Source organism: Ruegeria sp. O5 (assembly GCF_056535105.1).
Window position 1 is genome coordinate 114184 of sequence record NZ_JBQERN010000001.1, and the last position, 793917, is coordinate 908100.

The following is a 793917-nucleotide window of genomic DNA, read 5'->3' on the forward strand; positions in this document are numbered from 1 at the left end:
CGTGGATGACCAGACCAGCAAGAGTGTTGGCTTCTTCATCCGGTAGCGACCAGTCCAGCGCACGATTGACATCGCGAATGGTCATAGCGCCTTCGACAAGGAATTGGCCATCATCCGTCCGCACGACCGGCACCTCTTCGGCGATATCGAACTCATCGGCGATTTCGCCCACGATTTCTTCCAGAATATCCTCAAGCGTGATCAGTCCACGCAATGAGCCGTATTCGTCCACCACTAGCGCAAAATGACCGTGCATTCGCAGAAACTCGCGCATCTGGTCATCCAGAGTTGTGGTCTCTGGAACGAAATAAGGGGCATTCGCGACTTTGCCGATGTCAAAGCTGGCCAGACGGTCGGTGCCGCCGTCACTGCTGCCAGCCTGCGCATACATCGCGCGGAACAAATCCTTGGCGTGAACAACGCCAACAATGTTCTCCTGCTCGTCCCTGAAAACAGGCAGACGAGTGTGAGGGCTTTCAAGGCATTGCCTCAGGATAGCTTCGGGTGGGGCGTTCGCATCGATCATCTCGATGTTGGAACGGTGAAGCATGATCTCTTCCACCGTGCGGTCGCCCAGATCCAGCGCGCCGAGGATGCGGTCGCGATCTTCTTTTTCAACAACACCTTCTGAATGGCCCAGTTGCAGGGCGCCTGCGATTTCTTCGCGCACGGCCAGAATGTTGCTGTCCGGATCGATCTGAACTCCGAACAAGCGCAATACGCCACGCACCAGCAATCGCACGGCTGCGACGACAGGCGAAAACACCGTCACGACCACGCTGATGATCGGCGCAACGGCCGCAGCGGCCTTTTCGGAATTGGTGATGGCGTATGTTTTCGGCAAAACTTCGGCAAAGATTAGCACCAGAAAGGTCATGACCAGCGTCGCCAATGCCACGCCGCTTTCGCCAAAAAGACGTGTGAACAACGCCGTCGCCAGTGACGCGGCAAGAATGTTGACGAGGTTGTTGCCCAGCAGAACCGACCCGATCAGACGTTCGTTGTCGTCGGTGATTTCCAGCGCCTTTTTAGCCCCGCGTGATCCCTTGTCGGCCTGAGCGCGCAGTTTTCCCCTAGATGAGGCGGTCAGCGCCGTTTCCGAGCCCGAGAAAAATCCGGACAGGATAAGCAGGAACAGGATAGCGCCGGTCGTAAACCAGAATGCGCCGTCGATCATAGAAGGTAAGGGTTCCATTGGTCCTTGATAGGTTAGTGTACTGCATCCGTTATGGGGACGTCGCTCCGCTGGATCAAGGTCTTAGCCTTTGTCCTCATTGCGGTCTTTGCTCAGCGGGTGATGTTGCAACACCAGTTCCGCCAGACGTTCATCCAGAACATGCGTATAGATTTCGGTCGTCGCCACGTCTGCATGACCCAATAACGTCTGGATCGATCTCAGATCAGCACCATTGGCCAGCAGATGCGTAGCGAATGCATGGCGCAGCGTGTGTGGCGTGACTTTTTCAGAAGAAACACCGCCGCGTACAGCCAGCTCTTTCACCAGCAAAAAGAACCTGTGCCGTGTCAGATGACCGGACTTACCGCGTGATGGGAACAGAAAGCGCGAGCGTTGAGCGCCTTTTTCCGCGGCCAGATCCTCGGCCTCGTCCCGCGCGGTCAGCCACGCGGCCAGCGCATCCCGGGCCGGGGGCGACAGGGGGACCATTCGCTCCTTCCCCCCTTTGCCCAGCACCAGCAGCATCCGGGGATCGCCACGGGCCGAGGAGACTGGCAGGGAGACAAGTTCAGTCACCCGCATTCCTGTGGCGTACAAAACTTCCATCAGGCAGGTGTTTCTTAGCCTGTCAGCTTCGGTTCGCCCGGTTTGTCTGGCGGCCTCCAGTAAACGATCAACTTCGGGCACATCCAGCGTCTTGGGCAACCGTTTCTGCCGGCCGGGACCTTTGATCTGAATGGCAGGATTGGTCGCGCGCCAGCCTTCCTCAAAGGCAAACCGGTACAGCTGTTTTATAGCAGACAAACGCCGCGCGCGGGTCGAACGTGACAAGCCCTGTGCATCGCAGTCGATCAGGTAGGCTTCGATCAGGTCGCGATCTGCCTGATCAAATCCGGATTTCTTGCGGTCCAGCCATTCGGTAAAATCTTTCAGGTCGCGCCCATAGGCCAGCAGCGTATTGGTCGCAGCGCCAAGCTCTGCCGCCTGCGCCTGCAAGAACGTTGAAATCCACAGTGCATCTGATGCCGGAGAGCCCATGATCAACGCTCTTGCAGGATCAAAAGGGACAGGGCCGCACGTCGCGCGGTGTCCTCCAGCCCAACGCGCCGGAATGTTGCAATTGCCGCTGTCATATCCACCAGATTGCCCCGCGCGCCATGTGCAAACAATTGCATGGCTTCAATAATGGCTTCGCCCAATTGACCGTTGGCCAGCAACGCATCAATGTCGCCTGGCACAGGCGCTGCCCATTCAAACCCCTGAGCGACGGCATCAGCCAAAGGGGACGGGGACACCGCGCGCCCGGGATCGCCTTGTGCCAAAGCGGCAAGAAACTGGGTGTCGTTGGATGTGTCAGGTGTTGACAAGGCGGCCTGTTCGTAAAGCCCGGACAGCATCAGAATACGCCAGCGCAGGCTTTCGGTGGTGGCAACCGGCAATGTGACAGATGACAAGCGCTCGGCGAACAGTTCGGCAAACGGAACCTCAAGCCCGACACCACGCATCTGTTGCCAGACCGGCTGCAAAGTCTTTCCTATCGCTTCCGCGTTCCCGGTGTCCAACGCGCTTTCAAATCGCTGAACGGCAGCAACCCGGTCCCAGACAGCACCTGAGGCTGCTGGATCACGCTCAGTATAAAGACCCAGCAGCTGATTGGGGGTTAATGCGCCAATTCGGGTCAGCCGCTCCGCTGCTTCAATCTGTGCCTTCCAACCTGCGACATCGCGCAGATCCGCATTGGCAAACGCCCGTGGCAGCGGAGCGGAGGGAAGCCGTTCGCCAATTGCCTCAAACAAACGGAACGTCAGGGGATCAGGGTTTTCCGGCTGCGGCAGGTAAGCTGCGCCTTCATACAGTTCCGGGCTGAGGAAACGGTCCAGAACCGCCAGATCCTCTGGTGGAAGGATTTCAAGCGCATGCGCTGCCTCAAGTGTCAGCGCGGCTGAAACCCAATCCCCGCGGCGGGCCTTGCAGAAGATCTGAGCCGCATAGTCCCGCGAAAGATGCGGTTCAGCAATAAGGGCGGTACAGCTACGATCCTCATCCCCGGTCAAGAGCGTCGCATCGAACCAGCGCTTGAAACGGTCCTGCGTGTCAGTGGGCCCGGCCAATTGAACAAGCGACTGCGCCGGATCAGCAGCGCCCAGTTGCATCAATCGGTCCAGCCGTGCAAGCAAAAGGATTTCTTCGGCCAGAGGCCCTGACGGCGCGCGGGTTTCAGACAAGAGCAGCGTGAACAACAATCGCTGCATGGCCGGGTTGTCACGCACGTGGACGTCGGCGATCAGTTCGGCCAGGCGATCCGCATCGCTGCCCTGCCAAAGGTCGACGGGCAGACCGGTGACAGAGGACGAAACAAGGCCCAGCGGCTGCGACAGTGCCTCAAGCGAAGTCACCTCAATTTCCGGCAATGCGCCATCTTGCGTAACCGGTGGTTCCAGCAGAACGGTTCCCGGCAGGTTTTCCGGCGGGTCTGTCAGCCATTCGATGGCGGATAAAGGTTCCTGCGCATGTGCCGACCCGGCCAGTGTGATTGCCAAAAGCAGTTGCTTAGTTGACATCCAGTGCAACCGGCTCGCGAATTTCACTTTGAGGCGCAGAGAAATCCGCACCAAAGAATGGACCGACATAGGCATAGGCGACCAGCCCGATGAATGCCAGGCACAGAACATATATCAGGAATTTGATCAGACGGCTCATGGCGTCACGCTGCCTCAATTTTTGATTTTGACCAAGTTATAACTGGCATTTTTCCCAAGATCACGTCATTCACGGTGAAATGAGCGAAATTAAGCATAACACGCACTCAGCGGACGCGCAGACCCGGTTTGATCTGCACAAAACCGTGGTTCTGGTGGGGATGATGGGGGCTGGTAAGACAGCCGTGGGCCGCGCTTTGGCCGCGCGTCTGGGTGTTCCCTTTCTGGATAGTGATGCTGAAATCGAATCAGCCGCCAACATGACCATCCCCGAAATCTTTGAGCGGGACGGGGAACCTTTTTTTCGCACCAAAGAATCACAGGTTATCAGCCGCCTGCTGGATGACAAAAAAGGCGTACTTTCAACGGGTGGCGGGGCGTTTCTTCAGCCTGACAACCGGCGTATGATCACCATGCGGGGTGCGTCGGTCTGGCTGCGGGCAGACCTGAAAGTTCTGTGGAGCCGTGTCCGCCACAAGGACACGCGCCCGCTGCTTCGTACTGCCGATCCTTATGCGACATTGAAAGCCCTCTACGAGGCGCGTGTTCCGGTTTACGCCGAGGCGGATCTGATCGTGGATTCGGATGGCGAAACTTCGATCGAGAATATGGTGGACCGGGTTGTCGACGCCTTGTTGGCGCGCCCTGATGTTTTGGAAATCAGATAATGCATCAAACAGTACACGTTGAACTTGGGGACCGGTCGTATGACGTAGAAATCGGTCCGGATCTTCTGGCGCGCGCGGGCGATTGGATTGCACCGCTATTGGCGCGTCCTAAGGTGGCCGTCCTGACAGATGAAAGTGTCGCTGATCTGCATCTGGAAACGCTGCGTGCGGGTCTGAAAGCCACCGGGACCGAAATGTCCGCGCTGGCCTTACCCGCCGGAGAGGCAACAAAAAGCTGGCCACATTTTGAACGCGCGGTTGAGTGGCTGTTGGCTGAAAAGGTTGAACGCAGCGACGTTGTTGTGGCCCTTGGTGGTGGGGTAATTGGTGATCTTGCAGGCTTTGCCGCGGCCGTCCTGCGCCGAGGCGTTCGGTTCGTGCAAATCCCCACGTCTTTGCTGGCGCAGGTCGACAGCTCTGTCGGGGGGAAAACAGGGATCAACGCCCCTCAGGGGAAGAACCTGATCGGCGCTTTTCATCAGCCATCGCTGGTTCTGGCAGATACATCTGTGTTGCAGTCCATGACCCAGAGGGACTTTCTTTCAGGGTATGGCGAGGTGGTGAAATACGGCTTGCTTGGGGATGCGGAATTCTTTGAATGGCTTGAGGTGAACGGGCAAAGCGTCTCCTCGGGCGACATGGCCGCACGTGTGCGTGCGGTAACCCGCTCGGTTCAGATGAAAGCCGATATTGTGGCTCGGGATGAAACCGAACAAGGTGACCGCGCCCTGCTGAATCTGGGGCACACCTTCTGCCATGCCTTGGAGGCCGCCACAGGTTATTCCGACCGTCTTTTGCATGGCGAGGGCGTGGCCATCGGCTGTGCACTTGCGTTCGAGCTTTCGTCCCGCCTTGGCCTGTGTTCGCAAGAAGACCCAAGCCGGGTACGCGCGCATCTGCGGGCGATGGGCATGAAAACGGACCTGGCTGATATTCCCGGTGACTTGCCAAGTGCCGAGGCGCTGGTGGATCTGATGGGGCAGGACAAAAAGGTCGTGGACGGCCAGCTGCGGTTTATCCTGGCCCGCGGAATTGGTCAGGCTTTTGTGACCTCGGATGTGCCGAAGGATACGGTATTGTCGGTTCTGTCGGACGCGCTAGCCCCGGTGTGACGCAGGGGATTAACGGCCCTGAATAACCATCAGCTCGCCAATGTTTTCGCGGGTTATGTAACCGATCATGTGACCGCCATGGGTCAGAACTGCAATGGCTGGCGCCCCATTGTGCAGGTGTTCCAGCACGTCCTCAAGGCCGGTTGTCAGCAAGACTGCGGGAACGTTGGCATCCATGATCGAGGTCGCGGGCGCAGTTCTGGGCTGGTCGCTTGCCAGGGCAGTGAACAGGCGATCGCGTGTCACAAAACCCAGCAAAGTATGATTTGAGTCCAGTACCGGAAACTCGTGCTGAGTGGTGTGAATGACGGCTTGCGCAGCTGTGCTCAGCGTATCGCTGGGGGATAGGGCATGAAATTCGGTGATCATCGCGTCACGGGCCAGAACGCGGCGGACCGCGGATCGCAAAGCGACTTCCTGGCTTTCTGCATTGGCCGCAAAGAACACAAATACGGCGATCAATACAAGAATTGGATTGCCAGAGCTCAGCCCTAGAAATCCAAACCCGATGGCGACAACCTGGCCACCAACGGCTGCAATTCGGGTGGCTTTGACACGATTCATGCGTAAACACAGTAGGGCGCGAAAGACGCGGCCTCCGTCCATTGGGAATGCCGGGATCAAGTTGAAGATGGCCAAGAGCAGATTGATATAGGCCAGCTTGTCCACAATCCTCACATTTGGTGACTCCAATTGCGCGAGGGTCTCAAGCGGCATCCCTGCGCCAAGCACGGCAAGGCCAATGAAGATAGCGATATTCACTGCCGGGCCCGCAAGCGCCACCAGAACCTCTTGCATCGGTTTTTCCGGCATTCTCTCAAGCCGGGCCAGGCCGCCGATGGGCAGAAGGGTGATGTCGGGGGTTTTGATGCCATAGCGCCGCGCCACAAGGGCGTGACCGAACTCATGCGCGACAACGCAGGCAAACAGCGCCAGAACAAAGAGAAGGTTCTCAATCGCGGCTGGCATTCCACCGGCTGAGAAAGCGGCAAAACCGACCCAAGCGAGCAGCAGAAAAAAGGTGACATGGACCCTCAGTTCGGACCCGAGCAATCGGCCGAGAGAGAAGGACCATGTCATGTTGTTTCTCCGTTTTACTTAGAACGGAATCTCGTCGTCGTCGATTCCGCCCGATGCGGGCGCCGGAGAGCTGGATGGACCGCCATAGGGGTCACCGTAACCGCCACCGGCCTGGCCGCCACCATAACCGCCGCCGCTGCCGCCACCGCCTTCACTACGACCGTCCAACAGGGTCAGTTCCCCGCGATAAGGGCGCAGGACAACCTCGGTCGTGTACCGATCCTGACCGGACTGATCCTGCCATTTGCGGGTTTCCAGCTGGCCTTCGATATAAACCTTGCTGCCCTTGCGCAGATATTGCTCGGCGATGCGGGCCAGCGGTTCCGAGAAGATAGCAACCGAATGCCACTCTGTCCGTTCACGACGTTCACCCGTGTTGCGGTCTTTCCAGTTTTCCGAGGTGGCAATGCGCAGGTTGCACACTTTGCCACCGTTCTGGAACGACCGGACTTCGGGGTCGCGGCCAAGATTTCCCACCAGAATGACCTTGTTGACTGAACCCGCCATGTAAATCCTCGTTCTGTTCTGCGTAAATGCGCCGAATCTGGCGCAATGAGTTTGGTGAGACCCTATACGGCCTGCATCATGGTTGAAAACAGTTGATACAACACTGTCGAACAAGAGTCTTACTGTACTATTTACCAAGCTTTCATTTTTTGCGGGAATACCTATACTCCCACTGGTTTTGATCGAGCAGGATAAGCAAAGATGCGTTCTTGGGTTGCTGGGTTTTCCGTTGCCTGCCTTGTATTGGCCGTTGCGCCGGTGCAGGCACAAACATTGTCCAGCAAAAGCCGCAAGGATATTTTCCTTAAACAGGCGAAGGTTCTGGATTCTCGTGCGGCAACCCAGTACCGCGACTCGGCCCGGCTGAAACCCAAAACAACGCGCGATCAGGTCAGCAAACGATATTCAGGAAAATATCGCGGAGAATATCTGGAAATCGCGCGGCGTGTTGCCCGCCTTCACAACATCCCTGAAGATCTGTTTTTGCGTCTCGTGCAGCAGGAAAGTGGTTGGAACCCACAGGCGAAGTCACATAAAGGTGCGTTGGGATTGGCGCAGCTTATGCCACAAACGGCCGAGCTTTTGGGCGTAAACCCGCATGATCCCAAGCAAAACCTCGAAGGCGGTGCCAGATATCTGTCTTGGCAATACCGCAAGTTCAAATCGTGGCCTTTGGCGCTGGCGGCCTATAACGCGGGGCCTGATGCGGTTGAAAAGCATGGTGGTATCCCGCCGTACAAGGAAACCCAGAACTACGTGAAGGTTATCTGGGGCGGCTGAAACCGATGCTGCGCCGCAGAGTGTCGTATTCTTGATTCAGTGTAACGCCTCCAACTAACCTGACAGGGTATCGCCCAGTAACTGGTGAGGCCCCTTATGCCTGCTGATCACCCGCAGATTCCCAAAGAAACGCTGGCAAACTGGCAGCAACTTGTTGATCTGGTCGCAGAACTGGCCGACGTGCCCGCAAGCCTGATCATGAAAACCGACGCGCCGGATCATGCGGTTTTGATCACATCCGATCACCCCGAGAATCCATATCCGGTCGGTCTGAGTTTCCAGTTGAACCCCAAGCTATATTGCCAGGGTGTTCTGGAGCGTGACGGAGAATTGGTGGTCGAGGACGCCAAATGTGATCCGGTTTGGGCGGACAACGACGACCTGGAACACGGAATGACCTTTTACATCGGCTTACCGCTGAAATGGCCCGATGGCTCGGTGTTTGGCACAATCTGTGTTCTGGACCGTAAACAGAACCGGCGGGCCTTGTTGTTCCGAGAGGGGCTGGCGCAGTTCGCGCGCATGGTCGAGTCGGATTTGGCTTTGTTGCAAGAGGTTTATCTGAGACGCGCGTTGGAGGAGAAACTGAACGAAACACTTGCCCAGCTTGAAACGCGTGTTTCGGATCGAACCCGAGAGTTGCAGGAGACGAACACAGCGTTGCGCGTATTGCTCTCAAGTCTCGACGATGACCGCAAGAACCGGGATCACGAAATCGTCGAGCAGGTTCGAAGCAGAGTTTTGCCGTATCTTGAAAAGGTTCGGGCGCAGCTTTCCGGCGACGAGGCGCAATTTGTCTATCTTGAGCTGGCCGAAAAGAACCTGAACGAGATCACATCTTCGCTGTCTGACAAGTTGACGGATGCTTTCGCGGCAATGACCCCGACCGAAATGGAAATTGCACAGATGGTCATGTTTGGGAAAACCACAAAGGACATTGCCAAGGCCCTGTCCCGAGAGACGTCGACAATCGATTTTCACCGCAACAACATTCGTCGAAAACTAGGACTTGAGGGACGGGATCAAAACCTGCGCAGTCATTTGCTCTCGATTTCGTGAATGCCGAATATGGGGATTGCCCCCATATTTCACCCCCATTTTTTCGGTCTGAGCCGATGTGCTTTGGCTTGTTACCCTCTGGGTTGAGGTGCGGAAAAACGGCGCACGTCCAACAGAGAGGTACAAAGATATGGATCGCAAGGATCTGAAACCGACCATCCTGAAAGGGGACAGGGATCATCTGGCACCGGGGCTGTCTCGGCGGTCATTTTTCATGGCGGCAGGTGCTGCCGGTGTTGGCGCGACAGCTTCAGTGCTGGGGGCAAAACCGGCCGAGGCGCAATCGCAAGCCTGGTTGCAGCCAGGAAACAATAACCACGTGATCGACCTGCAGGGATCGACGGGTCAGGCCAGTGCCGGAGTTGTCGGTATCGACTATTATGGCCATTGCGCCATAAAGATCACCTCGCCCAACGGCGCAACGGTCCTGTTCGACCCCTGGCGTGATGACCCGTCGGGCGCGTGGGGGCTTTGGTTCCGCAATGAATTCCCCCAGATCCCGGTGGACATTACCTTGTCGACACATGCGCATTTCGATCACGACGCGATCGAACGACCAAGCTCGACCATGGTGCTGGACAGGATGGTGGGCAATTTCGAGTTCGCCGATATCAAGATCACCGGTTTTGCAGATAAACATGCCTGCGTGGCGCCGGGGTGGTACAACTGGACCAATGCACTGGCCGAGTTTGGGGTCGAAGCCTGCCCACCGAACAATGTGGGTCATATGGATATGGTGGTCTATCTGGTGGAAACAGGCGGCATTCGTACGCTGATCTGGGGTGATAATCGCCACAATCCGCCTCAGGAGTTTTGGGACGCCGTCGGACAGGTCGATGTTCTGACCCTACCGGTAGACGGGTCGCAACATATCCTGAGCTTCGATCAGGGTAATGACATCGTGGCCAAGCTAAAGCCCAAGATCATTATCCCAACTCATTACCTGAACGAAGTCACGTCTTATACGCTGACCACGCTGCAATCAGCAGACGAGTGGGTAAAGGGACAGCAAAGCTATCAGATGCTTGACAGTGCCAGCCTGAAACTGGAGGCCGGAGAGATTGCTGGTATGAACCAGGAGTTCATGCATTTCGGCAACAATGTCATGACCGGCTGAGAGTCTTACAGGGAACCACCACTCACAGGCGCCGCCAGTTTCCTCGTGAAACGCGGCGCTCACAGAAAGGGCCGGTCAACGACCGGCCCTTTCCAATGAAGATCCGCAAACCTATTCGGCCGCGACTTTGATTACTGGCTGCATCCGTGCCAGCACCTCTTCGGACAAGTGGCACTTCACCTGATGCCCCTCGGCCAATGTCTGCACAGGCGGCACATGCGACTCACAGCGCCCATCTGGCACTTCGGATTTCCAGCGACACCGTGTCTGGAACGGGCATCCCGGTGGTGGGTTCATGGCCGAAGGGATATCACCCTCAAGTACGATGTGCTGCTTTTCGACCGATGTATCGGCGATGGGAACAGCACTCAGCAGCGCTTCGGTATAAGGGTGGTAGGGGGGTGCAAAAACCTGATCAGTTGTGCCCAGCTCGACCACGTGGCCCAGATACATCACCATTACCCGGTCGCTGAGGTATCGCACGATGGAAAGGTCATGGCTGATGAACAGCAACGTGGTTTTGTGCTCGCGCTGAATTTCCATCAGCAGGTCGGTCACCGCAGCTTGCACCGAAACGTCCAGCGCCGATACGGGCTCGTCGGCTACCACGATGCGCGCATCGCCAGCAAAGGCGCGCGCGATACCTACGCGCTGCTTCTGGCCACCCGACAGCTGACGCGGCATCCTGTCGGCAAAGGCGCGCGGCAGTTTTACCAGATCCAGCAGCTCCAGCATCCGCTTCTTGCGCTCGGCCTCGGAATTGCCAACACCGAAGATTTCCAATGCCCGGATGATCTGGCGCCCAACGGTCATCGACGGGTTCAGCGTGTCGAACGGGTTCTGAAACACCATCTGAACTTCACCAACGGTCTTTGCGTCGCGCTCTTCTATGGGCACCTGTTCGATATTGCGGTTGTCCAGAAGAATCTGCCCGTCCGTGGCCGTCTCAAGACCCATGAGAACTTTGGCAAAGGTGGACTTGCCGCAACCGGATTCGCCCACAATGGCCAATGTCTCGGATTCATGCGCCTCGAAACTGAGCGTTTCGTTTGCCTTCACAACCTTCTTTTCGCCACCGCCGAACAGGGCATTTGCTGCAACCTCATAGTATTTCTTGAGGTTGTCCATCTTCAGAACGACCCTGCCGATCTCACCTTTCTCTTTCTGTTCACCCACCGTGATTGGTGCGTTCCAGTCAATCTCTTTGAATTTAAGGCAACGGGTATGGTGCCGGTCATTTCCGGGCACCGCCTCCATCAGGATGTCCTTGGCGTCACAGCGACCCTCTTCGAAATAGTCGCAGCGCGGACCAAAGTTACAACCAGGGGGCCGCTCATGGGGTAGGGGAAAGTTCCCCGGTATAGCCACCAGCGGGCGCGAATTCTTGTCGGCCCCCGGCAGCGGGATCGACCGGAACAGGGCTTGCGTGTAAGGATGCTGCATCTCGTCAAACACATCCTTGATCGAGCCGCGCTCGACCGCCTCACCCGAATACATCACGCAAAGCCGGTCACAGGTTTCCAGAACCAGCCCGAGGTTGTGCGAAATGAAAAGCATCGAGGTGCCGTATTTCTTGCCCAGATCCTTCACCAGCTCGACCACGGCAGCCTCAACCGTCACGTCAAGTGCCGTTGTTGGTTCGTCAAGGATCAGCAGCGCCGGTTTCGACATCAAGGCCATCGCGATCACGATGCGCTGCTGTTGACCGCCTGACAGCTGGTGCGGGAACGAGTTGAGCATTCGCTCGGGGTCCGGCAAGCGTACATCGGTGACAACTTCCAGCGCGCGCGAATACGCTTCTTCCGCGCTGACGCCCTCGTGAATCATGGGCACTTCCATCAGCTGCTTGCCGATCTTCATCGCCGGGTTCAGTGAGGCCATCGGCTCCTGATAGATCATCGCGATCTCATTGCCGCGTATGTCGCGCAATTCGTCTGAACTCATTTCCGCCAGATCACGACCCTTGAACTTGATTGTACCACCAACGATGCGACCGTTTTTGCCAAGGTCCTGCATGACACCCAGCGCTACCGTGGATTTGCCGCAGCCGGATTCACCGACCAGACCAACAGCTTCACCCGGTTGCACACTGACAGAGAAATCCATCACGGCCGGAATTTCCCGCAGGCGGGTAAAGAAGGAAATCGACAGCTTGTCGATCTCAAGGATCGGGCCGTCATAATCCGCCATCTTGCTCATCTTGTATCTCCTCACCAGATCGAGGGGATCCTCTTCATCTGGCTAAAAATATCTCGGGGGGTCCGGGGGGCTGGCCCCCCGGTTGCTTTCACGTCAGTCTTTCAGGCTTTCTTCGCGCAACCCGTCGGCCAGCAGGTTCAGACCCAAAACCAGCGTCAACAAGGCCAGCGCGGGTGGCAGAGCAGGGTGCAGGTAGATCGACAAAAGCTTGCGCCCCTCGTTGATCGTCGACCCCCAGTCCGGGCTTTCGGGTGGCAGACCCAGACCAAAGAAACCTAAGGTTCCCAGAAGGATGGTGGTATAGCCAATGCGCAGGCAGAAATCGACGATCAGCGGGCCACGCGCGTTGGGCAGGATTTCCCACAACATGATGTACCACGGACCTTCGCCACGGGTTTGTGCTGCCGCCACGTAGTCCCGTGTTTTGATGTCCAGCGCCAGTCCGCGCACGATGCGGAACACGGTCGGCGAATTCACAAAGACCACCGAGACAAAGACCACCAGAATACCGCCTGGAATATCGAACAGATCCAGATAGGTCGGCAGCCCCCAGATACGATAGGCGTCGGTATTGATGATGTAGCCACCGGTCGAAATCAGAGACAGGTAGAACCAACCCGCTACCCCCAAAACTCCGATCAGCAGCGGTGTTCGGAAGTTCGGTCTGGTATAGTAGCGTGAGTTCAGCAGCACACCTAGGAAGATGATCGGGAATACGAACAAGACGGCCGCCATATAGTTCGGTACACCGGTCGCAACGATCTCGGGCGTGACCAGCAGATAGAACAGCAGGATCACCGGGAAGGCCAGGATCAGGTTCGCAAGGAACGACAGCAAAGTATCCAGCCGACCACCATAATAGCCTGCCGGAAGACCCAGCGTGATGCCAACCATGAAGGCAAACATCGTGGCAAGCGGGGCGATCTGAACAACAATCCATGCCCCTTTGACCATGCGGCTGAACACATCGCGCGCCAGATTGTCGCCACCCAGCAGATACCAGGCGTATTGACCGTCCTCCAGATTTGAAAGTGGCGTACCTGGCACTTTGTTCTTCATGCCCGAAACCTGCGACAGCGGGTCATGCGTGACGATCAAATCCATCGCGCCGAATACTCCGGTGAAAACCCAGAACATTACAAGGCCAAAGCCGATCATGCCGATGGGACTGTCAAACAGTTTGCCGTAGAGGCCAAGCTTGCGTTTGAAAGCGATCGACATGGCATAAAGGATGATCAACGACACCCATACGGGCAAAAACTGCTGGGACATGGCGCCAATAATCCCGGCGCTTGTGCCCATTAGTACGCCCAGTACGATATAGGCGAGCGCGATTCCGACACTGGCCAAGAAACTGTAGCGCAGTGCAAGTTGTATCAGTGTCCGCAGGCCCGAGCTTGAGCTCAACGTACCGTCCGGGTTCACCGTCATCTGGTCTTCGGGCAGCACGATGCTGGCCAGCATCCAGACGGCAATTGACAAGACCATTAGCGCAAGGCCAAGGGCAAAAAGCGGGTTCAGGAAGGCGATAGAGCCGGTCCAGGTAAGTGGTTCCATGATCTAACCCTCCTTAAGAAATGCGGATGCGCGGGTTGAGGTAGACATAGCCGATATCCGAAATCAGCTGGGTCACCAGCACCACAAAGACCGACACGACCGAAATCGCCAGCAACAGCTGAATGTCGTTATTGCCTGCGGCCTGAACCAGCGCCCAGCCGAAGCCCTTGTAGTTGAACAGGGTCTCGACGATCACTACACCATTCAGCAGCCAGGGGAACTGCAGCATGATGACGGTGAACGGTGCGATCAGCGCGTTACGCAACGCGTGCTTCATGACGATATTCGGGAACGAGACACCCTTAAGGCGCGCGGTGCGGATATATTGCGCCGTCATCACTTCGGTCATCGAGGCGCGGGTCATCCGTGCAATATAGCCCATCCCATAAAGCGCAATGGTCAGGACCGGCAGGAAGAAGTTCTCAAAGGTCGGGTTCTCCATCGCTTGCGTGGCCGTGCCTTTGAACCACTTCAAACCAACTGCGGATGAGGTGAAGATCGCGATAAAGATCACGCCCGAGACATATTCCGGCGTCGCCGTCGTTGTGATGGCGAAGGTCGACAACGTCCTGTCAGTGGCAGATCCTTCTTTCATTCCTGCCAAAACACCAAGGATCAACGCAGACGGAACCATCAGCAACATGACCCAGAGCATCAGACGACCAGTCAGAGCCAACCGGTTCCCAACAACGGTGGAAACCTCTTCCTTGAAGACAGTCGAATAGCCCCAATACCCTTGCAGGATTCCGCAGAAATTCGGAGATTCTTCGGCGGTTTTGCCCGGCAGAATGCATCTTCCCTGAACGGTTCCGTCTTCATTCGTGTACCGATAAGAGGGCAGGACACCTAGCCATTCGCCGTATTTTATCGGAGTGGATTGGAGGTAACCATTTTTGCTCAGGTAGCTCTCAACCTGTTCATCCGACATCCGAAAGTTGCCCTGCGTTTTCGCCAGCTTCTCGAGGTTCGGATAGAGGTTGGTTAAGAAGAAAACCAGGAAAGTCAAACACAATGCCGTCAACAGCATGATGCCAACGCGCCTTAGAATGAAAAGTCCCATATTTGCCCCTGTGGGTCGGCTAGCGCGGGTTTCAAGGAACACCACGCTTAGCTGTTATTATTTGTTCGTCGCGTTCAGGACGAAGAGGCCGCGCCAGGGTGGCGCGGCCTTTTGCGTTTTGGCTCAGGACGTAAAGCCGAACTTATAAAGCTGCGGCAGGTCTGCGATATGCTTTTCGACACCCACCAAATTGTCGCGGTGATGGCGCATCGCTGTCCGCCAATAAGGCTGGATCGTGACACCTTCGTCGATCATGATCCCCTGCAGTTTGGCCATCACTTCACGACGTTTGTCGACATCTGCGATCGAGTTCGCCTCGGCCAGCAACGCATCAAACTCTGCATTGGCGAAACCGGATTCGTTCCATGCGACTCCTGATTTATAGGCCAGTGCCAGAACCTGAGTGCCCAATGGGCGGTGGTTCCAGTTCGTCGACGAGAAGGCGTATTTCGTCCAGTCGTTCCAGAAGGTCGATCCCGGCAGAACTGTATGCTTGGCCTTGATGCCCGCGTCGTTCAGCTGCGCTACAACCGCGGCTGTGGTGTTACGGCGCCAGTCATCATCGATTGATTGCACTTCGTGCTCAAAATCACCCATACCCGCTTCGTCCATCAGGGCTTTCGCCCCGGCGGGATCATACGGGATACGAGTCACGGCCGAGTCATGTTCAGGGTGCATCGGCCCGACGTGGCAGTTGTCTGCTGGAATGCCGTAGCCCGACATGCCCAGCTCCAGACACACCTCGTTGTCGACCGCCATGGCCAAAGCCTGACGAACGCGCTTGTCGCCGTAGATCTTGTTGCCGTTTTCGTCTTCGGCCAACTGGTTCGGGCGGATAACGATGGTGAAGCCTGACGGGATTTCCGAGCGCACAAGCCCAATGCCATCAAAGATGTCGACGAATTCGCCAACAGATTCCCAGTTCATGTCGATCTCTTCGGCCTCATAAGCCGCAAGGAATGCAGCCGGGTCAGTGCCGTAGTCAATGAACTCGATGCGGTCGATATAGCCGCCTTTGCCAGCCTCATATCCCCACCAGTCGAAACCTTCGTTGCGCACCAGCACGCCTTTGACACCAACTTCGTGGCTGTCAGGCAGCATGAAACCTGTGCCGACCGGGTTTGAAAGCATGTCGTTCGCATCGAAGCTGCTATGAACGATTGCGGCGGGATAGTCCGCCATGCCCGGGATGATCGTGATGTCAGGCGCGTTGCACTTCAGTTTGACAGTATGGGAGTCGACAACGGTGATTGCGCCGTCCGCAGCTTTCTGAGTGCTTTCGTCGATAAGCGACGCCATACGCGATGCCATCGAGTTGCCTTCCAGACCAGCGTCACACCATCCTTCGATGTTGCGGGCCACGTCTTCGGCTGTGAAGTCATCGCCATTGTTCCACTTTACGCCCTTGCGAACGTTCAATGTGTATTCGGTGGCGTCGGCGTTGGCTTCCCAGCTTTCCAGCAGCATTGGCTTGAACGAGCCGTCGTTGTTGTATTCAACTAGGTACTCCAGCCAGCCTGCTGTGAAAGTGGCAATTTGCGTCCAGTCATAGGTTCGCGGATCTTTGAGCGCGCGCACTTCCATCTGGTAGCGGATGGTACCACCGCGCTGCGGCTCTTGTGCCGCCGCAGGCGATTGCAGACCGATCAAACCATAGGCCGTCGGTACAGCGACACCCAGCGCCGTCGCGCGGACCAGAAATTCCCGGCGGCTAAGCTTGCCGTCACGGTATTCCTGCGCGTGCATCTCGGCCGCCCAGTGCACCTTGTCGTTGGTGATTGCCGTATTGGTCATAAATGTCTCCCTGTGACATTGATTTTGTTGATTTGTTCTTGTTCTAAGCGACGCGGGCTTGTCCGGTCGAAAGAAAGAAGGATTCCGGTTTTTGGACTCTGTGCATCCCCATGCCGCCATTCGGCACCAGAAATCACTCAACGTCAACGTTCGGAATCGACATAAAATGCACAAAAACGACGTTACCGCATTGTTGATATTTCGATAGGGATATACCTATATGACACACCGCAGGGGGAGCCTCTTGCGGAATTTCGATGTCAAATTACTGATAAAAGACGAGAAACTTCTTCTTTATCTGTTGATCAAATTGCTTTCGCTATCAAATCCAGCGGAATGAACAACACCAGATATCACTTTGAGAAATCGACGTGATTCCATGTTTTCATTCTTGCCCGAAACCACGTGCGTTGACGTTTGGCAAATTGCCGGGTCGAGATTGTGGCCCGTTCACGGGCCTGATCCAAAGTCAGTGTTCCATCCAGATAGGCCATAAGCTCTGGCACACCAATGGCTTTGCAGGCGGGAAGAGCGGGGTCGAAACGATCCCGCATGGCGCGTACTTCGTCGATTGCGCCCAGCTCCAGCATCTGATCAAAACGGCGTTCTATCCGATCCAGAAGCCACGTTTTGTCGACGTCAAAAACGATAGGAACCGCATCATCCAGCCGTAAAATTGGCGGTGGCGTATCGGCCTGCCAAGATAACAGGCTGCGACCAGTGGCGCGCTGCACTTCCCAAGCGCGCTGCACGCGCGCGCGGTTCTGCATATCCAGGCCAGACAGTGTCTGTTCGTCGACCCCGGCGACCAGCTCGGCAACGGTCAGCAAGTCTGCTTCGGCCCGCACCTGCGCTGGGGTCGCAGGAATTTCGGCCATGCCTTCGGTCAGGGCCGAGAAATACAATCCTGTCCCGCCGACAATGATTGGCCGCTGGCCCCCGGTTAGCAGTGGCACCACTTCTCGCAGCCAGTGACCGGCTGAATAATCCTGATCATAGGCGATGTGACCATAGAGCAGATGCGGTGCGCGTTCTTCTTCTTCGGCGGATGGTCGGGCCGAAATCACGCGCCAACAATCATAAACCTGACTTGCATCTGCATTGACGATGACCCCGCCATGGCGTTCGGCGATCTCCAGCGCCAGCGCTGATTTCCCGGATGCAGTCGGCCCTGCAATCAGGACAGGTTTGTCATAGGTAATAGGGGGCAATTGCCGAAATATCGCGTCTGTTGATCGCCGGGTCATATGCGGTTGCCTCAATCCTCACCAACCGCATTGAACCTGCGGAGCTTTTGCTTCATTTTGCGCCGGAAATTAACCCCGTGCCAGCCCGGAGCGCAACATGAGCCTTTCCCTGTCTTCTGAAACTGCCGAAACCCCGAAAACCACATACAAACGTGTCATGTTGAAGATTTCAGGAGAGGCATTGATGGGGGATCAGGGCTTTGGCCTGCACCCGCCGACAGTTCAACGCATCGCGCAAGAGGTGAAATCGGTTCACGATCTGGGTGTTGAGATTTGTATGGTTATCGGTGGCGGAAACATTTTCCGGGGCCTAAGTGGATCTGCTCAGGGTATGGAGCGGACGACAGCAGACTATATGGGGATGTTGGCCACGGTGATGAACGCACTGGGTATGCAATCTGCCCTGGAGGAGATTGGGGTGTTCACCCGGGTCATTTCGGCCATTCGCATGGATGAAGTGTGCGAGCCGTATATCCGCCGCCGCGCCGTACGACACCTTGAAAAGAAAAGGGTTTGCATCTTTGCGGCCGGCACCGGCAACCCGTATTTCACCACCGACACCGCGGCGACCTTGCGCGCCAATGAAATGGCGTGTGAGGCGATTTTCATGGGCAAGAACGGTGTCGACGGCGTTTACGACAAGGATCCCAAACAACATGCCGACGCGGTACGTTATGACACGGTCACCTATGACGACGTTCTAGCCAAGCGGTTGCGGGTCATGGATGCGTCAGCCATCGCGCTGGCGCGCGACAACAACCTGCCTCTGATCGTCTTTGGTCTGGATGAGCCCGGAGGTTTCCGAGGTATTCTTGCAGGCGAGGGGACATATACCAAAGTTCAGGGTTGAGGCCCGAACGAGACCCGCCCCAGAGTGTTGGAAATTCAGCCCCGGCGACCCCGCCGGGCTTTTTCTTTTGCTTCAGCTTGACGGTCGCGGATGGTGCTGTCTAAGTAGCGTTGTCCTTCCGAAGTGAAGGGCTGCCCGGTGTTTCGTCAGCCCATGGCGCAAGCACAGGCTGGGCTGGAAGACCCGCCATGATTTCTGAGATGTCCGGAAACATGAGCGGGCATCTTGTTGATATGACAGTACAACTAAGGAGCAATGAGGCATGAGCTCTCTGGATATCGATTTCGTTCGGGCACAGTTTCCGGCTTTTTCCGAACCCAGCCTGAAAGGACAGGCGTTTTTTGAGAATGCGGGCGGGTCATATACCTGCAAGCCGGTGATCGACCGGTTGACGCGGTTCTATACGCAGCGAAAGGTTCAGCCCTACGCCCCTTATGAGGCCAGCCGTCTTGCAGGTGCCGAGATGGATGAGGCACGCGTGCGCATGGCCGCCATCCTGGGTGTTGAAACCGATGAGCTGAGCTTTGGCCCTTCGACGACACAGAATACCTATGTTTTGGCACAGGCGTTCAGGCAATGGATGAAACCTGGCGAGGCGATTGTCGTGACCAATCAGGATCACGAGGCAAATTCGGGCCCATGGCGTCGTCTGGCCGAGGCAGGGATTGAAGTGCGGGAGTGGCAGATCGATCCTGAAACCGGATCACTGAACCCGCAGAATCTGGAAAATATGCTGGACGAAAAAGTGCGTCTGGTCTGTTTCCCGCATTGTTCCAATGTCGTTGGAGAGATTAACCCGGTCACCGAGATCACTGCGATTGCCCACGCGGCTGGTGCATTTGTCTGCGTGGACGGCGTATCTTACGCCCCGCATGGGTTTCCGAATGTTGGCGATTTGGGGCCGGATATCTATCTGTTTTCAGCCTATAAAACTTACGGCCCGCATCAAGGCTGCATGGTCATTCGCCGAACACTGGGAGAGTTGCTGCCCAACCAAGCGCACTACTTCAACGCCGACGTTCTTTACAAGCGCTTTACCCCGGCAGGCCCGGATCATGCTCAGATTGCGGCAAGTGCAGGTATGGCCGATTACGTCGAGCTCCTGTGCACGCATCACGGTGGGCCTGACGCCGGCGCAGCAGAGCAGGGTGCCTTTGCCCATGACCTGATGCGCGCGCATGAGGTGTCCTTACTTCAACCGGTTCTGGATGCGGTTAAGGACCGCAACGCGGTACGTCTGATCGGCACCTCAGATGCCACCCGGCGTGCGCCGACGGTAGCGCTGTCGCTGAACCGTCCCGCTGAGTCAGTTGCAGCAGAACTGGCGCAATACGGTGTTATGGCGGGGGGAGGCGACTTTTATGCTGTGCGCCCATTGCAAGCGATGGGCGTGGATCCGGCACAGGGCGTTTTGCGGGTCAGCTTTACACATTATACCTCGCAGCAGGAGATTGATCAGCTTTTGGAGGCGCTTGAACGCGTTTTGTGATCCACTCTGCTTGGGGCTTCGTAGAACGAAGAAAACCTCAGGGTGGATATGGAAAACGAGCGGTCTCCTATCATCTTATGGTTCCGACGGGATCTGCGCCTGTCGGACCACCCGGCATTGACTGCAGCTGTTGCAAGCGGCCGTCCGATCATACCAGTCTTTGTTCATGACCCTCTTGTGCAACACCTTGGCGCGGCCCCGAAATGGCGGTTGGGGCTGGGTCTGGAGGTCTTTTGCGACGCTCTGACGAGGCTTGGTAGCCGTCTGATCCTGCGGCGTGGCGATGCGCTTGAGCAATTGCGGACACTTGTCAAAGAGACGGGCGCAAAGGCTGTCTATTGGTCGCGGGCCTATGATCCAGCGTCGATCAGACGCGATACACAGATCAAAACGGCGCTGACCGAACTGGGTGTAAGCGCAAAGTCCTTTCCTGGTCATTTGCTTTTTGAGCCCTGGACGGTAGCAACAAAGCAGGGCCAGCCGTTTCGTGTCTACACCCCTATGTGGCGCGCGGTTCAGCGGCGGGACGTGCCAGCGCCGGATGCGTTGGTGTCACGCTTGGCGGGGCCTGCAACCTGGCCTTCCAGTGATAAACTGAGCACCTGGCATATGGGTGCGGACATGTACCGAGGCGCTGCAATCGTGCGCCCCTATGTCCAACCCGGCGAGAAGGCCGCCCGCGATCAACTTGAGCACTTTCTCGACCAGGTCCCCCGTTATTCCAATGACCGTGACCGGTTGGATCTGGACGGAACATCAAACCTGTCAGAATACCTTTCATTGGGCGAGATCGGGCCACGCACGGTCTGGCACAGGGTTCAACAGGCTGCGATGACGGGAACCCCCGGCGCCGAGGCATTTCTGCGGCAGTTGGTTTGGCGTGAGTTTGCCTATCACCTGATGTATCACTCACCGCATCTGCTGACTGATAACTGGAAAGCGGAATGGAATGATTTCCCGTGGAATATCGATCCAGACCACCCTGAAGTTGCCGCCTGGAGGCAGGCCCGAACCGGAATTCCTGTCGTCGATGCTGGCCTGCGGCAGATGTATGTGACAGGCCGTATGCATAACCGGGCCCGGATGATTGTTGCCAGTTACCTGACCAAACATCTGATGACACACTGGAAAACCGGGATGAACTGGTTCGAGGATTGCCTGATTGACTGGGACCCAGCCTGTAACGCCATGGGCTGGCAGTGGGTTGCGGGATCAGGCCCCGATGCGTCGCCCTTCTTTCGTATATTCAACCCCGAAAGGCAGGCCGAAAAGTTTGATCCGCAGGGGTCTTACCTGCGGCGCTGGATCGCCGAAGGCCAGACGAAACCCAGTGACGTTGCACTTTCCTATTTCGCTGCGGTTCCCGGGTCATGGAACCTGTGTCCGCAGGCGGGTTATCCCGAGCCTGTCGGGAAACTGGCGGATGGACGAAACCGCGCCTTGCGTGCGTATGAAAGCCGAAAATCTCACTAAGGAACTGAAAACTTGCCAGAAACAGAATCGCGGCCTAGCCTGAGACCTGTGCCGCAGAGGGGAGAGCGGATGGTGCTGACGACGACAGAGGGGCAGTCGGATCTGCCCAGGTATTTCGCCCAGGTCTTCAAGATGCTGACCAGAATGGAATCGGGGCGACTAGACATAACATTGCCAGATGGTCGCATCTTTCGCGCAGAGGGGCCCAAGGCAGGGCCTGTTGCTCAGATCGATATCCACGACGGAGATGTTTTTGCCCGTCTGATCCGCGAAGGCGAGCTGGGGTTTTCTGATGCCTACCTTGAAGGACATTGGAGCACGCCTGATCTGCGCTCATTCATGGATCTTGTCCATCTGGGGTCCGAAACCGTCTATGACGGGTTTACTGGAAAGTTCCTTGTCCAGGCCTATGAACGGCTGCGGTTCTGGCTTCATCGCAATAACCGGACGCAGGCGAAAAAGAATATCTCTTACCACTATGATCTGGGTAACGACTTCTACGGTTTGTGGCTGGATGACACGATGACTTATTCCAGCGCCATTTTTGAGACCGGGCAAGAAAGTCTTGAGAAGGCGCAAACTGCCAAATATGCCAGCCTCGTCGATGAAATGGGGGCCAAACCCGGTGACCACATTCTGGAAATCGGATGCGGTTGGGGCGGTTTTGCCGAATATGCCGCGAAAGAGCGGGGTTTGCATGTAACCGGCCTTACAATTAGTGAGGAACAGTTCAAGTTTGCTAATGAACGTATTGAAAAAGCAGGGCTTTCAGATCAAGTGACATTCAAGTTGCAGGACTATCGCGACGAGCGTGGACAATATGATGGCATAGCCTCAATCGAGATGTTCGAGGCGGTGGGTCAAAAATACTGGCCGGTTTATTTTGAAACCGTTCGTGAGAGGCTGAAGCCAGGGGCGCAAGCGACCTTGCAAATCATAACCGTAGGTGACCACCGCTGGGATTATTACAAGAACGGTGTTGATTTCATTCAGAAATACATATTTCCGGGTGGAATGCTTCCGTCGCCCACGATCCTACGGCAGCAGATCAATCAGGCGGGTTTGAATGTGGTGAAGTCGAAAGAATTCGGCAAAAGTTACGACCTGACGCTGCGGCGGTGGTATGAGACGTTCAATGCAAAATGGGAACAGATCGCAGACCTCGGCTTTGATGAGCGTTTTCGCCGCATGTGGAATTATTATTTGACTGCCTGTGGCGCAGCCTTTGACACGCGCAATTGCGATGTGACACAGATCACCGTATCAAAGCAAGTTAACTGACGGACCGTAACATGCCCACTGCCTCGCGTCTTGTAGCCGCCGTTTGTCTCATCGTGCTGGCATTCATTGTCTCTGGCATGATTATCGAAAACGGTGAAGAAGGTAAGGATTACGGGTACTTTACCCTGGTTAACATGGGCCTTGGCGCGGTATGCGGGTGGGGAATCATGGGCAAGCGTGCAGGGCGCGGCTGGACTGCTGGGATCAATAACGGTCTGACTGGTGTCGCCTCGCTGATTTTCTGGGCGTTGTTCGTGCAGGGCTGTTACGAAATGTTCCGGCTTGCCATGCGCAATCGTTACGGTGGCCCATTTGAGGCCATTCTGGCCATTTTCAAGATCGGGATTGAGTACGGTAAGCTGTTGATTTACCCGGAAATCCTGATCGCATTCCTAATTGGGGCTGTTGTATCGGGACTGGCCACAGAACAGGCCGCCCGATCATGGCGCTGATCCGTTTCCCGACAAGAGAGATCGACTTTGTCTGATTTGTTTTTTTATGGAACGCTGCGACACTTGCCGTTGTTGGAACGCGTTCTTGGTCATCCTCTGAGCAAAACCAAAGCGCGGCCCGCCCAACTTCGAGGCCATGCTGTCCATTCTGTTCAGGGGCAGGATTTCCCAATGATCCTGGAAATGGAAGGTGCCAGTGCCGAAGGTGTACTGGTGCAGAAATTGTCGTCTGTGGATCTGGCCAGGCTTGATTATTACGAAGGGTCATTCGACTATGATCTGAAGCCGTTGAAGGTCGAATTGGAAGACGGGACCGAGGCCGAAGCGCAGGTCTTTTTTCCTGCCCCCGATGCCTGGAGACCGGGTGATTTGTGGTCGCTTCAGGACTGGGCGGACAGATTGGGCGAACTTACAACGCTCGCCGCTGAGGAAGAGATGGCCTATTTCGGGAAGGTTGATCCCCGGATCTTGGCCCGCAGTATTCGCGCCACTCAAACGCGTGCCTGGTCAAAGATTATGGCCGGGCAGCGGAGAACCGGTGATCCGCGGGACATTGCAAAAGACGTGATCGTGCATCGCCATGACCGGGTGTATCTTGATTATTTCGGGATGGAGGAAATCGATCTGCAACATCGGCGGCATGACGGCAGCATGGGGCCGGTACTGCGCCGTGGAAGCTTGTTGCAGGGTAGTGCGGTCGGCGTTCTGCCCTATGATCCGGTCCGCGATACCGTTTTGATCGTGGAACAGTTCAGACCACCGGTTTTCCTGAACAACGATCCGGAACCCTGGCTTTGGGAAGCGGTGGCCGGGATGATTGATCCGGGTGAGACACCCGAACAGGCCGCGCATCGAGAGGCGATGGAGGAGGCGGGTATTCGTTTTGACAGGCTGGAATATGCTGGCGGTGCCTACACCTCGAGCGGATCTTCCACCGGGTTCATGTATCTTTATGTTGGTCTGGGTGAGTTGACGCACACCACAATCACCGGTGGCCTGGACACAGAAGGTGAAGACATCCGCAGTCAAATCCTGCCGTTCGACGAATTCATAGACATGACGGATCGCCATGTTTTCAAGGATCTACAATTGGTGTCTCTGGCTTATTGGCTGGCCCGCCATCGGGACAGATTGCGCGGGTGACTATCCTGCTTGTGGTCGCGGCGGTGCGGCTGTAAATCTTCGATGGTACAAAACGACAAGGGGCCGTCATGCGCATTGCACGAGATCTTGCTGACGCAGTAGGAAAAACACCGTTGATCCGGCTGCGCCGCATCAGTGAAAAAACTGGTTGCGAAATTCTCGGCAAAGCCGAATTCATGAACCCCGGTCAATCCGTCAAGGACCGTGCTGCACTCTATATTATCCGTGATGCCATTGCGCGGGGCGATTTGAAGCCCGGCGGCACCATTGTGGAAGGCACCGCCGGCAATACCGGTATAGGTCTGGCGCTGGTGGGTGCGTCAATGGGGTTCAAGACCGTGATTGTGATCCCGGAGACCCAGTCGGAAGAAAAGAAAGACATGCTGCGGCTGGCCGGTGCACAACTGGTTCAAGTTCCGGCCGCACCTTATCGCAATCCCAATAATTTCGTGCATTATTCCCGGCGTTTGGCCGAGGAATTGGCGCAGACGGAACCCAATGGGGCAATCTGGGCCAACCAGTTTGACAACGTGGCGAACCGTCAGGCCCATGTTGAAACTACTGGACCCGAAATCTGGGAACAAACAGACGGTAAGGTCGACGGGTTTATCTGTGCTGTCGGGTCGGGCGGTACATTGGCCGGGGTTGCCGAAGCGTTGCAGCCCAAGGGTGTGAAAATCGGTCTGGCCGATCCTATGGGTGCGGGTCTCTACTCTTACTACACCACCGGTGAAATCGCGATGGAGGGCGGATCGATTGCCGAAGGTATCGGACAGGTGCGGATAACAAAGAACCTGGAAGGGTTCACGCCGGATCATTCCTATCAGATCACTGACACCGAGGCGTTGCCCTATATCTTTGACCTGCTCCGTGAAGAGGGGCTGGTTATGGGCGGGTCAACCGCGATCAACATGGCGGGCGCCGTGCGTCTGGCCAAGGAAATGGGGCCGGGCCACACGATTGTGACTGTCCTTTGCGACTATGGCACGCGGTATCAGTCCAAGCTGTTCAACCCGGATTTCCTGCGCGAGAAAGAATTGCCGGTGCCGGATTGGATGACTGAAGCACCGCGCAGCATTCCCGGCGTTTTCGAGGACGTGTGATGCCGAGGCAGGTTCGCCTGTTTCTGACACTGGTATTCCTGTGTCTTGTCGGGCTCGCAGGCGGTGCTGTCGCGCAGCTGACCGACAGGCAAAGTGAGTATTACCGGGGCTGGATAAAAACGGCTGACCGTGCCGAGTCCGTGATTGAAGCGAACCGTGCGTCAAACGCTGCGTTTGAGAATTTACGTTCTGAAATAAACGGTTACCGAGAGGACTTTAACAAGGCACGCAGCGCCAACACAGACCGTATCGCAACGCTGGAAAGCCAGATCAAGGCGCTTGGTCCAAAACCCGAAGGGGACGCGGCCGAACCTGAAGACATCGCTAAATTGCGAACTCATCTTAATGAGCAGCTCAACAGTTTGCGGGTGCCGCGCATCATTTCCGAAGAAGCGTATAGCCGCGCAAACGGATTGATCAGTGAAATCGACCAGATTATCCGGAAACGGCAAACGAAGGAGTTTTTCCAGCGCGGTCCGTCGCCGATCAACCCCGTATATTGGGGACCTGCATGGCAGGATGTAAAAGAAGCGCTTTTGAGCCTGGCGAATGAAATATTTGCCAACCTGCGGTCGGACGTTGTCAAAGAACGCATCCGTGATCGCGGTTTGGGCATTCTGTTTTTGGTGATCCTCGCGGCAGTTCTGCTGATCTTTGGCAAGCGTTGGTCAGAGAAGGGCGGCGACTATCTTAGATTGCTGGGTGGAGCCGGGACAGGTGCCTGGTCCTTCATCATTTCGCTGCTGCGGATCCTGTTGCCCTGGATTGGTGTTGTTGCCGCCATTACGGCGATCAGCCTATCGGGTATTCCGGGCCTGCGCGGCAGTTTGTTGTTGGAGAATATCCCGTATTGGGCGGCAATCGCCTTATTCTATGACTGGATCGGCCGACAGATTTACGTGATTGGTGCTTCGCAGGGGTTCAAGCGGCTGTCTTCCGCGCGGATCACCGAGTTGCGCATCTACATCGATCTGTTGGCTTTGATGCTGATCCTGCATGAATTGGCGCTTCTGTTCCAGCAGATCGAAAACGTCTCGGACGCGACCCGTGCAGTCATCAGTTTCCCCGTGATCGTCGGAACGGCTTTGCTTTTGCTCCGTGTGCGCCAAATCCGGACGAACGATCACCTGCTGGATCAAACGGCGTCCACAAGGGCCGCCGGATTCAGCCAGTTGTTGGAATTCCTGCGCAAGGCCATGTTCCTGCTGGGGATCGCAACACCCGTACTGGCACTGGCCGGCTATACCAATGCGGCCGAAGCGATCGTGTTTCCGGCGGTAAAAACGCTGGTTCTGATTGCCGCTCTGGCGATTTTCCAACGGTTCGTCAGTCAGATATACGGATGGATCACAGGGCAGGGCGACGCTGCGCGCGACTCTCTTTTTTCGGTCCTGGTGGGCTTTGCACTCGCCATCGTCGCGCTGCCTGTTCTGGCGATATACTGGGGCGCGCGCGAAACGGACCTGCTTGAGGTGTGGTCACGTCTGCTGCTTGGCTTTGACATCGGCGGTGTCATGATCTCGCCCAGCAATTTCCTGACATTTATCGCTGTTTTCGCAATCGGATATACGCTGACACGGTTGTTGCAAAGCGGGTTGCGCAACTCGCTGTTGCCCAAAACCAGCATCGATCCGGGCGGGCAGAATGCGATTGTCGCTGGCTCTGGGTATATCGGGATCTTTCTGGCTGCGTTGGCAGCGATCATGGTCGCGGGGTTTGATCTGTCGTCGCTGGCAATTGTCGCTGGTGCACTGTCTGTCGGTATTGGCTTTGGCCTGCAAACGATTGTGTCTAATTTCGTGTCCGGCATCATCCTTCTGGTCGAACGGCCGATCTCCAAGGGTGACTGGATAGATGTGAACGGGATGATGGGCTACGTGCGTGACATCTCCGTCCGATCGACCCGTATCGAGACGTTCGACAGATCGGATGTGATCATTCCAAACTCGGACCTGATCAGCGGCGTCGTCACCAACTACACACGTGGCAATACCATCGGTAGGGTGATTGTACCGGTCGGTGTCGCCTACGGAACAGATACACGGCTGGTCGAGACCATTCTGGGCGAGGTCGCAAACAACCACCCGATGGTTCTGGCCAACCCGGCGCCCAGTGTAGTGTTTCAGGGATTTGGAGCGGATGCGTTGGATTTCGAAATCAGAGCGATCCTACGGGATGTGAACTGGGTTTTATCCGTCAAATCCGACATGAACCACGAGATCAATCGGCGCTTTCTGGAAGCGGGTATCGAGGTGCCGTTTGCACAGCGTGATATCTGGTTGCGCAATCCCGAAGCTTTGCAGACCTCGAACAAGGTTAAAGAGGCAGGCCTTGCGCCCAAACAAAACACAACCGATTCAACGGCAGGAAAGCCAGTTGAACTGACAGAATCTGATCTGGACCCTGACGCGGGCGATGAAATCTGACGACCAGCCCGACAGCTGAAAGGTCGCGTTTCTGGTCGCTTGACGCTCTGGGTAGACTACCGGATTTAATTGATCCTTTCCGGTGATTTCACCGAATTGGGGCCTTGCAAATCTCATGACATTGGTCCAAACATCGCCGGCACGGAGAGGTGGCCGAGTGGTCGAAGGCGCACGCCTGGAAAGTGTGTAGGCGGGGAACCGTCTCCAGGGTTCGAATCCCTGTCTCTCCGCCATTACCCCCTTAGACAGAAACCCAAACCGGCCCCGGCGTCTTGGCTGTGTACAACTTGGTTTCGTGTACCACGCCGGGTCTTCGAAAGCGCAGGATTTTAAATCCCGGACACTTTTGCTTTTCCTAAAATGAACGCGCGTTAAGCCGGAAAACGAAAAAAATACCATAAACATTAACAAAAATGTCCATTTGATATAGAATTACAGTGTTTTTGTTCGGTAACTCTTGGGTTTTCGTGTGGCGCAAACGCTTTATGATAAATACGGTGGCTTCAAAACGATCAGCCGTGTCGTGATGACCTTCTATGAAATGGCGTTGGATTCGGATGACATCGGCCATTATTTTGAAGAGATAGATATGCCGCGGCTGATTGATCATCAGACGAAGTTTGTATCGTCCCTGATAGGCGGACCGGCGTCATTCAGTGATGACAGGATCGAAGCCGTACACAGGCATCTGAGTATCTCACATGACGAATTTGATGTGATGGCTGAGCTGTTTGGCGAAGCGCTGCGCGTGCATGGTATGTCCGATCAGGATATCAAAACCGCGCTGGCCGCAATTGAAGGGAAGCGTTCAATTATCGTCGCCCGAAACGCGGCATGAGCATTCATGCAATAAACGAACAGCTGTTACGCGCCATCGGTGTCGGCATTGCCGTGGTGCGCGCCTCGGATCTTCAGTTCGTTTTTCATAACGGACCTTTCGCAGAGTGGTTTGGAACTCCCGAGAACGGCAGTACTCTTACGGACATTCTGCCGGCCCTTGATCCCAAAGAATTGGAAGACGTCAAGCAATCGGGCTTGAGATATTCGGTTGAATTGCAAATCAAGCCGAAGCGGCGGACCTTGATCTTTGCAGTCGCAGTTTCGTTGGCCAAAGGGCTGTCCGAGCAGGTTCTGATTATCGAATGCCAGAACATCACGCGCATTCGCGAGCTGGAAAGCATGATCGACAGCTATTCCACCATGGTCGAACGCAACACGCGCGAGCTGGAGCGCGAGAAAGAACGGGTTGAACGGCTGCTTCTGAACCTGATGCCACGGGCCGTTTATGAAGAGTTCAAAACCTTCGGTGTTGTCACTCCGCAGCTCTACAAGCAGGTGTCTGTTGTTATGCTGGACTTTGTGGGTTTCACCGATTTCGCGGCCAAGACCGACCCGACAGTGACCCTGAGTGAGTTGAACGACATTTTCACAGCGTTTGACAGGATCGTTGAGCAATTCGGGTGTGAAAGGATCAAAACAATTGGTGACGCATATCTTGCGGTCTCAGGCATGCCTGACCCGACACCCGATCACGCGACTGCTGTGGCCCATTGCGCGGTACGTTTCCTGCGCTATCTCGAACGCCGTAACGAAAGCCACCCGCACAAATGGCAGGCCCGGATCGGTTTGGGGATGGGGGCCGCGGTCGGGTCTGTCGTGGGTATTCAGAAATACGTCTACGACGTTTTCGGTCCGGCGGTAAATATCGCGTCCCGACTGCAAATTTTTGCCAATCCTATGAAAATCGTTGCGCCGGAAGAGATGAAATACGCCCTGATTGACGAATTTCAGGTCTCGGACCTGGGACGTGTTGATATAAAGGGAATGGGCGAGATGAATCTGATCAACGTAACGTCCGGGCTGAGCTTACCGCAAAGCAGCCGAACGTTTTGACAGGTGTCAATCGTCCTGCGGGATCAGACCCAACCCTCGCAGGTAGATACCAATGCCGCTTTCCAGCAGGTCTTCCGGGGGGAAGGGTGACGTCGCTCCGGTATTGCGCGCGTATAATTCAACCACACCATGGCTCATCGCCCAGATATGTGCGCTGAACATCGACGCGGGCGGGCGCTTTTCAGGTGGAATATGTTGTGACAGGTCGTCGGCGGCTTTTTCAAGAACCGATTTGGCCCGGTTGGCGGCCATTGATAGTTCGGGGGTGCGATTCAACGAAATTCCGCTTTCGAACATGGCGATGTAGTGGCCGGGGTTCTTCCGCGCAAAAGCCAGATAGGCCCGCCCGGTTGCCTCGAAGGCGGCAAGGGCAGAGGGTTGGCCCTTGTCATAAGCGTATTGCATCAGGTCCGCGAACATCTCGAACCCTTGCCGTGCAGCTTCGGCGATAAGGTCTTCGCGCCCTTCAAAATGGCGATAGACAGCGGCGGGTGTTACGCCAGCGGTTTTGGCGGCTTCAGATAACGTAAAACCTGTCGGCCCCTTTTCTTCGATCAGGGACAAGGCTGCCTCGATCAGGGCTTGCTTTAGGTTTCCGTGATGATAACCGCGTTTCGACATCCCGGCCTCAGGTTCTTTGATTAGGTATTGGAAGACAAGGGGATAGACCAAATACACACGGTCGTCCAACGCTTGCCCTTGAAATCCTTGGCCGGGCAGGGTGAAAACGCAACCTAGGCTTCCCAGACATCCGGACCACCGCAGATCAGGGGATCAATGTCGCCAATGCTTTTTGCGTCCTTCTCATCATAGTCCAGCGTGTGCAAAACCGTTTGGATTGCTGCAAGACGGGCGCGTTTCTTATCGTCCGACCGGACAATTGTCCAAGGAGATACGTCTGAATGTGACCGGGTCAGAGTTTCTGAAATCGATTGTGTGTATTCGTCCCACTTGTCCAACCCAGCCACGTCAATAGGGCTGAGTTTCCATTGCTTTAAGGGGTCGGTTTCACGGGCCAGAAAGCGGTTCAGCTGCTCAGCCCGCCCGACATTGAGCCAGAACTTGAAGAGTTTGATGCCATCATTGACCAGACCCGTTTCAAGCGGCAGAACCTGACGAAAGAACCGCTCGCGCTCTTCCTGGGTGCAGAAACCAAAGACGTTCTCGACCACGCCGCGATTGTACCAGCTGCGGTCAAAGAACACGATCTCGCCAGCGGCAGGCAGGTGAGGGATGTAGCGCTGGAAGTACCATTGACTGCGTTCAGTTTCTGAGGGTTTGCTGAGCGCCACATTGCGCGCGCCGCGTGGGTTCAGGTTTTCGCGAAACCGTTTGATCGTTCCGCCCTTGCCGGCGGCATCGCGGCCTTCGAAGATGATGGCGATCCGTTGCGCCGTGTCCTTGACCCAAGACTGCATTTTGACCAGCTCGATCTGGAGCAGTTCCATCTGCTCATCATAGTCCTTGGTCTTCATCTTCTCGCTATACGGGTAGGTCGGGTTCAGGATTTCGCCTTTCTTCGAATTCTCGATCTCATCCCGCACAGCTTTGGGCGCGCTTTCCTGAAAATACTTCTCTATAGAACCTTTTTCGGTCCGGGCCATATGTCACCTCACGATAAAACCCATATCCGACTATGGATTAGAGCTTGGATTAACGCAAACCTGCACGCCGCGCTGCACGATCAATTGCGGAGGCAACCTCGGGCGCTGCGACAACCTGCGGCATGTGACCGATCCCTGGTAACGCGACCAGTTCGGCCTGCGGGATTTGCTGGATCAGACGTCGGGAATGCCACTCGAGGCCGACAGTGTCGTCGGCGGTGCCGTGAACGATTTCGGTTGGCACTGAAATCTCACCGTATTTCGGCTGCAATTGGGTTATCTCATCCAATAGATTGGCCCGTTGCTTGGCATTTGCATGCATGGAACTTCGCCGGATGGTCAGGCCGGGTCCGAAATGTTCGGCGTATCCAGCGGGGGTCGATTGAGGCGCAAATACAGTGTCCAATGCCCGTGCCACGTACCAATCGGGCACGAAGGAAGAGATCAGGGGCAGGGCGAGCGCGTTGCCGACCGTGGTAGATGCCAATTGGTTAAACCCATCCAGCGGCGTTTCCCACGGAATGGCAGCAGGTGCGATCAAAACAAGCGCCGAGAGATCCTCGGGCCTTGTGACCGCCCATGCAAGTGCCACTGAACCACCATAGCTTTGGCCCGCAACGACAGGCTTTTCCGCCCCAAGTTGGGCAGCAGCTTTTTGCAGGATATCCGCTTGCTCCGTGATCGTTTCACCGTCTGGGTTGAAACTTTCTGAAAACCCCAGGCCGGGCCGGTCAAAAACGATGACGCGGTAGTTTTCCGCCAGAATGGGTGCCAGCGCAAAGGTCATGTCGCGGGTGTTGCCGCTTGAGCCGTGAAGAAGGACCACATCTGGCCCTTTCCCCATGACAACCGCATGAACGGCGATCCCGTCGACATCAAGAATCTGACCTTCGGGTGGGAAAGCCACTTCTGCCTGTGCTTCGTTCCGGGCGCTGCGCCACGCAGTCACAACGGCAAGGCCCAGAATGATGAGGCCAAAGGATATCAAGTTTTTAGCGGCCAATTTTGCTCATATCAAAAGGCGTAGTCTGATAGATTTCGTTTATCCAGTTTCCGTAAAGAAGATGCGCGTGGCTGCGCCAACGGTTTTGAGGTGTCTTGGATGGGTCATCATCCGGATAGTAGTTGATCGGCACGTTGATGGGCGTGTCATTGGCGACGTCGCGATCATACTCCTGTTTCAGCGTGTCGCTGTCATATTCAAAATGGTTGAAGATATACAGCGCGCGGTGGCTGGGATCCTCGACCAGACAAGGGCCTACATCGTCGCTGCCCAGCAGGGTCGTCAAACCCTGCGCGGCGTCGATCTCATCTTGTTTCATTTCCGTCCAGCGGCTGACTGGGATAACGCAATCGTCTGAGAACCCACGCAAAAAAGGTGATGCAGGGTTCAGGTTGCGGTGACGGAAACAGCCAAAGGCCTTGGCATCCAGCATGTGTTTTCGGACACCATGAAAATGGTTGATCATCGCCATCCCGCCCCAACAAACTCCAAAGGTTGAATGTACGTTTGTCTGAGTCCAGTCAAAGATTTCGCTGATTTCATCCCAATAGGTGACGTCACCAAATTCCAGATGCTCGATTGGCGCGCCAGTAATGATCAGGCCATCAAATTTATGGTCCTTGACCTCCTGAAAAGGCTGATAGAACTCGGACATATGCTCGGCGGCGGTGGTTTTTGTCTGGTGTTCCGTCATACGGATCAAAGACAGTTCGATCTGCAACGGGGTTGCGCCGATCAGGCGCGCAAACTGGTTTTCCGTCTGAATCTTCTTCGGCATCAGATTCAGCAACCCGATGCGCAGGGGGCGAATATCCTGACGCATTGCCTGATCCTCGGACATGACCATAACGCCCTCTTTGTTCAGGACGTCGAAAGCGGGCAGATCTGAGGGGATTTTGATGGGCATGTGTCTGACTTCGAAGAGATTAGGGAAAACTGGTAGTTAGGCGTTATTGCGTCTGGCCTCAAGGGTACGTTCGATCAACTCATCGAAATCGGCCGCATCGCGGATCTTGCCGATGTCATTGGCATCAATCGTCACGCCCCAGTTCTTTGCCATCGCCTCGTACCGGGGCTGACGATGGGCCAGGGCTTGTGCATAGGTCCAGCGGACAAAATCATCGGGGTTGACCTCGGTCTCTGCACAGCCGTGTTGATCCAGATACTCTGTCCAGGAACGGGTCAGGAAATCGGCCTGATAGGACATGGGTTTTGGGGCCTTGTCGAAACGGCGCACAAGATCGGCCGTATGACCCTCGTCACCCTTCAGCCAGATCATGAGGGTGTGCCGCGCGAGTTCGGACAAAACCTGATCCCTTGGGTCTTTGGGATCCACCCACTCGCAGATGGATCCGCCCGTATCGCAGATAAAGTGAGGATATTTGTACAGACGCTCGGCGCGGTCGATGAAGTATTCGGTGTCCAGCAGCGCATGAATTTCGGCCAAGCGAAACTGTTCCTGCCTGCGGCGGTATTCCGGCATGTCCAAGCCGCCCAGATCGGGGTTTCCCGGCTTGCCCAGATAAGCAGCAACAGGTGTCAGATTGGCGAATGAAATATTCGAACCGATATAGATCGAATCCGACAACAGCAGTTCACGCAAGAACGGAACTTTCATGGCCTCGGCCTTGGCATTGTCGGTGATGTACTCGCCCATATAGCGCGTTCCGATCCGGTAATCGATCGAGTAGTGGAACCAGTTCCCGGAATCTCTGAGGATGTTGGATACGTAGGTCTTGCCTAATCCTGACATGCCAAAGAACAGCACTTTCTTGCGGCTTGCGGTGCGCCAGTCATTGGCTGAGGTGTAGATCATTTTGCGCTGTCCTTTTTGCCCTAGCTAAATCGGGCAGCGCACGGCGTCAATTGGGCCGGGACGAACGATTCAGAACCAAAAGGCCAATCGCCAGAACGGCAAAGCCCAGAAAGGCGTTTGGGGACAGGGACTCTTCGCGCAGCAATGCGCCCAGAACAATAGCGACCGGGGGTATGACAAGCGTCACCAGCATCAGATTGCCACTGCCGGCCATTGCCAAAACCCGATAGTAAAGCAGATATGCGCCGGCCGTTGCGACTATCGCATAATACCCGATGGCCGCCCAGGTTATCGCGGGTAACGCCAAGCTGGGTATTCCATCAACTGCTAGTGTTATTGGTAATACCAGCACTGTCGAAGCCGTCAGCATACCGGCGGCGGCAATCACTGGGGAAAGGTGCGATAACGTTTGCCTCGCCCAAGCCGCGGCACATGCGTAGGAAACTGTTCCGGTCAACACTGCAATCTGAGCGGCGCTTTGCAGGCTGAAATTCAAGAAATTCTGCACTCCGATCGCGATTGAGACACCAAGAAAGCCCAAGCAGACACCCAGTAGCCGGGTCTTTGTCAATCGTTCGTCGCGAAAAAACAGTGCTGCAATCAGAACGCCGAAGATCGCAGTCGCCGCGTTCAGGATCGCCGTCAGACCCGTGTCAATGTACAGCTGCCCCCAAGCCATCAGGCTAAAGGGGATGACGTTGTTCAATAGCCCCATGACCAAAAAAGCGCCCCAGATACCGGGCGAGCGCGGCACCTTGATCCCCTTGATCCAAGTCACCAGCCACAAGACAAGCATGGCCCAGAATGTGCGATGCAAAACCGACGTCATCACGGGAAGCGTGTCCAGAGCGACCCGGATGGAAACAAAGGAGGCGCCCCAGATCAGTCCAAGCAACAAAAGCTCGGCCCAGGCGCGAAGAGAGAGGTGTTTTTGTGCATCCATACGGGCACTGTTTCATTTAAGTTAACCAACGGCGACCCGGTTCATGCGAAAAAGCCCCGCAGAAACTGCGAGGCTTTGTAGGAACATATGATACTCAGATCAGTTCAGAGCGTATGTGATCTGGAAACCAACGCTCCAGGCGCTGTTGCCTGTGAATGTACCACGTGCCGCCGGACCGGCGCCATTCGCGGTGGCATCTCCGATATCCGTGTAACGTACACCACCGGAAATTTTGGCATTCTCAAGAGAATAGGTGCCACCCAGACCGATGCTCCAGAACCCATCTGTCGGGCCGAGGTTCGACACCGGCGTACCTTGGGAAGATTCGTAGCCCAGTGTCACAGCACCAGAAAACTCTTCCGAGAACTGATAGCCCAAACCCAGAGAGTAGGTGAAGGTGGCTTCGTCATAGTCAACCAGGTTCGTGGTCGGTGGATAGTTTGGCGGGTTATACACAAGCTGTGGCCAGTCGACCCAACGGATCGAGCCAAACAACAATGTCTTGGGCGCCACACCGGTCTGGAAATCCAAGTTGATTGACTGCGGTGTTTCAATCTCACTTGTGGTGTTGAACGTTGCCACAGTCCCCGGCGGAATTGGTGGGATAGGAGGCGGATTGAGCGATTCTGTCTGCGAAAGGTCGTGGCTGATCTTGGAGTTATAAGTCAGCGATACACGTGCTGCGATTTCGGGTTTTTCCCAGGCGACACCAACAACATACCCAAATGCGGTATCAGCGCTGGTATCCACCTGATAGCCTGCGGTAATGGGAACAGTTATCGAGGCCTTGACGCGCTGCGCGCGAATACCACCGATCGCACTGAACCCGCCATCGAATTTGTAGCGCAGCAGCGCTGTGATGGCATCTGTATCCGCTGTCGCCCTCAGGCTGTCGGTTCGACCGCCGGGAATTGGGTTGATAGACAGGGGATACGTGCTCGCGTACTGAATATCGGCACCGAAGGGCTGATCATACATGATGGCGAAATCAAGCTTTTCTGTAAGCGCCGTTTTGTACCCCAAGTGCGGTGTAAAAAAGTCGTTCGCAACTTCACCTGAATCAACGGGTTGGCCACCATTTGTGCCAAAAACGTCTGGCATCGTGCCGGTCACGCTTGGGTCGGTATACCCCAACCGAAACTGAACTGCAGAGCCTTCTTCAAAGATCAGGTTGATACCCTGACCGCTGCGGTCCAGGCCGCCTGCAAAACCAGCCGTTGCTCCAACGCACAAAGCGCACGTTGCGAGTAGTGTTGTTTTCATTCTGTCCTCCCGAACTTTTTCGAGTATTTGCCTGGCGAAGAATTGAGTGAGTCCAGCGCCTACTCGTGTGTAATGCGCGATACTTTCTTTTCAGTTAGTTTAAGGTCAACTGGTGACGGTGCGTTACTTGTTGCCACTACAGTTCTGAACTGTTGCTAAACTGTTACGATTTTCGGACCAGATGTTCAGGAAAATGCCTGCAAAGATGATAGCGGCGCCGATCAGCACCCAATGGTCGATGGGCTCGTGATAGAGGATCATTCCGATCACCGCGATTGTCGGAAGGCGTGCAAAATCAAAGGGAATTACGACGGTTGCCGGGGCGATAGACAGGGCATTGGTAATGCAAAAATGCGCCAGCAAACCCGCCAACCCAACCAGAATCAAGTAGGGCGCGGTTTGCATTGTCGGAAGCACAATCTGACCGTCGATGCCAGCGGCTGTGGCCCCAAGGACCGCTTGCATTGCGGTCAGCCAGAAAACGATACACCCAATACTGGCAAATCGCGTAAGCTTCTTGGTGGTAATCGTTGTAAACGCAAAGAAAACCGCTGATGCCGCTGCTGTTATTAAGCCGGGGCTCAGGGGGGCAGCGCCTGGGCGTGTGACGATCAGAACCCCTGAAAACCCAATTAGCGCCGCAATCAACTTGAGCGGGGTCAACCGTTCGTTCAGAAACAGCGGCGAAAGCAGGATCACCCAAAGCGGTTGAGTGAACTCCAGCGCGAAAACCTGTGCCAAAGGAGCCACTGCCACGGCGTAGAACCAGAGATTTTGCCCTGTAAAGTGTAAGGTGTTTCGTAAAGCATGCAATCCCAGCCGTTCGGCTGAAACCTGCTGCCAGTTGCGCGTTAAAGTCAGGACTGTTGCAACAACAACGAACCCCACGATGCTGCGATACATCATGATTTCAAAGGTATCATGCGCAGAACTCAGCTCACGCCCTGCAACCGCCATGGATGAGAATGAGGCGATCGCACCTGTCATCCATAGACCGGCCTTCAACACGTCTTTCTGCGCATGGCTCATTTCGGGCGTCCCTCAGGTTCGTCGCGTAGCCGCGCGGCCAAAAGACCGCAAGGCCAAGAGCTTATGATAAGCAGGCTAGGTTTGCCCGGCCATTCAAACGTCGAAGGTGCACCAGATTCAAGGTCGTATAGATGACTGCCCCGAACAAAGGCTTGAACGAGAAGGACGTTTTGCAGCTCAATCAGTTAAGTTTTACGCAGACACCCACCGGTTATTCCCACTCGATGGTGCCGGGTGGTTTCGATGTGATGTCATAGGTGCACCGGTTGATGCCCTTAACCTCATTGATGATCCGCGTTGCCGTTTCGCCCAGGAACTCATGGCTGAACGGGTAGTAGTCTGCGGTCATGCCATCGACAGATGTGACGGCCCGCAGCGCACAGGCGTAGTCATAGGTGCGTCCATCACCCATGACGCCTACCGTGCGCACTGGCAAGATGGCGACAAAAGCCTGCCAGATGTCGTCATAGAGGCCGTGTTTACGGATCTGGTCGATATAGATCGCATCGGCTTCCCGCAAAATACCCAGTTTCTCACGTGTGATTTCACCGGGGCAGCGGATTGCCAGACCGGGGCCGGGGAAGGGGTGGCGTCCGATGAAGCTCTGCGGAAGGCCAAGTTCGCGGCCAAGCGCGCGAACCTCATCCTTGAACAGCTCTCGCAGGGGTTCGACCAGTTTCAGGCCCATCTTTTCAGGCAAGCCACCGACATTGTGGTGCGATTTGATGGTTACAGAAGGACCGCCCGAGAATGACACCGATTCGATTACATCCGGATAAAGCGTTCCCTGGGCCAGGAACTCGGCCCCTTCAATGGTGTCGGCGTGTTTCTGGAAGACGTCGATGAACAGCTTGCCGATGATCTTGCGTTTGGTCTCCGGGTCGCTTTGCCCTTCAAGCTCGCCAAGGAACAGTTCAGATTCGTCCGCGTGGACCAGTTGGATGTTGTAGTTGTCGCGGAACATGCCGACGACCTCTGTCGCCTCGTTCTTGCGCAATAGCCCGTGGTCGACGAAGACGCAGGTCAACTGGTCTCCAATCGCCTCGTGGATCAAGATTGCCGCGACCGAGCTGTCAACGCCGCCCGACAAACCGCAGATGACCTTCTTGTCGCCAACCTGCTCGCGGATCTTGCGGATCATCTCCTCGCGATAGGCCCCCATGGTCCAGTCGCCCTTGAAACCGGCCAGCTTGACGAAGTTCTCGTACAGCTTCGCGCCCTTGGGCGTGTGGTGCACCTCGGGGTGGAACTGCACGGCATAGAAATGGCGCGCTGGATCGGCTGTGATCGCAAAGGGCGCGTTAGGCGATGTGCCAAAGACCTGAAATCCCGGCGCGATTTCACTGACGTGGTCACCGTGGCTCATCCAGACCTGTTCATCCCCGTCGTCAAACCAGCCCTTCAGAATTTCCAGTTCGTCTTTTGGCGTGACAAAAGCCCGACCGAACTCGGCGGTGCCATGGCCACTTTCGACCTTGCCGCCAAGCTGGTGCATCATCACTTGCTGGCCATAACAGATGCCCAGAATCGGCACGCCGTAGTCAAAAATCTCTTGCGGAGCACGGGGCGACCCTTCGCGCGTCACACTGTCCGGCCCGCCCGAGAAGATCACGGCGCGCGGGGCCATTTCCCGCACGAAATCCATCGTGACATTCTGGTAAGGGTGAATTTCGCAATAGACATTCAGTTCGCGCAGGCGGCGGGCAATAAGCTGCGTAACCTGGCTGCCGAAGTCGATGATCAGAAGGCGGTCGTGGGATGTCTGGGTCATGTCAGCGCCTTAGGGCAAGCCTGCACATTTCGCAAGAGCGAGGTCCGATTCCGGCGCGGGATTCGATGAAGATCGCCACACAGGCCTTCGGCACTCGTGTTTCCCGCCGTTCGTGATCCGAAGTAGACAGGTGCGGTAACAATTGGGCCGCACTTTCCAAAATCCGATTATCCCCAATGGCAGCCCGTTGGCGGGATTGCAGAACGGCAATGTCGCTTTTTCCCCCAACGTGCCGCAATCCCTATGCTTGCGTTCCGGCAAACCTGTATCAAACGCTCAATCTAACCAACAACACGGGATCTTCTCATGACCGAGGCAAACACCCGGCGCAGGGCGAGAGGTGGCGGTGGCGCTGCCCGCCGTGCCGAGCGGACTGCAGTTCGTATCGAGACCGCGAAATACATCGAACGCAACATTCCGAACTTCGAAATCCTCAATGAAGAGGCACTGGAGATCATCGAAAACAATGCGGAAACCGTGTTGGAAGAGATCGGTGTTAACTTTGTTGATAACCCTGCCGCTCTGGAACGCTGGCGCGACGCTGGCGCGGATATCGACGGTGAACGCGTGCGCATTCCGCGTGGCCTGGCTCGTGAGCTGATCAAAACTGCGCCCAGCGAGTTTACCCAACATGCCCGCAACCCCGAGAAATCGGTCGTAATCGGTGGTCGAAACATGGTTCTGGCCCCGGTTTACGGCCCTCCTTTCGTGCGCGATGCACAGGGCGGCCGTCGATACGCGACGATGGACGACTTCAACAAGTTCGTGAAACTCGCCTATATGTCCAAGTGGTTGCACCATTCGGGCGGTACTGTGTGTGAGCCGACCGACATTCCGGTGAACAAGCGCCATCTGGACATGTTGAAGGCGCACATGACCCTGTCGGACAAGCCTTTCATGGGTTCTGTGACCGATCCCAGCCGGGCGCAGGATTCGGTCGAAATGTGCGAAATCCTGTTCGGCAAGGAGTTCGTTCAGCAAAACACGGTGATGACGTCGCTGACCAACATCAACTCGCCGATGACATTCGACGATGTGATGATGGGCTCGCTGGAAGTCTATGCACGTAACAATCAGGCCTGCATCATCTCGCCCTTTATTGTGGGCGGCGCGATGGCGCCGGTCTCGGTAGCCGGTACTTTGACACAGGTTCTGGCCGAGGTTCTTGCCGGTGTGGCGTACAGCCAGATCGTCCGTCCCGGTGCACCCGCGATCTTTGGTGCATTCGTGACTTCGATCGACATGAATTCAGGTGCCCCGACCTTCGGAACACCAGAAGCTGCGCATATCACCTATGGCGCGGGTCAGCTGGCGCGGCGTCTGAACTTGCCCTATCGGTCCGCAGGATCGTTCTGTGGCTCGAAACTTCCGGATGCGCAGGCGGCTTATGAAACAGCGAACTCGCTGAATATGGGACTGTTGGCTGGCGTGAACTTCATGTTGCATGCCTGCGGCTGGCTGGAAGGCGGCCTGGTGGCCGACTTCGAGAAATTCGTTATGGATGCCGACCAGTTGGGTGTTTTGCATTCGCTGGCCAAGGGCGTGGCCTATGACGAAAACGCGCAGGCCATGGATGCGATCCGGGAAGTTGGCCCGGGCGGGCATTACCTAGGATGTGCCCACACGCAGGCGAACTTCAAGGAATCGTTCTGGAAGTCCGATCTGCTGGACTACAAGCCATATGAAACCTGGCAGGAAGAAGGCGCGCGTGATACGCGGGCTCTGGCCTCTGCGCGGGTTGAACACCTGCTGGCTAATTACCAGCAACCGCATATGGAACCGGATACAGCCGCAGCGCTGGAAGCCTATATCGCCGAGAAAAAGGCCTCCTTGCCGGATGCGTTCTCCTGATTACTGAAGGACCGGGGCGCGGCTGGCCTGATACAGCCGCGCCTCACCCAACAGCGCGATAAGAATGTCGAGATGCCGGACCAGAGAGTATGCGGCATCATCTTCTTTGCGCAGTTCATTTACCTCTTTTTCCATCTCCATCAGTCGCAGCAGGGCCTGACCTGAACCCGGCAATGATCCGTATCCCAGAATACGTTGCAGATGCCTGTCCCGGTTGTACTCTCTCGCTCCGAAATTGGCGGCTCTTGCCAACATGCGTGGGCGGTGAAGCGTTGAGATCATTGTCATCAGGTCCTGCATCTTATGTGTCCTGTGTCTGAGGGTTTACGGGACCATTAAATGCACAACCTAAGCGGGTGTTGCCTGCGTGACAGCCTCTCCGAACGATGGTTTCACGACTGTTTATCTTTTTGAATCAAATCTGGTTCGTGCCTTGTGAGGTTAACGAACGAGTAACGAATGGACCTCTAGTTAGATTTGGTTAACCCGCAATCCGAGGGCGAAAAGTGACATTTTGTTTTGTCGACGAGGGCAAATAATCATGGAAAACAACATGGCTTTCACCATTCCGGCATGGGTTCCAGAGGGGGCGCAAAGATACCTTGCTCATACCGAAACCGGACGCTCGATCCGCGATATCGCGAGATCGGCAGGCTGCCATGCGTCAACCATCCTCCGGCAAATCCGGCGTATCGAGATGCGCCGTGACGATCCATTGGTGGATGCTGCTTTGCAATCGCTGGCAGAAACACATTTTTCCATGTCCGATGACGCAGGCGACGCGGTCGTGATCGCGGATGAAGCTGCCCAGGAAGAAGCGTTCGAAAGAGAAGCATTGCGCATTTTGCGCCGCCTGAGTGAAACCGGTTCGGTTCTTGCCGTGGCTGAAGAAATGGACAAAGCGGTAGTCGTTCGCGACACCGGCAACGCCGGAGCGACCAGAACCGCGGTCGTCGATTGCGAGATCGCTCAGGCTCTGGCCTTAAAGGACTGGATTTCCTGCGATAACCCCGGTCGTATTTCACGGTATCGGATTTCTGCAGCTGGCCGAACGGCCCTGAGCCACCTGATTGCGAAAGCGGAAAACAAGGCGCGGGTGGGGACTGAATTTGGATTTGCCGAAGCCCAGTCGTTGTTTCAGTCTAAGACGTCGGCCGGGGCGGCTGACCGGATCAAGCGCATTCGCTATAGCGCCACGGAAAGCCCGTTGGTTGCCCTTGCACGCAGGCGTGACCGCGATGGCAAGCCTTTTCTGGATGAATCGCTTGTCAGCGCCGGAGAGCGTTTGCGCGAAGATTTCGAATTGGCGCAGATTGGCCCACAGGTTTCACAGAACTGGGACCGGTTTCTTACGGCTGGTGGCCGTGGCTGTTATGACAGTGAAAGCCACGGAGGAAAGGGGTCATCCGATGCGCGGGATCGCGTGGCGCGGGCCTTGTCTGATCTTGGCCCCGGACTAAGTGACGTTGCCCTGCGGTGTTGTTGCTATCTCGAAGGGTTGGAACTGGCGGAAAAGCGTATGGGCTGGTCTGCACGATCCGGCAAGATTGTTCTGCGGATCGCATTACAGCGGCTGAAACGCCACTATCAGGATCAGGCTGAACGCGACCGCATGATTGGCTGAAGGCACAAAAAAGGCCCGTCATAACGGGCCTTTATTCGTCTTGTTAATACTCAGGCCAGTTCGGGCTCTGCCGTCGCCTGAAGATGTTTCATCAGGTTTTCGGGCGAAGACACGCCATAGGGATCTTCGGGGCAGTTATCCATCAGGCCAGGTTCTTCGAACCAAGCTTCGACAACGCCGTCGTTTACGATGGCCGCATAGCGCCATGACCGCATGCCAAAGCCCAGATTATCCTTGTCAACCAGCATACCCATTTTGCGGGTGAACTCGCCCGATCCATCCGGAATGACCTTTACGTTGGTCAGGCCCTGATCTTGCGCCCATTTGTTCATCACAAAGCTGTCGTTGACAGACATGCAGTAGATTTCATCGACGCCCCGGGCAATGAAATCGCTATACCCGTTTTCAAAGCCGGGCAGTTGATATGTCGAGCAGGTGGGCGTGAACGCACCGGGCAACGAGAACAGGATCACGCGTTTTCCTGCAAAATAGTCAGCGGTGGACTTGTCTTCCCAACGGAATGGGTTTGGTCCTTCGATTGAGTCATCACGGACACGGGTGTGAAAGGTCACGTTGGGCAGAATTGCGCCGGATTTCATGGTCAAGCTCCTGTGATTCACTTGTGATTTTGTTGTGACTTAAAACAGTTCCAAACTACCTTCAATCGACGAAACGCCGCATTTTGAACTAATAATCTCTTCTCATTAGGCATTGAAAACATGCGGTAAAACGGGAATTTGCAATCGTGCTCTTGCTTATGCACGGCGGCGTTGCATAGCGGCTATGCGCCGCTGGTGTAACACTGCGCATCTGTCTATGTTATGAGCGACAGGATTGACCCAAAGTCAGGAAAATTGCCCGTGCGAGATCTGAAGATCCCCGAACAGCGCCATCCGGAAAAAGCGCACCGCCCGGATAATGCGCAGCCCAAGAAACCGAACTGGATCAGGGTCAAGGCACCCGGCGGCAAAGGTTATGCAGATACGCGCCGGATCATGCGCGACAACAATCTGGTCACCGTCTGCGAAGAGGCAGGATGCCCCAATGTCGGCGAATGCTGGAGCCAGGGTCACGCCACCATGATGATCATGGGCGAGATTTGTACCCGTGGCTGCACATTCTGCAATATCGCTACCGGTCGCCCAGACGACCTTGACGCCTTTGAACCCGGCCGGGTGGCACATGCAGTCGAAAAACTTGGCCTGAACCATGTGGTTATCACCTCTGTCGACCGGGATGATCTGAGCGATGGAGGAGCCGAGCATTTTGCGCAGACCATCCGCGCGGTGCGGCACCGCTCTCCCAAAACCACGATCGAGATTCTGACACCCGATTTTCTGAAATGCGATGCGGATGTTCTGGAAATTGTGGTTCAGGCGAAGCCGGATGTCTTCAATCACAATCTGGAAACCGTACCGGGTTTGTACCCCGAGGTTCGCCCCGGTGCGCGGTACTTCCATTCCCTGCGTCTTTTGCAGCGGGTGAAAGAACTTGATCCGTCGATCTTTACCAAGTCTGGCATCATGGTTGGGCTTGGCGAAAACGAACAGCAGGTGCGCCAGGTCATGGAGGATATGCGCGCGGCGGATATCGATTTTTTGACGATTGGCCAGTATCTGCAACCAACGCCGAAACACCACGGCGTTGATCGTTTCGTTACACCCGACGAGTTCGCGTCATACGAAAAGGCGGCATACGGCAAAGGCTTTCTGATGGTATCTGCGACACCTTTGACCCGGTCTTCTTATCACGCTGGTGACGATTTCACCCGACTGCGCGCGGCGCGTCTAGAAAAGCTACAAAAAGCGTGACACCGGATAAGATCGCGCGACTGACTCGTCTGCGCCACGAGCTGCATCAACACCCCGAACTTTCGGGACAAGAAAAGAAAACCGCGGCGCGGGTGGCTGAATTTCTGCGCGACGCTGGTGCTGACCATGTTATGACCGGAATAGGTCGGCACGGGATCGCTGCTGTTTTCGAAAGTGGCCAACCCGGTCCCACGCTGGGCATTCGCTGCGAAATGGATGGGCTGCCGATCCAGGAGTTGGCGAACCATTCCCATGTATCACAGGTCGCGGGCAAAGGGCATTTGTGCGGTCACGATGGGCATATGACAATGGTTCTGGGCGTGGCAGACGGGTTGAAGCATCAACGCCCCAAGAAGGGCCGCGTCGTATTGATTTTCCAGCCAGCCGAAGAGACTGGCCATGGTGCAATCGCTTTCCGGGCTGATCCCCAATACGCCGAGGTTGCGCCCGACCTCGTGTTGTCGTTGCACAACTTACCTGGGTTGGAGTTGGGGGCGGTTGAAATTTGTGACGGTCCTGCCAATTGCGCATCACGTGGGATGCAGATTGTTCTGACCGGAAAGACGTCACATGCTGCTGCTCCTCAAGATGGGGTGTCGCCTGCCGGTGCGCTGGCTAACCTGATGCCGGCTTTAAACGCGTTAGAGGGCGGCGGGGATCTTAATGACGATTACGCATTGACCACCGTCACACATGCCACGTTGGGTGAGCGCACGGTCGGAGTAGCACCGGGGCGGGCCGAGCTGTGGGTGACGCTTCGCACCGTCACGGACGCGAGAATGGCGCAACTGATCAGCGACGCTGAGTCGCTGGTCCGCGAAACGGCCAAAGCCGACGGGCTGGCGGTCGAAATCAGTTATGACGAAGTGTTTGAGGCTTGTGCCAATCACCCGGAAGCAGTTTCGATCCTGTCCAAAGCCTGCACGGAGCAGGGCGTTTCTTGCAGGTTGACCGATCAGCCACAGCGTTTTTCAGAAGATTTCGGCCAGTTTGGAAAAAGCGCGAAAACCGCCATGTTCTGGTTGGGGTCGGGGAGCGACCATCCCCAGTTGCACAACCCGGACTATGATTTCCCGGATGCGCTTATTCCGATTGGGACCGGGATATTTTTGAAGGCCATCGACGCTGTGTTAGGCCGCGACTGCTAGGACCGAGGCTTTCAGTTCATCAGATCGCCAACGATTCCAACAGCTTCTATTACAGTCTTCGTATCATCCGATATCGAGATTATTTCGTCGTCGACCCGAATATACCGTTGCCCTGGCTTCAGCGGTTTGAGCTTCCAGTTGTCGAGCTCGTCAATATAATCAAAACGCAGGTCGTTCGGCAATTTCTGACCTCGGGTGTATCGTTTGATTTGACCGGGCGGAACAGCTTTGCCGTTTGACTTAATGGATTTCTCTACTTTGGTTTTGTTGGCACCTTGCCCTTTGCCCTTGTTGTCTTTTGCATAAGACGCACCTGCAAGGGACACGATCGCCAAAAAGACGCCCGCTATCGCGAAAAACCGCTTCATTATCAATACTCCTGCTATTTCCTGAAAGGTAAAGCGACGAGGCGATGATTGTCCAATGATGTTCTAAAAATAGAATTTTAAACAGGTCTGAGCACGTGATCTGTAAATTGCCCGCTCAGCTATTCGTCTGTAAAGCGGACTTTGCCAATATAGGGCAGGTTGCGATTGCGTTGGGCGTAGTCAATTCCATATCCCACGACAAATTCGTCTGGAATCTCAAACCCGATCCAGTCTGATCGGAAATCCACTTCACGGCGGCTCGGCTTATCCAGCAGGGCAATGGATTTCAGGCGCGCGGGGTTACGGCTTTGCAGCAACTTGGTGACATGGTTCAACGTATGACCGGTGTCAACGATATCCTCGACAACCAGCACGTCGCGCCCTTCAATTGCGCCGCGCAAGTCTTTGAGAATACGAACTTCCCGGCTGCTCTCCATCGCGTCTCCGTAAGAAGAAGCTTCAAGGAAATCCACTTCGATCGGAAGGTCAAGTTCGCGCACAAGGTCGGCGATGAATACAAAGCTGCCGCGCAGCAGGCCCACGACCACCAGCTTGTCGGTGTCTTTGAACTCTGCCGAAATGTCGCGACACAGCTCCTCGATTCGAGCAGCGATGGCCTTTGCCGAGATCATCTCATCTATCACATATGCGCGGTCAGTCATCGCAGCCCCCTTGATCTTTGGCGCGCAACATACGACATGACGCGCCATTGTCACCTGCAAATACCGGACATCATGCCTATCCATTCGGAAACCCGCCACCTGCCGTATACAGCCCAGCAGATGTACGACCTGGTTGCCGATGTGGCCAAGTACCCCCAATTTCTGCCATGGTGTGCTGCTGCCCGCATTCGCAAGACCTATGCGCTGGAAGAGGCTGAGGTGATGGAGGCTGATCTGGTCATCTCGTTCAAGGTTTTCCGGGAACGATTTGGCAGCAAGGTAACCCTGTTTGCGGATCAAAAGAAAATCGACACCGAATACCTGGACGGCCCCTTCAAATACATGAAATCCGACTGGCAGTTCGAGGACGCGCCTGGAGGGGGCTGCAACGTCTCGTTCCATGTGGATTTCGAATTCAAGAACGCCATCCTGCAAGGGATTATCGGTGTGGTTTTCAACGAAGCGATGCATCGGATCGTGCGCGCGTTCGAGGCGCGCGCGCAAGAACTCTACAGCTAGGTCTTTACCCTTGTCAGGCGCACGCTAGACTACGCGCATGACGGAATTTACAGTATCATTGGCCGCTTTTGCGGCAGGGCCGATTTCTACGTCGTCTCAGGCGCGAATCGTCACATCGCTATCTGTTCTTGACTGGGTCGCTGTGGGCCGGGCAGGCGCGCGCGAACCCGTCTCAACCACGGTTCGCGACATGATACTTTCCGAGGGCGGGAACCCTCAGGCGCATCTCTTTGGCGGCGGCTCGGCGCCGCTACGTGGTGCGGCGTTGGTGAATGGCACGGTGTCTCACGCGCTGGATTACGATGACACGCATTTCGCCCATATCGGGCATCCTTCCGTCGCCATTTTGCCTGCAGCCCTTGCGGTGGCCGAATGGGATGACCGTATTCTTGTCGACTTTCTCGAAGCCGCTTTGGTGGGTATGGAAACCTCAATCCGAATTGGCTTGTGGCTGGGGCGCGGTCACTATCAGGCAGGGTTTCACCAGACGGCGACATCCGGTGCCTTTGGGGCGGCAGTCGCTGTTGGCCGTTTGCTGGGTTTTGACGCAAACCAGATGCGAATGGTTCTGGGTCTGACGGCAACGCGTGCGGCGGGGCTGAAGGCGCAGTTCGGAACCATGGGCAAGCCGTATAACGCCGGACTTGCCGCTTCAGCAGGGGTCGAGACTGCCTTGCTGGTACAGCGCGGTTTTCAGGCCAACGCCGACGCGCTGGAGGGTCCTTATGGATTTGGGGCAACGCATCAAGGTGCAGCGGATCAAACTGCTCTGGATGGGTTGGGCGATGAATGGCTGTTTGAAACGGTCAGCCACAAGTTTCACGCCTGTTGCCACGGTCTTCACGCCGCTCTGGAAGCCGCGCGGGAGTTGGACATAGCGGAGCCAGAGGTCGCCGAGATCCAGATAAAAACGCATCCGTGCTGGATGAGTGTGTGCAATCAGCTGTCGCCGACAACCGGACTGGGAGCCAAGTTTTCCTATCGGACAGTGATCGCGATGCAGGCGCTGGGATATGATACGGCTTTGCCAGGCAGTTTCACTGACAAGGTCTGCGTCGACCCGCGTATAACGTCTTTGCGCAACCGCATCACGGTCGAGGCAGATGACAGCCTGTCAGAAACGCAGGCGCATCTGTCCCTGCTGCGTCGCGATGGCATTCGCCGCGAAGCGACGCATGATCTGCTGAACCCAATGCCGCTGTCTGACCGCGAGGACCGCGTGCGCGACAAAGCGACCAAGCTGATCGGCGCGGATGAGGCGGACACGATCTGGTCGATGCTGCGCACCGGGGGACGTGCTCGCGATTTGGCCGAACAAGTGGCGGGTTAAGCCACGCGCCAGTGCAACGGAAAGCCCGGGTCAAACACAGTGACCGGTCCATCGCCTGTGTCAATCTTTGAGGGATACGAAACGGGCTCACCCTTGGTCAGGGTAATCATATCCTGGTTCACCGGTAAGCGATAGAAACCCGGCCCGTTGATCGACACAAAGCCTTCCAGCTTGTCCAATGCATTTTCCCGGTCAAACATTTCGGCGACCAAAGACATGGTGTTGGTCGCTGTGAAACAACCGGCACAGCCACAAGCCATTTCCTTGTTTGCATCTGTGTGCGGGGCGCTGTCTGTACCCAGAAAAAACCGCGCATCGCCCGATGTTGCGGCGGATAGCAGGGCCAGACGGTGTTCCTCGCGCTTGGCAACGGGAAGGCAATAGTAATGCGGTTTGATGCCACCAACCAGGATATGGTTGCGGTTGATAATCAGGTGATGCGCCGTGATCGTTGCACCCAGATCAACCGCGTTGGCTTTGACATAATCCACACCATTTGACGTGGTGATATGTTCCATCACCACACGCAGGCCTGGTGTCGATCTGCGGATCGGATCCAGAACACGGTCTATGAACACGGCTTCGCGGTCAAATATGTCGATCTCGGAATCCGTCACCTCGCCATGCACACACATGGGCAGGCCGATTTCGGCCATCTTCTCAAGCACCGGGCGCACTTTGTCGAAGTCGCGCACACCCGAGGCGGAGTTGGTGGTAGCCCCGGCAGGATACAGCTTGACGGCTTTGATCAGACCGCTGGCATGGGCCGCTGCGACATCTGCGGCATCTGTATCTTCGGTCAGATACAGGGTCATCAACGGCTCGAACGTCATACCATCGGGCAGAGCCGCCATAATGCGGTCTCGATAGGCGGCGGCCTGATCGCCGCGCACAACCGGCGGTACAAGGTTCGGCATAATGATCGCACGGGCGAAATGGCGCGCGGTTTCGGGCAGGACGGCCTGTAGCATCGCGCCATCGCGCAGATGCAGATGCCAGTCGTCGGGGCGGCGGAGCGTAAGGGTGTCGGTCATGGCCTTCCGCTAGCATAGCTGTTGCGAAAGACCAACTGCGTCCACGCAAGGCACAAAAAAAATCTTGTCAACCGACCTGAACGTCGTAGCTCTGTCCAAGGTTGAGGCCTTGACGCCCAGACACTTGCATGACCTGTTTATCCCTAAAGCAGAGAGGGGTTCCATGACACAGCCAGATTCCATCGATGCCGTGCAGCAGATGCTGGGTCGTCAGGGCTATGTCTGCGGTCGCGCCCTTGCGACGGTTGTGTTCCTGTCGCTGAAGCTTGGACGCCCGTTGTTCCTGGAAGGCGAAGCAGGGGTTGGAAAGACCGAGATCGCCAAGGCTCTGGCATCCGGGTTGAACCGGCGCCTGATCCGGTTGCAGTGCTACGAAGGGCTGGATGCGTCGTCAGCTGTTTACGAATGGAATTTTCCGGCGCAGATGGTCGCGATCCGAACGGCTGAGGCCGCGGGTGGGGCCGACCGGGGTGCGTTGCAGACTGAACTGTTCTCGGACGAATACCTGATCGAACGCCCCTTGTTGCAGGCGATGCGCCCGGACGAAAACGGAGCGCCAGTTCTGCTGATCGACGAATTGGACCGGACCGACGAACCGTTTGAAGCGTTTCTGCTCGAAGCGCTCAGTGACTTTCAGGTCACCATCCCCGAACTTGGCACTATAAAAGCACCTGAACCGCCCATCGTGATCGTCACCTCGAACCGGACGCGGGAAGTGCACGATGCTCTCAAGCGCCGTTGCCTCTATCATTGGGTCGATTACCCCAACTTCGAGCGTGAGCTCGAAATCCTGCACGCCCGTGCGCCTGAAGCCGCGGAAGCACTCAGTCGCGAGGTTGTAGCCTTTGTTCAGCGTTTGCGCACCGAGGATTTGTTCAAGAAACCCGGTGTGGCCGAGACCATCGACTGGGCGAAATGCCTGTTGGCGCTGGATGTGATGAACCTCAGCCCCGAGGTGATCGGGGATACGCTGGGTGCGATCCTCAAATATCAGGACGACATTCAAAAACTTCAGGGGTCCGAGGCAAAACGCATCCTCGACGAGGCCAAGGCCACGCTCGAACCGGTCTGATGTTTCATCTTTTTTCAAATACTCCGGGGATATGGGGGCAGAGCCCCCGTAACGTCTGATGGCCGAACAACTTCCGCTGGATATCCCGGACAACCCAAAGCTGGCGCACAACATCACCCATTTTGCCCGCGCACTCAGAAAGGCTGGGCTGCCAATCGGACCCGGTCGCGTGATCGACGCTATTCGTGCCGTGCAGGCGGCAGGTTTTTCCGAGAAACAGGATTTCTACTGGACCTTACACGCCTGTTTCGTGAACCGCCCGGAACACCGCGTGATTTTTGCGCAAGTCTTCCGAATGTACTGGCGAGACCCGCGTTACATGGAACACATGATGGCGATGATGCTTCCTGCAATTCGGGGCGTTCAGGAGGAGCGCAAGGCCGACGCCGGTGAAAAGCGCGCGGCTGAGGCACTGCTGGACGGGGTTGAGCGTGATTTGCCGGACGCTGCCGGGCAAGAGGAAGGCGAAACCGAGATCGAAATCGACGCGACCCAGACCGCCTCATCCGAGGAACGGCTGCGCAATCTGGACTTCGAGCAGATGAGCACGGCCGAAATCGCGCAGGCCAAGCGCGTATTGGCGCGGATGACACTGCCGGTAAAGCCAATTGAATCACGCCGCGGGCAGACAAGTCATTTGGGGCACCGCATCGACCGTGCCCGCACATTGCGCGCGGCCATGCGGCAAGGGGGTGAGTTGCGCGAAATTGCCAGGCTACAGCCCAAACTACGCTGGCCAAATCTTGTCGCACTTTGCGATATTTCCGGCTCGATGAGCCAGTACAGTCGGATCATCCTGCATTTCCTGCACACGGTATCGAACACCAAGGGAGCGGGTTGGGCCAAGGTCCATGCCTTCACATTCGGCACACGCCTGACCAACATAACGCGCCACCTGCACCAACGAGATGTAGACGCGGCACTTGCCGCCGCAGGTGCCGAGGCACAGGATTGGGAGGGCGGCACTCGTATCGGCGAGTGCCTGCATCAATTCAATCGGGACTGGTCACGCCGGGTGATGGGGCAAGGGGTGGTTGTTCTGCTGATCACCGACGGGCTCGAGCGAGGTGATCCCGAGCTCCTTAGGAAAGAGATTGAGCGTCTGCACCTGTCCTCAAAACGCCTGATCTGGCTGAATCCCTTGTTGCGTTGGGACGGGTTCGCGCCCAGGGCGCAAGGGGTTGCCGCGATGCTGCCGCATGTTGACAGTTTTCGCGCAGGGCATTCGATTGCCTCACTCGAAGACTTGGCCACAGCGATTTCACAACCCGACGATCATGGGCAGAAAGCGCGGCTGATGGCCGCGCTTTCCGACTAGCAGCTTACGACAGCTGTTCTTCATTGCACTTGCGGGCCATCTCCATGGCTTTGTAAGTGCCTGTCAGATCGACTGTGAAGGCATATGTTGTCTCAGGGAAAACGATCATGACCTTTTTCTTGGCCAGATCATCCGCGAACTGAGGGCTGTCCGACAGGACATATCCACCGGAATAGCCTTTGGTGATGTTACCTTTCATGCCGGTTGCTTCACCCAGATAGATGTTGTCGCCCAGCAGGATAGCAACTTCTTGCGTCTCGCCACGTTTGATATCGGTTTCAGCCTTGGTGAACACGCCGACATATCCCACACCGCGATCTTCGGTCAGTCCCATCTGAACGACGTTTTCCGCATCATCAACGGCCTCGATCAGGCAGGATTTCTTTTCATTGTCGATGAAGACTTTCCAGCCTTCAACCTCTCCATAGCGTTGGAATGTGTCAGCCCACGCTGCGGTTGAAGTCAAAAGACCAACTGCCGCGCCCAGTGCAAGAAATCGTTTCAACTGCGTGTCTCCGATCTATGAATTGTTTGTTATGCAAGCCAGACCTGATGTCGGTTGCCCGCACAGGCTAGAACTCGGGTCACAAACAATCAATGCTATGATTTGTTGAATATTTCTCGGGCCGTGGCGTTACCCCATGGGGTTCAATATAGACCTTTTGGTAAGCCTGATGCGCTTTTCATCCCGCAAATCCCGCTTATGTTGGTGTCATAGGTCATCCGGAGGTTCCGATGGAGCGATTCGACAATAGTCCTGAAACGGCGCTTGACTGGCACCGCAGCGGGCGCGGCGCGGCGCTCGCTACAGTTGTCGAAACCTGGGGCAGTGCGCCGCGGCGGGTGGGATCCCAATTGGTGATTGGTGGCGATGGTCGGATCGAAGGTTCCGTTTCTGGCGGATGTGTCGAAGGTGCTGTTATCGTCGAGGCGCTTGAAGCCATTGATGAAGGCGAAGCGCGTTTGCTTGAATTCGGGGTCAGTGATGACGATGCCTTTGCGGTTGGTTTGGCCTGTGGGGGGACCATACGCATTCTTGTCGAACCCATAGGACAAGTCCTGCCAGAATCTATGTTGGCGGAACTGGTTGCCGCTCGGGCCGCTCGAACGCCCGTTGCCTACGAAGTCAACATCGGAACCGGGCGCAGGGCGCTGCGTCGCAACGCTTATGCCGACAGGCTGCGTATGGATCGGTCAGGGTTCGAAGAGGATGGCCAGACCTTTGTCGCAGTACATAACCCACCGCTGAGGTTGCTGGTTGTTGGGGCGGTTCACATCGCGCAGGCTCTGGTACCGATGGCGCGGATTGCGGGCTATGATCCAACCATTATCGACCCGCGTGACGCTTTCGCGTCCAGTGTGCGTTTTCCCGGCGAAACGATCCTGACGGATTGGCCGGATGAAGCCGTTGCGAAGCTGGGACTGGACGCGCGCACCGCTATTGTCCTGCTGACACATGACCCAAAACTCGATGATCCGGCGCTACAAGCCGCGTTGGACGCCGATGTGTTCTATATCGGTGCATTGGGGTCAACACGCACCCATGCCAAGCGCATTGAGCGTATGAAAGCGGCTGGTTTCACCGATGCGCAAATCTCTGGCATTCATGGTCCCATTGGCCTGGATATCGGGGCCGCCGGTCCCTCGGAAATCGCGGTTGCGATACTGGCACAGATAACGGCCGTTCTGCGAGGGAAAGCATGAAATTTGGGCCTGTGCCGGTGTCCCAGGCAGAGGGGGCCATTCTGGCGCATTCGGTTACAGCGGATGGGCGAAAGTTCCGCAAAGGGCTTGAATTGCGCTCGGAACATTTGGCGCAACTGGAAAAGGCTGGTCTAAGCGAGGTCATTGTTGCCCGGCTGGATACCGGTGATTGCCATGAAGATCAGGCGGCACGCAAACTGGCGTCTGCGCTGGCACCTGATCCAGCTTCAGCCAACTTGCGGGTAACCGAGGCATTTACCGGGCGGGTAAATCTTTTGTCCGATGGGCCCGGGGTTGCCGTGCTTGATGTTCGCGCACTTGAAATGTTCAATCTGGTCAATCCGATGATTACCGTTGCGACCGTTCCACAGTACCAGCAAATGGGGGCGAACGGCATGGTGGCGACCATTAAGGTCATCTCATATGCCGTGCCAGAGGCTGATGTTCAGCGCGCCGCCGGGCTGGCACAAGGAGCTGTGCGTTTGGCGCGGCCAGTTCATCGGACAGCCGGTCTTGTTGTCTCAGAGATACCCGGTGGGCCACCGAACGAAAAGGGGATTGCCGCCATTCGGGGACGGGTCGAGGCATTGGGAATGGAGCTTTCGGAGGTGCAGATTGTTCCGCATCGAACGGATACTTTGACCAGCGCGATTTCTAAGGGGAAGGGCGATCTTCTGATGATATTGACGGGATCGGCCACCTCGGACCCGAACGATGTCGCACCGTCGGCTGTTCGGCAGGCCGGTGGGACGATTGATCGCTTTGGTATGCCGGTTGATCCGGGAAACCTGCTGTTTCTGGGGGACTTGCAGGGCCGACCTGTGATCGGCTTGCCGGGATGCGCCCGCTCTCCGACGTTGAATGGGGCGGATTGGGTGCTGTCGCGTGTTGCATGCGGCATTGAAACAACAGGTGCAGATATTGCCGGAATGGGTGTTGGCGGATTGCTGAAGGAAATCCCGACCAGACCTCAGCCGCGAGCGAAACGAAACGACTGACCGCCGCCAAGGTCCGCTATATTGCGTATGTACTATTCATATTCTAGGGTTTTCTCATCCTTGGCAACACGCCGGGTCGCCAATACGCGCCGGTGTCCTCCCGCGCTTTCTGAAACTGTTCGACCCTATCCCGGGCAGCTTCGCCCCCTGCATCAAAGAGATGACCGAGCAGGCATTCCAGAACCGCCATCGCGCCAGAAAAGCTTGAAAACGGATGTAATGTGCGGGTGCTGACGGGCAGAACCACATCCGGGTTGACGCCGGGGGCAATCACCTCGCTATCCGACAGCAGTACAATCTTTATGGCCCTGTCGCGGGCAAAGCGCATCGACTGGATCGTATCTGCGGAGTAGGGATGGACCGTGATGGCAAACAAACAATCCTCGGACGTGGCCTCGACCAGGTCATCGATGGCCGAGCCCATGTGCCGAGGTATCAGCTGTAATCCGGGATGGGCCATGCGCCCCGCGTAGTGAAAATAATAGGCCAGCGCATGACTGGACCTTGTGGCGGTCACATAACAGTGACGTGCAGACACCATGTATTCAACGGCACGCTTGGCCAAATTCGGCTCCATCAGACGCAGAGAGCGGGACACAACATTCATCTCATTGCGCGCGAATCTGGCCTGTGCGCCGTGGAAAGGGTCTTGTCCGGGTGATGTGGTTAGCCACCCATGACCTATCCTGTCTTCGCTGTCTGTTGTGAGGGCAAGGCGAAATGGGTGGCGGAAGGCGTCAAAACTGTCGAAACCCATACGCTGCGCCAGTCGAACAAGAACACTGGTGCTGATGCCGATCCGGTCAGCGGTCACCCGGACCGGGTTCAGGCCGAAATCACCGGGATGGTCGATGATATACTTCGCCGCGACTTGCATCTGCGCAGGCATCTCATCGATCTCGCGCCGAATTTGGCTGGTCAAGGCTGCAAGGGTGGGTGTCATGCAGAAAAGAAACATATGTTTTCTTTAGTGTAAATTGAAAACGTCATCCAGCGACTCTAACTGAGGGCAAAGACTTGGGTGGTGCTATGACATCAAAAACAACTGACAGCTTGGACAGGCCCTACATTCTGGTTGCGCCAAACGGCGCCCGGCGGAGCGCGTTGGATCATCCCGCCTTACCGCTCAGGATTGATCAGATCGTCACGTCAGCACGGGATTGTCATGCTGCGGGTGCGGACGGGTTGCATCTGCATATTCGAGATGCAGACGGACTGCATTCACTGGACGCCGGATTGTACCGGGAAACGCTTGCGGGATTGCAGCGCGAGGTTCCAGGAATGGAGCTACAGATCACGACCGAAGCAGCCGGGCAGTTCGACGTAGCATCGCAACTGGACTGTTTGCAAAAGGTGCAACCTGAATGGGCCTCAATCTCGGTGCGTGAAATCGCGCGCGACCTGAACCTTGCGCCCAGGGTCTATGCACAATGCGCGGATCAGGGCACGCGGGTTCAACATATACTGTATGATGCTGACGATGCACGACTACTGGACCATTGGCGCGCTCAGGGCATCGTACAGGCGGATCAGACAGACCGTTTGCTTGTTCTGGGGCGATACGGTGATGGCCAGCAATCTATGCCAGCCGATCTAGAGGCTTTTCCAAAAAGCCCGGCTCGTTGGATGGTGTGCGCCTTTGGTGCGCAAGAACATGCCTGTCTGGCCGAGGCTGCGCGACGCGGTGGTGACGTGCGGGTTGGGTTTGAAAACAGTCTGACCGGGCCGGATGGCAGACCGTGGGCAGATAACGCGGCTTCGGTCGCAGCATTAGTTGAATTGCTTGGAAGGGCAAAGAAATGAGTCATGTTTTCCCACGTCACACGAAATCGGACCTCCCCGTCGCGGTTGGCGGCGATGGCTGTTATCTGATTGATACAGAGGGCAAGCGATACCTGGATTGCGGTGATGCCGCAGTATCATGTCTGGGTCATTCGAATCAGGCTGTGATCCAAGCGGTACAGCAGCAGGTGGAACAGATCGCCTTTGCACATACCGGGTTCATGACATCGGAACCGGCCGAGGTTTTGGCCGAATTGTTGATCCGGCATGCACCGGGGGATCTGGACCGTGTGTATTTTGTTTCGGGCGGGTCCGAAGCGACCGAAGCGGCAATCAAACTGGCGCGCCAATATTTCCTTGAAATCGGACAACCTGAACGCCGTCACGTTATCGCGCGAAAGCAAAGCTATCACGGCAACACTTTGGGGGCTTTGTCCGCCGGGGGCAACGCATGGAGACGGGCACAATTCGCCCCGATGCTGATCGAGATGACCCATATCTCTGCATGCTACGAATATGCCGAAAAACCGGAAGACGAGAGCAGTTTTGACTACGGCCAGCGTGTGGCGAATGAATTGGAAACTGAAATTCTGCGGCTGGGTCTCGATACGGTCATGGCATTTATGGCCGAACCAGTGGTCGGGGCCACCCTTGGCGCAGTTCCTGCGGTTGAAGGATACTTCAAGCGTATTCGCGAGATTTGCGACCACTATGGTGTGATGTTGATTTTGGATGAGGTGATGTGTGGTATGGGCCGAACCGGTCACCTGTTTGCCTGTGATCATGACGGTATCGAACCGGATATTCTTTGTATTGCCAAGGGGTTGGGGGCTGGATATCAACCAATCGGGGCCATGCTGTGCACCGGTAAGATCTATGACGCGATTCGCGATGGATCAGGGTTTTTCCAGCATGGGCACACCTATGTCGGTCATCCGGTCGCCACAGCCGCCGCATTGGCGGTGGTCCGTGAGTTGACCGAACGGGATTTACCTGCGCGTGCCGGGGTCATGGGCAACAAGCTGCAATCCGCCCTTGAGGCAGCATTCGGACAGCACCCGAACGTGGGAGATATCCGTGGTCGTGGGTTGTTCCGAGGTGTTGAACTGGTCGCTGACCGTGACACCAAGGAACCTTTTGATCCATCACGCGGCATCGCAGGTAAGGTGAAAAAGGCAGCACTGGCCGAAGGGTTGATCTGCTATCCCATGGCTGGCACGCGGGATGGCCGGAATGGTGATCATGTCCTGCTGGCACCACCTTTTATCATCGAAGAGGAACAGATAGGCGAACTCGTCAGCAAACTGGAACGCGCCATTTCCGCCGTGCTTTGACATTACCGTGAGTGCACTGTTCGCCCGCAGCTTATTTGTTAGTGTCGCGGGAGAAGTATCTGAAAAGGCGAAATCAATGGTGCTGGATATTTGGCGCAGCTTCCGCGCGCTTCCCCTTTGGGTTCAGATCTGGGTGGCCGTAATATTGGTGCCGGTTAATTTGGTTCCGCTTGCTTTCCTGGATCAGCCGCAGGGGATGCTCATCGCTGTTCTGGCGATTACCGGTATGGCGCTGAACATACCCATCATGGCGGTTGCGCGCGGGATGAGCGGTGCGATGGCTTTGCCGCACATTCTGTGCTGGGTTCCACTGGTTGTCATCGTAACGCTTTTGTTGTTTTCCGATTCGACCCTGAGCATTGCCTTCATCAAGTTTCTTTGGGTGCTTCTTATCGTTGACATAATTTCCTTCCTTTTCGACTTCAGAGATGCGGTCAACTGGTTACGAAGCAGGCGCGCGACCTGAACAAAAAAGCCCCTTCGGCAGCGAAGGGGCTTTGATCGTTTCTGTCTTTTAAGCAGATTACTTATGCGGAAGCGGGCCGATCATCATGACCATCTGACGGCCTTCCATCTTCGGCATGTTTTCGATCTTGCCGACCTCTTTGATGTCTTCGGCCACACGTTCCAGCAATTCGCGACCCAGGTTCTGGTGTGCCATTTCACGGCCACGAAAGCGCAGGGTGACTTTGACCTTGTCGCCCTTTTCCAGAAACTTAAAGACGTTCTTCATTTTGACGTCATAGTCATGCGTATCGGTGTTCGGTCGGAACTTGACCTCTTTCACTTCGATGACTTTTTGTTTTTTGCGCGCTTCGTTTTCGCGTTTTTGCGTTTCGTACTTGTACTTGCCGAAATCCATGATCTTGCAGACCGGTGGGTTCGCATTGGGCGAGATTTCGACCAGATCAAGACCTGCATCTGCGGCCATCTGCATGGCTTTGGCGGGATGAACCACCCCGACGTTTTCACCTTCGGCGCCAATCAGGCGAATTTCGGGGGCACGGATCTTATCATTGACGCGCGGGCCGGTGTCTCTCTGTGGCGGCGCGTTGTGAGGTCTGCGAGCTATGGGTTCATTCCTTTGATGATTGCAGAATTTCGAGCCCGGAATTTAAACCGGGCAGAGCCGCACTTCAAGCGGCATAAATACAGGGTAATGCGAAAAAACTTGTTTTCTGCCGGTGTTTTTCGCGTTCAGGGTGGCAAAGCCCTGAACGCAGGGTTGCTTTAGCCGACAAAGGCTTTTTCGATCACGAACTCCTTGGGTTCCGAGTTGGCACCTTCACGCAATCCAAACCCTTCGAGGATTTCCTTGATATCCAGGTTGAAAGCCAACGAACCGCAAACCATTGCACGGTCGGTTTCGGGCTTGATGCCACCGTCAATACCCAAGTCGGAAAACACGGTGCCGTCCTGAAGCAAAGTGGTGATGCGACCCATCTTTGGGCTCTCTTCCCGTGTGGTGGTCGGGTAATAGCGGATCTTGTCGGCAAATCCTTCACCGATCAGTTCGGCCAACAGTTCGTCCTGACGGATGCTGTCGATCAGCTGACGGCCATATTCCAGCTCTGCCACTTCGCGGCAGGTGTGGGTGATGATGACCTCGTCATAGTCCTCATAGGTCTGCGGTTCACGCAGCAGCGAGGCAAAAGGCGCAAAGCCGGTGCCGGTCGCAAAAAACCACAGGCGCTTGCCGGGCAGCAGGGCGTCATGCACCAATGTGCCAACCGGTTTGGGACGCAGGATGATCTGGTCACCCGGTTTGATATGTTGCAATTTCGAGGTCAGCGGGCCGTTCTGAACCTTGATCGAATAAAACTCCAGCTCTTCATCCCACGAGGGCGAGGCGATGGAATAGGCGCGCAGCAACGGCTTGCCGTTGTCACCCAGCAGACCAATCATCACAAACTCGCCCGAACGGAAACGCAGCGAGGCCGGGCGAGACACCTTGAATGAAAACAGGCTGTCGGTCCAGTGTTTGACATCGGTTACAGTTTGCGCGTCCGGCAGGACGGGGACTTTTACGGCGGTTGCTTCGCTCACGGGCTTCATCTCTGTCATCGTTTACCTGCCGGTCTGCTAAACCGACATCTCCGTTTAATCTTTGATCCAAGTCAGGAAAAGGGGACAGATTGCCCCCTTTGCGTCACAGGCTGGCAATCGCGGGATCAGCCGCGCAGGCGAGCCTGATAGTTATTCTCTTTCCAGTTCGCGCGGGCCAGCCACTGATCCTCGGGTTGGCGGTCTGCCAGTTCTCCGTCGATCTCGACCTCGTCAAAGCCGCTGCGGCGCGCCATGGCGTATTGATCGGCAAGCACATGCCCTTTGGCGCGCAGCCGGCCTTTGTAGCCCTTCAGGCGCAATGTGCGAGCGATGGTAAATCCGCGACCATCTGCGAAAGACGGGAAGTCTACACGAACCAGCCTCGTGCCGCCCAACCGGTCAAACAGTTCGTCCGGGTCTGTCTCCGAGCTCACGTCTAGCGCGACCACGTCATTGGCGGCGTCATCCAGAGTGACAAAGCCGTCGGTCCAGTCATCGGGCGAAAAGCCCTGATCCGTTACGATTACGTTCATGTTTTCTCTCCGACGCGCATCATCTTGCCATCGACAAAATGGATGCCGCATTCTTCCTTGTTCTGGTCGCGCCAGCGTCCGGCGCGGGGGTCTTCGCCCTCTTTGACCGGCGAGGTGCAGGGTGCACAGCCGATCGAAGGGTATCCTTTGGCCACCAGCGGGTGCCGGGGCAGGTTGTTTTCTTCCATATAGGCCCGCACATCCTCGGGTGCCCAATGGGCCAGCGGGTTGACCTTGATCCGGCCTGTTCCGTCCTCGACCTCGAAGAATTCCAGCGCGGCGCGCGTGCCTGCCTGAAACCGCTTGCGTCCGGTTATCCAGCCATCGAACCCCACCAGTGCTTTTTGCAGTGGGAACGTCTTGCGCAGGTTGCAGCACGCGTCCGTGTCGCGCAGGCGCAATGCACCGTATGGGTCTTCGCGCTCAACTTCTGCATCCTCGGCCCGGATGATGCGAATGTTGGTAAGCCCCAGACGCTCGCTCACCTCCTGCTGGTACTCCAGCGTTTCGGTGAACAGCATCTGCGTGTCCACGAAAAGAACGGGCGTTGCCTTGTTCACCACCGCCGCCATATGCAACAGCACGACAGATTCCGCGCCAAAGCTCGAGACCAAGGCAAGCTCGTCGATCTCATCAATCGCTCCATGCATGACATCATGAGCGCTGTGGTGCCGGAACCGGGCATTCAGGTCTTCGACACGTTCAGTCAGTTCGCGTCTGTCCCGGCCCAGTTCCGTCTGGATCAGGTCAAGCGGCATTTGCGCGGGCCTCGGGGTAGAGGGCGTTTTTGAATGGCGCCATGCCCACCCGGCGATATGTTTCCAGGAATGTCTCCTCTGCGCTTGCACGCTGGTTCAGATAGGTGTCGACAATGCGCTCGACGGCAGGAACGATTTCGTCATAGGCAAAGCCCGGACCGGTGCGATCACCAATTGCCGCAGTTTCGGTCGCATCGCCACCCAAAGTGATCTGGTAGTTTTCCACGCCTGCGCGGTCCAGACCCAGAATGCCGATGTGGCCAACATGGTGATGACCGCAGGCGTTGATGCAGCCTGAGATTTTGATCTTCAGGTGGCCGATGTCATGCTCGAGCTTCAGGTCCTCGAACCGTGTTGCAATTTCCTGAGCAACCGGGATCGAACGCGCCGTCGCCAGCGCGCAATAATCCATACCCGGGCAGGCGATGATATCGCTGATCAGACCGATATTGGCGGTTGCCAGCTCGTATTCCTTCAGCTTGGCGTGAATTGCAGGCAGGTCCGATTTGTGGACGTGCGGCAGGATCACGTTCTGCTCATGGCTAATCCGCAGCTCGTCATAGGCGAACTCTTCGGCCAGATCGGCCATAACGCGCATCTGCTCGGCAGTTGCATCGCCCGGTGTTGCCCCATGCTTCTTGATCGAGATCGTTACAATCGCGTGGTCCGCATTCTTATGCGGCGCGATGTTGGTGTCGACCCACGAGCGGAAGACCGGATCGTTGGTATAGGCGCTTTCAAACGACGCAACCGAAGCATGGCGGAAGGCAGGCGGTGCAAAGTGGCCCTTGATCTCTTCCAGCAGGTTCATATCCGCGCCTTTGAACTGCGGGCGGACCTTCAGGAAGCGTTCGTTGACCTTGGCGCGGATAGCGTCGATGCCATGCTCGTGCACGGTGATCTTGATACGTGCCTTGTACTTGTTGTCGCGGCGACCAATCTGGTTCCATACGGAAACGGTGGCCTCCAGATAGGCCAGCAGGTCGTCAAAGGCGACGAACTCGGACAATTCCTTGCCGATCATGGGCGTACGGCCAAGGCCACCACCAACAATGACGCGAGCGCCCAGAACGCCGTCACGTTCGACCAGTTGCAGGCCGATGTCATGCGCTTTGATCACGGCACGGTCATTTTCTGAACCGGTGATGGCGATCTTGAACTTGCGCGGCATGAACTGGAATTCGGGGTGGTCGGTCGACCACTGGCGTAGCAGTTCGGCATAGGGGCGCGGATCTGCGACCTCGTCCGCTGCGGCACCGGCGAAATGGTCGGCGGTCACGTTGCGGATGGTGTTGCCCGAGGTCTGGATGGCGTGCATGCCAACCTCGGCCAGCGCGTCCAGCATATCCGGTACGTCGTTCAGCTTTGGCCAGTTGTACTGGATGTTCTGACGCGTGGTGAAATGGCCATAGCCTTTGTCCCACTTCTCGGCCAGCAGCGCCAGTTGACGCATCTGCGCACTGTTCAGCGTGCCGTAGGGAATGGCGACACGCAGCATGTAGGCATGCAGTTGCAGATACAGCCCATTCATCAGGCGCAGCGGCTTGAATTCGTCTTCGGTCAACGAGCCGTCAATGCGACGCTCGACCTGGGCGCGGAACTGCGCGTTACGTTCTGCCAAAAATGCTGTGTCGAACTCGGAGTAGCGATACATGTCTAGCTGTCCTTGTTTGCAGCCCCGAACCTAGGGGCCTTGAAGGGGAGAGAGATGGCCAGAGGTCAGGCCCGGGGCTGCGGGGAAGTTTCCTGTTTGCCGTGGGCATAGTTGGACGGACCAGTCCGGCGGAAATCTTCCCGAAAATGGGTGGGCTCGGGGCCGTTCTTGCCCGCAACGGCATCGGCCAGATAAGCGCCCACGACTTTATTTGCCTGACGTGCCGCATCCAGCAGGCGCACCTGTGCATGTGCTTCGTCAGTGATCAGTTCCGCTTGCGACAGATCACGCGTCCAACTGTCATCTTCGGTCTGGTAAATGACGTCACCTATCAGCAAATCATTTGCGGTGACGACTTTGGGGGTAAAAGCGCGGGCCATCAGGCAAGCTCCTTGTTGAATTCGGTTACGGCCTGCGTCGCTTCGCGCGGGGCAAGGCCATAGAATGTCAGGGCTGGTCCGTCCATTTCGGCGGTGGCCAGGTCGGCGGGCAGTTGATCCAGTGTGGTGGCCAGAATCCGCTGGTTCGGGCGCGAGGCGTTTTCGACCAGTGTGACTGGAGTAGCGCGATCGGCGCCGTGCATGATCAGGCGACCCTGGATAAAGCGGGCAGATTTCTTGCCCATATAGATCGCAGCAACCGAACCGGCCCGTGCCAGGGCATTCCAGTCATGATCGGCAAAACCTTTCATGTCATGCCCGGTCAGGAACCGCACCGAGGAATTCCGGCCGCGTTGAGTCAGGCTTTGGCCGATACCAGCCACCGCGGCAGAAGCCGCCGTGATACCGGGAACGATCTGCCACGTGATTCCAGCCGCCTCGACGGCCTCGATCTCTTCATCCAGACGGCCAAAGACAGTGGGATCACCGGACTTCAGGCGGACCACGCGGTTACCATTCAGGGCATATTCGACCAAAAGCGCGTCAATATCACTTTGCTTCCAGGAGGGACCGAACCCGGCTTTGCCGACATCAACCAAAGCGGCGCTTTGACCGGCTATGTCCAGAACGGGTTTACTGATAAGGCGGTCATGCAGCACAACATCAGCCTGCTCAAACGCAGTCAGCGCCTTGAGTGTCAGCAACTCGGGGTCGCCCGGACCTGCGCCGACAAAGTCGACATGCCCTTTGGTGCCTGTTGTGCGAACGTCCTGCATCGGATCATCTCGGGTGTGGTTTGACTTGACCCTCAATATAGGAAATATTCCCACCAAAGCGCCATATGGGCGCTCAAATAAGGACAAACGTTCCATCGAAACAAAATTTTGGAACGAAAGCTTCGATGTGGAAGGAATATTGGAATGTCGGTGCGGATAGATGATACGGATCGGAAAATTCTGGCCGAGCTGCAACGTGATGCAGGGCAGTCACTGGACGAAATAGCGGCTCGGGTCGGCAGTTCAAAGACGCCTGTCTGGAATCGTATTCGTAAGCTCAAGAGTGCGGGAATCATTGGTCAGCAAACGGTTTTGCTGGATGCCGAAGCGCTAGGGTTTGAGGCGACTTTCTTTGTTTTGATCCGCACGTCGGAACACGAGGCTGAGTGGCAGCGCAAGTTCCTTAAGGCATTGCGCGAACATCCCGAAGTGCAGGAGGCGCATCGGCTGGCAGGCGACATCGATTATATTCTCAAGGTTCGGGTCAAGAACGCGCGCGCCTATGATCAATTCTACCAGTCTCTGATTTCGGAAGTGCGGGTGCACAACGTGACCGCGCTTTTGTCTATGGAAGAAATCAAGTCCACAACGATGCTTCCCCTCAACGCATTGGTAGAAGGGGCATAGAAGGCAGGTGCTGCCAGCGCCGGATCGATCCGCGCCTTATATAGGTCAGACCTGAACCATTAACCGTTCCAGACCATGGAAGTGATAGCTGTCTGAGTAGGTCGGCGGATCGGCAAGCCGCAGGTTCGGGCAGCTGTTGAACAGAATGGGCAGGGCTATGCGCATTTCCAACCTTGCCAAAGGGGCGCCGACGCAGAAGTGGATGCCTCCACCAAAACTTGTGTTGACCTCAATCGAGCGCGTCGGAACAAACCTTTCGGGTTCATCCCAGACGGTAGGGTCGCGGTTTGCAGCGCCAAGCAAAAGCGCGACCTGATCACCGCGCCTGAACGAATGCCCAAATATGTCAACGTCTTCATACGCATACCGTGTGAACATATGCAAAGGCGGGTCATAGCGCAGGATTTCTTCGATCGTTGCGTCGATCTGGTCCGGTGCCAGAACGTCGGGGCTGGTATGGGTTTGCAACAGGGTTTTCACACCGTTTGCCAGCGAATGCACGGTTGCTTCGTGACCTGCATTCAGCAGCAAGATGCATGTTGCGACCAGCTCGTCGATGGACAGCTTTTCGCCTTCCTCCTCGGCGCTGATAAGCCGGGTGATCAAATCGTCACGCGGATCGTTGCGTCGCTGGTTAATGTATCCCAACAGGAAATCCGTGAACTCCTGAGACGACTTGGCGGCTTTATCCTCGGTCGCCTGTGACCGGTTGGCCTGATACATCGCGACCATGTCATGCGACCACTGCAACAGGTTGGGCGCCATGTCTTCGGGAACGCCCAACAGTCGGCAGATGGTTACCACCGGGACCTGAGTGCAATAAGCACTCAGCAGATCGAAAGGTGTATTCGGAAACGCCTCGACAAGACTGTGGCATAGCGATTCAATGGAAGGCTGCAATGCAGAAATTTCCCGCGACGTGAAAGCGCGCATGACAAGCGCCCTTAGGCGGGTATGCCGCGGGGATTCAGCTTCAAGCAGCGAATGGGCTTCGATAGCCAGCCAGGGGGCCAAATGGGCAGGGCCCTGTGTTGCGCATTCAGGCGGAACTTCCCGCCCAAACCGGCGGTCGCGAAGAAGTGCCCGCACCGCCTGGCAGGACGTCGCAGCAACCATATCGTAGTCGCGCCAATAGAACAGATCACCAGCAGCGCGGGCCTGATCATAGAAAGGGTAGGGGTTCTGAACGAAACCCGGGTCTGTCGGGGATTGCGAGAATGACTTCATGCGACGCACACTTGCCACGAGCCGCGTTGAATGCAAGACCCTGTCTATGCAGAGAGTTTGGATCATTGCCGGTTTTTTGTCCGCTGTCGGGCTGCTGTCAGGTTTTGTTTGGTCTTATGGCTATCGTCAGGCGCTGTCTCAGCTAAGCGACAAGGCCGAAGCCGACCTTGAACTGGCGGCGGATCGGCTCAGCACCCAGATGCAGGTCTACCAGGAACTGGCGGTTCTGATGGCGACACATCCCGCCTTGCACGCGTTGGATACACCGACACAAATACATGACGCGCAAGCGATGTTGCTGGACGTTGCCGACAAGACAGCGGCCGTCAACATGATGTACCTGGATCGCAGCGGTCGGGTTCTGGTCGCCGCACAGCCAGTGGCACAGCGAGACATGTCCGCACATCCAGCGTTCAGGCGCGCCATGCAGGGTGCGGCTGGCACAGCGCATGAGGTAGCTCCGGACAGTGGCGACCGGATATATTCCTATGCCGCTCCGACTTTTGCCGCCTCCGGGCAAGTCGAAGGTGCAGTGATGGTGGTTGCCGATGTCCAGGATATTGAACAAACTTGGCGGGGCAGTACCGAAGCCGTTTTCTTTGTTGATTCTGACGGCGTCGTCTTCATCTCAAACCGGTCGGACTTGCTGTTCTGGAGCCGCGAGGTTGGCCAGTCCGGGCTGACACCGCCAGAGGGTGCCTCGGTGGATTTTGCCGCGACGCGGGTCGGCCAGCATGAATTGTGGCGGCTGAACTGGGGGCGGTATTTGCCACGCGATGCGTTGCACCTAACGCTTGAATTGCCTGTGATCGATATGACCGCCGAGGTTTTGGTGGACGTGGCCCCGGCCCGGCGACTTGCCGGGTTGCAGGCGGCGGCGGTCGCAGCGATCTGCCTGGCGTTTGGTGCGATGCTGTATCTTGCGATGGAACGGCGACGGACGCTGGCGAATGCCAACACGGTTCTGGAAAGCCGGGTGGCGCAGCGTACCCGTGCTTTGACCCAAGCAAACACCGCATTGCGCCGCGAAGTTGCAGAACGTCAGGAGGCCGAAGCAGCACTGAAAAAAGCGCAGGCAGAGCTGGTGCAGGCAGGTAAGCTCAGCGCGTTGGGGCAGATGTCGGCGGGGATCAGCCACGAACTCAACCAACCGTTGATGGCGATCCAGCAATTCGCCGACAATGGTACGGCCTTTCTTGAACGCGGCAAAGGTGACAGGGCCAGTGAAAACCTTGGGCGTATTTCGGAAATGGCCGCCCGCATGGCCCGGATCATCAAGAACCTGCGCGCGTTCGCTCGCAATGAAAGCGAACCGATGGGTCGGGTCGATCTGGTGCAGGTTCTGAAAACTGCCGTCGAATTGACCGAAACCCGTTTGCGTGACGATGATGTGACGCTGGAATGGGAACCGGGACAGGCTGCGGTTTATGTTTGGGGGGGGGAAGTCCGCTTGGTGCAGGTCTTTGTTAATCTGATCAATAACGCGGCGGATGCGATGCTGGGGCGACCCAAGCGGCACATTTCGATTGTGATGCACGAAGAAGACCGGTTGCGCGTTTCTGTGCAGGATACCGGCCCGGGGATTGAAGACCCCGACCGGGTGTTCGAGCCGTTTTATTCGACCAAAAGCGTAGGATCATCTGAAGGTCTGGGGCTTGGTCTTTCTATATCATATGGTCTTGTTCAAAGCTTTGGGGGTGAAATCCGCGGGGCAAACACGGCTGATGGCGCAGTGTTTACCGTCGAGCTGGAGCCCTACGGAAAAGAAGAGGCTGCATGATGCGCAGGGTTCTGTTGGTCGATGATGACGCAGCTGTTCGCGAGGCATTGGCGCAAACCATTGAACTTGCAGATTACGCACCGACAACAGCCGGTTCTTTTGTGGCGGCCAAGGATCATATTCGGCGGGATTTCCCCGGTGTGATTATTTCGGACATTCGAATGCCCGGGCGGGATGGCTTCCACTTGTTGGCGTATGCTCGGGACATCGACCCCGAGCTTCCGGTGATCCTTTTGACCGGAGAAGGTGATATCCCAATGGCCGTAGAAGCCATGGGAAAAGGAGCGTTCGATTTTCTCGAAAAACCCTGCGCTGCGTCTGACCTGATGGATGTTCTTGAACGCGCATTCGCAGCCCGCACCCAAGTGTTGGAACAGCGCGCCCTGAAATCCGAACTTGAAAGGGGGGACCCGGCCGCACGTTTGCTGTTTGGTCTTTCTCCGCAAGCCGAGGCGCTGCGAGATCGTGTGCGGACAGTCGCACCGACGGGGGCCGAAGTCCTTGTTACCGGCCCGCCGGGCAGCGGCATATCCAAAGTAGCCGAAGTGGTTCACCTGATGTCGCCCGCTGGTCAGGGGCCTTTTGTCAAACGTCCGGCTTCAAGCCTAAGCCCCGATGACCTTGCCCAAAGCTGCGGCGATGCCGCGGGTGGATCCCTGTTTCTGGACGAAGTGTCCGCCATGCCCCAAGCCACGCAGTTTGCGGCGTTGGAGATCATCGAGCGCGGTCCTGGGGGGCGCATTATTGCAGGAACAACCGCTGATCTGTCTGCTTTATGCTCAGAAGGGCGGTTTAACGCTGATCTGTTCTATCGTTTGGATGTGATGCGGGTACGTGTTCCTTCACTGGCGGAACGCCCCGACGACATTCCGGTTATCTTTCGCCACTATGTGGCGCAAGCGGCCGAACAGGCAGGCATCGCAATTCCCGAGATTTCGTCCGAACATCTCGCGGCCTTGATGGCCAGCGACTGGCCGGGCAACGCCCGTTCGCTGATGTCAGCAGCAATGCGGTTTGTTCTTGGAATGCCCGAGGAGGTTACGCAGGCAACGGATCTGGGGTTGAGCGAACAGATGGCGCGGGTTGAACGATCTTTGTTGATTGCAGCTTTGGGACGCCACAATGGAAAAGCATCAGATGCAGCCAAGGCGCTGAAGCTGCCGCGCAAGACCTTTTACGACAAGCTGGCGCGCTACCAGATTCGTCCCGAGGATTACCGCAGATAAGCAGGAACCGGATTGGCACATCTGATTCGAAGAAGTGATTCGGAAATTGTGCGGAAATCCGCACAAGCCGCTCTGAGGATGTGCGAGTTTTCGCACGGCTCAGAACTGTGAAGTGCAGAACCCGAACCAGCAAAGATGTAACGCCTTGGTATTAAACAGGTAATCAGACATTTCCTGTAATCGCAGTCAAAAGTTGTGTGCTTTACCCTGAGTCGCTTCACTGCACACCATACGGCGCTTACCCGGCGTCGACTGCAAGTTTCAAGGAACTCTGGGAGGATATCAGATGAAGCTTCTGACAACGGCAGCAACAGCGCTTGCTCTGACAGTAACCGCAACGGCTGGTATGGCTGCATGCGACGAAGGTGAAATCGTCGTTAAGTTCGCGCATGTGACGAACACCGACAAACACCCCAAAGGTATCGCGGCATCGCTGTTGGAGCAGCGGGTCAACGATGAAATGAACGGCACGATGTGTGTTGAGGTCTACCCGAACTCGACGCTCTACAACGATGACAAAGTTCTCGAAGCGATGTTGCAGGGCGACGTGCAACTGGCCGCGCCCTCGCTGTCGAAATTCGAGAAGTTCACCAAACAGTTCCGCCTGTTTGACCTGCCGTTCATGTTCAAGAATGTCGACGCTGTAGACGCGTTCCAGGCCTCGGCCGAAGGGCAGGCGATGAAAGACAGCATGCAGCGCCGCGGCCTGCAAGGGCTGGCGTTCTGGCACAACGGCATGAAGCAGATGTCGGCCAATAAGGCTTTGGTTGATCCGTCGGATGCAAACGGTCTGAAGTTCCGCGTGCAGTCGTCAGATGTGCTGGTGGCACAGATGGAAGCCATCGGTGGTAGCCCGCAGAAAATGGCATTCTCGGAAGTGTATGGCGCGTTGCAACAGGGCGTTGTGGACGGGCAAGAGAACACTTGGTCGAACATCTACGGCAAGAAGTTCTTTGAGGTGCAGGACGGTATCACCGAAACCAACCACGGCATCATCGACTATCTGGTCGTGACATCGGTGGATTGGCTGGACAGTCTTGATCCGGCGGTGCGGGACCAGTTCCTGACTATTCTGGCCGAAGTTACCGAGACCCGGAACAAAGAAGCCTTTGCTGTGAACGAAGCGGCCAAAGCGTCGATCATCGATGCAGGCGGCGTCATCCGTGAACTGACCCCTGAACAGCGTCAGGCCTGGGTCGACGCGATGAAACCGGTTTGGGACAAATTCGCCGGTGACGTGGGTCAGGACAAGATCGACGCGGCACAGGCCATCAACGCCGGGTTCTGATCCGGTCAAAGACCGCGCGTCCGGGGACTGGGGAGTATTCGACGCGCAGGCCGGGCGGGCTGAAATGGCCCGCCCCATTCTCAACTCTCTCTTCAATAAAATGCGGGGACTGAAAGATGTCTGGTGCGAACTCCGGCCAGGGCGGGCTGATCGACCATATCGAAGAAACCCTGATCGCGTTGCTTTTGGGCCTTATGACGGTCGTTACATTTGCCAACGTGATTGCGCGGTTTGTCTTTAATTCCAATATCCTATGGGCACTTGAGTTGACAGTGTTCACGTTTGGCTGGCTGGTGCTCCTGGGCGCGTCTTACGCAGTCAAGAAACATGCTCATCTGGGCGTGGATGCAATCCTGAACATGCTGGCGCCAGCACCGAGGCGCCTAATGGCGCTGGTCTCGGTTGGATGCTGTCTGGTGTTTTCTCTGCTGATGCTCAAAGGGGCATATGATTATTGGGCCGTCTTTGCAGATCTGCCGCCAACATCGGGCCGCTGGTTCCCGACCGGGTTTGATTTCGGCGCACGCAGCCAGAGTTTCTACGAGGTAGACGACATCCCCATGGTCGCGCCGCTGCGCTTTCTGGAAGACCTGATCAACTATGGCGAGGGGTATGAAAAACTGCCCAAGGTCGTACCTTATCTGGTTCTGCCGGTGTCCATGCTGCTGCTGGTGATCCGGTTTTCGCAGGTCGCCGTTCAAATTTGGCGTGGTGAGACCGATCGCCTTGTCGCCAGCCACGAAGTCGAGGACGAGATTGAGGAAGTCCGCGCACAACAAGGGGTGCATGACTGATGGACGTTATCCTTCTTTTCTCGATGGTCATCGGCCTGCTGCTGATCGGGGTTCCGATTGCGGTTGCACTTGGCCTCAGCTCGACCCTGTTCCTGCTGATCTATTCCGACAGTTCGCTGGCTTCTGTCGCAGGCACGCTGTTTGAGGCGTTCGAGGGGCATTTCACCCTGTTGGCGATCCCGTTCTTCATTCTGGCCTCGTCCTTTATGACGACAGGTGGTGTAGCGCGTCGGATCATCCGTTTCTCGATTGCATGCGTGGGGCATCTGCCCGGCGGTCTGGCGATTGCGGGCGTGTTTGCCTGTATGCTGTTTGCCGCGCTGTCAGGATCGTCCCCGGCCACGGTTGTGGCGATCGGATCGATTGTCATCGCAGGTATGCGCCAGGTTGGGTATTCCAAAGAGTTTGCCGCTGGTGTGATCTGTAACGCGGGTACGCTGGGCATCCTGATCCCTCCGTCCATCGTGATGGTTGTGTATGCTGCCGCCGTCGAAGTTTCGGTTGGGCGTATGTTCCTGGCTGGCGTTATTCCCGGTCTGATGGCTGGCTTCATGCTGATGATCACCATCTATGTCATGGCAAAGGTCAAGAACCTGCCCAAGGGTGAATGGAAGGGGTGGGGTGAGGTCTTTACCTCGGCCCGCGAGGCCGGTTGGGGCCTGTTCCTGATCGTTATCATTCTGGGTGGCATTTATGGGGGTATCTTTACCCCGACCGAGGCCGCCGCTGTTGCTGCCGTCTATGCCTTCTTCATCGCCAGTTTCGTCTACAAGGACATGGGTCCGCTGAGTACGGAAGGGGACGCACAGAACCTGCCGCTGCTGAAAAAGCCTTACGCGTTGGTCACGGCGTTCTTTCACCCGGATACCAAGCATACTCTGTTCGAGGCGGGCAAGCTGACGGTGACGCTGTTGTTCGTGATCGCCAACGCGCTGATCCTTAAGCATGTTCTGACGGACGAACAGGTGCCGCAGCATATCGCCGAGGCGATGCTGACCGCAGGGCTAGGGCCGGTGGCGTTCCTGATCGTTGTGAACGTGATCCTTCTGATCGGTGGACAGTTTATGGAGCCGTCGGGCCTGTTGGTGATCGTCGCACCGCTGGTGTTCCCGATTGCCATCGAGTTGGGCATCGATCCGATCCATCTGGGCATCATTATGGTGGTGAACATGGAAATCGGAATGATCACGCCTCCGGTTGGTCTAAACCTGTTCGTAACCTCGGGCGTTGCAGGTATGCCGATGATGAGCGTTGTTAGGGCAGCGCTGCCGTTCCTCGCTGTTCTCTTCGTCTTCCTGATTATGGTGACGTATATACCGTGGATCTCGACATTCCTGCCCAACACCTTCATGGGCCCGGAAATCATAACCAATTAGGTGGTTTGACGATGTACGTAGCCGGGCGGTTTCGACTGCCCGGTTTTTTCGTATCTTGAACCCCGGCATCAAGTGCTTAACTGGGGTTCAGAGGACGACCTCCCCATAATGGGACATCTTTCGGGACGACCCGAACGAATACGAGGTTGTCATATGCCCTGGATCTTTCTTCTTTTTGCTGGCCTATTGGAAATCGTCTGGGCTGTAGCGATGAAGCAATCGGCTGGTTTCACCCGATTGTGGCCTACGGCATTGATGGCTCTTTCGATGATCGGGTCTTTCGGCCTGTTGGCGCTGGCGATGCGCGACCTGCCATTAGGCACGGCTTACACCATCTGGACGGGTATCGGGGCAGTGGGGGCGTTCTGTGTCGGCATCCTGTTTCTGGGCGAAGCCCTAAGCCCTGCGCGGATTCTCGCGGCCCTTCTTATCGTGTCAGGTCTTATCTTGATGAAGCTGGCATGAGCCCTTTATTGACCAAGCTATTGCGCTTGGGCAGGGTTCAGGAAACACGGGAAATGGAGACCGGAATGCTGACCGAGACCGACAAGCGCCTGCTACGCGTTGCTTATGACGAGGCCAAAGCCGGGTTTGACGAAGGTGGATGCCCGATCGGGTCAGTTCTGGCGCGGGGTGGCGATATTGTTTCACAAGGGCGTAATCAACGTGTGCAGGGCGGGGATCCGATCGCACATGGCGAAATGGATGCCTTGCGCAAAGCGGGACGTCAGAAAACCTATCGGGATACGGTTCTTTACACGTCGTTGTCACCTTGCATGATGTGCTCGGGCACTATCGTTCAGTTTGGTATCCCGCGTGTGGTGATCGGCGATACCCAGAACTTTGGTGGCAACGAAGACTTCCTGCGCGAACGCGGTGTCGAGGTGGTGATAGCCAACGATCCTGACTGCATCGCACTGATGCAGCGGTTCATCGAAGAAAAGCCAGAGCTTTGGGCCGAAGATATTGCCGAGTAAAGGCGAATCCTAGACGCTCTCCAGCGCCTGAATAATGCCCGTGAAATCCCCGGCCTTCAGGCTGGCGCCACCCACAAGCGCACCATCGACATTTGAAACCGCAAAGATCTCCGCCGCGTTGGAGGGTTTGACCGACCCACCATACAGAAGACGGACAGAGCGGCCCACACCTTCGCCAAAGCGGCGCTCTAGCCGGGCGCGGATGAAGTCGTGAACTTCCCCAATCTCATCAAGCGTCGGAACCTTGCCGGTGCCGATGGCCCAGATCGGCTCATAAGCAATGATCAGGTTCTCGCCGGTTGCCTGATCCGGGATCGACCCCGACATCTGACCGCCGATTATGTCGAGCGTGTTGGCCGCCTCGCGTTGTTCCAGACTTTCGCCTACGCAAATGATCGCTTTTAACCCCGCGTCCATCGCTGCACGGGCCTTGGCGCGTATATCCTCGTCATGCTCTTCATGGTCTACGCGACGTTCGGAATGACCCAGGATGACTGACGTCGCGCCCGCGTCCAGCAGCATCTCGGCGCTGATATCGCCTGTATGCGCGCCCGCGCTTGCCGCGTGACAATCCTGCCCGCCAACGGTAACCGCTGACCCGCGTACGGTGTCTGCGGCACGGCTGAGCAATGTTGCCGGAGGGCAGATGAGTATATCGACCGAAGCGTCTGGGTGAGACTTGCACAGTGCTTCAAGCTCGCTCAGCGCAGCACCGGTTCCGTTCATTTTCCAGTTTCCTGCCGCAAGCCTGCGCCGCATACCCGTATCTCCCTGATCATTCGATGATTTAGGATGCGGATATCATTGTCGACGCGATCTTACAATTCCACGGATCGGGTGGGTTCAAGCGCTATGATCGACAATACGGCGTTCGGTCGGGCCCGTGTCACGGGATTATCCGGCGCAAACTAGGATTGCTGCGTGATGCTTTCATCGAATTTGATGGATTCACCGCAACCGCAGGCGTCGACAACATTCGGATTCTTGAACTTGAAACCTGATTCCAGCAACGACACCTCGTAATCGATTTCAGTCCCGAACAGGAACATCTGCGCCATTGGCGCGATCATGACGCGTGCTCCATCCTGTTCGACAACTTCATCATGCGGATCAGCCTGATCGACATATTCCATGGTGTATTCCATGCCTGCACAGCCGCCTTTCTTGACGCCAATGCGCAAGCCAGCGTGGCCACCCGAGTTCATCAGGCGGGTGATTTGTTCTGCGGCTTTAGGTGTCATGGTCACAGCCTGTTTGCCGGGAATGCCGAACATGTAAGTCTCCGTTGTCGCGCGTTGCGTTTAATTTAGGGCTCAGGAGGTCAAGGCTCAAGACGGTGTGTTATAAAGAGTTTTATCCGGATGAAACAACCCGGCATTCAGAATGGGTTCGCTGAAGATATCCAACTGTGAGACCGTGGAACTGAATGGGTTCAAGTTGGTCAGCCGTTAATTCGGTTTGCTTTGATATACTATCGGAAAGGATATTATTGTGAATGATTTACAGGCGATTGTTAATTCGATCTTGATGCGCGCGGTGCTTACCATTGCAGTTCTTCTGTTTGTTCCGGATGATGCGGCGGCCACCAATGATGGAGAGAGGCATCCGGTAAACTGCGCGACCGCCGAGGGCGATTTGCGCGCCATCGCGGCCGAGAAAAAGCACGCGCAGGACCAACAGTTGGAATGTGTTGCCGCCATTACTCCTGCCGGGGCACTTTTGGGGCTGGTCACAGGAACGGAACACAAACGGCTGCAAATGCTATCGGGGGACTACATCAATCAACTTGACGCCAGATCTGCGAAAATCAAAAAGACCTGCAATTTGAACTGATTACCCGACGTTTGGTGGTTTGGATAAGAAAAAGGACCGTTCTCGGGCAAGAACGGTCCGTGTTTCGGGGCCGGAACTCGGGGGGGGCGGTCAAATCATGTCTGGCCCGAGGCGCGACACTGATTGGTGCCGTCCGCAGGTCTTTTCCCGCATCATTGTGACAGGGACAGCACGAGCAGGTAACAAAAACGCCAATGTTTTGTGACAAATACCCGGGAAACTGTGGCAGGTGCCTACATAAATCCTAGTTCCAGACGCGCTTCGTCTGACATCATTTCCATACCCCAGGGCGGCTCCCAGGTCAGTTCCACGTCAACCTCTTTGACGCCTGCAACAGGCTCGATCGCTTCCATGATCCATCCGGGCATGTCGCCGGCAACAGGGCAACCGGGTGCTGTCAGTGTCATGATCACCTTCACGGCGTTGTCCGTGGAAATGTCGATCGTGTAGATCAGGCCGAGGTCATAGATGTTCACCGGGATTTCCGGATCGTAGACCGTGCGACACGCTTCGACCACGGGCTCGTACAGGGGGTGCTCAATGGTTGACGGCGCAATCAGCGGTGTGCCTTCAAACTGTTCGCTCGGATGAGTCATCTTTGCCTCGGGTCAGTTGCCTGAGCGATTATATAGGGAATAGGAGCAACAGGGTCCAGTAGGGCAGCGGCGCCGATTGGGGCGCCGCGGCAATTTAGTCGTTGATGTCGTGGTTGAAAGTTTTGACCTGACCGTTCGGCAACGCAAACAGTTTCCGCAAAACAAGCCATGCAATCAGTGACATCACTGCAAAGATCAGCGCCAATACATTCAAAGACAGAGCCATTCCGGGTACGGCAAGGATAAGCCCCGTGACTGCGGCTCCGATTGCAAAGCCCAGAAAGATGAAACCGGGCAGGAAAATCTCAAGGATACCCAGCGCCAATGCGGCGGCCAGCCAGATCCACCAGGTCAACCAGAAGGGGTCAGCCATCACTTTCCTCCTTTTAACATTTTGAACGCGTCACCAAAGGCTTCCAGTGCGTTGGCAGGCACAACAATGGTTTGCTTGCCAGTACCGTTTCCAAGCGCGTTCAGGGCTTCAACCTGTTTCAAGGCAACCTGATACTGAGCAGCTTCGATGCCGTTATCCTGAATGGCCTTGGCGACCACACCTGTGGCATAAGCTTCGGCTTCGGCCTGAATGCGCCGCGCCTTGGCGGTTTGTTCCGCCGCATAAAGCTCGGCGTCGGCATGCAGCTCGACTGCGCGCTTTTTGCCCTCGGCTTCTGTCACCTGCGCACGACGGGCGCGTTCGGCGTTCAGCTGTTGCAGCATGGCGTCACGGGTGGCCTGATCCAGATTTACGTCCAGAATCTCGGCGCGGGTGACTTCGATGCCCCAGTCATCGACAGCTGTTTCAACGCTTTCCTGAATACGCGTGATCAGTTGGGACCGGTTCGACTGAACCTCATCCAGATCCATCTTACCAATCTCGGCGCGAACGATCCCGGCGACAGTGGTGGCAATCGCGCCATCTACATCGCGAATCCGGTAAACCGTCTTTTCAGGTTCGAGAATACGGTAGAAGACCGATGTATCGATCTGCACCAGAACGTTGTCCTTGGTGATTGCGTCCTGCGTCGCGTTTGGCAGCTGGCGTTCCAGGATCGATATCTTGTGACGCGCAATGTCCAGTAGCGGAACAATAAAGTTGATGCCGGGGCCAAGCACGGAATGCAGGCGCCCAAACCGTTCAACCACATATTTTTCGGACTGTGGTACAATCTTGATGCCTTTGAAAATGATAACAATTACCAGCACTGCTGCCAGCAGGTAAATGATGTTCGACGAAAGCAATCCGATGATTTGGTCTTCGGTCATTCTGTCCTCTTATTGTTGTGTACTATAGTATACATGTGGCGATTGAGTCGCCCGATTTCAACTCTGGTATGAGGGGAAAGCAGCGTCATGCAAATGCCCAGATAGTGAAACGCGGCATTGAAAATTAGTGCTGTGACCGCTTTGCATCCCTGATTGTTTGCGATATCGGGCTTGGATGAAAATGATAATCGATACAGATCCTGGCATCGATGATGCCATGGCAATCGCCTATGCCGCCGCAGCGCCCGAGATCGAGCTGATCGGCCTGACCACCGTGTTCGGAAACACGCATGTTCACCAATCCAGCCGCAATGCCCGGTTCCTGCTTGATAAGCTGGGTCTGGATCTGCCTGTCGCGGAAGGGGCTGCGGTTGCCCTGGGTGCCGATACGCATTCGCCCTCCGAACATGTGCATGGTCCCGAAGGATTCGGTGACCTGACTGAAATTCCCGAAATTGGAAGCAACCACGCCCTGCCAGCTGCTGAATTTCTGGTTGATATGGCGCTAACCCACAAGAAAGAGCTGGTGGTGTGCGCCGTGGGCCCCCTGACCAACATCGCCAACGCCATTCGTCTGGATCCGGAATTCGCCGACAATCTGGGGCGTTTGGTGATCATGGGCGGGGCGGTGTACTGCCCTGGTAATATTACAGTACATGCCGAGGCCAACATCTATCATGATGCGATTGCCGCTGAAGAGGTCTTTGCCACACCGCCGGAAACCGTACTGGTCGGCTTGGATGTCACGCTGAAAACGCTCTACGAGACTGCAGATTTCGAAAGCCTGGCAATGCGATCACCTGACATGGGGTCCTTTCTGCGAGATATCTCTCGCTTTTACCTGAAGTTCTACAAGGACGTCGGTGGTCTGGAGGGCTGCGGCCTGCACGATTCGACGGCTGTGATTGCTTGTTCTCATGGTGCTATGTTTGACATGGTCGAAACGGGTCTGCGGGTTGTCACCGAAGGCGACCAGAAGGGTGCGACGCGACCTGATCTGGAACGTCCCGCAGTTCGGGTCTGCCGCGACGTGGATGGGGCAGGGGTTGTTCAACTGTTTACAGACCGTGTTGCCTCGCTACCCTGACGGGTTGCAAAGACCGAACGGATCGGGCAAAGCCTGCCCGGTTCGGCGACCCGAGGCGATGACATGACCCAACAGTTTTCTTTTGATCTGAAAGCCACAGACGGCAAAGCCCGGACCGGTGTGATCAGCACACCGCGCGGCGACGTGCGAACGCCTGCCTTTATGCCGGTTGGCACTGCGGCAACGGTCAAGGCGATGATGCCGGAAAGCGTTCGCGCGACGGGGGCAGACATCCTGCTGGGGAACACCTATCACCTGATGCTGCGTCCGACCGCTGAGCGTATTGATCGACTGGGTGGACTGCACAAGTTCATGAACTGGGATCGGCCCATTCTGACAGATTCCGGCGGATTTCAGGTCATGTCGCTGGCCGGTTTGCGCAAGCTGACTGAAAAGGGCGTAACCTTCAAATCCCATATTGACGGGTCAAAGCACGAATTGACGCCGGAACGGTCGATGGAGATCCAGCGCCTGTTGGGCTCGGATATTGTCATGTGTTTCGATGAATGCCCTGCGCTGCCAGCGGATCGTGACCGCATTGCCGAGTCGATGCGCCTGTCGATGCGTTGGGCCGGACGGTCGCGCGATGCGTTTGGCGATCGTCCGGGGCATGCGCTGTTTGGCATCATGCAGGGTGGGCTGGAAAAAGACCTGCGCGAAGAAAGCGCCGAGGCGTTGAAATCTATCGGTTTCGAAGGCTACGCAGTTGGTGGCCTGGCCGTCGGCGAAGGGCAGGAGGCCATGTTCTCTTGCCTCGATTATGCCCCCGATTTCCTGCCATCGGACAAGCCGCGCTATCTGATGGGCGTTGGCAAACCCGACGATATCGTCGGTGCTGTTGCCCGCGGGATCGACATGATGGACTGTGTGTTGCCCTCGCGGTCCGGGCGTACAGGGCAGGTTTTCACCCGTTACGGTGTGGTGAACATCAAGAATGCCCGTCACGCAGACGATCCGCGGCCGCTGGACGAACGCTGCACTTGCCCGGCTTGTTCGAATTATTCCCGCGCTTACCTGCACCACGTGTTCCGTGCGAATGAGATGATTTCCGGCATGTTGCTGACATGGCATAACCTGCATTATTTTCAGGAGATCATGGCCGGCATGCGCGACGCGATTGCCGCGGGCGCGTTCGAAGTCTGGCAAGCCGATTTCCACGCGCAGCGCGCGCAGGGGGATATCGAACCGCTGTGATGTTTTGCCCCCTCTAAGGCGAAAACGGGCAATTCTGCACAGCAGGGCTGTTTTCTGGCGACTGATCGCGCAAGACCGGGGCGTATTCTACTATTTTGGTGGATATGTTCCCGGCACGCCTTGCAGTCCGCCAAACCTCGGTTCATTCTGATTGGTGATACATGGCGGTAAGGTTGAAAATGGGCGATGAGGCCCCACCTTTATCGTCCAAGACAGGAGACGGTCAAATGTTGCCTCGATGAGGGACAAGTACCGTCTTGCCAACGATAAGGATAGAGCATGCAAGAGCCTCTGAATTCCTCCTACCCCGTCCTGCCGCTGCGCGATATTGTGGTGTTCCCACATATGATCGTTCCGCTTTTCGTAGGCCGTGACAAATCGGTCCGCGCGCTGGAAGAGGTGATGCAGGACGACAAGCAAATTTTGTTGTCCAGCCAGGTCGATCCCGGCGTTGACGACCCTGATGAAGAAGGCATCTACCGCACCGGCGTTCTGGCAAATGTGCTGCAACTGCTGAAGCTGCCCGATGGCACGGTAAAAGTGCTGGTCGAAGGGCAGGCGCGCGTTCAGATCACCGAGTTTCTGGAGAACGAAGAGTTCTTCGAAGCCCGCGCGGAATACCTGACCGAAATTCCCGGCGACGTCACCACGACCGAAGCACTGTTGCGCACTGTCGCGGACGAGTTCGAGCGTTACGCCAAAGTGCGCAAGAACATCCCCGAAGAGGCACTGACCGCAGTGGGCGATACAACCGAGCCTGCGAAGCTGGCCGACCTTGTGTCGGGGCATCTGGGCATCGAAGTCGAACAAAAGCAGGAGCTTCTGGAAACTCTCAGCGTCAGCGAGCGGCTTGAGAAGGTCTATGGCCTGATGCAGGGCGAGATGTCTGTTCTGCAGGTCGAGAAGAAGATCAAGACCCGCGTCAAATCCCAGATGGAGAAGACGCAGCGTGAATATTATCTGAATGAGCAGATGAAGGCCATTCAGAAGGAACTTGGCGATGGTGAGGACGGCAGCAACGAAGTTGCTGAACTGGAAGCCAAAATCGCCGAGACCAAGCTGTCGAAAGAAGCGCGGGAAAAGGCCGAGGGTGAGCTTAAGAAGCTCAAGAACATGTCGCCCATGTCGGCCGAAGCCACAGTCGTGCGCAACTATCTGGATTGGATTCTTGCTCTGCCTTGGGGCACCAAGTCCCGTGTCAAAAAGGATCTGGGCCGCGCGCAGGAGATTCTGGACGCCGACCATTATGGGCTTGAGAAGGTCAAGGAACGGATCGTTGAATACCTTGCGGTTCAACAGCGCTCGAAAAAGCTGAAAGGGCCGATTCTGTGCCTTGTCGGTCCTCCGGGCGTCGGTAAAACATCGCTGGGTAAGTCGGTTGCGAAGGCAACCGGGCGCGAGTTCATTCGCATCTCATTGGGTGGTGTACGCGACGAATCCGAAATCCGGGGCCATCGTCGGACTTACATTGGCTCGATGCCCGGCAAGATCATTCAGGCGCTGAAGAAGGCGAAAACCACGAACCCGCTGATTTTGTTGGATGAAATCGACAAGATGGGGCAGGATTTCCGGGGTGACCCGGCATCCGCGATGCTTGAGGTGCTGGACCCCGAACAGAACAACACGTTCATGGACCATTATCTTGAGGTTGAATATGACCTGTCCAACGTGATGTTCCTGACCACGTCGAACAGCTACAACATGCCCGGGCCTCTGCTTGACCGGATGGAGATCATCCCGTTGGCCGGTTACACCGAGGACGAAAAGCGTGAGATCGCCAAGCAGCACCTGATCAGCAAACAGGTCAAGAACCATGGTTTGAAAGCCAAGGAATTCGAACTGACCGATGAGGCGCTGCAAAAGATCATCCGCACCTATACCCGTGAGGCGGGCGTACGGAACCTTGAACGTGAAATCGCCAAGGTTGCGCGCAAATCGCTGACCAAGATCATCAAGAAGGACGCGGAAACCGTTAAGGTCACACCCGAAAACCTGCAAGATTTCCTGGGTGTGCCGAAATTCCGTTATGGCCTGGCCGAGCAGGACGATCAGGTTGGTGTTGTCACCGGTCTTGCCTGGACGTCAGTGGGTGGCGACCTGTTGCATATCGAAGCGTTGAAACTGCCCGGCAAAGGGCGGATGAAGACGACCGGTAAGCTGGGCGATGTGATGAAGGAATCCATCGACGCCGCTTCGTCCTATGTGCGTTCGATTTCACCTCAGATCGGGGTAAAGCCGCCGCAGTTCGACAAGATCGACATTCACGTTCACGTACCGGATGGCGCGACACCCAAGGATGGCCCATCGGCTGGTTTGGCTATGGTCACGTCGATTGTCTCGGTTCTGACCGGTATTCCCGTTCGGAAAGACATTGCTATGACCGGCGAAGTCTCACTACGCGGGAATGCGATGCCGATTGGTGGTTTGAAAGAAAAACTGCTGGCCGCGCTGCGTGGTGGGATAAAGACCGTTTTGATCCCGGAAGAGAATGAAAAGGATCTGGCGGATATCCCGGACAACGTCAAAGAAGGGCTGAAGATCATCCCGGTCAAACATGTCTCGGAAGTTCTGGAACATGCTTTGGTGCGTAAACCGGAACCGATCGAATGGGACGAAGCCGCGGAAGAGGCCGCGGCAGCGGCGGCCGCGTCGCCCGGTAATACCGGACCTTCCGCGACCGCGCATTAAGTCTTTGGTGAGTCAACAAAAGGCGAAGCAATAGCTTCGCCTTTTTTGTTGAGGGATGTAGTGAAGACCGCACCATGCAGCGCCAAGACGTTGCATGAAACCAGCGTTTCATTTTGGGCATCGGTGTGCTCTGGAAAATGGTGGGTGATAACGGATTTGAACCGCTGACATCTTCGATGTGAACGAAGCGCTCTACCACTGAGCTAATCACCCATGGGACGGGGTGATATCTTTCCCGAAGGTTGGCTGCAAGGGAAATAGAACCTGCGGCATCCGCAAAAAATCGCGCCGTATACAAAATTCTGGAATCTGACAAAAAACTTGAAAACGCCGCTTGACGCTGCCCGAGCGTAGCCATAATACACCCAAACGTTCAGCAATGAACATGCAGCGGGCGGTTGTAGCTCAGTTGGTTAGAGTACCGGCCTGTCACGCCGGGGGTCGCGGGTTCGAGCCCCGTCAACCGCGCCACCGCTGCCAACCTTGGTCCAGGCAAAAGGCCACGAAAATAGATGCGCGGTTGTAGCTCAGTTGGTTAGAGTACCGGCCTGTCACGCCGGGGGTCGCGGGTTCGAGCCCCGTCAACCGCGCCATTTTCATCCTCAAGCAGATCAACGGTTGCGCCTTTACGGGCACCTTTTTCCAATCCATTGATCATTGCAGGTTCTAATCGGCGAAATTTCGACTGTTCACTAAATGTTCTAACTTTTCTGTTGGAGTCTTGGTCTGGCTCGCCTATCTCTTAACCACTTGTTTGTTGGGGGCCGCATATGGCTGAGCTGAAGAATATCGAGGTGCGCGGCGCGCGCGAACATAACCTCAAAGGTATAGACGTTGATATCCCTCGGGATCAGTTGGTGGTCATCACCGGACTGTCGGGTTCGGGGAAGTCCTCATTGGCGTTTGACACCATCTATGCAGAAGGCCAGCGCCGGTATGTCGAAAGCCTTTCGGCCTATGCCCGGCAATTCCTGGATATGATGGAAAAGCCGGATGTCGACCATATCAGCGGCCTGTCTCCGGCAATTTCGATTGAACAAAAGACGACGTCCAAGAACCCGCGTTCAACTGTGGGCACGGTAACCGAAATCTATGACTATCTGCGTCTGTTGTTTGCGCGCGCCGGAACGCCCTACAGCCCGGCCACCGGGCAGCCGATTGAGGCGCAGCAAGTGCAGGACATGGTCGACCGGATCATGGCAATGGAAGACGGCACACGCGGCTATCTTCTGGCCCCCATCGTGCGCGACCGGAAGGGTGAGTACAAAAAAGAATTCCTGGAGCTGCGCAAACAGGGTTTCCAGCGCGTCAAGGTGGACGGAGAGTTTTACGAACTTGATCAACCGCCTGTATTGGATAAGAAATTCCGTCACGATATCGATGTGGTTGTTGATAGACTGGTTGTACGGGAAGGAATGGAAACGCGCCTGGCCGACAGCTTGCGCACCGCTCTGGACTTGGCGGACGGGATTGCCATATTGGAAACTGCCCCGCGCGAGGGTGATCCGGAACGCATCACATTCAGTGAGAATTTTGCCTGCCCGGTCAGCGGTTTCACCATTCCCGAAATCGAACCACGCCTGTTTTCGTTCAACGCGCCATTCGGTGCCTGCCCGGATTGTGACGGTCTTGGGGTCGAGTTGTTTTTCGATGAACGCTTGGTGGTGCCGGACCAGACTCTGAAACTCTACGATGGTGCTTTGGCCCCATGGCGAAAGGGCAAATCACCATATTTCCTGCAAACCATCGAGGCCATCGCGCGCCATTACGAGTTTGACAAGAACACGCCCTGGAAAGACCTGCCGAAAAATGTGCAGGAGGTCTTTCTGCGTGGGTCCGGGGATGATGAAATTCTGTTCCGGTACGACGAAGGCGGGCGCGTCTATCAAGTGACCCGCAGTTTTGAAGGCGTGATCCCGAATATGGAACGGCGGTACCGCGAAACTGACAGCGCGTGGATTCGTGAGGAATTTGAACGATATCAAAACAATCGCCCCTGCGGCGCCTGCGAAGGCTACAGGCTGCGGGCCGAAGCGCTGGCGGTTAAGATCGCCGGGCTGCATGTGGGGCAGGTGGTGCAGATGTCGATCCGTGAGGCTTTGGCGTGGATCGAAGATGCGCCCAACCACCTGAGCGCCCAGAAAAACGAAATTGCCCGCGCCATCCTCAAGGAAATTCGCGAGCGACTTGGTTTCCTGAATAACGTTGGTTTGGAATACCTTACGCTGTCCCGTTCAAGCGGAACGCTGTCAGGAGGCGAAAGCCAGCGTATTCGTCTGGCCAGTCAGATCGGCTCGGGGCTGACCGGGGTCCTCTATGTGCTGGATGAGCCTTCGATCGGACTGCATCAGCGTGACAATGACCGGCTTCTGGATACGCTCAAGAACCTGAGGGATCAGGGCAATACGGTGATCGTTGTAGAACATGACGAGGAAGCCATCCGCGAGGCTGACTATGTTTTCGACATCGGTCCGGGGGCAGGTGTGCATGGCGGTCAGGTGGTCAGTCACGGAACGCCTGCGGAAATCGCGGCAGATGCGGCCTCCATTACCGGGCAGTACCTGGCAGGAACGCGTGAAATCGCGGTTCCGGTGCAGCGTCGGAAGGGGAAGAAGCAGAAAGTCACGGTGGTCAAGGCCACGGGCAACAACCTGAAGAATGTCACAGCCGAATTCCCCTTGGGCAAATTTGTTTGTGTCACCGGTGTGTCGGGCGGGGGTAAATCCACCCTCACGATTGAGACATTGTTCAAAACCGCGTCAATGCGGCTGAACGGGGCACGTCAGACACCAGCACCCTGTGAAACCATCAAGGGGCTGGAGCACCTCGATAAGGTCATCGACATCGACCAGCGCCCCATTGGGCGAACGCCGCGTTCAAACCCGGCGACTTACACCGGGGCCTTCACCCCGATCCGAGATTGGTTTGCCGGCCTGCCTGAGGCTAAGGCACGCGGGTACAAACCCGGTCGCTTCAGCTTTAACGTCAAAGGCGGGCGGTGTGAGGCATGTCAAGGTGACGGTGTCATCAAGATCGAGATGCACTTTCTGCCTGACGTCTACGTGACTTGCGAAACTTGCAAGGGGGCGCGGTATAACCGCGAAACGCTTGAGATCAAGTTCAAGGGCAAATCCATCGCGGATGTGCTTGATATGACAGTGGAAGATGCGCAGGAGTTCTTCAAGGCCGTGCCCTCAATCCGGGACAAGATGGACGCCCTTGCGCGTGTGGGTCTTGGCTATATCAAGGTGGGTCAACAAGCCACGACGTTGTCAGGTGGCGAGGCGCAGCGGGTAAAGCTGTCCAAAGAGCTGTCGAAGCGTTCAACCGGACGAACGCTCTATATTCTCGACGAACCGACAACAGGTCTGCATTTCGAAGATGTGCGCAAGCTGTTGGAAGTGCTGCACGAACTTGTCGATCAAGGAAATACGGTCGTAGTGATTGAACATAATCTGGACGTGGTTAAAACCGCGGATCATATCATCGACATTGGGCCTGAAGGTGGTGATGGCGGTGGCGAAATCGTCGCCACCGGAACACCGGAAGACATAGCCGATGTTGAACGCAGCCACACCGGGCGATACCTGAAGCCGATGCTGAAAGGGGCGCGCGTCGCGGCAGAATAAGTGCCCAGACGCGGCCTCAGTTCAGGATATCTGCGATCGCACCAATCAGGTTCAATACTTTGCGTGTCTCGGGGTCGACCCGGTACACGTAGTCACCTGCACGGACATATGAGTAGTTTCGGTTCAACCCATAGCGATAGGGGTCATTGATCCAGCGGTAATCGTTGGTAATGAAGTCACCATCGCGATAGATTTTCTTTGCCTGACCCGGCGGCACACAGGGAACGGATTTCTTGGCCAGACCCGGAGGGCAATGCCCGGCCTTGTTCTTTGCACCCGCGGCAATCGGGGAAAGGGCCAAAGCCGCCAGAGTTGCCGTCGTCACCAAAAATCTCGTCATGTCGCCTTCCTTTGCGATTTGGCCAGCCGGGGCCTTTTGTTCATGACTGCCTAGATGGTCGCTTGCCCAACATCTGTCAAATCGTTGGGCAAGATGCCGCCAGTTGTCTTAGTCACGTCTGCGCTTTTCGAACCGTGGCAGCATGGCACTGAAATCGCGTCCCTTGCCATCTTCGTTCTCGACAAATTGCTCATAAAGCGCGGTGGCAACCTGACCCATTGGCGTATCTGCATCTGCACTCTCTGCCGCCTGCTGGCTGAGGCGCAGGTCCTTCAGCATCAGCTCGGCCGCGAAACCGGGGGCGTACCCATTGTCCGCAGGGCTTTGCGGGCCGACACCGGGGGCAGGGCAATAGGCGTTCATCGTCCAGCTGTATCCGGACGACGTACTTACCACGTCAAACATCTTTTGCCGGTCCAGACCCAGCTTGTCGGCCAATGCGAAGGCTTCACAGGTTGCAATCATGGTGACACCAAGGATCATGTTATTGCAGATCTTGGCAGCCTGACCAGAACCGGCCTCACCACAGTGAACAGCTTTCTGCCCCATGATGTCGAACAGAGGGGATGCCTTGGCAAACGCGGCTTCTGATCCGCCAGCCATAAAGGTCAGCGTGCCAGCCGCAGCACCACCGATGCCGCCTGAAACCGGCGCGTCTACGGACAACAGTCCGGCGTTGATGGCCTGATCCGCAACTGCCCGCGCGCTTTCCACATCAACTGTCGAGCAATCGATTAGCACGGCACCTTGTGCCATTGCAGGAATGATCTGATCCGCAACGGCCCTCAGAATCGCACCGTTTGGCAGCATCGTGATGACAGCATCGGCCGCTGCAACAGCTTCCGAAGCGGTTGCGGCTTGAGTAACCCCGTCAACCGTCACGCCTGCTGTATCAAAGCCAAGTACTTTATGACCGGCTTTTGCAAGATTGGCTGCCATTGGCGCGCCCATGTTTCCCAGTCCGATGAAACCGATTTGCATCTCTTAATCCTCTTCGAAAGTCAGGGCGTCCGCACCCAGGGGCTGAAGCATTTTCGACACGGTAACCAGAGGGACGTTCATGTCAGGAAACTGCCAGTTCGGGTTGCGATCCTTGTCGATGATCTGCGCGCGGATGCCTTCCAGAAAATCGCCATGCTCCATCGCGCGGTGGGTGAAACGATACTCCATCTCCAGAGCTCGGCGTATGGTCAGAGAAGGGGAGCGCAGGCGATGAAGAACCTCGATTGTGCAAGCCACGGAAAGCGGTGCGTTTTTCCTCAGCATGCCCAGAGATTTCGCTGAAAACTCACTGTCGTCGCTGCGCAGACTGTTCAGAACGTCGCCAAGGGTTTCACCGGAAAAATGCTGATCGATTTGCGCCTGCAAGTTCGCCAATTCACCATCAGTCGGTGTATCGGCGTGGTCAGCCAACAGTTCAGCGTTTCCAGAGGCTTCGAGCAACTCGATCAGATCGGACCATTGTGATTGCGGGATGAAAAGGTCGGCAAACCCTGCATAGATCGCATCCGCAGGCCCCATCCGATAGCCCGTTGTTCCCAGAAACTCACCCGCGCGTCCAGGCGCAAGGGCCAGCATCAACGAGCCGCCGACATCCGGCACCAGTCCGATGGAACATTCTGGCATGGCAATCTTTGCGCTTTCTCCAACAACGCGATGGCTGCCATGGCATCCGATGCCAACACCGCCGCCCATCGCGAACCCCTGAAGAAAGCTGATGACCGGTTTGGGATATTCGAAGATCAGGGCATTCAGACGGTATTCGTCACGCCAGAATTTCTGACCGTAAGAAAAATCACCCTTGGTGCCGGTTTCATAAAGTTCAGCAATATCACCGCCCGCGCAGAAGGCCTTTTCCCCTTCGGCGTCCAGGATGATCAGGTTAATCTCATCGTCCTCGCGCCAGTTGCGCAGCGCTGTGTCGATAGCCATGCACATGTCATAGGTCATCGCGTTCAGCGCATGAGGACGGGTCAGGGTGATACGCCCGGCACGGCCTGTGGTGCGGATATCGATATCTGACATGGGTGCCTCAGCGATTGGCAAGCAATTGGCGTGATACAATCACACGCATGATCTCGTTCGTGCCTTCCAATATCTGGTGCACACGAAGATCACGCACAAGCTTTTCGATGCCGTAATCCGCAAGATAGCCATAACCGCCATGCAATTGCAGGCACTGGTCCACAACTTTCGATCCGGTCTCGGTAACGAACTTCTTGGCCATGGCGCAGAACTTCGTGGCATCCGGCGCGCCCTGATCCAGCTTCCAGGCTGCCTGCCGAAGGAACGTACGCGCGGCCTGCAATTCGATCTCCATATCCGCCAGACGGAATTGAAGGGCCTGAAACTGGTCGATGGATTGGCCAAAAGCCTTTCGTTCGGACATGTATTGCAGCGTCATATCCAGCCCGGCCTGAGCGGCCCCAAGCGAGCAGGCAGAAATGTTAAGCCGCCCGCCATCCAACCCCATCATCGCGTATTTGAATCCGTCACCTTCCGCGCCCACAAGGTTTCCGGCCGGTATCTTGCAATCGTCGAACTGAACTTGCGCGGTGGGTTGGCTTTTCCAGCCCATCTTCTGCTCGAGCGCGCCAAAGCTGAGGCCGGGCGTGCCGTCTTCAACGTAAACGGTCGAAATCCCTTTGGGCCCGTCCTGGCCAGTACGCACCATACAGACGTAAGCGTCGGAATATCCGCCGCCTGAAATGAAGGCCTTTGTTCCGTTCAGCGTATAGCCTTCGTTGGTCCGTTCGGCGCGTGTTTTCAGCGCTGCCGCATCCGATCCAGAACCGGGCTCGGTCAAGCAATAACTCAACACAGTTTTCAAGCTCAGAACATCGGGCATGATGCGCGCCTTGAGGTCATCGTCTGCAAAGTTGTCGAGCATCTTGGCGCACATATTATGGATCGACAGGAACGCCGCGACCGACGGGCAGGCCATCGATAGGGCCTCAAAAACCAGAGTTGCATCCAGACGGGTCAGGTTTGACCCACCGCTGGCCTCGGACACGTAAAGGGCGCCGAAGCCAAGCTCTCCGATTTGGGGCCATAAGGTTTTGGGGATCGTTCCATCAGCCTCCCATTGCCGGGCAAAAGGGGCGATATGTTCCTGACCAAAGGCATGTGCCATGTCGAAAATGGCTGTTTGTTCCTCGCTGAGTGCGAAATCCATGGCGCTCCCTCCCATCGGCAATGAATTGAACAGTTGTTTATTTCTGAATTCTTACAGAAATTTTGCAGGCTCAACAATGGCTCTGGGCAGGGGACTGTTGTCGCCAGTGTCTAAAGATCCGCGTGGAACTCTTCGATCAGGTGGCGCACGACGGCCTTGCCAGGATCTTCCCCGCGCGCGGAAGCCTCGGCATGAACGCGGCGCTGGCGTGTGGCCGAGGTGCCGTTTTCGGCGATCTGCCGCAGGCGGGCCAGTTCCGACATTGTGCCCAGTGCCTCGGCGTCTTCGGCCAGCAATCCCATCAGATCACCGATCAGGTCGGACATGGGTTTGATCGAGCGATCGCCGAAATCGATCAATCCTTCGCCCACACCATATCGCTGCGCGCGCCAGCGGTTTTCACCTATCAGAAAGCGATCATATTGCCGCCAGCGCAAGTTGCGATCTTTCAAGCGGCACAACATTCTGGTCAACGCCTGAACAAGGGCGGCCAGTGAAAGCGTGTGTTCCAACCTTGGCTGGACATCCATAATCCGCGTTTCAAGCGTTGGAAAGCGATGCGAGGGGCGCAGGTCCCACCAGATCTTAGTGGTATCTTCGATGACCCCAAGTTCAATCAAAATACCCGTGGTGCGCTCATATTCGCCCCAGCTTGCAAAGACCGGTGGCAGACCGGTACGTGGCAGATTGTCAAAGACGGTCAGACGGTACGACGACAGGCCCGTATCCTCGCCGTTCCAGAAAGGCGAGGACGTTGACAACGCCAGAAGATGCGGCAGGAAGTAAGACAATTGCGGCATCAGATCAGAACGCAAGGCTCGGTCTTCGACTCCGACATGAACATGCATGCCGCAGATCAACATCCGGCGGGCCACGCCCCCAAGCGCGTGTTGCAGCGCATCATAGCGTTCCTTTCGGGTGTGATGCTGATCCTTCCAGTTCGCAAAAGGGTGGCACGACACGGCTATTGGTGACAGGTTATATTCCGCAGCCCGTTCCGATACACAGGAGCGCAGGCGTTTCAGGTCCTCGCGCGCCGAAGCAACGGTTGCATGCGGGCGGGTGCCGACTTCTATCTGGCATTGCAGGAATTCGGGGCTGACCTGTCCTTCGAAATCATTCTGACAGGCTTCCATCAACGCTTCGGGAGCTTCGGACAATTGGAGGCTGTCGCGGTCTACAAGAAGGTATTCTTCTTCGATCCCGATCGTGAATTCCTGCTGCATGGCGGCCCTCGCGGTAGTTATTTTGATCAGTGAATACGGAAATTTTCTTTTTGCCAAGGGTTTGCCCGGCTTGTCCTTGCAGAGGAACGACCACCAAAGGTATGGAATAACGCAGCAAAGACCACGGAGCCAGCGACTTGAAACCCAGAAAATTCCCGCAGATCAACGCCGCCCTGGATGAGCTGGGTGTGAAACTGGTCGACAAGGTCACCGAACAGGATGAGCGCGCGCGGCTGGAAGCTTTTGAGGCTGCCGGAGGTCTGACGCGCCCCGTCTATGCTTTGTCGCCGGGAATGGATGGGTTTGATATTTCGCAACTGGTCAGTGAATACGCCGCGCATAAGCATGCGCTGGACGCGCTGAAGGATCCTGAGCGCAATCAGACCGGCTATCGTGCTGGAAACGGCTATTACGACAGTCCCGACGCGGATGCCTTGTATCTGATGATCCGACGCTTTCAACCCCGGCGGGTGATTGAGGTTGGATGCGGAAACTCGACCAGAGTAACCCGGCAGGCAGTCATCGATGGCGGGTTTGACACCACAATTACGGCAATTGATCCGTATCCCCGCGCTGACATTGCCCATGTTGTTGATCGGTTCGAACAAAAACGGCTGGAGGACACCGACCCGGCTCTGTTTTCAGAGCTGGAAGCCGGCGACATTCTGTTCATCGACTCCAGCCATGTTGTTCGGATGAGCAACGACGTCGCGCACTTGTTCTGCCGCATCATTCCGACACTGAAGCCCGGAGTCGTGATCCATGTGCACGATGTTTTTCTGCCCTACGAATACCCCAAGCGGTTCTTCTATGACTGCCCGGGCTGGGGCGAGCAGTACATGTTGCACGCTTTGTTGCAATCTGGCGCATATTCAATGCTTTGGCCGGGATATTACCTGCAACAGGATCGGCCCGATGCTGTCGCCAATTTGCCCTTTTTGGCTGAAGGGCGCGCGCAAAGCATCTGGGTGCAGCTAAAAGAAAAGTGATCTCAGACTGATCCGGCGTGACGAAAGCCCCGTACCTCTTTCCATAACAAGCTGGAGAGGAGAAGACAGCCATGTTACGTCGTACTTTTATGGGCGCAGCCGCCGCATTTGCATTTGCCATGCCGCTCAAGGCGCAGGCAGCAGATATCGTTGATACCGCTGTAGCGGCCGGATCATTCAACACGTTGGTTGCCGCAGTTCAAGCTGCAGGTTTGGTAGATACCCTGAAAGGAAAAGGTCCATTCACCGTCTTTGCCCCAACAGACGAGGCGTTTGCTGCATTGCCCGAAGGCACGGTGGAAACGTTGTTGTTGCCGGAGAACAAAGATCAGCTCGTGTCGATCCTGACGTACCATGTTGTACCAGCCAAGGTGATGTCTGGCGACATCGCTGGCAAGCGCGCGAAGGTTCTGACTGTTCAGGGTGATCGGCTGAGCGTGAATGCCAAAAACGGCGTCAAAGTGAATGACGCCAAGGTCATACAGGCAGATATTGAAGCAAGCAATGGTGTGATCCACGTGGTCGACACTGTTATCCTGCCGGAATGATGCTCTGTTCCTGAAGAGTCAAAAGCCCCGGCGTATGACCGGGGCTTTTGCTTTTCTGAGCTGGTAGATCAGACCAAACGAACCTGTGTGCCAATCTGGACCAGCGGATACAGTTCCTCGACATGTTGGTTGTACAGGCCGATACAGCCAGACGAGCTCTGCCGGCCGATCTTGCGGGTATCATGCGTGCCATGAACCAGGTAAGCGGGCCAATCCAAATACATCGCGCGGGTGCCCAGCGGGTTTCCGGGATCACCGCCATCGATCCGAATGGGCAGGCTGGGGTCACGCTCGCGCATCGAGGCGGTCGGTGTCCAGCTTGGGAACTCGGTCTTGCGCACAACTTTTGTGTAGCCGCGTTTTGTAAGCTCTTCGCTCATGGGCACCGAGCTGGGGTACAGCTTATAAGTGCCATCCGGCGCCCAATAGTGAACCGCGCGGCTGGTAATGTCAGCCAACAGGCAACCTGCGCCCAGCTCATCAAAATGGTCCTGCCAGTTTTGCTGCGAGAAGGACGACACATTGCGCCGGACCGGAAGCTGTGTGCTGATCTCGTCTTCTGTTTCCGGAAAAGCGTCCGTGCTTTGTGCCCGAACAAGGGCAGGGGTTGCCATCAGGGATGCAGCGCCCAGCAGGGCGGAACGACGGGTTATTCGGGATTGGGACAAGGTTGCCTCCGGTAAGTTCACTGCTCGCTGTGTATTTGGCGGCAAGATATTTCCATTGGTCGCAATTTTCCAGAGTGACGCACCTGAATTTCTTGTGAGCGCGGGGAATTTGAAAGCCGGTCGGCGGAAAAATGCGAAAACCCGGCCCTGAATGGGGCCGGGTTCCATAGTCGTGCAGGCTGAAATCAGTCCATGGCTTTGAAGTTGAACTCGCCACCTTCCTTGATGCCCGACGGCCAGCGTGCGGTCACTGTTTTGGTGCGGGTGTAGAACTTGAAGCTGTCCGGGCCATGCTGGTTCAGATCACCAAACATGGATTTTTTCCAGCCTCCGAAGGTGTGATAAGCCAGCGGAACGGGGATCGGAACGTTGATGCCCACCATGCCGATATTGATCCGGCTGGCAAAGTCGCGCGCTGTGTCACCGTCGCGGGTAAAGATCGCTGTGCCGTTTCCGTATTCGTGGTCCATCGCCAGGCCGATCGCCTCTTCGTAGGAACCTGCACGGACAGTCGACAGAACCGGGCCAAAGATCTCCTGTTTGTAGATGTCCATGTCCGGAGTGACGTGGTCAAACAGATGCGGGCCGACAAAGAAACCGTCCTCATAACCTTGCAGGCTGAAATCACGGTTATCGACGACCAGCTTTGCGCCTTGCTCGACACCCGAATTGATCAGACCAAGGATACGCTCTTTCGCGGCCGCTGTTACAACGGGGCCCATGTCGACATCGTCACCAGCGGTGTAGGGGCCCACTTTCAGCTTTTCGACGCGCGGGATCAGCTTTTCGATCAGCTTGTCCGCGGTTTCTTCACCAACCGGAACCGCAACAGAGATTGCCATGCAGCGTTCGCCAGCTGCACCGAATCCGGCACCGACCAGCGCGTCGGCAGCCTGATCCAGGTCTGCGTCGGGCATGACGATCATGTGGTTCTTGGCACCACCAAAACACTGGGCGCGTTTGCCGTTTGCGGTGGCACGGCTGTAGATATACTGAGCGATCGGGGTAGACCCCACAAAGCTGACGCCCTGAATGATCTCGCTGTCGAGAATGGTGTCTACCGCTTCCTTGTCGCCGTTCACGACCTGGAACACACCCTTGGGCAGACCGGCTTCGACGAACAGCTCAGCCAGCATCAGCGGAACCGAGGGGTCACGCTCGGACGGTTTCAGAACAACGGCGTTTCCGCAGGCCAGTGCAGGACCGACATGCCACAGGGGCATCATCGCAGGGAAGTTGAAGGGCATGATCGAACCCACGACGCCCAGCGGCTGGCGCATGGAATACATGTCGATGCCGGGGCCTGCGCTGTCGGTGAACTCACCCTTCAGCATCTGCGGTGCACCGATGCAGTATTCGATCACCTCCAGACCTCGCTGCAAGTCGCCTTTGGCATCAGGGATGGTCTTGCCGTGCTCGCGGCTAAGTGCTTCGGCCAGCTTGTCCATGTCGCGGTTCATCAGGCCGACCATTGCCATCATGACACGTGCACGTTTCTGAGGGTTGGTTGCGCCCCATTCGGGCTGGGCAGCGGCTGCGGCCTCAATCGCCGCCGTGGTTTCCGCAGCACTGGCCATCGGGCACTTGTATTGAACCTCGCCCGTTGCCGGGTTGTAGACGTTGTCGAAACGACCGGATGTACCGGCGACCATTTCGCCGTTCAGGAAATGGGTCAGATCTTGCATCAATAACTCCTCCGATAGATTTGTGCGCACAATAGGCTTGCAGAAATCCCGCGAACAGAGGCAATGTCTCAAAAGAGTTTTGCAAAAATGCAAAGGTTAACGGTGTGACCCCAAACTGGGACGATATGCGGATCTTTCTGGCCGTGGCGCGAGAGGAAAGTCTTTCCTCCGCTGGTCGTATCCTGAAAATCGATCCCGCTACGGTGGGGCGACGTGTTGCGCGATTGGAAACGACGCTGGATTCTGCGTTGTTCACAAAGTCGCAGCAGGGATATGTCCTGACACCGGCAGGGCAGCGCCTGTTGGAGCATGGGTTGCATGCAGAAGAGGCGATGCGCGCAGCGGCCGGAGCTGTGGCCGGATCCACGAAATCACTCAGCGGGCAAATCCGAATAGGCGCGCCAGATGGCAGTGCAAATTACCTGTTGCCCCAAGTCTGTGCCAAGATCAGCGATTCAAACCCGGAACTGGATATTCAGATTCTGGCTCTGCCGAGGGTGATCAACCTTTCAAGGCGCGAGGCCGATATGGCCGTGACCGTCAGCGCGCCAACCGCAGGGCAGCTTTTGGTCAAGAAAATCAGTGATTACAAATTGCACATGGTCGCGACCGACGAATACTTGAAACGTCACGATCCAATCCACTCGGTCGCTGACCTCAAGGGGCACCGATTGATCGGTTACATTCCCGACATGATCTTTGACCGGGAACTGGATTACCTGAACGATATTGGGGTTGACCGTGTCGCGCTTGCATCGAACTCGGTCTCGGTGCAATTGCGGCAGGTCAGTTTGGGAACTGGCGTTTGTGTGGCACATGACTTTACGTTGCCGTTCCATCCGGGGCTTCGGAAAATCCTGACGGATCAAGTGAGTCTGACGCGCAGTTTCTATCTGGTCCGGCATGAAGGAGATCAGCGCAACGAACGGTTGAACCGCTTTGCCGATGCCCTGACACGCGGCATTCGCGAGGAAGTGCTTCGATTGGAAGCAGATGCCGGTGCTTGACAGGTCGCCACAATCGCGCAACGCTTTGGAATAAGTGTTATTATTCCGGAGGAATTCTTCATGTTGGTACAGGCTATCCTGACGTCCAAAGCGACAGACGGCGTTGTAACGGTGGCGCCAATGGCGACAGTTTCAGAAGCCTCGAAGATTCTTGCGGAAAAGCGGATCGGGACGGTTGTTGTGTCCGACGATGGCGGAGAAACCGCGATTGGAATTCTGTCTGAACGCGACATCGTCCGCGAGCTTGCCGCCAGCGGTAGTGGCTGTCTCGACCAGCCTGTAAAATCCTACATGACGCAGGACCTGATCACGACGACGCGTCAGGCCTCTGTTCAGGATATCATGGCCCGCATGACAGAAGGCCGCTTTCGCCATATGCCTGTTGTCGAAGACGGTAAACTGATCGGGATCGTCACTCTTGGTGACGTGGTAAAGGCCCAACTGGCCGAACTGGCGATGGAAAAAGACGCCCTGGAAGGCATGATAATGGGGCACTGACAGCGAGGGGAGCCAAAGCAACCACTTGCACCTGCAGCAAAGTTGTGTTTGCTTGCGCAGAAATTTTATTGCGCAGGAGGGCGTGATGCGGGTTGGTTTGTATCCGGGAACCTTTGACCCTATCACCATAGGGCACATCGATATCATTCGCCGGGCGGCTGCATTGGTGGATAAACTGGTCATTGGCGTCGCTATCAACCGGGACAAAGGCCCGTTGTTCTCGCTGGAAGAGCGCGTCGCGATGATCGAGGCCGAATGCGCCGAACTGACCGAACAAACCGGCACAGAAATCATCGCTCATCCCTTCGAAAATCTACTGATCGATTGCGCAAGGGATGTCGGTGCACAGATCATCGTGCGCGGTTTGCGCGCTGTCGCGGATTTCGAGTATGAATTCCAGATGGTTGGTATGAACCGCGCACTGGACGACTCGATCGAGACTGTCTTTTTGATGGCCGAGGCACGCCATCAGGCGATTGCTTCAAAACTGGTGAAAGAAATTGCCCGCTTGAACGGGGACGTGTCAAAGTTTGTCACGCCCCGTGTCAATGCCGCACTGCGTGAGCGGTTAGGCTAGGGCGCCCATCGCGGCGGCCGTATCCAGCATCCGGTTTGAAAAGCCCCATTCGTTGTCATACCAGGCCAGCACGCGAACCAGCGTACCGTCGGTGACTTTGGTTTCTGCCAGTGACACCGTCGAGCTGTGCGAGTCGTGGTTGAAATCGACCGAGACCAGAGGACGGCTTTCCGCGGCCAGAACACCGGGGATCTTTGCCGCGGCATCAATGAACAGTTGATTGACCTCATCTTCGGTCGTTGGGCGCGAAACCTCGGCAACCAGATCAACGACCGAAACGTTCGGGGTTGGTACCCGGATGGCCTGACCCGTCAATTTGCCCTTGAGTTGCGGCAGTACCAGCCCCACAGCGGCGGCTGCACCGGTTGTGGTAGGGATCATCGACAGGGCTGCGGCGCGCGACAGGTAGGGGTCTTTTCCAACCGTGTCATGCACAGGTTGGCTGGCGGTATAGGCGTGAACGGTGGTCATGTTGCCATGTTTGATGCCAAGACCTGCGTCCAGAGCTGCAGCAACCGGAGAAAGGCAATTCGTGGTGCAGGATGCGTTCGAAACGATCAGATCGTCGGCGGTCAGTTCGCTGTCGTTGACGCCAAAGACGATGGTTTTCACACCGCCGTCACCCCGTGCAGGGGCTGAGATCAGGACTTTCCGTGATCCGTTCTTGAAGTGACGTTCAGCTGCTTCGCGTGTGCGGAAAACCCCGGTGCATTCCAGAACAACGTCGATGTCAGACCAGGGCAAGTCTTCGGGATTACGCTCACTGCTCAGGCGGATCGGGCCGCGCCCCACATCCAGACAGGCGTCTGTAAGCGTGACAGGGTTGGGATAACGGCCATGAACGCTGTCAAATTCGAACAGATGCGCGTTCATGTCGGGCTTGCCCAAGTCGTTGATCGCGACGATCTCAACGTCTGTACGCCCGCTTTCCATCACCGCGCGCAGAACCCCGCGCCCGATCCGTCCAAATCCGTTGATCGCTAGTTTCAGGGTCATGGTTCGCTCCGTACAAATATCTCAGCCATATGAGTTAGCGCTAACAATTACAGATCAAGCGAAATGTCAAGAAAAACCTCTGTCATCGCCAAAAAGCGAGCCAGTCCAGAAAGTCGTATAGCTTCTTACCGAGGAACAACATGTGCTCGGTTCCATACAAGGCTACGTCCAGCATCATGCCCCCAAGCAGAAGGACGCCAAGCCAGATGGCAATTTGATTGTTCATGTCGGTTCCGAACGAAAATGCCCGCCCAGATAACCTGAGCGGGCATCAACGTACAAGCGAAGTCCGAAGGGTCAGTTAAGGCGTCCCATGGCGACGGCTACGTCTGCCATGCGAACCGAGAAACCCCACTCGTTGTCATACCAGGCCAGCACGCGCACCATGCGATCATCGACGACACGGGTCTGATCGGGTGCGAAGATCGAGCTTTCTTCGGTGTGGTTGAAATCGGTTGATACCAGCGGTGCGGGCTCATATCCCAGAACGCGCTGCATCGGGCCCTTGGCTGCTTCTTCGACGATTGCGTTGATCTCGGCCACCGAGGTGTCACGCGACGCGCGGAAGGTCAGGTCAACCGCAGAAACGTTCGGGGTAGGGACCCGGATGGCAGAACCGTCCAGACGGCCTTTCAGGTTTGGAAGAACTTCACCCAAAGCTTTGGCAGCACCGGTTGAGGTCGGAATCATCGACATTGCGGCAGCGCGGGCGCGATAGAGGTCGCTGTGGCGACGGTCCAGCGTGGGCTGGTCGCCGGTATAGGCGTGAATGGTGGTCATGATACCGTGTTCAATGCCGACGCCCTCGTCCAGCACCTTGGCCAGCGGGGCCAGGCAGTTTGTGGTGCAGGAGCCGTTCGACACCATGTTGTCGTTCGCGGTCAGGGTGTTGTGGTTCACACCAAAAACGATGGTTTTGTTCACGTTCTTGCCGGGGGCGGACAGCAGCACCTTACCTGCACCGCGATCCAGATGTGTTTTGGCCTTGTTGCCGTCATTGAATTTACCGGTGCACTCCAGAACGACGTCACAGCCTTCCCAGTCCAGTTCATTCATATCGTAGGTCGAAAACATCTGCATCGGGCCACGACCCAGATCCATCGTGTTGCCTTCGATCGAAACTTCGCGCGGGAAACGCCCGTGAACGCTGTCATATTTCAGCAGATGCGCAGAGGTTTCCAATGGGCCGGTTGCGTTGACTTTGATCACTTCGATGTCGTTACGCCCCGACGCGGCGATGTGCGACAGGGTGCAGCGGCCAATACGGCCAAAACCATTGATACCGACCTTGATGGTCATGTGACGTCTCCTGATGCGCTTGCGTTGAGGGCCATATAGCGGCGAAATGGGAATCTCAAAAGGGCAAAAACGGCATATTTTTAAGGTGTTAGCGCAAACCTGCGGCGGTTGCGCTAACGCTTGCGCTAGCCGTTGGATCAGGTAGGGTCCAGATGCGGCAGTGATTGGGAAAGGAAACGCAATGAGTGGTCTTTTGGCCTTGTTGGACGATGTGGCCGGGATCGCCAAGGTTGCGGCGACATCGGTGGATGATGTCGTAGCTGCGGCGGGCAAGGCTGGGGCCAAGACTGCGGGAGTGATCATTGACGATGCTGCAGTGACACCGAAATACGTTCAGGGCTTTGCCCCGGCGCGCGAATTGCCGATCATCTGGCGTATCGCGCGCGGTTCGGTTTTCAACAAAATCATACTCCTGTTGCCGGTAGCCTTGCTGCTGGCCAATTTCGCCCCGTGGCTGATCACCCCACTGTTGATGCTGGGTGGATCATATTTGTGTTTTGAAGGTGCCGAGAAGATTTTTCACGTTCTGTTTCCTCATGGAAGTCACGTCATAGAGGAAGACATGAAAAACCGGGATCCGGGCCATCTGGAAGAGCAGAAGGTCAAGGGCGCGATCAAAACTGATTTTATCCTCTCAGCCGAGATTATGACCATTGCACTGGCGGCGATCGAAGCGCCAAACCTTTGGATGCAGGCCGCAACTTTGGCCGTTGTGGGGATTGGCGTGACTGTGGCGGTTTATGGCTCGGTGGCGTTGATCGTGAAGATGGATGATGTTGGGCTTTATCTGGCGAGTAACGCTCCAACGCCTGTTGGTCGTGGCTTGGGTCGCGGTCTGGTCAAGGCAATGCCGGCTGTGATGAAAACCTTGTCGGTCGTCGGAACTGCGGCGATGCTTTGGGTCGGTGGCTCGATTGTCATCCACGGTCTGGAAGTGCTTGGTTTTGGTTGGCTGCAGCATCAGATCTATGACTGGGCCAAAGCGATTGCGTATTCAGCGCCCGAGGACTGGGCCGCTGCGGTGAAATGGCTGGCCAAAGCGACAATGGACGGAGTTCTGGGCCTAGCCTGGGGACTGGTTTTGATCCCAATGGCCACCAAGGTGATCATGCCTTTGTTCGGCAAGTCCAAAGCGCACTGAAAAGAAACGGAAAAGGGCGGCTGAAGCCGCCCTTTGGTTGATTGTTCTGGTATAAGCTTACAGCCCCAACATTTCCTTGACCTTGGCCACGGTTGCTTCGGCGGTGATGCCGAAATGCTTGTACAGCTCACCGGCAGGGGCCGAGGCACCAAAGCTCGACATGCCGATGAACCCGGCTTTGGCTTCGCGGCCACGTTCACCCAGCAACCAACGATCCCAGCCGCCAGCACGAACCGCGGCTTCGATACCAACGCGGACCGGACCTGCCGGAAGGACGCGCTTGCGGTAGGCTTCGTCCTGTTGCGCGAACAACTCCATGCAGGGCATCGAGACGACGCGGGTGCCGATGCCCTCGGCTTCGAGCATCGCTTTGGCTTCCATGGCCAACGACACTTCGGAACCGGTGGCAATCAGAATCGCCTGACGCTTGCCTTCCGCTTCGGCCAGAACGTAAGCACCTTGTGCGGTCAGGTTCTTGGTCTTGTGCTCGGTACGAACCGTTGGAACACCCTGACGGGTCAGCGACAGGACCGAGGGGCTTTCCTTGAAGGTCAGCGCCAGTTCCCATGCCTCGGCCGTTTCAATGGTGTCAGCGGGGCGGAACACAAAAGTGTTGGGGGTTGCACGCGAGATCGCCAGATGTTCAACTGGCTGGTGGGTCGGGCCATCTTCGCCCAGACCGATCGAGTCATGGGTCATCACAAAGACGCTGGGGATCTTCATCAGCGCGGCCAGACGCATGGACGGGCGGGCATAATCTGTGAAGGCCATGAACGTGCCGCCATAGGGACGGATACCACCATGCAGCGCCATACCGTTCATCGCGGCCGCCATGCCGTGTTCACGGATACCGTAATGGATGTAGCGACCCTTGCGGTTTTCCGGTAGGAATACACCCATATCGGCCGATTTGGTGTTGTTCGATCCGGTCAGGTCCGCCGAACCACCAACGGTTTCGGTCATGATCGGGTTCACAACGTTCAGGACCTTCTCCGACGACGAACGGGTGGCCAGTTTCGGCTGATCTTCGGACATCTGCTTTTTGAAGGCACGAATGGCGCCAGCCAGTCGCTTGGGGGCCTCGAACGCATAGGCGCGGGTGAACTCAGCCTGCTTACGCTCGGACAGTTGTGCGAAACGCGCTTCCCATTCCGCACGCTCGGCAGCGCCACGCGCACCGATAGCTTCCCATGCGGATTTGACATTGGCAGGCACGTCAAATGCGTCATGCGCCCAGCCATAGGCCTTCTTGGCAGCCTTCAGCTGATCCGGATCGGTCAGCGCACCGTGCCCCTTTGACGTGTCCTGAGCCGCGTGGCCCAAAGCGATGTGGGTTTTACACGCGATCATGGTCGGCTTGTTCGACTTCTTCGCCTGAACGATGGCCGCGTCGATGGCCTTGGGGTCATGACCGTCGATTTCGATCACATGCCAGCCCGACGCCGCAAAGCGACGAACCTGATCGGTGCGGTCCGCGATGTCGACGGTGCCGTCGATGGTGATGTTGTTGTTGTCCCAGAAAACGATCAGCTTGCTCAGCTCGTGACGGCCGGCCAGGGTGATTGCCTCCTGGCTTACGCCTTCCATAAGGCAACCGTCGCCCGCGATGACATAGGTATAGTGGTCAACAACCTTCTTGCTATAATGTGCACGCTGGATTTCTTCGGCCATCGCAAAGCCCACGGCGTTCGAGATACCCTGACCCAGCGGGCCGGTCGTGGTCTCAACACCAGCGACCAGAAAGTTTTCGGGGTGGCCTGCGGTTTTTGCGCCCAACTGGCGGAAATTCTTGATCTCCTCCAGCGTCACATCTGCATATCCCGTAAGGTACAGCAACGAATAGACCAGCATCGAACCATGGCCTGCGGACAGGATGAAGCGGTCGCGATCCGGCCAGTTCGGGGCCGAGGCGTCAAACTTCAGATGCTTTTCAAACAGGACGGTGGCGACATCAGCCATGCCCATGGGCATACCGGAATGTCCGGAGTTTGCAGCGGCGACGGCATCAAGGGTCAATGTGCGGATGGCCGCAGCTTTGTCCCAGTGTTCGGGGTTGGCATTGCGCAGCGCAGTCAGGTCCACGGGCGTTGTTCCTTTGGATAAAAAGCAGATTGCGGGCTCAATACCACTCAGCACTCAAAGTGCAAGCAGAACCGGGGTTTATCCGCCTGGATTGCTTGAAGTGCGCGGCCCAAGTGGTTGAAAGCAAACAGTGGGTATTTTCTGTCGCATTCCGTTAGACTGGCGGCAGGCGGGATTCGATTTTGATTCGGATCGCTTCGCAACAGAATGAACCTTGATAAAGAGGTGACAGGGGCATGAGCCAACTTGAGGAATTACAGCACCGCATTATTGCGGCGATGGACCGTATCGGAGCGGGCGTCGACGCATTGGGCGGTGCGACCGTAGATGCCCGGCCAGATGACGGCCTCCAGGCAGCGCTTGAAGATGAAAAAGTTGCGAACGCGCAGCTTCAGGAACGTCTGAGAACCCTGAAGGAACAGCACGAACAGGAAGTGGACGGGTTGCGTGCCGATCTTGAGGAGTTGCGAACCGCTCCGGCCGATACAGCCGAAACAGACGCTCTGCGATCCGAGCTGGAAGAAGCCCGTGCGAAAATCGCATCGGTCGAAGCCGCACGCGCTGAATTGGCCGAAGCCAAGGCCGCATTGGACAATAGCACCGAGCTGGAGGCGCTGAAGGCGGAAAACAGCCGGCTAAAGGAAGAACTGTCAGACACTGTCCGCGTCGACGACCTGAGCGCCGAGCTTGAGATGCTGCGCGCTGAACGGACCAGCCACGGCGCTGCAATGTCGCGGCTGGACGACGATCTGCAACGGATGCGCAAGGCAAACGAGCAGTTGCGCACTGCGATAGACGAATTGCGCGCCGCCGCCGCCGAAGGTGTCGCAGATGCCGAGCTGCTGAACCGGGCCACTGTCGCGGAACTGGAAGCAACGCGCGCGGCGCAGGCGTCAGACGCCGCCGAAGCGCAGGCCGTTCTTGCAAGGTTGGAACCTCTGCTGTCGCAGGCGAAACTTGTTGAAGGTGAGGTAGAGTAATGCCCGAAGTGACCATTCATATCGGCGGGCGCGGTTTTGACGTATCCTGCCGGGACGGGGAAGAGCCCTTTCTGCACGCTGCCGCCAAAGTGTTGGACGACGAGGCACAGGTGCTGTCCGATCAGATCGGTCGTATGCCGGAATCCCGCATGTTGCTGATGGCCGGTTTGATGCTGGCCGACAAGACTGCGGCGACAGAGGACAAGGTCAAATCGCTCGAAGGGAAACTGGCCGAAGCCGAAGCCGAGCTTCAGGCGCTGCGAAGCGCCCCGGCGCCCGAACCTGAGCGCATTGAAGTGGCTGTGGTTCCACCATCCGTTACAGATACGCTGGCCGAACTGGCCGCACGGGCCGAAGCGCTGGCCGCAGTAGTTGAGGAGAAAAAGGCACGATGAAGTTCCTGCGCAAATTCATCTGTGCGGTGGCGCTGATTGCGCCCGCGACAACAGCATTGGCTGAGATCGATATTCTGTCTGTCACCTTCACCTGTGAAAACGGAATACCGCTGCCTGTCACCTATTTCAACGCGCCGGACAGTACGGGTGCAGCGGCAACCTTGGTGGACAATTCTCTGGTTGTGATGCGTCAAGTCCAAAGCGGGTCTGGTATCCGCTACGAATCCATTGGTGATGGTGGAACCTACATCCTGCGCTCGAAAGGGTGGGACGCGTCCGTAAGCTATTTGGCGGCAGGCGCCGCCGTTGAGCAGGATATCTACCGGGGTTGTTCCAGCCGTTAGGCTGGATTACGCGTTTGCTTCGCGAATTTTGTCGGCTGCTTCCTTGTTGTAGCCGACGTTGTTTTCGTCGAACAACGCGTCCAGTTCGCCCGACAGAGTCATCTCGGTGATGATATCGCAGCCGCCAACAAACTCACCTTTGACGTAAAGCTGGGGCACAGTGGGCCAGTCGGAATAATCCTTGATCCCCTGACGCACCTCTTCATCGGCCAGAACGTTCACATCCGTGTATTCAACGCCCATGTAGTTCAACACGCCAGCCACGCGCGAGGAGAACCCGCATTGCGGCATTTCCTTGGTGCCTTTCATATACAGCACCACATCGTTGGCTTTGACGGTTTGGTCGATCTGGGTCTTAACGTCGGTCATCTTGTTTTTCCTTTTCATCCGCACCTGCGGGGATTGTTCCATCACTGGGCAAACTGGGTGCCCATCCTTCCGTTTCAAGCCGCCGGTGTTCGGCCTGCGCCATTTCCACCGGATCAAGCCCGTACCTCTCAAGGCCGCCCACTTTGCTGAGTTCACCCGGATCTGGACGCATGTCGGCGAGGTTGCGTTTTCTGTTCCGCTTCACATAGGCTTCGATCAGCGCGGCGGCAACTATCAAAGCTGCGATTGCTGATATCCAAACCTGCCATGAACTCATTTTTTGGGAACCATCGCTTTGGCGTAGGCCTGTGGGTCTCTTGTGACCCGAGACACGGTTACATGACCACCGCCGCCTCCCAACACGGTTCCGTGGTCTATCAATTGGTCTCCGTGACCAGGTTTCACGCCCCGAATTTTGTCGGAGCGCGTATTTTTTATTGCCGATCTGACAATAAAGGCGCTGCCGGCAAAGGCAATCAGTCCACAAATGCCGTATATCCAGACGGTTGCACTCACTCAGGTACTTTCGTCGTCAGCGCCAGCGCGTGCAGCTCACCATCTGGGCCATCCATCTTGCCTTTCAGCGCGGCATAAACCGCGCGTTGTTGCTGCACCCGGTTTTTGCCGCGAAAGCTTTCGTCCACCACCATGGCGGACATATGAACACCGTCGTTGCCGCCGACCTGAATATCCGCATCAGGAAAAGCTTCTCGCAGCAGGTGTTCGATTTGATGGGCGCTCATCGGCATGTAGGTAACTCCTGAAGGTCTTTCCAAAGATGTAGAGCGCCTGAACCGGGCGCGCAAGGGCACATGAATGCGCCAAAACGACGAAACCTGCGCTTATTCAGGGCGCAGGTTTCGAGCGAGTTTTATTCAGCCTGATCAGGCGACGGCGTCGGCAAAACTGTTGCGGAAAATGGCCGTCAAGTCTTCCAACGAGGCCTCCGAGCTTCCGATCCTGATCGTTTCGCCGGTGAAACGGCCAACCGAGACCAGCGGCACACCTGCCTGACCCGCCGCGATCATCAACGCCTCGGCCTGATCAAAGTTGCACGCGACCAGATACCGTGCCTGATCTTCCCCGAACAGAAATTCCGTCGGTGCATCATCCAGGCACACGCCAACCCCGGCGGCCTCGGCAAGTTCGAAGGCCGCCAGCGCAAGGCCGCCATCACTCAGGTCAGTGCAGGCCTTGATCATTCCACGATTGGCGCGAATGAAATCACCGTTGCGTTTTTCAGCGTCCAGATTCACATGCGGCGCGTCGCCATCTTCTCGGTTGAAGACCTCGGCCAGAAGGGCGGACTGACCCAGATGGCCTTTGGTTTCGCCGATCACCAAAGCCACGTGACCCTCGCGCACCTCGTTGCCGATGATTTCATCGCTGTGGTTCAGCAGCCCGACAGCGCCGATTGTTGGGGTGGGCAGGATCGCCTGACCGTCGGTTTCATTATACAGCGACACGTTGCCGGACACGATCGGCATATCCAGCGCGCCGACTGCGGCGCCGATGCCCTGAACGGCGCCAACAAACTGGCCCATGATTTCGGGCTTTTCCGGGTTGCCGAAGTTCAGGTTGTCGGTGGTAGCCAACGGTTTCGCCCCAACAGCCGTCAGGTTGCGGTAGGCTTCGGCCACCGCTTGTTTGCCGCCTTCAACCGGGTTGGCGCGGACGTAGCGCGGGGTCACGTCAGAGGTGAACGCCAGCACCTTGTCGGTGCCGTGCACGCGCACCATACCCGCACCCAAGCCCGGTGTCCGGTTTGTATCCGCCATCACCATCGTGTCGTATTGCTCATAAACCCACTGCTTGCCCGCGTAGTTGGGCGACGATAGCAGGGCGCGCAGGCCGTCAATCGGATCGATCTGAGGCACTTCGGCCAGTTCCTCGGCTTCGGGCGTCGGCACCCAAGGGCGATCATATTCGGGCGCGGTCGAAGACAGTTTGGACAGGACGAGATCGGCCTTGACCTCACCGTTGTGCATGATCAGGAAGCGGTCTTCGGCAATGGTTTCGCCAACGATTGCGAAATCGAGATCCCATTTTTCGAACACGGCGCGGGCTTCGGCCTCAAGTTCGGGTTTGAGAACCATCAGCATGCGTTCCTGAGATTCGGACAGCATCATTTCATAAGCTGTCATGTTCTCTTCGCGCTGGGGGACGTTTTCCAGATCCAGACGCACGCCCAGACCGCCCTTATCGCCCATCTCAACCGCGGAACAGGTCAGGCCCGCAGCACCCATGTCTTGAATCGAGATCACGGCACCGGTCTGCATCAGCTCAAGCGTTGCTTCCATCAGGCGTTTCTCGGTGAAGGGATCACCCACCTGAACAGTAGGTCGTTTTTCCTCGATGGTGTCGTCAAACTCGGCCGAGGCCATCGTCGCGCCGCCAACACCGTCGCGTCCGGTCTTGGCACCCAGATAAACCACAGGCATGCCCACGCCCGACGCGGCAGAGTAGAAAATCTTGTCACTGTCGGCCAAACCGGCGGCAAAAGCGTTCACAAGGCAGTTGCCGTTGTAAGCCGGGTGAAAGCGGACCTCGCCCCCAACGCAAGGCACACCGAAACAGTTGCCATAGCCGCCAATGCCTTCGACCACGCCGTTAACCAACTGGCGGGTTTTGTGGTGGCCGGGTTCACCGAAGGACAGCGCGTTCATCGAAGCGATCGGGCGCGCACCCATGGTGAACACGTCCCGAAGGATGCCGCCGACACCCGTTGCCGCGCCTTGATAGGGCTCGATGTAAGACGGGTGATTGTGACTTTCCATCTTGAAAACAACGGCCTGACCGTCGCCGATATCCACAACACCGGCATTCTCGCCCGGTCCGCAAATGACCTGAGGTCCCGAGGTCGGAAGAGTGCGCAACCACTTCTTCGACGACTTGTAAGAACAATGTTCGTTCCACATAGCCGAGAAAATGCCAAGCTCGGTAAAGGTCGGTTCACGCCCGATGATCTCGAGGATCATGTCGTATTCCTCGGGCTTGAGCCCATGTGCGGCAATCAGATCGGGTGTGATGGCGGGCTCTTGCATCTTCTGTCCTGTGTCCAAGTGGGCCGAGATTGCGCGCCTTGTAGGGCAAGCGCGCGCGTGTGGAAAGGGTCAAGTCGGCGCAGGTCGCGTCTTTCAAAGAAAAACGGAACCGGCATCACGGCCGGTTCCGAATAACCGTACAGCAGTCCTGCTGCAAATCGCCGACGTAAACCCCGAAGGTTACGCCGATCCCTGGTCTTTGTTGACCTCGGCAGCAGCTGCGGCGCCAACAGCAGTCTTCTGCTCGGGCGTCAGATGCTCGACCTCTTCCAGTCCGGGAATTGCAACGCGCACCTCGCGGCGGGCAAAGTCGATGCCGTTGGCCTTGAACTCGGCCTTGACCTTGTTGAAGATTTCCTTGCGCAAGGTGAACTGCTTGCCGGGCTTTGCCATGAATTTACCGCGAATGATCATGCCCACATCGTCGAAGTCGAACACACCCTGAGACTTGAAGGGTTGCAGGAAGCCTTCTTTGTGGGTTTCGTCCTCCATCATTTCGGCCCCGATCTTCTTGAAGATTTTCTTGACCTTGTTGGGATCGGTATCGAAGGGCACGGTGAACTTCAGCTTCATGATCACCCAGTCACGGCTGTAATTCGTCAGCTTCTGGATTTCACCATAAGGGATTGTGTGCACAGGCCCCCTGTGATGACGCAGTTGCATTGAACGGATCGAGATTTTTTCGACCGTTCCGGTGGTTCCGCCCACATCGACATATTCGCCGACGCGGAAGGCATCATCGACCAGAAAGAAAACACCGCCGACGATATCCGCCACCAGTTTCTGAGCACCAAAGCCGATGGCCAGACCCAGAACACCGGCACCGGCCAGAAGCGGTGTGATGTTGATACCCAGCGCACCCAAGGCCAGCAGGCCAAAGATTACCGAAATTGTGACTTGGGCCGTAATCCGCATCAGCGGCAGGACCGTCGCCAGACGAGAGCCTCCGGCACCGCCGCCTTCACCGCTTGCTTCCTCGTCGACTGCTTCAGCTGCGGTCTGTTCCTTGGCCAGCCTGCGGTTGATCCATAGTGAAACAACCTCGTTCAGGATGTAGCCGACCGCAATGATCAGAAGGAATTCAATGACAGCGCCGCCAACTTCGGCACTGACACCGGCCGAGGCGACATTGCGCAGGTCAAGATGCCACGTGCGGGCGATCATGAAAACCACGACCAAACCCGCAATAACCCGCCCAATCCGGATATAGCTGCGCTTGGCCGCGCGATGAGCGCGTTCGGCCAGCGGGCCTTCTCCTGACATTGGCGGCTGCAAGTGGCGCACCAGCCCGCGGATCAAAGTGTCGAGGGCAGGGGCAATCAGCAACCAGAACATGGTTGTGAAATGCGCACCACCTCCAAGCAATCTGAGCGTCGACGGATCGCGTTGCGCGACCAGGAATTCGACCAGCAGCCAGATTGTCACCGAAACGCCAATGGCGAAGTAGGGATAATAATACGCAACTTCTTCATCGAATTTCGTGTGATCCGGATCTGTTCCCAGCATCATCTGAGACAACCCTTCGCGCGCGGTCCATGCGATGATAGCGATATAGACATGGGTTGCCGCGTTCAGCCAGAAGCCGATGCGTGTATCGTCACCTGTCACGCCATTAAGAGCGTTAAAGCGCACAACAAACAGTGTGAACCCAATCAGGATCAACAGCCCGATCAGATTGCGATGCAGATATTTTGCCCAATGGTCGTCAATACTCACCAACCGATATTTGGGCTTCTCCGGTGCCAGAACAAAACGTGAGGCCGCAGCCCCCAGGCGTGGAATCCAGATCAGATAGAAAACAAACGGAGCGGCATAAGTGATCTGTTCGGGTGTCAGAAGCCCGCGACCAATCGCGCGAATGACAACATAGAACACGATCAGCCCGGCAATTTCGCGGCAGAACCTGCGGAACAGGTAACTGATGGCGCCCCTGAGATCGGCCTCATCCCCAACTTCGGTCGCTTCATGCCAGCGACGGGTCAGGAAAATGAACAGTTTCTCAGCTATGAAACCCGCAATCAACACAGAAAGAATAAGCCCAAACAGGGTAAGGACGCCGGACGTTCCAAACGTGTCGCTGAAATTGCCAAACGCAGTTATCTGTGCCGTGACAATATTGGGAAGCGTGGTCAGAACATGTGTCCAGGACGAGACCATCTCGGCCCATATCTCACTGATTTCGGTCAGCGGGTCTTCCACGTTCGCCTTCTCGGCAGCCTGCTTTTCGGCGACCGCATCAAGGCGCTCTAACAGAATGGCGCGCACCTGGTCATCTGACATGCGGGCAACCAGACCATCGACCTGCTCAGGTGTTAGATCGTCCGGAATGGTCACTGAAGAAGTTGAGCCGGTATCTTGTGCATAAAGCGGAACCGCCAAAAATAGAGTGCAGACAATCGCCAACATAAGGCGGAATGGGTGGAACATGATTCTCCCTCGAACACGAAATTATCTCGTTTTTTTGGGATCATATGCCTATGCGTGTATTTTTCCCAGAGCTTTCGCTGACTTGATGCAATGCCTAGAGCAAAAAAAAGGCCGAGCAATAAGCTCGGCCGTAGTCCAACAGGGAGGTATGAAGATGATGAGCGTTTCAGCATCACCGCCTTCGAGTGCTCATTTAGGGGTCAGTTTGTAAACGTTCAAGGAATTTAACCCTGAAATGTCCTCATGCCCGCTATGCTATTTGTGCATAGCTAAAGTTTTCCCATCTTTTTCAGTTGTTTGCGCTGTGCGATGATCTCGTCCTGCACAAAGTCGCGGAACGCCCCGACACGTTTGGAGTGTCGGAGTTCTTCAGGATAAGCCAGATAGACCGGCACGTCAGCGGTTTCGACATCCGACAGAACCGGCACAAGATGCGGGAAATCCTGTGTGACGTAATCTGGCAGAACCCCAATGCCGAGATTGTGCAACACTCCCTGAAGGACGCCGAAGTAGTTGTTCACCGTCAACAGGGATGCGGGATTGTAGGTCATAAGATGGCGTACCATGGCCGCGCTGGCGCCCACCTGGGGTGCCGCGGGTGTTTGACAGATCAGCCGGTGATTTTGGATATCCTCCAGAGATTTCAGCATTCCGCCATGCGCTTCGATGTAGTTGTGCGTCGCGTAAAGCGCCATCTGAACCGTCATCAGGCGTTTTCGCACAAGATCTGCCTGGCTGGGTTCCTTCATGCGAATGGCGACATCCGCTTCTCGCATGGGAAGGTCCAGAACACGTTCTTCCAGCATCAGGTCGATGTTCAGATCAGGATATTGTTCATAAAGCTTGGGCAGGCGCGGGGCGAGCCACAGTGTGCCGAACCCAAAGGTCGTCGTGACCCGAAGAACGCCAAAGACCTCTTCCTCACTGTCGCGAATGCGTGCAGCAGCTGCGTCCAGCCGTTTTGACATGGCGGATGTGGCGTCGAACAACAGTTCACCCTGTTCAGTGAGAATCAGCCCCCGGGCGTGGCGGTGAAAAAGGGTGGCATCCAACGACTCTTCCAGCGCGCGGATCTGTCTGCTTACGGCGGATTGAGACAAATTGAGCTTGTCCCCGGCATGTGTGAGGCTGCCCGCATCGGCCACCGCGTGAAATATTCTAAGCTTGTCCCAATCCATCGCCGCAACTTTCGTTATCTTTTCGAACGCCTATATGAAACAGGTAACAAGTTCTACAATCAAAGGCCGAAATCGTTACGGTTCAGTGCATAAAACCTATACAGGTCAGAAATTATGACCTAAAATGCACTACGAACATGCACACTGATCTGGCGAGGGGAGACGTCTGATGAGTCAGCCACAGATTACGTTAAACGACCGGTTCGATCTTGAGAAAAGTCCCGTTCTTCTGAACGGAACACAGGCGCTTGTCCGGTTGATGCTGATGCAAAAGGCCAGAGACCGGCAGGCGGGACTGAACACGGCGGGGCTGGTGACTGGATATCGTGGCTCGCCACTTGGCGCTGTTGATCAGCAGATGATGCGGGCGCAAAGGCAGTTGTCCGAAAGCGATGTTACGTTTCAGTTCGGATTGAACGAAGATCTGGCGGCAACGGCGCTGTGGGGCAGCCAACAGGCCGGCTTGCGCGGAGACGGCAAGTTCGATGGGGTTTTTGGGCTTTGGTACGGCAAGGGGCCGGGCGTAGACCGGTCCGGTGATGTCATGCGCCACGCGAATATGGCCGGTACCGCCAAGCATGGCGGTGTGCTTATGGCGATGGGTGATGATCATACCGGCGAAAGCTCGACCGTGTTGCATCAGTCCGAATGGTCACTGGTAGATATGTATATGCCTGTCGTCAGCCCGGCGGGTGTGCAGGAAATCCTCGACTACGGAATATACGGCTTTGCGCTCAGCCGTTTTGCTGGGGTTTGGGTTGGGCTAAAGACCATGAAGGACACAATCGAGGTTACCTCGGTTGTGGATGGTCGCCCCGACCGAATGCAGGTCGTCGTACCTGATTTCGATATGCCGGAAGGCGGTTTGAATATCCGCCTGGGGGACACGCCGCACCTGCAGGAAACGCGCGTCATCGATTACAAAAGGTTTGCAGCCGAGACGTTTTCGCATGCCAACAAGCTGGACAGGCGGATATGGGGCAAACCGGGTGCAAAGATCGGGTTTGTTGCGGCGGGCAAGAACTGGCTGGACCTGACCCATGCGCTGTCGCTTTTGAATATCAATGAATCCGAAGCCGAACGGCTGGGGATCACCACCTACAAGGTGGGGCAGACCTTCCCGCTGGACATGGTCGGGTTCCACGACTGGGCCGAAGGGCTGGACCTGATCGTGATCGTCGAGGAAAAGCGCAAGCTGATCGAAGTTCAGGTCAAAGAGGCTATCTTTGACGACCGTCGCGGCCGCCGGGTTTATGGGTGGTACAAGGGCGGTGCCGGTACGTTGCACCGCGACGAACTGTTTCCGACCCGTGGCGCGCTCGACCCGATCATGATTGCTGAAAAGCTGGGTGAAATCCTGATCGAAGAAGGGCGTGAAACCGATGGTATTCGGGCCGGGCTGGCCTCTTTGTCCGAGGCGCGCCGGGCCGACAACGCACAGGAAATCGCAACAAGGCTTCCGTATTTCTGCTCGGGCTGTCCGCACAACAGTTCGACCAAAGTCCCGGATGGCAGCCGTGCCTATGCAGGGATCGGTTGTCATTACATGGTTCAGTGGATGGACCGGAACACCACCGGCTTTACCCAGATGGGCGGTGAAGGCGCGAACTGGATTGGTGAGGCCCCGTTTTCGACCACCAAACACGTGTTCCAGAACCTTGGCGATGGCACCTATAACCACTCGGGCGTTCAGGCGATCCGCGCGGCGTTGTCTGCGGGTACGAACATCACCTTCAAGATCCTGTTCAACGATGCCGTCGCCATGACGGGCGGGCAGGAGAATGAAGGCGATCTGACCGCAGAACGGATCGTTGCCGAGGTTAAGGCCATGGGTGTCCGTGAGGTTGCTCTGGTCTACGACGAAAAGGAAGACGTAAACTTCAAGGCTCTGCCGTCGAGTGTTCAGACATTCGAGCGTGCGGAACTGATGCAAGTGCAGGAAAAGTTCCGCGAGATCGAGGGTGTTTCGGTCATCGTTTATGTTCAGACCTGTGCGGCCGAGAAGCGCCGCCGCCGCAAACGCGGCACGTTCCCGGACCCGGACAAGCGCGTCTTCATCAATACCGATGTTTGCGAGGGCTGCGGCGATTGCGGGGTGCAGTCGAACTGCGTGTCGATCGTGCCCAAGGAAACAGAACTCGGTCGCAAGCGCGCCATCGATCAGTCAAGCTGCAACAAGGATTATTCCTGCCTGAACGGCTTTTGCCCTTCCTTCGTTACGCTTGAGGGGGCGAAGATCCGCAAAGAGGCAACAACCGAAATCGACTTGCCCGACCTACCGATGCCGGTGCTGCCCAAGATCAGCGGTACGCATAACGTAGTGATCACGGGTGTCGGGGGAACCGGTGTTGTCACGCTGGGCGCAATTCTTGCACAGGCTGCCCAGATTGACGGCAAAGGCGCGGGCATGATGGAAATGGCGGGCTTGGCGCAGAAAGGCGGCGCGGTACACATCCATTGCCGTCTGGCCAATGCACCCGAAGACATCAGCGCCATCCGTGTCGCAACCGGCGAAGCCCATGCGCTGATCGGCGGTGATCTGGTGGTATCCGCCGGAGCCAAAACATTGGGCCTGACCCGCACTGGCCGTACAGGCGCCGTTGTGAACAGCCATGAGACGGTAACAGGCGACTTTACGCGCAATACCGAGTTTCGCATTCCCGCCGATCAGCTGGAACTGGCTCTTCAGGCACGACTGAAAGAAGATGTCTCGCTGTTTGACGCGACCGAGTTGGCACGCGCCGTGATGGGCGACTCGATCTATTCCAACATGATGATCTTTGGCGCGGCCTGGCAGCGCGGGTTGTTGCCCGTCAGCCATCAGGCGATCTTTGATGCCATTGAATTGAACGGAACTACGATTGAACGGAACAAGCGTGCGTTTGATATCGGGCGTTGGGCGGTTCTTCATCCGGCAGAGGTACAGTCGATTCTGTCCCCGACCGTAACCGAGATGCCCAAATCGCTGGATCAGAAGATCGAATTCCGCGCAAGCCATCTGACCGACTACCAAAGTGCGCGGCTGGCCAAGCGGTATCGCAAGCTGGTCGACAGTGTTGAGGATGCGGATATCCGCGAAGCGGTGGCAAAAGGCTATCACAAGCTGTTGTCTTACAAGGATGAATACGAAGTCGCGCGCCTTCTTCTGACAAGCCGTGACAAAGCGGCTGCCGAGTTCGATGGCGATTTCAAGATGACATTCCATCTGGCCCCGCCCTTTTTGGGGGGATCGGGCAGCAACGGCAGACCGCGCAAACGTGCTTTCGGGGAGTCGGTCATTAGCCCATTGAAGCTTTTGACCCGGTTGAAGGCGCTGCGCGGTACGCCGCTGGATTTATTTGGCTATTCGTCGGAACGAAGGATGGAGCGTGCGTTGATCCGTCAGTATGAAAAGGACATGCGCGAAGTTCTACCGCTTGTGTCGCAGACCACACGCGATGCGATTGCCGCCCTGGCCCGTTTGCCGCTGGATATCCGTGGGTTTGGCCCCGTATTGCGCGAGAACGAGGCCAAAGCAGCCAAGCGGCGCGAGGAATTGCTGGCCGTCATTCGCGGCGGAGGGGCAGGGTTGCAGGCCGCGGCAGAATAAAACGTCACAAGCGTGTCACGATAGCTAGGCAAAATTGTTACTTGCACTTATTTTGCAGGCAGCAAACCGGAGACCCATATGCCTTCTCGTCGTCATGCCGTTCGCGACATTTCCTACGCGCATTCCGCTGAAACCAAAGGCGGGCGGATGGTCATCAAGCTGATGGAGAACACGACGGGCCGTATGCGCCTGATCAAACGCGCGGACGGGTACGAGAAAGACGTTGCCAATGGGCGCGACTTTTGGGCCGTAATGGTTGACCGCTATGGGCTGACACTGGACGTGGTAGGGGGATCGCTTTCGAATATTCCGAAAGACGGCCCTCTGATCCTGATTGCCAATCATCCCTACGGAATTCTGGATGGCCTGATGATGGGACATATCCTGTCCGAGACACGGGGTGATTTCCGCATTCTGGCCCATCGGGTGTTTCGCAAGGCCGAAGACCTGAATCGCATCATTTTGCCAATTTCGTTTGATGAAACGAAAGAGGCGATGCAACTGAACCTTGAGACCCGCAAAACCGCGCTCAGCTATCTGGGCGAAGGCGGCGCGATCGGCATTTTTCCCGGCGGGACGGTCAGCACCGGGGTTAAGCCGTTTTCCCACCCCATGGATCCGGGTTGGCGCGGGTTTACCGCGCGGATGGTGGCCAAATCGAATGCCACGGTTGTTCCGGTTTTCTTTGATGGCCACACGTCTCGTCTGTTTCAGATCGCCAGCCATCTGCACAGTACTTTGCGCATGGGCCTGCTGATTAAAGAGTTCAAGAAACGCGTTGATACATCGGTGAAAGTCGTGATCGGAGAGCCGATACGCCGTGACATTCTGGACCCGCTCAGCAAGGATACGCGCAAGATGATGGATTTCCTGCGCAAAGCCACGTATGAGCTGTCTCCAACGCCGTTGAAGTCTTATGATTACGGCTATGAGTTTGAGGAACGGCATCGCGCCTGAAGGATCTAATGGCAGTAGGTATCTTCGATTCCGGTTTGGGCGGTCTGACCGTCCTGAGTGCCGCGCAGCAACGTCTGCCGGACGTTGATTTCCTGTATTTTGCAGATAGTGCACACGCGCCATACGGTGTGCGTGATGCCGAGGATATCTATCAACTGACCCGCAAGGCGGTTCAGGATCTGTGGTCGCGTGGCTGCAATCTGGTGATTCTGGCCTGCAACACGGCCAGCGCCGCAGCGTTGCGGCGCATGCAGGAAGAGGGCGTGCCCAGCGGCAAACGCGTTCTTGGCGTTTTTGTCCCGTTGATCGAAGCGCTGACCGAACGGCAATGGGGTGACAATTCTCCGCCGCGCGAAGTGGCCGTCAAACATGTGGCATTGTTTGCAACGCCTGCCACGGTATCCAGTCGGGCTTTTCAGCGTGAATTGGCCTTTCGGGCCATCGGTGTGGATGTCGAGGCACAGGCCTGTGGCGGCGTTGTGGATGCCATAGAAGATGGCGACATGATCCTGGCCGAAGCCTTGGTGCGCAGCCATGTGGATGCGCTCAAGCGCAAAATGCCGGAACCTCAGGCCGCTATTCTGGGCTGCACGCATTACCCGTTGATGGCCGAAGCATTTCAGGCGGCGTTGGGTGAAGATGTGCAGGTTTACAGCCAGGGTGCGCTTGTTGCTGACAGTCTGGCAGATTACCTGCAACGTCACCCCACCATGTTGGGCGACGGCCCAAGTGGTTTCCTGACAACAGGCAAACCCAATGTTGTCAGCGACCGGGCGACGCAGTTCCTCCGACGACAAATCACGTTCCAGGCTGCCTGACTTAGGTCAAGGACGCAGCCGCTCTGCTTCCCTTATTTCAAGGCCGTCGCATCGGCGGTCGAGACATGTGACACTCAAGTGAAAGAGGTCTAACATGACCCACAAAATCGCAATTCTGGGCGCTTCGGGCTATACTGGCGCTGAACTGGTGCGGCTGATCGCCGAGCACCCGAACATGGATATCGTCGCGCTGGCCGCCGAACGTAAGGCTGGCATGACCATGGCGCAGGTCTTCCCGCATCTGCGCCACATGGATCTGCCGGATCTGTGCAAAATCTCCGAGATCGACTTTGCGCAGGTCGACCTGTGTTTTTGCGCCTTGCCGCACAAAACCAGTCAGGAAGTGATCCGGGACTTGCCGAAAGACCTGAAAATCATTGACCTGTCCGCAGACTTCCGGCTGGCAGACCCCGACGAGTACGAAAAATGGTACGGTAATCCGCATATCGCGCTAAAACAGCAGGAAGAGGCGATTTATGGTCTCACCGAGTTCTACCGCGAAGACATCAAGACGGCACGGCTTGTTGCGGGTACCGGGTGCAATGCGGCGACCGGGCAATATGTTCTGCGGCCACTGATATCTGCCGGGGTCATTGATCTGGACGATATCGTTCTTGATCTGAAATGCGCCGTATCAGGGGCAGGGCGGTCACTGAAGGAAAACCTGCTGCACGCTGAACTGAGTGAAGGCAGCAATGCCTATTCCGTCGGTGGGACACACAGGCATCTTGGCGAGTTCGATCAGGAGTTTTCGAAACTTGCCGGTCGGGCTGTGCATGTGCAGTTCACGCCCCACCTTATCCCTGCAAACAGGGGTATTCTGGCCACAACCTATGTGAAGGGTGACCCGCACAGCATCTACGAAACGCTTGCCAAAGCCTATGCGGATGAGCCGTTCATCCAGATGCTGCCGATGGGTGAGACCCCTTCGACCCACCATGTGCGGGGGTCGAATTTCTGTCACATCGGTGTTGTGGCCGATCGGATTGAGCGGCGCGCAATTGTGATTGCGGCGCTGGACAACCTGACAAAAGGTAGCAGTGGGCAAGCCTTGCAGAACGCGAACCTGATGTTAGGTGAAGATGAAACTCTGGGCCTGATGATGGCCCCGCTTTTCCCGTGAGGATGGTATGAAAACGCTCAAGAAACGTCGGCGTGTACAAGTCATTCTGGTGGCAGTTGTTGCCTTGGTGGCGGCAACTGCGTTGATTGGTTGGGCATTGCAGGACGGGATCAACTTTTTCCGCTCGCCCAGCGAGGTGATTGCAGAGCCGCCGAAACCGACTGAAGTGTTTCGGATTGGCGGCTTGGTCGAAGAAGGCTCGATCATCCGCGGACAGGGCGAAACCATCCGTTTTGTTGTAACGGATGGCGGCGAAAGCGTTCCGGTCTCGTTCACAGGTGTTCTACCTGACCTTTTCTCGGAAAATCAGGGAATGATCGGCACGGGAAGTTACGTGAACGGCGTCTTTGAAGCGACTGAAATTCTTGCCAAACATGATGAGACCTACATGCCGAAAGAGGTCATGGACGCTCTGAAAGAGCAAGGTGTCTACAAAGGCGCGGAAGAAAGCTGAAGCCGTTTGAATCTGTTACGGAGCGTTGCGTGCATGGTGCATGCAGCGCTCCGTTTCGTTTTAAATCATTAATATCTGTCGGAAACGGTGTGGCCACCTAACGTTACGAGGGTGGTATGCAAACGGTTCGGCAAATTGCCAAAGAGATTGTGGCCCGTGAAGGGGGCTTTGTTGATGACCCCGACGATCCGGGCGGGGCAACCAAGTTCGGGGTCACGATTCACACCCTGCGCAGGCTGGGTTTGGATCTGACTGGCGACGGCCGGGTTGACGAGGCGGATGTGCGCGCATTGTCCCCTCGGCAAGCGGTCGACATCTTTGTGCAGCACTATTTCGACAAGCCGCACATTGCGGAGCTTCCCGAAACCCTGCATGCTTCGGTTTTCGACATGTATGTGAATGCGGGTGCGCAGGCGGTCAAGATCCTTCAGCGGCTGCTACAGGAAATGGGGTTTAACGTCACCTCCGACGGCGTGATAGGCCCGCAAACCGTGGCGGCCTGCCAAAGCGCGGCGCAGCCAGAGCCCGACGTCCTGCGCGACGCCTACGGGATTGCGCGGCGAAACTACTATTTTCGCCTTGCTGATCGACGGCCTGCATCCAGAAAATACGCGCGCAACCGTTCAGGCGGCAAAGGTGGCTGGATAATACGGGCCGAAGAGTTTCTTTCGCCGCGTTATCATCTTTCGGACAGCGAATTTACCAGAAGGATCGCGGCATGGGGCTGATTTCAGGTGTGCTGGCGCTTTTGTTTGGTAACGGGCGCAACGTCTTACAGGAAACCGCAGAACTCTATCGTGAAAACACCGAAGCAAGCGCAGTACGCGCCAATGAGATTCAAACTCAGGCCATGTTACAGTTTGGCTCTGAATTTCAGGCACCTCAAAAGGGGCTGTTTGACCGTGTCATGGACGGCGTGAACAGGTTACCGCGCCCGGCGCTGGCATTGGGAACGCTTGGCTTGTTTGTTGCCGCCATGGTCGACCCAATATGGTTTGCCGCACGGATGCAGGGCATAGCCTTGGTCCCAGAACCACTGTGGTGGTTGCTGGGCGTGATCGTATCGTTTTACTTTGGCGCGCGCCACCAAAGTAAAATGCAGGATTTTCAGCGGGATATCCGCTCAACCATGACGCAACTGCCAACGGTCATGAGCAATATTGAGGCCTTGCGCACGATGCAGAGCGACAGCCCGGGAGTTGCTGATCCCGGCCCGGATTCTGTGCTGAACAGCGATGTCATACGTCCCGAGGAAAACCAGGCGCTGAACGATTGGCGAAAGCTTCGCGGTATCTGACCCGCGACACTTTGTGCGTGCAGAACAAGCTAAAGGTCATGGCCCCCGGTTCCGCACCGGCGTATATTCCGGGGCATGATTACAGAGCTTGGCCACTTCACCCTGATCCTCGCGTTCTTTGTCGCAATTGTGCAAAGCGTTGTTCCCCTGATCGGCGCCTCAAAACGCTGGGCCGGCTGGATGGGCTTTGCAGAGCCCGCCGCGATCGTCCAGTTCCTGCTGACAGCGTTTGCATTTGGTGCATTGATCTGGGCGTTTGTAACGTCTGACTTCTCCCTCAGGATTGTGGTCGAGAATAGCCACACAGCAAAGCCGATGCTGTACAAGATCAGTGGAACATGGGGCAACCACGAAGGATCTATGCTGCTGTGGGTGCTGATCGTCACCCTGTTTGGTGCGATGGCGGCCTTCTTTGGTGGTGGCTTGCCACCGACACTCAAAGCCCGTGTTCTGGCCGTTCAATCGGCTATTGCCGTGGCGTTTTTCGGTTTTATCCTGTTCACGTCGAACCCGTTTGACCGGCTTGCCATCGCGCCGTTTGACGGGCGCGACCTGAACCCGCTGCTGCAAGACCCCGGGCTGGCCTTCCACCCGCCGTTTCTGTACCTCGGCTATGTCGGGCTGAGCATGGCATTCAGCTTTGCGATTGCTGCCCTGATCGAAGGGCGTATCGATGCGGCCTGGGGCCGGTGGGTACGCCCCTGGACGCTGGCGGCCTGGGTTTTCCTGACTATCGGTATCGCGCTGGGATCCTGGTGGGCCTATTACGAGTTGGGCTGGGGCGGCTTCTGGTTCTGGGACCCGGTCGAAAACGCGTCCTTCATGCCCTGGCTGCTGGCGGCGGCGCTGTTGCACTCGGCAATTGTTGTGGAAAAACGCGAAGCATTGAAAAGCTGGACCATTCTGCTGGCAATCATCGCGTTTGGATTTTCCCTCATCGGTACGTTTATCGTGCGATCAGGGCTACTGACCTCGGTTCACGCATTTGCCAATGATCCGGAGCGCGGTGTATTCATCCTGATCATTCTGGTCTTCTTCATCGGCGGCGCGCTTACCCTGTTTGCCGCACGGGCACAGGCGATGGAGGCCAAGGGCGTTTTCGGCATGGTCAGCCGCGAAAGCGCGCTGATCGTGAACAATGTCCTTCTGGCGGTCAGTTGTTTCGTTGTCTTTGTCGGGACGATGTGGCCGATGGTGGCCGAGATGATGTTTGACCGCAAACTTTCGGTTGGGGCACCGTTTTTCAACGCGGCGTTTTCTCCGTTCATGGTTTTGCTGGGGTTGATCCTGCCAATCGGGGCGATGCTGCCGTGGAAACGCGGTCGGCTGGGCAAAACGGCTTGGTCCCTGCGCTATGCCTTTGGTCTCGCGCTGGCGATTGCGCTGTTGGTTTGGGCCATGCAGACCGGCCGCAGCGCGTTAGGGCCCGTAGGCCTGTTCCTGGGGGCATGGATCACATTCGGTGCAGCCATTGATTTGTGGAGCCGGACAGGCCGCAATGGCAGCTTCAAACGTCTGATCCGACTTCCAGGCGCCGATTGGGGTAAGGCAGTTGCCCATACAGGCCTTGGGGTGACGATCTTTGCGATTGCCGGTCTGACCGCATGGGAGGCAGAAGATATCCGTGTGGCGCAGCTGAACCAGCCCTTCGAAGTAGGTCAGTTCACACTGACGTTGCAGGACGTGCGACGGGTTCAGGGGCCGAACTATTTTTCAACCACGGCTGATGTTCTGGTCGAAAAGGGCGGTCGCGCCATTGGAACGCTGCATCCCGAGAAACGGGATTATCCCGTTGCACGCATGCCGACGACCGAGGCCGCGATTGACTATCGTTTTCTTGGTGATCTTTACGTCGTCATCGGGGATCAGCAGGCAGATGGCGGCTGGGTCATGCGAACCTATATCAAGCCTTTGGCGAACTGGATCTGGGGTGGTTGTATCCTGATGGCGCTCGGTGGTGTCCTCAGCCTGAGCGACAGGCGGTTCCGCGTCGCCGCAGGTGCGCGAAAAACACCAGCTGGCGGAGTACCTGCGGAATGAGACGCCTTGTTCTGATCTTGCTGCTGCTGGCAGCGCCGGTGTTTGCGGTACAACCTGATGAGGTTCTGGACGACCCTGTTCTGGAGCAGCGCGCGCGCGACCTGAGTGTCGGGTTGCGATGTTTGGTGTGTCGCAATGAAAGCATTGACGAAAGCAACGCTGAACTGGCGCGCGATCTGCGTCTTCTTTTACGCGAACGGTTGGTTGCGGGTGACACCGACGAAGAGGCCGTCGCGTTTATCGTTGACCGCTACGGCGAATATGTCTTGCTCAAGCCCACCACCAGCGGCTCGAATCTGCTGTTGTGGCTTGCCGGGCCGATCATGTTGCTGATCGCTGCCGCAGTCGGGTTGAACTTTCTTCGCACACGCGCCAGGGCGCAGGTTTCAGGTGAAACCGAAGCTCTAAGCGCGGAAGAACAGGAACGCCTTCGCCAAATTCTTGAAGACTGACGTTTGGTTCTGCTTTTCCCAACCTGCCCGGACAAGTAAACGTGCTGAAACACGTGGCGCGAGGGAAAAGTCTTCATGAATTACGAAACGGTTCTATTGGACATATCGGACGGTCTGGCGGTTCTGACCCTGAACAGACCGGACAAGATGAACGCGCTGACCACTCGGATGCGGGCAGAGATTACCCACGCGATGAAAGACGCCGCGGTTAAAGCGCGCTGTATCGTTATCACCGGGGCAGGGCCGGCGTTTTGTTCCGGGCAGGATCTGGGCGATGCATCATCAACCGGCAAGATCGATCTGGAACGGTCATTGCGCGACGAATACGAGCCGATGCTGGAAACCATCCACAGCTGTCCGGTTCCGACGATCGCGGCTGTAAACGGACCTGCTGCGGGGGCAGGGGCCAACCTTGCGCTGTGTGCGGATGTGGTTATTGCAACGGAGAGTGCGTATTTCCTACAGGCGTTTGCACGTATCGGCTTGCTGCCCGATGCCGGGGGCACCTGGTTCATGCCGCGCCAGATGGGCTTGGCCAAAGCGATGGGGGCCGCCTTGTTTGCTGACAAGATCAGCGCCCGGCAGGCCGAAGAATGGGGCATGATCTGGGAAGCTGTGCCCGATGATGCGTTTGCCGCACATTGGCACAAAAGGGCAGAATATCTGGCCAAAGGTCCAACTGCGGCCTATGGCGCGATCAAACGTGCCATTCGCGGGACGTACGAAAACACACTGCAGCAGCAGCTTGCGACCGAGGCGCATCTTCAAGGCGAATGTGGCCGGTCGCGGGATTTTGCTGAAGGTGTAGTGGCGTTCATGGAAAAACGCCCTCCGAAATTCGAAGGGCGTTGATAAGCGTTAGGCGCGGCGGCGGCGACGCGTACGGCGTTCGGGGCCCGCGTCGTCCTCGGTTCCGTCGGAAGCAGACGAAAACGGCCCCAATGCCTCGGTGATCTGATCCAGTGTCGGGCGCTCGCCGCGCGAAGTGGTATCCAGCGCTTCGCGCATTTTGCGCAGATGATCGGGCATGGTGCCGCAGCACCCGCCGATGATTGTGGCGCCCGAATCCCGCGCCATGGCAGCATACCGACCCATCAGTTCGGGTGTCCCGTCATAGTGGATATGGCCATCCACGTATTTCGGAATGCCCGCATTGCCCTTAGATATCAGCGGGCGCTCGGTGCCTTGCGCTGCAAAACCCAGAACCGTGCGCAGGATATCCGACGCGCCGGTACCACAATTGGCCCCAAAAGCGATCGGTGGGTTTGGCAAGGTTTCAACCAAAAGCGCAAGATCGGCCGAGGTGACACCCATCATTGTGCGCCCGGCCGTGTCAAAGCTCATCGTGCCGCACCAAGGCATGTCGGCCAGTGCAAAGGCCTCGGCTGCCGCGCGGAACTCCTCGGGCGCGCTGATGGTTTCTACCCAAAGAACGTCAACCCCGCCCGCTTTCAAAGCCTCGGCCTGTTCATGGAACATTTCAACCGCTTCGGAATGCGACAGGCTACCGACCGGCTCCATAATCTCGCCGGTGGGTCCAACCGATCCGGCCACGACAACAGGGCGCCCGGCTTTGTCTGCGACTTCACGTCCGAGTTCTGCGCCGATACGGTTCAGCTCGCCCACGCGGTTCTGCGCATCATGCAGTTTCAGACGCGCCGCAGTGCCTCCAAACGTATTGGTCAGAAACAGGTCGCTGCCCGCATCGACTGACCCCTGATACAGCGCCCTGATCTTGTCCGGAGCATCCACGTTCCACAGCTCAGGTGCATCACCTGATTGCAGACCCATGTTAAATAAGTTGGTCCCCGTTGCACCGTCCGCAAGGATGGCGTCTTTGGTGTCCAGAAGTTTGCTCAGCGCGTTTGTCATAGGGTTATTCCAGAAAAAGCGTATAAACGCTGCAAAAAAACAGAGACGCCCCATGTCTCATGACCAGGGCGTCAAATCAAATTCATAAAACTCATGAAGATCATGAATTTTGCATTTCAGGCAATCAATGCTCGCCTTCCGCCATCACCTGTTCTTTGGCCTCAACCAGAAGCTCGGCCATTTTCGAACGGATCGTGGCTTCATCCGCAAGATCACCCAAGTAGGCTTTGACTGCCTCGACAACATCGTCCTCGCCGACATGCTGCAGGTCGGTATGAACCAGTTCCTGGCCGTATTTCCGTGCCTGTTCAACAGTTTCGCCCTTCAGCGCAGACGCCCAGACAGCCATAAAGCGGTTGCGGCGCATCCGTGCGATAAACTGCATCTTTTCGTCATGGGCGAATTTGCTTTCAAACGCGGCTTCACGTTCGTCGAATGTGGTCATTGGTTGGGGACCCCTTGGATTACCGTTTCTCACTGATGATATGACAATAGGACACTCTGGGTGCAAGGTATTTGCGCTGCGTCAAAGGCCCTCGGGGCAGCGAACTTGCGGGAACGCAGGGCTTGCACTATGAGGACGCCAACGTGAAGGGACTCATTCCCTTTCGCCAGTCTGGAAAGGTCGCTTATGGCGCGTCGCAAGAAAATCTACGAAGGCAAGGCCAAAATTCTGTATGAAGGCCCTGAGCCGGGCACCATCGTACAGTATTTCAAGGATGACGCCACCGCATTCAACGCCGAGAAGAAGGACGTGATTGACGGCAAAGGCGTGCTGAACAACCGTTTGTCCGAGTTCTTCATGACCGGGCTGACCCAGATTGGCATTCCGAACCACTTCATCCGGCGCCTGAATATGCGCGAACAACTGGTGCGCAATTGCGAGATCATTCCGCTGGAAGTGATCGTGCGTAATTACGCGGCGGGTTCGATGTCGAAACGTCTTGGCATTGCTGAAGGGACGCAATTGCCACGTCCGATCGTTGAATATTGCTTCAAGGATGACGCCTTGGGCGATCCTCTTGTCACCGAGGAACACATCGCCGCGTTTGGCTGGGCCAGCCAGCAGGACATGGACGACATCCTCAGCCTTGCGCTGCGCGTGAACGATTTCCTGAGCGGCGTGATGCTGGCGGTGGGCATCCGTCTGGTTGACTTCAAGATCGAAATCGGGCGCGTGTTTGAAGGCGACTATCAGCGGCTGGTTGTTGCGGACGAAATCAGCCCGGACAGCTGCCGCCTGTGGGATATCAAGACCGGTCAGAAACTGGACAAGGATGTATTCCGCCGCGATCTGGGCAGCCTGACAGATGCCTATTCCGAGGTCGCCCGAAGGCTGGGTGTGCTGCCTGCCAGTAATGTCACCAAGCCGACGCTGATCAACTAAACACTCCTTCTCAGCAGCGCCGCCCCCTCAGGGCGGCGTTTTGCCTTTGCCATGTTGTTGGCAGAGCAGGGTGTTTGCGTGTGGCCGGGCCGTTTGATCAGGTGACTATTCCGAAGTTTCCAACTGCTGCGCCAACAAAACTACTCAGGTCCAACTGACGGCGCAGGATCGTCACTCGCCTGCGGCAAACTGCGTTTGAAACAGGGTTGTCGAAACCCATCAGGCGCGCTATCCCCCGCGCAACGAAATGGGCCTTGTATGCGGCCCACAGTTGGAGTTGCCAAAATGAAAGCACGGGTTCATGTGATGCTCAAGAACGGGGTGCTGGACCCGCAGGGCGAAGCAGTACGGCACGCATTGGGTGCAATGGGCTTTGATCAGGTCGAAGGTGTACGTCAGGGCAAAGTCATCGATCTTGAGCTTGCCGATGACGCGACCGAGGCAGACGTGACCGAAATGTGCGAAAAGCTTTTGGCCAACACCGTCATCGAACGCTACGAGATCGAACTGGTCTGATTGATGCGGGCCGCGCGTCTGATCACCTATCGTCAACCGCTTGAGGTGTCGACGATCCCCGACCCGGTTCCCACCGAAGACGGTGTTGTGGTGCGGGTGCTGGCTTGCGGCGTGTGCCGGTCCGACTGGCACGCCTGGTCGGGCTCAGACCCCGACGTTGTCCTGCCCATGACACCCGGCCACGAGTTTTGCGGCGAGGTGGTCTCGGTTGGTGCGCGCGTCACACGGTGGCGTGTCGGGGACCGGGTGATTGCGCCCTTTATCCTTGCCTGTGGGCATTGCCCGGACTGCGCGCAGGGTCATCAGACAATCTGTCCGAACCAGGTCGTACCCGGCTTTACCTGTGACGGGGCCTTTGCTGAATATGTTGCCGTGGCTCATGCCGATGCCAACCTGTCATCCTTGCCCGACAGCATCGCGCCTGAAATCGCCGCCGCATTGGGGTGCCGCGTAACCACGGCGTGGCAGGCGCTTGTTGGCCGGGCGCAGGTACAGGGTGGCGAGTGGATCGCTGTCTTTGGCGGCGGCGGCGTCGGAATATCAACGATTCTTCTGGGCAAGGCGCTCGGCGCGCGTGTTATCGTTGTCGATATCGCCGAGGACAAGCTGGCCTATGCCGAAACTCTGGGCGCCGATGCGGTGGTCAACGCTGCGACATGCGATGCCCCTCAGGCGGTGAAGGACATCACCGGTGGCGGCGCCGATGTTGCGATCGAGGCACTTGGCGTCCAAGCCACGACCGTTTCCGCCATGCGATCCCTGCGCAAAATGGGGCGCATGGTGCAAATCGGAATGCCCGCAGGGGACCATGCGCAGATGTCGCTGCCGATGGATGTGCTCTATTCTGGTCAGCTCTCCGTATTTGGCACCCGCGGGATGCCAAGCTGGCGCTATCCGTCGCTGTTGTCGCTGATCGCGGGTCAAGGGGTCGACCTGAGCCCGCTGGTGACCCGGAAAATAACCCTGAACCAGGTAAGCGCCGAGCTTGCCGCTTTTGACCATCCAACGCCTCCGGGTGTTGCGGTTGTCACAGATTTTGTCTCGTAGGAGGGCCCGCCATGCGTGCAGCCGTAATCGTATTCCCCGGATCCAACTGTGACCGAGATCTTGCCGTCGCCTTTGAGCAGGCCGGTTTTCAGGTCGATATGGTCTGGCACAAAGACGCGGCTTTGCCCAAAGGTATTGATATCGTGGGTGTGCCGGGCGGGTTCTCTTACGGAGATTACCTGCGTTGCGGCGCAATCGCGGCGCAATCGCCGATTTGCAAGGCCGTGGTCGAACACACGCAACGTGGCGGTTATGCCGTTGGAATTTGCAACGGTTTTCAGGTTCTGACCGAAACCGGCATTTTGCCGGGCGCCTTGCTGCGCAATGCCGGGCTGAAATATATCTGCAAGACCGTCGGCCTGAAGGTCGAAACCAGCGACAGCGCGTTTACCAGCGGTTACAACGCAGGCGATGTGATCGGTATTCCGATTGCGCACCACGATGGCAACTATTTTGCGGATGACGCGACACTGGCCGCGCTGAAAGATCAGGACCGGATCGCTTTTACCTATGCCGAAAACCCGAACGGCTCGATCGGGGATATCGCCGGAATCCTGTCGGAAAACCGCCGCGTTCTTGGCATGATGCCGCACCCCGAACGCGCAGCTGATCAGGGTCATGGCGGCACAGACGGGGTGGCGTTGTTCCGCGCATTGTCAGGTGTGTTTGAAGCGGCGTGACTTGAGGTCTCGCCCGCCGGGGCGTAACCTTTTGCCATGAACACAGAAGTTCGATCTGGCTGGTCAAATATGTTGAAACCGTTTCGTGGTGCGCCGCTGGGCTGGCGGTTGCGGCTGGCGGTTCTTGTTCTGCTGGTCGCGACAATTGCAACGGTCTGGGTGACGAACCGGCTGTTGACCGACAGGTTCACCGAATCCACGCGCAACCGGGCAGAGCTGCGACTGACGCTGTATTCGGGCAACTTGCTGAGTGAATTGCGCCGCAACTCGATTGTTCCGCAATTGCTGGCCCGCGACCCGACGTTGATTTCGGCATTGCAGTCAGGCGATTACACCCTGTCTACCCAACGCCTTATTTCATTCGTGGAAGAGATCGGCGCGGCCTCACTGGTATTGCTGGACAGCGACGGGCGCACAGTTGCCGCGACCGACCGGAACAGGTTGGGCGAGGGGCACCGGAACACGCCCTATTTTGTGGATGCGATCCGCTCGAACGCGACGATATTTTCCGTTATTCCCAAGGATGCAGGCGGATACAGCTTTGTGTATTCGCGCCGGTTGGAGAACGGGGCCGAGTTTCTGGGGGTGATCGTCGTCGAGGTTGACCTGCAAAAGTTCGAACGCGCTTGGGCAGGTATCTCGGATGCGGTGATGGTTACCGACAGCACCGGCAACATCATTTTGTCCACGGAACCCCGCTGGCGCGGGCTGGATGAGAACACGGCGATGCTGCGCCAACCGCCACAAGGGGCGATCCAGCGCGCGATCCGGGCAACAACCGATTGGACCGCGCTGCCGCCTGATGCCTATCTTCAGGGCGAAGCGGTGATGCGGATCGAGACGCGCATTCCGTTCCGCGGCTGGCAGATGACCTCGTTCACGACCTATGCCTCGATCCGGGAAAAGGTGAACAGCGTTCTGGCGCTGGAAATCATGGGGTTTGCGATTCTTCTGGCGCTCGCGTTCTATGCGTTGAGCCGCCGTGCCACGTTGCGCATGACCCTGTTCCAGCGCGAGTCGGCAGAGCTTCGCGCATTGAACGCGCGGCTGCAGCGGGAAATCGCTGAACGTGAACGGGTTGAAAAGACGCTGGATTTGGCGGAACAGACGCTTGCGCAAAGCTCGAAACTGGCCGCCCTAGGCGAGATGTCGGCAGCGGTCAGTCACGAGTTGAACCAGCCTCTGGCGGCAATGAAAACCTATCTGGCCGGGGCCCGTCTGCTGCTGCGCCGCAACCGCCCGGAAGAGGCCCTTGCCAGCTTTGGCCGCATCGATGGTCTGATCGAACGGATGGGGGCAATTACCCGGCAGCTCAAGTCTTATGCGCGCAAGGGTGCGGATGCGTTTTCACCAGTAAATCTTGGTGAAGCGCTGGCCTCGTCCCTGTCGATGATGGAGCCGCAATTGCGTCAGCGACACGTGAAGATCACACAGATCGTACCAGAGGAACCCGTGATCGTGATGGGGGACCGAATGCGCATCGAACAGGTCATGGTCAACCTCTTGCGAAACGCGCTGGACGCCACCAAATCAGTGGCGGAGCCGGATGTGGAAATCATCCTGGCAGCTGGTGACACGGCTGTGCTGACCGTACGCGACAACGGGCACGGAATCGAGGATATCGAAAACCTGTTCGAGCCGTTCTACACAACCAAACAGCCCGGAGACGGTGTTGGTCTGGGGCTTGCCATCTCGTCGGGGATCGTAAACGACCATGGGGGACGGCTGACTGCACGCAACGGCCAATATGGCGGTGCGGTGTTTGAAATGCAGTTGCCTGCACTGGGAAGCGACGGCCTTGAAGCCGCGGAATAACGAGGAATGACTATGGCACAAGCCATGAAAATTGCCATTGTTGACGATGAACAGGACATGCGCCAATCGATCAGTCAGTGGCTCGCTTTGTCCGGCTATGACACGGAAACCTTCGCCAGCGCGGAAGATGCGCTCAAGGTGTTGGGTCCGGATTATCCGGGGATAGTGATTTCGGACATCAAAATGCCCGGAATGGACGGCATTCAGCTTCTCAAAAAGCTGATGGGCGCTGACAGCACGTTGCCCGTGATCATGATCACCGGTCACGGCGATGTTCCGATGGCTGTCGAGGCGATGCGTGTCGGTGCATTCGACTTCCTTGAAAAACCCTTCAATCCCGACCGCATGTCGGAACTGGCCAAAAGGGCCAGCAATGCGCGGCGTCTGACGCTGGACAACCGCGCGCTGCGCCGGGAATTGTCCGGCGGCACCCAGATCATGAACAAGCTGATCGGCGCCAGCCCGGTTATGGAACGTCTGCGCGAGGATATCCTCGATCTGGGTCAGGCGGATGGCCATGTGCTGATCGACGGAGAGACAGGGACCGGAAAGACGCTTGTTGCACATGCCTTGCACGCGGTTGGCAGCCGTGCCGGTAAGAAGTTCGTGCTGGTGTCCTGCGCGGCGCACGAGGAAGACGCGTTGGCCAAACGTCTGTTTGGGCCGATGATGCCTGAAGACGCCCAATTGCCCGCCATCGAAGAGGCGCGGGGCGGAACGCTGGTTCTGGAAGATGTCGAAGCGCTCAACGATTCCCTGCAAGCCAAGCTGCTCAGCGTGATGAACGAGCAGGGCACGCCGGCCGAGACACGCATCGTAGCGATCTCGAACCTGCAAGAGGCGGGAAAAACCTCCGAAGATGTCTTACGGCCGGACCTGTTCTACCGACTGGCCGCCTTGCGCATCACCATGCCGCCCCTGCGCCAGAGGGGCGAGGATATTCTGACCCTGTTTACCCGTCTGAGCGAGCAGTTCGCCGAAGAATACGGCTGCGATGCGCCTCAGGTAAGCGCTCAGGAAGCCGCGCAGCTGTTGCAGGCACCCTGGCCGGGGAACGTGCGCCAGTTGATCAACATTGCCGAACGCGCGGTGCTGCAATCGCGCCGTGGGTCCGGAACGATCGCCTCGCTGTTGATGTCGGATCACGAGGAAATGCAGCCGGTCATGACCACTGAAGGCAAGCCGCTGAAGGAATATGTCGAAGCCTTTGAACGGATGCTGATCGATAACACTATGCGGCGGCACAAAGGCTCAATCGCGTCTGTGATGGATGAGCTGTGCCTGCCGCGCCGGACGCTGAATGAAAAGATGGCCAAATACGGCCTCCAGCGGTCGGACTATCTGTAAACTTTGTGGCGGGGGCTCTGCCCCTGTCGCCTTTGGCGACTCCCCCGGGATATTTTTGGCCAGATGAAGGCGATCCCGCACGCCGTCGCAGGGGCGGTGCAGTTTGCCCATTGTCTTTTCCACAGGACTGCTTTTATTGTGTCCGGACGGGCCGGGCCAGTTTTGTGTCCATAAGCCCCGAATCATTGAGTTTCGCTGCTTTGCTGATGGTGATGACGGATTGTTCGCCGCAAAGCAGACCGATTGTGCCTCATTTGGGGCAATGTAGTACCTGAGTCCGACATGTCGGGCGAAAGGAATAATGGGCAGGCTGCGGCTAACGCGCCTGTCGGAGAAGAACCGCGATGACGCGCGCGCAACGATTGAGTGACCGGGCAGGGGGCCACAGCGCCAGACCCTGCCGCGCGCCGTCCAATATCGCCCTGACAAGACACCTCCCCAAATGTGCCTGTCCACCTGGACGGGTCAGGATAACGCGTTTGGCGCGGTGCACCAAGGACACATGGCTAAGAAAATGCTTATCGATGCCACCCACGCGGAGGAAACCCGCGTCGTGGTGGTCGACGGAAACAAGGTCGAGGAGTTCGATTTTGAATCCGAAAACAAGCGCCAGCTTGCTGGCAACATCTATCTTGCAAAAGTAACACGGGTTGAGCCGTCGCTTCAGGCGGCCTTTGTGGATTATGGCGGGAACCGGCACGGCTTCCTGGCGTTTTCGGAAATTCACCCGGACTATTACCAGATCCCCATCGCCGACCGCGAGGCGTTGATGGAGGAAGAGCGCGCTTATGCCGAGGCCATGAAGGCGCGGGATGAGGCCGACGAGGGCAAGCCGAAAAAGCGGCGTTCTCGGTCCCGATCAAAGGCCGCGGATCTGAAGTCGGACGATTTGGTCGAAACGATGGAAGTTTCGACCGAGCCGACCGGTATGGAAACCATCGATTTTGACGACAGTGACGAAGCGGACATGGAGGTGCCCGAGGGGACATCGCCAATGGAAGTCGTCGCTGAGACCCCTGTTGAGGAGCCTGAGGACAACGAAGCGCCGGAAGCTGTGTCAGATGAAACTGTAGAGGGAACGGCTTCGGAAGACGAGGCAGAGGCTGAAACAGTTGAGTCTTCACAAGACGACGCAGCAGGGGATTCTGATGACGCGGCGGATGTTTCAAGCGCTGACGATGGCGATGAAGCGTCTGAATTGTCTGAAGATGACCAGGACGCAGATGATGGCGACGCGGATGAAGAACACGCAGACGCTGCCGCGAAAGATGACACGATTGAATCCGTGGCCGAGGAAGACGACAGCGAAGACATCCGCCCTCCGCGCAAGCCACGCCCGCGCCGGTACAAGATTCAGGAAGTGATCAAAGTGCGCCAGGTGTTGCTGGTGCAGGTCGTCAAGGAAGAGCGCGGCAACAAGGGGGCAGCCCTGACGACATATCTGTCGCTGGCCGGTCGCTATTGTGTTCTGATGCCAAACACCGCGCGTGGCGGTGGGATCAGCCGCAAGATCACCAACGCGGTTGACCGCAAGAAACTGAAAGAAATCGCCGCGGATATTGATGTGCCCACGGGGGCGGGTTTGATTATCCGGACTGCGGGCGCCAAGCGCACCAAATCGGAAATCAAGCGCGACTATGAATACCTGCAACGCCTGTGGGAGCAGATCCGGGCACTGACCCTGGAATCCATCGCACCTGCGAAGATCTATGAAGAAGGCGATCTGATCAAACGGTCGATCCGGGACCTTTATAACCGCGATATCGATGAGGTTTTGGTCGAGGGCGAGGGCGGATACCGCATCGCCAAAGACTTCATGAAGATGATCATGCCGTCGCACGCCAAGAATGTGAAACGGTACGAGGACGCGCTGCCGCTGTTTGCACGCTATCAGGTGGAAAGCTACTTGGCGGGGATGTTCAACCCGACTGTTCAGCTGAAATCTGGCGGGTATATCGTGATCGGCGTGACCGAAGCGCTGGTGGCAATCGACGTGAACTCGGGCCGGGCCACGAAAGAAGGCTCGATCGAGGAAACGGCGCTGAAAACCAACCTTGAGGCTGCGGAAGAAGTGGCCCGCCAGTTGCGTCTGCGTGACCTTGCCGGTCTGATTGTCATCGATTTCATCGATATGGACGAGCGCAAGAACAATGCGTCCGTTGAAAAGCGTCTGAAGGACAAGCTGAAAACCGACCGTGCCCGCATTCAGGTCGGCCGGATTTCAGGTTTTGGCCTGCTCGAGATGAGCCGTCAGAGGCTGCGCCCCGGTATGATCGAGGCGACCACGCAGCCATGCCCGGCATGCCACGGCACCGGCCTGATCCGTTCGGACGACAACATGGCACTGTCGATCCTGCGTCAGATCGAAGAGGAAGGCACCCGCCGCCGCTCGCGCGAGGTTCTGGTGCGCTGCCCGGTCAGTATCGCGAACTTCCTGATGAACCAGAAGCGCGAGCATATTGCACAGATCGAATCGCGCTATGGCCTGTCTGTACGGATCGAAGGCGATGTGCATCTGGTCAGCCCGGATTTCTCGATGGAGAAATTCAAGACCGCCAGCCGCATTGTTCCCGAAGCGACAGCACCTGTCGTGTCGGTCGATGCCTCGCTGATGGATCTGGTCGATTCTTCGGACGAGGAAGAAACCGAAGAGGATATCGCACCGACCGAAGATGACACCAAACCCAAGCGCAAGCGCCGCCGTCGTCGTCGCAAGAAGGGCGGGGGCAATGGTGACGCGCCGGAACAGGGCGCGGATGACGGTGAAGGGACAGAGCAGGAGGATGCCGCAGGCGAATCCGCTGAAACCGAGACCGCTGTCGAGGCAACCGAAGCCGAAGCGACGGAAGAGGAAAAACCCGCCAAGCCCAAACGCAAGCGCGCTCCGCGCCGTCGTAAGAAAGATGCGGTGGCAGAAGAGGCTTCGGAACAGACAGAAGCAACTGATGCCGATACCGCGGCTGATGCACCGGTAGTTGAAGAGGCGGCCTCAGACGCTGAATCCGAACCTGCCGAGGCGGTTGTCGCCGAGCAAAGCGAAGCGGCTGAGGCTGCTGAAGCTAAGCCGGAAGCAACAGAGGTGGCCGAGCAGACTGAGGAAGTCGCGCAAGCTGAAGCGATCGTTGCGATGGAAGAACCTGAAGTTCAATCTGCCGATGAGCCGGTCGAAGACGCGCCTGTGGAAGAAACACCCGTGGCAGCAGAACCTGAACCGGTGCTTGAAACTGTGGCAGATGAACCTGAGCCAGAATCCGACAGGCCCAAACGGCGCGGATGGTGGTCGTTGGGCAACTGATGAAAGGGCGGGCAGATTTGCCCGCCTTTTTTATATCATTAAGTCAGTCGGATTTTTGGATCAGATAGACCTGATGTTCGCCATCCAAATCCTGAGACAGCAATGTGTGGCCAGCTTCGGCGCAAAAATGCGGGACATCGATGATGGCTGCCGGGTCATCAGCCAGTACACGCAACACAGAACCTTGCGGCATGGATTTCAGCCGTTTGCGGGCCTTGAGGACGGGCAGGGGGCAAAGAAGGCCCAGCGCATCCAGCGTATCTGTAATCTCTGACATGATTTTCGGGATAGGGCGTAGTTGTAATATTGTCCAGATTCCAAGCACGAGGATGTGACTCATTGGCCCCGTGACGGACCGCCAATCATCACTTATGTGCTTAGACATGTTCGGAATAGAAATCATAGACGCGGGGCTGCTGCCCGCCATGTTTGTTGCCCTGCTGGGTGGCCTGATCAGCTTTCTGTCGCCTTGTGTGCTGCCCATCGTGCCGCCCTATCTGGCATATATGAGCGGCGTCACGATCAACGAAATGCAGGATGAGACCCGCGCCCGGCGCAAGGCAACCATGTCAGCGCTGTTCTTTGTGCTGGGCCTATCGACGGTTTTTCTGCTGTTGGGCTTTACCGCATCTGCTTTTGGAGTGTTCGTGCTGCAAAATCAGGTACTTTTTGCCAAGCTGTCGGGGGCCGTTGTCATTGTCTTTGGCCTGCATTTCCTGAATGTCTTCCGCATCCCCTTTCTGGACCGCGAAGCGCGGATCGAAACCGGTGATTCCGGTGGCTCGGTCTTTGGTGCTTATATTCTTGGATTGGCCTTCGCATTCGGCTGGACGCCCTGTATCGGGCCCCAACTGGGCGCGATCCTGTCCCTTGCGGCGACCGAAGCCTCGGTGGCGCGGGGCACGCTGTTGCTGGGTGTCTATGCAGCCGGATTGGGTATTCCGTTCCTGCTCGCAGCCATGTTCCTAAACCGCTCTATGACGGTGATGAACCGGATCAAGCCCTATATGGGTGTGATCGAAAAGGTCATGGGGGGGCTGCTTCTGTTCGTGGGCATCATGCTGGTCACAGGCCTGTTCACCCGCTTCAGCTGGTGGTTGCTGGAAACCTTCCCGGCACTTGCGAATTTCGGCTGAGCGTCTGACCCCCTTACCTTGACCTAAAGCCTGCGTTAACCTGCGCGGCAGAAGGTAAAGGCATGAGCAGTCAGAGAAATCAGTCACAGGTGCGCAAACGCCGGGTGTTCTACATCCCCGGTTATGACCCGATGCCGCCGCGACGATATCGCGAGCTTTACCGAACCGAGTCGCAAGCGCAGGCCCGGATTTCGGGATATGAGATCGCCATGGCTCCCAAGTCCGCGGAGGGTCTGTTCGGCTGGTCCGTGACGTCCATTCAGGACGGTGCGTCCGTCGAGACTGAAATTGAAGTACTGGTCTGGTCAGACATCGTGCGCGACAGCATGTCCGCGTCGATCCCTGCCACCTATGCGCAGTTGGCCCACACGGCGTGGATATACATTTCGACCGGTGCTTTGTGGCGCCTGATGCGGTTGCGCAAAGGCCCGGTGATTGCGGCGCTCTATCCGGTGGCGATGTTGGTGTCTCAGCTGCTGGTTGCGTTTGCAGTCGTGTGGGCATCCGTGGCGATGGCTGGCTGGTGGGGTCTGTTTCCGGGTATCGCCGTTGCGGTTGCGCTGATGCTGTGGTTCCGCAAGATCGACAACCGGTTGTTTGCCTACTACCTGATGCATGATTACGCCTATTCCGCACAGTTAAAGGGGGAAACTCCGCTAAAACTGAAGGAAAGGCTGGCCGCATTCCGCAAAGCGATTGAAGCCGCGCTGATATCCAGTGTGGATGAGGTTCTGGTGGTGGGCCACAGTTCGGGTGCGCATCTGGGGGTGTCTGTTCTGGCCGACCTGATCCGCGACAGGGCCGTGCCGCAACAGGGGGCAGAGTTGTCGTTCCTCAGCCTGGGGCAGGTGATGCCTATGGTGTCCTTTCTGCCAAAAGCGCATGGCCTTCGGTCCGACCTTCAATTCCTGTCCTCCAGTTCAGCCATCACATGGGTCGATGTCTCGGCCCCCGGGGATGGCTGCGCATTTGCGCTGTGTGATCCGGTGGCCGTTACAGGGGTGGCCAGGCCGGACAAACGCTGGCCGCTTGTCCTGTCGGCGGCCTTTACCCAAACCCTGGCGCCTGAACGTTGGAAAGCCCTGCGCTGGCGGTTTTTCCGGCTGCATTTTCAATACCTTTGCGCATTCGATAAGCCGGGTCCGTACGACTATTTCCGAATTACGGCAGGCCCTTTGACGCTGAAACAGCGGTTCCTTGGGCGCACACCTTCGCGCAGCCGGATTGAGACGCCAGTGTCCAAATACACGTCGGTGCGTCCATGACCCCGCCCAAGCCCCAGCCGCGCGCAGACAAGGTTTCCCTACTGCGTTACCTGAAACTGTTTCGTCAGGATCTGCTGTCTGCACAGCCAGCGCGCCTTTATCGCGCGTGGATGGCCGAATTCAGGACACCCTTCTTCCGGTCCTTCCTGGTCAATGAACCGGACCTGATTGACATCGTCCTCAGGAAAAGCCCCGAAGATTTTCCTAAATCGGGCCGGATCAGCGAAGGCCTGCGCCCCTTGCTTGGAAATTCGGTGTTTCTAACCAATGGAGAGACGTGGAAACGTCAGCGACGCATCATTGACCCGGCATTTGAGGGCGGGCGGCTGAAAGACACGTTTCCCGCCATGCTGGCCGCAGCAGACGCTTGTGTTGAGCGGTTGCGCCCCCATGTCGGCAAACAGATCGAAGTCGAAGAACAGACAAGCCACGCCGCAGCAGATGTGATTTTTCGCACCTTGTTTTCGGTGCCGATCGACCACGCCATAGCCAGCAAGGTGTTTGAAAAGTTCCGCAACTACCAGCGCGAACAACCTCTGCTGAACCTTGCAGCTTTCGTTCCGCTGCCCAAATGGATGCCTCGGTTCCACTCCCGGACGACACGGAAAAACGCCGAAGACATTCGTAACCTGATCACTGACCTGACCCATGAGCGGGCAGAGGCGATCAAGGCCGGAACCGCCCCCGATGATCTGGCAACCAAGATCATGACAACCGCTGACCCTGAAACCGGTCAGTTTTTCGGGCCCAAAGAAATGGTTGATCAGGTCGCGATCTTCTTTCTGGCAGGCCATGAAACCAGCGCATCGGCCCTGGCGTGGACATTGTATCTGCTGGCGCTTTATCCCGAATGGCAGGAAAGGATTACTGACGAAGCTGCCGCTCTGGACGACCCGACCTTTGCCTCGGTTTCCAAACTCAAGATCAGCCGCGACGTGTTTCGCGAGGCACTGCGCCTGTACCCACCGGTTCCCATGATGGTGCGAGAGGCCAAGTGCCCACACCAGTTCCGAAACAGAGACGTTCCCAACGGGTCACAAATCGTCATCAGCCCCTGGCACCTGCACCGTCACGAACGGTTATGGGACAATCCCGATGGCTTTGACCCGACCCGCTGGAACAGTGAAAACGGCAAAACATGCCAGCGTAAGGCATATATCCCGTTTTCCGCAGGCCCCCGCGTCTGTACCGGGGCCGGGTTTGCCATGGTCGAAGGGCCGCTGATCCTGTCGATGCTGGTGCGGAATTTCAAATTCGAAACAATCAGCGGCAAAACGCCGGTTCCGGTGGCCCATCTGACCGTTCGATCCAGGGATGGCATATGGTTGCGGCTGGTTGAGCGCTAACAAACTACCATCGGTCCTGACTGTGATGTATGCGGGGGAAGACATCGGAATCATCATTGAACGGGAAAACATTATGGCCAAAGCAGAACAGCGCGCGCAGATGATCAACGGCGCAGGCTTTATCGCGGCATTGGATCAAAGCGGCGGCTCGACCCCGAAAGCTCTGGCGTTGTACGGCGTTGACGCGTCGACCTACGGCTCGGACGCTGAGATGTTCGGCGAAATTCAAAAGATGCGCGCGCGGATCATTCTGGCAAATGACTTCACCAAAGACAAAGTCATCGGTGCGATCCTGTTCGAACGCACCCTTGGTGAAGAGATCGAGGGCCGCAAGGTCGCTGATTACCTCTGGTCGGTCAAAGGAATCGTGCCATTCCTGAAAATCGACAAGGGCCTTGAGGATCAGGCCAACGGTGTTCAGTTGATGAAACCGATCCCCGGTCTGGCCGACACGCTGGCTAAGGCAGAAGGCGTGTTCGGTACCAAAGAACGTTCGGTCATCCACGAGGCCAATGCCGAAGGCATCGCGGCCGTGGTTGCCCAGCAATTCGACGTTGCCCGTGAAGTGACTGACGCCGGAATGGTTCCGATCGTCGAGCCTGAGGTCAACATTCATTCAGAAACCAAGGCTGATGCCGAGGAGATTCTGAAAGCTGAAATCCTGAAGAACCTCGACCAGCTGGGTGAGGGGCAGGAGGTCATGCTGAAGCTGACGATCCCGACACAGGCAAACCTGTATGACGAACTGGCCGACCATCCTCGCGTTCTGCGCGTTGTCGCGCTGTCAGGCGGGTATTCGACCGAAGAGGCCTGCAACCTGTTGGAACAGAACGGCAAAATGATCGCGTCTTTCTCGCGCGCACTGACCGAAGGTCTCTCGAAACAGCAGTCGGACGCCGAATTCAACGCCGCTTTGGGCGGCAATATCGACAAGATCTTCAAAGCCTCTGTCTGATCCTCAGACAGGTTTCGTGAAAGAGCGGCGCAACTGTGCCGCTTTTATTCTGCTGATACAGCCTTTGGCATGGTCATTGACCAGCCCCATGGCCTGCATGAACGCAAACACCGTCGTGGGGCCAACAAATTTCCAACCCCGTTTCTTGAGGTTCTTCGACATGGCCACCGACTCGGGCGATGTTGATGCCGATTGCGGGGGCGGCGGGGTTTCCGCCTCATACCGCCAGACATAGGCTGCCAGCGATCCTTCTGACGCCACCAGTTCCTGCGCGCGGCGGGCGTTGTTGATCACCGCCTCGATCTTGCCCCGGTGGCGAATGATCCCATCATTTTGCAGCAGACGTTCAACATCGGCTTCAGAGAACTCAGCCATCTTGTTGAAATCAAATCCGTAAAACGCTTCTCGGAAATTCTCGCGCTTGTTCAGGATCGTGCGCCAGCTAAGACCCGATTGAAAACTTTCCAGGCACAGTTTTTCGAACAATCGCTGATCATCCGAGACCGGAAACCCCCATTCGTTGTCATGATAGTCAAAGAATTCCGGCGCTGCCTGGCACCAGGAACACCGAGGTTGACCGTCAGGTCCCAATACCGTGTTACCCATGAATGTACCCCTTTTGTTCCTTGAGGACGTTATACCCAACAGCCAAGATCTGACAAGCGTTAAACCTTGTCTCGGTACCAGTTCAGAATAAACACGCGAATAGCCGAGGCCAATCCGGTTTCCGGGTCGCGGTCAACATCAATTTGCGCGGCCAGTGCATTGATTGGCTGATCTTTTTCTTTCGCAATGTCGCGAAATGCCCGCCAAAACTCATCTTCAAGCGAGACAGATGTCCGGTGTCCTTTGAGGGTCAATGAACGTTTTACCGGGCGGCCGCTCATTCATCCAGCTCGTGATTGTCAAGGTCACGCCTCTGCTTGTCCTGCTGAAGCCTGACGATTGTTTTCTCGGACTTGGTGCGCCCAAAGGCGACGGCATTCTGGTCTGCGCGGGCCTTCTTTTCGGCCCGCGCCTTTTCTTTTCGATACCGGTTCAGGTTGACCGGCTTGCCCATCAGTCTTTCGGGCCGATCATCTGTTCGGGGCGCACAACGGCATCAAAGGTTGCCTCGTCCACAAACCCCAGCGCAATGGCTTCTTCCTTGAGGGTTGTGCCGTTCTTATGCGCGGTCTTGGCGACCGTGGTGGCGTTGTCATAGCCGATGGTCGGGGCCAGCGCCGTCACCAGCATCAGCGATTCCTTCATCAGCTTGTCGATGCGCGGCTCATTGGCCTTGATGCCCAGCAACATCCGCTCGGTAAAGCTGTCGGCAGCGTCGCCCAGCAACTGGATGGATTGCAACAGGTTGTAGGACATCATCGGGTTATAGACGTTCAGCTCGAAATGGCCCTGACTGCCTGCAAAATTCATCGCGGCGTTGTTGCCCATCACGTGCGCAGCAACCTGTGTCAGAGCCTCGGCCTGGGTCGGGTTCACCTTGCCGGGCATGATGGACGAGCCGGGCTCGTTCTCGGGCAGGATCAGTTCTCCAAGCCCCGAACGCGGGCCAGAGCCCAGGAAACGGATGTCGTTGGCGATTTTATAGCAGCTGCCCGCGATGGTCGCCAAAGCCCCGGACATAAAGACCATGGCGTCATGGGCGGCCAGCGCTTCGAACTTGTTCGGTGCGGTCACGAAGGGCAGGCCGGTGATCTGCGCCATATGGCCCGCAACCGCTTCGCCCCAACCGTTTTGGGTGTTCAGGCCGGTGCCTACGGCGGTGCCGCCTTGCGCCAGTTCGTAGATGCCGGGCAGCGCTGCGTGAACGCGTGCAATCCCCTGACGAATCTGGTGGGCATAACCGCTGAATTCCTGCCCCAGTGTCAGAGGCGTTGCATCCTGCGTATGAGTCCGGCCGATCTTGATGATGTCCTTGAACTCATCAGCCTTCTGCTCAAGACCAGAGGCCAGTTTTTCAAGCCCAGGCAGAAGGACGTCACGAACACTCATCGCTGTGGCGATGTGCATCGCGGTGGGAAAGGTGTCATTCGACGACTGACCCATGTTGCAGTGATCGTTCGGATGCACGGGGTCTTTTGAACCGATGACACCGCCCAGAATTTCGATGGCGCGGTTCGCGATGACCTCGTTCGAGTTCATGTTCGACTGGGTGCCGGAACCCGTCTGCCAGACGACCAGCGGAAAGTTGTCGTCAAACTTGCCTTCGATCACCTCACCCGCGGCCTGAATGATGGCATCGGCAATCCTGGCATCCAGTTTTCCGGTCGCCTTGTTCTCCATCGCGCAGGCTTGCTTGATCACGCCCAGCGCACGCACAATGGCAATGGGTTGTTTCTCCCAACCGATCGGGAAGTTCATGATCGAACGCTGCGTTTGCGCGCCCCAATACTTGTCGACAGGAACCTCGAGCGGGCCAAAGCTGTCGGATTCGGTGCGGGTCTGAGACATCTGTCACTCCGTCTGGTATGCTGTTGTATGCCGTTTAGCCGCAGCCAAGCTGTGACGCAATCGGCCAGTTGCGCGCACCTTAAACCCAAGGGCGTCAAAGGTATAGGCGCGGGGTGCGTCACTTTTATTGTTATCGTCGGGGAATGTGCCATTGTGCGCGGCCCCCTCTCAGCTACAATAGGTTCGTAGCCGCCTTGGAGGACAAGATGTCGAATTTCCATCGCATTACGCTTGAAAAAGCGATCGTGTTATTTGCTGTCTGTGCTTTGTGGCTGTCTGTTCTGGGCGCATCTGCGCGCGCCGCGGACATTACCCCGTTCCTGGGGGATTATGTGGGCTCGGCAAATGTCGTGGATGCGGACGGAACCTCAACCCCGCGGGATATGAGCGTTTCCATTTTCGAGACCAAAAACGGGTTCAACGTCAGCTGGCAAACCACGACCTACAAGCTGGACGGGCGGGTAAAAGAACAGCAGTTTTCCATCGACTTCGTGCACTCGGACCGCCCGGATGTATTTTCGGCCGCAATGAAACGCAACGTGTTCGGTCATGAGGTTCCGCTGGATCCGATGAAAGGTGAACCCTTCGTCTGGGGGCGTATCGAAGGCGATACGCTGACGGTGTTTTCGTTGTTCATTGACGTTGACGGCGGATATGAATTGCAGCAGTTCGACCGAACACTAGCCGAAGACGGGCTGAACCTGTCATTTTCACGCTTCATAGACGGCCAGAAATCCCGATCAGTCGAAACATTTCTGATGAAACGCTGAACCCCGCGCCGGGCGGGGCTCAAAGGCTTATTTGCGGAAGCTGTCCAGCGACACGACATCGGCGTCGTGATGTGCCTCTTCTTCCTCTTCGACCTCGATCAAGTCATCTGCAACATAATCGTCCTCATCTTCGTCGTCCGGGCTTTCGAACCGCAGTCCAAATTCCACCGATGGATCGACAAAGGTCTTGATCGCGCCATAAGGAATATAGAGCGGTTCCGGCGCGTCCCCGAAATTGAGAGTAATGGCGAACCCGTTCTCTCCGACTTCGAGGTTTTCAAACCAGTGCTGCATGACGATTGTCATTTCTTCCGGATACCGGTCGCGCAGCCAATCCGCGATGTCCACGCCATCTTCGCGTGTGTCGAAGGTAATGAAAAAGTGATGCGCTCCGGGCAGACCGGATTTCGATACATCCGTCAGCACAGTCTTGATAAGCCCGCGCATGGCGGTGTGCATCAGGTTGCCATAGTCGATGCCTTGCGACATGTGTCATCCTCAAAAGTGGTTAAGCTCAGCATAGGGGTTTTGTTCGGAAACGAAAGGGCAGGTATGATCGGATTGATCAGATATTATGCGCAGCCAGCCCTGCCATTGACATCAGAACCAGCACCGTACCGATCCCCAATTTTAGTCTAAATATCAATATTCCAGCAATAAAGGTTAACGCAAGCGCCGGGATATCGAGCGAGGACAGTCGGGGCACGGGTATTGCCGCCGGACCCAAATTCATATCTGGCACCGATTCGAAAAGAACATTCAGGGCAAACCACACGGAAAGGTTGAGAATCACTCCGACAACAGCGGCGGTGATACCGTGAAGGGCGGCAGACAGGCGGGGACGTGTGGCCAGACGGTCAAGGTAAGGGGCCGTCAGGAAAATCCACAAAAAGCAGGGCACAAACGTTGCCCATAGCGCAACAGCGCCCGCAGCAAGCGCCAGTGAGAACCCACCGTTGATCTGTCCCGCCAGCATGGCGACAAACTGTGTAACCAGTATCAATGGCCCGGGGGTGGTTTCTGCGAGACCCAATCCGTCAATCATCTGGTCTGCACTGATCCAGTGATACTGATCCACAACCGTTTGCGACATATAGGCCAGAACGGCATAGGCGCCGCCAAAGGTCACAACAGCCAGACGGGCAAAGAACCACCCCAGATCGCTGAGCAATTGATGGCCGCTGAGTGTTAACGCAACAAGCGGCCCCAGCCAAAGCGGCAACCAGACCGCTATCGTCCGGGCCGAACGGGCAAAGTTCGGCGTGTCCTGAACATCGGTTGCCCCAATGGATCCATTATAACGCAAATACCCCCACAGGGCCGCGATCAGAATGATCAGCGGGAAGGGCAGGTTGAACAGAAAGATTGACAGAAACGACAGGCCTGCGATGACACGATGTTCCATATCCGTCAGCGCCTTACCTGACAGCTTGCGCAGGGCTTGCAGGACGATCACGATGACGGTCGCCTTGATGCCGGTAAATGCGGATTGCACCAGTGGAATGTCGCCGTATGCTGAATAAAGCGCGACCAGAACAGTAATGACAAACGCCCCTGGCAAAACGAACAGGCTGCCCGCAATCAACCCGCCCGCGACACCGCGCAAGCGCCAGCCTGCGTAGGTAGCCAATTGCATTGCCTCTGGACCGGGCAGCAACATGCACAAGGAAAGCGCGCGCAGATAGGTCTGTTCATCCAGCCAGGGCCTGCGCTCGACCAGTTCCTGATGCATCAACGAGATCTGGGCAGCCGGGCCCCCAAATGACAACAGGCCGATCCGTCCGAATACCTTGAAAAGGTCCAGTGCCGTAGGTCTCATGCGCCATGACCCGATGGCCAGTCATGCTTTTCATCAAACCCGTCGCGTGCCCAGCGGAACAGGGCATCATAAAGGTGCAACCCGGCTTCAAGCTGAGCATGATCATCGCGATACTGGCGGGACAAACCGACCGAGAACGCCAGCAACCCAGCGGCTTCCGGGGCCAGATCATTCTGGTCGGTATCCGCAGCGCGAATGATCCGGGCCATACGCTCAAGCGCCTCGGTTCGCAGGTGAAATGCCCGGATCATCGTGTCAAATGTGCAGCCGCTGTCCCGATGCGTCCAAAATGTATTCGGAACGTCAAAGGGGGTGGCACCAAAGTGATCAACGACTCCCTGAACTTCTTCCGACGCGACGAAAAGGAACCGTGCATTGCGATCAACAAACCGGCGGATCAGCCAGGGGCAGGCGATACGGTCAATTTTGGGCCTTTGACGCGTAACCCACAATGTGCTGCCGTCAATGCGCGCCGGCAGAATCGACAAGGGGATCAACGGCGCCTCGCGCTGTTCGCGCCACCCTTCAAACCCGCCTTCCAGATGTTCGGCGTTTTTGCCCATCCCGCGCAGCCAGGACGCCACCCCTTGGCTGAGCTTTTTGCCCTTGTGGCAGATTACTACGCAAGGGTCGTCGCCAATCAGACGACTCATCGCGTCGATTTCCGTGTGCGGGCAGCGAATTGACCCCGGAATCAACCGCGGATCGTCGCTGAAATCCGCATCGGTGCGTATATCGATCAGAACCGGCGCCCGAGGCGTTCCGATTAACCGGCTCAATTGGGTTGGTGTGATGGCGTTAAGAGCAGCCATAGCATGTCTCCTTTAGTCATTCGGATCCATGCGAAGCTTGGGCTGACGCCTCACGGGGTGTTCGCAAGCTGACCCCCTGCGTCAGTGCTACCGCGCAAGAACGTAGGGGGTCAAGTTTGCGGTTTGAACCGTCAGGCCCAGTCGAGCCTCTGACCGGTCATGCACACCGGAAGGGTGTCGGCAGGAAACTGACCCATCTCTTCAAAAAACGAGATGAAATCGAAATGATTATACGCTTCGACCATCTTATTGTTTTTGAACCGGGCCATGACCTGACCGGTGACCTCCAAAGGGGCACCATTATCGGCCCGGCACGTCTGCACATGCAGGATGGCGGATACCCAATCGCCATTCTCGATGATCTTGGGCAAATCCACCTTGATATCCCCCAGGACATGGCGAAATGCCGTGACGAGATCCCGAAAATCGTCTGCACCCACCTGCATTTCGGGGATCAGCCCCTCGGCCATGGTTTCGGGCGCAAAGAACTGATCGATCGCCTCGGTGTTTCCGTTTTCCCAAACCTCAGAATACCAGGATCTGAGTATCTCTGAATTCGTCATCCCAACGCTCCTGTCCAACTGCGAACACGATGGCAAAAAGGAATGAACAAACTCTGAATCTGCGCAAAGGCGGCGTAAATCTTAGACATATTGGTGGGAAGTGCAGGTTTCTGTTGCCAGGTACCTGCGAACCCCGCCTTACGCGGCTAGGCGCAAGGACTTAAGTTTCGGTCTTGCTACTGCTTACGCAGCAACTGCAACCGGAGCACGATTGTCGTTTGCAATTGTACTGTTTTCGCCGGTAACGGTGGCAGACAGCCGAGACAAAGCTTACCCCTTTAGACGTTCGTCGATCCTGTTTCGGCCCCGTGATCCTCAAACGAAGGATTTTGGTGGAGCCGCCGGGTACCGCCCCCGGGTCCGATCCGCTTATTACGAGCGCGTTTATGTCCATAGTCCCGAAGGACACCTCATATATAGGTGAGGAGAGCTGCGGATGCAAACCCGGATTACACATCTTTGTTGGCTTTAATTACAGAGCGTTACGCGGCCCTATTGAAGTTTGCGGCGATCAACCATATCGCCAGAACCAGTTCGATTCCTCCAAAAGTCGCTGCCTTCAAAAAAGGCGGGTTATCCAGCGCCAGTGACAGGAAGCGGCCCAGTGCGGCACCGGCATAGGCAATGCCCAGCATCGTGTAGGCCATCGGAGCATTCAGCCAGATGACAGCAATGCCCGAGACGACAAACAGCCCTCCGACCGAAGCGCGCAGCTCGCTCAGACCCATGGTGCTGTTGGTAGGTGCAAGATCCAGCGCGTTGGCGGTATGAACTGGCGCCAGAAAGCCGAACAGGCCAAAACCGATTGTCAGCAACGCGGCAATGACATTCAGGGTCGTGATCATCCGGGCCTCATTGAATTGTAATATCAGCACCTGAGGATAGTGTGTTGCGGCCCAAAGGAAAGCGATTAAACCGCCGACCACAGCCCCAAAAGACCAACTAAAACAAGGCTGAGCGCCCAGATGAGTTCAAGGTTGAACCAGCTGCGGGACAGGAAACGCAGCCCCAGCCAACGATAAACAGCGAAGGCCAGAAACCCTCCGCCCAGAACCATGGCGGCGGTATGCAAGGCCGCGACCCCCAGAACCAGCAGACCGTTTGTTGTCATGATTTTGGAGATCGCCTGATGACCGGCATCCAGTTCATCCAGCTGGCACAGACCAAGATAGATCGGAACCAGCATAAGGGCGGCCCCGTGGGCAAGCGCCACGAGAAACGACCACAGCGCCAGTTTGCTGGGCGGTATGCGCGACAGAAAACGGGGATGACGGCGGGTGATCGCAATGTATAGCCCCATCGCGATGACAATCAACGCAGCCCCGATGCGGATTTCCCGTTGATAGTCGACCAGAACGGCCATCAACGCAAAAGGCAGAAGGACACCCAGCATGGCAATGAAATGTCCACCTGCCAAAGCTGCCAGCGCGCGCCAGAGGGCGGATTGGCGCTGCTCCATCAGGGCCGAGGAAACCGCCAGCGGCCATCCCATCCCGGGGTTCAGCCCGTGATACGCGCCGCTCAGAACAACGGCCAGCCAAAGGCCAGCCGTTGATGTCATCAGAATCTCCAATTCAGACCGAGGGGTAACAGAAACTGTCGGTTGAACAATCTCCACCCTCCAGCCGGATTTGGTGGCTGCGATATCCTTTGGGGAAATCAACCCAGAATTTCGGGTCCAAAACCAGCCCGCCATTCTCACCGACATCCGCCTTGACCATGGCCGCGCCGCCTTCTTCGGGATAGAACTGATCGTCCCACGTGGAATAAAGTGAATTGGTCCAATAAACGCGTTTACCATCGCGGCTGATCTCGACCATTTGTGGCCCATAGCCAAAGGTCTGTCCGTTCGGATGTTTGGTCTTTTTGACAATACCTCCGATTTCAACTTTCCCGGCAAGGGTCGGGTTCATCGGATCGGATACATCATATTGATGCATCTCGCCGGTGCCCCAGCAAGCGACATAAAGGTATTTGTCATCCAGGCTCAGGTCGATATCGGTGACCAGTGGTGGTACGGCGGCAAACCCCTTCAGAAGTTCAGGAAGATCATCTGGATCAGCGGGTTGTGGGTCGATGGTGATCGTTTTCTTGGCTTCGAACGTGCCATCTTCATTGCGCCACCACGTAAAGATTGCGCCTTGCAGGTTGGTGGTGTCGACGACAACACCACAGAACCCGTATTGTTTGACCGGGTCATGCGCGGGCCGGATTTCCAGCGCCATCTGGTGGTTTTCGCCCAGATCGATGGTTTGGATATTGGTCCGGTTGCGCAGGTTCCAGAAATGGATGCGGTGACCGTATTTGTTCGAAAGCAGATCCTCGGCCACCAGCCCGTTTTCAAATTGCGGGGGAAGGCCCCATTCGGAACTTACCATGTAATCGCGCGGCAGATTCCACCAGAAATCATAGTGCTTGTCCTGCACGCCGCGTTCAATCTCATAGCGCCCGATGATCTCGAAGGTTTCACAATCCATGATGAAAATACCCGGAGGGCCATCCGTGCCGTCCTCACCGCCACCGCCCAGCGTGCTCACATAGATGCCTTCCGGCCCGCAATGGATCGTGTGTGGTCGTGAATACCCTGTTTTGTCAAAGACTTCCTCGGGTTCGATGATCTTGTGAATCTTCGCCTCAAGCGGGTTCTTTACATCGATGATGTATATCCGGCTCGACCGGATACCGGGGATGATCAGATAGCGACGTTCCAAAAACGCATGACCACTGAGCGGTGACAGCGATGAGGAACAGGCATTCCAACCAAAATGGTGAAACTCGTCGCCTTTTTCGGGCATGATCACCTGATGCACGATCTTCCCGAAATCGGCCGAGGTTGGATCGACATTCACTACTGCCAGCCCGTCGGGTTGCGAAAAATCGGGGCTGAGCATCAGCGTGAAAGCAAGCGTTTCTGCGGGGCCTTCCATCGCCAGCTTGGCCGACGGATAAAAGGTTGGGTCCGGTCTTTTGTTCATAACGTCCTCCCGTAAATCATTGTCATTTAATTCTTATTGAGAGTTCCGGTCTTGATGCCGGATGACATTCTGCCTGCTCGACCTCTGCCTTTAAAGTATGTTTCCGTTTAAGCCCTCAGGCCGGTTTACGTTTGCGTTCGGCCACATCGTGGGCCAGTTGCTGTGTGTAATGCTCCAGATCGACCAGCGCGGCGTCGACGGTATCTGCGTCTCTGGCCTCAAGCGCGTCTGCAATTCTGGTGTGCAATGCGATGATTTCTTCGCGCGAACGTGCCGTGAAGGTAATCATGTTCATCAAAGGCTGCATCGCCTCGACCGCGCCAGCCAGTTGATAGGACAGGACCGGGTTGTCGGCCCCGTCCACCAGGGCCCTGTGGAAGGTGACGTCTGATGCACAAAACGCCTCATCCGTCAGACCGGGCTGAGACTGGCGAAAGATTTCCGCCCGCATCGTGGCAAGCTGATCCGCCGTTCGTCTTTGGGCAGACAGGGGGGCGCAGGCGCGCTCCAGCGCATAGCGGGCCTCGCAGGCCGTATCAAAGCTGACAGCGTTCATAGACAGCAGCAGGGTCGAGGTTGTGATCTGCTGCGAATAGGCATCTTCGAAACTCAGACGGTTTACGAACGCACCTCCGGTTGCGCCACGCTGTGTGCGGATCAGGGATTGCGCCGCCAGTCGTTTCAAAGCCTCACGCACCGTTGGGCGCGAAACTTGAAATTGCTCGGATAGTTCCGCTTCCGAGGGCAGGCGCGCATCCACAATCAACTCGCCCGAAACAATCGCGTCCCGGATGGCTTGTGCAATCTGGGCAGACAGGTCGGCGGTTTTCCGAGGCGCTATTTTCATATTCAGAAGACCCTGAGTAAATTTTTATTTGTCTGACATTTAAAAGTCTGACATTTGAAAAGCAAGAGAGTTGAGTCGGGAGGCCGAAGTGAGTCGTACTTGGCTGCGCAGCGGAATGTGGCTGGGCTTTTATGTCCTGATCCTGTGGGCATGGTGGGTCATGTTCGCGATGGGCCGCGACATGGACTTGGACCTGATCGGTCGTCCGGGGCCTATGGGGCAGGCGATGGCTGCGATGGACCCGCGCATGGACATGTACATGCCCATGGCCGAGTTTGGCACGCTGTTCTGGATGTGGGCGATCATGATGGCCGCCATGATGCTGCCGACGCTTGTGCCAACCCTGCGCAGTTATGACGACCTGATCCGCAGCGCCAATGGCACCCGTGCCGGGTGGCTGGGTGTGCTTGCAGGGTATTCCTTGGTTTGGGTCGGGTTTGCGGCTGTGATCGCGGGAACGCAACTGGCTTTGCTGTTTGGTGACGTGATCGACATGCTAGGCATTGCCAGATCCGGCTGGGTTGCGGGCGGATTGATGATAGCGGTTGGCGCGTTTCAGTTCTCGCGCGTCAAAGAGGTCTGCCATGGCGTGTGCCACGCCCCGATGACCTATTTCCTGGGCCATTGGAAAACCGGATTTGCGGGCGGCGTTCGCATGGGACTGGGCCTTGGTACCTTCTGCGTCGGATGCTGCTGGGGTTTCATGGCGCTGGGTTTTGTAGGCGGCGTCATGAGCCTGTTGTGGATGGGTCTTGCGACCCTGTTCATGGTTTTGGAAAAACTTCCCCAGATCGGGCATGCTGTAACCCGACCGGTGGGAGTTGCATTGATTGCGGGCGGTCTTTTCCTGCTCGTCTACCCTATTAGCTACGGAGGATAAGCCAATGGCTAAGAACAGAAAACCAGATGCCGATCGGTTGCCCGTCAGCCAGCGTATCGACAGCCGGATGCCCAATCCCAAACGTCGCGAGATGAGCCCGACGGACTGGGCCATCAAGGGGGAGTTGATCCTGAACTGCTCGTGCGATGTGTTCTGTCCCTGCGTCGTTTCACTGGGCGCGCACCCTCCGACCGAAGGGCATTGTCATGCCTGGATGGGTATTATCGTTGATGAGGGCCATTACGAGGGCGAGGACCTGTCGGGTCTGAATGTCGGCCTGCTGGTCGATATTCCCGGCCGGATGGGTGAAGGCCAGTGGAAAGTGGCGGCTTACGTAGATGAACGCGCCAGCGGCAAAGCCTATAACGGGCTGCTGCAAATCTTCAGCGGGCAGGCGGGCGGCACCACCGGTCTGTTCACCATGCTCGTCAGTGAAATCATCGGGGCCGAACGGGCGCCGGTTCAGATCGAGCGTGACGGCACCAAACGTCGCATCATGATAGGTCGCAAGATTCAGGGTGAGATCGAGATGCTGGCAGGCAAAGACCCCGAGCATCCCGTGATGGTTTCAAACTCAAAATACTGGATGGGTCCTGACATCATCGTGGCGCGTGGCACCAAGTCGAAAGTGCGCGACTACGGGCGCGTTTGGGATTTTGGCGGCAAGTCGGCTGAAATCTGTCCGATTGATTGGCACGGGCCCAAGTGATGATCACAGGCGCGTTTGCGCAAGATGTGGCGCGCTAGAAACACTGGCAAAACTCGCAGTTGGCCGCGTTTCTGCAATAGTTGTCGCATCAGGAACTGACCTGTTTATCGGGCCAATCACCTGTTGCTTAATCGTAAAAGAGATCGATGTCACAATGCCTTACAAAAACTATGTGATCCATTTCTTCAACCATCAGACCCACCACCGGGGTCAAATGCGCAAGATGCTGACCGAAGTTGGGTCGCAAGCGCCCGTCAGCGATATCGTCTTTATGCCCAAGGAGGTTTGAATGCCGCAGATTTCCGCCTCTCGCCGCTTGCGGCGCACACCGTTTTCAGAAGGGGTCGAGGCCGCAGGGGTCAAGGGGTACACGGTTTATAATCGTATGCTGTTGCCCACGGTCTTCGAAAGCGTCGAAGCCGATTACCGGCATCTGAAATCCCATGTGCAGGTCTGGGATGTCGCGTGCGAGCGGCAGATCGAGCTGCGCGGACCGGACGCCGCGCGCCTGATGCAGATGCTGACCCCGCGCGATTTGCGGGGAATGCTGCCGGGGCAATGTTTCTATGTCCCCATCGTGGATGAAACCGGCGGTATGCTGAATGACCCGGTTGCGGTAAAACTGTCCGAAGACCGCTGGTGGATTTCAATCGCTGACAGCGATCTGTTGTTGTGGGTCAAGGGAATCGCCGTTGGATATCGTCTGGATGTGCTGGTAGACGAACCGGATGTGTCACCTCTTGCTGTTCAGGGTCCCAAAGCCGACGCTCTGATGGCGCGTGTCTTTGGCGACCGGGTGCGCGACATCCGGTTCTTCAAATTCGATATGTTCCAGTTTGAAGGTCGCGATCTGGCTGTGGCGCGATCGGGCTATTCCAAACAAGGCGGGTTCGAGATTTATGTGGAAGGCAGCGATATCGGCATGCCCCTGTGGAACGCCCTGTTTGCAGCAGGGGAAGATTTGCAGGTGCGCGCCGGATGCCCGAACCTGATCGAACGGATTGAAGGTGGTCTGCTGTCTTATGGCAATGACATGACCGACGACAACACCCCGCATGAGTGCGGTTTGGGCAAGTTCTGCAATACACATACCGCGATTGGCTGTATCGGCAGGGACGCGTTGCTGCGTGTGGCCAAGGAGGGGCCTGTTCAGCAAATCCGCCCCGTCGCCATTGGGGGCGATCCGGTGCCGGGCTGTGACCGACCTTGGGGCCTTTACGCGGACGGCAAGCGTGTGGGGCAGGTGACCTCGGCCGCGTGGTCACCCGATTTCAACACCAACGTCGCCATTGGCATGGTACGCCTGAGCCATTGGGATTCGGGAACGGAGCTGGACGTGGAAACGCCAGATGGGATGCGCCGCGCGACCGTGCAGTCGCATTTCTGGATTTAAAGGGGGGTTTTGGGGGCGCTGCCCCCGTCGCTGCGCGACTCCCCCGGGATATTTGGGGCCAGGTGAAGCAGCGGGCCGGTTACAGAAACACGAAAGGAATTGAGAGATGTTCAATGCACTTGTGATGGACAAGGACGAAGAAAGCGGTTTGGCGAGCGCGTCGGTCAGGCAGCTTACGCTGGATGATTTGCCGCATGGCGACGTCACGGTCGCGGTTGAATATTCCACAGTGAACTACAAGGATGGTTTGTGTCTGTCCCCCAAAGGGGGCGGTTTGGTGCGGGCGTATCCGCATGTTCCCGGAATTGATTATGCCGGTACCGTCGAGGCATCGACCGATGCGCGTTACAAGCCGGGTGACAAGGTTGTTCTGACCGGGTGGCGGGTAGGCGAGGCGCATTGGGGTGGATATTCGCAGAAAGCCAGTGCCAAGGCGGACTGGCTTGTGCCTCTGCCGGATGGGCTCGATGCCCGGCAGGCGATGGCCGTAGGCACCGCCGGGTTTACCGCGATGCTGGCCGTGATGGCGCTGGAGGATCACGGGCTGACCCCCGATCGCGGCCCGGTTCTGGTAACCGGGGCGGCCGGTGGTGTTGGGTCGGTGGCGACTGCCATTCTGGGCCATCTCGGGTATGAAGTGGCGGCCGTGACCGGGCGACCTGAAACCGGGGATTATCTGGAATCGCTGGGCGCAACGACAATAGTGCCCCGCGATGAGCTGAATGAGACAACCAAGCGCCCGCTGGAAAGTGAAACCTGGGCGGGCTGCGTGGATGCCGTGGGCGGTGCGATGCTGGCGCGTGTGCTTGGGCAAATGAAATACGGCTGTTCGGTTGCGGCCGTGGGTCTTGCGGGCGGCGCGGCGCTTCCTGCAACGGTGATTCCCTTCCTGCTGCGCGGCGTGAACCTTCTTGGCATCGACAGTGTGATGCAGCCCTATGAAAACCGGGTTCGTGCCTGGAAAAGGATTGCAACCGACCTGCCGATGGACAAGCTTGAGTCGATGGTACAACCAGCGGCCTTGTCCGACCTTCCGCAACTGGGTGCCGATATCCTGAAAGGGCAGGTCAAAGGGCGCGTTGTTGTCGATGTGAATGCCTGAGCGCAGTTGACAGCCTAAACCCGATACGATGCCGTGTCGGGTTTTGCGCAGGCGGTTTGGTACAAAATGATCGCAACACCTCTGGCCATTGGTACAAAACCGCCTCATGATTGCTATACATCCCAAATGTGATGGCGTAAGACCCATCCAAAGAGTACCTGAATACGGGGAGTGAGCAGCATGTCTGACGACTTCGAACTGGACACCGATGACCTGAAACGCCGTATGGATGGCGCAATGGCCAATCTGAGAACCGAATTTGCCTCGCTGAGAACCGGGCGCGCCTCGGCTTCGATGCTGGAACCTGTCATGGTCGACGCGTATGGCTCGATGACACCGATCAACCAGGTGGGCACCGTCAACGTGCCTGAGCCCCGCATGGTCACTATAAATGTGTGGGATAAGTCATTGGTCGGGAAGGTTGAAAAGGCCATTCGTGAAAGCGGCCTTGGCATCAACCCGCAGCTGAACGGCACCATCATCATGCTGCCGATTCCTGAGTTGAACGAAGAGCGTCGCCGTGAACTGGGCAAGGTCGCTGGCCAATATGCGGAAAGTGCCCGGATCGCGATCCGCAATGTGCGCCGGGATGGCATGGATCAGATCAAGAAGGCAAAAGCGGATGGTATGTCTGAAGACGACCAGAAGCTTTGGGAAAGCGAAGTGCAGGATCTCACGGATGCGATGATCAAGGCGGTCGATGCGGCGCTTGAAACCAAGCAAACTGAAATCATGCAGGTCTGATCTGGTCTGATGCCGAAAGATCCCCAAACCGATCCGGTCTGCGGCCCGCGCCATGTCGCTATCATCATGGATGGCAATGGCCGTTGGGCGCAGGCGCGCGGTCGCCCCAGGTTGTTTGGGCACCATGCCGGTGCGCGGCGTGTTCGCGAGGTTGTCGAGGCCTGCCCGCACCTGGGGATCAAGTACCTGACTGTATTTGCATTCTCGACCGAGAACTGGAAGCGAACGCAGGTTGAGGTGGCCGGGTTGATGAGCCTGTTTCGGCGCTACATCATTAAGGAGACACGGACCCTGGCGGACAATGGCATCCGGGTTCGGTTCATAGGTGATCGGGTACGGTTGGATTCGAAACTGATCGAATTGATGGATTCACTGGAAGAGGAAACCAAGGACAACGACCTTGTTCATCTAACGGTCGCCCTGAACTATGGCGGTCGGGACGAGGTGGCGCGCGCGACCAAACGTCTTGCGCGGGATGTGGCCGACGGGCGGCTTAAACCCGAGGATGTGGATGAAGAAACGTTACCTAAGTATCTGGATACACGCGTTCTTCCGGATCCTGACCTTGTCATTCGGACCAGTGGAGAAGCACGGATTTCGAACTTTCTGCTGTGGCAGTCCGCCTATTCCGAGTACGAATTCATAGATACCTTGTGGCCGGATTTCACTGCCGCAGAACTCGAAAGGCTTTGTCGCAACTATGGGGCCAGAGAGCGTCGGTACGGGGCGGTTCTGGCATGAGTGATGGCCGGTGGTCTGATCTGACGAGCCGGGTCCTTTCTGCCGCCGTTCTGGTTGCAATAGGGGCCATCGAAGTCTGGCTTGGCGGTCTCTGGTTCGAGGTCTTCATTGCGGCTGCTTGTGGCCTGATGACCTGGGAACTGGTTCGGATGATTGACCCTGAAAGCCAGGGTGTGGCCGTCCAGTTGGGCGTTCTGACTGCGTTTGCGGTTATCCTCAGCTACCACCTGCCGGCGCTGTACACGCTCCCGGTCGTGCTTGCGCCAGCTTTGGTGGGTATGGGACAGATCAGCCGCTCGAAACCCCTGTACGGAATGTTCGCGGTCTGGATTGTTGCGGCTGGTCTGGGTTTCATTTCCATTCGCGAAAACTCGGGTTTTGGCTGGATGGTCTGGCTGATCGCGGTGGTGGTTGCCACCGATGTGGCGGGCTATTTTGTGGGTAAAATGGTCGGTGGACCCAAGTTCTGGCCAAAGGTCAGCCCCAAGAAAACATGGTCGGGAACGGCAGGCGGATGGGCTGCCGCGGCCTGTGTCGGTATCGTCTTCGCAAGCCACGCGGGTTTCGGGTTTGCCTTTGTTGTTGTTTCCGTTCTCGCATCAATGGCCAGTCAGGCGGGTGACATAATCGAAAGCGCGATCAAACGTAAATTCGGGGTCAAGGACAGTTCAAATCTGATCCCCGGCCATGGCGGCTTTCTGGATCGGTTCGACGGCATGATGGGGGCTGCGGTGTTTGTTCTGATCGCAGGGCTTTTGTACACGCCGGGTGAGATGTAATGCGACGGATTTCCGTTCTTGGGGCCACGGGTTCGATCGGGCAAAACACGCTTGATCTGATTTCGCGTAAACCCGAAGACTATGATGTGGTGGCCCTTACAGGCGGCGCAAATATTCGACAACTTGCCGATGACGCTCGTCGGTTGCGCGCCGATCTAGCTGTCACGGCACACGAAGACAGGTTGGAGGATTTGCGTGCCGCACTGGCCGGAAGTGGGGTCGAAGCGGCGGCCGGGCCGCGTGCGATCGCCGAGGCCGCAGCGCGCCCGGCGGATTGGGTCATGTCAGCCATCGTCGGAGCAGCGGGCCTTGCGCCTGGGATCGAAACCCTGAAACAAGGGACAACACTGGCCTTGGCCAACAAGGAAACATTAGTCTGCGCAGGATCATTGGTTCTCGACACTGCAAAAAACCATGGCGCGCGTTTGCTTCCTGTCGACAGTGAACATTCGGCGGTGTTTCAGGCATTGGTTGGTGAAGATATCAACGCTGTCGAGAGGGTGATTATCACCGCAAGTGGCGGAGCGTTCCGCGATTGGCCGCTGAAAGATCTGGCAAACGCCACCGTCGAACAAGCGTCCAGCCATCCGAATTGGGATATGGGCCAGCGGATCACGATCGACAGTGCCTCGATGTTCAACAAGGCGTTGGAAGTTATAGAAACAAAAGAATATTTCGGAGTTTCCCCGGACCAGATCGAAGTTTTGGTTCATCCTGAATCCATTGTCCATGCAATGGTCGGGTTTCGGGATGGCGCGATGATGGCACATATGGGCGCCCCCGATATGCGCCACGCCATTGGGTATGCGTTGCACTGGCCCGACAGGCAGGAGCTGCCGGTTCAGCGGCTGGACCTCGCAAAGCTGGGACAGCTGCGCTTTAACGAACCGGATCTGACACGCTATCCAGCCCTGAAACTCGCCTGGGACGTGATGCAGCGTGGTGGGCTGGCTGGCGCAGTATTCAATGCCGCCAAGGAACGCGCGCTGGATCACTTCATTGCGAGCCGGATCGGCTTTCTTGATATGGCGGATACCGTTTCTGTCGTATTGGACAGGTTTGACGCAACGGGTGGCCTTATTGATGCCCCGATGACACTTGATAACGTGCAGCAAACCGACCATCTGGCACGTCAGTGGGTCGATAACACTGTGATGGAACGAGCAGGATAGAACTTTGGACGTACTTTCGCTGATCCCGCAATTCGGCAATCTGCTGTGGACGATTGTTGCCTTTGTTATTGCGCTGTCGGTCATTGTGGCCGTGCATGAATATGGCCATTACATTGTGGGCCGGTGGTCTGGTATCCATGCCGAAGTCTTTTCACTCGGGTTTGGGCCGGTGCTCTGGAGCCGCAAAGATAAACGCGGAACCAAGTGGCAGATCGCAGTGTTGCCTTTTGGTGGATACGTGAAATTTCTGGGCGATGCCAATGCGGCCTCGGGCAAGGATGAAGAGGCGATGGAAGACATCGCGACCCAAAATCCTGAGGAGTTGCGCCGCACCATGCACGGCGCCCCGCTATGGGCACGGGCAGCAACTGTCGCGGCTGGCCCGGTCTTTAATTTCGCCATGTCCATTCTGGTTTTTGGCCTGATCTTCTGGTCACAGGGCGTGTCGCGTGAACCCCTGACCGTTGGCGCGTTGCAGCCTTTGCCAGGCACCGTGCAGGAATTGCGCGAGGGAGATGTGATTACGGCTATCGCCGGTCGTCCGACACCGGACTATGACGAAGAAGTCGCATGGAAGGAGTTCATCGATCAGCTGCCTGTTCAACCGGTTCTGGATTATTCCGTGATCCGCGATGGCCAACCCCTTGAGGTTCAGGCCCCCTGGATGCTTCCGCCGCTGATCCGTCAGGTTGCTCCGCGTAGCGCGGCTATGGATATCCAACTGAAGCAAGGGGATGTCATCACCTCGGTCAATGGTGAACCGATCTTTGCCTTCGAACAGCTAAAGGATCATGTCGAAGGATCGGACGGTCGCGTCTTGCTGCTTGAAGTCTGGCGGGATGGGTCCGAGTTGGAATTTGCCCTGGCGCCCCGGCGCACGGATGAACCGCAGCCTGATGGTGGTTTTGTCACCCATTGGCGCATCGGAATCGTCGGTGGCATGATGCTTGAGCCTGCTACCGTACCGGCTGGTCTTTTTGATTCCCTAAAGGGCGGTGTCACCCAGACTGGCCGCATCATCGAAGGGTCCTTGTCCGGCATGTGGCACATGGTGACAGGTGCAATCAGCACCTGCAACATCTCGGGGCCAATCGGAATTGCCGAAACTTCGGGGGCGATGGCCAGCCAGGGGGCGCAGAATTTTATCTTCTTCATTGCTGTCCTGTCGACGGCGGTCGGGTTGTTGAACCTGTTTCCCATTCCGGCGTTGGATGGCGGACATCTCGTCTTCTACGCCTACGAAGCCATTGCCGGGAAACCGCCCAGCGACCGGGCGTTGCGAATACTCATGGGCATTGGAATCTCGATCATTCTGACCCTGATGCTGTTTTCGGTCAGCAACGACCTGTTCTGCTGAATGTGGCGGCTGGAGCAGATTCCAGCCGCATTACCGCCATATTTTAGCGCTACAACATTCCCGTCTAAAGGGAACAGTCATGTCCAAAACGCTGAAAAAATCGTATCAAAGCTTTAGCTTCCTCTTCATGTTGAATTGGGATGTTATGTTGAGTTTTGCCGTTACAGCGTTGGCGATGGCTGGGGCCGCCTATCTGGCGGGAATGTGATTCTCGGGAAAATCGTAGGTCTGTTGTCGCGAAGCCGTCTGCCTAACTGCTTCGATATCGCCTTTTGACAAGCTCATTCAATCCCGTTACTCAGCATTAAAGTCTCAAAATTCTGGGTAGAGCATAAAATGACTGACAGGCGAGACGCAGGCACATCCTGCGGGGGGCATATGCCGACAAACAATATTTTGTGGCAGGCGCTAACGGTTTTTTTCCTTTTTGTTGCGGTAAGTTTACTGGCGTTTCCGCATGCGGCATCGGCGCAAAACTACACAATCAACTCGTTCGATGTTGAGGGGAACCGCCGGATCGAAACCGGAACAATTATCGCTCGGACCGGAATCGAACCGGGCCAGACTGTAACTGCCGGGCAGCTTAATGATGCCTATCAGCGTTTGCTTGACAGTGGTGTATTTGAGACAGTTGAACTGACGCCGCGCGGCACGACTCTGGTCATTCAGGTCCAGGAATATCCAACGATCAACCAGATTAGCATCGAAGGGAACGCTCGCGTCAAAGACGACGTTCTTCTGGACGTGATCTCGTCGCAACCCCGCCGGGTCTTTACGCCACAGGCGGCCGAAGCAGACGCCGACACCATTGCCGAAGTGTATTCGGCCCAGGGTCGCGTCGCGGCAACCGTTATTCCTCGCATTATCCGTCGCAGCGACAACCGGGTTGATCTGGTCTTTGAAGTGGCAGAAGGCACGACCATTGAGGTCGAGCGCGTCAGCTTTGTCGGCAACCGCGCCTATTCGGACCGGAGGCTACGCCGGGTTCTGGAAACCAAACAGGCAACCTTCCTGCGGACGTTCTTCCGCAACGACACATTTATCGGCGACCGCATTGAATTCGACAAACAGGTCATTCGCGATTTCTACCTGTCGCGGGGCTATATCGATTTCCGTGTGAACAGCGCCAACGTCGAGTTTACCCGCGAACGGGATGCGTTCTTTCTGGTGATGAACGTCACCGAAGGCCAAAAGTTCTCGTTTGGAAAGATCACGACGGTTAGTGAAATCGCCGGCGTTGATGCAGCGCCTTATCAGGATGTGCTGAAAATCAAACCGGGCGTGACGTATACGCCGACGCTGGTGGAAAACTCGATCGCGCGGCAAGAACGCCTTGGGTTGAAACAGGGTGTCGATTTCCTGCGGGTTGAACCGCGTGTGACGCGCAATGACCGTGATCTTACCCTGGACATTGAATTTGTTCTGACGAAAGGTCCGCGGATTTTTGTTGAACGGATCGATATCGAAGGCAACACCACCACGCTGGACCGTGTGATCCGCCGCCAGTTTGACACTGTAGAAGGTGACCCGTTCAACCCGCGTGAAATCCGTCAGGCCGCGGAACGCATCAATGCGCTTGGGTTCTTTGCAGTTGCGGAGGTCGAGCCTCGGGAAGGGTCGTCACCCAGCCAGGTCATTCTGGATGTGGATGTCGAGGAACAGCCTACAGGTTCGCTGAGCCTTGGCGGCAGCTACTCGGTCACAGACGGCTTCGGGATTGCAATCGGCCTGAACGAGGCAAATTTCCTGGGACGCGGTCAGAATCTTGGTGTTTCGATCTCGACAGCACAGGATTCAGAACAGTACACGATTAACTTCACCGAACCCTATTTGCTGGGCCGAAAGCTGCGTTTCGATCTTGGACTGGGACTGTCGGCGACCAATTCCGGCTTTGCCAGCTACGACACGAGCTCGTTGTTCTTCACACCTCAGCTGACCTATGCAATCGGTGAACTGTCCGCTCTTCGTCTGCGCTATGGCTGGGACCGCAGCGAGATGACGCAACAAAGCAATCAGACCAATGGCGCAGTGATCGCATCCGAGATCGCGCAAGGCAAACGGACGTCCAGTTCACTGGGACTGTCCTACATTTATGACAGCCGGATTGGTGGTCTGGACCCGAATTCTGGTGTTCTGTTCGAGGTGGGCGTCGACGCGGCAGGCCTTGGTGGTGATAACAAGTATTTCAAAACCACTGCGCGCGGTATCGCCCAAACGCGGGTCTGGAATGAAGAAGTGGTACTACGGGCCACATTGGAGCTGGGTGCGTTGAATTGGAGTGGAAATGACTTCAGCCGCACCGTCGACCGTTTTGTGTTGGGGCCTCGTACTTTCCGCGGTTTTGAGCCTGCGGGTCTTGGCCCGCGTGATTTGTCCAATGGTCAGGACGATGCCATCGGCGGCAACTATTACTGGGTCGCGCGTTTTGAAACCGATTTCCCCTTGGGTCTGCCCGAGGAACTGGGCCTGCGGGGCGGTCTGTTCTATGACGTTGGAAACCTTTACAACATCAACGATGTGAACACCGCAGGGGCAAATATCGTTGGCGCAGACGGGTCCATTCGTCACGTTATCGGTATCTCGGTCTTGTGGGAAACGCCGTTTGGACCTTTGCAGTTCAACTTCTCGAAGGCTCTGAAAAAGGAAACGTTCGACAAGGAACAGAACTTTGACCTGACCATTCAGGCCCGGTTCTGATCTGCGATGACGAACAGGTTCTTTACCTTGATACAGGGCCCGCTTTGGGCCCTGTGTGCATTTATGATGCTGTTTCAGGCCCCTTCGGCTGATGCGCAGCAGCTAGGTGTTCCGCAAGCCAGCGTGGTTACGTTGTCCGGTGAGCAGCTGTTCAAGAATTCCGCATTTGGGCAACGTGTGTTGCGCGAGATCGAAAAAGAAAGCGCAATGCTTGCGGAAGAAAATGAACGGATTGTCGCGGAACTCAGCCGAGAAGAAAAAGACCTGACCGAAAAGCGTGCGACCATGCCAGCGGAGGAGTTTCGCCCGCTGGCCGAAGCGTTCGATGTCAAGGTTCAGTCCCATCGAGACGGACAAAGGGCAAAGCTGGATGCGCTGGCACGTCGCAGCGAGGAAGCGCAGCAAACGTTTTTTGAAATTGTTCGCCCGATCCTTGTTGATTTGCTACGCGAATTCGGGGCCAGCGTGATCATCGAACGCTCCAATGTCGTTGTAAGCACGTCAGATATCACCGAGGCCGCGATAATCCGTGTGAACACGGCAATTGGCGATGGCAGCGGTTTGCAGAAGGACACAAGCGAATAGGTTCGCTTGCCCTTGCGAGGCTGTATTGCTAACCACGCTGAAAAAGAAACATTCAGAACGGGATACCTGAATCATGACAACGGAACCCAAAAGCGCCGATATTCAGTTGATCCAAAGGATCCTGCCGCATCGTTATCCTTTTTTGCTGGTCGACAAGGTGGTGGACATCTCTGGCTATCAATCAGCCCGAGGTATCAAGAACGTCACCATGAACGAGCCGCATTTCCAAGGGCATTTCCCGGGAACTCCAATCATGCCAGGTGTTACCATCGTTGAGGCGATGGCGCAGACAGCAGGCGTGATGCTGGGCGTGGGTATGGATGTCATCGACACCGAGTTGCTGATCTATTTCATGAGCATCGACAAATGCAAATTCCGCAGGAAAGTTGTTCCTGGCGACGTCCTGGAAATGCATGTCGAAACGGTTCGCGGCAAGAAAGGTGGCAAGCTTTTCAAATTCAACGGCCGCGCAACTGTTGATGGTGAAGTGGCCGCCGAGGCAGAATTCTCGGCCTATGTCGATTGGGATATGGAAAAAACAACATGAGCGGTATCCACCCCAGCGCGATTATCGAAGACGGGGCGCAGATCGGGCAGGATTGCGTCATCGGTCCTTTCAGCTATGTGGGCGCCAATGTAAAACTGGCTGATCGGGTCGAACTGAAGTCTCATGTCGTTGTGACCGGTGACACATCGATTGGTGAAGACACCGTGATCTTTAATTTTTCGGTGATCGGTGAGATTCCGCAGGACCTGAAATTCGGCGGTGAAAACACGCGCCTTGAAATCGGTCAGCGCAACCGCATTCGCGAGCACGTGACGATCAATACCGGGACCGAAGGTGGCGGCGGTGTAACCCGGATCGGGGATGATTGCCTGCTGATGGCAGGTGTTCATGTGGCCCATGACGTGCAGATCGGCAACCGGGTTATCATGGTGAACCACGCAGGGGCAGCTGGTCACTGCATCGTCGAGGATGATGTGATCGTCGGTGGCATTTCGGGCCTGCACCAGTGGGTGCGTGTTGGTCGCGGGGCGATCATCGGTGCGCTCACCATGGTGCCAAAGGACGTCATTCCCTACGGTTTGGTACAAGCCTCCCGGGGTGAGCTTGAAGGTCTGAACCTCGTGGGTCTCAAGCGTAAAGGTGTTTCGCGCGAAGACATCTCGGCGTTGCGTGCCGCGTTCAAGGAGCTGTCTGAAGGCGATGGAACATTCATGGATCGCGCCAACCGTCTTGGTCAGGGTAACGACAGCGACTATGTGCAGCGGATCGTTGATTTTGTCACCGGACACAGCGATCGGTCGTTCCTGACACCGAGGAAATAGGGACATGCTTGCGTTGATTGCGGGAACCGGGGCGCTGCCGACCGAATTGGTTGCCCAGCTGGCAGAACGTCCGCTGATCTGCGCGATGGAAGGGTTCCTGCCGGATGATCTGACGGCAGATATCGTGTTTCCGCTTGAACAGCTTGGCAGTTTTATTGCCGGGCTTCAGGCGAAGGGCGTGACCGAGATTTGTATGGCCGGCGCAGTTCGGCGCCCGAAGGTTGATCCCAAACGTATTGACGCGGCAACGATGCCGTTGGTTCCGGTGATCCAGCAGGCCATGCTGTCGGGTGATGACGGAGCATTGCGGGCTGTTATTGGCCTGCTGGAAAGCGCAGGCTTACGGGTGCGTGCCGCGCAAGAAATCGCCCCGGGTCTGTTGCCGCCTTTGGGCTGTCTGACCGAAGTGCATCCATCCGAAAGTGACATGACGGATGCAGATCGTGCTGCCGGAATTCTGCGGGCCATGGGGGCTGCGGATATTGGTCAGGCCTGTGCCGTCTCAAAAGGGCAGGTTTTGGCAGTCGAGGGCATCTTTGGAACCGCCTGGATGCTTCAATCCCTGACGCAACGCCCGGACGCGGGCGGCGGCATACTGTTCAAAGGCCCAAAGCCCGATCAAGATCGGCGTGCTGATCTGCCTGCCATCGGGCCCGACACCGTCACGGATGCGGTCGCGGCAGGCTTGTCTGGCATCGTTCTGGAAAAGGGCGGTGTTCTGGTTTTGGAAAAAGAACAGGTCATCGCCGAATGTAACCGTCTTGGGCTGTTCCTGTATATTCGCGAGCGGGCAGTCTGATGCGCGTCTTTCTGGTCGCCGGTGAACCTTCGGGCGACCGGCTGGGCGGCGCGTTGATGGAGGGGCTGAAAACACTGATCCCCGATATTGAATTCGACGGGGTGGGCGGACCTTTGATGGCGGCTCAGGGGCTGACCAGCCGGTTTCCAATGTCGGAACTTTCGGTGATGGGTTTGATCGAGGTTCTGCCGAAGTTTTTCCACCTCAAGCGTCGGATCTCGGAGACCGCGCACGCAGTTTTGGACACACAGCCGGATGTTCTGATTACCATCGACAGCCCCGATTTCAGCCTGCGTGTCGCCAAAATCGTCAAGGGCGCCAGTGGTATTCGCACCGTGCATTACGTTGCGCCCAGTGTCTGGGCCTGGCGTCCGGGGCGGGCGGATAAAATGGCAAAGGTCATCGACCATGTGCTGGCACTGCTTCCGTTCGAGCCGCCATACATGGAGCGGGCAGGGATGGAGTGCGACTTTGTCGGCCACCCTGTTGCCAGCGAACCGACGGCAACACAGGCCGAGATTGCGGCCTTCCGGAGCAGGTACGACCTAGGGGATGCACCAGTCCTGCTGGCTCTGCCCGGATCGCGACGGGGTGAGATCGAACGTCTGGCAGACACGTTCGGTGAGGCATTGCGGCTGTTTTTGACGGACCATCCCAGTTATCGTGTCGTGGTTCCAACCGTGGGTGCGACAACTGACCTGGTCAACGCTCTGACGCAAAGCTGGCCGGGCGCACCAATAGTGCTCGACCCGCGACAAATGGGGGCCGGGCAAGCCACGGTCGAAAAACGCGCGGCTTTTGGCACGGCATGTATCGCGCTGGCCGCTTCGGGTACGGTTTCTTTGGAACTGGCGGCGCAGAATACACCTATGGTGATCGCCTACAAACTCAATTGGCTGACCCAGAAAATGGCCGAACGCATGGTCAAGCTGGACACTGTTACATTGGTCAATCTGGTATCTGAAACACGCGCCGTGCCTGAATGCCTGCTGAACGATTGCCAGCCGGACAAGATCGCCAAAGCCCTGCATGATGTGACCAATGCCCCTGACGCTCAGCAACTCGCGATGAACCTGACAATGGAACGGTTGGGGCGCGGAGGAGAAGCACCGGGGTTGAGGGCGGCACGAGCTGTGCTGGACAGAATGCAGATTGAGCATGCTTGATCACACGCTGTTCGCCGCTTCAGCCGGGGTTGCCATGATATCCACCAATCTGGACAATCTGGCCGTCCTACTGGGTTTGATATTGGTGATCGAGCAACGCCGCGCCATCATTGGCTTTGCCGTCGCGCAGACAATTGTTCTGACATTGGCCATGACCGTCGCATTGGGTGTTGACCAGAGCGGCGCACCGTTTTGGATCGGGTTTCTGGGTCTTGTACCACTGGCCTTTGGTTTGCGCGGAATCTGGCGGCAGTTTTTCGGGGCCAATTCTGAAGGAACCGAGGCAAAAGGGGCCGTAACATCGGTGGTTACCCTGTTCCTGAGCCTGTCGATTGACAGTTTCGCGGTCATGACACCGCTATTGGCGGAGTCTGCCCCTTCATACCGTGTTGCCGCCTTGATCGGCGCAGCACTGGCCGCTTCAGTTCTGGTCGTAGTTGCCGCCTGGGGCGCACCTCGGGCCAAAAGCCTTGGGCCACGCGTCGCCCGTATGGATCGGATCGCCCCATATATCATGGTCTGCGTCGGGCTTTACATCCTCTTCAATTCGCCCACGGATGCCCTGTAACAGGCCTGTTTCGGCATTCCGTCTCGGGTTTGTTATCCGAGACCGTCTGTTGCAGCGGTGCGGACTTAAGATATCCTCGCTGAAAAGGAGATTTCATCATGACCCGCATCCCCCCTTTGTCAGACCCTGAGATGGCAGACGAGACACGCGCGTCACATGCGGCTTTGGGTGCTTATGGCCCGTTCGACAATTGGGCCCGGGTTGCCGCACATTGTCCACCGGTTCTGGAACATGTCGCGGGCATGTTGACGGCGTTGCGGGAACAGCAAACCTTGCCGCGTCGTGCGCTGGAACTGGCCATGGTGACGGTTTCCAAATTGAACGCCTGTGACTACTGCGTCTCGCATCATACTCCGCTGTTGACGGTTGCAGGTCTCAGCCCCGAAGGCGCGGCGCGCCTGCCAGATGTCGACAACCACCCCGAACTGGACGCGTGCGACAAGGCAGTCGTGCGATACGCCGAGGCGGTGACGACACGATCAGGCCGCATGCGCGACGCTGAGGTTTCCAACCTGCGGGACTGGTTCAGCGATGCCCAGATTGTCGAGTTAACCTGGCGCATCGCATTGTGCGGTGCATTCAACCGGTTCAACGATGCGCTTCAGATCCAGATCGAACCCGTGGTTGAACCCGTTTCAGCCTAGTATCCGCGCCAGATCCAGCCACCGCCAAAGATGCGGCTGCCTTCTGAGGCATAGAAGACGCAGGCCTGACCGGGCGAGATGCCTTCTTCGGGTGTCAGCAATTCCACCTCAGCAGCGGTGTCGGACAGCGGTCGAATAATGGCCTCGCGCGGGGGGCGGGTCGAACGGACCTTGACTGACAGGTGCCATTCTTCGCGCGATGTGAAGGGTTCATCGCCCAGCCAGTTGATCTCACGCACGGGCACGACACGCGTTGCCAGCATCTCTTTGGGGCCGACAACGACCTGTTTCTTGTCCACGTCCAGCTTGACCACATAAAGCGGTTCGCTCAGACCGCCGATGCCCAAGCCGCGCCTTTGGCCGATCGTGTAATGGATCACACCGTTATGCTGTGCCAGAACGCGGCCATCGGCATGAACAATCTCGCCCGGCTCCGCAGCACCGGGGCGCAGCTTTTCTATAACGCTGGCATAATTGCCATCGGGCACAAAGCAGATGTCCTGACTGTCGGGTTTGTCCGCCACAGACAACCCATATTGAGCCGCCATTTCGCGGGTCGCGTCTTTTGAGGGCAGGTGACCCAACGGGAAGCGCAGGAAATCAAGCTGTTCCGGCGTCGTCGAAAACAGGAAATAGGATTGGTCCCGGTTGGCATCTTCGGCGCTGTGCAGTTCCGGGCCGTTTGGCCCCATCTTGCGCTGGATATAGTGTCCGGTGGCCATACAGTCGGCCTCAAGATCCTTGGCGGTTTCCAGAAGGTCCTTGAATTTTACGCGCTCGTTGCAGCGGATGCAGGGTACGGGCGTTGCACCTGCCAGATAGCTTTCCGCAAACTCATCAATCACCGCGTCCTTGAAGATGTTTTCGTAGTCCAGAACATAGTGGGGAAACCCACGCTCTTCTGCCACGCGGCGCGCATCGTGGATATCGATCCCGGCACAGCACGCCCCTTTCTTGGCCAGAGCCGCTCCATGATCATAGAGTTGCAGTGTCACACCGACCACGTCATAGCCCTGATCGGCCAGATAGGCTGCGACAACAGAGCTATCGACGCCCCCCGACATGGCCACAACCACCCGCGTTTCCGAGGGCGGTTTGGCAAAGCCAAGCGAGTTCAGCGGGGTCTCGGTGTCGAGGGCCATTGGCGGTTCCTGTCCGGGTTAAGAAAGACCGGCAGAATATAGGAAAATTCTACACACTCTCAAGAGGCGGTTTCATACGACCTTAAGTAGGCTGGCGTCAGCTTTGATGCAGCAAAAAGGGTAAAGCGATGTATTTGCACAAAGTGGAAGGGCCAAGGTCTGTTTCTCTGCCGGACGGGTCCATACTGACGCGCGCCGATCTGCCGCCAACAAGCACAAGGCGGTGGGTGGCCTCACGCAAGATTCTGGTCGTGCGTGGGGTGCTTTACGGGCTGATCAGCCTGTCTGAGGCAAAACAGAAATACGGCATAAGTGACGAAGAGTTCAACGGCTGGGTTTCCCTAGTCGCGGAACACGGTGTCGAGGCTTTGAAAGCCACGGCCTTAAAAAAGTATCGACAACCTAAAGGAGAGCGAGAATAAATGATTCAACGGTAACGTCAGATTAACCATTCTTGGTCAGGTTTGATTTTAATTGGAATTATTGACCCGAATTGGAGCAGTGAAAATGCGTATACTTCTTGTCGAGGATGATCCGACCACGTCTAAAAGCATCGAACTGATGCTGACGCATGCGAACCTAAACGTTTATGCAACGGATCTTGGCGAAGAAGGTATCGATCTGGCAAAGCTCTACGATTACGACCTGATCTTGCTGGACCTGAACCTGCCGGACATGAACGGGCATGAAGTGTTGCGCCAGTTGCGGATTTCCCGGGTGGAAACACCGATCCTGATCCTTTCGGGCGCAGATGATACGGACAGCAAGATCAAAGGTTTCGGGTTTGGCGCGGATGACTATCTGACCAAACCCTTCCACCGCGAAGAACTGGTGGCCCGCATTCATGCCATCATCCGCCGGTCGAAAGGGCATTCGCAGTCCATCATCCACACAGGTCGCGTGGCCGTAAATCTGGACGCCAAGACCGTTGAGGTGGACGGAAAAACCGTGCACCTGACAGGAAAAGAGTACCAGATGCTGGAATTGCTCAGCTTGCGTAAGGGTACGACTCTGACCAAGGAAATGTTTCTGAATCACTTATACGGCGGCATGGATGAACCTGAGCTGAAGATCATCGACGTCTTCATCTGCAAACTGCGCAAAAAGCTCAGCAATGCAACCGGTGGTGAGAATTATATCGAAACCGTTTGGGGGCGGGGCTACGTGTTGCGCGACCCGCAAAGCAACACTCTGGACGAGACGCGAATGGCGGTCGGCCTCTGATTTGAACCGTTTGTGTCGCTGGTAGTCCAGGGCGGCACGTTGCACTCACGGCTCAGCACATCTGGACCTGGCCATGACCTCGCCCTATCACTGAGGTCCAAGAACGCGTGACAGGGCGAGGCCATGAGCAATTCCATTCCCATATCAGACCTGACGGATGATGAGGCGCGTGCCGAACTGGCGCGGTTGGCGGACATCCTGTCGCGAGCCAACACTCTGTATCACGCAGAAGATGCGCCCGAGTTGTCGGATGCGGATTATGATGCCCTCAAACGCAGAAACGCCGAGATCGAGGCGCGTTTCCCCCACTTGAAACGTGCTGACAGCCCAACAGAGCAAGTCGGTGCCAAACCGGCGGACGGGTTTTCGAAAGTTACTCATGCCGTCCGAATGATGTCACTGGGCAACGCGTTCGACGATGGGGACATTGCCGATTTCGACACCTCGATTCGCAAATATCTGGGCCTTGATGCAGGCGCGCCGCTGGCTTTCACAGCCGAACCCAAGATTGACGGCCTGTCTTTGTCCTTGCGCTATGAGAGCGGACAGCTGGTTCAGGCCGCAACGCGGGGCGACGGTGAAGTTGGCGAGAACGTGACGGCCAACGCGTGCACCGTCTCTGATATTCCACAGCAGATTGAAAACGCGCCCGAAATTCTTGAGGTCCGGGGCGAGATTTACATGTCTCACTCTGATTTCGAAGCGTTGAATAAGCGGCAGGCTGAACGGGGGGGCAAGTCCTTTGCCAACCCGCGCAATGCGGCGGCAGGGTCACTGCGTCAGCTGGATTCGGAGATTACCCGATCGCGCCCGTTGCGCTTCTTCGCCTATGCCTGGGGTGAACTGTCAGAACCTTTGGCGGATACCCAGATGGGAGCGATTGAGCGTCTTGCGGCCCTTGGGTTCCCCACGAATCCCTTGACCCGGCTATGTACCACGACTGAGGACATGATCGCTCATTACCGGGATATCGAAGCGCAGCGTGCGACCTTGGGGTATGACATCGATGGGGTTGTCTACAAGGTAAACGATCTGTCGTTGCAGGCGCGTCTGGGTTTCCGCTCAACGACGCCAAGATGGGCAATCGCACATAAATTCCCAGCCGAACTGGCCTGGACCAGATTGGAGGCGATCGACATTCAGGTTGGTCGAACAGGGGCGCTCAGCCCCGTGGCACGGTTGCATCCTGTAACGGTTGGCGGGGTGGTCGTCTCCAATGCCACTTTGCACAACGAGGATTACATCGCCGGGCGCGACGCCAAAGGCGGCACGATCCGTGATGGAAAAGATGTCCGAGTGGGCGATTGGGTTCAGGTCTATCGCGCGGGCGACGTGATCCCCAAACTGTCGGATGTCGACTTGTCCAAACGCCCCGCCGATGCACGCCCCTTTGCCTTTCCGACACATTGCCCCGAATGCGGAAGCGATGCGATCCGTGAAGAGGGCGACGCGGTTCGACGGTGCACCGGCGGCCTGATCTGTCCTGCGCAGGCCGTTGAAAAGCTGAAACATTTCGTGTCGCGCAAAGCTTTTGATATAGAAGGGCTGGGTGCAAAACAGATTGAAATGTTCTATGGTGATCCAACCCTTCCGATCAATGCGCCAGCTGATATCTTCACGCTGGAACAGCGGGACTCAGCTAGTCTGACGCGGTTGAAAAACCGGGACGGGTGGGGCGAAACATCCGCCAGGAACCTGTTCGAAGCCATTGATGAAAAACGGAAGATTCCCTTTGCGCGCTTGTTGTTCGCACTGGGCATTCGACATGTTGGTGAAGTGGGCGCGCGTGATCTGGCACTTTTTTACCGCGACTGGGATGCAATGGCGCTCGCGTTGGACACTGCACGCCCGGCTGCGCTGGCCCAAAGGCGGGCGGATGAGGCGGAAGATGCCGAGCGTGCGGCGGCCCAGCTTGAAGGGCGTCGCGCGCGCGTGAAAGAAGTGCGGGACGCAGCCATCGCGGATGCCAATGTCGGTGCAGATGCCAATGCCGCCTGGACAGAGCTGATCGGCATCGACGGTATTGGCGCAACGCTTGGCCTTTCGCTGTCGGACGCATTTGCCAATGAAGAGGAACGACGGGCTTTCGACACGCTGCGCAGCGAATTGACGGTTATCGCCCCCGACGCGCCAGCCTCGGACAGTCCGGTCGCGGGTAAAACCGTAGTGTTCACCGGAACGCTGGAAAAGATGACCCGCGCCGAGGCGAAAGCGCGGGCCGAGGCGTTGGGCGCGAAGGTTTCCGGATCTGTCAGCAAGAAAACCGATATTCTGGTTGCGGGTCCCGGGGCCGGGTCAAAGGCGAAGAAGGCAGCGGAACTTGGGATCGAAACTTTGGACGAGGATGGCTGGCTTCAGCTGATAGAAGGCGCATGAGCGGACGGCCCGAACAGCTTTTCCCGCTATTTGCGGGGCTGGAAACGTTGGATGGCGTCGGCCCCAAGACCGCACAAGCCATGGCACAGACCGGGGCGGAATCCCCGCGCGATGTTCTGTTCAGCCTGCCTTATGCCGTGGTGGATCGGCGCAGGCGGGATACAATTCAGGGGGTGGACCTGCCGGCCACTCTGACTGTCGAAGTGACAGTTGGCCTGCACAGGCCACCCCGCAACAAGGGGGGGGCCTACCGCGTTCATGTCGAAGACAGTCAGGCCGATTTCCAGCTGGTCTTTTTCCACGCACGTGGTGAGTATCTGAAGAAAGTGTTGCCGCAAGGATCACGCCGCGTGGTTTCCGGCAAGTTGGAACTGTTCGACGGTATGGCGCAGATGGTGCACCCAGACCACATGCTGCCCGTTGAACAGGCCGGAGATATCCCGGAATTCGAACCGGTTTACCACCTGACGCAAGGGCTGACGCAGAAAACAGCGTTCAAGGCCAGCCGCAGCGCATTGGCACGCGCACCCAAGCTAGAGGAATGGATCGATCCGGCGCAGGTGTCACAGCAAAACTGGCCGAGCTGGTCGGCGGCCGTTCACGCCGGTCACAATCCGCGCGGCGCGGATGATGTAGCGCCGTTTGCCCCTGCGCGTCAGAGGTTGGCGTATGACGAGTTGTTTGCGCATCAGCTGACGCTCGCTCTGGCCCGGCAACGAGAGCGCAAGTCGCGGGGAATCGTCAGCGTGGGAACCGGGGTACTGCAATCGAAAGTGCTGGCAAGCCTTCCATATCGCCCGACCGGCGCACAAACGCGCGCCATTGATGAGATTTCGGCTGATATGGCATCTGACGCCCGAATGAACCGGCTGTTACAGGGCGACGTCGGCGCCGGTAAGACGCTGGTGGCCTTCATGGCCCTTCTGATCGTGGTTGAGGCAGGCGGGCAGGGCGTGATGATGGCCCCGACCGAAATTCTGGCGCGCCAGCATCTGGAAGGATTGCGCCCCCTGGCGGAGCAAGCCGGAGTGGTTCTGGAACTGCTCACCGGGCGTGACAAGGGCGCGGAGCGGCGTGCCAAGCTTGAGGCGCTTAAACAAGGCGATATTCACATACTGGTTGGCACACATGCAGTGTTTCAAAGCGATGTTGAATTCCAGGCGCTGAGATTGGCCATCGTCGACGAACAGCACCGGTTTGGCGTGCGGCAGAGGATGGAGTTGTCGGAAAAAGGCAAGGGGGCAGATGTTCTGGTAATGACTGCCACCCCCATCCCGCGCAGTCTGGCGCTGGCGCAATACGGCGACATGGATGTTTCGGTGCTGGATGAAAAGCCTCCGGGGCGAAAACCGATCAAAACGGCGATTGTCAACACACAGCGCATGGACGAAGTCATGGCCCACCTGCGGCGTGCGATTGATGAGGGGCGACAGTGTTACTGGGTGTGCCCTCTGGTCGACGAATCCGAAGTTTCGGACCTGACAGCGGCCGAGGAACGCTTCAAACGCCTGCGGGCCATTTTGGGCGAGGGTGTTGTGGGGCTGGTTCATGGTCAGATGCCACCTGCCGACAAAGACGCCGCGATGAGCGCATTTCAGAACGGGAAAACAAAGGTCCTTGTTGCCACGACGGTGATCGAGGTCGGCGTGAACGTACCCAACGCAACGATCATGGTCATTGAACGGGCCGAGATCTTTGGGCTGGCGCAATTGCACCAGTTGCGGGGGCGCGTCGGGCGCGGGGATGCGGAATCCACCTGTTTGCTGATGTATCAACCACCGCTCAGCGAGGGAGGGCGCAAGCGGCTGGAGGTTCTGCGCGAGACAGAGGATGGCTTCCGAATCTCGGAAACTGACCTTGAGATGCGAGGCGCGGGCGATCTGATCGGAACTGCGCAATCCGGGTTGCCAAAATTCCATATCGCGGATCTGGAACGTCAGGCAGGATTGATGGCCGTCGCCCAATCCGATGCGCGGGCGCTGCTAACGACCGATCCCAAACTGACTTCGGACAGGGGAAGGGCCGCACGTGTACTTTTGTGGCTGATGAAACAGGATCAGGCGATCCGTTTGATTTCAGTGGGTTAGCGGTAACGCTCCCTAAAGTTCACAAATGTTCTCAAAAAGTTCTTTACCTGTGCTTGGAAATATGAGAACAAAAGGTCAACAAAGGATTAAAACTCTGACCGGAGGTGACCCTATGCTGACCCAGATCAAGACCGCTTTCAGCCGCGCGCAATCGACCATCCTGCAGGATGCCGTTGGCGTGTTGTCTTTGGTCGTGATGCTGATGGTGGCCCTTCACCTGCCGGTTGGTTTCTAAGCCTTTCTGCCTGCGATCTCGTGCCGAAAAATCCGCGCTGTCATCCCCATTTCAGTCAAGGGTGACCTGCCTGTCCCAAACCCCTTGAGGGGCCATGCCTCGGCCCCGCGCGGTACACCGGACCCCACACGAGACACGCAATACCTGCCGCCGCCCTTTCGCCCGGAAAGCGCGGCGGCTTTTTTTACAATTGGCCGGTTTTGAAGATCTCCAACAGCGCGGACAGGACTGAGTTGGCAGCAACCGAGGCTAAAATCATCCCCATGACACGGCTGATGATTGCCGCGCCTGAATGACCGATCAGCCGAATGATGGGCTCGGCCAAAAGCATCAGTACAAACGCAACCAGCAATACGGAAAGCATGACAAGCGCTGTGATACCCTGATCCGCGATGCTGTAACGGTGGTTGTCAGTTAGGATAACAATTGCCAGCATTGCGCCGGGGGATGCCAGTGAAGGCACGGCAAGCGGGAAAATCGCCGGGTTCTGCTGGTGATACGCGTCTTCACGATCTTCTTCGGCTTGCCGTTGTTCGATCTCTTGTTTGCTTTCACCAAAGATCATCGTCAGGGCAAACAGAAACAGAATAATGCCGCCAGCGACCTGAAACGAATTCAACCCGATATCCAGCGCTTCGATCAGCACCTGACCAAATACAAGGAAGAACAGCAATACGGCAGCACTTATCACGGCTGCTAACATCGCTGTCCGCCGCCTGCCTGCCGCGTCCAATCCGGCAGTAACTGCAATGAAAACGGGAATTGTTCCAATCGGGTCGATAACGACCCAAAGCGTAACGAAATGCTCGAGCAAATTATTCAAACCCATCCCTCCTGAAATCTGGGCAGAGGGTAAACGGGTTTACACCAAATAGCTATAATCAGGCGCAGTTTGCCTGTTCAGCCTGCGCCATGGCCTCAGCCGTGGCATCCAGAACCAGCAGGATCGACGCGTGGCGGTTTTTATAATCCCGTGCGGGCATAAGCACCTCAAGCCCATCAAACGGCGCATCAGGTGCAGGGCCGCCAGTCTTGAGCATGGCCGCCAACTGATCGCGCGCAGCTTCGACCTGCGCCCGCGACGCGCCAATTATCGCTTCCCCAACGACCGAGGCGGACGCTTGCCCCAAAGCGCAGGCTTTGACGTCCTGACCAAAGGCACTGATCTGACCATCGCGAACCTTGATGTCCACAGTTACAGTCGATCCGCATAAAGGTGAGCGTTTCTTGACGGTTGCATCGGGATCTTCCAGTCGCTCAAGATGCGGAATATCCGCAGCCAGCGCCAGAATGCGCCCAGAGTACAGCTTAATCAGGTCGTTCTCGCCGCTCATGGCTTTCCCTCGTCGTGTGTTACCCATACATAGTGGCGAGCCCACCGGATGCAAAAGGTTTTTGAGATGTCTGACCCAGTCGTGTTTGATCCCTCTACTTTGAGATTTAATGAGGCGGGTCTGATCCCGGCGATTGCGCAGGATGAAACATCAGGCGAGGTTCTGATGATGGCCTGGATGAATGTACAGGCGGTTGAAAAGACCCTCGAAACCGGGCGGGTGACCTATTGGTCACGCTCGCGGCAGGCTTTCTGGATCAAGGGCGAAACCTCGGGCCATGTGCAGGAATTGGTGGATTTCCGGATCGATTGCGACCGGGACTGTCTACTGGTTCTCGTCCGTCAAACCGGAGCAGCCTGTCATACCAACCGACGAACCTGTTTTTTTACCGCCGTTCGGGATGGGGACGAAACTGAACTGATGGCGCCAATGGAATAGGGGTCAAAGCCCAACCATTCGGCGTATGTCATCTGGGCTGGCCCCTTCGGCCCGGTACTTTGCAATTGCGCGGGCATCGTCACGTTTGGCCAGCCGTTTGCCTGCATCATCGCGGATCAGATCATGATGGAAATACTCGGGTGTCGGTAGGTTCAACAACGCCTGCAAAAGAACGTGGATGCGGGTTGCTTCGAACAAGTCCCGCCCTCGAACCACCTGTGTTACGCCCTGAGCAGCATCGTCAAGCACAACGGACAAGTGATACGACGTCCCCATGTCGCGGCGGGACAGAACTACATCACCTATGGTGGTAACCACCTCATCAGGCGTGAAAGTGATAATGCCGGTTTCGCCGCCCGGACCCGATCCCAGCTCAAGAAATTGGTACCTGTCCGGGTTGCGGACCGCCTGACACGCCTTGACCACATCCAATCGCAAGGGGTCCTGAGTTGGACGAGGAAGGTTCGATAAATCTTTGCCAGCAAACCTTTTTCGACAGGTCCCGGGATAAACAAGCCCGTCGGGTCCAAGCATGGGTGCGCCTTCCTGCGGCGCACTGGCTGCTGCTGCGATATCTTTGCGATTACACGTGCACGGATACAAAAGCCCCTGCGCCCACAGTTGATCCAGCGCCTTATGGTAAACGTCCATACGATCCGATTGGCGCATTACGGGTTCTGGCCATGTCAGCCCCATCCATCTGAGGTCGCTGTATATCTGATCCTCCCATAGCTGTCGTGAGCGGGATCGATCGATATCCTCAATTCGAAGCAAGAACCGGCCGCTTTCAGATGCGGCCCTATCGCTGGCAACCAACGCAGAATACGCGTGCCCGAGATGAAGGGGGCCTGTTGGGGATGGCGCAAAGCGCGTTACAAGAGTCACGCTTTTTCTAATACATACACGTCAGAGTTAAGGTTGATCCCAGGCAGGTGGGGACCGTGTTCACGAAATAACAAACGTGCTGCCCCCATGTCGACCCAATCCGTCAGACGGCAGGTGAATTTATGGTCCGCCAACGCATGATCGTTCAGCGAAAAGCCAAGCAAACCACCCTTGGGCAGTGCGTGCATCAGCACATCCAGTGTCTCGGGCGGGGCAGCACCTTTTCCGATCACTCCTATGGCTGTGATCATCGTGTATTCCCCACGCTTCAACGGCGCGGGCTTGGCGATATCGAATCCGGTCAATGTTCGGTAAACGCCTTTGCTGGCGGCTTCCTGAAGCATGTTCTCTGTTGGGTCCATCCCATCGATGACCTCAAAGCCAACAGCGCGCAGGGCAAGCCCTGACAACCCGGTGCCGCAGCCGTAATCCAGAATGGGTGTCTGAGGCTTCGGTGCGAAAGACCACAAAGCCGCTGCTACACGGCCCGGCGTGGCGTAACCGTGTTCACCAACTTCCTTTTCATAGGTTGCAGCCCAGTTCTGATAGTGCGCTTCAGTCGCTTCAGGCGTGCCGAGATTGTATGTGCTGTTCAGAAACGTGTCGTTCATTCCAGCATGCTAGGCTGAGACCGCATTACGCGTCCAGTCAGCAATGCTCCAACCAGGTACTCCATTCGGCTTTGGCCCGGTCGGTATAGGCCTTGTACCTGTCTTTACGACCCCGACGACCGCCTTTCAGACCATCCACGGGGCGAAACAGGCCGAAATTCACGTTCATCGGCTGAAAGGTCCTAGCCTCGGCACCGCCCGTTATGTGGTGAATCAAAGCACCCATTGCGCTGTCTTGCGGTACGGTTGGCAGGTCACGCCCCAAAATCTGAGCGGCGGCAAGCCGACCGGCCAGCAATCCCATCGCGGCGCTTTCTACATAGCCTTCGACACCCGTGATCTGTCCGGCAAAGCGGATGTTGGGTTTGGATTTCAACCGCATTTGCGAATCCAAAAGCGTGGGAGAGTTGATGAACGTGTTGCGGTGGATGCCACCCAACCGGGCAAAGCTGGCATTATCCAAGCCCGGGATCATACGGAACACTTCGGTCTGGGCACCATATTTCATCTTGGTCTGAAAACCCACGATGTTGAACAAGGTGCCCAAAGCGTTATCACGGCGCAGCTGCACCACCGCATGAGGTTTCACGTCGGGCTCATGCGGGTTGGTCAGCCCGACCGGTTTCATCGGACCATGGCGCAGCGTTTCGCGACCGCGTTCGGCCATAACCTCGATGGGTAGACAGCCGTCGAAGTAACCTGCTGTCTCTCCTTCGTGAAATACGGTTTTATCTGCTGCCAGAAGCGCGTCTATGAAGGCTTCGTACTGGTCCCGGTCCATCGGACAGTTCAGATAGGCTGTGCGTTCTTCTTCAGTCTCGCCCTTGTCGTAGCGTGATTGCATCCACGCTTTGCTCATGTCGATGCTCTCGGCATAGACGATCGGTGCGATGGCGTCGAAAAAGGCAAGTGCGTCAGACCCTGTCTCGGCCTGGATGGACTGACCCAGCGTGGGTGACGTCAGGGGACCGGTCGCAAAGATCCACTGGCCTTCGTCGGGCAGGGTCGTCACTTCTTCGTCGGTTACCGTCACACGCGGGTGGGTGCGAAGTTTTGCGGTCACACTTTCTGCAAACGGGTCACGGTCCACAGCCAGCGCGCCACCGGCTGGCAGGCGGTGTTCATCGGCTGTTGTCATGATCAACCCATTGGCGGCACGCATTTCCCAATGCAGTAGACCCACTGCGTTCTGCTCATCATCATCCGAGCGGAACGAGTTCGAGCACACCATTTCCGCCAGATTGCCGGTCTGATGTGCAAAGGTGCCGATGGTCGGACGCATTTCGTGGATCACAACATCCACGCCCATTTCAGCAGCTTGCCAGGCCGCCTCTGACCCGGCCATGCCGCCGCCTACAATATGCAAAACTTGTGTCATGCGATGCCACATAGGGCAGACCACAATCGGGCGCAACTGAGGCAAAGCGGTTTCACGAATTTTATAGAAGGGGTCTTGGGGTCGCCGCTGCGGGATTGTCAGCGCTGGTGAGAGAGACCAGCTGGAGGGACCTTCCGCCCACGGCGACCCAAAAGTGTCCTGAGGCCTTGGCCTCGACCCAGCTTTGCCACAGTGTCGCCCTTTTGGAAAGTGCAAAATTCAAAACAGTGGCGAAAAATGTGCAAAACAATTGCATTATTGGGACCAATTTGGGGGACGTTTTTCGATAAAGGCTGAAATGCCTTCTTCTGTATCCCGGTACAGCATGTTCTGCGCCATTACGTCACCGGCATAGGCATAAGCCTGATCCAGCGGCATAAGAAGCTGTTGATAAAACGCCTCTTTACCGATTTTGACAGCGGATCCCAGCTTGGAAGCAACCAGTTCTGCCAGCGCATTGGCTTCGTGTTCAAGACGCGTCTCGGGGACAACGCGGTTGACCAAACCCAAATTAGCCGCACGTTCGGCTGATATGAATTCACCAGTCGTCAGCATTTCAAATGCCTGCTTTCTGGGGATATTGCGGCTGAGGGCCACCATTGGTGTCGAGCAGAACAAACCGATATTGACGCCGTTCACCCCAAACCTTGTGCCTTCCGCGGCGACGGCCATGTCACAGGTGGCTACCAGCTGACACCCGGCGGCGGTTGCAATGCCGTGGACCTGTGCGATGACGGGCTGGGGTAGGGACTGGATCGACATCATCACTTTCGCGCAGCGCGAAAACAGGTCATTGAAATAAGCTTTGCCACCATCTTCGGACTGGCGTCCGGCCGTCATCTGTTTCAGGTCGTGCCCGGCGCAAAAAACCTTACCCTGACCCGCCAGGATCACAGCCCGGATCGACGTGTCTTCACGCAACGTGTCCAGTTCAGCCTGAAGTGCCGACAGCATCTCGTCACTCAGCGCGTTCAGCCGCTCTGGGGCGTTCATTGTAAGCCGCGCAACAGCGCCGGTGTCGTTACGTTCCAGAATTGCCATCTTGCCCTCCGATCCCATGTTGGGCCAACTCTAGGTCGGTATGAGCAGGAGGGAAAGCATGGCTTTGGCAATGAACCGGGACGAACTGTCACAATACCTAAAGGAGGTTTTCCCGCAGGTGCATAAAGACTTTGTCGTCGAGGACCTGACCGAAGATACAATCACCATGCGCCTTGTTGTGAAGGATCAGCATCTGCGGCCGGGGGGTACGGTTTCGGGACCATCCATGTTCGGGCTGGCTGATGTTTGTGTATACGCGATAGTTCTGGCGCGAAAAGGGCGTCAATCCCTGGCGGTCACAACAAACAGTTCCCTGGATTTTCTACGCAAACCAGAAGGCAAAACGGACATGATTGCTATATGTCGCCTGCTGAAACTGGGCCGGACTTTGGCCGTCGGTGACGTACTTATGTATTCCGATGGCGCGGAAGACCCTGTTGCCAGAGCGACGATGACCTATTCCCTGCCACCTGCAGGGTCCGCGGCCGCGAAATTCGGATAAAAAAGACCGGGGACAAGCCCCGGCCCAGGAAGAGGTCCCAATAATGGGACTGGGGATCAGTTAAATCTGCCAAAAATGGCGCTTTACCTCGCGGCGCACATCATGGCGTGTCAGACCGACGTCTTTCAGCAAGCGGTCATCCAGATAACTAAGATTGACGCGGCTACGGCGACGACGCTCCCATTGAGTGACCGCTGCCGCAAACCGCACGGCCAGTGCAGCGGCCAGAGGCAGCCGGGGGCTGTCGGTCAGCAGCAGAAGGGCGGGGGTGTGCATTGTGCGTGTCATCTCGGAATTCCTTTCAATTGTATTGACACAAATTAGCTGTACTTGGTACACGTGACTGATACATTCGAAATTGTGTCAAAAGCAAAGGAAGAATTGTAATGGATACAATTTGGCCAGAGGCGCTACCGAAATCCAAAGGACCGAAATACACTCTGGTTGCAGACACAATTCGAAAAGCCATAGATAACAAATCTTTGGAAGTCGGCGTCAAACTTCCTCCGGTGCGCGAACTGGCGTATCGCCTGCAAATAACGCCTGGTACAGTCGCGCGCGCCTATACAATCCTGACAGATGAGGGGTTGTTACAAGCCGAAGTCGGGCGTGGTACATTTGTTGCGCCGCCGAAATCACCTATTCTTGACGACGTTTGGGCGCGGCAACTGCATCTTCGGGACGACAAATACAATGCCAATGTAAGTCTGTTCAGCCCGAGGTTGGCAGATATGGGGCAGGTATCCCTGATCCGTGAATGTCTGAAAAAAGTGTCGCAAGCCGATCCTGGTTTGTTTCTGAATTACCCGACGCGTGACGCGTACCAGCCCGTGCGACAGGCGGTTGTGGACTGGTTGTCAGACCTTCCGCTGGGCGCACTGACCCATGATGATATTGTGTTGACACATGGCGGCCAGAACGGGCTTTGCGTTGTGTTTCAGACGATCCTGCGCGGGCCCAAACCTGTCGTACTGGTCGAGGACCTGTCTTATGCCGGGTTTCGTCGCGCAGGCGAACTGATGCGCGCGGAAGTGGTCGGTGTGAAGATGGACAAATGGGGTGTCGATCCCGCAGCGTTGGAGCATGTTCTGCGCCAGACCACAGCGCAGGCCGTCTGTGTGTCGCCAGAAGTTCAGAACCCAACGGGCGCGCACACACCGTTGGAGCGGAGGAAAGAGATCGTTGAGATTGCCCGTCGCTTTGATTTGCAGATCATTGAAGATGACTGCTATCGCATGGGCGATGCCCGAGAGCCCAGCTTTCGGGCGCTGGCGCCTGAACGGGGATGGCACGTGTCATCAATCTCGAAGATTCTGACACCGGCATTGCGTGTGGGTTTTGCTATCGCCCCCAGAGAAAGAAGTGTCGATTTGCGCCGTTCCGCTGAATACGGATATTTCGGATTGGCCCAACCCTTGGCGGAATTAACCCGTCATTTGTTGTCCGATCCGCGCACGCGCCAGATCGCCAAGGATGTGCGCACACGGATGGGGGATTATCTACGCGTCGCCGTCAATACCCTGGGTGGGTTTGATCTGAACTGGGGCCCGGACGTTCCCTTTGTCTGGCTGAGCCTTCCGTCTGGCTGGCGGTCGGCCGCATTCAGTCGCGCGGCCGAGCGGGAAGGGATACAGCTCCGATCCGCCGACGAATTCGCGCTGCGCGATGGGCGCGCGCCGAACGCTGTACGTATTGCCATGAATGGCCATGTGTCGCTGGAACGGTTCGAGGACGCGATGCAACGCCTGCGCGTACTATTGGACAATCCACCTGAACAAATCAGCGTTTGAAGATGGGGTAAAATAATACCTATTTTTTAAGTATTTGTTTTTACATGCATAAATAAGACAAGTGCCGCTTGACCTGCGTGCAGGCACCTCATAAAACCCGTCCATCGAATTCGGGCCGCTCCGCTGGGGCGGTCTTTCACATCAAACAGGACTATCCTGCCATGAAAACCTTTTCTGCAACACCTGCAGACATCGACAAGAAGTGGATCCTGATCGACGCCGAAGGCGTTGTTCTGGGCCGTCTTGCTTCGATCGTCGCCATGCGCCTGCGTGGCAAGCACAAAGCGTCGTTCACCCCGAACATGGACATGGGCGACAACGTCATCGTGATCAACGCTGACAAAATCCAGATGACCGGCAAGAAGCGCGAAGAAAACTTCTACTGGCACACTGGCCACCCGGGCGGCATCAAGTCGCGCACCAAACAGCAGATTTTGGAAGGTGCGCACCCCGAGCGCGTGGTCTTCCAGGCCGTCAAGCGCATGCTGCCAGGCAACCGCCTGTCGCGCCAGCAGATGACCAACCTGCGTATCTATGCCGGTGCCGAGCACCCGCACGAGGCCCAGGCCCCCGAAGTTCTGGACGTCAAGTCCATGAACAAGAAAAACACCCGGAGCTAATGACCGATGGTTGATCAGATCAATACTCTCGAAGAGCTGAGCGCCGTCGCAGGCGTTGAAACCGTGGCCGAAGAAGTCATCGTGCGTGAACCCGTACGTGACGAGCTGGGCCGTTCCTATGCCACTGGCAAGCGTAAAGACGCTGTTGCCCGCGTCTGGATCAAGCCGGGTTCCGGCAAGGTCACCGTGAACGGCAAAGATCAGGATGTCTATTTTGCACGCCCCGTTCTGCAGCTGATCCTGCGCCAGCCGTTCCAGGTTGCCGGCGTAGAAGGTGAATTCGACGTTGTTGCAACCGTCAAAGGCGGTGGCCTGACCGGTCAGGCCGGTGCGGTTAAGCACGGCATCTCGAAAGCGCTGCAACTCTATGATCCGAACCTGCGTGGCGCACTGAAAGCCGCTGGCTTCCTGACCCGCGACAGCCGCGTTGTGGAACGTAAGAAATTCGGTAAGCGCAAAGCCCGCCGTTCGTTCCAGTTCTCGAAGCGTTAATTCGCCGGGAATACCCAAAAGAAAGGGCTCGCACTTGCGAGCCCTTTTGCTTTGCGCGGGTCAGGGATTCATTCTTCGTAAACGAGTTTCCACGCACCGTTTTCAACAACGTTGACGAACACAGTATCCGCGCCCTGATGGTCTTCAGGACCATAGGTGATGTGGTTGCCGACCAGATCGTCCTGATAATCCAGAGTTTCCATCGCTGCGATGAAACTGTCCTGCGTCAGATCGGGGCCTGCGGCTTCTAACGCCTTGACCATCATCTCAGCCGCCGAATAACCCAGCATGGCAAATCCGACCGGATCTTCGCCCGTGGCTGCCTTGTATTCCTCGATAAATGCGGCCGGGGCAGGTTGATCCGCACGCGCCCAAAGATCCTGCCACGAAGCTGCCGCGTAGAATCCATCAGTCACGCCACCAGGCACCTGCGCCACGACCGTTAGGAAACTGGCCGAGGTGCCGAGAAATTTCATATCAGTCAGGCCCATTTTCTTTGCGGTGCCCACGACGGTGATCGCCTGCCGCACCCCAAGCGCCATGGTGACGATATCGCAACCCTCTTCCTTGAGCTTGCTCAGCGATCCGACAAAGTCCGTTTCATCCGGTTTATGGGTGGTTTCTGATCCAAAAGTTATCCCGGCCTCTTCGGCTCCGGCCTTGCTGCCTTCTAGAATTTCCTCACCAAAATCTGTCGGCAGGTACATGGTGCAGACCGTCTTTGATCCAAACTCGCCTGACAGATAGTTCACACCAACACGCGCCTGATCGAAATAGGTCGAGAAGGAGGTGAACTTGTTCCGCATGGGTTCCTGCAACATCTGACGCGCAGCAGTAAGTGGCGCCACGTTGGGAATGCCTTTGGGATCCAACAGCTTGAATCCTGCCATGTTCATCGGCGTTCCAAGCGACTGCAACATGGCAAATACCTTGTCGCGATTGAGCAATTTGTTATAGCCCTGCATGGCTCGCGGCATCTGATAGCCATTGTCTTCGACGACGTAACGAATTTTGCGCCCGTGCACGCCGCCAGCCGCATTCACCCGATCAAAGACGACATTTGCACCTTTGGTCGCCGGAACACCCACCGCGGCGAAAATCCCGCTCAGGTCGTTGACAGAACCAATGACAATCTCATCATCGGTCACGCCCTGTGTTTGCGCCCACCCAAGTGTTGCCGATGCTGTCAGCAGTGATGCAGCCGCCAGCCTGTTACGTAATTTCTTCATCTCTTTCCTCCCGTTAATCTTTTGGTCAAGTGTACATGTCTTCGATCAGGTGCCCGTGTTTCTTTTCCACCAGTCCGCGCTTCAGCTTCATCGTGGCTGTAAGCTCGTCGTCTTCAGCGGTCAGCAGGACGTCAATCAGACGGAAATCCTTGATCTGCTCGACCCGGGCAAACTCTGCATTCACAGCGGCAATTTCTGAACTGATCAACTGCCTGATTTCCGATGCTGCGCATAGCGAGGCGAAATTCGAGAAGGGGATTTTATGGCCCTGCGCGTATTTTTCGACATTTTCCTGATCAATCATGATCAGTGCCGTCAGAAATTTGCGCCTGTCCCCGATAATGATTGCGTCCGCGACATAATGACTGAACTTAAGACGGCTTTCGATCTCGGCTGGGGTGATGTTCTTACCACCTGCGGTGATGATAATGTCCTTCAGGCGGCCCGTGATGGTGACATAGCCATCCTTATCTAATGTCCCCATATCTCCGGTACGCAGCCAGCCGTCGGCGGTAAAGGTTTCTGCCGTTTTCGCGTTGTTGCGCCAGTATCCCTGAAAAATGTTCAGGCCCTTCAGTTGGATTTCACCATCGTCCGAGATGCGGATGTCGCACCCTTCGACGGCTTTGCCTATGGTTCCGATCTTATTACTGTCTGTGGTGTTGAGTGTGGCAAGGCCCGAAGTTTCGGTCATCCCGAACCCTTCCACCAACGGCACGCCGATGGACCAGTACCATTTCAGCAGATCAGTCGAGATTGGGGCGGCACCTGTTCCGCCTCGTCGCAGTTTGTCCAGACCCAGCATCCGGCGCAGGTTTTTCAAAACCAGCTGATCCCAGAACCAGAATATGGTGGCGACGCCGGATGGAACTGGCTGGCCTGCGCTCAGATATCCGGCACGGCGCGCACCAGTTTTCAATGCCAGGCCGAATGCCAGCCGCCCCAAAGGTGTGGCTTCCTGCGTCAGGATCTGGACGTGTGAGTAGATCTTTTCCCAAACCCTTGGCACCGCTGTGAAGGTTGTCGGCGAGACCTCCTGAAGGTTTGCAAAAACAGTTTCAGGGCTTTCGGCAAAATTGACAGTGCAGCGGGCCGCCAAAGGAAAATAGACCGAGACATTACGTTCCAGAATGTGACACAAGGGAAGGAAACACAGCTGTTCATCGCCGGGCAGTGCTGGCAGCGCCCGTGCCGCGGATTCGACGGCGGCCAGAATGTTTTCATGGCTAAGCATTGCGCCTTTCGGCTGACCGGTTGTGCCCGACGTATAGACCAGCAAGGCAGTGTCCTGCGGTTTGGCCAATGCAATTTCCGCTTCGAAGCGCCCGGGCTCGGCCAGTTCTGCCTTTTGGCCCAAGGCGAACAGCTCGTCGATCATCATGCAGCGCGGATGGTTCAGGTCATGCAATCCTTCGTCCTCAAGGATGATTACCTTGATCAGATCGGGAACCTCGGTCTCAATTCCCAGAAACTTGTCCAGATGTTCTTCGTCCTCGACAATCAGAAACCGGCTGCCGCTGTCGTTGATCAGATACTGCAACTGACTGGCGGAATCCGTGGTGTAGACGCCGGAAGCGATACCGCCAACGCCCTGAATACCCATGTCGAGCCAGGCCCATTCCTTGCGATCTTCGGACAGGATTGAGACCACATCGCCACGCTCCAGTCCCAGCTTGCGCAAGGCCAGCCCGATCCATTTGGCATGCTGCCAGTAATCGGCCCAGGAATAGGACTTCCAGATACCCAGGTCTTTTTCGCGATGCGCCGTTCGGCTGCCCAGTTCGGCACATCGGCTTTGGAACAACTCAGCAATTGTGATGCAGCCATCAACACGCACCGGGCGCTGACCTGCCGTTGCGTTGAACTGAACGCCGTTTATCACGACCTGTGGGGGTAGGGGCGTGGCGTCCATCCGTCTTACCTCCACGTCTTTTTCCGCTTCCAGCGGCGGCTTTCGCGCGCGCCTTCTTCTTGTTTTCCAAGATAGAAGCTTTGAATATCCTCGGATCGCAAAAGCGCGTCCGCGGCCCCGTCCATGACAATGCGACCCACCTCCATGACATAGCCGTGATGCGCCAGTTCCAGCGCCGCGTTGGCATTCTGTTCAACCAGCAACATCGTCATATTCTGTTCTTCGTTCAGACGTTTGAGAATGCCAAAGATCTCTTGCACCAGCAGAGGGGACAGGCCCAAAGACGGCTCATCCAGCAACATGATACGAGGCCGGGCCATCAATCCGCGCCCTATCGCCAGCATCTGTTGCTGCCCACCCGAAAGGGTTCCGGCCTCTTGCGACCGACGGCTTTTCAGAACCGGAAAATAACGAAAAACCAGCTCACGATCCTGTTCGATCTGGTCTTTGTCTTTGCGGGTGTAGGCGCCGAGGCTTAGGTTTTCATCAACCGTTAACAGAGGAAACACTTCGCGCCCTTCCGGGATGTGGACCACCCCGCGCTGGACAACCTTGTGCGGCTCCCAGCCCTGGATGTCACCGCCGTCAAAGGTGATTGTTCCCTTTTCCGGGTCCATCACACCAGAGATGGTTTTCATCAATGTGGTTTTGCCCGCGCCGTTTGCGCCAAGGATCGACACGATTTTTCCTTCGTGTACATCCAGTGAAACGCCCCGAATGGCCATGATCGGACCGTAGAAACTTTCGATATTGCGAACTTGCAAGATCGGAGTGTTCATGAGGCTTTTCCCAGATAAGCCTCGATCACGGCCGGGTGCGATTGCACGTCTGCCGGTGGCCCGAGGGCCAGCTTTGCCCCATCTACCATGGCCAGGACCCGGTCGGACACGCCTGATACCAATCCCATATCGTGTTCGACCATCAGCACGGTAATTCCCATTTGCCTCCGGATATCGTCGATCCACCAACGCATATCGGTCGTCTCTTCCACCGACAGCCCCGACGCCGGTTCATCCAGCAACAGTAACTTGGGATCGGTCGCCAGGGCACGTGCCACTTCGACCACTTTGCGCACGCCGTAAGGCAGCCCTGAAATCATCTTGTCGCGATAGGCCTGCAAGTCGAGGAAATCGATGATTTTTTCAACTTTTTCCCGGTTCTCCAGCTCTTGCCGTCGAACTGCAGGGGTGAACAAAAGTTCCGAAATCAGGTTCGTAGTCCGATGCCTGTGTCGTCCGACCAAAAGGTTTTGCAGGACAGTTGCGTGTTCGAAGAGCTCGATGTTCTGGAAGGTTCTCGCCACACCAAAGGCCGCCACGCCAGACGGTTTGACCTGAAGCAGATCGTGACCATCAAACCTAATCGACCCTGAAAACGGTTCGTAAAAGCGCGAGATCAGGTTGAAGACCGTCGATTTGCCCGCGCCATTCGGCCCGACTATGGCAAAAACTTCGCCCTTCTGAACCTCGAAGGACAAATTGTCCACGGCCGTCAGACCACCAAATTTCAGGGTAACGTTTTCAAATTTCAGCAAGCTCATCTCAGACGCTCCGTCTTGAGATAGGATTTCTGCCGTTTGAACATGTCCTTGCGATAGAAGGGAAACAGTTCGAACCAGGTGCGGATTTTTAGCCAGCGGCCATAGATGCCCATGGGTTCGAAAAGGATGAAGCCGATCAGGATCATGCCAAAGATGCCGAACTCCAGCCCCGGAATGGCAACGGTGTTTCCGCCGATAATCGCGCCGACATATTCCTTTGAAATCGATAGAAACTGCGGCAAGAACCCGATGACGATTGCGCCCAGAAACGCGCCATGGATCGAGCCCAGCCCGCCGACAACGATCATCATCAGCAATTGGATCGAGATCAGGACGCTGAAGGTTTCATTGTTAAACGCACCAGCAAACAGACCCATCAACGCGCCGGCCCAACCTGTAACCGCACAGGACAGGGCGAATGAAATCATCTTTGTTCGCGCGATATCGATACCCATCGCCTGCGCCGAAACCTCGGAGTCGCGAACGGCGATGAAGCTACGTCCCAACGGGGCCCGCAGCAGGTTTATATATCCCAACGTGACCAGAACGGTGACAAACAGAACCAGCCAGTAAAAAAGATCAGGCGTCCCCCAGCGGTCAACCGTAAGGCCAAAGATCTCGACCCCGCCGATATACTTACCCGCGACACCACCAGTGATCGGCTCGGACAGAACGATGATGTCATCCATCAGGATGGACAGCGCCATGGTAAAGATCGCCAGGTAGATACCGTGAAGCCGCAGGGCAGGGACCGCGACGGTCACACCCGCGATCCCGGTCAGAATTCCGGCCAGCGGAAACGCGACTAGAAAAGGAACGCCTGCCTCAATCAGGGCCACGTTGGCGTAACAGCCAAAGGCCAGAAAGGCCGCATGGCCCAGGCTGACTTGCCCTGTATGTCCGGTCAGTATCATCAGACCCAGACCGGCGATGGCCCAGATCAGAACGTTTGTCAGTTCACCCAGATAGAAATCGTCCAGTGCGAAAGGCGCGGCCGCGACGACAAACAATAGAAGCAGATAAAGGCACAGCTGGAACCCGTCTTTCCAGGGGCGGATATCCTGTATGTAGTCGGTTTTGAAAACGATCCGCATGGCTCAGACCTTCTTGACCCGGACCTGACTGAACAGCCCGTTTGGCCGGAAGATCAGGACGGCAAGCAGCAAAGCGTATGGTGCGACCTGGCTGTAACCTGCCGCAATGTACCGGCTGGCGAAGGGTTCGATAATGCCGACAATCAGCCCTCCGGCCAATGCACCCGGCAAACTGCCGAACCCGCCGATAACGGCGGCGGCAAACGCCTTGATGCCCAGCAATCCTGTTGTCGGATCCACAGCCCCTTTTGCAGCAAAGAGAATTCCGGCAATTCCTGCAACGCCTCCGGCCAAAGCCCAGACCCATCCCTGAACACGCCTGACGGGAATGCCCATGTAATAAGCTGCCAGCTGGTTTTGCGAGGCGCCCTGCATCGCCAGACCCAGCTTGGTGCGGCTGAAGAAAACATAGAGTGCCCATGTCAGCAGCACCGTAACAACGATTATCGCGACATCCTCCATCCCCAGCACAAGACCGCCCATACGCACTTCTTTGCCCGCAAGCGGGTTTTGCAGCGTTTGCGGCTCGTGCCCCCAGATCAGACCGGCAACGAAACGGATCACAAAGCCCAAAGCAATGGTCAGTATGACAACGGCGGTCTGGCTTTCACCGAACAAGCGGCGAATGATCAGGCGATCCAGAAGAAAACCGAGCGCGCCCATTATTCCCAATGAAACAGGCAGAGCGAGCCAGAACGGCAACCCCATGTATTCGGTATTTGTCAGGCCGATGGTCACAAATGCGCCCAGCATCATGAAATCGCCCTGCGCAAAGTTCACCGCTTCGGTAGCCTTGTAGATCAGTACAAAGCCAAGCGCGATCAGGCCGTAGACACACCCGTTCGCCAGCCCGCTAATCAGCAGCTGCGCATTATCCACACTGTCCTCCCTCCACCGGTTTTCCAGCGTCTTCTTCCGCCCGCGTGTATCCTCCGGCAACGCAGGTGAGTTCTACTATGGGGCGATAATCACCTTTCCGTCACTCTTTTTCAGCGCTTCGGCAAGATTCGACACAAGATTTACGAGTGTAAGGTGTTCGGAAACATCCGTTTTCCAGCGACCATTGGCAAAGCGGGCCTGAACTTCGGCCACAACCCGCATCTGGTCAGCGGGCGGTGTCGACATCATCCATTGCGTCAGCCAGAAACCTTCGATCCGTTTGCCCATGAAAATCAGCTGGCCGGTCTGGGAAAGCGTTGGCGCTTCGGTCGAAAGTTTGCCGTAGCTGACCCAGCGCGCCCGGTTGGGCATGGCGCAGAACAGTTTCTCGGACAGTTGATCCGTCACCGCATCAAGGAAGACCCGCGGCTTCAGCGTGGCGCTTATCGCGGCAAACTTCTCGACGATTTCAGGATCGGACGTCACAAGCACTTCGGCAGCTCCAAGACTTTTCAGCGTGTCGACTGTCTCGGCCCGGCGCACCAGCGCGATGGGTTTCAACCCCAGATCACGCCCGAGGCTGCACATCAGTTTTCCCAATTGGCTGGACGCAGCGGATATCACAAATGCATCGCCGTCTTCCCTTGCCATGTCCACCATCGCCATCGCGGTGAGAGGGTTGACGATTTGCGCGGCGCCGTCATCATCTGAAATATCCGGACGCAAGGGAATACACATTTGCATCTGCGTCACGATGTATTCCGCCCAGGCGCCGGAACCTGCGGCCACGAAAGCGACGCGCTGTCCCTTCAGCGCCTCGGCACCTTTTCCGGTTGCAACGACGTCGCCACAGCCTTCGAAGCCGGCCGCGGCACCTTTGACGCGCGGCTGGCCGTATTCACCCTTAATGAAGTGGAGGTCGGACGGATTGACCGACGACGCGCGCAGGCGGATCAAAACCTGACCGGGGCCGGGATTGGGAACGGGCAGTTCCGCGGGTTCAAGCCAATCAGCCGCATTCTCGATGACTGGTCCGGTCGAAGTGGCCGAGTACCCGCCGTGTTTCAGGATGGCAGCTTTCATTGTTTGGGGCAGGTCAGTCATGGGATCGTCCTCAAGATGGCTTGTTCAATGTGCACACCCCCTTAAACAGGAGATTGCCAACGGGCGACCTCGGGGTGAGGATGTGTTGTCGGGGCAGCCAATCAAAAGCCGAACACTGGGTCAATTCAGAGAAACGATAACGTAAGGGCACGACTGGAAAATTGGCGTGCGGGGTAGGGGCCGGAAACTGGCAACCGGCCCCTTCTTTGTTACTGCTGCGTCAACAGCGCGGTCAGTTCCTGAATCTTCAAGGCGATGGTTTCAGGCGACTCTTTAATGTCATTTACAATCTTGATCGCCTGTTCTTTCAGATCCGTGGCCAATGTGCTGTCCTGAATCGAGCTCATGATACCTTCATAGTCGAAATTGGTGGGGTCCAGCTTGCCTTCCTGAATCCAGGAGCTCAGCAATTCCTGTCCCTGACCCGCCAGCGCCGCCACCTGATCACCGGCTTGCTGTGCTGCCTCGGATGCTTGTTCCGCAACAGACGAAGCTGCCTCACTGGCTTGGTCGGCAACCGACGATGCGGCTTCCTGCGCCTGTTCGGTCAAGGATGAAGCTGCCTCGCTGGCCTGTTCTGTTGCACCTTCCAGCGCATCAGACGCAGCTTCCTGAGCGGTTGACGCGGCATCAGCCACTGCATCGCCCGCCTCCTGCGCTGCGGATTGCACTTGTTCAGCCGGGGTTTGTTCGGACTGGTTGAGATAGTAGTAACCACCAACACCAACAGCGGCGATGATGATCAGGATAAGAATACGCGACATGTGTGTCTCCTTTGGAAAATGTGTCGCTGGGATGCGTTAAATGTAGCGGGGATACAAAGGGGAATTCCTGTGAATTCTCAGCAGAATACAGGTTTGGGCCGTGCTACGCTGATTGCACCAGATTTCACGGCAAGAACACGCCGGGTGACCCAGGCCACTACAGTTTCTGACAGCGGACCACTTGCAATTTTGTTGAGAACCCAAATCAGACCGGAAGACGTTTTCTGACAGCCTTCGATATTGGGATTGTGGCGGAGAGACAGGGATTCGAACCCTGGGTGGGCTTGCACCCACAACGGTTTTCGAGACCGCCCCGTTCGACCACTCCGGCACCTCTCCGCGGGGGTCTGTGAGGGGGGGATTTAGTCAGGAACGAACGGGGGCGCAAGCAGAAAATTCCGGAAATCGTGATTGCCGGGATTTTCCGTTGCCTGCCAGCGCAAAACACCTACTCTGAAAGGTATGACACAGTTTGCACACCGCATCGCCTTTTGGTTTCTCGCCCCGTTTCTGGCACTTGTTCTGGTTCCTTTGGAGCTTTCTGCGGCGAACCGGGATCGGATTGAGGCTTTTTTGACGACGACCGGTTTTGACGTAGCTCTTGAAAGCATCGCCCTGAGCTCACGGTCCGCGCCGCAGATGTTGGGTGTTGACCCAGAGGGTTTCGGCTCGGACTGGACCCGTTTGACGGACGAGGTTTTTGAAGTCGGTGCAATGCACGACACCGCAGTTTCCATTCTGGAACAGACCCTAAGTGACGAGGCCCTGGCACACGCTGTCGAGTTTTACGCGTCTAACCTTGGTCAACGTCTGGTCGTGGCCGAAAATGCCTCACACATGCAAGAAGACGATGACGTCAAGCAATTGGCAGGCCAAAGGATCATTTCTGATCTGATCAAGAACGGGTCGAAACGGGTCGAAAGTTTTAAACGCATGAACGCCGCGATCGATTCCACAGGTACGGCGTTGCGTGCCTTGCAGGAAATTCAGGTGCGCTTCCTGCTGGCGGCCAGCGCATCGGGAGTCATCGAGCTACAGCTGGACGGGGATGAACTGCGTGAATTGATGAAGCAAAATGAACCGGCAATGCGTCAGTCACTGCAATTGTCCAATCTGGCGGGCGCTGCTTACACCTATCAGGGTTTTTCCGACGCTGATGTCGATACATATGTTGACGCGCTGGAACAGCCGCTGATGCAGGAAGTTTACGAGCTGTTGAACGCCATCCAATATGAGATCATGGCCATGAGGTTCGAGGTTCTGGCCGCACGGATGGCCGAGTTGCACCCGGCACAGGACATTTGATGCAGCGCGTAATTCTGGCATTTGTGGTCGCCCTGTGTTGGGCACTGCCGCTGTATGCCGATGGAAAAGTCGATCGGCTGGCACAAGCCATGCGTCTGACACAGGTGATGGAAATCCTTGTTCACGAGGGGAAGGGCCATCGCGAAACTCTTGACGATACTTTTTTGGATAACAAGGGTGGCGCTTTTTTCGAGTCGCAGGTCAATCGTATCTACGATCCCCTTTGGATGCGGGAACATCTGACGGACGCCTTCAAAGAGGGTATGTCCGATGTTCAGCTTGATCAGGCCATCTTGTTTTTTGAAAGCGATCTTGGCCAGACCATCGTAACACTGGAAAACTCGGCCCGGCGCGCCATGTCGGATCAGGCAATCGAAGACATGGCCCGAGAATCCTACAAATCCGCAGAACGCAGCACCGCTCAGTTTGCTTTGGTCAAGGAATATATCGAGGCAAATAACCTGATTGAAAAGAATGTTCAGGGGGCATTGACGTCAGACTACAGCTTCTTTCGGGGTCTTGATGTTGATGCGCGGACCGACGATCAGGAACTGCTGGCCGAGCTTTTGTTGCAGAAGGACAGTCGGAGCGAGGACACCGAAGAGTGGCTTTTCTCGTTTCTTCTTATGGCCTACCGCCCGTTGGATGAGGCTCAGATGCGCGAAAATATCGCGTTTTCAAGAACCGAAACGGGACGGGCCCTGAATGACGCCGTGTTTGACGGCTTTGACCGCATGTTCAATGATATTTCCTATCGCCTGGGGCAGGCGGTTGCACAGGCGCTGAGGGCGTCCGATCTTTAACGCCGCTTTGGTGTTGACTTTTACCTGCATTCTATGGATAAGCGCGCATCCCGGCCGGTTTTCCGCGCCGGGTATCGTTATTATTTGGCCTGCATGACGTTGTCAGGGGTCATTCACACAGCCCGAAAAGGGCGCGCTGTTCGAGGTGGCATTCAAGTTTCTTGGGGCCAAAACACCCGCAAAGGGGACCACAGAACGCGGGTTAGAAAAGGAAAAACGCATGTTTGCGGTCCTCAAGACTGGCGGCAAGCAGTACAAGGTTCAGGCGGGCGATATCCTCCGCGTTGAAAAGCTGGCTGCCGACGCAGGTGAAAAAGTTCAATTCAACGATGTTCTGATGCTGGGCGGTGACGCTCCGGTTGTTGGCGCACCTTTCGTTGCAGGCGCAGGCGTTCAGGCCGAAGTGATCGAACAGATCAAAGGTGACAAGGTCATCAAGTTCGTCAAACGCCGTCGTAAGCACAGCTCGAAGCGTACCGTTGGCCACCGTCAGAAACTGACACTGGTCAAAATCATCGACATTCTGGCGTCGGGCGCCGACAAATCGGGCATCAAAGCTGCAACCGGTTCCGCTCCGGCTGGCGAGGCGGCACCCGCTGCAAAGCCTGCCAAGAAAGCCGAAGCCAAGGCTGAAGCACCCGCTGCTGCCGCTGCTGACGATCTGACCCAACTGAACGGTGTCGGCCCTGCCGCCGCCAAGAAGCTGGTTGAGGCCGGTATCGAGAGCTTTGCCGCTCTGGCCGCCTTGTCGGATGAGCAGATTGCTGCTATCGAAACGGTCAAAGTGAAACCCGAATGGGTTGAGCAAGCCAAAGAATTGGCTAAAGGCTAAGGAGAGAGAGAATGGCACATAAAAAAGCTGGCGGTTCCTCCCGTAACGGTCGCGACTCAGCTGGTCGTCGCCTTGGCGTAAAACTGTATGGTGGCCAGGCCGCTATCGCAGGCAACATCATCGTGCGTCAGCGCGGCACCAAGTTCTGGCCGGGCGAAGGCGTAGGCATTGGCAAAGATCACACCATCTTTGCAACTGTCGATGGCGCCGTGAAATTCCACAAGGGACTTAAAAACCGCACCTTTATTTCGGTCCTGCCAGTGGCGGAGGCCGCAGAGTAAGCCGAGACCCAGAAGGTTTAAGAAAAATTCATGGGGGACCGGCACAAAGTGCCGGTCCCCTTTCTCGTTTCAACGCAGTCGTGATCGAAAGAACCGATGACAGTCGCAACCACCAGTTTCCTGATCTTTGCCGCCTCTCAGGTCGGCACGCCGGGGCCGGCCAACATGGTCCTGCTGGGAACGGGTGCGCGCTATGGGTTTCGTGCCGCATTACCTTTTGTGGCCGGTGTCGTGCTTGGTAAGCAGCTGATTATCTGGCCCGTGGGCTTTGGTTTGCTGCAACTGGCGGAACAGGTTCCGACGGCCTTTGCGGCGCTGAAATATGCTTCGGCTGCATATATTTGCTGGCTGGCGTGGAAGATCGCGAATTTGCGACTGTCGCGCGAAACTGCGGTTGGTGATGTTCCGGGATTCTGGGCGGGGTTGATCGTGCATCCGCTGAATCCAAAAGCCTGGGCCATGATTGTTGCAGGTTTTACGGGCTTTGTCGCGGCGGGGACGTCCAGCTTTGACGCAACGCTCACGATCGCTCTTAGTTTGTTGATCTGCCAGATTGTTCTGCACCCGATCTGGACTTTTGCGGGGGATAGAATCGCGCATGCGGTTGAAGGTCGCCCGGCGGAAAAATATCTGATGTGGACGTTGGCGGGTCTTACGGTCGCGTCCGTACTATTCGTGTTGTTCGGAGGAGGAACACACCAATGAAGCTTGAGACAATAATAAATCAGCCGGTCATTGAAACCGAGCGTTTCGACCTGCGCCCCCTGCGCCGGTCGGATATGGGCCTTATCGAGCATTACGCAGGTGATGAGCGCGTGGCGCGGATGACCACCAGTATTGCACATCCACTGGCCCCCGGATCGATCGAAGCCTTTGTGACCCGTTCGATGGCTGACAACCGGGACGAGGACGTCTGGGTCATGGATGCCACCAAGGACGGTGGTCCGGAACTGATCGGTGTGATTTCGCTGAAACGGCTGGACCGGAATCAATCCGAAGTTGGCTATTGGGTCGCGCCGATCTATTGGAACACGGGCATTGCCTCGATGGCTGTGGAAGCGCTTGTTAACGCCAACCCGCTGGAAAACGCGACGATGTTTGCCAGTGTGTTTCAGGATAATCCGGCCTCGGCCCGGGTTCTGACCCATTGCGGGTTCCAGTATCTGGGCGATGCGGAAAGCTATTCGGTGGCGCGCGATGCGAATGTGCCCACCTGGACATACAGTAAAAAACTCTGACTTGTGGCCGATGGGGCCTTTGCAGTAGGGGACACACATGAAATTTCTCGATCTCGCAAAGGTCTACATCCGGTCCGGGGCCGGCGGTAGCGGCTGCGTCAGCTTCAGACGCGAAAAGTTTATCGAATACGGCGGCCCCGATGGCGGGGACGGCGGCAAAGGCGGGTCTGTCTGGGTCGAAGTTGTGGATGGGCTGAACACCCTGATCGACTTCCGCTATCAGCAACACTTCTTCGCCAAAAACGGGCAACCGGGCCGGGGGCAGCAACGCACCGGCAAGGATGGGGACGATATCGTTCTGCGTGTTCCGGTTGGCACTGAAATCCTGGACGAAGACGAAGAAACCGTCATCGGCGACCTGACCGAAGTCGGGCAACGCGTTCTGCTGGCCAAGGGCGGCAATGGCGGCTTTGGCAACCTGCATTTCAAGTCCGCCACCAATCAGGCCCCGCGCCGCGCCAATTCGGGGCAGGCGGGGATTGACCGCACAATCTGGCTGCGGCTCAAGCTGATCGCCGATGTGGGTCTTTTGGGTATGCCGAATGCAGGCAAGTCGACCTTTCTGGCGGCCACGTCGAATGCGCGGCCCAAGATTGCCGACTATCCGTTTACCACGCTGCACCCCAATCTTGGCGTTGTCGGCGTGGACAACGTCGAATTTGTTGTGGCCGATATCCCGGGCCTGATCGAAGGCGCTCATGAAGGCCGTGGCATTGGTGACCGTTTTCTGGGTCACGTGGAACGCTGTGCCGTGTTGTTGCATCTGGTCGACGGCACCTCTGCGACGGTCGCCGATGATTACCGCACGATCATTCACGAGCTGGAAGCCTATGGCGGTGAACTGGCTGAGAAGCCCCGGATCACTGTTCTGAACAAGATCGACGCGCTGGATGACGAAGAACGTGCCCTTGCCGTCGCTGAGCTTGAGGAGGCCGTGGGCGGCCCCGTCATGACCATGTCCGGTGTGGCACATCTGGGTGTAACCGAAGTTCTGCGGGCGCTGCGCAGCCAGATTGACGACAACCGTGTGCGTCAGAAACCCGCTGAGGAGGCACAGCCTTGGCAACCCTGACCTCGGCACGCCGTTTGGTGGTAAAAATCGGGTCGGCTTTGCTGGTTGATCGCGACACCGGCCTGCTGCGGTCTGACTGGCTGCTGTCGTTGGCGCAGGATGTTTCCTGGCTCAAGGGGCAGGGGAAAGATGTAATCCTTGTTTCGTCCGGTTCGATTGCACTGGGTCGCGGCGTTCTGGGCCTGCCGATGGCGGCACTGCCCTTGGAACAGTCACAGGCAGCTGCTGCGGTTGGGCAAATCCGGCTTGCACGCGCTTATGAAGAAGCGTTGGCACCCCATGGGATCACCACGGCGCAGGTTCTGGTGACGCTTGAAGACAGCGAAGATCGCCGCAGGTATCTGAACTCACGCGCGACCTTGGAAACTCTGCTAGGGTTAGGCGTCGTGCCGATCGTCAATGAAAACGACACGGTCGCAACGGACGAAATCCGGTATGGCGACAATGACCGCCTGGCCGCGCAAATCGCCGTGACAGTAGGGGCCGACCAACTGATTCTGCTGTCGGATGTGGATGGCTTCTATTCGGGTAATCCTAAGGAAGACACTTCGGCGAAGCGCTTCGAGACAATCGACAGGATCACACCCCAGATTGAAGCCATGGCCGGTGATGCGGGCTCGGGCCTGTCAAAAGGCGGGATGAAGACAAAACTGTTGGCGGCCAAGATGGCAACCGCGGGCGGTTGCGCCATGGCGATTACCGAAGGGTCGGTTCTGAACCCTCTGAAAACGCTCGAAAACGGTGCCAATTCCACATGGTTTACCGCGACATTGGATCCACATGCAGCCCGCAAACGCTGGATTTCGGCGATGAAACCTCGGGGTGAAATTACCGTGGACGAGGGGGCGGCCAAGGCACTGGCCAATGGCAAAAGCCTGCTCCCTGCCGGGATTGTGGAAGTGACCGGAGATTTCGGTCGTGGCGATCCTGTCGCCGTCCTTGATCTGGAATCCCGCCGTCTGGCTCAGGGGATCAGCCGGTATACGGCGCAGGAAGCCGATGCGATCAAGGGGCGTAAGTCTTCTGAGATTGAAGCGACGCTGGGCTATCCCGGTCGCGCAGCCCTGATCCACCGGGACGACCTGGCCCTTTAACCTTCAATAAGATGATCTGAAAGGCACGCGATATGAAAGACTTCAACAGCATTCCTGCTCTGATGGAAGATCTTGGGAAACGTGCCAAAGCCGCTTCGCGTGAACTGGCTTTCGCAACAGCTGAACGAAAGCACGCGGCGCTGATTGCAGCCGCCGACGCGGTTTGGGCCAACCGGGCACGGATCATCGAAGCTAATCAAAAAGATCTGGAATTCGGCCGCGACAAGGGACTGAGCCCCGCAATGATGGATCGCCTGATGCTGGATGAGGCGCGCGTTCAGGGCATGGTAGACGGGCTGAGAACCGTCGCGGATCAGGCCGATCCGGTGGGTGAGGTTCTGTCTGAATGGAATATGCCCACGGGCCTTAACATCCAGCGCGTCCGGACACCGTTGGGGGTTATCGGCGTGATCTATGAAAGCCGACCCAACGTGACTGCGGATGCCGGGGCGCTGTGCCTGAAATCGGGCAATGCGGTAATCCTGCGTGGCGGATCCGAAAGCTTTCATTCCTCAACCGCGATCCATGCCTGTCTGGTCGAAGGGCTGAAGGCCGCGAACCTGCCCGAAGACGCCATTCAACTTGTGCCCACACGCGACCGCGCCGCGGTGCAGGAGTTGCTGACATTGACCGACTATGTCGACGTCATCGTTCCACGCGGAGGCAAGGGACTGGTGGGCCTTGTACAACGAGAGGCCCGTGTGCCGGTCTTTGCTCATCTCGAAGGCATCGTGCACATTTACATTGACAAGGCTGCTGACCCGCAGAAAACGCTGGAAGTTGTGCTGAATGCCAAGACCCGCCGCACTGGTATTTGCGGAGCCGCTGAATGCTTGCTGGTTCATCAGGATATCGCAGACACACTGGGGCGTGACGTGGTTGCGGCACTGGTCCAGTCAGGCGTCGAGGTTCACGCCGACGGTGTCCTCGCTGGGGAGGGTACAGTTGCTGCTACGGCGGATGACTGGGGAAAAGAGTTCCTCGACAGCGTGATCGCGGCGAAGCCCGTTGCCGATATTGATGCCGCGATTGCTCATATTCAGCAATACGGCTCGAACCACACCGATTGCATCATGACCGAGGATGACGCAGCAGCGGCCCGTTTCTTTGAGCGTCTGGACAGCGCAATCCTGATGCACAATGCCTCGACTCAGTTTGCGGATGGTGGCGAGTTTGGCATGGGGGCAGAAATCGGAATCGCGACGGGCAAGATGCACGCGCGCGGACCGGTTGGGGCGGCGCAATTAACCAGTTTCAAATATCTCGTGCGCGGGAACGGAACGATCCGGGCTTAAAACCGAAGTGACACGCGGGTTGCCGAGGTTTCAACGGCAATCCGCCGACCCATCGCAGCTGCCGTTTCAGGCAACAACGCGAACTGAACGTGCGCGGGCGTGATCTTGGTGGGAAACCGACCTGTCACGACGTTCTTCCAAAGATCACTATCGACATTCAACCGGTCTGCAACCCCGGTCACTATCCAATTGTTGCCCTGATTGACGATCTCGACCGCGCCGCCCAGCGGCATGGCACTTTCGCAGCACATCAGCGCCAGAAAGGCCAGTTTGACCTGATTACGCGGCACTGGCCCGGTCAGGTTCCAGTTGACCCGTATCCGCCCGGCACGCTCGATATCTTTCAGCAGTTCGGTTACTTCGGTCCGACCAAGTGGCTGATCACTGGCCGAGCCAAAGGCAACGCGGAAAAAGCGTATACGTGCCCCGGCGCTTCCGACACTGCCCGAGATCAGTTCCATCTCGGGGCCCTGTACGGCGCCCACCATATCCAACAGCTCAAGCCCGTTGGTGATCGCGCCGATCGGGCTGATCAGATCATGGCAAATCCGCGAACCGATCAATTCGGCCAGGTTGACGTTGCTCTCGCCCATGCGTACCTCCGACTGTATCTGCCGCACGTCCCGGAGGCCCCTATGACAGACATGAATGCTATACTTGCACCGGGCATGTTTGTCCGCCACCCGGATTTTCCCGAATGGGGCGTCGGACAGGTTCAGTCCAACATTGCAGGCAAGATCACCGTGAACTTTCGCGAGCAGGGAAAAGTGGTGATCGACGGAACGCGCATCGCCCTGATGCCGGTCTTTGATCTGTGAAAGTGGTTTAGGAAAGGTTAACAACGCTGACCGAAGCGGGGCTTGTTGCCTTTGGCTGAAAAACTGCGGTATCAGCAGCCAAAAGAACACGGATCGCCCCATATGCCGGATACTGGCCCTTCTTTCACTGTAAAACTGGCCGAGACCGAAGCCGACCTGCAAGCAGCTCAACGCCTGCGCTATGACGTCTTCGTGCGTGAGTTGGGGGGCGGCGGAGAGATGGTTGATCACGATGCTGGCCTCGAGAAAGACCGTTTCGACCCGTATTTCGATCATATGTTGGCCTATGATGATCACACCGGCGAAATCATTGGCGTCTACAGGATGTTACCGGGCGAACGTGCTGCGGAACTGGGGCAATTCTATTCCGAAGATGAATATGACCTGACCGTTCTCAAGAACAGCGGGCGCAAACTGCTGGAGTTGGGACGGTCGTGCCTGCACCCCGACTACCGTGGGGGTACGGCAATGTACCACCTGTGGAACGGTTTGGCCGCTTATGTAGCGGAACGTGACATTGAGGTGCTGTTCGGCGTAGCGAGTTTTCACGGAACAGACGTGACCACATTGGCGCAGCCCTTGTCGATGCTTCACCACAACCATCTGGCTCCGCCAGAGTTGCGCGTACGGGCGCAGCCCGATGTTTTTCAGTCGATGGACCTAGTGAAACCAGAGGCTTTGGACCGCCGCGCCGCCATGGTTCAGGTGCCAGCATTGATCAAAGCCTACCTGCGCTTGGGTGGTTTCGTGGGCGAGGGCGCCTTTATCGACCACACCTTCAACACAACGGATGTTTGCCTGATCCTCGACACGACGCGCATGAATGAACGGCAGCGTCGAATTTATGGCGGGGCGTGACGCTGTGAACGACCCGCTCTGGAATAGTGAAGACGCGCCCGATCCGATCGAGCTGGGCGTTACCGGATGGGTTCTGGTCATTCTGCGCGGAGTCCCGCTGGCGGCCCTTGTCTTTGGTGGCCTGATCATCCTTCTGGCCGTTCGCCTGATCGAGTATCCGATTTTCGGCGTCCGGCGACCTGTGACGCCGTTCATCACACAGTTTGTCTGCCGCAACGCGTTTCGAATTCTTGGCATCGGGTTCCGCACATCAGGCGCGCTGATGAAAGAGAGGGGGGCGGTGGTGGCAAACCACACGTCCTGGCTGGATATCTTTGCTCTGAACGCGCGCAAGCGGGTCTATTTTGTCTCCAAGGCAGAAGTTGCCAAATGGCCCGGTATCGGCTGGCTGGCCCGTGCGACCGGGACGCTGTTCATCGAACGGGATCGCAAGAAAGCCAAGGAACAAACCAAGCTGTTTGAAACCCGCCTGAAAGTGGGTCACAAACTGTTGTTTTTCCCCGAAGGCACCTCAACCGACGGGCTTCGCATTTTACCTTTCAAAACAACGCTTTTCGCCGCGTTCTTTGCAGATGAGTTGCGTGATTTCATGTATATCCAACCCGTTTCTGTGGTGTTTCACGCGCCCATAGGCCAGCCAAAACGCTTTTATGGCTGGTGGGGGGATATGGAGTTCGGGCCACATTTGCTGAAGACCCTTGGCGCACGTCGGCAAGGAACGGTTGAACTAATCTATCATGCGCCAGCGCGGGTCAGCGACTTTGAAAACCGAAAGGCTCTGGCCGCCCATTGTGAAGACGCCGTCAGGCATGCGCACGCATTGGCGCAGCTTGAAAAATAGGGGCGATTGGCCCTTGCGTAGCGCGCAAACCTGCCTTATACGCGCGCCATTCAAACCCGCAGGCGGGGTTTGGCCTTTTTGAGGGAGACATCCTCATCAAGACCGCCGGTTGGAGCGTCCGCTTCTTTCACCCCCGCCCAGGCGTAAACCGGAAAAGGAAAATTGCATGGCTCTTCCCGAGTTCACCATGCGTCAGCTGCTGGAAGCTGGCGTTCACTTTGGTCACCAGACACAGCGTTGGAACCCCCGCATGGGCCCGTTCATCTACGGCTCGCGCAATGGTATCCACATCATGGACCTGACCCAGACCGTTCCGATGCTGGATCAGGCTCTGCAGGCTGTTCGTGACACCGTCGCAAAAGGTGGCCGCATTCTGTTCGTTGGTACTAAGCGCCAGGCAGCTGGCCCGATCGCTGAAGCGGCTGAAAAGTCGGCTCAGTACTACATGAACCACCGCTGGCTGGGCGGCACGCTGACCAACTGGAAAACCGTTTCCCAGTCGATCAACCGTCTGAACCAGATCGACGAAGCCATGGAATCGGGCGCAGAAGGCCTGACCAAGAAAGAGCGTCTGGGCATGGAACGTGACCAGGGCAAACTTCAGGCGTCGCTGGGTGGTATCCGCGAAATGGGCGGCGTTCCGGACCTGCTGTTCGTCATCGACGTCAAGAAAGAAGCACTGGCCATCGCAGAAGCCAACAAACTGGGTATCCCGGTTGTGGCTGTAGTCGACACCAACTGCTCGCCCGATGGCGTTGACTACATCATTCCCGGCAACGACGACGCGGCACGCGCAATCGCTCTGTACTGTGATCTGGCCGCACGCGCCGCTCTGGACGGTATGACCGCGCAGATGGGCGCAGCAGGCGTTGATCTGGGCGCATTCGAAGAAGCTCCGGTTGAAGAAGCTCTTGCGGAAGAAGCCGCAGAAGCCCCTGCCGAAGCGTAAGCTGCCCGTCACGTAAATGACATATGGGGCAGGGTATGACCTGCCCCAATTCCGTTTGAATTGAGGAGAGCCAAAAGATGGCAATCACAGCAGCAATGGTTAAAGAACTGCGCGACTCGACCGGCGCAGGCATGATGGACGCAAAAAAAGCGCTGACCGAAACCGGCGGCAACATGGACGACGCCGTTGACTGGCTGCGTACCAAAGGCCTGGCCAAAGCGGCCAAGAAATCAGGCCGTACCGCAGCAGAAGGTCTGGTTGCTGTTCACGTCAACGGTGGCAACGGTGTTGCTGTCGAAGTGAACTCGGAAACCGATTTCGTTGCGAAAAACGCTGAGTTCCAGGAAATGGTCAGCAAGATTGCAAACGCTGCTGAAGGTGTGGACGACATCGAAGCACTGCTGGCCGCTGATCTGGGCGGAAAAAGCGTTGCCGACACGCTGACCGACAAGATCGCCACCATTGGCGAAAACATGTCGGTGCGCCGCATGGCCAAACTGTCAGGTGAAACAGTTGTGTCTTATGTGCACAACGCTGCGACCAACGGCATGGGCAAAATCGGTGTGCTGGTCGCTCTGTCGGGTGGTGATGAGGCTATCGGCAAGCAGGTTGCGATGCACATCGCAGCTGTGAACCCGGCCGCCCTGTCTGAGGCCGACATGGACCCGGCAATTGTCGAGAAGGAAAAGCAGGTTCAGATGGACATCGCCCGCGAATCCGGCAAGCCGGAGCAGGTGATCGAAAAGATGATCGAAGGCCGCATGAAGAAATTCGTCGCCGAATCGACATTGCTGAGCCAGCAATTCGTTGTGAATCCTGATCTGACCGTTGAAGCAGCTGCAAAAGAAGCAGGCGCAACCATCACCGGCTTTGTTCGCCTGGAAGTTGGCGAAGGCATCGTTGTGGAAAAAGAAGACTTCGCTGCCGAAGTCGCAAAAGCCGCTCAGGGCTAAAGAGAGGCTCCGACCGGGGCCTTGCTGAACAAAATGAAAGGGTTACGCATCGCGTAGCCCTTTTTTGCTGGTGGCACATCTTAGAATTAGCGAAGAAGTGAAGGATTGGAGGGCCCCGCATGATGGGGATGGTCGAGGCCCCCCAAAATTCCGACACAGGTACGCGGACGAATAGGCGCCCCCTTGTCAGAGTGATTGGAGAGCTTTGAAATTGCAAAGATCCAATCGAATGTTCCCTGGCTAAAGCCACCACTCACGGAACACTCTCACTTTGCAACTTTTAGGTTAGATTTGAAAAGTAGTGATTTCCTTACCTAGGGTAAACTGACGCTGGATGGCGTCAGAAAAACACTCCTAAACTTCCATAACGAACATCTGATTATGCAAAGACGCCTTTAACACAGCCTGTGCCGTCGTTTCGACCGACAACGCCTCACGGGCGAGTCGAAGATGCTTTTCAACAGTTGCCGCTGTCAGGCCCATCAGCAAGGCTATGTCCTGCGTGGTTTTGCCGTCACCAACCCATTGCAACGCCTCGCGCTGACGCTTTGTCAGGGCCCGGTTCGGTGGGTTGAAAGGCAATGTCAGGATCTTCAGATGCGCAACGTTGTTCATCAAAAGAATGTCTTCGCCATGCTCTTGCCAGATCGCGTCAATGTCTTCCTGGCTCATCCCTTCCTTGGCGGATAGGGAAATCGCCCCTTTCGAGCGCACAGAGACCGAGTTGAAGCTGACGGTGTAACCAGAAACGACGCCCATGGACTTGTTGAACTCGAAAACCTCACGCTCTTTGTCGCTCATCGACCCTCGAGAATGCATGTCCAGCAACATTTTCCAACTGGCGGCGCCTTCATTGTCCAGCGCCCATTTCAACATGGGGGCGTGAAAATACAAACCGTCCTTGATGAAACCATCCACATAGGCACGGTTATGGTTAGTCAGAATGACAAAGTCCTCTGGATCACCCAATGAGGTTGCCGTCCTGTATTGCGTGTGGCCGTAGATAAGGCGATCGAACCCGAATTTCGCCATCTGTCGGCAATGCGCATCCCACAGGTCTTCCAGGGTCTTGGCATAGCTGACAAACCGCAGATAATCCCTGAGGGTCATGCCGTGTCACCTGCTTTCAGATGGGCGGCAAGCGCGTCCAGAGCAAGAACATAGCCTTGGGCGCCAAAGCCACAGATCTGCCCCAAAGCAACAGGCGCGATATAGGACTTGTGCCGGAATGCTTCCCTTGCATGGATGTTTGACAGGTGAACCTCGACAACCGGCAGGTCAACTGACGCGATGGCATCCATCAGCGCAACCGACGTGTGTGTGAATGCCCCCGCATTGATCACAAGGCCATCCTGCACACCGCGTGCGCCGTGGATCGCATCAATTAACACACCCTCATGGTTGGATTGCAGATGCGAGACTTCAAGGCCAATGGACGCGCCATGGCGCTGGCACTCCTCCTCGATCATCTTCAGAGTGGTGCTGCCGTAAACCTCGGGCTGCCGTGTGCCAAGCAGGTTGAGGTTTGGGCCATTCAATACCAAAACGTTGTGCATGTCTTCACGATCCCCATTAATGGTACATAGACGCCTAAAGGTTGGGTTGTCTACCTGCCTTTGCCGGATCGAGTACAGTCGAAAAACCGGTGTGCGAAGCGGGTCGCTATTTTGACCACGGCTTCAACTTTCCGCCATGGTGACAACGATTTTTCCCAGAACGGAACGTTGCGACAATTGTTCAAGCGCCTCGTGCGCGCGGGCAAGCGGGAACCGGGCGCTAATTCGGGGTTTGATTTTGCCGGCTGTGTAAAGATCGAACAGGTTCTTGACGTTGTCAGCATGGCCGATTGGGTCGCGGAAAACTGACGCGCCCCAAAACACACCAACGATCTGACATCCTTTCAAAAGGGCCAAATTCAAGGGAATCCGCGGAATGCCCGCTGGAAAACCGACGACAAGGTAACGACCTTTCCAGGCCATACTGCGCAGGGACGGTTCGGCCAGCGTACCGCCAACAGCGTCGTAGACGATGTCTACGCCGTCAGGACCGGCAAGTTTCTTAACTTCGGCTGAGAAGGCTTTTTGTGCTTCCTTGTCCATGTCGCGCGGGTAAATCACCACGTCATCGGCACCAATCTGGCTACAGAATTCGGCCTTTTCAGGTGATGAAACGGCTGTGATCACCCTGGCACCCATGGCTTTGCCCAGTTCAATGGCGGCTGACCCCACACCTCCGGCGGCACCCAGTACCAACAGGGTTTCACCGGGTTGAATCTCCGCCCGATCCTTCAACGCGTGGTAGGACGTGCCGTAGGTGAAAATGAAACAGGCGGCATCTTCATAGGGCATCGCATCAGGAATTCGGATTGCAGTGTCCGCCTTGAGCGTGACATGGGTCGAAAACCCACCATGCCCGGTTAGGGCCAAAACACGGTCGCCTGGCTTAAATCCATTGACGCCTTCGCCCACAGCCAGAACTTCACCCGCAATTTCACCGCCCGGAGCAAAGGGCCGTGGCGGCTTCATCTGGTACAGATCGCGGATAATCAACGTGTCCGGAAAATTCACGCCCGCTGCTTTCACACCGATCAAAAGCTGACCTTTGCCCGGCTGCGGATCTGGTAGGGTCGTAAGCTCCAGGGTTTCGGGACCGCCCGGTGCGACGCTGAGTAATGCTTGCATACCGCCTCTGATCTGCCTGTACTTTGTGTCGAGGAAGTTTTGGTGCAGCATGGTTTTTTGTCAACGCTACGGTCCAACGCCTGCCGCGACGGCAAGAGGAACGCAATTTGTATCAGGATGAACTGGTGACAAAGAAACTGAGGAGCACAAAATGACCCCCGACACCCTCTTTTCGCTTCACGGCAAAACCGCTTTGGTAACAGGTGGAGCGACAGGTATTGGCCGCATGGCAGCCGAGGCGCTGGTTCGTGCGGGCGCGCGCGTGCTCATTGCCTCAAGAAAAGGAGACGCCTGTGCCGAGGTCGCTGCAGAACTGAACGCGCTGGACGCGCCGGGCAGCGCCGAAGGCTTTGCCGGTGACATTGGCGGCGCAGCCGGTATAGGCAAGTTGGTCTCTGACATTCAGGCGCGTACGGAAAAACTAGACATCCTGATGAACAATTCGGGGGTGTCCTGGGGTGCACCGATGGGGCAGTTTCCCTACGATGCATGGGAAAAGGTCATGTCTGTCAACGTGACAGGGATATTCGAACTGACCCAGCGGCTTTTGCCAATGCTAATGAAATCAGGCACCGCCGAAGACCCGGCGCGCATTGTCAATGTGGGGTCAGTCATGGGTGAAGTCCCAATGGGCGATGGGGCCTACAGCTATTCGGCCTCAAAGGCAGCTGTTTTGCACCTGACCAAGGTCTTGGCCAAGGAACTTTCACCGCACCACATCACGGTTAACGCACTCGCTCCGGGGCCGTTTGTGTCGCGCATGACTGCCTTTGCGACAGCCGATGAGGATACCAGAGAACGGGTTGGCAAGTCTGTACCTCTGGGTCGCGTCGGACGGGACGAGGATATTGCAGGCTGTATGTTGTTCCTGTGCGGTCGCGGCGGCAGCTATGTGACAGGCGCAGTGATTCCGATTTCGGGCGGGATCAACGTGGTGACCGCCGGAAACATTTTTGCCGAAGCCCTGTGACAGGAAGACAGCCAATGAGAACCGAAACCAATCTGGATCTGGCGGCAGTAGATACGTATCTGAGCGCGCATCTTTCCGGCTACAACGGGCCATTGGAGGCGAGGAAATTTGATGTCGGGCAATCCAACCCGACGTTTGAGTTACGCACACCAGAGAAAGCCTATGTGCTGCGCCGAAAGCCCGCCGGCGTATTGCTGAAATCGGCACATGCCGTTGATCGCGAATTTCGGGTTCAAAGCGCCCTTGCCGGGAGCGAGGTTCCGGTGCCCAAGATGTATCTGCTGTGTGAAGACGACAACGTCATCGGCTCGGCCTTCTATGTGATGGAACGCTTGCAGGGCAGGGTGTTTCCGGACCCAACGCTGCCCAAAGAAAGCAACGAAACCCGCGCCGCCATCATTGACGAAATGAACAGGGTTCTTGCCCAATTGCACATGGTGGATATCGATGCCGTTGGCCTGTCTGACTATGGGCCGATTGGCAACTATTACGAGCGTCAGATCGCGCGCTGGACCAAGCAATACCGCGCGTCCGAGACCTCGGCCATTGCGGATATGGATGCGCTGGCTTCAGCGCTCGAGACCTCGGTACCGGCCGATGACGGGCAGCGCACGCTGGTGCATGGGGATTACCGCATCGACAACCTGATGTTTGCGCCGAACCGGGCGGAATGTATCGGGGTGCTGGATTGGGAACTGTCGACGATCGGTCACCCTTATGCGGATCTGGCCGCAGTAATCATGCAATGGCAGTTGCCGCCGGGAAAACAGGGCCGGGGGCTGGCGGGTGTGGATCGATACAGCCTGGGCCTGCCCAGCGATGAGGCATTCATTGCCCAATACTGCAAACGTCGAGGCCTGGATGGCATAGACAATTTCGGCTTTTATCTCGGCTTCAATTTCTTTCGCATGGCAGGCATCCTACAGGGTGTCTACAAACGCGCGCTGGATGGGAATGCGTCAGACCCCGACCGCGCAAAGGCTTTTGGCGCATATGTTCCTATATTCGCCCAGCACGGCCTGAAAGCACTTGAGTCCACATTAGAGTGACGACCTATCAAGCTGTTTTTATGTCACTATCTTGCCTTGAAAGTTCAACCTCAAGATTTGGCAGACTGTTCTTTCCAAAAAACAGCTCAGCCCCGGTGAACATGCTGGGAACCCCAAACACACCTCGCCGAACCGACGACTTGGTCATCTCTTTCAGTTTCAGTTTAACGTCGGGGCTCGCCATGGCTTCGCGAATTTTGCGAACGGGCAAGTCGTTTTCATGCAGGATATCCGTTAGGACACCGATCTCGTCCGCCTTCTGACCATGTACCCATATCGCATCAAAAACCGCGTTTATATATCTGACTTCCCAAGGTTTTCCATTGGCAAAACACGCGCCGCGCATGGCAAGTTTTGTGTTGATCGGAAAATGCGGGCTCATATGAAAGCTCAACCCACGACGGCGGGCAAACCGGTGCAGATCATGCGTCAAATAGGCTGTCTTTTGGCGGTTTTCGGAATACGCCTGAAATGGGCTTTGGTTATGCGTCGCCTTGAACACCGCAGGCAGCAGGACAGGAACATAAGTAATGCTTGCGTCATAGCGCTCGGCAAGATCGGGGAGCATCTTATGGGCGAGAAACGCGTTCGGGCTGCAAAAATCGTAAATGAAGTCTATGGTCTGCGTCATGGGGTTCCTCCCTTTCGGTTCCTTGAAATCTTGTTCATTGAACTTCAGGCGAATCTGCGTCGAAATCAGTCTAACATTCCATTGTGAGGCACGCTGATGAAGCCCGTTCACGAATTTCTCTGCAACACGCAACTTTTTGCTGCTATTTCAGGTCACAAGCTCAAACAGTCGCAGTTTAGTACCTCACGGAAGTTCCCAAATGTCCCACAGGCAATCCATGTTTGATCAAACCCGGCTGGATCGGCTTAGCCATTGGATGGAAAACTATGTTGAGCAGCGCAAATATGCCGGATCATCCTTTTTGCTGCGCCACAAAGGGAGTGAGGCCTTTTTTCATGCCTGTGGTGTCAGCAGCCTCGAGACTGGCCGGCAATTCCAACGCGACACGCTGGTGCGCATTTATTCCATGACCAAACCGATCACATCGGTCGCGTTGATGACATTGGTCGAACGCGGGCTTGTTCACCTGAACGCGCCTGTGTCTGAGTTTCTACCTGAATTCAAAGATATGCAGGCGCTGGTCCCGGGGGCGGAGAAACTGGATCAGACCGAGGCTGCACCGCCTCCAACGCTACATCAGTTACTGACGCATACCAGTGGGCTAAGCTACCCGTTCAACCCCGGGCTTTTGCCCCAAGCGATGGATGAACAGGACCTTATTTTCAAACCCAATCAGGGGCTTCTGGAACATCTTGTGCGCGATCTGGCAGGGCTGCCACTGGCGTTCCAACCCGGTGCTCGCTGGGAATACTCGGTCGGGATTGACGTGCTGGGTCGTGTGATCGAGTTGGTCTCGGGCCAGTCATTGGAGCAGTTCTTTCGAAGCGAAATCCTTGAGCCGCTGGACATGCGCGAAACAGGTTTTTCCGTACCCGCTGGGGCAGGGGATCGTTTCGCATCGCTTTACACCCCATTGGCTGGCGACGCGATGGCGCTGAATTCCGCGGATCACGGTAGCGAAAGCCTGAGACTGTTCGATTCCCACATAGAATCCCCGTTCGAAAACACGACGACCTTTTCCGGCGGTGGCGGTCTGATTTCGACAATCGATGATTATGCCAAATTCGCGGACATGCTTCGAAATCGGGGGGCCGGGAACGGGTACCGCATACTTGGCCCGAAAACCGTCGATTTCATGATGCGCAATCACCTTCCCGGGGACATTGCTTCAATGGGTCCGCAGAGTTTCGCAGAGCAACCGATGGAAGGAATGGGCTTTGGGCTAGCCGGTGCGGTTGTTCTGAATCCCGGTCTGGTAAGGGTTCCCGGCTCTTTCGGGGATTTCAGCTGGGGTGGAATGGCGTCGACCTATTTCTGGATTGACTGGCAGAATGACCTGACGGCGATTTTCTTTACCCAACTGTCCCCCTCAAGTTCGTACCCATCCCGCGCCGAACTCAAGGCACTGGTTCATGCGGCCATGATTGAATGATTTCCTCTGTACTGATACCCGGTGCCGGACGACACAACTTGCGAGCAGACGATGACCGAAGCGGAACGTATCTTACTGGATCTTCTGGATATTGAACGGCTTGAGATCGATCTGTTTCGCGGGACAGGGTCGGGCGGTGAAACCCCCACACGCATCTTTGGCGGACAGGTCATCGCGCAAGCGCTCGCTGCGGCGTATCGGACTGTTGAAGAACGGTTGTGCCATTCGCTACACGCCTATTTCATTCGCCCGGGAGATCCAGAGAAACCCGTTATTTATCAAGTTGATCGCGCGCGAGACGGAGGTTCGTTCACAACCCGCCGTGTGGTTGCGATTCAGCATGGAAAGCAAATCCTGAACATGTCGGCATCCTTTCATGTCCGGGACGAAGGTTGGGACCATCAGCATCCGATGCCCGTCGTGAACGCACCGGAAGCGTACCCGTCCCGATCTGAATTGCGTAAAACATACGTTGAACGTGTTCCCGAAAGGTTGAGGGGCGAATTGCTGCGCGAGCGCCCGATAGAGGTTCGGGAAGTCGATCACCTGGATCCATTCACACCGAAAGTCTCTGACGATCGAAACCAGACTTGGTTCCGTATGCCTGCAGCCGCTTCCGTTGACGCCAGAACGCAGCACTTACTGCTGGCTTATGCGTCTGACATGAACCTGATGTCCTCTGGATTGCGGCCACACGGTCTGAGCTGGTTTAGCGGAGAGTTCAACGGCGCAAGTCTGGACCACGCGCTATGGTTTCACGCACCGGTAAATTTTCAGAACTGGCATCTGTACGTAATGGACTCGCCGTGGACGGGGCAGGGACGCAGTTTTAACCGTGGATCGATCTATTCCGAGGACGGTACCCTTGTTGCATCTGTCGCACAGGAAGGATTGATGCGCAGAATTCGCGCACGACCTTAAGTATTGCCAATAAACCTTTGATTTAACTTCTGCATTCCGCTAAGCCACCGATCGTAATCAGCCGCTTTGAATTGCAAATAATCAGCGACTTGTGGATGAGGCAGAATCAAAAACCGTTCATTTCGAATAGCTTGCACACAGGATTCAGCCACATCTCTGGGCTCAAGCATCCCATCAATCGAAGCTACTGAGATTTCATGGCCTTCGGTCATTTTCGAACGTACCGCCTGCGGACACAGGACCGAGACTTTCAATCCTTCAGCGCCATATGTCAGCGAAAGCCATTCGGCAAATCCTACAGCCGCGTGTTTGGTAACCCCATATGGGGCTGCACCAGGTTGGTTCAGCAAACCTGCCGCAGACGCAGTTATCATTATATATCCGCCGCCGCGACGAACCATGCGTGGAACCAGATGGCGAGCAGTCCAGACATGGGACATGACATTGATCTTCCAGATCCGATCCCAATCTTCGTCCGCAACATCGAGACCGCCAAGCGTCAGAATTCCGGCATTTGCGCAAAACAGGTCAATTGGACCGACAGTTTCTTCAACAAAATCAATCAGAGCCTTGATCTGCGCTTCGCTGGAAACGTCGCAGGGATACGCCTGACCACCAATTTGCTCTGCGACCAAATTTGCGCCAGCGATGTCGACATCCGAGCAGATTACACGTGCACCTTCTTGGGAAAACCGTTCTGCAAGACCACGACCAATACCTTGGGCAGCGCCGGTGACAACGACAGTTTTGTTCTTAAGCTCCATGCGTATTCCGGACAGGTTCGTTACAGTGTTTTCAATGTGTTGGCTTGCCTTCCGTATTACAAGTATTACGTTTTTACCATAATACCGATTACACGCTAATTGAAAGTAGCGGAGATATACTCAGATTCCACTGCAATCAGTCATCAGACCAATGCGATCAACACAGGTCTGATGCGATTTATCCCAACGCGTAACCTGCACCGCGGACTGTTCGAACCGGATCATCCCCGCCGTGTTGCGTTAAGGCTTTGCGCAGTCGTCCAATGTGAACATCAACGGTACGCGTATCGACATAGATGTCGCGTCCCCAGACCCGATCCAGCAATTGTTCACGGCTCCAGACCCTGCCCGGCTTTTCCATGAACGTGCTAAGAAGCCGGAATTCGGTTGGACCAAGTTTCAAGGGCTTGCTGTCACGGCTGACCTTGTGGGTTTCCGAATCCAGAATGATGTCATCGTACTCCAGTCGCAAGCCAACAGTTGCAGGTCGGACGCGGCGCAGTTGTGTTCGGACACGCGCCATCAGTTCGACGATCGAATATGGTTTGACCACATAATCGTCGGCACCAGTTTCCAGCCCGCGAACCTTGTCTACCTCTTCTGATCTGGCCGACAGCATTATTATCGGGATCGAACGTGTGTCCGGACGGCTTTTGAGCCGGCGGCAAACCTCAATCCCGCTTAGGTTGGGCATCATCCAGTCCAGAACAATGATATCCGGGCAGTCTTCGTCGACCAGCAGCATAGCTTCGTCACCGTTGGCCGCCTTTGAGACGCGAAAACCTTCGGCTTCAAGGTTGTAGGCCAGCACCTCGCGTTGGGCCAACTCATCCTCGACCACCAGAACCGTCGGTTGATCTGCGGACATCTCAAGCCTCTCCTACGCTGTTTGCGACGTTATATCGGCCTTGGGCCGAGCCTCGGTCGGGCGGTCGCCTGTAACCAGATACACCACCTGCTCGGCAATCGAGGTTACATGGTCGCCCATACGCTCGATGTTCTTGGCGATGAAATGCAGGTGCATACAGGCCGAAATATTGCGCGGATCCTCGGCCATAAAGGTCAGGAATTCGCGGAACAGGCCGTTATACATCTGGTCGACCTCTTCATCGCGGTTGATGACGTCGGTGGCCAGTTCCGCGTCGCGCTGAATATAGGCGTCCAACGCGTCGCGCAGCATACGTTCAACTTCGCGCGCCATGCGGCGTAAGGCAGCTGCGCTGCCGCTGATCTCGCCCGCATTGGCCAGAACGGTCGTACGCTTGGCGATGTTCTTCGCGTAATCGCCAATCCGCTCAAGATTGCCGGATACTTTCAGGACCGAAAGAACCAGTCGCAGGTCACTGGCCGTGGGCGCGCGCAACGCAATCAGACGCGCGGTTTCCTCGTCGATCAGGTCTTCCAACGCGTCGATGGCCTTGTCACCTTGTCGTACTTCCTGGGCCAGCTCAACGTCACGGCTTTCAAGCGAGCGCGCCGCGCCCATGATAGCGGCCTCAACCAGACCGCCCATCTTCATGATATGCGCCTGGATTGTTTCGAGGTCGCGGTCAAAAGCAGATGCAATATGTTGTTCGCTCATTGTTTGATACCTGTGCTTAGCCGATACGGCCTGTAATGTAGCTTTCCGTGCGCGGATCGACCGGATTGGTAAAAATCTGACCGGTTTCACCGAATTCCACCAGATTACCCAGGTGGAAAAAGGCCGTTTTCTGACTGACGCGCGCGGCCTGCTGCATCGAGTGGGTGACGATCACAACCGAATATCGGGAACGCAATTCGTCGATCAACTCTTCGACCTGTGCGGTTGCAATCGGGTCCAGCGCCGAGCACGGCTCGTCCATCAACAGGACTTCCGGTTCAGTTGCCACGGCGCGCGCGATACACAAACGTTGCTGTTGCCCCCCTGACAAACCCGTGCCAGGCGAATCCAGACGGTCCTTGACCTCATCCCAGATTGCGCCTCGACGCAGTGATTTCTCAACGATCTCATCCAGTTCCGCCTTATTCTTGGCCAAGCCGTGGATACGCGGACCATAGGCCACGTTGTCGTAGATCGACTTGGGGAACGGGTTCGGTTTTTGGAACACCATGCCGACTTTGGCGCGCAACTGAACGGGGTCGACCCGCTTGTCATAAATGTCTTCGCCGTCCAACAGGATATCACCTTCGACACGGCAGATATCGATGGTGTCGTTCATCCGGTTCAGACACCGCAGGAAGGTCGATTTTCCACAACCCGAAGGACCGATAAAGGCCGTGACGGTCTTGTCTTCGATCTCAACACTCACGTCCTTGATGGCGTGGGTATCACCGTAGTATACCTGAACCTTCTTCGCGTTGATCTTGATGTCTTTGGAGTCCACGGTTCTCTCCACTCGTGTCATGTCGTTCATTATTGCCCCCAATTACCAGCGGCGTTCAAAGCGGCGGCGCAGGATGATAGCGATGATATTCATGGTCAGCAGGAACATCAAAAGGATGATGATTCCGCCCCAGGCCTTTTCGTAGAACCCGACATCAGCGCGTGCGGCCCAAGTGTAAATCTGGGCGGGCATTGCCGAGTTCGGCTCGGTAAAGCCGGCAAGGAACCCGTCGGGATATCCCCGCGCCACAAAGCCTACCATGCCGATCAGCAACAACGGCGCGGTTTCACCCAAGGCTTGTGCCAGACCGATGATGGTGCCGGTCAGAATGCCCGGCGCGGCCAAAGGCAGCACGTGGTGGAACACAGCCTGCATTTTCGAGGCCCCTACCCCCAACGCTGCATCACGGATCGACGGCGGAACCGCTTTCAGCGAGGCGCGGGTCGAGATGATGATCGTCGGCAATGTCATGAGGGTCAGAACCAGACCACCAACCAGCGGCGCCGATTGTGGCAGGTGCATGAACTGGATGAACACGGCCAGACCCAGAATACCGAACACAATCGACGGCACGGCTGCAAGGTTCGAGATGTTCACTTCAATCAGGTCGGTGAACCTGTTCTGTGGAGCGAACTCTTCAAGATAAATCGACGCTGCCACACCAATAGGCAGTGACAGGCCCAAAACCACCAGCATCATGAAAAACGACCCAATGACCGAGGCGCCGATGCCGGCACCGCCCGGGTTGTCAACGCCAGAATCCGCACCGGTGATGAACGGCCAGTTGAAAGCCTGCTTGATGATGCCCGCCTGTTCCAGCGCATCAACCAGATCCAGATCGCTAAGCTGCAGAAACCGGCTGTCCTGCAAGGTGTCACGGGACACGCGGCCTTTGAAATACCCGTCGACCCGGCTGGAGGCGGCCAGATCAAACTTGACCGGATCACCCAGCTTGCCGGGGTTATCGGCATAGTAAGTTCGGATTGTACCGCCGATTTTACCAAGAAGACGTTCGATCGCCGCTTCGTCGAAATCAACGCTGATCCCTTGGTCTTCCAGTTCCTTGCTCAACTGAGCGATGAACAGGTTGGAATAGGCCTTAGTCTTGAACAACGTACTTTCCGCCTCGTCTCGCTGCGCAGCGGACAAGGTGAAATCCACGCTGACAACAGTGCGCTGAAAGGCCGGAATACCCTGCGACAGGATCGAGGCGAACAGAACGATCAGGAAGAACAGGCCCGTTGCAATCGCGACAATCCCGTAGGCCCGAAATCGTTTCTCTGCATTTGCGCGTTTTTTGGTATGTGCATCCGCTACAGTCAGCGAGACAGAGCGATGACCTGTTTCAGGACTTTGCATACTGGCGTCGGTCATTCGTATTGCTCCCGATACTTACGCACGATGTAGAGGGCAAAGATGTTCAGCCCAAGCGTGAGGGTGAAAAGGGTCATGCCCAGTGCAAAGGCCACAAGCGCCTCGGGCGATGCGAAATCCGCATCTCCGGTTAGCTGGCTCACGATTTTTGCGGTTACCGTCGTCATGGCTTCAAACGGGTTCAGGCTCAGCCGTGCTGCCGCCCCTGCCCCAAGGACCACGATCATAGTCTCACCGATGGCGCGCGATGCGGCCAGCAGGATCGCCCCCACGATACCCGGAAGCGCAGCTGGCAGAACGACCTGACGGATGGTTTCCGATTGCGTTGCGCCCAATCCGTAAGAACCGTCACGCATGGCCTGCGGCACCGCATTGATGATGTCATCGGACAAAGAGGACACAAACGGGATCAGCATGATGCCCATGACCAACCCAGCGGTCATGACTGCCGTGCCAGCTTTCATCCAGCCAAGCCCCTCATCCCCGAACAGGCCAAGCAAAAGCGGACCAACGGTCAGCAGCGCAAAAAGGCCGTAAACGATGGTCGGGATACCGGCCAGAATCTCGAGCAGCGGTTTTGCTACGGCGCGGACACGGGGGGAGGCGTATTCGCTGAGGTAAATCGCGGCGAACAACCCGATCGGGACGGCCACCAGCAGCGCAACGATAGAGATATAGAATGTCCCCCACAACAAGGGAATAATACCAAGCTCAGACGACCCGCCGCGTCCCGAAAAACTGGGGGCCCATGTCGTGCCGAAAAAGAAATCGGTAGCAGGGTAGAGCTTGAAGAATTCCCAAGTATTGAAAACCAGAGACAGGACGATCCCGACAGTGGTCAGAATTGCGATGGATGCGGCCGCCAGCAACAGAAAACGCACGCCCTGCTCGACCACATTACGCGCGCGGTATTCTGCGTGAGTTTGAAACCAGCTGGCTGCAGCACCGGCGAGTGCCGTCAGTATGACGGCGACAGTCATGACCGAATAGCCGGTCGCATTCATGATCCGATAACTTTGCGCCGCGCGCAGCACAGGTTGCGTGATATCCGACGTCACCACCTGCCCGGCATCCTTCAGACGCTGGGTCATGTCGATTACATCCGCGCGCGCGTTGCGCGCCAGTTCCTCGGGTATCTGCCCGGCGGCAACCGCGTTATCCAGACCGTACGCGGTGCGACGGACCTCGGCCATGACCAGATTTAGGGACGAGCCGTCTTGGATGGCGGAACCCGAGATCGTTTCAGAAACCTGAGAGTTCACGTAAAGCGGTTGTACCAGCAACCAGAGGATCATAAGGCCAAATGCGGGTACGATCGTCTTGAGAGCGACATTTGCGCCATAATACGACGGCAGCGAGTGCAAAGCCCGGGTATCTCCTGTGGCGCTTTGCAGGGCGCGTGTGCGCCCCAACACGTAACCGACTGAAGCAATCGCAAGCACGATCAGAACGAGCCATACTATCGGCATGAAACCCCCATTTGGTCTTGGCCGGGAAAGCTGAAAAATGTGGGGGCGACAGAAATGCCGCCCCCGGTATTTCGAACCAAAGGCGGGATTAGCTGCCCGAACCCATGGTTACTTCGTTGGCGATTGCATCCTGAGTTTTTGCCAGCTCAGGGTCCGCAACCAGACCATAGTTTGCCAGAGGACCCGAAGCGCCTGCGATTTCGTCGTGGGTAAAGAACTGGGCATATTCTTTCAGGCCGGGGATCACGCCGATATGGGCTTTCTTCACGTAGAAGAACAGCGGGCGCGAAACCGGATATTCACCGGTCGAGATGGTTTCGGTCGAAGGAGCGATACCCGACATGGTTGCCACTTTCAGCTTATCGGTGTTGTTCTCGTAGAACGCCAGGCCGAAGATGCCGATGCCATTGGGGTTGGTGTCGATACGCGCCAGCGTTTCGGTGTAGTCACCATCAATGTCGACCGCTTTCCCGTCGGTACGAACGGCCAGACATGCATCTTCTGCGTCGTCTTCGCTCATACCGCCAGCAATCATGGCTTCCATCGCGCCGGTCGCTTCACACCCGATCAGCAGAACTTTTTCTTCGAACACTTCACGGGTGCCGTGTTTTGTACCCGGAATAAAGCCCGCGATTTCTACATCAGGCAGTTCGGGGTTGAATTCAGCCCAGGTGGTGTAAGGGTTATCAACCACTTCGCCGTCTTTCAGAACTTTCGCGCCCAAAGCGTTAAAGATGTCGGCAGGTTCAAAAGCGGTGAAGGCAGGACCGGTCTGCTGGCTTGCAAAAACGATGCCATCATAACCGATGCGGACTTCCATGATGTCAGTCACACCGTTTTCGGCGCAGGCTTTGATTTCTTTTTCACGGATCGCGCGCGATGCGTTTGCAATGTCGATGGTGTTTTCACCAACACCCTCACAGAAACGCTTCAGACCGGCTGACGAACCGCCCGATTCAACAACCGGGGTCGGGAAGTCGGTGTTCTCACCAAACAGTTCCGCAACGATCGAGGCATATGGAAGAACGGTCGACGAACCGGCAACCTGAACGTTGTCACGGGCAGCAGCGGTGGTTGCCGAGACGGTGGCGATTGCCAGCGCAGAAGCCGACAGTTTTACAAAGGACATTTCAGTCTCCTTGAAAAGGTATGATTGATCACCCCCATGATGATCCTGCGTGCACCCCTAGGGGCCGTGCGTAAGCCTTTTGTGACAAGTGTGTAACGCTTTTATGACAACCTTCGTTTATCCGGAGATTTCGGGTCAAAAAATCGAAACGAGGCAGATTTTGAAGGGCGGTAATGTGGGAAGGGCTACCGTGGTAAGATGACCGTAAAGACGGAACCTTTTCCCAACTCACTTTCCACGCGCAACCGTCCACGGTGGCGATTGACGATGTGCTTGACGATAGCCAGCCCCAGCCCCGTTCCACCCAACTGCCGGGATCTGTGATTGTCGGCGCGATAGAATCGCTCGGTCAGACGTGGCAGATGCACGGAATCAATTCCTGGCCCCTTGTCGATGACCTTCACCCGCACCCCAGGCCCACGCATGGCCGAGTCACGCTCTGATGACAGAACGCTGACTGTGACGCTACCACCGCTGGCACCGTATTTTATTCCGTTTTCGATCAGGTTGGTGAATACCTGCCGTAACTGATCGCTGTCTCCGGTCACGGAAAGCGGGCCGTCCTGTGCGTCAAGCGTCAGCGTCACGCCCGCCTCTTCCGCCAGGGGGCGCAACGAGTTCAGGGTGGATTGCAGCAGCCCTGTCAGCTCCAGCTGTTGATTTGGTCGAACTCTTTCTTCGCTTTCCACGCGGTTCAGGGACAAAAGATCGCCAACCAGCCGGTTCATCCTGTTGGCTTCATCGGCCATGATTTGCAAGAACCGGTCACGTGCAGCCGGATCGTTGCGCGCAGGGCCACGCAAGGTTTCAATGAAGCCCATCAGTGCCGTCAAAGGCGTCCGCAATTCGTGACTGACATTGGCAACAAAGTCGCGGCGCATCTGACTTGCCTGTTCCAGATGCGTGACATCTTGAAAAGTGGCCAGAACGGCCCCGCCCGACACGGCTCCGACCCCGTTCATATACCGGCATTGCACATCAAATGTCGTGTCCTGTGCACCATCATTGGAAAGATGACGTGCCGTCTTGGTTCCCTTCGATTGAAGGCTTTGTTCAATTGCTTCAAGAACCTGTGGCTGCCGCAGGATGGTCGCAAAATGCCGCCCCACGATATTCTGCCCCAAAAGGGTTTTCGCATCCGTATTGGCGGCAACGATCCGTTCGGTCTGATCCACCATCAGCGCGGGCATAGGGATGGCCTGGACAAATCCATCAAGAAGGTCATCTGACATGCTTCAAACCCCGATCAATCCACGCGCCTTATTGAGCAGCTCTCAGGGTGTCACGAAACCTGCGCATGTTTTCCTGATAGTGCAGCGCGCTTAGGGTAATCCGTTTTGCTGCGACCTCGTCCAGCTGGCGCACCACTTTGCCCGGAGCCCCCATCACAAGGGAATTATCCGGAATCTCCTTGCCTTCCGTGATCAGGGCCCCTGCCCCGATCAGGCAATTCCGGCCGATCCGGGCACCATTCAGAACAATCGCGCCCATTCCGATCAGAGTATTTTCTCCGATCGTACACCCGTGCAGCATCACTTTGTGTCCGATGGTGCAATTCGGACCAATCGACAAAGGATACCCGGCATCGATATGCATGACGCAGTTTTCCTGAACGTTGCTGCCTGCACCAACGCGGATTTCCTCGTGATCTGCGCGTATCGTGCAGCCGAACCAAACCGAGGCGCCCTGTTCCAGCACGACCTTGCCGATTAGGTTGGCATCGGGCGCAACCCACGTGTCCTCGTGAAAATCCGGCATGTGCTCACCTAAAGCGTAGATCGTCATGACAGCCCCTCGAATTCGTTTTGAAGTTTGCGCACGTGCTGTTGCAGATTTGGCTGTTGAATACGGCGCATCCGTTCGGCGCTGACGATGGTCTTCAGCTTCTTTTCGGTCGCCTCAAGATCGTCATTGATCAGGACATAATCGTAATAGCCCCAGTGGCTGATCTCGTCCCAGCTTTTGAGCATCCGCCTTGCGATAACTTCATCGCTATCCTGTCCACGCGATTCCAGACGGCGGCGCAGTTCAGGGATCGACGGCGGCAGGATGAAGATCGACAGCGCGTGTTTACCCAAGTCCGAATTGCGGATCTGAACCTCACCTTGCCAGTCCACGTCGAACAGAACGTCCTTGCCCGCGTGAATCGAGCTACGCACCGGATCAGCGGGTGAGCCGTAGAAATTGCCGAAAACATGCGCATGTTCTAGCATCTGGCCATTGGAGACCTTCTGCTTGAACTCGTCCTCTGAAAGAAAATAGTAATCCCGCCCATGTTCTTCTCCCGGACGCGGGGCGCGGGTTGTGGCCGAGACCGAAAACTCAAGGTCCTTGTCCCAGTCCATCAGCCGCTTTGCCAGGGTGGATTTGCCTGCCCCGGACGGGGAAGACAGGATGATTAAAAGGCCTCGGCGATCCGCCATATCAGTCGTTCCCATCATTATTCTACGTTTTGCACTTGTTCGCGCATCTGATCGATCACCGCCTTCAGTTCCAGCCCGACAGCCGTCAGTTCCGTACTCTGAGCCTTGGAACACAACGTGTTGGTTTCGCGGTTGAATTCCTGCATCAGGAAATCAAGTTTGCGCCCGACAGCCCCTTCCTGCCCAAGCAGCTCTCTTGCTGCGACGACATGTGCAGACAGGCGGTCAATCTCTTCGGTAATGTCGGCTTTGACCGCGATCAATGCCAGTTCCTGCGCGATGCGATCCGGGTCCGCGCCCTGCGCGTTGTCCAGTACGTGCGCCAGATTGTCCCGCAATGTCGCGGCCATCTTGTCCTTACGATGCGCGGCCAGATCAGCTGCCTGAGCTGTCAGCGCCGCAACCTGATCCAACTGAGTGTTCAGCACGTCAGCCAACGCTTCGCCCTCGGTCCGGCGCATTTCGACAAAAGCGGCCAACAGGTCGTTGAAATCTTCGGTCAGGCGCGCAACCAGCGGAGCGGGATCATCCGCATCTGCGGTTGCATCCAACATGCCTTTCAGTGCCAATAGGTCCGAGGCGCGCGCCGGCTCCAGAGCAATACCGCGCGCAGCTGCCATCTTGTGTGTTTGTTCCAAAGCGCTCAGGGCCGCGGCCATAGCGACCTCGTTCAATGCCAGTTCCGAGGCAGAGTCCTCGCGGGTCAGACGCATTGAAAGGGTCACATTCCCTCGGCTCAGGGATTTTGACAGCGCGGCCCGAAGGGCCACCTCAAGCCCGGTCAGCCAATCAGGGACGCGCAGGCGCATATCAAGGCCTTTGCCGTTAACACTGCGCAACTCCCACGTCCAGCTGTGCGGTCCGTATTCCCCCTTCCCCGAGGCAAACCCGGTCATGGATCTGATCATGCCTGTCCTTTCCTGTGACCTCACCCATTTGGATGTGTGCCGCACCTAATGCGATTGGCCGGTGCAGAGCAAGAGTTTGCTGAGGCCGCATTTGTTTGGCGTAAGTTAACCATTCGTTAAAGAATTGCTCCAAAATTGAATAAACCCGAGTCAAACTACCCCTGGTAATGGCTTGCAGGCCACAAATGCTCCGGTTGTGTTGCATTTTATGAAAATGGCGGCCAATTGACGTAAGGGTGAAGAAAATGAAAACCTTTTTCGGGACTGGTTCCGGGTCAGAATTTGGAAAGATCGTCGCAATGGATCGCTTTGACAGTGGGCGCAGCCTTACGCCGATCCGCCAGGCCGAGGCGTATTGGACTGCATTGCTGAGCGGTGACGGTGTTCCGATGCGGTCTCAGGTCGACCCGCGTGGACTGGAAAACATACTTGAATATACTTTCATTCTTGAACGGATCGCGCCCGGACTGGCCCGGTTTCGTCTTGCCGGAAGCCACTTGAACGCGCTTGCGGGTATGGAGGTTCGCGGCATGCCTGTGACGGCCTTTTTCCAACCTGATGACCGCGCCAGTCTTAAGGACGTTCTGGAGCAGGTATTCGCAGCACCCGCCGTTGCCGAACTGGGGTTGGATTCGAGCGGGATACTGGGACGTACCCGGATGCAGGCCTGCATGATCCTTTTGCCGCTCAAAAGCGATCTGGGCGACGTCAGCCGGGTTCTGGGCGTCATGGTTGCGGATGGTGCGATTGGTAAAACCCCACGCAGATTTTCGATTACTGATACGCGGATCAAATCGTTTTCGGAAGTTCAGGCACCAGTTCCTGCTGTGCCTCAAACCGTTGACGGTTTTGCCGAAGACCAAACGGATTTCAAACGCGCGGCCAAACACCTTCGTCTGGTCGTGTCGCGCGATGACTGAACCAGTTTGAACACCCGGAACAAAAAAAACAGCGGACCGTTGGCCCGCTGTTTTTCCCTCTTTTCGCACGCTTAACTTGCGGCGCGTTTTGATCCGTTACGGCGCAGGTTGGTCAGTTCTTCCGCCACAAGGAACGCCAGTTCCAGTGACTGAGACGCGTTCAGGCGTGGGTCGCAGGCGGTGTGGTAACGATCCGACAGATCCTCTTCGGTCACGGCCCGCACACCACCGGTGCATTCGGTAACGTCGAGACCGGTCATCTCGAAATGGACACCGCCAGGGATCGTGCCCTCGGATTGATGCACACCAAAGAAATCGCGCACCTCACGCAGGACAGAATCGAACGGGCGGGTTTTGTAGCCCGTGGCCGATTTGATCGTATTGCCGTGCATCGGGTCGCACACCCAAGTAACCTTGGCGCCTTCTTCCTTCACGGCCTTGACCAGACGCGGAAGGTGTTCACCCGCCTTGCCTGCACCAAAGCGCGCGATCAGGGTCAGACGGCCCTCTTCATTTTCAGGGTTCAGCTTCGACATGAGAACCTTGAGATCTTCTGCCGTCGTCGTCGGACCACATTTCAATCCGATCGGGTTCAGAACGCCACGACAGAACTCGACATGTGCGCCGTCAGGTTGGCGTGTACGGTCGCCGATCCAGATCATGTGGCCAGACCCGGCCAGCCAGTTGCCCGAGGTCGAATCCAGACGGGTCAGCGCCTCTTCATATTCCAGTAACAGACCTTCGTGACTGGTGTAGAATTCAACGGTCGAGAATTCGTGCGTCGTGTCTGCCGTGATACCAGCCGCTTCCATGAAGTCGATGGTGTCCTGAATGCGGTCCGCAACTTCGGAATACTTCTGAACGTCCTGTTCGTCGGTAAAGCCCAGCGTCCACGAATGAACACGGCTCATGTCGGCGAAGCCACCGGTTGAGAAGGCACGCAGCAGGTTCAACGTGGCCGCCGCCTGCGTGTAGGCCTGCAACATCTTTCCGGGATTCGGAATCCGCGCTTCGGGCGTGAACGCCAGTTCGTTGATGATGTCACCCCGGTAGCTGGGCAGTTCTACACCATTCACAACCTCTGTCGGGGCGCTGCGCGGCTTTGCAAATTGACCGGCCATGCGACCGACCTTTACCACGGGCACCTTGGCACCGTAGGTCAGAACCATCGCCATTTGCAGCATCACCTTGAAGGTGTCACGGATCGCATCGGCGCTGAATTGTTCAAAGCTTTCAGCACAATCCCCGCCCTGAAGCAGGAAGGCCTCGCCGCGACCGGCGGCACCAAGATGTTGCTTGAGGCGCCGCGCTTCACCGGCAAAGACCAGCGGGGGATACTGCGAAAGCTGGGCCTCGACCTTGGCCAATGCGGCCGCGTCGGTATAGTCTGGCATCTGAACCCGGGGCTTGTTGCGCCAGTTCGACTTTTGCCATTCGGTCATAGCTTTGATCTCCGCTGAAGTGTTCAGGTCGCCTCTATACAAAAAGCAATGAAGAGTGACCATATCCCATTTGCGCCTCTTGACGCCGCAAACAAGCTTTGATCATGGTGACTGCCAAATACGTCGCCGGATACCAGGTTTTCCCGCGCAGAATTAAGGACATTTTGTCATGCAAGTGCAACGCCAAGCAGTCACGGTGGAAAATGCTGGGGCCACACCCCGCCATTTCGTTTTTGTCCTGCTGGACAAGTTTTCGCTGCTGTCTTTTGCGTCGGCGCTCGACAGCCTGCGCATCGCAAACCGCATGGCCGACAAACAACTTTATACATGGACGCTTTCAGGTGAAGGCGGAGATTCGATTTCATGTTCAGCCGGAACCGAATTCAAACTGGATCGTGACCTGGACGAACTGCAACGCGACGATGTCGTTCTGATTTGCGGGGGCGTTGACGTACAAGCCGCGACCACCAAACGCATTCTGAACTGGTTGCGGCGCGAGGCACGGCGCGGATTGCGGATCGGCGGTCTGTGCACGGCTGCTTATACCTTGGCCAAGGCGGGTCTGCTAGATAACAAACGCGCCACGATACATTGGGAAAACTCAGACAGTTTCATCGAAGAATTCGATGAGGTCGAGTTGACGAAAGCTGTCTTTCAGATTGACGGCGGTCGTATGACGACGGCTGGAGGGACCTCGTCTATCGATCTGATGCTCAAGTTGATTGCAGACGATTTCGGCGAAGACCTGGCAAATGCGGTGGCGGATCAGATGATCTATTCGTCTATCCGGACAGATCAGGACACGCAGCGCCTATCTACACCGACACGGATTGGCGTACGTCACCCCAAGTTGAGTCAGGTCATCCTGATGATGGAAAAGAACATAGAAGAGCCGATCTCACCTTCGATTCTGGCCAAGGAAGTCGGCATGTCGACCCGCCAGCTTGAGCGTCTGTTCCGGCGCTATCTCAGCCGCTCGCCCAAGCGGTACTATATGGAACTTCGCTTGCACAAGGCGCGGAACCTGCTGATGCAAACGGATATGAGCGTCATCAACGTAGCGCTGGCCTGTGGGTTCGCTTCGCCCAGCCATTTCTCAAAATGCTACCGCGCGCATTACAACACCACACCCTATCGCGAACGCGGAGCGCAAAGCGGGCGGCTATCGGTGTAAGGTCACTCCGCCGGAGATATTCTGTAAACTGCCCCCTTTCCAACCGAAATAAACCAGATCGACCCGTCTGGCGCTTCGACGATATCGCGGACGCGCTCGGTTTCAGGGCTTCTGATCTGTTCGGCTTCATGCAATGGATCGCCCTGAAGTCGGGCGATATAGTCAAATTTCAAAGATCCTACGAAAACATCACCTGCCCATTGCGGCCAGAGCTTGCCGGAATAAACCAGCAGGCCGGACGGCGCGATGGAAGGATCCCAGTAGTGAGCTGGCTGTTCCAGCCCCTCTTTGGCTGTACCTTCACCGATTTTTTCACCTGAATAATGCGTGCCATAGGAGATGACGGGCCAACCATAATTCCGGCCTGCGCGGGGTTGGTTGATTTCATCTCCACCCCGCGCCCCGTGTTCCGAGGTCCAAAGTCGGCCAAGCGCGTCCAAGTCCGCGCCCTGCGGATTTCGATGGCCGTATGACCATATCTCGGGTTCGATATTCGATTGCCCGACAAAGGGGTTATCTGCCGGAACCGTCCCATCGCGGTTGATACGAATGACCGAGCCCATGGGATTGGACCGATCCTGTGCATTCTCCGCCTGCCCCCGGTCACCGAGGGTCACGAACAATGTCCCGTCCAGCGCTTCGACCACACGACTGCCAAAATGCCGACCACCCGTACCACCGGGCGATGCCTCGAAAATTACTCGGAAGTTCTGAAGGTTTTTGCCAGTCTCGGACAGGTGCGCAACCGCAACCGCAGTCCCTGCACCGTCGCCCTGAGGTTTTGCGAAAGTCAGAAAGATCTCTCGGCTTTGATTGAAATTGCGCGAAATCGTGACGTCCAGCAATCCGCCCTGCCCCAGAGCGGCAACCTTTGGAACGCCTGAAACATCCCCAACTTGTCCATTTCGAACATACAGCAACCTTCCATCCCGTTCCGTGACGAGGAAGCTTTCATCGGACAAAATGCCAACCGCCCATGGGGTCTCTAGCCCGCCGATCATTTCTTCCAGTTCGATCATCCCGGTGGAAACCGACAACGTCTGGGCTGCGGCATTCAAGGCGCAGAGTGAGAAAGACAGAATCATCGCCGTTCTAAGCATTCTGGTCCCTTTCGGTGACAATCAGGGGTGAGTCCCACCAAAACAGATAGGATTTCAAACGAAAAAGACAGGTTTGCGTTAGGACTTTTCTTTTCCGAACAGCTTGCCTAGGGTCGTCGCCAGAACGAATACGTTCACAACTGGGAGTAACCATATGAAAAAGCTGCTTACTGCAACTGCAGCAACTGCATTGCTGGCCGGCGCAGCCATGGCCGAAGATGTCAAACTGGGGATTTTGATCGGCTTTACCGGCCCGATTGAATCGCTGGCCCCTGCCATGGGATCGGGCGCGGAACTGGCAATCGCCGAAGTCAACGAATCCGGTAAGTTCATGAACGGTGCCAGCGTGGCTGGTGTACGTGCTGATACCGGCTGTATCGACAATGGTCTGTCCACCTCGAACGGCGAGCGTATGATCGCTGACGGCGTTGCAGGCATCATCGGCGGCGACTGTTCGGGTGTTACCGGCGCGATCCTGCAAAACGTTGCCATTCCAAACGGCATGGTCATGATCTCGCCTTCGGCGACCTCGCCCGGCCTGTCGACCATGGAGGACAACGGCCTGTTCTTCCGCACCGCGCCGTCGGATGCTCGCGAAGGTCAGGTTATGGCTGATATCCTCAAGGATCGTGGCATCAACTCGATCGCGCTGACCTATACCAACAACGACTATGGCAAAGGTCTGGCCGATGCGATCCAGACGTCCTTCGAGGCGGTTGGCGGCGAAGTGACCATCGTGACGGCGCACGAAGACGGCAAGGCCGACTATTCGGCTGAAGTTGGCGCGCTGGCCTCGGCCGGTGGCGACATTCTGGTTGTCGCGGGATATCTGGACCAGGGTGGTCTGGGCATCATCCAGTCGTCGCTGGACAGCGGTGCGTTCGACACCTTTGGTCTGCCCGGCGGCATGATCGGCGACTCGCTGCCCGCAAATGTCGGCCCCGACCTGAACGGCTCGTTCGGTCAGATCGCCGGGTCCGGTGGTGAAGGTGCAGAAAAGTACTTTGCACTGGCTGAAGCAGCCGGGTTTGACGGTTCTTCGCCCTATTCGCCCGAATCCTATGACGCGGCAGCGCTGTTCATGTTCGCCATGCAGGCCGCCGGTTCGACCAACCCCGCAGATTACGCGGGCAAAGTAATGGACGTCGCCAATGCGCCGGGTGAAAAGATTTATCCCGGTGAACTGGCGAAAGGTCTGGAACTGCTGGCCGCCGGTCAGGACATCGACTATGTCGGCGCGTCCGGTGTCGAGTTGATCGGCCCCGGCGAAAGCGCAGGGTCGTACCGCGAGATCGAAGTGACCGACGGCGAAAACAAGACCGTCAACTTCCGTTGATCCCGCATATCAAACCATAAAATCAAACAGCCCGGGCCTTGTGCCCGGGCTGTTTCAATGACAAAAGGCTGCACCTCGTTTCACGGGGACAAGGCAAGGGGATACCATGATCGTCGTCGAGGACGTGCATAAGCATTTCGGCGGATTTCACGCGGTGGATGGGGCGTCGCTGGAAATCCAAAAAGGGTCGATCACCGGCCTGATCGGGCCCAACGGGGCCGGAAAAACCACTCTGTTCAACGTGATCGCCGGTGTTTTACCCCCGACCAGCGGCAAGGTGGTCATGGATGGTGAAGATATCACCGGCCTGCCCCCGCATGAGCTGTTTCACAAGGGGTTGCTGCGCACGTTCCAGATCGCGCATGAATTCTCGTCGATGACCTGCCGCGAAAACCTGATGATGGTGCCCGGTTCGCAGTCGGGTGAGGCGCTGTGGAATACCTGGTTCGGACGCAAGCGCATTGCTGATGAAGAACGCGCGCTGAAAGCCAAGGCAGACGAGGTACTGGAATTTCTGACCATCGAACATCTGGCCGATCACAAGGCCGGTCAGGTTTCGGGCGGTCAAAAGAAACTGCTGGAACTTGGACGTACCATGATGGTGGACGCCAAGATCGTATTTCTGGACGAGGTCGGAGCAGGCGTGAACCGCACCCTGCTGATGACCATCGCCGATACGATCCTGCGCCTGAACAAAGAGCGTGGTTATACGTTCGTCGTTATCGAACACGACATGGATTTCATCGGCAAGATCTGCGACCCGGTCATCTGCATGGCCGAGGGCAAGGTTCTGGCCGAGGGCACTCTGGGTGAGATCAAGGCAAACGAGCACGTGATCGAAGCCTATCTTGGCACCGGCCTCAAAAACAAAGACAAGCTGGAGGCCCAGACATGACCGCTGGCATGAGCGATAACCCCTATCAGGACGACAAGGGCAACAAGGACGCATCGATTACCAACACGCAAGGTATCGGTACTATGACGCCTGCCCATCGGAAAAGCGGGACGACTCATCGCGTTGAAGGCGGCCCGTTTCTGATTGGCGACACCATGACTGGCGGCTATGGCAAGGGCCCGGATATCCTGCATGACTGTACCATTGCCGTGGATAAGGGGGAGATCGCCGTTATCGTCGGACCGAACGGTGCGGGCAAGTCAACGGCGATGAAAGCTGTGTTTGGGATGCTGGATGTGCGCGCCGGCTCAGTGCGTCTGGATGGCGAGGATATCACCAGCCTCACCCCGCAAGACCGCGTAATCCGCGGTATGGGCTTTGTTCCTCAGACGTCGAACATTTTCACCTCGATGACTGTCGAGGAAAATCTGGAAATGGGTGCCTTCATTCGGCGCGACGATTTCTCGGACACGATGGAGCAGGTCTATGACCTGTTCCCGATCCTGCGCGACAAACGCAACCAGCCCGCCGGAGAACTGTCTGGCGGTCAGCGCCAGCAGGTTGCCGTGGGTCGCGCGCTGATGACGCAACCCAAGGTCCTGATGCTGGACGAGCCGACCGCGGGTGTCTCACCCATCGTGATGGATGAGCTTTTTGACCGCATCATCGAGGTCGCGCGCACCGGCCTGCCGATCCTGATGGTTGAACAAAACGCCCGCCAAGCGCTTGAAATCGCGGATAAAGGATATGTTCTGGTTCAGGGGCGAAACGCCTATACCGGTACGGGCAAGGAACTGCTGGCCGATCCCGAGGTGCGGAAGAGTTTCTTGGGGGGGTGAGGCCTATGAAAACCAGCCTACTCGCCGTTTTCTGTTCATGTCTGCTAGGCAGCATCGCGTTTGCTCAGAGCCTAGCACCGCAAGCTAAGCAGTCTAGAAATGGGGTGATCTTCCGTTGCGAGTTCGAGAATCAACGAACGATCATCCTATCGGCGCTCGATGACAGGATTGTTTGGCAGGAAAATGGTTCTGATTACCCTGCCAGTGATTGGACACATATTCGGATATCGCATGACCCAATCTTGTCAGTATTTGCTTATGGTGTGGGCATCGGAAGCCCTAGGCTCGATATTTACCAAGGTATCTTCCACGCTGATAAGCCCGGCTACGACCTTGGAACTGCAATCCTCAGCGAGACGCTTGTTGGGCGCGAAAGGTTGATAGTAGAGGCCGTTGAGGGTTTTTGCCAAGGCGAGCAACAGAACTAGTGGGCTTTTTCAAAGCCATTTTGCACCCTCCAACTTCCTTCTTGTTTCCGCAATCAACTGAAGTCGCCAGTTTAGAAGGAAACGCTAGTTAATCTCGGTATCTGGCCGTCTTCAACCGCGACAACCATCCCAAGATTTCCACGCGTCGGCTGCAATCCGGTCACATTGTGCGTTTAGCGCCGGGCGCTGTGAAGGAAACGGTTTCCCGGACAAACAAATCTGATTCCAAGAAATCAAGCGAACCTTCTGAATGAAAAACTCTATTCAGGACCCAAAAATGAAAAAATGGATATGGGTGGCCGTCGCCACTTTGTGCACGACCGCAGCAATTGCGGAAGAACGCCACTTTGTCTGCGTCTCAGACCGCGACGGCAGTGAAGTGCGCCTCAAACGGGCGACGGAAGGAGACAAGGGCATCATCGAAACCACAAGTGTTTCTGGCGACGCGATGGTCTTCAAAGGCGTTGGCAACATGACGTTTGTCTATATCCAGGGCGATGAGGTCATGACCTTTGTCGTGAACTATGACGACATGACCTTTGATCTCTCGGTCAAAGGCCCCAACGCGGGGACTGATCGCGGCGCTTGTACTGAAACAAACGCCTGAGCCCCTTCCGACCATCTCGACCACGCACCGGAATTGACCGGTGCGTGACTGAGCCGGGCTTGATGTGGAAAGTCCGTCCTTCTTGAAAGCTTTTCTAGGGTTTTTTCGCTACCAGCAGGAAAATATGACGATAAACCGCGTGCAAAACATTGTGCCCGCGCAGACCGTTATGCCATAAGGTCGCACCCGGACAGTGAGAAGAAATAATGGACTTACTCAACGCGCTTGTTGCGCTTGCCAACTTTGTCATCGTGCCTGCGATTGCCTATGGCAGTCAGTTGGCATTGGGGGCGCTTGGCGTGACCCTTATCTACGGCATCCTGCGGTTTTCGAACTTTGCCCATGGTGACACCATGGCCTTTGGCGCGATGATCGCTGTGCTTGTCACCTGGGGCTTACAGGCCGCTGGTGTCAGCTTTGGGCCGTTGCCGACTGCCCTGCTCGCCCTGCCCTTTGCCATCCTTGGCTGCATCCTGCTGGTGTTGGTCACGGACAGGCTGGTCTACCGCTTTTACCGCGAACAAAAGGCCAAGCCGGTTATCCTTGTGATCGTTTCAATGGGTGTAATGTTCATCATGAACGGTCTGGTGCGCTTTATCATCGGGCCGGATGACCAAAAGTTCTCGGACGGTGCAAGATTCCTGATATCCGCGCGGGACTTCAAATCCATGACAGGCCTACAAGAGGGGCTGGCTATCAAGACCTCGCAAGGGATCACACTGATAGTGGCCGTTATTGCCGTGGTCTTGTTGTTCTGGTTCCTCAATAAAACACGAACCGGGAAATCGATGCGCGCCTATTCCGACAACGAGGATCTGGCGCTTTTGTCCGGCATCAACCCTGAACGTGTTGTGATGATCACCTGGATCATCGTGGCCGCCTTGGCGACCACAGCGGGTGTTCTTTACGGGTTGGACAAGAGCTTTAAACCCTTCGTCTATTTCCAGCTTCTGCTGCCGATATTCGCTTCGGCCATCGTGGGTGGCCTTGGTAACCCACTGGGCGCAATTGCCGGCGGGTTCATCATCGCGTTTTCCGAGGTGACGATCACCTATGCCTGGAAAAAAGTACTGACCTATGTGGCCCCCGAAAACCTGGAGCCGTCCGGATTGGTCCAGCTCCTGTCCACCGATTACAAATTCGCTGTCAGCTTTGTCATCCTGCTGATCGTGCTTCTGTTTAAGCCCACGGGCCTGTTCAAGGGAAAGGCAGTATGACCGAATCTGTCAAAAACACTCTGCTTTTCATAGCTGTTGGCAGTCTCATTTTGCTGACCGGTTTCACGCAAAGCTGGAACACTGCCGTTCTGATCCTGAACATGGGGCTGATCTCGGCCATCATGGCGATCGGTGTGAACTTGCAATGGGGCTTTGCGGGCCTGTTTAACGTAGGGGTCATGGGCTTCGTCGCGCTGGGCGGTCTGGCGGTTGTGCTGGTATCAACAGCGCCTACCCCGGGCGCCTGGGGCGCAGGCGGTTATGGTATCGTTCTGTCCTTGCTACTGGGGGCTGCCACCGTTGTTGCAGCAGTACTGGTGGCAACAAGAATGCCCAAAGGCCGGGTGCAGACGCTCACAATAATCACTGTCCTTATCGTCGGCTTCTTCCTCTACCGGGCCGTGTTCGACCCCAATGTTGCCGCGGTCGAGGCCATTGACCCGGCGATTGCCGGTAACATCGGTGGACTGAACCTGCCCGTTCTGCTGGCCTGGCCTGCCGGAGGTCTGCTGGCTGCCGGGGCGGCATGGCTGATTGGCAAAACCGCGCTTGGGCTGCGGTCAGATTATTTGGCAATTGCCACGCTGGGTATCGCCGAGATTATCATCGCCGTCATGAAGAACGAGGATTGGCTGGCCCGCGGCGTGAAGAATGTCTATGGCATTCCGCGCCCCTCACCGGTTGTCGGGTACGAAGTTGAATTGCAGCAAGATCCGGCTTTTCTGGCCCGCGCCGAATGGCTGGGGCTGGATCCGGTCACTGCGTCCACCCTCTCGGTGAAACTTGGGTATTCGCTGCTGTTCATGCTGGTTCTTCTGGCGTTACTCTGGATGGCGCAGATGGCGCTGAAAAGCCCGTGGGGTCGCATGATGCGCGCAATCCGCGACAATGAAGTCGCGGCCGAAGCCATGGGCAAGGACGTCACCCGTCGCCACTTGCAGATTTTCGTATTGGGGTCGGCCATTTGCGGCATCGCAGGCGCTATGATGACCACTCTGGACGGGCAGCTGACGCCAGGCACCTACAATCCGCTGCGCTTTACCTTTCTGGTTTGGGTCATGGTGATTGTTGGCGGTTCCGGCAACAACTTCGGAGCCGTACTTGGCGCGTTCCTGATCTGGTTCTTATGGGTCCAGGTCGAGCCGATTGGTTTGTGGTTGATGAGTGTGATCACCGCTGGCTTACCGGATGGCAGCGCGCTGAAGTCACATCTTATTGATAGTGCCGCGCATATGCGCCTGTTCACGATGGGCCTGATCCTGTTGATTGTTCTCAGATTCAGCCCAAGGGGTCTGATCCCCGAGAAATAGGTCAACGCCACGTTCCAATACGCAAAACCGCGCCACTAATCTGGCGCGGTTTCTTGATTCTTAAGGTTTTTCTGAATAAACGGACCCACCACAGTGTTTTTGATTTGCAGCAGGTCCCTGGCACTCACACCCGCCTATACCGTTTTAATCAATCAACATGACGAGTAGACAAGAGTAGAAAATGAAAGCACCACATCTGAAATCACTCATTCTGTTTTCGGCTATTGCCGTTGCAGTATCCGCCTGCGTCCCCAGTCCCGAAGATCTTGAGACGACGCCGGTCAAAGTACAGACACCAAAAGGTGTCGTGACCTGTCAGCTATATCGTCAGGATCGCGTGACCTGGGACCGTGCAATCGACTTCCCGGCCACGAAGATGTCGGTTCCCGAGGCTGACGCCTATTGTCGTCAGGAAGGCCAACGCCGACTGAAGTAAACGCGACAGCGCCCTCAAAGGGCGCTGCGTTACTTACCTGTTGCGAAACAAACCGCCAAGGATACCGCGCACAATCCGGCGCCCGGTTGTACCTTTAAGCTCTTTGATCACCGCTTCGGTCATTGCCGTGGCGAAGGTGTCCTGCTTGCGCTCAACCCGGGATGAGGACCGACCGACCCGGCTGCCGGAGTATCTGCGGGCGGAAGAGTATTCGCGTTCGATCGGCGATTGCGCTTCAAGAACTTCGTCGGATTCCGCCCGTTCCGCTGCACTGGCCGCAGCTTGGGCTCGCGCCTGAAGAATCTCGAAGGCAGATTTTCGATCTACGCTCTTATCGTATTTCCCTGCCATCGCCGAGGCGGCAAGGATATCCCGGCGTTCGGCATCTGAAATTGGCCCCAGCTGAGATCCCGGTGGACGAATAAGCGTACGCTCGACCACGCCCGGAACGCCTTTCTTTTGCAGCATTGAGGTGACAGCTTCGCCAACGCCGACTTCGCGAATTGCCGTTTCCGTGTCGAAAGTCGGGTTTTCGCGATAGGTTTCAGCGGCCAGCCGCAGGTTCTTTCGGTCCCGCGCCGTGAATGCCCTTAATGCGTGCTGAATACGGTTGCCCAGCTGTCCAAGAATATCTTCCGGGATATCGGCGGGGCTCTGAGTAATGAAGTATACACCCACACCCTTTGAACGGATCAGGCGGGCGACCTGTTCGACCTTGTCCACCAGAACCTTTGGCGCATCGTCGAACAACAGATGGGCTTCGTCAAAAAAGAACACCAGCTTTGGTTTTTCGGGGTCTCCGACCTCTGGCAGCTCTTCGAACAGTTCACTCAACAGCCACAACAGGAACGTTGCATATAGCCGTGGGGCTGCCATCAGCTGGTCTGATGCCAGAATGTTCACTATTCCGTGCCCGTTTTCGTCAGTTCGCATCAGATCGGCCAAATCCAGCGCCGGTTCGCCAAACAGTTTTGTTCCGCCCTGATTCTCGAGAACCAGCAGACGTCGCTGAATCGCCCCGATTGATGACGTGGATACATTGCCGTATCGCAATGACAGTTGCGCCCGATTCTCTCCGATCCAGACCAGCAGCGCCTGTAGGTCCTTAAGGTCCAGCAACGGCATCCCTTCTTCGTCGGCCACGCGGAATGCGATATTCAGGATACCTTCCTGCGCCTCGCTCAACTCCAGTAACCGCGACAGCAACAGCGGACCCATTTCCGTCACCGTCGTGCGCACTGGATGGCCCTGTTCACCGAACAGATCCCAGAATGTCACCGGGCAGGCAGAATAGGCAAATTCCTCGAACCCGATCCGACTGGCCCGGTCCTGAAAGGCCTGATGCAGTTTGTGGGCCTCGCTTCCGGGAAGGGCCAGACCAGACAGATCCCCTTTTACATCCGAGAGGAATACCGGGACACCCGCCTGAGAAAAACCTTCTGCAAGAATCTGCAATGTCACGGTTTTGCCGGTACCGGTTGCCCCGGCAATCAACCCGTGGCGGTTGGCATATTTCAACGCCAGTTCCTGCGGCTGGCCATAGTTTTCACCGCCACCGCCCAAAAAGATATTCGTGCCCATTAACATTGCCTTATTGTTCACCGATCTGCCGCCAGCATACAAAGTTAACCTTTGACTGCGATAGTCTATTTGCCTTGCAGTGCGGGGCAGACTTCCTCCCTGTCGACTGGCCGTGCCTGCTGGCACGGCCTTTTTGGTTTGGCCATCGGATTATTATTCTGGCGCATAGATTAAAAAATGAGGATAGCTGTTGACCCGTGTGCGCCCCTTCCGTAGGGTTTGCGCATAAATAAGTCGGCCAGTCCGACGGGGAGAAACTTATGGGGAAGGGAGCTGGTCGAACAGCTCCCTTTTTCTAATCTCCGAAGGTGCGGTTCCAGGCCTCAGGCAAGAATCCGTTCACGTTCGCAAAGGCTGTTCTGTTAGTGCCTGACACTGGTTCAGAAGAGTGTTAAACGAAGCAAAAAGATCAATCATCAACCCGAGGCATTCATGTTCAAGAAAATCCTCTCGTTCAACACGGTCGCCGCTGTTCTGCTATCCGGCGCAGCGTATGCACAAGACACAACCACAACCGCGCCAGACGCCGGTCTGGACCTTGGTCAGGAAGGCCCCCGGGTCGGAGAACAGTTCGTAAAGGAAGAATTCGGCGATTGGGACGTATCCTGTATCAAGGCACAGGAAGGCGAGGATCCTTGCGCCATCGTTCAGGTTCTGGAGGGTAAAAATGGTGATCCGATCGCAGAAGTATCCATCGGGAAACTGCCAGAAGGTGGTGCCGCCGTTGCTTGGGCAAATGTGATCGTACCCCTCGAAACTCTGCTGCAAGCGCAACTGGCCCTGTCAATCGATGGCGCGCCGCGTAAATTGTACAACTACCACCAATGCGTTCCCGTGGGCTGCATCGCGCAACTAGGTCTTAGCCAAGGGGATATCGACGCGATGAAAGCTGGTACCAAAGCGACGTTTTCACTGGTTCCCGCCCGTTTCCCGGATCAGGTTCTTGAAATGGACATGTCGCTCTCCGGCTTCACATCGGGCTTTGACGCTCTGAACGTCAACACAAACTAAGAAAAAACATCCGTGGAAGCCGCCGTTTTATTAACGGCGGCTTTTTCACTAAACCCGCTTCAGGGCCAGTACGGCATTCAACCCACCAAAGGCGAATGCGTTGCTAAGCGCGACGTCGACCTTTGCTTCGCGTGCTTCGTTCGGTACCACGTCCAACGCGCATTCCGGGTCCGGTTCCTCATATCCAATCGTCGGTGCAATGACACCGTCCCGCAGTGCCATGATGCAGGCCAGCAGCTCAACAGCTCCGGTCCCGCCTATCAGGTGGCCGTGCATGGACTTCGTGGACGATATCATCAGATCGTCTGCGTGCGGCCCAAACACGTCGGCCACGGCTGCGCATTCGGTCTTGTCATTTGCAGCTGTTCCGGTGCCATGCGCGTTGATATAACCCACATCTTTTGCGTTCAACTTCGCATCGGCCAAGGCACCGGCCATGGCACGCGCGGCCCCTTGTTTGCTGGGCATCACAATGTCCGAGGCATCCGATGACATGGCAAAGCCGACAACTTCGCACAGTATTTCGGCCCCTCGGGCGCGGGCGTGTTCGTATTCCTCAAAGACAAAGACGCCAGCCCCTTCGCCCTGCACCATTCCGTTGCGGTTGGCACTGAACGGGCGGCACGCGTCTTTCGACATCACGCGCAGACCTTCCCAGGCTTTTACACCGCCGAAACACAACATCGATTCGGACCCGCCCGTAACCATGACCGGAGCCGCGCCGCTGCGCACCATCTGAAAGGCCTGAGCCATCGCATGGTTTGATGACGCACATGCTGTCGACACGGTGAAACTGGGGCCCTTCAGGTTATGTTCCATTGAAACATGACTGGCGGCTGCATTGTTCATGAGCTTTGGAACGACAAAGGGGTGTACCCTGTTCTTCCCATCCTCATAAACAGAACGGTAATTGTCATCCCAAGTCGAAACACCACCACCCGCGGTTCCCAGAACAACACCTGATCTTGCTGCCAACTCGCCGTGAAACTCGATGCCCGACTGCTCAATCGCCTCTTTGGCTGCCGTCAGGGTGAATTGCGTGAAGCGGTCGTACAGCGACATCTGCTGTCGGTTGAACCGCCCTTCCGCCTCGAAACCCCGGACCTGTCCGCCGATCTTGATGGCCAACCGATCAACATCCCGGAATTCAAGTTCCGAAATACCACAACGACCTTCGCGCATTGCTTCCAGCGTGTCAGGGACCGAATGGCCCAGCGAATTGATCGTACCTGCTCCGGTAATGACAACGCGTTTCATGAGCGTGTGTCAGACCTTTTCCGACACAAGCTTTTCGATCCCAGAGATGATCGCGGCCACATTGGAGATATCGAAGTCATTGGCCTCGGGCTCGTTGGCATTGAAAGGAATCGAAATGTCGAACTCTTCCTCGATGGCAAATATGCTTTCGACCAGCCCGAGGCTGTCGATACCCAGATCTTCCAGCGTGCTTTCGGGCGTTACATCCGATGGCTCCAGAACGGCCTGCTCTGCAATGATCGCGATGACGCGGTCGCTGATGCTCATGTCGATCCCCTGATTATCAGTTTGAGGTTGATTTAATCGCTCGGGGTCTGTTTGAAAACAGCCTTTTTCAATGCCTCGACGTCGCGTGCCATACGGGGCAAACGCCGTTGTGCCTTGTAGATGTCCGTATGCGTTTCCATTTTGACTCCGGGATACCCCATGATCACGCGACCAGCGGGTACGTTGGACAGTATCTTAGTGCCGCCACCGGCAATAACCCCATCCCCGATGAAAATGTTGTCGACAACGCCGGTCTGACCGCCCAGAACCACGTTGTTTCCGATCTCAACCGAACCCGACACACCAGTCTGACCGCACAACAGGCAGTCCTGACCGACTCGGGTGTTGTGCCCGACATGGACCAGGTTATCCAACTTGGAACCGTGGCCAATATACGTATTTCGGATCGTGCCATTGTCGATTGTGCAATTCGCGCCAATTTCGACATCGTCACCGATTTCCACAGCACCCAGCGAGTGAATGCGCAGCCAGCTCTGAGCTTTGGCCTCACCCTGATCGCCCATTGTCTTGCGTACATTTTCGACGCCCGAGACTTCGGGGGTAACAAAACTGAACCCGTCCCCTCCGATCCGGGCACCGGGTTGCGCAATAAAACGATCTCCGATCTGCGCCCGTGCGCCAATGCTGACCATTTCGCGCAACACTGCCTGGTCGCCCAATATGGCGTCCATTCCCACGGTGCAATGTGCCCCTATGACAGAGCCTGCGCCGATCCGGGCGCGCGCTCCTACAACAACCAACGGTCCAATCGCCACGTCAGAACTGATTTCAGCTGTTGGATCGATCACGGCCGAGGGGTGAATCCCCGGCTCAACTCCTTGCCCACGGTCCAGCATGGAAGTGATGCCAGCCATCGCCATACGGGGACGTTTTACAAAAATCGCCGCACGCAATCCCATCGCCTGCCAGTCGGCGCCCTCCCAAAGGACGGCCGCACGAGCGGCTCCGTTGGTAAGCGCCTCGGCGTACTTCGGAGACATAGCCATCGCCAGATCTGTCGGGCCTGCATCGCCCGGTTCGGCGGCGCGCACAATCGTCAGGCCGCCATCGCCCTGACATTCGGCACCCAGAGACTCGGCAATCTGTTGTACGGTAAACTGCATGGCGGGCTTCCTTTTGGCAGGATTTGCCCTGTGCTTACCCCTGAACGTCCGGCAGGGCCACCCCTGCCTTTTGTAGGGCATCCCAAATCTTGCCGTCCCGCCCATAGACATCGCGACGATACTGCACTTCGCCTTTGGGCCCGATATAGGCCGTGCGGTAAATCAGATGCACCGGAACTTTCTGTTCCAAATTAACTTTGGTCTCTTTTCCGGTGTTCAGAACGCGATGGAAGAATGCCTTTGGATCTTCCTCTTGTTTGGCCAGCAGGGCGTATGCAAATTCAAAGGGCTGGGCCAAGCGGATACACCCATGTGAAAAGGCCCGAACTTCGCGCGAGAACAGGTTTTTCTGTGGAGTATCATGCAGATAGATGTTGTGCTTATTGGGGAACATGAACTTCACCAGACCCAGCGCATTGCTTTGGCTGGGCGGTTGACGCATTGCGAAGGGAAAATTGCTGGTCGTGAACTGGGTAAAGTCCACCGCACCCCGATCGACCTGCCTGCCGCTTCTGTCAGTTATCAGAATATGGCCCACGGAATTCGGGTTTGATTGCAGTTTCGGAAGGTATTCCTTGGTCACGATCGAGCGGGGAACATGCCAGCTTGGGTTGATCACCATATGCTCCATCTCATCCGAAAATTCCGGACTTCTTCGATCATGCACATTTTTACCGATGACTGCGCGGGTTTCAAAAGTGACTTGCCCTTCGTCCACGATCTTGGCCGTGAAGTCGGCTTGGTTCACAAGGATATGACGCGTGCCGCGTTCCCGAGGCAGCCAGCGTTCGCGTTCCAACGCAACGTAAACGGCTTTCAACCGGTCTGTGGCTGGACGGTTAATTTCAGCAATCGTCCCCTTGCCCGCCACACCATCGGTTTCAAGCCCATGCGCGGATTGAAAGGCACGAACGCCTTCAAGCAACGCGCTGTCGAAAGACGGGCTGGCGGACGGTTTCATGTAACCCATCACCACCAGACGGTCGCGCAGCTTGACAACATTCGGTCCCGTGTCGCCGTATTCCAGTTTGCTTTCGGGAACTGTTGGCCCCCATCCCCCTTGAAATACCAGCTTTTCCAAGGACAACTTCTGCTTCATCAATGCGCGGTATTGATGTGATTGCGGCGCCAAGACAGTAAAGTAGGCCGCGCCCAGAGTGCTTATTCCCTGCAAATGCTCAACAGTGCTGCGTCGTTCTACGGACCGAACCAGCCCATCATCCACACTGCCGGGCCGGATTGCGCCCGCATAAAGCGCGTCGGCATATTCGACAAAGATACGGCTAAGTTCTGCTTCAACCGCACCGAGATCGCGCACCGAACGGGCCTTTTCCATCTTCTCCATCACGGCGGCAACAGTCGGCTCGGCCTGTGGAAGGCCGTGCAGATGCGCATTCGTAAGCGCATTTATCAGCGCCGCCCGGCGTAGAGTGTGTTCAGGCGTATCGCCGACCCAAAGCGGTGAGAACCCGTTTGCCCGGTAGAACTCAACCAGTTGCGGTGCCTGAAGAGTATGTTCAGCGATGGCCATCTGAAACGCAGTTCCTGGCGCTGCTTCGGACGTCGTATTGGCGACAGACGCGGTGGCCACGAAACACGCGGCAAACAGGATACTGGTACTGGTTCGGAGAACAGAAAACATAGGATAGCCTTGGAATTCAATAGTTTGAACTGGTGATTTATACGTCGAATAACTATGCAGTCTTGCCAGAACGCTTGTCCACTCACGATATCCTTACCAAATCGCATCTTCGTCGGCCTGATGCGCGTTTGCATCGGCTGCGCGGCCTAAAGCCCACAACTGCGAAATATTTGTAATGCTCTGTGACAAATGCGCAAAAAACTGCCGAAAATTCCCCCTTGAAAAGGTGAAAATGAAACACTTCTTGGCCCTTGATTCCGATTGTGCCATAAATTCCGCATCTGGGATGGGAATAATTAAGACAGTGCACGTAACATCGTGTGCAGGCAGGAACAGTACGGGACGAAACCAAAATGACAGAGAGCAGTTCCTCGGGCTTGACCCGACGTGCCCTATTGGGTGCGTTTGCAGCAACGGCAATCGCAGCAGCACCCACCTACTCCAACGCAGCGGGCTTTTTACGCGGTGGCGGTGACATCCGTCGCATCCGTATGTATTCCGGTCGCACAGGCGAACGGTTGGATATGATTTATTGGGTCGATGGTAAGTATATCAAGGACGCTGTCAAAGAAGTGAACAACTTCATGCGTGATTGGCGCACAGATCAGGTAAAATCAATCGATTTACGCACTATTGATATCATGGCGGCATCACACAGCCTGCTGGACGTCAACGAACCCTATATGCTGTTGTCTGGCTACCGCTCTCCTCAGACCAATGCAATGCTCCGCTCCCGGTCCCGCCGTGTGGCGCGCAATTCGCTTCACATGGAAGGGCAAGCAGCTGATTTGCGCCTTGCCTCCCGCTCGGTTTCGCAGATGGCCAAGGCGGCGATGTCGTGTCGTGCAGGCGGTGTTGGTCAGTATTATGGATCGAACTTCGTACACATGGATTGCGGCGTAGTTCGCACCTGGCGCGGGTAACACCTGGACGCTCCTCCCGGTTTGTTCAGAACTTTAGCTGACTGTTTATTCCGGTCGGTTTTATAGTTTTCGTGGCGATTGGCGGCAGAGCCGCCAAGTCTGCTAATTTGAATTTCTCGGTACCTGGCAGGGTATCCCTCTCTCAAGCACTACAACTCGGCTATGGTTATTAGCTTGCGGGCCGTTGTGATGACTGCACGATCAACGCGCAAAGCGAGCTAATTCACAAGCCTACAGTTCTGGGCTCCCGACTTCGATCCAATTTTGAATATTGGGTGGCGCACCTGAGAGGATTCGAACCTCTGGCCTCTGCCTTCGGAGGGCAGCGCTCTATCCAGCTGAGCTACAGGTGCCTTGGCCGTTAGCTAACCTTGTTCCAATCCGGGTGCAACTGCAAATCGCGATTGCCGCACCCCAATCAAGACCAAAATCAGGCAAACAGATCATGCGCCAATTCAAGCGCTTCGATCAGCGTGTCAACTTCATCGGTAGTGTTATAGAGACCAAAGCTGGCGCGGCACGTTGCCGTCACCCCCAGGTGGTCCATCAGTGGCCCGGCACAGTGGTGACCGGCACGAACCGCAACACCCTTCTTGTCGAGAATGGTTGAGACGTCGTGTGCATGGCCAGCACCGTCCAGCGTAAAGCTGAAAATCGCGGCCTTGTCCGGGCGAGTGCCCTGAACCTGCAACCAGTTCAGCCCTGTCAGACGTTGCATCGCGTAATCGCGCAAGCTGGATTCATGGGCAGCGATGTTTTCCATCCCCAAGTCCATCATATACTCCAGCGCTACGCCAAGACCGATGGTCTGAACGATCCCCGGCGTGCCGGCCTCGAACTTCATAGGCGGGTCATTATAGATGACTTGATCCTTACTGACCTCTTTGATCATGTCGCCGCCACCGATAAAGGGGCGCATTTCGGCCATGCGGTCGGATTTGATGAAAATCGCACCCGACCCTGACGGACCATAAAGCTTGTGGCCAGTGATCGCGTAGAAATCGCACCCGATCTCTTCGACATTTACCGGCATGTGAACGGCACCCTGACTGCCATCAACCAGAACCGGGACGCCCTTGGCGTGGGCACCGTCAGTTATGGCTTTCACATCCACGACCGTACCCAGCACGTTCGAGCAGTGTGTCACAGCAACCAGCTTGGTTTTCGGCCCGATTGCATCGATTACCGCCTGAGGGTCAAGCCCGCCCTCTGCGTCGACATCGACCCATTTCAGCACGATGCCCTGTCGTTCGCGTAGGAAATGCCAGGGTACGATGTTTGCATGGTGCTCCATCACACTCAGAACGATCTCATCCCCTGCTTCAAGTCGCGGCATAGCCCAGCCATAGGCGATCAGGTTGATCCCTTCGGTGGTACCAGAGTTCAGGACGATCTCATTCTCGTTCGATGCCCCCAGAAACCGCGCGATCGTGCCACGAACGGCCTCGTATTTCTCTGTCGCAAGATTAGACAGAAAATGCAGGCCACGATGGACATTCGAATACTCCTCGGCATAGGCCCGCGTCACCGCGTCAATGACCACCTGAGGTTTCTGAGCCGAAGCACCATTGTCGAGATACGTCAAAGGCTTGCCATTCACCTGACGCGACAGGATCGGAAAGTCAGAGCGGATTTTCTGCACATCATACATAAGAGTGGTATTCCTAGACGGGCCCGGTTGGGCTTAGAAACAGAACAAAAGGGATGGCGACAAGGGCTGACAACACAATTACCGCAAAGGATTTCCAGAGCGACCCGAGCTGATGCGCTTCGTTCAGAAAATGAAGCGTGACGTAAAGGCTCAGGATTGCTGTCGCCAACAATGTCATCATCATCAGGAACGGTAGGGTCAGGCTCAAGATCAGCGTCACGACCAAGGCGGCTATTTGCAGGAATTGCAGCCAGATCGTCAGAACCATCAGATCATCGAACCTCGCCAGACCTCCAAGCATTCGCCCGACCAGCAGGAACGCGACAATGCTCAGCATCATGGCCCCGGCCGAGCGCACCAAAACCATGGGAATGCTTTCGAGCGCAGGAGAGGGTTGACCCGCCGCCATTGTTATCGACAGATCATTTCCCAATTGGACAACGCAGTTCAAAACGACCGCCAGCGCAAATGCCAACCAAAGCACTTCTCGCCCCAGCTTGAGCGCCATCAGTTGACGCGCCGCTTCGGCCGGGTTCTTGATCGTCAAGACCGCCAGATTTCCCAGAAAACTCGAATTCATGCGACGGACCTTTGCACTTGTCTGAGACCGGATACCCAGAACCAGACAAAAACAGCAACCCAGGCGAGACCTACAAACGTCAAGGTAGGCCCTGGCCCGATGAATCCGGCGACAAGGCCGTTCAGCAGAACCAGCGGCGCAGAGGACAACAGCGCCCAAAACAGTGCCAGGCGCGCACCATAAGCGCTTCCCTGCCCGCCAAACAGGCGTGCCGCCCAATGAGATACCAGTGCCAGCGTGTAAAAAACCAAGGGCAGAATGAACACTGATCCAAGCAGAGCACCACCCAATAGCATATTCAGCTCAACGCCTTCCAGATGCGCTTTACGGGCAAGGCCAGGCATCTGGGCGATGAATGCCACCACACAAAACGCCATGACAAAGATCAGCGCCCGGTCTTCTCGTTGACCCATATCCAGAAGCCTGCGCACCACGCGCCCCGGCCCCCGGTACGTTGCCAGGATATCCGACGACAGGGCCATCAGCTTCGGCGCGCCAGCCACCCTTCCAGACGGCTTACGATTTCATCTGCCAAAGCACTGTCTTCGATTTCGTCCACCGCTTCGGCCAGGAACGCCAGCGTCAACATGTTGGTCGCGTCCTTGACCGGAACACCCCGTGACCGAAGATAGAACAGCGCTGTTTCGTCAATCGCCCCCGAGGTTGAGCCGTGGGAACACGCCACGTCATCGGCGTAGATCTCTAGCTCCGGTTTGGCGAGGAACTGACTGTCATCATCCAAAAGCAGCGATTGGCTGATTTGGTAGCCATCAGTTTTCTGAGCCCCTTCCTTTACAAGGATCTTGCCCTGAAACACTCCGGTCGCACCGTTGCGCAGCACTTTCTTAAAGACCTGACGGCTTTCACAATTTACCGCGTCATGGGTGATGAACACCGTGTCATCATGGTGGAAATCACCATCCCCAACACAGGCCCCGGCCACATGCGCCACAGCATTGTCGCCGGTCAGTTCAACAACCTGTTCGTTACGGGTCAGCACCCCATTCGCCGTCAAGGTGAAGGACTTGTAGACCGATTCTGCCCCCAAACGCGTGAACATATGGGTCGCGGCGCGACGTTCATGGTCCCTGCCCTGCGCCCGCACATGATGCAGCGTCCCCTTGTCGGCAATTTCAATTTCCATGCATTTGTTGAAACGCGACGCTGCCGGGCCGGATTCAAGAATTGTCACCTCGGCCCCGCTTTCCACGCGAATAACGTGATGCAGGATCGCATCGGATGTCGGCGAGGCATGACGATAAATCAGGTTGATCGGTTTAGAGGGTTTGCCTGTAACGTGAATGGCAACTCCGTCCGACGCAAAGGCCGTGTTCAATGCAGCCAACGGACGTTGAACCGGGGACTGGCCACGCGCTTCCAGAACGCCATACAGGTCTTTTGCCCAATGAATGTCTTTGCAGCAGATGTCTTCAATCCGGTCGATCTTGACACCGTCCAGAGACAGATCATCGGATTCCTCGGCGCTGAACACCCCGTCGACAAATACTATTTTCAAACGGTCAAGTTCGTTGAAAAGTACCGGTTCATCATTGATAAACACCGCCGCAGGCAAAGCCTCGGCAGAAATCAGACTGTCGGGCTGGGTGTATTTCCAATACTCATCCCGGCGCCCCGGCAGCCCGGATTCCAGAACACGCGCCAGAGCGTCTTCGCGTGCACCGCGGGTGCAGCCCGCGTCAGGCATGGTCAGCACAGCCAGACGCGCCTCGGTTGCGGATTGTTTCGCTTGCGGCAAAGCCATCAGTTCACCTCGGCCAGAATGTCAGCATAACCGTTGTTTTCAACTTCAAGCGCCAGTTCAGGTCCGCCCGTCTTAACGATGCGACCATTGGCCATAATATGCACAACATCCGGTTTAATATGATCCAGCAGGCGCTGATAATGCGTGATCACCAGAAACCCACGGCCTTCGTCCCGCAGGGCATTCACGCCTTCGGCGACCAGCTTCATCGCATCCACATCAAGGCCCGAGTCGGTTTCGTCCATGATGCACATCTTCGGTTCAAGCATAGCCATCTGCAGGATTTCGTTACGCTTTTTCTCACCGCCCGAAAAACCAACATTGACCGGGCGCTTAAGCATATCCGCGTCGATCTTTAGCGTCTTGGCCTTGGCACGCACTTCTTTCAGGAAGTCTGCGGCAGACAGTTCCTCTTCTCCACGGGCCTTGCGCTGCGCGTTTACTGCGGTGCGCAGGAACGTCATGTTGCCAACTCCGGGGATTTCAACCGGGTATTGGAAGGCAAGGAAAACACCTGCTGCTGCGCGTTCCTCCGGTTCCATCTCCAGCAGGTCCTGACCGTCCAGAGTGGCCGAACCTTCGGTCACTTCGTACCCGTCGCGCCCCGACAAAACATAGCTGAGGGTCGATTTGCCCGACCCGTTCGGCCCCATGATCGCGTGTACCTTGCCAGCCTCGACCGTCAGGTCCACACCTTTGAGAATCTGTTTGTCTTCTTCTTCAAGCTGTACGTGCAGGTTTTTGATTTCCAGCATTTTTTGTCCTTTTGCGTATCGCAAGGGGCGCCGTGGCCCCGCATTGTTCTAGCCCAGTAATCTGCGGATCAGTCTGGCGAGGATCCAACCCAGGATTGCCCCGCCACCTACTGCCCAAACCGGGTTGATGAATTCCATGTAATGGGTGTTGACGTAGGCCACGCCAAGCAGACCGCCCAGAACCGGCAATGCGTACCCAAGCCAGGTCAGCACATCATCCTTACGGATGCGGGTTCCGGGTGACCGCGTCATTACCCAACCGAACCTTCAAGTGAGATGGCCACCAACTGCTGTGCTTCCATCGCAAACTCCATTGGAAGCGCCTGAAGCACATCTTTGCAGAACCCGTTGACCACCAGCGCTACGGCTTCTTCTTCGTCCATGCCGCGCTGACGGCAGTAGAACAGCTGATCGTCATCCACTTTTGACGTCGTCGCCTCGTGCTCAACGCGGCTCGAGTTGTTCTTGACCTCGATATAGGGAACCGTATGTGCGCCGCACTTGTCACCGATCAGCAGACTGTCACACTGCGTGTAGTTCCTGCTGTCCTTGGCTTTCGGGTGCATCGACACTAGCCCACGATAGGTGTTCTGGGCCTTACCCGCACTGATGCCCTTGGACACGATGCGCGACTTGGTGTTCTTGCCCAGATGTATCATCTTTGTGCCGGTATCAGCCTGCTGATAATTGTTGGCAATCGCGATCGAATAGAACTCACCCTGGCTTTCATTGCCGCGCAGGATGCAGGACGGGTATTTCCACGTCACGGCCGATCCGGTTTCCACCTGTGTCCACATCACCTTGGACCGGTCACCCCGGCAGTCGGCGCGTTTGGTCACGAAGTTATAGATACCGCCCTTGCCGTTTTCATCCCCCGGAAACCAGTTCTGAACGGTCGAGTATTTCACCTCGGCATCTTCTTCGACGATGATCTCGACCACAGCGGCATGCAGTTGTGCCGTGTCACGCTGGGGCGCAGTACAGCCTTCCAGATATGAGACGTACGAACCCTTGTCAGCTATGATCAGAGTGCGTTCGAACTGACCGGTATTTTCGGCGTTGATCCGGAAATAGGTGCTTAGTTCCATCGGGCAGCGAACCCCCGGCGGGATGTAGACGAACGAACCATCCGAGAATACGGCCGAGTTCAGTGTCGCATAGAAGTTGTCTGAAACCGGAACCACGGTTCCCAGGTACTTCTTGACCAATTCGGGATGCTCTTTGATCGCCTCAGAGATCGAGCAGAAGATCACGCCTGCCTTTTTCAGTTCGGCCTGAAAGGTGGTACCCACGGAAACCGAGTCAAACACTGCATCGACCGCTACCTTGCGGCCTTCGGCAGGTGCATCCTCAGCCCCTTCAACACCAGCCAGAATCATCTGTTCTTTCAGAGGGATACCAAGCTTCTCGTAAGTGGCGAGCAGCTTTGGATCAACCTCATCCAAAGATTTGGGTTTCTCTTCCATCGATTTGGGGCGGGCATAGTAATACTGGTTTTGAAAATCGATTGGCGGATAGTGAACCATCGCCCATTTGGGTTCTTCCATTTTGGTCCAACGCTCGAACGCGGCCAGACGCCATTCGGTCATCCACTCGGGCTCATCGTTTTTCCCCGAGATCAGACGGACGATATCCGGGTTCACGCCTTTGGGCGCGTATTCCATCTCGATATCGGTATCCCAGCCATATTTGTATGTGCCGACCTCGCGAACCGCGTCCACGGTTTCCTGATCGACACCTTCTTTTACCTGGGTCTGGTCCAAAGCGGCCATGACTTACCCTCCGTCAGATCACGCAGCCCGCGCGCGATGCTTTTTCTCTTTTTCAAGCCACGTTTCGGCGAAACGCAGCACATCTTCTTCAGTCGTCTCTGGCCCCAGCGATACGCGGATTGCGCATGACGCCACCGTCTCATCAAATCCCATTGCCGTCAGAACCCGACTGGTTTTGACCTTGCCGCTGGAACAGGCGGATCCCGCACTGATGGCAAAGCCAGACAAATCCATCTGCATCACCTGCGTTTCGCCTTTCCAGCCGGGCGTCGCGAAACAGAGGGTATTCGGGAGTCGCTCCTGATCTTTCCCGACAAAAATAGTAGATATTGCACCAGCCTCAAGGGCGTTTTCTAGAATATTTCTAAGTTCTCTGACTTTTTCCCATACTCCATCCGCCAGATCGCGCTGAGCAGCCTCGGCAGCCGCGCCAAATCCGGCAATGCCCACCACATTTTCAGTACCAGATCTTCGGCCCATTTCCTGTCCGCCACCGCTGGCCAAAGGTTCGATATCGATACCTTGCCGCAGGATCAAAGCGCCAACACCTTTTGGCCCGCCAATCTTATGCGCCGACAGGATCGCCATATCAGCGCCGCTCCAGGCGAAGGAAAATGGAATGCGTCCGACAACCTGCGTAATATCCAGCAACAGCCAGTCCGCGCGCCGCGCGCCATAGGGCCACTGGTTCTCAACTTTCTGTGGCGGCTGCGTGATGACTCCGGTTTCGGAGTTCGCAAGCCCCATCGCCAATATGTGCCCAGGGCCAAAGGGATGCTCGCTACAATGGGTCAGATCGAAATGCGACCACAGCGCATCGTGGGCAGTGCTGTCGACAAAGACGTCGCAGCCTTCGGGGCGATTTTGCAGAACCCGCGCCGCTTCAGTCGCGCCAGAGGTAAATATGACCTCTTGCGGACGGCAACCGACGGCCTCGGCGACCTGCGCCCGCGCGCGTTCGACCAGCGCTTTTGCGGCACGTCCTTCCGCATGAACAGATGACGGGTTCCCGACCACATCCATCGCCGCGATCATTGCCTCGCGCGCTTCGCGTCGCAGCGGCGTAGTCGCGTTATGATCCAGATAAACACGCTTCATGGATACATCTTTTCCTGCACAGAACTCATATGCATGTTCGACTTACCCAGCTCATTCATCGACGACGGAAAACAGGCTTGGAACTGCCGGGCAAGGCGCAAGGTCGTTTCTGATCACATCCGACAGGCGCGTCTGGTGCAGGAAGACATAAACATGCGCGCTCAGGCTTTCCCACAAGCGGTTCGTCAGGGATTGCGCCCTGCTACCCGATGACGCACCGGATGCTCCGGCCCCTTTTTGCAGCGCATCAACTGTCTCATCCACAGCGGCCAGAACCTCGACCACGCGAATCTCGGACGCGGGGCGTGCAAGACGATACCCCCCTCCGGGCCCACGGACAGAAGCAACCAGTTCCGCGCGACGCAGCTTGACGAAAAGCTGCTCAAGATACGGCAGAGAAATGTCCTGCCGTTCCGAGATTTCGCCCAGGGTTACCAGCCGGTCTGTTGGCTGAAGCGCAATATCCGCCAAAGCGACCATCGCGTAACGCCCTTTGGTCGAAAGCTTCATGCCCTGCCCCCTTTTAGCCGGATCTGCGCGAAATCATTGACGCCGACGCTGCCAGTGCGTATCTCCGACTGACAGCGCGATTGCGCCAAGCAATGTAATTAGAACCGTTCTAAGGTGTCCGACGATTATAGTCAAGTATATCCGGATACCCGCACGAAAATGACAGGACCAAAGCACACATGCCCGAGGTGATTTTTCCCGGACCCGAAGGCCGCCTGGAAGGCCGCTACCACCCGCAAAAGGAAAAAGACGCACCGATCGCTATCGTGCTTCACCCGCATCCTCAGTTCGGCGGGACCATGAACAACAAGGTGGTCTATAACCTGCACTATGCCTTTTACAACATGGGCTTCACCGTGCTGCGCTTTAACTTCCGCGGAGTCGGTCGCAGCCAGGGCGAATATGATCAGGGCGTAGGCGAGCTGAGCGATGCAGCATCTGCCCTGGATTACCTGCAATCCATGAACAACAACTCGAAACACTGCTGGGTTGCGGGCTTTTCGTTTGGGGCGTGGATTGGAATGCAGTTGCTGATGCGCCGCCCCGAAATCACGGGTTTCATCAGCGTGTCACCGCCTGCCAACATGTATGACTTTTCCTTCCTTGCGCCCTGCCCGTCTTCGGGTCTGATCATCAACGGATCGGCTGACCGTGTGGCACCACCAGCGGATACCACCGCGCTGGTCAACAAGCTGCACGAGCAAAAAGGAATAACAATCACCCATAACGAGGTTGAGGGCGCGGATCATTTCTTCCAGGAACGCCACATGGACACGCTGATCACAGATGTCAGCGACTATGTGAAACGTCGGCTGACCGAGAACACCCGCTAATGTCCGACACCATCACATCGCTCGCGGCCAAACTGGCCGAAGATACGATGAAGGTCATGGACGAAACTGGCGAAGACCGGTTCTTCGTGGAGGTAGGTGAAGTGCTTGGTGCGGCGTCGCAATCACTGGAAGAGGCTTTCCTGACGGAAATCCGCGTGCGTCTGGCCGAACGCAAGGCCAGACAATTCGTGATCAAGCGCCTCGCCACGCATCGCGCGAAACTCAAGGCAATTGAAAAGCAATGACCAATCGCCTGGCTGCGCAGGTCGCATTTCTGAAACGGGCCGACAATCTGAAACTGGTCGAGCGGGCAAATGTCCTGCTTGACCAATCAAGGCCGGAAAACTCTGCTGAACACAGCTGGCACTTGGCTTTGTGGGCAATGGTCATGGCACCGCTGGCCGGGCCGGACATCTCGGTCGACCGGGTCATCCGCATGTTGCTGCTGCATGATCTGGTTGAGATCGTGACAGGTGATCACCCGATTCACCTCAACACGGATTGGGACACCGTGGCCGAGGCTGAACAGGCCGCAGCACAAGAATTGTTTGGCCTGTTGCCCGACGAACAGGCGCAGGAATTTCTTTCGCTCTGGCACGAATTCGAGGCGGACCAAACCCCGGATGCCCGGTTTGCCAAGATTCTGGATCGCTGCCAGCCGCTGTTTCAGGTCCTGTGCGCCACTGACCCGCGACACGATCATGTGGAAATTGCGCGGTCGAACCTGGCGGGCGGGCGCGCAGCTTACCTGGCCCATGCGTTTCCACTGGCCCACCAGCATGCCACAAACCTCTTGACCAAGTCCGACCCTCAGGATGACGCATTCACGAAAAGATTGGCGTTTCTCACAGAAGCGGATCAGTTGAAATCCGTTTTGCGCGCGTCACGCCTGATGGCCAGTGACCGGTTCGAAAACTCGGCGGAACATTCGTGGCATGTCATGCTCTACGCCTGGGTATTGTCGGAATACGCGCATTCGGATGTTCAAGTGGACCGAATCCTCCAGATGTTGCTTTTGCACGATGTTGTCGAAATCGACGCGGGCGACCACCCGATCCACGGACATGTCGACCACGCGGAACAAGAAGCCAAGGAACAGGCCGCCGCCAAACGACTGTTTGGCCTTTTGCCTGACTGTCAACACAGGTCATTTACTGAACTATGGCGCGAGTTTGAGGCGGCTGAAACCCCGGAAGCCAGATTTGCAAAGGCTGTTGACCGGTTTCAAACACCCATAGCAAATCTGGAAACAGGTGGCGGATCATGGGTCGAATACAAAGTAAAATTCGATCAGATTGTAACACGTGTCCGACCAGCTATTGCAGCGGGAGCACCTCAGCTGTGGGACTGGCTGCAACCGCAACTGGTTGTGCATTTTGAACATGTCGAAACACCCGATCCTCAAACATAAAAAAAGGAGCCTGAAGGCTCCTTTTTTCTTGCTTGGTTTCTAGCGGCGTTCAAAAAACACTACTACCATCAAACTGTTGAACCAAGTTGGCTGCATTCACTTCGACGGACCCCCCGTCAGCAAGCCACCCAATCGCCACTATCAGACCCGAAGCAAATATGATTGATTTCGCAAATAACGTCATCGCTCAAAACTCGTTAACAAAATGAAAAAATATGCAGCGAATATTACATTCATTCGACTGAAAAAACAGTCAGGTATACCTGACCCAAGGTAATCTTGTAGACAACATAACGGCCCGCGTATTTCACTCACACAAATCACCCTCAGGCCACCCGACGCACCCTTTTCCGAGGTATTCAAATGCCCCAAGCCTATCTGTATCTATTGCTGGCTGTGCTGGCTGAAACCATTGGCACAACGGCCTTGCAAGCCAGCCAGCAGTTTACACGGTTCTGGCCATCCGTGATCGTTGTCGTTGGGTACGCGTTTGCGTTTTACCTCATGGCACTAACGCTGAAATTCATGCCTGTCGGTATCGTTTATGCAATCTGGTCCGGTCTCGGTATATTCCTGATCGCCGTGATCGGATTCATCGTGTTCGGCCAAAGGCTGGACTGGCCTGCGATCCTGGGGTTGACGTTGATATTGTCCGGAATCCTGATTATTCACCTCTTTTCAAAGACTGCCGGGCACTGAAGGCCGGTTAGGGCTGGTATATTTTGCCGCGCCGCGTTATGCGCGCGGCAACTTCCCGTTCAAAGGCTGACCTCTCATGGACCTGCGCAATATCGCAATCATCGCTCACGTGGACCACGGCAAAACGACCCTGGTGGACGAGCTGCTCAAACAATCCGGTGCATTCCGGGAAAATCAGGCTGTCGCAGAACGCGCCATGGACAGTAACGACCTGGAGCGTGAACGCGGCATCACCATCCTGGCCAAGGCCACGTCGGTAGAATGGAAAGACACGCGCATCAATATCGTCGACACCCCTGGCCACGCCGATTTCGGTGGCGAGGTCGAGCGCATTCTCAGCATGGTCGACGGTGTTGTTCTGTTGGTGGACGCCGCAGAAGGCCCGATGCCCCAGACCAAGTTTGTAACGTCCAAGGCACTGGCGCTGGGCCTACGCCCGATCGTGGTTCTGAACAAGGTCGACAAGCCGGATGCCGAACCTGACCGCGCACTGGACGAATGCTTTGACCTGTTCGCCAATCTCGGCGCGGACGACGATCAGCTGGATTTCCCTTCAATGTACGCCTCGGGCCGTTCGGGCTGGGCGGATATGGAGTTGGACGGTCCCCGCAAAGACTTGAGCGCGCTATTCGACCTGATCGTCGATCATGTCCCTGCCCCGAAGCAGGTCGAACACAAAAATGAACCCTTCCGGATGCTGGCCACGACATTGGGCAGCGATCCCTTCATCGGTCGTATCCTGACCGGTCGTGTGGAAAGTGGCACGCTGAAGGCTGGCGACAACCTCAAGGCGCTCAGCCGCGATGGTTCGGTCATCGAAAACTTCCGCGCCACGAAAATCCTGGCGTTCCGGGGACTGGCCCAGCAGCCCATTGATGTGGCCGAAGCAGGCGACATCGTGACCATCGCTGGCATGAGCAAAGCCACCGTAGCGGATTCGCTGGTTGCCCCTCAGGTCACTGAGGCCCTGCCCGCGCAGCCCATCGATCCACCGACTATTACCGTGACCTTCGGTATTAATGATTCTCCGCTGGCAGGCCGTGACGGCAAAAAAGTTCAATCTCGCGTCATTCGTGACCGCCTGATGAAGGAAGCCGAGTCGAACGTCGCCATCCGTGTCACCGACACCCCCGGCGGTGAGGCGTTCGAGGTTGCGGGCCGCGGCGAGTTGCAAATGGGTGTTCTGATCGAGAATATGCGCCGAGAAGGCTTTGAGCTCAGCATCTCGCGCCCGCAGGTTCTGTTCCGTGAAGAAGACGGGCAGCGGCTTGAGCCTATCGAAGAAGTCACCATCGACGTGGATGACGAATATTCTGGTTCCGTTATTGAAAAGGTTACCGGCGCACGTAAGGGTGAACTGGTCGAGATGCGCCCGGCCGGTACGGGCAAGACGCGGATCATCGCCCATGTCCCGTCCCGCGGTCTGATCGGTTACCACGGCGAATTCCTGACCGACACGCGCGGTACGGGTGTACTTAACCGCGTGTTCCATGACTGGGCGCCACATAAGGGGCAGATTCCGGGCCGTCGCGCAGGCGTTCTGATCTCGATGGAGAAAGGTCAGGCTGTGGCTTATGCGCTGTGGAACCTGGAAGAACGTGGCCGTATGTTTGTTGGTCCGCAAACAGACGTATATCAGGGTATGGTGATCGGCGAACACTCGCGAGACAACGATCTGGAAGTGAACCCGCTCAAAGGCAAGAAGTTGACAAACGTGCGCGCCAGTGGATCCGACGACGCGGTCCGCCTGACGCCGCATATTCAGTTCTCACTGGAAGAGGCAATTGCCTATATCGACGATGATGAACTGGTGGAAGTTACACCAAACGCGGTGCGCCTGCGGAAGCGTTTTCTTGACCCGCACGAGCGTAAGCGGATGGCCAAATCTGCCTAGAACACCCTCAGGTTGCAAACTGACCAAACGGAAACAATGGCAATAGTGTGGCATATTTGCTTCCAATACGACAAAAGACGAAATCAGAAAAACCGGGCTCACTGCCCGGTTTTTATTTGAAAACTAACACCTTTCTCCGCATGGTTGAAAATTTCCGCCCCGGGCCTCACCAACAAGATATTGTAGGCGCCCTCGAATTATGGTCAAAACACGTCAGAAGTGTGACGTCCTTCACAAACACCGATACGGGAATGGTGCATAGAAGGACGTAGTTTAGTTATCGAGTTCCAAGGAGTTCAAAATGGGTAATAGAGCTCGCAAGTTTCCACTGTTTTTTATTGCGACAACTTTTCTGCTTTCACCTGCCGGTGAAACCTTTGCCGCTGGGACATGTACGGTTGCAACAGCACGGCAATCCGCTGCGTCCGCGCAGGTTTTGTGCGAATGCGATGCTGTGACATCCGGCATGATCCGCTACATTCAACGCCGTCATGACTTCGATCAGATTCTGGCGCGCGTCGGTGCAGAATGCGCCCCGCTGGCAGGTCTGCTAAGTGACTTCCCGACCGCATCGATCGGTGTCTCAGACCAGAGATCCGGCGACGGACCTTCCCAGGAAAATGGCACGCCCCCCAATGGTGGCGGCGGTAACCCAACCGGTGGCGAAGAACCTGGTGGTGAAGAACCCGGTGGTGAAGAGCCCGGTGGCGAAGAACCCGGTGGTGAAGAACCCGGTGGCGAAGAGCCCGGTGGAGAAGAACCCGGTGGCGAAGAGCCCGGTGGAGAAGAGCCCGGTGGCGAAGAGCCCGGTGGAGAAGAGCCCGGTGGCGAAGAGCCCGGTGGAGAAGAGCCCGGTGGTGAAGAACCTGGTGGCGAAGAGCCCGGTGGAGAAGAACCCGGTGGGGAAGAACCCGGTGGTGAAGAGCCCGGTGGTGAAGAGCACGAAGAAGACTGATAAAGACGAAACCGAATACCAGCGAACCGGCCCTAGGAACGCGGAGCATATTCGATAGAAAAAACTCTGCTGGTCGAGGCTTCGGGGCTGGAATACGTCGATACGCAAAACGTTCGGATTAATCCGTCCAAGCGTAAGGTCAAAGACTACACTCTTGGGCGCAGACCAAATCTGCGTCCAAGGGTAAGATTTTGGGTAGGTAAATATACCGCTGAGGTCAGCTGCGCCCGTAAACGCCGACCCATTGACTGGGCCGCTTCGGATCTTGCATGCGCAGGAACAAATAGCGCGTAGCTGTCCAGGGTTTGATCCGGTTTGTGAGATTGTCCAAGATCAGGTCGCCCTGCGCCGAGCGGTAGACCAGAACCGCATGAGGCGTCCGGCGTGTGTCCAGAACGGTCGCAATCAAAAGCTTACTTGGATCAACCCCGGCATGGATCAGATCCCTTTTCTTCAACAATGCAAAGTCTTCACAATCACCGCCTCTGGGTGTTGGCAAGGCCCATCGCTCACGCGTTTTGTACTGGGACTGATCCGTAACTTCCCGGGTCGACGCGTTTACGCGGCGATTCACTTGATTTACCACCGTCAGCTCTTGGTGGCTGGACAACGTGACCGAGCGTTTTGCAGTGCAAGCCCAGTTATATTGGTTGCATAGGTTGATTGCGCCTGAGGGCGGAGGCGAAGACGCAACGATAGGGATAAAGACGCCGTCGGATGCCTGCGCGACAGGTGCGGAGGCGATTACGCCGATACATACGGTGCAGATACCCACTGCGCGCGCCGCAGCCGATGCAAGAGCGGCAACACACCTCTTGGCTAAATTCGCGAATGAAATCATGCGAGTTCCCCGATCCGATGTTCTTCGAACGATTGCATGTCCAACTGCACCACATTCTGTTTCTTGAAACTATCTGTGATCAGGCGTTTCGCGCAATCTTTTGAGAACCTGCAAAGGAAACGGGGCGAAAATTCGTCCGAGAATCTGACAATTTCACGTAAGAATTTTGTTGGCGCGGCCACAATTCTGCCAGGACCCATTCGACAGAACAGGAGCATCAAAGGGTAAGTGATTGAATTAAATCAATTAAACAAAAAACAGCCCGCTGTCGCGTGCTAATCAGTATCAACCAAACATGACATAAGCCGAATCTTGCTTATTCACTGCCGGTTTTCTTGGAAATATCAGCGCCTTGGACGCAAGGCCCATATGTCACTCGGTGATTTCCACCACAACCAGTTCACGCTCACTTGCGCCGCGCGCGTGATTCAGGGCCTGCTGGTACTCATCCGAGTTATAGCATTCAACCGCAGCCTCCAGCGTTGGGAAGCGCGCCACTACGTTTCGTGGACGTTCCTTACCTTCCAGCTGAACGTACCGTGCAGCACGGGCGATAAACTCGCCCCCGTGCTTGGCGATGGCCGGTCCGGCCAGTTCCGCGTATTTGCCGTAAGCCTCAGTGTTCGTCACCGTGACATGCGCAATCCAAAGAGCAGCCATATTAACCTCCCAAAACCTGTTGTGCGGCCTTGATTGCCGCATCTGCATTTGATGCATCCTTGCCGCCGCCCTGGGCCATATCAGGACGACCGCCGCCGCCTTTTCCGCCCAACTCGATTACCGCAGCTTTGACAAGATCCACCGCCGAAATCCGTCCGATCAGGTCTTCTGTCACACCAGCCGCAACGGCCGCCTTGCCGCCCGTATCCGCAATCAGCAACACCGCACCCGATCCAAGGCGGCTTTTGTGTTCGTCGATCAACGCGGGAAGGTCCTTGCCTGAAACACCGCTGAGCGCTTGTGCCAGGAATTTCACACCGTTTACATCCCGCGCCTCGGCACCACCGCCCTGACCGGCCCCGCCAGCCATAGCCAGATCCCGGCGCAACTGAGCCACTTCGTTCTGCAAGGCCTTGCGTTCGTCCAGAAGGCTTTTCACGCGCGCCACCACGTCGTCCGGTTGCGCCTTCAGTTCTGATGCGACCTGAGCCAGACGTTGATCCTGTGCCGAAAGATAGCGGAAGGCCTCATCCCCGGTCAGCGCTTCGATCCGGCGCACACCTGCACTGCTGGCGCTGTCACCCAACACAACAAAGGTGCCGATATCACCTGTCTGGCGCACATGTGTGCCGCCACAGAGTTCTATCGACCACGTATCGCCGTCATGGCCTTTGCCTGTTGGTGCCTTGCCCATGGAGACGACACGAACCTCGTCACCATATTTCTCGCCGAACAAGGCCTGCGCGCCCAATGCGCGCGCGTCGTCAGGTGTCATGACCCGGGTTTCAACGATCGAATTCTGGCGGATGAAATCGTTCACCTCACGTTCGACTTTTTGAATTTCCTCCAGGCTCAGCGCTTTGGAATGACTGAAGTCAAACCGCAAACGATCCGCCGCGTTCAGCGAGCCGCGCTGCGCCACGTGATCACCCAGCGTTTCGCGCAACGCTTCATGCAGCAGGTGCGTGGCCGAATGGTTGGCGCGAATGGCGGAACGGCGGGCGTGATCAACTTCAAGCTCTACCGCGTCGCCCTTGCAAATGACTCCGCTTTGAACCGCCACCTTATGAGCATAGACCTTGCCGTCGGCAAACTTCCTCGTGTCCTCCACGCGGCTCAGGTGATCGCGATCCTCCAGCCGACGCAACGCGCCAGTATCACCGACCTGACCACCGGCCTCTCCATAGAACGGGGTCTGGTTCACGACGACCCAACCGCTGCTGCCCGCGTCGATCTTGTCGACCAGCGAACCATCAACAACGAGGGCGGCAACCTGCGCTTCGGCTTTCTCAGTATCGTAGCCCAGGAAATCCGTCGCACCGGCTGCATCCAGAACATCGAACCATACGACCTGATCCGCTGCTTCACCTGACCCGGCCCATGCGGCACGTGCCTTGGCCTTTTGTTCGGCCATCGCGGTATCAAAACCGTCCGTGTCAACGCTCAGGCCCTTTTCACGCAGCGCATCCTGCGTAAGATCCAGTGGGAAGCCATACGTGTCGTAAAGCTTAAAGGCCGCTTCACCTGACAGGGGTGCCCCCTCAGAAAGCCCTGAAACCTCATCATCCAGCAACTTCAGACCACGGTCCAGCGTCTGCTTGAACCGGGTTTCTTCCAGCAACAGCGTCTCTTCGATAAGCGGTTGCGCCTGTTTCAGTTCAGAATAATGTCCGCCCATCTGCTGCACCAGCGTAGGCACCAGGCGATGCATGACAGGATCCTTGGCGCCCAGCAGGTGCGCATGGCGCATGGCGCGGCGCATGATCCGGCGCAGAACATATCCCCGGCCGTCATTGCTGGGCATCACACCGTCTGCAATCAGGAACGAGGTCGACCGCAGGTGATCCGCGATCACCCTGTGATGCACGTTCTGGTCGCCATACGGGTCGACACCGGTCGCATCTGCCGAAGCCTCGATCAAGGTTTTGAACAAGTCGGTGTCGTAATTGTCATGGCTGCCCTGCAACAGCGCCCCAATCCGTTCAAGCCCCATACCTGTGTCGATGGACTGCATGTCAAGCTCGACCATCGAGCCATCTTCGAACTGCTCGTTTTGCATGAAAACGACGTTCCAGATTTCGATGAACCGGTCGCCATCTTCCTCGGGTGATCCCGGAGGGCCGCCCCAGATGTGATCGCCGTGATCATAGAAGATCTCGGTACACGGGCCGCAAGGTCCGGTCGGACCCATCTGCCAGAAATTGTCATTGGTGGCGATGCGAATGATCCGGTCCTCGGGCACACCGACCTTTTTCCAGATTTCAAAGGCTTCATCATCGGTATGATAGACAGTGGTCAACAGGCGGGTTTTGTCGATACCGAATTCTCTGGTGATCAGTTCCCAGGCAAAAGGGATCGCTTCATGTTTGAAGTAATCCCCGAATGAAAAGTTTCCCAGCATCTCAAAAAACGTATGGTGACGCGCCGTATAGCCAACATTGTCAAGATCGTTGTGCTTGCCACCCGCACGCACACATTTCTGCGCCGTGGTGGCGCGTTTGTAATCGCGGGTTTCCAGACCGGTAAACAGGTTCTTGAACTGCACCATGCCTGAGTTCACGAACATCAGTGTCGGGTCATTGCGCGGCACCAGCGGGCTGGACGCGACGATCTCATGCCCTTGTTTTTCAAAGTAGTTCAGAAAAGTCGATCGGATGTCGTTCAGGGTTGGCATAGGGCTCTCTCGGCGCACATATATCTTGGTCTCCGTTGGTTTAGCCCCGTGTCAGGTGAGTGTCCACAGCAGAGGCACACAGGAACGAAACAAGGCGACCCGATCAAGCCGCCTTGTTTCAAGTGTTACAGTCTTTGCGCAGATGTCAGGGGTTACCCACCTCAGGACATCAGGCCTCCAGAATATCGTCATCCTCGGCAACGCCTGGCGACATATCGAATTCCAGCCCATGCGCCGCGCGGATCTTGTCTTCGATGTCCAGCGCCACCCGGCTGTTTTCCCGCAGGTATTGTTTGGCGTTCTCACGCCCCTGCCCGATCCGCTCATCACCATAGCTGAACCAGGACCCGGACTTTTCGACAACACCAGCTTTAACACCCAAATCCAGCAATTCGCCCATCTTCGAGATGCCTTCGCCATACATGATATCGAACTCGACCTGCTTGAACGGCGGTGCGACCTTGTTCTTCACAACTTTGACGCGGGTCTGGTTCCCGACCACTTCATCCCGGTCCTTGATCGCGCCAATCCGGCGGATATCCAGCCGAACCGAGCTGTAGAATTTCAGCGCATTGCCACCGGTTGTGGTTTCCGGGCTGCCGAACATCACGCCGATCTTCATCCGGATCTGGTTGATGAAGATGACCATGCAGTTCGAACGGCTGATCGAGCCTGTCAGTTTGCGCATTGCCTGGCTCATCAGCCGGGCCTGAACACCCACGCTGCTGTCTCCCATGTCCCCTTCGAGTTCCGATTTCGGCGTCAGGGCAGCGACCGAGTCGACAACAACCATATTGACTGCGCCCGAGCGTACCAGAGTATCTGTGATTTCAAGCGCCTGCTCACCGGTGTCAGGCTGGGAGATCAAAAGCTCATCCAGATCAACGCCCAGCTTGCGGGCATATTGCGGGTCCAGAGCGTGTTCCGCATCTACGAACGCGCAAACTCCGCCGCGCTTTTGCTGCTCAGCAATGCAATGAAGGGTCAAAGTGGTTTTACCCGAGCTCTCAGGCCCGTAAATCTCAACGATACGCCCCATCGGCAGCCCGCCGATACCCAGCGCGATATCCAGACCCAGCGACCCGGTCGAGCTCGCCTCGATATCCTGCCGGGCATCTTCTCCCAGCTTCATGATCGACCCCTTGCCGAACTGCCGTTCGATCTGGGCCAGCGCACTGTCGAGCGCCTTTTGCTTGTCTGCGTTTTTCTTGTCGCTCATTGTCAGAAGATCCGCCATTGTCCTGTCGCCTTCCCTTTTGTCACACCCTTAATCGGGCGGCAATCGCTGCTTTGTTCGCCTCTTGTTCCTTATGAGATCAAAAAGAGAACATTTCAACTAAAACTTACAGAAATCAGTCTTCTGCAATTGTGTTAAAGAGTCGTTTACGACAATCTGCATAAGAAGCATGGCAACCTTGGGAACCGATAAATGCTTGTTTTTTATAAAGAACGACTTGCTTTTCTTTCAGTCCCCAAGACCGGAAGCACGGCTTATCACACGGCGTTGCGTGACCGGGCCGATCTCATCGTGACACATCCACCTGAGCTGAAACACGCCCCGGTGCGTCGGTATGACCGGTTTTTCCAGACCATGTTTCGAAAACTGTTTGATACCGAGATGGAAATTATGGTCGTTGTGCGCGAGCCGTTGGATTGGCTGGGCAGCTGGTACCGGTTTCGCAGTCGTGAAGACTTGATAGGTCAACCGCGCTCGACACGTGACATGAGTTTTGACGCATTCGTTCAAGCCTATTTGCTGGACACACGTCCCGAGTTCGCAAATGTCGGCAGCCAGGCGCAATTCTTCCGTACCCGCAACGACAGTGCTGGCGCTCGTCATATCTTCAAATACGAACATCAGGACAAGGTGTTGGACTTTCTGCAAACACGTCTGGACATGCAGATCGACCTGAAGCGCGAAAACGTATCGCCTCCGGGAGATTTGCATCTGTCACCTGCTACCGAACAGAAGTTTCGAAATGCCTGCCCGGAAGAATTTGCGCTGCACAAAGCCGCATTGTGATCCATCAGTTGAGTTGTTGAAACACGGCCTCTGTCAGTTGGGTGAGGGAAAACGGTTTGGGCAGAAAGGTTGAGTTGGCAATATCCGGACCGGTATCGCCGAAAACGCCTTCGGTATACCCGGACACGAAAATCACACGCGCATCCGGGCGCGTCTCCATGGCCTTGCGCACCCAAGTGGGCCCGTCCATTCCTGGCATGACAACATCTGTGACGAATACATCAACACTTAACGCGGAATCTTCAAGCAGTCGAAGCGCCTCTTCCGCCGAGTCCGCCTCGAGCACGGTGTAACCTTTCAGCCGCAGGGCGCGGGTCGCAAAGGCGCGAACAGGCGCCTCATCCTCGACCAGCAGCACCACGCCTTCGCCCTGCCTGGCGCTCTGGGCTTCGGGCTGGACTGGCGATTCAGTTTCGACCTCGGACGTCGTCGCGCAAACCGGAAGAAAGACAGTGAACTCGGTGCCCCGTCCAATTGCGCTGTCGACAAAGATAAACCCACCGGTTTGCTTTACGATCCCGTAGGCCGTTGACAACCCCAACCCGGTGCCCTCACCAGTTCGTTTCGTGGTGTAGAAGGGTTCGAAAATCTTCTGCAGCTTATCTGCTGGGATACCAACACCGCCATCCACAACCTTGACTGTCACATAGTCGCCCGGTTGTACGGTTGCCCTGTCCCGCATGAGAGGCTGCAAAAGTGTCAACACACTGGTTTCAATGCGAATTTCACCACCGTCCGGCATGGCATCTCGTGCGTTAACGACAAGATTCATCAGCACCTGCTCAAGTTGACGCTTGTCCGCCCGCACGGGTTTGAGCACCGGATCGTGGCTCAGCGTCAATTGCACCTTCTCGCCAACCAAACGGTTCAGCAGGTGAATAAGGTCCGAGATCGTGTCACGCAGATCCAACACTTCGGGCCTGAGGGTCTGTTTTCGCGAAAACGCCAGAAGCTGACTGACCAACGCGGCGGCCCGATTGGCATTCTGATTGATCTGCACCAAATCCCCGTAATCCGGGTCATTCTGGTCATGGCGCAACAGCAGCAGATCGCAGTGACCGGAAATGGCCGTCAGCAGGTTGTTGAAATCATGTGCAACACCTCCGGCCAATTGCCCTACGGCCTGCATCTTCTGGCCCTGAACGAATTGAGCTTCCAGAGTCTTCAGTTCAGTCGCATCGTTCAGAACCGCGATCAGGCATATCTTTCCGTCGACAAACACACGGCTCAGGGTGACTTGAACAAAGATTTCCTTGTCGTCCCTAATGAACTGCAAAAACTCTGATCGCTGCGTTTCTTCATGCGCCTCGGTTCGTTTCAACCAATCCAGCACAGGGCCACCCATGCCCCGCATGATGTCGCTGATGTTACTGCCTTCAAGCTGCTTCTTTCCCAACAGTTTCGCCGCCAGCCGATTACTGTCCAGAATGATGCCGTCCTCGGAAAGTCTGAGGATTGGAACCGGAAGGTCAGAGAAGGACATGACCGCATCCTGTACGGGCATCTGCGTAATCGGTAACAAACAAAGGCTTCGTTCCGACCCGGATTGAGAAAATTCGGACACGGCTGCCAGAACATGACCATCGCGGGTCCTGACTGCGTTGACAGCCCCGGTCCGCGGTTCGGCTTCGCTGAAAATATCCCGCGCCCTGGCAGGGTGCGCACCAAATAAACGCTCGGCCGTGGCATTGACACGCAATACGTCACCTGCGCGTCCAAGGGTTACGACCGGCAAGCCAAGGGTTTGCCAGCTATCCTGTTGAACACAGCTAAAGTTCCAGTAGAACAGTCCCGGCCGCAATCGGTGCACGGAAACCGAAATAGTCCGATCGCCACCGGGAAACTCGCTCTGGGCGCTTCCTGTGGATTGCGCCCGCGATTGTAGGCTCAACAAGATCGCCGAAGGGTTAGCAAACCTGGAGCGCAAACAGCGGGCAAGGTTTTCGCCTCGTATGGCCCCCAGCTTTTTGTCCGCCAGGACGTTCGCGGCCAATATATCACCATACCCGTTTGAGATCACAACCGGAGCATCCTCGCGTTCTGCGAAAGCGACAAAAAGGGCTGATGTCTGTTGCAAATGCCTGTTTGCAATCGCCCCCTTGATCCCAAACAAAAGCGCCACAACCAGCAGTGAAATGCCTGTTGCCAGCAAACCCTTTGTCCAATCCGACGGCAGAAACCCAACCGCAGGTGCCAGGCTAATCAACAGCGCCACAAACACCAACGACCCGATCCGAAACACCGATGGAGTATTGGCGGCTGAAGGGGCTGGAACAAATTCAGTGATGTCAGGCATAAACGGCTCGGGCACAGGTTTTGCGGTAATAACAGGTAGAATTGGTTAACACTCGCCTAACGGCGCTAAAAAACAAATCAGCTACCCAGGGTTGTATTTACCGAAAGATCAGCGCGTCAAGTGTGACGTAAAGAACCCGTCGGACCCGCGCGTTACCTGCCACGCCTGCCGGAAGGTTTCACGCCAGCCCGCATGTTTTGTCAGAAACCTGTCGACAACCGCATCGTTCTCGTCGGCAAGAACCGAACATGTTGCATATGCCAGCACTCCACCTGCTTGGACCAACGGCGTGATTTGTGCAAGAATGTCAGCTTGGATGACCGTGAGATCTTGCAAACGGTCTTCAGTCAATGCCCATTTACCTGCCGGTGCGCGCCGCCACGAACCGCTGCCAGAACACGGGGCGTCGGCCAAAATGACGTCAAAAGGCCCGTGACCAGCAAGTTCCGCGCTGTTCAGGATGGTTATTCTGGCCCCGGCCCGTTCTGCCCGCGCTGGAATATCCTTCATTCGGCGCGCGTTCACATCATGAGCGTAAACCTCGACACCCTTGTTCGCAGCAATCGCAAGCGACTTGCCACCGCCCCCAGCGCAATAGTCCAAAACGCGCATTCCAGGGCGCAGATCCAAGGAAGCAACAACCGCCTGACTTGCCGCATCCTGAAGCTCGACCAAGCCCTGAGCGTATGCCTGGCTTTGCGCAATCCGACGCGCGCCCTCTGTCACCTCCAGAGCGGTTTCACATATCGGCGTTGGACGGGCTGAAATACCGTCGGTCGCCAAAGCATCAATCGCCCGGGTTGCATCCGTTTTCAACAAGTTGACCCGCAGAAAAACCGGAGCGCGTTCCTGCAATGCCAGTGCGCAAGGAACGGCGGCATCATTCAAGGATGAGACGAGCTTTGGCCACAGCCATTCGGGAAAATCATATCTCTCGGCTTCGGATGCAAAATCCCTTGATACTTCGTCATTTTGAAGGGCTTCGGGCGCGTGGCGGTCGCCGGTAAACAACTCAACCGGATCTTCACCCGATGCGCGAATGGCGCCGATCATCAGGCCGCGACCAGCTCCGGAACCACCCAACGCAGCAAATGAGCGTTTGCACCGCAAAGCGTCAAACACATGATCGCGAATAGCTGCCCGATCCTTGGAGCCCGCAAACCTGCTGCGCCGCGCCCAGCCGGTCAGCGCCTTTTCAACCGGGGCCCCGGCGAGAATTTCATCCAGAATTTCAATCGAGGCCTGAACGCGGGCAGCAGGTGTCATCACGGATTACCTTGGCTGAAAAAGGCCGTGACAGGCCAATCCAAAATCACTACGGCACCCCGTGCTAGGGTGCCGAATGTCATGCGCAACGGCTTACATCACCCGGTAGTTCGGGCTTTCACGTGTGATCTGAACATCGTGTACGTGGCTCTCTTTCAGACCTGCGCCCGTGATCTTCACGAATTGGCAGTTTCTGCGCATCTCTTCGACAGTCGCGCAGCCGGTGTATCCCATCGCAGCGCGCAAACCACCAACAAGCTGGTGGATCACTGCACTGGCTGATCCTTTGTAAGGAACCTGCCCTTCGATCCCTTCGGGTACCAGCTTGTCATTTGCCGCGTCCTTCTGGAAATACCGATCCGCCGATCCGCGCGCCATCGCACCAAGACTGCCCATACCGCGATAGGATTTGAACGACCGGCCCTGATACAGAATGACCTCACCCGGGCTTTCGTCTGTGCCCGCGATCATCGAACCCACCATGGCGCACGACGCACCGGCGGCAATCGCCTTGGCAAAATCGCCCGAAAACTTGATGCCACCATCCGCAATGACCGGAACATCCCCCGCCGCGGCGGCACAATCACTGATCGCGGTCAACTGAGGGACACCAACGCCCGCCACCATGCGTGTTGTACAGATCGAACCGGGGCCAATACCCACCTTGATGGCGTCAGCACCTGCGTCGATCAGCGCCTTGGTCGCCTCGCCTGTAGCAACGTTTCCGGCAATGATCTGAACCTCGTTCGACAGGGTTTTGACCCGTCTCACCGCATCCAGCACGCCCTGAGAGTGACCATGCGCCGTATCGACGACAATGATATCAACGCCCGAAGCCACCAGCTGCTCGGACCGCTCAAAACCCGCGTCTCCAACCGAAGTCGCGGCAGCCACTCGCAGGCGGCCAAGCCGGTCTTTGCACGCTGTTGGGTTCAGAACAGCCTGTTCGGTGTCTTTCAACGTTAGCAGACCTGTAAGTTTTCCCGTGCCATCGACCACAAGCAATTTTTCGATACGACGGGCCCGCATCAGGCTTTTAGCCTCTTCCAGATCGGCGGGTTCTTTCAGCATTGCCAGGTTTTCCGAGGTCATCATCGCCTTGATCGGAGTGTTGTCGGAATTGGCAAAGCGCATATCCCTGTTGGTCACGATACCAACAACGCGGCCATCCGCGTCAACTACCGGGAAACCGGTAAAATTATAGCGCTCGACCAGAGCCTTCGCATCGGCCAGGGTTTGGTCCGCGCGCAAGGTAACAGGGTTGTAGACAATGCCCGACTCGAACCGTTTGACGCGGCGAACTTCGCGAGACTGCTCTTCTACGGAAAGGTTCTTGTGGATGACCCCGATACCGCCTGCCTGTGCCATGGCAATGGCCATGCGCGCCTCGGTCACCGTGTCCATGGCCGAGCTCAGCAGCGGGATGTTCATGGTAATCTCACGCGTGACACGCGTGGTGGTGTCCGCTGTTGCCGGCAGCACTGAAGATGCGGCCGGAACCAGAAGAACGTCGTCAAAGGTGAGTGCCTCACGAATCTGCATCTGAATACCCCATGCAAAAGCCCGTTTGGCGGTGACCCTATTGCATGGATTGAACCAAAGGAAAAGCCCTTGGGGGCAACTCTGTGGCTCCAGTTGCCTATACAGCCGAAGAAAACGACGCATGCCGCGCAAATCGTGCCGCTGATAGCCCTTTCCCTTTGCGCTCAAACCCATATCTTGCCGGGAAAACGCGCGAACACAAAAAGGCATGTCACTCATGACCACCGACCCACTTGTCGTCTTTACCCCGTCCGGCAAACGCGGGCATTTTCCTGTCGGAACGCCCATTCTGACCGCAGCCCGCCAATTGGGAGTGGATCTGGATTCGGTTTGCGGGGGCCGTGGTATCTGTTCAAAGTGTCAGATCACCCCAAGCTATGGCGAGTTTCCCAAGCACGGCGTCACGGTGGCCAAGGATGCGCTGAGCGAATGGAACGCTGTCGAGCAACGATACGACGACAAGCGCGGTCTGAAACCCGGTCGTCGACTGGGCTGTCAGGCTTCGGTTCAGGGCGATGTCGTGATCGACGTACCGCCAGAAAGCCAGGTACATCGTCAGGTCGTTCGCAAGGCCGCCACGGCACGCGCCATCACCATGGATTCGGCAACGCGTCTGTATTTCGTGGTGGTGGAAGAGCCCGACATGCATTCGCCAACCGGCGATCTGGAGCGCCTTGAACGTGCGCTGCGCGAGCAATGGAAAATTGACGCGGCCACGGCGGACCTATCGCTTCTGTCCAAGCTGCAGCCGGTTCTGCGCAAAGGCAAATGGGAAGTCACTGTGGCAGTTCACAAAGGCCACAAGGACAGCGTCGCACGCATTGTCGAAATCTGGCCCGGCCTGCACGAAGGCGGGATGTATGGGCTGGCCATCGACCTCGGCTCAACTACGATTGCGGCTCATCTGACCGACCTGGAAACCGGCGAAGTCAAAGCGTCATCGGGTCTGATGAACCCGCAAATCCGCTTTGGCGAAGACCTGATGAGCCGTGTTTCATATTCCATGATGAACCCCGGCGGGGATCGGGAAATGACAAAAGCCGTGCGCGAGGCGATCAATGATCTGACCACCTCAATCGCCGAAGAAGCTGGCATTGACACCGCGCTGATCGTTGAAACGGTGTTTGTCTGCAACCCGGTCATGCACCATCTGCTGCTGGGTCTGGATCCCGTCGAGCTGGGTCAGGCGCCCTTTGCCCTGGCCACGTCCGAGTCGATGTCCCTGCCCGCACGCGAGATGGAACTGACCACCATGAACCCCCGCGCGCAGGTCTACATCCTGCCTTGCATCGCGGGCCATGTAGGCGCGGATTGTGCGGCGGTTGCCCTGTCCGAAGAACCCGGCAAATCCGAGGATTTGGTTCTGATCGTCGATGTGGGCACCAATGCCGAAATCCTGCTGGGCAACACCAGCCGCGTTCTGGCCTGTTCCTCACCTACCGGGCCTGCGTTTGAAGGCGCTCAGATCAGTTCTGGCCAGCGCGCTGCACCCGGTGCGATCGAGCGGATCGAAATAGATCCCCTTACCAAGGAACCCCGCTTTCGCATCATCGGGTCCGAGAAATGGTCGGACGAAGACGGCTTTGACCTTGATGTCGCCACCACTGGTATCACCGGCATCTGCGGCTCGGGCATTATCGAAGCTGTGGCCGAGATGCGTATGGCCGGTCTTCTGGACGAAAGCGGCCTGATCGGATCGGCCGAGCAGACTGGAACGGCCCGCTGCATTCCTGAAGGCCGCACACATGCTTACCTGATTCACGATGCCAGCGCCGAAGGTGGCCCCCGCATCACCGTCACGCAGGGCGACATCCGCGCCATCCAGCTGGCAAAATCCGCGCTATATGCCGGTGCGCGTCTGCTGATGGACGAGATGGAAGTTGACAAGGTGGATCGTGTGGTTCTGGCCGGTGCCTTTGGCGCTCATATCTCGACCAAACACGCCATGGTTCTGGGCATGATCCCTGATGCACCGCTGGACAAGGTCACCAGCGCGGGTAATGCCGCTGGTACAGGCGCGCGGATTGCGCTGTGCAATATCGGATCACGCGCTGAAATCGAACGCGTCGTGCGCGAGATCACCAAGATCGAAACCGCAATTGAGCCGAAGTTCCAGGATCATTTCGTGGCCGCCAACGCGATCCCGCACAAAACCGATCCATTCCCGGAACTGGCGCAGGTTGTCACGCTGCCCAATCCAAGCTTCAACACGGGCGGAGAAAGCGAAACAGGCGGTGGACGCCGTCGCAGACGTCGCGGTTAAACCAGCATTGGAACGACTCGCAGGTACGCCTCGGGTCGTTCCCCAAACTGGTTTCAGGTTGCGCGTCGCACCTCGCCCAGCGACGAAACGCCCATCTGCGCCATGGCAATACTCATTTCATCACTCAGCACAGACCACAGCTGCTCAAGCCCTTCTTCCCCTTCTGCCGCGATTGCAAATTGCAGGATGCGGCCGAAGAAGGCAAAATCTGCCCCGTTTGCCAACGCTTTCAAAACATCCTCGCCCGAGCGCAAACCGCTGTCGTAAAACAGCGGATATTCCGGACCGACGGCGTTCCGAATTTCAGGCAATACGGCAATCGGCGCGGGCGCACTGTCCAACTGGCGGCCACCGTGGCTTGAGACCTGAATGGCATCGACACCTGCCGACTTGAGGTTCAGCGCGTCCTCTGCATCCAGAACGCCCTTGACCACCAGTTTCCCGGCCCACTGGTCGCGCAGACGGTCCAAAGTCTCCCAAGTCGCCTTGGCCCGGCTTTCCCGTCGATCAAAATCATATCCGTCCATCAGGAAATTCGCCATTTCGGGCTTGCCCCGCAGTAGCGTTGATAGCGACCACCGGGGGTGCAGGGCAAAATCAAGCACCTGTTTTGGCCCCATTTTGAATGGCATCCTGAACCCATGGCGCAATTCACGCGGGCGACGTCCCACTTCGGGCACGTCCACCGTCAGCACCAGCGTTTCGTACCCCGCAGCCTTTGCGCGCTCGACCAGCTTGAACGTACCACAGCCATCACCGCTGAAATACAGTTGAAACCAGGCATGTCCTTCTGCCTCGACAATCAGGTCTTCCATCGGGGTTGATGCGACGGTTGATACCCCAAGCGGCACCTCGTACCGCGCCGCAAGACGTGCCAGCATCAGATCTGCACCGGGGGCCGACAGATTGCACATGCCCATCGGTGCGATGCCAAACGGGCGTTGGGTCGACCTGCCAAAGACGGAACAAGTAAGCGACCTTTCGCTGACATCATTCAGAATTCTAGGGCGAAGGGTCAGCGCATCCAGTGCAGCCCTGTTTCGGGCTGCACCAACCTCGGACCCGGCGGAACCGTCGATATAGTCAAATACCATCCACGGCAGACGCCGCCGCGCGAGGCGGCGGGCGTCCTCGGAACTGTGGATAGCGCTGGATAACATCAGGCCTGTACGGCCTTCATGAACCGGTCGCGGATCACCACCGGATCCATCGTGATAACAGGCATCTTGGCATTTCCGCTTTCGCACTTAGCCACGATGATGGTCATCTGTTTCGAATCCAGCGCTTCTTGCAGCACGCGGCCGGTGTCTTCGGCCTGACATTCGATTACGCGCTCGCATCCTGCGGCTTCCGCCATTTTCGCCAGAGAGGTCTTCTGCCCGGCATACGTCGGCTGATCCCCAGTGGACCCGTACGACCCATTATCGACGATCAACAGGATATAGTTGTCCGCCACGTTGTTGGCGATGGTCGGCAAGGTACCCAGATTGGTCAGAACCGACCCGTCCCCATCGATCACGATAACCGGCTTGGGCTGCGACAAGGCCAGACCCAGACCGATGGATGAGGCCAGCCCCATCGTGCCCAGCATATAGAAATTGGTAGGCTGGTCGTCGATGGCATGCAGTTCCTGACTTGGAATGCCGATGTTACAAACAACAAGCTGATCGCGCAGGATCGGAGCGATTTCTTTCAGAATCTCAGAACGGATCATTGGTCGCCATAGCCTCCCCAGAAACTGGCATCGGTCAGAATGGCGACCGGTTTATTGCACATAAAGGTGTATTTGAGGATCGTGTCGAGCTCCTCAACATCTGACTGATGGTGGAAGTGATAAGTCGGAATATTCAGCTGAGCCAGCAGCGCTTTGGTGTGCACAGCCATTTCAACCTGGCAGGCAACCGGTTCGCGCAGCTCTCCGCGATAGGAAATCAGCATCGGCAATGGCATGCGATAAAACTGGATCAGTGTCGCCAGTGTGTTGATCGTCACACCGATTGCGGTGTTTTGCATGATGATCGCGGGACGCTTGCCGCCCATCCATGCCCCGGCGCACAGGCCCATCCCCTCGTCTTCCTTGTTGGACGGGATGTGATGGATGTCCTCTCGCTGGTCGATTTCAGCGATGACACCTGCCAGTTGCTTGCACGGGACGGTGGTGACGAACGAGATATCGTTGGCCACCAGATCGTCGGTTATCTTCTTGTCTATGTTCATGGTCGGGCTGTTGGTCCTGTTGGGGCGCTTGGCGCGATTAAGGAAATCAGGTTCTGCGGTGCACATGTACAGCGCAGGGGGCATGACGAACAACGCGTGACGCTGTCGATCCCAGAAAGTAGTCGCTCAGGTCCGGTTTGTGCGAACCTATAACAATGCAGTCCACATTGTTGCTGGTCGCGTAGTCAATGATGGTGCGGGCGGTGTGCCCTTTGATGATTTCGGCTTTCACACCATCCAGCCCGTCAACTTTTTGCAACAAGGCCTGCCTCGCGCGCTCGAACCCTTCGGCTACTGCGGATTTGTCCAGATAGGCGCTGACCGATCCCTGTGGCATTTCGTAGACATGCAAGCCGATGACCTCGGCCCCGTTTTCGGACAAGGCACGCGCGATCTCCAGCGTATGCTGTGAAATGCCGTGATCCAAAGCCATCGGGACCAGAATTTTCTTGTACATGGTGGCCTCCAGTTCTGTCAGGTTTATCCCCAGGGTCTCAGGATAATCTTTGGTGCGGCTACGGAGCCAGAGCGGATATCGCGAAACGCCTGCGCGCCATCAGCCAGTGCACGCTCATCAACCCAATTCAGGGCGCCAAGACGGCCGTCAAAGATCGCCTGAGCCGTGTCGCGGAAATCCTGCGCGGTGTAGGTGTAGGTTCCGATAAAGGTGATCTCCTGCAAGGTCATGCGACGCACGTCCAGACCTCCGGCATCATCACCCAATCCGACATGCGCGATCACGCCACCCGGCGCGACCAGGGCCGAAGCGACCGACCGTGTCGCGGCATATCCAACAGCATCAATGACCAACGGGAAAGACCCATTGGGCGCATCCACAAGTGCAAAACTTTCGATTTCCGCCAGATAAGTCCGGCGCAACGCGTTTGGTTCCGCGATTGTAACGTCTTCAATACCCTGCGCCCGCAGGGCCAAGGCCGCCGCAAGGCCAATAGCCCCTCCGCCAATCACCAAGGCGCGGCGGTCCATCGCAGAATGCTGAGCCTCGATCCCCAGTCTGACTGCGTGCCAGCTTACAGCCAGAGGTTCAGCCAGCGCAGCCTTGGCGAAAGGGACATCATCGGGCACGTCGACAAGATTTCTGCCTGGCATCGAGACATATTGCGCGAACGCCCCTTCGCGCGGTGGCATCGAGATGATCTGGCGGTCCGGGCACAGATTCTCGCGACCCGCCCGACATGCCGCGCATTGGCCACAGGTTACCAGCGGGTTGATCGTCACCCGGTCACCGGCGCGGATACCATCAGCTATGACACCGGCTGCCTCGTGCCCGAGGATCAGGGGCGCTGGGCGACGTGCATCATGGCCCAGATAGGCGTGCATGTCCGATCCGCAGATGCCAACCGCCTCGACCCGGATCAGGTGTTCCGATGCGCCCGGTTCGGCATTCGGCACATCGTCAAACACCATGTGTTCAACACCTTTGTAAACCAGAGCCTTCATTTGGCAGTAAACCCTCCGTCAACCATCAGAACCTGTCCCGTGACATAGTCAGACGCCCGAGAGCATAAGAACAGGATCGGCCCGTCGATATCCTGCATCCGCCCATTGCGTCCGATACAGGTTTGCGCGGCGTTCCGTTCCGCGCGCTTGGGGTCGTCGAACACAGCCTGCGTCAGTTCGGTGGGAAAGAACCCCGGTCCGATGGCGTTGGCGTTTATGCCAAAGGGCGACCACGCCTCGGCCATGGCGCGTGTCAACTGCCCGATCCCCGCCTTGGACGCGCCATAGGCGATACCACCTGGAAAAGCGCGCGTTGTTTGCAGCGAGGCGAAATTGACAATTCGCCCCCACCCCTTTTCCTTCATCGCCGGAACCATCGCCTGGCTGAGGAAGAACGGTGCGCTGAGGTTCAGGGCAAGCGTGGCATCCCACCCCTCAGGAGTAACATCATCCGCAGCCTCACGCGTGTTCACCCCAGCCGCATGGACCAGTATGTCCGGAGGGCCAAACTTGGAAGCGACGGCCTGTGTCAACGCATTTACCCCATCTCGATCTGCAACGTCTGCAACAACCGTTGCAGCGCGCGTGCCAATCTCGGCCTGCATCTGCGCCAATGCCTCGCTGCGCCGGGCTATACCGACAACACGCGCACCTGCTGCGGCAAGAGTCCGTGCCACTTGCCGCCCAAGTCCCGAGCTGGCACCGGTGATACACGCCACCCGGCCAGTCAGGTCAAACAATGAGCGCGGGTCATCCATCGGCGGTCAAGTCGAATTGCTCGTCCGGGAAATACTTTGCAAGACGCACATCTGCGGCACGGGCGTGACCTTCCATTCCTTCCAACCGCGATATCCGCGCGGTCGCTTCGGCAATGGGCTTCGACCCTTCGCGCGTGGCCCTCTGCCACGTCACAATCTTCATGTATTTATGGACACTCAGCCCGCCAGTATAGCTGGCCGCGCCCGAGGTTGGCAGAACATGGTTCGTACCGGTCGCTTTATCTCCGTATGACACGGTTGTTTCCTCGCCCAGAAACAGCGATCCGTAACAGGTCAGCCGTTCCAGCCACCAATCCAGATCCTCAGCCTGAACCGTTAGATGCTCAGGTGCGTATTCGTCGGAACAGGCGGCCATCTCTTCGCGGTTGGAACAGACGATAACCTCAGCATAATCGCGCCATGCGGCCGAGGCGTTTTCGCGGTTCAGTTCCGGCAGATCTGCGATCAGCGCAGGCACCAGTTCCATCACCTTTTGCGCAAGGTCGCGATCATCGGTGACCAGCCAGACCGGCGAGTTGTATCCGTGCTCGGCCTGACTGACCAAATCGGTGGCGACGACATGCGCATCGGCGGACTGATCGGCAAGGATCAAACTGTCGGTCGGACCTGCGATCATGTCGATACCAACCTTGCCGTAAAGGATGCGCTTGGCTTCGGCCACGAACTGATTGCCGGGGCCCACAAGGATGTTGGCGCGCGGTAGACCAAACAGGCCGTAGGTCATGGCGGCAACACCCTGCACGCCCCCCATGGCCAGAATGCTGTCGGCCCCGCAGATATGCGCCGCATAAACGATGGCAGGCGCGACCCCTTCGCCGGGACGCGGGGGCGAGCAGGCCGTGATGTGGCGACATCCGGCAACTTTCGCGGTGGTCACTGTCATAATCGCACTGGCGATGTGGCTGTATCGCCCCCCTGGCACGTAACACCCTGCAGCATCCACTGGAATTGCCTTCTGCCCAGCAACGAAGCCCGGAACGATCTCGGTCTGAACGTCAGATACGGTCGCTTTCTGCGTCTCGGCAAAGCGCCGCACATTGTCGTGGGCGAAACGGATGTCGGCCTTCAGCTTTTCGGAAACTTTTGCACAGGCGGCCTCAATCTCAGCCGGGGTCAGCAAGACATTCCCTTCGTACTTGTCGAACTTGGCGGCGTATTCTCTTGCCTTTGCATCACCGCCCGCCTCGATATCGGTCAGAATTGTCTTCACCGTATCATGCACCTCTGAGGCGTGTGATTGAGCCGTTAAAGTTGCCTTTTTCAGATATTCACGAGGCATGTTCAGCAGGTCCTATTGGTAGATTTCAGGGAGCAATGTTGTCGACACGGCTGGCACGTAGGCGATCAGGATCACCACGATCAGCATGGTCAATACGAAAGGCACGGCTCGGGCGGCAATCTTCAGAATGGATTCACCGGTAATGCCAGATACGACGAACAGGTTCAGCCCCAGCGGCGGGGTGATAAAACCCACTCCCAGCGCGGTGATCATCATGATGCAGAACTGTATCTCGTTCATGCCGATATTGTCCGCCAGTGGTTTCAGGATAGGTGCCAGGATGACGATATTCGGCGTCGTCTCCATGACGCAGCCCGCTGCGATCAGGATGCCGATCATCAACAGGATCAGCAGATATGGGTCGTCTGTCAGCGAGGTCACCGAAGTGACAAACCCCTGAGGAACACCCATGATCGCCAGCGCCTCGGCCAGCGGAGCGGAAAACGCGATGATCGGCAGGATCACCCCGTTCACCTTTGCAGAGCTGACCAGCATCGACGGAAAATCCGCCAATGTCAGCGTACGCAGGATGAAGCCCATGATGATGGTGACGACAACAGCCGTGGCACCAGCCTCAGTCGGCGTAAGTCGGCCCGAAAAGATGCCATAAAAGATAATCCCAGGCACGATAAAGGCATACCAGCCAGACCTGAGCGCCTTGCCCAGATTGGCCAACCACTCCCCCATGGTCATCATGCCGCCGCCTTCGTATGCATAAAGGCGGTTCATGATGATATTGGTGATCAGGATCGACACCAGGATAGCCAGACCCGGGATCAGGGCGGCCAGAAAAAGAGTCGATGCGGAAATACCCAGCACAAGGCCGATGATGATATAGGCAATCGAGGGCGGTATCAGGATGCCGGTGCAGGCACCGGCCGCGACCAGAGCACAGGCGTAGGGGCGCGGATACCCGCTTTCCACCAACCGGTTGATGGTCATCCTGCCAACCGCAGCAGCCCCGGCGGCGTCCGATCCCGAAATCGCGGCAAACATTCCGCAGACCAGCACCGTGGCCGATCCGAAGCCGCCCTTGGCGAAGCATGTCAAAGCCTCGGCAACATCCAGAAACTTGCGTGACAACCCCGTCCGAACCAGAACATCCCCGGTCAGGATAAACAGGGGCACGGCAGTCAGGGCAAAAGCGTCGATGCCGGTAAACAGGCTCTCTCCGACAAGGCTGAGTGGAAGGTCACCGGACATGATCAGCATTACGATCGCAGCCGTTCCAATGGCCGCCCAAACCGGTACGGCCAAAGCGATCAGGGCAACAAACAGGATCACCGGCAGATAAAAATCCCAGCCCAGTTCAACGGTTTGATTGAGGGAGTTCCAAAGCATCCGGTCTCTCCTCAGTCAAACAGTTTGTCGCCTTCGAAGACGGGCGTGCCGTCGCGAAGACATTTCAGATCGCGCAACAGGGATTGGATCAGCCGCCAGATCATCAGGGCAAACCCGGTCGGCACGGCCATCAGGAACCAAACCTTGGAAATCCGCAATCCGTCCGTAACGGAACCAAACTTGGCTGAAACGTGCACGGCTTCATACGACCAATAGAGTGCGATGATCGCCACCAGGAACATCACCAGATCGCCGAAGATATAAAGCAGTGCCTTGGGGCGCGGCCCGACATAGTGCATGATCACATCGATCCGGATATGAGCGCGCTCTTTCACCGCGGCAGCAGCACCGATCCAAGCCAGATAGATAAAGGAATACCGCACGATTTCCTCGCCCCAGATCGAGGAATAGGCGAATATCTCGCGCCGCAGCACCTCGATGGCCATGGTGATCACCAGCATCACGTAGAACACCAGCAGCAACCAGCGTTCTGCGTTTCGGTCAATGTTCTGAAGAACGGTCATCTGATCCTCCGGCGATGGGACAGCCCGGTCCGTACCTGCCTTGACGGGCCACTGTCGGCCGCGCGGTACAAGAATCGTGGACGCCAGCAGGCGCCCACGGGTTTCACCTTAGGCGTCGTGGACGTAGTATTTGCCCTGCGTACCGGCCGCTTCGACCAGCTTCTCAAAGTTGTCCATCGAACCGGCCAGTTCCGTCTTGAAAGGATCCCATTCCGAACGCTGATACCCACCGGCATCCTGCCATTCCGCCAACTGATCATCGCTGAGTGAATGGAATTCAACACCTGCCTTGTTCAGCTCGGACATGGCGTAAGCACGCGCCGACGGAACCTTGGACAGGTTCTGATGGCCAGTCATCTCGGCACCCCACATAATGCCTTCCTGCACGTCAGCAGGCATCGAGTTGAACCACTCCAGATTACAGGAATAAACCTGACTGTCCGGAACGGCCTGCGTGAAGGTCACATGGCTGAGGATGTCCTTGAAACCAAAGACATACAGTGCTCCAACTGACGGGTCGAGCGCGTCGGCAACACCCTGCTTGATCGCCGAAGGTGTTTCACCCCATGCCACAGGCGTCGGGTTGGCACCAACCATGCGATAGTATTGTTGCAGCATCTTCGAACCGGGAACGCGGAACTTGATCCCGCCCATGTCCCCCGGTGTTATGACCGCATTGCCACCCTGCCGGACTGCGACAACACGCGGATCGATATTCACGTAGAACAGGGCCTTGAAGCCTGCCGCCTCGACCTTGGGGTGGACTTCGCTTTTCCACGTGTCCGAATGGACAAGGTTGGTGAAGCGCTGGTTCGACCCGCACAGATACGGCATGTTGATCAGGTCGACCGTGGACGCAAAAGGCGCAAAATTCGACAGCGAGTGCTGCGCGGCCTGAATGGTTCCACCTTGTACTTTCTGCACCAGCGCACCGCCCGCGCCTAGCTGGCCACCGGGGGCCAATTTGACATAGACCTTGCCGTTGGTAGCATTCTGGATGTTTTCCTTCAGATCCAGCTGCATGATCGGATAGCTGCGCGACGCACCCAGCACATAGGCTGTGGCCACCGTCATAATGTGGTCTGCGGCCTTTTCGCGCTCACTCTCTTCTTTTGCGGTTTGCGCGGCAGCCTCGGAAGACCACAAAACACCCCCTGCCCCGGCAACCAATGCGGCCGTGAACGCGCCACTCGCGCTCAGCTTCAGAAAGTTGCGACGTTCTGTTGACGCCAGTTCAATCTCGTCGTTGTTCATGAATTGCCCTCCCAAGCAAAAGTTCAGCTGCCGTCTGTTGCGTTTCGGTCAGCTTCCTTTTTCAGAATCGCGACAACGAACAAAATCGACGCCGCGAACAGAACCAACATCTCTCCTACGTCACCAAGAAACGCGCGGCCTGCAAAAGCACCCAAAGCAACGTTGGCGAAATAGATCGCGAAAACGACGACAGATGCAGCAAGGACCATTTCCGGGACTCCCGTTCAGAATCGGCTCAACACCTTTGTAAGCGCTTACATCAATATTGCAAGCGCTTACATTGGTGCTTTCATCATTTGAAAAATGCGATTAACTTAAGCCAACTGGAATTGAGAGTTCGAGAATGTCAAAACATCGGTCTGCTCCGACACTGGATGACGTTGCCAAGGCCGCGGGTGTTTCGACCGCGACAGTGTCCCGGTGTCTGAACAACCCGCAACAAGTTGTTGAAGCAACGCGCAAGCGTGTCCTGTCGACGGTCGAGGAATTGGGGTACACGCCAAATTTCGCGGCCCGCGTGATGGCGGCCAAGCGGTCATTTACCATTGGCGCCATCATCCCCACCATGGAAAACGCGATATTCGCAAGGGGGTTGCAGGCGTTTCAGGAAGAGATACATCAGCGTGGTTACACGCTGCTGGTCTCCAGTTCAGCCTATGAGCCCGAAGCGGAAAAGGATCAGATCCGAACCCTGGTCGCACGGGGTGCGGATGGGCTGTTATTGATCGGTCATGACAGGGACGCAGATATTTACGATTATCTGGACAGACGGAAAGTGCCCGCGCTGGTTGCCTGGTCCTTTCTGCCGGATAAACCTGTGCCGTCAGTTGGGTTCGACAACCGCAAGGCCATGAAAGCGCTGGCAGACCAGATCATCAGACAGGGACATACGCGTCTTGCGACGATATCGGGTATCAGTTCGGGTAATGACCGGGCGCGGCTCAGGATCGCTGGGATAAAAAGCGCCATGGCTGAACACGGCCTGCAGCCGGATGACCTAATGGTGATCGAAACCACATATGAGTTCGAGAATGGCGCGACGGCATTCAGGGATCTCATGGCGACTGACATGCCGCCGACCGCAGTTTTGTGCGGAAACGATGTTCTGGCAGTCGGCGCATTGAGGCAGGCGCAGAAAATGGGGCTCCGAGTGCCTGAGGATGTGTCAATTACCGGCTTTGACGACATCGAAATCGCGCGCATTGTCAGCCCTGCCCTGACAACAGTTCACGTGCCCCACCGTGAAATGGGACAAAAAGCTGCGCAGGAGCTGATACGGATGATCGAAACGAACTCTGCGGGCCAGTCTTTGGAGCTTTCGACCCATTTGGTCACCCGAGACTCCTTGCTTGACCGCATGCCCTAAGGCTCAGAAAGTTCGGCGGTTCATTGCGTGTAAAAGGCGCACCGGTCTACGATTCAGTGTGACGATCCGCTTTCATTGACCTGAATCAAAGCACGCAATGTGACCACATAGTGAAGTACGAATATATCAACGGGCCCGACGCTCACCTGCCTGACCCCAAGCAAATTTACCGGTGATCAGTATTTCAATGGCGCGAAGGTTTCACTCCACGGGCGCGGCAAATGCGAGGCGCGCTCTTCTGCCGACTACCCTCAGGCTCCTCGGAACCTAACGCACGCCAGTCACTGCATATGATCGAGGCAACGGGACCAAGCAGAGAAACTTTAATGTCAATCCAAGACACGCAACGCATTCCAATTGGCGGATAGATGATGTCCATCGTTGAACAAAAGACACCAAAGCTGCGGCGGGCGCTGACGACCCCGCTGCTCACGCTCTATGGGCTTGGAGTTACTGTTGGAGCCGGAATTTACGTGCTTGTTGGTGCGACGGCCGGGATTGCGGGCCCGTATGCCGCTGTTTCGTTCCTGATTGCTGCACTTGTTGTTGCGCTGACTGCCCTGTCTTACGCAGAATTGGCAACCCGATATCCAGTGAGTGCAGGTGAAGCCGCTTATGTCGAAGCAGGGTTTCAGAAAAGCTGGATGGCCGTGCTGGTCGGTCTCGCGGTGGCCGCCTCGGGCATCATCTCGGCCTCGGCCGTGGCTATCGGGGCCGCGTCGTACCTTCAAACGCTTACAGGTTTAGGCATTTCAAGTCTGACAATCGGTGTAGTTCTGATCATGGGGCTGATCGCCCTATGGGGGATCACGCAGTCGGTAATGGTGGCGGCAGTCATTACCATCATAGAAATCAGCGGGCTACTTGTCGTTATTGGTTGGGGCCTGTCCCTTCCTGAGCCTCAGGGCTATGCGCTCACCCAGATGGTTCCCGGGCTGGACCCAACCGCCTGGAGAGGGATATTGGCCGCTTCGCTTCTGGCGTTTTTCGCCTTTGTCGGTTTCGAGGACATGGCGAATGTCGCTGAAGAAGTTAAAGACCCCGCCGGAACAATCCCGAAAGCGATCCTGTTGACGCTTATTCTGGCCACGGTCTTGTATCTTGGTACGTCCATGACTGTTCTGTATGTGGTGCCGATCGATGTCCTTTCGACGTCCGCCGCACCGCTGGCCCTGATTTTTACGGACGCGCCCGAGGTTATCCAGCAGGGGTTTTCGACCATTGCCATCGTAGCCACGATCAATGGTGTTCTGATCCAGATGATCATGGCATCCCGCGTGATTTACGGGCTCGCGGATCGGGATCATTTGCCTAAGTTTCTGGCTACGGTATCTCAGGTCACTCAGACGCCAACGGTAGCGACAATCATGGTCACGGCGATAATCCTGTTGCTGACCCAAACGCTTCCAATCGCCATTCTGGCCGAGCGCACGTCGCAAATTGTTCTGGGGGTCTTTGTGCTGGTCAATCTTTCACTGATCCTTTTGAAGACCCGGGCTGAAACCGATGAACCGCAGTTCCGCGTGCCACTTGTTGTTCCCCTCTTTGGGGTGGTGACCAGTTTGTTGCTTTTTGCGTCCGCGTTTCTGTAAGCCTGTATCATTGGGTCAAGGAAATCCTGCGATGCGATTTACGTGAACATGACCACTGACCAGCCTTCTACAGGAGCGCCGCTTTCTGCATGGTGGCAAAGAACCTTTGTTGATCTGGCGCGACAGATGCGATGGTCCTACCTGCCACCGCTCATGGTCTACTTTGCCGCCGGGGTTTCTGGCCTGACATCGGTCGTCGGCGCTTTTTTTCTTAAGGACTATCTTAACCTATCCGCTTCCTTTGTAGCCGGGTTGGCGTTTTGGGCCGGGCTTCCCTGGATCTTGAAAATGCCACTGGGTCATATCGTTGATCTGTTTTGGCGGTGGAAGTCATTGCTGATCCTATTGGGGGCAACCCTGATCACCTTGTCCCTGCTCACCATGTACGGGCTTGTGGCCTTTCCCGGACATATGGTTGATGTCATACCGCTGGAACACTGGTATATCATTGCCCTGCTCTTGGCGCCTTCCGGCTATGCCATTCAGGATGTCGTCGCCGACGCGATGACGGTCGAGGCCGTTCCAAAGATCAATCCCCACGGGCAGCCGTTTTCGCCCGAGGAAACCCGTGCGCAGCATACAACAATGCAAACACTGGGCAGGATCGCCATTTTCTCGGGATTCACAGCCGTAGCCGCGGTCAATATCTGGGTGTTCTCGGGAACCGAGGGCATGCAGAAATCAGACCGTCTTGCATTGTATGGCAACGTCTATCTGATCGCGCTTGTCATTCCCCTGTTGTCCGTCAGCGGTGTGGTTTTGCACGGTTTGATACAGCGTCAACATCTTCGCCTAGGTCATCCCCCGCATACTCCTGACGAAACCACCGAGGTTAAATGGCCAATCCTGCTGGGCGGTCTCGCCTTTGTTGTACTGAGTATCGTGTTGGGAACATCGAATTTCCAACTCGCCCAGGAAACTATTTTTGTAGTCTCACTGAGTGTGATCTTGTACCTGATGTCGCGCTTAGTGAAGGAACTGAACCCAAATCAGGCAAAGGCTCTGATTGGTACGGCGATAATCATTTTCGTGTTTCGTGCGGTTCCTTTGCCCGGGCCGGGGCTGACCTGGTTCGAAATCGACGAGTTGGGGTTTGACGAGCAGTTCCTGGCAATCCTGGCGCTTCTGACGTCCCTGCTTGCACTGGTCGGGCTCATCGTTCTGAGACCGTTTATGGCCAACCGCTCGATTGCGCAGGTCGTTATCATTCTGACCATCGCGTCGGGGGTCCTCGCCCTGCCCAACCTTGCGCTGTATTACGGCGTGCATGAATGGACATCTGCGCATACCGGCGGGATCGTAGACGCGAGGTTCATTGCAATCCTCGACACCGCAGTTGAATCCCCGCTGGGTCAAATCGCGATGGTTCCGATGCTGGCCTGGATCGCACGTAATGCTCCTGTGCATCTGAAGGCAACTTTCTTTGCCGTCATGGCGTCATTCACCAACATGGCCTTGTCGGCCAGCAGTTTGGCAACGAAATACATGAACCAGATTTTCGTGGTGTCGCGCGCGGTAACCGACCCGGAAACCGGTGTCGTCACATCGATTGCCGATTACGGCCAACTTGGACACCTGTTGATCGCCGTGGCCCTGATTTCTGTGATCGTTCCGTTGACGGTCGTATTCTTTGTTCAAAAATCGCCTTTCCAGACCAGTGATTGATCACTGGCTGACAGTTTCATTCAGCAAGGTTTTCAGGTGCAAAACCGGAACCCCGATGTTTGAACCCCCGAACTCTGGCAGGATCGCGGCGTTAATCGCGACCACCTCTCCCTTGCGGTTCAGGGCCGGCCCTCCGCTTCCTCCTGACGTTGTTTCTGCGTCGTAAACGACTGCACCCGGGCTTGTCTGCGCCACGATTCCTCGGCTGGCGAGAGGTTGAACCTGGTTTTGCGCAGATAACCGTGCGGCGATCGTCCAGAAATTGACGGACCCGTCTTTCTCGAGCGTTTTCAGAAATTCCGGCCCCGCCTGCGCAATTAACGCTTTCAGGCCAGTGGGATACCCCAGCAGAAAGACTTCGTCACCGCTGCGAGGAAGGTCATCGGCCAGTCGTAATCCCTGCCCTTCAATTCGGCTTGGATCAACCGACAAAAGCGCCAGATCGGCGGTTTCACTGAAGCGGTCCAAAGTAGCCTCGATCGGATCGGTCTGACCTGGCAGATAGGCCAGCAACTGCAGCATCTCGGCCTCAAGACCTGCGTTTTTCAGTGCCTGAGCCTTGTCGCCGGTTGTCCAGGGCAAGGCAACGTGGCGGTTGGTGGCCATCAGCGGTGTACCCTCCAGCAGAAACCCGGTGCCGGTGAACTGGAACTCCGCGGGCTCACCTGTTGCGTCCGGTTCGATCCAGGGTTGACCGAAGGGTGTTTGCAACTTCTCTCCGTTCGGGCCCAACACATGGCGCAGCAGTTTACCGCTTTCGATATGACGTAATCCGTAGGCGCCCTGAATGAAAGCCACGGATTGAGTAGAGGCGGTGATAACCCGCGTGGACGCCCCCGCGCGCTGTTCAAGGGTACCCAACCGCTGCTCGGTTGATATCAGTTGGTTCTGAAAGGCATCCCTCAACGCCACAAGGTCTTCTGGGGTCAGCACATCTTCCCGCGTCTGGCTAAGCATGGCCGCCACCGCTTCGATCTTGCGGGCTTCCTGTTGCAGGCTGTCGGCCAGTCTACGGTCGTTTTGATAAAGCAGGAACAGCAGACCTGCGATCAGCGCAATCGCTGCAACCACCGCAATCCTGAAGAACACAGTGGTTTGAGAAACAAGCCTTCGCCCACTCTCACGCAGCGCACCCGACATTCTTTGGGCAAAGGGCCGGCGACTTGACCGCGCATAAGCATAGGCGTCACTCAGGATATCCTCGACCGTATGACGAATGGGAAACCTCTGAGTACAAATACGGTACCGGGAAATCGGGCCCAATTCGCCAAATTCGATCATGTCGCCGTGTTTCAGCGTTGCCGACACAATCTTGTGACCATTGACCCAGATGTCTTGCCCTGCCAGCGCGTTGAGCACATAGCCCCCCTCGGACCACTGTAGCGTTGCGATATCTTCGTCATGGGGCGGTGTGTTGTCTTTCAGGCGCAGACCTAGCGCACGGCCTTCGCCAACAGAAACAGTCAATGCGCTGTCAACAAGCCAGGAAACCGTTCCACGGGACGGGCCGGTCAGGCTCTCCAGAAAGGCATGAACATCACCTGCGCAAGGCTCTTGGGGTGTACTCGTGCCGGTCTGATCAATTTCCCGCATAGTTGGGCTCTGCTCAACAGTGATGGGGTCACTCTATCATAAGACGCCCGGAATCCTACCAATCGCAAGGGGGATGCCCAAAACCGGAATATCTACAGGCACAAGTCAATTTGGTGGAACGTCCCGAAACGACCCCAATGCCTGCCGGAGCAGGCCTTCACCGGAAATCGCCGTCTGACCTAAGAGTTCTGGAGCGGGTAGCGGGAATCGAACCCGCGCGTTCAGCTTGGGAAGCTGACAGGCTACCATTACATCATACCCGCCGCACCCCTGAGATATAACCAGAGTTCCCTGACACGCAAGCCGGATCGTTTCAGGTTGCCCGGAAAAGTCACTCGGTCCGCGCACGAAGACTGTCGATCAGCGAGTCATCTACATCCAAAGCCTGGATGGCCGCCTCAAGCGTGCGGCTGTCCAGATGTTGCGGGTTCAGATCGACCCCGGCTGAAAAGGCTTTGACAATGGCCTTCATAGCGCTGATGCGCGCGTATCTTTTGTTATTGGCCGGTATCACGTGCCACGGCGCCAGATCGGTTGACGTCCGGGCCAGCATTTCATCCACGGCGACCTCGGTATCATCCCATTTCTCGCGATTCCTGAAATCCTCGTACGTCAGCTTCCAGCGCTTCAGCGGATTTCTCAGCCGTTCTGTAAACCGCTTCATCTGTTCATCTTCAGAGATGTGAAAGAACAGCTTGACGATCCGGGCACCATCATCGACCAGCATGCGTTCGAAATCATTGATTTCCTGATAAGCAGCGCGCCAGCGTGTTTCCGGGGTCAGGTTCTCGATCCTCTCGACCAACACGCGCCCGTACCAGCTGCGGTCGAACGCGGATATCGCTCCGGACGGTGGCAAACGTTCCCAAAACCGCAGCAGGTAATGCCGGTTGAGGTAGTAGTTCCGGGGCGCCCCAATTGGCCAGACCTTAAAGCTGCGCGGGTCTAAAGCCTGGCTGATTCTACGAATGGTTCCCCCCTTGCCTGCCGCATCCCAACCCTCGAACACCAGCACACCCTTGAGCCCGTGAAACAGATACGCTTGTTGAATCCTGGCCAGCTTGGCCTGAAGATCAATCAGTTGCTCGAAATACTCCTTTTTGCCCAACCTCTTGGTCAGATCCGCTTCTGAGAGTTTCGGGGGGTGATGTTTGCGCATGGTGCCACCTGATCGTTGCGTCCCAGATCAGGATATCCTGAACCCTTGCGTAAAATCGACATTGATCAGGGGCAAACGAAAAAGGCCGGGCACAGTGCCCGGCCTTTGCTGTTTTTGTTGATGCAATCAGGCGCGGCGACGACGGCCACCACCGCGACGACTACCGGCTGCGCCACCGGCCTCGTCAGGTGATTTGTTGAACCGGATCCACTCGCCACCATGCGGGTCGTTGTTGGTCAGCAGGTTGGCAGCGCGGATGGCCTCCATCTCTTTTCCGGCGCGCGGCTTGGTGGAGCCCAGGCCGAACATCTGAACGAACGCCTCGTCATCCATGCCTTCGGGCAGGATGATGCCCGCCGCTGCAACGGATTCTTTTTTCTCGGCAATCTTCGCCTGCGTCACTGGCAGAGCCACCGGGTTCATGATCGCCGAGGTCATGCCGGCACCCATAGCCATCGGCAAGAAGGCATTGTTGATGCCGTGGCGGTTCGGCAGGCCGAACGAGATGTTGGACGCGCCACAGGTGGTATTCACGCCCAGCTCCTCGCGCAGGCGACGGACCAGAGCAAACACCTGCTGACCGGCAGTTGCCATCGCGCCAATCGGCATGACCAGCGGGTCAACAACGATGTCATGCGCGGGGATACCGAAATCGGCAGCACGCTGAACGATCTTCTTGGCCACTTCGAAACGGACATCGGGGTCTTCCGAGATGCCGGTGTCATCGTTCGAGATCGCCACGACCGGTACGTTGTATTTTTTGACCAGCGGCAGAACCAGTTCCAGGCGCTCTTCCTCGCCCGTGACCGAGTTCAGCAGCGGGCGACCTTCCGCCGCCTCAAGACCCGCTTCCAGAGCACCGGGAACCGACGAGTCGATACACAGCGGAACTTCGACCAGACCCTGTACCAGCTCGACAATCTTGCGCATCAGCGGCGGTTCGGTCTCGTTCGGGTTGGGATTCGAGTTGTAGACGACGCCCGCATTGATATCCAGAACGGTCGCGCCAGCCGCTACCTGAGCCAAAGCATCTTTTTCAACGGTCGAAAAGTCGCCCGCCTCCAACTCGGCCGCCAACTTTTTCCGACCGGTCGGGTTGATCCGCTCACCGATCACGCAGAACGGTTCGTCAAAGCCCAGGACGGCTGTTTTTGTTTTTGATTCTACGACTGTTCGGGTCATGTCCGTTCCTTAGGAGGTTACAGGCTTTGCCGAAGCGCCGCCGTTATTGATCGCCCAGTTGGCGTTGGTTTTGATCCCGCCCAGCGGGAAGAAGTGCACGTTGGTGATGTTGAAATCCGGGTTGGCCGCTTTGTGGTTGGCCAGTTCGGCCACGACATCGGTCGGCTCGTAGGGCAGCAACAGCTTGGAAACATCCATGGCGCGCTTTTGCAGAACCTTCAGCGACGGCCCAACGCCGCACGCGATGGCGAACTTGATCAGGGTTTGCAGCTTGGCCGGGCCCGCGATTCCGATATGGATCGGCAGATCGATGCCCGCTTCTTTCAGGCTGTCGGCCCAGGAGATGATCGGCTTGGCGTCAAAGGCGAACTGTGTTGCCAGCGCCATTTCGGCATCCGTTGTCTCGTTGAATTTCTGCTTCCAGCGCAGGGCGTCATCGACATTCTTGGTGGACCCATCGGGATCGATGTCCTTGTTCCCCTCGGGGTGACCGGCAACATGAAGACGTTTGAACCCTGCCTTGTCGAACAGACCGGTTTCCATCAGCTGCATGGAACTGTCGAAATCGCCATGCGGCTTTGTCACGCCACCGGCCAGCAACAGCGCCTGTTCGACGCCCGCCTCGCCCTGGTACATCGAGATCCAGTTTTCCAACGTCGCCGCATCCTTGATGATCCGCGCCGGGAAGTGGGGCATGACAGGATAGCCTTCGGCTGCAATCCGCTTGGCTGTCTTGACCATATCTTCAATCGGGGTGCCTTCGATATGGGCAATGTAAACGCGTGTGCCTTCGGGCAGCAGCGCGCGGAAATCCTCGACCTTTTCGGCGGTCCGCGGCATGACCTCGATCGAATAGCCTTGCAGGAAGGCTTCGACGGTCGGGTTCACAGGGCTGTTTTCGACCACATCACGTTTCTTGAAGTTCAGCAAAGCCATTGAGGCCTCCCATTAAGATCCGGGCTTATGCCCAACCGTCATTTGCGATCAGCGCTTTAATGCGGTCCTGATCGTATTCCTTTTCCAGACGCAGGGCCTCGGCCTCGGCTACTTCTGCCGGGTCGCCATCAACCGCAAAAGGCTCGGCCTTGCGCCATTCGGCCAGATAGGCATCACTGTCCTTGGCGTTTACCTTCATGGCGGCGCGGTCGATGGCTTGCTCGAACCGTTCTTCCAATTGCCGCTTCGCGCCGCGACGGCCTTTGCCGACGATGACCTGAGCGGGAATGTCGCGCCAGTACACGATGGTGACGTCAGGCATTACTGTGATTCCTCCTAACCCGATGGGCCGGTTCTAAACTTCAATGTGGGGATGGGTCGGTCGGTTTTCGACACCCGGCGCTTTTCAAGCGACGTTTTCGCCCACGGTGGCGTGGCGGGGTTTTAACCCGTCTCGCGACGAAAACGCATACCAAAATTCTCATTGTCACTATGAGAGCGCTGCATAATGAACAAAAAGCCCCGGACGGCATGACCCGCCCGAGGCTTGATTCAGCGCGTCTTGCCAGGGTTAACCGACCAGCCCGCCGTCTAGACGAGTAACCGCAATGATGGCTGAACGTGGAACCGAGTTACCACCGTCGGGCCAGTGGCTGTTGCCGTCTTCACCGGGGTGCTGAATACCAACAAACATGGTGCGGCGATCCGGCGACCAGCTGAGCCCAGTGATCTCACACTCGTTCGGTCCAACCAGAAAACGACGGATTTCACCGGTAACCGGGTCGCCTGCCAGCATCTGGTTATTCCCCTGCCCTTCGAAGTCGCCCTCGTTGCTGTATTTGCCGTCGGTCTGGATCCACAGCAGGCCGTTGCTGTCAAACTTCAGCCCATCGGGCGAGTTGAACATGTTGTCGGCGTTGACATTATCCGAGCCGCCATAAGCATCCTGATGCACGGTCGGGTTTCCGGCCAGTACATACAGGTCCCATTCAAACCCCGATGCGCCATGATCACCGCCTTCAGGACGCCAGCGCACGATCTGACCGTATTTGTTCGCATCGCGCGGATTCGGCCCGTTGACCGAAGTGTCGTCGCCACCGGCATTCGGTTTCACACCGCGGTTCTTGTTGTTGGTCAGGCAGCAATAGACCTCGGGCGCGTTCGGATTGGCCGCAACCCATTCCGGGCGATCCATAGTGGTCGCGCCCACGGCCGACGCTGCCTGTCGCGTATGGATGCAGATTTCGGCCTGCGACGTCATACCAGTTGTTTCGGGGGTCAGGTCCAGCCACTCACCAGTCCCGTCGTCGTTGAACTTTGCAACCGACAACGTACCGTTCTCAAGCAGCGCATTCGTATCCACACCAGCGGCATAAACACCTTCCGAGACGAAGCGATACAGGAACTCGCCCCGTTCATCATCGCCCATGTAGACGACGACGCGACCGTCATTGTTCACAATGGCCTCGGCGTTTTCATGCTTGAACCGACCAAGCGCGGTCAGCTTGCGAGGCGTCGAGGCCGGATCGGTTGGGTCGATTTCGACAACATAGCCTGCGCGGTTCGGCTCGTTGGGGTTTTTCGAGACATCGAAACGCTCGTCAATTCCGGCCCATCCGTATCCCCAGTCTTTGGACGAAACGCCATAGCGCTGAAGTTCGGCGCTGACTTCATGGTTTTCGTCTTCAGCCGAGAAGTAGCCGTTGAAATTCTCTTCACAGGCCAAATACGTCCCCCATGGGGTCATGCCGTTGCCACAGTTGTTCCAGGTGCCCTTAGAGGTGGTGCCTGTCGGATCAGCGGCAGTTTTCAACAGATCATGGCCCGCGGCAGGGCCCGTCAGTGACATGTCTGTCTGCGGCGTGATGCGGCGGTTATACGGGCTATCCTTAACAATGCCCCACTTGCCATCGGTAGCTGCAATCTCGACCACCGTCACACCATGCGCCATCATGCCTTTGGCAACATCGTCATCCGAGGCGGCCTTGGCGTCCGGGTTGTTTCCCCAAAGGATATCGCGATTGGTGTATTCGTTGTTTACGACCAGCAGAACGTGACCCTCGTGCAGAAACACATCCTGACCGTCGGTGTTATCACCGAATGCACGTTCCTGACTGGCGGCAGTTCCACGGGTGGCCGGATCGAATTCGGGCGCATCAGACCAAAGCGGATCACCCCAGCGCACCATCACCTCGGCCTGGTAGCCCGGCGGCACGATGACGTCATCGGCAGTTGACGCCGGAATCGCCTCGAACGCAAAGCGATCTGCGGCTGCACGTACACCAGTCGGAAGCAGCGCCCCACCCAACGCCGTGAAACTTCCCATCGCCAATACGCCGCCCAGAAACCCACGACGTGATAAGGCACGCTCAACGACGCGGTCAAACTCACATACCTCTGGGCGCGGATTCACCACTTCATCGAATTCGTCAAAGGTCAGGACACGTTCATCTTTCATGGCAGGCTCCGTCTGCGGCTAATTGCGATCAAGAATCCCTCAACCGGGATCAAAGTTCAAATCGCACCTCAGTATGAACGGCGTGTGACATCCAGACTAAATTCGAAGTGGAAATCGCTTGCACGTCGGCGATGCGCCGCCTAGGGTCAAATCAACTCGAAAATCGGAGGGCGTTACGATGGCGCCCAAGCGTCCCAAAGGTGCGGGCGCGTTCCCGCAAGCGGTCGAAAGCCCCGCGCCGGCAAGACCCGATCCGGATGCCCTGTATGCGGCTCTGGATTTGGGAACAAATAGTTGCCGCATGTTGATAGCCCAGCCTAAGGGCAGCGGGTTTCATGTGGTTGACAGCTTCTCCAAGTCCGTGCAGCTGGGCGCGGGTCTGGAACGCACCGGACGTCTGTCGCGGGCGTCGATGGCACGCACCGTTCAGGCGCTGCGAATCTGTCAACAAAAGCTGAAGCGGAACAAAGTAAAACGGATGCGTCTGATCGCAACCGAGGCCTGCCGCCGCGCCAAGAATTCCCGCGAATTCATCCGGCAGGTCAAACGCGAAACCGGGCTGACGCTTGAAATCATTCAACCCGAAGAAGAAGCCCGTTTGGCGGTGATCTCCTGCGCCCCGCTGGTGTCCACCAAGACCGAACAGCTGTTGGTTGTCGATATTGGCGGCGGTTCGACCGAGCTGGTCTGGATCGACATTTCGTCCGTCCCTCGCCGTGACCGCCCGGCTGCGATCATGCGTTTGCATAACGGATTTCACACGGTCGACAGCCCTTTTCCGGCTGCAAAAGTTGTGGACTGGATCAGCGTGCCACTGGGCGTTGCCACGTTGCGGGATCAGTTCAATGATGTCGAAAACGACGCCGCGCGGTTTGCGTTGATGAGCTGGTTTTTCGAAGAAAACCTGGCCGATTTCGCACCTTACAAAGACGAACAGACCCGTGAAGGTTTTCAGATCGTCGGCACCAGCGGAACTGTCACAACGGTTGCGGCATCGCATCTGGGCCTCAAGCGGTATGACCGGACCAAAGTTGACGGGCTGCGCATGACCAGCGATCAGATTGACAAAGTCATACGCGGGTATTTAGAACTCGGCCCTCATGGGCGCCGCCGGGATCCTCGGATTGGGGAAGACCGGCAGGCCCTGATCATGTCCGGCTCGGCCATTTTGCAGGCATTGTTGCGCTGTTGGCCCACTGATCGCCTTTCCGTGGCAGATCGGGGGCTGCGCGAGGGCCTGCTTTATGCACAGATGAGCGCGGACGGGGTACTGGAAGACGGACCGTTCTGATGGCGAAGACACCAACTGGCAAAAACAACTCGGGGCGCGGGCAGCGTGACCTGAAGGTAAAAGTAAAGACCGCACGGGGTCGCAAGCTGAGTTCGACCCGTTGGCTCGAACGGCAGTTGAACGACCCCTATGTCAAGCGCGCCCAGACCGAAGGATACCGTGGGCGGGCCGCGTATAAGATCATGGAACTTGACGACAAGTTCCGCTTTCTCGTACCCGGAGCACGGGTTGTTGATCTGGGATGCGCACCCGGTGGCTGGTGCCAGGTTGCAGTCAAACGGGTAAACGCGCTTGGTGAAAAATCGGGGAAACGGATCGGAACGGTGCTGGGAATCGACTTGCAGGAAGTGGAACCGGTTGCGGGTGCCGATACCCATGTGCTGGACTTCATGGAGGATGACGCCGACCAGAAGGTCAAGGACTGGCTGGGTGGCAAGGCGGATGTTGTAATGTCGGACATGGCCGCAGCGTCCTCGGGTCACAAGCAGACCGACCATCTGCGGATCATCGCGCTGTGTGAAACTGCGGCCCATTTCGCCTTTGACGTGCTGGAAGAAGGTGGCACATTTGTAGCCAAGGTTCTTGCTGGCGGCGCCGAGGGCGATTTGCAAAAACTTCTGAAGCAGAAATTTCAGAAAGTGGCGCATGTGAAACCGCCCGCATCCCGTTCGGACAGCTCCGAGAAATTCGTTATAGCAACCGGGTTTCGCGGCTGAACTTAATCTTCCAAACGGATACGGTTTCCGGTCAGACGTTGTTCACGCAACGACGTGGCCGCCATACCCTGCAACATCAGAGTATCCCCGTGCGAAACATATACAGGCTCGCGATTGCGCAGCTCTTCAATGCGCTGCGCCAGCGTAGCAGGGTTCGGCCCGGTTGCTTTCTGTCTTGTTGACTCAGTGGACATGCATCACCTCAAAACAACAGTTCTGAAATGCTGTTAGCGTAAAATCTTGCCGTGAAGATGGAACAAATCGGGCAAGCCTGTGCCGGATCAGGGGCCCAGTTGTTGCAACAATTGCAGCAAGGCCGGGTCATCGGGCAACCTGATCAAGGCTTCGCGTAAGGCGATACGTGCGGCTTCCGGGCCGCTGTTGATCTGAGCCAGCTGTACCACCATGGGCCACGCTTCGGCGCGTTGAGGGTCCAGCGCGACAACCTCGCGAAAGGCGCGTTCTGCAGCCGGGGCGTTGCGCAGCGTCAACGCCATGCCCCCCAGAACCAGATGCGTTTCAGGGGCATCCAGCCTGTTCGAGATCGCCGCCTGCCACTCGGCCATACCCTGCCCGGCCAGACCCTGTTGCTGAGGCGTCAGAGCTTGAGGAGGGATACTCAGATACTCCTTGGCGGCGGCAATGCGAACGTTGCGAAAAGGATCAGACAAAAGTGGCTCTAACCTTTGCGCACGATCCGTAGGGCTCGCCTGACGCTGCAAGGCTGCTGCATTTGCGCGTATCAGCGGATCGTCTTCCTGCAACAGTGGCGCTGTGCGCGCGGCAACTTCGGGCGAGCCAAAAGGTTGCAGCAAATACGCCGCTGTTGCGCGCACGATAGCGGGTTGCGAGGGATCCGTTGCGACAGAAATCAAACCCTCTGGCGTATTCAACTGACCATCGGCAGCAGCTTTGAATACCGTACCAAAATGTGCGCCCCGATTGGCTGTGTCAGGAAACCACCCTTTGATCCGGCTGGCAGCCCAGACCTGATCCTTATTCTGGTGGCAATCAGTGCAGGCATCAGCCCCTAATCCCAAATCCGGTCGCGGCACGCGAAAGCTGTGATCCCGGCGACCGTCCACTCCCATATAAGTGCGTTCGATCATGTGGCAGCTTTTGCACTGGGCACCCGCGCTATCCATAACGTGATGATGGTGACTGGGGGTATCGTATTCCTGTTTCGCTAGCGTCGGGAATTCAGGGTTTGCGGCCGTGGAATGACATTGCGTGCAAATACCGTTGCCTTCGGCCTTCAACTGCGCGCTGTGTGGCTCGTGGCAGTTCATACACCCGACCCCTCGGGCATACATTTTGGATTGCAGGAATGAGCCGTAAACGTAGACCTCATCAAGTATTTGCCCGTCCGGATGATACGAACCGGGCCGCAACACAGCCAGGTTATAGGCATCATGATACGGGGTTCCCGGCAAAGGATTTCCGTTGCCGTGCGCCTCGCGCCGCGAATGACATCCGGCGCATTGCTGGATCTCGGCCTCGGTCTGGCCCTTGCCCCAGCTCATCGAAAAGCCTCTATCACTCAGACCCCCGGCAACGCCCTGCCCTTTGGTCCAATCGATATGTGCCGACCCCGGTCCATGGCAAGCTTCGCAGCCAACTCCAATCTCAGCCTGTCGCGAAGAGTATGTTCTGGATTGCGCGTCGTAGTTCTTTTCAAACCCTGTGGCGTGACATTCGGCGCAGCGCGCGTTCCAGTTCTTGTAAGGGCCCGTCCAGTGCAGCCCGTCTTCTGGCGGCAGATCCTGATCGGGGTATAAGTGATACCAGCGCTTCTGCTCGGTATCCCAGACCACATCAAAACTTTGCAACCGCCCCGGTTCGGTTTCAAACAGAAATTGTTGCAGAGGCGTAATCCCAACGACGGAATGCACATCATATGCCGTCGTCGCACCGTCTTTTTCAGTTACACGAGCTGTGAACCTGTCTGCCTGTTTAGTAAATTCAACCGTCATCCCGTTCTGCACGAACCGGGTTCCATCGAAATCGGCGACCAGATGGCCGTCGCCAACTTCCGTCCAGGCCAAGGCATGATGAGACGAAGCCCATGCCTCGGCCTCGCGTTGATGGCAGTCCGAACATTGATCCGACCCGACATATTCCAGTGACTGCGCCTGCCCTTCACTTGCGAGGGTTAAGCAAGCCGCCAGAATGGCAAATCTCATGCCATATCTCCTTCAGCGGCGTTCCGAAGGTCGATTAATGCGCCGTTGTATTCAGCGCCAAGGATCAGCATCGCAGAACACAGATACAGGAAGATCAGCGCAGCCATTGCCCCGGCCAAACCCGCATATGTGGCACTGTAGGTGGCGAACTGGCTGATATAGACTGAAAATGCCCATCCGCCAGCTGCCCACAAAACCAATGTCAGTATGACGCCGGGCAGGATCTGGGTCAGGCTGTGCCTGCGGGTTGGCAGGATTAGATGAGCCAGCAGGACGGTGCCTGCCGGAACGGCCACGGTAAACGTCCACCGCAGGCGATCTACGGACAGCCAGTCCGCTACCGGAGCTTCGGTATGCTCTGCCACCAGTTTCGTGTAGACCGGCAAGACCACCTCGACCGTTGCAATAACAAGGATTGCCGAACCGCCAAGGATAACCAGAACCAGACACAAAAGCCGGGTCTTCCAAAAAGGCCAACTGTCCTGATCGTGATAGGCCTGATTCATCGCAGCGCGAACTGCGGCAACCCCGTTGGAGGCAAAGTAGATCGCAAGTAAGCCACCCAGCGTAATCACACCCGACCCTGCCCCGGCCAGAACGGCACGCAATTCGGCCACGATAGGGTCCGCAACATCCTTGGGCCATGCCCCGAACAGCAGATCAATCAACTCATCAGTGACATAGTCCTGCGACAATGCCCCGGCCAGCGCCACGGTGAACAACACAAAGGGAAACAGGGCCATCATCAGCGACATGGCGACGTGGCTGCTCATGACAGGTCCGTTTTTCCTGACGAACCGGCGAAGTGCCAGCCACAGTGCCTGAAGCGGGCGGCCAAACGGGGGAATCGTGGGCTTTGTCATCCTGCAACCCTAACCTGCCGAAATAAAACACAGAACCCGTCATCGGTATCAAAGTGACAAATGCCGATCTGCAAACGGCTGACTGCATTGCTAAAAACGGATTGCAGGTGCAGGATTGGAAAAAGCGGGGCGATCACCAGCCTGCGTAAGAACAGATAAACAGGATACTGAATGATCCCGGATCAGGAAGATTTCACGGCTCGCCCCAGGCTAAAACTGTCTGTTGTCCGCGACACCTGCATTATCGCGACGCTGATAGTGTTGGGGCTTTATGCGGGGGCGAACTTCCTGATCCCTCTTGCCATGGCGCTGCTGGTCAACGTTCTGATCATTGCGCTGAGCGACCGCGTTACCGCGCTGACCCGTGCTCCGGTCTGGTTGGCCAATATCGCCGGAGTGACCGTGGTTCTGGTGGGATTGTTCATGATCATGTACGTGCTGGGCAGTCAGGCAACGCAGTTTGCTCGGTCCGTCAGCACCTACGAAAACCAGTTCGACGGGGCGGTTGAGCGCATAACCGGTCTTGTCGGCAACGATGTCACCACTTTCATCCGCGACAATCTGGTCAGCATCGACATGACCTATGTCGCACGCCTGTTGCTGGGCAGCGCTACGTCCCTGCTAAACCAGTTCTTTCTGATCAGCCTCTATGTCGCGTTCCTGATGGCCGAGCGTCTGGCCTTTCGCAAGAAAATTCAACTTGCGGCTGGTGACCCCCAAACCGGCGCAGATTTTGCGACCATGCTTGATGCCATATCGATCAGCCTGCAACGATATGTTGGGGTAAAGACGCTGATCAGCCTGATCACAGCGGGCATCAGCTATTTTGTATTCAGGGTTCTTGGCTTGGAATATGCGGAAACCTGGGCCGTTTTGACCTTTGCTCTGAACTTCATACCCTCGATCGGGTCGATCATAGCGGTGTTTTTCCCAGCCATGATCGCGCTTGTTCAGTTTGATACGATCGTTCCGTTTTTGATTATCTTATTTGGGTGCGGCACCCTTCAATTCCTGATCGGTAACTTCCTTGATCCGGCCATGCTGGGACGTTCGCTGAACATGTCGACATTCCTAGTTATTCTGGCATTGACCTTTTGGACAACTGTCTGGGGCCTGATCGGTGCTTTCCTGAGCGTGCCACTGACGGTCTGCATCCTGATCGTGTTCAGCCACATCCCTGCTTTACGCCCGGTCGCAATCATGATGTCTCTGGACGGCCAATTGGGCGAAGAGGACGGTCAGGCGCGTGCGAAAAACTGAACCAAGACGCAGCGTTGATTTAAGCTCGTCGGGCACCGTACACCGCGGCCAGCCTGTCCGCGAATATTGGACCGCATAGCGGTGTCGCGACCCGAAACCTCAGGTCTGACAACTGGCTATCAATGCGCCCCGATCCAGCAGTCGAACCCGGCCATACCCCAGTTCGATTAACCCCAAATCCACAAGCCGGTGAAGGTTCCTGTGCAAAGTCGGCTGCGATACAGCAATCATCGCCGCCAGATCGTCTTGCGAAACATCAATCCAGCCTTCGGTTTTTGAGGTCCCTTCGTCCAAGTGAAGCAACCTCAGGACCAGCCGCTTTTCCGTTCCCGTCACGGCCAGATTTGCCATGATGCGCAATGCGGTCCGCATATTCTCATGCGTTAACGCATAGAAATCCCGGATGTAGTCAGGATTGTTCTGAATCAACCGCGAGATGCTCAGGTTAGGGAAAAACAAGGCTTGAGTGGCTTGCGTCGTGACAACACTGACCAGACGCAGAGCACCTGCAAACAACGCAAGATCGCCGATCCAGAACCCAGCGCCATCGCGGTGCAAAACGAACTCCTGACCGTCATCCGCAGGGGCCGTTATCTGCACACCACCGCTGAGGATCGCGTAGATTCCATTTGCCGTATCACCGTAGTGGTACAGTGTCTCACCCGCCTCAACCAATTTCAGTATGCCAAGAGCTGCCAAATCGGCTTGAAACTCTGACGAGCGGTCACTGAACCATCCGGTGTTTCGTAATAGCTTCAGATTATTCATTTTGTCTCACATTTGTACTTTGAGATATAATCATATGATGAGTTTCCAACGCAAGAACTGACCTATGCTGAAAACGTTCGATTCCCAGGATCTGATATTTTCGACATGGGAATCAACACATTGCTGCCGTGTTGTTCATGCGTTTGAACGCCGGAGATTTAATTTTCCAAGGGTCACTAAGATCCTCTCAAATCAGGAGCAAACCATGTTACCTCCATGTTCGCTATCCGGCACCTGGCGCAGTAACTTGCGCCGACTTGCCGTGGTAACCGCCACATTGACACTGGCCATACCCGCCTGGGCGCAGGACCAGAAACCGAATATCCTTGTGATCTGGGGCGACGATGTCGGCCAGTCCAACATCTCGGCCTACACGCGGGGTCTGATGGGGTATCAGACACCCAATATCGACCGTATTGCCGAAGAAGGCATGATGTTCACGGATTACTACGGTGAACAGTCGTGCACGGCCGGGCGATCATCTTTCATCATGGGGCAATCCGTTTTCCGTACGGGCCTGTCCAAAGTTGGCCTGCCCGGCGCTGAGGAAGGCATGCAGATCGAAGACCCGACCATTGCAGGCCTTCTGAAAGCAGAAGGCTATGCCACAGGTCAGTTCGGAAAAAACCACCTGGGTGACCGGGATGAACATCTTCCAACAAACCACGGTTTTGACGAGTTTTTTGGCAATCTCTACCATCTCAACGCTGAGGAGGAGCCGGAAAACATTGACTATCCCAATGATGCTAATCTGCCCGATGGCAGAACCTTCCGACAAGCTTTCGGACCGCGTGGCGTGATCAAGTCGACAGCAGGTGGTGAGATCGAGGATACCGGCCCGCTGACCAAGAAGCGTATGGAAACAGTCGACGATGAAACCGCAGCGGCAGCGATTGAATTCATCCGCAAACAAGAGGAAAGCGGCACACCGTGGTTCGTCTGGTGGTCAGGCACCCGGATGCATTTCCGCACGCATGTTTCCGAAGAGAAATGGGCAAAAGCCAATGAAATCGTGGGCAAGCAGGTGGATGAGTATACGGCTGGCATGATCGAACACGACATGCATATCGGTGACTTCCTTACTGCGCTGGACGAGCTGGGCATCGCCGATAAAACCATCGTGTTTTATTCGACCGACAATGGTCCGCACATGAATACGTGGCCAGATGCCGCGATGACACCGTTCTGGGGTGAGAAAAACACCCAATGGGAAGGCGCATGGCGCGTACCCGCCATGGTTCGGTGGCCCGGCAAGATTGCCGAAGGCGCTGTGTCGAACGAGATCGTGCACCATATGGATTGGTTGCCAACATTCCTGGCGGCGGCTGGCAACGAAACCGTGAAAGAAGATCTTCTGGAAGGCGTCACCGTGGCCGAAGTTGGCGGCGGGCGTGACTACCGCGTGCATCTGGATGGCTACAACATCCTGCCGTTGCTGACCGGCGAAACAAATGAGAGCCCGCGCAGGGAAATCTTCTATTTCACCGACGATGGTGACCTTGCGGCACTGCGCTTCGGTGATTGGAAGATCACCTTCCTTGAACAAAAGGCATGGGCAACCTTGCGCGCCTGGATGGAGCCTCTGACCCCTCTGCGTGTGCCATTGATCGCCAACTTGCGACGCGACCCATACGAGCGTGGCTATCGCACATCGAACACCTACTATGACTGGATGCTCGACCGTGCCTACATGCTGGTACCTGCGCAAGCCTATGTCGCGCAGTTCCTTGAAACCTTCAAGGAGTACCCTCCCCGGCAAGAAGCCGCGAGCTTCAGCCTCGACAAGGTGATGGAGAAGTTGACGTCACCCCCGGGCGCACCGTGATGCTGGCCGTTTGATCCAAGACACGACAAAGCCAGAGTCCCGATACCGGGGCCCCGGCGCTTCTCATTGGCAGTTGAAAATTGAGGAATAATCCGTGCGTCTGTTTTTGATATTGTGCAGTGTGCTAGGAGCGACGGTCGCCATCGCTGACCCCTTGCCGTCATGGAACAATTTAGAATCAAAAGCGAAAATCGTTTCGTTTGTTGACGAGGTAACCGACCCTGCCTCAGCTCATTACGTGACGCCTGATGATCGGATCGCCGTATTCGACAATGACGGAACGCTTTGGGCCGAACAGCCGGTGTATTTTCAGTTCCTTTTCGCCATGGATCGTCTGGCCGATCTGGCCAAGCGGGACCCGTCGATCCTGACAACTCCTGCTCTGGAAGCTGCTGCAAAGGGTGATCTAGCGACCGTTCTTGAAGGCGGGCATGAGGCGCTGATCGAAGTTGTCAACGCATCGCATTCTGGCACCAGCGTCGAAGAATTTCAGGCAGCTGTTGCGCAGTGGCTGGAAACCGAACGCCACCCCAACACCGGCCTTCGTTATGACCAGATGACCTATCAGCCGATGGTCGAGTTGCTGCGTTATCTACGTGACGAAGGTTTCAAGACCTACATCGTATCCGGCGGTGGCATTCATTTCATGCGCGTCTTTGCCGAGGATGCATATGGTATCCCGCCGGAACAGATATTGGGGAGCTATGCAGACAGCACCTATAAGGTGATCGACGGCAACCCGACGATCATCAAGGCACCGGGGCTAGCCTTCATCGATGACAAGGAAGGCAAGCCGATCAATATCGAACGCACGATTGGCAGACGCCCGATTCTGGCCGCAGGCAACTCGGACGGAGATTTCGCTATGCTGGATTGGACAACGTCGGGTGATGGCCCGCGTTTGGGAATTCTGATCCACCACACGGACGCCGAACGCGAATGGGCCTATGACCGCGAAAGCCCAATAGGAAAGCTGGCAGACGGGCTGGATCAGGGTTCTGACAAGGGATGGATCATTGTCGATATGGCGCAAGACTGGTCACGCATCTACACTGGGGCAAACTGAACGGCCCGAAAGATGTAAGACCCCATGTGGACAGCGCTGGTATCTATCTTTGTATTCACGTTGTACGTGGCTGCATTTGTGTTTTCGATCCGAGCAGCACAAACCGCGCGAACACCGCAAGGTGCAGTTGGGTGGGTGGTCTTTCTGGTATCAGCACCTTTCCTGGCGGTGCCGTTGTATCTTTTTCTGGGACACCATCGCTTTCACGGATATCGCATCGCGCGCCAGAAAAGTGAGCGGGTTGTTGAAGGGATCAAAACCTTTGCCGATTACTCAAGGCCCGATCCCTCGTCTATGTCGATCAATCCGCGCCCATTCGAGTTTCTGGCGCATCTTCCTGTGTCCAGCGGAAACGGTGCCCGGCTGCTGGTTGACGGGCACGCCACATTCGACGCCATTTTCGACGCCATCGACAAGGCCAAGAACTATATCCTCATTCAGTTCTACATCATCAGAGACGACGCACTGGGCCGCAAACTGCAATCCAAGCTGATCGAGGCGACGAAACGTGGGGTTCACGTCCGTTTCATGACCGATGCAGTCGGCAGTTATGGTTTGCCGCGCGCGTATCTGGATACCATGCGTGAAGCCGGGATTGATGTCGCCGACCCTCGTCAACAACGCGGCCCGAATTTTCGGTTTCAGCTGAATTACCGAAACCACCGCAAAACCGTCATTATCGATGGCGAGACAGGCTTTATCGGTGGGCACAATGTAGGCGAGGAATATCTGGGCAAACACCCGCATTTCGGCCACTGGCGCGACACTCACATCATGATGTCCGGTCATGTCGTCCGGCAATTGCAGCTTATCTTCACCGAAGACTGGCATTGGGCACATAACGAAGACCTGATCGATGAACTTGACTGGGCGGGCAGTGAATCCGAACAGAACATGAATGCCCTGCTGGTTGCGACCGGGCCCGGAGACGAAACCGAAACTGGCGCCATGATGTTCTTTGCGGCAATCGCCGAGGCAAAAGAACGGTTGTGGATTGCGTCGCCTTACTTCGTACCCGACATCGATGTCATGACAGCCCTGCAACATGCCGCGATGCGCGGTGTGGATGTACGCATCCTTGTTCCTGACATGATCGACCATCGCCTGCCCTGGCTGGCCGCGTTTGCCTATTTCGATGAAATCCGCGACTGCGGCGTACGCGTGTTCCGCTATACCGGTGGGTTCATGCATCAAAAGGCGTTCGTTGTTGACGAGACGCTGGCCGCTGTTGGAACAACAAACCTCGACAACCGATCCTTCCGCCTCAACTTCGAAGCAATGGCGCTGTTCTTTGATGCCCGGGCTGCGCAGGCCGTCGACCAGATGCTACAAGAAGATTTCGAATCTAGCTACGAACTGACCCGCAGGTTGCGTCAACAACCGGCCCACATCCGCTTTGGTGCGCCGCTGGCGCGGTTGTTTGCACCGATCCTTTAGGAAAAGAACTTCTCCTGAAAAACGCGTGTCATCAGTGCGACCAGATACGCGGTCGACAATCCAAACGCCAACAGCCCGGTGACCGAGGCAAACGAGCCGAAGATGCGCAGCCCTTCACCCAAAACGATGTCGCCGTATCCGAGCGTCGTAAACGTCACCAAAGAGAAATAGATGGCCGAGTTCCAGTCCGGCAGCACATTCAGCAATACCCAGACGATAGCCCAGATCCAGACCTGAATGGTATGCGTCGCGATAATGAACCCCAGGGCAACAGAAATCGGCCCCGCCGTTGCCACAAACACCCCGCGTGTGACCCATTTTTTGTCCATCTTGATAATGAATATCGTGCACCAGGTCAGAAAGAGAATCTCGATCAGGATGCAAATACCCAGAAAGGTACTGCCCCAAACGATCTGATGCAGCAACGTCATGTATTCTCACCCTGAATTTCGACCATGGATTGCCCGGGCACAATGACCTTTAGAACCACAAGGCACAACCCCGCCGCCAGATGAAGTAGCCTGCGGCGAAAGGAACCGGAGTAAGGTCTGCACTGGACAGTTGGGAAGTCCGACGCACATCCTGTGCAAAAAGGGCGCTTCATGCTGTTGATCATCGACCGAGTTCAAAAGACTTATCCCGGCGGGCGGCCCGTTCTGCGCGATGTGTCTCTGACACTGGATCAGGGACAAACGCTTGCACTGACCGGTGAAAGCGGCAGCGGAAAAAGCACCTTGTTGAACCTGGCAGCCGCCCTGGACGATTTCGACGGGGGCGAGATCACGCTGGATGGCACGCCACTGTCCCCGTTGGACGATGCCGGGCGGGCCGGGTTGCGGCGCAGTAAGGTTTCGTTGGTGTTCCAGCAGTTCAACCTCATCCCATCGCTGACCGTGGGGCAAAACCTGTCCTTTCATGCCCGCCTTGCAGGTACCGAGGATGTCAATTGGTCCGGGCAACTGGCCGAACGGCTTGGGCTTTTGGATCTGCTGGACCGCTACCCTGAAAGCTTGTCGGGCGGACAGCAGCAGCGGGTGGCCATCGGACGCGCCATGGCAGCGCGCCCGAAACTGTTGCTGGCGGACGAGCCGACGGGCAATCTTGACGAAACCGCCAGCGCCAAAGTGCTGGACCTGATGCTGTCACTTGTGTCTGATACTGGCGCAGCTTTGCTGCTGGTGACGCATTCCCCGCAGATCGCGGCCCGTCTGGACACGCACCTACGCCTGAGCGGCGGGTGCATCCAATGACATTGGCCGTCGTCCAGGCCCTGCTGTCCCATTGGCGGGTGCACCGGTTGCAACTGGCAACACTGCTAATCGGTATCGCCTTGGCAACTGGTTTGTGGTCCGCTGTTCAGGCCATCAACGCCGAGGCCCGCGCCAGCTATTCCCGTGCCAACGCCCAGCTGGCACTTGGGCAGTTTGACGAGTTGCGCGATCCAGCCGGTTTCATCCCCATGTCCCGCTATGTCGATCTGCGTCGCGCGGGATGGCAGGTGGCCGCCGTACTGGAAGGCCCTTATCGGGTCGCTGGACGTACGTTGCGTTTGATGGGCGTGGATATGGTGGCCTATCGCGCCTTGCCCGCAATTACCGAGGCCCAGCAAAGCGGTGCGCCGCCCGGCCCGGCGGACATATTGACTGCTCCGGGCCGCCTGCTGGTTTCGACGGAGTTGGAGCCCTTGTTGCGCGATCAGGGCACTCTGCCCCCGGTTCTCAGTACCTCAGCGCTGCCGCCGGATGTGATCCTGACGGATATTGGCGTTGCCGAACGTCTTCTGAATCAGCCCGGTTCAGTCTCGCGGCTCATTATTCTGCCCGATCAACCCCGCAGGCTTCAGACCCTGACCACGATCGCGCCAGAGCTGGAACGCATCAGCCCGTCACAAAAGATCGACACTGCTCGACTGACCGACAGTTTCCACCTGAACCTGTCAGCCTTTGGATTGCTGTCCTTCGCGGTCGGCCTTTTTATCGTGAACGGCACAGTCGGGCTGGCATTTGCGCAACGCAGGGGCATTATCCGCACGCTGCGGGCACTGGGCGCCTCGATGCGATTACTGGTCTGGCTGATCCTTGCCGAGCTGACATTTCTGGCCTTGATCGGTGGGCTCGTCGGGTTGCTTTTGGGCTTCTTTCTGGCCGGAGCACTTCTGCCCGATGTCGCGGCCACGTTGCGTGGCCTTTACGGCGCACCGGTAACAGGGCAACTGACGCTGCAACCGGAATGGGTTCTGGCTGGGATTGCCATGGCAGTCTTTGGCACATTGCTGGCCAGCGGCCACGCATTGTGGCGCCTGTCGCGTATGCCCCTGCTGACAAGTCCGGGCGTTCAAGCGTGGCGGGGCGACCCCCGCGCGCGCAATCTTGCAGCGGCATTCGGATTGGTGATGATCCTGGGTGGCGGTTTGGCCTATGTCAGTTTCGGGGGGCTGATCGCCGGGTTTGCCCTGTTGGCTGGCTTGCTGACCGGTGCAGCGCTGGTGCTGCCTGCGCTTTTGTCAGTAATGCTTTCATTCTGCGCCAGCACAGCGCGGGGGCCTGTTGCCCAATGGATCTGGGCGGATATGCGGGCACAACTGCCCGGATTGTCACTTGCCCTGATGGCCCTGTTGCTGGCTTTGGCAGCGAATGTCGGCGTAGGCACGATGGTGTCCAGCTTCCGGCTGACATTCGTCGGGTGGCTTGACCAGCGCCTGACGTCAGAACTCTACCTGACAGCCAGCGACGACGATCAGGGGCAGGAGATTACCGACTGGCTGCGCCCTCAGGTCGAAGCCATTCTGCCAATCCGAAATGTGGAATTGTCGCACGAAACGGGGCCTCTGTTTCTTTACGGTGTCGTGGATGATCCGGTCTATCGGCAGAACTGGCCAGTGATCACCTCAACGCCGAATGCATGGGATGACGTCATGGCCGGGCGTGCGGTTCTGATCAACGAGCAACTGGCCCGGCGTGCCGATCTCTGGCCCGGCGGTGCTTTGGCCTTATCGCCGGACCACATCCTGACCATCGCCGGGGTCTATTCGGATTATGGGAATCCTACCGGGCAAGCCATCGTCTCGATGGACCAACTGAACCGGATCGCTCCGGGTACGGAGGCCCGCCGCTTTGGCATTCGTCTAAACCCCGAAAACGCAACCGAAATGGCGCAAACCTTAAGGGAACGGTTCAACCTTCCACGTCAGTCTGTCGTACAGCAAGCTGCAATGAAGGCGCAGTCGTTGTCGATATTTGAGAAGACTTTTGTCGTGACCTCGGCCTTGAATGTGCTGACCCTCGGCGTGGCGGGATTTGCCATTCTCACCAGTCTGCTGACCCTGTGGACCCAGCGCCTGCCACAGATCGCACCGGTCTGGGCGCTGGGGCTGAACAGGGCGCAACTTGCAGGGCTGGAACTGTTGCGCAGCCTATTGCTGGCGGCATTGACCGCCTGTCTGGCGTTGCCACTTGGGCTTGTTCTGGCATGGGTTCTGCTGACGGTGATCAACGTTCAGGCTTTTGGTTGGCGCCTGCCGATGTTCGTCTTCCCCTGGGATTGGCTGTGGCTGTTTCTACTGACCCTTCTTGCTGCCCTGCTTGCCGCCGCCCTGCCCGCGCTACGGATGCTGCGCCTGCCACCCGCCGATCTGCTGAGAGTGTTCGCCAATGAACGTTAGGATCCTCCTGTTCCTTCTTATGTGGCTCTACCCGATACCGCTTTGGGCGCAGGGCTACGCAGGTCTCGGCGGGTCGGCCGAAGGCTTTGACGTGCCAGTAGCCGGGTATGAGTTTGATTTCCCAAGGGACCACGGCCCCCACCCGGCCTACCGCATCGAATGGTGGTATCTGACGGCCAATCTCCAAGGGGACGACGGCCTGGACTATGGCATTCAATGGACTCTGTTCCGATCTGCCCTGAAGCCCTATGACAGCGACGGGTGGCAAAGCCCGCAACTTTGGATGGGTCATGCTGCCGTGACGACCCCCAAGGCTCATCTTTTTACCGAGCGATTGTCACGCGGGGGGATTGGGCAGGCCGGTGTGACAGTACAACCGTTTGAGGCCTGGATTGATGAATGGCGCATGGCCGGATCGGATTTGGACAGCCTGTCACTGACGGCAAATGGTGAAGACTTCGGCTATGACCTTTCGCTGACTGCGCAAGGGCCATTGGTTCTTCACGGCGACGCGGGCTATTCGGTCAAATCTTCTGATGGGCAGGCAAGTTACTATTACTCGCAGCCCTTCTATACAGTCGAAGGCGTGCTGCATTTGCCGGATAGCGAAGTCCGTGTAACCGGTCAGGGCTGGCTGGATCGGGAATGGTCCTCACAACCCTTGGCGGCAGATCAGAGGGGTTGGGATTGGTTCTCGCTCAGCTTTGAGGGCGGCGATAAGCTGATGGCTTTTCGCCTGCGCGGGGACCGAGGCGACTTCACTTCGGCCACCTGGATCAATTCAGACGGCAGTACTGAGGCCATCCCCAACGGCTCAATCAGCCTTTTGCCGCTGAGTACCAACGAGGTTGCCGGGCGTGACATCCCGACACACTGGCAAGTCGATCTTGTGGACCGGGGCATAGAAATTCAGGTCTCCGCCCTGACACCTGATGCGTGGATGGGTACCAGTTTCGAATACTGGGAAGGCCCTGTCACCGTAACCGGCAGCCATGAAGGCGTTGGCTATCTTGAGATGACAGGCTACTGAACCAACCCGATATTTGTTCACGACCAGCGACGCGATCTTTTGCGCGCTGGAAAATCAGTCAGCGAACGACATACACCGAGACGTTGGAATGCCGCACCACTCGCGCGGCATTCGGGCCAAGCAGGTAGTCCTTAAAATCCGGCTTATGCGCGCCGATCACAATCAGATCGGAACCGGCGCTTTCGGCGGTTTTCAGAATCTCCTGATAGGCTGTGCCTGTCGCAACGACATGGCGGATGCTTTCATTGCGCTCGGCCCCCAATGCCGAAATACACAGCGCCGTCAGTTTGGCCTGCGCCTCAGCCAACGCCTTGTCGTGAAAATCGGATTCAAAGAACCCGGACACCCAGCTTTCCCCGAAATCGGGCAACACAGTCACAACATCCAACTGTGCCCCTTCCAGATCCGCCAAAGCTGCGGCTTTCTTCAGGACCGGAGCATCAATCTCGCCATTGCTGATATCAATGGCACACAGAACAGAACGTGTCATGCGGGCACCCCTTGTCTGGCGGCACGGCCGCGTTGCAGGAACGCGATAAGTCCCAAGAGGATCATCGCTGGGATATAAACCAACTGCTTGGGCAGCTGGTCGGACGGTAAGCTGACCGAGGCCAGGCGTACGGGTTCATCGCCATAGTAGTCGAAGATGCCCAGATCGTCGGCCACTGGCGTGCCGAACAGCGGCTCGTCAAGCTTGATCAGTCCGTCCTCGGGGACCAGCAGCAAGCCCATCGCCTCGGCTCGCGCGGCCCCTCCTTCTTCGTCGCCCACAGTGACAACAACGGTTGTATCCACCATCTCGAGCGTATCGAAATCGGGGCCCGCGACGACCAGGCGTACATCTGTTCCCGGCCGTGTCTGACCAATGGTCTCTTCAAATGCAGCAGGTTCAACCGATTTGAACGGAGGCGAGATGCGATCCATGAAATAGTCCGGTCGGAACAGGGCAAATGCCACCAGAACGAGCGCGACACTTTCATAGATACGGCTGCGGGTCAGGAAATACCCCATCGTACCCGCCGTGAAGACCAGAATCGCTATGGTCGCGAAAACGGCCACCGTGATCCCTTCAAGCCATGTAACGTCGATCAAAAGAAGATCAGTGTTGAAGATGAACACAAAAGGCAGTGCCACGGTGCGCAGGCTGTAGAAGAACGCCGTGAAACCGGTTTTGATCGCATCACCGCCCGACACAGCAGCCGCCGCGAAGCTTGCAAGCCCAACAGGCGGTGTAACATCGGCCATAATCCCGAAGTAAAACACAAACAGGTGCACAGCGATCAACGGTACAATCAGCCCGCTTTGCGCGCCCAGTTCAACGACGACCCCGGCCATCAACGAGCTGACAACGATATAATTCGCCGTGGTCGGCAGACCCATGCCCAGAATCAGGCTGAGCAGCCCAACCATAACCAGCATAAGGATAAGATTGCCGCCTGAAAGGAACTCGACCAGGTCAGCCATTACTTGCCCAACACCCGTCAAAGTCACTGTGCCGACGATCACGCCCGCAGTGGCAGTTGCCAGCGCGATACCGATCATGTTCCGTGCACCATCAATCAACCCCTGCCACAGGTCAGCGACGCCATCGACAAAGGTGTTCTTGAGATTGCTCTGCCCCCGGAAAAGAGCCTTGAGCGGTTTCTGCGTCAGCAGGATTACGAACAGCAAAGCGGTCGCCCAGAACGCCGACAGTCCCGGCGATTTCTGTTCGATCATCAGGAAGTAAACCAGAACGATGATCGGCAGCAGGTAATGCAAACCTGCCTTATAAATATCAGCGATAACAGGAAGCGTGACCTCTTTTGCATTCGGGTCGTCCGGCTCAAGGTCCGGCACCTGAGCGGCCAGATAGAGCAATCCGACATAAACCGCGCAGACGATCAAGCTCAGCACCAGGCCTGCCGCAGACGGTACCCAGCTTGTTACAGCATCGACCGGGAATTGCGAGCCGTAACAAAGCCCTGCAAACACCAGAAAGAAAGCCAACATACCCACAACGGTTCGCGCCAGATGCACGTCACGGTCGCCCAAAGTCGGCATGTTTCGCTTCACAGCTTCCAAATGCACGATATAGACCAGCGCGATGTAAGAAATCGCCGCAGGGAGGAAGGCGTGGGTGATCACCTCGACATATGAGATGCCCACATATTCCACCATCAGGAAGGCAGCCGCGCCCATCACAGGTGGCATGATCTGACCGTTGACCGATGAGGCCACTTCGACCGATCCGGCCTGTTCACTGCTAAAGCCCACACGCTTCATCAGCGGAATGGTAAATGTTCCGGTCGTCACAACGTTGGCAATCGACGAGCCCGAGATCAGGCCGGTTGCAGCAGAACCAACAACGGCCGCCTTTGCCGGACCACCGCGCAGATGCCCGAGCGCACCAAAGGCCATCTTGATGAAATAGTTCCCTGCCCCGGCTTTATCGAGTAACGCGCCAAACAGCACGAACAGGAACACAAACTTCGTGGAAACGCCCAATGCGATGCCAAACACGCCTTCTGACGTGATCCACATGTGGCTCATCGCCTTTTTCAGGCTTGCACCCTTCCAGCGGATCACTTCCGGCACCCATTCAGATGCGCCAAAGAAGACATAGGCCAAAAAGATCGTCGCGATAATTGCCATGGCCGGGCCAAGCGCGCGTCGCGCGGCCTCGAACAGTAGCACCAAGCCAAGCAACGCGACCCATTTGTCCGTATCGTCGGCCAAACCGCCCGCATTTACGATCTTGTCATAGAAAAAATAGCCATACAGCGCGACGAACGCACCGACCAAGCCCATGATCCAATCCTGAACCGGAATATAGCCGCGCGGGCTGGACTTTAGTGCCGGATAAGCTGCAAAGGCCAGAAACAGAGCGAAGGCAAGATGGAATTGCCGCGCATTGTTTACCACACTGCCCGGCAACACGTAGTTTGCGAGCGGCGACGCCAGGATAACCTGAAAAATCGACCAGATCGCGGCTACAATCGCCAGGAAGACACCTACATTCCCGACCGGATTACGCCCGCCCGCGTCAGATGATGCGACCAGATCCTGAAGTTCTTCTTCGGAAAGCGGACGATTGGATTGAGTGTCGGAATTCATCAAATGTCTCCCCGTCGTGGCCATTTTTGACCTTCTAACTCACCTGCTTGGTACAGGCGTTGTGCAGGGCGCCCTAAAAAGCGCCCTGCTTCAGGTCTGGTTTACTGAATCCAGCCTTTTTCTTTGTAATACTTCTCGGCCCCCGGATGCAGCGGCGCCGACAGGCCGTCCGCGATCATTTCTTCGGGCTTGAGGTTGGCAAACGCCGGGTGCAGTTTTTTGAAGTCTTCAAAGTTTTCAAAGACCGAGCTGACCACCGCATATACCGCGTCGTCCGACACATCTGCCGAAGTCACAAAAGTCGCACCTACGCCAAACGTCTGGGTGTCGCCGTCAGAACCACGGTACATGCCACCGGGGATGGTTGCAGTACGGTAGAACGAATTGTCGTTGACCAGCTTGTCCACGGCTTCACCGCTGACATTCACCAGAACCGAGTCACAGGCTGTGGTGGCTTCCTGGATCGAACCCGACGGGTGACCAACGGTATAAACCATAGCATCGATCTGGTTGTCGCACAGGGCAGCCGATTGTTCAGCCGCTTTCAGCTCTGTCGCCAGTTCGAAATCATCGGTTGACCAGCCCATTTCGCCCAGAAGAACTTCCATGGTGCCGCGCTGACCGGAACCGGGGTTCCCGATGTTCACGCGCTTGCCTTTCAGGTCTTCAAAGTTTGTGATGCCTGCATCGGCGCGGGCCACAACGGTAAAGGGCTCGGGGTGGACCGAGAACACCGCACGCAGGTTTTCGAAAGGACCGGCCTCTTCAAATTTCGAGGTGCCGTTATACGCGTGATACTGCCAGTCGGACTGGGCAACACCGAATTCCAGCTCGCCTTCGCGAATTGTGTTGATGTTGTAGACCGAGCCACCGGTCGATTCGACCGAGCAGCGGACACCGTGTTCCTTCCGGCCCTTGTTTACCAGACGGCAGATCGCGCCACCTGTCGGATAGTAAACACCGGTCACGCCGCCGGTACCGATTGTAATGAACTCTTCGGCATACGCCGCCGGAGCCAACATGGCTGCGGTTACAAACGCGCCGAGGCTCAATTTGCTGCTGTTTCTCATTTCAATACTCCCACATTTTTTGTCTGGCAGTTGGAATTCAAATCGATCATCTGCCCATAAAACTGTGCCGATAACGATAATCGGCCCGCCTTACAGCAGGTGCAACCTGTTGAATTTTCCAGTTTCTCCCAACCCCTTTGAGGGTTCATTCAGATACTTTCAATGTCAAGGCCAGCGCCAGCCTGACTCGCATCAATCCGCATATATGAGCGCAAATTTCGAATTTTCCCCTCTGGCACACAGGAAAACCCGCCTGATCGGTCTTCTTTATCTTTGCGCCCATTTTTGTTCAGGTTTGTTCAACAGCGGATCGTATACGGCACCCTCATCCGGGATGAGGGTGATACCAGAGGCAGGAAAAGAACCAGACCAGAACGAAGAATTGAGAGTTAAGTGCCTAAGCACTCGAAAATCCCGAAAAGAAAAAACAGGAAGCAGGTTTCCCTAACCCCCTGTTTTTACTTTGGTACCCAAGGCCGGACTCGAACCGGCACGGTATCACTACCGGGGGATTTTGAATCCCCTGCGTCTACCATTCCGCCACTTGGGCCACGGACACTGGATTAGCGCCCATCAAAGGGAAGGTCCAGAGGCAAAAATCATCCATTATTCCATTTGTTACTGCCGTGATGGTTGACGGGCCGTCAGGTGCGTGGTTTGGCTTTCCCGGGTCGAGAACGGGATTTGAGTGCTAAATGTTGCGATCGCTTTATGACTGGACAATTCGTCTGGCGGAACACCCTCATGCGCTGTGGGCGCTAGCCGTAGTGGCTTTTGTCGAAAGCTCGTTCTTTCCAATCCCCCCCGACGTTCTGATGATTCCAATGATACTAGCGCGCCCGTCGCGCGCCTGGCTGATTGCAACCGTTGCCCTGGTGGCTTCGGTTCTGGGCGGGATGCTGGGCTACGCGATTGGCGCGTTTTTCTATGAAAGCCTTGGGCAGCCCATTCTTGAATCCATGGGCAAGGCCCATGCGATGGAAGAATTCAACACCCGCTTCAACGATTTCGGGTTCTGGGCGGTACTGGCCGCCGGAGTGACGCCTTTCCCCTACAAGGTCATCACCATCATGTCCGGCTGGACAGGAATGCCGCTTGGAACATTCATCGCAACGTCGATACTGGCACGCGCGCTCAGGTTCTTCCTTGTTGCGGCCCTGCTTTGGGGCTTTGGCGAGCCGATCCGTGAATTTATCGAAAAACGCCTGGGGCTGATGTTCACCTTGTTCATCATCCTGTTGTTTGGCGGCTTCCTGGTGGTGAAATACCTATGACGAGACGTTCACAACTTATCGCACTGGCAAGTCTTGGGTCCCTGGCCCTTCTGCTGGCAGCTTTTGGCTTTCAGCATCTGGGCGGCCTTGCCCCGTGTAAAATGTGTATCTGGCAGCGTTATCCGCATGGGGTCGCAATTGCGATTGGCGTTTTGGCGCTGGCCTTGCCAAGGCTGAACATCCTTCCACTCTGTGGCGCGATGGCAGCGGCTGTCACTTCGGGCATCGGGTTCTATCACGCCGGTGTTGAGCAAGGATGGTGGGAAGGTCCGACCAGTTGCACATCCGGTAGCATTAGTGGGATGTCGAATAACGACCTGTTCGATCAGATTATGTCCGCGCCTTTGGTTCGCTGCGACGATATCCCTTGGGAAATGTTCAACATCTCAATGGCTGGATGGAATGCCATTGCCTCGGCTGTTCTGGTGCTGATCTGGCTCGCGGCGTGGCGGTCAGGCAGAGCCTAGAATTCGTCCAGTTCCGCATCCCAATACAGAAAATCGATCCAGCTTTCGTGCAAGTGATTGGGGGGAAACTTCCGACCAACATTGCGCAGTGCTTCGGCGTCAGGCTGGCGGGGTGGCTTACGCAGACTCATTCCTGCCTGACGCAGTGATTTCGACCCTTTGCGCAGATTGCACGGGCTGCACGCCGCCACAACGTTCTGCCAACTGGTCACCCCACCAGCGGCGCGTGGCACCACATGATCAAAGGTCAGATCACCGCGACTGCCACAATACTGGCACCGGAACTCGTCTCTCAGAAACAAATTAAAGCGCGTGAAGGCCACGCGCTTTCTGGGTTTTACATAGTCTTTCAAAACAACGACCGAAGGTATTCGGATCTGCGTACTCGGGCTGCGAACCACTTCATCGTATTCGGCCACGATGTCGACCCGATCCAGCCAGGCCGCCTTGATCGCCTCCTGCCAGGGCCACAGGGACAACGGGTAATAAGACAGGGGGCGATAATCGGCGTTCAAAACCAATGCCGGATGATGCTTCAATGCACCTGGCTCCCTGACAAATTCGGTCCTGAAGTCTCCGTCCATATCAGAATCGCTCCTCGCTCTGCTCTGCCCGTTTTTGACATCAGAGCGGGGAACACCCGCCCCGGCCTTAATATAACTATATATCGTGTTAATACTCTGACAAGCCCTGATTTTCCACAATATGTCGCAAACTGGGTAATGCGAATCCGTAACAGGCACATGACAGTTATCCACAGCTTGCGCGGGGTGCACTCTTCAGGGTATGCGCACGTCATGTCCTGGTTCATTCGCTTCAACAAACCTTATGATGTGCTGCCGCAGTTCACCGACCGCGACAATGCGGATACGCCGCGCAGTACACTGTCCGATTTCATCGATCTGCCCGGGGTTTATCCCGCCGGTCGACTGGACCGTGACAGCGAAGGTTTGATGCTATTGACCGACCACGGCAAGTTGCAGGCGCAGATCTCGGACCCCAAGCACAAGATGGCAAAAACCTATTGGGTTCAGGTCGAAGGTATTCCGGACGAAACCGCCCTGAAAGCGCTGCGAAACGGCGTCGAGTTGAAAGACGGCCTGACCCGTCCGGCGAAGGTGCGGCAGATCGACGAGCCAGACAACCTGTGGCCCCGCACCCCGCCAATCCGCGAACGCGAGACTGTACCAGACAGTTGGATAGAACTGTCCATACGCGAGGGCAAAAACCGTCAGGTGCGTCGAATGACGGCCGCCGTGGGCCTGCCGACCCTGCGCCTGATCCGCTGCCGCATCGGTGACTGGACATTGGACGACCTGGAACCGGGCCAGTGGGACAGCCTGCCCATGCCGTCCCTGAACTCCACACCGCAACGAAAACGCGACCGTCGACCGCGCCGGTGACATACCCTGCCCTGATCTGCTAAACTCGGGTCATGAAACTAACCCCCGGAATACCGGCCCCTTCGGCGATTCTGGAAGCGTCGCTTTATGTCGATGATCTGGACGCAGCGGAACAGTTTTACGGCGAAGTACTGGGCCTGGAACGCATTCAGCGTGTCGCCGACCGCCACGTGTTTTACCGAATTGGCGGATCGGTCCTGTTGATCTTTAACCCGGAACAGACGGAACAGCCGCCCCTGAACCCGGACATGCCTGTTCCGTCCCACGGCGCCCGTGGTGCAGGACACGTGTGTCTTGTACTGACCCGAGATGAAATCGCGGTAATGCGCAAGCACCTTTTGGACTGGAATGTCCCCGTAGATGCAGAATTCGACTGGCCCGGAGGCGCACGTTCCTTGTACGTGCGCGACCCGGCCGGAAACTCAATCGAATTTGCGGAAGCCCATCTTTGGTCTTGAACCCATACAAAACGACCGTGTTCCGCTGAACTGACCTTACTGGCTAAAGGCTCAGCTTGTCGCGCATGAAGGCCAGAGCCACACTCAGCCCGTCCGGGGCGATTCCGTGCCCGGTGCCCTTCATGACATGGGCATAGACCTCTTTGAAACCGGCGGATTGCAGGGCCTCTGCCGCTTCGGGCAAGGATTGCGGCGGGACGACGTCGTCGGCATCGCCATGCACCAGCAGTACAGGCATCCGGCTGACGGTTTCGTCTGCCAGAAGGTCCGCCTCTAGCAAACGGCCTGAGAAAGCGACAATTCCGGCCACGGGGTCTTCGCGGCGGGGCGCGACATACAGGCTCATCATCGTGCCCTGGCTGAAACCAAACAGGACAACCTGTTCTGGCAACAGGTCTTCATCCACCATCAGAGCATCCAGAAAGGCGTTGAAATCCTCGACCGCCATTTCCATGCCCCTGCGCGCCTCTTCTTCGGACGACCCGTCAATCCAGGGAATCGGAAACCACTGAAAACCATTGGGCATTCCGGGGATCTGCTCGGGCGCGTCCGGGGCCACGAACAATGTGTCGGGCAGATGTTCACCCAGCGGGTCGGCCAAACCCAGCAGATCGGCACCGTTTGCGCCATAGCCGTGCACGAACACCACAACCGAGCGCGTGTCGCCCGAAACAGGCTCTTTCCGGAGCGCATTCAAAACCCGTGTCATCTGATCCCTTCTCTTTGCTTTGCAACCCGGTAATAGGCCCACAGCACCCGCGCCGCAACCGAGCGCCAGGGCGACCAGGCCTCGGCCATCTTGCGCAGTTCTTTATCCGTTGGGCGGTTGGGCAGGTCATAAAGGATGCGCGCGGCCTCTTGCAGCGCCAGATCACCAGGTGCGATCACATCAGCGCGACCAAGCGAGAACATGGCGTATATCTCCGCAGTCCAGACGCCAATGCCTGACACTTGCGTCAGCGTGGCCACAATTTCTGCATCAGAGGCATCACGTAACGCTTTGTAATCTATACGCGCTTCTGCCAGAGCCTTTGCATAGCGGATTTTCTGACGGCTTAACCCTACGGCCCGCAGATCGTCATCCGTTGCCCACATGATCTTTCGCGGACCCGTCAATTTGGCATCTTGCAGGCGTTTCCATATTGCATTGGCCGAAGCCACGCTGACTTGTTGGCTGACAATGGCACTCAGCAGTTGCGCGAACCCGTCGGGACGGCGACGTAACGGCAATGGGCCAGTCTGTTCCATTGCATAGGCCATGCGCGGACAGCTCTGGGCCAGCCAGTCGGCCCCTTCCGCCACACAATCCGGCGTTTCGATGATGCGGCCAACGGGCATCTGTTCTCCTTGCTCGGTTGTCACTGGCACGTTAGGCGCATGTGCCGCAGATGCAACCGGCTTGTGCCGCATACACTAAGCCGATAACCATTCCGCCATGACCATGATCTCGACCCTTCCCGATGACCGTCAGGCCAAACGCAACGTTGCTGTCTTGGTGGCAGCGCAGGCCATTCTGGGCGCACAGATGCCAATGATGTTCATCGTCGGAGGGCTGGCGGGTCAGTCGCTGGCGACCAATCCCTGCCTGGCGACATTGCCCATTTCGCTGATTGTTCTGGGATCGATGCTGGCAGCCACGCCGATCTCGGCCATCATGCAAAAATGGGGGCGTCGGGTCGGGTTCCTTGTTGGCGCGACATCCGGTGCGTTGGGCGGGCTGATCGGAGCCTATGGCCTGTTTCTTGGCTCTTTCCCCGTCTTCTTGGTCGGCAGCCTGTTAACAGGCATCTACATGAGCGCCCACGGATTCTACCGGTTCGCCGCAGCGGACACCGCATCGGACGAGTTCCGCCCCAAAGCGATTTCCTATGTCATGGCTGGTGGATTGGCAGCTGCCATCATTGGCCCGCAGATCGTAAAGCTCACGTCCGAAGCCTACGTCATCCCGTTTCTGGGCACCTATCTGGCTGTCATTGGGATCAATGTACTGGGGTCCGCCCTGTTCTTCTTTCTTGATATCCCAACGCCCGCAAAACCCACCGGCACCGAGCCCAAGGGACGATCGCGACTGGAATTGCTGAAAACACCCCGCATCGCCGTGGCCATCATATGTGCCATGGTATCTTACGCGCTGATGAATCTTGTGATGACTTCGACGCCGTTGGCCGTGGTAGGTTGTGGTTACTCGGCCAATGACGCCGCTGACATCGTCACCAGCCACGTGCTTGCCATGTATGTGCCCAGTTTCTTTACGGGTCACCTGATCGCCCGGTTTGGCACCGAAAGGATTGTGGCGCTGGGTCTGGCGATTCTTGCAGCCGCTGGCCTGGTCGCTTTGCAGGGCGTAGAATTAGGGAACTTTTTCGTCGCTCTCATTCTTCTTGGTGTTGGATGGAACTTTGGCTTTATCGGCGCGACCACGATGCTGGCCGCATCGCATGAGCCGCAGGAGCGCGGCCGGATGCAGGGCCTCAACGACCTGCTGGTGTTTGGCGGAGTGACTATGGCTTCGCTGGCTTCGGGTGGATTGATGAACTGCTCGGGTGGGTCCCCGGTTGAAGGGTGGACAGCAGTCAACCTTGCCATGATTCCGTTGCTGACATTGGCAGGCGGGGCCCTGTTGTGGCTGGTTCTGCGACCGGCCGACCCGGAACGGGCCTGATCACCAGCGCCCGCTGCCCGCAGTCCACATCAGGGACAGCCGTTGCTGTATTTCTCCCGGAACAAGATCACCGGAGGCGACACGTTCGGGTCGGGCTATGGCTTGCTTTAAAATCCGTTCGGCCAACCAACCGGAATATAATGCTGGCCGTGCCTCGGCCGAAATCTCAGCCCGATGCGATCTGGCTTTTTGCAGGCGTTTCAAGGCGGTTCCGGCCAAGGCACGCACCCCTTCAAGGGTACCGTCCAAAAGCGGTATCCGCCCGCGTTGTTCCAATTCAGGAATAGCCCTCAACCAGTTCGACACCCCAACAGCATATCCAAAGTCACGCAACACAGTTTCATCAGCCGCCCCCAGCGCCTGGGCTGATGCAACAACCAATGAGCCCGTACTGTGATCGATGTAGGCGTCAAAGTGCTCCTGATCCTCGAACGGATCACGATATATATCCCAACGCCTTACAGCCACATATTCATCCAAAACACCTGCCAGATGGGGCGAAAGTACCCGTGACAAGGGTGTCACCACCTCGTGCCGCCGTACGGTAGCCCCTTCTGCAATTTCCTGTAGCGCGTCACGCCACCATTGCAGCCGCATCTCGGCGATCATTGGCTCTTGCGTCACCCAGGGCGCGCGGGCAACTTCGACGTTCAGCGCGTAAATCGGGAACAGAACTGCACGATCTGCAACCGGTGCAGCCATCGCTGCGCGGAAACGATCTGGATCAGCCCGCTGCACAAGTGCCGCGCAGGCTTTGACGTCTTGGTCAAAGACCACGCTCACTCGGCTGCTGCCTTTTTCGGATCACAGTCGCGCACCAGTTTCCACTGAATCGCATCCAGAAGCGCCTCGAAAGACGCATCGACTATATTCGCGCTGACGCCCACGGTGGACCAGCGCCGCCCCTGCCCGTCTTCGCTGTCGATGATGACACGCGTGACCGCTTCGGTGCCGCCTTGCGTAATCCGCACCTTGAAGTCGACCAGACGCATATCTGACAACACCTGTGAATACTGGCCCAGATCCTTGGCCAAGGCTTTGGCTAAGGCGTTCACCGGCCCCCTGTCGCTGCCTGACTCATCCATGGATTCGCTGACAGACAGCTTCTTTTCGCCATCCACTCTTACGACAACAACGGCCTCGGACAGGCTGACCATCTTGTTGTATTTGTTCTTACGCCGTTCAACGGTGACTTTGTAACGCTTAACCTCGAAGAACTCGGGCAATTGACCCAGCTCTTCCCGCGCCAGCAGTTCAAAACTGGCCTGAGCGGTGTCATAGGAATATCCATCCGCCTCGCGGGCCTTTATCTGGTCAAGGATGCGGCCAAGTGCGGGGTCACCTGCCTCAACACGCAAACCGGCCTCGGTCAAACGCTTGCGCAGGTTTGACTGACCAGCCTGGTTCGACATCGGAATGATGCGGGCGTTCCCGACGCTTGCGGGATCCACATGCTCATATGTCGATGGGTCCTTGAGGATCGCGCTGGCGTGCAGTCCGGCCTTATGTGCAAAAGCCGACGCCCCGACATAAGCCGCCTGCTTGCTGGGCACCCGATTCAGGACATCATCCAGCATCCGGCTGATCCGGGTCAAACCAGCCAAAGCCTCACGGCTGACACCAATATCAAACTGCGACGCATAGGGTTCCTTCAACAACAGCGTCGGGATCAAAGCGGTCAGGTTCGCATTGCCGCAACGTTCGCCCAAACCATTCAATGTACCCTGAATTTGCCGTGCACCGGCCTCAACAGCAGCCAGAGAACAGGCAACGGCATTTTCGGTATCGTTATGGGTGTGAATGCCCAGCCGATCACCGGGCAGCCCGGCTGCGATCACCTCGGATACAATCCGCCCGACCTCGGACGGCAAAGCGCCACCATTTGTGTCGCACAGGACAACCCACCGCGCGCCAGCCTCAAGCGCTGCGCGACAAACATCCACGGCATATTCCGGATTGTCCTTGTAGCCGTCAAAGAAATGTTCCGCATCAAACAGCGCTTCTCGCCCCTGCGCGACGATATGCGCGACCGAGGCGCGCACGTTTTCTGTGTTCTCTTCCAGTGAAATACCAAGCGCGTGGGTGACGTGATAATCATGCGACTTGCCGACCAGACAAACAGCCTGCGTTCCCGCATTCATCACGGCTGCCAGCACATCGTCATTCTCGGCTGATCGTCCTGCGCGTTTGGTCATGCCGAACGCCGTCAACCGGGCCGCGGTCTTTGGGGCCACCTCGAAAAACGCGCTATCGGTCGGGTTGGCACCGGGCCAACCGCCTTCGATGTAGTCCACGCCCAAAGTGTCCAGCGCCTGCGCGATCTGCACTTTTTCTGCGGTCGAAAACTGCACGCCCTGCGTTTGCTGCCCATCGCGCAGGGTTGTGTCGTAGAGGTAGAGGCGTTCCTTAGCCATCAGACCTCCTCCAGCTTGGCAGCATCAAAACCGGCGCCGGGCACCAGTTCGACACTGTCCTTGCTCATTCGAACCTCAAGCCCCGCCGCTACATATGCTGCCTTCAAGCGATCAACTTCTGAGAAGTCCTTGCTTTGCATCGCGATTTCGCGTGCCTTCGCTAAACGGTCCGCATGAGAGGTCAAATCGACAGATGCGGTATCTGCCCAGTCGCTCATCTCAGGTAAAAGCAAACCCAGCAGTTGCGCACTGGCCAGCAGACCTGCGGCGTCACCGTCTGAAGCCAGACGATAAAGCTCGCTCATGGCACCTGCCGTATTCAGATCGTCACTTAGTGCTGCGATGACTTCAGGTGCCGCGTTGGCTGCGGGCTCGATGCCCGCTGTCAGCGCCCGCCACTTGCGCAGCGTCGCCTCGGCCTCACGCGCCTTCTTTTCGGTCCAATCCATTGGCTTGCGATAATGCGTCTGCAGAAAGACGAAGCGGATTACCTCGCCCGGCACACCCTGCTCCAACAGATCATGCACGGTAAAGAAATTGCCCAGCGATTTGGACATCTTCTTGCCCTCAACCTGCAACATCTCGTTGTGCATCCACATCCGCGCAAACTCCCCATGCGGGTGAGCGCATTTGCTCTGGGCGATCTCGTTCTCATGATGCGGGAACATCAGGTCATTGCCACCCCCGTGGATATCAAAGCTCTCGCCCAGCAGTTCATAGCTCATGGCCGAGCATTCGATGTGCCAGCCCGGACGTCCCCGGCCCCACGGGCTGTCCCAGCCCGGCAGATCATCAGTCGAAGGCTTCCACAACACGAAGTCCATCGGGTTTTTCTTGTATGGCGCGACCTCGACCCGCGCACCTGCGATCATGTCATCGACCGACCGGCCAGACAGTTTGCCATAACTTTCTTTCCAGCTGTCGACCGCGAACAGAACATGACCTTCGGCGGCATAGGCGTGACCCTTGGCAATCAGGTCTTCGATCATCGCGATCATCTGGGCGATATACTGGGTCGCGCGTGGCATCTGGTTGGGTTCCAACGCTCCCAACGCGCCCATGTCGTGCAAGTACCAATCGATGGTCTCGTCCGACCGCTCCTGCACCAGTTGCTCAAGCGTGCCTTCTGCGCCCGCCTGTTTGCGCGCCAATGCCGTTGCGTTGATCTTGTCGTCCACGTCGGTGAAGTTGCGCACATAGGTCACGTGATCTGCGCCGTAGACGTGACGCAACAGGCGGTAGAGCACATCGAACACAACCACCGGGCGGGCATTACCCAAATGGGCACGATCATAGACCGTTGGGCCACAGACATACATCCGCACATTTTCAGGGTCGATCGGAACGAAATCTTCCTTCGTCCGCGTCCGTGTGTTGTGCAGCTTGATCGTCGTCATCGGTCGGGCTCCTAAGAAACAGCAAAGACTTGCGCGTTGGCGCGGGCTTAGCAACTTGTCTCAGGGATGAAAACGAAAGAAACCGGCCCGCTTGATAAATCAGCAGGTAATGCAGCAGATAATAATGGTGCAGGTCACCGGGTTCATGGGACATCGGTTAGCATGGGATCATTCCCAAGCCAAGTGTTGAGTTTGCCATCCCCGTTCGGCACAGTGCCGAACATGGACCGAGATTTCGTCAATTCCATCTGCAAAACGCTGCCCGGCGCTGAACTGTCCGATCCCTGGGGCGGTGGCCATGACGCCTGGAAAATTGGTGGCAAAATGTTCGCCTGTATCGGGATCGCAAATGACGGTGTTTCCGTAAAAACGCCCGATATCGAAACGGCGCAGATGCTGATAGACACTGGGATCGGCATAAAAGCCCCCTATTTCCACCGCAGCTGGGTGCGTCTTCCGTTTGACACCGGTGCAGACGAAATGCGCCATCGTTTGACTGTGTCCTATGACCTTGTCCGCGCATCATTGACCAAAAAACTTCAGGCCTCGATAGCGCCGCGAAGCTGATTGACAAACGCCTGCCGCTCTGTCCCATTCAGCGCAGAGTAACCGGGGCCCTTGTCATGGAATTGTCCAAGCGCATCACGCAGATCACCGGCGGCAGCGACGGGTGGGAGGTGTTCAATCGGGCGCGACGGATGCTGAATGAAGGGCATGCTGTGACAGAATTGACAATCGGCGAGCATGACGTTCGTACCGACTCGTCGATCCTGCACGCTATGGACCTGTCGGCCCGCAACGGTCACACCGGTTATGCCACGGTGCCCGGAACAGATTTGCTGCGCGATACGGTTGCTGCCCGGGTTCAGTCGCGCACAGGTATCCCAACGACGCGTAACAATGTACTGATCACGCCCGGTGGGCAGTCCGCCCTTTTCGCCGCGCATATGGCGGTGTGCGATCCCGGCGACACCGGGCTGTATCTGGACCCGTATTATGCCACCTACCCCGGAACGATTCGCGGTGCCGGGGCCATTGCCCGCGCTGTTCGAACCACCGCAGAAGATGCATTTCAACCGCGCGCAGACTTGATTGATGCGGCGGCGGAAGGCGCGGTTTCGCTGTTGATCAACACACCGAACAACCCGACCGGAGTGGTGTATTCCCATCAGTCACTTGAAGCCATTGCCGATGTTTGCCAACGCCGTGACCTGTGGCTGATATCAGACGAAGTCTATGACACCCAGATCTGGGAGGGCGAGCACCTGTCCGCCCGCGCGCTGCCCGGAATGGCCGATCGTACCTTGGTGGTTGGATCAATGTCCAAATCACATGCCATGACCGGGTCCCGATGCGGGTGGATCGTTGGTCCGGAATACGTGATCCGCCACCTGATAGATCTGGCTACTCATACAACTTATGGCGTTCCGGGGTTCATTCAGGACGCGGCCAGCTTTGCACTGACCGCAGGACAGGAACTTGAAAACAAGATCGCCGCGCCATTCCGTCGCCGCCGTTCATTGGCGATAGACGTATTGGCGGCACAGAACACAGTGGGGCTCATCCCGGCGCAGGGTTCTATGTATCTGATGCTGGATATACGGGCGACCGGGCTGACGGGCGAAGGGTTTGCGAACGCCCTGCTGGACACTCATGCGATTGCCGTCATGCCGGGCGAAAGCTTTGGCAAAGCCGCAGCGGGGCACATTCGGGTTGCCATGACCGTGGATGATGAGAAATTTGTCAGTGCCTTGAGAACCCTGTGCATGTATTCAGCGCAGCTCGCCAAGCGACACGCGGCTGAATAGCCGCATCTAAAACCGAAATGTCGTACGCAGGTTGAAAACATTGGTGTCCAGACTGCCGCTGGATCGGGTGACATCGTCGAAATTCTGCCGCAGCGCTTCACCGCTGATAACGAAATTCTCGCCAATCGGATAGGCCAATCCGATTCCGTAAACCGCTGCCGTGTCACTGTCGACCGACGTATCAGCCCGCGCCGCGCCTACGACCACGTATCCCAGAGCGTTACCGAATTCATATCCGCCACGCAGTTTCAAGCTGGTCATGCTGTCGAGACTGCCCTGAGACTGGCCAAGGTTCAGGGACAGCCGGTTGTATTCCAACTCACCGCCCAGAACGAAATTCCCAAAGTCCTTATCATAGCCCAGATGCGCACCAAAGGCCGTATCATCGCCATTCGCACCGCCCGGACCGTCGGCATCTGCAAATCCAAAACTGAAGCCTGCATACCCGCCAGTCCAATCCTCAGCCGCAACAGGGCTAGCTCCGGCGATCAATATCGCAACAACAAGGACGGAAAAAGGGTTCATAGTCGGGCTCAATGCAACACCGCTCTGGTTTCGATCAGAGGCATGACTTCAATTCAATCTGTGACCTGCTGGTCATAATTCAACTCCGCTCAGCAGACCTTGGAAGTAAGTGAATGCAGTATAACAGATTTCTTCCAAAACGGGTGAAAATCTCGGCGTTTGGTTCTTTGACCCCAAAAGCCCTAAGAATTGTTCATGTGAATAATTATCAAAGGTCGCAAATAGAACAGATTGTGTCGCCGCGTTTTGGAATGGTCGCGCAAGACGTTGAGGGGCAAAATGGCAGACGACGACTGGAAAATCAGCCTGATCAGCCGCACCATTGGGGCAGATCGCGGCCGTGCCGCACGGGGACGGCCGTAAAGGTGTGCTTGCTGACACCTTAAGACATCACTCAACGACCGGATTCTTGAAATGAACGACCAACCCCGCAATTCATCGCGCAGTGGCGGCCGCGCCGCGCGCCGTGCTGCCCGTGCAACCGCACTGCCCGAGCACCTGCGACCTGTCCGCCCCGGAATGGAAGGCGGCGTCCTGAATGTACTGACACAGGCGCAGATCGAACGCATCCACGAAGCAGCACTGACCGCGCTTGAAACCATTGGCCTGGCGGACGCCCCGCAAAGTGGCATTGACTATCTGGTCGGTGCAGGCTGCACCTTGGGCGACGATGGCCGTATCCGTTTCCCGCGTGCCCTTGTCGAGGACACGATTGCTAAGGCGAACCGCTCGGTCACTTTGTACAGCCGGGATGGAAACACCGATCTGGAATTGTCCGGCACCAAAGTGCACTACGGTACGGCCGGAGCCGCCGTGTCCATGGTTGACGTGCACGGTCGGGAATATCGTCATTCCACCGTGCAAGATCTGCACGATGCCGCACGTATCTGCCAGCAGCTTGATAACATTCACTTTGTGCAACGGCCAATGGTTTGTCGTGACATCGCCGACAACCTCGAAATGGACCTCAACACGATTTACGCCTGCTGTTCGGGGTCCTTCAAACATGTCGGGACATCCTTCACCGAGCCAAGCCACGTCGCTCCGGCGATGGAGATGATCTATATGATTGCGGGCGGTGAAGACAATTTTCGCGAGCGGCCCTTCGTTTCGAATTCGAATTGCTTTGTTGTTCCTCCAATGAAATTCGCGACAGAAAGCTGCGAAGTGATGGAAGCATGCATCAAGGCCGGAATGCCAGTCTTGCTGCTATCTGCCGGTATGGCCGGAGCCACAGCGCCGTCAACCATCGCCGGTGCGATCACGCAAGCAACTGCGGAATGCCTTGCGGGATTGGTTTATGTTAATGCCGTAAGTCCCGGTGCTCCGGCGATTTTTGGCACCTGGCCATTTGGTCTGGACCTGCGGACCGGTGCCATGTCGATTGGTTCAGGGGAACAGGCCCTTCTGACTGCCGGATGTGCCCAGATGCACCGATTCTATGACTTGCCGGGCGGTGCTGCGGCTGGCGCATCGGATTCGAAACTGCCCGATATGCAGGCCGGCTGGGAACAGATGTGTTCGAATGTCATGGCAGGTCTGTCCGGTCTGAACATGGTATATGAGGCGGCCGGGATGCATGCCTCGTTGCTGGGGTTCTGCCTGGAAAGCCTGATCCTCAGCGACGATCTGATCGGACAGGCGCAACGCTGTGTACGTGGAATCGAAGTGACGGATGACACGCTAGCACTGGATCAAATGGCGGCGGTCTGCATGGGCGGCCCAGGCCACTATCTGGGGACTGACGCAACGCTTAGCCGGATGCAGTCAGATTACGTCTATCCGACGTTCGGAGATCGCTCCTCGCCGAAAGAGTGGGTGGAGCTAGGCAAGCCCGATCTGGTGGAAAAAGCCGTGGCAAGGAAAGAGGAAATCCTTTCCACCCCTTCCCCTGCAAGGTTCGACCCGGTTCTGGACGCCGAACTTCGGAAAAAATTCAAAATCCATCTTCCCGCCTAAGGTGATGGAAAAGGCGGCCCGAAATGGATCGGGCCGCCTGTTCACTCGATGCCTACCCGTCGCTGGGCGGCAGCAATCCTGCCTCCTGCGCGATCGCGACCTCGTCTGCATCCAACGCTCCGTCACCATTGGCATCCATGGCCGAGAAAGTGTCAGCGTTGATTTCCGGTACGACTGCCTGAATTTCCTCGATGGTCAAAAGACCATCACCGTTGGTATCGGCTGAGGATTGGGCCGAAGCAACGCCGGGCAAGCCCAGAACGGCCACGGAAAGCCCGATCAAATAATGCGATTTCATTTCAGTGCCTCCTGAAAGGTGTGTTTGTGTTTACGTCCGGACAGCGCCCAGAAGCACATGGACACCCCGGCGCGTCACGCGCTTTGGTAGAGTTTCGTGATTTCACGCCAATCTTCGCGTGTTTACCCGAGTCGGGTTTGCGGCCCTCCGCCTGAAGAAGGCGGCAAAACCTGTATCGGCGGCTCTTGCCCGACACGACCACCTCAATCCGGCAATGTGGCGCTTATTCGGGACGACTCGGCGGGTAAAAAGAAAGGGGGCCGAAGCCCCCTGACAGTTTCGCCTTCCAGGCTCATTTCGTTGACCGCCCGGTGTTTTTTTGCCTGCGGCCTGGACTGCGCATGGGGCGAGCGCACCCGCCCCGTGAAAGAGTGGGAGGGAGCAAATATTCCGCCCCACCCTGTTCCCGGCCAACACGGGCATGTCGGCCGAGTGGAGAATGGTCAGTCGGTAAGTCTCAGACCTGTTCTCCGTATTCGTCGGGGTCGGTTACTTAGGGCAGCGTCCGACCCCTACGCCCCGGGGTGCCGGGGCGTTATAGTCAGCTACACCCGCTTGTCGCGCCGCAGGTGTTGCACTTCATGCAAGTGCCGTTACGCACCAGCGTGTAGTTTCCGCATTCGCCACAGGGGTCGCCCTCATAGCCCTGCATCTTGGCTTTGGTGCGGGCGTCCATTCCGGTTGCCACTGCCGTTTCGGTGGCAGGCGCTTCGAACACAGTTGCTGTTTCCGACATTCCGGCCACTTCGCCATAACTGCTGTTGAACACCATCAAATCCTGCGGCAGACGCTTGCGCAGATACCCGGTCGAGCTGATTTGCTTCAACACTTCCAACGACTTGGACGCCGCAGTTTCACTGATTTCCGAGACGTTAGAAACGCCTTCCTCTTCACCGCGGCCCAGATCATCAAAGGTCGCGCCTTCGGGTTTCACATGAGCCAGATCGGTACGGTCCAGATAGGACACGGCCAATTCGCGGAAGATGTAATCCAGGATCGAGGTCGCGTTCTTGATCGAGTCGTTGCCCTGCACCATCCCTGCCGGTTCGAACTTGGTAAAGGTGAAGGCGTCGACAAACTCCTCCAGCGGCACGCCATATTGCAGCCCGACCGACACGGCGATGGCAAAGTTGTTCATCATCGCCCGGAAGCCAGCGCCTTCCTTGTGCATGTCGATGAAAATCTCGCCCAATTGACCGTCTTCAAACTCACCTGTGCGCAGGTACACTTTGTGGCCGCCAACGATGGCCTTCTGAGTATACCCCTTGCGGCGATGTGGCAGTTTCTCGCGATGGCTGCGGATCATTTCCTTGACCACAACCTTCTCGATCACCTTCTCCGCCAGAACGACGGCTTTTTCTTGAGCAGAGCCGCTTTCCAGCACTTCGGCCGCCTCGTCGTCGTCCTCGACCAGCGCCGCCGCCAGAGGTTGCGATAGCTTCGAGCCGTCGCGGTACAGCGCGTTGGCCTTCACACCTAGCGACCAGCTGAGTTCATAGGCTTTCTGGCAATCCTCAATGGTCGCGTCATTCGGCATGTTGATCGTTTTCGAAATCGCGCCCGAGATGAAGCTCTGTGCCGCAGCCATCATGGTGATGTGGCTGTCAACCCCAAGGAAACGCTTGCCTTTTTTCCCGCACGGGTTGGCGCAGTCGAAGATCGGGTAGTGTTCTTCCTTCAGATGTGGCGCGCCTTCCAGCGTCATGGTTCCGCAGACGTGGTCGTTGGCCGCGTCGATATCCGCGCGGGTGAACCCTAGATGCCGCAGCAGATCAAACGTTGGGTCATTCAGCTTTGTCGCCGGAATACCCAGAACGCCGGTGCAGAAATCTTCACCCAAGGTCCACTGGTTGAAGACGAACCGGATGTCAAAGGCGCTTTCCAGCGCGGCGTCCACCTTGGCCAGCTCATTCGGGCCAAAGCCATGACCGGTCAGCGAGGTGTGGTTAATCCCCGGCGCGTTGCCGATGGTGCCGTGGCCGACCGCATAGGATACAATCTCTTCGATCTGCGACGAGGAATAGCCAAGCTTTTCCAGCGCAGAAGGTACCGAGCGGTTGATGATCTTGAAGTAACCGCCGCCTGCCAGCTTCTTGAACTTCACCAGCGCAAAATCGGGCTCGATTCCCGTGGTGTCGCAGTCCATCACCAGACCGATGGTGCCGGTGGGGGCAATCACAGTGGCCTGTGCGTTGCGGTAACCGTTCTGCTCGCCAAGGCTCAGCGCCTCATCCCACGCCGACATGGCCAGATCGACCAAACGCTTGTCGGGGCAGTTACCATGGTCCAGAGGCACCGGCTTGACGGCCAGCTTCTCATACCCCTCGGTCACACCCTGCGCCGCGCGGCGATGGTTGCGGATAACGCGCAGCATATGGTCGGCATTGCGCTTGTATCCCTTGAACGGGCCAAGTTCACCGGCAATTTCAGCTGAAGTGGCATATGCCACACCGGTCATGATCGCGGTCAGGGCACCGCAGATCGCCCGGCCCTCGTCCGAGTCATAGCTGTAGCCCATGTTCATCAGCAGGCCGCCAATGTTTGCGTAACCCAGGCCCAGAGTGCGGAAGTCGTACGACAGCTGCGCGATTTCCTTTGACGGGAATTGCGCCATGGTTACCGAGATTTCCAGCGTCAGGGTCCAAAGGCGTGAGGCATGCATGTAATCGGCTGCCTTGAACTCACCATCCTTGAGGAAGGTCAGCAGGTTCATCGAGGCCAGGTTACAGGCCGTGTCATCCAGGAACATGTATTCCGAACACGGATTCGATCCGCGAATTTCACCATCTTCGGGGCATGTGTGCCATTCGTTGACAGTGTCGTGGAACTGGATACCCGGATCAGCACAGGCCCATGCAGCGTGGCCGACTTTCTCCCACAGGTCCCTCGCCTTAACCGTCTTAGCAACCTTGCCATCGGTGCGGTTGATCAGCTCCCAATCGGCGTCTTTCTCAACAGCGGTCAGAAACGCATTGGTGACGCGGATGGAGTTGTTCGAGTTCTGGCCCGAAACCGAGCTATAGGCTTCCGAGTCCCAGTCCGTGTCATATGTCGGGAATTCGATGCTGTCGTGACCCTGCTTGGCATAATCCAGCACACGCTTTACGTAAGCCTCTGGTATTGCTACCTTTTTCGCCTCGCGGATCGCCTTTTTCAACGCTTCGTTCTTGTTGGGATCATAGGCATCCTCGGCAGCACCGTCCCAAGAGCGAATGGCCTCGAAAATACCGTTCAGCATCTTCTCGTGCATCTTCGATCCGGCAACGATCGAGGCCACTTTCTGCTCTTCGATTACCTTCCATTCGATGAATTGTTCGATATCGGGGTGATCCGCATCGACAATAACCATCTTTGCTGCCCGACGGGTTGTCCCGCCTGATTTGATCGCGCCGGCGGCGCGGTCGCCGATCTTGAGAAAGCCCATCAGGCCCGAGGATTTGCCGCCACCTGACAGTGCCTCGCCTTCCGCACGCAGATGGCTGAAGTTGGTCCCGGTGCCCGAGCCGTATTTGAACAACCGTGCTTCGCGCACCCACAGATCCATGATGCCGCCTTCGTTCACCAGATCATCATCGACGGACTGGATGAAGCAGGCATGTGGCTGCGGATGTTCGTAGGCGGATTTGGATTTGGTCAGTTTGCCGGTCTTGTAGTCGACATAGTGGTGCCCTTGCGCCGGACCGTCGATTCCATAAGCCCAGTGCAGGCCAGTATTGAACCATTGCGGGCTGTTTGGGGCGGCGCGCTGAGTCGCCAGCATGTACCGCATTTCGTCGAAATAGGCGCGTGCATCCTCTTCGGTCGAAAAGTAGCCACCTTTCCACCCCCAGTATGCCCACGCACCGGCCAGCCGGTCAAAGACCTGCTTGGAGGAAATTTCGCCTTCGAATTCAGCATCTTCAGCGGGAACCGACCGCCACAGGAATTCAGGAACGTCTTTTTCCTTAACTTTGGTCAGTTTGGACGGGACACCAGCCTTGCGAAAGTACTTCTGGGCAATCACATCGCTTGCCACCTGCGACCAGGTTGACGGAACTTCGATCCCTTCCAGGCGGAACACAATGGTTCCATCGGGGTTTCGGATTTCAGATGTCGCAGACACAAAATCCAGTTCCGAATAGGCATCCTGATCTGGTTTGGTGAATTTTCTTTCAATCTTCATGTCCGCAGCCCTAGTTAAATTCCGCTTAATTTTCGGTTCACGGCACTACATTTTGAGTTGCGGAGCACCACCCGCAACGCCGACAGAAGCGCACAAAGGTACTGGTCGCTGTTTTGGACAGCGAAAAAGCCGTTACAACGGCTGCACGTTAATAGACTGTGCTTATCCGACCCTCGCCTGTTGCCGTCCCGGCTTGAACACCAGATATTGTGGCAATCTCTTCGGCTCATACAATTTGACGTATATTGCCATAGAAGGTCAACGCCCTTTTTCAGCCAAATTTGAAATCTTTTTTGTTGACCAGACCCAGACACGAGGAGTGTGAAACTCAAGGTCCGATTCCTCCACAGGCTCGCCTTCGGTAAATTTTCGGTCACAACTCGAAGTCTCAAATCGAATTACCGTTTTTACCAGCATAGTTATCTGTATTTGATCAACCAACGCCGCGCTGGTTAGGCTGTAAAGGAATCATCTTCGCCGGGTCTGTCGAACCCACGCTGAACGACCAAAGGTTCACTTCGGAATGAGAAAGGCCAAATGAATGAAGTTGCTTCGCTTTATCCCCGCGTTGGCCTGTATCGTGGCCTGCACGCCACAAGAAACGCCCACCCCGTCACGTAGCGCGCTGTTCGAAACGCAGCCTCAAAGGTTGTTTGAGGCATTTGAATCCAGTTGTTCTGGACCCGGCAAGGTATTTGAGAAAATCGGCAAACAGGCTTTTGAGTGCAGCGAATACCTGCCCCCAAAAGCGGCAGCCTATTTGATTCTGAACTATGACGGGTTTCCGCAGGACCTGCCCCAAAGTGTCATGCGCCTGACATCGTCAAAAACAGGTTCCGGCTATCGCGTCGACGCACGATCGTACTATAAAGTGCCGCAGAAAACCGGAGCAATCGTTGAGGTTCCACTGGAAAGTGACGCGCTGGATCAGGCGATCAGCTCGTTGTATCTGGCGATGGGCGGAACGCCCACATGAGAATGTGAAGGAAGTGGTCGGGGCGGCAGGATTCGAACCTACGACCCCCTGTACCCAAAACAGGTGCGCTACCAGACTGCGCCACGCCCCGGACCGTGCGCCTTCCTAACGATGACAATCTGATTTGAAAAGCCCTAACAGGGCCAAATCGCAGGACCTTGCGAAAAAATTTCGTGCTGCATCTGAGTGCCGACGCCGATAGAGTAGCGCGCGGACAATCCGGCATTGATTTCCAGCACCGCAAAAACGGCATCCCCACCTTCAATCGGTGTCAGATCGCCGGGAATCGCACGCTCATGCACGTGTGACACTGTGCCCGTACGGTCCAAAAATATCATGTCGAGCGGAATCAGTGTGTTCTTCATCCAGAACGCGACAGGTTGCGGTGGATCGAACACGAACAGCATACCGGATCGATTCGGCAACGACTCGCGAAACATCAACCCCTTTGACCGTTCCTGAGGCGTAACCGCAATTTCCACGTCAAATCGGATTGTCGCGCTGTCGTTTCGGAGAGTGATATGATCAACGCTGCACGCAGCAAACGCCCCCCCTGTCCACAGTGTGATCAGAAGTGTCCAGAATACCAGAAAACGAGTCATCGAAGTGTCAGCCGTCCAGCGCGGCTTCCCAGGCGAGAACCTGCGCCGCCATTCGGCCGCGCTTGCCATCAATTACGCGCATCGCAAGCGCCTCTCCGGGCTGGAGGTCAGCAAGCCCCGAGCGCCGCAACACTTCGATATGCAAGAACACGTCTTCACCGCGCCCAAAAACATTTGCGAACCCGAAGCCCTTGCCTTTGTCGAACCACTTCACCCGCGCGGCCTCCAGAGGGGCTTCTGCAATAGCGTCCGGATCCAACTCGGCGAAATCGGCCAACATCATCGACTCGGCGCGCGCTGGCGGGTCAATTGCAACAACCTCAACCGCCTGAACACCTCTGTCCGTGCGGTGTGTCATGATCTCGATACCCGCTCCGTCCGCGACGGAACTTTGGCCGAAATTGCGCAATACGTTCACATGCAACAGAATATCCGGGCCGCCTTCGTCAGACACAACAAAGCCGTATCCCTTGGCGGGATCGAACCATTTCACGTGTCCACGGACGCGATACATGTTGTTCAGGTCTTCTGGCACGGTTTTCCCATCGCGAATTTTAGCAGTTCGTTAAGGGTCTGTTGTTTATGGGATTGGCGGGCAAATTCAAGCTGAAAAAATCGTTTACTTTCTGCCTGTTGCATTTCACGACACGTGAACGTCATGGATTCAACCTTTCAACATGCCATGCCGATCCCGGCTCAATTCGTTTCCATCTGAACCGGTCATGCAAGCGAAATGCTCCATCAGCCCAGAACTCAATCTCTGTCGGCGTTAATCGGTACCCGCCCCAGAATGGAGGACGAGGTGGATTCGGCCCAAGTTTAGCGGTCACTTTCGCGACCTCTGCCATCAAAGCTGTCCGACTTGAAAGCGGTTGTGACTGCTTTGAAGCCCAGGCACCCAACCGGCTTTTCAATGACCTTGATGCATAATACGCATCAGCCTGGGGCCCGTTTTCACGACATACTGTACCACGAACACGAAGTTGACGCCGCAAAGATTTCCAATGCATTACAAATGCAGCTTTTTCCGACGTATCCAGCTCATTCGCTTTGACGCTTTCGTAGTTTGTATAGAATACAAATGAATCCGCTTCGATTTCTTTCAGCAAAACCATGCGTGCATTTGGCAAACCATCCGGGTCAACGGTTGCAAGCGCAATCGCATTCGGATCATTCAATTCAGTTTCTTCAGCCTCAGCTAACCACCGGGCCGCAATTTTAAACGGATCGGAGCCAGCAAAGATGCCATCACGCTCGGTCATTTCCATCCCCTGGAAAGTATTAATGACGAGCCTAAGGCGAGAACCCGCTGCGAGCAAGAGCGCACGGCCTTGATGCAGCGCTACCAATGGCATAAACCATGCCAATCTAACGCGAAGACAGGCGGAGAACCAAACATGTCAAATCAGTTGATGGCCGGCAAACGTGGCCTCATCATGGGACTGGCCAATGACAAATCAATCGCATGGGGAATCGCCCGCGCCTTGTCCGAAGCCGGAGCTGAACTTGCCTTTTCTTATCAGGGTGACGCTTTAAAAAAACGTGTGGACCCGCTGGCTGCGCAATTGGGCAGCGAAATCGTTCTGCCCTGCGACGTGAGCGATGAGGCTTCAATTGATGGGCTTTTCTCGGCGCTGGAAGAGAAATGGGGCAAGCTGGACTTTATCGTTCACGCCATCGGTTTTTCTGACAAGAACGAATTGCGTGGACGTTATGTGGATACCAGCCGGGCCAATTTCACGCTGACGATGGATGTCTCCGTCTATTCGTTCACCGCGGTTATGCAGCGCGCGGAAAAGATGATGTCCGAAGGCGGCAGTGCCATAACACTGACCTATTACGGAGCCGAGCAGGTGATGCCCCACTATAACGTGATGGGTGTTGCCAAGGCCGCGCTGGAGGCGTCAGTAAAGTATCTGGCCGAGGACCTGGGCAAGGACGGTATTCGCGTGAACGCGATCTCGGCCGGCCCGATCAAAACCCTGGCTGCCAGCGGCATTGGCGATTTTCGCTACATCATGAAATGGAACGAGTACAACTCTCCGCTGCGCCGCAACGTGACCATTGACGATGTCGGCAAGTCGGCCCTGTACCTGTTGTCGGACCTCAGCAGCGGCGTCACCGGAGAGAATCTGCACGTGGATTCGGGTTACCATATTGTCGGAATGAAGGCCGTTGACGCCCCTGATGTGGAAAAAGGTTAAGAACATGAGCGCTAAGGACCGCCTGCCGCACGAAAAAGGATTTCACATCAGCTGGGACCAGATCCACCGCGACTCGCGCGCATTGGCGTGGCGTCTGGACGGGCAAGGCCCCGATGATGGCAGCTGGCGTGCTGTTGTGGCGATCACCCGTGGCGGCATGGCCCCTGCGATGATCGTCAGCCGGGAACTGGATATTCGTACTGTCGATACGGTCAGCGTCAAATCCTACCACCATCAAGCTCAGGGTGAGGCGGAAGTTCTGAAAGCACCCGATGCCAAGTTAATGGGCGACGGAACCGGAATTCTGATCATCGACGATCTTGTGGACAGCGGGAAAACCCTGGAACTGGTTCGAGAGATGTATCCGAACGCGCATTTTGCGACGGTTTATGCCAAGCCCAAGGGACGCCCTATGGTGGATACGTTCATCACCGAAGTCAGTCAGGACACATGGATCTTTTTCCCGTGGGACATGGCCCTTCAATATGTCGAGCCCTATCGCGGCACCGATTGAAATCAGATCAGTAGGCAGCACATGACGCTCAGCCGGACCGCCGCAACATTCGCGCCGCCAGTGATGGAAGCGCGCCGATGGCTCGAGGGCGTTGCGTTCCCACCCGAACGCCCGCTGATCAACGTAAGCCAGGCGGCGCCGGTTGACCCGCCGCCGCTGGCCTTGCGCGAGGCTATGGCCGAATTTACCGTGCGCGAAGACCATGCGCATCTTTATGGCCCTGTGCTGGGAAACGACAATCTTCGCGCGGAACTGGCTGCGCAGATCAGCACGCACTACGCAGCAAGGGTTGGGGCACCTCAGGTTGCTATCACCTCAGGCTGCAATCAGGCGTTTTCAGCGGTGATATCGGCCATCACCGGTGAAGGGGATGAGGTCATTCTACCAACCCCTTGGTATTTCAATCATAAAATGTGGCTGGATATGTCAGGTGTCCACGCTGTGGACCTGAAGACCGGCGACGATTTGCTGCCCGATCCTGAGCGCGCGCGCGCGCTGATCACGGACAAAACACGTGCCATCGCTCTGGTCACGCCCAACAATCCCGGCGGCGTTGAATACCCGGCAGACCTTGTCCGCGCCTTCTTTGAGCTTGCGCGCGAAACCGGGATTCACCTGATCGTCGACGAAACCTACCGTGACTTCGACAGTCGCAGCGGGCCACCACATGACCTGTTCCAGCAACCAGACTGGGATCAGACGCTGATCCACCTTTATTCCTTCTCCAAGGCCTACAGGCTGACGGGCCACAGGGTCGGCGCAATTGCAACGGGCACCGCACTTCTGGCTGAGGTCGAGAAGTTTCTCGACACTGTTGCCATTTGCCCCGGTCAGATCGGACAGTTCGCCGCGCTTTGGGGTATGCAAAACTTGTCGCAATGGCTGGCAGGCGAACGCGACGAAATACTCGACCGTCGCGCTGCCATCCTTGAGAGGATACCCGCACTGGAAGCTAAAGGCTGGCGTCTTTTGGGCCTTGGGGCGTATTTCGCCTATCTGGAGCACCCGTTTGACATTCCGTCTGACGAGCTTGCCCGGCGTTTGGTGCGTGAAGCCGGTGTTCTGTTATTGCCCGGTACCATGTTCATGCCCGCTCACCACCCGGACGGGAAACGGCAAGTACGCGTTGCCTTCGCCAACCTCGACCGCACAGGTTTGGGCCAATTGTTCGAACGGTTGCAGGGCCTGTCCTTCTAAGCTTGCCCCCCGGCGGTGTGCGTCGTATTCAAGGCGGCAACCGACAGGGCAGAACGCTGCCGTAATAACAAGAGGGCACCATGGCCGCAGGCGCTAAAAGTCTTTCGAAAACCTTTGTCTGGATTCTGATGGGCATGCTCATGCTGGGGCTCGCGGGGTTCGGTGCTGTCAACCTGAGCGGCACAGTCCGTACCGTGGCGCAGGTTGGTGATGAAAGCATCTCGATCGATGATTTTGTCCGCGAGTTGCAGCGCGAGATCCGCGCGGTTGAGGCGCAATCGGGTCAGCCCCTGCAAATGTCGCAGGCACGGGATCTGGGGCTGGACCGAAACGCGCTTGCCCGCCTGACGGCCTTGGCGGCGCTGGACAACGAGGTGAGCCAGCTTGGGATTTCCATAGGCGATGAGAACCTGCAAAAAGAGATCGTGTCAGTTCCGGCCTTTCAGGGCGTAGACGGCAGTTTCGACCGCGAGGCATACCGCTTTCAGCTTGAACAGGTCGGCATGACGGATTCCGAGTTCGAGACGGACCTGCGCAAAGAATCCGCCCGTACGATCGTTCAAGGTGCGATCATGGGGGGTGTGGAAATGCCTGCCACCGTGACAGAAACGATGGCCAACTACATTGGCGCCCGTCGCAGCTTTACCGTTGCGACGGCAGGGGCCGAGGCATTGGAAACCCCCGTGGCCGAACCGACTGACGCGCAGATTCAGACCTTCTATGACGAAAACGCTGAACAGTTCACCCTGCCCCGCACGAAACAGCTGACTTATGCGATTCTGTCTCCGGCCATGTTGGTGGACACGGTTGAGGTTGACGAAGATTCCCTTCGCAAACTTTTTGAAGAGCGGTCGGACGAATATAATCAACCGGAACGCCGTCTGGTTGAGCGCCTGAATTTCCCGGATGAACAAGCAGCCAACGACGCCAAGGCGCAACTTGAGGTCGGCGGAACGACCTTTGAACAACTGGTTCGTGACCGTGATCTGGAACTTTCCGATATCGATCTCGGCGACCTGACGCGTGAGGATCTGGGCGAGGCCGCCGACGCCGTGTTCGCGGCAGAGCTTGATGCTGTTGTCGGCCCTCTGCCATCGGTATTTGGCCCCGCCCTGTTCCGTGTCAACGGATCCCTGGCTGCAAACAGCGTTCCCTTTGAGGAGGCCGAACCGGCCCTGCGCGAAGAACTGGCGACAGAACGCGCCCGCCGCCTGATCGAGTCTCAGTCCGAAGACATAAACGACATGCTGGCTGGCGGTGCGACTCTGGAAGAACTGGCAAATGAAACCGAAATGGAACTGGGTCAGATCGACTGGACCCGAGACAGCGCCGAGGACATAGCGGCCTATGACGGGTTCCGCGCGGCGGCCGAAGCCGTGCAAGAAGGAGATTTCCCTGAAATCGCATTTCTCGAAGATGGATCGATCTTTGCCTTGCGCCTGAACGACGTTCTGCCGCGTCGCCCTGAACCACTGGAAAGCGCACGCGACCGTGTCGCCGCTGCCTGGGTACAGGCAGAGACCAACAAAGCCTTGCTGGACAAAGCAAACGCCGCACTGAGCCAACTGGCCACTGATGGTGACTTCGCTGCGACTGGCCTGCCCTTCCGCGTTGAAAACGCACTGACGCGTACCGCGTTTCTTGATGACGTCCCCGCCAGTTTCATGAATGAAGTGTTCCAGATGGAACTCGGTGAGTTGCGCGTCATTGGAGGAAATGGTGCAGCCTTGCTGGTGCGTCTGGACGAGGTTCTGCCCCCCGAGGATTCCGACGAACTGCGCCGGTTGCGCGACGCACTGGCAACGCAGATGGATCAGGCGCTGTCACAGAATATTTTTGACGCATACGTACGGGACGCTCAGACCCGCGCCCGCCCGGTCGTGGATCAGCAGGCGCTGAACGCCGTGCAGGCGAGCTTTTAAGCGAGACCAAGATGGCCCTGACACCCGATTTCGATACCTTCGCACGCGCCTATGAAGCGGGCGAAAACCAGGTGGTTTACACACGTCTCGCCGCCGATCTGGACACACCCGTGTCGTTGATGCTCAAACTGACGGGAGCGCAGAAAGATGCGTTCATGCTGGAGTCGGTTACGGGCGGTGAGGTGCGTGGCCGCTATTCGATCATCGGCATGAAACCGGACCTGATCTGGCGCTGTCACGGTGAAACGTCCGAGTTGAACCGCTCGGCGCGGTTCGACGCCGACGCCTTTGCAGCGCAGGATGGCAATCCAATGGACAACCTGCGTGCCTTGCTGGCCGAAAGCCGTATCGAGTTGCCAGACGACCTGCCTCAGGCTGCCGCCGGGCTGTTTGGATATCTGGGCTATGACATGGTTCGGCTGGTCGAATACCTGCCGGACGTGAACCCCGATCCGCTGGGGCTGCCAGATGCGATCATGTTGCGCCCGTCTGTTGTCGCAGTATTGGATGGCGTCAAAGGCGAGGTGACGGTGGTTTCACCCGCCTGGGCCAGCGACGGTCAATCTGCCAAAGCTGCCTATGCGCAGGCGGCCGAGCGTGTGATGGATGCGGTCCGCGATCTGGAACGTGCGATGCCCGCCGAAACCCGTGATCTGGGCGACGCGCGCGAAATTGCGGCGCCGGTGTCGAACTTCACCAAATCCGGCTATATGGAAGCAGTTGAAAAGGCCAAGGAATACATCCGTGCTGGCGATATCTTCCAGGTAGTTCCAGCGCAGCGTTGGACGCAGGATTTTCCGCTGCCACCTTTTGCGCTTTATCGTTCGCTGCGGCGCACCAACCCCTCGCCGTTTATGTTCTACTTCAACTTCGGCGGTTTTCAGGTCGTTGGGGCCAGCCCCGAGATTCTGGTGCGGGTGTTCGGCAGCGAAGTCACCATTCGCCCGATTGCAGGCACACGTCCCCGTGGCGCGACCCCCGAGGAAGACAAAGCGAACGAGCTTGACCTGCTGGCCGATAAGAAAGAGCTAGCCGAACATCTCATGCTTCTGGACCTCGGGCGCAATGATACCGGCCGCGTGTCCAAAATCGGCACAGTTCGCCCGACCGAAGAGTTCATCATCGAACGCTACAGCCATGTGATGCACATCGTGTCGAACGTGGTGGGTGAGCTGGCGGAAGACAAAGATGCGCTGGACGCCTTCTTTGCCGGGATGCCTGCGGGCACCGTCTCGGGTGCGCCGAAAGTGCGGGCGATGGAGATCATTGACGAGCTTGAGCCGGAAAAACGCGGCGTCTATGGCGGTGGTGTTGGCTATTTCAGCGCAGGCGGTGACATGGACATGTGCATTGCCCTGCGCACGGCCATCGTGAAGGATCAGAAACTCTATATTCAGGCTGGTGGCGGTGTTGTCTATGACAGCGACCCCGAGGCCGAGTTCATGGAGACTGTTCATAAGTCAAACGCCATACGGCGTGCGGCGGAAGATGCCGCTCGGTTCACCGGAAACGGCAACAGTTAAAAAAAAGGGCGGCTGATCAATTGATCACCGCCCTGTTTCAAGCTGTCACTGTACCTGTTTCATCAAGACGGCCGAGATCGGCGCCATCGCTACCCGGCTGCCGCGATCCTCAAGACCCCACAGCAACAGGGCCGAGATTGTCTCGGGCCGTACGCGCCCCAGCATGACAACGGTTCCTTCCTGACCAGCCCGGAACGCGGCCTGATCCAGGAACCGGCGCATGATTCTGGGATCCTGTCGCGCCCCATCGATATCGCGGAACACAACGCTGGACGGAATGCCATTGCGAACCGCCAACTTCTGGACAGTGTTCAGCCCATTGTCCTGTGTGATCAACCCGCGTCCGGTTCCGGCAGCAATTGCCGCGACCTGATCGGCCAGCTTGCGGTTTCCCTGAATGCCACTGTTCACGCCTTCCAGAATACCCACTGTTTCAGGCAATGTATCCAGCCACACGGACAGGGAAACTTCGGCATCCTGCGCACTCGCGGCTTCGGGCAGGTCCGCAAGGGCCAGAACTTCGAACCCCGCCGCGCGGTGCCGTGCCATCTTTTCCGCCGCATCCGGATCAGACGGGTTCACGGCAAAGCTGATCGGGTAAGGGAAATCCTGCAACGCTTCGGCCCCGAACGCGCCTTCGTCATCAATCAGAATGATCGACATCAGCGGCTTAGATTCCGGGTTCTCGAACTTGGCGGCAAAACGTTCAATCGGTTTTTCCGCAGATGGCTGTTCGGAAATCGCCTGTTCTGCAACAGGCTCATCATCGCGTTCCGTCAAAGGCAGGATACGTTTTCCGACAATCGAACTGGCACTTTCTTCCTGTTCTCCCCCGATCTGAGGCAGCGCAGCAATACGCGGAAGCTCTCGGGGCAAGGTATCTTCATCCCCTTCCACCGCAATCGGACTGCTTTCAAATGAATTATCAGTCGTAGTGTCTTTTGTTTGTGGTTCAGCCTCTACCTGTGGCAACGGATTTGGTTCGGGCTCAAGAACTGCGACCTCGGTTGTGTCAGACTCGGTCGGCGGCGTGGGGGTTTCATCAATTACAACCGGCACGGACTGTTCCTGCTGAACTGCGGGTACCTGGCTAGGCTCGGGCGGCGCAGCGGGGGCTTCGGTCATGACAGACACTTCGGTCGCGACCGATGCAGCGGGCTCGTTCGGGGCCTCAGCCGCTTTGCCAACCTCGGGCTGCGGCTCGGATGACGCTTCCAACCCGGACAAATCAGCCAGATCTTCGCTGGCATTATCGGCGGCTTCTGGCGCACGCGGGGCCAGTTCCACCAGATCGGCATCAGAAACATCCTCGGCAAGTTCAGTAGGCGCCTCTGGTGTTTCTGAAATCGTCGGCGCTGGTGCTTCGGTCGCAACAACCGGTGTGTTGACCATCGGCGTGTTGAGCGACACGACCGCACCCAAGATCAAAACAACGATCGCCCCTGCGACCATTCCTCCGAAAAATCCGCCCATATTTCCTGCCTTTCGCCTCTTTTCCCTGCCTCGCCCTGCTCTGCGCCATCTGGTGTGGCGCTCGGTCAATTGGAGGCGTCAGAAACCGTATGTCCTCTTGACGCTGCCGTCCAAGCCTGAGCATGTATGTGCGGACATTATACCGTGGCCCGGGGTTGCATCGCCAGCCCGAAATGCCCAAGCGAAGATAAGTGCCCATATGCTGCTGCTGATCGACAACTACGACTCGTTTACCTACAATTTGGTACATTATTTGGGCGAACTTGGTGCCGAAATGGTCATTCGCCGCAATGATGCGCTGGATGTGCAAGAAGCAATGGCCATGAACCCGGCTGGGATCCTGCTAAGTCCCGGCCCCTGCGACCCAGATCAGGCGGGCATCTGTCTGGCTCTGACCGAAGCGGCGGCCGAGACCAAAACACCCCTTTTGGGGGTTTGTCTTGGGCATCAGACCATTGGACAGGCGTTCGGTGGCAAGGTGGTTCGGTGCCACGAAATTGTGCACGGCAAAATGGGCATCATGCACCACACCGGAAAAGGCGTCTTTGCTGGCCTTCCATCGCCCTTTGAAGCCACACGCTACCATTCGCTGGTGGTCGAGCGTGAGACGCTGCCCGACTGTCTTGAGATCACAGCCGAGCTGGAAGACGGCACGATCATGGGGCTGCAACACAAGGAACTGCCTATTCACGGTGTTCAGTTCCACCCTGAATCGATTGCTTCCGAGCATGGTCACGCCCTTCTCAAGAACTTCCTGCAAGAACTGAAAGTCCCCGCATGAGCGACGCGCTGAAACCGTTGATCGGAGCAGCCGCCGATCGTCCGCTGACCCGTAAAGAGGCCGAGACCGCCTTTGGCATCCTGTTCAACGGCGAAGCCACGCCAAGCCAGATTGGCGGGCTGTTGATGGCCATGCGTACAAGGGGGGAAACGGTTGATGAATATGCCGCGGCCGCGGCTGTGATGCGCGCCAAGTGCAATGCCGTGCGGGCGCCCGAAGGGGCGATCGACATCGTTGGCACGGGCGGAGACGGGAAAGGCACCCTGAACATCTCGACCGCGACTGCATTTGTCGTCGCAGGTGCTGGCGTGACAGTCGCAAAACACGGCAACCGCAACCTAAGCTCCAAATCCGGCGCAGCGGATGCATTGGGGCAAATGGGTATCAACGTTATGGTTGGACCACAAGTTGTTGAAAGTGCTCTGAAAGATGTCGGTATCGGTTTCATGATGGCACCGATGCATCACCCGGCCATTGCGCATGTTATGCCCTCACGGCAGGAACTGGGAACGCGCACGATTTTCAATATCCTGGGCCCGCTGACCAACCCTGCCGGTGTCAAACGGCAACTGACGGGTGCCTTTAGCCGCGAGCTGATCCGCCCCATGGCTGAAACACTAGGCTTGCTGGGGTCAGACCGCGCGTGGCTGGTACACGGATCGGACGGGACAGACGAGTTGACGATCACCGGTATCAGCTGGGTTGCCGCTTTGGAAGATGACGTGATCAAAGAGGTCGAGCTGCACCCCGAGGATGCTGGCCTGCCTGTGCACCCTTTCGAACACATCCTCGGCGGAACCCCTGAAGAGAACGCCATCGCATTTCGTGCGCTGCTGGACGGCACCCCGTCCGCGTATCGTGACGCAGTGTTGCTGAACTCTGCCGCGGCATTGGTTGTCGCTGATGCGGCAAGTGATCTGCGCGAAGGTGTGGCCATGGCCGCCGAGAGCATCGACAGCGGTGAAGCCAAAAACAAAATTACGGCCTTGGCCGCCAAGACTCAGGAGGCCGCATGACCGAAACCGTTCTGGACAAGATCAAAGCCTACAAACTGGAAGAAATCGCAGCAGACAAGGCTCAGAAGTCCTTGGAAACGCTGGAAAGTGACGCACGTGCCGCTTCGGAAACCCGCGGGTTTGCCGCAGCGCTTCAAGCTGCGTCCCGGCAAGGTTACGGCCTGATCGCTGAGGTCAAGAAAGCCAGTCCCTCCAAGGGTTTGATCCGGCCTGATTTTGATCCACCTGCCTTGGCCAAGGCATATGAAGAAGGCGGTGCTGCGTGTTTGTCCGTGCTCACCGACACGCCCAGCTTTCAGGGTGCCAAGGAATATCTGACACAAGCGCGTAACGCGACATCTCTGCCCGCTTTGCGTAAGGATTTCATGTATGACCCTTATCAGGTGGTCGAGGCACGTGCTTTGGAAGCCGACTGTATTCTGATCATCATGGCATCTGTCAGCGATGATCAGGCAGCCGAGTTGGAACAGACCGCTTTTGATTGGGAGATGGATGTTCTGATTGAGGTGCACGACGAAGCCGAGCTTGAACGCGCAGCCCAACTGAAAAGCCCATTGATTGGCATAAATAACCGCAATCTCAAAACCTTCGAGACCACTCTTGATACAACACGACGCCTGTCCAAACTGGTACCGGCAGACCGTACTATCGTGTGTGAAAGCGGGTTGGGCAACCCGGAAGATTTGCGGGATATTGCGCGCTATGGCGCCCGGTGCTTTTTGATCGGCGAAAGCCTGATGCGCCAGGACGATGTCGAAGCGGCCACCCGCCACATCCTGTCCAATCCGCTTATCCCCGGAGTGATGTGATGCCGCTTACCCATTTCGATGCTCAAGGTCAGGCGCACATGGTCGACGTCTCGGGCAAAGAGGTCACAGATCGCATAGCCGTAGCTGTAGGTCACGTGAAAATGGCGCCGGAAACCTATGGAATCATTTCAGAACAACGCGCAGCAAAGGGCGATGTTTTGGGCGTTGCCCGCCTGGCCGGTATCATGGGTGCAAAGAAGACGCCGGATCTGATCCCGCTCTGCCATCCTTTGCCAGTGACCAAGGTTGCCGTTGAACTGACCCTCGACCCGGATCTGCCGGGTGTTCAGATCGAAGCGACAGTCAAGACGTCAGGTCAAACCGGAGTTGAAATGGAGGCCCTGACCGCCGTTTCCACCGCAGCCTTGACTGTGTACGATATGACCAAAGCCGTCGACAAAGCGATGGAAATTGGCGGCATTCATGTAAGCCTCAAAGACGGCGGAAAATCAGGACGTTACGAGGCGAAATGATTACCGTCGAAGAAGCGCGCGCCCTGCTGTTCGATCTTGTCAGCCCTCTACCTTCGGAACAGGTTCCACTGGCCCAGTCTGCGGGACGTGTTCTGTCACACGAGGTTGTGGCAACGCGCGACCAGCCGCCATTTGCCGCATCATCGATGGATGGCTACGCCGTCAAAGCCGACGAAGTCGAGCTTCATGCCATGTTCAAAGTGGTGGGAGAATCCGCCGCGGGCCGTCGTTTCGACGGCTCAGTAGGCCCCGGTCAGGCCGTACGTATCTTTACCGGCGCTCCGGTTCCCGAGGGCTCAGACTTCGTTGTGATTCAGGAAGATACCGACCGGCGTGGCGATCTGATCACGATCACAGACGACCCCGGCCCCAAAACAAACATCCGCCCTGCCGGTGTGGATTTCATGGCAGGCGCGCCCATCACGGCACCGCGTATGATCCGCGCCGAAGACGTTGCCCTGATGGCTGCGATGAATATCGCGCAGGTCCCGGTTTCTCGAAAACCCGTGATTGCCCTGATCTCGACCGGCGACGAACTTGTCATGCCCGGCGAAGAACCGGGACCGGACCAGATTATCGCGTCGAACACGTTTGGATTGCGGGCATTGCTTGAGGGGCTCGGTGCTGTGGTTCGTGTCCTTCCGATTGCACGGGACACGGTTTCATCGCTTGAGACTGCGTTTGACCTGGCGCGAGGGGCCGATCTCGTCGTGACGATTGGCGGTGCGTCGGTTGGTGACTACGACCTTGTGTCTGATGTATCGCAGGGTTTGGGGATGGACCGGTCTTTCTACAAGATCCGAATGCGCCCCGGAAAACCCCTGATGGCTGGTCGCATGGGTGGCACCGCGATGGTCGGACTTCCTGGGAACCCGGTCAGCGCGATGGTCTGTGGCTATCTGTTCCTTGCCCCGATGGTGCGCCGGATGCTGGGGTTGGAATTGGTTCTGCCGCCCTTTCGGTCTGCCCACTTGACCGAACCACTGACAGAAAACGGCCCGCGCGAGCATTACATGCGCGCGGTTCTGGGCGAAACGGGTATCCGGGCCTGTGCAGATCAGGACAGCTCTCTCCTTAGCGTTCTGGCGCAGGCAAACGCCCTATTGGTCCGTCCCCCGAACGATCCCGCCCGCAAGACCGGGGAAACGGTTCAGTACCTGCCGATCTGAACTTCGCCCAAATTCATTGACACAAAACGTGAACATGCGTAGAACAAAAGAAAACGCATGAGCGACGAGGTGTGAGCAATGCTAACCAAGAAGCAATTGGATTTGTTGAAATTCATCCAAAAACGCGTGCAGGCGGACGGTGTTCCGCCCAGTTTCGATGAAATGAAGGCCGCGCTTGACCTGCGGTCGAAATCCGGCATCCACAGGCTGATCACTGCACTGGAGGAACGCGGCTTTATTCGTCGCCTCGCGCATCGTGCCCGCGCGATTGAAATTGTGAAACTTCCCGAAAGCCTTGGCGGTGAACCAACTGCCGGTTTTTCACCTCGCGTGATCGAGGGTGACAGGCCCAAAGGTCCCCGCCCGACCAATATTGAGCCGGTTGCGGTGGATGCGCTGGAATTGCCGGTGATGGGTCGGATCGCGGCGGGTGTCCCCATTGAGGCGATCAGCCATGTGTCCCATCACGTAGCGGTCCCCGGCCCCATGGTTTCCGGAAAAGGCCAGCACTATGCGCTAGAGGTTCGCGGCGACTCGATGATCGACGCGGGCATCAATGACGGGGATGTGGTCGTCATCCGCGAAACCGCGACTGCTGATAACGGTGATATCGTGGTTGCACTGGTAGAAGATCAGGAAGCGACGCTGAAACGCTTTTTCCGCCGCGGCAACGCTATTGCACTCGAAGCGGCCAACCCGGCTTATGAGACGCGCGTTCTTCCCGAAGAAATGGTCAAGGTTCAGGGTCGCCTAGTCGGTCTGATCCGCACCTATTGACCCGGCTTTAAACGACGGTCCCCTGCGGGCTTCGGGGACCAGAGCCGTTGGCCTGTCAGTTCTGCGCTGGAAGTCAGCTTTCCGTCCGACAATGACAGGCTGCCGGTTTCGCTCAGGTGATCCGGATCGAAGATGGCGCACGCGCCCGCAAGGGGCAGCGCGACCGTCGAAACAATGATCTGGTTGTGTTTGCATTCGTCGAACGCGCGCGCGGCCTTTTTGCCCGAAATATGGATGATTTCCATATCCTGATAAGGGTATCGCTGAACGGTGCTGCTATCCGGCCATCGGCCTGCTGCCGCAATCTGATCAACACCGTCACCGTCATTCTCCAGCCAGACGCTGGCGACAAACCCACTGCCTTTGCTTTTACTCAGGGCCCGACCCTGAGAGGTCATCACGCCGACCAACCCCCCGTTTTCTGCAATCAGAACATCTGGCCTGTGGCCCGAATTCCAAAGCAAAAATGAAAGAATGACGGGCCCGACCCCGTACCAACGCGCCCGCCCTTGCCACAAGGCCAGCCACAAAGCCCCAACAGCAACAAGTGGCAATACATACCAGGACGGACTGACTACAAAACCCTGAGCACCGCCGAGATGTGACACCCAGTTTGACACCCACAGGATCCAATGCAGAGCCCAGCCCATTACGGTCAGCGGGACAGCCTCCAACCCAAATGGGGCCGCCAGTGCGGCGATAACCGCCGCTGGTACAACAACAAGGCCCATCACGGGCACGGACAGCAGATTCGCCAACAGTCCATAGTGAGACATCGTATTGAAATGCGCAGCGCCAATTGGGGCCGTGGCAAGCCCGGCTATCGCCGAGGACATAACCACGCCAGCAATCGGTTTTAACCAATTCGGGCCCGGTAACGGACCCACCTTTTGCAATGCACCGAAGACGGCGACCAATGCTGTCGTTGCGGCAAAGGACATCTGAAACCCTGGGCTAAGCAGCGACTCGGGCCAAAGAACCAGAACGATCAGCGCAGCAACAGAAACCGCACGCAATGAAATCGCACGCCTGTCGATCAACACGGCCCCCAGCATGACACTGACCATGACATAGGCGCGTTCGGTTGCGATATTCCCGCCGGACAACAGCAAATAGAGCGTTGCCGCGATCAGCGCGAACACAGCCGCAACTTTTCGAACAGGTAGCCTCAATGCCACGTAGGGGATCAGTGACAAACCAATGCGACAGGCCACAAAAACAAAACCCGTCAGTAACCCCATGTGAAGTCCGGAAATGGCAAGCAAATGCGCCAGGTTCGACGCGCGCAGGGACAAGAGCGTCTCTTGCCCCATACCACTGCGATCACCTGTGGTGACGGCAGCAGCAAACCCACCGATTTCTCCGGGCAGGATTTGTTTCACTCGCCGCGATATCGCCATTCGGATTGCGGTAATCCGAACACCGCCAATACCGTCTTTGGCTGGCGCAATCGTCAAAACAGGAACGCGGGTATACCCGACCGCACCCAACCCCTGAAACCAGGCATGGCGACGAAAATCGAACCCGCCAGGTTCAACCGGGCCCTGCGGCGGCGAAAGATGCGCTGTGGTCATGATCCGTTGGCCAGGCGCAAAAGGGTCTGTCGTGCCATGAACAGAAAGACGGATGCGTCGCGGCCTGCGCTCATTCGGTACGTCCCCTACGCGCACCTGATCGAGCGTCAACCGCAACGCATCCGAGGCAGACCGATCCATGGCGACGACCCTCCCCTCGACAGGGCCATAGTACCGCCAGGACAGAACCGGTTCTGCCACCATATGGGCGCGAGTACCTGCCAGTATTACACCGACCGCAATCAGCGCCCCCCCGGTCGCTAACGTTCCCACCCCCGGTGGCAGCCGGCGGCTTAAGGCAAAAAGAGCCAGGAACAAGCACGACAGACCTGCATATACCGGCCAGCCGGGCTCGCTCCGGGCACCGAAATAGAGACCGATCCCCGTTGCCAGCATGACTGGCGTCCACGGAAACAGGTAACCTGTCTGGTGCAGCAGCGCGGCCTCGACCCGTGCAAGAACACGCATGGTTGCCCCCGTCCTTCGGGCTCGTTAGACAGGCGTCAAACTATGCCAGATACGGTTACCAAAAGGTTAATCCTCAACATGTCCGAACAGGTCGTCACACGTTTTGCCCCCTCGCCCACAGGTTTTCTGCACATCGGTGGCGCGCGCACCGCATTGTTCAACTGGCTTTACGCCCGCGGACGTGGTGGAAAGTTCCTGCTGCGGATCGAAGACACCGACCGGGAACGCTCGACCCCCGAGGCGACCGCCGCGATCCTTCAGGGCATGGAATGGCTGGGACTGGACCATGATGGCGATGTAATCAGCCAGTTCGAAGGAGCTGCCCGGCATGCTGAAGTCGCGCACCAGCTTCTGGCCGAGGGAAAGGCATATAAATGCTTCTCGACGCAGGACGAAATTGCCGCCTTTCGTGAACAGGCACGGGCCGAGGGCAAGTCGACCCTGTTCCGCAGCCCCTGGCGTGACGCTGATCCTTCAGCACATCCCGACCTGCCATTTGTCGTTCGCATCAAGGCTCCGCAGGACGGCACAACAGTTATCCGCGATCAGGTTCAGGGCAACGTGACCATTCGCAACGACCAACTGGATGACATGGTTTTGCTGCGTTCCGACGGGACACCGGTCTACATGCTGGCGGTGGTGGTCGACGATCATGATATGGGTGTTACCCATGTCATTCGCGGCGACGATCACCTCAATAACGCGGCGCGCCAGATGATGATTTACGAGGCGATGGGCTGGGATGTTCCGGTCTGGGCCCATATTCCGCTGATCCACGGGCCAGACGGTAAGAAACTGTCCAAACGCCATGGCGCGCTTGGCGCGCAGGAATACCAGGCCATGGGCTATCCCGCCGCTGGAATGCGCAACTATCTGGCCCGCTTGGGCTGGAGTCATGGTGACGATGAATTCTTTACTGATGCACAGGCAAAGGACTGGTTTGATCTGAACGGCATCGGCAAAAGCCCTGCCCGGTTTGATCTGAAAAAATTGGAAAACCTGTGTGGTCAACACATCGCCATCTCCGATGATGCTGCGCTGCGGCGTGAAATCGAAGCGTACTTGGCCGCTGCCGCTTTACCGCCCCTGACAGATTCACAATCCAGTGATTTGGAACGTGCGATGTATTGCCTCAAGGATCGGGCGCGGACTTTTCCTGAACTCCTTGAAAAGGCTCATTTTGTTCTGGCATGTCGCCCGATTGTTCCCGACGGGAAAGCGGCAAAGGCGCTGGCATCTGTATCCGACGGTATACTGGGAGAATTGACGCCGCAGCTGCAAAATGCTAGCTGGTCTCGGAACGAACTGGAGGAGACCCTGAATTCCTTTGCCGAGTCAAAGGAGCTCACGTTCGGCAAGCTGGCTGGCCCGCTCAGGGCCGCGTTGGCTGGTCGGGCCGTCACGCCTTCGGTTTTTGACATGATGCTTGTGCTGGGACGGGATGAAACCCTGGCGCGGCTTTCAGAAGCAGCGAAGTAACCCGAATTTCATAAACGGGTAACGCTGCTCCGCTAACACCCGGACTGCGCGAAAGCGCGCAGTCGTTGCCCGCACTGCCCGAGGTTCCTTTGGCGTGCGCATGAATGAAGAAGGGATACCCATGACTGACAGCAACAAGACAGCCACTCTGACCGTTCACGGCAAAGAGTATGAGTTGCCGGTTCATTCCCCGACCGCCGGTCCGGATGTCATTGATATTCGAAAGCTTTACGGTCAGGCAGGTGTATTCACCTATGACCCCGGTTTCACTTCGACAGCAAGCTGCGACAGCACCATAACCTTTATCGATGGTGAAAAAGGCGAGTTGCTGCACCGCGGCTATCCAATCGACCAACTGGCCGAAAAATCGCACTTTCTTGAGGTCTGCTACCTTCTGCTCTATGGAGAGTTGCCGGTCGCAAAAGATCTGGAGAAATTCGAAACCACAATCACCCGCCACACCATGCTGCATGAGCAGATGCAGTATTTCTACCGTGGTTTCCGCCGCGACGCGCACCCGATGGCCATCATGGTCGGTGTTGTCGGTGCGATGTCGGCCTTCTATCACGATTCGACCGATATCGCGGACCCGCACCAGCGCGAGGTCGCCTCGCATCGCCTGATCGCCAAAATGCCGACAATCGCAGCATGGGCTTTCAAATACCACACAGGGCAGCCCTTCGTGTATCCGCGCAATGACTTGGACTATGCGTCGAACTTCCTGCGCATGTGTTTCAGCGTTCCCGCCGAAGAATATGAGGTCAACCCGATCCTCAGCCGCGCGATGGACCGTATCTTCACGCTTCACGCGGACCACGAGCAAAATGCGTCAACGTCTACCGTGCGTTTGGCATCGTCATCGGGCGCAAATCCGTTTGCATGCATCGCCGCCGGCATTGCTTGCTTGTGGGGACCGTCCCATGGTGGCGCCAACCAGGCATGTCTGGAGATGTTGGAAGAGATCGGTACCGTTGATCGCATTCCCGAATTCATCGCCCGCGCCAAAGACAAGAACGACCCGTTCCGCCTGATGGGCTTTGGCCACCGCGTGTACAAAAACTTTGACCCACGGGCCAAGGTGATGAAGCAGTCGGCCGACGAGGTTCTGGATCTTCTGGGCATTGAAGACAACCCGAAACTGCAGGTCGCTAAAGAGCTGGAACGCGAAGCGCTGGAAGACCCGTATTTCGCCGACAAAAAGCTGTTCCCGAACGTTGACTTCTATTCGGGTATCATCCTCGAGGCGATGGGTTTCCCGACCTCAATGTTCACACCAATCTTCGCACTTTCACGGACCGTTGGCTGGGTTAGCCAGTGGAAAGAGATGATTGAAGATCCACAGAACAAAATCGGCCGTCCGCGTCAGCTGTATCTGGGTGAGACACTGCGCGACTACGTGGACATCGAAAACCGCTGAGCCATTAGGGTTCGCAATCAATCCAGAAGGCCCCGGTTAAACCGGGGTCTTTTGCTTTCGTTACTGAAGCAGCGGACGGTTCGGCATTTGGTTTCAGAACAAGCTCATTTGATCCCCGGGTTGCGGCGGAACTGCAAACAGGCCGCATCTTAACGGAGCGGATTTGATCGAAAGCCCCAGTCTTTTGCAGGTTTTAGCAAACCTCAGGGCGATGAGCTCGGCGTATTCCCCCTCACCCCGCATCCTGTGCCCCCAGCGCGGATCATAGTCGCGCCCGCCATGCATTTCACGCAGCTTGGACATGACCTTTTCTGCACGGGCGGGTTCGTGCTCTGCCAGCCAGTCCTGCCAAAGATGAGAGACTTCGCGGGGCAATCGCAACATGATCCAGCTTGCCGCATCTGCGCCCGCCTCTTTTCCAGCGTCCAACAGGCTCTCCAACTCATGATCTGTCAGCCCAGGCACAATAGGCGAGGTCATCACGCGAACCGGAACGCCCGCATCGGTCAACGCTCTGATCGTCTGCAACCGACGCGCCGGAGACGGTGCGCGAGGCTCCATCCGCCGGGACAGACCTGCATCCAGCGTGGTGAGCGATATACCAACCCGCGCCAATCCCCGGCTGGCCATGTCAGCCAGAATATCCAGATCACGCTCGATCAATGTTCCTTTGGTCACGATTGCGACCGGGTGGTTGAATTCTTGCAAGACCTCAAGGCACGACCTTGTAATCAGGCGGTTTTTTTCGATGGGCTGGTAAGGGTCAGTGTTTGTCCCGATCGCGAGCGTGGCGACCTTGTAGGACTTTGCCGACAGTTCCTTGCGCAGAACGATGCTCATGTTGGGGCGCGCAATAAGGCGGGTTTCGAAATCCAGTCCTGCGGACAAGCCCAGATAGGCATGGCTTGGTCTGGCGAAACAATAGACACAGCCATGCTCACACCCCCGATATGGGTTGATCGAACGATCAAAAGGCAAATCAGGTGAACGGTTATAGGTGATAGCACTGCGCGCCACCTCATCCCGCGTCTCGGTTCGCAAGGGCGGCAAGTCTTCATCGATGTCCCACCCGTCATCAACAGCCTGCGTTGCAAACCGTTCAAACCGCCCGGTCGTATTGGACGTCACCCCCCTTGCTTTGATGATATGCCCGATGCTCACGGCACATATGTTCCCTTTTTGTTCCTATCTCACGATAAGCCTGAAACGAATCCTGTGCAAGCCAGCACCGCGAAGAAACCGGGAAGCATTGATGAAAAATAAACAGGATAATATTGCAGACTTTTCAATCGAGCCGGTGCCATTTTTGGCATATAGGTCGGTCCCGAAACGACCAACGTCGCAATCGTCACAGTCAGAATGCGACGTTTTGGCCAAAACGGAAAAAATGCCACCACGGGCCGATGGCCCGCCCAGCACAGGGAATACCCCATGTCCGACGAAGAAGATATCGTCCTGTCCGAACTGAATGATGACGAACTGGTCGATCAGATGTTCGACGATCTCTATGACGGATTGAAAGAAGAGATCGAAGAAGGCACCAATATCCTGCTGGAACGCGGATGGACGCCGTATGACATCCTGACCAAAGCTCTGGTTGGCGGCATGACCATTGTGGGCCATGACTTCCGCGACGGCATTCTGTTCGTTCCCGAGGTTCTGCTGGCAGCCAACGCGATGAAAGGCGGCATGTCGATCCTCAAGCCGCTGCTGGCCGAAACCGGTGCTCCGCGTGTTGGCAAGATGGTCATCGGCACCGTGAAGGGTGACATCCACGATATCGGCAAGAACCTTGTGTCGATGATGATGGAAGGTGCAGGATTCGAGGTTGTCGATCTGGGAATCAACAACCCGGTCGAGAATTACCTGGAAGCACTGGAAACGGAACAGCCCGACATTTTGGGTATGTCCGCCCTGCTGACCACCACGATGCCCTACATGAAAGTCGTTATCGACACCCTGGTCGAACAGGGCGTGCGCGACGATTATATTGTTCTGGTCGGTGGCGCGCCGCTGAACGAAGAGTTCGGCAAAGCCATCGGTGCAGACGCCTACTGCCGTGACGCTGCGGTTGCAGTGGAAACCGCCAAGGATTTCGTGGGCCGCAAGCACAACCAACTGGCTGGCTAAGACCTTTAAGGTTTTTCTTAAAAGGCCGCCCCGTTTCGGGCGGTCTTTTTCGTTTCAGCGCTCCGCCCCTTCATGAGGTGTATCGATTATCCGTTTGTAAACGAAAGTGCGGTTAAAAACCGAAACGTCCAAGTTTCGGGGGTTCCGTGCCGCAGTCTTTCACAGCCATTTCGTTGGGCAAACTTGCCGATATCGATATCGCCGAGGGCAACAATGTCGCCGAAAACGCCTCTGCCCTGGTTGGGCAAACCTTTGGTCACGCGGACGCGCCGCTGGCGCATAACAGCGTGACGTGGAACGTGGTTGGAAACTCCGGCTCTGCCTATGACATGAACAACATGTCTGCCAATGATCGGTTTTCGATCGACGGCGGCAAGCCGCAAACCTTTGATGGCACATCAGTGTACCACGCCACCGTCACTTATTTTGACGGCACAAGTGCAAACATTACTGCCGTTGTCGCGCAGGATGTGGATGGCAACACATATTTGGTGCCTGAGTTCTCGGCCAATGCAGATCAAGCCGCTCTGGAAGCGGGGCCTATACATTCGATCACCTTCAACAGCCTTGCTGGCAATCGATATTCAGGCATGGTGTCCAGCCGTGAAGACTGGGACCTGGTCCCCTGCTTTACCTCCGGCACGCTGATCAGAACCCGCAAAGGGGAACGCCCAGTGGAAACGCTGCGCCCCGGCGACTGGGTGGAAACCCTTGATCACGGGTTTCAAACGGTGCGCTGGGTCGGGCAGCGGCGGGTTCAGGCGGTTGGCGTGTTCGCGCCGGTCCTGTTCAAGGCAGGCGCGCTTGGGAACACCCGCGATCTTCTGGTGTCGCAGCAACACAGGATGCTGATCCAGAGCTGGCGCCTGGAACTGCATACCGGCCAAAACGAAGCACTGGCCCCCGCCAAACACCTGATCAACGGACATGACATCATCCTCAAACCCGGCGGGATCGTAACCTACATTCACATTCTGTTTGATCAGCATGAGCTGCTCTGGTCGGAAGGCTGCCTGAGCGAGAGCTTTCATCCCGGTGCCCAAAGCTGGAACGCCCTTGAACAGTCAGCCCGACAAGAGATCCTGTCCTTGTTCCCCGAGATATCAAAGCAAGGTACTGTCGCCTACGGCCCGCCCGCTCGGCCTCTGTTATCGGCATTCGAAACACGAACGTCGGCAGCCTGACACGAGATGTCGGAAGAAGGCTTGCCTGCAAGCTGTTTTCATTCTCTTGTGCTATGAGCCCATAAGGATGCCGATCCATGCCAAGCGATACGTTACCAGATGATGCAAGCCTGACGACCAAAGGCTATGACGGCGTGGAAAACGCAAGCATCCTGCTGATCGCCTGCGGGGCGCTTGCGCGCGAAATTCTGGATATCAAAACGCGCAACGGCTGGGATCACATGGCGCTGACCTGCCTGCCTGCAATCCTGCATGTTCATCCGGAACGGATCACCCAAGCAGTTGAAGACAGCGTGGCCAAACACCGCGACAGGTTCGAAAAAATCTATGTGGTTTACGCCGATTGCGGAACCGGAGGTCTGCTGCAATCCGCTTGTGAAAAACTGGGCGTCGAGATGGTAAAAGGCCCTCATTGCTATTCGTTCTTCGAAGGCAATCAGGCCTTTCAGGAACGCGGCGAGGACGAAACAACTGCCTTCTACCTGACTGATTTTCTGGCCCGCCAGTTCGACGCATTTGTCTGGAAACCACTGGGTCTGGATCGCCACCCGGAACTGCGGGACATGTATTTCGGCAATTACACCAAACTGATTTATCAGGCCCAGATCGACGATCCGAAACTGACCGAACGCGCACGGGAATGCGCGGACCGCATGGGATTGGCGTTCGAACGGCGTTTCACCGGCTACGGCGATCTGGAAACCACTTTGTCAGACTGGGCAAACCGCCCTGAGTGACCTCAGGCGTTTTCCTGCGCGACCTGGCGGATGCGTTCAATCATGGCCCGCAGACCATTGGACCGCTGCGCTGACAGATGATCGTTCAAGCCCAATCGGGCCAGTTCCGCTGCCGCATCGACCTGCGGCACCTCGGACACCGGCAGACCGTTGTATAGGGACCGAAGCACGGCGATCAGCCCGCGAACGATCAGCGCGTCACTGTCACCATCAAACTTGAACACACCTGCTTCGATCATCGGGTGCAGCCAGACCTGACTGGCGCAGCCGTGAACCTTTGTCGCCGGAACCTTCAACGCGTCATCCAAAGGCTCCATCGCCTTGCCCTGTTCGATGACATGGCGATACCGGTCTTCCCAGTCTTCGAGAAACTCGAAATCCTCGACAATGTCTTCAAAGGCAGGCGTGGCCATGGCGCAGTGATCCTTTCGTTGAAATCACAATGTGACCTATGCCGACGACCACCTGCTGTCCAGCCCCAGCTGTGGCTTTTCAACGCGAAGAATATACGCTAACCCATTGTCTGAATTCGTGTGAAAAGCAGTGGGTCTATGCAAAAGTCTCTGTTCGTTCTTATCATCGCCATGCTGACCCTGACTGCCTGCGGCAGCTGGCGCGACTCGCGGGTGAATCCGTCAAACTGGTTTGGCTCCAGCAAGTCTGTGAAGTCTGAAACACCGCCGGACCCAAATGCCGCCGATGCGTTGGTTCCCAAGGCAAGAGAGGGAAGCGGCCTGTTTTCGCGCCCAGATGCCGAAGACACCAGTGTTCCAATCGCCAAAATCGATGAGCTGCGGATCGAGCCAATACCGTCAGGCGCGATCATTTATTCCTCTGGCACCGCGCTTCGGCAGGGTGCCTATAACGCACGCTTGGTTTCGGTTAATTCAGAAGAAAACAAAGAAAAGGGAATTCTGGAATTTGTATTCCGCGTGAACTACCCCAACTCAGAGACCCCACAAGGATCTGAACGAACAAGAATGGTGTCGGATGCCATAAATGTTTCGACTCAGGATCTTGAAGGCATTCGCCTGATCCGTGTCGTCGGGCAACAGAACACCTTGGAATCGCGGCGGCGGTAATCGCCGTTAAAGTGAGACGACCTTGACCGCCTGCCCTTTGGCCGCCAGCGCGATTTTCCCCTCGCACAGTTTCAACGCGTCTTCACCAAAGACTTCGTAACGCCAACCTGACATCGCGGGCAATTCTCGCTCGCCCGCGGCAATCTGGTCCAACTCGGAACTTGTTGCGATCAGCTTGGCCGCAACGCCCGAACTTTCGGTTTTGGATTTCAGCAGAACCCGAAGCAAGTCGGCCAAAGCCGGGTTGACCTTCAGGTTGTCACGGGAATTGTCGATCTTCGGCAGATTTTCCTGCGGACAATTTGTGCCCTTCGTCACCGCAGCAAGAATACCTTCGGCAATCGGTCCTTTTCGCGCCTCGCGCAACAAAAGGCGCGATCCACCGAGATCGGCGATTGTCTTGGGCTTGGTCGACGCCAGTTCGATCAAGGCGTCATCCTTGAAGACCCGGTTGCGCGGTACATTATGTTCCTGCGCATACCTTTCGCGGAACTGCGCCAGCTCGCGCACAACAGCCAAGAACTTGGCCGAGTTGGTTCGCGTTTTGACCCGCTTCCACGCCTCTTCGGGGCGAATGTCATACGTGGCAGGCTGTGTCAGCGTCCGCAGCTCTTCAGCCACCCAGTGGCTGCGCATCGTCTTTTTGAGTTCCGCAGCAAGATATTCGTAGATCTTGCGAAGATGCGTCACATCCGCCAATGCATATGTTTTCTGGGCTTCCGTCAAAGGACGACGGGACCAATCGGTGAACCGCGACGTCTTGTCGACGCCCTGTTTGCAGATTTTCCGCACCAGCGTCTCATAGCCGACCTGCTCGCCAAACCCGCAGACCATTGCGGCGACCTGTGTGTCGAACAACGGGTTGGGAAAAACACCGGCCTCGACCCAGAAAATCTCAAGATCCTGACGCGCGGCGTGAAACACCTTGACCACGTTCTCGTTTCGGAAAAGCTCATACAGCGGTTCGAGAGACAGGCCATCAACCAGCGGATCAACCAGAACCGCGCTGTCTTCATCATCAGAGGGAAGCGCCAGTTGCACGAGGCACAGTTTCGAATAATAGGTCCGCTCGCGCAGAAACTCGGTATCGACTGTGATGTATGGATAGCTTGCGGCCGCCTTGCAGAAATCAGCCAGTTCTTGCGTCGTCGTCAGAGTTTTCATGCGCCGTACTAGTTTTGCTCTTGCTCTTGTGAGTGCCCGTAATTTCCCTCGCCCCCAAGCGATACCGACGACCATAGGACGATTTTCAGGCGAGTGTAAATCACCCTCGGAACCTCACTGCATGAGAACGGGTGACCTGTTGCCTTCGGCAATGCGGCGCAGCACCGCTGGATAAAGTTCATGTTCCCGGATCAGAACTTTTGAAGCCAGAGTTTCCGGGGTATCCGCTGGTTCGATATCCACCCGTGCCTGACCCAGAATTGGGCCATCATCCAGAGCCGCCGTCACCTCATGGACCGAGCAGCCATGCTCCGTATCGCCCGCTTCAATTGCGCGGGCGTGGGTATGTAACCCCTTGTATTTGGGCAGCAATGAGGGGTGGATGTTCAGCATTCGCCCCTGAAAGCGCGTTACGAAATCCGCGGTCAGGACCCGCATGAACCCGGCCAGACAGACAATATCCGGCCGCGCGTCTTCCAAAGGCTTTAGCAACTCAGCCTCAAAGGCTGCGCGATTGCCCTTGAATGGCCGGTGATCGACCACTGCGGTCGGAATGCCACGGTCCGCAGCTTTTTTCAGCCCACCCGCCTGCGCATCGTTGGACAGGACCAAACAGGGCCGCGCCGGGTGATCACCGGTCATGCTGTCGACAAGCGACACCATGTTGGACCCGCCCCCAGAAATCAGGATCGCGACGCGCTTGTGGTTCACAGCAGTTTGCCCGAATAGGCAACTCCGGGCGTTTCGGTGACCGTACCGATCCGCGACACGGTCTCGCCAGCCTCGGCCAGCAAGGTCGAAAGCTGATCGGCCTTATCAGGATCGCACACCATGATCAGACCGATGCCACAGTTGAAGGTCTTGAGCATCTCGGCTTCCGCAATACCGCCAATCTGCGCCATCCAGCTGAATACAGACGGCAATTGCCAGCTGTCCAGATCAATCTGGGCCCCCAACCCTTCCGGCAATACGCGCGGCAGGTTCTCGGTCAGACCGCCACCGGTGATATGGGCCAGTGCGTGAACGCCACCTTCGCGGATCGCGGACAGGGCCGGTTTGACGTAAAGGCGCGTCGGTGTAAGCAGCGCCTCGCCCAACGAACCTTCACCAAAGGGGCACGGTGCATCCCAGCCCAGACCAGACAGTTCGACGAGTTTACGTACCAGTGAGTACCCGTTGGAATGCACTCCGTTCGAGGCCAGACCAAGCAGCACATCCCCCGCCTGCACCCCCGAAGGCAGATCGGCACCGCGTTCCATTGCCCCGACCGAGAATCCGGCCAGATCGAAATCGCCATCAGGGTACATGCCGGGCATCTCGGCAGTTTCGCCACCAATCAGAGCACAACCGGATTGTGCACAGCCTTCGGCAATTCCTTCAATGATCCGCGCGGCTGTATCTGTGTCCAGCTTGCCTGTCGCGAAATAGTCGAGAAAAAACAGGGGCTCGGCCCCCTGACAGATCAGGTCATTGACACACATGGCCACCAGATCGATGCCAACCCCATCCACGACGCCGGTATCGATCGCAATTCGCAGTTTTGTACCAACCCCGTCCGTGGCACCAACCAGAATGGGATCCTGATACCCAGCAGCTTTCAGGTCGAACAGTGCGCCAAAACCGCCCAGACCGCTCATCACACCGGGGCGGTTGGTTCGCTTTGCTGCGGGCTTGATCCGGTCAACCAGAGCATTGCCCGCGTCAATATCCACGCCTGCATCGGCATAGGTGATTCCGTTCTTGCCCGCTGTCATGGCCAGTTCCTTTTGAATGCTTTGCGGGCGGGTTATTCGATTGTGGCGTTTGTTGCAACGGTCAGGCTTGACGCGGCTGTTCACCGTGATACGCAATGCGCCTAGGCGGGCCTGTAGCTCAATTGGTTAGAGCAGAGCGCTCATAACGCTTTGGTTGGGGGTTCGAGTCCCTCCGGGCCTACCAAATCACCGCCACGTTCCTTGAACACACCGCCCATCCTGCTGGTTTTGTTTGTATTTATGACCTCAGGCGTTCGTCACGTCTTGCGTACCCTGTCCACATACGCTTGGAAATCAGAAGAATTTATTCAGTTCATCGATTTTCGCTTTCGGTTTAATCGCCGTGGGATGACAGGTCTTACTAAAAACTCCGAAATCATCTCGCGAGAAATCCAGCGCCTCGGCTCAGAACATCGTCATATTGGCGCAGGTTTGGAGCGGCAAAGGTGCCAGGCGTTTACCGGCCAATAATTATATCCGCGCACAAACCGCCCAGGCGTTCACTTTTGGCCAGTCTCAGAGTTCCACCATGGGCGCGCGCAACGTCCGCCACGATCGCCAACCCCAAACCCACGCCACTGCCCTGATTCTGGTTGCGCGCTGGGTCGAGCCGCGTAAAGGGTTTGACCGCCTCTGTGCGCTGCTCTGCGGGAATTCCAGGGCCATCATCTTCGACACGGATGCGCATCGACTTGGCGTTCAGCGACAGGCTGACCTCAGCACGGCTGCCGTAGCGCACGGCGTTGCCGATCAGGTTTTCAACGGCCCGACGAACAGCCATAGGGCGCAGCATTGCCGTTCCCTCACCCTCGACAGTGACCAACTCGGCCCGATGCCCTGCCCGATTGGCGTCATCCACAATCTGTCGAACAAATTCCGCCGGGTTGATTTCCTCGGGCGATCCTTCGGACGCCCCGCGCGAAAATTCGAGGAATGCATCAACCAAGGATTGCATTTCCGCCACGTCCTGTAGCAAAGGTCGTGCCTCATCCTCAGGTAACATTGCCAGTCCAAGTTTCAGGCGCGTCAGAGGCGTGCGCAGGTCATGACTGACGCCGGACAACATCAGCGTCCGTTGTTCGATCTGACGTTCGATCCGTGACCGCATATCCAAAAACGCATTCCCCGCCGCGCGTACTTCGATGGCACCGCCCGGTGAATATGGTACGCTCCGCCCTCGTCCAAACGCCTGCGCCGCATTGGCCAGCCGTGTGATAGGGCGCAACTGGTTTCGCATGTACAGAAATGAAATCGAGGTCATTATGATCGCGAAAAACAGCATCGTCACGATCAACTGATGCGGCGCCGCTGGCGACAATCTGCGCCGGTCAAAGGTCAGTTCCAGCACCCCCAGATGTGTATCCAGGTACAGACGCGCTTCGCGGCTGCTTGGCAACGCTACAGCACTCAGCTCTGGCAACCTTGCACGAAGCTCGGCCTCGACCTGCGGTGCTATAAAGTCGTACCACCGTGGACGGTCAATTTTGGGAGTTTCGTTGGCGGGCAGAAATCTGGCCTGCATTTCCAGCGCCAGAAGATCCGGGCGCACTTCGGCCAATGCCTGGTGCTGCGTCTCGGCCCCCTCCATCATGGTGGTGATCAGCATCACTTCCCTTGAGGCTGCGCGCGTCATCTGGTCAGTGACATCTTCCAGATGCTTTTGAAGAAAAGCAACTCCAACGACCAGAAGCAGCACGATCACAGGAAGAACCAGAATCAATGCTGCCCGGGCGTAAAGGCTGCGTGGCATATAGGGTTTGAGCCAGTGCGTGGACATGCGCTAAACCTAGCGGGCTGCCCGGACAAGAGAAAGAGCACAGAATGCAAGCACCTGACGAATTCAATCCGCCCGCTGGTGTTGCGACAGAATTGCAACCGGGTCTTCGGCGCATTCTGGCCCCCAACCCGTCACCGATGACCTATCGCGGCACCAACACCTATCTGCTGGGCGATCGTGACATTGCCGTCATTGATCCCGGCCCCGCATGCGAAGAGCATTTGAACGCGATCCTGAATGAACTGCGACCTGGCCAGAGAATCAGCCACATAGTCGTCACGCACACACATCTGGATCACTCACCCTTGGCAGCACCCCTTGCCGCGCGAACGGGAGCTGCGATCTATGCGTTTGGTGGTCCCGAATCCGGTCGCAGCGCTGTTATGGCGACCCTTGCAGCGCGTGGATTGGCCGGAGGTGGCGAAGGCATCGACACAGCGTTTCGTCCGGATATCGAGGTTGCGGATGGTGAGGTCATCTTTGGCGATGACTGGCAGCTTGAGGTTATTCACACTCCGGGGCATCTGGGAAACCACATTGCCCTGGCATGGCAGGATACCTGTTTCACCGCCGACCATGTGATGGGATGGGCCAGTTCGCTGGTGTCGCCACCGGACGGAGACCTGACTGATTTCATGACGGCCTGCCACCGCCTGCGCGCGCGTGACTGGTCCGTTTTTCACGCGGGCCACGGTGCACCGATTACAGACCCCGCTGCGCGATTGGACTGGCTGATCCGACACAGGCAAAACCGCGAAGCCCAGATTCTGTCCGCGCTCGAGGAAGCAGACGGATCGGCACGGCACCTGGCCGAACGTGTCTACACCGACACACCCGCGACACTGCTGTCAGCTGCGGAGCGGAATGTTTTTGCCCACCTCGTTGATCTGACGGGAAAAAAACAGGTGTCACCGCTCGGCGAACTATCTGCCACGGCGGTTTTTCGCAGAGATCTATGAAGCCGCGAAAAATTTTCAAAGTTCGCGTGCTTAACCTCTGGACGCCGGGATTCCGGGTTGCTATACGCCCCTCAGTTCCGGCGTAGCTCAGCGGTAGAGCAGTTGACTGTTAATCAATTGGTCGTAGGTTCGATCCCTACCGCCGGAGCCAAAATTTCCCAATATTCAATCTTTTGTCAGGGTCGGAAACCACATCGGTATTCTGGGGCTTTTTCGTTGAAAAAATAATAACCGCCCTCTGGACGCCGGATACTCCGGTTGCTATACGGCGCGGACCGTTCCGGCGTAGCTCAGCGGTAGAGCAGTTGACTGTTAATCAATTGGTCGTAGGTTCGATCCCTACCGCCGGAGCCAATTCAGCCCGCTAAATCGCGTCTCATCCCCCAAGGGCATCCTTGAAATCCGCACGCAGGTTGCGTTTCAGCACCTTTCCGGTTGCGTTCAGCGGCAGCGCGTCAACAAAAACAACCTTGTCCGGAATCTGCCATTTGGCAATTTTCCCTTCGAAAAAGGCCAGAAGTTCCTTTTCGCTTGGATTCTCGCCGTCGGCCCTTACTGCAACTAGCAAGGGGCGTTCGTCCCATTTCGGATGCGGAACACCGACCACGGCGGCAGTTGCCAGTTTCGGATGCGCAACAGCGATGTTTTCAAGTTCGACCGAGCTGATCCACTCCCCTCCGGACTTGATGATGTCCTTGGATCGGTCACGAATGGTCATGTAACCATCGGTGTCCAGCGTTGCGACATCGCCTGTGGCGAACCAACCGTCTTGCAACAGATCCTGATCCTGCATCAGGAAATAGCTGTCCAGTACCCAATGCCCCCGCACCATCAGATCGCCCTGCGTTTCACCGTCATGTGGCAGATCTTTGCCGTCATCATCCACGATTTTCAGTTCAACCCCAAACGGTGGCCGACCCTGACTCAGACGGATAAGGTGTTGTTCTTCAAGCGGCAGCACCAGATGTTTGGCCAATGGGTAGTTGGCCGTACCAAGCGGGCTCATCTCGCTCATTCCCCACGCATGTACCGTATCGACGTCATATTTATTCCGGAAAGTCTCCATCATCGAAGGTGGGCAAGCGGCACCTCCAATCACGGTCCGTTCGAGGCTTTTCAAACTCGTCCCGCATTTGGCTGCATGCGCCAACAGTCCCTGCCAGATTGTAGGCACCCCCATGGCCAGCGTCACGCCATAGGTGTCGATCAGATTGACCAGCGCCTCGCCATGCAAATCCGGGCCGGGTAAAACCAGTCGCGATCCGGACATGGCGCAGGCATAAGGCGAGCCCCATGCATTAACGTGGAACATAGGAACGACGGGCATCACGACATCCATCGCCGAAAAGCCGATCACGTCGCGCGTATTGGACGCGAAACTGTGCAGGACCGTCGATCTGTGGGAATAAAGAACCCCCTTGGGATGGCCGGTTGTACCCGACGTGTAACACAGCCCTGACGCGGTGTTTTCATCCAGTTCAGGCCAATCAAAGGCCGCGTCACCGGTTTCGATCAGCTCATCATAAAATTTCAGGTCGGGTATCTTTGCTGCAGCGTCATCGTTGCGGGGGCCCATCAGAACAAAATGGCGAACATCCGTCAGCGCACCGTGCAAGGCAGCAACCAGCGGGACGAAGGTTGCATCAAAGAACAACACCCGATCCTGAGCATGGTTGATAATGTAAGTCAGTTGTTCAGGAAAAAGCCTCGGATTGACCGTGTGACAGACATATCCCGCACCCGAGGTGGCATAATAGATCTCCAGATGCCGACGATTGTTCCAGGCCAGCGTCCCGACCCTGTCCTGCGGCTCCAGACCCAGCTGCGTCAGGGCCGACGCCAAACGCCGGGCGTTCACGGCTATCTCGGACCAATTGGTTTCTGTCACTGATCCATCCGTTTCGACCGAGAAAATCTCGGTCTGACCGTGGTAACGCTGTGCGTGATCAATCAGCGACGAAATCAGCAAAGGCTGTGTCATCATCTGTCCCAGCATGGACATCCTCCCGTCATGGGCGGGACCTTGCCTGGCCCCTGCCTGTTCCGTCTGGCACAGACAGGCAGGGGTGTTCCCCGTCACGTCAGTCCAGCCGTTTCCTATAAGGAACCCTGCCAATCATTTAATTGTCTGACAATAAAAGAATGCAACCCACACCGGTAGCGGAATACATCCCGTCGCCTAATCCCGGTGTTTCAGCGCGTAGGCGACCAATGCTGCGGTCGACCCATCCTTTCCCTCGGCGCTTTCTTCGCCATCCACGATGGGGCCAAGCGAATTGGCCAGTTCCTTGCCCAGCTCAACCCCCCACTGGTCGAAAGAGTTGATGCCCAGCAACACGCCTTCGACAAACACCCGGTGTTCATAAAGCGCAATAATCTGACCCAACACAAACGGTGTGAGTTTGGGGTAAATCAATGTTGTCGAGGGACGATTGCCGGGGAAAACCCGGTGCCGGGCCTGCCGGTCCAGTTCACCACCCTGATACCCCTGCTGCGTCATGCGTTGGCGCGCTTCTTCGAACGAACGGCCACGCATCAGGGCCTCAGACTGCGCCAGACAATTGGCCAAAAGCAGACGGTGGTGATGGGTCAGTTCTGGTTCATGCCCCTCGGCCGCAACCATGAATTCGCAGGGAATGACATCTGTGCCCTGATGGATCAGCTGGTAAAACGCGTGTTGTCCATTGGTGCCCGGCTCACCCCAGACGACAGGTCCTGAAGGCATGGTCAAGGACGACCCATCCATCGCCACGGATTTGCCATTCGATTCCATTTCCAACTGCTGGAAATATGCGGGCAGACGCAAAAGCCGCTGGTCATAAGGCAGCACCGCACGACTGGTATGCCCCAGAACCTGACGATGCCAGATGCCAACCAATGCCAGCATCACAGGCATGTTTTCATCCCAGTCAGCCGAGCGGAAATGCAGGTCCATCGCCTGCCCGCCGCGTAAAAACGCGTCAAATGCGTTTGAACCAACAGCAATCATGACCGGCAAGCCGACCGGCCCCCAAACCGAATAACGCCCACCGACCCAATCGGCGAAACCAAATACATGCGCCTCGGGAATACCGAAGGCCTTCGTCTTGTCCAGAGCGCTGGAAACGGCGGCGAACTGGCGCAACGGATCGCCGCCGCCTTCTGACATCCACGCGCGGGCGGTGCGCGCATTGGTCATCGTTTCGATTGTGGTAAAGGTTTTTGAGGCGACAATGACCAGCGTGCGCGTCGGGTCAAGCTGCCGCAACGTGTCCGCAATATGCGCCCCATCCACATTCGAGACGTAATGCACCCGCGGCCCATCGTGATAAGGTGCCAGCGCCAACGTGGCCATGACCGGGCCCAGGTCTGAACCGCCGATGCCGATATTGACCACATCGGTAAAGCTGCCCCCCGCCCCAGCGATGGCGCCGCCACGCACCTCTTCAGCGAACACGCGCATCCTTTGCAGCGTGTCCAGAACCTCGGGCATGACATCCTGACCGTCCACCTCAACCGGCCCGCCATCAAGGTTGCGCAAGGCCGTGTGCAACACCGCGCGCCCTTCGGTCTCGTTGATCTTCTCACCCGCAAACATCGCATCACGCCGAGACGCCAGACCAGCCTCTTCACACAATTGAATGAGCGCGGATCGCACCGCATCATCAATCTGTGTCTTTGAATAGTCGAAAACCACATCCCCGGTTGAGGCTGAAAATACTTCGGCCCGGTTTGCATCTGCCGCAAACAGGTCAAGGATACGACGGTCACTTGTCGTCTGAGCCAGTGTTCTCAAAGCATCCAGATGCATTGCCTTACTCCGCCCAGTGTACGGTCATGCCACCAAGAACTGCGGCGATCGGTGCCTCTTCCGGTGGTAGCGACATGGCTTTTTCAAGAACGGCGCGTTTTGCCTGTCCATAGATGATCAGGTGTTTCGACAGCGCCCCGTCCAGGACCGGAGCGGTCAGGGAAATTCGCGCCTCTGGCTGCGTTTCGGTCCGGGCGACGATCAACGTAGGTGCATCACTGCGCAATGCCTCGTCCAGCCCTTCCATTCCCGGAAACAATGAGGCCGTGTGCATGTCTTCGCCCATTCCTAGTACCAGCACCGACAATGGCAATACCGGCGCAATCAGCGACTCGATTTCGGGCAACGCTGCCTCAGGTTCTGAACCAGGGACATAAAGCGGAATATATTGCGCCACTGAAGCCCGGCTGGTCAGCAACCTTTCGCGGATCAAACGTTCGTTCGAGCGGTCATGATCTGCTGGCACACAGCGTTCATCCGTCGGCAACACACGCACACGATCCCATTCAAGATCAGCGGCACACAGGCTATCAAAAACAGGGCCCGGAGTTGTTCCCCCAGGAACGGCCATTGCAACGGTATCATGGTGCAGCAATGCGGCCTCTAGGTCGCCCGCCAGCACGTTGGCCACGTCGATGGCAAGCATTTCGCGATCAGCATATTCCTGAATTTTCATGGCTTTATCCCTTGCCAGTGACGTCCGTCACGTTTCATCAGAAGTTCGGCGTCGCCCGGCCCTGTGCTGCCGCTGTCATAAGGCTTTGGTACGTCCCCACGTGCCAACCATCCGGCGATAATCGGATCGGTCCAGGCCCAGGCGGCCTCAACCTCATCCCCGCGCATGAACAGGGTCTGGTTTCCGCGGATCACGTCCATCACCAGGCGTTCATACGCATCTGGCGGGTCCTGATTTTCGGGGCCCAGGGCTTCGGCAAAGCTCATGTCCAAGGGAACGTCGATCAGTCGCATCCCCCCCTGCCCGGGTTCCTTGATCGTCACCTTCAGCGTGATCCCCTCGTTCGGCTGCAACCGGATCGACAACGTATTTGCATGACGCCCCGCCTCTTCCCCGAATATCGAATGCGGCGCGTCCTTGAACATCACGTTGATCACCGACGAGCGCGCCACCAGACGCTTACCGGTGCGCAGGTAGAACGGTGTACCTGCCCAACGCCAATTGCTGATATGGGCCTTCAACGCCACATAGCTTTCGGTGGTTGATCGCGGATTGCCAACGCAGTCCCGGTATCCTGGCCCGTCTGGACCGGCCGCAAACTGCCCCCGCACGATGTGGTGCGGTTCAACCGGATCAAGCGCCCGGATCACTTTAAGCTTTTCATCCCGAACTGCGTCAGGATCAAACTTGGCCGGAGGTTCCATCGCAATCAGGCAGAGCAGCTGCATTAAGTGGTTCTGCACCATGTCCCGCATCGCACCCGCCCGCTCATAATAGTCTTCGCGCCCTGCGACACCAACAGTTTCCGCAACCGTTATCTGAATATGGTCGACATACTGGCTGTTCCACAGCGGTTCGAACAGCATATTGCCAAACCGGACCGCCATCAGATTCTGGACGGTTTCCTTGCCCAGATAATGGTCGATCCGGTAGATTTGATTTTCATCAAAATGCGCGGCCAGTGTTGCATTCAAGTCCCGTGCGCTTGCCAAATCATGTCCAAACGGCTTTTCGACCACGATACGGGTTTCTTCTGTCACCAGATCATACGCCCTAACCCGCTGGGCCAATGGCCCGAACAGGCTGGGACCGACCGAGAAATAGAAAGCGCGAACCCGGTCGGGCGAGAGTTTTTCGCCCAGTACATCCCAACCATCCGTCGTCAGGGCATCCAGCGATACATAGTCGACCCGTTGCAGGAAACGGTTCAGGGCTTGCGAATCCTGCGCCCGTTCCGAAGCGTGCCGATGCAGCGACGCAGCAACCATGTTACGAAAATCATCCGCCGAATGACCGGCACGCGCGGCTGCTATTATCCGGGCATCCTCGTGCCACTGACCCGCACAATACCGACGGTAAAGCGCAGGCAGGATTTTGCGCTGCGCCAGATCACCGGTGCCGCCGAAAATGATCAGATCAAATGGATCAACAGGGATGACACGTGAAACCATGAGTTGTCCTTACCCTGACACTTCCAGCATGTCCAATGTTAGCGCAACCAAAATTCAATAAATCTCGCTGTTCAAAACTCTGTCAGAACCCCTGTGCCAGACTTACCAAACCCGCGACAAAGGGCTAGATCAGTTCGACAACTTCAACGAACCGGATGTGGGAATGAAAGACAACGCCCCTCAGCTTGCCAATGTCGGCAAGTTTCAGCGTAAACTGGTAACGGCCGACGGCCAGACCCGCGCAAAGGTTTCCCTTACCAACCCTCAGACGCTGTGGTTCAATACCGGCACGCTGTGCAATATTGAATGCGTCAACTGCTATATCGCCAGCAGCCCGACCAATGACGCGCTGGTTTATATCACTGCGGACGAGGTTCGTGACTATCTTGATCAGATCAAAGCCCGCAATTGGCCGGTGCGTGAAATTGGTTTTACGGGCGGCGAGCCCTTCATGAACCCCGAGATGATCGACATGACACGCGACGCGCTGGAGCGTGGGTACGAAGTGCTGATTCTGACCAACGCGATGGCCCCGATGATGCGCCGCAAGATGCGCGACGGGCTGCTGGCATTGCAAAAGACATTCAATGACAAGATGACCCTGCGTGTTTCCGTAGATCATTACCGGGCAGAACTGCACGACCTTGAACGCGGCAAAGGAAGCTTTGAAAAAACCCTGACGGGTATGAAGTGGCTGCGCGATCACGGCTTTAACATGGCTGTCGCCGGACGCACCGTTTGGGATGAGTCTGACACGGAAAGTCGCGCGGGTTACGCCGCATTCTTTTCAGATCACGGCTTTGACATTGACCCGCATAACCCGGCACAGACCGTCCTGTTTCCCGAGATGGACGAAACTGTCGAAGTACCCGAGATTACAACGGCTTGCTGGGGAATACTGAGTAAGTCACCCGATGCATTGATGTGTGCCAGCGCCCGCATGGTGGTGAAACGGAAAGGCGCTGACCGGCCTGCCGTGTTGGCCTGCACCCTGCTGCCCTACGAGCCGGAGTTCGAGATGGGTCATTCTCTGGCCGAATCCGAGGCTGACGTTCACCTGAACCACCCCCACTGTGCCAAATTCTGCGTGCTGGGCGGCGCCAGTTGTTCTGGCTGATTGGGTCAGGAAGTTCCTGATTTCATTTCAGACGCATCATCAGACACGCGCCGACCGCTTCGGTTCATTGTTTGAAGAGCATGCACCAACGGAAACTGCGCCTGTCCCTCGCTCAGTTCACACGAAACTCTCCTACCATGTTGCGCCACTCACCCGGTGCGATCATTTTGCGATGGGTGAATTTGACGGAATGCAGCGGGCCTTCGATTTCGCGCTGCCAGAAGTCGATGAATTTGAACAACTTCGGATGATCCGGCGCAAGGTCGTAATCCTGCCAGATGAACGTGTTCAAGACGTGGATATAGTCTGGCATATGATAGAAAAACTCCGCCGTCGTCAGCCCGTACCCCTTGAGCATCAATTCGGTTTCGCTTGGATTCATGCAGACCTCCTGTTTGATACAAGGCCTGCTCAAGATACCACGAAAACCTTCTAATACTTATATAACAATATGTTACTTGAGTATTACCGGGGAATTTCCCCGTAAAGGCGCTGCTTGCTTGCACCTTATGTGCCGGGTCTGATAAGATACACCCACAAGATATAGACCCAGAACAAGACACGGGCAGTTTACGTGAGCGATACGCCAGAAATTCCTGAAAACATGGATGAAACCCCGCCCGAGCGCCCAGTCTATGACGGCCCGACGGTTTCCATCGAATCCGAAATGCGCACGTCCTATCTGGACTATGCCATGTCGGTCATCGTCAGCCGCGCGATCCCTGATTTGCGCGACGGGCTGAAACCGGTGCACCGGCGTATCCTTTATGCAATGCACGAGACGGGGAACACGCACGATAAGGCGTACCGCAAATCGGCACGCCCGGTGGGCGACGTGATGGGTAAGTACCACCCGCATGGTGACAGTGCGATCTATGACGCACTGGTGCGGATGGCGCAGGATTTCTCGATGTCTCTGCCGCTGCTGGATGGTCAGGGCAACTTTGGCTCGATGGACGGCGATAACCCGGCGGCTATGCGGTATACCGAAGTGCGGATGGACAAGCCCGCCGCTTCCCTGTTGGCTGATATCGAAAAAGAAACGGTCGATTTTCAGGACAACTATGACGGCAAGGACCGGGAACCGACAGTTCTGCCGGCCCGTTTCCCGAACATGCTGGTCAATGGTGCCGGAGGTATCGCCGTGGGGATGGCGACAAACATTCCGCCGCACAACCTTGGCGAAGTAGTCGATGCGACTTTGGCGCTGATCGACGATCCCGACCTTACATCAGAACAGTTGATCGAATACGTCCCCGGCCCCGACTTTCCAACCGGCGGTGTGATGCTTGGGCGTTCCGGCGCGCGCAAGGCCTATCTGGAGGGCCGCGGCAGCGTCATCATCCGCGCCAAGACCCGAGTGGAAGAAATCCGCAAGGACCGCTATGCCATCGTTGTCGACGAGATTCCCTATCAGGTGAACAAGGCCGCGATGATCGAAAAGATCGCCGAGGCGGTTCGCGAGAAGCGGATCGAAGGCGTGGCCCATGTACAGGACGAATCCGACCGCAACGGCGTGCGCGTTGTGGTCGAGCTCAAGCGCGATGCAACGCCCGAGGTGGTGCTGAACCAGCTCTACCGCTTTTCGCCGATGCAGACCTCCTTTGGCTGCAATATGCTGGCGCTGAATGGTGGCCGCCCCGAACAGCTGACCCTGCGCCGGTTCCTGACCTCGTTCATCGACTTCCGTGAAGATGTCGTTGCCCGCCGTACGGCCTATGACCTGCGCAAGGCGCGCGAACGCAGCCACATCCTGTGTGGTCTGGCTGTGGCGGTGTCCAATGTCGATGAAGTGGTCGCAACGATCCGGTCGTCTGCTGACGCCGCCGAGGCCCGCGAAAAACTGATGACCCGCCGCTGGCCTGCCTCCGACATCGAAGGCTATTTGCGCCTGATCGATGATCCTCTGTCCAAGATGAATGACGATGGCACCTATAATCTGACCGAGGTTCAGGCCCGTGCCATTCTGGAGTTGCGCTTGCAACGCCTGACCCAACTGGGCGTCAAAGAGGTCACGGACGAGCTGGAAGAACTGGCGGCCAAGATCAAGGAATACCTTGATATTCTGTCCTCACGCGAACGGATCATGGGCATCATCGCTGATGAGCTGCGCAGCGTGCGTGAACAGTTCGCGGTCGACCGCCGCACTGAGATCGTCGACTGGTCCGGTGACATGGAAGACGAAGACCTGATCGAGCGTGAAGACATGGTCGTGACCGTCACTTCGGGCGGGTACATCAAACGCACACCGCTGGCAGATTTCCGCGCCCAGAAACGCGGTGGCAAGGGCCTGTCGGGGATGCAAACCAAGGAAGAGGATGTTGTGACCAACCTCTTCGTTGCGAACACCCATACACAGCTGCTGTTCTTCACGACGGACGGGATGGTCTACAAGCTCAAGACCTGGCGCTTGCCCCAATCCGGACGCACCGGCAAAGGTAAGGCCATCGTCAACATCCTTCCGATCCCAACTGGCGTTTCCATCGCCGCGATAATGCCCGTGGATGTACCGGACGAGGAATGGGAAAACCTCCAGATCGTCTTTGCCACCAGCGCAGGTGACGTGCGTCGTAACCGGTTGTCGGACTTCACCAATGTCCGGCGCAACGGCAAGATTGCCATGAAGCTGCCCGACGGCATTGAACTGGTGAATGCGCGCATCTGTTCGGAAGACGAAGACGTGATGCTGGTCACCAATTCCGGCCGCGCGATCCGCTTCCGGACAACTGACGTGCGTGTCTTCAACTCGCGCGAATCCACAGGTGTCCGGGGGATCAGGCTGACCAACGGTGACCGCGTCGTTTCGATGTCCGTGATCCGTCATTTCGAGGCGACACCCGAAGATCGTGTGGCCTATCTCAAGATGCGGCGTGCGGTCGCGGGGCTTACCGAAGAAGACGCTGGTGAAGACGAGGAAGCCGCAGCAAGCAGCGATTTCAGCCAGGAAAAATACGCCGAGATGTCGGCTGCCGAAAACCTTATCCTCACTATCACCGCTGGTGGTGCAGGCAAGTTGAGTTCAAGCCACGACTATCCTGTGCGCGGACGTGGCGGCATGGGTGTGGCGGCGATGGACAAGGCCATGCGCGGCGGGGACTTGGTTGCATCCTTCCCGGTCGAGATCGACGATCAGATCATGCTGGCCACATCGAAAGGCCAATCTATCCGGGTGCCGGTCGATGGTATCTCTTTCCGCTCAAGATCCGCAGGTGGCGTGAAGGTGTTCAATACCGGCAAGGGCGAAGAAGTCGTCAGCGTCGCGTGGATCGCAGATCAGGGCGACGAGGAAGAATGACAGTAACCCCGGGCACCGGTTCGACGATTCCCGGGGTTCAGTTCATGTCAGGTAGGCATTGAAAAAAGCGATGGTCCGGCTCCATGCCAGATTTGCCGCGGCTTCGTCATATCTGGGCGTCGTATCGTTGTGAAAGCCGTGATTGACGTCCGGATAGAAGTGCACGCTGAATTTCTTTTGATTGGCTTTCAGCGCCTCTGAATATGCAGGCCATCCAGAGTTGATACGCTCATCCAGACCGGCATAGTGGATCATAAGAGGTGCTTCGATGGACGGAACATCTTCGGCTGGTGGTTGCCGACCGTAGAATGGCACCGAGGCCGCAAGGTCCGGATAGGCTACGGCCAACGCGTTGCAAACACCTCCGCCATAGCAGAAGCCGACAGCGCCAACTTTGCCGGTTGAAAGATCATGATCACGAAGGAACTCAAAGGCGGCGAAGAAATCCGCCATCAGTTTTTCCCGGTCCATCGAGCGCTGCATCTCGCGCCCTTCTTCATCAGTACCGGGATAGCCGCCAAGGGGGGACAACCCATCAGGTCCAAAAGCCAGGAAACCGGCCTTGGCCGCGCGGCGCACAACGTCCTCGATATAAGGGTTCAGACCCCGGTTCTCGTGCACGACCAGTACCGCTGGCAGTTTACCCGCGGCATTTGCCGGCATCGCCATCAGGCCGCTGGTTTCGCTATGCCCATCCGGGCTGCCATATGCGACCACCATGGTTTGGATCGCGGGATCGTCCGGGGCCACCTGTTGCGCCCAGGCGTAATTGGGTTGCAACTGGTCCAGAATCATTGCGCCTGTCATTCCGGCAGCCGTGTATTTACCGGCTTTTGAGATGAACTCACGCTTGGACATCGTGCCGTGCACATATCCGTCGAATATCTCGAGGATACGCGGATCAAAATCACTGGCTTTCTTGCGGGCTTTTCCGGTCATCGAAGCCTCCCAGGCGATGGTATCGGTGCACCGATTCTAACGCTTGGGAGGCAATTCGGAAACTCACAAATCGTAGAGCGCGCCGAACTTGGCCTCGAGATAGGTTAGCAATGGGTCCGGTCCGGGCTCGATGCCGCTTGCACGGGCTATCACCTCGCGCGGTGCATAAAGGCCGCCATGCTGCTGCACATGCTCACGCAGCCAGCCGGTTGCGCCGGTGGTGTCGCCGCGAGCCAGTTGCGCATCAAGATCGGGCTCTGAACCGCGCAAAGCCTGATAGAGGCACCCAGCATAGACATTGCCGAGCGAGTATGTCGGGAAGTAACCGAACAGCCCAACCGACCAGTGCACATCCTGCAAACAACCGTTCGAGGGCTTGTCGACCACATAACCGAAATCCGCCTTGAACCGATCATTCCAGGCGGCTTCCAGATCGCCGACCTGCAAGTCTCCGGCCATCAGCGCGCGTTCCAGATCAAACCGCAACATGATGTGCAGATTGTATTGAACCTCATCCGCCTCGGTGCGGATATAGCCGTTATGCACGCGGTTGACCGTCGCATAAAACGCATCCGGATCGGCGATGCCGAAATCGCCGAACGCCTCTTTCATTTGTTCGAAAAACCAACCGGTAAAGGCCCGCGACCGACCCAACTGGTTTTCGTAGATCCGGCTTTGACTTTCATGCACGCCCATCGACACACCAGAGCCGAGCGGTGTCAGCAGGTATTTCCTGTCGATCCCCTGTTCATAGGCGGCGTGGCCCACCTCGTGAATGGTGGAATAGAAACAATTGAACGGGTCTGTTTCGCTGGTTCGCGTGGTGATGCGGACGTCAAGACCACTGCCTGAACTGAACGGGTGAACCGCCTTGTCCACGCGGCCATTGTTCAGGTCATAGCCAAAGGCGACCGCCAGTTTTTGTGTCAGACGCATCTGGGTCTGCTCATCAAAACTGCGGTTCAGGGCAGCGGGCTCGGGCCGCTCCAGCACAGCGGCGCGCAGGGCCACCAGTCGTGGGCGCATCTGGTCGAAGATATCCGCAATCTGTGCGCTGGTCGTGTAAGGCTCGTAATCTTCGACCATGGCGTCGTATACGTCGCCCCCTTGCGCCAGCGCCTCGCCTTCCTGTCGTTTCAGCGATACGACCTCTTCCAGAACCGGAAGAAAGGCCGAGACATCTTCGTCCGCGCGCGCCTGCGCCCACTTTCCCTGCGCAGCGGATGTCACACGGGCAATCGCCGTCGCCAGATCGGCAGGCACCTTCACCGCGCGATCATATGCGCGCCGGATTTCACGCATCTGCGCCTTGCCGACCTCATCCTGAGGCGCGGCCTGATCCAGCCATTCGGCAACACGAGGATCAGAACGACGTGCGTGCAGGACAGATTCGATAGCTGCCATTTCTTCGGCGCGCTGTGGCGCAGCGCCGCGCGGCATGACGGTTTCCTGGTCCCAGCCAAGCCGACCGGCGATCTGGCCCAAAGCCGAAGTTTCCCGCTGAAAGGTCATCAGTTCATTGAAAGCGGTCATAATTTCAAACTCCGCGCACAGATGTTGCGATTGGATAAGCCGTGAGGAACCGCGCGCGCAGGATCAGCGTCCAAACGATGACGGCCATAAACTGGTGGAAGATAGCGACCTGCCATGGCGCGCCGTAAACCACGGTCACGATGCCGACGACGACCTGTAACGAAAGCGCGGCGAAAGCAGCGTTGAAGGCAAAACGCGTCTGCGGATGCGCGCTGCCGCTGCCACGTCGCCAGACGACAACGGCGAAGATGAACAGCAGATACCCTGCACACCGGTGGATGAACTGTACCAGACCGGGGCTTTCAAAGAAGTTTCGCCACATCGGCTCCAACATAGTCGCATCCGGTGGAAGCAACTGCCCTCCCATCAGCGGCCAGTCGGTGTAAGACCGCCCGGCGTCGATCCCGGCGACAAGCGCGCCAATGAGTATTTGTAAAAAGGCGAAGTGCATCAGCCCTGTGGACAATGAAAACAGCCTGACCTCTTTGGCCCGGCGCGCCTGCATCAGGTCACGTTCTTCCCGGCCGAGTTCAAAGATGTACCAGGCCAGGACTCCCAGGATCACAAAAGCCAGCCCCAAATGCGTTGCCAGACGGTAACTTGCAACAGCCGTCATGCCTTCACCCTGGGTGACGCCCGAGGCCACCATCCACCAACCAACAGCGCCCTGCAGACCGCCAAGAAGACCCGGAACGATCAGCTTTCCCATCCACCCTGTCGGGATCTTGCGGGTGAGAAGAAAGGTCAGAAATCCAACGGCCCAGACCAAACCGATCATGCGGCCCAACTGACGATGGCCCCATTCCCACCAATAGATGGATTTGAAATCACCCAGTTCCATCCACTGGTTCTGGATGCGCCATTGGTCAATCTGCTTGTACTTGTCGAACTCTGCCTGCCAGTCCGCTTCGGTCATCGGCGGCAAAGCTCCGGTGATCGGGCGCCATTCGGTGATCGAGAGGCCGCTGTCAGTCAGGCGCGTCAAGCCGCCAACCGCGATCATCACAACGACCAGAGCAAACAGGATCATCAGCCAGACGCGGATCGCATTGCGCGCGCCGCCGCGCCCCCGGTCGATCATACCGGGTTGAACCGCCTGTTGTTTTTTGGTGTCCGTGACCTCTTCGAAGATGCTGCGCTTACCGCTCATGCTGTCCTCATGTCCTGATTTTGTCGCAAGCTAGGGCTTGGGTGAAGATAGGTCCAGCCTCAGCCTTTATCCTTCCAGCGGACCATCTGACGCATGATCCCGTGCAACATCTGCACATCGGCCCGTGTCATTCGCATCCGCGACCACAGGTTGCGCAGGTTAACCTTCATCCCTTCGGCCTTTTCGGGAGGGTAGAAGAACCCCGCCTCCTCCAGCCTATCCTCGTAATGCTCGACAAGTTTTTCGACCTCGATCCCAGTGGCCCAGTCACCTTTGCCCAGGTCGGTCGATTCATGCACCACATCCCCGGTCTGGCGCATCCACTCATAGGCGGTCAGCAATACGCATTGACCAAGGTTCAGCGAGGCATATTCCGGGTTCACCGGCACCGAGATGATCGCGTTGGCCTTGGCGATGTCTTCATTCTCTAGCCCCGCGCGTTCAGGGCCGAACAGAACGGTAACCTTCTCGCCTGCCGCGATCTTTCCGGCGGCAATCTTCATTGCGTGTTCTGGGCTGTAGACAGGTTTGGTCAAGCCCCGCTGACGGGCTGTCGTGGCGAAGACAAACGTGCTGTCGGCCAGCGACCCGGCCAAGTCGTCAAACAGCTGCGCCTCATCCAGCAAGCGCCCTGCGCCGCTGGACATTGCCACCGCTTTGGGGTTCGGCCAGCCGTCACGCGGGGCCACGATACGCATCCGGTCAAGCCCAAAGTTCCACATCGCCCGCGCAGCAGCACCGATGTTTTCACCCATTTGCGGGCGCACAAGCACGAAGGAAGGCTGGGGTTTGTCGCTGGGCATGGCTCACCTTAAGAAAACTTGGCCTGCTGTAATTGGCAGGCTCTTGCAGGGCAAGGCGCAGGGGCGTTATTTGCAGGCTCTTGACCATAAAAGTTTGCTTCCCAGCCGCAATCCGCTAAACCGCGCCAAAGACTGAAAGCCGAAGGACGCGCCCATGGACACCCCCGAGCAGCCGCAGATTTACCTGATCACGCCTCCGACCATCGAGTTGAGCACGTTCACGAACAAGCTGGCGACTGTGCTGGACGGGGTCGAGATTGCCTGTGTCCGCCTCGCGTTGGCCGGAAGTGACGAAGATACCATCGCTCGCGCGGCCGACGCTTGCCGTGAAATCGCCCACGCGCGCGACGTGGCCATCGTAATCTCGAACCATGTATTGCTGGCGCAGCGTCTGGGGCTGGACGGGGTGCACCTGGATGATGCTGCACGCTCGGTCCGCACCGCGCGCAAGGAACTGGGCGCTGATGCAATCGTCGGAAGCTTTTGCGGCGCGTCGAGCCATGATGGTATGACTGCTGGCGAAAACGGAGCGGATTATGTGGCCTTCGGTCCTGTCGGCTCAGCCAAACTGAGGGATGGGACCCGCGCCGAAAAGGATCTGTTCCAATGGTGGTCCGAGATGATCGAGGTTCCGGTTGTGGCCGAAGGTGGGCTGACACCAGAATTGATCCGCGACCTGGCCCCCTGCACTGATTTCTTTGGCATTGGCGATGAGATCTGGGGCAGTGACGATCCGCTGGCGGCGCTGAAAACGCTGCTGGCGGCGTTGCCTTAACCCAGCACCCAAGGCTCGACAATCCAAAAGACACCGGCACCTGCAATCAACATCGAGGCCAGAACCGATATCCGGCCTCGGGTTCGGTGCGAGCCGCCAGAAAACAAAAGCGACAGAGCAAGCCCAGCAAGGGCCACAACAACAAGCGGCAGAATACTCCCGGCGCCAAAGCCCAGGATGGCCGGGGGCAAATGATCTGGTGGCACCCCGATCCCGATCAGGTTCGAGGCAATTACCAGACCTTGAAAACCGCCAATGGCGAGAACCGCCAACAAACGCCAGACCTGCAATCGCCGGGCAACCAGGTTCCACAGCGCCAGAACGATGGTCGAAGCAACCAGAACAGGGGCCTCGCTCACTTTTCCTGCATCCAATACGCCATACAATCCCAGCCCAAGCCCGATCAGGGCGCCCGCTGACAGGAACATCAGTTGAGATACCACCGGGCGCAATTTCAAAGACAGAAACACTAGCGCCAAAACAAGAATGGATGGCTTAATTGGGTTTCGGAGAAACTGATCGACCCCTTTTGTGAAATATGTCTGCAATGTTTGTTGCGTTGTCAGAGACGCCCCGCCTTGCAAGGGGATCAGCGGGCTGGCTTCACCGGCAGCCAAATACCCGGTGTATGGCGCCGCGACATTTTGCTGTCGCAGAACGATTGGTCCGCTTTCTGACGGCCAGGTCAGACGCAGGTTTGACGCCTGATCGGGCAAAGGAGCAGTCAGCAACAGTTTGGAAACCCGCACTTTCTCCGTATCTCCCACAACAGGGATACGCACGCCTTCATAAGACAAACTCAATCGCTCTGGTGCCTCCACGACAAGATTTTGTTTCCAGAGATGAACGAACTCTTTGATCTGGGGTTCCAGCTCAGACGAAACCACTCGCCGCAAGGATTTGTAGTTTGGATCGTTGGAAAACGCAGCGGGCTGCGCGGGATTGTTCCCGGTCAACATGGCCTCGGCATTCCATTTCAATTCAAGAAACAGAGTGTTGGACTTGATCCAGAAATCAACAACGGTCGGCGGGGCGGATTGCGCCCTGCCCGATCCGGGATATAAAGTTGCAAGAACAAAAAAACTTAGGGCACAGGTTTTGAGGGTTCGAAAGATGGCGCGGAAAGCAGGGCCATTCATACGAAAAGCTCCAACAGGAAAATCAAATCACCAATCATTGCTTTCGATTGTTCCCGCGAAGGCCGCAGATCGCAAGCCCAAAGGGTATATCGGACCTGTGGATCGTAAATCTCTGATTGCGGTAACGTTCTGACTTGCATGGGCATCACCGCTGCGGCATGACGTCCTTTATGACTCAGAACAGTAATATCCTGTGTATCGGCTCGGTCCTGTGGGACGTGATCGGACGATCAGCCAGTGCCATGCGGCATGGCTCGGACGTGCCCGGCCGGATTACTCGCCTGCCGGGTGGTGTTGCGATGAACATAGCCATGACGCTGGTGCGTTTTGGTATGACGCCCACCCTGCTGACTGCCATCGGTCGTGACCCCGAGGGCGACGAACTGATTCATGCCTGCTCCCGCCTCGGCATGATCACGGATCACATCTATCGCTCGCAGGACCTGCCAACCGACCGGTATATGGCCGTCGAAGGTGCCAACGGGTTGATCGCGGCCATTGCCGACGCGCATTCGCTGGAAGCCGCTGGCGCAAAGATCCTGCGTCCGCTGATGCACGGCCCGCTTGGTCATGAAAACATGCCCTTTGAGGGCTCCATTGCACTTGACGGCAACCTGACCCTGAACCTGCTGGAAGAAATCGCCCAAAGCCCTGCTTTCGCCCGTGCCGATCTGCGTGTTGCCCCGGCCTCGCCCGGTAAGGCCGAGCGCCTATTGCCCTTCCTGAAACACGCCCGCGCCACGCTTTATGTGAACCTCGAAGAGGCAGGAATATTGTGCCAGCGCGAATTCACCGATTCTGAATCTGCCGCAAAAGGCCTTCTGGATCGTGGCGCGCTACGCGTGCTGGTCACCGATGGCGGCAGCTCGGCCACGGTCGGTAGTTCAGACGAAATTCTGACCCAAACACCCCCCTCCGTTCTGGTCACCCGTGTGACCGGTGCCGGGGATACCTTCATGGCGGCTCATATCGCCTCAGAATCCGGCGGCGCATCAAGTGACGAGGCTCTGACCCGCGCTCTGCATGCCGCAGCAACCTACGTTTCCGGAGAAACCCCACTGTGATCGACATCCAATATTCTGCCGAGGTCCGCGCCGCCAAGGACGCGGGCCATCCCATCGTTGCGCTGGAAAGCACCATCATCACCCACGGCATGCCCTACCCGCAAAACGTCGAAGTTGCGGCTCAGGTCGAACAGGACATCCGCGATGCGGGGGCGGTTCCGGCAACCATGGCGGTGATTGAAGGCAAGTTGCATGTGGGGCTCGAGCCGGACCAGTTGCAATGGCTGGGTCAGGCGCAAGGCGTTGCCAAAATCTCGCGTGCGGATATGGCGGCCTGCATCTCGACCGGTGGTACCGGAGCCACAACCGTCGCCGCCACCATGATCGCCGCGCATTATGCCGGGATCGAGGTATTTGCCACCGGCGGCATCGGTGGCGTGCATCAGGGGGCTGAGACGACGTTCGACATCTCGGCTGATCTGCACGAACTTGGCCATACTCCAGTCACTGTCGTCGCTGCCGGGGCCAAGGCCATCCTTGATCTGGCCAAAACTCTTGAGGTTTTGGAAACGCTGGGTGTGCCCGTCATCGCCCATGGCCAGGATGCGTTTCCTGCCTTCTGGTCTGCAAAATCACCCTATGCCGCCCCCCTGCGCATGGACACTCCAGAGGCTATCGCCAAGGCCCATGCAACCCGTCGCGCGTTGGGCCTGCCCGGCGGGCAGCTGGTGGCCAACCCGATCCCGATCTCGGATCAGATCCCTGCCGAAATACTGGCCCCCATCATCGCCGAGGCACAGGCTGATGCAGATGCGCATCGGATCACCGGAAAAGATGTAACGCCCTATCTGCTGCAACGTATCTTTGAAAAGACCGAAGGACGTTCGCTGACCGCCAACATTGCCCTCGTGCGCAACAATGCGCGCCTTGCGGCGGCGATTGCACGGGCACTGGCAGAACAGGGATAACGCAAGCCTATTGTGCCATGGATACCGATTGACTACCTAAATCCCGATAACCACTCGGAACCAAGATGAATACACCGTTCGACGAAGAACCGCATCATCGCCGCCCTGGCATGCTGGCACGGCTGCGCGCATCTTTCCTGACCGGCCTCGTTGTCATTGCACCGGTCTGGCTGACGGTTTGGCTGATTTGGTCGGTAGTCGGCTGGATCGACAGTGCCGTTTTGCCACTGGTGCCTCATCAGTTCCAACCGGAACAATACGTTGGTATCAACCTGCGCGGTGTGGGCGTCGTGATCTTCCTGATCTTTACCGTGATTGTAGGGTGGATCGCCAAAGGCATTCTGGGCCGGTCCCTGATCCTGTTCGCCGAAAGCGTGGTAGATCGGATGCCGGTCGTCCGCTCAATCTATTCGGGGATCAAACAGATCTCGGAAACAGTATTTGCCCAAACCGAACGGTCCTTTGAAAAGGCATGCCTGATCCAGTACCCCCGCCGCGGAATCTGGGCCATTGGGTTTGTCTCGACAACCGCCAGGGGCGAAATCAGCAAACGCGCAGAGACCGGAGGAGAGCTGCTCAGCGTCTTTGTTCCGACCACCCCCAACCCGACCTCGGGCTTTTTGCTGTTTTTCCCGGCGGAAGACGTAATTTTGCTGGACATGACAATTGAGGATGCCGCGAAACTGGTGATCTCGGCCGGGCTCGTTTATCCTAACGAAAAAGACCCTACGCAACCACCCGAGTGATTAACCGAACATGGTCGGCAGATCGACTGTACTGGTCTGGCCCAGATCACTCTTGTGCTTGGCCAGAAAACGATCCGCTGCCGCCCGCCCCGCCTGTTTCAGCTTGTGCAAAATAACCGGGTTGGGCACGGTTTTGGTGGCAACAGACAGGCTGCTCATCAACTCGTTATCCGCAATCATATGCACCAGAACGCGGCTCATGTCCCCGGCCTTCAGCTTGCCCTCTTTCAGAAGCCGCTGAACAAAGCTGATTGCCCGCAATTCGCGAAACAGGGATGAGTTGAAGCTGATCTCGTTGATCCGGTTCTGGATCTGCTGCGGTGTGACCGGTACCGCGTCGCGCTCTAACGGGTTGATATTCACGATCACTACATCATCCGGCAGGTCATTGTTGAACAGCGGATAGAGCGCCGGATTACCAGTATAACCGCCATCCCAGTAGGCTTCGATCCGGTTCGTCTTTGGATCAAATATCTCGACTGCCTTGAACAGGGTCGGCAGGCAAGCTGAAGCCAGAATGGCATCTGTCGAGACCTCCTCGCCAGTAAAGACGCGGATTTTCCCACTTCTAACGCAGGTGGCGCACACAAACAGGCGGGGTCCCGCATCGGCGCATACTTCCGCAAAATTGAACCTGTCCACCACCGGCTCCAGCGGATTGCTGTAGAATGGACCATAGGCATAAGGCGACACCATCCGCGACCAGGCATCACCGATTGAAAACGGCACCGAATATTCCATCGCCTGCGCGATTGCGGCCGGTTCCAACCCGCGAAACCAAATGGCTATACGCATGTCTCCAATCGCACCCATACGCCTCCAAAGCCCGTCCAGCTGCGCGCGCGCACCCTCACGTCCTGAATGAACCATCCCCGATTTGAACGCCGCACCGTTCAACGCACCGGCGGATGTTCCGGTGATCGCGGCAACCTCGATGTCTTCCTCATCCAGCAGTCGGTCAAGCACACCCCAGGTGAATGCCCCATGCGCACCGCCGCCCTGCAAAGCCAGATTGATCCGTATCACCGCCCTCACCCTTCATCTTTTCAGAAATACTCCGGGGGTTTGGGGGCAGCGCCCCCAAGGCCAATCACAAGGCGGTCCAGCCGCCATCGACAGAAATCGTGGTTCCCGTGATCTGCGCCGCCGCGTCCGAGCACAGGAAAATGGTTGTCCCGCCCAGTTGCTCAACCGTGGCGAATTCCTTGGACGGTTGCCGTTCCAGAAGCACGTTTTTTACAACCTCCTCGCGGCTCATATTGTATTCTTTCATCGTGTTCGGGATTTGGGCCTCGACCAGGGGTGTCAGCACATAGCCCGGGCAAATGGCGTTGCAGGTGATAGGTTCTTGCGCGGTTTCCAGCGCAACGGTCTTGGTCATCCCCACCACCCCGTGCTTGGCGGCAACATAGGCTGCCTTGAATGGCGACGCCGTCAGGCCGTGGGCCGAGGCGATATTCACGATACGACCCCAACCCGCCTTGCGCATCATCGGCAGTGCGGCAGCCGTCGTGTGAAAGACCGAGTTCATGTTGATCGCAATAATCGCATCCCATTTTTCCGCCGGAAACTGATCGATCGGGGACACAAACTGAATGCCCGCGTTGTTCACAAGTATGTCGCAAGCTCCGGCCTGCTTAATCAGCGCCCGGCACTCTTCGCCTTTTGACATGTCCGCCTTGATGTAACGCGCTTTGGTTCCGGTCTCTTTGGCAATCTCAGCGGCCAGCGCGTGATCTTCGTCTCGGTCCGTAAAGGAATTCAGGACAACATCTGCTCCGGCCTTCGCCAGCTCGCGCGCGACCCCCAGACCGATGCCAGAATTAGATCCCGTGATGATTGCTGTTTTGCCGGAAAGGCTCATGACCGTTCTCCCTGAAGCGATGATTTGGTGCACAATGCCATGCTGCACCTGCAAAGAAAACGGGGAAACACACCTGCCTGAAATCCCAGCCTGACACTTCTCAAGCAGCCAAAAAAAACGCCCGCACGAAGCGGGCGTTAAGTTATTGAGGCAGGTTTCATACAGGCAAGAAACCTATCGAGCAGTGCATCCTTTATAAGCAATTCCACGCCTTCGTCCAAGCTAAAAGTTTGATAATATGAAAAATCATCACTACGGTGAATCCCAACAAAATAAGGCCAGAGCAGGATTGTTTCCAAAATGAGCCCGGATTTTCTCCGACCGTTTCGACCACTTGTGGCGGGAATCGCCAGCATTTTCATGATCTCTGTCGCCCATGCAGAATCGTCTCATGGCATAGCTATGTATGGGGACCCGGCCCTACCACCGGATTTTGTGTCCCTACCCTATGCCAACCCCGATGCGCCAAAAGGCGGTAAAGTCGTTTTCGGAAATACCGGCGGCTATAACAGCCTGAACCCGTTTTTGCAAAAAGGCACCTCGCCCTGGCAATTGCCTTTTTGGACCCATGAAAGCCTGATGGGGCGATCCTGGGACGAACCTTTCACACTTTACGGGCTGTTAGCCGAATCAGTTGAGACGGCTCCGGACCGGTCGTGGGTTGAATTTACCCTACGGGAAGAGGCCCGTTTTTCTGACGGCACCCCGGTCACGATTGACGACGTGATCTGGTCATACGATACGCTCGGTACTCAGGGGCATCTGCGCTATCGCGGTTTTTGGGACAAGATCGACAGGATCGAACAGACTGGCCCGCGTTCGGTTCGGATTACTTTCAACGTGCCGGATCGCGAACTTGCCCTTCTCGCAGGGATGCGTCCGATCCTGCAAAAGGCGCAGTGGCAGGACAAGGAATTTGCCGACGCCGCTTTGCACGATGTCCCAATCGGCACCGGCCCTTATGTGATCGAAAGCTATGAGGCGGGGCGCTATGTGAACCTTCGTCGCAACCCCGAATATTGGGGGCAGGATATCCCGTTCCGTCGCGGCACCATGAATCTGGATGAAATGCGGATCGAGTTCTACGGCGACGGCAGCGTCCTGTTCGAAGCCTTCAAAGCCGGTGAGCTATCAGCGGTGCGTGAGTTCAACGGCGACAAATGGGACACGCAATACAGCTTCCCCGCCGTTCAGCGCGGCGATGTCATCAAGACCGAGATCCCGCATGGCAAACCGTCAGGCATGACCGGGTTCGTGATGAACACCCGCAAGGCCCCGTTCGACGACTGGCGCGTTCGCGAGGCCCTGACGCTGGCCTTCAATTTCGAGTTCATCAACGACACGATCACTGGTGGGGCGCAGCCACGGATTACGTCCTACTTCTCGGGCTCAGACTTGGCCATGCAGCCCGGACCGGCCCAAGGGCAGGTAAAAGCCCTGCTGGAACCCTTTGCCTCGGATCTGATCCCCGGCACGCTGGAGGGGTATGATCTGCCGAAGGGCGACGGTTCAGCCCGCAACCGCGCAAATATTCGCAAAGCCACCAAACTGTTGACCGAAGCGGGTTGGACCGTTCAGGACGGGGTTCTGCGCAACACGAATGGTGACCCGTTCAAAATGACGGTCTTGCTACAGCAGGGGGATAGCGAGATGGCGTCGGTGGTCGAGATTTATTCCCGCGCGCTGGAACGACTTGGCATTCAGGTCATGACGGAACAGGTCGACAACGCGCAGTATGTCGGGCGCACCGGGGAACTGGATTTTGATGTTACGCCTTTCCGGCGTGCTCTTTCACTGTCTCCAGGCAACGAACAGCGTTTGTATTGGGGAAGCGAGAACGCGGACACACCCGGTACACGCAACCTGATGGGCGTGGCCTCACCTGCTGTTGATGCGATGATTGACGCCATGCTTGCCTCGGAAACACCTGAAGATTTTACCGCTGCAACCCGCGCGCTTGACCGGGTTCTGACGGCCGGTCGCTATGTCATCCCGATCTGGAGTTTTGATGTTGGGCGGATTGCCCATATCCGCGAGCTCAAGTTCCCTGAGACTGTGCCAATCTATGGCGACGGACCGCAATACATGCCGGAAGTGTGGTGGTACGACGCCGGGTAATCACTTGAACATCAGGGCAGCCGGGCTTTGCACGACACCGGCTGTTCTCCGCACGGTGTTGGCGGACCCCTTGAAAAACGCGATTCCTTCGCGCTTCCAGCACGATTGGCCCCGGAAAACCACGCCTGTCGGCGGAATTCAGCACATGGCCGTCACACTAGGGATACGTTTCGCGACAGCAGGTCGCAGCATCAGATGCAGGCCATATCGGATGCCGGATGATCCCATGAGACGCACCTTCAGCCTGCTTCGGTCAACGTTAAAAGCTGCATTGAATCGCGGTATTTAGACATAGCCCAAAGATGGAGGTCGCCTTTACAACTCGCGCGCCGGGAATACCCGGTTCCGCACCAAACAGATCTCCTGATCCGCAGGTGCTTTAAACAGTTTCAAGCCTGCCGCCCTGTTGCGGCAGGTATTGCAGAGGCACAATCTTGTAAAAGGAATGCAGTGGCATGCTGCGACATTTTGTCATGTCTTCCCTAACGGCACCCATTACGTACCCTAAAGAGGGGGAGAGCAGTCCTAAACGCTACATAAGGAAAGCTCATACATGATGAACTGGACGGATCTGACACAAGACTGGAATGCGGCCTACGCACGTGCAAAGCGGCGTTTTCCGAATTTGCGTGACCAGGACATGATGCGCGTATCAAAAGATCGTAAAGGGTTCGAAGCCTATCTGGCAGAGCGTCACCAGTTAACCATGAACGAAGCTCATGAAGAGGTCGAAGATTTCCTGTTCACCGAAGGTCTGAACAGAGAATTCTGCCGCGCGTCGCTAAGCAAGTGATGTGACCCAAAGGATTGTCGCATCTTCGTCACTGACGGAGATTACGTTATGGCCCATGCTGCCATCGTAATAGGCGCTGTCACCCCTACGCATTTCGACCGGCTCATAGAACTCGGTATAGAGCCGGACAACACCAGTCAGAACATACATGAACTCTTCGCCATCGTGGCGCACCCAGCCGTCGAATTCGTCCATGGACCGTGCCCGAACCCGCGCGCGGTAGGGCAGCATGTGTTTCTTGGTCAGGGTTTCGGCCAGCAACTCATGCTCGTAGGTCGTTGTCGCATGGGCCGCCCCTTCGCCCATCCTGGTAATCGCCATCCGTCCGATGACCTGATCCCGCTGCGGCGGTGTGAAAAGCTGAGGCACCGAGATTTCCAAGCCAACCGCAAGCTTTTTGAGCGCGTCATAGGTTGGTGACATCTGCCCGTTCTCGATCTTGCTGAGGGTCGAACGGGCCAAACCGGCCTGGCTGGCGGCCTGCTCCAGCGTCCATTTCCGCGCTTTTCGCAATTCGCGCACGCGCGCGCCAAGGTCCAGCGGTTCAACTTCGGTGTGATCGCCGGAATCGCGGGCAATTCGGATCAGGGATTTGGGATCTTGGGTGCTCATGCCATTCTCTATAGGCTTGGCCAGCCGCGCTTGCAACGCGCCAGACACCGCGTTAGCCAATGGCCATGTTATCTGTCTTCGATCAGGGTGCGCCCGCGCCCTGCCCAGCACCCTTCAATCTGGCGGCGCACGTCCTTGGCCGCGCGGATCAGGTCCCCGACAAAGTGGCTTTGTCGGTATTAATGCCCCACGGCGCGCAGGACTGGACCTATCGCGACCTGCAATCCGCCGTATTGGGCACTGGCACAGGATTGCTGCAAGCAGGTCTGACACCCGGCGATACCGTTCTGATGCGGCTCGGCAATACAGTGGACTTCCCGATTGCCTATCTGGGCGCGATTTCAGTGGGTATCATTCCGGTGCCGACATCGTCGCAACTGACGGAACCCGAAACCGCCAGAATGATAGACGATTTGTCCCCGGCTGCGGTTCTTCGTGATCCCGCTGTCTCATGCGCGCCTCATCCCAGACAGATCGAGTTGGATGCATTAAAGGCCATGCGCGACCTTCCACCCGCCAGTTATGACCTGGGTAACCCCGAGCGTATGGCATATGTCGTCTACACCTCGGGAACGTCGGGCAGTCCGCGTGCCGTGGCCCACGCCCATCGGGCCATCTGGGCGCGGCAGATGATGGTCGATGGTTGGTATGGTCTGCGCGCGTCCGATCGGCTGTGTCACGCCGGTGCGTTCAACTGGACCTATACACTTGGCACCGGGCTGATGGACCCGTGGACCATCGGCGCAACCGCCTTGATCCCGGAACCGGGAACAGCGATCACCGCCCTGCCTGCTCTGCTCCGCCAGCATCGCGCAACGATCTTTGCGGCGGCACCGGGGGTCTTTCGCAAATTGGTGCAAGAGTATGAGCAAATCAGCTTACCTGACCTGCGCCACGGTTTATGCGCGGGGGAAAAGCTTTCGCGCGCCCTGCACGAGAAATGGTTAAGCGCCACCGGTACGGAGTTGTTCGAAGCCTATGGCATGTCTGAATGCTCGACCTTCATATCCTCCAGCCCGGCCCATCCCGCACGCGGCGACGCATTGGGGCACCCGCAACCGGGTCGTCGCGTGGCCATTCTGGGCCCGGACGGCCCGGTGCCGCAGGGGCAAGAAGGCACCATCGCCATTCATCGGTCTGACGCTGGATTGATGCTGACCTACCTCAATGCGCCGGATGAAGTTGAAACCCGGATGCAAGGCGAATGGTTCCTGACCGGAGATCAAGGGGCAATGGCAGTGGACGGCCAGATCAGTTATCTGGGCCGGGACGACGACATGATGAATGCCGGAGGCTACCGCGTGTCCCCGGTCGAGGTCGAAGCCGCCCTGTCCCGTTTTCCCGGCATCACGCAGGTCGGCGCGGCCGCGGTCGAGGTCAAACCGGACACATTTGTGATAGCAGCCTTCTATACCGGCCCGGAAAAGCTGGACGATGCAGCCCTGCGCACCTATGTCGAGGCAAACTTGGCACGTTACAAACAACCACGCGCCTTCATCCACCTGTCTGCGCTGCCCACCGGTGGCAATGGCAAACTCCTGCGCCGGGCGTTGCCGGCCTATTTCGAGGCACCAGCCACATGACCCAGACCGTCAAGCTCGACATCCTGTCCGATCCGATCTGCCCGTGGTGCTATATCGGCAAAACGCATCTGGACAAAGCATTGGCCAATGTGCCCGAGCACCCTTTTGTCATCGAATGGCATCCGTTTCAGTTGAACCCTGATATGCCGGACGCAGGTATGGATCGTCGCGAATATCTGGAACGCAAGTTCGGTGGCAAGGACGGTGCCGTACGTGCTTATGCGCCCGTGGTTGAACACGCTGAAAACGCTGGTCTGAAGATCGACTTCGAAGGCATGAAACGCACACCCAATACTCTGGATGCACATCGCCTGATCCATTGGGCCGGGATCGAAGGCAAACAGAATGCTGTCGTCGATGCGCTATTCGATGCCTACTTCGTTCAGGCCCGCGATATCGGCGACCCCGAGGTCCTGTCCGACATCGCAGACAGTGCCGGAATGGACGCTGCGGTGGTCATGAAGCTGCTGAAATCCGACGCTGATCGCGAGGATATTCGCAACCGCGATACTCATTCTCGTGAAATGGGCGTCAGCTCGGTCCCGACCTACATTGTTGCCAATCAACATGCCGTTCCGGGTGCTCAACCGCCTGAAATGTGGGAGAAAGTGATCGCTGAAATCATGTCTCAACTTGACACTTATCCTGCAGAATAGCACAGAGGTCTGTGCGAATTTCCAGTCTGGTCTAACCTGACCCGCCATGATAGCGCGAACAGGTTAGGAGTGCTTCATGGCCAACCGCATGTCGAAGGCGGAATTCATTGCGCTGATCGCAATGATGTTCGCCACTATCGCGTTTTCGATCGATTCAATGCTGCCCGCCCTGCCTGAAATCGGCGCGCAGCTTAGCCCTGATGACGTCAATCGCGCCCAACTGATCTTGACATCCTTCGTTCTGGGAATGGGTATCGGTACATTCTTTACCGGCCCGCTATCGGATGCGCTGGGGCGCAAGCCAGTGATCTTTTGCGGTGCGCTTTTGTACATTGCGGCTTCGGCTGTTGCCTGGGCCAGTTCTTCGCTGGAACTGGTACTGATTGCGCGTGTTGTGCAGGGTCTGGGCGCTGCCGGGCCTCGTGTCGTGGCGATGGCCATCACGCGTGACTTGTATTCGGGCCGGGAAATGGCACGCATCATCTCGATTGCCATGATGATCTTTACGTTGGTACCAGCAGCGGCTCCGATGCTGGGCGCTGGTGTTATCGTTCTCTTCGGTTGGCGCGGGATCTTCGTATCCTTTATCCTGTTTGCTCTGATCGTCGTGTTGTGGATGAGCACACGACTTCCCGAATCTCTGGCTGTCGAGGACCGCCGCCCCTTCCGTCTGCATCTGATGATTGCGGCTGTAAACGAAATGTTTGCGCATCCCACTGTGCGCTTGTCTATCTTCGTGCAAACCTTGTGCATGGGGACCTTGTTCACCATGCTGACTATGGTGCAACCGGTCTATGATGTGATCCATGATCGGGCCGACAGCTTTCCCTTCTGGTTCGGATTTGTCGCCCTGATGTCAGGTTCGGCCAGCCTTTTGAACGCGGCTTTGGTGGTGCGTGTCGGGATGCGCCGGATGGTGACTTTTGCCTTCGGCGCGCAGATTGCCATCACGTCTGTCGTCATCATCCTGAACATGGCGAACCTTTCGCCCGATATGTCATTTGCCCTGTTTGTCTTCTGGCAGACGATGGTCTTTTTCATGGCTGGTGTAACCATCGGCAATCTGAATGCCATTGCCATGGAACCCATGGGCCACATCGCGGGCATGGCCGCGTCGGTTGTCGGGTCGATTTCAACCGTACTGGCCGCGGCAATCGCCGCCCCGATCGGGCTTCTGTTCAACGGGTCCATCGCGCCTTTAACAATTGGCATCCTGAGTATGTGCGTTCTGGCGTTTGGCCTGATGATCCACATGGGTCGCATCGAAGAAAGGCTGCCTGCCTGACCTGTGAATTGCGGGTGAATCACGCTATCCTACCCTGAACTTACGGGAGGAACTGCGATGAACGACTATTACGATCTGGGCAGCTATTCCTGCCCAGTTTCCACTTCCAGTCCCGAAGCTCAGCTGTGGTTCGACCGAGGGCTGAACTGGACATACGGCTACAACCACGAAGAAGCGGTTGTCTGTTTCCAACGCGCGGCCGAGCATGATCCGAACTGCGCGATGGCCCATTGGGGTGTCGCGTATGCCGCCGGACCAAACTACAACCTCCCCTGGGACCTGCTGGATGAGAGAGGTCGGGAAGAAGCGTTGTCACGGGCTTACGACGCGATGCAGAAAGCTCTTAGCCTGCTCGCAGGATGCACTGCCGTCGAACAGGCCTTAATTCAGGCCTTGCCTGCGCGTTACCCGCAACGCGGTCCGGTTGAGGACATGCACCAATGGGACCACGGTTTTGCCGACGCGATGCGCGCGGCATTTGCGGCGCACCCGGACCACCTTGACTTGCGTACCATCTATGTCGAAGCACTGCTGAACCTGACACCGTGGAAAATGTGGGATCTGGAAACGGGTCAACCCGCCCAGGGCGCGGCAACGAAGGAAGCGCAAGATGCGCTTGAATGGGCCATGGCGAACGATCCGTCTGCGATGTCTCACCCGGGCCTGCTGCACCTCTATGTTCATCTGATGGAGATGTCTCCAACACCAGAAAAAGCCCTGAAAGCAGGGGATGTCCTGCGCACATTGGTTCCGGATGCAGGCCACTTGGTACATATGCCGACACATATCGATTTGCTCTGCGGACATTACCACAACGTTGTGCACTGGAACGAGAAAGCCTCGGAAGCCGACCAGAAGTATTACGAACGCGAAGGCGCGTTCAACATTTACACAGGCTATCGCCAGCACAATTATCACTTTGCCATCTACGGTGCGCTTTTTCTTGGACAGATCGAACCCGCCCTACGTGCAAATCAGGGATTGTGGGATACAACGCCCGAAGAATTGCTGCGCATCGAAAGCCCCCCGATGGCCGATTACTTCGAAAGCTACATGTCCATGGGCCCTCACATCCTGATCCGGTTTGGCCGCTGGGACGAGGCTAAGGCACTGAAACTGCCCTCAGATCCTGACCTGTTCCGTACTCTGACCGCCACAACGCACTACGCGCGCGCCATCGCTCATGCAGCAACCGGTGATATCGCCAATGCCGAGGCCGAAGAAAATCTGTTCCTTGCTGCCAAGGAATGCGTTCCGGAAACACGCAGACTGCACAACAACCGTGTGATTGACCTGCTGGAAATTGCGCGGGAAATGCTGCGCGGTGAGATCGAGTACCGCAAGGGCAACTTTGAAATCGCTTTTGCCCATCTGCGCCGCTCGGTCGAGCTGGACGATACCTTGCCCTATGACGAACCCTGGGGGTGGATGCAGCCGACCCGCCACGCGCTTGGGGCGCTTCTTTTCGAACAAGGACGACTGTCCGAAGCTGAAAACGTCTATCGTGAAGATCTGGGTTTGGGCGGCACGCTAAGTCGCGCCTCGATACATCCTGACAACGTCTGGAGTTTGAAGGGCCTTTATGATTGCCTCAAGGCACGCAGCGAACAGGTCGAAGTCCTGCAGATCAAACAGCGGCTCGACCTGGCGTTGGCCCGCGCCGACCGGATGGTAGCTGCGTCCTGCTTCTGTGCGCAGGCGGCAATGCGTAGCTAAAATGTCTTGATCGTGCTGACACACGATGCCTCCGGCGGGGATATTTTTAGCCAGATGAAGCAGGGATCCGCTTCTTCATCTGGCCGTAAATATCCCGGGGGAGATGCGCGGAACGCGCAGCGGGGGCAGAGCCCCCTCTCACATCTCAACCTGCTTTAACCTTTTTCTGCGCGGCGACCACTTTTTCAGCAAGATCGCGGGCAATTGCAAAAGCCCCTTTGATCTTGTCGCTGTCTTTTTTCCAGTCCCGGCGCACGACGATCTTGTTGTCCTTGACCTTGGCCATACCGCGTTGATTTTGAATGAACTCAACCAGTCCCTGCGGCGAAGCGAATTTGTCATTGTGAAACTGGATGGTTGCGCCTTTCGGCCCGCCGTCGAGCTTTGCGATCCCGGCGCGTTTACACATGGCCTTGATCCGCACAACCAGCATCAAGGTATTCACCTCCTTCGGCAACTTACCGAAACGGTCAATCAATTCCGCAGCAAAGCCTTCCAGTTCGACCTTTGTCGACAGCGATGACAGGCGGCGATAGAGCCCCAGGCGCACATCCAGATCTGGCACATAGTTCTCGGGGATCAGAACCGGCACACCCAGATTGATCTGCGGGGCCCATTGATCGTCCGCATCCGACAGCCCCTCCATCTCGCCAGCTTTGATCTTGGCAATCGCCTCTTCCAGCATGGATTGGTAAAGCTCATAACCGACATCGCGCATCTGGCCGGATTGTTCTTCACCCAACAGGTTGCCCGCACCACGTATGTCCAGATCCTGCGAGGCCAAAGTGAAGCCGGCCCCCAACGTGTCCAGCGAGCCCAGAACACGCAGGCGTTTTTCGGCGGCAGCAGTCAGTTTCTGACGCGGTTTGGTGGTCAGGTAAGCATAAGCACGGGTTTTCGAGCGCCCAACGCGCCCCCGGATTTGATAGAGCTGGGCAAGGCCAAACATGTCCGCACGGTGCACGACCATCGTGTTTGCGGTCGGGATGTCCAAACCGCTTTCGACGATTGTTGTGGCCAGCAGCACATCGTACTTGCCGTCATAAAACGCGTTCATCCGATCATCGAGCTCACCCGCTGCCATCTGGCCATGGGCAACCACGTAAGTGAGCTCAGGCAGTTGGTCTTTCAGATATTCTTCGATCTCAGGCAGGTCCGAGATGCGCGGTACAACATAGAAACTCTGCCCCCCACGATAGTGTTCACGCAACAGCGCTTCTCGGATTGTGACTGCATCAAACTCGCTGACATAAGTGCGGATTGCCAGTCGGTCGATTGGAGGTGTTCCGATAATCGACAGGTCGCGCACGCCGGTCAACGACAGTTGCAGCGTTCGCGGGATCGGTGTCGCGGTCAGGGTCAGCACGTGAATGTCTGAGCGCAGCTGTTTCAGCCGTTCCTTATGACCCACGCCAAAATGCTGTTCCTCGTCAATGATCAGAAGCCCCAGATTGTTGAACCGTATGTTCTTGGCCAAAAGCGCGTGCGTTCCGATCACGATGTCCACTGTCCCGCGGGCCAGCCCGTCACGGGTTTGCTGGGCTTCTTTCGCCGAAACAAAGCGTGACAATTGCCGCACCTCCAGCGGGAACCCCCGAAAGCGTTCCCTGAAACTCGCGGCATGCTGGCGGGCCAGCAGGGTGGTGGGCGCTACAACTGCAACCTGAACGCCCGACATGGCTGCGACAAATGCGGCACGCATGGCAACCTCGGTCTTGCCAAAGCCGACGTCACCGCAGATCAGACGATCCATTGGTGCGCCGGAATGGATATCTTCCATCACATCCGAGATCGCCCGCAACTGGTCTTCGGTTTCCTGATACGGGAATCGCGCGCTGAACTCCTCCCACGCGTGGGGCGGCGGATCCATGACCGGGGCTTTGCGCAGCGCGCGTTCAGCGGCGATGCGGATCAGCTTATCGGCCATCTCGCGGATGCGCTCTTTCAGCTTGGCCTTCTTTGCCTGCCATGCACCGCCGCCCAAACGGTCCAGCAGACCTTCGTCATGTCCGTATTTCGACAGCAATTCTATGTTTTCGACCGGCAGGTACAGCTTTGCCTGCTCGGCATATTCCAGCCACAGGCATTCATGGGCAGCACCAGCTGCGGTGACGACCTCCATGCCCATGTAACGACCTATGCCGTGATCCACGTGAACAACCAGATCACCGGGGCTGAGCGATTGGGTTTCGGTCAGAAAGTTTTCGGCCTTGCGGCGCTTTTTGGGCTGACGGATCAGCCGGTCGCCCAGCACATCCTGTTCAGCGATCACCGTTAGATCAGGACTTTCGAACCCGTGCTCCAACGCCCAGACGGCAAGGTGCAAGCCGCGTTTACCAATGCGGGTGCCATTGGCCACATGTATCGCCTCGGCCAACCCTTCGTCTTCGATCAGGCCGGTCAGGCGTTCCCGCGCGCCATCGGAATATGAGGCGATCAGCACCGGTCCTTTGTCGAGCTTTGCAGTGATGTGACTGGCCAAAGCACCGAACAGGCTGATGCTTTCCTGCTGGCGTTCCGGTGCAAAGTTGCGCCCGATGCGTCCGCCCGCATCGATGACACCGGGGCCAGAGGCTTGCGGCAGCGGGCTGAACTGCAAAACCCGACGATCCGCGACCGCCGCCTCCCAGGCGGTATCGTCAAGATACAACAACCCCGGAGGTGTGGGTTTATAGACCGTGTCCATGCGGGATCGGTTTTCCAGCGCCAGTCGCCGGGTTTCGTACTGATCGGCAATCGTATCCCAACGCGCCAGACGCGCGGGCGTCACCTGATCATCGACAGTGATCACCGCATCCGGCAAATAGTCGAACAGTGTCTCCAGCTTTTCGTGGAAGAACGGCAGCCAATGTTCGATCCCCTGATGTTTGCGGCCCGCGCTTACGGCCTCATACAATGGGTCATCTGTACCGGCGGCACCAAACTCGATGCGATAGTTCTGACGGAACCGGGTTATGGCGGCCTCGTCCAGTATGACTTCGGACACCGGTGCAAGTTCAACGATGTCCAGCTTTTCGGTTGTTCGCTGGGACGCCGGATCAAAGCGTCGCGCACCGTCCAGAACGTCACCGAACAGGTCCAGCCGAACCGGGCCCGTCTCTCCCGGAGGGAAGATGTCGATGATGCCGCCACGGATGGCGTAATCGCCGGGTTCCATCACCGTTGGACTTTGTGTGAACCCCATACGCACCAGAAAGTTTCGCAGCGCGGTTTCATCTATGCGATGGCCAACTCGGGCAGTAAACGCCGCCTCTCGCAAAACTTCTCGTGCCGGGACGCGTTGGGTCGCGGCGTTCAGCGTGGTCAGCAATACATACTGTTGGGGCATCTGGTGAACCAGCGCCGCCAGAGTAGCGACGCGCGCCGCCGAGATATCCGCATTGGGCGAGACCCGATCATAAGGAAGGCAATCCCAGCCCGGAAACACAAAGACAGGCATCTGAGGCGCAAAGAACGCCAGTGCGGAACGCATCGCTTCCATCCGCTTGTCATCGCGTGCGACATGGGCCACCGGCCCCTTGCTGCGGGCAATCTCGTTCAGCACCAGCTGCGCGTCAAACCCTTCGGGGGCGCCGCCAACTGTCACGTGGTTCGGAGCCTTCATCGCCTCGCCTTTCAGAATCTTCTATCCCAGAACGCCAATCGAAAGGTTCTGATACATGCCCCAGAACGAAGTGACCAGTATCGAGATCATGCCGATGATCTGGGTATACAGTCGGCAGCGGGAAATTGTTTTTGAGACTGTTTCAAGCGTCAATTCCTGCCGCCGAAGACGCCTTGCATGCACGATATTGACCAAAAGCACCAAGGTCATTGGGAACAAAAGCAAAAACAGGGCCTGCGCGAATTCGACGTCATAATAGAACCCAAGCGTGGCCATCCCGGTGAACAGAAAACACCCAAACGCCAAAAGGATGGTGCCAGACATGTCGACAATCAGCAGAATCCGATTTGTATGGATGCGAACGATGTCGAGCAGATCGGTTTCGACCTGACCTCCGATCCGGCGGGCACGGACAACCAGATCATATGGGATGCCCATCACCCAGTGGCTGGCCGACGACCAGAGTACCGCCAGTACGATCCAGAACCACAGATTCGAAAAGCTGCGCATATCGATGAGTTCAAAGATCGAAGAGTACCAGTCCAAACCCAACCCTTTATTCACACTACTCAGGGGGGTTCCATCTAGGCGCGCGTCCATTGATACCCTTGAGACCTTTGTGAATTCATGCCACCCAATGCACGAATGTTCAAGGAGAACGCGCCATGAAACCGACCATTGCCCCATTTCCCATGACCCGCTTTCGCCGCGCCCGTCAATCACAGGCAATTCGTGCGCTGGTGCGTGAGAACACTCTGACAACGGATGACCTGATCTGGCCGGTTTTCGTACGCGAAGGCGAAGGCATTGAAGAGCCCGTGCCCTCGATGCCTGGTGTGGTTCGCAGATCGGTTGACCTGATTGCCAAAGCGGCAGTCGAGGCCGAGGCCCTTGGGATTCCTGCGATTTGCCTCTTTCCCTATACCGACCCTGCGCTGAAAACCGAAGACTGCGCCGAGGCATGGAACCCCGACAACCTGTCAAACCGGGCCATCCGGGCAATCAAGGCGGCGGCTCCGGACATTGCAGTAATGACAGATGTGGCGCTTGACCCGTATAACATCAACGGCCACGACGGATATGTCGTTGACGGAGAAATCGTGAACGACCAGACCGTCGAGGCTCTGGTAAAGATGACGCTGGCACAGGCCGACGCCGGTGCGGATATCATCGGCCCGTCGGACATGATGGATGGCCGGATCGGGGAAATGCGTCGCGCGCTGGAAGGTGCAGGCTATCACAACGTGATGATCCTCAGCTATGCCGCAAAATATGCCAGTGCGTTTTACGGACCCTTTCGCGACGCGGTCGGTGCATCGGGGGCCCTGACGGGCGACAAGAAGACCTACCAGATGGACCCCGCAAACTCGGACGAGGCTTTGCGCCTGATCGAACGCGATCTGACTGAAGGCGCGGATATGGTGATGATCAAGCCGGGCATGCCTTATCTGGATATCTGCCGCCGCGTGAAAGACAGTTTCGGTGCGCCGACATATGCCTATCAGGTATCGGGCGAATACGCGATGATCCAGGCCGCAGCCCAGAACGGCTGGATCGATGGCGAAAAGGTGATGCTGGAAAGCCTTCTGGCCTTCAAACGCGCCGGTTGCGATGGAATTCTGACCTATTTCTCTCCTCAGGTTGCGCGCATCCTGCAGGGATAAAGCCCGCAAGTTTCGCGATATTTCGCCGATAAGATTGCCCGATCGGGCAGCTTTCCCGTGACACATCGCCCTGATCGGCGTATCCTTGCCGCCAAGACCGGGATCACCCGGCATATCAGGCACAGTTACAGAGATATAAAACCATGAGCAGTTCCAACTCCCCCCGACTGAATCGTCGCGGCTTTGCCTTGGGCATGGCAGGTCTGAGCTTGACCGCCGCCTGCGGCAACGGTGTCGGCAATTCCAACGCAGCAACAATCGATGCCCGTGTCGACGCAACGCTGACCGAGATGTACAGCCGCTATCCCAATACGGTTGAGATTGCGAACAAGGCCAACGGCATGCTGGTCATGCCGCTGATTACCGAAGCCGGTTTCGTGTTCGGTGGCGGTTACGGTCGCGGCGCACTGCGCATCAGCGGTGCAACAGTTGACTTCTACTCGGCGGTCAAGGGCACGGCCGGGCTACAGATCGGCGCGCAGCAATATGCGCATGTTCTGTTTTTCATGACCGAAGACGCCCTGAACGATTTCCGTCGTTCCAGTGGTTGGACAGCCGGAGCAGATATTGGCTATGTGGTTAGCGATCAGGGCGATTCCCTGTCGACAGACACAACGACACTGCGCTCGCCCGTTCTGGCCGCCATCTTCGGACAGGCTGGGCTTCAAATCGGTGCGACCGTGGAAGGCACGAAATATACCCGCATTATTCCATAACTCGGGCTTCCCACTTCTTCTGACAAACCCCATCACAGCGGAATGCTGCGGTGGGGTATTTGTTTTCATCCTTTCTGCACAGGTTCTTGCCGCGTTCCTCTTTCGGTTGGACCCGCCATCCACTAATCTCCGCGCAACCTTCATGTACTAGAATTTGGGGCAGTAATGGGTCTTGTTTTCCGCTGGCTGGTGCGCATCGTGTCGGGTCTGATCATGCTGATCCTCGCCGCAATGGGCCTTGTCTATTTTCTGGCGAGCCAATCCCTGCCGGATTATGACCAGAAACTCGAAGTCAACGGGTTGACCGCTCCGGTTGAGATCGTGCGCGACACCGCCAATGTGCCGCACATACTGGGCCAAAATGACCCAGATGTGTTTTTCGGTCTTGGATATGCCCACGCGCAGGATCGATTGTGGCAGATGACGGTCATGCGCCGCACCGCGCAGGGCCGCTTGTCCGAAATCTTTGGACCACGCACCCTGCGCGTCGACAAGCTTTTGCGCCGGCTGGATCTGTACGGCCTTGCCCATCGCTCGGTCGAAGTGCAGGACGACTATACCAAGGCTGCCCTTCGTGCTTATGCGGCCGGGGTCAACGCACGCCTGACCGAGATCAACGACGAGGCCTTGGGGCGCGGCGCGCCTGAGATGTTCCTGTTCAATGCACCCGTCTCGCCCTGGCAACCGGGTGACAGTATTGCCGTGATCAAGCTTATGGCGCTGCAACTGTCCGGTCACCTGACGGACGAGGTTCTGCGGGCGCGTACGTCTTTGATGCTGAGCAATCCGGACAGACTGGCAGATATTCTGCCCGATGTTCCCGGCCCCGGCATTGCTGCGTTGCCTGAATATGCTTCGCTGTTTCCCAACCTTCCACGCTATGCCGCTGGTACGAGTTTTCCTGAAACGCTGCTTTCACCCCTTCCCAAACGCGGGCTGGCGGGGGCATCAAACGCCTGGACTGCTGCGCCTTCGCGCTCGGCAAGCGGTGGAACATTGCTGGCCAACGACCCGCATCTCGGCTTCACAGCACCCGGCGTGTGGTATCTGGCGCATCTTGGTCTGGCAAAGGGAAGCGTCATTGGGGCCTCGATCCCAGGTATTCCCGCAATCATGACCGGCCGCAGTGACCGGTTGGGTTGGGGGGTGACGTCATCCTATCTTGACGATCAGGACATTCATATTGAGCAGCTGAACCCGGAAAACCCCGAAGAATACCTGACCCCGGATGGCTATAAGGAATTCCAGACCCGTCCTTCGATCATTGAAATCAAAGGGGAAGCTCCGGTTACACTGACGCTGCGCTGGACTGAAAACGGGCCAGTGTTGCCCGGTACGGATTACAAGCTGGAAACCATCACACCGCCGGGCCATGTTGCGTCTTTGTCCTGGACGGCGCTCAGCCCGCAAGACACTTCGATGACGGCGTCCATGGCCCTGATGAACGCGGACAACGTGCAGGACGCCGTAACCGTGGCCCGGCAATTCATTGCGCCCTCGCAAAACCTGTCACTGGTCGACAAAACGACAATAGGGATGAAACTGATTGGCGCCATGCCCCGGCGTGATCTGCAAAACCAAAGCCGCGGACGCATTCCGACACCCGGCTGGATCGAAGCAAACCGCTGGCAAGGCCGCCTGCCCTACGCCAACAACCCGGAATTCGTGGCCCCAGCCGGTGGCGTTCTGGGCAACACCAACAACAAGATCATCGACCGCCCGTTCCCGGATCATGTGTCCTACGAGTGGGGTGACACTCAGCGCGTACATCGCTGGGAACGCCTGATGCAATCGCGTGAGGTGCATACCCGCGACAGTTTCATTGAGGCGCAACTGGATACGGTCAGTTTCACCGCGCGCTCTCTGCTGCCGCTGATCGGTGCTGACCTTTGGTACACCGGTGCCTCGGCCCCTGAAGGGACGCCCGAACGACAGCGCCAGATTGCGCTGTCGCTGCTGGCGGACTGGAACGGCGAGATGAACGAGCACCTGCCCGAACCGCTGATCTATGCAGCCTGGGTGCGGGCGCTTCAGATCCGCCTGATTTCGGACGAGCTTGGGCCGCTGGCCAGCGAATTCAAACATGTCGAGCCCCTGTTCATCGAACGGGTCTATCGTGACATTGATGGCGCCGGTGTCTGGTGCGATGTACGACAAAGCGCGCCGGTTGAAACCTGTACCGAAATGGCACGACTTGCGCTGGATGACGCGCTGATCTGGATCACCGAACGCTACGGCAGCGCACTGGAATCCCTGCGCTGGGGTGATGCCCATCAGGCAACCCACGACCACCCGGTTCTGGGGAACGTGCCTATACTTCGGTATTTTGTGAACATTCGCCAATCGACCAGTGGCGGCGACAACACCTTGCTGCGCGGGCGCACGTCCGGCGAAGGGCTCGACCCGTTTCAGAATGTGCACGGGGCCGGGTATCGCGGTGTGTATGACTTTGCCGATCCAAACAGCTCAGTCTTTATCACCGCTACCGGCCAATCGGGCCATTTCCTGTCGCGCTATTACGACGATCAGGCGCAGCTGTGGCGGCGTGGCGAGTATATTCCCATGTCGCTGGACCTTGACCTTGCCCGCGCCGCTGCTGTCGGAGTGACCAATCTGATCCCACGTTAAGCATCAGGGTTTCGGCGACTCCCCGCCCCTTTTTGCCCGGACCGTGGACGACATGCGGCAGTTTCGCCTACCATCACCGAGCGAACTGTTTCGGACCAGGGGGAAACTATGGCCAGCATTCGGGATACTCTGAACAACCTTGCCCGGGATTACGCAATCGCCTGGAGTTCAGGTGACGCAGATGCCGTCGCCAGCTTTTTCTCGCTGGACGGACAGATTACAATCAACAGAGGTGACCCAATCGAAGGGCGCGCAGCGATTGCCGATATGGCCCGGGGTTTCTACGCCGATTTTCCTGATCTGGAGGTGCGCTGCGACATGATGCGATGGGCCGGATCTCATGCCCTATTTGTCTGGACACGTGAGGGGCATCATGCTCAGACCGGCAACCATGTTATCGCACGCGGATGGGATGAATGGGAACTTGCGCCCGATCATCTTGTACAGTCGTCAGTCGGCTGGTTCGACACCGATGACTTACAGCGACAACTTGAAGGCGTGTGACTTAGGTCGTCTTTTTGCCAGCGGTTTCAATATTGTAACTCCGCGGTATTCCTTGTGTAATCAGAAACCACTCGGATGCCTTCGTCCGCTGCTGATGCGCATCAAAGGCCTGCTGATTCACAAAAACCTCTGAAACAGTGAACCGTCCGGGTGTGATCTGATCCTCGACAACGTCGAACGACAGGCAACCCTCTTCCGCCTTTGTGAGGGCGATATGAGTGGGCAGAGCGGCGCGGACATCTTCAAGGCGGTCCGCCGGGACATCAATAAATCCGGTCAGGAATACTCTTTGATCCATTGTATCAGCCATCTTCCGCAATTTCACTGTATCTATAGTGTGTCGAATTGGGCGGCCTGCTTATCTGTCCAAAGGACAGTGATACGGAACCCTTCTTCGGTCTGCTCTTCAGATTGTACAACATCCTGCCGGAACAACCACGCCCGCTTGTTCCCTTCCGCAAAGGTCAGGTTCAGAACAACCTCGTGCCGGGCCCCTTGTAGGATTGCTGCAATCTCGGACAGTAAAGGGGTCACGCCTTCGCCGGTAACTGCCGAAATGGCAAATATGGCCGGATCGCGATCCGCCCTCGCCAACGCGGCGTCTTTTTCTTCCGTGCTCAGCAAGTCAGTCTTGTTCCAAACCTCAAGCCGGGGGCGTTCTTCGTCGACACCAAGCGAGGTCAGGATTGCTTCGACATCCTGCGCCTGTGCTTCGGTTTCTTCATGGCTGATATCGCGCACGTGAACAATCAGATCAGCACCCAACACCTCTTCAAGCGTGGCCCGAAAAGACGCCACAAGCTCGGTCGGCAGGTTCGAGATAAAACCCACCGTATCCGACAGGATCACTTCCGGGCCATCGGGCAGTTGCACGCGGCGCATGGTAGGGTCCAGCGTGGCAAACAGCATGTCCTTGGCCAACACTTCGGCCCCGGTCAGCCGATTGAACAGAGTAGATTTCCCGGCATTGGTATATCCAACCAATGCAACGATCGGATAGGGCACCTTGGCGCGCGCGGCACGGTGCAACGTGCGGGTCTTGACCACTTTCTGCAATTGGCGACGCAAACGCACCAGTTGTTCGTCAATGGCGCGGCGGTCGGCTTCGATCTGGGTCTCGCCGGGTCCGCCGACAAATCCCAAACCGCCACGCTGACGTTCAAGGTGGGTCCAGGCCCGCACCAGCCGTGTCCGCTGATAGCTGAGCGCAGCCATTTCGACCTGCAACACCCCTTCACGGGTGCGCGCACGGTCGCTGAAAATCTCAAGGATCAGCCCGGTCCGGTCGAGGATCTTGACCTTCCATGCCTTTTCCAGATTGCGCTGCTGAACCGGTGTTACCGGTCCATCGATCAGAACCAGCTCAACCTCGTTTTCACGAAGCCGCTCACCCAGTTCTTCGATCTTGCCACTGCCAAACAAATAGCCGGGTTGGGCGCGTTGCAGGCGTACGATTTCAGACCCGATCACATCCAGATCGGGCAAAGCGGCGGCCAGCGCAACCGCCTCGGCCAGCGCTGGTTCGGGAACGCGGCGCTGTTCATCTGATTTGATTTCGGGATGCAGCACCCAGGCCCGGGTGCGCGTCCGGTCATGTTCCATCAAGAGGCGTCTTCGCCCTCATACAGGTTGATCGGCTGTGATGGCATGATGGTTGAAATCGCGTGCTTGTACACCAGCTGCGACTGTCCGTCGCGGCGCAACAATACACAGAAATTGTCGAACCAGGTGATCACACCCTGCAATTTCACGCCATTGATCAGGAAAATTGTAACCGGAACCTTAGCTTTCCGTACATTGTTCAGGAAAGCATCCTGAAGATTCTGTCTGTCCGAAGCCATATTATGATAATCTCGCCATTGTTCTTGCTACGCGTTGCGGACCAACGCGCTCCCTCCCGGTGAGTATGGAGTGCCGCGGTAAGATATTCCAGACGAAAAATTAAGCACTAAAGACGACGGGATCCAACCGGTTCAATCCCGCCACAGCGAAGGGGTGATCAGGGCGATGATCGCAAGCGTCTCGAGCCGGCCAATGACCATCGCCGCGCACAGCGTCAGCTTGGCCCCTGCGGACAGGTCGATCAACCGGATTGGAACATCAGTGGCCAATTCAATCAGCGGACCCGTCGTGCTGAGCGTTGCGACGCTGAGCACCATGGCCTGTTCGAACCCAGCCCCCATTGCGGCCAGCAAAAGGTTGAACACCGCCAGTGTCAGCGCAAAGAGCATCAGAAAGATCCAGGCGATAAACGCGCCGTCCCTTTGAATGCGTCGGTTGCCACCTCCAACCCCGCTGACGGATGAGGGATAGATCAACCGGTCGATCTCGCGCGCACCGTTCAAGTACAGGGCAAAAACCCGCAGCAGTTTCACGCCGCCAGCCGTGGTCGCAACCCCTCCACCGATCAGGGCCAGCCCCATCAGCAACAATCCGGGCGTTCCCAGACCAGATAATTGCTGCGCATCATCCCAGTTTGCGCTTTCAAACCCGGCGGTTGTCAGAAAGGCCAGAACGGTGAACAGCATACCCCAAATGACCTGCAATGCCTGTAAAGGCTCGATTTGCCCACCGATTTCCGTAACACCAGCAATAACGCGAAAGAACAATAACGCCGCAACGGCCAGAACAATCATCAGGCCAATGCGAAACTCCGGGTCCGTATCCAGTCGGGAATAACCGGATGTCGCCGTGTCGGTCGAAAATGTCAGGCGCGAAAGGGCAAAGAACAGGAACAAAAACAAGATCGCCTCACCCGTGAAGCCCGCCTGCGCGCCTTCCATGCCGCCCACCGGAGAAATTCCGGACGTCGCCATGACCGACATTGCGTGGCAAACGGCTGTCAGTCCGGTTTCGCCTGCGATCAGAAGAAGGATCCAGATCACAGCCGTCAACCCGGCATAGACCGGGGTCAGTCCCTTTGCCACACGGATCAGTCGACCGCGCGGATCAACGCGTTCGCTTTGCGCAACACCCGATACCGGGCGACCCGGCTGACCGCGGGCCGTGACCTCGAACCCACCCAGCGACAAAGGCGCAAGGATTGCCGCGGCGGCAATCCACATCAGCAAACCGCCCATCCATCCAACCAAGGCGCGCCACAGGTGCAGCGGGGCCGTCAGGCGGTCTGGATCCGGAAACAGATCCGCCCCCGTGGTTGTCAGGGCACTGACCATGTCAAAATAGGCGTTCAGGAATGTGGTCGTTCCCAGCGCATCGTGAAATGGAATCGCAAGAAAGACAGGCAGAATGGTGAAACATGCAAGCATCACCGCCAATTGTCCCAAAGTTCCGCGCCTTGGCACACGGTTGGACGAGGCCAGTGCGACACTGACGACCAGAAACAACCCTATGATACCGGAGTACAAAAACGACCGCGATGTATCGTGATCATCCAGCGCCAGCGCGTAAACTGCCGGAATCCACATGGCCAGTGACGCAATAGCCCAGATCAGAAGAAACAGCGGCAACCGCCGCAATAGCCCGATCTGTTGTATCCCCGCATGCGCCATCAGAAGAAATCGATTGAAACCTGCATCAGGCGTTCGACCTCAGGCACGTCGTTGGCCATGGCAAAGATCGCGACGACATCCTTTTCATCGATCCTGAGGCTGCCCGTCGGTCGCATAACCTCATCTCCTTTGCGCACGGCCCCCACCAGTACGCCCTCGGGAAAATCGATATCGCGCAGCTTTTGACCCGCCATGGGAGAGGTTGAAAGAACCTCAGCCTCGATCACTTCGGCCTCAGCATCTCCGATCGAGTAGACCTGTCGCACCCGGCCATGACGGATGTGGCGCAAGATCGAACTGACGGTGGTTGCCCGCGGATTGATATACGCATCAATCCCCAAAGGTCCCATCAGGGCCACCATACTGGGATCATTGATCAAAGCGATCGCCAGGGCACAACCCTCGGCCTTGGCGCGTACAGCGGCCAGCATGTTCGTGCGGTCGTCATCCGTAACCGCCAGCATTGCATCCGCTCTGTCGATACCGGCTTCGCTCAACAAACTGGCATCAAGGCCATCACCGTGCAGCACAATCGTTCGTTCCAGCGCCTCGGCGGCGATCTCGGCGCATCGGCGATCCCGCTCGACGATTTTGGCGCGCACGCGGCTTTTTTGTTCTTCCAGAGTTCGCGCCACTTCAAGCCCGACATTGCCCCCGCCCACGATCACCACACGATCCTGACGCTTTTGGGTCTTGCCAAACACCTCCATGGTGCGATCCACGTCTTTTACATTGGTAAAGACGTAGCATTCGTCGCCCACAAATAGCTGATCCTCGGATTCTGGTGCAAACAGTGTGCCATCGCGACGCACCCCCACTACGATCGAACTGAGCGTCGAGAACAAATCGGTCAATTGCCGCAAAGGTGTGTTCACGATCGGACAGTCTTCATCCACGCGAATACCCAAAAGCTGCGCCTTGCCGTCCATGAAAATCTCGGTGTCAAAGGCGGACGGGGCCGACAGGCGGCGCATCGCGGCGGCGGCAACTTCGCGTTCGGGGCTGATCACCACATCAATCGGCAGATGATCGCGCCGGTAAAGGTCCGAGTGGATCGCCTCAAGATATGATTTCGACCGCAGTCGCGCGATCTTGCGCTGGATCGAAAAGACCGAATGCGCCATCTGGCAGGTGACCATGTTCACCTCATCCGAATGGGTCGCAGCGATGATCATGTCCGCATCGCGCGCGCCTGCCCTTTCAAGCACATCGGGGTAACTTGCAAACCCGGCGATCCCCTGGACGTCCAGCGTTTCGGTCGCCCGCCGAACCAGATCGGGATTGTTGTCGACAACGGTGACGTCGTTCAGTTCGCCCGAAAGGTGCCGCGCAATCTGCCAGCCGACCTGACCCGCGCCGCAAATAATGACCTTCATGTTTCTGGCCCTTCTGCCTGAAAGGATTGAATGACAGATGCCCCCAAAGCGGTCAATTGAATTGTCATCGCCGATCAGCTGCGGCAAGATAAGCATATGAAAACGCTGTTTCCTATGCTCGTGCCCCTGATGGTGCTGTCCTCGTGCGGGCCGCTCTCGCTTTACTATCGCGAGGGTGAAACCGTATCACGTCTGCAAAAAGAGACCACCCAGTGCCAGCTTAGGGCGGTTAAAGAGGTGCCGGTTGCCAATCAGATCCGCCAAAGCCCGCCGACTTATTGGCCCGGGCGCACATATTGTGACGGCAGAGGTCGTTGCTATCAGTCCCCAGGCTGGTGGCAACCCGGCAGGGTATATACCGTCGATGTGAACCAGGGCCTGCGAAACACGGTCGAGGCGCAATGCATGGCCGAAAAGGGATTTCGCCCTGTCAGCTTGCCGCCCTGCAAGCAAAATGTGAAATCGCGAGTGCCACTGGCGCGAACAACGACGTTGCCGCCCCTCAACAGTGCCTCATGTTTTGTGAAGTTCGATGACGGGTCGTTTCAGATCATCACACCGGGGCAATCCGGATAAGAAGAACCACGGTACCGCGCGATTGATCATTCCAGTCCGGTTGAAGCGCGTTTGCGCCGCGCGGCAAGCCACAGATGAAGCGCCATGGCAACAGCATAGAACCCGACCACGGCAATCAACATGCCCGCTTCACTAGTACGCCACAGTATTGCAAGCAAAACAGGTGTGCCCAAAAGGTTACCCGCATTCCCCATCTGCGCCATGGCACCATAGCTCAGCGCCTGGTTTTCGGGTGTCGAGTTCAACTGCGGCACCGCCGCAAAGCTGCCGCCCTGAACAAGCCCCAGCACCGCAAAAAGCGCAACGCAGACAACGGGCAACGGGGCACCAAGAAACAGGGCGCCTATCGTAAGGATAGACAGCCCGAAACCGAGGTTAATAACAAAAACACCAGAACAAACGCTCAGCAAAACCGGGACGGTAAGCCAGGAAATCACGATCCCGGCCAACGGCATCAGACCAGCAATCATCGCACTGACATCGTCCGGCAATCTTCCCGGAAGAATGGCCAGCAACGAGACAAAGGTCAGCGTGTAAAAGAACCACCCGAGCGCCGGAGCGGACACAAACGCAGAGCGATAGGTCTGTACGTGTATGTCAATCAGTATTCGCACGCTCCAAAAGGGATTGTTTACCAAATCCGATGCACTGTTGGGACGGAAAGATACGATCAGGACGGCGATCAGAAACATCAGCGCGCCATGGGTAGCAAAATAAACCGGCAGCCCGACCTGAGCGATCAAGGGAAGCCCAAGCCATGCGTTCAGGGCAAAGGCGACACCAAAGAAACTGCTCCACAAAACCATTGCCGCGTTGCGCCATTTTCCAATCGTGATTTGCGCAATCAGTGTTGGTGCTGCGACAACGATGGCCAGATGAGAGACCCCTTCGACAACGCGGCTGACCAGCATCAGGCCCAAACCGGGGATACTGGCCTGAAACAGGGACACCGCCCCGCCAAGGATCAAGCCAAACATCAGCAGCCGGACAGGCCCCACTCGCCCGGCTATCGCGCCGGACAATGCACCAAGAATCGCACCAATCAGGCTGATGACTGACAAAAGCCAGCCAATCTTGTCCGCGTGCGCAGGATAGAGGGCTGCGACCTGAGCAAAAGGAACCGCAATCTTTGCGAATTGGGTCGCCGCACCTAGCCCGGCAAGCCAAAGCAACAAAACCTGTAACAAGATGCGTAATGGATGGGGCATAAGCCGGTTCTACTGCACACGACCGCACAGGAATACGCATAAATTATGCGCGTCCCGACCGTGCCCCACTGACCAACCGGACTGGCGTTCCATCCGACAGGTACAACCGTTCCCAAGTGATCTGTCCGGCGCTGATCCGGATACGGTCGTGCCGCGCTTCGGAGGTTACAAACGACTTGGGGTTGGGCGCTTGCAAATCCCACCATCCCTCGTCCTGTAGCTCGGCCTCAGCCTGGCGGATCTCGTCCGTCGCAAATTGCCAGAGGGATACGCCAAGCAGTGCCCGTTGGGAGGTTTTCCAGTCAAGCGCCCGCCGGCGGGAATAGGCCAGGCACATGTGGCTGGCCTCCTCAACCAGATGGATGCAGTCGGCCGAGTTCACGACAAGCCGTCTTAACGCGTTGTCATCCGCCCTGAAAGGAGCCAGCGCAGCAAACACTGAGTGTTGCAGATCAGGTATCGGAAGCTGAACCCCGTTCTCCCATCTGGAAACCGTTGTCTGATCGACCTCCAGAACCTCGGCCAGCGCTGCTTGTTTCAACCCGATCGACCGTCGAAGACGCTTTAAACGCCTGCCAAAAGCCGGGTAGCCTTCGATGAACCGGCCAGTCAGATCAGAGTTTACCGTTCTCGCCATCAGTTCCACACATCCGTCTGCCCGTGAACTATGACCCCAGACTCATTCTGCCGGTTCGGGTTCGTCGATTTGCGCGACCCGCGCACCGGATTTGTTCGAGGTCACAACACCCAGCGACTTTAGCTTGCGATGCAGCGCACTGCGTTCCATGCCGACAAAGCTGGCGGTGCGGCTGATATTGCCGCCAAAGCGGTTGATCTGGGTCAGCAGATATTCCCGCTCGAACGCTTCGCGGGCCTCGCGCAGCGGCAAAGTGGCCAGCGCACCCGACAAGACAACGCGGCCCGACTCTTCGGCCTTGTCTTCTTCATTGGGCAGCTCGCGCGCCTCAATCGGGCCGGTGCCGTCGCCCAGAATCAAAACACGTTCGATCAGGTTCTTCAACTGGCGCACGTTACCCGGCCAGGTCATTGTCTGCAGCAAAGCGACCGCCTCGTCCGACAGCTCCCGCATAGGCAACCCTTGGGTTTCGTTGCACATTTCGATGAAGTGCTGGGCCAGTACCGGTATATCCTCGCGCCGGTCCTCGAGTGAGGGAACGGAGATCGGAACCACATTCAGACGGTGATACAGCTCTTCCCGGAAACGCTCGGCGGCGATTTCATCATCAAGATCCTTGTTGGTTGATGAGATCACCCGAAGATCCACGCGCACCTTGTCCGAGCCACCCACGCGCTGGAATTGCTGATCCACCAGCACCCGCAGGATTTTGGACTGTGTGCCCAAAGGCATGTCGGAAACTTCATCAAAATAGACCACGCCGCCATGGGCTTCTTCCAGCAATCCGGATTCCACACCGCGTTCGGCCGATTCCCGGCCAAACAGAACTTCTTCCACACGCTCAGGCTCAATCCCGGCACAGTTGACGGTCACGAACGGAGCGTTCGCACGGTTGGAGTGGGCATGGATATAACGCGCAGCAATTTCCTTGCCCGAACCCGCAGGTCCACGCAGCATGACGCGACCGTTTGATTTGGTCACCTTGTCCAACTGCCCCTGCATGGCCCGGAACGACGCGGATTTGCCGATCATGTCCGAGTTGTTGACCTCTTTCCGCTTCAGCGACGCGTTCTCGCGCCGCAGACGAGACGTCTCCATCGCGCGGCGGATCACCACCATCAACTGGTCAATGTTAAACGGTTTCTCGATAAAGTCGTAAGCACCCTGTTTGATAGCCGCTACAGCGATTTCGATATTGCCGTGGCCCGAAATAATCACCACCGGCACATCCGGGTTATCGCGCTTTACCGTCTTGAGGATATCAATCCCGTCCATGCGGCTGTCTTTCAGCCAGATATCCAGGATCAACAGACCCGGCGGTTCGGAATTGATCGACGCCATGCACTCGTCCGAGTTGGCTGCCAGCCGGGTTGAATAGCCTTCGTCCTCCAGAATGTCGGACACCAGCTCGCGAATATCGCGCTCGTCATCTACGATCAGAATGTCGCTCATCTTTGGCCTGCTTTCAGTTTGTTGGTTCTAATTGCCTGCTTCTGCGGCGCAACGGTTGGGGACATACTTGCCCCAGGCAAACGGATCACAGCCATTGCGCCAAAATGGTCCTGTCCGTCAAATACGGGCGCGTCCTCAAGGGTCAGCGCGCCGCCATGCTCTTCTATGATTTTCTTGACGATCGGAAGACCCAACCCGGTCCCTTCGTCGCGTGTCGTTACATAAGGTTCAAACAAACGCGCCCGGTCTTCCGGCAGACCTATCCCATTGTCTGCAATGGTGATGATTGTACCCGCATCATCGCTTGAAACCGCCACCTTGATCTGCGGCACCAGGTTTTCCGGGGCCCCTTTTTCTTTCAGAGTTGCAATGGCTTCTCCGGCATTCTTAATCAGGTTCGTCAACGCTTGATTAAGCATGGTCGCATCTACATCCGCCATGATCGGCTGCTGCGGCAGGTCGGCATCAATCTGTACGTCCGGCTGTCCCGCCTGTTGCAAAAGTACGGCTTCGCGCACCAGTTCGACAAGGTCTTCCTCCCGTCGAACGGGCTCGGGCATCCGCGCGAACTTGGAAAACTCATCCACGATACGCCGCAGGTCATTGGTTTGCCGCACGATGACGCCGGTCATCGATTCAAGGCTGCCGCTGTCTTCCTCATCCAGTTTGCGGGCGAACTTGCGCTTGATGCGCTCTGCGCTGAGCTGGATCGGCGTCAATGGGTTCTTGATTTCATGTGCAATGCGGCGGGCCACGTCACCCCACGCCGCCATTCGCTGCGCACTGACCAGATCGGTTACATCGTCAAAAGCAACCACATAGCCTTCCAGCCCGCCATCCTCTCCACGACGGATAGCCATGCGAACCAGCAGGTTTTCAAGCTGCCCCTTGCGTGTGACCTTAACCTCACCCTGAACAGCCTCCTGCCCGCTGTCCTTGAGACTTTCAAACAAAGGCAAAAACTCGGGAACCGCAATGCCGATAGCCAGGTGTTCTTCACCACGCGACCAGTCCAGCAAGCGTTCAGCCGAGCGATTGACAAACGTAACGCATCCATCGGGGTCCACGCCGACAACACCGGACGTGACCGAACTGAGCACGGAATCAAACAGGCGACGCCTGCTTTCGATTTGCTGGGTATTTTCCAGCAGCGTGTCCCGCTGCCCTTTTAGTTGTCGGGTCATCTGGTTGAAATATCGGCCCAACATCGCAATTTCGTCGTCGCTGGCCTCTTCGATGACCTGGACACTCAAATCTCCAGCGCCGACCCGCTGCGCCGCCGTGGTCAAACGTCCGACCGGGCGCGACAGGCGTTCGGCAAACCACATCCCCAGCGACATCGCAGCCAGGATCAGGATCAGCGCAAAGCCCAGATAAAGCAGACCGAACTCGAACAACACCCTGCCCCGTTCACTTTCCAGCTGCTGATAGAACTGCGCCGTTTCCTTGGTGTCATCCAGCAGCGTCAACAGCTGCCCATCCACCTCGCGGCTGACATAGAGGTAGCGGTCCAGATAAGCGGTAAGAGGTACAAGCGCGCGGAATTCATTATTCGGCCAGTCGGCAATGATCAGCAGCCCCTTATCTACCGCTTCCGTCATTTGCTCGGCTGTTGGTTCCTCATAGTTGAACAGATAGGACCGATCCCCGCGCGACCGGATTTCGCCCGTTCCGTCGATGACATAGGCTTCGCGCAATCCGCGCTGAATCCGGGCCTGCCCCTGCGCAAGAACCTCGCGGAGTTCGGCATCAGAAATGTAAAACTCCACCGAACGTGCATTGTTCAGGAACCGCGCCAGAACCGTAGCGTCCTGCGTCAGACCGCTGCGATGTTCCTGCTCATAAGCCTCTGCTGCTGTCAGGGAAGACCCGACAACCTGGCGCACGCGATCCGAAAACCAGCCTTCCAGGCCGATATTCACGGTCAGGCCGGCAAAAATGGCGACCGTAACGGTCGGAACCAGCGCAAGCAGCGTAAACGCCCCGATCAGGCGCAAATGCAGGCGCGAGCCCGCCGACTTGGCCCGTCTGGCCGCAATCAGGCTGCCCAACTGACTGAGCACCAAAGCCGCAACGACCAGAACATAGACAAGATCGGCCAGCAGAATCAGCCGCAATGTCGGCGCGGTCGCACCCAGGTCAAAGGGACCAATGACAAGATATGTGGCAAGCGCCAGAACAGGCCCCAAGAGGACCAGCCCAAAGGTGCCGAAGTTGCGCAGTTTCCGTGATTTACGCCATCGACCAATCGATGGGATCATCCCGCTCTGTGCTCGGGTTGCCACCGTCTGCCCTCATCCTGATGTGCCGCATGTGCGGCTTACCGCCATATATCGTGATCTTTTCCCGACAGATGCCGGGATGCCACGGTTTGTGTGGCGATATTACATCAGTTTGCGGCGCCGTGTCACCTGTATATCGAGATCTGTAATCTTTTTTCGCAGCGTATTTCGGTTAATCCCAAGTAAATCAGCACATTTTGCCTGGTTCCCACCAGTTGCATCCAGTGCGATTTCGATCAGCGGGGCCTCAACCTCACGCAAAATCCGCTGATAGAGGCCCGGTGGCGGCAATATATTGCCGTGCAGATCGAAATACCGTCGCAGGTGACGCTCGACCGAGGTTGAAAGCTTCTCGCGTTCGCCGCCGCTCAGAACCGGTGCAGCTTCGGGCTGGCTGCCCAACACCATTTCCACCTCGGCCTTTGAAATCTCATCTGCCCGACTGGTCAGCCCCAAACGGCGAACGGCGTTTTCCAGTTGCCGCACATTCCCCGGCCATGAATAGCGCCGCACCAACTCAACCGCTTCCGGGCTGAGCCACCGCTTGTTTCCGCTTTCCTTCTCTTCCCGAGCCAGAAAATGTTCGGCCAGCAGCGGAATATCGTCGACCCTTTCGCGCAACGAGGGCACGTGGATCGTCGCCCCGCACAAACGATAATACAGGTCCTGACGGATACGGCCGTTTTCCATCCCATCGGTCAAGTTTGTCTGGCTGGTTGCCATGAAACGCGGAACATGATCGCCGGGCGTATCCATCATACGCACCACGCGGGCTTGAATTTCATCGCCGATATCCGCGATTTCATCTATCAGCAGCGTACCGCCACGCACCCGCGCCATCACGCGGGCCGGGCCCTCCAGATCGCTTAGGTCGGCTGCGGTGACTGTGACAAAGGGTAATGTACGCCGGTCCGAAAAGTCGTGAATTGCCCGGGCAATCAGCGACTTACCCGTTCCGCTTTCACCCGAGATCATAACTGGCAGGTCGGTGTTCATCACGCGGGCGACCAACCGATACAAAGCCTGCATGACTGGCGTGCGACCGACCAGCGGCAGCTCATCCGGACGCTCACCACCTGCCTGTATGGGTTCCGGCTGTGCGCGCTGCTTCTGATCCAGCGCCCGCGCCGTGCGTTTCATCAAATCCGGCAGGTCAAACGGTTTGGGCAGATAGTCATATGCGTCAGCCTCAGCCGCCTGAATTGCGGTCATGATCGTGTTTTGCGCGGAAATCACGATAACCGGCAATCCAGGGCGATCCTTTGCTATCTTCGGCAGCATCTCCAGACCGTTGCCATCGGGCATGACAACGTCCGAGATCACCACGTCGCCTTTGCCTTCGCCGACCCAACGCATCAGGGTGGTCAGCGAAGATGTTGCGTGCACCTTGCATCCGGCCCGCGTCAGCGCCTGAGTCAGAACGGTGCGGATTGTGCGGTCGTCATCCGCAACCAGTACGGTGCCATCCATCAGGTGCTCTCCTTCTTGTGTTCGGTTGCATCTCGCGGCGCGCGGCGCAGCGACAGTTTGAATACGGTGCGGCCGGGCACGGAGTCGGCGGAAATCCAGCCGTCATGGTCGGAAACGATCTTGCTGACCAGCGCCAGCCCCAGACCAGTGCCGTTTTCCTTGCCCGACACGAACGGGTCAAAGATATCACCCCGGATATCCTCGGGCAGGCCCGGACCGTCATCGATGATCTCGATCTGCAACGGCAGGGAATGACCCGATCCGTCGCTTCGGCGCAGGCGGAAGGAGTGTTCGAAATAAGTGCGCAGACGGATCGTACCGCCCTGCGGCCCCGCAGCCTCGGATGCGTTTTTCAGCAGGTTCAGGACCACCTGAAGAAACTGGTCCGGATCGCCATAGGCCAGCGGCAATGAAGGATCGTAATCCTCGATGATTGTCATATCCGCGCCAAATCCCAGCAGCGCGGACCGCCTTGCACGGTCCAGCACATCGTGGATGTTGACCGGCCTGAGGTCCGGTTTCTGCAAGTTGCCGAATTGCTCGACCTGCTCCAGAAGCTTCACGATCCTTCGGCTTTCGGCCACAATAAGGTCTGTAAGTTCAAGATCCTGTGACGAAATGTTCATGCTCAGCAGTTGCGCTGCACCGGTAATCCCTGCCAACGGGTTCTTAATCTCGTGCGCCAGCATCTCGGCCATGCCAATCGCCGACTGCGCCGCTGACTTGACCGTGTTGCCCAAGGTCATCCTGCCCGCCAGTTCACGAGGCGTTATGATCATGATCATCGACCCCGGATGGCCGACCAGAGGCGCGATCTGCAACGCACATTGCAACGGCGCGCGATTCCCAGAACCCGCATCCACATCGTTTACAAACAGTGGCGTGCCTTGCGAGCGGGCGCGCAGGAATGCTTCCTCCAGCGGTGCGTCAACGGCGATCTGGTCCCATACCGGATGCCCGATTACCGACCGGCGCGAGGCATTCAAAAACCCCTCGCCCGCCGAATTCACATCTGCGATGCGGTCGTTTTCATCAATAATAAAAGCCGGAACCGGCAATGAGTTCCAGATGTTGGCGTTGGAATTCATGCCGCCACCTCGCCCGTTTCGGCAAGTGCGTCCCCAAGCAGACGCAGGACTTCATCCGTGCTGCGCGACGTCAGAACCGCCCGCCGCAGCGGCGCAGGGGTTGCGGCCTGATCCATGTACCATCCCAGATGCTTGCGGGCGACACGCAGGCCCAGATCGGCACCGTAAAATCCCAGCATCGCCTGATAATGCGTGCGCACCATGTCGATCAGGTCATTCCCGACCGGAATATCCGGCGCATCCGCCCCGTAAAGGTCGTGACTGATCTGCGCCAGTAGCCAGGGTTTACCCTGTGCGCCACGCCCGACCATGACCCCATCTGCACCAGATTGTTCCAATGCGGTTCGTGCGGTTGCTGTGTCTACAATATCTCCGTTCGCAATAACCGGAATCGACACGGCCTGTTTCACGGCCCGGATTGCGCTCCAGTCAGCGCGCCCCTTGTAGAACTGGCATCGCGTGCGTCCGTGGATCGTAACCATCTGAACGCCTGCCTCTTGTGCACGGCGCGCAACCTCGGGGGCATTCAGCAGGGTGTCATCCCACCCCAGACGGGTTTTCAATGTCACTGGAACGTCGACTACACTGACAACGGCCTCGATCAGCGTCAGTGCGTGGTCCGGTGTTTTCAGCAGGGCCGAACCGGAATACCCATTTGTTACCTTTTTGGCAGGACACCCCATGTTAATGTCGATCACCCGCGCTCCACGATCAGCAACCTGACGCGCGGCCTCGGCCATCCAATGCGCCTCGCGCCCTGCCAGTTGCACAGCTGTGTTTTCCACATCGGCGGACAGTTCGGCGCGCTCCCGCACTCCGGGTTTGGCCTGCACCATCTCCTGACTGGCGACCATTTCGCTGACGACCATGCCGGCACCAAAGCGCATAACCAGATCCCGAAACGGGCGATCTGTGATTCCGGCCATCGGGGCCAGCAAAACCGGCGATGTTACGAATTTGTCAGCGAAGCGCAAAGTCAACGTGCTTAATCCTTGGGCAGTTGCAGTTCTGATATCGAATTCCACGCATATGAACAACAAAACGACGCGCAACAAGCCCGCAAAACCATCATCTGCCTATTTTTTAATCACCCGACCATAGGTGATTGCCACTGCAATCACCGCCGCCTAAACAAACGCAACAAAATGGAGGGCGCGCGGCATGACCACAGCTGCCATCATAGTCGCCGCAGGCCGCGGCCTGCGCGCAGGGGGCGACGTCCCAAAACAGTGGCGCGGCCTTGCAGGCCGTCGCGTGGCAGACTGGACAATCGATCGGTTCCGCGGACAGGTCGCCCATATCGTTCTGGTCTTATCCGACGAAGACACTCTGGTCTGGGAGGAGTTTCGTGATACCGATCTGATCCTCGCCTCGGGCGGCACAGATCGCGCGGGTTCTGTGCGCAATGGTTTGAAAGCCCTGGCGCACCTCGACGTGAAGCGCGTCCTGATTCATGACGTTGCCAGACCCTGCGTTTCGTCGCGCACCATTCAGGACGTCTTGAACGCATTGGATGCACATCAGGCCGCCGCCCCCGGACTGACGGTGACTGACGCCTTGTGGATAGGACAAGACGGGGCCGTGACTGGCACACAAGACCGCAGCAACCTGTTTGCGGCGCAAACACCGCAAGGCTTTCACTATGACACCATCACCGCCGCCCATGCGGCGCATCCGGGCGGTGCTGCTGATGATGTTGAGGTTGCACGCGCGGCGGGGGTAGATGTCTGCATCGTACCGGGCGATGCGGACAACCTGAAGATCACCCGCCCCGAGGATTTTGCCCGGGCGGAACGTATCATGGGAATGGATATGGATGTAAGACTTGGCAACGGCTATGACGTGCACCGATTTGGCGACGGGGATCATGTGGTCCTTTGCGGTGTGAAGGTTCCCCATGATCGCGGGTTGCAGGGGCATTCGGATGCGGATGTCGGGATGCATGCTGTAACCGACGCGATTTATGGCGCATTGGCGCAAGGGGATATCGGACAGCATTTTCCGCCCTCGGATCCGCAATGGAAAGGGGCCGCCAGCGAGATCTTTCTGCGTCACGCGGTCGAACTGGCTGGACAGATGGGGTATCGCATCTCGAACGTGGATTGTACGCTGGTCTGTGAATACCCGAAGATTGGCCCTCACGCCGCTGTTATGCGCGAAGAAATGTCCAAAATCATGGGCTTGCGTGCCGATCAGGTCTCGATCAAGGCCACCACGTCCGAGCGTCTGGGCTTCACCGGTCGCAGTGAAGGCATCGCATCGATTGCGACGGCCTGTCTGGTGAAATCATGAACGCGGCGCAGTTGATTGGCACCGTTGGCGGCGTCGGATATATACGCCCTGCCCCCGGCACCTGGGGTTCGCTGGCCGCGCTGCCGATGGCTTGGGTCCTGCACACGCTGGGCGGATTCCCATTGCTGGCAATCGCAACGCTCGTGGTGTTCGCAGGCGGCCTGTGGGCCACGCGCGTGATGACCGACGGCCAGGACGATCACGACCCGTCGGAAATCGTCATCGATGAGGTCGCGGGCCAGTTCATTGCCCTCTGGGCGATCTCATATCCGTCCTGGGCGCATGGGATCGACATTACCGCCCTCTGGCCCGGCTGGGTTGCCGGGTTCGCTCTGTTCCGCCTGTTCGACATCACCAAACCCGGCCCCGTCGGTTGGGCAGATCGTCGCGGCGATCCTATGGGAGTGATGCTGGACGACGTGATTGCGGGTATTTTCGCAGCCGTTGGCGTGATGGTTCTGGCTGGCATCACGCACGGGGTTCTGGGCCTATGAACGTGCCCGACCTGCTGAACCGCGCCAAAGCGCAGGGCGTTATGATCGCCACTGCGGAAAGCTGCACCGGCGGTATGGTCGCTGCGGCCCTGACTGATATACCCGGCAGCTCGGCCGTCGTGGATCGGGGTTTTGTTACCTATACCAACGGGGCCAAGCAGGACATGCTGGGTGTGCTGGCAGAAACCCTGCAGGCTTTCGGCGCAGTGTCCGAGCAGGTCGCTCGCGAAATGGCCGAAGGCGCATTGCGCAACTCACAAGCGCAGCTTGCCGTCGCGATTACCGGCATTGCCGGGCCGGGCGGGTCTGAATTCAAACCCGAAGGGCGCGTATGTTTCGGACTGGCCAGAGAAGGCCGGGAAACCCGAACAGAAACGATTGAGTTTGGCGCGCAAGGGCGGGATGCGGTGCGCCGCGCCGCGCGGGATCATGCGCTGGCGTTGCTTCTGACCTGGCTTTCATAACGCGCACCTTTTTTAGGCATTATCTGCCCATAGCCGCCAAAACTGTCATCACTTGAACAAAAGGCGACAAAATAGGCGACCAATTCGGGTATTGCCTCTTTTTTCCTCACCTGCCCTCCGCTTCAAGGCTCTGCACATACACTCACTCGATCCCGGGCGTTGTCAGATGACCTGCCCGGGAAACCATGCAGGGAAAAGGAGAGCGGCCCATGAATGGAGCCGATACAGCCTGGATCATAGTTGCTACAGCACTGGTCCTTTTCATGACATTACCGGGTCTGGCCTTGTTTTACGGCGGGCTTGTACGTGCCCGAAACGTGCTCAGCGTTTTTATGCATTGCTTTGCCATTGCCTGTTTGATGAGCATTCTGTGGCTGGTGGCCGGGTACTCCATCGCCTTTGGACCCGGTGAAAGTGGGCTTTGGGGTGGTTTGGGCAAGGCTTTCCTCAACGGTGTTGATGTGAACAGCCTTGCTGGCACTCTCCCAGAAATCCTGTTCTTTGCCTTTCAGATGACCTTTGCCATCATCACCCCGGCCCTGATCGTGGGCGCATATGTTGAACGGGTGGGCTTTGGCTTTGTGCTCACCTTCTCGGCGCTGTGGATGCTGCTGTGCTATGCGCCGGTGGTTCACTGGATCTGGGGCGGTGGAATGCTGTCCGATGGTGGTATTTTGGGTGACATTGGCGTGCGTGATTTCGCTGGCGGTATCGTGGTGCACGAAACCGCTGGTCTGGCAGCCCTGATCATCGCCGTCATCCTTGGCCCGCGCCGAAACCGAACGACCCCGCCGCATAATCCCGGCTATGTCATGGTCGGCGCCGCGATGCTGTGGGTCGGCTGGTTCGGCTTCAATGGCGGTTCGCAACTGGCCGCGGACGGTGGCGCTGCGATGGCGATGACCGTTACCCACCTGTCCGCCGCAACTGCGTCACTGACATGGGCGCTTTGGGAACGCATCCGCTTTGGCAAAGCCTCGATGGTGGGTCTTGTCACCGGGACAATTGCAGGTCTGGCCTCGATCACGCCCGCTTCGGGTTTTGTGGGTCCGGTTCAGGCCCTCATCATCGGTGCTGTCGCGGGCATTCTGTGTCAGGAAGCCGTCAGTCTGGTGCGCAACAAGCTGAATATCGACGATACATTGGACGTGTTCGCGGTACATGGCGTCGGAGGCATCTTCGGCACCATCATGATCGCCCTGTTCGGCCTTGGCACATGGACCGCACAGTTGGGCGGGCTGGTTATCGTGGGTGTCTTTGCGGCAGCTGCCACGTTTGTGTTGGTCAAACTGGTTGCACTGATCACACCACTTCGCGTAAACGCCGAGACCGAGACAAATGGCCTCGACCTCTCGGTACATGGTGAGCGGGCCTATGACATGAGCAGCTAAGCCCACCTTGGCTGCCTATCGCCCGCAAGGGCAAAAGCGGACCTGTCATGGGTCCGCTTTTCTTGTTTTGGCGCCTTGTCCACCTACGTCACACCCAAAGCACCCTGAACCTTCAGGGCAAATGATCAGCCCGTCGCAGGATGCGCATTGGTTCCCTTCGGAATTACGATCCGGCATTCCAGACCGCCAAGCGAGCTGGATGCACCCAGATCAAGTCGACTGTCATAGGCCTTTAACAAATCAACCGCGATGGCCAGCCCAAGGCCGCTGCCCGAAACAGAGGTATCCAGCCTCCCCCCCGATCGCAGCGCCTCGCGGTGAGCGTCCTGAGGAATTCCCGGACCATCGTCGTCAATCACAATTTCGATCCCGTTCTGGGTTCTCCCAGCCGTCACGCGGACCTTATGTTTGCACCATTTGACCGCGTTATCCAGCAGGTTGCCCAAAACTTCTTCGATATCCTGCGCGTCCATACGCACCCAAAGACCCGGGTCGCGTTCGATTTCCAATGACTTTCCTTCGCGCTCGGCCATGGTGGTGAACAGACGCGCCAGTCGATCAATCGAATGAGACAGATCAGCACGAGAATGGGTCAAATCTGCAGTGTTCAGCGCCCGCATTCTGGCCAAAGACCGGCCCAGTTGCGCGTCAATGCGGTCGAGAGCTTCCACAGCGGTTTCCGTAGAACCTCCCGCTTCGGACAACAGCACCAATTCATTGCGCATGATTGCAGTAGGCGTTTTCAGGGCATGGGCCAAATCTGCCGCCTGACGACGTGATCCCGATACGATTTCCCGGTTTCGACGCAAGAGCTGGTTCAGATCCTCGACCAGAGGAGACACCTCTTCTGGATAATCGCCTGGCCTAAGGTCTTCGTCCCGATCCCAACGATGCGCCACATCTGACCGAAGCTTTCTGAGTGGCGTCAGGATGATTGACGTCAGAAGTAGCGACCCAACGACACCGATCAGACCAACCAGCGCAAAAACCGGAAGCAGGCTTTGTTGTGCAGCGCGGCGTTCCGCGACAAGCTGGGCCTGACTTTCGGCAACGCTGACCCCCCAGACCGTTCCATCCTCATAGGTAATTTTCTGAAAGGCTCCTCGTAAAGCTTCGCTTTCCGGACCAGGCGTGTTCCAAAGCGTCGTTACATCAGGGTTCCCCGGCGGTTCGGCAATGACTTCATCAAACAAGGAAGCCGACGTAAAGATCTCACCTTCGCTGTTGCTGACTTGCCAGTATCTGCCGGAATACGGTGTGCCATAGGCTGGATCGAACATCAGATTCCGCAGCGCATCCGGGTCATGGGTCGTAACGCTCAACCCAACGACCAGTTGCGTGTGACGATCAAGCAATGCGGTATCAAACCTGTCTGAAACACGGGCATTGATGAACGAGAACACGGCCAGCGTACCGACACCCACTGAAAGGGCACCCGACGCGATCCCCCCCAGTAGAGCCCGTTGACGCAGGGATAACATCAGGCGGAGTCGATCATGTATCCGCGACCCCGAATCGTTGTGATCAGATCAGGGCCAAGTTTTTTGCGCAGACGGGTTATAAAGACGGCAATTGTGTTCGAATCTCTGTCCCCGTCGTATTCGTAGATATGCTCTGACAGCTCGGTCCTTGAAATCATACGCCCAACATTGTGGGCGAGATACGTGAGAACAGCCAGCTCTTGCGCAGTCAGGTCGATTGGCACACCATCCGCCGTTACACGCCCGTTGCGGGTGTCCAGCACAACATTTCCCATTTCAACGACGGGATTCAACTGACCGCTCTGCCGCCGCAGAATGGCGCGGACCCGCGCTGCCAGTTCGGGCATATGGAACGGCTTGGTCATGTAGTCGTCCGCGCCTGCGTCCAACCCGTCGACCCTTTCGCTCCAGCCATCGCGGGCCGTGAGGATCAGCACCGGGGTCTTGATGCCCGCGCTGCGCCATTCCCGCAGAACTGAAATGCCGTCGCGTTCCGGCAATCCAATATCGAGGATGATCATGTCATAAGGTTCTGTTGCGCCGAGATGCAAAGCTTCCAGGCCGCTGTTCACAATGTCCACGACCCGACCTTCAGCGTTCAACAGTTTCTTGATCTGCTCGCAAAGGTGCGGCTCGTCTTCTGCCAGTAAGACTCTCATACTTGGGAATTATAGGCGCGCGAATAGCAGTTTAACCATTACTTTTTGCCACCGCCGTTGCCGCCACCGTTTCCACCACCGTTGCCGCCAGAATTGCCACCAGAATTGCCACCACCGTTACCACCGCCATTGCCACCACCGTTACCACCGGAGTTGCCGCCGCCGTTACCTCCGGAGTTGCCTCCGCCATTGCCACCAGAGTTGCCGCGACCGCCACCGCTGTTCCCGCGGTTGCCGCTTTGACCGCCATTTGCTTTGACTGAAGACTTGCCTTGAGATTTCGCATTGGCCGAGTTTCCGGGCGCAGATTTGGCCGCTTCTGAGATTTGTTTGCCGATCTTGGACCCGTTGGAAACGACAACGCCGGTTTTTGCGTTAACAATAACACTGACAATCTTCCCGTTCGGCTTTTTGACCAGTACGCGGTAGTAAACTTTGTCGGCCTGAAAAGCTCGCGCATCAATAGGCGTACCGCCAAAGACCTGTTCGACCCCTTTGATGACTTTCTGCAACCGGATTGCGTTGCCCGAGGTTGTTGCTTTGCGCAGTTCTGCCTGCTTCAGCTCACGAACGGCTGCATTGCTTTCTCCGGGCTGGAGAAAGACAATAAGAAACATAATGGTTAAGAGCTTTCTCATCTTCGGCACTCTTTACTGCGCAACCACCTACATAATCTACCGATTTCAACATGAACTGGGGATGAACGACCAGTTTGGCGTGGGTTCAATGATGATCGGTTTAGATAGCACCTGTCAGATCTTGATTCCGGCAAGCGGTTTGCCTGTGTGCGAATCTTGGAAAACTATGTCGGACCACTGAAACACGCCTTCGATTTACGAGGAACGCTATGAAAACCAATATGACCGGCTTGCTGAAAGCCTCTGCACTCGCAATCGCAATGTTAGGCTCCACCGCAATTGTTGGCGCGATTGCATTTCCTGACGTGGCTTATGCAAAAGATGGCAAAGGCGGCGGTAAAGGAAACGGCGGTGGCAATGGTGGTGGTAACGGAAACGGCGGTGGTAACGGTGGTGGCAAAGGAAACAGCGACAGTGCCGGAAAGGGCAAAGGCAACAGCGGCGGTAATGGCGCGACCAAAGGTGGCGGCTCAAAATCCGCCGGCAAGTCAGGGCGCACTACCTCTGGCGCAAAGGGTTCGAAGTCAAAATCTTCGAAGGGAAAATCGTTCTCTTTGAAAGAACTGTTTACCGGTAAGAAGTCCACGAAAACTCAGACCAAGACCGCACCGTCAGCGCACGCGACAAAATCTAAGGTTCAGGTCGAGGAAACGGACCTGACCGATTCCCACAAGAAGGGGAATAAACTGGCTGCCGCGCTGGGCGTCCACCCTTCGGAACTGGGCGCACTGAACGCAGCCAACGCAAGTGAGAAGGCCCTCCAGAACGCTGCCCCGAATTCGCGCGTCGGTCGCATTGCAACCTATCGCGACACGGTTTTGGCTGGCGACAGCATCCGAGCTGAGCTTGCCGAAAAACAAGACCTTCTGGATGATATGACCCCGCCGGAGCGCTCCAGCGCTGAAATCAATGACGACCTTGAGGATGCGCTGGCCGATGTTCAGGAAAAGCAGGACATCGTCGATGATCTCGAACAGCAACTGGCAGATGCGGGAGGCACCAATCCTGATATCGAGGACGCACTTCAGGACGCAAACGATGATCTGCAAGCTTCCAAAGATGCCGCTGACAGCCTGAATGCCGAAAAACAGGCAGCCTTGGAGTACGAGGAAGCCATGCAAGACGTCGAAGACCTGGCAGACGCCGTTGAGCAGCAGTCACTCGATGAGCGCGCGGCATTGGAAGACGCTGCGAACAAACCCGTCACCGACGAGGTCGAGGCTGCTGTAAAGGCAATGCTCGGACTGGATAGCTAACAGCTTTTGCCTTCATTCTTATGAAGTGGGCAAAAGACCGGGCCAGCTAAGTGATTACCAGCCGTTTGGCTGGCCCGACTTTCTCATTAAGATCCTGACCGCCAGGTTGTATTGCGCTTATGCCCGACGCAAGTTGGCAAAGGTTACTGAGAAAAAAATTAGCCCGCTCCAATTCGGAGCGGGCTTTATCTTTCCCTGATCAAGTTGATCCGGAAATCCATCGGACGTCTGATTTTCAGAAGTCCCGGTTTGCCTCTTCTAGTCGCTTGTTATTTACGATTTCTGTCAGTGCATTTTCGATAGGAGGGAAGCGACTGCTGCTCGAATTTGTATTACTTGAAACTTCGCCGTTCATGACGGGATTATGGGGTTGCATTGTCGCACATGCATACGGCGCAACCTCAATAGCAGTCTTGATCATGCTGTTCCCCTTCCATTCAACCGGACGTGGTTTGCCCGGCCTGTGCGATCAGTATGCCCCGAGCCAGTTGAACACTCAGAGAATACATTGTTCACATTATGTTAATGTTGTCGCGAAATCATGAACAACGACTAAGTAATTAACAAAAAAGGATATTATTTCGCCAACAGATACAATCAGGCCAGATGGATAAAAAAATAAGGCACTCTCTCCCTACTCCGTAAGGTTGTTTAACCCAAGGAAAAGCGACATACGTCTATGGCGAGCGAGTCAGGTTTCTTACACCGAATTTGGGGGTAAAACTGCGGCCGAAGAAAGAAATCTACGAAACAGCCGACGAAATTGCGACACAGTTCAGCGGTTGGTCGACCTGCGCGGCACCATAAAGGGCAGGACCATGACGGCGGATGGATCCTTTGAAAACCAAAACGGTCTTCAGGTCGTCCCGGTAGCAATACATTCGGTTAACTAACCCGCGATCTGAGCAAAACCCCTGTCAGCATCAACGTTTCGGTTTAACAGATGCAAAAGCTCGACCTGGCTCGTTGCCCCTGTTTTGGAAAATATAGAACTTAGGTGCGAACGAACTGTTGTCGGGCCAATGGACAGAGTCTCCGAAATCGTCTTCACAGTCATTCCCTCTTTCATCATCGCGCACACCCGAAACTCGCATCTGCTGAGGTCGGCCGGATTGTGTGGATCAAGGATCGGGACAAAGCGATTGTTGCTGTTGAATTTGGACCGGTGACTCCGAAGAACCTCGGAACAGGCAGCAACCGTTCCGGGCAAGCGTTTGCCCCAGCCAGACGATAGTGTTGGTGCCAGAGCAGTTAGCAGATCCAGTTCGCAGGCCTGCGGGCGTATACTGTAATGCAGCTCAATGTAATCAACCTGCGCCCCGGTTACGTCCAGCGGAATTAGGATAACCTCCACCAGCCCTTCAGGCTTTTGAAGCCGATAGTGTGACATTGATGATGCGTCGGATAACACCAAGTCTGATAGTTTCCAGACTGAACCCGGCCTTGCCGTTGATATACATTCTCCAATAACCAACTCTGCCTGCGTTTGCGGCTGTGAAGGCCAGATTTTCCCCTGCTGGACACAACAGCGCGCAATATGCTTTGCCTTCCAATCCTTTTTCTGCATTCTGACAATTAGAACCGCATCAGCATTTGCCAGGCGCATTAAACAATTTACGGATCGAGACACGGAGCCATTACCGCATAGGGCCTGAGTCCACTCCACTACAAAGTCCAGACTCTCCCTCGCCTGAGCGCTCTTTAAAAAACTCACACTCATAACAATTAACCATTCAACTAAACAGACCGACCAAACAAACAGGTTCGGGTTACTACAACAAATTTGTGTTCCTTTCGAAGTCACAGCAACCGGAATTATCGGCTTGTCTGCGCGGGAAGTTTTCAAACAAAGGCTTTTAAGAAACTTTATATATCTGTTTTTAATATGCTTTTCTAAGTCTTGTCATCACTGAACCGCACGATGCCAATCCGCAAACGCCAGACCGGTCAGTAAAAATCAACCACCATCCCGCTCACAATTGCGACCCGGCTCAGTTCATTGTTTCCGAAAAAGGGCGATTCGCTGAACGTTAATACGTTGTTAACGCAGGGTTAAATGTATTCGCCCAAAAGGGTGATTTTCTTCAATTGATTCAACCAAAAGGTGTATTTCAATTACCTTTGAAGGAAGGCACGCATTTCCCCCGTTCCTATTCTGATTCCCGAGCTAATGCATTTTCGCCTGGCTTGCGCTCAAGAATACGGAGCGCTGATAACGTCTAACCTATTTGGGGGAAATAATGACTAAATTCATGAAGAAGTTTGTTAAGAATGAAAGCGGTGCAGCAATTGTCGAATATGGCCTGGCTCTTTTGGTCGTGGCGTCGATTGCAGTTGGCGCATTCTCGTATCTGGGCACCACTACCAACACAAACGTGACTGGTGCATGCGCTGCTCTGGGTAGCGCGACCTGCTGACCCAAACACACTTACCAAAATACAGAGCTCTGTGCCGCCGCGCCACTGTTGCGGCGCAGAGTTCACCGCCAGGAATTTCGCGAAAACAAGACGACCGAAGTTCCATATTTCAGAACGTAATTGTTGGAGAGAGTGATGCGTATCAGGCCAATCATTTCTACACTGTTTGGAATTGCGATAGCGTCCGGTTCCGTTTACCTGGCGAAAGATCACATTCAGTTTAAGACAAGCACTGCCGGTGTCTCGCCAGATGCCGATCTGGTTGAGATCTACGTGGCCCGATCAGAAATCGCGTTTGGTCAAACGATCGAAGCGCACGACGTCACAATTCACCCCTGGCCGCGCGAGGCGCTCCCGGCCGGAGTTTTCACGGACATTGATGTACTTGTTCCAAACAATCGCCGTCAGCTGCGGCGCGCCAAGGGCCGGTTCTATCCCGGCGAAGTAATGCTTCTTTCCAAGGTTTCGAACTTTGGAGAAAAAGTCACCCTTGTTCAGAAGTTGGGTGAAAACACACGCGCCATGGCGATCGAGGTCGATGCTGTAACAGCCGTGGGCGGTTTTGTTACCCCAGGCGATCACGTTGATATCGTCTTGACCCAAGGTGCCAAGCAGGACCTGCGCGCGGTCACCATCTTGCAGAATATTCGCGTCATTGGCGTGGACCAGCAGTCGGAAGAATTAAGCGATCAGCCGGAGGTCGCCCGCACGATTACGGTGGAAGTGACCCCGCAGCAAGGTCAACGTCTGGCCCTGGCTCAAAAGGCCGGAACCCTGAGCCTGACACTGCGCACCCTGGACAGCGTCGAGGATGAACCCATGGAGATGGTTCGCCTGCGCGATCTGTTGCAGGAGGAAGGACCGGTAGAAAAGGTGGATATTCAACCCACTGTAAAGCTGCGCCGGGGAACCGAGACTGAGGTTGTGACCATCCAGCGGCAACAGGAAGAAGCGGAACAGGCAACAGAAACTGCGCCCGCCGCCGAATTGCAACCTGATACCCAAAAAGATGCGCAGCTTGCGCCGGCGTCCGCGACTCCGCGCGTCAAACCCCGCATTCGCCCAATCAAAGTCAGTCAGACACCCGGTCAATAAGTTCAGCCATGCCAACTCGCGCTATCATATCCGCATTCGCCCAAGAGGAGAACGGCACCGTCGCGATCCTGTGGGGCACTGCTTTGGTCGCATTCCTTGGGTTCTTTGCAATCACACTGGACGTTGGCCGGTTGAATTCGACACATGCAGAGCTTCAGTCATTCGCCGACAACGTAGCTTTGGCCGCAGCGGGAGAGTTGGACGGCCAACCGGACGCGATTACGCGAGCCACAAATGCAGCAGCAAATCTTGTCAGCGATAGCCAGACATTCGCGAACGGGGCGACCACGCTTTCAGGATCTTCGGATTATTCTCTCCTGTTTCACTCGGCGCTTCCGGCATCGGATCTGACCCCGCTTGGCGCAGATATTACAACCGATCCACGAAAGGCCAGGTTCGCGCAGATCGTGTTGACACCTAAATCCCTGACGATGAGCCTGGCTTCGGCGCTGGACAAGATGCTTGGCGGGGCTGGGTTTTCTGCTGCCAGCGTTTCAGCCGAGGCAGTGGCCGGATACTCGAAAGCGGCGTGCGATATTTCACCCCTGATGTTCTGCCTGCCCCCGAATTGGGAATCCACTTTGACCGTAGGCGACCAGATATTGCTGCGCAGTGGCGGCAACGGAACGGCTTGGGGTCCGGGCAATTTCGGCTTTATTGATCTGGCGAATTTCCAAGACAGCTCGGGTGTATGTGCCGACGAAGGGGGCAATAAGCTGGCCTGTCTGATCGCGGCGCAAAGCCAGATCACCCAATGTGTTCTGACCAATGGTCTGAACACCGAACCCGGCCAGAAAAACGGCATTACCAACGCTGCATTCAACGTCCGCTTTGACATCTACCGCTCGGTTCTCAACGGTGAGAAGAACAATATCGATTTCGCGCCCGCACCAAATGTGATCAAGGGGATTGAAAGCAACGGTGGCGGCGCTTGCATTCAGGGTAATGAACAGACGACCCCTGATACAACAGGTTTGGGGCGCGACCTGTGCATGACGGCGGGCACCTGCGGTGGAAACAACCGTTTCGGTGACGGCAACTGGGATCGAACCGGGTACCTTAATCGAAACCACGATCTGGCAGATGGGATTGCCGACGGCATCGGCAGCGACACACATCTGCCCGCGCTGTCCGGGTCGGATACCGTTTTCGCAGGAACGCGGTACGGAATGTATCTGAGGGAAATAGCCTACGGAAATTCAAACCCACACGCGCCGCCGAACGCAAGCTCCATTCTGGACCCTTCGCTTGCTGAAACCGGCCGCCCGATGTGTTCCAGCCAGATGTCCGAAGACCCGGCGCGGCGCGTTGTTACGGCTGCTGGTGTTGATTGCGCGCAAAACCCGGTATCCGGTTCGACCACCGGAGTTCCAGTCACAAAATTTGTTGCCGTGTTCCTGACTGAACCGGTGGGTGATGACGGCGGCTCGCCCCCCAGTTTCGACATCCACGGAGAGGTCGTCGGTTTCCCCGATGTGACCGGTGTTGGCAGCGGCGGCAACGGGTTCGGCGGCATCTTTCGCGACGTCGTACAGTTGTATCGATAGGGGCAGAGTGTTCATGTGTATTCGCCTCAGATCCCCTTTCAAACGCTTCGCCAAAAACGAAGATGGTGCGATCCTTGTCGAGTTTGGCCTTGTCATGCCGATTATGCTGCTGCTGTTGGCGGTGACATTGGAATCCGCACGCCTCATGTGGTCGTACCAGTCGGTCATTGCCGGGGTCCGTGATGCCAGCCGTTATATGTCGCGCGTCACGCCCTCGGATATCTGTTCGTCTGGCGGAACTGTCGCGGGGCTCAGCACAACTCTGAAAGGGATTGTCGAGCGTGACATTCATGGCAACAGCCTGTTTCCACCCAGTATAACCGTCAACTCAGTAACGCCCAGCTTGTCCTGCGTGTCGGGCACGTATCGCATGAACCCGGCACCCGTCGGTCAGGTAAGCGCCAATATCACCGTTCAGTTCCCGCTGGGGGGCATTTTGAAGCTTTTCGGCAGCGGCGCGTCATCGATAACCACCAACGTCGCTGACACATCGCGGATATTTGGCCAATGACACGGTTGCGGAATAACCGCGCTATCTTGCGCCAGGTCGCGGACAAGATGCTGCGCGACCAGAATGGTGGGGTTCTTGTTGAGTTTGCCTTGGTGGTGTCCCTGTTTTCCTTCCTGTTCCTGGCATTGCTGGACTTTGGTCGGCTATCATACAGCGGAGTGAACGCGCAAAAAGCCGCACAGTTGGCGGCGCGCATCGCTGTGGTGCGCCCTGCGGCCTGTCCGGGTGTGCCACAAACCCACACGCGGGGAACATCCGCGTTGTCCCCTCGCTTTGGCACCCCATGCAGTGCGTCGGCTGGCGTATGTGCCGACCCCGTAACGCCAGCTTGTGTGGGTGACGCCACCAACACCACAGCATCTGAAATCTGGGGGCGCATCAACCCGTTGCTGCCCCCCGGCACGACGATTGACGCCTTGCAGTTTTCCTATGACTTCAATTCCAATCTGGGCTTCCTGGGTGGCCCTTACACACCCATGGTCACGGTTGAGCTGAACCTGAATGATTTTCAGTTCGTGTCGCCGCTGGCCGCGCTTGCAAATGCCGCGGGCGCGACCAGCAGCACAATTCCTTCAACAGCCGGGTTTTCCAATTTCAGCGTTTCGCTGCCTGCCGAAGACCTGGCATCAGGAGAGTCAGGTTAATGGTTAAGAACGTTTCCAATCTCAATTCACATTCCGTCATGCTTGTATCTGAAAGCGAAACCGTCGCTCAGGTGGTCGCCAATGCCTTTCCCGCCGGTCAAAATAACGAAATCTCAGAGAATGCGGGTTCGTTCAAAGCGTTGAACGGCACGGCGCGCAATCTGGCATTCAAGCATGACCTGGTTATTTTTGAAATCGACCCCTGCGACGCGGGCGAGGTTCTGGCCGTAAAGGACCTGCTGACCCATCGACAAGACGACACCTTGTTTGTTGCGCTGACGCAGAATGACGTTTCGATCTCGGTCGCCCGCGAATTGCGGAAAATCGGCATCGACGAGGTTCTGCCCCTGTCCATTGACGAGGATGGGCTGAAAGCCGCAGTAGCAGAAAAAATCTCTTCCCGATCACTTCCGCAAGGGTTCATTCGAAATGGCCCCTCTGCCCTTGGCACGGTGATCCCGGTTGCAAAATCCCGCGGTGGAATCGGAGCGTCAACGGTCGCAGTCAACCTTGCCTGCTCGCTGGTGGGCGGGAAAGGATCCTTCCTGAAGAAAAAAGCGAAAAACCGCGTCGCGCTTCTGGATTTCGATCTGCAATTTGGAAACGCGAACGTGTTTCTGGATCTTGAAGATAATGGGGGATGCCTCCAACTCATCGAAAATCAGGAAGAGCCGGATGATCATTTCCTGACGTCGATCCTTCAGAACCATACGCTCGGCATTGATGTGTTGTGCGCGCCCGTGCCGCTGGTTCCGCTTCAATCCATACGACCGGGCTTGATCGAGGGGATGCTCGACCTGCTTCAGCGCCGGTACGACTATGTTGTCATCGACCTGCCCTGTGCCGTTGTGGAATGGGTCGAACCCATCTTTAAACGCGCGAACCAACTTGCACTGGTTACTGACACCACGGTTCCGTGTGTTCGCCAGACCCGGCGCCTGATCGATTTCTATCGCGAGGCGAACGTGGCCCTGCCCGTCGAGGTTGTCGTGAACCTCGAACGGAAGACGCTGATCAAACCCGCACACGTTCGCGAGGCCGAAAAAGTGCTGGAAACGAAACTGAAGCACTGGCTGCCGGACAACCCCAAGATTGCGCGAAACGCGGTCGATCTGGGACGACCGATTGTGGACATGAAGCCGCATTCGGACCTTGGCAAGGCCCTGACGAAACTGGCTGCGTCCATGTCCGAAGGCACCCGGCCAGCCACACAAAAAACTGCATAATGGGAGATCGCCGTGTTTAACGAGTACAAATCACGCCGGGCCGCGTCCAAGTCGAACGTGTTGATTCTGGAACGGCCGATCGAGGTGCCAAAGTCCAAAGCAACACCAGAGCCGGTGGACGTTGACCTGCAAGCACATCTGGAGCTTAAAAGCCGCCTGCACAGTGAGCTTCTCGACCGTCTGAACCTGTCTGTGATCGACAAGGTCGAACGGTCCGAACTGAAACGTCAGATCGCCGCGCTGGTCACAGGGCTGATCGAGGCCGAACGCCTTCATTTACGGTCCGAGGCATTTACGGCCCTTGTTGATGAGCTCATTCACGAAGTGATGGGTCTGGGCCCGCTGGAACCCCTTTTGGAAGACCCGACCATCAACGACATTCTCGTCAACTCTTATGATCAGGTCTATGTGGAACGATTTGGCCTGCTCGAGCAATCCTCCGTGCGCTTTCGCGACGAACGCCATCTGCTTCGGATCATTGACAAGATCGTCAGCCGGGTCGGCCGCCGTATTGATGAATCCCAGCCATGGGTCGATGCGCGTCTGGAAGACGGAAGCCGGGTCAACGCGATTATCCGCCCGTGTTCAGTTGATGGGCCGGCGCTGTCGATCCGCAAATTCTCGCGCAATCCTCTGACCATCGACAAGTTGGTCCAGCGGGACAGCATGAACGAACAGGCAGCCAAACTTCTGGCCGCGCTGGTCGAAGCCAGGCTGAACATTCTGATTTCTGGCGGCACCGGTTCGGGCAAAACAACAATGCTGAATGCCGTTTCATCCTATATCGACGGCAAGCAGCGTATCGTGACAATCGAAGATGCGGCCGAACTTCAGTTACAACAAAGCCATGTCGTCCGCTTGGAAACCCGTCCCCCCAACTCGGAAGGTCAAGGGGTGATCACGCAGCGGGATCTGGTGCGCAACGCGCTCAGGATGCGGCCTGACCGCATTATTGTCGGCGAAGTCCGTGGTGCCGAATGCTTTGACATGCTTCAGGCCATGAATACGGGACATGACGGCTCCATGACGACCGTACATGCGAATTCGGCCCGCGATGCGCTCAGCCGGGTCGAACAGATGGTGACGATGCTGGGGGCGGACCTGCCCGTCAGAACCATCCGGTCTCAAATCGCCTCGGCCATTCAGATCGTCCTGCAACTCAGCCGTCTGAGCGACGGGACACGCAGGGTCGTCAGTATTTCCGAAATCACGGGCATGGAAGACGATACGATTACGATGCAGGACATCTTTGTCTTCAAGCGCCGTGGCAAGTCTGAAAACGGCGACGTTCTGGGAGAGTTCCTGCCGACCGGCATACGGCCAAAATGCTTCGACCAGCTGGTGGCGGCGGGTGTCGATGTGGACACCAACATGTTTATTCACGGGGCGACGACATCATGATTGACCTTCAGCCCAACATACTGAACATCCTGATCTACGTGTCGATTTTTCTGGGTATTCTGCTTGCCTACGAAGGCGTTCACCAGCTTCTGGCGCGCAAGGAAACGCATGGCGAAGCCAGAAACCGCCGCATGAAACTGATCCAGAACGGGGCTTCGACGGATCAGGTGTTGCAGCTGCTTCGCGATCCCGCAATGCTGGCTGCTGGTGAAAAAGCCGGGCTGATTACGCGGTTTCGCCGTCTGCTTGTGCAAGCTGGTTTGACGGTCAACCCGATTTGGGTCGTGCTCGCCGTCTCCCTTCTGGTTATGATGATCTTTTTCGGGGCCTCCCGGTTCCTTGCACCGGAACTGGCAGTCATTCTGAGCGCTGTGTTCGGCCTCATCGGCCCGGTTATCGTGCTGGTCGCCATGAAAGACGCCCGCGCGAAGAAACTGACGAAACAACTGCCTGACGCGTTAGACCTGATGGCTCGAGGGCTAAAGGTGGGGCATCCCGTTGCAGTGACGGTTGGAAACGTTGCCTCTGATCTGCCGGATCCGATCGGGTCAGAGTTTGGCATCATCAAAGACCAGATCAACTATGGTGATGACGTCGCGACCGCCTTTCACGACTTTGCGCAACGGGTCGGAACAGAGGATGCAAAATACCTTGCCGTAAGTATCGGCATTCAGCATGGAACCGGCGGCAACCTGTCCCGCGTTCTAAGCATTCTGTCCCAGACCATCCGCGACCGGCACACGATGCAAAAAAAGATCAAGGCAATCTCTGCCGAAGGTCGCCTGAGCAGCCTTATCCTCACGATTTTGCCGGTCATCATTTATCTTTCGATCGAGATCTCCACGCCAACATTTTACGGCGACGTACGCAGCGATCCGCTGTTTCCGTATTTCGCCCAGGTGATCATTGGCCTGACAATTGCCCAGGGTTTCATCCTGAAGCGGCTGGTTAAATTCAGATTCTAAGGGGAATTGGGATATGGATATTCTTCAGGACATTCTAAACGATCCGCGCATCACACCGCAGTTGATCCTGTTGGTCGGTATTGCCCTTAGTGTTTTCTTTGTCGTCATGGGCCTTTCCGGATTTACGGCAAGTGAAAACACGGCAGCACGCCGTATGCGCGTTGGGTCGGTTTCACAAGGGCATGGGCAGGATTTTGACCTTATCCAGGGTGACAACAGCGACCCGCACGGGCTGCTGAAGGCCTTCGTCCCGTCGTCAAAACGCGAACGCTCCAGGATCGGGAAGCTGTTGAAACAGGCCGGAATTCGGCAAAAGCACGCCATTCGCACCTATTATACCTTTCGGGTCGTCCTGGGATTTGTGTTGCCTGCCGCGTTCGTCGCAACCATGGCTTTGCCGATCGAAACGCAAGTTCAGTTAGGGATCGCCGACCTTTTGCAGGGTGTTACCTGGATAAACACAATGCAGATCGTGACGGCACTGATGGTCCTGGGCTTTTATGGCCCGGCACTGTGGTTGCGGCGCCGCATAAAGAAACGCCGCCAGGCCATCGAACACAGCCTGCCTAACGCGCTTGACCTGCTGCAAGTCGCTATCGAGGCCGGGCTGGGCTTTGACGCGGCGATGATCCGGGTCTCGCATGAAATGGCCAAGGCAGCTCCGGAAATCTCGCAGGAGTTTTCGGTTCTTCAACTGGAGTTGCAGGCAGGCAAAGAACGTCAGGCCGCCTTTCTGGACATGGCGAACCGGGTCGGTATCGACGAGATGAACTCGTTCGCGAACGCCTTTTTGCAATCCAACCAGTACGGAACCAGCATATCCGCATCGTTACGCCGCTTCGCCACTGACATGCGGCTTGACCGAGAACTTCGCGCCCAGGAAAAGGCAAACCGTCTGCCTGTGCAGATGTCTGCCGTGATGGCCATGTGCATGATGCCTGTCCTATTGCTGATTTGTCTGGCACCAATGCTGATCCGGTGGGTCAACATGTTCGGGCAAGGGTAACGCAGCGACAATGGTGTTCGCATAGCTGACTACCCGGAAACAGCGGACCTTAGGGGGGTCCGCTTTTCTTTTGTTCCAACAGCTCTCGACTCCGGGCCAAGGGTCGGGCTATCAGCCCGAAACATCATTTCATCGCCGAGGTCCCGCCATGATCCCCAGTTCTTTTCCCGATAGCACTGAAATCGCTCGCCTGACGGCCCGGATGCTGCTGGAGATCAAGGCCGTCCACTTCAACGCGCGCGAGCCGTTCACGCTGGCGAGTGGCCTTCCCAGCCCGACCTATATCGATTGCCGCAAGCTGATCTCCTACCCGCGCATTCGTTCCACGCTGATGGATTTTCTGACTGTTACGGTAATGCGGGACGCGGGTTTCGAAGCCTTTGACAACATTGCGGGCGGCGAAACTGCGGGCATCCCCTTTGCCGCGATGGTGGCCGAACGTATGGCATTGCCGATGACCTACGTGCGCAAAAAACCCAAAGGTTACGGGCGCAACGCCCGCATTGAAGGCGCAATGAGCGAAGGTGAACGCGTGTTGCTGGTCGAGGACCTGACTACCGATGGCGGTTCGAAACTGTCCTTCGTCGATGCAATTCGCGAAACTGGTGCCACCTGCGGGCATACGGCTGTGATCTTCTACTACGGTATCTTCCCCGAAACCGAGAAGACGCTGGGCGACCATGGTGTAAAGCTGCATCACCTTTGCACGTGGTGGGATGTTCTGGCCGAGGCCAAGGCGCAAAAAGCCTTTGATCAGGAAACACTTGACGGGGTCGAGGCGTTTCTGAACGACCCGCGAGGCTGGCAGGACGCGCGAAAATCGTGATTTTCAGCCTGTGGACGGCTTGGGGATAGTTGATTTTCGAATCGCATCAAAGCACGCCTATCTAGTCAAGATATCCAGCCACCACACCAAATGTTGCGATAACGCTGCGCCCGTGTAAAACTGGTGCTAAGTTATCCCCATTGAGGTGGGCAGTTATCCCAAGGCGGGGGGCAGTTATACCAACTTACCCCCATTCATTTGCAGATAGCTTGAACCGGGGCGTGGCGTGTAGAACCTCGGAACGGGCAGCGGGGACATTATGAACGAGATCAGCAGTATCGAGCAGGCAGCGGCGCATATTCAGAACGCCGAAACCATGCCGCATTCCATTGAGGCTGAACAGCAGCTTCTGGGTGCAATTTTGACGAATAACGACCTTTACGACCGGGTCGCTTCGATCATTGGGTCCGAGCATTTCTATGACCCGGTTCATGCCCGCATTTATGAGGTCGCGGCCGCACGCATTGCAAAGAACGCGCTGGCCTCGCCTGTGACGCTGAAATCCTTCATGGCCGAGGATGAGGGCCTGAAGGAATTGGGCGGGCCCGCTTATCTGGTCAAACTGGCCGGCGCGTCGATCAGTGCCTTTGCGGTACATGATTACGCCCAGATGATCTATGACCTCGCCATCCGGCGCGAGTTGATCCGCTTGGGCCGCGACATCTCCGACAAGGCCGCGCGGGTCGATGTAGCCAGCGAACCGAAAGAACAAATCGTCGAGGCCGAACAACAGCTTTATCAGCTTTCCGAGCAGGGCCAGACCGAACAAGGGTTCCAGTCCTTCCTCAAGGCGGTCACAGAAGCCGTCAATGTCACCAACGAAGCCTACCAGCGCGGTGGCGGCATGGCTGGGATCTCGACCGGTCTGGTCGATCTCGACAAACAACTGGGTGGTCTTCACCCCTCGGACCTGATCATTCTCGCAGGTCGTCCGTCGATGGGGAAAACCTCGCTGGCGACCAACGTGGCCTTCAACGTGGCCAAAGCATACAAACGCGGTCTGAAACCGGATGGTTCCGAAGGCGCAATTGACGGCGGGGTCGTCGGCTTTTTCTCACTTGAGATGAGCGCCGAACAGCTGGCCGGGCGGGTTCTGGCTGAGGCGTCCGAAATCTCTAGCCACAAAATCCGTCAGGGCGACATGACCGAGGCCGAATTCCGCCGTTTCGTTGATGCGGCCAAAGAACTTGAAGCCTGCCCGCTTTTTATCGACGACACGCCCGCCCTTCCGATTTCTCAGCTTGCCGCACGCGCGCGACGGTTGAAACGCACACATGGGCTGGACCTGCTGGTGATCGACTATCTGCAACTGTGCCGCGGCATGTCCGACAACCGGGTTAACGAGATTGCCGAGATTTCAATGGGCATGAAAGCAATCGCCAAAGAACTGAACATTCCGGTGATTGCCCTGTCGCAGCTTTCCCGCCAGGTCGAAAACCGAGACGACAAACGTCCGCAGCTGTCAGACCTGCGTGAATCAGGATCGATCGAACAGGACGCCGATGTTGTGATGTTCGTATTCCGCGAGGAATACTACAAAGAACGTGAAAAACCCGGCGATCACGAGCTTGAGAAGATGGAAGAATGGAAACAGGCCATGGAACGCCTGCACGGCAAGGCCGAGATTATCGTTGGCAAACAGCGCCACGGTCCTATCGGCACGGTCGAGCTATCGTTCGAGGCGCAATTCACCCGGTTCGGTAATCTTGTCAAACCCTGGCAGCAGGGTGGTGAAATCGAAGGTTATTGATCGCGAAAAGGACAGCCTTACTTGGGTTTTCCTGACCTTCTTTTGATTGTTGGCAAAGCAAAAAAGGTTCTGTGAACCTTTCGCACAATTCAGGATCTGATGCGCGAACCAAGAATAAGTTCTGCCCGCCTATTCACTGACAGTTTGAACCTTGCACTCACCAAAGCGTCGGATTGTTCAACGCGGAAACACATTGCGACGGGCCGCTGAGTGGCGCAAGTGCCTGACCATCCAGCGACTGCCCCAGCCAGCCATGCGGATGGCTCAGCTTTAGCGGCGGTTGTGCAGTGGCCTCAGAAATCTGTTCGAAACCTGTTTTTCGATAGTAAGCGGGATCACCATAGGTGAGCGCCACGTTCACGCCTGATGCCCGCAGGCAATCCAGACCATAAGCAATCAAAGCCTGCCCAATCCCGGCTTTTTGCCTGTCTGTTCGGACAGCCATAGGCGACAGGATAAATACCCGGCGCGCATCCTGTGGAAACAGCATTCGGGAAAAGATGGCACAACCAAGCAGCACCTGATCGCGTCGCGCGGTGCACACCATCAGGTCCTGTGGTGGGGTGGTATCGATCATCTCTTGCACGAAAGCTTCGATAATCGCCCCCTCGTCCGGACCTTCCGACGCCGAAAATACTTCTGCGAAAAACCGGGCTGTTTCGGACGGATCTGGCGTTTGTTCGGTATAAAAATCCATGATTTCCTCGGGATATGCCGCCGCACCGTTTTTTGCCGCGATGGGACGATCTTGTTCACAAGATCACTTTAACACCTATGTGAAGACAATCCCGAAAACGGCCTAGCACAGCAGTAAGTCGCCAAAATGTCTGCTTTTTTGGGTGTTTTCCGCCATACCTGTCGTTTGATGGGCGCAATCTGTCGCGGAAAAAGCCCTTTCCCTCTTGACCTTGGACGGCGCAATGTCATGAACAGTCCCATGAGTACTGCACGTTTAACGATCAATCTTCAGGCCCTCGCCAGAAACTGGCGGGCACTCGACGCGAAAACCGGGGTCGAAACCGGTGCCGTGGTCAAAGCAGATGCCTATGGGCTGGGCGCAGGACCTGTCAGCGACACGTTGGCAGAAGAAGGTGTTCGCAAGTTTTTCGTGGCTGCTGCAGAAGAAGGCACAACCGTTCGCGAGGCCGTTGGCCCCGGCCCGATGATTTTCGTTTTTTCGGGACATATGGAAGGCGATGCCGATCTGCTGCGCGGCAACAACCTGATACCGCTGATCAACTCGCCAGAACAGTTTCTACGCCATACAGAGACCCTGCCCGACCACCCGTTTGGTATCCAACTGGACAGTGGTATGAACCGGCTTGGTCTTGAACCTGCTGACTGGGCTGAGTTGCGTTCCAAGGCCGAAGCCTTGAACCCGGCACTCATCATGTCTCATCTGGCCTGCTCGGACGAGCCGGAACACCCGATGAACCAGCAACAACTGAAAACCTTCCGCGACATGACTGATGGGGTCGCTGCGCCGCGCTCCCTGGCAGCGACGGGCGGGATGCTTTTGGGGCCTGAGTTTCATTTTGACTTCTGTCGCCCGGGTATTGGTCTTTATGGCGGAATGCCCTTTGTCGGTGCAAAGCCTGTCGTAACCGTAGACCTTCCTGTCATCCAGGTGCGCAAGTTGGCCGTGGGCGAGACCGTGGGTTATGGAAACACCTGGGTGGCGCGACGGCCGTCCCGGATCGCCACCGTTGCTGCCGGCTATGCAGACGGCCTGCATCGCGCTATTGGCGGCGGCATCGACACATTTGCGGGCGACCAACCCTGCCCAGTTGTTGGACGTATCTCAATGGACCTGATAACCGTGGACGTCACGGACCTGCCGAAAGACCCGGAGCGCCTGCGCATTCTCAACGGTCATCAAACCGTTGATGATCTGGCCGAGGCTGCTGGTACAATTGGCTATGAAATCCTGACATCAATGGGCAGTCGCTATTCGCGGGGCTACGTGGAATGAACCCAATCAGCGCGCTGGGGGGGCTGGGCCGCACCGTGCTGGGCCTGCTTGCGGCCTTTGGCCGGGTGGCCCTGTTCGCGCTTGATGCAGTGTCGCACATCCTGCGCCCACCCTTCTATCCGCGTGAATTCGGGATGGCCCTGCTGAATATCGGCTGGCTGTCCCTGCCCGTCGTCGGCCTGACCGCCATTTTCACCGGCGGCGCGCTGGCTTTGCAAATCTATGCGGGCGGTGCACGGTTTAACGCCGAGGCCGTCGTGCCCCAGATCGTCGCTATCGGCATGGTGCGCGAACTTGGCCCGGTTCTGGTCGGCCTGATGATCGCCGCGCGCGTGACCTCGTCCATCGCGGCCGAGATCGCCACGATGAAAGTGACCGAACAAATCGACGCTCTGGTCACGCTGTCGACCCATCCGATGAAATACCTTACTGCTCCACGTGTGCTGGCCGCGCTGATCACCGTGCCTGCACTGGTCGCCGTAGGTGACGTTATCGGGATTGCGGGCGGGTACACTGTCGCTACGCAGAATCTGGGCTTCAACCCGGCGGCGTATCTGAAAAACACGGTCGATTTCCTTGAGATGCGCGACATAGTATCGTCTCTGGTCAAAGGCGCGGCCTTTGGCGTGATCGCGGCTATCATGGGTTGCTATTACGGCATGAACTCGGGCCGTGGCGCACAGGGTGTCGGTCGCGCTACCAAAGGGTCGGTCGAGGCCGCAGCCGTGTTGATCCTCGCCGCAAACTTTGTTCTCACGGGGGTGTTCTTCTCGCTATGATCCGGATGGAGAACGTACATAAAGCCTTTGGCGACAACCGTGTGTTGCAAGGCATGAACCTTGAGATTCCCAAAGGCACCTCAATGGTGATCATTGGCGGCTCGGGCACCGGCAAGTCGGTGGCATTGAAGTGCATTCTGGGTTTGATCCACCCTGACAGTGGCGTGATCTACGTGGACGGCAAAGATGCACAATCCGGTGACAGGGATGCGTTTCTGGCCAGGTTTGGAATGTTGTTTCAGGGCGGTGCGCTGTTCGACTCGCTGACCGTCTGGCAGAACGTCGCCTTCCGCCTGCTGCGCGGCTCGCTGAAACGTCCAACCGAGGAAGCGCGCGAGATCGCCATCGAAAAACTGCGCCGCGTGGGCCTGAAATCCGACGTGGCCGACCGTTTTCCGGCAGAACTGTCAGGCGGGATGCAAAAACGCGTGGGCCTTGCCCGCGCCATCGCCGCCGAGCCTGAGATTATCTTTTTTGACGAACCCACCACCGGCCTCGACCCGATCATGTCCGGCGTCATCAACGACCTGATCCGCGAGATCGTAACTGAGATGGGCGCCACCGCGATGACCATCACCCACGACATGAGCTCCGTCCGCGCGATTGCTGACAACGTGGCCATGCTGCACGGAGGGGTGATCCAGTGGACCGGCCCGGTCAGCCAGATGGATGCCTCAGGTGATCCCTATGTGGAGCAGTTCATCAGCGGGAGCGCTGAGGGGCCGATTGAGGCGGTGCGTTGATAGCAGTGATGCTGGACAAATAAATCAAAAATCATCGACGGAAATCTGACAGTTTTGCGTTAAACCAGCGCAACGTTAAAGTTTGTCGGAGCTTCCCCATGCCTACTTCGTATTCTCGCGCGCAAATCGCCCTTCACTGGGTCATTTTCGTTCTGATCGCAATTCAATTTCTCTTTCACGAGCCGATGTCTGAAGCCTGGGATCAATTCGAACGCGGATTGCCTGTCTCTTTTCAAGCACCAGTTGCTCTTCATGTATTCGGAGGATTGCTTGTCCTTGCGCTCGCGATTTGGCGGATTGCACTACGTCTGACCCGCGGCGCGCCGCCGCTACCGGAAAAAGAAACAGCCGCGATGAAGCTCGCCGCACATATCACGCACTTCTCACTCTATGCGTTGATGGTGCTGGTGCCCGCCTCAGGTGCCTTGGCCTGGTTTGGTGGGATAGCAGCGTCCGCCGAAGTGCATGAAATCCTGAAAACGCTAATGCTTGTTCTGATTGTCTTGCATTTTCTGGCTGCCTTGTTCCATCAGTTCATTCTTAAAACCAACCTGATGGCTCGTATGAAGCGCGCAGGATAAGCTTTTGAACAAGCATCCTTGAACCCACGATCCAACACCGTAATGTCAGGCGGTCAAACATAATAGCGTTGGCCGCCATGATATTGCGTTTCGCAACCCTGTCACTTTTGGTTTTCTACCCCATCGCGTGGTTCGCCCCGCTGATGCGCGCAGGGTTTCTGCCGATCTTTGGCCTTAGCGAAATCAGCGTCATCACCGGCCTCCAGTCGCTTTGGAAATCCGACATCTTCCTTGCGCTGATCGTCACCATCTTCGCCCTTTTCGCGCCCTACATCAAAACCATTGGCACCGCGCTGATACAGTGGAACCTGCTAGATGCCCGTGTGCAGCCTGCGCTGAGTATCCTAGGCAAGCTGGCGATGGCGGATATCTTCCTGATCGCGCTCTACATCACGCTGGCCAAAGGTATCTCTTACGCCACTGTTGAGACCGCATGGGGTCTCTACCTGTTCACGGCCTGCATCCTTGCCTCCATCGCTTTGGGCATTCTCACCGAACGCCACTGCAAAACCAACGCCCGGACATAGGGCGCTGACGAAGAGGAAAGCCCTGCAAGGGCTTGAAGAACCGCCCGTCCTCGGGCACCAAGACGTCATGGCAAAACCAACCTTCTCCTGCTCCGCCTGCGGCGCATCCCATTCCCGCTGGTCGGGCCGCTGCGACGGATGCGGCGAGTGGAACTCGATCATCCAGGACGTACCTCTGTCGGCAGGCCCAGCCAAGAAATCGCTGGGCTCGAAACGCGGGCGGTCGATGACGCTCACCGACCTGTCGACCGAGGAAACGCCACCACCCCGCACGCTCTGCGGCGTGGAAGAGCTGGACCGGGTGCTTGGCGGCGGGCTTGTTCCCGCATCTGCCCTGTTGGTGGGCGGCGACCCCGGTATCGGTAAATCCACCCTGCTGCTGCAAGCGGCCGCCCGCTTTGCCCGTGCTGGCGTCAAGACAATCTATGTCTCGGGTGAAGAAGCCAGTGCGCAGGTTCGCATGCGGGCGCGCCGCCTTGGGCTGGAAAATGCGCCGGTGCAACTTGCTGCCGAAACCAACCTGCGCGACATTCTTACCACGCTTGAAGCCGAGAAACCCGGTCTGGCGATCATCGACTCGATCCAGACCATGTGGGCCGACAATGTCGACAGCGCGCCGGGGTCCGTGTCGCAAGTCCGGGCGGCTGCTCATGAACTGACCGCCTTTGCGAAACGGCACGGCGTGTCGATCATCATGGTCGGACACGTCACCAAGGAAGGCCAGATCGCAGGCCCCCGTGTTGTCGAACACATGGTCGATACGGTGCTGTATTTCGAGGGCGAGCGCGGCCACCAGTTTCGTATCCTGCGGGCGGTCAAGAACCGCTTTGGTCCCGCCGACGAAATTGGCGTGTTCGAGATGACAGGCAAAGGGCTGTCGCAGGTCACCAACCCCTCGGCCTTGTTCCTGTCCGAACGCGGTACGCCCAGCCCTGGCTCTGCGGTCTTTGCCGGGATTGAGGGCACACGGCCCGTTTTGGTCGAATTGCAGGCCCTTGTCGCCCCGTCCCCCCATTCGCAACCACGCCGGACAGTGGTGGGCTGGGACAGCGGGCGGCTGGCGATGATCCTTGCCGTGCTCGAAGCGCGTTGCGGCATTCCCTTTGCCGGTCTCGACGTCTATCTGAACGTGGCCGGCGGGTTGAAAGTCAGTGAACCCGCCGCCGATCTGGCCGTTGCTGCTGCATTGCTGAGCGCACGCGAAGACACGGCCCTGCCCTCAGACACCGTCGTTTTCGGGGAAATCTCGCTATCCGGGGCACTTAGACCGGCTCCGCAGACAGAAAACAGGTTGAAAGAAGCACAAAAACTTGGTTTCACAGCGGCAATAGCTCCGGCAGGTGGCAAAACCGGTACTGTGGCAGGTCTGACACTCACCCGACCCTCAGATTTGGTGGGGTTTGTTGGCGAAACCTTCGGAGCAGGTTAAAGTCGCGCCTTGAGGGGCAGAAAAAGAACAGGCGAGGGCCATGGAAGGTTTTACAATAATCGACGGGGTGGTTGCCCTGATCATCGTGCTGTCAGGCTTGCTGGCCTACTCGCGTGGGTTCATGCGCGAAGTTCTGGCCATCGCGGGTTGGGTTGCGGCGGCCGTTCTGGCGTTCATCTTCGCCCCGCAGGCTGTACCTCTGGTCAAGGAAATCCCGGTCGTCGGAGATTTCCTGCGTGACAGTTGCGAACTGTCCGTGATCACCGGGTTTGCAGCGGTCTTTGCGGTGGCGCTGATCGTGGTCAGTATCTTCACACCGCTGTTTTCATCACTGGTCCAGCGCTCGGCCCTTGGCGGTCTGGATCAGGCTCTGGGGCTGTTCTTCGGCATCGCTCGTGGCATTCTTCTGGTTGCGATCGCATTCTTCGTTTACGACACCGTGATGACCGGCCAGTCTTACACAATTGTTGATGAAAGCCGGTCGGCCAAGGTGTTTGAACAGTTCAGCGGCCAGATTGAGGAACAAAACCCCGAGGCGGCTCTGGGGTGGGTTACGACTCAGTATGAACAGCTGGTCGCCAGTTGCACGGCAGGAAACGCTGAACCGGCAACAACTGCACCTTCCAACGGCTGATAGAGGCAGATCACCAATTCATGAAAGCCCGGCCCTGCCGGGCTTTTTTGTTGCAGATCAGACAAACCCCTCGCCACCGCACACGGTACAGCGGATTGTTTTCAAACCAAAGCACCCGTCACATCGACTGAAGATCGGTTTTCCAAAGATATCTCTGCTTTTGGCGATCTCACCCGCTCCGTTACAGATCTGGCACGATGCGCGCCCCAATCCTCGGCACCGATGGCACCGCTGCCTGATCCGTTCCTGGTTCTTGTGAGGAGGTTTATGCTGCCACATTCAGGTCCCCCCGAGGTGCTGAGTTTTAGCAGTTAATGTATGCAATCAAATGCATGACAGCACATATGTTTGCGCATGTCACCATCTTCGTTTTTCTACGTCGACATACGCAAACTTGGCCTGCGGCATTTGGCTATTGTGATCCTTTGATGACAGCCACGCCAATAGGCATTATGTGGGGGCCAACCTGCCACGGAATCGGAGCCACCCATCTTGTACTTTCTGTATGAATGCGCGCTGATCGCAGTGATGGTCGCCCTAACGGCGTCTTGTTCCTGTGTAGCGAACATTTCCGCGCTGAAGATGCAGAAAGTTCGGTGCCGAACTGCGGTCAATCCTCGAATGATATCGTCATAGAAGTTGGAGCCCCTTGAATGTGTGGGATTTTAGGAATCGCAAGCCGGACACATGATGTCTTTGCTGAGATCTATGACGGGTTGCTGATGTTACAGCACCGGGGTCAGGATGCCTCCGGGATCGTGACCTACAACGGCGAATTCTTCCGGGAAAAGAAAGCCAATGGGTTGGTCAAGGACGTGTTCAACGCCCAGGATGCTGAAACCCTTCTGGGTCATATCGGCATGGGTCATGTTCGTTATCCCACGGCCGGATCACTCAGCGCGGCCGAAGCGCAACCTTTCTTCGTGAACGCACCCTACGGTATCTATCTTGTTCACAACGGCAACATCACCAACACAGCGGAACAGCGCGAGAAAGTGACCGGGAAATATAGTCGCCACCTGCGCACCACATCGGATTCGGAAATCCTGCTGAACGTGCTGGCCGACAAAGTGGCTGACGCCATCAAGGTGAACGGCAATTCGGATCCGATCCGAAACATCTTTGCCGGTGTTAAGATGACGATGGAACGGGTTCAAGGTGCCTACTCGGTAATCTGTCTGGTGGCTGGTGTTGGCATGCTGGCGTTCCGCGATCCATTTGGCATTCGGCCCCTGTCGGTCGCAAAGCGCAATGTCGACGGTCAGGGGGACGATTATGCCTTTGCTTCGGAAGACGTAGCCTTTGGCATCAACAGTTTTGAAAAGCTGCGCGATCTGCGCCCGGGCGAGGCCATCCTGATCGACCTGAAAGGCAACATGCACGAGTTTCAGGCGGTCGAAGGTAAGCTGACACCCTGTATCTTCGAGTATGTGTATCTGGCGCGTCCGGATTCTCTGCTGGACGGTGTCTCGGTTTACAAAACCCAGATGCGCATGGGACAGACGCTGGCGAAACAAATTCAGGACTCGGGCCTGGAAATCGACCGGATCATTCCCGTACCCGACAGCGCCCGCCCCGTGGCACTGGAAGCGGCAAAAATCACCGGCATCCCCTATCGCGAGGGGTTGGTGAAGAACCGCTATGTCGGGCGTACCTTCATCATGCCGGGTCAGGCCGAGCGACAGAAATCCGTCCGCCGCAAGCTGAACGCCGTTCCGCTGGAATTCGAAGGCCACAGCGTTCTGTTGATCGACGATTCCATCGTGCGCGGCAACACCATCAAAAAGATCGTTCAGATGTGCCGCGATGCCGGGGCCAAGAAGGTTTATGTGGCCAGCGCCTCGCCGCCGGTCAAATACCCCAATGTCTATGGCATAGACATGCCGACCAAGGCCGAGCTGATCGCAAATGGCAAAGAGATCGAAGAGATCCGTGAAGAGCTGGGCGCCGATGCACTGTTCTATCAGCATCTGGAGGACCTGATCTGGGCGGCCCAGGAAGGCAACCCGGACATCCAGGGATTTGATTGTTCCTGCTTTGATGGCAATTACATTACAGGCAGCGTTAGCGCGGATTACCTGGACAGTCTGGAAAACAGCAGCCGTGTCAGCCAGAAACGCGCGGATATGCAGGTTCCGGGCGGGTCGTGGAATGCGGCTAAACTCGCCTCAGGCTGAAAGACTCCGCCCACCGAGTGCACGTCCAGCTTCTGTTCAGACCGCGAATCAAACCGTTCGGCATGCAGAAAGGACAACCCTGTTCAGGGTGGCTCGCATCTATACTGTTCCACCGATGAGTGGAAATCTGCCACAACCCGGCGGCGATTCTTGCACGATCACAGGGACTAACAAAAAGGTCGCTACGTCGTGAATCGTGGAGTATGTGAAGGTCTTTTGCTTACCTGATCGTTTTGGTATCGGGCGGCAACCACTCACTCGAAATAAGGGGTTCGGAACTCATGCCGGGCCACGGACCATGTCAAACACCAATGTCAAAAGCGCGGCCACACAGCAGGGCGCGTTAAACAAGAACTCTGTTTCTGTTCTGGGGGTGTTCGGGCCCAAAACCGAACTGCACGCCTTGGTACGCCTGTCATCGGGCCGCGTGAAAGAGGTTGAACCCGGAAGCCGTGTCGCCTCGGGTACGGTGATAGCAATCGACGAACAGGGCATCATGCTGCGACAAAGCGGCCAGACCAAGCGGATCGCCATTCCCGGAAGCTAATCGCGACTTGACGCCCCTCGCGCAGGGGTTCAAACCGCAGCCATGACCGATCAGACAAAAATCGCCCTTATCACCGGGGCCTCTCGCGGGTTGGGCGCTGCGCTGGCCGAAGCGCTGGCACCTGAATACCATATCGTCGCCGTCGCCCGGACCACCGGCGGGCTGGAAGAGCTGGACGATCGTATCAAGGCGAAGGGCGGGTCAGCCACTCTGGCCCCCATGGACATCACCGATCCAAACGCCATGGCGACCCTGTGTCGTGGCATCCATGACCGTTGGGGCAAGGTTGACCTGTGGATGCACACAGCCATCCACACATCAGCACTGACGCCAGTGCATTTTGTTGACCCCAAGGAATGGGCCAAGGCGATCAACACAAATGCAAACGCGACCTCGGTTCTGATCCCCTATGTCTCACCCCTTCTGGGCGAGAGTGGCCATGCGGTGTTTTTTGACGATCCGAAAGCTGGCGAGAAGTTTTATGGCATCTACGGTGCCACCAAGGCCGCGCAGATGGCTCTGGCCCGCAGTTGGGCCGTCGAAACCGAACGCACCGGTCCTCGGGTTTCGGTTGTCGAACCCGCGCCGATGCCCACGGCCGTCCGTGCGCGTTTTCATCCCGGGGAAGACCGGAGCGTGTTGAACAGCACCAAGGATGAAGCTGCGCGGATTCTGGCACTGCTTTAGGAAATGGCCCTGACGGGCCATGCCTCTGGCGGGGATATTTGCAGCCAGGTGAAGCCTGGATCAGGCGATATGCACGCCGTTGCGCCCAGCCAGATCGACGAAGAATTGCCAGGCGACACGGCCAGAGCGCGACCCGCGCGTGGCTTGCCACTCAATTGCCTCGGCGCGCAAGATCTCTGCATCAACAGAAACGCCATAGGCGGCGCAATAGCGGTCGATCATCGCAAGATACTCGTCCTGATCACAGGGATGGAACCCAAGCCACAGGCCGAAGCGATCCGACAGCGAGACTTTTTCTTCGACCGCCTCGGAAGGATTGATGGCGCTGGAGCGTTCGTTTTCGATCATATCCCGCGGCATCAGATGGCGACGGTTTGAAGTGGCATAGAAGACCACATTCTCTGGCCTGCCTTCAATACCACCATCCAGAACAGCCTTGAGAGATTTGTAGTGCTGGTCATCGTGGCTGAACGACAGGTCATCGCAAAACAGTATGAACCTGTAGGGCGCTGCGCGCAGATGGTTCAGCAACCGCGCCACCGTTCCCATATCCTCGCGCTGCAATTCGACCAGTTTAAGGTCGGCATAATCAGCGCTCAGAGAGCCATGCACGGCCTTTACAAGGCTGGACTTTCCCATCCCCCGCGCCCCCCAGAGCAGCGCGTTATTTGCCTTGTACCCTGCTGCAAACCGGCGCGTATTGTCCATCAACGTGTCGCGAGAGCGATTGATGCCGACCAGGAGATCCAGATCGACCCGGTTGACATGTGTAACAGGTTCCAGTCGATCCGGTTCGACATGCCACACAAATGCCGGAGCAACGGCAAAATCAGGCGCCGCCAAAGGAGCCGGTGCCATGCGTTCCAACGCCTCGGCGATACGGTTCAGGGCTTGGTCGTCCATATGGGCCTCCGGTTTTGTCTTGAGGGGTTCAAAGCACGTTCCAATTGGCACAACAAGAGTTTCAAAAGAAAAAGGCGCGCCCACGGATGGCGCGCCCGTTTATTTTCGTCGGCAGATTTACTTGTCGTCTTCGAATTCCTGCATCAGGTCATCATCCGCTTCCGCTTCATCATCGTAATAACCGTCAGCGCGCAACTGGTCCTCGCGTTTTTTTTCTACTCGCGCGACCAGGAAGATCGAAATCTCGTACAGACCGTAGACCACCACAAACAGAATGATTTGTGTGATGACATCCGGTGGTGTGACGACTGCGGCCAGAACCAGAATGCCGACCACCGCATATTTACGAACAGCGCCCAGCCCCTCGGCACTGACCAGTCCTGCCTTCCCCATGAGAGTCAGGAGAACCGGCAGTTGGAAACATAACCCAAAGGCCACGATGAACTTGATCGTCAGGTTCAGATACTCCTGGGCTGAGCCCTGGAACACCACACTCAGCGGTGCCGCATTGACCCCATCGGCCACGGCTTCACCCTCAGCCCCGAATTGCTGGAACCCGAGAAAAAAGTCATAGGCCAGAGGCGTGACGACGTAGAAGGCAAAGCTTGCGCCCAGGAGAAACATAAAGGGCGAAGCCAGCATGAAAGGCAGGAACGCGTTTTTCTCGGACTTGTAGAGGCCCGGTGCTACAAAGCGCCACATCTGCATCCCGATATAGGGAAATGCCAGAATGAACCCACCCAATAAGGAAACCTTGATCGCAACAAAGAACCCTTCCTGTGGCGAGATGAAGATCAGGCCACAATCCTGCCCGCGCTCAGCCAGAACGTCACACAGGGGATTGGTCAGGAAATTGAAGATCGGCGTCGCCACTGAAAAACAGATGATCATACCGACCAGAAACGCCACAACGCTATGGATCAGCCGTGTGCGCAGTTCGGCCAGATGTTCGATCAACGGGGCCGAAGAATCGTCAATCTCGTCGGTTTTGCTCATGTCTTGCTTTCAGTGTTCAGCGCGGCTTCGGCCTCTTCTGCCTTGGCCAGTGCATCGGCTGCTTCCTTGGCCTTGCGCTCGGCGGTGGCACGGGCGGCTGATGCCTGTACCTTTTTGGCCTGCTCGGCCCGCTCGGCCGCCAGTTTACCCGTTTCGCTTTCAGGGTCGAACTTTGTAGGATCGATGCTTTTCGCCATCTCCTGCGCGGCTTGCTTGACACCGTCCATGGCCGATCCCACAGGGTTCACGGCAGCGTTGAGACCTTTCTTGATCTCATTCACCCCGGCCTGATCGGCGGCCTCGTTCATGGCGCTGCTGAACTCGCGCGCCATTCCGCGTGCCTTGCCGACAAAACGTCCGACATTGCGGAACAGCACCGGCAGGTCCTTTGGCCCCACAACGATCAGGGCAACGATGCCGATGACCAGAAGCTCGGTCCAGCCCAGATCAAACATCCGCGCTTACGCCTTGTCTTTCTCGGTTTCAGGTGTGACGTCCTTGGCCAGCTCAGAAGCGTCCTTTTCCAGCTCTTCCGAACCGTCCTTGACACCCTTCTTGAACGCGGTAATGCCTTTGCCAACTTCGCCCATCAGCGAACTGATCTTGCCGCGCCCGAACAGAACCAGAACCACAACGGCGATTAGCAGCAGGCCAGGAAGGCCGATATTGTTGAGCATGTCTTCTCTCCTATTTCGTCGGCACGTTTGCGCGCCGGGAACATCAACTGACTCAGTCTTTACGCCTCGATCGCTGGTCTCAAAAGGCATCTGCTACGGGTTGCGGGTAAAAATTTTGGAAAACGCGAGGAATCTAAAGGGTCGCAATTTTCAACTGACAGGTTTATGTCAGTTGCTATCCGTTAGGGATTTGGCATCGAAACAAGGTCAATGGAGATTTAAATGACCCACGTTGCTGAAATCGTCACCTTCACCCTGGCCAATGGCACCACACCGGAAGAGTTCGTGAAACTCAGTCAGGCCTCTGAGGCCTTTGTGCGCAGCGCGCCGGGCTTCGCCCATCGGCAGCTTAGCCAGGGCGAAGATGGTCGCTGGACCGATTATGTTGTCTGGACCGATTTGAAAGCGGCAGAGGACGCCGCTGCGCAGTTTCCGCAACAGGAATGTGCGGCAGGCATGATGGCGGTCATCAATCCCGATAGTATCCAGATGCGTCACGAGAAAGTCCTATGGAACATGACTGCCTAAACGCAGTCAGAACGGCGTGTCATGCGCCGCACTGACCGCCTGTTCGATATCATCCAGATCCTGCGCGATGGCAAACTGCACCGCGCGCAGGACATTGCGGACCGGCTTGAGGTGTCGGTCCGCACCATCTATCGCGACATGGATACGCTTGTTGCTTCGGGCGTTCCAGTCGAGGGAGAGCGCGGTGTCGGCTACATGGTGCGCGAGCAGATCACCCTGCCCCCGTTGAACCTGACCACAGCCGAGCTTGAGGCGCTGAATCTTGGCATGGCCATCGTGGCTGAGGCCGCGGATACTGACCTGAAGGCTGCCGCACAATCGCTTGCCGACAAGATCGACGCTGTTTTGCCAACGCAGGTCGTGGCCGAGGCGGACAGCTGGAAATTCGCGGTCTACCCGTTTGCCGATGCCGCAAGGGGCCTTGCCCATATGGCACCGATCCGCGCAGCCATCAAATCACGTCAGAAACTTCACCTGTCTTATCGCCGCATCGACGGCGTTTTGACTGAACGCACCATCCGCCCGCTCCATATGGAATACTGGGGGAGGGTCTGGACCCTTACCGCCTGGTGTGAGCTGCGCAACGGATTTCGTGTTTTTCGAATCGACCTGATCGAAGCTGTTTCACCCCTTCCGGAGATCTTCGCCGACGAACCTGGAAAGCGCCTGAGCGACTATGACCCGTACGTCTGACAGGCTTCATCTTTTCAGAAATACTCTCGCCGAAGGCATGGCCCGGTACGGGCCATCTAGTCTCACTTCAGATAAGGTTCCGGGTCTACGGACTCGAATCCTTTGCGGACTTCGAAATGCACATAGGCATTGTCGCCGCCCCGCAGTTGAGCCAGCTTCTGACCACGGCGTACCTTATCGCCTTTCTTGACGGTGATCTTGTCGACATTTGCATAGACAGTCAGAAGATCGTTGTTGTGCTTGACCACAATGATCGGCACCTGATCCGCGTCCGCTGTGATCGCCGCGACAGTACCAGCCTCGGCTGCTGTGACCGACGTACCCGGCGCGGCAGCGATGTCGATGCCCTCATTCTTGCCCTTGTCATAGCCGCGAATGATAGTGCCGCCAACCGGCAGGGACAGCGCGGAAGTGCGCGTATTGGTTGGCGCTTCGGCGGTCACGTCGGGGGCCTCGGCCAAAGGCGCAACTTTTTCATCCGGCAAGGGCTGCGTAGCGCTGGGTGGCGTCGGCGTCGGTGATCCCTGTCCCGGTTCCGTCACCTCCGTGGCGGGAACGGGCGCGGCACTAGCCGCATTTTTCCTGGGCGCTGGCTGGTTCTTGACCGGAATCAACAAGTACTGACCTTCACGCACGGTAAAATCAGATCCCAGCCCGTTCCATTCCGCCAGAGATTCAACCGGCACCTGGTAGAGGCGCGAGATTGTATAGGCCGTCTCACCCCGCTTGACCTTGTGCCTGACCGGCTCCGGCCCAGCTGACACCGGCGCGGGTGTTGGTGCCGGTTTCGCGGGTTCCAGTGTTGTGGTCTGAACCGAACCCGACGACGGCACCTGATCAATTGCCGACCCGGCAACCGACGCGATGTCCACACCGCTGCCAGCACCAACAGTGCGTGGCAGTGCAAGAACCTCACCCTCTCTTAGCGTGTCCGTTGTCTGAAGACCGTTGAAACGCGAAAGCTCGCCCTCGGGCAGGCCAACCCGCGCGGCCACGTCCCGCACCGTATCGCCGCGGCGCGCCACGACCACCTGGTAGTTCGGATAGGTAATGACACCCCTGCTGTCTGGTGCCGGGCGGGATGCCGTCGCGGATTGCGCTGCATTGGTGGTCGAAAAGCCACCGATCTGCCCGCGAAGGTCATAATCCAGAGGCCCCTCGCACCCGGCCAGAATGGCCAGAGCGGCCACCCCGGTCGCACAGCGGCGCATTGCTGATTTGGATACTGCTCTCATAATTCTGTCCTCAACGCCTGCCCCTGTTACCCGGAGTTCCGGCGACCAATTCTTTAAGCCTATTACGCCTCGTCCTTTCCAAGCCCCTCCAGAAGGGGCACGAAACGGACAGACGTTAATTCGTCATAGTCCAGACCATCTTCGGTGCGCGTCACTTTGATCAACTGCTGCACCGCGTCCGACTGGCCCACGGGTAAAACCATAATACCCCCGATTTTCAGCTGCGCCAAGAGCGGGCCCGGAGGATCCTCGGCTGCGGCTGTTACAATGATCCGGTCAAAAGGGGCTTGTTCCGGCAGGCCAAATGACCCATCCGACAACATCGAAGTGATATTCGTCAGGCCCAGGTCGGCAAACAGCTTGCTTGTTTCGCTCACCAACCGCCTGTGGCGTTCCACTGTGTAGACCCGGCGGGCCAGTTTGGACAGGATAGCTGCCTGATAACCCGAACCTGTCCCAATCTCGAGCACCGTGTCCCGGGGCCTCACGTTCAGGGCCTGCGTCATCAGACCAACGACCGAGGGTTGACTGATCGTCTGACCGCAGGAAATCGGCAGCGGCATGTCCTCGTAAGCGCGCCCTGCGAACAGGCCGGTGACAAAGCGACCGCGGTCCACCTGCTCCATCGCAGCCAACACGCGCGCATCCGTGACCCCCCGTTTGCGCAGGGCAAACAGGAATTGCATTACAGTTTCAGGGTCCAGTCCGCTCATTCGACCGCCTTCAATGCCTCCAGCATGTCATGTGCAGTCAGGTCAGCGCGCATCGGCGTGACCGAGATATAGCCTTCCAGATTAACAGCCGCATCCGTTCCGGGTGCGGTCGGATTGTGCTGATAGCCGCCCTTGATCCACAGGAACCTCCGCCCCGAAGGCGAACTGTGCGGTTCGACCGAAAAACGCGTATCGCGCCGAAACCCCTGCGCCGCAATCCGCGTGCCCAGAACATCGTCTGCCGGAACCGGTGGGAAATTCACATTGTAGAACAGCCGGTAATCACCCTGTTCTGCCGGAGTTGCGTCCAGAATCCGGCGCACCAGATCTGCACCATACCGGGCGGCTGCCTCAAACGGGTCGTCTAGGCCCAGGTTGCGAGGGCCGAAATATTGCGACAGGGCAATCGCTGGGACGCCCTGCAATGCCGCTTCCATCGCGCCGCCGATCGTACCGGAATACAACGTGTTTTCGGCCGAGTTATTACCCCTGTTCACGCCGGACAGAACCAGATCGGGAGGGGTATCCAACATGACATCGTGAAGCCCTGCCAATACACAATCGGCAGGCGATCCTTCGGCTGCAAAGCGCCGCTCTCCCAGCTTGGCGACCATCATCGGGTGGGTATAGCTGATGCAGTGCCCGACCCCGGACTGTTCAAACGCGGGCGCGACCACCCAGACTTCTCCATCCGGTCCGGCCAGCTCAGCTGCAATCGCCTCAAGCGTGATCAAGCCCGGCGCATTGATCCCGTCGTCATTGGTCAGAAGAATTCGCATGTGCCCGATTTACCCCCGCGTTTGGCTCTTGATAGACCCGGGCCTGCGTTGCGGCAAGCGACGTGGCCCCGCAATCTGAGGATTTCGCGCACCACTTGGGCGGAAATCGAAGGATCAGCGCCTAGTCTCGGGAAAAACGAAACATCTGTCGCGGCGGATGGTCAGCCACATCACCCGGCCCGGATTGGGGACAAACACGTTCGGAACCGTCGCCCTCAGGATCGAACCATCATAGTCCATGCGGAACTCCACCAGGCTTTCATTGCCCAGAAATCGCGCACGTTCAACGACACCACGGGCTGCCACACCATCTGTTGGTGTCGGCAATGGCCCCTTGCCGTTGCGGTCAAAGTCCAGCTTGATGTGCTGAGGGCGAAAAACGATCTCGACATCCGTACCATTCGGAATGCCCGGCGCCAGGAACTGACCAAAGGGCGTGTCCGCCAATGCGCCATTCACTTGCGCTCGCAAAACGTTGACATCACTGAAAAACGCCACCGCTGCCTTGTCTGCGGGACGCGTATAGACGTTATAGGGCGCGCCCTGTTGCACGATCTTGCCACGCCGCATCAGGGCGATCTCGTCGGCCATGCGCATCGCTTCTTCCGGCTCGTGCGTGACCAGCAGTACGGCGGCATCTTCTTCCTTGAGAATGGCCAGCGTTTCGTCACGGATACCATCACGCAAACGGTTGTCGAGGCCCGAAAACGGCTCGTCCATCAGCATAATGCGGGGGCGCGGCGCCAGGGCACGCGCCAACGCCACGCGTTGTTGCTCGCCACCTGATAGTTGATGCGGAAAACCATCGATGAACCGCATCAGGTCGACCTTCTGCAACAACTCCTCGACCCGGGCGCGTTTTTCGTCCTTGTTGCCCTTAAGGCCGAAGGCTACGTTTTTGGCCACGCTCAGATGTGGGAACAGTGCAAAGTCCTGAAACATCAGTCCGATCTCGCGCCGTTCCGGAGGCACCCGGAACACGGTGTCGCAGATCAGCTTGCCATCAACATAAATCTCACCCGAGTCCTGCATCTCGACCCCGGCGATCATGCGCAACGTAGTGGATTTCCCGCAGCCCGACGGCCCCAGCAGACAAGTCACCTTGCCTGCCTGAACGGTCAGCGAAACATCATCCACAACAACCCGCCCCTCAAACCGACGGATAATGTTGCGAATTTCCAGACGCGGTGGAATTGCGTTACCTGTCACCGATGGACCCCGTTGCCTTTCCCGATCAAATCCATCGGGCTTGAGCGGGGATAGCAACCCCGCCCCTCAGGTGCAAGGGATCAGCAACACCCGCCAGAAGCGACAGATGCACCCACGGCTTCAAAAGGGCTTTCGCCACCACAGCCTTCGAAAATGCCATAATGGGTCGAAAAATCGCCGACAAAGTCAAAGTGACGGGCAAATCGGGTGTCTTTCAGCATCATCCAGGTGTTGCCGCAGACCGGAAACACCTTGCCGGATTCGATAACGTGATGGTCATCCAGAACAAATTCATGCGGTGCGTTCGGCACGGTTCCCTTGTAGATCACGGCTTGCCCATAATCTTCACAAGCCGGTTCCAATGCGGGCAGTTTGAACAGTCGGTATGTCGCGGACAGGAACTTCAACGGCGCAACACGCTCTTCCAATACCGGATTTTCGATCGTCAGCGGACGGTGCGTCACACGGCGCGGGTCGCCGAAACCGGCCGTTCGAGCCATTGACAGGAAATCATTCCAATAAAGCGCGCCGGACAGGCACTCGCCATAAAGTACTTCGTCTTCGGCCATCGCCTGCGGAATACGGCGGTCAGCATAGACATCCGAGAAATACATCTCGCCGCCCTCTTTCAACAACCGATGCGCGCCGCGCAGAACCGCATTCTTATCCGTGGCCAGGTTGATTACGCAGTTCGAGACGATGATATCGAACGATCCGGGTTCCAGATCAAGCTCATCCAGTTTTTCGATATAGCCGTGATGGAACTCCACATTGCTGCGGGCATATCCAAATGCTTGGGCGTGATACTCCTGATGCGCGCGGGCGACGTCCAATTGTTCGGACGTCATGTCGACCCCCACCACCCGGCCCGTCTCGCCGACCATGGCGGACAAGGCATATACATCCCGCCCGGCCCCACACCCCAGATCGAGGATCGACATGCCTTCCAGATCAAGTGGGGCAATCAGACCGCAGCCATAGTAGCGAGTCAGAACGTCGTCATGAATCTTTGAAAGGATCTTTTTGACATGACCGGGCATGTCGTCGGGCGTGCAGCACGCATTGGTCTGCAAGTCAGCACTGCTTTGCAGGACTTCACCGTAATAGTTCTGCACCGATTCATGTTTCATCGCGCTTTTCCCTCGCAAATGGTCATGTCCGAGCTAATGCAAGCGCCGGGAGTTCGCAATCCGGCGAAGGCGCTTTTGACGAAAGCGTGAGTGGTCCTGCGCGGTATTACCCAAGCAGGTCGAAGTCCACGCCCGCGCTAATTTTGCCATTCACCTGAACCTCAAGCCGGTGTGCGCCGGGAACCAACTTGAATGTTGTGGCGTCGCCCTTCAACTTGTGGCGTTTTTCCAACGTCAGTTTCCCGTTCTTCAAAGCCGCCTGCTTCAACTTGTGCACCTTGGCTGAGATTTTCCCGCCAGGTCTTTGAAAATGAATGACATAGTCAACCAGAACTGGCAGATTTCCAAACCCGTTCAAAGTGACCGAAAAGGCCAGAGCGTCCCCAATCCGAGCTTCGGAGGTCAGGTTGACTGCGACCTCGATTTCCGCTTCCGGATCATAGCCTAACATCTTCATCGCTTCAGGATGCCCCGCTTTCACAAGCCCGCGCAGGGTGTGTGACGTCATCCAGTCCAGCTCGTCCTGATTCTGATGACCCTGGCTGCGCCACGCCGTCAGGCGATCCAATACCAGATCCGGGTCTTTCTTGGTGATGTCATTCAGGTGATTGGATACGGACCGGGTGACATACCGCGTCGAATCCATGTGCAACTTGTCCAGCAACGGCAGCGGGTCCTGCAAACCCAATGCGACCGCCTGCCCCCATGGCAATCGGGGGCGCGTCCCTTCGCTGACCAGCCTGCGCACATGGTAACTGTCATGAGAGCACCAGTCCTGCATCCGCCGCAACACCCGGTCCGGGTCATGGTTCAGGAACGGACGGATTGCCCATTCCATGGAAAACCTCTGTGTCAGTTCCTCCATCACGTCTAAAGCCAGATCAACATGCTCAAGACCTATGGTCGCTACCCACTCACCGACCGGCGCAAAGATGAAATCGCCAAAGTCGTCATCATTCTTCGTTGGGTCCAAAGGTGCAGGCAAGGCACGCAGGATCGTCGGGGCAACAGCAGGCAAATCACCGGGTACCGCCTGTTGCAGGCATGTGGCGATCCAGATGATCCGATCCTTCAACTCTAGATCCAGCAATCGCGACATGACCGCAGATCGGAATGCCGGGGCATCAAATTCTGCATGAGAATCGGAAAACAAACCGCTGAGATAATTTACTTTCTCAGCGTTGAACATCTGATCTTTCAACGAAAACCCTTGTGCCATGGTCACATCGTCAAATTGGTTGCGCCACCATCCAGTAGAATGTTCTGACCAACGATGAACCCCGCATGTTGAGAGCACAGGAACGCGCAGGCTGCTCCGAATTCCTGCCGTGTTCCATAGCGTCGCGCGGGAATGGTTGCCGAACGGTTTGCGCGTGCGTCTTCGGTCGAGATGCCTTGCTGGGAAGCCACGCCGCTGTCCAGCGCATCTGCACGATCCGTCGCGTGAATGCCGGGCAGCAGGTTGTTGATGGTCACGCCATGCGGTGCAACCTGGCGTGAAGTTCCCGCGACATATCCGGTCAAACCCGTGCGGGCTGCATTCGAAAGCCCCAGCACCGCAATTGGCGCGCGCACAGATTGCGAGGTGACGTTCACAACCCGGCCCCAACCTTTGTCCATCATTCCGGGAAGCAGCGCCTTCATGAACGCAATGGGGGTCAACATATTGGCATCCAGCGCCTTGATGAAATCATCACGCCCCCAATCCGACCATAAACCCGGCGGCGGGCCGCCGGCATTTGTCACAAGAATATCAACGCCCTGCGCTGCTTCGATCACCTGCGCCTGCCCTTCCGCAGTCGTCACGTCACAAGCGACTGTTTGTACCTCGACACCTTGCTCTGACCTGAGGCGTGCTGCCTCGCTCTCCAAAGCGTCCGAACCACGCGCATTCATCACAAGATTTACGCCAGCCTCAGCCAAAGCCTCGGCACAGCCCAAACCCAGCCCTTTGCTGCTGGCACAGACCAGCGCGCGCTTTCCTTTTAGTCCAAGGTCCATCGGATCCTCCCTGTCAGTCATTGCCGCATGTCTAGCATCGGCCAGACAGGGAAGACCAGAAACGGCTTGGGATCAGTAGAAGAACTCTTCGCGTACGATCTTGCCATCTGCGACGTGATAGACACCCACTTCACGCATATCAAAGGCTTCGCCGGTTTCCTTTACCTTACCCTGCACTTCGAAAATCACCGCAAAGCGGTCCTCGCCGTGCACAAACGGGTCGCTGACCGAAGCGCCAGAAACCTCGTGGGCTCCTTCCCACCATTCATGTTTGCCACGGATCGCGTCACGCCCCTGTATTTCGCGCCCCATACCTGAGTAATCGACCGCTTCAACAGAAACTGCGTCCGACGCATACAATTTCTCAAGATTTTCCTTGGCGCGGTCCTCACGGCAGCCAGCCACCAATTCATTGGCAATCTCTTTCAAATCCATTGGTCTTCTCCACAATTTGTTCACTATATGTTCTTATAACCACAAGCCTGTGATTCGAACCACCCCCTTTGTCTTGCTTCGGCAGGATTCCCCGCCTATACGCGCGGTCATGCTTGATACCTCGAACCAACCTGCCCTGCCGCCCGAGATTGCCCGTCGCCGGACATTCGCCATCATCTCGCACCCGGATGCGGGCAAGACGACGCTGACTGAAAAGTTCCTGCTTTACGGGGGCGCCATTCAGATGGCTGGTCAGGTGCGCGCCAAGGGCGAGGCCCGGCGGACACGCTCGGACTTCATGCAGATGGAGAAGGATCGCGGAATCTCGGTTTCCGCATCGGCCATGTCGTTCGACTATGGCAATTTCCGGTTCAACCTTGTTGACACGCCCGGCCACAGCGATTTCTCGGAAGATACCTACCGCACGCTGACGGCCGTGGATGCGGCCGTGATGGTGATCGACGGCGCGAAGGGTGTCGAAAGCCAGACGCAAAAGCTGTTCGAGGTCTGCCGCCTGCGTGATCTGCCGATTCTGACCTTCTGTAACAAGATGGACCGCGAAAGCCGCGATACGTTCGAGATCATCGACGAAATTCAAGAGATGCTGGCCATCGACGTCACCCCCGCCGCATGGCCAATTGGCGTAGGTCGTGATTTCATCGGCTGCTACGACATGCTGCGCGACCGGCTGGAGCTGATGGACCGCGCCGACCGCAACAAGGTGGCAGAGAGCATCGAGATTAACGGGCTTGATGACCCGAAACTGTCGGAACATATTCCTGCGCACCTGCTGGAAAAGCTGCTGGAAGAGGTTGAGATGGCGCGCGAGTTGCTGCCCGCGCTGAACCCGCAGGCGGTGCTTGAAGGGCATATGACACCGATCTGGTTCGGCTCGGCCATCAACTCGTTCGGCGTCAAGGAACTGATGGAAGGCATCGGCGCTTATGGCCCACAGCCGCAGGTTCAGTCCGCCGAACCCCGCCAGATATCGCCGGATGAAAAGAAGGTCGCGGGCTTTGTTTTCAAGGTGCAGGCCAATATGGACCCCAAGCACCGCGACAGGGTGGCCTTTGTCCGCATGGCATCAGGCCATTTCAAACGCGGCATGAAACTGACCCATGTGCGGTCAAAGAAACCGATGGCGATTTCAAACCCAGTGCTGTTTCTGGCATCTGACCGGGAACTGGCAGAAGAGGCCTGGGCCGGTGACATCATCGGCATTCCCAACCACGGCCAGTTGCGCATTGGTGACACGCTGACCGAGGGTGAGGCGCTGCGCGTCACCGGCATCCCCTCTTTCGCGCCGGAACTGCTGCAAGGCGTCCGTGCGGGTGATCCGATGAAGGCCAAGCATCTGGAGAAAGCCCTGATGCAGTTCGCCGAGGAAGGCGCGGCCAAGGTGTTCAAACCTTCGATCGGGTCAGGCTTTATCGTGGGTGTCGTCGGCGCGTTGCAATTCGAAGTGCTCGCCAGCCGGATCGAGATGGAATACGGCCTGCCCGTGCGTTTCGAGGCGTCTCAGTTCACCTCGGCCCGCTGGGTCAGCGGTGACAAGGCCGAGGTCGAAAAGTTTGTGAATGCAAACAAGCAGCACATCGCGCACGACCATGACGGCGACATTGTCTATCTGACCCGGCTGCAATGGGACATCGACCGGGTGGTTCGGGACTATCCCGCCCTGAACCTGACCGCCACCAAAGAGATGATGGTGTGATCCAACTCACTGATTGCACAGCCGAGTCTGCCTGTGCAATTCTGCGCGCATGAGCAAGGATGAACTGACTTTCCCCGGCGGTCTGCCCGACATGCTGGACAGGTATGAAAACCGGCGCAGCCCGTTTCAGTTCGGCACCACCTCGTTGCCTGACCTTGACATCGACCTCATTGAACTGGCCGGTCGCACATTGCCCGAAAGTGCGACTGTGCCCCCGCCGAAGCCTAATACAAGCTGGGATCGCAAGCGCGCTCAGATAGCGCGGGAATTTGTCGGAAATTCTGAACTTGCTTTCCTGAATGCCCAGTTGATCTCGAACCTGCGAAAGCGGTCCTTCCCACGCCACGCCCCGCTTCTGTTTTGCCGCCTTTGGAACGAACAGTCGGACCACCTTCTGTCCACGCTTGATCTGCGGTGGCTGGTCTCGTCGGTTCAGACCTTTGCGGACCACGGCCAAACTGCAACCCAGCGCGAGGTTGGTCATGCGTTGCGCATGTTGTTCGGCATGATGAAGCTTTATGAGTTCGAGAGGCGCTTTTCGCAGCTGCCCCCGGCAACACCATTTCCGTATCAAAAACTGAAACACGTCCCGCTGCCCTATCAGATGAAAGGGTTTTCCCTTGGAAGTGGCGGACTGGACGTCAATCTGATTGCTCCGGTCTGGACCAAAGCCCTAAGCGACACCACCATCGCGCCACTGGTCGATCACTTGATGACCGAGCTCAACAGTGATCCCGGCGGTGTCTTTCGCCGCCTGAAACTCATGCGCGAAGCGCGCGCGCAGCGCACATGACCACATGGGGTGTCGTGTCGATGGTCAGGGGACCGACCGAAGACGTCCTTCGGTTCGTAGCCTATCACCTCGATCTGGGTGCCGAGACCATCTATATCTATCTGGATGAGCCGAACCAGCGCACGTTCGAGGCGCTGAAGGCACATCCCAGTGTTTGCGTACAGGTTTGCGATGATGCCTATTGGCAAAAGCTAAAACGCACACGACCGGACAAGCACCAGGTTCGCCAATCGGTCAACGCCACCTATGCCTATCGTGAAACGCACCTGGATTGGCTGGCCCATATCGATGTTGACGAGTTTCTGTGGTCGCCGACCCCAATCTCGGATGTGTTGCGCGATATCGGGGACAAGGTTCACGCCGCCCGGGTCCGCCCAATCGAGGCGCTGGCAGGCGGCGAAGACCTGTACAAGGCGCATGTTCCACAAAGCCCGGCCCGAACACAGCTGATTGAGATGCTTTATCCCAACTATGGGGCTTTCGTCCTTGGCGGGTTCCTCAGCCATGTACAGGGCAAGTTGTTTGCGCGCACGGGATTGAAACGTCTGAGTTTTCGTATCCACAACCTGTTTCAGAACGGGAAATTGCTGCCGTGTAAATACGAACTTGCGCAGGTCGATCTATGCCACCGCCACGCGCCGGACTGGGATCACTGGATTGCACATTATCCGTTCCGCTTGGATCGCGGCTCGTATCAGGCTGGCATGGCCCCGAATGCCCCGCGCGAGATGGGGGGGCTGAACAAGAATGAATTGCTCAGCTGGATTGAAAGCGAACACGGCGAGGACGGGCTGCGCGCGTTCTTCAACGAGATGAGCGGCGCTGACCCAGAAGTCCGCGCCCGGCTGGAGCAGAAAGGGCTGATCCGCCACCGCGTGTTGAATCTGGACGGGAAATTGGCGAAACACTTTCCCGGAAGTTGCTGAATTGTTGCGCAAAACTCGAACCTGTCTCGATGAAACCCTGATGTAGCGGTCTTCATTTGACCCCGACCAACGTTTTTGTTATGTCCGCGTCCAAGCCGAAATGTCGCATCACGCGCATGGCCATCCGGGCCCGGCACATCTTATACGCGCGGGCCAGGTCAAGTGTCCGCATTCAACCGGACTTACATGACAAAGTTTAACGAACTGAACCTGAACCCGAAGGTCCTCAAAGCCATTGAGGAAGCCGGATACGAAACCCCAACTCCGATCCAGGCAGGTGCGATTCCGCCCGCATTGGAAGGGCGCGATGTTTTGGGCATAGCTCAGACAGGCACGGGTAAAACCGCCAGCTTTACGCTGCCAATGATCACACTGCTGGCCCGTGGCCGGGCGCGTGCCCGTATGCCACGTTCGTTGGTTTTGTGCCCGACGCGGGAACTGGCCGCTCAGGTGGCCGAGAATTTCGACACCTATACCAAACACCTGAAACTGACCAAAGCGCTGTTGATCGGTGGTGTCAGCTTCAAAGAGCAAGAAGCCCTGATTGACCGTGGCGTCGACGTTCTGATCGCCACGCCGGGCCGTCTGCTGGATCATTTCGAGCGCGGCAAGCTGTTGCTGACCGGCGTGCAGATCATGGTGGTGGATGAAGCGGACCGTATGCTCGACATGGGGTTCATCCCCGATATCGAACGCATCTTCTCACTAACACCTTTCACCCGTCAGACCCTGTTCTTCTCAGCCACCATGGCATCCGAGATCGAGCGGATAACCGACACGTTCCTGTCGGCCCCTGCCCGGGTCGAAGTTGCCCGTCAGGCGACCGCATCCGAGACCATCGAACAGGGCGTGGTCATGTTCAAAGGCGGCCGTCGGGACCGCGAAGCCAGCAACAAACGCAAGGTTCTGCGTGCGCTGATCGATGCTGAAGGCGACAAATGCACAAATGCGATCATCTTCTGCAACCGCAAGACTGACGTGGATATCTGCACAAAATCCCTGAAGAAACATGGCTACAACGCGGCCGCCATCCATGGCGATCTGGACCAGTCGCAGCGGATGAAAACACTGGACGGTTTCCGTGAGGGATCATTGCGCCTTCTGGTCGCCTCAGACGTGGCTGCGCGTGGCCTGGATGTGCCAGCCGTCAGCCATGTGTTCAATTTCGACGTCCCCGGCCACCCCGAGGATTATGTGCACCGCATTGGCCGCACCGGCCGCGCCGGCCGTGAAGGTAAAGCCATCACAATCTGTTCGGGACGCGACGAAAAAGCACTGGTTGCGATCGAAAAGTTGATCCAGAAAGACATCCCGCGCATAGACAACCCGGTTCAGGACGACCCCAGACCCGAACAGCCAAAGCCTGAGAAAAATGCCAAAGCCCCCGAGAGCCCGAAAGAAGGCAAAAAGGTTCGCGAACCGAAGGGGCGCAGTCGTGGGCGCAAGGAAGACACCGGCCCGGCCGTCGTGGGCATGGGAGATCACCTGCCCAGCTTCATCGCGCTCAGCTTTGACGAACGTCGCGCCAGCTAGATTGCCAGAACAAGCGCTAAAATCGAAAACCCAAGCAACATCATCCCGGCGATTTCGCGCCGGGTGATCGTCTCGCGGAAGAACAGGATCGACGCCATCAGGCTAAAGATCAGCTCTACCTGCCCCAGCGCTTTGACATAAGCCGCATTCTGCAAGGTGAAGGCCCAGAACCAGCAAAACGAGCCGCCGAGGCTGGTCAGGCCGACAAATACCCCGGTCTTTCTCGTTTGCCAGACTGCGCGCAGTTCGGCACGGTCGCGCCACAGCAGCCATATCCCCATGCTGGCGAACTGGAATGTCACCACTGCGGCCAATGTTACCAGCGCTCGGAACCACGCATCGATATCGCCCAGTTGCAGTGAAGCCCCACGATAGCTGACAGCAGAAAACGCAAACAAAACACCTGATCCAAGCCCCAATTGCGAAGCCCGATTGGTCAGATGGCGCCACCAGGGTCCGTCCCCTCCGGGTGTTTTTGACAACAAAAGCACAGCCATCAACCCCAACAGGATCGCGATCAACGCACCGCGCGAAACACTGTCCCCCAGGATCAGGAAGCCAACTATCGCAGTCTGGATCACTTCGGTTTTCTTGAAGGTAATTCCAACGGCAAAATTACGTTGTTTGAACAACGCCACCACGCAGATCGTGGCAAGGATTTGCGCTGTCCCGCCGATGACCGCGTAAAGCCAGAACAAACTGCTGAGCCGGGGCATACTCGCCCCAGTTATCTGCAGCGCAACATATAGCCCGACAACGGCCAAAGGCATGGAATAGGCAAACCGCGCAAAAGTTGCACCTGCAGCGGATAGTTTCACGCTGGCCAGCGACTTTTGCAGCATGAAACGCACAGTCTGGAAACTGGCGGCAGCAATTGTGACAGGGATCCAGAGACTCATGCCACCCGTTGTGTCGTCAAATCAAGGCTTTGGCCAGAGCGGATGTGGCACAGGGTCTTTTGCGCGAAAGAAATACTGCCGGAAAACCTGTGCATAGGACCGGTAAACATAAGCCTCATTGCAAGCCAAATACCTGTCCTTTCCGTCGCGGTACAATGCAGGCAAGCGATACCACGGAGCCGCCGGATTCATATGATGAACGACGTGTAGGTTATTGTTTAAAAACAAAAACGCCAAAGGTCCGCGATCTTCGACTATAACCGTGCGGGCGCGGGATTTTTCATGTGCACGATGCTCAAGAAACGTGCGGATCTTCAAAAGCGACAGCCCCATATAGGCCGCGACCAGATAGGCCCAAACCGGCATGGCCGATTGCGCAGCTACCCACAGAACCACCGCCGCGCCGGGAAGGTGCACAGCCCATGCCAGCAGGATCGCCCTGTCCCCGCGCATCAACCCACGCCATTCGTCACGCATAAACAGAACCTGACCAAGGACAGGCCCCAGTACCATCCGCCCCAACAGCGTGTTGTTCAGGCTCAGGATCATCTGCGCCAGCCGCGGCAATCCCGACCAGATATGCTGATCCAGATAATTCGATTCCGGGTCGTCATAAGGGTCTGTCAGGGTGGCATCCTGATGATGCGCCAGATGCAGGTCCCGAAAGCGGTTATACGGAATTGCCAATGTCAACGGCAGTGCCATCAACGCCTCGTTCAGCCTTTTGGCACGAAATGGGTGCCCGTGCAGGGCCTCATGCGTCAGTGACGAATGCAAAGCCGCAACAACACCCAGAGCAGGGATAGCCAACCACAAGGATGTGTTTGCCAGCCAGAACAGACCGGCAAGCCACGCAGCATAACACAAGACGATCAGGAAAAACGTGCCCCATTCGGGCGATTTGGGTGTAGTGGGATCAGCCATTTCGGCCCCACGAAATGTTCGCCCAAATTCTTTCGTAAATCACGTACATCGTCAGGCCGATGGCCGTGTTCACCAGCGCCAGCGCCCCTCCTACAGCGGCCGAGCCTGTTGCCAACAGGCCCACCATTGTCATGATCGCCAACCCCATCGCATTCCAAACGATTGCTTTCACGACTGATCTTCGCCGCGTTTCCATTCCGAACCCCGTTTTTTTCTTACTCAAAGCGTTACATCCGGACCCCGGCATTGAAAATTCTGAATATGATTAACAAAACTAATCAAATATGATAAAAATCACGGCATGCAGGAAAATATCGACAAGCGCGATCGTGCCGCGCAATTTCGTCTCCGCCTCGCCCGCGCGATGGAAGAGCGCCATGTCAGCCAAAGTGCCCTTGCGCGCAATATTGGCGTTGACCGCTCGACCGTTTCCCAATTGCTGACAGATCATGGCGCGCGGTTGCCCAACGCCCATGTTGTTGGCGGATGTGCAGCGGCGCTCGGCGTTTCGGCCGACTGGTTGCTGAGCCTATCTGACAGGCCGGAAAGCGCGGCTGAGCTTCTGGCTAGCTCGCTGACCTTTACCGAGGCCCCACGCGCCCTTGTCGATGAACGTATCTTCGAGTGGCATCAGGAGGCCGCCGGGTACAAAATCCGCTATGTCCCGGCCACCCTGCCCGACATGCTCAAGACGCGTTCGATACTGGAATGGGAATACGCCCCGCATCTGGGCCGGACCGCTGACCAAGCCATCGGCGCGTCGGCGGATCGTCTGGCATGGATGCGCAGCGCCCAGTCAGACTATGAGATCGCCATGCCGTTATTCGAAATCGAAAGCTTTGCAAGCGCCACTGGGTATTATCAGGGTCTCAGCCCCGAGGTTCGGCTGGAACAGATCGATCACCTGTTGGCGCTGTGCGAACAGCTCTATCCGCGGATGCGTATCTATCTGTTTGACGCAAAACGGCTTTATTCCGCACCCGTGACGATTTTCGGCCCGCTGCTTTGTGTATTTTACGCAGGAAGTCACTATATGGCCTTCCGCGACCGGGATCGGATCGAGACATTCTCACGCCATTTCGACACACTGGTACGCGAGGCCGACGTGGCCGCCCGGGACTTTCCAAACCATCTGCGTCGCCTCAGAACGGCGGTTTCCCGCGACTGGTGATGCAGCGCCATCCAACCTGTGCTATTCTACTGTGGCGCGAACCATAAGGCATTCCGAACACAGACGGAGGAGCACAGGAATGGACGCAATTCAAACCGCTCAATACGCACGTGCACTTTTTGCCGCCCATGGAGACCAAGCCGAGGCCGAAGCCGCGCAAAAAATGCGCGACTGCGAAGCTGCCGGAAACCGGCAAGAAGCCCAGGACTGGCAGGCAGTCCGTCAGACCATCCGCCAGATCCGTGGTCCAAACCAGGGCTGAGTTACAATTTCGGGTCCGGGTTGACCGTGTGGCCATCCACCGCAATCACCTGACCTGAAACCAGACGTGCCGCATCTGAGGCAAGGAAGACTGCCATATTGGCGACATCCTGCGCTTCGACGAAGCGCCCCATTGAGGTGCCCGAGGCATAGCCCCGATAGACCTCATCACGGGTCATGCCCTTGGCTGCGGCCTCGCGGGTCAGGACGCCCTCCATCCGAGGGCCTTCAACTGCGCCCGGACAAATGGCATTGGCACGGATGCCATAGGGCCCCAGCTCCATCGCCAGTGTTTTCATCAACCCGATGACCGCCCATTTTGCCGACGCATAGGGCGCCCGGAACGGGTAGCCATACTGCCCGGCTGTCGACGAGGTCAGAATGATGCTGCCCGCCCGCGCCGTTTTCATCAGCGGCGCTGCATATTTTGCCGCCAGAAAAGCACCGTCCAGATTGACCGCGACACAAGAACGCCACGCGTCCAGATCAATATTCTCAATGTCATTTGTCGGGCCGGCAATACCGGCATTGGCGCAGAGCACATCCAACCCGCCTGTCGAACGGACGGCGTCAAATACCGCGCGCATGTCAGCCTCGTCCGCAACATCGGCTCGGTGCCCGGTCCAATGTTCGGGCAAAGTATCCAACGCCGCCTGATCGATATCAGTAACCCGGACGTCATAGCCAACCGCGTCAAACGCCTCGGCCATGGCCCGGCCGACGCCTGACGCGCCAGCCGTCACCAGAACCCGGCGCGTCATGAAGGCTTCCTGATCGCTGCGCCTGCGCCCTCGGGATAAGGCAATCCGGCCTGAGCCTCTGCAACCCGCGCCATAGCCGCTTCGATTTCAGCAGATGGCGCGCTGGGGCGGCGGGTTTCCAGGCTGACATGCAGCAGAAAACTTTCACCCGTGGCCAGCAGCTTGTCGCCCTCATACATGCTGTGGAACACATGCAGCTTCTTGCCCTGCCCCAACAGCATCTGCGTGCGCACGTCGATTTTTGCACCGGCATGAGCTTCATCCACATAGAGAATGTGGTTCTCCGCTGTGAAATAGCTGCCGCCCGAGGCGATGTAATCCGCATCGCATCCGATGATTTCCATGAACCGATCGGTGGCGGCGGCAAAGGCCTCCAGATATTTCGCTTCGTTCATGTGGCCGTTGTAATCCGTCCAGTCCAGCGGAACAGCCCGCGACAGGGTCAGGATGGGCTGGCTCAGATCCGCCTGATCCAGCGTCGGCAGCGCACCGGGTTTCAACCGTGCATCATGTTGGTTCAGCACCGCACCCGCGCCGTAATTCTGCGCCTTGAGGGCCCGCATCATGCCAACAAGGTTGTTGTCGCGAATACGCTCCAGCTCTCGGATCGAATGCATCCCAGATTGTGCGTCAGATTGATTGGCGATCAAATCGACCAGCTCGTCAGTGAACTCGGGAACATCCATCAACTTGGTCCACGGCCATTTCAAGGCAGGCCCGAACTGCGCCATGAAATGCCGCATCCCCGCCTCGCCACCGGCCACGCGGTAGGTTTCGAACAGACCCATCTGCGCCCAGCGGATGCCGAACCCCATACGGATGGCCTCGTCAATCTCTTCGGTCGTCGCAATGCCATCCTTGACCAGCCAAAGCGCCTCACGCCAGACAGCTTCCAGGAACCGGTCGGCGATATGCGCATCGATCTCTTTCTTGACGTGCAGCGGGAAAAACCCGAGCGATTTCAACAGGTCCTGCGCCTGTTCGATCATCTCGGGCGGGTTCTTGTCCGTTGGTACAAGCTCGATCAAAGGCAACAGGTAAACCGGGTTGAAGGGGTGCGTCACCACGATCTGCTCGGGGCGCAGCGCTCCGTCCTGAAGTTCGGACGGCTTGAACCCGCTGGTCGAGGATCCTATGACCGCGCCCGGATCGCAAGCCTCCTGCAAGCCTTTGTAAACCTTCAGTTTCAAATCCAGTCGTTCTGGCACACTCTCCTGGATCCAACGCGCACCCTTAACCGCTTCGGCCATGTCGCTGTGAAAGCTCAGCGAGCCCTCGGCTGGCAACGGAACGTCACTCAGCCCCGGCAAGGACCTCCTTGCGTTGTCCAGCACCTCTCCAATCTTGCGTTCCGCCTCGGGGTCAGGGTCAAACACCCGCACATCCCAGCCATTGAGCAGGAACCGCGCGGCCCATCCACCACCGATAACTCCGCCCCCAATAATTGCTGCCGTTTTCATGATTTCCCACCTACTGGCTGCGCATGTTTCATCTTTTTAGAAAACTCCGGGGGCTTGGGGGCTGGCCCCCAAAACCCGCGTGTCCATTATTTTGCAACAGGTGCCTGCTTGGTCAGCCCCAGCTTCGCACGGACTTCGTCAGGGCCGATCACGCGCGCGCCCATATTCTCGATGATGGATCCCGCACGTTCCACCAGCTGCCAGTTCTCGGCCATTACGCCCTTATCCAGCCAGAGGTTGTCCTCAAGCCCCACGCGCACATTGCCGCCCGCCAGAACCGAAGCCGCGACAAACGGCATCTCGTTCCGTCCCAGCGAAAACGCGCTGAAGGTCCAGTCATCCGGCACGTTGTTTACCATCGCCATAAAGGTATTCAGATCATCCGGCGCCCCCCACGGTACCCCCATGCACAGCTGAACCAAAGCGTTAGGTGCCAGAATCCCTTCCTTCACCAGTTGCTTTGCAAACCACAGGTGGCCAGTGTCAAAGGCTTCGATCTCGGGTTTGACACCCAGGTCGGTCATCATTTTGCCCATGGAGCGCAGCGCACCAGGCGTATTCGTCATAACATAATCGGCCTCGGCAAAGTTCATTGTGCCGCAGTCCAAGGTGCATATCTCGGGCAAACATTCGGCAATATGCGCCACACGTTCGGATGCTCCGACCATGTCCGTGCCCGCGGCCACGGGAAACGGGTTTTCAACACCGCCGAACACGATGTCGCCGCCCATGCCGGCCGTCAGATTCAATACGACGTCCACATCAGCGTCGCGGACGCGGTCTGTCACCTCGCGATACAGATCCAACCGGCGGCTTGGCGCACCGGTCTCGGGGTCGCGCACGTGGCAGTGTACCACTGCCGCCCCGGCCTTGGCGGCAGCGATTGCGCTGTCGGCGATCTGCCGCGGCGACCGCGGCACATGCGGGCTGCGGTCCTGCGTCCCGCCCGAGCCGGTTACGGCGCAGGTAATAAAGACTTCGCGGTTCATTTCCAGAGGCATGGTGTTTTCCCCAAGTTATACCCGGTTCTGCCTTGGGTTTTCCCCAGGCTTTTCCCCGGATTCCGATTTGCGTTCTGACCCGACTCTGGCGCAGCTTTGGGAAAACCACTTGGCAATATGCGAATCAAACTTGATGAAATCCGCAAAAAACATACTGCAACCGGAACACCGCGCCCTGAAAACCGCGGTGCTTGTGCTGGACGAATGCAACACGCTCAGCTTTGCCTCTGCGGTGGACCCGATGCGGGCCGCGAACCGTCTGGCGGACCGCCCGGCCTTTGATTGGGACTATGTGACCGCAACGCCAGAACCCGCGGTGCTGACTAGCGCGTTGCAAGTGCCTGGTACTCCACTGGCCCGGTTGCAATCCTGCGACCTGATGATCGTGGTCGCCGGGTTCCAACTGGCCCGACACGCCACCCCCAGCCTGCTGGCTGGTCTGCGGCGCATCGCGGGCACAGGCGCAACGATGGCAGGCATTGATGGCGGCCCGTGGCTCTTGGCCGAGGCCGGGCTACTGGATGGCCATCTGGCAACAACCCACTGGGAAGACCTAGAAAATTTCGCCACGCGGTTTCCCGAAGTTGATGTGCGCACCGACCGCTTCGCCGTTTCGGGTAATCGACTGACTTCGGGTGGCGCAATTCCGGCTGTCGAGATGATGCTGCACATCATCGCCGCCCGTCATGGCGCAAGTTTCGCCGCGCGCGTTGCGGGCCTGTTCCTTTACGATGGTGCTCCGGACCCTGGAAAACCGCAAAGCCGCACAGGCGCACCCCATCGCCACACAGCACTGACCGCCAAGGCCAACTCGATGATGCAGGCGTCACTGGATGATCCTCTGCCGCTGGCCTTTATCGCAGACCGCCTGGGCACCAGCCCACGGACGCTGCAACAACAGTTCCGACTGCGCCTGAACACGACGCCGCAGGACCACTATCTGCAACTGCGCCTGGCCGAGGCCCGCCGTCTGGTCACCGACACCGACATGCCACTAATGGATGTGGCGCTCGCCACCGGCTTTGCTTCGCAATCCAGCTTTGCCCGCGCTTTCCGCACCGCCCACGGTCAATCGGCCCGCGACCTGAGACACGAACGCGCGCATCCCGCCCATCACTGACCGGATCCTTCTTCATCTGGCCAAAAGTATCCCGGGGGCGTCGCCAAAGGCGACGGGGGCAGAGCCCCTAAAACGGCATCGGGTGCGCCCGATGTGCCCTGCTGATCTCGGCCAACACATCCTTGGATAATTCAAGATCCACGCCCGCCAGAATATGATCCAGCTGTGCAACGGTCGTGGCCCCGAAGATTGCCGACATCATGAACGGGCGCGTCCGGCACCACGCCAACGCCATATGCACCGGATCCAGACCATGCCGTGCGGCGATGTCCAGATAAGCTGCAACCGCCTCGAAAACACGACCGGATTTCCGGCCTCCCATCTCAGGCACAAAGGACATACGCGATCCGTCGGGAACGCAGTCATTTTGGTACTTTCCGGTCAGAAAGCCTGCCGCCAACGGGGAAAACGCCATCAGCCCAACATCTTCATGCACACTCAACTCACCCAGGTCGGTGTCAAAATGGCGGCACAGCAATGAATACTCATTCTGCACCGATGCCACGCGCGGCGCCCCCATCTGGTCGGCCAGCCGCAGCCACTGCGCGGTTCCCCAAGCGCTTTCATTCGACAGGCCAAAGGCACGGATATTGCCCTTGTCTACCTGAGCCTGCAATGCCTCAAGGCATTCTTGCATGTTGCTCAGCACTTCATCTGTGTTTTCGCCAGACGGCGCATAATCCCAGTTCTGCCGAAACATATAGCTGCCCCGATTGGGCCAGTGAAACTGATAGAGGTCGATGTACCCGGTCTGCAAACGTCGCAAAGACCCCTCAACTGCTTCGGGTATTGTGCGGGCAGTGATCGGCGCACCATCGCGGACAAAGGACAGCCCCGCGCCGGAATGCTTGGTCGCCAGAACATAATCACCCCGGCGGGTTGGATTGGCGGCATTCCAGTTTCCCAAAATCTCTTCGGTGCGCCCGATCGTTTCTTTCGCGACAGGGTTCACCGGATACATTTCGGCCGCGTCGACAAAGTTGATCCCCGCGTCCAACGCCATATCCATCTGCCGGTGCGCATCCGTTTCAGACGTTTGAGAGCCAAATGTCATCGTGCCAAGGCACAGATCGCTCACCAGAATTCCGGTACGGCCCAAGGGCTTCTTCTGCATTGTCGTATCTCCTGAAAACTGCGGGCCGGTCAGGCTTCAGCCTTTTTTTCCCACCGCCCGGACTCCTCCGACCAGTATTGTGCGGAGCATCCGGCATCCGTCAGCGCTTTCCACTGCCCGCGCGCGTGGTGTACCGCCATGCCGTCATTGCCATCGAACAGGATACAAACCCGTTCCAGCGCGGCGACTTCTTCCGCTTCGACCGGCGCGCCATCCACAGCCATGATACAGGTCGCACCATTTCCCGCCACGGCGCTGGTGGTCAGCAGGATCGGCTGGTCCGCGTCATGCGGACCGCCTGCGCGACCATGCGGCAGGAATCCGTCCTCGGGGCCCAGCCACAGTTTTTCATCCAGCCAGTCCATCCGCGCAGGGTCAGTACCCCGCACGGCTATCCGCCACCCGGCTTGCCGCGCCTTGTCCAGCAGCGCGGGCAAGGTATGCTCCAGCGGCTGGCGGGTCAGGTGGTAGAAATAGACAGCGCCCATATGCTTACTCGAAATTGTCCTGCACAAACCGGCTCAGCGCGCGCACGCCCCAGCCGGTGGCGCCTTTGGGCGCATAAGAGGTCTCTTCAGCCACCGAGGCGACGCCTGCAATGTCCAGATGAATCCACGGCGTTTCCTCTTTCACGAACCGCTGGAGGAACTGCGCGGCGGTGACTGAACCGGCGGGGCGACCGCCCACGTTTTTCATGTCGGCAATGCGCGATTTCAGCAACTTGTCATAGGCGTCGCCCAATGGCATCCGCCAAGCGCCTTCATCCTCGGCCTTGGCTGATTTCAGGAAAGCATCACAGAACGTGTCATTGTTCGAAAAAACACCAGCGTTTTCATGGCCCAAACCGATGATGATCGCACCGGTCAAAGTTGCCAAGTCGATCATTCCGACCGGCTTGAACCGTTCCTGCGCGTACCACATCACGTCACACAGTACCAGGCGGCCTTCGGCGTCGGTGTTGATGATCTCGACCGTGTCGCCCTTCATTGACCTGACCACATCACCCGGACGGGTGGCGTTACCTGATGGCATATTCTCGACCAGACCAACCAGCCCCACGACATTGGCTTTTGCCTTGCGCTTGGCCAGCGCGCGCATGGTGCCCGCAACAACTCCGGCGCCGCCCATGTCCATGGTCATCTCTTCCATGCCGACAGCTGGTTTGAGCGAGATACCACCCGTGTCGAACACCACGCCTTTTCCGACCAAAGCCAGAGGCGCGTCGTCCTTGGCCCCGCCATTCCACTGCATCACCACGACTTTCGAAGGGCTGTCCGAGCCCTGCCCGACGCTTAGCAACGTGCGCATTCCCAGCTCGGCCAGCTTGTCTTCGTCCAGCACTTCGACCTCAAGACCCAGCTCCTGCATCTCAACCAGGCGGTCCGCGAATTCGGTGGTGGTCAAAACATTTGCCGGTTCATTGGTCAGATCGCGCGTCATCCGAACCCCGTCAGCAATTGCATAGAGAGGTGCGAATTCTGCCTCGGCCTCAGCAGGCTTTGAGTGGCTGATTGTCACTGTGCCAGCATTCTGGCTTTCCTTGGTTTTATGCGCGTCGAATTCATAGCTGCGCAGAACAATCCCCAGTGCCAGATCCTCGGCGCGCGCGTGATTGCCAACCATCACCAGCATGTCCTTTCCGCCCGCCAGTTTGGCAAGGGCTGCACCTGCCTTGCGGGCTTCGCCGGCCTCGGGGCGACGTGGCAGAACCAGAACATCCAGCGCCTCAGCCGCCATTCCTGTGGGCCATGCCATCGAGGTGACGTCCCCTGTTTTGGATTTGCTGAAACTCTCGCTTTCAACAAGCCGCGCCAACCCGCCCTTCGTCAGACGGTTGGCTCTGCGGGCTGCCGGGCCCATCTTACCGTCGACCGGAATGATGATGGCGATGCGCCCTTTGGCCTGCGCCATAGCCTCCAGGTCAAATTCCTGAAAACGGATCGGTATCAGACTGCTCATTGTACACTCCTCGAATTCTGTTCCCCAAGACCTAGCCCGCGGGGCACGCATTGACCAGATAGCAGTTTTCCCCGCCTTTCAATTGCATTAAGGTCCCGAAAAAATGACCGGCAGGCTCGGGGGAGAAAGACGTGGTACGAGAGGGCAGGCATACGCCGTCGCGCACAGCATTGCGCAGGCGCGATATCAGCCCGACGCCCCGCACTACAGGCGCAGCGGGGTCGCGCCTATGATCCTGGACCGTTATTTTGCCCGCCGGTTTCTGCAAAGCTTCATGGTCATCGGAGGTATTTTCCTGACCTTGATGATTCTCATCGATCTGATCGAACAGATTCGCCGCTTTGACGATTTCGACCTGTCTTTTGCCCAGCTGCTGCACCTCACACTGCTGAATACACCAGCCGCCATCAGCGAAATGCTGCCTTTGCTGGTCATCCTGTCCACCATCGCGCTGTTCGTTGGGCTGGCACGTACCTCCGAACTTGTGGTGACCCGTGCAACTGGCCGCTCGGGCATCCGCGCTTTGGTCGCCCCTGTCCTGTTGTCGCTGATCATCGGCGCTCTGGCCGTTGCACTGTTGAATCCCATCGCAGCGGCCACATCTGAAGAGTTCCGCCGCTTGTCGGATTCATACCGAAACAACGGCAGCTCGGCCCTTTCGATCAGCAGCGAGGGCCTGTGGCTGCGCCAGTCTGCCGAGAATGGGCAGGCCGTTATCCACGCCCGGGCAACATCGAACCAAGACAAGCTGCGGCTGGACGGTGTTACCGTCATCACCTTTGGGCGGGATGGCAAACCAACCCAGCAAATTGTTGCGGATCGGGCAGAGTTGGAAGACGGGAACTGGGTTCTGTATCAGGCAAAAACCTGGGCCTTGCAGGATGGGCAGAACCCTGAATCCAATTCAGTTGTGCACGAGCGTCTGGAGCTGCCGACCTCGCTGACCCGACAGCGGATCATGGATACGTTTGGGCAACAGGATTCGGTTTCAGTTTATGACCTGCCCCAGTTGATCAGCGACCTTCGCGAGGCGGGGTTTTCGACCAAACAATATGAGGTCTGGCTGCAGGTACAGCTGGCCCGGCCTTTCTTTCTGATCTCGATGGTTCTGATCGGGGCCGCGTTTACCATGCGCCACGTTCGGTTCGGCGGTACTGGGATCGCCGTTCTGACAGCCGTCCTGCTTGGGTTTGCCATCTATTTCGTGCGCAATTTCGCGCAAATCCTCGGGGAAAACGGACAATTGCCCATCTATATCGCTGCCTGGGCACCGCCCTTTGCCGCAATTCTGCTGTCTCTTGGTCTGCTACTGCATGCGGAGGACGGCTGATGCGGCATATCGTTCCTGTATTGCTTACCAGTGCACTGGCTTTGTCCGTCCCGGCGGGAACTGCAGCACAGACATCCCAAGGCCGGCCACAACCACAGGGCACACAAGCGCAGCAAGAGCCCGCCTTGCTGGTGGCCGACAAGGTATTCATCACGCCTGAGCGCAAACTTGTGGCTGAAGGCAATGTCGAAGCCTTTCAGGGCGACACCAAGTTGTCCGCCCATCGTATCACGTATGACCGCGAGACTGGCGAGCTGATATTGGAAGGCCCCATTCGTATCGATCAGGGTGGTCAAACTACGCTGCTGGCGGATTCAGGGCAACTGGACAGCGGAATTCAGAATGGACTGCTGATCGGTGCACGCATGGTGTTTGAACAGCAGGTACAGATCGCCTCGGTTCAGGCGAAACGGGCCGCAGGACGTTATACACAATTCAGCAAGGTTTCAGCCACATCCTGTCATGTCTGCACCGACGGCAGGCCGCCTCTGTGGCAGATCAGGGCGCGCAAAGTCACGCATGATCAACTGGAACGGCAACTATATTTCGAAGGCGCGCAGCTTCGGGTCCTGGATTATCCGGTATTCTACTTTCCCTATCTGCGCTTGCCCGACCCAACGCTAGAGAGGGCAACCGGCTTTCTGGTTCCTTCTATCCGCAGCACCTCGCAATTGGGCACTGGCGTTCAGGTTCCGTATTTCTTCAAACTTGGCGATCACAAGGACCTGACACTTACGCCTTACGTCTCAGCCAAGACGACAACTCTGGGATACCGCTATCGTCAGGCCTTTGTGAACGGACGCATTCAGGTGGAAGGCGCTTATACACGGGACGATGTGCAACCCGATCAGGATCGCGGCTACCTGTTTGCCACCGGCTGGTTCAATCTGAAGAACGATTTCCGTCTGACCTTCAATCTGGAAACTACATCCGACGATGCCTACCTGGCCGATTACGGCTTGCCGGATCTGGACCGCTTGCGCAGCGAAATCGCACTGGAGCGGATCAAGCGCGATAGTGCGTTCAAAACCGGCCTGATCTACTACAAAACACTTCGGGACAGCGAAAATCAGGACGAAATCCCGTCCCGCGTCTTCGACCTCAACTATGAAAAACGCTATTTTCCCAGCACGCTGGGGGGCGAGGTTCGGCTGGCATTCATCGGTCATGCGCATGAACGTACCAGCGACACAGATGTTGTTGGTCGCGACATGGCACGGGCCACCTTCGATGCCGAATGGCTGCGCAGCTGGACTTTCTCATCGGGGCTGCGGGTCGATACAACGCTGGGGGCGTCGGTTGACACTTTCAACGTTCGCCACGACAGCAACTACCCCGACAACGTGACCCGATCTACGCCGCGCGCGGCTTTGACTCTCCGGTATCCAATGACCCGGCGCGAGGAATCGGGGGCTGTTCAGTTCCTCGAACCGATTGCGCAGTTCGGATGGACACATGTATCGGACACCGATGTTCCGAATGATGAAAGCACTTTTCAGGAATTCGATCAGGGCAACCTTCTGTCCCTCTCGCGGTTCCCTGCTGAAGATCAGCGCGAGAACAGTGCCACTGGTGTGGTTGGCCTGAACTGGGCCCGGTATGGCGCGGGTGGCTGGCAGGCCCAGGCGACTGTGGGCCAAGTGTTTCGGGCCGACGCCGATCCAAACTTCACGCTGACATCGGGATTGCAGGGCACATCGTCGGATTTGCTGGTAGCCGGGCAGATCAGCACGGCCAATGGCTGGTCACTTGCCGGACGCGGTCTGATCGACGGGGATTTCAGCTTTGTCAAAGCCGAACTGCGCGGCGCATGGGCATCCGAAAATGCCGGCCTGTCTGGTAGCTATATCTGGCAGGAACCGGACCCGGCGGAAAACATCACCGAAGAAATCTCGGAAATTCTGCTTCTTGGACGCTACCAGGTCGATCAGAACTGGCTGACCAATGCCCTGGCGCGCTACGATCTGGCTGAGTCGGAGCCGATCCGGCTGGGTCTGGGTGTGACCTATCAGAACGAATGCGTTCGGGTTAACATGTCCGTAAGTCGGCGCTTTACTTCAACATCCACTATTGAGCCTTCGACAGAATTCGGCTTTACCCTTTCTTTGACAGGGTACGCCCTTGAAGGCGGTGGCAAGACATACAAGAGAACATGCAGTTGATATCAGGTTTCTCCAGGTTTCTCCGTTCCGGTTGGCTTAAACCGGTCACACCGGCACTGGTTGCCGCAGTTTTTGCAATCGCGCCTCTTCAGGGTAGCGCGCAAAGCCTGTTCTCACCCGCGATCCGCGTCAATCAGGATATTGTCACCTGGTACGAGCTTGAACAGCGCCTGCAATTCCTGAATGTTCTGGGTTTGCCCGGTGGTAACGAAGCTGACGTCAGGGATGCCCTGATTGATGAAAAACTGCGCAGGCAGGTCATGCGCAGCGCCGGCGTGCAAGCGACGCCCGAGGCCGTTCAGCTGGGCATCGACGAATTCGCCTCGCGCGGACAATTGTCGTCCGAACAATTCCTGAAACTTCTCGGCGACGCGGGCGTCGACCCTGAAACGGTCCGAGACTATGTCGCGGATCAACTGGCATGGCGCGACTATATCAGCTCGCGCTATCTGTCGCAGGCGCGCCCGACCGAGGATGAGATTGATCGCGCGCTGGGCCAGACGGGCGGTGGCGGATTGCAGGTCCTGCTGTCCGAAATCATTATCCCGGTAAACCCGCAAACGGTTGCCCAGACCGAGTTGTTGGCCGAAGAAATCTCGCGCCTTGAAGGGCAGGACGCGTTTTCTGCTGCCGCCGCTCAGTATTCCGCAGCCGCAACACGGGGTCAGGGTGGACGTCTGGAGTGGCTGAACATCTCGAACCTGCCCCCGGCGCTTCAACCTGTCATCCTGGGGCTTCAGACCGGTGAGATCACCGACCCGATCACCCTGCCGAACGCGGTCGCCTTGTTTCAGATGCGGGGCTTGCGCGAAGTCGCAACCGGCGCTCCGCGTATTTCAAAGTTGGATTATGCCGCCTATTACCTGCCTGGCGGGCGCAGCGCCGAAACCCTTTCGCGGGCCGCGAAGTTGAAAGAAGAAATCGACACTTGTGATGATCTCTATGGCATTGCCAAGGATCAGCCCGCCGAAGTTCTGGACCGGGTCGAAGCCGCACCTTCCGAGGTGCCCGGTGATATTGCCGTGGAACTGGCCAAGCTGGACCGGAACGAAGCGTCGGCGACTCTGACCCGCAACAATGGTCAGACGCTTGTGTTCCTGATGCTGTGCAACCGCACGCGGGATCTGGGCGAAGACACCTCTCGGGGCGATGTCGCCAACGCTCTGGCGCAGCAACGTCTTCAGGCCTTTGCGGCCAGTCTGGTGGAACAGCTGCGGGCTGACGCTGTCATTACTCAGGAATGATGCGGCCCGTCGCGCTCAGCTGCGGCGAACCGGCCGGTATCGGCCCGGAAATCGCGGCCAAGGCGTGGGCTGAACTGCGCGATGCCTGCCCGTTCTTCTATATCGGGGACGCCAGCCACCTGCCAACAGGCACACCCGTTGCTAAAATCGAACACCCAAGTCAGGTTGCTGAAGCCTGTGGCCGGGCCCTGCCCGTTCTTCAGATGGATTTTCCCGCCGCGAACGTATTCGGCCAGCCGAATCCGGCCAACGCGCCATCGGTGGTTGATGCCATCGAAACCGGTACCGAACTGGTACAGACCGGTGAGGCCGCAGCGCTTTGCACCGCACCAATCAACAAGAAAGCCCTGATTGACGGCGCAGGGTTCACCTTTCCTGGCCATACCGAGTTTCTGGCAGCCCTTTCCGGAACCCGCCGGGTAGTCATGATGCTGGCCAGCGAGCAGTTGCGCGTCGTTCCCGCGACAATTCACATTCCATTGTCACAGGTTCCCGCGGCACTTACCCCTGATCTTCTGCGCGAAACGATTGAAATCACCGTGCGCGGTTTGCGTGATCAGTTCGGTATCGCGCATCCCCGCATCGCAGTTGCAGGCCTGAACCCGCATGCAGGTGAAGGCGGCAAGATGGGCACAGAGGAGCTCGACTGGATTGCTCCGATGCTGGCCGATCTGAACCCCGAGGACGCGACAATTACAGGCCCCCACCCTGCGGATACGCTGTTTCACACCGCCGCCCGCGCCCGCTATGACGCCGCCATCGCCATGTATCACGATCAGGCCCTGATCCCGATCAAGACGCTGGATTTCGACCGGGGCGTGAATGTCACCCTTGGCCTGCCGTTCATCCGTACCTCACCCGACCACGGAACAGCACTGGACATCGCGGGGAAAGGCATCGCCAACCCCTCCAGCCTGATCGAAGCCCTGAAACTTGCCCAACGCATGGTAAAAAGCTCTTGATCCTTCACCTGGCTGAAAATATCCCCGCCGGAGGCACAAAAATCTCGGGCACAGCCCCTTTCACAGGCGCCAAGGTATTCCGATCATGAGCGCTATAGACACGCTTCCCCCTCTGCGCGAGGTCATCGCAACCCACCAGCTTTCGGCGCGCAAATCGCTGGGGCAGAATTTCCTGTTGGATCTGAACCTGACTGCCAAGATCGCCCGACAAGCCGGCGATTTGTCAGAATGCGATGTGCTTGAAATCGGCCCCGGTCCCGGTGGGTTGACACGAGGCCTGCTGTCCGAAGGCGCGCGCAAGGTCGTGGCCGTCGAAAAAGATACACGGTGCATTGCCGCCCTGAACGACATCGCCGCCGCGTATCCGGGTCGGCTTGAGGTGATCAACGGCGACGCACTGGAGATCAACCCGCTTGAATATCTGACACCGCCAATCCGCGTCGCCGCCAACCTGCCCTACAATGTCGGCACCGAGCTGCTGGTGCGTTGGCTGACACCGCCCGAATGGCCCCCATTCTGGCAGAGCCTGACGCTGATGTTCCAACGCGAAGTGGCCGAGCGTATTGTTGCCCAACCCGGCAGCAAAGCCTATGGACGCCTTGCCATCCTTGCCCAATGGCGGGCCGAGGCACGTATCGCCATGTCGCTTCCCCCCGGGGCCTTCACTCCGCCGCCCAAGGTTTCAAGCGCCGTGGTCCACCTGACCGCCCTGCCCGAGCCACGCTATCCCGCCGATGCCGCCACCCTGTCGCGCGTCGTGGCTGCCGCCTTCAACCAACGCCGCAAGATGCTGCGCGCCTCACTCAAAGGAATTGCCCCGGATATCGAAGACCGCCTTCTGGCCGCAGGTATCAAGCCCACGGACCGTGCCGAGCAAGTCCCGCTGGAAGCGTTCTGCGCTTTGGCGCGCGAAGTTAGGAAAACCTGATCAAACGAAAAAGCCCCGAGTTAAACCTCGGGGCTTGGTTCTTTGGACATCGGCTTTATTCTGCCGCCTCCGGTGCGTCCCCCGTGTCGGCAGGAGCATCCTCTTTTGCCTCGGGTGCAGCTTTGGGCTTCCGGGCGCGTGGCTTGCGCGCGGGTTTTTCCTTGCGCGGAGCCTCTTCCGGTGTTTCAGCCGCCGGGGTTTCTTTGTTTTCCGGGGTCTCCACCAGACCGCTATCGGGCTCTGAAACTTGCTGAGACAGGTCCATCACATCAGGCTGCGGTGCTTCGGCCGGATCAGCCTGGCGGGTCGCTTCGCGTTCCTGACGTTCGGCACGTTCACGGTCGCGCTCGGCCTGGCGTTCGCGGTTCTGGCGCTCCTGCTCTTCACGGCGCGCGTCAATCTCGCGCTGCGCTTCGCTCAGCATCCGCAGGTAGTGTTCCGCGTGTTGCTGGAAGTTTTCTGCCGCCACGCGGTCATTCGACAGCTGAGCGTCACGTGCCAACTGGTTGTATTTGTCAATAATCTGCTGCGGCGTGCCACGGACCTTGCCTTCGGGACCCGAGCTGTCAAAAACCCGGTTTACGACGTTGCCGCCAGAAGGACGATTGCGGTTATTCTTGGCCCGCGAACGGGGTTTGGAAGATCTCATCTTACTTTACGTCAGCCTTATCAATGCGCTGTCGCTCAACCCGTGTTTTGCACTGCTCTAAGGCGTTTGCCGTGACGGGAAGTCGACTTTTTGGGCTTGGCGTCAGGGGTGCGCTGCAACAGCGTCAACCTCGCCGACTAATCCTGAGTAAGCATGTCCTGACGGCGCAGACAAGAGGAATCTCGGATTTTCACCAGCTTTTTTCTACAGGTCGGCGTTTTTTGCCGCAAACCCACCACTCATCCCGGCATTCTTGCGCCGACGACACGATCGCGACCGTCCAGATCGGGGATTACCCGGACGTCCACCAACCCGGCGGCATCGAACAAGGCTGACACTTTTGCCGCCTGCGTCGGACCGATTTCGACAAGAATTCGCCCGCCCGGCAACAGAAAATCCGGGGTCGCCGCCGCGATCCGACGATACGCGCCCAACCCGTCCCCCTCATCCGTCAGGGCCATGCGCGGCTCGTGCTCCCGCACTTCGGGCGACAGTTCTTCCATCTCAGACACTGAGATATACGGAGGGTTGGAAACAATCAGGTCGAATTTATCTTCAATGTTTTCGAACCAGTTTGATCGAAGGATCTCAATCCGCGTCTCTACCTGATGCTGAACCGCATTGGCACTGGCTTGCAGGCAGGCGGCTTCGCTCAGATCAACACCCACGCCCGTGGCACTGCTGCGTTCGGCCAGAAGGGTTATCAGGATACACCCCGAGCCCAACCCCAGGTCGAGGACATGATCAAATGGTTCGCTCAACGCAGCTTCGATCAGGGTTTCTGTTTCCGGACGCGGATCAAGGACATCCCGGCTGACGCGGAACCTGCGGCCGTAGAACTCCCGCTCACCCAACAGATGCGACACCGGAACCCGGATGGCCCGCAAGGAGATCAACTGGTCATAACGCTCGGCGATTTCGGGCTGTAATTCTTCCGGGGCAATCAGTGTCACGCGACTGGCTTCAATCCGTGCAGCGTGGGCCAGCAACAGACGCGCGTCACGTGCCGGATCGTCCACACCGGCCGCACGCAGACGCGCTGTCGCCGCCACCATCGCCTGTGCCGCTGTTTGCAGACCTGTCATTGTGCCATCTCGGCCAGCAGCCGGGCCTGATCATCCGCCGTCAGCGCATCAATCACCTCGTCCAGATCACCCTGCATCACCTGATCCAGCTTATATAGCGTCAGGTTGATCCGGTGGTCGGTCATGCGCCCCTGCGGGAAGTTATAAGTACGAATGCGTTCCGAGCGATCCCCCGAGCCAACCTGACTGGCACGATCTGCCGAGCGTTCACTGTCAATCCGCTGCCGCTCCAGATCGTACAAGCGCGTCTTCAGAACTTGCATGGCGATCTCGCGGTTGCGATGCTGGGACTTCTCGGAACTTGTCACCACCAATCCAGTAGGAAGATGCGTGATCCGCACAGCCGAGTCAGTCGTGTTCACGTGCTGTCCGCCCGCGCCCGAGCTTCGCATCGTATCGATTCGGATATCATTGGCGTCGATCTGGATGTCTACATCCTCGGCCTCGGGCAGAACCGCCACAGTCGCCGCCGAGGTGTGAATGCGCCCGCCGCTTTCGGTTTCGGGCACGCGTTGCACCCGATGGACGCCGGATTCGTACTTCAGTCGCGCAAAGACATTGTCGCCTTTGATATGGGCTACTACTTCCTTGATGCCGCCCAGATCCGAGGCCTGCTCTTCGATAATCTCGAATTTCCAGCCACGCGCCTCGGCGTAACGCTGATACATGCGCAACAGATCGCTTGCGAACAAAGCGGCCTCGTCCCCGCCGGTGCCAGGGCGAATTTCCAGCATCGCCGGACGGGCATCTGCCGCATCCTTTGGCAACAGTGCCAGTTGGAGCGCGTTTTCCGCCTTGGGGATGCGGGCCTGCAACTCGGGGATTTCCTCCTCGGCAAGCTCTTTCATGTCCGGGTCAGTCAGCATCGCCTGCGCTTCGGCCAGATCCCCCACCAGCTGTCGCCAGGCCATGATCTGATCGACCACAGGCTTAAGGTCGGAATATTCTTTGGCCAGCGCCGCAATATCACCACCCGATGCGCCATCTGCCATGGCAGCTTCGAGGTACTGAAAACGCTGGGTGATCTGTTCAAGACGTTCTTCGGGGATCATCCCGGCGGTGTCTCTCATCCGGGGGCTTTGGTCAAGGGCAACGTCATGCTAAGCTCGCGGCCATGAAACGGGTTTTACTTGCTCTGCTGCTGACAACCACGCCTGCCCTCGCCGATTACATCGGCCCTGACGGCAAGACGCGGGATTGCTATTGCACCGACACATCCGGGTCTCGCATCGAACTGGGTGAGATGATCTGCCTTCAGGTCGACGGACGCATGTTCACCGCGCAATGCCAGATGTCCCTTAACGTTCCCATGTGGCGCGAGGTTCAGGAGGGGTGTTTGTCGTCCAAATTACAGAGTGAGCCTTTCGACCCCATAGATCTGGACGATGCGTCCTGACCGTTTGCGCAACGACTAGAATTGTGCCAACCACCCATCGACCCGCGCCTTGTTCACACCGAAATCCCTGCGACCGAACCGCAAACGGCCATGGATGCGCAAGATGTCTCCGTCCTGCTGTACCGTGGTGTAGTCGGGAAAGCCGATCCATTTCGTGCGGGTAACATAGGTGATCATGCCCTCACTGACCGAACCCGCCAAAACCGTGGTGCGCGGCGTGGCTTGGGCAATCTCATCAAGACGCTGCAACCCGTCGGGACCGGTTTCAACAACGCGCAACGCACCACCCGGCAAGTTCTGGCTTTCGGGCGAAACCAAAGCGACGTGCCACCGCGCAGGGTCTGACGGTGCCAGCCGGACATAGGCGCCCGCCCCAACCACAAGCGCAACCACTGCCCACAAAGCCATCTTTTTCATCCCGCTCCATCCCTTTTGTGAACCCTAAGCGGAGCAAAACCGGCGGCAAGACATTCCACCGCGTCTTACCGCGACGTCACACCCGGCAGGATGCACAGCATCTCATAGATCAGGTTGGCTGCTGTCAGTGCAGTGTTGCCCGATGGATCATAAGGGGGTGAAACTTCGACCAGATCGCATCCCACTACGTTTACCCCATGCAGGGCATGGATCAGTTGCAGCGCTTGCGGTGTCGTCAGCCCTGCGATTTCCGGCGTGCCGGTGCCCGGAGCGTATGCGGGATCAAGGCTGTCGATGTCATACGAGATGTAAACCGGGTGGTCCCCAATGATCTTGCGAACCTGCGATCCGATCTGGGTCAGGTTCTGCTGCCACAGCTCCCATGCGGGGAACTGGCGGAAGCCCCAATCCTTGGCTTCAGAAAAATCCGAGGCCGCATAGCCCGAGCCCCGAATGCCGATCTGGAACGTCTTGTCGGGAACAATCAGCCCCTCTTCATAGGCGCGGCGGAAAACGGTGCCGTGGGTTTCGCGTTCACCGAACATCTCGTCATTCACATCGGCATGGGCATCCACATGCACCAGCGCCACGGGACCGTGTTTGGCCTTGATGGCTCGCAGGATCGGCAGGGTGATCGAATGATCGCCCCCCATCGCCACAGGGATCACGCCTTTCGCCAAAATGGCGTCATAGCTTTCCTTGATGATCCTGAGGCTGTCTGCAAGCGAGAAGGTGTTGATCGCCAGATCCCCAATATCGGCTATCTGCAAGCTGTCGAACGGGGCCGCTCTGGTGGCCATATTATAGGGTCGGATCATCGCGCTTTCGCCGCGGATCTGCTTGGGGCCAAAGCGCGTGCCCGACCGCCACGACGTGCCGATATCCATCGGCACCCCCAGCACCGCCACATCCAACCCCTCAAGCGAGGAGGCCTGCGGCAGGCGCATGAATGTGTTCGGCCCGGAAAACCGGGCCAGATCATTCCCGCTAAGTGGTTGGTTGAATTCGGTCATGTGCGTAATGGTCCCGTCCCTGTTCGTCACTTGATCCAGCACATACCTTAAGCATGGCTAACTGTTGGTTAACGTGAACCCTTGCGGGTTTACCCATCTGCTTTATCCAGCTTGTTCCACCCCAACAGGCAAATGATCTGCGTCGCCACATGGGCCCCAGCAATCGCTGTCGCACCGGATGTATCAAAGGGTGGCGATACTTCGACAACGTCCCCGCCCTTGATATTGATCCCGGCAATATCCCGCAGGATGATTTGCGCCTGAATCGAGCTTAACCCACCCCAGACTGGCGTGCCCGTACCAGGGGCAAAAGCCGGGTCAAGACCGTCGATGTCAAAGCTGAGGTAAACGGGGCTGTCACCAAGAATGTTCTTGATCTTCTCTGCCACAGCAGCTGGTCCCGATTCATAAACCTCGCGCGCATCAATGATGTTCACGCCCAGCGTATCCTCATTCGTCGTGCGAATACCCACCTGGACCGAACGCTTCGGATCGACAATGCCCGACTTTACAGCCTTGTAGAACATTGTCCCGTGATCCACGCGGGACATGTCATCGTCGGCCCATGTGTCGGTATGCGCATCGAATTGCAGCAGGGACATTGGCCCGAATTTCTCGGCATAGGCCTTGAGGATCGGAAAGCTGATATAGTGATCGCCACCCAGCGCGACCGACGCCACATCGGCAGCCAGAATGGTTCGGATGTGGTCGGTCAGCGTGTCAGGAAAGGCCGGGATATTGGCGTAATCATAAGCCATATCGCCATAATCCACGATCGCCAGTTCACTCAGCGCATCAAAGGGCCAGCCATAAGGCGCATCGGGCGACTGAAGCGCGCTGGCCTCACGGATCGCCCGCGGGCCAAGGCGCGTGCCGGGCCGGTTCGTAACTGCCTGATCAAACGGCACGCCAGTAACGGCGATGTCCACACCCTTCAGGTTCTTGGTGTAAAGCCGCCGCAGAAAAGACGTCGCCCCGCCGAACGTATTTTCATAAGACAACCCCTTGAGGTCCGGATTGGTGAATGCCTCATCCACCTGGTTTCTTGCGTCTTCCAGTGCCATGTCTTCTGTAGTCCCTTTCCCGAACCTTTATCAGCTCAACGGCTGCGCTTTTTCCACGATCCGCGCGAAAAACGACGCGCCCACCGGCGCGATTTCGTCGTTAAAGTTGTATTTCGGATGATGCAGCCCTGCGCCTTCACCCTGCCCAAGGAACAGATAAGCACCGGGGCGCTTTTGCAGCATGTACGAGAAATCCTCGGCCCCCATCTCGCGCCCGGTATTGCCGGTGACGCGGTCGTCTCCGGAGATTTCACGCGCCACCTCGGTCGCAAATCCCGCCTTTTCGGCATCATTGATGGTGGCTGGGTAATCGACATTGTATTCCAACCGCGCCTCGACCCCATAGGATTTGGCTTGCCCCTCGACAATCTCGGCCATGCGCCGCATCACCATCTGCTGGACGTTCGGATCGAATGTTCGAACGGTGCCGTTGATATAGGCCGTATCCGGGATCACGTTGTTGACCGTGCCGGTGTGGATTTGCGTGACCGAGACGACAAGATCATCCAGCGCATAATGGTTGCGGCTGACAATGGTCTGAATGGCCTGCGCAATCCCACAGGCCGCCATAACCGGATCACGGGTTTCATGCGGCATGGCACCGTGGCCGCCGACACCCTGAATATGCACTTCGAACGTATCGACAGCCGCCATGATCGGCCCCGGCGTGGTATAGAATGTCCCTACGGCAAATCCCGGCGCGTTGTGCAGCGCATAGACCTGCGAGATGTCGAACCTGTCCATGATGCCTTCTTCGACCATCACACCAGCACCGCCGCCATCTTCCTCGGCGGGTTGAAATATCAGCGCCACGCGACCGCTGAAATTTCGCGTCTCGGCCAGATAACGTGCCGCGCCCAGCAGCATGGTAGTATGCCCGTCATGACCGCAGGCGTGCATCTTTCCGGGGTTCTGAGAGGCATAGTCAACGCCCGTTTCCTCGGTAATTGGCAACGCATCCATATCAGCGCGCAAGCCAATCGTCGGCCCGTCGCCCTGCCCGTTGATGATCGCGACCATCCCGGTCTTTGCGATCCCCTCATGCAGTTCATCGACCCCGAACTCACGCAGACGTTCGGCCACAAAGGCTGCCGTTTCATGGCATTCGAATTCCAACTCGGGGATGGTATGCAGATACTGGCGCCATCTGGTCATGTCGGCAGAGAAATCGGCAATTCGGTTGACGACGGGCATCTGGGGTGGACTCCTGATCGGGACTGCGGAATGGATGCATCTGACACCGGAATGAAAGGGTTCGCAATGGCTGAAAATCCTCTGATCCATGACAGCAATGCAGGTATCGAACGGCTGCTGGAAATCATGCGCCGCCTGCGCGATCCGCAATCCGGCTGCCCGTGGGATATCGAACAGGATTTCGCAACCATCGCCCCCTATACCATCGAAGAGGCCTATGAGGTCGCGGACGCCATCGAACGCGAAGCCTTTGACGAGCTTAAGGGAGAGCTGGGGGATTTGCTTTTTCAATCCGTATTTCACGCCCAAATGGCAGAAGAAGCAGGACATTTCACTTTTCAGGACGTGGTGCGCACCATGTCCGACAAGATGGTCAGCCGCCATCCGCATGTGTTTGGCGATGAATCCCGTGACAAGTCGGCCGACCAGCAAACCAAAGATTGGGAAGCCATCAAAGCCGCCGAGCGGGCGGGCAAAGAACAAAAAGGTGCACTGGACGGTGTGGCCGCAAACCTGCCCGCCCTGTTGCGCGCGCATAAGCTGCAAAAACGTGCCGCTCGGGTGGGGTTCGACTGGCCTGACGCCAGCCATGTGCTGGCCAAGATCACCGAAGAAGCCGCCGAACTGGAAGAGGCGCGCGACAAAATGGATGCCGACGCGCTGGAAGACGAGTTCGGCGATCTGCTGTTCGTGATGGTCAATCTGGGCCGTCATCTTGGCATCGAACCCGAAGCCGCCCTGCGTCGCACCAATGCCAAGTTCACCCGTCGCTTTGAAAAGGTCGAAGCCCGGCTGGCCGAACGGGGCAAGACCCTCACGCAAAGCGATCTGGCCGAGATGGATGCGCTTTGGGACGAGGTCAAAACGGAAGAGCATCGCGCCAACGGCAAACTCCCGCCGGCGGATGCACTGGCGGCGACCAGAAACGGGTAGACAAGCGATCCGACACTTGCGAGTGTCCCACCTTCACGACCCCCGGAGACGCCAATGCCCCCTCGCAAGATCATCATCGACACCGATCCCGGACAGGATGACGCCGTCGCCATACTGTTGGCGCTGGCCAGCCCGGACGAGATCGAGGTTCTGGGTATCACGGCCGTCGCGGGCAACGTCCCGCTCGCCCTCACGGCCAAGAACGCCCGAATCGTTTGTGAATTGGCCGGACGTACGGATGTGCCGGTTTATGCGGGCTGCGACAAACCGCTGAACCGCCCGCTTGTAACCGCAGAACATGTGCACGGAAAAACCGGGCTGGATGGCCCGGTCCTGCCGGATCCGCAGATGCCCTTGGCTGAAGGTCACGCTGTGGACTTCATCATCGACACCCTGCGCTCTGAAGAATCTGGGACGGTGACCCTGTGTCCACTGGGGCCGCTGACAAACATCGCGACTGCATTTCGCAAAGCCCCCGATATTATCGACCGCGTGCAGGAAATCGTCTTGATGGGTGGGGCATATTTCGAAGTCGGCAACATCACCCCCACCGCTGAATTCAACATCTATGTCGACCCAGAAGCTGCTGATATCGTTTTTAAATCCGGAAGGCCAATCGTTGTCATGCCATTGGATGTCACACACAAAGCGCTGGTGACCAAATCACGAAACGACGCGTTCCGCGCATTGGACAGCAAGGTTGGACATGCCGTGGCCGAGATGACGGATTTCTTTGAACGCTTCGACAAAGAGAAATACGGCAGCGCAGGCGCCCCCCTGCACGACCCTTGCGTCACCGCCTATCTGATCCGCCCCGAGCTGTTTTCGGGTCGCCACGTGAATGTCGAGATTGAAACAGGGTCCGACCTGACCCTGGGCATGACCGTTGCGGATTGGTGGGGTGTCACCAACCGCGCACCAAATGCGTTGTTCATGGGGGAAATCGACGCTGACGGCTTTTTCACCTTGCTGACAGAAAGGCTGGCCAGATTATGAGCGCCGCCCTCCGCCTTGCGCGCCCCGAAGATCTGGATCGCCTTATGACGCTGGTCACCGCCTTTCATACAGAGGCCGGGCTGACACAGGACGCCGACAAGACACGCAATGCCCTCGCCCCCATGCTGGATGGCATCCCTCATGGCTGTGTCTATCTGATCGGACCCGGGCGCGCGCCTTTGGGATATATCATCCTGACCTTTGGCTGGTCAGTCGAGTTCGGCGGCATGGACGGTTTCGTGGACGAGATCTATATACGCCCCGCCGTTCGGGGCCGCGGCATTGCCACCGAGGTTCTTTTGGACCTGCCCAAAGCTCTTGCCGGGGCAGGCCTGATGGCTCTTCATCTGGAAGTCGACCGAAACAATGAATCTGCCCAAAAGCTCTATCTGCGCACCGGGTTCAGACAACGTGACAGGTATATGCTGATGAGCAAGGTACTTTAGCGCGACTCGCCGCGGAAGATATTTGCCGGATTCATGTCCTGAACCGGGTCATTCGACGAAACCTGTTCTCCGGTTATCGGATACGTTCCCGGACCCGCGCAGGCGGACAATACTGTGATGGACGTTGTGGCGATTATCAGAAGGAATTTGGATACAGACATCGTAGTCTCCTTTCTGCAATGAAGACAAACTACGGCATTCGGTGTGGACGTGATAAGTAACAAGTTCACACATAAGAATAGATAAGCCACATTTTTATTGTCAAAAACCTCCAAAACAGACGGATATATCCCTGAAAACTCTAACTTTTCTCAGGCCCGCGCGTGTCATTCTCAAATAGCGGCATCTCGAAAAAAAGCAGGTGGTCACGTGCGATTTCAGGAGTTTGGTAATAGGCGTCGCGCAGGTGAAAGCCCAAAGACAGGTATAACCGAGTCGCCGCTTCCAGGGGTTTGCCGGTGTCCATTCGAATATAGTCGAACCCAAGATCTCGACACATTTCGATCAGCGAAAGCATGATGGCACAGCCTGCGCCTGTCCCTCTTGCTGCGTCAGTTACAAATACGCGTTTGATTTCAGCCACACCAGGCTCGTACGTGTGAAACATGCCGCAGCCGACCGGTTCCCCATGCAGCAATGCCAGTTTGATCCCACCGTTCGGCGGCGCGTGTTCCGCGTCGATGTTGTCCATTACACGGGTGTATTTTTCGCTTGGGTAGAAGGCGCCTGAACGATCTGGGCGGTTCTTTCATCCAGCGCCAGCAGGAAATCCCTGTAATCCCAACACAAACGCCGAACCGCTTCAAACTGGTCCGGCGTTTCCGGTTCGATGATGTTCAGCACAATGCGACCCCCGGATTAAACCCAGGGGCCAGCCTAGCACCAAGTGCGTTATTTGCGAAGGATCGACGCGCCTGCGTATTCCGCAACCTCGCCCAGCGATTCTTCGATGCGGATCAACTGGTTGTATTTGGCCAACCGGTCCGACCGCGCCAGCGAGCCAGTTTTGATCTGACCGCAATTGGTCGCCACCGCCAGATCAGCAATGGTGGCATCCTCGGTCTCGCCCGAACGGTGCGACATCACGTTTGTGTAACGCGCACGGTGCGCCATATCGACGGCGCGCAGGGTTTCGGTCAGCGATCCGATCTGGTTCACCTTGACCAGCATCGAGTTCGCGCAGCCGCGCTTGATCCCTTCGGCCAAGCGCGCCGGATTGGTCACAAACAGGTCGTCGCCCACCAACTGCACCTTGTCGCCGATGGCGTCGGTCAAGGCTTTCCAGCCGTCCCAGTCATCCTCGGACATGCCGTCTTCGATCGAGATGATCGGATAGTCATTGACCAGCGCCGCCAGATAGGCTGCGTTTTCCTCGGACGTCAGGGTGATCCCCTCGCCCGCCAAAACGTATTTACCGTCCTTGTAATACTCCGTCGCCGCGCAATCCAAAGCCAGATGGATTTCTTCACCCGGTTTGTAGCCCGCCTTTTCGATGGATTTCAGGATGAAATCCAGCGCCTCGCGGGTGCTGGCGATGTTCGGGGCAAAACCGCCCTCGTCACCGACACCGGTGGCCAGACCGGCAGCCGACAGCTCTTTCTTCAGGGTGTGGAACACTTCGGACCCCATGCGCACGGCTTCGCGAATATTCGCAGCCGAGGTTGGCATGATCATGAATTCCTGAATGTCGATCGGGTTGTCAGCGTGTTCGCCGCCATTGATGATATTCATCATCGGCACCGGCAGCACGCGGGCCGAGGTGCCACCGACGTAGCGATAAAGGGGCTGCGTGGTGAAATCGGCTGCCGCCTTTGCGGTGGCCAGCGAGACGCCAAGAATGGCGTTGGCACCCAGACGGCCTTTGTTATTGGTTCCGTCCAGTTCGATCATCGCCTGATCAATGGCCACTTGCTCTGTCGCGTCAAAACCCACCAGTTCCTCAGCGATTTCACCGTTCACGGCGGCCACGGCTTCCAGAACCCCTTTGCCCAAATAGCGGGATTTGTCGCCGTCGCGTTTTTCAACGGCTTCATGTGCGCCGGTGGACGCACCGGACGGTACGGCGGCGCGGCCCATGGTGCCGTCTTCCAGAATCACGTCGACCTCGACTGTCGGGTTGCCCCGGCTGTCCAGAATTTCGCGCGCGTGGATGTCAATAATGGTGCTCATGAGGTCTGTCCCTATGGCTGCAGTCGGTTGCACGCGTCATAACAGCAACCGGCCAAAAGTAAACCGGTTCCGTTATCGCTAACACGCATATTTACCGACCTTTAGGGCTAACAGTTTGCTGTTTGCGCCAACAGGTTCACGCCGGGACCAGATTGCGCGCCAGTCGTCGTTCGCGGATAAAGGTATACAGGCCAGATCCGATGATCAGGCTCGCCCCAGCCATTGTCAGCGCATCAGGGCGTTCCCCGAACATCAGCATTCCGGCAAGGATCGAAAAAACCAGTCGCGTGTAGCGAAACGGCATCATGGCCGAAGCCTCGCCAACCCGCATGGCCGTGACGATGCCGTAATACCCTAGAACACCAAAACCGATCGCCCCCAGATACGGACCTGCCTGGCCGCTTTGTACCGGCACGAAGGGTGTTCCTGAAACAACCATCAACAGCAACCCGGCCAGCGCCACTGCGATATACGCCTGCATCGCCACAACCGATGAGGCCACCCGAACATCCAGCTTGCGCGTTATCAGATCACGCGCCGCAATCGCAAACACGGTCAGAACGACAAACAGCGAGTCCGGCTGAAATCCTTCCAATCCAGGGCGAATGATCATCAGAACACCGACAAAGCCGACACCAATGGCACTCCAGCGGCGCCAGCCGACCTGCTCTCCCAGAAACAGGGCCGCGCCCATGGTCACGGCAAGCGGCATGGCCTGAAACACGGCGGCGACAGTGGACAGATCGATCAGCGACAGCGCGGTGACAAAGGTCACGGCACCGAAGCCTTCTGTCCCTGCGCGCAGCATCGGCAGCAGTTTCCACGCCACGGGATCGAAGATGCGTTTGCGGGTGACCACCGACATCACCGCAAAGACAATCCCGCAGAACACACCCAGACACACCATGATCTGACCGGTCGGCACAGCGCCCGACAGGAACTTGATGAACATATCCTCAAGCGAAAAGGCCGCCATCGAGCCGATCAGCAAAAGGATGCCGTTTACGTTATTCATGCGCGCGTCCACAGGAAAAGGGTACTTGGGGTGCAGTGTCCGGGCACATGAACCGCAACCAGCGACGTCTGGCAAGCCAATTCCCGACACGTTCAATGAATTAACGTGTTGGGGCCGTTCGCGATTTGTGATGGATCACTCCTGCTTGAGCGGTACGCCGTACAGTTCCAGCCGATGCCCTTTCAGCTTGTACCCAAGCTTGGCGGCGATCTTTTCCTGCAGGGCTTCGATCTCGGGATCGACAAATTCGATGACCTCGCCCGACTGCATGTCGATCAGGTGATCGTGGTGATCGCGCTCGGCATCCTCGTAACGGGCCCGCCCATCGCCGAACTCCAGACGCTCCAGAATTCCGGCCTCTTCGAACAATTTGACCGTACGATACACCGTCGCAATCGAGATGCCTGTGTCGATGGCAGAAGCACGCGCGTACAGTTCTTCGACATCCGGATGGTCGTCGCTTTGTTCCAATACCTGCGCGATGATCCTTCTTTGACCGGTCATGCGCAGACCCTTGGCCTCACAACGTCCAATAATCGTTTCCGACATGATGCCCCTCAGAATTGCTCGGGTGTCTGTCTTAGTATGTCTGCGCACTTTGCGCCACAGGGATTTCTTCTTTTCCGTTGAAGTTAAGCCACGCGCGCCAAATCAGCCCAGACTGGCAAATGATCCGATGCGATATGTGCAGGGCGCGCGTCATGGACACCATGCGCAGTGGCCCTGACGCCCGCGCCCAGCGCGATCCGATCGAGCGCGCCCAGCGGCTGCGCGGCGGGAAAACTTGGCTTGGGGGGCAGGAAACGCATTTCCGGCGCGAGGTGATCCAGAATCGGCTGTCGGGACCATTCGTTGAAATCCCCCGCCCAGACAGTCGGCATCTGCTCCAGCTCTTTATCAAACCGCCTGATATGCGAGATCTGCTGACGTCGCGATGCAGGCAACAGCCCCAGATGCATACCCATCACCCGCAACGGCCCGATATGGGTATCAAATTCGACACGGACCGCGCCGCGCGGTTCAAGCCCGGGCAATTCGTGATGTCCGGTCCGCCGGACCGAAAGGCCCTCGCCACGCCAGATCACCGCGTTGCCATGCCAGCCCAGACTACCGGCACCGCCCAGATCGACGATCTGCCACCCCGCTTCATCCAGCATGAAATGCGGCAGGGCCGCCGGGCGCGGCGGCAGACGTTTGTCGGCCTCCTGCAACACAACGATATCGGCCTGCATATGTTCGATGACCTGCAAAATGCGCTGCGGCTGGCGCCGGAAATCCAGCCCGAGGCATTTCTGAATGTTATAGCTGGCAATGCGAAGGGTGGAAGATGACTGCATATAGATCTGACCAGTGGGCTTGACCCAAAGTGACACGCCTGTCGCCGGACGCAACCCTTCAGTTTCAATTCGCAGCAACGGCAACCGGGGAAGTCGCCTTGGCATGGTATATCGCTTAAAAACCCGGCACGTGACGCGGCCGGAAACAAATGGGTTTCCCCTCAATTCATCCGGGAGCGGCAGGACGGAAGTGCCGCAGTTTCAGCGCATCCAACACCGATTTAGACCGGACAAAACAATTCGCCCCTCCCAGCGAAACCATACCGCACCGAAAGAGTACCAAAGATATTTGGCCGTCACGTACCGCAGAACGTGGCGTGCACGACCTCGTTATCGGTCGGGGGCCGTTTCAGATCCTCCGCATCTGCCTGATCGTCGTAAGGCCGCGCGAGGACGGCGTTCAGCCGATGGAACGGCCGGTAATCCCCCGCCACCGCTGATTGGATCATCTGCTCGACCCGGTGATTGCGCGGAATAAAGACCGGGTTCGCTGCGGTCATCACGTCATGCGGTGACGCCTCACGTGCCAAGCGAGCACGCCAGCCCTCTGCCCAGCTGTCAAAGGCCTGCGGGTCGATAAACTGATCGCGCGCGGTATCTTTGCCCAGCGCGCGGAAGGTGTTGGTGAAATCAGCCTGCCCCTCGGCCATGCGTTTTAGCAGATCGGTGATCAGCGCCTGATCGCCTTCTTCAGCGGTCGTCAGTCCGACCTTTGCCCGGAACCGGACCAACCAGTTCTGTTGCAGCAGGTCCGGCATGGCATGCACGATCTCGGTCGCCTCCTCAACAGCGGCGTCCTTGTTGTCCATCTGCTGGATCAGTGAGGTTGCCAGCTGCGCCAGATTCCACACTGCAATATCTGGCTGGTTGGCATAGGCATAACGGCCCATCCGATCTATCGAGCTGTAGACCGTATTGGGGTGATAAACGTCCATGAAGGCACAGGGGCCATAATCGATGGTCTCACCCGCGATCGAGCAATTGTCGGTGTTCATGACCCCATGGATAAAGCCCACGCTCATCCACCAAGCGATCAGGCGGGCCTGCGCATCCCGAACGGCCCGCAGCAGGCCCATTGGCCCTTCGACGCCGGGATAGTGGCGCGCGATGGCGTAGTCTGTCAGGCACCGCAGATTGTCCAACTGCCCCCGCGCGGCAAAGACCTGAAAGGTACCTACTCGCAAATGGCTGGTTGCAACCCGGGTGAGCACCGCACCGGGCATCGGACCCTCCCGGAACACGGTTTCACCGGTCTCTACCGCCGCCAGTGCGCGTGTTGTGGGGATGCCCAGCGCGTGCATCGCCTCGGACACCACGTATTCGCGCAGAACCGGACCCAGCCAAGCCCTGCCGTCGCCGCGACGCGAAAACGGCGTCGGGCCCGAGCCTTTCAGCTGAACATCCCGCCGCACACCATCCGTTCCGACAGTTTCGCCCAACAGCACCGCGCGCCCGTCCCCAAGCTGCGGGTTGTACTGGCCAAACTGATGCCCGGAATAAAGCTGCGCGATGGGGTCCGCACCATCGGGGATGCGATTACCTGCAAAGGCTTCCGCCATCTCTTGCACGTCGCCCGGATGGACCTGCAACAGCCGTGCCAGATCATCATTTAACGCGATCAACTTGGGCGCGCGTACAGACGCCGGTTTCTGTCGCGCAAAAAACGCGTCCGGCAGGCGGGCATATGAGTTATCGAAAGGAATGGTCAGTGTCATACGGCAAACATATTCCCCGTGCGCACGAATACCATAGCGGATCACACCTTGCCGTGCATAATCGCGCCAAACACACGAGGGCCACATGACCGCACAAGAGATTATCGACCGCCTGAACCTGCAACCTCACCCCGAGGGCGGCTGGTACGCGGAAACCTGGCGCGCCGAAAACAAGGGCCGCCCGACCGGCACCTGCATCTACTTCTTGCTGCAGGCGGGGGAAAGCAGCCACTGGCACCGGGTCGACGCGACCGAGATCTGGCTCTACCACGCGGGCGCGCCATTAATCCTGTCCTTGAGCGTAACAGACAAGGGCCCGGCGGTTGACCATGTGCTGTCACCCGATTTGTCTCGGGGCGCACCGCAACTGATTGTTCCCACCGGCCATTGGCAGGCCGCGTGCTGCACCGGTGATTACACGCTGGTCAGTTGTACAGTGTCTCCCGGATTTCAATTCGATGGGTTCCAACTGGCAGAACCTGGGTTTGATATCCCTCGGGGATAGGTTGAGCTGGGGATGCTCTGAAAAGGTGAGTTTACAGAAAGTTACGCATTTATCATTCTGTAAACGCAACCGCAGGCAACGGAGCATCGGGTGATTGTGAAACACATCTTTCTGATCCATCTGCTACTGTTCGCAAGCACCGGTCTTGCAAACGCCGAGACCTCCTGTGCAGAATCCCCCCTCTCATCCGAATTGGCGCTACCCGATCTGGAGGAGGAAGTCGCAACCGAACACATCGAACCTGCCGCGGCTGTCGAACCTGCGGTGCTGATCTCGAAACGCCCTGCGCTGCGCCCTTGCAAGTTCCGCCAGTTTGAAGTGGGTCGTCAGCGTATGCGCGACCGCGGCGCGGTCTGTGGTGACTGGACCATTCTGGGCGAAACCCGCGCGTCTTTGGCTGGAAAAGCGCTGGGTTGCGGCATCGCCAACCCGGTCCGGATTTACAGAATTTCGGACATTGCGCTCAGCCAGTTTTCGCTGATGGACTGTCAGACAGCTGTCACGCTGAAAACGTGGATCGAAAACGTCGCCAAACCCGTCTTCGCTGATCTGGGTGGTGGGCTCAAGGGGATGCGCGTTGTTGGCCACTATGCCTGCAAGACGCAGAACAGCCAGCCCTATGCGCGCATTTCCGAACATGCGCGGGGTCGGGCCATCGATATCTCGACCTTCGTGTTGCAGGACGGAACGCAGATCACCGTTCAGGACGGGTGGAGCGATACCGATCAAAGCGCCGTGTTGCGAGAGTTGCACAGCGGAGCCTGTGGCCTGTTCGGAACTGTTCTTGGTCCTGATGCTGACCGGTATCACAAAGGGCATTTTCACTTCGACACAGCCCGACGCAGTGGCAAACCTGTGTGTCGATAACGCGTTAGCCAGTACCAGGATGTAGCCTCAACCCACCGGTTGAACGTTCACTGAACTGACCATGCCGCCGCCCACCAGTGCTTTCACCCCGGTTGTTCCGGGGCACGAGGTTGGCAATCCCCGCGCCACGCGCACGGCCAGATAGGCAAAAGCCTGCGCCTCGAGCATGTCACCGTCCAGCCCCACGGCCTCGACCGGTTCGACCGGGCAGTCGAGGGACACGCGCAGCATCTCCATCAACACCGGATTGCGCCGACCGCCGCCTGTAACCAGCACGCAAGACGGCGGTTGCGGACAGTGTTCCATCCCCTGCACCACCCCCGCTGCGCACATCCCGGTCAGGGTCGCCACCGCGTCAGCGTCACCCAGTTCTTTCACCAGATCGATCATCTCAGAGAAATCATTCCGGTCCAGCGACTTGGGCGGCATGCGTGCGAAGAAAGGCTCAGCCAGAAACAGCTCCAGCGCACCCATTTCGACGGTGCCATTGCGCGCAACTGCTCCATCCCGGTCCATCGGCTGCCCCAGCCGGGCCTGCATCAGGTCATCGACCGGTGCATTCGCCGGCCCCGTATCAAAGGCAAGCAGCGCCCCCGGCGCCTCGGGACCATCAAAGCTTGGGTCCACATAGGTCAGATTACCAACACCGCCCAGGTTCAGAAAGCACAACGGGCGGTCCGCACCAAACCACTTGGCGCAAGCAAAGTGAAAAAACGGCGCCAGCGGAGCACCCTCGCCCCCCATCGCCACGTCATCGCTTCGGAAGTCCCAAACCACCGGGCGCCCCAAAGCCTGCGCCAGACCAAGACCATCGCCCACCTGCAATGTCCCGCGCCCGCGCGGTTCATGCGCCAGCGTCTGGCCGTGAAAGCCGATCAGGTCTACATCTTCAAACTCGGACAGCGCCTCGGCATGGGCAAAGGTCACCATCTCAGCTGCCGCATCGACTTGCGGGCCGTGCCATTGCCCCAAAGCCGCCCGCAGAATTTCGCGTTCGGCTTCGGTATAGGCGCGATAACCGCTTTTCCCGAATCCAGCGATGGAATGCCCGTCGGTTTCCACTACCGCAGCGTCCACCCCGTCCAGCGACGTACCGGACATCGCGCCCAATGCCCGAACCATTCCGTGTTTCTTGATGGTTTGGCCCACGCCTGCCTCCTGATCTGGCAATGTTTCCGCCGTGCCCGGGGTTTCCGGACTTCACCTCTGGGTTGCAGCTTGGTCAAGGTGCTTTTGTTATGCCGCCTTGGCAAGCCTTCTGATTGGGCGCGTCGGTTTTTTTCCGACGTCGCGCTTCAGGATCAACACCCCGGCCATCAAGGTGCGCGCGCAAATCACGGCACGCGCTTTTAGAGTGAAAAGGTGGCTTTTCCTCATCCGCAGCGCCGCCTATACAGTGCCCCGCAACACAAACCCCGAGGGCACGATATGACCTACCACCCCAAATCGGATTTCATCGCCACGATGATCGAGCGCGGCTTCCTCGCCGACTGCACCGATTATCAGGGCCTTGACGACGCGCTGATCAGTGGGTGCAAGCCGGCCTATATCGGCTTTGATGCAACGGCCAAGTCGTTGCATGTGGGCAGTCTGATCCAGATCATGATGCTGCGCTGGTTCCAGAAGACCGGTCATCAGCCGATCACCCTTATGGGCGGCGGCACCACCAAGGTGGGCGACCCCTCGTTCCGCGCGGATGAACGCCCCCTGCTGGGTCCCGAACAGATCGACGAAAACATCGCAGGCATCAAAAAGGTGTTCGCGGCCTATATCGATTACGACACTGACGCCGAAAACAAGGCGCTGATGTTGAACAATGCCGAATGGCTGGATGATCTGAACTACCTCGATTTCCTGCGCGACATCGGGCGGCATTTTTCGGTCAACCGGATGCTCAGCTTTGAATCGGTGAAATCCCGGCTGGATCGCGAACAGTCGCTGTCGTTTCTCGAGTTCAACTACATGATCCTGCAAGCCTATGACTTTCTGGAGCTGAACCGCCGCTATGGCTGTGTTCTGCAAATGGGCGGCAGCGACCAGTGGGGCAACATTGTCAACGGTATCGACCTGACCCGCCGGGTGCTGGATCACGAGATCTACGGCCTTACCTCACCCCTGCTGACCACCAGCGACGGCAAGAAGATGGGCAAATCGCAGGATGGCGCGGTCTGGCTGAACGCCGAGATGCGCTCGCCCTATGAATTCTGGCAGTTCTGGCGCAACACCACCGATGCGGATGTCGGGCGGTTCCTGAAGCTCTATACCGAATTGCCGGTGGATGAATGTGACCGTCTTGGCGCGCTTGCCGGGTCCGAGATCAATGAGGCCAAAATCCGCCTCGCCAATGAGGTGACAGCCCTTCTCCACGGGGCGCAAGCTGCGGCAACGGCCGAAGCCACGGCCCGTGAAGTGTTCGAAAAAGGTGGCGTTGGAGACGATCTGCCCACCCTGACCCTCAGCGCGGACGAGCTGGGCGACGGCATGTCCATCGTGCAGATCATTGTCAAATCAGGCCTCGCCAAATCCGGCAAAGAGGCCAAGCGCCTGATTGCTGAAAACGGGGCCAAACTGGACGACGCTCCGCTGACGGATGCAGGTTTGATGATCGACGCGGGCGCATTGTCATCCCCGATCAAGCTGAGTGCAGGCAAGAAACGCCACGCATTGGTGCAACTGGGCTGACGCCCCTTTCACCTTTGATTGCAAAGCAGGAAACGGCCACCCGATTGGGTGGCCGTATCTATTTTGGAATGGGCAAGGCTACTGACGTCCCTTTCCGCGACCGGGCCGGTCGCTTTCGCCCTCGTCGTCATTGGCGTTGTTTCCGCGACCCGGACTGCTGCCCTCGCCGCCGTTGCCGCCGCCATTGTTCCCCTTATCGCCACCTTTGCCGCCGCCGTTATAGCCCCTTCCGCCGCCGTTATTGCCTTTGCCACCGCCGGGTTCACCATCGCCACCGCCGGGTTCACCACCGCCACCACCGGGCTCTCCACCGCCACCGCCGGGCTCTCCGCCACCGCTGGGTTCACCACCGCCACCACCGGGTTCTTGGCCGCCGTTGTCAGGCTCTCCTCCACCACCAAGACCGTCAGGACCAACCGCGTTCGCAAATCCTGCCCCGCCGGGTTCTGAACTGCGGCTTTCGCCCCGATTTTCTGCCGCGCCGGTCAAGCTTGCCGTTGGCAAATCCGTCAACAACGCGGCCAGCCCCGGGCATTGCGCCCCGGTAACGCGCAGCGTTGTCTCAAAATCCGGTCGCTTCTGAAGTCTGTCCAGAAAGCTCGGGGTCACCTGAACACAATCGCAAAGACCGGCATAGTCGCCTGCATTCGCGAAATTTCGGGCCGTTTTCCAGTTACACGTTTCCGGCGCTGCAACAGCACTGCCGGCAACCACAATCCCAAAGACAGGTGCAGCCAGAACAGCGCCCAGTGTTTGTTTCATACCATTTACCATATCGGAACCTCCTGACGAAAAAACACGCAATGGCTGTGATTACTTCGTTCACGAACAGGCGCGTTTCCGTGAAGCGCGGATTAAGATGCCTTAAAGATGCGTATTGACCCGGCGGCGGTCAGTCCGCCCCGCCCCTTTTGGCGTTCAGGCTCAAAGATGTGGACACCGCCCCTGCAAAGCAGTTATTGAACAGTTGTTCATATCCCAGGGAGGAGCTTCGATGCACTTGTCCACCACAGCCGCTCTTGTCACCGGCGGCGCATCCGGTCTGGGCGAAGCCACCGCCCGTCACTTTGCCGCGCAGGGCGCGCAAGTCACTATTCTGGACCGTGACGCGGACCGTGGCGCTCAAGTCGCCTCCGAAATCGGCGGATTTTTTGCGCTGACGGATGTAACCGACGAAACCTCGGTCGCTGCTGCCGTGCGCCACGGCATGGACAAGATGGGCAAGATCACCGCGACTGTGAACTGCGCGGGTATCGCTTATGGAATCAAGACAGTCGGCAAGGATGGGCCCCACCCGCTGGACGCGTTCCAGCGTACGATCGACATCAATCTTGTCGGCACATTCAACGTCTCAAGGCTGGCCGCTGCCGAGATGGCAAAGAACGAACCCGAACCGGACGGGGCGCGCGGTGTGATCATCAACACTGCATCTATTGCCGCATTCGACGGCCAAAAGGGACAGGCGGCATACGCTGCATCGAAAGGCGGGGTTGTTGGCATGACCCTGCCAATGGCCCGTGATCTGGCCTCGACCGGGATTCGCGTCATGACCATCGCGCCGGGTATCTTTATGACCCCGATGCTGGCGGGCCTTCCCGAAGACGTGCAGAAACAACTGGCCGCCGACGTCCCGAACCCGGCCCGCCTGGGCGACCCTAAGGAATACGGGCGGCTGGCCGGTTTCATCGTTGAAATGGGCTACCTGAACGGCGAGGTCATCCGCATCGACGGCGCTCTGCGGATGCGATAAGACAGCTCTATGTTGGAGCGCCAGAAAATGCAGTCCGGGCAGTGGTATTGCTGTCTCGATCCTGAGTTGGACGATCTGCGCGCGCGGGCACGACGGGCTGTTCACGCTCACAACACCTGTCCGCCCGACACACGCGGCGCGATGGCCCCGGAACTACACGCGCTGCTGGGCCATGTCGGCGAGGACTGTTTTCTCGAAGCCCCTTTTCACTGCGCGTATGGAATGAACATCCATCTGGGCAGCCGGGTTTTCTTCAATGCCGGATGCGTGGTTCTGGACACGGCCCTCGTTCGGGTCGGCGACGACACGATGTTTGGCCCCAATGTTCAGATTTACTGCGCTCATCATGCCAAAGACCCGGCTGATCGGGCACAAGGGTTGGAAATCGGCCTGCCCGTCACCATCGGCAGGCAGGTTTGGGTTGGCGGCGGAGCGATCCTGTTGCCCGGCATTACCATAGGCGACTACGCCACAATCGGCGCAGGCAGCGTCGTCACCAAAGACGTCCCCGCCAGAGAAACCGTAGCAGGTAATCCGGCAAAACGTCTGGCGCGCTAAGCGCTTTCAGCCTTCTCTTCGAGCGTCAGCCATTCCTCTTCAGCGGCCGAGAGTTTCTCCTGCCGCTCAACCAGCGCCTCGGTCGCTTTTTGGAACTTCACCGGTTCGCGCGTGAACAGCCCGGGGTCGGACATCAGCTCTTCCAGCTTGGCAATCTCGGCCTCAAGGCGCGCGATCTCGGCAGGCAGTTTCTCCAGCCGGTGCTTTTCCGAGAAGGATAGGCCGGATTTCGGCTTTTCTTCCTGCTTGATCTTTGGCTTTGAAGCTTTTGCTTTTTCTACGCTTTTTTGGCTCACGTCGCCACGCTGCGCGATGTAATCCGACCAGCCGCCAGCATAGACTGCCGCCCGTCCGTTCCCCTCCATCGCGATGGTGGTTGTCGCCACGCGGTCCAGAAAATCCCGGTCATGGCTCACCAGCAGAACGGTGCCGTCATAATCATCCAAAAGCTCTTGCAGCAGGTCCAGCGTCTCGACATCCAGATCGTTGGTCGGTTCGTCCAGCACCAGAAGGTTCGAGGGTTTCGCCATCAGTTTGGCCAGTAACAACCGGGCTTTTTCCCCACCCGACAGGGATTTGACGGCTGCTCGGGCCTGCCGTTCGTCAAACAGAAATTCCTTGAGATACCCTACAACATGTTTGGGCTGCCCGCCCACCATTACCTGATCGGCCTTGCCCGACACCCGCATTTCCGGATCGCCGGTCAGACTGTCCCACAGGCTCATCTCGGGGTCCAGTTGGGCACGGGTCTGATCGAACACCGCGATTTCAAGGTTCGTCCCCAAGGAAACCGAGCCCTCGTCCGACTCCACCTGCCCCAGCAGCATCTTCAGCAACGTTGTTTTGCCAACACCGTTCGGCCCGACAAAGGCCACCCGGTCGCCGCGCTGTACCAGCAGATCAAAGTTCCGAACGATCTGCTTGTCGCCAAACCCTTTGGCCAGCGCCCTGGCCTCAATCACTTTACGGCCTGATTTTGGCCCGGCCTCCAATGCCATTGCAGCCGAACCCTGACGTTTGATCTGCGCCGCCTTTTCGGCCCGCAACGCCTGCAAGGCCCGCACCCGGCCTTGATTACGTTTGCGTCGGGCGCTAATGCCCTCAACCGCCCATTTCGCTTCTGACTTAATCAGGCGGTTCAGCTTGTGGCGTTGCTGGTCTTCTTCCTCCCATACCTTGTCCCGCCAGGCCTCAAAGGCTTCAAAGCCCTGTTCCTGTCGCCGAACAGCCCCCCGGTCGATCCAAAGTGTTGCCCGCGTCAGCGCCCTTAGAAAGGCCCTGTCATGCGAGATCAGCACAAAGGCCGCTCGGGTCGCGCCAAGTTCGCGTTCCAGCCACGCGATGGCTTCGATATCCAGATGGTTGGTCGGCTCGTCCAGCAACATCAGATCCGGTGCTTCGGCCATCAGCTTGGCCAGCGCAGCCCGCCGCCTCTCTCCGCCCGAAGCCGTCTCAACTGCCCGTGAAGGATCGAACTTCAACCCTTCACCGGCCCGTTCAACCTTGTAAAGTTCTCCCGGCTCCAACCCGCTGGACGCGTAATCCCCCAACGTGGCAAAGCCCTCCATCGTCGGATCTTGCTCCATATAGCCAACGGATTTTCCGGGCGGCACGACAATCTCGCCCCGATCCTCCTCGACCAGACCGGCCATCACTTTCATCAGCGTGGATTTTCCGGACCCGTTTCGCCCCACCAGCGCAACACGATCACCGGGCTGAACCACCAGATCCAGTTCGGAAAACACCGGGTCACCCCCGAAAGTCAGGGAAATGCCGGACATCTGCAACAAAGGAATTCTCGCCATGTGCGCCAGCTAAACCGGCTGACACATTGCGTCAACGCCCCGTCTTCACCTTTTGAAAAATACTCAATCTACCCGGCCACCGCCCGCAACAGACGTTTGCGTGCCGGGGGGATCGCACCGATTTCCACCCCTGTGAAAACGTGCAGCGTGTTCATGTGGCGATCCACCACTGCATGATCGCTGACCCAACCGCCCATCATCAGATAGGTCCGCAACAAGGGTGGCATCCGCAGCATTGCCTTTTTCACATCCGGTCTGCGCCGCAGACGCGCGGCAAAACGAAACACATCCGGAGCCTTCACGCGCGGCAACCAACGTTTCGGGCCCAGATGGCGGTGTTTGAGCATCGCAAACGCATCCAGATACTGCTCAGTTGCGGTTCCGGCAAAAGAGGAACATCCAAACAGCATCTCGACGTTGTTCCGGTCAACGTAGGCCGTCATTGCCCCCCAGGCTATACGCAGGATGTCGGGGTCGCTGTGATCGGGATGGATACAAAATCGTCCCATTTCAACCATCCGGCCTTCGAAGCCTTCGAGCGAGGTCAGGTCGTAGAACTGTGCCGAATAACTTCGCCCGATCTCGCCGCCACTATCCATGGTCAGCATCCGAAAGCAGCAGACCAGCCGGTCTGCCGAGCGCATATCCTCGATCAGGATATGGCTACAGCGTGCATCAAACTCGTCGCAGTCCGGTTGCTCTGTGCCAAAAGCCAAGGTCCGCAATGCCTGAGCTGTTCTGATATCCTCGGGCGATTGCGCCAGTCTGGCGCGATAGCGCCCCTTGCTTAACAAAACTGCCGTTGCCACGGTCGCGTCCTCCACGGTTGCCGACCCTCAGGCGTCGGTACGACACCGTTAGCACAAGACATGTGACTGCCCTGTGACTACCGCAAGGTTTTGGCGCAAATTAGTTGGCGCCCGGAATGTTGGCCGGATTGAAGTTGCCGATATTGCCCAGCAGCTGACGCAGGAAGCCTTTGTCCTGAACGTTGGAATCGGTAACGCGGCGCTCCAGAGCAATCACATTCCCGTCTTCAAGACCAAAGCGTTCGATATTTCTGACAACACCGCGCTGATCAAAACTGATGGCAACCAGTTCGCGCGATACCACCTCGGGCCGTTTCGGACCGTAGTGGCGCACGCGAGAGCGGACGTAGTAATAGCCCGAATCCCGAACCACGCCGGATGCGCCCGGCGCGCCGATGGCCTCTTGCACACTGTCCCGCGTGTCTACGCCCACTTTGATTTCCGCCAGTTCCTCGGCCGGTGGCACATAGCCGTGATTCTTGAAGACAGCCGTACAAGCTCCGGTCGCAGCCAGACAGGCAACAAACACAAGCGATTTCGCAGCTGGTTTCAACCGGTTCACTACCTTCAACATCTGCACCCTCTTGCCTTGGCCTTCTTCGGCTTCTATCCGATTACATAAACCGCTGCCACGGTTCAACACATAGAAAGGCTCACGAATGAGCAACGCGACATCATTTCGGGTGTCTGACCTGCCGCAGAACGCCCCGACACGGTTCGATCTGCGCCCTGCAACCACCGTGCTTGAGCAAATCAGGCAAGACCTTGGGCTGCTGGGGCTGCGCAAGCTCAGCTTTTCGGGCGACCTGCGGGCGCAGGGCAAACGGGACTGGGTTCTAAACGGCAAACTCGGCGCAACTGTCACCCAACCTTGCGTGGTGACGCTGGAACCGGTGACGACAAGGATCGACATTCCAGTGCACCGGACATTTCTTGCGGATTGGGCAGACCCTGATGATCCAGAGTTCGAAATCCCGGAAGATGACGAATCTGAACCTTTGGGACCGGAAATTGATCCGGCCCTTGTCATGATCGAGGCCCTGTCTCTGGCTTTGCCACAATATCCACGGAAAGACGGCGCGGAACTGGGTCAGGCTGCCTACACAGAACCGGGCAAACAGGCGATGACGGATGACGATGCCAAACCCTTTGCGGGATTGGCAGGATTGCGCGATGTGCTAAAAAAAGACGAGTGACAGGTGCCGGATTTCCTGTCATAGCAGGCGGTCAGAAAAATCGCTTGAACATGCCGAGAATCGCAGTATTTTCGCGCGCTCATCGGATTTTGGGTTGGACATTGCGGGGCTCGTCGCCTAAACGCGCGTCAAACCACGATAAACGAACTACGAAACCCGGGTCGGCAGCGAATCTGCGGCCCCCAGTCAGACAAAGGTTGAGACCATGGCCGTCCAACAGAACAAAGTTTCCAAGTCGCGTCGCAACAACCGCCGCGCACACGACGCTCTGGTTGCTGCAAACCCGAACGAATGCCCGAACTGCGGCGAGCTGAAACGCCCGCACCACGTTTGTGCATCTTGCGGCCACTATGACGATCGCGAAGTCGTCGCACAGGCCGACGAAATCGATCTGGACGAAGACGCAGCCTAAGCCTGATCGAGCGCAGGCCAAGGCATGAACGATCAGCCCACGCACGCCGGACGGATCACCATCTCGGTTGACGCAATGGGAGGGGACGCAGGCCCCGCTGTCGTCGTTGCAGGTCTGGCAAAATCGGCTGGCAAGAACCCGAATATCGGGTTCCTGCTGCACGGGCCCGAACAGGTATTGCGCAAGCTGGTTGCTAAACGACGTGTCCTTGAAGGGCGCGTCGTTTTTCGTGATTGCCCCGACGTTGTCACGATGGAGGACAAGCCCAGCCAGGTTGTGCGCAACGGCAAGCAGACCTCAATGTGGTCCGCGCTGGAAGCGGTTCGTCAGGGCGAAGCTCATGGCGCAGTGTCCTGCGGAAACACCGGTGCCCTGATGGCCCTGTCGATGATGCGTCTGCGCAAATTGCCGGGTGTGAACCGCCCCGCAATCGCGATCCTGTGGCCTTCGCGCAACCCGCAAGGGTTCAATGTAATGCTGGATGTGGGCGCCGATGTACGCGCCGACGCCAAGGATTTGCTGCAATTCGCCCTGATGGGCGCGTCTTATGCGCGCAACGGCATGGCCCTGAACCGCCCCCGGATTGGGCTGCTGAACGTTGGCACCGAGGAGCATAAGGGCCGCGCGGAACTGAAAGAAGCGCACGCCTTGATCTCGGATTTCGCGGAACAGGCGAATTTCGAATTTGTTGGCTTTGTCGAAGGCAGTGATATTCCCGGTGACAAGGCAGATGTCATTGTTACTGATGGGTTTACGGGCAATGTTGCGATCAAAACAGGCGAAGGCACCGCCAGCCTGATCGGAGAGCTTCTGCGTGAGGCGTTCAAATACTCTCCGTTGTCCCGATTGGCTTCGATTCTGGCCATCACGTCACTACAGCGCCTGAAAAAGCGCATCGATCCGCGCCGTGTGAACGGTGGCGTGTTTCTGGGTCTGAACGGGACCGTTATTAAATCCCACGGCGGGGCAGATGCGACCGGAGTGTCGGCGGCGATCAAACTGGCCTTTACTCTGGCACAGTCCGGTTTCGCCGAAAAATTAGCGGCGCGGGTTGCATCCACAGCCCAGCTTGAACAAGATGCCGCGCAAGCAGCGCCGCAGACCGATAAATAACAAAAAAGGCAGTACCCCAAAAATGGCAGGCCGTTCAGTTGTAGTAGGTGTCGGGCATTATTTGCCGGAACGTATTGTTCCCAATTCCGAGTTCGAGAAAACGCTGGACACGACGGATGAGTGGATCAGAACCCGGTCGGGGATCGAACGCCGTCACTTTGCCGCCGATGACGAAACAACGTCGGACCTGGCCACCAAGGCTGCCGAGGCTGCGCTGGCCGATGCGGGCCTGACAGCGGATGATATCGACGCGATCGTCCTGGCGACCTCGACCGCGGACCTGACCTTTCCTTCTGCCGCGACCATGGTTCAGGCCCGACTGGGCATGACCAAAGGGTTTGCCTTCGACGTACAGGCTGTCTGCGCAGGATTCGTTTTCGCCCTCAGCAACGCAAATGCTTTGATTCTGTCAGGTCAGGCCAAACGCGTGCTGGTCATTGGTGCCGAAACCTTTTCCCGGATTATGGACTGGACCGACCGCTCGACCTGTGTTCTGTTCGGGGATGGTGCCGGCGCATTGGTACTCGAAGCGCAGGACGGCGAAGGCACCGCTGCGGATCGCGGCATACTTGCAACCGATCTGAACTCGGACGGGCGCTACAAGGACCTTCTTTATGTCGATGGGGGAGTTTCGACCCAATCCACCGGGCATCTGCGTATGCAGGGCAATCAAGTCTTCCGACATGCCGTTGAAAAGCTTACCAAAACCGCTGAGACAGCCCTGGGCCGCGCGGGGCTGAGCAGCGCTGACGTAGACTGGATTGTTCCTCATCAGGCCAATATTCGCATCATTCAGGGCACGGCCAAAAAGATGGGCCTGCCAATGGAAAACGTAGTTGTGACCGTTCAGGATCACGGCAACACCTCGGCTGCATCCATCCCATTGGCATTGTCGGTTGGTAAACAACGCGGGCAGATCAAACCCGGCGACCTGATCGTGACCGAAGCGATTGGCGGCGGTCTGGCCTGGGGCGCGGTGGTTCTGCGCTGGTAACCGGCGCAATCCAGCTTACACAGCTTCTTGCAATTCATTGATATTGACAGCGAATTTGCCGTACCCGTATGCTTTGACAGCAACAGGGGAAATGACATGGGCGACAATACACTGACTCGAATGGATCTGAGCGAGGCCGTCTTTCGCGAAGTTGGGCTTTCGCGCAACGAAAGTGCGCAGCTGGTCGAAAGCGTTCTGAACCACATGTCCGACGCTCTGGTGCGTGGTGAGCAGGTGAAAATCTCGTCCTTCGGTACGTTCAGTGTTCGCGACAAGACCGCGCGAGTCGGCCGCAACCCCAAAACCGGCGAAGAGGTTCCGATACAGCCCCGCCGTGTACTAACCTTTCGCCCGTCGCATCTTATGAAAGATCGCGTCGCCGTCGGGAATCGCAAGTAACCCCAGGGTCACGCGGATATGAGCAAATCCCGCGACGCGTTTCGCACGATCAGTGAAGTAGCGGATTGGCTTGGTGTCCAGGCCCATGTCTTGCGATTCTGGGAAAGCCGCTTCACTCAGGTCAAACCGGTCAAACGCGCGGGCGGGCGCCGGTATTATCGCCCCAATGACATGCGTCTTCTGGGGGGCATCAAGAAACTGCTTCATGAAGACGGGACCACAATCAAGGGCGTGCAGCGCATCCTGCGCGAGCAAGGCGTCGCACATGTCGCAGCACTGTCTCCGCCTCTGGACGAACCGGGCCCTGCCCTGATTGAACCCGTTCAAGGTACTGTGGTGCCGTTCGAACCCAAACCAGCTGCAGCCACCGAACAAATCCCTATGGATCTGGACGAACCGGCCAAGCAGCCGGTGAATGAAGGTGTGCAGGCCGAAGCACTTCCCGCGGCTGTGTCAGAACAAGAACCAGAGTCTGACCTGAACACAGCGCCCCTGATGGGCGGAATTGCTTCGCTGGCGTGGAAGTGCGCCGACTTTGACGACGAACTTCTGCGCCGGATTGCACCAATTGCAAAAGACCTGCGCCGCTGGCTGGATCGGGTCGAAACACAGGCGACGGGTTAGGAAAAAAGGCAGTGTTTTCCTCTTGCCCCTGCCGGGAAAATCTTTATGAACGGCCCAACGTCGGGCTATGGCGCAGCCTGGTAGCGCGTCCGTCTGGGGGACGGAAGGTCGCAGGTTCGAGTCCTGCTAGCCCGACCAAATCACACCGACGTTTATGGCACAAAGGCCAGATCCCGCTCTGGCACACGAGGGGATCGAGATGACAGGTGTTTGCGCGAACCAGCAAATCGAAGCGATGATCGCGCGCGGAGAGATCGCCGCCAACCCCGATGTCCTGCCAGCGCAAATTCAACCGGCCAGCCTTGATTTGCGTTTGGGAACAGTGGCCTACCGCGTTCGTGCCTCGTTCCTCGCGGGCGAAGGACGGACCGTTACGGATCGCTTGGCCGAGTTTGAAATGCACCGCATTGACATCTCGGACGGCGCTGTTCTGGAAAAGGGCTGCGTTTATCTGGTACCTCTGATGGAATCGCTTGCCCTGCCCCGCGAAATAACCGCCGTCGCCAATGCCAAAAGCTCGACCGGGCGGCTTGACCTTCTGACCCGTACCATCACCGATGGTGGCACCGAGTTCGATCGCGTGCCCGCAGGCTACAAAGGCCCGCTGTACGCCGAGATCTGTCCACGTTCGTTTTCGGTTCTGGTCCGACCCGGTATGCGTCTGAACCAGATCCGTTTCCGTCAAGGTCAGGCCGTCTTGTCTGACGCGGAACTGACCGCCCTGCACGCCGAATCGCCGTTAGTAGACGGCCCTGCTGTAATTCAGGACGGTCTTGGCTTTTCGGTCGATCTGCAACTGCCCGATACCGATCTGGTCGGCTATCGCGCCAAGCCCCATACCGGGGTAATCGATCTGGACCGAATTGGCGAATACGACCCCCAGGACTATTGGGAGGAAGTGCGCACCAAGGACGGTCGCATCATACTTGACCCCGGTGCATTCTATATCCTTGTCAGCCGCGAGGCGGTCCATATCCCGCCGATGTATGCCGCCGAAATGGCACCTTATCTGGCGATGGTTGGTGAATTCCGGGTGCATTATGCCGGATTCTTCGATCCCGGCTTTGGCCATGCAGCCGCCGGAGGGGCCGGATCGCGTGGCGTGCTTGAGGTGCGATGCCACGAAGCGCCTTTCGTGCTGGAGCACGGACAGGTGGTCGGGCGTCTTGTCTATGAAAAAATGGCCGAGATGCCCACGCAGCTATATGGTGCCGGGATTGCATCGAACTATCAGGGGCAAGGCCTGAAACTGTCCAAGCACTTCAAAGCGGTTGGCTAATCCTCAGAATTTCTTGCAACGGTGCTTGTGCTAGATAACCCGCGTTGCCTGTCGCAGGTTCTGCGCCTGACCTGTAGTGACCTGTCAGGATTTTTACTCCTCAAACAGTTCCGACTGGTCTTCGTCCACTTCGTCTTCACGCGCCTCGCCCAACGGGATCGCTCCCGGTGGGGGCCGGTTTTCCAACAAACCCGCAGCCCTTAGCTCCTTGAGACCCGGCAGGTCGCGGGCGTTCTCCAGACCAAAATGATCCAGAAACTCGGACGTCACCACAAATGTCACAGGACGACCCGGTGTCATACGGCGACGGCCCAACCTGATCCACTCCATCTCAAGCAACTGGTCAATCGTCCCGCGAGAAACTGACACACCGCGAATTTCCTCAATCTCGGCGCGGGTGCAGGGCTGGTGATACGCGACGATGGCCAATGTCTCGATCGCGGCCCGGCTGAGTTTACGGGACTCGACCGTTTCCTTCTGCATCAGAAAGCCCAGATCGGGGGCTGTGCGAATCGCCCATGCCTCCCCCACGCGCACCACGCGCACGCCGCGCCCTTCGTAACGTCTCTGAAGCAATTCAACGGCTTGCGCGGCGTCGCTTCCATGCGGCATCCGCGCCTCAAGATCGGCAATCGTCACCGGATCGGCACTGGCAAACAACACAGCCTCGACCATACGCTCCTGTTCCGCCAGGGGTGGCGCCTCGAACAGGGTACCGGTTTCTTCTGGGGCATCAGTCACGTGTCTGTGTCCTTTTGCGCAAATGGATCGGCGCGAATGTCTCGCTCTGCTTGATCTCCATATGTCCTTCTTTCACCAGTTCCAGCGAGGCCGCAAAGGTCGCAGCCGTCGCCGACCTGCGGCGCACCGGGTCAGTATCCCAACCATCGGGCAGATAGGTTTCCATATCGGTCCACGTCCCCGCAAAACCGATCAGCGGGCGCATCCGCTCCAGTGCCTGCTCCATCGTGAACACCGCATCGCGGTCCATCACAAAGGGGCGGAATTCGTCACGGGTGCGGATACGGGCATACCCCTGCATCAGGTCCAGCAGCGTGGCGGAATAAGTCACGGTGCGAATGCGGGTGACGTCCTCGCCCTGCCCGCGTTTGAAAAAATCACGCCCCAGTTGGTCGCGGGCCATTAGCCGTGCAGCGACGTCACGCATCGCCTGCAGGCGTTCAAGTTGAAACGCCAGATGCGCGGCCAGTTCTTCACCCGATGGCCCTTCGTCATCGGGGTCTGGCGGTAGCAGTAAACGGGACTTGAGAAAGGCCAGCCACGCAGCCATGACCAGATAATCGGCGGCCAGTTCAATGCGCAGCGCACGTGCCTTTTCAACAAAGGCCAGATATTGCTGCGCCAGCGCAAGAACCGAGATCTTGCGCAGATCCACTTTTTGCGTGCGTGACAGGGTCAACAAAACATCCAACGGGCCTTCGAACCCGTCGACATCAACAATCAGCGCTTCGGCCGCAATACGATCCGCGACCGAGACAGGGTCTTCGCTAAAAAGATTATCGTTCATATACCTGCCCGCCCATTAGGGCAGATAGTTCCGCTTCGGCGGCTTGGATGTCAAGTTCCCGCGGGCGTTTGCGCATCGCCAGCGCCCGTTCTGCGCGGGCTTGTGCCACATCCGACATTTCTCCGGCAGTTTCCATCACAGCGGCACGTTCAGAAAAACTGCCATTGCAATGCAGGACCACATCACAGCCCGCCTGCAAAGATTGGCGAGTGAGGTCCGTCAACGCCCCACTGAGCGCCTTCATCGAGATATCGTCGGTCATGATCAGGCCGCCAAAGCCGATATTGTCTCGGATCAGGCCCATCATGGCCGCAGAAATGGTGGCTGGCCGGGGATCGATCTGATCAAAGACCAGATGCGCCGTCATCCCCATCGGCAGGTCGTTCAAGGCGCGGAACGGCGCGAAATCGCTGTATTCCAACTCTACCAGCGGCAAATCAACATGCGGCAGGTCATGGTGACTGTCCAAAGTGGCCCGGCCATGGCCGGGAATGTGCTTGAGAACCGGAAGAACGCCCCCGTCCAACAGGCCCTGTGCCACGGCCCTGCCGACCCTGGAAATCTGCTCAGGATCAAAGGCATAACAGCGGTTCTTCAGAAACGCGTGGGTCTCGGGCCACGCCACATCGACCATGGGGGCACAGTTGCTGTCGATACCCAGACCAAACAGCTCATCCGCAATCAGGCGGTACCTGAGGTACATGGCGCGTTCCGCTTGATCACCCGCCCTGGTCACATGATCCAGCGGCGGCTGCCATTCGCGGGCCAAGCGTGCGCGCAAACGCTGTACGCGCCCACCTTCCTGATCAATGGTAATGGGACAGTTGCGCCCAACGGCCTCGCGGAAATCATCACACAAGGCCCGCACCTGATCGGCGCTTTCAATATTGCGGGCGAACAGGATGAACCCAAACGGGTTCATCTGGCGAAACAGGTCTCTTTCCTTCTGCGTCAGGCGCAGGCCTTCAGCATCTGTGATCGCTGCTCCGAACTTCACCTCACGGCCACCGGGATACAGTCAGCGCCTTGCGCGACCAGAGCAGCGCAGAACTGGCGCGAGTCGCTCAGGTCTTCGAACCCCAGAACACGAAGGCGGTAGAAGGTCCGTCCACCGCTTGAAGTTTTCTGGATAACCCGCTGTTTTCCCGACAAATAATCACCAAATTGACCATTCAAACGGTCCCACTCGGCCTGTGCCACTTGCGTGCTGTCATAAGCTCCAAGCTGCGCCAGCCGGGTTCCCTTGGCCAGTGTATCCGGATCAACATCCACCCCGACCGCGGCTTTCACCGCTGCATTGATGGCGTCTTCGGAAGTCTCACTGGGCGCGACCTGACTGCGGGTGGACCGTGCCGGACGCGTCACAGGGCGCAATGATCGGCGCACGCCCGGCAACTCGGCGAAGCTCGGGTCCGGCAAGGCCGCAGCAAAATCTGCCGGGTCAATGGCGGGTTCTTCATCAGGGGTGGTCAGCGATGCCAGTTGCACACCATCTTCGAACTCTTGCTGCGTTTCTGCCGCCGCACCCGCCAATTCCGCAACCAGCGCATCTACTGCGTTCTGGCGCAAGCGCGCGGCCTCCTGCGTGGTGATCGGTTCTTCGACCACATGCAGCGCAGGGGTCGGCTTCAGTTCTCCGGCGGGCAGATCTTCGTCCGTCAAGGACACCGGGCGCGGCGCAAGGATCAACCGGTCGGCCGGCGCCGCAGCACTGCCTTCGGCGGCGACGGCATTCACGGCAAAGCCCTGATGATCGGCCGGAGTTCCACCCGGATTTTCCGGCTGTACACGCATCGGCCCTTCGGCGGCACGAACAACCGGCACGCCGCTGACATCGCGCATGATCAGTTGATAGCCCCAGACCCCGACACCGGCGACCAGCGCCAAGGATGCAACAGCCCCCAGAAAATTGACCGCCCTGCCCAGACCAAACGAGCCACGCGGCGCGTCATCTTCCTGCATGTCTTCGGGAAAATCATACACATCATCAGAATGCGCTTGATTCGGGTAATGAATCTGCCCGGGGCGTTGATGCCCCGAGTAATCGTAACTCGCCATGTCCGCCTCACTGCCCGTTTCGCGCCTGAAAATAAGGCCCGCGGGTCATTTCTTGCCTACCTCGTACCGGCGGTTCGGGCGATATTCGTTACCGCATCTCCTGCGCCGGAGTAACGCCAAGAATACCCAAGCCCGCTGAAATCACAACAGAAACGGCCCGGGCCAAAGCGATTTTTGACTGGCTTGTGGCAACATCGCCATCCTGGATGAAACGCAGTTGCGTCTCGTCATTGCCCTTGTTCCACAACGCGTGAAAGTCGCCTGCGAGTTCATAGAGATAAAAGGCGACCCTGTGCGGTTCATTGGTTCGGGCCGCAATCTCGACCAGCCGTGGCCATTCTGCCAGCTTCTTCGCAACAACCAGTTCCGAGGCATGATCGTTCTTGCTCAGGTCAGCGCCCTCAAGGGTCGCATCATCAGCCGCAATCCCAGCCTCGGCCGCACGACGCAGCACGCTCATGACACGGGCATGTGCATACTGAACGTAGAACACGGGGTTCTCGCGGCTTTGTTCCAGCACCTTGTCAAAATCGAAATCCAACGGCGCATCGTTCTTGCGAGTCAGCATAACAAACCGCGTCACGTCCGGGCCCACCTGATCGACCACATCGCGCAGAGTGACAAAGTTCCCTGCCCGCTTGGACATCTTGAACGGCTCACCATTCTTCCACAGCTTCACCAGCTGTGTCAGCTTGATATCAAGCGGCACCTTACCGTCGGACAGTGCCGAAACAGCCGCCTTCATCCGTTTGACATAGCCGCCATGGTCGGCGCCAAACACGTCGATCAGTGCGTCAAAACCACGGGTCACCTTGTCATAGTGATAAGCAATATCCGGGGCAAAATAAGTCCAGCTACCATCCGATTTCTTGACAGGGCGGTCGACGTCGTCGCCATGTTCGGTCGATTTGAACAGCGTCTGTTCGCGTGGCTCCCAATCCTCGGGCTTTTTGCCTTTCGGCGGCTCGAGCACGCCTTCGTAAATCAGGCCCTTGTCAGTCAGCGATTGCAATGCGGCCTCAATCCGACCAGTGCCATAGAGAGATTTTTCCGAGAAGAACACATCCATCTCGACGCCCAGCGCTTTCAGGTCAGCGCGGATCAGATCCATCATCGCGTCAGTCGAGAACTCACGCACCTCTTCCAGCCAGTCACTTTCCGGCTTGTCGATCAGGCTGTCGCCGTATTTCTCTTTCAACGCCTCACCGATCGGGATCAGGTAGTCGCCAGGATAAAGACCTTCGGCAATCTCGGGGCTCAGACCATTGGCCTCGCGATAGCGTTCGTAAGCCGAGCGCGCCAGCACATCCACCTGCGCACCGCCGTCGTTGATGTAATACTCACGGGTCACGTCATGGCCGGAATAGGCCAACAGGCTTGCCAGAGCATCCCCGAAAACCGCGCCCCGTGTATGACCCACGTGCAGCGGACCGGTTGGGTTGGCCGAAACATATTCAACGTTGACCTTTTGCCCATGGCCCATAGTCGAGCGGCCATAATCGGTGCCCTTCTCCAGCACGGCCGCCAGCACGCCTTGCCAGACCGACGGTGCCAGCCGCAAATTGAGAAAGCCCGGACCCGCCACATCGGCGCTGGTGATCCGATCATCCGCCACCAGCTTCCCTGCCAATGCCTCGGCAATGTCACGCGGTTTCATCCTGGCCGGTTTTGCCAGCACCATCGCCGCGTTGGTCGCCATGTCGCCATGCGCCGCATCACGCGGCGGTTCGACCGCCACGTTGTCAAAATTCAGCCCCTCGGGCAACGCGCCTTCGGACTGCATCTGTGCCAGCGCGTCCAGTACAAGGCCGCGGATCTCGGAAAACAGGTTCATTTCGGATGTCCTTTTGCTTGCCCGGCGGTTTACCACGCATCACGGCAAGGTCAATGGACGCCTATTGTTTGGACATGGTTTGCGCCCAATGTCTGCCAATGGCGCCCAGATATCCTCTGTCTGAAATTTCAAATACCCTGCGCGCTGTCCGTCGTACGGCTTCTGATCATCGCTTCCCGCCCGCGCAAGGTACTAATCAACCCGCAATAAAGGTCGCAAACATGGACCATTACCCGTGTCATTGCGGCCCAGTCAGCCCGTCAGCCGCGCGTGATCCTGCAAAGCGAAACGGTCGGTCATTCCTGCAATATAGTCCGATACGATCCGGGCCAGAGCAGTCTCGTCCGCCGCAGCTTCAATATCCTCGTGCCAGCGTGCGGGCATCTGTTTCGGATCGTTCAGGTAGATCGGGAACAGGTCTTCGACAACCGTTGCAACCTCGGCCCGCACCTTCATGACGCTGGGCGCGCGATACATCCGGGTGAACAGGAACGCCCTGATTTGTTTCAGATCCGCCCAAGTCCCGACCGAGAATTGGATGACAGGATGCCCAAGATGGCGAATCTCTTCGACCGACTGCGCGCCCGAGGCCGCGATCAAGTCGCGCGACGTTGTGATGACGTCCGCCACCATGACCCCAAAAACCCTCCGCAGTGCTTCATGACGCCGCCGATACGGATCAAGACCGGGGTATTTCGCATCCACATCTGCGTAACACGCCCCCACGATCGGAAGGTGGCGCAGATCATCATCTTCAAACAACCCCGCACGCAACCCATCCAGAAGGTCGTGATTGTTGTAAGCAATGTCATCAGACAAGGCCGCCACCTGCGCCTCGGCACTTGCATGGGTATGAAGTTCAAGGTCAAAGCCCTGGTTGCATTCAGCCAGGGCCCAGGGCAGATCGCCAACAACCGGACCGTTATGCTTGGCGATACCCTCCAGACATTCCCAAGTCAGGTTGCATCCGTCAAACCCGGCATAATGCCGCTCCAGCTTGGTTACGATCCGAATGGCCTGCGCGTTGTGATCAAACCCCCCGTAAGGTGCCATCAGCGCGTGGAGGGCGTCCTCACCCGTATGACCAAAGGGCGTATGACCCAGGTCGTGCGCCAGCGCTACAGCTTCGGTGAGTTCAGCATTCAGGCCCAACGCCCCTGAAATTGTTCGCGCGACCTGAGCAACTTCGATGGAATGGGTCAGCCGTGTTCGATAACTGTCACCTTCATGCTCGACAAAGACTTGCGTCTTGTGCTTGAGCCGCCGAAACGCACTGGCGTGAATGATCCGGTCGCGATCACGCTGAAAGCTTGACCGGAAGCTGCTCTCTTCCTCTGGCACCAGCCGCCCCCTTGCGCGGTCTGGGTCCGAAGCAAAACCCGCTCTGTCCAAAGGCCTTGTCCTTGTCGCCTGTCTTTTGGTTTCATATATTGTAGGACGCTTGGGAAATAAACCTTTGGAGACCGGCATGAATCTGCCCCCATCAGTCACCGAACGCGCCTTTGACCGCCTTGCCGAAATCGGTGCCGCGGAACAGGGGCAAGCCCTGCGTGTCGCAGTGGAGGGCGGTGGATGTTCCGGTTTTCAATATGAAATTGCTCTGGATACGCCAAACTCCGACGACCTCATTCTTGAAGGCAAAGGGCAGAAAGTCATCGTCGACCCGATCTCTCTGCCCTTTCTTGAAAACGCGGTGATAGATTTCACTCAGGAGCTTATTGGTGCGCGGTTTGTGATCGACAACCCCAACGCCACCTCTTCCTGTGGCTGCGGCACGTCGTTTTCGATGTAACCGGTGGGGGCTTTGCCCCCACACCCCCAGGATATTTTCAGCCAGATGAAGCAGGGATCCGCTCTCTGACCAAAACGACCAGAGAGCTTCACCTGGCGCGGTCATCGGCGTCCCCGCCTGTACCGCCCCTTCAAGTATCGAAAAATGGTTAAGGATCCGTTTCTTCATCTGGCTAAAAATATCCCGGAGCGCGAGGCAGAGCCTCGCTAATCCGATCTCCGACTTGCCGCTGGGCCCGTTCTGAGCGATAGGTTGCCACAAGGTTTCGGAGGATCGCGCATGAAAATCGCCACGTACAACATCAATGGCATCAAGGCGCGAACCGAGGCGCTGCCCCGCTGGCTGGACGATGCCCAACCCGACGTTGTTCTTCTTCAGGAAATCAAATCCGTCGACGAAAACTTCCCCCGCGAGATGTTTGAAGATCGCGGGTACAACGTGGAAACACACGGTCAAAAAAGCTTCAATGGTGTTGCGATCCTGTCGAGGCTTCCGCTGGAGGATGTATCACGCGGCCTTCCCGGTGATGACAATGATGAACAGGCGCGGTGGATCGAGGCGACCGTCGTGGGCAAAAAGGCCTTGCGCCTCTGTGGGCTGTATCTGCCCAACGGGAATCCGGCACCCGGACCGAAATACGATTACAAGCTGGCCTGGATGGAACGGCTTTATGAACGCGCAAAGGGTTTGATGGAATCAGAAGAGCTGGCGCTAATGGCGGGCGATTATAACATCATCCCACAGGCCGAGGATGCCAAACGCCCCGATGCCTGGCGGGAAGACGCGTTGTTCCGCCCGGAAAGCCGGGCCGCCTTTCGAAAAATCCTGAACCTTGGCTTTACCGAGGCCTTCCGCGCGACAACGCAGGGTCCCGACCACTATTCCTTCTGGGATTATCAGGCTGGCGCGTGGAACCGGAATGACGGAATTCGGATTGATCATTTCCTGTTGACGCCACAAGCGGCCGACCTCATGCAGGATTGCCAGATTGATGCGGCTGTTCGGGGGCACGAAAAGCCATCCGATCACGTTCCCGTCTGGATTGACCTGGATCTTTGAGGCCCTAGGCAACCGTGACGTCGTGACTGTAGATCCATTCATAGCGTTGGGACAACCGGGCACCAACGACTCTCAGCACACATTGCGCAGCCAATCGGGCTGGGCCGCGCAGATGAAAGTTCCGCGCATTTGATCCGGCCGCCGCGACAACGCGCTGCGCCCTTGGTTTGCGGGTCGTTTCATAGGTTGCCAACGCGCTGGTGATACCCGATCGTTCGTCAAACGCGCGCGTCAGCACCCAGGCGTCCTCGAGCGCCAGACATGCACCCTGTGCCATAAATGGCAATGTTGGATGGGCCGCGTCCCCTAGCAGAACCAACCGACCATTCTGCCAGTTTTGGGCGACAGGCCGAAGAAACAATGCCCACAGATGCACATCCGTGACTTTCGACAGAATGTCGCGCGCGGGGCCACCGAAATCGGCAAATCGCTTACGCAACTCGTCAGGATCGCCCGTCTGACGCCATCCTTCTTCCCGCCAGTCCGAACGCTCCTCGACCGCGACAATGTTCATCAGGCTTTCGTCACGCAACGGATAGGTTACCACATGCCGCCCAGGCCCCATGGTCAGGGACGCCGAAACCGGGTCGCGACCGGGCTGCCAGGGGATGGTGGCGCGCCACGCTACCTGATGCGTGAACTCCGGCGCCTCTGCCCCGTTCAGAGCCGGGCGGAGCACGCTGCGGCCGCCATCGGCCGCAATGGCGCATTCTGCGCGAATTCGCTCGCCTGACGCCAAGACCACCTCTGCCTCGTTGGGGTGCTTTTGCACATGCGAAACTTTGGCACCCAACCGGAGATCCACGCCTGCGTCACAGGCCGCATCATGAAGAAGGTTCAGAAGGTCGGCACGGTGGTAGTAGTAGGTCGGACCAGCTGCGGGGCCTGGCAGCCGACTGACCACGCGCCCATTTCGGTAATCGCGCAAGACAGTTCCATGGGATTTCTGCCCGACAGAAAGACCTGTGACGCCAAGTGCATGAAGAACGCGCATCCCGTTCTCGCTGATCTGCAAACCAGCACCGACTTCGGTCAGGGCCGGGGCTTGCTCCAGAAGCGTGACATGCGCCCCACGGTGTTGCAGCGCCAGTGCCGAGGCCAGGCCGCCGATTCCACCGCCGATTACACAGAATTTCAATCCGTCTATCTTCATGACACCCACATAACGCAAAAACGCCGGAGCCACAGGCCCCGGCGTTTGGATTTCTTACACATACCCGGCGATTAATCGTCGCGGTGGACCTTTTCGCGACGCTCGTGGCGCTCTTGCGCTTCAAGTGTCATGGTTGCAATCGGTCGCGCGTCCAAACGCTTCAGCGAGATCGGATCGCCCGTCATTTCGCAATACCCGTATTCGCCATCATCAATCCGGCGCAGGGCCGAGTCGATCTTTGCGACCAGCTTCCTCTGACGATCACGGGTCCGAAGTTCCAGCGCACGGTCTGTTTCTTCGCTAGCGCGGTCCGCGACGTCCGGAATGTTGCGGGTGTTGTCTTGCAGCCCTTCGATGGTGTCGCGGCTACCAGCCAGTAACTCTGTCTTCCAATCCAGCAGCTTGCGACGGAAATACTCAAGCTGACGATCATTCATGAAAGGCTCATCTTCGGCCGGACGGTAATCTTCCGGCAGAAAAACTTCCTGCTTCATATTTGCTCCCTCGGTATGGCCAGTAACGTCGTTCGAGGCTGTTTCAGCTGACATTTGGCTCTCCCTTCTGCGCAGCGTTTAGCCGACGGGCGGTGGAATGTCACTACACAAACGTTGCGCAACAGTGCACCCCCGCGGATTTGTCTAACTATGAGACAAACATCAACAAAACCTTGTATTTCTATGAAATTTGACAGGCTTTTTTGGGGCGAGAGGTACAACGTCCGGGAAAGGTCTACATCGGAATCAAGCAAAAGGGCTTGGAGTTGCAGCACAATTCCCGCCGGGCGACGCAGGGACGCGGGTTGTAAAAAACCTTGCCGCTCTGTAACCCGGAAACCACAAGCTGCCCGTCCAACGCAATATACGCACGAGAGGCCCATGACCGCACGTTTCCAAGGTACAGCCGAATATGTCGCCACCGACGATCTGACCATTGCCGTGAACGCCGCTGTCACGCTTGAGCGCCCCCTGTTAGTGAAGGGCGAACCCGGTACCGGCAAGACCGAGTTGGCCAGACAGGTAGCCGGTGCGCTGGGGCTGAAAATGATCGAGTGGAATGTGAAATCCACCACCCGCGCGCAGCAGGGTCTTTACGAATATGATGCCGTCAGCCGCCTGCGTGACAGCCAACTGGGCGAAGAGCGTGTCCATGATGTGTCGAACTATATCCGCAAGGGCAAGCTGTGGCAGGCCTTCGACGCCGACGAAAAGGTTGTTCTGCTGATCGATGAAATCGACAAGGCGGATATCGAGTTCCCCAATGACCTGTTGCAGGAGCTCGATAAGATGGAGTTCCACGTCTACGAAACGGGCGAGACGATCCGGGCCAAGCACCGCCCTATCGTCATCATAACCTCGAACAACGAAAAAGAGCTGCCAGACGCTTTCCTGCGCCGCTGTTTTTTCCACTATATACGCTTTCCGGATGAGGCGACGATGCGCCGGATCGTTGATGTGCATCATCCCGGCATCAAGGACGCACTTCTGACCGCCGCGCTGACGCAATTCTATGAGATCCGAGAGACGCAAGGGCTCAAGAAAAAGCCCTCGACCTCGGAGGTGCTGGACTGGCTGAAGCTGTTGCTGGCCGAAGACCTGACGGCCGAAGACCTCAGGCGTGACGGGGCCAGCGCGCTGCCGAAGCTGCATGGCGCTTTGCTGAAAAATGAACAGGATGTGCATCTGTTCGAACGTCTTGCTTTCATGGCACGTGGCAAACGCTAGCCTGCGTGTGAACAATCAGTGATCACGGCTTGCCATTGGGTATCTCGGGTGTCAGCATCGAGATACCTGACGCAACCGCGTTTCGAAGCAGCAATATTGGGGTCATTACTTGGCGAACGCTCTGACAATCCGGACCCTGCGGGCCGAGGACAAAGATCAGTGGGCCGAAATGTGGCGGGATTATCTGGCGTTTTATGAAACCACCCTGCCTGAAAACGTGTATGAATCGACCTTTTCCAGATTGTTGGGCGACGACCCGCAGGATTTTTCCTGTTTCGTTGCGGAACAGGAGGGCGTTTTGGTCGGGCTGACGCATTACCTGTTTCATCGCCACGCCTGGAAAGTGGAAAAGGTCTGTTACCTGCAAGACCTGTTCGCCCGACCTGAAACCCGAGGAACGGGCGTCGGTCGCGCTTTGATTCAGGCGGTTTATGAAGAGGCCGATCGCCAGGGCGCCCCATCCGTTTACTGGCTTACGCAAGAGTTCAACACCACGGCACGCCACCTTTATGATCGCATCGGCACCCTGACACCGTTCATCAAGTACGCCCGCCCATGATGCGTTTGGGCGCCCTTTTTCTGGCGCTGGTTATCGCTGGCTGCACGTCTGTCGAGACAATCGAACTCGGGAACGATGCCCCATATGTCGAAGTGGCGTTGCCGCCGGCCAAGTCTTTTGCGGCACCGCGTCCCTCTCCACCGGCACGGTCCAATACGAACATCGCGTCGGATTTCCTGTCCCTGCATTTCGAACTGGAAAGCGGGGCCGCCCTGCCCGTTTTCACCCGGTTCGAAACGCCGATCACCGTTCGCCTGACCGGATCGCCGACACAAAGTATGCAGCAGGATTTGACCCGCCTGCTGAACCGCCTGAAGCGCGAGGCGGGTATCAACATCCGACAAATCAACGAAGGTCAGGCCAATATCACAATCGAAGCGGTCAGCCAGAAGGACATTCTGCAAATTCTGCCAAACGCGGCCTGTTTCGTGGTGCCAAACGCGTCCAGCCTGGCTGAGTATCAGCGCGACCGTCGCAAACCCAAAAGCAGTTGGGTTGAGCTGCGCCAACGCGAACGATTGGGGATATTCATCCCCTATGATGTCAGCCCGCAGGAAATGCGCGATTGCCTGCACGAAGAACTGGCGCAGGCCCTTGGTCCGCTGAACGACCTCTATCATCTGCCGGATTCGGTGTTCAACGACGACAATATTCATACGGTCTTGACCGGGTTCGACATGCTGATCCTGCGCGCGGCTTATGAGCCCGAACTGCACACCGGCATGACCCGCGATCAGGTCGCTGCCGTTATCCCCGGAATTCTCAGCCGTCTAAATCCACGCGGCGAACGACTAGCTGCGCAATCCCCCACAAATACCCCCCGAGAGTGGATCAACGCGATCCAGAAATCACTGGGACCGGGGCCGGGTTCCCCCCGACAGATGCGCGCCGCGCAAAAGGCAGCCCGCATCGGGCAGCAATTGGGGTGGACGGACCACCGCCGTGCCTATCCCCACTACCTGATGGGTCGGATGGAGCAGTTTCGTGACCCGGCAGAGGCCCAGCGGCAGTTCAAGATCGCGCAACAATTTCTTCGCGCGACGCCCGGAACCGAGGTTCATCAGGCTTATGTCTCAACCCAGACCGCAGCCTTTGCGCTTGCGCAGGATCGCGGGCCCGAGGTCCTGCCCGAACTGGATCAGGCCATCGACGTGATGACCCGCGCGGAAAACGCTTCGCTTCTGGCCACCTTGCTGCTGCTGAAGTCCGAGGCCTTGAAACAGGCCGGTCAATTGCAGCAGGCACGTGCCGTCAGGCTGGACAGCCTTGGATGGGCGCGATACGGGTTCGGTTCGGATTTGGTGGCTCAATCTCTGGCTCAAAACAGTGGCCGACGCCCCGCTGACAGCACGAAAGACGGATAAAACACATATGTTGCTAGTACTGGGAATGGCGATACTGGGTGCAATCCTGGGCGCTTTGACCGCAAAAAAACGCAATGGAAACGGCGCCGACATGGCGCAGTATGCTGCCGGATATGGGATCGCTTTTGCGCTTGTGGGGCTGGTGATCTCGCTGGTTCTGCTTCGCATGGTGGCGTGACGCGATGTTCCTGCCCTTTTTCGAAAACCTCCGCAAAGCGGGCATCCCCGTATCGCTCCGGGAGTATCTGACTTTTCTGGAAGGCATGAAAAAGGGTCTGGTCACCTATGATGTCGAAGCATTCTATTACCTTGCCCGGGTGTCGATGGTGAAGGACGAGCGCAATATCGACAAATTCGACCGCGCCTTTGCCGTCAGTTTTGAGGGCTTGGGCGAGATCAGTTTCGATCAGGTGTTGGAAGCTGTCGATATCCCCGCCGATTGGCTCGCCAAGATGGCCGAGAAACACCTGTCGGATGAGGAGAAGGCCGAGATCGAAGCGCTCGGCGGTTTCGACAAGCTGATGGAAACACTGCGCGAACGACTCAAGGAACAACAAGGCCGCCACCAGGGCGGTAACAAATGGATTGGCACCGCCGGAACCTCTCCGTTCGGGGCATATGGGTATAACCCCGAAGGCGTCCGTATTGGTCAGAAAGAAAGCCGCCACCAGCGTGCGGTCAAGGTCTGGGACAAGCGGGAATTCAGGAACCTTGATGACACGGTTGAACTGGGCACCCGCAACATCAAGGTCGCCCTGAAACGCCTGCGCCGCTGGGCGCGGGAGGGAGCAGCCGAAGAGCTGGATCTGGACGGCACCATCCGTGCCACGGCCGAGCATGGCTATCTGGATGTCAAAACCCGGCCCGAGCGTCACAACGCGGTGAAGGTGCTGTTGTTTCTGGACGTCGGCGGCTCGATGGACCCGCATATTAAAGTGGTTGAGGAGTTGTTTTCCGCTGCAAGAACCGAGTTCAAGCATCTGGAATATTACTACTTTCACAATTGCCTGTATGAAGGGGTCTGGCGCGACAACCGCCGCCGCTGGAACCAACAGACCCCGACCCACGAAGTACTGCGCACCTATGGATCCGACTACAAGTGCATCTTTGTCGGCGACGCCTCGATGAGCCCCTATGAGATTGCCTATCCCGGCGGTGCCAATGAACATTGGAATCAGGAAGCCGGGCAAGTCTGGCTGCAACGCGCGCGCGAACAGTGGGCGTCAAATCTGTGGATCAACCCGGTGCCCGAGAAATACTGGGAATATACTCATTCCATCGGCATGATCCGCGACATCTTTGAAGATCGCATGGTGCCCATGACGCTGGCTGGTCTGGAAAAGGGAATGCGCGAGCTGACGCGGTGACACACGCCATCAGGTATTCCTGCTGATTAATACCTTGACCTCAAGCAGGGTTGAGCTTTCACAGTAACCCGGTTGCCGTTTGAAAACCTGAGGAGCTTACTGTGCATCTGCTGACAATCCTGGATCACCCAAAGCCGAACTCCTTTACGGCCGCCGCTGTCGCGAAACTCAGCGAAGGCGCAAAGGCGGCTGGCCATACTACCGAGATTGCGGATTTGCATGCAGAAGGGTTCGATCCACGCTGGTCAATGGCGGACATAGAAGGCGAAGCAGGCACTGGCGCACCGCAAGACATACTTGCGGAACAAACACGGATTGCGCGCGCCGATGCAATCTGCCTGGCCTTTCCGTTGTTCTGGTGGGGAATGCCTTCGATGATGAAAGGCTGGGTCGACCGCGTGTGGATGTGGGGCTGGGCCTACGATCAGTTGGACGATCCGGAAAAGTCCCTCCAGAGGTCCCGAACTGGGTTATTGTTGGTGCCAGCCGGTGCGCGTTCTGACGAAATGGAAGCCAAAGGATATACCGACGCGCTTGAGACACTCTGGACGAATGGCACGTTTGGGTATTTCGGGTTTTCACCCCGGAAACTCGAGCTGTTGCATGGTGCGACCGGGTCAGCCCTGCGTCGACAGGCGCTTTTGGAACGTTGCTATGAAATTGGACTTACGCTTCCGCAACCTGAAAGCGATCCATGAACACGGTTACATCGACAGCCTCACTTCGAAATGAAACAGAACAGAGAAAAGCTGTTATTTTCCATTTGCTCTTGGGGTGTTGAAAACCCATATCTAACCCATGCTTCGCCTGACCCCGATCCTGCTGGCCATTGCCTATGGAATTGTGATGTACCGGATTTCCGTCTGGCGCACCCATCGGGAACTGGACGCAAAATCGACCGAGCTTGTTGACCCGGCCCTCAAGCGCATGACCGACCGGCTGGCTGCCGCGCTCGAGATCGAACGGGTCCCGGTTTATATCTACGAGATCGACCCGGTGAACGGGTTGGCCGCACCGGACGGGCGGATATTCATCACCCGGGGATTTTATCGCAAATTCCGCAACGGCGAGGTTTCGGCTGAGGAAATGGCCAGTGTAATCGCGCATGAGTTGGGCCATGTGGCACTAGGTCACGCGCGGCGGCGGATGATCGATTTTTCAGGGCAGAATGCGATGCGAACGGCGCTGATCATGGTTCTGAACAGGTTCATCCCCTTTGTCGGGGCGATGATTGCCAATGCGTTGACCGCACTGATCGCCTCGCGCCTGTCGCGGCAGGACGAGTATGAGGCGGATGAATACGCAGCCGCTTTGCTGACAAAAGCCGGTATCGGAATCGGCCCGCAGAAATCACTGTTTCATAAGCTGGAAGAGTTGACACAGCAACGCGCCGGGGTGGTCCCGGCCTGGCTGATGAGCCATCCCAAGACAGATGAACGTGTTGCGGCGCTGGAAAAGCTTGAACAGCGTTGGGCACAGCAGTGAAGCCTGTGCTGCGAGAGGCCAGCCTCTCGCGCTCTCCGGGATATTTTTGGCCAGATGAAGCTGGATCTCGCTCAGGTGGCGAGTGCCTTGCCCAATCGCGGAAGCCGGGCTTTTTTCATGAGCGCGCGAAGGGTCCATTTTTCGGCTGAGAGGCGATTGGCCTCTGTCAGGACCTGAGTGGCAAGTGTGCTCATGCCTTCTGGATTGGATTGCCAAAAGCCGTACAGCAGGCTGTCGGGATCTTGCCGGTCAAGCCCTTCATCAGTCAGGATATTTCTGGGAAAATCCTTGGCATTAACCGTGACAATCAGATCAGCGGAAGCAGCTATTGCTGTGGCCAGCACGTGGACATCTGCGGCGTCCGGCAGCCACAGGCGGTTTTGAAGACCCTCGTTCGCTGGACGTTCGGCATCCGGCCAGGCCGCTTGCACCAACGCGATCTCGGCGCGCGCCTGCGCCTCACCTGTCGGGCCCAGCTTGCGGGCGGCGCGGGCCCATTCTTCGAGGATGCGGGCGGACCAGAGCGGGGTGAAATGCCCCAATCGCGCGGCACCCAACAGCATCTCGCGCATGACCGTGGGATAGAGGACGCAAGTGTCGAGAACAGCCTTCATAGGCGATAGAACACCGCTTTGAGGTAGCCGCTTTCCGCCAGTTGCGGCAGTTGCGGGTGATCCGGCCCGGCAAATCCGGTGTGGATCAGTTGCGCCTGTCGACCCGCCCGGCCGATCCCGCGGGAGGAGGCGTCGCGGAACCGCCCCAGATCGGCGGCATGAGAACACGAGCACAGCCCCAGATAGCCGCCGGGTTTGACCAGAGGTGCGGCAAGCCGTGCGATACGCTCATAAGCGCGCAACCCCGCGTCCAGCGCTTGTTTTGAGGGGGCAAAGGCAGGTGGGTCACAGATAACCACGTCAAACGCCGCACCCTCGTCCCCCAATTGGGTCAGAACATCGAACGCGTCGCCCTGCCGTGTCTGGAACCTGTCGGCAAGGCCCGATGCCGCAGCGCCTTTGGTGGCCAGTTCCAGCGCGGCAGCAGACCCATCGACGGACAGGGCTTGTCCGGCACCTGCGGCCAGCATTGCCAGACCAAAGCCGCCGACATGGCTGAACACGTCCAACACCTGCGCTCCGGGATGTACCAGCCGTGCGGCAAAGGCATGGTTGGGGCGTTGATCGTAAAACAGGCCGGTTTTCTGACCTCCGGTCAGGTCGGCCATATACGTGGCACCATTCATCGGCACAGGCAGGGGTGCGTCGGGTGCGGTGCCGTGCAAAGTCTGGTTCTCATCGTCCAGCCCTTCCAGCCCGCGCGTACGGCCCGAGGCGTTTTTCAGCACCGTCGTCACGCCTGCGACCTTGATCAGCGCGTCGGTGAGCGTATCCAGATGCATCTCGGCCCAGGCCGCGTTGGGCTGGATGACACAGCTATCGCCAAACCTGTCGATGATCACACCGGGAAAGCCATCGGCCTCGGCGTGGACCAGACGATAGAAAGGCGCATCAAACAGACGTTCACGCAGTGCAACGGCGCGGCTGAGGCGGGTTTCGAACCAAATATTGTCCAACTGCGCGTTGGTGTCGCGATCCAGCACCCTGCACATGATTTTTGAGTCAGGATTGACGGCCACCAGCGCAAGCGCTGCACGGTTGTCATCCTCGAGAATCGCCAGAGCGCCTGCGGGGATCTTGCGCGTGCGGCGGTCGGTGACGATGTCATTTGCATAGACCCAAGGGAAACCATGGCGCAGGCCGCGCGCGTTGGCTTTGGGTTTCAGGCGGATACGGGGGCGGTCGGCAGTTTGGGTCATGGCGCCCTCTTAGTCGCGAATGTGCCGATGGAAAAGCCCTAGCGGTTCCGAGAGCGCCAGCCGCCACGCCGTTTCGGGGTTTGGGCCGCCTGAAGGCCCTCGGACAGAACCTGAGTCATGGGATGATCCGGGCTGTGCAGCGCGTATGCCGCGTGCAATTCGGTCAGCGCCGTGTTCTGGTCACGCTCTTCGGGCAAGCTGAGCGCCCAGTCCAGAAATATGCTGCGGCATTCCGGCAGGGTGATGCCTTCGATGCGATAGGCTTCCTGGATCAGACCTTTGTGGTCATTGGGATCAGTGCTGCGTGCCATCTTCGCCCTCTTGGATCACGCCGCCGATCAGGTCGGCCGCAGTTGTGTAACTCTCCTGCAATGCCCGTTGCAGTGCATCGACCTGTTCAAACCCGGTGGCACGGCACAGGAAATCCACACCTCCTTCACCGATCTGCTCCGCCTCGATGACCTTGCCCGAGAGAAGCCGGGCCGCACATTGCACCGACCAGCATAGGCTGTAGCAGTCTTTCAGGGATTGCGCCTGCGCGACATCCAGCAACCCGGCAGCGACGGCTCCATCGAGGCCCGAGGACACATCGCGTGCCGTAGTCCCTGCCAGCAAGGCACCGGTTTCGGCCATCAGTTCGATATCCATCAGGCGGCCGGGCCCGTTTTTGGCATCCCAGGTCCCGGCGGGTGCCTTGGCTGCGGCCAGACGCGTTCGCATCTCGGCGACTTCGCGCAAGACATTGTCCCGCTCGCGTGGGCGCGACAGAAACCCGGCGCGGAACGCTTCGATATCATTTGCCAAACCGGCATCACCCGCAACGACATGAGCACGGGTCAGGGCCAGATGTTCCCACACCCAGGCCTCGTTCTGCTGATAATTGGTAAAGCTGGCCCAACTGGTGGCAACCGGCCCCTGATTGCCGGACGGGCGCAGGCGCATGTCGACCTCATACAACCGCCCCTGTGACATCGGTGCCGAAAGTGCCGTGATCAGCGCCTGCGTGAACCGCGCATAATAGGTGCGCGTGGCCAGAGGACGCGGACCATCGGACATGTCCTGATCCTGCGGGTCATAGATCACAATCATGTCCAGATCGGATTGCGAATTGATCCGTCCTGCGCCCAGCGACCCCATGCCCAACACCGCCGCTCCGCGCCCCGGGGCGGGTCCGTGTTTGCGGGCGAAATTCTCGGCAACATATGGCAGGATGGCGGCAATCACCGATTGTGCAAGTTCTGCATATTGCCGACCTGCCTGTGCCCCGTCGATCAGACCCCGCAAGTGGTGGACACCGACCCGGAAATGCCATTCCTTGCACCAGCGCCGTGCAAGGTCGAGCCGGGTTTCATAGTCAGGCTCTTCCGCCAGCGCACGGGCCAGTTCGATTTGCAATGCCTTCTGCCCCGGCCAATCGGCAAAGAAACTGCCGCCGATCACCGCGTCGAAAACCGAGGCATTGCGCGACAGATGCGAAGCCAGAGCATGAGATGTGCCAACGATATCGACCAGCAGGTCGATCAGTTGCGGATTGGCCTCGAACAAGGAAAACAGCTGAACCCCGGCGGGAAGGCCAGACAGAAACCCATCCAGCGCCATCAACGCCTCATCCGGTTTGGCGGTCTTGGCAAGACGCGACAGCAACTCGGGCCGCAACCGTTCGAATATCCGCGACCCGCGCTGGGACCTTAAGGCCGGATAGGTCGTCCACCGGGCCAGAACACTCTGGTCAAACTCCACATCCTGTGCCGCCACAGGTGCAGGACCGGGTCCAGGCGCAAAAAATCCTTCAGTCAGTTCGTGCACTTCGGTCAGGCGGTTTTTCAGGTCCTGTTTCAGTTCATCGCTGCCGATCCCTATCAAACAGGCGATGCGTTCAATGCCTTCCGGTGATTTCGGCACCTTATGCGTCTGTGCATCATGAACCATCTGAATGCGGTGTTCGACTTCGCGATGTGCCCGGTAATGATCGGTCAATTTATCCGCGACATCCTGCGGCACCCAGCCTTTTGACGCCAACGCCGCCAACCCCGGAACCGTTCCGCGCACCCGTAAATCCGGATCGCGACCACCTGCGATCAGCTGACGGGTCTGGGTGAAGAACTCGATCTCGCGAATACCGCCCTGCCCCAGCTTCATGTCGTGGCCGGGAATCGACAAGGCCCCGCCCGTACCTTTATTTTCGCGAATCCGAAGACGCATATCATGCGCGTCCTGAATGGCGGCAAAATCCAGATGGCGACGCCAGACAAAGGGGCGCAATGTGTCCAGAAACCGCTGCCCCGCAGCCAAGTCTCCGGCACAGGGACGGGCCTTGATATACGCCGCGCGCTCCCACGTGCGGCCGAGGCTTTCGTAGTACCGTTCAGCGGCCTCCATCGCCATGCAGACCGGTGTTACGGCAGGATCTGGCCTCAGCCTCAGATCGGTACGGAAAACATAGCCATCGGCAGTCTTGTCGCTGAGCGTCGCGCAGAAGTTCCGCGTTGCCCGCACCATGCCCTGCCGGGCCTCGTAGAAGTCATCGGGGTCAAACCGCGTCTCATCAAACAGCACAATCAGATCGATATCCGAGCTGTAGTTCAGCTCATGCGCGCCCATCTTGCCCATGGCCAGAATGACCATCCCGGCGGCAGTTTCGATATCGTCCTCGGTCATACCCGGCAGTTTGTTGCGCCGGATCAACGTCGCAATCTCGGCCTTGGCCGCAGTATCCGCGGCCAGTGCCCCGAAATCGGTCAGTGCCGCGGTGACTTTTTCAAGCGGCCAGGCACCTGCAATGTCGGCAAGCGCGGTCAACAGCGCCACCCGCCGCTTGGCCTGCCGCAAGCCGGATTTCAGCTGATCCGTCGGCAGCTTACGCGCATCCGCCATGACTTCAGACAGTGCCTGATCCGGGCGCAATAAGGCATCAGGCAGCCATTCCCTTTCACGTTCGATCAAGCCTTTCAGATATGGGCTGGACCCGGCGGTTCCCGCCACCAGCTCTCCCATCTCCTGCGACAGATCAGGTATCAGAGCGCGGGTTTCATCGCCCAGAGACGGATCAAACGCACGCGGAAGGCGGGTAATGGCAAGAGCGTCAGTCATGCGCGCACCCTGCGCATTGCGGGGCGCAATCGTCAATGGGGCATTCTGATCAGGTTACCTGAACCGGCGTATCCTGACTGAAGCTGTTGATCCATACGTCGTTTCTTCTTTCCCACAAAGATGAAATCAGCATTGCCTCGCGCCGATCTGCGCCCGGGCGCAGGTAATCGGCGCGGTAGGACAACAAGACGATATCCGGGGTCAGAATGCGTAACCGGGCGTCACTCAGATCAAACTCGGCCATCGTTGGCGCATCTGCAAATTGCCCGACGTGATCGTCCCGATTGGCAAACCCCGTGGGATAAACGCCCAGAAAATCCGCGCTCAGCAAGGCGCGGTCGGCGCTGGCATTACCTTCAACCAGCGCCACCCAGACCTGTGTTTCCAGTTCAAGTATGTCCTTTAGTGCAAGGGCAGCTTTGTTGTCCGTCATATCCATACTCCGACCCTGTGGGCCAGTTCCTGAAACGTCAACCGGATTGCATAATGTAAATCTTTTTCACATTACCCCTTGCACCCGTCCAAACGGTACCCCATCTATGCAATGTGAATAGAGTTTACATCAACCCTGGAGAGCTCAAATGACCGCATTGTCCGACCCCGCCGTCCCCGCGAATCCGGGATGGCTTTATCGAACCGAAGCCTGGCTGGATGACAAAGGCAAAGGGGCCTGGATCGCCGCCATGGTTCTTGGTTTCATCTTCTTCTGGCCCGTTGGCCTTGCCCTGCTGGCCTACATGATCTGGAGCAAACGCATGTTCAGCAAATCCTGCAACCGTCGTAAATCCTGGCACAGCCACATGAGCGCAATGAAGCCCTCAGGCAACAGCGCCTTTGACGCCTACAAAGCAGATACCCTGGCCCGCCTGGAACGTGAACAACAGGATTTCGAAGCCTTCCTACGCCGCCTGCGTGACGCCAAGGACAAGGCCGAATTCGACCAATTCATGGATGAACGCGCCCGCGAGAACCATGACGAAGACGGCAAGGGCGAGCCCGCCTGATTGACCTTGCCCTGCCCCGGTGTTTCGGGACAGGGTGCCCCCACCCCAGTTTTTCGGACCTATCGAATGAACCATCTGCCCAACCCGGACACCCAACCCGATTTCTATCGTTCCGTGACAACCAAACGCTTTGTCGCCTGGCTGTTCGATATCGCCTTCATTTCGCTGCTTTGCACGGTGGCAATCCTCTTTACTGCGTTTCTGGGTCTGTTTTTCCTGGCCCTGATCTACGCCGTTGTCAGTTTCGTCTACCGGGTGGTGACCATCGCCAACGGCTCAGCCACGCTGGGTATGCGCTTTATGGGGATCGAGCTGCGTGACGCGTTCGGAGAACGAATGGACCTGGGCAAGGCGCTTGCCCACACTGCCGGCTATTTTGTCAGCATGGCCTTTCCCGTGGTCCAGATCATCTCGGTCATCATGATGATGACCAGCGCCCGTGGCCAGGGTCTGACCGACAGTTTTCTGGGCACCGTGATGATCAACCAACGGGCCTGACGCAAGGTTGCGTGAAACACTTGGCGGTCTCGGGAACGGTTGCTATCATCCCTCCCGAGGTTGGATGGGGATTTCATGCGACATACGCTGCCAATTGCGCCACAATTCTATGTCACGGCACCGCAGCCCTGCCCTTATCTTGGCGGCAGGATGGAACGTAAACTGTTCACCGCCCTGCAAGGCGAAGGGGCTGAACAGCTGAACAACTCCCTGTCTCAACAAGGATTTCGCCGGTCTCAGAATGTACTCTACCGTCCTTCGTGTACGGATTGCGCAGCCTGCCTGTCGGCCCGGATCGATGTTTCAGCCTTCCGGCCGACCAAAAGCCAGAAGCGCGCAGCAAGGCGGAATGGTTACCTGGAACGCCGCGCAACCTCGCCATGGGCCACGGATGAGCAATACGAGCTGTTCCGCCGCTATCTTGATACCCGTCACGCCGATGGCGGCATGGCTGACATGGATGTTTTCGAATTCGCCGCGATGATCGAGGAAACACCGATCCGCAGCCGCGTTGTGGAATATGCCGATCCTGAAACGGGCGAGTTGATCGCCGTCAGCCTGACCGATGTGCTCGATGACGGGCTAAGTATGGTCTATTCTTTCTACGACCCGGAACAGCCGCAAAACTCACTCGGCACCTACATGATCCTCGACCATATCGACATCGCACGTGAGGCGGGCCTGCCCTATATCTATCTGGGGTACTGGGTCCCCGGCAGCCCCAAGATGGGCTACAAAGCCAAGTTTTCAGGGCTCGAGGCCTATATTCAGGGGGGCTGGCAAAAAATCAGCGATCCGGATGCCTATACCGGCACATCGCATCACCCCTTGTCGGCGCCGCCAATCGCCGAACAGGTCGCCAATATCCAGCTCCCTGACCGGCACCCGACCAAAGGCTGACCGCGCGATGAAACAAAGCCTGCATGCCGTCACCCTTGTGGTGCCGGATTACGACGACGCCATCTTGTTTTATACAAAGACGCTCAGCTTCCAACTTATCAAGGACATCGACCTCGACAATGGCAAGCGCTGGGTTCTGGTCGCGCCTCCCGGTTCAGACAGCGGCTGCCTTCTTCTGGCAAAGGCTGACGGACCTGAACAAACCGCCGCCATAGGCAACCAGACCGGCGGGCGCGTTGGGTTCTTCCTGCAAACCGATGATTTCTATCGCGACCATGCGAACATGCGCGCCAGGGATATCCACTTCGAAGAAGAACCCCGCCAAGAATCCTATGGCGTCGTCGCTGTCTGGCGTGATCCCTTCGGCAATCGCTGGGACCTGATCCAGTTCACCTGATCCGCATCTTCATCTGGCCAAAAATATCCCGGGGATGAATTGGCCGCAGGCCAAGAAGGGGCTGGCCCCTTGCCCGAAATAAACAGAAAAGGGGGCCAGCCGGCCCCCTTTGCAATATTCTCTTCCGGATCGGATCAGTTTGGCATCAGGTCCGGAACGATCGTGACAATCGTCGGGAAGAACCACAAGATCGCGATCCCCATCACCTGGATCAGAACAAACGGAACGATCCCGCGATAAATATGGCCTGTAGTGACCTCCTTCGGCGCAACCCCCCGAAGGTAGAACAACGCAAACCCGAAAGGTGGCGTCAGGAACGACGTCTGAAGGTTCACCGCCACCATAATTGTGACCCATTTCGGATCGAACGAGCCGCCATAGATCACAGGGCCCACGATGGGGATCACGATGTAGATGATCTCGAGGAAATCCAGAACGAACCCCAGAATGAACAGCACCAGCATCACGATCAGGAAAACCGTGAACTCGTTGTCAAAGCTCTTCAGGAATTGCTGGATATAATGCTCCCCTCCGAATGAAATCACCACGAGGTTCAGCAACTGCGATCCGATCAGGATGGTGAACACCATCGAGGTCACCTTGGCCGTCTCGCGCACCACCGGGGTCAATACACCGCTGGAATACAGTACCCAGCATCCGTACAGCAGCCCGAACAGGGCGTACAGGTAAGCCGCATAGGCAATGATGAAGGCGATCCAGGTTTCTACCGTCACACTGCCTTGATTGATACGCAGGTCAAAGTTGACCCCCATCAGCAATGCAATGACAACGGCGAAGGTCGACCAGATGACCACTTTGCCCGAGCGGCCTTGATCCTGCAGCTTGCGATAGGCCGCCAGCATGATCGCGCCACCCGCACCAAGCGCAGCCGCCGGTGTCGGATTGGTGACACCACCCAGGATCGAGCCCAGCACCGCGATGATCAGAACAAGTGGAGGAAAGACCACGCGGATCAGATCGTTTGTGGCACAGCGCGCCGCAGCCTCTTTGCAGCCATACATGGCCAGCGCGAACGGCAGGGCGAGCAGTACGAAAGTCACGCCAGAGGATGTGGTCGGCGATATCATCAGGATATCGACCAATGCCATCAGCAACAGCCCGATCGCGCCAAGGATCAGCGGCTGCGGTGACCGCGACGGTGCGATACCACGGCCCAGAACCAGGGTCAGACCCAGCAGAACAAGGGTTACCGCCACTCCGGTGCCGATCGGCGCCGCATCGGCAATCCTTTTTTGCTGTTCGGCCGCCAGTTCCTCTTCTGTCAGGCGATGCGCTTCGGCTGTGCCGCCAGCGGCATCAATTGCCTCCTGCTCGGCAACAGCCTGATCCCAGGCAACCTGCCCGTGCAGATCGATCATCGACGCCTTGCACTCTGCCGACACATTGGTCCGCAGCGACGCACCCTCGCCAATATCCGAAAAGGCCGAGACCGAGATATTCTGGCTTCCGATCACACCGACATTGCCCAGAAGGACCGCACCGACGATCAGGGCAACCGGCGCACCCAACAACCATGTCAGGCCTTCTGACCGCGTAATGGGTTCCCCGGAGCCACCGGACACAGCCACTGCAGGCGCCTTGTGCGGGTTCAGCAGCGCATAGCCAAAGGCGTAAAGCGCGTAGAGCAGCGCGAGCATGATCCCCGGCAGCAGCGCAGCCTGGAACAACGTCCCGACCGAGACAACCGCAGGCTCACCCAGATAGGTCAGCGCGTCGGTACAACCGGCTTCAACAGCCCGGGTTTCCTGCGCTGTCGAATACAGATCCCCCGCCAATGTGCCCAGCAGGACGATCACGATCGACGGTGGAATGATTTGCCCCAAGGTGCCCGATGCCGCGATCACACCGGTCGCCAGTTCCGGCGAATAGTTGTTGCGCAACATGGTTGGAAGCGCCAACAGGCCCATCGTCACAACGGTCGCGCCAACGATACCGGTCGAAGCCGCAAGGAACGCCCCCACAACCACAATCGACACGGCCAGACCACCCGGAAGTGGGCCAAAAACACGTGCCATCGTCGTCAGAAGATCGTTGGCAATCTTTGAACGTTCCAGCGTGATGCCCATCAGAACAAACATGAGCACGGCCAGAAGGGTCTCGATGGATTGACCGGCCAGAACCCGCTCGTTCATGCGGTTCACGATGAACGACACGTTGCGGTCCAGCGCGGTTTCCCAGCCCGAGGCAAAAACCGGTTCGGCGAGCCTTGGCAAATCCGGGTATCGGAACACCGATATGGTGTCCGGCTTGATCCCGGAATTCACAAGGTCCCGATAACTTTGCGATCCAACGTCAATCGCCTGGTGGATCAGCAACCCCGCACTGTCCAGCGCGGCGATGATGCCAAAGGATATAATCCCTGCCCCGCCGATGGCAAAAGCCACCGGAAAGCCGGAAAGAATGCCCCCGAAAAGGCAAAAGAATACGATAATAAGGCCTATCTCGACGCCATCAAGTCCGAATAGCATTGTCTTTGTCTCCGCCCTTAATGCGCGCCTTCATAGGCTTCTTCACCCTCACCAAGACTGTCCTTGTCGAGGTATTTTCCAACGCTGTCCGGCCCTTCCACAAATTCCAGATACGACCGGTACAAAAACGCGATGGCGTGCAGGAACACCATGGCCGCAAAGGCCACCAGCAGGATCTTGAACAGGAAGTAGGCATTGAACCCGTTGGGGCTGAACCCGATGGTTTCCACGTTCCAACGCAGGGCGCGGGATTTGGCAACCAGACGGTCCAGCGCGTCACTGGCCGATGGGTTCGGCACGATCAGGTGCCGCCACAGGAAGAACCAGCCGTACATCCAGGTCAGCACCGCCATTGGCATCATGAACAGCAACGCACCGCACATATCGACCACACGCTTGGCGCGGTGGCTGATACCGGCATAGATCAGATCAACGCGCACATGCCCGCCCTGCACAAATGTGTAGGTACAGCACAGGCAGACGACCATGGCGTTATACAGTTTCAGCTCTTCCGCGAACCAGCTGATATCCATCTGGAACGGTATGCCCAGACCGAAGGACATATCAGGACGGGTAAAGACCCGTTGCATGAATACGATGACAATTTGCTGAATCACCATCAGCAGACCCGCCCAGGCAAAGAACCGCCCGGTGGTGTTTGCAAAACCTTCCAGGCCGCGCACGATGGCCCACATGAAGTTCCGGTAATACAACCCGACGGCTGTCAGAACCAAAAAGAAGGTGAACACCACAAAGAAGAACTCGACCGAACCGCCGTAATAGACAAAGCGCATGATCGACGCCTTGTCAGACCAGTCCAGCCAGAGCTGCGGATGCGTGACCGCATATCCGAAATTATAGAAGGCTTCGGCAATGTTCTGAATGAACCAGACCAGTCCATTCCACAGGGCGCCGAAGAACGAGATACCGTTTTCGTCCTGCATGTTGTCCCCAGGTCGTCTCAGTTGCGCGCAGGCCTATTGTGGCTTGCCCAAGTCCTTTCACGCAACGGGAAAGGTTTCCCCGCAAGGTGCGGGGAAACCGTTTTTCCTTTGATCAGGAAGGATTAGCCGCGAACACGGTCACGCTGTGCGGTGTAGACACCCGACGACAGGTTGTTCCATGCCGACGAAGCCGCCATCGACGGCATTGCGCTGTCGTGGATCTTCTTGAACAGCTCATCGCCCATGTTCTCGTCCAGAACTTCCTGGCTGGCCTTGCCGAACGCATCCCAGACACTGTCAGGGAATTCCAGGACCTTGACACCACCGGCCTGCAGGCGCTGCAGCGCTGCGCCATTGTTGGCCAGGAACTGCGCCAGGTTCCACTGGTGTGCTTCTGCGGCAGCGATCTCGATGATCTTCTGCTGGGCCGGGGTCAGTTCATTGAACACGTCGCGGTTGGTTGCCAGCGACAGACCTGCGCCCGGCTCGTGGAAGCCCGCGGTGTAGTAGGTCTTGGTGATTTCCTGGAAGCCCGCTTTTTCATCGGCCCAGGGTCCGATCCACTCGGTTCCGTCAATCGCGCCGGACGACAGCGCCTGATACACTTCAGAACCGGGGATGTTCTGAACGGACGCGCCCAGTTTGCCCAGTGCTTTACCGCCCAGACCGGGCATACGGAACTTCAGACCATTGAAGTCTTCAGGGCTGTTGATTTCTTTCGAGAACCAGCCGCCCGCCTGCGCACCGGTGTTACCGGCCAGGAAGGACTTCAGGCCAAAGATTTCGCCCAGCTCATCATGCAGCTCCATACCGCCGTCATGATAGTACCAGTTGACCAGTTCCTGCGCGGTCATGCCGAAGGGCACGGCCGTGAAGAAGGCGTAACCTGGGTGCTGACCCACAAAGTAATAGTCAGCGGCGTGATACATGTCGGCCTGACCGGACGACACCGCGTCAAACACCTCGAACGCGCCAACCAGTTCGCCTGCCGCTTTGATTTCAACATTCAGGCTGCCATCCGACATGGCGTTGATGCTGTCGGCACAACGCTGCGCGCTGTCAAACACGCCAGCCAGACCACGACCCCACGAGGTCACCATGGTCAGTGTGCGCTGTCCCTGTGCATAGGCCGGAGCCGCCAGAGCGGTTGCTGCAGCTGCCGAACCGCCCAGCGCGGATTTTTTCAGAAATGAACGACGATCCATATGAGTGTTCCTCCCCTTCATAGTCACGATCCGGCAGAACCGGACCTGTCGCATTCAGTGCGCGTCAGCCTAATGTGAGCGAAGCGAAAGGGAATACCTACTACTGCGTAGAGAATCGATTTCTTTTGGGGATGCGGTGAAATTTCCGAACGAAAACTCCAACAAAAACGGCCCAAACACCGGAATTTCACAGACCAACGCCAATCTTTTTGCATTTTTGCCGCCGCTTGCGTATCGATTCGTCCATGCAAAGACTTCGACATCTGGTCTCGCTGACCTATGCGCAGAAACTGTCGTTGGTGGCCGCAATCCCGCTGGTTGTGGCCGTGGCCGCAATCGCTGTGCTTGTCGCATATGAGGCACGTGCGACCGCCGAGCGCGAGATCGAAGCCCTGGAGCGCAGCCTGATAGAAGCCAAGAAAGAAGAACTGCGCAACTACGTGACGCAGGCGCGCAATGGTTTTGCCTATATCTATGGCCGCGCTGAACCGGATGACGAGGTATCAAAGAACCTTGTCTCGCAGATACTCTCGGCAATGATCTATGGGCAGGACGGGTTCTTTTTTGTTTACGACTATGATGGCAACAATCTGGTCAGCCCCCGTCAGACACAATTTATCAACCGCAACTGGGAAGGTCTGACCGACAGCGATGGCACGCCCATCGTTGACGAGTTCATTCGCCTCGCCCGTCAGGGGGCCGGGTGGCACAGCTTCATGTGGGAAAAACCCTCGACCGGGGATGAGGCGCAGATGATCGCCTATGTCGTCGGGTTGCAGGACTGGCGCTGGGTCGTGGGTACCGGGGTCTTCATTGACGACATTGTCGCCACGGTCGCCAACGCAAGGGCCGAGGTCGAGGCCCGCGTGCAGCGCACCTTCATGTATATCGGCGCTATTGTCGTGGCCGCCGTTCTGATTGTCTTTGCCTCGGGCATGTTGCTGAACATTCGCGAGCGACGGTTGGCAGATGCCAAGCTGAAGGAACTGACGCAACGTGTCTTCGACGCGCAGGAAGAGGAACGCGGCCGGGTTGCCCGCGAACTGCATGATGGCATCAGCCAGATCCTTGTGGGGGTACGCTATGCGCTGGACAATGCGCGCCGCCGTCTGTTGCGCGGCGATGATGCAGGTGCGCGCGATCCGCTGGACAAAGGCATCGACCATCTTCGCACCGCCATCACCGAGGTCCGTCGCATCAGCCGCGACCTGCGCCCCGGCGTACTGGACGACCTTGGTCTTGGGCCTGCGCTGAAGGCTCTGACCGACGATTTTCGCGAACGAACCGGGATCGAGACTGAATTTTCCACCGTCGTATTCCGCAACCGGCTGGATCAGGACAGCAAGATCGCGCTTTATCGCATCGCACAAGAGGCGCTGACAAATATCGAACGCCACGCCGACGCCTCTTATGTGACGATTGACCTGCGTGGCCACAAGAAAGGCGCAACCATGCGGATCACCGACAATGGCCGTGGGTTGCGCGCAGAATCCGGGACCCCAACCACCGGCATCGGTCTGCGCAACATGCAGGAACGAATTGAGCAACTTGACGGATCGCTGCGTATTCTGTCATCACGCGGGCCGCGCGGCGGTACGGTGATCGAGGCCAGTCTGCCGCTGAGCCACCTGTTGCCACCGCAGGAAGACGCAACTCCGAACCGAAAGGCCGGTACATGAGCGCCAAGAATATCCGAGTTCTAATTGTCGACGATCATCCCATGGTGGCCGAGGGCATTCAGTCGATCCTTGAAAGCTACGACGATATCGAAGTGGTTGGGACACTCGGCAGCGGTCAGGCTGCGGTGGATCATGCGGTTGGCCTTTCCCCGGATGTCATCCTGATGGACCTGAACATGCCTGGCCTCGGCGGCCTCAGCGCCACGGAAATCATTCTGGAACGACTGCCCGATACGCGCATCCTGATCCTGTCGATGCATGACAGCCCCGAATATATTTCGACCGCGCTCAGCCACGGTGCAAAAGGCTATGTTCTCAAAGATGTCCCAACTGAAGAGATCAAGCAGGCCATTGATGCGGTCATGCGGGGTGAGCAGTATCTGTGCACCGGTGCCAGTGGATCCCTGAAACCCAAAGGCGACAACGCACGCGAGGCGCTGACAGGGCGCGAGCAAACAATTCTGCTGGAACTGGCGCAGGGCAAATCAAACAAAGAGGTTGCGCAAAAGCTGGATATCTCGGTGCGCACGGTTGAAACGCATCGCAAGAACATCAAGCGCAAACTGGGAATTTCCTCGACTGCCGGGCTGACCCGCTACGCGCTGGAACATGGCATGCTGCAAGGCACCGGGGTCGGTTTCTGATCCTTGCGCAACCGCAGCGCGCAGCGCTGCCCGGCCCAACCAGAGAAGATGCGCCACAGGCGCGTTGACGGCGGGCGGGAGCGTTCACCTCCGGTAGTGCCCCTTCAATCCAACAACTGATCCTTTCGCAAACCCGCACGCTCATAATGATGCGGCAACACGCGTCCATAGAGCTGCTGCGTCCGCTCGATCCCGCCGCACATGCCTTCGGCCTCGACAAATGAAAAGATCCCCACATACCGCCGCCGTGTGCCCTTGACCGGGGCGACTCTGTGCAGGGAATAGCGGCCTTTGAATATCTGTAGGTCCCCAGGTTGCAGGTCCAGCCGATGAACGCGCGCCTTGTTTCCGTCCAGAACCGACGCGACCTGATCGAAATTTTCATCCTCGGCTGTGCGCAGATTGGGTGCGTATTCGAATGCACCGCCCTGCTCGCCATTCTGGATCGCCAGTGTCACGGTGTAGTTGTTGGTGTCGAAATGCCAGGGAAAGCCCCGCCCCTCCTCCACGACATTGATGATCACGTCTGCCAATGGATCATCGTAACGAAAGAAGCGGTCCTCAGGCTCATCCAGCGCATCCCGAATGAAAGGAAGAAATCCGCTAAACTCGTAAATCCTGCGCAAAGGACCGGAATGCGCAAAATTGTCGGCAGGAACAAACGCGTTCGAACGGTCATAGAACCGTCTGATCGGATGGGCGGCGTCGAACCGTGGGTCGTCTTTGGTGAAATAGGCATTTGTGCGATTGAAAGACCGGTGTGCATTGGGTGCCACCTCATCTGCCTCCTGCACCAACAGCTCGATCCCTTGCGCGTGTGCGAAACCCGGTAGAACCGCACATCCGTCCTGTTCCAACTCGCGCCGCAAATCCCCGATCAATCGCCTGTAAGCTGGCGAATCCGGGCGATCGATCGGATATCGTCCCAGATCTACCAGGTCCTGTAACATGCTCCGCCTCCCTCGTTTGCGACCACAAGGTCAGCGTGACCCAGACAAAACACCGGATCATGCCAGTTTCAGACATCGGCCTGACGCATTCAGACCTTCATACTTGTCCCGCCCTCAGGAAAACGACTGCCCTTTTCCCGGAAATTCCCGGCATGCGGCAATCTGCGCAACAAAATTTCGCAAAATACCGCCATTGAGATAGAAAATTGGTGGATTTGCCTGTTGACGCTCCTCCCCCCCGACCATAATGTCCCCTCCAAGCAAAAAGGAGCCTCTGGCGATGAGAACGCTAGTCGTAATCGTAGGAACCACGCGCATGGGCCGGTAACGGTAAACCATAATCGAACCCATGCGCCTCCGAAAATTCGGGGGCTTTTTTTTGTCAAACGCAAGACACATGTCGCGAACGGAGCAAAGCAGATGACACGTGAGATGACCGGCGCAAAGATGGTGGTTCAGGCCCTCAAGGATCAGGGCGTGGACACGGTTTTCGGATACCCCGGTGGCGCCGTCCTACCGATCTATGACGAGATCTTTCTGCAAAACGACATTCGCCACATTCTGGTGCGTCACGAACAGGGTGCGATCCACGCCGCCGAAGGCTATGCGCGGTCGACCGGTAAGCCGGGTGTTGCGCTTGTAACCTCTGGTCCCGGTGCCACAAACGCCGTTACTGGCCTGACTGATGCGTTGCTGGATTCGATTCCGATTGTGGTTCTGACCGGGCAGGTCCCGACCTTCATGATCGGATCGGATGCCTTTCAGGAAGCCGACACCGTTGGCATCACCCGCCCCTGCACCAAGCATAACTGGCTGGTAAAGGACACGAATTCGCTGGCCGAAACGCTGCACGAGGCGTTCCATGTGGCCAAGTCGGGCCGTCCCGGCCCGGTTCTGATCGACATTCCCAAGGATGTGCAGTTTGCCACGGGTGAATACAACAGTCCCAAACCTTCGACCTCGCATTACCAGCCAGTGCTGAAAGGCGATCTGGAGGAAATCAACGAACTTGTTGCAGCCATTGAAAAAGCCAAGAAACCAGTTTTCTACACGGGTGGTGGTGTCATCAACTCTGGCCCCGCAGCCAGCCAGTTGCTGCGCGAGTTGGTGGATTCCACGGGCTTCCCGATCACCTCAACCCTGATGGGTCTGGGTGCCTATCCGGCGTCGGGCGAAAACTGGTTGGGGATGCTGGGGATGCATGGCCTCTACGAGGCGAACCTTGCGATGCATGGCTGTGACCTGATGATCAACATCGGCGCACGGTTCGACGACCGGATCACCGGGCGCATCGACGCGTTCTCTCCAAAGTCGAAGAAAGCCCATATCGATATTGATCCGTCTTCGATCAACAAGGTCATCCGTGTGGACATCCCGATTGTCGGCGACGTGGCGCATGTACTGGAAGACATTCTGAAGGTGTGGAAGTCACGCGGGCGCAAGACCGATGCGGCAGCCGTCAAGAAATGGCAGGCGCAGATCTCTGAATGGCGCAAGATCAACTGTCTGTCCTACACCAACAGCGAAAAGTCGATCAAACCGCAATACGCGCTGCAACGTCTTGAAGAGCTCACGAAAAAGCATGATCGCTATATCACGACCGAGGTTGGGCAGCATCAGATGTGGGCGGCACAATATCTTGGGTTCGAAGATCCCAACCGCTGGATGACATCGGGCGGGTTGGGCACGATGGGCTACGGCTTCCCGGCTTCGATCGGTGTGCAGATGGCACATCCTGACGCGTTGGTAATCAACGTCGCCGGTGAAGCCTCTTGGCTGATGAACATGCAGGAAATGGGCACAGCCGTTCAATACCGCCTGCCGGTCAAGCAGTTCATCCTGAACAACGAACGCCTCGGCATGGTCCGCCAGTGGCAGGAGCTGCTGCATGGCGAGCGCTATTCGCATAGCTGGTCCGAGGCCCTGCCCGATTTCGTCAAACTCGCCGAGGCCTTCGGGGCCAAGGGTATCCTGTGTTCCGACCCCGCCGATCTGGACGATGCGATCATGGAGATGATCAACTACGACGGCCCAGTGATCTTCGACTGTCTGGTCGAAAAGCACGAGAACTGCTTCCCGATGATCCCGTCGGGCAAGGCACATAACGAGATGCTTCTGGGTGAGGCCGAAACGCAGGGCGTGATCGATAGCAAAGGTTCGGTTCTGGTCTGATACCGCCCGAGGATTACCGCCGGGCGACCGTTGCGCCCGGCAAACACAGGATGATGAAAGGGACATAAATGTCTGCCCTACATATCAAAAAAGGCTCCAACCGCCATTCGGCCTATAACCTACGGCCTACCTTCTCGGACGTGCAGGAACGCCATACCATTGCCGTGCTGGTCGAGAACGAACCCGGTGTCCTGGCCCGTGTGATCGGTCTGTTCTCGGGGCGCGGATACAACATCGAAAGTCTTACCGTGGCCGAGGTGGATCACACAGGACACCTGAGCCGCATCACCATTGTCACCACCGGCACACCGCAGGTGATCGAACAGATCAAGGCGCAGCTGGGGCGGATCGTGACTGTCCATGACGTGCATGACCTGACGGTCGAAGGCCCTTCGGTTGAACGCGAACTGGCCATCATCAAGGTCGTGGGTGAAGGCGACAAACGCGTCGAGGCGCTGCGCCTGGCTGACATCTTCCGTGCCAATGTGGTCGACAGCACCCTGAACTCTTTCATTTTCGAAATCACCGGCGCGCCGGACAAGATCGACGCTTTTGCTGACCTGATGCGCCCGTTGGGCCTGATGGAAATCGCCCGCACCGGCGTGGCGGCCCTGCTGCGCGGCGACTGAACAATATACCCGCCTTGGGGCTTTTCCTGCATCCAAGGCGGGAGCACATCTTTGGGTTGGTGGGCATTTGCAAAATCAACCCACACGTCCTTCTATGCGCTAAATTTGCCATAGGGTAAGCTTTTCCGGATAAAGATTAGGCATTTTCAGATAAAGCCTATTGCCATTGCGCTTTATGGCATTAGCCTCAACGTGCAACGCGACGTGGGGATACGTTGCTTGGGGTCAATCTGTACGATTTTTCAATGCGCGCCGGGGCTTGGTTCCAGTGCTGCGATGGTTTTTCAGGAAACTTAGCAAGGCGTGGGCATCCATGACCGACGACATTCGCAGCCCGGCTGAACTTCGCGCGATGTTTGGCGCGAACCTGCGACAACTGGCACGAAGGTATCGGTCGGTCTCGGCACTGTGCCGCAAGCTTGGCGTGAATCGGACGCAGTTCAACAGGTATCTTTCGGGTGAAAGTGTACCACGGCCGGATGTTTTGGATCGCATCTGCCGGTTTTTCGACGTGGATGCGCGCATCCTCCTGAAGCCCCTGGACGAAATTGAAAAGATCGAGGACCACCCCGCAGCGGCGGCCTTGACCGAGTTTCTGGGATCAGGTGTGGACATGATCGCCAGAACTGCGTTTTCTCCGGGGTTTTATGCCGTGATCGAAAGCGTCTCGGCCTCGCACCGCATGACCTTGCTGCACGCCCGACCACTGGCCCAATGCACATTGATACGCGGATATGTCTCGCGCGCCGCGATGCCCGAAGCAACGCCGCAGGCGCGCGAAATACAAGGGATCGTCGCCTGCACCGGCAGTTCCGTCTATATGCTGACCTCTCAGCGAGCGGGTCAGAACAGCCGCGTTTATATGATTTCACCCGATCCCACGGGAACAGCGGTTCAGTGGCGCGGCACGGTCATAAGCCCGGCCGCCCCTGAGGCACCGGAACCCGTGGTTCTGAAATATCTCGGGCACGATGCAACGGCGATTTTCGCCGCTGCGCGCTTGTCGACCAACAATCCGGCACAGTATCCCTGAGCGGTTTTCTCAGGACGATGTGCCCTCCCCTTCGACTTGGGTGATTTGCCTATACAGGTGCCAACTGGCATGGCCTAACAGTGGCAGAACCACCAAAAGGCCCAGAAACCAGGGCACCATGGCCAGGAACGTCAGAACAGCGATGATTACCCCCCAGGCAAGCATCACCGGAAAATTCCCGGACACATAGGTAAAACTTGCAATCATTGCCGTGACAAAATCCAGTTCGCGATCCAGCAGCAGTGGGATCGACAATACGGTGATCATATAGAGAACGGTTGCGAATACCGCCCCAACCACCGTGCCCACAGCCAGCATTGTCAGGCCATTCGCCGTCAGAAAGACCTCAAGCGAGGATGACACGTTAGTCATCGTGGCCAGCCCAAGGAACAGGGCAAAGATCATGTGCCCCAGGAAAAACCAGAACAGAAACACCACGACGATGATGGCGCAAATCGACGGCAATTGCCGGCGGCTTTGTTGCAGCACGACACCAAAGATTGCACCAAGATCCAGCGGTTCGCCCTGTTCCAGCCGGTGCGACACCTCGTAAAGGCCAACAGCGGCAAACGGGCCGATCAGTGGAAAGCCGATAGCTGCCAGAACCAGCCAGAAGGTTGTACCAGTCTGGATGGTGACCCATGCCATCGCCCATCCCGCAAGCACGTAGAACCCGGCAAAGATCAACCCGAACTGCGGCGCGCGCCGAAAGTCGGCCCAGGCGCGCTTCAACGCTGTGCGCAGCATGGCTGTATCTACCGGACGCATGTCCGGAACGCCAAATGGCTTTTCCATTTAGTCTCCTCCCTGATCGGCGTTATGACATCGCCGGCCTCTTGTTAGGCCAGTCGGTTTCGGTGTGATACGCCGCCCCGACCGACAGTAATTTCTGATCCGATCCTTTTGGTCCAAACAGTTGAAAGCCCATGGGCAGGCCCTGCACACCAAACCCGGCGGGCGCGGCCAGACAAGGCAAGCCAATCAGGCTGACCGGTACCGTGACATGCATCCAGCGATGATATGTATCCATTGCGCGGTCCGCGATCCGGGTGGGGTATGGCGTTTCGATCCCAAACGGCCAAACCTGTGCGGATGGCAGGACAAGGGCATCAAACTGCTCGAACAGTTCCGCCGCGCGCCGGAACCATTCTGACCGGATTACGCTGGCGTGATGCACATCCATGGCACTCATCGTCAGACCCCGGTCCAGCTCCCACTGGGCTGTGTCTTTCAGATGGTCCCGTCGTTCAGCCAAAGGTTCCAGCCCTGCGGCGACAGTCCAGGACCGCAGGGTGATCCAACTGGTCCATAACCGTTCGGCATCGAAAGGCGGGGCGACATGTTCAACACGCGCGCCCCGCGCTTCGAACACCTTCAACGCATCCCGGCACAGCTCAAGGATTCCGGCTTCAACTGGAAAGGCCCCACCCCAATCGCCCAGCCAGCCAATGCGCAACCCGTTCAGATCTGCTGCGACCACCGGGGAAACCCGTGCGTATTCTCCGACCAATGGCAGGCGCGGATCGGGCCCCGAGATCACATCGAGCAGGATACCCAAATCTTCGGGACTGCGCGCCATCGGCCCCAGCGTGGACAGTTGATGCAGGAAACTGTCACCCACAGGATCAGACGGCACCCTGCCCCAGCTTGGGCGAAAGCCGTAGACGTTGTTCCAGGCCGCCGGGTTGCGCAGGCTGCCCATCATGTCAGACCCGTCGGCCAATGCCACCATACCCGTTGCCAAAGCCACTGCCGCACCACCGGATGAGCCACCGCAGGTGAAACTGGCATCATACGGGTTGCGCGTCGCACCATAGACCGGGTTGAACGTGTGCGAACCCAGCCCGAACTCCGGCGTATTGGTCTTGCCGATCAGGATGGCGCCCGCGGCCCGCATCCTGGCGGCAATCAGATCATCCCTGTCAGGGACGACATCCCTGAAAACAGGCGATCCATGCGAAGAGACAATACCTGCCACATTGACCAAATCCTTGACGGCAATTGGCAGTCCGTGCAGCGGGCCAGTGACAGGGCCGCTGTCGCGGGTCTGCGCTTCGGCCATCAGCTCGCCCTTGTCCCGCAGCGCCACGATGGCGTTCACGTCACCGTTGACTTTGGCAGTGCGATCCAGCGTGGCCCGCATGACTTCTGTGGCCGAAACCTGCCGGGTAGCCAGTTGGTTCAGAAGCTCTGTGGCAGATATCCGGGTCAGGTCCATAACACGCCAGTCTGTTGTTGGTCTTCGACAGCCTAGCGAGCGGTTCACCTCATTTAAACCCACTGTTTAGATGTATCTTTTCTTGTCTTACTAACAACAGCATCACAGTGCTTTGCGGTGCAATGGCAGGTTGCTGTCCCGGCCCAGCCAATACCGTAGGCAAACGGCAATGGCCGCGCTACTCAACACCAGCCAGACCCCACCCCACAGCATCGCGGTGCCGCCGAATTCCTCGGCCAGTAGGAACGCGTCCGAGCGCGCGCCGGACCGTCGGATGGTGTCATCAAAGATATCAAACGGGACATAGATCATGCTGGTCAGCCCGATGACGCGCAGCACCAGATCACTGACCTCGTGGCTCATGAACCACGCTGTCGCAATCATTGCGGCCCCGACGCCTGCGCAAAATAACAAGGCGAAAGCATCGCGTATGTACAGCAGTGCGATCAGACACATGATTGCGCCGAAAACAGCCAAAACAGCCCGGTCAGCATTTGTCCGCAAGGCGATGATCAAAAGCGCCATGCCAAACACGAGCGAGCCGAGATAGCCGGCGGACAGGCTGAGAAACCTGCTGCCGCCCCGGCCGATCACCATCCCTCCTTGCTGGGGTGAGATCGTGAAACTCTCGACCGAACCGCCAGTCAGTAGGATTGTCACGGCATGAGACAGCTCATGCAGAAAGACGACCAGAATTTTCAGCGGAACTACAACCGGCGTGTTCCAGAGCGCAAAGACCAGACCGGTGATCAGGATTAGCTGCCAGTGCCCTTTCAGCAGGTCCGGAAAGGAACGCTGGCGTGTCACCTTAGCTGTCGCCCTGCGCCTCGGATCGGCTTTTGCCTGCCACGTTCAGGGCCAAGGTTGCCGCCATGAATCCGTCCAGGTCCCCGTCCAGAACCCCTTTGGTATCCGAGGTTTCGTGATTGGTTCGCAGGTCCTTGACCATCTGATAGGGCTGCAAGACGTAAGACCGGATCTGGTTGCCCCAGCCCGCATCGCCCTTAGCCTCGTGCGCCGCGTTGATATCCGCGTTGCGGCGATCCAGTTCCTGCTGGTACAGGCGCGATTTCAGGGCTTTCATGGCAATATCACGGTTCTGGTGCTGCGACTTTTCCGAGCTGGTCACAACAATCCCGGTCGGGATGTGCGTGATCCGAACAGCCGAGTCGGTGGTGTTCACGTGCTGGCCGCCAGCCCCCGAAGAGCGGTAGGTGTCGATGCGGATATCGGCCGGGTTCACCTCGATCTCGATATTGTCGTCGACCACCGGATAGACCCAGACCGAACTGAAAGACGTATGGCGCTTGGCAGCCGAGTCATAGGGCGAGATCCGCACCAGCCGGTGCACGCCGCTTTCCGATTTCAGCCAGCCATAGGCATTGTGACCGGAAATCTTGTAAGCTGCGGATTTGATCCCCGCTTCTTCGCCCGGTGTCTCGGATTGCAGCTCGACCGTGTAACCCTTTTTCTCGGCCCAGCGCACATACATGCGCGCCAGCATCGACGCCCAGTCGCAGCTTTCGGTTCCCCCCGCGCCCGAGTTGATTTCGAGGAACGTATCATTGCTGTCGGCCTCACCGTCCAGCAGCGCCTCAAGCTCTTTTTTGGCGGCTCTGGCTTTCAGCGTCTTGATCGCGGCTTCGGCATCCTGAACGACTTCTTGGTCTTCCTCCATCTCGCCCAACTCGATCAGTTCGATATTGTCGTTGAGGTCGGTCTTGATGGATTCATACGTCTCGATTGCATCGACCAGCATCTGCCGCTCGCGCATCAGTTTCTGCGCGTTTTCAGGGTTATCCCAAAGGTTGGGGTCTTCGACGCGCGCGTTGAATTCCTCAAGGCGATGCGGTGCGGTTTCATAGTCCATACGCTGCGCCAGCAGCTCCAGCGACTTTTTTATATCCGCCACGATGTTCTGGGTTTCGGCGCGCATGGTCTTGTCCCAACTTGCTCAATCAGGCCTGCGTGATAGCAAGAGGTGCGAGACACCACAAGACAGGCTGGACCTGAATGCAAAACACAGTCGAAGAGTTTCTGGGCAGATGGGATTTGCACTTTCCTGAACTGGTTGCGGACACCGGCCATGCAAGAGTGTGGAAAGTACAATCCAATTGCGGCCCAGCTGCCTTGAAGCTATATCGCAGGCAAGATCGCGGGAACGAAAAACCGGGCACAAACTTGTTGGTCGGGTGGCGCGACAGGGGCGCTGTTCGGATTTTGGAAGAGGCACGGAGCGCCGTACTGATGGAGTGGTTGGATGGACCATCTCTGGGAGATATCGCCCGCGCGGGCAGGCCCGAAGAAGCCGTCAAGACACTTGCGGAAACAGCAGCGTGTTTGCACGCAGGGGACCCGGTCAGCGCCACTGGAATGAAACCCTTGCAACAGGTGTTCGCCCCCTTGGCTGAATGCACCTTTGCGGCCGAGTGCCCTGCCCAACTGCGTAACGCGGTGAAGTCAGCGATTGCACTAAGTGAAGACTTGTTAGACAGCCAACCTTCACCCGTACCTCTTCACGGGGACTTTCATCCAGACAATGTCATTATGACACTATCAGGACCCCGGATCATCGATGCAAAAGGTTATCTAGGCGATCCCGCTTTTGAACTGGCCAACGCGTTGCGACACCCTAAGGGAATGCCGGATCTTGTGCGCCAACCCCTGCAAATCGAAACCTGTCTGTCGGAGTATTCCAAAGCAATGAGTGTTCCACGAATACGGCTGGCTCAATGGGCTGCCGCGAAATGCGCATTGTCCATCTACTGGCGATCTGACGGCCCGATCTGCGGTGACGCAGAAGCTGATCTACTAAACCTGTTTCTGAAAGCGGCCGGTCAGTAAAGCCCGCCGGTGCTCAGGTCCCCTTGGGAAGCTTTCGGACCAACGGTCACGGTCTGGCCCGTCGACGTCTGAACCTGTACACCAGCGCGCTGGACTTCTTCAAACAATGGCAGGTCCGATCCGATGGCAAAACCACCATCATAGACACGGTCGATAAAACCATCGACGCCGTCGCGGAAGAATTCGGCCACGACATAGTCACCGGTGGCATCATCGGGCAGACGGGCCCCGCTGAAGCGGTCGATCTTGATGAAATGACCGCCTTCCGGCACTTCAAACGGACCGCCGCCATATTTTTCGACCGCTTTTTCCATGAAGCTCTGGAACACAGGGCCACACAGCGTGCCACCATAGGCCCCACGTCCCATCGGACGCGGTCGATCATAACCGATGTAGCAACCGGCCACGATGTTCGACGTAAAGCCGATGAACCACGCATCCTTGGAGTCGTTGGTGGTTCCGGTTTTGCCCGCTGTTGGCACGGGCAGATTCACAACGCTGGATGCCGTCCCGCGATCGACCACACCCTTCATCATCGATGTCAGCTGATAGGCGGTGATCGCATCCATGACCTGCGCGCGATCCGTGACAAGGGTCGGCGATTCATCTGGTTCCAGCCAGGTCGAGTTACAGTCCAGACACTGACGGTCATCGTGGCGATAGATGGTTTTTCCGAACCGGTCCTGAATGCGGTCGACCAGAGTGGGTTCCACACGCTGGCCGCCATTGGCGAACATCGCATAGGCCGCGACCATCTTGTAAAGCGTGGTTTCTTCGGCCCCCAGCGAGTTGGCCAAAAATGCGCCCATCCTGTCATAGACACCGAACCGTTCCGCATAGCCGGCAACGACGGGCATTGTAACTTCCTGCGCCAGACGGATGGTCATCAGGTTCCGCGACTGTTCGATCCCAGTGCGCAAAGGAGTTGGACCGTAGAACTTGTTGGAGGAGTTCTTGGGGCGCCACAGACCCTGCGGCGTGTTCACTTCGATGGGTGCATCGACAACGATGGTCGCGGGGCTGTATCCGCTGTCCAGCGCGGCAGCATAGACAAACGGCTTGAAGGACGATCCCGGCTGGCGTTGTGCCTGTGTGGCCCGGTTGAACACGGTATCCTGATACGAGAACCCGCCCTGCATCGCCAGAACACGACCCGAGTTCACGTCCATCGCGACAAAGCCGCCTTGTACCTCGGGCACCTGGCGCGCCGACCATTGCCCATCTTCACCCGCAACGACAAAAATGACGTCACCGCGCTTGAAGTTGGCGGCAAAATCACCCTGCATCCACTTGATGTCCGCGCGCGGGATAGTCCCATCGGCAGGACCTTCTTCGACACCAACGGTCAGTTGCTGGTCGGTCACGCCCAGAACCACGGCGGGATACCAACGGGTTGGCAGAATAACGTCGCGCGGAATTTCCATGGCCGCCAGCGCCTCGCGCCATTGCGCCTCATCCGCCAGTTTTTCTTCCGGGATCACGTCACCTGTTCCGCGCCATTTGCCACGGGAGCGGTCGTATTTCTCAAGCGCCTCGCGCAGGGCCCGTGCGGCCTCAACCTGCATTTCCTCATCCACCGATGCACGCACGGTGAAGCCGCCGGTAAAGAACTCGCCCTCACCAAAATCTTCGCTCAGCTGGCGACGGATTTCATCGGTGAAATAGTCGCGGGGCGGCAGGGCCGTACGGAAGCTTTCAAAATCTCCGTTCTGGACCGAGCGCAGAGGCAATTCGACCTCGGCCTCATAAGTCGCCTGATCGATGTAACCGTTCTGCTGCATCTCGCGTAACACGTAATTGCGGCGGGCCAGAAGGCGCTCTTTTTGCCAAACGGGGTGGTAATCTGACGGCGCTTTGGGCATGGCAGCCAGCATGGCGGCCTCATGCGGGGCCAGTTCCTGGAGGGTCTTGTTGAAATAGGTCTGTGCGGCGGCAGTCACACCATAAGAGTTCTGGCCCAGAAAGATCTCGTTCATATAAAGTTCGAGTATCTGTTCTTTGTCCAATGTATCCTCAAGCCGGGTCGCAAGAATGATTTCCTTGATCTTGCGCTCAGCCCGGCGGTCACCGGACAGCAGAAAGTTCTTCATGACCTGCTGCGTGATGGTCGACGCACCGCGTACGGTTTCGCCCTTGGTCCGCACCGCCTCGACCCCGGCGGCAATGATGCCGCGCGGGTCATAGCCCTGATGGTTGTAGAAATTCTTGTCTTCCGCCGAAATAAACGCCTGCTTCACCAGATCCGGGATTTCCTCGGACGGGGTGAACAGGCGGCGTTCCTGCGCGAATTCATCAATCAGCTTGCCTTCACCCGAATAGATCCGGCTGATTGTGGGTGGTTTGTACTGTGCCAGCGACTCGTGGCTGGGCAGATCGCGCCCATACATCCAGAACACCGCACCGATCACCAGCGCGGCCATGAAAATACCCAATGTCACGAGGCTGAAAATCGCCCCGAAAATCGAAAGAATGAACCGGATCACGTTACTGCCTTTTTCTCGCGGTGCCGCCTATATAGTGATGCGCCGCCCAAGGGTCAAAACACCGAGCGTATTCTAGCCGTTTTGCGCCGCAAGGTCACTGGCCAATAAGGGATTTGCGGATCACATCCTGCTGGCGCCAATCTTCAAGCCCCCGATGAATTCCCAGCGCCATTCTCGCCCGCCAATCAGGATCATTGAGGTTCTTCAGGTCTCTGGGGCTGGACAGAAACCCAAGCTCGACCAGAACCGACGGGATGTCCGCCGCCTTGAGTACTGAAAAAGACGCGGTACGCAGGGGTTTGCCGTTCATCGGCCCCCCTTGTTGTGCCAGACCGTTTGCAATGGCCTTGGCCAGCGCGCTTGTGCGTGGCATCGTTTCCTGACGGGCCATGTCCAGCAGAACATCCGTGATCTGATCATCTGCCCCGTTCAGATCGACACCGGAAATCAAATCCCCGCGGTCGTGCCGTTCCGCCAGCTTCGCACTGGCCACATCCGAGGCATCGTTGGACAGGGTATAAACCACCGCACCATGCGCCCGCCCTTCGGACAGGGAATCAGCGTGCAGCGAAATGAACAGGTCCGCACCGGCCCGGTGCGCCAGCGCAATTCGGCGCTCCAGCGAGACGAACTGATCGTCGACCCGTGTCAGAACCACCTCGTACCCGCCTGATCTTAGAAGGATTTCGCGCAGCTCACGTGCGAAAGTCAGCATCAGGGTTTTTTCATCAATCGCGTCTGTCTCGGCCCCCGGATCAATGCCTCCGTGGCCCGGATCCAGCATGACACGCAAGGGTCGGTCGGCGCTGCGCACCGCGGCTTGCGGCACATCCGCCGGATCCGGCAAGTCCCAGCCCGGGTTTCGCGGCGCACCTGCCGAGGAGTTGAAGGCATCGAAATCCGTCCCCTTGAGGTCGAGCGACAACAATGCAGCCCCCGAATCCTCTGCCACCGACATTTCTGCTTTCGTCACTGCCATCGGTGCCCCCAGTTCCAGCACCAGACGTGACCAACCCGGAACATATGCGCCGAACTGCACGCCGCTGATGCGATCGGATTGCAGGAAATCTTCGCGGGTCAGCCCGACCCAATCCACTTCGTTGAAGTCCAGAACCATACGGTAGGGATCCTGCAAGGTGAAAATCCTGTAGGGAACGCCCTGACTGAGGGCGATGTCCACCCGAACACCGGTACGCCCGACATCCGTAATACGGCTCTGGTCAGGCTGGACACGCGCCAACGCGCTAAAATCCTGCGCAATGGCACCACCAGCCAACGCCCAGAACAGCGCAATGCTAAAGAAGATCCTGCTCATGGCCTCAAGTTTTCCCGAGATCGTTTGCCGGGCACCCTATACCACAAGGGGCGGCTTGTGAACGGCTCAGGCCGGTTCCCTGACAGCGCCGCGCCGCGTCATAAAAAGGCGCAAACGCTCAAGCCCTTCCTGAATATCAGAGGTCGCGCGCGCATAGGAAAATCGCAATGTGGTATGGCCGCGCTGTGGGTCAAAATCCAGCCCAGGTGTCACGGCCACACCGGCCTGTTCCAGAATCTCGGCCGCAAATGCGCGACTGTCATCGGTCAAATCAGACACATCGGCATAGACATAAAACGCCCCATCGGGCGGCGCGATGTTCGAAAACCCGGCTTTGGGCAGCCCGTCCAGCATCAGCGCGCGATTGCGGCGGTACACGTCCAGATTGGCTTGCAATTCGTCGTCGCAATCCATGGCAGCCAGCGCTGCGACCTGACTGGCATGGGGGGCGCAGATGAACATGTTCTGAGCGATCCGTTCGACCACGCGCACCTGATCCTCGGGCACCACCATCCAGCCTACGCGCCATCCGGTCATCGAAAAGTATTTCGAGAACGAGTTGATCACATAGCATTTATCTGTCAGTTCCAGCGCCGTCACGGCCTTGGCTTCGTATTCCAGCCCGTGGTAAATCTCATCACTGATGAACGACGCGCCCTGCCCGTGCGCCGCCTCGATCAGGGCGCCCATGGCGGCCCGGTCCAACATCGTACCGGTCGGATTTGCGGGTGAGGCCACCATCAGCCCCTTCAGATCCAACCCCTGAATATCCGCCGCCACGGGCTGCAACCTGTTTTCCGGCGCGGTCGGCAGGTCGACCGGGACCAGACCCAGTGCCTTCAGAATCTGGCGATAGGACGGATAGCCGGGCGCGCCGATACCGACACGGTCGCCACTGTCGAACAATGCGGTAAAGGTCAGCAGGAATCCGCCGGACGAGCCAGGTGTGATCACCACCCGCTCGGGGTTCAGATCGACATTGTACCAATCGCCATAAAGCCGGGCGATCCGCTGCCTCAGGGCGGGCAGACCCAGGGCAACCGTATAGCCCAGCGGGCCTTGCTCCATCGCCGCGGCCAAAGCTTCGGTCGCACCCTTTGGCGCGCCGGTTCCGGGCTGGCCGACTTCCATGTGGATCACGTGGCGACCTGCCTCTTCGGCCTTGCGTGCCGCCTCCATCACATCCATCACGATGAAGGGATCGACCCCGGACCGGGTTGAGTTTCTCATGCCCATCTCCCATGTTGCAGTCATGGCTTTTGAGCGCGTATCCCGGTTGGCGTCAATCCCGGCCCTGATGGTTGCCGTTGTCGTCTGGCTGGCGGCAGCGGTTCAATCGCACGCGCAAAGCCTGATCCGCGACCCTGATATCGAACATGGCCTGCGTGAACTGGCCTTTCCGGTGTTGCGGGCTGCGGGGCTGAACACGAACCGGGTTCAGATTCTGGTCGTAAACGACAACACGTTCAATGCATTCGTCATCGACTACAACGCGATTTATGTGAACTACGGGCTGATTCTGACCGTCGAAAGCCCCGAGATGTTGCAGGCTGTCATCGCCCACGAGGCCGCACATATCTCGAATGGTCATCTGGCACGACGGGCTGAGAACCTGAAAGCGGCGCAGCGCAACGCCAGCCTCGGCACGGCTTTGGCCCTGCTGGCAGCTGCGGCAGGTGGGGGCGAGGCCGCCATCGGGATCGCTGCTGGCACCCAAGGCGCAGCAATTCGCGGTTTTCTGGGTCACACCCGCGCGGAAGAGGCATCCGCTGACCGCAGCGCCGCAAGTTACCTGCGATGGGCCGAAATCTCACCCAGCGGGATGGTGGAACTGCATCGGAAGTTCGCCGGTCAGGAACTGCTGAGTGTCGCCAATCAGGACCCCTATATGCGATCACACCCGACAAGCCGTGATCGTCTGCGCGCCGCCGAGGCGTTCCTGGACGAGTTTGGCGACCGCGCCGTTCCAAACCCCAATTCGGATTACTGGTTTGCGCGGGTTAAAGGTAAGCTGTCGGCCTTTCTGCGGTCACCCAGCTGGACCTTGCGGCGTGCCGGTGAAGAACCCTATCGCGACATCCGCCTGATGCGAGAGGCTTCGGCCTATCATCAGAACCGCGATCTGTCCCGCGCCCGTGCCGCGATAGACGCGGCACTTGCCGAACGTCCTGATGACCCGTTCTATTACGACCTAAAGGGGCAAATCCTGTTAGAAAACAGAAAGGTAAGCGATGCTGTTAATGCTTACGCAAGCGCTGTTGAAATGGCCCCGAACAATGCGTTGATCCTTGCGGGCTATGGGCGCGCCCTGCTGGCGCAAGGGGAAACAAAACAGGCATTGAATGCATTGGAACAGGCGCGCGCGCGCGACTTTCGTAATGCACGCCTGATGCAAGACCTGGGTGTGGCTTACGCGCAGGTCGGAAATAACGGTATGGCTTCGACCGTGACGGCAGAGCGTTATGCGCTGCAAGGTCGGATGGAGGATGCCGGAATTCACGCGAAACGGGCTGTAGGACAGTTGCCCGAAGGCTCTCCGGGTTGGCAAAGGGCACAAGACGTGTTGATTGCCTCAGAACGACTCAAGAAAGATAAAAGGAAACGGAAATGATCCTCAGACATGCTGCACCTGCCCTTCTGGGGCTTTCCATGGCGGCGACCTCAGCACAGGCGCTGGACCTGAACGCGATGAATGATGCCGAAAAGGCAGAGTTTGGCGCTCAGGTACGCGAATACCTGCTGGAAAACCCCGAAGTCATTATCGAGGCAATCAATATCCTCGAACAGCGAAACGCAGTGGCCGAAGCGGCCGCAGACAAGGAACTGGTCGCCGCCAATGCGGAAGAACTGTTCGACGATGGCTATAGCTGGGTCGGCGGCAACCCGGACGGCGATATTACACTGGTCGAGTTTATGGACTACCGCTGCGGCTATTGCCGCCGCGCGGTGCCCGAAGTGGCAAACCTGCTGGCCAGCGATGGCAATATCCGGTTTGTGATCAAAGAACTGCCAATTCTGGGCGACGCATCTGTTTTGTCCTCGCGCTTTGCGGTGGCAACCAAGCAAGTGGCAGGAAATGACGCCTATAAACAGGTTCACGATGCGCTGATGGAATTCAGCGGCGAACCCTCAGAAGTAACTCTTCGCCGCATCTCTGACGGGCTGGGTCTGGACAGTGACGCGATCATCGCCGCGATGGACAGCGACAGCGTCACGGATGAGATCAGCCGCACCCGTGCCCTGGCGCAACGGATGCAGATTTCGGGCACGCCCTCATTCGTGTTGGGAACCGAGTTGCTGCGCGGCTATCTGCCCGCCGATCAGATGCAGCAGATTGCAGATGGCGTTCGCGCAGAACAGGGTTGATAGGTATTGGGGGCGGCACAGCTGCCCCCAGACAAAAAGGCGGATGATCACTGACCTCAGCCGTCTACCGGTTCCACGGCCCGGTGATAGAGATGCCACGTGGTGTGGCCAAGGATCGGCAAGGTAAAGATCAAGCCCATAAACGCCGGAACCATCGACATTAACATTGTGACCGAGATGATCGCTGCCCAGCCGAGCATGACCACAGGGCTTTCCGAGACGACGCGTAAAGACGTCAACATGGCTGAAACAAAATTTGTTTCCCGGTCCAGAAGCATAGGCATGGCGACGACAGTGACCGAAAACAGGACAGCCGACAGGAACGCCCCGACACAGGTGCCGATTGCAAGGAATGTCCAACCCTGCGGAGTGAACAAGATGATGTTCAAGAATCCGTCAAAATCCGAAAAGGATGAATTCTGCAGGATGATCGCAAGCCAAAGCCGGACCTGATAAACCCAAACCCAGAAAATGAACAGCGTGACAAAGGCCATCCAGCCCATTTCGCGCTTGCGTTGATCGGCCATGACAGTGAGGATTTCATACCAGCCAAAACTCTCGCCCTTCTGTAACCGCCGGGACATCTCATAAAGTCCTGCAGCGGCGAAAGGCGCGACCAGAGGAAATCCGACAATCGCAGGAATGATCATCCAGATCTTGCCAAGCCAGACCAAGCTCCAGACCATCAGGATTCCGAAAGCTGCATAGAAAAGCCCGAAGAAACCGCTCATGAAGGGGCGCGCCAGAAAATCGGAAAACCCAGCTTTCAGTGACGCCTTTATATCATCCGAAGTAACACGATTGACCTTGGGCATGGCCTGCTGGTGTGGCGTCAGGTTCTCGGGTGGCGTAGGGCCTGCGGTCTTGGATGTCATGACACACTCCTCCCAAAGCATGGGTCCGCGCTGGTCTGCTTACCGACGGAACCAGCGGCGAAACAGGCAAGTTCAGTCACGAAACAAGTTAGCAACAGCTCAGGCACTGGGGCAAGGGATGAGTAAGGTCGCTATGCCTGCGTTACCGACACAGCCGACCCCACACTACTCTGCCGCTTCCGCAGCCGCGTCCAATTCAGCCGCTTTCTTTTCGACCTGTTCCACGATGTGGTCGATCATCTGATCGTTGGACATCTTGTGGCTGGCCTTGCCCGCCAGATAAACCATCCCGGATCCTGCCCCGCCACCGGTAAACCCGACATCGGTCATCAGCGCCTCGCCCGGTCCGTTGACCACGCAACCGATGATCGACAGGCTCATCGGTGTCTTGATGTGTTCCAGACGACGTTCCAGCGCCTCGACGGTCTTGATGACGTCAAACCCCTGCCGTGCGCAGGACGGGCATGAGATGATGTTGACGCCCCGGTGGCGCAGACCAAGGGACTTGAGGATTTCAAAGCCGACCTTCACCTCTTCCACCGGATCGGCAGACAGGCTGACGCGGATCGTGTCGCCGATCCCCATCCACAGCAGGTTGCCCAACCCGATGGCAGATTTGATGGTGCCGGACACCAGTCCGCCCGCCTCGGTGATACCCAGATGGATGGGCGCATCAGTGGCTTCGGCTATGCCCTGATATGCGGCGGCGGACAGGAAAACGTCGCTGGCCTTCACACTGATTTTGAACTCATGAAAATCATTGTCCTGAAGGATGCGGATATGTTCCAACCCGCTTTCGACCATCGCTTCGGGGCACGGTTCGCCATATTTCTCAAGCAGGTGCTTTTCCAGACTGCCCGCATTCACGCCAATGCGGATCGAGCAATTGTGGTCGCGCGCGGCCTGAATGACTTCTTTCACCCGGCGTTCATCGCCGATGTTGCCGGGATTGATGCGCAGACAGGCAGCGCCTGCTTCGGCCGCCTCGATACCACGGCGATAGTGAAAATGGATGTCCGCAACGATGGGCACCGGGCTTTCGCGCACGATCTCTTTCAATGCCTTAGCCGACGCCTCATCGGGGACTGAAACGCGCACGATATCCGCGCCAGCCTCGGCTGCGGCCTGAACCTGCGCCACTGTTGCCGCCACATCGGTGGTCAGGGTGTTGGTCATGGTCTGAACAGCGATCGGGGCATCGCCCCCGACAGGGACGTTGCCGACCATGATTTGACGGGATTTACGACGATAAATGTCGCGCCAGGGGCGCACGTGATTAAGGGACATAAGGACGGATCCGCGTCTGCCTGAGTTGCGACAGTAGATAGTCCGGCAAAGGGGTTACCGCAATGGCAAGATCACTCGGCGGGCGCTTCTGTCGCCGCGGTTTGCAGTTCAGCCACCAGCTGCTTGAGCGCGCTGTTCTGATCCGCTTCAAGATCAGCAACGGCATAAACTTCCGAAACTGCGTCTTTCGAAAGGATCACCCCTTTGGCAACCGTGCCGGGTGCCCCTGCCGGGCCATAGTGCTCGCCGTTCATCGAGAAATAAACCGATCCCGACGCCCCTGCCCGCAACAGCGGCGGTTCTTCTGTCAGCGGAACCTCAAAGACACTGCCTTGCTCGACCGTTCCAAGCGTCCCTTCGAAAATGACACTGCCATCTGCCGCCGTTACCCGCATCCAAGAAGGATCGACAGCAACGATTTTCAGCGTGGTATCAACCTGTTCCACGACCTGAGGCAAAGCTGGTCGTTCAACCGTGTGCACTTCGGCAACTTCGAACTGCGGCAGGCTTGGCGGGCGGAAGGTTCCGACATCACGCGGATCAAGGGTCGAAATCGGCGCATCGCGGGCAACCAGAACCGGAACATCCAACGCCTGCGGACGATAGAGACGGTCCAGTGCCTCGGTATTCGCCGCAGCAACCACATCATCGACAACGCCGCCGCGCACGGCATCAAGTGGATCAAGGTCGGAAAGCACCACAGGCGCCTGTTCAACCGGGCTGACCTGCACCTGCTGGATCTTGTTCAGAACGGCCCACCCGCCATAGCCGATGCCGCCAATTACCGCCAACAGCACCAGCGACGAGCCGATGGCGCGCGGTTCAATCTGACTGACCAGAGATTCCTTGCCCGGAATGTACGGCGTATTGGGCGAGATGAAGGGATCGCGCCCCATTGGCCCACGCGCCGGAAGCGCACCGGTCGGCTTTCGCACCACCGAGGCCTCGGCCGACATGCCATGCGCGACCGAAAAACCGCTTTCCGCGCAGAAAGTCGAGAATGTTTCATCCGGGTTCATACCCAGATAACGCGCATAAGAACGCACATACCCGGCGATAAAGCCGGGTGTGTCAAAGGCGTCGGGATCCGCGTTTTCGATGGCAGCAATGTAGTTGGCTTTGATCCTCAACTCGCGCTGAACATCCAACAGGGATTTGCCCATGGTTGCGCGTTCGCCGCGCATCTTGTCACCAAGGCGTACCTCGTAGTCATCAAACCCTTTGGGTCTGACATCTACGTCCTCATCAGATTCGCGCTGTGATCTGCGCCCAATCATTCCTGCTGCCCCATTCTGCCTGTCGCGTGTTTCGCGTTAGCGGCGAATCATCCCCAAAACGATTCGTCTGCCAATTTTGTTAGCGTAAGCTTAACACGCGGCAAATACGTTGCACACTTTGGCGTGAGGTTAACCGGCAAGTTCGGCGCGATTTAGCGCACAATGTGACCAAAGTTCGTCCATCGCCTGTACCAGACGGTTCATTTCGTCAGGTCCATGCACCGGAGAAGGAGTAAAGCGCAGACGCTCGGTTCCGCGCGGAACGGTCGGGAAATTGATCGGTTGCACATAAATGCCGTAATCATCCAACAGCATATCGCTGAGCTTCTTGGTATGGACCGGGTTTCCGACGATCACGGGCACGATATGGCTTCCGTGGTCGATCAGCGGCAGTCCCATCCCCTTCAACCGCAGCTTGAGGATTTTGGCTTGCGTCTGATGCTGCTCGCGCAGTTCAGGTGCAGTTTTCAGGTAGGCAACAGATGCGGCAGCCCCGGCCGCAACCGCAGGTGGCAGGGACGTGGTAAAGATAAAGCCCGGTGCGTATGACCGCACGGCGTCGCACATCTTGGCGCTGGCAGCGATATAGCCGCCCATCACGCCATAGGCTTTTGCCAGCGTGCCGTTGATGATGTCGATCCGGTGGGCAAGGTTATCGCGCTCGGTCACACCGCCGCCGCGCGGGCCATACATGCCCACCGCATGCACTTCGTCGATATAGGTCAGTGCGCCGAATTCATCTGCCAGATCACAGATTTCTTCGATTGGACCAAAATCGCCATCCATTGAATAAACCGACTCGAATACGACCAGTTTGGGCGCGGCGGGGTCATCCGCCTCAAGCAGTTCGCGCAGATGCGCCACGTCATTGTGCCGGAAGATGCGCTTAGCCCCGCCATTCCGGCGCACGCCTTCGATCATCGAGGCATGGTTCAGCGCGTCAGAATAGATGATCAGGCCCGGGAACAGTTTGGGCAGCGTGCTGAGCGTTGCGTCATTGGCGATATAGGCGCTGGTAAAAAGCAGCGCGGCTTCCTTGCCGTGCAGATCGGCCAGTTCAGCCTCAAGCCTTTTGTGATAAACTGTGGTGCCCGAGATATTGCGCGTACCGCCCGAACCTGCACCGGCTGCATCAACAGCTTCGTGCATTGCATTCAGAACGAACGGGTTTTGCCCCATGCCCAGATAATCGTTGCCGCACCATACGGTGATATTCTGCTGTGACCCGTCCGAACGCGTGCGCACCGCATGGGGGAAATGTCCATTGCGACGTTCGATATCGATAAAGGTCCGGTAACGACCTTCATCATGCAGCCTGGCAATCGCTGAATCGAGCTGAGCAGTATAGTCCAAAGGACCCTCCTTGAACGCCCGTTTCCGGTTTCCCACTGGGCGATATTTTCGCCACCTCCCACAGCTTAACCTGTTTCGGTGGCTTTGTGTTCCCTTATTCAGCTGGTTACAGCCGAAAAGGTGAACCCAACTTTGATTTGCATCAAATATAAGTTTGCACCCCGTCCGACAAGTAAAGTTACGGCCATCGGACGCGTGGAAACGACGCAGGGCTCGCCGCCCTACCCAAGCTTACACTGCCGGGCCGCAATCCGTGTCAACACCTCTGGACGGCGCCGACAACGCTGCTAGGGTTCGCAGGAACAAAAAACAGGCAGGAGCCCCCCATGTCGCTAGACGCCGTGCTGAACCGGATTGACGAAGATTTGCAAACCTCGATCGACCGCCTGATGGAACTGCTGCGCATCCCGTCGATCTCTACCGACCCCGCATACAAGGCCGAAGTCAGCCGCGCCGCGGACTGGCTGGTTGCCGATCTGAACAGTATCGGGGTTGCGGCTGAGAAACGGGAAACACCTGGCCACCCAATGGTTGTCGGTCACGTGGGTGAGGACGCGACCTCACCGCATTTCCTGTTTTACGGCCACTACGATGTGCAGCCGGTCGATCCGCTGAACCTGTGGAACCGGGATCCGTTCGATCCCGCCATTGAGGACACCGAAACCGGTCCAGTCATCCGCGGACGCGGAGCATCAGACGACAAGGGTCAGCTGATGACTTTTGTCGAAGCCTGCCGCGCCTGGAAGGCCGTGCACGGATCCTTGCCCTGCCGCATCACTTTCTTTTTCGAGGGCGAAGAAGAATCAGGCTCGCCCTCACTGGTTCCTTTCCTCAAGGAAAATGCCGCCGAACTCAAAGCGGATCTGGCGCTGGTCTGCGATACATCCATGGTGTCACGCGGCGTTCCGTCAATTGCGGCGCAGTTGAGGGGCATGCTGAAGGACGAGTTTACCATTGTGGGGCCGCGCATCGACCTGCATTCCGGCCACTATGGCGGCCCGGGCCTGAATCCTCTGCGCGAACTGTCGAAAATCGTGACCTCTTTTTATGACGACGAAACCGGACGGGTCGCGGTCGACGGATTCTACGAAGGTGTGCATGAAGTACCCGAAGACCAGTTGCGCCAATGGCAGAATTGCGGCTTCGACGAAGCGGATTATCTGAATTCGGTCGGCTACACCCAGCCGCATGGCGAAAATGGGTACTCCACCTTGGAGCAACAATGGGCACGACCAACGCTCGAAGTGAACGGGCTGTGGGGCGGTTATAACGGTGCGGGCTCCAAAACAGTTATTCCGTCCGAGGCCCATTGCAAAATCACCTGCCGCCTTGTTGGTGACATGGACCCGGACGCGCTGCGCGCCAAAATCCGCAAACATGTCGAGGATCGGCTGTCCCCGGACGCCAAAGTGGTCTGGGACAACGACATGGAAGGTTCTCCCGCGTCGATCATGAATATCACCCGCCCCGAATTCGAAGCCGCGCGCGGCGCGCTGTCGGATGAGTGGGACCGCGAGGCAGTGTTCACCGGCATGGGGGGATCAATCCCTGTTGTCGGCTATTTCAACACCGTTCTGGGGCTCGACTCGATGCTGGTTGGCTATGCAAACGAAGATGATGCCATCCATTCGCCGAACGAGAAATATGACGTGAAAAGCTTCCACAAGGGCATCCGGTCATGGGTGCGCATTCTGGATGCTTTGAACACATAGTTTTTTTTGCGAGGCTCTGCCTCGCGCTCCGGGATATTTGCAGCCAGATGAATAATGGATCCCTGCTTCATCTGGCCCAAAATATCCCGGGGGAGGCGCGCGGCACGCGCGGCGGGGGCAGAGCCCCCCACCCGGCCGGGGCAAATACGCCGGTCTTACATATGGATCACGCGGCCATAGGCATCCAGCACACTTTCGTGCATCATCTCTGACAGTGTCGGGTGCGGGAAGACAGTGTTCATCAGGTCTTCTTCCGTTGTCTCCAGCTGGCGACCGACCACGTAACCCTGAATCAGTTCGGTAACTTCGGCACCGATCATGTGGGCGCCCAGCAACTCGCCTGTTTTGGCATCGAACACGGTTTTGATCAGCCCGTCAGGCTCACCCAAAGCGATGGCCTTGCCATTGCCGATAAAGGGGAAACGGCCGACTTTGATGTCGTAACCCAGCTCTTTGGCTTTTGCTTCGGTATATCCAACCGAGGCAACCTGAGGCTGGCAATAGGTGCATCCTGCGATGCTTTCGGGTTTGACCGGGTGCGCATGTTGACCCGCGATGAGGTCCGCGACCATGACACCTTCGTGGCTTGCTTTATGTGCAAGCCAGGGCGCGCCTGCGATGTCACCGATCGCATAAAGGCCCTCAACCCCGGTGCGGCAATACTCGTCCGTAACCACATGTGTCCGGTCGATCTTGACGCCCAGAGGTTCCAGACCAAGGTTTTCGATATTGCCAACGATCCCGACAGCCGAGATCACTGTGTCGAACTCTTGTTTCTCGACCTTGCCCTTTACCTCGATATGCGCGGTCACTTTCCCCTTGCCACGGTCCAGCTGCTTGACCATGGCTTTTTCCATGATGGTCATGCCCTGTTTGGTGAACGCCTTCTTGGCCAATGCGCTGATTTCGGCGTCTTCGACCGGCAACACCCGGTCCATCACCTCGACAACTGTGGTGTCTGCGCCCAGCGTATTGTAGAAGCTGGCAAACTCGATGCCGATCGCACCGGACCCGATGACGAGCAGTTTTTTCGGCATCCGCGGCGGTTGCAGCGCGTGCTTGTACGTCCAGACCAGATCGCCGTCAGCTTCAAGGCCCGGCAGTTCCCGTGCCCGTGCCCCGGTTGCGAGAATGATGTTCTTGGCGGTCAGTTCCTCGGTGCCTTTGTCGGTCTTGACGCTGACCCTGCCCTTTGCGGGGATCGTGGCCTGACCCATCACAACGGCAACCTTGTTCTTCTTCAGCAGATGGCCGATGCCACCTGACAGCTGTGCGGCCACGCCACGGGATCGTTTGACCACCGCATCCAGATCATATCCGATCTTTTCGGCTTTCAGACCGAAATCCTTGGCGCGCTCCATCAGATGGAACACTTCGGACGACCGCAACAGCGCCTTGGTGGGAATACAGCCCCAGTTCAGGCAGATCCCCCCCAAATGCTCGCGCTCGACAACCGCGGTTTTCAAGCCCAGCTGGGCTGCGCGGATTGCAGCGACATAGCCGCCGGGGCCAGCCCCGATTACGATCAGATCATAGGATTGTGCAGCCATGTGTTCCTCTCGGCGCAGGAGTTGAAAATTTAGTTTACCATTAAACTATTATTCGGAACGCATCAATATACCCGTCCCGCGACAAATAGGACGCAGGGTAAGCGATGCCTAAACTTGCGGATTTCAGCCTATACCCCGGGCCATGCAATGGCTAGAAAAGAAACGCCGACACCGGTCGGACCTATTCTTCTCTCAACCCATTCAAGGGGCTGACCATGGCCAAAACTCTGAAAGATCTGCTGCTTGCCCTGCTCAACGCCACATTGATACTTGTTGCGCTGTGCCTGTTTCTGGGCTGGAAACTGGCGTCGAAAGCCGAAAGCATCACTGCTGAAGTCTCGCATACGGTTCAGGCCGTGGCCCCCCTCCGGGATGAGGCGAAGGGCATTCGGGACGAGCTTGCGGCGCTGCGGACTGATTTGGCGGCGATTTCACATCAAGACACGTTGGCAGACAGCCAAGCCGCGCAAAACCTCCAGGCAACGCTGGGCCGCCTGAATGCAGCAGAACAGAAACTGCAAACGGTTCAGGAGCGGATTTCGGAACTTGCTGACACGCCAGAAGTGCTGATTGCGCAGGCGATCCAAACCGGTGCCGATATCGCAGCGGAACGCGTTCTGGCATTAAGTGGATGCACGCCTAAGTCATAAAGCGCAGCCGCGGCCAAAGCGCGGTTGCGGTTTAGCGCTTAGCCCGTTGCCTGTAGTTCGCGCACGGTTGTCCCGTACCCGCCCATGTCGACATAAGCAGTTTCGTGCGGGGTCGAGCTGCGGGACAACGCTGCGTTCCGATACGGGAAACGACCAAACTTGCGGATCACCTCGCGATGCGCTCTGGCGTGCAGCAGGTTGCTTGCGTCGCTGCTCATGTTTTGGCAGATCAGACGCACACAGCGTTCCTGATCACACAGGTTTTCCGAGTGCATCATGGGCAGGTAAAAGAACTGTCTGGCCGGTTCGTCGATCTTCTTGTCCCAGCCTTTGTCGACTGCGCATTTTGCTGCCGCCAATGCCGCACGATCGGTCGAGAAGGCACGCGCCTCCCCCCGGAACATGTTACGCGGGAACTGATCTGTCAGGATGATATAAGCAAGCGCCCCGCTAGGGTAAGTCAGCCAGAGCGAAAACCGGCCCGCTGCCGCCGCTTCCCAAGTTGGCTGAAACCGCGCCCGAATGTCTGCATCCAGCGCCTCATCCTCAAGATACCAACCCTTAGGGCCAACTTCATCTAACCAAAAACTCAATACTTCTTCAGGCGTTACCATTGCCTTAAACTCCGTCAATTGCCCGCGCCCCAGACGTAACGTCATTTAAGTCCCTTTTACAGAACTGTTACAGTAACATATTGCAACACAAACGACATAATTTCGTGTCTCAAGCGGTTTCGCGCGCGCCCTCTTCGAACTCGGCTTCTGCCGCCTCTATCGCAACTTCCTGTGCAACCTCGAATGCAACGGGCGACGCGGTGGGATAAAGCGTCGACATGGTGCTGGTTTCATCAACAGGAACTGCTGCACGCTGGGTCATCCGGTAGACCGAATAGGCGGCCAACGCGACAAGCAACACGGCGATGATCAGGAAAAAGCCCGGAGGGCCAAACACTGCATCCCCCATCAGCCAACCTGTGATAACAGGTCCGGTAATTGCACCAAGGCCGTTGATAAAGATCAGGCCGCCGGATGCCGCGGCCATGTCTTCGTATTCCAGAAAATCGTTGGTGTGCGCAATCAGCAATGAATACAAAGGGTTGGTCATTCCGCCGATCACAAAAGCAGACGCCAGAAGGATTTCGAAGGAAAAGCCATAAAGCATACCACTGACGGCGCCAACTGCACCGGTTGCCGCGACCAACAGGATCAGGAAACGCCTGTCCATCCGGTCGGAAAACCAGCCCAGCGGGTATTGCAGGACAATTGCCCCAACATAGAACGCCGCCACAAATGCCGAGATTTCAACCAAGGACAATCCGGCCTGAGCCCCATAAACCGCCGACATCCCGAACTGCGCCGAGAACACGCCCCCCAGCAGGAACATGCCGACACACCCCAGCGGAGAGCTTTTCATCAACTCCCGCAGCGTCATCGGCTTGGTAGTATCGAACGCCGGAGTTGGTGAGATCGACAGCAAAATCGGTGCGAAAGAAACCGAAACAAGGATCGAGGCAATCACGAATGTTTCGTACCCGGCAGGGTCGCCCAACAGGAAAAGGCCCTGCGCGCCGATGATACCCAACATCTGAACGATCATGTAAAGCGACAGGGCCTGCCCGCGATTTTCGTTATTGGCTGCGTTGTTGAGCCAGCTTTCCGCAGTGACGTAAACGCCCGAGAAACAGAACCCGATCACCACGCGCCCCAGAACCCAGGCAATCGGGTCTGCCAGCATCGGATACATGATCATCACGGCCGAAATGAAAGACGCCAGTGCCGCAAAGACCCGCACATGGCCAACACGCCGGATCATCTCGGGCGCAAGCCGTGAACCGCCCAGAAAACCAACGAAATAAGCTGACATTACAAAAGACATCTCAAGGGTCGAAAATCCCTCAAGCTGTCCACGAACACCCAGGATCGTGCCCTGAAGGCCGTTTCCGACCATCAGCAACCCCATGCCGAGCAACAATGCCCATGCGCTGGACAGAACCTGAATCATTTGGGCCTCCGATAGGTGCCAACCTTGTTTGAGTTTTGTTCTGCGATCAAAGACCGCTTCCATCGCGCTTGTCTACGACATTCCCTGTCGGTGATGCCGTATGCGCGCCTATCCGGGGATCAAAAGCGACGCATCGCCATAAGAAAAGAACCGGTATTTCTGTGCGATGGCATGGGTGTAAACCTCGCGCATCCGGTCCTGACCCATCAACGCCGAAACCAGCATCAACAACGTGGATTTCGGCAGATGAAAATTTGTCATCAGCGCATCGGTAACGTGAAACCGGAAACCGGGATAGATGAAGATATCGGTTTCACCTTCCCACGGTTTGATCGTGCCCGAACGCGCAGCACTTTCGATCAGGCGCAGGGCGGTGGTGCCCACCGGGATGACACGCCCGCCCGCAGCTTTGGTGGCTTGTATCTCGGCAACAGCCTCGGCGCTGACCTGCCCCCATTCGGCATGCATCTTGTGGGTTGTCACATCCTCGACCTTGACCGGCAAAAAGGTTCCGGCGCCGACATGCAGGGTCACATGTGTGACGGCGACACCCCGGTCCGACAAAGCCTGCATCAGGGCATCGTCAAAATGCAACGAGGCGGTCGGGGCTGCCACCGCACCGGACCTGCGGGCCCAGATGGTCTGATAATCCGTCTTGTCCTGCTCATCCGCCGGACGTTTGGCGGCGATATAGGGCGGCAACGGCATCGCACCGGCCTGATCCAGCGCCTTGTCGAAATCTTCTCCGCTAAGATTGAAGCGCAAAAAGGCCTGCCCGTCTTCCGCCCGATCCAGCGTCGCGCTCAGATCGGCCGAAAACACGATCTCTTCCCCCGGCTTCACTTTCTTCAGCGGCTTGATGAGCGCAGACCAGGTGCCATCGGCCTGCGGATCCAGCAGAGTGGCCTCGACCCCGGCGGAAACCGGGCCTTGCGCGCTGTCCCTGTGGCGCCGCCCGTTCAGACGCGCCGGGATAACGCGTGTGTCGTTCAACACCAGCCGGTCACCCGGACGCAGGAAATCGGGCAGATCGAACACGTGGCTGTCCACTGTACCACCCCCCTGCGCCACAAGCAGGCGCGCAGAGGATCGCGGGCAGGCAGGCCGCGTGGCAATCAGGTCGTCGGGCAGGTCGAAATCAAAATCGCTGAGCTTCATGACCGCGCCTTACAACCCCGCAAAAGATTCGGCCATATCCCGTCAGCGGTCACTGGGAGGAGAGCCAAATGTCGGTTTCGGCTCGTCAGGTTCCACCGGCGCAGCATTGGGGCCGTCCGAAACCGTTGGCGCAGGCTGACGCAAGAGATCACGCAGAAACAGGGGCGCCAGACCGGACAGAGGGTTCACCGCGACTTTGGGCGAGGAAATCGGCCCGGTCAGCGTGTAATTGAACCCAATGACGCCTTCACCCTTGCGGGTAAACACGCTGCCAACGGCATTGAGAAGGTAAATCGGTGAAATCGCCCCCCGCAGGTTCAGCAGGCTGTTCACGGTGTCGATTGTGCCATCAAACGAAAGCCCCATTGACGGGCCAACAGCGCTGCCACTCAGCACTTTGATGTCGGTGGGCGATATCCTCATGCGGCTGTCAATCGCCGAAAAGAAGATCCCCTGCCCGGCCATCTCGTCCAGCAGACCAACAAGGCTGATCGCGTTCAGGATCGCGGCCATGGCCGGGGCATCGGTGATCCGGGTATTTACGATTTTCAGGATCACGTCGTAACTGCCGGGCGCAGCCACCGGTTCAAGCTTGAGGTCCAGATCACCGCCGCGCGCCTGCGTCAGAACCCCGGCTGATCGCAAAACGGCCCCCGCGTCTTTCGACGTCAGGTCAACGGCGCTTCGATTTCCCCGCGGGGTCACTTGACCGGCAACAGCCGCTCCGCCGTTCACCCGCGCTGTGAAAGTGCCATTTACGCCACCGGTCGTCTGGAACGCACCCCGGAAACCTGTCAGCGCAACAGTTTCGGTGACCTGAAGGCGGTCCAATGTCACGTCCAGTTTTGGTCCGGCACCTCCGCCTCCACCCGATCCGCCGCTTTCCCCGAAGTTTGCACGCCCCATGTTCAGCACACCGCCTAAGACGCGGATATCCGGGACAGCAGCCCCCCGCCCGATCAGTTCCGCCGGAACCGCCAGCCAGTCCCCCAGATCGAACGAGCTGAACTGGATACGGTCATATTCACCGTTTTCGTGAAAGGAAATGGATGCGGTTGTGCGCAGTCCCGCTGCGTTGATCCGCAGGTCGTCCACCTTCAACTGCGCGCCCAACGTCGCGTCGGCAGTCAGCGATCCTTTGGTGTTCGCCGCCTTGCGCCAACCGAGTTCAGGGATAGCTAGCGCCACGCCCTGAAGGTCCGAAACAACAGACAGTTTCGGAGGTGCCCCAGCGCCCAGGCCCAGTGTAATATCGGCAACCCCTTTGCCCGTCAGCATCCCCGGCGGCAGGCCGGCCCTGATCTCATCCATCAGACGCGGGGACAGTTCGATCTGGCCGGTCAAGGTGCTACGCTGTTCGGTTTCGCCGTCAATAGGCTGCTGCCAAAGCGCCTCTAGCGGAACATCGCCGAACTGACCCAGTCCCTGAATCTGAACACCCGACTGATTGCCGGAAATATCCAGCATCGGGGCACTTACGGAAAATCCCGGCACCAGACGGTCACTGGACAGATTGGCCAACGTTCCGTTGAAGTGAAATTCGGTATCCTGAAACTTCAACTCTTTTATCAACGGCAGGGACAGCGTTCCGGTCAACGCAACCGTGCCTGTGGCAACGTCAACGGGCAACCCGGCCTTGCTCAGCAATTCCAGCGGCGGTCGGTCCAGCAGCGACAACGCAGAGGTCACGCTGCCCCTTGCCTGAATACGCGCGATGCCGGGTGCGGATTTCTTGATATCCGTGTCAGGTATGATGAAGGACGTCCCCGCGGCATCCACACTCCCCCCGTCATCGGCGATCACCACCCCGTGCTGCGCGGTGACCGTAAACCGGCTGTCGATCAGACTGGCCTGACCTTGTGCATCTTCGATTGGCGGCAGGGTCTTTGCAAAGCGAACCTTGGCTTGCTCGAACCCGAAATCAAGATACAGATCCGGTTTGGAACCGGGCTCCAGACGCAGGGCGAAATCCATGTCCGACAAAACCCCCTGATAGAGGTTTTCCGTCACCCATTCCCGTGGCTTCGGCGCCAGACGCTCGGGCCAGTAACTCAGAACATTGTCCGAGCTCATCTGATCCAGATGGGCATCCAGCGCCACAGCCCAGCCATCTGGACGCCCGTGCAAAACCCCGAAGGCGCGCACGGTATGACCCGGATCCTCGATAGTCATCTGGCCAAGGCGCAACTGGAACGGGTTGAACGCCATCTTGAAATCCACGCTGGCACGCGACAGCTGAATCGGCTCCGGGAAAAGATTTGCCGGGTTCACATTGATCCCGGACAAGCGCAGTTGCGTCTCCAGACTGTCCAGCACACCGTCTTCAGCCCCTTGCAGAAACGCCTTTCCATCGGCCTGAACTGTGCCCCAGGCCGACACCACCGAAACCTCATTGAAATCCAGCATCTGGGCTTTCGGGTCATAGGTGAAATACGTGCGGGCAGATTCGAAAGGAACCGGGCGCGTTTCCGGGTTGGGCTGCACCGCCCCGGCCCCCAGATTGAGGGTTGCGAACACGGTTCCTGTGGCCCCGTTCTCATCGACACTGCCCCGCAAAGCCCCTGAAATCGGTGCGCGCAGAACCTGCAACCAGGCAAGGGCCGGGCTTTGGCCTGCTATGTCTTCGGCCGGAAGATCGGTGACCGAGATGCCAAAGCTGGCGGCAGGCGTGCCCAGCACGCTGGTATAGTTGGCCTCGATACTGCTGACATAGTCACGCCCGGCCAGAACCGAAAACCCGGTCGCAAGCCGCACTTCGTTGTCACTGCGGTTCGCCTGAATATGCCCACCGTCCAGAACCCACGACCGCCCCTGCCGCAGGTCGCGGTAATCCAGCGTAATCGCATCAAGTTCGACCGAGGTCAGCGCCGACAGGAGCGGAGACTGAAACACCTCGTCCGATCCCTCGATCAGCTGTGCAAGGTCCGGCGCTTCCTGCACCGGCGCGCTGCCCGATCCCACGGTCAGGGTCAGCGCCCCGTCCTGATCGCGGGTCATGGCGATCTGCGCGCCGCTCAGAATGATGCGCTTGGGCCGGACCTGACCGCGCAGCAAGGGACGCATGGCCAGGCTGGCGCGCATATCGGATACCTGCGCAATCTGCTGGCCTGCGGCGTCACTGATGGCAACATCGGTCAGCCGCAGACGGGGGCGCCAGCCTTCGTGGATGATGAAACTGACGTCTCCAAACCGGATTTGCAGCCCGCCCAGCGCCCGTTCCAGCCGGGCTTCGACCCTGTCGCGCAGCCACACAGGTGCGTGCATCCTCTGCCCCACGACCATGAAACCGGTGAACATCGCCAGAAGCACCAGCACGATGGCCCCACGCATGGCCCACAGACCAGCGGTGCGGCGGCGCGACCGACGGCGCACAGGCTTGCCCGGCTTTGCTTCGTCGTCTTCGTGCTGCTTCAATTTGCTATCCACGCCTTCCAACCCGCACGCGTTGCCCTATGATGATGGGCAGCCTTAAAAAACCTTTAGCGGAGTTTCCAATGCCCGACGTTTCAGACATCGCCCCCGACTTCACTTTGCCGCGCGACGGCGGTGGCGAGGTGACGCTTTCGGCGTTGCGCGGTGGCACCGTGGTTTTGTTCTTCTATCCCCGTGATGATACGCCGGGCTGCACCAAGGAATCCATCGGTTTCTCAGAGCAGCTTCAGGCGTTTACCGATGCAGGGGCTCACGTTTTCGGCATTTCGCGGGACAGCGTCGCCAAGCATGACAAGTTTGTCGCCAAACACGGGCTGACCACTCCGCTGTTGTCGGACGAAGGCTCGACCGTCTGCGAGGACTATGGCGTATGGGTTGAAAAGAACATGTATGGCCGGAAATCGATGGGGATCGAGCGATCGACCTTTGTCATTGATAGCGAGGGACGCATTGCCAAGGTCTGGCGCAAGGTCAAGGTGCCCGGCCATGTGGAAGATGTGCTGGAAGCGGTGAAGGCGATCTAAGCCCCCCTCGACCTGCCGCGCCATCCGGTCTATCACCCGCGCTGACATGCCAAAGGCGGAGCGACCCGGTGCCCAAAACACTGACACAGATGGCGACAGAGGTTCTGACAACAGCGGACGGGCGGGCCAAAACCGCCCTGTCCAAAGCCCATGCCGCCGCGTGGTTTGCCTCCCGCAAGGCCGAGGGTGAACCCATCGAGATCGGCACCGCATCACCGCCCCTGTCCCCCGCGCGCCCGGACAAGCCCGCGCTGTTGTCCCCGCGTGAGGTACCCAAACGGAAACCAGGTACCGAGGCCGGGCGCATTGCCCTGCTACACGCGGTTGCCCATATCGAGCTGAACGCTGTCGATCTGCACTGGGACATCATCGCGCGCTTTGGCCATGTACCCATGCCCATCGGGTTCTACGATGACTGGGTGAAATGCGCCGAAGAAGAATCGCGCCATTTCGAGATGGTCTGCGATTGTCTGGAACAGATGGGCAGCCATTATGGTGCCCTACCCGCTCATGCCGGTATGTGGCGCGCTGCCGAAGATACTGCCGAAGATCTGATGGGGCGGCTGGCCGTTGTGCCCATGGTGCTTGAGGCGCGTGGGCTGGATGTGACCCCCGGCATGATCGAGATATTCCGCAAGGCCAAGGCCGAGCAGGCCATCGCCGCGCTCGAAGTGATCTATGCCGAAGAGGTCGGCCACGTCGCTTACGGCTCAAAATGGTTCCACTTCCTGTGCGGCCGCGAAAATGCCGATCCTAAGGATGTGTTTCACGCTCTGGTCCGACGGTATTTCCACGGTGTTCTCAAACCGCCCTTCAACGAAGAAAAACGGGCCGAAGCCGGATTGCCCCCCGATTTCTACTGGCCCCTGACCGAAGACCTGCCCGCGCCCGGAGACCTCTCGAACTGACACTTCTGCGTTATTTTCGGCAAAATCTCGCCGATCTTTGGGGGATTTCAGCGCCGTTTGCACTTGATTGGTCAACAAACTTGCCCGAACGCCGCTGCCGCTTTATGCAATCGGCGCAAGGGACGGCAGGCACTCACGACCGGTTCCGATCTTGGGGATGAAAGGTAGGGCGCGTGCGAACACGTCTGACAATAAAACTGCACTCACTGCTTGAGAGGCATTTCCCGGAACGCCGGGTCTTTCTGAAATCCGACAAGGACACAAGGTTTATCCGGCTCAGTTCGGAAACTCAGGTGGTCGCAGTGGCCGGAGTTGCCGTCATGGTCGGATGGACAGCGGTTGCGACAGCCATACTGTTGATGGACAGCATCGGGGCCGGGAATTTCCGGGAACAGGCAAAGCGCGATCAGGCCATCTATCAGGAACGCCTGAACACCCTGTCGGCAGAACGCGATTCCCGCGCGCATGAAGCACTGGCCGCTCAGGACCGGTTCAATGCCGCGCTGGACCAGATTTCCGCGATGCAGTCGGAGCTGCTGGCCTCGGAAAACCGTCGCCGCGAACTTGAGACAGGTATCGAAGTTATCCAGACGACATTGCGCGCCACGATGAAGCAGCGCGAAGAGGCGCGCTCAGAGCTGGCCCAATTGAAACAGGACACCAGCGGCTCTGATATGTATGCCGCGGTTTCCAGCGCCCCGGTACAGATGGCCTTCATGACCGACGCTTTGGCGCGGACGGCCAAAGAACGCGATCTGATCGCCTCCAACGCGCAGGACGCGCTGGAACAGCGGGACGATCTGGAACTTGAAATCCGTCTAATGCAGGAACGCAGCGACGAGATCTTCCGCCAGCTAGAAGAGGCGATGGTCATCTCGGTCGAACCTCTGGACAAGATGTTCCGTCAGGCCGGAATGCCCACCGATCGCATCATCGAAGAGGTCCGGCGCGGATATAGCGGTATGGGCGGTCCGCTGACCCCTTTATCCCTTAGCACACGCGGCGAAGAAGACGAGCTTTCGCCCGAAGAAGTCCGCGCAAACACGTTGCTGCGCCAGATGGATCAGCTGAACCTGTACCGGATTGCTGCGGAAAAGGCCCCCTTCGCTAATCCCGTACATTCTGCCGTGCGTTTCACCAGTGGCTACGGCAACCGGCGTGACCCCAAATCCGGTGGTCGCCGGCAGCATAACGGTGTCGATTTTGCAGGACCGCAAGGCACCGATATATTCGCGACCGCTGATGGTGTGGTCACGCATGCCGGCTGGCAATCAGGCTTCGGACGCCTTGTGAAAATCAAGCACGCGTTCGGAATTGAGACACTTTATGCTCATAACACCAAGATCAACGTAAAGGTCGGCCAAAGGGTCTCGCGCGGGGATCATATTGCTGATATGGGTAGCACCGGACGGTCCACCGGCACGCATCTTCACTATGAGGTGCGCGTGAACGGAAATCCCGTAAACCCAATGACTTACATCAAGGCTGCGAAAAATGTTTTCTAAAAGCAAAATCAACGAGCCCGCACCCAAAGCACCTGAGGCGGCCAAACCTGCCGCTCCGGCGACCCCAGCGGCCCCTGCTCCGGCTGACGCGAAACCTGCAATGGCACCCAAGCCCAAGCCGCCGGCCTCGGTCCTGTCCTCGGATCTGCACATCACCGGCAACATCAAGACCAGCGGTGACATTCAGGTGGAAGGCACCGTCGAAGGCGACATCCGCGCCCACCTGCTGACCATTGGTGAATCGGCAACGATCAAAGGCGAAGTCACCGCAGATGACGTTGTGATCAACGGTCGCATCGTTGGCCGCGTGCGTGGTCTCAAGGTTCGCCTGACATCGACGGCCCGGGTCGAAGGCGACATCATCCACAAGACCATTGCCATCGAAAGCGGCGCGCATTTCGAAGGCTCGGTTCAGCGTCAGGACGACCCCCTCAACCCTGGCCGCAGTGCCAAAGCCGGATCGAACCCGGCGGCAGAAGTCAAACAGTAAGCAGACTGCATTTCTTGTCAGGACGCCGTGGGGCAACCCGTGGCGTCTTTTCTTTTGCGTGACCGTTTGGGGTCGGGATTCCCGTTTTCGTCCCTTTCTGATCGCGCTACAGTCGATCCATGTTGCTTTTTCTGACGGTTGTCGCGCTGACCGCTGGCGCTGCGGCCTTTCACTTCTGGTCTAAAAGACAATCCCGCCTGACCTTGCTGGCCACGTCGCTGTCCCAGCACCAGCGCGATATTGTGAGCGCTCAGGTGCCGATAATCCGGAAACTGCCCAAAGACTTGCGCGGGGCGCTGGAAGGAAAGATCAACCTGTTCCTTGATCAGGTCGATTTCGTCGGCTGCGACGGGCTGGACGTCACCGAAGACATGCAGGTGTCGATTGCCGCGCAAGCCTGTCTGCTCGTGGTGAATACGGACCAGTGGTACGACAACCTGACGACCATTCTGGTTTACCCCGGTGCCTTCAAATCAAAACAGCGCCGTCACAGTGGCTATGTCGTCACCGAACAGGAAATCATCCGCAGCGGGGAAAGCTGGAACCGCGGCCCCGTGATCCTGTCCTGGGCCCACAGCCAGCGCGGTGCCCTGAATGATCACGATGGCCGGAACGTCGTCTTTCACGAGTTCGCGCACCAGCTTGATGACCTCTCGGGCGCAACCAATGGTGTTCCCGTGCTCAGCAATGGCCAAAGCTTTGGCGAGTGGGAAACCGCCTTTCTGAACGGTTACAAGGCACATGTTCATGCCGTGGAAAACGGAAAACCTACAGTGATCGATCCCTACGGCGCGGAAGGGCACGAAGAATTCTTTGCCGTTTCAGTCGAAGTGTTCTTTGAACGGCCGAAGGAACTGAAATCCTCTGACCCGGCAATCTATGAACAGCTGTCAAAGCTTTTTCATCTTGATCCCGCTCTATGGCACAGGGGTCAGTTCTGACCCGATTGAGGAAGCGTCGTAAAAATTTCCCCGTTCGCAACAATTTAACATAAGCTAATTCTTGAATTACGGTTAACCTCATTATTGGGCGGAGGATTTTCTATGTCATCGAAACTACTTGCCGAGTTCTTCGGCACGTTCTGGTTGGTTCTGGGGGGGTGCGGCAGTGCCGTTCTGGCGGCAGGTGTGGCAGATGTCGGCATCGGTTGGCTTGGTGTTTCCTTTGCCTTTGGCCTTACCGTTTTGACGATGGCTTACACGGTGGGCCCAATCTCGGGCGGGCATTTCAACCCGGCGGTCAGTTTGGGCCTGATGATTGGAGGACGGTTTCCGGCCAAAGACCTTCTGCCTTATTGGGTTGCACAGGTCATTGGCGCAATTGCCGCCGCAGTGGTTCTGTACCTGATCGTCAGCGGGGCACCCGATTTCGCTGGTGTCGGTGGGTTCGCGTCAAACGGGTATGGTGAGGCCTCACCACAGGGATATTCGTTGATGTCGGCTTTGATCATCGAAATCGTGATGACCGCTTTCTTCATTCTGATCATTCTGGGCGCGACGTCGGACAAGGCACCCGCAGGGTTCGCTCCGATTGCCATCGGTCTGGCGCTGACCCTGATCCACCTGATCTCAATCCCGGTGACGAATACCTCCGTCAACCCGGCGCGCTCAACCGGCGTTGCCCTGTTTGCCGACGGCCCTGCACTGGCTCAGCTCTGGCTGTTCTGGGTAGCCCCCCTGATTGGCGGCGCAATCGGTGCCTTGATCTGGAAAGCAATGTCCTCGGATGACTGATCCGCGCGGGAAAGGTAATTATCCCGTTTATTGAAAAACACGGTATCCTTCCGCTTAACCTGGCTTGGTTACGGCCTTTGGTTCAACGGGAGGATACAATGAAGACATTAACCACAGCATTTTTTCTAAGCTGCGCCGCGACGGCAGGCTGGGCCGAAGACAAATGGCTGAGCATCCCGCAAGCCCCCCAGATGCCCGCCGCCACCGAAGCGGGCACGGCAGAGATCAACGGCATCGACATGTATTACGCCACGTATGGCGATGCGGGCGGCACCCCGGTTCTGATGATCCACGGTGGGCTTGCCCATGGCGATGTCTGGGCCGCGCAGGTTGCCGACCTGTCCCAGGACCACAGGGTAATCGTGGCGGATACGCGCGGGCACGGACGGTCCACCAACGATGGCAGCCCCTATTCCTACGCGTTGTTGTCGCAGGATTATCTGGCGCTGCTGGATCATCTGGGTGTCGATCAGGTGCATCTGGTCGGCTGGTCCGACGGGGCAAATATCGGGTATTCAATCTCGACCACCAACCCGGATCGGCTGGCCAGTCACTTTGCCCATGCAGGCAATGTCACGCTGGACGGGATCGATCCTTCGGTGGAAACCAACGAGGTGTTTGGCACTTATGTGGGCATGATGGCCCAAGATTATGCGGCCAAGTCCCCGACTCCTGACGGGTTCGAGGCATTCCTTGGTGGCGTTGCCGCCATGTGGGGCACCGAAAAACCCGGTGGGCTTGAGGCGCTGTCATCGATCACCGTCCCGACACTGGTGGTTCAAAGCGCACATGACGAGGCCATTCTGATGGCGCATTCACAAGCAATTGCTGACGCGATTCCGGGCGCCAAGTTGCTTGTTCTGGATGATGTCAGCCACTTTGCATCTTTTCAGGATCCCGGTGCCTATACCCGTGCCATCCGCGATTTCATCGACCAATAGGCCAAAGAAAAAGCCCGGCGTTTGAGCCGGGCTAAATCATCTTATTCGGTAACGGTAACTTTTTTCATCACATCCGGTGCACCGATGATCGCACCGTTCTGGCCTTCGCCCCGCTTGATCGCGTCGACCACATCCATACCGTCGGTCACCTGACCAACCACGGTATACTGGCCGTCCAGAAACGGGCCGGGGGCGAACATGATGAAGAACTGCGAATTGGCTGAATCCGGATCGCTGGACCGGGCCATGCCGACAACACCCCTGTCAAAACTCACGTCCGAGAACTCGGCCGGCAAATCCGCGCGATCCGACCCGCCGCGCCCGGCATAACGCATGTCGAAGCCGTCCGCGCCCGAGTTGCCGTATTGCACGTCGCCGGTTTGCGCCATGAAGCCATCGATTACGCGATGAAACACGACGCCGTCATACTGACCGTCAGCAGCCAGAGCGGTGATCTGTTCCACATGCTGGGGTGCCACATCTTCGAACAGGTCGATCGAGATTGTGCCATTGGCCCCTTCCCCTTCGACCTCGATCTGCAAACCGCTGGCCAGCGCCGGGCTTGCCAGCAAGGCAAAAGCCGCAGCCAGTTTATGCATCTGCGGCCACCTTGACGCTGATCATGCGGTCCGGGCTTGCAGGCGGCTCGCCGCGTACAATCGCATCCACATGCTCCATCCCGTCGATAACCCGGCCATAGACCGTGTACTGACCGTTCAGGAAGTGATTGTCCTTGAAGTTGATGAAGAACTGCGAATTGGCCGAATCCGGGTTCTGCGAGCGCGCCGCGCCCAGCGTGCCGCGATCATGGGGCAGCTTGGAAAATTCTGCCGGAACATTCGGCAGCGACGAACCGCCGGTGCCCGCCATGCGCAGGTTGAACCCGTCTTCCATATCGCCATGCTGCACGTCGCCGGTTTGCGCCATGAAACCGTCGATCACACGGTGAAACGCCACGTTGTCATATTCACCGCCACGGGCCAGTTCCTTCATCCGCGCACTGTGCAAAGGCGCTACATCCGGCAGCAGCTCGATGACGACATTGCCGCCTTTCAGCTCGATGATGATTGTGTTTTCGGGGTCTTTGATCTCGGCCATGAGGCCCTCCTGTCGTTTATCTTGCGCAAATACCTATGACGCACGCGTGCGAATGCCAAGTGACGCATTGACCTGAGGGCAAAATGCAGGAAAAGAACCGCCTAAATCGGTTGCCAACGACAAGGATCGCACAATGGGCTGGAAAACACTGGACGATATGGACCTGAACGGCAAACGCGTGCTGGTGCGTGTGGATATCAACGTGCCCGTGGTTGACGGTGTTGTGACCGACGCCACCCGTATCCAAAGGATCGTCCCCTCGGTGCGCGATATTCTGGCCGCTGGCGGCAAACCGATCCTTCTGGCCCATTTTGGCCGTCCTGGTGGCGAACGGCGTGAAAGCCTGTCACTGAAACAACTGGTCCCGACTTTGGAAAGCGCTTTTGGTGCCAAGGTTCTGTTTGCCGCCGATTGCGTCGGGGCCGAGGCGGAACTGGCCGCCAGAGCCTTGCAACCCGGTCAGGTCCTGCTGCTCGAAAACACGCGCTTTCACGCGGCCGAAACCAAGAACGACGCCGATCTGGCCGCTGGCATGGCCAAGCTGGGGGATGTCTATTGCAACGATGCGTTTTCAGCCGCGCACCGCGCCCACAGCTCGACCGAGGCCATCGCCCGTCTGCTGCCCGCCTGTGCGGGCCGTCTGATGCAGGCCGAGTTGCAGGCGCTGGAAAGCGCGCTGGGTGCGCCCAAGCGCCCGGTAACGGCGGTTGTCGGCGGCGCCAAGGTCTCGACCAAGCTGGAACTGCTGGGCAATCTGATCGACAAGGTCGATTACCTGGTGATCGGTGGTGGCATGGCGAACACATTCCTTGTCGCCCAAGGCATCAGCGTTGGCAAATCACTGGCTGAAACCGCAATGAAGGACACCGCAGCCGAAATTCTGGCCAAAGCCGAAAGCTCGGGCTGCCAGATCGTCCTGCCGCGTGACATTGTGGTGGCCGAGAAATTCGAAGCCAACGCACCCCACAAGGTTCTGCCAGCCGACCAGTGCCCCGAGGATGGCATGATCCTGGACGCGGGCCCTGAAAGCGTCGCCGCGATTACCGCGATTTTCGACAAAAGCCAGACCCTGATCTGGAACGGCCCGCTGGGCGCGTTCGAGCTGGAGCCGTTCGACACGGCCACCAATGCCGCGGCCCTGAAAGCCGCAGCCCTCAGCCGGTCAGGTCAGCTGATTTCGGTCGCGGGTGGCGGTGACACGGTTGCGGCGCTGAACGCGTCGGGTGCGGCCACGGATTTCACCTATATCTCGACCGCAGGCGGTGCGTTCCTTGAATGGATGGAAGGCAAAACCCTGCCCGGTGTCGCTGCGCTGGAACAATAAGTGACGCTGGCCGCATTTGGCCGCTTGTCAGGGTTCATGGTATTATCCCCTATTTGAATGGGGGATTATACCATGAGGTCATTATACCTGCTCATCCTTCTCGCAATGCCGTGGCCTGCAACAGCACAATCCAGTTGCGGTGGCCAGACACAGCTTGATGCAAATTTCTGTGCCAAGGAACAATGGGAAGCCGTTGACCGCGACCTCAACCGGTTGTGGAAACAGATCAAGCCGGTCGCTGATGCACGTGGCAACGGCGATGCCCTTCTGGCGGAACAACGTGCGTGGCTAAAGGCGCGGGACGCCACCTGCGACAAGGAACTATCCGGCGGCGGCAGCGCTGCGCCCATGTTCTACTGGACCTGTATGAAAGAGCAGACGGTCGCAAGAAATCAGCAGCTTCAGTCCTGGCGCTGAGCTTTAACCGGGACGCACACGAAATACTGATGAAAAAACCGAATCAGGGGATTCACAACCCGAATCGCCTGTGACATAGTGCGATCAGAGGCTCGGAAAGAGCCCGTTATTGAGGCAAGTTTTCATACGGCGGTAAACAGAGTGTCCCGTTCCCATCGGCCCGGTTTGGGTGCAGTTCTCTTCTTCTCGGTGGCTTTCATGCTGGGTGTGTATTTCACCTTTGCCGCTGTTCAAGGGGATTACGGCCTGTTCCGGCGGGTCGAAATTGCGGCGGAACGGGACGCTCTGTCACGCAGTCTGGAAAAACTGAATGTCGAAATCGCCGAGATGGAAAACCTGACACGGCGTCTGTCCGACACCTATCTGGATCTGGACCTGCTGGACCAGCAGGCGCGCTCGGTTCTGGGCATGATCCGGTCGGACGAAATCGTGATCCGCTGATCAAGTACCCTATTCAGAAAAGGCAACTCAGGCCCGGCGTTTCGGCCGGGATGCGCCGTGGCGAACGCTGCGTCACATTTACCCTCGCCAGAAAGCCCCAAATGCTTTATGAGATAGTTTAACGCTAAACTATCTGTCCGAAAGGGGGAGATCGCCACGATGGCTGCGCGAAAAACCACAAAGAAACCAAATGTTTCTGCGGAAGAACTCCAGACATACTACCGCGAGATGCTGCTGATCCGCCGATTCGAGGAAAAGGCCGGTCAGCTTTATGGTATGGGCCTGATCGGCGGGTTCTGCCACCTTTATATCGGACAAGAGGCCGTTGTTGTCGGGCTTGAGGCCGCAGCAGAGGAAGGCGACAAGCGCATCACCTCGTATCGCGACCACGGTCACATGCTGGCCTGTGGCATGGATCCGGGCGGCGTGATGGCCGAACTGACCGGGCGCATCGGTGGCCTGTCCAAAGGCAAGGGCGGCTCGATGCACATGTTTTCGAAAGAAAAGCACTTCTACGGCGGGCACGGTATCGTCGGCGCGCAGGTTCCGCTGGGCGCGGGGCTGGCTTTTGCCGACAAGTACAAGGAAAACGGCCGCGTGACCTTCACCTATTTCGGGGACGGTGCCGCGAACCAGGGTCAGGTGTATGAGACCTTCAACATGGCGGCCATCTGGGGCTTGCCGGTGATTTTCGTGATCGAGAACAACCAATACGCCATGGGCACCGCTCAGTCCCGTTCGACCTCGACCAAGGACATCTTCCATCGCGGCGAGGCATTCGGCATTCCGGGCGAGATCGTCAATGGCATGGATGTGCTGGCGGTCAAAGAAGCGGGCGAAAAGGCTGTCGCGCACTGCCGCGCGGGCAAAGGCCCCTATATCCTGGAAATCAAGACCTACCGTTATCGCGGCCACTCGATGTCCGACCCGGCCAAGTACCGAACCCGCGAAGAGGTTCAGAAGGTCCGCGAACAAAGCGACCCGATCGAACATGTGCGCGAGTTGCTGCTGACCGGCAAGCACGCGACCGAGGATGACCTGAAAGCGATCGACAAGGAAATCAAGGAGATCGTCAATCAGGCCGCCGAATTCTCGAAAGAAAGCCCCGAGCCTTCGGTCGAAGAGCTCTGGACTGACATTTACGCCTGAGAGGACGAATAAGACATGGCAACCGAAATTCTCATGCCCGCCCTTTCCCCCACGATGGAAGAGGGCACGCTGGCCAAATGGCTGGTCAAAGAGGGCGATACCGTATCCTCGGGCGACATCATGGCCGAGATCGAGACCGACAAGGCAACGATGGAATTCGAGGCCGTCGATGAAGGCATCGTTGGCAAGATCCTGATCGCCGAGGGCACCGAAGGGGTCAAGGTGAACACTCCTATCGCCGTGCTGGTCGAAGAAGGCGAAGACGCCTCGGCCCTGCCCGCGGCAGCCCCCGCAGCCGCAGCGGCCCCGGCCCCGGCTCCTGCCGCAGCAGCCCCCGCTGCTCCGGCGGTGGACCTGTCACCCGACTGGCCCGCGGATGCTGAAATGAAATCCGAAACCGTGCGCGAGGCCTTGCGCGATGCAATGGCCGAGGAAATGCGCGGCGATGAAAACGTCTACCTGATGGGCGAGGAAGTCGCCGAATATCAGGGGGCCTACAAAATCTCGCAAGGTTTGCTGGATGAATTTGGCTCCAAACGCGTGATCGACACTCCGATCACCGAACACGGGTTTGCCGGTATCGCGGTGGGTTCGGCCTTTGGCGGTCTGAAACCGATTGTCGAGTTCATGACCTTCAACTTCGCCATGCAGGCGATTGACCAGATCATCAACTCTGCGGCTAAAACGCTCTATATGTCCGGTGGCCAGATGGGTTGCCCCATCGTGTTCCGGGGGCCCAACGGGGCCGCGGCCCGTGTGGCCGCACAGCACAGCCAGGACTACGCCGCGTGGTACATGCAGATCCCCGGTCTGAAGGTCGTCATGCCTTATTCGGCTGCTGATGCCAAAGGTCTGCTGAAATCGGCCATCCGCGACCCCAACCCGGTTGTGTTCCTGGAAAACGAAATCCTCTACGGCCGCTCTTTCGAAGTGCCGCAGGTGGATGACCTGACCATTCCGCTGGGCAAGGCCCGCATCTGGCGTGAAGGCTCGGACGTGACCATCGTCAGCTTTGGCATCGGCATGCAATACGCGCTGGAAGCTGCTGACAAGCTGGCCGAAGACGGCATCAGCGCCGAAGTGATCGACCTGCGCACCATCCGCCCGATGGACACTGGCGCCATCATCAATTCGGTGATGAAGACCAACCGTCTGGTGACAGTGGAAGAAGGCTGGCCACAGGGGTCTGTCGGCAGCTACATCAGCTCGGTCGTGATGCAGGAGGCGTTTGATTACCTCGACGCACCGGTCATCAACTGCACCGGCAAGGACGTTCCGATGCCCTATGCCGCGAACCTCGAAAAGCTGGCCCTGATCACCACGGATGAGGTGATCGCCGCTGTCAAACAAGTGACCTACCGGTAAGGAGCGACAGACAGATGCCTACAGAAATTCTGATGCCCGCCCTGTCCCCGACGATGGAGGAAGGCACGCTCGCCAAATGGCTGGTCAAGGAAGGCGATACCGTCTCCTCCGGTGACCTGCTGGCCGAGATCGAAACCGACAAGGCCACGATGGAGTTCGAGGCCGTTGACGAAGGCACCATCGGCAAGATCCTGATCCCCGAGGGCACCGAAGGGGTCAAGGTCAACACCGCCATCGCGGTTTTGCTGGAAGACGGCGAAAGCGCTGATGACATTGGCACGGCTCCGGCTGCTGCACCGGCGGCTGCCCCCGCAGCCGTCGCGGGCAACGAGGCTGCCGCGCCAGCGGCACCCGAGGCGCCCGCCCCTGCCCCGGCCGCTCCGGCCAAGGCTGATGGTGGTCGGATTTTTGCCTCGCCTCTGGCCCGCCGGATTGCTGCGCAAAAAGGTCTCGACCTGACGCAGATTGCCGGTTCCGGCCCGCACGGTCGCATCGTCAAGGTTGATGTCGAAGGCGCAACTGCCACCGCTCCGGCAGCAGCTCCTGCCACTGCTCCCGCCGCCGCCGCGCCCGCAGCTGCCCCAGCAGCTCCGTCTGGTCCATCGGCGGATATGGTCGCGCGGATGTACGAAGGCCGCCCGTACGAGGAAATCAAGCTCGACGGTATGCGCAAAACCATTGCCGCACGCCTGGGCGAGGCCAAACAGACCATTCCGCATTTCTACCTGCGCCGCGATATCAAGCTGGATGCGCTGTTGAAATTCCGTGGTCAGCTGAACAAGCAACTCGAAGGCCGTGGCGTCAAGCTCAGCGTCAATGACTTCATCATCAAGGCTGTCGCCAATGCGCTGCAACAGGTTCCGGCCTGTAATGCCGTCTGGGCAGGTGACCGGGTGCTGCAACTGAAACCGTCAGATGTGGCTGTTGCGGTCGCAATCGAAGGCGGGTTGTTCACGCCGGTCCTGCAAGACGCTGACATGAAATCCCTGTCAGCCCTTTCGACCGAGATGAAAGACCTTGCCGCCCGCGCCCGCGAGCGCAAGCTGGCTCCACATGAATATCAGGGCGGCACTTTTGCCATCTCGAACCTGGGCATGTTCGGCATCGACAATTTCGATGCCATCGTGAACCCGCCCCATGCCGGAATTCTGGCCGTCGGCACCGGCGTCAAGAAACCGGTTGTCGGGGATGATGGCGAGCTGACCGTGGCAACGGTGATGTCTGTCACCATGTCGGTTGACCACCGGGTCATCGACGGCGCGCTGGGGGCCGAGCTGCTCAAGGCCATTGTCGACAATCTTGAAAACCCGATGGTTATGCTGGCCTGATCACAATAAACGCCCTCGCCAGAAAGCATCTCTGGCGAGGGCACATTTTTTATGGCGCTGAATTGAGCCCCCGTGATCGGCGAACCGATTGTCCGGCACTGGCGTCATCCCCACCTTCTTCCTGCGGATGCTGAACGAAGAAAGGTGCGCGATGTTCCTACGATCCCTGATTCAAAGCCTGTTCGTCTTTGTACTCCTCGCTGGGGCGTCACCTGATGCGGCATCCGCAAAGCCCAACAGCTATCCCGGCGAGAATTCGAAGTTCAATTCGAACGATCCCGCCGTCATCGCGCGCCAGAAAGCCGAGCAAAAACAGCGCAGGGAAATGCGCAGGCAAAAGCGGGAAGACAGGCGTCGCGAGCGGTTGGAAAGGCGCAACAACCGCTCGGACTGAAACCGTTTACTGATCTTTGCCCAGCATGTGATCCATCGAGATCGACGGCTGATCGCATCCGGCCTCGCCCACGATCTTGGCCGGGATACCGGCAACGGTCTTGCACGGCGGAACATCCTGCAACACCACCGAACCGGCGGCGATACGACTGCAATGGCCGACTTTGATGTTGCCCAAAACCTTTGCCCCAGCCCCGATCAGAACACCGTCTCCGATTTTGGGATGGCGGTCTTCCTCTTCCTTGCCGGTTCCGCCCAGCGTCACCGAATGCAGCATCGACACATTGTCTCCGACCACGGCGGTTTCACCGATGACGATGGAATGGGCGTGGTCGATCATGATCCCCTTGCCGATCCTCGCGGCCGGGTGAATATCGATGCCGAAAATCTCCGACGATCGCATCTGGAAGAAATACGCCAGATCATAACGCCCCTTGCGCCACAGCCAATGCGCCACACGATAGGCCTGCATGGCCTGATAGCCTTTGAAATACAGAATGGGCTGCAACAACCGATGGCAGGCCGGATCACGCTCATAAACCGCCATCAGATCGGCGCGGGCGGCTTCCAGCAGACCGGGATCGTTTGCATAAGCCTCGTCCACGATCTCGCGCAGAACCATCATCGACATTTCGTTCGAACACAGCTTGGCCGCGATCCGATAGGACAGTGCACGCTCAAGGCTGCGGTGATGCAGGATACAGGCGTGCACAAGCCCGCCCATAAGCGGCTCTGTCTCGACGGCTGCTTGGGCCTCGGATGTGATACGGTTCCAGACCGGATCGACCGGTGTCACGGGGCTGCGTTTTTCAAACATAGCTTTTGATCCTTTGCTGCGCCTAGAATGCCATTTAGTGGCAAAAAGGCCAAACGCAAACCCGTGATCCGCGATACAACGAAAATGAATGAGTCCGAACGCGCATATTTTGAAACACGAATTCACGAGCGTCTGGCCGAACTGGATCAATTGTCCGCATCAGGCCAGCAAGCTCAGGCCGTTGTTGAACTGGATCAGCAGGCGGTTGGTCGGCTCAGCCGCATGGATGCGTTGCAAAACCAGGCGATGGCAAAGGCGCAACAGGTGAATCGCAATGTCGAAACCCGCCGCCTTCAGGCCGCGCTTATGCGGCTGGACGAGGGGGAATACGGGTATTGCGAGGATTGCGGCGACCGTATTCCCGATGGGCGATTGTCTCTGGATCTGGCTGCCAGCAAATGCGTCAGCTGCGCGACCGGGTGATCAGAAACTCGGCAAGATGGTGCAGAACCAGCGAAAAACACTGACAATATTGCAAATCGTCAAACCCCGGCTCATCGGCCAGCACCCTGTTGCGCGCAACCGCCATCAGCGATCCGTTGCCGTAAACCGGATGCAGCTGACCCGTGCGCGCCCGGTGTATGTCGGCCAGTTCCGCTTCATGGATCATCCGGACGCATAAGCGGGTCCGCTCTGGCGGCGGCGCCGCCAACAAGGCGCGCGCCGCGGCACTTACATCACCGTGCAATAGCGGTCGCATCGGGCCGCTTACCCGACAACCAGACGCGCCATCGCGCCGGGGCCGTAAATGGCCGACACCTGCGCAATCCCGACCTCATATGACCCGGTCAGACCATCTGTCGCCTTCATCGCCGCCGAATAGGACCACCCCGGCAGGGATGCCATCTCTTCACGAACAAGGGTTCCCCCTGCAAAGACACGCACAAGATAGGATTCGCTTTCCTCGCCCAGCGGAACCTCCAGACCTGACCAGTCATCCCCATCCAACCGGGTGCGCCGCACCCAGGTCAGGTGATCGCCGGTTGCGTCGGATCGCACCCGGAGGTGAACCGGGGAATACGGGCGCAAACCATTGCCGTCGAATGAGGCGATCAGGTGCTGGTAAGCCGGATCGTCGTAACCACGGGTCGCCGGGCCGATGCGATAATGCTTGGCCAGCCCCCGCTCGTTGCGCAACAGGTTGATCTGCTGCACCTGGTCGTTCAGCAACACGAAAAGGGATCCGTCCGGCCAGACATCCGGCATCAGGGCATCCGACCCCAACTGGCCCCTCAACCGCCCGGACAGGGCGTAAACGCCGGGGGAGTCAAGCGTGGCATCCGAGAACTGGAACACCTCCCAGTTGCCGGGTGTTCCGTCGCCGATGGCCGCCAGATTGACACCGTTCAGAACCGCGCCACGCGGACGCGATTCCAACTGACCGGCCAACAGCCGCACCTTCACGGCCGGGCCTTCGTCCCAGACGCCGATACTGGCGCGCCTCAGCGGTGTTTCGGTCACGCCCACAATGGCCTGACCGGGGATCACATCACTCAGGCTGTACCCCTCATCGGTTGAGGAGGAATAAACCGTCGCGGCCCCCGGCCAGGGATCAGCGGTCACCGCAAGATAAGGTGCATGCGGGACCTCTGCCCCGGTGATCAGCGGCAGGTCCAGAAACACCGGCAGCACGGGAACGGGCGCGGCATAGGGTCTGACAACCGCCGGGTCGTCGCGCAGGTGCGATGCCTTATACACGCCCTGTTCAACCCGGACCGCTTCGACCAGTTGCAGTTCGGCAGATTCCAGACGGTCAATCCGGTAAAGGGGGCTGTTTTCGGTCTCTGACAACCGCACCAGATCACCTGCGCCCAGATGCAGCAGCGATGGCGGCAAGGCAAACCGCACCGTATCGCGGGAAACACGGGCCTCGCTCAACCAGCGCTCGGCCGTTTGCCGACCTTCGGTGCGTGTCATGGACAACGGCATCTCATTGACCGAGACCGAATGCGTGCTGTCCTCGGGCAGAACCGCCTCTTCCGCAACCAGATCGTGATCCGCATCCGACTGGACAAAACGCAGGCGCACGCGGCCCGTCATCTCGGCCTCGGCTTCTCGCCGGTGCTCAACCGTGCCATCCAGATCACCGCTGATCGCCAGATGATCGGGATTCAGGGCAATCGCGCCATAGCCATCGCGCATCTGAAAGCGCAAGATGCCGTTCCGTTCGATCGCGTCGAACCCATAGCGCAGCATCAGCGGCTGCAAAGCCGACCGCGCATTTGTCACATCTTCGATGACATATCCTCGAACCACGCCATAAAGCCCGGTAACATCGATATCCGTCACCCCTGCCGCGTGGCATATCTCAGTCACGACCGAGGCCAGCGTGCGCGAGCCGGACCGGCCGTTCAGCCAATGCCCCCGGTCATAGTTTGCCCCATCATCCCACTGGCTTCGCAGATTTGGAAAGGTCGGAAACGGGCGGGTATCCCACGCCCAGACATAGGCATTCGCCAGGTCCAGCATTGGTCCGCCATAGACTTGCGACACCGGGTTGACGTTCGGGTCGCTCCAATATCCAAGGGTCGCCGCAAGGTACTGGACCTGAATGAAATCGTCACGCAGTCCGTTTGAATATGCAGGCAACAGCGATTCAGACGATTTCGGATCCAGAAACTTGTTCGGCTGGTTCGTGCCCTTGTCGATTGCCGCACATCCCAACTCGGTAAACCAGATCGGCTTTGATCCGGGCACCCAGTCGGTCGGATTGGGCTGACGAACGCCACCGATCCGCTCGTGATGCAGATTTGACCACCAGCCGCGCAGGTCCTTGTAGCGCCAGACCCATGGCTCATCATGCTCCTGATCTTCGATGGGCGTTCTGATCTGTGCATCGGCCTCTTCCGGCGCGGCATAATACCAGTCATACCCCTCGCCCCCCTCGATATTGTCGCGCAGATACCCAAGGTCGTAGACCGACGGCGCACCACCCTCGGCGTCCACGTGGTTTTCTCCATCACGCCAGTCGGACAAAGGCATGTAGTTGTCGATGCCAATGAAATCGATATTGTCATCCGCCCATAACGGGTCGAGGTGAAAATACCTGTCACCGCTTCCATCCGGCTGGTATCCGAAATACTCGCTCCAATCCGCCGCATAGCCGATCTTGGTGTCCGGGCCCAGAATCTGGCGCACCTCTGCCGCCAGCGCACGCAGTTGCGCAACGGCGGGAAACCCCGAGGCCCCGCGGATCTGGGTCAGGCCACGCATCTCGGACGAGATACAGAAGGACGACACCCCACCAGCCGCCTTGCACAACATGGCATAGTGCAGAATGAACCGGCGCAGGCCCCATTCCTGCGGGCCGGAGTATTTGACGATTTTCGTGGCCGGAACGGGACCATTACCAAGCAAGCCGCCAAACGTGCCGCCACCGTTTACCCATTGCAAATCGCCAGGCCCGCGATCATCCGGCCGCCCGCCAAGCACCGGGCCCGAGCCGCTGGTGCCGCTGCCGCCGCCCGTGTCCACCGGGGCGTCAAATCCTTCGTTGATCGTAAAATCCGCAGCACTTGCCGTCCCAAAGAACGCGGCCACCTGCGCGTCCGCCGCCGCGGTCTGATCAGCAGACCCTGCGCGCCCCGGCGCCACATCCAGCGTGATCCGTCCCCGCCAAGGCAGGTGGGGCTGACTTGTGGCCTCCGACCAGGGATCGGGCAGCCCGTTTCCCTGCAATTGCTCCATCAGGATGAACGGATAGAACATGACCCGCTTTCCCGACTGGTTGAGGTGTCGGATCGCCTCGACCACCGCCGGGTCTGCGGGTGTTCCGCCATAGACCGGGCGGCCGTCCTGCCGGGTGACCTGACCCGCCGTGCTTCGAACCTGATCCGACACGATCCATGGCATGTTGCGGCTGTCCGTGCCACTCTGTTCGACCTTGGGCCGGATCGTGCATGTGCCGCATCTCAGATCGTCACCGAACCACGACACCACCAACGAGGCCGCGTCGCAATTTGGCAACTCGGTCTCCAGCGCACGGGTCGAGCTCACAAGATCCGATACACCCGACGCGGAATGCGCATTGGCCGCCCAGCTTGTCCCGGATTGCGTATAATTCACCTGCGAACGGGCCAGCGCATACTCGCCCGTGCCCGGTATCATCGCAACGCCCCGCACGATCTGCGGCAGGGCGCTTGGGTAATCAGGCATGTCGCGCTGCGCGGGGCGCACCACCTCGAACGAGAACTGCGGCACCCGGTTGCCAAAACTCGCAAGCGGGAAATCCTCGATCACGACATAGGCTGTACCGCGATAGGCCGGCACCGTGCCTGCCCCTTCGATTGCTTCGATAAGGGGATCGGGCAACTGCTCTTGCGTGCCGTGATAGATGCGCATGTTCAGCCCGGATCGGTCCTGTTCTTCCCCGTCTGCCCAGATGCGCCCGACATCGGCGATCTCGCCTGCACCAACGGCAATGGCCAGCGAAATCGAATAGCTGTAGCTGACGGTGGTCACTTCGGGCGCCTTGGGTTTGCCTTTGCCGCCGCCTCCGCCGCCCTGCGTTTCCCGGGTCTCGGTCTCAAGAAAGTCCGACGCCCAGATGACCTGACCGCCCACGCGCATACGCCCAAAGACAGTGGTCACCGGTGCACCCTCGCCGGTTTCCGTCAGCCTGAACCGGTCCATGCGGCCTGTTTCGACGACTTCACTGCCACTGCCCATGACGGACTGGCTGAAGAACCTCTGGTCGATGACCCGCCCGACCGTCGCGCCAATGGCCCGGCCGATGATCGCGGTGGACAGGCCCGCGACCGTTCCGCCGATTGAACCGCCCAGCGCCGCCCCGGCTGCGGAAAGAAGAATAGTAGCCATCAGAGCACCTCCAACGGGAATTCGAAACAGGAAACGACCCTGCGGCGCCAAGGGCCGCTCAGCGCGTTCTCGACGACGCCATGACCGGAATAGGCGTGAACGAACCTCGGCTCGTGGCCTGCGACGCTGACGATGCCAAGATGTTTGGCCACGCTGCCATCGCGCATCCGGAACAGCAGCACATCTGCGACCGCGAAATCGCCGACCGGTTTTTCGACCAGATGCCGCCGCGCCGCCGCCCACATGCGTTCCTCGCCCTGCGGCTCGGACCAGTCCAGACTGTAGACCGGAACCGCCTCGGGCTCCTGTCCGATCACGGCGCGCCAGACGCCGCGCAGCAGGCCCAGACAATCCGTGCCCGCCCCCTTGGTCGAGGCCTGATGCACATAAGGCGTCCCCAGCCAGCTGCGCGCTTCTGCGACAATATCCTGCCTGTGTATCGTCACCTCAGGCTCCCTCCGCTGTTGGCTTTGCTCTGTTTGGGAACGGCCATCACCCAATCTTCGCCCGGAAGATCGGGAAAGCCCTGAAAGTTCAGAAGGTTGTTGAACTTCAAACGACAGGTCTCCATGCGTTTGTCGCACCCCGCCCTCAGCCTGACCGTGTCACCCGGCACCAGGCTTTCCCCGAAACCGGACCAGAGCGTGATCTGCCGCCCGTCCGCCACCTGCTGGTCATGCTTGATTGATGACCAGAGCCCCTTCGCCGCTCCCGACACAACGTCAATCCTGCCGCGCTCGAACCAGCCGTCTTCGATGGTTGCCCCGCCCGCGACAAGCAGAACGGTTCCACCATCAAAACCGGTGACGGCGCCCTCAATCCAATAGCCGGGCGTATCCATGTCGAACCGACAGGTCCGGTCCCCCAAAACGGCAGTACAAGGCTTCTGATACACGCGCCCCAACGGGCGGTTCAGCAAATCGGTCAGGCCACGCAACTCGGCGTGGAATGCACCGCCTGCGCGCCGCAATTCCCCGATCGAGCCCCGGAACTGAAGGATGCGCTGATCCGGGTCGGCCCAGTTGACCAGCCACGCGCGTACTTCGGCCCCGTCGAACCGCCCCGCCTCGATATCCTCTTCGCGAATGGCCGCATCCGACAGCGCGCCCATGGCTTCGGTGTTGTCAATGGACAGGCCGGTGGCCTGTTCGATGGCCGCCGCCGTCAATCCGGTGCTGGCCCGGAACGTCAATCCGTCAAAGCCAAGCTCCAGATCATGATCGGTGAACCCGTATTCCTGACCATCCCGGCGTCTGATCGCCCAACACCGGCACACGGTGGTCATTCCGCTTTGCAGATGCGCGTGCAGGCCCTGTTCATCCACAGCCATCAGACACGCACCTCGACCACGGGAACGTTCGGCGCCTCTCCGGCCTGAAAACTGGCGACGCTGGTATGGATCTTGTCGGTGTCAAACCGCACCGGTACATCGAATTCGAACCCGGCGGTGATATCCACCTCTTCCGGTGGCGGGTCGGCAAAGGTGATCCGGCCTGTTGCCAGATCAACCTCGAATTCCACGCCCTCCCGGATTTCGTCCTGATCCAGCCCCAGACGCACCGTCCCCAGCACCGGCTTGACGATGGGGCGGGCATAGCTGACCCCGCCCGAGCTATAGGTCTTGATCAGCTGAAACTCGGTCCGCACACCGTCGCCGCGAGCGATAACCTGATCTCCGACATCGACATCCAACGTGGCCTTGCCGGATTTGAAATCCGACCAGTCCTTCCAGCGAAACCCGTACATCTGGCCCTGCCGCGCCTCGAAGAACGAGATCAGCGTCTCGATATCGTCCAGCGAGCGCATCCCCAGCCCCGCGTCATATCTGCGCCGGGAATGGGCCCAGGGCGTGTTGCGCTCTTCGAACCCGTTGGCCAGCGTCACAATATCCGTGCGCCGCTCGGGCCCCCCGACCGAGCCAAAGCTCAGGCTGGCGGGAAATCTCACCTCGTGGAAAGTCATCACCTGCTCCCTGATTTACCTGTTGCGATTGCCGCGCCCCAACGCACGGCTCATCTGTGCTGCAATCTGCCCCTGCGAGCGGCGGAACCCCTGCACATCCGGGGTCGTGATGTTCATCACCACATTCACCGAACGCCCGCCGCCCTGCGTGCGCACGCCCAGCTTGCCGTCCGCGCCGCGCGCCAGTGGCATGATCGCCTCGGGGCCGGCCTCGCCCATCAGCCCGGTGCCGCCGCGCATCGGAAACATCGTCGGGCTGCTGACCACGCCGCCATTGGCAAAGGGCATCACCCGGCCCTGGCTGAAACTGCCACCCTCGGCAAAGGGCAGAAGACCCTGCACCAACCCGCCGACCGAGTTTGCCAGCAATCCGCCAAAATGATCCGTCACCGGCTTGATCGCGGCTGCATAAGCCGTTTGGATCAACGAGTTCTTCAGCACATCCAGCGCGCCCGACAGGCTCATCCCGTCCAGAACCACGCCATCGAACGCCTTGCGCAAACCGCTGGACATGCCCCGCTCCAACGTGGCGACATCCTTGCCGGTTTCCTCGAATGCGGCGCTGATCCGCTTCATCTGGCTGTCAAACGCCGCGGCCATCGTCGCAGCATCACCCAGGGCATCGCCCAGCGCTGCGCCCCGTTCCTGCAAGTCGTCAAACCCGTCACGATCCGTCATCACGCTCTCCTTGTTGCTTGTCCGGGAAGGCGGCCAGCAGCGCGTCAAGGCCTGCCCGGTTCATCGCGGGCATCCCGGCGCCCTGCCCCAGCATCAGCCGCAGTTCTGCCGGGGTCAGACGCCAGAACTGGTCCGGCGTCAGCCGCAGCCCCAGAAACCCGGCCCGCATCAGGGCGGGCCAGTCGAACCCGCTCATGTCGTTTCCGGCACCATAAAGGCGCGGGCCAGCAGCTCGGCCGCCGCTTTGGCCGCAGCCGTCGGGCCGCCCTCGATTTCGGCATGAAGCAGGTCGGCGCGGCTGGTATCCCGGCCCCCGCCCCGCAATCCGGCAACGATCAGCGCCAGCACGTCACTGCTGGAATACGCGCCACCCTCGAACCGCTGCACCAGCTCGACCAGGGATCCGGTGTTCAGCTCCTGCTCCAGTTCCGCCAAAGCGCCCAGCGTCAGCTTGAGCACCCGCCGCTCTCCATCGATGGTCAGTGCCACCTCGCCCGTCCACGGATTGGCCATGCGATTACAGCGCCGTAAAGCTCAGCGCACCGGCGCTTGCCATGCTCATCTCATAGGTCGCCTCACCGTTGTGCGAGCCTGCATATTCGATGCCCGTCACCTGAAACGCCCCCTCGACAATGCCGAAATCGGGGATGATCACCTGAAACGCCGGGGTCTCGCCGTCAAAAAACAGCTGCCGCGCACGTTCGTCCGTACCAGCATCCTTGAACACGCCCGAGCCCGAGATCGAGGCCGATTTAACCCCCGCCCCCGACAACAGCTCGCGCCAGCCCCCCTGGCTTTCCAGGCTGGTGACATCCACGCTTTCGGCGTTGAAACTGATCCGCGTGGCCCGCAGGCCCGCAATGGTCTGGAACAGGCCCGTGCCGTTCATATCCACTTTGACCAAAAGGTCTTTTCCGTTCTGGGCAGCCATGTGCTCTCTCCGTTGATTGCTTAGTCGTCTTCCACGCGGGCGCGGAATCTCAGGTCGATCTGGCGGATGCTGCCGCTGGTCCCGGTCCGCCGGGCCGAGGCGCGCTCGAACCACAGCCCGACCAGATGCCCGCGGCTCAGAACCAGCGGCGCATTGTCCAGCGCGTCACACACCGCCCCAGCCAGCGTCTTTGCCGCGCCAAACCCGGCGGCTTCGGACACCACCGAAACCGTAAAGCGGTGGATCGCACCCGCGCCCGACCGGTCCGAAGCGTCGCGGACCTCTTCCGGGCCCAATGTCACATAGGTCTGCGGAACCGTTCCCGTCGGCACCGCGTCATAGATCGCGCCACCGGACTGGCCGCTGACATCCGCATCCCCGGTCAGGTGCTGAAACACCGCCGCCTGCAGGGCGGCTGATACGCCATAACTCATGCCGCCACCTCTTCATCCGCGAAACAGGTCAGGTACTGGCCGCGCGCGTCGCGCTCAGCCACGGCGCGGATGACGAAACGGCGATTGCCTTCGCGAAACCGCTGATCCGGCGCCGGGCGCATGGTCGATCCCTCGGGCGCGCCCCGCACCACGATGCGATACCCCACGCGCGAGACGGAAACGCCAGCGATCTGCCGTTCCGCACCACTGCGCGCCGTGACCTCGGCCCACAGCGTTCCCAGCGCGGCCCATGCCTCGGTATATCCCCCGGACCCGTCAGCGCTGCGCATCGGGGCCTCAAGCACCAGCTTGCGGTTCAGACGCGGCGTGTTCATTGCACCACCCCCGCCCCAAAGCGCACCATCCGATAGCGCTGGATCAGGCTGGTAACCCCAAACGGCATACACCCCGCGCCCAGCGCGGTCTCGTCCCGGTATTCGTAATAATGCGCCGCCAGCAGCAGTACCGCCTGGCCAAGATCGGCAGGCAAACCGGCCCAATCCGGGGCCATTCCGGCCGTGAAGGAGATCTTCACCGCACCCCCCGTTGCAATCGCAGGCAGGGCCGACCCGACCGGCCGCACCCGCGGGCGCTGGCCATCGCGTTCCAGCCGATACACCGCCGCATCCGCAACGGTTTCAGAACCTGCCGCATCGGTCAGCGTCACGGCCAGCACCGATGTCACCGGAGCAACCGGCAAAACCTCGCCCGACGGATCGCGCCAACCGCTCAGGCTCCATGAAAAGTCGCGCTCGATCAGAACCTTGCCGGTGCGCGCCTCAATCGCGGCCATGGCCGCCCGCAGGAAACCCTTCAGCACCTCGTTCTGAACGTCATCCTCGGCAAAGCCCCTGCCCAGCCGCAGATGCGCCTTGAACTGATCCACCGGCAGCGCCGCATCCGCGATGGCGGTTTCTTCGATCAACATCATCCATTCACTCCGCAATCTCGGACCCCACCGGGGGCCTCAGTCAGGAAAATGACGGGCACGCGCCGCCCCACGTTGCTCGGACGGAGGGGAGCAGCTAGACAACGCGGGGGATCTCACCCCGGCCCGCGCCCGCCGCCCGAGGGGCCGATGGCCCCCCGGATTCGTCACCGCTTAGGCGATGCCGAATTTCACCAGCTTGATGGCTGCAAAGTCGCTCACATCGCCGCCCACACGCTTGGTCGCATAGAACAGGACATGCGGCTTGGCGCTGAACGGATCACGCAGCACGCGCAGATCGGGGCGCTCGGCGATGGTGTAACCGGATTTGAAGTCGCCAAACGCGATCGAGAAGCTGTCCGAGGCCGCATCCGGCATGTCCTCGGCAATCAGTACCGGATAGCCCATCAGGCGCGCGGGCTCACCGGCGGCCAGACCGTCCGACCACAGGAAACGGCCATCACTGTCCTTCAGCTTGCGGATCACACCCGCCGTTTTCGAGTTCATGACGAATGTGCCATTGACCCGGTATTGCGCGCCCAGCGCATAAACCACATCGACAATCGCATCCGCATCGACGCCGCCATCGATGCCGGTGGCAACATACCCCAGGCTGCCCCAGGACCACGTGTCATCGGATACCGCACGGTGGATCATCAGACCCTTGGGTTTGTCCACACCATCACCCGTGATAAAGGCCGCCGCCTCGGCACGGGCGAACTTGTCGGCAATCCGACCGGCCAGCCAGCCCTCGACATCGAACGCGCTGTCATCCAGCAAACGTTGCGAGGCTTTGGGCAGCGCGCTCAACTCGTGCAGCGGGATCGAGATACGGTCAATCGACGGGGTTCCGGTTTCGGAAGTGGCCGAATTCTCATCTGCCCAGCCGGCACCGACATCGGTATGGTCGATCAGCACATCGAACGAATTCGCCTCGACATTCACCACCGACGCAATCGAACGGATTGACGCGGTTGCGTTCAGAACCGACTTGATCGTCTCGGCGGTCTGCGGATCGACCAGATACCCACCATCGCTGTTGACGGCGGTGGACAGCGATTTGCTCTCCATTTCCAGCCCGCGCAGCCCATCATCCTCGCCCGAGCGTACATAGGCGTCGAACGCCTTCTGGTGCGGGGCACCGTCCAGGGTCGAGGCCGCAAGATGCGGGCGCGCCGCGATGGTTGATTTACGATCCAGCATGGTCAGTCGCTCTTCTGTCTGTTGCAATTTGGTTTTAACTTCAGCCTTCAGGCCCTTGAATTCATTCACGAAGCCAGCCATCGCCTGCTTCACCTCCTGAACCAGGGGCGCACCCTCTCCGGTCAAGGCCGGGATCTCGGTCTTGCTCATCAGCATGTCCTGTTTTTGGGTGGGTTTGAGGCGCGCTAGGTCCGCGCCAGCTCCTGCCGGGCGTCGTTGAACACCTCGGCAATACTGCGCCAGGTGTTCTCGGCATCGGGGTCGCTCCCCTTTGCCGCCACCCGCGCACTGGGCAGCATCGGGAAGGTCACAAGCGACACCTCCCACAGCTCCAGTTCGGTCAGGACCCGGTGGCCCTTGTCATTCTTCACGGCCCGTTTGGTGCGATAGCCGATCGACAGGCCATCCATCGCACCCGCCCGGATCAGCTCGGCCGCTTCCCGGCCTTTCTGGGTGCTTTCCAGCAGGCGACCCTTGACCCACAAGCCCTTGTCGTCCTCGCGCACCTCGTCCCAGACACCTATGGGTTGCGCCGGGTCGTGCTGCCACAGCATCTTGACCCGCTGACCCGCCTTGGCGAGCCCCTCAAGCGAGGCGCGATAGGCCCCGCGCTGCACCATGTCACTGCCCTGATCGACTTGCCCGAACAGGCTGGCATAGCCTTCGATCACCGCATCCTCGGTCACTGACAGGATGTCACCAAACCCTGCGAACTTATGCTCCAAATCCATGAACTTCTCCATGTAACCCACTGAACTTATGGCGTTACCACCAGGAATGACTGAAACGCCTGCGCCAGGATCACTGCGGCCACACCATAGACTGTCAGCCACAGCCGTTTCTCCAGCCGCTCCATCATCTCTTCGATCTGATCCAGCCGCCTGCACAGATGCGCGTGCTGGATCTCGGCCACCCGCTCATGCGCGGCCAGACGTAGCCCCGGCGCGCAGTCGAACGGCGGATACCCCTCAGCCATCGGCACGCTCCGGCAGACCCAGCAACCTGCGTTTTTCCACATCGCTCAGGAATTCCGCCCGGTTGACCCGCGCCCATTGCGCATCCCTCTCGGCAGACAGGGCCGTTACCTGATCCAGATCGGGCTTCAGGATCAGGTCCTCGCCGGTAAAGCCCGTCAGCCACTCCGACACCGCCGCCGCCACCCGCGTCACCAGGGGCAGCACGGTAAGGCGGTAAAACGCCCGGTTGGCCTCCTGATAGTTTGAATAGGTCGCGTCGCCCTGTATGCCCAGCAGCATCGGCGGGACCCCAAAGGCCAGCGCGATCTCGCGGGCGGCGGCTTCCTTGGTCTTCTGAAACTCCATGTCCGAGGGGGAAAAGCCCATCGGCTTCCAATCCAGCCCCCCCTCCAGAACCATCGGCCGACCCGCATTGCGCGCCCCGCGATAGTTCTGCTCGATCTCGTCGGACAAGCGGCGGAACTGCTCCTCGGCCATCATTCCGTGCCTATCACCGCCCTTCCACACCAGCGCCCCCGAGGGCCGCGCGGCATTGTCCAGCAGCGATTTCGACCACCGCGAGGCGCTGTTGTGCACATCAATCGCCGTCGCCGCCGCCTGCATCGGCGAGAACCCGTAGTGATCATCCTGCGGGTGGAACGTCTTGATATGACAGATGGCCTTGGCCGCGAACCGGTGCGTCTTGCCACCGACACTGTAATCATAGGCCTTGGGCCACCCATCCGCCCCCGGCACCACGCTCATCCGGTCCGAGCGCAGAACATGCAGCTCAACCGGCAGCCCGTCCTCAGCCTGCACCGCCTCGACATAAGCATTACCCGACAGCAGCAACTGCCCGAACAGGGCCTCCAGCATCTCTGCCCGCCCCTGCGCCGCATTCGGGCGCCGCAACAGGGCCAGGATCGGATGCGCATCGAAGCGCTGCCCCTGACCCTGCAAAATCAAGGGCAGAGCCGCCGCCGATTCAGCAATCAGCTTGACCGACCGAAACCCCACCGGATTGCCCGAAAATCCCGTCCGTGTCAGCGACACCGTGTCCCGCGGGCTCCACGCCACGCGCCCGCCGGTCTGCCATGCCACCACAGGCCCGGTCGCGCTCGCCTTCGCCTCGGGCGCGCTCCCAGCCGATCCACGACGCAAGAAATCGAATACCATCTGTGCTCCTTTCTGCCGCCGCTCTGCCCGGCTTGTTGAAAGGAGTTATGACGCAGAGAAGTTTAGGGCTTGGGAATGGGGCGTACGGGGGGTGGGCAACGGGGGGTGGGCAACGGGTCAATCACGCGGATCGTTTCGGTTCACAAACCTGCTTTCGATCACGCTGAACATCAGTACCAAGTATATCCAAGGGAGGGCTAGTACGTAGTAGAGGAACGATCGTTTTTCTGAAATCGACGCAAACAGCAAGATTGCAACGAAGATCAGTCTGACAAATAACCCTTGCTTCAGAACAGGCAACTCAGCTGCAGATGGGAACTTCAGTACTTTTCCGATGAAGTCCATGGTCCTACCTGTCAAGGCAACACGACCGAATAGTCGCAACTAGATGCTCGGCATCCGGAATATAGTCTAGCAAAATTGGATAATGCGTCCTGCCAAAGAGAATTGGATGACCTGGGTGAGAAAGCCCGAGTCCGAATGGCTGTACTTGCTGTTCGGAAAGAAGAATACCAACCTCAAGTGACGGGTAAGGGCACGTATCGACAACAGAGTACGGAAACGTTGCTGAATGCTCACACGATATGACATAGAGCCGTACACCAAGTCTCCAATTTCTACCGCGCCTACAAACAATCACGCGCCTATCTGTGACGAAGTAGGCTAGGTTGTTCAGCACATACTGACGTTGGCTCGCCATGCCTGTTGAAAACAAGAAAAAGGCGATCGTCGTGGCCCCATAAATCCAAAGCGCATCACCGGGACCAAACTGGGCGTCGGCATTGATGAAAGGCAGCGTCGCCCACATGACAACACAAGCAATTAAGTTAAAGAAATGGAGCTTACGCTCGTCACCTACAACTTGAAAGTACTTGGTTCCGTAACCCGGTCCACCTGACCAAAGTAACTTTTCGTCGGGGTCAAGAATATCTTTTAAATCAAATCTGTTAGTATTGGTTACTGTGACCTTTTGCATAGCTTGGCCTATACACTGCCAAATCTCCAGAAACTAGCCGCAAACAGTTGATAGCAAAGCTTGGTTAAAGCTTTGTTGTCGTCATTCCTTCGCCATCGTTAGGCTCACAACGCCCGCACCCTCGGCCTTCGAAACACCCCCGCAGGCCCCACAACCAACTCATGCAGCGCCCAGACCAGCGCATCGACGCGGTCGGGCGAGCCCTGCCCTTCAAACCCGCGCGCGGTCATCTGGCACATCTGCTCCTCCAACGCGTCCAACCCGGCCACATGGCGCACCCGCCCCTGTTCGTACAGCGCCGCCACAGGCTCGGCCCGCGCGACCTTGCCGCGTGACGCCCGCACCGCGCGATATGGGACCAGAGGGTCTACCTGCCGCACGACCTCTTCCACCAGTTGCCCGCCCTGATTGACCTCGGCCACCAGCCGTTCGGCCCCGAACTCATCCATCGCGTCAATCGCCGCCTGCGCCCAGCCCGCCGGGCCAACGCCCTGCGCCGTCCGGTCAGCCAGCACGAACGCCCGCCACGCCTCAGGCGGGCCTTGCACTTGCGCGCCAACCACCACGATCCCGCAGGCATCCGCTCCTGACCCGGATGTCACCGCCGGGTCCAGCGCCACCACGATGCGATCCAATTCGGGCACCTGCGCACAGCGCGCCGCCTCCAGCATCGAACCCGTCCACAGCGCTCCTTCCGCGTCTGACAGCAGCACCCCGTCCAGCTCCTGCCGCCCCAGCCGCGTACCCGCATAGCGCGCGCGCACTTCTTCCAGAAACGACGCCGCCAGATTGGCCCGGTTCGCTTCGGTCGGCGCATGGGTCTGCACGGTAGAGGGTGACGCCAGCAACTCCTTCAAAACCTTCACATTGCGCGGCGTTGTGGTCACGCAAACCCGGGGCCGCTCGCCCAAGCGCAGCGCAAATTGCAGCATGTCCCAGGTCTCACCCGCCTTCTTCCACTTGGCCAGCTCATCCACCCAGGCCGCATCAAATTGCGGCCCGCGCAACCCTTCGGGATCATGCGCTGAAAACGCCTGTGCCTCGGCCCCGTTGGGCCAGATAAGCTTGCGTTCCGATGCCTTCCACGTGGGCCGCCGATCCGGGGGCGAGCATTGCAATATCCCGCTATCGCCAAAGATCATCACGTCGCGCACCTGATCGAATGTTTCACCCACCAGCGCCACGCGGCACGCCTCGCCCTTGTCCAGCGGTTTCGGACCCTCGACCATCGATCGCACCCATTCGGCCCCTGCCCGCGTTTTGCCCGCGCCACGCCCGCCCATGATCACCCAGGACCGCCAGTCGCCCTCGGGCGGCAATTGATGCGGCAGCGCCCAGAATTCAAACAGGAAAGGGAGGGCACACAGCCCCCCCTCCCCGATCTCACTCAGAAATCTCTCCCGCACCGCAGCATTGGCGGAGGCGAGCCAGCCTGCACCCGATCTCAAATCGGGCCCGCTCAAGGTCGAGCGCGTACCCTCCTTGGGCAATTCCGGCTTGTCTGTAATGTTGTTCGACAAAGCTTGTCTCCACTTTCTGGCAACTTCGGATCAGCCCCTCCAGCTGACCGAGTTGCTTGGCTGAACCAGCAAGATCTGCATCCTCCCCGGCACCGATCTGTTTGCGCAGGTCTTCTGCCGCTTGCCGCAGATCGCGAATGGACCTTTCCAGGGACTGCAACAGTTCAGCCGTCTGGGAAATCCGCTCTTCCGGGGTAATCAAAGTCATGTTTGCCTGTGACCTCATGCGTGAGTGTTCTCCGCACGAGAGAAACGAAAAAACGGCCACCGGGTCACCCCGAGGCCGTTCGCCCACTTCTTCTAGCATGACACAACCTATACGGGATAAAGCGCGCAAAGTCAAGGGTTTACGCAACAGTCGCGCAACAGGGATCGTACGGTGCAGGTTAACGGACAGTGAATTTCCGGCTGTAGTAACCCTCGGCCTAAACCCCGCCCCGCCCTTTTGCCTCCCTAGCCCTGACCGCCTCACCGACCAGAGGGGTTAATACAGGGTTACCCCCGTGCCGCTTTCGGAGCGTACAAATTGCACAAACCCCGCGCGGACGCGTGTACAAATCTGACATTTCCGAAATCTGGTGCAAAATCACCCGCGTCACCCGATTTCGGCGCGTCAGGGTCCTGCGCGCTGCAAAACCAGTCCTTGACATTCCCCCCCGAAACCCTCATGTGCCCCTCATCACGGCGCCACCGCGTGAGCATCGTCGGGCTTCAGGCCCCACAGCGCCAACACATAACTCCCGGTTCCCCTTCACGCAGGGTTCTTTACGCGATGGCCGGATGGCGCTGGATTCGCTCGCGCATCCCGAGGTCTCGCTCAACCCTGCCGGTCACATGAACGTGGCCAGTCATCACCTGCTCGCGGGGCTTAACCTGCGGGCCGTAAAGGATAATTTTTTGTTCGACTTCGATATGCTCGGCCTCGCGCCGACACTGAATGACGCGTTGAAGCGCGCCAAATTTACACAACCCACCCCGATTCAGAACCAGGCCATTCCGCTGGCCCTGAATGGGCATGATATCCTCGGGCTGGCCCAAACCGGCACCGGAAAGACACTGGCTTTTGGCCTGCCCCTGATCGACCACCTGCTGGCACAACCCGGCAAGCCCGATCCCAAAACAGCCAAATCGCTGATCCTCGCCCCTACACGCGAGTTGGTGAACCAGATCGCCGACAGTTTGCGCACCCTCACGAAAGGAACAAAGCTGCGGGTCGCCACAGTTGTTGGTGGCCAGTCGATCAACAAACAAGTGATGTTCCTTGCCCGCGGCACCGATATTCTGGTCGCCACCCCGGGGCGCCTGATTGACCTGATGGAACGCGGCGCTGTTGACCTTGGTTCGGTGCGCCATCTGGTATTGGACGAAGCAGATCAGATGCTTGACCTGGGCTTCATTCACGCTCTGCGTCGCATCGCGCCTGCACTGGGAACACCCCGCCAGACCATGCTGTTCTCGGCCACAATGCCGAAACAGATGGAGGAGCTCAGCCGCGCCTATCTGAACAATCCACAGCGGGTGCAGGTTTCACCCCCGGGCAAGGCGGCGGACAAGATCACCCAGTCCCTTCATTTTGTTCCAAAAGCCGAAAAACCCTCTAAACTTCGCCAAATCCTGTCGCAGGACGCGGATGCACTGACGCTGGTCTTCACCCGCACAAAACACGGCGCTGAACGGCTGATGAAAGGGCTGGTCGCCGATGGCTTCAACGCAGCATCAATTCACGGGAACAAAAGCCAGGGCCAGCGTGACCGGGCCATTAATGCCTTCCGCGCTGGAGAGGTGAACATACTGGTGGCCACCGACGTTGCCGCGCGTGGCATCGACATCCCCGGTGTCGCCTATGTCATCAACTTCGACCTGCCCGACGTACCCGACAATTACGTCCACCGTATCGGGCGCACCGCCCGTGCCGGGCGCGAAGGGGAAGCGATCGCGTTCTGTGCACCGGAAGAAGTCGACCTCCTGCGTCAAATCCAGAAGCTGATGAAAATTGAAATCCCTGTCACAAGCGGCACCATGCCGGAAGGGGTCGAGGTTCAGCAACCTGCACGTCGTCAAAACAACCGCCGTCGCGGGTTCAAGCCCAAACCAGCCAACGGGGATGGGAAACCTTCCAGCAGCAGACGGCGCCGTCCCAACAAAAGACGTTCAGCCGCCTAAGGGCTGAAGAGGCTGCCAAAGAAAACGCCGACGCCAGTATTCATACCGGCGTCGGCGTTTTTTGTTAGCAAATCCAGCAACCCGCCGGGCTTAATTCCCCGAGCTTTGCTGTTCCTCAATTTCGCGCCATTTGGCAACGTTGCGATTATGCTCCTGCAGGGTTTCTGCAAACGCATGACCGCCCGAGCCGTCGGCGACGAAGAATACATAGTTGGTGTCATCCGGCGCGACCGCAGCTTCAAGGCTCGCCAGACCCGGATTTGCAATCGGCGTCGGGGGCAGCCCGTCAATCTGATAGGTGTTCCACGGTGTCGGACGGTTCAGTTCGCTGCGCCGCAACCCGCGACCCAATGTGCCCTGCCCCTTTGTCACGCCATAGATGACGGTCGGATCTGTTTGCAGCCGCATCCCCTGTTTCAGGCGGTTCACGAACACACTGGCGACCTGGCCACGTTCCTCCGGAACACCGGTTTCCTTTTCGATGATAGACGCAAGGATCAGCATCTCTTCAGGAGTGTCCAGCGGCAACCCGCCTTGGCGGCTTTCCCAAACCGCGTTGATCCGCAGTTGTTGCTTGTCCTGCATGGCCTGCAAAATCGCATTGCGATCCTGTCCGGCCACAACATCGTAACTGTCCGGGGCCAACATGCCCTCAGCCGGGATCTCGGTCACTTCACCTGACAGCGCTTCGAATGATTTCAGAGCTTCAACCACCTGCCACGAGGTCACACCTTCGGCCAGCGACACGCGATAGCGCGTGTCAGCCTCGTTGCGCTTCTCGGTATAGGCATCAGGCGTTTCTTCCTCTGCCGCATCAAATGAAGCAATCTCGACGAAATCCAATGTTGCCGGGTTCAATTCACGCACGCGGGTTTGGGTGCGTGTCACACCGATACGGTATTCGATTTCCGACCCACAAGTGCTGGCGCCGCTGCTGGTGATTTCTTCGATGATCTGCGCCATAGACGCGCCTTCGCGCACCAGAAAGCTGCCCGCTTTCAACCGCTGCGCCTGATCGGTATAGTCAGCGGCCATCCGAAACAGAATTGAACTGCGAATGGCACCCTGATCTTCCAGATCGCGACTGACACGTGTCATATTCGAACCGCTTTTGACCTGAAGGCAAATCGCAGTTTCAAGCGGGCCTTCGGCCTTGTACTGCGACTGTCCCCACAGGATCAGACCGCCCACCAGAAACAGGCCGACCACCAGGATGGTCAGCGCATTCGAAGCGATGGCCCGCCACATTTAACTGACCTTTCCGAAGATCACGCTGGCATTGGTTCCGCCAAACCCGAACGAGTTCGACAACGCCACGTTAATCTCACGCTCGCGCTTGGCGTTGGGGGCAAGATCAATCGGAGTTTCAACTGCCGGGTTGTCCAGGTTGATTGTTGGCGGTGCGACCTGATCGCGGATCGCCAGGATTGAGAATATCGCCTCAATCGCACCCGCAGCACCCAGCAAGTGACCGGTTGCCGACTTGGTCGAGCTCATCGTCGCATTCCCGGCATGCTCGCCCAACAGGCGCTCGACAGCACCCAGTTCGATCGTGTCCGCCATGGTCGAGGTGCCATGCGCGTTGATGTAATCCAGGTCTTTCGGCTCCAGCCCGGCGCTGCGCAACGCCGCTCTCATGGAGCGTTCGGCCCCGTCGCCATCCTCGGACGGGGCGGTGATGTGATAGGCGTCGCCCGACATACCATAGCCCAGAACTTCGGCGTATATCTTGGCACCACGCGCCTTGGCGTGCTCGTAATCTTCCAGAACCACGATGCCAGCGCCCTCTCCCATAACGAAACCGTCACGGTCCACGTCATAGGGTCGGCTGGCAGCCTTGGGATTATCTGCATATTTGGTCGACAGCGCCTTACATGCGTTGAACCCGGCAATACCGATCTCGCAGATGCAGCCCTCGCCACCACCTGCCACCATGACATCCGCGTCACCCGCCCGGATGATGCGGCTGGCGTCGCCGATTGCGTGCGCCCCGGTTGAACACGCGGTCACGACCGAGTGGTTCGGCCCTTTGAACCCGTGGCGGATTGATACCTGACCCGAGGCCAGGTTGATCAGTGCGCCCGGAATGAAGAACGGAGATACCCGGCGCGGACCCTTGTCGCGGATCAGGTTCGCGGTATTGGCAATCGATCCCAGACCACCAATGCCCGAGCCGATCAGAACACCAGTACGCAGGCGCGATTCTTCGTCTTCCGGCAGCCAGCCTGCATCCTTACAGGCCATTTCGGCGGCTGCGATGGAATACAGAATAAAGTCTTCGATCTTGCGCTGCTCTTTCAGCGGCATCCAGTCATCTGGATTGAAGGTCCCGTTGGTTCCGTCGCCGCGCGGCACCTCGCAGGCGTAGGTCGTTGCGACCCCGCTTGCCTCTGCATCGAAATGCGTGATTGGGCCTGCGCCGGACTCTCCGTCCAGCAGCCGCGACCAGGTTTCCTCGACCCCGCTGGCCAAAGGAGTGACCAATCCAAGACCGGTTACAACGACTCTGCGCATGAAGTGCCTCTTGCCTGCTTCCTGTTATGAGAACCGCTCATACCCCGGCCCGGGGTGCGGGGGCAAGAGCAACGGTTCTTTCCGCCCCGGCGTTCTGCCGCCGAATGCCCAAGGAAACCGGAAATTCGGCGCTTGTCAAAACCGCCCTTTCGCGCGTTCAGCCGAAAGGGCGGAGTTGCTTACTGAAACTGCGCGACTGGCTCGTGGGCCGATTTGGCAGTTTCAAGTGCTTTGGCCAAGTCTAGTGTCTTGCGGAACAACGCGCGCCCGACAATCGCGCCCGAGATATTGGGGATGTATGCCAGCCGCGAGATATCGTCTGCCGTGCGCACGACACCGCTGGCAATCACCGGGGTACGCGAATGGTTTGCCAATCGCGAGATCAGACCCAGCTTTGCCTCGACATCTTCGATGTCGCTGTCGATATCCGTCACCACGATGGCGGCAAAAGGCGCATCGCCGAACGCGTCGATAAAGGCTTCGGGCGAGAACGCACTTTGGCTGCGCCAGCCGTCAGTCATAACAAGGCCTTGCCAGACATCAACCGACAGCACGATCTGATCCGGGTAAAGCTTGGCCAGTTCCTTGACCAGGTTCGGTTCGCGCGCGGCCAGCGTGCCAACCACAACGCGGCCCGCGCCCTTGTCGATCCAGCGCTCAATCTGTTCGCGCGTGCGCATGCCACCCGCCAGCTGCACCGGAATCTCGGCCTTGCGAATGATATCTCCGACCAGCTGCGCGTTGGTATCCTTGCCCTCGATCGCGTCGAAATCCGTCAGGTGCATCCATTCGGCACCCGCCTCTGCCCAGCTCCGTGCGGTTTCTACCGGATTCACGTGCCAGATCATCGCTTCTTCCAGACGACCCTTGTCCAGCGAGACACACCGGCCGTTCTGCAGTTCCATCGTGGGGTAAATCCTCATGAGCTCGGTCCTCCGCTCAATCGTTTTGAAATCCCCGGCACCATACAACTGGAATGCCCGCCCGAAATCTCCGGGATCGGCACAGTTTGGCCATTTTGCGGCATACTGATTAAGTGGCGAATTTACGCGCGGGCTGGCGGTCCGTTGCGTCGTAACAAGTGTACCGGGGTTTCATTATACACCCCTTCCCGCATCAAAACATAGCCAAGCTTTTTGGCGAGTTTCTGCGAGGATGTATTTGAAGCGTTTATCATCGCGACCAACGGTCCGGGAATCACCCGGTCAAACCAGTCATGCGCAGCCTTGGCGGCCTCGTATCCCAATCCCTGCCCCTGTGCTTCGGGGACCAGAACCCACCCTGCCTCGGGGAAGCCGTCGAAATCGTCGCCCATGCATCGGTTGCTATAGAAGAATCCGGCTTGCCCGATCAGCTTGCGATTCGATTGCTGCATTACGCCCCACTGACCAAAACCGGCCATCTGCCAATGCCCCGCATTACGCAGGAAAGAATCCCACGCTTCGCCACGCGATCGGGGAGAACCGCCGATATGCCGCACGACGCAAGGGTTACGCCAGATTTCCGCGAACCGGTCAAAGTCCTCTGGGCGCATAGCGCACAGCGTCAAACGCGCGGTATTTATCATCGGAGTGGATCTTATCATGCCCTGTCCACTTTGAGTTTTGCCTCAGTGGAAACAGTGCGCAGGCCACAATAGCCACGCAAGTCCGAAATTCGGGCAGGCATAAAAAAACGGCGCCCCCGTTGCCCGGAAGCGCCGATTTTAATCAGAAAGAAACGCTTAGGACGCTTCGCTGATGAACTTGACGGCGTCGCCAAAGGTCTGGATGGTCTCGGCTGCGTCATCGGGGATCTCGATGCCGAACTCTTCTTCGAAGGCCATGACCAGCTCAACAGTGTCCAGGCTGTCTGCGCCCAGATCGTCGATGAAGGACGCGTTTTCCACGACTTTATCTTCTTCAACACCCAGGTGCTCAACAACGATCTTCTTAACGCGATCTGCGACGTCGCTCATGTCTATTCCTCATTCCTTTACAGGGCGGTCCGCCCGATTCTGCCCTTGCCCGCACGGGTTGGCTTTGGTTTGCCCGTTTTGGGCGGTTTCGGTCCCGGCGAACCGGGAAATAGAAGGCCGACCTGAACGACCGGCCCCGCATAGATGCGCCGCCTATAGCATAGTCGACGCAAGAGGCAAACGCTTTCGCACTCGCCCCTGTCGCGCTCACAACATGGCCATACCGCCGTTCACATGCAAGGTGCTTCCGGTAACATAGCCCGCTTCGGGGCTGGAAAGATACAGAACGGCAGCTGCAATTTCCTCCGGATCGCCCATGCGCCCGGCTGGAACCTTGAGCAACAGACCCTTTTTCTGTTCCTCGGTCAGTTTCTCGGTCATTGCCGTCGTGATAAATCCAGGTGCCACGGCATTTACAGTAATTCCGCGTGTCGCAACTTCGTGAGCCAAAGCTTTGGAAAACCCGATCATACCGGCCTTCGACGCGGCATAGTTCGCCTGCCCCGGATTACCGATTGCGGCCACCACGGACGAGACATTGACGATCCGGCCCCAGCGCGCCTTCATCATGCCCCGGATCACCCCTTTGCACAGTTTCATGGTCGAGGTCATGTTCACGTCAATGACGCTTTGCCATTCTTCATCAGACATGCGCATGAACAGATTGTCGCGCGTGATTCCGGCGTTGTTTACAAGAATGTCCACCGATCCCATCGCCTCAGCCGCTTGCTTTGGCAACGCTTCAACGGCTTCCGGGTCACTTAAGTTGCAGGGCAGAACATGGGCGCGTTCGCCCAGTTCGTCGGCCAGAGCCTGAAGCGGTTCAACGCGTGTACCGGACAATCCAACCGTTGCACCGGCGCCATGCAACGCACGTGCAATGTCGCCTCCGATACCGCCCGAAGCACCGGTGATCAGCGCATTCTTACCTGTTAAATCAAACATTCGGTTTCCCTCTTGCTGCGTCGGCTACAACGCAAATTCTGCTTACGATTCGGCCTGAATGGCCTTTTGAACATCTTCCGGTGTGCCCACAGCCTTACCCGCGATTTCGCGATCGATCTTGCGGATCATACCGGACAGCGCTTTGCCAGCGCCGATTTCCCATGTTTCGGTCACGCCTTGTGCCGCCATATATTGCACGCTTTCCCGCCAGCGAACCGAACCTGTCACCTGCTCGACCAGCAATTGACGGATCAGATCCGGATCGCTGACAGCCTCGGCGCGCACATTAGCCACCAAAGGTATGACAGGGGCCTTAATTTCGACGGCAGCAAGCGCTTCTGCCATTACATCTGCAGCAGGTTTCATCAGCGCGCAGTGAAATGGAGCACTTACAGGCAACATAACAGCACGTTTTGCGCCTTTTTCCTTGGCGATCTCGGCTGCGCGCTCGACAGCCGCTTTTGAACCCGATACGACGACCTGCGTGGGATCGTTGTCATTTGCGGCCTGACAGACCTCGCCCTGTGCGGCTTCTTCCGCCACAGCGCGCACAGCCTCCAGATCCAGCCCCAGAATGGCGGCCATGGCCCCCTCGCCCACGGGTACGGCGCTTTGCATGGCCTGACCACGGGTGCGCAACAGACGCGCTGTATCTGCAACAGACAAGGCACCCGCCGCGGCCAGGGCCGAGTATTCACCCAGCGAATGCCCCGCCACAAAAGTCGCCTTGCTGACTGATACGCCTTCGGCTTCCAAAGCGCGCATGGCTGCCATCGATGTTGACATCAACGCGGGTTGGGCATTCTGGGTCAGTGTCAGGTCAGCAATATCGCCGTCCCAGATCAGGCTGCTCAACTTCTCGCCCAACGCATCGTCCACCTCATCGAAGACGGCCTGAGCTGCCGGGTAGGCCTCAGCCAAAGCTTTGCCCATACCTATGGTCTGGGCGCCTTGCCCCGGGAAAACGAACGCGAGTGTCATTGCAACCTCATGGATGGTGTCAGGTTGCGGCGGGGTGTAAACTGACTGACCGTCTGGCACAAGTATTGCCTGCTTTCTGCATTCTGGCACCTTTTGTGTGCACCCGCGCTCACTTGTGTCTGTTTCATCCGCCTTTACCTTGGGCACACCCTAGAATCCCGGAGCGCCCGACATATGCAATCGACCAATTCCTTTTCAAGCTACGGCAGCATCGCAAAGACGTTTCATTGGCTGACCGCGTTGCTGATCTTCACAGCTTTGCCCCTCGGCTGGGTCGCAGACAATCTGGCGCATGCGGTATTACACTCGGCGACTGCCCCTACCGAGGTGGAAATTGCCCGCGCCGCGCGCGTGTTCTCGTTGCACAAGACCGTCGGGGTCACCGTGTTCTTCGTGGCATTGGCCCGCATTCTCTGGGCGTTCACCCAAACCAAGCCCGGCCTTCTGAATGCTGACAACAAGCCCGAAGCCTTCGCCGCTGAAACCGTCCACTGGCTGCTTTACGGTTCGCTGGTCCTTGTACCGCTGACTGGTTGGATTCACCACGCCGCGACCGAAGGCTTTGCCCCAATCCTTTGGCCCTTCGGCCAAAACCTGCCTTTTGTACCGAAATCCACCGCCGTGGCCGAGGTTACAGGGGTTCTGCACTGGCTATTCATGTGGGTTCTGGTTGTTTCCCTTGTCCTGCATGTCGCAGGTGCGCTGAAACATCACGTCATAGACAAGGACAGCACATTGCGCCGGATGTTGCCGGGCCTGTCTGATGTGCCGGAACCACCACATCAAACCCATTCACTGATTCCAGCCGTCGCCGCACTGGCGGTCTGGGGCGTCGTCGTCACCGGTGGCTGGGCAACTGGAAAGCTTGCCCAAAACGTTGAAAAAACCCCGGATGTCCAACTGGCCGAGGTTCAATCTGAATGGCAGGTTCAGAACGGCACGCTGTCGATTACCATTTCGCAACTGAACAGCCCCGTTACGGGTACGTTTTCCGACTGGACGGCAGCAATTGCCTTTGACGAGCCCACAGGCCCGGGATTGGCGGGATCTGTCGATGTCACGATAGCCATTGGCTCGCTTAGTCTTGGAACCGTAACTGATCAGGCCATGGGGCCGGATTTCTTCGATACCGCCCGGTTCTCAACTGCCCAGTTCAAGGCCGACCTTTATAAAACAGAAAATGGGTACGAGGCGCGCGGCCCGCTTACAATTCGAGACAAGTCGATCGACGTCGTTTTGCCCTTCTCGCTGGATCTTCAGGGCGACACAGCCACAATGGCGGGCACGACCGAGCTTAACCGGCTGGCGTTTGATGTAGGCACATCGCAGCCTACCGAAGACTCGCTGGGCTTTACCGTCGCAGTATCCGTGGAACTCACTGCGGCACGCGGTCAGTAAGGCAAAAAAAAACGCCGGTGATTTGATCACCGGCGTTTTTCTGTTCGTGATTCCGCGATTACTCGGCTTTTTGTGCCTCGACCGAAATCTGGATCTGCACTTCGTCGCTGACAAACGGTGCAAACTGACCCAGGTCGAATTCGCTACGGACCAGCGTTGTTGTGGCATTGAAACCCGCCCAGGGCTGATTTGCCATCGGGTGAGTGTCGGCCTTGTTGAGCTTTGCGTCCAGAACAACCGATTTGGTCACACCGTTCATCGTCAGATCGCCGGTGATGTTCGCGGTGTTGTCACCGGTCACTTCGATTCCTGTAGATGTAAAGGTGATCAAATCTCCTTCGGCCGCGCCAAAGAAATCCTCGGTCATGAAGTGATCTTCACGGGGCTTCCAGCCGGTAAACATCTCCAACACGGGCATCGAAACGTTCACGCTCGAAGCGGCGGGGTTTTCCTGGTCAAACATGATCTCGCCTTCAAAGCCGGAAAACATGCCAGTCGTGGTTGAAAACCCAAGGTGGTCATAGCTGAAAATGACTTGGCTGTGGCTGGGATCCAACACGTATTTCTCGGCGCTGGCGAATGCCGTTGTCGCTGATACGGCCAATGCAGCAGCAAGAAGGGTGGATTTCATATCAATCTCCGCGGTTTTGTGAATGCAGTCCGTCAGGACTGCTTGAATGCAAAATGTGCCACCCAAGGGCAGCACACAACCTTTTTTGATTCACAACTTCTGTTCTTTTTTGAACAGAATAAAACTCAGCCGAAAATTGTTACGCTTTTGCTAAGCTGACCTTTCAGCGCCCGGCTGACATCCGCCGATTCAAGTGGCAGCTTCATCAAAAGACTTCCGTCCACGTCAAACAGATGGACTTCATTCTCTTCGAAACGTGCCCCACCCAGCGAGTCATAGCTGCGGCGCAGGACAGTCTGAGGGCGTCCGTCTTCGTTTCTCTGCAATACCCGGACTTCGCGGCGGATCGGGTCGAAATAGGCGTCAGGGCGCGGGTCAAGAACCTCGATTGTCAGCAGAGCGACACCAACGACCAGAAACAGCATGGATGCCGCCATCTTGATCGGCCAAACATCTGCGCCGACCACCGATCCGGGCATCAACCACATTGAGAACGCAGAAACGATCAAAAACGCCCCGACCATCCGCGCCAGGATCAGGCGGGCCTTCCAGTTAGGTGCAAACGTGATCATTACCGGCACTGAATTCTCAAATCGCGAGCCGGCAACGTTTTCCTGATATGCGTTTGTGTTAGTAGCGGTCATAACACGTCACCCTTTTAAGGTTACTTTCGAAATTCTGTTGATCCGGTTGATGTCCGGTATGCAAAACAACTTTGAGCCGAAAAGCGTCAGCAATTGGGCGGCCTAAAGGAATTTGGGCGGCGTCTCAGAGGCATATGTGGCAGGGCTTGCCCTTGTGGCTCAGACGTGTATATGGGGCCATCCTTCGCAGTCGTATGAATCGCGCAGCCTCTCGTGGCAGGGTCGCGAAGGAACGTTTGGCCCCGCCTATGAAATGCGCCTTGATATAAACAGGAGTGCACATGCCACTGTATGAGCATGTAATGATCGCGCGTCAGGATCTGTCCAACGCGCAGGCGGAAAGCCTCGTCGAACATTTCGGCACCGTTCTGGCTGACAACGGCGGCAAGCTGGTTGATAGCGAGTACTGGGGCGTCAAGACGATGGCCTACAAGATCAACAAAAACCGCAAGGGCCATTATGCCTTTCTGAAAACCGATGCCCCCTCGGGCGCGGTGCAGGAAATGGAGCGCCTGATGCGCCTGCATGAAGACGTCATGCGCGTTCTGACCATCAAGGTCGACGGCCACGAAGATGGTCCGTCGGTTCAGATGCAGAAGCGTGACGAACGTGGCGAACGCCGCGAGCGCCGTTGATCAACGCCTGAGAAAAGGACACTAAACCATGGCCGCAAAACCATTTTTCCGCCGCCGCAAGGTCTGCCCGTTCTCGGGTGAGAATGCGCCGAAAATCGACTACAAAGACACCCGTCTGCTGCAGCGCTACATCTCTGAGCGTGGCAAGATCGTGCCTTCGCGCATCACCGCCGTTTCGGCGAAAAAGCAGCGTGAACTGGCCCGTGCTATCAAGCGCGCCCGCTTCCTCGCCCTGCTGCCCTACGCTGTGAAGTAAGGAGAGACTGACATGCAAGTTATCCTGCTGGAACGCGTTGCGAAACTGGGTCAGATGGGCGACGTCGTTGACGTCAAGCCCGGCTACGCCCGCAACTTCCTGCTGCCCCAAGGCAAAGCCCTGAGCGCGTCCGACGCCAACATCGCGTCGTTCGAAGCCCAGAAAGCGCAGCTTGAGGCCCGCAACCTGGAAACCAAGAAAGAAGCTGAAGCACTGGCTGAAAAGCTGGACGGTCAGCAGTTCATCGTGATTCGCTCGGCATCGGATGCCGGCGCTCTGTACGGTTCGGTCACCCCGCGTGACGCCGCTGACGCCGCAACCGAAGCAGGTTTCACCGTCGACAAGAAACAGATTGTCCTGATCGCCCCGATCAAAGAACTGGGTCTGCACACTGTCGCAGTGAAACTGCACCCCGAGGTTGAAGTCGAAATCAAAATGAACGTGGCCCGTTCGGCAGAAGAAGCCGAACTGCAGGCTTCGGGCAAATCGATTCAGGAACTGGCTGCTGAAGAAGAAGCCGCTGCTGAATTCGAAATCGCCGAACTGTTCGACGACATCGGCTCGGCCGCTTCGGATGATGATGACATGGTTGCCGACGCGGCACCGGTTGCGGAAGACGAAGCCAAAGCCTGATCCGGCTGCTTGTGAGCATCCTAAAGGTCGCGCCAAAGCGCGGCCTTTTCTTTTTTCCCTTTGTATTCACAAGTCGTACCGGCAAGTTTCAGCCCATTTTCCCGTGTACGCTTGAAGGCTCATTGTCGTTCCGTATCATTGCCGCCGAAATCCAGAGGACCGAAAAATGCTTGTTTATCTGCGCCAAAGTTTCCTGGCACTGTTTCTATTTGTGTCGTTGGTTGCCTGCGGGGCAGACCAGGTCTCCAAGGCGGGTACGCCACATTTTGACCCGCCGCTCCACCCGAATGAAACGCCCGAGCTGAGAGCTTCGATCAACAGATGGGCGGACCATTACGAGATTCCGCGGGAACTGGTTCACAAGCTGGCCATTCGCGAAAGCACACACCGACCATGGGCCGTCAACCGGCCCTATTACGGCCTTCTACAGATCCTGCCAGCCACGGCGCGCTCGATGGGATACACCGGCAAAGCCGAAGGTTTGCTGGACGCCGACACCAACCTTGAGTTTGCCGGGAAGTACTTGCGCGGGGCGTGGATGCTTTCAGATGGGGACCAACGCAGGGCAATTTTTCTGTACGCCAAAGGTTTTTATCCCGAAGCTAAAGCCCGAGGAATGCTGGTCGAAACCGGGCTTAGGCCAACACCCTGACGGTCATTCGCGTCAGAATTCGATCGGAATCAGCACTTGAAACTGAATAGTGACAAAAATGTTCTATTGGGTGTCGCAATATGCGATATTGCACAGACAATTTAGACCTCTCCTTGTCATGTTTAGAAAAGTATGATGTTCTGACTTGGTGAGGTAAACGGGTTCCACTCTGTGTAATACGCATGCTCGACGACACCATCGGGCAGCAAGATGGGCCACAGCTGGTAGGCGCCACATGGAAATTGTCGATCTGAGCACCCTGCCGGATTCAGAAGTTCGATATACCGAATTTCTAAGGCAAATCTGTGAGAAGCATGACATGGATCATGCTGCCTACGCTGGCATGAATCCGGCGGCAGGAACTGTGGCTGGCTTTGTCACCTATGACGACGCCTGGACTGAGCACTACCAGAAACAGGGTCTGATCATGATCGATCCGACCATCCACATGGCCCGCCGCAGTATCGCGCCGGTGGATTGGAGCCGTCTGGAAAGAAGCCCAGATTTTCAACGCGTTTTCCGGGATGCTCACGATTTTGGCTTGCCCAGTCAGGGTGTTACGATCCCGGTACGTGGCCCCTACGGTGATATTGGCCTGCTGAGCGCAACCCGAAATTGCAGCAAGGAAGAGTGGCGTAAGCTTTACACGAACTTTATCGGCGATTTGCAGGCCATGGCCGTGCACATCCACGACAACGTCGTGTCCTCGGATCAGCTGACCGGCGCACTATATCATCCGACATTGTCCTCTCGCGAAGCGGAAATCCTGCAATGGGTCGCTGCAGGTAAGTCGCAGCAGGATATCGGCGATATTTTGTCGATTTCGCATCGAACCGTAGAAGTACACTTGCGTTCGAGCCGGGAAAAGCTTAGTGCGCTGACCACCCCTCAGGCCGTAGGGCGGGCGATAGCGATCGGGCTTATTACCCCGGGATAAACAAAAAAATCCCCAAATTCCGCCAAAATACGGGAATCCCCCAATAGAAAAATCCTTCGAGAGCGGTAACGTCAATATTACCGAACAACCACTCGAAGGGGGAAGAAATGATCATCGTGGTAGATGGCCTGAACAGACATATGTTCAGCGAAGTTCTTGACGAAATGTTCGAGTTGAGAGCACGTGTTTTTGGCGGACGTCTTGGATGGGACGTAAAGATCGAAGACGGTAAGGAAATTGATGAATTCGATCATCTGGACCCGGCATATGTAATCGGACTCGACGACGGGGGGAATGTCGTCGCAGCCGTGCGTGCCCTTCAGACCACAGGACCTCATATGTTGTCGGATGTGTTTTCGGCAATCCTTTGCGGGGAAGCACCACTTCGCAGCGCAACCATGTGGGAATCGACACGCTTCTGCGTGGACACGCAGCGTCTTACACGCGGCAAGGAAAAGAATTCTGTCTCTTATGCCACCTGCGAGCTGATGATCGGCTCTCTGGAATATGCCAAGAACGCAGGCATTCAGGATATCATCACCGTAATCGATCCGGTTATGGACCGGGTCCTGAAACGGTCGAACTGCGCGCCATATGACTATGTCGGCGAAACGGTTCCCATGGGGAAAGTTTCGGCACTGGCCGCGCTGTTGGATTGTACCGATGAACGCATCTCGGGCCTGCGTGAGTTTGCAGGCATCCATGAGAACGTCTTTATGGATGACGAAGAGGCGCTGGCACTGTTTGCAGCCAAGAAGGCAGCAACCCAGAGCCCGGCCAATCAGGATCACAAGCCACTGACTGATCTTGAGAAGTATTTTGTGGAACAGATGAGCGCCGCAAGAAACGAAGCTGAACGCCAAGACGTTCTGAAGCTGATCGAAGCGCTCTCGGATACGTTCACACCAGAGCAGAAGATCGCTCTGCTAGATACCCCCCGTGCTTTTGCTCATGAGGCCTGACCCCCTCACCTCATAGACACAAAAGCCACCCATGCGGAGCCGTCTGATCTCAGGCGGCTCCGTTTTTTTGCCCTCTCTGAAAAAAGAGGGAAGGAAGAGGATTATTCCTCTTCCAGTGCCTCAATGGCTTTTTGCAGGTCGTCTTTGCTGACTTCCTTGTCGCTGACCTGCGCCAGCTCGAACACATAGTCGACAACCTTGTCTTCGAAGATCGGCGCGCGCAGTTGCTGCTGCATCTGAGCGTTCTGCTGCACGAACTCGAAGAACTGGCGTTCCTGACCCGGGTACTGACGCGCCTGGTTCATGATCGCTTGGGTCATCTCGGCGTCGGTGACTTCCACCTCTGCCTTCTGGCCCAGCTCGGCCAGCAGCAGACCCAGACGCACGCGGCGTTCGGCCAGCTTGTTGTGCTCATCGGTGGGTTCGATCTCATCGTGGTCATGACCGGTTACTTCAGGGTTTTCCTCGTGCCACAGCTGATGTGCAATCTGCTTGGCTTCGGCTTCGACCAGCGACGGCGGCAGGTCGAACGACACTTTTTCGTCCAGCACGTCCAGCAGGGCCCGCTTCATGACAGCGCGCGACGCGCCCGCATATTCTGCTTCCAGGCGTTCCGAAATCTGAGTTTTCAGAGCGGCCAAATCCTCGGCGCCGAACTTCATCGCCAGATCATCGTTGATCTCGGCTGCAACCGGCTCTTTCACTTCTTTGATCGTGCAGGTAAAGACCGCGTCTTTTCCGGCCAGGTGTTCGGCACCATATTCTTCCGGGAAGGTCACGTTGACGTCTTTTTCTTCCTCGGCCTTCACGCCGACCAGCTGGTCTTCAAAACCGGGGATGAAGCTGTTCGAGCCCAGAACCAGCGGGTAATCTTCGGCCGATCCACCTTCGAATTCTTCACCATCAACCTTGCCGACAAAATCGAACACGATCTGGTCGCCTTCCTTGGCTTTCGAACCCTTGCGGCGGGCTTTGAAGTCCTGAGCGGTTTCAGCCAGGTTGTTCAGCGCTTCCTCGACGGCGGCGTCATCCGCCTTGACGATCAGCTTGTCCAGCGCGACCGATTTCAGATCAACCTCAGGGATCGCGGGCAGCGCTTCGTAGGACATCGCGACCTCGATATCGTCGCCTTCTTTCCAGTCCTCGTTGGTCATCTTGACTTCGGGCTGCAGCGCGGGGCGGTCGCCGCTGTCTTCAAAATGCTTGTTCATCGCACCGTCGATGGATTCCTGCATCGCCTCACCCAGCAGGCGCTGGCCAAACTGCTTTTTCAGCAGCGCCATCGGCACCTTGCCTTTGCGGAAGCCTTTCATTTCGATTTCCGGCTGTGCTTCGGTCAGCTTTTCATTGACCTTGTCGTCCAGTTCGGCTGCGGTCACAACGATGTTGTAGCCGCGTTTCAGACCTTCGTTCAGCGTCTCGGTAACCTGCATTTTGGTAGTCCCCATAGGATTCGGGGCGCGCAAAACGGGCGCGCCGGGCAAATTTGACGCCTTCTATTTGCCCTGCCGCCAACGTGCAAGGGGCAAAGGCTGAATCAACCTAGTTTTGGCAAAAAAGAACGCCCCGAAAACCGGGGCGTTCGTGTTGGCTCGCTGGAAGGCAATTAAAACTTCCAGCGCGCGCCCAGTACCCAGGCTTCGTTGTTTTCGAACGACGTTCCGTCATCGAAATCGTGGTTGCGATACTTCAGATAAACATCGGTATTGATCGCTTCGACCTTCTGCACGACAGCGATACCCCATGCCTTGGTGTCGGACCCGTTGGTCTCGAAATCCGCGCCGTCATAATAGTCGATGCCGACACCTGTCTTACCCCAGGATACCCAGTTCCCCTCGTACGAGACCTTGCCGTACCAGTAATTCGGGTCCGTCTGGCCAGCTCGGTCATCGTCACGCGTGCCGCCGGCAATCGTGAACCCCAGACCGCTGGGCAACAGCACCGAGGCCGAACCGAGTGTATCCTTGCGATCCCCTGAATTGTCATCCCGCTCCCGCACAGAATACGCGACAGCTGCCGCAAACTCTACACCGCCTGCAAAGGTGTTTTCATAGAACACGCCGACATCGTAGTAGTCATCATCGTCACTGCTGGACAGAATGTTCTGACCATATGCAAAAGCGGCCGAGAATCCGTTAACCGTTGGAGTGTCATACCGGACGCGCCCACGACGTGAGCCATCAAAGTTGCTGGAACTGTCACCAACCGTAATACCACTCAGCACACCGTTTGTGCCGCGATAGAAAAAGCCAGAGTTCTCATCGTTTGTGAACGAATACAGCGCGGTGCCGACATAGGACAGGTCCACTTCTGCAGCACCATCTGCCGCCATGCTGCCCTGACCTGCCGAGAACTTGCCGTAGCTGCCCTTCAAGGCAAAATCCACAAACCGGATATCGTCGCGGGTCCAGCCGCTAAAGTTTGTACCGTTCTGGTTCCATTCAGTCGAGTTCGGCAATCCCAACGCCGATTCCAAGCGGAAGGTAAACTCGTTCTGGCCAAATGGCTGCATCAGACGCAGGCCAACCCGGCTGTTCGACAGATCGTTGTCGAGGACCCGGGTCTCGGTATCTTGGCCGTCATCAACCGAAATCAAGGCCGGGTTTAACTGCCCGTAAAGCAGCACATAGCCGCCGCTGTTATTTTCGTATTTCAGCTCTGCGGCTGCCGGAACAGCGACCGTGGCAGTCAGAAAGGCGGCAACCGATATCTTTTTGATATTTGGGGTCATTTCACTCACCATAGTTGGTTCAGGGTTCAGATACTGCCCATTTGTTTACTGAATCCGAGCGTTCCAGTGGTCTGCGCCTTGTCTTACGCAAGAATTGTATTTTAGCAACAGAACATACTAATTATTTGGACATTTTACATTATTTTTCATTAACTTACAAGATACAGCTCCATCTCGTACTGGCAGCTTGCAAACAATTAGTGATGCCTGCCTATGCACCTGGCAAATATGCGGTATGCATCTGCGCACATCTTGACAGCGAAAACATGCCATTCTGACAGAGCCTGAGCTGCTTTCTGCCCAAAACAACTAGATATTCAGCTGTTTGAAAACATCGGGCAACTGCTCAGGCAGATCCTCGGCGATCAATCCCGGCCCGAAACGACGCGCGCATTCCACGTGCAGCCACGCTGCTGTCTCAGCCGCCGCCATCGCATCGAATCCCCGCGCCAATAGCCCGGCGATGTAACCGGCCAACACATCGCCTGACCCGGCGGTTGCAAGCCAAGGGGCTGCGCGACCATAGCATGCGGCATTGATCGAACATCGCCCGTCCGGGGCAGCAATGACTGTATCCGGCCCTTTGAACAACACGACACATCCCGCGCGTGCCGATGCCTCTCGCGTTGCGTCCACCTTGGAATAGGCGGGGCCTCTGACCGGCGTTTCGCTCAGCTTTTCAGCCAGATCGGGGAACAGCCGCGCAAACTCACCGCCATGCGGGGTCAGAACGCAGTGGTCATGCAACATTTCAAACAAGTTTCCGGGATCGCCCGCAAATGCCGTCAGCGCATCCGCATCCAGAACCGTCGCACGTTTCGCAATCAGGGCGACTGGCACCAGGTCCCGGGCTCGCTCCAACCCCAGACCAGGGCCAAGACAAAGGGCGTTCATCCGCACGTCCTGCAGTACGTCTGACAGCATTTGAGACCCATCAACGCACTGTAGCATGAGGGCGGTGATCCGGCTCGCAACCTCTGCTAAAGCCAAGGATGGCACCCCCAGCGTCACCAACCCTGCCCCAATCCGCAACGCCCCCCGCGCGGCCAGTCGCGCCGCACCTGTCTTGCCGGGCCCACCCGAAAGGATCAGGGCATGCCCATGGGTGTATTTGTGCTCATTCATACTCTTACCAAGGCAAACCCCAGGCAGATTATCCACAGCCTTCGAAATCTCGTCGCCCCCCGCATCCTGCCTCAACCCGATATCTTTCGTGACAACATGTCCGCAAAAATATGGTCCCTCACTCAGCACGTGGCCAAGCTTTCTCGAATGAAACGAAACCGTAAGTGCTGATCGTGCACAGCGACGTCCATGCTGAGGGAAAAGTTCTCCCACGACTTTACCTGAGTCTGCGCAAAGACCTGAAGGAACGTCTATCGCGACCGTGCGTGGAGGAACTATGTGCGTACCTCCATCCTGACGCCGCAACTCCCATGCCGTCTCTGCGTCATCATATGCCCAAAGAACTTCCCATAGCCTCACATCTTCAATCGATCTTGTTAGACCGGTCCCAAACAATGCGTCGATGAGAATATCCGGATAAAAGATTCTGCCCCGTGCGATCTCAGATACATCCTTTGCCGAACCACCCCATCGCTCATAATTCACCCGGGCATCCGGCGGCAACTTTTCGGGATCGCCATACAGGAATACCTCAACCTTCCAGCCCAGTTCCCGCAAAAGCCGCGCCACGACAAACCCGTCACCGCCGTTGTTTCCGGGCCCGCACAATACGACTGCACGCAGCGGATCCTCTTCATCTTTTTCCAAATACTCCGGGGAGCGCGAGGGGCTGGCCCCTCGCCTGTCCAGATCCGGCCATTCCTCGAAGATCGCCTCGACAACACATTGCCCTGCCCGCTCCATCAGTTCCAAACCCGTAACCTCACCGGACCTGATGGCCGCGTGCTCGATGGCTTTCATCTGCGCTGCTGTCAGCAATTCCGTCATATCACACCTTCGCACGATTCAATTTCGATTATTTTTTGTGCAAACCGCCTAAAATTTAGCACAGAGCCTGATTTCAACGGATACCGACCCAACCGATACCGCAATCACGTTGCCGCCCGATCTTAGACGTGATCACTGCGCCTGAGACAACCATTCAAGGTGAGCCGGAATGAAAAAGATCGAAGCGATCATCAAGCCGTTCAAACTGGACGAAGTGAAAGAGGCGTTGCAGGACGTAGGTGTTCAGGGTCTCAGCGTCGTCGAAGTCAAAGGTTTCGGCCGTCAGAAAGGCCATACCGAGCTGTATCGTGGAGCGGAATATGTTGTCGACTTTTTGCCCAAGGTGAAGGTCGAGGTCGTATTGGACGATGACCAGGTTGATGCCGCCATCGAAGCCATCGTGTCGGCTGCCAAGACCGACAAAATCGGCGACGGAAAGATCTTTGTCTCTCCGGTTGAACAAGCCATTCGCATCCGCACCGGCGAGACCGGCTCGGACGCGCTCTAACATACCAATCTTCAAGTCAGAGGAATCAAGAGAATGAGCAAGGACGCAGTTCTTCAGCTGATCAAGGAAGAGGGCGCCGAATATGTCGACGTCCGTTTCACCGACCCCCGCGGCAAGCTGCAACACGTGACCCTGATGGCCGATCAGGTCGACGAAGACTTCCTGGACGAAGGCTTCATGTTTGATGGTTCGTCCATCGCAGGATGGAAGTCGATCGAAGCTTCGGACATGAAGCTGATGATCGATACCGAAAGTGCATATGTTGATCCGTTCTACGCAGAGAAAACCATTTGCGTGCACTGCTCGGTTGTCGAACCCGATACAGGCGAAGCCTATGAGCGTGACCCGCGCGGCACAGCGCAGAAAGCCGAAGCATACCTGAAGGCATCAGGAATCGGTGACGTCGCGTATATGGGTCCCGAAGCCGAGTTTTTCCTGTTTGACGATGTCCGTTATTCGAACACAATCAACAAGGTATCCTACGAAGTTGATGCAACTGACGCATCATGGAACACCGACACCGAATACGAAATGGGAAATACGGGCCACCGTCCGGGCGTCAAGGGTGGATACTTCCCGGTGAACCCGATCGACGAAGCACAGGACCTGCGGTCGGAAATGCTGTCGACCATGAAGCGTCTGGGCATGAAGGTCGACAAGCACCACCACGAAGTTGCGTCTTGCCAGCACGAGCTGGGCCTGATCTTCGACAGCCTGACCAAGCAGGCGGATGAGCTGCAAAAGTACAAATATGTCATCCACAACGTGGCTCATGCGTACGGCAAATCGGCAACCTTCATGCCGAAGCCTATCGCAGGTGACAACGGCACCGGCATGCACGTGAACATGTCAATCTGGAAAGACGGCAAGCCACTGTTCGCGGGCGACAAATACGCTGATCTTTCGGACGAAGCGCTGTACTTCATCGGCGGTATCCTGAAGCACGCCAAGACCCTGAACGCCTTCACCAACCCGGCCACCAACAGCTACAAGCGTTTGATCCCCGGTTTCGAAGCCCCCGTTCTGCGCGCCTACTCGGCCCGTAACCGTTCGGGTTGTGTCCGTATTCCATGGACCGAAAGCCCTAAAGCAAAACGTGTCGAGGCTCGTTTCCCCGATCCGGCTGCAAACCCCTACCTGGCGTTTGCGGCTCTGTTGATGGCTGGCCTTGACGGCATCAAAAACAAGATCGACCCGGGCGAAGCCATGGACAAGAACCTGTACGATCTGCCTGCCGAGGAACTGGCCGGTATCCCGACTGTCTGCGGCAGCTTGCGTGAAGCTCTGGAAGCACTGGCATCGGATCACGACTTCCTGCTGCAAGGTGACGTGTTCACCAAGGACCAGATCGACGGCTACATCGCCCTGAAGATGGAAGAGGTCGAAACCTACGAGCACACACCACACCCGGTTGAATACGGCATGTATTACAGCTGCTAAGCGACCACGGCATGGATTTGCAGGGGCGCTCAAACGGGCGCCCCTGTTTCATTTGCGCCGGTCTGCCGCTGTTCAGCCTATTCGGGTGCCACGGCGCAGAATACACACTTTTTACCTTCGCCCTTGCTATGTGCCCGATGCTGAGGATCTGAAATCCTTCAAAGGCACTCCGCAGACCAATCAAGAGGCGTTTGCAGGAGCGGTTGGAGACACTCCAACGAACCGCTTTGCCCAATTCAAAGCTCAAGGTAGGCTGGCCACAGATTTCAACACCATCGGATTATCCTCATGTTTCGTCTTTACGTATTAATCGCCCTGCTTGTGTCTTCGCCCCTTCTGGCCGCGCCTTGTGGGAATACCAGCGCGGGGTTCGAGGCCTGGAAGGCCGATTTCGCCCAGCAGGCCCGCAAGGCTGGTGTGAAAAAGATGGGCCTTCAGGCGCTTGCTCAGGCGCAATACGCCACGGGCACAATTGCGGCGGATCGCAATCAGAAAAGCTTCAAATACACGCTGGACAAATTCATGCGTGTCAGAGGCGCTGATGCAATCGTCGCGCAGGGGCGCAAACGCAAGGCGGCAAATCCCGATTTCTATGCTGCTCTTGAACGGCAATACGGTGTTCCGGCGGGCGTTCTGATCGCCATTCACGGCATGGAAACCGGCTTTGGCAATTTTATGGGAGACAGTCAGGTTGTTTCCGCAATCACGACACTGGCCTATGATTGTCGCCGGTCCGAGTTCTTTGTTCCGCACGCAATCGGGGCACTGAAACTGGTCGATGCAGGAAGCATTACCGTGGCGACAAAAGGGGCAAAACATGGCGAGTTGGGTCACACTCAGTTTCTGCCGGGCAACGCCCTGACCTATGGCGTCGATGCCACCGGCGACCGTCGGGTGGACTTCTATGACATGACCGACGCGCTTGCCTCGACCGCCAATTTTCTTCGCAAGAAAGGGTGGAAGCCGGGGCGTGGCTATCAGCCAGGGGAGCGGAATTTTCAAGTGCTGCAACAGTGGAACGCGGCCTCTGTTTATCAGCAATCCATAGCAATCATGGCCGCCCGAATCGACCAATAGCCCGGTCGCACCAAAAACACACTCCGCACCCGCTTTCGCCACATTTCCGCCACAGTGACAAACAAAAGCCTTTAGTTTCTTGGTTTCCAATGCGTAACCAATGCCGGGGTAATATTACCTTTTTTGCATTTTCCGCCAAATTCTCCTCACGAATGGTTGTTACAGTGTTTGCTGAACAGTACGCAAAAAAGGACAGTGCAGTGGCTCGGAAGCACAGCTACCATGGCGGCCTGCAATTCAATGGCGACGCAAATGGCGCGATCGAGCGTTTTGGCACAATCGTTGCCACGACGCTGGAAGATTACGGCCATCTGGTCGAACGCAAGGCGTTGCTGAGCAATTCCGAAGCAAGCATTGTTTCAAGTCAGTACCTTGTGCGACTGACCTTGGATACAGGCACCCCCGAGCAGGAAGACCGGTACGAGCGTATGGATCGCGCCGCGGGGCTAAAAACGATAACAAAACCCCGCGCCGCAAATCCGCAAAACAGGTTGGTTCTTTCGATCACGCCGGTTTCCCCCCTGCTGGATGACTCCGAGATTTCGGAACTGATGATGGTCGTCATTCTGTATCGCATGGTCGATATCTGTTCGACCCGGCGCGTTGAATGGCTGTCGCCACACACGGTTCTGACGGTCGAGCAGTTCATGAGCGCCTTTGACACTCTGACCCCCAGCCGAACACGCGACAGAAAACAAATTTTTCAGTCGCTGACCGGGCAGTTTTCGGCAATGAATTTGCCCGAGAACGATGACACCATAAGTGTTCTTCATGCTTCGACGTCCCGCCCGATCCAGCTGACAGATGAACAATTGCTCAGCATCGCGTTTCGCAGTGAAGATACAAACAGGCCAGGTCAGGAAACGTTCGATGACAAAGATGGTGTCGTAAAGCCAAGTGACGTTTTGCGTCTCAGCAGTTGGTGCATGACGGGTGTACTGGCTGGCGTTTCGACCCCGATTGCCCTGTCAATGGCTGCTGTCAATCTGATCCGGGGTGAAGATTTTCGCCTCAACACACAGGTGCTTGTCTTTACCTTCGCGATAGTTGCCCTGAACGCAACGAACGCGTTTGCCGATGTTGCGGCCGCCTTGGGCCAATAAGAGAATTACAGAAGACCCTCCTTGGATGCCCCGCCTTTAGGCGGGGTTTTCCATTTTGGGAACCGCGTTCGCGGCCAGAATATAAGTGTGGATTGAAAAGACGACCGCATCCGTTTTCGGCAAGCGCAGCAGGGTTTGCCGCTCACTTCGCAAGTAGGACGTTTTACGTCGATCTGTGTCGCCCCGCCTGTCACTGGAGCTTCGGGGCTGAAACAGTTCGGGGTCTTCATACCAAAGCGCGTTAAAGCGCCAGAGTGGACGACCGGGCTGTATCCCGTCGAACAGGCGCTGCACCCGCTTGGCTATATTTTCGTCGTAACTTGCGACAGGCACATGGATGTCGATCAGTGGTCGCATGAATTTTTCGGACAAAAGCCAGCTGGCCGGGAAACACAGGATTGCGCCGGTCAATACATGTTCAGTTCCGCGCTTTTGCAGGATGCAAAAATCCTCCTGAACCAGCCTGCACAATGTATCAAGCGGCTGCGCCCGGTCGACTGCGACACTTACTCCGTCGGGTCTGACGACCTCCTCACCCGCATTGGGATAGACCTGCGACAGCACAAGGTCGAGCAGTTCCCGAGCGGCGGGTTCTGCCTGCGGATCAAGCGCCAGAACGTCATCGCGGCGTTCTGTCAGCAGCTTCTCCCGGCGTTGCATCTGACCGGCAAAAGCCTCGTCCCGATGCAACCAGTTTTCCATCGTTGCAGGCTGTATACCCGGTAAAGCACGCGGGTTGCCGACATCATATGGTATTTTTTCCTGCAGAACTTTATTCATACCAGCGACTTAGCATAGGTCGAAATTTTTGTCGGTCGAAAACGACAGGTTCGCCGTCGCATTTTTCCAAGACGATCCACATGGGCACCTTAGGTTTGACCGAACAAGCAACGAGGTCCGTCATGAACAAGCATTACCGAGACACGCGCAAGATTGACCCCAGCCGAGGCGCAACGCTGGGCGATGGCACGCCAAATGAGAATGACCGGATCGAGATCGGGCCGACACAGCTGGCTTTTGACGAATGGGCTGCGGCAGGTCTGGAATTGCCCAATCTTGCACGGATGCGGGAACACCGCTGGAAGCGACTAACGCAGGCCATCGTTGATCGCGGATATGGTGGTTTGCTGGTTTTTGACCCGCTGAACATCCGCTATGCGACCGACAGCACGAACATGCAGTTGTGGAATACGCATAACCCGTTTCGCGCGGTGCTGTTATGTGCCGATGGCTATATGGTGATCTGGGACTACAAGAACTCGCCTTTCCTCAGCACGTTCAATCCGCTGGTGCGCGAGCAGCGTTCAGGCGCGGATCTGTTTTACTTCGACCGTGGCGACAAGGTGAATATAGCGGCAGATGTCTTCTCGAACGAGGTGCGCGTGCTGATCGATGCGCATGGCGGCGGCAATAAACGTTTGGCTGTCGACAAGATCATGTTGCACGGTCTGCGCGCGCTTGAGGCGCAGGGCTTTGAGGTCATGGAAGGCGAAGAGCTGACCGAAAAGACCCGTTCCGTGAAGGGGCCAGATGAGATTCTGGCCATGCGCTGTGCCAATCACGCCTGTGAAACCGCTGTAGCGGAAATGGAGAGCTTTGCGCGCGCCAATGTCGGCAATGGCAGGACAACCGAGGATGATATCTGGGCTGTTCTGCACGCGGAAAACATCCGGCGCGGTGGCGAGTGGATCGAGACCCGCCTGTTGGCGTCAGGCCAACGCACGAACCCCTGGTTCCAGGAATGCGGCCCGCGCATCACGCAGCAAAACGAAATCATCGCCTTCGACACCGACCTGATCGGGTCTTACGGGATTTGCATCGATATCTCGCGTACATGGTGGATTGGTGACCAAAAGCCCCGCCCTGACATGATCTATGCCATGCAGCACGCGCATGAACACATCATGACCAACATGCAAATGCTGAAGCCCGGTGTGATGATCCCGGAACTTACGGCCATGTCGCACAGGCTTGACGACAAGTTTCAGGCGCAGAAATACGGCTGCCTGATGCACGGAGTGGGATTGTGTGATGAATGGCCGCTGGTCGCGTATCCGGACAAAGCCGTCGAAGGCGCCTATGACTATCCGCTGGAGCCAGGCATGGTGTTGTGCGTCGAAGCCTGTGTCGGCGAAGTCGGTGGCGATTTCAGCATCAAGCTTGAGGATCAGGTTCTCATTACCGAAACCGGGTATGAGAACCTGTCCAGATATCCCTTTGACCCCCAATTGATGGGGATCGAATAAGGCCGGGCCTTCACTCCGACCAATGGGACCGGCGGACGTTTCCATGCCAGTCTTCCGTGGCAGGGCTGATCTGAACCTGTGAACCACCTTGGGGTGCGGGCCAGGATTGGCCGACCGCGAACCCGGCAACGCCGGCCAGAATAATGGCCAGGATCATACGTGAACGCAGGTCGGGTATCTGGGGCGCAATATCTGCATGTGACATCTATGTCTCCTGTTTCAGCTTTCATGAACTACAGATGGGATGTGCAGAGACATAAGTGAAACGAATGTTTGTTCTGATTGCCATCATCGTTCTTGATATTAATAGAAAGTGAGAGTTCCGCCGCCGTGCAACACGAAAACGGCGGGGATCTTGTGCAGTCTGTGAAACACCCATTCGTTCTCACCTTCCCGTTACGCTTGTGACTTAAGGGTTGTGACCGAAGGGTCAAATACACAGTATTGGGCGTGTTCCCCCGTACCACTTAAGGAGCCGACATGCCCACGGAACGCATCACTTTTGCCGGACATGACGGCAGCCAATTGGCGGCGCGACTGGATTTGCCGGACGGACCAGTGCTGGCAACGGCCCTGTTCGCCCATTGCTTTACCTGTTCCAAGGATATCCCGGCCGCCCGGCGCATTTCTGCCCGTCTGGCTGCCATGGGTATCGCGGTGCTTCGGTTCGATTTCACCGGACTGGGCCATTCCGAAGGCGAGTTTGCCAATACGACCTTCACTTCGAATGTCGAGGATCTGATTTCAGCCGCGCAATATCTGGCTGGTCGAAAAATGGCACCTGCCCTGCTGATCGGCCACTCGCTTGGGGGCGCGGCGGTGTTGCGGGCGCGGGCTGGTATTCCGACTGTAAAAGCCGTCGTGACATTGGGTGCACCGGCGGACCCCGCCCATGTGTCGCATCACTTTGAGGCGGCGCTGCCTCAGATCGCAGAGGATGGCAGTGCCGAGGTCTCTTTGGGTGGTCGCCCCTTCCGTATTGGTAAAGCTTTTGTGGACGACATTGCCAAATCGGCCCTGTCATCTGCAATCGCCGACCTCAAAGCTGCCCTGTTGATCCTTCATGCTCCACGCGACGAAACGGTCAGCATCGACAATGCGAGCGCGATCTTTATGGCCGCGAAACACCCCAAAAGCTTTGTAACTCTCGACGATGCCGATCATCTGATCACGCGCGCCTCCGACGCCGAATATGCAGCAGATGTCATCGCCGCTTGGGTTTCGCGTTATGTGAAACTGTGCCCGCCCGCTCCGCCACCGGGTGCGCCAGAGGGCGTTGTGCGCATAACAGAAGCAGATCCGGGCGGGTTCATGCAGGATATTCAGGCCGGTCCAAACCACCATCTGGTCGCGGATGAGCCCGCATCCTATGGCGGTACGGACAAGGGCATGTCGCCTTATGGCTTTGTCTCGGCCGGTTTGGGGGCCTGCACATCGATGACAATACGCATGTACGCCAGGCGCAAAGGCTGGCCCCTGACAAATGTCAGCGTCGATGTATGTCATGACAAAGTTCATGCGCAGGATGCCGGATTAGTGAATGACGGCAAGGTGGACCAGTTTCGCCGGAAAATCCGCCTGAGCGGCCCGCTGGATCAGGAGCAAAGGCAACGTTTGCTTGAGATTGCGGACAAGTGCCCGGTTCACCGGACGCTCGAAGGCTCGGCCCACATAACGACCGAGCTTCTTTCATAAGAAAGGCCGCCTGACAGGCGGCCTTTTGTTCCTTAGCGTCGCGGGCCCGGTCGATGAATGGGCGGGCGGGCAACCGGTGGGCGCGCCACAGGTGGGCGCGGGCGCGCGGGAGGTTTGGCCACAGGCGGTTTCGGACGCTCGGGGCGCACTGGTCGATCAGGCCGGTTGGGACGATCAACGTCAATATCCACATTAACGTCATGGTAGTAGTCGTTCCACAGCATCGAGTCGTAAAACGGGTCATACCCGTACCCGACCCCAACCGTCACACCGTCGCAGGCCGATAGCGTCAAAGTCGCGATCCCCAACCCCAGCGTAAGGGACATCCGTTTGATCAGTCTAATGCTCATCGCCCCCTCCCTCACTGAAGTGCCCGGAACGACGCGAAAACGGCGTTCAGATCATCTGCATAACTCGGGTCTGCTCCGTCCCGCAGAATGGCAACTGCTATGGCAACCCGGCCTTGCGGAAGGTCAATGACGGTGGCGGTAAAGCTTACCCTTTTGCCGTCCCGGTGCCCGGTGCCCCGAAACACGCGTGCTGGCAACCCGCCAATACGGGTATCGCTGGTGCTGGTCATCGTCGGGTCTTTGACCAGAAACCTGTCGATATCCTGCAGATACCGGACACCTCCCTGAATTGTTCCAACCCCCGCAGGTGATACGAAACCCATCCACACTGCGTCGTCTGTCACCGGCCGGAACCCCATAACCCGCGCGACCGCACGGGCGTCGCCCAGTTCGGTATCCTCAATCTCGCGCGGCCCGCCGGTGCGAAGGATCCAGAAGTCGGGAACTTCAAACCGAAAAAGCGATTGGCCTTCTTCGGTGTAGGTCACGGGGGTTTCAGCCAGTGCCGGTGCAGCTGTGCCGACGTAAAATGCACCACAAAGGGCAAGTATCGAACATGATAATAAACGCATATCTCAATAACCTGATTATTTCCTTCCGTTCAGATTGAACTGTCAAAGCGCTGTTTGTCCAGCATCGCTTGGCAGCAAGGGCAGGACGGGCATCCACCCCAACTGGCGGCATGATCCGGTGAGACCTAGTTGCAGGCACATCACCTGTCTTTTTGCGGCACCCTACCCGTCACTACCGTGCCATATCCTTTGCAGGACAGTTTTCCGAACCCGTCAGCTGCTGAAAAGCCCGAACAAACGATAAGAATCAGGGCAAACCGTCTCATATTCGCTCTCGCATCTTGTTCCCTACCCCGCACGCGGCTAAACCCCGCGCCAACGCCTCATCCAATCTGCAAAAAAGGTGCCGTCGCCTATGATTCCCCGTTATTCCCGCCCCGACATGGTCGCCATCTGGTCGCCCGAGACCAAGTTCCGCATCTGGTACGAGATCGAGGCGCACGCGTGCGATGCCATGGCGGATCTGGGCGTGATCCCGCGTGAAAATGCCGAAGCTGTCTGGAAAGCCAAGGATGTGGAATTCGATGTCGCCCGCATCGACGAGATCGAAGCTGTTACCAAGCATGACGTTATCGCATTCCTGACCCATCTTGCAGAGCATGTTGGCAGTGAAGAGGCGCGTTTTGTGCATCAGGGTATGACCAGCTCGGACGTGCTGGACACCTGTTTCAACGTACAGCTGACCCGCGCCGCCGATATCCTGATTGGCGACCTTGAAGGGCTTCTGGCCGCGCTCAAGCGCCGCGCGATGGAACATAAGGACACGGTTCGTATCGGACGCAGCCACGGCATCCACGCCGAACCGACAACCATGGGTCTGACCTTTGCCCGCTTCTACGCCGAGATGGACCGCAACCTGTCCCGGATGCGTGACGCACGTGCGGAAATCGCCACCGGAGCGATCAGCGGCGCGGTTGGTACCTTTGCCAATATCGACCCGCAAGTCGAGGAACATGTCTGTGACAAGCTGGGTCTGGTGCCTGAGCCGATCAGCACGCAGGTCATTCCGCGTGACCGCCACGCGGCTTTCTTTGCCACGCTGGGCGTCATCGCCAGCAGCATCGAGAACATCGCCATCGAAATCCGCCACATGCAGCGGACCGAGGTGCTGGAGGGGGCCGAGTTCTTCTCGATGGGCCAGAAAGGCTCTTCGGCGATGCCGCACAAGAAAAACCCGGTGTTGACTGAGAACCTGACCGGTCTGGCGCGCATGGTCCGCGCGGCCGTAATACCGGCGATGGAGAATGTTGCGCTCTGGCACGAACGTGATATCTCGCACTCATCGGTCGAGCGCATGATCGGGCCGGACGCCACAATCACGCTGGATTTTGCCTTGGCCCGCCTGACAGGCGTGATCGACAAGATGCTGATCTTCCCTGAGAACATGATCGAGAACATGAACAAGTTCCCAGGCCTTGTGATGAGCCAGCGCGTTTTGTTGGCCCTGACCCAGGCAGGTGTCAGCCGTGAGGACGCCTATGCCATGGTACAGCGCAACGCGTTGAAGGTTTGGGAACACCGCACCGACTTCAAGGAGGAACTGTTGGCGGATGCTGATGTAACTGCCGCACTCAGCCCTGCGGAGATTGAAGAGAAATTCGACCTCGGGTATCACACCAAGCATGTCGATACGATCTTTGCGCGCGTGTTTGGCGAATAACGGTTATCTTTTCAGTCTGTTAGCCGGGGGTGCTCTGCCATATGCAGAGCACCCCCTTGCTTTTTGCCAGATCAACAGAAATGCGGTATCCTGCATGTGCTTTTTCCATACGAGGGAAACATCATGATCCGAACACTCCTAAGCGCATTGGCACTGGTTCTTGTGGCCTCGGTCGGGCTTGCCTGCGAAGAGCATTCCAAACAGACCCAATCCTGCGCACCCGGTACGGCCTGGGATACTGAAACAAAAAGCTGTGCAAAATCTGTCAACAGCTGACAATTTTTGTCCAGTTCGTGAATAAAAGCGACCGTTCCACTGTTAGCTTTTTTGTAGATCACACTATGATTTCAATAAGAGCCCCGAGAACGGAGTAAAGAAATGCGCCTTTTGTTAGCTTCTGCCCTTGCCTTGCAAGCCTTTGCCTTCGCGCCAGCTGTCCATGCCGCAGGCGGTGACAGCAGCAGCCCGCCGAAACCCACGAATACGACCAAGAAATGCCTGTTCGGCCGTGTATATGACGAAACCCGTGGAAAATGCGTCAAACCCGACAAGTCTAACCTGACCGATGATCAGCTGTATAATGCGGTCCGCGAACTGGCTTATGACGGGCAATACGGGCACGCTCAGGACATTCTGCGCATCATGGATCAGGAGGACGATCGTGTCCTGACCTATTGGGGTTTCACCTATCGCAAAATGGGCGAGCTGGAACTGGCAAATGTCTTTTATCAAAACGCGATCAATGCCAACCCAGACAATCTTTTGGCGCGCAGCTACATGGCGCAGGGGTTTGTGTCCGAAGGCCGAACCGATCTGGCGATCGAGCAATGGCGTGAAATAAAGGCCCGAGGCGGCGAAGGCACATGGGCCGAGGCGTCGCTGCGTGAAGCGATCCGAACGGGCCTGACATACAGCTATTGAGGTTCAGGGTTATTTAACCCGACTCTCTCTAATCTGCCTGTGGTTCGAAAACTTTGGCTCCACAGGCAGATGCAGAACACCAACGCATTAATTCAAACGGTTCAAGGGGCTTCGGCCCCGTTTTCCGCAGAGGGTGGCGACAACCCGCGCCTTGTTCCCCGATCTTTGACCAGCCGTCAGAAGGCAGCTGTCGTCGTGCGCCTGTTGTTGAACGAAGGCGCCGATCTTCCGTTGGAGGAACTTCCCGATGACCTGCAAGAAAAACTGACACACCAATTGGGGGAAATGGGCCTTGTGGACCGGGTGACTCTGGGTGCTGTGGCACAGGAATTCAGCGAAGCCCTGGACAATGTCGGTCTGGCCTTTCCACATGGGCTTGCCGGAGCCTTGGATGCCGTCAGCGGAAAGATCACGCCCGCAACAGCGGCGCGTTTGCGCAAAGTTGCCGGAGTTCGCCAGATCGGTGATCCCTGGCAAAGGTTGCGCGACATTCCGGCCCAGGACCTTGCGGCCATGGCACAGGCGGAAAGCACTGAAGTGGCCGCTGTGATGCTTTCAAAAATGGATACGGCACAGGCGGCGCAGATGCTGGGCCACATGCCGGGTCCGGTGGCGCGGCGGATCACCTACGCAATTTCGAAAACAGCAAATGTCACACCCGAAGCGGTTGAGCGGATCGGCTGGTCACTGGCTGCTCAACTGGATCAGCGGCCTGTTCAGGCCTTCAATGACGGTCCGGGCGCGCGTGTGGGTGCGATTCTGAACCAGTCTGCGTCCGCCACGCGCGACGACCTGCTGAACGCGCTGGATGAGGACGACGCCGATTTTGCCGATCTGGTGCGCCGCTCGATCTTTACCTTCGCCCATATCTACAGCCGGATTTCCCCACGTGATGTTCCAGCCATATTGAGGGAAGTCGATCAGCCTGTTCTGGTCGCGGCCCTTGCTGGTGCCGCCGCGGATGATGACAAGGCATCTGTCGAGTTTCTGCTGTCGAATATCTCCTCCCGCATGGCAGAAAACCTGCGCGAGGAAATCGCGGAACGCGGGCGGGTCAAGCAATCTGAGGCCGAAGATGCCATGACCCAGATCGTTGGGGCGGTTCGTACCTTGTCTGACGCCGGAACAATTACGCTGATTGAAAAGGAAGACGACGAAAACACGGGTTGAGGCAGGAACAGGCGCACCCGCCAGATCGTTAGGGCAGCCATTTCGCCAGGGTGCTTGAGGTTACGGGTACCGGGTTGTATGTCTGAGGCAACATTTCGCAACACGCGGTGAGACACCTCCATGCCCGTCGAAAAGTCGGAGCTCAGCCGGTTTGAGCTTGGAAAATACTATGTCGCCAATCTGCTCCTGCAGGGAATCATCGGCGCTATGCGCCTGCTTCCTTATGAAAGGCGCATAGCAACCATGGGTGCAATCATGAAAACCCTTGCGCCCGTCGTTGGATTTCGCACCCGTGTCCGCCGGAATCTAAAGCTCACCTGCCCTGAATTGTCTGACGCCGAGATCACAAAGATCTATCGTGACGTGTCGGATAATGCCGGTCGGGCAATAATGGAGCATTTCTCACCCGAAGGTTTCATCGAACGTCAGGTGAACGCCAAGATATCCGGGCCCGGTATTGCTGCGTTTGACGCCGCGATTGCCGAAGGGCGTCCGGTGATGATGATCACGGCGCATTTCGGTCACTATCTGGCCGCGCGTGTTGCCCTGCAGAAACACAGCGGCAAGCCGATTGGATGCCTCTACCGGCGGATGGCCAATCCCTATTTCAACGACGCCTATGTCGAAGCCTTTTACAAAACCGGCGCGCCGATGTTCGAACAGGGGCGGCGTGGTATGGTCGAAATGGTCCGGTCACTCAAGAACGGTGGAATCATTGCCATCGTGTCCGACCTGCATGCGCTGGGGGGCGAAGAGCTGACATTCTTTGGCAAGCCTGCCGTGACATCCGTGCTGAACGCAGAGCTGGCCATCAAGTACAAGGCCGTACTGATACCGTGCTATGCCGTGCGCCAGCCTAATGGCATCGACTTTGAAATCATCCTGCATGATCCCGTTCCGCACACGGACCCAAAGACGATGACTCAGTTCACCAATGACGATCTGGAACAGATCGTGCGGCAGCATATGGGACAGTGGTTCTGGATCCACCGGCGTTGGAAAAGCTGGAACGGGCTCGGCGTCCAACCGGACGACATGCCCTGATCACTTGGCCCAAGACGCGGCAACTATTGGCCCGTGACCGGTCCTTTGCACAAGCACGACGGCTGGCAAGCCTGGTTTCAGCTGCGCCGAGTATGTCTGCGGCGTTTGCCCATCCCACCGGCCCGCAATCTGCCAGGTCTCGACAACATTGGCATAATCCAATTCTCGCCCGGCTAGTTCACCACGACGGATCGAGGCATGGCGCAGAGGCGAATACTGAACGATACGCACGTCATAGATCTCACCTGCGGGCAATTCCACAGGCGTCACACTCACGGTCACTTCGTCAGCGTCTCGGGTTGCTGTCACCGCTGCCTCGGGGGCGGCCTTTAGATGCGCATCAATCAGACGGTCGAGCTCCTGAGCCTGAGCGCCGACAATATCGTGCTGACCATTGATGATCATCTGAGGCGTATAGATCATGGATTTTCCGTTTTCGCGGGCATAGGCCCGTTGCCGGAGCGTGTGATCAGGATCGGCATATTCGTCCTTCCAACCGATGTAATCCCAATAGTCGACATGCAGCGCCAGCCCGATGACATCGTCGCGTTTCGCCAGCTCATGCATGATCCGATCTGCCGGCGGGCAAGACGAACACCCCTGTGAGGTGAACAGCTCAACCACCACAGGATCCCCACCGGCCATGGGCTGGGTGGCGAACAGGCAGGATATCAGGGCGGTCAAAGCAGCGGGTCTGAACATCAAAACTCTCGGATAAAGCGGGTGTTCTCTGGGATAGCCGTTTTGCCGCTCAACCGCTAATCAACGTTTCTTGAGGGCGGTGTCTGCAATTCTCCGCCTAAATGTGTGCAATGGTATACAAAATCGCAAATCCAGTGTCATTGAACCTTGAACCAGCGGCTTGGGTGATGCAGATAACATTCAGCGATGCCCGAAATCCAAGTCATTTGAGAAGGGAGGCCACCCGATGCCCATTAAAGTCGGACAGGATACCGCCAAGACACGCCGCAGCCTGAACGTGAATGGCAAATCCATTTCCTACTATTCGATCCCCGCCGCGCAGCAGGCCGGTTTGGGTGATTTTTCCAACCTTCCTGCCGCGCTGAAAGTCGTGCTGGAAAACATGCTCCGATTTGAAGACAGCGGCTTTTCGGTCTCGGTCGATGACATCAAAGCATTTGCCGAATGGGGTGCCAATGGCGGCAAGAACCCGCGCGAGATTGCGTACCGCCCTGCCCGCGTGCTGATGCAGGACTTTACCGGTGTTCCTGCGGTGGTCGATCTGGCCGCCATGCGCGACGGGATCAAAGGCCTGGGCGGTGACGCACAGAAGATCAACCCGCTGAACCCGGTCGATCTGGTTATCGACCACTCGGTCATGATCGACGAGTTCGGTAACCCGCGTGCGTTCCAGATGAACGTCGACCGCGAATACGAGCGCAACATGGAACGCTATCAGTTCCTGAAATGGGGTCAGAACGCGTTCAACAATTTCCGCGTTGTGCCTCCCGGCACCGGTATCTGTCATCAGGTGAACCTGGAATATCTGGCACAGACTGTCTGGACTGACACCGATCAGAACGGCGAAAAAGTTGCCTATCCCGACACACTGGTTGGCACCGACAGCCACACCACCATGGTCAACGGCATGGCCGTTCTGGGGTGGGGCGTTGGCGGGATCGAGGCCGAAGCCGCAATGCTGGGTCAGCCGATTTCGATGCTGATCCCTGAGGTGATCGGTTTTGAGTTAACCGGCTCGATGGTCGAAGGCACCACCGGTACAGACCTTGTTCTGAAAGTTGTCGAAATGCTGCGTGCCAAGGGCGTGGTGGGCAAATTCGTCGAATTCTATGGCGAGGGGCTGGACCGCCTGCCGCTGGCTGACCGTGCAACCATCGCCAATATGGCGCCGGAATACGGAGCGACATGCGGCTTCTTCCCGATCGACGGAGAAACCCTGCGCTACATGCGCAACACCGGCCGCGACGAAGACCGCATCGCGCTGGTCGAAGCCTATGCCAAGGAAAACGGGTTCTGGAGAGGCCCGGATTATGCGCCGATCTACACTGACACTCTGTCACTGGACATGGGCACAATCGTTCCTGCAATTTCAGGCCCGAAACGCCCGCAGGACTACGTCGCACTGACCGACGCCAAGGCCGCTTTCACCAAGGAAATGAAAGAGACTTTCAAGCGCCCCATGGGCAAGGAAGTCGCCGTCAAGGGCGAAGACTACACCATGGAGTCGGGCAAGGTTGTAATTGCTTCGATCACCTCCTGTACCAACACGTCGAACCCTTACGTGATGATCGGTGCAGGCCTTGTGGCTCGCAAAGCCGCAGCTCTGGGTCTGAACCGCAAACCTTGGGTCAAGACCTCGCTGGCACCCGGTTCGCAGGTTGTATCTGCTTATCTTGAGGCCGCTGGACTGCAAGAAGATCTGGACAAGGTTGGGTTCAACCTTGTTGGGTACGGCTGCACCACCTGCATCGGCAACTCGGGCCCGATCCAGAAAGAAATCTCGGAAGCCATTGCCGAGGGCGATCTGGTCGCCACGTCGGTTCTGTCCGGCAACCGGAACTTCGAAGGCCGTATCTCACCGGATGTCCGCGCAAACTACTTGGCTTCGCCACCGTTGGTTGTTGTCTATGCGCTGGCAGGTACGCTCGACATCGATCTGACGTCCGAGCCCATCGGTCAGGACAAGGATGGCAACGACGTCTTCATGAAGGACATCTGGCCAACCCAAAGCGAAATCGCGGAACTGGTCGAAGCAACCGTAACCCGCGAAGCGTTCCAGTCGAAATATGCGGATGTCTTCAAGGGGGATGAGAAATGGCAAAGCGTCGAGGTTCCGCAACAGGAAACCTATGACTGGCCGCCAACGTCGACCTACATCCAGAACCCGCCCTATTTCCAGGGTATGGGGGCGGAACCGGGCACGATCTCGAACATCGAAGGCGCCAAAGTTCTGGCCATTCTGGGCGACATGGTAACCACCGACCACATCTCACCTGCAGGGTCATTCGCTACCACGACGCCGGCGGGCAAATACCTGACCGACCGTCAGGTTCAGCCGCGCGAGTTCAACTCGTATGGCTCGCGGCGGGGCAATCACGAAGTCATGATGCGCGGCACCTTCGCCAATATCCGCATCAAGAACGAGATGTTGGATGGAGTTGAAGGCGGATACACCAAAGGTCCGGATGGCGAAGAGACGTCGATCTACGATGCCTCGATGGCCTATCAGGCCAATGGCACCCCGCTGGTCGTGTTCGGCGGCGAACAATACGGCGCGGGCTCAAGCCGCGACTGGGCGGCCAAGGGCACGGCGCTGCTGGGCGTCAAGGCCGTAATCGCCGAGAGCTTTGAGCGTATCCACCGATCCAATCTGGTTGGCATGGGCGTGATCCCGTTCGAATTCACCGGTGGAGATACCCGCAAAACCCTGGGTCTGAAAGGGGACGAAACCGTCTCGATCCATGGGCTGGATACGGTCGAGCCGCTGCAGGTCGTGCCCTGCACCATCACCTATGCAGACGGGGCTGAGACAACCATCCAGTTGAAATGCCGGATCGATACCGCGCCTGAGATCGAATACATCGAAAACGGCGGTGTGCTGCATTACGTGCTGAGGAATCTGGCGAAGGCCAACTAAGCCTAACCGGTCTGGACAAATGACAAGGGCGCCTGCGGGGCGCTCTTTCCTTTTCTGTATTTCAGTATCCCGTTCACGCATTTTTAAGTGGATTCCTTGACCCTGCTACAAAAACCGGAGACGCGTATGCAGGAAGTCGTCATTGTCAAATCCACGCCCCTGCCGGGGAAATTCGCGGCGCTTGCCAAACTGATCGGGGATCTGGTTGCCGAAACCCGAAAATTCCCCGGATGTCGTGCCGCTTATCTTCTGCTCTCGCCCGCAAACAACGAACAAGTCGTTGTTCACATCTGGGAAAACCCCGACGCGCTTGAAGCCTACCTGAACTGGCGTGCCGACAAAGGCGATTTTCTGCGAATCAACGAGTTTCTTGAGGTCGAGCAGGATTTCCAAACCTACCAGCTCGCCTGAACCAGAGGTTGAAAGGCCCTACTCAGCCGCTTTCTCAAGCGCAGGCCGGATGGTGCTTTCGATGACACGTTGCGTGATCGGGCCTGCAAAGCGCAGAATGATCGTTCCATCACCGTCGATCACGTAGGTCTCGGGAACACCGTACAAACCCCAATCAATTGCCATGCGGCCCTGTTCGTCGCGGCCCATGGCGACGTAAGGATCGCCAAGATCAGCCAGAAAAGCCTCGGCACTGCTCAGCTTGTCTTTGTAGTTGATGCCATAAACAGGGATGCCTTCAGCTGCCAGCGCTTCGAGATTGGGGTGCTCGACGCGGCATGGGGCGCACCAGCTGGCCCAATAGTTGACCAGCTTGACCTCTCCGTCCCGCAGCGTTTCGTCGTCGAAAAGGGTCTTTCCCGGAAACTCGGTTAGAACCACGGGCGGCGCCGGTTGGCCTTCACGGGCCGAGGGCAAAGCGTTGGGATCTTCGCGAAACATGCCGATGCCTGCGAGAACCGCGAATGCGCCAAATATCAGAGGTGGCGCAATCATCAGGGGCGAGATTTTAGCCATTGCGCGACATCCTCTGTTCGACCTTTTCCATTTCAGCACGCACCTTGCGCCCGCGCATCACGCTGAACGCAACCAGTACCACGATAAGGGCAATGGAAACGGCATAAGACGACAAAACAGCGTCTGCATATTTTCCAAGATCGGGGATCATCCGCCCACCCTTTCCCGTGCCTGTAACGCCTTGATACGACGGGCGCGAATTTCCGTTCCGGTGCGGTACAACACCAAGGCGATGAACAGCAGAACAAATCCGATGATGCAGGCCAGCAGAGGGTAGAAAAAGACATTGCTGACTTTCTCTTCCGTATCCGCCCCGGTAACGGCCCCGGCCCGCATGACCGATGCGCCCTGATGCAGGCCCTGATTCCAGAAATTCACCGCATACCGGCTGAGGATCGCAAAGACCGACCCAACAAGACACAGAACCGAGGTCAGATCGGCTGCGGTATCAGGGTCCTCAATAGCTTCCCACAAGGCGACATAGCCAAGGTAGAACAGAAACAGGATCAGAAACGATGTCAGGCGCGGATCCCAGGCCCACCATGTGCCCCACATGGGCTGTCCCCAGATGGCCCCCGTCAGCAGCGCAATCAGGGTCATTACAATCCCGATCGGTGCAGCAGCCCGTGCCGCAAGCGCGCTGACATGGTGGCGACGCACCAGCCAGACCAATGAGGTGGCCAGCATCATCAGCCAGCAATTGATCGCCATCAGAGCCGCCGGAACATGCAGATAGATGATCTTGACCGTCGACCCCTGCTTGTAGTCGTCCGGTGTAAAGAAAAAGCCCCAGGTCAGACCGACAACGATGCAGAGGATCGAGACGATCCAGAAAAACGGCAGGACCCGTTCGCTGGTTTCAAGAAACTTGCGCGGGTTGGCATATTCCCAGAGGGCGTTGGCTTTGGCTGCGATTGACATGGGCCCTATCTAGTCCGAGTTGGGGTGGTTCTCAATTGACATCCATCAAACTTGTCGCGGTTCACCGCAGATTGATACGTAGCACGGCAGCGCTGGCAAAGGGCAACAATGCGATGGTTGCCGCCGTGATCCCGGCCAGCATCAGCAGTGGCGTCTGCACTTCCATCCCTGTTGCTCCACGCCGGGCAACTTCGGCCCCGAAAATCAGGGTGGGGACGTAAAGCGGCAACACCAGAAGCGACAGCAATAGCCCGCCACGTTTCAGACCAACTGTTAGGGCAGCACCAAATGTCCCGATGACGCTCATGGCCGGGGTACCGATCAGGAGCGAGATCACCAGCCAGAAAAACCCCGGCATCGGCAGGTTCAGCAAGACACCCAGAAACGGCGCGGCCAGAACCAGCGGCAGACCAGTGGTCAGCCAGTGGGCCAGCGCCTTGACTGTGACAACCGATTCAAGCGGCAGCGGTGCCGTGGCCAGCAGATCGAGCGAGCCGTCTTCCCAGTCCAGTGCCAGCAGGCGGTCAAGCGACAGAAGGCAGGCCAGCAAGGCCCCCAGCCAGAGCACACCGGGCGCAATCGTGGACAGCAGCGAGGATTGCGGCCCCACGGCAAATGGCACCATCACAGTCACGATCAGGAAAAAGGCCAGACCCAGCCCAAACCCGCCGCCTGCGCGGAAAGCCAGTTTCAGGTCGCGCAGCAACAGGGCGATCACAGGAAACCTCCGTCGAAATCGTCGATGGGTTTGGGTTTGGCCTTGTTAGGACCGACGTCCAGAACCTCGCCATCAAGGCCAAGGTCGATATGGGTGGCGATCAGGGCTGACCCGCCCTGCCCCAGATGTGCCCCCACCGCATCGGCAAACATTTGCACCGCGTTCCTGTCCAGCGAGACGGTCGGCTCGTCCAGCATCCAGATTGGCCGCCCTGTGACCAGCATCCGCGCCAGCCCCAACCGCCGTTTCTGGCCCGCCGACAGATTGCCGGCGTGACGGTCGGCGAGTTCGTTCAACTCAAAAGCGTCCAGCGCCGGCTGGATGTCATATGTACCAAAGACCGCTGCCCAGAATGTCAGGTTTTCAGTCACCGACAATGTCGGTTTGAGCCCGTCCGAATGGGACGCGTAGGCGATCCGGTCCTCGGCCCCTTCGATCTTGCCTTCCAGCGGAGGCTGCAAGCCAGCCAACGTGCGCAGAAGCGTCGTTTTGCCGATCCCGTTTGGGCCCCGCAGGATCAGAGCCTTGCCCGGCGACAGCTGAAAGCTGAGGCCCTCAAGGACGGGAACACCGCCACGTGTGATAGACAGATCTGTTACAGTCAAAGTCATGAGACCCGCTTAGCGGATTGTCCGCAGGGGCAAAAGGCGAGATTTGCCGCAGGATGCCAGCGCACCACAGCTGGCACATGTCGGAGTGAGGGGCCAGCCCCTCACACTCCCCGGGATATTTTTGGCCAGATGAAGAGAATCCCGTCAGACAGGGATCAGGGCAAGTGCGATGCGGCGACCTTCGGCGAGCAGCACATTGTAGGTGCGGCAGGCGGCGGGGGAGTTCATGATTTCAACACCAAGTCCGACATTTTCCAACTCAACCCGTAGCGATTGGGGGATGTGGGCCATGTCTGCGCCCGTGCCGATAAGCAGGACGTCGATCCTGCCCGCCAGGTCCAGAAGGGGGTGTCGGTCGTCATAGCCGCCCCACTCTGCCGGGCCTGCCGGGCCTGTCAGGACAGCGCCGTGGAAGACATCGCCGCCAATTCGAAAAAAACCGGGGCCATAACCGTCTATGGGTTTGGCATCTGTAAAAGTAATCTGATTCAGACGCATGATGTCCCTTCTTCAATCCAGAAGCGGCAGTCCGGAAATGACCGCAATCAGGATGACCGAATAGGCCGCGAGGCGGTAGATCCGTTCCAGTTTCGGGTCGAACAATGCTTTGCCGATAAGCGTAGTGATCAGATAAGGCACACACAGCAGCAGGACAATCCATAGGATCGACAAATCTGCGGCACCGCTGATGAGGATGTTGAAAACGATGACAACGTCGAGCAATGCCAGAAAAATGATGGTGTTGGCACGAATCTTGCGCACGTCGGTGGAACTGGCCAGATAAAACACGATGACAACCGGACCTGTCAGCCCGGTCATGCCGCCGACAACGCCTGCGCTACCGCCGATGGCGAGACGTCCGGGCAGTGCCAGTTTACCCTCCCACCGCCAGCCAGTAACCACGGCCAGCAGGGTCAGACCGGTAATGCCGCAAACAACCCAGCGCAGCGCAACCGAGTCCACCTGCACCATGATCCACAGCCCCAGCGGAACGGTTATCGTTGCGGCAAAGCCCAGAGTGCTGATTTCGACCTTGTCACAATCCCGCCACGCCTGCGGAGCCAAGGCAAAGGTTGATGCAATACCGGTGGCGGCCATCAGAAAGACCACTTCTGCAATAGGCAGGAACTGGGTCGCCACCGGCACAAAGATCATCGCGGTGCCAAAACCTGTGAAGCCGCGGACAAGTCCCGCGGCTCCGATGGTAAGGATCAGCCAAGTGAGGCCCGGCAGGGCCAAGGCCTGTTGTAGAGCCTCAGGCATCAATATTGGCAAACTGGTTGCCCGCCGTATTCGACGGTTTGGACCAGTCGCGCTTGACCCCCAGCCACAGCAGGATGGTTGAGGCCACGAAGACCGACGAATAGGTCCCGACAACGACACCCCAGATCATCGCGAAGACAAATCCGCGGATGACGTCCCCACCCAGCAGATAAAGCGAGATCAGCGCCAGTAAAGTTGTGACCGAGGTCATCACCGTTCGGCTCAGGGTTTCGTTGATCGATACGTTCAGAACCTCTTTCAGGTCCTTCTTTTTGTATTTCCGCAGATTCTCGCGCACCCGGTCGAAGACGACAACCGTGTCGTTCAGCGAATAGCCGACGATGGTCAGCAGCGCCGCGATGATCGCCAGATCGAAGCGGATTTGCAGTTCCGAGAAGATGCCGATGGTCAGGATCACATCGTGCACCAATGCGGCAACTGCCCCCAGTGCAAACTGCCATTCAAAGCGCAGCCAAATGTAGACAAGAACGGCGCCGATGGCCAAGACAACCGCGATAACAGCAGTCTGGATCAGCTCGCCCGACACTTTTGGGCCAACGGATTCGACGCTTTCAAAGGGCAGTTTTAGTCCGGGGTCTGCGGCAGCCAGCGCTTCGCCGACCTGGGTGATCACATCTGCGGTGACCGCTTCGGCGTCTTCCTGAGCCTGAATACGGATCATCGCGACATTTTCATCGGGACCGAAGCTTGGATCAAAAATCTCGGTGATGGTGACGTCACCCAGTTGCAGCGGAGACAAAGCATCGCGGTATACACCCACGTCGATTGCATGATTGCTTTGGGTCCGGATCGTGGTTCCACCGCGGAAATCGATGCCGAAGTTCAGCCCCTGCAGCAGAAATGAGGTGAACGCAATCACCATCATCAGGCCGGAGATTCCAAGCCAGATTTTCCAACGACTGAAGAAGTCGAACGAGGTGTTCTGCGGTACGAGTTTCAGTCTCATGTCAAACCTCGATCGTTTTCGGTCGGCGGCGTTCGAACCACATGACAACCATCAGGCGCGTCACGAAGATCGCGGTGAAGACCGATGTCAGGATACCCAGGCCAAGAGTGATCGCGAACCCGCGCACAGGACCACTGCCCATGGCAAACAGGATAACGGCGGTGATGAAGGTGGTTATGTTGGCGTCCAGAATGGCCGACAACGCCTTTTCATAGCCCAGATCGATGGCGCGGGCGGGACCTCTGGCGGATTTCAGTTCTTCGCGGATGCGCTCAAAGATCAGCACGTTGGCATCCACTGCCATACCGACCGTCAGAACGATCCCCGCAATCCCCGGCAGAGTCAGGGTTGCGCCGATCAGGGACAGCAAGCCGAACAACAGGCCCACGTTGATGATCAGCGCGATATTGGCGAAGACACCGAACAGGCCATAGCTGAGCGCCATGAATACCAGCACCGCGATAAAGGCCACGATTGTGGCAACTTTACCTGCGTCGATACTGTCCTGCCCCAGTTCGGGGCCGATGGTGCGTTCTTCCAGGAATTCTAGCCCTGCAGGCAAAGCACCGGCACGCAGCAGGACGGCCAGATTGGTGCTTTCCTCAACGGTGAAGTTACCGGTGATGATGCCCGACCCGCCCGGGATATGGCTTTGGATCACGGGGGCCGAGATCACTTCGTCATCCAGCACGATGGCAAAGGGTGCGCCGATGTTGTCACGGGTATAATCCCCGAACTTGCGCGCACCGGATGTGTTGAACCGGAAGTTGACCGCAGGGCGGCCGTTCTGATCGAAGGACGGCTGGGCGTCGACCAGTTCCTCTCCTGTCACGACCGGAGCGGATTCGATGTTGTAATAAACTTCGTTTTCGTCAATCGACGGCACGATTTTTTCACCGACGCCTGCGACGGCATCCGGATCGGTTCCGCGCCCGACAACCGGATTAAACGTCAACTGTGCTGTTGTTCCGATGATTTCCTTAAGTTCGCCCGCACTGCCGATACCCGGCACCTGAATCAGGATTCGATCCGTCCCCTGGCGCTGGATTGTGGGCTCTCGCGTACCGACTTCGTCGATCCGGCGGCGGATGATTTCCAGCGCCTGACGCACCGTGCGATCATCCGAGGCCAGTTTTTCTGCCTCGGACAGTTGAACAACAATCGTGTCGCCATCCGCACGGGCTTCGATATCTGTGGCACCTACACCTGTCAGTGTCTGCACCTGCCGGGCCAGACCGCGAACAACCTCCAACGCCTGTGGCATTCCTTCGGGCTGGCTGATGCGCACGCGAATCTCATCCGCGGCCGAGTCCTGACGGCGGATGGTTCCCACCGTGGCACGTTCATCGCGCAGCGCGTCGCGGATTTCCGGCCACATCGCCTCCATCCGGGATTCGTAGACGTCCTGCACCTGAACTTCAGCCAGCAGATGCGCACCGCCGCGCAGGTCGAGGCCAAGATTGACCAGGGATGACGGCAGCCAGTTCGGCCATTGCGCGGCTTCAGCCTGTATCTGCGGCGTGTCATTGCCCAGCTCGATCGCAGCCTTGGCGTCGTTGGATTGCTCGACCCGCGTGTAAAACGCGTTTGGCAGGGCCATGAGCAGACCGGTCACGCAGACCAGCCAGATCAGAACCCGCTTCCAGGTATCAAATTGCAGCATTACCCTGCCTTTTCAAGGAATTGTCGCGCGAAGTTACTTCGCCGGCTCGGTCTTGTTAAGAACCTGGGCGATGGTCGATTTGACCACGCGAATCTTGACGCCCTCGGCGATTTCGACCTCGATCTCGTTATCGCCTTCCTTGACCTTCGATACCTTGCCGATCACGCCGCCTTGCGTGATCACCTGATCACCCCGACGCACGGCATCAACCATGGCCTGATGTTCCTTCATCTTCTTTTGCTGCGGACGGATCAGCAGGAAATACATGATCGCGAAGATCAGGATCAGCGGGAGAAACTGGGCGATTGCGCCACCATCCATGGGACATTCCTTTGTTCTAGTCTTGCGGCACAGTTCCGCAAATTTGGGCGGAACCTATGCTTTGAAATGTCGGTTTGCAAGCAAAGGCGGTCATGTAACCCACTTGAATACAGGCATGTCCCGGCAACTACGGGCAAAGCGTTGCAGATATGTCCTAGGAACATAACCGAAACCGGGTATAGTTTATCTGAAGGGGGACACATGACACGGCCACTCAAGCCTTTCCTTTCGTTGCTTTATTTACTGACTGCCCTGTCGGTGAGCGTGTGGCTGTCTGGTGCGGCCTTGTCGCAGGAAGCACCCGCTGAATCGCCCCTGTCCGAGACTTCGGAATCGGACACGTTCATGGCCCCGGTCATCGTGGACGGGGACGTTCTGTTTCAGGTGCGAGGATCAAGCGCTCTGCCTGCTCCGGAGCGCGCCGAGGACGTACAGAACAAGATCATTGCGGTTGCGGAAGCGTCGGAAGCACCTTTGGTCGAGATCACATATGAAGAGACCGAATTTGGCATCTGGATTCTGGCCGATGGCCAAAGAATCTCGATCGTTACTAAAGCTGACTCTGAACTGGATCAGATGGAACTAAGTGTTCTGAGCGTTTTGCATGGCAATGCGATCAAACAATCCATTGAGGCGTATCGAGCCAACCGAACCGATCAGGCGCGCGTTTCCGGTGCTATCGAAGCGGCTGCCTGGACGTTGGGATTTGCCCTGTTTGTTGTCACAATCCTGTGGCTGCACCGTCGGATCAGGCGTCGCACATTGAAGCTGGTAAAACGCTACTTAAAGGATGTCGAAACGGCGACAGCCAAAAGCGTTCAGGCCGAAGCAATCGCGGCCCTTATCCGCTATGGTCTGAACTTCGTGCTGCTGATCATCTTCTTTCTCGGTTTCTACTATTACCTGTCCTTTGTTCTTTTGGCTTTTGCGGAAACCAGATATTTCGCACAGCTTCTGCTAACCTATCTGACCGAGCCGGTGCTGCTTATCTTCCGGGGCATCCTCAGCTATATCCCCAATCTGATTATGCTGGGCCTGATCACATGGGTCACGCTGTATATCATCAAAGGTCTGCGCGTGTTCTTTGATGCGGTCGAAGCCGGTTCGTTCGAAATGGGTGATTTCGAAAAACACTGGGTCAACCCGACGTTCAACATTGCCCGTGTCGTCGTTATTCTGATCGCGCTGGTTTTTGCGGTTCCCTATATTCCGGGCTCAGACTCGGCCGCGTTCCAGGGGTTAACCCTTCTGGTCGGCGCCATGCTGTCTTTGGGCGCGAATTCAGTCGTGTCCAACATGCTGGCCGGGCTGTTTGTGATTTACCGCAGGTCTACCTCAATCGGCGACCGTATCCAAATCGGAGACCATATCGGCGATGTCGTTCAGATCAAACTGATGGAGACCCATCTTAAGTCGATCAAGAACGAACTGATTTCAATCCCCAATGCACAGTTGATGAATTCAGATGTCGTGAACTTTTCGAAGAAAACTGATGGTAACGGGCTGTTGCTGCACACGACCGTTGGCATCGGCTACGAAGAACCCCCTGAAAAGGTTGAGGCGATGCTGATTGAGGCCGCCAACCGCACCAAAGGTATCAAGGCCAATCCTGAACCTTTTGTGCTGTGGACGGCGTTGGCCGACTACGCGATCAACTATCAGATCAACGGCTACACCACCCGCGGCAGCATCATTCCCAAAATCCGTTCGGACCTGCATCGAAACATTGTTGCGGTATTTAACGAAAACAATGTGCAGATCATGACACCTTCTTATGTGGCTGACCCGCCTGAGCCTAAAATACCGGCCGGGGCATGGGAGGGCCATCTGGCGCATGAAACCCACGAAGACGCTGATAAGTCGTAACCGGTGCTACACCCTGCCCCGCAGATGGTGCATAAGCGGGTTCAGTGATTCACGCATTCAAGGATCTGAGACATGCACGACATCCGCGCTATTCGCGAAAACCCTGCCGCCTTTGACGCCGCCCTAGCGCGCCGTGGGGACGCGCCGGTGTCGTCAGATCTGCTGAGGCTGGACGAAAGCCGGCGCGCCAAGATTCTGGCTGCCGAAACCGCACAGGCCGAACAAAACAAGGCCAGCAAGGAAGTCGGCGCTGCTAAGGGACGCGGCGACGAGGCTGAATTCGAACGCCTGCGCGCGCTTGTCGCCGAGAAAAAGGCCGAAGTCGCCCGGATGCAGACCGAGGCCAAGGATCTGGATGCCTTGCTGACCGATCAACTGGCCCGCATCGCCAACCTGCCCGCCGATGATGTGCCGCAAGGCGCGGATGAAAACGACAATGTCGAAGTCAACCGCTGGGGCACCCCGCGCGATTTCAGCTTTGCACCGAAAGAGCATTACGACATTCCTGCCGTCGCAGCCGCAATGGATTTCGAAACCGCCGCCAAAACCAGCGGCAGCCGATTTGTGAACCTGTCCAAGGGGGTTGCCCGTATCCACCGCGCGTTGGCCCAGTTCATGTTGGACACGCATATCGACAGGAACGGTCTGACAGAAATGCAGACACCGGTTCTGGTTCGGGATGAGGCGATGTATGGCACTGATAAACTGCCTAAATTCGGTGACGACAGCTATCAGACGACCAATGGCTGGTGGTTGATCCCAACCTCCGAGGTCACGCTGACTTATTCAGTGGCTGGTGACATTCTTGAAGAGGCTGCGCTGCCCATCCGTATGACCGCCCATACTGTCTGTTTCAGATCCGAGGCCGGAAGTGCGGGCAAGGACACCGCAGGGATGCTGCGCCAGCACCAGTTCGAAAAGGTCGAGATGGTCTCGATCACCCATCCCGACGCGTCAGATGACGAGCAAAAGCGCATGTTGCGCTGCGCCGAGGATCTGCTGGAACAGTTGGGTATTCCCTATCGCACTGTTGTTTTGTGCACCGGTGATATGGGCTTTGGCGCGCGCCGCACCTATGACATCGAAGCGTGGCTGCCCGGACAGGACACCTATCGCGAGATCAGCTCGGTCTCGACTACAGGCGCGTTTCAGGCACGCCGGATGAATGCCCGGTTCAGGCCTGAAAATGGTGGCAAGCCCGAATTTGTTCATACTCTGAACGGTTCCGGTCTGGCTGTCGGGCGTTGCCTGATTGCTGTTCTGGAGAATGGGCAGAATGAAGACGGCACTGTTTCGCTGCCCGAGGTACTTGGTCCTTATCTGGGCGGCAAACTGACCCTGCAACTGGACGGTACGTTGGCCTGACAGACGAAACCGGCGCCGTCAGGCACCGGTTAGGACATCAACAGAAGGCGAAGAGGTTTTACTTCTTCGCTTTTTTCTTGTCCTTCTTCTTTCCGCTTTTTTTACCGTCTTTCTTTTTTCCGTCCTTTTTTGACTTTTTGTCCTTTTTGGATTTGGCTTTCACCTTATCCTTGGCCTTTGAAAAAGCGGCTTCCATCTCTTTACGTTTCTTCGCGGCTTTTTCGGCCTTGGCCTTGGCTTTGGCTTTTTTCTTTTCAGCAGCTTCGGCTTTTTCGGCGGCTGCTTTTTCTTCTGCAGCTTTGCGTGCGGCTTCCTCGACCCGTTTCTCGGCTGCGGCTGCGGCGATTGTTTTGCGTGGCGCGGCTTTGCGTTCAGAAGGCCTGCGCGCCGCCGGAGTCCGGGCCGCAGTTCGGCGTGTTGCCGGTTTCGCAGCCGCCGGTTTTGCGGCAACGGCTTCTTTGGCAGATGCAATCAAAACCAACGCGCGCGCCTCACCGATCCGAGGGACCTTGACCAAATCAGCGGGAGTTGCCTTGGCTATTGCCTCGGCGGTCTTGAAACCATTGGTAACAAGGGCCTGGCCAAGCGCCTCTCCTACACCTTTTATGTCGGTCACAGCGGTCATTCTGGGTCCTTTCTCTGTCTGATTACTGGCTCGTATATACAAAAGATACACGAGCCCGCAAGCTGTGTGGTGGTCGTCCCTGTTCTGCCAGCTTAGTTATGGGCAAGACCAGCGGCTCGGTTGTTTCTCGGAAAGGGTACAAGGCGCTTGGCATCTTCGTCCCATAGCTTCAGGTTCAATGCCGCCACGGCCTCGGGAAACTTGATCCGGCGAGGGGTGTATTCCGGCGGCAGGTTATAGTGGCAGGCACGCAGGCGATATGATGGGATACGCGCGTTGAAATGGTGGATGTCGTGCAACGTGATGCAGGCCACAGCCATATCAAACCACCATCCGAAATCCAGTGCGGATGATCCCTCAAGCGCTGCTGTCTGAGGATTCAGATCGGGGCGGCGATCCCAATAGGTGTCTTCGAAATTGTGCTGAAGATAAACGAGGAAGACGCCCAGCATTCCACCCAAAAAGGAAAACACCAGCCAGACCCAAATGCCCGTCATACCCGCGATCAGATACAACAATCCAAGAAAAACAACGATCGACAGGTTGTGCAACACCACACCTTTGGCGCCAAAACGCGCCGTATTCTTGGGCCAGCGGTATCGGATGAAATAGGTGAACAACGCACCGACCGGAACCAGGATGAGCGGATTGCGATACAGCCTGTAAAACAAACGCGTTTTCCAATCAGCCGTATTCCACTCTCGCAGAGTCATCGTATGAATTTCACCCGTCTCGCGGTGTTCAAGATTTCCGATGCCCGCATGGTGCAGATTGTGGTTTTGCTTCATCACCTCGAACGGGGCGAAAGTGAAAGGTGAAAGACCATGCCCTGCCCATTCGTTTTGAATCCGTGTTTCAAACAGAGAATGATGCCCACAATCATGTTGCAACACATAAAGCCGTACTGCGGCAAAGGCGAACACGATCCCGGCGGGTATCATGATGTACCATCGATCAACAAAGGTGATCGCAAGGGTCAGCGACGCGAAATAGACCGCAAATGTGCCAAAATAACTTGCCGCGGCCAATCTGTTGTCCTGCACCGCGTAATGTCTTGTATATTCCCTCAAATCCATCCAGCCGTCTCCTTACGATGGCCGTTCAGTTTTCTGTTCAAATCTAGGTGCGGCTAGTCCGCGTGCAAGCAGTGCGTGCCCAAACAAATGCACACGCATGAATGCTAGCGTGGAGAACAGAAACTGTCACGCCCCCGTGAGGTAAGATGCTGAAAATTGGCGCAGTTACGCGCGGCCTTTGAGATGCTTGGCCAAGGCGCCCGCATTCTTCTTGCGCCTCCCCTTATATGGGTTCTTGTCACCCTGCCCGCGCAGCGTCAGACGGATTGGGGTGCCAGGCATGTCAAAGTCCTGACGCAGCCCGTTGACCAGATAGCGGGTATAGCTTTCGGGCATCTTATCGGGATGAGAACACATCACAACAAAACCCGGCGGCCGCGTTTTCGCCTGGGTCATATAGCGCAGCTTGATGCGGCGGCCCTGCGGGGCCGGCGGCGGGTGTTGTTCCAGCATGGCAGTCAGCCACCGGTTCAACGCCGCGGTTGGCACACGGCGGTTCCAGACATCATGGGCGCGCAGGATGGCGGCGCGCAATCTCTCAAGCCCGCGGCCCGTTTTCGCCGAGACGGTAACCAGAGGGGCACCGCGCAGCTGCGGCAGCAAGCGATCAAAGGCTTCTTTCAGCTCCCGCAGCTTTTCCTGCTTGTTTTCCTCGACGTCCCACTTGTTTACAGCAACAACAACAGCCCGGCCTTCACGTTCGGCCAAGTCGGCAATTCTCAGGTCCTGTTGTTCAAACGGAATGGCCGCGTCCAGCAGTACGACGACAACCTCGGCGAACTTCACCGCGCGCAGACCGTCTGACACCGAAAGCTTTTCAAGCTTTTCCTGTACCTTTGCTTTCTTGCGCATTCCCGCCGTGTCAAAGATCCGCATCGGAGTGCTTTCTCCGTCCGGGTCGGCCCAATCGATCCGCAGGCTGATAGCGTCACGGGTAATCCCGGCCTCGGGCCCCGTCAACAGGCGGTCTTCGCCGATGATCTTGTTGATCAGCGTGGACTTGCCCGCATTCGGACGGCCGACCACGGCCACCTGCAACGGCTTGGCAGCGGTGATCAGGGGCATTTCGCCCTCACCGTCTTCATCCAACTCAATATCTGTTTCCGGGGCTTCTTCGACCTGCTTTTCCTCGGCTGCATCCGCCAATGGCATCAGCTGAGCATAAAGGTCGGTCATCCCCTCGCCATGTTCACCCGACATGCGCACCGGTTCACCCAGACCCAGATTGTATGCCTCGAGCACCCCGGCATCCGCTGCGCTGCCTTCAGCCTTGTTGGCCGCAAGGATCACGTGCTTGGACCGCTTGCGCAGGATTTCTGCAAACATCTCATCCGTGGGCGTCAGCCCGACCCGCGCGTCGATCATGAACAGGCAGACATCGGCCATGTCCACGGCGCGCTCGGTCAGGCGGCGCATCCGGCCCTGCAAACTGTCATCTGTCGCGTCTTCAAGCCCGGCCGTGTCGATTACGGTAAAGCGCAGATCGCCCAGACGCCCTTCGCCCTCGCGCAAGTCACGCGTCACACCAGGCTGATCGTCGACCAGCGCCAGACGTTTGCCTACGAGGCGGTTGAACAATGTGGATTTGCCCACATTCGGGCGCCCCACGATGGCGAGGGTCAGCGACATGATACTCTACTTTCAAGACTCAAGTTGCGCCCTTTAACGCATCTTGCCGTCAACGGAAAGCGTGTAGATCACCTTTGGTCGAAACAACATACAGCGTCTGCCCGGCCACAACGGGGGATGCTGTCGCGCCTCCGGGAACTTCAGCCTGATGTACCAGTGTTCCGTCAACTGGATTGAAGAACCGCAGATACCCGTCGTTGGATGCAACGACAATACGACCCCCGGCCAGAATTGGGCCGTAGTGCGCGAAGATCGGTCCCCGGCGGCCACGCTTGTCCTTGACAAAGCCCGGCAGGTCCTGCGCCCAGATGACAGACCCGTCCGCCGCGTTCAGGCGCACCAGCTGGCTGCGATCACTGATCAGGAAAATGCTGTTGCCCGCAGGCCAGACTGTATCGACCGCACCTTCATCCGCCGTCCACTGGCGCTCGCCGGAAGCGGCATCAAATGCGACGGTCCGGCCCGAGTGATTGCCGATGTAGATACTGTTGCCAACAACCATCGGACCGCCGGTCACATCGACGATTTGTGCCGCAGCGCGCCCGCGACGCCCCCCTGCCACAGACGCGTTCCATCGACGGATACCGCCGCGGCGGAACGTGGCGGCTACGTCGCCCGAGCCAAAGGCAAATACGGCCAGATCAGACGCTATTGCAGGCGCAGGCGCACCCAGAACGTTCCCGACGCTTGGTGTGCCTTCGAATTGCCAGGCTATGCGTCCGTCCTTGGTGTTTACAGCCCAGCCGGTTTCGTCTCCGGCCACAACGTATAACAGCCCGTCGTTCACCAGCGGTGCGCCGCTGCCAGTCGCTTCCAAGCGTTTTTGCCAGCGCACAGAACCCGATTTGGCGTCCAGCGCAGTAAGCCGACCGAACCCTGACGACACATAAAGGACGCCGTCGGCATAAGCCAAACCACCACCTGTTGCATCCGAGTCGCCATCACTTGGCGGGATCAGGTCGGTCTCCCATGCCAACTGCCCCTGCGGTGTGACCGCTGAAACGGTCGCCCCCGAATCCAGTGTAAAAATCAATCCTCCCGCAACCACCGGCTCGGCGGTAATGCGCTGCTTGCGCGAGTCACCCTGCCCAATCGAAACAGACCAGATCCGCTGTGGCGTCGCGCGCAAGGCGGCATGCGTGGTCCGGTACGCGGGCGTTCCCGGACTTTGGGACCAATTGGCGTTGACCTGTTGCCCCGGCAAGCTGATCGGTTGCGAGCCGCGCTTTTCGACCGTTTCAAGATCTGAAACAGGGCGAATATCCTCGCGTTCACCCGGCAGAATGGCTTCGGGCGGCTCACAGGCCGCCAATGCGGTCAGGGCCAGCGCCGCAAAAGGCATTCCCGTGCGGGAAAAAAATCTTTTTACCATGATACTCCGAACTCGCCTGTCGTTAAGTCTTTTGTCCCGCCTGGTCAGCCTTGCTGCGCCACCAATGGTTCAGGTTCCCCACCCAAAGCAATGATCATTTGCGCGGCGCGCTGTTGCAGGTCGATACCCACCTCGGCATCCTGCCGCAGCGCCTGCAACCGGTCCAGCGCAGCATCGACATTGCCGTCGGCCACGTCAATCAGGGCCAACTGTTCTTCCGCCAGCAACCGCAGAGGAGCTCCGGGGGATGCCAACGCCTCGAACTGTTGCCGTCGATCGGCGGCAGGCAAAGTATCGCCTTGCAACAGCAGCGATTTGAAGCTTGCAATCGCGCGGTAAATCTCGGGCAGGTCGCCCTGAACGGCAACCGCGTTCAGGCTGTTGACCGCGTCCTCTCGGGATCCGGATTCGACCTGTGACGCGGACAGCAACATATCCAGCACGGCTTTCCCGCCCGGTGACATCGCCTCTGCCTGCGCAAGACCAGCAGCCCTTGCAGCCGGGTCATTTTCGGACAACGCAGCAAGAATGGTGTCACCCAATTGCTGAGCTTGCGCCGTGTCCCGCGCCTTGCGGTATTCATTGAAAGCGGCACCGCCTACGATCAACACGACGGCGACGACACCCACCCAGCCCCAGCGACGCAGCAACAGATAGATCCGGTCGCGGCGCACCTCTTCGGTGACCTCATCAATGAAACTGTCAATATCGCTCATCCAAGCCCCCGGGCTGTCTATCTTGTGTAAGTGCGCCATGTCATACCCCGGCACCAACGCCAAGCCAAGGGTTCGATTTTGCACATTTTGACCGCTTTGCTTCCCTCTTGCGAAAAAATGCAAACCGAACTATTCAGTTCAGTATGGAAAAGATGCCGAACAGACCCCATTTCATGGCGTGACAGCCCAAGTATTAATGGCGCAGATTCTTAGGAGAAACACTGTATGCGTTTGATTTCATTCATCAACGCCCTTCTCGTGATTGTTGCACTGTATTTTCTGGTGTTTGAACGTGACACCTTGTTCGCCTTTGCCGGACGCGGTGATGCCGTGGAAGCAACACAAGACGAAGCAGCAGAAACCGAAAACTCCGATATCTCTGCCGTGGGCGTTGTCGCCGTGCGCTCGAAAGCGCGCGAAATTGACAGCGCCGTGCTGCTGCGTGGTCAGACCAAGGCGAACCGGCAGGTCGAAGTGCTTTCAGAAACCACGTCCACCGTTATCTCTGAGCCCAAACGCAAAGGTGCGTTTGTAGACGCCGGTGACATATTATGCGAACTTGATCCCGGCACGCGCCCGGCACAACTGGCCGAAGCCATGGCGGGCAAACTGGAAGCCCAGAGCCGCATCCCCGAAGCCGAAGCACGCCTGACAGAGGCACATGCGCTTGTGGCCGAGGCCGAGATCAATCTGACTGCCTCGCGCAAACTGGCTGAAACCGGATATGCGTCGGAAACCCGCCGCATCTCCAGCGAAGCGGTGATGAGCTCTGCGAAAGCCGGTGTGAAAACAGCCGAAGCCGGGTTGGAAGCCACGCGTGCAGGTATCGAAGCCGCCGCAGCAGCAGTCGAGGCCGCACAGCGAGAGGTTGGCCGCCTGACCATCAAAGCCCCCTTCAAGGGTTTGCTGGAAAGCGACACTGCAGAACTGGGCAGCCTGATGCAGCCTGGATCACTTTGCGCGACTGTCATTCAACTGGACCCGATCAAGCTGGTCGGCTTCGTGCCCGAGACCGAAGTCAATCGGGTGCTTGTTGGGTCCGAAGCATCGGCAACACTTGTGACCGGTCGGCAACTGGGCGGTCGGGTCACGTTCCTCAGCCGGTCCGCGGACGAGACAACACGTACATTCGAGGTGGAAATCACCGTTCCGAACCCAGACTTGACCATTCGCGACGGTCAGACCGCCACCATCCTCATCGCGGCAGAAGGAACGAAAGCCCACCTGCTGCCGCAATCGGCGCTGACACTCAGCAACGAAGGGCAATTGGGTGTGCGCACAGTTGGCGCAGGCAACGTTGTTGACTTCATGCCAGTCCGCATCCTGCGCGACACCGCCGAAGGTGTCTGGATCGACGGCTTACCGGAAACGGTTGATATCATCGTGGTCGGGCAGGAATTCGTGATCCGCGGTGTTACCGTTGCACCAACTTATCGGGAAGCCTCGCAATGACGGGTATCGTCGCATGGGCCGCAGGCAGGGCCCGAATGGTAATGGCGTTCATCGCCATTTCACTGGTCGTAGGCGGCTTAGCCTATGTCTCGCTTCCGAAAGAGGGTGAACCGGATATCGAAATCCCTGCCCTTTTCGTTTCGGTGCAGTTTCCCGGGATTTCAGCGGAAGATTCGGAAAACCTTCTGGTCAAGCCAATGGAGACCGAACTGGCGGATCTCGACGGGCTCAAGGAAATGTCTTCGACTGCGGCCGAAGGCTATGCCGGGGTCGCGCTGGAGTTTGAATTCGGCTGGGACAAGACCTCGATCATGGCGGACGTGCGCGATGCCATGAACACGGCCCAGGCTGATTTCCCTGAAGGTGCGGAACAATACTCGCTGACGGAAATCAACTTTTCCGAATTCCCGATCGTCATCGTCAACCTGACCGGAGCTGTTCCGGAACGCACAATGGCCCGTGTCGCCAAGGATTTGCAGGACGAGCTTGAGGCGCTGGATTCCGTTCTCGAAGCGGGTATCGCGGGCAATCGTGACGAGTTGCTTGAGGTCATCATCGACCCCCTGCGGCTTGAGGCGTACAACGTGACCGCGGCCGAGTTGATCAATGTCGTGCGAAACAACAACCAGTTGATCGCAGCGGGCGAAGTCGAAACCGCACAGGGTACATTCTCGGTCAAGATCCCATCGTCATTCAAAACGGCGCAGGATGTCTATGCCTTGCCGGTCAAGGTCAATGGCGACCGGGTTGTAACGCTGGGTGAGCTTGCACAGATCAACTACACTTTTGAAGATCGCGAAGGTACCGCCCGTTTCAACGGCGAAGCGACCGTCGCGCTGCAGGTTGTCAAACGCAAGGGATATAACCTGATCGACACCGTAACGCAGGTGAAGGAAACCATTGCTGAGGCCAAGACAAAATGGCCGCCCGAGCTTCAGGCGGCGGTCGAGCTTGGGACGTCAAACGACCAGAGCCGCATTGTCGGTTCAATGGTCAGCCAGCTTGAAGGCTCGGTTCTGACTGCAATCGCCCTGGTGATGATCGTGGTTCTGGCATCTTTGGGTACGAGGGCCGCGCTTTTGGTCGGTTTTGCGATCCCGACCTCGTTCCTTCTGTGTTTCGCGTTTCTTGCGGTCATGGGCATCAGTATCTCGAACATCGTTATGTTCGGCCTCATCCTGGCCGTGGGGATGCTGGTCGACGGTGCCATCGTGGTGGTGGAATACGCAGACAAACGCATCAAGGAAGGTGTCGGCCCGATGCATGCCTATGTCGAGGCGGCCCAACGTATGTTCTGGCCCATCGTATCCTCGACCGCGACGACGCTATGTGCCTTTCTGCCCATGCTGTTCTGGCCCGGTATACCGGGCGAATTCATGGGGATGCTGCCGGTCACGCTGATCTTTGTTCTGTCGGCTTCGCTGATTGTGGCGCTGATCTACCTGCCGGTCATGGGAGGCGTTTCGGGGCGTCTGAGCCGTGTTTTCGACCGGTCTTCGAACTGGCTCCGGGCGCGTACCCGGTGGTGGGTTCGGGCAGTGATGGTACCCCCGTCGCTCTACATGATTTTCCTGGGTGCGATGCAGGTTCTGAACCCTGACTATCTGCTGCCCGGAGGAGTGGTCGCTGGTGCCCTGCTGTTCCTGTTCGGGGCCTTTGCCGGGTCTGTAACGCTGAGCGCAGCCAAGTTCGAGCGGGCGGAAGAAAACCACGTTCACACGGCGGACGAACACACACCTTTCGGACATGTGATCGGGTTCCTTGTCGGCAACCCGATCATGCCGATCGTGTCGCTGGCGGCAGTTTTCTCTGCCGTGTATTTCGTGACCTTCGTCTGGTTCCCGCAGGAATCCCGAGGTGTCGAATTCTTCGTTGAAAGCGAACCGGAACAGGCAACTGCTTACGTCCGTGCCCGTGGCAACCTGTCACTGGCCGAAAAAGACGAGATGGTGCTGCAGGCTGAACAGATCATTGGATCTCATCCGGCAGTAATCAACGTCTTTTCCTTTGCAGGCGAAGGCGGTCTGAACCAGAATACCGGCGGCGCGCAGGCACCGGCCGATACGGTGGGGCGCGTCCAGTTCGAAATTATCCCATGGGAAGATCGCCCGAACGTTTCAGAATCCGCTTTGTGGGGATTGTTTGAACGCCACTTTGTAGCTCCTGAATTTGATGGCGATTACGTAATCGACGATCTTAACGACAAACTTGCGACAATACCCGGTATCGTTGTTGAAATTCTGGCATTGGAACAGGGCCCAGCCTCGGCCAAGCCCGTTCACCTGCGCATCAAGGGGGATGGTTGGGACGAGCTTACATCGGCCACCGTCACCGCGCGCCAGGTCTTTGACGAAACGCCGGGGCTGATCAAAACCGAAGACACCCTGCCCTTGCCGGGCATCGACTGGCAGATCGACGTCGACGTGGCCAAGGCCGGCCGGTTCGGTGCTGATGTGGCCACCGTCGGTGCCATGGTGCAGTTGGTAACACGCGGCATCCTGCTGGGTGAGATGCGCCCCGACAGCACGGATGAAGAGATCGAGATCCGTGTCCGATTGCCGGAACAGGATCGCGTGCTGTCGACATTGGACACGCTCAAGGTCCGCACTCCGGACGGGTTGGTTCCGCTGTCGAACTTCGTGACCCGGGAACCCGTGGCGAAACTGGCCCAGATCAACCGTGTCGACCAGCAACGTTATTATGACGTCAAGGCGGATGTCGAACCGGGGCTGAGCAAGGTTGTGACCAAAGGGCCGGACGGGAAAGAAGAACGTCTGGCCGTAATGCGTGAAGTGACCGACGGTTATACTCCTACCGGCACCGTGCTGGACGGCGACGGTGGAAAGTCCTACGAACTGGTTCAACTGACCGGTGCAGAGAGTATTGATCAACTGCGTAGCGTGATTGACGCAGGAGACGCGCAGTTCGCCCTGATCAACCCGAATGAGCGGATCGCAGTTCTGACCGAATGGTTGGAAACCAGCCCCTTTGCCAACTCGATCAGCTGGCAATGGACCGGTGATCAGGAAGAGCAGGAAGAATCCGGCGCATTTCTGGTGAACGCCTTCATGGGCGCATTGGGGCTGATGTTCGTGATCCTGCTGGCCCAGTTCAACTCGTTCTACAATTCGGTGCTGGTGCTGTTGGCGGTTGTTCTTTCGACCACCGGGGTTCTGATCGGCATGATCGTGATGGAGCAACCCTTTTCGATCATCATGACGGGCACCGGCATCGTTGCGCTGGCAGGAATTGTGGTGAACAACAACATTGTTCTGATCGATACCTATCAGGAATACAGCGCCTATATGCCAAGGATCGATGCAATCGTCCGCACTGCGGAATCCCGCATCCGCCCGGTTTTGCTGACCACGTTGACCACGATGGCCGGTTTGACCCCGATGATGTTTGGGCTTTCGCTGGACTTTATCAATGGCGGCTATTCCATCGACAGTCCCACTGCCCTGTGGTGGAAACAGCTGGCCACAGCGGTTGTCTTCGGTCTTGGCATCGCCACTGTTCTCACGCTGATCGTGACGCCGTCACTTCTGGCCCTGCGTGTCTGGGTGACAACTTACGCTGTCTGGCTCAGCCGCGGGCTTGCCCGTGTGACTGCGGGGCGGTCCAGTCAGATCGCGCAGGACATGGCTATTGGTCGCTCGGCCCGCAAACTACAGGCGACCGAGATTGTGTGGGACGAACCGTCACAATCCGAAGTCCGGTCACGAGACGAGCCTATAGATCAGGTTCCGGGATCGCCGCTAAAAGCCGCAGAATAAGAATGAAAGGACCGGGTTTCCCGGTCCTTTTCGTTTTCGGTCGTCACAATCTGGACCATGTCTGGTGCGCGCAAATCGCGTGTTCACAGCCTTTGACCATGAGGCTGTTTCCCTGCAACGTCATCTGTGGAACAGCGTCAACGTCGATCAGGGGAACCCAGAACTCACCCCCGCCGTATTTTCCACCGCCTTCGCTGGACACATCCCAGAACAGCTTTTTCCCAATATTCGGCGTTTGAACTTCTTTGCCCGATGAATCAAAAGCCGAAAGTATCGTGCCGCAGAACTTGTCCGCGCAGGCGGATATCTGGATATGCGAGATCAGGTTCTTTCGATCAGGCTCGGTTTTCCAAACGCCCTCGATCGGGTCAGCCGCGACCATAGCCGGAAGAAGAACCGCAACAGCGACAGGTACTATTCGTCTTGCTAATCCATTGATCATGGCGTTCCCCTTCATGCACGGCGCATCCTAGCACATTCCGCGGGCAAGATGAGCCCCTCAGGCGGCCTCACTGTCCGACTGCTGGCGGTTCCACAGTTGAGCATATCGCCCAGACCGTGCCAACAGCTCGTCATGTGTGCCCTGTTCGATGATCTCACCGGCCTCAAGAACAACAATCCGATCAGCCTCGGCAATGGTGCTGAGGCGATGGGCAATCGTGATCACGGTCCGCCCTTCCCCTGCGCGCGCCAGCGCATCCTTGATGTCCTGTTCCGTGTCGGTATCCAGGGCCGAGGTCGCCTCGTCCAGCAACAGGATCGGAGGGTTCTTCAGCAATGTCCGCGCTATGCCAACCCTTTGCTTTTCGCCGCCGGACAGTTTCAGACCGCGCTCACCCACCATGGTGTCGTACCCGTCGGGCAGCGAAGTGATAAAGTCATGAATCTGGGCGGCGCGGGCTGCGGCCTCGACATCCTCAGGGGTGGCATCGTCGCGCCCATACGCAATGTTGTAGCGAATAGTGTCATTAAACAGCACTGTATCCTGTGGCACAACGCCGATCGCTGCATGCAGGCTGGTCTGGGTCACATTCCGCACATCCTGCCCGTCGATCTTCAGCGCGCCTTTGGTCACGTCGTAAAACCGGAACAACAGCCGCCCGATGGTCGACTTGCCAGACCCAGTCGCCCCGACGATTGCGACCGTCTGTCCGGCCGGAACCATCAAGGAAACACCCTTGAGGATTTCCCTTTCGGGGTCATACCCAAAATGCACATCTTCAAGTGTGACCTCACCACCTTTGACAACAAGCTCGGGTGCATCAGGCTGATCGGTGACTTCGGCGGGTTGTTCGAGCAGATCAAACATCTGCCCCATATCAACCAGCGATTGCCGGATCTCACGATAGACCGTCCCCAGAAAGTTCAGCGGTACGGTGATCTGGATCATATACGCGTTGACCATGACAAAATCGCCCACGGTCAGGTTCCCATTCTGAACGCCAATTGCGGCCAGAACCATGACTCCGATCAGGCCGCAGGTGATCAGGAAGGATTGGCCAAAATTCAGAAACGCCAGCGAATAGGCCGTTTTCAGCGCCGCGCCGGCATAGGCTTTCATCGACACGTCGTAACGTGCAGCTTCGCGCGCTTCCGCGTTGAAATACTTGACGGTTTCGAAGTTCAGCAAACTGTCAATGGCGCGCTGATTGGCTTCGGTGTCCTGATCGTTCATCTCACGCCGCAGCTTTACCCGCCATTCGGTCACGGCAAAGGTGAACCAGATATAAAGGCCGATGGTGACGGCGACGACGACCAGATACCAGACGTCGAACAACCACATCAGGATGATCGCAACCAGCAACAGTTCCAGGATCAGCGGCCCGATCGAGAACAGCAGGAATCGCAGCAGGAATTCCACGCCTTTGACGCCCCTCTCGATGATACGGCTCAGCCCGCCGGTGCGGCGCGAGACGTGATAGCGCATGGACAGGTTATGGATATGCCGGAACGTCTCCAACGCCAGCGCCCGCAAGGCCCGCTGTCCGACAGGTGCAAAGGCGGCGTCCCGCAGTTGCTGGAACCCAACCGTCATCATACGCGCCACGCCGTAGGCAACCGTCACACCCACTGCGCCCAGCGCCAGCGGCGGCACGCCTTCACCTGCCAAAGAATCAACGGCGCCTTTGTATAGGATCGGGGTATAGACCGCGATCAGTTTGGCCAGAACCAGCATCGCCATTGCGATAACCACGCGGCGCTTTACCCAAACCTCGTCCTGCGGCCAGAGGTAGGGCGCAACCTTGCGGATTGTCCGCCAGCCTGAACTGCGCTCGCCGCTCTGCACCCCGTCACTCGAGGCCATCGGAGATGTTCGTCTCATCACGTACCTTGTCTGCGGTCAGAGAAAGGCTCTGGCCCGCAACGGGCCAGTGCGTTGATTATTCCGGTATCGTAAAGATTTGCCCCGGATAGATCAGATCCGGGTCGCGGATCAAGTCGCGGTTGGCTTCGAACAGGCGCACATACAGGATGCCATCGCCAAAGCGGTCACGCGAGATCGCCCACAGCGTGTCGCCCCGTTGCACAGTGACCGACCGGATTGCCGGTGCATTGTCCTGCCCGGCCGTTCCGTCACCGCCACCCGTTGCAGCTTCTAACACTTCCACAGGCTCGCGTTTGAACGGGGTTTCGACCCGGCTGCGAACTGTCCCGTCCGTGTTCACAGCGTCAACACGCAACGTGTAAACACCGGGGTCGATGCCGTCCAGATCACTCCGCCAGGATCCATCCTGTTCCGGAGCGAGGTCAGCAACCAGACGATTGTCCAGATATACCCTGATGGCCGCCCCGTCCTGCACTCGCCCGGTCAACTGAACATCACCGGTCTCAGAATACCCGATGGTATCCAGCGCGACCTGTTCCGGCGGGGTATCCCGAACTACGGGCGGTTGCACGAGTTCAACGCCTTCTTCGCCCGACCGCAGTACCGCGATCTGCTGACCCGTTTCAGATGTCTCTGCCGACTGGTCGGCAACCTGCGCTTCGCTGGTTTCTGGCGCGGTGGCTACAGGGTCTGATGTTTCGGTCTCAACTGGGGTTTCGGTCTCTGGATCAACAACCGCCGAGGCTATCTGTTCTTCAGCTTTGGTTGTTTCGCCCTGATCGGCAGCGTCAGTTTGCTGCGCAACCGGCTCTTCTTCAACTGGCTTCGGCAGAGCGGCGATCAGATAGTCGTCAGACCGGGTTGTTTGCCCGCCGTTTTTGCCGTGCAGGATTAGCCCCTGCGCGGCATCGCTGAAGGGGATCGAGACGAACTCGGCGAACTGCCCACTACTATCCACCGTGAATGTGTGTATGGTTTCACCGTTCAGGAGAACTTCAATCTGGCTGCCCGGCTCGGCGTCACCTGACAAAAGCGCCGTTCCATCTGCTTCAACAAAAATCTGATCTAAAACCGGGGGGGCCGTGGGTGCCTGTGCATTCTCTTCCGTCGGGGCCGTTGCAGTATCTGCGTCTGGAACAACATCTGTTGCCGCAGCCGTGTCTTCTGCGGGTTCAGCGGTTGGTGCCTCATCCGGTGTTACGGCGGCCTGCTCAGCTGGTTCTGTTGTGGTAGTTTCCGCGGGCGCTTCGACCGCTTGGTCCTGCGGTTGCGTGGCTGCAACGGACGCGGGTTCCTGCGGTGCGCCCGCCTCAGGCTCTGGCGCTCTGGTGAAAGCGCCGGACAGATACAAACCCCCAACGCCCAGCACGGCAACCAGACCCGCAATCACACCCCAGACAAAATTGCCCGAGCTTCCGTTTCCCGATTTGGCGTCCATTGTTTTCCTTTCACCCCGCCGTACAAAAGCTTTGTCTTCAAAAGCCTTCCAGCGGACAGTTGAGCCAATCTATCAATCCCGCTATCAGGGGTCAAAACCTCTGACACAACCCCGGAGCGTCTCTTTCATGTCTCAGAAATCCGTCTGTGTGTATTGCGGGTCACGCAATGGGGCCGAGAAGGCTTATTCTGAAACCGCACGACAGTTTGGCCGCCTTCTTGCGCAGGAAGGCTGGCGGCTGGTTTACGGTGCCGGAGATGTCGGGCTGATGGGCGAAGTCGCCCGGGCCGCGCAACAGGCCGGTGGCGAGACCTTTGGCGTCATTCCGGTGTATCTGGTCAAACGAGAGGTCGGCAAGACCGACCTGACCCATTTCGTGATCACAGAAACCATGCACGAGCGGAAAAAGGTCATGATCATGAATGCTGACGCCGTGGTTGTCCTGCCCGGCGGGCCAGGATCACTGGACGAACTGTTCGAAGCACTGACCTGGCGGCAGCTGGGCCTGCACGACAAACCCATCGTCATCGTCAATGTGAACGGCTATTGGGATGCGTTGAAAACCCTGTTGCATCAGGTGATCGGGCAAGGCTTTGCTGATCGATCACTGGGTGACTTTGTCATTTGGGCTGAAGATGCAGAAACAGCGATGACGGCCCTGCGCGACAAGCTGCGGTAAGCCCGGCAGGTCGCGAAAGAGTCTGACCGAAAGCAGCTGTGCATCGTTGCCGCACATATGCGGGCAAGACATTGGGCTGGTCGATTTGGTGAAGCCTCAGGTCTTTAGGCAGACAGTTCGATAACCGTGATCTCGGGGGTTACACCAAATCGAACCGGAAGGATGGAACATCCGATTCCGCCGGACACAACCAGATCACGCCCGCCTTCGCGCACATGCCCATAGGCATATCTGTTGCCGTATCTAGAGGGCACGATCGGCGACCAGCCAAACAGGCGGATCTGACCGCCATGCGTATGACCGGATAGCGTCAAAGCCACCCTGTCGGGCACTTGAGGGAAGATGTCGGGCTCATGCGCCATCATCACAACCGGGGCATCATCGGTGATTTGCGCCAGTGTCCCCGACAGATCATCCAGCCCCTGCGGTTTACCGTTGCGCCAGATCGCAAGCTGATCTTCAAGACCCGCCAACCAGAAACCAAGAGCTTCTAGCTTGATGGCGGTATTCGACAAAACCGTAATTCCGCTCTGCTCCAGCGCATCGGCATATTGGTTGGGGCCAGCACCACGGCGCTGCGCCTGCCGGTCATCCCACCAGTCGTGATTGCCAAGTACAGCAAAGACGCCGTTCTTGGCCTCAAGGTTGGCAAGAACCGGTGCCAGATCTTTCATTTCGACAGGACGCAAAACGCCTTTGTGGCTTGCGAAGAAATCACCCAGAAGCAGGATCATATCCGGCGCAAGCGCATTCGTACGCCGTACCACCTGTTTTATTCGGTCCAGCCCGACCAAAGGTTCGCCCAGATGCAAATCTGCCAGTACGGCAATCCTGAGCGGCGGCGCAGTCCAATCCTCTCGCCGGACGCGCCATTTTCGCACGCGTAGCCGCAGGCCGGGTTCGATGAAAAACCCGTAGACTGATGTGATTAGGCCTGCCAGCGTCACCGCCAGCAGGCCCTTGATAAACCGGCGTCGGTTCAATGACTTACATCCGCGACGCGACGTTTTCCCAGTTCACCAGATTGTCGAGGAAGTTCGACAGATAAGCCGGACGTTTGTTGCGGAAGTCGATGTAGTATGAGTGTTCCCAAACGTCACAACCCAGCAGCGCAGTCTGACCAAAGCACAGCGGATTCACGCCGTTTTCGGTCTTTGTCACGGCCAGCGAACCATCCGCGTTCTTGACCAGCCACGCCCAGCCCGAGCCGAACTGACCGGCACCAGCGGCGCTGAACTGCGATTTGAATTCGTCGACCGAACCAAAGCTTTCGGTCAGAGCTTTCTCAAGCTCACCGGGCATGGCGTTGTCGCCGGGGCCCATCATTTCCCAGAACTGGTTGTGGTTCCACAGCTGGCTGATGTTGTTGAAGATACCGTTCTGCGCGACGGCATTTGCGTCGTAGGTGCCAACGATGATCTCTTCCAGCGACTTGCCGTCCCATTCGGTGCCGGCGATCAGTTTATTGCCATTGTCGACATAGGCTTTGTGGTGCAGATCGTGGTGATATTCCAGTGTTTCCGCGGACATACCCTTGGCTGCCAGCGCGTCATGTGCATAAGGAAGATCAGGAAGTTCAAAAGCCATGTCGGCCCCCTGTATAAATTTGAGTTGCGGTTCCCAAGGTTAAATGCTTTGGCAGCCGCCGCAGGTCAAGGGCCGAGACAAGAAAACCCGGAGGCAGGCGATGCTGACACAGGCGCGCAAGATGTTCTACCGCGCCCGCGGTTACTATGCGGGCAACCTGAACGGTGAGCCGTTTCGTCTGGACCCTTATCACTCAAAGTTCTGGCGCAAAGCCTCCACAGGCCAGTGGGAGCCTGAAACCTTTGCTGTTCTCGACCGGTATCTTTCGCCTGAAAGCGATTACCTGGATATCGGCGCATGGATCGGACCGACCGTTTTATACGGCGCGCGCAAGGCTCGCCATGTCTGGTGTTTTGAGCCAGATCCTTCGGCCTATCGATTTCTGGCGTGGAATCTGGACCTGAACCAGATCAGGAATGTCTCAGCCTTCGGGGTCGCTTTGTCTGACAAGTTCGGCGTGGCCCGCATGGCGTCGGTCTGGGGTGAGCCCGGGGATTCGACCACATCCCTGCTGCACAATGAAGCCCATGGGAATGACGCGCTGACGATTACATGGGAGCAGTTCCAGTCGACCTGTGATCTGTCGAAGGTTTCACTGGTCAAAATGGACATTGAAGGCGCGGAGTTTTTTGTACTTCCCACGCTAATACCCTGGCTCAAACAGCATCGTCCCCCATTGCTGCTGTCAACACATGCGCCACTACTGAATGAGGAAGACCGAGCCGACAGAATGAAGCATCTGGCCGACCTATTGTCGTTTTACGATACATGCCAGCGGGAAGGTGCTGCGTCAGATCACTCGATGACGGATGAGGGTGCCTTGACCCGCTTCCAGACCTATCTTTTCACGTCCTAGTACGATCAGAAACAGCTGTCTGCGGATTGGGAAGAACGCGCGAAACGCTCCCCCCTTCCGCGATCCGAATATCAGTATAGCGTGTGGGTATTGACCGCTTTGCAGCGTCCGACACCGCTTGGCCGGTTAGTTACATTCGCCTGCGGAAAACGCGCAATCATCTCGAACTCATTCGTTTGCGGGTTCATCATTGCGGTGTAGGACACACGCACTTGACCGCCCGAGTTCGCCATGAGGCTGACCCGCCAATTCATCTGGTATTCACCGCGTCGGTTGACCTTGAACTTGGTGTCCTTGGGTTGCTGTTCGTTCCTACCCGCCGATCTGTTGTCTTCGCCGATCACCCAATCATAAGCCCGAGCACGCTTGTTTTCAGCATCAACACTCAGCCAAACCTCGGGCGGGATCCACCCCCGAGCTTCCATACTATGAAGCTCACACATATAGTTCGCAACTTCGGCTTGCGCGGCAGCGGCCAATACAGAAAAACCAATAGCAAGAAATTTTCTTTTCATTTTCAGCACCTTTTTGTCAACTGGATGGTGTGGGTATCTGTTTGCATTTTCCTCGGGCAAAACCATCTCGCGGCAGGTACGCACTGTGTGAGGTTGATCGTGTGGTCGCCTTCAAAGTTCGGCGGTCCAGAAACACTGTGAACTCGTGATTGAGTAGATCGATCGCGTCAATACGCGACTCGTTCGACGCGTAGCTTCTGCCAGTCGCAGAATAGACATAGTCTCGACCGACCCAGGCAACCGACAAGTTTCGAATACTGTCGCGCTTGACCCTGGCTGGTCCTGGCTGTGTATCGATATCTGGCATCTCGATCTCATGGATATAGGCGGAACGACCATATTCATCGACCGAAAACACAAGGAATTCGGGAGTCGGTTTGTTGACAAGGCCATGGCCAAACTTGCACTCATACGTCTCTGTAAAGGTTTGAGAAGCTGAAACAACAGGTGTGGACAACAGTCCAAGCGTCAATGCAAATGCTATCTTTTTCAAAGTATTACTCCGCTCTTTCCTTACCTTTGGAATGGTATCTCAACGCAGATCCCGTTTGCGTTTCCGTCATGTGAAGATTGTACATCCGAATTCGAGCTGGCTATTGCCTTCATTGTTTCGCGATTCAGGAAAATCGAAAACTCTTGGCGCCCTAAATCAAGAACCATCCTGCGAGGGTCACCGCTTCTGGTTCGTCTGCCAGTTCGTGAAAACGTATAGGCGTCGCCCGGCCAACTGATCGAAAGTACCCGAAAGCTGTTTCTGTTGATAGAAGCCGATCTTTTCGGCGTGTCTATACCCCGCATTTCAACTTCGTGGAGCAACGCCTGGCGCCCGTACACGTCAACTGAAAAAACAACGCGGGTCGGAGTTGGCCGATTTGCCAGGCCTTTGGCAAAAACACACTCAAATGTCTCTGAATAAGTCTCGGCTATGGCCACATTAGGTATAGTTGAAATAGCAATTAAGCCGCTTGCGATTAGTCTAAAGAAATTCATAATAAAGTTCTTATTTTTCAGCCTTTTGGTGATCGTTAGCCCAATCACACCGCTCCCGCAACAGGAGAAATCGCGCAACGAAATTCTCGACAGACCCTGTTGTGTGTCCCACACTCAAATCGCTTTGCAGCAGCACAAAATTCGATGGCCGCCTGTCCAGGACGAGGCGGCCATCGAATAAAACGTCAGATGTGTAGACAGGTCAGTAAACGCCAACCTCACTGCCCGGTTGCGCCGCAACCTTCAGCAGTTTGAAAACGTAATCCGCAGCCGAACGGAAGCAGACCACGCGGAAAGTTTCGGCATCGTCCATCCAGAACGCACCTGCCACTTGCGCCAGGCGCGAACGGCGGATTTGGCCGAGTTGGAAGGCCTCGGCCGACAGATCAACCGGAGCGACTTTGCCCAACACTTCTCGTGCGCTGGCGCCTGATATTGTGAAGACCGCGCGGGCATCCGAGACGTTGACGGCCAGTGCGTGAGTTTTTCCCAAAGCTTTGATAATTGCGGCCAGTTTGGCCTCGACCTCGGCATAAGGGACCAGCACCAGCAGCTCGTCCGGTGACATCCAGCATACGCCGGTATCTCCGCTGACCAGCGCCTCGCGCTGACCGGGTACGTTCTGCCCAGTCGCGTCCTTGACGGCCTTGGCGAGGCTTTTGTCGGACAAGTCACCGCGCAGGGTGATCATACCCTGCAGGCCACATTCCCTGACATTGGCGATGCCATCATAGCTGGCGTGGTTCAATGCGCTGATGGGTTCAGACATTCTGCTTCTCCCCGTCCTTGTCGAAGAAGATCGGGTCCACGATCTTGGCTTTGTAGGTTTTGCCGTCGGTGCCCGGGAACTCGACCACGTCGCCCATCCGGTCCGGGCCGTGCTTGATCAGGCCCATAGCGATCCCTTTACCGAGGTTGGCCGAGTAATAGGTCGAGGTGACCCGCCCGATCATATTGCGCTGACCATTGGCATTCACACCCTCGCCCACTGCATATGCGCCATCAGGCAGAACAGAACCATCCACAGTCTCAAGCCCAACCAGTTTCCAGCGCTCGGGGTCCGCCATATGGCTGCGCAAATGGGCGCGTTTACCGAGGTAGTCCTCTTTCTTTTTCGACAGCGCCCAGTGCAGCCCAAGATCCTGCGGGATCACGGTGCCGTCGGTCTCGTCGCCGATCATGATAAAGCCCTTCTCGGCCCGAAGAATGTGCAGACATTCTGTGCCATAAGGCATCACACCGAATTCCTTGCCTGCTTCCATCAGGGCATCCCAGAACGCCTGACCCTGCGAGGCGGGAACGGCGATCTCGTAGGACAACTCGCCCGAGAACGAGATGCGATAGGCGCGGCAGTCGAACGCGCCGATCTTGCCATCGCGCCATTCCATGAAGGGCAGCGCCTCGCGGCTGACATCCATGCCGCCCAGCTTTTCAAGAACCTTACGGGCATTGGGGCCGACTACAGCGACCTGAGCATATTGCTCGGTCACGTTGGCGACATAGACTTTCCAGTCCCACCATTCGGTTTGTAGCCATTCTTCCATGTGACCATGGATACGCTCGGCACCGCCGGTGGTGGTGTGGCACAGCCATGTGTCCTCATCGATGCGTGCGACCACGCCGTCGTCGATCAGAAAGCCGTTTTCCGAGCACATCAGGCCATAGCGGCATTTTCCGACCTTCAGCGTGGACATCATGTTGGTGTACAACATGTCCAGAAACTTGCCAGCGTCGGGGCCTTTGACGATCAGCTTGCCCAGCGTCGAGGCGTCCAGCAGGCCAAGGTTTTCGCGGGTGTTCTTCACCTCACGGTTCACGGCGTCATGCACGGATTCACCAGGACGGACATAGGCGTAGGTCCGGCGCCAGTGGCCGACCGGCTCCCAGTCCGCGCCGTTCTTGTCGTGCCAGTTGTGCATTGGGGTCTGACGGATCGGCTGGAACACTTCACCCCGCGCTTCACCGCCGATCGCGCCCATCGAGATGGGTGTATAAGGCGGGCGGAAGGTCGTGGTGCCGACCTTCGGGATTTCGGACTCCAACGCATCAGCGAGGATCGCCAAGCCATTGATGTTGCTCAACTTACCCTGATCCGTCGCCATACCAAGTGTGGTGTAACGCTTGGTGTGCTCAACGCTCTCATAGCCCTCGCGCGCGGCCAGCTGCACGTCCGAGACTTTGACGTCGTTCTGGAAGTCGAGCCAGGATTTCATGCGCAGCTGGATTTCGGCGTTTGCCGGCATCAGCCAGACAGCCTCCATCGGTGCTTCTGCAGTGGTTTCGCCAACCGGAGCCTTGATGTTTTTCGGCTTGAACCCGGCCGCCTTGGCTGCTGCTTTTCCTACAGTGTGGGCGTCAGTCAGAACATCGCCCAGCGCCAACGCGCCATTCGATGCCCCGGCGGCCAGAACAAAGCCCTCACCATTTGCGCCCAGCGGCGGGCGTGAGGGATCGGGGCGGAAAAAGGCATTCGCGTCATCCCAGGTCAGCTTGCCACCGCAATGAGACCACATATGAACGACCGGCGACCAGCCGCCCGACATGGCCACTGCATCTGCTTCAACCTCTTCACGAGCGCCTCCAACACCTTCCTGGTTGCAGATGGCGACTTTTTTGACGCGCTTGCCGCCCTTGACCTTGGCAATGGCCTTGCCCGGATCGACGCGGATACCCAACTGGCGGGCTTCCTCTGCCAAAGGTCCAGCCGTTGCCCGTGCGTCAACAATACGCAAAACATCCACACCCGCTTGCTTCAGCGTAATCGCGGTGCGATAGGCGTCGTCATTGTTGGTGGCGACGATGACACGTTCGCCCGGGGTTACACCCCAGTTCACGGCATAATCGCGCATGGCCGAGGCCAGCATCACACCCGGAACATCGTTACCCGCAAAGGACAACGGGCGTTCAATTGCGCCGGTTGCAGTCACAATTTGCTTGGCGCGGATACGCCAAAGGCGGTGGCGCGGGCCCTGCACGCCCGGCGTGTGGTCTGTCAGGCGCTCATAACCCAGAACGTAACCATGGTCATAAACACCCGCGCCCATGCAGCGAGAGCGCATGGTGACGTTGTCCATTGTTTCGAGTTCGGAAACCAATTGCTCCACGAACTTATCCACAGGCTCATCATTGACTGTGCCGCCGTCAACCGGAGCGCGACCGCCCCAATACGCGCTCTGCTCGATCAGCAGAACCTTGGCACCCGAAGCTGCCGCCGCCTTTGCCGATTGTAGGCCAGCCACACCGCCACCGATGACCAGAACATCGGTGAAGGCATAGAAGTGCTCATAGGTATCGGCATCGCGGCTGTCCTTGTCGGGCGCTTTGCCCAGACCGGCAGACTGACGGATGAACGGCTCGTAGACGTGCTTCCAGAACGGTTTGGGGTGGATGAACGTCTTGTAGTAGAAGCCAGCCGGCAGGAACCGGGCGAATGCCGTATTCACCGCGCCGATGTCGTGTTCAAGGCTTGGCCAATGGTTTTGCGAAACCGCAGTCAGGCCGTTGAACAGCTCGGTCGTGGTGGCGCGCTGGTTCGGTTCAAACCGGTTGCCCTGCCCCAGCCCGACCAGAGCGTTTGGCTCTTCCGCACCGCTGGCGACAACGCCGCGGGGGCGGTGGTATTTGAACGACCGGCCCATCATCATCTGATCGTTGGCCAGCAGCGCCGAGGCAAGCGTGTCGCCCTCATAGCCCTGCATCGACGTGCCATTGAAGGTAAATGTGACCTTTTTCGACCGGTCAATCAGCCGGCCTTGTTTTGCGAGACGGGTGCTCATTGTGCGGACCTTTCGCGGGTGGAGGCGTCGGAGCCTCCGGCGGGAGTATTTTTGAAAAGATGAAGCATCAGGAGAACTCTCTCCAGGTCCATCCGGGACGCTTTGCGGCGATGGCCTCTTTGATGTCCTGCGGTGGCTCGGAGGTCTGAGCCGTGTAAGTGCCAAACACTTCTAGCGTGCTTGTGCAGCGCGCCGCGTGAAACCACTTGCCACAGCCATTGGCATGGCGCCAGCGTTCAAAGTGTACGCCTTTGGGGTTTTCGCGCATGAACAGGTAGTCGTGGAACTCGTCATCCGACGAGCCGGGACCAAAACGCTTCAGATGCGCCTCGCCACCGGCGGCCAGTTCTGTTTCTTCGGCATCAACGCCGCAGTAAGGGCAATTCAGGATCAGCATGTTGTCATCCTTTTGGCGGTTGGTTGGCGCAGCGGCCAACCAGAATTCTGTTTCTTGGCAACCTCGGACCCACCTTCAGTGGGCCACCCCGGCGGCCACGCTTTCATCGATGAAGCGGCCTTCCTTGAAGCGGTCCAGCGAGAAGGCCTCGGTCAAAGGTGAATGACCTGTGGCCATCAGCTGCGCCATGCCCCAGCCCGAGCCAGGGATTGCCTTAAAGCCGCCGGTGCCCCAGCCCCCATTGATAAAGCAGCCCTGCAGCGGAGTTTTCGACAGGATAGGCGAGCGGTCACCGGTCATGTCCACAATCCCACCCCACTGGCGCAGCATCTTCAGGCGCGAGATCATCGGGAAGGTTTCGACCAAGGCGCGGACGGTTTCCTCGATATGATGGAAGCTGCCACGCTGGGTGAAGTTGTTGAACCCGTCGGTCCCACCACCGATCACCATCTCACCCTTGTCAGACTGCGACATGTAGCCGTGAACGGTGTTGGCCATCACGACCACATCCATGCAGGGTTTGATGGGTTCGGATACCAGTGCCTGCAATGCGACGGCTTCCAGCGGGAGACGGAAGCCCGCCATCTCGGCCAGTTGACCGGAGTGGCCCGCAACGACGATACCCAGCTTGTCACAATCGATGGCACCCTTGGTGGTGTCCACGCCGACGACACGACCGTTTTCCGAGCGTACGCCGGTGACCTCGCATTGTTGGATGATATCCATACCCATCGCCGAACAGGCGCGCGCATAGCCCCACGCCACGGCATCGTGACGCGCAGTGCCCCCGCGTTCCTGCCAGAGCCCGCCCAGAACCGGATAGCGGGGACCGTCCAGATTGATGATAGGCACAAGTTGCTTGACGCGTTCGGGTCCGATCCATTCGGTCTTCACACCTTGAAGGGCGTTTGCATGGGCCGTGCGCTGATAGCCGCGAATCTCATGCTGGGTCTGCGCCAGCATGATCACGCCACGCGGGCTGAACATGATGTTGTAGTTCAGATCCTGGCTCAGATCCTCATAAAGGCCACGTGCTTTCTCGTAGATCGCCGCTGAAGGATCCTGCAGGTAGTTCGAACGGATGATCGTTGTGTTTCGACCCGTGTTACCACCACCCAGCCAGCCTTTTTCGATCACCGCGACATTCTGAATGCCGTAGTTCTTGCCAAGGTAATACGCGGTCGCAAGACCATGCCCGCCAGCACCGATGATGATGACGTCATAACGTTTCTTGGGCTCGGGCGAACGCCAGGCGCGTTCCCATCCGGTGTGATAGCGCAGGGCCTCCCGCGCGACAGCAAAGGCTGAGTAGTGTTTCATAAGCGAATCCATCCGGTTCGGTGATTGCGCGCAGATATGCCGCGCGGCGACAGTTTAACCGCGCCGCGCAACGCCGCAATATCGCACTATTGCGACATGTCGTTCATTCGCGGCCATTTGTCCCTTTTGTCGGACGCCCCACAGGTCTAAGTCAGGGCAGTATCTTCGGAGGGGCCATGACGTTCTGGGTTCTGATTTTTCTTGTCGCGCTTCTGATTGCGGCATTTCTGAGCTTCACATTGCTGCGCAAACGCCGCGGGGATGAACCTGCGGCGGCGTACGATCTGCGGGTGTATCGCGAACAGCTGACCGGTGTGGACCGGGATCTGGCGCGCGGGGTGATTGGTGAGGCAGATGCGGAACGGGTCCGCACCGAAATCTCCCGACGAATTCTTGCCGCTGACGAACAGATGAAAAAGGGTGGCTCGGGTGCCGGGCCATCTCGGACCGTCTCGATTGTGACAATCCCGGTTGTCATGCTGATCATCATCGGGGGCGCGATGGCGATGTATCATCGTATTGGTGCCGTCGGGTTGCCCGATATGCCCCTGACCGCGCGGCTGGAACTGGCCGAGGAGGTGCGCGCCAATCGTCCGTCCCAGAGCGCCGCAGAAGAACTGGCAACCCCACCTCAAGCGGCGCAGCTTGACGAAAATTACGCGTCCCTTCTCAAGCAGTTGCGAGAGACCGTTGCGGCCCGCCCGGATGATTTGCAGGGGCAGATGCTTTTGGCGCAGCATGAGACCAATTCAGGGAACTTCAAGGACGGATATACCGCGCAACAAAGGGTGATCGAACTGTCAGGCGACGCAGCCACAGCCGAGCATTACGCGGATTTTGCCGAGATGATGATCCTGGCTGCGGGTGGATACGTGTCGCCCGAAGCTGAACAGGCCCTTGCCGAAGCTTTGAAACGCGATCCCCATTATGGCCCGGCCCGATACTATTGGGGGCAAATGTTGGTTCAGACAGGTCGACCAGACCTTGCCTACCGCATTTGGGTTGAAACGCTGAGGGAAGCCCCGGCAGGCGCACCATGGGCAGGCGCGATCCGGGATCAGATTGATGAGTTGGCCTTTCGGGCAGGGGTTTTCAATGCACCGGACCTGAGCGCACCGTCCGGCCCAAGTCGCGAAGATATGGCCGCAGCAGCGGAAATGAGCCCCGAGGAACGGCAGCAGATGATTCAGGGAATGGTGGATCAGTTGTCCGACCGCCTGGCGACAGAAGGCGGCGCGCCCGAGGAATGGGCTCGTTTGATCGCCGCACTGGGTGTTCTGGGTCAGGGCCAACGGGCCATGGATATCCACAATGAGGCGCTGGAGGTGTTTGCCGGAAACACCGAGGCGTTGCAGATCATTGGTGCCGCAGCCCTGCAAGCCGGGATTGCGAAATGATCCACGACGTGTTCGAAGACTTCGCCAAGGCGCTGCCCCCGATGCAAGCGCTGATTGGGCTGGATCTGGGCGAAAAGACCATCGGTGTCGCAGTCTCCGACCGGATGCGGGGCGTGGCCAGCCCGTTGGAGACTGTAAGGCGCAAGAAATTCACACTCGATTCCGCCCGGTTGATTGAAATTGCAACGGATCGCGAGATTGGCGGCATTCTGTTGGGTCTTCCCAAAAACATGGACGGCACAGAGGGGCCGCGCTGCCAATCTACGCGGGCATTTGCGCGAAACCTGTCCCGTCTGACGGAATTACCTATCGGATTCTGGGATGAACGGCTGAGTACGGTTGCGGCAGAAAAAGCACTGCTTGAGGCGGATACGTCACGAAAACGTCGCGGACAGGTTATTGATCACGTTGCAGCAGGTTATATCTTGCAGGGAGCGCTGGACAGGCTGCGCTTTTTGTAACAGGTCGGAGACCGATCGATGACGAACATGGTTTGGAAGCGCAATGAGGTCGAAAGCCCTTGTGTCCAGATCTGTGTTGTCCATCCGGCCGAGCGTATCTGCACCGGATGTTACCGCACGATTGACGAGATCTCTCGCTGGTCCAGGATGGACAGCAGCGAACGCGCTGAAATCATGAACGACCTGCCGTCTCGTAAACCGCGGCTCAGCAAGCGGCGCGGCGGGCGTGCCGCTCGCATGAATGGCTCCTGACCGATCAGCCTAGACGTTTTGACGACATTTCTGCCGGCTGTGCAGCGCTTTTCGGGATAGGCGCGTTCGGCGCGGTGCCCCGTAATTCTTTCTGAAACAGAAACGCAATCTCGGATTGGCTGGTTTTGGACCGCCGATCATCATTGCCCACGCATTCCGATTGCAGCACGTCAGCCGCACGTTTGGTCTTTTTGGTATTAGTGAGTCTTCCGATCAAAGTCTTTAGTGGCATTGCGGACGTCCCGTTTCCAGTAACCGTGCCACTGCGGGTCGAGTTCGAGCTCCGAGGGGGTCTAGCTCTTGAACATTGTGGTTCAACGTGAGTGGTAACCCGCAGCGACAGGGTGTGGCTAAAGGTATTTCCCGTCACAAGTAGGGGGAAAACACGCGGCCTTTGATCGTTTTTGACGCCTCAATCAAGAAAAACTCACAAAAGCACATAATTTCCTTACGTCACTTTTCGATCCGACTTTGCCAAGACTGGGAAAGTTGGGGCTGAAGCTGTGAAAATCCGCCGTCAGTAGCCGAATCATGCCTGACATCGCACAACCGGATCAGTGACTGCGTCACGGACCTTGACCGATTGGGTGATGCCTGCTCAGGCGTTTCACAGTCGAGGGTTTTATCCGGCGGCAAGCCATGCCCTAGCGTTGTCGTATTCTTCAGACGGGAAAAACTGAGTCCGGGTTCCTAAAACATGGCTCGCGACCTTCTGCGCCATACGCTGCCAGCTTTTGTCCCCAACGATGGCAGCTCGGTCCAGTTGTCCGATATGCCGGCTGGCCAACCGAAAATGCGCCGCAAGCGCTGACAGCCCTTGCCAGCCGTCAAACTCCCTGAGGTCTATCAGCAGGCGAAACCCTGGCCGGTCCTGTAACAATGCATCCAGATCACGTTCTGCCTGTTTGTACCATTCAGGGTCCAGCTTGCCCAATAGGCTGATCTGAACACATGGGCCGCTCAGGTCAGTCACGTGGATCGATCCCAGGGACTCACGCATCCAGCGTCGGGCCGCCTCAAGCTCGGTCAGATCGAACACCTGAACCGGACAGGGCAGAATGGGGGCCGCCAGACGAACGCTTGTCTGCACCCAGCCCTGATCCGCCACAACAGCGATCCGGTCGAACCCGCGCCAATGGCTTAACCCCAGCTTGGTGTCGGACCAGGCCGCGCCCAGATCGTACCCCTGGAATTCAGGTTGTATTATCGCCAGTAGCCGAACCGTGTCATGTTCGGTCAGCGCAGCCTCGATCGCGGGAACCAGAGTATTGGCGTAATCGGCGCTAGTCACTTGCCCCGACAACTCGACTTCTATGAGTGCACCGTCAGAATTCGTATGAACCGTCATCATCGGTCAAAACCTCCAAAGCCAATTAATGACAGGACGTTAGGCGGATTCGATCCATTCGGCTACTCCACCGGAGCATTCGGGGCGGAAATAGGCGATCATTCGACCATCCTGCCCCGCCGTCGCCCCTGCGGCCCAAGGTGCAACCCCGTGCAGGCAATGGCGGTGCAGCAGATAGGCCTCTCCCGGCTTTGCAGGCACCTCGATCCTTGGGCAGGTCGCAAACACCTCGCGACGGGCGGATTGGTAGATATCCGTTATGTCAACGTCGTGCAGGACCTCAGGCGGTATCCCTTCAAGCGCCCGCCTGAACGCGGTCCGTAGAATGTCATGACTGCCGTCCCACACCACCATCGGAGACGCGTCTGCGCTGGCCTCGGTCAGTGGAATGCCCAGAATCCAGGCATGAGGTTCGTCAACCCGGCGGCGGCGATCCGGCCCTGTTGGGCGCAAACCGTCCACATGGGCCGCATCCCTGTTTCGACGGTACCGGGTGGCCGCTTCATTCTCACCCCGGCGCGGGCGCGGATAACCCGGATAAACAACAGAAACCTGCCCCTTGTGCAGCGGTAAATCTCCAAAGTGTTTGTCGATGAACGCCATGGCCTTGCCGTTCAACGGCCCGGACTGCCCGACCCAGCCCTTCGTGTCATTGGGCAGTGCGTCGACACCGATGAACCACGTCCCTTCACAATCCAACCATTCCGTATGGGCCGGATCCTTTGTAGACGCCCGTGCGGCAGGCAAAGCGTGGTTCACCCATTCGGCCAGCACCGGATCATACGGGAATTTCACCCAGCCCCGGGCCGAAAAATCGCTCATAAGCCCACGGCCTTGCGCAGCATATTCAGCGCGACCAGCGTCAGGAACACGGCGAAGACACGTTTCAACGGTTTTGGGTCCATTGCATGGGCCAGCTTTACCCCCCATGGCGCGGTGATCATTGTCATTGCGACAACGATCCCGAAGGCCACAAGATTTACCGCGCCAATGGTCAACGGGGGGCGATGCTCGGGCGCGATATCCACAAACAAGAACCCAATGACCGAGGGCACGGCGATGATCACCCCAAACCCGGCCGCGGTCGCGACCGCGCGGTGGATAGGGGTGTTATAGAGGCTCATCAGCGGCACACCGAAACTGCCGCCGCCGATGCCCATCAGAACGGAAAGAAACCCGACCAGAGGGGACAGGACGGCCCGTTTGATACCGCCGGGCATTGCGTCTCCCAACCGCCATTCTGCGCGACCCAACCCAAGATAGGCACCGATCACCATGCCCAGAATTCCGAACAGTGCCTGCAAAGCCTCGGTCCGCAGCGCCGATGCGACCAGCACTCCGACAATTGCGCCGACGACAATACCCGGCCCCCAACCGCGCAGGATATCCCAATCCACCGCACCCTTCTTGTTGTGAGCAAGAACTGACCGCATCGACGTTACAATGATCGTGGCCAGCGACGTCGCCAGACAGAGCTGCATCAATTGCGGACCACCATAGCCAAGCGTTTGAAACGCATAGAAGAACGCGGGGACCAGAACGATACCGCCGCCCACTCCCAACAGCCCGGCAAGCACACCGGCCAGCGCGCCGATCACAAGCAAAAGGCCCATCATCTGGGCCAGCAACACTGTCTCGGGCATCGTCCCCCCCTTGCCGTTTAAACCTCGACCATCGGCGCAATATGGTCCAGGGCCTGTAGCATGACTTCTGGCCCGGCCCCTTCATGCACGGCCCCTTCGGACAAGGCGCGCCGCCATGCCCGCGCACCGGGGCGCCCCGCGAAGAGACCCAGCATATGCCGCGTGATCTGGTGCAAACGCCCGCCATTGGCAAGGTGCCTTTCAATATAGGGCACCATTTCTTGAACAACCGTCAGCGGATCGCGAACGGTTCCAACGCCAAAGATGCGCCGGTCGGCATCTGCCAGGATATCACCGGGCTGATGATAGGCCGCCCGACCAATCATGACACCGTCAAGACCCGCGTCCAGATGTGCTGCTGCTTCATCCAAGCTGGCGATACCACCATTGATCGATATATGCAGATCCGCAAACGCGGCTTTCATCCGATGCACAAGGTCATAATCAAGCGGTGGAACATCGCGGTTTTCCTTAGGGCTCAGCCCCTGCAACCACGCCTTGCGCGCATGGATCGTTACTCTTTGACAGCCCGCCGCACTGATCTGCTCAAGAAACGCAGGCAGAACTTCTTCGGGCTCTTGGTCATCCACACCGATGCGGCATTTGACCGTGACATCTACATTCGCCGCTTCGCGCATTGCTGCGACGCATTCTGCAACCCGTGCCGGATCTTTCATCAGAACCGCCCCGAAAGTACCAGACTGCACCCTGTCCGACGGGCATCCACAGTTCAGATTGATCTCATCATATCCTGCATCAGCACCCAAACGCGCCGCTTGCGCCAGCTTCTCCGGATCGGACCCACCCAGCTGCAAAGCCACGGGATGTTCCTGCGGTGAATGATCCAACAGATGCAGCGCCCCTCCTCGGACAAGCGCCGGTGCCGTTACCATCTCGGTATACAGCAGGGTTTCCGTGCTAAGCAGCCGATGAAAATACCGACAGTGGCGGTCGGTCCAGTCCATCATGGGGGCAATGCTCAGCGTGGCATGGTGTTGAATGTTATCTCTTCCACGTGCAGTCAACTCAACCATCCTCAAGAGTACGAAACCCGCAGCTATCATAGAAAAATCGTCGAAATAAGCCAATTTTTGAGGAGTCGCCAAAAGAAGCTGCATTGCGGGTTCAGGCGTCGCATCAAATCCGATCGCCGCGCTTTCAACACTGAGAAAATCTAACCACTCTCTGACTTGCCGCAGACAACGCCATTGTGGAATATGTTCAATGGATTAACAGATACTCCCATGATGTTTTCACTGCTGGAAATGCGAGACGCGAGCTTTGTCGGCAGGACCACTTTTGCACTCAACCAAAAACTATGTCGAGCAGCCACATCTGACCCAAAAATCAAAATTTGATCAAATTTGGTGACAAATCCGATCCATTGAAGTACATCACGGGGAAACAGAATTGACGGAGCCCCAAATGGACCTGAGCGCCCTGCACAGTTTTCGTGTGACTGCCTGTGACCTGAACGGTCAGATGCGGGGCAAGCGCGTGCCCCCTGAGTATGCGAGCAAGCTGGAGAAAGGTGCAGTGCGAATGCCGTTCTCGGCGCTCAATGTCGATCTCTGGGGCGCGGACATTCACGGCAGCCCGCTGGTGTTTGAAACCGGCGATGCGGATGGCGTGCTGCGACCAACCGACCGGGGCCCGGTGCCTGTCCCCTGGCTTCCGAAAGAAACGGCGCTGGTTCCGATGAGCTTGTATGACGATGCAGGCACTCCGTTTGCGGGTGATCCGCGTCACGCTCTGTCTGCCATTCTTGACCGATATGCCAAACGCGGTTGGTCGGTCGTCGCGGCGACCGAACTGGAATTCACACTCATCGATGCCTCGGGCGCGCAACCGCAACCTCCGTTGAACCCGATCACCGGGCGCCGCCTGCTGCACGAATCCGTTCTGTCGGTCGCTGAAATGGACGCGTTCGAGGATTTCTTTACAGACCTTTACGATGGCTGCGCCGCCATGGACATCCCCGCGCAAACCGCCATCTCGGAAAGTGGCGTTGGCCAGTTCGAAATCAACCTGAATCATCAGGATGCCATGCGCTGCGCCGACGATACGTGGCTTTTCAAGGCGTTGACGCGCGGCCTGGCGCGCAAACACGGGTTTGCCGCAACATTCATGTCAAAACCCTATGCCGATGATGCCGGCAATGGGATGCATGTGCACTTCTCAGTGCTGGACCAATGCGGGCGCAATGTGTTCGACAATGGCGGGCCTGAAGGGACCAGCATTCTGCATTCCGCTGTCGCGGGTTGTGTGGCGGCCATGCCAGGCAGCACGTTGATTTTTGCTCCGCATGGCAATTCATACACCCGGCTTGTACCGGGTGCGCATGCGCCGACCGGGGCCTGCTGGGCCTATGAGAACAGAACAGCCGCAATTCGCATCCCGGGCGGGGCACCAGCTGCGCGGCGCATCGAACACCGCGTCGCGGGTGGTGACATCAACCCTTACCTGATGCTGACCGCGGTATTGGGCGCAGCTCTTGTCGGGATCGAAGACGGCCTGCACCCCCCTGCCCCGATCATAGGCAATGCTTACGATATTGAAGACCTGCCCCAACTGATGCCGGACTGGGCAACTGCAATTGACAGGTTTGAAACCGACCCCCTGGTCGCCCGACTTTTCTCGGCTGACCTGATCCAGTACCTGACCATGACCAAGCGACAGGAAGTTGAACGATTTGAACGCATCACTCCTGAAGATCACTGGCTGAGCTATCTCGAGGCGGTTTGACCCCCCTTGCCGCCTCATTCGGACTCAGCTAGAGTGAATTTGATCAAATTTGGTGACACATGAAAATCGGCATATTACAAACCGGCCACACACCAGATGCCTTGCATGGCGAATTCGGCGACTATGATGAGCTGTTTCCTGCACTTCTCGGTGGCAACGGATTCGAGTTCCAGACCTTCGCCGTGGTCGACGGCATATTCCCAAGCAGCGCGGATGACGCAGATGGCTGGGTCATTACCGGTTCGCGCCACGGCGCGTACGAAGACTTGCCATGGATCGCCCCACTGGAAGACTTGGTCAGAGAGATACAGCAAAGCGGAAAGCCACTGATCGGCGTATGCTTTGGACATCAGATCATCGCGCAGGCACTGGGCGGCAAGGTCGAGAAATTCAAGGGCGGATGGGCTGTCGGACGCACTGAATACGAGTTTGACGGCAACACAGTCTGGCTGAATGCCTGGCATCAGGATCAGGTCGTCGAGCTACCCGAAGGGGCGCGTGTTCTGGGTCAGAACACATTTTGCGAAAACGCTATGCTGGCTTATGGAGACACGATCTGGACAGTTCAGGCCCACCCTGAATTCACCAATGGGTTTGTCGCGGGCCTGATGCGCACACGGGGAAAAGGCATCGTCCCCGAAGACCTGATGCGCGAGGCCGCAAATCGCGAAACCGCTCCGGATGACAACGCCACAATCGCGCGCCATATGGCCGAGTTTTTAAAGAAAGAGAGAGCCTGATGGCTGATTGGACTGATAAACTGCCGGAAGCCGCCAAAGCCTATTTCCACGGACAGCGGCTGGACGAGGTTGAATGTATCATCTCGGACCTTCCCGGAATTGCACGCGGCAAGGCCGTGCCTGCGACGAAATTCGCCAAGCAATCCTATTTTCACCTGCCCGACAGCATCTTCTTCCAGACCATCACGGGGGACTGGGGTGAAGCCGCGGGTGACGACGGGTTCATCGAAAAGGACATGATCCTGAAGCCCGACTATTCGACGGCTTCAGCCGCGCCCTGGACCGGGGACTGGACGCTGCAGGTGATCCACGACGCCTATGACCGGGATGGTGATCCGATCCCTTACAGCCCACGCAACGTGTTGAAACGCGTGGTCCAGCTGTATCACAACCGAGGCTGGAAACCGGTTGTTGCGCCAGAGATGGAGTTCTTTCTGGTCGCCCCCAACGTCGATCCCGCACAGGAAATCAAGCCGATGATGGGGCGTTCTGGCCGCCCGGCTGCGGCGCGGCAGGCGTATTCGATGACTGCGGTGGACGAGTTCGGCCCGGTCATCGACGATATCTATGACTTTGCCGAACATCAGGGGTTCGAAATCGATGGCATCACCCAGGAAGGCGGTGCGGGCCAGTTGGAGATCAACCTGCGCCACGGCAACCCGGTCAAACTTGCTGATGAGGTTTTCTACTTCAAACGCCTGATCCGCGAAGCGGCATTGCGGCATAATTGTTTTGCAACCTTCATGGCCAAACCGATCGAGGAAGAGCCGGGCTCGGCCATGCATATCCATCATTCGATTATCGACATGGAGACCGGCCAGAACATCTTTTCGGGCCCGCAGGGCGGCGAAACGGACGCGTTCTATCACTTCATTGCCGGGCTGCAGAACCATCTGCCCGCCGGTCTGGCCGTGATGGCACCTTATGTGAACTCGTATCGTCGTTACGTGAAAGACCACGCGGCGCCGATTAATCTGGAATGGGCTCGCGACAACCGCACTACCGGCATTCGCGTTCCTCTGTCCGGACCTGAATCGCGCCGTGTCGAAAACCGCATCGCCGGTATGGATTGCAATCCGTATCTGGGCATCGCCCTGTCGCTGGCGTGCGGCTATCTGGGTCTGGTCGAACAGGAGCGTCCGCGTCGTCAATTCTATGGTGACGCCTATGAAGGCGAAGGGGATATCCCTCAGGTCATGGGCGATGCACTGGATCTGTTTGACGAAGCCACCGCCCTGCACGAAATCCTTGGCCCCGAGTTTGCCCGTGTCTATGGAATCGTGAAACGGGCCGAGTATGAAGAATTTCTGCAGGTCATCTCTCCGTGGGAACGGGAACATCTGCTGATCAACGTCTGAGACCTTTCGTGAACCTGCTCTATTCCAATGACCGCAAGGGCGAATACCCTGCCAGCTGGTATGCCGCGACGGCAAACCCAACGGAACGCTTTCCTGTTTTGGCCGAAGATATTACGGCGGATGTCTGCGTTGTGGGCGGCGGCTACACAGGCCTGTCCGCAGCATTGCATCTGGCCGAGGCGGGGTTCGATGTCGTTCTGCTTGAAGCCCACCGTGTCGGATTTGGTGCCTCAGGGCGCAATGGTGGCCAGCTGGGCAGTGCGCAGCGGATGGATCAGGAAGACCTTGAGCGTCTTGTTGGCGACTCGGATGCCGCAAAGCTGTGGGACCTGGCCGAAGACGCCAAGGATCTGGTCAAATCACTGATCGCCAAGCATCAGATCGCGTGCGACTTGCAACCCGGTGTCGCGGTTCTGGGTCTGTCAGCTTCGGAACGAAAAGAGCTGCATGACCATGCAGGCCATCTGTCCGACCGGTATCACTATGACCAGATCAAGCTGCTGGATGAAGACGAAGGCCACAAACTGTGCCCCTCACCCGCTTATAAGGGTGGGTATCTGGACATGGGGGCCGCTCATCTGCACCCATTGAACTTTTCGCTGGGGTTGGCGCAGGCTGCGGCCAAAGCGGGTGTTCGCATCTTCGAGGGCACCGAAGTCATCGATATTGACGAAACCCGGCCTGCCCTGATCCGGACCGCCAGGGGGAACGTAAGGGCCGACCATGTTGTGCTGGCCTGCAATGGCTATCTTGGCAATCTCAACCGGACCGTCGCGGCCCGTGTCATGCCCATCAACAACTTCATCGCGGCGACCGAACCCCTTGGCAGCGAGGCTGCGCGGGTCCTGACGCAGGATGTCGCGGTCGCGGATACCAAGTTCGTGGTGAACTATTTCCGCCTTAGCGCCGATGGCCGGCTTTTGTTCGGTGGCGGCGAAAGCTATGGCTATCGTTTTCCTGCGGATGTCGCTGCGAAGGTCCGCAAGCCGATGACCGAGATTTTCCCACATCTGCGCGATGTCAAAATCGACTACGCTTGGGGTGGGACGCTGGCCATTACCATGCGGCGGATGCCTTATCTGGTGCGTATCGCACCCAATATTCTGTCTGCTTCCGGCTATTCCGGTCATGGTGTAGGCACGGCGACCCATGCCGGGCAACTGATGGCGCTGGCCATTCAGGGACAGGCAGAAGGGTTCGATACAATGGCCCGCGTGCCAACCCTGCCCTTCCCCGGCGGATCCGCCCTGCGCAACCCGCTGCTGGTACTGGCAATGACATGGTTCGCCTTGCGGGACCGGCTTGGGATCTGATCCACGTTACTTGTGACAAATTGGTGAATTTCCGCTGGCGCGACGATTGAGGGCTTGGATTGCCACCTGAATAGCTTTATCTTTACCAAAGATAGAATTCGGGAAATCCAAATATGACGCTTCCACCAAACGTTCATGACGCCGAACCCATCCCAGAAGCAGCAAAAGAAGCCATCGACGCCCTGATGCAGTCGGGCGACTTGTTTCGTTATACCGCCCCGCAAGATGCCCCGGTGTCTTTGCTAGAGGCCGAGTTTGCCGAACTGCTGGGCACAAAATACGCTCTCGCTGTTTCGTCCTGTTCTGCTGCGCTGTTTCTGTCACTCAAGGCACTGGGTTTGCCGCGCGATGCGCGCGTCCTGATCCCCGGCTTCACATTTGCCGCGGTTCCCTCGTCAGTCATTCACGCGGACTGCATCCCGGTTCTGTGCGAAGTGCGTGAGAATTATCGCATCGACATGCCCGATTTCGAGGCCAAGCTCGACAGCGTTCATGCGGTGATCATCAGCCACATGCGCGGCCACACATCTGATATGGACGCGATCATGGCGCTGTGCGACGCGCGTGACATCCCGGTTATCGAAGACGCTGCGCATTCGCTGGGCACGACCTGGCATGGCAAAAATATCGGAACCATCGGCAAGGTCGGCTGTTTCTCGTTTCAGTCCTATAAGATGATCAATGCGGGCGAAGGCGGTATTCTGATCTCAAACGACGCTGATCTGGTGGCCCGTGCCGTCATCATGTCGGGCGCGTACGAACATAACTGGAAGAAACACAAAGGACCGCACGGCGACAACTCGCTCGAGCTGGAAGAGGCCTTCGCTCGCTGGCAGAACAAGTTGCCGCTTTATAACCTGCGTTTGAACAACCTGAGCGCCGCTGTGATCCGCCCGCAGATCCCGGAACTGGCCCGTCGTGTTCGCGACGGTCTGGCGAACCACGACTATGTTGCCGGACGCTTGAATACCTCACCCCATATCGACGTGCCCGCACCCTTGCCCCCCGAGCAGCGCGCGCCGGACTCGATTCAGTTCAATCTGGTTGGGTTGCAGGAACACGAGATTCGCGCATTTGCCGCCGCATCCGAGGCACGCGGTGTCAAAGTTCAGGTCTTTGGCCTGAGCCAGGACAATGCGCGCGCCTTCTGGAACTGGCAATTCCTGCCGGAAACGTTCGAGCTGCCGCAAACACGTGATATGCTGATGAAGGCGTGTGACGTCCGACTGCCCGTACGCCTGACGCGCGCAGAGCTGGACGTGATTGCAGATATTTTGCTGGCCGCCGTTGGCGAAGTGACCGGCCCAATGCCGGTCTACGGTACCTGAGACTAGAACTGGCCCACTTAAATGGTGGGCCTTTTCCTCCGGCTCACCTTAATTCAGTTTCGAAAGCTTCTGTTGAAGTTCAGCCAACTGTTTCTTGATATCGTCAAGATCCTCTTTCGGCTCTGACTTTTCACTTTCCTTCTCTGGCGAGGACCATCTGCCAGACAACCCACCTGTCATAGCCTTCAGAAATGCCTGCTGCTGTGCTTGCAACGCTTCAAATCCCGGCATCTGGGACATCGGGTTCATGGCGTTCATGTTTTCCATCATCTTGCTTTGGCTTTCGCGCAGCATATCGAACGAGCTTTGCAGGAATTGCGGCATCATGCCCCCGCCCGGCAGCATGTAGCTGCGCACCAGATCATTCAGAACATTGACCGGCAGCACATTCTCGCCGCGGCTTTCATGTTCAGCAATGATTTGCAGCAGATACTGCCGTGTCAGGTCGTCGCCGGATTTCAGGTCGATGATCTGTACTTCGCGCCCGTCACGGATGAATCCCGCGATATCTTCGAGCGTCACGTAATCGCTGGTCTCGGTGTTATACAGCCGACGGCTGGCATAGCGCTTGATCAGCAGCGGTTTTTCTTGGTCCGACACCGGGTTCCCTCCCCAAGGATGATGCGTTGCAGCACAGGTTATGCGAGTGCAGCACAAAAAGAAAGGGCAGGTCAATGGACCTGCCCAACGCGATTGCACCTATAGGGAGGGTCGGGTGCGTTTCGCTGACTTTTCTTACTTCGCAGCAGCAGCTTTTTTAGCGGCTGTGGTCACGTCGTTGGTTGCTTTTTTAACAGCAGCGGATGCTTCTTCCGCAGCTTCTTTACCAGCAGCCATCAGCAGTTCGACGGTTTCGGTCTGAACTTTTTTTGCGATTTCTGCGAAAGCGGCCATGTTCTCGGCTGCAACTTCAGCAGAAGCGCTTGCGAAATCGGTTGCTGCTTTTGCGTAGTCGGCAGGCTCTGCCTTGGCTTTCGACATCTCGGTCAGTTTGGCCAGCGTGTCTTTGGTCCATTTGCTCGAGATCTCTGCCGATTTCTCAGCTGCTTCCAAAGCAACGCCCGACAGCTTTTCGTTCAGCGAAGCGGTCGATTTGAATGCGCCTTCCATTGCGGTTGTGTCCACAGGGAATGCACCCATCATGTCTTTCATGATCGCGGTAAAGTCTTGGGTCTTAGCCATTGTCATAATCCTTTTAGCCAGTCCGGGCCCACCCCGGGTTTCATCAGCTTGAGGACAATATGATTGCTGCAACGCAGCATTGCAAGTTTTTTCTTGCTGCATTGCAGAAAAATTTAAGTTTCAGAATGAAATCAGGCGTTTGGTTTTGCCACTACATACGTTCCGGGTGCAGCAGCCAGGCTCGGGTGCTTCGAATCGCCGGGTTTGCGGGCCGGTACCTGCTTGCCCGACCGTTTTTTCAGCCAGGCATCCCACATGGGCCACCATGACCCTTCATGAAAGTCGGCTTCCTTCAACCAGGTGGCGGCGTCTGGTTTCAAATCCGGGTTGGTATAATGCCCGTACTTTTTCTTGCTGGGCGGGTTCACAATACCCGCAATATGACCCGACTCGGAAACCACGAAAGTTTTTGATCGCGAGCCCATTTTTTGCACACCGCGATAGCAATCTTTCCACGCCGCGATGTGATCGGTTTCGCATGTGATGGCCATAAGGGGCACATCAACGTCACCAAGCTTTAGCTTATGCCCCAGCAACTCAAAGCCATCGGTGGCGAATTCGTTGCGCTGGCATAGTCCACGCAAGTACTCAACCGCCATTTTCGCAGGCAGGTTGGCTCCGTCACCGTTCCAGTACAGCAGATCAAAGGCTGGGGGCACTTCACCCATCATATAACTGCGAATGGCCGGGCCATAAATCAGGTCACGTGATCTCAGGAACGACATAGTGCGCGCCATGATCCACGACCGCAGAACACCTTCCTTTTTCACTTCTTCTTCGATTCCGTCGATAAAATCGTTTTGAAGGAAGGGCGTGAACTCTCCCTGATCGGAAAAATCCGTCAATGCGGTGAACAGAGTCGCCGATTTGACCGACTTGTCTCCTCGTTGTTTCAGCAGTGACAGCGTCAGGCTCAGGGTGGTGCCCGCGATGCAATACCCCACAGCGTTGACCTGTTTGACCTTGCAAATCTTCTTGGCCGTCTCGATTGCAGTCAGGAAACCATCCTGAATGTAGTCTTCCATGCCTGTTTCGGCATAGCTTTCGTCCGGATTGACCCAGCTTACAACAAACAGGGTATACCCCTGTTCGGTGATCCATTTGATCATGCTGTTCTGGGCTTTCAGGTCCAGAATATAGAACTTGTTGATCCAGGGCGGAAACAGAACAATCGGAGTCTCGTAGACCGTTTCAGTCGCTGGCTTGTACTGGATCAGTTCCATCATCCGGTTGCGATAAACCACCTCCCCCGGTGTCGTCGCCAGGTTACCGCCGACCTCAAAGGCACTTTCATCTGCCAGTTTGACGACCAATTCTCCATTATTGGCCTCCAGATCTGACACAAGGTTTTCCAACCCCTTGATCAGTGACTGGCCCTCGGTTTCGACCGCTTTTTGCAAGGCATCTGGATTGGTCGCCAGAAAATTTGTCGGCGCCATCATGTCGACGATTTGTTGCGAGAAATATTGCAGCCGCCTTTTGTCCTTGGCATCCAGATCATCCACGGACGCAACAGCCTGCGCGATTGCTTGCGCATTGGTCTGGTATTGCTGGCGGATCAGACGGAAATAGGGGTTAGTTTCCCAAAGGGGGTTCGAAAATCGCTTGTCTTCTGGCTTGGGTGCTTCGCCTTCCGCGTCAGACGCAGTCAGCGCTTTCTGCGCCTCGGCAAAGTTCAGCACTGACTTACCCCAGAATTCTATCTGCTGTTCCAGTAATTTGGCGGGATTTTGCCAAGCCTCGGCCCAATAGGCACTTGCTGCTCGTGCGAAAAGCTCTTGATTCGGGCCGTCTAGCGCGGGAGTGTGGGGCCGTTTTACAGCCATGACCTCAATCAGGCGCTTCGATAACTTCTCGACCTTTTCCATATTTTCTTTAAGGCGTTCAATGTGTTCTTCGGATACGTCTGGCATGTGGTCTTCACTAGTTGTCATTTTAACAATTCCCCCCTAACCTCGCTGCTATGCAGAATAACGTCGTGGGTGCTGGGGGGCAAAGCGACGAATGGTCCGAACTATCAGGCTGACACTCAGGAGGCCCCGTTTATGCGCTATATGATGACCTACGACCTGATGGAAACTGCGCGAAACACCAACCAATGGCTTGGTGCAACCGCCAGCGCGATGGCGTCCTATCCGATGTTTTCGATGGTGCCGAACCCCGCATTCAACTGGATGGCCGCTTGGGGCGAGGTTACCGAGCGTACGTTCCAGCGGATGGTTGCAAAGCCCGATTGGGGTATTCGCACGTTCACCTGCGAAGATGGCAAGGATCATCTGGTTGAAATCACGACTGTTCTGGAACGCCCTTTTGGTGATCTGGTACATTTCCGCGTCAATGGCCGGAAAGAACAACCCCGCAAAGTGCTGTTGGTTGCCCCGATGTCCGGGCACTATGCAACGTTGCTGCGCTCGACGGTCAAAAGCCTTCTGGTCAATTGCGAAGTCTACATCACCGATTGGCATAATGCGCGCGATATCCCTGTGTCCGCAGGTAAATTCGATGTCGAAGACTACACGCTCTACCTTGTAGATTTTATGAAAGAGCTTGGACCGGACACCCATGTTGTTGCCGTTTGCCAACCTGCGCCTCTGACATTGGCCGCAACGGCATACCTGGCCGAAATCGAACCCAAAGCGCAGCCAAGCACTCTGACGCTGATTGGTGGCCCCGTCGATCCGGACGCAACGCCGACCGATGTGACAGACTTTGGCCGTCGCGTCACCATGGGCCAGTTGGAAGAAACAATGATCCAGCGCGTTGGCTTCAAGTACAAAGGCGTTGGACGTATGGTCTATCCGGGACTGCTGCAATTGGCCTCGTTCATGTCCATGAATGCAGATCGTCACTCCAAAGCGTTTTCCGACCAGATCCAGCGCGTCATGCGGGACGAAGCCTCGGATCAGGATGCCCATAACCGCTTCTACGACGAATACCTGGCCGTGATGGACATGACTGCCGAGTTCTATCTTTCGACGGTCGAGCGGGTCTTCAAGAATCGAGAGATTGCGAGAAACGAGTTCGTGGTCGCGGGTCACAAGGTGGACATCAGTAAGATTACTGATGTTGCGGTGAAGACTGTCGAAGGTGCAAATGATGACATCTCTGCACCCGGCCAGTGTATTGCCGCGCTGGATTTGTGCACCGGCCTGCCCGACAGCAAAAAGGCAAGCCACGTCGAACCCGGCGCCGGTCACTATGGTATCTTCGCAGGCCGCAGCTGGCGCGACAACATTCGTCCCCTTGTGATTGATTTCATGAACGAAAATGCGCGAAAACCAAACCGTCGCGCGGCCAATTCCAACAAGGTTGCCTAAGCGACATGAGCGGGCCAGCGCAAAAGGGCCTTACCTTTTCCTGCCAATGCGGCGCGTTGCACGGGCGTATTTCACCCCGCGGTGTTCGGCAAGGCACACATGTTGAGTGTTTCTGCCACGATTGCCGGGCCGCTCAACTATATTTCAAGCAACCGGACCCGGCACCCGGACCTGTCGGGATTTTTCAGATCGCACCGGATGAAATCGAAATCAGCGCAGGAAGTCAGTATCTTGCGGCGATGCAACTCAGCCCCAAGGGCATGCTGCGTTGGTACGCCAGTTGCTGTAACGCACCTTTGGCAGCAACGCCCAAAACCGCGAAATTCCCGTTTGCTGGCGTTATCGTCGGCCGGGTTGCGGGTGGAGCTTCGGCGCTGGGACCCGTCACGACACGTGGGTTTGTTCCCCAACCGGACGGAAAGCAGAAGCACGAAAAACCTGGCCCCGCCATTCTTGGGCTGTTGCGCAGGGCTGCCGGATCGCGCCTGTCCGGGCGATGGAAGAACACACCGTTTTTCGACCGAGAAACCGGTAAACCCGTGGTGACGCCAACTGTCATTTCAAAGACCGAACGCGCGACGCTCTACCAGTAATCAAACCGTTGCTGGGCGTCCAACCAGGTTTGCAGCGCCTCATTGACGATGTCGGGCGTTTCGAGGGTCGGCAAGTGACCGGCCTTTTCAATAACCAGCAGTTCCGCTCCGGGAATGAGCTCTGCCATGAAAGAATGTCGTTTGACCGGTGTCAGAGTGTCATGCGCTCCGCACAGAACCAACGTGGGCACCTTGATGCGACGCAATGCGGCCTGTTGATCCGGGCGGCGTTGCAGAGCACGCATCTGACGCACGAAGGTTTCAACACCCAAATCCTGTGCCATTGCAAACAAGCCGTTCAGGATGGGAATACGCTGCGAGCCCGGTGCCAGCGTGTCGGACCCCACAAGTTTCCGCATGACCTCCTCCAACCGGCCACCCTGCGCGCCAATGATCAGGTCTTCGCGACTGGCAGCCATTTGAGGCGTGTCCGCCTGTGCATCAGTGGCCATCAGGCACAGGCGTGACACACGTTCCGGCGCCCGGCGGATCAGCTCTAACGCCACCACACCACCCATGCTTAATCCAGCCAGTGCAAACCGATGTGGAAGCTGGTCCAGCAGACCCGAGGCGATCTCTTCGATACGCTCACCTGCGGAAATCGGCGCAACGGTTACGGGTCGCGTCCGCGAAAACACCTCAATCTGAGGGCGATACAGTCGGGCATCGCACATCAGTCCAGGTAGCAGTACCAGCGGCTCGATCACGCGGGGCCTCCATACGCTCGGTTTCCCGAGCCCTTGGGTTTGCAGTCAGGTTGAGAGTTTATCACATTCAAACAAGCGGAACGTCACGGATAGGCGATTGCCCGAAAAGCTGGAAAGTCCGCATAGCGGGACCGTCGTGAAGCGGCACTTTCCTCGGGCTCAGCGCCGGGTTTCAGCAGGCATCCGCGTGGCGCAATATAGCTGTCAATCCGGCGCTGCGGTTTAGGGCGCCACACCAGATTGAAAGCGCAGAGTTTCGGAAAGAACCAGATCTCGGAATAATCCAGGTGATCATGCATCCACCATGCCAGATCGCGCCAATCCCGGCCCTGCGCATACTGATCCGCGAACCAGGGGACAACAACAGACGCCCCGGCAATCCGCTCGTCCCCGGCTCCACGATCCCAGATGTGGCACTCCAACGGGTGATCATTCCGGGCACAGTTCAGTCTGTTTTCATTGCCAAACCTGTTCAGCGACGGCGAGCGATAGCCCGAGCGCACGGCGATCCTGCCAAAGGTCTCTTCCAGCGGGTCCAGCAGAGTTTCACAGAACGCACGTCCTGTCTCGATAGCCAGATCCGGATTGTCTGGAATGTTCTGTTTTTGGTGAAAGTTCCCGATCTCGGAATAGAGGAAATCGCGCATGAAGAAATACCGGGACAGACGAACGCGCCCTAAGGTCTCAAGGCTCCACATACTGCCCGGCTTACGCATCTTACCGCGACCCGAGGCCGCCATCATTCCACCCCCAGCCCTTTTAACCAATCCAGGATACCGGCCACAGCCGCGTCGGTCTGCCCTGGCGACATCAGGCGACCGGCAATAACATGAGATGACGGATCATCCTCGGGACCCATTGTCACCAGTTTGACGGATGCTGGCGCACCCCACGCTTCGGCGACCTCGTGTGTGCGGCCAGGGCGCACCACCTGATCGTTGTCCGAGAACCAGAACAGCACGGGCACAAGGGCGTTCGAGAAATCCAGCGCAAATACTTTCTCGACAAGAACGGACATCGGCACGACCGATTCCCACGGATAGACCGTAGACCAATATTTGTTCTTTTCCTGGTCTGGCCCCGACACATCGCGTTCGTCCCCCATCAGGACCGGTAACCAATCCCTCGCCCATGGCAAAGTGGGAATCCATGCCGCGGCCGTGTTGACCCCGAAATTCGGAGAGACAAAGACCATGCCGACAACGTTCTCGCTGAGGCTGGCATCCAAAGCGGCGGCGGCTGCAAGCGTCGCACCGGTCGACGTTGAAATCACGATCAACTTGTCCCCAACAGCACGAGCGGCCGCCAATCCCTCGGCGGTGTCCTGCATCCAGCCCGAGGCAGTGCCTTCCGCCATGGCTGATCCGGTTCGCCCATGACCTTGCAGGCGTGTGTAAACCAGATTGGCCCCCAGCGCGTCTGCCACAAGGTCCGGCACTGGCCGGATTTCCTCGGAACTTGCTGAAAAGCCATGGATGTAAAGAACGGAATACGGGGTGCGCCGTTCGTTAAAGCCATCCTGCCAGATCACTCGTTTTTCGACACCCGGAACGATATCGTCAAACGCGGCTTCGGTGCTTTCGAAATAAACCTGTACGCCCTCACCGAACTTGCGCGGATCAAAGCTTGGGCTCAGGTTCACCTCTTCGCGCGGGCCAAACCAGTAGATAAGGCCGCCGACGGCAATCAACGCAAGGAACAAGCGCCCCAGAAGCCATCCCAAACGCCGCATCACGCGTCTCCCAACACATCCAGAACCGCCGCCTCGATCAAGCCAAGACATGCATCATCCGAGAACCTGTGATCTGCATCCTTGACCAAAAGAAGCTGCATGTCCGGCCCTGTTGCGTGGTCCAGCAACCGAACGGCCGTTTCAGTCGAAACGGCCGTATCCGCTGTTCCCTGTAGGAAACGAACCTTGAACGGCAGGTTCAACGTGTCGCGCAGTACAAGGCGCTGCCGCCCATCTTCGATCATCCTTTTGGTGACGATGTAAGGTTCCATGTAATCGGACGGCAACTCGACATGCCCGACCGTTTCCAGGTCGGCTTTCTGGTCATCGGTGAATGAAGCCCAATAGCCATCTTCCGTGAAATCCGGCGCGGCGGCGATCGTGACCATACCTGCGATCCGGTCCGGCAGGGCCTTGGCCAGCAAAAGCGCCTGCCACCCCCCCATGGACGAGCCGACAACGATCAGCGGCCCTTTGGTCAAGGCATCGACCGCAGCGACAGTGTCCTCATGCCAATCCCCAATGCAGCCATCCGTGAACGCGCCAGAGCTTTCGCCGTGACCGGAATAATCAAACCGCAAAAAGGCCCGCCCCCGCGCCTGCGCCCAAACTTCCAGATGGACTGCCTTGGTGCCTTCCATATCCGACATGAGCCCACCCAGAAAAACCAGGGTCGGCCCTGCCCCTTCGGTCTTGTGATAGGCCAGTTTTCGCCCTTGTGCTGTTTCCAGAAAATCCGTCGCCGCCATAAAACCCTCTTACGCTTTGGGGAACATCATGCACGGCAGCCCGTTGGTCGCAATTCCCGAATTCGGGGTGTCGTGGCGTCAGTGACCGTACCCTGCGACCCTTGACAGGAATTGCTGCACCTGCCACATCAGCCAGACGCAAATAACCCGCAACCGGGCGTTCAGTGGGCGCCAAACCGACGAGGAGAGCCGACATGGCCCTGGATTCAAAATCCGTCTCTCTCACTTTCCCAGATGGCAATGCACGTTCCTATGACGCAGGGGTTACGCCCGCGCAGGTGGCTGCCGATATTTCAAGTTCGCTGGCCAAAAAGGCCATCTCGGCCACCGTTGATGGCAAACACTGGGACCTGCAATGGCCGATCGAAGCCGATGCACAGATTGCCATCCACTCCATGAAGGATGACGCGCAGGCCAACGAACTGATCCGCCACGATCTGGCCCACATCATGGCCCGCGCCGTGCAGGAAATTTGGCCTGCGACCAAGGTCACCATCGGCCCCGTTATCGAAAACGGCTGGTATTATGACTTCGACCGGGAAGAACCGTTCACGCCCGAAGATCTTGGCCTCATCGAGAAAAAGATGAAAGAGATCATCAACAAGCGCGATCCTGTCACCACCGAGGTTTGGGACCGCGAGCGGGCCATCGAGTTCTACAAGGCCAATAACGAGCCCTACAAGGTTGAGCTGATCGAAGCCATTCCTGGGGATGAGCCGTTGCGCATGTACTGGCACGGCCACTGGCAGGATTTGTGCCGCGGTCCGCATCTGCAACATACCGGTCAGGTTCCCGGTGATGCGTTCAAGCTGATGTCCATCGCCGGTGCCTATTGGCGCGGCGACAGCAACCGCGCGATGCTGCAACGCATCTACGGCGTGGCCTTCACCGGCAAGGAAAAACTGAAAGACCACCTTCATATGCTGGAAGAGGCCGCAAAGCGCGACCACCGCAAACTAGGCCGCGAGATGGACCTGTTTCACATGCAGGAAGAAGCCCCCGGTCAGATTTTCTGGCACCCCAATGGCTGGACCATATACACCCAGTTGCAGGACTACATGCGCCGTCAGCAGCGCAAGGGTGGGTATGTCGAGGTGAACACGCCGCAGGTCGTTGACCGCAAACTGTGGGAACGATCAGGCCACTGGGACAAATATCAGGAAAACATGTTCATCGTCGAAGTCGACGAGGAACATGCCCGCGAAAAGGCCGTCAACGCGCTCAAACCGATGAACTGCCCCTGCCATGTCGAGATTTTCAAGCAAGGCCTGAAATCCTATCGTGACCTGCCGCTGCGCATGGCCGAGTTCGGATCGTGCAACCGTTACGAACCCTCTGGTGCATTGCATGGCATCATGCGGGTGCGCGGGTTCACGCAGGACGACGCTCATATCTTTTCAACCGAAGAACAGATCGAGGCGGAGACCGCCGAATTCATCCGTTTCCTCAGCGTGATCTACAAGGATCTGGGGTTCGAGGATTTTTCGGTGAAATTCTCTGACCGTCCCGAAACCCGCGCCGGATCGGACGAGGTCTGGGACAAGGCCGAGGCGGCGCTTTTGTCCGCCACCCGTGCCGCCGGGATCGAACCAGAACTGAACCCGGGCGAAGGAGCATTCTACGGGCCGAAACTGGAATTCGTGCTGACGGACGCCATCGGGCGTGACTGGCAATGCGGCACCTTCCAGGTCGATTTCGTTCTGCCCGAACGGCTGGACGCCACCTATATCGGCGCAGACGGGGCCAAGCACCGCCCCGTCATGTTGCATCGCGCCACGCTGGGATCCTTCGAACGCTTTATCGGTATCCTGATCGAGGAACACGCAGGCAAATTGCCGTTCTGGCTGGCCCCGCGTCAGGTCGTCGTCGCGTCCATCACGTCCGACGCGGACGACTATGTCGCCGAAGTGGTCGAAACCCTGCGTTCTGCGGGTGTGCGGGCCGAGGCGGACATCCGCAATGAAAAGATCAACTACAAGGTCCGTGAGCATTCGGTCGGCAAAGTACCTGTCATTCTGGCCGTCGGTCACCGCGAAGTTGACGAACGCACCGTAAGCGTGCGGCGACTGGGTGAAAAACAGACCCAGGTACAACCGCTTGATGTTGTAACAAAAGAGCTGGCACACGCCGCCACCCCGCCAGATCTGCTGTAACAAACAGCACCATTTCCAAAAAAATCCGACCCCTACTAAGGGGTCGGATTGTAACATTTCACCCTTTCTTCATCAAAAACAGTGTATTACGCTGCAAGGGGGCAGGCCGCCCCATGACGCGCTTGTGAGACACGGGCTCGTGAATTCAACTCTGCCCACCAAGCCACTACCTTTGTCATTGTCACAAGCAGACATACCCAGTCATCAAGAGGATTACCGAGATGTCGAACACAGCTAAGTCCCTGGTTATCGCAACCGCAGTCGCAGCCGCCGTATCGGGTGTCGCAACCACAGCAAGCGCACAGGCAAAAGAAAAGTGCTATGGCGTATCGCTGGCCGGTCAGAACGACTGTGCCGCAGGCCCCGGCACCACCTGCGCGGGCACCTCGACCGTTGATTATCAGGGCAACGCATGGACCTTGGTTGACGCAGGCACCTGCGCCGACATCGAATTGCCTGCGGAAGCAAACGGCACACCGCGCAAAGGTTCGCTGGAAGCACTGGACCGCGACCTGCCGGCATAAGACTGGCCTGACGATTTCAAGGGGCGGGCACCATCGCCCGCCCTTTCCCTTTCGTGATCAAGGAACTGGCCCATGTTGGATGACAGCCACCGGTCAAACCGCCTGCCCGCAGCACCGGGCGTTGGCTACAAGCCGCAGCATTTTGCTCAGATACTTGAACACGCACAGCCCGTTGCATGGCTGGAGATCCATGCCGAGAACTATATGGGCGACGGCGGGCGGCCCTTGGCGCAGCTGCGCCACCTTTCCGAACATTTCCCAATCTCGGTCCATGGCGTTGGCCTGTCCATTGGCGGTGAAGGCGCGCTGGACCCCGATCATCTGGCCCGGCTGAAACACTTGGTCGGCTGGCTGAACCCCGCAAGCTTTTCCGAACATTTGGCTTGGTCCACCCATGACAGCCATTTCTACAACGACCTGCTGCCCCTGCCCTATACAGACGAAACTCTAGCGCGGGTTTGTGAACATATCGATCAGGTCCAGCACACTGTCGGGCGGCAGTTGCTGCTGGAAAATCCGTCCAGCTATCTGGCCTTCGAGGAAAGCACCTGGTCCGAACCTGATTTCCTGAGGGAGATTGCCAAACGCACCGGATGCGGCCTGTTGCTTGACGTAAACAATGTCTTTGTCTCGGCGACCAATCTGGATTTCTCACCACAAGGCTATATTGACGCCTATCCGATTGAAAAGGTGTCGGAAATCCACCTTGGCGGCCATGATGAGGATGAAGACGATCACGGTCATCCGCTGCTAATCGACAGTCACGGACGTGAAGTGGTCGATCCGGTGTGGGCCCTGCTGGATTATGTGCTGGAGCGTTCGGGGCCAAAACCCGTTCTGATCGAATGGGACACTGATGTGCCTGATTGGCCCGTTCTGCGGGATGAGGCCATTCGCGCGCAAACCGCATTGGACCGGATACCGGTATGAGCGTTTCTCAATCTGAATTCCGCGCGGCCATGATGGATGCGTCAGCGCCCGTTCCCGGTGGATTGCTGGACGGCGGTGCGCGACCGGCCGGTCGCAGATTCAGCGTTTACCGCAACAACGTTGCGGTGTCGCTGACCGAAGCGATGCATCAGGCGTTTCCTGTGATTGCCAAATTGCTAGGGGCGCAGAACATGGATGGGTTGGCCGGGATTTTCCTGCGTCAGCACCCGCCCTCCTCTCCGCTGATGATGTTTTATGGCGAGGCGTTTCCTGATTTTCTGGCAGGAATGCCCCAACTTGCCCATCTTGGATACCTGCCGGACGTGGCCCGGTTGGAGATTGCCTTGCGCAAGTCCTACCACGCCGCCGACAGCGAACCTGCACCGGCAGATGTTCTAGCCGTCGAACCCGAACAGGTCATGCAGGCCCGGTTGCAGTTTGCACCGGCCATGCAGGTGATCCGCTCGGATTGGCCAATTTTCGCGATCTGGCGATTTAACAGCGAAGAGAACGCACCGAAACCGAATGCCGGTGCAGAGGACGTGTTGATCACACGCGCCGAGTTCGATCCCACACCCAATCCACTTCCGGCGGGTGGTGCAGACTGGATCGCCTGTATGCAGAACGGCGACACAATCGGTGACGCATATGAAAAAACGACTGCCAAACTGCCTGAATTTGATCTTGGAACCACTCTGGCACTGCTGTTGCAGGGCGGTGCAATAACCTCTGTGACTATCGAAAGGCCCGAGACATGACTGCTTTGATCTCAACCTACAATAACACCATGGGAAAACTGGACCTTGCCTCTGGCTGGTTGACCCCTACGCTGGCACGGCTGGTCTTTGTTGCGGTTCTTCTGGTTTATTACTGGAACTCAGCCATGCTGAAGATCGACGGATCGATCTTTTCGCCTTCGGCAGGTGCATTTGGTCAGATATTCCCCAAAGCGGCGGAGGCTGTTCTGTATGACGTGTCCCAAATGACGTTCTTCCAACGCATCGTCATCTTCATGGGAACGGTTGCCGAATTTGTGCTCCCGGCACTTCTACTGGTTGGGCTGTTCTCGCGTTTGGCGGCTTTGGGCATGATCGGTTTCATCTGGGTGCAGACTCTTGTCGACGTCACCGGCCATGGCGTGAAACTGGGCAGCCTGTTCGACGCGGCGCCGTCCCTGATGGATCAGCGCACGATGTGGACCTTCCTGATGCTGGTGATCGTCATCAACGGCGCAGGGCCGATCTCGCTCGACCGGATCCTTCGCCTTAAGTAACTCAGAAATGTGCCTTGGGCTGGTCCGGTTTTCCCGCGGCCAGCCCAAGTATCCCGGCGATCCCGGCAAATGTGATCGGGAACATGGTGAAAACACCAAAACCAAAGGCGTAGTACATCGCAGCCGCTGACCCCAGCAACAAGACCCCGCCAATCAACGCGCGCGCTGGTGCCATGGCCCCGCCCGCGATTGCCAGCAAGGGCGCGATAATCGAAATGGCTTGCACCAGATCAGGATTGTCGACCTGGCTTAGAACTCCGTCAATCTCGCCGACATGGTCAACCACGACCACCTTTGCATAGCCGAAGAACCCGACGATCATTCCGATCAACCCGGCGATTACACCCAATAACATTGCGGCATTACGCATTGAAAACCCTCATTGTAGCTTTCACGCAGATAAGCACCCGTTCAGGAAATGCCAAGCTGAGCACGGGTTTCAGCTGTCCAACCCAACAACAGCCTGCCATCGACTTCGATCAATGGGCGTTTCATCAGGGTCGGGTGCTCTTTCAAAAGCTCCAAAGGGGGCTTGGCACGCTGGGTTTCGTCCAATCCGCGCCATGTCGTCGATCTGGTATTAAGCAAGTCATTGCCGAACTCGGCAAAGGCCCGTGACAGCACCGAACCCGGCACACCGTCGCTGCGTACATCAGAAAATTTGACGTCTGGCAGCGATTTCAATGCCTTGCGACAGGTGTCACAGTTTTTCAATCCATAAAGCTGCATGTCTTTGACGCTCCTGCCCATGCTTTGATTTTAAGCAATCTTGCCCGCTTCTTGCGGTTATTCTTGATTTTTTACTTCACCGTGCAATGTTGAAAAAGGCGAAACACACGAATTGGACTGTTCAGCCAGTGCCAAAACAACTTTTTCGTGGTGACGCTGACCACAGCCCCCACCAATTTGTGGGACAATGCGTAAGTAGAAGGAGACACGGGACATGCCAACCGGCACCGTGAAATGGTTCAATACCACTAAAGGCTATGGATTTATTGCCCCTGACGAAGGGGGCAAAGATGTGTTTGTACATATCTCGGCCGTAGAACGGTCCGGCCTCACCGGACTCGCAGACAACCAAAAAGTTTCGTACGAGTTGCAGGACGGACGCGACGGCCGCCAAATGGCAGCTGATTTGAAACCACTGTAACGACATCCCGCTAAACACGCGGTTGATCATTAAGGATGACGGCCAATTTCCGGCCGTTATCCATCCCCCACCGGTTTCGTTCCATTACCCTCGCGCGGGCTTGGCGTCGGCGTGGGTATTCCAGTTTTCGCCCATGGCAACGATGCAGGATGTGCCTGTCGCGTAGGTGACAACCATGGTCCAGTCCCCGTGCTGACTTGCCCAGACTTCCATAATCTGTTCCGGCCCGCGAACACCCGATGCCACGCGCCGCGCACCGAACTGCCTTTCCAGTTTCTGGTGCAACCGGAGCGTCGGTTCGCACAAAACCTCAGCTATGGGGGACTTGGCCTGCGCAGGCAAGGCGAGACCAAGAAACAGACATAACAGAGCAAAATGCAAAATGCGGGCCATGGAACAAGTGTAACAATTCCATGACGACACGTATAGACAAAAGCTATGCAGCTCGTCAGCTCTATTTGCGAATGATCGCCTCGAACTCACGCCATTCGCGCGCTGTCATCCCCGAGTTTTCTTGCGTGACCGCCTCTCCTGCCAGCATGCGTTGCAGGCTTTCGACCATCTGGGCAGACAGGTTCACCGCACCCAGCCGGTAATCCTCGAACGCCTTATACGCAAACGGCACCCAATCAGCGACGATCTTGCACATCGCCTCGGCATAAACGCGGATTTCATACTGAGCATGCGGATCGGCCCGCAGGCGCAGGAAGTGGAACAGATTATGCAGATCCACCTTCCAATACCATTGCGTATAAACGTTTGCGGGTAGGTTCATGCGGGCCAGTTCACGTGCTAGCCCCTGCTGCCCGTCCTGGCTGATCATGGACTCGTAATTGTCATAGCACCGCGTGCTGTCGGCCTTGAGGGTTTCCAATACGCGCGCGGCCTCTTCACCTTCCAACGTTGCCCCACGGCCCTGATTGTTCACTTCGGACTGTGCCGCCACATGTTCTGGGGCTGGGATATAGAACTCGCGATCCAGAATTGAATACCGTGCCGAGTATTCATTCACATTGGCGGTCCGGTGCCGGATCCACTGCCGCGCCACGAACACAGGCAATTTCACATGCAATTTGACTTCGCACATTTCGAATGGCGTGGAATGCCAGTGCCGCATCAGATACCGGATCAACCCCTCGTCATTCTGAACGGATTTGGTGCCTGTGCCATATGAAACGCGCGCAGCCTGACAGATGGCGGCATCGTCCCCCATATAGTCGATCACGCGGACAAAGCCATGATCCAGAACCTGATGCGCCGTGTACAGGTGGTCTTCCATTCCCGCCGAGACAACTCGACGCGTGGGATGCGATTGCGCGCGTTGCGCGTCGATCTCGGCCTGTTGGTCAGGGGACAGCGGCATCGAATCTTCCTTTCTGGCAATGAGTCGCCCACTACTATATATCGCCGATCCCGACACAGGAACCGCGATATATGCCGCAACCGGCGCAAAAATCAAATTGCTGCCGAGGGCTCTATCGACACATCGAGGCGGAGCGCTAAGCTCTTGGCAATGTGAGTCGAAAAAGGATGGCCGAAATGGCGCTGAAATATCTTCACACCATGGTCCGCGTGAAGGATCTGGAAAAATCCATGGCATTTTACGAGCTTCTGGGTCTGAAAGAAACACGTCGGTATGACAGTGAAACCGGCCGATTTTCTCTGATCTTCATGGCCCCTCCGGGACAGGAAGAGGCGCCGATCGAGTTGACGTACAACTGGGACGGCGATGACGCGCTGCCAGCCGACAGCCGTCACTTCGGCCATCTGGCCTACGGTGTCGACAATATCTACGAGGTTTGCCAACATCTTCAGAACAATGGCGTTACGATCAATCGCCCGCCAAGGGATGGTCGCATGGCTTTTGTTCGATCGCCCGACAACATCTCGGTTGAGCTTTTGCAGAATGGAGAAGCACTGGAACCAGCCGAACCCTGGGCCAGCATGGAGAGCAGTGGTCACTGGTGATCCGTTGGCTGATAGCGTTTGGGCTGGTCGTTCAGGCCAGCCCTGTTAAGGCCGAGCAATGCCGCTTGGCGCTGGCCTTGGCGATGGATATTTCCGTTTCAGTCGATGAGGCTGAAGATGTGTTGCAACGGCAGGGGTTAGCCGCCGCCTTGATTGCACCCGAAGTGCAAGAGGCCTTCTTTTCTTCACCGATGCCCGTTGCCCTGGCGGTATATGAGTGGAGTGGCCGCTCAACCCAAAATGTCGTCCTGAACTGGACAATGATCGATGACGTGGGTGATCTGCTGTTCGCATCCAGCCAGGTCAGCCAATCCGTCCGATCTGACAGCGGATCGGCAACAGCTATGGGCTATGCGTTGGCATACGGTGCAAGTCTTATGGAGCAAGCGCCGCAATGCTTGTTTCAAACCATTGACCTGTCCGGCGACGGCACGAACAACGATGGCTATGGGCCGCAGATCGCCTATCGGCACTTTCCCTTTCAAAACACTGTCGTGAATGGGCTTGTGATCAACGCAGCCGATTTCGAGGGAGAATTGTTCCTGATCCCTTTCTTCGAAAATAATGTCCTGCACGGGCCCGGCGCCTTTTTGGAGATTGCGACCGGGTTTGAAGATTTCGAGCGCGCCATGCGAAAGAAACTGAAACGGGAACTGAGCGGTCTGCAAATCGGTGCATTACGGAATGAAGGCCCATGATACGTCAGGTGGTCGTCTTTCTGGCTTGCCTGATATCAGGACCTGCCTTTGGCGAATGCCGGCAGGCCCTTGCGCTGGGGCTGGATGTGTCGGGTTCGGTGGACAGCCGGGAATACAGGCTGCAACTGGACGGGCTGGCGTCGGCCCTGAGCCGCCCCGAAGTCAGCCAGCTGATGTTGTCGGACGGCGCAACCTCCTTACGTCTGGCGATCTTCGAATGGAGCGAGCGGGGACATGAACGGATGCTGCTGGAGTGGACAGAAGTACGGTCCCCCGCCGACCTGATCGCAATCAGTGATCGCTTGATCCGGACCTCGCGCAGCACAGCACCGCAAGGAACGGCGGTAGGGTCGGCCATGTTATTTGGCTCTTCCCTGCTTGATCAGCAAAGGGAGTGCTGGCGCCGTACGCTGGATCTGTCCGGAGATGGTAAACATAACCTTGGACCGCATCCACGGGATGTGAAAGCCAGTTTACGACATGACGGGATCACAATTAACGGGCTGGTGATCGGCGCTGACGATCCGAAGGAAGGTGATCGGAGATATGTTCAGGTGGGTGAACTTTCAGCTTATTATTCAGCCTGGGTCATTTTGGGGCCAAACGCGTTCGTAGAAGTGGCGCTGGGCTTTGAGGCGTATGAAGAGGCCATGACTCGCAAACTTCTTCGTGAGCTGGACAGCCTTGTCCTGTCTGACGCCCGTCACTGATCAATAGATATACCTTATCTGATCCGTCCAGTACCGTTCAACGCGACGCAGCGAACTGGTGATATCTTCGATGCCTTCAAGCCCAAGCACCCCCCTGCCTTGCAGGCCTTCGGCGTGACGCGCAAACAGCTTGGACACGATATTGCGGATTTCCCTGCCTTGCGGCGTCAGGCGCACGCGGACCGAACGGCGATCAATCTCGCATCTTTGGTGGTGCATATAGCCCATCTCAACCAGTTTCTTGAGGTTATAGCTGACATTGCTGCCCTGATAGTACCCACGGCTTTTCAGTTCGCCTGCCGTGACTTCGTGATCACCGATATTGAACAGCAACAACGCCTGAACCGCATTGATTTCCAATACGCCGACGCGCTCAAACTCGTCCTTGATGACATCCAGCAACAACCGGTGCAGTCGCTCCACCAGGGCCAGCGCCTCAAGATAGCTGGTTATGAAACCCTTAGTCTCTGGTGTGGAGACCTGCATTTCCATACTCATCCGACCCTCCGATTCAGTCGCGCTGTTTGACACACGATGAACCGAAAATCCGAAAAATCGGTTAAGCGGAACTTTGCCTTATTTCTGAAAGGTTTGAGCTATGTCTGCAATCAGGCTGGCAAATCGCGCCGGAGGCTGCACCTGCCCTGTAACCCATTGATAAAGGTCCTGGTCATTTTCATGCAACAGCGCGTCATAGACATCCAGCCCGGCGGTATCCATGTCGGCCAGATTGCGACCGGCATAGGCTGACAGGATAATGTCCATCTCTTTGATGCCGCGTCGCATCGACCGCATTTGCATGCGTTTGATGCGCACATCCCGGGGTTCGCTCAATTCTTCTGCTCCAGCATCTGACGCATTTTCTTTTCCAGACGCGCTGCGCGTTCAGAACAGGCGCGCATTTCCGCACGGATGGCGCGCAGTTCGGCCACGGCAGAGGACAGTTCCATACCGCCTTCGCCCTCATCCACGGGCGCATCCATGCCGTCGCCCTCGCCGGTCAACAACCACATGATTGAGACATTGACCATGCCCGCCATCATTGACAGCCTGTTGGCCCGGGGTTCGGACAGATCGTTTTCCCAATCTGAAATTGTCGCCTTTTTGACCCCAAGACGCCGCGCCAGTTGCGCCTGCGTCATTCCCGCGGCTTCGCGTGCGCCTGCCAGACGGTCTCCGAATGTCGCAGAATCCGGACCGTACCAGTCGTTTTCATCATTCATTCGGGTCTCCATCTCACATTGTCTATACTGCTTGATCGTCACTCGGACGCACCCTATGACAGTCGGGCTGAACATACAAACCGAGGCCGAGCATGAGTTTTCTGTCTGCGACACTGTCACGCGTCAAACCTTCACCCACCATCGCCATGACAGCCAAGGCAGCCGAGCTGAAGGCCGCCGGGCGTGATGTCATCGGCCTAAGCGCTGGTGAGCCGGATTTTGACACGCCCCAGAACATCAAAGACGCCGCTGTTGCGGCCATCGCAGCAGGCAAAACCAAATACACCGCGCCGGACGGCATCCCCGAGCTGAAACAAGCGGCATGTGCCAAGATGAAACGTGACCACGGGCTGGACTATTCGCCGGCCCAGATCTCGGTCGGGACCGGTGGCAAGCAAACGCTGTACAATGCTCTGATGGCGACGATGAATGAAGGCGACGAGGTGATCATCCCTGCACCGTACTGGGTCAGCTACCCCGATATGGTGCTTTTGGCCGGGGGCACCCCTGTTGTGGTCGAGACGACGCTGGAAAACAGTTTCAAGCTGACCCCAGAACAACTGGAAGCCGCCATCACGCCCAAGACAAAGTGGTTCATCTTTAACTCGCCTTCGAACCCAACGGGCGCAGGGTACAGTCGGGATGAACTGAAGGCGCTGACCGATGTTCTGATGCGTCATCCGCATGTCTGGATCATGTCGGACGACATGTACGAACATCTGGCCTATGACGGGTTTGAGTTCTGCACCCCGGCCGAGGTTGAACCCGGTCTATTTGACCGAACCCTCACCTGCAACGGGGTTTCAAAAGCCTATGCCATGACCGGTTGGCGCATCGGTTATGCTGCCGGTCCGGTCGAAATCATCGCGGCCATGCGCAAGATCCAGTCGCAATCCACCTCGAACCCCTGCTCGGTCAGTCAGTGGGCTGCCGTCGAGGCCCTGAACGGAACTCAGGATTTTCTGGCCCCGAATAACGAGACATTCAGGCGCCGGCGCGATCTGGTGGTTCGGATGCTGAACGAGATTGATGGCGTCACCTGCCCCACACCCGAAGGGGCCTTTTATGTCTATCCGTCTATCGCCGGATTGATCGGGAAGACGACGCCCGCCGGGACAGTTCTGGTAGACGACGAAGCCTTTGCAACCGCACTTCTGGAAGAGGCCGACGTGGCCGTTGTATTTGGCGCCGCCTTTGGCCTGTCGCCGAATTTCCGCGTCAGCTATGCTACGTCCGACGCGGCACTGACCGAAGCTTGCAGCCGCATCCAGCGTTTTTGTGCTTCTCTGAGGTGACCATGTCCGCCGAACTGCCTGAGTATTACTTTCGCATACGTGAAAACGGTGCTGCGGTGTTTCGGATCGATACGGAAAACCGTCAGCGCCGGATCGAGATGGACCAGATTGCCGTCATCAATATCCGCAATGGCGAGGTCAAGCCGCACGGGCAGCGGACGCTGTCAGACCGGGATCAGACCGAGATTGCCCAATGGATGGAAGAGCGCCGGGCCCTGTTGGCCCAGCGTGACATTGACGATATTCATCGCGCGGTCGACTATCTGAACCTGACCACGCAATGGGCACAGTCCAAGGCAAGCGATACGCAGCTGGAGGATGTGACAGACAGGTTGCTGATGGCCATGCACGACCTGCGCACGGTATTGGTGCGAAAAAAGGCAGATCGGCTAGACAAAGACTAGGCAGGCTCGGCCGATGCCTGTATCTGCTGTACCGAATACATCCAGAACCGGGTCATGAGAAGCACGGCCGCGAAGGCGAGACCAAGCACCAGGCCCAGCCAGACGCCGATGCCGTCCATATGACGGACAAAGCCGAAATAATACGACGCGGGAATCCCTACGACCCAATAGCTGAGCGCCGCCATGACCATTGGGATCTTGGCATCCTGCAACCCGCGCAGCAGGCCCAGCGCAATCACCTGCGCGCCGTCGACCAGCTGAAACAAAGCCGCCATGGCAAGCAATCCGGTACCGATAGTCAGGATTTGGCCCCGCTGCGGGTCATCTGTTTCCATGAACAGGGAAATCAAAGGCTCGGCGCAGGTCAGGAACAGAATGATGGTTGCCACCGACATGACCAGCGACATACCAGTCACGGAAATTGCACCCTTTTCCAGATGCGCCCTGTCCCGACGACCCAGCGCATTGCCAGCCCGGATGGTCGCCGCATTTGATAACCCCAGGTGAACCATGAAAGTGGCAGAAGCCAGATTCAGGGCGATCCCATGCGCAGCCAGCGGGACCTGACCCAGCCAGCCCATCATCACCGCAGAAGTCGCGAACAGTGAAACTTCGGCCAATGTGGTCAAGCCGATGGGTACACCCAACTTCCATACGCTGGCAAACATTTCCCAATCCGGTCGCCAGAACCGCTGGAATAGGCTGTGCTCTGGCAACGTCCGGATCACATAGATAACAACCGCGATCAGCGAAACAACTTGTGTCGTGATCGAGGCGATTGCCGCCCCTGTCACGCCCAGTTCGGGGGCACCCCAGTTGCCGAAGATCAGCGCATAATTGGTCAGCCCGTTCACAGCCGCCGCCGCAATTGTGATCCACAAAACAATCTGCGTTCGCTCCAATGCCGCCAGATAGCTTTTCAACACCATCACAATGAGGGCCGGAAACAATCCCCAACCGGCAACTCGCAGATATTCGGCTGCGGTTTCAGCAATTTGCGGTTCCTGCTTCATGGCGATCAGGATCGGATAGGACCACCACAGCAAGGGCATGACAACCACGGCATACAGCAACGACAACCATAGCCCCATCCGGGTCGAGCGGCGAATGCTGGTCTCGTCCCCTTCCGCCGCCGCTGTGGCAACCATGGGCATGACGGCCCATCCAAATCCCGCACCAAACAAAAACAACACGAAATAATAACTGTTGGCCAAGGTAACGGCCGCCAACGCCTCGACCCCGTACCAACCCAGCATGATGGTGTCGGTCAAGCCGATTGCGTACTGCGCCAGATGACCGCCAACCAGTGGCAGGCCGAGAACGGCAATAGCCCGAAAATGGGCCGGATATGTCATCACCTTTGTCATCGCTCCAGCCATATGCGCGCCATTGGCGCGGGACAAGAGCGGATCGGCAATATTTCATATTGAGACTTTTATGCCCGACCGTTTCCTGAGGCCGGGCATCTTTGCAATCAGCGGGCGTCGGGGTGCAGAGCCGTACCCAGAATATGCTCGGACCGGTGAATAACGTGATGCGCCTGCCCTACGATCAGCGGATCAGGCTCGCCCACGATATCGTGATCCTTGCCGGGGTAATCCAGCGAGGACAGGAAGTGACGCATACAGTTCAGGCGTGCGCGTTTCTTGTCATTTGACTTGATGATCGTCCAGGGTGCGTCAGCCGTATCCGTGTAAAAGAACATGGCTTCTTTCGCCTCGGTATAATCATCCCACTTGCTGAGGCTCGCCTTGTCGATGGGCGACAGTTTCCATTGCTTCAAGGGGTCGGTTTCACGGCTTTTGAAACGGCGTTGCTGCTCTTGCTGTGTAACCGAGAACCAGTATTTGTATAGCTGAATGCCCGAGCGCACCAGCATCCGTTCCAACTCGGGCGTTTGCCGCATGAACTCAAGATATTCGTTGGGCGTGCAGAACCCCATGACCCGCTCCACACCCGCGCGGTTGTACCAGGACCGGTCATAGAACACCATCTCGCCCACGGTCGGCATCTCTTGAATGTAGCGCTGGTAGTACCACTGGCCTTTCTCTTCCCAGGTCGGTTTGTTCAATGCAACAACACGGGCCTGACGCGGGTTCAGGTGCTCCATGAACCGCTTGATCGTACCCCCTTTGCCTGCCGCATCGCGCCCTTCGAACAACAAGACAAACCGCTGCCCCGTTTCCTGCGCCCACAGCTGAACCTTCAAAAGCTCGGCCTGCAGATTGGCTTTTTGCGTCTCATACACCGACCGGGCCATTTTGCGGCCATAGGGGTATTTCCCACTTTCAAACGCCTGCCGGATTTTCTCGGGGCTGGGCGCTGAAGGGTCGGTGTCTTTGGCGAGCGTGGTCTTGATCTGGGTGGGTTCTGCGTTGGTCGTGGCAATGGCGTCCATACATCCTATCCTTTTCTACTGTCCTGAAGGGTGGCTAGCAGAAAGCTCGGAAATGCGCTTTGATTGGTGTCAAATAGATGCCTCAAAAACCCATGATTTCCAGCGCGGATCCCTTGTTCCAATGCAGACGTCTTTTTTCAAGCTGAACGGCCATTCTTTCCACGTCAAGACATGGGGCGACAAAGCCGCGCCACCATTATTGATGCTGCATGGTTTCCCCGAATACAGCGGTGCCTGGGCCGATCTTGCGCCTCATCTGGCCGAACGCTTTTATTGTATTGCTCCGGACCAGCGCGGTTATGGCCAAAGCTGGTGTCCCGAAGGGGTGCAGAACTATACCCTGTCGCAACTGGTCTCAGACATGGCCGCACTGATTGAAACCAGCGGCGCGCCTGTTGCGCTGCTGGGTCACGACTGGGGCGCATCGGTGGCTTATGGCGTTGCCATGTTCCGCCCGGAACTCGTTGATCGGTTAATCATTGCAAACGGCGTACATCCGGTGCCGTTTCAACGCGCGATGGCCTTGGGTGGCGCACAATCCACAGCCTCGCAATATATCAATCTGCTGCGAGCACCCGATGCCGCACAAAAACTGTTCGAAAACAACTTTGCGATGCTGGAACAGTTCTTTCGCCATGGTATGGGGCTGGACTGGTTGACCGAAGCTCGCATGGCCGACTACCGCACTGAATGGGCCCGACCCGGTCGGCTGCAGGCGATGCTGAACTGGTACAGAGCCTCTCCGTTGGTTGTCGCCAAACCCGGTGTCCCCGCGACAGACCTGCCCGACCTGCCGCTCGACCGGTTGCATGTCAGGTGTCCGCACTTGTTGATCTGGGGGCCGGATGACAAAGCCCTTTTACCGGAAGCCACTGAGGGGCTGGAGGCGTTTGCCACCCACCTCACCCGTGTCACGATCCCTGGGACCGATCATTGGTTGCATCATCAAAACCCGCGGGCCGTGGCGCAGGCCATTCTGGAATGGACTGGCCTGACGTAATCAGGCCCCACCCGCGCGCAACGGCAAGCCAGGCAGCCTTTGTCGCAGCACCAACGATATCTGTAGCACCTTACCGGTGCCCCCAATCGTCAGGGTTGTCAGAGTTGTTCGGCGACAACCCCAACTCATCACCATCGGTTGAGCACCCAAGCCCCAGAACCGTCCGGTTTGCATATGAAAAATAGGAGCAAACCTGATTGATCTCTAGGATTTCGCCATCATCCCACCCCGCGTCGCGCAGGGCGCTGACATCCGCCTCGACCAGATCGCCCGGCGCTTCGGTCAGCTTGCGGGCATAATCCATCGCAGCCATTTGCGCCGCATCCAGCGGTGCAGCCGAGGGATCGCGCGCCTCAATCGCTGCCCTGATCGCGTTGCCACGCACCGTATCACCCAGCAAGCGCTGAAGACCTGCAAAGTGATGCTCGACGCAATACCCGCACCGGTTCAGTGAGCTGACCCAAACCCCCAGCACTTCCAGAAACCATTTCGGTATCTTGTTGCCCGAATGATGCAGCACTGCCTTGTACATGGCCATATGGCCTTCCATCGAATGCGGTCGAAGGCTGTGTGCCATCATGATGTTGTCTACGTTATTGTTCGGCCCGGTCACGCGTTCGTAGAGTTTCTTCAACTTTCCAGTCGCGTCTTCGAACGGAACGGTTCTGATCCAGCTCATTTATTCACCTCCGCTTTACCGGGATCAAAGGACTGGTTATCTGCACGGATTGCAAGCGGCTTGACAGAAAACGCACAACACCTCGCGTCCCTCTTCCCCCGGACCACATCACCTGCCATAATGGCGGAAACCCAAAAACAAGAGCAGCACCCATGCCCGAAGATCTGTTGACGCCCAGCGCCACTTCTACCTATGACGCCTCCTCGATCGAGGTGCTCGAAGGGCTGGAACCGGTTCGCAAACGCCCCGGCATGTATATTGGCGGCACGGATGAGCGTGCGCTGCACCATATGTTGGCCGAGATCCTCGACAACTCGATGGACGAGGCGGTGGCAGGCTTTGCCAACCGGATCGAGGTCGAGCTGCATTCCGACTACGCCCTGACCGTCCGTGACAACGGGCGCGGTATCCCGATCGACCCGCATCCGAAATTTCCGGGCAAGTCCGCATTGGAGGTGATCCTGTGTACCCTGCACGCGGGTGGCAAGTTCTCGGGCAAGGCCTATCAGACCTCGGGTGGCTTGCACGGGGTTGGTGCGTCGGTGGTGAACGCGCTGTCTGATTCGATGGTCGTGCAGGTGGCGCGGGACAAGCAGCTATATGAACAACGTTTCTCGCGCGGTATCCCACTTGGCCCGGTCGAAAAGGTTGGCGCGGCCCCGAACCGGCGCGGCACAACGGTGACCTTCCACGCCGACCCGGACATCTTTGGCCATCACAAGTTCAAACCCGCGCGGCTGTTCAAATCCATCCGTTCCAAGGCCTATCTGTTCTCGGGCGTCGAAATCCGCTGGAAAACCGCCATCGATGACAGTGAAACCCCGCTTGAGGCCTCGTTCCACTTTCCCGGCGGCCTGTCGGATTACCTGAAAGAGACGATGAACGGCTCGTCCACCTATGCCGAGCAACCCTTTGCGGGCACCGTGGATTTTAACGAGAAATTCGGCACCCCCGGCAAGGTCGAATGGGCGATCAACTGGACACCGTCGCGTGACGGGTTCATCCAATCCTATTGTAACACCGTCCCCACCCCCGAAGGCGGCACCCATGTGGCTGGATTCTGGGCTGCGATCCTCAAGGGGATCAAGGCCTATGGCGAGTTGATCAACAACAAGAAGACCGCGCAGATCACCCGCGACGACCTGCTGACAGGTGGCTGCGCGCTGGTGTCGTGCTTTATCCGCGAGCCGGAATTCGTGGGCCAGACCAAGGACCGTCTGGCCACGGTCGAGGCGCAGCGGCTGGTCGAAAACGCGGTCCGCGACCATTTCGACAACTGGCTGGCGGCTGATACGAAATCCGCCGGCGCGATCCTCGACTTCCTCATCCTGAGGGCCGAAGAACGCCTGCGCCGTCGGGCCGAGAAGGAAACGCAACGCAAGTCCGCCACTAAGAAACTTCGTCTTCCCGGCAAGCTGGTGGACTGTTCCAGTTCAACACGCGACGGCACGGAATTATTCATCGTCGAGGGCGATTCTGCGGGCGGTTCTGCCAAGATGGGTCGTGACCGCAAAACACAGGCCCTGCTGCCCCTGCGCGGCAAGATCCTGAACGTGTTGGGCGCGGCCAGTTCGAAACTGGGCACAAATGCCGAGATCAACGATCTGACGCAGGCGCTGGGTGTCGGGCTTGGCACCAAGTTCAACGTTGACGACCTGCGCTATGACAAGGTCATCATCATGACAGACGCGGATGTGGACGGGGCGCATATCGCGTCCTTGCTGATGACGTTCTTCTTTACCCAGATGCGCCCAATGATTGACGCGGGCCACCTGTACCTGGCCTGCCCGCCCCTCTATCGCCTGACCCAGGGCGCCAAACGCGTCTATTGTCTGGACGAGGCCGAGCGCGACGAATGGCTGAAAAAAGGTCTGGGCGGCAAGGGCAAGATCGACGTGTCCCGCTTTAAGGGTCTGGGCGAAATGGACGCCAAGGACCTGAAAGAGACCACGATGGACCCCAAGTCCCGGAAATTGATCCGGGTCACCATCGACGAGGATGAACCCGGCGAAACCGGTGATCTGGTCGAGCGTCTGATGGGCAAAAAGCCCGAACTGCGGTTCCAGTACATTCAGGAAAACGCGCGGTTTGTGGAGGAGCTGGATGTTTGATGGCTAACAGGTCCACTCCACGCATTTCGTCAATAACATTCTACAAACACCGGTTTAAAAAAGCGCTCCAACACTACGCCAAGAATGGCGGCGAACCAATTGACGCCTATCCAAAGTTAAAAACGCAGATGGCTGCATCAAACTTAAAACTTGCAAAGGCATCCGCGACCTTTGTAGTGGTTGCGGCTGCGTTCATAGCGTCAGCATCTAGCGGCATACTAAGTATCAAAACGACTTTTTTTTCGTTCTCAATCCCCGCAGTATACTTGCTATTTATATCCTCTATTTTGTGGTTTTCAGTGTGCATTGCACTGATCACAACAAGTCAGCTTATAGCATTTTCAGCCGCATTTAGAAACTATTTTGGCCGCTTCCGAACTGACTACGAGATGCTAGTTTTTCTGAATGACGTTGAGTTGGATGACTTCATTGCGCCTCCATACCACGATATTTTTCTTGAACCTTCGAGATTAGCGCACAAGGTAAGATCGGCTATGTTTGGCCTGATCATACTCGCTATTATGACGCCTGCTGCCGCGGCCTTCTATTTTGTTTTTGAAAGTTCACTTCACACAATTGTCGACAACACTTCAGTCCCTTTACACAAGAGCCTTGCAATAGCTTCGTTGGCTGTTTTATTTTTCTCAACTCTGTTTCTTGTCTCAACGTTCATTCCCTTTAAAACCACTAGACAGACCACGTTCATTCGATGGTTGTTTTTGACGAGAATCCACAAAACAGTATGGGGAAGTTTCCACCCTAGATCGGAAATCTGGGTAAAAAGTTTGAATAAAAATCAACAAAAATAATTTAACAATGTAGAAACAGACCTTACGTCATTCGTGCTTACTACAAACCCGAGATCGACCGAAGTAAACTTTGAAACATGTCCGCCCATGTGGGCGGGGCGGGCGCGTGCTTGATGCCTCGCATCAAGCATTGACTGGGCGGAAGACCCACCACCACCACACGCGCCCTCAAAAAACCAAAATCTACTGCAATTCAAATCCCTTCGGTTTACTAATCAGATCAAGACCCGGCTTCCCCGTGACAAGCTGGCTTGGATTTAGCGATTAAGGATTTGCAATGGCCCGCCTTTATGACAGTCGAAAACGTGTTCTCGTAACCGGTGGGGCCGGATTTCTGGGCTCGCATCTGTGCGACCGGCTTCTGGATCAGGGGCATGAGGTTTTGTGCGTCGACAACCTGTTCACCGGCACCAAGCGCAATATCGACCATCTGCACAACAACCCGCGCTTCGAGTTCATGCGCCACGATGTGACCTTCCCGCTGTTCGTCGAGGTGGACGAGATATACAACCTCGCCTGCCCCGCCTCGCCCGTGCATTACCAGCACGATCCGGTGCAGACGACCAAGACCAGCGTTCACGGCGCGATCAACATGCTGGGTCTGGCGAAACGTCTGAGATGCAAGATCTTTCAGGCTTCGACGTCTGAGGTCTACGGTGACCCGACGATCCATCCGCAGACCGAAGACTATTGGGGCAACGTCAACCCGGTTGGTCCGCGCTCGTGCTATGACGAGGGCAAGCGCTGCGCCGAGACGTTGTTCTTCGACTATCACCGTCAGATGGGGCTTGAGATCAAGGTCGCCCGCATCTTCAACACTTACGGCCCCCGAATGCACCCCGCCGACGGGCGCGTTGTGTCGAATTTCATCATGCAGGCCCTGACGGGCGAGGCGATCACCATCTTTGGCGACGGCACGCAGACCCGGTCATTCTGCTACGTGGATGATCTGATCGAAGGGTTCATCCGCCTGATGGACACCGGCAAGGAGGTCACCGGCCCGGTCAATCTGGGCAATCCCAACGAATTCTCGATGAACGAGCTGGCCCGCGAGGTGCAGGCGCTTGTTGGCGCGGAAACCCCCATCAGTTTCAGGGAGTTGCCCGAGGATGACCCAAAACAACGTCAGCCCGATATCACGCTGGCGCGGACCCTTCTGAACTGGGAGCCTACGGTGCAGCTGAAGGAAGGGTTGGATGCAACGATCCGGTATTTCCGGGCGCTTCAATCAGAAGGCGCAGCCGGATAACGCGTCTCGCCGTGGCTCAGAGAATGGATCAGACCGCCGTGCCGATCAGCGCGACGCCAATCGCCATGAGGACCGCGGCGCCCAGGCGTCGCATCCAGTTGCCTTCCTTCAGGAAAATGAACCCGATCAGCGCCGCAAAGATGACCGAGGTTTCCCGCAGGGCCGAAACCGCCCCCAGCGGCGCAAAGTTCTTGGCGTAAAGCACCAGACCATACGCTGTCATAGAAACCAGCCCGCCTAAAAGGCCCGTCGTCCATATTCTGGCTGGCAGGTCTTTCAGGGTGGCGCGTTTCCTGACCCCGATAAACCCTGCAATGAACAGGTGCAGAAAGGCCCCCCACGCCCAATAGCTGAGCGTATTGCCTGACAGCCGCACCCCAATCCCGTCAACCACCGAATAGATCGAAATGCAGAACCCGGTTCCCAGCGCAAATCCCAGCGCGCTGCGCCCGACACCCGAACGCAGCGCCGCCCAGCTGCTCAGCTGAATGCCAACTGCGATCAAGGCGATCCCACCCCAAGCCTGCCAGGGCAGAACTTCGCCCACCAGCGCCATCGCCCAAAGCGAGACCAGTGCCGGAACAATCCCGCGTGCTATGGGGTAAACCACACTCAGATCGCCATGCTGGTAGGCCTTGCCCAGCATGAAGTAATAGCCGAAATGCACGACGGTCGAGAGCAGGATATAGACAAAGCTCTGCGTGTTCGGCAGCGGCAGCACCATCACCATAACCGCCGCCGGCAAGACCTGACCCAACGCGACCAGACCCAGCATGGTGGTGCGGTCCGCTGCCGTTTTCACGATGGCATTCCATACGGCATGCAGCAGCGCCGCCGACAGAATAATCAGAATGACGAACAGGGTCATACCCGAACCTTTCCCGCAGAATTCGTGCGTAAAAAGGGTCTTTGGCCCCATTTCACTTGGGCGTGGTGTCTGCCAAAACCGGGATTTTTGTCAAGCCGGATTCCAGTGGTCAAATTACCGCCACTGTTGGGGACGTGTCCGCAAGCCGTTTCCGGTCTCGTCCTGCACCCTTGTGCCCGGTAAGAAGTTACAACTGCACGTGATCCCGGTTGCAGGACGCGCATCACGTTCTAAGATCGGGCACATGAGTTTTGTGACAGACAACCAATTGCCCCTGCTAATCCTGTTTTTTCTGTCAGGATCGATCGGCACCGCCTTTTTGTTCCGCAAGCCAGCAGGGCACAGGGCATGGAAACTGGCCGATCTGGTCTGGGTCGTGCTGGGTGGCATCGGCGCATTGGTGGCTGTTCTGGCGGGGCTTTATACGTCGGACAGTTCGCGACTGGATCGCCAGATTGATGTAGCCTACGCCGCAACATTGGCATTCGACCGGGATGCCGCACGGTTTCGTCTGCGTTTCTGCGACCCTGCTTACGATCCTGACACGGCAGTGCTGTGCGACAAGGTTGAATTCCTGTCGGCATCAACTGCCAGCAACTCGGAATTGCCCCTGTTCATCGCCGTAACCAACGAAGTGGCCCCCCTGCAGGGCCTGCACTTCCTGTTCGGAAGTCAGGGCAAAGATGAAATGGACGAGCTGCGGGATATGACGGCAAAAGCTGATGCTTTCAATATCGACCAGTTCCTCGTATTCACGTCTCTGGACGACAAAACTCAGGTGGCCATCGACAACATGCGCCGTAAGGTACCCGCGATTGCCGGAGATTATCAGATCCTGGCACAAAGCTATGACGATCTGATCCAGCAGGTCGGCAAGTTGAAGGACGAATGGGAATACCTGCAGGCCAATGCCCATATTCTGGTTCTGCAAATCGTGGCGCTTTGTCTTGTTAGCTTTGCTGCCCCGTTTCGACTGGGAAAATCTTTGGTCGAATTGCGCCGGGCGCTCAACGTCGATAGCCCCGCGCCAACACCTGTGGATCAACCCCCAGAAAATAGCGCAGAAGTGTCCACAAGTTCCGCATGCCCCGTCGAGTCCAACCTGCCTGTTCATAGCGCTCCGCGCTCGTAAAGGCGCGCGACTCGAGTATTGCGATCCGTGGCAATGCGCGCACCAGCGCCACATCTTCCATCAAGGGTTGGTCCGGATACCCACCAGCCGCCAGATAGACATCACGCGGAACCAGCAACCCCTGATCTCCGTACGGTAAACCGAACAGCCTGCTGCGCAAATTGGCCCATCCGGCCACCCAGGTCGGCGCAAACCCACGCGCGCGAAAAGCCAACCGAAACGCAGCTGGTGCGTTGGAGGGTAGATGGGCGCTTACGCTCTCGGCCCATCCCTGTTGCAGCACGGTATCGGCATGAAGGATTAACAACCATTCACCATCAGCCTGCGCACACCCCCGGCGCAATTGACCGCCGCGCGACGGCTCACCTTTCAGAACAAGCGCGCCAACATCTTCTGCAATTCTCAACGTCTGGTCTGTTGAGCCTGCATCGCTGACGATCAGGTCCCTGATCAGCCCGGAATGCACCCCTTCCATCAGGGCTTCAAGGCACGCAGGCAAGGAACCGGCGGCATTCAAGGTTGGAATCACTACAGTGACGGGTGCGGGCACGTCCGATAACCTCTGGTCTTGACTGCGGGACTTCCTATATCACGAGGCCAAAGGCAATGACGAGGACCAAGCCATGCTCACCCGCCGCATCCTGCGCCTGACCGGCTCGGACACCGAAGACTTTTTGCAGGACCTTGTCACCAATGACGTTCGGGGGCTGGGCAATGGGCTTGTTTATACGGCGTTGCTTACTCCACAGGGCAAGTATCTGGCCGATTTCTTTCTGAAACGCGATGACGGTGGAGTGCTGCTGGACGTGGCCGAGCCTTTTGCAAATGACCTGATCAAGCGCCTGAACATGTACAAACTCCGGGCGGATGTAGTAATCGAAGGCACGGATCTACATCTGCAACGCGGCACTGGGCCAGCACCGGACACCGCCCTTCCTGACCCTCGTCACCCGGATATGGGTTGGCGCGATTACTCGACAGCTTCGGAAGGCGATGACGGAACCGACTGGGACGCGCTGCGCGTTCGACACTGCATCCCCGAGGCTGGGGTCGAACTGACGCCAGACAGTTATATCCTCGAATCCGGGTTCGAGGCGCTGAACGGCGTGGACTTCAAAAAGGGTTGCTATGTCGGTCAGGAAGTGACTGCGCGCATGAAGCACAAGACAGAATTACGCAAAGGCTTGCGGCGGGTCTTTGTCGAAGGCTCGGTTCCGGTGGGGACTGAGATTGCCGCAAACGGCAAACCTGTCGGCACCCTGTTCACGCAATCAGGCGGACACGGAATCGCGTATCTGCGCTTTGACCGTGCGAATGCAGACATGTTGGCCGGAGACGTCGTGGTTCGCCTGACGGACCAAGAATAACTTGTTGCCAAATCGGCACGGCCTTATCCGCCGTATGTTTCGTAAAGTTTGAACCCGTTACCCAGCCCTGCCAATGTGTCGGCACAGGGGCAACACGGATACCCGCATGTTTCAGCTTTATTCCGCGATTTGGCGCGCCAGCGCCGGACGGCAGATTATACTCATCCTGTTATCCATTGCCATTGCCGGGCTTGCCGCAGTTCCGCTTGAATTTCAACGCGATATTGTCAACCACCTTACGTCCAACGATCTTCATGTCGAAACGCTGGTTCTGCTGGGCATCGGCATGATGATTGTCATCCTGCTAAGCCTAGCACTGAAATGGGTTCTGGGTTTTCGCGCGGGTACATTGGGCGAAGATATGATCCGGCTGATCCGGCAACGCTTGCTCTGGCGCGCGACCGACCTGAAGGAAACGGGTGAAAATCTGCGCAAGGGCACCATGACGACCGCCATCTCAGCCGAGGCTGAGGAGCTGGGCAAGTTCGCAGGGGGCGCGTTCTCGGACCCGGTGGTTCAGGTTGGAACGCTGGTCAGCGTGATCGGGTACATATCCTCAACGCAGCCAGGCCTTGGCCTTATCGCGTTTTCCATGATTGTGCCCCAGATCATTATCGTTCTGGTGTCGCAACGCAAAGTGAACACGTTCGTCGCCGAACGCGTCCGCCTTTTGCGCAGCGCCACTGATAGGCTGACCACCGAGGATATCGATGCCGTCGAGCGGGATATCAATGCCCTGTTCGACGACATCTATGACACAAGGCGGCGCATGTTTCTTTGGAAGCTTTCGGCCAAGTTCCTATTGAGCGTAATCAACGGCGCCGGAACCGTAGGTATTCTGATGTTGGGCGGTTATCTGGTGCTGCAGGGAAAGACCGATGTCGGCACGGTGGTGGCCGCGACCAGCGGGCTTGGCCGGATACAGGGCCCGACCGCGTTCCTGATCGCCTTCTACAGACAAGTCAGTGCCAACCGCATCAAATACGAGCTGATGCTGGAACTATTCGGCCCGGACCCCGCGCATTACCGGTACCGCAACAGTGCATAAAAAAGACCGCGCAGCAGCTGCTTGCGCGGTCTGACATTAAAAGCGACGAAACGTCACGCGCGTTCGGAATATTCCATCGTTTCGGTGTTCACGATGATCATTTCATCCTGACCGATGAACGGCGGCACCATGACTTTCACGCCATTGTCCAGAATTGCAGGCTTGAACGAGTTCGCAGCGGTCTGACCTTTGACGACCGGCTCGGTTTCGACAATCTTGCAGGTCACTTTCTGCGGCAGCGTCGCGTTCAGCGCTTCACTTTCGTAGAATTCGACAACAATCGTCATGCCATCCTGAAGGAACGGACGACGCTCGCCCAGCAAATCCGCTGGCAGTTCAATCTGTTCGTATGTTTCAGCATCCATGAAGACCAGCATGCCATCGGTTTCATACAGGAACTGCTGATCCTTCTGTTCAAGGCGCACACGCTCAACCTTGTCAGCCGAGCGGAACCGTTCGTTCAGTTTCGAACCATTGCGCAGGTTGCGCAGTTCGACCTGCGCGAAAGCGCCGCCCTTGCCGGGCTTCACATGGTCAACCTTGACCGCGGCCCAAAGGCCGTCGTTATGCTCAAGCACATTGCCGGGGCGAATTTCGTTCCCATTTATCTTGGGCATTACATAATTCCTTCACAAACGGTTGATGCGTCAGTTGCGCCTCCTATATCTGGCGGGAACATACCTGACAAGACAACCAAACCTAGTGCTGCAAGTGCAGCGAGATATGCAAGTGACGCAACGCAACTATGCATATTAGCTGTATCCGAATCGCACTTTATCGGTCATAAGGACCGTCACGCCGAAAATTGCAAGAGCAAGAAAAACAAGGAAGACGAGATGAGAGATTTCGTTGACGGCACTGCCTTTAACAACGAACAAGGCAATCGTGCTCGCAAACTTTTCGCGGCCGTTGTGTTGGCCGCACTCGATGACGCCATTGCCGATGACAAGAAGTATGGCAATGGCCCGGAACAAATCGCCCGTTGGGCGCGCTCGCGCGATGGACGCGAAGTGCTGTCTTGCGCGGGAATCGACCCGAACGAGCGGGTTGTCAGCGGACTGATGGAGTTCGTTGGCCGTGGCGTGCGGACCTCGGTCGCGCTGTCGCGTGAAGAAAGCGAGCGTCGCAATGCCGCTCAGCAGGCTGAAGCTGCCTGATCCAAGGCTGTTTCAACTCAGAAAAAACGCGCTCTGCCATCAGAGCGCGTTTTTCTATGCGTATCCCACCACGATCCCGGGCGTCAGGATGAGTTCGGGGCTTCCCCTGCCCGCCCAAATCAGGTCATCTGCGCCTTGACAGGTAGGAGACAATCCATGGTTCGCGCCATCATGATTCAAGGCACCGGCAGCAATGTCGGAAAATCCGTTCTGGTGGCGGGGCTTGCGCGGGCTTTTACACGGCGGGGTCTTCGGGTTGCGCCCTTCAAACCGCAGAACATGTCGAACAATGCTGCTGTTACAGAAAACGGTGGGGAAATCGGTCGCGCACAGGCCCTTCAGGCACGGGCGGCAAGGCGGGCGACGCATACGGATATGAACCCTGTATTGTTAAAACCTGAAACTGATACCGGCGCGCAGATCATTGTTCAGGGGCAGCGCGCGGGCACCATGAAAGCCGGTGATTACCGCAAGGATAAATCCAGACTGCTAAGCGCCGCACTGGAAAGCTTTGACCGGCTGTGCAACGACGCGGATCTGGTTCTGATCGAAGGGGCGGGCAGCCCGGCCGAAACAAACCTGCGCAAGGGTGACATCGCCAATATGGGCTTTGCCTGCGCTGCGAACATACCTGTAATACTTGTCGGCGACATTCACCGCGGCGGTGTGATCGCACAGATCGTTGGCACTCAGGCGGTTCTGGACGACGGCGATCTTGCGCGAATTCGGGGCTTCGCCGTCAATCGGTTCAAGGGCGATGTGTCCCTTTTTGACGAAGGGCGCGATGATGTTGCCTCTCGTACTGGGTGGCCCTGTCTGGGGGTCGTGCCATGGTTTCATGACGCCTGGAAGCTACCGGCCGAAGATATGATGGACATCCGTTCTCACACAGGCGGCACCTGCAAGGTTGTTGTGCCACAGCTTGAACGGATGGCGAATTTCGACGACCTTGATCCATTGTCGGCCGAACCCGGTATGAGTGTCGAGATCATTCCGGCCGGACGCGCATTGCCGGGCGATGCCGATCTGGTTTTGCTACCGGGCAGCAAATCCACCATCGGAGATCTGGCCTATTTCCGTGCACAAGGCTGGGACATCGACCTGTACGGTCATGTTCGGCGCGGCGGGCATGTGCTGGGTCTCTGTGGTGGCTTTCAGATGCTGGGCAAGACCATTTCCGACCCCGATGGCGTAGACGGTCGACCGGGTAAGGTCGACGGGTTGGGGTTGCTGGATGTGGACACAGTCATGGGAGGACAAAAGCAAGTTGTCCTGCGTACGGCCCATGCGTTGCCGGACCGAGAGCCAGTCACCGGATACGAAATCCACATGGGCCACACAAACGGGCCGGATTGCACCAATGCATGGCTTGAGGTCGAAGGCCGCCCTGAAGGCGCGGCCAGCGCAAACGGGCGGATCAAGGGAAGCTATCTGCACGGTATCTTTTCGTCCGACGCATTCCGGGCGCGGTATTTGTTAGCGTTAGGCGTGACCTCGGACCTGTCCTATGAGGACGGCGTCGAGCAGGCGCTGGACGATCTGGCCGATCATCTGGAGCGCCACATGGACCTTGACCTGCTGCTCAGCCTCGCGCAGCCCCCGCACCGTGGCTGAGAGTTACTCCAGATCCTGAGCCGCAAGAGCGCGGGCGATCTCTCGCCTGACCATCTTGCGCACATTTCGTGTAATCCGCTCACCCATCGTTCCTTGCAGCTCGGCGCGGACAACCTCTGCGATCAGGGTGCGCAGAGCGTCTTCATCCATGTCGATCGTCCTGACGTTTTCGTCGGAATCAGGTTCTTCGGCATCAGCATCAGACACAACAGCCTGAGACGACCGGATGAATTCCGCCTGATAAGGTGCACCTTCGTCCTGCTGAACCGCCTCTGGTTCGTCACCACCGGCAGCATCAATCGACATCGCAGCGGCAAATTCTTCTTCGACATCCCATGGCAGCGCGTGAGACGGTGTGCCCGAATATGCATCCTGGCTGTCACCGTCCGGTTCCCACTGATCTTCTGTTTGCGCAATGGCCGCTTCCAGCGCTTCGATCTTTGCACTCAGGCTGCTTGTTGCATCATCCGCCGCGGCGCGTTTCGTCTCGGCTGTTTCTGGCTTGTCCCGGTCGGCGTTCGCGGGTTGACCCGTCTGAACGATGTCGCAGGTGCGCAGCAACATCGGCTTCGCAGCATCTGAAACTTCGGCTTCTGATACAGCTTTAGCGGGAATCACCCCCAATTGATCTGGTGTGCTGATCCGCAAAGCATCTGTAAGCACCAGCCGCCCCGGCTTGCGTGCCTTAGTCGTTTGATCCGCGACGGTTTTATCACGACTGTCTTCACTGACCAGACGTTTGACCGAAGACAGAACGTCTTCGATCCCTGCTTTCACGACATTATCAGACATTGTTCTCTACCGCTCTATCCTTGGATCGAGTGTAGCCAAACAATCCGCGCCTCACAACAGATAGTATTGGCGATCAGTCCCGGCGCAATGCTTTGAGAACGCGATCCAGATCCTTGCTTTGCTTGCTGACCTGTGCCGGCGCATTTTTGACCAGATTGTAATACAAAGTCGGATCATAGATTTGCACCGCCAGCCCAAGACGCTCGGCTGTCAGAAGGCCCTGCGCCTGCAACAACTGATAGGCAGCCCGTGACCGTTCGGTGCGCGAAGCGACTTCTGCCAGCTGTGCATCCAGCAAATCCTGCTGCGCATTCAATACATCCAGAGTTGTTCGCGCGCCCAGAGTTGCTTCTTCCCGGATGCCATCAAACGCCACCTGCGAGGCGTTAACGCGCTCGGTTGACGCCCTCAGACTGGCGCTGGCCGCCTGAAACGCCGCATAACGGTCGGTCACACCCTGCGTGATGTTCTTTTGAACGTTCAGAAGATTCGCGCGCGAGGCATCCCGGCTGGCCATTGCGCGGCGGACATTTGCCGCCAACCGGCCACCCGCGTAGATGGGTTGTGTGAAGTTCAGCGACACGGTGGCGTCGTTCACATAGTCATTGTTGTCATAACGCTCGGACACGCCAGCATCGGCATTCAGGCTGACATTCGGCCCAAGGTTTGCCCGTTGCTGCTGCACGACCAGATCAAACGCCCTGACCTGATGCTGCGCCGACAGAATGGCCGGGTGGTTGCGTTGCGCCAGGTTCACAGCTTCAGCTTCGGAACGCGGCAGATTGGGCAGGCTCGGCTGACCAGCCGTTCGCCCCGGTGCCTTTCCGACCGCGTTCACGTATTCGGCCTGCGCAATGCTCAATTCACCGCGTGCCACAGCCAGATCCGCCTGAGAGCTTGCCAGCTGCGCTTCGGACAATGCGACGTCCGTCCGGGTTACTTCGCCCACTTCGAAGCGGTCATTCGACGCCCTAAGTTCCTCTGCCGACACATCCACGTTGTTCTGGCGGATCGCCACGGTCTCTTCTTGCAACAGGACGCCCAGATAGGCATTTGCTGCGCGGATAAGAACCTGTTGTTCGATATCGATCAGGGTTTGCCGGGTCGATAGCACCGTTTCCTGCGCCGACTGCTTGCCCAGCACCGACGCGCCGCCATCATACAAAAGCTGGCTCAGCGTCAGGCCCGAAAAGAACCGCGACGGCTCGTTTGTCGTCACGACGTTATTGACCCGCGAACGGGTGTAATCCTGGCTGACCTGCACGGTCCAGTTGATGATTGGCCGCAACGCGGAAAGCGCAATGGCCACATCTTCATCCGCCGCTCGCAGCAACGCCCGGTTCTGCTCAAGCAAACCACTGGTGTTATACGCGCCGATGAACGCATCCGTTATGTTGTCTGCCCACGCTGCACGCCCTGGCATCACGCTCATGGCAAGTCCTGCGGTCACAGCAAACGCCCTGACCAGCTTACCTGTCGCCGAACCACGCATACCAAAATCCTCTCAAACGAAATTACACTGCCCTACAGGCAGTTTGCGGCCTTCTTTTCAACTAATCAAGGTGATAGAAAAATCTATCGGCGGACTATAGCGAAAATGCACACTCTGCCGAAAAACCTTCCAGAACCGGCGCATTGGCATTGAACACATCACGCCAACTGACGCGGCCCCCGGTTTTTCGACCAATCCGAACTGTACCCAGGTTGCCGTTGACAAACAGACACACGATCCGACCGTGATCCTTGAGTTGATCCAACAGGGCATTGGGCACCTGCTCGACACCGCCCTGCACCATGATCGCATCATAGGGGCCGTGTTCTGCCACACCCTGCTCCAGCGCGCCGACGTGGATAATAGCGTTGTGCACGTCAGCTTCGGCCAAGAGGCTTTGCGCCTCGGCTGCAAGGGTTTCGTCGCTTTCAACACCCACAACCAACTCAGCCATCCGCGCGGTGACAGCCGTGGAATATCCCATTGCCGGAGCGATATCGAGGACCATCTCATCCTTGGATATGTTCAGCACGTCCAGCATTTTAGCCAGGGTTCGCGGCTCCAGCATGCTGCGCCCGTCACCCAGATCAATCAGGCCGTCCACATAGGCCGCCTCGCGCTGAGAATCGGGCACGAAGCTTTCCCGCGGAACACTCAGCATCGCCTCAATGATCGGGAACTTGGTGACGTCAGAGGGGCGGATCTGTGTATCAACCATTGTGCGGCGCCGGGCTGCGAAGTCAGTCATTGGATATCTCGTCTCATTCCCAAAGATGTCGGGCTTGTGCCATATCCTGAACCTTCCAGCAACGCCCCTGTTGCCGCAACCTGAATCTTGATCACCTCCTTGGGCGTGGACGTCGGCAAATTTCGATCTTGCCGGCAATTTCGCGCGCAATCCACTGGACGCCCCAGAGGAAAGCTGTTAAAAACCCAGTCACACCACGGCAAGTATTTGATTTTACTTGAAAAGGCGAGTTGGCGGAGTGGTGACGCAGCGGATTGCAAATCCGTGTACACCGGTTCGATTCCGGTACTCGCCTCCAACTACATCCTAATCGCTGACTTGGCCCCGCAGTACGCGCGTGTGACGCTTGGTATTTTCAGACGTTCATGGCCCGCGATTCTGTCGAACTGCGGGCCAGATATGGCGTGTTTTTTCGGAACACCTGCCTACCCCTGCTCGTTCACGGGGCGCGATGTAGTCTGGTGTTTGCCTTACCCTCAGGCGCGCCCTTGTGGCACAACCTCGTATCCCGGCTCTTCCGGTTCATCATCCGTCATTTCGGCTGGAAAGCCCGGGGCGGTGATATCCAGGCCGGTTGCCTCTTCCAGCCGTTTGATAATATTTGGTGAAAGCTCGCGTTCGCCATATCGTGCGATACCATCGTTAAAGATGTTGATCATCACCGGGTTTATTTCCAGCGGCACCCCGGCGCGGTCGGCGACCTCCTGAAACAAACCGATATCCTTCTTCACCAGATCCATGGTGAAGGAAATATCGCGCGACCCGTTCAGGATGACCTGACTTTCGGTTTCGTGCACGAAGGATGTGCCGGACGAGATTTTGATCGCCTCATAGGTCGTGTTCAGATCCATCCCCGCAGCCTTTGCTGTAACCAGTGCTTCGGCGCAGGTAATCAGGTTGGCAGTGGCAAGATAGTTGGTCATCACTTTCAGCACCGAGGCCGAGCCCAGCTCGCCGGTGTGCAAAACCCGGCGGCCCATTGTCGTCAGGAACGGCAGAATTCGTTCAAACGTTTCCCGGTCACAGCCCGCAAAGATCGAGATATTGCCCGTCGCGGCACGGTGGCACCCGCCAGAAACCGGGCAATCCACAGCTGCACCGCCGCGTGAAATGACTTCGGCACCGAGGCGTTTGACTTCGGCTTCGTCTGTGGTCGACATCTCCATCCAGATCTTGCCGGGGCCCACTTCGGGCAACATCTCCTTCATGACTGCGTCCGATGCTGCCGGAGACGGCAGACAGGTGATCACCGCATCGCAATCGCGCATCAGCTGGGCGGGCCCTTCTGCCGCCTTTGCGCCTTTGGCGACAAATTCGGCCACCAGATCTGCGTTCAGGTCATGCACAGTCAGGTCAATGCCATTGCGCAAAAGGGATCCCGAAAGCTTGCCGCCAACGTTACCCAGACCGATAAATCCCACTTTCATATGACGCATCTCCAAGTTCGTCGTTTTCCCGTCATGCGACCACATACCGAACACGCACTTCATGCCGCCGAACGACGCCTACAGGTCGCTTTTTTCACCTTGGCTTATTTGTTGCGCGCGAACCGCTTGACAAGCGGGCCGGCGGTGCCGCATGTCCCGGACGTTGGTGTCGGCAACAGCCGATGAAAAGGGAATGCGTCAACGGTTCATCCGCCAAACGCAGCCGCCCCCGCGACCGTGACCGGAGAGGATGCCCAATGCCACTGGCCTGTGCCGGGAAGGCGGGACATCCGACAGAGCAACCGCTCTGGCATCCGCAAGCCGGGAGACCTGCCAACACCCGAAGTTGAAACCGGGCGGGGTGTTCCGGTGTCGGGTCCATGTGCAGACGTGGTGCCCGCATGAAACCCCGTCCCCCGCGAAGAGGATTTGGGGGGATGAGAGACATGACCGAGACCGCACCGGTAGAACTACTGGTCTGCACGACTTGCCGCCGGGGTCTGCCCGTCGAGGATGACGCTGAGCGTCCCGGCACATTGTTGCACAAGGCCTTGGAACAGGCTGCCCTGCCAGATGGCATCATTCTGAAACCTGTCGAATGCCTTTCGAACTGCGATCAGGGCTGTTCCATCGTTCTTCGGGGCGGGCCGGATCGCTGGACCTTTGTTTACGAGAACCTGAACGAAATCGATCACGTCGATGTCATCATCGATGGTGTGACCAAGTATCTGGCCACAGACGATGGTCTGGTGAAGTGGCGCGACCGTCCTGAACATTTCCGCAAAAACTGCGCCTCGCGCATTCCCCCGATTGGAGGCTGAGATCATGTCGAACCTAGAAAAACTTCCCGTCACCGTGATCACCGGCTTTCTGGGCTCGGGCAAAACCACGCTGGTGCGTCATCTGATGCAGAACCCGCAGGGAAAGCGTCTTGCGATTGTTGTTAACGAGTTTGGCGATGTGGGTGTTGATGGTGACATTCTAAAATCCTGCGCGATACCGGATTGCCCTGCGGAAAACATCATGGAACTGGCAAACGGCTGCATTTGCTGCACCGTGGCTGATGATTTCATCCCGACCATCGAGGCGCTGATGGCGCTGGAACCGCGCCCGGATCACATCCTGATCGAAACATCCGGCCTTGCACTGCCCAAACCGCTGCTGAAAGCATTTGATTGGCCTGATATCCGTTCGAAAATCACCGTTGATGGCGTGATTGCGCTGGCCGATGCCGAGGCTGTGGCCGCCGGTCGCTTTGCTCCGAACGTTGAAGCGGTGGATGCCCAACGGCTGGCTGATGACTCGATCGATCACGAAACACCCTTGTCCGAGGTGTTCGAAGATCAAATCTCGTGCGCGGATATCATCCTGCTGACCAAGCCCGATCTAGCAGGTCCCGAAGGTGTCGCGAAAGCCAAACAGATCATCGCCGCCGAGGCACCGCGGCCGCTTCCCGTTGTCGAGGTCGCCGAGGGTGTCGTCGACGTACGTGTCGTGCTTGGCCTTGAGGCTGCCGTCGAAGATGACATGGACGCGCGCCCGTCACATCACGATGGCCATCACGATCATGAGCATGACGATTTCGAGAGCATCATCGTCGAGTTGCCGGAACAGACCGACCCTGCGGAACTGGTAGCCAGAATCGAACGTCTTGCGACTGAGCTGAATATCCTGCGCGTCAAAGGCTATGCCGCCGTCGCTGGCAAACCGATGCGCCTGCTGGTTCAGGCTGTCGGCGCGCGGGTTCGTCACCAATACGACCGCCCGTGGGAGCCCGGTGAAGAGCGCCGCTCGCGCCTGGTCGTGATTGCCGAGCATGACGACATCAAAGAAGCCGAAATCCGTGATATCCTCGTGGGTGTGACCGAGGTTGCCGAGTAAGTCATGCACGTCGTCTTTCGCGAAAGCCACGGGCTCGAGGAAACCGAGACCCCAACCGATCTGGGCCAAAGCCCGGGTGATCTGGTTGTGCTGTCCTTTTCCGACAGTGACCTGGGCGCTTTCGCGGCGGGCTGGCATCGCGGCGGCGGGCCTGAGGGGCGGATGCCCACGATGCGGCTGGCCAATCTTGCGGCGCTGAAGCACCCTCTGTCCGTCGATACCTATGTCGAACAGACACTTGAAGGCGCAAAGGGCATCCTGATCCGTCTGATCGGTGGCGTGCCCTATTGGTCTTACGGATTGCAACAGGTTCTGGCACTGGCGCAGGCCAAAGGCATCGCTCTGGCCGTTTTACCGGCGGATGGGCGCGAAGACACTCGGTTGGATGAGTATTCGACCCTGCCCCTCTCGACCCTGAGGCGGCTGGCACATCTGTGTGACACCGGCGGCGAAGTCGCCGCGCAGGCCGCATTGGCCCAGATGGCGCTGGCAGCAGGGCTTTATGCCGGGCCAGTGATAGGCGCAAAAACCCTGCCCGAATGCGGTGCGTGGTGCCCGGATCAGGGTGTCGTCCCGGTGGATTCCGCGTTCGATAACGATGCGAAACGCATCCTTGTCACCTTCTACCGCGCATATCTGACATCCGCAGACACCGCCCCGGTCGCGGCCCTGATCCGCAGCCTGCGCGCCCGCGGGCTCCAGGCGGTGGGTCTGTTTGCCCCGTCACTCAAGGCCCCGGTCGCTGCCGACTGGCTCAGGGAACAGGTCGTTGCCCTGAGACCATCGGCGATCATCAACGCCACTTCATTCTCGGGCAAGGGCGCATCCGGCACGTCGCCTCTGGACGCAGCGGATGTGCCGGTGTTTCAGGTCGCCCTCGCCACCTCGCGACGCAAGGCCTGGGCCGAGGCGGAACGCGGCCTGTCACCCGCCGACCTCGCCATGCACGTGGTATTGCCCGAAGTGGACGGGCGAATATCGGCAGGCGTTGTCTCTTTCAAAGAGCCGGGCAAGCGCGATCCGCATCTGGAATACTCGCGTTTTGCGCATCGGGCCGAGCCGGACCGGATCGAGGCGATCATCGACCGGGTATCGGGCTGGCTTGCCCTGAATGACAAACCAAAGGCAGATCAGATTCCCGCATTGGTACTGTCCACATATCCGGGCAAAGACTGGCAAATGGCCCATGCGGTCGGTCTCGACGCACTGGCCTCGGCTGAGGCGATGTTGTCTGATCTTTGCGGTGAAGGCTACGACACAGCAGCTGGCGAACCAATTGCCGACACACTCTTGGAGGCCCGGATATCGTGGCCGCTTGAGGATTATCTGAGTGCACTCGCAGAATTGCCCCAGATCCTGCGCACCGATCTGCACACCGTATGGGGCAATCCCGAGCAAGACCCAACTTTCGCTCATGGCGCGTTTCACTTCACGGCTTTGCGACGCGGCAAGGCACTGGTCGCACTGCAACCAGAACGCGGAACACCTGAGCTGCGGGATGACGACTATCATGACCTCTTGCGCACCCCGCGCCACAGTTATGTCGCCTTCTATTTGTGGCTGCGCAAAGGTCTTGGCGCGGACGCGCTGATCCATATCGGTGCGCATGGCACACTGGAATGGCTGCCCGGCAAATCGGTCGCCCTATCAGCAGACTGCTGGCCCGAGGCGCTGATCCGTGACCTGCCGGTGATCTACCCGTTCATCGTCAACGACCCAGGTGAGGCCGCGCAGGCCAAGCGCCGGATCGGCGCGGTGACCCTGGGCCACATCCCGCCCCCCATGAAAGAAAGCGGAACGCCTGACCGGATGGTGCGACTGGAAGCCCTGCTGGACGAGTTCTCAAACGCGGACGGCCTTGACCCCAGACGCCGTGACCGGTTGCAGGAAGATATCCGGGATGAGGCGCAAGCCATTGGGCTGGAGCACGATCTGGGCCTGAACCAGGCCACCAGCACCGCGGAAGCAATCACGCGCATCGACCGCTTTGTCTGCGATATCAAAGAAAGCCAGTTTGGCGACGGGCTGCACGTCTATGGGCGTGTTCCGGATGTGATCGGCAGTTTCGACCCAGCCCCATCCGCCCATGCCGAACGCAAGGCACTGATCAATGCGTTGGCTGGCAAGCGGATCGAGGCTGGCCCGTCCGGCTCGCCCTATCGGGGCCGCTCTGACGTGCTGCCGACCGGGCGAAACCTGTTCACCACCGACCCGCGGTCTGTGCCCACCCGCGCAGCCTACACGCAAGGCGTGAAACTGGCCGAGGAACTGGTACGGCGGCACTTGCAGGAGGAAGGCGATTACCCGAAAGGGCTGATTGTCGATCTGTGGGGATCGGCCACCATGCGCACTGCGGGCGAAGAATTCGCCATGGCCCTGCACCTGCTGGGTGTAAAGCCGGTTTGGGATAAGGGATCCGAGCGGGTTTCGGGTATTGAAGTGCTGCCCATCACCGACCTGAGCCGCCCGCGCCTGGACGTCACCCTGCGGGTTTCAGGCTTGTTTCGCGATGTGTTCCCTACGTTGTCAGCCCTTTATGGTCAGGCGGTCCGGGCTTTGTCAGAGCGTGATGAAGCGACTGACTGGAACCCCTATGCCGGTCACGCCCCGGCTGCGCGGGTGTTTGGCCCGGCACCCGGCAGTTACGGCCTGAACATGACCCATCTGTCCGAGACCTATACGGACGAGGCGCGCGCCCAAGCCGGGGAGGCATGGCTTGAGGCCAGCTCGTACGCGCTGGAAGGTGAGCACGTTGCGCAAGACAAAGCGGGAATCACGGATCGTGTCGCCAATGCCGACAGTTTTGTTCACCTCCAGGATCTGACGGAAACTGACCTGCTGCTGGCCAACGACTATGCCACGCATGAAGCCGGTTTTGCCGCCGCCAAAAACATCACTCGTGGCACCGCTCAGCTTTACCATCTGGACAACACCAACCCCAATAATCCGCGCGCCCGGACTCTGCCGGAAGAAATCAGCCGCGTCGTTCATGCCCGCGCTGCCAACCCCGGCTGGATTGCCGGGATGCAGCGCCATGGGTTTCGCGGCGCCGCCGAGATCGCGGCGACGCTGGATCACATGGCCTCATTCGCACATCTGTCGGGCACTGTCGCTCCGCATCTGTTTGATCTCTACCACGAAGCCACATTGGGCAATGAGGCCGTTGATGCCTTTCTGCAAGAGGCTAACCCGAAGGCCCATCAGGCCATGCAAGACAGGTTCCGTGCACTGCTGGAAGCGGGGCTTTGGAACACACGCCGGAATTCGATCCGGGCCGATTTGGAGGGTTTGGGATGAGTGCACCTATCGTTCAAGGATGGTGTCCCGGCGCGCATCGTCCGATGATGTCAGGCGACGGGCTGGTCGTGCGGGTCCGTCCGCGTCTGGCGCGACTGAATGCCAGGCAGGCTATTGGTTTGTGCGAACTGGCTGAACGGTTCGGCAATGGCACCATCGACCTGACCAATCGTGCCAACCTGCAACTGCGCGGCGTGGATGAGCGCGACCACCAGCCGTTGCTAGTGGAACTTGCGGCGCTGAACTTGCTTGATGCGGAACCCGGCATCGAAGTACGCCGCAATATTCTGGTTACACCGCTCTATCAGGCGGGCGATTTGACCGCGCGGCTGACACAGGAGTTGATTGATCGACTGGCCGAATTGCCTGCTCTGCCCGCTAAGTTTGGTTTTGCCATAGATACAGGCCCGAAGCGCCTGTTAGCCTCAGATTCCGCAGATATTCGTCTGGAACTGGGTGCCGACGGTCTGATCCTGCGCGCCGACGGCTGCAAAACCGGGCGACGTGTGACCGAGGATGACGCCATTGACCACGTGATCGCGCTGGCCCGATGGTTTGCCCAAACCTATACGGCCGAGACACGTCGCATGGCGCGGGTCACCCACGCGTTGCCACAGGAATGGCAGGGATTTGCCCCCGGTCCTGTCGGTGAAAAACTGCAACCCGGCCCCTGTGAACTGGGTGCTCTCTATGGCGCGGCGTTCGGCTCGCTGCCTGCGCGCAAGCTTTGTGAACTGATTGAAGCCAGCGGCGCTTCAGCCCTGCGTGTCACCCCGTGGCGACTGATCCTGCTGGAAAGCGGGGCGGCGATACCCGCCCCGGATTTTGTCACGGACGGAGCCGATCCGATGATGACAACCGACGCCTGCCCCGGCGCGCCTTTCTGCCCGCAAGCGCAAGTGGAAACCCGCGACATCGCCCGTGCATTGGCCCAGCGTATTCCCGGTCGCCTGCATGTCTCGGGCTGCGCCAAAGGATGCGCCCATATGGGCCCGGCCGACATCACAGTGGTCGGAAACAACGGGCGATTTGATCTTGTCAAAAAGGGCCGCGCAGGGGATGAGCCCTGCCAACGCGGGCTCGCCCCCGAAACACTCATGACCATGGACTTCACCTGATGCCCCACACTTACGAAACTGATGGCGCGGCGATCTACAAGGAAAGCTTTGCCACCATCCGGTCCGAGGCTGATCTGACCCGCTTTGATGCCGATGAAGAGCAGGTCGCCGTTCGGATGATCCACGCCGCCGGCATGGTCGGGCTGGAGGAGTTTGTACATTTCTCACCCGGATTTGTGCAGACCGCACGCACGGCGCTGGAAAACGGCGCGGCGATCCTGTGTGACGCGCGCATGGTCAGCGAGGGTGTGACCCGCTTCCGTCTGCCTGCAGACAACCAGGTGATCTGCACCCTACATGACGAACGCGTGCGCCCTCTTGCCGCCGAAATGAGCAACACCCGTTCGGCCGCTGCGCTGGAACTCTGGCGACCGCATCTGGAAGGTGCTCTGGTCGCCATCGGAAACGCGCCCACCGCGCTGTTTCACTTGCTGAACATGCTGGAAGACCCCGATTGCCCGCGCCCTGCTGCGATCATCGGCTGCCCGGTCGGATTTGTCGGAGCGATGGAGTCCAAAGACGCGTTGTGGCAGGCGCAACCCGTTCCGTCCTGCATTGTCAAAGGCCGTCTGGGTGGCAGCGCCATCACCGTTGCAGCCATCAACGCCATCGCAAGCCGGGCGGAATGAAAATGGGTACCATATACGGCGTGGGCCTTGGCCCCGGTGACCCGGATCTGATGAGTGTCCGGGCCGATCGCCTTCTGCGCAACGCCAAGCACGTGGCATTCTTTCGCAAACCGGGTCGCAGCGGTCAGGCCCGCAAAATCGTCAACGGGATGATCCCCGAAGGCGCGGTTGAATTCCCGATGGAATACCCTGTGACCACCGAGATTCCGGTCACCGATCCGCGTTATAATGAATTGCTGGCGGCGTTTTATGAAGAGTGCACAGCACACCTGAAGACGCTGTCGGCACAGGGTGAGGATGTGGTGGTCCTGTGCGAGGGTGATCCGTTTTTTTACGGCTCGTTCATGCATCTTTACAATCGGTTGCGTGACGAAGCTCCGGTTGAAGTTGTGCCAGCCATCACGGGTATGTCCGGTGCGTGGACGGCCACGGGCGATCCGATCACCTGGGGGGACGATGTGCTGACCGTGCTGGTCGGCACCCTGCCCGAGAAAGTTCTGGCTGAACGCATGGCGCAGACAGATGCCTTGGTCGTGATGAAAATCGGGCGGAACATCGACAAGGTGAAACGCGCGCTGAAAACCTCTGGTCTGTATGACCGCGCATGGATTGTCGAATACGCGCAGATGCCGAACCAGGCGGTGACAAAATTGTCTGAGGCCTGCGAGAAGATCACCCCATATTTCTCGATCATCGTTGTTCATGGTCAGGGGCGCCGACCATGAGCGGCTGGGTCAAGATCGCAGGCCTTGGTCCGGGGGACGAGGCGCTGGTCACCCCCGAAGTTACAGCGGCTTTGGCCGACGCCACCGATGTGGTGGGCTACATCCCTTATGTGGCCCGCGTGGCCGACCGCCCCGGCCTGACCCTGCACGCCAGTGATAACCGGGTTGAAATCGACCGCTCGCAACACGCGCTGCAAATGGCGGTCGAAGGCAGGCGGGTGGTTGTTGTGTCCTCGGGCGATCCCGGTGTGTTTGCAATGGCGGCAGCGGTGTTCGAAGCGTTGGAGAATGGCCCAACAGAATGGCGTGACATTCAGATAGATGTGCTGCCGGGGATCACCGCGATGCTGGCCGCATCTGCCCGCGCGGGCGCTCCGATGGGGCATGATTTCTGCGCCATCAACCTTAGCGACAACCTAAAGCCTTGGGCACTGATCGAAAAACGCCTGCGCTTGGCTGCGCAGGCCGATTTTTCGATGGCATTCTACAACCCCCGCTCGAAGTCTCGCCCGGAAGGCTTTGTAAAGACACTGGAAATCCTACGCGAAGAATGCGAGCCCGAGCGGGTGATCCTGTTTGCGCGCGCCGTGTCACGAGCGGATGAGGTGATCCGGGTTTCTACTCTTGCCGAGGCCACGCCCGAGATGGCGGATATGCAGACCGTGGTTATTGTCGGTTCGTCGCGCACCCGAGTCATCGAACGCAAAGGCACGCCGATCGTCTATACGCCACGCTTCACCCCGGTCGAGGATCAGGGATGAGACACCCAGTCCAGAACCTGTGTGACAGCCGAAAGCTCGGTCCGCTTAGGCAGAACAGGGCGCTCGATCATAAGCACTGGCAGGCCCAGCGCCCGCGCTGCGTCCAGCTTGGCGCGCGCACCCAAGCCGCCCGCGTTCTTGGACACCACAAGCTGCGTCCTGTGTTGCTGCATCAATGCGCAGTCATCGGCTTCTGCAAAAGGACCCCGGGCCACGACAACCTGCGCCAAAGGAAAAGGCACGCTGTCAGGCTCGTCCACCAGACGCAGCAGGTAGTGATGCTGGGGCTGGGCTGCAAAGTCTTCAAGATGCATACGCCCGACAGCCAGGAACACACGCTGCGGATCACCTGCAAGCGCATCGACGGCGGCAGTGATATCGGGCACGCGGTGCCAGACATCGCCGGGTTGCAGCTTCCACGCCGCGCGGGTCAAGGCGGCCAGTGGAACCTGAGTTGTGTGACACGCCTCAATCGCGTTCCGGCTCATCTGCGCCGCAAATGGATGGGTCGCATCCACGACATGGGTGATCGCGTTTTCACGGATGTAGTGGGCCAGACCTTCCGGGCCGCCAAACCCGCCAACTCGCACCGGCAACGGCTGCGGACGCGGGGTTTCCACCCGTCCCGCATAAGAATACACAGCCGCAATCCCCTGTTCCGCAACAGCTTTGGCCAGAGCGTTGGCCTCGGTCGTGCCGCCAAGAATCAGGAGGTTGGGCATGTCTGAATCTCCGTGGCTGACCGTTTTGGGATTGGGCGAAGATGGGCTTGATGGCCTGTCGCCTGCAAGCCGTCAAGTGCTGGACCGGGCCGAAGTGATCATGGGGCCGCCTCGTCACCTGTCGCTGCTGCCGGAAAACGAGGCTGAGCGGGTCGAATGGCCGGTGCCGTTCTCGGACGGATTGCCGATCCTGAAAGGCCTGCGCGGACGGCAGACGGTGGTTCTGGCGTCAGGTGATCCGTTCTGGTTTGGCGCGGGGTCCGTCATCGCGCGTAACTTTGATGCCAAAGAGTGGACCGCCCTGCCCGGCCAGTCTACATTTTCGCTGGCCGCCGCGCGGCTGGGCTGGCCTTTGGAAAGCACGCTGACCTTTGGCCTGCACGCTGCGCCTTTGACCCGATTGCGGCCGCATCTGGCCCCGGGACTTCATGCCATTGTGCTATTGCGTGACGGCAAGGCAGTTGCTGAACTGGCGACATATCTTAGCGAAACCGGATTTGCCGACAGCGCGTTGCATGTGATGCAGGCCCTCGGCGGCCCGCGTGAAAGCGTCCAGACAGTGAGCCTGACCGAAGCTTTGCTGGGAACCTTCGATCATCCCGTCTGCGTCGGGTTGGAAGTGACCGGCACTGGGCGGGGACTGTCCAAGGCCTCGGGCAAGCCAGATGATCTTTTTGAAACCGACGGTCAGATTACAAAACGCCCGATCCGGGCACTGACCCTGTCCGCACTGGCCCCGCAGCGGGGCGAGCATCTGTGGGATATCGGCGGTGGCACTGGTTCGATCAGCATCGAATGGCTGATGTGTGACCCGACCCTGACCGCCACCAGTATCGAACCCCGCGCAGACAGGGCCGAACGCATTCGTCGCAATGCCGACGCGCTGGGGCAGGATCGGTTACAGGTTGTCCACGGTACCGCGCCCGAAGCGCTGGCCGGTTTGCCCCTGCCAGACGTGGTTTTCATCGGCGGTGGGCTCAGCCCCAGTCTGCTGGCGTGGCTTCGCGACGCCCTGCCCGCTGGCACCCGGTTGGTCGCCAATGCGGTAACGTTGGAAAGCGAAGCACTGTTGGCGCGATGGCACCAAGACCTGGGCGGAGACCTGTTGCGGATCGAACTGGCACATTCTGCACCGCTCGGACCGCGGCGCGGCTGGAAGGCTGCCTATCCGGTCGTGCAGTGGAGCGTGACCTTATGATCGTGGCAGGCTTGGGCTTTTCATCAGACGCGACGGCAGACAGTTTGCGCGCCGCCTATGACGCGGCAGCGGCCAGCCATGATGTCCAAGCTCTGGCGACGGTTGCCGACAAAAGCGGCCACTCTGCGCTGGCGGCCTTTGCGGAAAGCCTTGCCCTTCCGCTGCATTTCGTGGCGGCTGCCGATTTGGCCGGACAACGCACCCTGACATGCTCTAACCGCAGCCGTGCCGCTTATGGCACCGGCAGCGTAGCCGAAGCATCCGCCCTTGCCGCCGCCGGGTCCGGCGCGCGGCTGCTTTCACCCAGACACATTTCGGACGACCGGCTGGCCACCTGCGCCATCGCCATCGGAGGACAAACATGACCGTTCATTTCATCGGCGCCGGACCGGGCGCTGCAGACCTGTTGACATTGCGCGGGCGCGACATCATCGCCTCGTGTCCTGTATGCCTATATGCCGGATCACTGGTGCCCGAGGAGATTCTGAGCCACTGCCCCAAAGACGCAAAAATCGTCAACACTGCGCCCATGGATCTGGACCAGATCATGGCCGAGATCGAAGTCGCGCATAAAGCGGGTCAGGATGTGGCGCGGCTGCATTCGGGCGATTTGTCAGTCTGGTCGGCGATGGGCGAACAGATCCGCCGCCTGAAAGAAATGGGCATTCCGGTCAGTGTGACCCCTGGCGTACCATCCTTTGCCGCCGCCGCAGCGGCCCTGGGCACCGAACTGACCCTGCCGGGACTGGCGCAATCGGTGGTTCTGACCCGGACGCCGGGGCGCGCGTCATCCATGCCCGAAGGTGAAACGCTAGTGAATTTTGCCCGTACCGGCGCGACTTTGGCTATTCATCTGTCAATCGGCAATCTGGACAAGGTTATCGCAGACCTGATCCCGGCTTATGGCGCCGATTGTCCGGTGGCCGTTGTGTATCGCGCAAGCTGGCCGGATGAAAAGATCATCCGCGCAACGCTGGAAACCCTGAAAGGGTCGCTGGACGAAAGCATCTCGCGCACGGCTTTGATCATGGTAGGCCCCGCGCTGGCCGGTGAGGGTTTTGACGAAAGCTGTCTTTATTCCAGAGATTACGACCGCCGCTATCGCCCACAAAGTGCCGACAGCCCTTGGTCAAGCTGGAGCCATGGTGATGACTAACCCTCCGGGTATTTTGATTTCAGCACCCTCTTCGGGTACCGGCAAGACGACGGTCATGCTGGGCCTTTTGCGCGCGCTGGCCGAAGATGGCCTGACCGTGCAACCCTTTAAAAGTGGGCCGGATTATATCGATCCCGCCTTTCACCGGGCGGCTGCCGGGCGGGCTTCGTTCAATCTGGACAGCTGGGCAATGACGGATCCCCTGTTCAGCGCTATTTCCGCTCAGGCTGAAGGCGCTGACATTGTGGTGGCCGAGGGCTCGATGGGTTTGTTCGACGGTGTCGCAAAGCCCGGCGAAGTTGGGCACGGTTCAAGCGCCGAGACCGCCCTGCGCATGGGCTGGCCCGTTGTACTTGTGTTGGATGTGGGCGGGCAGGCACAATCAGCGGCGGCAACGGCGCTGGGGTTCAGGATGTATAATCCTGACCTGCCCTTTGCCGGAGTGATCCTGAACCGATGCGCCAGCCCCCGCCATGAACGCCTGACCCGTCTGGGGATGGAGCGCGCGGGCCTGCCTGTTCTGGGCGTCCTGCCCCGGCGTGGTGACTTGACCCTGCCCGAGCGGCATCTGGGACTTATTCAGGCGGTCGAACATCCCGATCTGGAAAGCGCCATTGTAGGTTATGCCGCGTTCTTGCGAGAACATGTGGACCTTGACGCAATCAAGCGGGCGGCTTCCTCAGGCCCCGGCGGGCCATCGTCAGCCGCGCTGCCGCGCCCCCCCGCCCAGCGGATCGCGCTGGCCCGCGATGCCGCCTTTTCCTTTACCTACCCCCACCTTTTGCAGGGGTGGCACGATGCGGGTGCCGAGATCTTGCCTTTTTCCCCCTTGGCGAACGAACCTCCGGCGGCGGATGCCGATCTGGTCTGGCTGCCCGGCGGGTACCCCGAATTGCACGCCGGAACATTGGCAGCGGCCACCACCTTCCTGAGTGGTTTGCGAAAACATGCGGAAACAAAGCCGGTGCACGGAGAATGCGGCGGCTACATGGCACTTGGTCAGGCGCTGATCGACAAGGACGGCGTGCAACATGAAATGGCCGGCTTGCTGGGGCTCGTCACATCCTACCAGAAGCGCAAGTTCAATCTTGGCTACAGAAAAGCCGAGTTGTTGGCCCCCATGCCCGGCTTTGCCAAAGGCGCAGCCTTGCGCGGGCACGAGTTCCACTATTCCTCGATCGTGGATCAACCGGACGCCCCATTGGCACGCGTGTTTGACGCCGAAGGGGAAGAAGGTCCGCAAACCGGATCACTGCGTGGCAATGTCACTGGCACGTTCTTTCACCTGATTGCGGAGGCGTCGGCATGAGCGGCTTTGTTTCTTTCATCGGCTCTGGCCCCGGTGATCCGGAACTGCTGACACTCAAGGCGGTGGACCGGATGCAAAAGGCCGATGCGATCCTGTTCGACGATCTCAGCAGCGGCCCGATCCTGAGCCATGCGCGCGACGATGCGGATCTGGTTGGCGTCGGAAAGCGGGCCGGTCGTCCGTCCCCCAAGCAGGACCATGTCAGCCGGTTGTTGGTGGATTACGCGCAGTCCGGTCAGCATGTGGTGCGCCTGAAATCCGGCGACGGCGGTATGTTCGGACGGCTAGAGGAAGAGCTTGTCGCCCTGCGCGCAGCTGGTATCGCCTATGAGATCATTCCCGGCGTCCCCTCAGCAGTGGCAGCGGCAGCGGCCGCAGGCATTCCGTTGACGCGCAGGCTCACGGCCCGGCGGGTCCAGTTCGTGACCGGCCATGACGTCAGTGGTGAGTTGCCCGACGACCTGAACCTGAAAGCGCTGGCTGATCCGCAGGCCACGACCGTCGTTTTCATGGGCAAGCGCACCTTTCCCCTGCTGGTCGAAGCCCTGCACACGCAAGGATTGCCGTTGGATACTCCGGCGCTTATGGCCGAATCCGTCTCGACCCCCGAGCAAAAGCTGCAACGCGCCACGATTGGCGCGCTGGCAGAGCAGCTGAGAACCGAGATTGGCAAAGCACCGGCGCTGATCCTTTATGGTCCGCTGGCGGAGTTCGACGATGATTGATCTGAGCTTGATCGGTATCGGTACCGGCAATCCGGATCATGTAACGTTTCAGGGCGCGCAGGCGATCCGGGCGGCGGATTTGATCCTGATTCCACGCAAGGGGGAAAACAAGGCTGATCTGGCCGGGCTGCGTGAAGCGATCATCGAGCGTGTCGCCGAAACGCCGCCGCAGATTGCCTATTTCGATATTCCCCAGCGCCGGGCCGACGATGGCTACCTGCGCGGTGTCGATGAATGGCACGACGCCATCGCCCTGCGCTGGCAAGCGGCCATAGCCGCTCATCCAGAGGCGCAGCATGTCGCGCTGCTGATTTGGGGGGATCCGTCCCTCTATGACAGCTCACTGCGCATCGCTGCCCGGTTGAACCCGCAACCCAATACCAAGGTTATCCCCGGCATCACCGCCTTGCAGGCGCTGACCGCTGCCCATGCGATTCCGATCAATGATCTGGGCGCGCCCTACGTTGTCACAACCGGTCGTCGTATCCGGGATGAAGGCTGGCCTGATGCGGCCTCGAACGTCGCTGTGATGCTGGACGGCGAATGCTCGTTCCAAACCCTTGATTTGGCAGATTATGACATCTGGTGGGGCGCCTATGTGGGTATGAAAGAAGAGGTTCTGATCAGTGGCCCGCTGGATGAGGTTGCGCAGAATATCCTTGAGACCCGGGCGAAAGCCCGCGCCGAACATGGCTGGATCATGGATATCTACCTGTTGAAGATGCGGCGGAAGTAACGCACGGGCACATGAACACGGGTTTGTGATGTCGCGGGTCGGTCAGGTCTGGCACACAGGGTGCACCTCAATACAGGAGACGTGACAATGAAAGCCCTCATTCCCTTGCTTTGCCTGATCGCTTTACCCGTTTGGGCGCAGGACGTTCCGGCCGGATGGGCTGTGTTTCCTGCGGACAAGACCTACTCGGAACTGGTCGATGCAACCAAGGTTGCGATCAAGGACAACGGATTGATAGTGGTGACGCAGGCTGGACCCACCAAGGCAGCTGCGGCGCGCGGGATCACCATTCCGGGCAATCTGGTGATTGGCGCGTTCAACAACGATTACGCCGTAAGGGTGCTGGAAACCTCTACCAATGCGATGATCGAAGCACCGATCCGTTTCTATGTCACCGAGAACGAGGACGGAACCGCAACCCTGTCTTACAAGACCCCCAGTTTCGTGTTTGACCCTTACATGGCGGAAGGCGGGCAAGCCTTGCAGGACATTGCCGCGGAACTGGATAAAACCTTTCAATCCGTCGCTGAAGACGCAGTCAAATAGTCACACTGACGTGATCCGCCTTGCGTCTGGTGGCGTCCTCCGCAATCTGCTTCGAAACGGTTATCTCGGAGCATGACTGATGCAGGACCCCACGCCGCGCGCCGCCGATCTTCTGGCCCAACGCCTGTACGAAGCGGGGTGCCGCCACGCCTTTGGAATGCCGGGGGGTGAGGTGCTGACACTGGTGGATGCGCTTGAAAAGGCGGGCATTGCCTTTCATCTGACAAAGCACGAAAACTCGGCCGGATTCATGGCCGAGGCCGTGCATCACCGCGACGGCGCGCCTGCGATTCTGGTTGCCACTTTGGGTCCGGGCGCGATGAACGGCATCAACGTGGTGGCCAATGCGTTGCAGGATCGTGTTCCGATGATCGTTCTGACCGGTTGCGTCGATGCGGACGAAGCGCTGACCTATACCCATCAGGTTATGGACCACAGCCAGGTTTACCGTTCCATCACCAAGGGCACGTTTACACTGACGGCCAAGGGAGCGGATATCATCGCAGACAAGGCGGTGTCGCTGGCCACGCAGCCGCGACCGGGCCCGGTCCATATCGATGTTCCAATCTCGGTCGCCGATACGCCGGTGACGGGTGTGAAACGCCGCCGTCTGGCCAAGGTCGCGCCTGTCAGCCCCAATGGCGAATGCCTTGAAAAGGCCCGGCGCTGGGTGGCGGAGGCCGAGCGCCCCATCGCCATTATCGGTCTCGATGTCCTCTATGACGACTCGCGCAGTGTGGTGCAGGCGTTTTTGGAACATTTCGGAATTCCATTTGTGACCACCTACAAGGCCAAGGGTGTTGTTCCCGAAGATCACCCTTTGTGTCTGGGCGGCGCTGGCCTGTCGCCATTGGCAGACAAGCACCTTGTCCCATTGGTCGAACACGCCGATCTGGTGCTGTGTCTGGGGTATGACCCGATCGAAATGCGCCCCGGCTGGCGCGAAATCTGGGACCCCGAAGAAAAGCGCGTCATCGATATATCCGCGGTGATCAATGACCACTACATGCATCAGGCGGGTCTTAATCTGGTGGCCGACACGGGCGAGACGCTGGAGGCCATCGCCAAGGGAAACCCTGCCCGCGCAACGTGGCCGGGTGGTGAGCCCGCGCAGGTCAAATCTGCTCTGGCACAGGCCTTTCCCACTGATGAGGACTGGGGACCCGCAGCGGTCATCGCCGAAACGCGCGCTACCCTGCGCCCCGAAACGCTGGCAACCGCCGACAGCGGCGCGCATCGCATTCTGCTGAGCCAGATGTGGGACTGCAGCGAGGAACGTGGGCTGATCCAATCCTCAGCGCTCTGCACCATGGGCTGTGCTGTCCCAATGGCCATTGGTCTGAAACTGGCCGAGCCCGACCGCCCGGTGATCAGCTTTTCGGGTGATGCCGGGTTTCTGATGGTCGCCGGGGAATTGTCGACGGCGGCTGAAATGGGCGGCAATCCGATCTTTCTTGTCTTCGTAGATGCCAGCCTTGCCCTTATCGAGTTGAAACAGCGGCAGCGGCAGATGGGCAAGAATGGCGTGGATTTCGGCCACCATGACTTCGCCGCCATGGGCCGTGCATTTGGTGGGAACGGCCACACTGTCCGCAACCGGGCAGAGTTGCGCGCAGCACTTGAAGCTGCTGTAAAGGCCGAGACATTTACCGTCATCGCCGCTGAAATCGACCGTGGAGGATACGATGGCCGCATCTGAGGGCCCGCTGAAGGGCGTCAAGGTTCTGGACCTCAGCCGTATTCTGGCCGGGCCGACCTGCACGCAGTTGCTGGGTGATCTGGGCGCAAGCGTCATCAAGATCGAAAACCCTGCCACCGGGGGCGACGACACGCGGCAATGGGGTCCGCCCTATGTGACCAATGCCGACGGCAACCGCTCGGACCTGAGCGCCTATTTCATGTCAGCGAACCGAAACAAGAAATCCGTGGCACTGGATATCGCGACTGAGAAAGGTCAGGCGGAAATCCGGCGGCTGGCCGCGCACGCGGATATTCTGATCGAAAATTTCAAACCTGGCGGTCTGGCTAAATATGGACTGGATTATGCCACCCTGTCACAGGACTTCCCCAACCTCGTTTACTGCTCGATCTCGGGTTACGGCCAAACCGGACCAAATGCCAGCAAGCCCGGGTATGACCTGATGGCGCAAGGCTATGGAGGGATCATGTCCCTGACCGGCGACCCGGAAGGCGCGCCAATGAAAGTGGGGGTCGGAATCGCTGATGTGATGTGCGGAATGTATGCGAGCGTTGGTATTCTGGCCGCACTGCGCCACCGCGACCTGACCGGTGAAGGTCAGCAGGTCGATCTGGCACTGGTTGATTCTCAGATCGCATGGCTGATCAACGAGGGCGTCAATTACCTGACTTCTGGCAACGTTCCGCAACGCCGCGGAAACGGGCACCCCAATATCGTGCCTTATGACGTTTACGAGACATCCGATGGGCATGTCATTCTGGCGGTTGGAAATGATGGCCAGTTCAGAAAGCTGTGCGGTTTCCTGGGACAACCCGCACTTGCCGACGACCCCAGATTTGTGACCAACCCAGCGCGACTGGAACACCGTGATGCGCTGAACGCCATTCTACGACCGGCTGTTCAACGGCTGGATACGCAATCCGTAATTTCCGGTCTTGAAGCCGTGAAAGTGCCCGTGGGTCCGGTCCAGACGCTGGATCAGGTTTTTGACACGGAACAGGTAGCAGCACGAAATATGCAGATTTCGATGCAGGCCCAGCCCGGTAAGGTGAACCTGATCGGGAATCCCCTTAACCTGTCACGTACGCCTGTAACATATCGCAGCGCACCACCCACCTGCGGGGCGGACACTGACTGGGTATTAAACGCTGAAAACCCGTTCGACGATTGAAACACTTGCACAACTAGGCGGCAAGTTGCTGAAACATGCCTTTGAATCGGCGGATTTTTTCGACTTTTTCACACACGACATTTCACCAATTCGAGAGCGGGGTCGATACTGATACGCCGCTCTCGCACACTCTGTTACATCAAACAGTGTCAAATACCGCAATCAGATTGGACCCAAGTATGAAACAAGACGTTTTTGGACAGATGAACACCTTGGCGCAGCCGGAAGCTGTCGAAGCCTGGAATGGTGTTCTGCTTGGGTTCATGGCACATGCCGCGGTTACGCCCCAACATCTGGGCAAAGTGCTGGAGCTTGAGCCCGATTTTGCTTTGGGCCATGCCGTTAAAGGCCTGTTCATGGCCCTTCTCGGTCGGCGCGAGATGATGGCGGTTGCAGTCGAGGCTTTGGCGGCTGCCAATGCTGCGATGAAACGACAGCCCGTCTCGGCGCGCGAGCGGCTGTTTGTCGATGCTTTGGGGCTGTATCTGGCGGGCCAACTGACACAGGCGGTGCAAAAGTTCGAAGCGGTCCTGCGCGATCATCCGCAGGATACGTTGGCGATGAAACTCAGCCACGCGACCCGTTTCGTTCTGGGCGATCCGGACGGAATGCGCCGTTCGATCGAACGGGTGATGCCTGCATATGAACCCGATCACCCCGGTCGGGGTTATCTGCTGGGCTGCCATTCCTTCGCGCTGGAAGAAACCGGAGCTTATGAAAAGGCCGAAATCGCAGGACGTCAGGCGCTTTGGATGGTGTCCGACGATGCCTGGGGTCTGCACGCGGTGGCCCATGTCCATGAAATGACCGGCAACGCGCAGCTGGGCCTTGACTGGCTGGCCGGGCGCGAGGCGGCCTGGGCCCATTGCAACAACTTCCGCTATCACGTCTGGTGGCACAAGGCCCTGATGCATCTGGATCTTGGTCAGGTCGATCAGGTGATGGACCTGTATGACAATCACGTCCGCAAGGACAAAACCGACGATTACCGCGACATCTCAAACGGAACTTCGTTGCTGATGCGGCTTGAACTAGAAGGCGTAAACGTTGGAAATCGCTGGGAAGAACTGGCTGACCTGAGTGCTGCGCGCACCGAAGACGGCTGCCTGATCTTCGCCGATCTGCATTACCTTTTGGCACTGACAGGCGACAATCGCGTCGACGCCACAGCCAAAATGCTGAACCGCATGAGCAAGGATGCAGCGCGTGCCAATGACGACACCACCCGCCGTATGGCCGATCCCGGTGTCGCGGCCGCCATGGGCCTTGAAGCCTTTGGTGACGGCCATTATGGCACGGCATTTGATCACCTGTTGGCGGCGCGCGGTTCAATTCAACTGGCTGGTGGCAGTCACGCGCAACGTGATGTATTTGAACGCATTACCATCGATTCCGGGCTTCGGGCCGGTCGTCTTGATGCGGTTGAACGCATTCTGGATGACCGTCGCGCCAAGCGCGCCGGGGGTGAAGACAATTATGCCATCGCGCGCCGCGCCCTGATTGATGCGGCACGCGACGGCGGAGACATGCAAAGCGTCCCCGCCGAATAACAAGACGACCAAGAAGGACAGAGACCGTATGGCGACCATATCGCCCGCTGCTGATTTTGCACCCGTCGCAGCCCCGGCTGCGGCCCCCGCTCGCACGCGTGACCCGCGACTGGATTTCTATCGCGGCATCGCGATGTTCATCATCCTGATCGCCCACATTCCCAATGATCCTTGGGCGAATTGGATCCCGGCGCGCTTTGGGTATTCGGACGCAACCGAGATTTTCGTGTTCTGTTCGGGCATGGCCTCGGCCATCGCCTTCGGCGGGGCGTTCCTGTACAAAGGCTGGTGGATGGGCACGGCCCGAGTGGCCTATCGCATCTGGCAGGTTTATTGGGCCCATATTGCCCTGTTCTTCTTTGTCGCCATGACAATGGCAGCGCTGGACCTGACCGGCGCGTTCGGGAAAACCTATGTCTCGTCCCTGAACCTTCAGCATTTCTTCAATGATCCCGCCCCGCAGATGGTGGGGATCTTTACCCTGACTTATGTACCGAACTACTTTGACATCCTTCCGATGTATCTGGTGGTACTGGCGCTGATGCCGCTCTACATCGCGCTGTACCGTGTCAGTTTCTGGCTGATGGCGGCTGCATCTGTGACCATCTGGTGCATCACTCAGACCGGCGCGCTGGCCCTTCCGGCCGAGCCTTGGTCGGATCGGCAATGGTTTTTCAACCCGTTTGGCTGGCAATTGCTGTTCTTCACCGGATTTGCCTTGATGCGCGGATGGATTCCCGCTCCACCAGTATCGAAATCTCTGGTCTGGGCGGCTGCCTTGTTCCTGATCCTGTCAGCTCCGTTTGGATCTTGGAAGGTCTTCCTCTGGGTTAACAGCGCTGCGCCTGAGTTGGGCGCTGCGATCCGAAAGATCTGGCCACTGACCGACGAATTGCGCGACAAGACCGAGTTTGGTGCGCTGCGATATGTCCATTTTCTGTCACTGGCCTATCTGGGCTGGGTCGCGGCAGGCGAACATGGTCACCGCCTGATAGCGACGGGTCACGGAATAGGCGCGCGTGTCTGGCAATTCCTTCTGACTGTCATCACCAAAGTCGGTCAGCAATCCCTTGCGGTGTTTGTATTTTCCATGGCAGCAGCACGACTTATCGGCGTTGCCCTCGATCAAGCTGGGCGGGATGTTGCCACCGTCTTTGTCGCCAACATAATTGGCTTTGCCATGATCATCGGTGTGGCCTATCTGGCAGCTTGGTTTAAGTCTCAACCCTGGAAATTGAAGAGATGAATTTCACCCGTCGCGCATTCCTAGTCTCGACGACTGCCTTGGCCTTTGCCCCATCGGCCTATGCGACCGGGGGCGCAGTCCCCTTTGACCGCGACCACGTGATCGAACTGGCCCGCGAACTGGCCAGCCGCCCCTATGCGGAACGCGAAATGGTTCCCCAAGAATGGCAGGATCTGACTTACGAACAATATCGCTCGATCCGTTTTCGGCTGGACCGGGCGTTGTGGTACGAAACCGAAACGCCATTCAACGTCGATTTCTTCACACCGGGCCTGTATTTCCCCCGGACCATCAAGGTGGAAACGGTCGAAAATGGCATGACAACACCAGTCGATTTCGATCTGGGGATGTTCGACAAATCCGAAGATGTGCCGCAATTGCCCATCGACGAGACTCTGGGCTTTTCAGGCCTACGGCTGCGGACCGAGATGCACCGACCCGGCAAGACGGATGAGTTCTGCGTCTGGCAGGGTGCCAGCTATTTCCGCGCTATTGGTCTGGACGAGGTCTACGGTCTGTCGGCACGCGGTCTCGCCCTGAAAACAGGCGACCCGGATGGCGAGGAATTTCCTGAGTTCATCCGTTTCTGGCTGGAGCGCCCCAAGCCCGGCCATCGGAATATGGTCGTACATGCGCTGATGGACAGTCCCAGCGTGACTGGTGCCTATCGCTTCAATGTCACGGCGGGGGCGGATTGCATTATCGACGTCGAGGCCACGCTGTTTCCCCGCGAAGACCTACCTCATGTAGGTATCGCGCCGGGCACCTCGATGTTTCTGTTCGACCAGACCAACCACAGCCGGTTCGACGATTTCCGTCCGGCCGTCCACGACAGCGACGGGCTGTTGATCCGCAATGGCGCGGGCGAGGTGTTGTGGCGTCCGCTGGCAAACCCGGCCCGCCTGCAAATATCGTCTTTCGTTGACGAGAACCCGCGCGGCTTCGGGCTGATGCAGCGCAAGCGCGAGTTTTCGGACTATGCCGACCTTGAGGCGAATTATCACAAGCGCCCGGGTCTGTGGGTCGAGCCTCGGGACGACTGGGGCAAAGGCACCGTTACACTGGTCGAGATACCGGCCGATCAGGAAATCTATGACAACATCGTCGCCTATTGGCGTCCGGCAGAGCCCTATGCGGCAGGCAGTCGGGTTGATCTGTCCTATCGTCTGATCTGGGGTGAGGAGCCTCAGCGCACTCCGATGCCACGGGTGACCAACACCGCCATGGGCGAAAACACCTTCGGTGAGGGGCGTTTGGCCGTCATCGATTTCGAAGGCAGCGATTTGTTCGATGATATCGAGGCGATCAGTGTCTTCGTGGATTCCCCTCATGCCGAAACCTCGGACGGTGTTCTGCAACGCAACCCGGATACGGGTGGATTGCGTCTGGCGTTTTCGTTCCAGCCTGATGGGCGCGATCATGTCGAATTGCGCGCGCAACTGCTGAAAGACAAACAGCCCGCCTCTGAGGTGTGGCTTTACCGATGGACCATATGAACCGCGATCTGCATATCATGCCGCCTGAAGCACCTCTGGCGATGCCCGCGCAGAATTTCAACGTGGGGTTCCACGATGCCGATGCCCCGTCGGGCACAGACACGGGCGCGACTGGATTTTGGCGCGCGCTTGCGTTTTCACCGGCGATGGTGGCGACATTGGGCCTGCTGTGGATTATGAGCGACTGGTTCAGCGCCCAGGGAATCAATCTGATCGAGGGCATCCTGTTGGCGCTTATCTCGTTCAACTTCTTCTGGATTTCGTTCACGGTCTGCACCGTTCTGCTGGGTATGGTTTCGCTGTCGCGACAGGATCGTCCGCAGCGCAAGCGCACAGCACAGCCCCTACGCGTGGCCCTTTTGACACCGGTATACAACGAAGTGCCATGGAACGTACTGGGCAACGCCCGCACCATGCTTGAAGATTTGCAGGCACGCGGAGGGCAGCATCACTATGCCATGTTCATCCTGTCCGACACACGCGACCCTGAAATCGCGGCACAGGAACAAGCCAGCGTCGAAGCCCTGCGCACCACGCTCGCCCCGGGGCTGGAGTTGTATTACCGCCGCCGCGAGCAGAACACCGACCGCAAGGTGGGTAACATCGCCGACTGGGTCAGTCGCTGGGGCGCAGACTGGGACGCGATGCTGGTTCTGGATGCGGACAGCCTTATGACCGGTCGCGCCATACACCGGCTGACCGATGCTTTGGCGCGTGATCCCGGTGCCGGGCTGATCCAGAGCTATCCGCAACTGATCGGCGCGCAATCGGTATTTGCCCGGATGCAACAATTCGCCAATGGGGTCTATGGCATCGCCTTTGCCGAAGGGTTGGCGCGCTGGTGCGGGCAAGAGGGCAATTATTGGGGCCACAACGCCATAATCCGCACCAAGGCTTTCGCCACCAGTGCCGGACTGCCCAAGCTGCGTGCGTTCAACGGTCAGGACAAGCTGATCATGAGCCACGATTTCGTCGAGGCTGGATTGCTGCGCCGTGCCGGATGGGCGGTGCGGTTCCTGCCGCGCATTCGGGGATCTTACGAGGAAACGCCCCCCACACTGATAGATCATGCGATGCGGGATCGGCGTTGGTGCCAGGGCAACCTGCAACACCTGAAACTGCTGGGCTCGACTGGATTCCGGGCCGTCTCGCGTTTTCACATGTTCCACGGTGCCGTAGGATACCTGATGTCACCGCTGTGGTTTGCGCTGCTGTTGATGTGGGCACTGATCGGTCAGGGCAAAGACGCCTCTGTCCTGCATTACTTCAGCCCCGATAATCCGCTGTTCCCGCAATGGCCGGAAATGTCGGAAACCCGGCACGTTCTGATCATTCTCGTGATGTATGCAATGCTGCTGGCACCCAAGGTGCTGGGAGTTCTGGCTTTGCCGCTAAGCGGTGTGCGTTATTCCGAGTTCGGAGGCGGCCTCAAGTTCCTGACCTCGTTTCTGGCCGAGGTCATTCTGTCGATCCTGTATGCGCCGATCTTGATGGTGCAACAGATGATCGCCGTTTTCCGGACAGCGCTTGGCATTCAGCGGGGCTGGTCGCCGCAAGCACGCGACGGTGGCAGTTACGGATTGCGCACGCTGATCCTGTGTCACGCATTGGAAACCGTCAGTGGCATAGCCTTGAGTGTTGGTATCCTGTCCGGGCTGGTCTCGATCTGGCTGGCTCCGATTGCCATCAGTCTCGCACTTGCCATTCCGCTATCGGCACTCAGCGGTGTTTCGGCCGGTGCCGCACGCCGGATGGTCGGAATGCGCGAGGATTTCCGCGAACCTGCCATCACCCGGTCGGCCCGCCGTTACCGAGCCGAGCTGAAGCAACTGGTTGAAGGCAAGATCAACATGACCCCGGCAGAGTGATCAGCTGCCGGGAAGCCCTTCGTACCAATCCACGACCATATCAGCCCAACCGGCTGGAACTGTATGACCGCCCGGGAACAAGGCAAACTCCAGCGCGCTGCCTTTGGCACAGGTGGTCCAGCGGCGGCGCATAAAATTCCCCGTTGTGCTAAAGCCGGCCGGTTTGTGATCGACGCAGCCATTTGCCTCGCGCCAGATTTCGAGCCCGGCATAGATATCGCCCTGCCGAAACCGGCCACCGCCCAGTACGCGCCCCTCAAGCGGTACCACGTTGTCCGTCCAGCCATGGGTATGAAACATCCGGATCGGACCCTTGCAGGTTTCCGGGTGTGGCCTCCAGAATCCTCCGGACACCGGAACATATGCCGAAAATGTCTCGGGCGCCTTGCAGGCGAGATAGTTGACCATAAAGCCACCAGCCGAAAACCCGCCCAGCATGACCCGGTCCGCATTGATTCCGAACCGGTTTTCCGCGTCCTGAACCACTTCGGACAGAAAGGCGGTTTCATCCCGTTTGCCAAATCCTGGAATAAAGTTCCAGCTTTTTCTGCCGCCCCGGTTGGGCCTTTCCGAACCTTCCGGTGCCATCACAGCATACCCCCGCGCCAGCAGAGGTTCGACCATCCCGCGATTTCGCATCGTGCCAGATCCACTGCCGCCATACCCGTGCAGAAACACCAACAACGGCGGGTTTTCCGCACCGGGCAATTCGATGTGATACGCGCCCAAGGATGTTTCGCAAATTTCCCCCTGATCAGCACAATCCGCCAAGGCCAACTGCGCGGTGAAGGCAAATACTGCTGCCAGGCTGATTTCCCTGATCATCCTGCATCCTCACTGTATTTACGGACCGGTAAACCGGTCCTTACCCATCCCGGCCCGGCCGCCGAGCCCAACATACCCTCGGGTACGTCGATGATATTTGTGAATCCGGCTTCAATCAAACGATTGCTGAGGCGCGCGGACCGCACCCCTCGGGCGCAGATCAGCGCCACGGGCGCAGCCTGATCACCGCCGGTCATTTGTGTCAGAACGTCGACGAAATCCTCGCGGCGCATGTCCAGCGGTACCGCGCCCTCGCCTATTCCCGAGGCGCGCCACTCGCGCGGTGTGCGGATATCAACCAGCAGAACGCGCCCGTCCGCGGCCTGCTCATGGGCGTCGGCCACACTGATCCGGCCACCGCTGTGATCTTCAGGGATCAGTCTGTATTGCCTGATCGCAAACCCGGCAGCAATCGCGGCACCGCCACCAATCAATAGCCACCGTCGGGATCGGTTCGTTTTTTCGGCCACGCCTCAGCCTCCTGTTCGCTGATGCTGGTTCTAGCACAACCACACAGCAAGTTGCGCGGTGAAACACAGCTCGCAGATCAAGATCGCGTCATTAATGCGCAGTGCCACCAATGCATTGGTGATCCATTGGAGCCCGGCAAAAAAGTTGCCATCTCTGGACAGTCGGCAAAATATCCTTACAAAATTGACCTCACCCTGACCGCCCAGACCGGAGTATCGCACTTGTCCCTATTCCTTATTGCGGCCCTTCCCTTCCTTGGTGCTGTATTTCCCGCACTGCTGATCCGCGCGGGCCGAAACGCTGCCGCATCCGCAGCCGGGTTGACCACATTTCTGGCCCTGATGGGGCTGCTGATCCACATCCCTTCGGTCATGCGCGGAGACGTCGTGACTGCCCGGTTTGACTGGATACCGAGGTTGGGCCTGAACGCGAATTTCATGCTGGACGGGCTGGGATTTCTTTTCGCCTTGCTGATCCTCGGCATTGGATTGCTCATCATTCTCTACGCACGGTTTTACCTGTCGCGCGAAGACCCGATGGGGCAGTTCTATACCTACCTGCTGCTATTTCAGGGGGCGATGGTTGGTATTGTCCTGTCCGACAATATCCTACTTTTGATTGTTTTCTGGGAACTTACATCGCTCAGCTCATTCCTGCTAATCGGCTATTGGAAACATCTGCCCGATGGCCGACAGGGCGCGCGCATGGCTTTGGCCGTCACCGGCTCGGGTGGGTTGGCGATGATCGCCGGGATGCTGATCCTCGGCAATATCGTTGGGTCCTATGACCTGAGTGTCATTTTGCAGAGCAAGGAACTGATTCAGGCGTCCCCCTACTACCTGCCGGCGTTGATCCTGATCCTGTTGGGCGCTTTCACCAAGTCGGCACAGTTCCCGTTTCACTTCTGGCTGCCGCATGCGATGGCCGCACCGACACCGGTTTCCGCCTATTTGCACTCGGCCACCATGGTGAAGGCCGGTCTGTTCCTGATGGCGCGGATGTGGCCGGTTCTGGCAGGAACAGATGCGTGGTTCTACATCGTGGCCACGACTGGTCTGATCACCATGCTGCTGGGTGCGGTCATCGCGCTGTTCAAGGATGATCTAAAGGCGTTGCTGGCCTTTTCGACCGTATCCCATCTGGGCCTGATCACCATGCTGTTGGGCTTTGGCACTAAAATTGCCGCCGTGGCCGCCATTTTCCACATCATCAACCATGCGACCTTCAAGGCCGCCCTGTTCATGACCGCCGGAATCGTGGATCACGAGACCGGTACGCGGAACCTGAAACGGCTGGGTGGCCTGCGCCACCTGATGCCGATCACCTTTACCATCGGCACCATCGCAGCCCTTTCCATGGCGGGTCTGCCGCCGCTGAATGGCTTTTTGTCGAAAGAGATGATGCTGGAAGAGACTGTGCATACCACCTGGTTGCATTCACATTATCTGGTTCCGGGGCTGGCACTTTTGGCAGCGCTGTTCTCGGCCGCTTATTCTTTCCGCTTCGTCAGCCATGTTTTCCTTGGACCCAAGCGAGAAGACTATCCCAGCCATCCGCATGACCCGCCTGTCGGGCTGTGGCTGGCGCCCGCACTGCTGGTTGTACTGGTCGTCCTGATCGGTCTGAATTCCGCCGCGATCGTTGGCCCCCTGATCGCCGTGGTTTCCAGCGCGGTGATAGGCGGCGAGAAGCTGCCGTATTACTCGCTCAAACTGTGGCATGGCTTCACGCCCGCACTTTACATGTCGGTTGTTGCGACATTGGGCGGCCTTTTCCTGCTGGCGCTGCACAAACGCGGCGAGCAGGTCTGGAATGCCCTGCCCCGGCCCGAGGCCAAGGTAATCTTTGAGGCTATCATCGACGCGCTGACCAGATTAAGCCGCTGGATAACCGATGAGATGCATAACGGTGTTCTCAGCCGCTATGCGATCATCTTCGTCGCTTTCACCGTGGGCCTTGGTTATTACGCCTATTCGACAGGAACCATCGGCGTGGAAACCCGCGTTCCGCTGCCAGCGCAGATCATTCCGATCATCGGCTGGATTTGTCTGGTGGGCGCAACGCTTGGTATCATGTGGTTCCACCGGAACCGCCTGTTGTCGCTGGTGTTGATCGGCGTCGTGGGCCTGATCGTTTCCATCGCGTTCAACTATCTTTCCGCTCCGGACCTTGCCCTGACGCAAATCTCGGTCGAGGTGGTAACGATGATCTTGTTGCTGCTGTCGCTGAACTTCCTGCCGACCGAGACGCCATGGGACAGCAGCACAGCGCGGCGATGGCGGGATGCCGCGATTTCCGTCGTTGCCGGTCTTGGCACCGGCGCGCTGGTCTACGCGATGATGATGCGCGATTTTGCATTTCCAACGATTTCAGAGTTCCATCTGGCCAATTCCTATAAGGGCGGTGGCGGCACCAATGTGGTCAACGTGATCCTGGTCGACTTCCGGGGTTTTGATACGTTTGGAGAGATCATCGTGCTGGGCATTGCCGCGCTGATTATCTTTGCGCTGACGGAATCCGTGCTAAGCACCAATGTCCGCAGTTACCTGCTGAATCGCAAACCGCACTGGCCCCAGTCCGGTGATTCACACCCGCTGATGATGGTTGTGGCGACCCGCGTGATGATGCCGATTGCGCTGATGGTCGGAGCCTATATTTTCTTCCGTGGGCACAACCAGCCCGGCGGCGGATTTATCGCCGGGCTGATCGTCGCCATCGCCTATCTGATGCAATACATGGCCAGCGGCTATACTTGGGCGATCGAGCGGCAGCGGTTTTATTACCACGGCACCATTGGCTGGGGTGTGCTGATCGCTGCGGCCACGGGTCTGGGGGCCTGGTTCAATGAACGCCCCTTCCTGACCAGTGATTTTGGCTATCTCCACTGGCCCCCGCTTGAGGAATTCGAATGGGCCACCGCCATGCTGTTTGACACGGGCGTGTTCCTTGCGGTTCTGGGGGCGGTCATGCTGGCGCTCGACAGCCTGTCCCGCTTTGCATGGCAGCCCGGGATGGCACAGGAATTCCCGATGGATATCAATCCCCTGCGGGACTCTCCACCGGAAAAAGAACAAGAGAAGGAGCAGGCCTGATGGAAGCGCTCGTAGCCTCTGCCGTCGGTATCTTGACCGCAGCCGGAATATTCCTGATCCTGCGCCGCCGGACGTTCCCTGTCATTCTGGGCTTGTCGCTGATTACTTACGCGGTCAACGTGTTCCTGTTCGCGACCGGGCGCCTTGCGCTGAACGCCCCGCCGGTTCTGAACAAATACAAGGACGTCGCTTATACCGATCCTCTGCCACAGGCGCTGGTGCTGACCGCAATTGTGATATCCTTTGGGATGACCGCGGTGATCGTGATGATTTCGCTCAGCGCGTACCTGTCCTCCAAGGATGACCATATCGACATGACAGCGCAGGACAGCGTGGATGCCGCGGGAGAAGACGCATGAACCACTGGATCGTTGCGCCGATCGTCCTGCCCGCGATCCTGGCTCCGTTTAGCATCATGGTTTTGCGATACCATCTGGACCTGCAGCGCATCTTTTCCGTTGCCGGTGTTGTAGCCCTGTTGGGTATCGCCCTGACAATCACAGCTCAGGCTTCGGGTGGAGATATTCAGGTTTACGAACTTGGTGACTGGCCTGCCCCGTTTGGCATTGTCATGGTACTGGATCGAATGTCGGCCATGATGGTTCTACTAACCGCGCTGCTGGCCTTACCGATTGTCCTCTATGCAATAGCTTCGGGCTGGGATGATAGGGGCAAACACTTCCACGCCCTATTCCATTTTCAGCTTATGGGTGTCTGCGGCGCGTTTCTGACCGGAGATGCCTTTAACCTTTTCGTGTTTTTCGAAGTTCTGCTGATCGCCTCTTACGGTCTGATGACCCATGGTGGCGGTGCGGTACGGTTGAAGGCGGGTGTGCAATATGTGGCCTACAACCTGTTGGGATCGACCTTGTTCCTGTTCGCCTTGGGCACGATCTATGGCGTGACCGGGACACTGAACATGGCGGATATCGCCACAAGGGTTGCCGAAATCCCGGCCGAGGATACGGCATTGTTGCGGGTTGGCGCAGTCCTTTTGCTTTTGGTCTTTTGCATCAAGGCCGCCGTTCTGCCCCTGCATTTCTGGCTACCTGCCAGCTATGCCAATGCGCCAATGCCCGTCGCGGCCCTGTTTGCAATCATGACCAAAGTTGGGGCTTACTCGATTCTGCGGATGTTCACATTGGCCTTTGGCCCCGATGTCGCAGCGACAGAGGGTCTGGTGGGTGAGTGGTTGCAACCTGCTGCACTTGTCACTCTGGCTGTCGGGGCTATCGGTATTCTGGGGTCAAAACATATCGCCCGCATGGTGGCGTTCTGCGCGATTGCATCCATGGGCACCCTGTTGATCGCGATCTCGCAATTCACGCCTGATGCGACAGCTGCGGCGCTGTACTATGTGTTCCATTCGACGCTGGCGACAGCCCTGCTGTTCCTGGTTGCCGATCTGGTGATGGCGCGGCGCGGCGGGGCCATCGCGCCGACGCCACCGATGCCGCAAAGCGGTTTGGTGTCCGCACTGTTCTTCGTGGGGGCGATTGCGATGGCGGGAATGCCGCCCTTGTCCGGCTTTATAGGCAAGCTGCTTGTGCTGGACGCCTCGCGCGATGCTTCGGATGCCACGACGGTCTGGGCCGTGATTCTGATCAGCTCATTCGTCACAATAATTGGCTTGGCCCGAGCCGGAACTTTGATTTTCTGGAAAAGCTACGACACTCAGGCTGTTCCGATAGCAGAGCCAGCGGAAAATGAAGCTGCCCCCGCACCGGTCGCACCTGAACCACAACCCGGTCTGGCCTTTACTGCCGTGTTTGGCGCCGTAGCCGGCCTGATCCTGCTAACATTGTTCGCGGGCCCTGCGCTGGAATATACAAGCCAAACCGCAGGGCAGCTGTTTACGCCTGAAAACTACATCTCTGCCGTATTGGGAGGGGCCGAGTGATGAAACTGCTACACCGGATATTTCCGCACCCGCACCTGACCATTTTGTTGACGATCGTCTGGATCCTGCTGGCGAACAAGCCGTCGCTGAATTCTCTGGTCTTTGGCCTGATCCTTGGGATCATCATTCCCTTTGTCACACAACCCTACTGGCCCGACAGGCCCAAGCTGCGCAACTGGCCAATGGTCGCCGAATACATGATCGTAGTGCTGTGGGATATTGTCGTCGCGAACGTGACCGTGGCCCGCATCGTCCTGTTCAAACGCAATGAAGACCGGCGGCCCAACTGGGTGTGCATTCCACTGGAGCTTCGGACACCCGAGGCCATAACCGTGCTGGCCGGGACCATCACGATGACACCCGGCACCGTCAGTTGCGACCTGTCGGCACAGGGGCACAATCTGCTGGTCCATTGCCTGGATGCACCAAACCCGGATCAGGTGCGCGACGAAATCAAGCAGCGCTATGAACGTCGCCTGAAGGAGATTTTCGAATGATCGAATACGCAATCTACTTTGCATTTGCCTGTTTCGGCGCGGCGATCATGATGTGTCTGTGGCGGATCATCACCGCAGACGGCGTTGGGACCCGGGTTCTGGCTCTGGATACAATGGTCATCAACACGATTGCCCTGATGATCCTTTATGGCCTGTCGAAAGGGACCGAGATTTTCTTTGAAGCGGCCATGATCATCGCGATGCTGGGTTTCGTCTCGACCGTGGCATATGCGCGCTTCATGCTGCGCGGCAACATCATCGAATGAGGGCGATATGACATTCATTGCAGAGCTGCTGATCGCCGTTTTCCTTATAATCTCGGGTGTTTTCGGGTTTGTCGGGTCCTTCGGCATGATCAAGCTGAATGACCCTATGTCCCGCCTTCACGCGCCGACCAAGGCGACAACTTTAGGCGTGGGTGGGGTGTTGCTGGCTTCGATCACCCATTCCGTTCTGCTGGAAGGCAAACTGTCGCTGCACGAGCTTCTGATCACGCTGTTTTTATTCCTGACGGCTCCGATCACGGCCCTGTTCATTGCAAAATGGCACATTCACCGTCATGAACTGCCCAGCGACCTGCCCGATGCTGGCGAGGATGAGCTTTGGGCCACCCACGCCGTCGAGCAGGTCGAGGATGTTCCGGACCACAGCGCGAATTAACACAAATGCACACATCTCCGCTGCCCCTGACCCGTGATCTGGTTTTAATTGGCGGCGGCCACACCCATGCTCTGCTGCTGCGCAAATGGGGAATGAGCCCTTTGCCCGGCGCGCGGGTAACCGTGATCAACCCCAGCCCCACTGCCCCCTACTCAGGAATGTTGCCCGGATATGTCGCCGGTCATTACGACCGGTGGGAGTTGGATATCGATCTTGTCAGATTGGCCCGCTTCGCAGGTGCACGTGTGATCTTGGGTGCGGTCAGTGGCATCGACACCGAAACACATGAAGTGCACGTCCCCGGGCATCCTCCGGTAGGCTTCGATGTGGCTTCGGTCAATGTAGGGATCACATCGGACATGCCCGCCCTGCCGGGCTTTGCGGAACATGCAGTGCCAGCCAAGCCGTTGGGACCCTTTGCCGCAAAATGGGCCGAGTATCTAAAGGGTCAAGGGCCGGCCTCGGTCGCTGTGATCGGCGGCGGCGTCGCGGGCGTCGAACTGGTCATGGCGATGGCGCACGCGTTAAAGGCCAGGGGGCGGGCGGCACAGATTACCCTGATCGATAGTGCCTCGGCCCTGACTGCAACCAAACCCAAGGCGGCGGCAACAATCCGGATTGCAATGCATGATCTTGGCGTGGAGGTGATCGAAAACAAGGTGATCACCCGGATCGGGCAGGATCACGTGGAACTACAGGACGGGCGCACAATTCCGGCTGGTTTCGTGACCGGTGCCGCCGGAGCACGCGCCTATGACTGGATCGCAAATACAGGGCTTGACCTTCAGGACGGATACATCCGCGTGAACAGCTACCTGCAATCCAGTGATCCGGCTGTGTTTGCCGCCGGGGATTGCGCCCATCTTTCGGAAAACCCCAGACCGAAGGCTGGCGTCTATGCGGTGCGCGAAGCGCCGGTTTTGTTCGATAATCTGCGCGCAGCGCTCGGCGCGGGACGGATGCGAAAATACACACCGCAAAAAGACTATCTCAAACTGATCTCACTAGGTGGCAAGTCAGCACTGGCCGAGCGTTTGGGAACATCGTTCAGCGGCCCGTTGATGTGGGCCTGGAAGAACCATATCGACCAGAGTTTCATGAAAAAGTTTCGCGACCTGCCGCGAATGACACCGCCCGCCCTGCCACGCGACCGGGCCGCTGGGCTTGATGGGGTTTTGGGTGAAAAGCCCATGTGCGGAGGATGTGGAGCAAAGATCGGGCGCGACGCATTGCAAATCGCCCTGAAATCCCTCCCCGCCCCTGCTCGTACCGACATCACCGCCCTACCCGGCGACGATGCCGCGCTTTTGCAAACAGGCGGGGCGCAGCAAGTCATGACGTCTGACCACCTGCGGGCTTTCACCAACGATCCCGCACTTATGACGCGGATCGCTGCCGTTCACGCCCTGGGGGATATCTGGGCCATGGGGGCCGCACCTCAGGCGGCCACGGCAACAATCATCCTGCCGCGCATGTCTGCCGCCCTGCAAAGCCGCACAATGTCCGAAATCATGTCAGTCGCGAGTGACGTCATGCGGGCTGCGGGCGCGGAAATCGTGGGCGGGCACAGCTCAATGGGCGATGAGATGACTGTCGGTTTCACGCTGACTGGCCTGTGCAAGGCTACTCCGATTACATTGGCGGGTGGTCAGCCGGGGGATCGCCTGATCCTGACAAAACCCTTGGGAAGCGGTGTTCTGATGGCGGCGGAAATGGCTGGTCTTGCCGAAGGGGCCTGGGTCGCGGCAGCCTACAAACATATGACACAGCCCCAGGGCGATGCAGCCCGCATTTTGGCCAACGCCCATGCGATGACCGACGTGACCGGGTTTGGTCTGGCCGGGCATCTGCAAGGCATCTGCGACGCATCGCATTGCGGCGCTACGCTTGAACTGGACGCGGTAAAGGTGATGGACGGCGCGCTTGCGCTGACGGATCAGGGGGTCCGGTCAACGATTTTTGCCGACAACAACGCGATTGCGCCCGATCTTGCGTCCGGGGGCAAGGCGGCGCTGCTTTTTGACCCGCAAACAGCCGGGGGTTTGCTGGCCGCCGTGAATGCGAAGGACGCCGAAACCCTTCTGCAAGATCTTCTGGACGCGGGATATACGGCAATGATCATTGGCCAGCTGACCGACACACCGGGTTTGCGCCTTCAAAGCTGATCCAGAAGGCTTTCAATTTGCGCGGCCGCGTTGCTCAGCCCCGTGTTGTCCAAAGTTTCCACATCAAAACTGGCCAATACCTGCACCGGGCGGGATTGCCGGGATTTGGTGTATGCGGGATCATAATGCTGTTCCATCAAGGCCCGTGTCAGCGCCTGTTTTTGACCCGCATCAATCAATCGCAGCCATCCGTCCACGACCTCATGCCCGCGATGGAACCGCAGCGGCGATAACCGGTCACGCAAACGGTCACTGTCAGACAGGATGTCGTCATAAGCCCGCACCAGATAGGCCGAACGTGCTTCAATCGAAGCCGTGATGTTCACACGCGGAGCATTACACAACGCGTTCCAAAGGCTGGGTGGCAGGATCAAGCTGCCAATTTTGGATGATTCCGCTTCGACCACGACTGGACGCGCCGGATCCATTGAACACAGCGCAGCGGACAGGGCAGATTCAAACCCCTTCTGACTGGGCTGCCCCCCTGGCCTTTCGCCCAGCAAGGACCCGCGATGGTTGGCCAGCGCTTCAAGGTCCAGAATCTGTACGCCTCGTGCGTGCAACAGAGCCAAAAGATCGGTCTTTGCGGTGCCCGTGTAGCCATCCAGCGCGATCAGCCGATGTGGCAAGGGATCATCGTACAAATAAGCGTTCACCAATCGACGGTAGGTACGATAGCCGCCGTCTACCACTTCGGCGCGCCAGCCAATTTGCTGCAACATCCATGTGAATGATCCGGAACGCTGTCCACCGCGCCAGCAATAGACCAAGGGGCGCCACGCTCCGTCATGATGGCTGAGGTGGTGTTCGATGTGATTGGCTGCATTGCGGAATACCATAGCAGCACCCAGCTTGCGCGCCAGAAAGGGGCTGTCCTGTACATAAATGGTTCCGACCCGGGCGCGTTCCTCGTTGTTCAGCACAGGCAGGTTTATTGCACCCGGCAGATGATCTTCGGCAAACTCGGCAGGGCTGCGAACGTCGATCACGGTATCATACCTGTGCGCGTAAAGTTGGGTCAGGTCAGGAAATTTCAGAGCCATGCCGAAGGTCTAGCTTGCCGCGTTTCCAAAGAAAAGGTCACGCGTCACAAGGTTCGACCAGCTCTGGCCCGCTGGCCCGGTTCGAGTTCACCGCAGGCCCGACCCGGTGGAAGGTCAACACATCCTCGTTCCCCGGCTGCATCAGCCGTGCGGCCCCTTTTCCGGCTTCACCCAACCACAATGGCCAGTCATTGGGTTCTACGATCAAGGGCATTCGCTGATGAATGACCTCAAGCCTTTTGCTGGCAGCCGTCGTCACGATAGCACAGGTGCCCTGCCGTTCGCTTTCAGGGCCCCAGTCCTGCCAGACCCCGGCAAAGGCAATGGGAGCTTTGTCCTGACGGTGGATATACCAAGGCAGGCGCGTTCCCTGTTCCGTTTTTGTCCATTCATAGAACCCAGTCGCTATGATCAGGCAGCGGCGCGTCCGGCAGGCATCGCGAAAGGCGGGCTTGTCCGCCAGGGTCTCGGCCCGGGCGTTGATCAGTAACGGCCCCGCCGTTTCGGTCTTGTACCAATGTGGCAGAAATCCCCAGCGCAGCGCATCCAGATGGCGGCCTGTTTCGCCGCTACGCACGACATGTACCTGATTTGTCGGACAAACATTGAAATTCGGCACCACAGGTAGCGCATTTGCCGGGCGCGCCGAAAACAGCTGCGCCATTGCGTCGTTGGGAAGAGTTATTGCAAACCGTCCGCACATGGGTAATGAACCACCGATACATTCTTGATACAGGCACAGGATCTCACGGGGTCACATGGAATACCAGACAACGCAATCCCTCAAGAGCAAAGCACTGGCGCTTCTGGAAGCAGGCAAGCTGCCGCAAGCTTTGAAAAAGGCCCAGCTGGGTGTCAAGAAATTCCCAAAAGACTCGGATTATCATGCCATCGCCGGCTTTGTTTTGACCGAGATGAAGCAATACAAGAAATCAATTCCGCATTTTGTTGAAGCCTCGCGGATGAAACCGGACGACCTGCAGTTTGTCGAAAACCTGGCGAATGCATTGATGCAGACCGGGCAAATTCCTAAAGCCCTGGACTATACCGAACAAAAGCTGGAGCAATTCCCCAACAACCAGGAATTGAACCGCGTGCTGGATGAAATTCACCTCAAAGGCACCAATTGGCGCATGATGATCGAACATGCGAGCAAGAAGCTGGAGAGCGATCCAGACAATGTGGACCTTCTTGCAAAACGGGCCAGAGCTTACGCCAATATCGGCTTTGACGATGAAAACTCGCGGGATGTCGCCCGCGCCTACGAGTTGGACCCCGAGAACACAAAGATTGCCCTTATTAAGTCTGTAAACCTTCACCAAACGGGTGAAAAGAACGAGTCCAAAGCAATACTGAGGCGCGTTCTTCAAAACGAACCCGAACATATGTCGGCTTTGCTGCAATTATCGGCAATTGCAACCACAGAAGAAGCTCCGGAGCTGCTGGAAGCCGTTAATAAAGCCATCTCCGAAAAGGGAGATGATAAGCTGGAACTCCAGTTCGCCAAGGCGCATTTGATTTCAAAGTTAGACGGGTTGAATGCCGCCATGCCGCATTATGCGCGGGCCAATGAAATTCAGCACCAAGGCAACCCCTATGTCCCGGCGGATGAAGAGGAAAAACTGTTCCGGATCACCAGCTTGTTCCCTGTCGATTCCGATGCACCAGAGTCCGGCTTTGCCGAGGGGCCAGCACCGATCTTTGTACTGGGTCAACCCCGCTCTGGCACGACATTGATGGAAATGATGCTGAGTTCAGCCCCCGGAATTTCCGGTTGCGGCGAACTGACTTTGGGGGCCGATCTGTCGCGTGAGTATGAGAAAAAAGGCCAGAAGTATGACGCTGCCAAAGCGTCCGAGCTCGCGCGGGAATTCCTCGAATTGATGCCGCCCATTCCGGGCGACTCTGTCGCCTTTGTCGATAAGATGCCGCACAATTATCAACGTATTGGATTCCTGCTGTCTGCCTTCCCAAAGGCAAAGATTATCAACATGCTGCGCGATCCGCGTGATGTTGGATTGTCCAAATGGATCAGATGTTTTCCTGCGGGCGGAATGCGCTATGCCTCGAATATGCAAGCCATCGCCCATTCGGCAAATATGTATCGTCGTTATATGGCGCATTGGGATACCGTGTTCGGAAATCGTATTCTGACGGTACCTTACGAAGAACTGGTGGCCGACCCGAAAACCTACAGCCAGCAGGTCGCTGCGTTCTGCGATTTGGAGTGGACCGAAACGATGATGCACCCCGAGAAAAACACCAAACAGGTACGTACGGCAAGCATCGATCAGGTGCGCAACAAGATCTCGACCAAGTCTATCGGCGGCTGGCGCGGGGTTGCTGAGCACATCAAACCGATGCTGGACGGGTTCGATCCGAAACTCTGGCCGGAATATGATTTCAGCTGATCCGTTCCCAAACAAAAAAGCCGCATCACAGGGATGCGGCTTTTGTCTTTGTCGTAAACCAAGTTACTTCTGTTTGATACGCCCGTCTACATAGGGCTGATAGGGCGCATTTTCCGCCAGGTATTCCGCGGTGACATCCGCAAGGTCCGGGCCGAAGTCATAGGCGTTCTTGTCGTCGCCTTCGAACATCTTGTACCCGTCACCGCCGTTGCGGACGTAGTTGTTGGTGACGACCAGGTAGGTCTTATTCGGGTCGATCGGAACAAAACCGTCACCCTCGGCAACCATTACCTCGCTGACGCGTCCCTCGTTCGGCGCAACGCTTGGATCCCAAGTGAAGCTTAGGCCGGCGACCTGCGGGAATCGGCCTTTCACTTCTTCCACCTGACTTACGCCATTTTCGAGTGCGTCAATGACACCCTGTCCGCTGATTTCAAAGGTCGACAGTGTATTCTGGAAAGGCAACACCGTCAGAACCTCGCCCATGGTCACATCACCGGGATCGATAGAAGCCCGCAACCCACCGGAGTTGGCAATGGCGATCTGAACGCCCTGATCCGCCACGCGCGCCAGCATCGCATCGGCAACCAGGTTGCCCATCTGGCATTCTTGCACGCGACAAATTGAGCGATCCCCTTCAATGGCTTCGGCAGCGCTTGCAACGACCTTGTTGCGGATTTCATCCAACGGCACCGCCAGTTCCGCTATACGGTCCAGCGCTGCCTGATCCTCGGTCACTGCGTTGTCCATGATCAAAGGCTCGCCAACTGCCTCGATCACTTTGCCGTCGTCATCGAAAGTGACGTTCAACTCGCCCAGAAACTTGCCATAGGCATAGGCCTGAACAATCTGTACGCCGTTTACCACCGTTGGGTACGGACCTGCCGCCTTATCCGACACATTCGAAAGATACGTATTCGAATGCCCGCCTACGATCACATCAACACCGGTCGTCTCTTGCGCGACACGCTGATCGACGCCATAGCCGGAGTGGCTGAGAACGATGATCTTGTTGACGCCTTCACCTGTCAGTTTATCGACTTCGGCCTGCACAGCTGGCACCGGGTCCGAAAACGTGACGTTGGGGCCGGGCGAGGCAAGCTCATCCGTGTCGATTGGGGTCAGGCCGATCAGGCCGATCTTCTCGCCGCCTACTTCGATAACGGTCGCTTTCTTGATCCTGTCCGTCAAAAGCTCTTCGTCGCGAATATCAGCGTTGGACATCAGAACCGGGAAGTCGACCGAGTCGATGAACCCCCGCAACACTTCAGGGCCGTCATCAAACTCGTGGTTGCCAACGGTCATGGCGTTATAGCCCAGCTTGTTCATGAACTCCGCCGCGACCTTGCCCTTGTAGTAGGTATAGAAAAGGGACCCCTGGAACTGGTCACCTCCATCCACCAGAATCGAGTTTTCTGCCCGTGCGCGCGCATCGGCAACTGCCGTAACAAGGCGCGCCGATCCGCCAAAGCACTTACCTTCTGCATTGTCTTCCGCACCGCATCCGCTGTCGTATTTGTTGATCGGCTCAAAGCGCGAATGGAAATCGTTGGTGTGCAGAATTGTCAGCTTGTAATCGGCTGCTGCGGCACCCGCCGTCAGGCCCAGCACCGCGACCGAAGTTAAAAATCGGGTCAACATCTTGGAACTCCCTGTTATTATTGCCGGGGATCGTGCGCTTATGTCGACCGAGAGTCAAAGGAGAAATCCAGCTTGATTCCAAGCGCCGTGCGGGGCATCAGGTCATCATGCTGATCTACAAGATTTTCCGAGCCGTCGAATGGGCTGAACTGCAAAGTCTGGGCGCCACAAACGGAGCACCCATTGACGTGTCAGACGGGTTTGTTCACTTTTCCACCGCTGAACAAGCTGCTGAAACCGCCGCCAAGCATTTTGCGGGCGTTGAAGGGCTTACGCTGTTGGCCTGCGATGCTGATGCCATGGGCGATGACCTGAAATGGGAAGTGTCGCGAGGAGACGCCCTGTTTCCGCATCTGTATCGTCAGATCAGGTTAAGCGATGTCGTCTGGGCGCGCCCCCTGCCTTTTGTCGGCACGGCACATCAGTTTCCCGAGGACATGGCATGACATCCTATGTCGATCCGGATCGCGCCCAGTTCGAGGCATTCAAGGCTCTGGAGCGCGACCAGCCGATCGAAATGCTCAATCTGGTGAAATTCCGCGCCGAGGCGCAGTATCCCAAATCACATGAATTGGCTGGCGCAGGGCTGACCGGGGCTCAGGCCTATCAGAAATACGGGACTGAAACCGCCCCAATCATTGGCCGTATCGGGGCAAGCATCCTGTGGCGGGGTGCATTTGAAACGACTCTGATCGGACCGGCTGATGAGGTATGGGATGCCGTCTTTATCGCACGCTATCCGACTGCATATGCGTTTCTGGAAATGGTGACTGATCCGGCCTACCGGGCGGCGGTGGTCCATCGGCAGGCTGCGGTAGAAACCTCGCGCCTGATCCGGTGCGGATCAAGCAAAAGCGGGAAAGCGTTCGGATGAAACTGACCGAGAAACTCGGGCTTGCAGCCCTGCACTGCATGGATCCCGAAACCGCCCACGGGATGTCGATCAGGGCTTTGAAGGCGGGGCTTGCGCCTGCGCCGGGGCCTGTGACAACGCCGCGCCTGAAAACAAGCCTTGCCGGGTTGGACCTGCCGAATCCAGTAGGATTGGCCGCGGGCTTCGACAAGAACGGAGAAGTTCTGACGCCGCTGTCGCGCGCAGGGTTCGGTTTCATCGAAGTCGGGGCCGTCACACCGCGCCCGCAACCGGGAAACCCTAAACCCCGCCTGTTTCGCCTGACCGAGGACAAAGCGGCGATCAACCGTTTTGGCTTCAACAACGAAGGCATGGAGGTGATGGCAAAACGGCTTGCTGATCGCCCCAAAAATGCGGTGATCGGCCTGAATCTGGGCGCCAACAAGGACAGCGAGGATCGCGCGGGTGATTTCGTCAAGGTGCTGGCGCATTGTGCCCCGCATCTGGATTTTGCCACCGTCAACGTGTCATCCCCGAATACGGAAAAGCTGCGGGATTTACAGGGCAAAGCAGCGCTGAGCGCGCTTTTGAGCGGTGTGATTGAAACCCGTGATGCGCTGCCTCGCCCACTGCCCATCTTCCTGAAAATCGCGCCGGACCTGACCGATGCCGAGTTGCAGGACATTGCCGATGTTGCGCGCGAGACCCGTGTGGATGCCGTGATCGCCACCAACACCACCCTGTCGCGTGACGGGTTGCGCAGTTCGCACAAAGGTGAAACCGGCGGACTGTCTGGCGCACCGCTGTTCGAGAAATCAACACGTGTTCTGGCGCGGCTCAGCCAGTTGACCGGGGGTGACATTCCCCTGATCGGCGTGGGTGGCATCAGCAATGCGGAACAGGCCTATGCCAAGATCTGCGCCGGGGCATCTGCTGTGCAGTTCTATACGGCGATGGTGTATGGCGGCATTTCTCTGGCGGCTGACATTGCGAACGGGTTGGATGAACTGCTGGCCTGCGACGGCTTTGACAATGTGGCTCAGGCCGTCGGCAGCAAACGAGAGGACTGGCTATGATCGAATATTGGCACAACCCGCGCTGTTCAAAGTCCCGCGCCGGTCTTGCGTTGCTGGAAGAGAATGGCGCACGGGTCACGGTGCGCAAATATCTTGAGGATGCACCATCAATCGATGAGCTGCGAGCGGCACAATCCGCATTGGGGCTTTCGCCCGTTGAGATGATGCGTACCGGAGAATCCCGGTTCAAGGAACTGGGGCTGACAAAGGCCTCGCCAGACGACGCCCTGATCCGGGCCATGGCCGAAAACCCGATCCTGATTGAGCGTCCGCTTGCCATTGCTGGGGATAAGGCCGCCATCGGGCGTCCACCGGAAAACCTTCTTGTGCTGCTCTAGGCCACCTGCGCCTCGAGCTTGGGATAGCGCCATCCTAAAGTCACGCCGCGCGCGATATTAAGCACCATCAACGCGGCCCACAGGCCGTGATTTCCGAAGCTTGGCACCAGAATAAACAGCGCAACCAGATAGAACACAACCGATTGGAACATCGCGCTGCGCATTGCCCGGGTCCATGTAGCACCTATGTAGATTCCGTCAAACATCCAGCTTGCCACGCCAATAACGGGTGCCAACGCGGCCCAGACAAGAAACTCGCGCCCCGCCTCACGCACCTGCGGTGAGGTCGACATGACGTCGATCAACGCGGGTCCGGCGACGAAGAAAACCGCACCCAGTAACAGGGCACCCCCAACACCCCATTGCGAGGTCATGACAGACGCACGGCGCACCTGATACCTGTCTCTGGCACCCACCGCGCTTCCGACCAGAGCCTCGGCGGAAAAGGCGAACCCGTCCAGCGCGAAAGCCGTGATTTCAAGAAACTGAAGCAAGACCTGATTGGCCGCCAGATTGACATCACCCAGATCCGAACCGACGAAAAGAAAGGTCGTGAAGGATCCGGTCAGCAAAACCGACCGGATCATGATATCGCCGTTGACCTGCAACATCCGTTGCAGCCGAGCGGCATCAAATATGCGAGCCCAGTCACGCCAGGTTCCGTCTTTGAACCCATCCCGACACAGCCAAAGGCCCAGCGCCAGACCTGTCCATTCCGCAATCAAAGTGGCAATGGCAACCCCTTCGACACCCCAGCCGAGACCAAGCACGAACCATAGATCCAGAACGATGTTCAATCCGTTCATCCAGACCTGAAGAACAAAAACCCCGCGCGTGCGTTCAACCGCAATCAACCATCCGGTAACCGCATAAAGCGCGATAGTGGCAGGAGCGCCCCAAATTCGAATCTCAAGATAGGCGTGGGCCAGCGTTTCGACCTCGGGGCTTGCCGGAGATAAAGCGAACGCACCCGCGAACACGGCCACTTGTGTAAGGATAAAGAACAGCCCAGCCGCGCCGCCAAGCATCAGGCCGCGCATCAGCAATGCCCGGGTTTCAACAGCGTCGCCTGCCCCGCGTGCCTGCGCCGCCATCCCGGTGGTTCCCATCCGCAAGAAACCGAAGATCCAGTAGATCGTTGACAGGATCACTGCACCGATCCCGACCGCACCAATAGGCGCAGCCTGCCCCAACTGGCCGACAACGCCGGTATCAACTGCCCCCAGAATCGGAACGGTGGCGTTCGACAGGACAATCGGCACAGCGATCTTCAGCACCCGTCGATGCGTGATGGGCGCCGAGGCGTCCTGCATGGTCAGCTCTTGCCCCGAGGCGGTTGCGGCATCAGGAAATGCCCGGAGGCCTGCGCAAACAGTTTCGCATGATTGTCCTGCCAGGCTTCAACCCGTACCGAGGCGTAACGCCGCCCCGACCGGCTGATAAATGCCCGCGCATAGGCGTCTCGCGGCAAGCCCGAACGCAGATAGTCGACGGTAAAGTCGATCGTCTTGGGAAACCGGATGCTTTCGTCTGACACGATGGCCTCTGCATCGATCTCTCCGCTTTCAATACTTGGGAACATGTGTTCCCAGCTCAGCGTGATAACGGCTGTCACCTCCAAAAAAGCTGCGGTTACGCCGCCATGAATTGCAGGCAGAAACGGATTGCCGATCAGCTTGTCATCGAAATTCAAAACACCGGTCAGCTCATCCCCGCGCCTGTCAAAACTGATGTTCAGGAAACGTATATACGGTACGCCGTCGACAAGCGCACGCAGGGCTGCATCGCGGCGCTGCTTGACCACCTGCATCGGCTCGGGACGAGGTCTTGGCATATTACTTCCCTTCAACCGTAAAGGACCCTGAGGCTGTCGCCACCGGCAGGTCCGTGTCGTTGTCCATTGCGGTGGCCCGCACGAAGGCAACGTTTCGCGTGATATGGTGACAGACGGCATGAGCAGTAATCGTCTGACCGGGTGTCGCCGCGCGCATATAGTCAATCCGCAGATCGATTGTTGCGGTTCCTCCGGGGGCCGATGGGTGGCTCATCACCGCAGCGCCACAACAGGTGTCCAGAATCGTGGATATCGCTCCCCCATGAATCACCCCTGTACGCGGATCCCCGATCAGGTCTTTGTTGTAGGGCAGAGTTATCTCTGCCTCACCCTCACCGATCTGCGTGAGCGTAAGGTTCAATGCCCGCGCATGGGGGATCGCCTCGATAAACTGGCGGGCTAAAACTGTCTTATCGACCATAAGTATGCGTCCTGTTCTCTGCACCGCCTTTATGAGCCGGTGTTCCGGTAAAGAGCAAGCCTACCTGTTGCGCTTGGGATCGGGACCGCCTAGGTTGCTGACGAGGAGACCGGGAATGTCCAACAACCGTTTGTCATTCAAAGAAATGTGCGCCGAGTTTGACGTGACGCCGCGCACCCTGCGCTACTACGAATATATCGAGCTTTTGCAACCGGACCGCGAAGGGCGTTCGCGCTTTTACGGGGCCCGGGAATGCGCGCGGATGAAACTGATCATGCGCGGCCGAAAGTTTGGTTTTCCTCTAGAAGAGATTCGCCAATGGCTACTGATCTATGAAGATCAGGGAAACGAGGCCCAGATGGCCACCTTTGTCGAAATGGCGGACCGCCAGATGAGTGAGCTTCAGCAGCAGCGACAGCAACTGGATGAGGCAATGGACGAACTCAAAAGCCTGCGCGACCAAACGGCCAAGTCGCTGGAATAACCTTTTCCGATATTTCATAATCAAGCATTGCAGGTGGCAGAACCTGTCAAAACCGGTGCGCATCCCCTTCAAGGCACCCGTTTATTCATGCCGAAAATCAGTTGACGTAACGGTAACAAAATTTCGCCGAAAGCCCCTTACGTGCACGGATGTTACGTCAACTTCAAAGTGACGCAGCGTCTGGATTACGTAAACGTCACTCACATGTTGTAAAGCACCCACCAACTGCGCAACTCATGTCTCATGACGCCAGTGACGAGAGTATGACGAATGACCGAAGATGTGATGACCATCCGCGAGATGTGCGAGACCTATGATGTCACACCACGCACCTTGCGGTTCTATGAGGCAAAGGAACTACTGTTCCCGATCCGCGAAGGCCAAAAACGTCTGTTCACCAAACGTGACCGGGCGCGGCTGAAGCTGATCCTGCGCGGCAAAAGATTCGGGTTCAGCCTCGAGGAAATTCGACAGCTGCTGGATCTCTACCATGTGGGCGATCAACAGGTCACCCAGATGAATCGCACATATGAAATCGCGTGCGAGCGTCTGGCTGACATGGAATCGCGCCGCGAAGAGCTGACGCAGGCCATCGACGATCTGAAAGAGCAGTTGCGCTGGGGCGAGAAAGTCATCGCCTCGATGAAACAGGAAAAGAAGGCGGCCGAGTAACCTCGCCCTGCCTTCCGGACATATGAATTAAGGGAGCTTCACATGCCCGTTTACAACGCGCCAACCAAAGACATGCAGTTCATTCTGCACGATGTTCTGAAAGTCTCGCAGTCGGACATCCCCGGCTATGACGAACTGGAGCCCGAATTCACCGGCGCAGTTCTGGAAGAAGCAGGCAAGGTTGCCACCAACGTCCTGCATCCTTTGAACGTTGTTGGTGACACCGAAGGGTGCCGGTTGGAAAACGGCATTGTGTACACCCCTACCGGGTTCAAAGACGCCTTCGAGCAGATGAAGGAAGGTGGCTGGACTGGCCTCGACATGCCGGAAGAGTATGGTGGCCAGAACATGCCTTACGTGATCGGCACAGCCGTGGGTGAGATGTTCTCGGGCTCCAACCAGGCTTTCACCATGTATCAGGGCCTGACCCATGGCGCAGCCTCGGCCATTCTGGCGCACGGAACAGACGAGCAGAAGAACAAATACCTGCCCAACATGGTCAGCTGTGAATGGACCGGCACCATGAACCTGACCGAACCACATTGTGGCACCGATCTGGGCCTGATGCGCACCAAGGCAGAACCGCAGGGTGACGGCAGCTACAAGATCTCCGGCCAGAAGATCTTTATCTCGGCTGGCGACCACGACATGGCAAACAACATCGTCCACCTGGTGCTGGCCAAGATCCCAGGTGGCCCCAAGGGCATCAAAGGCGTGTCGCTGTTCATTGTGCCCAAGTTCATTGTGAACGAAGACGGCAGCCTGGGCGAGCGCAACGGCGTATCGGTCGGCAAGATCGAAGAGAAAATGGGCATCCACGGCAACTCGACCTGCGTCATGAACTATGACGAAGCCACCGGCTGGCTGCTGGGCGAAGAGCACAAGGGCATGCGCGCCATGTTCACCATGATGAACGAAGCGCGTCTGGGGGTGGGCATGCAGGGCCTGTCGCAAGCCGAAGCGGCCTATCAGAATGCTCTGGAATACGCCAAGGACCGTTTGCAGGGTCGCGATGTGACCGGTGTCAAGAACCCGGATGGTCCGGCCGATCCTCTGATCGTGCATCCTGATATCCGTCGCAACCTGATGGATCAGAAAAGCTTTACCGAAGGCGCGCGCGCGTTCATCCTTTGGGGCGCGACCATGATCGACAAGGCGCACCGCGCGGGAGACAAGGATGCGGACGGGCTGATCTCGCTGCTGACCCCGGTCATCAAAGGCTTCCTGACCGACGAAGGCTACGACATGACCGTTCAGGCGCAGCAGGTCTATGGTGGCCATGGCTACATCGAAGAATGGGGCATGTCGCAATATACCCGCGACGCCCGCATCGCGATGATCTACGAAGGTGCAAATGGCGTTCAGGCGCTTGATCTTGTGGGTCGCAAGCTGGCGCAGGATGGCGGCAAGCACGTCATGGCGTTCTTCGAGATGGTCAAAACCTTCTGCAAGGAAAACGCGGGCCAGAACGAAGCATACGACAAGGCGTTCATCGAACCGCTGAAAGCCGCATCCAAGGATCTTCAGGCCGCTGGCATGTATTTCATGCAGGAAGGCATGAAGAACCCGAATAACGCATTGTCCGGTTCCTATGACTTTATGCACATGTTCGGCCATGTTTGCCTGGGCCTGATGTGGGCGCAAATGGCGAAAGCGGCTCAGGAAGCGCTGGATGGTGGAGCCTCGGACAAAGAATTCTACGAGACCAAGATTGCCACCGGCCGTTTCTACATGGCCCGCCGCCTGCCCGCGACAGCGATGCATCTGGCGCGAATCCAGACCGGCGCGGACACGATAATGGCACTGGACGCGGCGAACTTCTGATCTCAGTCTGGGTCCGGGCAACACCGCCCGGACCCAGCTTACCGGAGGAGACCAAATGCCAAAACGTTTTCGCCTGACCCGCCGCTTTCCGGTTGCGATGACTGAAGATGGGTATCGCAAACTCAAGGCGTTCGCGCGTGATGCCGGTCTGGACGAAGGTGAGGCGCTGTCTTTCTTGTTCGAGAATTTCAACAGCGTGATTGATGAGGAGAACCTGACCCACCGCCTGCGCATCTTCAATTCCGAACTTGAGGCACGGAAGAGGTGAACTGCTGCGGAGAAAACTCAACGGCGACTTTAATTTGAATGCCGGACGCCTCCGGCGGGAGTATTTGTGAAAAGATGAAGCGGCGATGCGTCCCTGCCACCGGGCACACTCGCCATCAGGACAGGAACGACTTCACCTTTTGCGGTCATCGGCTCTCCAGCCTGTACCGCACGACCACTGAATACGAAGATGGTTGATGAAACGTTACCTACTGCCCTTCATCTTTTCAAAAATACTCAAATCCGGCCTAGCCACATGCGCCTTGGGAGGGGCGAGCACATGACCATCAAACTTCATTGCTTCGGAGAAAGTGGAAACAGCTACAAGGCTGCTTTGGCTCTGGAAATGTCCGGTTTGGAGTGGGAACCGGTCTTTGTCGATTTCTTCAAAGGTGTAACCCGCACGCCGGAATATCGTGCTGACGTAAACGAGTTGGGTGAAGCACCAGTTCTGGTCGATGGAGATTTTCACACTAGCCAATCCGGTGCGATTCAGGCCTATGTCACGGAGAAATCCGGCAAGTTCGGTGGCAAGGACCGGGAAGAAGACTACGATATTCTGCGTTGGGTTTTGTGGGACAATCACAAACTCAGCTCAATGGCAGGTTTGACGCGGTTCCTGATCAATTTCCTACCCGAGCAGCACCGCAACCCTGATGTCATTGCATTCAATAAAGGACGTTTGAAGGCGGCTTATGAAATCCTGAACAACCACCTGGATGGTCGCGACTGGATCGTTGGTGATGGTGTGACCAACGCCGACCTTAGCTGCTGTGGTTATCTGTATTACCCTGAACCATTTGGCTTTGACCGTGCCGACTGGCCCCATATCGACGCCTGGCTGACCCGCTTGTCCGAACAGCCCGGCTGGAAACACCCCTATGACCTGATGCCCGGCAACCCGTCGGATCGAGCTTGAGGAGAAGACCCATGACCGAAGCCTATATCTATGACGCCCTGCGCACGCCGCGCGGCAAGGGCCGCAAGGATGGCAGCCTGCACGAGGTAACCTCGGTGCGCCTGTCCGCCCTGACCCTGAACGCGATGAAAGAGCGCAACAACCTGGAAGGTCACGCCGTCGAAGACGTGATCTGGGGAAACGTCACGCAAGTGATGGAGCAAGGCGGCTGTCTTGCGCGCTCGGCCGTTCTGGCATCCGACCTCGACCAGTCGATCCCGGGTCTCGCGATCAACCGTTTCTGCGCCTCGGGCATGGAAGCCGTGAACCTGGCCGCAAACCAGGTGAAAGGCGGCGCAGGCGATGCCTATATTGCGGGCGGTGTCGAGATGATGGGTCGCGTGGCCATGGGCAGCGACGGTGCAGCAATCGCTGTTGACCCCTCGCTGGCGATGGAGACCTATTTCGTACCTCAGGGAATCTCGGCCGACATCATCGCGACCGAGTATGGCTTTACCCGTGATGACGCGGATGCGCTGGCGGTTGAATCGCAAAGACGTGCTGCGGAAGCCTGGGCCGACAACCGGTTCGAGAAATCCGTGATCACCGTCAAGGATCAGAACGGCCTGACCATTCTGGACCGCGATGAATACATGCGCCCCGGCACTGACATGCAGAGCCTCGGTGCGCTGAACCCGTCGTTCGCTATGATGGGCGAGCAGATGCCTGGCTTCGACAAGGTTGCGATGCTGAAATACCCCCATCTTGAGCGCGTGAACCACATCCACCACGCCGGCAACAGCTCGGGCATCGTGGACGGAGCCGCTGCTGTTCTGATCGGCAACAAGGAATTTGGCGAGAAATACGGCCTCAAGCCGCGTGCCCGCATCAAAGCAACCGCCAAGATTGGCACTGATCCGACCATCATGCTGACTGGCCCGGTTCCGGTGACCGAGAAGATTTTGGCCGACAATGGCATGAAGATCAGCGATCTGGACCTGTTTGAAGTGAACGAAGCTTTCGCCTCGGTCGTGCTGCGGTTCCAGCAGGCATTTGATGTCGATCCCGCACTGGTCAACGTCAACGGTGGCTCGATCGCGATGGGTCACCCGCTGGGTGCCACGGGTGCGATGATTATCGGTACGCTGCTGGATGAACTTGAGCGTCAGGACAAGGAAACCGGTCTGGCCACGCTTTGCATTGCATCCGGCATGGGTGCGGCTACCATTATCGAGCGTGTCTGATGCCTAAGCTGGATCTTTCTCAGATCCCGTTTCAGGGCGGCTCGGCCTATCCCGGCAAGCTGGCCGAAGCGACCACAGGTCGCTTTGCGCAGCGCGTGGGCGATGCGGGCGGGCTGACCCAATACGGGGTCAACATCGTGCGGCTGGATCCGCAGGGCCTGTCATCGCTGCGCCATTACCACATGAAGCAGGACGAGTTTGCCATAATCCTCAGCGGCTCGTGCACGCTGGTCGATGATGATGGCGAGCACGAGATGCAGCCCGGCGATTGCGCCGCCTGGCCCGCAGGTGAGGCCAACGGCCATCACCTTGTGAACAACACCGATGCGCCCATGACCTTTCTGGTGGTGGGCACACGGACCCCGACCGAGACCGGCTATTACAGCGACATGGACATGATGGTGAAGGTTGATGAGAACGGATTCTCCTTCACCCGCAAGGATGGCAGCCCGCTGACGGCTGACCAGATTGGAGATGACAATGACTGATTTCACTCTGAGCAAAGACGCAGACGGCGTCGCCACGATCACCTGGGACGTGCCCGGGAAGACCATGAACGTGATGTCCTTTGACGGGCTGGCAGAATTGAGCGATTGCATCGATCAGGCGCTGGCCGACGATGAGGTGAAAGGCATCATTGTTACTTCGGGCAAAGAAGGGTCATTTGCAGGCGGCATGGACCTGAACCTGCTGGCGGTGATGAAAGAACAGGCGGGCGACAATCCGGCCAAGGGTCTGTTCGAGGGCACGATGAAAATGCACGCCCTGCTGCGCAAGATCGAACTGGCGGGTATGGACCCCAAGACCAAGAAAGGCGGCAAGCCGATTGCTACCGTTCTGCCCGGGACCGCTGCGGGCATCGGTATGGAACTGCCCCTGTCTACCCATCGTATCTTTGCAGCCGAAAACCCAAAGGCAAAGTACGGCCTGCCCGAGATCATGGTCGGCATCTTCCCTGGCGCGGGCGGCACCACCCGTATGGTCCGCAAAGTTGGCGCCATTGCGGCGGCTCCGCTGTTGCTGGAAGGCAAAATGCTGGACGTCAAGAAAGCCAAGGGCGCAGGCTATATCGACGAAATCGCAGCCGATCCAATGGCAGCAGCCAGGGAATGGGTGCTGAGCGCCAAGGACGCCGATCTGGTCAAGCCTTGGGACGCGAAGGGTTATAAAATGCCCGGTGGCGCCCCCTATCATCCCGCAGGCTTCATGAACTTCGTTGGCGCGTCGGCGATGGTGAATGGCAAAACCCAAGGGGCCTTCCCGGCGGCCAAGGCTCTGCTGAGCGCGGTTTACGAAGGCGCTCTGGTCGATTTCGACACCGCGCTGAAAATCGAAGCGCGCTGGTTCACGTCCGTGCTGATGAACCCGTCGTCTGGTGCGATGATCCGATCGCTGTTCCTGAACAAGGAAGCACTGGAAAAAGGTGCCGTGCGTCCTGCAGGCGTTCCGGATCAGTCCGTCAAGAAGATCGGCGTTCTGGGCGCAGGCATGATGGGGGCTGGTATCGCTCTGGTATCGGCGCAGGCCGGTATGGAAGTGGTTCTGATCGACCGCGATCAGGAGGCTGCCGACAAAGGCAAAGCCTATACCGAGACCTATCTGGACAAAGGCATGAAGCGCGGCAAGGTCACGGCTGAGAAAAAAGAGGCCATGCTGGGTCGCATCACAGCAACGCCGGATCTGGACAACCTGAAAGGGTGTGACCTGATCATCGAAGCGGTCTTTGAAGACATGGGCGTCAAGGCTGAGATGACCAAAAAGGTTGAGGCGATCATCCCCGAAGAGTGCATCTTTGCATCGAACACATCGACCCTGCCGATCAGCGATCTGGCCAAAGCCTCGGTTCGGGCTGACCAGTTCATCGGCATCCACTTCTTCTCACCGGTCGAAAAGATGTTCCTGGTCGAGATCATCAAGGGCAAGGAAACCGGGGATCGTGCAGTGGCCAAGGCGCTGGACTATGTGCGTCAGATCCGCAAGACCCCGATCGTGGTCAACGATGCGCGTTTCTTCTACGCAAACCGCTGCATCATTCCATATATCAACGAAGGCGCGCGCATGGTCACTGAAGGCGTCAGCCCCGTTTTGATCGACAACGCCGCGCGGCAGTTGGGCTTCCCGGTCGGTCCGATCCAGCTGACCGACGAAACCTCGATTGATCTGGGTGCAAAGATCGCCCGCGCGACAAAGGCGGCGATGGGCGATGCCTATCCGGAAAGCCCCTCAGACGATTTGATCTTCTGGATGGAGGAACAGGGCCGTCTGGGCCGTAAGGCGAATGCCGGTTTCTTCGACTATGACGAGAAGGGCAAGCGCGTCGAATACTGGAAGGGCCTGCAAGACAAGTATCCGCTTGCCGATGACCAGCCTGACCTGATCGAAGTGCAGGAACGTCTGATGTTTGCTCAGGTTCTGGAAGCCGTCCGCGCACTGGAAGAGGGTGTTCTGGAAGACATCCGCGAGGGCGATGTCGGTGCAATTCTGGGCTGGGGCTTTGCCCCGTGGTCGGGTGGTCCGTTCAGCTGGCTGGACATCATCGGCACACCCTATGCGGCCGAGCGTTGTGATCAATTGGCCGAGACATACGGTGAACGCTTTGCCTGCCCGCCACTGCTGCGCGAGATGGCAGAAAAAGGTCAGAGCTTCTACGGTCGCTTCAACCCCGAAGCAAAGGCCGCTTAATCCAATGATGCGGGCGCATGTCACCATGCGCCCGCATCGTTCTTGTCAGTGTTTGGTTAGATCTGCCATTCGGGCCGCAGGAACAGAACCGGCGCGCTTGGGCGTCCCGGTCGACCCGGTCGCCTGACCCCAAATGGCGGGCGGATCGGAAATATCGGTTCCTGGGGAATGGGTGCAGGCAGCGCACCCAATGGGTTGGCAAGGGCCGACATATCACCCCTGCTTATAAGTGAATGGATCAGGTCGGAGGCGACCTCTTCGGCCGCGACATCGTACCGTGTTCCGGTGGTTGCACCGCGCATGTTGAAGCGACCGGACGGGCAATAGGCCTGCAATCCGCCCTCGACAAAAATCACCTGATCATCATCAAAGAACAAAGAAAACACTTCAAAAGACGACCCCGGTGCCTGTGACGTCAGGTGACCGGCGCCGTTCAGCAAACGCGCTGGCACCACCGAAGGTCCATCGGCCTTGGCGTTGATCCGGGACAGGTTCAGCGCCATGCCCTGTTCGGGCATCAACCAGACAGGTCGCCCGTTATACGCGGCGCGGGCAGGCACGAGGACCGGCAGGAACTCGACCCGGCGTTCATCGGCTGGAATGACCACAACGCTTATCGAGATGCGCCGTACTTCTTTGAACCCGTGATCGAGGGTTCTAACCAGATCACCCACCGTGATCCGTTCGACCGGCTTCCACCCGGCAGTCGTGGCGATCTTGGTGCCGTGCAAAAACCCGCCACGGCGCGCATTTACCGCCTGTTTATTGTTGGTTCGATCAACTTCTGGCAGCTGATCCAGATAAACAGAAATACTTGTTACTTCGGACACGTGCCTTACCCCCTTTTGGCACAAAACATTTATGCCAATGAGCTAACACCAAATATTCGGCCCGTCACATTTCAGACATATTTGCGCCCAATTTTGACCAATTCCGCGTAATTGCCGATGGTTTTCGTGGACACTCCAGGACTCTCATCAGACATTTTTGCCATTTCTGAAACGAATGCCTTTTGTCGATCCACCGAATCCACGGCGTTTCACCGGATACGGAAGTAACGAAACGGTCTGGCTTGGGCGTGCATACGGCCCAATCGCGTCAGGCGACTTTTTGCTGTTCAGATGATCGACTGGCGCGCCACCCCAGCAACAGACCCGCTGCCGCAATCATAAGGATGCCCGAAATCTGAAAGACGCCAATGGTTTGCCCAAAGGCCACAAATGCGAAGAGCGGGCCGAAGATCATGACAGAATACTCGAACACCGCCACATAAGACGGCTCACCCACTTGATATGCCTTGATCAGCATGAAAACCGCGATTGTTGAACCGACAGCCTGAGTAACCAACCACGGTGTGGCTGGCCCCATATCCCAGACCCACCCACGCGTAACAAACCCCTCGGCACCGTCTGCCGTAACAACCGGCGAGATTGTCAGGAACGTGACCCCCAACGCCCCGGCCAGACCCATTGTTATGACCATGACAGCCAGCATGGCCACAGTGCTTTCCCGCGAACAATGCGTACGCGTTAGGATCGAACTGAAGGCATAGAAAAACCCCGCGGCCACAGGCACCAACGTACGCAGGTCGAAATCGCTGGGGTTTGGCTGCAACACCAGAAGGATGCCGGTAAATCCAATCAGCACGGCCAGTATGCGCCACGGCCCTATCGATTGTCTGAGCACCAGAGAGGAGATTAACAGCACAAAAATCGGTGATGTGAACAACCCTGCCAGCGCCTGCGCAATTGGCATCATGGCAAGGGATGCAAAATAAAAGAACATTGCTGTGGTGATCAGGGCGCTGCGCAAAATGACAGGTCCCCATCGCACAGGCCGCAGCCTACCCAGCCCCAGAAACGACAGGCCGACGATCAGCGGCAGCATCAAAAGCGCACGGGTCATATGAAACTGCCACAGCCCGACGGTTTCGGCCAATAGGATCACAACATTGTCGATAACGCCGACAATTGCCATCGCACTGACCATCAGGGCCGAAGCCAGCACAGCAGAAGATGAGGAATGCGCCTGCATGAAGTCGTGTCCTGATTGTGATCGTGGACCGACAGTCTCGATCCTTTCGGGTATCCAGCACAATTCGCAATGACTGCGCAACAGGTTTGCGCCCTGCGATTTCACCATGCTAAGCTGCAGCAAAACAAATTCGAGCAGACCCACCCAGATGACGGCCCTGAAACAGTACCAGCGGATCGAAGCCACCGGTCTGTGGCGCCCTTCGCCCGATGAACAGCGGCGCGAGGTTGTGGTGTCTATCGGTGAAGCCACCCTGACCATTTCCGATTTCAATGACAGGGCGCTGACCCACTGGTCGCTGGCAGCACTTGAACGCCAGAACCCTGGTTCCTTTCCGGCCATATTCAACCCGGACGGTGATCCGGATGAAACGCTTGAGCTGGCCGAATCCGAAACCACGATGCTTGAAGCGATCGACCGATTGCAGCGCGCTATTGATCGGTCCCGCCCCCACCCGGGGCGTTTGCGCTGGCTGAGTGTCGGAGGCGTCGTGGCCGCCGTGCTGGCCCTGTTGCTGTTCTGGCTGCCGGGTGCACTGCAAAACCACGTTGTCTCGGTCGTGCCCCAGGTCAAGCGGCAAGAGATCGGCGATATGATCCTGCATCGGATCGAGCGCGTCTCGGGCCAGGCCTGTACGTCGCGGGATGCACGGGATTCACTGGAACAATTGGCCCGGCGCACGGGCGTACGGCAGATCATCATTCTGCCAGCAGGCGTTCAGGACAGCCTCAGCCTTCCTGGCGGCACGGTCCTGCTAAGCCGTGCTTTGGTAGAGGATTACGAAGATCCTGCCGTTGCAGCGGGCTATGTGATTGCGGAACGGGCGCGGGCCGCGCATTGGGACCCGCTGGATGACCTTCTGGACAGAACCGGCGCGACCTCGGCCTTCAGGCTTCTGACAACCGGCGGGCTGACGCCCGAGATTATCGACACATATACCGAGCAGGTCCTGTCGCAGCCTCGTCCGGCCATTTCTGACGACGACTTGCTGGCGATGTTCTCGCAAAGCGCGCTTCCCTCAACCCCCTACGCCTATGCCCGTGATGTGACCGGCGAAACCGTTCTTGGCCTGATCGAAGCAGATCCGATGGCGGGAAGGGCACTGGAACAGGTGCTGCCGGACCGTGATTGGGTCCGGCTACAGAATATTTGCGGCGAATAAACCGGGTTACTTGGTTCCGAACATCCGGTCACCGGCATCCCCCAGACCGGGCATGATGTAACCTTTCGAGTTCAACTCGCGGTCCAGCGCTGCCGTGACGATACGAACGTCAGGGTGTGCTTCCTTCATCCGCGCGACACCTTCGGGTGCCGCCAACAGGCACAGAAAGCGAATATCCGTCGCCCCGGCCTGTTTCAGCAGGTCAATGGCCGCGGCCGAGCTGTTACCAGTCGCCAGCATCGGATCCACCGCAATGACCAAACGGTCCTTCAGGCTTTCGGGGGCCTTGAAATAATACTGTACGGGTTTCAGCGTTTCTTCGTCGCGATACAGCCCCACGAAACCGACGCGTGCCGAAGGTACAAGTTCCAGCACCCCGTCCAGCATCCCGTTTCCGGCGCGAAGGATCGACACCAGCGCCATTTTCTTACCCGCCAGTATGGGGGCGTCCATTTCTTCCATCGGCGTTTCGATATTTCGCGTTGTAAGGGGAATGTCGCGCGTGACCTCGTAAGCCAGAAGCAATGTGATCTCGCGCAGCAACTGCCGGAATCCGGCGGTCGAGGTGCCCTTGTCCCGCATGAGCGTCAGCTTGTGTTGCACCAGCGGGTGATCAACGACGGTCAGGTGTTCGCTCATGTGTTCTCCAATCTTTTCTTGACCCGCGCGCGGGTGTCATCATCACAGAAGGCCGCGTTCAGGGCCATCTCATTCAATGCCGCAAAATCCCCGGCCTCCCAGCCGAACGCCGCGTTCAACATCTCATATTCCCGCCGCATGGTCGTGTGAAAAAACGGAGGATCGTCGGTGGAAATCGTAACCTTTACGCCCGCATCGCGCAGTTTCGCGATGGGGTGGGCGGCAAAATCTGGGAAAAGACCCAGAACCACATTCGAACCCGGACACACCTCAAGCGTGACATCCCGGTCAACCAGTTCACGAACAAGTTCAAGGTCTTCGATGGCGCGGACGCCGTGCCCGATACGCTCAACCCCCAGATCGCGCACAGCGTCGCGCACACTGTCAGGACCGCCAAACTCACCCGCATGCGTGGTCAGGCGCAGCCCGGCTTCGCGGGCACATTCGAAAGACCATTTGAAGTCACCCTGCGTGCCAATGGATTCGTTGCCGCCCATGCCAAAACCGGTGATCCAGTTTCCGGCGGTCTCGGCCGCACAATGGGCACTCCGCCTGGCTTGTTCGGGGCCAAAATGGCGGACACAGGTAACGACACCGCGCAAGGTGATATCGAATTTACGCTCGGCTTCGTCTGCCGCATCCTGAATGGCATTCAGATAATCCCGCCACGCATGCAGGTCGCCACCGCCGCAAAAATCAGGGCTGAGGAAGGTCTCGGAATAAACCACGCCATTTTCAGCGCTTTCCTCAAGAATGGCCAATGTCAGCCGCCGGAAGTCTTCGGGCGTTTTCAGAACTTCGCAAGCGGCTTCGTACACGCTCAGGAAATGCGCGAAATCACGAAAATCATAAGATCCGTCTGGCTTGAAGATACCGCTCAGGTCAACGCGTTTTTCGTGGGCAAGCTGGCGGATGAAGGCCGGAGGTGCCGCGCCTTCGTGGTGAAGATGCAGTTCAATTTTGGGCAGGTCTGCAACGCTCATAAAAAGTTCCTTCCCGGCCCTTGCGCCGGAATGTTCAGATGATGGGCAATGCTGGCCGCAATATCGGTAAAATCTACTTGCCCGATTTGTCCGGTACCCTGCCCCGCAATCAGAACCGGAACCTGTTCACGGGTGTGATCTGTTCCGGTCCAGCTTGGGTCATTGCCATGATCAGCTGTTAACAGCAACAGATCGCCTGGTCGAAGTTTCTTCAGGATACCCCCGATCTCGCGGTCAAACCATTCCAACGCTCGGGCATAGCCGCTGATGTCGCGGCGATGCCCATAAAGGCTGTCAAATTCGACAAAGTTGGCGAAGGTCAGACTACCCTCTTCCGCCTCGTCCACAAGATCAGACAGGTGCTGCATCAGCTGGGCATCCGACCCTTTGCGCAGCGTGTCGATCCCCTGCATCGAGAAGATGTCGCCGATCTTGCCCACTGCATGAACCCGTCGCCCTGCATCCTGCACCCAGTTGGTCAGCACCGGTGCCGGGGGCAGAATGGCGAAATCCTTGCGATTGGTCGTCCGTTCGAACCCCGTCTCAGGCGTACCGACAAAGGGGCGCGCGATGACACGCCCCACTTTCATCTGGTGCAATCGCGGAGCAAGCGCGCGGCACATGTCCAGCAACCGCTCAAGCCCAAAGCTTTCCTCATGGGCCGCGATCTGAAACACACTGTCAGCGGATGTGTAGCAGATCGGCCAACCGGTGCGCATATGTTCGGCCCCCAGTTCGGCTATGATCGCTGTCCCCGACGCGTGGCAGTCTCCAAGAATGCCTTCGGTCCCGGCAGCTTCGGCTGCCGCACGGCTCAGTTCCGCTGGAAAAGCCGGAACCGTGTTTGGAAAGTAATGCCAATCCCAAGGCACCGGCAGGCCCGCCAGTTCCCAGTGGCCTGAGGGCGTGTCCTTACCCGGTGAATGCTCACGCGCGCAGCCCCATAGTCCAGCAGGTTCGGCATCGAGGCCCGGAGTGGCGTCTCCAGACGCCAGCCGCACAGCCGCGCCCAAACCCAGCGCGTCCAGGTTGGGCAGGTGCAACGGGCCGGTGCGCCCATCTACTGCGCGGCCTTCCGCGCAGGCTTGGGCGATATGGGCCAGCGTGTTTGCCCCGGCATCCGGAACATCACCGTTGAAAAACCGGTCTGCATCAGGTGCCCCGCCTATTCCAACGGAATCCATGACGACAAGAAACGCTCGGCTCATACGCTGATCCTTTCGTGGATCAGATCGGGCAGCTTTGGAACTGTATCGCTGATTGTCATCGCACTCAGCACAGTTTCCGCTGCCCGCCGTGCAGCGTTTTCCCGTGCAGCGTGGACCACGGCAATGGGTGAACCTTTTGAAACACGATCCCCCAGCCTGAGGATGTTGGATATTCCAACTGCCGGATCGATCTCATCACTTTCGACCTGGCGGCCGCCACCCAGTGCGACGACCGCAAGGCCCAGCGCCTCTCCGTCGATGGCGGAGATGTAACCGTCTTCGGGGGCAGGAACCTCCTGAATAACGCTCGCCTCAGGCAGGAAACGGGTCCAGGTATCGACGAATTTCACAGGACCACCAACCGCTGCCATCATGCGGCCAAACCGTTCGGCGGCGCGACCGTCACGGATGATCTTGGCGATCTGCTCACGCCCCTCCTCGACCGAGATGCACATGCCTGCATCGGCCAGCAGGACGCCGCCCAACTCGGCAGAAATGTCCACCAATGGCGACCCGCCAGGACCGGTCAGAACCTTCATCACTTCCGCGACCTCCAGTGCATTGCCCAGCGCCGGGGCCAAAGGTTGGTTCATGTCCGTGATCACCGCCGAAGTCCGGCACCCGGCCGCGTTCGCAGTCTCGGTCAATGCTGTGGCCAGCTTGCGGGCATCCTCAATTGTTTTCATAAAGGCACCGCTACCGACCTTGACGTCAAGAACCAACGCATCCGGGCTGGCCGCCAGCTTTTTGGACAGGATCGACGCTGTGATCAAATCCAGACTTTCGACTGTTGCCGTTACATCCCGCACTGCATAAAGCCGCTTGTCCGCCGGTGCAATCTGGCCCGTCGCGCCAACGATGGCCGCGCCCGTTTCGCGCAATATCTGCGCAAGTCGGTCCTGACCGATCTGAGTGCTGACCCCCGGAATCGCCTCGAGCTTGTCCAATGTTCCACCCGTGTGCCCCAAGCCCCGACCCGAGATCATCGGCACATAAGCACCACATTCCGCCAGCGCCGGAGCCAGCACAAGGCTGACGCAGTCCCCGACCCCACCGGTCGAGTGCTTGTCGATCACCGGCCCGTCCACATCCCAACCGAGAACATCGCCGCTATCGCGCATCGCAATCGTCAAGTCCGCACGCCCCTGAGGACCCAGCCCGCCCATACAGACGGCCATGGCAAACGCCCCGGCCTGCGCATCGCTGACGCTGCCGTCTGCCAACCCTTGCGCGAACCAGATAAGCTCGTCGCGGCCTGGGACTTCGTGCCTGCGCAGTTTGGCTATGATTGAACGGGCGTCCATGCGTTCAGACATCCTCCATGTGCGACGCGTCGAACGCACCCGGCAGCAAATCTCCGATGGTTGTCTCAAACTCCGCACCATCGACGGTTGCCAGAGTAACCTTTACATCGCGCTTGCCAAACTCGGCCAGCTTCTGACGGCATCCACCGCAAGGCGGCACAGGCTGAGGGCTGGAGGCAACCACGTAGACCTCGGTCAGTTCCTGCTCGCCCGCGGCCACCATTGCGGCAATTGCACCTGCTTCCGCGCAGGTCCCCTCGGGATATGCCACATTCTCGACGTTGCACCCGGAAAAGACATGACCCGAAGAAGACCGAAGCGCTGCGCCAACTTTGAAGTTCGAATATGGCGCGTAGGCGTTTTCCCGGACAGACAAGGCAGCGTCTTTCAGCGACATGGCGAATCCTCATTTTTGATCATCTGGTCAGAAATTTGCACGCTAACGTATTAAGGCGGGGAATTTGAAGCCCCTGACCCATGTTTTTCGCTTAACCCAGCGTTGTGTTGAAGGTACCGGGTAAGGTGACTTCCAACAATTCGATATTGTCTGTTGGCTCGGACAACCGTGTGCGCATCCCAGGTGGGATGACAAAAGCATCCCCTTGCTCCAGCCGGTAGGGATCGCGCCCCTCGCCTTCCAGGGTGACCTCGCCGTCCATCACAAAGGTAAAGTGAATGTCGGTGTCATGGCTGGCCCATTCCGGATCACCCGACCCTTTGCGCACAACCTGCACCCCAGCGACACCCTTGGTGTTCTCGGCAATCGTGGTGTCGCGGCAGATGTACCCCGGCAGGCGGAAGGGCATCCACTCGGCACCCTTGGCCTGATTATAGACAAAGCGTTGCCCCTGCCATTCGCGGTCCGGGCGGATGTGCGGAGTGGGAAGTGTCATGTCATGGTCGATCTCTGTGACATGCTCAGCCGGCACTCCGATCTCAATGACCTGAACATTATCAGATGCTTCGAGAACGCGGTGCCGGATTTCCGGAGGTTGAATAAAGCAGTCCCCCGCTGTCAGACGCATTTTCTCGCCCTGATCCTCATAGACCACATCCACCCAGCCATGGATGCAAAAGATCAGCTGAAACCCGACCTTGTGAAAATGCACCATGTCCGGAACCGGTCCACCATCGGGAATGCGGATATGGCTGGCAATAATCGACCCGCCCAGCCGATCCGGGACCAGATCGCGATAGTGCATCCCGGCCCGGCCAATGATCCAGGGGGCCTGGTCCTTGAGCCTGCGCACGACAAAGGAATGCACGGTCTCTGGCATCACCAGTGGCGGATTTCGTTCTTCAATTTCGATTCGGGTGCCATTCGGGGCTACAAGAACGCGTTCACCACCCGCGAAATCAGACGGATCATCCGTCAGGATACGCAATGTTCCCGGACTTTCCGGTGCGTCTTTTTCAATGCGCAACCGCACGCCATGCCCCGAAAACACCGCGACGCGCGGATCGTCAGCGGGATAAATCATGTCCATCTTCATCCCCAGTTTTTTTGTGTAAAAAGGGATGTCGTCGCGAATTTCCTGTGTGGGCAGGCGAATCTCAGCGTGCGTTTTCGCCAGATCGGATGTCTTGGTCATCAGTATTCTCTTCGAATTGCAACTTTGGCCATCCGATCAGAACAGAGGTCAAAATGCCAATCGAAAAGAACATCTCCGGCATTTCTTCCATAACGAAGAAGCGCATTTCAATAATCACAGGTAAAACTCCGCCGTTCAGCGTGATGAACTCGACCAAATCTGGGTGACGACAACCGCCCAACACCGCTGCAACCAACATCCAACCTAATGATCCCTCGTTCGTTACCAGCCGGGTCATCAGTTCTGAATGTCACAACGGCCTTGCCAGAGTGATCTTGGTCGTCACAATGTGAAAAGGCGAAAATGAACTCAGACAATATCAATCCGAATTCACGGTTGCGACATCACGGCAGAGTTACGTAGCGTAGCCAAGTCCAAAAAAATAGTTTAAGGCTAAATCAAATTCTCAATGGGAGCTGAATCGCCGATGTCTGACACCCCCAGCCTGCGACAAGCTGCGCTCGAATATCATGAATTTCCCAAACCCGGAAAGCTTGAGATCAAGGCTACCAAACCGATGGCCAACGGGCGCGATCTGGCCCGCGCCTATTCGCCTGGCGTGGCCGAGGCAAGCCTTGAAATCAAGGCCGATGCAGCCAATGCGGAACGTTACACGGCGCGCGGCAATCTTGTCGCCGTGGTTTCAAACGGCACCGCCGTGCTTGGCCTGGGGAATATTGGGGCACTCGCGTCGAAGCCGGTTATGGAAGGCAAGGCCGTCCTTTTCAAGAAATTCGCAGGTATTGACTGTTTTGATATCGAGGTCGATCAGCCCGATCCCGAAAAGCTTGCGGATATCGTCTGTGCCCTTGAACCAACATTTGGCGCCATTAACCTTGAAGACATCAAGGCCCCCGATTGCTTCATCGTCGAGAAACTCTGCCGTGAACGTATGAACATCCCGGTTTTCCATGACGATCAGCACGGAACCGCCATTGTGGTCGGGGCTGCGGCCAAGAATGCGCTGCATGTGGCCGGAAAGTCATTTGAGGACATCAAGGTCGTGTCGACCGGCGGCGGGGCTGCCGGGATCGCGTGCCTGACCATGCTGGTGAAGCTGGGTGTGAAGCGCGAAAACATATGGCTGTGCGACATTCACGGGCTTGTCTACGAAGGACGGGCCGAGGACATGAACCCGCACAAGTCACAGTTCGAGCAGAAGTCGGATTTGCGGACGCTGGACGATGTGATTGGTGGGGCCGACCTGTTTCTGGGTCTCAGCGGCCCAAATGTTCTAAAGCCTGATATGGTCCGGAAAATGGCCAGCCGCCCGATCATCTTCGCCCTGGCCAACCCGACGCCGGAAATTCTACCAGAGGACGCGCGTGCAGTAGCACCAGACGCAATCATCGCCACGGGGCGCAGCGATTTTCCCAATCAAGTCAATAACGTGCTGTGCTTTCCGTTTATCTTCCGGGGTGCTCTGGATGTCGGCGCGACCGAGATCAACGACGCGATGCAGATTGCCTGCGTGGATGGCATCGCTGAAATGGCGCGCGCGACCACAAGCGCCGAGGCGGCGGCTGCCTATAAGGGCGAGCAACTGACCTTTGGCCCCGAATACCTGATCCCAAAACCATTTGACCCACGTCTTGTGGGCGTGGTGTCCTCGGCGGTCGCCAAGGCCGCCATGGAAAGCGGTGTTGCAAAACGCCCTATCGAGGACCTTGAAGCCTATAAGGAAAAGCTCAACCAGTCGGTCTTCAAATCAGCCCTTCTGATGCGTCCTGTGTTCGAGGCCGCGGCCGTCGCATCCCGTCGCATCGTTTTTGCCGAGGGTGAAGATGAAAGGGTTTTGAGGGCCGCGCAGGCCATTCTCGAAGAGACGACGGAAACACCAATTCTGATCGGGCGACCCGATGTGATCGAAACCAGATGTGAAAAGCTGGGGCTGACCATTCGTCCGGGCAAGGACTGTCAGATCGTTAACCCGGAGAACGACCCGCGCTATTACGATTACTGGACTTCCTACCACCAAATCATGCAGCGCCGCGGTGTGACGCCGGATCTGGCCAAGGCGATCATGCGCACCAACACAACGGCCATTGGTGCGATCATGGTGCATCGTGGCGAAGCGGACAGCATGATCTGCGGCACATTTGGTGAATTCCGCTGGCACCTGAACTATGTCGAACAGGTGTTGGACGACAGCAAACTGCGCCCGCATGGAGCGTTGTCCCTGATGATCCTGGAAGATGGCCCCCTGTTCATTGCCGATACGCATGTCCGGCAATTGCCGTCGCCGGAAGAATTGGCCGAAACCACCATTGGCGCCGCGCGACATGTTCGCCGGTTCGGGATCGAGCCCAAGATCGCCTTCTGTTCGCAGTCGCAATTCGGCAATCAGGCTGAAGGATCAGGCAAACGGCTGCGGGCGGCGCTTGAAATCCTTGATCGGCAGCCGCGCGATTTTGTCTACGAAGGCGAAATGAATCTGGATGCGGCTTTGGATGCAGACCTGCGGGCGCGTATCTTCCCAGCGTCGCGACTAGAGGGGGCGGCCAACGTTCTGATATTCGCCCACGCAGATGCTGCCAGTGGCGTACGCAATATTCTGAAGATGAAGGCGGACGGGATTGAAGTTGGCCCGATCCTGATGGGCATGGGCAACAAGGCCCATATTGTTACTCCATCCATCACCGCGCGCGGTCTGCTGAACATGGCGGCGATTGCAGGAACACCCGTGGCGCATTACGGTTAACCGGGGGCAGCCTTGCTGGCGCCCCTGCCAACAGGGGGGGGGAAGCGCATGAAAGGACATTGCCACTGCAACGCCGTGCATTGGGAAAGCGATGCCCAAGCCGCGTGGAGCTGTTATTGCCACTGTTCAGATTGCAGGCGAAACTGCGCCGCGCCGGTCACGGCTTTTTTCGGGCTGCCGCATGAGGCGGTCAGATGGTTGGGTCAGGCACCAAAGATCTATCGCTCATCGGAAGGGGTTGAACGTCTGTTTTGCGGCAACTGCGGAACCCAGATGGCCTATCGCACAGCGCGCGATACGGTGAACATTCATCTTTACACCGCAACGCTGGACAACCCGGAGACCCTGCCGCCACAGTTTCACGTGTTCCACGCCGACCACCTGCCCTGGCTGAACCTTCAGGACAAGCTGCCACGTTACGCCAAAACGGCTGGTTGAGCTGATTCTCGGAACGGCACAATATTTGCACGCAATAGTTTGCAATTTTGCAAAACTTTCTATTGCTGCGACAAAAACTGTGCTTCAACTGTAATTTTGCAAAAATTTGCAAGTCGTTTTTTGCCGATCTGCAAATTTTTTGCGATAAACTGACGCGTCGTCATGCGTCGCGCTTGCCCGGTTGTTTTCTGCGACCTAACACAATGTCCAAGCCGTTGTGAGGAGGACAAGATGGCGTATCAGGACGTTTATGACAGCTGGAAAACCGACCCCGAAGCGTTCTGGATGAACGCTGCAAAAGGGATCGATTGGGTCAAGGCCCCCAGCAAAGCACTGTTCGACGACAATGCGCCCTTGTACGAATGGTTCAGCGACGCGCGGGTCAATACCTGTTGGAATGCCGTAGACCGTCATGTGGAAAACGGGCGCGGTGAACAAACCGCCATCATCTATGACAGTCCCATCACCCACACCAAGCGCGAGATATCCTATGTCGAGCTTCGCAACCGCGTGGCCACTCTGGCCGGCGCGCTGCGCGCAAAGGGTGTCGAAAAAGGTGACCGTGTCATTATCTACATGCCGATGATCCCTGAAGCGCTTGAGGCGATGCTGGCCTGTGCCCGCCTCGGCGCCGTGCATTCGGTCGTGTTCGGCGGGTTTGCCAGTAACGAACTGGCCGTGCGCATCGACGACGCCAAACCCAAAGCAATCATCGCCGCGTCCTGTGGGATGGAACCCGGTCGCGTGGTACACTATAAGCCCCTGCTTGACGGTGCGATCGAGCTGGCCAACCACAAACCTGATTTTTGTGTGATCTTCCAGCGGGAACAAGAGGTCGCCCAGTTGATTGAAGGGCGCGATTTCAACTGGCACGGTTTCCAATACGGTGTCGAACCGGCTGAATGCGTGCCGGTTGATGGCAATGACCCGGCTTATATCCTTTACACCTCTGGCACTACGGGTGCACCCAAAGGGGTCGTGCGCCCCACTGCCGGACACCTTGTGGCACTGAACTGGACGATGAAGAATGTCTATAACGTCGATCCGGGCGACGTGTTCTGGGCAGCCTCCGATGTGGGCTGGGTCGTGGGGCACTCCTATATCTGCTACGCGCCCCTGATCCACGGAAACACCACAATTGTGTTCGAGGGCAAGCCAGTCGGCACCCCGGATGCTGGCACCTTCTGGCGCGTGATCTCGGAACATAAGGTCAAAAGCTTCTTCACCGCACCTACGGCCATCCGCGCCGTCAAACGAGAAGACCCCAAAGGCGAATTGATTGGCAAATACGATCTGTCTCATCTACAGGCCCTCTATCTGGCAGGCGAACGCGCCGACCCTGACACAATTATCTGGGCACAAAACGCGCTGAAGGTTCCGGTGATCGACCATTGGTGGCAAACCGAAACCGGCTGGGCCATTGCCGGGAACCCGCTGGGTATCGAAGAGCTTCCGGTCAAGCTGGGCTCGCCCGCAAAACCGATGCCGGGTTATGACGTGCAAATTCTGGATGAAGGCGGTCACCCGATGAAGGCCGGTGAACTGGGTGCCATCGCGGTTAAATTGCCCCTGCCCCCAGGCACCTTGCCAACACTGTGGAATGCCGAAGCACGGTTCAAGAAATCTTATCTTGAACACTTCCCCGGATATTACGAAACCGGCGATGCCGGGATGATTGACGAAGACGGGTACCTCTACATCATGGCGCGCACCGATGACGTCATCAACGTTGCCGGCCATCGCTTGTCGACAGGTGGGATGGAAGAAGTGCTGGCCGCCCACCCAGATGTGGCAGAATGCGCGGTGATCGGTGTTTCGGACCAGCTGAAGGGACAGATGCCGGTTGGCTTCCTGTGCCTGAATGCTGGTGCCACACGGGATCATGGCGATGTGGTTCAGGAAGTCGTCAAAATGGTTCGGGAAAAAATCGGGCCGGTGGCCGCCTTCAAACTGGCTGTTGTCGTCGACAGGTTACCCAAGACCCGTTCCGGTAAGATCCTGCGTGGTACGATGGTGTCGATTGCAGACGGTCAGGACTACAAAATGCCTGCAACAATTGATGATCCTGCCATCCTTGATGAGATCAAGGAAGCGTTGCAGACAATTGGTTACGCCAAGTAACCATCGGGCGGCACAGGCCGCCCATGTCATGTCCGCCCTTGCAACCTGAATCTGGGCCCCTACTGTCGCTGTAAGACAGTGAGGGCCCATGACACATACCGATATCTGGCGTCTCAGCGCCACAGAGCTGACCACCTTAACCCGACGCGGCGATCTGAGCGCGACCGAGGCGGTACAGGCCTCGATTGATCGCATGGACGCGGTGAACCCCGCGCTGAACGCGGTCGTCGAAGACTTGCGCACCGAGGCCCTGGAACGCGCGCAGTCGCTAGATGCTGCACGGCGGAGTGGTCAGCCGACCGGCCCGCTGCATGGTGTTCCTGTAACAATCAAGGTGAATGTCGATCAGAAAGGCCACGCCACCACCAACGGTGTCATTGCGCTGAAGGACGTAATCGCACCGGATGACGCGCCGGTGGTCAGCAACTTGCAAAAAGCGGGGGCCATTGTGATCGGGCGAACGAATACACCCGAGTTTTCCTTCAGGGCCGACACCGACAACCCCCTGCATGGGCGCACGTTCAACCCGTGGGGACGGCACATTTCACCCGGGGGATCATCCGGTGGCGCTGCTGCCGCCGTGATGGTAGGTGTCGGTGCGCTGGCCCATGGCAACGATATTGGCGGCAGCCTGCGCTTTCCGGCAGCCGCCATCGGAGCGGTTACGGTAAAACCGGGGTTGGGACGCGTTCCCGCGTGGAACCCAAGTCAGAAGGCCGAACGCGGATTGCTGGCGCAATCAATGTCGGTTCAGGGCCTGATCACTCGGTCGGCTGCGGATCTACACCTGTCCATGCCCAGCCTGATCGCCACCGATGCGCGGGATCCGTTCCACGTACCAATGCCCTGGCGCGGTGAGCGTTTTGACCAGCCGATCAAGGTGGCATTCACCAAGAACACCTTCGGCTATGCGCTGCACCCCGAGGTCGAAAAAGCCCTCGACACTGCGCGCGATGCGCTGGTCGATGCAGGGTACGACGTTGAAGAGGTCGATCCACCCGATGTCTTTGAATGTGGCCGGATCGGGTACCGGACCTTGATGGGCGAAGTGCTGACCCTGATGAAATCTGACATTGAAGCCGCTGGTTCCAAAACCATCCGCGACATCTTTGACGTCTACTTTCAGGAATTCCCGCCCATCGTTGAAACAGAATTGGTCCGGATGCTGGCCAAGCGCAGCTATTATGCCCGTGAATGGTCCCTGTTTATGCAGGACTACCCGCTGGTCTTGTCCCCTTTCCTGCCACAGCCATTTTTCAAACCCGACCGGGACACCGAAGGCGCGGAAGGCGTGCATGATGTTCTGGGATGCGCTGTCTATTCCTATGCGATGAACTTTCTGGGACTGCCTGCAGCCTGCGTTCCGTCACGATTGGCCAACCTTCCCAAAGGGCCTCAACCTATCAATGTACAGATCGCGGCACAGCGCTGGCGCGAGGATTTGGCCGTGGATGCCGCCGCCGCGATAGAAGCTCGCGTGGGACAGATGTGTTTCCCGCTTTGGGATCACATGTAACAAAAAATAGACCCCGGGTCATTGTGCCCGGGGTCCAGCTGCTAAAATAAGCCCGGATTTCTGATGACGAGCGTAGCACCACCCACCCTCGCCAGCGCAAAATCTGCGCAACCATTCGAAAACACCGTTTAGGTGGCCACTCACTCCCACCTTGGCGTGTTCTCCGGACAAGTTCACATTAGCCAATCATTAAGGGAATTCCTGTGAACTGCTTCACACAGGCGTGAGAAAAATTTGGGGATGGCCTATTTTACGTGAATTGTTCGGATATTAGACGTTCTTCCAACCCATGGCCGGGGTCGAAAAGGATACGGTGCGCAATGGCTGGTTCCGACCTGATCTCAACCCAGTCGATATCCGGGAAAGAAACGGAATCGGCGGCCACGATGACCGGGCGCTTGTCAGCTTCGACCACATCGAACCTGACTTTCGCCATTTTCGGCAACAAGGCACCACGCCACCGCCGTGGGCGAAACGCTGCGATGGGTGTCAGGGCCAGAACGTCAGCACCAATCGGAACAATCGGCCCATGCGCGGAATAGTTATAGGCGGTCGATCCCGCAGGCGTGGCAAGCAATGCCCCGTCACAGACCAGTTCGGCCATGCGTACCCGGCCGTCTACGCTGATCTTGAGCCTTGCTGCCTGAGGACCGGCGCGTAGCAATGACACTTCGTTGATCGCCAGCGCCTCGTGCAGTTTTCCAGATTGGTCCATCGCTTGCATGGCCAACGGGTTGATAACCTCTTCCTCGGCATCCTCCAGCCGCGCCATCAGATCGTCTTCGTGATACTCATTCATCAGAAAGCCGATCGTGCCGCGATTCATCCCGTAAACCGGAGTATCGAGATGCTGCACATTGTACAAAGTGTGCAACATGAAGCCGTCGCCGCCCAATGCAACCACTACATCTGCGTCCCGAGGTGCCACATTACCATATTTGGTCACCAGGGTGTCACGCGCTGTTTGCGCCACTTTGACCTCACTGGCGAGAAAGGCGATTCTCTTTTTCATGTTTTGTGGTTTCCGGTGTTGCACATTTGGTTCCGAAACAAACATACCTTTCCCCAATAGGCCAGTCTTGACGCCGCAGCAGGCCAAATCGTCGCTTTAAGCCTTTTGCGAATGTGGCGTTTCCGATAGGAAATCCGCAAGATTTATACCCAGCCATGTGGAGCGCCAATGAACGCCAATCTTCGTGACACCGGATTTTTCACCCAGTCCTTGTCGGACCGCGATCCTGAGCTTTTTGGCTCGATCCGGTCTGAGCTGGGTCGTCAGCGCGACGAGATCGAGCTGATTGCGTCCGAGAACATCGTCTCTGCCGCCG

At 57.5% G+C, this 793917-nt stretch carries 778 protein-coding genes, 14 tRNA genes, 1 other RNA gene, 5 pseudogenes and 1 riboswitch (1 of these 799 only partly in view); of the genes and pseudogenes, 400 read left to right on the forward strand and 398 right to left on the reverse strand.

The features are described 5' to 3' along the window. From ACR0M3_RS00535 to ACR0M3_RS00550, 4 genes are all read right to left on the reverse strand, one after another. Positions 1-1195, reverse strand: partial view of an HlyC/CorC family transporter gene (locus tag ACR0M3_RS00535; RefSeq protein WP_480505427.1) — the 5' portion only. The gene continues 113 nt to the left of window position 1, outside the view; 1195 of the gene's 1308 nt are visible here — the first part of the coding sequence; the start codon lies at positions 1193-1195; its stop codon lies off the left edge, out of view. A 63-nt stretch (positions 1196-1258) separates the two neighbouring features. Continuing rightward, a complete protein-coding gene (locus tag ACR0M3_RS00540; protein WP_480909211.1) occupies positions 1259-2215 on the reverse strand; it encodes a site-specific tyrosine recombinase XerD in 957 nt (318 codons plus the stop codon). A gap of 2 nt (positions 2216-2217) precedes the next feature. After that, the gene (locus ACR0M3_RS00545; protein ID WP_480481231.1) at positions 2218-3738 is read right to left on the reverse strand and encodes a hypothetical protein; all 1521 of its coding nucleotides are present in this window, start codon (positions 3736-3738) and stop codon (positions 2218-2220) included. Next, positions 3728-3877, reverse strand: coding sequence for a hypothetical protein (locus ACR0M3_RS00550; protein ID WP_209504123.1), 150 nt, complete (start codon positions 3875-3877; stop codon positions 3728-3730). Before ACR0M3_RS00550 ends, ACR0M3_RS00545 begins: the two co-directional genes overlap by 11 nt. Positions 3878-3956: 79 nt before the next feature. Here ACR0M3_RS00550 and ACR0M3_RS00555 point away from each other — a divergent pair, with 79 nt between their 5' ends. Continuing rightward, positions 3957-4544, forward strand: a complete 588-nt coding sequence (locus tag ACR0M3_RS00555) for a shikimate kinase (protein WP_480909214.1) — start codon at positions 3957-3959, stop codon at positions 4542-4544. Next, complete coding sequence (gene aroB / locus ACR0M3_RS00560; RefSeq protein WP_480909217.1) at positions 4544-5656, forward strand: 3-dehydroquinate synthase; 1113 nt, start codon at positions 4544-4546, stop codon at positions 5654-5656. Before ACR0M3_RS00555 ends, aroB begins: the two co-directional genes overlap by 1 nt. 9 nt (positions 5657-5665) lie before the next feature. Here aroB and ACR0M3_RS00565 read toward each other — a convergent pair whose 3' ends face one another. Further along, entirely contained in the window at positions 5666-6736 is a 1071-nt protein-coding gene (locus ACR0M3_RS00565; protein ID WP_480909220.1) for a site-2 protease family protein, read from the reverse strand. Positions 6737-6754: 18 nt separating this feature from the next. Then, positions 6755-7243, reverse strand: a complete 489-nt coding sequence (ssb, locus tag ACR0M3_RS00570; RefSeq protein WP_209504119.1) for a single-stranded DNA-binding protein — start codon at positions 7241-7243, stop codon at positions 6755-6757. A gap of 201 nt (positions 7244-7444) precedes the next feature. On the opposite strand from ssb, the gene ACR0M3_RS00575 reads away from it, so the two are divergent. The 3 genes from ACR0M3_RS00575 to ACR0M3_RS00585 all read left to right on the forward strand — a co-directional run bounded on the left by ACR0M3_RS00575 (position 7445) and on the right by ACR0M3_RS00585 (position 10199). Next, complete coding sequence (locus tag ACR0M3_RS00575; RefSeq protein WP_267363904.1) at positions 7445-8023, forward strand: lytic transglycosylase domain-containing protein; 579 nt, start codon at positions 7445-7447, stop codon at positions 8021-8023. 96 nt (positions 8024-8119) lie between these two features. Further along, complete coding sequence (locus ACR0M3_RS00580) at positions 8120-9082, forward strand: LuxR C-terminal-related transcriptional regulator (protein WP_267363905.1); 963 nt, start codon at positions 8120-8122, stop codon at positions 9080-9082. A 130-nt stretch (positions 9083-9212) separates the two neighbouring features. Continuing rightward, the gene (locus tag ACR0M3_RS00585; RefSeq protein WP_480537707.1) at positions 9213-10199 is read left to right on the forward strand and encodes an MBL fold metallo-hydrolase; all 987 of its coding nucleotides are present in this window, start codon (positions 9213-9215) and stop codon (positions 10197-10199) included. A gap of 111 nt (positions 10200-10310) precedes the next feature. On the opposite strand, the gene ACR0M3_RS00590 is transcribed toward ACR0M3_RS00585, so the two are convergent. The 5 genes from ACR0M3_RS00590 to miaA form a co-directional block, all read right to left on the reverse strand. Continuing rightward, the gene (locus ACR0M3_RS00590) at positions 10311-12398 is read right to left on the reverse strand and encodes an ABC transporter ATP-binding protein (RefSeq protein WP_267363907.1); all 2088 of its coding nucleotides are present in this window, start codon (positions 12396-12398) and stop codon (positions 10311-10313) included. Positions 12399-12491: 93 nt separating this feature from the next. After that, positions 12492-13955 (reverse strand): ABC transporter permease, encoded by a 1464-nt coding sequence (locus ACR0M3_RS00595; RefSeq protein ID WP_209504114.1) that lies wholly within the window; start codon positions 13953-13955, stop codon positions 12492-12494. 13 nt (positions 13956-13968) lie between these two features. After that, positions 13969-15015, reverse strand: a complete 1047-nt coding sequence (locus tag ACR0M3_RS00600; protein ID WP_209504113.1) for an ABC transporter permease — start codon at positions 15013-15015, stop codon at positions 13969-13971. 123 nt (positions 15016-15138) lie between these two features. Further along, positions 15139-16809: an ABC transporter substrate-binding protein gene (locus tag ACR0M3_RS00605; RefSeq protein WP_480537709.1), complete on the reverse strand. Its 1671-nt coding sequence runs from the start codon at positions 16807-16809 to the stop codon at positions 15139-15141. Positions 16810-17162: 353 nt separating this feature from the next. Next, complete coding sequence (gene miaA, locus ACR0M3_RS00610) at positions 17163-18056, reverse strand: tRNA (adenosine(37)-N6)-dimethylallyltransferase MiaA (RefSeq protein ID WP_480909222.1); 894 nt, start codon at positions 18054-18056, stop codon at positions 17163-17165. A 97-nt stretch (positions 18057-18153) separates the two neighbouring features. Here miaA and pyrH point away from each other — a divergent pair, with 97 nt between their 5' ends. From pyrH to ACR0M3_RS00665, 11 genes are all read left to right on the forward strand, one after another. Continuing rightward, positions 18154-18906 carry a UMP kinase gene (pyrH, locus tag ACR0M3_RS00615; protein WP_480909225.1) on the forward strand — a complete coding sequence of 251 codons (753 nt, stop codon included), beginning with the start codon at positions 18154-18156 and terminating at the stop codon, positions 18904-18906. A gap of 262 nt (positions 18907-19168) precedes the next feature. Then, positions 19169-20395, forward strand: a complete 1227-nt coding sequence (locus ACR0M3_RS00620; RefSeq protein WP_480909228.1) for an aminotransferase class V-fold PLP-dependent enzyme — start codon at positions 19169-19171, stop codon at positions 20393-20395. A 48-nt stretch (positions 20396-20443) separates the two neighbouring features. After that, entirely contained in the window at positions 20444-21868 is a 1425-nt protein-coding gene (locus ACR0M3_RS00625) for a cryptochrome/photolyase family protein (RefSeq protein WP_480909838.1), read from the forward strand. 69 nt (positions 21869-21937) lie between these two features. Then, positions 21938-23149 (forward strand): class I SAM-dependent methyltransferase, encoded by a 1212-nt coding sequence (locus ACR0M3_RS00630; RefSeq protein ID WP_480909231.1) that lies wholly within the window; start codon positions 21938-21940, stop codon positions 23147-23149. An 11-nt stretch (positions 23150-23160) separates the two neighbouring features. Further along, positions 23161-23601: a TrgA family protein gene (locus tag ACR0M3_RS00635; protein WP_480485825.1), complete on the forward strand. Its 441-nt coding sequence runs from the start codon at positions 23161-23163 to the stop codon at positions 23599-23601. Positions 23602-23637: 36 nt separating this feature from the next. Then, a complete protein-coding gene (locus ACR0M3_RS00640) occupies positions 23638-24744 on the forward strand; it encodes an NUDIX domain-containing protein (RefSeq protein WP_480909839.1) in 1107 nt (368 codons plus the stop codon). A gap of 68 nt (positions 24745-24812) precedes the next feature. Then, a complete protein-coding gene (locus ACR0M3_RS00645) occupies positions 24813-25847 on the forward strand; it encodes a cysteine synthase A (protein WP_480909234.1) in 1035 nt (344 codons plus the stop codon). Then, positions 25847-28273, forward strand: coding sequence for a DUF3772 domain-containing protein (locus tag ACR0M3_RS00650; protein ID WP_480909236.1), 2427 nt, complete (start codon positions 25847-25849; stop codon positions 28271-28273). The genes ACR0M3_RS00645 and ACR0M3_RS00650 overlap by 1 nt, the downstream gene beginning before the upstream one ends. Before the next feature lie 143 nt (positions 28274-28416). Next, positions 28417-28506: transfer RNA gene (locus ACR0M3_RS00655), tRNA-Ser, on the forward strand. A 236-nt stretch (positions 28507-28742) separates the two neighbouring features. Beyond that, positions 28743-29111 carry a group I truncated hemoglobin gene (locus ACR0M3_RS00660; protein WP_480909239.1) on the forward strand — a complete coding sequence of 123 codons (369 nt, stop codon included), beginning with the start codon at positions 28743-28745 and terminating at the stop codon, positions 29109-29111. Continuing rightward, entirely contained in the window at positions 29108-30166 is a 1059-nt protein-coding gene (locus ACR0M3_RS00665) for an adenylate/guanylate cyclase domain-containing protein (RefSeq protein ID WP_480909242.1), read from the forward strand. The genes ACR0M3_RS00660 and ACR0M3_RS00665 overlap by 4 nt, the downstream gene beginning before the upstream one ends. A 6-nt stretch (positions 30167-30172) precedes the next feature. On the opposite strand, the gene ACR0M3_RS00670 is transcribed toward ACR0M3_RS00665, so the two are convergent. The 9 genes from ACR0M3_RS00670 to guaA all read right to left on the reverse strand — a co-directional run bounded on the left by ACR0M3_RS00670 (position 30173) and on the right by guaA (position 39595). Then, positions 30173-30787 carry a TetR/AcrR family transcriptional regulator gene (locus tag ACR0M3_RS00670; protein ID WP_209504101.1) on the reverse strand — a complete coding sequence of 205 codons (615 nt, stop codon included), beginning with the start codon at positions 30785-30787 and terminating at the stop codon, positions 30173-30175. Positions 30788-30900: 113 nt separating this feature from the next. Next, entirely contained in the window at positions 30901-31770 is an 870-nt protein-coding gene (gene ppk2 / locus ACR0M3_RS00675; RefSeq protein ID WP_480505399.1) for a polyphosphate kinase 2, read from the reverse strand. 49 nt (positions 31771-31819) lie between these two features. Then, positions 31820-32773: an alpha/beta fold hydrolase gene (locus tag ACR0M3_RS00680; RefSeq protein ID WP_480472445.1), complete on the reverse strand. Its 954-nt coding sequence runs from the start codon at positions 32771-32773 to the stop codon at positions 31820-31822. Continuing rightward, complete coding sequence (metA, locus tag ACR0M3_RS00685; protein ID WP_480472447.1) at positions 32763-33680, reverse strand: homoserine O-acetyltransferase MetA; 918 nt, start codon at positions 33678-33680, stop codon at positions 32763-32765. The genes ACR0M3_RS00680 and metA overlap by 11 nt, the downstream gene beginning before the upstream one ends. Positions 33681-33716: 36 nt before the next feature. Continuing rightward, on the reverse strand, positions 33717-34589 hold the full coding sequence (locus ACR0M3_RS00690) for an ATPase (protein ID WP_480472449.1): 873 nt from the start codon (positions 34587-34589) through the stop codon (positions 33717-33719). A gap of 46 nt (positions 34590-34635) precedes the next feature. Next, on the reverse strand, positions 34636-35532 hold the full coding sequence (locus ACR0M3_RS00695; protein ID WP_480909245.1) for a DMT family transporter: 897 nt from the start codon (positions 35530-35532) through the stop codon (positions 34636-34638). A 99-nt stretch (positions 35533-35631) separates the two neighbouring features. After that, positions 35632-36795: an OmpP1/FadL family transporter gene (locus ACR0M3_RS00700; RefSeq protein WP_480481189.1), complete on the reverse strand. Its 1164-nt coding sequence runs from the start codon at positions 36793-36795 to the stop codon at positions 35632-35634. Positions 36796-36918: 123 nt separating this feature from the next. Further along, positions 36919-37824 (reverse strand): DMT family transporter, encoded by a 906-nt coding sequence (locus tag ACR0M3_RS00705; RefSeq protein ID WP_480558544.1) that lies wholly within the window; start codon positions 37822-37824, stop codon positions 36919-36921. A 211-nt stretch (positions 37825-38035) separates the two neighbouring features. After that, the gene (guaA, locus tag ACR0M3_RS00710) at positions 38036-39595 is read right to left on the reverse strand and encodes a glutamine-hydrolyzing GMP synthase (protein WP_267366260.1); all 1560 of its coding nucleotides are present in this window, start codon (positions 39593-39595) and stop codon (positions 38036-38038) included. Between the two features lie 306 nt (positions 39596-39901). On the opposite strand from guaA, the gene ACR0M3_RS00715 reads away from it, so the two are divergent. Further along, complete coding sequence (locus ACR0M3_RS00715) at positions 39902-41446, forward strand: trimethylamine methyltransferase family protein (RefSeq protein ID WP_480481183.1); 1545 nt, start codon at positions 39902-39904, stop codon at positions 41444-41446. Here ACR0M3_RS00715 and ACR0M3_RS00720 read toward each other — a convergent pair whose 3' ends face one another. After that, positions 41447-41746, reverse strand: coding sequence for a DUF6477 family protein (locus tag ACR0M3_RS00720; RefSeq protein WP_480481181.1), 300 nt, complete (start codon positions 41744-41746; stop codon positions 41447-41449). A 241-nt stretch (positions 41747-41987) separates the two neighbouring features. On the opposite strand from ACR0M3_RS00720, the gene ACR0M3_RS00725 reads away from it, so the two are divergent. Beyond that, positions 41988-43070, forward strand: a complete 1083-nt coding sequence (locus ACR0M3_RS00725; protein WP_480481179.1) for a DUF6456 domain-containing protein — start codon at positions 41988-41990, stop codon at positions 43068-43070. Positions 43071-43120: 50 nt separating this feature from the next. On the opposite strand, the gene ACR0M3_RS00730 is transcribed toward ACR0M3_RS00725, so the two are convergent. Further along, on the reverse strand, positions 43121-43669 hold the full coding sequence (locus ACR0M3_RS00730) for a redoxin family protein (protein ID WP_480481177.1): 549 nt from the start codon (positions 43667-43669) through the stop codon (positions 43121-43123). A gap of 261 nt (positions 43670-43930) precedes the next feature. On the opposite strand from ACR0M3_RS00730, the gene lipA reads away from it, so the two are divergent. Continuing rightward, positions 43931-44881, forward strand: coding sequence for a lipoyl synthase (lipA, locus tag ACR0M3_RS00735; protein WP_480909248.1), 951 nt, complete (start codon positions 43931-43933; stop codon positions 44879-44881). Continuing rightward, entirely contained in the window at positions 44878-46029 is a 1152-nt protein-coding gene (locus tag ACR0M3_RS00740; RefSeq protein ID WP_480909250.1) for an amidohydrolase, read from the forward strand. The genes lipA and ACR0M3_RS00740 overlap by 4 nt, the downstream gene beginning before the upstream one ends. Positions 46030-46040: 11 nt before the next feature. On the opposite strand, the gene ACR0M3_RS00745 is transcribed toward ACR0M3_RS00740, so the two are convergent. Beyond that, on the reverse strand, positions 46041-46397 hold the full coding sequence (locus ACR0M3_RS00745) for a hypothetical protein (protein WP_480485807.1): 357 nt from the start codon (positions 46395-46397) through the stop codon (positions 46041-46043). A gap of 119 nt (positions 46398-46516) precedes the next feature. Beyond that, positions 46517-47059: a hypoxanthine phosphoribosyltransferase gene (gene hpt / locus ACR0M3_RS00750; RefSeq protein ID WP_267365856.1), complete on the reverse strand. Its 543-nt coding sequence runs from the start codon at positions 47057-47059 to the stop codon at positions 46517-46519. Between the two features lie 72 nt (positions 47060-47131). Between hpt and ACR0M3_RS00755 the strand changes: the two genes are divergently transcribed. Next, positions 47132-47578 (forward strand): type II toxin-antitoxin system RatA family toxin, encoded by a 447-nt coding sequence (locus tag ACR0M3_RS00755; protein WP_480909840.1) that lies wholly within the window; start codon positions 47132-47134, stop codon positions 47576-47578. 37 nt (positions 47579-47615) lie between these two features. Further along, positions 47616-48908, forward strand: a complete 1293-nt coding sequence (locus tag ACR0M3_RS00760; RefSeq protein ID WP_480909252.1) for an MmgE/PrpD family protein — start codon at positions 47616-47618, stop codon at positions 48906-48908. Here ACR0M3_RS00760 and pyrC read toward each other — a convergent pair. Continuing rightward, positions 48905-49942: a dihydroorotase gene (gene pyrC, locus ACR0M3_RS00765; protein WP_480909254.1), complete on the reverse strand. Its 1038-nt coding sequence runs from the start codon at positions 49940-49942 to the stop codon at positions 48905-48907. The genes ACR0M3_RS00760 and pyrC overlap by 4 nt on opposite strands. Before the next feature lie 163 nt (positions 49943-50105). Between pyrC and ACR0M3_RS00770 the strand changes: the two genes are divergently transcribed. Both ACR0M3_RS00770 and ACR0M3_RS00775 read left to right on the forward strand, forming a co-directional pair. Next, positions 50106-51014: an AAA family ATPase gene (locus ACR0M3_RS00770; RefSeq protein WP_480553362.1), complete on the forward strand. Its 909-nt coding sequence runs from the start codon at positions 50106-50108 to the stop codon at positions 51012-51014. Between the two features lie 58 nt (positions 51015-51072). Continuing rightward, on the forward strand, positions 51073-52332 hold the full coding sequence (locus ACR0M3_RS00775) for a vWA domain-containing protein (RefSeq protein ID WP_480909257.1): 1260 nt from the start codon (positions 51073-51075) through the stop codon (positions 52330-52332). Between the two features lie 4 nt (positions 52333-52336). Here ACR0M3_RS00775 and ACR0M3_RS00780 read toward each other — a convergent pair whose 3' ends face one another. Continuing rightward, positions 52337-52837 carry a hypothetical protein gene (locus ACR0M3_RS00780; protein ID WP_267365861.1) on the reverse strand — a complete coding sequence of 167 codons (501 nt, stop codon included), beginning with the start codon at positions 52835-52837 and terminating at the stop codon, positions 52337-52339. 230 nt (positions 52838-53067) lie between these two features. On the opposite strand from ACR0M3_RS00780, the gene ACR0M3_RS00785 reads away from it, so the two are divergent. Both ACR0M3_RS00785 and ACR0M3_RS00790 read left to right on the forward strand, forming a co-directional pair. After that, entirely contained in the window at positions 53068-54036 is a 969-nt protein-coding gene (locus ACR0M3_RS00785; protein WP_480909259.1) for an XdhC family protein, read from the forward strand. Beyond that, positions 54033-55034: a molybdopterin-binding protein gene (locus tag ACR0M3_RS00790; protein ID WP_480909262.1), complete on the forward strand. Its 1002-nt coding sequence runs from the start codon at positions 54033-54035 to the stop codon at positions 55032-55034. The genes ACR0M3_RS00785 and ACR0M3_RS00790 overlap by 4 nt, the downstream gene beginning before the upstream one ends. 43 nt (positions 55035-55077) lie before the next feature. On the opposite strand, the gene ACR0M3_RS00795 is transcribed toward ACR0M3_RS00790, so the two are convergent. Further along, positions 55078-55977, reverse strand: coding sequence for a MurR/RpiR family transcriptional regulator (locus ACR0M3_RS00795; protein ID WP_480505367.1), 900 nt, complete (start codon positions 55975-55977; stop codon positions 55078-55080). An 86-nt stretch (positions 55978-56063) separates the two neighbouring features. Here ACR0M3_RS00795 and ACR0M3_RS00800 point away from each other — a divergent pair, with 86 nt between their 5' ends. The 3 genes from ACR0M3_RS00800 (at position 56064) to ACR0M3_RS00810 (ending at position 58616) form a co-directional block, all read left to right on the forward strand. Further along, positions 56064-56837: a beta-keto acid cleavage family enzyme gene (locus ACR0M3_RS00800; protein ID WP_480564971.1), complete on the forward strand. Its 774-nt coding sequence runs from the start codon at positions 56064-56066 to the stop codon at positions 56835-56837. Then, the gene (locus ACR0M3_RS00805; RefSeq protein ID WP_480564968.1) at positions 56834-58150 is read left to right on the forward strand and encodes an aspartate aminotransferase family protein; all 1317 of its coding nucleotides are present in this window, start codon (positions 56834-56836) and stop codon (positions 58148-58150) included. The genes ACR0M3_RS00800 and ACR0M3_RS00805 overlap by 4 nt, the downstream gene beginning before the upstream one ends. A gap of 76 nt (positions 58151-58226) precedes the next feature. Then, on the forward strand, positions 58227-58616 hold the full coding sequence (locus tag ACR0M3_RS00810) for a hypothetical protein (RefSeq protein ID WP_480909265.1): 390 nt from the start codon (positions 58227-58229) through the stop codon (positions 58614-58616). A gap of 57 nt (positions 58617-58673) precedes the next feature. Here the strand turns inward: ACR0M3_RS00810 and infC are convergent, their stop codons facing one another. From infC to cobA (ACR0M3_RS00845), 7 genes and pseudogenes are all read right to left on the reverse strand, one after another. Continuing rightward, entirely contained in the window at positions 58674-59264 is a 591-nt protein-coding gene (gene infC / locus ACR0M3_RS00815; RefSeq protein WP_480492811.1) for a translation initiation factor IF-3, read from the reverse strand. A 116-nt stretch (positions 59265-59380) separates the two neighbouring features. Continuing rightward, the gene (locus tag ACR0M3_RS00820; RefSeq protein ID WP_209504075.1) at positions 59381-60214 is read right to left on the reverse strand and encodes a ferredoxin--NADP reductase; all 834 of its coding nucleotides are present in this window, start codon (positions 60212-60214) and stop codon (positions 59381-59383) included. Positions 60215-60321: 107 nt separating this feature from the next. Next, positions 60322-60729 carry a DUF934 domain-containing protein gene (locus ACR0M3_RS00825; RefSeq protein ID WP_480909268.1) on the reverse strand — a complete coding sequence of 136 codons (408 nt, stop codon included), beginning with the start codon at positions 60727-60729 and terminating at the stop codon, positions 60322-60324. Further along, the gene (locus ACR0M3_RS00830; RefSeq protein ID WP_480909271.1) at positions 60726-61487 is read right to left on the reverse strand and encodes a phosphoadenylyl-sulfate reductase; all 762 of its coding nucleotides are present in this window, start codon (positions 61485-61487) and stop codon (positions 60726-60728) included. The genes ACR0M3_RS00825 and ACR0M3_RS00830 overlap by 4 nt, the downstream gene beginning before the upstream one ends. Further along, positions 61477-63141, reverse strand: coding sequence for a nitrite/sulfite reductase (locus ACR0M3_RS00835; protein ID WP_480909273.1), 1665 nt, complete (start codon positions 63139-63141; stop codon positions 61477-61479). The genes ACR0M3_RS00830 and ACR0M3_RS00835 overlap by 11 nt, the downstream gene beginning before the upstream one ends. 65 nt (positions 63142-63206) lie before the next feature. Continuing rightward, positions 63207-63521 carry a DUF2849 domain-containing protein gene (locus ACR0M3_RS00840; protein ID WP_480485783.1) on the reverse strand — a complete coding sequence of 105 codons (315 nt, stop codon included), beginning with the start codon at positions 63519-63521 and terminating at the stop codon, positions 63207-63209. Further along, positions 63521-64267 (reverse strand): annotated as a pseudogene (cobA, locus tag ACR0M3_RS00845) (uroporphyrinogen-III C-methyltransferase); the annotation flags it as partial. The pseudogene cobA (ACR0M3_RS00845) and the gene ACR0M3_RS00840, both read right to left, overlap by 1 nt. Before the next feature lie 174 nt (positions 64268-64441). Between cobA (ACR0M3_RS00845) and ACR0M3_RS00850 the strand changes: the two are divergent. After that, a complete protein-coding gene (locus ACR0M3_RS00850; RefSeq protein WP_267365581.1) occupies positions 64442-64924 on the forward strand; it encodes an Lrp/AsnC family transcriptional regulator in 483 nt (160 codons plus the stop codon). 45 nt (positions 64925-64969) lie between these two features. Here the strand turns inward: ACR0M3_RS00850 and ACR0M3_RS00855 are convergent, their stop codons facing one another. Beyond that, complete coding sequence (locus ACR0M3_RS00855) at positions 64970-66151, reverse strand: cytochrome P450 (RefSeq protein WP_480897764.1); 1182 nt, start codon at positions 66149-66151, stop codon at positions 64970-64972. Between ACR0M3_RS00855 and ACR0M3_RS00860 the strand changes: the two genes are divergently transcribed. The 7 genes from ACR0M3_RS00860 (at position 66150) to ACR0M3_RS00890 (ending at position 73592) form a co-directional block, all read left to right on the forward strand. Further along, positions 66150-67931 carry a sensor histidine kinase gene (locus ACR0M3_RS00860; RefSeq protein WP_480909276.1) on the forward strand — a complete coding sequence of 594 codons (1782 nt, stop codon included), beginning with the start codon at positions 66150-66152 and terminating at the stop codon, positions 67929-67931. The two genes, ACR0M3_RS00855 and ACR0M3_RS00860, sit on opposite strands and share 2 nt — an antisense overlap. Next, positions 67928-69157, forward strand: a complete 1230-nt coding sequence (locus ACR0M3_RS00865) for a sigma-54-dependent transcriptional regulator (protein ID WP_480909279.1) — start codon at positions 67928-67930, stop codon at positions 69155-69157. The genes ACR0M3_RS00860 and ACR0M3_RS00865 overlap by 4 nt, the downstream gene beginning before the upstream one ends. Positions 69158-69443: 286 nt before the next feature. After that, complete coding sequence (locus ACR0M3_RS00870; protein WP_209504066.1) at positions 69444-70445, forward strand: DctP family TRAP transporter solute-binding subunit; 1002 nt, start codon at positions 69444-69446, stop codon at positions 70443-70445. A gap of 116 nt (positions 70446-70561) precedes the next feature. Then, positions 70562-71239 carry a TRAP transporter small permease gene (locus ACR0M3_RS00875; protein WP_480909281.1) on the forward strand — a complete coding sequence of 226 codons (678 nt, stop codon included), beginning with the start codon at positions 70562-70564 and terminating at the stop codon, positions 71237-71239. Beyond that, positions 71239-72615 carry a TRAP transporter large permease gene (locus tag ACR0M3_RS00880; RefSeq protein ID WP_480505350.1) on the forward strand — a complete coding sequence of 459 codons (1377 nt, stop codon included), beginning with the start codon at positions 71239-71241 and terminating at the stop codon, positions 72613-72615. Before ACR0M3_RS00875 ends, ACR0M3_RS00880 begins: the two co-directional genes overlap by 1 nt. A gap of 153 nt (positions 72616-72768) precedes the next feature. Further along, the gene (locus tag ACR0M3_RS00885) at positions 72769-73080 is read left to right on the forward strand and encodes a DMT family transporter (protein ID WP_480481130.1); all 312 of its coding nucleotides are present in this window, start codon (positions 72769-72771) and stop codon (positions 73078-73080) included. Next, complete coding sequence (locus ACR0M3_RS00890) at positions 73077-73592, forward strand: nucleoside deaminase (protein WP_267364504.1); 516 nt, start codon at positions 73077-73079, stop codon at positions 73590-73592. The genes ACR0M3_RS00885 and ACR0M3_RS00890 overlap by 4 nt, the downstream gene beginning before the upstream one ends. Positions 73593-73601: 9 nt before the next feature. Here the strand turns inward: ACR0M3_RS00890 and tpiA are convergent, their stop codons facing one another. Together tpiA and ACR0M3_RS00900 are read right to left on the reverse strand one after the other, a co-directional pair. Next, a complete protein-coding gene (tpiA, locus tag ACR0M3_RS00895) occupies positions 73602-74351 on the reverse strand; it encodes a triose-phosphate isomerase (RefSeq protein WP_480537770.1) in 750 nt (249 codons plus the stop codon). Positions 74352-74500: 149 nt separating this feature from the next. Continuing rightward, positions 74501-74866 (reverse strand): HesB/IscA family protein, encoded by a 366-nt coding sequence (locus tag ACR0M3_RS00900; RefSeq protein ID WP_480485772.1) that lies wholly within the window; start codon positions 74864-74866, stop codon positions 74501-74503. A gap of 217 nt (positions 74867-75083) precedes the next feature. Here ACR0M3_RS00900 and ACR0M3_RS00905 point away from each other — a divergent pair, with 217 nt between their 5' ends. After that, positions 75084-75425, forward strand: a complete 342-nt coding sequence (locus ACR0M3_RS00905; RefSeq protein ID WP_480909284.1) for a hypothetical protein — start codon at positions 75084-75086, stop codon at positions 75423-75425. A gap of 233 nt (positions 75426-75658) precedes the next feature. Here the strand turns inward: ACR0M3_RS00905 and ACR0M3_RS00910 are convergent, their stop codons facing one another. From ACR0M3_RS00910 to ACR0M3_RS00920, 3 genes are all read right to left on the reverse strand, one after another. Continuing rightward, the gene (locus ACR0M3_RS00910) at positions 75659-76021 is read right to left on the reverse strand and encodes an SUF system Fe-S cluster assembly protein (RefSeq protein ID WP_209504059.1); all 363 of its coding nucleotides are present in this window, start codon (positions 76019-76021) and stop codon (positions 75659-75661) included. 94 nt (positions 76022-76115) lie between these two features. Continuing rightward, complete coding sequence (locus ACR0M3_RS00915; RefSeq protein WP_267364499.1) at positions 76116-76394, reverse strand: NfeD family protein; 279 nt, start codon at positions 76392-76394, stop codon at positions 76116-76118. Next, positions 76394-77284 (reverse strand): SPFH domain-containing protein, encoded by an 891-nt coding sequence (locus tag ACR0M3_RS00920; protein ID WP_480472533.1) that lies wholly within the window; start codon positions 77282-77284, stop codon positions 76394-76396. Before ACR0M3_RS00920 ends, ACR0M3_RS00915 begins: the two co-directional genes overlap by 1 nt. Before the next feature lie 175 nt (positions 77285-77459). Between ACR0M3_RS00920 and ACR0M3_RS00925 the strand changes: the two genes are divergently transcribed. The 3 genes from ACR0M3_RS00925 (at position 77460) to lon (ending at position 82253) form a co-directional block, all read left to right on the forward strand. Beyond that, positions 77460-78371, forward strand: a complete 912-nt coding sequence (locus ACR0M3_RS00925; RefSeq protein WP_480909286.1) for a nucleoside hydrolase — start codon at positions 77460-77462, stop codon at positions 78369-78371. Between the two features lie 63 nt (positions 78372-78434). Beyond that, complete coding sequence (gene tgt / locus ACR0M3_RS00930) at positions 78435-79565, forward strand: tRNA guanosine(34) transglycosylase Tgt (RefSeq protein WP_480545616.1); 1131 nt, start codon at positions 78435-78437, stop codon at positions 79563-79565. A gap of 279 nt (positions 79566-79844) precedes the next feature. Continuing rightward, positions 79845-82253: an endopeptidase La gene (lon, locus tag ACR0M3_RS00935; protein WP_480485761.1), complete on the forward strand. Its 2409-nt coding sequence runs from the start codon at positions 79845-79847 to the stop codon at positions 82251-82253. A 138-nt stretch (positions 82254-82391) separates the two neighbouring features. Here the strand turns inward: lon and ACR0M3_RS00940 are convergent. Continuing rightward, a tRNA-Val gene (locus ACR0M3_RS00940) sits at positions 82392-82466 on the reverse strand. A gap of 181 nt (positions 82467-82647) precedes the next feature. On the opposite strand from ACR0M3_RS00940, the gene ACR0M3_RS00945 reads away from it, so the two are divergent. The 3 genes from ACR0M3_RS00945 (at position 82648) to uvrA (ending at position 85882) form a co-directional block, all read left to right on the forward strand. Then, positions 82648-82724 (forward strand) — tRNA-Asp (locus ACR0M3_RS00945). Positions 82725-82769: 45 nt separating this feature from the next. After that, a tRNA-Asp gene (locus ACR0M3_RS00950) sits at positions 82770-82846 on the forward strand. Positions 82847-83023: 177 nt separating this feature from the next. Further along, positions 83024-85882 carry an excinuclease ABC subunit UvrA gene (uvrA, locus tag ACR0M3_RS00955; protein WP_480564944.1) on the forward strand — a complete coding sequence of 953 codons (2859 nt, stop codon included), beginning with the start codon at positions 83024-83026 and terminating at the stop codon, positions 85880-85882. 16 nt (positions 85883-85898) lie between these two features. On the opposite strand, the gene ACR0M3_RS00960 is transcribed toward uvrA, so the two are convergent. The 5 genes from ACR0M3_RS00960 to ACR0M3_RS00980 all read right to left on the reverse strand — a co-directional run bounded on the left by ACR0M3_RS00960 (position 85899) and on the right by ACR0M3_RS00980 (position 90623). Then, complete coding sequence (locus ACR0M3_RS00960) at positions 85899-86222, reverse strand: hypothetical protein (protein ID WP_480481119.1); 324 nt, start codon at positions 86220-86222, stop codon at positions 85899-85901. Between the two features lie 108 nt (positions 86223-86330). Continuing rightward, entirely contained in the window at positions 86331-87203 is an 873-nt protein-coding gene (mmsB, locus tag ACR0M3_RS00965) for a 3-hydroxyisobutyrate dehydrogenase (protein WP_480909290.1), read from the reverse strand. A gap of 3 nt (positions 87204-87206) precedes the next feature. Then, positions 87207-88247: a 3-hydroxyisobutyryl-CoA hydrolase gene (locus ACR0M3_RS00970; protein WP_480909292.1), complete on the reverse strand. Its 1041-nt coding sequence runs from the start codon at positions 88245-88247 to the stop codon at positions 87207-87209. A gap of 7 nt (positions 88248-88254) precedes the next feature. Continuing rightward, complete coding sequence (locus ACR0M3_RS00975) at positions 88255-89397, reverse strand: acyl-CoA dehydrogenase family protein (protein WP_480564935.1); 1143 nt, start codon at positions 89395-89397, stop codon at positions 88255-88257. 110 nt (positions 89398-89507) lie between these two features. After that, positions 89508-90623, reverse strand: coding sequence for a carboxylate-amine ligase (locus ACR0M3_RS00980; RefSeq protein ID WP_480485758.1), 1116 nt, complete (start codon positions 90621-90623; stop codon positions 89508-89510). 137 nt (positions 90624-90760) lie between these two features. Between ACR0M3_RS00980 and ACR0M3_RS00985 the strand changes: the two genes are divergently transcribed. Further along, positions 90761-91612: a class I SAM-dependent methyltransferase gene (locus ACR0M3_RS00985; protein WP_480909295.1), complete on the forward strand. Its 852-nt coding sequence runs from the start codon at positions 90761-90763 to the stop codon at positions 91610-91612. A 71-nt stretch (positions 91613-91683) separates the two neighbouring features. Beyond that, complete coding sequence (locus ACR0M3_RS00990; protein ID WP_209504046.1) at positions 91684-92160, forward strand: fasciclin domain-containing protein; 477 nt, start codon at positions 91684-91686, stop codon at positions 92158-92160. Positions 92161-92228: 68 nt separating this feature from the next. Here the strand turns inward: ACR0M3_RS00990 and ACR0M3_RS00995 are convergent, their stop codons facing one another. Then, a complete protein-coding gene (locus ACR0M3_RS00995; RefSeq protein ID WP_480909841.1) occupies positions 92229-92774 on the reverse strand; it encodes a L,D-transpeptidase in 546 nt (181 codons plus the stop codon). A 239-nt stretch (positions 92775-93013) separates the two neighbouring features. Further along, positions 93014-94513, reverse strand: coding sequence for a CoA-acylating methylmalonate-semialdehyde dehydrogenase (locus ACR0M3_RS01000; protein WP_209596112.1), 1500 nt, complete (start codon positions 94511-94513; stop codon positions 93014-93016). Positions 94514-94638: 125 nt separating this feature from the next. On the opposite strand from ACR0M3_RS01000, the gene ACR0M3_RS01005 reads away from it, so the two are divergent. The 3 genes from ACR0M3_RS01005 to coaD all read left to right on the forward strand — a co-directional run bounded on the left by ACR0M3_RS01005 (position 94639) and on the right by coaD (position 96595). Beyond that, complete coding sequence (locus tag ACR0M3_RS01005; protein WP_480623121.1) at positions 94639-95520, forward strand: LysR family transcriptional regulator; 882 nt, start codon at positions 94639-94641, stop codon at positions 95518-95520. Positions 95521-95580: 60 nt separating this feature from the next. After that, positions 95581-96018, forward strand: coding sequence for a CBS domain-containing protein (locus ACR0M3_RS01010; RefSeq protein WP_267363439.1), 438 nt, complete (start codon positions 95581-95583; stop codon positions 96016-96018). Positions 96019-96103: 85 nt separating this feature from the next. Further along, the gene (coaD, locus tag ACR0M3_RS01015; RefSeq protein WP_209596116.1) at positions 96104-96595 is read left to right on the forward strand and encodes a pantetheine-phosphate adenylyltransferase; all 492 of its coding nucleotides are present in this window, start codon (positions 96104-96106) and stop codon (positions 96593-96595) included. On the opposite strand, the gene gap (ACR0M3_RS01020) is transcribed toward coaD, so the two are convergent. The 3 genes from gap (ACR0M3_RS01020) to gap (ACR0M3_RS01030) form a co-directional block, all read right to left on the reverse strand. After that, a complete protein-coding gene (gene gap / locus ACR0M3_RS01020) occupies positions 96587-97591 on the reverse strand; it encodes a type I glyceraldehyde-3-phosphate dehydrogenase (protein ID WP_480909298.1) in 1005 nt (334 codons plus the stop codon). The two genes, coaD and gap (ACR0M3_RS01020), sit on opposite strands and share 9 nt — an antisense overlap. A gap of 82 nt (positions 97592-97673) precedes the next feature. After that, positions 97674-97817, reverse strand: a complete 144-nt coding sequence (locus ACR0M3_RS01025) for a hypothetical protein (protein WP_209596120.1) — start codon at positions 97815-97817, stop codon at positions 97674-97676. A gap of 71 nt (positions 97818-97888) precedes the next feature. Next, complete coding sequence (gene gap / locus ACR0M3_RS01030; RefSeq protein ID WP_267363431.1) at positions 97889-98890, reverse strand: type I glyceraldehyde-3-phosphate dehydrogenase; 1002 nt, start codon at positions 98888-98890, stop codon at positions 97889-97891. A 181-nt stretch (positions 98891-99071) separates the two neighbouring features. Here gap (ACR0M3_RS01030) and ACR0M3_RS01035 point away from each other — a divergent pair, with 181 nt between their 5' ends. Then, entirely contained in the window at positions 99072-100031 is a 960-nt protein-coding gene (locus tag ACR0M3_RS01035; protein ID WP_480537784.1) for a DUF808 domain-containing protein, read from the forward strand. 57 nt (positions 100032-100088) lie between these two features. Here ACR0M3_RS01035 and tkt read toward each other — a convergent pair whose 3' ends face one another. Further along, a complete protein-coding gene (gene tkt, locus ACR0M3_RS01040) occupies positions 100089-102113 on the reverse strand; it encodes a transketolase (RefSeq protein ID WP_480909300.1) in 2025 nt (674 codons plus the stop codon). 236 nt (positions 102114-102349) lie between these two features. Here tkt and ACR0M3_RS01045 point away from each other — a divergent pair, with 236 nt between their 5' ends. From ACR0M3_RS01045 to ACR0M3_RS01055, 3 genes are read left to right on the forward strand one after another with little or no spacing between them, the layout of a single operon-like run. After that, positions 102350-103093, forward strand: coding sequence for a hypothetical protein (locus ACR0M3_RS01045; RefSeq protein WP_480481109.1), 744 nt, complete (start codon positions 102350-102352; stop codon positions 103091-103093). Then, on the forward strand, positions 103093-103488 hold the full coding sequence (locus ACR0M3_RS01050; protein WP_209504034.1) for a cell division protein ZapA: 396 nt from the start codon (positions 103093-103095) through the stop codon (positions 103486-103488). The genes ACR0M3_RS01045 and ACR0M3_RS01050 overlap by 1 nt, the downstream gene beginning before the upstream one ends. Continuing rightward, positions 103485-103832: an MliC family protein gene (locus ACR0M3_RS01055; RefSeq protein WP_480558491.1), complete on the forward strand. Its 348-nt coding sequence runs from the start codon at positions 103485-103487 to the stop codon at positions 103830-103832. The genes ACR0M3_RS01050 and ACR0M3_RS01055 overlap by 4 nt, the downstream gene beginning before the upstream one ends. A gap of 6 nt (positions 103833-103838) precedes the next feature. On the opposite strand, the gene grxD is transcribed toward ACR0M3_RS01055, so the two are convergent. From grxD to ACR0M3_RS01085, 6 genes are all read right to left on the reverse strand, one after another. Continuing rightward, positions 103839-104201 (reverse strand): Grx4 family monothiol glutaredoxin, encoded by a 363-nt coding sequence (gene grxD / locus ACR0M3_RS01060; protein ID WP_480481103.1) that lies wholly within the window; start codon positions 104199-104201, stop codon positions 103839-103841. After that, positions 104188-104478: a hypothetical protein gene (locus ACR0M3_RS01065; RefSeq protein WP_480558487.1), complete on the reverse strand. Its 291-nt coding sequence runs from the start codon at positions 104476-104478 to the stop codon at positions 104188-104190. Before ACR0M3_RS01065 ends, grxD begins: the two co-directional genes overlap by 14 nt. A 235-nt stretch (positions 104479-104713) precedes the next feature. Continuing rightward, a complete protein-coding gene (locus tag ACR0M3_RS01070) occupies positions 104714-104950 on the reverse strand; it encodes a BolA/IbaG family iron-sulfur metabolism protein (protein ID WP_267363417.1) in 237 nt (78 codons plus the stop codon). Positions 104951-105085: 135 nt separating this feature from the next. Next, positions 105086-107245: a phosphoribosylformylglycinamidine synthase subunit PurL gene (gene purL / locus ACR0M3_RS01075; protein WP_480909303.1), complete on the reverse strand. Its 2160-nt coding sequence runs from the start codon at positions 107243-107245 to the stop codon at positions 105086-105088. 180 nt (positions 107246-107425) lie between these two features. Next, positions 107426-109672, reverse strand: coding sequence for a mechanosensitive ion channel family protein (locus ACR0M3_RS01080; RefSeq protein WP_480909306.1), 2247 nt, complete (start codon positions 109670-109672; stop codon positions 107426-107428). A gap of 269 nt (positions 109673-109941) precedes the next feature. Further along, positions 109942-110850, reverse strand: a complete 909-nt coding sequence (locus ACR0M3_RS01085) for a LysR family transcriptional regulator (protein ID WP_480481095.1) — start codon at positions 110848-110850, stop codon at positions 109942-109944. A 169-nt stretch (positions 110851-111019) separates the two neighbouring features. Here ACR0M3_RS01085 and ACR0M3_RS01090 point away from each other — a divergent pair, with 169 nt between their 5' ends. The 10 genes from ACR0M3_RS01090 to ACR0M3_RS01135 all read left to right on the forward strand — a co-directional run bounded on the left by ACR0M3_RS01090 (position 111020) and on the right by ACR0M3_RS01135 (position 122432). Beyond that, positions 111020-114439, forward strand: coding sequence for an indolepyruvate ferredoxin oxidoreductase family protein (locus ACR0M3_RS01090; protein WP_480909308.1), 3420 nt, complete (start codon positions 111020-111022; stop codon positions 114437-114439). Positions 114440-114517: 78 nt separating this feature from the next. Beyond that, complete coding sequence (locus ACR0M3_RS01095) at positions 114518-115396, forward strand: lysophospholipid acyltransferase family protein (protein ID WP_480909310.1); 879 nt, start codon at positions 114518-114520, stop codon at positions 115394-115396. Between the two features lie 8 nt (positions 115397-115404). Then, a complete protein-coding gene (gene murI, locus ACR0M3_RS01100; protein WP_480505303.1) occupies positions 115405-116214 on the forward strand; it encodes a glutamate racemase in 810 nt (269 codons plus the stop codon). 94 nt (positions 116215-116308) lie between these two features. Continuing rightward, complete coding sequence (gene argC / locus ACR0M3_RS01105; RefSeq protein WP_480505301.1) at positions 116309-117337, forward strand: N-acetyl-gamma-glutamyl-phosphate reductase; 1029 nt, start codon at positions 116309-116311, stop codon at positions 117335-117337. 7 nt (positions 117338-117344) lie between these two features. After that, complete coding sequence (gene ccmE / locus ACR0M3_RS01110; protein WP_209504023.1) at positions 117345-117791, forward strand: cytochrome c maturation protein CcmE; 447 nt, start codon at positions 117345-117347, stop codon at positions 117789-117791. 116 nt (positions 117792-117907) lie between these two features. Beyond that, entirely contained in the window at positions 117908-118519 is a 612-nt protein-coding gene (locus ACR0M3_RS01115; protein WP_480909314.1) for a holin-associated N-acetylmuramidase, read from the forward strand. After that, a complete protein-coding gene (locus ACR0M3_RS01120) occupies positions 118510-119088 on the forward strand; it encodes a holin family protein (RefSeq protein WP_480505297.1) in 579 nt (192 codons plus the stop codon). Before ACR0M3_RS01115 ends, ACR0M3_RS01120 begins: the two co-directional genes overlap by 10 nt. A gap of 75 nt (positions 119089-119163) precedes the next feature. Beyond that, positions 119164-121128, forward strand: a complete 1965-nt coding sequence (locus ACR0M3_RS01125) for a heme lyase CcmF/NrfE family subunit (RefSeq protein WP_480909317.1) — start codon at positions 119164-119166, stop codon at positions 121126-121128. Continuing rightward, a complete protein-coding gene (locus ACR0M3_RS01130) occupies positions 121125-121580 on the forward strand; it encodes a cytochrome c-type biogenesis protein (protein ID WP_480564891.1) in 456 nt (151 codons plus the stop codon). The genes ACR0M3_RS01125 and ACR0M3_RS01130 overlap by 4 nt, the downstream gene beginning before the upstream one ends. A 75-nt stretch (positions 121581-121655) precedes the next feature. Then, on the forward strand, positions 121656-122432 hold the full coding sequence (locus tag ACR0M3_RS01135; protein ID WP_209504018.1) for an enoyl-CoA hydratase-related protein: 777 nt from the start codon (positions 121656-121658) through the stop codon (positions 122430-122432). A gap of 6 nt (positions 122433-122438) precedes the next feature. On the opposite strand, the gene bmt is transcribed toward ACR0M3_RS01135, so the two are convergent. Next, positions 122439-123452: a betaine--homocysteine S-methyltransferase gene (gene bmt / locus ACR0M3_RS01140; protein WP_267364607.1), complete on the reverse strand. Its 1014-nt coding sequence runs from the start codon at positions 123450-123452 to the stop codon at positions 122439-122441. A gap of 124 nt (positions 123453-123576) precedes the next feature. Next, positions 123577-123897 carry a DUF1476 domain-containing protein gene (locus tag ACR0M3_RS01145; RefSeq protein WP_267364605.1) on the reverse strand — a complete coding sequence of 107 codons (321 nt, stop codon included), beginning with the start codon at positions 123895-123897 and terminating at the stop codon, positions 123577-123579. Between the two features lie 186 nt (positions 123898-124083). Here ACR0M3_RS01145 and purC point away from each other — a divergent pair, with 186 nt between their 5' ends. The 7 genes from purC to ACR0M3_RS01180 all read left to right on the forward strand — a co-directional run bounded on the left by purC (position 124084) and on the right by ACR0M3_RS01180 (position 133539). Beyond that, positions 124084-124839 (forward strand): phosphoribosylaminoimidazolesuccinocarboxamide synthase, encoded by a 756-nt coding sequence (purC, locus tag ACR0M3_RS01150; protein WP_209504015.1) that lies wholly within the window; start codon positions 124084-124086, stop codon positions 124837-124839. Between the two features lie 285 nt (positions 124840-125124). Further along, positions 125125-125355 carry a phosphoribosylformylglycinamidine synthase subunit PurS gene (purS, locus tag ACR0M3_RS01155; protein ID WP_480909320.1) on the forward strand — a complete coding sequence of 77 codons (231 nt, stop codon included), beginning with the start codon at positions 125125-125127 and terminating at the stop codon, positions 125353-125355. A gap of 3 nt (positions 125356-125358) precedes the next feature. Further along, positions 125359-126402: a zinc-dependent alcohol dehydrogenase family protein gene (locus ACR0M3_RS01160; protein WP_480909323.1), complete on the forward strand. Its 1044-nt coding sequence runs from the start codon at positions 125359-125361 to the stop codon at positions 126400-126402. A gap of 11 nt (positions 126403-126413) precedes the next feature. After that, entirely contained in the window at positions 126414-127082 is a 669-nt protein-coding gene (purQ, locus tag ACR0M3_RS01165; protein WP_480909326.1) for a phosphoribosylformylglycinamidine synthase subunit PurQ, read from the forward strand. 69 nt (positions 127083-127151) lie between these two features. Then, positions 127152-128897 carry a sensor histidine kinase gene (locus ACR0M3_RS01170; RefSeq protein ID WP_480481076.1) on the forward strand — a complete coding sequence of 582 codons (1746 nt, stop codon included), beginning with the start codon at positions 127152-127154 and terminating at the stop codon, positions 128895-128897. Positions 128898-128909: 12 nt separating this feature from the next. Then, positions 128910-130244 (forward strand): sigma-54-dependent transcriptional regulator, encoded by a 1335-nt coding sequence (locus ACR0M3_RS01175; protein WP_480476731.1) that lies wholly within the window; start codon positions 128910-128912, stop codon positions 130242-130244. 502 nt (positions 130245-130746) lie between these two features. Next, entirely contained in the window at positions 130747-133539 is a 2793-nt protein-coding gene (locus ACR0M3_RS01180) for an Rne/Rng family ribonuclease (protein WP_480898367.1), read from the forward strand. Positions 133540-133582: 43 nt separating this feature from the next. Here ACR0M3_RS01180 and ACR0M3_RS01185 read toward each other — a convergent pair whose 3' ends face one another. Then, positions 133583-133816 carry a sulfurtransferase TusA family protein gene (locus tag ACR0M3_RS01185; RefSeq protein WP_480481072.1) on the reverse strand — a complete coding sequence of 78 codons (234 nt, stop codon included), beginning with the start codon at positions 133814-133816 and terminating at the stop codon, positions 133583-133585. Between the two features lie 106 nt (positions 133817-133922). Between ACR0M3_RS01185 and ACR0M3_RS01190 the strand changes: the two genes are divergently transcribed. From ACR0M3_RS01190 to ACR0M3_RS01205, 4 genes are all read left to right on the forward strand, one after another. Next, positions 133923-134675 (forward strand): cytochrome c biogenesis CcdA family protein, encoded by a 753-nt coding sequence (locus ACR0M3_RS01190; protein WP_267364596.1) that lies wholly within the window; start codon positions 133923-133925, stop codon positions 134673-134675. Between the two features lie 62 nt (positions 134676-134737). Next, on the forward strand, positions 134738-135940 hold the full coding sequence (locus tag ACR0M3_RS01195; protein WP_480505280.1) for a hypothetical protein: 1203 nt from the start codon (positions 134738-134740) through the stop codon (positions 135938-135940). Beyond that, positions 135937-137286 carry a cytochrome P450 gene (locus ACR0M3_RS01200; protein WP_480909329.1) on the forward strand — a complete coding sequence of 450 codons (1350 nt, stop codon included), beginning with the start codon at positions 135937-135939 and terminating at the stop codon, positions 137284-137286. Before ACR0M3_RS01195 ends, ACR0M3_RS01200 begins: the two co-directional genes overlap by 4 nt. Before the next feature lie 73 nt (positions 137287-137359). Then, the gene (locus ACR0M3_RS01205) at positions 137360-138241 is read left to right on the forward strand and encodes a fructose bisphosphate aldolase (protein ID WP_480909332.1); all 882 of its coding nucleotides are present in this window, start codon (positions 137360-137362) and stop codon (positions 138239-138241) included. 3 nt (positions 138242-138244) lie between these two features. On the opposite strand, the gene ACR0M3_RS01210 is transcribed toward ACR0M3_RS01205, so the two are convergent. The 4 genes from ACR0M3_RS01210 to fumC are packed head-to-tail and all read right to left on the reverse strand — an operon-like array spanning position 138245 to position 140695. Continuing rightward, positions 138245-138847 (reverse strand): DNA-3-methyladenine glycosylase I, encoded by a 603-nt coding sequence (locus tag ACR0M3_RS01210; protein ID WP_480537815.1) that lies wholly within the window; start codon positions 138845-138847, stop codon positions 138245-138247. Positions 138848-138906: 59 nt separating this feature from the next. Continuing rightward, on the reverse strand, positions 138907-139128 hold the full coding sequence (locus ACR0M3_RS01215) for a ribbon-helix-helix domain-containing protein (protein ID WP_209504003.1): 222 nt from the start codon (positions 139126-139128) through the stop codon (positions 138907-138909). Then, positions 139125-139301 (reverse strand): DUF4169 family protein, encoded by a 177-nt coding sequence (locus tag ACR0M3_RS01220; protein WP_480481060.1) that lies wholly within the window; start codon positions 139299-139301, stop codon positions 139125-139127. The genes ACR0M3_RS01215 and ACR0M3_RS01220 overlap by 4 nt, the downstream gene beginning before the upstream one ends. Then, a complete protein-coding gene (fumC, locus tag ACR0M3_RS01225) occupies positions 139301-140695 on the reverse strand; it encodes a class II fumarate hydratase (RefSeq protein ID WP_480481058.1) in 1395 nt (464 codons plus the stop codon). The genes ACR0M3_RS01220 and fumC overlap by 1 nt, the downstream gene beginning before the upstream one ends. 206 nt (positions 140696-140901) lie before the next feature. On the opposite strand from fumC, the gene ACR0M3_RS01230 reads away from it, so the two are divergent. Beyond that, a complete protein-coding gene (locus tag ACR0M3_RS01230) occupies positions 140902-141465 on the forward strand; it encodes a hypothetical protein (RefSeq protein WP_480869262.1) in 564 nt (187 codons plus the stop codon). A 27-nt stretch (positions 141466-141492) separates the two neighbouring features. Here ACR0M3_RS01230 and ACR0M3_RS01235 read toward each other — a convergent pair whose 3' ends face one another. The 9 genes from ACR0M3_RS01235 to ACR0M3_RS01275 all read right to left on the reverse strand — a co-directional run bounded on the left by ACR0M3_RS01235 (position 141493) and on the right by ACR0M3_RS01275 (position 148481). Beyond that, complete coding sequence (locus tag ACR0M3_RS01235) at positions 141493-141954, reverse strand: SspB family protein (protein WP_480505270.1); 462 nt, start codon at positions 141952-141954, stop codon at positions 141493-141495. Between the two features lie 76 nt (positions 141955-142030). Continuing rightward, positions 142031-143284, reverse strand: coding sequence for a chromate efflux transporter (gene chrA, locus ACR0M3_RS01240; RefSeq protein WP_480909335.1), 1254 nt, complete (start codon positions 143282-143284; stop codon positions 142031-142033). Next, positions 143281-144096: a chromate resistance protein ChrB domain-containing protein gene (locus tag ACR0M3_RS01245; RefSeq protein ID WP_480564869.1), complete on the reverse strand. Its 816-nt coding sequence runs from the start codon at positions 144094-144096 to the stop codon at positions 143281-143283. The genes chrA and ACR0M3_RS01245 overlap by 4 nt, the downstream gene beginning before the upstream one ends. Before the next feature lie 131 nt (positions 144097-144227). Next, positions 144228-144659 (reverse strand): ester cyclase, encoded by a 432-nt coding sequence (locus tag ACR0M3_RS01250; RefSeq protein WP_209503996.1) that lies wholly within the window; start codon positions 144657-144659, stop codon positions 144228-144230. A gap of 99 nt (positions 144660-144758) precedes the next feature. Continuing rightward, positions 144759-145105: a transfer-messenger RNA gene (ssrA, locus tag ACR0M3_RS01255) on the reverse strand. Between the two features lie 36 nt (positions 145106-145141). Continuing rightward, entirely contained in the window at positions 145142-145504 is a 363-nt protein-coding gene (locus ACR0M3_RS01260) for a DUF4345 family protein (protein WP_480558454.1), read from the reverse strand. Between the two features lie 65 nt (positions 145505-145569). Further along, positions 145570-146220: a hypothetical protein gene (locus ACR0M3_RS01265; RefSeq protein ID WP_267364371.1), complete on the reverse strand. Its 651-nt coding sequence runs from the start codon at positions 146218-146220 to the stop codon at positions 145570-145572. Positions 146221-146233: 13 nt separating this feature from the next. Further along, on the reverse strand, positions 146234-147634 hold the full coding sequence (locus ACR0M3_RS01270) for a selenium-binding protein SBP56-related protein (RefSeq protein WP_480505262.1): 1401 nt from the start codon (positions 147632-147634) through the stop codon (positions 146234-146236). Between the two features lie 115 nt (positions 147635-147749). Continuing rightward, positions 147750-148481, reverse strand: a complete 732-nt coding sequence (locus ACR0M3_RS01275; protein WP_267364368.1) for a FadR/GntR family transcriptional regulator — start codon at positions 148479-148481, stop codon at positions 147750-147752. A gap of 115 nt (positions 148482-148596) precedes the next feature. Here ACR0M3_RS01275 and ACR0M3_RS01280 point away from each other — a divergent pair, with 115 nt between their 5' ends. The 19 genes from ACR0M3_RS01280 to ACR0M3_RS01370 all read left to right on the forward strand — a co-directional run bounded on the left by ACR0M3_RS01280 (position 148597) and on the right by ACR0M3_RS01370 (position 165146). Further along, a complete protein-coding gene (locus ACR0M3_RS01280) occupies positions 148597-149361 on the forward strand; it encodes a DUF2182 domain-containing protein (RefSeq protein ID WP_480556357.1) in 765 nt (254 codons plus the stop codon). A 4-nt stretch (positions 149362-149365) separates the two neighbouring features. Next, positions 149366-150070 (forward strand): DUF1326 domain-containing protein, encoded by a 705-nt coding sequence (locus ACR0M3_RS01285; protein ID WP_209596177.1) that lies wholly within the window; start codon positions 149366-149368, stop codon positions 150068-150070. A 154-nt stretch (positions 150071-150224) separates the two neighbouring features. Next, on the forward strand, positions 150225-150359 hold the full coding sequence (locus tag ACR0M3_RS01290) for a DinB family protein (RefSeq protein ID WP_480481040.1): 135 nt from the start codon (positions 150225-150227) through the stop codon (positions 150357-150359). Beyond that, the gene (locus tag ACR0M3_RS01295) at positions 150360-151463 is read left to right on the forward strand and encodes a dimethylsulfoniopropionate demethylase (RefSeq protein ID WP_480909338.1); all 1104 of its coding nucleotides are present in this window, start codon (positions 150360-150362) and stop codon (positions 151461-151463) included. A gap of 106 nt (positions 151464-151569) precedes the next feature. Further along, positions 151570-152565 carry an acryloyl-CoA reductase gene (acuI, locus tag ACR0M3_RS01300; protein ID WP_480481036.1) on the forward strand — a complete coding sequence of 332 codons (996 nt, stop codon included), beginning with the start codon at positions 151570-151572 and terminating at the stop codon, positions 152563-152565. 180 nt (positions 152566-152745) lie between these two features. Beyond that, positions 152746-153309 carry a ribosome recycling factor gene (gene frr / locus ACR0M3_RS01305; protein ID WP_480481034.1) on the forward strand — a complete coding sequence of 188 codons (564 nt, stop codon included), beginning with the start codon at positions 152746-152748 and terminating at the stop codon, positions 153307-153309. A 9-nt stretch (positions 153310-153318) separates the two neighbouring features. Continuing rightward, on the forward strand, positions 153319-154050 hold the full coding sequence (locus ACR0M3_RS01310; protein WP_480472659.1) for an isoprenyl transferase: 732 nt from the start codon (positions 153319-153321) through the stop codon (positions 154048-154050). Then, the gene (locus ACR0M3_RS01315; RefSeq protein WP_480481032.1) at positions 154047-154829 is read left to right on the forward strand and encodes a phosphatidate cytidylyltransferase; all 783 of its coding nucleotides are present in this window, start codon (positions 154047-154049) and stop codon (positions 154827-154829) included. Before ACR0M3_RS01310 ends, ACR0M3_RS01315 begins: the two co-directional genes overlap by 4 nt. Next, positions 154829-156001, forward strand: a complete 1173-nt coding sequence (dxr, locus tag ACR0M3_RS01320) for a 1-deoxy-D-xylulose-5-phosphate reductoisomerase (protein ID WP_480909341.1) — start codon at positions 154829-154831, stop codon at positions 155999-156001. Before ACR0M3_RS01315 ends, dxr begins: the two co-directional genes overlap by 1 nt. 4 nt (positions 156002-156005) lie before the next feature. Further along, on the forward strand, positions 156006-157358 hold the full coding sequence (rseP, locus tag ACR0M3_RS01325) for an RIP metalloprotease RseP (RefSeq protein ID WP_480909343.1): 1353 nt from the start codon (positions 156006-156008) through the stop codon (positions 157356-157358). A 79-nt stretch (positions 157359-157437) separates the two neighbouring features. Continuing rightward, positions 157438-157566 carry a hypothetical protein gene (locus ACR0M3_RS01330; protein WP_267364732.1) on the forward strand — a complete coding sequence of 43 codons (129 nt, stop codon included), beginning with the start codon at positions 157438-157440 and terminating at the stop codon, positions 157564-157566. Positions 157567-157694: 128 nt separating this feature from the next. After that, on the forward strand, positions 157695-160055 hold the full coding sequence (gene bamA, locus ACR0M3_RS01335; RefSeq protein ID WP_267364733.1) for an outer membrane protein assembly factor BamA: 2361 nt from the start codon (positions 157695-157697) through the stop codon (positions 160053-160055). A gap of 63 nt (positions 160056-160118) precedes the next feature. Beyond that, positions 160119-160640 carry an OmpH/Skp family outer membrane protein gene (locus tag ACR0M3_RS01340; RefSeq protein WP_480545593.1) on the forward strand — a complete coding sequence of 174 codons (522 nt, stop codon included), beginning with the start codon at positions 160119-160121 and terminating at the stop codon, positions 160638-160640. Between the two features lie 73 nt (positions 160641-160713). Then, positions 160714-161187, forward strand: a complete 474-nt coding sequence (fabZ, locus tag ACR0M3_RS01345; RefSeq protein WP_267364735.1) for a 3-hydroxyacyl-ACP dehydratase FabZ — start codon at positions 160714-160716, stop codon at positions 161185-161187. Then, positions 161184-161969: an acyl-ACP--UDP-N-acetylglucosamine O-acyltransferase gene (gene lpxA, locus ACR0M3_RS01350; protein WP_267364736.1), complete on the forward strand. Its 786-nt coding sequence runs from the start codon at positions 161184-161186 to the stop codon at positions 161967-161969. Before fabZ ends, lpxA begins: the two co-directional genes overlap by 4 nt. 4 nt (positions 161970-161973) lie before the next feature. Next, entirely contained in the window at positions 161974-162768 is a 795-nt protein-coding gene (locus tag ACR0M3_RS01355; protein ID WP_480909346.1) for an LpxI family protein, read from the forward strand. Next, positions 162768-163934, forward strand: a complete 1167-nt coding sequence (gene lpxB / locus ACR0M3_RS01360; protein ID WP_480909349.1) for a lipid-A-disaccharide synthase — start codon at positions 162768-162770, stop codon at positions 163932-163934. The genes ACR0M3_RS01355 and lpxB overlap by 1 nt, the downstream gene beginning before the upstream one ends. Continuing rightward, positions 163927-164502: a hypothetical protein gene (locus tag ACR0M3_RS01365; protein ID WP_480909350.1), complete on the forward strand. Its 576-nt coding sequence runs from the start codon at positions 163927-163929 to the stop codon at positions 164500-164502. Before lpxB ends, ACR0M3_RS01365 begins: the two co-directional genes overlap by 8 nt. A gap of 98 nt (positions 164503-164600) precedes the next feature. Next, positions 164601-165146: a carboxymuconolactone decarboxylase family protein gene (locus tag ACR0M3_RS01370; protein ID WP_480772674.1), complete on the forward strand. Its 546-nt coding sequence runs from the start codon at positions 164601-164603 to the stop codon at positions 165144-165146. Here the strand turns inward: ACR0M3_RS01370 and mnmA are convergent. Further along, on the reverse strand, positions 165143-166288 hold the full coding sequence (gene mnmA / locus ACR0M3_RS01375; protein ID WP_480909353.1) for a tRNA 2-thiouridine(34) synthase MnmA: 1146 nt from the start codon (positions 166286-166288) through the stop codon (positions 165143-165145). The two genes, ACR0M3_RS01370 and mnmA, sit on opposite strands and share 4 nt — an antisense overlap. 128 nt (positions 166289-166416) lie before the next feature. Here mnmA and sciP point away from each other — a divergent pair, with 128 nt between their 5' ends. The 5 genes from sciP (at position 166417) to ACR0M3_RS01400 (ending at position 172210) form a co-directional block, all read left to right on the forward strand. Then, the gene (gene sciP / locus ACR0M3_RS01380; protein ID WP_267364743.1) at positions 166417-166710 is read left to right on the forward strand and encodes a CtrA inhibitor SciP; all 294 of its coding nucleotides are present in this window, start codon (positions 166417-166419) and stop codon (positions 166708-166710) included. A gap of 85 nt (positions 166711-166795) precedes the next feature. Then, positions 166796-167512, forward strand: a complete 717-nt coding sequence (gene ctrA, locus ACR0M3_RS01385) for a response regulator transcription factor CtrA (RefSeq protein WP_480485691.1) — start codon at positions 166796-166798, stop codon at positions 167510-167512. 123 nt (positions 167513-167635) lie between these two features. Continuing rightward, positions 167636-169888 carry an NAD-dependent DNA ligase LigA gene (ligA, locus tag ACR0M3_RS01390; RefSeq protein ID WP_480909355.1) on the forward strand — a complete coding sequence of 751 codons (2253 nt, stop codon included), beginning with the start codon at positions 167636-167638 and terminating at the stop codon, positions 169886-169888. Further along, on the forward strand, positions 169885-171975 hold the full coding sequence (gene recG, locus ACR0M3_RS01395) for an ATP-dependent DNA helicase RecG (protein ID WP_480909357.1): 2091 nt from the start codon (positions 169885-169887) through the stop codon (positions 171973-171975). Before ligA ends, recG begins: the two co-directional genes overlap by 4 nt. Before the next feature lie 112 nt (positions 171976-172087). Continuing rightward, positions 172088-172210, forward strand: coding sequence for a hypothetical protein (locus ACR0M3_RS01400; RefSeq protein WP_267366389.1), 123 nt, complete (start codon positions 172088-172090; stop codon positions 172208-172210). 184 nt (positions 172211-172394) lie between these two features. Here the strand turns inward: ACR0M3_RS01400 and ACR0M3_RS01405 are convergent, their stop codons facing one another. Then, positions 172395-173033 carry a MarC family protein gene (locus tag ACR0M3_RS01405; protein ID WP_267366387.1) on the reverse strand — a complete coding sequence of 213 codons (639 nt, stop codon included), beginning with the start codon at positions 173031-173033 and terminating at the stop codon, positions 172395-172397. 58 nt (positions 173034-173091) lie between these two features. Continuing rightward, entirely contained in the window at positions 173092-173544 is a 453-nt protein-coding gene (locus ACR0M3_RS01410) for an iron-sulfur cluster assembly scaffold protein (protein ID WP_267366385.1), read from the reverse strand. Between the two features lie 48 nt (positions 173545-173592). Between ACR0M3_RS01410 and hisI the strand changes: the two genes are divergently transcribed. Further along, the gene (gene hisI / locus ACR0M3_RS01415; RefSeq protein WP_480537831.1) at positions 173593-173982 is read left to right on the forward strand and encodes a phosphoribosyl-AMP cyclohydrolase; all 390 of its coding nucleotides are present in this window, start codon (positions 173593-173595) and stop codon (positions 173980-173982) included. 3 nt (positions 173983-173985) lie between these two features. On the opposite strand, the gene gluQRS is transcribed toward hisI, so the two are convergent. The 4 genes from gluQRS to ACR0M3_RS01435 form a co-directional block, all read right to left on the reverse strand. After that, positions 173986-174867, reverse strand: a complete 882-nt coding sequence (gene gluQRS / locus ACR0M3_RS01420) for a tRNA glutamyl-Q(34) synthetase GluQRS (RefSeq protein ID WP_480909360.1) — start codon at positions 174865-174867, stop codon at positions 173986-173988. Next, a complete protein-coding gene (locus ACR0M3_RS01425) occupies positions 174864-175478 on the reverse strand; it encodes a class I SAM-dependent DNA methyltransferase (RefSeq protein ID WP_480909363.1) in 615 nt (204 codons plus the stop codon). Before ACR0M3_RS01425 ends, gluQRS begins: the two co-directional genes overlap by 4 nt. A gap of 37 nt (positions 175479-175515) precedes the next feature. Further along, positions 175516-176856, reverse strand: coding sequence for a methylenetetrahydrofolate--tRNA-(uracil(54)-C(5))-methyltransferase (FADH(2)-oxidizing) TrmFO (gene trmFO / locus ACR0M3_RS01430; protein ID WP_480909365.1), 1341 nt, complete (start codon positions 176854-176856; stop codon positions 175516-175518). Positions 176857-177111: 255 nt separating this feature from the next. Further along, positions 177112-177897, reverse strand: coding sequence for an enoyl-CoA hydratase (locus ACR0M3_RS01435; protein ID WP_480909367.1), 786 nt, complete (start codon positions 177895-177897; stop codon positions 177112-177114). A gap of 58 nt (positions 177898-177955) precedes the next feature. Here ACR0M3_RS01435 and ACR0M3_RS01440 point away from each other — a divergent pair, with 58 nt between their 5' ends. Next, a complete protein-coding gene (locus ACR0M3_RS01440; RefSeq protein ID WP_480909370.1) occupies positions 177956-178399 on the forward strand; it encodes a PaaI family thioesterase in 444 nt (147 codons plus the stop codon). Between the two features lie 60 nt (positions 178400-178459). Here ACR0M3_RS01440 and ACR0M3_RS01445 read toward each other — a convergent pair whose 3' ends face one another. Further along, entirely contained in the window at positions 178460-178687 is a 228-nt protein-coding gene (locus tag ACR0M3_RS01445) for a DUF1127 domain-containing protein (protein WP_480909373.1), read from the reverse strand. Positions 178688-178785: 98 nt separating this feature from the next. Here ACR0M3_RS01445 and ACR0M3_RS01450 point away from each other — a divergent pair, with 98 nt between their 5' ends. The 3 genes from ACR0M3_RS01450 to rpsI all read left to right on the forward strand — a co-directional run bounded on the left by ACR0M3_RS01450 (position 178786) and on the right by rpsI (position 181301). Then, positions 178786-180189, forward strand: a complete 1404-nt coding sequence (locus tag ACR0M3_RS01450; protein WP_480909375.1) for an aminotransferase-like domain-containing protein — start codon at positions 178786-178788, stop codon at positions 180187-180189. 161 nt (positions 180190-180350) lie between these two features. After that, entirely contained in the window at positions 180351-180809 is a 459-nt protein-coding gene (gene rplM / locus ACR0M3_RS01455) for a 50S ribosomal protein L13 (protein ID WP_209503960.1), read from the forward strand. Positions 180810-180815: 6 nt separating this feature from the next. Further along, entirely contained in the window at positions 180816-181301 is a 486-nt protein-coding gene (gene rpsI / locus ACR0M3_RS01460) for a 30S ribosomal protein S9 (protein ID WP_209503959.1), read from the forward strand. A 68-nt stretch (positions 181302-181369) separates the two neighbouring features. Here the strand turns inward: rpsI and ACR0M3_RS01465 are convergent, their stop codons facing one another. The 9 genes from ACR0M3_RS01465 to ACR0M3_RS01505 form a co-directional block, all read right to left on the reverse strand. Beyond that, entirely contained in the window at positions 181370-182530 is a 1161-nt protein-coding gene (locus tag ACR0M3_RS01465) for an ABC transporter substrate-binding protein (RefSeq protein ID WP_480485676.1), read from the reverse strand. 25 nt (positions 182531-182555) lie between these two features. After that, positions 182556-184442: an AMP-dependent synthetase/ligase gene (locus ACR0M3_RS01470; RefSeq protein WP_480909377.1), complete on the reverse strand. Its 1887-nt coding sequence runs from the start codon at positions 184440-184442 to the stop codon at positions 182556-182558. A gap of 5 nt (positions 184443-184447) precedes the next feature. Beyond that, positions 184448-185221, reverse strand: a complete 774-nt coding sequence (locus tag ACR0M3_RS01475; RefSeq protein WP_480485672.1) for an ABC transporter ATP-binding protein — start codon at positions 185219-185221, stop codon at positions 184448-184450. Continuing rightward, entirely contained in the window at positions 185218-185982 is a 765-nt protein-coding gene (locus ACR0M3_RS01480; protein ID WP_480909380.1) for an ABC transporter ATP-binding protein, read from the reverse strand. The genes ACR0M3_RS01475 and ACR0M3_RS01480 overlap by 4 nt, the downstream gene beginning before the upstream one ends. Then, positions 185979-187076, reverse strand: a complete 1098-nt coding sequence (locus tag ACR0M3_RS01485) for a branched-chain amino acid ABC transporter permease (protein ID WP_480909383.1) — start codon at positions 187074-187076, stop codon at positions 185979-185981. Before ACR0M3_RS01485 ends, ACR0M3_RS01480 begins: the two co-directional genes overlap by 4 nt. A 3-nt stretch (positions 187077-187079) precedes the next feature. Then, positions 187080-187955, reverse strand: a complete 876-nt coding sequence (locus tag ACR0M3_RS01490) for a branched-chain amino acid ABC transporter permease (RefSeq protein WP_480485668.1) — start codon at positions 187953-187955, stop codon at positions 187080-187082. Positions 187956-188030: 75 nt separating this feature from the next. After that, a complete protein-coding gene (locus ACR0M3_RS01495; RefSeq protein ID WP_480909386.1) occupies positions 188031-189059 on the reverse strand; it encodes an alcohol dehydrogenase catalytic domain-containing protein in 1029 nt (342 codons plus the stop codon). Positions 189060-189268: 209 nt separating this feature from the next. Beyond that, on the reverse strand, positions 189269-189823 hold the full coding sequence (locus tag ACR0M3_RS01500) for a hypothetical protein (protein WP_480545581.1): 555 nt from the start codon (positions 189821-189823) through the stop codon (positions 189269-189271). A gap of 249 nt (positions 189824-190072) precedes the next feature. Then, positions 190073-190162: transfer RNA gene (locus ACR0M3_RS01505), tRNA-Ser, on the reverse strand. A 123-nt stretch (positions 190163-190285) separates the two neighbouring features. Between ACR0M3_RS01505 and ACR0M3_RS01510 the strand changes: the two genes are divergently transcribed. The 9 genes from ACR0M3_RS01510 (at position 190286) to ACR0M3_RS01550 (ending at position 197743) form a co-directional block, all read left to right on the forward strand. Next, positions 190286-191128, forward strand: coding sequence for a DUF2059 domain-containing protein (locus ACR0M3_RS01510; protein ID WP_480545580.1), 843 nt, complete (start codon positions 190286-190288; stop codon positions 191126-191128). Continuing rightward, on the forward strand, positions 191128-191931 hold the full coding sequence (locus tag ACR0M3_RS01515; protein ID WP_480909389.1) for a DUF2059 domain-containing protein: 804 nt from the start codon (positions 191128-191130) through the stop codon (positions 191929-191931). The genes ACR0M3_RS01510 and ACR0M3_RS01515 overlap by 1 nt, the downstream gene beginning before the upstream one ends. A 220-nt stretch (positions 191932-192151) precedes the next feature. Beyond that, a complete protein-coding gene (locus tag ACR0M3_RS01520) occupies positions 192152-192763 on the forward strand; it encodes a 50S ribosomal protein L21 (RefSeq protein ID WP_480909392.1) in 612 nt (203 codons plus the stop codon). An 11-nt stretch (positions 192764-192774) separates the two neighbouring features. Continuing rightward, positions 192775-193044 carry a 50S ribosomal protein L27 gene (gene rpmA / locus ACR0M3_RS01525; protein WP_050602452.1) on the forward strand — a complete coding sequence of 90 codons (270 nt, stop codon included), beginning with the start codon at positions 192775-192777 and terminating at the stop codon, positions 193042-193044. A 96-nt stretch (positions 193045-193140) separates the two neighbouring features. Then, complete coding sequence (locus tag ACR0M3_RS01530; protein WP_480584225.1) at positions 193141-193749, forward strand: LysE family translocator; 609 nt, start codon at positions 193141-193143, stop codon at positions 193747-193749. Then, positions 193746-194282, forward strand: coding sequence for a GNAT family N-acetyltransferase (locus ACR0M3_RS01535; RefSeq protein WP_480472732.1), 537 nt, complete (start codon positions 193746-193748; stop codon positions 194280-194282). Before ACR0M3_RS01530 ends, ACR0M3_RS01535 begins: the two co-directional genes overlap by 4 nt. Before the next feature lie 37 nt (positions 194283-194319). Continuing rightward, positions 194320-195354, forward strand: coding sequence for a GTPase ObgE (gene obgE / locus ACR0M3_RS01540; protein WP_480909395.1), 1035 nt, complete (start codon positions 194320-194322; stop codon positions 195352-195354). Then, a complete protein-coding gene (proB, locus tag ACR0M3_RS01545; RefSeq protein WP_480505190.1) occupies positions 195342-196448 on the forward strand; it encodes a glutamate 5-kinase in 1107 nt (368 codons plus the stop codon). The genes obgE and proB overlap by 13 nt, the downstream gene beginning before the upstream one ends. Positions 196449-196480: 32 nt before the next feature. Then, complete coding sequence (locus tag ACR0M3_RS01550) at positions 196481-197743, forward strand: glutamate-5-semialdehyde dehydrogenase (protein ID WP_480909398.1); 1263 nt, start codon at positions 196481-196483, stop codon at positions 197741-197743. On the opposite strand, the gene ACR0M3_RS01555 is transcribed toward ACR0M3_RS01550, so the two are convergent. Beyond that, positions 197740-198336 (reverse strand): histidine phosphotransferase family protein, encoded by a 597-nt coding sequence (locus ACR0M3_RS01555; protein WP_480480960.1) that lies wholly within the window; start codon positions 198334-198336, stop codon positions 197740-197742. The genes ACR0M3_RS01550 and ACR0M3_RS01555 overlap by 4 nt on opposite strands. Positions 198337-198378: 42 nt before the next feature. Here ACR0M3_RS01555 and ACR0M3_RS01560 point away from each other — a divergent pair, with 42 nt between their 5' ends. The 5 genes from ACR0M3_RS01560 (at position 198379) to tsf (ending at position 202162) form a co-directional block, all read left to right on the forward strand. Continuing rightward, positions 198379-198561 carry a DUF3553 domain-containing protein gene (locus ACR0M3_RS01560; RefSeq protein WP_267364751.1) on the forward strand — a complete coding sequence of 61 codons (183 nt, stop codon included), beginning with the start codon at positions 198379-198381 and terminating at the stop codon, positions 198559-198561. 102 nt (positions 198562-198663) lie between these two features. Beyond that, complete coding sequence (gene olsB / locus ACR0M3_RS01565) at positions 198664-199419, forward strand: L-ornithine N(alpha)-acyltransferase (RefSeq protein WP_480472740.1); 756 nt, start codon at positions 198664-198666, stop codon at positions 199417-199419. Further along, entirely contained in the window at positions 199385-200260 is an 876-nt protein-coding gene (olsA, locus tag ACR0M3_RS01570) for a lyso-ornithine lipid O-acyltransferase (protein ID WP_480472742.1), read from the forward strand. Before olsB ends, olsA begins: the two co-directional genes overlap by 35 nt. Positions 200261-200426: 166 nt before the next feature. Beyond that, on the forward strand, positions 200427-201209 hold the full coding sequence (gene rpsB, locus ACR0M3_RS01575; protein WP_209503940.1) for a 30S ribosomal protein S2: 783 nt from the start codon (positions 200427-200429) through the stop codon (positions 201207-201209). Between the two features lie 77 nt (positions 201210-201286). After that, the gene (gene tsf, locus ACR0M3_RS01580) at positions 201287-202162 is read left to right on the forward strand and encodes a translation elongation factor Ts (protein ID WP_480909400.1); all 876 of its coding nucleotides are present in this window, start codon (positions 201287-201289) and stop codon (positions 202160-202162) included. 354 nt (positions 202163-202516) lie between these two features. Here tsf and ACR0M3_RS01585 read toward each other — a convergent pair whose 3' ends face one another. The 3 genes from ACR0M3_RS01585 to ACR0M3_RS01595 form a co-directional block, all read right to left on the reverse strand. Continuing rightward, positions 202517-203272, reverse strand: coding sequence for an autoinducer binding domain-containing protein (locus ACR0M3_RS01585; protein ID WP_480909403.1), 756 nt, complete (start codon positions 203270-203272; stop codon positions 202517-202519). Then, entirely contained in the window at positions 203269-203718 is a 450-nt protein-coding gene (aroQ, locus tag ACR0M3_RS01590) for a type II 3-dehydroquinate dehydratase (protein ID WP_480772691.1), read from the reverse strand. Before aroQ ends, ACR0M3_RS01585 begins: the two co-directional genes overlap by 4 nt. A gap of 123 nt (positions 203719-203841) precedes the next feature. After that, positions 203842-204843 (reverse strand): NADPH:quinone oxidoreductase family protein, encoded by a 1002-nt coding sequence (locus ACR0M3_RS01595; RefSeq protein ID WP_480909404.1) that lies wholly within the window; start codon positions 204841-204843, stop codon positions 203842-203844. Between the two features lie 151 nt (positions 204844-204994). Between ACR0M3_RS01595 and ACR0M3_RS01600 the strand changes: the two genes are divergently transcribed. Beyond that, on the forward strand, positions 204995-205813 hold the full coding sequence (locus tag ACR0M3_RS01600; protein ID WP_480909407.1) for an SDR family NAD(P)-dependent oxidoreductase: 819 nt from the start codon (positions 204995-204997) through the stop codon (positions 205811-205813). Between the two features lie 14 nt (positions 205814-205827). Next, positions 205828-206862 carry a phosphotransferase family protein gene (locus ACR0M3_RS01605; protein WP_480909409.1) on the forward strand — a complete coding sequence of 345 codons (1035 nt, stop codon included), beginning with the start codon at positions 205828-205830 and terminating at the stop codon, positions 206860-206862. Positions 206863-206869: 7 nt separating this feature from the next. On the opposite strand, the gene ACR0M3_RS01610 is transcribed toward ACR0M3_RS01605, so the two are convergent. Then, on the reverse strand, positions 206870-207604 hold the full coding sequence (locus tag ACR0M3_RS01610) for a DsbA family protein (protein WP_480564780.1): 735 nt from the start codon (positions 207602-207604) through the stop codon (positions 206870-206872). A 106-nt stretch (positions 207605-207710) separates the two neighbouring features. On the opposite strand from ACR0M3_RS01610, the gene ACR0M3_RS01615 reads away from it, so the two are divergent. Together ACR0M3_RS01615 and ACR0M3_RS01620 are read left to right on the forward strand one after the other, a co-directional pair. Continuing rightward, positions 207711-208925 (forward strand): serine hydrolase domain-containing protein, encoded by a 1215-nt coding sequence (locus tag ACR0M3_RS01615; protein ID WP_480909412.1) that lies wholly within the window; start codon positions 207711-207713, stop codon positions 208923-208925. Positions 208926-208976: 51 nt separating this feature from the next. Further along, complete coding sequence (locus ACR0M3_RS01620) at positions 208977-209846, forward strand: acyl-CoA thioesterase (protein WP_480564774.1); 870 nt, start codon at positions 208977-208979, stop codon at positions 209844-209846. Here the strand turns inward: ACR0M3_RS01620 and ACR0M3_RS01625 are convergent. From ACR0M3_RS01625 to ACR0M3_RS01675, 11 genes are all read right to left on the reverse strand, one after another. After that, positions 209843-210610 (reverse strand): SDR family oxidoreductase, encoded by a 768-nt coding sequence (locus ACR0M3_RS01625; RefSeq protein ID WP_480564771.1) that lies wholly within the window; start codon positions 210608-210610, stop codon positions 209843-209845. The genes ACR0M3_RS01620 and ACR0M3_RS01625 overlap by 4 nt on opposite strands. Positions 210611-210788: 178 nt before the next feature. Continuing rightward, positions 210789-211478 carry a phosphate regulon transcriptional regulator PhoB gene (phoB, locus tag ACR0M3_RS01630; protein WP_480480935.1) on the reverse strand — a complete coding sequence of 230 codons (690 nt, stop codon included), beginning with the start codon at positions 211476-211478 and terminating at the stop codon, positions 210789-210791. Between the two features lie 12 nt (positions 211479-211490). Next, positions 211491-212192: a phosphate signaling complex protein PhoU gene (phoU, locus tag ACR0M3_RS01635; protein WP_267366515.1), complete on the reverse strand. Its 702-nt coding sequence runs from the start codon at positions 212190-212192 to the stop codon at positions 211491-211493. A gap of 16 nt (positions 212193-212208) precedes the next feature. Further along, positions 212209-213006, reverse strand: coding sequence for a phosphate ABC transporter ATP-binding protein PstB (gene pstB / locus ACR0M3_RS01640; RefSeq protein ID WP_267366513.1), 798 nt, complete (start codon positions 213004-213006; stop codon positions 212209-212211). Positions 213007-213018: 12 nt separating this feature from the next. Continuing rightward, positions 213019-214350 (reverse strand): phosphate ABC transporter permease PstA, encoded by a 1332-nt coding sequence (pstA, locus tag ACR0M3_RS01645; protein ID WP_267366511.1) that lies wholly within the window; start codon positions 214348-214350, stop codon positions 213019-213021. Continuing rightward, on the reverse strand, positions 214347-215819 hold the full coding sequence (pstC, locus tag ACR0M3_RS01650) for a phosphate ABC transporter permease subunit PstC (RefSeq protein WP_480564768.1): 1473 nt from the start codon (positions 215817-215819) through the stop codon (positions 214347-214349). Before pstC ends, pstA begins: the two co-directional genes overlap by 4 nt. Before the next feature lie 88 nt (positions 215820-215907). After that, positions 215908-216948, reverse strand: coding sequence for a substrate-binding domain-containing protein (locus tag ACR0M3_RS01655; protein WP_267365708.1), 1041 nt, complete (start codon positions 216946-216948; stop codon positions 215908-215910). Positions 216949-217133: 185 nt separating this feature from the next. Continuing rightward, positions 217134-218180: an ATP-binding protein gene (locus tag ACR0M3_RS01660; RefSeq protein WP_480537869.1), complete on the reverse strand. Its 1047-nt coding sequence runs from the start codon at positions 218178-218180 to the stop codon at positions 217134-217136. Between the two features lie 28 nt (positions 218181-218208). Then, positions 218209-218733 (reverse strand): gamma carbonic anhydrase family protein, encoded by a 525-nt coding sequence (locus ACR0M3_RS01665; protein ID WP_480564765.1) that lies wholly within the window; start codon positions 218731-218733, stop codon positions 218209-218211. Continuing rightward, a complete protein-coding gene (gene gmk / locus ACR0M3_RS01670) occupies positions 218730-219371 on the reverse strand; it encodes a guanylate kinase (RefSeq protein ID WP_480485630.1) in 642 nt (213 codons plus the stop codon). The genes ACR0M3_RS01665 and gmk overlap by 4 nt, the downstream gene beginning before the upstream one ends. Before the next feature lie 17 nt (positions 219372-219388). Further along, positions 219389-220279: a YicC/YloC family endoribonuclease gene (locus ACR0M3_RS01675; protein WP_480909416.1), complete on the reverse strand. Its 891-nt coding sequence runs from the start codon at positions 220277-220279 to the stop codon at positions 219389-219391. Between the two features lie 245 nt (positions 220280-220524). On the opposite strand from ACR0M3_RS01675, the gene ACR0M3_RS01680 reads away from it, so the two are divergent. Then, a complete protein-coding gene (locus ACR0M3_RS01680) occupies positions 220525-221199 on the forward strand; it encodes a PAS domain-containing protein (RefSeq protein ID WP_480480919.1) in 675 nt (224 codons plus the stop codon). Positions 221200-221270: 71 nt separating this feature from the next. Here ACR0M3_RS01680 and ACR0M3_RS01685 read toward each other — a convergent pair whose 3' ends face one another. Further along, positions 221271-222641 carry a class II 3-deoxy-7-phosphoheptulonate synthase gene (locus ACR0M3_RS01685; protein ID WP_480480917.1) on the reverse strand — a complete coding sequence of 457 codons (1371 nt, stop codon included), beginning with the start codon at positions 222639-222641 and terminating at the stop codon, positions 221271-221273. 169 nt (positions 222642-222810) lie between these two features. Here ACR0M3_RS01685 and ACR0M3_RS01690 point away from each other — a divergent pair, with 169 nt between their 5' ends. Beyond that, positions 222811-223815 carry a GlxA family transcriptional regulator gene (locus ACR0M3_RS01690; RefSeq protein ID WP_267365697.1) on the forward strand — a complete coding sequence of 335 codons (1005 nt, stop codon included), beginning with the start codon at positions 222811-222813 and terminating at the stop codon, positions 223813-223815. Between the two features lie 2 nt (positions 223816-223817). On the opposite strand, the gene ACR0M3_RS01695 is transcribed toward ACR0M3_RS01690, so the two are convergent. Continuing rightward, positions 223818-224915, reverse strand: coding sequence for a PQQ-dependent sugar dehydrogenase (locus ACR0M3_RS01695; protein WP_480909419.1), 1098 nt, complete (start codon positions 224913-224915; stop codon positions 223818-223820). A gap of 154 nt (positions 224916-225069) precedes the next feature. Between ACR0M3_RS01695 and ACR0M3_RS01700 the strand changes: the two genes are divergently transcribed. From ACR0M3_RS01700 to ACR0M3_RS01735, 8 genes are all read left to right on the forward strand, one after another. Then, positions 225070-226251 (forward strand): ABC transporter substrate-binding protein, encoded by a 1182-nt coding sequence (locus ACR0M3_RS01700; protein WP_209503916.1) that lies wholly within the window; start codon positions 225070-225072, stop codon positions 226249-226251. 106 nt (positions 226252-226357) lie between these two features. Continuing rightward, entirely contained in the window at positions 226358-227146 is a 789-nt protein-coding gene (locus tag ACR0M3_RS01705; protein ID WP_480909422.1) for an ABC transporter ATP-binding protein, read from the forward strand. Between the two features lie 8 nt (positions 227147-227154). After that, complete coding sequence (locus tag ACR0M3_RS01710; protein ID WP_209504888.1) at positions 227155-227985, forward strand: ABC transporter ATP-binding protein; 831 nt, start codon at positions 227155-227157, stop codon at positions 227983-227985. 5 nt (positions 227986-227990) lie between these two features. Next, positions 227991-228413, forward strand: a complete 423-nt coding sequence (locus tag ACR0M3_RS01715) for a hypothetical protein (protein ID WP_480909424.1) — start codon at positions 227991-227993, stop codon at positions 228411-228413. A gap of 277 nt (positions 228414-228690) precedes the next feature. Further along, the gene (locus tag ACR0M3_RS01720) at positions 228691-229020 is read left to right on the forward strand and encodes a hypothetical protein (RefSeq protein WP_480909426.1); all 330 of its coding nucleotides are present in this window, start codon (positions 228691-228693) and stop codon (positions 229018-229020) included. Positions 229021-229226: 206 nt separating this feature from the next. Next, positions 229227-230237: a branched-chain amino acid ABC transporter permease gene (locus ACR0M3_RS01725; RefSeq protein WP_480909429.1), complete on the forward strand. Its 1011-nt coding sequence runs from the start codon at positions 229227-229229 to the stop codon at positions 230235-230237. Beyond that, on the forward strand, positions 230234-231547 hold the full coding sequence (locus tag ACR0M3_RS01730) for a branched-chain amino acid ABC transporter permease (RefSeq protein WP_480909432.1): 1314 nt from the start codon (positions 230234-230236) through the stop codon (positions 231545-231547). The genes ACR0M3_RS01725 and ACR0M3_RS01730 overlap by 4 nt, the downstream gene beginning before the upstream one ends. 181 nt (positions 231548-231728) lie before the next feature. Then, a complete protein-coding gene (locus tag ACR0M3_RS01735) occupies positions 231729-231983 on the forward strand; it encodes a hypothetical protein (RefSeq protein ID WP_480545571.1) in 255 nt (84 codons plus the stop codon). A 33-nt stretch (positions 231984-232016) separates the two neighbouring features. Here ACR0M3_RS01735 and ACR0M3_RS01740 read toward each other — a convergent pair whose 3' ends face one another. Then, the gene (locus ACR0M3_RS01740) at positions 232017-233564 is read right to left on the reverse strand and encodes a helicase HerA-like domain-containing protein (protein ID WP_480909435.1); all 1548 of its coding nucleotides are present in this window, start codon (positions 233562-233564) and stop codon (positions 232017-232019) included. A 432-nt stretch (positions 233565-233996) separates the two neighbouring features. Between ACR0M3_RS01740 and ACR0M3_RS01745 the strand changes: the two genes are divergently transcribed. After that, complete coding sequence (locus ACR0M3_RS01745; protein WP_480480900.1) at positions 233997-234575, forward strand: invasion associated locus B family protein; 579 nt, start codon at positions 233997-233999, stop codon at positions 234573-234575. Positions 234576-234623: 48 nt separating this feature from the next. Here ACR0M3_RS01745 and ACR0M3_RS01750 read toward each other — a convergent pair whose 3' ends face one another. Genes ACR0M3_RS01750 through ACR0M3_RS01765 form a run of 4 tightly spaced genes read right to left on the reverse strand, consistent with a single transcriptional unit; the run spans position 234624 to position 238865 of the window. Next, positions 234624-235832 (reverse strand): beta-ketoacyl-[acyl-carrier-protein] synthase family protein, encoded by a 1209-nt coding sequence (locus ACR0M3_RS01750; protein WP_267366704.1) that lies wholly within the window; start codon positions 235830-235832, stop codon positions 234624-234626. Positions 235833-235841: 9 nt separating this feature from the next. Next, the gene (locus ACR0M3_RS01755; RefSeq protein WP_171723262.1) at positions 235842-236099 is read right to left on the reverse strand and encodes an acyl carrier protein; all 258 of its coding nucleotides are present in this window, start codon (positions 236097-236099) and stop codon (positions 235842-235844) included. 32 nt (positions 236100-236131) lie between these two features. Further along, entirely contained in the window at positions 236132-237223 is a 1092-nt protein-coding gene (locus tag ACR0M3_RS01760) for a UDP-3-O-(3-hydroxymyristoyl)glucosamine N-acyltransferase (protein WP_480485621.1), read from the reverse strand. A gap of 34 nt (positions 237224-237257) precedes the next feature. Beyond that, complete coding sequence (locus ACR0M3_RS01765; RefSeq protein WP_480909438.1) at positions 237258-238865, reverse strand: L,D-transpeptidase family protein; 1608 nt, start codon at positions 238863-238865, stop codon at positions 237258-237260. A gap of 353 nt (positions 238866-239218) precedes the next feature. Between ACR0M3_RS01765 and mepK the strand changes: the two genes are divergently transcribed. Then, positions 239219-239788, forward strand: a complete 570-nt coding sequence (gene mepK, locus ACR0M3_RS01770) for a peptidoglycan L,D-endopeptidase MepK (RefSeq protein WP_209503903.1) — start codon at positions 239219-239221, stop codon at positions 239786-239788. Positions 239789-240064: 276 nt separating this feature from the next. Here the strand turns inward: mepK and ACR0M3_RS01775 are convergent. The 10 genes from ACR0M3_RS01775 to iscR form a co-directional block, all read right to left on the reverse strand. Beyond that, positions 240065-240141: transfer RNA gene (locus tag ACR0M3_RS01775), tRNA-Arg, on the reverse strand. A 77-nt stretch (positions 240142-240218) separates the two neighbouring features. Beyond that, the gene (locus ACR0M3_RS01780) at positions 240219-241439 is read right to left on the reverse strand and encodes a cysteine desulfurase (protein WP_480909440.1); all 1221 of its coding nucleotides are present in this window, start codon (positions 241437-241439) and stop codon (positions 240219-240221) included. A gap of 13 nt (positions 241440-241452) precedes the next feature. After that, entirely contained in the window at positions 241453-242019 is a 567-nt protein-coding gene (locus tag ACR0M3_RS01785) for a YIP1 family protein (RefSeq protein WP_480909443.1), read from the reverse strand. Further along, positions 242016-242501 (reverse strand): YIP1 family protein, encoded by a 486-nt coding sequence (locus ACR0M3_RS01790; RefSeq protein WP_267365776.1) that lies wholly within the window; start codon positions 242499-242501, stop codon positions 242016-242018. Before ACR0M3_RS01790 ends, ACR0M3_RS01785 begins: the two co-directional genes overlap by 4 nt. Next, the gene (gene sufD / locus ACR0M3_RS01795) at positions 242501-243781 is read right to left on the reverse strand and encodes a Fe-S cluster assembly protein SufD (protein WP_480909446.1); all 1281 of its coding nucleotides are present in this window, start codon (positions 243779-243781) and stop codon (positions 242501-242503) included. Before sufD ends, ACR0M3_RS01790 begins: the two co-directional genes overlap by 1 nt. Continuing rightward, positions 243781-244536, reverse strand: a complete 756-nt coding sequence (gene sufC / locus ACR0M3_RS01800) for a Fe-S cluster assembly ATPase SufC (RefSeq protein ID WP_480909447.1) — start codon at positions 244534-244536, stop codon at positions 243781-243783. The genes sufD and sufC overlap by 1 nt, the downstream gene beginning before the upstream one ends. A gap of 48 nt (positions 244537-244584) precedes the next feature. Then, positions 244585-244788: a hypothetical protein gene (locus ACR0M3_RS01805; RefSeq protein ID WP_267365771.1), complete on the reverse strand. Its 204-nt coding sequence runs from the start codon at positions 244786-244788 to the stop codon at positions 244585-244587. Beyond that, the gene (gene sufB, locus ACR0M3_RS01810; RefSeq protein WP_480909450.1) at positions 244788-246308 is read right to left on the reverse strand and encodes a Fe-S cluster assembly protein SufB; all 1521 of its coding nucleotides are present in this window, start codon (positions 246306-246308) and stop codon (positions 244788-244790) included. Before sufB ends, ACR0M3_RS01805 begins: the two co-directional genes overlap by 1 nt. An 18-nt stretch (positions 246309-246326) precedes the next feature. Next, complete coding sequence (locus tag ACR0M3_RS01815; protein WP_480480881.1) at positions 246327-247406, reverse strand: cysteine desulfurase family protein; 1080 nt, start codon at positions 247404-247406, stop codon at positions 246327-246329. 51 nt (positions 247407-247457) lie between these two features. Further along, a complete protein-coding gene (gene iscR, locus ACR0M3_RS01820) occupies positions 247458-247916 on the reverse strand; it encodes a Fe-S cluster assembly transcriptional regulator IscR (protein ID WP_209596301.1) in 459 nt (152 codons plus the stop codon). Positions 247917-248095: 179 nt separating this feature from the next. Between iscR and ACR0M3_RS01825 the strand changes: the two genes are divergently transcribed. The 6 genes from ACR0M3_RS01825 (at position 248096) to ACR0M3_RS01850 (ending at position 253708) form a co-directional block, all read left to right on the forward strand. After that, positions 248096-248749, forward strand: a complete 654-nt coding sequence (locus tag ACR0M3_RS01825) for an alpha/beta hydrolase (protein ID WP_209503893.1) — start codon at positions 248096-248098, stop codon at positions 248747-248749. Beyond that, positions 248749-248994 (forward strand): hypothetical protein, encoded by a 246-nt coding sequence (locus ACR0M3_RS01830; RefSeq protein WP_209503892.1) that lies wholly within the window; start codon positions 248749-248751, stop codon positions 248992-248994. Before ACR0M3_RS01825 ends, ACR0M3_RS01830 begins: the two co-directional genes overlap by 1 nt. After that, positions 248991-250160: an HD domain-containing protein gene (locus tag ACR0M3_RS01835; RefSeq protein ID WP_480909451.1), complete on the forward strand. Its 1170-nt coding sequence runs from the start codon at positions 248991-248993 to the stop codon at positions 250158-250160. Before ACR0M3_RS01830 ends, ACR0M3_RS01835 begins: the two co-directional genes overlap by 4 nt. A 363-nt stretch (positions 250161-250523) precedes the next feature. Next, on the forward strand, positions 250524-250859 hold the full coding sequence (locus tag ACR0M3_RS01840) for an SMR family transporter (RefSeq protein WP_480909454.1): 336 nt from the start codon (positions 250524-250526) through the stop codon (positions 250857-250859). 76 nt (positions 250860-250935) lie between these two features. After that, entirely contained in the window at positions 250936-252753 is a 1818-nt protein-coding gene (typA, locus tag ACR0M3_RS01845) for a translational GTPase TypA (protein ID WP_209596307.1), read from the forward strand. Between the two features lie 301 nt (positions 252754-253054). Beyond that, on the forward strand, positions 253055-253708 hold the full coding sequence (locus ACR0M3_RS01850; protein ID WP_480485609.1) for a hypothetical protein: 654 nt from the start codon (positions 253055-253057) through the stop codon (positions 253706-253708). Positions 253709-253925: 217 nt separating this feature from the next. Here ACR0M3_RS01850 and ACR0M3_RS01855 read toward each other — a convergent pair whose 3' ends face one another. The 4 genes from ACR0M3_RS01855 to recA all read right to left on the reverse strand — a co-directional run bounded on the left by ACR0M3_RS01855 (position 253926) and on the right by recA (position 259120). Further along, complete coding sequence (locus tag ACR0M3_RS01855; protein ID WP_480485607.1) at positions 253926-254549, reverse strand: transglutaminase-like cysteine peptidase; 624 nt, start codon at positions 254547-254549, stop codon at positions 253926-253928. A 372-nt stretch (positions 254550-254921) separates the two neighbouring features. Further along, entirely contained in the window at positions 254922-255209 is a 288-nt protein-coding gene (locus ACR0M3_RS01860; protein WP_480480870.1) for a DUF1330 domain-containing protein, read from the reverse strand. A gap of 1 nt (position 255210) precedes the next feature. Continuing rightward, positions 255211-257883: an alanine--tRNA ligase gene (alaS, locus tag ACR0M3_RS01865; protein WP_480909457.1), complete on the reverse strand. Its 2673-nt coding sequence runs from the start codon at positions 257881-257883 to the stop codon at positions 255211-255213. Positions 257884-258052: 169 nt separating this feature from the next. Then, positions 258053-259120, reverse strand: coding sequence for a recombinase RecA (gene recA, locus ACR0M3_RS01870; protein WP_267366220.1), 1068 nt, complete (start codon positions 259118-259120; stop codon positions 258053-258055). A gap of 192 nt (positions 259121-259312) precedes the next feature. On the opposite strand from recA, the gene ACR0M3_RS01875 reads away from it, so the two are divergent. Continuing rightward, the gene (locus ACR0M3_RS01875) at positions 259313-259906 is read left to right on the forward strand and encodes a sulfotransferase family protein (RefSeq protein ID WP_480909459.1); all 594 of its coding nucleotides are present in this window, start codon (positions 259313-259315) and stop codon (positions 259904-259906) included. 4 nt (positions 259907-259910) lie between these two features. Here the strand turns inward: ACR0M3_RS01875 and ACR0M3_RS01880 are convergent, their stop codons facing one another. From ACR0M3_RS01880 to guaB, 3 genes are all read right to left on the reverse strand, one after another. Beyond that, entirely contained in the window at positions 259911-262202 is a 2292-nt protein-coding gene (locus ACR0M3_RS01880; protein ID WP_480909462.1) for an ATP-binding response regulator, read from the reverse strand. Positions 262203-262310: 108 nt separating this feature from the next. Then, complete coding sequence (locus tag ACR0M3_RS01885) at positions 262311-263468, reverse strand: RsmB/NOP family class I SAM-dependent RNA methyltransferase (RefSeq protein ID WP_480909464.1); 1158 nt, start codon at positions 263466-263468, stop codon at positions 262311-262313. Positions 263469-263561: 93 nt separating this feature from the next. After that, positions 263562-265010 (reverse strand): IMP dehydrogenase, encoded by a 1449-nt coding sequence (guaB, locus tag ACR0M3_RS01890; protein ID WP_480485596.1) that lies wholly within the window; start codon positions 265008-265010, stop codon positions 263562-263564. Positions 265011-265227: 217 nt separating this feature from the next. Between guaB and ACR0M3_RS01895 the strand changes: the two genes are divergently transcribed. Then, on the forward strand, positions 265228-267273 hold the full coding sequence (locus tag ACR0M3_RS01895) for an ASKHA domain-containing protein (protein WP_480909467.1): 2046 nt from the start codon (positions 265228-265230) through the stop codon (positions 267271-267273). Between the two features lie 53 nt (positions 267274-267326). Here ACR0M3_RS01895 and ACR0M3_RS01900 read toward each other — a convergent pair whose 3' ends face one another. The 11 genes from ACR0M3_RS01900 to ACR0M3_RS01950 all read right to left on the reverse strand — a co-directional run bounded on the left by ACR0M3_RS01900 (position 267327) and on the right by ACR0M3_RS01950 (position 276337). Next, positions 267327-268433, reverse strand: a complete 1107-nt coding sequence (locus ACR0M3_RS01900) for an alpha-hydroxy acid oxidase (RefSeq protein WP_480909470.1) — start codon at positions 268431-268433, stop codon at positions 267327-267329. Further along, a complete protein-coding gene (comE, locus tag ACR0M3_RS01905; RefSeq protein WP_209503877.1) occupies positions 268433-268987 on the reverse strand; it encodes a sulfopyruvate decarboxylase subunit beta in 555 nt (184 codons plus the stop codon). The genes ACR0M3_RS01900 and comE overlap by 1 nt, the downstream gene beginning before the upstream one ends. Beyond that, the gene (gene comD, locus ACR0M3_RS01910; protein ID WP_267365987.1) at positions 268984-269490 is read right to left on the reverse strand and encodes a sulfopyruvate decarboxylase subunit alpha; all 507 of its coding nucleotides are present in this window, start codon (positions 269488-269490) and stop codon (positions 268984-268986) included. The genes comE and comD overlap by 4 nt, the downstream gene beginning before the upstream one ends. A gap of 46 nt (positions 269491-269536) precedes the next feature. Next, the gene (locus ACR0M3_RS01915) at positions 269537-269947 is read right to left on the reverse strand and encodes a universal stress protein (RefSeq protein WP_480564692.1); all 411 of its coding nucleotides are present in this window, start codon (positions 269945-269947) and stop codon (positions 269537-269539) included. A gap of 23 nt (positions 269948-269970) precedes the next feature. Beyond that, positions 269971-270951 carry an alcohol dehydrogenase catalytic domain-containing protein gene (locus ACR0M3_RS01920; RefSeq protein ID WP_480909472.1) on the reverse strand — a complete coding sequence of 327 codons (981 nt, stop codon included), beginning with the start codon at positions 270949-270951 and terminating at the stop codon, positions 269971-269973. After that, entirely contained in the window at positions 270948-271709 is a 762-nt protein-coding gene (locus ACR0M3_RS01925) for an SDR family NAD(P)-dependent oxidoreductase (protein WP_480480852.1), read from the reverse strand. Before ACR0M3_RS01925 ends, ACR0M3_RS01920 begins: the two co-directional genes overlap by 4 nt. Beyond that, entirely contained in the window at positions 271702-273009 is a 1308-nt protein-coding gene (hisD, locus tag ACR0M3_RS01930) for a histidinol dehydrogenase (protein ID WP_209503872.1), read from the reverse strand. The genes ACR0M3_RS01925 and hisD overlap by 8 nt, the downstream gene beginning before the upstream one ends. Before the next feature lie 12 nt (positions 273010-273021). Further along, positions 273022-274350 (reverse strand): TRAP transporter large permease, encoded by a 1329-nt coding sequence (locus ACR0M3_RS01935; RefSeq protein ID WP_267366028.1) that lies wholly within the window; start codon positions 274348-274350, stop codon positions 273022-273024. An 11-nt stretch (positions 274351-274361) separates the two neighbouring features. Further along, positions 274362-274874, reverse strand: coding sequence for a TRAP transporter small permease (locus tag ACR0M3_RS01940; RefSeq protein ID WP_209503870.1), 513 nt, complete (start codon positions 274872-274874; stop codon positions 274362-274364). A gap of 108 nt (positions 274875-274982) precedes the next feature. Beyond that, positions 274983-276128: a TRAP transporter substrate-binding protein gene (locus ACR0M3_RS01945; protein ID WP_480485587.1), complete on the reverse strand. Its 1146-nt coding sequence runs from the start codon at positions 276126-276128 to the stop codon at positions 274983-274985. Between the two features lie 23 nt (positions 276129-276151). After that, positions 276152-276337, reverse strand: a complete 186-nt coding sequence (locus ACR0M3_RS01950; protein ID WP_267366030.1) for a hypothetical protein — start codon at positions 276335-276337, stop codon at positions 276152-276154. A 134-nt stretch (positions 276338-276471) separates the two neighbouring features. On the opposite strand from ACR0M3_RS01950, the gene ACR0M3_RS01955 reads away from it, so the two are divergent. The 3 genes from ACR0M3_RS01955 (at position 276472) to ACR0M3_RS01965 (ending at position 280751) form a co-directional block, all read left to right on the forward strand. Continuing rightward, entirely contained in the window at positions 276472-277494 is a 1023-nt protein-coding gene (locus tag ACR0M3_RS01955; protein ID WP_480909475.1) for a LacI family DNA-binding transcriptional regulator, read from the forward strand. 371 nt (positions 277495-277865) lie between these two features. Continuing rightward, positions 277866-279086 carry an APC family permease gene (locus ACR0M3_RS01960; RefSeq protein WP_480485584.1) on the forward strand — a complete coding sequence of 407 codons (1221 nt, stop codon included), beginning with the start codon at positions 277866-277868 and terminating at the stop codon, positions 279084-279086. 48 nt (positions 279087-279134) lie between these two features. Then, positions 279135-280751: an MFS transporter gene (locus ACR0M3_RS01965; RefSeq protein WP_480909842.1), complete on the forward strand. Its 1617-nt coding sequence runs from the start codon at positions 279135-279137 to the stop codon at positions 280749-280751. Here ACR0M3_RS01965 and ACR0M3_RS01970 read toward each other — a convergent pair whose 3' ends face one another. From ACR0M3_RS01970 to ACR0M3_RS02000, 7 genes are all read right to left on the reverse strand, one after another. Continuing rightward, a complete protein-coding gene (locus tag ACR0M3_RS01970) occupies positions 280752-282344 on the reverse strand; it encodes a trypsin-like peptidase domain-containing protein (protein WP_480909477.1) in 1593 nt (530 codons plus the stop codon). A gap of 189 nt (positions 282345-282533) precedes the next feature. Further along, a tRNA-Gly gene (locus tag ACR0M3_RS01975) sits at positions 282534-282607 on the reverse strand. Positions 282608-282675: 68 nt separating this feature from the next. Next, entirely contained in the window at positions 282676-283503 is an 828-nt protein-coding gene (locus ACR0M3_RS01980; protein WP_480909479.1) for a polyphosphate kinase 2 family protein, read from the reverse strand. Between the two features lie 126 nt (positions 283504-283629). Continuing rightward, positions 283630-284685: a methyltetrahydrofolate cobalamin methyltransferase gene (locus tag ACR0M3_RS01985; RefSeq protein WP_480909480.1), complete on the reverse strand. Its 1056-nt coding sequence runs from the start codon at positions 284683-284685 to the stop codon at positions 283630-283632. Between the two features lie 9 nt (positions 284686-284694). Then, positions 284695-285621: a methylenetetrahydrofolate reductase gene (locus ACR0M3_RS01990; protein ID WP_480909483.1), complete on the reverse strand. Its 927-nt coding sequence runs from the start codon at positions 285619-285621 to the stop codon at positions 284695-284697. 25 nt (positions 285622-285646) lie between these two features. Beyond that, entirely contained in the window at positions 285647-285943 is a 297-nt protein-coding gene (locus ACR0M3_RS01995; protein WP_209503861.1) for a virulence factor, read from the reverse strand. 249 nt (positions 285944-286192) lie between these two features. Then, positions 286193-288079 carry a PhoX family protein gene (locus tag ACR0M3_RS02000; protein ID WP_480537916.1) on the reverse strand — a complete coding sequence of 629 codons (1887 nt, stop codon included), beginning with the start codon at positions 288077-288079 and terminating at the stop codon, positions 286193-286195. A gap of 178 nt (positions 288080-288257) precedes the next feature. Here ACR0M3_RS02000 and ACR0M3_RS02005 point away from each other — a divergent pair, with 178 nt between their 5' ends. Together ACR0M3_RS02005 and ACR0M3_RS02010 are read left to right on the forward strand one after the other, a co-directional pair. Beyond that, positions 288258-289370, forward strand: coding sequence for a Ppx/GppA phosphatase family protein (locus tag ACR0M3_RS02005; protein ID WP_267365936.1), 1113 nt, complete (start codon positions 288258-288260; stop codon positions 289368-289370). Then, complete coding sequence (locus ACR0M3_RS02010) at positions 289370-290086, forward strand: RlmE family RNA methyltransferase (protein WP_267365935.1); 717 nt, start codon at positions 289370-289372, stop codon at positions 290084-290086. Before ACR0M3_RS02005 ends, ACR0M3_RS02010 begins: the two co-directional genes overlap by 1 nt. 2 nt (positions 290087-290088) lie before the next feature. Here ACR0M3_RS02010 and ACR0M3_RS02015 read toward each other — a convergent pair whose 3' ends face one another. The 3 genes from ACR0M3_RS02015 to ACR0M3_RS02025 form a co-directional block, all read right to left on the reverse strand. After that, positions 290089-290280, reverse strand: coding sequence for a hypothetical protein (locus ACR0M3_RS02015; protein ID WP_480480831.1), 192 nt, complete (start codon positions 290278-290280; stop codon positions 290089-290091). 87 nt (positions 290281-290367) lie between these two features. Next, entirely contained in the window at positions 290368-292269 is a 1902-nt protein-coding gene (locus ACR0M3_RS02020; protein WP_480480829.1) for a multiheme c-type cytochrome, read from the reverse strand. Then, a complete protein-coding gene (locus ACR0M3_RS02025) occupies positions 292266-293132 on the reverse strand; it encodes a YihY/virulence factor BrkB family protein (RefSeq protein ID WP_480472895.1) in 867 nt (288 codons plus the stop codon). The genes ACR0M3_RS02020 and ACR0M3_RS02025 overlap by 4 nt, the downstream gene beginning before the upstream one ends. A gap of 171 nt (positions 293133-293303) precedes the next feature. Between ACR0M3_RS02025 and ACR0M3_RS02030 the strand changes: the two genes are divergently transcribed. Continuing rightward, positions 293304-294392 (forward strand): AI-2E family transporter, encoded by a 1089-nt coding sequence (locus ACR0M3_RS02030; RefSeq protein WP_480505094.1) that lies wholly within the window; start codon positions 293304-293306, stop codon positions 294390-294392. A gap of 99 nt (positions 294393-294491) precedes the next feature. On the opposite strand, the gene ACR0M3_RS02035 is transcribed toward ACR0M3_RS02030, so the two are convergent. Next, the gene (locus ACR0M3_RS02035; protein ID WP_480564661.1) at positions 294492-295160 is read right to left on the reverse strand and encodes a Crp/Fnr family transcriptional regulator; all 669 of its coding nucleotides are present in this window, start codon (positions 295158-295160) and stop codon (positions 294492-294494) included. Between the two features lie 205 nt (positions 295161-295365). On the opposite strand from ACR0M3_RS02035, the gene ACR0M3_RS02040 reads away from it, so the two are divergent. The 3 genes from ACR0M3_RS02040 (at position 295366) to cls (ending at position 299488) form a co-directional block, all read left to right on the forward strand. Then, positions 295366-296985, forward strand: coding sequence for an arylsulfatase (locus ACR0M3_RS02040; RefSeq protein ID WP_480772733.1), 1620 nt, complete (start codon positions 295366-295368; stop codon positions 296983-296985). Between the two features lie 94 nt (positions 296986-297079). After that, the gene (locus tag ACR0M3_RS02045) at positions 297080-298051 is read left to right on the forward strand and encodes an HAD family hydrolase (RefSeq protein ID WP_480480821.1); all 972 of its coding nucleotides are present in this window, start codon (positions 297080-297082) and stop codon (positions 298049-298051) included. A 24-nt stretch (positions 298052-298075) separates the two neighbouring features. Continuing rightward, positions 298076-299488, forward strand: coding sequence for a cardiolipin synthase (gene cls, locus ACR0M3_RS02050; protein WP_267366420.1), 1413 nt, complete (start codon positions 298076-298078; stop codon positions 299486-299488). On the opposite strand, the gene ACR0M3_RS02055 is transcribed toward cls, so the two are convergent. Further along, the gene (locus ACR0M3_RS02055) at positions 299485-299919 is read right to left on the reverse strand and encodes an ion channel (RefSeq protein ID WP_267366422.1); all 435 of its coding nucleotides are present in this window, start codon (positions 299917-299919) and stop codon (positions 299485-299487) included. The two genes, cls and ACR0M3_RS02055, sit on opposite strands and share 4 nt — an antisense overlap. Positions 299920-300090: 171 nt before the next feature. Between ACR0M3_RS02055 and ACR0M3_RS02060 the strand changes: the two genes are divergently transcribed. Genes ACR0M3_RS02060 through ACR0M3_RS02070 form a run of 3 tightly spaced genes read left to right on the forward strand, consistent with a single transcriptional unit; the run spans position 300091 to position 304179 of the window. Continuing rightward, complete coding sequence (locus tag ACR0M3_RS02060; protein ID WP_480485561.1) at positions 300091-300738, forward strand: ABC transporter ATP-binding protein; 648 nt, start codon at positions 300091-300093, stop codon at positions 300736-300738. Next, complete coding sequence (locus tag ACR0M3_RS02065) at positions 300735-303149, forward strand: FtsX-like permease family protein (protein WP_480772736.1); 2415 nt, start codon at positions 300735-300737, stop codon at positions 303147-303149. Before ACR0M3_RS02060 ends, ACR0M3_RS02065 begins: the two co-directional genes overlap by 4 nt. Beyond that, positions 303139-304179 carry a lipocalin-like domain-containing protein gene (locus ACR0M3_RS02070; RefSeq protein WP_480909486.1) on the forward strand — a complete coding sequence of 347 codons (1041 nt, stop codon included), beginning with the start codon at positions 303139-303141 and terminating at the stop codon, positions 304177-304179. Before ACR0M3_RS02065 ends, ACR0M3_RS02070 begins: the two co-directional genes overlap by 11 nt. Before the next feature lie 58 nt (positions 304180-304237). On the opposite strand, the gene ACR0M3_RS02075 is transcribed toward ACR0M3_RS02070, so the two are convergent. The 4 genes from ACR0M3_RS02075 to ACR0M3_RS02090 form a co-directional block, all read right to left on the reverse strand. Then, entirely contained in the window at positions 304238-304669 is a 432-nt protein-coding gene (locus ACR0M3_RS02075) for a universal stress protein (RefSeq protein ID WP_480480811.1), read from the reverse strand. Beyond that, positions 304666-307275, reverse strand: a complete 2610-nt coding sequence (locus ACR0M3_RS02080; protein WP_480909489.1) for a TRAP transporter permease — start codon at positions 307273-307275, stop codon at positions 304666-304668. Before ACR0M3_RS02080 ends, ACR0M3_RS02075 begins: the two co-directional genes overlap by 4 nt. A gap of 101 nt (positions 307276-307376) precedes the next feature. Then, a complete protein-coding gene (locus ACR0M3_RS02085; protein ID WP_480545554.1) occupies positions 307377-308345 on the reverse strand; it encodes a TAXI family TRAP transporter solute-binding subunit in 969 nt (322 codons plus the stop codon). Positions 308346-308809: 464 nt separating this feature from the next. Then, positions 308810-308895, reverse strand: a tRNA-Leu gene (locus tag ACR0M3_RS02090). Between the two features lie 145 nt (positions 308896-309040). On the opposite strand from ACR0M3_RS02090, the gene ACR0M3_RS02095 reads away from it, so the two are divergent. Then, positions 309041-309619 carry a YqaA family protein gene (locus ACR0M3_RS02095; protein ID WP_209503842.1) on the forward strand — a complete coding sequence of 193 codons (579 nt, stop codon included), beginning with the start codon at positions 309041-309043 and terminating at the stop codon, positions 309617-309619. Further along, positions 309616-310086, forward strand: coding sequence for a disulfide bond formation protein B (locus tag ACR0M3_RS02100; RefSeq protein WP_480909492.1), 471 nt, complete (start codon positions 309616-309618; stop codon positions 310084-310086). The genes ACR0M3_RS02095 and ACR0M3_RS02100 overlap by 4 nt, the downstream gene beginning before the upstream one ends. Here the strand turns inward: ACR0M3_RS02100 and ACR0M3_RS02105 are convergent. Then, positions 310083-310670, reverse strand: coding sequence for an HNH endonuclease (locus tag ACR0M3_RS02105; protein WP_209503840.1), 588 nt, complete (start codon positions 310668-310670; stop codon positions 310083-310085). The two genes, ACR0M3_RS02100 and ACR0M3_RS02105, sit on opposite strands and share 4 nt — an antisense overlap. 213 nt (positions 310671-310883) lie before the next feature. On the opposite strand from ACR0M3_RS02105, the gene ACR0M3_RS02110 reads away from it, so the two are divergent. Together ACR0M3_RS02110 and ACR0M3_RS02115 are read left to right on the forward strand one after the other, a co-directional pair. Continuing rightward, positions 310884-311489: an rRNA large subunit pseudouridine synthase E gene (locus ACR0M3_RS02110; RefSeq protein WP_480557910.1), complete on the forward strand. Its 606-nt coding sequence runs from the start codon at positions 310884-310886 to the stop codon at positions 311487-311489. 32 nt (positions 311490-311521) lie between these two features. After that, the gene (locus ACR0M3_RS02115) at positions 311522-311947 is read left to right on the forward strand and encodes a VOC family protein (protein ID WP_480564639.1); all 426 of its coding nucleotides are present in this window, start codon (positions 311522-311524) and stop codon (positions 311945-311947) included. 43 nt (positions 311948-311990) lie between these two features. Here the strand turns inward: ACR0M3_RS02115 and ACR0M3_RS02120 are convergent, their stop codons facing one another. Both ACR0M3_RS02120 and ACR0M3_RS02125 read right to left on the reverse strand, forming a co-directional pair. Next, positions 311991-312656 (reverse strand): alpha/beta hydrolase, encoded by a 666-nt coding sequence (locus ACR0M3_RS02120; protein WP_267364470.1) that lies wholly within the window; start codon positions 312654-312656, stop codon positions 311991-311993. Continuing rightward, positions 312653-313285, reverse strand: coding sequence for a DNA-3-methyladenine glycosylase family protein (locus tag ACR0M3_RS02125; protein WP_480564636.1), 633 nt, complete (start codon positions 313283-313285; stop codon positions 312653-312655). The genes ACR0M3_RS02120 and ACR0M3_RS02125 overlap by 4 nt, the downstream gene beginning before the upstream one ends. A gap of 97 nt (positions 313286-313382) precedes the next feature. Between ACR0M3_RS02125 and ACR0M3_RS02130 the strand changes: the two genes are divergently transcribed. Further along, entirely contained in the window at positions 313383-314609 is a 1227-nt protein-coding gene (locus ACR0M3_RS02130; protein ID WP_480909495.1) for an MFS transporter, read from the forward strand. Here the strand turns inward: ACR0M3_RS02130 and ACR0M3_RS02135 are convergent, their stop codons facing one another. Genes ACR0M3_RS02135 through cysS form a run of 3 tightly spaced genes read right to left on the reverse strand, consistent with a single transcriptional unit; the run spans position 314610 to position 318420 of the window. Beyond that, complete coding sequence (locus ACR0M3_RS02135; RefSeq protein ID WP_480909843.1) at positions 314610-315386, reverse strand: squalene/phytoene synthase family protein; 777 nt, start codon at positions 315384-315386, stop codon at positions 314610-314612. It lies immediately after the preceding gene. A 2-nt stretch (positions 315387-315388) separates the two neighbouring features. Further along, positions 315389-317023 carry a citramalate synthase gene (cimA, locus tag ACR0M3_RS02140; RefSeq protein ID WP_480472933.1) on the reverse strand — a complete coding sequence of 545 codons (1635 nt, stop codon included), beginning with the start codon at positions 317021-317023 and terminating at the stop codon, positions 315389-315391. Beyond that, entirely contained in the window at positions 317023-318420 is a 1398-nt protein-coding gene (gene cysS, locus ACR0M3_RS02145; RefSeq protein WP_480909498.1) for a cysteine--tRNA ligase, read from the reverse strand. Before cysS ends, cimA begins: the two co-directional genes overlap by 1 nt. Positions 318421-318642: 222 nt before the next feature. Here cysS and ACR0M3_RS02150 point away from each other — a divergent pair, with 222 nt between their 5' ends. Both ACR0M3_RS02150 and ACR0M3_RS02155 read left to right on the forward strand, forming a co-directional pair. Further along, a complete protein-coding gene (locus tag ACR0M3_RS02150; protein WP_480564624.1) occupies positions 318643-318987 on the forward strand; it encodes an MmcQ/YjbR family DNA-binding protein in 345 nt (114 codons plus the stop codon). A gap of 56 nt (positions 318988-319043) precedes the next feature. Further along, the gene (locus tag ACR0M3_RS02155; protein ID WP_480909500.1) at positions 319044-320228 is read left to right on the forward strand and encodes a pyridoxal phosphate-dependent aminotransferase; all 1185 of its coding nucleotides are present in this window, start codon (positions 319044-319046) and stop codon (positions 320226-320228) included. A gap of 6 nt (positions 320229-320234) precedes the next feature. Here the strand turns inward: ACR0M3_RS02155 and ACR0M3_RS02160 are convergent, their stop codons facing one another. After that, on the reverse strand, positions 320235-320753 hold the full coding sequence (locus ACR0M3_RS02160) for an outer membrane protein (RefSeq protein ID WP_480909502.1): 519 nt from the start codon (positions 320751-320753) through the stop codon (positions 320235-320237). A gap of 414 nt (positions 320754-321167) precedes the next feature. Between ACR0M3_RS02160 and ACR0M3_RS02165 the strand changes: the two genes are divergently transcribed. Next, positions 321168-322712, forward strand: a complete 1545-nt coding sequence (locus ACR0M3_RS02165) for a trimethylamine methyltransferase family protein (protein WP_480909504.1) — start codon at positions 321168-321170, stop codon at positions 322710-322712. 52 nt (positions 322713-322764) lie between these two features. Here ACR0M3_RS02165 and ACR0M3_RS02170 read toward each other — a convergent pair whose 3' ends face one another. Both ACR0M3_RS02170 and ACR0M3_RS02175 read right to left on the reverse strand, forming a co-directional pair. Beyond that, complete coding sequence (locus ACR0M3_RS02170) at positions 322765-323010, reverse strand: EF-hand domain-containing protein (RefSeq protein ID WP_480472945.1); 246 nt, start codon at positions 323008-323010, stop codon at positions 322765-322767. A gap of 541 nt (positions 323011-323551) precedes the next feature. Then, on the reverse strand, positions 323552-327172 hold the full coding sequence (locus ACR0M3_RS02175) for a vitamin B12-dependent ribonucleotide reductase (protein ID WP_480909507.1): 3621 nt from the start codon (positions 327170-327172) through the stop codon (positions 323552-323554). Positions 327173-327713: 541 nt separating this feature from the next. On the opposite strand from ACR0M3_RS02175, the gene ACR0M3_RS02180 reads away from it, so the two are divergent. After that, positions 327714-328148, forward strand: coding sequence for a hypothetical protein (locus ACR0M3_RS02180; protein WP_480545550.1), 435 nt, complete (start codon positions 327714-327716; stop codon positions 328146-328148). 14 nt (positions 328149-328162) lie between these two features. Here ACR0M3_RS02180 and ACR0M3_RS02185 read toward each other — a convergent pair. The 4 genes from ACR0M3_RS02185 to pdxH form a co-directional block, all read right to left on the reverse strand. Then, positions 328163-328239 (reverse strand) — tRNA-Pro (locus ACR0M3_RS02185). 43 nt (positions 328240-328282) lie between these two features. Further along, the gene (locus tag ACR0M3_RS02190) at positions 328283-328750 is read right to left on the reverse strand and encodes a DUF192 domain-containing protein (protein ID WP_480545549.1); all 468 of its coding nucleotides are present in this window, start codon (positions 328748-328750) and stop codon (positions 328283-328285) included. Between the two features lie 7 nt (positions 328751-328757). After that, positions 328758-329264, reverse strand: a complete 507-nt coding sequence (locus ACR0M3_RS02195; RefSeq protein WP_245220458.1) for a cold-shock protein — start codon at positions 329262-329264, stop codon at positions 328758-328760. Positions 329265-329406: 142 nt separating this feature from the next. After that, on the reverse strand, positions 329407-330012 hold the full coding sequence (gene pdxH, locus ACR0M3_RS02200; protein WP_480480787.1) for a pyridoxamine 5'-phosphate oxidase: 606 nt from the start codon (positions 330010-330012) through the stop codon (positions 329407-329409). 135 nt (positions 330013-330147) lie between these two features. On the opposite strand from pdxH, the gene fabI reads away from it, so the two are divergent. The 5 genes from fabI to trpE all read left to right on the forward strand — a co-directional run bounded on the left by fabI (position 330148) and on the right by trpE (position 336110). Further along, the gene (fabI, locus tag ACR0M3_RS02205; protein WP_267365343.1) at positions 330148-330954 is read left to right on the forward strand and encodes an enoyl-ACP reductase FabI; all 807 of its coding nucleotides are present in this window, start codon (positions 330148-330150) and stop codon (positions 330952-330954) included. A gap of 4 nt (positions 330955-330958) precedes the next feature. Continuing rightward, positions 330959-331468 (forward strand): xanthine phosphoribosyltransferase, encoded by a 510-nt coding sequence (gpt, locus tag ACR0M3_RS02210; protein ID WP_267365342.1) that lies wholly within the window; start codon positions 330959-330961, stop codon positions 331466-331468. A gap of 21 nt (positions 331469-331489) precedes the next feature. Then, positions 331490-332665, forward strand: coding sequence for an aminotransferase (locus ACR0M3_RS02215; RefSeq protein WP_480909510.1), 1176 nt, complete (start codon positions 331490-331492; stop codon positions 332663-332665). 80 nt (positions 332666-332745) lie between these two features. After that, positions 332746-334587 carry a SurA N-terminal domain-containing protein gene (locus ACR0M3_RS02220; RefSeq protein WP_480909512.1) on the forward strand — a complete coding sequence of 614 codons (1842 nt, stop codon included), beginning with the start codon at positions 332746-332748 and terminating at the stop codon, positions 334585-334587. 11 nt (positions 334588-334598) lie between these two features. Further along, complete coding sequence (gene trpE / locus ACR0M3_RS02225) at positions 334599-336110, forward strand: anthranilate synthase component I (protein ID WP_480909515.1); 1512 nt, start codon at positions 334599-334601, stop codon at positions 336108-336110. 45 nt (positions 336111-336155) lie between these two features. Here the strand turns inward: trpE and ACR0M3_RS02230 are convergent, their stop codons facing one another. After that, the gene (locus ACR0M3_RS02230; protein ID WP_480564597.1) at positions 336156-337583 is read right to left on the reverse strand and encodes a divergent polysaccharide deacetylase family protein; all 1428 of its coding nucleotides are present in this window, start codon (positions 337581-337583) and stop codon (positions 336156-336158) included. Between the two features lie 199 nt (positions 337584-337782). On the opposite strand from ACR0M3_RS02230, the gene ACR0M3_RS02235 reads away from it, so the two are divergent. The 6 genes from ACR0M3_RS02235 (at position 337783) to lexA (ending at position 342608) form a co-directional block, all read left to right on the forward strand. After that, positions 337783-338364, forward strand: a complete 582-nt coding sequence (locus tag ACR0M3_RS02235) for an anthranilate synthase component II (RefSeq protein WP_480472961.1) — start codon at positions 337783-337785, stop codon at positions 338362-338364. Further along, a complete protein-coding gene (gene trpD, locus ACR0M3_RS02240; RefSeq protein ID WP_480909519.1) occupies positions 338361-339380 on the forward strand; it encodes an anthranilate phosphoribosyltransferase in 1020 nt (339 codons plus the stop codon). The genes ACR0M3_RS02235 and trpD overlap by 4 nt, the downstream gene beginning before the upstream one ends. Next, a complete protein-coding gene (gene trpC, locus ACR0M3_RS02245; protein WP_480909521.1) occupies positions 339377-340189 on the forward strand; it encodes an indole-3-glycerol phosphate synthase TrpC in 813 nt (270 codons plus the stop codon). Before trpD ends, trpC begins: the two co-directional genes overlap by 4 nt. Continuing rightward, positions 340189-340662, forward strand: coding sequence for a cyclic pyranopterin monophosphate synthase MoaC (gene moaC / locus ACR0M3_RS02250; protein WP_267364518.1), 474 nt, complete (start codon positions 340189-340191; stop codon positions 340660-340662). Before trpC ends, moaC begins: the two co-directional genes overlap by 1 nt. Further along, positions 340659-341831 carry a molybdopterin molybdotransferase MoeA gene (locus ACR0M3_RS02255; protein ID WP_480485523.1) on the forward strand — a complete coding sequence of 391 codons (1173 nt, stop codon included), beginning with the start codon at positions 340659-340661 and terminating at the stop codon, positions 341829-341831. Before moaC ends, ACR0M3_RS02255 begins: the two co-directional genes overlap by 4 nt. A 78-nt stretch (positions 341832-341909) precedes the next feature. Then, positions 341910-342608, forward strand: a complete 699-nt coding sequence (lexA, locus tag ACR0M3_RS02260; protein WP_267364515.1) for a transcriptional repressor LexA — start codon at positions 341910-341912, stop codon at positions 342606-342608. Here the strand turns inward: lexA and ACR0M3_RS02265 are convergent. Continuing rightward, the gene (locus tag ACR0M3_RS02265) at positions 342602-344650 is read right to left on the reverse strand and encodes a ComEC/Rec2 family competence protein (RefSeq protein ID WP_480909524.1); all 2049 of its coding nucleotides are present in this window, start codon (positions 344648-344650) and stop codon (positions 342602-342604) included. The genes lexA and ACR0M3_RS02265 overlap by 7 nt on opposite strands. A gap of 78 nt (positions 344651-344728) precedes the next feature. Here ACR0M3_RS02265 and gltX point away from each other — a divergent pair, with 78 nt between their 5' ends. Together gltX and gltA are read left to right on the forward strand one after the other, a co-directional pair. Beyond that, positions 344729-346129 (forward strand): glutamate--tRNA ligase, encoded by a 1401-nt coding sequence (gene gltX, locus ACR0M3_RS02270; RefSeq protein ID WP_480909844.1) that lies wholly within the window; start codon positions 344729-344731, stop codon positions 346127-346129. Between the two features lie 121 nt (positions 346130-346250). Then, on the forward strand, positions 346251-347546 hold the full coding sequence (gltA, locus tag ACR0M3_RS02275) for a citrate synthase (protein ID WP_480485519.1): 1296 nt from the start codon (positions 346251-346253) through the stop codon (positions 347544-347546). A 93-nt stretch (positions 347547-347639) separates the two neighbouring features. On the opposite strand, the gene ACR0M3_RS02280 is transcribed toward gltA, so the two are convergent. Continuing rightward, positions 347640-348707 (reverse strand): PA0069 family radical SAM protein, encoded by a 1068-nt coding sequence (locus ACR0M3_RS02280; RefSeq protein ID WP_480493089.1) that lies wholly within the window; start codon positions 348705-348707, stop codon positions 347640-347642. A 270-nt stretch (positions 348708-348977) separates the two neighbouring features. Here ACR0M3_RS02280 and ACR0M3_RS02285 point away from each other — a divergent pair, with 270 nt between their 5' ends. The 3 genes from ACR0M3_RS02285 (at position 348978) to ACR0M3_RS02295 (ending at position 351597) form a co-directional block, all read left to right on the forward strand. Further along, positions 348978-349676, forward strand: a complete 699-nt coding sequence (locus ACR0M3_RS02285; RefSeq protein ID WP_209503809.1) for a corrinoid protein — start codon at positions 348978-348980, stop codon at positions 349674-349676. Positions 349677-349822: 146 nt separating this feature from the next. Further along, complete coding sequence (locus ACR0M3_RS02290; RefSeq protein WP_480909526.1) at positions 349823-350860, forward strand: Hint domain-containing protein; 1038 nt, start codon at positions 349823-349825, stop codon at positions 350858-350860. A gap of 77 nt (positions 350861-350937) precedes the next feature. After that, positions 350938-351597, forward strand: coding sequence for a DUF1638 domain-containing protein (locus tag ACR0M3_RS02295; protein WP_480480760.1), 660 nt, complete (start codon positions 350938-350940; stop codon positions 351595-351597). 2 nt (positions 351598-351599) lie between these two features. Here the strand turns inward: ACR0M3_RS02295 and ACR0M3_RS02300 are convergent, their stop codons facing one another. Continuing rightward, positions 351600-352010, reverse strand: coding sequence for a SufE family protein (locus ACR0M3_RS02300; protein ID WP_267367543.1), 411 nt, complete (start codon positions 352008-352010; stop codon positions 351600-351602). Positions 352011-352148: 138 nt separating this feature from the next. Between ACR0M3_RS02300 and ACR0M3_RS02305 the strand changes: the two genes are divergently transcribed. Continuing rightward, positions 352149-352679, forward strand: coding sequence for a hypothetical protein (locus ACR0M3_RS02305; protein WP_480480758.1), 531 nt, complete (start codon positions 352149-352151; stop codon positions 352677-352679). A gap of 6 nt (positions 352680-352685) precedes the next feature. On the opposite strand, the gene rnd is transcribed toward ACR0M3_RS02305, so the two are convergent. The 3 genes from rnd to purM all read right to left on the reverse strand — a co-directional run bounded on the left by rnd (position 352686) and on the right by purM (position 355597). After that, positions 352686-353843: a ribonuclease D gene (gene rnd, locus ACR0M3_RS02310; RefSeq protein WP_480480756.1), complete on the reverse strand. Its 1158-nt coding sequence runs from the start codon at positions 353841-353843 to the stop codon at positions 352686-352688. Between the two features lie 114 nt (positions 353844-353957). Further along, positions 353958-354554 carry a phosphoribosylglycinamide formyltransferase gene (gene purN, locus ACR0M3_RS02315; protein ID WP_480480754.1) on the reverse strand — a complete coding sequence of 199 codons (597 nt, stop codon included), beginning with the start codon at positions 354552-354554 and terminating at the stop codon, positions 353958-353960. Further along, positions 354551-355597 carry a phosphoribosylformylglycinamidine cyclo-ligase gene (purM, locus tag ACR0M3_RS02320; protein ID WP_480480752.1) on the reverse strand — a complete coding sequence of 349 codons (1047 nt, stop codon included), beginning with the start codon at positions 355595-355597 and terminating at the stop codon, positions 354551-354553. Before purM ends, purN begins: the two co-directional genes overlap by 4 nt. Before the next feature lie 107 nt (positions 355598-355704). Here purM and ACR0M3_RS02325 point away from each other — a divergent pair. Further along, a tRNA-Ile gene (locus ACR0M3_RS02325) sits at positions 355705-355781 on the forward strand. Positions 355782-356054: 273 nt separating this feature from the next. Here ACR0M3_RS02325 and ACR0M3_RS02330 read toward each other — a convergent pair. Continuing rightward, positions 356055-357374 (reverse strand): ATP-binding protein, encoded by a 1320-nt coding sequence (locus ACR0M3_RS02330; protein ID WP_480480750.1) that lies wholly within the window; start codon positions 357372-357374, stop codon positions 356055-356057. Positions 357375-357418: 44 nt separating this feature from the next. Between ACR0M3_RS02330 and ACR0M3_RS02335 the strand changes: the two genes are divergently transcribed. The 3 genes from ACR0M3_RS02335 (at position 357419) to ACR0M3_RS02345 (ending at position 358687) form a co-directional block, all read left to right on the forward strand. Further along, positions 357419-358333, forward strand: a complete 915-nt coding sequence (locus ACR0M3_RS02335; RefSeq protein WP_480564570.1) for an MBL fold metallo-hydrolase — start codon at positions 357419-357421, stop codon at positions 358331-358333. Positions 358334-358409: 76 nt separating this feature from the next. Further along, positions 358410-358484: transfer RNA gene (locus ACR0M3_RS02340), tRNA-Asn, on the forward strand. Between the two features lie 128 nt (positions 358485-358612). Beyond that, a tRNA-Asn gene (locus tag ACR0M3_RS02345) sits at positions 358613-358687 on the forward strand. A 22-nt stretch (positions 358688-358709) separates the two neighbouring features. On the opposite strand, the gene ACR0M3_RS02350 is transcribed toward ACR0M3_RS02345, so the two are convergent. From ACR0M3_RS02350 to zwf, 4 genes are all read right to left on the reverse strand, one after another. After that, entirely contained in the window at positions 358710-360329 is a 1620-nt protein-coding gene (locus ACR0M3_RS02350; protein ID WP_480909528.1) for a long-chain-fatty-acid--CoA ligase, read from the reverse strand. Between the two features lie 183 nt (positions 360330-360512). Next, positions 360513-362123: a glucose-6-phosphate isomerase gene (gene pgi, locus ACR0M3_RS02355; protein WP_480909530.1), complete on the reverse strand. Its 1611-nt coding sequence runs from the start codon at positions 362121-362123 to the stop codon at positions 360513-360515. A gap of 4 nt (positions 362124-362127) precedes the next feature. Further along, positions 362128-362799 (reverse strand): 6-phosphogluconolactonase, encoded by a 672-nt coding sequence (pgl, locus tag ACR0M3_RS02360; protein WP_480505019.1) that lies wholly within the window; start codon positions 362797-362799, stop codon positions 362128-362130. Next, on the reverse strand, positions 362796-364250 hold the full coding sequence (zwf, locus tag ACR0M3_RS02365) for a glucose-6-phosphate dehydrogenase (protein WP_480505017.1): 1455 nt from the start codon (positions 364248-364250) through the stop codon (positions 362796-362798). Before zwf ends, pgl begins: the two co-directional genes overlap by 4 nt. 163 nt (positions 364251-364413) lie before the next feature. Between zwf and ACR0M3_RS02370 the strand changes: the two genes are divergently transcribed. After that, positions 364414-365367 carry a radical SAM protein gene (locus ACR0M3_RS02370; protein ID WP_480480738.1) on the forward strand — a complete coding sequence of 318 codons (954 nt, stop codon included), beginning with the start codon at positions 364414-364416 and terminating at the stop codon, positions 365365-365367. A gap of 112 nt (positions 365368-365479) precedes the next feature. On the opposite strand, the gene ACR0M3_RS02375 is transcribed toward ACR0M3_RS02370, so the two are convergent. After that, positions 365480-365749 carry an usg protein gene (locus ACR0M3_RS02375; protein ID WP_267366492.1) on the reverse strand — a complete coding sequence of 90 codons (270 nt, stop codon included), beginning with the start codon at positions 365747-365749 and terminating at the stop codon, positions 365480-365482. Between the two features lie 192 nt (positions 365750-365941). On the opposite strand from ACR0M3_RS02375, the gene gyrA reads away from it, so the two are divergent. Next, the gene (gene gyrA, locus ACR0M3_RS02380; protein WP_480485510.1) at positions 365942-368662 is read left to right on the forward strand and encodes a DNA gyrase subunit A; all 2721 of its coding nucleotides are present in this window, start codon (positions 365942-365944) and stop codon (positions 368660-368662) included. A 42-nt stretch (positions 368663-368704) separates the two neighbouring features. On the opposite strand, the gene yghX is transcribed toward gyrA, so the two are convergent. From yghX to ACR0M3_RS02400, 4 genes are all read right to left on the reverse strand, one after another. Next, positions 368705-369601, reverse strand: a complete 897-nt coding sequence (yghX, locus tag ACR0M3_RS02385) for a YghX family hydrolase (protein WP_480909533.1) — start codon at positions 369599-369601, stop codon at positions 368705-368707. A gap of 63 nt (positions 369602-369664) precedes the next feature. Further along, positions 369665-371134, reverse strand: a complete 1470-nt coding sequence (locus ACR0M3_RS02390; protein ID WP_480909535.1) for a carboxypeptidase M32 — start codon at positions 371132-371134, stop codon at positions 369665-369667. A 4-nt stretch (positions 371135-371138) separates the two neighbouring features. Further along, positions 371139-372284 (reverse strand): heme A synthase, encoded by a 1146-nt coding sequence (gene ctaA / locus ACR0M3_RS02395; protein WP_480480730.1) that lies wholly within the window; start codon positions 372282-372284, stop codon positions 371139-371141. Positions 372285-372343: 59 nt separating this feature from the next. Next, positions 372344-373087, reverse strand: a complete 744-nt coding sequence (locus ACR0M3_RS02400) for an RNA methyltransferase (RefSeq protein WP_480480728.1) — start codon at positions 373085-373087, stop codon at positions 372344-372346. A 154-nt stretch (positions 373088-373241) separates the two neighbouring features. Here ACR0M3_RS02400 and ACR0M3_RS02405 point away from each other — a divergent pair, with 154 nt between their 5' ends. Then, entirely contained in the window at positions 373242-373862 is a 621-nt protein-coding gene (locus tag ACR0M3_RS02405) for a thiamine phosphate synthase (protein WP_480553641.1), read from the forward strand. On the opposite strand, the gene ACR0M3_RS02410 is transcribed toward ACR0M3_RS02405, so the two are convergent. Next, positions 373859-375001 (reverse strand): hypothetical protein, encoded by a 1143-nt coding sequence (locus tag ACR0M3_RS02410; protein WP_480909537.1) that lies wholly within the window; start codon positions 374999-375001, stop codon positions 373859-373861. The genes ACR0M3_RS02405 and ACR0M3_RS02410 overlap by 4 nt on opposite strands. Positions 375002-375171: 170 nt before the next feature. On the opposite strand from ACR0M3_RS02410, the gene ACR0M3_RS02415 reads away from it, so the two are divergent. From ACR0M3_RS02415 to ACR0M3_RS02425, 3 genes are all read left to right on the forward strand, one after another. Beyond that, a complete protein-coding gene (locus ACR0M3_RS02415) occupies positions 375172-376065 on the forward strand; it encodes a PfkB family carbohydrate kinase (RefSeq protein WP_480909539.1) in 894 nt (297 codons plus the stop codon). Then, a complete protein-coding gene (locus ACR0M3_RS02420) occupies positions 376062-376973 on the forward strand; it encodes a pseudouridine-5'-phosphate glycosidase (RefSeq protein ID WP_480480721.1) in 912 nt (303 codons plus the stop codon). Before ACR0M3_RS02415 ends, ACR0M3_RS02420 begins: the two co-directional genes overlap by 4 nt. A 65-nt stretch (positions 376974-377038) precedes the next feature. Next, complete coding sequence (locus tag ACR0M3_RS02425) at positions 377039-377719, forward strand: DUF502 domain-containing protein (RefSeq protein ID WP_267365243.1); 681 nt, start codon at positions 377039-377041, stop codon at positions 377717-377719. Here the strand turns inward: ACR0M3_RS02425 and ACR0M3_RS02430 are convergent, their stop codons facing one another. Both ACR0M3_RS02430 and ACR0M3_RS02435 read right to left on the reverse strand, forming a co-directional pair. Beyond that, positions 377720-378745, reverse strand: a complete 1026-nt coding sequence (locus ACR0M3_RS02430; protein WP_480909541.1) for a patatin-like phospholipase family protein — start codon at positions 378743-378745, stop codon at positions 377720-377722. Between the two features lie 64 nt (positions 378746-378809). Continuing rightward, positions 378810-379583: a 3-hydroxybutyrate dehydrogenase gene (locus ACR0M3_RS02435; protein ID WP_480480719.1), complete on the reverse strand. Its 774-nt coding sequence runs from the start codon at positions 379581-379583 to the stop codon at positions 378810-378812. A 300-nt stretch (positions 379584-379883) separates the two neighbouring features. On the opposite strand from ACR0M3_RS02435, the gene ACR0M3_RS02440 reads away from it, so the two are divergent. Both ACR0M3_RS02440 and ACR0M3_RS02445 read left to right on the forward strand, forming a co-directional pair. Continuing rightward, complete coding sequence (locus ACR0M3_RS02440; RefSeq protein WP_480909543.1) at positions 379884-381701, forward strand: extracellular solute-binding protein; 1818 nt, start codon at positions 379884-379886, stop codon at positions 381699-381701. Between the two features lie 553 nt (positions 381702-382254). Beyond that, positions 382255-382494 (forward strand): hypothetical protein, encoded by a 240-nt coding sequence (locus tag ACR0M3_RS02445; protein ID WP_209503780.1) that lies wholly within the window; start codon positions 382255-382257, stop codon positions 382492-382494. Here the strand turns inward: ACR0M3_RS02445 and ACR0M3_RS02450 are convergent. Further along, positions 382483-383106 (reverse strand): helix-turn-helix domain-containing protein, encoded by a 624-nt coding sequence (locus tag ACR0M3_RS02450; protein ID WP_209503779.1) that lies wholly within the window; start codon positions 383104-383106, stop codon positions 382483-382485. The two genes, ACR0M3_RS02445 and ACR0M3_RS02450, sit on opposite strands and share 12 nt — an antisense overlap. A 65-nt stretch (positions 383107-383171) precedes the next feature. Between ACR0M3_RS02450 and ACR0M3_RS02455 the strand changes: the two genes are divergently transcribed. From ACR0M3_RS02455 to ACR0M3_RS02470, 4 genes are all read left to right on the forward strand, one after another. Further along, positions 383172-384689 carry a class I adenylate-forming enzyme family protein gene (locus ACR0M3_RS02455; protein WP_480909545.1) on the forward strand — a complete coding sequence of 506 codons (1518 nt, stop codon included), beginning with the start codon at positions 383172-383174 and terminating at the stop codon, positions 384687-384689. Continuing rightward, positions 384686-385345, forward strand: a complete 660-nt coding sequence (locus ACR0M3_RS02460) for a DsbA family oxidoreductase (protein ID WP_480584548.1) — start codon at positions 384686-384688, stop codon at positions 385343-385345. Before ACR0M3_RS02455 ends, ACR0M3_RS02460 begins: the two co-directional genes overlap by 4 nt. Positions 385346-385421: 76 nt before the next feature. Next, a complete protein-coding gene (locus tag ACR0M3_RS02465) occupies positions 385422-386630 on the forward strand; it encodes a multidrug effflux MFS transporter (RefSeq protein WP_480564529.1) in 1209 nt (402 codons plus the stop codon). Between the two features lie 57 nt (positions 386631-386687). Further along, on the forward strand, positions 386688-388346 hold the full coding sequence (locus ACR0M3_RS02470) for a hypothetical protein (protein ID WP_480909547.1): 1659 nt from the start codon (positions 386688-386690) through the stop codon (positions 388344-388346). 145 nt (positions 388347-388491) lie between these two features. On the opposite strand, the gene mfd is transcribed toward ACR0M3_RS02470, so the two are convergent. Together mfd and ACR0M3_RS02480 are read right to left on the reverse strand one after the other, a co-directional pair. After that, positions 388492-391950, reverse strand: coding sequence for a transcription-repair coupling factor (mfd, locus tag ACR0M3_RS02475; RefSeq protein ID WP_480909549.1), 3459 nt, complete (start codon positions 391948-391950; stop codon positions 388492-388494). A 21-nt stretch (positions 391951-391971) separates the two neighbouring features. Then, on the reverse strand, positions 391972-392496 hold the full coding sequence (locus ACR0M3_RS02480) for a component of SufBCD complex (RefSeq protein WP_480486469.1): 525 nt from the start codon (positions 392494-392496) through the stop codon (positions 391972-391974). Positions 392497-392615: 119 nt separating this feature from the next. Between ACR0M3_RS02480 and hemB the strand changes: the two genes are divergently transcribed. From hemB to ACR0M3_RS02500, 4 genes are all read left to right on the forward strand, one after another. After that, complete coding sequence (hemB, locus tag ACR0M3_RS02485) at positions 392616-393614, forward strand: porphobilinogen synthase (RefSeq protein ID WP_480909551.1); 999 nt, start codon at positions 392616-392618, stop codon at positions 393612-393614. Positions 393615-393757: 143 nt separating this feature from the next. Beyond that, positions 393758-394330, forward strand: coding sequence for a lipid-binding SYLF domain-containing protein (locus tag ACR0M3_RS02490; protein ID WP_209503773.1), 573 nt, complete (start codon positions 393758-393760; stop codon positions 394328-394330). 165 nt (positions 394331-394495) lie between these two features. Then, entirely contained in the window at positions 394496-396958 is a 2463-nt protein-coding gene (locus ACR0M3_RS02495; protein ID WP_480909553.1) for a penicillin acylase family protein, read from the forward strand. A 108-nt stretch (positions 396959-397066) separates the two neighbouring features. Next, positions 397067-397462 carry an SgcJ/EcaC family oxidoreductase gene (locus ACR0M3_RS02500; protein WP_480557978.1) on the forward strand — a complete coding sequence of 132 codons (396 nt, stop codon included), beginning with the start codon at positions 397067-397069 and terminating at the stop codon, positions 397460-397462. A 1-nt stretch (position 397463) separates the two neighbouring features. On the opposite strand, the gene ACR0M3_RS02505 is transcribed toward ACR0M3_RS02500, so the two are convergent. From ACR0M3_RS02505 to trkA, 5 genes are all read right to left on the reverse strand, one after another. Next, positions 397464-397772 (reverse strand): putative quinol monooxygenase, encoded by a 309-nt coding sequence (locus tag ACR0M3_RS02505; RefSeq protein ID WP_480909555.1) that lies wholly within the window; start codon positions 397770-397772, stop codon positions 397464-397466. Positions 397773-397792: 20 nt separating this feature from the next. Then, on the reverse strand, positions 397793-399064 hold the full coding sequence (gene hflX, locus ACR0M3_RS02510) for a GTPase HflX (protein WP_480504981.1): 1272 nt from the start codon (positions 399062-399064) through the stop codon (positions 397793-397795). Beyond that, positions 399064-399303, reverse strand: coding sequence for an RNA chaperone Hfq (gene hfq / locus ACR0M3_RS02515; RefSeq protein ID WP_005982826.1), 240 nt, complete (start codon positions 399301-399303; stop codon positions 399064-399066). Before hfq ends, hflX begins: the two co-directional genes overlap by 1 nt. 132 nt (positions 399304-399435) lie before the next feature. Beyond that, complete coding sequence (locus tag ACR0M3_RS02520; protein ID WP_480480693.1) at positions 399436-400974, reverse strand: TrkH family potassium uptake protein; 1539 nt, start codon at positions 400972-400974, stop codon at positions 399436-399438. Further along, the gene (gene trkA / locus ACR0M3_RS02525) at positions 400974-402350 is read right to left on the reverse strand and encodes a Trk system potassium transporter TrkA (RefSeq protein ID WP_267366209.1); all 1377 of its coding nucleotides are present in this window, start codon (positions 402348-402350) and stop codon (positions 400974-400976) included. Before trkA ends, ACR0M3_RS02520 begins: the two co-directional genes overlap by 1 nt. A gap of 96 nt (positions 402351-402446) precedes the next feature. On the opposite strand from trkA, the gene ACR0M3_RS02530 reads away from it, so the two are divergent. Continuing rightward, on the forward strand, positions 402447-402926 hold the full coding sequence (locus tag ACR0M3_RS02530; protein ID WP_480480691.1) for a hypothetical protein: 480 nt from the start codon (positions 402447-402449) through the stop codon (positions 402924-402926). Between the two features lie 26 nt (positions 402927-402952). On the opposite strand, the gene ACR0M3_RS02535 is transcribed toward ACR0M3_RS02530, so the two are convergent. The 7 genes from ACR0M3_RS02535 to dusB form a co-directional block, all read right to left on the reverse strand. Next, positions 402953-404134: an MFS transporter gene (locus ACR0M3_RS02535; protein ID WP_480909557.1), complete on the reverse strand. Its 1182-nt coding sequence runs from the start codon at positions 404132-404134 to the stop codon at positions 402953-402955. 43 nt (positions 404135-404177) lie between these two features. Then, positions 404178-404771, reverse strand: a complete 594-nt coding sequence (locus ACR0M3_RS02540) for a helix-turn-helix transcriptional regulator (RefSeq protein ID WP_480909559.1) — start codon at positions 404769-404771, stop codon at positions 404178-404180. Positions 404772-404813: 42 nt separating this feature from the next. Beyond that, positions 404814-406223 carry a nitrogen assimilation response regulator NtrX gene (gene ntrX, locus ACR0M3_RS02545; protein ID WP_480480685.1) on the reverse strand — a complete coding sequence of 470 codons (1410 nt, stop codon included), beginning with the start codon at positions 406221-406223 and terminating at the stop codon, positions 404814-404816. Next, on the reverse strand, positions 406220-408484 hold the full coding sequence (locus ACR0M3_RS02550) for a sensor histidine kinase NtrY-like (RefSeq protein WP_480909845.1): 2265 nt from the start codon (positions 408482-408484) through the stop codon (positions 406220-406222). Before ACR0M3_RS02550 ends, ntrX begins: the two co-directional genes overlap by 4 nt. Before the next feature lie 123 nt (positions 408485-408607). Then, positions 408608-409975 carry a response regulator gene (locus ACR0M3_RS02555; protein ID WP_480485475.1) on the reverse strand — a complete coding sequence of 456 codons (1368 nt, stop codon included), beginning with the start codon at positions 409973-409975 and terminating at the stop codon, positions 408608-408610. Beyond that, on the reverse strand, positions 409975-411063 hold the full coding sequence (locus ACR0M3_RS02560) for a two-component system sensor histidine kinase NtrB (RefSeq protein ID WP_480772779.1): 1089 nt from the start codon (positions 411061-411063) through the stop codon (positions 409975-409977). Before ACR0M3_RS02560 ends, ACR0M3_RS02555 begins: the two co-directional genes overlap by 1 nt. Further along, on the reverse strand, positions 411060-412043 hold the full coding sequence (dusB, locus tag ACR0M3_RS02565; protein WP_480909561.1) for a tRNA dihydrouridine synthase DusB: 984 nt from the start codon (positions 412041-412043) through the stop codon (positions 411060-411062). Before dusB ends, ACR0M3_RS02560 begins: the two co-directional genes overlap by 4 nt. Before the next feature lie 181 nt (positions 412044-412224). Between dusB and ACR0M3_RS02570 the strand changes: the two genes are divergently transcribed. The 4 genes from ACR0M3_RS02570 (at position 412225) to ACR0M3_RS02585 (ending at position 415704) form a co-directional block, all read left to right on the forward strand. After that, a complete protein-coding gene (locus ACR0M3_RS02570; protein WP_480909563.1) occupies positions 412225-413355 on the forward strand; it encodes a bifunctional 2-C-methyl-D-erythritol 4-phosphate cytidylyltransferase/2-C-methyl-D-erythritol 2,4-cyclodiphosphate synthase in 1131 nt (376 codons plus the stop codon). Further along, positions 413352-413849 carry a phosphatidylglycerophosphatase A family protein gene (locus ACR0M3_RS02575; protein WP_480480677.1) on the forward strand — a complete coding sequence of 166 codons (498 nt, stop codon included), beginning with the start codon at positions 413352-413354 and terminating at the stop codon, positions 413847-413849. The genes ACR0M3_RS02570 and ACR0M3_RS02575 overlap by 4 nt, the downstream gene beginning before the upstream one ends. Further along, positions 413846-414313, forward strand: a complete 468-nt coding sequence (locus ACR0M3_RS02580; RefSeq protein WP_480909565.1) for a CinA family protein — start codon at positions 413846-413848, stop codon at positions 414311-414313. Before ACR0M3_RS02575 ends, ACR0M3_RS02580 begins: the two co-directional genes overlap by 4 nt. A gap of 209 nt (positions 414314-414522) precedes the next feature. Next, positions 414523-415704 carry an ammonium transporter gene (locus ACR0M3_RS02585; RefSeq protein WP_480909567.1) on the forward strand — a complete coding sequence of 394 codons (1182 nt, stop codon included), beginning with the start codon at positions 414523-414525 and terminating at the stop codon, positions 415702-415704. Between the two features lie 125 nt (positions 415705-415829). Here ACR0M3_RS02585 and ACR0M3_RS02590 read toward each other — a convergent pair whose 3' ends face one another. Genes ACR0M3_RS02590 through ACR0M3_RS02600 form a run of 3 tightly spaced genes read right to left on the reverse strand, consistent with a single transcriptional unit; the run spans position 415830 to position 418482 of the window. Further along, a complete protein-coding gene (locus ACR0M3_RS02590; RefSeq protein ID WP_480909569.1) occupies positions 415830-417185 on the reverse strand; it encodes an ATP-binding protein in 1356 nt (451 codons plus the stop codon). After that, positions 417185-417844 carry a response regulator transcription factor gene (locus ACR0M3_RS02595; RefSeq protein ID WP_209503754.1) on the reverse strand — a complete coding sequence of 220 codons (660 nt, stop codon included), beginning with the start codon at positions 417842-417844 and terminating at the stop codon, positions 417185-417187. Before ACR0M3_RS02595 ends, ACR0M3_RS02590 begins: the two co-directional genes overlap by 1 nt. 38 nt (positions 417845-417882) lie before the next feature. Further along, positions 417883-418482 (reverse strand): PepSY domain-containing protein, encoded by a 600-nt coding sequence (locus tag ACR0M3_RS02600; protein WP_480909571.1) that lies wholly within the window; start codon positions 418480-418482, stop codon positions 417883-417885. Between the two features lie 209 nt (positions 418483-418691). On the opposite strand from ACR0M3_RS02600, the gene ACR0M3_RS02605 reads away from it, so the two are divergent. Continuing rightward, entirely contained in the window at positions 418692-419738 is a 1047-nt protein-coding gene (locus ACR0M3_RS02605; RefSeq protein ID WP_480485465.1) for a hypothetical protein, read from the forward strand. A 235-nt stretch (positions 419739-419973) separates the two neighbouring features. Here the strand turns inward: ACR0M3_RS02605 and ACR0M3_RS02610 are convergent, their stop codons facing one another. After that, positions 419974-420159 (reverse strand): hypothetical protein, encoded by a 186-nt coding sequence (locus tag ACR0M3_RS02610; RefSeq protein ID WP_480473092.1) that lies wholly within the window; start codon positions 420157-420159, stop codon positions 419974-419976. Between the two features lie 468 nt (positions 420160-420627). Then, complete coding sequence (locus tag ACR0M3_RS02615; protein ID WP_480869388.1) at positions 420628-421344, reverse strand: helix-turn-helix transcriptional regulator; 717 nt, start codon at positions 421342-421344, stop codon at positions 420628-420630. Between the two features lie 646 nt (positions 421345-421990). Here ACR0M3_RS02615 and ACR0M3_RS02620 point away from each other — a divergent pair. The 11 genes from ACR0M3_RS02620 (at position 421991) to ACR0M3_RS02670 (ending at position 433126) form a co-directional block, all read left to right on the forward strand. Then, the gene (locus tag ACR0M3_RS02620) at positions 421991-422155 is read left to right on the forward strand and encodes a Flp family type IVb pilin (protein WP_267367933.1); all 165 of its coding nucleotides are present in this window, start codon (positions 421991-421993) and stop codon (positions 422153-422155) included. 135 nt (positions 422156-422290) lie between these two features. Next, a complete protein-coding gene (cpaB, locus tag ACR0M3_RS02625; protein WP_480480662.1) occupies positions 422291-423250 on the forward strand; it encodes a Flp pilus assembly protein CpaB in 960 nt (319 codons plus the stop codon). Positions 423251-423258: 8 nt separating this feature from the next. After that, a complete protein-coding gene (locus ACR0M3_RS02630) occupies positions 423259-424797 on the forward strand; it encodes a pilus assembly protein TadG-related protein (protein ID WP_480909573.1) in 1539 nt (512 codons plus the stop codon). 13 nt (positions 424798-424810) lie between these two features. Further along, entirely contained in the window at positions 424811-425308 is a 498-nt protein-coding gene (locus ACR0M3_RS02635; protein WP_480909575.1) for a TadE/TadG family type IV pilus assembly protein, read from the forward strand. Then, positions 425305-425952: a TadE/TadG family type IV pilus assembly protein gene (locus ACR0M3_RS02640; protein ID WP_267367915.1), complete on the forward strand. Its 648-nt coding sequence runs from the start codon at positions 425305-425307 to the stop codon at positions 425950-425952. Before ACR0M3_RS02635 ends, ACR0M3_RS02640 begins: the two co-directional genes overlap by 4 nt. After that, on the forward strand, positions 425952-427178 hold the full coding sequence (locus tag ACR0M3_RS02645; protein ID WP_480909577.1) for a CpaE/TadZ family protein: 1227 nt from the start codon (positions 425952-425954) through the stop codon (positions 427176-427178). The genes ACR0M3_RS02640 and ACR0M3_RS02645 overlap by 1 nt, the downstream gene beginning before the upstream one ends. Positions 427179-427190: 12 nt before the next feature. After that, positions 427191-428579, forward strand: a complete 1389-nt coding sequence (locus tag ACR0M3_RS02650) for a TadA family conjugal transfer-associated ATPase (protein ID WP_480909579.1) — start codon at positions 427191-427193, stop codon at positions 428577-428579. Further along, positions 428576-429544, forward strand: coding sequence for a type II secretion system F family protein (locus ACR0M3_RS02655; protein WP_480909581.1), 969 nt, complete (start codon positions 428576-428578; stop codon positions 429542-429544). The genes ACR0M3_RS02650 and ACR0M3_RS02655 overlap by 4 nt, the downstream gene beginning before the upstream one ends. A 13-nt stretch (positions 429545-429557) precedes the next feature. Further along, positions 429558-430550, forward strand: a complete 993-nt coding sequence (locus ACR0M3_RS02660; RefSeq protein WP_480772789.1) for a type II secretion system F family protein — start codon at positions 429558-429560, stop codon at positions 430548-430550. 148 nt (positions 430551-430698) lie between these two features. After that, positions 430699-431376, forward strand: coding sequence for an orotate phosphoribosyltransferase (locus tag ACR0M3_RS02665; RefSeq protein WP_267366868.1), 678 nt, complete (start codon positions 430699-430701; stop codon positions 431374-431376). Positions 431377-431635: 259 nt separating this feature from the next. Further along, positions 431636-433126, forward strand: coding sequence for a replicative DNA helicase (locus tag ACR0M3_RS02670; protein WP_267366870.1), 1491 nt, complete (start codon positions 431636-431638; stop codon positions 433124-433126). Positions 433127-433283: 157 nt separating this feature from the next. On the opposite strand, the gene ACR0M3_RS02675 is transcribed toward ACR0M3_RS02670, so the two are convergent. Beyond that, positions 433284-433823 carry a GNAT family N-acetyltransferase gene (locus ACR0M3_RS02675; RefSeq protein ID WP_480909583.1) on the reverse strand — a complete coding sequence of 180 codons (540 nt, stop codon included), beginning with the start codon at positions 433821-433823 and terminating at the stop codon, positions 433284-433286. Positions 433824-434063: 240 nt separating this feature from the next. Here ACR0M3_RS02675 and alr point away from each other — a divergent pair, with 240 nt between their 5' ends. The 10 genes from alr (at position 434064) to ACR0M3_RS02725 (ending at position 443202) form a co-directional block, all read left to right on the forward strand. Continuing rightward, a complete protein-coding gene (alr, locus tag ACR0M3_RS02680) occupies positions 434064-435098 on the forward strand; it encodes an alanine racemase (protein WP_480909586.1) in 1035 nt (344 codons plus the stop codon). Next, entirely contained in the window at positions 435095-435877 is a 783-nt protein-coding gene (locus tag ACR0M3_RS02685) for an MlaE family ABC transporter permease (protein WP_209503739.1), read from the forward strand. The genes alr and ACR0M3_RS02685 overlap by 4 nt, the downstream gene beginning before the upstream one ends. Next, the gene (locus ACR0M3_RS02690) at positions 435874-436620 is read left to right on the forward strand and encodes an ABC transporter ATP-binding protein (RefSeq protein ID WP_480485443.1); all 747 of its coding nucleotides are present in this window, start codon (positions 435874-435876) and stop codon (positions 436618-436620) included. Before ACR0M3_RS02685 ends, ACR0M3_RS02690 begins: the two co-directional genes overlap by 4 nt. Before the next feature lie 98 nt (positions 436621-436718). Then, entirely contained in the window at positions 436719-437201 is a 483-nt protein-coding gene (locus ACR0M3_RS02695; protein ID WP_267364177.1) for a cytochrome b, read from the forward strand. Positions 437202-437278: 77 nt separating this feature from the next. After that, the gene (locus tag ACR0M3_RS02700; protein WP_480909589.1) at positions 437279-437728 is read left to right on the forward strand and encodes a paraquat-inducible protein A; all 450 of its coding nucleotides are present in this window, start codon (positions 437279-437281) and stop codon (positions 437726-437728) included. Between the two features lie 67 nt (positions 437729-437795). Further along, positions 437796-439157 carry a DNA repair protein RadA gene (gene radA, locus ACR0M3_RS02705; RefSeq protein WP_480480631.1) on the forward strand — a complete coding sequence of 454 codons (1362 nt, stop codon included), beginning with the start codon at positions 437796-437798 and terminating at the stop codon, positions 439155-439157. 40 nt (positions 439158-439197) lie between these two features. Beyond that, positions 439198-439791, forward strand: coding sequence for a CvpA family protein (locus ACR0M3_RS02710; protein ID WP_267364181.1), 594 nt, complete (start codon positions 439198-439200; stop codon positions 439789-439791). Between the two features lie 653 nt (positions 439792-440444). Then, positions 440445-441968: an amidophosphoribosyltransferase gene (gene purF, locus ACR0M3_RS02715; RefSeq protein WP_267364182.1), complete on the forward strand. Its 1524-nt coding sequence runs from the start codon at positions 440445-440447 to the stop codon at positions 441966-441968. Between the two features lie 298 nt (positions 441969-442266). After that, the gene (locus ACR0M3_RS02720) at positions 442267-442515 is read left to right on the forward strand and encodes a hypothetical protein (RefSeq protein ID WP_209503732.1); all 249 of its coding nucleotides are present in this window, start codon (positions 442267-442269) and stop codon (positions 442513-442515) included. A 42-nt stretch (positions 442516-442557) separates the two neighbouring features. Continuing rightward, positions 442558-443202 (forward strand): SDR family NAD(P)-dependent oxidoreductase, encoded by a 645-nt coding sequence (locus tag ACR0M3_RS02725; RefSeq protein WP_267364183.1) that lies wholly within the window; start codon positions 442558-442560, stop codon positions 443200-443202. 60 nt (positions 443203-443262) lie between these two features. Here the strand turns inward: ACR0M3_RS02725 and ACR0M3_RS02730 are convergent, their stop codons facing one another. The 4 genes from ACR0M3_RS02730 to ACR0M3_RS02745 all read right to left on the reverse strand — a co-directional run bounded on the left by ACR0M3_RS02730 (position 443263) and on the right by ACR0M3_RS02745 (position 445778). Next, a complete protein-coding gene (locus tag ACR0M3_RS02730; protein ID WP_267364184.1) occupies positions 443263-444105 on the reverse strand; it encodes an ATP-binding protein in 843 nt (280 codons plus the stop codon). A gap of 117 nt (positions 444106-444222) precedes the next feature. Next, a complete protein-coding gene (gene tatC, locus ACR0M3_RS02735; RefSeq protein ID WP_267364186.1) occupies positions 444223-445101 on the reverse strand; it encodes a twin-arginine translocase subunit TatC in 879 nt (292 codons plus the stop codon). Further along, positions 445098-445556 (reverse strand): Sec-independent protein translocase protein TatB, encoded by a 459-nt coding sequence (tatB, locus tag ACR0M3_RS02740; RefSeq protein WP_209503728.1) that lies wholly within the window; start codon positions 445554-445556, stop codon positions 445098-445100. Before tatB ends, tatC begins: the two co-directional genes overlap by 4 nt. 6 nt (positions 445557-445562) lie before the next feature. Further along, a complete protein-coding gene (locus ACR0M3_RS02745; protein WP_209503727.1) occupies positions 445563-445778 on the reverse strand; it encodes a twin-arginine translocase TatA/TatE family subunit in 216 nt (71 codons plus the stop codon). Positions 445779-446000: 222 nt separating this feature from the next. On the opposite strand from ACR0M3_RS02745, the gene ACR0M3_RS02750 reads away from it, so the two are divergent. Both ACR0M3_RS02750 and ACR0M3_RS02755 read left to right on the forward strand, forming a co-directional pair. Continuing rightward, positions 446001-446306, forward strand: coding sequence for a hypothetical protein (locus tag ACR0M3_RS02750; RefSeq protein WP_267364188.1), 306 nt, complete (start codon positions 446001-446003; stop codon positions 446304-446306). Between the two features lie 21 nt (positions 446307-446327). Further along, positions 446328-446999 (forward strand): helix-turn-helix transcriptional regulator, encoded by a 672-nt coding sequence (locus ACR0M3_RS02755; RefSeq protein ID WP_267364189.1) that lies wholly within the window; start codon positions 446328-446330, stop codon positions 446997-446999. A 62-nt stretch (positions 447000-447061) separates the two neighbouring features. Here ACR0M3_RS02755 and ACR0M3_RS02760 read toward each other — a convergent pair whose 3' ends face one another. From ACR0M3_RS02760 to ACR0M3_RS02795, 8 genes are all read right to left on the reverse strand, one after another. Next, positions 447062-448234, reverse strand: coding sequence for a peptidoglycan DD-metalloendopeptidase family protein (locus ACR0M3_RS02760; protein WP_480480620.1), 1173 nt, complete (start codon positions 448232-448234; stop codon positions 447062-447064). Positions 448235-448296: 62 nt separating this feature from the next. Continuing rightward, the gene (locus ACR0M3_RS02765) at positions 448297-448947 is read right to left on the reverse strand and encodes a protein-L-isoaspartate(D-aspartate) O-methyltransferase (protein ID WP_209503723.1); all 651 of its coding nucleotides are present in this window, start codon (positions 448945-448947) and stop codon (positions 448297-448299) included. Continuing rightward, positions 448944-449726, reverse strand: coding sequence for a 5'/3'-nucleotidase SurE (gene surE, locus ACR0M3_RS02770; protein ID WP_267364192.1), 783 nt, complete (start codon positions 449724-449726; stop codon positions 448944-448946). The genes ACR0M3_RS02765 and surE overlap by 4 nt, the downstream gene beginning before the upstream one ends. A gap of 114 nt (positions 449727-449840) precedes the next feature. After that, positions 449841-450908, reverse strand: coding sequence for an ABC transporter ATP-binding protein (locus tag ACR0M3_RS02775; protein ID WP_480486463.1), 1068 nt, complete (start codon positions 450906-450908; stop codon positions 449841-449843). Between the two features lie 107 nt (positions 450909-451015). Next, positions 451016-452065: a methyltransferase domain-containing protein gene (locus ACR0M3_RS02780; RefSeq protein ID WP_480909592.1), complete on the reverse strand. Its 1050-nt coding sequence runs from the start codon at positions 452063-452065 to the stop codon at positions 451016-451018. A gap of 106 nt (positions 452066-452171) precedes the next feature. Then, entirely contained in the window at positions 452172-453284 is a 1113-nt protein-coding gene (locus tag ACR0M3_RS02785) for a hypothetical protein (RefSeq protein ID WP_480909595.1), read from the reverse strand. 2 nt (positions 453285-453286) lie between these two features. Continuing rightward, positions 453287-454066, reverse strand: coding sequence for an SDR family oxidoreductase (locus tag ACR0M3_RS02790; protein ID WP_480909598.1), 780 nt, complete (start codon positions 454064-454066; stop codon positions 453287-453289). 72 nt (positions 454067-454138) lie between these two features. Then, complete coding sequence (locus tag ACR0M3_RS02795) at positions 454139-454501, reverse strand: nuclear transport factor 2 family protein (protein ID WP_267366520.1); 363 nt, start codon at positions 454499-454501, stop codon at positions 454139-454141. Positions 454502-454610: 109 nt separating this feature from the next. Here ACR0M3_RS02795 and ACR0M3_RS02800 point away from each other — a divergent pair, with 109 nt between their 5' ends. The 4 genes from ACR0M3_RS02800 to ACR0M3_RS02815 all read left to right on the forward strand — a co-directional run bounded on the left by ACR0M3_RS02800 (position 454611) and on the right by ACR0M3_RS02815 (position 459467). Further along, entirely contained in the window at positions 454611-456215 is a 1605-nt protein-coding gene (locus ACR0M3_RS02800) for a peptide chain release factor 3 (RefSeq protein ID WP_267366522.1), read from the forward strand. Positions 456216-456264: 49 nt separating this feature from the next. After that, positions 456265-457008 (forward strand): hypothetical protein, encoded by a 744-nt coding sequence (locus ACR0M3_RS02805; protein ID WP_480909601.1) that lies wholly within the window; start codon positions 456265-456267, stop codon positions 457006-457008. Then, positions 457005-457934, forward strand: a complete 930-nt coding sequence (locus ACR0M3_RS02810) for a glycosyltransferase family 2 protein (RefSeq protein WP_480480607.1) — start codon at positions 457005-457007, stop codon at positions 457932-457934. The genes ACR0M3_RS02805 and ACR0M3_RS02810 overlap by 4 nt, the downstream gene beginning before the upstream one ends. A gap of 186 nt (positions 457935-458120) precedes the next feature. After that, positions 458121-459467, forward strand: coding sequence for a DEAD/DEAH box helicase (locus ACR0M3_RS02815; protein ID WP_480909604.1), 1347 nt, complete (start codon positions 458121-458123; stop codon positions 459465-459467). Here ACR0M3_RS02815 and ACR0M3_RS02820 read toward each other — a convergent pair. The 3 genes from ACR0M3_RS02820 to ACR0M3_RS02830 are packed head-to-tail and all read right to left on the reverse strand — an operon-like array spanning position 459464 to position 461486. Beyond that, positions 459464-460366 carry an EamA family transporter gene (locus ACR0M3_RS02820; protein WP_480909607.1) on the reverse strand — a complete coding sequence of 301 codons (903 nt, stop codon included), beginning with the start codon at positions 460364-460366 and terminating at the stop codon, positions 459464-459466. The genes ACR0M3_RS02815 and ACR0M3_RS02820 overlap by 4 nt on opposite strands. A 21-nt stretch (positions 460367-460387) precedes the next feature. Beyond that, positions 460388-461290, reverse strand: a complete 903-nt coding sequence (locus tag ACR0M3_RS02825) for a fatty acid desaturase (protein ID WP_480909610.1) — start codon at positions 461288-461290, stop codon at positions 460388-460390. Beyond that, positions 461283-461486 (reverse strand): DUF2061 domain-containing protein, encoded by a 204-nt coding sequence (locus tag ACR0M3_RS02830; protein WP_267366130.1) that lies wholly within the window; start codon positions 461484-461486, stop codon positions 461283-461285. The genes ACR0M3_RS02825 and ACR0M3_RS02830 overlap by 8 nt, the downstream gene beginning before the upstream one ends. Positions 461487-461591: 105 nt before the next feature. Between ACR0M3_RS02830 and ACR0M3_RS02835 the strand changes: the two genes are divergently transcribed. Beyond that, positions 461592-462461 (forward strand): helix-turn-helix domain-containing protein, encoded by an 870-nt coding sequence (locus ACR0M3_RS02835; RefSeq protein ID WP_267366129.1) that lies wholly within the window; start codon positions 461592-461594, stop codon positions 462459-462461. Positions 462462-462540: 79 nt separating this feature from the next. After that, the gene (locus tag ACR0M3_RS02840; protein WP_267366128.1) at positions 462541-462723 is read left to right on the forward strand and encodes a hypothetical protein; all 183 of its coding nucleotides are present in this window, start codon (positions 462541-462543) and stop codon (positions 462721-462723) included. Position 462724: 1 nt separating this feature from the next. Here ACR0M3_RS02840 and ACR0M3_RS02845 read toward each other — a convergent pair whose 3' ends face one another. From ACR0M3_RS02845 to bcoG, 3 genes are all read right to left on the reverse strand, one after another. Then, positions 462725-463483, reverse strand: coding sequence for an SDR family oxidoreductase (locus ACR0M3_RS02845; RefSeq protein WP_480485410.1), 759 nt, complete (start codon positions 463481-463483; stop codon positions 462725-462727). Then, positions 463480-464946, reverse strand: a complete 1467-nt coding sequence (locus ACR0M3_RS02850) for a carnitine 3-dehydrogenase (RefSeq protein ID WP_480909846.1) — start codon at positions 464944-464946, stop codon at positions 463480-463482. The genes ACR0M3_RS02845 and ACR0M3_RS02850 overlap by 4 nt, the downstream gene beginning before the upstream one ends. Before the next feature lie 83 nt (positions 464947-465029). Further along, entirely contained in the window at positions 465030-465944 is a 915-nt protein-coding gene (gene bcoG / locus ACR0M3_RS02855; RefSeq protein ID WP_480504895.1) for a 3-dehydrocarnitine:acetyl-CoA trimethylamine transferase BcoG, read from the reverse strand. Positions 465945-466077: 133 nt separating this feature from the next. On the opposite strand from bcoG, the gene ACR0M3_RS02860 reads away from it, so the two are divergent. Continuing rightward, positions 466078-467064, forward strand: a complete 987-nt coding sequence (locus tag ACR0M3_RS02860; RefSeq protein ID WP_480909614.1) for a GlxA family transcriptional regulator — start codon at positions 466078-466080, stop codon at positions 467062-467064. A 67-nt stretch (positions 467065-467131) separates the two neighbouring features. On the opposite strand, the gene ACR0M3_RS02865 is transcribed toward ACR0M3_RS02860, so the two are convergent. From ACR0M3_RS02865 to ACR0M3_RS02875, 3 genes are read right to left on the reverse strand one after another with little or no spacing between them, the layout of a single operon-like run. Continuing rightward, the gene (locus tag ACR0M3_RS02865; protein WP_480909617.1) at positions 467132-468178 is read right to left on the reverse strand and encodes an aldo/keto reductase; all 1047 of its coding nucleotides are present in this window, start codon (positions 468176-468178) and stop codon (positions 467132-467134) included. Positions 468179-468207: 29 nt separating this feature from the next. Beyond that, complete coding sequence (locus ACR0M3_RS02870; protein WP_480909619.1) at positions 468208-468666, reverse strand: DNA polymerase III subunit chi; 459 nt, start codon at positions 468664-468666, stop codon at positions 468208-468210. Positions 468667-468670: 4 nt separating this feature from the next. Beyond that, positions 468671-470137 carry a leucyl aminopeptidase gene (locus ACR0M3_RS02875; RefSeq protein WP_480909621.1) on the reverse strand — a complete coding sequence of 489 codons (1467 nt, stop codon included), beginning with the start codon at positions 470135-470137 and terminating at the stop codon, positions 468671-468673. Positions 470138-470366: 229 nt separating this feature from the next. On the opposite strand from ACR0M3_RS02875, the gene lptG reads away from it, so the two are divergent. From lptG to rsmA, 5 genes are all read left to right on the forward strand, one after another. Further along, the gene (gene lptG / locus ACR0M3_RS02880) at positions 470367-471467 is read left to right on the forward strand and encodes an LPS export ABC transporter permease LptG (protein ID WP_480480588.1); all 1101 of its coding nucleotides are present in this window, start codon (positions 470367-470369) and stop codon (positions 471465-471467) included. Next, a complete protein-coding gene (locus ACR0M3_RS02885) occupies positions 471467-473629 on the forward strand; it encodes an LPS-assembly protein LptD (RefSeq protein WP_480564435.1) in 2163 nt (720 codons plus the stop codon). The genes lptG and ACR0M3_RS02885 overlap by 1 nt, the downstream gene beginning before the upstream one ends. After that, on the forward strand, positions 473620-474873 hold the full coding sequence (locus ACR0M3_RS02890) for a peptidylprolyl isomerase (RefSeq protein ID WP_480480584.1): 1254 nt from the start codon (positions 473620-473622) through the stop codon (positions 474871-474873). Before ACR0M3_RS02885 ends, ACR0M3_RS02890 begins: the two co-directional genes overlap by 10 nt. Then, the gene (pdxA, locus tag ACR0M3_RS02895; protein ID WP_480564430.1) at positions 474870-475835 is read left to right on the forward strand and encodes a 4-hydroxythreonine-4-phosphate dehydrogenase PdxA; all 966 of its coding nucleotides are present in this window, start codon (positions 474870-474872) and stop codon (positions 475833-475835) included. The genes ACR0M3_RS02890 and pdxA overlap by 4 nt, the downstream gene beginning before the upstream one ends. A gap of 85 nt (positions 475836-475920) precedes the next feature. Beyond that, entirely contained in the window at positions 475921-476763 is an 843-nt protein-coding gene (rsmA, locus tag ACR0M3_RS02900) for a 16S rRNA (adenine(1518)-N(6)/adenine(1519)-N(6))-dimethyltransferase RsmA (RefSeq protein WP_480909625.1), read from the forward strand. Between the two features lie 55 nt (positions 476764-476818). On the opposite strand, the gene ACR0M3_RS02905 is transcribed toward rsmA, so the two are convergent. From ACR0M3_RS02905 to prfA, 3 genes are all read right to left on the reverse strand, one after another. Beyond that, a complete protein-coding gene (locus ACR0M3_RS02905; protein WP_267364566.1) occupies positions 476819-477412 on the reverse strand; it encodes a DUF4167 domain-containing protein in 594 nt (197 codons plus the stop codon). A gap of 239 nt (positions 477413-477651) precedes the next feature. Next, the gene (gene prmC, locus ACR0M3_RS02910) at positions 477652-478497 is read right to left on the reverse strand and encodes a peptide chain release factor N(5)-glutamine methyltransferase (RefSeq protein WP_480564424.1); all 846 of its coding nucleotides are present in this window, start codon (positions 478495-478497) and stop codon (positions 477652-477654) included. After that, positions 478494-479549, reverse strand: a complete 1056-nt coding sequence (gene prfA, locus ACR0M3_RS02915) for a peptide chain release factor 1 (protein ID WP_480481653.1) — start codon at positions 479547-479549, stop codon at positions 478494-478496. The genes prmC and prfA overlap by 4 nt, the downstream gene beginning before the upstream one ends. Positions 479550-479611: 62 nt before the next feature. Here prfA and ACR0M3_RS02920 point away from each other — a divergent pair, with 62 nt between their 5' ends. Further along, positions 479612-479893, forward strand: a complete 282-nt coding sequence (locus ACR0M3_RS02920) for a hypothetical protein (RefSeq protein ID WP_480480576.1) — start codon at positions 479612-479614, stop codon at positions 479891-479893. Between the two features lie 15 nt (positions 479894-479908). On the opposite strand, the gene ACR0M3_RS02925 is transcribed toward ACR0M3_RS02920, so the two are convergent. The 4 genes from ACR0M3_RS02925 to ACR0M3_RS02940 all read right to left on the reverse strand — a co-directional run bounded on the left by ACR0M3_RS02925 (position 479909) and on the right by ACR0M3_RS02940 (position 483581). Next, positions 479909-480310, reverse strand: coding sequence for a DUF1499 domain-containing protein (locus ACR0M3_RS02925; protein ID WP_480830679.1), 402 nt, complete (start codon positions 480308-480310; stop codon positions 479909-479911). 65 nt (positions 480311-480375) lie between these two features. Beyond that, positions 480376-481323 carry an agmatinase gene (gene speB / locus ACR0M3_RS02930; RefSeq protein ID WP_480909629.1) on the reverse strand — a complete coding sequence of 316 codons (948 nt, stop codon included), beginning with the start codon at positions 481321-481323 and terminating at the stop codon, positions 480376-480378. A gap of 89 nt (positions 481324-481412) precedes the next feature. Next, complete coding sequence (gene speB / locus ACR0M3_RS02935) at positions 481413-482387, reverse strand: agmatinase (protein ID WP_480480570.1); 975 nt, start codon at positions 482385-482387, stop codon at positions 481413-481415. Between the two features lie 30 nt (positions 482388-482417). Next, complete coding sequence (locus tag ACR0M3_RS02940; protein ID WP_480564418.1) at positions 482418-483581, reverse strand: M20 aminoacylase family protein; 1164 nt, start codon at positions 483579-483581, stop codon at positions 482418-482420. Between the two features lie 66 nt (positions 483582-483647). Here ACR0M3_RS02940 and mazG point away from each other — a divergent pair, with 66 nt between their 5' ends. From mazG to ACR0M3_RS02955, 3 genes are read left to right on the forward strand one after another with little or no spacing between them, the layout of a single operon-like run. Then, on the forward strand, positions 483648-484514 hold the full coding sequence (gene mazG / locus ACR0M3_RS02945) for a nucleoside triphosphate pyrophosphohydrolase (RefSeq protein WP_480909847.1): 867 nt from the start codon (positions 483648-483650) through the stop codon (positions 484512-484514). Between the two features lie 54 nt (positions 484515-484568). Continuing rightward, complete coding sequence (locus tag ACR0M3_RS02950) at positions 484569-485510, forward strand: nucleoside hydrolase (RefSeq protein ID WP_480538025.1); 942 nt, start codon at positions 484569-484571, stop codon at positions 485508-485510. Then, positions 485507-485956: a GNAT family N-acetyltransferase gene (locus ACR0M3_RS02955; protein WP_480480566.1), complete on the forward strand. Its 450-nt coding sequence runs from the start codon at positions 485507-485509 to the stop codon at positions 485954-485956. Before ACR0M3_RS02950 ends, ACR0M3_RS02955 begins: the two co-directional genes overlap by 4 nt. Here ACR0M3_RS02955 and ACR0M3_RS02960 read toward each other — a convergent pair. From ACR0M3_RS02960 to ACR0M3_RS02995, 8 genes are all read right to left on the reverse strand, one after another. Further along, positions 485953-486117, reverse strand: coding sequence for a hypothetical protein (locus tag ACR0M3_RS02960; protein WP_480480564.1), 165 nt, complete (start codon positions 486115-486117; stop codon positions 485953-485955). The two genes, ACR0M3_RS02955 and ACR0M3_RS02960, sit on opposite strands and share 4 nt — an antisense overlap. Positions 486118-486257: 140 nt before the next feature. Continuing rightward, on the reverse strand, positions 486258-486647 hold the full coding sequence (locus ACR0M3_RS02965; RefSeq protein WP_480909633.1) for a GNAT family N-acetyltransferase: 390 nt from the start codon (positions 486645-486647) through the stop codon (positions 486258-486260). Next, positions 486647-486799, reverse strand: coding sequence for a hypothetical protein (locus tag ACR0M3_RS02970; RefSeq protein WP_480909636.1), 153 nt, complete (start codon positions 486797-486799; stop codon positions 486647-486649). Before ACR0M3_RS02970 ends, ACR0M3_RS02965 begins: the two co-directional genes overlap by 1 nt. Before the next feature lie 48 nt (positions 486800-486847). Continuing rightward, the gene (gene eno / locus ACR0M3_RS02975) at positions 486848-488125 is read right to left on the reverse strand and encodes a phosphopyruvate hydratase (RefSeq protein ID WP_480909639.1); all 1278 of its coding nucleotides are present in this window, start codon (positions 488123-488125) and stop codon (positions 486848-486850) included. Positions 488126-488261: 136 nt separating this feature from the next. After that, the gene (locus ACR0M3_RS02980; protein ID WP_480909640.1) at positions 488262-489140 is read right to left on the reverse strand and encodes a DMT family transporter; all 879 of its coding nucleotides are present in this window, start codon (positions 489138-489140) and stop codon (positions 488262-488264) included. A gap of 135 nt (positions 489141-489275) precedes the next feature. Next, positions 489276-489689 (reverse strand): Fur family transcriptional regulator, encoded by a 414-nt coding sequence (locus ACR0M3_RS02985; protein WP_209503686.1) that lies wholly within the window; start codon positions 489687-489689, stop codon positions 489276-489278. An 83-nt stretch (positions 489690-489772) separates the two neighbouring features. Beyond that, entirely contained in the window at positions 489773-490477 is a 705-nt protein-coding gene (locus ACR0M3_RS02990; RefSeq protein WP_267364547.1) for an endonuclease/exonuclease/phosphatase family protein, read from the reverse strand. Positions 490478-490773: 296 nt separating this feature from the next. Then, entirely contained in the window at positions 490774-492192 is a 1419-nt protein-coding gene (locus tag ACR0M3_RS02995; RefSeq protein WP_480909642.1) for a protein adenylyltransferase SelO, read from the reverse strand. Positions 492193-492277: 85 nt separating this feature from the next. Between ACR0M3_RS02995 and ACR0M3_RS03000 the strand changes: the two genes are divergently transcribed. After that, on the forward strand, positions 492278-492697 hold the full coding sequence (locus ACR0M3_RS03000; RefSeq protein ID WP_480909644.1) for a cupin domain-containing protein: 420 nt from the start codon (positions 492278-492280) through the stop codon (positions 492695-492697). Positions 492698-492787: 90 nt separating this feature from the next. Next, positions 492788-493564, forward strand: a complete 777-nt coding sequence (locus tag ACR0M3_RS03005) for an extensin-like domain-containing protein (RefSeq protein WP_480909647.1) — start codon at positions 492788-492790, stop codon at positions 493562-493564. Between the two features lie 27 nt (positions 493565-493591). Here the strand turns inward: ACR0M3_RS03005 and ACR0M3_RS03010 are convergent, their stop codons facing one another. Further along, complete coding sequence (locus tag ACR0M3_RS03010; protein ID WP_480909848.1) at positions 493592-494686, reverse strand: anhydro-N-acetylmuramic acid kinase; 1095 nt, start codon at positions 494684-494686, stop codon at positions 493592-493594. 306 nt (positions 494687-494992) lie between these two features. On the opposite strand from ACR0M3_RS03010, the gene tyrS reads away from it, so the two are divergent. Beyond that, entirely contained in the window at positions 494993-496246 is a 1254-nt protein-coding gene (gene tyrS, locus ACR0M3_RS03015) for a tyrosine--tRNA ligase (RefSeq protein WP_267363943.1), read from the forward strand. A 78-nt stretch (positions 496247-496324) separates the two neighbouring features. Here the strand turns inward: tyrS and ACR0M3_RS03020 are convergent, their stop codons facing one another. Further along, complete coding sequence (locus tag ACR0M3_RS03020; RefSeq protein WP_480909650.1) at positions 496325-497020, reverse strand: hypothetical protein; 696 nt, start codon at positions 497018-497020, stop codon at positions 496325-496327. 220 nt (positions 497021-497240) lie between these two features. Between ACR0M3_RS03020 and ACR0M3_RS03025 the strand changes: the two genes are divergently transcribed. Together ACR0M3_RS03025 and ACR0M3_RS03030 are read left to right on the forward strand one after the other, a co-directional pair. Further along, positions 497241-497996, forward strand: coding sequence for a 3-hydroxyacyl-CoA dehydrogenase (locus ACR0M3_RS03025; RefSeq protein WP_480909652.1), 756 nt, complete (start codon positions 497241-497243; stop codon positions 497994-497996). A gap of 27 nt (positions 497997-498023) precedes the next feature. Continuing rightward, complete coding sequence (locus ACR0M3_RS03030) at positions 498024-498554, forward strand: sugar O-acetyltransferase (protein WP_480504857.1); 531 nt, start codon at positions 498024-498026, stop codon at positions 498552-498554. Here ACR0M3_RS03030 and ACR0M3_RS03035 read toward each other — a convergent pair. The 3 genes from ACR0M3_RS03035 to ACR0M3_RS03045 all read right to left on the reverse strand — a co-directional run bounded on the left by ACR0M3_RS03035 (position 498551) and on the right by ACR0M3_RS03045 (position 501742). Next, positions 498551-500359 (reverse strand): ABC-F family ATP-binding cassette domain-containing protein, encoded by a 1809-nt coding sequence (locus tag ACR0M3_RS03035; RefSeq protein WP_480909654.1) that lies wholly within the window; start codon positions 500357-500359, stop codon positions 498551-498553. The genes ACR0M3_RS03030 and ACR0M3_RS03035 overlap by 4 nt on opposite strands. Before the next feature lie 68 nt (positions 500360-500427). After that, positions 500428-501168, reverse strand: a complete 741-nt coding sequence (locus ACR0M3_RS03040) for a GNAT family N-acetyltransferase (RefSeq protein WP_480545469.1) — start codon at positions 501166-501168, stop codon at positions 500428-500430. Positions 501169-501268: 100 nt separating this feature from the next. Further along, positions 501269-501742, reverse strand: coding sequence for an outer membrane protein assembly factor BamE (locus tag ACR0M3_RS03045; RefSeq protein WP_480545467.1), 474 nt, complete (start codon positions 501740-501742; stop codon positions 501269-501271). An 85-nt stretch (positions 501743-501827) separates the two neighbouring features. Between ACR0M3_RS03045 and ACR0M3_RS03050 the strand changes: the two genes are divergently transcribed. The 8 genes from ACR0M3_RS03050 (at position 501828) to ACR0M3_RS03085 (ending at position 507185) form a co-directional block, all read left to right on the forward strand. Further along, on the forward strand, positions 501828-502364 hold the full coding sequence (locus tag ACR0M3_RS03050) for a YceD family protein (protein WP_480545465.1): 537 nt from the start codon (positions 501828-501830) through the stop codon (positions 502362-502364). Between the two features lie 205 nt (positions 502365-502569). Then, complete coding sequence (gene rpmF / locus ACR0M3_RS03055) at positions 502570-502776, forward strand: 50S ribosomal protein L32 (protein ID WP_008756996.1); 207 nt, start codon at positions 502570-502572, stop codon at positions 502774-502776. A gap of 24 nt (positions 502777-502800) precedes the next feature. After that, positions 502801-503889 (forward strand): phosphate acyltransferase PlsX, encoded by a 1089-nt coding sequence (gene plsX, locus ACR0M3_RS03060; protein WP_480584706.1) that lies wholly within the window; start codon positions 502801-502803, stop codon positions 503887-503889. Between the two features lie 22 nt (positions 503890-503911). After that, positions 503912-504883, forward strand: a complete 972-nt coding sequence (locus ACR0M3_RS03065; protein ID WP_480909656.1) for a beta-ketoacyl-ACP synthase III — start codon at positions 503912-503914, stop codon at positions 504881-504883. 96 nt (positions 504884-504979) lie between these two features. Beyond that, complete coding sequence (gene ihfA, locus ACR0M3_RS03070; protein WP_209503673.1) at positions 504980-505282, forward strand: integration host factor subunit alpha; 303 nt, start codon at positions 504980-504982, stop codon at positions 505280-505282. Between the two features lie 18 nt (positions 505283-505300). Then, entirely contained in the window at positions 505301-505906 is a 606-nt protein-coding gene (locus ACR0M3_RS03075; RefSeq protein WP_480538040.1) for a MerR family transcriptional regulator, read from the forward strand. Between the two features lie 61 nt (positions 505907-505967). Beyond that, positions 505968-506044, forward strand: a tRNA-Pro gene (locus tag ACR0M3_RS03080). 61 nt (positions 506045-506105) lie between these two features. Continuing rightward, the gene (locus tag ACR0M3_RS03085) at positions 506106-507185 is read left to right on the forward strand and encodes a 2'-deoxycytidine 5'-triphosphate deaminase (protein ID WP_480909659.1); all 1080 of its coding nucleotides are present in this window, start codon (positions 506106-506108) and stop codon (positions 507183-507185) included. 93 nt (positions 507186-507278) lie between these two features. Here ACR0M3_RS03085 and scpB read toward each other — a convergent pair whose 3' ends face one another. The 6 genes from scpB to ACR0M3_RS03115 all read right to left on the reverse strand — a co-directional run bounded on the left by scpB (position 507279) and on the right by ACR0M3_RS03115 (position 513997). Continuing rightward, a complete protein-coding gene (gene scpB / locus ACR0M3_RS03090) occupies positions 507279-507926 on the reverse strand; it encodes an SMC-Scp complex subunit ScpB (RefSeq protein ID WP_209503670.1) in 648 nt (215 codons plus the stop codon). Beyond that, the gene (locus ACR0M3_RS03095) at positions 507919-508713 is read right to left on the reverse strand and encodes a segregation and condensation protein A (protein ID WP_480909662.1); all 795 of its coding nucleotides are present in this window, start codon (positions 508711-508713) and stop codon (positions 507919-507921) included. The genes scpB and ACR0M3_RS03095 overlap by 8 nt, the downstream gene beginning before the upstream one ends. After that, positions 508703-509710 (reverse strand): beta-N-acetylhexosaminidase, encoded by a 1008-nt coding sequence (gene nagZ, locus ACR0M3_RS03100; protein WP_480909664.1) that lies wholly within the window; start codon positions 509708-509710, stop codon positions 508703-508705. Before nagZ ends, ACR0M3_RS03095 begins: the two co-directional genes overlap by 11 nt. Next, on the reverse strand, positions 509707-510771 hold the full coding sequence (locus tag ACR0M3_RS03105) for an SPOR domain-containing protein (RefSeq protein ID WP_480772821.1): 1065 nt from the start codon (positions 510769-510771) through the stop codon (positions 509707-509709). The genes nagZ and ACR0M3_RS03105 overlap by 4 nt, the downstream gene beginning before the upstream one ends. Before the next feature lie 88 nt (positions 510772-510859). Then, positions 510860-512605: an arginine--tRNA ligase gene (gene argS / locus ACR0M3_RS03110; protein ID WP_480772822.1), complete on the reverse strand. Its 1746-nt coding sequence runs from the start codon at positions 512603-512605 to the stop codon at positions 510860-510862. A 252-nt stretch (positions 512606-512857) separates the two neighbouring features. After that, positions 512858-513997 carry a deoxyguanosinetriphosphate triphosphohydrolase gene (locus ACR0M3_RS03115; protein WP_480480518.1) on the reverse strand — a complete coding sequence of 380 codons (1140 nt, stop codon included), beginning with the start codon at positions 513995-513997 and terminating at the stop codon, positions 512858-512860. Positions 513998-514073: 76 nt separating this feature from the next. Here ACR0M3_RS03115 and ACR0M3_RS03120 point away from each other — a divergent pair, with 76 nt between their 5' ends. Then, positions 514074-514397: a HesB/IscA family protein gene (locus tag ACR0M3_RS03120; RefSeq protein ID WP_480772824.1), complete on the forward strand. Its 324-nt coding sequence runs from the start codon at positions 514074-514076 to the stop codon at positions 514395-514397. Between the two features lie 279 nt (positions 514398-514676). Further along, positions 514677-515456, forward strand: coding sequence for an exodeoxyribonuclease III (gene xth, locus ACR0M3_RS03125; protein WP_480538056.1), 780 nt, complete (start codon positions 514677-514679; stop codon positions 515454-515456). A 4-nt stretch (positions 515457-515460) separates the two neighbouring features. Here the strand turns inward: xth and ACR0M3_RS03130 are convergent, their stop codons facing one another. Beyond that, positions 515461-516609 (reverse strand): FAD-dependent monooxygenase, encoded by a 1149-nt coding sequence (locus ACR0M3_RS03130; RefSeq protein WP_480772825.1) that lies wholly within the window; start codon positions 516607-516609, stop codon positions 515461-515463. Between the two features lie 71 nt (positions 516610-516680). Next, a complete protein-coding gene (gene dksA, locus ACR0M3_RS03135; RefSeq protein WP_209504868.1) occupies positions 516681-517103 on the reverse strand; it encodes an RNA polymerase-binding protein DksA in 423 nt (140 codons plus the stop codon). Between the two features lie 381 nt (positions 517104-517484). Between dksA and ACR0M3_RS03140 the strand changes: the two genes are divergently transcribed. From ACR0M3_RS03140 to ACR0M3_RS03170, 7 genes are all read left to right on the forward strand, one after another. Beyond that, on the forward strand, positions 517485-518330 hold the full coding sequence (locus ACR0M3_RS03140; RefSeq protein WP_480473265.1) for an AAA family ATPase: 846 nt from the start codon (positions 517485-517487) through the stop codon (positions 518328-518330). A gap of 109 nt (positions 518331-518439) precedes the next feature. Beyond that, positions 518440-518889 (forward strand): N-acetyltransferase family protein, encoded by a 450-nt coding sequence (locus ACR0M3_RS03145; RefSeq protein WP_480909668.1) that lies wholly within the window; start codon positions 518440-518442, stop codon positions 518887-518889. Continuing rightward, positions 518886-520253: a DUF2927 domain-containing protein gene (locus ACR0M3_RS03150; protein ID WP_480909671.1), complete on the forward strand. Its 1368-nt coding sequence runs from the start codon at positions 518886-518888 to the stop codon at positions 520251-520253. Before ACR0M3_RS03145 ends, ACR0M3_RS03150 begins: the two co-directional genes overlap by 4 nt. A 7-nt stretch (positions 520254-520260) precedes the next feature. Further along, positions 520261-520431, forward strand: coding sequence for a hypothetical protein (locus ACR0M3_RS03155; protein WP_209503658.1), 171 nt, complete (start codon positions 520261-520263; stop codon positions 520429-520431). A gap of 4 nt (positions 520432-520435) precedes the next feature. Then, positions 520436-521620 (forward strand): vWA domain-containing protein, encoded by a 1185-nt coding sequence (locus ACR0M3_RS03160; RefSeq protein WP_480909674.1) that lies wholly within the window; start codon positions 520436-520438, stop codon positions 521618-521620. 101 nt (positions 521621-521721) lie between these two features. Then, positions 521722-522318, forward strand: a complete 597-nt coding sequence (locus tag ACR0M3_RS03165) for an NAD(P)H-dependent oxidoreductase (protein ID WP_267363864.1) — start codon at positions 521722-521724, stop codon at positions 522316-522318. Between the two features lie 100 nt (positions 522319-522418). Beyond that, complete coding sequence (locus ACR0M3_RS03170; protein WP_480909677.1) at positions 522419-523105, forward strand: M48 family metallopeptidase; 687 nt, start codon at positions 522419-522421, stop codon at positions 523103-523105. 71 nt (positions 523106-523176) lie between these two features. Here the strand turns inward: ACR0M3_RS03170 and ACR0M3_RS03175 are convergent, their stop codons facing one another. Genes ACR0M3_RS03175 through ACR0M3_RS03195 form a run of 5 tightly spaced genes read right to left on the reverse strand, consistent with a single transcriptional unit; the run spans position 523177 to position 528441 of the window. Beyond that, positions 523177-523719 carry an RSP_2648 family PIN domain-containing protein gene (locus ACR0M3_RS03175; protein ID WP_480538068.1) on the reverse strand — a complete coding sequence of 181 codons (543 nt, stop codon included), beginning with the start codon at positions 523717-523719 and terminating at the stop codon, positions 523177-523179. Further along, on the reverse strand, positions 523716-524918 hold the full coding sequence (locus ACR0M3_RS03180; protein ID WP_480909680.1) for an RSP_2647 family RNA methyltransferase: 1203 nt from the start codon (positions 524916-524918) through the stop codon (positions 523716-523718). The genes ACR0M3_RS03175 and ACR0M3_RS03180 overlap by 4 nt, the downstream gene beginning before the upstream one ends. A gap of 38 nt (positions 524919-524956) precedes the next feature. Next, positions 524957-525229: a hypothetical protein gene (locus tag ACR0M3_RS03185; protein ID WP_480504821.1), complete on the reverse strand. Its 273-nt coding sequence runs from the start codon at positions 525227-525229 to the stop codon at positions 524957-524959. Continuing rightward, positions 525213-528008 (reverse strand): [protein-PII] uridylyltransferase family protein, encoded by a 2796-nt coding sequence (locus ACR0M3_RS03190; protein WP_480909683.1) that lies wholly within the window; start codon positions 528006-528008, stop codon positions 525213-525215. Before ACR0M3_RS03190 ends, ACR0M3_RS03185 begins: the two co-directional genes overlap by 17 nt. A 49-nt stretch (positions 528009-528057) precedes the next feature. Continuing rightward, positions 528058-528441, reverse strand: coding sequence for a DUF4440 domain-containing protein (locus tag ACR0M3_RS03195; RefSeq protein ID WP_480909686.1), 384 nt, complete (start codon positions 528439-528441; stop codon positions 528058-528060). A 148-nt stretch (positions 528442-528589) separates the two neighbouring features. On the opposite strand from ACR0M3_RS03195, the gene ACR0M3_RS03200 reads away from it, so the two are divergent. From ACR0M3_RS03200 to ACR0M3_RS03215, 4 genes are all read left to right on the forward strand, one after another. Then, the gene (locus ACR0M3_RS03200; RefSeq protein WP_209503649.1) at positions 528590-529012 is read left to right on the forward strand and encodes a DUF2852 domain-containing protein; all 423 of its coding nucleotides are present in this window, start codon (positions 528590-528592) and stop codon (positions 529010-529012) included. A gap of 66 nt (positions 529013-529078) precedes the next feature. Further along, the gene (locus tag ACR0M3_RS03205) at positions 529079-529510 is read left to right on the forward strand and encodes an RDD family protein (RefSeq protein WP_209596678.1); all 432 of its coding nucleotides are present in this window, start codon (positions 529079-529081) and stop codon (positions 529508-529510) included. A gap of 75 nt (positions 529511-529585) precedes the next feature. Further along, positions 529586-530410: an arginyltransferase gene (locus ACR0M3_RS03210; RefSeq protein WP_480480490.1), complete on the forward strand. Its 825-nt coding sequence runs from the start codon at positions 529586-529588 to the stop codon at positions 530408-530410. 7 nt (positions 530411-530417) lie between these two features. Next, complete coding sequence (locus tag ACR0M3_RS03215; protein WP_480909689.1) at positions 530418-530807, forward strand: VOC family protein; 390 nt, start codon at positions 530418-530420, stop codon at positions 530805-530807. A 134-nt stretch (positions 530808-530941) separates the two neighbouring features. Here the strand turns inward: ACR0M3_RS03215 and ACR0M3_RS03220 are convergent, their stop codons facing one another. The 3 genes from ACR0M3_RS03220 to ACR0M3_RS03230 all read right to left on the reverse strand — a co-directional run bounded on the left by ACR0M3_RS03220 (position 530942) and on the right by ACR0M3_RS03230 (position 535445). Continuing rightward, entirely contained in the window at positions 530942-533296 is a 2355-nt protein-coding gene (locus ACR0M3_RS03220; RefSeq protein ID WP_480504811.1) for a TRAP transporter large permease, read from the reverse strand. A 17-nt stretch (positions 533297-533313) separates the two neighbouring features. Further along, positions 533314-534240 carry a TRAP transporter small permease subunit gene (locus tag ACR0M3_RS03225; protein ID WP_480909693.1) on the reverse strand — a complete coding sequence of 309 codons (927 nt, stop codon included), beginning with the start codon at positions 534238-534240 and terminating at the stop codon, positions 533314-533316. Positions 534241-534362: 122 nt separating this feature from the next. After that, positions 534363-535445, reverse strand: a complete 1083-nt coding sequence (locus tag ACR0M3_RS03230; RefSeq protein WP_267363846.1) for a TRAP transporter substrate-binding protein — start codon at positions 535443-535445, stop codon at positions 534363-534365. A 245-nt stretch (positions 535446-535690) separates the two neighbouring features. On the opposite strand from ACR0M3_RS03230, the gene ACR0M3_RS03235 reads away from it, so the two are divergent. Continuing rightward, positions 535691-537124, forward strand: coding sequence for a cache domain-containing protein (locus tag ACR0M3_RS03235; RefSeq protein WP_209503642.1), 1434 nt, complete (start codon positions 535691-535693; stop codon positions 537122-537124). Then, complete coding sequence (locus ACR0M3_RS03240; RefSeq protein ID WP_480480484.1) at positions 537121-537768, forward strand: response regulator transcription factor; 648 nt, start codon at positions 537121-537123, stop codon at positions 537766-537768. Before ACR0M3_RS03235 ends, ACR0M3_RS03240 begins: the two co-directional genes overlap by 4 nt. A 104-nt stretch (positions 537769-537872) precedes the next feature. Here ACR0M3_RS03240 and ACR0M3_RS03245 read toward each other — a convergent pair whose 3' ends face one another. After that, on the reverse strand, positions 537873-538718 hold the full coding sequence (locus tag ACR0M3_RS03245; protein WP_480909695.1) for a HalD/BesD family halogenase: 846 nt from the start codon (positions 538716-538718) through the stop codon (positions 537873-537875). Between the two features lie 420 nt (positions 538719-539138). Between ACR0M3_RS03245 and ACR0M3_RS03250 the strand changes: the two genes are divergently transcribed. From ACR0M3_RS03250 to ACR0M3_RS03260, 3 genes are all read left to right on the forward strand, one after another. Beyond that, complete coding sequence (locus tag ACR0M3_RS03250; RefSeq protein ID WP_480772832.1) at positions 539139-540890, forward strand: acetolactate synthase 3 large subunit; 1752 nt, start codon at positions 539139-539141, stop codon at positions 540888-540890. A gap of 68 nt (positions 540891-540958) precedes the next feature. Then, on the forward strand, positions 540959-541519 hold the full coding sequence (gene ilvN / locus ACR0M3_RS03255; RefSeq protein WP_209503637.1) for an acetolactate synthase small subunit: 561 nt from the start codon (positions 540959-540961) through the stop codon (positions 541517-541519). A 313-nt stretch (positions 541520-541832) separates the two neighbouring features. Next, a complete protein-coding gene (locus ACR0M3_RS03260) occupies positions 541833-542552 on the forward strand; it encodes a helix-turn-helix domain-containing protein (protein WP_480480478.1) in 720 nt (239 codons plus the stop codon). Between the two features lie 9 nt (positions 542553-542561). Here ACR0M3_RS03260 and ACR0M3_RS03265 read toward each other — a convergent pair whose 3' ends face one another. The 4 genes from ACR0M3_RS03265 to prfB all read right to left on the reverse strand — a co-directional run bounded on the left by ACR0M3_RS03265 (position 542562) and on the right by prfB (position 546706). Further along, a complete protein-coding gene (locus ACR0M3_RS03265) occupies positions 542562-543347 on the reverse strand; it encodes a DUF2189 domain-containing protein (RefSeq protein ID WP_480485340.1) in 786 nt (261 codons plus the stop codon). 22 nt (positions 543348-543369) lie between these two features. Next, positions 543370-544770: an amidase gene (locus tag ACR0M3_RS03270; RefSeq protein ID WP_480909698.1), complete on the reverse strand. Its 1401-nt coding sequence runs from the start codon at positions 544768-544770 to the stop codon at positions 543370-543372. A gap of 102 nt (positions 544771-544872) precedes the next feature. Next, entirely contained in the window at positions 544873-545577 is a 705-nt protein-coding gene (locus ACR0M3_RS03275) for a M50 family metallopeptidase (protein ID WP_480909701.1), read from the reverse strand. Between the two features lies 1 nt (position 545578). Beyond that, positions 545579-546706, reverse strand: coding sequence for a peptide chain release factor 2 (gene prfB / locus ACR0M3_RS03280; protein WP_267364019.1), 1128 nt, complete (start codon positions 546704-546706; stop codon positions 545579-545581). Positions 546707-546783: 77 nt separating this feature from the next. Here prfB and ACR0M3_RS03285 point away from each other — a divergent pair, with 77 nt between their 5' ends. After that, positions 546784-547614, forward strand: coding sequence for an aminoglycoside phosphotransferase family protein (locus ACR0M3_RS03285; protein ID WP_480504794.1), 831 nt, complete (start codon positions 546784-546786; stop codon positions 547612-547614). Here ACR0M3_RS03285 and ACR0M3_RS03290 read toward each other — a convergent pair. From ACR0M3_RS03290 to ACR0M3_RS03300, 3 genes are all read right to left on the reverse strand, one after another. Then, positions 547608-550097 carry a penicillin-binding protein 1A gene (locus ACR0M3_RS03290; protein WP_480504792.1) on the reverse strand — a complete coding sequence of 830 codons (2490 nt, stop codon included), beginning with the start codon at positions 550095-550097 and terminating at the stop codon, positions 547608-547610. The genes ACR0M3_RS03285 and ACR0M3_RS03290 overlap by 7 nt on opposite strands. A 94-nt stretch (positions 550098-550191) precedes the next feature. Beyond that, the gene (locus ACR0M3_RS03295) at positions 550192-551412 is read right to left on the reverse strand and encodes an N-acetylmuramoyl-L-alanine amidase (RefSeq protein ID WP_480909704.1); all 1221 of its coding nucleotides are present in this window, start codon (positions 551410-551412) and stop codon (positions 550192-550194) included. 66 nt (positions 551413-551478) lie between these two features. Beyond that, complete coding sequence (locus ACR0M3_RS03300; RefSeq protein ID WP_480909706.1) at positions 551479-552642, reverse strand: pyridoxal phosphate-dependent aminotransferase; 1164 nt, start codon at positions 552640-552642, stop codon at positions 551479-551481. On the opposite strand from ACR0M3_RS03300, the gene ACR0M3_RS03305 reads away from it, so the two are divergent. After that, on the forward strand, positions 552641-554023 hold the full coding sequence (locus ACR0M3_RS03305; RefSeq protein ID WP_480909708.1) for a M48 family metalloprotease: 1383 nt from the start codon (positions 552641-552643) through the stop codon (positions 554021-554023). The genes ACR0M3_RS03300 and ACR0M3_RS03305 overlap by 2 nt on opposite strands. Then, positions 554020-554778, forward strand: coding sequence for a DsbA family protein (locus ACR0M3_RS03310; protein WP_209503628.1), 759 nt, complete (start codon positions 554020-554022; stop codon positions 554776-554778). Before ACR0M3_RS03305 ends, ACR0M3_RS03310 begins: the two co-directional genes overlap by 4 nt. A gap of 56 nt (positions 554779-554834) precedes the next feature. Here the strand turns inward: ACR0M3_RS03310 and ACR0M3_RS03315 are convergent, their stop codons facing one another. The 4 genes from ACR0M3_RS03315 to hemA all read right to left on the reverse strand — a co-directional run bounded on the left by ACR0M3_RS03315 (position 554835) and on the right by hemA (position 559570). Next, positions 554835-555653, reverse strand: coding sequence for a DUF2189 domain-containing protein (locus tag ACR0M3_RS03315; protein WP_480909711.1), 819 nt, complete (start codon positions 555651-555653; stop codon positions 554835-554837). A 165-nt stretch (positions 555654-555818) separates the two neighbouring features. Further along, positions 555819-556940, reverse strand: a complete 1122-nt coding sequence (gene ispG, locus ACR0M3_RS03320) for a flavodoxin-dependent (E)-4-hydroxy-3-methylbut-2-enyl-diphosphate synthase (RefSeq protein ID WP_209503626.1) — start codon at positions 556938-556940, stop codon at positions 555819-555821. 71 nt (positions 556941-557011) lie between these two features. Beyond that, on the reverse strand, positions 557012-558217 hold the full coding sequence (locus tag ACR0M3_RS03325) for a helix-turn-helix domain-containing protein (protein ID WP_267364006.1): 1206 nt from the start codon (positions 558215-558217) through the stop codon (positions 557012-557014). Between the two features lie 129 nt (positions 558218-558346). Beyond that, positions 558347-559570 carry a 5-aminolevulinate synthase gene (gene hemA, locus ACR0M3_RS03330; protein ID WP_480909714.1) on the reverse strand — a complete coding sequence of 408 codons (1224 nt, stop codon included), beginning with the start codon at positions 559568-559570 and terminating at the stop codon, positions 558347-558349. Positions 559571-559896: 326 nt separating this feature from the next. On the opposite strand from hemA, the gene ACR0M3_RS03335 reads away from it, so the two are divergent. Next, positions 559897-561282, forward strand: coding sequence for a M20/M25/M40 family metallo-hydrolase (locus ACR0M3_RS03335; protein ID WP_480909716.1), 1386 nt, complete (start codon positions 559897-559899; stop codon positions 561280-561282). Between the two features lie 155 nt (positions 561283-561437). Here ACR0M3_RS03335 and lpdA read toward each other — a convergent pair whose 3' ends face one another. Then, entirely contained in the window at positions 561438-562832 is a 1395-nt protein-coding gene (lpdA, locus tag ACR0M3_RS03340) for a dihydrolipoyl dehydrogenase (RefSeq protein WP_480909718.1), read from the reverse strand. A 215-nt stretch (positions 562833-563047) separates the two neighbouring features. Here lpdA and ACR0M3_RS03345 point away from each other — a divergent pair, with 215 nt between their 5' ends. Further along, positions 563048-563482: a hypothetical protein gene (locus ACR0M3_RS03345; protein WP_480558145.1), complete on the forward strand. Its 435-nt coding sequence runs from the start codon at positions 563048-563050 to the stop codon at positions 563480-563482. Positions 563483-563520: 38 nt separating this feature from the next. On the opposite strand, the gene ACR0M3_RS03350 is transcribed toward ACR0M3_RS03345, so the two are convergent. From ACR0M3_RS03350 to ACR0M3_RS03365, 4 genes are all read right to left on the reverse strand, one after another. Then, positions 563521-564096 (reverse strand): DUF924 family protein, encoded by a 576-nt coding sequence (locus tag ACR0M3_RS03350; RefSeq protein ID WP_267364025.1) that lies wholly within the window; start codon positions 564094-564096, stop codon positions 563521-563523. 109 nt (positions 564097-564205) lie between these two features. Next, positions 564206-565483, reverse strand: coding sequence for an MFS transporter (locus ACR0M3_RS03355; protein ID WP_480480448.1), 1278 nt, complete (start codon positions 565481-565483; stop codon positions 564206-564208). Positions 565484-565591: 108 nt separating this feature from the next. Continuing rightward, positions 565592-566641: a tRNA preQ1(34) S-adenosylmethionine ribosyltransferase-isomerase QueA gene (gene queA / locus ACR0M3_RS03360; RefSeq protein WP_480909720.1), complete on the reverse strand. Its 1050-nt coding sequence runs from the start codon at positions 566639-566641 to the stop codon at positions 565592-565594. A 42-nt stretch (positions 566642-566683) separates the two neighbouring features. Beyond that, positions 566684-570067, reverse strand: coding sequence for a YhdP family protein (locus tag ACR0M3_RS03365; RefSeq protein ID WP_480909722.1), 3384 nt, complete (start codon positions 570065-570067; stop codon positions 566684-566686). A 68-nt stretch (positions 570068-570135) separates the two neighbouring features. On the opposite strand from ACR0M3_RS03365, the gene ACR0M3_RS03370 reads away from it, so the two are divergent. From ACR0M3_RS03370 to ACR0M3_RS03400, 7 genes are all read left to right on the forward strand, one after another. After that, positions 570136-570597: a peroxiredoxin gene (locus tag ACR0M3_RS03370; protein WP_480553765.1), complete on the forward strand. Its 462-nt coding sequence runs from the start codon at positions 570136-570138 to the stop codon at positions 570595-570597. A gap of 89 nt (positions 570598-570686) precedes the next feature. Next, complete coding sequence (locus ACR0M3_RS03375; protein ID WP_480831201.1) at positions 570687-571505, forward strand: ferritin-like domain-containing protein; 819 nt, start codon at positions 570687-570689, stop codon at positions 571503-571505. A 173-nt stretch (positions 571506-571678) separates the two neighbouring features. Continuing rightward, positions 571679-573010, forward strand: a complete 1332-nt coding sequence (locus tag ACR0M3_RS03380; RefSeq protein WP_209503613.1) for a DUF5930 domain-containing protein — start codon at positions 571679-571681, stop codon at positions 573008-573010. Next, positions 573000-573500, forward strand: a complete 501-nt coding sequence (locus ACR0M3_RS03385) for a bactofilin family protein (RefSeq protein WP_209596778.1) — start codon at positions 573000-573002, stop codon at positions 573498-573500. Before ACR0M3_RS03380 ends, ACR0M3_RS03385 begins: the two co-directional genes overlap by 11 nt. 119 nt (positions 573501-573619) lie before the next feature. After that, positions 573620-574441 (forward strand): M90 family metallopeptidase, encoded by an 822-nt coding sequence (locus tag ACR0M3_RS03390; RefSeq protein WP_480909725.1) that lies wholly within the window; start codon positions 573620-573622, stop codon positions 574439-574441. Positions 574442-574543: 102 nt separating this feature from the next. Further along, positions 574544-575233, forward strand: coding sequence for an aquaporin Z (gene aqpZ, locus ACR0M3_RS03395; RefSeq protein WP_209503607.1), 690 nt, complete (start codon positions 574544-574546; stop codon positions 575231-575233). A 98-nt stretch (positions 575234-575331) separates the two neighbouring features. Continuing rightward, positions 575332-576174: an alpha/beta fold hydrolase gene (locus tag ACR0M3_RS03400; RefSeq protein WP_480909727.1), complete on the forward strand. Its 843-nt coding sequence runs from the start codon at positions 575332-575334 to the stop codon at positions 576172-576174. A gap of 41 nt (positions 576175-576215) precedes the next feature. Here ACR0M3_RS03400 and ACR0M3_RS03405 read toward each other — a convergent pair whose 3' ends face one another. Together ACR0M3_RS03405 and ACR0M3_RS03410 are read right to left on the reverse strand one after the other, a co-directional pair. Then, positions 576216-576773, reverse strand: a complete 558-nt coding sequence (locus tag ACR0M3_RS03405; RefSeq protein ID WP_209503603.1) for a peptidylprolyl isomerase — start codon at positions 576771-576773, stop codon at positions 576216-576218. Beyond that, the gene (locus tag ACR0M3_RS03410; RefSeq protein WP_209503601.1) at positions 576766-577272 is read right to left on the reverse strand and encodes a peptidylprolyl isomerase; all 507 of its coding nucleotides are present in this window, start codon (positions 577270-577272) and stop codon (positions 576766-576768) included. The genes ACR0M3_RS03405 and ACR0M3_RS03410 overlap by 8 nt, the downstream gene beginning before the upstream one ends. 133 nt (positions 577273-577405) lie before the next feature. Here ACR0M3_RS03410 and ACR0M3_RS03415 point away from each other — a divergent pair, with 133 nt between their 5' ends. From ACR0M3_RS03415 to ACR0M3_RS03445, 7 genes are all read left to right on the forward strand, one after another. After that, positions 577406-578596, forward strand: coding sequence for a phosphoglycerate kinase (locus ACR0M3_RS03415; RefSeq protein WP_480909729.1), 1191 nt, complete (start codon positions 577406-577408; stop codon positions 578594-578596). A 72-nt stretch (positions 578597-578668) separates the two neighbouring features. After that, positions 578669-579013, forward strand: a complete 345-nt coding sequence (locus ACR0M3_RS03420; RefSeq protein ID WP_209503597.1) for a lysozyme inhibitor LprI family protein — start codon at positions 578669-578671, stop codon at positions 579011-579013. A 141-nt stretch (positions 579014-579154) separates the two neighbouring features. After that, on the forward strand, positions 579155-579454 hold the full coding sequence (locus ACR0M3_RS03425; protein WP_209503595.1) for an FtsB family cell division protein: 300 nt from the start codon (positions 579155-579157) through the stop codon (positions 579452-579454). Between the two features lie 159 nt (positions 579455-579613). Beyond that, the gene (gene pdhA, locus ACR0M3_RS03430) at positions 579614-580603 is read left to right on the forward strand and encodes a pyruvate dehydrogenase (acetyl-transferring) E1 component subunit alpha (RefSeq protein WP_209503593.1); all 990 of its coding nucleotides are present in this window, start codon (positions 579614-579616) and stop codon (positions 580601-580603) included. Positions 580604-580618: 15 nt separating this feature from the next. Beyond that, entirely contained in the window at positions 580619-581968 is a 1350-nt protein-coding gene (locus ACR0M3_RS03435; RefSeq protein WP_480909731.1) for a pyruvate dehydrogenase complex E1 component subunit beta, read from the forward strand. A gap of 14 nt (positions 581969-581982) precedes the next feature. Beyond that, positions 581983-583296, forward strand: coding sequence for a pyruvate dehydrogenase complex dihydrolipoamide acetyltransferase (locus ACR0M3_RS03440; protein WP_480492986.1), 1314 nt, complete (start codon positions 581983-581985; stop codon positions 583294-583296). A gap of 88 nt (positions 583297-583384) precedes the next feature. Next, the gene (locus ACR0M3_RS03445) at positions 583385-583690 is read left to right on the forward strand and encodes a hypothetical protein (RefSeq protein ID WP_480909733.1); all 306 of its coding nucleotides are present in this window, start codon (positions 583385-583387) and stop codon (positions 583688-583690) included. Between the two features lie 6 nt (positions 583691-583696). On the opposite strand, the gene cysE is transcribed toward ACR0M3_RS03445, so the two are convergent. Then, a complete protein-coding gene (gene cysE / locus ACR0M3_RS03450; protein WP_267364267.1) occupies positions 583697-584506 on the reverse strand; it encodes a serine O-acetyltransferase in 810 nt (269 codons plus the stop codon). An 84-nt stretch (positions 584507-584590) separates the two neighbouring features. On the opposite strand from cysE, the gene ACR0M3_RS03455 reads away from it, so the two are divergent. Beyond that, complete coding sequence (locus ACR0M3_RS03455) at positions 584591-584929, forward strand: TraR/DksA family transcriptional regulator (protein ID WP_480888137.1); 339 nt, start codon at positions 584591-584593, stop codon at positions 584927-584929. Here the strand turns inward: ACR0M3_RS03455 and ACR0M3_RS03460 are convergent. From ACR0M3_RS03460 to ACR0M3_RS03555, 20 genes and pseudogenes are all read right to left on the reverse strand, one after another. Further along, positions 584910-585206 carry a DUF7742 family protein gene (locus tag ACR0M3_RS03460; protein ID WP_209503584.1) on the reverse strand — a complete coding sequence of 99 codons (297 nt, stop codon included), beginning with the start codon at positions 585204-585206 and terminating at the stop codon, positions 584910-584912. The two genes, ACR0M3_RS03455 and ACR0M3_RS03460, sit on opposite strands and share 20 nt — an antisense overlap. Before the next feature lie 8 nt (positions 585207-585214). After that, a pseudogene (locus ACR0M3_RS03465) lies at positions 585215-587830 on the reverse strand (baseplate multidomain protein megatron); the annotation flags it as partial. 162 nt (positions 587831-587992) lie between these two features. After that, positions 587993-589324, reverse strand: a pseudogene (locus ACR0M3_RS03470) (baseplate multidomain protein megatron); the annotation flags it as partial. After that, entirely contained in the window at positions 589324-589770 is a 447-nt protein-coding gene (locus ACR0M3_RS03475) for a C40 family peptidase (protein WP_480909735.1), read from the reverse strand. The gene ACR0M3_RS03475 and the pseudogene ACR0M3_RS03470, both read right to left, overlap by 1 nt. After that, on the reverse strand, positions 589767-590654 hold the full coding sequence (locus ACR0M3_RS03480; protein WP_480564265.1) for a DUF2163 domain-containing protein: 888 nt from the start codon (positions 590652-590654) through the stop codon (positions 589767-589769). The genes ACR0M3_RS03475 and ACR0M3_RS03480 overlap by 4 nt, the downstream gene beginning before the upstream one ends. Then, positions 590654-591286 carry a DUF2460 domain-containing protein gene (locus ACR0M3_RS03485; protein ID WP_267364987.1) on the reverse strand — a complete coding sequence of 211 codons (633 nt, stop codon included), beginning with the start codon at positions 591284-591286 and terminating at the stop codon, positions 590654-590656. Before ACR0M3_RS03485 ends, ACR0M3_RS03480 begins: the two co-directional genes overlap by 1 nt. A gap of 15 nt (positions 591287-591301) precedes the next feature. Further along, positions 591302-591964 carry a phage tail tape measure protein gene (locus tag ACR0M3_RS03490; RefSeq protein ID WP_480909737.1) on the reverse strand — a complete coding sequence of 221 codons (663 nt, stop codon included), beginning with the start codon at positions 591962-591964 and terminating at the stop codon, positions 591302-591304. Continuing rightward, the gene (locus ACR0M3_RS03495; RefSeq protein WP_480480411.1) at positions 591951-592160 is read right to left on the reverse strand and encodes a rcc01693 family protein; all 210 of its coding nucleotides are present in this window, start codon (positions 592158-592160) and stop codon (positions 591951-591953) included. The genes ACR0M3_RS03490 and ACR0M3_RS03495 overlap by 14 nt, the downstream gene beginning before the upstream one ends. After that, the gene (locus ACR0M3_RS03500; RefSeq protein ID WP_480909739.1) at positions 592157-592477 is read right to left on the reverse strand and encodes a gene transfer agent family protein; all 321 of its coding nucleotides are present in this window, start codon (positions 592475-592477) and stop codon (positions 592157-592159) included. The genes ACR0M3_RS03495 and ACR0M3_RS03500 overlap by 4 nt, the downstream gene beginning before the upstream one ends. A 4-nt stretch (positions 592478-592481) precedes the next feature. Beyond that, positions 592482-592895, reverse strand: coding sequence for a phage major tail protein, TP901-1 family (locus tag ACR0M3_RS03505; protein WP_267364994.1), 414 nt, complete (start codon positions 592893-592895; stop codon positions 592482-592484). Positions 592896-592915: 20 nt separating this feature from the next. Beyond that, complete coding sequence (locus ACR0M3_RS03510) at positions 592916-593329, reverse strand: DUF3168 domain-containing protein (RefSeq protein WP_480480409.1); 414 nt, start codon at positions 593327-593329, stop codon at positions 592916-592918. Next, on the reverse strand, positions 593326-593664 hold the full coding sequence (locus ACR0M3_RS03515; protein ID WP_480485293.1) for a phage head closure protein: 339 nt from the start codon (positions 593662-593664) through the stop codon (positions 593326-593328). The genes ACR0M3_RS03510 and ACR0M3_RS03515 overlap by 4 nt, the downstream gene beginning before the upstream one ends. Then, on the reverse strand, positions 593661-594260 hold the full coding sequence (locus ACR0M3_RS03520) for a head-tail connector protein (protein WP_480909741.1): 600 nt from the start codon (positions 594258-594260) through the stop codon (positions 593661-593663). Before ACR0M3_RS03520 ends, ACR0M3_RS03515 begins: the two co-directional genes overlap by 4 nt. 171 nt (positions 594261-594431) lie before the next feature. Beyond that, positions 594432-595610, reverse strand: coding sequence for a phage major capsid protein (locus tag ACR0M3_RS03525; protein ID WP_267365002.1), 1179 nt, complete (start codon positions 595608-595610; stop codon positions 594432-594434). Between the two features lie 35 nt (positions 595611-595645). Then, complete coding sequence (locus ACR0M3_RS03530; protein ID WP_480564259.1) at positions 595646-596203, reverse strand: HK97 family phage prohead protease; 558 nt, start codon at positions 596201-596203, stop codon at positions 595646-595648. 14 nt (positions 596204-596217) lie between these two features. Next, positions 596218-596436: a GTA head formation protein, RCAP_rcc01685 family gene (locus ACR0M3_RS03535; protein WP_480480401.1), complete on the reverse strand. Its 219-nt coding sequence runs from the start codon at positions 596434-596436 to the stop codon at positions 596218-596220. After that, the gene (locus tag ACR0M3_RS03540; RefSeq protein WP_480909743.1) at positions 596429-597592 is read right to left on the reverse strand and encodes a phage portal protein; all 1164 of its coding nucleotides are present in this window, start codon (positions 597590-597592) and stop codon (positions 596429-596431) included. The genes ACR0M3_RS03535 and ACR0M3_RS03540 overlap by 8 nt, the downstream gene beginning before the upstream one ends. 349 nt (positions 597593-597941) lie before the next feature. Further along, positions 597942-598568, reverse strand: a complete 627-nt coding sequence (locus tag ACR0M3_RS03545; RefSeq protein ID WP_480473379.1) for a hypothetical protein — start codon at positions 598566-598568, stop codon at positions 597942-597944. 104 nt (positions 598569-598672) lie between these two features. After that, the gene (locus ACR0M3_RS03550) at positions 598673-599974 is read right to left on the reverse strand and encodes a DNA-packaging protein (RefSeq protein WP_480909746.1); all 1302 of its coding nucleotides are present in this window, start codon (positions 599972-599974) and stop codon (positions 598673-598675) included. After that, positions 599952-600296, reverse strand: coding sequence for a hypothetical protein (locus ACR0M3_RS03555; RefSeq protein WP_480473381.1), 345 nt, complete (start codon positions 600294-600296; stop codon positions 599952-599954). Before ACR0M3_RS03555 ends, ACR0M3_RS03550 begins: the two co-directional genes overlap by 23 nt. A gap of 689 nt (positions 600297-600985) precedes the next feature. On the opposite strand from ACR0M3_RS03555, the gene ACR0M3_RS03560 reads away from it, so the two are divergent. Further along, the gene (locus ACR0M3_RS03560) at positions 600986-602251 is read left to right on the forward strand and encodes a DEAD/DEAH box helicase (protein WP_480909849.1); all 1266 of its coding nucleotides are present in this window, start codon (positions 600986-600988) and stop codon (positions 602249-602251) included. A 90-nt stretch (positions 602252-602341) separates the two neighbouring features. Here the strand turns inward: ACR0M3_RS03560 and mltG are convergent, their stop codons facing one another. The 7 genes from mltG to fabD all read right to left on the reverse strand — a co-directional run bounded on the left by mltG (position 602342) and on the right by fabD (position 608648). After that, entirely contained in the window at positions 602342-603499 is a 1158-nt protein-coding gene (gene mltG / locus ACR0M3_RS03565) for an endolytic transglycosylase MltG (protein WP_480504731.1), read from the reverse strand. Next, positions 603500-604765 (reverse strand): beta-ketoacyl-ACP synthase II, encoded by a 1266-nt coding sequence (fabF, locus tag ACR0M3_RS03570; RefSeq protein WP_209596796.1) that lies wholly within the window; start codon positions 604763-604765, stop codon positions 603500-603502. It lies immediately after the preceding gene. A 179-nt stretch (positions 604766-604944) separates the two neighbouring features. Next, the gene (locus tag ACR0M3_RS03575; protein WP_480909748.1) at positions 604945-605688 is read right to left on the reverse strand and encodes a 1-(5-phosphoribosyl)-5-[(5-phosphoribosylamino)methylideneamino]imidazole-4-carboxamide isomerase; all 744 of its coding nucleotides are present in this window, start codon (positions 605686-605688) and stop codon (positions 604945-604947) included. 122 nt (positions 605689-605810) lie between these two features. Continuing rightward, entirely contained in the window at positions 605811-606350 is a 540-nt protein-coding gene (locus ACR0M3_RS03580; protein ID WP_267364575.1) for a GNAT family N-acetyltransferase, read from the reverse strand. Between the two features lie 138 nt (positions 606351-606488). Then, positions 606489-606722 (reverse strand): acyl carrier protein, encoded by a 234-nt coding sequence (locus ACR0M3_RS03585; protein ID WP_050602116.1) that lies wholly within the window; start codon positions 606720-606722, stop codon positions 606489-606491. A 207-nt stretch (positions 606723-606929) separates the two neighbouring features. Next, positions 606930-607667, reverse strand: a complete 738-nt coding sequence (gene fabG / locus ACR0M3_RS03590; RefSeq protein WP_480485277.1) for a 3-oxoacyl-[acyl-carrier-protein] reductase — start codon at positions 607665-607667, stop codon at positions 606930-606932. A 42-nt stretch (positions 607668-607709) separates the two neighbouring features. Continuing rightward, a complete protein-coding gene (fabD, locus tag ACR0M3_RS03595; protein WP_480909751.1) occupies positions 607710-608648 on the reverse strand; it encodes an ACP S-malonyltransferase in 939 nt (312 codons plus the stop codon). A 174-nt stretch (positions 608649-608822) separates the two neighbouring features. Here fabD and ACR0M3_RS03600 point away from each other — a divergent pair, with 174 nt between their 5' ends. Beyond that, complete coding sequence (locus ACR0M3_RS03600) at positions 608823-610046, forward strand: cytochrome b/b6 domain-containing protein (RefSeq protein ID WP_480504719.1); 1224 nt, start codon at positions 608823-608825, stop codon at positions 610044-610046. 58 nt (positions 610047-610104) lie between these two features. Here ACR0M3_RS03600 and ACR0M3_RS03605 read toward each other — a convergent pair whose 3' ends face one another. Together ACR0M3_RS03605 and ACR0M3_RS03610 are read right to left on the reverse strand one after the other, a co-directional pair. Then, positions 610105-610677 (reverse strand): YceI family protein, encoded by a 573-nt coding sequence (locus tag ACR0M3_RS03605; protein WP_267364582.1) that lies wholly within the window; start codon positions 610675-610677, stop codon positions 610105-610107. A gap of 125 nt (positions 610678-610802) precedes the next feature. Beyond that, positions 610803-611321, reverse strand: a complete 519-nt coding sequence (locus ACR0M3_RS03610) for a hypothetical protein (RefSeq protein WP_480504717.1) — start codon at positions 611319-611321, stop codon at positions 610803-610805. Positions 611322-611602: 281 nt separating this feature from the next. Between ACR0M3_RS03610 and rpsF the strand changes: the two genes are divergently transcribed. From rpsF to ACR0M3_RS03640, 6 genes are all read left to right on the forward strand, one after another. Beyond that, positions 611603-611956, forward strand: a complete 354-nt coding sequence (gene rpsF / locus ACR0M3_RS03615; RefSeq protein ID WP_209503558.1) for a 30S ribosomal protein S6 — start codon at positions 611603-611605, stop codon at positions 611954-611956. A 28-nt stretch (positions 611957-611984) separates the two neighbouring features. After that, positions 611985-612212, forward strand: a complete 228-nt coding sequence (rpsR, locus tag ACR0M3_RS03620; RefSeq protein WP_005608650.1) for a 30S ribosomal protein S18 — start codon at positions 611985-611987, stop codon at positions 612210-612212. Between the two features lie 12 nt (positions 612213-612224). After that, positions 612225-612845, forward strand: a complete 621-nt coding sequence (gene rplI / locus ACR0M3_RS03625; protein ID WP_267364588.1) for a 50S ribosomal protein L9 — start codon at positions 612225-612227, stop codon at positions 612843-612845. A 166-nt stretch (positions 612846-613011) separates the two neighbouring features. Continuing rightward, on the forward strand, positions 613012-613497 hold the full coding sequence (locus ACR0M3_RS03630) for a transglycosylase SLT domain-containing protein (protein ID WP_480504716.1): 486 nt from the start codon (positions 613012-613014) through the stop codon (positions 613495-613497). A 235-nt stretch (positions 613498-613732) separates the two neighbouring features. After that, positions 613733-614434 (forward strand): LuxR family transcriptional regulator, encoded by a 702-nt coding sequence (locus ACR0M3_RS03635; RefSeq protein WP_267364591.1) that lies wholly within the window; start codon positions 613733-613735, stop codon positions 614432-614434. Between the two features lie 107 nt (positions 614435-614541). After that, on the forward strand, positions 614542-615396 hold the full coding sequence (locus ACR0M3_RS03640) for an acyl-homoserine-lactone synthase (RefSeq protein ID WP_480480382.1): 855 nt from the start codon (positions 614542-614544) through the stop codon (positions 615394-615396). Between the two features lie 101 nt (positions 615397-615497). Here the strand turns inward: ACR0M3_RS03640 and tig are convergent, their stop codons facing one another. The 3 genes from tig to ACR0M3_RS03655 all read right to left on the reverse strand — a co-directional run bounded on the left by tig (position 615498) and on the right by ACR0M3_RS03655 (position 620080). Next, positions 615498-616829: a trigger factor gene (tig, locus tag ACR0M3_RS03645; protein WP_480909754.1), complete on the reverse strand. Its 1332-nt coding sequence runs from the start codon at positions 616827-616829 to the stop codon at positions 615498-615500. A gap of 173 nt (positions 616830-617002) precedes the next feature. Beyond that, on the reverse strand, positions 617003-618127 hold the full coding sequence (locus tag ACR0M3_RS03650; protein ID WP_480504712.1) for a porin: 1125 nt from the start codon (positions 618125-618127) through the stop codon (positions 617003-617005). Positions 618128-618436: 309 nt separating this feature from the next. Further along, a complete protein-coding gene (locus ACR0M3_RS03655) occupies positions 618437-620080 on the reverse strand; it encodes an NAD(P)H-hydrate dehydratase (RefSeq protein WP_480564233.1) in 1644 nt (547 codons plus the stop codon). A 169-nt stretch (positions 620081-620249) separates the two neighbouring features. On the opposite strand from ACR0M3_RS03655, the gene ACR0M3_RS03660 reads away from it, so the two are divergent. The 4 genes from ACR0M3_RS03660 to ACR0M3_RS03675 all read left to right on the forward strand — a co-directional run bounded on the left by ACR0M3_RS03660 (position 620250) and on the right by ACR0M3_RS03675 (position 624208). Further along, positions 620250-620588: a P-II family nitrogen regulator gene (locus ACR0M3_RS03660; protein ID WP_209503542.1), complete on the forward strand. Its 339-nt coding sequence runs from the start codon at positions 620250-620252 to the stop codon at positions 620586-620588. Between the two features lie 33 nt (positions 620589-620621). Further along, the gene (glnA, locus tag ACR0M3_RS03665; RefSeq protein WP_267366350.1) at positions 620622-622028 is read left to right on the forward strand and encodes a type I glutamate--ammonia ligase; all 1407 of its coding nucleotides are present in this window, start codon (positions 620622-620624) and stop codon (positions 622026-622028) included. Positions 622029-622316: 288 nt separating this feature from the next. Continuing rightward, entirely contained in the window at positions 622317-623105 is a 789-nt protein-coding gene (locus ACR0M3_RS03670) for a lytic murein transglycosylase (RefSeq protein ID WP_480564229.1), read from the forward strand. 200 nt (positions 623106-623305) lie between these two features. Further along, positions 623306-624208, forward strand: coding sequence for a hypothetical protein (locus ACR0M3_RS03675; protein ID WP_480909756.1), 903 nt, complete (start codon positions 623306-623308; stop codon positions 624206-624208). Between the two features lie 36 nt (positions 624209-624244). On the opposite strand, the gene ACR0M3_RS03680 is transcribed toward ACR0M3_RS03675, so the two are convergent. Beyond that, a complete protein-coding gene (locus tag ACR0M3_RS03680; protein WP_480909758.1) occupies positions 624245-624988 on the reverse strand; it encodes a heme-dependent oxidative N-demethylase family protein in 744 nt (247 codons plus the stop codon). Positions 624989-625110: 122 nt separating this feature from the next. Here ACR0M3_RS03680 and dddP point away from each other — a divergent pair, with 122 nt between their 5' ends. Further along, a complete protein-coding gene (gene dddP / locus ACR0M3_RS03685) occupies positions 625111-626454 on the forward strand; it encodes a dimethylsulfonioproprionate lyase DddP (protein WP_480553793.1) in 1344 nt (447 codons plus the stop codon). Positions 626455-626464: 10 nt separating this feature from the next. Here dddP and ACR0M3_RS03690 read toward each other — a convergent pair whose 3' ends face one another. Continuing rightward, positions 626465-626659, reverse strand: coding sequence for a hypothetical protein (locus ACR0M3_RS03690; RefSeq protein ID WP_480473400.1), 195 nt, complete (start codon positions 626657-626659; stop codon positions 626465-626467). Between the two features lie 275 nt (positions 626660-626934). On the opposite strand from ACR0M3_RS03690, the gene ACR0M3_RS03695 reads away from it, so the two are divergent. Next, the gene (locus tag ACR0M3_RS03695; RefSeq protein ID WP_480909760.1) at positions 626935-628149 is read left to right on the forward strand and encodes a bifunctional alpha/beta hydrolase/OsmC family protein; all 1215 of its coding nucleotides are present in this window, start codon (positions 626935-626937) and stop codon (positions 628147-628149) included. Positions 628150-628181: 32 nt separating this feature from the next. Here ACR0M3_RS03695 and ACR0M3_RS03700 read toward each other — a convergent pair whose 3' ends face one another. Both ACR0M3_RS03700 and ACR0M3_RS03705 read right to left on the reverse strand, forming a co-directional pair. Then, on the reverse strand, positions 628182-628499 hold the full coding sequence (locus tag ACR0M3_RS03700) for a hypothetical protein (RefSeq protein ID WP_480564222.1): 318 nt from the start codon (positions 628497-628499) through the stop codon (positions 628182-628184). Positions 628500-628510: 11 nt separating this feature from the next. Further along, positions 628511-629071, reverse strand: a complete 561-nt coding sequence (locus tag ACR0M3_RS03705) for a hypothetical protein (protein ID WP_480909762.1) — start codon at positions 629069-629071, stop codon at positions 628511-628513. A 355-nt stretch (positions 629072-629426) separates the two neighbouring features. On the opposite strand from ACR0M3_RS03705, the gene purB reads away from it, so the two are divergent. The 5 genes from purB (at position 629427) to ACR0M3_RS03730 (ending at position 633866) form a co-directional block, all read left to right on the forward strand. Next, positions 629427-630731 carry an adenylosuccinate lyase gene (gene purB, locus ACR0M3_RS03710; protein ID WP_480909764.1) on the forward strand — a complete coding sequence of 435 codons (1305 nt, stop codon included), beginning with the start codon at positions 629427-629429 and terminating at the stop codon, positions 630729-630731. A gap of 123 nt (positions 630732-630854) precedes the next feature. Further along, positions 630855-631007 carry a hypothetical protein gene (locus ACR0M3_RS03715; RefSeq protein ID WP_480504699.1) on the forward strand — a complete coding sequence of 51 codons (153 nt, stop codon included), beginning with the start codon at positions 630855-630857 and terminating at the stop codon, positions 631005-631007. 102 nt (positions 631008-631109) lie between these two features. Continuing rightward, positions 631110-631652: a tetratricopeptide repeat protein gene (locus ACR0M3_RS03720; protein ID WP_480584906.1), complete on the forward strand. Its 543-nt coding sequence runs from the start codon at positions 631110-631112 to the stop codon at positions 631650-631652. A 69-nt stretch (positions 631653-631721) separates the two neighbouring features. Beyond that, positions 631722-632822: a flagellar motor switch protein FliG gene (locus ACR0M3_RS03725; RefSeq protein WP_480909766.1), complete on the forward strand. Its 1101-nt coding sequence runs from the start codon at positions 631722-631724 to the stop codon at positions 632820-632822. A 120-nt stretch (positions 632823-632942) separates the two neighbouring features. Continuing rightward, entirely contained in the window at positions 632943-633866 is a 924-nt protein-coding gene (locus ACR0M3_RS03730; protein WP_480480353.1) for a lysophospholipid acyltransferase family protein, read from the forward strand. Here ACR0M3_RS03730 and ACR0M3_RS03735 read toward each other — a convergent pair whose 3' ends face one another. Beyond that, complete coding sequence (locus ACR0M3_RS03735) at positions 633867-634568, reverse strand: DUF1223 domain-containing protein (protein WP_480909768.1); 702 nt, start codon at positions 634566-634568, stop codon at positions 633867-633869. A gap of 226 nt (positions 634569-634794) precedes the next feature. Between ACR0M3_RS03735 and acnA the strand changes: the two genes are divergently transcribed. Next, positions 634795-637485 (forward strand): aconitate hydratase AcnA, encoded by a 2691-nt coding sequence (acnA, locus tag ACR0M3_RS03740; protein WP_480909770.1) that lies wholly within the window; start codon positions 634795-634797, stop codon positions 637483-637485. Positions 637486-637611: 126 nt separating this feature from the next. Next, positions 637612-637896 (forward strand): putative quinol monooxygenase, encoded by a 285-nt coding sequence (locus ACR0M3_RS03745; RefSeq protein ID WP_480480348.1) that lies wholly within the window; start codon positions 637612-637614, stop codon positions 637894-637896. A gap of 18 nt (positions 637897-637914) precedes the next feature. On the opposite strand, the gene ACR0M3_RS03750 is transcribed toward ACR0M3_RS03745, so the two are convergent. The 10 genes from ACR0M3_RS03750 to yajC form a co-directional block, all read right to left on the reverse strand. Beyond that, positions 637915-638451 (reverse strand): DsbE family thiol:disulfide interchange protein, encoded by a 537-nt coding sequence (locus tag ACR0M3_RS03750; protein WP_480480346.1) that lies wholly within the window; start codon positions 638449-638451, stop codon positions 637915-637917. Continuing rightward, complete coding sequence (ccmD, locus tag ACR0M3_RS03755; protein WP_480480344.1) at positions 638444-638602, reverse strand: heme exporter protein CcmD; 159 nt, start codon at positions 638600-638602, stop codon at positions 638444-638446. The genes ACR0M3_RS03750 and ccmD overlap by 8 nt, the downstream gene beginning before the upstream one ends. Then, complete coding sequence (locus ACR0M3_RS03760) at positions 638599-639372, reverse strand: heme ABC transporter permease (protein WP_267366837.1); 774 nt, start codon at positions 639370-639372, stop codon at positions 638599-638601. Before ACR0M3_RS03760 ends, ccmD begins: the two co-directional genes overlap by 4 nt. Before the next feature lie 61 nt (positions 639373-639433). Continuing rightward, a complete protein-coding gene (gene ccmB / locus ACR0M3_RS03765; protein WP_267366838.1) occupies positions 639434-640090 on the reverse strand; it encodes a heme exporter protein CcmB in 657 nt (218 codons plus the stop codon). Continuing rightward, complete coding sequence (ccmA, locus tag ACR0M3_RS03770; protein ID WP_480480340.1) at positions 640087-640701, reverse strand: heme ABC exporter ATP-binding protein CcmA; 615 nt, start codon at positions 640699-640701, stop codon at positions 640087-640089. Before ccmA ends, ccmB begins: the two co-directional genes overlap by 4 nt. Before the next feature lie 144 nt (positions 640702-640845). Further along, a complete protein-coding gene (locus ACR0M3_RS03775) occupies positions 640846-641199 on the reverse strand; it encodes an Mth938-like domain-containing protein (protein ID WP_480480338.1) in 354 nt (117 codons plus the stop codon). A gap of 12 nt (positions 641200-641211) precedes the next feature. Beyond that, a complete protein-coding gene (locus ACR0M3_RS03780; protein WP_480909772.1) occupies positions 641212-641964 on the reverse strand; it encodes a sulfite exporter TauE/SafE family protein in 753 nt (250 codons plus the stop codon). Beyond that, complete coding sequence (gene secF, locus ACR0M3_RS03785) at positions 641957-642931, reverse strand: protein translocase subunit SecF (protein ID WP_480485245.1); 975 nt, start codon at positions 642929-642931, stop codon at positions 641957-641959. Before secF ends, ACR0M3_RS03780 begins: the two co-directional genes overlap by 8 nt. A gap of 1 nt (position 642932) precedes the next feature. Continuing rightward, positions 642933-644594, reverse strand: coding sequence for a protein translocase subunit SecD (gene secD, locus ACR0M3_RS03790; protein WP_480485244.1), 1662 nt, complete (start codon positions 644592-644594; stop codon positions 642933-642935). A 33-nt stretch (positions 644595-644627) separates the two neighbouring features. Further along, a complete protein-coding gene (gene yajC / locus ACR0M3_RS03795; RefSeq protein WP_209503494.1) occupies positions 644628-644915 on the reverse strand; it encodes a preprotein translocase subunit YajC in 288 nt (95 codons plus the stop codon). A 201-nt stretch (positions 644916-645116) separates the two neighbouring features. Here yajC and ACR0M3_RS03800 point away from each other — a divergent pair, with 201 nt between their 5' ends. Continuing rightward, positions 645117-646781 carry a mechanosensitive ion channel family protein gene (locus ACR0M3_RS03800; protein WP_480504676.1) on the forward strand — a complete coding sequence of 555 codons (1665 nt, stop codon included), beginning with the start codon at positions 645117-645119 and terminating at the stop codon, positions 646779-646781. A gap of 72 nt (positions 646782-646853) precedes the next feature. Beyond that, on the forward strand, positions 646854-648146 hold the full coding sequence (gene serS, locus ACR0M3_RS03805; protein ID WP_480909775.1) for a serine--tRNA ligase: 1293 nt from the start codon (positions 646854-646856) through the stop codon (positions 648144-648146). 58 nt (positions 648147-648204) lie between these two features. Here serS and ACR0M3_RS03810 read toward each other — a convergent pair whose 3' ends face one another. The 5 genes from ACR0M3_RS03810 to ACR0M3_RS03830 form a co-directional block, all read right to left on the reverse strand. Next, positions 648205-648771 carry a helix-hairpin-helix domain-containing protein gene (locus ACR0M3_RS03810; protein WP_209596859.1) on the reverse strand — a complete coding sequence of 189 codons (567 nt, stop codon included), beginning with the start codon at positions 648769-648771 and terminating at the stop codon, positions 648205-648207. A gap of 92 nt (positions 648772-648863) precedes the next feature. Continuing rightward, complete coding sequence (locus tag ACR0M3_RS03815) at positions 648864-649847, reverse strand: fatty acid desaturase (RefSeq protein WP_480909777.1); 984 nt, start codon at positions 649845-649847, stop codon at positions 648864-648866. Positions 649848-650012: 165 nt separating this feature from the next. Continuing rightward, positions 650013-651476 carry a ribosome biogenesis GTPase Der gene (gene der / locus ACR0M3_RS03820; RefSeq protein WP_480480322.1) on the reverse strand — a complete coding sequence of 488 codons (1464 nt, stop codon included), beginning with the start codon at positions 651474-651476 and terminating at the stop codon, positions 650013-650015. A 49-nt stretch (positions 651477-651525) separates the two neighbouring features. Continuing rightward, positions 651526-652848 (reverse strand): PQQ-like beta-propeller repeat protein, encoded by a 1323-nt coding sequence (locus ACR0M3_RS03825; RefSeq protein WP_480564196.1) that lies wholly within the window; start codon positions 652846-652848, stop codon positions 651526-651528. 44 nt (positions 652849-652892) lie between these two features. Then, positions 652893-653564 (reverse strand): hypothetical protein, encoded by a 672-nt coding sequence (locus ACR0M3_RS03830; protein ID WP_480480318.1) that lies wholly within the window; start codon positions 653562-653564, stop codon positions 652893-652895. Positions 653565-653789: 225 nt separating this feature from the next. On the opposite strand from ACR0M3_RS03830, the gene ACR0M3_RS03835 reads away from it, so the two are divergent. Next, the gene (locus ACR0M3_RS03835; protein ID WP_480909779.1) at positions 653790-655016 is read left to right on the forward strand and encodes an efflux RND transporter periplasmic adaptor subunit; all 1227 of its coding nucleotides are present in this window, start codon (positions 653790-653792) and stop codon (positions 655014-655016) included. Then, on the forward strand, positions 655013-658792 hold the full coding sequence (locus ACR0M3_RS03840; RefSeq protein ID WP_480909780.1) for an efflux RND transporter permease subunit: 3780 nt from the start codon (positions 655013-655015) through the stop codon (positions 658790-658792). The genes ACR0M3_RS03835 and ACR0M3_RS03840 overlap by 4 nt, the downstream gene beginning before the upstream one ends. A 43-nt stretch (positions 658793-658835) precedes the next feature. Here ACR0M3_RS03840 and ACR0M3_RS03845 read toward each other — a convergent pair whose 3' ends face one another. From ACR0M3_RS03845 to ACR0M3_RS03855, 3 genes are read right to left on the reverse strand one after another with little or no spacing between them, the layout of a single operon-like run. Continuing rightward, positions 658836-659234 carry a DUF2147 domain-containing protein gene (locus ACR0M3_RS03845; protein ID WP_480485235.1) on the reverse strand — a complete coding sequence of 133 codons (399 nt, stop codon included), beginning with the start codon at positions 659232-659234 and terminating at the stop codon, positions 658836-658838. A gap of 57 nt (positions 659235-659291) precedes the next feature. Beyond that, complete coding sequence (locus tag ACR0M3_RS03850) at positions 659292-661115, reverse strand: ABCB family ABC transporter ATP-binding protein/permease (RefSeq protein ID WP_480485233.1); 1824 nt, start codon at positions 661113-661115, stop codon at positions 659292-659294. Between the two features lie 58 nt (positions 661116-661173). Next, a complete protein-coding gene (locus tag ACR0M3_RS03855; protein WP_480909781.1) occupies positions 661174-662556 on the reverse strand; it encodes a LysM peptidoglycan-binding domain-containing protein in 1383 nt (460 codons plus the stop codon). Positions 662557-662683: 127 nt separating this feature from the next. Here ACR0M3_RS03855 and ACR0M3_RS03860 point away from each other — a divergent pair, with 127 nt between their 5' ends. Beyond that, on the forward strand, positions 662684-663235 hold the full coding sequence (locus tag ACR0M3_RS03860) for an LOG family protein (RefSeq protein WP_480909782.1): 552 nt from the start codon (positions 662684-662686) through the stop codon (positions 663233-663235). 104 nt (positions 663236-663339) lie between these two features. Here ACR0M3_RS03860 and ACR0M3_RS03865 read toward each other — a convergent pair whose 3' ends face one another. Together ACR0M3_RS03865 and ACR0M3_RS03870 are read right to left on the reverse strand one after the other, a co-directional pair. Then, positions 663340-664218 carry a metallophosphoesterase gene (locus ACR0M3_RS03865; RefSeq protein ID WP_480909783.1) on the reverse strand — a complete coding sequence of 293 codons (879 nt, stop codon included), beginning with the start codon at positions 664216-664218 and terminating at the stop codon, positions 663340-663342. A gap of 4 nt (positions 664219-664222) precedes the next feature. Beyond that, positions 664223-664822: a superoxide dismutase gene (locus ACR0M3_RS03870; protein ID WP_170704218.1), complete on the reverse strand. Its 600-nt coding sequence runs from the start codon at positions 664820-664822 to the stop codon at positions 664223-664225. A 100-nt stretch (positions 664823-664922) separates the two neighbouring features. On the opposite strand from ACR0M3_RS03870, the gene ACR0M3_RS03875 reads away from it, so the two are divergent. Then, complete coding sequence (locus ACR0M3_RS03875; RefSeq protein WP_480538155.1) at positions 664923-665678, forward strand: FkbM family methyltransferase; 756 nt, start codon at positions 664923-664925, stop codon at positions 665676-665678. Between the two features lie 71 nt (positions 665679-665749). On the opposite strand, the gene ACR0M3_RS03880 is transcribed toward ACR0M3_RS03875, so the two are convergent. From ACR0M3_RS03880 to ACR0M3_RS03900, 5 genes are all read right to left on the reverse strand, one after another. Further along, the gene (locus tag ACR0M3_RS03880) at positions 665750-666253 is read right to left on the reverse strand and encodes a hypothetical protein (RefSeq protein WP_480480301.1); all 504 of its coding nucleotides are present in this window, start codon (positions 666251-666253) and stop codon (positions 665750-665752) included. A 1132-nt stretch (positions 666254-667385) separates the two neighbouring features. Further along, positions 667386-667952: a sarcosine oxidase subunit gamma gene (locus ACR0M3_RS03885; RefSeq protein ID WP_480480299.1), complete on the reverse strand. Its 567-nt coding sequence runs from the start codon at positions 667950-667952 to the stop codon at positions 667386-667388. Further along, on the reverse strand, positions 667945-670959 hold the full coding sequence (locus ACR0M3_RS03890) for a sarcosine oxidase subunit alpha family protein (RefSeq protein WP_480909784.1): 3015 nt from the start codon (positions 670957-670959) through the stop codon (positions 667945-667947). The genes ACR0M3_RS03885 and ACR0M3_RS03890 overlap by 8 nt, the downstream gene beginning before the upstream one ends. A 67-nt stretch (positions 670960-671026) precedes the next feature. After that, complete coding sequence (locus tag ACR0M3_RS03895) at positions 671027-671356, reverse strand: sarcosine oxidase subunit delta (protein WP_480473438.1); 330 nt, start codon at positions 671354-671356, stop codon at positions 671027-671029. 75 nt (positions 671357-671431) lie between these two features. Continuing rightward, positions 671432-672676: a sarcosine oxidase subunit beta family protein gene (locus tag ACR0M3_RS03900; RefSeq protein WP_267365236.1), complete on the reverse strand. Its 1245-nt coding sequence runs from the start codon at positions 672674-672676 to the stop codon at positions 671432-671434. A gap of 176 nt (positions 672677-672852) precedes the next feature. Between ACR0M3_RS03900 and ccmI the strand changes: the two genes are divergently transcribed. Genes ccmI through ACR0M3_RS03915 form a run of 3 tightly spaced genes read left to right on the forward strand, consistent with a single transcriptional unit; the run spans position 672853 to position 674786 of the window. Then, the gene (gene ccmI / locus ACR0M3_RS03905) at positions 672853-674073 is read left to right on the forward strand and encodes a c-type cytochrome biogenesis protein CcmI (RefSeq protein WP_480909785.1); all 1221 of its coding nucleotides are present in this window, start codon (positions 672853-672855) and stop codon (positions 674071-674073) included. Next, positions 674070-674534, forward strand: a complete 465-nt coding sequence (ruvX, locus tag ACR0M3_RS03910) for a Holliday junction resolvase RuvX (protein ID WP_267365234.1) — start codon at positions 674070-674072, stop codon at positions 674532-674534. The genes ccmI and ruvX overlap by 4 nt, the downstream gene beginning before the upstream one ends. Positions 674535-674552: 18 nt before the next feature. Continuing rightward, positions 674553-674786, forward strand: a complete 234-nt coding sequence (locus tag ACR0M3_RS03915) for a DUF1289 domain-containing protein (RefSeq protein WP_209503450.1) — start codon at positions 674553-674555, stop codon at positions 674784-674786. Between the two features lie 622 nt (positions 674787-675408). On the opposite strand, the gene ACR0M3_RS03920 is transcribed toward ACR0M3_RS03915, so the two are convergent. From ACR0M3_RS03920 to dusA, 4 genes are read right to left on the reverse strand one after another with little or no spacing between them, the layout of a single operon-like run. Then, on the reverse strand, positions 675409-676137 hold the full coding sequence (locus tag ACR0M3_RS03920) for a SpoIIAA family protein (protein ID WP_480564161.1): 729 nt from the start codon (positions 676135-676137) through the stop codon (positions 675409-675411). Positions 676138-676173: 36 nt separating this feature from the next. Beyond that, the gene (locus ACR0M3_RS03925) at positions 676174-676956 is read right to left on the reverse strand and encodes a hypothetical protein (protein ID WP_480909786.1); all 783 of its coding nucleotides are present in this window, start codon (positions 676954-676956) and stop codon (positions 676174-676176) included. Continuing rightward, a complete protein-coding gene (locus ACR0M3_RS03930; RefSeq protein ID WP_480545360.1) occupies positions 676953-677777 on the reverse strand; it encodes a sulfite exporter TauE/SafE family protein in 825 nt (274 codons plus the stop codon). Before ACR0M3_RS03930 ends, ACR0M3_RS03925 begins: the two co-directional genes overlap by 4 nt. 17 nt (positions 677778-677794) lie before the next feature. Beyond that, positions 677795-678802 (reverse strand): tRNA dihydrouridine(20/20a) synthase DusA, encoded by a 1008-nt coding sequence (gene dusA / locus ACR0M3_RS03935; protein ID WP_480909787.1) that lies wholly within the window; start codon positions 678800-678802, stop codon positions 677795-677797. Between the two features lie 400 nt (positions 678803-679202). Here dusA and ACR0M3_RS03940 point away from each other — a divergent pair, with 400 nt between their 5' ends. The 5 genes from ACR0M3_RS03940 to ACR0M3_RS03960 all read left to right on the forward strand — a co-directional run bounded on the left by ACR0M3_RS03940 (position 679203) and on the right by ACR0M3_RS03960 (position 685261). Then, entirely contained in the window at positions 679203-680522 is a 1320-nt protein-coding gene (locus ACR0M3_RS03940) for a glutamine synthetase family protein (protein WP_480909788.1), read from the forward strand. Between the two features lie 59 nt (positions 680523-680581). Next, entirely contained in the window at positions 680582-681262 is a 681-nt protein-coding gene (locus ACR0M3_RS03945) for a type 1 glutamine amidotransferase (RefSeq protein ID WP_480909789.1), read from the forward strand. Further along, positions 681262-682620 (forward strand): glutamine synthetase family protein, encoded by a 1359-nt coding sequence (locus tag ACR0M3_RS03950; RefSeq protein WP_209596891.1) that lies wholly within the window; start codon positions 681262-681264, stop codon positions 682618-682620. The genes ACR0M3_RS03945 and ACR0M3_RS03950 overlap by 1 nt, the downstream gene beginning before the upstream one ends. 8 nt (positions 682621-682628) lie before the next feature. Continuing rightward, entirely contained in the window at positions 682629-683933 is a 1305-nt protein-coding gene (locus ACR0M3_RS03955; protein ID WP_480909790.1) for an NAD(P)/FAD-dependent oxidoreductase, read from the forward strand. A 113-nt stretch (positions 683934-684046) separates the two neighbouring features. Then, entirely contained in the window at positions 684047-685261 is a 1215-nt protein-coding gene (locus tag ACR0M3_RS03960) for a DegT/DnrJ/EryC1/StrS family aminotransferase (RefSeq protein ID WP_480909791.1), read from the forward strand. Positions 685262-685309: 48 nt separating this feature from the next. Here ACR0M3_RS03960 and phaR read toward each other — a convergent pair whose 3' ends face one another. The 3 genes from phaR to ACR0M3_RS03975 form a co-directional block, all read right to left on the reverse strand. After that, positions 685310-685861 (reverse strand): polyhydroxyalkanoate synthesis repressor PhaR, encoded by a 552-nt coding sequence (gene phaR / locus ACR0M3_RS03965; protein WP_267365377.1) that lies wholly within the window; start codon positions 685859-685861, stop codon positions 685310-685312. 135 nt (positions 685862-685996) lie between these two features. Then, positions 685997-686443, reverse strand: coding sequence for a phasin family protein (locus ACR0M3_RS03970; RefSeq protein WP_209503426.1), 447 nt, complete (start codon positions 686441-686443; stop codon positions 685997-685999). A gap of 131 nt (positions 686444-686574) precedes the next feature. Continuing rightward, positions 686575-688377, reverse strand: a complete 1803-nt coding sequence (locus ACR0M3_RS03975) for a PHA/PHB synthase family protein (protein ID WP_480909792.1) — start codon at positions 688375-688377, stop codon at positions 686575-686577. A gap of 111 nt (positions 688378-688488) precedes the next feature. Between ACR0M3_RS03975 and phaZ the strand changes: the two genes are divergently transcribed. Together phaZ and ACR0M3_RS03985 are read left to right on the forward strand one after the other, a co-directional pair. Continuing rightward, positions 688489-689760 carry a polyhydroxyalkanoate depolymerase gene (gene phaZ, locus ACR0M3_RS03980; RefSeq protein WP_480473454.1) on the forward strand — a complete coding sequence of 424 codons (1272 nt, stop codon included), beginning with the start codon at positions 688489-688491 and terminating at the stop codon, positions 689758-689760. Positions 689761-689765: 5 nt separating this feature from the next. Then, on the forward strand, positions 689766-690353 hold the full coding sequence (locus tag ACR0M3_RS03985; protein ID WP_480909793.1) for a DUF6151 family protein: 588 nt from the start codon (positions 689766-689768) through the stop codon (positions 690351-690353). Here ACR0M3_RS03985 and ACR0M3_RS03990 read toward each other — a convergent pair. The 4 genes from ACR0M3_RS03990 to ACR0M3_RS04005 form a co-directional block, all read right to left on the reverse strand. Then, on the reverse strand, positions 690344-691060 hold the full coding sequence (locus tag ACR0M3_RS03990) for an alpha/beta fold hydrolase (RefSeq protein WP_480909794.1): 717 nt from the start codon (positions 691058-691060) through the stop codon (positions 690344-690346). The genes ACR0M3_RS03985 and ACR0M3_RS03990 overlap by 10 nt on opposite strands. An 83-nt stretch (positions 691061-691143) precedes the next feature. Then, on the reverse strand, positions 691144-691758 hold the full coding sequence (locus ACR0M3_RS03995; protein WP_480603854.1) for a hypothetical protein: 615 nt from the start codon (positions 691756-691758) through the stop codon (positions 691144-691146). Positions 691759-691799: 41 nt separating this feature from the next. Next, positions 691800-692792, reverse strand: a complete 993-nt coding sequence (locus ACR0M3_RS04000) for an alpha/beta hydrolase (RefSeq protein WP_480909795.1) — start codon at positions 692790-692792, stop codon at positions 691800-691802. Then, positions 692792-693541, reverse strand: a complete 750-nt coding sequence (locus ACR0M3_RS04005) for an alpha/beta fold hydrolase (protein WP_480473458.1) — start codon at positions 693539-693541, stop codon at positions 692792-692794. The genes ACR0M3_RS04000 and ACR0M3_RS04005 overlap by 1 nt, the downstream gene beginning before the upstream one ends. 194 nt (positions 693542-693735) lie before the next feature. Between ACR0M3_RS04005 and thrS the strand changes: the two genes are divergently transcribed. The 5 genes from thrS (at position 693736) to ACR0M3_RS04030 (ending at position 698421) form a co-directional block, all read left to right on the forward strand. Beyond that, positions 693736-695694 (forward strand): threonine--tRNA ligase, encoded by a 1959-nt coding sequence (gene thrS / locus ACR0M3_RS04010; RefSeq protein ID WP_480909796.1) that lies wholly within the window; start codon positions 693736-693738, stop codon positions 695692-695694. A 221-nt stretch (positions 695695-695915) separates the two neighbouring features. Further along, positions 695916-696218, forward strand: a complete 303-nt coding sequence (locus ACR0M3_RS04015) for a BufA1 family periplasmic bufferin-type metallophore (RefSeq protein ID WP_209503410.1) — start codon at positions 695916-695918, stop codon at positions 696216-696218. 72 nt (positions 696219-696290) lie between these two features. Beyond that, on the forward strand, positions 696291-697148 hold the full coding sequence (gene bufB / locus ACR0M3_RS04020; RefSeq protein WP_480909797.1) for an MNIO family bufferin maturase: 858 nt from the start codon (positions 696291-696293) through the stop codon (positions 697146-697148). Further along, a complete protein-coding gene (locus tag ACR0M3_RS04025) occupies positions 697145-697906 on the forward strand; it encodes an HvfC/BufC family peptide modification chaperone (protein WP_480484200.1) in 762 nt (253 codons plus the stop codon). Before bufB ends, ACR0M3_RS04025 begins: the two co-directional genes overlap by 4 nt. Beyond that, entirely contained in the window at positions 697903-698421 is a 519-nt protein-coding gene (locus ACR0M3_RS04030; RefSeq protein WP_267365394.1) for a DoxX family protein, read from the forward strand. Before ACR0M3_RS04025 ends, ACR0M3_RS04030 begins: the two co-directional genes overlap by 4 nt. A 1-nt stretch (position 698422) precedes the next feature. On the opposite strand, the gene ACR0M3_RS04035 is transcribed toward ACR0M3_RS04030, so the two are convergent. Both ACR0M3_RS04035 and ACR0M3_RS04040 read right to left on the reverse strand, forming a co-directional pair. Beyond that, on the reverse strand, positions 698423-698791 hold the full coding sequence (locus ACR0M3_RS04035) for a hypothetical protein (RefSeq protein ID WP_480484201.1): 369 nt from the start codon (positions 698789-698791) through the stop codon (positions 698423-698425). 41 nt (positions 698792-698832) lie between these two features. After that, positions 698833-699150, reverse strand: a complete 318-nt coding sequence (locus ACR0M3_RS04040) for an ArsC/Spx/MgsR family protein (RefSeq protein ID WP_480484202.1) — start codon at positions 699148-699150, stop codon at positions 698833-698835. A gap of 214 nt (positions 699151-699364) precedes the next feature. Here ACR0M3_RS04040 and ACR0M3_RS04045 point away from each other — a divergent pair, with 214 nt between their 5' ends. After that, the gene (locus ACR0M3_RS04045; protein ID WP_008758035.1) at positions 699365-699571 is read left to right on the forward strand and encodes a cold-shock protein; all 207 of its coding nucleotides are present in this window, start codon (positions 699365-699367) and stop codon (positions 699569-699571) included. A gap of 84 nt (positions 699572-699655) precedes the next feature. Here the strand turns inward: ACR0M3_RS04045 and ACR0M3_RS04050 are convergent, their stop codons facing one another. Together ACR0M3_RS04050 and thyX are read right to left on the reverse strand one after the other, a co-directional pair. After that, positions 699656-699964 (reverse strand): hypothetical protein, encoded by a 309-nt coding sequence (locus tag ACR0M3_RS04050; RefSeq protein ID WP_480909798.1) that lies wholly within the window; start codon positions 699962-699964, stop codon positions 699656-699658. A gap of 61 nt (positions 699965-700025) precedes the next feature. Next, entirely contained in the window at positions 700026-700934 is a 909-nt protein-coding gene (thyX, locus tag ACR0M3_RS04055; RefSeq protein WP_480484204.1) for an FAD-dependent thymidylate synthase, read from the reverse strand. 176 nt (positions 700935-701110) lie between these two features. Between thyX and ACR0M3_RS04060 the strand changes: the two genes are divergently transcribed. From ACR0M3_RS04060 to ACR0M3_RS04070, 3 genes are read left to right on the forward strand one after another with little or no spacing between them, the layout of a single operon-like run. Next, complete coding sequence (locus tag ACR0M3_RS04060; RefSeq protein WP_480564111.1) at positions 701111-701539, forward strand: VOC family protein; 429 nt, start codon at positions 701111-701113, stop codon at positions 701537-701539. Beyond that, entirely contained in the window at positions 701536-702237 is a 702-nt protein-coding gene (locus ACR0M3_RS04065; RefSeq protein ID WP_480564108.1) for a DUF1194 domain-containing protein, read from the forward strand. Before ACR0M3_RS04060 ends, ACR0M3_RS04065 begins: the two co-directional genes overlap by 4 nt. After that, on the forward strand, positions 702234-702947 hold the full coding sequence (locus ACR0M3_RS04070; protein ID WP_480909799.1) for a DUF1194 domain-containing protein: 714 nt from the start codon (positions 702234-702236) through the stop codon (positions 702945-702947). Before ACR0M3_RS04065 ends, ACR0M3_RS04070 begins: the two co-directional genes overlap by 4 nt. Here ACR0M3_RS04070 and ACR0M3_RS04075 read toward each other — a convergent pair whose 3' ends face one another. The 3 genes from ACR0M3_RS04075 to ACR0M3_RS04085 form a co-directional block, all read right to left on the reverse strand. Then, positions 702948-703445 (reverse strand): MarR family winged helix-turn-helix transcriptional regulator, encoded by a 498-nt coding sequence (locus tag ACR0M3_RS04075; RefSeq protein WP_480484207.1) that lies wholly within the window; start codon positions 703443-703445, stop codon positions 702948-702950. It abuts the gene before it with no gap. A gap of 78 nt (positions 703446-703523) precedes the next feature. Continuing rightward, positions 703524-703748 carry a succinate dehydrogenase assembly factor 2 gene (locus ACR0M3_RS04080; protein WP_480558342.1) on the reverse strand — a complete coding sequence of 75 codons (225 nt, stop codon included), beginning with the start codon at positions 703746-703748 and terminating at the stop codon, positions 703524-703526. Positions 703749-703777: 29 nt separating this feature from the next. Then, on the reverse strand, positions 703778-704170 hold the full coding sequence (locus ACR0M3_RS04085; protein WP_267366820.1) for a helix-turn-helix domain-containing protein: 393 nt from the start codon (positions 704168-704170) through the stop codon (positions 703778-703780). 92 nt (positions 704171-704262) lie between these two features. Here ACR0M3_RS04085 and ACR0M3_RS04090 point away from each other — a divergent pair, with 92 nt between their 5' ends. Together ACR0M3_RS04090 and ACR0M3_RS04095 are read left to right on the forward strand one after the other, a co-directional pair. Further along, the gene (locus ACR0M3_RS04090; protein WP_480484208.1) at positions 704263-705465 is read left to right on the forward strand and encodes a pyridoxal phosphate-dependent aminotransferase; all 1203 of its coding nucleotides are present in this window, start codon (positions 704263-704265) and stop codon (positions 705463-705465) included. A gap of 2 nt (positions 705466-705467) precedes the next feature. Then, a complete protein-coding gene (locus ACR0M3_RS04095) occupies positions 705468-705869 on the forward strand; it encodes a hypothetical protein (protein ID WP_480909800.1) in 402 nt (133 codons plus the stop codon). On the opposite strand, the gene ACR0M3_RS04100 is transcribed toward ACR0M3_RS04095, so the two are convergent. Together ACR0M3_RS04100 and ppk2 (ACR0M3_RS04105) are read right to left on the reverse strand one after the other, a co-directional pair. After that, on the reverse strand, positions 705866-707236 hold the full coding sequence (locus ACR0M3_RS04100) for an MATE family efflux transporter (RefSeq protein WP_480484274.1): 1371 nt from the start codon (positions 707234-707236) through the stop codon (positions 705866-705868). The genes ACR0M3_RS04095 and ACR0M3_RS04100 overlap by 4 nt on opposite strands. A 107-nt stretch (positions 707237-707343) precedes the next feature. Next, the gene (gene ppk2 / locus ACR0M3_RS04105; protein ID WP_267367366.1) at positions 707344-708267 is read right to left on the reverse strand and encodes a polyphosphate kinase 2; all 924 of its coding nucleotides are present in this window, start codon (positions 708265-708267) and stop codon (positions 707344-707346) included. A gap of 121 nt (positions 708268-708388) precedes the next feature. On the opposite strand from ppk2 (ACR0M3_RS04105), the gene ACR0M3_RS04110 reads away from it, so the two are divergent. Next, on the forward strand, positions 708389-709267 hold the full coding sequence (locus ACR0M3_RS04110) for an alpha/beta fold hydrolase (RefSeq protein ID WP_480909801.1): 879 nt from the start codon (positions 708389-708391) through the stop codon (positions 709265-709267). A gap of 70 nt (positions 709268-709337) precedes the next feature. Here ACR0M3_RS04110 and ACR0M3_RS04115 read toward each other — a convergent pair whose 3' ends face one another. Continuing rightward, entirely contained in the window at positions 709338-709946 is a 609-nt protein-coding gene (locus ACR0M3_RS04115) for a carboxymuconolactone decarboxylase family protein (RefSeq protein WP_480564101.1), read from the reverse strand. A gap of 152 nt (positions 709947-710098) precedes the next feature. Here ACR0M3_RS04115 and parE point away from each other — a divergent pair, with 152 nt between their 5' ends. The 3 genes from parE to ACR0M3_RS04130 all read left to right on the forward strand — a co-directional run bounded on the left by parE (position 710099) and on the right by ACR0M3_RS04130 (position 714115). Further along, positions 710099-712057 carry a DNA topoisomerase IV subunit B gene (gene parE, locus ACR0M3_RS04120; RefSeq protein WP_480909802.1) on the forward strand — a complete coding sequence of 653 codons (1959 nt, stop codon included), beginning with the start codon at positions 710099-710101 and terminating at the stop codon, positions 712055-712057. Next, positions 712057-712866, forward strand: a complete 810-nt coding sequence (locus ACR0M3_RS04125; RefSeq protein ID WP_480909803.1) for a hypothetical protein — start codon at positions 712057-712059, stop codon at positions 712864-712866. Before parE ends, ACR0M3_RS04125 begins: the two co-directional genes overlap by 1 nt. A gap of 277 nt (positions 712867-713143) precedes the next feature. Beyond that, positions 713144-714115, forward strand: coding sequence for a UDP-glucuronic acid decarboxylase family protein (locus tag ACR0M3_RS04130; RefSeq protein WP_480909804.1), 972 nt, complete (start codon positions 713144-713146; stop codon positions 714113-714115). Between the two features lie 28 nt (positions 714116-714143). Here ACR0M3_RS04130 and ACR0M3_RS04135 read toward each other — a convergent pair whose 3' ends face one another. After that, complete coding sequence (locus tag ACR0M3_RS04135; protein WP_480909805.1) at positions 714144-714983, reverse strand: EamA family transporter; 840 nt, start codon at positions 714981-714983, stop codon at positions 714144-714146. Between the two features lie 244 nt (positions 714984-715227). Between ACR0M3_RS04135 and ACR0M3_RS04140 the strand changes: the two are divergent. Beyond that, a pseudogene (locus ACR0M3_RS04140) lies at positions 715228-715983 on the forward strand (hypothetical protein); the annotation flags it as partial. A 7-nt stretch (positions 715984-715990) separates the two neighbouring features. On the opposite strand, the gene ACR0M3_RS04145 reads toward ACR0M3_RS04140, so the two are convergent. Continuing rightward, positions 715991-716665 (reverse strand): TIGR04283 family arsenosugar biosynthesis glycosyltransferase, encoded by a 675-nt coding sequence (locus tag ACR0M3_RS04145; protein WP_480538169.1) that lies wholly within the window; start codon positions 716663-716665, stop codon positions 715991-715993. Positions 716666-716738: 73 nt separating this feature from the next. Here ACR0M3_RS04145 and ygfZ point away from each other — a divergent pair, with 73 nt between their 5' ends. Continuing rightward, the gene (gene ygfZ / locus ACR0M3_RS04150; protein WP_480564086.1) at positions 716739-717482 is read left to right on the forward strand and encodes a CAF17-like 4Fe-4S cluster assembly/insertion protein YgfZ; all 744 of its coding nucleotides are present in this window, start codon (positions 716739-716741) and stop codon (positions 717480-717482) included. Positions 717483-717588: 106 nt separating this feature from the next. Next, positions 717589-718530, forward strand: a complete 942-nt coding sequence (locus ACR0M3_RS04155; protein WP_480909806.1) for an ABC transporter transmembrane domain-containing protein — start codon at positions 717589-717591, stop codon at positions 718528-718530. Positions 718531-718583: 53 nt separating this feature from the next. On the opposite strand, the gene efp is transcribed toward ACR0M3_RS04155, so the two are convergent. Further along, positions 718584-719147 carry an elongation factor P gene (gene efp / locus ACR0M3_RS04160; RefSeq protein ID WP_209503361.1) on the reverse strand — a complete coding sequence of 188 codons (564 nt, stop codon included), beginning with the start codon at positions 719145-719147 and terminating at the stop codon, positions 718584-718586. 219 nt (positions 719148-719366) lie between these two features. Between efp and ACR0M3_RS04165 the strand changes: the two genes are divergently transcribed. Together ACR0M3_RS04165 and ACR0M3_RS04170 are read left to right on the forward strand one after the other, a co-directional pair. Further along, complete coding sequence (locus tag ACR0M3_RS04165) at positions 719367-719687, forward strand: DUF6280 family protein (protein ID WP_037310273.1); 321 nt, start codon at positions 719367-719369, stop codon at positions 719685-719687. Between the two features lie 156 nt (positions 719688-719843). Further along, positions 719844-721301 carry a cobyric acid synthase gene (locus ACR0M3_RS04170; RefSeq protein ID WP_480909807.1) on the forward strand — a complete coding sequence of 486 codons (1458 nt, stop codon included), beginning with the start codon at positions 719844-719846 and terminating at the stop codon, positions 721299-721301. Between the two features lie 3 nt (positions 721302-721304). Here the strand turns inward: ACR0M3_RS04170 and ACR0M3_RS04175 are convergent, their stop codons facing one another. From ACR0M3_RS04175 to ACR0M3_RS04185, 3 genes are all read right to left on the reverse strand, one after another. Further along, the gene (locus ACR0M3_RS04175; protein ID WP_480909808.1) at positions 721305-722093 is read right to left on the reverse strand and encodes a hypothetical protein; all 789 of its coding nucleotides are present in this window, start codon (positions 722091-722093) and stop codon (positions 721305-721307) included. 73 nt (positions 722094-722166) lie between these two features. After that, the gene (locus ACR0M3_RS04180; RefSeq protein WP_209503355.1) at positions 722167-723585 is read right to left on the reverse strand and encodes a TolC family outer membrane protein; all 1419 of its coding nucleotides are present in this window, start codon (positions 723583-723585) and stop codon (positions 722167-722169) included. A 94-nt stretch (positions 723586-723679) separates the two neighbouring features. Next, on the reverse strand, positions 723680-724333 hold the full coding sequence (locus tag ACR0M3_RS04185; RefSeq protein WP_480909809.1) for a protein-L-isoaspartate O-methyltransferase family protein: 654 nt from the start codon (positions 724331-724333) through the stop codon (positions 723680-723682). A gap of 224 nt (positions 724334-724557) precedes the next feature. Here ACR0M3_RS04185 and ACR0M3_RS04190 point away from each other — a divergent pair. Continuing rightward, positions 724558-724631 (forward strand) — tRNA-Cys (locus tag ACR0M3_RS04190). 178 nt (positions 724632-724809) lie between these two features. Here ACR0M3_RS04190 and ACR0M3_RS04195 read toward each other — a convergent pair. Next, positions 724810-725805 carry an NAD(P)-dependent oxidoreductase gene (locus tag ACR0M3_RS04195; RefSeq protein WP_480484275.1) on the reverse strand — a complete coding sequence of 332 codons (996 nt, stop codon included), beginning with the start codon at positions 725803-725805 and terminating at the stop codon, positions 724810-724812. Between the two features lie 102 nt (positions 725806-725907). Beyond that, positions 725908-726112: riboswitch (cobalamin riboswitch) on the forward strand. 94 nt (positions 726113-726206) lie between these two features. Between ACR0M3_RS04195 and ACR0M3_RS04200 the strand changes: the two genes are divergently transcribed. Genes ACR0M3_RS04200 through cobJ form a run of 7 tightly spaced genes read left to right on the forward strand, consistent with a single transcriptional unit; the run spans position 726207 to position 734171 of the window. Continuing rightward, positions 726207-726581, forward strand: coding sequence for a DUF1636 family protein (locus ACR0M3_RS04200; RefSeq protein WP_480585076.1), 375 nt, complete (start codon positions 726207-726209; stop codon positions 726579-726581). A 4-nt stretch (positions 726582-726585) separates the two neighbouring features. Beyond that, complete coding sequence (gene cobW / locus ACR0M3_RS04205) at positions 726586-727641, forward strand: cobalamin biosynthesis protein CobW (protein ID WP_480484222.1); 1056 nt, start codon at positions 726586-726588, stop codon at positions 727639-727641. A gap of 3 nt (positions 727642-727644) precedes the next feature. After that, entirely contained in the window at positions 727645-730938 is a 3294-nt protein-coding gene (gene cobN / locus ACR0M3_RS04210; RefSeq protein ID WP_480909810.1) for a cobaltochelatase subunit CobN, read from the forward strand. Then, positions 730935-732056, forward strand: a complete 1122-nt coding sequence (locus tag ACR0M3_RS04215; protein WP_480909811.1) for a cobalamin biosynthesis protein CobG — start codon at positions 730935-730937, stop codon at positions 732054-732056. Before cobN ends, ACR0M3_RS04215 begins: the two co-directional genes overlap by 4 nt. After that, positions 732056-732685, forward strand: a complete 630-nt coding sequence (locus ACR0M3_RS04220; RefSeq protein ID WP_480909812.1) for a precorrin-8X methylmutase — start codon at positions 732056-732058, stop codon at positions 732683-732685. Before ACR0M3_RS04215 ends, ACR0M3_RS04220 begins: the two co-directional genes overlap by 1 nt. Next, positions 732682-733410, forward strand: a complete 729-nt coding sequence (locus tag ACR0M3_RS04225) for a precorrin-2 C(20)-methyltransferase (protein ID WP_480909813.1) — start codon at positions 732682-732684, stop codon at positions 733408-733410. Before ACR0M3_RS04220 ends, ACR0M3_RS04225 begins: the two co-directional genes overlap by 4 nt. Further along, entirely contained in the window at positions 733407-734171 is a 765-nt protein-coding gene (gene cobJ, locus ACR0M3_RS04230; protein ID WP_480909814.1) for a precorrin-3B C(17)-methyltransferase, read from the forward strand. Before ACR0M3_RS04225 ends, cobJ begins: the two co-directional genes overlap by 4 nt. On the opposite strand, the gene ACR0M3_RS04235 is transcribed toward cobJ, so the two are convergent. Further along, positions 734162-734893: a cobalt-precorrin-6A reductase gene (locus ACR0M3_RS04235; protein ID WP_480909815.1), complete on the reverse strand. Its 732-nt coding sequence runs from the start codon at positions 734891-734893 to the stop codon at positions 734162-734164. The genes cobJ and ACR0M3_RS04235 overlap by 10 nt on opposite strands. Between ACR0M3_RS04235 and cbiE the strand changes: the two genes are divergently transcribed. The 13 genes from cbiE (at position 734892) to mdoH (ending at position 749593) form a co-directional block, all read left to right on the forward strand. Continuing rightward, positions 734892-736091, forward strand: coding sequence for a precorrin-6y C5,15-methyltransferase (decarboxylating) subunit CbiE (gene cbiE / locus ACR0M3_RS04240; RefSeq protein ID WP_480504564.1), 1200 nt, complete (start codon positions 734892-734894; stop codon positions 736089-736091). The two genes, ACR0M3_RS04235 and cbiE, sit on opposite strands and share 2 nt — an antisense overlap. Beyond that, positions 736088-736456 carry a cobalamin biosynthesis protein gene (locus ACR0M3_RS04245; protein ID WP_480504562.1) on the forward strand — a complete coding sequence of 123 codons (369 nt, stop codon included), beginning with the start codon at positions 736088-736090 and terminating at the stop codon, positions 736454-736456. Before cbiE ends, ACR0M3_RS04245 begins: the two co-directional genes overlap by 4 nt. After that, positions 736453-737247 (forward strand): precorrin-4 C(11)-methyltransferase, encoded by a 795-nt coding sequence (cobM, locus tag ACR0M3_RS04250; RefSeq protein WP_480909816.1) that lies wholly within the window; start codon positions 736453-736455, stop codon positions 737245-737247. The genes ACR0M3_RS04245 and cobM overlap by 4 nt, the downstream gene beginning before the upstream one ends. Beyond that, positions 737234-738556, forward strand: a complete 1323-nt coding sequence (locus ACR0M3_RS04255) for a cobyrinic acid a,c-diamide synthase CobB (RefSeq protein WP_480484232.1) — start codon at positions 737234-737236, stop codon at positions 738554-738556. Before cobM ends, ACR0M3_RS04255 begins: the two co-directional genes overlap by 14 nt. Beyond that, positions 738553-739281: a uroporphyrinogen-III C-methyltransferase gene (gene cobA / locus ACR0M3_RS04260; protein WP_480830353.1), complete on the forward strand. Its 729-nt coding sequence runs from the start codon at positions 738553-738555 to the stop codon at positions 739279-739281. Before ACR0M3_RS04255 ends, cobA (ACR0M3_RS04260) begins: the two co-directional genes overlap by 4 nt. Continuing rightward, the gene (gene cobF / locus ACR0M3_RS04265) at positions 739274-740017 is read left to right on the forward strand and encodes a precorrin-6A synthase (deacetylating) (RefSeq protein ID WP_480909817.1); all 744 of its coding nucleotides are present in this window, start codon (positions 739274-739276) and stop codon (positions 740015-740017) included. The genes cobA (ACR0M3_RS04260) and cobF overlap by 8 nt, the downstream gene beginning before the upstream one ends. Before the next feature lie 87 nt (positions 740018-740104). Then, on the forward strand, positions 740105-740563 hold the full coding sequence (locus tag ACR0M3_RS04270) for a DUF302 domain-containing protein (RefSeq protein ID WP_480484235.1): 459 nt from the start codon (positions 740105-740107) through the stop codon (positions 740561-740563). 79 nt (positions 740564-740642) lie between these two features. After that, entirely contained in the window at positions 740643-742262 is a 1620-nt protein-coding gene (locus ACR0M3_RS04275) for a thiamine pyrophosphate-binding protein (protein ID WP_480909818.1), read from the forward strand. Then, positions 742249-743433, forward strand: a complete 1185-nt coding sequence (locus tag ACR0M3_RS04280) for a CaiB/BaiF CoA transferase family protein (RefSeq protein WP_480909819.1) — start codon at positions 742249-742251, stop codon at positions 743431-743433. Before ACR0M3_RS04275 ends, ACR0M3_RS04280 begins: the two co-directional genes overlap by 14 nt. 179 nt (positions 743434-743612) lie before the next feature. Beyond that, on the forward strand, positions 743613-744983 hold the full coding sequence (locus ACR0M3_RS04285; protein ID WP_480909820.1) for a tetratricopeptide repeat protein: 1371 nt from the start codon (positions 743613-743615) through the stop codon (positions 744981-744983). A 28-nt stretch (positions 744984-745011) separates the two neighbouring features. Then, positions 745012-746229 carry an OpgC family protein gene (locus ACR0M3_RS04290; RefSeq protein ID WP_480772919.1) on the forward strand — a complete coding sequence of 406 codons (1218 nt, stop codon included), beginning with the start codon at positions 745012-745014 and terminating at the stop codon, positions 746227-746229. Next, a complete protein-coding gene (locus tag ACR0M3_RS04295; RefSeq protein WP_480772920.1) occupies positions 746226-747725 on the forward strand; it encodes an OpgD/OpgG family glucan biosynthesis protein in 1500 nt (499 codons plus the stop codon). The genes ACR0M3_RS04290 and ACR0M3_RS04295 overlap by 4 nt, the downstream gene beginning before the upstream one ends. Beyond that, a complete protein-coding gene (gene mdoH, locus ACR0M3_RS04300) occupies positions 747722-749593 on the forward strand; it encodes a glucans biosynthesis glucosyltransferase MdoH (protein WP_480772953.1) in 1872 nt (623 codons plus the stop codon). Before ACR0M3_RS04295 ends, mdoH begins: the two co-directional genes overlap by 4 nt. Here mdoH and ACR0M3_RS04305 read toward each other — a convergent pair whose 3' ends face one another. Continuing rightward, complete coding sequence (locus tag ACR0M3_RS04305) at positions 749594-750418, reverse strand: CE1 family esterase (RefSeq protein ID WP_480772921.1); 825 nt, start codon at positions 750416-750418, stop codon at positions 749594-749596. Then, positions 750415-750888 (reverse strand): rhodanese-like domain-containing protein, encoded by a 474-nt coding sequence (locus ACR0M3_RS04310; protein ID WP_480485185.1) that lies wholly within the window; start codon positions 750886-750888, stop codon positions 750415-750417. Before ACR0M3_RS04310 ends, ACR0M3_RS04305 begins: the two co-directional genes overlap by 4 nt. 222 nt (positions 750889-751110) lie before the next feature. Here ACR0M3_RS04310 and ACR0M3_RS04315 point away from each other — a divergent pair, with 222 nt between their 5' ends. From ACR0M3_RS04315 to selD, 7 genes are read left to right on the forward strand one after another with little or no spacing between them, the layout of a single operon-like run. Then, positions 751111-753981, forward strand: coding sequence for a monovalent cation/H+ antiporter subunit A (locus ACR0M3_RS04315; protein ID WP_480909821.1), 2871 nt, complete (start codon positions 751111-751113; stop codon positions 753979-753981). Then, positions 753981-754340 (forward strand): Na+/H+ antiporter subunit C, encoded by a 360-nt coding sequence (locus tag ACR0M3_RS04320; protein ID WP_209503290.1) that lies wholly within the window; start codon positions 753981-753983, stop codon positions 754338-754340. Before ACR0M3_RS04315 ends, ACR0M3_RS04320 begins: the two co-directional genes overlap by 1 nt. Continuing rightward, on the forward strand, positions 754337-755881 hold the full coding sequence (locus tag ACR0M3_RS04325) for a monovalent cation/H+ antiporter subunit D (protein WP_480909822.1): 1545 nt from the start codon (positions 754337-754339) through the stop codon (positions 755879-755881). The genes ACR0M3_RS04320 and ACR0M3_RS04325 overlap by 4 nt, the downstream gene beginning before the upstream one ends. Continuing rightward, entirely contained in the window at positions 755881-756378 is a 498-nt protein-coding gene (locus ACR0M3_RS04330) for a Na+/H+ antiporter subunit E (RefSeq protein WP_209504851.1), read from the forward strand. The genes ACR0M3_RS04325 and ACR0M3_RS04330 overlap by 1 nt, the downstream gene beginning before the upstream one ends. Next, positions 756375-756644, forward strand: coding sequence for a K+/H+ antiporter subunit F (locus tag ACR0M3_RS04335; RefSeq protein ID WP_209503286.1), 270 nt, complete (start codon positions 756375-756377; stop codon positions 756642-756644). Before ACR0M3_RS04330 ends, ACR0M3_RS04335 begins: the two co-directional genes overlap by 4 nt. 7 nt (positions 756645-756651) lie before the next feature. After that, positions 756652-757038, forward strand: a complete 387-nt coding sequence (locus tag ACR0M3_RS04340) for a Na+/H+ antiporter subunit G (protein ID WP_209597047.1) — start codon at positions 756652-756654, stop codon at positions 757036-757038. A 5-nt stretch (positions 757039-757043) separates the two neighbouring features. After that, complete coding sequence (selD, locus tag ACR0M3_RS04345) at positions 757044-759203, forward strand: selenide, water dikinase SelD (RefSeq protein WP_480909823.1); 2160 nt, start codon at positions 757044-757046, stop codon at positions 759201-759203. Here the strand turns inward: selD and mnmH are convergent. Together mnmH and ACR0M3_RS04355 are read right to left on the reverse strand one after the other, a co-directional pair. After that, entirely contained in the window at positions 759194-760246 is a 1053-nt protein-coding gene (gene mnmH / locus ACR0M3_RS04350; protein ID WP_480909824.1) for a tRNA 2-selenouridine(34) synthase MnmH, read from the reverse strand. The genes selD and mnmH overlap by 10 nt on opposite strands. A 37-nt stretch (positions 760247-760283) precedes the next feature. Then, complete coding sequence (locus ACR0M3_RS04355; protein ID WP_480558296.1) at positions 760284-760949, reverse strand: SOS response-associated peptidase; 666 nt, start codon at positions 760947-760949, stop codon at positions 760284-760286. A 55-nt stretch (positions 760950-761004) separates the two neighbouring features. Between ACR0M3_RS04355 and ACR0M3_RS04360 the strand changes: the two genes are divergently transcribed. Next, positions 761005-762657: a tetratricopeptide repeat-containing sulfotransferase family protein gene (locus tag ACR0M3_RS04360; RefSeq protein ID WP_480898045.1), complete on the forward strand. Its 1653-nt coding sequence runs from the start codon at positions 761005-761007 to the stop codon at positions 762655-762657. A 63-nt stretch (positions 762658-762720) separates the two neighbouring features. On the opposite strand, the gene ACR0M3_RS04365 is transcribed toward ACR0M3_RS04360, so the two are convergent. Continuing rightward, positions 762721-764298 (reverse strand): bifunctional metallophosphatase/5'-nucleotidase, encoded by a 1578-nt coding sequence (locus ACR0M3_RS04365; RefSeq protein WP_480909825.1) that lies wholly within the window; start codon positions 764296-764298, stop codon positions 762721-762723. Between the two features lie 107 nt (positions 764299-764405). Here ACR0M3_RS04365 and ACR0M3_RS04370 point away from each other — a divergent pair, with 107 nt between their 5' ends. Genes ACR0M3_RS04370 through arsC form a run of 4 tightly spaced genes read left to right on the forward strand, consistent with a single transcriptional unit; the run spans position 764406 to position 766565 of the window. Beyond that, complete coding sequence (locus ACR0M3_RS04370; RefSeq protein ID WP_480909826.1) at positions 764406-764744, forward strand: DUF952 domain-containing protein; 339 nt, start codon at positions 764406-764408, stop codon at positions 764742-764744. Continuing rightward, positions 764741-765172, forward strand: coding sequence for a DUF1330 domain-containing protein (locus tag ACR0M3_RS04375; protein ID WP_480909827.1), 432 nt, complete (start codon positions 764741-764743; stop codon positions 765170-765172). The genes ACR0M3_RS04370 and ACR0M3_RS04375 overlap by 4 nt, the downstream gene beginning before the upstream one ends. After that, positions 765169-766227, forward strand: coding sequence for a quinone-dependent dihydroorotate dehydrogenase (locus tag ACR0M3_RS04380; protein WP_480909828.1), 1059 nt, complete (start codon positions 765169-765171; stop codon positions 766225-766227). The genes ACR0M3_RS04375 and ACR0M3_RS04380 overlap by 4 nt, the downstream gene beginning before the upstream one ends. Further along, positions 766224-766565 (forward strand): arsenate reductase (glutaredoxin), encoded by a 342-nt coding sequence (gene arsC / locus ACR0M3_RS04385; RefSeq protein WP_480485174.1) that lies wholly within the window; start codon positions 766224-766226, stop codon positions 766563-766565. Before ACR0M3_RS04380 ends, arsC begins: the two co-directional genes overlap by 4 nt. Here arsC and ACR0M3_RS04390 read toward each other — a convergent pair. Genes ACR0M3_RS04390 through ACR0M3_RS04400 form a run of 3 tightly spaced genes read right to left on the reverse strand, consistent with a single transcriptional unit; the run spans position 766562 to position 768820 of the window. Continuing rightward, complete coding sequence (locus tag ACR0M3_RS04390) at positions 766562-767878, reverse strand: MATE family efflux transporter (protein ID WP_480909829.1); 1317 nt, start codon at positions 767876-767878, stop codon at positions 766562-766564. The two genes, arsC and ACR0M3_RS04390, sit on opposite strands and share 4 nt — an antisense overlap. Before the next feature lie 2 nt (positions 767879-767880). Beyond that, the gene (locus ACR0M3_RS04395) at positions 767881-768399 is read right to left on the reverse strand and encodes a PaaI family thioesterase (protein ID WP_267364663.1); all 519 of its coding nucleotides are present in this window, start codon (positions 768397-768399) and stop codon (positions 767881-767883) included. Between the two features lies 1 nt (position 768400). Further along, positions 768401-768820 carry a PaaI family thioesterase gene (locus tag ACR0M3_RS04400; RefSeq protein ID WP_209503260.1) on the reverse strand — a complete coding sequence of 140 codons (420 nt, stop codon included), beginning with the start codon at positions 768818-768820 and terminating at the stop codon, positions 768401-768403. 115 nt (positions 768821-768935) lie between these two features. Between ACR0M3_RS04400 and ACR0M3_RS04405 the strand changes: the two genes are divergently transcribed. The 8 genes from ACR0M3_RS04405 to ACR0M3_RS04440 all read left to right on the forward strand — a co-directional run bounded on the left by ACR0M3_RS04405 (position 768936) and on the right by ACR0M3_RS04440 (position 776891). Next, positions 768936-769304 carry a MerR family transcriptional regulator gene (locus ACR0M3_RS04405; protein ID WP_267364662.1) on the forward strand — a complete coding sequence of 123 codons (369 nt, stop codon included), beginning with the start codon at positions 768936-768938 and terminating at the stop codon, positions 769302-769304. A 270-nt stretch (positions 769305-769574) separates the two neighbouring features. After that, positions 769575-769976 carry a MerR family transcriptional regulator gene (locus ACR0M3_RS04410; RefSeq protein WP_209503256.1) on the forward strand — a complete coding sequence of 134 codons (402 nt, stop codon included), beginning with the start codon at positions 769575-769577 and terminating at the stop codon, positions 769974-769976. Positions 769977-770018: 42 nt separating this feature from the next. Beyond that, positions 770019-771800 carry an acyl-CoA dehydrogenase C-terminal domain-containing protein gene (locus ACR0M3_RS04415; protein WP_480909830.1) on the forward strand — a complete coding sequence of 594 codons (1782 nt, stop codon included), beginning with the start codon at positions 770019-770021 and terminating at the stop codon, positions 771798-771800. Positions 771801-771855: 55 nt separating this feature from the next. Next, positions 771856-772068, forward strand: coding sequence for a hypothetical protein (locus ACR0M3_RS04420; RefSeq protein WP_209503252.1), 213 nt, complete (start codon positions 771856-771858; stop codon positions 772066-772068). 279 nt (positions 772069-772347) lie between these two features. After that, entirely contained in the window at positions 772348-772986 is a 639-nt protein-coding gene (locus ACR0M3_RS04425) for a glutathione S-transferase family protein (protein ID WP_480484256.1), read from the forward strand. Between the two features lie 11 nt (positions 772987-772997). Next, on the forward strand, positions 772998-774209 hold the full coding sequence (locus ACR0M3_RS04430) for an acetyl-CoA C-acetyltransferase (protein ID WP_267364658.1): 1212 nt from the start codon (positions 772998-773000) through the stop codon (positions 774207-774209). Then, a complete protein-coding gene (locus ACR0M3_RS04435) occupies positions 774209-774697 on the forward strand; it encodes a cupin domain-containing protein (RefSeq protein ID WP_267364657.1) in 489 nt (162 codons plus the stop codon). Before ACR0M3_RS04430 ends, ACR0M3_RS04435 begins: the two co-directional genes overlap by 1 nt. Further along, on the forward strand, positions 774690-776891 hold the full coding sequence (locus ACR0M3_RS04440; protein ID WP_480909831.1) for a 3-hydroxyacyl-CoA dehydrogenase NAD-binding domain-containing protein: 2202 nt from the start codon (positions 774690-774692) through the stop codon (positions 776889-776891). Before ACR0M3_RS04435 ends, ACR0M3_RS04440 begins: the two co-directional genes overlap by 8 nt. Before the next feature lie 56 nt (positions 776892-776947). Here ACR0M3_RS04440 and ACR0M3_RS04445 read toward each other — a convergent pair whose 3' ends face one another. Together ACR0M3_RS04445 and ACR0M3_RS04450 are read right to left on the reverse strand one after the other, a co-directional pair. Then, positions 776948-777721, reverse strand: coding sequence for a Hint domain-containing protein (locus ACR0M3_RS04445; protein ID WP_480909832.1), 774 nt, complete (start codon positions 777719-777721; stop codon positions 776948-776950). Positions 777722-777989: 268 nt separating this feature from the next. After that, positions 777990-778925 carry a DMT family transporter gene (locus ACR0M3_RS04450; protein ID WP_480909833.1) on the reverse strand — a complete coding sequence of 312 codons (936 nt, stop codon included), beginning with the start codon at positions 778923-778925 and terminating at the stop codon, positions 777990-777992. Between the two features lie 148 nt (positions 778926-779073). Here ACR0M3_RS04450 and ACR0M3_RS04455 point away from each other — a divergent pair, with 148 nt between their 5' ends. Next, entirely contained in the window at positions 779074-780087 is a 1014-nt protein-coding gene (locus tag ACR0M3_RS04455) for a hypothetical protein (protein WP_267367575.1), read from the forward strand. Positions 780088-780093: 6 nt separating this feature from the next. Here ACR0M3_RS04455 and upp read toward each other — a convergent pair whose 3' ends face one another. From upp to ACR0M3_RS04490, 7 genes are all read right to left on the reverse strand, one after another. Further along, positions 780094-780726 carry a uracil phosphoribosyltransferase gene (gene upp, locus ACR0M3_RS04460; protein WP_480484262.1) on the reverse strand — a complete coding sequence of 211 codons (633 nt, stop codon included), beginning with the start codon at positions 780724-780726 and terminating at the stop codon, positions 780094-780096. Next, positions 780723-781709 carry an adenosine deaminase gene (locus tag ACR0M3_RS04465; RefSeq protein ID WP_480504516.1) on the reverse strand — a complete coding sequence of 329 codons (987 nt, stop codon included), beginning with the start codon at positions 781707-781709 and terminating at the stop codon, positions 780723-780725. Before ACR0M3_RS04465 ends, upp begins: the two co-directional genes overlap by 4 nt. Continuing rightward, entirely contained in the window at positions 781706-782917 is a 1212-nt protein-coding gene (locus tag ACR0M3_RS04470; RefSeq protein WP_480909834.1) for a phosphopentomutase, read from the reverse strand. The genes ACR0M3_RS04465 and ACR0M3_RS04470 overlap by 4 nt, the downstream gene beginning before the upstream one ends. Continuing rightward, positions 782914-784221 (reverse strand): thymidine phosphorylase, encoded by a 1308-nt coding sequence (locus tag ACR0M3_RS04475; RefSeq protein WP_480909835.1) that lies wholly within the window; start codon positions 784219-784221, stop codon positions 782914-782916. The genes ACR0M3_RS04470 and ACR0M3_RS04475 overlap by 4 nt, the downstream gene beginning before the upstream one ends. Positions 784222-784225: 4 nt before the next feature. After that, positions 784226-784618: a cytidine deaminase gene (locus ACR0M3_RS04480; protein ID WP_267365809.1), complete on the reverse strand. Its 393-nt coding sequence runs from the start codon at positions 784616-784618 to the stop codon at positions 784226-784228. A gap of 91 nt (positions 784619-784709) precedes the next feature. After that, a complete protein-coding gene (locus ACR0M3_RS04485; RefSeq protein ID WP_480909836.1) occupies positions 784710-785813 on the reverse strand; it encodes a cupin domain-containing protein in 1104 nt (367 codons plus the stop codon). Further along, the gene (locus ACR0M3_RS04490; RefSeq protein WP_267365812.1) at positions 785776-786051 is read right to left on the reverse strand and encodes a hypothetical protein; all 276 of its coding nucleotides are present in this window, start codon (positions 786049-786051) and stop codon (positions 785776-785778) included. Before ACR0M3_RS04490 ends, ACR0M3_RS04485 begins: the two co-directional genes overlap by 38 nt. 189 nt (positions 786052-786240) lie before the next feature. Between ACR0M3_RS04490 and ACR0M3_RS04495 the strand changes: the two genes are divergently transcribed. The 4 genes from ACR0M3_RS04495 to ACR0M3_RS04510 all read left to right on the forward strand — a co-directional run bounded on the left by ACR0M3_RS04495 (position 786241) and on the right by ACR0M3_RS04510 (position 792589). Continuing rightward, on the forward strand, positions 786241-788514 hold the full coding sequence (locus tag ACR0M3_RS04495) for an NADP-dependent malic enzyme (protein WP_267365814.1): 2274 nt from the start codon (positions 786241-786243) through the stop codon (positions 788512-788514). Positions 788515-788562: 48 nt separating this feature from the next. Further along, positions 788563-788952, forward strand: a complete 390-nt coding sequence (locus tag ACR0M3_RS04500; protein ID WP_480484268.1) for a GFA family protein — start codon at positions 788563-788565, stop codon at positions 788950-788952. A 231-nt stretch (positions 788953-789183) separates the two neighbouring features. Further along, complete coding sequence (prpE, locus tag ACR0M3_RS04505) at positions 789184-791073, forward strand: propionate-CoA ligase PrpE (RefSeq protein WP_480585192.1); 1890 nt, start codon at positions 789184-789186, stop codon at positions 791071-791073. An 88-nt stretch (positions 791074-791161) separates the two neighbouring features. Then, complete coding sequence (locus ACR0M3_RS04510; protein ID WP_480909837.1) at positions 791162-792589, forward strand: amidase family protein; 1428 nt, start codon at positions 791162-791164, stop codon at positions 792587-792589. Positions 792590-792839: 250 nt separating this feature from the next. Here ACR0M3_RS04510 and ACR0M3_RS04515 read toward each other — a convergent pair whose 3' ends face one another. Beyond that, the gene (locus ACR0M3_RS04515; RefSeq protein WP_480484271.1) at positions 792840-793646 is read right to left on the reverse strand and encodes an NAD kinase; all 807 of its coding nucleotides are present in this window, start codon (positions 793644-793646) and stop codon (positions 792840-792842) included. Positions 793647-793769: 123 nt separating this feature from the next. On the opposite strand from ACR0M3_RS04515, the pseudogene glyA reads away from it, so the two are divergent. After that, positions 793770-793917 (forward strand): annotated as a pseudogene (gene glyA, locus ACR0M3_RS04520) (serine hydroxymethyltransferase); the annotation flags it as partial.

Bases quoted from the DNA above. Each gene is read 5' to 3' on its own strand.
- trmFO (WP_480909365.1), bottom strand. From the start codon at position 176,856: ATGACACAAGTTTTGCATATTGTAGGCGGCGGCATGGCCGGGTCAGAG.
- ACR0M3_RS00830 (WP_480909271.1), bottom strand. From the start codon at position 61,487: ATGCCGCTTGACCTGATCCAGACGGAACTGGGCCGGGACAGACGCGAA.
- ACR0M3_RS02845 (WP_480485410.1), bottom strand. From the start codon at position 463,483: ATGACGCGCCGGGTTCTGGTGACGGCTGGCGCGTCAGGCGTCGGCCGG.
- ACR0M3_RS01955 (WP_480909475.1), top strand. From the start codon at position 276,472: ATGTCAAAACATCGGTCTGCTCCGACACTGGATGACGTTGCCAAGGCC.
- ACR0M3_RS01705 (WP_480909422.1), top strand. From the start codon at position 226,358: ATGATCGTCGTCGAGGACGTGCATAAGCATTTCGGCGGATTTCACGCG.
- ACR0M3_RS02500 (WP_480557978.1), top strand. From the start codon at position 397,067: ATGGCCAGCATTCGGGATACTCTGAACAACCTTGCCCGGGATTACGCA.
- ACR0M3_RS02415 (WP_480909539.1), top strand. From the start codon at position 375,172: ATGACTCAGAACAGTAATATCCTGTGTATCGGCTCGGTCCTGTGGGAC.
- cobA (WP_480830353.1), top strand. From the start codon at position 738,553: ATGAGCGGCTTTGTTTCTTTCATCGGCTCTGGCCCCGGTGATCCGGAA.
- chrA (WP_480909335.1), bottom strand. From the start codon at position 143,284: ATGAGACCTACGGCACTGGACCTTTTCAAGGTATTCGGACGGATCGGC.
- ACR0M3_RS01700 (WP_209503916.1), top strand. From the start codon at position 225,070: ATGAAAAAGCTGCTTACTGCAACTGCAGCAACTGCATTGCTGGCCGGC.
- ACR0M3_RS01200 (WP_480909329.1), top strand. From the start codon at position 135,937: ATGACCCCGCCCAAGCCCCAGCCGCGCGCAGACAAGGTTTCCCTACTG.
- ACR0M3_RS01260 (WP_480558454.1), bottom strand. From the start codon at position 145,504: ATGATCACGACCCTGAATGTCATTGCCGCGTTGCTGACAATCGGTTTT.
- ACR0M3_RS02540 (WP_480909559.1), bottom strand. From the start codon at position 404,771: ATGGCGAGAACGGTAAACTCTGATCTGACTGGCCGGTTCATCGAAGGC.
- ACR0M3_RS00565 (WP_480909220.1), bottom strand. From the start codon at position 6,736: ATGACATGGTCCTTCTCTCTCGGCCGATTGCTCGGGTCCGAACTGAGG.
- ACR0M3_RS00875 (WP_480909281.1), top strand. From the start codon at position 70,562: ATGTCTGGTGCGAACTCCGGCCAGGGCGGGCTGATCGACCATATCGAA.
- ACR0M3_RS02115 (WP_480564639.1), top strand. From the start codon at position 311,522: ATGAAACTAACCCCCGGAATACCGGCCCCTTCGGCGATTCTGGAAGCG.
- ACR0M3_RS01745 (WP_480480900.1), top strand. From the start codon at position 233,997: ATGTTCAAGAAAATCCTCTCGTTCAACACGGTCGCCGCTGTTCTGCTA.
- speB (WP_480480570.1), bottom strand. From the start codon at position 482,387: ATGGCACTGGAAGACGCAAGAAACCAGGTGGATGAGGCATTCACCAAT.
- ACR0M3_RS00770 (WP_480553362.1), top strand. From the start codon at position 50,106: ATGACACAGCCAGATTCCATCGATGCCGTGCAGCAGATGCTGGGTCGT.
- rpmF (WP_008756996.1), top strand. From the start codon at position 502,570: ATGGCCGTCCAACAGAACAAAGTTTCCAAGTCGCGTCGCAACAACCGC.
- ACR0M3_RS03515 (WP_480485293.1), bottom strand. From the start codon at position 593,664: ATGAACACGCCGCGTCTGAACCGCAAGCTGGTGCTTGAGGCCCCGATG.
- ACR0M3_RS04135 (WP_480909805.1), bottom strand. From the start codon at position 714,983: ATGACCCTGTTCGTCATTCTGATTATTCTGTCGGCGGCGCTGCTGCAT.
- ACR0M3_RS02570 (WP_480909563.1), top strand. From the start codon at position 412,225: ATGACCACAGCTGCCATCATAGTCGCCGCAGGCCGCGGCCTGCGCGCA.
- bamA (WP_267364733.1), top strand. From the start codon at position 157,695: ATGACTGACAGGCGAGACGCAGGCACATCCTGCGGGGGGCATATGCCG.
- gpt (WP_267365342.1), top strand. From the start codon at position 330,959: ATGAGCGCTAAGGACCGCCTGCCGCACGAAAAAGGATTTCACATCAGC.
- ACR0M3_RS02285 (WP_209503809.1), top strand. From the start codon at position 348,978: ATGTCCGACGAAGAAGATATCGTCCTGTCCGAACTGAATGATGACGAA.
- ACR0M3_RS04235 (WP_480909815.1), bottom strand. From the start codon at position 734,893: ATGCCCAACCTCCTGATTCTTGGCGGCACGACCGAGGCCAACGCTCTG.
- ACR0M3_RS03490 (WP_480909737.1), bottom strand. From the start codon at position 591,964: ATGACGGATCGTGACGGGTTTGACGACTTGCAGGAACGGGGCGCAGCG.
- gltA (WP_480485519.1), top strand. From the start codon at position 346,251: ATGACTGACAGCAACAAGACAGCCACTCTGACCGTTCACGGCAAAGAG.
- phaZ (WP_480473454.1), top strand. From the start codon at position 688,489: ATGCGCTATATGATGACCTACGACCTGATGGAAACTGCGCGAAACACC.
- ACR0M3_RS03240 (WP_480480484.1), top strand. From the start codon at position 537,121: ATGAGCGCCAAGAATATCCGAGTTCTAATTGTCGACGATCATCCCATG.
- ACR0M3_RS01160 (WP_480909323.1), top strand. From the start codon at position 125,359: ATGCGGGCCGCGCGTCTGATCACCTATCGTCAACCGCTTGAGGTGTCG.
- ACR0M3_RS02695 (WP_267364177.1), top strand. From the start codon at position 436,719: ATGCCTACTTCGTATTCTCGCGCGCAAATCGCCCTTCACTGGGTCATT.
- argC (WP_480505301.1), top strand. From the start codon at position 116,309: ATGACCCACAAAATCGCAATTCTGGGCGCTTCGGGCTATACTGGCGCT.
- ACR0M3_RS00730 (WP_480481177.1), bottom strand. From the start codon at position 43,669: ATGAAATCCGGCGCAATTCTGCCCAACGTGACCTTTCACACCCGTGTC.
- ACR0M3_RS03195 (WP_480909686.1), bottom strand. From the start codon at position 528,441: ATGACGGACAACAAAGCTGCCCTTGCACTAAAGGACATACTTGAACTG.
- der (WP_480480322.1), bottom strand. From the start codon at position 651,476: ATGTCGCTGACCCTCGCCATCGTGGGGCGCCCGAATGTGGGCAAATCC.
- ACR0M3_RS02025 (WP_480472895.1), bottom strand. From the start codon at position 293,132: ATGACAAAGCCCACGATTCCCCCGTTTGGCCGCCCGCTTCAGGCACTG.
- hisI (WP_480537831.1), top strand. From the start codon at position 173,593: ATGCAAAAGGTTTTTGAGATGTCTGACCCAGTCGTGTTTGATCCCTCT.
- ACR0M3_RS03415 (WP_480909729.1), top strand. From the start codon at position 577,406: ATGGGCTGGAAAACACTGGACGATATGGACCTGAACGGCAAACGCGTG.
- ACR0M3_RS04185 (WP_480909809.1), bottom strand. From the start codon at position 724,333: ATGACTGACTTCGCAGCCCGGCGCCGCACAATGGTTGATACACAGATC.
- ACR0M3_RS03150 (WP_480909671.1), top strand. From the start codon at position 518,886: ATGATGCGTTTGGGCGCCCTTTTTCTGGCGCTGGTTATCGCTGGCTGC.
- pgl (WP_480505019.1), bottom strand. From the start codon at position 362,799: ATGAAAATTCAGGAATATGCTGATCGCGAAATGCTTGCCATCGACGTG.
- ACR0M3_RS02490 (WP_209503773.1), top strand. From the start codon at position 393,758: ATGAGCAGTTCCAACTCCCCCCGACTGAATCGTCGCGGCTTTGCCTTG.
- cobN (WP_480909810.1), top strand. From the start codon at position 727,645: ATGCACGTCGTCTTTCGCGAAAGCCACGGGCTCGAGGAAACCGAGACC.
- rnd (WP_480480756.1), bottom strand. From the start codon at position 353,843: ATGAAAACTCTGACGACGACGCAAGAACTGGCTGATTTCTGCAAGGCG.
- ACR0M3_RS01600 (WP_480909407.1), top strand. From the start codon at position 204,995: ATGACCCCCGACACCCTCTTTTCGCTTCACGGCAAAACCGCTTTGGTA.
- ACR0M3_RS03345 (WP_480558145.1), top strand. From the start codon at position 563,048: ATGGCCAAAACTCTGAAAGATCTGCTGCTTGCCCTGCTCAACGCCACA.
- ACR0M3_RS04225 (WP_480909813.1), top strand. From the start codon at position 732,682: ATGAAAATGGGTACCATATACGGCGTGGGCCTTGGCCCCGGTGACCCG.
- hpt (WP_267365856.1), bottom strand. From the start codon at position 47,059: ATGACTGACCGCGCATATGTGATAGATGAGATGATCTCGGCAAAGGCC.
- ACR0M3_RS02000 (WP_480537916.1), bottom strand. From the start codon at position 288,079: ATGAAAGATGAACGTGTCCTGACCTTTGACGAATTCGATGAAGTGGTG.
- ACR0M3_RS01985 (WP_480909480.1), bottom strand. From the start codon at position 284,685: ATGACCCGAACAGTCGTAGAATCAAAAACAAAAACAGCCGTCCTGGGC.
- cysS (WP_480909498.1), bottom strand. From the start codon at position 318,420: ATGACGACGATCAAGCTGCACAACACACGGACGCGGACGAAGGAAGAT.
- ACR0M3_RS02905 (WP_267364566.1), bottom strand. From the start codon at position 477,412: ATGAGATCTTCCAAACCCCGTTCGCGGGCCAAGAATAACCGCAATCGT.
- ACR0M3_RS03065 (WP_480909656.1), top strand. From the start codon at position 503,912: ATGGCAGGCCGTTCAGTTGTAGTAGGTGTCGGGCATTATTTGCCGGAA.
- ACR0M3_RS03960 (WP_480909791.1), top strand. From the start codon at position 684,047: ATGACGCTTCCACCAAACGTTCATGACGCCGAACCCATCCCAGAAGCA.
- ACR0M3_RS01210 (WP_480537815.1), bottom strand. From the start codon at position 138,847: ATGGGTAACACGGTATTGGGACCTGACGGTCAACCTCGGTGTTCCTGG.
- ACR0M3_RS01675 (WP_480909416.1), bottom strand. From the start codon at position 220,279: ATGATCAGATCCATGACCGGGTTTGCCTCGGGGAAGGGGGAATACGGA.
- ACR0M3_RS01120 (WP_480505297.1), top strand. From the start codon at position 118,510: ATGGGGCTGATTTCAGGTGTGCTGGCGCTTTTGTTTGGTAACGGGCGC.
- ACR0M3_RS02550 (WP_480909845.1), bottom strand. From the start codon at position 408,484: ATGATCCCATCGATTGGTCGATGGCGTAAATCACGGAAACTGCGCAAC.
- ACR0M3_RS00585 (WP_480537707.1), top strand. From the start codon at position 9,213: ATGGATCGCAAGGATCTGAAACCGACCATCCTGAAAGGGGACAGGGAT.
- plsX (WP_480584706.1), top strand. From the start codon at position 502,801: ATGAACGATCAGCCCACGCACGCCGGACGGATCACCATCTCGGTTGAC.
- ACR0M3_RS01435 (WP_480909367.1), bottom strand. From the start codon at position 177,897: ATGGCAATTCTGGAACGTAACGACACCGGCGCTGTTGCGCGGCTTACA.
- ACR0M3_RS02535 (WP_480909557.1), bottom strand. From the start codon at position 404,134: ATGCCCCATCCATTACGCATCTTGTTACAGGTTTTGTTGCTTTGGCTT.
- ACR0M3_RS02595 (WP_209503754.1), bottom strand. From the start codon at position 417,844: ATGAGAGTCTTACTGGCAGAAGACGAGCCGCACCTTTGCGAGCAGATC.
- ACR0M3_RS04030 (WP_267365394.1), top strand. From the start codon at position 697,903: ATGACTGCTTTGATCTCAACCTACAATAACACCATGGGAAAACTGGAC.
- ACR0M3_RS04220 (WP_480909812.1), top strand. From the start codon at position 732,056: ATGCCCCACACTTACGAAACTGATGGCGCGGCGATCTACAAGGAAAGC.
- purQ (WP_480909326.1), top strand. From the start codon at position 126,414: ATGCGTGCAGCCGTAATCGTATTCCCCGGATCCAACTGTGACCGAGAT.
- ACR0M3_RS00820 (WP_209504075.1), bottom strand. From the start codon at position 60,214: ATGACAGAGATGAAGCCCGTGAGCGAAGCAACCGCCGTAAAAGTCCCC.
- tatB (WP_209503728.1), bottom strand. From the start codon at position 445,556: ATGTTTGATCTGGGCTGGACCGAGCTTCTGGTCATCGGCATCGTTGCC.
- lptG (WP_480480588.1), top strand. From the start codon at position 470,367: ATGATCCTGGACCGTTATTTTGCCCGCCGGTTTCTGCAAAGCTTCATG.
- ACR0M3_RS01465 (WP_480485676.1), bottom strand. From the start codon at position 182,530: ATGAAGAAATTACGTAACAGGCTGGCGGCTGCATCACTGCTGACAGCA.
- ACR0M3_RS01025 (WP_209596120.1), bottom strand. From the start codon at position 97,817: ATGAACAATCAAATTGCCATCTGGCTTGGCGTCCTTCTGCTTGGGGGC.
- ACR0M3_RS03085 (WP_480909659.1), top strand. From the start codon at position 506,106: ATGACAGGTGTTTGCGCGAACCAGCAAATCGAAGCGATGATCGCGCGC.
- thyX (WP_480484204.1), bottom strand. From the start codon at position 700,934: ATGCCGCTGTCCCCTGACCAACAGGCCGAGATCGACGCGCAACGCGCG.
- ACR0M3_RS04280 (WP_480909819.1), top strand. From the start codon at position 742,249: ATGGCCGCATCTGAGGGCCCGCTGAAGGGCGTCAAGGTTCTGGACCTC.
- ACR0M3_RS04215 (WP_480909811.1), top strand. From the start codon at position 730,935: ATGAGTGCACCTATCGTTCAAGGATGGTGTCCCGGCGCGCATCGTCCG.
- ACR0M3_RS02095 (WP_209503842.1), top strand. From the start codon at position 309,041: ATGTTGCGATCGCTTTATGACTGGACAATTCGTCTGGCGGAACACCCT.
- ACR0M3_RS01655 (WP_267365708.1), bottom strand. From the start codon at position 216,948: ATGTCCTTTGTAAAACTGTCGGCTTCTGCGCTGGCAATCGCCACCGTC.
- tig (WP_480909754.1), bottom strand. From the start codon at position 616,829: ATGCAGGTTACCGAGACGCTGAACGAAGGTCTGAAACGCGGCTACAAC.
- ACR0M3_RS02020 (WP_480480829.1), bottom strand. From the start codon at position 292,269: ATGAGATTTGCCATTCTGGCGGCTTGCTTAACCCTCGCAAGTGAAGGG.
- ACR0M3_RS03500 (WP_480909739.1), bottom strand. From the start codon at position 592,477: ATGGCCAATCCGTGGACGGGCGAGGTGGCACTGACCATCGATGGAGAG.
- ACR0M3_RS03075 (WP_480538040.1), top strand. From the start codon at position 505,301: ATGAGCAAATCCCGCGACGCGTTTCGCACGATCAGTGAAGTAGCGGAT.
- ACR0M3_RS02435 (WP_480480719.1), bottom strand. From the start codon at position 379,583: ATGAGCCTTTCCGGCAAAACAGCAATCATCACGGGATCTAATTCTGGC.
- ACR0M3_RS03230 (WP_267363846.1), bottom strand. From the start codon at position 535,445: ATGGATCGTCGTTCATTTCTGAAAAAATCCGCGCTGGGCGGTTCGGCA.
- ACR0M3_RS01520 (WP_480909392.1), top strand. From the start codon at position 192,152: ATGTTTGCGGTCCTCAAGACTGGCGGCAAGCAGTACAAGGTTCAGGCG.
- ACR0M3_RS02780 (WP_480909592.1), bottom strand. From the start codon at position 452,065: ATGAAACATGAATCGGTGCAGAACTATTACGGTGAAGTCCTGCAAAGC.
- ACR0M3_RS00540 (WP_480909211.1), bottom strand. From the start codon at position 2,215: ATGGGCTCTCCGGCATCAGATGCACTGTGGATTTCAACGTTCTTGCAG.
- ACR0M3_RS02350 (WP_480909528.1), bottom strand. From the start codon at position 360,329: ATGCTGGGACAGATGATGACACAGCCTTTGCTGATTTCGTCGCTGATT.
- acuI (WP_480481036.1), top strand. From the start codon at position 151,570: ATGTTCAATGCACTTGTGATGGACAAGGACGAAGAAAGCGGTTTGGCG.
- queA (WP_480909720.1), bottom strand. From the start codon at position 566,641: ATGAAGCTCAGCGATTTTGATTTCGACCTGCCCGACGACCTGATTGCC.
- ACR0M3_RS03510 (WP_480480409.1), bottom strand. From the start codon at position 593,329: ATGAGTTATGGCGTATCAGCCGCCCTGCAGGCGGCGGTGTTTCAGCAC.
- ACR0M3_RS03495 (WP_480480411.1), bottom strand. From the start codon at position 592,160: ATGAGCGGGTTCGACTGGCCCGCCCTGATGCGGGCCGGGTTTCTGGGG.
- ACR0M3_RS00665 (WP_480909242.1), top strand. From the start codon at position 29,108: ATGAGCATTCATGCAATAAACGAACAGCTGTTACGCGCCATCGGTGTC.
- cls (WP_267366420.1), top strand. From the start codon at position 298,076: ATGTGGACAGCGCTGGTATCTATCTTTGTATTCACGTTGTACGTGGCT.
- ACR0M3_RS03695 (WP_480909760.1), top strand. From the start codon at position 626,935: ATGCCCACGGAACGCATCACTTTTGCCGGACATGACGGCAGCCAATTG.
- ACR0M3_RS00695 (WP_480909245.1), bottom strand. From the start codon at position 35,532: ATGGATGCACAAAAACACCTCTCTCTTCGCGCCTGGGCCGAGCTTTTG.
- ACR0M3_RS01790 (WP_267365776.1), bottom strand. From the start codon at position 242,501: ATGGCCCTGTCGTCGGATATCCTGGCAACGTACCGGGGGCCGGGGCGC.
- ACR0M3_RS04175 (WP_480909808.1), bottom strand. From the start codon at position 722,093: ATGTCTGATAATGTCGTGAAAGCAGGGATCGAAGACGTTCTGTCTTCG.
- ACR0M3_RS01185 (WP_480481072.1), bottom strand. From the start codon at position 133,816: ATGTCAGAGATTACAGATACGCTGGATGCGCTGGGCCTTCTTTGCCCC.
- ACR0M3_RS02830 (WP_267366130.1), bottom strand. From the start codon at position 461,486: ATGGAAACGCGGCGAAGATCAGTCGTGAAAGCAATCGTTTGGAATGCG.
- ACR0M3_RS00800 (WP_480564971.1), top strand. From the start codon at position 56,064: ATGACATCAAAAACAACTGACAGCTTGGACAGGCCCTACATTCTGGTT.
- ACR0M3_RS03640 (WP_480480382.1), top strand. From the start codon at position 614,542: ATGATCATCGTGGTAGATGGCCTGAACAGACATATGTTCAGCGAAGTT.
- trkA (WP_267366209.1), bottom strand. From the start codon at position 402,350: ATGAAGGTCATTATTTGCGGCGCGGGTCAGGTCGGCTGGCAGATTGCG.
- ACR0M3_RS03120 (WP_480772824.1), top strand. From the start codon at position 514,074: ATGAATCTGCCCCCATCAGTCACCGAACGCGCCTTTGACCGCCTTGCC.
- ACR0M3_RS00885 (WP_480481130.1), top strand. From the start codon at position 72,769: ATGCCCTGGATCTTTCTTCTTTTTGCTGGCCTATTGGAAATCGTCTGG.
- ACR0M3_RS03205 (WP_209596678.1), top strand. From the start codon at position 529,079: ATGAACCATCTGCCCAACCCGGACACCCAACCCGATTTCTATCGTTCC.
- ACR0M3_RS01860 (WP_480480870.1), bottom strand. From the start codon at position 255,209: ATGGCTGCTCTTTGGATTGCGCATGTCACGGTGACGAACACTGAGGCT.
- ACR0M3_RS01750 (WP_267366704.1), bottom strand. From the start codon at position 235,832: ATGAAACGCGTTGTCATTACCGGAGCAGGTACGATCAATTCGCTGGGC.
- ACR0M3_RS01625 (WP_480564771.1), bottom strand. From the start codon at position 210,610: ATGGAGCTTAAGAACAAAACTGTCGTTGTCACCGGCGCTGCCCAAGGT.
- ACR0M3_RS01400 (WP_267366389.1), top strand. From the start codon at position 172,088: ATGCTGACCCAGATCAAGACCGCTTTCAGCCGCGCGCAATCGACCATC.
- ACR0M3_RS02460 (WP_480584548.1), top strand. From the start codon at position 384,686: ATGACCCAGACCGTCAAGCTCGACATCCTGTCCGATCCGATCTGCCCG.
- ACR0M3_RS04275 (WP_480909818.1), top strand. From the start codon at position 740,643: ATGCAGGACCCCACGCCGCGCGCCGCCGATCTTCTGGCCCAACGCCTG.
- ACR0M3_RS01970 (WP_480909477.1), bottom strand. From the start codon at position 282,344: ATGCGGGAAATTGATCAGACCGGCACGAGTACACCCCAAGAGCCTTGC.
- ACR0M3_RS00870 (WP_209504066.1), top strand. From the start codon at position 69,444: ATGAAGCTTCTGACAACGGCAGCAACAGCGCTTGCTCTGACAGTAACC.
- lpxA (WP_267364736.1), top strand. From the start codon at position 161,184: ATGAGCGGTATCCACCCCAGCGCGATTATCGAAGACGGGGCGCAGATC.
- ACR0M3_RS04495 (WP_267365814.1), top strand. From the start codon at position 786,241: ATGTCTGACACCCCCAGCCTGCGACAAGCTGCGCTCGAATATCATGAA.
- ACR0M3_RS03420 (WP_209503597.1), top strand. From the start codon at position 578,669: ATGAGGTCATTATACCTGCTCATCCTTCTCGCAATGCCGTGGCCTGCA.
- typA (WP_209596307.1), top strand. From the start codon at position 250,936: ATGGACCTGCGCAATATCGCAATCATCGCTCACGTGGACCACGGCAAA.
- ACR0M3_RS04245 (WP_480504562.1), top strand. From the start codon at position 736,088: ATGATCGTGGCAGGCTTGGGCTTTTCATCAGACGCGACGGCAGACAGT.
- ACR0M3_RS01785 (WP_480909443.1), bottom strand. From the start codon at position 242,019: ATGAATTCGAGTTTTCTGGGAAATCTGGCGGTCTTGACGATCAAGAAC.
- ACR0M3_RS01190 (WP_267364596.1), top strand. From the start codon at position 133,923: ATGTTCGGAATAGAAATCATAGACGCGGGGCTGCTGCCCGCCATGTTT.
- ACR0M3_RS01070 (WP_267363417.1), bottom strand. From the start codon at position 104,950: ATGCCGATGAGCGCCCATCAAATCGAACACCTGCTGCGAGAAGCTTTT.
- ACR0M3_RS01760 (WP_480485621.1), bottom strand. From the start codon at position 237,223: ATGCAGTTTACCGTACAACAGATTGCCGAGTCTCTGGGTGCCGAATGT.
- ACR0M3_RS01535 (WP_480472732.1), top strand. From the start codon at position 193,746: ATGAAGCTTGAGACAATAATAAATCAGCCGGTCATTGAAACCGAGCGT.
- ACR0M3_RS03780 (WP_480909772.1), bottom strand. From the start codon at position 641,964: ATGCCTGAGGCTCTACAACAGGCCTTGGCCCTGCCGGGCCTCACTTGG.
- purS (WP_480909320.1), top strand. From the start codon at position 125,125: ATGAAAGCACGGGTTCATGTGATGCTCAAGAACGGGGTGCTGGACCCG.
- ACR0M3_RS02670 (WP_267366870.1), top strand. From the start codon at position 431,636: ATGAACGAGATCAGCAGTATCGAGCAGGCAGCGGCGCATATTCAGAAC.
- dxr (WP_480909341.1), top strand. From the start codon at position 154,829: ATGCGACGGATTTCCGTTCTTGGGGCCACGGGTTCGATCGGGCAAAAC.
- ACR0M3_RS04455 (WP_267367575.1), top strand. From the start codon at position 779,074: ATGACGGCCCTGAAACAGTACCAGCGGATCGAAGCCACCGGTCTGTGG.
- ACR0M3_RS03480 (WP_480564265.1), bottom strand. From the start codon at position 590,654: ATGGCTGTGGATGAACAGGGCCTGCACGCGCATCTGCAAAGCGGAATG.
- parE (WP_480909802.1), top strand. From the start codon at position 710,099: ATGCCCGAAGATCTGTTGACGCCCAGCGCCACTTCTACCTATGACGCC.
- ACR0M3_RS03200 (WP_209503649.1), top strand. From the start codon at position 528,590: ATGACCGCATTGTCCGACCCCGCCGTCCCCGCGAATCCGGGATGGCTT.
- ygfZ (WP_480564086.1), top strand. From the start codon at position 716,739: ATGCTCACCCGCCGCATCCTGCGCCTGACCGGCTCGGACACCGAAGAC.
- ACR0M3_RS04425 (WP_480484256.1), top strand. From the start codon at position 772,348: ATGACCATCAAACTTCATTGCTTCGGAGAAAGTGGAAACAGCTACAAG.
- rplM (WP_209503960.1), top strand. From the start codon at position 180,351: ATGAAAACCTTTTCTGCAACACCTGCAGACATCGACAAGAAGTGGATC.
- ispG (WP_209503626.1), bottom strand. From the start codon at position 556,940: ATGTCCCTTAATCACGTGCGCCCCTGGCGCGACATTTATCGTCGTAAA.
- tpiA (WP_480537770.1), bottom strand. From the start codon at position 74,351: ATGCGGCGCAGGCTTGCGGCAGGAAACTGGAAAATGAACGGAACCGGT.
- ACR0M3_RS01735 (WP_480545571.1), top strand. From the start codon at position 231,729: ATGAAAGCACCACATCTGAAATCACTCATTCTGTTTTCGGCTATTGCC.
- miaA (WP_480909222.1), bottom strand. From the start codon at position 18,056: ATGACCCGGCGATCAACAGACGCGATATTTCGGCAATTGCCCCCTATT.
- ACR0M3_RS03525 (WP_267365002.1), bottom strand. From the start codon at position 595,610: ATGAGCAAGACCGAGATCCCGGCCTTGACCGGAGAGGGTGCGCCCCTG.
- ACR0M3_RS04075 (WP_480484207.1), bottom strand. From the start codon at position 703,445: ATGAGTATGGAAATGCAGGTCTCCACACCAGAGACTAAGGGTTTCATA.
- ACR0M3_RS01475 (WP_480485672.1), bottom strand. From the start codon at position 185,221: ATGAACACTCCGATCTTGCAAGTTCGCAATATCGAAAGTTTCTACGGT.
- ACR0M3_RS02955 (WP_480480566.1), top strand. From the start codon at position 485,507: ATGAGCGCCGCCCTCCGCCTTGCGCGCCCCGAAGATCTGGATCGCCTT.
- ACR0M3_RS02615 (WP_480869388.1), bottom strand. From the start codon at position 421,344: ATGCGCCTGGCAAATGCTGATGCGGTTCTAATTGTCAGAATGCAGAAA.
- ACR0M3_RS03815 (WP_480909777.1), bottom strand. From the start codon at position 649,847: ATGGATTTGAGGGAATATACAAGACATTACGCGGTGCAGGACAACAGA.
- mnmA (WP_480909353.1), bottom strand. From the start codon at position 166,288: ATGGCCCTCGACACCGAGACCCCGCTGAACTCGCTTGGCTTTGCCAAA.
- ACR0M3_RS04410 (WP_209503256.1), top strand. From the start codon at position 769,575: ATGACCGAAGATGTGATGACCATCCGCGAGATGTGCGAGACCTATGAT.
- ACR0M3_RS03375 (WP_480831201.1), top strand. From the start codon at position 570,687: ATGGCGACAGAGGTTCTGACAACAGCGGACGGGCGGGCCAAAACCGCC.
- ACR0M3_RS02920 (WP_480480576.1), top strand. From the start codon at position 479,612: ATGAAACGGGTTTTACTTGCTCTGCTGCTGACAACCACGCCTGCCCTC.
- ACR0M3_RS03700 (WP_480564222.1), bottom strand. From the start codon at position 628,499: ATGAGCATTAGACTGATCAAACGGATGTCCCTTACGCTGGGGTTGGGG.
- ACR0M3_RS03925 (WP_480909786.1), bottom strand. From the start codon at position 676,956: ATGAGCGATTTTTCGGCCCGGGGCTGGGTGAAATTCCCGTATGATCCG.
- ACR0M3_RS01145 (WP_267364605.1), bottom strand. From the start codon at position 123,897: ATGACCACATTCGACGAACGTGAAGCCGCGTTTGAAAGCAAATTCGCC.
- guaB (WP_480485596.1), bottom strand. From the start codon at position 265,010: ATGCAGATTCGTGAGGCACTCACCTTTGACGACGTTCTTCTGGTTCCG.
- ACR0M3_RS03555 (WP_480473381.1), bottom strand. From the start codon at position 600,296: ATGACTTTGATTACCCCGGAAGAGCGGATTTCCCAGACGGCTGAACTG.
- ACR0M3_RS00915 (WP_267364499.1), bottom strand. From the start codon at position 76,394: ATGGCTGACCCCTTCTGGTTGACCTGGTGGATCTGGCTGGCCGCCGCA.
- metA (WP_480472447.1), bottom strand. From the start codon at position 33,680: ATGCCCATCAAAATCCCCTCAGATCTGCCCGCTTTCGACGTCCTGAAC.
- ACR0M3_RS02410 (WP_480909537.1), bottom strand. From the start codon at position 375,001: ATGAATGGCCCTGCTTTCCGCGCCATCTTTCGAACCCTCAAAACCTGT.
- ACR0M3_RS02060 (WP_480485561.1), top strand. From the start codon at position 300,091: ATGCTGTTGATCATCGACCGAGTTCAAAAGACTTATCCCGGCGGGCGG.
- purB (WP_480909764.1), top strand. From the start codon at position 629,427: ATGATTCCCCGTTATTCCCGCCCCGACATGGTCGCCATCTGGTCGCCC.
- fabI (WP_267365343.1), top strand. From the start codon at position 330,148: ATGTCAAATCAGTTGATGGCCGGCAAACGTGGCCTCATCATGGGACTG.
- ACR0M3_RS02125 (WP_480564636.1), bottom strand. From the start codon at position 313,285: ATGCCCGTTGGCCGCATCATCGAAACGCCGGATTGTGTGGCGGAAGGG.
- mmsB (WP_480909290.1), bottom strand. From the start codon at position 87,203: ATGCAAATCGGTTTCATCGGACTGGGAAACATGGGCGCGCCAATGGCA.
- ACR0M3_RS04330 (WP_209504851.1), top strand. From the start codon at position 755,881: ATGAAACTGCTACACCGGATATTTCCGCACCCGCACCTGACCATTTTG.
- gap (WP_267363431.1), bottom strand. From the start codon at position 98,890: ATGACCATCAAGGTCGGTATCAATGGTTTTGGCCGTATTGGCCGCTGC.
- ACR0M3_RS03140 (WP_480473265.1), top strand. From the start codon at position 517,485: ATGACCGCACGTTTCCAAGGTACAGCCGAATATGTCGCCACCGACGAT.
- ACR0M3_RS00920 (WP_480472533.1), bottom strand. From the start codon at position 77,284: ATGACCGAAGACCAAATCATCGGATTGCTTTCGTCGAACATCATTTAC.
- ACR0M3_RS03385 (WP_209596778.1), top strand. From the start codon at position 573,000: ATGTTTTCTAAAAGCAAAATCAACGAGCCCGCACCCAAAGCACCTGAG.
- ACR0M3_RS00630 (WP_480909231.1), top strand. From the start codon at position 21,938: ATGGTGCTGACGACGACAGAGGGGCAGTCGGATCTGCCCAGGTATTTC.
- surE (WP_267364192.1), bottom strand. From the start codon at position 449,726: ATGCGAATTCTTCTGACCAATGACGACGGGATCAATGCGCCGGGCTTG.
- ligA (WP_480909355.1), top strand. From the start codon at position 167,636: ATGAGCAATTCCATTCCCATATCAGACCTGACGGATGATGAGGCGCGT.
- ACR0M3_RS02815 (WP_480909604.1), top strand. From the start codon at position 458,121: ATGACAAAGTTTAACGAACTGAACCTGAACCCGAAGGTCCTCAAAGCC.
- ACR0M3_RS04255 (WP_480484232.1), top strand. From the start codon at position 737,234: ATGGTGATGACTAACCCTCCGGGTATTTTGATTTCAGCACCCTCTTCG.
- ACR0M3_RS04115 (WP_480564101.1), bottom strand. From the start codon at position 709,946: ATGAGCTGGATCAGAACCGTTCCGTTCGAAGACGCGACTGGAAAGTTG.
- mltG (WP_480504731.1), bottom strand. From the start codon at position 603,499: ATGTGGCGGGCCATCGCTTCGAATGCGCTGACCATCCTGGTGGTCGGC.
- pdxA (WP_480564430.1), top strand. From the start codon at position 474,870: ATGATGCGGCCCGTCGCGCTCAGCTGCGGCGAACCGGCCGGTATCGGC.
- phoU (WP_267366515.1), bottom strand. From the start codon at position 212,192: ATGAGCGAACAACATATTGCATCTGCTTTTGACCGCGACCTCGAAACA.
- ACR0M3_RS04400 (WP_209503260.1), bottom strand. From the start codon at position 768,820: ATGGTCGATAAGACAGTTTTAGCCCGCCAGTTTATCGAGGCGATCCCC.
- ACR0M3_RS02950 (WP_480538025.1), top strand. From the start codon at position 484,569: ATGCCCCCTCGCAAGATCATCATCGACACCGATCCCGGACAGGATGAC.
- prfA (WP_480481653.1), bottom strand. From the start codon at position 479,549: ATGATCCCCGAAGAACGTCTTGAACAGATCACCCAGCGTTTTCAGTAC.
- ACR0M3_RS03095 (WP_480909662.1), bottom strand. From the start codon at position 508,713: ATGAACGATAATCTTTTTAGCGAAGACCCTGTCTCGGTCGCGGATCGT.
- ACR0M3_RS04080 (WP_480558342.1), bottom strand. From the start codon at position 703,748: ATGCAAATGCGGTCGATGCGACGCGGCATCAAAGAGATGGACATTATC.
- ACR0M3_RS02505 (WP_480909555.1), bottom strand. From the start codon at position 397,772: ATGGCTGATACAATGGATCAAAGAGTATTCCTGACCGGATTTATTGAT.
- ACR0M3_RS00670 (WP_209504101.1), bottom strand. From the start codon at position 30,787: ATGTCGAAACGCGGTTATCATCACGGAAACCTAAAGCAAGCCCTGATC.
- ACR0M3_RS04155 (WP_480909806.1), top strand. From the start codon at position 717,589: ATGTTTCAGCTTTATTCCGCGATTTGGCGCGCCAGCGCCGGACGGCAG.
- ACR0M3_RS03855 (WP_480909781.1), bottom strand. From the start codon at position 662,556: ATGGACGCCAAATCGGGAAACGGAAGCTCGGGCAATTTTGTCTGGGGT.
- ACR0M3_RS04485 (WP_480909836.1), bottom strand. From the start codon at position 785,813: ATGACCAAGACATCCGATCTGGCGAAAACGCACGCTGAGATTCGCCTG.
- ACR0M3_RS04005 (WP_480473458.1), bottom strand. From the start codon at position 693,541: ATGGCGGCGACGGATTTTCTGGAAACAGCACAAGGGCGAAAACTGGCC.
- ACR0M3_RS03410 (WP_209503601.1), bottom strand. From the start codon at position 577,272: ATGGCCGAGATCAAAGACCCCGAAAACACAATCATCATCGAGCTGAAA.
- ACR0M3_RS03400 (WP_480909727.1), top strand. From the start codon at position 575,332: ATGAAGACATTAACCACAGCATTTTTTCTAAGCTGCGCCGCGACGGCA.
- ACR0M3_RS01355 (WP_480909346.1), top strand. From the start codon at position 161,974: ATGCTTGCGTTGATTGCGGGAACCGGGGCGCTGCCGACCGAATTGGTT.
- ACR0M3_RS04415 (WP_480909830.1), top strand. From the start codon at position 770,019: ATGCCCGTTTACAACGCGCCAACCAAAGACATGCAGTTCATTCTGCAC.
- ACR0M3_RS00600 (WP_209504113.1), bottom strand. From the start codon at position 15,015: ATGGGACTTTTCATTCTAAGGCGCGTTGGCATCATGCTGTTGACGGCA.
- ACR0M3_RS01090 (WP_480909308.1), top strand. From the start codon at position 111,020: ATGAGTCAGCCACAGATTACGTTAAACGACCGGTTCGATCTTGAGAAA.
- ACR0M3_RS00960 (WP_480481119.1), bottom strand. From the start codon at position 86,222: ATGACGAGATTTTTGGTGACGACGGCAACTCTGGCGGCTTTGGCCCTT.
- ACR0M3_RS02010 (WP_267365935.1), top strand. From the start codon at position 289,370: ATGGCGAAGACACCAACTGGCAAAAACAACTCGGGGCGCGGGCAGCGT.
- ACR0M3_RS01690 (WP_267365697.1), top strand. From the start codon at position 222,811: ATGCAAGTGCAACGCCAAGCAGTCACGGTGGAAAATGCTGGGGCCACA.
- ACR0M3_RS02760 (WP_480480620.1), bottom strand. From the start codon at position 448,234: ATGAGAGCAGTATCCAAATCAGCAATGCGCCGCTGTGCGACCGGGGTG.
- ACR0M3_RS01925 (WP_480480852.1), bottom strand. From the start codon at position 271,709: ATGGATGACCCGCGCTCATTGTTTGACCTGACTGGCCGGGTGGCGTGT.
- comD (WP_267365987.1), bottom strand. From the start codon at position 269,490: ATGAACATAGACAAGAAGATAACCGACGATCTGGTGGCCAACGATATC.
- ACR0M3_RS03505 (WP_267364994.1), bottom strand. From the start codon at position 592,895: ATGGCTGCCCAGAACGGAAAAGACCTTTTGGTCAAAGTGGATATGAAC.
- fumC (WP_480481058.1), bottom strand. From the start codon at position 140,695: ATGTCTCAGACCCGCACCGAATCCGACAGCTTTGGCCCGCTCGAGGTT.
- ACR0M3_RS00575 (WP_267363904.1), top strand. From the start codon at position 7,445: ATGCGTTCTTGGGTTGCTGGGTTTTCCGTTGCCTGCCTTGTATTGGCC.
- ACR0M3_RS04180 (WP_209503355.1), bottom strand. From the start codon at position 723,585: ATGCGTGGTTCGGCGACAGGTAAGCTGGTCAGGGCGTTTGCTGTGACC.
- cimA (WP_480472933.1), bottom strand. From the start codon at position 317,023: ATGGCTAAGGAACGCCTCTACCTCTACGACACAACCCTGCGCGATGGG.
- ACR0M3_RS02375 (WP_267366492.1), bottom strand. From the start codon at position 365,749: ATGAATCCAAGCGAAACCGAATTGATGCTCAAGGGGTACGGGCTGACG.
- ACR0M3_RS01310 (WP_480472659.1), top strand. From the start codon at position 153,319: ATGCCGAAAGATCCCCAAACCGATCCGGTCTGCGGCCCGCGCCATGTC.
- ACR0M3_RS00580 (WP_267363905.1), top strand. From the start codon at position 8,120: ATGCCTGCTGATCACCCGCAGATTCCCAAAGAAACGCTGGCAAACTGG.
- ACR0M3_RS03300 (WP_480909706.1), bottom strand. From the start codon at position 552,642: ATGAGAAACTCAACCCGGTCCGGGGTCGATCCCTTCATCGTGATGGAT.
- ACR0M3_RS03220 (WP_480504811.1), bottom strand. From the start codon at position 533,296: ATGCTATTCGGACTTGATGGCGTCGAGATAGGCCTTATTATCGTATTC.
- ACR0M3_RS01445 (WP_480909373.1), bottom strand. From the start codon at position 178,687: ATGACACGCACAATGCACACCCCCGCCCTTCTGCTGCTGACCGACAGC.
- ACR0M3_RS04060 (WP_480564111.1), top strand. From the start codon at position 701,111: ATGGCGCTGAAATATCTTCACACCATGGTCCGCGTGAAGGATCTGGAA.
- ACR0M3_RS03535 (WP_480480401.1), bottom strand. From the start codon at position 596,436: ATGGCTGAGGGGTATCCGCCGTTCGACTGCGCGCCGGGGCTACGTCTG.
- ACR0M3_RS03995 (WP_480603854.1), bottom strand. From the start codon at position 691,758: ATGTGGAGCCTTGAGACCTTAGGGCGCGTTCGTCTGTCCCGGTATTTC.
- ACR0M3_RS04130 (WP_480909804.1), top strand. From the start codon at position 713,144: ATGGCCCGCCTTTATGACAGTCGAAAACGTGTTCTCGTAACCGGTGGG.
- ACR0M3_RS03030 (WP_480504857.1), top strand. From the start codon at position 498,024: ATGCAGTCCGGGCAGTGGTATTGCTGTCTCGATCCTGAGTTGGACGAT.
- ACR0M3_RS03680 (WP_480909758.1), bottom strand. From the start codon at position 624,988: ATGAATAAAGTTCTGCAGGAAAAAATACCATATGATGTCGGCAACCCG.
- ACR0M3_RS01000 (WP_209596112.1), bottom strand. From the start codon at position 94,513: ATGCAAGATCTGACCCATTTCCTGAACGGCGAAATGGTCGCCGGTACA.
- ACR0M3_RS03335 (WP_480909716.1), top strand. From the start codon at position 559,897: ATGTCGCTAGACGCCGTGCTGAACCGGATTGACGAAGATTTGCAAACC.
- alr (WP_480909586.1), top strand. From the start codon at position 434,064: ATGAGTACTGCACGTTTAACGATCAATCTTCAGGCCCTCGCCAGAAAC.
- ACR0M3_RS01425 (WP_480909363.1), bottom strand. From the start codon at position 175,478: ATGAACGACACGTTTCTGAACAGCACATACAATCTCGGCACGCCTGAA.
- ACR0M3_RS03800 (WP_480504676.1), top strand. From the start codon at position 645,117: ATGACACGGCCACTCAAGCCTTTCCTTTCGTTGCTTTATTTACTGACT.
- ACR0M3_RS00625 (WP_480909838.1), top strand. From the start codon at position 20,444: ATGGAAAACGAGCGGTCTCCTATCATCTTATGGTTCCGACGGGATCTG.
- ACR0M3_RS01485 (WP_480909383.1), bottom strand. From the start codon at position 187,076: ATGCGGATCGTTTTCAAAACCGACTACATACAGGATATCCGCCCCTGG.
- ACR0M3_RS03190 (WP_480909683.1), bottom strand. From the start codon at position 528,008: ATGACTGACGCTCTTGCCATTACCCGCCTTCCGCGTGCGTTTGATCCG.
- ACR0M3_RS02755 (WP_267364189.1), top strand. From the start codon at position 446,328: ATGCGCCGCACTGACCGCCTGTTCGATATCATCCAGATCCTGCGCGAT.
- serS (WP_480909775.1), top strand. From the start codon at position 646,854: ATGCACGACATCCGCGCTATTCGCGAAAACCCTGCCGCCTTTGACGCC.
- hisD (WP_209503872.1), bottom strand. From the start codon at position 273,009: ATGCCTCGTGAATATCTGAAAAAGGCAACTTTAACGGCTCAATCACAC.
- selD (WP_480909823.1), top strand. From the start codon at position 757,044: ATGCACACATCTCCGCTGCCCCTGACCCGTGATCTGGTTTTAATTGGC.
- ACR0M3_RS02635 (WP_480909575.1), top strand. From the start codon at position 424,811: ATGTGTATTCGCCTCAGATCCCCTTTCAAACGCTTCGCCAAAAACGAA.
- dksA (WP_209504868.1), bottom strand. From the start codon at position 517,103: ATGAAGCAGGAAGTTTTTCTGCCGGAAGATTACCGTCCGGCCGAAGAT.
- ACR0M3_RS01835 (WP_480909451.1), top strand. From the start codon at position 248,991: ATGACCAATCGCCTGGCTGCGCAGGTCGCATTTCTGAAACGGGCCGAC.
- ACR0M3_RS00990 (WP_209504046.1), top strand. From the start codon at position 91,684: ATGTTACGTCGTACTTTTATGGGCGCAGCCGCCGCATTTGCATTTGCC.
- ACR0M3_RS02160 (WP_480909502.1), bottom strand. From the start codon at position 320,753: ATGAACCCTTTTTCCGTCCTTGTTGTTGCGATATTGATCGCCGGAGCT.
- ACR0M3_RS03715 (WP_480504699.1), top strand. From the start codon at position 630,855: ATGATCCGAACACTCCTAAGCGCATTGGCACTGGTTCTTGTGGCCTCG.
- ilvN (WP_209503637.1), top strand. From the start codon at position 540,959: ATGTCTGCCCTACATATCAAAAAAGGCTCCAACCGCCATTCGGCCTAT.
- ACR0M3_RS02765 (WP_209503723.1), bottom strand. From the start codon at position 448,947: ATGAGCGGACTGGACCCTGAAACTGTAATGCAATTCCTGTTTGCCCTG.
- ACR0M3_RS02465 (WP_480564529.1), top strand. From the start codon at position 385,422: ATGGCCAACCGCATGTCGAAGGCGGAATTCATTGCGCTGATCGCAATG.
- bufB (WP_480909797.1), top strand. From the start codon at position 696,291: ATGTTGGATGACAGCCACCGGTCAAACCGCCTGCCCGCAGCACCGGGC.
- ACR0M3_RS01740 (WP_480909435.1), bottom strand. From the start codon at position 233,564: ATGGGCACGAATATCTTTTTGGGCGGTGGCGGTGAAAACTATGGCCAG.
- ACR0M3_RS00700 (WP_480481189.1), bottom strand. From the start codon at position 36,795: ATGAAAACAACACTACTCGCAACGTGCGCTTTGTGCGTTGGAGCAACG.
- ACR0M3_RS04475 (WP_480909835.1), bottom strand. From the start codon at position 784,221: ATGGACGCCCGTTCAATCATAGCCAAACTGCGCAGGCACGAAGTCCCA.
- ACR0M3_RS04085 (WP_267366820.1), bottom strand. From the start codon at position 704,170: ATGAATGATGAAAACGACTGGTACGGTCCGGATTCTGCGACATTCGGA.
- ACR0M3_RS01850 (WP_480485609.1), top strand. From the start codon at position 253,055: ATGGGTAATAGAGCTCGCAAGTTTCCACTGTTTTTTATTGCGACAACT.
- ACR0M3_RS04515 (WP_480484271.1), bottom strand. From the start codon at position 793,646: ATGTTTGTTTCGGAACCAAATGTGCAACACCGGAAACCACAAAACATG.
- ACR0M3_RS02810 (WP_480480607.1), top strand. From the start codon at position 457,005: ATGACCACATGGGGTGTCGTGTCGATGGTCAGGGGACCGACCGAAGAC.
- ACR0M3_RS02305 (WP_480480758.1), top strand. From the start codon at position 352,149: ATGCAAAAGTCTCTGTTCGTTCTTATCATCGCCATGCTGACCCTGACT.
- ACR0M3_RS01035 (WP_480537784.1), top strand. From the start codon at position 99,072: ATGAGTGGTCTTTTGGCCTTGTTGGACGATGTGGCCGGGATCGCCAAG.
- ACR0M3_RS02725 (WP_267364183.1), top strand. From the start codon at position 442,558: ATGACCGATCAGACAAAAATCGCCCTTATCACCGGGGCCTCTCGCGGG.
- ACR0M3_RS04360 (WP_480898045.1), top strand. From the start codon at position 761,005: ATGGAATACCAGACAACGCAATCCCTCAAGAGCAAAGCACTGGCGCTT.
- ACR0M3_RS03460 (WP_209503584.1), bottom strand. From the start codon at position 585,206: ATGCGACCGCTATTGCACGGTGATGTAAGTGCCGCGGCGCGCGCCTTG.
- sufC (WP_480909447.1), bottom strand. From the start codon at position 244,536: ATGCTGGAAATCAAAAACCTGCACGTACAGCTTGAAGAAGAAGACAAA.
- ACR0M3_RS02720 (WP_209503732.1), top strand. From the start codon at position 442,267: ATGTCAAACACCAATGTCAAAAGCGCGGCCACACAGCAGGGCGCGTTA.
- sufB (WP_480909450.1), bottom strand. From the start codon at position 246,308: ATGGCCGCTTTGGACCAGACCCAGGTAAAAGAAGGTGTCGATCAGGAA.
- ACR0M3_RS01495 (WP_480909386.1), bottom strand. From the start codon at position 189,059: ATGACTGACCTGCCCCAAACAATGAAAGCTGCCATCCTGAAACACGGC.
- ACR0M3_RS01680 (WP_480480919.1), top strand. From the start codon at position 220,525: ATGAAAACCTTTTTCGGGACTGGTTCCGGGTCAGAATTTGGAAAGATC.
- ACR0M3_RS01920 (WP_480909472.1), bottom strand. From the start codon at position 270,951: ATGAAGGCTCTGGTTTACAAAGGTGTTGAACACATGGTGTTTGACGAT.
- ACR0M3_RS04040 (WP_480484202.1), bottom strand. From the start codon at position 699,150: ATGCAGCTTTATGGATTGAAAAACTGTGACACCTGTCGCAAGGCATTG.
- ACR0M3_RS03920 (WP_480564161.1), bottom strand. From the start codon at position 676,137: ATGATGACGGTTCATACGAATTCTGACGGTGCACTCATAGAAGTCGAG.
- ACR0M3_RS03000 (WP_480909644.1), top strand. From the start codon at position 492,278: ATGACCGCACAAGAGATTATCGACCGCCTGAACCTGCAACCTCACCCC.
- ACR0M3_RS00855 (WP_480897764.1), bottom strand. From the start codon at position 66,151: ATGAAGTCATTCTCGCAATCCCCGACAGACCCGGGTTTCGTTCAGAAC.
- cobJ (WP_480909814.1), top strand. From the start codon at position 733,407: ATGAGCGGCTGGGTCAAGATCGCAGGCCTTGGTCCGGGGGACGAGGCG.
- ACR0M3_RS02085 (WP_480545554.1), bottom strand. From the start codon at position 308,345: ATGAGAAACAGCAGCAAATTGAGCCTCGGCGCGTTTGTAACCGCAGCC.
- ACR0M3_RS01585 (WP_480909403.1), bottom strand. From the start codon at position 203,272: ATGACCCTCAGGGATTATCTGCGGTTTGTCAGCTATGCCAAGACCCTG.
- ACR0M3_RS00755 (WP_480909840.1), top strand. From the start codon at position 47,132: ATGCCTATCCATTCGGAAACCCGCCACCTGCCGTATACAGCCCAGCAG.
- ACR0M3_RS04465 (WP_480504516.1), bottom strand. From the start codon at position 781,709: ATGAGCGTTGCAGACCTGCCCAAAATTGAACTGCATCTTCACCACGAA.
- ACR0M3_RS01840 (WP_480909454.1), top strand. From the start codon at position 250,524: ATGCCCCAAGCCTATCTGTATCTATTGCTGGCTGTGCTGGCTGAAACC.
- ACR0M3_RS01085 (WP_480481095.1), bottom strand. From the start codon at position 110,850: ATGGATTGGGACAAGCTTAGAATATTTCACGCGGTGGCCGATGCGGGC.
- ACR0M3_RS01220 (WP_480481060.1), bottom strand. From the start codon at position 139,301: ATGGGCAAGCCGGTCAACCTGAACCGGTATCGAAAAGAAAAGGCGCGG.
- ACR0M3_RS02690 (WP_480485443.1), top strand. From the start codon at position 435,874: ATGATCCGGATGGAGAACGTACATAAAGCCTTTGGCGACAACCGTGTG.
- ACR0M3_RS01780 (WP_480909440.1), bottom strand. From the start codon at position 241,439: ATGTATGATGTGCAGAAAATCCGCTCTGACTTTCCGATCCTGTCGCGT.
- ACR0M3_RS04000 (WP_480909795.1), bottom strand. From the start codon at position 692,792: ATGCGGCGTTTGGGATGGCTTCTGGGGCGCTTGTTCCTTGCGTTGATT.
- ACR0M3_RS02155 (WP_480909500.1), top strand. From the start codon at position 319,044: ATGGAATTGTCCAAGCGCATCACGCAGATCACCGGCGGCAGCGACGGG.
- ACR0M3_RS03750 (WP_480480346.1), bottom strand. From the start codon at position 638,451: ATGGCTAAAATCTCGCCCCTGATGATTGCGCCACCTCTGATATTTGGC.
- ACR0M3_RS01125 (WP_480909317.1), top strand. From the start codon at position 119,164: ATGATTACAGAGCTTGGCCACTTCACCCTGATCCTCGCGTTCTTTGTC.
- ACR0M3_RS01935 (WP_267366028.1), bottom strand. From the start codon at position 274,350: ATGCTTTGGAACTCCCTCAATCAAACCGTTGAACTGGGCTGGGATTTT.
- ACR0M3_RS01660 (WP_480537869.1), bottom strand. From the start codon at position 218,180: ATGTCAGATGACCTTCTTGATGGATTTGTCCAGGCCATCCCTATGCCC.
- ACR0M3_RS01530 (WP_480584225.1), top strand. From the start codon at position 193,141: ATGACAGTCGCAACCACCAGTTTCCTGATCTTTGCCGCCTCTCAGGTC.
- ACR0M3_RS03350 (WP_267364025.1), bottom strand. From the start codon at position 564,096: ATGGTAACGCCTGAAGAAGTATTGAGTTTTTGGTTAGATGAAGTTGGC.
- ACR0M3_RS04325 (WP_480909822.1), top strand. From the start codon at position 754,337: ATGAACCACTGGATCGTTGCGCCGATCGTCCTGCCCGCGATCCTGGCT.
- ppk2 (WP_480505399.1), bottom strand. From the start codon at position 31,770: ATGGCCCGGACCGAAAAAGGTTCTATAGAGAAGTATTTTCAGGAAAGC.
- pdhA (WP_209503593.1), top strand. From the start codon at position 579,614: ATGGCTGCGCGAAAAACCACAAAGAAACCAAATGTTTCTGCGGAAGAA.
- sufD (WP_480909446.1), bottom strand. From the start codon at position 243,781: ATGGCTTTGCCGCAAGCGAAACAATCCGCAACCGAGGCGCGTCTGGCT.
- ACR0M3_RS02235 (WP_480472961.1), top strand. From the start codon at position 337,783: ATGCTGCTGCTGATCGACAACTACGACTCGTTTACCTACAATTTGGTA.
- ACR0M3_RS01440 (WP_480909370.1), top strand. From the start codon at position 177,956: ATGGCTTTGGCAATGAACCGGGACGAACTGTCACAATACCTAAAGGAG.
- ACR0M3_RS02335 (WP_480564570.1), top strand. From the start codon at position 357,419: ATGCAAGCACCTGACGAATTCAATCCGCCCGCTGGTGTTGCGACAGAA.
- ACR0M3_RS01080 (WP_480909306.1), bottom strand. From the start codon at position 109,672: ATGTTCCACCCATTCCGCCTTATGTTGGCGATTGTCTGCACTCTATTT.
- yajC (WP_209503494.1), bottom strand. From the start codon at position 644,915: ATGGATGGTGGCGCAATCGCCCAGTTTCTCCCGCTGATCCTGATCTTC.
- ACR0M3_RS03405 (WP_209503603.1), bottom strand. From the start codon at position 576,773: ATGCATAAACTGGCTGCGGCTTTTGCCTTGCTGGCAAGCCCGGCGCTG.
- ACR0M3_RS00545 (WP_480481231.1), bottom strand. From the start codon at position 3,738: ATGTCAACTAAGCAACTGCTTTTGGCAATCACACTGGCCGGGTCGGCA.
- ACR0M3_RS02425 (WP_267365243.1), top strand. From the start codon at position 377,039: ATGAATACACCGTTCGACGAAGAACCGCATCATCGCCGCCCTGGCATG.
- ACR0M3_RS01825 (WP_209503893.1), top strand. From the start codon at position 248,096: ATGCCCGAGGTGATTTTTCCCGGACCCGAAGGCCGCCTGGAAGGCCGC.
- ACR0M3_RS03850 (WP_480485233.1), bottom strand. From the start codon at position 661,115: ATGAGACGAACATCTCCGATGGCCTCGAGTGACGGGGTGCAGAGCGGC.
- trpE (WP_480909515.1), top strand. From the start codon at position 334,599: ATGGCCCTGACACCCGATTTCGATACCTTCGCACGCGCCTATGAAGCG.
- ctrA (WP_480485691.1), top strand. From the start codon at position 166,796: ATGCGTATACTTCTTGTCGAGGATGATCCGACCACGTCTAAAAGCATC.
- grxD (WP_480481103.1), bottom strand. From the start codon at position 104,201: ATGACCGACGTTAAGACCCAGATCGACCAAACCGTCAAAGCCAACGAT.
- ACR0M3_RS02190 (WP_480545549.1), bottom strand. From the start codon at position 328,750: ATGACTCGTTTTCTGGTATTCTGGACACTTCTGATCACACTGTGGACA.
- ACR0M3_RS01135 (WP_209504018.1), top strand. From the start codon at position 121,656: ATGAATTACGAAACGGTTCTATTGGACATATCGGACGGTCTGGCGGTT.
- lpxB (WP_480909349.1), top strand. From the start codon at position 162,768: ATGCGCGTCTTTCTGGTCGCCGGTGAACCTTCGGGCGACCGGCTGGGC.
- ACR0M3_RS02745 (WP_209503727.1), bottom strand. From the start codon at position 445,778: ATGCTCAACAATATCGGCCTTCCTGGCCTGCTGCTAATCGCCGTTGTG.
- hfq (WP_005982826.1), bottom strand. From the start codon at position 399,303: ATGGCTTCGGACAGACAGAATCTTCAGGATGCTTTCCTGAACAATGTA.
- ACR0M3_RS03180 (WP_480909680.1), bottom strand. From the start codon at position 524,918: ATGACCCAAACTGCCGACCGCCCCCGTATCCGCCTGAAACCCAAAGCC.
- ACR0M3_RS04095 (WP_480909800.1), top strand. From the start codon at position 705,468: ATGTCCGCCGAACTGCCTGAGTATTACTTTCGCATACGTGAAAACGGT.
- ACR0M3_RS04090 (WP_480484208.1), top strand. From the start codon at position 704,263: ATGAGTTTTCTGTCTGCGACACTGTCACGCGTCAAACCTTCACCCACC.
- ACR0M3_RS00605 (WP_480537709.1), bottom strand. From the start codon at position 16,809: ATGACCAATACGGCAATCACCAACGACAAGGTGCACTGGGCGGCCGAG.
- mazG (WP_480909847.1), top strand. From the start codon at position 483,648: ATGGCTGAAAATCCTCTGATCCATGACAGCAATGCAGGTATCGAACGG.
- ACR0M3_RS03265 (WP_480485340.1), bottom strand. From the start codon at position 543,347: ATGGAAAAGCCATTTGGCGTTCCGGACATGCGTCCGGTAGATACAGCC.
- ACR0M3_RS03175 (WP_480538068.1), bottom strand. From the start codon at position 523,719: ATGAAGGCTGTTCTCGACACTTGCGTCCTCTATCCCACGGTCATGCGC.
- ctaA (WP_480480730.1), bottom strand. From the start codon at position 372,284: ATGAGCGGTAAGCGCAGCATCTTCGAAGAGGTCACGGACACCAAAAAA.
- ntrX (WP_480480685.1), bottom strand. From the start codon at position 406,223: ATGAGCGACATTCTGATCGTAGATGACGAGCGCGATATTCGCGAGCTG.
- ACR0M3_RS01715 (WP_480909424.1), top strand. From the start codon at position 227,991: ATGAAAACCAGCCTACTCGCCGTTTTCTGTTCATGTCTGCTAGGCAGC.
- pdxH (WP_480480787.1), bottom strand. From the start codon at position 330,012: ATGACCGAGCGTGATGGCATCTTTGCTGGCTCCGATCCGTTTAAAATT.
- ACR0M3_RS01250 (WP_209503996.1), bottom strand. From the start codon at position 144,659: ATGACGAATTCAGAGATACTCAGATCCTGGTATTCTGAGGTTTGGGAA.
- hemB (WP_480909551.1), top strand. From the start codon at position 392,616: ATGAAACCGACCATTGCCCCATTTCCCATGACCCGCTTTCGCCGCGCC.
- ACR0M3_RS02445 (WP_209503780.1), top strand. From the start codon at position 382,255: ATGATGAACTGGACGGATCTGACACAAGACTGGAATGCGGCCTACGCA.
- ACR0M3_RS04050 (WP_480909798.1), bottom strand. From the start codon at position 699,964: ATGGCCCGCATTTTGCATTTTGCTCTGTTATGTCTGTTTCTTGGTCTC.
- ACR0M3_RS01410 (WP_267366385.1), bottom strand. From the start codon at position 173,544: ATGAGCGGCGAGAACGACCTGATTAAGCTGTACTCTGGGCGCATTCTG.
- ACR0M3_RS02495 (WP_480909553.1), top strand. From the start codon at position 394,496: ATGGGTCTTGTTTTCCGCTGGCTGGTGCGCATCGTGTCGGGTCTGATC.
- ACR0M3_RS02295 (WP_480480760.1), top strand. From the start codon at position 350,938: ATGCCAAGCGATACGTTACCAGATGATGCAAGCCTGACGACCAAAGGC.
- ACR0M3_RS01205 (WP_480909332.1), top strand. From the start codon at position 137,360: ATGGCCAAAGCAGAACAGCGCGCGCAGATGATCAACGGCGCAGGCTTT.
- zwf (WP_480505017.1), bottom strand. From the start codon at position 364,250: ATGGTTTCACGTGTCATCCCTGTTGATCCATTTGATCTGATCATTTTC.
- ACR0M3_RS04335 (WP_209503286.1), top strand. From the start codon at position 756,375: ATGATCGAATACGCAATCTACTTTGCATTTGCCTGTTTCGGCGCGGCG.
- cpaB (WP_480480662.1), top strand. From the start codon at position 422,291: ATGCGTATCAGGCCAATCATTTCTACACTGTTTGGAATTGCGATAGCG.
- ccmD (WP_480480344.1), bottom strand. From the start codon at position 638,602: ATGATCCCCGATCTTGGAAAATATGCAGACGCTGTTTTGTCGTCTTAT.
- ACR0M3_RS02660 (WP_480772789.1), top strand. From the start codon at position 429,558: ATGGATATTCTTCAGGACATTCTAAACGATCCGCGCATCACACCGCAG.
- ACR0M3_RS01710 (WP_209504888.1), top strand. From the start codon at position 227,155: ATGAGCGATAACCCCTATCAGGACGACAAGGGCAACAAGGACGCATCG.
- ACR0M3_RS03670 (WP_480564229.1), top strand. From the start codon at position 622,317: ATGTTTCGTCTTTACGTATTAATCGCCCTGCTTGTGTCTTCGCCCCTT.
- ACR0M3_RS03825 (WP_480564196.1), bottom strand. From the start codon at position 652,848: ATGGTAAAAAGATTTTTTTCCCGCACGGGAATGCCTTTTGCGGCGCTG.
- ACR0M3_RS01880 (WP_480909462.1), bottom strand. From the start codon at position 262,202: ATGCCTGACATCACTGAATTTGTTCCAGCCCCTTCAGCCGCCAATACT.
- ACR0M3_RS03540 (WP_480909743.1), bottom strand. From the start codon at position 597,592: ATGGTATTCGATTTCTTGCGTCGTGGATCGGCTGGGAGCGCGCCCGAG.
- ACR0M3_RS02785 (WP_480909595.1), bottom strand. From the start codon at position 453,284: ATGGCACAAGGGTTTTCGTTGAAAGATCAGATGTTCAACGCTGAGAAA.
- ACR0M3_RS01555 (WP_480480960.1), bottom strand. From the start codon at position 198,336: ATGGGCGAGAGCAACGTCAACCTGGCCGAATTGATCGGTTCGCGGATT.
- ACR0M3_RS03705 (WP_480909762.1), bottom strand. From the start codon at position 629,071: ATGCGTTTATTATCATGTTCGATACTTGCCCTTTGTGGTGCATTTTAC.
- ACR0M3_RS01370 (WP_480772674.1), top strand. From the start codon at position 164,601: ATGACCCGCATCCCCCCTTTGTCAGACCCTGAGATGGCAGACGAGACA.
- ACR0M3_RS03580 (WP_267364575.1), bottom strand. From the start codon at position 606,350: ATGATAAGATCCACTCCGATGATAAATACCGCGCGTTTGACGCTGTGC.
- ACR0M3_RS04290 (WP_480772919.1), top strand. From the start codon at position 745,012: ATGGCGACCATATCGCCCGCTGCTGATTTTGCACCCGTCGCAGCCCCG.
- ACR0M3_RS01950 (WP_267366030.1), bottom strand. From the start codon at position 276,337: ATGGTCCTTGCTGCATCTGTCGTCGTTTTCGCGATCTATTTCGCCAAC.
- ACR0M3_RS03735 (WP_480909768.1), bottom strand. From the start codon at position 634,568: ATGTTCAGACCCGCTGCTTTGACCGCCCTGATATCCTGCCTGTTCGCC.
- ACR0M3_RS02875 (WP_480909621.1), bottom strand. From the start codon at position 470,137: ATGAGCAGTCTGATACCGATCCGTTTTCAGGAATTTGACCTGGAGGCT.
- ACR0M3_RS01045 (WP_480481109.1), top strand. From the start codon at position 102,350: ATGAGCCAACTTGAGGAATTACAGCACCGCATTATTGCGGCGATGGAC.
- ACR0M3_RS02180 (WP_480545550.1), top strand. From the start codon at position 327,714: ATGAAGTTGCTTCGCTTTATCCCCGCGTTGGCCTGTATCGTGGCCTGC.
- alaS (WP_480909457.1), bottom strand. From the start codon at position 257,883: ATGCCAACCCTGAACGACATCCGATCGACTTTTCTGAACTACTTTGAA.
- sciP (WP_267364743.1), top strand. From the start codon at position 166,417: ATGTATTTGCACAAAGTGGAAGGGCCAAGGTCTGTTTCTCTGCCGGAC.
- ACR0M3_RS02230 (WP_480564597.1), bottom strand. From the start codon at position 337,583: ATGGGCGGATTTTTCGGAGGAATGGTCGCAGGGGCGATCGTTGTTTTG.
- ACR0M3_RS02990 (WP_267364547.1), bottom strand. From the start codon at position 490,477: ATGCAGTCATCTTCCACCCTTCGCATTGCCAGCTATAACATTCAGAAA.
- ACR0M3_RS01815 (WP_480480881.1), bottom strand. From the start codon at position 247,406: ATGAAGCGTGTTTATCTGGATCATAACGCGACTACGCCGCTGCGACGC.
- ACR0M3_RS04295 (WP_480772920.1), top strand. From the start codon at position 746,226: ATGAATTTCACCCGTCGCGCATTCCTAGTCTCGACGACTGCCTTGGCC.
- argS (WP_480772822.1), bottom strand. From the start codon at position 512,605: ATGAACCTGTTTTCCGAGATCCGCGGCCTTGTACTGGACGCGCTGGCA.
- ACR0M3_RS01330 (WP_267364732.1), top strand. From the start codon at position 157,438: ATGTCCAAAACGCTGAAAAAATCGTATCAAAGCTTTAGCTTCCTCTTC.
- ACR0M3_RS04110 (WP_480909801.1), top strand. From the start codon at position 708,389: ATGCAGACGTCTTTTTTCAAGCTGAACGGCCATTCTTTCCACGTCAAG.
- rplI (WP_267364588.1), top strand. From the start codon at position 612,225: ATGCAAGTTATCCTGCTGGAACGCGTTGCGAAACTGGGTCAGATGGGC.
- ACR0M3_RS03325 (WP_267364006.1), bottom strand. From the start codon at position 558,217: ATGATTGGGCGCAGATCACAGCGCGAATCTGATGAGGACGTAGATGTC.
- mepK (WP_209503903.1), top strand. From the start codon at position 239,219: ATGACAGAGAGCAGTTCCTCGGGCTTGACCCGACGTGCCCTATTGGGT.
- ACR0M3_RS02255 (WP_480485523.1), top strand. From the start codon at position 340,659: ATGATTACCGTCGAAGAAGCGCGCGCCCTGCTGTTCGATCTTGTCAGC.
- ACR0M3_RS04170 (WP_480909807.1), top strand. From the start codon at position 719,844: ATGGTTCGCGCCATCATGATTCAAGGCACCGGCAGCAATGTCGGAAAA.
- fabF (WP_209596796.1), bottom strand. From the start codon at position 604,765: ATGCGCAGAGTCGTTGTAACCGGTCTTGGATTGGTCACTCCTTTGGCC.
- acnA (WP_480909770.1), top strand. From the start codon at position 634,795: ATGCCCATTAAAGTCGGACAGGATACCGCCAAGACACGCCGCAGCCTG.
- ACR0M3_RS04395 (WP_267364663.1), bottom strand. From the start codon at position 768,399: ATGCCAAGACCTCGTCCCGAGCCGATGCAGGTGGTCAAGCAGCGCCGC.
- ACR0M3_RS02035 (WP_480564661.1), bottom strand. From the start codon at position 295,160: ATGAATAATCTGAAGCTATTACGAAACACCGGATGGTTCAGTGACCGC.
- ACR0M3_RS02170 (WP_480472945.1), bottom strand. From the start codon at position 323,010: ATGAAATCGCATTATTTGATCGGGCTTTCCGTGGCCGTTCTGGGCTTG.
- ACR0M3_RS01515 (WP_480909389.1), top strand. From the start codon at position 191,128: ATGCAGCGCGTAATTCTGGCATTTGTGGTCGCCCTGTGTTGGGCACTG.
- ACR0M3_RS01065 (WP_480558487.1), bottom strand. From the start codon at position 104,478: ATGAGTTCATGGCAGGTTTGGATATCAGCAATCGCAGCTTTGATAGTT.
- dddP (WP_480553793.1), top strand. From the start codon at position 625,111: ATGAACAAGCATTACCGAGACACGCGCAAGATTGACCCCAGCCGAGGC.
- ACR0M3_RS03225 (WP_480909693.1), bottom strand. From the start codon at position 534,240: ATGCAGGACGAAAACGGTATCTCGTTCTTCGGCGCCCTGTGGAATGGA.
- ACR0M3_RS02790 (WP_480909598.1), bottom strand. From the start codon at position 454,066: ATGGACCTTGGACTAAAAGGAAAGCGCGCGCTGGTCTGTGCCAGCAGC.
- tgt (WP_480545616.1), top strand. From the start codon at position 78,435: ATGACCCAACAGTTTTCTTTTGATCTGAAAGCCACAGACGGCAAAGCC.
- ACR0M3_RS01315 (WP_480481032.1), top strand. From the start codon at position 154,047: ATGAGTGATGGCCGGTGGTCTGATCTGACGAGCCGGGTCCTTTCTGCC.
- ACR0M3_RS00970 (WP_480909292.1), bottom strand. From the start codon at position 88,247: ATGTCAGATATCGATATCCGCACCACAGGCCGTGCCGGGCGTATCACC.
- ACR0M3_RS02120 (WP_267364470.1), bottom strand. From the start codon at position 312,656: ATGACACGGGTTTTGAATGCGCTCCGGAAAGAGCCTGTTTCGGGCGAC.
- ACR0M3_RS02590 (WP_480909569.1), bottom strand. From the start codon at position 417,185: ATGTTATCCCTGCGTCAACGGGCTCTACTGGGGGGGATCGCGTCGGGT.
- coaD (WP_209596116.1), top strand. From the start codon at position 96,104: ATGCGGGTTGGTTTGTATCCGGGAACCTTTGACCCTATCACCATAGGG.
- speB (WP_480909629.1), bottom strand. From the start codon at position 481,323: ATGACCGAATTCAACCAACCACTTAGCGGGAATGATCTGGCCCGGTTT.
- ACR0M3_RS01130 (WP_480564891.1), top strand. From the start codon at position 121,125: ATGAGACGCCTTGTTCTGATCTTGCTGCTGCTGGCAGCGCCGGTGTTT.
- ACR0M3_RS02370 (WP_480480738.1), top strand. From the start codon at position 364,414: ATGAAAGACAACGCCCCTCAGCTTGCCAATGTCGGCAAGTTTCAGCGT.
- ACR0M3_RS03655 (WP_480564233.1), bottom strand. From the start codon at position 620,080: ATGACGGAATTGCTGACAGCAGCGCAGATGAAAGCCATCGAGCACGCG.
- purF (WP_267364182.1), top strand. From the start codon at position 440,445: ATGTGTGGGATTTTAGGAATCGCAAGCCGGACACATGATGTCTTTGCT.
- ACR0M3_RS02150 (WP_480564624.1), top strand. From the start codon at position 318,643: ATGGACCGAGATTTCGTCAATTCCATCTGCAAAACGCTGCCCGGCGCT.
- ACR0M3_RS03010 (WP_480909848.1), bottom strand. From the start codon at position 494,686: ATGGTTCGGGCATTGGGCGCGATGTCCGGTACGTCGCTGGACGGGGTG.
- ACR0M3_RS01450 (WP_480909375.1), top strand. From the start codon at position 178,786: ATGGATACAATTTGGCCAGAGGCGCTACCGAAATCCAAAGGACCGAAA.
- ACR0M3_RS00975 (WP_480564935.1), bottom strand. From the start codon at position 89,397: ATGGATTTCGCACTCAGCGAGGAACAAACAGCCATTTTCGACATGGCA.
- ACR0M3_RS02960 (WP_480480564.1), bottom strand. From the start codon at position 486,117: ATGTCTGTATCCAAATTCCTTCTGATAATCGCCACAACGTCCATCACA.
- ACR0M3_RS02600 (WP_480909571.1), bottom strand. From the start codon at position 418,482: ATGAGAAAGCTCTTAACCATTATGTTTCTTATTGTCTTTCTCCAGCCC.
- ACR0M3_RS01050 (WP_209504034.1), top strand. From the start codon at position 103,093: ATGCCCGAAGTGACCATTCATATCGGCGGGCGCGGTTTTGACGTATCC.
- ACR0M3_RS01915 (WP_480564692.1), bottom strand. From the start codon at position 269,947: ATGTACAAGAAAATTCTGGTCCCGATGGCTTTGGATCACGGCATTTCA.
- ACR0M3_RS01830 (WP_209503892.1), top strand. From the start codon at position 248,749: ATGTCCGACACCATCACATCGCTCGCGGCCAAACTGGCCGAAGATACG.
- ACR0M3_RS04035 (WP_480484201.1), bottom strand. From the start codon at position 698,791: ATGCGTAATGCCGCAATGTTATTGGGTGTAATCGCCGGGTTGATCGGA.
- cysE (WP_267364267.1), bottom strand. From the start codon at position 584,506: ATGTTTGAAAAACGCAGCCCCGTGACACCGGTCGATCCGGTCTGGAAC.
- ACR0M3_RS03605 (WP_267364582.1), bottom strand. From the start codon at position 610,677: ATGAAATCCACCCTTCTTGCTGCTGCATTGGCCGTATCAGCGACAACG.
- ACR0M3_RS01280 (WP_480556357.1), top strand. From the start codon at position 148,597: ATGTGGCTGGGCTTTTATGTCCTGATCCTGTGGGCATGGTGGGTCATG.
- ACR0M3_RS02195 (WP_245220458.1), bottom strand. From the start codon at position 329,264: ATGTATCGCGTCCGTGGACACGTGAAATGGTTCGATCCCGCCAAGGGA.
- ACR0M3_RS03635 (WP_267364591.1), top strand. From the start codon at position 613,733: ATGGAAATTGTCGATCTGAGCACCCTGCCGGATTCAGAAGTTCGATAT.
- lon (WP_480485761.1), top strand. From the start codon at position 79,845: ATGCAAGAGCCTCTGAATTCCTCCTACCCCGTCCTGCCGCTGCGCGAT.
- ACR0M3_RS02825 (WP_480909610.1), bottom strand. From the start codon at position 461,290: ATGGCTGATCCCACTACACCCAAATCGCCCGAATGGGGCACGTTTTTC.
- ACR0M3_RS04380 (WP_480909828.1), top strand. From the start codon at position 765,169: ATGAAACTGACCGAGAAACTCGGGCTTGCAGCCCTGCACTGCATGGAT.
- ACR0M3_RS04165 (WP_037310273.1), top strand. From the start codon at position 719,367: ATGAGAGATTTCGTTGACGGCACTGCCTTTAACAACGAACAAGGCAAT.
- ACR0M3_RS02805 (WP_480909601.1), top strand. From the start codon at position 456,265: ATGAGCAAGGATGAACTGACTTTCCCCGGCGGTCTGCCCGACATGCTG.
- ACR0M3_RS02100 (WP_480909492.1), top strand. From the start codon at position 309,616: ATGACGAGACGTTCACAACTTATCGCACTGGCAAGTCTTGGGTCCCTG.
- rpsI (WP_209503959.1), top strand. From the start codon at position 180,816: ATGGTTGATCAGATCAATACTCTCGAAGAGCTGAGCGCCGTCGCAGGC.
- ACR0M3_RS03520 (WP_480909741.1), bottom strand. From the start codon at position 594,260: ATGATGTTGATCGAAGAAACCGCCATCGCGGATGCGGCGCTGCCGGTG.
- ACR0M3_RS01055 (WP_480558491.1), top strand. From the start codon at position 103,485: ATGAAGTTCCTGCGCAAATTCATCTGTGCGGTGGCGCTGATTGCGCCC.
- ACR0M3_RS02640 (WP_267367915.1), top strand. From the start codon at position 425,305: ATGACACGGTTGCGGAATAACCGCGCTATCTTGCGCCAGGTCGCGGAC.
- obgE (WP_480909395.1), top strand. From the start codon at position 194,320: ATGAAATTTCTCGATCTCGCAAAGGTCTACATCCGGTCCGGGGCCGGC.
- ACR0M3_RS02030 (WP_480505094.1), top strand. From the start codon at position 293,304: ATGATCCCGGATCAGGAAGATTTCACGGCTCGCCCCAGGCTAAAACTG.
- ACR0M3_RS01470 (WP_480909377.1), bottom strand. From the start codon at position 184,442: ATGGACGCCACGCCCCTACCCCCACAGGTCGTGATAAACGGCGTTCAG.
- frr (WP_480481034.1), top strand. From the start codon at position 152,746: ATGTCTGACGACTTCGAACTGGACACCGATGACCTGAAACGCCGTATG.
- ACR0M3_RS03185 (WP_480504821.1), bottom strand. From the start codon at position 525,229: ATGGCACGCAGCACTGATCCCAATGACCACAAAGGTCTGATCCAGGAA.
- ACR0M3_RS00810 (WP_480909265.1), top strand. From the start codon at position 58,227: ATGGTGCTGGATATTTGGCGCAGCTTCCGCGCGCTTCCCCTTTGGGTT.
- ACR0M3_RS02055 (WP_267366422.1), bottom strand. From the start codon at position 299,919: ATGACGTTGCTGCATCAGATCGTTTGGGGCAGTACCTTTCTGGGTATT.
- purL (WP_480909303.1), bottom strand. From the start codon at position 107,245: ATGCAAGAGCCCGCCATCACACCCGATCTGATTGCCGCACATGGGCTC.
- ACR0M3_RS03970 (WP_209503426.1), bottom strand. From the start codon at position 686,443: ATGGCTAAGACCCAAGACTTTACCGCGATCATGAAAGACATGATGGGT.
- ACR0M3_RS04405 (WP_267364662.1), top strand. From the start codon at position 768,936: ATGTCCAACAACCGTTTGTCATTCAAAGAAATGTGCGCCGAGTTTGAC.
- ACR0M3_RS04320 (WP_209503290.1), top strand. From the start codon at position 753,981: ATGGAAGCGCTCGTAGCCTCTGCCGTCGGTATCTTGACCGCAGCCGGA.
- trpD (WP_480909519.1), top strand. From the start codon at position 338,361: ATGAGCGACGCGCTGAAACCGTTGATCGGAGCAGCCGCCGATCGTCCG.
- comE (WP_209503877.1), bottom strand. From the start codon at position 268,987: ATGATCCGTTCTGAGATTCTGAAAGAAATCGCTCCGATCCTGCGCGAT.
- bcoG (WP_480504895.1), bottom strand. From the start codon at position 465,944: ATGCCTCTGGAAATGAACCGCGAAGTCTTTATTACCTGCGCCGTAACC.
- fabZ (WP_267364735.1), top strand. From the start codon at position 160,714: ATGACAACGGAACCCAAAAGCGCCGATATTCAGTTGATCCAAAGGATC.
- ACR0M3_RS02560 (WP_480772779.1), bottom strand. From the start codon at position 411,063: ATGAATTCCAACGCCAACATCTGGAACTCATTGCCGGTTCCGGCTTTT.
- ACR0M3_RS03215 (WP_480909689.1), top strand. From the start codon at position 530,418: ATGAAACAAAGCCTGCATGCCGTCACCCTTGTGGTGCCGGATTACGAC.
- ACR0M3_RS01805 (WP_267365771.1), bottom strand. From the start codon at position 244,788: ATGACGCGGTCACCCGGAACCCGCATCCGTAAGGATGATGTGCTGACC.
- ACR0M3_RS01730 (WP_480909432.1), top strand. From the start codon at position 230,234: ATGACCGAATCTGTCAAAAACACTCTGCTTTTCATAGCTGTTGGCAGT.
- ACR0M3_RS00555 (WP_480909214.1), top strand. From the start codon at position 3,957: ATGAGCGAAATTAAGCATAACACGCACTCAGCGGACGCGCAGACCCGG.
- ACR0M3_RS04015 (WP_209503410.1), top strand. From the start codon at position 695,916: ATGTCGAACACAGCTAAGTCCCTGGTTATCGCAACCGCAGTCGCAGCC.
- prmC (WP_480564424.1), bottom strand. From the start codon at position 478,497: ATGACAGGTCTGCAAACAGCGGCACAGGCGATGGTGGCGGCGACAGCG.
- ACR0M3_RS02620 (WP_267367933.1), top strand. From the start codon at position 421,991: ATGAAGAAGTTTGTTAAGAATGAAAGCGGTGCAGCAATTGTCGAATAT.
- ACR0M3_RS01980 (WP_480909479.1), bottom strand. From the start codon at position 283,503: ATGCGCAAACATCACCCCCCGAAACTCTCAGAAGCGGATCTGACCAAG.
- aroB (WP_480909217.1), top strand. From the start codon at position 4,544: ATGCATCAAACAGTACACGTTGAACTTGGGGACCGGTCGTATGACGTA.
- ACR0M3_RS03895 (WP_480473438.1), bottom strand. From the start codon at position 671,356: ATGCTGATCCTGAATTGCCCTTACTGCGGCGTTGATGCCGAAGAAACA.
- recG (WP_480909357.1), top strand. From the start codon at position 169,885: ATGAGCGGACGGCCCGAACAGCTTTTCCCGCTATTTGCGGGGCTGGAA.
- ACR0M3_RS02530 (WP_480480691.1), top strand. From the start codon at position 402,447: ATGAAAACGCTGTTTCCTATGCTCGTGCCCCTGATGGTGCTGTCCTCG.
- ACR0M3_RS02390 (WP_480909535.1), bottom strand. From the start codon at position 371,134: ATGACCGCTTTCAATGAACTGATGACCTTTCAGCGGGAAACTTCGGCT.
- ACR0M3_RS01615 (WP_480909412.1), top strand. From the start codon at position 207,711: ATGTTTGATCAAACCCGGCTGGATCGGCTTAGCCATTGGATGGAAAAC.
- ACR0M3_RS02800 (WP_267366522.1), top strand. From the start codon at position 454,611: ATGCTTGATACCTCGAACCAACCTGCCCTGCCGCCCGAGATTGCCCGT.
- ACR0M3_RS03950 (WP_209596891.1), top strand. From the start codon at position 681,262: ATGGCTGATTGGACTGATAAACTGCCGGAAGCCGCCAAAGCCTATTTC.
- ACR0M3_RS02440 (WP_480909543.1), top strand. From the start codon at position 379,884: ATGAGCCCGGATTTTCTCCGACCGTTTCGACCACTTGTGGCGGGAATC.
- ACR0M3_RS00635 (WP_480485825.1), top strand. From the start codon at position 23,161: ATGCCCACTGCCTCGCGTCTTGTAGCCGCCGTTTGTCTCATCGTGCTG.
- ACR0M3_RS01275 (WP_267364368.1), bottom strand. From the start codon at position 148,481: ATGAAAATAGCGCCTCGGAAAACCGCCGACCTGTCTGCCCAGATTGCA.
- ACR0M3_RS03260 (WP_480480478.1), top strand. From the start codon at position 541,833: ATGACCGACGACATTCGCAGCCCGGCTGAACTTCGCGCGATGTTTGGC.
- prfB (WP_267364019.1), bottom strand. From the start codon at position 546,706: ATGCGCGCCGAAACCCAGAACATCGTGGCGGATATAAAAAAGTCGCTG.
- olsB (WP_480472740.1), top strand. From the start codon at position 198,664: ATGCCGGATACTGGCCCTTCTTTCACTGTAAAACTGGCCGAGACCGAA.
- ACR0M3_RS03600 (WP_480504719.1), top strand. From the start codon at position 608,823: ATGCAATCGACCAATTCCTTTTCAAGCTACGGCAGCATCGCAAAGACG.
- ACR0M3_RS02265 (WP_480909524.1), bottom strand. From the start codon at position 344,650: ATGCGTGTTCTTGCACGGGTCGAGGCCGCGCTGCTGCACCAGACAGGT.
- ACR0M3_RS01990 (WP_480909483.1), bottom strand. From the start codon at position 285,621: ATGGCTTTGCTGAACTTCAAGAAACGTGATGTGGTCGAAAACAGCCCT.
- glnA (WP_267366350.1), top strand. From the start codon at position 620,622: ATGAGCAAGGACGCAGTTCTTCAGCTGATCAAGGAAGAGGGCGCCGAA.
- phoB (WP_480480935.1), bottom strand. From the start codon at position 211,478: ATGTCCGCAGATCAACCGACGGTTCTGGTGGTCGAGGATGAGTTGGCC.
- ACR0M3_RS03840 (WP_480909780.1), top strand. From the start codon at position 655,013: ATGACGGGTATCGTCGCATGGGCCGCAGGCAGGGCCCGAATGGTAATG.
- yghX (WP_480909533.1), bottom strand. From the start codon at position 369,601: ATGACCGGAAAAGCCCGCAAGAAAGCCAGTGATTTTGATCCGCGTATC.
- ihfA (WP_209503673.1), top strand. From the start codon at position 504,980: ATGGGCGACAATACACTGACTCGAATGGATCTGAGCGAGGCCGTCTTT.
- ACR0M3_RS01195 (WP_480505280.1), top strand. From the start codon at position 134,738: ATGAGCAGTCAGAGAAATCAGTCACAGGTGCGCAAACGCCGGGTGTTC.
- ACR0M3_RS04375 (WP_480909827.1), top strand. From the start codon at position 764,741: ATGACATCCTATGTCGATCCGGATCGCGCCCAGTTCGAGGCATTCAAG.
- ACR0M3_RS04100 (WP_480484274.1), bottom strand. From the start codon at position 707,236: ATGACAAAGGTGATGACATATCCGGCCCATTTTCGGGCTATTGCCGTT.
- ACR0M3_RS02645 (WP_480909577.1), top strand. From the start codon at position 425,952: ATGGTTAAGAACGTTTCCAATCTCAATTCACATTCCGTCATGCTTGTA.
- ACR0M3_RS00715 (WP_480481183.1), top strand. From the start codon at position 39,902: ATGACCGAGGCAAACACCCGGCGCAGGGCGAGAGGTGGCGGTGGCGCT.
- ACR0M3_RS04510 (WP_480909837.1), top strand. From the start codon at position 791,162: ATGACACATACCGATATCTGGCGTCTCAGCGCCACAGAGCTGACCACC.
- ACR0M3_RS01900 (WP_480909470.1), bottom strand. From the start codon at position 268,433: ATGTTATCCAGCGCTATCCACAGTTCCGAGGACGCCCGCCGCCTCGCG.
- ACR0M3_RS01215 (WP_209504003.1), bottom strand. From the start codon at position 139,128: ATGAGCGGCCGCCCGGTAAAACGTTCATTGACCCTCAAAGGACACCGG.
- ACR0M3_RS00980 (WP_480485758.1), bottom strand. From the start codon at position 90,623: ATGCAGCAGGAATTCACGATCGGGATCGAAGAAGAATACCTTCTTGTA.
- pyrH (WP_480909225.1), top strand. From the start codon at position 18,154: ATGAGCCTTTCCCTGTCTTCTGAAACTGCCGAAACCCCGAAAACCACA.
- aroQ (WP_480772691.1), bottom strand. From the start codon at position 203,718: ATGCACAACGTTTTGGTATTGAATGGCCCAAACCTCAACCTGCTTGGC.
- tsf (WP_480909400.1), top strand. From the start codon at position 201,287: ATGGCAATCACAGCAGCAATGGTTAAAGAACTGCGCGACTCGACCGGC.
- ACR0M3_RS00590 (WP_267363907.1), bottom strand. From the start codon at position 12,398: ATGAGCAAGATGGCGGATTATGACGGCCCGATCCTTGAGATCGACAAG.
- ACR0M3_RS00890 (WP_267364504.1), top strand. From the start codon at position 73,077: ATGAGCCCTTTATTGACCAAGCTATTGCGCTTGGGCAGGGTTCAGGAA.
- ACR0M3_RS00865 (WP_480909279.1), top strand. From the start codon at position 67,928: ATGATGCGCAGGGTTCTGTTGGTCGATGATGACGCAGCTGTTCGCGAG.
- ACR0M3_RS02840 (WP_267366128.1), top strand. From the start codon at position 462,541: ATGGACGCAATTCAAACCGCTCAATACGCACGTGCACTTTTTGCCGCC.
- ACR0M3_RS03610 (WP_480504717.1), bottom strand. From the start codon at position 611,321: ATGACCGCTACTAACACAAACGCATATCAGGAAAACGTTGCCGGCTCG.
- ACR0M3_RS03575 (WP_480909748.1), bottom strand. From the start codon at position 605,688: ATGAGGATTTACCCCACGATGGAACTGCAGAACGGCCGGTGTGTCTCG.
- ACR0M3_RS00595 (WP_209504114.1), bottom strand. From the start codon at position 13,955: ATGGAACCACTTACCTGGACCGGCTCTATCGCCTTCCTGAACCCGCTT.
- uvrA (WP_480564944.1), top strand. From the start codon at position 83,024: ATGGCTGAGCTGAAGAATATCGAGGTGCGCGGCGCGCGCGAACATAAC.
- ACR0M3_RS04500 (WP_480484268.1), top strand. From the start codon at position 788,563: ATGAAAGGACATTGCCACTGCAACGCCGTGCATTGGGAAAGCGATGCC.
- ACR0M3_RS02520 (WP_480480693.1), bottom strand. From the start codon at position 400,974: ATGGCGCATGCGGGGATACAACAGATCGGGCTATTGCGGCGGTTGCCG.
- ACR0M3_RS03940 (WP_480909788.1), top strand. From the start codon at position 679,203: ATGGACCTGAGCGCCCTGCACAGTTTTCGTGTGACTGCCTGTGACCTG.
- ACR0M3_RS04450 (WP_480909833.1), bottom strand. From the start codon at position 778,925: ATGCAGGCGCATTCCTCATCTTCTGCTGTGCTGGCTTCGGCCCTGATG.
- ACR0M3_RS02835 (WP_267366129.1), top strand. From the start codon at position 461,592: ATGCAGGAAAATATCGACAAGCGCGATCGTGCCGCGCAATTTCGTCTC.
- eno (WP_480909639.1), bottom strand. From the start codon at position 488,125: ATGAGCACCATTATTGACATCCACGCGCGCGAAATTCTGGACAGCCGG.
- ACR0M3_RS02015 (WP_480480831.1), bottom strand. From the start codon at position 290,280: ATGTCCACTGAGTCAACAAGACAGAAAGCAACCGGGCCGAACCCTGCT.
- ACR0M3_RS00645 (WP_480909234.1), top strand. From the start codon at position 24,813: ATGCGCATTGCACGAGATCTTGCTGACGCAGTAGGAAAAACACCGTTG.
- ACR0M3_RS03160 (WP_480909674.1), top strand. From the start codon at position 520,436: ATGTTCCTGCCCTTTTTCGAAAACCTCCGCAAAGCGGGCATCCCCGTA.
- ACR0M3_RS02605 (WP_480485465.1), top strand. From the start codon at position 418,692: ATGAAAACCAATATGACCGGCTTGCTGAAAGCCTCTGCACTCGCAATC.
- ACR0M3_RS03305 (WP_480909708.1), top strand. From the start codon at position 552,641: ATGCCCATCTCCCATGTTGCAGTCATGGCTTTTGAGCGCGTATCCCGG.
- ACR0M3_RS04370 (WP_480909826.1), top strand. From the start codon at position 764,406: ATGCTGATCTACAAGATTTTCCGAGCCGTCGAATGGGCTGAACTGCAA.
- ACR0M3_RS00745 (WP_480485807.1), bottom strand. From the start codon at position 46,397: ATGAAGCGGTTTTTCGCGATAGCGGGCGTCTTTTTGGCGATCGTGTCC.
- rsmA (WP_480909625.1), top strand. From the start codon at position 475,921: ATGAGCGCTATAGACACGCTTCCCCCTCTGCGCGAGGTCATCGCAACC.
- secF (WP_480485245.1), bottom strand. From the start codon at position 642,931: ATGAGACTGAAACTCGTACCGCAGAACACCTCGTTCGACTTCTTCAGT.
- ACR0M3_RS03720 (WP_480584906.1), top strand. From the start codon at position 631,110: ATGCGCCTTTTGTTAGCTTCTGCCCTTGCCTTGCAAGCCTTTGCCTTC.
- ACR0M3_RS02300 (WP_267367543.1), bottom strand. From the start codon at position 352,010: ATGGCCACGCCTGCCTTTGAAGACATTGTCGAGGATTTCGAGTTTCTC.
- arsC (WP_480485174.1), top strand. From the start codon at position 766,224: ATGATCGAATATTGGCACAACCCGCGCTGTTCAAAGTCCCGCGCCGGT.
- ACR0M3_RS04490 (WP_267365812.1), bottom strand. From the start codon at position 786,051: ATGACCCGGCTGGTAACGAACGAGGGATCATTAGGTTGGATGTTGGTT.
- ACR0M3_RS04420 (WP_209503252.1), top strand. From the start codon at position 771,856: ATGCCAAAACGTTTTCGCCTGACCCGCCGCTTTCCGGTTGCGATGACT.
- ACR0M3_RS00925 (WP_480909286.1), top strand. From the start codon at position 77,460: ATGAAAATGATAATCGATACAGATCCTGGCATCGATGATGCCATGGCA.
- ACR0M3_RS01855 (WP_480485607.1), bottom strand. From the start codon at position 254,549: ATGATTTCATTCGCGAATTTAGCCAAGAGGTGTGTTGCCGCTCTTGCA.
- ACR0M3_RS02630 (WP_480909573.1), top strand. From the start codon at position 423,259: ATGCCAACTCGCGCTATCATATCCGCATTCGCCCAAGAGGAGAACGGC.
- ACR0M3_RS01620 (WP_480564774.1), top strand. From the start codon at position 208,977: ATGACCGAAGCGGAACGTATCTTACTGGATCTTCTGGATATTGAACGG.
- ACR0M3_RS02585 (WP_480909567.1), top strand. From the start codon at position 414,523: ATGAATGGAGCCGATACAGCCTGGATCATAGTTGCTACAGCACTGGTC.
- ACR0M3_RS03845 (WP_480485235.1), bottom strand. From the start codon at position 659,234: ATGATCAATGGATTAGCAAGACGAATAGTACCTGTCGCTGTTGCGGTT.
- ACR0M3_RS03455 (WP_480888137.1), top strand. From the start codon at position 584,591: ATGAATGAGTCCGAACGCGCATATTTTGAAACACGAATTCACGAGCGT.
- ACR0M3_RS02470 (WP_480909547.1), top strand. From the start codon at position 386,688: ATGAACGACTATTACGATCTGGGCAGCTATTCCTGCCCAGTTTCCACT.
- ACR0M3_RS03130 (WP_480772825.1), bottom strand. From the start codon at position 516,609: ATGAAGATAGACGGATTGAAATTCTGTGTAATCGGCGGTGGAATCGGC.
- recA (WP_267366220.1), bottom strand. From the start codon at position 259,120: ATGGCGGATCTTCTGACAATGAGCGACAAGAAAAACGCAGACAAGCAA.
- ACR0M3_RS02710 (WP_267364181.1), top strand. From the start codon at position 439,198: ATGGAAGGTTTTACAATAATCGACGGGGTGGTTGCCCTGATCATCGTG.
- ACR0M3_RS00880 (WP_480505350.1), top strand. From the start codon at position 71,239: ATGGACGTTATCCTTCTTTTCTCGATGGTCATCGGCCTGCTGCTGATC.
- lexA (WP_267364515.1), top strand. From the start codon at position 341,910: ATGCTAACCAAGAAGCAATTGGATTTGTTGAAATTCATCCAAAAACGC.
- ACR0M3_RS04390 (WP_480909829.1), bottom strand. From the start codon at position 767,878: ATGCAGGACGCCTCGGCGCCCATCACGCATCGACGGGTGCTGAAGATC.
- ACR0M3_RS03650 (WP_480504712.1), bottom strand. From the start codon at position 618,127: ATGACCCCAAATATCAAAAAGATATCGGTTGCCGCCTTTCTGACTGCC.
- ACR0M3_RS00775 (WP_480909257.1), top strand. From the start codon at position 51,073: ATGGCCGAACAACTTCCGCTGGATATCCCGGACAACCCAAAGCTGGCG.
- gmk (WP_480485630.1), bottom strand. From the start codon at position 219,371: ATGGCGGATCGCCGAGGCCTTTTAATCATCCTGTCTTCCCCGTCCGGG.
- ACR0M3_RS03875 (WP_480538155.1), top strand. From the start codon at position 664,923: ATGCTGACACAGGCGCGCAAGATGTTCTACCGCGCCCGCGGTTACTAT.
- ccmE (WP_209504023.1), top strand. From the start codon at position 117,345: ATGAAAACGCTCAAGAAACGTCGGCGTGTACAAGTCATTCTGGTGGCA.
- ACR0M3_RS01095 (WP_480909310.1), top strand. From the start codon at position 114,518: ATGCCTTCTCGTCGTCATGCCGTTCGCGACATTTCCTACGCGCATTCC.
- ACR0M3_RS04195 (WP_480484275.1), bottom strand. From the start codon at position 725,805: ATGTGGTCGCATGACGGGAAAACGACGAACTTGGAGATGCGTCATATG.
- ACR0M3_RS02980 (WP_480909640.1), bottom strand. From the start codon at position 489,140: ATGAATAACGTAAACGGCATCCTTTTGCTGATCGGCTCGATGGCGGCC.
- fabG (WP_480485277.1), bottom strand. From the start codon at position 607,667: ATGTTTGATTTAACAGGTAAGAATGCGCTGATCACCGGTGCTTCGGGC.
- ACR0M3_RS03210 (WP_480480490.1), top strand. From the start codon at position 529,586: ATGCGACATACGCTGCCAATTGCGCCACAATTCTATGTCACGGCACCG.
- ACR0M3_RS01720 (WP_480909426.1), top strand. From the start codon at position 228,691: ATGAAAAAATGGATATGGGTGGCCGTCGCCACTTTGTGCACGACCGCA.
- ACR0M3_RS04340 (WP_209597047.1), top strand. From the start codon at position 756,652: ATGACATTCATTGCAGAGCTGCTGATCGCCGTTTTCCTTATAATCTCG.
- ACR0M3_RS00690 (WP_480472449.1), bottom strand. From the start codon at position 34,589: ATGATCTACACCTCAGCCAATGACTGGCGCACCGCAAGCCGCAAGAAA.
- rpsF (WP_209503558.1), top strand. From the start codon at position 611,603: ATGCCACTGTATGAGCATGTAATGATCGCGCGTCAGGATCTGTCCAAC.
- mdoH (WP_480772953.1), top strand. From the start codon at position 747,722: ATGAACCGCGATCTGCATATCATGCCGCCTGAAGCACCTCTGGCGATG.
- ACR0M3_RS02860 (WP_480909614.1), top strand. From the start codon at position 466,078: ATGAAATCCGCAAAAAACATACTGCAACCGGAACACCGCGCCCTGAAA.
- ACR0M3_RS03025 (WP_480909652.1), top strand. From the start codon at position 497,241: ATGCACTTGTCCACCACAGCCGCTCTTGTCACCGGCGGCGCATCCGGT.
- ACR0M3_RS04430 (WP_267364658.1), top strand. From the start codon at position 772,998: ATGACCGAAGCCTATATCTATGACGCCCTGCGCACGCCGCGCGGCAAG.
- ACR0M3_RS02220 (WP_480909512.1), top strand. From the start codon at position 332,746: ATGGCCGCAGGCGCTAAAAGTCTTTCGAAAACCTTTGTCTGGATTCTG.
- ACR0M3_RS02330 (WP_480480750.1), bottom strand. From the start codon at position 357,374: ATGTCCACGCACTGGCTCAAACCCTATATGCCACGCAGCCTTTACGCC.
- ssb (WP_209504119.1), bottom strand. From the start codon at position 7,243: ATGGCGGGTTCAGTCAACAAGGTCATTCTGGTGGGAAATCTTGGCCGC.
- trpC (WP_480909521.1), top strand. From the start codon at position 339,377: ATGACCGAAACCGTTCTGGACAAGATCAAAGCCTACAAACTGGAAGAA.
- ACR0M3_RS02400 (WP_480480728.1), bottom strand. From the start codon at position 373,087: ATGCCCAGCGACAAACCCCAGCCTTCCTTCGTGCTTGTGCGCCCGCAA.
- ACR0M3_RS03530 (WP_480564259.1), bottom strand. From the start codon at position 596,203: ATGGAGAAGTTCATGGATTTGGAGCATAAGTTCGCAGGGTTTGGTGAC.
- ACR0M3_RS01765 (WP_480909438.1), bottom strand. From the start codon at position 238,865: ATGTTTTCTGTTCTCCGAACCAGTACCAGTATCCTGTTTGCCGCGTGT.
- ACR0M3_RS00550 (WP_209504123.1), bottom strand. From the start codon at position 3,877: ATGAGCCGTCTGATCAAATTCCTGATATATGTTCTGTGCCTGGCATTC.
- pstC (WP_480564768.1), bottom strand. From the start codon at position 215,819: ATGCCGATAGTATGGCTCGTTCTGATCGTGCTTGCGATTGCTTCAGTC.
- ACR0M3_RS03945 (WP_480909789.1), top strand. From the start codon at position 680,582: ATGAAAATCGGCATATTACAAACCGGCCACACACCAGATGCCTTGCAT.
- ACR0M3_RS03050 (WP_480545465.1), top strand. From the start codon at position 501,828: ATGAGCAACGCGACATCATTTCGGGTGTCTGACCTGCCGCAGAACGCC.
- ACR0M3_RS02700 (WP_480909589.1), top strand. From the start codon at position 437,279: ATGATATTGCGTTTCGCAACCCTGTCACTTTTGGTTTTCTACCCCATC.
- moaC (WP_267364518.1), top strand. From the start codon at position 340,189: ATGCCGCTTACCCATTTCGATGCTCAAGGTCAGGCGCACATGGTCGAC.
- ACR0M3_RS01755 (WP_171723262.1), bottom strand. From the start codon at position 236,099: ATGAGCATCAGCGACCGCGTCATCGCGATCATTGCAGAGCAGGCCGTT.
- ACR0M3_RS01290 (WP_480481040.1), top strand. From the start codon at position 150,225: ATGCCTTACAAAAACTATGTGATCCATTTCTTCAACCATCAGACCCAC.
- ACR0M3_RS04270 (WP_480484235.1), top strand. From the start codon at position 740,105: ATGAAAGCCCTCATTCCCTTGCTTTGCCTGATCGCTTTACCCGTTTGG.
- ACR0M3_RS00705 (WP_480558544.1), bottom strand. From the start codon at position 37,824: ATGAGCCATGCGCAGAAAGACGTGTTGAAGGCCGGTCTATGGATGACA.
- purM (WP_480480752.1), bottom strand. From the start codon at position 355,597: ATGACAGCGGGCAAGAACGGAATCACCTATGCCGATGCAGGCGTGGAT.
- ACR0M3_RS01560 (WP_267364751.1), top strand. From the start codon at position 198,379: ATGACAGACATGAATGCTATACTTGCACCGGGCATGTTTGTCCGCCAC.
- upp (WP_480484262.1), bottom strand. From the start codon at position 780,726: ATGAGCGAACACCTGACCGTCGTTGATCACCCGCTGGTGCAACACAAG.
- ACR0M3_RS04285 (WP_480909820.1), top strand. From the start codon at position 743,613: ATGAAACAAGACGTTTTTGGACAGATGAACACCTTGGCGCAGCCGGAA.
- thrS (WP_480909796.1), top strand. From the start codon at position 693,736: ATGGCCCTGGATTCAAAATCCGTCTCTCTCACTTTCCCAGATGGCAAT.
- ACR0M3_RS01265 (WP_267364371.1), bottom strand. From the start codon at position 146,220: ATGACATCAACGGCTGGCCTTTGGCTGGCCGTTGTTCTGAGCGGCGCG.
- ACR0M3_RS01695 (WP_480909419.1), bottom strand. From the start codon at position 224,915: ATGCTTAGAACGGCGATGATTCTGTCTTTCTCACTCTGCGCCTTGAAT.
- cobM (WP_480909816.1), top strand. From the start codon at position 736,453: ATGACCGTTCATTTCATCGGCGCCGGACCGGGCGCTGCAGACCTGTTG.
- cbiE (WP_480504564.1), top strand. From the start codon at position 734,892: ATGTCTGAATCTCCGTGGCTGACCGTTTTGGGATTGGGCGAAGATGGG.
- ACR0M3_RS03900 (WP_267365236.1), bottom strand. From the start codon at position 672,676: ATGAAACACTACTCAGCCTTTGCTGTCGCGCGGGAGGCCCTGCGCTAT.
- hflX (WP_480504981.1), bottom strand. From the start codon at position 399,064: ATGGAACATGACCGGACGCGCACCCGGGCCTGGGTGCTGCATCCCGAA.
- tyrS (WP_267363943.1), top strand. From the start codon at position 494,993: ATGACCTACCACCCCAAATCGGATTTCATCGCCACGATGATCGAGCGC.
- ACR0M3_RS03155 (WP_209503658.1), top strand. From the start codon at position 520,261: ATGTTGCTAGTACTGGGAATGGCGATACTGGGTGCAATCCTGGGCGCT.
- purC (WP_209504015.1), top strand. From the start codon at position 124,084: ATGGCGCGTCGCAAGAAAATCTACGAAGGCAAGGCCAAAATTCTGTAT.
- ACR0M3_RS03870 (WP_170704218.1), bottom strand. From the start codon at position 664,822: ATGGCTTTTGAACTTCCTGATCTTCCTTATGCACATGACGCGCTGGCA.
- ACR0M3_RS03235 (WP_209503642.1), top strand. From the start codon at position 535,691: ATGCAAAGACTTCGACATCTGGTCTCGCTGACCTATGCGCAGAAACTG.
- ACR0M3_RS02070 (WP_480909486.1), top strand. From the start codon at position 303,139: ATGAACGTTAGGATCCTCCTGTTCCTTCTTATGTGGCTCTACCCGATA.
- ACR0M3_RS01510 (WP_480545580.1), top strand. From the start codon at position 190,286: ATGACACAGTTTGCACACCGCATCGCCTTTTGGTTTCTCGCCCCGTTT.
- ACR0M3_RS03810 (WP_209596859.1), bottom strand. From the start codon at position 648,771: ATGACCGCTGTGACCGACATAAAAGGTGTAGGAGAGGCGCTTGGCCAG.
- ACR0M3_RS02675 (WP_480909583.1), bottom strand. From the start codon at position 433,823: ATGGATTTTTATACCGAACAAACGCCAGATCCGTCCGAAACAGCCCGG.
- ACR0M3_RS04200 (WP_480585076.1), top strand. From the start codon at position 726,207: ATGACCGAGACCGCACCGGTAGAACTACTGGTCTGCACGACTTGCCGC.
- pstB (WP_267366513.1), bottom strand. From the start codon at position 213,006: ATGAACGACATGACACGAGTGGAGAGAACCGTGGACTCCAAAGACATC.
- ACR0M3_RS01550 (WP_480909398.1), top strand. From the start codon at position 196,481: ATGAAAGACTTCAACAGCATTCCTGCTCTGATGGAAGATCTTGGGAAA.
- ACR0M3_RS01005 (WP_480623121.1), top strand. From the start codon at position 94,639: ATGCGGATCTTTCTGGCCGTGGCGCGAGAGGAAAGTCTTTCCTCCGCT.
- ACR0M3_RS02040 (WP_480772733.1), top strand. From the start codon at position 295,366: ATGTTACCTCCATGTTCGCTATCCGGCACCTGGCGCAGTAACTTGCGC.
- ACR0M3_RS00825 (WP_480909268.1), bottom strand. From the start codon at position 60,729: ATGAACGTAATCGTAACGGATCAGGGCTTTTCGCCCGATGACTGGACC.
- ACR0M3_RS03930 (WP_480545360.1), bottom strand. From the start codon at position 677,777: ATGCCCGAGACAGTGTTGCTGGCCCAGATGATGGGCCTTTTGCTTGTG.
- ACR0M3_RS03390 (WP_480909725.1), top strand. From the start codon at position 573,620: ATGTTGCTTTTTCTGACGGTTGTCGCGCTGACCGCTGGCGCTGCGGCC.
- ACR0M3_RS00795 (WP_480505367.1), bottom strand. From the start codon at position 55,977: ATGACACCCACCCTTGCAGCCTTGACCAGCCAAATTCGGCGCGAGATC.
- ACR0M3_RS02105 (WP_209503840.1), bottom strand. From the start codon at position 310,670: ATGGACGGAGACTTCAGGACCGAATTTGTCAGGGAGCCAGGTGCATTG.
- ACR0M3_RS03295 (WP_480909704.1), bottom strand. From the start codon at position 551,412: ATGAGCAGGATCTTCTTTAGCATTGCGCTGTTCTGGGCGTTGGCTGGT.
- ACR0M3_RS03285 (WP_480504794.1), top strand. From the start codon at position 546,784: ATGCAAAACACAGTCGAAGAGTTTCTGGGCAGATGGGATTTGCACTTT.
- ACR0M3_RS03690 (WP_480473400.1), bottom strand. From the start codon at position 626,659: ATGTCACATGCAGATATTGCGCCCCAGATACCCGACCTGCGTTCACGT.
- ACR0M3_RS01340 (WP_480545593.1), top strand. From the start codon at position 160,119: ATGATGCTGTTTCAGGCCCCTTCGGCTGATGCGCAGCAGCTAGGTGTT.
- ACR0M3_RS01895 (WP_480909467.1), top strand. From the start codon at position 265,228: ATGACCACCGACCCACTTGTCGTCTTTACCCCGTCCGGCAAACGCGGG.
- ACR0M3_RS03245 (WP_480909695.1), bottom strand. From the start codon at position 538,718: ATGTTACAGGACCTGGTAGATCTGGGACGATATCCGATCGATCGCCCG.
- ACR0M3_RS03860 (WP_480909782.1), top strand. From the start codon at position 662,684: ATGTCTCAGAAATCCGTCTGTGTGTATTGCGGGTCACGCAATGGGGCC.
- ACR0M3_RS04480 (WP_267365809.1), bottom strand. From the start codon at position 784,618: ATGTCGCTGAAAGACGCTGCCTTGTCTGTCCGGGAAAACGCCTACGCG.
- ACR0M3_RS00720 (WP_480481181.1), bottom strand. From the start codon at position 41,746: ATGCAGGACCTGATGACAATGATCTCAACGCTTCACCGCCCACGCATG.
- ccmI (WP_480909785.1), top strand. From the start codon at position 672,853: ATGACGTTCTGGGTTCTGATTTTTCTTGTCGCGCTTCTGATTGCGGCA.
- ACR0M3_RS01295 (WP_480909338.1), top strand. From the start codon at position 150,360: ATGCCGCAGATTTCCGCCTCTCGCCGCTTGCGGCGCACACCGTTTTCA.
- ACR0M3_RS01365 (WP_480909350.1), top strand. From the start codon at position 163,927: ATGCTTGATCACACGCTGTTCGCCGCTTCAGCCGGGGTTGCCATGATA.
- ACR0M3_RS03835 (WP_480909779.1), top strand. From the start codon at position 653,790: ATGCGTTTGATTTCATTCATCAACGCCCTTCTCGTGATTGTTGCACTG.
- ACR0M3_RS01665 (WP_480564765.1), bottom strand. From the start codon at position 218,733: ATGACGATCTACGCTTTAGGTGAGCACATGCCGGATTTTCACGAGGAC.
- ACR0M3_RS04045 (WP_008758035.1), top strand. From the start codon at position 699,365: ATGCCAACCGGCACCGTGAAATGGTTCAATACCACTAAAGGCTATGGA.
- ACR0M3_RS00850 (WP_267365581.1), top strand. From the start codon at position 64,442: ATGTCGGTGCGGATAGATGATACGGATCGGAAAATTCTGGCCGAGCTG.
- aqpZ (WP_209503607.1), top strand. From the start codon at position 574,544: ATGTCATCGAAACTACTTGCCGAGTTCTTCGGCACGTTCTGGTTGGTT.
- ACR0M3_RS02130 (WP_480909495.1), top strand. From the start codon at position 313,383: ATGACCATGATCTCGACCCTTCCCGATGACCGTCAGGCCAAACGCAAC.
- ACR0M3_RS01480 (WP_480909380.1), bottom strand. From the start codon at position 185,982: ATGAGCTTGCTGAAATTTGAAAACGTTACCCTGAAATTTGGTGGTCTG.
- rpsB (WP_209503940.1), top strand. From the start codon at position 200,427: ATGGCTCTTCCCGAGTTCACCATGCGTCAGCTGCTGGAAGCTGGCGTT.
- cobF (WP_480909817.1), top strand. From the start codon at position 739,274: ATGATTGATCTGAGCTTGATCGGTATCGGTACCGGCAATCCGGATCAT.
- pyrC (WP_480909254.1), bottom strand. From the start codon at position 49,942: ATGACCGACACCCTTACGCTCCGCCGCCCCGACGACTGGCATCTGCAT.
- ACR0M3_RS03370 (WP_480553765.1), top strand. From the start codon at position 570,136: ATGCCCGACGTTTCAGACATCGCCCCCGACTTCACTTTGCCGCGCGAC.
- ACR0M3_RS02005 (WP_267365936.1), top strand. From the start codon at position 288,258: ATGGCGCCCAAGCGTCCCAAAGGTGCGGGCGCGTTCCCGCAAGCGGTC.
- mnmH (WP_480909824.1), bottom strand. From the start codon at position 760,246: ATGGCTCTGAAATTTCCTGACCTGACCCAACTTTACGCGCACAGGTAT.
- ACR0M3_RS03890 (WP_480909784.1), bottom strand. From the start codon at position 670,959: ATGAGCACCCGTCTCGCAAAACAAGGCCGGCTGATTGACCGGTCGAAA.
- ACR0M3_RS03975 (WP_480909792.1), bottom strand. From the start codon at position 688,377: ATGACAACTAGTGAAGACCACATGCCAGACGTATCCGAAGAACACATT.
- gap (WP_480909298.1), bottom strand. From the start codon at position 97,591: ATGACCCTGAAACTAGCGATCAACGGATTTGGACGGATCGGGCGCGGG.
- ACR0M3_RS02865 (WP_480909617.1), bottom strand. From the start codon at position 468,178: ATGCAGAAGAAGCCCTTGGGCCGTACCGGAATTCTGGTGAGCGATCTG.
- ACR0M3_RS03355 (WP_480480448.1), bottom strand. From the start codon at position 565,483: ATGATTCAGGTTCTGTCCAGCGCATGGGCATTGTTGCTCGGCATGGGG.
- ACR0M3_RS00900 (WP_480485772.1), bottom strand. From the start codon at position 74,866: ATGTTCGGCATTCCCGGCAAACAGGCTGTGACCATGACACCTAAAGCC.
- ACR0M3_RS02065 (WP_480772736.1), top strand. From the start codon at position 300,735: ATGACATTGGCCGTCGTCCAGGCCCTGCTGTCCCATTGGCGGGTGCAC.
- guaA (WP_267366260.1), bottom strand. From the start codon at position 39,595: ATGACCCAGACATCCCACGACCGCCTTCTGATCATCGACTTCGGCAGC.
- radA (WP_480480631.1), top strand. From the start codon at position 437,796: ATGGCAAAACCAACCTTCTCCTGCTCCGCCTGCGGCGCATCCCATTCC.
- ACR0M3_RS01115 (WP_480909314.1), top strand. From the start codon at position 117,908: ATGCAAACGGTTCGGCAAATTGCCAAAGAGATTGTGGCCCGTGAAGGG.
- ACR0M3_RS01945 (WP_480485587.1), bottom strand. From the start codon at position 276,128: ATGAACAACGACGAGATTGAACTGGCGTCAACAGAACGTCGCAACTTT.
- ACR0M3_RS04025 (WP_480484200.1), top strand. From the start codon at position 697,145: ATGAGCGTTTCTCAATCTGAATTCCGCGCGGCCATGATGGATGCGTCA.
- efp (WP_209503361.1), bottom strand. From the start codon at position 719,147: ATGCCCAAGATAAATGGGAACGAAATTCGCCCCGGCAATGTGCTTGAG.
- ACR0M3_RS01605 (WP_480909409.1), top strand. From the start codon at position 205,828: ATGAGAACCGAAACCAATCTGGATCTGGCGGCAGTAGATACGTATCTG.
- ACR0M3_RS03585 (WP_050602116.1), bottom strand. From the start codon at position 606,722: ATGAGCGACGTCGCAGATCGCGTTAAGAAGATCGTTGTTGAGCACCTG.
- ACR0M3_RS03310 (WP_209503628.1), top strand. From the start codon at position 554,020: ATGATCCTCAGACATGCTGCACCTGCCCTTCTGGGGCTTTCCATGGCG.
- ACR0M3_RS00835 (WP_480909273.1), bottom strand. From the start codon at position 63,141: ATGTATCGCTACTCCGAGTTCGACACAGCATTTTTGGCAGAACGTAAC.
- ACR0M3_RS04355 (WP_480558296.1), bottom strand. From the start codon at position 760,949: ATGTGCGGACGGTTTGCAATAACTCTTCCCAACGACGCAATGGCGCAG.
- ACR0M3_RS03985 (WP_480909793.1), top strand. From the start codon at position 689,766: ATGAGCGGGCCAGCGCAAAAGGGCCTTACCTTTTCCTGCCAATGCGGC.
- ACR0M3_RS03250 (WP_480772832.1), top strand. From the start codon at position 539,139: ATGACACGTGAGATGACCGGCGCAAAGATGGTGGTTCAGGCCCTCAAG.
- ACR0M3_RS04305 (WP_480772921.1), bottom strand. From the start codon at position 750,418: ATGATCAGGGAAATCAGCCTGGCAGCAGTATTTGCCTTCACCGCGCAG.
- ACR0M3_RS03885 (WP_480480299.1), bottom strand. From the start codon at position 667,952: ATGTCTGAACCCATCAGCGCATTGAACCACGCCAGCTATGATGGCATC.
- ACR0M3_RS03760 (WP_267366837.1), bottom strand. From the start codon at position 639,372: ATGTCAATCGCAGCCAAAGCCAACGCCCTCTGGGAATATGCCAACCCG.
- pstA (WP_267366511.1), bottom strand. From the start codon at position 214,350: ATGACCGACGCCAGTATGCAAAGTCCTGAAACAGGTCATCGCTCTGTC.
- ACR0M3_RS03315 (WP_480909711.1), bottom strand. From the start codon at position 555,653: ATGACATCCAAGACCGCAGGCCCTACGCCACCCGAGAACCTGACGCCA.
- ccmA (WP_480480340.1), bottom strand. From the start codon at position 640,701: ATGACTTTGACTGTAACAGATCTGTCTATCACACGTGGCGGTGTTCCC.
- ACR0M3_RS03915 (WP_209503450.1), top strand. From the start codon at position 674,553: ATGACGAACATGGTTTGGAAGCGCAATGAGGTCGAAAGCCCTTGTGTC.
- ACR0M3_RS03725 (WP_480909766.1), top strand. From the start codon at position 631,722: ATGCAGAACACCAACGCATTAATTCAAACGGTTCAAGGGGCTTCGGCC.
- ACR0M3_RS01230 (WP_480869262.1), top strand. From the start codon at position 140,902: ATGTCGAATTTCCATCGCATTACGCTTGAAAAAGCGATCGTGTTATTT.
- ACR0M3_RS02890 (WP_480480584.1), top strand. From the start codon at position 473,620: ATGCAGTTGATATCAGGTTTCTCCAGGTTTCTCCGTTCCGGTTGGCTT.
- ACR0M3_RS02665 (WP_267366868.1), top strand. From the start codon at position 430,699: ATGATCCCCAGTTCTTTTCCCGATAGCACTGAAATCGCTCGCCTGACG.
- ACR0M3_RS02580 (WP_480909565.1), top strand. From the start codon at position 413,846: ATGAACGTGCCCGACCTGCTGAACCGCGCCAAAGCGCAGGGCGTTATG.
- ACR0M3_RS00760 (WP_480909252.1), top strand. From the start codon at position 47,616: ATGACGGAATTTACAGTATCATTGGCCGCTTTTGCGGCAGGGCCGATT.
- ACR0M3_RS04125 (WP_480909803.1), top strand. From the start codon at position 712,057: ATGGCTAACAGGTCCACTCCACGCATTTCGTCAATAACATTCTACAAA.
- ACR0M3_RS02110 (WP_480557910.1), top strand. From the start codon at position 310,884: ATGTCCTGGTTCATTCGCTTCAACAAACCTTATGATGTGCTGCCGCAG.
- ACR0M3_RS01685 (WP_480480917.1), bottom strand. From the start codon at position 222,641: ATGACCGAATGGCAAAAGTCGAACTGGCGCAACAAGCCCCGGGTTCAG.
- ACR0M3_RS04440 (WP_480909831.1), top strand. From the start codon at position 774,690: ATGACTGATTTCACTCTGAGCAAAGACGCAGACGGCGTCGCCACGATC.
- ACR0M3_RS02075 (WP_480480811.1), bottom strand. From the start codon at position 304,669: ATGACACGTTCTGTTCTGTGTGCCATTGATATCAGCAATGGCGAGATT.
- ACR0M3_RS02925 (WP_480830679.1), bottom strand. From the start codon at position 480,310: ATGAAAAAGATGGCTTTGTGGGCAGTGGTTGCGCTTGTGGTTGGGGCG.
- ACR0M3_RS00650 (WP_480909236.1), top strand. From the start codon at position 25,847: ATGCCGAGGCAGGTTCGCCTGTTTCTGACACTGGTATTCCTGTGTCTT.
- cobW (WP_480484222.1), top strand. From the start codon at position 726,586: ATGTCGAACCTAGAAAAACTTCCCGTCACCGTGATCACCGGCTTTCTG.
- ACR0M3_RS02820 (WP_480909607.1), bottom strand. From the start codon at position 460,366: ATGAGTCTCTGGATCCCTGTCACAATTGCTGCCGCCAGTTTCCAGACT.
- ACR0M3_RS04365 (WP_480909825.1), bottom strand. From the start codon at position 764,298: ATGTTGACCCGATTTTTAACTTCGGTCGCGGTGCTGGGCCTGACGGCG.
- olsA (WP_480472742.1), top strand. From the start codon at position 199,385: ATGAACGGCAGCGTCGAATTTATGGCGGGGCGTGACGCTGTGAACGAC.
- fabD (WP_480909751.1), bottom strand. From the start codon at position 608,648: ATGACACTCGCGTTCGTTTTCCCGGGGCAAGGCGCCCAGACCATAGGT.
- ACR0M3_RS03485 (WP_267364987.1), bottom strand. From the start codon at position 591,286: ATGACTTTCCACGAGGTGAGATTTCCCGCCAGCCTGAGCTTTGGCTCG.
- ACR0M3_RS02455 (WP_480909545.1), top strand. From the start codon at position 383,172: ATGTTATCTGTCTTCGATCAGGGTGCGCCCGCGCCCTGCCCAGCACCC.
- secD (WP_480485244.1), bottom strand. From the start codon at position 644,594: ATGCTGCAATTTGATACCTGGAAGCGGGTTCTGATCTGGCTGGTCTGC.
- ACR0M3_RS03775 (WP_480480338.1), bottom strand. From the start codon at position 641,199: ATGCGTCTGAATCAGATTACTTTTACAGATGCCAAACCCATAGACGGT.
- mfd (WP_480909549.1), bottom strand. From the start codon at position 391,950: ATGAAGGCTCCGAACCACGTGACAGTTGGCGGCGCCCCCGAAGGGTTT.
- murI (WP_480505303.1), top strand. From the start codon at position 115,405: ATGGCAGTAGGTATCTTCGATTCCGGTTTGGGCGGTCTGACCGTCCTG.
- ACR0M3_RS02555 (WP_480485475.1), bottom strand. From the start codon at position 409,975: ATGGATGGCACCGTACTGGTTGCGGATGACGACCGCACAATCCGCACC.
- pgi (WP_480909530.1), bottom strand. From the start codon at position 362,123: ATGCATCTGGATGCTTTGAGAACACTGGCTCAGACGACAAGTGACCGT.
- ACR0M3_RS01170 (WP_480481076.1), top strand. From the start codon at position 127,152: ATGTTGAAACCGTTTCGTGGTGCGCCGCTGGGCTGGCGGTTGCGGCTG.
- ACR0M3_RS01235 (WP_480505270.1), bottom strand. From the start codon at position 141,954: ATGTCGCAAGGCATCGACTATGGCAACCTGATGCACACCGCCATGCGC.
- ACR0M3_RS00790 (WP_480909262.1), top strand. From the start codon at position 54,033: ATGAAATTTGGGCCTGTGCCGGTGTCCCAGGCAGAGGGGGCCATTCTG.
- ACR0M3_RS03630 (WP_480504716.1), top strand. From the start codon at position 613,012: ATGCTTGTTTATCTGCGCCAAAGTTTCCTGGCACTGTTTCTATTTGTG.
- prpE (WP_480585192.1), top strand. From the start codon at position 789,184: ATGGCGTATCAGGACGTTTATGACAGCTGGAAAACCGACCCCGAAGCG.
- ACR0M3_RS02575 (WP_480480677.1), top strand. From the start codon at position 413,352: ATGAACGCGGCGCAGTTGATTGGCACCGTTGGCGGCGTCGGATATATA.
- ACR0M3_RS03660 (WP_209503542.1), top strand. From the start codon at position 620,250: ATGAAAAAGATCGAAGCGATCATCAAGCCGTTCAAACTGGACGAAGTG.
- ACR0M3_RS01180 (WP_480898367.1), top strand. From the start codon at position 130,747: ATGGCTAAGAAAATGCTTATCGATGCCACCCACGCGGAGGAAACCCGC.
- rpmA (WP_050602452.1), top strand. From the start codon at position 192,775: ATGGCACATAAAAAAGCTGGCGGTTCCTCCCGTAACGGTCGCGACTCA.
- ACR0M3_RS04435 (WP_267364657.1), top strand. From the start codon at position 774,209: ATGCCTAAGCTGGATCTTTCTCAGATCCCGTTTCAGGGCGGCTCGGCC.
- ACR0M3_RS03745 (WP_480480348.1), top strand. From the start codon at position 637,612: ATGCAGGAAGTCGTCATTGTCAAATCCACGCCCCTGCCGGGGAAATTC.
- ACR0M3_RS02885 (WP_480564435.1), top strand. From the start codon at position 471,467: ATGCGGCATATCGTTCCTGTATTGCTTACCAGTGCACTGGCTTTGTCC.
- ACR0M3_RS01965 (WP_480909842.1), top strand. From the start codon at position 279,135: ATGACCACTGACCAGCCTTCTACAGGAGCGCCGCTTTCTGCATGGTGG.
- bmt (WP_267364607.1), bottom strand. From the start codon at position 123,452: ATGACAAACGCGCTGAGCAAACTTCTGGACACCAAAGACGCCATCCTT.
- ACR0M3_RS03270 (WP_480909698.1), bottom strand. From the start codon at position 544,770: ATGGACCTGACCCGGATATCTGCCACAGAGCTTCTGAACCAACTGGCT.
- ACR0M3_RS00805 (WP_480564968.1), top strand. From the start codon at position 56,834: ATGAGTCATGTTTTCCCACGTCACACGAAATCGGACCTCCCCGTCGCG.
- gltX (WP_480909844.1), top strand. From the start codon at position 344,729: ATGTCCGAACAGGTCGTCACACGTTTTGCCCCCTCGCCCACAGGTTTT.
- ACR0M3_RS02175 (WP_480909507.1), bottom strand. From the start codon at position 327,172: ATGAAGATTGAAAGAAAATTCACCAAACCAGATCAGGATGCCTATTCG.
- ACR0M3_RS03435 (WP_480909731.1), top strand. From the start codon at position 580,619: ATGGCAACCGAAATTCTCATGCCCGCCCTTTCCCCCACGATGGAAGAG.
- ACR0M3_RS02965 (WP_480909633.1), bottom strand. From the start codon at position 486,647: ATGGACAACATCGACGCGGAACACGCGCCGCCGAACGGTGGGATCAAA.
- ACR0M3_RS01940 (WP_209503870.1), bottom strand. From the start codon at position 274,874: ATGACCGTTCTTCAGAACATTGACCGAAACGCAGAACGCTGGTTGCTG.
- xth (WP_480538056.1), top strand. From the start codon at position 514,677: ATGAAAATCGCCACGTACAACATCAATGGCATCAAGGCGCGAACCGAG.
- rpsR (WP_005608650.1), top strand. From the start codon at position 611,985: ATGGCCGCAAAACCATTTTTCCGCCGCCGCAAGGTCTGCCCGTTCTCG.
- ACR0M3_RS00785 (WP_480909259.1), top strand. From the start codon at position 53,068: ATGGAGCGATTCGACAATAGTCCTGAAACGGCGCTTGACTGGCACCGC.
- ACR0M3_RS03440 (WP_480492986.1), top strand. From the start codon at position 581,983: ATGCCTACAGAAATTCTGATGCCCGCCCTGTCCCCGACGATGGAGGAA.
- ACR0M3_RS02215 (WP_480909510.1), top strand. From the start codon at position 331,490: ATGACGCTCAGCCGGACCGCCGCAACATTCGCGCCGCCAGTGATGGAA.
- ACR0M3_RS02655 (WP_480909581.1), top strand. From the start codon at position 428,576: ATGATTGACCTTCAGCCCAACATACTGAACATCCTGATCTACGTGTCG.
- ACR0M3_RS02450 (WP_209503779.1), bottom strand. From the start codon at position 383,106: ATGAGCACCCAAGATCCCAAATCCCTGATCCGAATTGCCCGCGATTCC.
- ACR0M3_RS02995 (WP_480909642.1), bottom strand. From the start codon at position 492,192: ATGACACTGACCATTCCTTTCGATAACTCATATGCCCGCCTGCCGGAC.
- ACR0M3_RS02165 (WP_480909504.1), top strand. From the start codon at position 321,168: ATGAACGACCAACCCCGCAATTCATCGCGCAGTGGCGGCCGCGCCGCG.
- ACR0M3_RS03830 (WP_480480318.1), bottom strand. From the start codon at position 653,564: ATGAGCGATATTGACAGTTTCATTGATGAGGTCACCGAAGAGGTGCGC.
- ACR0M3_RS01500 (WP_480545581.1), bottom strand. From the start codon at position 189,823: ATGTCGCGTATTCTTATCCTGATCATCATCGCCGCTGTTGGTGTTGGT.
- ACR0M3_RS00620 (WP_480909228.1), top strand. From the start codon at position 19,169: ATGAGCTCTCTGGATATCGATTTCGTTCGGGCACAGTTTCCGGCTTTT.
- ACR0M3_RS03035 (WP_480909654.1), bottom strand. From the start codon at position 500,359: ATGGCGAGAATTCCTTTGTTGCAGATGTCCGGCATTTCCCTGACTTTC.
- ACR0M3_RS01875 (WP_480909459.1), top strand. From the start codon at position 259,313: ATGCTTGTTTTTTATAAAGAACGACTTGCTTTTCTTTCAGTCCCCAAG.
- ACR0M3_RS02750 (WP_267364188.1), top strand. From the start codon at position 446,001: ATGACCCACGTTGCTGAAATCGTCACCTTCACCCTGGCCAATGGCACC.
- ACR0M3_RS03045 (WP_480545467.1), bottom strand. From the start codon at position 501,742: ATGTTGAAGGTAGTGAACCGGTTGAAACCAGCTGCGAAATCGCTTGTG.
- ACR0M3_RS01245 (WP_480564869.1), bottom strand. From the start codon at position 144,096: ATGGCTGCTCTTAACGCCATCACACCAACCCAATTGAGCCGGTTAATC.
- iscR (WP_209596301.1), bottom strand. From the start codon at position 247,916: ATGAAGCTTTCGACCAAAGGGCGTTACGCGATGGTCGCTTTGGCGGAT.
- ACR0M3_RS02610 (WP_480473092.1), bottom strand. From the start codon at position 420,159: ATGATCAAGACTGCTATTGAGGTTGCGCCGTATGCATGTGCGACAATG.
- ppk2 (WP_267367366.1), bottom strand. From the start codon at position 708,267: ATGGACGCCATTGCCACGACCAACGCAGAACCCACCCAGATCAAGACC.
- ACR0M3_RS02870 (WP_480909619.1), bottom strand. From the start codon at position 468,666: ATGGGCGCTGTCTATTTCTACCACCTGACCCGCCAGCCGCTGGAGCAT.
- ACR0M3_RS01285 (WP_209596177.1), top strand. From the start codon at position 149,366: ATGGCTAAGAACAGAAAACCAGATGCCGATCGGTTGCCCGTCAGCCAG.
- ACR0M3_RS02405 (WP_480553641.1), top strand. From the start codon at position 373,242: ATGGACACCCCCGAGCAGCCGCAGATTTACCTGATCACGCCTCCGACC.
- ACR0M3_RS02080 (WP_480909489.1), bottom strand. From the start codon at position 307,275: ATGAATTCCGACACTCAATCCAATCGTCCGCTTTCCGAAGAAGAACTT.
- ACR0M3_RS04070 (WP_480909799.1), top strand. From the start codon at position 702,234: ATGATACGTCAGGTGGTCGTCTTTCTGGCTTGCCTGATATCAGGACCT.
- ACR0M3_RS01885 (WP_480909464.1), bottom strand. From the start codon at position 263,468: ATGACACCTGCTGCCCGCGTTCAGGCCTCGATTGAAATTCTGGATGAA.
- ACR0M3_RS01725 (WP_480909429.1), top strand. From the start codon at position 229,227: ATGGACTTACTCAACGCGCTTGTTGCGCTTGCCAACTTTGTCATCGTG.
- lpdA (WP_480909718.1), bottom strand. From the start codon at position 562,832: ATGGCTGCACAATCCTATGATCTGATCGTAATCGGGGCTGGCCCCGGC.
- ACR0M3_RS04470 (WP_480909834.1), bottom strand. From the start codon at position 782,917: ATGAGCCGAGCGTTTCTTGTCGTCATGGATTCCGTTGGAATAGGCGGG.
- ACR0M3_RS00860 (WP_480909276.1), top strand. From the start codon at position 66,150: ATGCGACGCACACTTGCCACGAGCCGCGTTGAATGCAAGACCCTGTCT.
- ACR0M3_RS01995 (WP_209503861.1), bottom strand. From the start codon at position 285,943: ATGCCTGACGTCACCATCGTGTACTGGCGCGACATTCCCGCTCAGGTC.
- ACR0M3_RS03170 (WP_480909677.1), top strand. From the start codon at position 522,419: ATGCTTCGCCTGACCCCGATCCTGCTGGCCATTGCCTATGGAATTGTG.
- ACR0M3_RS00995 (WP_480909841.1), bottom strand. From the start codon at position 92,774: ATGGCAACCCCTGCCCTTGTTCGGGCACAAAGCACGGACGCTTTTCCG.
- ACR0M3_RS03730 (WP_480480353.1), top strand. From the start codon at position 632,943: ATGCCCGTCGAAAAGTCGGAGCTCAGCCGGTTTGAGCTTGGAAAATAC.
- ACR0M3_RS01175 (WP_480476731.1), top strand. From the start codon at position 128,910: ATGGCACAAGCCATGAAAATTGCCATTGTTGACGATGAACAGGACATG.
- ACR0M3_RS01960 (WP_480485584.1), top strand. From the start codon at position 277,866: ATGTCCATCGTTGAACAAAAGACACCAAAGCTGCGGCGGGCGCTGACG.
- ACR0M3_RS02730 (WP_267364184.1), bottom strand. From the start codon at position 444,105: ATGGACGACCAAGCCCTGAACCGTATCGCCGAGGCGTTGGAACGCATG.
- ACR0M3_RS00910 (WP_209504059.1), bottom strand. From the start codon at position 76,021: ATGACTCATCCGAGCGAACAGTTTGAAGGCACACCGCTGATTGCGCCG.
- ACR0M3_RS03105 (WP_480772821.1), bottom strand. From the start codon at position 510,771: ATGGCGAGTTACGATTACTCGGGGCATCAACGCCCCGGGCAGATTCAT.
- ACR0M3_RS03545 (WP_480473379.1), bottom strand. From the start codon at position 598,568: ATGCAAAAGGTCACAGTAACCAATACTAACAGATTTGATTTAAAAGAT.
- ruvX (WP_267365234.1), top strand. From the start codon at position 674,070: ATGATCCACGACGTGTTCGAAGACTTCGCCAAGGCGCTGCCCCCGATG.
- ACR0M3_RS02985 (WP_209503686.1), bottom strand. From the start codon at position 489,689: ATGTCGGAAACGATTATTGGACGTTGTGAGGCCAAGGGTCTGCGCATG.
- ACR0M3_RS01595 (WP_480909404.1), bottom strand. From the start codon at position 204,843: ATGCAAGCATTACTCAGCGTCGCACCGGGCGGTCCCGAAACCCTGGAG.
- ACR0M3_RS00840 (WP_480485783.1), bottom strand. From the start codon at position 63,521: ATGGCCCGCGCTTTTACCCCCAAAGTCGTCACCGCAAATGATTTGCTG.
- ACR0M3_RS00725 (WP_480481179.1), top strand. From the start codon at position 41,988: ATGGAAAACAACATGGCTTTCACCATTCCGGCATGGGTTCCAGAGGGG.
- ACR0M3_RS01010 (WP_267363439.1), top strand. From the start codon at position 95,581: ATGTTGGTACAGGCTATCCTGACGTCCAAAGCGACAGACGGCGTTGTA.
- ACR0M3_RS02940 (WP_480564418.1), bottom strand. From the start codon at position 483,581: ATGCCCGTCGTCAACCGAATTGCCGATTTCTCTGCCGACATGACCAGA.
- ACR0M3_RS02685 (WP_209503739.1), top strand. From the start codon at position 435,095: ATGAACCCAATCAGCGCGCTGGGGGGGCTGGGCCGCACCGTGCTGGGC.
- tatC (WP_267364186.1), bottom strand. From the start codon at position 445,101: ATGAGCAAAACCGACGAGATTGACGATTCTTCGGCCCCGTTGATCGAA.
- ACR0M3_RS01270 (WP_480505262.1), bottom strand. From the start codon at position 147,634: ATGAACAAAAGACCGGACCCAACCTTTTATCCGTCGGCCAAGCTGGCG.
- ACR0M3_RS03020 (WP_480909650.1), bottom strand. From the start codon at position 497,020: ATGGTAAATGGTATGAAACAAACACTGGGCGCTGTTCTGGCTGCACCT.
- ACR0M3_RS02795 (WP_267366520.1), bottom strand. From the start codon at position 454,501: ATGGATTTGAAAGAGATTGCCAATGAATTGGTGGCTGGCTGCCGTGAG.